The organism is Thalassotalea sp. PLHSN55, from assembly GCF_052030545.1.
GTDB lineage: Bacteria > Pseudomonadota > Gammaproteobacteria > Enterobacterales > Alteromonadaceae > CANMXU01.
The window spans coordinates 1-656,790 of sequence record NZ_JBPDIH010000002.1 but is presented as its reverse complement, the minus strand read 5'-3'; the positions used below and the strand labels follow the sequence as shown (position 1 = coordinate 656,790).

The window sequence follows — 656,790 nt, the reverse complement described above, 5'->3', positions numbered from 1 at the left end:
TAAGGGTTGTGAGGCCTTGAGCTAACTGATACTAATTGCCCGTGAGGCTTAACCATACAACACCCAAGTGGTTTTGTTGTTTAAGACTGGCTAAATAGTCCGTTACCTTCAGCATAAAAAACTCATGTAGGTAAACTACACGACGTTTTTGAATGCTTTGTTAACGAACGATTTATCTCAGCCCTATGCTAGGGTTGAAGATAAAAATCACGTACATAAGTTTGAATAAGAGCGTCGTTCCTTGGCATCCATGCCAACACGACATTAGTGCATCCATGCACGTCAAGTATTTATAAAGGCTTTCAAGATTGAACTTGTTAAAACATTTACGTAGGTAAATGACATAATGGCGAAGCCGCGAGAATACGAGAAACGGAGTTGAGTTTACTCAATGAGTATCGAAGTGTTTGACGCAATAAAGCCAGTATGAATTTAACAAGAAAAATTTTGTCTAGCGACAATAGCGCTGTGGTACCACCTGACCCCATTCCGAACTCAGAAGTGAAACGCAGTAGCGCCGATGGTAGTGTGGGAGTTCCCATGTGAGAGTAGGACATTGCTAGACTTCTCATTAAAGAAGCCCGATTCGAAAGAGTCGGGCTTTTTACTCAAAGCTTCAATGAGTTAAGCTATTTAATTAAAGTAAATTAACTCATTAAAGTTTTTGTTTAGCGACAATAGCGCTGTGGTACCACCTGACCCCATTCCGAACTCAGAAGTGAAACGCAGTAGCGCCGATGGTAGTGTGGGAGTTCCCATGTGAGAGTAGGACATTGCTAAACTCCTCTTCTAAAAAACCTTGTCTAGTGGCAAGGTTTTTTTTCGTTTAAAATATAGTTAAATTTAATTTTGGTAGTATGTATGACTTGGTCTAGCACGTTAAGCTGGAGGAATGCTCAACAACGAGCAGAACTGCTTTCCTCTATTCGGAGTTACTTTGATAGAAATAGTGTTTTAGAAGTGGAAACTCCACTGCTGTCACAAGGGACTGTAACCGATGTTTATTTAGATGCATTTCATACTCGTTACAACTTCTTGGCAAATTCTGATCAAAAAAATTCTGAGTTATTTTATCTGCAAACATCGCCAGAGTTTGCAATGAAACGCTTGCTCGCTTCTGGCTATCAAGATATTTTTCAACTATGTAAAGCGTTTAGGCATGAGCCCGCAGGTAGTCACCATAATCCTGAATTTACGATATTAGAATGGTATCGTCTTGGATTTGATCATTTTGCTTTAATGGATGACTTAGATGCGTTATTACAAGATGTCTTAAACTGCCTTCCTTCAACAAAGTTAAGCTATCAAGAAGTCTTTCTTAAATTCTTAAATATAGACCCATTAGATACTTCACTAGCGAGTTTATTAAGCGTTATAAAAGAGCAAGGCATACTGAGTGACTGGCTAAGTAAGGAAACTGATATCGATGTGCTATTACAATTTATTTTTGCTGAGGTAATTGAACCACAAATTGGTATTGAGGAGCCTTGTTTTATTTATGGTTTTCCTAGATCTCAAGCGGCTTTAGCCAAAATATCAACCGATGATAATAGGGTTGCCGATCGTTTTGAGTGTTATTTTCGAGGGATCGAACTTGCTAACGGGTTTCATGAGTTAACCTGTGCGGATGAACAAAAAGAGCGCTTTGAGCAAGATAATATAACACGTAAGAGTAAAGGATTAGCAGAAAGAGAAATTGACGAAAACTTTTTGGCAGCATTAAACCATGGCTTACCTGAGTGTTCAGGAGTTGCTTTAGGTATAGATAGATTAGTAATGCTCGCTTTGCATGAGAAGTCGATCAAAAATGTAATTAGTTTCCCAATAGAGCATGCGTAAAGTTAAACTTATGTTATACTATCTCAATTGTGATACTGTATCATTAATTGCGGAAGCGAGTTAAAAACGATAATGCTAGATAGATTGGGAATTACAGCAACGTCTCTGTGTGCTTTACACTGTATATTGTTGCCAGTTATTTTGCCTGCTTTACCTTTATTAGGTTTAAGCTTTCTAGCTGATCACGCTTGGGAACATGTCTTTTTATTGGTCACTGGTATTTTAGGTTCAATCGCCATGTTTTCTGGATTCAAACGTTATCATCGCCGTTTATATCCGTTTTATCTATTAATGATTGGTCTAGTTGTATATTGGCTAAAGCACGACTTTTCTGAACAAGTACAACCGTTGATGATAGTTATTGGCGCTACTTTTATAGTCGCTGCTCATATCATTAATATTCGTTTATGCAATGCTTGTAAAACTTGTACAGATGAAGGCTGCAGCGCAGAATAGCGCTACAGTATTTTATTTCCTTTACTACATTTGTAGATCTTTTAATTTCCTTGTTAACGTATTTCTACCCCAACCAAGTTTTTTAGCTGCTTCTTGTTTATGACCGTTGGTAAATACTAATGCTCTGTTAAGGAGTATTTTTTCAAACTCTGGCAATACTTCATCCAAGATTGCACTCTTTCCTTGTAATAACTGGTCATCCATCCAATTAGAAAGTGATGCTTGCCATGATTGAGAAGACTCAATAACTTTACTGGTACGTTCGGTCAACTCAGCGGGTAAATCTTCAACTAAAATTTCTTGACCACTTGCCATGACTGTAAGAAAGCGGCAAATGTTTTCGAGTTGGCGCACATTTCCTGGCCAATCACATTGTTTTAAATAATTAATCGCTTTTTTATCGAGTGATTTAGGATCAACGCTCAGCTCCTTAGCAGCCTGACTTAAAAAGTGATTAGCAAGTTGCTCAATATCTTCTTTTCGTTCACGCAAGCTTGGAATTTGGATGCGAATGACATTCAGGCGATGGAATAAATCTTCACGAAATTCATTACTAGTAACTCTGTCTTCAAGGTTTTGATGAGTTGCTGCGATAATGCGTACATCAACTTTTATTGGTGAATGACCACCAACACGGTAAAATTGACCGTCCGCTAATACTCTCAGTAAACGAGTTTGAATATCTAATGGCATATCGCCTATTTCATCTAAAAAAAGCGTACCATTGTGAGCTTGTTCAAAGCGTCCTTGTCGCACTGCGTTAGCGCCAGTAAACGCGCCTTTTTCGTGACCAAATAATTCTGACTCGATTAGATCTTTTGGAATCGCCGCCATATTTAATGGGATAAACGGTGCGCTTGCGCGAGGGCTATGCATATGAAGAGCGTGTGCCACGAGCTCTTTACCTGTTCCCGATTCGCCGTTAATGAGTACACTGATACTAGAGCGAGATAGGCGGCCGATTGCCCGAAAAACCTCTTGCATAGCTGGAGCTTCACCGATAATACCAACATCTTGCACTGAGTTCTTTTTGTTATTATTTTGAGCTGCTTGCTCTCTGGCGTGGGTTAGTGCACGTTTGGTCAGTGAAACAGCATCATCAATATCAAATGGTTTGGGGAGATATTCAAAAGCACCACCTTGATATGCATTAACAGCACTGTCTAAATCTGAATGAGCCGTCATAATAATAACAGGTATATTAGGGAAATCTTCGCTAATATTTTTGAGTAAAGTCATACCATCGATGTTAGGCATGCGAATATCTGAAATAATAACTTCGGGTTGATTATGATTTAATGCCGTAAGTAAATCATCGGCATTATCAAATGACGCGGCACTGATATTGGCACCAGACATTGCTTTTTCAAGCACCCAGCGAATAGAACTATCGTCATCGACAATCCAAACTTGTTCAGTGATCATTTTAAACTCTCTTCCGGTAAAGGTAATAATATGGTGAATTCTGTGCGACCAGGGCGACTTTTACATGATAGCTTGCCTTGGTGCTGGTGAATTAGGGTCTGTGAAATTGATAACCCGAGTCCTGTGCCATTATTTCGCCCTGATATCATTGGGTAAAATAGTGTGTCTTGAATATTCACAGGTATGCCTGGGCCATTATCTAAAATTGATATTTCTATACATAACCGCACGCGTTTGCCATTGATGGTTTTATTACTGGCAATGCGCGTTTTAAGGGTAATACTGCCCTCGCCGTTGTCAGGTAGTACTAATACAGCGTTATTGACAATATTAAGAACGGCTTGTTGCAGCTTGTCTTCATCGAAACAAATTTCTGGAATTGAAGGGTCGTAATCTCTACGGATAGTAATTTGTTTAGGATTATTGAAGCTGGTTAGTTTATGAACTTTTTCTAATACAAGATGAATATTTTGATTGATCATGTTGGGTAATTGATTAGGCCCTAGTAACTTATCAACCAAGTTAGTTAAGCGATCAGACTGCTCAATGATCATTTTGGTGTACTCTTGTTGCTCTTGAGAAAGCTCTTTATTTAATAATTGCGCTGCACCTCTTAAGCCACCAAGTGGATTTTTTATTTCATGAGCAAGACCGCGTATTAAATCACGTGCTGCTTCCCATTGCTGCTGTTGATTTGCTTCTTGGCTAATTTGTTTTTGATGATCAATTTGTCTCAATTCAATAAGAATATGAGCCACACCATTAAACTCTGCAGCAGATACATTAACTTCAACAGAAATGCTGCTGCCGTCAAGTAACATAAAAGAAACGTCGCTGTCTGAAAACTCTTGTCCCGTAGCAAGCAATTGCCTAAAACGTTGACCGGTAATGGAACAATTTAGCAATACATCATCGATTAATAGTCCATGTAAATTGTGCAAACTCTTCACGAGTAAAGCTTCTGCAGCCGGATTAATATATTGAACAATTAAATTTTCATCTAATGCGATTACAGCTGTTGTCATTTGATGTGGCAATTGCTGCTGGTATGCTAATTTTAATTGTTGTATTTCACGGCGATCGTGCAAGATATTTCCTTAACGCACTATTATTGTGCGTAGACACCTACTGTAATCTATTTAGATTAGCTGTGCATGCTTAAAATGCTACCTAGCTTGTCTCACAGACGAAGCACGGTGCATATAAAAAGTAACTTCTTGAGAGGATGCAATAACCTTGCCTTTACTATTGGTTAATTGCATTTTAATTTTATGTTCGCCGCGATCGATATTTCTAAGGGCAAACATAGAGTGTGTTTGTGGTTTTCCGTAAGGAGCATCGTCTAAAAGTAACTGTATTTTTAGGCCACGTTTAAAGACAGGTTTAATTCTGCCTGTTACATGTACCGAGCCGGTATTGTCACGTATCGTACTATGGTCTTCAGGTTGGGTTATTTCAACTTGGTATTTTTCTTCGATTTCCTTAGGAGTAATATCAAGTATTGACGTATCAACATTAGATTTAACGACATTACCTGGTTTTACCGATACCTCTTCAGATTCTTCTGCGCCGGGTTTGGGGCTGTCAGAGAAAACTAAAACTCCTTGTTCGTTACGCCATACGTATATCTTAGCCGTGGTAGCTAATGAAGGAAGTGATATCGACAGTATTAATGCCGTTACAATTATACGTATGCTCATGACTTAATTACTTATATCCTGTTCCCTTAGGTATAACACTAATCTAACTAAATTACTTTCTTTAGGCTACAAAAAAAAGCTCACCTAAGTGAGCTTTTTAAAATTATAGCTTAATTAACAAAGAGTAATTGCAAATTAAACGCTGTAGTACATATCAAATTCTACTGGGTGAGTAGTAGAGTTTAATAATTCAACTTCGTCACGCTTAAGGCCAATGTATGCATCAATCATGTCTGCATCCATTACACCACCAGCCATCAAGAATTCTTTATCTGCTTCTAATGCATTTAAAGCTTCTTCTAAAGAAGATGCAACTTGTGGAATTGCTAATGCTTCTTCAGCTGGAAGGTCGTATAAATCTTTATCCATAGCATCGCCAGGGTGGATTTTGTTTTTGATACCGTCAAGGCCAGCCATTAACATTGCAGAGAATGCTAAGTATGGGTTAGCTGAAGGATCTGGGAAACGTACTTCGATACGAGTTGCTTTTGGCGTAGGTACAATTGGAATACGAATCGACGCTGAACGGTTACGTGCAGAGTAAGCAAGCATTACTGGTGCTTCAAAACCAGGAACAAGACGTTTGTATGAGTTAGTAGAAGCGTTAGTGAAAGCGTTTAGTGCTTTAGCATGCTTGATGATACCACCGATGTAGTATAAAGCTGTTTCTGACAATCCGCCGTACTTATCACCAGAGAATAAGTTAACACCGTCTTTTGCTAAAGATTGGTGAACGTGCATCCCAGTACCGTTGTCACCAACTAATGGCTTAGGCATGAAAGTCGCTGTTTTACCGTATGCGTGAGCAACGTTATGAACAACATACTTGTAGATTTGAACTTCATCAGCTTTCTTAACCATAGTATTGAAGCGACAAGCGATTTCGTTTTGACCCGCAGTAGCAACTTCATGGTGATGTGCTTCAACAACTAAGCCCATTTCTTCCATTACTAAACACATTGCTGAACGTAAATCTTGTGATGAATCAACTGGTGCAACTGGGAAGTAACCGCCTTTAACACCTGGACGGTGACCGTGGTTGCCGTCTTCGTAGTCAGTACCTGAGTTCCATGCAGCTTCTTTGTCATCAATTTTGTAGAAAGAACCACTCATGTCAGTGTGGAATTTCACGTCGTCAAATACGAAAAACTCTGGCTCTGGACCAATTAATACTGTGTCAGCAATACCTGTTGAACGTAAGTATTCTTCAGCGCGGTGAGCAACTGAGCGAGGGTCACGGCTGTAACCTTGCATAGTAGCAGGTTCAACGATGTCACAACGGATGTTTAATGTAACCGCTTCTGTGAACGGGTCTAATACAGCAGTTTCAGCATCAGGCATTAATACCATGTCTGATTCGTTAATACCTTTCCAACCAGCGATAGATGAACCATCGAACATTTTACCATCTTCGAAGAAATCTTCGTCGACTTGGTGATGAGGAAGAGATACGTGTTGTTCTTTACCTTTTGAATCAGTGAAACGAAGGTCAACAAATTTTACGTCGTTTTCCTTGATAAGGTCTAATACTGCTTTTGACATTGAAAGTCTCCAGTGTAGTTCATTAATTAAAGTTATAAAATGCGTTGCATTCTGCTTGCGAAAATATGAGCTAAAATCGTGCCAATTATAAAACCCTTATTTAATAAGGCTTTTATTTAATACGCACTCAATATCTGCACCAATATGGTGAATCGTGCGCACTATGTCGGTGCGATGAAAATTTATAGTGAAATACACAATAGCATATGAGTAAGGGGATGAGATAAAAATTTAATAATAAATTGGCCGATTTAGATCAAACTAACAAGATAAAACAGGAACTATTTTCTTTGTCGCTAATACTACTGTATAATTCGCGCCCAATTATAGCCTAATGAGCAAAGCCCAGTGTTAGAGAAATTACGTAATGTAGCGATTATCGCCCACGTTGACCATGGTAAAACGACCTTGGTTGATAAGTTATTAGACCAATCAGGTACTCTTGATGCCCGTAACGGTCTTGAAGAACGAGTCATGGACTCTAATGATATCGAGAAAGAGCGTGGTATCACTATCCTAGCTAAGAATACGGCTATTAATTGGAATGATTACCGTGTAAATATCGTTGATACTCCTGGTCACGCCGATTTCGGTGGTGAAGTAGAGCGTGTTATGTCAATGGTAGACTCAGTACTATTAATTGTTGATGCGCAAGAAGGCCCAATGCCACAAACGCGTTTCGTAACCAAAAAAGCATTTGCTCAAGGTTTGAAGCCAATTGTAGTAATTAACAAAATCGACAAGCCAGGCGCACGTCCTGAGTGGGTAATGGATCAAGTATTTGATTTGTTCGACAACTTAGGTGCAACTGATGACCAGTTAGACTTTCAAGTCGTTTACGCTTCAGCAATTAACGGCTGGGCTTCAATGGAAGAAGGCGTTGAAGGTTCAGACATGACACCATTGTTTGAAACTATCGTTGACCAAGTACCACCACCAAATGCTGATGCTGAAGGTGCATTCCAAATGCAAATTTCTCAGCTTGATTACAGCTCTTATTTAGGTGTTATTGGTGTTGGCCGTATTACCCGTGGTAGCGTTAAACCAAACCAGCAAGTAACTGTTGAAGGTGCTAACGGTAAACTTCATAACGGTAAAGTAGGTAAAGTATTTGGTTACTTAGGTTTAGAGCGTCACGAAACTGAAATTGCTCATGCTGGTGATATTATTGCGATCACCGGTTTAGGTGAGTTGAAAATTTCTGACACGATTTGTTGTCCAAATGAAGTTGACGCTCTACCACCATTATCTGTTGATGAACCTACTATCAACATGACTTTCCAAGTGAATACTTCACCGTTCTCAGGTCAAGAAGGTAAATTTGTTACTTCACGTAATATTAAAGACCGTTTGGAAAAAGAATTAGTTCACAACGTAGCTTTACGTGTTGAGCAGCTAGACGATCCAGACAAGTTCAAAGTATCTGGTCGTGGTGAGCTTCACTTAGGTATTTTAATCGAAAATATGCGTCGTGAAGGTTACGAGCTAGCGGTATCTCGTCCTGAAGTAATCATGCGCGAAGTTGATGGCCAATTAGAAGAACCTTATGAAACAGTGACTATTGATGTTGAAGAAGAGCATCAAGGCACGATTATGGAAAAAATGGGTGTTCGTAAAGCAGAACTTACTGACATGGCACCAGATGGTAAAGGCCGTATTCGTATGGACTTTATTATGCCAAGCCGTGGTTTAATTGGTTTCCAAACTGAATTTATGACGGTTACATCAGGTTCTGGTTTAATCTACCATACCTTCTTACAGTATGGTCCTCATAAAGGTGGTGAAATCGGTCAACGCTTAAACGGTGTAATGATCGCTAACGCAACAGGTAAAGCACTAACTAACGCAATCTTTAACTTACAATCTCGTGGTCGTATGTTAATTGGTCATGGTGTTGATATTTATGAAGGTCAAGTTATTGGTATTCATAGCCGTGATAACGACTTAACAGTTAACGCACTTAAAGGTAAGCAGTTAACTAACGTTCGTTCATCGGGTACCGATGAAGCGCAAACACTGACGCCACCAATTATTATGTCGCTTGAACAAGCATTAGAATTTATTGATAACGATGAGCTAGTCGAAGTAACGCCTGAGAGCATTCGTATTCGTAAGAAATTCTTAAAAGAAAGTGACCGTAAGCGCGAAGGTCGTGCTACCAAAGCATAATTTCGCTAAGAACTCGCTAAAAAACCGCTAACTTCGTTAGCGGTTTTTTTGTTTATAAACTGGATGTTTTTTAATACCTTGCTAGAATGCGAAAATGTGCTTGTGCATTTATTGAACATGATAATAGCTAATTTCCCACAGTTAAAGTCGACTAACTGGGATATGCTTAAACACCAAGATAGGTAAAAATTAAAAGGATTTAGTTTTATGACTAGCGAACAGCTAACTGCGCTTAAAGAACTGAGTGATTGTTTTGAAACGGGTATTGCAAGTACTGCGCAAGTACGGCAACTAAAAGAGTTACTAGCGCAACTGAACCGAAATAGTCAGTCGTTTTTCTTTGAAGATAAAGATGAGCTGCGTTATTAATTGCAGCCCACCTGCTCCAGTATCAGAACCAACTATTGCTTTAAATTTGCAATAAACTGTTTTGAACTGTCAATTGCGACATTCATTTCTTTGATAAGAACCTCAATGTCTTGCTTAATCGATTTATATTCACCTTCTAATGCACCAACGGCTTGAGCGTTTAAATTGTGCTTTAAATAAAGGGTATTATCTTTTAAGGCAGAAAGCACCGGCGCCATACTGCTTTCAGCTTTACGCATTGCACCAATGACTTTCTTGTATTTGCGCACCGTTTCTTTATATTTTCCTTGGCTTTGACGTTTTAAGGTCGCATTAGAAAATTCTTCAATTTCATCAGACCATTCGTCAAATAAAGCCTCGGCAACATCTTCAATAGCGTTAACACGCTGAGATACTTCTTCAGCGGCTTTTTCACTGGCTTCGTACTGATCTTTTGTTGCTTCGTATTGCTCGGCAAGTTCACCGCCGTCAAAATTAATTAAAGCGGTTAACCCTTCAAGTGCACTAGAGAATTGCTCTTGCGCTTCTTCTTGTGATTCGTTAGCGTCTTCAACACGAGAAACTAAAATATCGCGTTTGTGTTGTCCAACTGACTCCATTGCGGAATAGTAAGCTGACTGACAACCACCTAATAAGGTTAAAGAGGAACTAATAAAAAGTAAGGGAATTAATTTTTTCATGAACTCGAACCTTTATATTTCGCTGCGTCGATAATACACCAGATATAAACGATAGGTACTAATAGCCAGCCAACTAATAGGTATACAAGTACCCAAGAAACCGCCATGCCGACAAAGAATAAAATGGCCGCTAATATACGCCCTTGTACAAGCTGACCTAAACCGGGAAGAAAAAAACTACAAATTGCGGCCAAAACATTGCCGCCAGAACCTTGACCTGACATTAAAACCTCATCATTTAGTTGTTACAAAAAAGTTAATTAACGTTATCATAGTATAAAATCTTTCAGTATGAAATTTATCCTTGGCGATGTTATGAAGAAAATTAATCAGCTTAATTATAAAGTGTTAAAAGAAGCTGCCAGCGTTTTTCTCCCTTATTTTTTCAAACGCTTACAGCGAGAACATATTCATGTGGTCGCCGGATATTTATCCTATGTTACCTTGATGTCGTTAGTACCGCTATTGGTGGTAATGCTCTCGGTGATGACAGCGTTTCCTATTTTTGCTGATATTCGTACCATAGTAGAAGAATTTATCTATCATAACTTTGTTCCTGCCGCGAGTGACGTGGTTCAGCAGCACTTATCAGGCTTTGTTGCTAATGCCAGTAAAATGTCGGCAGTGGCGATTTCTTTTTTATTTTTATTTGCACTTTTACTTATTTCTGCGATTGATAAAACCTTAAATAAAATTTGGCAGGTCACCGAAAAAAGACGCATTATTACTGCATTTTCTATGTACTGGATGGTCTTAACGTTAGGGCCAGTGCTAGTCGGTAGCAGTATTGCTGCATCTTCTTATTTAGTCTCTCTGGTATCGTTTGGTGACCCGAATGTTGAAGTCGTGACTAACTTCTTTGTTCGCCTATTACCGTTGCTGTCATCCATTGCCGCATTTTTAATTTTATATTTATTGGTGCCAAATAAAGCGGTGCCAATAAAGTTTGCTTTTGTTGGTGCAATTACCGCAGCAATTTTATTTGAATTTGCTAAAAAAGGCTTTGCGCTTTATGTGACACAGCTACCGTCTTACCAAGCAATATATGGCGCGCTAGCCACTATCCCTATTTTATTTTTATGGGTGTATTTATCGTGGTTAATTGTTCTGGTAGGTGCCGTGCTAACGGTCTCTTTAGAAAATTATCAGAGAATTGTGCAAGCTAAGGATATTTCAAATAAAGCGGACTAAACTTAAGCCATGAACTCCATGGTGAGAAGCTTATGTCACGCACATTATTTCCAAAAATTTCAACTTATGATCAGCAGTGGCTAAAAGTCAGTGAGCAACATCAGTTATATTTAGAACAATCCGGCAATCCGGAAGGCACTCCAGTTTTATATCTTCATGGCGGCCCCGGTGCGGGTAGTAATGAACATTGTCGACGTTTTTTTGATCCAGAAAAGTACCGCATTATTATTTTTGACCAACGTGGCTGCGGGCAGTCAACGCCATCTCCTAGCATAATTGAAAATACCACAGCGCATTTAATTGCCGATATTGAGCTTGTACGAAAGCATCTGGGTATTAGTCAGTGGCTAATTACAGGAGGCTCGTGGGGGGCAACCTTAGCACTGCTTTATGGTATTGCCCATGCCGATAAGGTTTTAGGCTTTATTTTACGCGGTACTTTTTTAGCGACGAACAATGAATATGCTTGGTTGTATAACCGTGGCGGCGCTGAAAAATTTTTTCCTAAATATTACCAAGAATTTGTTAATTGCTTGCCATTTGAACTGAGAAGCTCGCCACTGGCGGGTTATCACAAAGTACTGACTTCTGAGAATGAAGTGGCAGCCATTGCGGCAAGCAAAGCTTGGTTTTTATGGGAACTTAGGCTTTCAAGCATAGAACAGCAGCATGTCGATAAAAGCCATGTGCATGATGCACACCAAGCCCATTGCATGGCGTTAATCTCGAGCCATTACTTCATCAATCATTCCTTTATATCGGGGAATTATATCGTTGATCATCTCGATAAAATTCAATCAATACCGGCGATTATTATTCATGGTCGTTACGATATGGTTTGTCCTTTAACCAGTGTTAATTCGTTAGTGTCGTTGTGGGAAAATGCACAATTGCATATTTTACCGGTTGCCGGGCATAGCGCTTTTGAAAAGCAAACAATTGATGCTTTTTGTAAAGCAACGGACAATATGGCTGACTTTCTTGCTGAAAAAAATCTATAATTGGCGCAAATATTACGATTATTTAAGATGTTATGATTGCGTTATTACAGCGTGTTAGCGAAGCAAGTGTTACTGTTGACAATGAAATTATTGGTGAGATTGATAATGGCTTATTGGTCTTGCTTGCGGTTGAGCCAGAAGATACTTTGGCAAAAGCAAAGCGCCTAGCCGAGCGTGTCGCGGGTTACCGAATTTTTGAAGACGACGCCGGTAAAATGAACTTAAACGTCAAACAAAGTGGTGGCGATATTCTGGTGGTTTCACAATTTACCTTAGCGGCAGATACTTCTCGTGGTATGCGCCCAAGCTTTACTAAAGCGGCAAGCCCTGAGCTTGGTAAAAGTTTATACCAAGCCTTTTGCCAACACCTTCGCAGCTTAGGTTTTGTTGTGCCAACTGGGCAATTTGGTGCAGATATGAAGGTAAGGCTACTAAACGATGGACCTGTTACTATCTCGTTAACTATCTAAACTGTTAATTGTGGATACTGCTGTGATGTCCGTGTTGCCAAAATTTAAGCCATCTTTGCTGTAAACGTTCGGATAGGTAACTGTTGCTGTTAATTATCTCATTAGTATGGGTAAAGTGCTGCGGTAAAATATGCACAATGACATTTTGGTAATGGGGCACATTAAAATAACTTAATGTGTGATTTGACAATTGGCTGGTTAAATCCATTAACAAACGGTTAATGTGCTCGTCTGAAATGTCGACCAAGTTTATCGACAAACAGGCACTGGCTGACAGTTGATTGACCAACTTAAGTAACTGCTTATCACAATAATTTAAGGCGCCATTTTCTGCCCGATAAATATCATATATTAACCATTGATTAGCACGTTTTTGTAAGCGTTTGCTTTGGCTAATATCTTCATCGCTGATAATATTAATCTTGATCGCATCTGGATTAAAAAATTGCTTAAATGCCTCGACTACCCGAGGGGAGCGTTCAATACTGGTAAAGTCGATGCTCTCGTTTAAACCATGCATAAACCTAGCGATATTACCGCCACCTAAGCCAAACTCTAAAAGGCTTTTAGGTTTAAAGAAAATTAACGGTAATAACAATGCGCTATGGTGTGGCAAGGTCAGCTTATTAGGTAATCTTCGGCTCATCACGCTTTGAATAACATTATCAAAGGCTAGCCAACGATAATGATTATTTTGGCTTACCGATAGTTTTTCGTGTTGCTGATCAAAGTACAATAAGCTGCCTTGGTTTAGATGCTGAGTTAAGCGCATATAAGTGAGATAACCTCCAAAAATTAATAAGTAAGGTTAAGCATAGCTAATGATCGAATGTCGAGCACCGATAAGTGAACAAGAGTTGCAGCAATATTATCATTTGCGTTGGCGTATTTTGCGTCAGCCTTGGCAACAGCCCGAAGGTAGTGAACAGGATGAGTTAGAACAGCAAAGTTATCATCGTATCTTGGTTGATGAAAATAATACCATAGTTGCGGTGGCAAGATTGCATTTAGTTAGCCAACACCAAGCGCAAATTAGGTACATGGCGGTTGCTGAACAAGCACAAGGCAAAGGTTTTGGCAGGCAAATACTCATAGCACTTGAACAACTTGCATTAACTTTGGGGTGTTGTGAAATTAGCTTAAATGCGCGAGAAAATGCACTTGGTTTTTATCAATCCTTAGATTATCAAAACCAAGGTTTTTCTCATCAGCTCTATCAGAGCATTAAGCATTTTAAGATGATTAAAACCATCAGCCATTTAAAGCAAAGCTCAAAAGAAGTAGAGCTAGCGAAACAATTGCAAGCTACGTGGCATCAAACTATTTTGATGAGCAAAGCAATGAACGTTGAAGTTTGTCATTTTGACGGTGAAACCATGCAAACTTCTTGTGATCTTGTCTTTAATAAAAACCTGCACAACACCATGTTTGCCGGCAGTATTTATACGTTAGCAACATTAACCGGTTGGGGCTGGGTCTATTGCCAACTTGAACTTGCAGGTTATCAAGGGGATATTGTTTTAGCCGATGCCAACATACGTTATCATGCCCCTTTGCATGGTGTGGCAATCGCAAGAACTTCTGTGAATTTAGTTAAAGGCAGCGCACATGCGTTAGCGAGTTCAAAAAAAGCACGTTTTAATATAACCGTAGAAGTTTTGTGTGGTGAACATGTCGTGGCAACGTTTTCAGGTTTGTACGTGGCATTGGCAAAATAATAGCTTTAAACATTAGGAAAGAAAATGACATCAGAATTAGCGTCAGTCAGCATTATTGGTTGTGGTTGGTTAGGCAAACCTTTAGCAAAATCGCTGCATCAACAAGGCTGTTCTGTTATTGCAACAAGCCAGCGTGTGGAAAACTTTGCCGATATTGAAGCTACCGGGGCTAAAGCACTGCAACTTATTTTACCATTTGATAAGGCTATAGATGCCGCTGATATCGACGCTATTTTTAGCCAACAAAATATCGTGATATGTTTGCCGCCACAAATTAAGCGTGGTAAAACCGATTATCCTGAAAAAATAGCGCAAATTGTTCAACGTGCAGAACAAGCTGTCGCTAAAAAAATTATGCTAATTAGCTCAACCGCTGTCTATGGTGGCTTGTCAGGTTCAGTTGATGAAGAAACCGCGCTCAACTATAGTGCGCCTAAAGTTGAAATACTCGCCGGCGCAGAACAAGCAGCATTGGCGTTTTCAGGTCAAGCAACGGTATTAAGACTTGCAGGCTTGATTGGTCCGAAGCGCCACCCAGGCCGATTTTTAACAATGAAAAAACAACTCGCTAATAGTGAGGTTGCCGTTAATTTAATTCACCTTGACGATGTAATAGGTTTGATCACTGAGTTACTTGGTGATGATGCGCCAACAGGCGTTTTTAACGGTGTTAACGATACTCATGTGAGTAAAAAATCATTTTATCAGCAGGCAGCAACAGCGATGGGATTATCGTTACCTGAATTTTCACCAGCAAGCAGTGAAACCTTGAGTAAAGTTGTTATGGGTCATAAAGCGAAAACCCAGTTAAATTACCAAATGAAACATGACGATTTACTGGCGTGGCTAGCGCTAGGAGAGCAATAATGTTGACCCGTTTTTTCAGCTTTGAAAAAACAAGCTTAATTATTTTTAGCGTTTTCTTTGTTCACATTACTTTATTAGATTTATGTTTAATTGATAAACGCGGTTTAATTTTATTGTGGCAAGACAGCTTTCATTGGCTAACGATTACAGTGCATCTAGCAATATCAATAATAGCTACAGGCTGTTATGTTATCAGTCAACGTTGTTATGTTAAGTTGGCTGGGCGAGCGCATTCGTGATGTTAATAATTGCAGCTAAGCGCATTCAATTTGTTCGCGGGCAAGCAAATAGCTATTCAAGTGCGGTCAGGGTGTTTATAATAACACCTTTGTTTTGTTTGGGTTTTATATAACGATGACTTTTCCAAATGATGATACCGGTATGGTATTGGCCGAAATGCAGGAAGCTGGCATAGATTTAAGCCAAGTACATGAAGTGGTTTTTTTTCAACTGTTTGAAAAAGAACAGCAAGCGCAAGCAATGGCGGCATTTTTAGCTGAGCATAAACCGCAAGTTAAAGTAAATGTTCACCCAGACGAGATCCCAAATGTATGGGACCTAGACTGTACCGTAACGATGCAGCCTAACTATGATGATATTGTTACTAAAGAAACTGAATTTGAGCAAATTGCCGCAAAGTTTGACGGCTATAACGACGGCTGGGGAATTGAAGCTTAATAGCGTTAAGCAATAAGCGGTAAGCTTTAAGCAGTAAGCCGTAAGCAATAAGCAGTAAGCAGTAAGCGATAAGCTGCAAGTGTTAAGCAGTAAGCCGTAAGCAATGAGCTTTAAGTAAAAAGCTTTAAGTAAAAAGCTTTAAGTAAAAAGTAGGAAGCTGTAAGCTATAAGAAATAACTGTTAAGCAATAAACAATAAGCTACTTCAGCTTATTTCTCTTCATCGTCATCAATATGAAAAGCGGGCAATGATACTTTCCAATAAATGCCCGCAAGTCTTAAAATTAACGCGCCAAAAATACCACTCATCACCGCAATGTGCTCGGCTACTCCTAAATATTGAAGGGCAACATAAATTACCCCGCCAAATATTGCTGCTGTTGCGTAAATTTCTTGTCGTAAAATCATTGGGATCACATTACACAATACATCGCGTATCATGCCGCCGGCAACGCCAGTTATTGTTCCCATGACTACCGCAACTAATGCAGGCGTACCTAAAGAAAGCGCCTTTTCGGTGCCTAACACGGCAAATAGTGCCAAGCCAAAGGCATCGGCTATTAGTAAAAAGCGTTTAGGAATACGTTTAGGCTCTCTGATCAACAAAATAGTGAGCAGGGCAGTGATTAAAATTACCAGTAAGTAATAGGGCTTAACGACCCAAAATACGGGGGTTTGCAAAATAACGTCGCGAATCGTACCGCCGCCAATTGCAGTTACTGCGGCTAAGACAACTACGCCAAAAGGATCGAGTTTATATCGACCTGCCATTAATGCACCAGATAAGGCAAAAACAACAATGCCAAAAATATCTAACCAAAAGAGTAGTTGTATCATATTACTTTAATAAATTATTCAGTTACTAAGGGTAAACCTTCGGCTTGCCACGCTTTCATGTCGCCACTTAGGTGACGTATACGGGTAAAACCTTTCTCGGCCAATATGGCTTCTGCAATACCTGCTCTGCGACCTGAACGACAATAAACAACAAGGGTTTTATCTTTAAATTGACTGAGCTTGTGGTATTGCTCAGCCATGTTGTTGTGGCTAATATTAATCGCACCTTTAATATGACCTTGCGCATATTCTTCTGCAGAACGCACATCAAGCACGACTAAGTCGTAAGGTGTTGGTGCATTCATCAAACTGAGTAATTGTGCTTGTGACATGTTTGGTGTTTGTGCAAAACAGGCCGGCATTATAATGGCGAATAGCAAAGCAAATTGTTTAATTTTGTTCATAAAATATCCTTAAATGATGCTTGTTGTTTATTACTTTATGGTGCAACGGTTAGCGCTGCAAATATTGCCAGAAAAAAGCAAATACTTAACAGCACTAAGATGTATTTAATTCGAGACGATGCATGAATAATATCAGTGATCTCAGGTTGTTTTCCTTGATCATTAAAGCTCTTCCTGCGCAGCTTTTCACCTTGGTACATAGCAACACCGCCAAGCCGACAGCCTAATGCTAAGGCTTGTATGTGAAGAACAAAGTCATTATTTAGTTTGAAAAAGTGAGGGCTAACTAACCGCCAATTAAGCACAAAACCTTGGCCTAAGGTACTCAGCAGCAGGCAAAATCCATACACTCTCATTGGCAGCCATTGTAGTAAATAACTAATGGTTTTAGGGCGATCGCCAAATGCAAAAAAACGAGCTTCTTTGGTATTCCAGCTGTAGCTCATCTCTAGAATTATTCGATAGCTTATCGCTGCAAGCGGCCCTAAAAGCAAAAAGAAAAATACCGTTGTAATTAGCTGTTGGCCAATGCGTAATAATTGCATTTCAATGCTGGCTTTGGTTAAGCCTAAGCTTGAAAGCTTTTCTGACTCACGTAATAAAAAAGGCTGCAGGAGTTGTTTCGCGTGGTACTTTTGTTGAGCAGATAAGGCGTTAGCAATTTTTTTGTTTTGGCTGAATAAGTCGACGCCGTCAATCGCAATATAAAGGAGAAATCCTTGCCAGAGCCACAGCACTGCAACGAAAGTTTCAAAGAGCCATAATATCGCCACAAGAGGAGCGAAAGTTATAGCAAAAGCAACAAGGCCAGCAACGGTTTGTTGGCTATGGCTATTTTCAGCCTTGTTAACTTTATTGGCTAAGCTTTGGCAATAGAACTGAAAAAAACGCCAAGGTTGGTGAGCAACCAAGTGAGTTAAAATGGCTTTTATTAAAATAACGGTAAAAGCCATTAACACCGATTGTAGCCAAGAAGGGAGTTCAGCAAAACTTGCCATGATAGTGGCTCTTTTATTGTTTTAAGCTGATATTAGCTTAATGATTTCCCTTGTAAAGCATTTAACATATTCAGCACTAATTGTGACGAATTTACCGAGGCTGTTTCTAAGTAGGCTTCAAAAGAGGTTGGCGATTCTTTTCCGGCAATATCAGACATCGAGCGAATAACGACAAAGGGTACTTTAAATTGATGACAAGTATGGGCAATGGCGGCGCCTTCCATTTCAACAGCTGCCATGGTTGGGAAATTTTTTCTCGCTTTGGCGATATCGTCTTCTGCGGTCATAAAGGTATCACCTGTAGTAATTAAACCCACGAGTGTTTGAATATTTTCAAGTGAACTAATACCTGCTTTTGCCGCCTCCACTAACTGAGGATGCGGAATATAGGCTGGTGGATTTGCAGGAAGTTGACCTACTTCATAACCGAATGCGGTCAAGTCGACATCGTGATACCTTACTTCATCGCTGATAACAATATCACCAACTTTTAATGATTGTTCAAATCCGCCGGCAGAACCTGTATTTACTACATAGTCAGGTGAAAATTTGTCGATCAATAATGCGGTTGCTAATGCCGCTGCAACTTTACCAATGCCTGATTGCACAATAACGACATCGTTACCGTCAAGTTGCCCTTGATAAAACTGGTAACCTGCAATTTCTGAGGTTTCGATATTGGTAAGTTTGCTTTTTAAAATAGCAACTTCTGGCTCCATTGCGCCAATAATGCCTGCTTTCATGATTTTTCCAAGTGAATGCGTTGTAAATATTGCAGGGGATTATAGCGCGGCTAAGCCTAGATTAAAAATTAACTCTGTTGTTAATCAACAACGCTTGCGGCTTGTCATGGGTAATAAAAAAGCCTCAACTGCGAAACAGTTAAGGCTTAGTTTTTATTGTTTTAGTGAGCTAGTGTTTTATTGTTTTAATGTGGCAAAGCAGCCATGTTTGGCTCAGGTGTGCGCACACTAGGCTTACTCGCCAACTGGAGCGCGTTTGCTTTCGCTTTTGCTCTCGCAGCGGTAGGGCTTATTGCACCAATATTTTTTGATCTATCTTTGATCATTGGCGCAGGGATCACCTTACCCTCTACTTTAGGTTTTACCGTAAACTTACCCATTATGCGGCTATGAATGCAGGCGCGAATTTCGGCTACAGTATAATTAGCTTTTACTTTGATGCGCACATGCGGAATTGACGCCGCTTCCAGTGCACCACTGACAAACCAATCTTTCTTGAGTTTGTAGCCACGTCCTTGCGTATCAACTAAATCAATCGCGCCCAATAATTTCATGGTTTCGCGTTCGCAAATAACAAAATCAAGGTACTTATTTTCGGCATTATTAACTGCTGTTTGGCTAGCACGACTTGAAACGCCTTTACGTACAGCAACAATGTCAGATAATTTTACTCGATTAATCACCCGGTATTTAGGGCCGACCGCTTGTTCAACTAATATTTGAAAGTTCTTCTCAGCGGGAGTAAATACACTGGCCTTGCTGTCAAAAGGGAAGGGGAAGCTGTTGTCATTTAGGCGACTGGCTAACATCGCGACCACAACAATCAGGCTGATCATGGCAAATAGAATAAGTTCCATATACATCTCCGGCAGTTCAAATTCTTGACGTTATTGATTAGCGTCATAGTAATAACTTGAATAAGCACTATTTGTGCCAGAGATGTTTTATATAGAAACAGGCTTAATTTTAATGGCTTAGCTAGGGTATTTAGCTTCTAACGCTTGATATAACTGCTGTTGAAAATCTGACGCTGTCACATCAAGGCTGTTCACCAACTTAGCTAATACTTCATTATCTTCTTCACCGTGCCACACTTTAATGTAACTGCCGTCTTTATAACCGTGATCTTGACGGAAGAAGTTTAACGTGTTTTTGCCCACGTATTGTTTAAATAGCTCGTTTAAATCCATATTCATTAAACGCATGCAATCGGCAAGTGCGATAGCGTCAAAGGCTTTATTGCTTACCGCTGCAGATGCCAAGTTTTCTAACGCAATTTTAAAGTCGCTTTCGTCTGAACCTTGGGTAAGTTCAGCGGCTAGCTCATTAGCAATATCTGTTACATCAGCGCCTGTCATTAAGCGTAAGCTTAAACCAAAATGAAAAATATCGACTAATTCAAGTTGCACTTGCGCAACGTCAATTTCTTGATGTTTCCACCATTTCCAACCGTGGTGATCTAACATTTCTGCACATTCAACCCAAATGGCGCGATACCATTCGTAGCCATTGTCGCGCCATGTTTCACTCACGCGTGAATTCATTGCGTCTTGCATGGTTAACATTTGGTTAATTTGATTTAATGCTGTTGAATTTTCGCTCATGGTATTCTCTAAAATTGCGGTAAATATTGAATGGCTGATAGTGTGCCGTACCCCGATAAAAGTAACAAGTAAATTACTGGATAATTGTTGTTGGATACCGTAATTTAATAGTCAGTTGAATATCACTAATCGTAATGAATAAATGAGCGAAAAATCATCAGTTGAAACCCAAAATGAAGCAATGAAAATTGCAAAAGGCACACAGAAAAAAGGCCAGAGTAAAGAGCAAACTAAACTTATTGCCCAAGGCATTGAAAAAGGCATTAGTGAATACAAAAAACAGCAAAAAGCCAAAGCGCGTGAACGAGATAAACTTAGAAAAAAAGAATTAAAAGCAAAGCAAGTTCAAGACATTGACAATGTTGAACAGCCGAAACCAGCCAGCAATTCATTTATCAACAAGCTACCTTGGGTATTGTTGCTGCTGAGCTGGCTTGTTTTTATTGTATTTACCTTAAAGTAAATACAATAAAAACGCATGTAATGGCGTGCGTATATGGCTTAATTTACATTGTGGAGTTAACTGCGCCGCCGTCGAGTAAAATATTCTGGCCAACAATAAAGCCTGCGTGCTCAGAGCATAAAAACGCACAACTTGCGCCAAACTCTGCAGCGGTGCCATAACGCCCAACAGGAATAGTTTCACAGCGTTGTTGTTGGGCTTCGTCTAGGCTGATACTTTGTAATTTGGCTGCGCCGGTATCTAGTGCTGTTGCGCGATCAGTGGCATGAATGCCCGGTTGTAAATTATTGATAGTTACGCCGTGTTTAGCAACCTGACGTGCTGTGCCGGCCACATAACCAGTTAAACCTGCTCGAGCAGAATTAGATAAGCCTAATACAGCAATAGGTGATTTTACCGAAACGCTTGTGATGTTAACTATGCGGCCCCAACCTTTTGCGATCATTGCTGGCAGTATGGCTTTCATCAGCGCGATAGGAGTGAGCATATTGGCATCTATTGCTGCGATAAAATCGTCTCTATCCCAATCGCTCCATATGCCCGGAGGTGGCCCTCCGGCATTAGTCACTAAAATATCTACTTTATCAGCAACCGCTAGTACTTTTTCTTGCCCTGATTCAGTGGTGATGTCGGCTGCAATTGCGATAACTTCGACTTGATAGGTCTCTTTAAGGTATTGCTCGGTTGCTAGTAACGCTTGTTCGCCCCTTGCGTTAATAATCACATTAACACCTTCAGCAGCTAATGCCTCAGCACAACCTCGGCCTAAACCTTTAGACGATGCGCATACCAAAGCCCACTTACCTTTTATTCCCATGTTCATAACATTATCACTTATTCGCTAACACCAAGCAGTAGATATCATTTACTACAGGCTTGGATGACAAAATTGTTATCTTATCATGGTAGTCAACATGCTCTAGTAAGCAACTAACTAAATCAAAAATAGTTTGTTTTCTCTTAACGGGTTATATCTTGTTAGTTAAAAGCTTTTTAAGTGAATAAACTGAATTTTATTAATTAAACTACCATTACCAATTATACAAATGTACAAAAATGTTTTGGGCGGTAAGGGTGTGTAATTTGCTCTTATATTTTACTGCCTTTACGTATACCCTTTCCAATAACATCTATACTTAAACCGAATCTCATTACATAAACCGTAAAAACCTTAAAGTAGCTCTTAAATTTATTTAAGTTGGTGCACAAAAGGTGGTATGTTGTGTTTTGTGGTGTTACATTTTTTTAACAATTTAAAGGTTCTATTATGAAACGTAATCTTATTACGTCGAGCTTGGTTAAATCGGCGTCGAAAAATAGCTTATATTGTCTTATGGTTGCCCTCTTAGCTGCAGGCTCTCAAGCTGTAGCTGGTCAGGATGGTGCAAGCGAACAAGCTCGTAAGCAGTATTCTCCTATGGCGGGTGAAAATTACCCGACTAATGTTTATTTTGGTGACACCCATAACCACACCGCAAACTCGGGTGATGCGTTTATGAATGGTAACCGTTTAGGCCCAGAAGAAGCCTATCGTTTTGCTCGTGGTGAAGAAGTTGTTTCTAATTCAGGTATTCCTGCCAAACTTAACCGTCCGTTAGACTTCTTAGTGGTTGCTGACCACGTTGAAGGCTTAGGTATCATGTATGAAGTCTATAACGGCAACCCTCTATTGATGGATGATGAAACCGTCGTTCGCTGGAGCAAAGCGATGAAAGAAGGTGGACAGGCTGCTGCAGCTGTTACCAATGAAGTTGTTGTTGCTCAAGGTAACGGCACCTTACCTGCCCCATTAACTAACCCTAAAATTGCTGGCCCAGTAATGAAGAGTGTTTGGCAAGAATACACAAAAACTGCTGAGCGCTTTAACGAACCTGGTAAGTTTACTGCGATGATCGGCTACGAGTGGACATCAGTACCAAGTGGTAACAACTTACACCGTAATGTTTTATACCGCGGCGACAAAACTCAAGCGGATCAAATGATGCCGTATACTTCATGGCAAAGCCAAGATCCTGAAAAACTTTGGGATTGGATGGAAAAATACGAGCAAAGCACTGGCGACCAAGTATTAGCTATTCCACACAATGGTAACTTGTCGGGTGCTCGTATGTTCGAACCAACGAAGTTTGACGGTTCACCAATTGATAAAGAATATGCAGAGCGTCGTGCTAAATACGAAGTAATGCAAGAGATGATGCAAACTAAAGGTAACAGTGAAACACATCCAACATTATCTCCAAATGATGAGTTTGCAGATTACGGTTTAGCGGGTTGGGAAGAAGGTAACTTAACCTTAACTGATAAGCCTGAGACTCCAGAGCAGCGCCCATACATGTATTTACGCGGCGGTTTATTACAAGGTTTGAAGTGGGAAGAGAAAGTCGGTGTTAACCCATTTAAATTTGGTTTTGCTGGCGGTACCGATGTTCATAACTCAATGACAGCAATCGAAGAAGACAACTTTTACGGTAAGCATGTTATTCAAGAGCCATCTAAAGACAGATGGAAGCATGTATCTAAAAAAGGTTTTGGTAAAACACGTTACACTTGGCAGTATTCTTCTGCCGGTTTTACCGCCGTGTGGGCAACTGAAAATACCCGTGAAGCGCTTTGGGATTCAATGCATAAAAAAGAAGTTTATGCGACCTCAGGTTCACGTATGACGGTTCGTTTCTTTGGTGGTTGGGATTACGACCAAAAAGATGCTGAAAATCGTTACCTTGCCGAAGCGGGTTATAAGAAAGGTGTACCTATGGGTACAGACTTACCACAACCTGCTGCTGGTAAAGAAGCGCCAACTTTCTTAGTGGCGGCTGTTAAAGATCCTGAAAGTGGTAACCTAGACCGCGTACAAGTTGTTAAAGGTTGGTTAACGGCTGACGGTGAATTAAAAGAGAAAATTTACAACGTTGCCTGGGGTGATGCTGATATTCGTAAGCTAGATAAAGATGGAAACCTACCATCAGTTGGCGATACAGTAAACGTTGAAGAAGCGACTTGGACTAACAGTATTGGCGCAGCTGAGCTTACAACTGCTTGGACAGATCCTGACTTTGACCCAAGCATCAAAGCGTTCTACTACGCACGTGTACTTGAAATTCCTACACCGCGTTGGACAGCTTATGACCAAAAACGCTTAGGCGCAAAAATGTCTGAAGAAGTACCGATGAAGCATCAAGAACGCGCTTGGACTTCACCAATTTGGTATTCTCCAAAATAAACTGTTCTAGCTAAGCTAGTCATTCAAAAGGGCGGTTGCACTGATAATGCAACCGCCCTTTTTTATTGAATGTTAGTAATAACCGATTCACAAAATTTGTTTGCTTTTAGAGTGTGTTGATCTTTCAAGTTTGTTTTTGCAGCAGTTTGTTGGGTATTTATACAAGGCGGTGCTTTTGATGTGTGGTTATTCCACATGATAAAGTACCAACACCGTATAAATGACAACAAACGCTGTCCGAAGGATTCGGCTAAAAGCGTTTTACTCTTTGTTACCTACATGGATGTAGGTACTTAGGTTACGTCTGGAACTTGTAACCTGTGTGAGGTGTTTTGCTTAGATGACTAGGCAACAAACCTCACGCCGCGATTAAAACGCTTTTATCTCGAACAAAATTCAAACAGCAAAGATCAACACGCTCTAGTTATTTGATTCGCAAGCAGGCTTTAAGCCAAATGCTTTAAATACCGTTGCTGCAGGACATAATCCCGTAAAAGAGTACTGCGTCAGGTTTACACCGATAAAAGCGGTTAACCAAATAAAGTTTGGATGTAAAAAATAGGTTAGGGCAACCGATAATAAAACCATGATGCCGGCGAAACGAAATACTGCTTGTTCAATTGTCATGATGTTTTCCTCGTCTATTTAAAATAATAAAGTGAGCGACATTGTTAATAATGCACTCGCATTCTTAGCCAAGCATTGCTGTTGTCTTTATGCTGGGCAAAAAAGGTATGGACTTGTTGACCAAAAAATAAATTTGCGCCCACTGAAAATGAAATATCATCGCTGTAACGATAAGTGATTGACGGTTTGATGTAGCCATCGTTATCAGTAGGAGAATAAAATGCAAACAGGTTATAAAGTACGTTTTGCTGATGTGTCGCATAACGTAAGCGGGTTGTTAATACATGCCGATGCTCTGCCACCGCTTCATCTTTATTTGGATGACTAAGCTGGTAATTATCATAATCTAATGTTTTTTCGAGATAGTATTGTGTACTAACCGTTAGATCTTTAGCTAATTCTTGTTCATAGCCGAGTAAAAAACGAAGTTGAGAATTGGCAATATTGGCTTGGTCACCTTGTGCATCTTCAACACTGTCATAATAAGCAAACTCAGCGTTAAATAAGCCTTTCGCAAATGGTATTATGGCACTTGCGCCCCATGAATTCATTTGTGAAAAATAGGCTTGGCCTTGATGATTAACGCTTACAGGCGTGGTCCAATAACCCTTGTAGCCATAAAGTGCAATTTCAGTATTGTTTATTGTGGTGGCGATGCGTGCTGAATATTGATCATCTTTAGTTTGCTGAACGTTAAAATCTTCTCCGGGCGCAATATTTTCGCCATGAAAAGGGGAGTAGAAAGAAAAACGCTCGCCGGTTAAATAATGATCTGGCGTAAATTGAGGTGTCCATGCAAAATCAAAAGTGATGTCATTGGCATAGGCAGTTAAACGGACACTGTCCGATGGCGCTTTGAGGTATTCGTCGTCACGCCCTGAGAAAAAGGATTGCCAGTCTTTGGCAAATAAGTCGTTTAAAAATACATAGTCACCCGTACCCCAAGTTAATACCTGACGACCTATTTTAACATCGAGCATTGATAGCGGGCTGGCACTGATGCTTAATTCGCGGGTTTGCCACAATGTGTCGTTTAAAACCCCATCAACCAGTAAATCGCCGCTAGCATCAAACTCAAAGACATCATGACTGTAATTGATATCAATGCGGCCACGGGCTTCTTTTAATGACGAGGAAGACTGAACAATATTATTTTGTAAAAAGTGACCGTAACCAAGCTCGCCAAAGCCTGAAATTTGCCAAGCTGAGTCTTGTTGCTCTGACCATGTATCGTCACCCCATTGATCGTCACCCCATTGTTCGTCTGACCACGCATCGTCCCCGTTTTCGTCTGACCATCCGGTATTTTCTTGTTTAGTGGCTTGAGTGTCCGCAACACTGGGTTGCGCTTGCAGCGCTTTTTGTTCAGTCGCATCAGCCAATACCGGCAACGCAGCACTTGCGGCAATAGCAGCTAAAATAAAAGGCAATTGCTCTATTTTCACGTTAAACCTTACCTTAACCAAGCTTTTGGTGGATTACGCAAACTACGCTCGCTGAAAATACTTTCGGGTAGTGCTAAGTTATATTTCACGTTTCTAAATTGCATTTCGGTGTAACTGCCGTCGGTTAAGTCGGTAATTTTTGAATGCAATACCGTATGAAAACCATCAACTTTTTTAGTTTTTAACACCTGCATCTTTCTTATTTTTTCACCGTTTCCATCAAAGTAAATCACTTGCATTGGCAGCATGGTGACTTTGTCTATTTCAATGATGTAATGATCAAACTCAACAGATTCAGGCGTTTTAGGTTGGGCTTTTAAGCGATAAACAGCGTCAGTTGTTGCCAGTAACGTAAAGTTATCTTCTTGTGGGTTACGCCCAGAAACATCTTCATAATAAAAATGCGCGCCAACAAATGAGGTCCGTTTGTCACCTGCTGAAATACGTTTCACTAAATCAAGTGCTGGTAGGTATAACCAACGATTATCGTCAGCTTGTGGACGCTTTTGCACACGAAAAACCGTGCCTTGTACGTCTGTTGGTCTTGCAAAAAATACCAACATTTCTTGATCGCCATAATCTTGATGGTCTTTACGTAAAATGGTGAATTGACGCATTTGCTTATTACCTTTGCGGTCAACAATAATCATGCGTGCTTGTGCGCGGCCGTCCTCACCTTGGTAATAAGAGCTTAAGTTAGCTCGTTTAATAATTTCATCAGCACTGGTTAAAGTCTCACTCGCTGCTAACGTGGAAAATGCCGTTAGTATTAACGCGATAAATAGCTGAATGAATGGTGGTTGTGTCTTGGAAAATTTCATAATAGTTACCTGCTTTCTAGATCAACTTGCTTTAATGACTCGGATCTTCAACTACACATGTTGAAGCTGAATTTTTGTTGAATAAATGCAATAAGCTCGGTAGTAACACTAATGTTACTAAGGCTGATAGCGCCATAATGCTCGCTAAGAAAAAGCCAACCGTGATATACGGCACTAACGGTGATAACAGTAGCGGCGTAAATCCAATAGCAACAACAATAGCGTTGCGGGCAATGGCACGACTGGGTTCTTGAAACATAGCTTGCAGTGCTTTATTTAGGCTTTTAGTGCGTTTTTCTTCTTCGCGAACACGTTGTAAAAAATGAATAGCGAAGTCGATAGATAGCCCTAATGTTAATGCCGACAACACAGCAATTGGCATGTCGTACGCTTTACCAAACCAGCCAATTAATCCGTAGATCATGGTAATGGTAAAGGTCAGCGGTAACATCGCTAAAATGCCATATTTAAGCGAGCGAAAGAGTAATACCATCATGGCAAAAACAATGACAAATGAAGAAAGTAAACTGTCTATCATGCCGCTAACCATTGCATCTTGCCAAACAATGTTCAGGTAAGATTTACCTGCCCAATTAATATCAATTTCTACTGGCGCAGGGTTTGCCTGAATATAACTTTCCACCCAAGCAACTACCTTGCTGGTATGTTGGTTATCACCACTGGTCATTTGCAGCCAAAGTAAACTTTTTTGGTAGTCTTTCGTGACAAAGTGCCATAAATCATCAGGGCGATGTGACGACTGATATTGCAATAACGTTTGTGCAACACCATTAGCTGACGTAGGAATAGCAAAGTCATCGGCTTGGCCTGAATGCAGCTCGCGGTTCACCGTGCGGACAATATCGGCTAAACCATTCGCTTTACCAACCAGCCCTGTTTCAACAAGTTGGCTCTGTAAGTTGGCCATCCATTCTAATACGTGGGGTTGCTGAAACAGTTTATTTTGGTTGTAGGCGTTATCGGCGATTTCAAAAAGTTGTTCGATCCAAGGCTGTATTTCATCACTTTCGCTAAACGCTAAATCATCAATGGCAACAAGTAAGTCTTGAGTAAAAAAGCGATAGCTAGCGTCAGTTTTAGCTAATTGCAGTTGTTTTTTGATTTCAGCGGCTTGTAAGCCATTACTGCTTGCTTGGTCAAACACTTGGCTAAATGCTTCAACGGCTAATTGGTTTTTAGTATTTTTGGCTGAAAATACTAACCATGCGTCATATGTGCCGGCAAAATGTTGGTTTAATGCTTTATCAGCAATACGAATTTGATGGTCGCTTTTAAACCAGTTGATCGGATTGTCGTTGATTTCAATACGACTAACACCTTCAAGACTTAGTACAAATAAGGCAATAAAAGCCACTAAAATAAGCTTACTACGTTTTACCGAGAAAAGGCCTAATCGCTCAAGTACCGTCGATAAACGGCCTTTATTTTCTAGCGCCTTAATCGATACTTGGAGTTTATGAAGTGTTTTCGGACTTAACCTTGCAATATAGGCCGGTAGAAAGGTAATAGTTAACAAAAATGCTAATAAAATGCCTGTGCCGATAAAGGCACCAAATACCTTAACTGGCGGAATTGGTGTTAATAATAATGAGTAAAAACCTATCGCTGATGTGACTGAGGTATAAAGCATTGGCGTAAATAAATGACCCATGACTTTTTTAATCACTGCTTTGGCGTCGTCGCCGGCGCGATAACGATCAGAGAATTCAGACAGTACGTGCACTGAGTCAACCACAGCAATTGGCATTAAGAAAATCGCGATCATCGACGACATAATATGCACAGTAAAACCCATGCCAATTAATGAGCCCATAATAATAATAACGGTTGCCATGGCAACTACCATAGGCGCGATAATTAAGGTGAAATTTCTGAAAAAATACCACAGCAAGAAAAAAATAGCGGCACCTGCCATGGGGGCGGCAACTGCCATTTGCACAAACATTTCATAACCAAATTGGTCTTCTGCAACAGGCAAGCCGGTAATATGGAAATTTAACTCGGACTTTGTTTCGCTAGTAATTTTGCTGGTAATTTCTCGAATTTGTTCAGCGATAAGGTAACTTTGATCTTTACTAATAATAGGAACGTAAATAGCAATGGCTTTGCTGTCGCCAGAAACCAAGGTATTGTCGAGCATTGGCAAACGCTTAACCGATTCTTCAATCGCTAACGCTTGTGTTACGTTAGTAGGTGCTTGCTTCATTAAGTATTCAAAGCGAATTCCACCGCCATTACTTTGGCGGATATTATCGACTTCATTAAGCGATAACAGATCTTTTTTAATAACGCCTTCTAATTGGCTAACTTGTGCGGAAACTTGGTGAATGGTTTGCAAGTTATCCACAGTGAAGATGTTGTCGTTACTAATTGCGCCTAAAACAACCATGTCTCGCATGGTGAATTCATTTTTAGTTTGATTGTGAAAAACGCGGGCAGGGGCGTCAGCGCTCAACATATTTTCCGGATCCGTATCGACTTGTATATTGGGCATCATCGCCATGCTTGCGAGCGTGGCTAAAAGCAATACCAAGTAAACCATCTTAGGTTTATGCAAAACGAAATTGATAATTTTACCGTAGAACAAAATAAATCCTTAGTTGTAACAACAGAGTAAAAAATGTATATTAGCAATATCTAATGTATATATATTAGCATTTTCTAATATAAGTGCAAGCAAATTTTTATTGTTGACGATGAGTAGAGTGAAATGCCTCAAAATCCAGATATCGATATTGCCGAAATGCGCGCTAATGCAACACAAGCAGCAGAGCTGTTGAAAGCGATGAGCAACGAAAATCGGCTCATTATTTTGTGTTATTTGGGCGAACAAGAATTGTCGGTTAGTGAACTAAACGAATATATCGACTTGAGTCAGTCGAGTTTATCGCAGCATTTGGCGCGATTAAGAAAAGATGGCTTAGTAGTGACCCGTCGAGATAAGCAAACCATTTACTACAAGGTGGGTAATCCTGCGGTAGTGAAACTTATTGGCTTTTTGCAAAGTGAGTTTTGTCCGTAAAGGCGGTTGCAAGAGACAAGCATGAAGCTTCAATAGGTAAGCGATAAGCTGCAAGTTAGAAGCTGCAAGTTAGAAGTTGCAAGTTAGAAGTTGCAAGCTAGAAGCTGCAAGTTAGAAGCTGCAAGTTAGAAGCGGCAAGTTAGCAGTTATAAGTGAAAGAGTTATAAAAAAGCCAATAGCGATACTATTGGCTTTGTTTTTTAGATATCTGCTTATAAAAAATTTTAGTGATCAAATATGCTCTATCACAAAACAGCCGGCAGAGTATCCTGCACCAAAAGAGCAAATAATCGCTTTGTCACCGCTCACTAAGTCGCTGTGGTATTTATGAAACGCGATAATTGAGCCAGCAGATGCGGTATTGGCAAATTCGTCTAAAATAATAGGCGCTTCATTATCAACAGGTTCACGCCCTAGTACTTTCTTCGCGACAAAGGTATTCATATTGATATTGGCTTGGTGTAAAAACAAACGCTTTAAGTCGCTTGCTTGAATACCTGCTGCCGCCAATTGATCATCAATAAGTTGATAAACCATAGGTAAAACTTCTTTAAATACTTTGCGTCCTTGTTGCATAAATAGCTTGTCGTTAGCGAAGCGAGTTTCAGGTGTGCCGCGATTAGCGTGGCCAAAATTACTACGAATATTATTTGAAAATGTCGTGATCGGTTGTTGCGATAAAATTCTAAAGGCGTGCTCGGCGCTAGCTGTTTCTTCTTTTTCCACAACAACCGCGGTAGCAACATCACCAAAAATAAAGTGGCTATCGCGATTACCATAGTTTAATTGCGGTGATACAAATTCAGGGCTGATCACTAAAACCGTTTTTGCTGTGCCGGCGATAAGCGCGTTTGACGCATTCATAATGCCAAACGTTGCCGAAGAACATGCGACTAACTGGTCGTACGCCCAACCTTTACAGCCTAATTGTTGTTGAACTTCAATGGCAATCGCAGGGTAGGCGCGTTGCGTATATGAGCAAGCGACAATAATTAAGTCGATATCGTCGGCGGTCTTGTTCGCTGCGGCCATTGCCTCTTTTGCTGCGCCTAATGCCATTTCTGCTTGAATGGAAATGTCGTCATCAGCGCGCTCTGGAAACATTGGCGCCATAACTTCAGGGTCAAGAATGCCGTCTTTAAACATCACGTAACGGTTTTTAATACCAGAGGCTTTTTCGATAAATTCACTAGAAGAAGGTTTTAACTCTTCAAGCTCGCCTTTGTCTATCGCGGCTTGGTTTTTGGCATTGTAGTTAGCCACATACTGATTTAAGGCTTCAACAAGTTCGTCGTTGGAAATTTGATGCGGAGGCGTATATAAGCCAGTACCACTTATCACAATAGACATATTTTTCTCCATCAGCTACTACTGATTTTTATCATTTTAATGTTATACACTCAGGCATTATATCTAACGTTTAGCTTATTTACTGACATTTTTCCCGAAGTTCTTTGCTAAAGTGTAACAAGTTTGCGCAATAACGCGGCGTTGGTAAAGGTTCTGTTAACATTATTCTTGGCTAAATAACTTTTTTCTCACCATGGCGCGATACTCTTTTGGTGTATAGGCTGTGTCGCGCTTAAATAATTGCGTTAAATGACCTTGATCTTGATAGCCGACCAGTAATGAAATTTCTAATATCGATAAATTGCTAGAGGCAAGTAGCTCTTTTGCGGCATCAATGCGCAATTGTTGCCAGTATTTGCTGGCGCTGATCCCTGTCGCTGCTTTAAAACGACGGCTTAAAGTTCGGCTACTCAAACCAAACTGTTCGGCCACTTCGGCTAATGTCATGCTCGAGGGCAGGTTTTTGCTTAACCAAAATTGAATTTGTGAAATTAATTCATCGGGGTGTCTGTCGGCGCTGCCTTCCAAATAACGCTGCTCTTCATAAGGTTTGCGAATTTCATGTGAAAAGTTAAGCTCAACCTGCTGCGCCGTTGCCCGACCATAAATCTGTTCGATTAAATGCACAACAATATCGGCCAAGGCATTTAAGCTGGCAGCGCAGTATATGCGCTCAGATTGAGTGATAAAAAAGTCGGGTTTCAGCTCGACTAAGGGATAATCTCGCTGAAATTGTTTTACATAGTGCCAATGTGTCGTGGCAGGGTGATGGTTTAATAAGCCTGCTTCAGCAAGGAAACAAACCCCCGTGCCACCACCAATTAAACTGGTGCCTTGGTGCCAAATATTGCTTAACCAAGCAATCGTTTTTGGGTGTTTATTAATTATTGGTCGAGGGTTTCGCCATAAACTGGGAATAAAGGCGTAGTCAGGCATTTGCGCATTGGCAATATCTTTTTCTGGCATTAGTTTAATTAACGACCGTGTCGATACGGCTTGGCAAGTTTCTGCGACGAGTTCAATTGCAAGCTTGGCATTATTTTTATCTTTTCTTAATGCGATTGCTTCGCCAGCACGCAACATTTCTACTGGCAAGCTAACGCTTGTTGCCAACATGTGATCATAAATGACTAAGGCAATATTCACTGTTTTTTGTGGTTTTAGGTCAGCCATCTTAATTCGCTAATGTGAAAAAATAGGGTATTAAATGTATTTGTGTCTTTTATACCATAATAATTGTCCTCTATGGCGGAATAATTTACAAAAAATAAACATAGAATGAGAATAATTATGTTTTATCTCTATTTTCAAAGGTCTCTTTAAATGACAGCTTTACCTCTAATTGTCGGCATGGGTGGTATTAATGCCGCAGGACGTACTTCTTTTCACCAAGGCTTTCGCCGCATTGTTATCGAAAAGCTAACAGCTGAAGCGCGTTTAGAAACTTTTGTCGGATTAGCCACATTAATGAACATACTAACCGCCAAAGATGGTCAGTTAGTCGATGCTGATAATAATGTTGTCGCCCTTAGCGATGTTGAAAAACTCTATGGTGAGCAAATTCTTAGCGGTACGCTTATTCGTAAAATTGAAAAGAATCATTTTGATGTTGATGCAACGCCATGGCAACAACGCATGAATGTGCAAGCGGAAGAGCCAATTTGTTTTCAAGTTAAAGCTAAAGAGTTACCAAACCCTGTACCTAGCTCTTGGGGTGTTTCAGACATTGAAAATGGCATGGTAAGTGTTGAAATTCCTGATGTGCTAAGTGTGCGCCATGATACGTTTCGTAATAACCCGATTAAAGCGGCAGGACAATTGCCAACAGGCTTTGAACCAAGCAAGTTATATAACAGCCGTTATCAGCCTCGTGGTTTACAAGCAACAATTTTTGGCGCAGCCGATGCCATTCACTCTACCGGTTTTAGCTGGAAAGAAATTGTAGACCGTATCAGCCCTGATGAAGTCGGTACTTATTCCGCGTCAGTGTTTGGACAAGTTCAAGGCGAGGGTTTAGGCGGCATGTTTCAAAACCGCTTAAAAGGCGATCGCGTTACCACCAAAAATTTAGCGCTTGGCTTAAACTCAATGTCGACTGACTTTATTAATGCCTATGTTACTGGCAGTGTTGGTACGACGTTTTCGTCAACCGGTGCCTGTGCCACTTTCTTATATAACCTAAAATCAGCGGTTAATGACATTCAAGCAGGTCGTATTCGCTTAGCGGTTGTTGGCAGCCATGATTGTGCGTTAACACCAGAAGTGATTGAAGGCTTTGGCAACATGAGCGCGTTAGCCAACGAAGAAGGTTTGAAAAAATTAGATGGTGCAGACACAGTAGATTATCGCAGAACTAGTCGTCCATTTGGTCAGAACTGTGGTTTCACGATTGGTGAAGGTGCTCAGTACATCGTACTAATGGATGATGCCTTAGCCATTGAAATGGGCGCTAAAGTATTAGGTTCAGTGCCTGACGTATTTACCAATGCCGATGGTATTAAAAAGTCGATCACCGCACCTGGTCCGGGTAATTATATCACCATGGCAAAATCGGTTGCCTTAGCGCAAAGCATTGTTGGCGCAGAGTCAGTGCAAAAACGTAGTTTTATTTTAGCGCACGGTTCAAGTACGCCGCAAAACCGTGTCACTGAATCGCAAATTTATGACAAGGTTGCAAATAGCTTCAATATTAATAACTGGCCCGTGGTTGCGCCAAAAGCTTTTGTTGGTCATACCATAGGTCCAGCAAGTGGCGATCAGCTTGCCATGGCGGTAGGCGTATTTTCACATAACATTATGCCGGGTATCACAACAATAGATAAAGTGGCTGATGATGTTTTTGCGGACCGTTTAAATATTGCCACTGATCATTGGCACTGTGATGATATGGACATTGCCTTTATTAACTCAAAAGGCTTTGGCGGCAATAATGCCACCGCGACGCTATTATCACCAAACAAAACCTTAGCTATGCTTGCCAAGCGTTATAGCGCAGAAGAGATGGCGCAGTATCAAGTGAAACTTGAACAAACTGAACTTGCACAGCTTAGCTATCAGCAAAAGGCGGATTTAGCCCAGTTTGATATTATCTACAAATTTGGTGATGGTTTAATAGACGACAGCGAGCTAGAAATTAGCCAAGACGAATTGAATATGCCAACGTTTGAGCAAGCGATCAAGCTACCAAGCACTAACCCGTTTGACGATATGGTTTAGCTTCAGCTGATAATATCTCAATTGAGCAGTTACAATTAATAGCCGTTACTGAATTAGTAGCGGCTTTTTTATTTCTGCTTTTTGTCGGGAAAATACAAAGCTATTGCTTAGTGAAGACTACGTCTTACTGAATACCACGCCTTAGTGAATACTTCGCCTTACTGAATACTTCGGCTTAGTGAATACTGGCGAACTATCACTTTCTGGGATATTCCATTTACGCTTTATTGAGGCCAATTGTCCTGATTGGGCAAGTTGTAAAAAAGCTTGTCGATATTTATTAATAAACGCGGGGTCGCTATTTTTACTCGCGGCAATATAAAGGTAGCTACTTAACTCTGGTACGGTAAGCACTGTTTTAAAATCACTGCTTTGATAACCTAAATCATTTGCGTAGTTGTTAAATATAACGCGGTTACTCAGCACTAACTTCACCCGATTGCTTTTTAGCATTTTGATGCTTTGAAACTCTTTATTAACACTGTGAATTTCAGTGAAGTTCTGCTTAATAAGAAATTGCTCTGCGACATAATTTCGCGCACAAGCAATAGGAATATTCTTTAAGTGGTTTAAGGTCAGATTTTCTGGCATTTCTTGGTGAGGTAGTGACCAAAAAGAAAACTGCGATTTATCGAGTGCGCCAATCCAGTGAAATTTGTTTTCACGCTCCACTGTACGCGTCATTGAATAGATAAGGGTATTGTTGCCTGAACTCGCCATTTCATAAGCGCGTGCCCAAGGTAATACCTTAATTTGATAATTGTCTTGGGTGAGCATAAACAAGGCTTTGATCACGTCAGTTGCGTAGCCATCAATTTGACCATTGGCATGCTGAATTTGATAGGGGGGAAGCGTTTCAGTTACCACACGAATGTGATCTGTTGGTTGATTAGCAGCAGAGTGACTATTTAATGATATAGCAAAAAGCATCACCAGCACTAAGTGATGAAAAAAGCGCATGCTATTTTTGTTTTCAAATATCGCTGATAACATCTTTCACACTTTGATTAATTGATAATTTTACTATAACAAAAACTTAGTATTATTGAATAAAATCACATATTTATTTGTCGCAGAAACAAAAAAGCAACCTTTGCCAGATGGCTTAGGTTGCTTTTTTAGCGCAGTTATTTTGTTGCTATCTTATTTTGATAAAACAAAATCTAAAATACCCATTGCCGCTTTACGGCCTTGGTCTACTGCGGTAACCACTAGGTCTGAACCGAGTACCATGTCACCACCAGCAAAGATGTTTTCTTTTGACGTTTGTAGTGCAAAGTCGCTGTTATCAACAGCTACCACACGGCCACGTGAGTCAACTTCAACACCGGCATCTTTCATCCATTGTGGCGGGCTTGGTAAGAATCCAAACGCGATAACTACAGCGTCAGCTTCCATAATGAACTCGCTGCCTTCAATTGGCTCTGGACTACGACGACCGTTTGCATCTGGCGCGCCAAGTTGGGTTTTAACAAACTTAACACCACAGGCATTGCCGTTAGCATCAACAGCAACATCAAGCGGTTGCAGGTTAAAGGCAAAGTTTACGCCTTCTTCTTTAGCGTTTTGTACTTCACGCGGAGAACCTGGCATGTTGGCTTCGTCACGACGGTATGCACAAGTCACTTCCGTTGCGCCTTGACGTACTGAAGTACGTACACAGTCCATTGCGGTATCACCACCACCTAATACGATCACTTTTTTGTTATCAAAGTTAACGTAAGGTTTAGCATTCTCGGTAATTTCCATGATTTTTTGGGTATTACCAATTAAGAAGTCTAATGCGTTATACACGCCAGGTGCTGATTCATTATCAAAACCACCCGACATATCAGTGTAAGTACCTAAACCTAAAAAGACTGCATCGTATTCTTCGCTTAATGATTCAAAGCTGACATCAGTACCAACATTGGTATTTAAGCGAAACTCAATGCCCATGCCTTCGAAAATTTCACGGCGCTTTTGAATAACGTCTTTTTCCAATTTAAATGACGGAATACCAAAGGTTAATAAGCCACCAATTTGGGCATGACGGTCATACACCACTGCGTCAACACCGTGACGGGTCAATACGTCAGCACAAGCTAAACCTGCAGGGCCTGCGCCAATAACGGCCACACGTTTACCTGTTTTAACCACTTCTGAAAGGTCTGGTTTCCAACCTTGAGCAAAGGCGGTATCGGTAATGTATTTTTCGATATTACCTATGGTTACCGCGCCAAATTCTTCATTTAGCGTACAGGCTGACTCACACAATCTGTCTTGCGGACAAACACGGCCACACATTTCAGGCAAACTGTTAGTTTGGTGACAAAGGTCAGCTGCTTCAAAAATACGACCTTCCGTCACTAGCTCTAACCATTGTGGAATGTAGTTGTGAACTGGACATTTCCACTCACAATACGGGTTACCACATTCTAAACAACGGTCTGCTTGTCCAGCACTTTGATCACTGCTTAATGGGTTATAAATCTCAACAAAATTTATCTTACGGTCTTCAATCGGCTTTTTAGGCGGATCGATACGCTTCACGTCGATAAATTGATATACATTTTTACTCATACTGTTTCTTCCTCAATTCGCGTTCGTGAAAATTATTGCGCTTGAACGCGAAGTTCTGCAGTTGAACGACTACGATGCCCTAATAGCGTTTTCACATCAGTTGCTTTTGGCTTAACTAATTTGAATAACGGTGCATAGTGATCAAAGTTATTTAAAATTTCTTGTGCGCGGCAGCTATCGGTTTCTTCAAAATGATGATTGATAATGCCACGTAAGTGTTCTTGGTGAATCACTAAGTCTTCAATTGGTAAAATTTCAATTGATTCTTTATTTAAACGTACATCTAAGTCGTCTGCTTCATCTAATACGTAAGCAAAACCACCAGTCATACCTGCGCCGAAGTTAACACCCACTTGACCTAAGATAGTCACGATACCACCTGTCATGTATTCACAAGCGTGGTCGCCTGTACCTTCAATAACCGCATGACAACCTGAGTTACGAACCGCAAAACGTTCACCGGCGCGGCCACAGCCGTATAACTTACCGCCAGTGGCACCGTATAAACAGGTATTACCCATGATCATGGTTTCATGGCTTGAGTAATCAACACCTTTTGGTGGCTTAATGGTTAGCTTACCGCCAGCCATGCCTTTACCGACATAATCGTTGGCATCGCCAGTTAAGGTCATTTCTAAACCGCCTGCGTTCCAGACACCAAAACTTTGTCCGGCAGTACCTGACAGGTGTACCTTAATTGGCGTACTCGCCATGCCTTGGTCGCCGTGTTGACGAGCAATTTCACCCGAAAGTGCAGCACCTACTGAACGGTCAGTATTTTGAATGCTAAAGCGGTACTCGCCACCTGTGCTATGCGCCACTGCTTCCGTTGCAGCTGCTAACATATCTTGGTTTAGTTTACCTTCATCAAAAGCGGTGTTTTCTTCGGTTTTGAATAGTGCGGTATTATCACCAGCAACCACTGGCGCGATAATTGGCGATAAATCTAATTTTTGTTGTTTGGCGGTAATGCCTTTAAGCGGTACTAATAAATCAGTACGGCCAATAACGGCTTCTAAAGACTCGACACCTAACTGGGCTAAAATTTCACGTACATCATGGGCAACAAACTTAAAGTAGTTCATCACTTGATCTGGCAAGCCTTTAAAGAATTGTTCACGTAACACATCGTCTTGTGTTGCAACACCTGTCGCACAGTTATTTAAGTGACAAATACGTAGGAATTTACAACCTAATGCCACCATAGGCACAGTGCCAAAACCGAAGCTTTCAGCGCCTAAAATTGCCGCTTTAACAATGTCTAAACCTGTTTTTAAGCCGCCATCTACTTGTAAACGTACTTTATGACGTAAACCGTTTGAAACGAGTGATTGGTGCGCTTCAGCTAAGCCAAGCTCCCAAGGACAACCGGCGTATTTCACTGAAGTTAACGGACTTGCAGCAGTACCGCCATCGTAACCTGAAATGGTAATAAAGTCAGCGTAAGCTTTTGCCACACCTGAGGCGATAGTACCAACGCCAGGGCCTGATACCAGTTTCACTGAAACTACGGCATTTGGGTTAACTTGTTTTAAATCGAAAATGAGCTGAGCTAAATCTTCAATTGAATAAATATCGTGATGCGGCGGTGGTGAAATTAAGGTTACACCCGGCACCGAATAACGAAGTTTAGCAATTAATGGCGATACTTTATCACCCGGTAATTGACCACCTTCACCCGGCTTAGCGCCTTGTGCGACTTTAATTTGTAGAACGTCAGCATTGACTAGGTAATGCGGCGTAACACCAAAGCGACCTGAAGCGATTTGTTTAATGCGTGAATTTTTCACGGTACCAAAACGGCGCTCGTCTTCACCACCTTCACCTGAATTTGAGTAGCCGCCTAAACGGTTCATGGCAATGGCTAAGGCTTCATGTGCTTCTGGGCTTAAGGCACCAATTGACATCGCGGCACTGTCAAAGCGTTTGTAAAGCTCTGTATCAGGTTCAACTTGGTCTAAAGCAATTGAGTCAGTATCTTCTTTAAGGGCTAATAAATCACGTAACATCGCCACAGGACGATTGTTTACTTCATCAGCAAACTTTTTGTAGCTTGAGTATTCGCCATTTTTAACAGCGTCTTGCACATAGTTAACCACATCTGGGTTAAAGGCATGATACTCGCCACCGTGAACGTATTTCAGTAAACCACCGTGGTTAAGTTTTTGATGCGGTAAGAAAGCTTTGCGAGCAAGGTTAATATTGTCTTGTTCGATATCAGCAAAATCAGCGCCTTGAATACGGCTAGGTAAATCAGGGAAACACAGTTTCATGATATTACTGTTTAAGCCGATAACTTCAAACAAACCGGCACAGCGGTAACTGGCGATGGTTGAAATACCCATCTTAGATAAGATTTTTAATAAACCTTTGTTGATACCGTCGCGGTAAGCCATCACCGCTTCACGTGCAGTCGAGTCAATTTGACCTTTCTCTACCATTTGCTCAATGGTTTCAAACGCAAGGTAAGGATAAACCGCGGTTGCACCTAAACCTAGTAACACAGCAAAGTGATGTGAATCACGGGCAGCTGCTGTTTCAACAATAATGTTTGAATCGCAACGAAGGTTTTCATCCACTAAACGTTTTTGTACTGCACCAACCGCCATCGCTGCTGGAATCGGTAACAAACCTTTGTGGATTTGACGATCTGATAAAACCAAAATAACGGTATTTTGATTTTTAACTAAATCAACCGCTTCATCGGCTAAGCGTTTAATTGCCGCTTCTAAGCCTTCTTCAGGATCGTAGTTCAGCGTTAAGGTATCACTGCGGTAATGCTTAGGATCTAATTCTCGTAACTGCTTTAATCCGGTGTACATAAGTACTGGCGTTTCAAATAAGATACGGTCAGCGTGGCCAGTGGTTTCATTGAATACGTTGTGCTCACGGCCAATACAGGTGCCTAAAGACATCACATAACGCTCACGCAATGGATCAATCGGTGGGTTAGTGACTTGGGCAAATTGCTGACGAAAGTAGTCAAATAGCGTTCTTGGTTGGCTAGAAAGTACCGCCATTGGAGTATCGTCACCCATAGAGCCTGTTGCTTCTTGACCATTTTCCGCCAATGTTTTGATCACTTGCTGAATTTCTTCATAGCTGTAATTAAACATTTTGTGGTATTGCAATAACTCAGCATCGTTAAAGACTCGTTGACCAATTAACTCAGCATCAAGTTTATGGAACGGTACTAAACGGCGAATGTTTTTATCTAACCATTCGCGGTACGGATGACGCACTTTTAAGTCGTTATCAATATCATTTGAGCTAAAGATTTTACCGGTGTAGGTATCAATGGCTAGCATTTCACCTGGACCAACACGGCCTTTTTCAACCACTTCATCTTCGCCGTAATCCCAAATACCAACTTCTGAAGCTAAGGTAATGAAGCCATTACGGGTAATGACATAACGTGCAGGACGTAAGCCATTGCGGTCAAGGTTACAAGCCACATGACGACCATTGGTCATTACCACGCCGGCAGGGCCGTCCCATGGTTCCATGTGCATTGAGTTGAATTCATAGAATGCTTTTAAATCATCATCCATTAACGGACTGTTCTGCCATGCTGGTGGCATTAATAAACGCATCGCACGGTATAAATCCATACCGCCAGCTAAAAATAGCTCAAGCATGTTATCTAATGATGATGAGTCTGAACCACTTTCATTAACAAAAGGTGCAGCGTCTAATAAGTCTGGTAATAAAGGTGATTGGAAACGCGTAGTACGCGCACGTGACCACTGACGGTTACCTTTAATGGTATTAATTTCACCATTGTGCGCTAAATAACGGAACGGCTGCGCTAAATGCCATTGCGGCGAGGTATTGGTTGAAAAGCGTTGATGGAAAACACAAATCGCACTTTGCATACGAATATCAGCTAAGTCTAAATAGAAGTTAGGTAAATCTACTGGCATCATTAAGCCTTTGTAGATGGTTACCAAACACGATAAACTTGCAATATAAAACTTTTCATCAGTGATGCGCTTTTCGGCACGGCGACGTGCCATATATAAGCGACGCTCAAGGTCGCGATTACGCCAACCTGCAGGAGCATCAACAAAAATTTGTTCAATAGTTGGTAAATTGCTCGCGGCAATTTCACCCAAAATAGCAACGTTAGTTGGCACTACACGCCAGCCAACTACCGTTAGGGTTTCACGTGTTAGCTCTTCTTCTAAAATCTTTTTAGAAAGCGCTGCTTCAACAGGGTCTGTGTTTAAAAACACCATGCCAACGGCATATTTTCGGCCAAGTTGCCAATTATTTTCTTCAGCAATTGCGCGGAAGAAGCTATCAGGTTTCTGTAAAAGTAATCCACAGCCATCACCTGTTTTACCATCAGCAGCAATCCCGCCACGATGTTGCATACGATCAAGTGCTGCAATAGCTGTTTTGATCAGCTTATGGCTCGTTTCACCTTCTTGATGAGCGATTAAACCAAATCCACAATTGTCTTTTTGAAAGTTGGGATCGTAAAGCTGCATGTTTTCTCTCCTAATAATAATAACGACTTGGTATCAGAGCATATTGAAAAAGAATAAAGTTATGCAAAAAATGCATAAATATACTGAATAGCACCCAAGTGAACCCACTACATTAAACACTTATCTAGAAAAGGTCAATAAAAATAGAGTTTTTGCTCGTAACTAACTTACATATAGTTACATAAAAAAGAATATGCAATAAAAACAGTGATTAACGTGCACGTTAAAGGCAGATTTAAGATTGCTTTTATCGAGTAATTTCAATAATTTGATAAAAGCTATTGCATTATGTTGTATATACCTTCAGAAGTGTAATTTTACTACATTTTTATTGGTTATTTTGTGTGCGAGTGTTTGTTAATGATTTCTATTCACTTTTTATTCATTATTGGTGATTTACACGCATAAAAAAACGCTCTTAAAGAGCGTTTTTTAGAGAAAACAATTTGCCTTAGTTAAGGCTGATAACCACCAGCGATTCCTTTTGTCGCTACACTGACGGCGTCATGTGCATGTAATGATTCAAGGTGGTTGATACGTAGCCAGAAATCATCGTAGTTTTCACCGAGATTCATAGCATGTTGCAAGCGTCTAGCGGCATCTTCACAAAACATTAAATTTTGGCCGTTTAATCGCGCAAACTCTTGCTCGTCTTCGCGCTTAACTGCTGCCTGCACTGGTGTTTGTAGTGCGTTTTCAATTAGGTCTACAATATCCGTGATCGGAAACTGTTCTGTGCTTTGACTTAATTTAACTTTAACTTCAGCGACCGAGCGTTGGCTATGAGGTGTAGCGACAATACCTTCAGTAGTGCCTAACCATTCATGAATCGAATCTAAGTTTGCCGTTTCGTCTTGGGCAAACTTTTCACGAAATGACTGTTGAATTAGCTGACGGGCTAGTGCAGCTGAACATGGACATGTTGATGAGTAGCGAACGTCGATAGAAAGTTCAATGGTTAGTTGCCCTTTATTTAAACGACCTGTTAATACGACAGGGTAAGCTCTCCAGCCTTCTTTACCACTGATCAGCGATTTTCTTCTTAAATGATAATCAAATCTGAATTGCACTTTAGCATTGTCACTTAAATCTTGATGACTAGTGATAAAGTTATCTAATAAGGTAACTAACGATTGATAATTTAACGTACCGCTACCTGATAATTCATCAAGTAATAAATACAACCGCGACATATGAATGCCTTTAGCCGTTGGGTCATTTAAATTAACAAATGCGTCAACGTGAGCTGAGACTAAGCGATCAGTTTCATCCTTTGAAGCGACCATAACGGGCATTTCTATATTACTCATACCCACCCAATCAAGCGTACCTTCAGTTTGCGCTGTGGTATGGTTGGCTATATCAGGCATTGATGTTGGCATTACTTCTCCGCAATTTTGCATGCATTTACTACAGTGAACCTTATATATTGGCACTGTTTACATAATTTCAAGGCCGCATATTCTATCTTAATTTTGACCAAAACTATTACTATTTTTTTTACTTTCTTAAACGGCCGGTAATTTTGACTAAAAGCCATAAAATAAGTAGGGACTTGTCTTGCAGCAAAGGTGTGAGCTTTTTCTATGTAAATATATATAAATTTTGCAGTTATTTTTTATGAAGTTGTTACACTTAGCTCATTATTAATTTGTTGAGAAATGAGCATGAACGATAACAATGCCTTAGATTTTGAACTGCTTAACGGCTATTTAGATAACTTAGGCAAAGAGATGCTAAGAAAAATGTTTGCCCTATATACTCAGCAGGCACCAAAATACATTCAGGCGATATCACAGTCTTTAATAGAAGACTCAAGTGAGCAATGGCAAGAAAGTTGTCACAAAATGAAGGGCGCAGCAAGCAGTACGGGCTTTTTGTTAGTAAGAGAAAAATTGATTGCGATGGAAAAGTCTAATGGCAGCGCCACTGTCAAGCGCGAGCAAATTGAATTATTAAAAGAGATTAATAAAAGAACCGAGCTCGCTTTTAGCCAGTGGCTTGAGTCTTGTTAACGCTATTCAATGGTACCGACAAAACGATAGCCTTCACCATGAATTGTATTAATGAGTTCTGGCGTGTTTGTGTCAGATTCAAAATGCTTACGCAAACGTCTGATGGTTACATCCACTGTCCGATCATTTGAACGTAACTCTCGCCCGGTCATTTCTTTAATTAATTGCTGACGCGAAACAATTTGCCCTATGTTCTCTAACATTAATTTTAAAGCGCGATATTCACCACGAGGGATCGGGATAATTTCGCCACTTGGCGACGTTAATTGTCTTGAGTTACCGTCTAAGGTCCACTGATTAAACTTAATAATGGCGTCGCTACTGTCTGTTTTTACTTGCGACAAACGGGTTAATATGTTTCTGGCACGAATCGTTAATTCGCGTGGATTAAAAGGCTTGGTTAGGTAGTCATCGGCACCAATCTCAAGGCCTAAAACTTTATCAATATCACTATCTCTACCCGTTAAGAAAATTAAACCTAGCTCTCTATTTTGCGTTAATTCACGACCTAATAATAAACCATTTTTGCCGGGTAGATTAATGTCCATTACCACTAAGTTGACGGTTTGCTTTTGCATAGCTTCATCCATAGAGGCACCGTCAAATGCTTCAGACACTTGATACCCTTCTGCCTCGAATAGGCTGCGTAAATTAAATCGAGTAACTTCTTCATCTTCTACAATGAGAATATGAGGCTTTTGCATGTTCATTTTGTCCACAGGTTAATTAATCTTGCGCTATTATCTATTTGTTATTTTAGCAATGTTTTTCAATAACGGCATAAAAGCCTGTTATTAAATTAAGCTTCTTTTACCGGAAAGCTTATTTCAAAATGCACGCCTTGTGCAATGTCGTTTTCTAATTGAATACTACCACCTAGGGCTTGGGTCACCAAATTATAGACTAAATGTAAGCCCAAGCCGCTACCACCTGAACCACGTTTAGTGGTGGTAAAGGGATCAAATACTTTCTTTTGCAGGGCTAAATCTATGCCGCGACCGTCATCGGTATAAGCAATGTTAAGTTGACTGCCCATGTCGGTAACTTCAATATTAATGTTACCTTGTTCTAGATCTTCAAAGCCGTGAATAACCGAGTTCATGATCAGATTGATCATAATCTGATTAATTGGGCCAGGTTTACTAACTACCGTTAAATCTTTCGCACAATCAATGTTTACCTGATAAGGAAGATGATTTAATTTAGGTGCTAAAGAGAGTAGTACCCCTTGCAGTAGTTCATTGACATTAAATGAACGCTCATCTTCACTGGATTGATCAACAGCCACTTTTTTAAAGCTTGAAATTAATGTCGCGGCGCGTTCAAGATTACGATAAATAATACCAACATTTTCTTGGCCGTCATCAAGAAAGCGTTTGAGTTGGCTTGATTTTAAGGTTTTGTTTTCAAACGCCGTTTTAATTTCATTAAGGTTATCTTCTAACAAGGTTGATGCGGTTACGCCCAAACCTATCGGCGTATTAACTTCGTGGGCAACACCGGCCACCATATCGCCAAGTGATGCCATTTTCTCACTTTCAACCAATTGATTTTGAAATTGATGCAGCTTTTCTAATGTGGACAGTAGTTCTTGATTGGATTCTTTTAGTGCGTCGGTTCGGGTAATAACTTTATTTTCTAATGCCGTATTTTGCTGTTCTACCTGTTCTTGTTTTTGCATTTGTTTGGCAATGTGCTTTTGTACACGAGCAAGCAAAATATTGAGGTTTTGCGCTAATATATCAACTTCACGTAGCGGTAAGTGCTTACTGCGTAAACTGAAGTCTTTGCTTTGAGAAACCTCTTGAATTAATTCCATGGTCTTAAAAATAGGCGCGGCTAACTGTTTTTTAAGACGATTAGTGATCACCATCGCAATAAGTGCCATTAACAGTGAAATCAGTACAATAGTGACAACAAACTTTTTCAACAATGAGTTTATTTTTTCAAAACTCACCTGCAAATAGACATAACCAAGGGTTTCATTACTCTCTTTAATTGGAATAATAAACTCGATGTAGTCAGCGGAAATATTAGGCGTTGTTAAATTATCAATTTGCGCAATTTTATCGGGAATTGCGGGGTGGTTTGCACTGCGGTTGTAACTGGTAAAGAAGGTAATACTGTCTAGCTCAGGTGAGTAGCGATAAATATGGATGTAATTAACTTGCGTTAATGCACTTGAACGAATGAGCTTTTGTTCCAGAATATCGTAATCATTGTTTTTAATGTCTTCGATACTCATTAACGCAATAATTTTACCACGCTCAATGGCAACGCGTTGTAGCTGAGATTTTTCCTCGTTAATGAAGATCAGCGATATAATGGTCAGTGAGGTGATCACAGCCACTAAAGTAAAGCTGACAATTGTTGTCAGCAATAATCGATGAAAAGATTGTATTTTGGTATTGGTTTGCATTTAGTTGTAACAAAGCCCTTATAGTTCGCCATACCAACATGAGGATGTCTTATAACAAAAAGCTAGTAAATCAATGATTCAGCTTAACTCTATAGTATTTTATTGTGGGTACAAATCGCCTTAAACGCAACTTATTAACAGATAAAAATAGGCAAAAGTTATTTTAATGTACAACGATAAACACTAAAGCCATTTTTTTGTACAACCGTGCTTACTGGTGCGATCTCACGAGCCATTATTGGTGGGTACTTTAAAAAGCTATTAGCGACAATGGTAACAGACCCTTTTGCATAAAGGTGTCGCTTAATATTTTGCAGAAAAGTTTCTGTTGCTAAATAGTTTGTTTTTACGCCTTGATGAAATGGCGGATTTGATAAAATATGTTGGTACTTTTCACTGACTTCGCTCAAGCTGTTTGACGGTAAATAAGTGGCTGTAGTTACACCGTTTAGGGCTAGCGTTTTTTGTGCTGAATGCAATGCGAGTGCGCTAACGTCAACTAAGGTGAATTCAGTTGTAGGGTATTTTTTACTAACAAAGCTCGCTATAACACCTGCGCCGCAGCCAAAATCGAGCACTTTTCCGGCATAATCTGTGGGTAAATTCTCTAAAAGTACACGTGTGCCTACATCTAAATTATTTTGGCTAAAAACGCCTGGCAGTGACGCTACCTTTAATGCAACGCCGTCGATGGTAAATTGATAAATCTTATACCATTGCTCAATGTCGAAGGTTTTATTTTGCTTAATGTATTGGCCACTGTATAAAGAGCAATGTCTGGCAGAGTCTGCTTTTGAACAAAACTGCAGATAGTCTTTTGATAACTTTTCAACTGACTTAATACCGCTTTTATTCTCACCAATAATTAATACCCTTGCATCGTCGGTTAGCGACTCGTTTAGCATAGCTAATGTAAAGGCAAGTTCAGCTTTGCTTTTTGGAAATGCAATGATCGCCAAATCATGTTTTTTGTCACTGCGGTATTGTGCAGCAAAAAAGCTGTTTACTGATTTGGGTTTGCTTTTTTCGATGAGCTGAAAATATTCAAAGTTGGTGGTGAAGTAATTTAACTGGCATTGTGGATATAGGTTTAAATAGTCATGCATAAATTCATCAGCGGGTAAGTTGATGATTAGTGTCGAGCTTGCTGCTAACAAATTGCTGTTGCGCAGTAATACTTGGGAAAGGTTATGCATAAGGTTATTACCTATAATAAACAAGCTTGTTGGTGCGAGCTCATTTTGATGAAGAAGAAAATGTAAATAAATTTGTCGCTTTAATGCAACTGGCGCGCTTTTCAGCGATAATGGCGGCTCATTTTACGCGAACTATTTTTCTAATCAAGGAGATGATTATCTATACTCGTGTCTTTCAATACCTCGCTATCAAGTGGGTGCTTAGTCGCGTTCGGCAATTACTTTTGACTTTCAAGTGGGTATATCTTCCTAAACTCTTTAAAAAACGCCCTGTCGCTGAAGTGTATTTAGCGTTAAATGACCCGTATAGTTTTATGTTGGTTCAGGTACTGGATGAGCTAAAACAACGTTTTGATTTAAATATTAAACTGTACCTTACCCACGGCGCGTTAATTAGCTTTGTTGAAAATAAAAAGCTCTGGCGCCAATGGGCACTAAAAGATGCAAACAGCATCGCCGACATTTATCAATTAAAAACTATTGAACGTTATCCGAGCTCTCAGGCTTTAGCAACCGGCCAGCAAATGTGGCAACTATTGCCGACCTCAATTGAAAGTGCGCAGCTCATTTTTGAAAAAACTTGGCAAGATGATTTTGATGAGTATTACTTGCCGTCAACGCCGGTGATCACCCATCAAATAAAAAACTTAGCCCGCTTAGTCGACAAAGGGCATGAGCTTACTGCCAGCATATATTGTTTAGGGGAGTGGTTTTGGGGTATCGATAGTCTTGAACACCTTGAAAGGCGATTAAATGCTCACCGTTTTAACCTAACAACGCCTGAATTAAAATATATAAAAGCCAACCTAGAAATCGCACAAACACGACCAGATGAGGTAGCGCCTGTTTTAACGGAACATACACCAGCACAAGATGTGATCACCGCTTATGTCTCGCTAAGAAGCCCTTTCTCTTATTTAGGGTTTATGCAAGCAAAACAACTAAGTCAGCAATACCAAAAACCACTGAAAGTGAAGTTGTTACTACCTTTGTTGATGCGTGGCGTTGAATTATCTACTAACAAGCAGCGTTATTTGTATTTAGATGCTTATCGTGAAGCAAAGCTTCGTAATATCCCGTTTGCAGGGTTTGCTGAACCGTTAGGCGCGGGCATATTAAATAGTTATCAGTTGTTTGCCTATATTGAACAGCAAGGCAAAGCAAATGCCTACATACAGGCGCTCTTTGAAGCGGTATTTTTGAAAAATATTAGTTTAGCCAAGGAAAGTAATTTAAAGAAAATTTGTGTTGAAATTGGCATTGATTATCAACAAGCTAAAACTTATGGCATAGAGCGAAATTGGCAAGCACAGTCGGATTTAAACCAACAGCAATTAACTGAAATGGGCTATTGGGGAGTACCTTGTTTTCACTTCCAAAATCAGCACTGTTGGGGGCAAGACAGACTTTGGCTTATCCAACAGCAATTAGAACATTCTCTGGTAGTCGCTGATACTAAAGAGTCATGCTCACACTAGTGACTTACATTGCTTGTTATCGTGATTAATGCTTTAATAGCGCCATGCTGATTTTGTTTCACGATGGATATCGTGTATTAACAAAAAAGCGAGAAGAGGAGCGCTAACTAGGTAGTTATCAAGAGGAGATCAAACTCCAATGACAGATAATGAGGGAGATTAGCGCCGAGGTAGCACTATTTTTGATGGTAGTGTTATCGGTTGTACAAGTTGAATCTTGGCAACTGTCACCAGTTTATTCGGTGGAGAGCTTCAGGTAATTTAATACCCTTTCTGTAATTCATGCAGTATTTGTTAAATTTGCCTTAAGCACTTCGAATTGTACGAGTTCGAGAAAATGACAAAAAATAATTTAACCAATAATATTCCCCAATGTTCACTATGGACAGCCTTGATCACGCCTTTTACAGAACAAGGTGACATTGACTTCCCTAGCTTAGCGCAAGCGGCGCAGCGTCAAGCCAGCGCTGGTAATGGTATTTTGTTGCTAGGTAGCACAGGCGAAGGTTTAGCACTGTCTGCACAAGAGCAACTAAGTATCGTTGAGTACATCTGCCAATTAGCGCTTGATACGCCATTAATGGTGGCTGTTGGCGGGTATAATTTGGCCGAGCAGTTGCAATGGATTGAACGTTGCAATGAATTACCAATTCATGCTTATTTATTAGGCACGCCTATTTACGCAAAACCAGGCCCAGTTGGGCAAACGTTATGGTTTTCTTCACTGCTTGATGCCGCCAAATTCCCTTGCATGCTTTACAACGTGCCGTCGCGTAGCGGTGTTGAAATTCCATTAACGACTATGGTGGCAGTGCAAGATCATCCAAATTGTTGGGCAATGAAAGAAGCCAGTGGTGATTTAAACAAGTTTCTCGCTTATCGTGAGCAATGCCCTGATATTGCACTATTTAGTGGCGAAGATGCGATGATGCCATATTTGGCCAGTGCAGGCGCTCAAGGGTTAGTATCGGTATGTTCAAATGCTTGGCCAGCGCCTACACATCGTTACGTTGAGCTTTGTTTATCAGGACAAAATCAAGGGCTATTCCCATTATGGCAAAATGCGGTCGACGGCTTATTTCAGGTAGCAAACCCCATTCCGGTAAAAGTGCTAATGGCATTGCAAGGGGAGATTAGCTCGCCACAATTACGTGCGCCGTTAACACATTTAGAACTGGCGGCTAATCATGGCTTGCTCGATTTTAATCAATCAATTAACCAATGGTATGCACAGCAGTTATCTGATCATGTTATGGGCGAATAATAACTCAATATGAAAAATACCTTCACCAAAGAGCATTTAAGCGTCGCCTCAAACGCATCCGGGCGAAAAATGCACGTGCCTATTTATCGATTTAAAGGGCAACAAGCAGGGCCTAAAGTTTATATTCAAAGCTCAATTCATGGCGCCGAAGTGCAAGGCAACGTGGTAATTTACCACTTAATTGAATACTTTAAGCGCCATGCTATTTGTGGTGAAGTGGTGTTGGTGCCTAATTGTAATCCGGTTGGCACTAATATTAAATCAGGTGAATATACGCTAGGGCGTTTTGATCCCGTCAACGGTCAAAATTGGAATCGTGGTTATTACTATAAAGATGCGCTGATCCAAGATTTTGTCGACTCACTTGCTACTGCTGAGAGTTTTGACGAGATCAAGCTCGCTTTTCGCGGACAAGTTAAACAAGCCATCGATAACGAGCTAAATAAAGAGTGGGGCATTGGTCTTGCGTCACGTTTAAATTTGCAGCTGCAAGCACTCGCTTTTGATGCCGACATTGTTATTGATATTCATAATGGCCCTGTGGCAACTCGGCATATTTACGTGCCAGAATACGCCAAAGCTTCGGCCAATTACTTTAATATTCCACACGCGATTTTTATTCCAAACGAATTTAATGGTGCGTTAGATGAAGCCACGTTTTGTCATTGGTGGAGCTTAGCACAACAGTTAAACAAAAAATTTCCTCACAGGCAGTGGCCAATTCCTGTTGAGGCTTTTACCTTGGAAATGGGCAGCCAAGAAGTGATCGATTTTGACTCAGGGGAATATGACGCAAAAGGGATATTAACTTACCTTAGTCATAAAAATTGTTTAGGTGAAAAAACGTTATTGCCCGAAAAAATTGACCGATACGGAGTTACGCTCGATGACTATAAAATACTCTATACCCAAGAAGGTGGCGTGGTTGAGTATTGTGTAAAACCCGGTCAGCATGTCAAAAAAGGCGATGTTTTAGCGAAAGTATTAAATGTAGACGAACTAGAAAACAGCAATGCAGTTAGTTACATTTATGCGCCAGCAGATTTGATAGCGATCCTACACTTTCCTTCCGCGTCAGTGCTGTGCGGTACCCAGCTGTACAAATGCTTTACCAATTATTATTCACTAAGTTCAAGATAAAAACGCTTTATATCTAACTTATCGCGGTGGTAGTGGTGACGCTAAGTTCACGATTATCATTGATTAGAAAACTTAACATACTCGCCAGACTGCGGGCATGTTAAGTTTTTTCATTATCGCACTATACTTTGATACCTACTATATTTTGACACGCACTATATTTTGACACCCAACTGCAATGCGCCGCCAATATTGTCTTCATCTCCGGTAAAGGCTGCTATGTCAATTGACACAACATCCCAAGGTGAAATACCAATACCTGCAGTATAAAGGTCAGCTTCATTATCATTTAAGTCGTTGCGCAGACCTAAACGAAATTGCATATGTTCGTATACTCTTAGCTCGATACCTATGGCTGCATATTTTGACGCGGTTAACTCTTTAAAATGTTCGCGCTCGGTTAAGTCAACCTCGGTGGCAACGGTTAGCCAATCGTTTTGATAACTTAGGCCTGCCGTTATTGTGGTATCAAGGTTAAAGGTTAAGTCTTGTTCAATTAAACTCACTTGTTGGTCAAGCAGGTTATTTGCCACTAAGGCGAAGTGCCACTGACGCTCATCCCCCCATACGGTGTACATACCAATATCAACATTCGTGCCGTCGTCGTCAGTTAAATATTCATCGTCGGTTAAATCAAATTCATCATCGTCAAAATTGGCAATGTTAATGCGGTTGTAAAACAAATCTAAGCGTTGGTATTTTAATTTGGTGCCAATACTTAATTCATAATTGGCATGATTGATTGCTTGATAGCCAAGCATAAAACCCGCTTCGGTGACTGAGTAACCAACACCTAACGCTTGTGACTGTAACTCGTCAGCATTGAACTCGCCATTTAATATCGCAGAGCGCATAATTTGCTCATCATTTTGGTCATAATCAGCAGCAATGCCGATTCGTCCATATTGATTAGCAAACATGCCAAAACTTAGATATTGATTCGGCACGATAATTTGCGCATTAATACCACCGTTACCTTTTACTATTTTATTGTCGATGGTATTTAGGTCGTTAACAATACCGTCAATTTGTTGATTCAATTGTTCAACATATTCCGGTAAGTCGCCAACGGGAATCTCATCAATTGCGTTAATGCCATCTTCTAGTGTATCTAGGTTATCGGCGATGTTTTCACTTGTATCGATAACATCGTGTTCATCAGCCCCAAGAATGCCGATGTTAAGGGCAAAATAGACATCATCGTCGTTATCATATTTTGTCAATAAGGCTGGGTTGCTAATCGAAGCGGTAAAGTCTTGGGTGATAGCGGTAAAGCCTTGGCCTGCGCGTTTGGCAGAGAAGTTGTCAGCTTGGGCTGGCAGTGAGCAAGCGAGTAGAATAAGTGTAATTTTATTGAAAGTGCATTTCATTTGTTATATCCCTTTATACTTTTTAAACCTTTTAACAAAAGGTTAGCGGCAGTATCACTTGTTAAAATTAATTTTCAAGCGCAGATAGTTAAGAGTAACTGACACGTGGCAGGCGTAGGGATTGTTTTAAATGTGTAACTGGCGTTGTGATAAAAATACTTTTGTTATATTATCACGCTCCATGAATAGAGATAGCCACTTGCGTAACCTATCTAGTGTAGGTCAGCACATCGTTAATAGAAAAACAGCACTTATGATGCTGTTTTTGTGGTTGTCGCTTGTTTTTACACATACACTTCATGCCGATAAGCTGGAAAATCAAGTAGAGCATTATCAATGTCAATTGTGTCAAAGTAACATTGATCTGCCAACGCTTACTCTTGAACCGTTAGTACAAACTAAAATTGTTAATTTTTTGTATAAAGTTAATGATATTTATGTAGTTTTTTCAGCCGATAAATTTCACACGCCGCCGCTTAGAGCCCCACCGATTTTCTAATTTTTTAACGTTAAATGCCTTAGGCATAAATCTCTTTAAATTTTTGGAAAATAAAACATGAAACTAAATAAAATATCTACGGCTGTAGGTATCAGTCTTTGCTGCTCAACTTTTTTAATTGCCGGTAACGCTGTTGCCCAAAATATTTCGGGCCAAGTGGTCAACCCAATGGGCTCTCCTATCGCCAATGCTGTGGTTAAAGTCGCGAATAAAAAGCGCCAAGCAATAACCGACGAGCAAGGTAACTTTATGCTTGAAAACTTGCCTGCTGGTGAGTTTGAACTTCATTTAAGTGCAAACAACTTTAGCCACAATAATTTTGACGTAAATGTAGGTGAAGACAATGTTGAAGGCTTGTCTTTAGTGCTTAAACCAACAGTACTTGAAATTTTAGACGTTTACGCAACGCCATTGCATTCATCTACTATTGAGTCGGCTATCCCTGTTAATGTTTTGTCGGGTGATGATTTAAAATTAAAACATGCATCCACTTTAGGTGAAACCTTAAAAAATGAAGTGGGCGTGCATTCTACTTATTACGGCCCGGTAGCCAGTAGCCCAATCATTCGTGGTTTAGATGGTCCGCGCGTACTAATAACGCAAAATGGTTTAGATGTTGGCGACGCTTCTCGTGTTGGCTCTGATCACTCAGTATCTACTGAAACAAGTACTGCAACCCAAGTTGAAGTATTAAGAGGCCCTGCGACATTATTTTACGGCAGCGGCGCGATTGGTGGTGTAGTAAACGTGGTTGATGAGCGTGTACCAACATCAACCGAGAATCAATTTGACTATGTTTTACAGCATAATAGCGTTGCTAATGAAAATGAAGCATCGTTTAACCTTAATACAGGTGCTGGCAAGGTTGCCTTTCATTTAGATGGTTTTTGGCGTGACGCCGACGACTACAGCATTCCTGGTTATGCAAGTGTTGAAGATGAAGACCATCATGATGAAGATGACCACGAGGAAGATCACGAAGAAGAGCACCATGAAGAAAAAGGTACACTAGCTAATAGTGCGTCAAAATCGTCTGGTTTTACTGTCGGTAGTAGCTACTTACTTGATAATGGTTATGTTGGTTTTTCTTACGGGCTACTTAAACGTGAATATGGCGTACCAGGGCATGAACACGCTGATGACGAGCATGAACATGATTTACATGAAGGTGATGATGATCATGAAGAGGAAGAAGAAGCCGTTTACGCCGATCTTACCCAACAACGTTTTCAAATATTAAGTGATTTAACCTTTGAAGATCAGTTTATCAACCGACTGGCAACTAAATTAGCGTATACCGATTATCAGCACAAAGAAATTGAGCATGGCGTGGTTGGCACTGAGTTCAACAACGATATGCTGGAAGTGCGTGCCGATGCATACCATAAAAATTACATGGGCTGGAAAGGCGCGTGGAGTTTACATTTTAAAGAAAGTGACTTTGAAGCGATTGGCGCAGAAGCGTTCACGCCGCCGTCAACTACTACTGCATTAGCGCTCGCGTGGTTAGAAGAAAAGCACTACGGTGATGTATTGCTGCAACTTGGTGCACGTATTGAAGACGTTGAATTAAGTGCTAAAGAACTTTCTGTTGACGAACACGACCATGACCACGAGCATGAAGAGCATGCATTAGAAACGTTATCGTTTACCCCTATTAGTGCTTCTGTTGGCGCTGTTTGGGATTACCAAGAAGGCTACAATTTGGGTCTGTCATTTGCATTTTCACAGCGCGCACCTTCAGCGAGTGAGCTGTTTTCAAATGGCGAGCACATCGGTACCAATAGTTATGAAATTGGCGCTATCTACCAAATTCATGGTGAAGGCGAAGATGCACACCTTGAGTTAAATGAGCAATTACCTGAAATCGAAAGTTCTTATAATGTTGATTTAACATGGCGTAAATTTGAAGGTGACTTTGGTTTTGTGATCAGTGCTTTTTATAACCGCATTAACGATTACTATTATCAAGAAAATACTGGGCTATTTTTCGAAGGTGATCACGGCCATGAACACGGTCTTACCGACGAAGAGCATGGTTTACCTGTCTATATTTATCAACAAGCAGATGCACGTTTATACGGGTTTGAAGCTGAGTTTGCCTATCAAGTATCGACATCTTTAAAAACGTCGGTTTTTGCTGACTATATAAACGCTGAACTCGTTGATGGTGACAGTTTACCGCGCACACCGCCAATGCGTTTAGGCGCCGAGCTTGAATATGTAGGTAACAATTACTCAGGCCAATTAAGTGTTAGCCACTATTTCGACCAAGATGACATTGCCAGTTACGAAACAGAAACCGACGGTTATAGCCTAGTGGATGTTAACTTTAATTATTATCTTGATGGAATTGGTAACGACTTTGTTGTGTTTATGAAAGCTGAAAACCTGCTTGATACAGAAGCGAGAGTACACTCGTCTTTCTTAAAAGACGATGCACCGTTACCAGGGCGAAACTTTAGCTTAGGTGTACGAGGCAGCTTTTAAGAAACACTAAGGCTTGTTAATATCAAACGGTTAACAACCTTAAATAAAACCCAAACAAAGCACCATTTTATGGTGCTTTGTTCTATTATTTACTAAAAGGTGTTATTAACAACGCTTTTGAGAAGTAAATAACATTAAGGGGGCAGAATTTGACTAATTTTTTTCGACAGATGAAATTGATTAGCTTCTTTTGGGTGTGTAATAGCATTATATTTACTGCGTATGCCCAACAATCGATTGTCGTTTTAGTCCCTAACTTCCCGCCATATACCGAAAAAAAATCAGATAAAATTGTTGGCATAGGTATTGAACTAGCAAATCAAGTTTTTGAAAAAGCGGGTATAGCAGTCAATTACCACATTTACCCTAACTACGCTAAAGTCGTTGATGAAATTAAGCGAGATAAAGGCTCAGCATTTTTGCTTGCTAGCCAAAATGCTGAGCGGGATAAAATTGCTGTCTTCAGTGAGCCTTTGTTTATCAATCGTTGGTGTTGGTATACCTTAAAGAATTCATCGTTAACACCATTGCAAGAGCACTTTAAATTGCGGGCAAAAGTGAGCACGCACTTCAATGCCAATACGCACAAATGGCTGATTAGTAATGACTACTTTGTGCAACCGGTTATGGAAACAAAAAAACTGCCTGAAATGCTAGCGCGACGTTACATTGACGCCGCATTTATTGCGGAACTTGTGTTTGAAGATGCGATAAAAGAGGCAGGCATTGCCCCTAATAAATTTAAGAAGTTTGTTGAATTAGAAAAAGATTTTGGTATTTATATTAGTAAACGCTATTTAGCTAAATATCCAGAGACATTAATAAAAGTCAACCAAGCCATAGCTGACATTATGTCAAAGAAGATTATCAATGACTAAGTTGCCAATCTTTAATTAAATTCAAGACAAGTTAATTTAGGCGAATGCCGCCTTTTTCAATTTTAACTTTGCCTTTTTTGAGTAAGTTACCCACAGTTGCTTTAAAGGTTTTTTTACTCACCCCTAAAGTTCGTTTAATGAGCTCTGGCGAGCTTTTATCATGTAATGGACTAAAGCCATTGTTTTCTTCTAAATGACTGATAAGTTTATCACTAAAATCAATCACTTTACCTTTGCCGCCACGCGTTAAAATTAAATCAATGCGGCCGTCTTCACGCATTTTTTTAATATAGCCAGTGACTTTTTTACCGATGCGCAATGGTTGAAAAATTTCACTGTCGTATAACAAACCCCAATGCTTATCGTTAATAATAGCTTTAAAGCCTAAGTCGGTTTTACCACCAATAATAAGCTCAACTTTGTCTCCTTCATTATAGTCGGCCGGCCAAATATCAATAAATTTATCAATTTTGCTTGAACCAACAATACGCTCGGTGCGCTCATCAAGGTAAATTCTCACCAAGTAATATTTACCGACTTCCATTTTACTGTGCTGTTGGTTGTATGGGACGAGTAAGTCTTTTTTCAAACCCCAATCTAAAAAGGCGCCCATTTTATTGACTTGCGCCACTTTTAGCGAGGCAAACTGATCAACCTGCGCAAAAGGCTGCTCTGTGGTGGCAACTAAACGGTCGGCAGAATCCGCATAGATAAATACCTTAACCTGTTGGTCAACATCACAATCTTGCGGCACGTAGCGATTTGGCAACAGTATTTCGCCTAATTCGCCTGCGTCTAAATAGGCACCGTTATCGGTTATTGCGATAATTGAAAGGGTATTGAATTTGCCAATATCAGCCATGAATTACTCTAAAAGGGTGGTTTTGAAATAAGGCGCAATTATATCGCACAATTGCTTTTTGTTCTGTTACTTTATTCTCTTTTATTGGCATAACCAATAATCAGTCACTTTGATGGCTAATTGCTTGTGTTTTAGTGGCGATATATTCGCTGTGGCGCAGGTGAAGTAAGTCGGCAATTCGGCGTATGGTATGTTCTTCAATGCTCGCAATTTTGCCGTCTGCCAGCGCTATTTTCCACAGTAATTCAACAATGGTCATGCGCTGTGAAATACTATAGTGACTATTAATTTTTGAGGTGAATTGATAAAAGTCAGTTGCTTGTTCGCTATGTTCAAAGGCTTGTTCGATGATTTCTTTCACTTCACTTGCTTGCAAAGAAAAATGCTGACTAATAAGTGTTTGTAGCATTTTTTGCTCGCTATCACTTAAATGATCGTCTGCTCGCATCACTTCGCATAACAACACAGTACAAGCGACTTCCAGTGAAAACTTTTCGTCTTCATCAGAATTTTCTTGATTCAAGTTTTGCAAAAATTGACTGATCTTACTTAGCATAAAAGCTCCTTGGTTAACATGATTGTGTCGGGCATGTGCGCGGAACTCAAGTAATTCAATCGAATAAATCATAACAAAATGTGTTTGTTGTTTACATTGGCGACTATTTAGTTGAACCGGAGTTTTTGACAGCGCTGTCTTTTTGTTGGGTGATAGTTTATTATGCGGATTAAATCACCAAAAGTTAGGTTAAAAATATGCCGCAATTAGCTTCATCGTCATCAAATAAAAAACGGTTGTTATCCATCGACGCACTTCGTGGATTTGATATGTTTTGGATTCTAGGTGCCGAAGGCGTATTTGCCGCACTTTATTTGATCACTGGCTGGGGATTTTTAACTGTCTTTGCCGAGCAGATGCAGCATACCAGCTGGCATGGTTTTACTGCCTATGATTTGATTTTCCCACTGTTTATATTTTTATCGGGTGTCAGCATAGGGTTGGCAGCAAAACCTATGTCTGCCTATTCGCCAATTCAAGGTAAACAAAAGTTAAGGCATGCCCACAAGCGATTGGCGTTATTAGTTTTACTCGGGATTGTTTACAACCATGGCTGGGGCGGCGGAATGCCTGCAAGCATTGATGAAATTCGCTTTGCAAGTGTGCTTGGCCGAATTGGTCTTGCCTGGTATGTGGCGGTGATGTTGGTATGGTATACCAGTATTCGTAGCCAATGGTGGGTAGCCATAGGGTTATTACTTGGTTATTGGTTAATACAAACTACAGTAACTTTGGGCAGTTATGGTGGTGGTGATTTCAGCGCAAACGGAGCAATTAATGCGTGGTTCGATCAAACTTTATTACCGGGCATTACCTATCAAAACACGCTAATTGACCCCGAAGGACTGCTGTCGAACCTAGGCTCTATAGTTAATGCACTTGCCGGTGTTTTTGTTGGCCGACATTTAATTAAATATCAGCAACAACCTAAAAAATTACTATCGCACTTAGTTGGCAGTGCCCTTATTTTATTGCTACTAGCTTATGGTTGGGGAGTCGTTTTACCGATCAATAAAACGCTATGGTCCAGTTCATTTGTGCTGCTAACTTGTGGCTATAGTATTTTATTGCTGGCACTGTTTTATTGGATAATTGATGTGCTCAATATTACTCGGTGGGCATGGGTTTTCGCCGTCATTGGCACCAACTCAATTGTTGCCTATTTAGGTACTAGCCTTATCGACTGGAAATTTAGTGCCAACAGCTTATTTGGTGGTGTGATCACAGCGATGCCAACTCAATTTCAGCCATTAGCACATATTGTTGCCATTTTGCTCATTCAATGGCTTATATTATATTGGCTATATAGCCGAAAAATTTTTATAAAAGTATAAAAAGTGGCGAAAAAAACCAACTGACTTTCTGTCGGTTGATTCAACTTTTTGTTGTTTCAAAAAATACCTAATTTAATTTATATCTCATCTCATTGTTTTATAAAGAATAAACGTGGCTTCACTAACGTTTTTTCTTTACTTTGGTGAAGTCGGTGTGAATTTTGTAATAAGCATTTACAACTTTGTTGATTATCGATACATATTTTTGGTTATCCTATGTAGTAATTGACAAGATGTTACAAAAATCACATCCATTCCATTGAGGACAGAACTGTGTCACGGAAAAAACAAATAATAGTACCTATTGTAATCCTCGCTGCCGGTGTCGTTTCATTTATTGGCTTTCAAAGCCTGAAGAAACCACCTGAAGAAAAAGCTCCTGTAGATAATACCCCTATTGTTGCGGTTGAAACTATTTCAGTTGAACCTATGGTGTTAGAAGTTGAGTCGTATGGCTTAGTAAAACCGAAATATGAAACTGAATTAGTCGCGCAAATTAGCGGTCAAGTAGTTGAACTGTCAGACACTTTTGTCCGTGGTGGTTTTATCAAAAAAGACCAGCTGTTAGCACGCATAGATCCTAACGATTACGAAGCCGCATTAATTGATGCACAAGCAAACATGGCGTCAGCGCGCGCGGCATTAGAAACAGAGCGTGCGCAAGGTAAGGTTGCCGAGCGTGAATGGGAGCGCATTTCACATTCATCACCGACAGAATTAAGTTTACGTAAACCGCAATTAGCACAAGAAATAGCGCGAGTAAAAGCAGCGCAAGCTTCAGTTTTACGCGCCAAACGCAATTTAGAACGCACTGAAATTAGAGCGCCTTATGACGCGATGATCGAAAGCAGAAATGTCGGGTTAGGCTCTTTTGTCGCCATTGGCAGCCCTATCGGTAAAGTACTAGGTACCTCGATTGCTGAAGTGCGACTACCTGTTGCAGATAAGCAACTTAAGTTTTTAATTGACCAAGGTAAAGACTCGCAAGTTTTACTTAATGGCACTTATGCGGGCGAAAAAATGCAGTGGTCTGCGCATATTGCGCGCGGTGAAGGTGTTGTAGATAACCAAAGCAGAATGAGTTATTTGGTTGCGCAAGTTGACGATCCTTACCGTTTGCAAGCATCTGAAAATTCAGTAACTCCGTTACGTTTTGGTTCATATGTTACCGCAGATATTCTTGGCCAACGATTAGACCAAGCTGCCATTATCCCTCGTCATTTGGTGGTCAATAATGCTGTGGCTATATTGGACAGTGAGCTTAAATTAAAGTACATGCCAATTGAAATTGTTCGCCAAGATGGTGCTAATGTGATCGTCTCTAACGGACTTGCTGAAGGTGACCAATTAATCATTTCTGCCTTAGATTATCCAATAGAAGGTATGCAGTTAGCGTTGCCAAGCGATGACGCTATTGAAAGCGATTTAGAATCTGTCGAAACTCAGCTTGCCGCAACGATTGAGGATTAAGCGATGGACGATACTAATAAAGGTTTAATCGCATGGTTTGCACGCAACAGTGTTGCGGCAAATTTATTAATGATTTTCATTTTAGTGGCGGGCTTTTTAACCGCGCAAACGATCAACAAACAAATGTTTCCGCAGGTAAAAAGTAATTGGATTTCTTTTGCTGCGCCATATCCGGGTGCTGCGCCACAAGAAGTGGAAGAAGGCATTACCATTAAAATCGAAGAAGCGTTAGAGTCAGTTCAAGGCTTAGAGCGCGTTATTACCTATTCAAACCGTGGTTACTCAAATGGTTGGTTTCGTGTTGATGAAGCCTACGACCCGCAAATTGTCTTAGAAGAAGTCAAAACACAAATCGACTCGATTCCAACCTTTCCTGATGGTATGGAACGTTTAAAAGTTGAACGTGAACAATACCGTCAAGAAGTTATGTATATCAGCCTTTATGGCGATATGGATAATGTTGAGCTGAAAGAATTAGGCCGCAGAATTCATGATGAAATTCAGCAATTACCGCTGATTAATGTCTCTGAATTTTTCAGTGGTTTAGGCTATGAAATCTCAGTTGAAGTTAGTAAAGATAAACTACGCGAGTTCAACCTAAGTTTTAATGACGTTGCCAACGCGGTACGCAATTATTCACGCAATATGTCAGCAGGACAAATTCGCGCTGAAAATGGCTATATTAATTTACGTGTTGAAAATCAAGCCTATCGTGGCCATGAATTTGAACGTATTCCAGTTATTACCTTAGCGGATGGCAGTAAAATACTGTTAGGTGAAATTGCAACCATTAATGACGGCTTTGAAGAAGGCTTACAGTATTCAAAATTTAACGGCAAAAACTCCGTCACACTTTTTATTGGCGCGGCTGACAATCAAAGCATGACCGATGTTGCCAATGTCATCAATAAATATGTGGCAGAAAAAAATGCGGCCTTACCTGAGGGCGTACAATTAGAAAACTGGGTGGATTTTACCTACTACGTTGAAGGTCGATTGAACATGATGATCGACAACATGATCAGTGGTGGTTTATTAGTGTTCTTAATGCTGGCGTTGTTCTTACGCATTCGCTTAGCATTTTGGGTAATGATGGGCTTGCCAGTGTGTTTCCTTGGGACATTACTGATGATGCCAATGGAATTTGTTAACGTCACCATTAATGTGACCAGCTTATTTGCCTTTATTTTAGTACTCGGCATTGTCGTTGATGATGCCATCGTCATGGGGGAAAGTGCCCACGATGAAATTGAAGAGCATGGTCACAGTACCGAAAATGTTATTCGCGGGGTAAAACGTGTTGCTATGCCAGCGACCTTTGGCGTACTGACAACAATCGCCGTATTTGTACCGCTAGCGTTAGATGACGGGCCTTCCTCGGCCTTTGGTCAGTCAATTGGTTTTGTCGTCATTTTTTGTCTGATCTTTTCATTAATTGAATCAAAGCTTATTCTGCCAGCGCATTTGGCAAATATGAAAGTGAAAAAGTTTAATGCTAATAACCCACTTGACCGATTACGCGCTGCGGTAGATCGAGGCTTAAAACACGTTATCGAAAATGTCTATCGCCCTTCATTAGAAGTGTGTATTAAGTATCGATACGGTGTCTTGATGTTTTTTATTAGCATCATGTTATTAAGTGCCGGCTTATTCAGCGGAGGTTTAATTCGTTTTGTTGGTCAGCCTAAAATTCCCCACGATTTTCCACGTGTCAGTATTGAAATGAATGTCGATGCGTCCGAGCAATCAACCTTAGATACTGTGCTAACGGTAGAGAAAATTTTATATCAAGTCGATAAAGACATAGTGCAAGAGCATGGCAAACCTATGATCGCTGATATGCAGGTAGATCTACGCAGTCGCACTAGTGCACGTATTATGGTGAAACTTGTTGAACCTGAAGTGCGTGCGATGGACACCTTTGCATTAGCTGATTTATGGCGTAAAGCGATCCCAACATTACCTGGGGTGAAATCGTTTTCTATCGACGACAACTTGTTTGGTGGTGGCCGTGAAGATGGTGATATTGCTTTTCGTTTAGAAAGTAAAAATGACGCTCAGCTGCTAGCGGCGGCTAAAGAATTGAAAGCCAAGCTTAATACCTTGAAAGGTGTCGGCGATGTGAATGATAGTCGTCAAACCAGTGCCAAAGAAGTGCAGTTTGAACTAAAACCTTTGGCGTATAGTTTAGGGTTGACCTTGGCTGATGTTGCCTCGCAAGTTAACCACAGCTTTTATGGGCTAGAAGCACAACGCATTTTACGTGATACCGAAGAAATTAAAGTGATGGTGCGTTATCCTGAAGGGCAACGCAGCTCGATTGGCCATGTTGACGAAGTGATGATCCAAGCGCCAAATGGTGCTGAATTACCCTTGTCTGAACTGGCGAATATTCACTTAACCGATGGCGTAACTCGTATTCGCCGAGAAAATGGTAATCGTACTATTAACGTTTGGGCAAGTGTCGACGCAGACCAAGTTGAGCCATTTGAAGTAGCCAAAGATATTCGCGATAACTTTATTCCTGAGTTGTTACGTCAATATCCGCTAGTGAAAAGTGAGGTTTCTGGTCGTATTCAAGAAGAGCTTGATAGTGCCAATGATCAGTTAAGAGATTTTGCCATCTCGTTAATGGTTATTTTCTCACTCTTGGCGATACCGTTAAAATCGTATTCACAAGCGATGATGATCATGGTGGTTATTCCGTTTGGTGTCATTGGCGCCGTGTTTGGGCATTTGATCTTAGGTATGGATTTAAACGCCTTATCAGTCTTTGGTATTTTAGCTGCCGCAGGTGTGGTGGTGAACGACTCGCTGGTGATGGTGGACTATGTTAACAACGCCAGAAAAGCAGGCATACCGCTCAAAAAAGCGGTGGTATATGCAGGTACTAAACGCTTTAGAGCGATCATGTTAACGTCTATTACAACCTTTATGGGCTTAGTACCTATTGTATTTTTTGAAACCAGCATGCAGGCTAAAATCGTTATTCCTATGGCGGTATCTTTAGCTTTTGGCGTGTTATTTGCGACCATTGTGACTTTAGGCTTGATCCCAAGTTTATATGTGATTATTGAAGATATTAAAAAGCAAATGCGACGTTTAATTAATGCAATTAAAGGATTTTTTGGTCACAAAGTGGTGACTGAACAAAAAGCTTAATAATGAAATGTTAAGCGCAATAAAAAGCCATCAATTTTGATGGCTTTTTCATTTTCAACTTGGTAAAACGTGTGATTTAAATACTTTAACTTATTTGACGCCTAATTCTTTTAGTCGCTCTAATAAGTAACTCGCTTGGGTGTGTTTTTCAGATAACACCACTTCACTTCTTGGATGCAAAAATAGCGGCAGTGAAATTCTTGGTTTTTTTGCTGCGTCGCCAGTCGGGTTCATCACTCTGTGTGATGTCGATGGAAAGTAGCCACCAGATGCTTCTTGTAACATGTCACCAATATTAATAATTAAATGACCAAAATCAGCTGGCACATCGAGCCATGAACCGTCAGGTGCTTGAACTTGTAAACCGGGTTCGTTAGCCGCGGGTAAGATAGTCAGTAAATTAATATCTTCATGGGCAGCAGCTCGAATAGCACCTGGCTCTTCTTCGCCGGTCAGTGGCGGATAATGCAATACGCGCAACAGCGTATTTGGTGTGTTTTTTATCATATTAGCTAACGGCTCTGAATAGCCAATGGCAACATCGGCAGGGCTATGCGCTTCAACCCAAGTTAGCAGTTCTTGCGCTAGCTCTGAGGCAAGTTGGTAATAAGATAAAATATCGTCGCTTAACTCGTCAGGAATACGGCCCCAGGGGTAAACATGATAATACTCTTTAATGTCTTTAACTTGATGACCTTTTGCCGTTTCTGATATTTGACAGGAAAAAAAACCGTCTTGCTTTTCAACGTCAAAGGCATAGTCATGTTTACTTTCTCGGTGAAAAAATGTGTACCAATCTCGATAGATCGAATCTACTAGGTTTTGCGGAATAGGGTGGTTAATAAGCACACCAAAGCCTGAACTTTTTAAACTTTCAACAAAGCGTTTGGGTGCGTCTTGGGCTAAATAATCGACAACGTGAACTTTCATGGTAAGCCTGAATTCTTTTTATGGTTCTGTCACTGCCACTAATTTTAGTCGGTAAAATTGAATTAGCAAAATGCGCTCAAAGAAAAGGCTTATAAATTACAGCGATAAAGTTTAAAAGAACAAAAACTAAAGCTATCGCCTAAGCTTTTACCTCGTTATAATCGAGAAATAAAGGAAATGATAAATAATATAAGTGACTCTATGAAACCTCTCCTATTTGTATCTCTATGTTCAGCTATCACGCTTTCTGGTTGTGCTTTAAAAGAAGACCCTTGTGAAAATGTAACTGTTGCCGCCGAAGAATTGCAGCAATGTAAAATACTTAAAAGACAAATGGAACAAGCTCGTGGCAATATTGTTATACGAAGTGAGCTTGAACGACGTTATCAAAAAGACTGCGTTGAATTACGTTACTACCGTGACGCTAAGCAAGATTTAGTGTGTGGCAATAAAGCAAAAGTTGAAGAAAAAGAACGTCAAAGAAAAGAACGACTTAGTGAGCAGTAATCACTATGGTGTTGTAAATTTGTTCAATAAACTTATTCTAAATACGAGCATTTTACTTTATAGTTAAATGCTCATCTGCGTATTATTTTACTATTTATTTTAAATAAAAATTTTTTAATTAGCTGTTTTATAAGGAGTTGTTGGTTTTTTGCCTATGAAGTCACCTTTAAAAGATATTATTAGTGAAAATAAGAGTCAACACGCTTTTGATCCCAACAGTAGTTTGTCTTTAGCAGAAAAATATCAAAGCCTACAAGATCGCTATACCGCACTTTTTAAATTAAACCAGTTATCGAACAGTTGTGCAGATTTAAATGCTTTTTTTGCACAGGTGCATGGTGTAATTTGCTCCTTAATGGTGGCGGAAAATTTTTATATCGTCATGTACGATCAAACCTTATCTACGCTTGAATTTGTATATCATGTTGACCAAAAAGATGAAAAACCAGACGGTATTTTTTCTTATCACGACTTTGATGGCTCATTAACTCACCTTATTATTGAGTCAGCACAACCACTGTTAGCCACCCCATCGTTAATCGATTTACTGCATCAAAAAGAGTTAATTTCCGGCATAGGCACTCAAGGTACTGATTGGTTAGGCGTGCCGTTAATGAACGACGGCTTTGTGATTGGCGTGATGGCGGTGCAAAGCTATGACGATAATAATCGTTACAACGATCAAGATTTAGAGCTGCTTACCTACACCGCCCAGCATATCGTCACAGCGATGGTTAGGCTACAAGACCGAGACCGTTTGCAAAAAGCGGTCGATGCTAGAACGCGCGAATTAATGCAGCAAATTCGAGATCGAGAAAAGTCAGAATTGTTGCAAGAATCTTTGTATCGCATCTCAGAGCTCACCAACGATGCAGCTATAAATATCGATGAATTTTATCGACAGGTTCACAACATCGTTGGTCAGCTTATTAATGCTGCTAACTTTTTCATTGTGAAATTTAGTCCAGACAAAAAAATGTTGTCTTATGTCTATTATGTCGATCAAAATGCACTTGAAACACCACAAGACTACGCGCCGCGTAAGTTTGGCAATAGCTTTTCTGATCTTGTCATAAGAAAAGGCAAAACCCTGCTGTTGTCCTACGAAGAGATGTTTGCGTTATACGAGCAAGGTGAGGCGCACTTGCCACAGCCTGAAACGAACTCATGGATTGGGGTACCGCTTCGACAAGGGGACGACACTATCGGTGCTATGGTCATTCAAAGCTACCGAAAAGACATAAGCTATAATGTACAAGATGCTGAGTTGCTTAACTTTGTTGCTCATCATGTGGCTATTGCGATTAAACGACGCGATGCGCTTGATGTAGAGCGCCGCTCTCATGATTTACTTGAGCAGCAGGTTAAATACCGAACAGCAGCACTTGAAGAAGAAATTAAACAAAGAAAGCAGGCGGAAGAGCAATTAAAACACGCGGCTTCACATGATAGTTTAACCGGCTTACCTAACCGTACGATTTTCCTCGATTTATTAGATCATGCCATAGCATGTCGACGCAGAAAGCCAGAATTCAATTTTGCGGTATTATTTTTAGATCTTGATCGCTTTAAGGTGGTTAATGATAGCTTAGGACATCACGCTGGCGATCAACTTTTGCGTATCGTATCGCGAGAGTTAACAAAAATAGTGCGAGATAAAGATACCGTTGCCCGTTTAGGGGGAGACGAGTTTGTTATTTTAATTGAAGATTTAGAGTCAAAGCGCGAAGCTTTTGATGTTGCCCAGCGTATTACTGAGCTTTTACAAACGCCATTTGATGTCGAAAAGCAGTCGGTATTTATTGGTACCAGTATCGGTTTGTTATTTAGTGACGACCGTTATAATTCAGCCGATATTATGCTGCGTGATGCCGATACCGCGATGTATCATGCTAAAGATAAAGGCAAAGGGCGTTATGAAGTTTTTGATTCGAGTATGCATAAAAAAGTGCAAAATGCGTTAAAACTCGAAACCGACTTACGTGAAGCAATCGCTCTACAAGAATTTATCCCGTATTTTCAGCCAATTATCAATCTTACCAACCAAAGAGCGGTTGGTTTTGAAGCGTTAGCGCGTTGGAATAGCAGCAAACGCGGCTTTGTATATCCGAATGAGTTTATTCCATTAGCGGAAGAGACCGGCCTAGTGATGGCAATTGATATGCAAATATTAGAAAAGTCTTGTTTGCAGCTAAAGCACTGGCAAGAAAGCCTTGGGCGTCACGACTTATACGTGAGTTGTAATTTATTTTGTAATCACTTTTTTAGTTCATCCTTAGTCGAAGATGTTAAAGCGATAATTGAAAAAACCGGTGTTTCCGCCAGTAATCTTCGAGTTGAACTAACTGAACGTGCTTTACTTGAAAATAGCGAAATGGTACTGAAAAACATGCAAGCACTGAAAAAGCTTGGCGTTAAAATTCTGTTGGATGACTTTGGTACCGGCTATTCAAGTTTAAGTTATTTACATCGCTTTCCGATTGATGTGCTCAAAATAGACCGCTCATTTATCAATAATATTAATCAAGATCGCAGTCACCGCGCCATTATAAAAACCATTGTCGATTTAGCGACTAACTTGCAAATGGCCACGATTGGTGAAGGCATAGAAAACTTAGACGATGCTCAGTTTTTAACACGTATGGATTGTATTTACGGGCAAGGTTACTATTTTGCTAAACCTATGCCGGCCAAAGATACTGACGATTATTTGTTATTATCGCAAAGATAAAAATTAGCGTTTTAAAAGCTAAAAGCTAAAAGCTAAAAGCTAAAAGCTAAAAGTGAAAAGCTAAAAGTGAAAAGCTATAAGTGAAAAGTTAAAAGCTACAAGTTAAAAGATTGGCTAAAAAATAAAAAAACGAGCAATTTATTGCTCGTTTTTTGTTTTTAAAGTGATGTTCGTCGTTTGCTAACTAACATTCGACTCCATTGTCATTAGTGAGGCATTACCACCCGCTGCTGTTGTATCTATGGTAATGGTTTTCTCTGTCGTTAAACGCTCAAATAAATCCTGCTTATTAATGTTTGTTAATAGAGGCAAAATTGCACCGCTGCGCGCGGCAATAAGCTCGCCAGAAAAACGTTTAAATGGGCTGGTTTGCTCAATAATGGTACCAGCTAAACTTGGCGCGTTTAGAACATGCTCGATATTATTAAGCCCAGTGACTTGGAATACACCTTCAGGCAACCCTAATTCTTTCAATAAATTGGCAATGGTTTGCGTTTCTTGTGCAAAAGCTTTATCCACCACAGCAATTAAGCAATTGCCGCTTGCTAGCGCTGAAAAGAGTGCGTTTAGCCAAAAGCTGAAGCTGGTTTGCTGACAACGAATACAGGCTAATGTGCCACGAGACTCTAAATATAAAATATTAGACTCGCCTGTCGGCCCTGGCAGTACTTTTGGTGTTGCTAGTGTTTTTTCAATCACTAATAACTGACTACGCACTTCTTGCAGCACTTGTGGTAACTGCGCTTCTTGAGCAATAACCACTTTATTTGAAGCTAAACTCGCTAACAATTGACGCAAAATAGACAGCTTATTATTTAGCGGTACAAAAGACCACGGTACTTCGCTTTGTTTGGCTAAGCTTGCTGTCGTATTAATCGTTGCACTATTGCCTTTTGCTTGTTCAATATCCGCTAACAATTGACTATGCTCTGCTTCAGACAATGGTGTATCTTGATAGCTAGTTTTCTCTTTAACAAGCGTCGTTAAATATTGTGGCCCACCAGCTTTTGGACCGGTACCAGAAAGCCCTCGACCACCAAAAGGTTGCACCCCAACAACTGCGCCAATCATATTGCGGTTAACATAGACATTACCGGCACGCGAACGAGCGGCTAAGTATCGGCTTTTTTCTTCAATACGGGTATGAATACCCATAGTTAAACCAAAACCGGTGCCATTAACTTGTTCGATAACTTGCTCAAGTTGGTTGGCTTGATAACGTACGATATGCACAATCGGACCAAACACTTCTTTTTTCAATAATGACAAGTGCTCAATTTCATAAAGGCGTGGCGCAAAGAAGTTATGAGCATCGCCCTTGATGGTGGAAGTATCACAGCTGTAATGCAAAATCGCTTTATCGTTTAAATAGTCAACATGTTGGTTTAAAGCATTGAGGGCTTTTTTATCAATCACGGGGCCAACATCGCTGGTTAACCACGCTGGGTCACCAACGGTTAGCTCTTGCATCGCGCCTTTGATCATCGTGATGATTTTATCGGCGACATCGTCTTGTAAAAATAATACCCGTAATGCCGAGCAGCGTTGACCCGCACTTTGAAAGCCAGAAGTGATAACATCGTCAACCACTTGCTCGGGTAGGGCGGTAGAGTCAACTATCATACAGTTTTGACCACCGGTTTCGGCAATTAGCGGCACAGGCTCACCTTGACGCTGGGCAAGTTTTTGCGAAATCCAACTGCCTGTCTCGGTAGAACCGGTAAACATAACGGCTTGAATGCGTTCATCAGGCACTATGGTTTCGCCCACTAATTTACCACGAGCGATAACGGCATTAACTACGCCTTTAGGTAAACCAACTTGCTGCATTAATTCGATGGTACGTAAAGCAACTAAACTGGTTTGCTCTGCCGGCTTTGCAATGACGGTATTGCCGGTAACAATTGCAGCAGAGACTTGGCCTAAGAAAATCGCTAGTGGAAAATTCCAAGGGCTAATGCACAAGACAACACCACGAGAAGCTATTTCGCTGGTATGAAAAAGCGCTTGTGCTCTGGCGGCATAATAACGGCAAAAATCGACAGCTTCTCTAATTTCCGCAACACTATCACCAACAGACTTGCCGGCTTCTTTAATGCACAAGCCGATTAATTCATCGCGATGTGCTTCTAACGCATCTGCAGTTTTTAGTAGTATGTTTGCACGCTCGCCCACCGGTGTATTTGACCAAGTATCAAAGGCTTGTTCTGCGCTATCAACTAACGCTGTCATTTGACTTGCTGAGATATGCTCAATATAACCAACTACTTCATCGGTATTAGCAGGGTTGGTTACCGCTTCAATATTGTCTTTTTCTGGCTTATCAATCGACTCTAATTGATGTTTTTCAATGGTAACGCGCATTTCACTAATATCGTCAATATCGGTTAAGTCGATACCTTTTGAGTTTTTACGTTCACTACCATAGATGTCAATTGACTGAGGAATGTTCGGGTTGTATTTATTTTGCCACGCTTGCACCACTTCAACTGGGTCAGCAAGTAAGGATTCAACCGGAATGTTTTCATCAACAATGTTGTTAACAAACGAAGAGTTGGCGCCGTTTTCTAGTAGCCTGCGTACTAAATAAGCAAGTAAATCGGAATGTTTACCAACAGGTGCATAGACGCGACAAGGCACTTTTTTACCGGTTACGACTTGATCGTATAACGACTCGCCCATGCCGTGTAAGCGCTGGAATTCAAAACCTGTGGTGGTGTCTGCCATTTCGATAATTGTTGCCACTGTATAAGCGTTATGTGTGGCAAACTGTGGGTAAATGCTATCGCGATATTCAAGTAAACGCTTAGCACAGGCTTGATACGAAACATCCGTTGAGGGCTTGCGGGTAAATACCGGGAAGTCGGCGAAACCTTCAACTTGGCTTTCTTTAATTTCGCTATCCCAATAGGCGCCTTTAACCAAACGCACCATCATTTTACGATTGGTTTTTAAGGTTAAGTCGCGGATCCATTCGATAACCTGCAGTGCTCGTTTTTGGTAGGCTTGTACAGCGATACCAAAACCATGCCAGCCATCTAAATCTGAGTCGGTAAATACTGCTTCAATAATATCTAACGATAAGTCTAAGCGGTTAGCTTCTTCGGCATCAACCGTAAAACCTATGTCGTATGCTTTAGCGGCATAAGCAAGCTTTTTCAAGCGCGGAATAAGTTCTTCGATGACACGTTCGCGGTGAGAAAATTCATACCTAGGGTGGATCGCTGAAAGCTTAATGGAGATACCTGGACTTTGTTGTGGTCCTTTATTGTTAGCCGCGTTACCAATAGCTTTTATTGCACTCATGTAGCTATTAAAGTAACGGTCGGCATCAGCCATGGTGCGAGCACCTTCACCTAACATATCATAAGAATAGGTGTAACCTTTGGCTTCAGTTTCTTGGGCACGTTCAATAGCGCTATCTATGGTGTGGCCCATGACAAATTGTGTGCCCATAATTTTCATAGCGTAACGCACTGCTTTACGAATAACGGGTTCGCCTAATCGACCAACGGTTTTCTTTAACAAACCAAATTGTTCGGTTTTCTTTGTGTCAGAGTAGTTAACTAGTTTACCGGTTAACAACAAGCCCCATGATGAAGCGTTAACAAATATAGAATCACTATTACCTATATGTGCGCCCCAGTCTCCGTCGGCAAGTTTGTCGCGAATTAAGCTATCTGCAGTGCTCTTATCAGGCACGCGTAATAAGGCTTCAGCAAGACACATTAATACTACGCCTTCTTCGGTAGATAACGAAAATTCATTTAAAAGTGCGTCAACACCACCTTTACCTACTTGGTCTTTACGAATATTAACCACTAATTGGCGAGCAAATTCCCATGCTCTCGATTTGGCATCGACACCAATTTCAGCAATAGGTAACAGCTCATCTAATATTGTATTTTCGTCGGCGCGGTAATTATCACGAATCGCCTGACGGATTGGGTTAGATGTTTTTAATGAACCGTTAAATAACATAAGGACACCTTTTTTCTTAATCAACAAAATAAATTAGTGCTGAATTTTATCTAAGCTGTAACAAAATGTGCTGGCGTTATTCTTATTTTTGCCGTAGCTTATTTGGTTAAATTAAACTTTAGCCATAAAAAATACTGAATATGTCTCAGGATAAATCAAGAGCATTAGATCGTATTGATCTAACAATTTTAGACGCTTTGCAAAAAGATGGTCGAATTTCAAATGTTGAATTAGCTAAAAAAGTTAATTTAAGCGCCAGTCCGTGTTTAGATAGAGTGAAGCGCTTAGAAAAAGAAGGTTATATTAACCGCTATGGTGCTTTTTTAAATGCTGCTAAATTAAAGTACGGCATGTCGGCTTTTATTCAAGTGACCCTTGACAGAACCACCAGTGATGTTTTTAGTCGTTTTCAAAATGAAGTTGTCGCGATTAAAGAAGTGGCAGAGTGCCACATGGTTGCCGGCGGTTTTGACTATTTACTAAAGCTTAGATTTGAAAATATGGAAGCCTATCGTGAAGTTCTTGGTGTGATTGTTGAACTACCTGCTGTTGCCCAGACACATACCTATGTTGTTATGGAGAATGTTTTTAATGATCGCGGTGTGCCTATTTTAGAATAGCTAGAGTGAAAGGCAAAAGAACAAAAAGCGTTAACACGCTACACTTATTAAAAAGGTAAACGAATAAACTAACGTTATACCGGTTGGTTTACCGCTAATAAAAATACAAGAGAGAAGATAAAATATGAATGCTCATGATTATGCTCTGCGGGCAAATGGCTCTTTCGCATTACCTGATGCTTGTTTTAAAGTGAAAGCGTTAATGGACGATGAAAACTCGGCCATTGCTGATTTTGCCGATGTTATTAGCATCGACCCGTCGATGACCTCGCGTTTATTGCAAATTGCCAATAGCGCTATTTATAGCTTTCCTGGAGAAATTAGCACCATTTCTCGCGCTATCACCATAATTGGCACGCAATCGATATATAACATGATGTTGGTTGATGTCGCTGCATCAGCGTTTAAACACTTCTCTAATCAAGCGATTGATTTAAAACGCTATTGGCGGATGAGCGTGTTTACGGGCTTAGCGGCAAAAAATTTGGCCATTAAAGCTAATATTAAAGATATTGAGCGTTTGTTTGTGGCTGGCTTATTGCAAAATTTTGGCGAATTATTGGTGGCAAAAATTACCCCTGAAATTGCTCAGCAATGTGAAAAATATTCACCTGAGCAGTTGCCATGGGATCTGCAGCAGCAAGAGTTAGGTTTTACTTATACTGATATTTCGGCCGAACTACTCAGTATTTGGCAGATCCCAGAAAAAATTATTTTGCCGATTCGTCATTATAATCAAGCAAAAACTATTCAAATTAATAAAGATATAAAGGTGTTGTATTTAGCGTCACGCTTAGCCTTGGTTGATTCTCACCCTGACGAGTTTAGCTATGATCAGGCGGTTGATGAACAATTATGTAACAGCCTTAACATTAGTACTGATGATCTTAATGAAGCGGCAGAATTTGCCTCAGCAGAAGCGCAAAATATTTTGTCAATTATGAATTCTGGCTTGTACAGCAAGAAGAAAGCATAAAGCGAGTTTTGAGTTACAAATGGAGTGATTATCATACACTTTGGCGCTTATTGAGACAGAGTCAAACAAGACTTTGCGAAAAAAGCTTGCTAGCATCAGCTAATTAAAAAAGAGTTATCATAATTAAGAGGAAAAATATGAGCGCAGCAAGAGAACACTTTAGTTCTAAAATTGGATTTATTTTAGCCGCAGCAGGATCTGCTGTTGGTATTGGTAACTTAGTGGGTTTTCCTGTTAATGCCGCAAAAAATGGCGGTGGTGCATTTCTCTTAGTTTATGCCTTGTTTGTATTTTTAGTTTGTTTGCCAGTGATGATCGCCGAAATGGCACTGGGTCGTAAAACAGAAAAAGAGCCTGTTGGCGCTTATAAATCACTAAGTGGTGGTAGTAAGCTTTGGAGCGTAGCCGGTTTATTTGGTGTATTAACACCATTTATGATCGCAGTATTTTACATGGTTTTAACGGTATGGATTTTTGCTTATATCGCCTTAACCGTGACGGGTAATCTAGACTACTTAGCTAGCCCCGCAGGATTTGGCGAAATTATTAATAGTCCCTATATCTTTCTAGCCATGGCAGGTGTAGCTGCAATTGTTAACTTTATCTTGGTTGCCGGCGTTAAAGACGGTATTGAAAAGGCGGCTAAAACCTTAATGCCAACACTGTTTGTAATGTTAGTGCTGATGGTTATTTTTGTGTTAACCCTAGATAATGCGATGGCAGGACTAAAGTTTTTCATCATTCCAGATTTTTCTAAAATTACACCAACAGTGATCAATGGCGCTTTGTCACAAGCATTCTTTTCATTGTCGCTGGGTATGGGGATTTTAATTACTTACGGCTCGTACATTAATCGTCAAACCAATATTGCTAACTCGGCTAAATTGGTTGCCATTACCGATACCGCCGTTGCTTTTACTGCCGGCTTAATGATTTTACCGGCGGTATTCTCGTTTGACCCAGCAATTGATACTTCAACATTAAGTGATAGTTCGGTATCACTTATATTTACTTTCTTGCCAAAAATATTTTTAGCCTTACAAGCATCTATTGGCTACATTGGCGCGAGTGTTGTGGCGACATTTTTCTTTGTTTTAGTTTTCTTTGCGGCAATTACTTCACTGGTGTCTATTTTAGAAGTACCTGTGTCTTACTTAGTGACAGAGAAAAAGCACAGTCGTAAAAAAGCCTTGTTTATTCTATTAATTACAGCAGGTTTATTAACTATTTTTGCTACGGTATCGTTTGGTATGGTGAGCTTTTTCACTGAATTTACCAGTTACGCAGGCGGTACTCGATCGTTTTTTGACGTAGTGTACGATATTTTCTACGACACTATCTTGCCGTTAAACGGATTCTTATTATGTATTTTTGTTAGCTACCGCTGGAAAAAAGCAAAATTGTCTGAAGAACTCAGTATTGGCAGTGAATCGTATAAAGGTTCATGGGTGGAAAAATACATCAACTTCTCGTTAAGTACTTTCATTCCTGCCATTATTTTAGTGGTATTTATTAATACGGTTGCGCAAAAGTTCTTTGCGGTTAGTTTGTTTGGTTTATAGGCTCTAGCTAAAAGCTAAAAGCTAAAAGCTAAAAGCTAAAAGCTAAAAGCTAAAAGCTAAAAGCTAAAAGCTAAAAGCTAAAAGGTCATTGAGGTTAATCTTCAATGGCCTTTTTTAATGGTTGGAGTTTTATATCCACTTTCCACTTTCCACTTTCCACTTTCCACTTTCCATTTTCCATTTTCCATTTTTATTTTGAACATTTGTTCATTACCATCGTTTGTTAATTTGTGTTATTTATGGTATATATGTGTAATATTGGAATTGGTTAATTGAACCTATTGAACATTTGAGACCCTGTACTATGAATACTTGTACTAAGAAAAAGTTAACAATCGCTAAGCTCGCGCTTGCCTGTTCATTCTCTATCGGCAGTGTTTTCAATGCCTATGCGTTGATCAACCAAACTGTGTATTTATCGGCTGCGGGTAATAACGCCAACGATGGCTTGACGCCTGAAACGGCGTGGCAAACGGTCAGTGCGTTAGATAATCAAGAGTTTGGCCCCGGTGCATCGATACTGTTTAATCGAGGTGACAGTTTTTCAGGCGCAGCAACCTTGTTAGGTAGCGGCAGTGAAGGACAGGTGATCTACGTTGGCGATTATGGTGATGAAACCAAAGCCAAGCCAGTATTAACCGGTGATACAAATCGTGCAGAGATATTTTTACTCAATACAGGGAATGAGTTTTATCACTTTGACAATTTACAGCTGAGCAACTTTAATACCACCAATTTAGCAATTGATGAGCGTTATGGTATTAATGTTTACGCGCCAAGTGGTGCAGGCGAGGTAAATCATTTGCATTTTACTCATCTAGATTTTTTTGATATTCAAGCTGCGCCTAAAGATGATCACGATGTTGTTAATGAAAAAGGTGAAATTATAGGTCATGAGGATGCGCATCGCTCAACCGCTATTCATATGCTTACCGAAGATGATGACAGCCAAGGTATTCGCTTTAACGATATTTTGATTGAACATAATACTTTTTCAAATATTGAAGGTTTAGGTGTGCTGCTAAAAGATTTGTCGCGAGATATTAGTGATGAACGAAAAGGTAACAGCGAAGTTTCCTTCCAAACAGAAAATTTTGTTTTTCAAAATAATAAAGGCTTAAACATTTATCGAAATATGCTGATGATACGCGGCGCCAAAGGTGCACTGGTACAGCATAATGAAATGGATACAACCACTGAGGGCAGTGCCTTTTGGGCATTTGCAGTCGAAGACACGTTAGTGCAGTTTAATATTTTTAAACACTTACGTGCGGAAGACGCCGACGCGTATGTTTGCCACTTTGATTACAATAATAAAAACACCATTATGCAGTACAACATCGGTTACGATGTTGAAGGTGGTTTGATTGAATACATTGTTAACTCTGAGTGGGTGAATGCTTTTCAAGAAGGTGGTATTGGCCGCTACAACATAGGTATTGATGTTGGCTTTCGTGATAACGACGTCGGTAATGGTGCCGGTATTTTTTTAACGGGTCGAGTCACCGGTGGTCAGTTTTATAACAATACCATTATTCAATTAACTAAGCCGATGGCACACGGCATTTCGTTTAATAACTGGGGCGGCGCTTGGCCACTAAATAACGAAATATATAACAATATTTTTTATGCTGCTGGCGACCATGTGGTACCGCATAATAAACCGGCAAAATTTGATGATTTAGGCAATGTGGTTAGCCATAATTTATATCACGGTAATATTTCAGCACCAGCGACTTGGGACGGCATAGTGACTGATGTTAACCCAATAACGGGTGAGCCAAGTTTTGTTGATGCAGCAGGGCTAACGGCTGAAGATTTTATGATAACGGCTGAGTCAGAGATTATTTCTGCGGGTTTAGTGATCGCTAATAACGGCGGGCGCGACTATTTTAATAACCCGGTATCCGCAACTGAAGCACCCTCTATTGGCGCGCATCAATATACGGAAATTGAGCCCGAGCCGCCGACTGAACCAGAACAGCCGACTGAACCAGAGCAACCGACTGAACCTCAGCCACCGATAGCGCCTGAAGCGCCGTCAACGCCTGAGCAGCCATCAGATCCTGATACGCCATCAGCTCCTCAAAAACCTGCCGAACCAGAAACACCAATCGAGCCGTCAACACCTGCGCAGCCTGAACAACCTGCACAGCCGGAGCAGCCAATTGAGCAAGCTGAGTCGTCAGGTGGTGCAATAAGCTATTTGTGGTTATTAGGACTGTTTGGACTAGCGATACGCTCTGTTATACGTAGAAAATAGTAGATTCGAATACCGGGCATGAATTTACTGGTGGCTATTAACAATTTATAGCCACCACCGAGGCGCTAAGCCGTTTTAATTATGGCAAAAGGTTTTGACTAGGGTAGGTATTTAAATCGCAATACCTTTAAACCTTTGCCCTGATGCGCTTCTTTAAATACCGCTGGCGGAGTTATTTTTTCTTGAAATTTACATTCAGGGCAATGTTCAATAACTTGTTCGAAAATAAAGTCATCGCTTAAGTCAGGCGAGTTTAAACAAAGCAGTATTTCGCCGCCAGGCTTTAACCATTGCGGAATCTTTTTGATGATTTTTTTATAATCGCGTTCAATGTTTACACTGCCAAATTGTAAGGTTGGCGGATCTGAAATAATAATATCGTACGGGCCATATTTTTTAATACGGCCATTGGATTTAAAAATATCGACCCCTGCAAATTTTACCTTCTCTAACGGGTGTTTATTTAAGCGGTGATTATCGCGGCCTTTGCTTAACGACGACTTACTAATATCAATATTAACCACTTGCTTAGCACCACCTTCTATTGCGGCAATTGAAAACGGGCAAGTATAGGCAAACAGGTTTAATACGTTTTTGTCTTTGGCATTATCTAATAACCACTTCCTGCCATTGGCCATGTCGAGAAATAAGCCCGAATTTTGGGCTTTGCCTAAGCTGATGTTGTATTTTAAGCCGTGCTCAGTGGCGATAGTATGCTCGATGGTTTCACCGAGTAATACTTCGGTGGGTGCCATTTTACGACAACGGTATTGAACCTGAACAGAAGTGCAGGCACTGACTAACTCGTTAAGTTTTTGTGCTGTTTTCTCTAACCACGATGGCTCAACTTCTTGATAAAGGGTGATCAAAATAACCGGTGCTAACCAGTCAACGTTGACGTGAGCAAGATCAGGGTAGGCGTGGCCACGACCATGAAATAATCGTTGGCTTGATGAAAAGTCGGTCGCGGTAATGTATTGCAGCATAGGTGATATTCATTCACTCAAAGTAAAAACGGCGCGATTATACCTAACTATCACACTATTTAATATGTTGTTCTTTCTCTGACAAAACTGGCAAATTTAGGGATGCCTCGTTGAGTTGTACCGAAATACTTATAGGTAATAGTTGAACCTATTTTAGGCGGGTTTTTACGTACGTCATTGCTAAAACCTGAGCCTATTTTAAATTGCATACCTTGTGGTGTTTCTACTAATATTGCCCCTAACATACCTTGAAACTTCCCTTTGCCATCGTAGTGTTGTATCACTTTAGCTTCCGCGTCTTGGTGCTTTTTTAGCTTCATAATGTTTTTGCTACGACCAATGTGATAAAACGCATCTTTATGGTGTAGCATCAGCCCTTCACCTTTATCGGCTACTACGCTATCTAAGTAGCGATATAAGTCATTTTCATTACTGATTTTTTGCTGATTAACCATAGACAAGTATGGCGCAGCCTTGCTGCGGGTTAACTTTTTCATGGCAATAATGCGCTCTGTAAAAGTGCCTTTATCGCTTGGTAAATCAAATACCATAAAGCGAATGTCTTGCCAGCAGTTGCTTGGCTCTTTACGTAAAACGCAGCTAGCAACTTGTTCAAAACGATTACGTGCGATCCATAGCTCGCCGTCAAGTGGTGTACTTGGCCAGTTTTTAATGAACCAGCTTGGAGCATGTAAGGTATTACCTTGTCGGGTTAATAGTTGTTTTCCGTTCCAATAGCCGCGTATGCCGTCGAGCTTTTCACTGATCCAATAGTCACTAATATTAGTGTTTGTCTGATAGTTAGTGGCGAGCTGTACCGGTGGTTTTGAAACTGTAGTTGTGGCAGCGTAAGTTGAGCTGAGTAGCAATATTGTGCCAATTAGGCTGAGTAATTTAATCTTCATCTATCTTCCTTGATAGTGGTTTGGTTATGCGTTTATGGTTAAAAATTCAATGGTGTAAACACAATAAGATAAGTGCAAGTGTAGTTGCAAATGAGTACTTATAAAAATTAATTCAATTATAGTCTACACTGATTTGATGGACAAAATATCAAGGATAGATATGCACGCTTTCATTACATTCATCATGTTATTGATGCTCGTTTTTTATGTGCCATTGGGCTTTGCCGGCAAAAAACACTGCCAAAGCTACCGCGCTAAGTTAGACAATATTCAATCGCAGCAACGCCATGGTTATTCCAATAAAAAAGGTTTGTCGTTACAGCAACGAGAACAAAAAGCACGTGACAAATGGTGGCAATGTGAAACAGGTAAGTTAAAACCTAAAAAGAAAAATAAAAGCGCTAAAAAAGCCAAAGATAAAAAAACTCAGCAATCTACCTATGCTAAAGAACACGCATTATCGAAAAAAGATATTACGACTGCCAAAGCGCCATTTTCACAAACGAATCAACTGGTTTTTAAACAAAGGTACCAAGGCAAGCAATTACAGCAATGGCTAAGTTTTTATCAAGCGCCTAAAGGCTGCTCTAAGCCCAAAAGCATGAAAAAATTTACTGAGTGTGTTGAAGATAAACAGCGACAACAGTTGGCGTTTGAGCAAAACGTTTTACCTGACTAATGAATAAATAGCTAATGACTAAAGGCTAATTGTGCAGGGTAGTTATTGTTAGACGATAAAAAAGAGACAATCGTTAGCCCTTATTCAGGATACAGGGCTAACGTGACGGGTTATAAATTATGAGGCAATCGCTAATTGTTCGCGATATTGCACTTTTTTCTGGTGATAGTCGCTAACGATAGTGTCGATAGTTTCTTGGCAGTATGCGCGTAGGCCACTAAGTACCATGTACTTTTTACCATGACCAATTACTTCACCGTTTGACATTAAATCAAATTCTAAACAGGCTTGGCCGCGTTTACCTTCAACCGTTAACGTGGTGTCAGATACTTGTAAGCTCACTTCTTCAACATCAACCGTGTCCAAGTGAATTGACATGCTTTCATACATCACCATAGGGCGAGCTGGATTGATCATCACTTGCTTGTCAGCCATTAATTTAATCAACATATCTGGGAAAGTGTGGCCGGAAAATTCAACGTACGAGCGAATTAATGACTCAATGGTTGACGCTTTGGTGGTTTTTTCACCATTGGTTGAAACCGTCATGTATTCCTTGCCATTGTCGTCAACAATCGCCGCGCTTTCGTTAATTTCTGACGGGAACGTTAAAATGCTTTCGTCTGTTACCATGCCAGAAAAAGTAAAACTCATATTTTGTTGTAAGCCAGATTTCGTTAACACTAAAGCAAACAACAGATCACCAGGTACGCAAAAACGTTTTGCAGTTACATCGTGTAAAGGGTTGAAATCATCAGCGATTTGTTTGGCAAAATTACTTGCTTGCTCGCGTGCAAAGCTGATTTTTTCATCATTGATATTGTAAAATTTATCTAAAAACATATGACCCTTTTTACGGTACTGGATTAAAAAACGAGGCATTCTATCAGGTAAATGTACAAAAATCGAAGCTTTAAACTCTTGTCAGACCAGAAAAAACAATGGCTTGAGTAGACACTTGTACTGATTTGCTAGCGCTGCGCTAAGTATTTTTTTACGAGTGCTTCTTTTTCTTTCTTGGTGAGTTTTTTTAGCTGGTATTCTCGTTGGCTTGCGCTTGAGCGATCACTTGCTTGTTCAAGGTAAGCTAGCGTTACCGGTCGGCGTACACGTGTATATTTTGCGCCTAAACGATTCGAATGATTATGTTCATTCAGACGTCTGTCGATATCGGTTGTTATGCCAGCATATAGACTATTGTCTGCACAACGCAGTAAATAAATAGACCAACAGTTCGATTGCAAAGTGAGTTTTCCGTTTGATTTAGTGCTAGCGAATATAAAGATTTTTTCTTAAGATGTCAGTCATTACTTTGGTTAAGAGCACACGAATGCAAGAAATAATTAATGCACCACTTCACAAAATGACCGCGCAATTAGATGAAAATGGTCAGGTACAATATCAACTCCCGATGGGGGAACAAAGCCTTGCGTTAAATCCTTTGTTAGGTAAGCAATTAAAACTGGTTTATTCAGAGCATATTGCTTGCAAACACTGCGGGAAAAAAACTAAGAAGAGTTATTCACAGGGTTACTGTTTTCCTTGTATGCAAAAATTAGCACAGTGCGATATGTGCATTATGAAGCCTGAAACCTGTCATTTTCATTTAGGTACCTGTCGTGAGCCAGAGTGGGGCGAGAAAAACTGTTTTACGCCGCATTATGTCTATTTAGCGAATACGTCAGGTTTAAAAGTGGGTATTACTCGTGAAAGCCAAATTCCAACCCGTTGGATAGATCAAGGCGCAACGCAAGCCATGCCTATTTTTAAGGTGCAGTCACGTATTCAGTCAGGCTTAGTGGAAATTGCCTTAGCTGAGTTTATTAATGACAAAACCAATTGGCGTGCGATGTTAAAAGGCAGCAATGAACCTATTGATTTAGCGATGCAGGCAAATGAGTTAATCGCAAAAATAGCAGATAAGCTGGCAAGTATCCAAGCGGATTTACCTGAAGGAAGCATTGAACGATTATCTACGCCAAGTATTGATATTCATTACCCCGTGCTTGAATATCCAACTAAGGTATCGTCATTTAATTTTGACAAAACCCCGACAGTTGAAGGCACACTGCTAGGCATTAAAGGTCAGTATTTGATTTTTGATACTGGCGTAATAAATATTCGCAAATTTACTTCATATTATATCCATGCTGAGTGCGAAAACAGCTAAGTGCTGTTGATTTTTCAGCCTATACTTGAGATCAAAATGAAGGCTCGACAGCCGCTAATATCTGCTTGAGAAAGCTTACTATTTTTAATTTTGAGGCTATACTGAAAATGTACTGGGTTATATATGTTCCAGGTTGTAATATTTGCCCGATAAGCTTAACAATATAGGGTGTGCATGTTATGAATGCGATTGAATATGCTGAACAAGCACAAGAGTTTTTTGTGCTTTCAGACTCCTTTCTTAGGATCAAACAACTCATTGATGATGAACAGTCAACCATGGATGATATTGCTGACGTAGTATTACTGGACCCTGCGTTGTCCGGAACTATTTTAAAGCTAGCAAACAGTTCACTTTATAATTACCAAGGAAAGATTGATACCGTTTCTAAAGCGATTTTAGTGTTAGGTATAACAGAAGTTTATAATTTAGTTATTGCCAATACCGCAAAAGAAACCTTTAAAAATATTGATGCTGATAACGAGTATCTCGATAATTTTTGGAGCTATACCGTTGATTGCGGGCTCATTATAAAGTTTCTTGGCACGGAACTTAGAGCGCCTAATGCCGAGCGCTTATTCGTGTTAGGTTTATTGCACAATTTAGGTGAGCTCGTTGTTAAGCAGTTAACGCCAGACAAGGTAACTGCTTGTCATCAAACTGCCCGTAATTTATTGCCATGGCAGCAGCAGCAAGAAACCTTGGGGTTTACCTTTGCTAACTGCACGGCAGAGTTATTAAAGTTATGGCAGTTTCCGTTTAGCTTAGTTGGGCCAATTAGAGAACAAGATAATAGTGCATTTGACTTATCGACGTTAGAAACGCGGTTATTGTATATTGCCAAACGTATTGCGTACCTAATGCATTGTTCAGATAAATATCAACTAAGTGATGTGTTAACCGCTGAGCAGCTTGCCAGTGAAAATATTACTGAGCAAATGGTCACCTCAGCACGACATTACTGTGATATGGAACGCTTAGGCATCTTGGCAATTTTAAGCCCTAAAGCGGTGATTATTTATTAAATCTCGCGCACACAAGCAACACACTACTGGCTAACCTGTTTTAGCTGTTAGTGTGTTCGCTACTGTGCTCATGTTTTTCTCTGCGATGCTCGGCAATACTGCTCATTCTTGCGCCCACTAAACTTGCCACTAATATCGCCAAATAAAATTGACCAACAATCGCTTCTAAATACACTAGAGTGCGTGAAAGCGGCATGGTTGGCGCGATATCGCCAAAGCCTAAAGTGGTAATAGTAACAAAAGAAAAATACACAAAATCAGGAAATAGAACAAACCATTCTGTTGAACTAATGTTGCTAAACGAATGGCTCAATGACAGCTGCATTAAGGTATACAAAATCGCCCAAATAAGCCCCATTAACAGGTACAAACAAATTGCGCCTAAAATTTTATTACCGTTAATATCGCCAGTAAACATCACCTGTCTGCTGGTTTGAATGCTAGTTAAAATAAAAAATAGCAGTAATAAAAATAAGTGCAGGTGATCATAACCTGAGCTTGCCAACCAATAGCCCAGATAGGCGATAATGATGATAGCAACAGGAAATAAAAATGCCTGTCGTAATAAAACGTTTTTAGAGTCGACTCCCCAAACAGCGACCACAAGAGTAAGCACCATGGTAGACTGCATAAGTTGCTGCATTGAATGATCAAAAAATTGCTGCGCTAATGCTGTGCCCACTAACAACAGTACTAAGGCAAACGTTAAATAGACAAAGTTATCATCTTGACTTATTTGCTTCACAACAATTTTCCTTTAATTATAAATAGCTAAGCGTAAACAAACTCATTTAAGGCTTTCAGTCTAACTGTTTTTAATTGGGCATAAAAGGTAGATTCAAACGATTGTGGTGCACATTATTTCCCCGTTATTTTAATGCACCATATAAAACCATCAAAAAATTATCATTGCCCTATTTTGGTGCGTAAAAATGTGCTAAATATCACTAAAAACAGATAACTTATTGATATATTTTGTTTTATTTTTTCTGGCACAGCCTTTGTATTAGTCATATCAAACAATAACAGGGGTAAATAATGAAATTAGTTAACGCAATTATTAAACCGTTCAAATTAGATGATGTGCGTGAAGCCATCTCTGAAATTGGCGTAGAAGGCATCACAGTTAGTGAAGTAAAAGGTTTTGGTCGTCAAAAAGGCCATACTGAATTATACCGTGGCGCAGAGTACCAAGTAGACTTCCTTCCAAAAGTTAAATTAGAAATCGCGGTAAATGACGACGTTGTTGAACGCCTAGTTGAAGCGATTACTAAAGCGGCTTACACCGGTAAAATCGGTGACGGTAAGATTTTTGTTCTTGATTTACAACAAGCTGTTCGTATTCGTACGGGCGAGCAAGATGTTGAAGCAATTTAAGGGGTAAACAATGGAACAAAATATTTTTCAACTTCAGTATGCAATGGACACATTTTACTTTTTAATATGTGGTGCATTGGTTATGTGGATGGCTGCTGGTTTCTCTATGTTAGAAGCGGGCTTAGTACGTGCTAAAAATACCACAGAAATTTTGACTAAAAACGTCGCGCTATATGCTATTTCTTGCATTATGTACTTAGTTATCGGTTACGATATTATGTACGGTGGCGGTGTGTTCTTAAACAATATCGCACTTGACGGTGCTGAAAGTGCTGATGCATTAGTTGGTGCAGTATTAGCTGAATCTGCTGAAGCAGGTTTTGAAGGCGGTTCTGTTTATTCAAACGCTTCAGACTTCTTCTTCCAAGTAGTTTTCGTAGCTACAGCGATGTCAATTGTATCGGGTGCAGTTGCTGAGCGTATGAAGCTTTGGGCTTTCTTAGCATTTACTGTTGTATTAACTGGTTTTATCTACCCAATGGAAGGTAGCTGGACTTGGAACGGCGACGCGGTATTTGGTTTATATACTTTAGGTGACCTTGGATTCTCTGACTTTGCTGGTTCTGGTATTGTTCACATGGCCGGTGCAGCAGCTGCATTAGCGGGTGTGTTATTACTTGGCGCTCGTAAGGGTAAATACACTGAAGACGGTCGCATTAACGCAATCCCTGGTGCTAACTTACCAATGGCTACATTAGGTACATTCATTTTATGGATGGGTTGGTTTGGTTTTAACGGTGGTTCTGTATTAAAACTTGCTGACGTAAACAGTGCTAACTCTGTTGCTATGGTATTTTTAAACACTAATGCAGCAGCAGCAGCGGGTGCAGTAACAGCGTTAATTTTTGCTAAAATCTTATTCAAGAAAGCTGATTTAACCATGACATTAAATGGTGCATTAGCCGGCTTAGTTGCTATTACGGCTGAACCTTCTACACCATCGCCAATTCAAGCGACAATGTTTGGTGCAATTGCTGGTGTGATTGTTGTACTTTCAATCCTAGCGTTAGATAAAATTAAAATTGATGATCCAGTGGGTGCGATTTCAGTTCACGGTGTGGTTGGTTTCTTTGGTCTAATGATTGTGCCATTAACTAACGACGGTTCATCTTTCTCTGGTCAATTAATTGGTGCGGCAACTATCTTTGTATGGGTATTTGTAACTAGCTTCATCGTTTGGTCAATCTTGAAAGCGGTTATCGGTATTCGTATCAGTGAAGAAGAAGAATACGAAGGTTGTGATAAGTCAGATTGTGGTATGGAAGCATACCCTGAATTTACTAAATAATTCAGTTCGCTTTTTACACTAATGGATTAAAGCCTCGCTAAATGCGGGGCTTTTTTATGTTAGGTCAAAAATTTAGTGGGATTGTGGAATCAATTGCTGTGAAAGTTAATTTTTTGTGTAAAATTACCAGCAAGAGTCAACAATACTTAGCAGTGGAAAGGAAAGCTAATGGCAAGAGAACAATTTGGTATTTGTGCAGAACCTAGTTTGCATGGTTACTATTTATTATTTAATGCGCTAGAAGATAAAGACAATTATTTGCGCCAAGCGCTAACTCGTTTGCCCGCTTTATTTGCTCATTACGCTGACCAATTCTCCGAGTCAAACTTAACTGGTGTTGTTGGTATTGGTGCAAACTACTGGGATGAGTTTTATCCTCAAGCACGTCCAAAGCAGCTTAAACCTTTTGTTGCTATGCAAAATGAAGACAGAGTTGCCCCGTCGGTTAGTTACGATTTATACATCGAAATTCGCAGTGACCGCGGTGATGTTAACCATATTGTTAGTTCAAAAGTGTGTGAACTACTTGCCGACAGTGTGGAACTTGTTGAGCAGGTACGTGCCTTTAGATACTTAGACGGACGTGATTTAACAGGCTTTGTTGATGGCACCGAAAATCCTCAAGGGCGTCATCGCCGTGAAGTCGCTTTAATCTCTGATGAAGAAGATCAAGCATTTGCTGGTGGCAGTTATTTGCATATTCAACGGTATCGCCATAATTTACCGCTGTGGAATAGTTTGGAAGAAAAAGAACAGGAAGATGTTTTTGGTCGCACCAAAGTTGACAACATTGAATATGAAAGTGAGGCAAAGCCATTAACTTCTCATATTAAACGTACCAATTTGAAAGATGATGACGGCAAAAGCATTGAAATTGTTAGACAAAGCATGCCTTATGGCGATATGAAATTACAAGGCTTATTCTTTGTTGCCTATTGTCGCAGTCCTGAACCGTTTGAATTAATGTTACATAGCATGATCCACGGTGAAGGGCCTCACTTTGATCACATGCTCAAATATACCCAAGCTGAAACGGGCGCGGCATTTTTTGTACCGAGCTTGAACTTACTCGAAAGTTTGGCAGAGTAGGCCCTTAAACAATTAAGCAAGATTTCGAGAAAATAACACTTCAAGCTTTTTGATGGTGTTATCAATTTCATTGACATTGGTCGGCGCGATAAAAATAGTATCGTCGCCGGCAATTGTACCTAATACGCCATCGCTTTTACTTAAACTATCTAATAAACGCGCAATTAACTGCGCAGCACCTGGGCTGGTTCTAATGATGATCATTACATCATTATGTTCAATATCAATCACCAGTTGCTTAAGTGGGCTTTGAGCCGTTGGTACACCTAATTCCGCTGGTAAGCAGTAGACCATGTCTTGACGCGCATTACGGGTGCGAACCGCACCATACTTACTTAACATGCGTGATACTTTTGACTGACTGATGTTGTCAAAGCCTTGTGCTTTTAACGCCTCAACAATTTCTCCCTGTGAGCCAAATTGCTCTTGCTTTAATAACTCTTTAAAGGCTTGAATAAGTGCTTCTTGCTTTTGTTGAACCGTCATAGAAAATCGCTACTGTGAATATTATTAATTATTTTGACTCAATTGTTTAATGAGGTAAATCATTCTGCTAAATGATGTAAATTACTGAGGGAAATACTGCCACAAAATGAATCATTTTGCTGCTTAAAACCCCAAATTTGCAGCATTTGTTTCATTTTATAATACCTAAGTATAATTTCGCAAAAATTATTATACGGTATCATGCCCTGAATGCTTAATATTAATTGTCTTTTGGCGATCAATACTATATCTTTTGGTTACCAAATTTTACGTAATTACTCAAATTCGGAGACATTCCATGAAAGTTGCTGTTCTAGGCGCAGCTGGCGGTATCGGCCAAGCGTTATCTTTACTTCTTAAAACTCAATTACCAGCAGGTTCTGAGTTATCTTTATATGACGTTGCACCAGTAGTTCCAGGTGTTGCTGTTGACTTATCACACATCCCTACAGCAGTTAAAGTTGAAGGTTTTGGTGCTGATGACTTAGCAAGCGCTTTATCAGGTGCTGATATTGTTATTATTCCAGCAGGTATGCCGCGTAAGCCGGGTATGGATCGTGCTGACTTATTTGCAGTGAATGCTGGCATTATCAAAACATTAGCAGAAGGCATTGTTGCTAACTGTCCAAAAGCACTCGTGGGTATTATTACTAACCCAGTAAATGGCACTGTGCCAATTGTTGCTGAAGTATTCAAAAAAGCAGGTACTTACGACAAGAATCGCGTATTTGGTGTAACAACACTTGACGTTATTCGCTCTGAAGCATTTATCGCTGAATTAAAAGGCTTAGATGTTTCTGAAGTTAAAATTCCAGTTATTGGTGGTCACTCAGGTACAACAATTTTACCACTTCTTTCACAAGTTGAAGGCGTAACTTTCTCAGACGAAGAAGTTGCCAGCCTAACACCACGCATTCAAAACGCGGGTACTGAAGTTGTAAATGCTAAAGCCGGTGGCGGTAGTGCAACATTATCAATGGGTGCAGCAGCAGCTCGTTTTTGTTTATCTTTAGTGAAAGGTCTACAAGGCGAAGAAGTTGTAGATTACGCTTACGTTGATGTTGAAGGTGGCGATGCTGCTTACTTTGCACACCCTGTACGTTTAGGTAAAGGTGGTGTTGAAGAGATTTTATCTTACGGTGAATTATCAGCGTTTGAAGAACAAGCAAAAAATGACATGTTAGCAACGCTTAATAAAGACATCCAAGAAGGTGTTGATTTTATTAACGGCTAATTGTTGTTATAAAAAGATCATTAAAAAGCCAGTCAAGAGACTGGCTTTTTTGTGTATCTTTTACGTTAACTCAGAGCTTAGGTGACTTAGCAAGTTGCTATTATTTCGCTGTTAAGACTTAACTGCACTATGGCTAAGTTGATTGGCAAGCAAAGACAGTAAGCAATAGCCAGTAAAGTAGTAAAAACCGGCTCCTACAGCTGAAAGGGTTTCGCTACTAATCAGTAAGTCCAGTTTAAAGCTAAAAATCTTCAGTGTTTGCTGTGAGGCTGTTTCTGCATGATTGGTGGACAATACTGCTAGAAAAACCGCCACCACAAAAACATCTGCCATCGACCATTTACCAATTTTACCGATAAAGGCGATAATTTTTTCTTCTATCTGTGTTTTTTGTTTGGCATAAGCAACAATGACCAACAAGGTTTTTAGCAGCGGAATGCAAATCGAAAAGGCAAAGATTAATGCTGCCACCAATAATCGTTGGTCTTGCCACAACTCTTCCACTGTTGCGATAAGTGAGAGTTCTTTATTCACTAACTCAGAAGATAAACCTGAGCCGGCAATATTTGCGGTAACTGCCATGTCCAATGAAAACATCGGTAAAAAGATCCCAGGAACAAAAAGTGCTAGTGCCGCAATATTAAGGATGAAACCTAAATGTCTTTTCATACATTTATTACCTATGCAGTGCGCTTAGCTGCGATATGAGCTAAAGCAATTAATGCTTGCTTGTGTTCCGATTCAGGTAGTACTGAAAGCGCGCTAATTGCTTTATCAGCTTCTTGTTCGGCAATTTTTTGGGTATAAGTTAAGGATCCTGTTTGCGCCATCGCGTCGAGGATCGCATCTAAATGATCCATGCCATTGCAATGTTCAATTGCGTCACGAATAAGCTGTTTTTGCTCGGCATTGCCATGTGCCATCGCATATAACAATGGTAAGGTAGGTTTGCCTTCGGCTAAATCATCGCCAACATTCTTGCCCATTTCTTTAGCATCAGCGGTGTAGTCCATAATATCGTCGACGAGTTGGAATGCGGTACCTAAGTGTTTACCGTAGTCTTGCATTGCACGCTCTGTTTGCTCATCTTGACCCGATACAACCGCCGCTAAACGTGTTGCCGCTTCAAACAACTTGGCGGTTTTACAATAGATCACTTCCATGTAACTTTCTTCAGTAGTGTCAGGATCGTTACAATTCATTAACTGTAGTACTTCACCTTCAGCAACAATATTGGTGGCATCAGATAATATTTCCATGATGCGCATATCATTGAGTTTCACCATCATTTGAAATGAACGTGTATAAAGGAAGTCACCTACTAAGACACTGGCGCTATTACCAAATAAGGCGTTAGCTGTTTCTCTACCGCGGCGCATGTTTGATTCATCAACAACATCATCATGTAATAATGTGGCGGTATGGATAAACTCAATGATCGCTGCGATCGACAAATGATCCTTGCCTTGATAATTAAATGCACGAGAGGCTAACACAGTTAACATTGGGCGCATTCGTTTACCGCCCGCATTAACAATATAGACACCAAGTTGGTTAATTAAGGCTACATCCGAATGTAATTGACTGAAAATTAGGTCATTTACGGCGGTCATGTCATCGTGTGCTAAGGCTAGTATATTTTTAAGATCCATAAAGCTTTGTGCTTACCCTTGTGTCAACAGCTAAGAGATTTATTTTGCGTGCAATTTTACACGAATTTCAGCGCTATAGAAGATATCTAAAGGCTTTATCTGCATTGATGCAAAAAAACTTAACTTTGTTCTAATTTATACTTGCGGTAACAGTATTCTTCCAGTAGAATTCGCGCCCTATATTTTTTAAATTAATGCGTCTTAAATAGTGGCGCAGTACGGAGTAGCTATGTACGCGGTATTCCAAAGTGGCGGTAAACAGCACCGTGTGACTGAAGGTCAGACCGTTCGCCTAGAAAAGCTTGAGCTTGAAGTAGGTGCAACAGTAGAATTCGATAACGTTTTAATGATCGCCAATGGCGAAGACATCAATGTAGGCGCGCCTTACATTGCTGGAAGTAAAGTTGTAGCTGAGGTTGTAAACCAAGGTCGCGCTGATAAAGTTAAAATTGTTAAATTTAAACGTCGTAAGCATTCACGCAAACAAGCGGGCCATCGTCAATGGTTCACTGAAGTGAAAATTACTGGCATCAACGGCTAATTTAGGAGCGATTCAAAATGGCACATAAGAAGGCAGCGGGTAGTACACGAAATGGTCGCGATTCTGAAGCTAAACGCCTAGGTGTTAAGCGCTTTGGTGGCGAAACTGTTTTAGCTGGTAACATTATTGTTCGTCAACGTGGTACTAAATTCCACGCTGGAACAAACATGGGTATCGGTAAAGACCACACTTTATTTGCTTTAACTGATGGTAAAGTACAATTTGAAGTGAAAGGTCCTCAAAACCGCAAGTTTGTAAGTATTGTTGCTGAGTAATAATACTTAACTGATTGAAAAACCCTGCTGTTTGGCAGGGTTTTTTTTTGGTGATGATTTGATCTTGGTCTGTGATCATTACCTAGAGTTGAAGGATCTAAGATCCGATGATCAATTCTAAACAAAGAAAGAATGACATTGTTTTTTGTAAGTGAGCAAAATCACTTATAATGTAAGCATTAGTTTAGGTTTAGTCATTACACTGGAGTTGTAAAACACCATGAAATTCGTAGATGAAGTAGAAATAAGAGTCGAAGCTGGCGATGGCGGCAACGGCTGCGTTAGTTTTCGTAAAGAGAAATACATTGAATTTGGTGGCCCTAACGGTGGTGATGGCGGAGATGGTGGTGACGTATATCTTGTTGCCGACGAAAGCCTAAACACGCTAATAGATTACCGCTTTGAGCGTTTTCATCGTGCTAAACGTGGTGAAAACGGTCGTAGCCGCGATTGTACCGGTAAAAGCTCAGAAGCGCTTATGCTAAAAGTACCTGTAGGTACTCGCGCGGTTGATGTTGACACCGGCGAGCAACTGGGTGATTTAACCGAACATAAGCAAAAACTTTTGGTCGCCAAAGGTGGCTGGCATGGTTTAGGTAATACTCGATTTAAAAGTAGTACCAACCGCGCACCTCGCCAAAAAACAGATGGCACACCGGGTGAAATTCGTAACCTCAAGCTTGAATTATTATTGCTTGCTGATGTGGGGTTATTAGGTTTACCTAATGCCGGTAAATCAACCTTTATTCGTAGCGTTTCAGCTGCAAAACCCAAAGTGGCTGATTACCCATTTACCACACTAGTACCTAACTTAGGTGTGGTGCGTTTAGACAGCCAACGTAGTTTTGTTGTTGCTGATATTCCAGGTTTAATTGAAGGTGCCGCAGATGGCGCAGGTCTTGGTACACAATTTCTTAAGCATTTAGAGCGTTGTCGTATTCTTATTCACATTGTTGATGTTATGCCTGTCGACGGCTCTTCACCGCTAGAAAATGCGCAAACTATTATTAATGAACTTGAAGTTCATTCACCTAAATTGGCAGACAAGCCGCGCTGGTTAATTTTTAATAAACTTGATTTATTATTAGAAGAAGAAGCTAAAGAGCTGACTGATGAAATCGTCAAGGGCTTAGATTGGCAAGGCGAAGTGTTTAGTATTTCTGCGTTTAATAAAATGGGCACAGAAGAGCTTTGCGGTAAATTAATGGACTTTATTGATACCTTACCTGATGAACTTGAAGAAGCGACTGATGAAGAAAAAGCGGTCGAGTTTAAATGGGATACGTACCATGACGAAGCGATGTCGGATCTTGATGACGATCTTGACGATGAAGACTGGGATGAAGACGATTACGACGTAGAAGTTGAATATCGCCAGTAATTTTCATTAGCTAAAACCATACCGATAAAAGCCCAAGGCATTAATTAATGCTTTGGGCTTTTTTATGATTTTTATCTTTAATATCAACATAATTAATATGTAGTTAACCTAAACTTGGTTTAATAAATACTTCTCTAGCAACTATTTTCACTTACTTCCGCGTTAAATTTACTTGCAATACGCCCACATGGATGTGGAAGGTAGAGCGACGTACGAACCAAAGCCGTGACCAGCTATTGGCGCGTAAATTTGCCTTGAATTAAGTAAAACTAGCAAGCCAGAGGTTAACATAAAAATATGGTCTTATATTTCAATTGGTTAAATATATCTTAAACCGAGTTCAGGTTAGGCAAAAAAAATCCGATAACTAAACAGCTATCGGATTTGCGACCATAAAATAAAAGTTAAACCACTTTTCACAATGGTTTAACTTTTTTGGAAGGTCCGCCAGGGAGCCTTTACATGAGCTTTAATTTGTGAATTTAAGCGCCGTTGAACTATGGGTAATATCAACGTTCAACGGCTATCTATCCCCTAAAATTCGTAACTTGCGTTAAGGTACATTTGTCGACCTAAACCAGCGCCAGGGTAAGCTGAGGTGTTATACCAAGGTGCTTGGTGATACAAGTAACTGTCATCACTTGGTGCTTTTGCGTTATGTAAGTTGTTAACGGTAAAGCTTACGCGCCAATTGTCTCCGTAATACGACGCGGTTAAGTTAGCAACTACGTATGCATCTAGTCGACTTTGCGATGTTCTTGCTTGGCCGACAGTGGCAATTGCGTTGCCATCAACGTCAACCATGATGCCGCTTTCAGGATCTTCGATATAAGGGATGGTATTACCGGCTTCATCAAAGTATTGAACATTACCAAATTCATCACGCACTAAATCAGGCGAACGTGGGCCAATTGGTGCACTGTAACGTACGCTGTAAGTAATGCTGTAATCTTCATTTACATAAGTTAATGCTGCGGTTAATCTGTCTTGTGCTTCCATACTGTAAATACTGTTAGAAAACTCAATTGGTTGCTCGTCATCACCAGCGATATTGTCATATTTGGTTGACAATATTTTGGTGTGCGACAAGCGAGCACTAAATTGACCTGGAATCCAGTCTTCTAACTCAAAACGGTAAGCTAATTTGGTATCAAAGCCACTTTGTGAGTACATCGCTAGGTTAAATGGTGAAGTATCAATGTCTGAAATTTCAGTACCTTGACCATTTAAACCATCAGAATCAATGCGGTTAATCAGCTCATTTACCTTGTCACAACCATAGGTGATAATTTGATCGTTTGGCTCGTAAGCACAAACAAATTCTTCCCATAACAGGTTGCCTACGCTTGCTGTTTGTACTTGGTCGTTAATTTCAACGCTAAAGTAATCCCAAGTAACATCTAAACCGTCAATGGGTTCCCAAAATAAACCAATACCGTAAGACTCACCGGTTTCATTTTTTAGCTCGTCACTTGGTACGATATCAATATTAAACTGGGTACTACGACATGATGATAAATAACGGGCTGAGTCTGGACCATTTGCAAATTCCTCTGGCGTTACGCCTTGGCTAGCAAATTGCTCATAACAAGCGATGTAATCGCGACCTGACGAATAGCCATTACTGGTGGTGAATACCGACTGCATATCAGGTGCTTTAAATATTTTTGAATAACTGGCGCGCGCTAAGATATTGTCAGCAGGGCGATATTCAATGCTTGCTGCCGGTGTAAACTGACCTGATGAGCTTGAGGTACCGCTGTCGTAAGTATCGTAACGCAGGGCAAAGGTTGCATTAACTTGCTCAGAAATTGGAATATATAATTCAGCTGCAGCTGATTGGCGTGCTCGTTCACCGTTACCGGCAACAGCACCTAATCCGCGCCACGTGTTTCCTTGACCATCAAGCTTATTCTGCGCTCGTTGATCAGGAATATAGTCAAAGGTTTCATTGACGTATTCAGCAACAAATGCCGCTTGAATATCACCTGCTGGTAAGGTGTAAATAGAGCCTGTTAATTCAGCTGACAAAACAGTCGTACTGGTTTGGTTTTTGTTAGTCGCGTAACCAAACATGCTGTTAACTGCGCTTGGCGGCATTACGTCAAATACAGATAATGCACCGGTACCGTCGTAAACTTTTTCACCTAATAAGGTGGTGCCTGTGTCTTGACCTAAGTACAAAGCTTGCGCTTGTTCTTCTTTGATCCATAAACGTTTTCCTTCAAGCTCATAACGACTTTCAGTGGCATTTAGCTTCCACATAAATTCGCCAATTTCGCCTTCAAGGCCAGCATTGAAGCTCATTAAACGTTCATCAGTAGTGTTGGCGGTATCACCAATTTCATCGTTGGTAAAAATACGTTGAATTACGTGGTAGTCAGGGTATTTTAAGAAACTACCGTTAAAACCTTTAAATGGTAAAATATTAGGCTCTGAATATTTTGGCATTACCGCGCCAGATAGTGATAAATAACCGCGGTCACTTTTACCGGTAGTATCGGTTAGCATTAAGGTACCAAAGGCAGTAACATCTGAGCCAATATCGTAGTTACCGGTAACGATTAATGCCGCTTTGTCTTTCTCGTTTTGCAAGGTGGCATATTCAGCGGTATTTAAACCACAATAATTACCCCATGAGCCAGGAGCTGTACCTTCAACAGGTAAACGCTCTTTGTATTCCATATTCGGAATGTTGTCACAAGCTTCTTGGCCAGGATCAGTATAGCTAGGTAAATCGCTACCTAACATGTCGTAACCGTAACGACGCCACATGTCTAATTCGATAGCACCACCCAATAAATAAGGGATGCGACCACCAGAGTCACTCATGTCAATGTAAGGGTAATCGTTAGCATGGTCAAAAGCTTCACGATCTCTACCAAACACGGCTTCTTGTTTGAAAACCTCAGCCATCACGGTAATGTTACCGTCGCCTAAGTCAAAACCTGTGGTTAACTGCACACGACCCGACTCTAAATTGCCAGTATCTTCCGAGCCACCAATCATGGCTGAAACGGTCGTTTCTTCGATATTATCTTTTAAAATAATGTTAACAACACCGGCAACTGCGTCTGAACCGTAAATGGCAGAGGCACCTGTGGTAAGAATTTCAATTTGCTTTACTGCCGCGGCAGGAATGGTATCAACATTGAGTACCGTTGAAGAACCGCCATAAGGTTGTGGGTAACTTGCTAGGCGCTGGCCATTAATAAGCACTAAGGTGTATTGTGGACCAAAGCCACGCAAATTAAGTACTTTGGCATTAGGCGTAAAGCTTGCAGTATTTTCATCACCGCCAACAAGACCGGAGTTTTGCGATAAATCGGCTAAGGCATCAAAAACGGTAATATTACCGGCTGCCATCATATCTTCAGCTGAAATGATGGTGATTGGGTTAGCACTCTCTAAATCTGCTTTGTGAATGCGAGTACCAGTAGTAACAATGCGTTCAATTTCTTCTTCAGCTTCTTGTTGAGTGGTTGCTTCTGCCTGTTGTTGCTCAGAAGAGTTTAGTTTTCTTTCTATTTCAGCGGTTTGGTCCGCCCATGCTAGGCTTGGAACCGCTAGCACAGACAGCAAAGATGCACGTACCGCCAAGCTTAAAATATTTCGTTGAAATTTCATGTGATACAACCCTGGTTTCTTCATTTTTATTACTGGCTCTGGATAAAACCAATGCCCAGTTTGAACTTGCTACAGATTATGCGAACGAACAAAAAGAAAATGTGAAAAAGTGTTAACTATGTAACCAGTTGGTGAGGGGAGACTGTAGACGGTAGAGGGTAGCGTAGATGTTTATATAATCCTTTATTAACAATTAGTTAAATTTGATATGTTCTGCATTTACCTTTTGTGTGAATTGATAAGTGTAATTGGATTGTTAATACTTTAAGTGTTTGCATTGCTAGTTAAAGAATGGTTTAAAGCACACGAATGCTCAATATTACTTAATATCAATTTTTAATCCTATTCGCATATTAAGTAAAAAATATGGATAAATTATTATGTTTTCGATAAAAAAACGTGTTGCTCTAACACTTCTTGCTTCACAGCTTGCCGTTGGTTGTAGTTTAACCAGTGAATATATTGCTAGCCAAGGCCCTGTTGCAGCATCGCCTGTTTCAAGTGAATTAACGTATGTTAGAACGGTTGAAGGCATTGAAGAGTACCAATTAGCCAATGGCTTAAAAGTGTTATTATTTCCCGACCCTTCGCAATCAAAAAGCTTAGTGAATATTACTTACCGTGTTGGTTCAGTGCATGAAAAATATGGTGAAACCGGCATGGCGCACTTGCTAGAGCACATGTTGTTTAAAGGCAGTACCGCATACCCTGATGTAAATACGCAGTTTAAAAAACGCGGTATGCAAACCAATGCCACTACCTGGTCAGACAGAACTAACTACTTTGAATTATTCGATGCTAACCCTGAAACCCTTGCTTGGGCGTTAGGCATGGAAGCGGATCGTATGGTAAACGCTACCTTTACCGAGCCGCAGTTAAAAAGTGAAATGACGGTTGTACGCAACGAAATGGAACGTGGGGAAAATAACCCAACACGCATTATGCTTGCGCGTTTAAATTCGATGGGTTTTTTATGGCATAATTATGCTAACTCAACCATAGGCGCGCGCTCTGATGTCGAAAACTTCCCGTTTGAAAAACTTCGCGCGTTTTATAATACCCATTATCGTCCTGATAATGCGGTGTTAACTGTTGCTGGTCGTTTTGACAAAGAACAAACCAAAGCATTGATCGAAAAAGAGTTTGGCAAATTAGTTAAACCAAACACGCCAATTGAGCAATTATACACAGCTGAACCAACACAAGACGGTGAGCGCTCGGTGACCATTCGTCGAAATGGCGATTTGCCGGTAGCGGCGCTGATGTATCATTTGCCGTCGGCAACGCACCAAGATACGGCTGCAGTTGATGTGCTTAATCTTATTTTCTCAGATCGTGCCCGCGGTCGACTTCGTTCAAAACTTGTAGAAACGGGTGTTGCTGCGAGTGCCTTTTCATTCCCAATTTTGCTAAAAGACAGCTCACAGTTTTACTTTTTTGCTAACGGGCAAAATGCTGATAGCGATATTGAAAGTATTCAACAGCAACTTATTACCATGGTTGAAGGCATAAGCGAAGAACCGGTGACCGAAGAAGAAGTACAACGTGCCATTCGTACTTGGTTATCAAACAGTGAACAGCAGTTTACTGACGTTGCCCAAATTGGTATGGAACTGTCGGAATACATCGCCAAAGGCGATTATCGTTACATGTTTTACCACAGAGACTTAGTTGAAAAAGTCACCGCCGAGCAAGTTCAGCAAGTGGCGCAAAAATACCTTATTCAAAGTAACCGTACCTCAGGACTATTTATTCCAACAAAAACGCCAAAGCGTGCTGAGTTAGAAGCACCTAAATCGTTAAATGACGTTTTAGCTGGTTACAAAGGCAAAGAACAAGTGGTTGCCGGTGAAGTGTACGACAATACCGTTGCCAATATTGAAGCGAGACTAAAACAGACGACTTTAGCTAATGGCGCAAAAGTCAGTATTTATCCAAAGCAACTGCGCGGTGATCTAATTCACGTTAGCATGAACTTTCCGTTTGGTAACCTAGCCTCACTATCGTCGCAAGAAACGGCGATGAACTTTATGGCCAGCCAATTGTTATCAGGTACCAATAACTTAACTAAAGAAGCAATTGCCGATAAACTGGATGCGTTAAACACCCGTTTAATGATTTCAGCAAGCCGCGGCGAACTTAACGTTGGTTTTAAAGTTAAAAAACAGCACTTAAACGAAACGCTTGATTTACTAAATGAATTATTAACTCAAGCAAGTTTTCCAGAGCAAGAATTAGCAATTGCAAAACGTGCCTCGGTGTCAGCATTAGAAGCAAAACGTAACGACCCTGGTGCTGTTGCACAAGCTAATTTTATGAAAACCATTCGTAACTACAAAAAGGATCATCCAAAAGCCTTTTTAACGACCGATGAAAAAATTGCCGCCATTAACGCGGTAACGCGCCAAGACATGCAAGCCATAATGCAAAATCAAATAACCACAGCTCATGGAAAAATCGCCATTGTTGGTCATGTTGATAGCGAAGAAATCGTGGCTAAGTTAAATAAAGCGCTAGTGGCAATTGACTCAGATGTGCCGTACCAATACTTAACGATGTCGGTTAACGATGTAACAGGCAAAGTGGTAAGTACGCATATTCCAGACAAAGCCAATGCATCGTTTTACAGTATTCATTTGGTGGGTTTAAACACAGAACACCCTGATTATCCGGCCCTTAAAATTGCCACGTCTATTTTTGGTGGCGGTAGCTTTAATTCACGTATAGGTGAACGTATACGCGTGAAAGAAGGCTACAGTTATTCGGTTGGTGCAGGGCTTTCTTTGTCAGATAAAGACGATAAAGGTTTGTATTGGGCTTATGCGATTGCGGCACCAGAAAATATGGACAAAGCCATCGCCGCCTACCGTGAAGAGTTAGAAAAGGTTAAAGCACAAGGCTTTACTGAAGAAGAATTACAGCAAGCTATTGCTGGTCATATCGCTTCGGTAAATCGCAGTTGGGCTAACGATGCGAGTATGCCAAGCGTCTTGTTAACCGCGACGGATAAAGCACAAGGTTTAGCGTATTTTAATCAGCAAACACAGGCGATTAAATCGCTTGATTTAGCGACGGTTAATGCTGCGTTTAACAAATACATCGCCAATAAAGAAATGAACATCTTTAAAGCGGGTACTTTTGAGTAACAAAAAGCATTAAAACCCCACTAAGGCGCAGTTTATGCGCCTTTTTTTTCTTCCAAATTTAGTTAAAGCCATTGTCACTCCTGCGGTTTAACATTTTTTCACAATCTTTAACTCTTAGTTGTATTAACGTAGTTACTGGGAATAAATCTGGCTGCTTTTTTTAAAGCGAAAGTAATTATAACAAGAGATATAAGTTGTTATTTATGAAGATAACTAAAGTATTAGGGCTATGTGCCTCCGCACTCTATGCTGCTGGTATCTGCACTGCAGTTGCTAATAGTCATACTGGGCAGGAAACAGTAATTGAAGCGGTAAACCCACTCGGTTTACCATCTAATTCACCATGGGATACTGCACCATCGATATTGCCAGAGTCATTACAAAACCGTAGTGAGTTTGAACAAGTCGACGTGCTTCCTGCAATGTCAGCAAATAAACCTGTTTATACAAGCCGTATTACTGGCATGTACGACGATCAAAGCAAGGTTAACAAAACAGTTAACAAGCGTGCGAAGTTTATTGAAGAGCAAGACATTAGCGGCGAAAACGACTATTTTGTTGTTTTATCAGAGCCTGCTATTCCAGCGTACCAAGGTGGAGTAAAAGGATATTTAGCCACTAATCCTAAAGCATTCTTACAAGAGCAAGAAGCTGCAGCAGGTGTTAAATCAGTTCTTAGCAGCAACAGTAGTGTTAAAGGCAATACCTTAAAACGTTTGCTTAGCACTAGTGACTATAAAAGCCGTGTAGATGCGTATCAAAGTTATCTATTAAGTCAACAAGACAGTTTTGTGCAAGCCGCACGCACTGCCGGTGTTTCAATTACAGCGAAGCTGAATTTAACACATGCGTTAAATGCGATTACCGCCAGTATGACGCAAGAGCAAGCACGTACCTTGTCTCAACTATCTCAAGTACAATTTATTGAACGTGTTAAAACTTTCCAGCCACAAACGGTAGAAGTCAATAACAGCGGTAACATCTTAAAAAATGCACCGTCTGGCAATAACCATATCAAAGCTGACGAAATGTGGGCTGCTGGTTTTAAAGGTGAAGGTATTATTGTTGGTGTTGCGGATACCGGTATTAACACTGACCACCCGTCGTTCCATGATTTTGGTGGTGAACTTACTTATACCGACGACTCAGGCGTTGAGTGGACGACTGCCGATCCTTACAATTTTACCAACCCGATGGGTCAAGGTGTATACGTAGGTGATTGTCAAAAGGCAACCTTATCGCATTTGTGTAACGACAAGCTCATCGGTGTGCGTTCATACAAATCAATTACTTCAGTGTTAAATCAAGCTGAGTTAATTGAAATGGCCGTTGAAAGAGGCGCTGATATTAATGTTTATACTGGTACCTTAGGTGAAGGCCGCGGTGAAGATTATAATGGCCATGGTTCACATACTGCAGGTACTTCTGCAGGTAATGCCATCGCCAATGTCGATTATTTATTTAGACAATACAAAGAAGGCCCAGGTGTTGTTGGTTCAAAACAGCCTTTAGGTGATGCAAGTGGTGTTGCACCACGCGCTAATATTATTTCTTATCAAGTCTGTATTCCATCCACTATTTGGGGCGGCTGTTTAGCTGATGCCATGGTGCAATCAGTTGAAGATGGCATGCAAGATGGCGTTGACGTGATGAACTTCTCCCTTGGCGGTGGTCCGTTTGACCCGTACCAAAGTGCATTTGCACTAGCGATGTTAAATGCGCGTGAAGTGGGTATGCATTCTATTGCGGCCTCGGGTAACGCGGGTGTTAACAACACAAGTTACGGCGCACCTTGGATCTTAAGTGTTGGCGCAAGTAGCCTAGGTCGTCATGAATTTATTGAAAATAATGACGATCTTCGCAGTGGCGCTAAAATTGAAGCGATGCGAGATGGTGTTGAATATGACTTGTTAGATATATTCGGTTACGCGACAAGCATTTCAGGCACTGTTGAAGATGACAATGGCGAGCCTGTATTAACATCTATTATTCTTGCCGCCAATCATGGTGCTTGTATTGTTGGTGATTGTTCACTTCAACCGACCTGTGAACTTGGTGACGAGCTTATCGATGGCTACTGTTATCAAATGTGTAGTGATGAAGAGTTCAGAGATCCAGTATCACTTGAGTGTTTATCGTTAGACGGTCCAGATCCAGAGCGTGATCCTGAAACCACCGGTTGTAAATTTGGTGAAATATTAGAAAACGATAAATGTGTATACGATGATGAAACGATTAACGCGATTGAGTCTATTTGTGAAGGCAAAGAATACGGCATTTATGATGAACAATTTGAAGAAGACAATAACGGTTTAAACCACTACGCCTGTGAAGGTGTAACGCAAGCGGTTAGTCAATGTGTGAGCACGCATATTGGTAAATCAGGCGCTTCTGCAGGTTTATGTTGTTCGTACGGTGTTTACCCTGAAGTTGCCAGTGGTATTGTTGATAGAGCCGGTGAAATTGAAGATCCAATCGCAGGCGCTTGTTGTGCAGAAGGTAACTGTAACTACGTTTCAAACCAAACGCCTATCGCGATCGAAGAAGCCGGTGACGAATTTACCTCTAACTCGGTAAGCTCTGCTGCAGCGACTAGTAAAGAAACAAACAGTGCATCGACGCCAGTATCAACAAGTTCTACGGGTTCTTTTGCTGCTGAGCCAATTCTTTCGCGCTACGAAAATGATTACTACTGTGAAAACCTAGAAAACTGGCAAACATATAATGAAGCCACAGGTGAAATTGAAGATTTCTCATTTAACGGCAAAATCATCATGTGTGCACGTGGCAATGGTGGCGGCTTAAACATTTATGAAAAAATGTATAACGTTGCTGGTGCTTGTGACGTTATGCCAAGTGAAGACGAGATAGAAGAAGGTGTTAAGCCAAGCGAATGTGCAGCAGGGGCTATTTTATACAACGATGACAGGGAATACAGTGGTAACAATTTATATACTGTAGCTGCTCCAATTCCTTACATGCACATCAATAACACAACTTGGGTTTCGAAATTTAAACCATTTATGGAAGAAGGTGAAAACCATCAAATTATAATGCCAAGCACGTATCGTTTGATTGGTTCTGATCCATCTATGTTAGATCATATGGCTGGTTTTAGTTCATACGGTCCACATTGGTATAACCCTAATATCATGTCACCTATGGTTACTGCGCCGGGTATGAATATCTATGCTCCTTGGTCAGATCAAGCTTACTTTGGTATCGGCAGTCAATCGTCAGATTGGACTTTTGAAACGGGTACTTCAATGGCTGCGCCTCATGTAACGGGTGCTATGGCATTAATGGTTCAAGCGCGTCCAGATTGGTCAGCTACTATGCGTGACTCGGCAATGATTTTAACGGCCCGTCGTGCGCAATGGGGATTTGTTTCAATCTCTGAAGCTGAATATGACCCAAATAACCCAAATCACTTTAGGTCTGAAAGAGATAACATCTTGGCGTACGATATTGTTACGGGTAAACCAATTCGTGATGACAATGAAAACTATGAGAGCACTGGCTTTAGCTTTTATATGAAACGTGTACCAACCGATTATAACCACGGTGGTGCTGGTATAATTGACGTTGATGCAGCGTCAAAAGCGAGCTTAGTGTTGGATGAGTCAGTTGAAAATATGCGCAACGCAGACCCAGCAGCGGGTGCCGATGTATCTCAGCTAAACGTTCCATATTTATTTAATGCTGAATGTCCTGCAGAATGTCACTTTGTTCGTACTTTTACTGCAACAGTTGATGGTACTTGGCAGGTAAGTACTAGCACAGGTGAACTTTCAGTTGAGTTAGAATCGTCAGTCAGTGAATTCTCACTAAAAGCGGGTGAAACTCAAACGATATTCTTTACTGGTCGTGTCGATCGCTCTGTAAGCAAAGATACCGACGGTGGTGGCTTTGTTTTTGGTGAAGTTCAAATCATTCCACAAATGCCGAACACGCCGGAGATGAAGTTAGCAGTAGGTTTATCATTAGCAGACCCTGCAATTCCAGCGGTAACGGTAGGTAAAGCCAATACCAATATCGGTCAATTTCCTGTGACCATCGCTTCTGATATTGATGCGGATGAATTAGACGCAAGATTGTACCGTTCAAGTAACTTATCGTATGTTGAAACGGTTTCTGGCAGCGAAGTATCGCAAGGTCGACATGGTATTGTTGAATTAGCGAATACCAATGCGGGTGGTACTTGGGTTGGTCAAGCAAAGTTAGCCCTTAACGATACTTACAACTATAGCTTAGTTTCTGGTGATGATTTATCTAAAGCCACTTCAGTTAAGCTGCTTTGGGTAGATGTGCCAGAAGGTACAAAAGTATTAACCGCTGACGTATTAGAGCGAGTATTTTCAAGCCACAGTGATGAAGGTACGCCGCAAGGCAGTATGTTTAACGGCATGATGCACGTTATTATCGGGCGAGATATCAACTCAGATATGTTGCCAGACTTTTCTAGTGAAGGTATGTGTTGGTCGGGTTCAGAAGCGGGTAATAACTTCTGTCACATACACGATCCTAAGCCGGGTAAATACTGGGTATTTTTAGAAAACGTGAATCGCGTAGGTGAAACCTTTAATGCGGGTCAGTACGACATCCACAATTATGCTATTTCAGTAATACCAGAAGACTCTGCAACGGATATGGTGTTAAGTGCACCAAGCTCGGTAGACGGTATTTATGAAAGCACTTGGGATGTAGTTTACGATGTTGATTTAAATAACGGCGACGCTACTTTCGCTTACATGGAAGTGGGTTCTCGTGAAAACGAATCTGATATTGGCACTATGGTATTAAGGTTAGATAGAGCAAGCGATATTGTTACTATCACGCCACATAGAAGCAATATGGCTGCCGGCGGTTTTGTTTATCTAGACATCGAACTTGCTGCTAACCATACCGGTTACGGTCGTGACTTCGAAATAAAAGTCAGTGCCGATGAAGATGGTTTATATCAATATGCAACGGGCACACTCGGTGGTGACGGTCGTTTTATTCAATACGCCGATGTAACCTACGATAGCTTTGTTATTGGTGGTGTTCAGCCAAACACTTATCGCTGGGCAAAACGTTATGACATGACAACTAACCTGACACAAGAAATGTTGCCAGAAGATGTTGACTATCAAAGCCACCCACTAGCGAATACTTACGACCCATACTGTCGTACCCACATTAATAGCCAATATTATGATGGTGAATCAAGTAACTATGGTTATTTAGATATTGCACGAGTACCGAACTCATGGGGCTTAGTGAATTATGGTGCCCAGTATGGTTCTGAAAGTGAATTAGGTATGGGCCGTTGGAGCGAAAAAGTCTATATGGATACGCAAAAGGCGTTTGCATTTGCCGCCGATGCTGACTTCAACACCCTTAACGCACCAGCAAGCTTTACCGAACTACGCTTTAGTCAGTTAGGTTTTGTTGACGCCGGCTTAGATGCTTTCAACGGGCAAGCGTCAATTAATATGGCAGGTTACTTTGGCCCTAACTTCCAAACATGGCCTGAAATACGCCTTGCGCCATTACATAAAGCATCGCTTGACCATCAATTACGAGTGATTAAAAAAGATCCTGAAAACTTCACCGATTTAACCAAGCCTGAGTTGTACCAAGGTATGACAGTAACTGGCTTTAGTGGTCAATATAACCGACTCATTTTAATGGAATGGGACAATGCGTATACCTTAAAAGGTAATACTTTCTTGGAAGGCAGCGAAGGTGTTCGCGCAGATGATTCATACGATTTCCAAGTATGGATTGATCTTGAATACAACAACTTCCTTGGTCATAAAGAAATTGTGTACGCTTACGACAATTTAGACATGTTAGACGGCAGAGGTAGTGTTGGTGTTCACGGCTTTAGTGACTATCGCGCGCGTATGGGACCAATTGGTGGTTATTACAACCAATCAGCTTTATTCAATAACCTTGATGAAGGGTTAGTTGACGGTTTGTTAATTTGTTTTGATTATGTTGGTCCAGAGTACAGTGAAACTCAATTTAATACTTGGGTGAAATTAACTGAAAAATCTGCAGGTCAAACCGTTGATATAAAAGTAGATGTTAGCATCGATGGTGTGACTCAACAGTACATAGTACCGATTGAAGTTAGTGAGAACATTAATGCGCCACAAACGTCAACGATTACCTTAAAACAAGGTGAAACGAAAACGGTACCTTTAGCATATTCAGATTTATCGAATACTGCTAATGAAGTTTTCATTGAAAGCCCAGACGTTAAAGTAACCGCCTTAGGTACACAACCGGGTGATGACTTAGTTATTAATGCGACGTGTTCAAACTTCCAAGGTTCAACACAAGCAAAAATTCGTATTCAAGATAGCAAGTACTCAACTGATGCAGCTGAGCAAATTTTAAATATTGAAGTGTTGCCAGTAGAAGGTTTTGTACCGCAAAACTGTCCATCAGAAGAAGTTGCAAACGAGCCACAAGAGAAGGCAAGTTCAGACTCTAGCGGCGGTTCAGCGGGTATTTTCTTACTATTAATGTTAATTGCTTTAGTTACTGGTCGCCATTTGGCGAGCAGTAACTCGCTTCGCCACATTAATAAATAGTATCGAACTTTTTCAAGGGTTTAACATGACAATGAATCATTTTATTAAAAAATCAAGTGTCGCTGCTATTGCGCTCGCCCTTACTGCCTGTGGCAGTGATGGCGGCACCAAAGATAATGCGCCGACCGTATCAAACAATCCTGTGCCTAGCGCACAGGAAATGGAATTCTTTGAATATCGTGTTCGTGCGATTGACATTGACCAACAAAATTTAAGCTTTTCTGTATCAGGTTTACCTGAATGGGCTTATTCAAAAACCGAAGTGGTTGCCGCTTCTAGTGATGACAGTAGCAGTAGTGCTACGCCAAATACGGCTACCGAATTAGTCATTTACGGCACACCTAGCTATGATGATGCCGGTGTTGCAACCGTTTTTGTTAGTGTTTCAGATGGTGTTAATGAAACGCATGCTGATCCTATTCGTATTGAAATTGAAAATACTAATAGAGCGCCAGAGCTTAACCCTATCGCCAATGTTTTATTTGACGAATTATCACAGGTGTCAGTGGATATTTCTGCAGTCGATGCCGATGGTGACGATGTAGATCTTTACGTCTATGGCTTGCCAGAGTGGCTGTCTTTTGACGCAGAAACTCAAACAATATCTGGGTATGCTAATTGTGAAGCCTCTGGGCGCTTAGATGAAATTATCGTGCAAATGTACGATGGCCATGAAATTGTCGAAGACGATACGGTATTTCTTAATATCCAAGACACAGTGCAAGAAAGTCGTTGTTTTTCAGGCAAGGTACTTGGCAAAAGCTACCTAAGTAACGCACTCGTTTATCTTGATGCTAACAACAATGGCATTGCAGACGAAGATGAACCTTCAACTCGCTCAGAAGAAAATGGCAGCTATACCTTAGTTGTTAATGATTCTTATATTATTGAAATGGAGCGTCCGGGGGAAGATACATCTGAAGAAGATGAAGACGAGGAAAACACCAATACTCAAATCTACGACAACTACGTTAAGTACCCGAATATTCGCGTTTATTTAGACAGTAATACACAAGATACTTATCAAGCCGGTGCAGATGAATCTTACCAAGCACCAGACTTTTTTGTATCGCCAGTGACACTAACTGCAGATCCTATCATGACGGTTCCCCATGTAAGGCACCCTCAAACCAATGTTTGGATCCCAAAAGTGACGGTGGTTGGTTATAACATTTCACCCTACACAGACGCGAGCTACCAAATTTTTACGGCAAAACAAGCGGCTAATGATGCAGCTAATGAAGCCAAATTAGCGGTAGATCCTGAAGCCGAATATTACGATCTACCTCTTGTTGGGGCGTTAAGTGAAAGTCGCACAGAAATGCTAGATAACTTCCTGACATTGTCTGAGACTCGTGACGATATTGATCTGGTCACTAAAAGCGATATGGACGCGATGTCAACTGGCTCATTGCGTGGTTATGAAGAAGTAATACGTGCAATGTATGGCGATTATATTGCGCGTACCCATCCACTTGTTCTATCACATTACCCTACACAAGTAGGGAACGAAATTTATCATTCAATTCAACAAGCTGGCCATGTTGTTGTTTCGAATAAAGATTCGTTAGCCGCTTCACAAGCAAATGATAACTCAGGAAATTAGGGTTAAAAATATGAGTATAAATAAAATTGAATTTGCTCGTCGCACACTACTTTCAAGTGTTATCTTGACCGCATTAGCGGGCTGTGGAGGCGACGATCCAGAAAAAAATCTAGAACCTACAATAACGGGTTCGCCGACAGAAATGGTATATGAAGGGCAAGAGTATAGCTTTGTACCGACATTATTTGACTATGAAGGTTCATCGTTAACAGTAAGCACAACTGCTGACTTACCGTCATGGTTAAGTTTAAATAGCTCGACTGGTGAGCTAAGTGGTACGCCAGGTTATGCTGATGCAGGTCTTACTGAAAATATTGTTTTAACCGTATCAGATGGCGAACTAGAAACCAGCTTAAAAGCGTTTAATTTAACGGTAGTTGACGTAAATCGCCCGCCATTTGTTAACGAAGAAAAAGATTACAACTTTTTTGTTGATGACGGTGAAGTATTTGAGCTTTTCCTGTCTGACACCGTTGAAAATTTTGTACAAGATCTTGATGGCGACGAAATTACCTTTAGCGTTAACCAGTTGCCAAGCTGGGCGCATTTTGATGAAACAACCGGTGCCATAACGTCTTACGACCCACAAAATTATGATGCTGAAAACATAACAGCTGACGATGTTGCTAGTAGTGATTTGTTATTCGAAACCACGGCAATAAAAATGTACGTGAGTGATGGCAAAAGCAGCAAAGTATTAATTACTAATATCAATATTGCAACGCGAAAGTCAGTTACAGTAAACGGCTCATTAGTCACTGATGCGCCATTTGCCGGTGTAGAAGTTTATTTTGATTTAAACAATAACCTTCGTCATGACTATCAAGAACCTGCTGGCATTACTGATGCAAATGGAGAGTTTAGCTTTGTTGTTCAGGGCAAAGATGCCATGACAGCACCACGCGCAATTTTTAGAGCCGATTTTGACCAAGGTTCAATCGAGTGGCCTAACTCAGCAACGTTTGAACAAGCTAATGTCACTTTATTGTCTTTACCATTTTTGGATACAACTATAGAGGATGGTTCATTCACGGCCAAAGCCTTGATCACGCCATACACTAATTATATTGCAAACGAGAATGCCGCCTACCTGCGCAGCTTTTACCTTGGTGCTATGGATCAAGATGCGTTGGTCGAAAGTAACAATGAAGTTTTAGATGAATACCTAACCAGTATTGATGAAATATATGCTTTTGAACGCAAAGGTTCACAAGACTTATCGAAAGTTCGAGCAGCATTATTAGCGAACTTTCTTGATCAAGAGACGACGGAAATTAGTGATACAGAAGCTGAGCTACTGTTAAATGAAGCACGTTACCTCATCAGTCAACTTCAAATGGAAACTGATACTCGCGATACCAACGGCGATGGCATTAAAAACTTTGAAGATGATGATATGGACGGCGACGGCGTTAAAAACGACGACGATGAATTACCGTTAGATCCAACCGATCATGAAGACTTTGACCGTGACAACATCGGCAACGCGACAGACGAAGACGATGATAACGATGGTACACCTGACACTGAAGATGCTTACCCATTAAACCCTAAACGTACGGTATTAGATACCGATGGCGACGGCTACGCTGACGATGATGAAATAGATAACGGTACCGATCCGCTTGATGCTGAAAGCGTGCCAGCTGATTTAGATGGTGACTGGATTTCTGACTTAAACGATGATGATATTGACGGTGACGGTACACTTAATGCTGACGATGCTTTCCCTCGTGATCCTACGGAATGGCAAGATTCGGATAACGATGGCATCGGTAATAATGCCGACCTTGATGATGATAATGACGGCGTGCTTGACGAAGATGACCCATATCCATTCAACGGCGAAACTTATGCTAAGTTCATGCTAAACACCAAGGCATTGCCTGAAGCTTATACCGCATGTTTTGCAGATTACAGCGGTGAAAGTGATGTTGATTTAAGTGAAGAGCAAGCTAACCCGGTGTTAAGTTGTATTGATATCAACGGTGAGCTTACTCAAGCAGTAACCTATAACTATATCTCTGAAACTGATATACCTTTTGAGCACGATGCACAAATTGGCTATGACTTTTTTGGCGGAAGTGAATGTGTATTACAAAATGATGCTATTCGCTGTTACAGCGGTGATTTGTATGCAAATGGTGGTCAAGATGACTGGGCAACTCGAGAGCCGGTTGTTAGCCAACCTAAACTCATTGACGTTGCGCAATTTAGGTTATGTTTTGCTGATTTAGGTGGGGTTAAGTGTTTGGGTAACGATGAAATCACTTCAAATTACTTAAGCGAGACCAATATGACCAATGCTAAATATTTAGGGTCAGGTCCTCAACATACCTGTGCACTAGCTGGCAGTGAAGTGCGCTGTGACGGTCTTGACACACCATATAATTTAGATGAAGTGCCTAATAGCATTAGCTTTAATAACCCTATTGATATGTTCACTAATGCAAATTTCACTTGTGTATTAGATGAAGATGGCTTGCAGTGTTGGGGCTCTGAATATGCTTTTGCTCATTGTAAGGATATTGATGGTTCAGGCAACGTTTATAGTATGCAATGTATGGGAGATAGCAGTTTCTTTGATGATGATGGCTATATTATCGAACACGGTGATGAGCGTCCTATCAAAACGATAGCAATGGAAGACGTTACCGCTATTGATATGAACTATGAAACCGGTTGTTTAGCAAATACAGAAAACGGACTTACTTGTTTTGGTAAAGGTTTTGACGTACCTCTTGAAAACCTGACAGAAGAAGCACCAGAGCCAGTTTTATATACAATGCCAACATTAACCAATGTTACTGATATTGTTGTTAATCGTTTTGATATATGTGCACTAGCTGATGAAGGGCTAGTATGTTTTGGTAACAATTCCACCAACTCTTCAACATTAGGTCTAGGCAAAGTATTTAATCTAAGCCGAAATGACAGCATGTTATGTGCGCATGCTGAAAATGGTACCTATTGTATGTCTGATACTTACCAAGGTTTTATCGAAGACCTATTACCTGAAGAAGAATAAACTGGTGACAAGTTTAATACAGAAATAAAAGTAGGAACAAAGGGAAAAAAAGGTGTCGGTGACATTAGTTTGAAACTTCAATTAAGGCGACAAGATTGCGGTTTTATTTGAAAATATGTCACCACCCCTTTCAACTTTATTAGCGTAAAAGGCCGACAGGAAACTGTCGGCCTTTTTGTTTTTAGGTAAAGTAACAAAAGGGGTCGGTGACATTGGTTTGAAGCTTTAATTAAGGTGGCAAGATTACGGTTTTATTTGGATATATGTCACCGACCCCAATAAATGTTGGAGTTTGAATAGGGGGCAGTTTAACAAAAGGGGTCGGTAACAAAAGGGGGCGGTGACATTAGTTTGAAGCTTTAATTAAGGTGGCAAGACTACGGTTTTATTTGGATATATGTCACCGACCCCGATTAGTGCTTTAACTTGTAATCTCGTTCAATTCATCGTCTGTTAATTCACGATTAAATAGCGCTTGATAAGCGAAATGACGCTGATTTTCATCACTAGCTAGGCTTTGATAAAGTGGATGTGGTGATAAGTTTTTTCGAGGCTTAATTCCTGCATTTACGCCGTAGCTTGACCATAAATAATCACCGGGTGTCGCAACCATATTAGCGCGCACCGGATTAAGTTCAATATAACGGTAACAGCTAAGAAGATAGCGCTCAGCATCAATAATACGGGCTTTAAATCGGCCTTCCCATAACGTACCTGTGCGCTGGTAAGTTTTATTAAAATAGTAGACATAACGACGGCCAATTGATTGCATGACTTTAGAAATACCCTGCTTACAACTTGGGGTAAATAATAAATGCACGTGATTAGTCATTAACACGTAGGCATGCAATGCGACGTTATGTTTCAAGCAAGCTTCATTGAGGCACTTTAGATAAAACAAATAATCATTGTAATTAATAAAACAATCTTGGCGGTTATTGCCTCTGCTTATTACATGGCAGGGCACGCCAGCTTGAAACATCCTTGCTTGTCTTGGCATTGTTGAGTCCTTCAACAAAAAATGTCTTTAAATTATAGATGAACAAAAGGGGTTTAAACAAAAGGGGGCGATAATAAACAAAAGGGGTCGGTGACATTAGTTTTAAATTTCAATTAAGGCGCAAGATCGATGTTTTATTTGCAAAAGTGTCACCGACCCCAATTCAGGTTTAAATTGAACAAAAGGGGTCGGTGACGCTAGATATAAAATTTCAATTGAGGTGGCAAGATCGACGTTTTAATTGGAAAAGTGTCACCGACCCCTTAGAAGAAAAGAACAGGTTCGGAGCTACTTCAGTTTTTTTGGCCAGCTAAAGCTGACTTTTGCGCCGTTTAGGGTTGGGCATTTAGTAATGCTAATGTTGCCTTGATACCACTTGGCGATCATTTTAATAATCGCTAAACCTAAGCCAAAACCGTCTTTACTACTATCTTCTTGATAATACGGTTTAAGGGCTTTTTCTGCTTCTTTAAAGCCATCACCATCGTCGCAAACGTCTAAGGTAAAGTGTTGTTCATGTTCGATAATTCTAACGTTTATTTGGCTATTGCAGTGCTTTAAGGCATTGCCAATTAAGTTTTGACTCATACGCATAAACGAGGTTTTATCAATAAATACTTTTAAATTATCGTCGATGTCGAGCTTTATTTGATGACGTGTCGTGCGCTGAAAACGCGCAACTAAGTCGCTGATCAAAGGTTTAATTTCAACTAAAGATAAAGGCAGTTGCGCTTGGGTATATTCAAGTTTGGCAATATTTAAAAACTCTTCGGTTAACGCGGCAATTTCGTCAATATCTTCTTGAATAGAGCTTAACTCTTCTTTGTGCTCTTCGTCATCTATGGTCGCTAATGAGAACTGCGTGCGCGCTAGCGGCGTGCGTATTTCATGGCCGATCATGCGAGAAATGCCTTTGTACTGCTCGACCAATTCTTCAATCCGCTGCCCCATTTGATTAAACACTTCTACCACCGGAAAAATAGGAGATGATTGACGAATGCTAAAGGCTTGCCAATGGGCGGTTTTGCTAAATTCGAGTGCTTTTTTCGACAACAGTCTGAGTTCTAAAAACAGTGGTCTAAACCAAAATAGCAAAATAACAATCACGCCAATAAAATACAGCGAAGTTAAATAGCGTTGATTGTTTATCGCGCTGTTATCCATTTGAATTGGGCCAAGAATTTCGACGTTTCCATCACGATAGTTGTAAAAATAGACGTTGTTTTTACCGTCAATAAATTGAATTTGTTGACCCGCTTTTATTTGCTCGAACATCGCTTTAGGTAGCTGAATAACGTCTTCAGGTATGCTTTTAAACAGCTGCTGCTCTTTATTCGCATGCAACTTAAAAGCCTGCTCTACGGTAATAATGGGTTTTGCGGGTGCAAAGGTTTCCCAAATAGTCGACAGCAGCCAAGAATAGGCAAATAACGCTAACAACAGCGTAAATGATAAACGAAGAAATTGAATGTTCATTACAACTATTTAAAGCACGCTATTAAGCACATAGCCCTTGCCCCAAACCGTATCAATTTGATAATGGTTATCTGGTATAGCATTGAATTTTTTACGTAATTTACTCACGTAAACATCTGCGGTGCGGTCAAACCCATCATACTCTTTATTCAGTACAACCTGGTAAATAGCATCGCGTGTTACCTTATGATTCACGTTGGCAGTCAGAATATACAGTATTGAAAATTCTTGGCGGGTCAGTGGTAAAATATTGCCTTTTACATTCGCTTGCGATGATTTAGGGTCGAGCGAATATCCGTCTAAACTAATTGGTGTGGTGGTATCGGTAGTTTCGGCTTCTTTTGAGGTATGAGAGCGTCTTAAATTAGCTTTAATGCGCGCCAGTAATACATCAGGTTGAAATGGCTTAACAATGTAATCGTCGGCGCCTAATTCTAAGCCGGCAATTTGGCGTTCGCAGTCGGTAAACGCGGTAATGAAAATAAAGGCGCCGTTGTATTGTTCGCGCCATTGCGTGCAAATATCAAAGCCAGACATATCAGGCAAGTCGATATCACATAAAATCACATCAAAACCACTGACTTTCGATTCAACACCAATTAATGAGCCACCACGCAGCCAGTCAACTTGGCAGTCATTTTTCTCAAGAAAGCGTTTAATTTTTAAGCCCAGTTTATGGTCGTCTTCAATTAGCAGTACGTTAATCATTTTTGCCGACATTAGAATACTCTCCAAGGAACGTAGCGGTTATATAAGTTCAATTTACTCGGCTTAAGCATAGTAACCGAGGTGTGAGCGACTTGCTCACCAGAGAGCGCATTTTTAAGATAAAAATTCACATCAGTATTTAATAGGGCGACGACTTCATAACCGACAAGGTTTTTGTCAAAGCAGTCGAGCTTAATATCTTCTTGGTATAAACAAATTTCACTGTGATAACTGTTGAACGACCAGTCAAAATTTAATATCACTGAACAAGCAGATTGTTCGGTATCGAGCACACATTGTGAAGGGGTTACTTTAAAAAAGTTGAGCGTGTTGATGTCACTTGCATTTGCGCAAGTAACGGATAAGCTAAAAATAACTGAACTTGTTATCTTAGTTAGCACTCACTCACCATTTTACCACTTCCAAGTGACTCCAACAAAATAGGTGTCTAAATAGTCATCGTCGACAATTTCACTACTTCTGATTGCGTCTGATAAATATTCTCGGCTAAAGTTAGCAACAAGTAGCCAGTTGGCATCAAGTTGATAACCCATATCAATGCGGAATTGGCTTGATACTTGGTCACCCTGAAGAGGGTCACCGTAATAATAATTCAGTAAATCGTACGACTTATAGCGCAGCATAATTTCAGACGCTAATTTAAAGCGACGATCGATCCATTTGTGGGTCCAAGAAAATTCAAATTGCTGGCCATTGTGTTGACCTGATACATCGGTATATATACCTGCGGTGATCAATTCTTTGTCGTTATTTAGTAGCTGTGTATAACGAATGCCGCCCATGTATGACAAGTTAGGCTCTTCAGGTGCGATAAATTCAGGCTCATTAGGATGAGGGCTAATAACCAAAGGTGGTATAAAACCTTTACTAGAATCTAAATGATACAAACCATCGATATTAAATTTACCTACCGCTTCAATAATCGAGTTATCAAACGAAGCAAGCAAATAACCCATTTCAAAGTTATCGAAATAAAAATTCTTGTTATTGGTCCAAAATATTTTTGGGTAAACCGGTATTTTTAAATCGTCTTTATAATTAATCGGGTTTTGATAATGACCAAGGCCTGCAGAAATTCCAAAACGAAAAGTCGAACTGGTTTGAGATACAGCGTTTGTTTTAGGTGCAGAGGTATTTTCGGCAGCGACAGAAGTCGAACTTAGCGATAGTGCAAAGATAAAGGAGATGCTGCGTAAAATATTAACTTTCATTGATTTTTCTATTCCATGTTAATAACAAAAAAAGTTTAGCTATTAATTTGTTTGGAATATGTAAACTTTTGTTAAAAATACTCGAATTTGGATAATAATGTTAATTGAACATAAATACAATATATTTAACGGGGAAAGGCGTTTTTACTGGCTTTGTAAAGATTTTTGGTAACAATTGGCTTGTTAAATAGTTGATTTTAACAAGTTTTAACATTTTTACTTTTCTGTGTTTTTTATAGTCGTAGCTAAGGAAGAAAAATAGTTGCAATTATATAGCTTCTTTTTGAAGCGTTTTTCTTCAATTTTGCACTGTCAAATTCTTCCCAAAAAGCAAGATAAAATAAAAAATTAACGGAGTATCAAACATGAGTAACAAAACAAGAATTGCACTTGTTGTAGCGGCAGCGCTTACAACGGCTGCATGTGGTAGTGATACCAAAGAAGTAGAAAAAATTGTCGAAGTGCCGGGTCCTATAGTTGACAATACCCAAAACAGTGCGCCAAGTATTTCTGGTGTAGTAACTGTAGCAACAGTAGGTACTGAATTTACTTTTACCCCAAAAGCGGTTGATGCCGACGAAGATACTCTGTCGTTTAGTGTAACAGGTTTACCAGCAGGTTTAGCTATTGATGCTGCAACGGGCGTTGTGAGTGGTACTCCAGAAGCGGGCACTGACGGTTCACACGATGTTGTTGTAAGTGTAACTGATGGCGAAGCGACAACTACGATGAGCTTTGCTTTAATCGTAAACGGCGTTCAAGCGAAAACATCTCCAACTGCGCCAGCGCTTATGCTTTCTGGTGCTGAAGATGATGATTTAAGTATTACCTTATCGGCTACCGATGAAGACGGCGATGTGGTATCAGTAATGCTTGACGACCCAAGTGCTTTACCTAGCTGGGCAACTTACTATCCAGATACATCTATTATTTCAGGTACTCCAGGTTTTAGTGATGCGACAGCTGAAGATATCGTATTAGCGGTAACCGCATCAGACGGTGAAACAGACGTAGCAGGAACACTTACTATTAGTGTTGCAGATACAAACCGCGCGCCAACTGCACCATCAAATGAATACTGTGACCGCGTTAATGTAGTTGATGCAGATACATCTATGGCAATCATTTGTAAAAACGCTATGAACACTTCAGTAAGAGATAGTGATTCTGGTGAAACGATTACGATTGATAATTTAGTGATCACTGATGCTGAAGGCAATGCTGCATTAGACGGTTGGGATTACGACGGTCAGACAATTACAGCATCTTCTACTGCAATGCCTTTCCCACTATATGATGGTGAAGAATATGCTGCAGAAGCAGTTTATACGTTCACTTTCGACGCAAGCGACGGAAAAGACACTTCAACAGGTTTGTCTTTTGACTTTGTTGTAAGAGGTAATTCTACAAGTTCAGACTACGATTTAGATAATGTACCTAATCATTTAGATGCTATGCCTGAAGACTCTGATGATTTTTCAATTGATATTGCAGCACGTGGTAATGAAAACTTAGAAGCTAACATTGCTAAAGTTGATTCAATTGTCGAAGCGGCGCTTAGCGATGATTCATTTGAACCAGTGATTAGCAAGCTAACTTCAAACGATGGCGGTGTTTGTGTGACAATAGAAGGTTACGGCGCACCTGTATGTCAATCAGCAGGTAACCTTGGTAAAGTTAAAGATGGGACTGTTTATGGTTTTGCTGGTTTATTAGATACAGCTGCAGTAACTGAAAATGTTACGAACGCAGCTATTGGTGACAATCATGCTTGTTGGAAAGCTGATGGTGAAATTACATGTTCAACTTTTGAAGGGACTGTTGTAACAGAACTTAGCGGTGTATACACAGCATATACAAGTATGCCATTTTATAATAATTATGTTCATGCGGTTGTTGACGGCCAAAATAATGATTTGTACGCATCTGGCAGTGATACATTTTGTACGGCTAAATTTGGAAATATTCCAGGGTTGAGTACTTCAGGTGGTACAAGTGTTGTTTGTGATGGTGAAATGTCAGGTTCAATAGAAGTGGCTCCAGATACTATTGATGATATGGGAACAATACAAGCAGATGACGACGTTTACACATTTAATATGTTAGTCGCATTAGCAGTCTCTGATAATAAAGTTTGTTATAACTTAGCTCAGTATGTTGGAACAATGGCTGGCGGTACATATACCCAGTCACCTATGTGTTATAGCTATGAAGATGGAGGCTTTGTTGAGTCTGCAACTGTTTTAGCTACTTCTGATGGTTTTGACCATGAGACTTTTGCGCATGAAATGACTGCTGCTGATGCTGCGTATTCAGTGATGGATGCGGAAGGTGACAATATTTGTTACGCTGAAAATAGACGCAACATGGTATTTTGTAATAATGTTGATATTGCAACGACAGGCCCAATAGAAGAGTACACTTATACAGACTTAGCCGTAGGAGATGCTCACGCTTGTGGTTTATATTCAAGAAATGTAGATGGTGAAACTGTAAGCATGGTTGATTGTTGGGGTGATAACTCATATGGCCAAACTGTTGTTCCTACATTAGTAAATCCTACTCAAATAACGTCTAGTAATGACTTTACCTGTGCAATAGATAATGTAATTGCTGATGGAGAAGTAGATTCTACCCAAATAGTAAAATGTTGGGGTGCCGTTGAAAACACCAGTTCATTTTCTATTGGTTTTTAAAATTATTTAAACCTAAACAATAAAAACCAAAACCCCAAGCTTGCTTGGGGTTTTTTTTACATTTTTTAACGTCAAACCTATCGCGCTTTTATCGTAAATCCGCCAAAGTATCCTCGGGCTAGTTTTGCTACAGGCTTGTGATTTTTTCGCAGCTTTGTCGCTAACCCGATTCATTTAAAAACACACTATCGAGGAATGCTATGCGTTTTATTAAACGTCGTTTATTGGTGCTTGCCAGTGCTTTGTCATTAGCCGCTTTATTACCTGCGAGTGCAGAAACGGCTACAGATGCCGATATTATTAACAAACTAAAAGGCTTAGGCTTAACCGCGAGTGAAGTTAGCGATACGCCAATTGCGAATATTAAAGAAGTGATCACCGATAAAGGTGTCTTTTATGTCACTTCAGATAATCGTTACTTTTTCCAAGGGCGTTTGTTTGATATGAACAATAAGTTTGAAAATTTAACCGAAAATACCCAGTCAGAATTGCGCGCCAATGGTATTGATGCCTTTAAAGATTCAATGATCAGCTTTCCTGCCAAAAACGAGCAATATCAAGTTACGGTATTTACCGACCCAACCTGTGGTTATTGTCGTAAATTGCATAATGAAATGGACGAATATAACGCACTAGGTATTAGTGTAAATTATTTAGCGTTCCCACGTGGCGGTATTAATAGCGCCTCGTATCGCGATATAAAGTCGGTGTGGTGTGCCGACGATCAAAAGCTTGCGATGGACGCCGCTAAAAGCACAGGCGATGTTAAAAATGCCAGCTGTAGTGCCCCGATTAAAGCGCACTTTGACTTAGGTCGCTCGTTTGGTATCACCGGTACACCGGCGATTATTTTTGCCGATGGTACTATGGTGCCGGGTTATAAGTCGCCAAAAGACTTATTAAAAGCATTGAAAAAAACAGATAAGCCATAAGTTTTAAGCTGCAAGCTACAAGACATAAGCCGTAAGTTTTAAGCTACAAGACGTAAGCCATAAGATTTGAGCCACAAGCTACAAGCATTAAACTTGCGGCTTGTGGCTTTTTCTTTTAACTCTTTTTTCTTGCCGCTTGCAGCTTTTTACTTCTCGCTCTTTTCTTACAGCTTGTAGCTTTTTACTTCTCGCTTATCGCTTTCTTCTTACCGCTTTTAGCTTTCCACTTCTAGCTTATCGCTTTTGTCTTACCGCTTTTAGCTTTCCACTTCTAGCTTTCCACTTGTAGCTTGTAGCTGTTCACTTCCAGCTTTCTTCTTACCGCAAATATCATTAACAACAGTAACAAGCCATTTACGCTACCACCACTGCTTTCGCTTTTTTGCGCGAGTTTCACCGTTATACTTTCGCTGCGGCTATATTCACCATCGGTAACGTTGACGGTAATGCTCGCCTGTTCAATGCTAGTATTGCTCGCTACAACCGTTATTTGATGTTGATTAACCGATTCAATAGTTATGCCTTGCGATAATGTCCAGCTATAGCTTAATTCACTGTCATCGTCGTCTGCATTGGCGCTATAGGTTGTTGCTTGTTGGTATTGCAGCGTGCTTGGCCCAGAAATACTGATATTTTCTGGTGGGTTGTTAAGCGCTTCCACATAAAAATTAAGCGTTTTTGTTGTGCTGGTATTATTATCGCTTACCGTGACAGACAGTGTTTTAGCGGCTGCACTTTGATAACTTGGAATAACCACGTCAATGGCACTATTCGTTAAGCTATTTGCTTGAAAGTCTTCAGGAATTTGCCATTGGTAACTTAGCTCTCCCGAGGCATTGTCTACTTCTGTGGTAAAGGTCACGCTAGATTTATCAGCAATCAGGTTAGGTGCTTTTATGTTAACTGCTAATGGCTCGCCAATGGTAAGGTTGACTTGTGCGCTTGAGCTTTGATTAAAGCTATTAGTGACTTGATAATTAAAGCTGCTATATCCACTGAAATCTTCATCGGGCGTGAAAGTGATGGTGCCATCGTTATTAATCACTGCATTGCCATTTTCGGGCGTTGTCAGTAGCGTTAACGACGCGGGGTTGAGTTGCGCGCTTTGGCCAAAATACAAATCCGTTGTTACCGATTTTCCACCAACACTACCAATAAGCACGGCGTTTTTATCACTGACTAAATCATTGGCTAATACGCTAATGTTAACCGGCGTATTTATTTGGGTATTAATGTTGTCGGTAACGGCAAACTCGCTATTTTCAATAGGACTTGTTTGTATATCTAAACTGAGTGTTCCGGCATTAATAAAACTCAGCGCAAGGCTAAGATCGTTAACGATATTAATGCTACCACTGTCGTCGTACCAAAAACTTTTGCCTATGGTGCCGTTTTCGTTTTCAACACCTACGGTGAAGTAGTTCGGTAGCTCTGGAATATCGATATAGTTGAACCAGATGTTGTCGGTATTTTCTTGTAAAATTAACTGAAAAGTAAAACTGAGGTTTTCATCACTTATCCCCCAATATTCTGCGCTGTAGCCCAAAATATCGTCTACCCAAATTTGCGCGTTATGCCATTGGATCACTAAATAATTTTCACCTTGGTATTGATGATGAAAATAAAGTATTTCACCGCCACCGGTATCAAGCGGATCGTTGGCATCTTTTAAATCAAAGTCGATCCAAAACGGCGCGATGATACCGTCTGGGGATTGTGAGTTTGGCAGGCTTAAATTATTTACTAGTGTATTTGGGTCAACGTATTGTTTGCCTGCAAAAGCCAAACCGTTGTCTGAAATACTGAGGCCAGTATAACTTTTGCCAAAATAATTAAAGTTAAAATCGACCGGGAAGTTAAAGCCATCGCAGCCGTCAAGGCAAGTTGCTCGCTGATAATTGTCTTGCTCGCTAACATCTAACTCGAACGGCAAACTGTTTTCATCAACCAGTATTTGCGCGGCAGGCATAGCGCTAGTAAAACTTAGCTTTTGCTCTTGCCACAATACATCTGTAATCGGCACGCCGGTGCTTGAAGATAGCGTGGTTGGCTTAAAGGTCGCTGCGCCAATAAGCTCAAATTGAAAGTCTAACAACTCTTGCTCTGTGGTATTAGTGGCACTGACAGCAAATGTTTTATTTACTTCACTTGGGTTATTAATACTAATGGTGAGTAAATCGCTATTGTTGTGATCTGCCTCGGCAACTAGCGCTTGTCGAATCGTTTGTCCAAGCTGATTTTGCCAAATAATTTCACCAAAATACCATTGCTCTTGTGGCTGATAAGGCAGTTGAACTGAAACAGTAAACGTTGCGCTTTGGTTGGCGCTGTTAAAGGTGATGTTATTCGGTGATAAGTTTGCCGCAACACCATTATCGACAAAACTAATTTTCCCTTGCCAGTTTTGTGCTTGGTCACTAATTGAGGTTAGGGTGTTTTGTTTTTCACAGCGACTACCACAACGAGCAAGCACCATATTGGCATTTTTAGCATAAGCGGGTAACGCCATACTTGCGGCAATATTTAGTCGGCCAGCACCCGTTTCAAAAGGCGTTGCTTGGCTATGTTGATAACTTTGAATATTGCCGTCTGCACCATTAATTAAAAGCGATTTTATTTGCTTGGCTGTTAACTGCGGTTGCTGTTGTTTGATAATAGCAGCGGCACCTGAAACCATTGGCGCTGCCATGCTAGTGCCACTGAGTTCACTGTAATAATCGTCGTTTTCCTGTGCACTGGTTTGATTGGCAGCAGAGAGTATTGCTTGTCCAGGTGCGGCCAGGTCGGGTTTTAAGATGGTGCTATCGCCATTGGGGCCTAACGAGCTAAAGGCAGCAACAAAATCTTTGGCATAAGGTGAATTAGAGACACTAGCTTCATTGTCCATACTAAGCTCTGGCGTTGCAGCGCTTTCGATATAATCAACTAACGCTTCACCGTCGCTCATGGCAATAAAGGTGCTAGGTAATGAGCTGCTTTCCATGATCATTTGAATATTAGCGCCCACTTGATCGTTAATTATCACCATTGCGCTCGCCCCCGCATTTAATGCGTATTGCGCTTTTACTGAAAATAAACAATCCCCGCGATAAATCACCGCCACTTTATTAATGAAGGTATCGTCTGCAAATGCTTGGCAGCCATTAGCGTTTGTCTCAGGTGCTAAGCTTGCAAGTGTTGCATCAAAGCCTTGGCTTGAAATTAAATTATCACCCGGTGTTGATAATATTTGTTGTTGGTTGAAATTAAGAAAATGGCCGGTCGATTTTGTCGTGGTGGTAGCTGCAACGGCAATGCCCGCTTCAACACATGCCGGGCAATTTATACTTTGCTCACCATATTCACCTTCATTGCCAGCAGCTGATACGAGTACTACGCCACCGGCTTCAAGCTCGGTAAAAAGTTCTTTATACAAGGTACTGATAGGATCTGCGCCAATGTCGCCACCCCAAGAATTATTAATAATATCGGCGCCATCTAAATAGGCATCTTCTAATGCTTTAATAAGCTCGATATCGGTTGATATCCCGTCTTGTCCCCACAATGCTTTATAGACCATTAACATCGCGCCGGGAGCAACACCTGAAAATGACTCACCATTAGCGGTAGTGACTTCTCGGCCGGTGGCAATGCCTGCCACATGAATACCGTGTAAATAGGTGGCGTAGGGGGAGTCAACTTCCTCGTTGGCGGCAAAGTTGTAGTTAGCGGGTGGGTAATGTCTGGCCAGTATTAATTTATTATTACAAAAACTGGCGTCTTGGCTTTGACAGTAATCAGCAGAATTTAGCGACATTGCAGGCGCTTGGGCAAAACCGGTATCTGCAAACATTGGGTGCTCTGGCATTATGCCTGAGTCAATAATGGCTATTTTTATGCCTTGACCGGCATTATCGTTACCGCCCACTAATTGCCATGCATCATCAGCGCTAATAATAGGTAATGCTGCGGCAAGCTTTGCTCGATAAGTATTAACTGGGTAAACCGCTTTTACATCGGGATATTGTTTAAGTTCATCAATCGATAATGCTGAATTTATGCCAACGCCATTAAAAAGTTGCGAGTACTCAGTAACCTTTGCAGTTAAGCTTCTGCGTTTTTGCAACGTATTAATAAAATTGTTGCGCACTAGCTGTTGCGAGCTTGCGGTTGCACTAAGCGATGATACCGCTTGTACTTGCTTAGCGCTAAGAGAGGATTCTAGGCGACGCACAGTGGCGAGTGCTTTATCGTTAAAAACAACAATATATTGTTGCTCAGCAAGCCCCGATTTGTCGGTAATTGTTTTTTTGCCGTTGGCAAAAGCAGTATTTGCTCCGCTAAAAAGAACTACTGTTAAAAGCCAGAAAGTCGCAAGTCGAAACCAAGTCATAATTATTCTCAAAAATGTAATCAATACTGCTGATGAATTTAGCCTTTTATGGCGATTTCACTATATAAAACGGGGGATGTAGCAGTTGTTAAAAGATGTTAAAGTCAGCGACTAACTTTAATGGTGCAAGATGGGCGCATGCAGTAGAATAGAGCCGCTCAACATTGAGCAACAAACAACCCTAGTTATTGAGGCAAACTTTGTTTGATAGTTTGTCATTAAGATTAAAAAGCGGATAACACCATGACCATTCTTTCGATGATAGTCGCCCATGCAAAAAATCGCATTATTGGCAAAGACAATGATATGCCTTGGCATTTGCCAGCAGATTTAGCCTATTTTAAAAAAACAACCTTAGGCAAACCTGTGATCATGGGGCGAAAAACCTATGAATCTATTGGTCGCCCATTGCCGGGCCGACAAAACATTGTTATTTCACGTGATGCGAATTATCACGCTGATGGCATAGAAACCGTTACCTCCGTTGAGCAAGCACTTGCCTTAGCCGGTGACGTTGAAGAAATTATGGTGATTGGCGGTGGCGCAATTTACCAACATTGTTTACCCGCTGCGCAGCGACTTTATATTACCCATATCGATGCGGCTATTGACGGTGATACCCAATTTCCTGCCTATGAAAATGAGTGGCAAAAAGTGAGTAGCGATGTGCGCGGTGCTGATGAAAAAAATCTATACGAATTAGATTTTTGCATTTACGAGCGTAAGGCATAAAGCCTATTGATCTTGGGTGTATATTTTTACAACCGTTAAGATTTGAACGAAATTTATACCACAAAAGTCAATATGCTCTAGTTAATTTAACTCTTTAGTAGGTAGTGATATGTACCCTTTGTCTTATATTGAACCTGTCTTTCGTCCGCCAAGTGAATGGAAAAGTTTAATTTTACAAGTCACCAATGGCTGCTCGTGGAACAAATGTACTTTCTGCGATATGTATACCAGCGAGTCGAAAAAGTTTCGCCCGAAAAAGCCTGAGGTTATTGAGCAAGAGCTATTAGCGATTAAACAATCTGGGCTACCAGTGAGCCGTGTTTTTCTTGCTGACGGTGATGCGATGATGTTGCCGTTCAATCGCCTAAAAGAAATAATGCTGCTGATCCAAAAATATTTTCCAAACAATGTGCGAGTATCAAGTTATTGCTTGCCTCGTAACTTAGGGAATAAAACCGTGGAACAGCTAGCAGAGCTTAAAAGTTTAGGTTTAAAAATTCTCTATGTTGGCTGCGAAAGTGGCGACGATGAAGTATTAACTTTAATCAACAAAGGTGAAAGTTACCAAAGCTCGCTACAAGCGTTACAGAAAATAAAAGCAGCCGGCTTAAAAAGTTCAGTGATGATTTTAAATGGCTTAGGCGGACCTAAATATTCTCAGCAACATGCAATTAATTCCGCCAAATTAATGAATGAAGCCCAGCCTGATTATTTAGCGACGTTAGTGGTTTCGTTTCCGTTAGGAGAAGAGCGTTTTGCGAAACCTTTTAATGGCGATTTTCGACAACTCAATCAGCGTGAGTTGTTTGAAGAAATGGAAACTTTGTTAACCACACTTGAGCTAGATAAAACAATTTTCCGCTCTGATCACGCTTCGAATTATTTAGTGCTTAAAGGTATTCTGGGGCAAGATAAAGAAAAGTTGTTAGCACAAGTTCAACAAGCCTTGCATCAACCACAGCAAGTGAATTTGCGCCAAGAGTGGCAACGAGGCTTATAGTTTTAACTATTAGCTTTTTACTTTTTGAATGAGTGGCTGTTTTCTTACGGGTAAGTCTTTATTTACTTACCCGTGAGTGATTTTTCTGCATAGCTAATGCGCGGCAGTTTAGGTGGGGTAGCTAACGTGCGATAGCTAAGGTAGTTAAGGCGCGATAGCTTTTTCAATCGTTACCGGCACATCTAACTGAATATTTTGACGATAAATCTTAAAGGTCAACACTGTGTTAGGTCGTGTTTCTGCAATAATATCTAATGCGTGAGTCATGCCGGTAATTGGCGTCTGTTCAATTTGATAAATAATATCGCCTTTTCGCAAGCCTGCTTTTTGTGCTGGACTGTTGTCGGTGATCTGGTCAATCACAATGCCTTTGAAACTATCGATATATGTTCTTGCAGAAATGCCTAAATAACCACGAACCACTTCACCATTTTCAATAATTTTTTGCATGATCTTATAGGCCAGCTGATAGGGCACTGAAAAGAAAATACCTTGAATATTAAGTTGCGGATTACTCTGGGTGAACTTTCTTGAATTAATGCCAACTAGCTCACCGTTGGTATTCACTAATGCGCCACCTGAGTTACCATCGTTAATGGCGGCGTCCATCTGTAAAAACTCTAAATGGCTAGTATTACTTAAGCCATTTCGCCCAGTAGCACTAATAATGCCTTGGGTAACGGTTTGCCCTAAATTTAATGGGTTACCTATGGCAAGCACTACATCGCCAACCAAGGATTTTTGCGTTGGGTTTTGTGGAATAACGGGTAAATTGTGCGCGTCTACTTTTAGCACGGCTAAGTCGGTAAACTTATCAAAGCCAATGAGTTCAGCAGCATAGGTACTGCCATTTTGCAGCAATACCTCAATAAGATCGGCATTTTGTACTACGTGAAAGTTAGTCAGTATATAGCCTTCACTGTGCATAATAACGCCCGAGCCTAAACCTAAACGTGTGGTTTGGTTGTTTTGCCCAAAACGTGGACTTTGCTGAAACTCTCTTGAGTAAATATTAACAACGGCTGGTGCGGCATTGGCAACTGCTCGGGCATAAGAAAGTGGTTGTTGTTTTTGAGTCGACGGCTCTAATAATGTTGATAAGGTGGCATTTTCTAAACGAAATTCAGGCACGACTAACAATAATACAACTGCGATCATCACCCCGTAGCTGGCGGCATGTAATACGTATTTAATGAATGAGAATAATTGTGCGATCATGAATTTACAGTCTAGGTAAGTGATTATTGTTTTTTTCTAGGCTACCACAGTTAGGGTAACTTTACGCTTAATCTTAATCGTTAATAGTTAACTTTACAAATGAAGGCTTTATTGCACAATTCATATACTTTTTATCGCTAAGCTGTCGAGTCTTTTATTTGTTAGCTGATAGCATAATTTTCGAGCATAAAAATAAAATGGCTCCCAAAGGAGCCATAATGTATTAACGATAAGCGTTCGTTCAGGGATTAACGGATCATCAAGTATAAGTTGTTGCCGCCGCGGACAATATTCAGTGCCAATACTCCTTTATGATCTTTTAGGTATTTGCGTAAATCGGCAATTGACGTAACACGTGTACGGTTAATACCAGTAATAACGTCATCTTCTTCAAGGCCTATCATTTCAGCAGGGCTACCTGATTCAACGTCACCAACAACAATACCTTTGCTCTTGGTGCTATTTTCTAATTCAGCACCTTCTAGCATTGGGTGAATACTAGAGGCTTCAACATTGGCTGCTTCAGACTTTTTCAAAGTCACATCAAAGTCTTTTTCTTTGCCGTCACGAATAACGGTAATTTCAACTTCTTTGCCTGCGCCAATAGAGCCAATTTTGCCGCGCAGTTCGTTAAACGACTTAACCGCTTTACCGTTAACTTTAACAATAACGTCGCCCGCTTTAATGCCAGCATTGTCGGCTGCCGAGTCAGGCACTACTTGTTCGACAAAACCACCTTGGTTAGTTTTAAGTTCCATTGCTTTGGCAATTTCACTATTAACGCTTCGGCCAGCAACACCTAATACGCCACGACGAATTTCACCAAACTCAATAATTTGATCGATTAGGTTTTTCATCATGTTGCTTGGAATGGCAAAGCCAATACCAACGTTGCCACCACTTGGTCCTAAAATGGCGGTATTAACGCCAATTAATTCACCGCGTAAGTTAACCAGTGCGCCACCTGAGTTACCGCTATTGATTGCCGCGTCGGTTTGAATAAAGTCTTCAAAATTTTCAATGTTTAAACCACTTCGACCTAAAGCGCTGACAATACCAGATGTAACGGTTTGACCTAAACCAAATGGGCTACCAATGGCTACGGCAAAGTCGCCAACACGTAAGGCGTCAGAGTCAGCAATTTTAATTTCAACTAAATCTTCAGCATCAACTTGTAATAAAGCGATATCGCTGCCAGCGTCAGAGCCAAGTTTTTTCGCTTCAAGCTGACGACCATCTTTTAAGGTGATCATAATTTCGTCGGCTTGGTCAATAACGTGGTTATTGGTAATGATATAACCTTCGTCAGCATCAATAATGACACCTGAGCCTAAACCTTGAAATGGGCGTTCTTGTGTTTGCGGGCCTTGCTGGCGATTATTACCAAAAAAACGTCTAAATACGTCAGGTACACGTTGCTCAATTTCATGGGTACCTTTTACTGAAATGCTAACCACTGCCGGTGTTGTTTTTTCAAGCATTGGTGCCAAACTAGGTAATTCTTGTCCATTCACAGCAAACGGTAAATTCGCTTGCACAGGCAAGCTCGACAACAGCAGGGTACTAGAAAGTAACGAAGCGCTTATAACAGCAGTCAGTTTTTTCATAATAAAAATAATTCCTTAAACTTAATATAATTGACTTATTAAAAGACTGAGTAAATTTGATAAAGTTCCGAAATAGCTTATTCAGGGTTTGTAACAGAGTGTTTCTCATCACGAAACAAACCACTTGGATTGCCTGAGTAATCAAGCGGTGGCTCGGTTAAGTTTTCTTCTGATTTAGCTTCTTTTCTTTGGTGTCTTAGCGACACAGTTTCTGCAAGCTGCTCTTGAGTTTCTTTTGAGAAAAATGGCATTGGCGTGCCTTCAGCCGGTGTTGCTTGCTTTAATAGCTTAGTGCTTTGCGCCATTTGCGACATCGCATTTTGGCAAGTAGTGTTCATTTGTTCTAATAATTTTGCAGAGCTTTCTAAGTGCTCGGCAACATCTTGTTTGTACTGTTGCAACTCAGCTTCACTTTGGCTTGCTTGTTCGGCAAGTTTTTGCTCTTTTGCAGAAGACGACACCAATTTACTGATAACAAAGCCAGCAATTGCACCAATAATAAAAATAATTAACCCTATACCTACACTCATACTGTACGACCTTAATTGTATTCAAGACAAAAATTAGTGAAAATAACCATATAACTAAATAAATAGCGACTAATGGATAATATAACGCGCTTAACCTTGCATATATAGTGAATATGTTTGCAATTTAATTTTTTTCAAGCTCCTTTTAATGAAATGGTTGGTAAATGATTAATCTTTCGCCTTTAGATAAGTATAACCAAGATTTAGCTCGTGACGATTTTCAATACGATGCTGCTCAAGAAAACGCGGTCAAACATCTGCAGCGTTTATATGAAGACCTGCAAAACAAACCTTTGCCGGTGTCGGGTTTTAAAAAAGTATTAAACCGCTGGAAGCGTGTTGTTGATAAGCAACCTAAAAAGTCAATTCAAGGACTCTACTTTTGGGGCGGTGTTGGTCGCGGTAAAACCTATTTAGTTGATACCTTTTATGACTGCCTGCCATTTGAAAATAAAATGCGCGTGCATTTTCATCGATTTATGCACCGTGTTCATCAAGAATTGAAAACCTTAACCGGGCAATCTGATCCGCTAAAGATCATTGCCAAACGTTTTGCCGACGAAACTTGTATTATTTGCTTTGACGAATTTTTTGTTTCAGACATTACTGATGCGATGATTTTAGGCACTTTATTTGAAGAGCTATTTGCCCATAACGTTACCTTGGTTGCAACCTCAAACATTATTCCTGATGAGCTGTACCGTAACGGTTTGCAGCGGGCGCGATTTTTACCAGCCATCGCATTAATTAATCAGCATACTGATGTGGTAAATGTTGATAGCGGTGTTGATTATCGTTTGCGCACCTTAGAGCAAGCGGAAATTTATCATTACCCGCTCGATCAAAAAGCTGACGAAAACTTATTCCGTTATTTTGAACAGCTTTCTTGTGAGCCGGGGTCAAAAAATACGACAATCGATATTAATAATCGAAAACTTGCCACTGTTGAGGTTTCGGATGGCGTAGTGCATTTTGAATTTTCAGAGCTATGTGAAAGTGCAAGAAGTCAGGGCGATTACATGGAAATCAGTAAGTTATACCATACGGTGTTGCTTGCCCATGTTACGCAAATGAATGGTGATTGTGATGACGCAGCGCGACGATTTATTGCGTTGGTGGATGAATTTTACGAACGAAATGTGAAATTAATCATTTCTGCGCAAGTTGCACTTGAAGATCTATATTGTGATGGACGACTGGTTTTTGAATTTAAACGTTGTTTGTCTCGCTTACAAGAAATGCAATCGCACGATTATTTAGCCAGCGAACACTTACCTTAAGCTTTTAATTATTTTCGATAGGCTTGGCATTAGCAACTAATAAGCTAATGCTGGGCTAACACTTGTTACATATTCCTTTCACTAAATCTATTACAATTTCTTTGCAATCGTAATCGACTTATTTATTAACGTCGACTCTTCTACTGTGTGTTTAAAATTACGCGCAAACTTTAAGCAATCGATAATTTTTTATTAGTATATTTCTTTGTACTTGGGTGCATTTTCATCAATTTTTTGTTTTTTTGCCAAAAGTGATTAAAATCACAAAATACAATATATAGTGTTTTGTGTTTTTAATTAATCTATATGTTGTGTTTTGTCGCTTGCTTTATCAAATATTACCGTTATCATAGGCTCCATAAAAAACTGTTTTGGAAAAACTCATGCTTAACAATGTCGCGACAAAAACCACTCAAGAAATTGAACTTCAAGCTGCTTCGCTAGATATCTGGGATAAAAAATATCGCCTTAAAGATAAACATGGTGTCGCGCAAGAAAATAGCATTGACCAAACCTTTGAACGTGTCGCTTCTGCCTTGGCGGCAATCGAGCCAAAAGATAAGAAAAAGTGGCAGCAAAAATTTAAATGGGCGATGGAAGCTGGTGCATACCCAGCAGGTCGCGTTATTTCAAATGCTGGTGCTGAAAAATTCAAACCGGCAACGTCAACCATTAACTGCACGGTTTCTGGCACCATTAGCGATTCTATGACCGGCATTTTAAGTCGCGTGCATGAGTCGGGTTTAACCTTAAAAGCAGGTTGTGGCATTGGTTATGAGTTTTCAACACTTAGACCTAGCGGCGCTTATGTTGCAGGCGCGGGGGCTACCACGTCAGGTCCGTTGTCGTTTATGGATATTTTCGACAAAATGTGTTTTACCGTAAGCTCGGCCGGTGGTCGCCGCGGCGCACAAATGGGCGTGTTTGATGTTTCACACCCTGATGTAAAAGAATTTATTTTAGCTAAACGTGAAGACGGTCGCCTGCGTCAATTTAACTTATCGTTGCTTATAACAGATGAGTTTATGGAAGCGGTAAAGTCTGACTCAGTTTGGCCGTTAGTGTTTCCTATTTCTGAAAAAGAACTCGCAACAGAAGCATTTGATTTAACCGACAGTTCAAAAATTGTTTATAAAGAAAACCATTTTGAAGCCGAGTACGTGAAAGAGCACGGTTATATTGTTAATGAAACCGGACAAATCGCCTGTCGTATTTACAATACCATTGCCGCTTCAAGGCTTTGGGATATGATCATGGCTAATACCTTTGATTATGCCGAGCCAGGTTTCTTACTTATCGACCATGCAAACGACATGAATAACAACTGGTTCTGTGAACAGCTTCGTGCCAGTAACCCTTGCGGCGAACAAATTTTACCGCCGCACGGCGCATGCCTTTTAGGTTCAGTCAACTTAGTGAAATTTGTTGAGAACCCATTTACCGAGCAAGCGCGTTTTAATTGGGACAAATTTAGAGAAGTGGTCAGCGTATTTACTCGCATGCTTGATAACGTGGTTGAAATTAACGGTTTACCGCTAGAAGAGCAGCGCATTGAAATTCAAAATAAACGCCGTCATGGCATGGGCTATTTAGGTTTAGGCTCAGCGATGACCATGTTGAAAATGCCATATAACAGCCCAGAAGCCATTGCCTTTACCGAAGAAGCGTCAAAAGTATTGGCGGTAACCGGTTGGCAAGCCGCGTTAGAGCTAGCGAAAGAAAAAGGTCCGGCGCCTATTTTGGCAAAAGAATTTACCGTTACCGCAGCGATGTTACACAAGCGCCCTGAAATGGCGAAAGATGGCATTAAAGTAGGCGATAAAATTAAAGGCGCAGTATTGCATGCTAAATATAGTCGTTATATGCAACGTATCGCAGAAGAAGCACCTGAATTAGTAGCAGAATTAGCGCAAGTGGGTGCTCGCTTTACTCATCACACTTCAATTGCACCAACCGGGACTTTAGCGCTTAGCTTAGGTAACAATGTTTCAAATGGTATCGAGCCAAGTTTTGCTCATGAATATCACCGCAACATTATTCGTGAAGGTAAAAAGTCTAAAGAGTCAGTTGCCGTTTCAAGCTTTGAATTATTAGCTTATCGCGAGTTAGTGAATAAAAACGCACAACCTTATGGCGATGAAGCTAACCAATTACCAGCATATTTCACCGCCAGTGAAGCAATTTCGCCACAAGAGCACGTTGATGTGCAAGCCGCGTCGCAATATTGGATTGATTCGTCGATTTCAAAAACGATCAATATTCCAACGGATTTTGCTTTTGAGAAGTTTAAAGATGTTTATATGTACGCCTACGACAAAGGGTTAAAAGGTTGCACAACTTTTAGGTTTAACCCAGAAGTTCACCAAGGTGTATTAGTCAAAGAAGAAGATCTAGCGAATGTGACTTATGACTTTACCTTAGCTGACGGCACAGTGATTAGTGCAAAAGGTAATGAAGAAATTACGTACGATGGCGAAGTTCATACCGCTGCCAACCTGCACGACGCACTAAAAGAAGGGTATTACGGCAAATTATAAACGCTGTGACATACCCTTTGATGTAAATGAATTGAGGAAAGACCATGATTGAAATTAAGCAAAATATTACCGCAGCAAAAGTGCAAAGTGCGGAAGAAAAAACTGAAGCTAACACACCAGAAAACGAGTCGGTGAATTTAAACGAAAATACCAAGCGTCCTGAAATGTTAGTGGGCTCTACCTATAAAATTAAGCCGCCAGTGTCAGATCACGCCTTGTACATAACCATCAACGATATCTTGTTGAACCAAGGTACAGAGCAAGAAATTCGTCGTCCGTTTGAAATTTTTGTTAACTCTAAAAACATGGAATTTTACTCGTGGATTGTCGCACTAACGCGTGTTATTTCAGCGGTATTTAGAAAAGGCGGCGACTGCACCTTTTTAGTGGAAGAGCTAAAAGCCGTTTTTGATCCAAAAGGTGGTTACTACCAACGTGGTACCGGTATTTTTATGCCGTCAGTGGTTGCTGAAATTGGTCATATCATTGAAACGCATTTAAAAACGTTAGATATGTTGCCTGGTAACGAAATTGACACCCATCAGCAGGCTTATATCCAACAAAAGAAAGCGGCAGCCAAAGCTGAAGCTGACGCCAATGCAACAAACAATAACAGTGACTTTCCGGCAACAGCGACTAGTTGTAATAAGTGTCATCAAAAAGCGGTGGTATTGTTAGACGGCTGCGCAACGTGCTTAAACTGTGGCGACTCAAAATGTGGTTAAGAGCAGCTGCAAGTTAGAAGTTAAAAGCGGTAAGCTGAAAGTGACAAGTTAGAAGCTGCAAGTGGAAAGCGGTAAGTAAATAGCTGCAAGTTGAAAGTCGCAAGCGACAAGCTAAAAGTGAACAGTGGGAAGCTAGATGTTTGCCTTTAGTGAATGGCTAAATTGCTTGCTTTGAAAATGAAATAAACGCCTGAGTTAATGCTAGCTCGGGCGTTTTTCTTTAAAATGAAAAAAATTAGCAATTGTTTGAAAAATAGACGTGATTTTTGCAAATAACTTCTGTATAATCCGCGCTCCCTAGTTACAAATGCACTTGTTCAATTTCCATGAATATTTGCAATGGGCTCGATACTCGAAGGGGTACTAGCGTAGCCTTTTAACCGATAGTTTAAGCAAATGCTTGAATTATTATTAAAGTAACATTTTTATAATTGGGTTTTTTAATGAAAACTTTTGTAGCAAAACCAGAAAGCGTACAACGCGAATGGTTCTTAGTGGACGCCGAAGACAAAACTCTAGGTCGTATCGCTACTGAAATTGCAACCCGTTTACGCGGTAAGCACAAGCCAGAATATACTCCTCACGTTGATACAGGCGATTACATCGTTGTTGTTAACGCTGAAAAAGTAAAAGTTACTGGTAACAAAGCGAAAGGTAAAATTTACTACTCGCATACAGAATATGTTGGCGGTCTTAAGCAAATTAGCTTTGAAAAGTTAATTGAAAAAGCGCCTGAGCGTGTAATTGAACTTGCTGTTAAAGGCATGTTACCTAAAGGTCCTTTAGGTCGTGAAATGTTCCGTAAACTTAAAGTTTACGCTGGTAACGAACATAAGCATTCTGCACAACAACCACAACTTTTGGAGCTTTAAGCAATGGCTGATAATCAATATTACGGTACTGGTCGTCGCAAGAGCTCAACTGCTCGTGTGTTTATGAAAGCTGGTAACGGTGCAATCACAATTAACAATCGTGACATTTCTGTATACTTCGGTCGTGAGACAGCTCGTATGGTTGTTCGTCAACCGTTAGAGTTAGTTGAAATGTTAGAGAAGTTTGACTTCAACATCACTGTAGTTGGTGGTGGTATTTCTGGTCAAGCTGGCGCGATCCGTCACGGTATTACTCGTGCATTAATGGAATACGATGAAAGCTTCCGTAGTGATCTACGTAAAGCTGGTTTCGTTACTCGTGATGCTCGTAAAGTTGAACGTAAGAAAGTTGGTTTACACAAAGCGCGTAAACGTCCACAATTCTCAAAACGTTAATATTTACGTTATACCATTTCAAAAACCGGCTTTATGCCGGTTTTTTTATTGCTTTTTTTTAACAAAAAAAAGCTGGTAATAATTCTCATTCTTCTTATCTGATGACGATTGATATTTTTTGAAAATATTTTCGCTATTCATGCGCCAAAACTGTGATTTACCTTGTAAAAAATAGGGCATTTCTTTATGATCAGGAAAATTTTTGTCACCAGAATATTCAAGTAGTAAAAAAGCTTTTCAAAATGTACGAAAAGCCTAAAAAAAACTGCGAATGAGTATAATAATATTTGGAGAGTTTGAATGAGCAATGCGCCCGTGAACAACGGCCGTCGACGCTTCCTTACAGCTGCTACTTCTGTAGTAGGTGGTGTAGGTGTAGTCGGTGTAGCTGTGCCTTTCATTGGTTCCTGGAATCCAAGTGCCCGAGCGAAAGCTGCAGGTGCCCCAGTTGAAGTCAATGTTGGTAAAATAGAACCCGGTCAATTAGTCCGTGCTGAATGGCGTGGTAAACCTGTTTATGTGGTTCGCCGCAGCGAAAAAACAGTAAGTGATTTGGCCAAGCATGACGATCAACTGAAAGATCCTAATTCTGAAGTTCCTCAGCAACCAGAATATGCCGCGAATGCATATCGCTCAATTAAACCTGAGTATTTAGTCGCTTTAGGTGTTTGTACTCACTTAGGTTGTGCACCTACTTATCACAAAGGTGATTTTGACCAACACGTTGAAGGTGTTTCTGAAGGTTTCTTCTGCCCTTGTCATGGTTCAAAATTTGATATGGCCGGTCGTGTTTTCCAAAGTGTACCAGCGCCAACGAACTTAATGGTTCCTGAGCACTCATTCCCATCGGAAGGCACTTTATTAATCGGTGTTGGACAAGGAGAAGCCTAATGAATAGTTTTCTAGCTTGGATCGAAAAACGATTACCTCTAATGGATGCAATGAACAAGCATGCTGTTCAATATCCTGCACCAAAAAACTTTAACTTCTGGTATGTATTTGGCATTTTAGCCAGTGTAGTTTTAGTTAACCAATTATTAACCGGTATCTGGTTAACGATGAGTTACGAGCCTTCTGGTGATGGCGCGTTTGCTTCAATCGAATATATTATGCGTGATGTCGACTACGGTTGGTTATTACGTTATATGCACTCAACCGGTGCTTCTGCTTTCTTTATCGTGGTTTATTTACATATGTTCCGCGGTATGATGTACGGCTCTTACCAAAAACCTCGTGAATTACTATGGATCTTCGGTATGTTGATCTTCTTAGTACTTATGGCTGAAGCTTTCATGGGCTACTTATTACCTTGGGGTAATATGAGTTACTGGGGTGCACAGGTCATTATTTCCCTGTTTGGGGCAATACCAGTGATTGGTGACGATATTACACTTTGGATTCGTGGTGATTACGTAATCTCTGGTGCAACGCTTAACCGTTTCTTCGCACTACATGTAGTGGCTATGCCATTGGTATTAGTGGTACTTGTTTTCCTTCATATTTTAGCGCTTCATGAAGTAGGTTCTAATAACCCATTAGGTACAGACATTAAGAAGCCTAAAGGCAGTGTTCCTCCTGAAGAGCAAAGTAAATTTGAATTCCATGAACAATACACTAAGAAGTACGATATTGTTGATGCGATCCCGTTCCACCCATACTACACAGTGAAAGATTTAGTAGCTGTGGTTATTTTCTTAATTGGCTTTAGCTGGGTTATGTTCTTTGCGCCAGAAGGTGGCGGATACTTTATTGAAGCGCCAAACTTCACACCTGCAAATGGTTTGAAAACACCTGAGCATATTGCGCCAGTGTGGTACTTTGGTCCGTTCTACACCATTTTACGTGTTGTTCCTGATAAGTTATTAGGCGCAATTGCGATGTTTGGTGCCATTATTATGCTATTCGCATTACCGTGGTTCGACCGTGGTACAGTTAAGTCAATGAAATTCCGTTGTACTTTACACACAGTTAACTTAATTCAATTTGCTATTTCATTCATCGTTCTAGGTATTTTAGGTACTATGCCTGCTACACCAACAGCGAACTTGATTGGTATTATCGCAAGTTTTGGTTACTTCGGTTTCTTCGTTTTATTATGGTTCTATAGTAAGAACGAAAAAACTAAACCAGTTCCAGAGAGGGTGTCAGGCTAATGAAAAAGTTTATTTTAGCACTTCTAGCTTTAGTTCCAATGTTAGCTTTGGCTGCTGGCCCAAGTATTCCATTAGATTCAGCAAATAACGATTTAAGTGATAAAGAATCACTTAAGCGTGGTTTCAAATCTTACCTTAACTACTGTTTAGGTTGTCACCAGTTGCAATACCAACGCTATAACCGTACGTTTGCTGATCTAGGTATCAGTGACGAAGAAGGTAAAGCAGAGTACATGTATACCGGTGAAAAAGTGGGTGATCATATTACTAATACCATGCCTCCAAAAGAAGCGGCAAAATGGTTTGGTACTACACCTCCTGATTTAACATTAGAAGCGCGTTTTAGAAAGAATGGTCCTGATTGGATTTATACTTACCTACGTTCATTCTACGTTGATGAAAGTCGTCCGTTTGGTGTAAACAACACGGTATTTAAAGACGTTGGTATGCCACACGTATTGCAAAACTTGCAAGGTATTCAAACTCTTGATGCTGATGGTAATTTAACACCAGCAACTGGTGGCACGATGACAGACGAAGAATACGACGAGTTTGTTCGCGATTTAACTAACTTTTTAGAATATACCGCAGAGCCTAATAAGCTTGAACGTGAAGCGCTAGGTTACAAAGTTATCGCTTTCTTATTCATATTATTGATTTTTTCATACTTACTGAAAAAAGAATATTGGAAAGATGTTCACTAATAACGAGCTAAGTTATTGAATTTTAAAAGGCAGTTCGTTAACTGCCTTTTTTATTCTTACTTTTAACTGGTATGACCAGTTTTCAATGTTAGGCTGGATAGGTTATCATAGGGAGTTCGTCAGCATTTAGCTGACTTTTTTCAATTTTTGGAGGCATTATGGCCGTAGCTGCAAACAAACGCTCTGTTATGACGTTGTATTCGCATGGAGATGACATGTACAGTCATCAAACTCGCATCGTTTTAGCGGAAAAGGGTGTTGGTGTAGACATTCATTTAGTAGACCTGGCTAACTTGCCTGAAGATTTACTTGATTTAAACCCTTATGGCACAGTGCCAACGCTTATCGATCGTGAACTTGCTCTATATGAAGCATCTATCATTATCGAATATTTAGACGAGCGTTTTCCACACCCACCATTAATGCCGGTATACCCAGTATCACGTGGTCGTAGTCGTTTAATGATGCATCGCATCGAGCAAGACTGGTATAGCCTTGCTAAGATCATTATTAGTGGTCCAGCAGACAAAGCTGAACAAGCACGTAAAGAGCTAAAAGAAAGCTTATTAAGTGTGGCACCAATTCTTAACGAAGCACCATACTTTATGAGTGAAGAGTTCAGCTTAGTTGATTGTTACTTAGCACCGCTATTATGGCGTTTACCTGCGTTTGGTATTGAGCTTGAAGGCCAAGGCGCTAAAGAATTAAAAACTTACATGCTTAAATTGTTTGAACGTGAATCTTTCCAAGCGTCATTAACGGAAGAAGAACGTGAACTACGTTTTGGTAGCCCAGTTTAGGTAATGGTTAAATGACATCAACGATGACATCAAACAAGCCTTATTTGGTTAGGGCTTTTTATGATTGGATTAATGACAATCAACTGACACCTTATATCGTGGTTGATGTTAGTGTCTATGGTGTTTTGGTGCCGATGCACTACGTGAATGATGGTCAAATTATTTTGAATATCTCACCAAGTGCCGTTGGAACAATTGCATTAGGTGGCGACACCATTGAATTTAGTGCGCGTTTTGGCGGTAAGCTTGAGCACATGAGTGTGCCGTATGGTGCAATTGCCGCTATTTATGCTAAAGAAAATGGCGCGGGTACTTCATTACCGATAGAACATCCGCCTGAGCAAGCTGAGGTTGAACAAGAAACGTCAACTAAAGCGTCGCTAAGTGACGTATCTTTGCAGTCGTCAACTGAGTCTGATTCAGAAACCGAAACTAAACCGAAAGAAAAAAGAAAACCGTCGTTGAAGGTGATTAAGTAACCTGCTACGAGGTTTAGACAGAAAAAAAGCAAGTATATCACTTGCTTTTTTTATGGCTGAATTTTCAATGAGTGAGTTTTTATCGGTACTCAAATAGTTTAAATACTCGATTTACACCGCTAATATGGCGGGTAATTTCAACCGCTTCATCAGCGTGCTCTTTGGCAATTAAGCCCATCAAAAATACTTCTCCGTTTTCAGTGACTACTTTTACGTTTGTGGCGTCGATATTATCACTGCCAAATAACTTGGTTTTTACTTTGGTGGTTAACCAAGTATCGTTAGTTCTAGTCGCGATTGAAGTCGTGCTGCTGATACGAATTTGATTATGAACTTGCTCGACACCTTCGGTTTCATTGACAAGTTTAATTGCTTCGTCACGTAAATGAGGGGTTGGTGTTTGCCCAACAACTAAAACGCGACCATTAATACTGACGACAGATAAGTTACTTTGTTCAGCAAGCGCGGTGTGTTGACGAAATTTTTGACCCAGTTCAAACTCAATACCTTGGTCGTCTATTTGCTTGCCTAACGTACGCTTGTCGGTTGCGACACTGGCACCACCTACAACAGCAACACCCGCTGCGGCAACGCAGCCTTGTAAAAAGGCGATACTGGTTAAAACAATGATCAGTTTAGAACACTTCATAATAACTCTCTTTAAATGGCGATAATTTACATTTCAGCTTGTGGAAAAAGGGTGGTATCGATTAAATCACATAAACAGTGGACCACTAAGGTATGTACTTCTTGGATGCGTGAATCTCGCGCCGACGGCACTTTAATTTCTACATCGGTCTCACCTAATAAACCAGCGATATCTCCGCCGTCTTTACCCGTTAAGGCGATAATTGGCATATCACGCGATACGGCTGTTTCAATCGCTTTAATAACGTTATTGCAATTACCGTCGGTTGATATGGCTAACAAAATATCACCATTGCTGCCTAACGCGCGGACTTGTTTCGAGAATACTTCGTCAAAATGATTATCGTTGGCCACCGCTGTTAGCGTATTGTTGTCGGTAGTAAGAGCAATAGCTGGTAGGCTAGGGCGCTCAGTTTCGTATCTATGCAATAAACCCGCTGAAAAAGCTTGAGCATCGTTAGCTGAACTACCGTTACCACAGCAAAGAATTTTATTACCCGCAAGTAAACTTTGCACCATTAACATGCCTGCATGTTCTATCGGCCCAGCAAGCATTTCACTGGCGGCGATTTTTGTTTGAATGCTTTCGGTAAAATTTTCTTTTATCCGTTCTAACATAATAAGGTTTGTTTCCGTTTTACAAAGTTAAAAGGCATTTTTAAGCCAGGTTATTTCAGGTTGATGTTGTTGACCTAATAAGGCAACGACATCAAATCGGCACGGCGTATTATATTCATTTAACTGCTGTTGTTGCAGAAAAAAAGCCGCACATTGTTTAATTTTTTGTTGCTTGCTCGCTGAAACCGCCGCCAATGGGCCGCCAAACTGATTGCTTTTACGATACTTTACTTCGACAAACACCCAAGTGTTTTGTTCGCGCATAATTAAATCAATTTCACCTTGGCGACTGTGAAAGTTTTTCGTAAAACTGGTAAGTCCCTGTGAGATTAGATATTTTTCAGCTAACGCTTCAAGCGACTGACCAACGGCAACGGTATTTTTATCTTTAGTCCAAAACAATTTCCTGCACCTTATTTTTACGGTAATTTCCCCATAATAAACTGCGGGTTAGAATATTGTTTTGTGTTAATTGCAAGGTGCCGGTTTGACCAAAGTGTCGAACATAAGGTTTAGCTTTCATGGCAGCAAGTTTATCAATTAGTGCATAACTGTCGTAACCCATGGCAAAAATACGCTTGAGGGTAACACTTTGCTGTGGCCACAAGGCGTCTGACTGCTGCGCTAATAAACTGTTTTGTTGTTTGCTCGGCAGTAACCATGGAATTTCAGTAAAGGTTAGCCCATAAAGATCATTATAAACGCTTGCATCAGCAACCGCGCTATGGCTGCGTGAACTTGCATAAACGGGGATTAACTTGGCAAATGGACTAATGTTGACATCAATATAGGGTTTTAATAACCGCGACTCTTGCGGTGTGCCGATTAAGTAAATCATGTCGACGTCGCGGCGATTGCGCGATTCATATTTAATGTTTTGCTTCAGGCGAGTGTTTAACTCTTTTATACGCGCAAGGCTACGGTCAACTTCTAAACTGGCTTTTATCTCGTCTTGCATTTTTCTGCCACGTTCAAAAGTTAATGTTTCTGGCATCTTTCCGGTGATTTTCTGCCATTGCTGAGTAAAGCTATTGGCAATTCGGGCGCTGGTTGCATCGTTATGGGTGAGTACAACAGGATGTTGATATTGTTTATTGCTAAGCACCGTTGCTGCTTGAATAGCTTCATCTTCAGGGCGCATTGAAAATGCAGAAATATGCTTAGCTGTGATCGCTTGCTCAGGAATATTTAGCAGTAGTGTCGGTAAGGTTAACTCACTTTGTTGTAGATATTGCTCAACGTTACTTTTTAATAACGGACCAATAACCGCATCTATGCTCAACTGTTCAAATTCAAGGCTAAGGCTGGCCATGTCTAATTCATTGGTATCAATAAAGTGCAGCTCTTTTTCTGGCTGATTTTGATAAGCCATTAAAATGCCATGCTGGGCTGAAAGCCCGGCCGCTTTTTGCTTACCCGATAACGGCAATAATACCGCAACGTGCTGGTGGCTTGTTATATCGCTAATATCATTTGTTAACATGTCAGCAACAACAAGTTGTGCAGGGTGATTAGTATTCGTGCGTTGCCATTGATTTAAATAACGAGATAACTGATCAACGTTCGCGCCAAATTTTTGCGCATAGCTAAGCAGCTGTGTCCAACCTTTTACTTGCGGTGCGTTGGTTTGGTTGAGTTGATTGACTTGCCACGTTGATATTTGCGTTAATTGTTGCCAAATTTGCCAGACATCATCGCTGCTTGCTTGAGAATTTAAAGCAAAGGCGTGCAGTTGCGCTTCAATGGCTGCAACTTGATTGTTTTTAACCGCTTCAACTTGGCTGAGTGTTTTATAGTAGGCGTATTGATGACTTAACTGGTGCTTTTGCTTGAGCTCGTTCGCATCGTTAAGCTGGGTTGTAGCACGGTCAAAATCGTTTAACGCTAATAACGCCTGTGCTTTTATCAAACTTAAGCGGTAATCTTGATTGGCGGAAAGCGAAGCTGTTTGCTCGGCAGCAGTAATCAATGCGCTGTTTTGAGTTGCTAGCCATAACGCTTGGTGATATTTCTGTTCGTACAAGTACTGCTCACTTGCACGGACTAATAATTCGATTGCCTGCATTGGCTGAGCATTTTCGGCTTGTTGCAAATAGTGCTGCGCTGAAATATTAACATCGGCATCTTCGGAAATAGGCGTTGCAACAGGCGTTGTTTGCTCAGTTTTGGTGGTTTTTGTTGGGCTGGTACTACAACCAAGCACAAGTGTGGTAAGAGCAATAACGATAAAGCTTTTGCGAGCAAAACATAACGAAGTTACTTGTGTCATTAATGGGAAATCCATATTGATAAAAAGAATCAAAATAATGAAACTTCAACAATACCTTGATAGAAATCTAGGCATATAGATGAAATGAGCACGGATTGCTTATCTCTTGAAGTTATTTGCGTATATAATAAACCTCATCTCAAATAGTCTCAACTTAAGTGAACAAATAACATGCATGAGCAGGCAAACGCTGGAACTTTGTATATCGTAGCAACGCCAATTGGTAATTTAGCCGATATTAGTCAAAGAGCTTTAGATACTTTAGCACAAGTTGATATTATCGCCTGTGAAGATACCCGTCATACCCAAAAGTTACTGTCAGCGTTTTCAATTAAAAATAAAACGCTATCTATGCATGATCATAACGAACGACAACGACAAGAATACATTGCTGAGTTATTGCAGCAGGGTAAAAACATCGCTCTAGTATCAGATGCTGGCACACCACTAATCAGTGACCCTGGCTTTCACTTAGTGCGTCATTGTCGTAGTTTAGGCTTAAAAGTCTCGCCAGTGCCCGGGGCATGTGCCGCTATTTCTGCCTTATCTGTTGCAGGTTTACCGACTGATCGTTTTACCTTTGAAGGCTTTTTGCCGTCTAAATCTGGTGCTAGACAAAGTACCTTGTCAGAGCTTGCTGATGAAACCCGTACTATGGTTTTTTATGATGCGCCGCGCCGCGCCATCGACACGGTAGAAGATATTGTTAAAACCCTCGGCGGTCAGCGTTATGTGGTGATCGCTAGAGAGTTAACTAAAACCTTCGAAACCATTCATTCTGATACTGCAGAAAACTTATTAGCTTGGTTACAGCAAGATCCTAATCAGCTAAAAGGGGAGATGGTACTGATTATTGAAGGCCATAAAGTTGACCCTAATGCAATTTCACCACAAATTTTAGCAACATTAGAATTGTTGGTTAAAGAATTGCCTCCGAAAAAAGCGTGCGCCATTGCGGCTAGTATTTATGGCGTGAAGAAAAATACCTTATACGAAATGGCGTTAAGCTTTAAACGCTAATTCGAGTTTGTTGTCGAATTCGGTTACTAAATAATACCGCCTTAATACTAGCGCTTAGCTTAGCGCTCAGGTAGAATGCGCCCCGAGTTGACCAGACAATCGCTGCTTGCTGAATTTATTTAGCAAGGGGAGGAAAGTCCGGGCTCCAATGAGCAGGGTGCCAGGTAACGCCTGGGCGGCGCAAGCCGACGACAAGTGCAGCAGAGAGAAGACCGCCGATGGCCTTTCTTATTTATAAGGAAAGCACAGGTAAGGCTGAAAGGGTGCGGTAAGAGCGCACCGGGTTGCTGGTAACAGTAATTGCAGGGTAAACTCCACCCGGAGCAAGACCAAATAGGGTTTCATTACTTTAAATAGTATACGCGTGGCTCGCGCGGAAACCGGGTAGGTTGCTTGAGCCTTAGAGCGATTTAAGGCCTAGACGAATGATTGTCACTTTTCTTTTGAAGAGATACAAAACCCGGCTTATGTGTCAGCTCACCAATTCAATAAACCCCAGCAGCCATGCTGGGGTTTTTCTTTTTTAGCCACTATAACTGAGAAAACTGCCTGATTAAGTTGTGATAAACATTATGCAAGCGGTCAAGCTCGGCTCTATCGGTTTGCTGTTGTTGGATCAAGGTTTGAATGGTGGCGTCTAATTGAAAAAGTGTTTGTCTCAACGTCGCATCCGGTATCATACTTTGCATCCAAGTAATGGCAGCAAGGCGTTTACCTGAAGTCACTGCGGTAACTTTATGTAAGCTACTTGACGGATAAACCACGGCTTGTCCGGCGCTAAGTTTCACTTTTTGTTCGCCAAATTCAGTGGCAATCACTAACTCTCCGCCTTCGTACTCTTCGGGTTCATTTAAAAAAACGGTCATAGATACGTCGCTTCGTATTACATCTTGGCTATTAGGCAAGCGCATAATGGCCGCGTCGACATGATAACCATATTCTTCACTTACACCGTATTGATTAAAACAAGGTGGAAATATTTTGTGTGGTAATGCCGCTGAAATTAGCTGAGGTGTTTCGCCAACACGCGTCAACAGGCGGTTAGCCAGTTGACGAATGTTAGCGTGATTTGCATCGGCTTGTTGGTTGTTTTTGACTGAGCTTGCCATACCCATAGCCGTATTTTTGCCATCTAGCCAAGGTGACGCGTCAAGAATTTGTTGAAACTCTTGTACTTCCGCTTTTGATAAAATCTGTTCAATAACAACCATATGTTGCTCCTAAATTAAAATTCGAAGTTAGCCGTTAAGCGAGCATTTTGCGCATCACCTAAGTACATAAATGAACCTGAACGATAAGCCGCTGTCCAATATTCTTCATCAAAAACATTACCAATGTTTAATCTAAAAGACAGTGACTCTGTTGGGTAGTAGTTGGCAAAAAAGTTAACCACTTGGTAATCAGGCACCACGATAGAGTAGCGATTGTTTTCTTGATCATACCCGGCAGCGGTGTCTGGCTGACCACCAAACATTTCACTTTGGTAGGTATAATTAGTACCAACAACCCATTGTTCGTTTATTTGGTAACGTAGTTGCGCAAAGGCACTTTCATCAGCAAAGTTACTTAGATCACGGCCAATGTTTTCTTCATCATATGAGGCTAAAACTTCCGAGTCCATTAGTGCTAGTGACATTTGAATGCTTAATTTTTCGGTAATATCACCCACTAAGCCAACTTCAATACCTTCAACGCGGTTTTTACCGGTATTTAATGAACCTAAGGTTGAATAGCTGTCGCCAACACTTTCCATAACATCTTTTTTGGTCATGCGAAACGCTGCTGCTGTTAGCATTAATGCATCGTCTACTAGCATGATTTTAGTGCCTAGCTCGATGTTTTCAACCGTTTCAGGGCTAGCAACAGCGGCTTGATCTGGGTCGCCACATAAACCACCGTAACCACAGTTAGCGCCTAAATCAGACTCGCCACCATTAATGTTGGTTGCTGTGCTGTAGGTTAGGTAAACATTGGTGTCTTTGTTGAAGTCGTAAACAAAACCTAAATGACCATTGTATAAATCGTCTTTAAAGGCGTAAGCATTCTCAACACCACGACTTACGGTGTCGTTAGTGTATTCAAAACTGTCTTGACGAAGACCAAAAAATACACTCGATTGCTCAGTTAATTGCACCGTGTCCATAAAGTAGATAGAGGTTGTTTCGATATTAAATAAAGCGTCGACATCGCCACGCTCATAACTGCGATTCATTAGCGCAGAAATATTATCTACGGTGTTACCTTCACCATCCAAAATACAATAACCGCTTGAAACACCGCGTCTGCCTTCAACTAAGCAATTGCCTTCATTGTTATTGGTAATCGTATAAACGCCGTTGTCGACTGACTCATCGCTATAATCTAAACCAAAAACAAGTTTGTGTTTGAAGTTGTCAGTATTGATATCCCAAAATAAATTAAATTGAGTGGCAAAATATTCAACTTGTTGCCAGCCTTGATGGGTACTAAGTGAAAGGGTATCTGCACCCGGAGCTACCGGATCCGTTTCAGCTCGGCTGCCGCCTCTTACACCGGTAGCAATATAACCGTTTTCGGTATCGCCCATACGTGTAGCATTGTAAAAACGAATGTTGTCGCTAATTTCATAAGTGGTGCGCAAGGTAAAGGTGGTGACTTCTGAGTCAAGAAAATCTGTATCTTGTGCGTATACCGGAATGTCTTCAATTGGATGGCGAGTTTCTTGATCGAAGTAGCTGCCTAAGTCAGGAACATCGCTCGCCTCTAAATAATAAATATCAGCGATAAATTCGAGTTTATCTGTTGCTTCATATACACCAGATAATTGCACGCCGTTTCGTTCGCGTTCAATGCCATCTCGGCCTGGTTTTGTTTCTTCAGCCATAAGTGCATTGATACGTACCGCGGCATTTTCTGCCACAGACACATTATAATCTAGCGTTAAACGGGTATGGTCATCAGTACCTAAACTCGCATCTACACGACCGAAGTTGTATGAGGTTGAAGCCTTTTTAGTGATCGAGTTAACGGCACCGCCAGAAGAGCCTCGACCAGCAAAGGTAGAACTTGGGCCTTTGGTAATTTCAACACGTTCAGTGGCGAAGCTTTCACGTGTGGTCATGCCAGGATCACGCAAACCATCAACAAAAACATCACTACGTGCTTCATGACCACGAATAATATAACGATCGCCAAAAGCATTGCCATTTTCACCGGTACCTAAAGTGACACCCGCTTGCGATGATAATATGTCTTTCAAATCAGTATTACCTGACTCCTGAATTTGATCTTGAGTCAGTACGGTAATTGTTGTTGGCGTATCGATTAAATCAGCAACACGGCGCGGATCGCCAGATTTGTCGAATCGATAAATTGAATTGCGCATACCATGTACTTGAATACGTTCCATAGCATCTTTTGATTGTGCATTTTCGCATTTCTCAGACTCTGCTACGCATTCATTATTTTGACTTTCAGCATAGACATTGCTGCTGCCAAAAACTAAGGCTGCCGCTAATGCTGTTGCGCCAAGCGCTTGTTTTTCATGGTATCGTTTTTTTATTTTCATTTGTAAAGTTATTTCCCTGTTTAGTAAATCGCGCAGTAGGGTAACAATAAGTTACACGAATGTAAATCTAAATGAGATCGATTATCATTTGTGTTGGTTTTTTTTGTTGTTGGTGCTGTTTAAAAAATAAAAGTTCGTTAGCAGTTAAAATAAGGTTTAGTGACGATCTTGAGGGTGTAATAGTGAGTTTTTATTTGTATTAATGTTTAATTATTTTTTGTTATCGCAACAATTCGTCTGTTAATTTCTTAAAAATATTTACACCATAACAACGCCATAAAGTTAGAGAGTAAAGAAATGAGTTTAGAAGTCTTGCTTGGCGAGCGAGCTATCAATAAAATAGGCGCCATTCCTAGTGGTACACCATGAACTGTTTGTTCCCCGTAAAAATTACCTAGCTTGTCATTGAGTAAATTTGAGTTGGGTTTTAGTTTTTGAATTATTTATATGAGTAAATTATGTTATTTAATCGTTTCGAAAGCATCAATTTAAAAGGTGATGTTTTTGGTGGTGTAACAACGGCTATTATTTCCTTGCCGTTGGCACTAGCTTTTGGTGTCGCCTCCGGTGTCGGCGCTGACGCCGGACTTTGGGGCGCTATCATGGTTGGGCTTTTTGCTGCCCTTTTTGGTGGCTCTAGCTCACTTATTTCTGAACCTACGGGCCCGATGACTGTGATCATGACAGCGGTATTAACTAGCATGATGGCTAAATACCCCGAGGCAGGCATGGCAATGGCATTTACCGTGGTAATGATGGCAGGTGCTTTTCAAATATTACTCGGGACATTAAAACTTGGTAAATACGTTACTTTAATGCCCTATAGCGTCATTTCGGGCTTCATGTCAGGTATTGGCGTTATCCTTATTGTATTGCAGTTATCGCCTTTGTTAGGGCAGGCGGCGCCATCTGGAGGTGTTATTGGCACGTTATCTGCGCTGCCTAATACCATAGCAAATACCAGTTTTAGTGATTTATTTTTGGGCGTACTTACCCTAGGTGTTTTGTTTTATTTTCCAAAAAAATACCGCAAGTATGTTCCGGCTCAGTTAATTGCCTTAGTTGCTGTAACGTTATTGTCGATTATGTTTTTTGATGTTGATAGCGTGCGACGTATTGGCGTAATTCCTGATGGTTTACCTTCTTTAGTGTTGCCTCATTTTAACGCTGAAATGTTTACGACTATGGTTATCGATGCGCTTGTATTGGGTACTTTGGGCTGTATTGATACGTTACTAACTGCGGTTATTGGCGACTCTTTAACACGTAAAGAGCATGACTCAGACAAAGAGCTTCGTGGTCAAGGGATCGCGAATATGATTTCTGGTTTATTTGGCGCCTTACCCGGCGCTGGTGCAACCATGGGCACAGTAACCAATATTCAAGTAGGTGCTCGTTCACCGCTTTCTGGCATTGTACGTGCGGCTGTTTTGGCGCTTGTTGTTTTGGTGGCTAGTGGATTAACAGAACCTATTCCGATGGCGGTATTAGCAGGGATCGCAGTTTACGTTGGTTTAAATATTCTAGACTGGAGCTTTATTCAGCGCGCGCACAAGGTAAGCTTGCAAGGCATGGCCATTATGTACGGGGTGATGTTTCTTACGGTTTTTGTTGATTTAATTGTCGCGGTTGGGCTTGGCGTATTTATTTCCAATATCATCATTATTGAAAAGCTTAGCAGAGAACAAGCGCGTAAGGTAAAAGCGATTAGTGACGCTGACGAAAATGACGTGCCTTTAACCAATAATGAAAGGACGATGCTAGAAAGCGCCAATGGCAAGGTACTGTTCTTTTATTTATCTGGCCCAATGATCTTTAGTGTTTCTAAAGCGATATCGCGACAACACGCTAGCATAGAAGATTATGAAGTGATGATTTTAGATTTAACCGACGTCCCTATGTTTGATGTTACCGTTGGACTTGCCTTAGAAAATGCGATGAAAGATGCGCAAGAAGCTAACTGTGAAGTTATATTGTTGTGCCCACATGAGCAAACACGTAAGCAACTGAAAAAATTCAAAGTATTAGAATTACTAAAAGACGATAAAAACTACGCGACTAGACAAGAAGCATTGCAAGCGTCGCTGACTTTAATCGCTAAATAACCGCTTGTGAAGTAAGTTCAATCAAGCTTTATCGATATAAACCCATATTAATATAAACCTATATTTAAATAAAACTCGGCATTAACTCGCATTCTAAAAACCCCAGCAGCAATGCTGGGGTTTTTGTATAAGCGTAATCTAATCAAAGGTCGATATTAATCAGGCATTGCCCAAATAGATTTAATATCTAATAAACCTGAATCAACTAAGGTTGAATCTAAGTCTGTACGATTAAAACTTGATGCAGAAAATATTAATTCAATATTAGAAGTCGCCTTTCCAAGAGACTGAAAGTGTTGTTTAAATTCTGCTGATGATAACTTCGTTTGGCTAGTTAAATACTTTGCCATTTGAATAACTGAAGCATCGGAAAAGCCAGCAAAAATGTAAAACTGATTACCACTGGGCCCATAAAACTGAGCAAAAGAGCCATAGTCGGTATATTCTTGCTCCAAATCCCCTGTGACACTATAAGTTTTTGCAGATTTTTTATGTTTAAGTGCTGGAGATGCGGTTCTAATTTGGAAATTAGAACCCTGTAAATATGCGTCTAATATTCCAAGTGATTTGTATAATCCAATATAAATAATATTGTGTTCACGCAAATCTGTAGCGGTTAGAGCTGAAGCCAACCGAATATTGACTGATGAATTATCATTAAACAAAGGCAATATATGCTTCAATGCAAAAACACTATTTTTAAGTAAAAATGCACTTGATGCTTTGTATGTTTTTGTGCGTTTTTCGGGATATTTGTTTAAATATTTTTCAAATTGACGATTCGAATTGATGCCAAATTCACGTACTGCTCTAAGGTGGCTCGTGTGAGGATCAACTTCGGTTAACATAAACAAATCACCAATTACAATTAAGGTCGGTTTTGCGTTAGAAAACAAAGGCTGCCAAAGTGCGTGTTGACGAATAGCATTTTTAAAGGTTAGTGATTGGTTACTTACCGTATTACTTTTTGAAGTACTTTCGCCATTATCAGGATTATTTTTGAACACATAATTTGCGATGAAGACAAGGTTCAGTATCACCGAAAGTGTCACTACCGTGACCAATAAATAGAATTTTCTAGAGGGATTTTTGTTGTCGTTAATTGGTGCTTTTTGTTTTGGCACGCAGGTAAATTCTAGCCCATAACCGCCGGTTGGAATTGTTATTTGAAAGACTTCATTTTTACCTTCTGTTTGATAATAGGTTTCTAACTTTTTACGTAAATTTGAAATATATACTCTAATAGAAGCATCTTCAGAGGGGTCGAAATCGTCTGACTTATTTAAAGCACCAGTGGCTATTTCAAATTCTTTAGGCGCTTTGGCTAATTCAGTATTTTCTAATGCTCTTAAATAGTAACTCACCAAAAAACTTAACAACTTACAATTGATTTTAGAGCGACCTAATACCTTGCTATGTTTAATGCGCTCTAGTTGTTCGTTAATCGCGTCTTTTGTCGGTATGTCGGCACATTTATGTAAATTATTCATGTTATATAACAGTTAAATTAACTGTCCAAGTTACGGTTAAGTATAAGTTTTTACTTTTTTATTTTTATCAATGCTGCAAAGTTGTAAGTCGATTTTTACTTAACGTATAACGACTAAATAAAAGAATAAGAAACAGAGATTAATTACCCAGTTAAACTGCTTAGCCTACTTTATCACAGCTAAACAGCGAGCTAGTTTATTTAATTTCACGGAGTTTTAATAGCTTAAGAGTAAATTATGAATGTCAAAAAAAAGTCGACCTATTTACAGTTAACACTGTTGTTCATAAGTGGGTTTATATCAACAAGCGTCTTAGCGATCGAACAAGGTAAAGTCGCTTTTAACGAAAACTGCAAAGCTTGCCATTCGCTAGACCGGTTCAATACTGGACCTTCTTTGGTATACATTAGAGATAATTACCCTGATGAAAACCACGCGGCTTTTTTAGCATGGGTAAAATCTCCGGGTAAAAAAAATCCTGACTCAATTCAAATGCCGCCAATGGCACATTTAAGCGACACGGTTATTACTCAGATACATGAGTACATACTAACCGTTAGCCAACATATTAAAGAACAAAAAGATAAGCCTAAATTTCCACCTTTTAAACGGCCGGCAAGAAAATATCCTTATGTTACTCGAGGCGTTTTACCTTTTACGAGCCCTGCATCTATTGTGGTAAGTCTAACGCCTAAATTGTCAATTGTTTGGGATAGCACTATCGCTAAGGTGCGTTATGCATACCCAACGTTTAATTCATTTAATGGCGAGAAAAAACGCGAAGAAAATAATAAACAAATTTTATATAGAGAAAACGACAATACTGGCTTTTCTTTTATTCAAGACCAAGCCATTAAATTTCTAGGCTATGAACTTATCGAAGGCTACCCAGAGTTTCATTACCAAGCAGGTAATATGGAAGTTAAAGAAAAAATTACCCTAGGTTCTACACCACACAGCTTTAAGCGTAGCTTTCAAATTAGCGGAATTCATCAACAGGACGACAAGATCAGTTTAGACCTATCTCATGCAAATAAAGGCGGAGCTTCGAGTAAAATTATTGCTAGCCGCGGGCGTTTAAATAACAACATATTAAATTTAACGGCAACCGACGTGAACAATTTTAGTGTAGAGGTAGTATTGCCATGAAAATATTAACAAGTTTACTCGCTTTACCGCTAACACTGGGTCTGTTATTCGGGCTGGCACTAAGTCCAATTGCTCACGCTGAAAAAAATCCCTGGCTAGATTATTACGATATTGAAAAAGTGGAGTACCCGAAAACGCTCGATCCACAAATAAGTGGTTTAAGCGCTTTAAAAGATGGAAGCATTGCGTTAACGACTATTAGCGGCGACGTGGTTTTGTATCAGCCTAAAAATAAAACATGGACAACTTTTGCCACTGGTTTAGATCAGCCTTTAGGGATAGTTCAAGACAGCAAGAACAGTTTTGTCGTGATGCAAAAACCAGAACTTACTCGATTAGTCGATAAAAACAACGATGGAAAAGCAGACCTTTATCAAACTCTTTATAACGGGTTTGGTATGACAGGAAATTACCATGAATTTGCTTTTGGCCCAGTGGTTGATAGTAAAGGAAACTATTACATCTCGCTTAATATTGCCTCTAACTTTAATGGCATCAATCAGTATATTCGAGGGGAATATAGTGACATGTGTCCGCCAGAAGACCAAATGCGTCAATGGCATGATTTTAAAAAGTGGATGGCAGGTTATAGAAAACAAGTGACTCGCATGTTTTCTTGTGTACCTTTTCGAGGTTGGGTAATGAAAATATCGCCTGATGGCAGCGCAGAACCTTATGCATCAGGCTTTCGCTCTCCAGCCGGTATGCATATTGACCCTCTAGATAAGCTTTGGGTTACTGACAATCAGGGAGATTGGATTGGTACAAGCCCGTTGCATCAAATCAATCAAGGAGACTTCGCAGGTCACCCAGCTTCGCTACATTGGCTGAAAGGTTGGAAGATTAAACATAAAGACGTTACTACCAATGACTTGCTTAATATACGTAAACCTTCTGCAGGTTTGTTTCCGCAAGGAGAGTTAGCTAACTCTCCAACTCAACCGTTATCTACAATTAAACCGGAATTGTTCGGTTTGCCTGAAGGTGAGTTGATTATCGGTGATATGAATATCAACAACCTTATTCGCTTTTTACCAGACCCAATAGAAGGCGTTATGCAAGGAACACTTATCCCATTTATTAGTGGTGATGAACTTGGTATTGGTAATTTTCGACTAGATTTTTCTTCTGATGGCAGTTTGTGGATTGGTAAAGTTCATTTAGGGTGGGCTGGCGATGAGGGCTTGCTAAAAATAACTAAAAAGCCCAACGACATTTTTATCGTGAATAAAGTTAAATTATTACCCGATGGCTTTGAAATTCGCTTTAATAATGCGCTTACTAATGTACCTACAGAAATTAATATCACGCGACATGGTTACCATTATCACGCGAAGTATGGCTCTGAAAAAGTTGGTTTACAAAAAGTGAAAGTGAAAAATATTCACTTAGATAAAGATAAAAAAAGCATAAAAGTTATCACTGAAAAATTAATTACAGGTCAGTTGTATACCTTAACTTTAAATGATGTAAACGATAATAAGAATCAACCTCTCATGGGAAAAGTACTTAGATATAACGTAAATAAGTTACTTCAATCTACTGAATTTAAAGGCGCAAATACTCATGACTAATAACATTATAAAGCTAAGTAAAGTAAGCGCTATTCTAATAGGGTTAATAACAACGACAGCAACATATGGGAATAAAGTAGATCCTAAATTAACTGAGATTTGGCATCCAGTACCTAAAAAAGTACAAGTAACCCCAATTCCGTCAGACGCAATTCCTTTACTACAACAAGCAAGTGACGTAGAAAAATATTGGCAGCATACTAATGGAAAGCCGGTTAATTGGATTTACGAAAACGACCGTTTAACGGTGAAACCCAAAACAGGCTCTATTGTTACTAAGCAGAGCTTTTGTGATATGCAATTACACTTAGAATGGCGTGCGCCTATCGTGAGTGAACGCCGTAAAGATGCACCTCTTCATGCTAATAGCGGTATTAAAATACAAGAGCGTTATGAGGTCCAGATTCTTGATACATATAACAATAAAATTTACGTAAATGGTCAGGCCGGTTCAATTTATAAGCAAGCAGCGCCTTTGGTTGATGCTTTATCGCCGAGTGGTAAATGGAATACGTTTGACATTATTTTCCGCGCACCTCAATTTGATAACGCTGGTGTCCTTACTAAACCCGCACATATTACCGTGTTACATAATGGCGTATTAATACAAGACCACTTTGAAATAGAAGGCACAACTATGTATGTTGGTAAAGCAAAATACTTCAACGCACATGGCTGTAAACCTATATTGCTGCAAGATCACAATGGTGAAATTAGCTTTAGAAATATTTGGCTGAGGGAATTGTAAGGTTGAACGACCGGAATGTTTTTAGCTCGCCTTAGTAGATATCAATAATTATTTGTTTTTGTAAAAGCTGGTTTTATAAATTTGCATAGCGGTTGAATAACCTAGATGCATGCCGTAAGATCTGCCTTGATTTAGGTGTCTTGTGTTATTTTACAGATAAAAATTATCAGAAAAATAACGCTTTAAGATGAAACGTGAAACTGGTGAAATGCCAGTACTGCCCCCGCAACGGTAACTGTGAGCAGCAACAAAACCACTGTATAAAATCGCTTAGCCAACAGGCTTTGATGATAAATATGGGAAGGTGTTGCAGATGCGATGAACAGGAGTCCGGAGACCGGCCTGATCATATTTATTTTTAGCGCAAAGTTTAACGCCATTCGAATATCGTTAGCTGCTATTGATAAATATTACTCGACAACTGCGGTGGGCGGTTATTCAGAGAAAAGTACACGGTTTGTCTTACTGCCTGAAAATGAAATCATAAAAGCGCATTGATAAAGGTGCATTGTCGCGTTTTATCATTGTGAACGTTATTTTCATTGGCAGCATGTCTTAACTCGTTTACCTACTTTGATTTCCACCACCGTTACTATTAATTGTTTGTTAAATAGCGGTATTGTTATGAAATCAGCCACCTCAAATTTACCCATTCGTTTGGTCTTTGCCATTTTTGCCGTATTAACTTTGCTTATGCTGGCAACTCGTACGCATCACTTTGCCAGTTTGAATCATTTGCCGAGCGCTTCAATTGCTATTTTTTTCTTGGCGGGTATGTATTTACGTAATATGAAAGCCTTTTGGTTTTTTTATCTGCTTAGCGTGACTATCGATATGGCGTCATCGTATTACCGTGGTCAGTTTGGTGACTGCATTACCACCTCGTATCCGGCATTGGTCTTAAGCTATGGTGTGATGTTTGCGGCAGGTTTTTATGCTCGCCCCAACTGGCAGCAAAAGGGCCGGCAAATAAATGTGCTGCAAGTTGCCTTTGCGTTATTTGCGGCAAGCTCAATCGCCTTTTTTATCTCAAATGGTAGTTATTACGCATTCTCTGGCAAGTTCCCTGAACTGTCTTGGGCTGAATATTCAGCGCGTGTTGATAAGTACTTTTTCAAATATATTGTTAACCCGACCTTTTATGTGCTGTCAGCGGTGGTGATTGACTTTAACCTGAGCCATTTCTTTGCTGACAAAACCATCAATAACGCCGCCAATGTTAAACATAAACATTAGTTTGCTGAAGTTGATTTTTACATTATCGAGCAAGGTATTTTCATTGAAGGAGTTTATCAGTGGCTATAGAAAATAAAGCCTTTAGGCATCGACCGCAGCAGCAAGCAGGTAGCGGCGTAAAGTGTTCTGCACTCATTGTTGCAGCGCCGCATTCAGGCTCAGGCAAAACCACCGTAACTGCTGCACTCGCGCGCTATCACCGTAATTTAGGGCGCAAGGTCACGGTATTTAAAGTCGGGCCAGACTTTATTGATCCTATGATCCTCAGGCAAGCCAGTGAAGAGCTAGTATATCAATTAGATCTTTGGTTAGTCGGCGAGCAGGGTTGCCAAGAGCTGCTATATCGTGCGGCACAAGAGTCAGATCTGATCTTAATTGAAGGAGTCATGGGGCTATTTGACGGCACGCCAAGTAGCGCAGATTTAGCCGAGTATTTTAATATTCCCGTACTGGGCGTGATTGACGCCAAAGCCATGGCGCAAACCTTTGCCGCGGTTACCTTTGGTTTAGCCAAGTTTCGTGAAAACATGCCTTTTTCTGGGGTGCTTGCCAATCGTGTTAATAGCGACCGACATGGCGAGTTACTCAGTAATAGTTTACCTGATGAATTTACGTATTACGGCCGCATGCCAAAAGACGATAGCATTACTTTGCCGGAGCGTCATTTAGGTTTAGTACAGGCACAAGAATTGGCGGATATTGATAGCCAACTTGATCAAGCGGCTAGCTACATCGCCAATACTAAACTGGTTAATTTACCGGAAAAAGTCGAGTTTTTTAGCGCACAACAAACCGCACAGCTACAAGGCAATGAGCAGGCATTGTCAGGTACTCGCATTATTATTATTCGCGACGCTGCCTTTAGCTTTATTTATGCCGCGAATATCGCCTTTTTAAAGCAAGCAGGCGCAGACATTATTTACTGCTCTGCACTAACCGATAAGCACTTACCTGATGGTGATATTTTATATATCCCCGGTGGTTACCCAGAATTGTACGCGGAAAAACTAAAAACTAATGTCAGTTTTATCAATAGCGTTCAAAGCTTTGCTAATAGTCAAAAACCAATAATTGCTGAATGTGGCGGCATGTTATATCTGCTAGAGCAACTTACTGACTTATCTGGGCAAAAATTCCCTATGCTCGGCTTACTACCGGGTAAAGCGGTTATGCAGAAAAAGCTGGCTGCGATTGGCTCGCAGTGGGTTAACTTATCGATGTTATGCCAAGAACAAACTGCAAACCCGATAATGCGCGGTCATAGCTTTCATTATTCCAGCGCTGAAGTGTCTATCGAACCGATTGCGCAAACAACTCATCACCCGAGTGAACGTTTAGGCGAATTTGTTTATCAGCATAATAATATTCTTGCCTCTTATATGCATTGGTATTTACCCAGTAACCCAAGTTTAGCCATTGCCATGTTCAATAAGTCAGGTGTTACGTCATTGTAATTGCGTGTAATACAAAATCTTGTGTTTTTAAAATAGTGTTAAAGTGCTTAAAGGCCTCATTCGTCAGTCAGCGTTTCAGTGAAATCGAGCATAAAGTATGTTATTGGTTGACTAAATCAGGCAAACTAACTGAACAAGTCAGTCATAGGGATATTACTCGTCGACACTTGTGCATTACTTACTATTAATCGTTGAATTGTAATTTAGCGATTAATACATAGATAAAAAGGAGCTCAGCACATGGCCACTTTATTAAATAAACACAATCAACAAAGCAGTTTATTACAATCTCATCATAGCTTTGGTCGCTTGCAATGTTCGGTTAATACCAATATTTCCGATCCTTATATTTCAAAAGTGCATGCGTTTATTGAATGGAACGGTGAACATTGGTTACTGCGCGACGTTAGTAGCAATGGTACCTGGCTTAATGGCAACAAGCTGGCGCGAGAGCAAATTGCGCATCTTAAAAAAGACGATGTAATAACATTTGCCAGTAAATCTGCTAATGCGTTTCAAGTGCTCGATATTAATCCGCCGTGCGACTGCTTAATTCCGATTGCCCACAATAGCAAAGCCATCGAACTGGAATATTTTCACCTTTTGCCCAGTAAAGAAGCGCAACCTATGGTGCTAAGCTTTAATAATCAAACCTATTCGTGGTGGCAAGAAATATTAGACGACAACCTCAGCCAGTCGGTAACCTCAGCGGAATTAAGCGATCAAGAAATTCTCACCGTCGATGGCTTATCTTGGCAATTACAAATTAATCGCGCCGTGGCTGATACACAAATACTCAGACCAACCGTTACCTCGCTTGATGATATTCGCTTTACGTTTAATACCAGCTTAGATGAAGAAAGCACCCAGCTATTTATGCAAACCGGTGGCGAAAATATTGATTTACTGGTGCGCAGCCATCACTACCTAACGCTGACATTGGCAAGACAACGCGCGGCTGATATGCAAGCTGGCCTAAGCGACAGCGAACAGGGTTGGCTATATGCCGAGCATTTAGTCAAAGACTTGGGCATGGATGCGAGCCATTTAAATATTCAAATTTACCGTATTCGCAAACAGTTTGTTGATGCGTTAAATAACAACTGTGAATCAAGCGATATTATTGAACGCAAAGCGGGAAAATTACGTTTAGCATCAAAGAATTTTTGCGTTATTAAAGGTGATGTTACTGAATGTGATACTAGTCAAACCATTCATGTAGAGCCTAGCCAGGAAGCAAAGGAATATAGTCAGTTAAATTAATCAGATAGGTTTACCTTATTTTCTAATCATTAACTTATCGACATATCATCATGACCATGTGATTATTGCACTAATAGCATAATTATATGGTCAATTTTTTTGGCCAATATGGTCAGAAATTGAAGCAAGACAATAACAATTCTAATACGCCTAAAACCCCTCAGTGTGCCAGTGACTGCGCAAGCGATTGTGCTGATTTTAACTTGGCAGATACCTTAGTTGTTAATCAAAATCAACAGAGCAAAGACCTAAGCAGTAAAACCGACGAAGCGCTAACTCAAGCTGAGCAAAATAGTGATACCGTGTCTGACAATCGTGCCGACAATGGAACTGGAAGTAGTGCTGAACATCAGCTGACCAACAGCATGGCGCATTTTAAAATTATTGATATTTTAGGCAAAGGCGGCATGGGCGCGGTGTATAAAGCCAAAGACTTAGCGCTAGAGCGCTTTGTTGCCATGAAAATGTTACGTCTTCATGCTAATGCTGGTGCCAATGCCGAGTCGTTAATTTTGGCAGAAGCAAAAACCATTTCTAAACTTAATCACCCCAATATAGTGACTGTTTATGATATTGCTCGCGATACCAGCTCTGGTACTAGTTCCGGTATTAGTTCTGGTATTAGTAAAGGGGAGAGTGCAGGGGAGAGTGACGCTAATTTTATTGTCATGGAATGGGTGAATGGTCAGCCACTGAATAACCTTATCCCCGCAGAAGGCTTGCCGCTTAAAACGGTACTGTATTATGCAAAACAAATTATTGCCGCGCTGCACTGCGCCCATCAGCAAGATATTATTCACCGCGATATAAAACCGCAAAATATTATGGTGACCAGCGATGGCCGAATAAAAGTGCTCGACTTTGGCATTGCCGCGTTAATGAATGTTGAGCAACAAGCACCGCTGCTTGAATTTTCTGGTTCGCCGCAATACATGTCGCCAGAGCAAATATCAGGAAAGGCATGCGACGTTCGTTCCGACTTATTTTCACTGGGCATTGTATTGTACGAAATGCTTGCTGGCGTAAAGCCGTTTTTAGGCATGAATATAACGCAAATTAGCCAAGCGATCAGCGAAGGGCAATATACGCCATTAGCAAAAGCGTCCGTTAAAGCTAGCAGTAATAAAGTCAGCAAAAAAGGCAGTGTAAATAGTTCAAACAAAACGCAAAATATACCGGCTGAACTTGTTGCACAGTTTGCTGCCGTGGTTGATAAATTATTACGAGTCGACCCTGAACAACGCTTTCAAAGTGCCGATGAACTAGCCGTTGAAATTAACGCGATTGATGAAAAAGTTAATCAAAAAAATAGTTGGTGGCAGCAGCAACACTGGGTGACTAAAACTTTCATTATACTGCCTATTATTACGGTATTAGCGTTTAGTTTACGCAGCGTTTTCTTTCCGCCGAGTACTCAAGAGCTAATTGCGCGGCAATTGGTTGAGTCGAAAAAAATTGCCTTTTTACCCTTTGACAATATTAGCGGCGACCCTGTGCTGCAAATATTTAGCGACGGTATTGCCACTATGTTAAGCAGCGACTTAGCTGAAGTGGGCTATCAACAAGGCGATGGTAAAACCTGGGTATTACCCAGTAGTGAATTACGTCAGCTCGACGACCCAAGCATAACTGGGGTTTACAATAAATACGGGGTCGATTTTATTGTTACCGGCAGTATTCAGCATATGGGCTCAACCCGTAGCGTGCATTTAAGCTTAGTCAATGGCAGCGACGGGCGGCAGTTAAAATCAACACAACTCACTATTAACGCCAATGCGTTATTTGCCGCACAAACCGAGATTCGCCAACAAGTAATGACTTTACTTGGCTGGCATATGCCCGAAAATCTAAATGACAAATTTGCTCAGAAAAAGCCCGCATTTGACGGCGCCTATAAACATTATTTACAAGGCCAAGGTTATTTATACCGCTTTGACCATGGCGATAATATTAATAACGCGGTGCAAGCTTTTGAAAAAGCCATTGCATTAGATACCAGCTATGGCGACGCTTATGTTGGATTAGCGCAGGCGCAACTGCGTAGCTTTTTAGAAACCAAACAAGGTGACTGGTTAACGAATATGGCAAATACCATTGACCAGTTAGCGGCAATTAATCGTGAGCATGTTTTACTCAGTTATTTGCAAGGGGAACTCAGCCTCAATCAAGGGCAATATCAACAAGCGGTGCAATTATTTCAGCAAAGCATTAATAGCCAGCCGAATTTTATTAAAGCCTATACCGGGCTTGCCGATGCCTATATTGCTTTGGGCGAACAAAGTAAAGCTGAAAAGGTTTTATTATCTGCTTATAAAAAAATGCCTAACAATATTGCTGCTATATCTAAACTTGGGGCTTACTATTTTGGTCAAGGCGATTACTTGAAAGCGCTTAATTACTTTAAATTACAAGCAACAAACGCTCCCAATAATTATACGGCCTATTTAAATATTAGTGCTTGTTACTATTCAATTGGTGAAATAGGTAAGGCAATAAAATCTGCTAAACATTCAATTTCTATTGAACGGAATGCAGATGGTTATGCTAATTTAGGTACGGCTTATTTTATTCTAAAAGATTATCAGCAAGCGGTAGCAGCTTATGAGCAGATGATTCACTTGAATGACAGTGATTTTGTTAATTGGGGAAATTTAGCTGATGCCTATCGCTTTGCAAATAATGATAAGTATTTATATGCTTTTAAACAAGCGATATTAAGAGCAGAGCAAGCACTCCAACTAAACCCTAACAATAAATATGCCATTGCTTTATTGTCATATTATTATGCAAACCTTAACCATTTAGATAAAAGTAATTCATATAGCAAACTAATTAATGAAAATGATACGGGTGTAGATAATTTTTTTGTTGCTGCTGCATATTCACGGCTAAATAAAAAAGAAGCTGCAATGAGACACTTAGAGTTTGCAATTAGTAACAGTTACTCAATTAATGAAATCTTAAACTCCCCATTATTCGAAAATTTAAAAGATGATGATAAATACCATCATCTAATAGGCAAGAGTGGTCACTAAAAGTTTAAACTTTAATTTTTATTGCTGGATCCCAAGCCACAGTAAACTTACCACCACTAACTTTAAACTTGGTAATAATTGTCACATCATCTTCATCACTGCGAGTCGCTTGGCTATCAAGGTTGGCGTTATAAGTGCTTTTTTTACCGGAAACTAACTGTAAGTCGTTATGGCTTTGCAAAATGCCATTCCATTTATAGCTGGCTTTGCTGTTATCTTCTGGTGCTGGCGTTAAGCAAAACTTAATGTTATCGCCATTGTTAATTTCAAACGGCGGTTCAATAGTGTCTTTGCCGGCTGCGTCTGATGAATAATAAAGGTAATTCACTTCTTGTGTTTCAGGTAATACGGCAATTTTACGACCTTTGCCATTAAACTGATGGGTAAGAGCGCCACTGTTAATATCGCTAGCGAGTTTAGCAAATGCTAGGTTGATATAAATGGTGGTCGTTGCTGGCTTTACTGCTGTAGTTTCTGTAGCTGATTGAGCAATATTCATGGGTAACTCCTAATCAATTTAATATAGTATTGGTATGGCGATTTAGGTTCACGATTCAGGTTTCGCTATTGAGACTTTGTTATTTAATCATAGCGATTAACCTAAATGCTAGGTTAACTAAGGTAGCGATTAAATATCATTAAATCAATAGCTTATTTTATAGAGTGAATCTGTCATTACCTATTAGCCGTACATGTTAACTATGCTTGGTAACTGTGTATGTTAACTTTGCGGGTTAACTGCGTGATAACTTTGCACGCTACCTTTTTTCAATTTTTCTTTCGACTTATGTTTTTAATTTTTAATTTTACTTTTTACCTTTTAAAAGGGTTAACCATTTAGCCAATAAACGCGACATTTTAGAAGAGCTTTTATGACGCTTAGTTAGCCCGGTATCTTCACTAAAAATATTGATGGTGGTAACGTCGGTATACATTGGCAATAGCTGCTTTTTCAAGTTGTTTGAGCTGTGTTGCTGTTTATTCTTGTCGTTTTGCGTAGCCGCAGGTTTGTCTTTTTTATCGTTAAGCTTGTGATCATTTATATGTGCATGAGAAAAACTGCTTTGACTGCTTTTTGTGTGTTTTTTTTGATTGTAGAAACAATATAAATTATTGGTGATTTTTTGATTTTTCAGTGCTGATTGCGCTTTAGCGTTAGCTTGTGTTTTAGTTTTCTGAGCGTTCATAAGCTCGTTATATTCTTCAAATGTTTCAACCTGATATACCCACGATTCTGCATTGTTCATTTAATGCTCCAACACACGTTATTTATCCCGTTAACGATAATAATCTAGGTTGCAAGACAAAAGCTATTACACGGCATTACACGGATAACCTCATGAATAAGTTGTGTTTTATTGAATTTTTTTAAGTTGTGTAATTTATTACGGCGTGTATATTACTTAACCAGTTTAGCTTTTTATTAAGTATGAAAAAGTATGCTGAGCATCAGGGGTTATTAGCGCTAACAGCGTATGTGGTTAAGGAACAATGGTACTGTTTACTCAAATTGATAAGGGATCAGCTTAGGTGGCATTTAATTTTTATGGTTAGCTTTTTAATCAAATGGATGTTGATGGTTTGCCTATTCGTGATGCTTATTGGTTGTTCGGTTAATAATGTTGGCTTGCCCGGTAGTGTTAACCAACAGGTTATTCATTCGCCTATGGCGAAAATTATTCATACCGAGGCGCGTGGCTTTCACCTTAATACGCAAAATGGCGTTGAGTTTCAAATTGGCATTTTCGAAAAAGCGTTAATTTATCCTGTAGTGAGTCAGCAGCCATTATCGTGTGCTGAGTTCATGCTCAATACAGGTGCTAGTACCGATATTAGTACCGATACAAATACAGATAATAATGCCGATACTAATACAGATTATGTTAGCCAAGAAAATCGTGCAGAGTATGGCGCCGAACCCATTAAAACGACATTGCGCGCACAAGGGCTTGGTTTATATTTTTCATCGTACGCGTTTGGTTTTAGTTTAGGGGCGTTAAATCGCCATGTTACGCGTATAAATACTCAAGATTCGTTGCAATTTTTTTATCGCAACAATGCTAAAAATTACCCGCACGTATGTGCTGTTGTTCAACCCAAACCACAAGGAAATACTGATGAAAATTAAATGTGCAGGCATATTATTTGCCACGTTATTAGGCGGCTGTAGCACCACTCATTTGGTGTATGTGCAAGAAACATCAATGGGACTTAATGTTGCCGTAGGTGCAGAGGGCATGCAAAAAATGTCGTTAGGTTACGATCGAGATGTTTTAGCAATAGTACCTAAAAAAGGTAAAGATAAAGACGCAATGGCGTTGTTTTCTGTCAACAATGTCCGTGTCGAGGGTTTAGATAATATGGATGTTTCTGAATTTGTCGCAACGGGAGAGCCGGCGAAAAAAATTGCTAGTGACGATAATATGGTTAGTACCATTCGCAGCGAAATTTACGGTAAATAGAAGGAGCTGAAACTCATGTCGATATTAACGATTAAATCTTATTCTTCTTTAGCAACTAACTCTTCTTTATCAACAAAGCGTTTAGTTGCCACGTGTTTGTCGGTTGCCATACTTGCTGGTTGTAGTAATGCCGTGAGTTATCACCACTCTGAACGCAACAGTATTGCTTTGGAAGTGCGCGGTACTGATCCTCAGCAGCCTGTGCAAGGGATTATTGGGGTGAAAACACGTACCATTTTAGTTACCCCAGGTATTGAAGAAGCCGAACAAGAAGATGAAGGTGAACAGAAAGGACAGGCAACAGCAAAAGGGGAGTCAACCAGTGTTATTAGCGACTTTAAATTAAAAAGAGAGGAAGCTAAAGAATTTTTTGCTTTTGGCTCTACTCACTTGCAAAGCGCATTAATTACAGGTGATGCTGCTAAAAATGCTCCTAAAAGCACATCAAAAGCATTAAGTGGTATTGGTATTTCAGGTGCAAGCGATGAAGCGACACTTCAGCTTAATGTGATGCAAGATATCTATAGTTTTTTGAATGAGCGTAAGGCGACAGATGCTATTGCTAAAAAGCATGTTGAACAGCTTGATAACTTAGCTGAATTATTACCAAAAGATTATTTAACTAAAACCTATTACGATATTGATTCGACTACCTTGGTAACTGTTGATATGGCAAGTCATGTTGTTAATCCACGGCCATTTTTAGAAGTCTTATATTATGAGCATAGCTTATTAGGTGGTTCGATTTCGTCAATTAAAGAAATGGAACAAGATCGTAATGTTAAATATCAGGCAAGTGCGGGCGCAACAGCACAAGTTATTACATCAGCAGACTTAACGATGTTGCAAGCAAAATTGAAGCAGCTTAAAGCGGATAAACGCACCTTTTTTGATATGATTGGCAATCACAATGCGATTGATAGCGCCGCGGCATACATGGTGAGCATGCTATAACGAGAGGGAAATTTAAATGAAAGAAGTGCCGTTAACGCAGTGGCCCAATAAAGAAAAATCATGGTCAGAAAGTCATAAGCTTTATGCTTTTTCTGATATGGCGACAATAAATAAACCGGTGGCAGCGCCAAGTGATTATGGTTTGTCGTTAAAACAAGTGGCGATGAGTTTATACAGCTACAACTACCAAGTTGTTTCAACCGCGCGCAATGAAAGTAACGATGGTTGGTTGGCGGTTTGCATAACCAATTAAATTTTATTGCTTAATTTGTAGGTTAAATTAAAAAGCCCTTGCTTATTAACATAAGCAAGGGCTTTTGGTTTTTGTTATCGGGCTAAATTAGAACTTAGCGCGAACACCTACAGTGTAGCGACGATCCGCTTCTGTATAACTCCAAGCATTACCGTATTCAGATTGGAATACAGAATGTTCACCTGTTAAGTTAGTTGCGTTAGCAACAACGGTGAAGTTCTCGTTGATATCCCAGCTTGCTGAAAAGTCTAACTGACCACGACTGTCGCGGTAGTTATCAGAGAAGTTAAGTACACGTTTTTCGTCTTCTGTGGCTAAATACTCAGAACGATAGTTATAGGCTAAACGTGCGGCATAACTTTCGTATTCCCAGAAACCTTGTAAGTTATAAGTATGCTTAGAAATCTCTAATAATGGTCTGATTTCTTCGCCTTCAGCTGCTGGTTGTTCACTGTCTGCGAAAGTGTAGTTTGCACTAAAACCTAAGCCTGACCATGCACCTGGCAAGAAGTCGAAATGTTGTTGATAACCAATTTCAATACCTTGAACTTTACCAGACTCACCATTGGTATCTTTAGTTGTATCGATACCCGTTAAGCCTGCATCACGTAAACCTTCAACGTGAGCTAAACCAGCCGCGTCGTCAGAATTAGAGTGATATTGCATAGAAGTGTTATCAACACCAGCTGCATCTAGTGTACATACAGCGTACCATTCCGTAACGTTTTGACCAGAAGTTGATGAGTCAGCTACACAAGTATTTTGACTGCTTAAGAAAGATTCAACATCTTTATAGTACACAGCAAATGACAACATGTTACCTTCACCAAAATAGTGCTCTACAGAAAGATCAAATTGTGTCGCGCGGTAAGGGTCTAAATCAATTGCACCTTGAGTTGCTTTAGTGGTGTCATTGTTCACGTCAAAAGCAGGGCTTAATTCACTAAAATCTGCACGGCGCATTACTTTAGCTGCAGCAAAACGAACTAAAGTATCGTCGTTAAGCGTATAAGTAACGTTTAAGCTTGGAAGGAAATCATTGTAATCGTTCTTACCAACAACTTTATCACCATTTAAAATAACCGCTGACTCAAGATCAGTTTGAATATAACGACCACCAACAATGGCAGTAATGTCGTCAAAATCTAAGTAAGCTGAAACGTACATTGCTGATGTTTCTTCGTTAATTTCGCGATAGGCACTGTCTTGGAATTCTTGGTTTTCACGAAGCGTTCCTGTAGTGGCTAAGTTAGTACCGGCAAGTAATTGCTGTAACTCGCTATAGGTATTACCTGCGTTAGCTAAACCATGGTAAGCAGCATAAGTTAATAGATCGTTTTGACCAGAGTGACCAATTTGATCAAAGGCATTGTTATGGCTAATGGTTGAGAAGCTACCCGGGAATGCGGCATTGTAGTCGTCAATCCATAATGTAGCTAAAGAGCCATCTGAATCATGAACAGCATTTTTATAAATGTCTTTGATTTCTTCTAAGTGCTCTGTGTATTCGTAATCACGTTCGGTAACACGTACACCAGCTTTAACTTGCGTTAACCAATCAAGCTGAAAAGGTTCGTCAACGACAATGTCAAATCGTGCGGCAGTTTCATCATTGTTCGTGTTGATTAATACGCTTTTGAAGGTACGAAGTGCTAAGTCTTGTTCGCTTGTGAATGCATCTGGAACAGAATGAATGATACTCGGTAACTTATCACCTGATTGATAAAATACGCCATCATAAACGTTATTAACTAACTCACCGGTTTCTTCAAATACTGACTTTTGCACTGGACGTAAGGTAAATTCAGAGTCAGGTTGTACACTTTCTGATGACGCTATTGCGATTTCACCTGAAATAATGATGTTGTCACTTAAGTTCCACTCAGCGCCAAGTGCGTGTGAGAATGAATCAGTTTCACGGAAATCACTGTAAGTTTTTGGAATAGCGAAGTCATTGCGTAAAGTAAAGTCGTTAATTTGACCTGATGAATCTTGTGTTGTATTGGCGTTGGTTTCTAATGAACCAACCACACCAAGAATTGAACTACCTGCTTGTTGACCTGAGCGTTTTGTGCCATTTAAGTCTAGGTAAACCATACCGTCACCGGATTGAGGCGCCCATTGAAGCATTAAGTTAAGTGCAGTGCGTTCACGCTGTTCTACAAATTGTTCAACCGTATGTTGGTCTCGAACAATGAATTCACCATTTTCAGGGTTACCTGGTAAGCCATTCACATCAATATCTTGGAATAAGGTACGTTCAATGAATTCATCTTGGCGAATTTCACGGTCTTGATATGCAAGCATAGCGATTGCGCCAAATGTACCTGCATCACCTAGATCCCAGTTATCACCAATTGAACCACTAAAAATAGGGGCTACATTTTCGGTTTTATCGGCATATTCAAAGTCTAATGACATCGCACCAGTAAGTTCGTCAAGCTCTAAAGGACGAACTGTTTTCATGCTAACAGTACCACCTAAGGCACCTTCGATCATATCAGCCGTTGGAGACTTAACCACTTCAACGGTTTTTAAGAAGCTTGAAGGAAAATCTTGCAAGCTAATGCCGTCACGATCATCACCTATGGTTGAGCGACCATTTAATTCAACACGGTTTTGAGGCAAACCACGAATTGAAACACTGTCACCTACACCAAAGTCTGTGTTAATTGAAACACCGGTAATACGTTGAAGTGCTTCCGCAATGTTGTTGTCAGGTAACTTACCAATATCTTCAGCAACAATCGCGTCAACAATACGGCCGTCGGTGCGTTTTACTAATGCTGCGGCTTTCATACTGCCTAACATGCCGGTTACTTCAATAACCTCAATGTCATCACTCGCTGCTGGAGTGGTATCTTCGGCGGCGTATGCTTGCATGCTAAGCATAGTTGTTAATGCTGCGCCAAAAATAGTTAAATTATTATGTCGATTCTTATTAGCCTTAAATAAATCGGTTATTTTGTTGAGCTTCATTGTTATTCCCTCACACTCTAAGTGCTTTTTGTAATTGGCTTTACCAATTTCTAATTATAATCTTATCTGATAAACACATTTACTGCTTAAAAACTGTGCTAGATATTTATAATTTAAATTACCAGTTATTACAAGTTTTACTTACAAAAAACTTATTATTGGTAATATAGGTTGCTTTGTTTTTAAAGGCTCTTTATTTTGTTTTGGTAATGCTGTTTTTGTTCTTATTTTTATATCTAGCTGTAAAATAGGGCTTTTATTTAGATTTTTACTGCTTTTATACAATAAAATAAACATTTTATTGGTAAGTTGGTAATTTTTTAATGTGCTTTAAAATGATTTTTGGTTAACCAATTTTTAGGTGGTGATGGTTGAGAAATGAAAAGTATCGGCTATTTTGGGCCTGTTATGATTTAAATAATCATCTGCTCATTCATCTTTATGCCTATCTGGTTAATTGTTTACAATAATATTGGTAATGCAATTTAGGGATGTTTAGTTAGGTTCGAAACATAAGTTAACGGTAATATTGTCATCATCGCTTCATGAAAGTGTCACCTTACGGTAAGAAAGCTTCTTTAATTTTGTGCTTAAACTTAGACTCATACATTACGGTTAGTGCGATGTCGAAAACCCACTATAAAACGGTCTGGCTTTCAGATATTCATTTAGGCTGCAAAGATTGCAAAGCAGAGTATCTATTGGACTTTCTTGAGCATAGTACAATAGACGTACTTTATCTTGTTGGCGACATTGTCGATATGTGGGCGATGAGTAAACAATTTCGTTGGCCAAAAGCACATAATGAATTGTTCCACAAGTTGCTGTCTTTGTCGGTGCAAGAAACGCGGGTGATATATTTACCGGGCAATCACGATGAGCCTATTCAAAAATATAGCGGTATGAACTTCGGTCATATAGAAATACAGCGCACCTGTGAGCATATTACTGCGCAAGGTAAAAAGCTGTTGGTACTTCATGGCGATCAGTTTGATCAACAAGTGTGTTTTGGCAGGCTGCATTCATGGATTGGCGATGTTTTGTATGACTTCTTATTATTTATCAATCGTTGGTATAACTGGTGTCGTATTAAAGCTAATCGTCCTTATTGGTCATTAGCTAGCTATATTAAAGGCAGACTTAAAGGTGCAGGTAAAGCAATTGCTCGCTACCGGAATGCTTGTATTGAAACTGCAAAACAGCAAGGCTTTGATGGCATTGTTTGTGGGCATATTCATCACCCTGAAATTGTTGAACAAGATGGGTTTACTTACCTAAATGATGGTGACTGGATTGAGAACTGCTCTGCCTTAGTTGAATCGCAAAGTGGTGAATTATCGCTAGTGTATTGGTCTGCCATTGAGCGTGCCGACAATTTGGTGCACCTTACCACTGAGCGAAAAGCGAATAAAGACCGTAAAGTTGCCTGATCACTACTCAACGGGGGGGGATGTTAATCGTACATTTGTTGACTACTTAAGTGCGCCTGTTCGTAAATTATTGCCTGAATATACTGATATCGCCCGTATTATTGAACAAAGTGAAGGCTTGATCACAACAACCATTTTTGATGTTTTTCAAACAACATTAAAAAATGGTCAAACGGTTGAGTTGCCATTGCTTGGCATGTCGTTTGGCAGCGACGATGCTCAAGCGCCAGCGATCACCTTTGTTGGCGGCATTCATGGCATTGAACGTATTGGTAGCCAAGTTGTGCTTAGTTATTTGCATAGTTTAATAAACCGAGCAAAGTGGGATAGTGCAACTCAACACAGTTTGCAAAAACTGCGCTTTAACTTTTTACCAGTAATGAACCCTGTTGGCATGTTGCGAGGTCGGCGCTGCAATGGTAATGGCGTTGATTTAATGCGTAATGCACCTATTAGCGCAACAGATAAAGTGCCTTGGCTTGTTGGCGGGCAGCAATTTAGTCGTTATTTACCTTGGTATCGCGGCAAGTTGGGGTTAGAGCGTGAAAACCAACACCTTATTGGTTTTTTAGAAAATGACTGTTTGACGCGCAAATTTAATTTAGTGGTTGATTGTCATTCAGGTTTTGGCTTTCAAGACCGATTGTGGTTGCCTTATGCCTACCGCAAACGACCGCCACGAAAAGTGGCTAATTACTTCGCTTTATATCAACTGTGGCAAAATGCTTATCCGCATCACGCCTATGTGTTTGAACCACAATCTCGTCATTACAATACCCATGGCGATTTGTGGGACTATGTCAGTAAAATCGTCAAGCATCAATACCAGCAACCTTTTCTGTCATTAACGCTTGAGATGGGATCGTGGAATTGGGTGAAAAAAAGACCGCGCCAGTTATTTTCCTATCGCGGCTTATTTAATCCTGATGTTGCTCATCGCTGGGCAAGAGTTCAGCGTAGTCATCTGGTGTTGTTTGATTTCCTCAGCCAAGCGAGTCTTAATTACCAGCATTGGCTGCCAAATGCTGATAACAAGGCGCAATTGCGAAAAGCGGCTATTGAACACTGGTATCGAGACTGATGAATAAACATTGGATTTTACTGCGTGGCTTAGGTAGAGATAAGCGCCATTGGGGAAGTTTTCTGACCTTATTTCAGCAATTTTTTGATGGTGATAAAGTGAGCGCGATTGATACCTTAGGCAATGGTGAATTTAGCCATTCAACAAGCCCGCTAACTATTGGGCAATATACTCAGCACTGCCGAGCGCAGATAACAGCGCCTAAAGAAAAGCTTCATTTGGTTGCTTTAAGTTTAGGGGGCATGGTGGCAATTGATTGGGCGCAGCGATACCCCGACGAAATTGCGTCAATGACTTTAATCAATAGCAGTGCTGCAAACCTAACCGCTTGGCATAAACGAATTAAGTTTAACGCTATTGCTCGGTTAAGCGCCGCAATATTAAGTTGTCGCTCTGCCAGTGCAATGGAAGCTTTAGTTTTAAAGGTGTGTTCAAATAAAAGCTCTAAACAAAACCAAGCAATTTTACAAGCGTGGAGCATTTATCGCGAAATAAATACCACACGCGCCGCAAACCTAATACGCCAGTTAATCGCGGCAGCACGATTTCGTGCTAATAATTTGCAGAATGTGCAAGTATTAATATTAACTAGCAACAACGACCGTTTAGTGAATACGCAAGCAAGCATTGATTTAGCTCGACATTACCAAGCGACATTATTGGTACATGCCAGTGCTGGACATGATTTGCCTTTAGACGATCCTCATTGGGTGATCGCGCAAATAAAAAACCACCTTCAGCTGTCATAAAGCTGTCACTAAAGCGTCAAATATTAGCCATCTTATTGACCTATATTGAAGCCAATTACTTATCTATTTAGCAATAGGCAGAATATGTTCAGTGTTGATCAAATGGTAAATAACAGCTTGCCGAAAATAAATCACCAATCGTTAATGGGCAAAAGTATTCGCAATATTTTGCGCTATTTGTTACATGAAAAAGAATTGGTGAACATTGAAAAACAATACCCTTATGCCAAGGGGTCAGACTTTGCTGAAGCAATTTTAGATCACTTCGATTTTGGTTACTGCATTAGTGATCGCGATCGAGAAAAAATACCGCCAACGGGCAGGGTAGTGATTATTGCTAATCATCCCATTGGCACTTTAGATGGGGTTGCTTTGATCAAACTCATAAGTGAAGTTAGACCCGACTTTAAAGTGGTTGCTAACGACGTATTAATGAATGTTAAACCACTGCACTCTATTTTATTGCCGGTTAATAATATGAATGGCAATACTGCGAAAAAGAACATCGATGCGATTTATCAGCACTTAAATAATGAAGGTGTGGTGATTATATTCCCTGCCGGTGAAGTGTCTCGTATCAGCCCAAGTGGTATTCGCGACGGCAGTTGGCATAAGGGCTTTTTAAACTTTGCCAGTTCGACACAATCACCTATTTTACCGGTATTTGTTGATGCTCGAAACTCCGCATTCTTTTATGCGATATCGGCAGTGTATAAACCGTTATCAACGCTGTTTTTAGTAAAAGAAATGTTCAAACAAGCACATAAGCGTTTGAACATTAAAATTGGTGATGTGATCCCGTTTGAGCATTACGACACGCTTGATGTGCCAAAAGCGAGCAAAGTAAAATTATTTAAAAAGCACCTTTATAATATTGCCCGAAACAAAGCGGAAATATTAAAAACGGAAAAAGCTATTGCACATCCTGAAAATAGAGCGGAGTTACGCAGTGCGATAAAGGCATGTGAACAACTGGGTAAAACGGCTGATGGTAAAATTATTTTATTGTACCGCCAACAAGACAGCTCGCCGATAATGCGAGAGATTGGCCGCTTACGAGAAGTGGCTTTTCGACTAGTAGGTGAAGGCACAGGTCGACGCCGCGATGTTGACGGTTACGATCTTGATTATTTACACCTCATTTTATGGGATGAAAGCGAGCTTGAAATTGTCGGAGCGTATCGCTTTGGCGAAACCAAAAAGCTGCAACAAAGTGAGCAATCACAAGGACTCTACACAGATACCTTATTTGATTATCAAGCCGACATGGCGCCAATATTTGAACAAGGCTTAGAGCTTGGCCGCAGTTTTGTGCAACCCAGATATTGGGGCAAACGCAGCTTAGATTACTTATGGGTTGGCATTGGTGCCTTTGTCGCTAAACACCCACAATATCGCTATTTGTATGGTCCGGTCAGTATTAGTAATACCATGCCAACAGCAGCAAAAAACTTGCTCATTCAATATTATTTACACTACTTTCCAAGCCAACAGTTGTTAGCGCAAGCTAAAACGCCTTTTTTACTCGACGATAAAGACAAAGACCAATTTCTAGGGGCATTTAAAGGCAATGATAAAGACAAAGATTTCACCACCTTAAAACACCTGCTCGCTAATTTTGGCGTGAGTGTGCCGACTTTATACAAGCAATATTCATCGTTATGTGAGGAAAATGGCGTCAGTTTTTCTGCGTTTAATATCGACCCTGATTTTAATGACTGTATCGACGGTTTAGTGGTGGTAGATTTAGACAAGCTTTTACCTAAGAAACGTCAGCGTTACATCGAGATTCATAAGAGCAATGACACCTAGCTTTATCTGCTAGGTTAAAAAAGTGTATTAAGTGGTAGTAATGCAAGTGGTAAACTTACTCACTTGCTTTACTACTTTGTCGTTTTACACTGCTAAGTACTATTTTGCTAAACGCTTTTGGTACATGGTGCTAGTGACTTCTTTTACCGCTGAAATAAGCTCAGGGTAGGGAATGTCGGCAACGGTGACAAAACCAATGTTGGCATTTTCACCATCAAACGAGCGTCCAGAAATCGGTTCGTCAATGTATTGAAACCAATGGGCACCTACCATATAAGGCTTGTTTATCACGCTTTCCATATAGGTTTTATACATGTTCGCACGGTCGGTTTGATTGGCTGCATGTACTATACCTGGATTATATAAACCTGAGTCGGTTGCTGTGCCAATATGGAATTCGCCAATTGTCACTGGCAAGTCGACTTCTTCTAAAAATTGCCAATAGTGATCTTGAACACCTTCTTCATAAATATTAAAACTAAGTACATCTGAATATGTAACCGAAGCTTCGATAATTTCGTCAGGCATGCCCCAGTTGGCCATACGAGCACCCATGTATAAATGGTTTGGTAACGCGGCTTCTAAGGTATTGTGCACCACGGTAAAGTATTGCTCACCTAACATTTTTAACATGTCAGAAATGTCTTTAATGTGTGCGTTATTATAGCGCTCAAAGGTCACGCCATTGTTAAAGCTGTGCCAATTATTAATATCGGTTTGCCAAGCATTGTTAAGCGCTTCTATTGTGCGATATTTTGATTTTAGATGCTTAGCAAATGCCGCTTTTGCTGGGCTTTGTTGGCTGGGTTTTGAAAGGGCATCTAAAATTACGCCATAACGTTGCTCCACCGTGCCTTCACGTTCACCCCAGCTTTTTTCATTATCAATAAAGATACCTACACACCAAGGCGACGATTGAATATTTTTGGCAATAACATCTATGGTTGCTTTGGCGCGTTCAGAAAATACAGGATCGTAGGGATCGGGCATTAAACCCCAGTGGTTGGTATGGCCCGACAGCGTTTTAAAGTCACCTATGATCCAGCCATTAGCAAAATACGGTACTTGATCTGCTTGATAAAAAGCAGGATCTACCCAGTTACCAAACGACGTAAAACCCCAATCTTTCATGCGTTGCATGGTCACTTCATGCCATTTTTTGACATAAGATAATGGCGACGTTTCGCCGTAGCGACGTTCTAAATTTGCACGATAAAAGCTATAGGTTTCACCATGAGGTAAAGCACCTTTATGGGTTGAACGACGGTAGCTGTAATGTTCGGCAAGTGGGTCATCGTATGACGGAAGCCATTGAAACATGTTATGTCGAAGTTCTGAGGCTATGTAGCGTGTTTCTCGTGCAGCATCAGGAATTTTTACGATGCCCATAGAATCTTCTGGGGTGACTTCATCGCTGTGTCTAACGCGAATTGAAGCGTCGTGAAAATCAACGCCAGTAATTGTCGTCATGTTCGCCATACGTACGTTCGCAGGACCATGTGAGAAAAAGACATAACCTTCTGGGTCGACCATCCACCATTTGCCGTCAACTTTTTCGGTACGAAAATAACCGGTAGCCTTTAATTTAGGGCCTTTGGTATAACCACCAAATTTTGAACGATCAGGCATGCCGGTTGATTTTGCTAAGGCAGCAAGCTCTTGTTCAGCAGCCGCTTTTAGCTCAGCGTCGGAACTTACATTTAAGGCAACGTCTTTTTTGGCATTTTGTCCGTATTTATCGACAACAGCGACCATCCAGTTTGGATCGGATTCAGGATTTTTACGCAAACGAATATTGTCTAAGGTAATCGACTTATCAGATAAATTGCCAATGGTGAAAAAAGTTAATGATTCAACGCTTGATAAATCGATACGATCGTCTCGCCATGAACGCCAGACCATTAATTGATCGTCAGTTTTCCACGGTGGCGCGTCACCCCATAAGCCTGTTTCGGTATCAGACTCTTGACCGTGTAATGGAAAATAAACCGTGCCATTAAAGCTTGCCGGTAAACTAATTGAGCGACTCTGTAATTCGCCTTTAGGGTTGGTTAACGCTAAATAGACATGCGCCGACTCATCACTGGTATTTTGCACATCAAAGGCAAGGTTGTAGTGTTGATATTGAGCAAAATTCCAAGGGGATTCAGGTTTGATCTGTAGCTTTGCTTGGTTATGCGAAGATAAAAAGTTAACCGCAAGCTTTTGATTGCCTGCATCAGCAACTTGTTTGCTAGTCGTGCCTGCGTTACTAAGCCAACCTTGTTCATTACTATCGTCAAAATCAACTAAGGTGGTGAGTACTTGCTCATTGGCAAACGCATCTAATGCGCTATCTTGTTTCGCTTTATGGTTAGCATTTTTATCGAGTGTACATGCTGATATAAGTAACGAAGCAGAGGTTATTGCTAACGCGTACTTAATATTTTTAAGGTAAGCCGTTGTCATAATCAACCCTTTTATAGTGTGCTATTACTGTGGTTTAATGGTGATTTGTTAACAATATACTATTAACAAAGTGTTAACAAGTATCTAGTTTGATGAATAGGGTAATGATGATTAATAAGGTTATTGGATAAATATCATCGCTAGTTTTAAGTAATGCCGCTTGTTTCTTTAGAGGCTTTAATTAAACTGTATTAAGTGTTGTTATCTATGGTTAACATTATGCAGATACCTGATATTGAGTTTCAGCCCGGTAAAGGTGACTTTGAAGTGGTTGAACTTGAAAAAATGTATCGTCAGGGGTTTTGTCTAAATGATCCTGAGCAGCCGCATCGTGTAAAGTTTTATAATTTAATTTATATTGAACAAGGCTGTGGTAAGCACATGGTTGATTTTGTTCATTATAATTATTGTGCTGGCTCATTTATTTTTCTTCAACCTGAGCAGGTTCACGCCTTTGACTTTTCCCAAAAACCGCAAGGGAAAATGCTTATTTTTACCCAAGCATTTTTAGATCAAGTACATGTTAATATGCGCTTACCTAATTACACGCCAACTCACTTAAACATTGACTATAGCCCTTATTTAGCACTTGATGAAAGTGACAATAAGCGCGTGCAAAATATGATCGGGGAAATTATTACTGAGCGTCAGGCAAAGCAAACAGATCCATTAATTGTTATGTATTTATTTTCGGCGTTATCTTTGTTTTTACATCGTTTAAGGCCTGAATCGACGCAAGATAAAATCTCGCAGCAACAAAGTGTAAAGTTTGCTAAATTCATTACCTTGTTGTTTGCTCATTTTCATACCATAAGAGATGCAAACTGGTACGCCAATAATATTCATACCACCTACAAAACCTTAAATATGTTGTGTAAGGTGAGCACAAATTTAACCGCCAAACAGTTAATTGATGCGCATACGATTGTTGAAATTAAGCGGCGATTGTTTGTTAGCAATGTCACTACGCAGCAAATGGCAACCGATTTTTGTTTTGATGATGCCAGTAATTTTGTTAAATACTTTAAAAAACATACCTCACTTACCCCTAGCCAGTTTGTTAAAAAGCACCGTGAACTGAGGTAAGTCATCGCTAAGCTAACGTTTAGCTGTTCGACATTTACCATTTTTAGACCTAAATACACTCTGCTTAATTTTTCAGCAGTCGCTTATGATTGTTGTTATTAAAACAGGAGAGCATAACTATGAATAAAATCACTAAATTAATTAATCGTACCTTAATGGCTGCAAGTGTTGTTGGTGTTGCATCGTGTGCAAGTACAGACACACCAATACTGTCAAATAAAGACAAAGCGATTGCAGTAATTTCGAGTATTGAAACTGGCGATGCTAAGGCGATTGGCTATATTAATCCTGAAAAATATATTCAGCATAATTTAAGCGTTGCTGACGGGTTGGCAGGGTTTGGTGCAGTAATGCAACAATTACCCCAGGGTAGTGCGAAAGCGCAAGTAAAGCGTGCTTTTCAAGATGGCGACTATGTCGTGTTACACACCGAATATAACTTTTTTGGACCTAAAGCAGGTTTTGATATTTTTCGTTTTGAAAGCGGAAAAATTGTTGAGCATTGGGACAATTTACAAGCCATTGCACCCGCTAACGCCAGTGGGCGAACGCAGTTTGACGGTACAACACAAATCACTGATTTAGACAAAACAGCACAAAATAAAGCGATTGTGGCAGACATGATCGAGAGCATATTTATTAAAGGCGACATGGCAAAAATTGGCCAGTTCATTGATGCAAAAGACAGTGATTACCTGCAACATAACCCACATGTAGCTGATGGCTTAACTGGCTTAGGCAAAGCACTTACTGCCTTGGCAGAGCAAGGTATGCCAATGATTTATAAAACCAACCATAAAGTGTTAGGACAAGGAAACTTTGTTTTGGCTGTTAGTGAAGGCGTATTTATGAATAAAGATGTCGCTTTTTATGACTTATTTCGTTTAGCAAACGGCAAGGTTGTTGAGCATTGGGATACTATTGAAGAAATTTTGCCGCGCAGTGCCTGGCAAAACAATAACGGCAAGTTTAACTTTTAGTTTCAAGTTTCAAGTTTCAAGCTTTTAACGATATAACGACCAATGAGGGTCTTATAATTCATTGTTCAAATAAAGGCTGCAATTGCAGCCTTTGTTATTAACCTTGGGTCGCTTTTTGGTATATGTTAAGGGTTGTTTTGATCACTTCACGCGGATCATCCTTAAGGGTCGACATCATAATGCCTTCAGCAACTTTATGAATATTATCGGCAAATTCTTCTACCGATAATCCAATCGCTTCTAAACAAATACTGCCACTGGATACGGTTTGTTTTAGCTTTATTAGCATTGCTTGACCGGTTTTACCTTCATTTTCATCAATTAAATCTGCGCAGTAGGTTTGGCCGGCATGCAGTAGTTCTGTTTTAATTCTTGGATTAGGAATGTCTTCAAATACTTCGGTACATCTTTTGGTGAGAAATTCGCAGGTGCTCTGCCAAAAATCTTTATCGCTATCGAGGTACTCTTGAATTTGAACGTCTTTATCAACTAAAAAGTCGGTAATAAGTGCACGAAACAATGCTTCTTTCGATGAAAACTGTTTATGAATCGTCACCCGAGAAATACTGGCATAACGACTTATCATAGCGATGCTAGTTGCCGCATAACCATGTTGAAAAAAACACTCCTGTGCGGTGTCTAAAATTTTTTCTCTACTTTTAGGCAAACTCGATCATCCTTTGCAACACTTATAACTTACGCTCGAGTGTACTGCATGCCGTCAATTTTGACAATTGGTTTACATATATCGTAAATGTGTTAACATTACATTTTGTTTACACTTTAACTAAAAGTGTAAACTATTAATAAAAAGCTATGGAGACCGCAATGAAGTTTTGCCAGTGTTTATGTCTACTTTTACTTCTTCAGGGATGCTCTGAAGAAGTCACAACGGCTGAGCAACAACCGCCTTTAGTGATACAAACCTTCTCTGTGATTGAGCAGCCTAATAAAGAAATTTATGAATTTCCTGCGGTTGTTTCTGCGGTTAAAACCGTTGAATTAAAGTTTGAAGTTTCAGGACGCCTAATTGAAACCGATTTAGTTAAAGGTAAAAAAGTTAAGAAAGGTCAGGTACTAGCGCGTATCGATCCTGCGCCATATCAACGTAAAGTAAAAGATAGGCAAGTACGACACGATGTTGCGGCAAAAGAATTGGTGCGTATTCGTTCTTTATTCAAAAAAGGCGGTGTATCACAAAGTATTCTAGACAATGCGGAGTCGTTATTTGAAACCACCTTACTTGACCTTAATAACGCCAAACAAGACTTAAGTTATTGCAATGTTTCCGCGCCTTTTGATGCTTTTGTTTCAGACCGGTACAAAGAAAATGACAGTTACGTACAGGTGGGAAATTCTGTAGCCACTTTGCAAGATCGTTCCAGCCTTTATTTTTCATTCGATGTGCCAGAGCGAGTGATGACCGCCAATACCGGTAATAAAAAAGTACAAGCAAGTGCGAAGTTGGTTGGGCTAAAAAATAAAGTGTTTGATATTCACTATGTCGAACATGAAGCAACGCCAGATCCTATCACGCAAACCTACAATGTTACCTTTGCGATTAATGACGCACAGGAAACTGACATTACGCCAGGCTCAAGAGCGATTGTTACCGTGCTAACGTCTTTACCAAAAGAGCAAGCGCTGATTGTGCCCCTTGCAGCCGTTTCGGGCGATGCCAAATCAGGCTTTATTGTTTGGTTATTTGATGCCAATTCATCAACGGTTAAGCAACAGGCGGTGGCGGTTAGCGGTATCGCAGAGAATTACGCCTTGGTGTCAAAAGGGTTAACTGTTGGCGATAAAGTGGTGGCTGCCGGCATTACCAAAATGCGAGCGGGCTTAACGGTTAGAGAATATAAGGGTGAGCAGTAATGGATATTGCACGTTATTCATTAACTCGCTCGGTTAATATTTGGTTATTGGCGATTGTTTGCATTGTTGGTGGCTTGGTTGCTTTAGAAAAAATAGGGCGCTTAGAAGACCCTGCTTTTACTATTAAAGAAGTGCAAGTTATCACTTATTACCCCGGAGCGAGCGCTGAAAAAGTTGAAAAAGAATTAACTGAAAATATTGAAATTGCATTACAGAAAATGCCGCAGTTGTACTTGTTGAAATCAACCAGTAAGCCGGGTGTTTCGCAAATTAGAGTCGAAGTTCTATCGCATTACAATACCGAAGAGTTACCGCAAATTTGGGATGAGTTAAGAAAACGACTGCGTGACTTAACCCCTTCATTACCACTTGGTTCAAGTGCTCCTGTGGTGATCGATGACTTTGGTGATGTTTATGGCTTGTATTATGCGCTAACCGCGCCAGAGTTTTCTCAACAACAAATTCGTGAATTTTCTCGCATTATCCGCCGTGAATTATTAACCATCGACGGTGTCGCAAAAGTTGATGTTAATGGCATTTTAGAAGAACAAATTATCGCCCGCTTTGATACCTTTCAAATTGCGGGCTTAGGCTTATCTTTTCCTGATATTACTCAGGTGCTAAATAATAATTTACGCCCTTTTACTGGCGGACGATTATTAGCGCAAGGCAAACAAATAAGGCTTTCACTGGCAGACTCAAACAACAGCATTAATGAAGTGGGCAACTTATCGATTGTTTTGCCGGGCAATAATGCCTCGATAAAGCTAAAAGATATTGCTGAAATTACCATGGAGCCAGTTGAAATTCCCGACAGCATTATGCGTTATAACGGTGAACAGGCGATTACCTTTGCCGTATCAGCTAAGTTCGACGTGAATATTGTTAAAGTCGGCCAACAGGTTGAACAAAAACTTGCGGAATTATTAACCACTTTACCTGCGGGTATTGAAGTTGAATCGTTATACGATCAAGCCAGTATTGTTGATAAAGCGGTTGACGGTTTTATTGTGAACCTAGAAGTGTCAATCGCAGTAGTCACAATCGCGTTATGTGTGTTTATGGGGTGGCGCTCAGGCATAGTGGTTGGCACAACCTTGTTGGTAACGGTATTAGGTACCGTATTATTGATGTGGTTAGCTGAGCTTAGGCTGCAACGCATTTCCTTAGGCGCTATGGTAATTGCGATGGGCATGCTCGTTGACAATGCAATTGTGGTCGCTGAAGGCATTATGCTGCGTATGGCCGGCGGAAAGTCGGCAATTGATGCGGCAAGTTTTATTGTTAAACGTACACAATGGCCTCTACTTGGCGCCACCATTATTGGTATTGCCGCATTTTCGGGGATCGGCTTATCTGACGATGCGACCGGCGAATTTCTGTTTTCATTATTTGCGGTAGTCTTAATCTCTCTGATGTTAAGTTGGGTATTTGCAGTTACCTTAACGCCACTTTTGGGTAAATATTTTTATAAAGTGGGTCAAGAGCAGCATCAAGAAAAACCTTCGTTTATGTATTTGGCTTATGTCGCTTTACTTAAAAAAGCGCTTAGGTTTAGGTGGTTAAGTGTATTTGCGCTAGTAGCAATAACGATCACCGCTTACGCAAGTTTTGGCATGATCAAACAAGGTTTTTTCCCGCCATCAAACGCTCCGGTATTTTTTATCAATTATTGGGGACCACAAGATAGAGATATCCGTACCACTGCTACCAATATGCAAACTGGTGAAGCGCTTATTTTAGCTGATGACAGTGTCGAGTCGGTGGCAAGTTTTGTTGGTCGTGGCGCTGAGCGCTTTACGCTATTGTACGGACCTGAAATGCCGAACGAAAGTTATGGCTTATTTATGATCCGCGTCTCAGATGCTAACGAAATTTTGCAGGTCTCGAAACGCTTAGAGCAACAACTGGCGAATGTTGATCACGACGGCAAATTTTTTGTGCAAATCATGCAGTTTGGTCCCTCGAATGGCGCAAAATTACAAACGCGTTTTTCAGGACCGGATCCTGTCGTATTAAGGGGCTTGGCTGAGCAGGTTAAAAGCATTTACCTTGATGACAGCACCATTCGTGACGTGCGAGATAACTGGCGTGAAAAAGGCTTTATTGTGACGCCGCATTACGATGAAATTACCGCAGGACTTGCCGGGGTTTCTCGACAAGACTTTTCACAAGCCGTGCAGTTTGCCAGTAGTGGCTTGCCAATTGGGCAATTGCAGTATGGCGACTACTTATACCCGATCATTGCAAAAAACCGATTGCAGAACGAGCCGACCTTAACCGATGTTAACAACAGTATGGTATGGAGTAGCAGTCAGCGCCGATATATTCCATTTCAACAAATCTCTAGCCATATGGATTACGACAGTGAAGAAGTATTAATTCAGCGCCGTGATCGGGTGCGCACTATTACCATTTCGGCAGAGCCAGGCTTTAATGAAACCGCTGGCGCGGCATTTAATCGGGTAAGGGCTAAGATTGAAGATATTCCATTGCCCATTGGTTATCAGTTAACCTTTGGCGGCGAATTTGAATCTGCTAACGATGCGCAAGAGGCGTTAGGTGCAGGTTTACCGCTGGGCTTTTTGGTGATGTTCTTAATTAGTGTTTTACTGTTTGGCCGAGTACGTCAGCCACTAATTATTTGGTTAGTTGTGCCTATGGCGGTAGTTGGTGTTGTTGCCGGGCTACTCGCTGCCGATATGCCATTTGGCTTTATGTCGCTGTTAGGCTTTTTAAGTTTGTTTGGCATGTTGATAAAAAATGCCATTGTTTTACTGGAAGAAATAGACTTGCAAATTGAAGAAGGTAAACCGCCTTTACAAGGGCTAATTGAAGCGAGTGCAAGTCGTTTAAGGCCGGTGTCGTTGGCGGCAATCACCACGATTTTAGGTGTTATGCCGCTGTTGTTTGACCCATTTTTCGCTGATATGTCAGTAACCATTATGGGGGGATTAGCATTTGCGACGATTTTAACGCTAATTGCTGTGCCAGTGCTGTACAGTATTTTCTTTAAAATCAGCTTCAAAGCACAAGTTAATTATTAATACCTTTGTTGATACACAGGTAGCAGCCTAGCTGCTAGCTGCTACCTGCTACCTGCTACTTGTAAAGTAAATATCACTAAGCAGATAACGGCTTTGCTGCTATAATTTTTATAGTTGTTTCAATTATAAAAATATTGAAGAGTCGTTTATGTTAACTAAATATTGCTATCGCGTTTCATTATCGGTGTTTTTGATAGCAATATTAATGTCGCTATTTGTACCACAAGTCCAAGCAAAAAAATTGCGGGTAGCCTATGGTAACTCACTCGCCCCTTGGGTGATGCAAGAAACCGACAATGGCATTTTACTCGATATTATGAATGAAGCGATGCTGCCTTTAGGTTACGAAATAGAAGCAGTTTACTTTCCTTACGCACGTCGAATTAAATCTTACCAAACCAATAAAGTTGACGCAGTCTGCGATATTAATCAAAAAAACATCAATATTGCTAAACTTCAAGGGCACTTTTCAGATGTTATTTACGCGTTTAAAAATTACGCATACACCTTAGAAAAAAATAACTTTAATTTTACCAATATTGCTCAGTTATCGGCGCATAGCGTGTTGTCATGGCAAGGTGCTAAAGCTCAACTGGGTGATGAATACTTTAATATGGCGCAGAATAACCCATTTTATAGCGAAACCTTTGATCAAAAGTCACAAGTAAAAATGTTGTTAAAAGGTCGAGTAGAAGTTATTCAATTAGATCACCAGATATTTGAATATTACTTAAATGAGTTAATCACCAAAGAAGGCATCGACCCGACGATAAAGGTGAAACGTTTTGCGCTTTTTGGTGAAAACCCGAATGGTTTTTTCTTTAATACCGAGCAGGCTAGGGATGACTTTGTCCAACAAATAAAGTTAATGAAGGCTGACGGTCGCTTTGACGCCATATTCCAGCGCTATATGCGCAAAAATAGCAACCTTGGTTATGCTAAAACCGACTAAGTGTTAATAAGCATTACTGTTATTTTACACCCCACCAAAATGTAATTACCTTGAGCTTTGTTAATTAGCCTTTATCATAAAGGCTAATTTTATTGTGCGTTAAAAATAGCGTTAGCCCTAGGACAACAAAATGCAGGCCATTAAAGATAAACACTTGGTTAAAACACATTCGTATATTAATGGTCAGTGGCATAAAAGCCATTCAACTTTTGCTGTTACTAATCCTGCAACTTCTAAAATTATTACTACGGTCGATAACGCAGGCATTGTTGAAGCTAACTTGGCAGTGCGCAGTGCAAAATCAGCGTTACAATCATGGTCTGCAATGTCGGCACATCAACGGGCAACTATCTTGCGAAACTGGTTTAACTTAATGGTTGAACATCAAGATGATTTGGCGAGAATATTAACGCTTGAGCAAGGTAAACCGCTGGCAGAAGCCAAAGGTGAAATCGCTTATGGCGCCTCTTTTGTCGAATGGTTTGCCGAAGAAGGCAAGCGTGTTTACGGTGATACAATCGCAGCGCCGAGCGCCGATAAACGTATTGTTGTGCTTAAACAAGCCATTGGTGTGGTGGCGGCTATTACGCCATGGAATTTCCCAAATGCGATGATCGCGCGAAAAGCAGCAGCGGCGCTTGCTGCAGGTTGTACTTTTGTGGTTCGGCCGTCAGAACAAACACCTTTATCGGCATTAGCTATGGCTGAACTTGCCCATCGAGCCGGTATTCCTGAAGGCGTATTTAATGTTGTTGTTGGTGAAGATGCAAAAGCGATTGGCGAAGTATTAACGCAACATCCAGACGTTGCCAAATTTACCTTTACCGGCTCAACTGCTGTCGGTAAAACCTTAATTGGTCAATGCGCTAGTACGGTAAAAAAAGTATCGATGGAGTTAGGTGGCAATGCACCTTTTATTGTTTTTGACGATGCAGATATCGACGCTGCCGTTGATGGCGCAATTGCCTCGAAATATCGAAATGCGGGGCAAACCTGTGTTTGTAGCAATCGTATTTTTGTTGATGAAAGCGTGCTGGCGCAATTTACGGAAAAGTTTAGCCAAGCGGTGGCTAAATTAAAGCTCGGCAATGGCTTAGAGCAAACAACCGATGTTGGCCCTATGATCTCAGCACAAGCGGTGAGCAAAGTAGAGCAACTGGTCAAAAGCTCAGTAGATGAAGGCGCAACAGTAATACTTGGCGGTAAAGTCGAGCCAGTAGGATCTAGTTTTTATCAACCGACTATTTTAGCTAATGTTAGCCCTGAAATGCCGATTGCAACCAATGAAATTTTTGGCCCAGTTGCCCCCATTATTGCCTTTCGCGGTGAAGCTGAGGTTATTGCTATGGCCAATAATACCCCTTATGGTTTAGCCGCCTACTTTTATGCACGAGATATTGGCCGGATCTGGCGTGTGGCTGAAGCGCTAGAATATGGCATGGTTGGTATTAACGAAGGCATTATTTCTAATGCAGCGGCGCCGTTTGGCGGGATGAAACAATCTGGCAACGGCCGAGAAGGTTCTAAATATGGCTTAGATGATTATTTAGAAGTGAAGTATTTGTGCATGGGCGGCTTAGCTAAATAAACCTGCATGAAGCGCTTTGCCATTTGTTGGTAAGCCTTTTTTAGTGAGCTTTTTTAGCGAGTTTTCTTTTTAGCAAACTTTCTTTTTTTGCTGAACTTTTGTTTTTTATTCACTTTGGGTAAACCACTAAAAGAGACATTTTTTCCTTGTTCAATAAACTCGCCTATACGTTGTTCAACACCTGAAATAAACGACTGGTAATTAATTTCTTGATGGCAAATACCATTGAGCTGACTTTCCCATAATGCGGTCATATCTGGCGTAGTGGCCATGCTAGGCAGGGCATTAATCAGCGCTTTGCCCACTTCTGTTGCTGAAATTATTTTGCCTTTTCGCTGCAAAAATTCTCGCTTAAACAATAATTCAATAATACCGGCGCGGGTTGCTTCTGTGCCCAAACCGTCGGTTTCTTTTAGAATTTTTTTAATCTCGGCATCGCTTACATAGCGAGAAATACCGGTCATGGCTGAAAGCAAGGTTGCATCGGTATACGCTTGAGGTGCTTGCGTTTGTTTTTCAACTAGCTCGCCATGCGAGCACAATAATTGCTGACCGATTTCAAGTTTAGGCAAGCTTTGCAATTCTTGTGTGTTTGCGTCTTTGTTTTTACTGGTGGACGGATACAAAACCTTCCAGCCTAATTGCTGCTCAGTTTTGGCGCTCGCTTTAAAAAGACCACCTGCAATGGTTAGGCTGACTTGGCTGTGATCATATAAATAGTCTGGGTAAAATTGCGCAAGGTACTGACGAACTATCAGCTGATAAATGTTTTTCTCGAATGAATTAAGGGTGATATTTTCAGCCGACTTTTCAGTTGGAATAATGGCGTGATGCGCAGTTACTTTTTTGTCATTCCAAGCACGACTTTTTAACTTTGTATCAGCATTTTTAGCCGCACTGGCATAAGCTTGGCTCGATTTAGATAAGGTTGCCACTATGCCTTTTGCTTGCTGATGCTGCTCTTTGGGCAGGTATCGACAATCAGAGCGTGGGTAGGTGATCAGCTTATGTTTTTCATATAAAGACTGACAAACATCTAAGACTAACTTAGCGTTCATAGCAAAACGTTTGGCGGCATCAATTTGCAGTGCTGACAAATTATAAGGTAGCGGCACCATTTGTTTTTTACGCTCATTTTTTATATCGGTTACGGTCGCACTTTGCTGGCCAATACGGGCAACCACATTTTCAGCTAAGCCTTTAACGAGCACGCGGCCTTCATCGTCCATATAAGGGCGGCAAGCATCGCTGGGTTGCCATTTTGCAGTAAATGTTTCTTTGTTGTCGGTATTAAGGTGAGCCAATACTTGGTAAAACGGTTTGCTGACAAAGTTGGCGATTTCCTCGTCTCGCTGCACCACTAAGCCTAACAGTGGTGTTTGCACGCGCCCAACTGACAAAACGCTATTAAAGCCCGACTTTTGTCCTTGCAAGGTATAAGCACGTGTTAAATTTATGCCGTATAACCAATCAGCGCGCGAGCGTGCTAATGCTGAAATCGACAGCGGCATAAAGTCTTTATTTGATGTTAAGTTTGCCAAAGCGCGTTTAACGGCACTGGTATTTAAATCGCTGATCAGTAAACGTTGGGTTTTATCTTGTTTAGTTTTACTGACTTTCAGGTAATTGATCACTTCATCAACTAATAATTGACCTTCGCGGTCTGGATCGCCAGCGTGAATTAATAGGTCTGCTTTTTTAACTAGATTTTTTAAAACGGTTAATTGGCTGCGGGTCGCGTATTTAGGCTTTAATTGCCATTGCTCGGGAATAATCGGCAAATGCTCCATACGCCATTTTTTGTAGTCGGCATCGTAAGCTTCTGGGTCGACCTGCTCAAGAATATGACCGATACACCAGCTCACCACATCGCCATTACCCAGCTCTATATAGCCTTTATGACTTTTATGTGGCTTAGGTAGTGCAGCGGCAATGGCCTTGCCTAAACTGGGTTTTTCAGCAATATAAAGTTTCAACCGATTATCTCTGTTAAAAAAATTTCATCATACAAAAAGGCTGTATGTAAATACAGTTATTTTGTTTGTTTTTCAATTTTTTTAGCGAGTTAGCTGTTAAATTAAGCGAAAGTCTTGTTTGGCATAGGGCTGTCCATTAATGAGTATTTCGATGCTGTGAATGCCGGGATAATATTTTCGCGTTGAAATGGCTTTAAATGAATGGGCTTTTTGTATTTGCACGCTGGCAAAATTGTTAAGGGTCAGGTTTTTAATTTTAAAGACCTTTGCGCTTTGTTTGCCATTGGCCTTAACAAAGTACATCGCATAGTCAATGACTAAGCTTTGCTGTGCCTTGTCATCAGCGGTAAGTTCAAAGTCAAAACTCATGGTATCACCTTGGCAAATTTCACTGGCGGATAACGTAAGATTAGTGACTGAAATTTTGGGATTTTCAGTAAAACCAAGTAACGATAAAGCGCCGGAATTTCCGGCTTTGACTAAGGTGCGAGTGGCATGTTTTATTAACCAAGTTAACGCTGGATTATTTGGGTAAGCATGTTGCCAACTTTTGCAGGTTGTCACCACAAGCTCGGGGTGATCTTTGGCGATATCATTGAGATGATTAGCGACAGAGCGCCTAACATACAAACTTGGATCGGTATTTAGCGCCGCTAATAAAGGCAGGTTAGGTGTTGGGTCGTCAACAAATTGCGTTAACCTTAGTCCCCACGGTAAACGTGGACGGGTGCCTTCTGAAACCAGTCGGCGCACATGTTCACATTCGTCATCCACCCATAGCGTAAATTGCGCTAAACAATAATCGGGGTATTTAACGATAAACGGACGAATGGCAAATTCAGCAGAAAATAACTCGGTTAACTGTTTTAAGGTTGCTAGGGCTTTTTCTGGGTGTGCCAAGCCATAATCGCTTACATAATCAATAATGGGCCAAGCGGCGAATACGCTATAACTGTCGTCTTGCTCGCCATAATCCCAATGTTGCTTCATTGCTATCAACACGTCTGCTGCTTGCTCAAAGTCACTGGGCAAGTGCATATGTAACACACCAATAATATGTTGAACACGCGCTTTTAATTCTAACTGCTCGATATTGGTTAGTGCCTGTTCAATAAAAAGTACGTCATTAACGCTAGGCAATGCTTTAACCAGTGCCGATGCAATTCGCGCTATGGCCGCCTTTGATAGATTATTTTTCATGGTGTTTTTTTAATTGGCATGTTTGGCGATTAATTTATGTCTTAATGTGACGTTGAGCAACTTTATTAAAAATTTTTATTGTTTCTATTTTATTCAAGCTAAGCTCGGGTATGATATGTACACAAATGTAAGAATCGATAACAACAGGCGTTTATTGGTGTATTCGCCAATATCAACTCAACTAACTGGCTAATCGACAGCAATGTATAACACTCAATCTACACTTTCTTTTCGTTTAACATATTCAGCGCTAATTGCTGCAGTTTTACTCATTTTACTTTCCCCGTCGAGCTGGGCGGTAAGTATCGCTGTTCATCAAGGTTTAGCCGACCGTTATAAAATGATATTAAAAAACTCAGGGCAAAGCGCTAAAGACTTTACCGAATTTTCGCGGTTAGGCGTTTCTAAAGGATCAGCAACTTTAATTATCATCAAAAAGGCGCTGGAGCTTGGTGGTATTGATGACGATTTTGAGTTTGTTATCGTGCCCAATACCTTACGTGGCCTTGAGATGGTGAGAGAAGGCAAAGTTTTAATGACTCAACAGCGGTTAATGACAGGTATGTACCCAGAAGAGCTTTACCTTAGTACTGCGGTAATTGAAGAAGGGGAGTTTATCAAAGGCATTTATGGATTGGCTGATAATAAAGCGTTGATGCAAGTTGATAGTTTAGACGATTTGAAAAACCTGACTGCGGCAACGCAATATGCATGGTTGCAAGACATTAAAACCTTAGAGTCAATACCGCCTAAGTCGTTACATTTAGCCTCTAATTTTAATTCTCTATTAAAAGTGATTAAGTTTCGTGGTATTGATTTTACTTTATTAGAGTTTGCGAAAGATGTGAACAAGCCAAAATTTAATCGAGAACGTAATGTTGAGTTATTTCCGGTGCCGAATGTTGCTATTGCCATAGATAGTAGTCGCCATTATATGGTGTCTAAAAAGCACCCAGAAGGGGCGAAAGTTATCAAGGCGCTAAATAAAGGATTGGCGCAATTACGCAGTAAGGGATTGATTCAAAAGTATTATGGACAAGCACGGGTTCTTCGCCCCGATCTTGCTCACTTTAAAATTCTTAATAAAGATGAAAAATAGTTATTAAAAAAGGCCAGAAGGCATCATTTTATTAGCCTTGGCCTTTGCCTAAATTTAGCATTATCTTCTATACTCAAACTAGATGTTCGTATCGCCGTAGTATTAGACAAACTAAACGGGGTTCCCCCTAAGAGCGTTCAATCAATGCTCCCTGTTTTAGGACTAACATAAGAGTATGTCGTGTACTTGCATGTGAATGGCCGTCGAAACAGCCCAGTAAATGTCGCAATGACGATACGAACGTCGACCACACTCCCCATTATTCACTAAGTGCGGTATTCCGCATTAATTCTTACGTAGTCATAACTAAAATCGCAGGTCCAAATGGTTGCTTGTTGCTCGCCACGATGCAGTTCAACGGTGATCTCGATTTCAGCTTCATTCATAATGGCTTGACCGACTTCTTCTTGATAACTTGCTGCTCGACCACCTTTTTCAGCGACTAAGGTTTCACCAAAATATAGCGCTAATGTATTGGTGTCTAAATCTTCTAAAGATGCACATTCTCTTGAGGCATAACCAATGGCAGCGAGTACGCGGCCTAGGTTTGGATCTGAGGCAAACATCGCGGTTTTTACCAATGGACTTTTACCAATAGAAAAGCCTATGGCTTTAGCTTCCTCAACGCTTTTTGCGCCTTTGATATTGACGGTAATAAATTTAGTGGCACCTTCTCCATCGCGCACAATAGCTTTTGCTAAATATTGCGCCGCTGCAACTAATTCATTCAACAATTCAACATAGCCGCTATCGCTGGCTGAGGTTATTTTTGGTGCGCTACTTTTTCCGGTAGCAATAATTATAAATGAGTCGTTAGTGGAGGTATCGCCGTCAACCGAAATACAGTTAAACGAAAGATCGGCAATGTCTTTGGTCATTTGGTCAAGCAAGGGTTGGGCAATATTGGCATCGGTAGCTAGGTAGCCTAGCATGGTTGCCATGTTCGGGTGGATCATGCCCGCGCCTTTGGAAATACCGGTAATAGTGACTTTATTGCCTGCAAGCAGTAATTGGCTTGAATAAGCTTTTGGCGCAATATCTGTGGTCATTATCGCACTAGCGGCATCAGCCCAATTATCGGTTGTTAAATTTTGCACTGCATTTGGTAAGCCGGCTAATAATTTATTCATCGGTAAATGTTCAAGAATAACGCCGGTAGAAAATGGCAGTATTTCATTTACGTTTAACGACATAATTTCAGCTAATTGCTGACAAGTTTGCTGCGCATCAAGCATGCCTTGCTCACCCGTGCCAGCGTTGGCATTGCCAGTATTGACCACCAACGCTTTTATCCCCTGACTTTCACCATTTTTTGCGGCCACTAAATGTGCTTTACATAAGGTGACTGGCGCTGCGCAAAAGCGGTTTTGGGTAAATACGCCTGATACTGAACTGCCAGGCGCTATTTCCATCACCAACAGATCTTTTCGATTAGGCTGTTTAATATTGGCTTCAGCCCAGCCTAAACGAATGCCGTTGATTGGCGTTAAAAGCGTAGGGTCAATTTCAGGTAAGTTAACTGGCATAATTATCTATAAAAAGTGAATAAGTATTTGGTTTTTATTTTACGTTGCTTGTTATCTGAATGCAAAACAAAGCAGTAAGAATAAGTTTAAAGGGGTCTGAGTTTAAGTTTAAAGGGGTCGGTGACATTTATAGGTAATGATTAACCATTCTTTAAGACTATATGTAATTTTATTTAAAATATGTCACCGACCCCGACTCTATGATCTCATTTCAGTTTAAAGGGGCGGTGACATCTATAGGTAATGATTAACCACTCTTTAAGACTATATGTAATTTTATTTAAAATATGTCACCGACCCTGATCCTAGACCCTGATTATATTAACTAATACACCACAGGTAATTGATAACTTTCTAGCAACTGTGCGATAGGTTCAATGCTTTTTCGGCTTAAAGGCGCCACACCTGTAAGTGGGTAAATTTCACCATATTGTTGCCATTTAAAGGCGCCATTATCGTGATAAGGTAATAATTCTAACCGCTTTAAATGAGTAAGGTTTTTGCTGTAGTTTGCTAAAAGTTCTGCCGAGGCTAGGTTGTCGGTATAACCCGGCACCACGACATGTCTCATCCAAAATGGCACGGCTTTTCGTTCCAAATGGCGAATAAAGTTTAACGTGTGTCGGTTACTCACTTTTGTTAATGCGATGTGCTGTTTGTCGTCGAGGTGTTTTACATCGATTAGCACGAGATCGGTTTCATCAAGCAGTTCATCAATACTTTGATCGTGTTCACGCATAAAGCCATTGGTGTCTAAACAGGTATTAATGCCTTCGGCGTGACAAGCTTTAAATAATTCAGTCACAAAAGGTGCTTGTAAAATAGGCTCGCCGCCAGATACGGTTAAGCCGCCGCCTGATTTGAAGTACGGCTTGTAATAACGAATTGACTCCATCACTTCTTCTACGGTCATTTCATAGCCTGCACTTTCGTCCCAACTGTCGCGATTATGGCAGTATTTACAACGCATTAAGCAGCCCTGTAAAAATAGGATAAAACGAATGCCTGGTCCGTCGAGCGTACCGCAAGATTCAATGGAATGAACTCTACCGGAGATCGTTACCGAATCGCCAAGTGCATTTACCGTGGTCATGAAAAGTCCTAACAGTGTAAAAATAAATAGGCATCGCCACAAGTGACGATGCCATAGCGTTAATGTTACAACAACTTTTGCCGATTAAAACTTATCGGTAAAGGTGCGGTTGATCACATCAAGCTTTTGCTCTTGGGTTAATGCATTAAAACGTACCGCATAACCAGAGACACGAATGGTTAACTGCGGATATTTTTCTGGATGTTCCATCGCATCAATCAGCAGCTCTTTATCAAGCACATTAACATTTAAGTGCTGACCGCCTTCTTGATTGTCATTGTGATGAAAGTAACCATCAAGCAAGCCAACTAAGTTACCACGTTGTTCGCCTTCGGTTTTACCTAAGGTTTTTGGCACAATCGAGAAGGTATACGAAATGCCATCTTCTGCTGAGCAAAACGGTAATTTGGCGACTGACGTCATCGAGGCAAGTGCGCCTTTTTGATCGCGACCATGCATAGGGTTTGCGCCTGGTGCAAAAGGGCTGCCTGCTTTACGCCCATCTGGCGTTGAGCCAGTTTTCTTACCGTAAACTACGTTTGAAGTAATGGTTAATACCGATTGCGTTGGTTTCGCTTCGCGATAAGTTGCAACGCTACGAATTTTGTCCATAAAGTTTTCAACAAGTTCACAGGCGATATCATCAACACGATCGTCATTATTACCAAACTGTGGGTAGTCGCCTTCAATTTCAAAATCAATGGCGATGCCTTGTTCATTACGAATCGGTTTTACTTTGGCATGTTTAATCGCTGACAAGCTATCGGCAGTTACAGAAAGCCCCGCAATACCACAGGCCATTGAACGGGTAACGTCACGATCATGCAATGCCATTAGTGCTGTTTCATAGCTGTGCTTGTCGTGCATGTAATGAATGCAGTTTAATGCGGTAACATAGTTTTTAACTAACCAGGTATTTACTTGCTCAAAGTTCGCTTTAACTTGGTCGTAGTCTAAGTATTCGCTGGTGATCGCAGGCATTTTAGGCGCGATTTGGTCACCAGATTTTTCGTCAACACCACCGTTAATGGCGTAAAGTAACGCTTTAGCTAAGTTGGCGCGGGCACCAAAAAATTGCATTTGCTTACCAACGATCATCGGGCTAACACAACAGGCGATTGCATAGTCGTCTGAGTCTAAACTTTCACGCATTAAGTCGTCGCTTTCGTATTGAATTGAGCTGGTATCAATAGAGACTTTTGCGCAGAAAGTTTTAAAGTGCTCTGGCAATTGCTCAGACCAAAGTACGGTCATGTTTGGCTCTGGGCTTGCACCCATGTTGTATAGGGTATTAAGGAAACGGAAGTTGGTTTTAGTCACTAAGGTGCGACCGTCTTTACCCATACCGCCAATTGATTCTGTTGCCCAAATTGGGTCGCCTGAGAATAATTCATCGTAATCTGGTGTACGTAAAAAACGCACCATACGTAGTTTCATCACTAAATGATCGATTAGCTCTTGGGCTTGTACTTCGGTTAAGACACCTTGGGCAATATCGCGCTCGAGGTAAATATCTAAAAAGCTTGAAACACGGCCAAACGACATCGCTGCGCCATTTTGCGATTTAATCGCAGCTAAGTAACCAAAGTAAGTCCATTGCACCGCTTCGGTGGCATTGGTTGCCGGCAATGAAATATCGCAATCGTAACGGTTTGCCATTTCTTTCATTTGGGCAAGTGCGCGGTATTGCTCTGAAATTTCTTCACGCAGGCGAATAACTTTTTCAACGTCGCTGCTGCTTTGTGCTTGATATAATTGCTCTTCAAGTGCTTGTTGTTGATTGGCTTTATCAGCCATTAAAAAGTCGATACCGTATAGTGCAACGCGGCGATAATCACCAATAATGCGACCACGACCATAGGCGTCTGGCAAACCCGTAATAATGCCAGATTTACGGCACTTTAAAATGTCTTTGGTATAAACATCAAATACACCTTGGTTATGGGTTTTTTTATACTCAGAGAAAATTTTATTAACGTTAGGATCTAATTCTTTGCCGTAAACCTTGCATGATGTTTCTACCATACGAATACCGCCATTGCAGATCATGCCGCGCTTTAGTGGTTTGTCGGTTTGTAAACCAACAATTTTCTCTAAGCTTGGGTCGATGTAACCTGCGCCATGCGAGGTAATGGTCGCTGGAATTTCGTTATCAAAATCTACCGGTGCTAACGTTTCGTTTTCTTGCTTAATGCCTTTGGCGACTTCTTGCCATAATGAAGTTGTTGCTTCAGTTGCGCCTTGCAAGAAGCTGTCGTCGCCATGATACGGCGTATAGTTTTGTTGAATGAAGTCTCTTACATCAACGCTTTCTTGCCATTTTCCAGGGGTAAAACCTGTCCAATTGCTTTGACATTTTTCATTAACCATAATGGTTTCCTATAAAATTAAAAATTCTGTTTTGCAGCCCAATCAGTGACAAGTGTCATTGTTTTTAAGGTGAATAAACCAATAGGTTAATCCTACTAGTATTGCACCGCCAATGATGTTGCCAATGGTGACTGGTAATAAATTATTTGTGAAAAAGTTTGACCAAGTGAGCTGATAAAAGTCGTTGGCATTAGCGCCTGTCGCTTGCCAAAATTCAACTGGGGCATTGTTTTTTATAACAATTGCCAATGGGATCAAAAACATGTTTGCAATGCAGTGTTCAAAGCCTGAGGCGACAAACATGCTCACAGGTAAAATAATCACTAATACTTTGTCGGTTGCTGATTGCGCGCTGTAGGTCATCCACACCGCTAAACACACTAATAAGTTACACATAATGCCAAGCGCTACCGCTTGCATAAAATCGTATTGTAGTTTGGCTTTTGCGACATATAAGTAGTTCAAACCCACTTCGCCATTTGCTTGAAAATAGTGTTTAGCGGTCAGCATTAAACTGACTAATATTAACGCGCCAACAAAGTTGCCCAAATAGACAACCGTCCAGTTGGTGAGCATTTGGCGCATATTAATGCTGTTGTTTGCTTTGGCGACGATTGAAAGAATACTGCTGGTAAAAAGCTCTCCGCCACATACCGCTACTAAAATAAGCCCAATTGAAAACACTAAGCCGCCAATCAGTTTTACCATGCCATAGGGCAGAGTTTGCGCGCCAGTTGTTACAACAATATAAAATATAAAAGCAATTCCAATAAAAACACCTGCGGTGATCGCTAAACAAAAAGTTGAAATTAGGCTGCGTGAAATACGTGCTTGACCAAACTGCAGCGCTTTTTCAGCCATTTTTAACGGAGAAAGTTCAACCTGACTTGTTATCGACATTGCTTGTTTCCTAACAAAATATAAACCTACAATCTATAAGGACATTATAAATTTTTGCAATGAAAATGAGTAGCCAAGTTACGAATCTAAACACTTTAAAAGCTGATCGAAATCAACATTTTATCGGTGTTTGTGCGAGTAAAACTTTCACCTTGTATTACAGTTTTTTTAGCGGTAATAATTGCGCAATTGTTGAAGGTTTTTTATGCGGTTATTGTGCTGTAGACGTGATGTTTAGATAAGAAAACAAGCTTATGTGCTCGCTTCTTGAGCACATAAACTTGTTGATGGAAAACACAAAAGTTAGCGTTGGCTTAAATGGGCATGATGAAAACGAAGCTGCTGTTCAATAAAGCTCGAGATAAAGTAATAACTGTGATCGTAACCTTGGTGTAGGTTTAGCTCGAGTGGGTAATTATTGCCTTTTGCTGCCGACTCTAATGTTTCCGGCTTTAATTGTTCCGTTAAAAAGTTATCTGCCAACCCTTGATCAACTCGCATTGGAATTTTATCAACGGCATTTTTTATCAGTTCAGCTGCATCGTGTGCTTGCCATAACGATTGGTCGTCGCCTAAATAAGCGCTAAATGCTTTTTGACCCCAAGGGCAATTGCTTGGATTGCTGATCGGGCTAAAGGCTGATACTGCACAATAACGTTTTGGGTTACGCAACGCGATAGTTAACGCGCCATGTCCGCCCATTGAATGACCGGCAATTGAACGTACATTCGAGACAGGAAAGGTTGACTCGACAAGTTGTGGTAATTCATCAACAATGTAGCTATACATTTGATAATGCGTATTCCAAGGTGCTTGCGTGGCATTTACATAAAAGCCTGCGCCTTGGCCTAAGTCATAATTTTCATCATCAGCGACACCTTCACCACGCGGGCTAGTATCGGGGGCAACAATGGCAATACCAAGCTCGGCAGCAATATGTTGCGCATGCGCTTTTTGCATGAAATTTTCATCGGTACAGGTTAAGCCCGATAACCAGTAAAGCACTGGTACTTTGTGGTTGTTACTTGCTTGCGGCGGCAAATAAATAGCAAATCGCATGGTGCAATTAAGCGAGCTGGCAAAATGGCTGTATTGTTTATGCCAACCGCCAAAGCTTTTGTTGGTGGCTAAATTTTCAATGGTCATCGTTAACCCTTTATCTTTTTATATCGCTATATCGTTATGTCTATCGTAATTAAAGCCAGTCGCGCCCAGTTAATGCTGAACTGGCGCGACGTTTGGTGCTGCTTATTTATCGAAATGAATTACCGAGCGAATGCTTTTGCCTTGATGCATTAAATCAAAGGATTCATTTATTTGCTCTAACGCCATGGTATGAGTAATGAAATCACTGAGTTTAAATTCGCCCTGCAGGTAACGCTCTACGTAATCAGGTAATTCAGAGCGACCTTTAACGCCGCCAAATGCAGTGCCACGCCATACTCGGCCTGTTACTAGTTGAAATGGTCTTGTTGATATTTCTTGACCAGCGCCAGCGACACCAATAATGACTGATTCGCCCCAGCCTTTATGACAACACTCTAGCGCCGAGCGCATTAAATCAACATTGCCAATACATTCAAAAGAATAGTCAACGCCGCCATCGGTTAATTCAACAATAACGTCTTGAATAGGTTTATCGTAATCTTTTGGATTGATAACGTCGGTCGCGCCGAGTTTTTTGGCTAAATCAAATTTACTTTCGTTAATATCAATCGCGATAATACGGCTAGCTTTCGCCATAGTTGCGCCAATAACGGCTGACAAGCCAATGCCACCTAAACCAAAAATGGCGACAGTGGCACCTTCTTCAACTTTCGCGGTATTCATTACTGCGCCCATGCCGGTCGTTACGCCACAACCAAGCAAACACACTTCTTCTAATGGCGCTTCTTTATTAACTTTTGCCAATGAAATTTCAGGTAATACTGTGTATTCAGAAAACGTTGAACAGCCCATGTAATGGTAAATAGGCTCGCCGTCTTTATAAAAGCGTGTTGTGCCGTCGGGCATTAAACCTTTGCCTTGGGTTTCACGGATTTTTTGACATAAATTGGTTTTGCCAGATAAGCAAAACTTACACTCGCCACATTCAGGTGTGTATAACGGAATAACATGATCGCCAACCTGAACACTTGTGACCCCTTCACCCACTTGTTCAACAATGCCGCCACCTTCATGGCCTAAAATTGCCGGAAAAATACCTTCAGGATCTTCACCTGATAAAGTAAATGCGTCGGTATGACAAACACCCGAAGCGATTATTTTGACCAGTACTTCACCTTTTTTAGGTAGCATTACATCAACTTCTTCCACCGATAGTGGTTGATTGGGTCCCCAGGCGATTGCGGCTTTTGATTTGATAAATTGCTCAGACATAGGTTTTCTCACTTGTTATACGTATATGGTCGGGAAACGGGCTTATGATTATGCAGTATAGACCCTGATGAAGTTATTATATTGCAAATAAAAATAATGATAATATGCTATTTTTACAATTTACTTTTACTGTGTGGTAATAATGTTTGATTGGCAAGGCATTACAGAGTTTGTTTATGTGGCTGAGACGGAAAGTTTTACCAAAGCATCAGCAAAGTTAGCAATTTCAACCGCGCAGGTTAGTCGCCAAGTGAGCCAATTAGAGCGTCGGCTCAATACCAAATTACTTTATCGCACCACGCGGAAAGTGTCGCTGACCGAAGAAGGGCAAATATTTTATCAACATTGCCGTAGTGTGTTAGACGGCTTAACTGCGGCTGAGCAGTCGATTAGCCAACGAGGTCAAAAACCACAAGGCAAAATAAAACTTACTGCGCCGGTAACTTACGGTGAGCAGCATATTTTGCCTTTGGTGAATAACTTCATTAAGCAATATCCTGAAGTTACGGTAGTTGCTCAGCTTAGTAATCAACAACTGGATCTTGTCGATCAAGGCTTTGATCTTGCCATACGGCTCGGCAAATTACGCGACTCCAGCCTGATGGCAAAAAAACTCGCAAGTCGAACAAGTTTTACCTGTGCTTCACCTCAATATATTGTCGAGCACGGCATGCCACATACTTTGTCAGAGCTTGAACAACATAATTGTTTATTAGGCACGCTCGATTACTGGCGCTTTAAAGAAGCGGGCAAAGGGAGGAATATTCGCGTATCAGGTTGTATTCGCTACAACAATGGTAAAGCTTTGGTAGACGCTGCGCTTAAAGGCTTAGGCATAGTGCAACTGCCTGATTATTATGTGCAGCAATATCTTAAAGACGGCACCTTGGTATCTATGCTTGAACAGTATGCTGAAACGGAGGAGGGTATTTGGGCGGTATATCCTCACAACAGAAACTTATCACCTAAAGTAAGAGTATTGGTTGATTATTTACAGCAGCACTTAAATCGCACTTAAACATTAATTAATGCCATGTCTTGAAAGAAAAGTGCCTAAGGGTTAAATTGATTTTTTGTACAATTAATTTGATGTTTTTTAATTGTTTGCTTGTCACAACACTGACGAGCCGATTATATTGGTTTTATCTTCTTAAAATAAAAATAAAACAATTATGCAAGCTGGTTTTCTGATCAACATTATTCTTCCTGCCTCACTTTTTATCATTATGCTTGGCATGGGCTTAGCGCTTAGGTTAAGAGATTTTTCTTTAATAATTACACGGCCGAAAGCAGTGGCTTTAGGTGTGTTTGCACAAATGGTGATGTTGCCATTGCTCGCTTATGCTGTGGTGTTGTTATTTGATTTACAAGGCGCATTAGCGGTTGGTTTGATGATTTTGTCTTTATGCCCAGGAGGCATGGTTTCAAATTTATATACATTTCTAGCCCGTGGCGATATTGCGTTATCGGTAACGCTAACCTCTGTGGTGAGTATTATTGCGCCATTTTCAGTACCGGTGCTGATTGTATTTTTTATGCAACTACTGATGGGAGAAGGGCAACAAGTTGAATTACCTGTGCTGAGAACCATATTGCAATTGGTGGTCATTACTTTAATTCCCATCACTATCGGCATGGTAATAAATGCTTATAAAAGGCAATTTGCCCAACGTGCTGAAAAATACGTTAAGCGTTTTTCGATGGTATTTTTATTCTTGATTGTGACCAGCATAGTCATCAAAAATATTGAACAGATGGCAGGGTATTTCATGCAAGCGGGTGTTGCCGCACTTACTCTTAATCTGGTCTGTATGATTTTGGGTTACAGCTTGGCAAAGCTGGCAAAATTAAACGAAGCGCAAAGTAAAACGATTTCGTTAGAAGTAGGGCTGCAAAATGGCGCAACCGCGATAGTGGTGGCATTGAGCATATTAAATAATACCGAAATGGCGATAGCGCCAACGTGCTATTCGTTACTTATGTTTATAACGGGCGCTTTGTTTGTTTGGTTGCTCAACTATAAAGAGCGGAAATCTAGTGAATTAGTAAAGCAATAGACATTAACTTGAACATTAGCCGGCAGCTAGTGTTCAAGTTATTCAAATAAGTTATGCATTAATAAAAGAGACTAACTGTTAAGCCTGAATATGAAAGCGTGACGGTTCACTTGGCGTTATCGCATCAGAAAATCTGTCTTTAGCCTCAGAAACATTGCTTAAGGTTTCAATCGTGTTGGTTTTCTTTTGCTGCTGCGCTAGCTCATATACATTGACGGTTGGTGAACTTTCATTGGTGTCAGTTGATTGCGCGATATATTGGTCAACAAGATCTTGTTGATGCTGCGCATGGTTTACATCAACCACTAAGCTGCGAATGGCTTCTTGGTTAGCTTGCTCGGTTTGTTGTTTATTTGCGACGCCATCAGCTGCGTAATCAACTGCTTTGTTAACGTTTTCTGGCGTGGCGACAATAGAAGGATCTGTTTGACCCGGCACAACATTTTTTTCAGCAGCCTCACCAGCAGATTGGATGACTCTGGTCGAAAGCGGTACAGAATTTGTGTTCACTGGGTTGATCATAACATTCTCCTATAGCTCAAATTATAGTTCAATAGCGCAAATTATAGTTCAAATAATCGCCAAATGTAACTTGTTGTACATATTGTTACATTGGCGTGTTGCCTTGATTTTCTGCATTGCCTTGCTGTCTTGACGAGTCGCTGTGCTTTATTATTTTTTACCCGTAGTTACGTGCTTAGGTTGTTGTTTTTGCCTGAAATCTTAATACTGTTTTTAGTTTCTCTTGTGCTACTTTTCGAGGATCAGACAAGTAAATTTCTCTATGCGTTTTAGCAATTCGGATCAAACCTTCAGCTTTTGCAAACGCTTCCATTAATGCAAAGCTTTCCGGTTCATTATCGAAAGAGCCGAGGTGCAAAATTTGCACACATAAGCCTTCAGATATCACTTCAAAATTAACCTTATCTAATAGTGGATTTTTCTTTTTTGCTTTTGCCAACTCGAGCATTTGTTGGTAAAAATTTTCATCAATAAAATCAGGCTGCCGAATCATAAGTTTATAGACTAAATCGGCTTTATTGATGCTGCCGTTGAAATGACGTTTTGCCGTTTCATTAATATCCCAAACACCTTCTAATGGATAAACGGTAAAGTCAAAATAGCCGACGGGTTTTACTGGCATTTTTTTCGGCACCATTTTTATTGTATATGCCAATGAGTATAAAGCTTCGATATGCTGGGTGAATTTAGGCTCAGCGGGGCTGCCTTCACCTGAAATAGTAATGAATTTACAGGGGGGAACCGTAACCATTTCAGGTTTGTTTTTTGGCAAATATAGCGCTTTTTCTCGCTTACGCCATTCGTATTTAACTTGCATCGTTTTCGTCATTGTGTTGTTTTTTTTGTTTAATTTGGGCATCTAATGTCTTTTAACTTTCGATTGCGACTTGTTTCACACCGATATAAAAAGAAATAAGTGAATAATGTTAACACTAGCATAAGCTTTCTTTATCAACTCCAATATATTGATCGATTTAAAGTAGAGTCGGTGAAAATTGAAACGTTAGTGTATTTTTTCGTAATACCATTTACTTGTTAAATATTTAATTTTATTTGTTTAAATATTGACCTTTATGTTGACGTGGTGTTTAAGTATAAAAATATTGGATTGTATGTAAAATTAATATGGGGTTTTCATGCTGATTAGAGCTTTATTATTAGTGGGCATTATTTTTACCTCACTTGGAACCAAGGCTTCTATTTCAATAGATATGCCTTCAGAAAGTTTGTCTAATAACTTTTCTATTAGTTGGAATAACCAACCTTTACAAACAGGACTTTTTATAAAGCTCTACGAGTCAAAAAGTGGTGGTCCTGACAAATTATTAATGCCAGTTGAAAGTGTTATGACACTTGGTTTAAGCAGAGAAATATGAGTATACAGCTATCGTGTACATGGGTGTTACTATAAAACCGTGGCCAATTTAACTTGACCACTACACAGTTAGTAAAATTCGGTTTGTATGAAGGTAATGCCTTCAAGTTATACCTAAATCATTTCAACTATTTTAGGTAAAGCCTTACTTAAATATTAACGATGATAGTGTGAGTTTGATGGGAAAAACCTTAATCCTCTTCAATAGGTTGAGTTCAATGGAATATCGCTTTGTATCGCCTTCACTCTATTAAAGTTTCTGATGCACACAAGGGCAATACCACTGGCAAGTTAAAGTCAGATAACCTGCTTAAAAAGCCTAAGGCAAGTTACTAGCTGAAAATGAGATTGTAAGTATTACATCAAACCAAACAAGCGTGGTAAAAATTCGCTAATTTCTGGAATATAGGTGACCAGTATTAACGCAATTATCATCGCGACATAGAGCGGCAATATCGGCCACCATTAGATGCAGTGGGAATGGTGTTATTTGAGACTATCATGGCACAAGCGCCAATACCCAATACCCAATACCCAATAGCATTAAACAAGAAAGTATCAATCTAACCTTTCTCATAACGATGAATCCAGCATCGAAATAGGCTTAGGGTTTATTGCTAGCATTAATTGTGTATCAATTTCGATATAAGAGACATATTTACCGCGCATCCAAGTAAGGTACATATTGTCGTTCTCTTTATTAACAGGGATCACTGGGCGCAAATTATCTTCACTGGAGTTTTGCGTTAGTGCAGCCCAAGTAAATGACTTGCCATTATCGGTTGATGTGCCTTTAAATAGCTCCCAATGACGTTTACCATCGGCTTTGCTTATTAGTGGTTCACCTGTTGTTGGATCCGCATTGGTAGAAATGACCATTTCATTTGCGTTTTGTGGGTTTAATGCTGCCAAGCCCGTGTAGTCTTGTTCTTTGTTGTATAAGCGCGACCCCGCATAAGCGATTTCATTGACTTGCCATTTTGCTTTTTGTCCTAGTTGCCACCAGCTAGGTTCAACCCATTTGGCAAGATAGTAACGCATGTCATCGCCATGCATTTCGCCTTGCCAGCGGTTTTTGGTGCTGTCATTCATTTGCACCGAAAATACTGTAAATGGATGGCCATTTTCATCGATATGTAAATCGGTTGTCCATGCTACGTTGTCTTTACCGCCTTGATAAACTTTAGTGAGCGCGGTTGGCTCAAATGGTCCGTCGTTTATATGTTGAATAAAAGTACCGTCTGTTTTGAATACGTCACCGTTTTTGATATAGCCATGATAAATACTATTGTCGAATACACGAGGGTGTTGTTCGGTGGTGACAAAGTGAATTTTGTCTTTGTCATTTGAAATATATTTTACATACGGACGACCTTTATTAGTGATGAAGTGCGTACCTTTGGACCACGTTTTACCGTTGTCATCTGAAGTATCAAATGTCGGGTTAAAGTTAATGCCACGGTAGAAATTATAAATACGACCTTTGCCGTTATTTTCGTTACTTAATCGCATTAAGTTGGCGTAAGTAACCTTGTCTTTTCGCTTAAGCGCGACTTCATTTTGCCAGTTGTTCGGCTGATTAGGACTTGATGTTATGCGATAACGTACCATTCGATCAGTATTATGTTTTGAATATACCGCTAGCACGTTGTTATCGGGCAGGGCAAGTAAAGCAGGAACGTTGTGATCGTCGTCTTCTAAGCCATCGTGCATTTGGCTTATTGTTGGCGCTGATTGTCCTGATAAGTGATAACTTCCAACTTCGATATTCCCACTGCGATTTTTGCCATCAGTGCCCAAAATACTTGCAACAGAAGCAAAAAATAGTTTGCCATTGTGAACAATAACGCGCTCGTCTTGATACCAACACCAACCGGCATTGTTATTTAATACTATCGGCTTTGCTACGCTCAAAAGTGGCGTCAACAACCCAATTACGAAGGCTAATACGCGTGTCGATGAAAATTGTTTAACTGCTTTTTTCATGGCTTAAACCTGTATAAAAATGTGAAATTTCAACTTAGCTGTTCAGATGGTGAATATTTCATTATCGAAGCGAGGTTTTTTCGATGTGGTCCATGTCGTCGAAACGCTGGTTTTCACCGCCCATCCCCCAACAAAAGCTATATGCTTGTGTGCCACAGCCAGAATGAATCGACCACATTGGCGATACAACAGCTTGCTGATTGTGTACTGCAATATGTCGCGTTTCGTCTTGTGGCCCCATAAAGTGAAACACTACGTTTTCAGGGGCAATATCAAAATACATATAGACTTCGGTGCGTCGTTCGTGCGTATGTGCTGGCATGGTATTCCAAACACTGCCAGATTTTAATTTTGTATAACCCATAACTAATTGGCAGCTTTGAATGCCATTAGGGTGAATGTACTGAAAAATAGTGCGTTGATTAGCATCTTCTTGTGCCCCTAATTCTATGGGGGTAGCGTCTTGCTGCGACGCATGCGTTGTGGGGTAACTCGCATGAGCAGGGTAGCTTAGTAAATAATACTTAGCTGGCGTTGTTTTACAGGTACTGCTAAAGCGAATGTTTTTTGCACCACGACCTATGTATAAGCAGTCTAATTTCGCCATTGAGTAGTCAGAACCATCTACGGAAATTACACCTGCGCCGCCAATATTAAGCACACCAAGTTCGCGTCGTTGACAAAAATATTCAGCGGCTAATTTTGCGCCAGCTTCTAGCGTAAGGTCTTTATTCGTTGGTACAGCCGAACCTAGTATGCCTCGCTCTACCTCACAATAAGTTAGCGCAATTTCACCACTTTTAAACAAGGTGTCTATTAAAAATGTATCACGCACTTGCTGTGTGCTCATGTGGCGATATTCGTTTTTTCCTATAGTGTATTTTACGTTCATTATTTTAATTCATCTTTGTTAGCAGGTGCTGTCGGCATTTTGTTGAATGCCGATAGCGTATTTTTTGTCATTATTTTGCGTATTCTTGCGCTAAGGCTTTGTTGCTTATCGCTATGGCGTAGTCGAGCTTTTCAGAGCGAGCAATACTAATGGGGAGTGGTCCTTTGAGTAATTTGTATAATTCACTGCCTGCGGCAAGGAAGGCGCCTGTGCCATAAACTTCCGTTTTATCTGCCCAAGCATCGCCAGGTGCTGCGCCAATCGGTTGCACATAGCCAAGCATTCCTTCGTCAGTAATATGCGTGGTTAAGGCATGCCAAGCTCGGGTAATACTTGGTAAGTATTCATTTTTATCCAGCAGCCCATTGTTGACACCCCAAGCCATACCGTAGGTGAAAAAAGAAGTGCCACTTGTTTCAGGTGTTGGGTAGTTTTTAGCATTCAAAAGGCTCATTGACCAATGCCCTTTCGGTGTTTGAATTCGTTTTAAGGTTGCTGACATTTGGACAAAAAGAGCTTGGTAGTATGCGTATTGTGTTGAGCCCGGTTTAAGTTCATCCATTATTAAGGTTAAACCTGCGTAGACCCAACCATTGCCTCGAGACCAAAAAATTTTTTCATCATCAACCTTTTTCCCTATGTAGCTGTTGTCGCGATAGAAAAGTGCTTCGTTTTGATCATAAAGATGTTCGGTTGTCGCTTTAAACTCTTCAAACATCCAATTGTTGTATTTTTGATCGCCAGTGATGTTCGACATTTTTGCCCAAACAGGTGGACCCATAAATAATGCATCGCACCATGTCCAACGCTCTAGATGTTTGTAATTATCTAACGTAATAGGTTGTTTGCTTGGGTTAGCCATAATGTAATCTAGCCGTTGTTTAGTTTTCGTTAACATACTGGCATCGTTGTAGCGTCGATATAACTCAAGATGAAGTTGACCAATAACATGATCATCGGCCATATATTTCCGCCAGTGCATATCCCATTCACTACGTGTTGCAATTGCTTTTAACCAATTTTGATAACGAGGATCTCCCGCAATTTCGCTCCATTTCAACATACCTACGTACAGTGCTCCGTTAGTCCAGTCTCGAATATGATGAGGCTTTTCTCGACCACTGTAGGTGCCACGAAAGTTTGCTATTTGCCAATCTGCTACGCGCTGCAGATCTTTGGCGATAGCGTTAGTTGAAGGCGGGGTTGGTGATGTTGAAGCACATGCCGTTAAACCAAATGACAATGCCATCAAAGTTGTTGCAACTACTTTTCTTATCGTTTTCATATTTAAAATTTATTTATTGTATTTAAATTTATTGATTGAGTATAACAATGAAATTTGGCAGACTTCAATTGCAATAAATGATATTAAAATTACAAAATATGGAAATTGACAGAGGGGTTACGCATGTCCATAAAGTCAGAACTGATACATGAACGAAGTGATAGCCCGCGCGTACTACTAGCGTTATCGCGATACGATCACCGAACACATCGCGGTGTGGCGAACTTTGCCGCTAAACATAATTGGCACTTAAATTGTGAAATGGCAATTACTGGTAATATTCCACATGGTTGGCAAGGCGATGGCATAGTTAGCCTGTTAACTCATGATAATTCAGTGGTCGACTTTGTTTTAGAAACTGGCGTGCCCTTTGTTGATTTATCAATACTAAGGGAAGATATAATGGCGCCGCGAGTTACGGCTGATAATCATATGATAGGTAAAACAGCGGCCCATTATTATTTAGCAAAAGGCTATAAACACTTTGCCTTTTTTTCAACCACCGATGACAAAGTGGCTAGTGAACGAAAAGTAGGTTTTTTTAGCGCCATTGAAAGTAAAGCATTATCGATAAGTGACTGGACTATGCGAAATACTCAAGGGAGTTGGGCAGATAAATCGATGAAGCTAGTACAACATCTAAAAAATACGAGTACACCAACGGCAATAATGGCAACACGCGATCTTGATGCGAGTATCGTACTTGAAGCCTGCATTAACAATAATATTCAAGTACCTGAACAGGTGGCAATTTTAGGTGTGGATAATAATGATTTGATCGCCAATTCTTTACAGGTACCGCTGTCGAGTATTAACCATAATGTAGAACGGTTGGGTTACGAGGGGGCTAAATTGCTTCAGCGTATACTTACAGGTGAATCAATCCAGTCGAGTAATCAAAAAATTGTACCTTCTGGTGTAACTTCAAGAAGGAGTACCGACAATTTAGCCGTGAACGATGCTGTCGTTAGAGTTGCACTAAGTGAAATGCTTAACAACCTGTCTAACCGCTATTATTGTGTAGAAAGCGCCTCTGATACTTGTGGTATTACGCGACGTACTTTAGATGCTAAATTTAGACAAGAATTTGGTCACACTGCACATACTGAGTTGCTAAATATACGGATGAGGTTTGCAAAAAATGAGCTAATAAAGTCAGTTATACCCTTGTATGAAATAGCTTCATTGTGTGGCTTTAATAGTGCTCAGTATTTTAACCATTTCTTCAAACGGCAATTTGGAATGACGCCACTCGCATTTCGCAAGCAGCACCTAAGCTTTGATGGTTAGTTTTAGAGCTTTAAGCGAACAGCCACTATGCTTTTTATTTTTATAACCCTTGAAATAAAACACTGATTTCTTGCCAAACGCTGCGCTGGTTAATGGCTTGTTGTCGCATTTTTATGAGCATTTCTTGAGAGTACCAACGACCGTTTTTCACCACCGCATCAGGTGTTTTTAGTACAGTTAAATTTTCAATCGGATTGGCTGTTGAAAAAATAAAGTCGGCTTGATAATACTGCGCTATTTTACCTAGCTGTTGATCGAGCTTTAGCGCTTTAGCCGGGTTGATGGTGGCGGCAGCGAGTACTTCATATGGGCTAAGGCCAGCTTTTGCTAATAGCTGCATTTCATTGTGTGTCGCGATACCATGAGGAGAAAGTAATACTCCTGAGTCTGAACCAACCAATAAGTCGATGTTATTTTCGTGCAAGCGCTTGGTAATTAGCAGTAAAAAGTTAAATACTTTTTGGTTGTAAGCAGCCATGTCATCAGATGCTTCTAACCAACGTTTTACCTGATTATGATTGGCTTCAAAGGCGATAATATCAGAAGTATATTCTGGGGATGTTGTTGCCAAAAACTCGTCTTTGTACTGACTGATTTGGGTTAATTGCTGATAAATATTTAAGGTTGGCGTGATCGGCACATCAGTTGCTTTTAATGCTGATATTATTTCCCCTAATTGCTCGGGAGCTATTTGATGATTAAGTGGGCCTTGAAAAATATCTTCGACGTGTTCAAACGATTGCATATTGCTAAGCTGTGAAAAAGGCAAATCACCTGATGGGTGCGGACCATGTTTAGCAACCGGAAAACCTAACGTTTGTGCTTGTTCGATAATACCTGAAAGCGCGGCTTGATTAAGGTTGCCATAGGCTTTTATTAAGTCGTAACCTTGTGCTTGATAAGTTTGAACGGCTTTTTTTGCTTGTTCAGCAGTGCTTACATAATGGTGTAATGAGGCGTTTTCATAGCCCGATAGAATAGGGCTACTGACACTTGAACTGCTGCCTATTTGAATACCTGCTTCAATATTGTCGCGCCAAGTCAGCTGCTTTGGCACACCGTTCATGACTCTGACGTGAGTTACGCCATGACTTAGCGTTAACATATAAGCGGCGGGTTCATACATATGCACATGCATATCAATAAGCCCAGGGGTGATATATCCGCCTTTACCGTCAATCACTGTTAGTTTATTTACCTTAATGCTTTTATGGCTATCAGCAATTTTTTCTATTTTGCCGTTGTTAATCAGTATATTTTTTGCCGGTTGAATTTTTTGGTTTTCAACATCAACAATATTGACATTGGTTAATAAAAAACTGTCGTCTACCAAAGGAGGATTTTCAGGGCTGGCACTACAAGCGACAACAAAAGCTAATAAAAGCGGGGTTAGCAATAATAAATAAAGGTTCATGTTCAACTCCATATGTAAAAATAAGAAGTTAATCGCATCGGCTATTTTCGTCGCCCTAAATCATGTTTTTAGTCGGCTATAATCGTGATTTTAGCCTTGTTGATGCGCTTTATACTCACTAGGTGTAATGCCCTTAAGTTGCTTGAACACCTTATTAAATGAGGCTTTAGAGCTAAAGCCAGCATCGATTGAAATATCTAACAAGGATTTTTTCGTATTTTTCTTCAAAGCCTGACACACATACTCAACTCGGTAAGTATTGATGTATTCATTGAATGATTTTTGGGTGGAAAGATTAATCGCACGAGAAATATCACGCGTTTGCATGCCGGTAAAATCGCTAATATCAGTTAGCGTTAAACGTGCTTTTAAAAACCACTGATTTGACGTAATTAAGTCATCAAGTTCATTAAATAGTGATTGGTAACTTGCTTGAAAGCTTGCTTGGTTTTCTTGCTGATTAAGCGGCTTTACTTTTGAGCTATTAGTTGAGTTATCTATTAAATTATCTTTTAAACACGCTCTTGCTTTAGGGATGCGTTGTCTCATTTGAAGTTTGATTATGATCACTATCACCGCAATTAGCCAAACAGCGTTATTAATGCCTTGCCCTAGAACATTGAGATCATAAGAAAGCATATGCTGCATATTTAAGCGAATAAGATCGACTAGGTTAAAAGCCGCGGTAATAATTAACAGCCAAACCAGCCAAGTCAGTGAAAAGTCTTCCGAGTCTGAGCGCTCGTCATCTAAGCTGCGTTTGTATTGCAAAAGCATAAAGGCGGTTAATGCCGCATACGCTAAACGCCACAGCGTGCCAAGGGCGATCACCACTTGAATATGTGACGTTAATAATAAAAACGGGATAACAGGCAATAAATGCAGCCACTGTTTGCTAGCGAGTTTTTTATCAATTAGTAATTTAGCCGATAAATAAGTTAATGGCCCAAAAAGCATGATAAAAACCGGGCTTATCAGGTATATCTCTCGGGTAAGGCCGGTTTCTTCTAAAATATTAATGCTTGCTGCAAGTGCGGTAGTAAAAAGTAACGCCGCAATGCCTTTATATTCAGCAGGTTTATTTAGCCATAATAACAAGCCGCCAAGGATACCGGTTGCAATAATGCCCGCTTGAATTAAGTTAACAAGATTGAGTGATTCCATGAAATGTTTGTGGCGTCCGGCGGTTGGCTAAAGTATTCAATTATTGGCTTAGTGTAGCATGGCTTATTTTTATTCAAACTAGATCTTGAGGTAATTGAAGGCTGTTGACTACTAACTGTTATTTAAATGTGAACTGAATGATTATCGATAAGGGGGGCTGAATGTTTTGGTAATGCTTTCTTGGTGTTACTTTGAGTGTGACTAAAAATAACGGATTATAGAAATATTGTGCGGATACTATCGTAAACGTCTATCAACAAGAGTCATATACAGTAAGGACTTTGCATGTATTTTTGGATTTTTATGGATGTACTTGGAAGAGAAAGTGGTGGCCCCTCAGTGACTTGAACACTGGACCTACCGATTATGAGGCTTATTTGTAACACTTACTTATATTTACTTATTTATCTGTTGGATTACTTGATTTTATAAATTATTCAACGGGTTATTGATTGTGTTTAACCTCTCGTGCATAAATTATTATGTTTATCAGCGCACTAGTTTTTGAGCTGAAAGTAGCACAGAGGTAGCACCATTATGAAAGATAATCACTTCAGATTCACAGAAAAAGCCATTGCTAAGTTAACAGCTCCGAAAAAACGCACACGATTTTATGATGTTCAAATGCCAGGATTAGTATTGGATATTACTCTTTCTGGGCAAAAAGCATTTAGGGTGTATAAAAAGCTGTCAGGCAAAACAACACCACTATCAATAACTTTAGGAAACTTTCCTTCATTATCTATCGAGCAAGCTAGAAAACTAGCTCGAAAGACCATGGCAGATATTGCTGAGGGCATTAATCCTAATGATAGCAAACGACAATTTAGAGCCGCAGGGGTTACACTAAATGAGGTTTATGAAACATATAAACTAAGCAGAGACTTAAAGGACACTACTCTTCGAGGGTATGAGCAAGTTATGCGTTGTTATTTTAAAGGTTGGTTAAATAAGCGCTTGGCAGACCTGACGGAAGATGCAATTTATAAATTACATACAGATCTCACCAGAAGTAGCCCAGCACAAGCAGATTTTGCTATGCGTACGCTTAGGGCACTATTTAATTTTGCTAAATCAGAATATAAGTCATCGGATCGCTATACATTATTTCCACATAACCCCGTCACAATACTGTCAGATAAACGAGCTTGGAATAATGTTGCTCGAAAGCAAACAAGACTAAGACCAACTCAATTTAAACCATTTTTTGAAGCTATTGAGCAAATTAGAATTGAAGCAATGACATACCGAGAAAACTTTACAGTTACTGTTTGTGATTTTGTTGAGTTCATGGCGTTTACAGGCTTAAGAAAGACAGAGCTATTAGAGCTTGAATGGGGTGCTGTTTATTTAAAAGATAATTTGTTTTGGTTAGAACGTACAAAAAACGGCTCTGGTTTAGAGTTACCTTTAACCCCTAAATTAATTGAAATATTAGACAGGCGAGCTCAATATAAAATATCAAAGTTTGTATTTGGTGCTGAAAATAAAAAAGGTAGAGTGATTGAGCCAAAGAAAATTATTCAACGTATTAATAGTGCAGCAGAGCTGGCATTTACCCTACATGATCTTCGCCGAACTTATTGTTCCATAGCTGAAAGTATCGGTGTTGGTGCATACACGATGAAGCGTCTGTTAAACCACAAAACAGCGCGTAATGATGTGACTGCAGGCTATACAGTTTTGACAGCTGAGGAGTTACGAGAACCAGCTATTCGTATATCGAATAAAATTGAAGAATATGCAGGTTTAAGAAAAATTCCTCTTATTCCTAATATTGAGTCCATAAATAATTTAATCGTCAATATGAGTAAGCAGGATAAGATAGAGTTGATTGCACAATTAGTTTCTTAAACTAAAGCCGAATTTATTTCTATTAATGTTTTAATTCTATTTTTCTGTAGTGGTCAAGAAGATCAAATGGATTAAATACAACATCAGAAAATCTCAGTTGGTTAAAAATTTCGGTTCAGAATCAAAACTACAAAAAATAACTGACTTTTGAGGAGAGCCTCTTGGCTACATAATCTGGGCAAATGTTTGTGAAGAGTCAACATTGAAACTCAAAAAATATAGTGAATATCCAAAGTACGATTATGAATTTAGTGAAGGTGATATAACCTTAATTTTAGATATTGTAATAACTAAGCAAAGTACTACAAATAACTGGTTACAAGTGATGGAATTTATGCAATCAAAAAAAACACTGGTTTATCAAAGGAAAAAGGCATTTAGGCTGAGAAGAATTTAGCTCAAATCTAAGCTGACAGTCACCAATAGAAAAACGGGTAACTGTCAGATCAAGTCTGAGCTAATACAACTTATCTCTATTTTGTTTTCTCGAAAGTATTTGCAGGTTGGTACTTGTTCTAGTGACGCCCTTATCCAACGAGATAATATGATCAATCTGAGCTTCACTTGAAGGCGGCGTAACACCTCTCGTTGACTTCTTAGAATCAACCAGAACCGTGCCATCCATATCCGATCTCAAAACACCATCATTATGCTCTCTATTAAGGCGTTTCATTTCACGCACTTGACGAGGAGTAAGTTTCGTATTCGTTAAGTTTTTAGGATCAGCAATACAGCTGTAGTCACACGGCCCCTTCCATCCACTCTTTGTAACATTAAATTACTGCCCCACGCTCCATAGAACACAAGTCAGGGTCTTTTTCTTCTAGTAAGTTCTCAAAATTTCCCCAACCATTTTTATCAATATAGTCAGCTTCACTCTGGTAAATAGGTACTACCATAACCATAACTGTTGATGGCGATGACTCGTCATAAGAACAGAAATCATCTTCGAAAAAGATTGGAATCGAGCAATAAACAGCCTCAAAACCAATCCTTTGGGCCAATTCGGACGACAAGGGTATTACTTCACCTCGGAGCACGCCCTTTCCCCTTCGAACTATGGATTCACAGAGTGACATAAGAAAAGAAACTATCATGCTTGAAATAGAAATAGTGTAGGCAGAAAAAACTAATTCCTGCCTTACTTTCCTAGCATTACTCATTTCCAAAACTTGATCGCTCATTCCCAATGAGAGAAAAGTTGAGACCGTTTCTCCTGGACAATCCTTAAAAGATATAATCTGTATGTCAAATTCAGAATCATTATCTTTCCAGCCCTGCGTTATGATTCCTAGGTAATTTTCTATGTGTTGAATTAATGACATGAGTATTCCTATTGATTATCGGACCTATTACAACTAGGGCATCGTAAACGTGTGTCCTTATTATATTCATCAAGAACTTCCTTACGATTCATTGCATCTAAGTCACGATCTTTCCATTTTGGATGATGATCATTATCCCAACCATCAGGCCCGTTCCGCTTTTCACCCTTGTGAGGATTGCCCTTTATATCCTTCCCGCAAGTCGGGCACTGCTTTGTATCTGGTTTCGTCCCATCCGCTGCGTTGTCCCAAGAATCTTTTAAAGTTTTCTTCCTGAAACCGCCTGGCCTCTTTGTAACACCTTCAGGCTTTTTCTCATCCAGCTTAGTTAAACTATTATCTGCATTATTTTTAACCTGATTATTTAAGCCATTAACTTTTTTATTATTAAACTCAGTCCCTAGGAATAAGTCAATAGTAGCAGCGCCTTTATCAAGGATACCGGCATCAGGGTCAGCTAGGGTCATAGCATCATCTAGCATATCCATACCTTCTTCCTTGAGGGTTTCGCCTATACTGTCTTTATCAAGTTTACCATTTTTATCAGCTTTCTTTTTCAGTTTATAAGCTATTTTAGTTGCTGTAACCGCGGCCTTAACAACTTCTCCTGAAGGATCTGTATAACGTAACGGGTTATTCCATACGTAAGAATATCGATTAAATGATTGACTGTTACTAGGTTCTTGAATCCATGGATCTGGAGAAACAAAACGGCCGACGATTGGGTCATAAACCCGGCCATTCATATGAATTAAACCAACCCCATCTAAATGTTCGTGGTCAGTAAAGCCACGTGTCGTGGCATACGTATTTTGCGCTAATAAAGAGCCGGTTAATTCATTGTAGATAGTACCATTCCAATGAATATTTTGACGTCGCCCCCATGGCTCATTCGCTTGGTATTTAATATGACTACTGTTAGATAATTGCTGTGTTGTTTTCGCAACAATGGAACCAATATGATCGCGATGTAAATAAACTAATTCTTCATTACTTGAACTCTTAGTTCGAATAGCAAAATCATCTAAATAATGTCTAACTTCTGACGTACCATTAGGTTTATTTACAATTTCAGTTAATTTATCAATATAAGTTGTAGTAGTTTTCTGACCATTCTCATTCTCTATTCGTTTAGCACGTTTAAAGTCTGAACCGTAAACTATACTGGTTGAATAGCTTCCTTTAGCCATGTGGTAAGGTTTACCATAGCTGGTATAGCGAATGGTTCTACCACCACCACTCGTCATCTGACCGGCGGTATTGTAATAATAACGACTGCCATTAGCGTAAGTAACGGCATTAGGCCCTGCATTGGTGCCATATTGGTAATCTGAAATATTCTCTTTTTTAGTAATATTTCCTAGAATATCGTAGGCGTAGTCAGTATTGGTATAATTTCCATTAGCCACATCAGAGCAACTTGATGGAGTATTGTCTGTTAAGCGATTTAACTCGTCATAACAAAAAACTTGAGTAACATTATGAATACCATCTTGGCGTTTACGTAAATTTCCTTCAGTATCAAAGTCATAATCGTGACTCTGGATATTAATACCGTAACGGTTGGCATGAATGGTATCAATTAAGCCGTTTTGATAATCAAATACTTTGGTAATAGAATCGCCGTTACCATATGAATAGTTTGTAATATTACCAAATGCATCATCACTATAAGCCTGCCATAACAGGTTGTCATCACCATCATAAACTTTATGTTTATAGCCATAGTTATTAAATGCATAAAGCACTGAATAACCATCATGGAAGTGATATCCACTGAAACGATTATGATTGTTATAAAGGTACTTTAATTCATAATTTTCACCTGAAATTGTTGTGCTCTGTTCATCAGGTAAGCCTAATGCGTTATATGTGTAATCTTTTTTAAAGCTTGTGCCGTTACTGTCATAACCTGTCAGTAACCCTAATGAGCCAATACCGTTGGTTTTATTATCGTAAATCCATGCATGAGTGCGTGAAGCACTACCTGAATTATTCGCGTCATCAACTCGTTTAATTTGACGGTCTAATTTATCATAACTATAACGAGTTACCTGATTAATGCCATTGGTTTGTGTAGTTAGTAGTCCTAACGCATTATATTGATATGTTATTTGACCGACATTAGGGTCAATTAAACGTGTTTTTCGACTAAGTTTGTCGTAATCAATGGTGTAAGTATGTGTTTGACTGCCTAATGTTCCTTTTATTTCTACATTAGACATATTACCTAACGCATCATATCCATATGAGGCTTTTGTACCTAAAGTATCAGTAACAATTTTGTCTTTACCTAATGCATTTTTTTCATAATAGGTTCTATTTCCTAAGCTATTTTCTTTAACAATTAAGCTATTAGAAAAATTAGAATATGAACCAAAATTGCCATAATAAGAAGTTTCTGTTGCACCAGTAGGGTAGTGAACTGAAGTTGGACGATTAAGTAAATCGTAAAAGAAATTTGTTTCTGCAAGGTTTGAGCTAGAATCAAAAAAGTTAGATTCAGTAACTAAATTACCTAACGCATTGTATTGATAATATTTATTATTAAAATGGCCCTGTAGCCCTTTATTTCTTTTGCCAACCTCTCGGTCTAGGGCATCAAAATAAACTCTGTTAGCTGATAAGCCTGTCTGTTTTTCTTGTTTATACCAAGTCGCTTCTAAATTATAACTAAAACAATTGTTGCACTTAATATAATCATAAAGAGTAGTTGTATTATTAGGGTGTTTAATTTCCTCAATACGGCCATAATTGTCTAAAGAACTTAGTGTAATTTGATTATTTACATCACGAAAATATACTTGCTCATTATAACGTTCATCATAACGAACTTCTGACGTTTGATTTAATGGATTAGTAACAATGAGTTTACGTAAACCATTTTGGTTATGTTGCTCATTATACTTAGTAACTCTATTAGTAAAGGTAAGACCGTCGTTAGTAAAATCTCTTACTGTTTCTTTATGTTCAAGTAGTGAACCATAAGCATTATATGTATAGTAATTTTGCTTCCAAAATTCATTACTACTGTTAGGCTCTACCGTTTCATATTCAACACGTCCTTTATTATTAAAAATAAAACGACTTTCTCTTGTTACTTGATCTAAATTTTGAGGTTGATAGTCATAATTCCAATGAATGGTTTTAGGACCTTGCACCAAGCCTAAATACCATTCACTGTAGGTATCTACATTGAGAATATTCTGATTTTTAGTATGCTTTCCTGTAATACTAAAGCTATCACAATGTTGTTCAACTATTTCTCTAGGGTTTCCATAACTATCAAAATAAGAATCTAAGTTCAAAGTCGTTGAATGTGACGAATTTAAAGTAAAAGAATTACATACAGTTTTGGGAACAGTCTCATTGTCTTCATGCAGCAAATAAGTCACTTTTGTCGCTGTTAAATTTCCTGTATTTAATTCAAATGTTTGCTTTTGCTCTCTTAGTAAAAACTGATAATAGTGTGGGCTATCTCGATAGTAGTTGTAACTATCGGCGTAATCAGGGTTTGAAAGCGAAGGGTCTATATCATCGTAAAATGCGCTGACTTTCCAATCGTATAAGTCTCTTGAAATAAGTCGATTTGATATTTCATAATCAACCTCGTTATCTTCAGAATCAGTTGCAAAAATCTCTTTGCTATAAAGCTTATTTGAAAGTAAATAATTGTCTGTAGCCTTTTGGTGATATTTAGAAACTATTTTTAAATTTTTACCGCTTAGTTCTGAATTGTCTCCTTTACGTTGTACTTCAGTTACTTCTTCAAAACCCAATAAACCATAACCAAATTTATGTCGAGTTAAATTCTTGTAACTATATGACCTATCCTGAGTAAGTTCCCCGTTGAAAAATTCTGTTATGTTAGCAATAACTTTCAGATTTTGAGCTTCGATATAAGGTACTGTTGCTTTTTGGGTTCTATTTAAACCGCCATAGAGAGAACTAAACTGAAATAAACTATTATTACTTACTGACTGAATTGTTGAATTATCACTACTTACATCGTTTGTTTCCGTATATATATCGTTATTACCAATAAGATTTTTATAATCAATATGGACTGTTGTAGCTCCAAAATTAGAGATTATTTCAGTGATTTGCACGGTATCCAATATTGAGTGGTAGTTATTCCACTCATTTAATTGTTCTTTTTCAGTTATATCATAAGGGTTTTTATCGGGTAAACTTGTAAGCCTATAACCATCAATAAAAATTAATTGTCCACTTGCCGTAATTTCTAATGTAGAAAATAGGTCGAGACCTTCACTGTTATAATTGTAGGGCATGGATGTCGCCAAAATTGGCTCACTGAAATAAAGTCGGCTATCACTCGATAGGGAATTTGAAGAAAATAAGATATAATGATTATTGATATCATCAGGTCCTGAATTATTGCCGTCTATACGATGTGTATTCAGAATAACATCAGTTTTTCCATCTAAATTGACATCTGCAACACTCCAAAACTGCTGGCTTTCTCTGGGGTAACCAAAACCACAAGAAACTTGTTCTAATGTAATATCGGTTGTCCATAAAGAGGGGGCTTCGAATGATGAACCAGTTGATAAAGTAACATAAATACCATCTTCACGAAGATACGCGACATCAGTTAATCCATCACCATTAAAATCTCCATATTTTACAAGGTTATTTTCATATCTATAGTTTCTGTTCCCTGACCTAGAAACACTTGTTGCAAAATTGAAGCCTGAAGAAATTTGACCACTAACCCCGCCTATATTTAATGATTCAATGGGGGCTCCTTCCGTTACAACTACTTGTGTAGGGCAGTCATAAAATTTTTGCCCAAACATATTTATAGTTGCTCCTTGAAGACTAGGGAAAGAGCCCCAGCTACTAGCCCAGTTAGCGTTTGGGACAAAAGCACTACCGTTGTTAATACCTACTTGCACCCCTCCACCAGGGAAAAAACTGATAATATCTTTTCGTCCATCTCCATTTAAATCAACTAGATTTGGAATGTTAACATTGCGCGTTATCGCAAAATCAGCAGATGTTAATGCGGGATAAGATGTTAATTCTCCCCATGTGGTAAATGAGTTAAAACCATTTCCGTTATTAATGGCAACTTCTATTTTATTATAACCGCCTGCAAATAAATCAACGGGAAAATAAGGGCGACTTTTAGCCGCAGTGGTTTTTAAAATATCAATTAAACCATCACCATTGATATCTTCTAATTCAATAAAGTTGGAATAACGTCCATTGTAATTTACTCCATCATAATTGATTTCCTTATAGGTAGATAGCTCCTCAAATGATAATGAATAGTCTAACGAATGGGTAAATGTAGTACCATTGCTCAAGTAAAACTGATATCCATGGTCTTTGTATAAAGAGGTTATTACATAATCATCAAGACCATCACCATTTATGTCGATTACCTGGCCCATACTACTTCCAGAAGTGCCTTCTATATTCGAAATGTGGTTGTGACCATAACTTTTACGGATGTTATACGCTATTAATATAGGTGCCGAATTTGAGCTCATTTGTGCATAATGCCTACACCAAAAGTTTGTACACTCCCACCAAACTATCTCTTGTTTATTATCACCATCAAAATCACCACGTAGACTCTTGCCTTTTAATGGTCTATAACCAGCCTCCGGTAATAAAATCCCATTGCCATAGTGATGGTTTGCAATATCATCTTCTAAGTTATAATAATTTGTTTGGTCGATAAGTGTTTTATTAGGTGTCATTGTATTGAGTTTAAATACAACAGGAGCAGAACAATCAAAATCAGTTTGATGACACTGAGTAATGCTTCGGATTCTACTTATTGACAGGGGATCATTATAAACAGCGCCATCATACTCATAGTCATTGACATAGTAATCAATTAAATAGTTTCTAACTTGGGAGTCATTAGTTTGAACAATTATAGAACTTAATCTTTGTTCAATAATTTCTTTATTACCAGCTATAAAGGTTTCCGAAATGTCTTTTCTGTTTTCGTAGAAAAAATTTATAGAGTGGTTAGATCCTCCAGCATTATTTTTGGTGTACTCAATCTTATTAAGATTTATTGAGCTATTACTATAATAATATGAATATATAATTGAGTTACTATATTGATCTTTCGTTGATGTAATAAACCATTTATATGCAAATCCACTACTATCTTTTAATTTAGAGTCTTGATTATCACCAAAAGTCTGTTCTTGGCCATTAGGTAAAAAAGCTACCCAATCATCGCTTGAAGGGTTACGCCTAAATTTAATATATTGTTCGTTTTCTAAACGAAATTCATTATTACTAACCTCGATTAATCGTTCATTATTAAAACAGTATTTATAATCATCATTATGATTAACACCACTTCTGTAGCCATCACGAATAAGACTCGCTGGGCAACGTGAAATATATGAATAACCCGTTAAACTCCAACCATGACCAGTAATTCCATTTTGCTGTGAAGAATCATACCTAAGAGAAAGGTCTGGTTCTATATTTTCAATCCCGCGTGGTATTTTTATCGGCAAGTTATAAATAAGACTTCCTTTATTAGAAGCATAGTATTTACCTTGAGTACCATCTTTATAGACACTTCCATTTATGGCATCGTTAACTGGGTTTGTAGCGGTCTTCGGAACAGGGACTTGAGGCGGTGGTGGCGCAGAAACAGTAAAGCTACAAGTAACTGTGCTACCACAGCCGCTACTATCACAGGCATTTAAGTATGATTTATAACTACCACTTCTCAAATTTGTTAGTCGAGCAGATGATGTCGAATAAACAGAATTTTGTCCCTGATCAGTTGTTTCCCATTCGCCATCAAAGGATTGTTTCGTTCTTATTCTATAATATGATGCTCCCGAAACGGCAGACCATGTATGTAATGAACTACTACTTGTATAAGTATCTGGACAGCTAAAATTGCTAGGAATGCCTGATGGTGCCGCTGCCAATTTTAAAGAAATAAAAAAAAGAATTGTAATTAGTATTTTGGCCATTATAACCTATCTCATCTCACAAAAAAAAGTTAGTAAGGATGAGTTAGGTATCCATAAACATCATCCATGATGTATAGAATAAATTACTTAATTAATATGTCAGTTTTATTAAGTTGATATGATAATTGACGATTTTTATAGAAGACTAATGTTAAGAGAATAAAGTGAACATGAATAAATTTCTAATAATTACGTTATCAATGGCACTAGTGACTTTACTTTACGCGACTAATTCTTTGAGTCGACCAGGATGATTTAGACACTTTTATTTCCTATCACAATTCAATAAAAGGCGCATTTAAATTCTTGTTAATGGCTTTTACATAAAATTGAAGGGGTAATGCTATTTTTGGGTGCCAAGAATCAGAGATGCCTAACCCCTTTGCTCGACATATTTGATATCAGCCGAATTTATTGAGGCTTTCACGATTAAAGTGAAATAGTAAAGCAAAAAATATTACTAACGCCAGAATCATGGCGCAACCAGTTAACAAAGGTCCCATGTTTACATTCTCCTCTCTTTAATTACTTCAAATAGATCATGTTTTAGTTTGTTGTAGTGGCAAGTTACACTAATAGCCAAAACGATTAACACCCACATCTGAAACCATTCATATGTTGTCAGAGTCGCTCATATTAATATCAATGCCTAGTAATACCGTTAAATACGTCACCTTCCCAGTTACATAACTCGATAATCCAATTACTGATTTGCTGTCTCTTATTCGGATTATAGCCGGTAAACGGGAATTTTATTATGGTGCTGCGAGCTTTAAACTTTGTAAAGGGCTCCAGTCTTACATCCCAGATAGCCCCATTTTCATTGGTTATATCGAACGCAAACGCTTTTTGGGATATTAAAGTGAGTAACATATCTTCTTCAGTATGAATATCCTTATCAAAAGAAAGGCCTAGTGGCTCACATTCTACTTCAATACCACACAATCGGTGCTTGATCTCAGCCAGCGCGGGTAAAAACGGCCATAACTCAGAGTTATTAATCAGTTTTTCTTCGTTCATAAAAGCCTCCCCCAATTTGGCATGCCAAATTGGCCTATGAAATAGCTCTAGTAATAAGTGTCGTATAACTCGCCTCGTGCCTGAGCATCCTCAGCCTCTTGACTAGTCATATGTTCACCATCAGCGATAATATTTCCCATACCATCATTAAGCTTATCTAGTTGTTCGTTTTCATTATCAACTGTTTCGCTATAACTAAAAAAAGCACTTGCTACGAAAAAAACTACAACAACTAATATACCCAAAAAGCCTTCGAATCCCATATTAACCCCCAAATAATTAGGCATGCCTAATCTTAAGCTAAGTATTCCTTAGTATTTAGGTTCTATTAAAGCTAAGAAAATCTTATTTTTCAATAGCCAATGTCTTACATCAATTGAAAACTAATGATGGTTCGCCATTTCCAGCACGGGTCATGTGCATAAAAACATAACTTGACCACATTATGGTAATTGTTAAAGCATAACTTGGCCATGCATTGCATTATTCAACACGAGAGTATGTCTTACCATTAAGGAGCCGCTTAACCTGATCAATGTTTTTAGCACCTATCCTATCGCAAATTTCTTCAGCAGCGTATTCTTTACCAAGCTTACGTATTGCCTTAACTTGCTTAACAGATAATCTATCATCGCGTCCACAAATTTGCGCGATTGCCCATTCGTTATCGCGCCATTTTTCTGCAACCCAAGGCGCAGGGAGACCTTTCCTTGGATGCTCTTTGAGCCAACCAGAGACAACTCCATTCCTATCATCTGGCATTGGAATAGCTGACTTTTGAAGTAATCCATTCTCTCGAAGATACCTCAAGCCAGATTTTCCACCTGGGATCATATTTAAGCGTCGTTCATCGCTCCAATGTCCTTCAACCAAGAATTCCTCAGCTTCATACAATTGCTCAAGATTATCGGTGATCCCCATTACTTTGTGGTGTAAATACGTAAGCTTTCCGCACTCAGCTTCTTCTCGAAACTTCTGGTGGAACAATAAAGGGCTTCCATTTTTAATTGCACGCTTATGTTCAGACCACCGCTTTTGCCAGCTACGGGTTGTAACCCCTACGTAAAAGTATCCATCATTAGGGTATGAACAACCGTTGCCAAAAATATGCTGGTATAAAACATACGATTTCTTTGGAAAATGTTTAGGTGTTAGTAGGAAGTGAGCAGGTATTGAAAAAACTAAACTTGGTTGTTTGATCTGTGCTTCATCTATTACAGTTAAACCACGCTTTGCTGCTTCTATAAACAATGGATCAGTTACCAACTCTACTTGAATTATTGGGGGAATAGTTTTCTCTTCATCTCCGAGCTCGTTCCCCGACAGATATTTAGTCTCTCTTGCAACTGTTCTGTGACCTACTTTTAACTTCTGAAGCGGCGCAATAAATCCTGGTGTATTTTTCATAAAAGTCATATGGATCACTGGAATAACCTGACCCGGATTAAGTCTAAATATTCCCTCTGAATTTTGTGCGACCTTAAACCATTCTTTTCCATATGGTTGGGATTGTATGAAACTTTTGAGAAGAAATTCGATCTCCTTACGACGCGAAATTAATGGCTTTGGTGCCAAATGTTCCCACCATAATTTGTTTAATTTCATCATACTAGGCCTTGATTGCTATAATATTTTTGAAGTAATTAATTAAAAATGTTCGACTTTTGTTATCAATATACATGTAGTATGTGAAGCCAAAACAGGACTGGTTGTTATTAATATTTAGCCATTATCCACAAGTTTTGGATGTTAATAACAGAACTATTTGTTTATTAGTTTAAAAGACTTATAAGGAATCCTCGCTAGTTCTTATAAACAAAGGGGAGTAGTTGACCAACGCCTTGGCTTATGCGTAATAAAACTAACTTTATGCGTAGTTATTACTTATCTCATGCGTAATTAAACCTTTAGTTATGCGTAGTTTCTTCTTTGCCCATGCGTGAATAGTTTAGTAAGTTTCGAGTTTCTTTGATACGTGAGGACAGGATTTATATACAATTAGACCATCTTTACCCAAAAACGCATTTAGGTTTTGGTAAGCTAGTTTTACGAGAGCTAAAGATCGTTTTAATTCATTTTTAAAATTATCAAGTCGCTTGCTTTTAGTATTATTGAATAAACTACTTAGTAGAGCCCAACTTAACAAAGTTGATTTTCTAGCCATATTTGGTGCTTTGTATGCAAGAAATAGATATAGGTCTATAGCTAAAGGGGACTTATTATTCATTAAAAATATAAGTACTCTGTTATCTATTGGAAACGATTTATTCTTAGATAGTTGACTAAAGGAGCTAGATAACTCAAAACTGATGGTTATATTAGTTTTTCCTTTCTTATTAAAGATAGTTTTATCAGCTACAACAGCTCTGTGGGTAAGTTCTAGCACATGATATTTTTCTTTTCCTTTGAAGTCATTCACATAAAAGTCTAATGCTAGTACCTTTCTTAACTGCTCTATAAAGCGATGGTGGTTTCCACTTTTTCCACCTGATAAATGATTGATGCCGCACTTATTTGCAACATTGCGTATTGAAGGTGATTCAAGGTGGTTAGATTGCTTAGCAATTGTAGTGATATAAGCTATTAACAACCTGCTATATGCTCCATAAGGGAGACCTAGAGGAGATGAAATAATAACTTCTCTTATATTATTCTTATGTCCATTCGTGAGGTCATCTGTAGATCTTAGTGGTAATATGCAAGGATCAATTAGAAAAATTGGATATAACCTGAATGCACCTGCTTCTATAGCACTTCTATTTTCAATATCTTGAATAATTTCTGTGTTAATAAATTTATTATTTTTCATTATCAATGCCTAGGCTGACTATTAAGCCATGCATCAAATTCTTTTACTGAAAATAATAGCCTCCCGTGGATGCGAATATATGGTGGAATAGGGTATTTTTTTTCATTAAGCTTATTGTGATTTATATGGTTATATAGGGTTTGTTTGCTTATATGCAGTAGTACGGCGATTTCTTCTAAGCGATAAAATATTTTTTCCATGGTTAGCACTTCCCATTAGTTACTTAGTTTTATTTGTGCTTACCTATTATTCATATAAAAAATTAATATTCTCAATAAAACCCCTGTAATCGAACAGGGGGTTTTCGAAGATTATATCAGGGATAGAAAGTATACTTGTTTTGCTCTGTACCGAGGGTGGCTGCTTATAGGCTGGCAAGTTATGCCTAATAACTAAATCTCGTTGGAAGCGAGGAGTTTTAATGGAAGCGCTTTAACCATAGTCGTGTACATCGTATACGCGCCCAACAACTTGGGTCCTTCTTAATTGGTACAGAGCAACTAACTAAATTAGGAGTTCATAGATACTCTTTTCCAAGGGGAATTTGGCATGCCAAATTTTATTTGAATATTTTATTAAATATTTTCTCATCAATATTCATTTTATCTTCATTGCCTTAGTGGTTAATTTGAGAAGATAAATCTCAGCCAACACCCCACATGTCTTCATATTCATTATCATCTACATCACTTTCTTCACCATCAAATATGATTGCAGATGCCATCCCTACTTTGAATTTTAAAGCTTTTCCAAACATATACACCTCATGCTAAGCACTCCTTAGTATCTAGTATTCGTTAAACCTAAGAATATCTTAGTTTTCAAGAGCAAATGTCTCACATCGAATGAAAATTAATGATGGTTCACCTTTCTCGAAAAGGTTAAAAGAAGCTAGAACGAGTAAAAGCTTTTCTCAAAAACAATTAGGTATACAAGCAGGTATTGACCAGTTTGTAGCTTCTGCTCGGATGAATCAGTATGAGCGAGGGGTTCATACACCAGACTTTAAAACAGTAAAAGCAATAGCTGAGGTATTGGCAGTACCTACAGCGTATTTTTTCTGTGAGGAAGATGAATTAGCAAATATAATTATTAATTGGGGGCAAAAATAATTTGGCATGCCAAATTTTTAACTCCCTAAATATGCATAAGTGATACTAAATCTTGTGTGCCCTAACTCCTTGCTAATAATCATTCTAGCTTGGTAATCAATTTCTCTGTTTTCTATTGAAAGCTCTTTACGATGTAAACCACCATCGGCAGGGCACTGCCAACCTGTGATAGCCAAGTAACGGCTTCTCGCGTACATGTGGCGTAAACCATGATTTTTATTTAAACCTGCGCGGTTTGTTTGGTATTCATATACCTTTAATTGCTGAATGTAGTTTTTATCTGAAGGTATTAAAGACTTTCCTTTGCAAAATTTGGCTATCTCAATAAGTAATTTTTGTTGTGATTCTTTAGTTATTGGAATCTTTCGCGCTTTGCCTCCTTTTGTCCATGATTTTTTTAGCCTTATTTTATCTCCACGCACTGCATAAGAGGCGTTAAATTTTATAGACTCTTCGCGGCGCATCCCAAATTCTTTTTGTAAGAGTAATGAAAAATATATATACCTATTTGTTATTTTGTGAAGCTTGCTAATATCAAGCTCTTTCGCTTTTCCTTCAGGTTTATGTTGTCGACGATTAATGCCATATGCGTCGTTCGATCTTAGTACAATGTTTTGCTTGCCAATGATTTTTGCCGTCCAACGTAAAATTGACAATCTGTTTTTTAATGTGGATGGGGAAAGGCCTTCATCTTTCCACCGCTGCACTAGGTGTTCAATATGCTTAGTTTTTAATCCTTTGGGGCTTTTTAATTTAAAGCCTGCTCCTAGTAGTTGATCTGCAACTAGGTTAAGAATTTTCATTCTTGATGCTCTAGTGTTTTGGCTTCCTTGTTTGTATGTTTTTACGAGTAAATGCAAGTTATATCCGAGTTGACTCATAGCGGCTCTCCAATTTATGAAAGTAGCAATAAAGCAAAACAAAAAGGTTTAACGACTAGATGTCTATCGGTAAGTTTAAAAGCCATTCATGTGATCGTAATCATCATGTATCAACGCAACCAAAAGGAAGAGTTACAAGGGCTAAAAACCTTAAAGCAGGGAAAGCTGAGCTGAAAATTTTCTGTTGAAAATAAAGCAGACTACGGTTGTTTTGGTTTATTACTTTGCCCTGATATTAGGGCGGGTATTTCATTGCGTCATGCGCATTGAAGGCAGCTGAATAGCGCCTGTCTTTTTTGATGGCTCATGAGTGAGCTTGTATACGCTTTTCAATATATCACAGAGGCTAATAAGTGCAATACCCCAGCTGTCCTTGAGGTGTCTTTTATCAGACATCATGAGCAGTGGGGTCTGATAGCGACTCTGTCGAGTCGTCCCTACCCCAAAAAGTAGGGACGACTCGATACTCAAAAGGCTTTAAATGTCATTATCAGTTATTAATATGGAAAAAATCCAAAGTGAAATTATGAATATAATTCTGTTAGATATTTTAAATTAAGGTTCCACTTAAATATTATTTATTAAATCAAAAAATTAAACCGCCCAATAAACATAAATAGAATGCAAAAGTATAATGTCGGAATTATTCGTTTTGATGTGATATATCTATGGCCGCTATGGTGGCGGAGTTGCCATTTGTGGTGATAAATCATTAATTAGGTGAAACCTATGCCTTCGGGAATATTGATTGTATTGGTGGAGGAGGATGCTAGTCATTTTTAAAAATATCATAATGCAGACCACTAAATAAATTCAGCTCTACAGATTGATTCCAATCATTCAGCAGTTGAGAAAACTCTTTCATCTCATTAGGGGTAGCAGTTTTGTATAGGGATTTTTCTGATAGGTGGTTTAAACGTTCAAATTCGTCCTGATTCATAGTAAACATTCCTTGTTTATTTGTATTTAAACTATGACTTAAAGCTTTAGGTAATACAAATTATTTCAGAAAAACTGCTATTTGAGATTATTGACAGCTTCGGTGGCATAGGTGCTAGTCTAAAGCTTAAAGCGATGAGTTTATCTCGGTGTCCTCTTTAAGCTCATTGCGGACCATGATATTTACCCTTATAGTTAAAATATGTGAGTTAATCGATAACTCCACTAAAAACAACAATATTTAGTAGCAAAGACAAAACCAACTTTCACTTATTGACAAAAGTTAGCTTTATTTGACGTAAAACTATAGCGCCTGATCTAATGACTCAATTGCAGATACAATTGTATGAACTGAGTTTCGTTCGAATTCGGCTCGGTCTACTTCATCATGAGTGCCTTTGTTCAGATATCGCCATTCTAGAGAATCACCGTTAATACCTAATAATTGTTCAATGGGAGATAAGACGTTATGTTTGTCAGCGTCAGTAAAGTCACTTTTTTTAATTTTAGTTTTAAGTTGGTCTGTTAATTGCCGCAATCCAATTGGTGCATTTGCGGCACGTAATTTGATACTTAGATTACCATCACCATGTTTGCTAACATATTGCCAGACTTTCCCTGTAGTTAATGACTCCAAAGCTTGGCGAGATTTACCCAGTGCAAAACGTAATTCATTTTTGCGAATATGCTCTAATGCCCCTTCAATATAGTTCCTTGGGGCGCATTTGAAATCAACTTGAATATGCGGTTCATCAATACGGGGCAAGAACGCCAACCGCTGACTTCTTTTAACTTGTTCCACCGACAGTTGATTTTGGATATCTTTAAAAAATTCCTCTCCATGACATGTCAAGATAATCTGTTTTCCATCAAAGTAGTCATCTTCAAATAGCGTGCGCCTGATGGATTGACGATGATCATCATCAATGGCGTTAACCGGGTCATCAAAGATAAGAAGAGGACAACCTTCTTTGATGTTTTTCGCCAGTAATATCGCCAAGCCAACACAACGGATATGACCTTCACTTAGTACATGAAGCGCATCAAAATACTTTTGAGGCTCGTTTTGATAGGAGATTTTTAGCTTCTGGTTTTGTGCAAGCGGTAGCTGAATTGATGCCAATAGTTCTGTTGGTGCATCATTACGGTTGAATGCATTATATAATTTAACAACTTCATCACCTAAGTTTTCGACTAGCAGTGCAGGTAGCTTTTTACGATAGGCATTAAGTAAAGCTACAAACACCTGGTAGGACTCTTTGATTTCAATATTCTGCTCCACAATAGGCTTTTCCTGCTCGACTTCACCGATGAGTGCTTTATTTTCTTCGTCAAATTCACTAATTAGCTTTTGAGCACCTTCAATTGCTTTGATTGCAGCACTCTTCGAAGCAGCTAGTTTTTGAGCATCATTTAAAAAAACTTTTAATCGGTTTAATTCTAGTTGCTGAGCTTTCTTATTCTGTTCAATTTGAATACTTTCAGTATCCTGTTTTTCTAGGTGGTTTACCTGTGTATCAATATGCTGAATGGCTGATGTGCCATCACCTAACACAGCATGCAAACTATTCCACCATGCCACATTTAATTGAGACATATCAGCTAGCTTGAATGGTGCTAACTTGTTATCAATGGAATAAAAATTTAAGCAAGTGGATAGTATCTGATGCAATTCTTGAAGCTTTTGAAGCACTGTTTGCTCAAGTTGTTTTATCTTAGTTTGCAATTCAGCTAGGTGCTGAAGTTTGACTAGCTCCTCTCCTGCATGGGTGAAAGGATTAACGGTTACTTCTGTTAATGGGGTTAAACACGCAGGACATTGTTCAGGGCTAATTTGCTGAACTTGAGTTACAGCTTCAAATAGCTGCTGGAAAGATACTTGTTGGCTTGCATTCGCTAATTCTTCTCTTTTTTTGTTATGGTCATTTAGACTGCTTACCAACGTTTGCTTAATTAAGGCTAGGTTAGCTGCGGTTAGGTTACTTTTTTGCGGAACAGGCTTTTGCAGTTCTGCTTCTAATAAAGGTATTTTCCCTTGTCTTTCATCTGTTCCATTAAGTTCAAACATCATTTTTAGTAAAGTACAGCCTTCTCTATAGCGTGTTGCTAATGAAGTTTCTTCATCCTTTACCTGTTCAACAATGCCTTGATTAAGCTTTATTTGCTGTTCAGCGCCTTGAAGTTGAAGCCGTTTTTGAGAAAGTTTCTTTGCTTTGATACCTTCTACATCAATGTGTTTTCCATCCATTTCAGGAGAGAAATTTTTAACAAACTCATTAAACGCATCAAGGCCAAATAGTGTTGATATTAGTTCTGACTGTTTGGCTGGAGCTTGTGCAGCAATACGCGAAAAGCTATCTATTCGGTTTTTCTCAACAAAGCAAAATCGATAAAGAGCATCATTAGGTTTGATATTGATATCACTGCCTTCAGCATCAATTCCGATCAATTTGGGAGGTGTGAATTTATTGGTATGGGCATTTTTCAAATAAGCTTCAACATCTCTAAAACGTTTACTTTCAGCTTCTGCTACTGAACCTAATAAGGCGTATTCTAATGCTTCACAAAAACTAGATTTCCCCGTGCCATTTGGCCCAAAAATAAGCACTAGAAGACTTTTTAGGTCAAAAGTTTCCTCACGGCTAAATCCCCTAAATGAGTCAACCGATAACTCTTTGAGTAGAGTAAAAGACGCAACATCTGACTCAACATCTTCAAGGTTAGTTGGAATATCTGGGCTTAAGCTAGCCCATTCTTTTTGAGCAAGTTTTGCGACATGTTTAACTCGTTGTCCTTGATGAGTACTTAGTGGAACAATTTCACCCAGGCTTTTTAATACCAAGTTAGCGAATTTATGAACTGACGCACTAGATGGAGATGAAAGTAAAGTTTGCAGAAAACGCTGAAATTCAGACTGGATCATACCTTCCCTTATATTTGATAAATTGTCAGATTGCTCAGCAGAGCATTAACCTAACGATAATATCCTTTTGTACATCCTAATATCAAAGTTATCAGTTAAAAAAACTTTTGTAAATCAATATGTAGGCTAATACAGGTTACTTTGACTTTTCAACTATGTAATTAACTGTATGGAATTAAATAAAATATTTAAGATGACTTATAGCCACCTTAAAATTTTTGTCGAATGTCTGCTTTGGTGGCCAAGCTGACTATTGATTGTGATGAGTTAAGACTAAATTAGGATTGGTATGCGCTATTGAAAATATGAAGTAGTTCGTTTGGCTGTGACTTAAAATTATTATCTTGGCAATTTAAAGCCAAATGCTGAGAAAACATTCTTTATCGAATTAATTACTTATGTGATAATCGAGAAATATCAATTTTTTTGATATTTAGTAGCACAGAGGTAGCACAAGCGAGTATATGTTAGTAGGTAATTACTAGAAAAGTCAGTAAAAGTGGTGGCCCCTCAGTGACTTGAACACTGGACCTACCGATTATGAGTCGGGCGCTCTAACCAGCTGAGCTAAGGGGCCATGGTACTGCCGCTTTATGTGATAAGGCTATCAACTTAAAGCGGCGAGAAGTATAAGCATTTTTTATTTTGTTGTCACCTAAAGAGTTTTAAAAAAACTGTCATTTGATACTGTTAGGTGTTTTTTTAAACAAAAAACTATTTGCTGATAATTTATCAGTCATTAAAATGCGACGGTTATGCCTGCATTTACTTCACTTTGAAACCATACGTCGCCATCAACATAAATCGCGCAGTTGTTGTCGTTACAAAGCACTGAACTTTCCGAATCAAAAAAGGTGGCATATAGGCGTGTGCCTAAACGCAGGCTGATATTGTCGCTTACTTCATACTTGGTGAATAAACCTAAGTTAATTGAAAAACGTGTTTCGTTTGAAAGGTCGTCATGGTTTGGGGAAATATGTGTTAAGCCTAGGCCACCAGACACCCATAAAGGAATTTTACCTTTGCCTTGGTTGATTGGTGTGTTGCCGCCTACATGCAGGTAACTTACGCTAAGTTGGGTATTCAAAGGTTCAGCAAGTGGGGTAACGCCGGTATTGTCGATAAAGCTTGTTTGGTAGTGATTGAACAACACTTCACCTTGGCGTTCAAAATCAAACGGCCAAGCGAAAATTAATCCATAATTTACGTCTTCTTCTATTTCTAGCTTTTGCCTGCTGTTTTCAGCGCCAGAGGTAAAGTCGCCACCAAAGCGGTAACCAACGAGCGGGGTAATTTCGAATTGGGTGTTGTCTTGAGCTAGGCTTGGTAAGGATAAAAAAAGAGTTAAGCCAATGACTTTGATAAAAAATCGCATATGAGTGTATTTACCTTATTTAGATAATTTGATTATTAAGCGCAGTTAAAGGGTAGCAAACCTAATAATTTAAACAATGAAAAAATTGCAATAAAAAAGGAGTGACAAGTCACTCCTTTAGTTAAATCTTGATTGGCAGGTTTTATTCGCCGTCTAAGAAACTTTTTAGTTGCTCAGAGCGAGAAGGGTGGCGTAATTTACGTAACGCTTTCGCTTCAATTTGACGAATACGCTCACGGGTAACGTCGAACTGCTTACCTACCTCTTCTAAGGTATGGTCGGTATTCATATCAATACCAAAACGCATTCTTAGTACTTTAGCTTCACGGGCTGTAAGGCCTGCTAGTACTTCGTGTGTTGCGTCTTTTAAGTTTTCAGACGTTGCTGAATCAACCGGTAATTCACCACTGCCATCTTCGATAAAGTCACCTAAGTGCGAATCTTCATCATCACCAATTGGGGTTTCCATTGAAATTGGCTCTTTGGCAATTTTTAATACCTTACGAATTTTATCTTCAGGCATTACCATGCGTTCGGCTAATTCTTCAGGCGTTGGCTCACGACCCATTTCTTGTAACATTTGACGCGAAACACGGTTCAATTTATTGATGGTTTCGATCATGTGTACTGGAATACGAATTGTACGCGCTTGGTCAGCAATTGAACGGGTGATCGCTTGACGGATCCACCACGTTGCATAAGTTGAGAACTTATAACCACGACGGTATTCAAACTTATCAACCGCTTTCATCAAACCAATGTTACCTTCTTGGATCAAATCTAAGAATTGTAAACCACGGTTGGTGTATTTTTTCGCAATTGAAATTACTAGACGTAAGTTCGCTTCAACCATTTCTTTTTTCGCACGGCGAGCTTTTGCTTCACCAATTGACATACGACGGTTAATGTCTTTAATGCCATGTACGTTAAGGTAGGTTTCTTCTTCAAGTTGGTTCAGTTTGTAGATACAACGCTCTACGTCTAACTCGATATCTGCTAGGCGAGCTGAATGAGGAAGGCCTGCATTTTTCTGCTCTTCGAACCAGTCTTTTTTAGTTTCGTTACCTGGGAATATTTTAATGAAGGTAGCTTTTGGCATACCAGCACCAACCACACAGTGCTTCATGATCAAACGTTCTTGAACACGTAAACGGTCCATCACGCTGCGCATGTTTTTCACTAGGCGGTCAAATACCTTAGGTACTAAACGGAATTCTTTAAAGACTTCAGCTAAAGCGTCAATCGCTTTTTCTGCATCTTTATGGCCACGGCCTTTTTCACTGATGACTTTATTAGCCGCTTCGTAGGCTTCACGTAATAGCCCAAACTTTTCACGAGCTAGTTCAGGATCTGGACCTGTATCTTCTTCTTCCTCGTCTTCTTCATCGTCAACATCATCTTTGTCTTCATCGTCTAAATCTTCTTTAGACAATTCTGAGCCGATATGAGTTGCCGCTGCTGGAATTTCTTCTTCTTCAGCATCTGGGTCTAAAAAGCCAACAATAATGTCGCTTAAACGAACTTCTTCAGCTTCGAAGTTATCCCATTGCTCTAATAGATAATTAATTGCCGGTGGGTATTCAGAAACTGAGCGCTGTACTTCTTTAATGCCTTCTTCGATACGTTTAGCGATAACAATTTCGCCTTTACGTGTAAGAAGTTCAACAGTACCCATTTCACGCATGTACATGCGAACAGGGTCAGTTGTACGGCCAATTTCGCTTTCTACTGTAGCAAGAGCTTGTGCCGCAGCTTCGGCAGCGTCTTCATCAGTATTAGCTTCTGACATCATCAGGTCATCTTTGTCAGGTGCATTTTCAAATACTTGAATGCCCATGTCGTTGATCATGCGAATGATATCTTCAACCTGATCGGAATCGATGATGTCCTGAGGTAGGTGATCGTTCACTTCGGCAAAAGTTAAATAACCTTGCTCTTTACCTTTGGTTATTAGCTCTTTAAGTCTAGATTGTGGGGCTTGATCCATTGACGAGTATCCACCTGTAAATTATAAAAAATTGACTATCTATACGAGAAACGTAAAGCAGGCGATTTTAACAAATTGGCGATTAAATTACCAGTAGTTAACTGAGTGCTTTTACATTTCATTGCAAAAAAGCTTAGTACACAATTGTGATAGTGTTTAAGCTCATTGGTATAATTTTATTTTGTTTGTTTCTCTTGTCTTGTTAAGCATTTAACAAGGCTTGTAATTCTTGTTTTTCTTCAGGGCTAAGCTGGTTATTTCGCCCTTTTTGCATTAACTCTTCTGTGCGCTGTTCTACAAAAGTATTGAGCAGTTTTTCAATACTGTCGAGAAATACATCTTCTGCCGCATTTTCTTCAATGCCGTGTTGCCAAAACATCAGCTTAGAAAGCTGCTGACCTTGCGGGGTATCTCTGAAGTATTCAATAAGTTGGGCACTGTTAATGTTTTCATTAGCGCTACACAGACTAAGTAATTGATTTAACAAGTCTGCACCCGGTAAATTTAGGTGTTGTAAAATGGTTATGTCTGGCAGCGCTTTTACTATATGGGGATGCTCTAATAATAATGCAATAGCAAATCTTACCGGTGTCGCTTTACTGCTTACCTGAACCGCTTTTTTCTGTGCAGTTTGGCTGCTGCGCTTGGTCAGTTCAACAAGTTGTTTTTCGACACCGCCAACAAAACGATTGGCGATAGAGGTAATAATGCCGTCTTTAAGTGTACTTTGTGGCAGCTTGTTTAGGTAAGGCTGAAATAGCTCTACTAATTTAGATTTACCTTCTAGGCTATTTACGTCAACTTGTTTGGATAGGTGTTCCATCAAAAATTCAGATAAAGGTGTTGCCGTATTTAATATTTGCTCAAATGCTTCACGACCTTGTTTTCTCACTAAACTATCAGGGTCTTCGCCGTCGGGTAAAAAGACAAATCGCAGAGAAAATCCATCTTGAATAAGCGGTAGTGCATTGTCCATTGCACGCCATGCCGCATCTCGACCTGCACGATCGCCATCATAACAACATATGACTTCTTTTACGGTGCGAAATAAGGTTTGTAATTGTTCGCTAGTCGTTGCTGTGCCAAGCGATGCCACCGCGTTATTAACGCCGTGTTGGGCAAGGGCTACAACATCCATATAACCTTCAACAACCACAAGGCGGTCAAGCTGTTTGTTCGCTTGTTTGGCTTCAAACAAGCCGTAAAGTTCGTGACCTTTATGATAAATTCGTGTTTCTGGCGAGTTTAAATATTTAGGCGTACCGTCGCCTAAAACACGTCCGCCGAAACCGATAACACGACCACGTTTGTCATGAATAGGAAACATGATCCGCCCGCGAAATCTGTCATAAGGGCGAGATTTATCACCTTCAATTGCCATCCCTAAATCAATAAGTTGCTGGTTAGTATTGGCAGAAGAAAACTGTTTCATCATGCCGTCCCAGTTATCGCTAATATAGCCAATACCAAAACGTTTAACGATTTCGCCGGTTAAACCACGACCTTTTAGGTAATTAATCGCAATGTCTTTATCGGTCGCGGTTTTCAGCTGTTGCTGGTAAAAGCGACTGATTTTGCCCATCAATTCGTAGTCATCTTGTTTTTGACGATAGGCTTGTTGTTGCTGTCGTTGCTGGGCAGGGCTTAAGGTATTTTCTTCTTTAGGTACTTCCATACCGTAATGCGAAGCTAGCTCTTCTACTGCGTCGGGAAAGTCTAAGCGGTCAAACTCCATTAAAAAAGAAATGGCATTACCGTGTTCACCACAACCAAAGCAATGGTAGAACTGTTTGTCTTGACTGACGCTAAAAGAAGGAGATTTTTCGGTATGAAAAGGGCAGCATGCTTGGTAATTTTTGCCAGCTTTTTTAAGCGGAACCCTACCGTCTATCAACTCAACGATATCTGCTCTTGCTAATAAATCATCGATAAATTGTCGGGGAATTAATCCAGCCATAATGCTCTTTTACTGACAGATAATGAACTACAATTTTGGCACAAGCAGGTGTTGAATACTATAGATTGGCCAATTGAGGTGTTTCTAATAATAGAAAACCGCGAGGCATGAAGCTTTCGCGGTTTAAGTTCAGGACGAACGTATGTCGCGGTCACACGGATGTGAAGAAGCGACGAATGTTCAGGACTTTATACCTGAAATCTTTCAAGAACTGTACGGATTAAGCGTTGAGTTGTGCTCTTACTTGACCACTCACCGCGCCTAAATCGGCTTTGCCTTGCATGATAGGTTTTAATACCCCCATTACCTTGCCCATGTCAGCCATTGAGGCTGCACCGGTGTCGGCAATTGCTTGGGTAATTAATTGGGCAATTTCATCAGTTGTTAGTGGTTGAGGTAGAAATTCTTCTAGTACAACAACTTCGGCTGATTCATTTGCTGCCATATCATCGCGACCACCGTCGGTAAACATTTTGATCGACTCTTTACGCTGTTTCACCATTTTGGTTAATACGGCAATAATGTTGTCGTCGGTTGCTTCGGTTTTGTGGTCTATTTCGGCTTGCTTTACAGCTGACAACGCCATGCGAATAACGCCAAGACGAACTTTGTCTTTGGCACGCATGGCGTTCTTCATTTCATCTTTGAGTTGATTAAGTAGGCTCATTAATTGATCCTAAAACTCAAAAAGCTACTAAGGTAATCTTAGTACATGCGAACGCGACGAGCGTTCTCACGAGAAAGTTTTTTAGCGGCACGTTTAACTGCTGCTGCTTTTTTACGCTTACGTTCCCAAGTTGGTTTTTCATAAGACTCGCGACGACGAACTTCTGAAAGGATACCTGCTTTTTCACATGAACGTTTAAAACGACGTAGTGCTACGTCAAATGGTTCGTTTTCTCTAACTTTAATTACTGGCATTGTGCCTCTTACCTTAGTATGTATCTATATAAATCGGCGATTAGACTAAGCATTATTGCTTGACCATCACCCGCTCTATTTAAAAATGGGTGACGTATTCTATAGCCAAGCCTATAGCAAAGTAAAGTTTTAATCGGTTTTAGGTGGTGAATTCTTTTCAAGACAGGTAAAATCGCCGCGTTGTTTATATTGAATCAATTTTTCTGCGCTACAGTTTAGGATTATTTATGCGAATTTTGGGTATTGAAACCTCTTGTGATGAAACAGGTATAGCCATTTATGACGATGGTCAAGGCGATTTGCCTGAAGGGATTGTTGCTCACCGTTTATATAGTCAGATCGCTGTACATGCAGATTACGGCGGCGTTGTACCCGAATTAGCATCTCGCGATCATGTGCGTAAAACCATTCCGTTAATTAAAGAGGTGTTAAGCGACGCGAATATGACGCCACAAGATTTAGATGGCGTAGCGTATACCGCAGGCCCAGGTTTGGTCGGCGCATTATTAGTCGGCTGCTCAATTGGTCGCAGTTTAGCCTATGGTTGGAATTTACCAGCTGTACCTGTTCATCATATGGAAGGGCATTTATTAGCACCGATGCTAGAAGAAAATGTGCCAGAGTTTCCGTTTGTTGCTTTGTTAGTTTCGGGTGGACATACCATGTTAGTAAGAGTTGACGGTATTGGCCAATATGAAATGCTTGGTGAGTCGGTTGATGATGCTGCCGGTGAAGCGTTTGATAAAACAGCAAAACTGTTAGGGTTAGATTATCCTGGCGGGCCAGTGCTCGCCAAAATGGCTGAAAACGGCCGTGCAGGGCAATATAAATTTCCGCGTCCTATGACCGATAGACCCGGTTTAAACTTTAGCTTTAGTGGTTTAAAAACCTTCGCCGCTAATACCATTTATAAAGAAAATGAACGTATAACTAGCGAAGAAGAAAAAGTACAAGTGCATGCCGATATTGCTTATGCCTTTCAAGAAGCTGTGGTAGATACCATTGCAATTAAATGTCGCCGCGCATTAGAGCAATGTAAATTAAAACGTTTAGTTATTGCCGGTGGCGTAAGTGCCAATAGTGCGCTGCGTGAAAAGTTAACGGTGATCACCAAAAAACTTGGCGGTGAAGTCTTTTACCCGCGTCCAGAGTTTTGCACTGATAATGGTGCGATGATCGCTTATGCGGGCATGCAACGCTTAAAAGCTGGGGTTGATACTGACTTAACTTTTAAAGCGACGCCGCGCTGGCCGCTTGATACGCTAGCAGCAATTTAGCTTATTTTAACACGCTAGATGATATTTTACTTTCGGTGCCTTTAAGTAAACGAACGATATTATCTTTATGCCTAATAATGATCAGTGTGCTTAACATAAGTACCGCATAAACATAGTCAGGCTTAATTAACCACGTATAAAACGGCGCAAGCGAGACCGTTACAATTGCCGCTAAACTTGAATACTTGGTTGTTTTAGCCACAAACAGCCAAGTCACAATTAACAAAGCACCCAAATCTAAACCTATTGGTAGCAGTACGCCAAATGCGGTTGCTACCGCCTTACCACCTTGAAAATTAAAAAATATCGGGTACATATGCCCTAAACAGGCTGCGATAGCGATAATGCCTAAATAAACCGGCTCTATTGCTAAAAAGTAGGCGCTCCAAACTGGAATTGTGCCTTTTAAAATATCTAAAAATAATACTAAGGCGGCGAGGAATTTATTGCCTAGCCTTAATACATTGGTTGCGCCTGGGTTTTTAGAACCCACGGTTCTCGGATCGGGCAGGTTAGTGATTTTGCACAGCAATACCGCACTCGATATTGAGCCAATGAAATAAGCTAAAATTGTCATCACTAATGTTGTTAATAACATCAAGCCTTCTTATTTCCTTTCAATCACTAAAATTTCAATTATTTTATAATTGTATCGTTTAGTTAGCTAGTTTTTCTAGGGCTTGACAGGTAAACTCGCCATTTATTTAGTTATTGTTGATAAAAATATGTGCTAAAGGTCACAGAATTTATTAACCCTTGGCTATTTTTAAAGTGAAAACTGAAGGACAAATTTATGGATAAGGTTTTTATTAAAGGTCTTAGCATTCAAACCACCATTGGCTTTTATGCTTGGGAAAAAGAGATCAAACAAACCTTAGTTATCGATCTGGAAATGGGTTGGAATATCGCCGCAGCTGCTGAAAATGATGAGCTGGCAAAAACATTAGATTATGCACAAATATCAGAAGCTATTGCCACTTTTGCAAACGCGAACCCCGTTGATTTAATTGAAACGCTTGCCGAGCGTTTAGCCGCTTATTTAATTGAAAGTTATCACATCCCGTGGTTAAAACTGGCGATTGGTAAACCTGGTGCGGTGCACAATGCGCAAACTGTGGGTGTGGAAATCGAAAGAGGTCAACGCTAATAATGGCGCAAATTTATATCTCGCTAGGCACCAATATTAATCGAGACCATTATTTACACTTAGGTTTATCAGCACTTCAACAAGCTTTTGGCGAGCTTGCCTTATCGTCGTTATTTGAAAGCAGCCCTGTCGGTTTTGACGGCGATGACTTTTATAACATGGTAATTGGCGCCAATACCAAGCAAAGTATCGAACACGTAGTGCAAACTATGCGTGATATAGAATTTGCTCACGGCCGTGAAGAAAATGCACAAAAATTTAGCTCACGCACCTTAGATTTAGATTTACTGCTTTATGATGATTTAGTGCTTTCATCGCCTGCACAAATTCCTCGCGCTGAAATTTGCACTAACGCTTTTGTCTTGTGGCCATTAGCCGAACTTGCCGGCGATGTTATACACCCGATAGCAAAACAAACTATTGATCAGCTTTGGCAAAGTTTTGACCAAACAAGCCAACAGCTACGCAAAGTAGCGTTAACTTGGCCTGTAAACGCTCAACCAATAAATAATTAACTAACAAATAGTAAAAACTTTAAAAGGGTTTTATTAAAAATGAGTACCATCGAAATTTTAATTCTGGCATTAATTCAAGGATTGACTGAGTTTTTACCTATTTCCAGTTCAGCACATTTAATTTTGCCATCAGCAATTTTAGGCTGGAACGACCAAGGCATTGCTTTTGACGTTGCGGTGCATGTAGGCACCTTGCTTGCCGTGGTGTTGTATTTTAGAAAAGAAGTTGGCGCGATGGCGGTAGCTTGGTTTGGCACTGTTGGCATTGGCCCTGAAAAAAATAGCAACAGTTTTGACGGCAAATTAGCGTGGTGGATTATTCTTGCGACAATTCCTGCCGGGCTTTTTGGCTTATTAGGTAAAGATTTAATTGAAGAGCATTTACGTTCTGCACTTGTAATTGCCGCAACCACGTTAATATTTGGCGCTTTGCTTGCCTATGCCGACTTGCTTGCGGGCAAAAGAACCGAGTCTGAACATATTGGAATGGAAAAACTGGGGCTGAAAAAAGCCGTTATTATTGGCATTGCTCAAGCAGTGGCACTTATTCCGGGCACTTCTCGTTCAGGTATTACTATGACTGCAGGTTTAATGCTTGGCTTAAGTCGTGACAATGCCGCACGTTTTTCATTTTTACTGTCAATTCCTGCCATTGCTATGGCGGGCAGTTACTTAACGTTAAAACTCATTACGTCAATGGAACCTGTTGATTGGCAGGCCATTGGCTTAGGCAGTATTTTAGCTTTTGTTAGTGCATACGCCTGTATCCATTATTTCCTTATTTTGGTGAATAAATTAGGCATGATGCCGTTTGTTATTTATCGATTAATTCTCGGTTTTGGTTTGTTATATTTTATCTATGCTTAAGCCAATTGGCATAAGGTGCTTGAACTAAGCGCATTTGCCCCAAAATCATCAATAAGACATTATTAATTTAAAAATGGAACATGCTGTGAATACATCGGTTGTCGAAATAAATTTAGAAAACTTTCAGCAGATTGTGGTTGAAGAATCAAAATCGAAACTGGTCTTAATTGACTTTTGGGCTGAACAAATTCCTGAAAGTGTTGAGTTAAAAAATAAATTGGCGATTGCATTGCAAGGTAAAGAAGAGGCTATTTTATTTGCCACGGTTGATTGCCAAGCACAGCAACAAATCGCTCAACAATTTGGCTTACAAGCACTACCAACAGTTATTGTGATTAAAGACGGTCAACCGATTGATGGTGTATCTGGTCCACAAACCGACGAAGCTTTGCAAGCCTTTTTAGTTAAGCATTTACCTAAAGAAGAAGACGAACTGCTAGTTCAAGCCAAACAACTGCTTGCTCAAAATAATGTCAATGACGCATTAACGCCGATCGCCAAAGCGTATCAGCTAGATAGTAGCCGCGCTGATATCAAATTAGTGTTGGCACAGGTTTACATTCAAACCGGTAAACTGAGCGAAGCAGAAGAGTTGTTAGCGACCATCACCATGATCGACCAAGATAGCGACTATCAAGCGGTAATGGCAAAATTGGAATTAGCCAGTCAGGCTGCCGACTCTCCAGAGATCAAGGCATTGGAAACACAACTGGCGAGTGAGCCAGATAATAGTTCACTTAAACAACAATTAGCAGCGCAATATAATCAAGTTAATCGCAATGAAGAGGCGTTAGCTATTTTGTTTCGTTTGATGCAGGCTGATGCTAGCGATCAAACCAGCAAAACCTTATTGCTCGATATTTTAAAAGCACTGCCAGACGGTGACCCATTAGCGACTAAGTACCGTAGAAAACTGTATACCTTGATGTATTAGTAAAAAACTCGCTAAATTATGAAGATACAAAAAATGGCTAAGAAAGTAATTTCTTAGCCATTTTTATTTAAGCTAGATGCAGCGACATAAGTTTTAGTCGCAAAAGCCTTTAGCGTTAAACATTTTAGCGTTAAAAAGGCATTTGCATCGACAGGCGGAAATGTCTGCCATCTTCAACGGTGACACTTGAATAAGATCCGCCAGCTAAATAGGTTTTATCCAATAAGTTTTCAATGTTGAAGCGAAAGTTAACTTCTTGCTGATAAATCGTGCTGCTATATGTCGCACCAATATCAATGCGCGTATAAGCATCTTTTACTATGGTATTTTCAACATCAGCGTAGCGCTCACCTTGATAAAACGCGCCAGCATTAATGGCTATCTTTTCGTTAAATTCGTAACGTGACCACAATGACGCAGACCATTTTGGTACATCGATTGGCGTATTTCCAGCTAGCGTTACGTCATTATCTTCGCCATAGGCGGCATCTAATTGCATCACAGAAGTCATTAAAAATAAACGGTCGGTAATTGAGCCTTGTGCGCCAAGTTCAAAACCTTGATGACGCTGTGTACCTGCTTGGGTAGTAATGGTTTGATAGTCGCCAGGACCAGCATAATCTTCAGTGACTAACATGCCATTTTTGGTAATATCAAAAATGGCACCGGTCAACAATAAGCGATCATCAAGTAACTGCCATTTTGCGCCAATTTCAAATTGCTCGGAGGTCATTGCCTCGAGTTCCATACCATAATTTACGTCCGAATCATCAACGATTGTTTCGGTAGTTTGTGGCTCAAACCCTTCGCTATAACTTGCGTATAGGGTGATTTCGTCGCTTGGATGATACAAAATCCCCGCTTTTGGCAAGAAGGTTTCATTATCGGCATTGTCTTTCTTTTGGATATCGTAACGACCACCTAATGATATTTGCCATTGATCGTTTAAGCTAATGAGATCTTGAAAGTAAAAACCGTAATAGTGATATTCAGTGATGCTCTGGCTGGCAATTTCGTCGTAGTTAATATTGGCATCAGGTTCACTATCGCCAACCGTATAGTCAAACGACTGTCCATCGTATTTGGTTTGTTGATAATAGTAATTAAGGCCGTTGGCGCCTATTAATAATTGATGGTTCATACCTGCTAAGGTTAAATCAGCGGTTAAATCTAGGTAGGCGGTGCTAAATTCCCAGTCATCAAAACGGTCATAAGGTCTTGAAGTATAACTTTGACCATGCTCGACATTTTCGTTGTACTTGGGTGCAGACTCAAAACGCTGACGCTCAAAGTTTTGCTTGTTAATACCTGCTTTTAACTGCCATTCATTATTTAATGCATATTCAACATCAACACCTAAATTATTCACCGTAATATCGGTAAACGCCCACGACATGTCGCGAATGGTTTTATTGTCGCCAATTACATTACCGTCGCTATTTAACCAGGCGCCAGTATCTAAACCGGCTTTGTCATTGGTTTGATCGGCGTGAAAACGCACTAATAAGTTATCGGTAACGTCGTAGTCTAAAACTAAGGCACCTAAAAGGCGGTCACGTTCACGCTGTTCACCATTTTGATATTCGCGTTCATAAACTGCGTTTTGTTGTACTAATACGCCGCGATATCTCAGGCTTTCATCGTCGTTTAATGCGCCGCCGCTATCTAAGGTAAAACGCGTTGAACCTAAATGGTCAACATCAGCGCCTACAGTGGTAAAACGATTAAAAGTTGGCTTTTTGGTGACCATGTTAACTAAACCACCAGGGGCAGATTGTCCATACAAAATACTCGATGGCCCTTTGATCACTTCAACACTTTCCAGAATCTCAATAGGTTGTTGATAATGCGACCAATGCTGATGACCGTCACGTAAATAGCCATTGTTAGAGCTTAACTCAAAGCCACGTAAATTAAAGACTTCACGATTACGCTGTTTTGAACCTGCAATAAGGCTGGCGTCATTTTGTAATACTTCACTTAACGTAGTCGCTAACTGCTCATTAATAATGATGTCGTTAATAACGCTGACTGATTGTGCTGTTTCAAGCAACGACATATCACCGCGCATTGCGCCGCTGGCGTTATCAACTTTATAGTTATTAAAATAACTCCCTTTAACTTCAATAATTTCGATGTTTGAATCGTCGGCAACACTGTGCGTGGACACTAAGGCAAGGGCGATGGCACTAACAAGAGGAGCGTATTTCATGGTTCTTCCAATAAGCGGAAAGTGAGAATAATAATTGCTCGCCATGTTAATGATAACGATTATCACTAACAAGTAATCAAGTGTAACTGAGGTCGGTTAAATTGTTGTTAGCGGGAGTTTTTTTGTTGGAATAAGAGTGAGGAAGCAGTCTAAGCCAATAAAAATGGGTAGCAGGTTTATGTTTGCTACCCATTTGGTATTAACTCTCTTGTAACAAGTGAGGGAAGTTCTCAAGGAATTTTTGGATCTTTTTGGCAACAACCAACTGACAATAGCGATTGTCACCATTGTTGTTGTAATAATCTTGGTGATAACTTTCAGCTGAATAAAACTGCGTCAAGGGTACAACTTTCGTAACAATGGCGTCGCTAAAACTATTGGCTTGGGTTAGCTCGTTAATTTTATTTTTAGCGGCTTGGGCATGCTCATCATTGTGATAAATAATGGTCGAACGATATTGGCTGCCAATATCATCACCTTGGCGGTTTAGCGTGGTTGGATCATGAATCGCAAAAAATACCGTCAACAGTTCTGACACTGAAATAACGTCGCTATCAAAGGTGATTTGTACCACTTCTGCATGATTAGTATTACCTGAGCAGACTTGTTCATAACTTGGGTTTTCAATGTCACCATCAGCATAACCACTAATAGCAGATTCAACCCCTTTTATACGAGCGAAAATATTTTCTACACACCAAAAGCAACCAGCACCTAGCGTAATTATTTGACGATTCATGTAAGTAACCTTGTTTAACGACAAAGAGTTTTGATAAAAGCCAATAATACTCGTTCAATCAATTTACTTCACCTATTCAACTGTTATTATTCAGCCAATAGAATGAAATTAAGGGAAATAAAATCACCATGAGTGGCTTTTTTAGTGAAATGACCAAAGGTGTCAGCCAAATACAGATGATTCTGGTATTACGGTGCGCCGCCATTTTGGTTCAATTCTTTTTGATTTTATTTGTTAATTTAGGCTTAGATCATCAGCTACCTTGGTTGCCGTTAATGGCGGTAATATTGGTTGAAATTGCTTTTACTTTGGCAAGTGGGGGTTACTATTGGCGGCGCAGTGCACAGCAGCGCGATTTGGTCATTCAAATTAGCGCTGACATTCTCTTTTTATCATTGCTGCTTTATTTTAGTGGCGGTGCAACCAATGCCTTTGTCTCCTTGTTATTGCTTCCTATTGCACTTGCGGCGGTAACCTTAACACCGTGGTTATTATCGTTAGTGGCCGTTTCGGCTATTGCTTGTTACAGCGTATTATTATGGCTTACCCCCATGCACATGATGCACGGCAATATGGAAGGTCATTTTATCGCGATGTGGGTGAATTTTTTATTTTCTACCGGGGTTGTCGCTATCGTCGTTGGTAAAATGGCACGCAGCATTAATCAGCGAGAGCGCGCGATTGCAGCTTATCGCGAAGAACAGCTCAAACAAGAAAAAGTGATTTCATTGGGAGTTGCATCCGCGCAAATTACCCATCAATTAGCGACACCTATTGCCACCATTCAGCTATTAGCGGATGAACTAAAAGAAGACTTTCCAAGTAATGAAGCGGTTGAAGACATGCAAACTGAAATTGCAAGATGCAGTAAAAGCTTAGGCGAATTTCGGGAAATGGTCTTTGATATTAAAGAGCAAACCAGTCAACTTGAAAGTTGCGCTGATATACTTGATAAAATTTCTGACAATTTAGGGTTAAACTACCCAGATGTTCACATTAAAATAAATCATTTAGCGGCTATGCAGAGCTTTGCGGACCATAAAGTGGTCTCAGACGCCACGTTACTGCCCGCGATATTAAATTTAATTAACAACGGCATTCGGGCAACTAAGGCCAACAACAATAACAATATTGAGCTAAATAGCGATATCGTTAAACAGCGTTGGCAATTAGAGATTCGTGATTTTGGTAAAGGTTTTAAACGCGCAGAATTGGCTGAATTAGGGGTAAAACCGGTGGAAAGCAACCAAGGTTTAGGTATGGCTGTTTTTTTAAGTCACTCAAGTTTAGAACGCTTAGGTGGTAAGTTATCACTTACTAATCATGAAAGTGGCGGCGCAAAAGTTACTTTGAGCATGCCATTAGTCAAGGAGAAATAGAGGTGAGCGAGACAATGAAACTACTATTAGTCGAAGATGATACAACTTTCGCTAATACCTTAAAAAGGCGCCTAGAAAAACACGGTTTTACTTGCTGGCATGCCGACACTTGCAACGATGCTTTGTTAGCGTGTCATCGCCATTTGCCCGATTTTATTTTGCTCGACATGAAACTACACCATGAAAGTGGCTTAAATTTAATTAACCCTATGCGGCAGTTAAGACCGCAAAGTCGTATTATTTTATTAACTGGCTTTGCCAGTATCGCCACAGCAGTCGATGCGATAAAACTTGGTGCGGATGATTATTTAACTAAGCCTGTTGATACCCAAACCCTATTGGCAGCGCTAAACCCAAAGGCAGCGAAAACTGAGCCGGTGATTAGTCAAGATGAAGATAAGGTACTATCAGCCGAGCAAGTGGAATGGGAGCATATTCAGCAGGTATTAAAATTTAATAATGGCAATGTTTCAGCAACTGCCAGACAGCTGTCTATGCATCGAAGAACTTTACAACGTAAGTTACAAAAACGCCCAACACCAACTAAGTCAGCGTAGGGCGCATGTGGTATTAACCACCAATATAAATCGTTACAAATGTAAAGTGAACAAAATCAGTCTACTGCGGGTTTGCGTTGGTTGGAATAAAAAACAAACAAACTGCGACAATTTACCGCAGTTTAATTCGAACAAAATTTATATCACAAAGGTCAACATGCTCTAGCCTGTGCTAAGAAGGAAAAACTTTGTTAAACGATCAACAACAATTAAGCGATGCTATTAATCAAGTCATGCCATTTGGCAAGTATGCGGGTAGAAAACTTATTCAATTGCCAGAGCCTTATTTGGTTTGGTTTCAATCAAAAGGTTTTCCTGAAGGAAAACTGGGTCAACAATTGGCATTAATGTATGAAATTAAGCTCAATGGCTTAGAAGAAATGCTACAACCACTGATTAAAAAAGACGAATGATTTTTATTCATTCAAGAGAGCTTTGCTAACACTTTGTTTTTTTTAATGAAGCCAGAATTGGTTATAAAAACGGCTAAATAAAGAACATAAAAGTTACTTAAAATTACATATTTTCACTTGTCATAAAACTGAAATTAATCTTTAATAAATTGTCGGTTGTTTTTAGAAGTCGATATTGGATGTAGAGTTTTTATTTAATTATCAGTGCGTTAAAGTGCGTTAGTAATGGAGAGTCATGCATGAAAAGACAGAAAAGAGATCGTTTAGGCAGAGCATATTCAAACGGTTACCAAGCCGGACTTGGTGGCAGAGCAAAGGATAACTGCCCTTATCAAAATGTTGATGCTAGATCGGAATGGCTAGGTGGTTGGCGAGAAGCCGTTAATGAACGAAATATGGGATTATATCGTTAGTCATCAACTTCCCAAACTGACAAACCAAATATTAAGCTTTGTTTAAATGACTGCCCTCTGTTGAGGGCTTTTTGTTTTTTAGCGCTTTATATTCAAAATGCTTAGTTTTTAATGCTTAGTTTTTAATGTTTTTTTGATACATCGATTTTAAAGTGGCACTTATGTACATACCCGTGTGCTTACTTAGGTTGGCAAGCAGGGCAATTTTTTTGTTTTTTAATGGTAAATTGCTGCCATTGGTTGGCTAAGCCGTCAAACAAATGTAGTTGGCTTAATTTCACCTGATTTCCAGTAATGAGTTTTATGGTTTGCAATGCCTGCATGCCACCTATAATCGCCAAAACTGGACCAAGTATGCCCACGGTTTGACAATTATTCGCGGGTGCTTTTTCACTTTCTGGAAACAGACATTGGTAGCAAGCGCTGTGCTCATCTCTAGGATCAATCACCATTTGTTGACCGTCAAAACCTGTCGCAGCACCCACAATTAAAGGTACCTTATGCCTTAGGCACGCTTGGTTAAGTAAATAACGGGTGCCGATATTGTCGGTGCAATCAATCACCACATCAACATCGGGGATGTAATAGTCACAAAGTTCTTGATCAAGCATTTCGTCAATCACTTCAATATCAACATCAGCATTTTGTTGGCTGAGTTTTTCACTGGCGCAGTCGGCCTTGTTGCTACCAATATCTTGTTCGTTAAACATAATTTGGCGCTGCAAATTGGTCAGCTCAATTTTATCGCCATCAGCCAGTAATAATTTACCTATACCTGCTGCCGCTAAATACATGCTAACTGGGTTACCCAAGCCGCCAAGCCCAACAATCAGTACTTTGGCTAGTCTAAGTTTTAGTTGCCCTGACTCGCCAATTTGGCTAAGTATAGTTTGACGGCTATAACGAAGTTGTTCTTGTTGAGATAACACCGGTTAAACTCCTGAAGGTAAATGAAACGTTTTTACTGCACTGGCTTTAAATTGAATGTAAACCTGCTTGTTAAGGTCAAGCTGTAATTGTTTAAACGACAGACTGGTAATATGAGTGAAAAACTGATGATCGCCACATTCAATGGTCAGTAGCACACTACTGTCTTGCTTTTTTATTTGGCAAATTGTTCCGAATAAGTGATTGACAATCGACGAGTTTGTTGGCTCGATTAAACTAATGCTAATGTCGTTGGCAAAGATAAAACAGCGTAACTCACTGCCCACTTTTATTTGCTCATCAAGTAGCGGTAAATAAATGTGTTGATCGCTATTGATGGTTAAACGGGTTAAACCATATTCACTATGATGTGCTTTTACCGTTAACGCTAAACTGGTTTGCTGTTTGATTAATGAATTTTTATTGTTAGGTGTATTTAAACGGTGGATCACTTGGTGAATATTACCAAAGTCGACTATTTTACCTTGGGCTAAAATTAACAAATTTTCAGCAACTTGCTGTAATTCTGCCATAGAGTGACTGACATAAAACATCGGAATATTCAGTTTGTCTTTAATGGTCACCAATAAATTCAACATTAAGGCTTTATTGTCTTTGTCTAACGCGCTTAGCGGTTCATCTAGAAGCAGAAGCTTTGGCTCAGCCAATATGGCTCTGGCCAGTGCAACTCGCTGTTTTTCTCCGCCTGAGAGTTGCTGAATACTTTTGTTTTTTAACTCATTCAGCGCGGTCAACTCAATTACTTCATCAAAGTCTAAACTAGGACGCTGACAGCGCTTAACCGCAAAGTCTAAATTTTCTTTTACCGTTAAGTGCGGGAATAAGCGTGAGTCTTGAAATACCAAACCAATATGGCGATGTTCGGCTTTGATAAAACGCTTAGTGCTAGTATCGAGCAGGCATTGTTGATCAAAGGTAATTTGACCTTGTGCATTAGGCTCTAAACCGGCAATTATGCGTAACAATGTCGACTTTCCTGAGCCTGAATGACCAAAAATGCCAGTAATCCCTTGCGCAGGAAAGCGTTGTTTTATGCTTAAAGAAAATGGCTCAAAATGTGCCTTGATGTCTATTGCGATGCTATTTGTGTTATTTGCAGCATTTACCATAATTGTTTACCTGCTGCAGGTTTGCCATTATTTGACATTGGTTTTTGAAAATTAAGTAAGTAGACCAAGGCCAGCAATAGCACCGAGCCCACTAACAAACTCAGCGCAAGCGTATGCGCTTTGGCGTAATTAAACGCTTCAACATGATCAAATAAGGCAATCGATAAAACACGCGTTTCACCTTCAATATTGCCGCCAATCATCAATACCACACCAAATTCGCCAATGGTATGTGCAAAACCAAGGGTTGCGGCGGTAATAAAACTAGCTTTTGTGAGCGGAAAAACGATATGAAAAAATCGGTCAAGTTTCCCTGCACCTAACGTTGCGCCCACTTCAAGATAATCGTGACCTAACTGCTCAAACGCTTTTTGTAGCGGCTGCACCACAAACGGCAGAGAATAAATAATCGAGCCGATCACCAAAGCGCTAAAACTAAAAGCAAGTTGCTGGCCGGTAACTTGTTGCCAAACTTGGCCGGGTAAATGTTGAGGCGAGAAGGCGATCAATAAATAAAACCCTAATACTGTCGGTGGCAAGACCAAAGGTAAGGCGACAATGGCTTCTAAAATGACTTTAAATCGGCTGGTCATATTAGCCATCATCCATGCCAGTGGCGTACCAATAAGCATCAAAATAATGGTGGTTAACCCTGCCATTTTTAAGGTGGTGAGCAAGGCAATGAAATCAGAGTTTTCAAGCATTACAAATCACCTTGTTGCGCTAACGCTGCGGCTGACTGATAGCCAAACTGGCGGATTTTTTCTTGTACTGGCGCGCTTAATAAATAGTCTTTTAACTGCTGAGCGTTAGCATGTTGTTTACTGGCCTTGACGATCACCAGTTGCTGGTTAATGGCCTGATGGTGCCTCGCATCAATTTTTATACCTGATAAGTTGTTTAGCACTAATTGGCTATAGGCGACAACGCCAAGTTCAACGGCTTTGCTGCGTACTTGCTGAAAAGTTTGATTAATATTAATGCCAGTAACCAGTTGTTTTTTATAATCGTTCCATAAGCCCAAACTGATTAACGCTTCTTTGGCGGCTTTGCCGTAGGGTGCAATGGCAGGGTTAGCGATGGCGACTTTTTTCTGATAATTTTTTAGCTGCGCTAGCGATAATAATTTGTGGGTGTTGGAAAACAAGGCGAGTTCGCCAATGGCATAAGTTGCGCGGCTATTGCTGACAATAAGTTGGTCAAGTTCTAGCTGTTGTGCTCTTTTTTCATCGGCTGATAAAAACACATCAAAAGGGGCGCCGTGATAAATTTGTTGATACAAAGTGCCGCTTGCGCCGCTGATCACTTGGGTTTGAATACCGGTTTGCTTGTTAAAGCTTGGTAGCAGTTGTTCTAATACCGGCGCAAAGTTTGCCGCAACAGCAATGCGCAATTTGTCTTGTTTTGCAGCAGATGAAAAGCTAAAAATACATAAGATGCAAGCCAAGATGATGTACTGGCTTTGGTTTGCCCGTTGTTTAATAGGCGGCAACAAAAAAGATAATAAGCGCAGCACTTAACTTTCCCATTGCTGCGCTTTATTGCTGTCAGAAGTTTTTGCGTCAAGCCATTTTTCACCGTTTTCGGTAAGCTCTTTTTTCCAAAAGGGCGCTTGTACTTTTAAATAATCCATAATAAATTCTGCCGCCGCAAAGGCATCTTTGCGATGCATTGAAGTCACACCAACAAAGACAATTTTCTCGCCAATGGCAAGTTGACCGATACGGTGAATAACTCTTACGCGACCTATGCTCCAACGCTCTTTGGCAATGGTAATGATTTTGTCGAGCGATTTTTCTGTCATACCCGGGTAGTGTTCAAGGTATAAGCCACTCACTTGAAGGCCTTCATTTTTATTGCGCACTCGGCCGGTAAAGGTGACGACTGCGCCATCGCTTGGGTTATTTTCTTCGAGTAGGGCAACCTCGTCAGCTAGGCTAAAGTCTTGCGCTTGAATGCTGATTATTTCTGCCATCAAATTATCCACCTGTTACCGGCGGGAAAAAGGCAACTTCATCACCAGATGTAACTTGCGTCTGTGCGTCAACCATATCGTGATTAACGGCACTTAACAGTGACTGGTTTTCAAATGTTGCTTGCCAATTCGGATGTAATTGCACTAATTTCGCTTTGACATCAGCAATGTTTTGCAAGTCTTGTGCGGCTAATTCAATTTCACCACAACCTAATTGTTCACGAAGTGCCGCAAAAAATATCACTTTGATCATGCTTGTTCCTTTTCTACATTTTGCCCTTTGGCTTGCCAAGAACCAGATTTTCCACCTTCTTTGGTCAATACTTTTATGCCAAAAATTTCCATATTAGGGTCGGCCGCTTTACACATATCAAATAAGGTCAAACAAGCAACCGACACTGCAGTTAACGCTTCCATTTCCACGCCAGTTTGCCCAGTTAAACGGCATAAACTGACCACTTTGACCTGGTTGTTGATGGTATCAATTTCAAAATCAACTTGTACTTTAGTTAACATCAGAGGATGACAAAGCGGAATTAAGTCGCTGCATTTTTTTGCGGCTTGAATACCCGCGATACGGGCGACAGCTAATACATCACCTTTTTTATTATCACCGTGGTGAATAAGCTTTATGGTTTGCGGGCTCATTTTAATAAAGCCTTGCGCAGTTGCCGTGCGAGATGTCATCGACTTTTCAGTAACATCAACCATATTCGCTTCGCCTTGGGCGTTAACGTGACTTAAGCTTGGGGTGTTTGAATCGCTCATAGCTGATTAACCACGTGTTTGACAAGCTTGTGCTTGGCTAATTTTAACGTGCGGCACAAAATTACAAGGGCGATGACTGGCATCAAGCTGCTCTTTAATGACTTTGTCCCATGCGGTTTTACAAGCATTTGTTGAACCGGGAACACATAACACGACTGTGCCGTTAGCGATGCCGCCAAAAGCGCGCGATTGAATAGTTGATGTGCCGATTTCTTGCAGTGACACATGGCGAAATACCTCGCCAAAACCTTCTACTGCTTTATCAAATAAAGGTGTTAATGCTTCTGGCGTATTGTCACGTACGGTAAAGCCGGTGCCGCCAGTTGAAATAACGGCATGCACTTGGTCGCTAGCAATCCATTTTGAAACGATTGCGCGCAATTGATAAACATCGTCTTTGACAATCGCTTTTTCTGCAAGGTTATGGCCGGCTTCCGTTAGGCGTTCAACTAACGCTTGACCAGATGTGTCGTTTGACTCATCGCGAGTATCAGATACGGTAAGTACCGCAATATTTAAAGGCAAAAATTCATTGCCGCCATGCTTAGACATGAGAACTCCGTTTGTTCAAAAATATGTTTTTCGCCTGCTGCCATTGCTCAGGCGTATTGGTATTAAATAAGGTTTGTTGGTTACTTGCCGTTAATGTTTGATGCGGCAACTGCTTTAATAGGCCTTTAATTGATGGACCTTTACCTGAAAAGCCTTGTCCAGATTGTGGAAACGCTTGTTGAAAAAACAGTTCAAGTAAACCGTTGTTGGGCAAATATAAAGGTAAAAAATTATCTTGATAAAAGCAGGCTTTTTGGCTTAATTCACCCGTTAGTTTCAACTGCTTGAGCGCTTGACTGGTCATAAGCGGTAAATCGATAGGTAGTATCAACACCGCTTTCGGCTGATGTTTTTGCATGACACTATAAATGCCGCCTAAAGGACCTGCTTGTTCAATAACATCAGCGATTGCATTATCATTTTGATGTTGACTACCACTAATAACCGTTTGCGCAATGCCGGCATCAACAAGTAGTTGTTGACTAAAGTTGAGCATGTTTTCTTGGTTACGCATTAACTGGGATTTATCTTGTCCCATGCGTGACGATTGACCACCAGCGAGCACTATGCCGAGGCAGTCTTGCTGAGATCTATTTTGTGGTGTTGTCATGTTAGCTACAGTGATCATAAATAAAGGTTACTTCGAATAAACAAAGAGTTAACCACCTAACATGGCTAAGTTTTTTGTTGCACCCGTTAGGTTGTCTTGTAAAAAGTGAGTCGCTTTTTTATCGTGCATCATTGCGGCAATACGCGCTTTTAATGGCTCGACATCATCTTGTTGCAAGTATTCTTTTAGCGATAGACCTTCTTCAGTAAAAAGACATAAATGCAATTTACCTAATGAACTAATGCGCAAGCGATTACAGGTATTACAAAAATCTTTGCTGTAAGGCATGATTAGGCCAATTTTTCCTTGGTAATCAGGATGATAAAACTCTTGTGCAGGGCCCGCTGTTTTTTCTTGAATGCAAGGTAGCCAGCCATCTAAAATCAGGTTTTGTTTAATGCGTGAACCTTGTACATGTTGCGCATCAAAAAATTCTTGATTGTCACCGGTTTGCATTAACTCGATAAAGCGTAAGGTCACTGGCGTATCTTTTAGCCAATTTAAATAGCTTTGAATATCGTACCCATTGTATTCACGCATTAACACTGTATTGACTTTGATATTAGGGCGACCATCTGCGAGCGCCATATCAATGCCTTTTAGAATATGATCTAATTTATTGTGCCCGGTTATGGCATGAAATTGTCTTGGGTCTAAACTGTCGATACTGATATTAATATTATCAATGCCTGCGTCTAACCAAGCGGGAAGATGTTCCGGTAATTTATAACCGTTACTGGTAATAGCGACTTTTTTAATGCCAGCCGTTTGTTTACATGCGCTGATAATGTCGGGTAAATCTTTACGTAGAGACGGCTCGCCGCCGGTGATGCGAATTTTCTCAGTGCCCATTTGTGCAAACGCGTTTGCCACTCTTTTAATTTCAGGCAAGCTTAAAAAGTCACGATCGTTATCACAAGCGTAACCGTCAGGTAGGCAGTAGTTGCAACGAAAATTGCAAACATCAGTAATTGATAGGCGCAAGTAATAAAACTTGCGGCCGAAGTTGTCTGTTAACATGTCACCTTTCCAAATGTCGGGAGGCTAACTCGTTTCCTCGTTAACCCTGGCGGTTTGGTCGCTACTAACTGTTATTGCTTAAGTCGAACAAACCACGGCTAAGAAAACATAATTAAGAGACTAACAGCAAATGTTAATGCCTTAATGTTAGTTAAATTAGCTCGGCGAATAATGATTGTGTGATTCTTACACAACGCATCAGCGTTAGTAAAAATTAAACATCAAGTATAGCTTATTTTTGTTATTTTTATAGTAATATTATCTTGCTGGGCTTAGCTTGATTTGAATCAAGAATACCCTTATTGATTTTAGGGTATTTTACCCTCACTAGTTTTTTAATTACTTGTAGGAATTGAAATAATGTCTGATTGTTGTTCTGCGCCCGGACTTAAACCCTTTGAAGATGCTCTTGCCCAAATGTTGGCTGAGATCAAGCCAGTGTCAGAGTGTGAGTCGATCAATATTGAAACGGCGCTTGATCGCGTATTATCAGAAGACATTTACAGCCCAATAAATGTCCCGCCGCATAATAACTCTGCAATGGACGGATATGCGTTTCGCATTGCTGATAGAGCCAATACCGAACGCTTAACTTTAGTAGGGCGTTCAATGGCTGGTCAACCGTTTACCGGCAGCTGTGGCAAGAACGAATGTGTACGCATAATGACAGGGGCAAAAATGCCAGCCGATTGCGACACGGTTGAAATGCAAGAAAACTGTCAAGTTGAAGGCGATACCGTACATTTTCTGTCGTTAAGAAAAGAAGGCGACAACGTTCGCTGTGCAGGTGAAGATATTGCAAAAGGGCACTTACTTTTTGCCAAAGGCCGCAAACTTTCCACCATTGATATTGGCATGTTGGCGTCATTAGGTGTCGCTACAGTTACTGTTGTACGTAAATTAAAAGTGGCGCTAATTGCTACCGGCGATGAATTAAAACAACCGGGAATGGCATTAACCGATGGTGATATTTTTGAAAGTAATAGCCATACCTTATCGGGCATGTTGCAACGATTAAATGTTGACGTGATCAACTTCGGCATTATTGAAGATGACAAAGCAGCGATACAAGCGGCTTTTGAACAAGCAGATAAAAATGCGGATGCGGTAATTTCATCAGGAGGTGTTTCTGTTGGCGACGCCGATTACACCAAAGAGGTGTTAGATGAATTAGGTGAAATTGGCTTTTGGAAAATAGCCATGAAGCCGGGTAAACCGTTTGCCTTTGGCAAATTACCTAATAGCTACTTTTTTGGCTTACCGGGCAACCCAGTTTCAGCTGTTGTAACGGCACACTTATTGGCAATTCCTGCGTTAATAAAAATGCAAAATTGTCATGACTACCAGCCAGTTAAATTAAAAGTGAAAACAGAAACTGCATTGAAAAAAGGTCCCGGCCGCATGGACTTTCAACGTGGCGTGTTGTCGGTAAACCCGCAAGGTGAAACGGTTGTACATAGCACAGGCAGTCAAGGTTCAGGGATTTTATCGAGTATGGCCATTGCTAATTGTTATATCGTTTTACCTGCGTGCCAAGGCAAAGTATGTGCTGGTGAAATGGTCGATGTGCAGTTATTTGATCACTACCTTAGATAATTTCTTAAGATAATATTTGACCTAGCATTTAAGGCAGTTGAAATAAAATTTTCATTATCAAAGGGGCAAAATGTGCCCCTTTGTATTTATTGCTAGGAATAAGTCCACCTAAGATCACTATGCTGTTATAATGGCCAATATTAACCACGCTGTATTTTTAGCCTTTGCATAACAGGACACACCCTTGAGCCAACTTGCTTTTTCTTCCGTTAATTTATCTAAAGATTTACTCAAAAATTTGACTTCCCTTGGCTATGAGCAGATGACTGATATTCAAGCGCAAAGCTTACCGCATGTGTTGGCAGGTAAAGATGTTATCGCCCAAGGTAAAACCGGCTCAGGTAAAACGGCAGCTTTTGGTTTAGGTTTATTAGAAAAACTTAACGTAAAACGCTTTCGTATTCAGAGCTTAGTCTTGTGTCCAACACGTGAATTGGCCGACCAAGTTGCCAAAGAAATTCGTACCCTAGCGCGCACGATTCATAACATTAAAGTATTAACGTTATGTGGCGGTATGCCTTTTGGTCCGCAAGTAGGATCGCTTGAGCATGGTGCTCATATTATTGTCGGCACCCCAGGAAGAATTGAAGATCACCTTGGCAAAGGCACTTTACGCCTAGACGATGTTGAAATGCTAGTGCTTGATGAAGCGGATCGCATGTTAGAAATGGGTTTTCAATCAGCAATTGACTTAATTGTTGATAAAACTCCGATGAACCGTCAAACCTTATTATTTAGTGCCACTTACCCGAAACAAATCCAATCGATTGCGCAGCGTATTATGGTTAAACCTGTTATGGTGGAAGCAAAATCAAGCCATGATAATAGCAGTATTGAGCAAAAGTTTTATCAGGTTGAACATCACGATGAAGCGCGCTCTTTGGCGGTACGTTTGTTATTACTTGAACATCAACCCGAGTCGTCGGTGATCTTTTGTAATACTAAGCGTGAAACGCAAGAACTAGCCGATAGGTTGCATAATTACGGCTTCAGTGTCGTGGCACTTCATGGCGATCTGGAACAGCGCGATCGCGATCAAACCTTAGTGCGTTTTGCTAACAAAAGTGCTGCGATATTAGTGGCAACCGATGTGGCAGCCCGCGGCTTAGATATCGACTCGTTAGACATGGTTATTAACTACCATATTGCACGTGATAGTGAAGTTCATGTTCATCGTATTGGTCGAACGGGGCGTGCAGGCAGCAAGGGCATTGCTTGTTCATTATATTCTGAAAAAGAAAGTTATAAAGTTGGCTTACTGGAAGATTATTTAGATAAAACCATTACGCCAGATATTTTACCATCAACAGACGTGCTTGATCATTCACCGTATCAACCGAAAGTAACCACGTTGCAAATTGATGGTGGTAAAAAACAAAAAGTTCGCCCGGGTGATATCTTAGGTGCACTAACTGGCAAAGGTGGCATTGAAGGTAAGCAAGTTGGCAAAATACAAATGTTTGATAACTGGGCTTATGTTGCTGTTGAGCGCAAAGTATTAAAGCCAGCGCTGAAAAAGTTATCAGAAGGTAAAATGAAAGGCCGCACTTTCAGAGTACGTAAAATTTAATAAACACTCTATATGAAATAGCAATGCAACTCTCTACCACAAAATGAGAGTTGATTCGCTGTGATTAATAACTGCAAGCTGGTTAAGCAAATTTACTATTTGTGTTGGTTTAAAAAGTAACCGACTGTTTTTGTACTAACGCTAAGTCGCTAATTTGCACCTGACCAAGCGCTTTTGACATTCGTGCTGCGGTTTTATCAGCATTATGTTTTTCGGCGAAGGTGATAATATCGTCGCCGTTACACATTACTTTAAGGGCAACGGTTTTATTTTTTAAACGGTAGCCTTTAATCGTTTTGTTGTAACGGATAACACTGTTACTCATGGCCGACTTACAGACATTGATCAGGGCGGACTCTACATATTCGTCCATGGCTGAGCTGGTAAAGCTGGTTCCTGCTAAACAAAGGGCGCTGGTTATTACTGCTAATGTTGTGGCTTTTACTGTTTTCATGACATCTCTCCATTAATGATATACGAACAATTTTTATAAGCGTTCAAGCACTGCACGCACTTTCATCATGGAAGGTTTTTTAAAGAAAAGTGTTAATTTGCCGGTGATGAATGTAAATGAATATATTTGTTCGCCGCTTTTATTGATCTCTATCTTGTTGTTATTCATCAACTCTGGAAATATCCCCCCGATCTTTGTTGTAATGATGTTTTACATCTGTAGATATTTAGACATAAAAAAGCAGTTAAAGCGGTTATTTGTCTTAAGATGAAATACAGGTGATAAACTTGGAATTTACCAAGATGCTTGTTATGATACTGATGTTTTATACAGTTAAGTGCTTTATTTATGATAAATAAAGCGGGTTTGGTGAGGAAAACTAATGGCAGTTGAAAGTCGATTTGTAGTAATTAGGCAAGGTGTAGAGGTTCAAACGTTCATGGATAAAAAAAGTGCTGATGAATATGACAAGATGCTCGATATGGCTGATAACCTAACGGCGATGTTTGAAAGCTCACCTATTGAACTAACCGAAACCATGACGGAAGAGTTAAGCATTTTCCTCGCTCAACATCGTGAAGACGTGTTAGTTGCATTACAAGCTAAAAAAGCGAAACCTGCGCCTAAGGCAAAAGTAAAAGCGGTTGAAAAAACAGAGACTAAAGACGTTGCGTAATTAGTGTAATCACTGTTTATCTACTTATTATTTGATGTCGCTAAACTACCAGCTTATTCGCAGTGCAAAAAGAAAAACGGTTGGCTTGCAAGTTAAGCAAGGCGCTATTTTTGTGCGCGCTCCTTATTATGTCAGCGAGCAAGATATTGCCGCTATTGTTGAAGCAAAAGCGACTTGGTTAAAGCAAAAACAAACAGAACAACAAAATAAAGCGCCGTTAATTCAGTTTGAACATGGCAGCCGAATATGGATTAAAGGCGTACAAAAAAGCCTTGCTATTGAATTTGCTAGCCAGCCTAGTGTCACTGAAAGCTTAGATAGTTTATCGATTGTCCTTGAATATAAATATCAATTAGCAAGTGAGGATACACTTCACCAAAAAATCGCCCAAGCGTTTGAAGCTTGGTTACTGACATTGGGAAAAGCCTATATACCGCAAAGGTTAGATGAACTTAGCCAAATAACGCAGTTGTTTCCTCAGCGTTATCAAATTAAAAAGTACAAAGCGCGCTGGGGCAGTTGCAATAGCAAAAAAGAACTGAGTTTTAATTACCTATTAATGATGGCGCCAACGTCTGTTATTGATTACGTTATTATTCATGAACTTTGTCATTTGCAGTATTTAAATCACTCCAGTCATTTCTGGCAATTAGTTGCTCAGTTTTATCCAAATGTAAAAGCGGCAAAAAATTGGCTAAAAGCCCATCAAGCGGATCTAACGTGGTAATTTCATTCCACTTTCTTTAAAAATACGCGATATCCTTCAATTTTTAGGTTACAAATATTAACGAGGCTGAAACACCTTGTAGCAGTGTTGTTATGCGCTGTTGGTTAAAATGTCTCCACATTGTTAATCATTATTTTTAAATCACTTTAATCGTTAACCAAACGATTGGCATAAATATTGATTGAAAAACATCAAGTTAAATTGAAGAGGTGGAAGCATGAAAACACGTTTACATTATGTAAAATTATCGACGTTATATTTTGGGTCTGCATTTTTGTCGTTTGCTCTGCTTAATTTAATGTTAGCTTAGCCATTTATGTTTACTCGAATGCCGAGTTGACGTTAATTGTCTGCACAAATTCAAAAAAGGTAGCTTAATTGCTACCTTTTTTGTTTTATTTTTCCGTTAATTATTTAATAACAAATAAATTTAAGGTAGATTAGTTGAGCGCATAAAAATAATAAAAACTGGGAAGAAAATAATGGATTTGTCTGTTCTCATTTGTGACGACTCAAACTTAGCAAGAAAACAGGTATTACGCAGTTTACCTGAAGATTATCGTGACGGTGTTCAGCTAGTTACCAATGGCCAAGAAGCTGTAGATGTTTTACGCAGTCAAAAAATAGATGTGCTTTTTCTCGACTTAACTATGCCGGTACTTGACGGTGTTGGTGTGTTAGAAGTTATTCAAAAAGAAGCCATTGAATGTTGTGTATTTGTCATCTCAGCTGATGTTCAGCCAGAGATGCAAAAGAAGGTGTTAGCACTCGGTGCGCGAGCTTTTTTAAGCAAGCCGGTTAAGCCTGAAATACTATTAGAACATATACAAGAACTTGCTGTGCTATGAGCCATTTAAATTTAAATGAAGATCAGCAAGATTGCTTGCAAGAGCTGATTAACGTAGCAATGGGGCAAGCGAGCGATCAACTTGCCCGCTATTTAGATACCTTCATTTATTTGAAAGTGCCCAATATTGAGCAAGTTGATGCACAAACCCTCACCAATTCGTTAGGACAGAACCAAGACTCTATTGCGGTCGTTAGCCAAGGTTTTTTCGGCTATGATGGTATTCGCGGCGAAGCGCTTTTGGTGTATCAACCAAAAGACTCAGACCGATTGGCTGATTTATTGGGTTATGAACCTGATGAGTTGTCAGATGAAGAACAAATTATCGATTTGAGTTCTATCTTAACAACCACTTTTTTAAACGTATTTGCCAGACAAATTGACAATCAAATGTCGTATAGCGCGCCGCGTTTATTATCAAATAACTATTCCACTGTTTCTGATCATATTGGTCAGCTTTCGTTTAACTGGGATATTGCCCTAAAGGTTCGTATTATTTATCAAGTCACCGACTACTCATTTAATTGTGAAATGGTGTTATTGATACCTGAGTCTGCGATCGTGCATATAAAAACCATGATTGACCGTATTTTGGAACAATATTAATGAACCCCGAAGACTTTTCATTGGCGATAGCTGACAAAATTAATACTGGCGTACTTATTGTCACCGGCAGTGGTGAAATAGTTAAATGGAATCGCTTTTTACAGGTACACGCTAACAAAGCCCCTGAACAAGTGATTGGCCTATCGGTTTATGATGTCTTTCCTGAATTGCCTAAACGTTGGTTTGAGCGAAAATTATTAAGTGTATTGCAGTTAAATACACCTTCGTTTTGCTCATGGGAACAGCGTCATCACTTGTTTGAACTACCGCATACTCGTCAAATTAGTACCGACAGTTTATTTATGGCGCAAAATTGCACATTTTTACCTGTTGAAACCGCAGGCGATGTTAAGCATATTTGCATTTTAATTGAAGATGCCACTGATGTCTGTCATTACCAAAATCGATTAAAAATGACGCTTGATGAATTGGCGTTGGCAAATCGTATTGACGGCTTAACGCAAATCTTTAACCGCAAGCATTGGGAAAATTCACTTGAACAAGAGTTTTCTCGCGCCCAACGTTATCAACACGACCTAGCGTTGATCATGTTCGATTTAGATCATTTCAAAGTACTTAACGATCGTTACGGCCACCAAGGTGGTGATACTGTTTTGGTTGAAACAGCCAAAAAAATTAAAAGCTTACTGCGCATTTGTGACCAATTTGGTCGCTACGGCGGCGAAGAGTTTGGCATTATTTTGCCTGAAACTGACATTACTGGCGCCTTAGATGTTGCTGAGCGTATTCGAATTGCGATTGAAACAGCTGTCTTTACACACCAAGAAAATAGTATTCGTTGTACCGTAAGTATCGGTGTTGCAATATTGAATAAAAATATTCAAGGTTACGAAGAGCTGATTAAATGTGCCGACACTGCCTTATATGAGGCAAAAGCCCATGGGCGCAATAAAGTTTGCACTATGAAAAACTACGAAAATTTGGTCGTAACCGCGTAACCCTAGTTATAATTATTCATTTTTTACGTCATTTATTCATAAAATATAACTTTTTAATAGCAATTTTTCATTGACACTTATCTTGACTTAAGGCATTTTAACTTCATGAAATTTATTAGCCGTTCTACCCGAATTATTATTACCACTATCACCCATACTGGGATGGTAGCTGTCGGCTAATGTGTAAATAAGTACTTTTATCAAAGCCCGCTACCAAATAAGGTTCCGGGCTTTTTTGTTTTATGGACTTAAAGGATTTAGTTGCTGATGGTTGGCATCAAATTGTTTAGGCAGAAAATTGACGTTGTAAGAGGAATAAACATGCGTGTTCTTAAATTTGGTGGTTCATCATTAGCTTCTGCTGAACGCTTTCTTCAGGTTGCTGAAATCATCAAAAACAAAAGCGAGTCATCTGCTGTTGCTGTAGTGGTTTCTGCGCCACAAGGTGTTACCAATCATTTGGTCGCTATGGCTGAAAATATTAATGATGATGTAAAATTAAAAACTGACCTTGGGCATTTCAAAACTGCTATTCAAACCATTATTGATGATCTGTCTGCAAGTGTATCAAGCTTTAATCACCAACACGCTGAGCAGGCACTCGCTAACTGTGAAAATCAATTAAGCCGCTATATGCATGGCGCAACTATGTTGTCGTTTTGCCCTGAGCATATCCGTGCACGTATTATCAGCACAGGTGAACGTTTAAGTGTTGCTATTCTTGAGTCTGTATTGGCAGCAAAAGATGAAAAAGTGTCAGTATTGGCGCCAGAAGAGTTTTTACGCACTAACGACGAGTCGTTAAACGCTGTTGCTGATTTAGTCTTATGTAAAGAAAAATTCCAAGAACAATATGCGCAGTTAAATAAGATTGCCTTAATGCCTGGTTTTATTGGCGTTGACTCTAAAGGCGATGTTACCACTTTAGGACGCAATGGTTCTGATTATTCCGCTGCGGTACTTGCGGTATGTGCTGAAGCCGAATGTTGTGAAATTTGGACTGACGTTGATGGCGTATTTAACGCAGATCCTCGCCTAATCAAAGATGCTAAATTACTTGATTACTTATCGTATCAAGAGGCGATGGAGTTATCTTATTTTGGCGCCAGTGTACTGCACCCAAAAACGATTGGCCCAATCGCGCAATACCATATTCCATGTTTGATCAAAAATACCGGTAACCCAGAAGCGCCGGGCACGTTAATTGCCAATGAAAACGATCAACAGAAAAAAGTAAAAGCGATTTCAAACCTTGATGATTTAACCATGGTTAACGTTTCAGGCCCAGGCATGAAAGGCATGGTGGGTATGGCATCTCGTGTATTTGCGACAATGAGCCGTGAAAACATTTCTTTGGTATTAATTAGCCAATCATCAAGTGAATACTGCATCAGTTTCTGTATTTATTCATCAGACGCACTTCGTGCGAAACAAAGCTTACAGCAAGAATTTGAATTAGAGTTATTAAATGGCTTATTAGAGCCGTTAGAGTTAAAAACGAACTTATCAATTATCTCGCTTGTGGGTGATGGCATGCATCATCAACAAGGTGTGGCAGCGAAATTCTTTAGCTCACTTGCCCAAGCACGTGTAAACGTAGTGGCTATTGCGCAAGACTCGTCAGAGCGCAGTATTTCTGTGGTTATCGAAGAGCGAAAATGTAAAGATGCAATGAAAGTTAGCCATCAGAACTTTTTCTCACACAAGCCAACTATTGATGTGTTTTTAGTTGGTTGTGGTGTGGTTGGTAGCGAATTGATTGCGCAAATCTCTCGCCAGCAACAAAGCTTAATCGAACAAAATATTGACTTAAAAGTGTATGGCTTAGCCAACAGTAAAGGCATGGTATTTAATGCGGAAGGTATCGACCTTGCTAACTGGCAAGATACGTTAGGTAAAGATGCAACGCCAGTAACGGCGGCTAACATTAAGTCGTTTGTCCGTGAAAATAATTTAATCAATCCGGTGTTAGTTGACTCAACTTCAAATGAAGAATTAGCAATGAGCTATGTGGACTTCTTAAATGAAGGCTTCCATGTGGTTACGCCAAACAAAAAAGCCAATACCGATTCTTGGGAATATTACCAAGCATTAAGAGAAGCGGCACAAAAAACCAATCGTCGCTTCTTATATGAAACCACAGTCGGCGCTGGTTTACCGGTAATTGATACTTTGCAAAGCTTGATTAAAGCAGGTGACCAACTGCAACGTTTTGAAGGTATTTTATCGGGTTCCTTGTCATACATTTTTGGCAAGTTAGAAGAAGGTATGTCAATTTCTCAAGCAACCGCTATTGCGAAAGAAAATGGCTTTACTGAACCAGACCCGCGTGATGATTTAAGCGGTATGGACGTTGCCCGTAAATTACTTATTATGGCGCGTGAGTCAGGTATGGCATTAAATATTTCTGATATCACGATTGAGTCAGTACTGCCAAGCGACTTTGATGCAAGTGGTGATGTTGCCACCTTTATGAATAACTTGACTTCAATTGACCAAGCCTTTAGCGACCGTGTCAACGAAGCGAAAGCCGAAGGTAAAGTATTACGTTATATTGGCAATATAGTTGATGGTAAGTGTCAGGTGTCCATTGAAGCGGTTGGTCAAGATCATCCACTTTATAGCATTAAAGATGGTGAAAACGCCTTAGCGATTCACTCTCGTTACTACCAACCATTACCATTTGTATTACGTGGTTATGGCGCGGGTGCAGCAGTTACTGCCGCAGGTGTCTTTGGTGATGTTCTTAGAACTTTAGCGTGGGAGCAAACACACTAATGAGCGTTTCAGTTTTTGCCCCAGCGTCAATCGGCAATGTAAGTGTTGGCTTTGACGTTTTAGGGCTCGCCGTAAAACCTGTTGACGGTACATTGTTAGGTGATGTGGTTAGTGTTGAGCAAGCAAGTGAAGATAGCCTAGTTGTTGTTGGCGAGTTTGCCAATAAGCTTCCGGGTGCACCAACCGATAATATTGTTTGGCATTGCTTGCAGCTGTTTAATAAAGCATTATTAAACAAAAATGTTGAGCCGGTAACCGTTAAGCTAACCTTGGATAAAAAAATGCCGGTAGGCAGTGGTTTAGGTTCAAGTGCATGTTCTGTGGTTGCTGCATTAGAAGCACTTAATGTTTTTTATCAGCAAAGCTTTTCACAAGGTTTTGATGAAGAAGCCATGCTTTTTATGATGGGACAAATGGAAGCTCAAATTAGCGGAAGTTTACATTATGATAATGTTGCTCCTTGTTATTTAGGTGGCTTACAGTTAATGGTGCCTGATGCTGATATTATTACCCGCACCTTGCCTGATTTTGACGACTGTTATTACGTGATGGCTTACCCCGGTATTGAAGTATCGACAAAAGCAGCACGTGAAGTATTGCCAACAAATTATAGTCGTAGCGACTTAATTCAATTTGGTCAGAATTTAGCAACTTTTGTTGACGCTTGTCACCGAGGTGACAAACAGCAAGCATTTTCAGTAGTGAGTGATATAGTTGCTGAACCTTATCGAAAAGGCTTGTTACCGGGTTACGAGCAAGCACACGATTATTTACTAAGCCAAGGCAGTTTAGCGGTTGGTATTTCAGGCTCTGGTCCAACATTATTTTGTGTCTGTGACCAGCTAGAAAAAGCCGAAGCTGCAGCGTTATGGCTGAAAGAAAATTATTTACAAACAGACTTAGGCTTTGTTCATGTCTGTAAAGTTGACCAAGCCGGTGCTGAACAAGTACCTGCCGAGTAAAAAGCATTAATAGGACAAATACGTGAAATTTTATAACTTAAAAGAAAATGATGAACAAGTCAGCTTTGCCGGTGCGGTAAAGCAAGGTTTAGGTAAAAACCAAGGTTTGTTTTTTCCAGAAAACATTCCAAGCTTTAGCAATATCGATGAGTTATTAGCGCTACCTTTAGTTGAACGTAGCGTTAAAATTCTCTACCCATTTGTTAATGAAGACTTAACTGAAGCGAAATTAACGAAAATTGTCACCGCTGCCTTTAACTTTCCTGCACAGTTACAGCCAATTAATGAAAACCGTTCGATCTTAGAGCTTTTCCACGGACCAACATTAGCATTTAAAGACTTTGGTGGTCGCTTTATGGCGAACTGCTTGCAAGCCTTTAGTAAAGATAAAAAGATCACTATTTTAACGGCAACATCGGGTGATACTGGTGCGGCAGTTGCTCATGCATTTCACGGTATTGAAAATATTCGTGTTGTTATCATGTATCCAAAAGGCAAAATCTCACTATTGCAAGAGAAGATGTTTACTACCTTAGGCGGAAACATCGAAACCATTGCTATCGACGGTAGTTTTGACGATTGCCAAGCACTTGTTAAACAAGCTTTTGATGATAGAGAATTGGCCGAGCAAATTGGTTTAAACTCAGCAAATTCAATTAACATCAGTCGTTTATTGGCGCAAATTTGTTATTACTTTGAGGCGGTAGCTCAGCTTTCTCGTCAAAAAGGTCATAGCAAGTTACAAGACATTGTTTTCTCAGTACCAAGCGGTAACTTTGGTAACTTAACTGCAGGCTTATTTGCCAAAGCGATGGGCTTACCAATTAAGCGTTTTATTGCTGCAACAAATGCTAATGACACTGTGCCGCGTTATTTAGCAACAGGTGAATGGTCACCAAATGATACCGTCGCGACTATGTCAAATGCGATGGATGTGAGTAACCCAAATAACTGGCCGCGTGTAGAACATATGCTGAAAAGTGGCATCGTTGATAAAGACTGTGTAACCTCATTTTCTATTGATGAAGAGCAAACACAGTCAACTATGTTGCAACTGGCTAAATTAGGTTATATCACCGAACCACATGCCGCTGTTGCCTACAAAGCCTTGCAATACAGTGCAAAAGACGATGAGTTTGGAGTATTTTTAGGCACTGCACATCCAGCTAAATTTAAAGATGTTGTTGAAAGCACTTTGGGTCAACCGATTGGTTTACCGAAAGAATTAGCAGATTGTGCGAGCGAGAGCATTTTATCGGTTGATATGGCGGCAGATTTTGCTCAGTTACGTGAGTTTTTACTCGCGAATAACGGCTAGCAATAATTGCCCTTAAGCTAAAAAATTAAAAAATAGGCAGTGTTTACTGCCTATTTTTTGTTTAATTTGTCGCGCTACAATTATTTCTTCTACGCTAGTGGCTAACGGTTACGTTATCCAACCAAATATGAGCGGCTTTATCGCTCTGTGCTCTCAGTATACCTAATTGAAAAAACATATTTTCTTGGTTTGATATTAACGTTGCAACTTCGCTCGTACTTTGTTTTTCACCGTTAATAGAAAGCGTGATTTTACCGTTTTCGACTGACCACAAAGTCTTTAGTGTTAACGTGTACCATTCGTTTGCTTTAAACCCTGCTTTAGACCATAACTCTCGGTTTTCCTGAGCTGAATACAAGGCTAATTTGTCGCCGTTAAATTGCAAACGGTAACTTTGCCTATAGCTTTTATCCGACTCCCAATACGCGATTTGATAAGGTTTTTGTTCAAATAATTTTGGCAGCATAAACTGCCACGAGACTGTTGTTGATTGGCTTTCAAGTGTTTGCTGAGGTTTGTACTGTAATTCTACCCGGTTTAAATCGGCGCGGTTGTGCCAGAGATAATGTGGCTCGCCGGTAATGCTAATAAAAGCGGCAAGATCAGATTCGTTTTTTTTGGTACTGCTGTCGGGCTTAGTCAGTAGTTTTATGCCATGTGAGTGCAAAACGTACGACCAATTGTCTAATTTGTTATTGTCAAAATTTGCCTGCCAACTTTGCCTTGCTAATGCACTGTAACTGGTGAAAATCATTACCATAGGGGCAATTGCCAGCGCGCATAGTAACGCTTTACCTTGTTCTTTCACGCCTCTTTTTAGGTTGTGCTTCATATAGTTAACTATTGATGTAATTTTAACCACTATAAATATATCAGAGCATAATTGATAGTGCCTTTGTCGGCTGTGCTTTTTATTTATGCTCCCTCATATCGACAGTAGCTTGTTCGAGCGAAATAACAATTTGGCACTCGCTTTTATCTTAGCCAACAGTTTTCCCATAGCCTAATCACCCGTTTCAATTTAAAATACCTGCTCGCTTAGCACGATAGATATAGTAACTATGAATGTAACCACAGACTGGCAGCCTTTATTTCAACAAGAGCAAAGCAAAGCTTATTACCTAGAACTTGAGCAACAACTTGCTCAGCAGCGCGCTGACGCTGAGGTGATTTTCCCACCTAAAACGCAAGTTTTTTCAGCCTTTGAGCAAACCGCATTGTGTGATATCAAAGTGGTGATTTTAGGACAAGATCCTTATCACGGCTTAGGGCAAGCGCATGGTTTAGCTTTTTCTGTTGAACCGGGCATTAAAGTGCCGCCTTCGCTGGTGAATATGTATAAAGAGCTGAGCACAGATATTGCAGGTTTTGAAACGCCAGATCATGGGAATTTAATATCGTGGGCAAAGCAGGGGGTATTATTGCTTAATACCGTGCTTACGGTAAAACAAGGGCAAGCGCATTCGCATGCAAAGCTAGGCTGGGAAACATTTACGGATGCGGTAATTGAATACATTAATCAGCATAATCAAGGCTGTGTTTTTATGCTCTGGGGCAGTCATGCGCAGAAGAAAGGCAAAAATATTAATCAAGATAAGCACTGTGTGTTAGCTGGACCGCATCCATCACCCTTGTCGGCATATCGTGGATTTTTTGGTTGTCAGCATTTCTCTAAAGCGAATCATTGGTTAATTGCTCAAGACAAAGCGCCTATCGATTGGTGTTTAAAACCAATCTGATTAATAACATGATTAACTCAGAGCTATTTCAGCGGTGCTAGAACTCGCTAAATTTTTGCAGTTTTAGTCATTCTCTATCAAATACTTTTAAACTGTAATTAGGAGGGGCGGGCCGCTGAAAAGCTCCGATACGGCTTGACTAAAACACTTTACTGCGGTGTTACTTATTTTTGAAAGGGAATTACCCTTCCTAAAAAAAAGCGCCTTGCATTAAAGCGTTTTATCTCAAGCTGAGTGATCATTTATTTAATCAAATTGGTTTAAAACCTTCCTTTAAGCAGGAAAGCCTTGCGTTAAAATAGCGGCGCAACAAAAAGTTTGCTGCGCCTGCCAATTACAATAATTGAATATTGATAGGGGTAAGACTAGTGACATCGCCTTTAGGCGTGGTAAAGGTAATGTTAAGTTCAACTAACTCAGCTTCATCGTCTAAGCCATTGGTTAATGAAAATGCGATGGTATCTACCTCACTTGAGTTGGTATTGCTGACGGTATAATTAGTAACACCTGAAACGGTACCTGCACTAAAGCTGACTTCAACTGTTGTGCCAGCAGGTAATTTTTGTCCGGCGCTATCGGTAAAGTGTAACAAGAATGCTTGACTTGCTAGCTCGGTAATATCTGCGACATCACTGCTTTCAAAGGCACTTTGAAACACAATACTGCCGTCGCCATTGGTTAAACTAAATACCGCTTCTGAGCCTGACATCACCAACTCAATTGCACGTCTAATATTTATTGAACGACTGTCGGCAGCGGCACATAAGTCGCCCTGACATTGCGGACCATTAAATAAGCCATTGGCATCGTCAAAGGTTTCATTGCCGTTAATATCGATAAATACTTCGCCAACTTCGTAACTGCCATTAGCGTTATCATCACGCCACGCTTCTGACATATCATTAAAACCAGAGCTTGCATCAGCTATGGTGCCAAAGCCAGATGAAACAAAAGCTACATCAGCAATTGCACTGCCATCTGCGTTATCAAACACATTGTTACCATTGGTATCAACAAAGCTTTCATGGCCAATTGCGGTTGCTAAAATCGTTACGCGGTGATCGACTGGTTTTGGATCGCCACTTGTCCATGTTACCGAGCATGCGCCAGCTACCGTAGTGCAACTTGGCTCTATGCTACCACCTTCGGTGGTGAAATTTACTGTAGTGCCGTCGGCAACAGGATTATTAAAATTATCGGCTAATTGCACGGTAATTGCGGCTGTTTCACCGTTATAATCGCCCGCTTCAAGGTTAAAGTTATCAGCGGCGATGCTCATTGAAGCTTGGTGAGGTAAACCGGTATTAATTGACAGTAAATCTGATTGGCTTTGAATAGAAGTCGTTTCGCCATCAACCGTTAAGCTTGCAGTTGCTGTAACACGAACTGTTGTTGGCACTGTGCCAGAAGCGACTTGCGTACTAATAAAACCGTCATTGTTGGTAACGCCACTTGTTTTACTTAAGCTAACACCGCCAGCAACTGAGTCTAAGGTAAATTCAACTTCTTGCTGCGCTAAAGCGTTACCTAAAGCACTTTTGACTAAAAAGGTAATAGTTGAGCTTTCTTGTTGGTTAACACCACCGGAACCTTTTAAAACAATATTGCTTGGCTCGGCTGAAATAAATTCGATTGAGCCTAAACGTTCACCTGTGATGGTAATAGTTTCGCTGGCACTAATGGTTAATTCATTAACTGAAATCGAGGCACTCACGACATCTTCATTGCCCGAGGTTCCCGCGCAGCTGATATCAGCAAATGTTGAACTGGCACTGCCGTTTGATGTGATCACGCTTTCATCAAGCGTTGCATTGCCGTTGGTGGCACAACTTGAACTAAAAGTTACCGTAACAGGTGTGGTAACAATGGCGTTGCTACTATCAACAAGGGTTACGCTCAAACCTATGGTTCCGCCGGCGCTTACGGTATTGTCGGCAAGTGATAATTTAATTTTACCTTCAACAAAGCTGTTGCTATCGTCAAAGTAACCTAAACGTACCGTTTCATCGGTGATGGTGTTTTGAGTATCGTCAGTATCGCTTTGACTGTCGTCTTCGTTGTGGCCATTACAAGCGGTGAGTAAAACAGCGGATAGAAAAGTTAGTAATATACTAAGCTTTTTCATGCTTAAGTCCTTTAAACTAAATATTTTTATTAGTTAAAGAGGATAAATCTCTGTCTATGAAAAGTCTATGATCTTGTAATTATTTTCATCAAATATGTGAAAACATTTAGCCGTTAATGCCTTATGTGACTTGATTCAATTTTCCGCCGGAGAAAAACGAGGAAATATTGCTGGCAACAATGGCAATTAAACGTTGCTGGGCTTCCATACTCGCCCATGCAATATGTGCAGTAATTTTAAGGTTAGTGAGCTCAGCCGTTAATAACGGGTGATCGGACCTTGGCGGCTCTTGATCGAGCACATCTAAAATGGCGTAGCCAATATCGTTATTATTTAGGGCATCAATAAGGTCGTCATTGTTGATCAGTGCGCCACGTGCGGTATTAACAAGTACGGCATGTGTTTGCATGTTTGAGAAAATTTGCCGATTAAAAAGCTGCTCGGTTTCCGGGGTTTGCGGGCAGTGCAGGGTAATAATGTCGGCTTGCTTAATAACCTCATCAAAAGCATAACGTTGTGATCGTATTGAGACAGCACTTGGACGCTCAGCCACCATCACTTTCATATTAAATGCCGTCGCTATTTGCGCAACCGATTGTCCTAAATCGCCATAGCCAATTATGCCGATGGTCTTATCAGCAAGTTCATAAATAGTATTACCTAAATAACAAAAGGTATCGCTTTGCTGCCACAAACCTTTAGCGGTATTGGCATTGTGATGACTAGTTTGGTTGAAATATTCAAGTAACTGAGCAAATACATATTGCGCAACCGAGCCTTTTGCGTAGGCTTTAGCGTTAGTGACTGTAATGCCTAAAGCGTTTGCTGCTGCAATATCTACATTATTAACACCGGTTGCCGTGATGCAAATGAGCTTGAGTTTAGGTAACTGCTCGAGTGTTTTTTTGTCAAAGACGACTTTGTTGGTTAAGACCACATCAGCATCTTGGCAGCGAGTAATTATTTCGTGCTCTGCAGTAACATCAAAGCAAGTAAAGGAATCAAACTGCGCGCTAATTTCATCTAATGCAATCGTCTTGTGAAAGGTTTTTTTATCTAGAAAAACTGCGCGCATATTGAGTCTCTTATTTTGGTAAAAGTTTTCTTAGTGGAAATTAGCCTGGTCGACCATCGACACGTGCTTTAAATAACATCGGGCCGTAATGGAAAGCAAATATAGCAAATGCAATAAACCAAAGAAACGCACTTACATCGTAAAATATGCTGGTTGCTTGTGGAAAGCCCCACGGACCAAAGGCGCGCACCAGTGCTGCTAATAAAATTGCCACATAGGCAATGCTCATGCTTTTAGGTGGTGTTAATACACGCCCTGTATGACCTAAAGATACGCGCGATATCATCGCTAAAATTAAACCGCCCATACCGCCAACAGTCAGTAAATGCCAAATATGGTTAGATGGAATTTCGGCAATTAAATAACTTACACCCAATAAAATTAAACCAAACCAAATAAACTTTAATGCGCCATGTAACGACCACAACAATGGCACGCCAAGGGTGATCCAAGGTTTTAGTCTAAACCATCGCATTGCTTGGCTAACACCGGCAATAATTAATATCACGCCAAAAAAGGTGGCATTAAAGCCAACCAGTGGATGAAATAATAAAGAAAACATGGCAATGGCTAACGCACCGTTAGTGGTTTTTTCTAACCAAGGCAATGGTAATACTTTGGTGGTTTGTGTACCGTTTGCGGTAAACATAGGTACGACTCGTCCTGCCATTACCGACATTAAAAAGGTCACGAGCAAGACACCGGCATAACCTGAAAAGATTAAGTTAAAGTTATTAGGTGAATACACAGCCAAGTGCATTTCTAAATTAGCAATGGTAAATAAAGCTAACAGCGGCACAAAAAATAAATTACGGTATTGTTTAATGGCAATAATAGGTTTGCCAAGTACATAAGCAACGGCAGGCAAAAAGCTTAAATCGACAATGGTTGTCGCAAGGTTACCCAAAATATCAGGAAACAATAACAAAACACGACCTGCTAACCACAAAGCAAACAGCACCATAAGCGTAGTGCCTTGCGCGCCGCGCACTCCGGTCCAGTTTTGCACTGCAGTTAATAAGAAACCTGCGATAATGGCACCACCAAAACCGTAGATCATTTCATGAATATGCCACCAATAACCGCCGCCAAAAGGCATGTAAGCTAAGGTGCCTTTTAAAATAAACAGCCAAAGAAATAGGGCAATAAAACTAAAGATTGACCCAAATAAGAAAAATGGGCGAAAACCTAAACGAAATAGAGGGAAAATTTGCTCTTCTTTTTTAAGGTCGGTTATTTGCATCATTACAATGTTCACTTATCAAAATAGTGACGATATTGTAGTTAAAATTGCTTGAAAAAACTTGGTGTAAATCAAGATAATGTCACACACTCGTTAAATATCGAGTAGTTTCTTGATTTAGTAGTAGTTTTAAATAACTAATTGATTAGAAAAATAAATCCTTGTAAAAAATAAGGTTTTAGTAGGGTAAATGATAACTCGGGGTTTACGTAACTAACCTGAACTCGGTTTAAGAGATATTTAACGAGTTGAAATATAACATCATATTTTTCATGTTAACCTCTAGCTTGCTGGTTTTGCTTACTTCAAGGTAAATTTACGCGTCAATAGCTGGTCACGGCTTTGGTTCGTACGTCGCTCTACCTTCCACATCCATGTGGGCGTATTGCAAGTGAATTTAACGCGGAAGTTAGTAAAAGTAGCGGCTAAAGAAGTATTTATTAAGCCGAGCTCAGGTTAACTAAGTTATTGCGTTTTAAGCCACGTCTGACATTTTCACACAGTTTTGCTAAACGTGAAATTTCGCCAAAATTGGGAATTACGCCGTCGGCTATTTTTACTTCCCAGTCGCACAGTTCAGTATCAACAAGCTCTAACAGTTTTTTTGGGCAGCCAACACAGGAAATTCCGCAAATATTAGACTCGGGCACGTTGAAAGGAAAGTCGTGTCGTACGGCGCTAATAATATTGAGCAAGGCTGTGCTTCTGTCAGGTTTTTTATGCTTCAAACTAACGTTTTCCTAGTTACCATATTAAGCCAATTAAGTTAAGCCAATTACGTTAAGCGAGTCGGCCACAGCAAGCGCTGTAAACTTAGGTGCGTTGCAAGAATACTAATTTAGAGCTTAAACTCTAAAGTGCATTTTAAGCGTTGTGCAATAAATGCGCAATGCCTTAAAGGATTGTATGTTGACCAAAAGCAAACTTTTCAGATAAGTAGTGCGATTGGGTCACCATATTTTTGACTCATCGCTTAAAACCAACCTTTCATCATGTTTACGGCACATTTAAAATTTCTTTTGCTAAAGTTGATGGGTTTACATATTCCAACATAAAACAACAAGATTTTTAGGAGCATATTTCATGAAGCAACCGCTTATTAAAGCCATGCTAGTTTCTAGCATTTTGCTTGGCTGTAGCGCTAATAACGATTCTCAGCCTGTAGCCAAACAACTGCCCGCTCAAGCAAGCGACAGTGCAACGGTTTCTGCAAAGCAGTCAGCACAACAATTATTAGCAAAATGGACCGGACCTTTCCAAGGCGTACCGGCATTTGATCAAGTGAGCATTGCCGGTTTAGTACCTGCTTTTGAAATTGCGATGGCAAAAAATTTAGCTGAAATTGAAGTTATTGCTAATAACCCAGCGCCGGCTAACTTTGAAAACACTATAGTGGCGTTAGAAGCGACTGGTAGTGATCTTGATCGTTTATATACCTATTACGGCATTTGGAGCAGCAATGTTTCTTCACCAGAGTTTCGTAAAATTCAAGCGCAAATGGCACCTAAGCTTTCGGCGTTTTACTCTAAAATTCGTCAAAACGAAAAACTATTTGCACGTGTTGAACAGGTTTTTCATTCAGACGAAGTGAAAAAACTATCGCCTGAGCAGCAACGTTTAGTCTTGCTTAACTACAACGGTTTTGCGCGTAATGGCGCGACACTAAAAGGTGACAAGCAAAAACGTTATGCAGACATTAACCAAGAACTCGCTAAGTTACATACGCAATTTAGTAATAATGTGTTGGCTGATGAAGAAAACTACGTTTTATATTTAAGCAAAGCGCAATTAGGTGGCTTACCAGAGTCAGTCGTTAATGCAGCAGCATCTGCTGCGAAAGATCGTGGCCGTGAAGGCGAATACGCGATCACTAATACTCGCTCGTCTATGGACCCATTCTTAACGTATTCAACCGAACGTGAACTTCGTAAACAAGTATGGAATAGTTATTATCACCGAGGCGACAATGGTGATGAATTTGATAACAATGCACTGATCGCTAAAATTTTAAAACTGCGCCATGAGCGTGTTGGTTTATTGGGTTATAAAAACTATGCTTCGTGGCGTTTAGAAGATCGCATGGCGAAAAAGCCTGAAAATGCGATTGCTTTAATGGAAGCAGTGTGGCCAGCAGCTATTGCACGTGTTGAAGAAGAAGTTGCCGACATGCTAACTATCGGTAAAAAAGAAGATGGCATTAAAGACATTAAGCCGTGGGACTATCGTTTTTATGCAGAAAAAGTACGTAAAGCGAAATACGACTTAGACTCAGACGAAGTAAAACAATATCTGCAATTAAATAATTTACGTGAAGCAATGTTTTACGTAGCAGGGCGTTTATTTAACTTTAGCTTTGCAGAAATTACTGATGGTTCAGTACCGGTTTTCCATGAAGACGTACGTGTTTGGGAAGTTACCGATAAAACCTCGGGCGAGCATATTGGTTTATGGTATTTAGACCCATTTGCCCGTCAAGGCAAGCGTTCTGGTGCGTGGGCAACCACTTACCGTAGCCATACCACTTTCCAAGGTAAAACCAATGTTTTATCGTCAAATAACTCTAACTTCTCCAAAGGAGCGCCGGGTGAACCAACATTAATTTCTTGGGATGACGCCGAGACTTATTTCCATGAATTTGGCCATGCCTTGCACTTTTTAGCCTCGAATGTTGACTACCCAACGTTAAATAGTGGTGTGCGTGATTACACTGAATTTCAGTCACAATTACTTGAACGTTGGTTATCAACTGACCAAGTAATTGATAACTACTTAGTGCACTATAAAACAGGCAAACCTATGCCGGCGGAGTTAGTGAAGAAAATTAAAAAAGCGGCGAACTTTAATCAGGGTTTTAAAACCACTGAATATTTAGCTTCTGCTTTAGTTGATATGAAATTTCACACCGTTGACCCGAGTGGTATCGATGCTGACAAGTTTGAACGTGAAACGTTAGCGGCGTTAAATATGCCAGAGCAAATTGTAATGCGTCATCGTAGCCCGCACTTTGGTCATGTCTTTAGTGGTGAAGGTTATTCGTCAAGCTACTACGGTTACATGTGGGCGGAAGTATTAACCTCTGATGCGGCAGAAGCGTTTGCGCAAGCACCAGGTGGTTTTTATGATGAAGAAGTTGCTGCTAAATTGGTTGAACATTTATTCAGTGTTCGAAACGCGGTTGACCCTGCTGAGGCATATCGCGCCTTTAGAGGACGAGATGCACAAGTTGAAGCCTTAATGCGTGACCGAGGTTTCCCGGTAAAAGCTGACTAACTGATAAGTTGTCTTATGTAAAAAGCCTGCTGACATTAATTTTCAGCAGGCTTTTTTTGTTCATAGAGGAGTTATATTAGGGGGCGGTGACATAGGTAGCAAGCAAACAACAATTTTGTCATTTTAATTATAGTTTTAAGTTTAATGTCGCTGCCCCTATTTTGATTAAATAGGTGTTATATCGGGGTCGGTGACATAATTGGAATTAAGCAGCAATCTCGTCATTTTAATTGTAGTTTTAAGTTTAATGTCACCGACCCCTTTGTTCTTAGACCCCTTTGTTCCAGCGTTTAAAATAACGAGTATAGGGGAGGTAGTGCTAAATAAACTTACACATGCCATGACCGAGGGCATCGTTTGGCCGAAGTTGATAACCAAATTGTTGATAAAAAGCCTCTTTCCCTTTGGCGGCTAGTAAGCCAACGGTCGCGCCTTTAACTGCATGTGCTTGAATATAAGCTTCTATTGCCGTCATTAGTTTTTTGCCTAAACCTTGCTGTTGGTAATCTTGGCTGACAATTACGTCTTGAATATAAAAATACATCGCGCCATCGCCAATGACTCGGCCCATTCCCACAAGTTTCTTGTCGTGGTATGCGGTGACATGAAAGCGTGTATTTTTCAGGCTTTGCGCTGTAAGTTCTGGGCAAATATTGTTCCAACCCATTTGTGAGCGTAGCTGGCAAAAGTCTTCTACACTCGGGCTGTTATGGCTTAATGTTATTTTCGGGCAGCTGTGATGGGTCATTAGCTAAAAGATTCACTCAATAGTAATGTTATCTAACTGATTTTGTGTCGCAATGGTATTTACCACCGCAACTAATGTTTGTTTTAGCTCGCTATTTAGCAGGGCATTGTCGTCTGATTTTGAATTTAAAACCGCCTCTGAAATTGCTAATACCGCTTTCACGCTGCGGCTATTGGGCGCTTGTTTAACCATAAAGTCATTGTGGTCAGCTAGCGTCCATTGTGCTTGTTGCTGCCCATCGAGGCTTTTTATTTGACTAACCGTTTGTTGAAAACTCTGTTGGCTCAGCAATACAAAAGTACATGTTAGTGATTTATTTTCATCGGCAAACCAATTCGCTTTTAGGGCTTGAAAGTTAAGCCAAGCCTCTAATTGTTCGAGTAATTGTTTGCCGTGGTGTAAGTTGTCAGTCAGCTTACTTTCAGCGGAAAGTGTCATCGGTAAGTCATTCAACATAAACGAGTACTTTAGGTTATACTTTTGATAATACTTTATACCCAATCGAATTTAATGACACGATCTTTTCTACAGTGGTGGCAGACCGATTGCCAATTTTGCCGTAAAACCCGAATGATTATTTTGTGGTTAGCAATAATGCTAATTGCTGATGCACTGTGGTTTCATCTTATTTTTAAATAGCTTTACTTATTAGGAGTAATTTATGGGCCTTAAATGGACAGACTCACTGGAAATTGCCTTAGATTTAATTGAAGAACACCCAGAAGTTGACCCAATGAAACTTCACTTTACCGAACTTAGACAATGGGTATTAGATCTAGAACGGTTTGATGACGATCCTGCCCATTGTGGTGAAAGAGTATTAGAAGCTATCCAGCTTGCTTGGTTATCTGAGTACGATTAGCGCAAGTTTTTTATCATTGTTTTGGTTAAATTCACTGATCAGCTTTGTCACTGTAAGTTATTGCTCTATACTGCTTTCCCTAAAAATAAATATGATGAATTTTCAATATTCACGCTAGCTATACTATTTAGAATAATTCCATATAAATTTTAAACAATGGCAATTACAACATGACAAATAAAACTAAACGTCCGTTATATATTCCTTATGCGGGCCCATCATTATTAGAAACCCCACTCTTAAACAAAGGCAGTGCCTTTACCGCAAAAGAGCGTGAAAGCTTTAACCTAAATGGCTTGTTACCACCGCGTTATGAAACAATTGATGAGCAAGTTGAGCGTGCGTATATGCAATATAAAAGCTTTCGCACCAGCTTAAATAAACATATTTATTTGCGCGCAATTCACGACAATAACGAAACCTTATTCTTTAAGTTGGTGCAAGCGAATTTAGCGGAAATGATGCCGGTAATTTACACGCCAACTGTCGGTGATGCCTGTGAAAAATTCTCAGATATTTATCGCAGCTCGCGTGGGCTTTTTATCTCTCATACGGAAAAAGATAACCTTGACGATATTTTACGTAACGCCACCAAAAGCAAAGTAAAAGTGATTGTTGTCACCGACGGTGAACGTATTCTCGGCTTAGGCGACCAAGGTATTGGCGGCATGGGCATTCCCATTGGAAAATTATCATTATATACCGCCTGTGGTGGCATTAGCCCAGCGTATACTTTACCGGTAATGCTTGATGTGGGTACCAATAATGAAAAATTACTCGCCGATCCTATGTACATGGGCAATCGTCATAAGCGTATCCCACAAGATGAATACGATGACTTTTTAGATTGCTTTATTAAAGCGGTAAAACGTCGTTGGCCACATGTAATGTTGCAGTTTGAAGATTTTGCACAGCCAAATGCCATGCCTTTATTACAGCGTTATAAAGAAGAGATTTGCTGTTTTAATGATGATATTCAAGGGACGGCGTCGGTAACAGTTGGCTCGCTATTAGCCGCTTGTCGCACTAAAGACGTGGCCTTATCTTCACAAAAAGTCGCCTTTGTCGGTGCAGGATCAGCCGGTTGTGGTATTGCTGAGCAGATCATTGCGCAAATGATCAGTGAAGGTATTTCACCTGAGCAAGCGCGTAGCCAAATTTATATGGTTGACCGTTTTGGCTTGTTAACTGAGGGCATGACCGGTTTACGTGACTTTCAGCAAAGCCTATGTCAGCAAAGACAAAACATCGCCAATTGGCAGCTAGCCGGTGAGTTTGCTTCATTGCTTGAGGTGATGAACGGTGCACAACCTGACATTTTAATTGGTGTGTCGGGCCAAGCAGGTTTATTTAGTGAAGCAGTGATCAAAGCGATGAAATCGCATTGTGATTTACCGATTATTTTCCCGTTAAGCAACCCGTCAAAACAAGTCGAAGCAACACCGTCACAAGTCATAGAATGGACTAATGGTGAAGTGATCGTAGCTACCGGTAGCCCATTTGAGCCAGTCCAGTACCAAGGAAAAAATTATCCAGTTGCCCAATGTAATAACAGCTATATCTTCCCTGGCATTGGACTAGGAGTTGTTGCGGCTAATATTAATTTGATCACTGATGAAATGTTAATGGTGGCTAGCGAAACATTAGCATGTGCCTCGCCATTGGCGAATACCGGTGAAGGAGAGCTTTTACCGTCACTGACTGAAATTGCCGACTTAAGCAAAAAAATTGCCTTTGCCGTTGCAAAAGTCGCCTTTGCACAAGGCTTGGCATTGGAAATTTCTGATGAAATGTTGCAAGCAAAAATAGATAACAACTTTTGGCAGCCGCAATATCGCCAATATAAGCGCGTGAGTATTTAGCTTAACGCTTGTTGCCTAAGCAGCTTAATACGATGATTTAAAAGGCGTTGTTAAAACGCCTTTTTTGATCAAAATGACGTGTTTTTCTACGCACTAAATTAATGTAGCTAATTGGTTACATTTTTACCTGAGATAAGCCATAGCGAAACAGTATGCATTTGTTGTTAATTCGTCTATAATCGCGCCAAAATTTATATAACCCATTTTTATTTACTAATTTATGAGGATTGCCCATGGCTATCGAACGTACTTTTTCAATTGTTAAACCTGACGCAGTAGCAAAAAATGTTATCGGTCAAATCTACAACCGTTTTGAAACTGCTGGTTTAAAAATTGTTGCTTCTAAAATGGTTCACTTAAGCAAAGAAAAAGCTGAAGGTTTCTACGCTGAGCACAGCGAGCGTCCTTTCTTTGGTGCTTTAGTTGAATTCATGACTTCAGGTCCTGTAATGGTTCAAGTTTTAGAAGGCGAAAACGCTGTTCTTAAAAACCGTGAAATCATGGGTGCTACCAACCCTGCTGAAGCATTAGCTGGTACTTTACGTGCTGACTACGCTGATTCAATTGACGAAAACGCATGTCACGGCAGCGACGCTTTAGAATCTGCTGCACGTGAAATCGCTTACTTCTTCGCTGATGAAGAAATTTGCCCACGTACTCGTTAATAGTTGCTATTAACAACCATTAGTGTGGTTTATCGTTTTTAGGCGATAAAGCGTATTAAAAAATTGCTTAAGGATTTTACTGAATTATCGGTAAAATCCTTTTGTGTTATAAGGTGTTTTAGAAATTAACAACGCTGTTAATGATTAAAGTGCGTTATTGTTAGTGTGATGAAGGCTTCATTACATTACCAAGAACACATTTCAAATTGTCTCGCTTGGTTAAAAAGTGTACAATTGCACCCTTTGCCCATTGTAATGTTTTATTGAGAATAAGTTGTATGAACGAAGTTAAAACTAAGGTTAATTTACTGAATTTTGATCACCAAGGTATGCGTGAGTATTTTGAGTCGATCGGTGAGAAGCCGTTTCGCGCTGATCAGATCATGAAGTGGATTTATCACTTTGGTTACGACGACTTTGAAAAAATGACCAACTTGAATAAAAAATTACGTGAAAAACTACAGCGTAATACCGTGATCAGTGCACCTGAAATTTCAGAAAAACAAGTTTCAACCGACGGCACAATCAAATACGCACTAAGGCTTGAAGGTGGTCAAGAAGTTGAAACTGTGTGGATCCCTGAAAATGATCGCGCGACCTTGTGTGTTTCATCGCAAGTGGGCTGTGCACTAGAATGTACTTTTTGTGCGACCGCGCAACAAGGCTTTAACCGTAACCTATCAATGTCAGAAATTATTGGTCAAGTGTGGCGAGTGGCTAACGATATAGGCGCAACGCGCATTGCCGGCAAACGCCCGATCACTAATATCGTGATGATGGGCATGGGCGAGCCATTATTGAATATGAAAAACCTGATCCCTGCATTAGACACCATGCTAAACGATTTAGGTTATGGCTTATCAAAGCGTCGCGTCACGGTAAGTACCTCAGGTGTTGTGCCAGCGCTTGATATGCTAAAAGAGAAAATTGACTGTGCGCTTGCCATTTCAGTTCATGCGCCAAATAATGCCTTGCGCGACGAATTAGTACCTATTAATAAAAAATACCCGTTAGAAGATTTTCTTGCCGCCGCTGCACGTTACGTTGAAGGTTCTAAAGCGAATAAACAAGCTACTATTGAATATGTGATGTTAGATCATGTCAACGACAGTACTGATCAAGCACACGAATTAGCACATGCGTTAAAAGATTTACCCAGTAAAATTAACCTAATTCCGTTTAATCCATACCCAGGTTCACCGTACAAACGTTCAAGTAATTCACGCATTGATCGTTTCGATAAAGTCTTGCAAAGCTACGGCTTAACGGTAATCACCCGTCGTACTCGTGGTGACGATATTGACGCCGCTTGTGGACAGCTTGCTGGCGATGTTTTAGACCGCACCAAACGCACATCTGAAAATTTAGCAAAAAAACAGGTGAAAGCTGATGAAATTTCAGTGAAAATGGTTGAAATAAACTAAATTTAACTGGCATCAACTTTTTATGGTTAAGCAACTGAAAAAATTTATTCCCTTAGTCTCGGTAATCTTACCTACTATGATGCTATCGGCGTGTGTGACTGAAAATTTTGAAAATGATAAAAGCACGCCAGTTATCCAAAATGACTCAACCAGCAACGAAATTGCCATGACGCGTATTTCGTTAGGTTTAGGTTATTTGAAAATGGGCAATACTACACAAGCCAAACTCAATTTAGAAAAAGCGAAACGGTTCTCGCCAGATTTAGCACAAGTACATACGGCCTTTGCTCATTATTATGAAACGGTTGGTGAGCCTGAATTGGCGACAACGTCTTATGAGCATGCCTTGAGCTTGTCAGAAAATGATGCCGACACCTTAAATAACTATGGGGTTTTCTTGTGTCGACAAGGAAAATATGATGAAGCTGAAAAGCAAATTCTAAAAGCGATTGCTGTACCAAGTTATTTATTAGTGTCACAAAGTTATGAAAACTTAGCCATGTGTCAGCTAAAAGACAATCGTTTCGACAAAGCCGAGCTTTACTTCGAAAAAGCAATTCAACATAACCCAAGCAACGCTAATGTGTATTTGCAAATGGTGCAGTTAAAATACGCCAAAGGCGAATATAAAAACGCGCAGCTATTTTTAAAACGTTACGAAAAAGCAACCCGCCGCTTTTCTCCCCAAGCGCTTGCATTAGCGTATAAAGTGTATGTAAAGCAGCGCCAATTAGGCACCGCTAAAAACTACGCTAGCATGTTGGTGAAAATGTTCCCTAACTCTTATGAAGCCAAACAATATGTATTAAATGGCTTAGAACGTATTCAAGCTGATGAATTAGCGGATGATTACAAGCAGTCGTTGGCAAGCCGAGATGGCGAGTCAACTAAGAAGCGAGTGGTGGTATTGTCGCCTAATAAACAAGGTGACAGCCAAACCACATTGGTATCAAGAAAAAGTACTCAGCCGACCGCGGTTAAAAAACAAGTCGCTAAAAAGCAAGTCGATAAAAAAGAACCACCTTCAAATACATCTATTGCAAGCGCAGTTAAGCAAGCTTCACCTGAACAAGTTTTATCTGAACAAGGTACGCCTAAGCTCGTACTGCCTGATGCAACTGTGCAAACCCAACCAGCAGTGAATGAAGCTGCTGAAGAAATTGTGCAAGCTAAGGCGATTCCAACGAATGTAATCACTCAAGCTGAACAAGAAAAAGTCAATAAAATAGCGGCCAATAAGGCGTATCAAGCCTTAATCAAAGAGCAGTTGGCAAAAGCCGAATCTAGCCAAGTATTGCCGCCTAATAGTCGCGCACAAAAAACTCAACCAATTGTTGATGAAAAAACAGCGGTTAAACAAGCCGCAGAAATCCCAAAGCACATCGTTGCCAAGGGAGAGAGCCTGTTTTTTATCTCGCAAAAATATAACATTAAAATAAGTGCACTAAAAAAATGGAACAAGCTTAGTGCTTCCAAGGTCATAAAAATTGGCGATACCATTTTTTTAGCTAATCCAGAAAAGGCTCAATAAACGCATGAGTGATAAAGAGCAGATTTCAGAAGAACTGTCTGAGGATATTGAAGTTATTGGTCCGGGCCAAATGTTGGCGGAAGCTCGTGAAAAGCTTGGTTTTTCACAAGAGTATGTTGCAGACAAACTTAATTTTAAATATTCACTGGTTGCTGATATTGAACAAGAACGGTTTGATAAATCCTTACCTGCTACCTACAACCGTGGTTATTTAAAAAATTACGCCAAGCTAGTACATATTTCAGCAGACGAAGTACTCTCAAGTTATGAGATGCTCGGTGTTGCTGAAGCACAAAGTGCTGAAATGCAAAGCTTTTCAAAAATTACTGAAAAACAAGCACAAAATAATTTATTAATGTGGGCGAGCTATTTAATTATCGCCATTTTAATTGGCTTAACTGCTATGTGGTTTTTACAAGATAATCAAAAAGTGTCGTTCAATGATTATTTGCCGAGCTCAAATCAGAACAAAGAAACAGCTAGCAATAACGAAGCTATTGAAGATAAAGCGCCTGCAAATAGCGAGTCGACACAATCTGTAGCACCTGAAGCTAACCAAGCACTTGAACAAGCCAGTGAGCTTGAAAGTGCTCCTGCTGGCATAGCAGAGCAAACAAGTGAGTTAGTCGAGCAACATGTTGGCAGTGAAAACACTGCTGAGTCTGTTTCGGCCGAGATAAATTCAACCGCGCCAGAATTAATACAAATTGCTGAAACAGCTATGGTTGCTACCGAAGAAGCGCCTTTGTTAGCCGATGTGGTCTTTAATTTTTCAGGTGATTGTTGGGTAAATATTTATGACGCCAATGGTGAACGTGTTGCTTGGGGCGTGAAAAAAGCGGGCTACGAAATGAAAATTTCAGCCTTAGCGCCATTAGTAGTAACACTTGGCAAACCTGAGTTAGTGGCTATTTCATACAATAGTTCTGCGGTTGATATGTCACAATTTAACACCGGTAATATTGCAAAATTTAGCTTGCCTATTGTGGCGAACTAATAATTTTTTTATAGAAATTCATTGAGTTATTATGTTTAAAGAATCTCCGATTATTCGTCGTAAGTCTCGTCAAATTATGGTGGGTAATGTGCCAGTCGGCGGCGACGCACCGATTACTGTGCAGTCGATGACCAACACCTTGACCACAGATGTGGCTGCAACCGTTGCTCAAATAAAATCATTAGAAAATGTTGGCGCTGATATTGTGCGTGTCAGCGTACCGACTATGGATGCTGCCGAAGCATTTAAAGAAATTAAAAAGCAAGTTAACGTGCCGCTAGTCACCGATATTCATTTTGACTACCGTATCGCGTTAAAAGTGGCGGAATATGGCGCTGACTGTTTGCGTATTAACCCAGGGAATATTGGTCGTGAAGATCGCGTTCGTGCGGTTGTTGACGCCGCGCGTGATAAAAATATTCCCATTCGCATTGGCGTAAATGGTGGCTCGTTAGAAAAAGACTTACAAGAGAAGTATCACGAACCAACACCACAAGCCCTGCTTGAATCGGCCATGCGTCATGTCGATATTCTTGATAAATTAGACTTTCAAGAATTTAAAGTGAGTGTCAAAGCCTCAGACGTATTTTTAGCGGTCGAGTCGTATCGCTTGCTTGCTAAGCAAATTGATAATCCATTGCACTTAGGCATTACTGAAGCCGGCGGGTTTCGCTCGGGTAGCGTAAAATCAGCGGTTGGCTTAGGCATGTTATTATCTGAAGGCATTGGCGATACCTTACGTGTGTCTTTAGCTGCCGATCCCGTTGAAGAAATAAAAGTTGGCTTTGATATTTTAAAATCGTTAAAACTACGTAGCCGCGGCATTAACTTAATTGCTTGCCCTAGCTGCTCACGTCAAGAGTTTGATGTTATCGCGACGGTGAATGCGCTTGAAGAGCGTATTGAAGATATTTTAACGCCAATGGATGTCTCAATAATTGGCTGTATTGTTAATGGCCCAGGTGAAGCAACAGTTTCAGATCTAGGTTTAACAGGAAGTAGCAAAAAAAGTGGTTATTATATTGACGGTATTCGTCAAAAAGAGCGCTTTGACAACAACAATTTAGTTGACCAACTTGAGCAGCGAATTCGCGCCAAAGCTAAGTTGCTAGACCAAGCCAATGCTATCGACGTTAAAGAAATTAGCGACTAACTAAGTCCAACATTTACGTTTTAGCGGAATGCGCCTATAATGCGCGCTGCATTTTCAACATTGTAAAGAGAGAATCACCTAAGTGAGTAAAGCTATTCAGGCAGTACGCGGCATGAATGATTGCCTGCCATCGCAAACCAATATTTGGCAAATGGTTGAAGAAAAACTGCGTCGTGTTGCCAGTAATTATGGTTTTGCTGAAATACGCATGCCTATCGTTGAGTCTACGGCTTTATTTAAACGCTCTATTGGTGAAGTTACCGATATTGTTGAAAAAGAAATGTATACCTTTGATGATCGCAACGGCGATAGCTTAACATTGCGACCTGAAGGCACAGCAAGCTGTGTTCGCGCAGGTAATCAGCACGGTTTATTGTACAATCAAGAACAGCGCTTGTGGTACATGGGACCTATGTTTCGCCATGAACGTCCACAAAAAGGACGTTACCGTCAGTTTCATCAATTTGGCCTAGAGGCCTTTGGTATTGCGACACCAGACATAGATGCAGAAGTTATTATGCTAACTTCTCGACTTTGGAAGGAACTTGGCATCAATGAATTTGTCACACTAGAGTTGAACTCGTTAGGTTCGAACGAAGAACGTGCGGCTTATCGTGATGCATTAGTTGAGTTTTTAACGGCAAAAGAAGACCAACTTGACGAAGATTCAAAGCGTAGAATGCATACCAATCCGTTACGTGTGCTAGACAGTAAAACCCCTGACGTGCAAGCTGCACTTGTTGGCGCGCCAAAGCTGGCTGACTATTTTGGTGAAGAATCAAGCGCGCATTTTCAAAGTGTGTGTCAACGTCTTGATGCCGCGGGTATTAACTATGTATTAAACGATCGTTTAGTACGTGGTTTAGATTATTACAACCGCACCGTGTTTGAGTGGGTAACGTCAAGCTTAGGTGCTCAAGGTACTGTCTGTGCAGGTGGCCGTTACGATGGCTTAGTTGAGCAGCTTGGCGGTAAAGCAACACCTGCCTTTGGTTTTGCTTTAGGCATTGAACGTTTAGTATTAATGCTAACCAGTTTAGAAAAGGTAGAAAATATTCGTCCACAAGTCGACGCTTATTTAATTAGTTTAGGTGAAGGTGTTGATATTAAAGCTAATCAATTAGCAGAGCAGTGGCGAGATCAGGTTATTGACATTCGACTACAAAATCATTGTGGCGGTGGCAATATGAAAAAACAAATGAAACGCGCAGATAAATCTGGAGCACAAATCGCCCTAATACTAGGGGAAGATGAAATTGCTGCAGGCCAAGTCACAGTAAAATATTTGCGTGGACAACATGAACAACAAAGCGTGGCACTAGAGCAAGTGCCAAGTTTATTAGCAAGTTTAATTTAAGGGTAAAATTGTGGACGTTTATCAAACCGAAGAACAACAAGTTGACGCGATTAAAAGTTATTGGAAAGAAAACGGCAATACTATTATTGCTGGTATAGTGATTGGTTTAGGTAGTTTTATTGGCTACAACAAGTATCAAGATTATAACGCCGAACAAGAAGTAAAAGTTGCCGAGAGCTTTCAAGCGGTAATGGAAAGTGCTGGTACAGACGAGCAAGCCTTTACTAGCGCTGCGAATCAGTTTATCAGTGAAAATTCAGACTCAAGTTACGCATCTTTAACTGCATTAGCGTTAGCTAAGCAAGCAGCAACAAGTCAAGACTGGGCCGAAGTTGAAAAGCAATTAACTGTTGCTGTAAGCAAAGCCACAGATTCAGGCATTAAAGCCATTGCCACTATGCGTTTAGCACGTGTTCAAGTGCAGCAAGAACAATACGACAACGCTTTAGCGACGTTATCAGCACAATTACCAGCATCGTTCACAGCGGCAGCTGAAGAAATTAAAGGCGATGTCTACTTTAAGCAAGGTAAAAATGATTTAGCTCGTAATGCTTACCAAGCAGCAATTGACGCTAACGGCGTGGCAGCAAATCCAAGCTTACAAATGAAATTAGACGACTTAGCCGTTGCCGTTAATTTGCCAAAATAACGACAAGCTTTTGTATGTTTTGCATCAGTAATAATAAGAAATAAGCTATCAATAAGTGGAGTTTACGTTGGAATTTTTCAATAAAAAACTAATAGCAGTATGTTTAATTGCGGTAGGTTTAACCGCCTGTTCATCGACGGATGACGAAGATGATAGTCAGCGTATTGCTGAAATCGTTGAAATAGATGAAAAGTTCCAAACACAAACCTTGTGGATTAAAAACATAGGCAGTGGTGTTGATGATTATTTCTCAAAAATTAAGCCACACCCAGCATATGGCAAAGTATTTACTGCCAGCCGCGAAGGTGATGCTGTAGCCTTAGATGCGCAAACTGGTGAAACCATTTGGAGCGTCGACTTATCAGATATCGATGATGAGCGCGGCTACTTTGATGAAAAAATCGAAGCCTTGATAAATGGCGGTCCAGTATCAGGCATTAATAAGGTATTTTACACCACAGAAAACGGCGAAATTTTTGCCTTAAATGCTGAAACGGGTGAGCTTGATTGGCAGAGTAAAGTTAAAGGTGAAATTATCGCCGCCCCTGCAATTGACTCTGGCATTATCGTGGTCAATACCGCGTCAGGTATTTTAAAGGCGTTTAATGCTAGTAATGGCGAAGAAGTCTGGGAAGTTGTACAAGATGTTCCTGCCTTAACATTACGTGGCACCAGTAGCCCTACAATTGCTGCCGGTGGTGTTATTGTTGGCACGCCAAGCGGTGAAGTAACGGTTTATATTTTAGAAAAAGGCCAACAAGGTTGGACTGTTGAAGTGGGTGAGGCAACTGGCTCGACTGAATTACAGCGAGTTGTCGATGTTGATACCACGCCAGTAGTTTATGGCGATAAAATTTATTCAGTATCTTCGCGCGGTAACTTAATAGCGATTGAATTGCGTACCGGTCGCATTTTATGGAAACGTCAATATTCTTCATACGCTCAAATGGCGATTGCCGGCAACAACTTGTATTTAACAGATGTTAGCGGCCATGTTTACGCCATTGATCGTAATAATGGTTTGGAGCGTTGGAGCCAATTAGGCCTAAGCAACCGCAATGTAACTGGACCTGTTATTGAAGGTCAATATGTTGTTGTTGGTGATTACCAAGGTTATTTACACTGGCTTGAACAAGAAACCGGTGACATAGTGGCGAGACATTACATTGATGGTAGTGGCATTCATACGACACCTTCAGTAAGCAATAATATTGTTTATTCACAAAGTCGAGACGGGCAATTACAAGCGGTTGGACATTTAGATCCTGAGCAAGGGCCAATTGAAAGATTATTTCACAATATAAAAATATTGTTTTAGTAAAAAATAATTTTTCAACAATAATTTAAGACGGCTCCTCTGCAAAATCGCAGGGGAGCCGTTGTTTGTTACAGTGTTTAGCTAAATTTATAAAAAGCTAAGCATCAATAGAGAAAATAGAGGTAAGCATGCTTCCTGTTGTTGCGCTTGTTGGGCGCCCCAATGTTGGTAAATCCACATTATTTAATCGTTTAACACGCAGTCGAGATGCACTTGTTGCCGACTATCCTGGCTTAACTCGCGATCGTCAATACGGACAAGCGCAAGTTGAAGACCACCCGTTTATTGTTATTGATACTGGTGGTATTCATGGCGATGAAGAGGGTATTGATGCCTTAATGGCTGAGCAATCGCTAACTGCGATTGACGAAGCTGATGCGGTATTATTTTTGGTGGATGCCCGCGCAGGTTTAACCTCTGCTGATATTGGCATTGCTGATTATTTGCGTAAGCAAAACAAAAAAGTATTTTTGGCTGCCAATAAAGTTGATGGTATCGACGCTGACTCAGCCGTAGCCGAATTTTACGCATTATCGTTAGGTGAAGAAGTGCACAAAATTGCTGCTGCCCATGGCCGTGGTGTAACGCAATTATTAACCTTAGCGCTTACTCCGCACATTGAAGCTTTAGGTGAAGATTTATCAGCCGATGGTGATGAATTTGACGGCGATATTGAATTAAGCGACGCTGAAGATATTACCGATGCGCCTGAAGAACACGACAAAATTAAACTGGCCATTATTGGTAAACCTAATGTGGGTAAATCAACGTTAACTAACCGTATTTTAGGTGAAGAGCGAGTGGTTGTGTACGATATGCCTGGCACAACACGTGACAGTGTTTATATTCCAATGGAAAGAAATGGCCGTGAATATACGCTTATCGATACCGCCGGTATTCGCCGTCGTAAAAATGTTACTGATGTCGTTGAAAAATATTCAGTGATTAAAACATTACGCGCTATTGAAGATGCTAACGTCTGTTTACTTATTGTTGATGCGCAAGAAGGCATCACAGATCAAGATTTAAGTTTATTAGGCTTTATTTTAGAGTCTGGTCGCTCTTTAGTCTTGGCAGTTAATAAATGGGACGGATTAGACGACTATGTGAAAGATCGCATCAAGTCTGAATTAGATCGCCGTTTAGGTTTTATCGATTTTGCTCGTGTGCATTTCATTTCTGCGTTGCACGGCACAGGTGTTGGTCATTTATTTGAATCTGTTGAAGAGGCGTTTGTTTCAGCAACTAAACGTATCTCTACTTCGATGGTAACCAAAATTTTGGATATGGCAGTGTTTGATCATCAGCCGCCAATGCACAATGGTCGCCGTATTAAATTAAAATATGCTCATGCCGGTGGTTATAACCCGCCAATTATCGTTATTCATGGTAACCAAGCGAAAAATTTACCCTTGTCATATAAACGCTATTTAATGAATTACTATCGTAAATCGTTAAAAATTATGGGCACACCAATTCGCATTGAATTTAAAGAAACCAGTAACCCGTTTGCCGGCAAGAAAAAGTTAACTTACACCGAGCGTAAAAAGGCGGCCAGAGCTACGCAAGGATATAAAAAAGATACCGACTAAATGAGTTAACGTTTTAGTGCAACGAAGATCAGGTTTAGACCTTGGTCTCGTTGCATTTTTACTATTAATTGACTAATGTAAGGTTAACTCTGTGATTTATAACCTATTAACTTAAAGGGAGCTTATGTCGGCAAAATCATCTCAAATTGAAATGGCGGAGCGACTTAATCGAAACCTCGGCTTATTGCAGGCTGGCTCTAAAGTCACTATTGATATTACCACGCCAGCAGGTCAAAAAAGTAAGCATCGTACTACCTTTATCGGCTATCTTCCCAAGCAATATATTCTGATCCAATACCCAGATTCGAGTAAATTAGGGAATTTTGGTCAGTATTTAAAGCAGGGCGCTGGTGTTACCGTTCGTGGCTTAATTGAAGGCCATGAAGGTGCTGTTGTTGCATTTGTTAGTACCATAATGCAAACCCTACAAATTCCTTCGCGTATCATTGTACTTAGTTTCCCTCAATCAGTTATTTTACAAAGCCTGCGTTCGAGCATGCGCATAGATACCGATATCGTCACCAAAGTGAAAGTGGGTAATGAATATTGGCAAGCGTCGATGATGGATGTTTCAGTGAGTGGTTGTCAGGTATTTATTGGTGAAGGTGAAAAGCTTGTTCTGGCAAGTGATAAAAAAATTGAATTAGTGATAGAAGACTTTCAAGGCTTAAGCAATCTTAATTTAACTGCAGAGCTTTGTAATAACAAACAAGTCGCTAACGGTATTTCTTTAGGGTTAAAATTTTTACCGGAAAGTAAAGAAGCTGTGGTCAAACTTATGCATCATGCGGTGACTTATGAAGGCACTGAAACTTCGTAACCCTTAAAGTCAGCTTTGTACTTTAAACGCTATTTGTCCTCTTTTTTAACTTTATAAGATAACTTTCTTGGGATGTTACGCAATTGTAAAGTTAAGTAAAACCCTTATTATCTCACGCCTTAACATTTTAGTATGATAATACATACTTTACCGACAATCTGTATTAGCAAATCCTATTCAGCAGTTGTTTAAAAATAATGGATTATCAATGCGCTTTGTTCGCCTAAATCCCCTAAACCGGTTATTTCAACTAGTCTTTGTGAGTTGTACGCTTTGTGCTTGTGCTATTCAAACCAACAACGAAGTTGATATGCCAGCGCTTAATCAAGCATTTGTCAGCTCTGGTACAGCAAAGCTTGATGCCCATTGGTGGTATAGTTTTTCAGATCAAACCCTAAATCGACTTGTCGAGCAAGGTTTGACTAATAATCAAAGCCTTGAGGCAACCTATGCACGCTTACAAGCGGCAAATGCGACCACTCAAATTAGCGTGGCCAAACAGTATCCCAATTTAAGCTTAACCACGAATGCATCCAGTGAATTTGACCGTCTTGGCGACCTGTCAGGTTCATCGTTAGGTTTGTCTTCTTCATGGGAAATTGACCTTTGGGGGAAATTATCAACACAAACTGAAAAAGCACAATGGGATTTATTACAGCAACAAGCTAATTATAAAATACGGGCAAATACGGTCGCAGGGGCGTTAAGCCTTGCCTGGTATGGTTGGTTAGCCGAACTTGATAAACAGCAGCTTTTTAGCGATCAATACCTACGTACGCAAACCTCATTAAAAGTCATTAAACGCCGCTTTGCTTTAGGCAAAAATTCCGTTACTGACGTTTGGCAACAAGAACGGTTACTCGCATCAATTAAAGTTCAGCAAGCGCGAAACTCAGCACAGCTAGCACTTTATCAGCAACAAATTGCGCAGTGGTTAGGGATTAATAGTGAAGCCTTGCCAGAGTTGAATGCTCGCCATTTACCCGAGTTACCACCCATGCCCGCAACGGGGATCCCGCTAGAGAAATTACAGCAACGACCTGATATTCAAAAAGCCTATGCGCAGTTAAAATCTGCCGATGCAAGTTTAGCTATTGCCATCACCGAACGACTGCCGCGATTAACGCTACGAGCAAGTTATTCCACCACTGAAAATTCAAGCCATGAGTTGTTTGATAATTGGAGTGGTAACTTAGCGGCAAACTTGGTGTTGCCGTTAATCGATATGGGCAGCCGTAAAGCCAGTGTTGAGCAAAAAGAATACCTTTATCAAGCAGCTTATGCAGACTATAGACAAACCTGGTTAGACGCAATTTATGCGGTTGAAAAAAACTTAATTGTTGAGCAGCAATTATCTGAAGTGGCGCAAAATATCCAAGTGCAAATGCAATTAGCCAATAAAACGGAACGATTAACATCACTGAAATACTTAAATGGTAAAGCGACCTATTTAAGCTTATTAAGAGCTCAAGAAACGGTACTGAACCTTGAGCGCCAATCGGTAGATGCTCGGCACAATTTGCTCAATAATCGCATTGGTTTATATCGTGAATTAAGCCACGCAAACTTTAAACAGTTAAAAACAAATTCCGATGAGAGTAGCGCGCCCGTCACCACTTCTCATTCTTCTATCACTGCTGAGTCAACGACGCTACTAGGTACAACATCATCATGAATACTGAACAAAAACCTCATTCATCAGCGCTTAAAAAATGGTTGCCTTGGTTATTGGTTGTTATCAGCCTGCCAATCGCGTTTTATATTTATGAATCGGGTAAGCAAAATAGCCGCTGGTTTGGTAATGACGTAAGTGAAAAAAAGTCAGTACTTAAAGGTAAAGAGCTAAAAGGTAAAGAACTAAAAGATAAAGCAGAAAAGAAAAAAGCGGATGTTTTGCCAAGCAAGCAGAGAAAAAAGTCGCAGCGTATTGTGAATGTAGCCGAGTTGCAGCGCAGTGATTATCAACCAAAATGGCAAACCACAGGGCTAGTCAAAGCGGCTGAATCAGTCAAAATTGTTGCGCAAGTGGCAGGGCAAGTCGAGGAAATTAATCACGCGGCATTTCCAGGGGCGTTAATTGAAAAAGCGCAATGGTTAGTTCAGTTAGAACAAACCGACTATTTACTGAATTTGCGCACCGCTCAATCTCAGTTAATACAGGCTCAAACAAACTTGTCACTGGAAATGGCCGATCAGCAACTGGCCAAAGAAGAGCTGTCATTAGTGGAGCATTTAGATCAAAGCATTGAGGTTGCACTAGTGCTGCGAGAACCTCAACTTGCTGCGGCAACGGCTAAAGTGGATATGGCTAAAGTGTCTGTGGAAAAAAGTGAATTAGCACTTAAACGCACTAAAGTAATGATGCCGTTTACTGGAAAAGTCATCAGTCAAGCGGTTGGACAAGGCAGTCGTGTCGGGCAAAACAGTCAGTTATTTGAAGTGGTCAATGTTGAGCAGTTTTACCTTGAAATCAAAATTCCGCGCAGCTTTTTACCGCTGTTAGACCAACAACAATCGATTACCTTAAGCCAAGAGAAATTGTGGGGAAATGGCAATACGCGTCAAGCAAAAGTCTTGTCGATATTGCCTGAGTTAGATGTTAGAGATCGCCAAGTGAAAGTACTGCTTTTAATTGAAGATCCATTGCTAATTAGCAGCCCAGTTAAAAGCCCGCAAATATTTATCAATGACTTTTTAACCGTTTCAATTACAGGTAAAGCGCTAAACGATGTTTGGGTTTTAAAGGATAATTGGCTACAAGCTGACAATACCATTTGGGTAGTTGATAAAAACGCTACCTTACAAAAACGAGCCGTTAAGGTAATTTTTAAAGGCCAAGATAAACTTTATGTTGAAGCCGATTTTCAGCCAAATGATCGCGCCTTAAATGAAAAGCCAGGCATTGCCAGTGTTGGCCTTGCAGTGCGCGTAAAACAACCTAATTATTCACATTCAGTAGAGGCTAACTAAGATGAAGTTTAGCCCGATTAGTTGGATGATCAATCACGGTATTGCGCCGCATTTATTAATGCTTGCACTCTTGCTTGGTGGCATCGTGATGTCGTTAGTTATTCGCAAAGAATATATGCCAGAAACCACTTTAGATCGCATCTCTGTGCGTGTTTTTTACCCGGGTGCTTCACCGGCTGAATTGGAAAATAGCATTGTAATGCCGGTTGAATCTGCGCTATCTGGTTTACCAGGTATTAGCAAAATTAACACTTGGGTTTATACCGGGCGAGTATATGTCTTTGGCGAGCTAGAAGCAGGTGCTAACGCCCAGAAAATTTATCAAGACGCTCAGCAAGCGGTTAATCGAATCTCCTCCTTTCCAGATGGCATGGAAAAGCCATTGGTTCAAATGGATACTCGTATTGTTGATGTGATGGAAATTGTTGTGCATGCTGATATGGACCGCTACAGCGTTAAGCGGTTAACCGAGCAAGTACGGGGTAGGTTATTGCAGTCGCCGTATATTTCTCAAGTCAAATTACGTGGTATTCCGGCAGAAGAGATCCATGTAGAAATCCCCCAGCACACCTTACAAACCTATAATTTAACCTTAGATAAAGTTTCAAGCCTGATTAAACGTAGTGTCTTGGAAAAGTCAGCGGGTAAAATAAAAGCGCAAAATGGTGATATTTTAATTTCTGTCGACCAGCGAGAATTTTGGGCGCAGTCGTTAGCAAAAGTGCCGGTTTATTCCAGCCCTGAAGGGGATCAACTACTTCTAGGGGATATAGCGACGGTGAAAGAAGGCTTTGCTGACGAGCGCAATGTTGTTACCTACAACGGGCAACTGTCAGCACGACTTAATATTTATCGCATGGGGGATCAAACCCCAGATCAAATAGCGCAGTCGGTTGAGCAAATGTGGCCTGAAATAGAAGCCATGTTGCCCCCTAACGCCGGTATAGCCATTGTCGATTCAGACGCAAAAAATTATCAAAAACGGTTAGGTTTACTGCTTAGCAACGCCTTTTTAGGTTTGCTGTTAGTATTATGTTTAATGAGTTTGTTCTTGCAGTTTAAGCTCGCCTTTTGGGTGGTGGCAGGCATTCCGAGTGCTTTTTTAGGAGCGATGTTATTTCTGCCAAGCTTTGATGTTTCGATCAATATGGTCTCGATGTTTGGCTTTATTATCGCGCTCGGTATTGTTGTTGATGATGCCATTATTGCGGGCGAAAATATTTTTTCTCATATTCAAGAGGGCATGAGTTATCACGATGCTGCCGTGCAAGGAGCAAAAGAAGTTGCCAAACCGCTGACCTTTGCCATTTTAACCAATATCGTCGCTTTTCTGCCGCTGTTGTTATTACCAGGTTCAATGAAATTACTGTTTGGCGCAATACCCATTGTTGTTGTCTTGTGTTTCCTTGTTTCTTGGGTGGAAGCGCTATTTATACTACCGTCGCATTTAGCCAATATTAAGGAGAAAAAGCCCAATGTTTTTGCACAAAAATTGGCGCGAGTTCAGCAGTTTTGTCACCAAGGCATGCAGTTTTTTATTAAAGAAAAATACTCACCGGTACTACAAAAAACCTTAGCTTGGCCGGGATTAACCTTAGCGCTGGCGTTTGTCTGTTTTACGTTAGTGATGTCGTATGCCTACAGCGGAAAAATGGGCTTTAGCTTGTACCCTAAAATGGAAGGGCGCTGGGTAAAAGCGAGCTTTGAAGTTTCCGAGTCAACGCCAATCGAACAAGCCATAACGATGCGAGACAAGCTAGAGCAAGCGGCAGAAATAATGTTTGCGGATAAAAATATTAGCGATGATTTGGTCAGTGTGCGAAGTTATATTTCTGACACCGGTGTTGAGGTTGCGTTATTGCTGGTAGAGAGTGAAGAGCGTGAAGTGAGTACCGAGCAAATACGGATTTGGTGGCGCGAATATACTCAGCATTTGCCCGGGCGAGAAAAGTTAAAATTTCGCGGCGCAAGGCGCGGTAGTAGCACGGTGAGTGAATCTTCACTGACGATAGAATTAAAGCACAATGACAGCCAAGTATTAATGGCAGCAACCAAAGCGGCCAGTGACTTATTAGCCGAAACAGATAACGTGGTTGCCACCATTAATGGCATGGAAGATGGCAAGCCGCAGTGGAAACTAAAGCTCAATGAAAATGGCCGTTCGCTAGGCTTAGATGCGTCAGATCTAGCAGGGCAATTACGCTCGGCAATGTATGGCGCACGGGCACAACGTCAACATCGCCTTGGTCATCAGGTCACTACACTGGTGCGTTTGCCGGAAAACGAGCGCCAGAGCGCAAGTGATATTGAAAACTTAATGATCAAAACGCCAAGTGGCGGTTTTGCGCCACTTGGCTCGGTGGCAACTATAGATAAAATTTTAGCGCCTGCACGTATTGTGCGACGAAAGGGGCAACGGGTTGAAAAAGTCGGCGCTGAAATTATTCCTGAGCAGGCTATTCCTGCGGTGATGTCTACGGTTAAAGCAAGCATTATTCCTGAGCTTGAAGGTCGCTACCCAGGGCTTCAAATCAGCTTTGGTGGCGATCAAGAGCAAATCGCTGAAAGTGTGTCTCGATTAGAATTAGGTGCTGGTTTTGCTTTAGCCGGTATTTATATTTTGTTGGCGGTTGCTTTTCGTAGCTATGGCCAACCATTGCTTATTATGGCGATTATTCCTTTTGGCGCAGTAGGAGCGATTTTAGGGCATATGATCTTAGGGCTAGGGTTAAGCGTGGTTAGTTTAATGGGCATGTTAGCACTGGCTGGCGTGGTGGTTAACGACAGTCTCATTTTGGTGGAATATGCCAATCAACAAATGCAAAAAGGTGAAAATGCGCACCGCGCGATATTTCAAGCCTGTCAACGCAGATTTAGGCCAATCATCTTAACCACACTCACTACCTTTGGCGGCTTAGCACCTATGGTCTTTGAAACATCAAAACAGGCGCAGTTCATCGTTCCTATGGCAGTGTCGCTTGGTTTTGGTATTTTATTTACCACTGTGGTGTGTTTGCTGGTACTGCCGGCGTTATTTATTGTTTTTAATCGACAAAAGCGTCAACCCAATTTTTAACACCATGATCTACCGAGTTTTTTTGTAATATCTAAAGATCATTTTTTGTGAGATAGTAAGTCACGTCGCAAGGAGAATACTTTTAAACACTGGAGGGATACGTGGACAGTCATGGCAAAGTCACGTTTACACGTGAAGCAAGCTTGTTGAAAGTAGAAACCTTTGGCCCTTTTAATGAAGAAGGCGCAATAAAAGCGTTTAAAGAATACGTACAACATATCGCTTATTATACCAAGCCGTTTGCAACGTTAGAAATATGGGACGAGGCAACGTTAGCATCCCCTCAAGTATTTAAATTGGTTGAAGAAATGTGGCTGAAAATAGCCACGTCAAACTGTTTTGCTATCGCATTAGTTGTTACCAATCAAGTGCAATATGGCGTTGCCAAAAAGCATCTGCCAGCGTGTGCTAAAGTGTTTTTTGATCAGCAAGAAGCCTGTCATTGGTTAAAGACAAAAAAGCCTCAATAATGATTGAGGCTTTTAGTTAATCAATTAGATGAAAATTAAAAAGTGTTTACTTTTTAGCTTCTAGTTTAGCTTTGTGATCTAATTCATGGCTTGGCATGGTTTTATTACCTTCTTTTAAGTAGTTATCCATCCAACGCATTAAACGTAAGTTGTAATCATACTTAGCAGCAATACGTTTGTTTCCATGCCCTTCATCTGGGTAATAGACTAAACGCACTTCTTTACCTTGTACTTTCATGTAGCGGTAAAGTTCCATTGATTGTGCAGGGTGAACACGTGGATCACTCTTACCGTGCATAATAAGTAATGGTGTTTTTGACTGGCCTACCCAGTAAATTGGGCTGCGCTCTAGGTAATATTGCCACTTGTCCCACGGGTAAGAGCGAGCATGTACCAAGTTCATTTCGTTTGAAATATCAGTCGTACCAAATTTTGATAACTGGTTAGAAATACCAACAAACATAACACTAGCAGCAAAATGTTCAGTTAACTTAGTTGCGCCCCAAGCAGATGCGTAGCCACCGTATGAACCACCGGTAATACCGACACGTTTTTTATCAACTAAACCAATGTTTACTAAGTGATCTTTTAAATCAACTAAGTCATTAAATTCAGCACCGGCGTAATCGTTTTGACCAAGCTTTGAATATTCAACGCCTTTACCTGTGCTACCACGGTAGTTAGGGTATAACACTGCATAGCCTTGGCCTGCAGCAATTTGACCTGGGCGAGAATAAGCCGTTACCCAACCGTTTTTGTCATGACTTTCCGGACCGCCATGTACAGACATGATCAGTGGGTAAGTTTGACCTTCTTTATAATCAAGTGGGTAAATTAATACGCCGCTTAGCTCAACACCATCGCGTGCTTTTACATTAATGGTTTCTTGTTTGGCGAACTTTTTATCGTTCAACCACTCGTTAGAATCAGTTAAGCGCGTGCTTTTGTATTTTGAACCACGAAGCATAAAAACTTCATTTGGATGTTTTGCTGTATTCGCGGTAACCACTAAGGTTTTGTCTGAGTCTGAAACTGAGATTTTACCGGCGATAAATTTACCTGGCTTAACCAAGGTTTTGTAACTGGTTTTGCCTGGTTTAATTTTACCTAATACCGTTTCAGTACCAATATTGGTGGTAAAGAATAAGCTGTTTTCATCGTTTGCCCATTCAAAGTCACTGACATGACCTAAATGATTGGGTAACCAGTCAGTTACTTTACCTGTGGCAACTTCGGCTAAAAATAAACGACCGTTGGCAGGATCGTGCTTATCTTCTGCGCCGTGTAGAGCAACATATTTGCCATTGTAAGAAAATTCAGCTGCGCCTAATTTACCTTCGGTGGCAAACGAGGTGGTAACTTCTTGGTTGTTAGCATCAACAATGTGCCATTGCGATTTCATGTACTGATCGTCAATTAACGCTGTTGGTTGAGTTTTAACTAATAAACGCTCGCCAGAAGGTGACCAGTGAATATCAGAAACATAGTTCTCAATTGACCAAGCTTCTGGGCTTAGCTCTGTCGCTTTTGCTAAATCAACCACATATAAAACTTGGTTGGTTAAGTTTTCTTCATAGATTTCAGCTTTAAAGCCAAATTCGACGAGTTTTTTATCAGCAGGATCTTTAGCTGGTTTTGCTAAAAGTGCGATTTGTTTGTTTTTAGCGCTAACTTCATAGTCGCTAATACTAGTGCCTTTTAAGCTCACTAGTTTCTGTGCTTGACCACCGTTAAAAGCAATTTGGTACAGCGCGGTATATTTGTCGTCGCCCATTTTGGCAAGAAAATAAATATTTTTGCCATCAGCTGACCACTGAATGTTTTTAACGTTAACTTTACCACTGATAAAAGCACGTTCGTTGCCTTCATCATCTACAACGTAAAGTTCATTCCAGTTAAAACCGTCTTTTTCAACGTATAACTCTCTTGGCACCGAGCGTGAAAATGCAACACTTTCACCGTCAGGGCTTACTTGTGCTTGCGTGACATATTGCAAGGTTGCGATGTCTTCAGGAGTTAAGGTATCGGCAGCAGTAGCAGATAGGCTGAATAGGCCTACAGCTAAAGCGATTGCTCTGTTTAACGTAGTTTGAGTTTTTTTCACAGGTTAATTTTTCCTTTTAACGAATAAAACGCGAATTATTGTTACTTATTGTAGTTCGATATTAAGATTTTTTACGAAATAAACCAATCTTAAAACCTTTTAGAATAGACGAATAGAGCTAAAAACGAGATTAAATTGATAATAATATCGTTTATTCGCTGTAAACTGTTTTTAATTCCGATTATTCCTGAATCATTGTTCGCCAAGTTGGTTAAACAACTGCTTAGCGCAATGTTTTTTTTGTCGTAAAACTAGGGCCAACAAATCCTAGGAAAAAACGATAGTCAATCGCAACGTATTTTCCATTGTTATTGAAACGTGTGCGCAAAAGTACGCCAGAGTTTGCGCCAAGCGTTTATGTAAATTGAGATTATTATGACCCGAACAACTCCATCGTCTATTTTTAAAAGTTTTCCTAAAAATTTCTGGATCGCCAACAGTGTTGAGCTATTAGAGCGCGCCGCCTATTACGGGGTGTTTATTGTTATTACTTTATACCTTTCGCGTATTTTAGGTTTTGACGATATTCAAGCCGCTTGGATCTCAGGCTCGTTCTCAGCGGGGCTTTATTTCTTGCCCACGTTTACTGGGGCTATTGCCGATAAAATTGGCTTTCGCAGCTCGTTAATGTTGGCGTTTGGTTTATTAACCATAGGTTATAGCGGTCTAGCAGTATTTCCTGCCATGTTAGAGCAGCAAGGCTTAGTGGAATATAGCCGCACAGTAAACTTCACTGGCTTACTTGAAGCTGATATTCGTTGGGCAATTGTGCCGATTATGGTCATTATTATGATTGGTGGCTCGTTTATTAAAGCGGTGATCACTGGTACTGTTGCCCAGTCAACCACCACAGAAACCCGAGCCAAAGGTTTTGCCATTTTTTATATGATGGTCAACATTGGCGCATTTTCAGGCAAAACTATTGTTAAACCGCTGCGTGAATCTATGGGAGATTTAGGTTTAATTAACTTAAACTATTTTGCTGCAGCAATGACCATGTTGGCTTTTGTTAGTGTGTTTATCTTCTTCAAAAATGCTGAAACTAATCAACAAGGCAAATCACTTTCTGAAATTTTTTCCGCATTAATTAAAGTACTCACCAATGGCCGCTTGTTAGCACTGATTTTAATTATTACCGGTTTTTGGATGGTGCAACACCAGCTGTATGCCACTATGCCAAAATATGTATTACGTATGGCAGGCGAGGGCGCTTCGCCTTCTTGGTATGCTAACGTTAATCCTTTAGTGGTGGTGTTAACGGTCAGTTTTGTTACCTCATTAATGAAAAAACGTAGTGCGCTTTTTTCAATGACAACAGGCATGTTCATTATGCCAATATCGGCTCTGTTAATGGCGTCAGGCAATATGATGAGCTCTGATATTGACCTTGGTTTTATGCAGTTTAACCCGATTGCCTTTATGATGATTGTTGGCATTGTTTTTCAAGGCTTTGCTGAATCGTTTATTTCACCACGCTTTTTAGAATATTTTTCACTGCAAGCACCAAAAGGTGAAGAAGCGCTTTACCTTGGTTTCTCGCATTTACATTCATTTATTAGCTCATTATTGGGTTTTGGTTTATCTGGTTATTTACTTGATGCGTATTGCCCAGATCCACGTAAATTTGCTGATCATCAAGCATGGCAAGAAGCCGCAGTAAATGCGCATTATATTTGGTACATTTTTGCTGCAATTGCCACGATATCTGCAATATCGTTAGTTATTTACGGAAAAGTGATCACTCACTTAGATAATAAGCATCAAGCTAATATTAACGCCGAGTTACCTGCATCTAGCTAATACTTACTTTGAGCTTGCGACCACAAGCAGATACAAAATTTTAAACTGCAAAGATCAACACGCTCTAATAGGCCGTTATCGTTTTCTCTGATAACGGCTTGTTATTTTTTTTAAAGTTAATACTATGAGCGCATTCATCCCTAATGTTTGCGTTTTATTATGTCTACCACTTCCAACCAAGCAGCCGCGCAAAGTTCTATAAATAAAAGTAAAGATAAAAGTAAAAATAAAACAAAAACGTCAGCAGACACTCAAACACTCAGTCATGCACACTATAGCGAGAGCACTTTATATCTTGTTCGCCATGGCGAGATCGCAACTCCGGGAATTTTAGCGGGGAAAACCGATGTTGCGCTGTCAGATAAAGGTTGGCAGCAATTAAGCCATTCAGTGGCAAACTTAGCTAAAATTGATGTTTGCATTAGTTCGCCGCTGAAACGTTGTCGGTTATTTGCTGAAGATTTTTGTCAACAACATCACCTCGATTTAGTTATTGATAAGCAGCTTGCAGAAATGAATTTTGGCGATTGGGATGGAAAAAGTTATCAAACGCTATGGCAGGCAAATGCGAATAACGACGCTGCTAAAACAACAGAGAACTTTAATCTTGGCGATTTCTGGCAAAATCCTTGGCAATATGCCATCAAAAATGCCGAGCATATTAGCGATTTTACCGACCGTGTTGACGCTTGGTGGCATAATTGGTTAAGCCAGCAAAATCATCAACAAGCTAATACTTGTTCGTTAATATTTGCCCATGGTGGAGTAATTAAGCACTTACTTGCACGTATTTTGGCAATGCCGATCCCTGGTACTGGCCATATGAGCGCCATTGATGTGCCATACGCTAGTGTGATTAAGATTAGTGTTTGTCATGACTCACAAGGTAAACATTGGCCTAGGCTTGTCTTGTAAAGTTTACGTTAAGCTTGACCTGACACAGATAAAAACTAAATAAACCTTGCTATTTTGTGGCGGTTATCGATAATCGCGGCTATTAAAATTTATTATGCATTTTTAATGAATTGTTCGTTTTGAACAATTTTGGGAATGTGGTGAAAATCCACAACTGTACCCGCAACTGTAAGGCTTTGTTATTCATATTTAAAAATGAATTAACGCTCGCTAAGTCAGGATACCCATTAAAAATTGCGTTAAGTAACAAGTCGAGCGGGCTACTCGAACATTGTCTCTTCAACTCTATTTTCATAGATGCGCAGTGCTTTGTTTGGTCGCCTAAATAAAGGCGAGTCAATATTGCGTACAGAACAAACTTCTTTATCAAATTCACTGATTTCAGTTGAACAACTTAGTTGGCAAACTGAGGGTAAGTTGATCCTTGATAAAATTAATTTTAGTGTTGCTCAAGGCAGTTTTACTGGCTTACTCGGGCCAAATGGTGCTGGTAAGTCGAGCCTATTACGCTGCTTATATCGCTTTGTAAAACCTGATGCCGGACAGGTGATTTTGCAACAGCAAGATATCTGGCAAATATCCGCTAATGACTTTGCCCAGCAAGTTGCGGTGGTATTACAAGAGTCGCCGTCGCATTTTAACTTAACGGTATTCGACGTTGTTGCGTTAGGCCTAATTCCGCACAAAGGCATTTTCACCCGTGCGCAAAGTGCTGATAACGACAAAATTAGCCAAGCGATAGCGCAAGTTGGTTTAGCCGACAAAACTAAGCAAAGCTTTGAACATTTATCTGGTGGTGAAAAGCAGCGAGCTTTAATTGCGCGAGCGATAGTGCAAATGCCCTCTGTTTTGATAATGGACGAGCCAACCAGTCATTTAGATGTACGTTATCAAATTCAAGTGATGGAGCTTGCTAAATCGTTAGGCATTACCATTATTGCCTCTTTTCATGATTTAAATTTAGCGAGTGCGATGTGTGATAATTTATTGGTGATCAACCAAGGTAAACTGGTCAGCCAAGGCAGCCCAAAGAAGGTTATCAACGCGCAAATGTTGTCAGATGTTTTTGGCGTATGCGCACAAGTGAATATGCATCCTCAGCACAATGTGCCACATATCACCTATTTTTATGACTATTTCCAGCAAGCCGACCACTCGCCAACATTAGCAGGAGCACGTCATGATTAAAGTCAATCAAAGCTTGGCGTTAGTGCTGACCCTTTTATTGTTGCTATTGAGCTTTTTCACTGCTTTGTCGATGGGAGCTGCTGATATTGGCTTTGCTGATGTTTGGCATAGTCTTATGCCCACCGCGCAAGGCGAGCAGGCCTTTTTTCTTGAACGTATTATTTGGCAACTTCGTATGCCGCGTACTATTTTGGCTTTTCTTGCTGGCTGTGGTTTAGCGGTTGCCGGGTTAATATTGCAAACGGTGACGCGAAATCCATTGGCTGATCCGTACCTTTTTGGTATTTCGTCAGGTGCATCGCTTGGCGTGGTTATTCTGGTCGCTGTATTTGGCAGTGCGCTAACGTTATTAACCTCGGTGGCGGCATTTATCGGCAGTTTATTGGCAATGGTGATGTTATTGATCATCGCCGGGCGCAGGCAGTCTCAGCAAGTTGAGTCGATGCTATTAGCCGGTGTCGCCTTGTCATTCTTATTTAGTTCAGTGACGAGCTTGTTGCTGTATCACACCGACCCACAAGCAGTGGCAGCAATATTATTTTGGACCATGGGCAGCTTTTCTCGAGCTCAGTGGGCAACGTTATGGTTCCCTGCTGTGGTAATTTCTACATGTGTAGTGGTTATGCTTGCTTATCGTCGCCAACTTAACGCCATGTTGTTGGGGGATGAAAGTGCAACCACTTTAGGCATTAACGTTAATCGTTTTCGCGTGGTGATGTTAGTACTTAGTTCACTGATCACCGCAACATTGGTTTCTATGTGTGGCGGCATTGGATTTGTTGGCTTAATGATCCCACACATCGTGCGCTTTTTTGTCTCGCAAGGCACGGTTTTTGGCATTTTATTAACCGCGTTAGTGGGTGGCATTTTTATGATCTGGGTTGATGTGCTCTCGCGCATTGTTTTGGAAAACCAAGAGCTTCCCGTTGGCATTATCACCGCAGCAAGCGGCAGTATATTTTTCTTAACTTTACTTTATTTTCGCAAAAACCGACCGAGCTAGTCTTTGGTGGGTATAGTCCTTAGTGGATTTAGTCTTTGGTAGATACAGGAACACAGCATGAATTTTAACATAGGCGCCGTTGATCACAGTTTTGCCGATAAAATTGCGCAAGTTATCGATGGTAAAACTAAGCCATTAGGCGCACTAGGGCAATTAGAGGCGCTAGCGACAGCGATAGCGAAAGTGCAGTTGTCAGCGCAAACGGCTGAGCAACCTTTAGCGATCACTAAGCCTAGTTTGTTTATTTTTGCCGGCGATCATGGCGTAGCAGCACAAGGCGTCTCAATTGCGCCGAGTGAAGTGACTGGGCAAATGGTGGCTAACTTTGCCAGTGGCGGCGCGGCGATTAACGTTTTTTGTCGCCAACTGGGTTGGCAATTGCAAGTGGTTGATGCTGGTATTTTGCAGCAACCAGATCCTCAACTACACATAATCGACCAAAGGTTAGGTGATATAACTCAGCCGCTTCATTTAGCACCAGCGATGAGCTTAGCGCAAGTTGAGCAAGGTTTTTCAATGGCTAAAAAATTGGTCGCGGTAAGTAAACAAAGCGGTAGTAATTTAATTGCTTTTGGTGAAATGGGCATTGGCAATACCACCTCAGCGTCAGCCATTATGTCAGCATTAATGCAATTACCTGCAACTGAAACGGTCGGTAAAGGCACTGGCGTCGCTGACGATATTGTTGTGAAAAAACAGCAAGTGGTGACGCAAGCGTTAACCTTGCACAAGGAAAAGCTCAACGATCCTATGCAAGTATTAGCTTGTTTAGGCGGTTTTGAAATTGTGCAAATAACTGGCGCTATGTTAGCCGCAGCCGAGCAAAATATACTGATAGTGGTTGATGGTTTTATTTGCACCGCCGCAGCTATGCTAGCTTATGCGATTAACCCCAAGGTACGTGATTATATGATTTTTGCCCATTGCTCAGGAGAGCAAGGTCATCAAAAAATGCTGGCGTGGTTAGCAGCAAAGCCACTGCTTGATTTGGGATTACGTTTAGGTGAAGGCACGGGCGCTGCGCTCGCTTTACCGCTTATTCAGGCGGCCGTTGGTTTTTATAATGACATGGCAAGTTTTGCGCAAGCCGAGGTGACCAATGTCGTCGACAACTAACAAGACACGCTGTCTTGAAAATGCTGGAAATTGCTAAATGAATTGGAAAGTTCACTATCATTTATTACTTTTGGCGATAAGTTTTTTTACCCGCGTACCGGTGCGTTTGCCAGAGGACGTCAGCTCAGAGATGCTTAATCAAGCGAGCCGTTATTTTGGCGTCGTGGGCATATTTGTCGGAATTGTCGCTGCAACGGTATTTGCATTAAGCACCTTTATTTTTCCCGTTGAAATTGCGGTGCTACTTGCGATGGCAACGAGCATTATTTTTACTGGCGCATTTCACGAAGACGGTTGGGCAGATGTTTGGGACGGCTTTGGCGGCGGCTGGCAAGTTGAGCAAAAACTAAACATTATGAAAGACAGTCGCATCGGCACCTATGGCAGTGTCGCGTTAATTGTCTTGTTAATGGTGAAATTTCAAAGCTTAGTTTCACTGAACCAATATTATTCCCTCATCAGTGCGCTTGTACTTGGTCATTGCCTTAGCCGCGTGCTGGCAACCAGTTTGATTTATACCATGAACTATGTGCAAGAAGATGCGCTCAGTAAAGTTAAGCCGTTGGCGCAAGCACTATCTTTTAATGGCTTAATGGTCTTGTCACTAACAGGCATTGTCGTCGCTTTTTTTGCACTGCCAATTCACGCTTTTTTTACCTTGTTACTGACATTATTGGTTTTTAGGTGGTTATTAGTGAAATGGTTTAATCATCAACTTGGTGGTTACACTGGCGACTGTTTAGGCGCAGCTCAGCAACTTTGCGAAGTGGTGATTTATTTATTCTTACTCGGCTATTTTGGCCAAGGCACTAACATATGAACAATATACATTTAGTTTTAGGTGGCGCACGTTCTGGTAAAAGTCGTTTTGCCGAGCAAATCGCCCGTCAAAGCCAACAAAGTGGTGCTGAACAAGTCACTTATATCGCCACAGCTGAACGCGGTGATGATGAAATGCAGCAGCGCATTGACATGCACCAAGCGCAAAGATCCCAAGATGAGCTTGCTAAATCATGGCAGTTAGTGGAATCGCCTTTAGCATTAGCTTTCTCAATTGAACAAGCTTTTAACGATAGCGATTGTGTGTTGGTTGACTGTTTAACGTTGTGGCTCAGTAATTGTTTATGCAAAGGCGCGCTTGATTTATGGCAGCAAGAAAAAGCGGCATTGTTGCAATTGCTTGAACGCTTGTCGCATTCAACAGAGAAAACCTTGATTTTAGTCAGTAATGAAGTAGGACATGGCATAGTGCCACTTGGCGATCTTGCGCGTGATTTTGTTGACCAAGCCGGTTGGCTTCATCAAGACATTGGCAAAATTGCCAGCCACGTTGATTTTATTATGGCGGGTTTACCACTGACGCTAAAAAATGATGCAAATACTGAGATGAATCCATGAAAACCTTAATGGTGCAAGGCACCACGTCTGATGCCGGTAAAAGTACTTTAGTTGCTGGTCTGTGCCGAGTCTTTGTTAATTTAGGTTATAAGGTTGCGCCATTTAAGCCGCAAAATATGGCGCTTAATAGTGCTGTGACCAGTGATGGTGGTGAAATTGGTCGCGCTCAAGCCTTACAAGCCATTGCTGCAAAAACGCCGCTTCGCGTTGATTTTAACCCGATATTATTAAAGCCTAACAGCGATACTGGCGCGCAAGTGATAGTGCATGGTAAAGCCATTTCAAACATGGAAGCAGATAGTTACCACGACTATAAAAAAGTGGCGATGGATGCGGTACTCACCTCACACCAGCGTTTGGCTAATGATTTTAATGTCTTGATGGTGGAAGGCGCAGGCAGCCCGGCTGAAATTAATTTGCGTGCTAATGATATCGCCAATATGGGTTACGCTGAAGCGGTTGATTGTCCTGTTATTTTAGTTGCAGATATCGACAAAGGCGGCGTTTTTGCGCACTTAGTTGGTACACTCGCGCTACTTAGTGAAAGTGAACAAGCACGGGTAAAAGGTTTTGTGATTAACCGCTTTCGCGGTGATATTAAATTGCTTGAATCAGGCCTTGATTGGCTAGAAGAAAAAACCGGTAAGCCGGTTCTTGGCGTTTTACCGTATTTGCACGATTTAGCGCTTGATGCTGAAGATGCTATTGCCATCGATAATAAACTTACCACAGAGTCGGATGCGCGCATTATCAATATTGCGGTGCCGTTATTACCTCATATTAGTAATCATACCGATTTTGACGCGTTAAGGCTGCATCAGCATATCAACTTAACTTATGTGCGCGTAGGCGAGCGCATACCCGATTGTGACTTAATTATTTTACCCGGCAGCAAAAATGTTATTGAGGATTTAGCCTTTGTTAAAGCCCAAGGATGGCAAGAGCAAATTCAGCGCCATTTACGTTACGGCGGCAAAGTACTTGGTATTTGTGGTGGCTATCAAATGTTGGGCAATAAAATTTTCGACCCTTTAGGTATTGAGTCGAGTTCAACGCAGGCAAAAGTGGGGGTTGATGGTTTAGGCTTTTTAGATATCACTACCGTGTTAAGCGCGGATAAAACCTTAACAAAGGCGCATGCCACCATGACCGTAGCCGGCAAATCATGTCAGGTGAAAGGTTATGAAATTCATTGTGGACGTTCTTCAGGTGCTGCATTAGCTTCGCCACTGCTGAGCGAGCTTCAATTAAGTGTCGACACTGCATGTGACGCGGATAACTTAACGACCGATGGTGTTGTATCGCAAGACGGGCAAATTATTGGAACTTATTTGCATGGACTGTTTGATAGCCGCGAAGCTACTGAGCTTATTTTACATTGGGTAGATAAAGATAATGGCATAACCGAGCATATTGACCTTGATGAACATCGTGAAATTCAGCTTGAGCGTTTAGCCAGTGTTTGTCAGCAATACCTTGATATTGAAAAAATTACCGAAGTGATTCAACAAGGTACATTAAATAAGTCACTATTAAAAAAGGCACCGATATGAATAAAGTTTTTAACTCGATAGTGTTTACCGCGTTATTGTTGGTGAGTCAGGTTGCTAGTGTTCACGCAGGTGATAATGACAGTGATGAGCAAAAGCAAAATATGCGCATTATTGCCATGGCGCCTCATATTGTTGAAATGCTGTTTGATATTGGCGCAGGCAAACAAATAGTTGGCGCAGTTGAGTATTCAGACTTTCCCGAGGAGGCGCTGAGTATTGAACGTGTTGGTGGTTACCATGGCGTAAAAATGGAAAAAATATTGGCGCTAAAACCTGATTTAGTGATTGCTTGGACGACAGGTAATCAGCAAAGCGATATTGAACAAATGCAGCGTTTAGGCTTAAACGTGGTTTTTAGCCACCCTAAAAATGTAGCAGATGTCGCCAAAGAAATACGCTATTTTGGCGAGTTAACCGCGCGTGAAGAGCAAGCAAAAAAAGTCGCGCAGCACTTTGAGCAAAAGTTACAGCAAATTCGCACCAGCCAAGTCGGAAAAAGCTCAACTAAGGTTTTTTACCAATTGTGGCCTGAACCTATGATGACAATTAACGACGACACCTGGTTGAGTCAGCTGCTTGGTATTTGTCAGGGGGATAATGTTTTTGGTGAAAATCCAACGCAATATCCAAAAGTGGGTATTGAAAACGTCATTGTTGCTCAACCAGAGATCATTATTATTCCAGACGAAAAATCGAAAAAAGTGCAACCTGTGGTTAATTGGCAACAATGGCCTGAAATTCCAGCCGTGAAAAATAATCATTTTGTTCACGTCAATGCAGATTTGCTGCATAGATTTAGTACACGGTTATTATCGGGTGTTGAAGATATGTGTGAAAAAATTGATGCGCATCGCTAAAAGCTAATAGAGAGTGCATTAAAACGTAACGAGCAGAAATACTCTGCTTTTATTTGGCGAGCTTTAGGGGAAAGCAATGAAAATTTGCTACTGCCCCCGCAACGGTAATTGCTTGATCGAGAGCATAAGTCCGACAGCCTACAGCTTGCTTCATTATCGCCAGTGTTTAATTTCTGGTGATCAATAAAGTGCGGAGGGCACTTTAAGACGAGGTAATATGACAACTAAACAATTAGTACAAACTAAAAAAATGAAAAAATCGCCAATTTATTTGGCATTAACAAGTGTAGTATTTTCAAGTGCAGCATTAGCTGCTCCAACGCCTACAGACGATATGGAAAATATTGTGGTAACGGCAAACCGTACGCAACAAGATAAATTCTTGTCGTTATCGGCAACTGAGGTTATTTCTCAGCAAGATATTGAGTTTATTCAACCACAAAATATTACTGATTTATTAGAAACTATTGCTGGTATTAGTGTGGTCAGCCAAGGCGGCGCTGGGCAAGCTAGCTCAGTATTTATGCGCGGAACTAACAGTGATCATACCTTGGTATTAGTTGATGGCGTGCGTGTCGGCTCTGCAACTTTAGGCACAACTAACTTTGCTGCGATGTCTATTGGTTTAATTGAGCGTATTGAGATTGTTAAAGGGCCGCGTGCAGCGCTTTGGGGTTCTGATGCAATTGGCGGTGTTATTCAAATATTTACCAAGCAACTTACCTCAGGTGAAGGTTATGTCTCGGCGGGTACGGGAAGCCATGGCTTTTGGAAAACAGAAGGAGCAGTAGGTTTAGGCAACGAGCAACACTCATTGACCTTATCAGCTTCAATGGAAGAAAGTGACGGTTTTACCGCGAATACTTATGAAGATGATGATGATGGTTACGACCGTCGTTCAGTTGGTTTAGTGGGTAAAAGCCAAGTATCTGAAGAATTATCGTTTCAGTTAGTCTCTCGCTATGAAGAAGGTGGTTCAGAGTACGATCCTAAATGGGGTGGCGCTAATGAACAAGACTATGAAAACTACTCGATAAAAGTAGGCAGCCAATACCAAGTTGAAAATTTCTTCACCGAAGTATCTTTATCAACTAGCCAAGACGAAGGCGCTAACTTCATTTCAGGCCAAAAAGACGATGCTGCTTTTATTGCTACTGAACGTGACCAATTTTCATTAGTGAGTCAGTATAGCTTTAGCGATGCTTCTAGCTTAACCGCGGGTTTTGATTGGTATGATGAGCAAGTCTCTGGTAACAACAGCAGCTGGGACAAAGACGAGCGCATTACGCGTGCGGCATTTGTACAAGCACGCCATCAAATGGCACAATTTTTATTTGAAGGTGCGGTACGTCGTGATGAAGTATCTGGCTTAAGTGGTGAGAATACTTATAACGTGTCATTTGGCTATCAAGTCGATGAAAATTTATTAGTGAGTTTAAACCGAGGTACTGGCTTTAAAGCGCCAACATTTAACGATTTATATTGGCCTGGTCAAGGTAACCCAGATTTATTACCTGAAAGCATTGAAAGTACTGAATTTTTAGTTAAAAACCAGTTTGAAAATGGCGCTTTTGAATTTGCGGTTTACAACTCTGATGTAGAAAACTTAATTGCGTGGGCGCCTGATGCCAGCGGTAACTGGAAACCTGCCAATATCGCTAAAGCGGGTATTGAAGGTGCAGAAGCTACCTTACGAGTAGATATTGACGATTTCTCTCAAAAAGTCGCTTTAGCTTACACTCGCACTGAAGATAAACAAACCGGTGAGCAATTGCATCGTCGTCCGAAAGTAACCGCTAATTATACTGCCAGTTACCAATGGCAAGACCTAAAAGCCAATGGTGCGTTGAATTACCGTGGTTCTAGTCTTGACTCTAGTGGCGCAACGTTAGAAAAGTATATTACCCTTGACGTTTCAGTTGATTACCAAGCAACTGAGAATTTACTGGTAATCGCTAAGATCAATAACTTGTTTGACAAAGAGTATGAAACAGCAACCAATTATACCGCTGACGGAACTAACTTTCAGTTGACCGGTACGTATACTTTCTAAAAAAATTAGTGTTTTATTCGCTTAGATAGAAGCAAAAAACAATAAAAAACCAGCAATGTCAGTTGCTGGTTTTTTTATTTATTGCTACAAGTCTAGACAAAGATTAGTTTTTACTCGCTAACTCAACCAAGACTGCGGTATACATTTTTAAGTTTAAAACAAACTGTTCCATGGTAATAAATTCATATTCCGAATGCCCAGTGTATGCAACATTTGGCATTGACGGACCAAAACTTACTGCATTTGGAAATAAACGGGAATTGGTGCCGCCACCAATGGCAATTGGTTGAGCATTTTCAATCCCTGTGTAATGAGAAAATACGGAGAGCAAGGTTGGAATGTGCGGCGCATCGGTTAATAGCCAAGGATCGCCAATTTTATTATGGCTAGCTAGTAAACTGACTTTATGTTTACTTTGCCAGTTAATAATCGCGGCATTAATTTCATCGGTAAGTTGCTCTGCTGTTTTGCCTTGTGGTCGACGAACATTTATCGTCAGTTCAATACCTTGTTCAACTTGTTTTAATAACGTTGCAGAGACGGTCATTCTCCCCATAAAGTCGTCTTGGTAAGCGATATCTCCAAACTTTTCACCGTATAAACCTATGCCTAAGTTATCATTAATAAAATTAACTAACGCGCCTTCAGCATTATTTGGCCAGCGCTCAAAAGCGAGTAAATTCGCAATATGTGTGATGGCATTAACGCCATACTCAGGTTTTGAAGAATGAGCTGATTTACCGAGGGCGGTAATGGTGAGATCAGTATCGACCATGTTCAGATCGAAGCTCACTTCTGGGAATTGGGTCATTCTCGCTATCAGTTTTTCTAACAAGCCATAATTGGCATTGCTGATCACAACTTTTGCATCTTCAGGAATTTGGCTGGCAAATGCGCCACCGGTAAAACGACTAATATAAGCATGCTTTGACATAACCTGTGCATTAGCAAAACTTACGCTAATGGTGCCATAACCTTTTTCGGCGGTAACGACTGGGTATTCAGCATCAAGTGTGATATTCGTTTGTGGTAAATCGTGTTGTTTTACAAAGTCGCGCAGCGGTTGCCAATCAGACTCTTCAGCCATGTAAATGTACAATTCAAGTCGTTTTTTTAACGCGATATTTTTATCTTTTATCGCTTTCATCGCATACAAGGCTGAGACGATTGGCCCTTTATCATCTTCAGTGCCGCGAGCAATTAACTTGCCTGGCTCTGAGGTTCGGTCTAATTCAAATGGCGATTTTTGCCATTTACTTTCATTCACCGGCTGCACGTCACCATGCGTAATAATGCCCACTCTTTCTTCGCTATCGCCAAGGCCAATAACCACTAAATAGCCGTGGTCAGTAAAATCAAAGCCTAATGTGGTTGCTTGTTTTTTTAATTCAGCTTTAAAAGCAATATGTTCAGGGTTTTTAGGTGAAGGTAGATCTTTTACCGCAACCGTATTGTACTTTACCAATTGCGCAAGGCTGTCGATCATAGCTTGTTGATAAGTAGATTCAGCGTAGGCTGCAGTGTTGGTAGCAACTGTACTCGGTTGCTTGGCCGCAGCTGAAAACGCTAAGATCAACATTAAGCTGATATGAATAATATATTTAAACACTAAAACTCCTAAAATAAGATTAACGGATAAGCCGTAAATTTTTATGTGACACTATATACAGTTTAATCAAACTGAAACAGCGACAAAAGTCGATAAAGTTGAGCTGCACAGTTAGTGCTATAGTTGACAAAATTTAGCGTCAACAGTTCAAGTGAATTTCTGTTGATAAAAAATACAAATAAATTGCTTTATTACGACGGTTTTTCTCTCTTAAAACGTTAATAATGTTGTTATACTGCTTGTCTTCATCATCGCAGCGACCAAGAGTACTGTTTATCTTTTATGCGATTGACGGGTTAACTTAACTAGAGCATCTGGACCTTTGTGCTGCCAAAATATACACCAAAGATCAATATGCTCTAAACCATTGACAAAATAATATGTGATGGCGCTAAGCCATTCGCTTTTGAAAGAGAGAAAAAAAAGAATATGTCTATTGAATTGAAAGCGCTTGAACCTTCAAAACGCGGCTCATGCCCAGAAGAGTACAGCTTTGGTGGCACTTTTTCAGATCATATGTTTACCCAAAACTATGATCCAGAAAACGGTTGGCACAATGCAGAAATTAGTCCTTACCATGCATTATCTTTAGACCCGTCTGCAGCCGTCTTACATTATAGTCAGGAAATTTTTGAAGGTTTAAAAGCCTACCGTACACCTGAAGGAAAAATTAACTTATTCCGTCCTGAAGAAAACTTTAAGCGCTTTAACCGTTCGGCTAAACGTATGGTAATGCCGGAAGTTGATGTCGACTTTCATTTAGAAGCGCTGACTGAATTAATTAAACTTGACCATGCTTGGGTGCCAAACCAAGAAGGCTCTTCGTTATATATTCGTCCAACGATGATCGCAACCAGCTCTAAATTAGGTTTAGGTGCAAGTGCTGCATATTGTCATTATATTATTGTGGGCCCAGCTGGCGCTTATTTCCAAGAAGGCTTTAATCCTGTATCCGTTTATATCGCTGATACTTATCGCCGCGCTGTTGTTGGTGGCGTAGGCGAAGCAAAAACAGGTGGTAACTATGCCGCCAGTCTTTTTGTTTCTGAAGAAGTAGCCAAGCTTGGTTATTCACAAGTGCTTTGGTTAGACGCCATTGAAGGTAAATATATTGAAGAAGTTGGCGCGATGAACATTTGTTTTGTTTACGACAACAAAAAAATTGTTACTCCAGCACTTAGCGGCAGTATTTTACCTGGCATTACTCGTGATTCAATTTTGAAATTAGCGCCTGCGCTAGGTTATGAAGTTAGTGAAGAGCGTTTAGATATTACGCAAATTCTTGCTGATATTAAATCAGGAAAAATCACTGAAGCATTTGGTTGTGGTACCGCGGCGGTAATTTCGCCGGTTGGCAATTTATGCTTAAAAGGTGAAGACCATATTATTAACAACAATGTTTCTGGCAAAGTGGCTAAGCACTTGTACGATGAACTCACCGGAATTCAGTACGGCACAAAAGAAGATCGTTTTGGTTGGGTAAAAACAATCGACGTGTAAGCTTTTTTGCTAAAGAATAAAAGTTAAATAAAACGGGGCTGATAAATTATCAGCCCCGTTTTATTTTGGTAACTTTTAAAGTGTCGTTATTTTTTAAAGCACAGTGATTGCTTTACTTTGGAAATAACCAAGTCGCTTGTAAGCGATAAGCGATACCTTCAGGACCTGTATCAGAACCTTCAACATAATAGCGAACGCCGCCACCTAAGTTGATTAACTGACTACCAAAGCGCATGACTTTTGATACATTAATGTTTATTGGCAAGGTAAGCTGGTCGTTTTCCCAGTCATAAATCGCTTCTGCATTTAATGAATAAGAAACTGCCGCTTTAGTGGTATAAGATACAAAAGGCTGAACAAAAGTATTGTTAATATCTGCTCGGTCGCTATCGCCTGCCACTGAGACAATATGGTTAGTTAAGCCACCATAGGTCCAAGGTCCGCTTTGTTTTAACGCTACGGCTGTTGGTCCAATACCCCACTTATCTGTGGTGAGTGCTTCATCGGTACCCGTTGGTAATAAAAATGCACCGCCAACGCCCCAGATCCAACCACCTGAACTTGGTGCTTTAGGTGAAAAGAATAAACTTTGTGTGGTATCGCCAAGCCCTGATTGACTAGAATTGCCAATCACGTCACTTTGTTGAATGATGGGCAAAATTGTTCGACTGATCATGATCCAGTCTTCGTTTATATCAACAGGAATTACCGGTTGAACGTTGGTAGTGAAACGTGAGCCTTTATCATTTAATCCTATGTTTTGATCGTAATTAACTTGCACAGGTAAACTGATCAAATTCGCTATTGGGTTGGCTAATTTTTTAGCAAGTTCTTCATTACTCTCGGCTAATACAGGCTGGCTTATACAGCTAAAAGCGACAGCGCACGTTACAGCTATTTTTGCAGTTGGGTTCAAAGTTCGTATTGTCATGTTGATTTCTCTTTATCAAATAAAACAGCTAAAGATATAACTCAAAAAGTTGGTTAACTTCTTATATTGTAACAGAAGTGTTAAGTGTTGCAGGTAGGGTTGATGCGATATGTTCGATTAAATGTAATGAAATGTGATTTTAAGCCGTGTTAAAGCTAAGCAAATCTTTTGGTAAATTTATCGTCGGTAAAAGTTTTGATTTGGTTGACGCTAATTAAAAGTCCCCCAGTAGTGCCGTGTTTTTTTGCTCGGTTGAGACAAACCATTTGTATTCCATGTCTGACTTTAGAATATGGTGGCTAAGCCATTTATAAAGAAATAAGCCAATTTTATTGTGTGTTTCTTCATCTTTTTGCAAAAGCTTTTCTTGCATGGCTTTTACTTTTTTCACAATAGAATAGTGCTCGGCTTTGTGTTCAATTAAATTCGGGAAATTATTGGCCAACATCAATTTCTCTTCTTCAGCAAAATGCATCAGCATGTATTTATTAAGCTTTTGAAAAATGGTGATGGTTTGTTCTATGTTGTGTTCACTGTTAATAAACTCTTTAATAATTTGAAAAAGTTGCTGGTGGTGTTCATCCATAAGTGGGTGTCCAACTGAATACTCTGGTAACCACTGAATTTGGTCAATATTATTTTCAGTTTTGAATTTTAATAAGCCGCTTGGATTTAACAGTTCATTAATAACTGTGTCTAAAATCACTTTATGGTTAGTTGATTTAGCTAAATATTCACTGATCCCTAGTGGTAACCAATGCTTTAATTGTGATTTGTTTTTGCGTTCTGCTAAAACAATAATGGGAATACAGCTACCTCCATTTCTGATCTTACGGGTAACGGCAATGCCGTCCATTTGAGCGAGGTTATCTTCAAGCAAAATAAGATCAGGGGAAAAATCGTCAAAGGCTTGCAAAGTTTGTCGGCCATTAATAGAGATGCGAATCTTAAAATTCATATTTTCAAAAATTTCTGCAATGGCATTGGCGAGCAACATTGAACTTTCAGCAATGAGAATTTTGTAACAAACATTGGCTTGGTGTTTAAAAGAGATGACGTCGTTAGCTTTTTTCGGTAACGGTTTGTCTGCGTAGTTAATTCGGCTATTCAAGCGCTTATTATTGGTAATGTTTTTCAGGGTGGCGATTTGAATGTCTTTGCTAATGTCTATTAGCTGTTGCCCCATTTTAGTATCAATATCGCTAAGGAGTTGCTGAGTACAGTCGTGAATTGCTTGATGAATACTGCTTTGTTGTTGTGCGTCACTTATCAACTGTTTCAGGCGATTTTCTAATGACCGCTGATAGTTTTTAAGTTGTAGGTTTAAACTATTTAGCAGTAATTTTTTTTGCACATCGCCGGTTGTCGTTTGTTCGTGATTATCATTGGATAATAATTTACTGGTATAAAGCTTATGCTCGGCAATGGCTTTTAACGACTGCATTAATACGAGGCTTAAACGCTCCTCTTCAAAACTGGGTTCAATAATAATATAACTATCAAATAAGCCGTCTTCACAAGCGCTAAATGCCTCAGATGCTTCATCTAAGTGAATGAGCGCAATGGCATGATGATTGGCAAGCTGCTCTTTACATTGCACCAGTAAATCTAGGTAAAACTCGGTGCCAGTGATCATGTGGTGACTAGATAGTAATATTATCTTTGCCTGACAAGCGATAATTTTTTCATGGTTGTCTTTACTCATGCGAATACATTGAAAACTTAAATGCAAGTTCTGAACTTTTTCAATGGTCTTGCCAACTTGATAGCGATCTTGATAAATAACTAAAACGTCTGTTTTAGCTGTGAGTTTATCTCTACTCGGCATGCTTATGAATCCTTACTCAAGCGTATGAAAATTAATAGCCAACAGATAAAAAGTATAGGTAGGGCTTGCGTGTTGTGCATAAAATATGTGAGATAAATCATTTACAAAATGTAAATGAATGCTGACTGCTGTTTAAAATACGATGTGAGAATGAACAGATTAAGAACAAGGAATAGGTGAAATGTAAGCGGTTTAAGCTAAGGGAAGGGGGCGCGGCAACAGTGAAAATTTACCATTGCCGCATTAATTGATGCTCTTTAACCGAGCTCAGCTTATTTAGTTTAGCTTTGCAATAAGTGACGTTAGCTCAGTTAACAAGACTTGATCAGTTAGCTGCTGCTTTTCCATATCAAAATTATCGTAAAAACTTGGTATAGAAAGTGAGCCCTTAACATCGCCTGCAAAATAAGGAGCTGAAGTTGTCGCCGCGGTTAATACGGTATTTGCACCGCCTGGACCTGGTGAGGTGGCCAATAAAACCATAGGTTTATTTTGAAATAATTTTTGTTCGATACGTGAGGTCCAATCAAATAAGTTTTTATAAGCGGCGGTATAAGAGCCGTTGTGCTCAGCAAAGGAAATGATCAGTGCATCGGCTTGCGTAATCTTATTAAAAAAGTCTTTTGCTTGTTGTGGTTGCCCTAGCGCTTGTTCCTTATCTTCACTAAATAAAGGCATCTCATAGTCATTAATATCTAACAGTTCTATTTCTGCATCTGTATGCAGTGAGGCAGCATAACCGGCTAATTGTTTGTTAATGGATTTTGAGCTACTTGTGGCAGCAAATGCTAATAGTTTCATAACATACCTCTAATAAGTGTGATAAACAGGGCGACAATTCAATGTTAGAGAGTGTATATTAATCTCAATTAATAATTAATAGTGCAAAATATAAAGAACTGTTTCCATATGGCTTCTAATACTAAATTATTTGACGGCGTTGTGATTTTTACTGAAGTGGTGAAATGTGGCGGCTTTTCGGCCGCGGCTGAAGCAACAGGGCATTCAACTTCTTATATAAGTAAAGAAGTTAATAAACTTGAAGCGCGCCTAGGCGTGCGCCTACTTAACCGTACAACCCGTTCAATTAGTCTGACGCCCGAGGGAAAGGTGTATTACCAACAGTGTTTGCAAATGGTTGCCGATGCCGAACAAACCCTAGGTGAGTTAGATCAACAAGATATTGCGCCGAAAGGTTTGCTTAAAATAAGTTGCCCAGTAGCACTGTCACATAATTATTTGCAGCCAATTTTGTCTGAATTTATGCAAACATACCCTAATGTGCAGCTTGAGATAGATTTAAACGATCGTCATGTTGATGTAGTGCAAGATGGGTTTGACTTGGTGATCAGGGCAACACATCAATTAGAAGAATCAAGTTTGATTTGTCGAAAATTGTTTAGCTCAAAAGCTTATGTTGTGGCGACCAAGCAATACATCAAACGGTTTGGGCGACCTACAACTCCAGACGAATTAGTCGATCATGCCTGCATTTGTTATAGCAATTTAAAAAACCCGACACGTTGGTACTTTACCGATGCTTCTGGCAAATATAGCTATGTTGATGTTAAGTCAAGGTTACTGTGCAATAGTTCAGAAATGGAACTAGCATTGACCTTAGACTCTATTGGCATTTGTCGCTTGCCGGCATTTACCATGGAAAAAGAGTTAGCCAACAATCAATTAGAAATATTATTGAACGATTATCCTGCGCAAAATATCGATGTGTTTGCTATTTATCCAAGCCGAAAACACTTAGCACCTAAAGTACGTAGCTTTATTGATTTGTTAGTAAAACGCGTTAATGGTTAAGCTGTTTAGCTTGTCTTGGCCTTTCGACGTTTGCACGATGCCAAAATGGCATGTTTTTCTTGCGTTGAGGTTTTACTCCAACCTGTTATCTCATCAATATGTCGAAAGCAACCCAGGCAAATATCTTGCTCGTTCAGACAACATTTTCTTATACACGGCGACTCTACCTGGGTATTTTCTTGAACGCCTGAAGTCGTTAGCTTGATTGAGTTTTGCATATTCGCTGTTTGATGCTTTATTTATTTTGTGTGATAGATATCAAAAAAGCTTTTATTTGAGTTCGCCAAAAGGAAACGTCAAATAAAAGCTTTTGTTAATTACATTCATAAACGCTTTATACAAGCGTGTATTCGTTATCACTTAAACGAGCAGTATGCTCGCGTAACAATGACAACTTTCTCTGTTTATAATTTTACCTAAGGTAAAACTATTCGACAGACTCTACGACTTCATATTCGTAGTGGAACGCACGAACCTGTTTGTTTGCATCAGAAGTAAATTCAACTGTAGTAGAACGAGGATGAATTAATACAGCTTCAAATTCTTTACCAGCTTCACAGCCATTTTCAGGGTTTTTATCAATTGTTGCAGTTAATCTAATACGCATATTTACTTAATCTATCTTTAGTTCAAATTACATTGGTCGAGATTGTAACATTTTTAACCGTATCGGGTAAAATTTAATAATACCGTTATTTGCGTTTTGTTTAAATAAGTGCAAAAAATATTTTTTTAACTGTGTTGATGTGTACACAACCATTTTAATACTGCGGGGAAGTGGTCGTTAATCGCTTGCGGAGAAGTTAGCATATTCAAATGATCGTAATCGACAAGATTACCTTGTTTGATACTTAATAAGGAATATTTGTTGTCTTGACCGCCAGACTCTTTCATAAAGAGTTTTACATCACTTTGATGGCCCAAGCTGTGATCGTTTACCGCGGCAAGATAAAATATCGGCGGCAACTTTGCGGTTTTGGCTGCTTGATGATAGTCAAAACGATCATCACTATCTTGCCAGTCATCTTTTTTAATCCATTGAATACATTGTTGATGAGTTTTTTGTGTTTCATTGTCTGCGCCAACTTTTAATCCCTTGGCAGGGAAATAGCCACGCCGCTTAGAAATGGCAAAACCGAGCTTATTCCAAAAAAGGTCAATTTTAAAAAAACGTTCGACATTTTTCACTCTGACTTGACGTTTTGAACCAAAATAGACACCACTATAAACTTGCTGACAAATTTTTGGGAATCGCAACAAACAAGCATTTAAGTAAACGCCGCCCCAAGAATGGGCAACTAAATGCAGTTTGTCGTGGTGGCTGTGCGCTAAGGTGTACGCAATTAATGCTGGAATATCGTTAACGATAGTTTCGGTTTGACCGTGAGCAGAGTTTTTATTGATTCTGGGTTTACTTTGCCCAATGCCGCGCAGGTCTGCAACATAAACGCTGTAGCCTTGTTTAGCCAAATAACAAGCCAACCCCTTGCCATTTTTGTGATAAAAAATACGACCATCTTCAATCATTCCGTGGATCATCAGAATTGGAATGCCTTGATGAGCGGGTGTTTTGTTAATCAACATTAAGTGTAATTGGCAACTGTGACTTAAGCTGACAAAGTGAGATTGAAAATGCATAAACAGTCAAATTAAAACATGTGTTTGAATTGTTTTAGCTTAATTCAAAGCACAGCTAACTGTCTAGGGCTGTATTTGATATTTTCTGTGCAAAGAAAGCTTTGATATGAGTCAAACAACCCTTTGGCTGCGCCAAATTGATCTGTACATGCGCACGAGATAGTGTAATATGTAAATAGAAGTAATTCTCATTTGTAAAGGGTTGTAGAGAAAATGACACTCAGTGATTTGTCAAAAAACCAGAAAGCTAAAATTGTTGCCTTACCGAAAAATTTTGAACTAGCAGAGCAACTATTAGAACAAGGCTTTGTTCCTGAATCAGTAATTTCTTTAGCTCATAAAGCCCCTTGGAATGGTCCAATGGCTTTTCGATTACACAATACCAAAATAACGCTACAACAAAATCTTGCCAACCAAGTGATAGTGGATGTTATTTAATGTCCAACTTTCAACATTATGCACTGGTTGGTTTTGCCAACTCAGGAAAAAGTACGCTATTTAATTTATTATCTGGTGATAAGCAAAAAGTTGGTAACTGGTCTGGTGTTACCGTTTCAGCAAAGCAAAAATCAATTACTCTTCCAAGTCACGATGCGACACTTTCCGATTTACCCGGTTTAAGTTCATTAACCAAACGCGATCAGCAAGGTCAAGATTTAACGATATCTCATGATTTTCTGCGTGATAATGACATTGATTGCTTAGTTAACGTGGTTGATGCCACTCAGTTGCAACGTCAACTTTATTTAACAACTCAGCTTCTAGAGCTGGGTGTGCCGATGATCGTACTATTAAATAAAACTGATAGAACGGAATCGTTAGATGTCGATGTAAATTCTTTATCGCAACTCCTCGGTTGCCCTGTTCATGAAATTAGTGCGCAAAATAAAGATTACTTATCGAGAATTCAACATGCTTTGACGTCTGCTTCAAACACAGATGAGCACTATATTGTTAAAAGTCACCAGCCAATAGAAGCAATTGACGTTATTCATCAGCGCCATGATTTTGTGCGCTCTTTGCTGGAAAATGCCACCAAAGAACGATTAGAGCGACGCAGTATTACCGATCGCCTTGATGATGTTGTTTTGCATCCTCTTGTTGGTATTCCTGTCTTTTTAGGCATGATGTATTTGCTATTTATGTTTGCCATTAATGTTGGTAGTGCCTTTATCGACTTTTTTGACATTTTAAGCGGTACAATCTTTGTTGATTATCCGCTTCATTGGTTATCTAGCTATGATCTTCCCGCATGGTTATTGACGCTGGTTGAAGGTGTTGGCAGTGGTATACAGACAGTGGCAACTTTTATTCCTGTTATTGTTTGTTTATTTATTGGTTTGTCGTTACTGGAAAGTAGTGGTTATTTAGCGCGTGCAGCCTTTGTGGTTGACAGTGTTATGCAAAAAATAGGCTTGCCCGGCAAAGCCTTTGTACCGCTAATTGTTGGTTTTGGTTGTACCGTTCCTGCGGTAATGTCTGCGCGAGTACTTGATAGCGAGCGTGAACGCATTACTACAGTCATGATGGCACCCTTTATGTCGTGTGGTGCGCGCTTGCCTGTTTATGCATTATTTGCCGCCGCATTTTTCCCAGATAACGGTCAAAATCTAGTCTTTCTTTTATACCTTGTTGGTATTGCTGCGGCTATTTTTACCGGGTTTTTACTGAAAAAAACCACCTTGCCAGGTACAAGCTCGATTAACATTATGGAGCTACCGTTATACGAAATGCCTAAGCTTACCGACATTAGCGCACGTGTTTATCAGCGAACCAAAAGCTTTGTTACCGGTGCCGGTAAAACCATTGTCATCGTGGTGTGTGTATTAAACTTCTTTAACTCTATCGGCACAGATGGGCAATTTGGTCACCAAGACAGCGAACAGTCAGTGTTAAGCGAAGGTGCAAAACTTGTGATGCCAGTATTGGCGCCTATGGGGGTTAAAGAAGAAAACTGGCAAGCAGGTGTTGGTATTATTACCGGAATTTTTGCCAAAGAAGTGTTGGTCGCAACATTTAATAGCCTGTATTCACCCCATGGTGAAGAAGAGGGCGGTCAGCCTTCATTGTCAGAAAGCTGGCAAGAAGCGACAGACAAAATTAAAGAAAACTTATTAGGCATTGAAGCACAAGATCCATTAGGTATCGATGTTGGTGAGGTCAGCGATCTAAATGTTGCTTCACAAGAGCAGGAAGTCGAGTTAAATACTTATCATGTTATGCAGCAGGCGTTTGACGGTCAGTTAGGTGCGTTTAGCTATTTATTGTTTATTCTTTTATATACGCCATGTGTAGCGGCTATGGGGGCAATAAAGAATGAAGTTGGTACGCGCTGGGCTGGTTTTGCAGGTGCTTGGAGTTTTGCATTGGCGTATTTAGCCGCAACCTTCTGCTATCAGTTAGGCAATATATTGATAACACCTGTTGTGTCATCTTTTGCGCTAGTTGTTGTACTTTTGGTGTTCTATCTTATTTACCGAATATTAAAAAGCTACGGTAATAAAATTCTGACCATTCCCATTTCGGTTAAATATTCTTAACCTTTTCTGACAATAAGTGACTATGATAAACATAGTCACTTAGCTTATCTTATTCACATAGCACCTAGTTATCGAGGATATTATGTTTAGTCTTAAAAAAATTGTACTCATTGTTTGTGCCTTTGTGGTTTCTGCATGCACCCAAACAGCGGATGTAGCACAGGCAAATAACCAAGCCAATAACTATGTAGAAACTGGCGCGCTTTTTGGTAAAACTTGGCAACTTGTGGCAATGAATAATGAAACTGTCAGTTATCAAAAACAGTGGCCTAAGCCTAGTATTAATTTTGATGAGCAAAAAAATACCGTATCAGGTAACTCTGGGTGTAATCGTTTTTTTGGTGGGTATATCATTGATGGTCAAACGCTAGAGTTTGCCCCATTAGCGTCCACTAAGATGCTATGTCAAGGCCACGCAAATTTAGAAATGGATTTTTTGAAAGCGTTAAGCCAAGTCAATACATATAAAATTTCGTCAGGTCAGTTGTTGTTACTTGGCGAAAATCAGCAGGTATTATTAACGTTTAACCAGCTTGTTGCTCAATAAGTTTAATTGAAAAATAATCTGCAGTTGCTATTAGTGATGCTTGTCTGAGTTAAGCTCAAGCAACTCTTTCTTTAACCCTAAACTTTCTAAAAAGCGGTTATAGGTTTTTTGGTACTGGCCGCTATTTTTATATTTTGTTAAAGCGAGATTAAAGTCTTCACATAGAGACAACTCATTAAAGCCGATGCTTGAATAAACGGGTGGAAATATAGCGTGCACTTTTAATGAGTTAGGTTGGTAATTATCTTTTTGCCATGCTTTTAAGCTATGTAGAAAAATATAAATATCGCCAATACTGACATCGACTAATTCTGATGTTAATAATTTCGCTTGCTCTTCAGGGCGCGCAACTTCTTGATAATATTGATTAGCTTGTACCAATTGACTAAATTCCCTGCCCAATAAGTGTTCGGCACGCTGATAACTGACGATTGACTTGTCTTTTAGTTCTTTAACTGAGCTTATTCTATGATTGTTTTTTCTAAGGGTTATCGCCACATCAGTGAACCGAAATACCGGGTCTGTTAAGCAGCCATTAATTTCTTCAGCGCTAAAGACATTGGCAGCACCCTCAACGCTTTTTTGGTTAAGCTCTACGGTTAAACGTGCATTTGAAACCATGTAACGATAGTTAACTTTATACTGTGGTAAGTATTGAAAAACGCCGTCAATGATATCTTTAAAAAGCGACGGTTGATTTTCGTGGGCAAACATAGGTTCGAAGTTACCTAAGGCGATAGTAATATTTTTTGCGTAGATTGTTTGACTCGAAAGAAGTACCAAAAAAAGCAGAATAAACTTAAAGCTATCGGGTAAAGACATTGGCGCTTCCTAATTTGTAAATGCTTACTCGCTAATTTTACTTAGCTTTACCAAACATATTGCGGATAATTATTTGATAACTGCTTATTTCATAGATGAAACTTATCATCTAAATAATTATAATACAAAGTTGGATAATTAAACGTTAAAACAAAATTTACTGTTATGATAGCTAAAACAGTATCGTTACCTATGTAACTTCTTATTGAGGCCCTTATGAGTAGTATTCGTAAAAAAAATGAATCTGAGTTAGTGCAAGTTTTTAAAGCCTTGCTTAAAGAACAGTGTTATGGCTCTCAAAGTGAGTTATCACAAGCATTATCTGGTCATGGGTTTCAAGATGTGCCACAAGCAAAAGTATCTCGACTGCTTGCTAAGCTTGGCGCGGTAAAAATGCGGAATACCAATAATGAAAAAGTGTATATCTTGCCTGACGAGCTTGCAGTACCTAAATCAAAGCAGGCAATTCAGTCGGTTGTCTTGAGTGTTAAGCACAATAATATGCAAATTATTGTTAAAACAGGTATTGGTGGCGCTCCGTTAATTTCACGTATGCTAGACAGTTTAGGTGAGTCGTCAGGAATTTTGGGAACATTAGCGGGTGATGATACGATTTTCATCGCGCCAGTAGATGCATCAAAAATTGAAGAAATATGCCAATCTATTATTGATTTATTAGACGTAAAAGTTTCAGAATAGTGATGAAATATGATATAAGTCATTGTGTATATTGTTAATGGTTTTTAATAAATAGTCTTACTGTTAACAATATAGTTTAGTTGGGTTTTATGCGTAGTCGCCTTGTCTTTAGTTAAAACAAAGCATACACATTCCTAACTTTTACTTTAAGGGCTTAATTCGTGCAACTTAGCTTAATAACCTATTAGGCTTTAAATTATTCGTTTCCATATAAAAGTCCTTAGCTTTGAACTGTAATTGTGCGCAAATGTGTTTCGCATTGCTGACTTGGAAAATAATATGCACCTCTCGGACTTGTCGTTTAGAAAAAAAATTCTTATTCTTCTTTTAATACCGCTACTTGGATTCTTATGGAGCAGTCTCACCTCAATCATTACTAGCATACAAACTAACAATGAAATGAAGGCGCTTAGCCAGCAAATAAAGTTATCCGGTGTTTACAGTAATTTAGTGCATGAATTGCAAAAAGAGCGGGGCATGACCGCCGGATATTTGGGTTCTAAAGGCACCAAATTTTCCGATAAGCTTAAAGGTCAGCGTAAGTTAACCCTAGAAAGGGCGGCGAAACGCACGCAGTTTTGGCAAGACAACCCGTTTGAAAATAAGCAGATCCAAAACCTACACAATAAAATTAATCAAAAGCTTGCCCAACTCGAAAGCATTCGTTCTCGTGTTGACAATCAAACGATCTCGCTGAAAGAGGCGTTAGGTTATTACACCAATACCAACGCTGATTTATTAAGCCTTTCTACCATTATTTCCAAGTACAGTACCAATGCAACACTAAGCCAAGCTATCGGCGCTTATTATAGCTTTATTCAAGGTAAAGAGCGTGCCGGAATTGAACGTGCGGTATTGAGCAATACGTTTGCAAAAGATGCCTTTGGCAGTGGTATGTTTGTTAAAGCGGTAACCTTAGCGTCAGAGCAACATACCTATTTCAATCAGTTTAACGCTTTTGCTTCTAACGAAAATACACAATTTTATCAGCAAAGTATGAATCATCCAGCTGTTGCTGAGGTGAGAAAGTTAAGAAGTATTTCACAACAAAAAGCGACAACCGGTCAATTTGGTGTTGATGCCGAACATTGGTTTGCGCAATCAACCAAACGTATTGGACAATTAAAAGCGATTGAAAACTTTATTAGTGATTCACTGCTTTCACAAGCTGAAGCTATTCAAGCTAAGGCTTTTAATTCGATGCTTATTAATATTCTTACCAGTATCGTGATTGTACTTGTTGCACTGATGTTAAGTGGCTACATCGTTAAAAAGTTGCATCGCGAAGTAAAAGATTTAACCAATGTTATGGCAAAGGTTCGTGATAATAATGATTTGACCGTAAGAGCCACCTATGTGGGTAAAAGTGAACTAGGACAAATAGGTATCGCTTTGAATTTAACCTTGGAAAAATTTACTGCTGCTATGGAAGAGATGGCGAGTTCAAGTGCAACGCTTGCAGCCTCGGCAGAAGAAACGTCGCAAACCTGTTTACATAACTCAAGCTCTTTAACTGAACAGCAATCTGAAATTGGTTTAATTGCAACAGCCATTGAAGAGTTATCAATTACCGTGAAAGAAGTGGCTGGTAATACCCAATCTGCTGCGGATGCAGCTAAAGATGCTGACGGCAAAACACAAGATGCGCGAACGGTCGTGCAAAAGTCTTATCATTCTATTGAAGATTTAGCCGCGGAAATTACCAATATCGCTGAGCGTATCACCAATTTACACACCAGTAGTAATAACATTACTAATGTGGTTGATGTAATAAAGTCGGTTGCGGAGCAAACTAATTTGCTTGCGCTAAATGCAGCAATTGAAGCCGCTCGTGCCGGAGAACAAGGTCGAGGTTTTGCGGTAGTAGCCGATGAAGTAAGAACATTAGCACAACGCACACAAGATTCTACCAGTGAAATTGAAAACTTTATTAGTACCTTGCAAAGTGACGCCAACGCAGCTTTTAGTGTTATTGAAAATAGTCAAAAAATGGCTGATGCTGCCGTTGAAAATTCAAAAGATGTTGAGCAAACATTAGCGCATATTACCGATTCCGTCAGCGAAATTTTTGCCGTAACGGAACAAGTGGCAACGGCTGTAGAAGAGCAAGCAATGGTGACTCAAGATGTCGCGCAGAATGTGGTTAATGTTGAAGCAAAATCGACAGAAACAACAGTTGGCGCTAACCAAATTACGGCAACAGCAAATGAACAAGCGCAATTAGCAGCAACACTGCAAAATGTTGCTAGTACATTTAAAATCTAAGCGGGTTTAATCAAGCTATAATTTAAAAAGGCCTACGGGCCTTTTTGGGTCTCTAATGGTTAGCTTGTAGGTATTATTATCTTGCTGTAAAAGGCAAGGGATTGATAGTAACAACTTTGAATATGACCGTTAGTTCCTTGTTTGCTTGGTTAGTTTACTTATTTTGAAGGCCCTGTTTATATTGAACTGCTACTGAGCTGATCATCATTCACTTTAGTTAAGGCTCGCTAAAATTGCGCAATAAAAAAGGCCGTTAGGCCTTTTTTATTCAAAGTTATATGAGCAATGACTAGCTTAGGTTGTAACCTGACTCTTCATGTTCAACTTGGTCTAAGCCGTTTACTTCGTGCTCTTCTTCTACACGCAGTCCACCCGTCATTAAGCCAACAATTTTTAATAGGATGAAGGTAACGATTGCGGTATAAACCAAAGTCGAAACAATACCAACCATTTGAACAAATACTTGTTCACCCATAGTTGCTATGCCGTCTGCAAAACCGAAACCGCTAAAGACACCTAAACTTGTTGCAGAAAAAATACCGGCTAAAAATGTACCTAAAATACCGCCTACACCATGCACTGGAAATACATCTAATGAATCATCAATTTTAAGTTTTTGTTTGATATAAACAGTCGCGTAGAAACAAACAATACCTGCTGAAATACCAATAATTAATGCACCGCCTGGGCCAACAAAACCTGAAGCTGGGGTAATAGTACCTAAGCCTGCTACCATACCTGTTACCGCGCCTAACACACTCGCCTTACCAAATTTTTTCCACTCAATCGCTGCCCAAGTTAATGTACCTGCAGCGGCAGAAATATGGGTAACTAACATTGCCATTGATGCATCACCTGTAGCAGCTAACGCGCTACCACCATTAAAACCGAACCAGCCAACCCATAACATACCTGCACCAGTTACTGTCATTGTTAAGTTGTGAGGTAGCATAGGTGTTTTAGGGAAACCTCTGCGCGGCCCTAATACCATAGCGGCAACAAGTGCTGCTGTACCGGCGGTAATATGTACAACAATACCACCTGCAAAATCGTAAACACCCATTTGAGCTAACCAGCCGCCGCCCCAAACCCAGTGGGTAATTGGTGCATAAACCGCTAATAACCAAAAGCTACTAAATAACAATACCGCTGAAAATTTCATACGCTCAGCAAAGCCACCAATAATCAGTGCAGGAGTGATCACGGCAAAGGTCATTTGAAACAGCATAAATAAGCTTTCTGGAATATCGCCTGATAATGAATCTTTATTGATGCCATTCATCATCATCTTACTAAAATCACCAATAAAGGCGTTGCCACCACCAAAGGCTAAGCTGTAGCCGACAACTAACCATAAAATAGAAGCAATTGATGCGATGGCAAAACATTGCATTAAAATCGATAGCACGTTTTTCTTTCTAACTAAGCCACCATAAAAAAGTGCCAGACCAGGTAAAGTCATTAGTAATACTAATGCTGTTGACGTTAGGATCCATGCAGTGTTCGCGCCATTAAGTTGGCCATCGTCTGCAAATGCTAATGAAGGTAACACTAACAGCAAACTAATAAGTATTTTTAACATAGGTATTTTCCAAAGCTTTTTATTTGTAATAGGCAGCCAATATCGACTTTTTCAGTGCAAGGTAGAGCAAATTAATTGGTTTTCTTTACCTAGAATAAAAAATCATCACATATTTGGTGCGTAATTCTGATTGAGCTTTTACTCGGCAATAAGCAATGCACAAAATAAGCCATTTTATTTTATCTTATATAACAATGCTCTATATATTGCATGTTCTATAAAGGGGAATTTACTGCACCTTTTTGGTGAGTCGTGGTGATGTTTTGCTTGTTTATGGTGCGTTGTTTGTAGTGCGCTTTTCTTGTGATGCGCTGTTTGTGCGGCGGTGCTTTTTTATTCATAAAAAAGCCTAGCGGATGATCACGCTAGGCTTGGTATTGGGAATGTGATCTATATTGGTTTATCTAATTTTCTTATTTATATTGCGCAGCTAAGTATGCATATACCGCACGTATACCAAACGCTTCGCCACCAATTGGGCGACCTGTCAATGCTCGGGTATTCCATGCCATTACATCAAAGTGCAGCCAGTTGGTGTCAGGATTGACAAACTCTTGTAAATATAAGGCGGCAGTAATCGCACCACCTTGCGGTACCGTTGCGCAGTTGGTCATATCGGCAACATTGCTCTTTAATAAGTCTTTGTAAGGACTATAAAGTGGCATGCGCCATACGGGATCATTTATTTTTTCACCAGCTAAGGTAATTTGCGCAGCTATTTCACTGTTCGTTGAGAAAAAGCCCGGTAACTCAGTACCTAATGCAACACGCATCGCACCCGTTAAGGTGGCAAAATCAATAAGTAATTCAGGGTTGTCGTTTTCTGCTTCGGCTAATGCATCACATAATACTAAGCGACCTTCTGCGTCAGTATTGTCAATTTCTACGGTAATGCCTTTGCGTGTTTTTATGACATCACCAGGACGTAATGCATTGCTTGAAACGGCGTTTTCAACCGCTGGAATTAATACACGTAAATTTATCGGTAAATTATTGGCCATAATTAAATGCGCTAGACCAAGTACGTGGGCTGATCCGCCCATGTCTTTTTTCATAAAACGCATGCCCGCAGCGGGTTTAAGATCTAACCCTCCACTGTCGAAACAAACGCCTTTACCCACTAAGGTCACTCTAAGATGACTTTCGTCACCCCAAGTTAAATCAATTAAACGTGGTTTATGTAAACTCGCACGGCCGACGGCATGAATGGTTGGATAATTTTTATCTAAAAGATCATTACCAATAATTTGTTCTACCTTTCCGCCAAACTGTTCGGTAAGGCCAAATGCGCATGCGGCAATGTTTTCAGGCATCATATCTGCTGCAGGAGTATTGACCATGTCTCTTACTAAAGCGGTCGCTTGCGCTTGAATAATAGCTTCGCTAACAATGTCTTCATTATTAATGGCTAATGTAGCTATTTCCTTATTGCTTTTTTTGTAGCGATCAAACTGATATGAACCAACAGCCCATGCAAACGCAATGGCTTTTTGCTCAGCTGCATCACAATGCAATTGATATTGTCCCTTTGGTAATTGGGCACTTAAATCGCCACAAGCAAAGTAATGCTCTGGTTGCTTGGCAATAAAAAGCACTTGAGACAATTCACCTGAGTTATTTGGAATTAAACTAAGCCCTTCACCGCTATAGCGAGTTTGTTCAAGCCATTTTTGGGTAAACGTATCTTGCTGTGATAACCAGTTTTGATACTCACTCGTTTTTAAAATGTGTAGTGGGGTGCCTTGATCGCTTGCTACTAGGATTGAATTCATTTTCTGCCTTACGTTTGTCGTAATTAATCGATTGTGTATATTTACTGCTTGTGTCTTGAGTGTACTTTGTCTGTTTTTTCTTAGCCAGTTTAGCAATGCAAAATTCGCAGTATTTTAGCGGCTATTTTGATCTGTTTTGTAATTTATCATCTACACACGATGATTTACGCGAGCAAGCAATTAAAAACTGTTAAGGCTAAGCCGTTATGGGTACACTAGCGTTTTTTCGTTATTGCATGATTTTATGAATACACCATTTTCGTACACGACTAGTTACCTATTAGATAAAGCACATTTTCAAGAATGTTACAGTCAATCTGTTCCTTTAGATCGCGGATTGAAAATTTACACTAAGGCAGCATTATTAGTGTTAGTGGGATTAGCGTTTTTATTGTTTAGCGATAACGACAAATATGTTGCTTGGTTTATCGTGGCACTCGGTGTTTTAGATGCAGTGGCGACCTATTATCAAAAGCCGTGGTGGGTGACCAGACAAATGCTTGGTCGCGCATCAGGCAGTAAAGTCACCTTAACTATTGATGAAAAGGGCATTCATAACCAATCTCATTATGTTAATAACGCACTAACTTGGTCTGAAATCTCGCAAGTAGAAAGTACCGAGTTAGGTGTATTGATTATTCATGCTAAAGGTAAAAACTATATATCTAACAGTGTATTATCTAAAGAAGCTTTAGCGTATATTGTTAGCCAGTCCCCCAATGAAAAAAGTTAGTGGTGATTAAAACTGCCAACAATGCTTGAGCTGCTTTTAAAGCAGCCTTGCTATGTATTTAAGCGTTATCGTAAATGAGCCAAGTGATTAAAATAATAAAATTTATGAAAAAACAACCGCTGTTCTATTTCTTGCTTTTCGCTTTTTTATGGCTGCTGATGCTTGTCTTATCACCCATAAATGCCTCCGAAATATTGGATTATGCACCGTTTAGCTTTTTAGGTGTGCTCGGCGCTATTTTTGCCAATTCAACCGGCGCTGGTGGCGGAGTGATATTCATTCCCATGTTTAACCAGCTTAACTTTACCGAAGCACAAGCAATTGCTACCAGTTTTGGTATTCAATGTTTTGGTATGACCGCAGGCGCAATTACGTGGTATCGCCATTATCACGCAGAAAAACGTGAACTTAAGCTTTGGCAGGGCTTTAAACGTATCATTGCCATTACCTCAATAACTTCGGTGATTGGTATTGCTGCTACCTATTGGCTTGAGGTGAAATCACCTGCCTCTTTGCATAACAGTTTCAGTTGGTTTTCATTGTTAATTGGTGTCTTTATTGTTGCCAGCGTACTTTGGTTAAAACCACATCGAGAGCGTAGCCAGATTTATTGGTACGATTGGTTAATACTCAGTGCGATTGGTTTATTTGGCGGCGCAGTAACCGCATGGCTTTCTGTTGGCGTTGGCGAGTTGCTGGCGATTTACTTGATCATTAGACGCTTCGATATCAGTATGGCCGTTGCTGCTGCGGTGGTTATCTCAGCAATTTCTGTTTGGGCAGCTATTTGGCAACATACCTTAGTCAATTTTCAAGTTTTTTGGCAAGTGGTTATTTTCGCCGGGCCCGGTGCAGTGCTGGGTGGAATATTTGCCAAAACGTTAGTCACTCATTTATCGGCAACACGGTTAAAACTATTTTTTGCTAGCTGGTTATTAGTGATTGGCATTGTTGGCATCTAAAAGTAAAAGCGCTCGATCCCACTGACATCACTTGTTACAACAATTTGAACTCCTTTTTATTCCTTTAAATGCACAAAAATTCATTATTTAGAACATTTTTACCGGTTTTATGGGGCACAGATCCACAAAAGCCCACAATTTCATAAACTTCGCCAAAAGCCTTAATTTTATTGGTGATCGTCCTATTCAAAATCAACAATCTTTGCTTGACATAGCTTTACTTTACTCTCTAAACTGTATCAATGTGGAGAAAAGTGGGAAATAGTGGATCAATGATGGTCCCATAAAAAGAATAGGGTTATGTTTAGAGGCGCCAGCGCAATCACGTTAGATAGCAAAAACAGAATCACGATACCGACAAAGTATCGCGAGGAGCTTTTTGCCGATTGCCAAGGAAAAATGGTCTGTACTGTAGATATTCAACATCCCTGTTTATTGCTTTATCCACTCCCTGAATGGGAAGAAATTGAATTAAAACTCTGTAATTTATCGAGCATGAATCCACAAGAGCGTTTATTGCAACAAGTGTTGTTAGGCAATGCCTCTGATTGTGATGTCGATAAAAGCGGTCGCTTATTGATCAATGGTCCATTAAGGCAGCACGCAGGGTTAGAAAAAAATATTATGTTGGTAGGTCAGTTAAAGAAATTCGAAATTTGGAGCGAAAGTGCTTGGCAAGCACAAATGCAACAAGGCATAGCAAAAATTCAATCGGGTGAAATTGAGCTGACAGATCGACTACTTGATTTATCCCTGTAATTAAAAACGATAATTAGACGGCGTTTAACAAAAAAAATGCATACAGATAAGTCACATATTTCGGTATTGCTTGAAGAAGCAGTAACCGCACTAGACATAAAACCAGACGGTACATACATCGACTGTACTTTCGGCCGTGGCGGGCACTCATCACTTATTCTTTCTAAATTGTCTGCGCAAGGGCGTTTGATTGCGATCGATCGCGATCCAACAGCTATAGCAGCTGCTGAAAAATTTGCTGACGATGACAGGTTTGTTATTGAACACCAAGGCTTTGCTGAGCTAGAAAACATTGTTGAACAGCATCAATTAATGAAACAAGTTGATGGTGTTTTACTCGATCTTGGCGTGTCGTCACCACAACTTGATGAAGCTGAACGTGGCTTTAGTTTTATGAAAGACGGTCCATTAGATATGCGCATGGACACCACTCGTGGCCAAACGGCGGCAGAGTGGCTAGCAAAAGCTGATGTTGAAGATATTACCTGGGTACTGCGCACGTTTGGTGAAGAAAAACATGCTTGGCGCATTGCCAATGCCATTGTTGATAGTCGAGAGGAACACCCACTAACGCGCACGGGTGAATTAGCCAAACTAATTAAAACAACAGCGCCACAACGTGAAATTAAAAAGCACCCAGCAACACGCAGCTTTCAAGCGATCCGCATGTACATTAATAGCGAGCTTGAGCAAATTGAAAAAGCACTGGCAGCGTCACTTAACGTGCTTGCTGAAAGTGGCCGCTTAGTAGTGATCAGTTTTCACTCGTTAGAAGATCGTTTAGTTAAACAGTTTATGAAAAAACATTCGCAAGGAAAAAAGGTGCCGCGCGGCTTACCTATTAGCGAAGCAGAAGTGCAAAAAGGGAAAAAGCTTGCCTTAGTCGGTAAACGACAAAAACCCAGCAAGCAGGAAGTGGATGAAAACGTGCGTTCACGTAGTTCGGTATTACGTGTCGCGCAAAGGTTGGCTGATTAACCATGGCGTCGGCAAAGGTTGTGCTTGCATTTGATGTTTGGCATGACATTAAACGTCATAAGTGGACGTACGCGATAATGATATCAGTGGTGATATCGTCGTTTGCGGTAATTTATTATACCCACTTAAATCGACAAGCCACCAGTAGCTTAGAAGTAATGCTCACCGAGCGTGATGAATTAGATATTGAATGGCGCAACTTGTTGCTCGAACAAAACAGTTTGGCAGAGCACAGCGCAATAGAAACAAAAGCAGCAAAATTGTTGAATATGCAACGACCTAGTGTCGATTCGGAAGTGATAATAAAACACCCATGAAAAACGTGGCAAAAAGAGCAAGCAATAAATACAAACCAAGCACAGTAGCATGGCGTTTTTACGTTGTGATCGCTATTGTGATTGCGATTTATGCTGGCTTAATGGCACGTACTGCATATATCCAAATAATTGAACCGGATATGCTGAAAAAGCAAGGGGATCGCCGTTCACTTCGCGTGGCGACCCATACCGTGCAGCGTGGCTCGATTGTTGATCGTAATGGTGACGAACTGGCCGTTAGTGTGCCGGTTGAAACTGTTTGGGCAGATCCAAAAATTATTATTGAAAAGCAAGCGCTTGCTATGAAAGATCATTGGCAAGCTCTGGCAGACGTTTTAGGGCAAGACGTTAAAACATTAACCAAACGTGTTGGTACCAATCCGCGTAAGCGTTTTGTTTATGTTGAGCGCCAAGTCTCGCCAGCGATGGCAAATTACATTCGCGAATTAAAAATTCCAGGGATTCATTTACGTAAAGAATCAAAACGTTTTTACCCAGCAGGTGAAATTAGTGCCCATGTGGTTGGTTTTACCGATGTAGATGATAAAGGTATCGAAGGCATAGAGCGTGTTTACGACCAACTACTAACGGGCACTAACGGTGCGAAGCGTTTTCGCAAAGATGCTAAAGGTCGAAAAATTGAAATTTTATCGGTGGAAGAGTCAACTAAACCGCAAAATATTGTGCTTAGTATCGACCAACGTATTCAAGCGCTTGCTTATAAAGAATTAAAAGGCGCGGTTGAAGCTTTTAAGGCAACGTCAGGCTCGGTAGTGGTGACCAATGTTAATACCGGTGAAATTTTAGCCATGGTGAACAGCCCTTCTTATAACCCCAATAACCGACAAAACACCGCTATTCATCGATTTAGAAATCGCGCGATCACCGACATTTATGAACCCGGCTCAACCATGAAACCTTTAACTATGTTAACCGCATTAGAATTTGGTTCGGTAGCCGACAACGACATTATTAACACCAGTCCGGGGTGGATGCGGCTCGGAGGGCGAAGGGTCAGCGACCCAATAAACCGCGGTAAGTTAAGCTTGACCGACATCTTAGTTACCTCATCCAATATGGGCACCACCAAACTAGCTTTGTCGGTGCCTAAAGAGTTTTTATTGGACAAGTTTTTTGACGCGGGTTTTGGTGAAGATACTGGCACAGGGTTAGTGGGTGAAAGTGTCGGCATGATGCACGATCGTTCTCGTTGGTCAGAATTTGAATTAGCAACTTTATCTTGGGGCTATGGCTTAGCGATCACACCACTGCAACTGGCACGTTTTTATTCAACCTTAGCCAATGATGGCATTAAGCAACCGTTAACCATCATCAAAAAAGGTACTGAGTTAGTTGATGAGCTGCAAGCTGAGCCAGAGCAAACATTTTCAAAAGGCTTTAGTCGCAAAGTGGTTAACATGCTTGAGCATGTTGTTGATGAAAAAGTTGAAAAGGCGAAAGTCGCGGGTTATCGCGTTGGCGGTAAAACAGGAACGGCTATTAAAGCCTTAGCGGGAAGTTATGGTAATGATTATGTTGGCTTGTTTGCTGGCGTGGCGCCAATTTCAGATCCGGAAATTGCTATTGTTGTGGTGATTAATGAACCCGGCGGCGATTTATATCACGGCGGCGATATTGCAGCGCCGGTATTTTCACGGGTAATGAAAGGCTCATTGCAGTTATTAAATATCGCGCCAGATCAACCAATTCAAATGGCTCATAAAAACCAGAATAAAGCTAAAAATAAAAAGGAGAGCAATGATGCCTAGCGCAAGCCACTCTTCTTATTTTACTGAAAATGCATTAACGCGCATCAGCAAAGCGTTGGCCCAATTTGAGATTGAACTTGACCATGAGTTTGTCCTAAGCCAAGGCGAAGATCTGGTTCTGAATGAGTTAGTAAACGATAGCCGTGCAGTAAAATCAGGTGATATATTTGTTGCGGTATTTGGCCACGACACCAATGGTTGCCAATATATCGATAAAGCAATCGCCCAAGGTGCAAATTTAGTGATTGCGCAATGTGAAACCTCAACGCAACACGGTCAAATTCGCTATGTCGCAAGAGAAAATGCTGAACATGCACCAGTCGCTATTGTTAGTTTTTATCAACTGTCTGAGCATTTATATCACTTGGCAAGTGATTATTATCAACAGCCTCAGCAGCAGTTAACTATGGTTGGTATTACAGGCACCAATGGTAAAACCACCACAAGCCAAATTATCGCGAACTTGCTTGAAGCCAATAATCACGCTTGCGGCATTATCGGTACGGTTGGCGCTGGTCGATTGAATCAACTTACGCCAATCAACAATACCACGCCGGGCGCAACGCAATTATTAACCTTGTTAGCCGGTTTTGCCCAAGACAATATTTCGCATGTGGCGATGGAAGTGTCCTCTCATGCATTGGCGCAGCGCAGAGTAACCAATGAGTTATTCGATATTAGCGTCTTTACTAACTTAAGCCGTGATCATTTAGATTATCACAACAGCATGGATGAATATGCGGCCGCGAAATACAAGATATTTGCTGAGCATGCCAAACAAACTGCAGTGATTAATGGCGACGATGAGCAAGCTAACGTTTGGCTAAATGACGACAACGCATTAAATAATCAGCCAGTTATTGTCTATGGCAAATCAGAGAAAATTAAACAATATTCACAATACCTCGTTGCTGAAAATATCCACCATCATGCCCACGGCGTTGATTTTACTGCCTGCACTCATCTTGGTGATGTCGCGATTAACAGCCCGTTATTGGGCGACTTTAATATTGATAACTTACTTGCCGCTATCGCCGTTTTACTGGCCGGCAATATTAGCTTAACCGATATTGCTAAAGCGGTAAGCCTGATCAAGCCGATTGCCGGCAGAATGGAAACTTTTGAAGCGAGTAATAAAGCGACCACGGTAGTTGATTATGCACATACACCTGATGCACTCGAAAATGCCTTGCTTGCATGTCGAAAACATTGTTCTGCCAAGTTATGGGTAGTGTTTGGCTGCGGTGGCGATAGAGATAAAGGTAAACGTTCGCTGATGGGAAAAATCGCCGAGCAACATGCCGATCGCATTATCATCACCAACGACAATCCACGCAGTGAATCAGCCTCAGCTATTGCTAACGATATATTATCCGGTTGCCAGTTTCCTGAAAAAGTGGACGTTATGCTCGATCGCAAGCAAGCGGTAAGCAAGGTTGTTACACAAGCCAGTCCGCAGGATGTAATTTTGCTTGCCGGAAAAGGCCATGAAAAAAATATCATTATCGGGAACGACGTTTTGCCGTATGACGAACGCGCTTTAGTTCACGCAATTTACCACAACGAGGTGACATTATGATCCCATTATCATTAGTCGACATTGCTCAGGCGGTAAATGGCAAGCTCATTGGCGCAAATATTACCATTAATTCGATTGTGACCGACAGTCGAGCGCTAGCAACTGATGATGTCTTTTTAGCATTGAAAGGACCAAATTTTGATGGTCATCGTTTTGTTGAGCAAGTATCAACACAAGGTTGCAGCGCGTTAATTGTTGACCATCAAGTCGACAGCCAGTTACCACAAATTGTCGTTGAAGATACCCGCATTGCCTTAGGCCAAATAGGCGCTTTTGTTAAAGCAAGTGTCGCACCTAAAACCGTGGCAATAACCGGCAGTAGTGGTAAAACCACTGTGAAAGAAATGGTTGCGGCGATTTTATCTCGTTTGGGTAATGTTTTAGCGACCAACGGCAACTTTAACAACGATATTGGCGTGCCATTAACTTTATTACGTTTAGAGCAAAAACACGACTATGCAGTAATTGAACTTGGTGCAAACCATATGGGTGAAATTGCGTATACCTCAGGACTTGTTTGTCCAGATATCGCCATTATTAACAATATTGCCGCTGCTCATTTAGAAGGTTTTGGCGACTTATGTGGTGTGGCTCGCGCTAAAGGCGAAATTTTTGAAGGGTTAGTTACGGGCGGCGTCGCTATTTATAAACAAGACTGTCGTTATGCCAATAAATGGCAGTGGCGCTTAACTGACAAAAAAGTCAGTAAGTTTTCATGTGACGGTAAAGCCGATGTCTTTAGCTCTAATGTTGTCTTAGACGATAACGGCTGTGCAAGCTTTTCATTAAATTCACCAGTTGGTCGTACATTTATCGAATTAAATGTACCAGGCAAACACAATGTTTGTAATGCCGTCGCTGCAGCAAATATTGCGCTTGAATGTGGCGCAAGTCTTGATGACATTCGTCTTGGTTTAGCGGATATGGCGACTGTAGGTGGGCGTTTAAATCTTCACCACTTGGGTGACAATTTTAAACTGATTGACGATACCTATAATGCTAATGTTGAATCCGTTAAAGCCGCAGCAGAGCTGCTTTCAAGTTACCCAGGCCGTCGAATTTTAATTTTGGGCGATATGGGTGAATTAGGTTCAAAAGCACGTAGCTATCATCAAGAAGTAGGTGAGTACGCTAAGTCTTTAAAAATAGATAATTTAATGACCTTAGGTGTATTGAGTCAAAGCGCCTCAGATGCATTTAATGGCAACGGACAACATTTTAGTAGTCGAGAAATGTTAGTTAAACAACTATCAAATTTACTGAGCGATGAAGCTCAACACATAGCAATTTTAGTCAAAGGTTCACGCAGTGCGCATATGGAACACGTGGTTGAAGCAATCAAAGACTGGCGTTCAAAACATCACACTGGGGAGCAAGTTTAATGCTGTTATGGTTAGGTGAGTACTTAACTCAATATTTTTCTGCTTTTAACGTTTTTTCATATTTAACGTTTCGAGCCATTATTAGTACCTTAACGGCATTAGTCTTGTCATTGTATTTTGGCCCTAAACTAATCCGCGCCTTGCAGCGCATGCAAATCGGTCAAACGGTGCGTGATGACGGTCCAGAAAGCCATTTATCAAAATCAGGTACGCCAACCATGGGCGGCATTTTGATTTTAGGCTCGATTGTCACCAGTGTTTTATTATGGGCAGACTTAAGTAATATCTATGTTTGGGTGGTACTTTTTGTGGTAACCACTTTCGGCATTATTGGATTTGTTGATGACTACCGCAAAGTTATTCGTAAAGACTCAAACGGCTTAATTGCACGTTGGAAATACTTTTGGCAAACCGTGATCGGTTTTGCCACGGCGTTATTTTTATATAAATTGGGTCAAGGTACTGAACAAACGGCGTTGTTAATTCCATTTGTTAAAGACGTGCTACCGCAGCTGGGCATTTTTTATATCTTCTTAACTTACTTTGTCATTGTTGGTACCAGTAACGCCGTTAATTTAACCGACGGATTAGACGGTTTAGCCATTGTGCCTACCATTATGGTGGCTGGCGCGTTTGCCATTTTCGCTTACATGACGGGTAACGTGAACTTTTCTGCATATTTGCATATTCCATATATTCCCCAAACCAGTGAATTGGTCGTGGTATGTACCGCTATTGTTGGCGCCGGTTTAGGCTTTTTATGGTTTAACACCTATCCTGCGCAAGTTTTTATGGGCGATGTTGGTTCATTAGCATTAGGTGCCGCCCTTGGTGTAATCGCGGTGTTGGTTAAACAAGAGCTTGTGCTGTTTATTATGGGCGGCGTTTTTGTGATGGAAACGGTGTCGGTTATTTTGCAAGTCGGCTCGTACAAACTACGCGGGCAACGAATTTTTAGAATGGCGCCGATTCATCATCATTATGAATTAAAAGGTTGGCCAGAGCCGAGAGTGATCGTGCGTTTTTGGATCATCTCGTTAATTTTAGTCTTAATTGGTTTAGCAACGCTGAAATTACGTTAGAGGTAAAATGAGCTATCTATCAGGATTAAAAAATAAAAACATTGTGGTACTAGGTGCTGGTATGACAGGGCTTTCCTGTGCGCGCTTTTTACAACACCATGGTTTTGTTTTTTCAATTAACGATAGCCGAGAAAATCCTGAACTCGCAGAGCAAGTGAGCGAGCAGTTTCCTACAGCGCAGTTTATTCAAGGCCGTTGGCAGCAAACCTTAATTGCTCAAGCCGATGTTTTGATCGTTAGCCCAGGTATCGACCTTAATACGCCAGAAATTGCAGAAGCAATCAATACCCATACTGATGTTATTGGCGATGTAGAGCTTTATGCTCGCTTAGCCAAAACGCCAATTTTAGCGGTAACCGGTTCAAATGGTAAGTCAACGGTAGTGTCGTTATTACATCATGTTGGGCAAACTTTAGGTGTAAATATTGCGCTTGGCGGTAATATTGGCGTGCCGGTATTAGATCGTTTGCTTGAAGAAGATGAGCAAGCGCTTGATATGTTAGTGCTTGAATTATCCAGTTTTCAGTTAGAAACCTTGCACAGTATGACGGCAATTGCGACTTCGGTGCTTAACGTCAGTGACGATCATTTAGATCGACACAAAACTTTAGAAAACTATGCTGAAATTAAACAGCGTATTTATCGCCAAGGTAATATTGCTGTTGTTAATAGAGACGATAAAGCGAGCCAGTGCTTATTGAAACACAAGGAAATTATTAGCTTTGGCAGCGACAAAGCTAAAAAAGGTCACTTTGGGTTAATTACTGAAAATGGTCACACTTATCTGGCGTTTGGTAAGCAGCAGTTAATTGATGTCGCTAAATTGCCACTTGCCGGTATTCACAACGCGTTAAATTATTTAGCGGTATTAGCGCTCGGTAGCAGTGCAGGTTGGTCTGTAGAGAAAATGCTAACGGCATTTTTAAGCTTTGAAGGCTTAGCCCATCGTTGCCAGCGAATTGCAAGTGACGACGGTATTTATTGGGTTAACGACTCAAAAGCGACCAATGTTGGCGCTGCATTAGCCGCAATTGAAGGTCTAGCACCAACATTAAGTCCTGAAAACAAATTATACCTGATCGCCGGTGGCGACGGTAAAGGCGCAGATTTCACGCCACTTAAAAATGCAATTGCTGAACATGTAAGCCACGTTTTTACCCTAGGAAAAGATGGTCAACAAATCGCTAATTTATCAGCAAATAGTCAACATTTTGATAGTTTAGCTGCCGCTGTTGCTGCGGCTAAAGCAAGCGCTAATCAAGGTGATATTGTCTTGTTATCTCCGGCATGCGCCAGTATCGATATGTTTAAAAACTTTGTCGAACGCGGTGAAGCTTTTATTGACGCTATTGCCAATACGACTGTGGAGGCAAGTGTATGACCACAGCGGTAGCCTCATTTTTTGATAAATTAAGCCTAGAAAATTTAGGACTAGGCAAACTTGCCAACTGGTTTGAGCCAGCACCGGCAAGTCATGTTGTATTCGATCGTAGTTATATTGTGCTTGGCTTAGTGATGTATATGATTGGCCTGGTAATGGTTGCAAGCTCGTCTATGCCAGTGGCAGAGCGCTTGTTTGATAATCCATTTCACTTTGTCACTCGTCATGCCATTTATATCGTACTTAGCCTGATTATCGCCGGTATAGCCTTACAGGTGCCGATGAGCCGTTGGAAACAACACAGCGGTATGTTGTTATTATCCGCCTTGCTGCTGTTAGTGGTAGTGCTGTTAATTGGCCGCTCGGTCAATGGTTCAACTCGCTGGATTGTTATCGGCCCAATTACCATTCAAGCGGCAGAGCCGGCGAAATTATTTTTCTTTTGTTATTTATCGGCGTATTTAGTGCGACGTCGTGACGAAGTGATGGAAAACCTAAAAGGTTTTGCTAAGCCATTAATCGTTTTTGGTTTATTAGCTTTTTTATTATTGATGCAGCCAGACTTAGGTACGGTTGTTGTGATGTTTGTTACTACCTTCGGTTTGCTATTTTTAGCGGGTGCAAAACTTTGGCAGTTTTTTGCTGTTGCCTCAGTCGGGTTAAGCGCACTAACTATGTTGGCCGTTTTTGAACCGTATCGCTGGCGTCGGATCACGAGCTTTTTAGACCCATGGCAAGACCCATTTGGCAGTGGCTATCAGTTAACGCAATCTTTGATGGCTTATGGCCGTGGTGAAACTTTTGGACAAGGTTTAGGTAATAGCATTCAAAAGTTGGAATATTTACCTGAAGCGCACACCGATTTTGTTATGGCGGTATTAGCAGAAGAATTTGGCTTTGTTGGTATTACCGTTATTTTATTACTGAGCATGACCTTAGTGATCAAAGCATTATTGCTTGGTAGAAAAGCGATAAGCAAAGAAAAATACTTTGAAGGTTTTTTTGCTTATGGCATCGGCATTTGGATGGCGTTTCAGGCGGCGGTAAATGTTGGTGCGAGCGCAGGCATTGTGCCGACCAAAGGCTTAACTATGCCGCTAATTAGTTATGGCGGTAGCTCGATGATCATTATGACCATCGCGCTTGTGGTATTAGTACGTATCGATCATGAAATACGCTTACAAACCATTCAAGCAACGAGCAAGGTTGCAACAAAAAACGCTAAATCAACACGCGCAAAAAAATTAGCAGATAAATCAACAAGTGAAGGAGGTGAACAATGACAACTCCGCACTTAACTTTAACGCCAGACGCAGAAAATGAAGTACCAGAAATGACCAAAACGAGTGTTCAACAAGCAAGTCAACCACGCACCATTTTAATCATGGCGGGTGGCACAGGTGGTCATATATTTCCAGGTATTGCCGTGGCAGAGCATTTAAAAAGCCAAGGCTGGAATATTCACTGGTTAGGTACCGAAAAACGTATGGAAGCGCAAATCGTACCTGAACATGGTTACGACATTTCATTTATTAATATTGCCGGTTTGCGTAATAAAAATTGGCTGACTTGGCTAAAAACACCGTTCAAATTATTTCAATCGGTGATGCAGTCGGTGCGCGTAATACGCAAGGTTAAACCCGACGTGGTATTAGGCATGGGCGGTTATGCTAGTGCTCCGGGCGGTTTTGCTGCTTGGTTATTAAGTAAACCTTTAGTGCTGCATGAACAAAATGCCGTAGCAGGTATGAGCAACAAATTTTTATCGCACATTGCTAGCGCAGTATTAAGCGCTTTTCCGGGCGCTTTTGGCGAAAAACGTAAGTCAAAAGTCGTTGGTAATCCGCTAAGAAAAGACATTGTTGAAATTGAAAAGGTGACGCCAGAGCAACCAGCGACCACTAAAAAAGTCTTAATTGTTGGCGGTAGCTTAGGCGCAAAAATACTAAACGATACAGTGCCACAATCGATGAACCAAATTAAAGTGCAAAACATCAGTGTTTGGCATCAAACGGGTAAAGGCAACGAACAAGCGGTACGTGCAAGTTACGACCAATATGGCTTAGATGCGCAAAATATTAAAGTCAGCGAATTTATCGACGATATGTCTGCCGCGTATCAATGGGCCGATGTGGTTATTTGCCGAGCAGGAGCGCTAACCGTATCTGAACTGGCAATGGTGGCAAAACCTGCGATTTTTGTACCTTTACCGCATGCGGTTGATGATCATCAAACCAAAAATGCAATGTACTTAGTTGAACGCGGAGCGGCCAAGCTGATCCGCCAAAATGAATTTAACGGCACAACCTTAGCGCAAATGCTAAATAGCTTTTTTGTTTCCGACAAAGTGATTCAAAATATGGCTAAGGCTGCGCACGATGCTGCTCATGCAGACGCAACCATTAAAGTTGCCAAAACGTGTATAGAGCTGGCGAACAAATGAGAAAAGCAATGACAGAAAATAAAGCAAATTTATCACCAATTAAAGTTCCTGAAATGCGCCGAGTTAAGCGTATTCACTTTGTTGGTATTGGTGGCGCAGGCATGGGAGGTATTGCAGAAGTACTTCTTAATGAAGGCTATCAAATTTCTGGCTCAGACATCGGTGTTAACCAAGTGGTTAAGCGTTTAACAGCATTAGGCGCTGATATTGAAATTGGCCATAAAAAATCGAATGTTGATGGCGCGAGTGTCATTGTTGTTTCAACGGCAATTTCAGCACAAAACCCTGAATTAATTGCCGCAAAAGAAAATCGAATTCCAGTGGTTCGTCGTGCTGAAATGCTGGCTGAGTTAATGCGCTTTCGACATGGCGTCGCGATTGCAGGAACACACGGGAAAACCACCACCACCAGTTTAATTGCTAGCGTTTTTGCCCAAGGTGAATTAGACCCAACCTTTGTTATTGGTGGTTTGCTAAATAGCGCTGGCACTAATGCTCGCTTAGGTACCAGTCGTTACTTAATTGCTGAAGCTGATGAAAGCGATGCTTCGTTTTTACATCTTCAACCTATGGTAGCGGTGATCACTAATATCGATGAAGATCACATGGAAACCTATCAAGGTGACTTTGAAAAACTAAAAGACACCTATATTGAATTTTTACACAATCTGCCTTTTTATGGCTTAGCTGTGGTGTGTATCGACAACCCAGTCGTTCGTGAGCTACTGCCACGTATCGGCCGACAAGTTATTACTTACGGCTTTTCTGAAGATGCCGATGTACAAGCAACCAACTACCAACAACAAGCTGGCATAAGCCACTTTACCGTTGAGCGTGCAGGACAACCGCCGCTTGATATGAGTGTCAATTTGCCAGGTCAACACAATGTCTTAAATGCACTCGCTGCTGTTGCAGTTGCTAATGATGAAGGTGTTGACGATAACGCAATATGTCAAGCGCTGAAAGAGTTTGCAGGTATTGGTCGACGTTTTGAACAGTTGGCTGATTTGACAACCGATAAAGGGCAAATGGTATTAGTTGATGATTATGGTCATCATCCAAGCGAAGTTAAAGCGACTATTTTAGCGATGCGCAATGGCTGGCCTGATAAGCGTTTAGTGATGGTATTTCAACCACACCGTTTTTCACGTACCCGTGACTTATACGAAGACTTTGTTGAAGTGTTATCAGAAGTTGATTGCCTTTTCCTTTTAGATGTATATGCTGCCGGCGAAGCGCCAATTGCAGGGGCCGACAGTAAAAGTTTAGCCAGAAGTATTCGCCAGCGTGCACAAATTGAACCTATTTACGTTAGCGATGTTGAAAAGCTTGCTGGCTTAATGGCAAATCAACTGCAAGATGGTGACATGGTTATCACTCAAGGTGCCGGTAATATTGGTGTTGTCTCACACGATTTAGCCAATCACCCGCTACTTTCGGGGGGGCAGTAATGAGTCAATTACATATTGCTGTTTTATATGGTGGCGACTCAGCTGAACGCGAGGTTTCGCTAAATTCAGGTGCTGCAGTGGCTAAGGCTTTGTCAGCTTCTGGTCATAAGGTTGAATTATTTGATACCAAATATCGCCAATTAAGCGAACTTAAAGCGCTCGCTATTGATTGCGCCTTTATTGCACTTCATGGCCGAGGCGGCGAAGACGGCTGTGTGCAAGGCGCGTTGGAATATTTAAATATTCCCTATACAGGGTCAAAAGTTTTAGGCTCTGCGCTGTCGATGGATAAAACACGTAGCAAGCAAATTTTTCAAGCGCTTGGTTTACCGACGGCAAAATTTTCCGTGGTTGAAAAGCAAAGCTTTGACAATCAACAAGTGGCCAATATTTTAGCTGATCTTGGTGGCAAGGTAATGGTCAAACCGGCACATGAAGGCTCAAGCATTGGCATGGCCAAGGCAGAAACTGTCGAAGAGCTTAGCAGCGCTTTAACAAGTGCATTTAGTTTTGACGAGCAGGTATTGGTTGAAGCATGGATTAATGGACCAGAGTATACCATCAGTATTTTAGGCGAACAGGCGCTGCCGGTTATTCATATGGAAACCCCAAATGAATTTTACGACTATGAAGCTAAGTATCAATCAAATACGACTCAGTACCATTGTCCATGTCACTTAGCAAAAGATGAAGAAAAAGCACTACAAGCGCTAGCACTTAAGGCGTTTAAAGCCACAAATGCCCAAGATTGGGGACGAGTAGATGTGATGCGCAATGAGCAGCATCAGTGGCAAATATTAGAAATTAATACCGTACCGGGGATGACGGAAACATCCTTAGTACCGAAAGCAGCAAAAGTATTTGGATTATCGTTTGAAGAATTGGTCAATGCGATAGTGAAAATGGCGATTAAATAGCTTAACGAGTAGCGATTGATAACATGGCAACAGTAGCAAAAGGCAATCAACAAGAAAAAGTACACTGGTCATTTTGGCTAGGTGTCGCATTTTTTGTTGCTGTTATTATCGCTATTTTGTCAACCTGCTGGGTTGTTACTCAGCGTATGGCGTCTGAAGAAGCGGTGCCGGTTAATTCAATCGTAATACGTGGTGAAATGCCGTACACCAGTAAAGCTGATATTGACCAGATCATGCAAAGTATTAACTTAGGCAACTTTTTTCATGTTGACGTGAATGAAGTTCAACAAAAAGTTGCCAAGTTGCCTTGGGTATATTCTGTGTCGGTGCGCAAGCAGTGGCCTGATGAAGTGCAACTTTATATTGTTGACCAAACGCCCGTTGCTCGTTGGAATGGCGATTTTTTTATTAACAGTCAGGGGCAGGCATTTCAGGCGGATGTTAGCAGAGTTAACCATGCGTTACCTGCGTTTTTTGGTCCAGAAGGCAGTGAAATTACCGCGCTTGATAACTTTAAAAGCTTGAATAAATTATTGGCATTTAAAGCGTTATCAATTGATGAATTGGTCTTGTCTGAGCGCTATTCATGGCAGTTAATATTAAGCGATGGCGTGACCTTAAACTTAGGTCGTGAAGAGCGGGTAGAACGAATCCAACGATTTATGGACGTTTATTCGCAAATAAAAGAAAATAAAAAAGAAAATCAGCAAGTTGATTACGTCGATTTGCGGTATGATACCGGATTGGCTGTTGGTTGGAAGCCAGTAGTTGAAAAACAAAGAGTTTAGCTTAGATGTCAAAAGTAGCAGAAAGAAATTTAGTTGTCGGTTTAGATATTGGAACATCCAAGATCTCGGTCGCCGTTGGTGAAATTACGCCAGACAATCAATTGAGTATTGTCGGGGTAGGGAACCAGCCGTCGCGAGGCATGGATAAAGGTGGTGTTAACGACCTTAATTTAGTGATCCAGTCTATTCAACGCGCGATCAATGAAGCCGAATTAATGGCTGATTGTCGCATTAGTTCTGTTTACTTAGGTATTTCAGGCAAACACATTCGTTGTCAAAATGAAAATGGCATGGTGCCAATTAATGACAAAGAAGTCATTCAAGAAGATGTTGATAATGTGATTCACACTGCACGCTCGGTACCTATTTCAGCCGAGCGAAGAATGCTTCATGTTTTGCCACAAGAATATAGCATTGACTGTCAAGACGGGATTAAAAGTCCAATTGGTATGTCAGGCGTTCGAATGGAAGCCAAAGTGCATATCATCACTTGTGCCAACGACATGGCAAAAAATATTGTTAAATGTGTTGAACGTTGCGACTTAAAAGCAGACCAACTTATTTTCTCTGCATTAGCATCAAGCTACGCGGTATTAACAGAAGATGAAAAAGAGTTAGGTATTTGCGTGGTCGATATTGGCGCTGGCACTATGGATATTTCAGTCTTTACTGGTGGTGCACTTCGACATACGGCTGTTATTCCAGTTGCCGGTAATCAAGTCAGTAGCGATATCGCTAAAATTTTTAGAACGCCACTGAGTCATGCTGAAGATATTAAAGTGCAATATGCGTGTGCACTTCGCCAAATGGTGAGCATGGAAGAAAATATTGAAGTACCAAGCGTTGGCGGACGTCCTGCACGTTCAATGTCGCGCCATACACTTGCGGAAGTAGTAGAGCCTAGATATCACGAATTATTTGAGCTTATTCAAGAAGAACTAAAAGACTGTGGTTTAGAAGATCAAATCGCAGCCGGTTATGTATTAACAGGCGGTACTGCAAAAATGGAAGGCGTGGTTGAATTTGCCGAAGAAGTTTTCCAAATGCCAGTACGCATAGCCCAGCCGATGAATGTTTGTGGCTTAAAAGAATATGTAAACGACCCAAGTTATGCGACCGTTGTTGGCTTATTGCACTATGGCATGCAAGCGAATGAGCAAGACAGCGGCGAGAAAAAATCCAGTGAAGGTGTGAGTGGTTTATGGTCGCGCCTACACGCATGGTTTAATCGTGAATTTTAAAAAATTCATATTGAATAAATGTAAGTAATTTACTTACGAATAAGAAATTTTTGGTGGAACAAAAACGTTTAAGAACGGAGAAAATAACATGTTTGAATTGATGGAAGATCATAACGAAGAAGCAGTCATTAAAGTGATTGGTGTAGGTGGCGGTGGCGGCAACGCTGTTGAACACATGGTAAGTCAAACGATTGAAGGTGTGGAATTTATCACTGCCAATACTGACTCACAAGCACTGCGTAATTCTGCAGCAAATGTTACTTTGCAAATGGGCTGCGATGTCACTAAAGGTTTAGGTGCTGGCGCAAACCCTGAAATTGGTCGTCGCAGTGCTGAAGAAGACCGCGAAACAATTAAGCAAACCTTACAAGGCGCTGATATGGTATTTATCGCCGCTGGCATGGGTGGTGGTACAGGTACAGGTGCTGCGCCTGTTGTTGCTGAAATTGCGAAAGAAATGGGCATTTTAACGGTTGCTGTTGTCACTAAGCCTTTCCCATTCGAAGGCAAAAAGCGCATGAACTATGCTGACCAAGGTATTGAGTTTTTATCTAAAAATGTTGACTCATTAATTACCATTCCTAATGAAAAACTATTAAAAGTATTAGGACCAGGTACAAGTTTATTAGATGCATTTAAAGCGGCAAACAATGTATTACTTGGCGCGGTTCAAGGTATTGCTGAACTTATTACACGTCCAGGTTTAATTAACGTCGATTTCGCCGATGTGCGCACCGTAATGTCTGAAATGGGCACTGCGATGATGGGCTCTGGTATTGCATCAGGTGAAGACAGAGCTGAAGAAGCGGCAGAAGCTGCAATTTCAAGCCCGTTACTTGAAGATGTTGATTTAGCCGGTGCGCGCGGAATATTAGTGAATATTACGGCAGGCATGGACATTAGCATTGATGAATTTGAAACTGTGGGTAATGCCGTTAAAGCATTCGCGTCTGAAAACGCCACTGTTGTTGTTGGTGCGGTAATTGACCCAGAAATGACAGAAGAGCTTCGTGTAACTGTTGTTGCTACCGGTATTGGCGCAGAGCGTCGCCCAGACATTACTTTAGTAAATCCAGCGCCACAGATGGAACCAGTTGCGGTAGGTGGCGATTATACGCCAGCAGCTCAACCTGCGCCTGAGCCTGTAACGTTTGCTGAAAATAACATTCAAAATGCGCCAAAAACAGCCGTCGCTGGTGAAACCGAAAGTTATTTAGATATTCCTGCTTTTTTACGTAAACAAGCAGACTAAAATATTAGGCGTTAAAGCCGGTATTTTGATTTTGATAGGTTTTTTTGTTATATTACGTCGCCGCGCAAATCGTGGTGAATGTATATAGCATTGATATTGCTTATGAGAAGGATTGTTAATGATTAAACAGCGTACCATTAAAGAACAAGTTTCGGCAGTTGGTGTTGGCTTACATAAAGGTGAAAAAGTGCAGATCACTCTCCGTCCTGCACCGGCAAACACTGGTATTGTATTTCGCCGCGTCGACTTAGATCCTGTTGTAGATATTCCTGCAACCCCAGAAGCTGTGGGCGAAACAACTTTATGTACCTGTTTAGTGAATGAAGAAGGTGTTCAGATTTCCACCGTCGAACACCTTTTAGCAGCCGTTTCTAGCTTAGGTATCGATAACCTAGTGATTGATGTCGACTCGGCAGAAGTGCCGATTATGGATGGCAGTGCCTTACCATTTGTTTACTTAATTCAATCAGTGGGTATTGAAACGTCGAATGTTGCCAAACGCTATATTCGTATTAAAAAACCTATCCGTGTTGAAGAAGGTGACAAATGGGCAGAGTTACAACCTTATGAAGGTTTTCGTGTTAACTTTGCCATTGAATTTTCACACCCCGTTATTGCTAATACATGTCAAACCATGAGCATGGACTTATCAAGCAACGCGTTTATCAAAGATATTAGCCGAGCACGTACGTTTGGTTTTATGCAAGATATTGAATTTCTACGCTCGCATAACTTAGCGTTAGGCGGCAGTTTAGAAAACGCTATTGTGCTTGATGAATATCGCATGCTTAACAAAAACGATCTTCGTTACGACGACGAATTTGTTAAACACAAAATTCTTGATGCCATTGGCGATTTATACATGGGCGGCGTTAGCATTTTAGCTGAGCTTAATGCCTTTAAATCGGGCCATGCGTTAAACAATATCTTGCTTCGAGAAGTCTTTAAACAAACCGATGCATGGGAATGGGTGACCTTTGAAGATGAACAAGCGCGCTCACCGATCCAGTATCAAGAAATTAATGCTTCTGCATTTTAGTGTTTAAATCATTGATGCGTAAAAAATCGACTTAGGTCGATTTTTTAGTTTTTATCGCCTAGTTGGGCAAGTCGCTCTAAGGTTCTTTTTAAACCTTCTGGGGCGCTTTGGGCAACTTCACGTAACTGCTCGGCGGTTTGTTTCGATAGCTGTGTTGATGTTGAAGATACAGGTTTTTGCGCTGGCGTTACGCTCGACGCTTTATTTCGGTAGGGAGAAACTTTGATCTCTATTTGGTTAAATTGATTTTCTGTTTGTTCAATTAATGCTTGGCAGATATTATTACGTTCGAACTGCAAGCGTTGACTCCAAACAGGGGACTTAACTTCAATAACCAAAGTATTTTGACGAAAATTTGCAATATGCCAGACATCCTCTGGTAGGTCAGGACAAATTTGACGTACAATGTCAGCTAATATTGTCAAAGAGTTGGTTTTTGACGCAATTTGTGCCAAAGTGCCTTTCGACGAATTGAACAGCGCCGACATATCTTTGGGAAGTTTCGATTTTTTAGCCATATCACAAAGTAACAGTAAATAAGAATGAGTTTAACACTACTATACCGCGGAAAAAACGTCAGATTCTCGATGAAGCTAAATAAGCTTCGCTGGTTGTCTGCGCTTGTTGCCTTTTCGTTAGTATCGGGCCTTTTTGTTTATCTCCTAATATCTTCTGATCAACTTCCTAAAACGCCTTATTTTCAAGTGCAAGAGCCAGTAAAGCCAGTCGCTAAAACGACCTCAGCTGAAGAGCATCAAATTACTGCACTTACGATGAAATTAGCTGAGCTGCAAAGTCATGTTTTACGGTTAAATGCGCTCGGCGACCGACTTGCCGATGAAGCTAATATTCCTGATAAAGAATTTAATTTTCAGGAGCTACCACCAAGTGGTGGCCCAGCAACTGAAACGCGTTATGTGAGTGACAAATCAATTACTGAAATACTTGAAGAAATTCAAACCCTGGAGCAAAAATTAGGCATTGAAGAAAAACAATTAAAAATGCTTGAATCTTTAACCTTAGGTCACCATATAGAAAATACTAGTTACTTATCTGGCAGACCAATTTCTAAAGGTTGGTTATCGTCTTATTACGGAATGCGTAAAGACCCTTTTTCTGGCAAGCCTGCTATGCATAAAGGTATTGATTTTGCTGGTAAAGAAGACGGTAATATATTAGCTACTGCTGCCGGTGTGGTGAGTTGGGCGAGTGATCGTTATGGTTATGGTCAACTTGTTGAAATTAACCATGGCAAAGGCTACAAAACTCGCTACGGTCATAACAAAAAAATACTGGTTAAAGTGGGCGATGTGGTTAATAAAGGGCAAGCAATTGCATTGATGGGCAGCACTGGGCGATCAACGGGTCCACATGTACATTATGAAATTTTGAAAAACGATCGTCAGATTGATCCAACTAAGTACGTTTATAGAAAAGCAAAATAACGTTCAATAATTTTTTTTGTGTTCAATGAAAGTTGAGCATGTATTTTTTAGGCGGAAGAGCTCTTCCCAATACGGTTTATAAAGATGTTTGTAAAAATAATGACAAAACTGTTTGGTAGTCGTAACGACAGATTACTTAAGCAGATGAAAAAAGAAGTAAATAAAATTAATGCGCTAGAGCCAGTAATTGAAGCGTTAAGTGATGAAGAGTTAAAAGCCAAAACCGCCGAATTTAAACAACGTGTTGCTGATGGTGAAACACTTTCAGCGATCCTTCCAGAAGCCTTTGCTGTAGTACGTGAAGCCAGTAAACGTGTCTTCGGCATGCGTCACTTTGACGTGCAAATGATCGGTGGCATGGTATTAAATGATGGCAAAATTGCTGAAATGCGTACCGGTGAAGGTAAAACGCTAACCGCGACATTACCGTCATATTTAAATGCGTTAACGGGTAAGGGCGTTCATGTTATTACCGTGAATGACTACCTAGCAACGCGTGATGCTGACTGGTCTCGTCCATTATTTGAATTTTTGGGTATGACCGTAGGCTGTAACATTGCCGGTATGGCACATCCTGAAAAGCAAGCGGCCTATAATTCAGATATCACTTACGGTACAAACAACGAATTTGGTTTTGACTATCTTCGCGATAACATGGCGTTTTCACCTGAAGAACGTGTGCAAAAGCCATTACATTTTGCTGTAATTGATGAAGTTGACTCGATTTTAATCGATGAAGCGCGTACACCATTAATCATTTCAGGACAAGCGGAAGACAGCTCTGAACTGTATCGTCAAATCAACTTGATCGTGCCAACGTTAGCACTACAAAGTGAAGAAGATAAAGACGAAGAAACCGGGCAATCTGAAGGTTTTGTTGAAGGCGATTTCACCGTAGATGAAAAGTCTAAGCAAATTTACCTAACTGAGCGTGGTCAAATTCACATTGAACAAATCATGCAAGAAAAAGGCTTGTTGCAAGCAGGTGACTCGTTATATTCAGCCAATAACATTACTTTATTACATCATGTAATGGCGGCATTACGTGCCCATAAATTATTCCAAAAAGACGTGGATTACATTGTTAAAGACGGTGAAATCGTTATTGTTGACGAACACACAGGTCGTACAATGGAAGGTCGTCGTTGGTCTGAAGGTTTACACCAAGCTGTTGAAGCAAAAGAAGGTGTTAAAATTCAGAATGAAAACCAAACTTTAGCTTCTATTACTTTCCAAAACTTTTTCCGTATTTACGAAAAGCTTGCCGGTATGACAGGTACAGCGGATACAGAAGCGTTTGAGTTTAACCATATTTATGGTTTAGAAACTGTTGTTATTCCAACTAACCAACCGATGATACGTGACGATCGTGCTGATCTTATTTACTTAACTGCAGAAGAAAAGTTTGAAGCAATTTTAGCTGATATTCAAGACTGTGTTAAACGTGGTCAGCCGGTGCTTGTTGGTACTATCAGTATTGAAACCTCAGAATTTTTATCTGACTTTTTGAAAAAATCTAAGATTAAGCACAAGGTACTGAATGCTAAATTTCACCAACAAGAAGCTGAAATTGTTGCTGACGCAGGTAAGGTGGGTGCGGTAACCATCGCAACCAACATGGCCGGTCGTGGTACCGATATTGTGCTTGGTGGTAACTTAGGTGCTGCTATTGCGAAATTAAAAAATCCAACAGATGAGCAAATTGAAAAAGCAAAAGCAGATTGGCAAATTCAACACGACAAAGTATTAGAGCTTGGTGGTTTGCATATTGTTGCGACCGAGCGTCATGAGTCACGTCGTATCGATAACCAATTACGTGGTCGTTCTGGTCGTCAGGGTGACGCAGGTTCAACGCGCTTTTACTTATCAATGGAAGATGGTTTGATGCGTATTTTTGCCTCAGAGCGTATTTCAAACATGATGCGTAAATTGGGCATGGAACGTGGTGAAGCGATCGAACATCCTTGGGTGACTCGCAGTATCGAAAATGCGCAACGTAAAGTTGAAGGTCGTAACTTTGATATTCGTAAGCAATTACTTGAGTTTGACGATGTTTCAAACGATCAACGTAAAGTTATTTACGAACAACGTAATGAATTAATGGATGAGTCTGACATTGAAGAAGTGATCAAAGCCATCCGTGAAGATGTTGTTAACGGCCTAATTGAACAACATATTCCGCCACAATCACTTGAAGAAATGTGGGACGTTGAAGGATTAGAAGAGCGCTTAAAAGGCGAGCTTACTTTAGAGTTACCGATTGCAAAATGGTTAGACGAAGACAAGAGCTTGCATGAAGAAACGCTTAAAGAAAAAATTCTGGCTACAGTAGAAACCAATTACGCTGAAAAAGAAGAAGCAGTTGGTAAAGACGTATTACGTCAGTTCGAAAAAGCGGTAATGTTACAAAGCTTAGACTCACACTGGAAAGAGCATTTAGCGGCAATGGACCACCTACGTCAAGGTATTCACTTACGTGGTTATGCACAGAAGAACCCGAAGCAAGAATATAAGCGTGAATCTTTCGAATTATTTTCTGAGCTTTTAGAGAACTTAAAATACGACGTCATCGGTATTTTATCTAAAGTGCAAATTCGCGCTGAGTCTGATGTTGAAGCTGTTGAAGAGCAACACAGAAAAGCGGAAGAAACGCCAAAAGAATATACCCATGAAAGTGCCAATAACAGTGTGCAAGAAAAACCAAGCATGCCACGTGTCGGTCGCAATGAACCATGCCCTTGTGGTTCAGGTAAAAAGTACAAACAGTGTCATGGTAAACTTGCCTAAACACAGTTAACGCTTTATTAAAATGCCAGTCTAATGACTGGCATTTTGCTTTTTATAGAAACGAATAATTAGGTTATTTACGCTATGCAAAAAACAGTTCATGTTGCCGTTGGAGTTATTTATCAAAACCAGCAGTACTTCTTAACTAAGCGTCACCAGAGCGCTCACCAAGGCGGTAAATGGGAATTTCCAGGCGGTAAGGTAGAATCAGGAGAAACTGTCGCACAGGCGCTTGCTAGAGAGCTTAAAGAGGAAGTTGCGATTGATATACTATCGTGCCAACCATTATTAGTGATTGAGCATGATTACGGCGATAAAAAAGTGTGCTTAGACGTGTATTTGGTCGATAACTTTACCGGTGAAGCAACAGCACTTGAAGGGCAACAAGAAGGCTGGTTTAGCTTAGAAGAATTAAGCCAGTTAGAGTTTCCAGCGGCTAACGTAGCGATTATTGAAAAACTGAAAGAGCTGTAAGTTAAAAGCTGCAAGTTAAAAGCTGTAAGTTAATAGTTAAAAGCTGCCGCTTGTAGCTTATTTCTTACCGCTTGTAGCTTGTGGCTAAACTCTTCCCACTTGCAGCTTATAGCTTATGGCTGCCTTTATTCCGGCTCAACAAAAAACTTGTTGTGTTGTAAAAACTCATCTTCTAAGGCATCGAGCATGTCTTCGGTCATTACAGCAGCGCCTTGAATCGGTTGAGTAATTTTGTGACCTTCATCAGCCCATTCACCTAAATCGATTAATTGACAACGTTTACTGCAAAATGGGCGAAACTCGTTGTCGCTATGCCAAATAACGTCTTTTTTACAGGTTGGGCAATCTACTTTTAAAGTCATAATGGGTTTTCGTATTGAGCGTGTTTATTTGCGCAGTATAAAAAATAAAGTCAGTTAACGCTAGGATATGTTGTTAGAGGAGCAATTAAAGGTCGTGCGATTTAGCACTTTGCTAATTGAAATTCGGTCGCTTGATTTGAATATTTCCTACCCGTTTCAGAGCAAGGGTGCATAAAGCGAATAGAGAAACGAAATTTATTGCCACTAACGGTTGGGTAAAATGTTGCCGTTTCATCAAGTTTAATTCTTAACAATAAAATGCCTTCGCCACTGTCTTGGTAAAAACCGCTGCTTGATTGCACGTGTTTAAAGTCTGCTCGCATGCGCAAAAACTTTAACACTAACTCTAACGCATATTTTATTTGGTCAAGGAGCGACAACCACTGTTTTATTTGCTGTTGTTGTACTTCTTTTGGTTGATGTAACCAAAATTGCAGTTGGGGTAAGTCAAAACTTGAACTGCCACCTTGAATGGCAAAACGTTGTTTTACTGTCGCCAGAAACTTATCATCTTTAAGCTGCCACCATTTTGGTCTTGGGCAGCGTAGCTTGCATATTAATGAGACAGTGTGCTTTAAGTTTTGCTCTAAGGTGGTTGAGTCGACGTTAGGTGCTTGCGACCAAACGATTAAGTTTTGTTCAAGTTTTTCAAGATCTTTAATTAAATCGCCACGAATATCGTTACGCTCTAAGGTATCAATAATCGCAAAAAAGCTATTGAAAAAAATACCTTGGCTAACTTCTATTCCACACGCCAACGCATCGTTTACTTGCACAAATAATTGTTCAAGTTTTAAATAACTTCGAATGCGTTCATTCAATGGGTGTTCGTATAAAATGGTTGTCATAACAAGGTGTTGAACAAATTAATTATCACTATAGTAACGATACATTTAAAAAATGGCGAATGTTTTTCATTAAAGTGTCATTTTTAAGTGTTAGCTGATGTAACTAACGCGAGATACTTACTATGTAATAAAGCGACGTTATCTTTAAGGATCTTTAGATCTGTTGAACTATTGTCGAGAATATCATCAGCCGCTTGTCGGCGTTGTGAACGAGTAACTTGGCTAGCAATAATGGCTTTTATTTCTTTTTCAGAGCTTGGATCTCGCGCTAGCGTTCGGGTTAACTGAGTGGCTTCATCAACATCAATCACCAAAACGCGGTCAATTAAATGCAGTAAGTTATTTTCAATAAGCAAAGGCGCTACTAATAAACAATAAGGGCTAGTACAAGCAGATATTTGTTGTTCGATGCTGGTTCTTATTAGCGGGTGCAGTAATTGATTAAGCCAGTTTTTACTGGCGTCATTTGAAAATATTTCACTGCGCAGTTTCGCTCGATCTAACTCGCCTGACTCCAGTAAAAAACCTTTTCCAAATTTTTCAACAATGGCAGCTAAGCCTTCACTTTTTGGGGCGACAACTTCACGGGCAACAATATCAGCATCGATGGCATCAACACCTAGGTTTTCAAATAATGTTGTTACTGTGCTTTTACCGCAACCAATACCACCGGTTAAGCCAATAATAAGTTCAGACATGGAAACAATTAACTCTTAAAAAATTTAATTAGTATATATAACCCAAATACCAAGACCAAATGCTATTGCCCCACAATAAACATATCCAGCCAGCGATGGCTAAATAAGGACCAAAAGGAATGGCTTGTTCGCGCTGATGATTTTTAAACACCATTAGCGAAATACCAATAATGGCACCCACTAAAGATGCCATTAAAATAAGCAATGGCAGCAGTTGCCAACCAAACCATGCGCCAAAAACGGCGACAAGTTTAAAATCGCCATAACCCATGCCTTCTTTACCGGTAACTAGTTTGAATAGCCAAAATATGCTGAATAAACTTAAATAACCTGCAGCTGCGCCGATAACCGCTTGCTCTAATGGTACTAAGCCATTACCTGATAAATTAAATAACAAACCTAACCATAATAATGGCAGCGTGATTTGATCGGGCAGTAGCATGTGGTCAAAATCTATCATGGTTAAACTAATTAGGCCCCAAGTTAGAATTAATACTAACAAGGTGGTAAAAGTAACGCCAAAATGAACGGCAACTAATGTACTAAGTAAAGCTGTCGCTAATTCGATGCTTGGGTAACGGGCAGAGATCTTAGCTTTGCATTGGCTACATTTACCTCTTAATGCTAACCAACTAATTACCGGAATGTTTTCATAAAAACGTATTTTATGGCCGCATTTTGGGCAAGTTGAGGCAGGAACAGATAAGCTAATTTCTGCAATTTCTTTAGCGGGAATATCTTTTACTTCATCGGCTAAAAATTCACGACACTCATAATACCAGCCGCGCTGTAATATTTTTGGCAGTCGATAAATCACCACATTTAAAAAGCTGCCGATCATTAACGAAAATAAGGCAACTGTTGCGTAAAAAACTAACGGAAATTGTTCAAAGGTGGAAATGAGTTGGTTAAACATTAATTTTTCTCAATTAAAACGCTTAACCGTTAAAGCATAATTAAATGCAATAAAGGTTAAGCGTTAGATTTTTAAAAGCGTGAAACTTATAACTGGAATTTGGCAACTAGTCACTTATAGCTTGCCACTTTTAACTTTTAGCTTTTAGCTTTTAACTTGCAACTTGCAACTTGCAACTTGCAGCTTAAAGCTCGTAGCTAGTACCTTAAACCACCATACCAATTTGGAAAATAGGCAAATACATCGCAACGATCAAGCCGCCAATAACAACCCCTAATACCGCCATGATCATTGGCTCAATTAAAGCGGTTAAGTTATCTACGGCGTTATCCACTTCCATTTCATAAACGTTGGCAACTTTCGCCAGCATATCATCCACCGCACCAGACTCTTCGCCAATGGCGACCATAGAAATTACCATCTCTGGAAATATATTACAGTTACGCATCGCTAAATTCATTTGCATACCAGACGATACTTCTGCTCTTATTTCTAAAATTGCATCACGAAATACCGCATTCCCTGAGGCGCCAGCCGCAGATTCAAGTGCGTCAATTAAAGGCACACCAGCAGCAAAAGTGGTCGATAATGTGCGAGCATAACGGGCTACCGCTGCTTTTTGCAAAATATCGCCAATAACCGGAATTTTAAGTATTTTTTTATCAACACTGTCGCGAAATTGCGCACTACTTCGATGAGTTTTTTTAAATAAATAAATACCGACAAATATACCTGCTAAGGCAATGTACCAATAGGCTTGCATAAATTCTGAAATGGCAATCACTAAAAGAGTAAATCCGGGAAGCTCGGCGCCAAAATTGTTAAATATATCTTGGAAAACCGGAACCACAAAAATCAGTAAAACGGCGGTGACGATAAAAGCGATTATTAATACCGATATTGGATAAGTCATTGCTTTTTTAATTTTTGCTTTTAACGCCTCTGCTTTTTCTTTGTAGGTGGCAATTCTATCGTAAATGGTTTCTAACGAACCTGATTGCTCGCCCGATTGCACCAAATCGCAATATAAATCATCAAAATAAAGTGGGTGTTCGCGCAAACATTCAGATAAAGGAATACCAGAAGAGAGTTTATTGCCAATATCCGCTAATAGTTTTTGCATATTACTGTTGCTGTCGCCTTTACCTATCATCTCAATGGACTGTACTAAAGGTACACCAGCGGTCAACATAGTGGCTATTTGACGGGTTATGACCGCGATATCAGCTGGGGTGATTTTTTTATCACCGCCCATGCCAAATAAGGGTTTAGGTTTTTTCTTTACCTTGCCGGGGGTGATGCCTTGTTTTCGTAATTGCGCCTTAAGTTCAAGCATATTAACGGCAGAGAGTTCGCCATTCACTTTTTTACCTTTACGGTTAACCCCTTGCCAAATAAAAACGTCAAGGGCTTTTGGGGTTGGCATTTTTGCGGTAGTAGAGGCCATGACTCACCTAATATGATTAAACTTATTAATTAGTTATAACTTTTCAATAGCTTTTCAGCAAGCTTAAAGCGATAGATTATTGTTAAAGTTTGATTATTTACGAACTGGTAACGCGATTAACTTCGGTAAGGCTGGTCATACCGTTCATCGCTTTAATTAAGCCCGACTGGCGTAAATTATTGTAACCTTCTTTTTGACACTGCTTAGCAATGTCTAATGAGTTACCGCCTTCCATGATGATGCTTGAAATTTCAGCGCTAATTTTGATTACTTCATAAATACCGACTCGACCTTTATAACCACCGGTGCATTGCTCACAGCCAACAGGCTTAAATAGTTTAACTTTAGGCAGTTGTTCGTGCGTAAAACCTTGATTCAATAGTTCTTGATCGGGAATATCTTCTGGCTCTTTACATTGCATGCATAAACGGCGAGCTAAGCGCTGAGCGATAATAATGCTCACTGAACTGGCAACGTTATATTGCGGTACACCCATATTTAACAAACGGGTTAAGGTTTCTGCCGCCGAGTTAGTATGTAAAGTGGATAATACTAAGTGACCGGTTTGCGCCGCTTTTATCGCAATTTCTGCAGTTTCTAAATCACGTATTTCACCAACCATAACAATATCGGGATCTTGTCGTAAAAAAGAGCGCAAGGCACTTGGGAAGGTAAGACCGGCCTTGGTATTAATTTGAACTTGGTTAATACCCTCAAGGTTAATTTCAACCGGGTCTTCTGCAGTCGAAATATTACGTTCAGCGGTATTTAAAATATTTAAACCGGTATACAAGGAAACGGTTTTACCTGAGCCGGTTGGTCCGGTAACTAAGATCATGCCTTGGGGTTGATCGAGCGCTTCCATGTAAATTTGTTTTTGTTCGGGTTCATAGCCAAGCATATCGATACCCAGCATAGCGCTAGACGAGTCGAGTATCCGCATTACTATTTTCTCGCCCCACATAGTAGGTAGCGTAGAAACACGAAAATCAATCGACTTTTTCTTAGAAAGCGCAAGCTTTATCCTGCCATCCTGCGGTACACGTCGCTCGGCAATATCGAGCTTAGACATCACTTTTAAACGTGCCGCCATGCGAGAAGAAAGTGATACTGGCGGGCGAGCAACTTCGGTTAATATACCGTCAATACGAAAGCGAATGCGGTAGGCTTTTTCATAGGGTTCAAAATGTAAATCTGAGGCACCTTTTTTTATCGCATCTAATAAAATTTTATTAATGTAAACAACAATCGGGGCGTCGTCTTTTTCGGCGCCTGCCGGTACATCATCTTCTTTGCGCTCTTCTTCAACATCAATGCCGGATAATTCGTCCGCATCAATGTCGGTAATATCTAGGGCGTCACTGTCTTCTTCTAAAACTCGCTCAATGCACTCATGTAGCGAATTTTCATCGGTCAGCACTAACTCGGTACTAAAACCGGTATTAAATTGAATTTCTTCTAAGGCGTCATGGTTAGTTGGGTCTGACATTGCGACAAATAGCACTTTACCACGTAAGAAAAGCGGCAGAGCATTGTGTTTACGGATTAATTTTTCGTTACGTATGCCATCAGGGACTAGGCTAGTATCAAAACTTTTTAAATCGATTTGCGGATAGCCAAAACTTTTGGCCAGAATAGTGGCGATATGTTCAGCGTTATAGTGTTTATCTTCAACTAAATAACGGACAAAAGGCTTTTTTTGACGGATAAATTCAGAGCTGATTTTTTCCACTTGCTCTAGGGGAACTAAATCATGCTTAGATAAAGCGGAAAGCAAACTTGATTGTTGGTGCAACCCTTTCATCAGATCTTGAATTTTCTCAATGAGTTAGTATTACTCTTGAGTGTAGCGCATTTTTAGAAAGGGAAAAACAAAAATATTATTAACAGACACCGTTTTCAGTGCACGTACCTGATTTAGTCCAGTTTCCAGTACCGTCAGGAGTTAAAATGTACGTAGAGGCACTTTCGTCGACTCCAGTTCCAGTTATTTTCCCTGTTGTCGCAGTAATAACAACAGAGGCTACATCTGAGCTTCTTGCAGCATCTGTAAGATCAGTTCCAATCTTTGCTGCTGTATCGCAATCAGTAATATTTGAATTTAATTGTAAGCAAACTTCCATTGATGTTTTTACGGTATCTACAGCCAAGGTTACGGCTGTAAATCGAGATTTTTCTGTTAATTTTTGATAAGACGGAAGAGCAATAGAAGCTAATATGCCAATAATCGCAACGACAATCATAAGTTCAATTAATGTAAAACCTTTAACAGCTTTCATTATTTATGCTCCATAAATTAAATAATTTAAAAAAAAAGCCCCTATAAAGGGGCTCTTTACTCAGTTATTATTTAACAAACACCATTCGCTATACAACTGCCTGTTTTATCCCAGTTGCCATTTCCATCTGGAGTTAATATGTACTCAGAGCTATCAGGATCAGTACCGGTACCTGTAATTGCTCCAGTAGTTCCTGCAATTGTTACGGATGCTACATTATCTCCACGCGCTGCATCAGATAAGTCAATGCCTATTTTGGCTGCTGTATCGCAATCAGTTATATCACCTTCTACTTGAATACAAACTTCCATTGCTGATTTTACGCTACCAACAGCTAAAACAACTTCTGAGTATTTAGACTTTTCTGTATAAGTCTGATAAGCCGGTAGTGCTACCGCGGCCAAAATACCGATAATCGCAACAACGATCATCAATTCAATTAGGGTAAAACCTTTCTGGGTTTTTGCAGTTGCTAAGTTTTGTAATGTCTTTTTCATAATAACTATTTCCATACGTTTTTACGGGGGCTGATTTCATACTGCGACAAAAATTCGCATTTGTAAAATAATGAGACGAATTTTTTTTGTTTTTTTTTCAAAAAGTTGATTTTTGGTTAAAAAACTAACAACTTATTAACGTTTTTACAGCACATTAACACCCCGTTAACCTAGTGGTTGCTGCATATTTTGTAAACTGTTTTAGTTTGTATGTTAATCGTTACCCTAAAAAGCGCATCGATAGGTCGACTGCTTGAATATGTTTGGTTAATGCGCCGACGGAAATGAAATCGACACCCGCTTTGGCATAATCTTTTAATGTTGCTAGGGTCATATTGCCTGATACTTCTAATTTTGCCTGACCTTGATTTATGCTTTTATTCACTACTACCGCTTGTTCGATCATCTCAGTGCTGAAATTATCTAACATAATAATATCGGCACCAGCGTTTAATGCTAATGTTAGTTCGTCGAGCGATTCAACTTCCACTTCAACCTTTTTATCGGGGTGATTGGTTTTTGCCGTCGTTACCGCATTTTCAATACCACCACAGGCCGCAATGTGGTTTTCTTTTATTAAGAAAGCATCAAATAAACCGATTCTGTGGTTATGGCCACCACCACAAGTTACTGCATATTTTTGCGCACTACGTAAACCAGGGACGGTTTTACGAGTATCAAGAAGCTTAGTTTCGCCACTGGCTAGCGCATCAACATATTGGCGAGTTACGGTTGCCGTTGCTGAAAGGCTTTGTAAAAAGTTCAACGCGGTGCGTTCACCGGTTAATAAAATTCTGGCGTTACCGGCTAATTCAAACAGTGGACTATTCGCTGGCACTTTGTCGCCGTCTTTAACAAACCAAGTAATGGCGGTTTTAGTATTGGCCACTTGGTCAAGCTGTTTAAATACTTCATTAACCCAAGCCACGCCACAAACGGTGCAATTTTCACGGGTAATTACATTGGCAACCGCTTGGTGATTTTCAGGAATAAGGGCTGCGGTAATATCGTAATTTGAATTGGTTTCGCTGGTAAATTCTTGACCTAGGTCTTCTTTAAGTGCCCATGAAACTGTAGTTTGAATGTCTTGTAAAAGTGCAGAAGAAAGCATGTTGGCGAGTTCTCGTATGTAAACTTGTTGATAATCAATAGAAAATAATTTGCTTAGGCAATGCTTGTTATTGTCGGTTAAACAATCGCATTACGCTTTATTGTTCGGTTAATATTAAGGTTTTACCCGTTTGGCGAAATTCTACTCTTTTTAGGGCGCTCATGCCTAAAAGAATTTCATTTGTTTTCATCGCTGGATTTATATTTGCGCCGACATTATGCAAAATAATATTGCCGATGCTTAATTGATCTAAGCTGGTTTGGTAAACGGTGATTGAGCCATTGGCGGTTGATACGCGGTGGCTGCCTTGACTGGTTAAATTTAAATTTTCAGCAATATGCGCCGGAATCGACACTTGCGTTGCGCCAGTATCTAATAAAAAAGTGACTGGTTGCTGATTAATGGTGCCGTTAACCACATAATGACCATGGCGGTTTTGTTCTAAATGAACTTCTGCTTTACCTTGGTTTGATAAATAAATGTCGGGCTTGCTGTTAGGGTTCCATTGGTTTTCTAGCATGTCTTGAAAAAAGAAAACTAATAAGGCAATAACGATTAACCACGCAAACCATATAAAAAGTTTACCTAGGCTGTTACTTGTATCATTTTCACTCATGCTTAAAATTATCAGGTCAAATAAATCAATAAAGCAATGTTATCATTAAAGCACACTTGTTAAAATTGATTCGTTATCGCAACTTTACTCTCGAATTCCTTAAGGTTTATATGGTTATGAAAATAATTGATGGTTGGTTATCTGATGTGGAAAAACACTGTTCACCGCATTTTGACCAACGCGAGCAAAATGAAATTAGCTTGTTGGTTATTCATAATATTTCATTGCCAGCAGGAAACTTTGGCGGCAGCTATATCACCGACTTATTTATGGGCTGCTTAGATGCTAAGGCAGATAAAAGCTTTGCAGAAATTTATCAGTTAAGAGTATCGGCGCATTGTTTAATAAGGCGAGACGGACAAATCGTTCAATACGTGCCATTTGAGCAGCGAGCTTGGCATGCTGGTGTGTCGAATTATTTAGGGCGAGAAAAATGCAATGATTTTTCAATAGGCATCGAGCTAGAAGGCTGTGACGATATTCCTTATACTGACGCGCAATATCAACAACTTGTGATCGTTACGCAATTGCTGCAACAACAATATCCTGCCATTATGAATAATATTGTTGGCCATAACGATATTGCCCCAGAAAGAAAAACAGACCCAGGTGAAGCCTTTGACTGGCAACGCTATTTAGGTCAAGTAACAATAACACTATAATCTAATCGCAAGTGAGTTAAAGACTCAATTATAAGATACTCAATTATAAGATACTCAATTATAAAACACTTAATTATAAAACAATGAGAATAACATGAGCTTAATCAGTTTATTAATTGCTTTGGCAGCAGAGCGTCATTTGTCATCACCACTATGGCAATTCAGTACTTTTTATCAAAACTATTTACGAGCTTTTATTAAGGTAAAAGCCTTGGCGTCACCATGGCAAAGCAGTTCGATAACCGCACTATTTGTTATCGCGCCTGTTATTGTGGTTTACATTATTTTAGACTTGGTTGACGATAGTTTATTGCACCTCATTATTTCCACCTTAATACTTATCGTATGTTTTGGCTGTTTTAAAACGAGAGATTGTTATAAAAACTATCTCATGTCAGCCTTTCGCGGCGAAATTACCACGTGTGAAATGCATCACTTGCAATTGCAACAAGATAAAGATCAGCCAGAGATGGGCTTTGGCCAATTATTAGTGTGGTTAAACTTTCGCTACTTTATTGCCATTATGATTTTCTTTGTTGTTTTTGGCGCAGCAGGGGCACTTTTTTATCGCTTGCTAACCACAGTTGCAGAGCAAAACACCCTAGAAGATCTGCCTATTGACGAAGACGTTAATAATCAAGCCAAACAATGGTTAGCATGGGTAGATTGGCCGTTAGTGCGCATTGTTGCATTTGGCTATATGCTTGTTGGTCACTTTTCAAAAGCATTACCTGTATGGCTAGAAAGTATTTTTGATTTTGAAAAAGCGCCGCATCGTATATTAAGCAATGTCGCGCAAAAGTCTGAAGACTTTATGATGGACGATGAAGACTGCACCGCTGAACCATGTTTGTTGGTTAAATTGGCAAAACGCACTTTGTTGCTTTGTTTAGCTGTAATAGCTTTGTTAATACTTACTGGCGTATTAAGTTAACAAAACTCGCTTAAATCTTTACAAGTTGGCCGTTTGTTATACGGTCAACTTGCTATAAAAAATAGCTTTAATTCCCTTCTTTTATAAATAACCTTATTAATCAATAAAGTATGTTTTTTGATGATTTTTTATTGGTAATACCAATTAAAAAATCAAACATTTGTTTTAAGTTTTGGCTCTAATTTAGTTGTTGCTAAATTTATTACCTTCATCTAAATTCCGTTTACATTCTGTAGCAAGTTTGCTATTTTAACGCTCGTTATTTGAATGGTAATACCAATTTACCAAGAGTTTTTGGCTTTAATTTTACGGTGATAAATGAATTATCAACAAGTGAAAAAACCAGTAAAACAACCTAAATTATCTGATGTGATTTTAGCTCAGCTAGAAAACATGATTCTTGAAGGAAGTTTAAAGCCAGGGCAGAAACTTCCGCCTGAGCGAGAACTGGCGGTTCAGTTTGATGTTTCTAGACCTTCGCTTAGAGAAGCTATTCAAAAATTAGAAGCTAAGAACTTAGTTACCCGCAAGCAGGGTGGCGGTACTTTTGTGAATGACAAAATTCTGACTGGTTTATCAGATCCGCTGTTTGAATTGATGTCAAAAAATCCAGAGTCGCAATTCGACTTATTAGAATTTCGTCATGGTATTGAAGGTATGTCTGCCTATTATGCGGCAATGCGCGGTACAGAGGCTGACTTTGATGAAATTCAAAAACAGCACGACAACATTGGCAATGTGCAGTTAGATGAGAATTTTCATACGGAAGCGCAGGCGGTTTTTGATTTTTACTTAGCCATATGCGCGGCGTCACATAATGCCATTATTTTGCACTTAGCACGCAGTATGTCGGATTTATTAATCGACAGCATAGAGCAGAACTTAAAGATAGTCGCTAAGCGCCCAGATGTATTTGCCAAAATATCTGACTATCGAAAAAATTTACTTGAGGCGATCATCTCTGGTCAGCCTCAAAAAGCGTGGGGGGCAAGTCATCGCCACTTAGCGTTTATTGAAGAAGTGTTGCTTAAATCAACACAAGAAAATAGTCGCATGGAACGTTCGATGCGCAGAATGCAGCGTTAAAACTGAAACTTTATTGCCAACAATGGCAGTGAACTTTGACTTTTAGCCTAAACATTAAATTTACGTAATCATGAGTGAGTGCTCTTGTTAACAAACTAGACGCTTTGCTTTTAAATACAATAACTATCGGAGACTAATACTTATTATGTCTGAGCTCCCTAATTTAGATATCGATTCATTAGAAACGCAAGAATGGTTAGAGTCGATGGAATCAGTTTTGGAAAACGAAGGTCCAGAACGTGCCCATTTCTTACTTGAAAAGTTAATTGATCATGCCCGTCGTAGCGGTACTCACTTACCTTTTGACGCAACAACGGCTTATGTAAATACTATTCCTCCTGGGCAAGAACCACACATGCCTGCTGATCAAACCATTGAATCACGCATTCGTGCCGCAATTCGTTGGAATGCGATGGCATTAGTACTTAGAGCGTCTAAAAAAGATTTAGAGCTAGGTGGTCACATTGGTTCATTTGCTTCATCTGCAACCCTTTACGATGTTGGTTTTAACCACTTCTTTAAAGCAGCGTCTGAAAAAGACGGTGGCGACTTTATTTTTGCTCAAGGTCATATTTCTCCGGGTATTTATTCTCGTGCTTTCATTGAAGGTCGTTTAACTGAGAAGCAAATGGATAACTTCCGTCAAGAGTGTGACGGCGAAGGTTTATCTTCTTACCCTCATCCTCATTTGATGCAAGATTTCTGGCAGTTCCCAACCGTTTCTATGGGCTTAGGTCCACTACAAGCGATTTACACTGCGCGTTTCTTAAAATATTTAACAGACCGTGGCATTAAAGATTGTTCAGGCCAACGTGTTTACTGTTTCCTAGGTGACGGCGAAACTGATGAGCCAGAATCATTAGGTGCTATCGGCCTTGCTTCTCGCGAAGGTTTAGACAACTTAACGTTCGTGATCAACTGTAACTTACAACGTCTTGACGGTCCGGTACGTGGTAACGGAAAAATCATTCAAGAACTTGAAGGTACTTTCCGCGGCGCAGGCTGGGAAGTGGTTAAGGTTATTTGGGGTTCGTACTGGGATGCACTAATCGCCCGTGATACGTCAGGTAAACTTTTACAGCTAATGAGCGAAACGGTTGATGGTGAATACCAAAACTGTAAAGCGAAAGGTGGTAAATACACTCGCGAAAACTTCTTCAACAAGTACCCAGAAACAGCGGCTATGGTTGCCAATATGTCTGACGAAGATATCTGGCGCTTAAACCGTGGTGGTCACGATCCAGTAAAAGTTTACGCGGCATATAAAAAAGCCATGGAAACTAAAGGTCGTCCAACGGTTATCTTAGCAAAAACAGTTAAAGGTTTTGGTTTAGGTGAGTCAGGCGAAGCGCAAAACGTTGCGCATAATGTTAAGAAAATGGATGTTGAGTCAATCAAGAAGTATCGTGATCGTTTCAATATGCCAATTCCTGATGATCAAATTGAAGACTTACCATTCTACCGCTTCCCAGAAGACAGCGAAGAATTCAAATACATGAAAGCGCGTCGTGAAGCCTTAGGTGGTTCATTACCTGCACGTCGTGAACAAGCAGAAGAGTCGTTAGAAATTCCACCACTTAAAGCCTTTGATGCGATTTTAAAAGGTTCAGGTGAGCGTGAAGTTTCATCAACCATGACCTTTGTGCGTGTATTAAACAGTTTATTAAAAGATAAGAAAATTGGTAAGCGTATTGTGCCGATTATTCCTGATGAAGCACGTACGTTCGGTATGGAAGGTTTATTCCGTCAAGTGGGTATTTATGCTAACGAAGGACAAAAATACGTTCCTCAAGATGCTGACCAAGTGGCTTACTACCGTGAAGACAAAAAAGGTCAAGTATTACAAGAAGGTATTAACGAGCTAGGTGCAATGGCGTCTTGGGTGGCTTCTGGTACGTCTTACTCAACGTGTAACGCGACGACTATTCCATTTTACATTTACTACTCAATGTTTGGTTTCCAACGTGTTGGTGACTTAGCATGGGCAGCGGGTGACAGCCAAGCACGTGGTTTCTTATTAGGTGCAACAGCCGGTCGTACTACGCTTAATGGTGAAGGTTTACAGCATCAAGATGGTCACTCTCATGTACAAGCGAACTTAATTCCTAACTGTGTAACTTATGATCCAACCTATGGTTATGAAGTTGCTGTTATCGTTCGTGACGGTTTACGTCGTATGTACGAAGAAAATGAAAACATTTTCTACTACTTAACCTTAATGAATGAGAACTACCAACACCCGGCAATACCTGAAGATAAAGACATTGCTGATCAAATCATCAAAGGTATTTACAAGCTTGAAACGGTAGCGGCGAAAAAAGCCAAAGCTAACGTTCAATTAATGGGCTCAGGTACTATTTTGAATGAAGTACGCAAAGCGGCGCAAATACTGTCAGCTGATTATGGCGTATCAAGCGATGTTTATTCTGTGACTTCATTCAATGAATTAGCACGTGAAGGTCAAGATGTTGCTCGTTGGAACATGCTTAACCCTGAAAGCAAGCAAAAGCAAGCTTACATCAGCACAGTGATCACTAAAGAAGCCGGTCCTGCTATTGCGGCAACTGACTATGTTAAAGCTTATTCTGACCAAGTTCGTGCCTTTATCGATACTGAATACCGCTGTTTAGGTACTGACGGTTTTGGTCGCTCTGATAGCCGTGCAAACTTACGTACTCACTTTGAAGTGAATGCTGGTTATGTTGTGGTTGCTTCATTATATGAGCTAGCAAATCGTGGCGAAGTTGAACGTTCAGTCGTTAGTGAAGCAATTAAACGCTTCAATATTGATACTGACAAACTTAACCCGCTTTACGCGTAATTAAGACTAGAGAAGGAAACAAAGAAATGTCTGATGTTCAAAAAATTCTAGTCCCAGATGTTGGCGGTGAAGAAGTTGAAATCATTGAAATCTGTGTTGCAGTTGGTGATGATTTAGAAGCTGATGAAGGTATTGTTAGCGTTGAAACCGACAAAGCATCAATGGATATTCCTGCGCCATTTGCCGGTAAATTAACCAGCTTAACCGTTGCTGTTGGCGATAAAATTAAAGAAGGTGATGTAATTGGTGAAATGTCAGCCGCAGGCGAAGAAGCGCCAGCTGCTGAGCCAGAAGCCGCGCCGGAGCCAGCTCCTGTTGCAGCAGCACCTGCTGTAGAAGCGCCTGCACTAGCTGCCGCTCCTGCACCCGTAGCTACTGCCAGCGCAGTAATTGACGTTGAAGTACCTGATATTGGTGAAGACGGCGAAGTTGACGTTATCGAAGTACTTGTTGCTGTTGGTGATGTTATCGAAGAAGAAGACGGTTTAATTACCTTAGAAACTGATAAAGCGACGATGGACGTACCTTCGCCAAAAGCGGGTACCGTTAAAGAAGTTTTAATTAACGTTGGTGATAAAGTTAAGCAAGGCTCGCTAGTGATTAAACTAGAAACGGCTGGCGGTGAAGCGGCTCCTGCAGCCCCTGCGCCAGTTGCTGAACCTGCTCCTGCTACAGTAACTGCAGCACCTGCACAAGCGCCTGCGAAAAAATCAGCGCCTGTGCCGCATCATCCGCAATCAGGTACTAAAGCTAAAGGCAGTATTTATACGTCGCCTTCAATTCGCCGTTTAGCGCGTGAATTTGGTGTTGATTTAACACTCGTTAAAGGTACTGGTAACAAAGGCCGTATTTTAAAAGAAGATGTTCAATCTTATGTGAAATACGAACTTTCTCGCCCGAAAGCCAATGCCGGTAGTTCTGTTGGTGCTGGCGAAGGTGGCTTACAAGTGGTTAGCGCGAAAGCGATTGATTTCTCTAAATTTGGTGAAATTGAAACCAAACCGTTATCACGTATTCAGAAAATCTCTGGCCCATTCTTACATCGCAACTGGGTAACGATCCCACATGTTACCCAATTTGACGAAGCGGATATCACTAACGTTGAAGCTTTCCGTAAAGAGCAAAACGTTGTTGCTGAAAAGAAAAAGCTTGGTTTTAAAATTACGCCATTAGTATTTATTTTAAAAGCTTGTGCTGACGCACTTGCGGCATTCCCAACCTTTAACTCAAGCTTGAGTGAAGACGGCGAAAGCTTAATTTTGAAAAAATACATTCATATTGGTGTTGCGGTAGATACGCCAAACGGCTTAGTAGTACCGGTTGTGCGTGATGTTGATAAAAAAGGCATTCATGAGCTATCTCGTGAATTACTTGAAATTAGTATCAAGGCACGTGAAGGCAAGCTAAAAGCGGCTGACATGCAAGGTGGTTGTTTCACTATTTCAAGCCTAGGTGGTATTGGCGGTACGGCATTTACGCCAATCGTTAATGCACCAGAAGTGGCAATTTTGGGTGTTTCTAAATCAGAAATTAAACCAAAGTGGAATGGTAAAGACTTTGAGCCTAAGTTAATGTTGCCATTGTCAATGTCATACGACCATCGTGTAATTGATGGTGCATTAGCAGCGCGCTTTACTGTGCATATTGCTAATGTAATGTCAGACATTCGTCAGCTAATTTTATAACTTTTTAAATGACGCTTAATCAATATTGGTTAAGCGTCATCATAAAAAGTATAAAAACTTGGTTAAAGATTATTAAAAGATAGCGATTTTTACTGACTTTAAGTAAACTTCGTGGCGTGAAAAATAACCACAATTAATTACATAGTTAGCGTGGTTAAATAAAATTATTTATTGTTATGAAACAATTCATAACAACAAACAAATTAAACAATTTGAGGTTAGCATGAGCAACGCAATTAAAACTCAGGTAGTAGTTTTAGGATCAGGCCCTGGTGGTTATTCAGCAGCATTCCGCGCGGCAGATTTAGGTTTAGATGTAGTATTAGTAGAAAAGCATAACGCCTTAGGTGGTGTATGTTTAAATGTTGGCTGTATCCCATCAAAGGCTTTATTGCATGTTGCTAAAGTTATCGATGACGCGGCAGACATGGCAGCGCACGGTGTAACTTTTGGTAAGCCTGAAATTGATTTAGACAAAATCCGTAAATGGAAAGATACAGAAGTTGTTGCTAAGCTTTCTGGCGGTGTTGCTGGCATGGCTAAAATGCGTAAAGTTAAAACGGTAACAGGTTACGGTAAATTCACTTCTGACAAAACTATTGAAGTAGAAGGTGCTGATGGTAATACCACGATTACCTTTGATAACGCGATTATCTCTTGTGGTTCTTCTGTTGTTGACCTTCCTTTCATTCCTAACGACGACCCACGTGTTATCGACTCAACTGGCGCGCTTAAATTAGAAGACGTACCAGGTGAAATGTTAGTACTAGGCGGCGGTATTATCGGTTTAGAAATGGGCACAGTATATAGCTCACTAGGTTCTAATGTTTCAGTGGTTGAATTTGCTGATCAACTCGTACCTGCAGCCGACGCTGACATCGTTAAAATCTACACCAAATACAACAAGCCACGTTTCAAATCAATTATGCTTTCAACAAAAGTTGTTGCCGTTGATGCTAAAGACGATGGTTTATACGTAACGTTTGAAGGTAAAAATGCACCTGCAGAACAAGTACGTTACGACAAAATTTTAGTTGCTGTTGGTCGTAAGCCTAACGGTCACTTAGTTGCTGCTGACAAAGCTGGCGTAAACGTTGATGAGCGTGGCTTTATCAATGTATCTAAAGAAATGCGTACCAATGTTCCGCACATCTTTGCTATTGGTGATGTTGTTGGTCAACCTATGCTTGCCCATAAAGCGGTACACGAAGCACACGTTGCTGCAGAAGTTATCTCTGGTAAGAAGCATGAATTTGACCCACGTTGCATTCCTTCTATCGCTTATACTGATCCAGAAATGGCTTGGGTAGGTGTTACTGAGCGTGAAGCAAAAGAGCAAGGCTTAAACATTGAAGTAGCTAACTTCCCATGGGCGGCTTCTGGTCGTGCCATTGCATCAGCACGTACCGAAGGTAAAACGAAGATGATCTTCGAAAAAGAGACTGGTCGTGTACTTGGTGGCGCTATTGTTGGTATTAATGCTGGCGAAATGCTTGGTGAAGTTTGTTTAGCGGTTGAAATGGGCGCTGACGCAGAAGATGTTGGTTTAACCATTCATGCGCACCCAACGTTAAACGAGTCAATTGGTTTAGCGGCTGAAATCTTTGAAGGTTCAGTGACTGATTTACCAAACGCAAAAGCAGTAAAGAAAAAGAAATAATCAACGAATGCGTTAATCACTCGCATTAACGAACAGTTGTTTTATTAAAAAGGGGTCGGTGACAAATATGTCACCGACCCCTTTTTTACCACTTATCGCTTATCGCTTATCGCTTATCGCTTACAGCTTTCCACTTTCCGCTCATAGCATGCCACTTAACGATAACGACGCATAAGCGTGCCAGTGTTTGCTGTCTTGTTTAAACGCTTTTGTGTAAGCGTTGACCTTAAAGCCAAAGGCAAAGCCGCTATATGGGTAGATAACGCCAGCGGTTGTGCTTATTTGCACGTGATTGACTTCAATAGGTGTTTGATAAGGTAAATCGCCGTCTATGGTTAAATCGTTAAAACGATAGCCAACATGCGCATAGCCATAATACAGCCATTGGCTATCCGTTAAGCTGCTCCAGTCGCTACTATGAGCATAATGGGGGCTTAAAAAACCAAAACTGTCAGCTAACTGGCGACTCGAGCGCAATATCAAACCTAGGTTAGTTTCTGATTTATAGTTACCGATCTGGCTATAACTGTAAGTGCTAAGTTCCCACTCTTTATTTGCATTAAAGGCTTCTCGAAAAATTAAGTAGTCAGCTTGATAAGCAAATTGCGCGGTGACTTGTTCTTCTATTTGATAATGCCAACCCATAGGTGCGGGGGAACCTATCATATCGTGCACCGTTTCATGCACATACTGCCCGCCAGAGTCTTGACCAATATAACCAATAGCCAGCCAATTTTTTTGGCTGCGGCTTGGGCTAAATTGCCCATAATAGCTTTGCAGTTCAACATAACCAGCGTAAGGGCGATCGTATATTTGCACTTGCGGATTTTCAAAATCTTCAGGGGTAAAAATACGTTGCGACAGTGTCGCGCTTATTTGTGCATGCTCAGCTTCTTGCTCAAAGGTGAGTACTTGTTGAAATTGGCTGATTAAGTTAAGCCTAGCGGGTGTTGCATTGGCTTTATTTAACACAAGGCTTTTACCAAGCGAGAGCGCAACACCGTTGGTAAAGTTACCATCTGTGCCCACTAGAACATCATTATCCCATTGAATTTGCCAATAATGTTCATTTGCATGTGCTTGATTTACATACGAGAAAACTACACTAGCAACAACTAAAAGTGCAGGTCGAATCATGCCGTTAATACCTTCATAAATCGCAAAATTAGTAAAAATCGAGAGCGTTTATTTTTGTTGGTTTATGTTGTTAAAGTGTAATTCCATTTAAGTAAAAGTAGTAAAAAAAACTGTAAAAAAATTAATTCTTTAAGGCAAAGCTACAGCTGTTAGTAAGTATAGCGTGTCATCGTCCCGTCATATTTGTTAAACAAAAGCTACATATTTCTAAAACATTTCTGTCATCTTTGCGTCGTAGGATATCGGCAAATTTATTATTAACTTTGTTTTAACAATTATTCTGCGGAGCAGGAAACAACATGCAAATCAAAAATATTTTCAAAATAAGTGCCGTAAGCGCTGCGTTAGTTCTAGCCGGTTGTGGTGGTGACATTAATTTATCGTCAGATGTTGATAACTCTGTTGGCGATACCATTATCAATAACCCGGCGCCAACAACACCGGTTGAAGAAGTACTAGCAGGTAAGCCAAATACTTCATTATCAACTGAAGTTTCAGCAGCCCTTGGTTTTGATGTGCAAGTTCAAACCTTAGATGAAAAAATTACCGAAGATACTACCTTAGTCGCGTCAACTGGTGGCAAGCCAGTATTTTACGCGGTAAGTGGCGGCTTAGAAGTTGGCGGTATTGATTCGGCTAACAAACAAGCACGTGGCGCTTCAGACCCTACCTTAACGATTGAACCAGGTGCGGTATTATTTGGTCAATCAGGTGAAGACTATTTAGTGGTTCACCGCGACGCAAAAATCATCGCAGAAGGGACTAAAGCTAAGCCAATTATCATGACCTCACTTCAAGATGTGAAAGGTGAAGCTACGAGTGCTGGCCAATGGGGTGGTGTGGTTATTTTAGGTAATGCACCTTCTAACAAATGTCCAAGCGATGGCAGCGATTGTGCCTTACAAGTAGAAGGTATCGGTGAAGGCGGCGTATTTGGTGGTACTAACTGGGAAGATGACTCAGGCACATTAAAATATGTTGTTGTTAAATATGCAGGTTACGAAGTATCTCCTGATAACGAATTAAACGGTATTACCTTTGGCGGTGTTGGTTCTGGTACTACGGTTGATTATATTCAAGTTCATGCTAATGCGGATGACGGTGTTGAGTTCTTTGGTGGTGCAGTAAATGTTAAGCATTTAGTCTTAACTGGCAACAAAGATGACAGCATTGACTGGGATAACGGCTTTAAAGGCATGATGCAGCATATTTATGTTGAACATGCTAAAAATGCCGGTGAAGCTAACCGTGCTATTGAAGCAGATAACGACGGTTCTACTCCTGATAAAGAGCCACAATCTAACCCGACGTTAGCCAACATGACTATTATCGGTAATAACTTCGACACCGCTGATAAAGACTCTGAAGGTATTTATTTACGTGAAGGTACCGCAGCGAAAATCTTCAATACCGTAGTAACTGGTCCTAGCGAAATGGGCGAGTGTTTTGAAATTGAAGGCGGCGATACTTCATCTGTTACAGTTGATAATGCCACAAGCGGCAAAATCGTGATGCAAAACTCAGTACTTGCTTGTTCAAATGGCGAGAACTTTAAAAATGCAAAAGCGGCTGACGATAGCGTATTGCTTGATCTAGAAGCTTGGTTCACAGCTGAAGATTCAAACATGATCAGCACTTCTATCTTAATTGATGAAAATGGTGTACCAGATACTAACTCGCCATTAATTGCTGCTGATGCGGGTCAAGATGTTGCAAATACTCAAGATGCCTTTTTCGATAGCGTAGACTACATTGGTGCTTTTGATGGCAGCACTGACTGGCGTGACGGTTGGGCATTTGGTTTTGGCGGTGGTGAAGTTACCGCTTCTGCTGAAGAAGAAGGTTGTCCAACAGGTACTACATCAATTTCACCAGTTGACGGTAGCACCACTACGTGTGAAATCTCAGGTCGCATTACGGCTGACTTAACCCTAACCTCTAACAACATCTACGCATTAAGCGGCGCAGTATTTGTTGGTGGTGACAAAACTGACTCAGCAACCTTATCAATTGAAGCGGGTACTACCATTTACGGTCGTTCAGGTGACGATTATTTAGTGGTGAGTCGTGATTCTCAAATTGAAGCAAATGGTTCTTCTTCAGCGCCTATTACTTTTACTTCACAACAAGATATGACAGGTGAAGCAACAAGTGCCGGTCAGTGGGGCGGTATTATCTTATTAGGTAATGCGCAATCAAATAAATGTCCGAGCGATGGCAGCGACTGTGCCCTACAAGTTGAAGGTGCAGAAAACGGCGCAGTATTTGGCGGCACCGACGATACAGACAGTTCAGGCACGCTTCGTTACGTGGTTGTTAAGCACGCTGGTTACGAAATTGCCCCAGACAATGAATTAAACGGTATTACGTTTGGTGGCGTAGGTTCTGGTACTACAGTTGAATATATCCAAATTCACGAGAATGCTGATGACGGTATTGAGTTCTTCGGTGGCACGGTAAACGCTAAGTATGTGGTTTTAACCGCTAACAAAGATGACAGTGTTGACTGGGACAACGGTTACCGCGGTAACTTACAGTATGTATTAATTAAGCATGCTGACAGTGACGGTGAAGCTAACCGCGCGATTGAAGCAGATAACGACGGTTCAACGCCAAACAAAATGCCACAATCTAACCCAACGTTAGCTAACTTCACTATTATCGGTAACGGTTTTGATACTGCTGATAAAGACTCTGAAGGTATTTACTTACGTGAAGGAACACGTGCACAACTTCATAACTTTGTGGTAACGGGTGGCGCAGGTATGGGCGAATGTTTCGAACTTGAAGCTGGTCTTACTGTTGACCAAGCAAAAGATGCCGATACGGTGATCACTAACTCAGTATTTGCTTGTCAAGAAAACTTCAAAAATACCAAAGATTCAGCAGATGCAGACTTTGACTTAGGTACATGGGTTGTAGCGCAAAGCGACAACAGCACCGCAACAGGTATGTCAGACGTGTTAAACGGTGTGGTTACAACCGACACTACAACACCTAAAGACTTTACTGGTGATGCCTTCTTTGACAATGCCGACCATATTGGTGCGGTAGGTTCAAACGACTGGACTGCGGGTTGGACTGTTGGTTTAGAGTAACGTCGACCAAATAGCAGCACAAACCTCAAATGCTGCAAGGGTTAAGCCTTGCAGCATTTTTTAAATAGTTAAGTTTGTTTATGTATTCAGGGCTTTATTAGCAACTTTTAAAAAACATGACGCTAATAAATCCTTTCATGAGGTATGAAATGAAAATTCAAAAGAACCGTTTTAGCCTGCCTAAATTTGCCTTATCAGGTTTATCTATTGCGGTATTAGCCAGTTTGCCAACAGCATTATTTGCCCAAGAAAGCGATGTTGAAGCAAGCGTTGCTGAGCAAAATGCAATGGAAGAAGTGGTGGTAAAAGCATCACGACTAAAAGGTACAGCGAGTGCGGTAATTGAAGAGCGTAAAAACCAAGCCTTTGTTGCTGACATTTTAGGTGCTGAGCAAATCTCACGCACTGGCGATAGCGACGCAGCCGCAGCATTAAGACGTGTTACAGGTTTAACCTTGGTTGATGGTAAATTTATTTATGTCCGTGGTTTAGGTGAACGTTACTCAAGTACGTTACTTAACGGCGCAGCCGTGCCAAGCCCAGATCCAACCCGTAGCGTTATTCCACTTGATTTATTCCCAGCGTCGATAATTGAATCTTTATCGGTGCAAAAATCGTATTCACCTTCTATGCCGGCGCACTTTGGTGGCGGTGTGGTTGATATTCGCTTAAAAACCATTCCAAGCGATTTTATTTTTAGCCTTGCTGGAAACTTAGGTTCAAATTCAAATAATTTAGACGATGGCTATACCTACAATGGTGGTGGTGACGACTGGAAGGGTAAAGACGACGGCACACGTGCAGCCCCTCAGGCGTTAATGAACTTATGGCAAAACTACCAACCATTAAGCGCACTGTCGCAACAAGAAAACCGCGAAATTGCCGCGCAATTAAATCGTGATTACGACCCTGTTATTGACAGCATTGACCCAGACTTTGGCGTTGATTTAGTCGTCGGTAATCGTTTTGAAAGTGGTAAGTTTGACTGGGGCTTTTTAGCGTCAGCCTCGCATGATAATACTTGGCAAGTTTCTGATCTTTTTTTAGGGCAAGACTTTACCGAAAGTACCGACGGTAGTTTTTCATTGCAACGGGGTTTTGACCAAGCAAGCCGTACTGAGCATTCAGTTAAATGGTCGGGCGCACTTAACTTAGGGGTTGAATACGACCGAGATCACAAAATTGATTACAGCTTGTCAGTGCTTCGCGATACTGTTGATCAAGTCTCAAGTGCCTTAGGTGTAACCAATAACGTTAAGCTTTCTGATGGCTTACGTGTACGTGATAATGAAGTAACTTACGAAGAGCGTGAGTTTATTTCTAACCAAGTGCGCGGTACACATAATTTTCCTAAATGGTGGAATATTGGTGTTGATTGGAAATACTCTGATGCCCGTTCAAGTCGTTACGCACCGGGTAATATTTCAACGCGCTTTATTTTAGCCGATGAAAACGAAGACGGTATCTTTGACCTTACTAACGAAAGTAGCTTAAGAAACGCCAACACCGCGGTACGTTATACCTTTCAAGACTTAAACGATGAAGTTGAAAACTACGGTTACAACGTATCACTGCCTTTATATTATAAAAACTTTGATATTGAGCTCAAAACCGGTGCAGATTTTATCACCAAGTCACGTGATGCCTTTGCTCGCCGATTAGATGTAAATACCTTAGTGTTTGACGGATTAGACTTTAGCGGTGATAAGCTTAACGATATTTTGACTGACGATGTTATTTTAAATCAGCCTATTAACGGTAATGGTTTAATTATTCGCGATACCTCAGTTGCTGGCGATGATTATTATTCGGCGCAAATGGTTGATGCGTATTACGCTGAAGCCGATATTTTAATTGATAATACTTGGCGTATTAGCGGTGGTGTTCGTTGGGAAGATTTTCGTCAAGTGGTTGCGCCAATCGACCCCGCTACTGGTCGCTTTGACTTTCCGGGTGATGTGAATCAGCCAACCGAAGAAGATCTAGCTAGCATGGCGTTTAAAGAAGACGATTTATACGGCGCCTTGGCATTAACCTATATTATGAGTGAAGAAGTGCAATTTCGCGCCTCATACGGTGAAACCACCATTCGCCCAGATATTCGTGAAGTTGCGCCAACCACTTACCTTGACCCATTAACTGGATATCCGGTACGTGGTACACCGGGCGTTGAAACCACCGCGATCAAAAACTATGACCTTCGCTGGGAATGGTACATGAATACCGGTGAAACCTTATCGGTGGGCCTTTTCTATAAAGACATGCTAAACCCAATTGAGTCAGTGCAATCGCCAGGGCAAGACGGTCCGCCGCTAATTGTTATCGCTAATGCTGATGACGGTGAAGTATACGGGGTTGAAGTGGAGTTCATGAAAGACTTTGCTTTTCTTGGCGGCATAGGTAACGATTTCTTTTTATCAGGAAACATTACCTTAAGCGACTCAGAAGTAAATATTGATACCCAGCGTGTTGTTGAGCAAACTGGCGTGTCGGCGGCGATCACTAACCCTACTCGCCGAATGACCGGTCATTCAGAATACGTGGTCAATATGAACTTAGGCTACGATGCGCCTAATGGTAATCATTCCGCCAGTTTAATTTATAACGTATTTGGCGAACGCATTATTATTCCGGGCATTGAAGGACAAGACGATAGGTATGAGCAACCGTTCCATTCATTGGATTTGGTTTACACCTATTATCCAACCTATTCGACAACGTTAAAGTTTAAAGTGCAAAACATTTTAGACCAGCAAAAAGAAATCGAATTTTCAGAGACATTATTTCGCAGTGAAACTAGCGGAACTGATGTTGAAGTTGCCTTTAAATGGGATTTTTAATTGTTAAATTGAGTAACTAACTCAATAGGTGTAGCTAATTTACCACCAAAAGGTTGGTGAGTTAGTTGCACCTTTTTTTTGCTTCCATCTTTATGATTTGTAAGAAAAAGTTCACCTAACTGTCATTTTAATAAAGTTGCAATATTAGTGTAACCTAAGTGTAACAACACTCCGTTAAGCTTCTCATACCAATTTGATTAAATATTTAGTCACTTAGCGTTGCAAGAATATCATTAGAACAAACAAGATTTATAAAGATATAGTCGTTCTACATCAAATAAATATTGTGCAGTTATCATGATATTCTTGAACGCCCGAAGGGTGAGTTTCAAAGGCTTATATGCAGCGTTGCTAATTTTAACAAGGGAATCACCATTCTTTGCAATTAGCGCCTTGCCTATAAGCCTTTTAATTCTCACTAAATGATCAAATATTTAGTCAATTTGGTATCACCAAAAATACACCAATCTATGGCGCATCTGCTGCTAGATTGTTTTGAGTTTAACAAAAGGTTCACTTATGAAACGCGCTTTATTGACGAAATCTCGCCTTGCAGTTTGCTTAGGCTTAAGTCTAGTTAGCTTAGCTTATACCGCTCAAGCACAAGATCAAGAATTAAACAAAGTAGTGGCGGCAGGCACAGCGATTAACCAGTCAGCCAACCAATCTCAACAACTTATCGATTCAATGAGCGGTCAAGTTCAAACTAAGTTACAAGCGTTTAAAGGCGTCAACAAAGAAATTGACGGCTTAAATGTTTACAACGAGCAAATGCAAAGCCAACTCGATAGCCAAATGGAAGAGCTAGAGCAGTTAGCCAACTCGATGGAACAAGTAAGCGTGATTGAACGTCAAATTTCACCATTAATGGCACGTATGATCACCACTTTAGAGTCTTTTGTGAAACTTGATGTGCCGTTTTTAATGGACGAGCGTAATAAACGTGTTGACGATTTAAAGCTAATGCTAAAACGCGCAGATGTCAGTGTTTCTGAGAAATTTCGCCGTGTATTAGAAGCTTACCAAGTAGAAGCAGAATACGGTCGTACCATTGAAGCCTATACCGGTGACTTACTCTTAGACGGTAAGCAGCGAGACGTTGATTTTTTACGTATTGGTCGTGTCAGTTTTGTTTATCAAACACGAGATGGCAGCCGTTTAGGTCAATGGAACCAAGCAAGCCAAAGCTGGCAAGACTTACCTGAAAGCAACCGCTTAAACATTACCAAAGCGCTACGCATCGCCAAAAAACAATTAGCCCCAGACTTAATTTTAGTGCCAGTTGATGCTGCTAAAACTGTTGCGGAATAAGGGACTGTGATGAACGCTTTTTTACCCAAAATTAGACTAACTAAAGACATGTTTACTATGAAAAAATTATTTTCACGTTTAGGCAAAGCCAGCTGTGCGACCTTATTATTATCAGCCGTTGGCATTAACGCCAATGCTGCTGAAGAAGCTGCTAATCTTGATGAATTATTAAACCAATTAGCGCAAGGCAGTGCCGCACAAAGTGCGCAAAATCAGCAACGCGAAGCCGAATTTAAAAGTAAGGTTGCCGAGCAAGGTGCTTTATTAACTGCGGCGCAAAACAAGCGTGACCAAGCAATTAATTTAAGTACACGTTTAGAGCAAGACTTTCAAAAAAATGAAGTGACTTTAGCCAATCAAACTGAAGCGTTAAACAAACGTTTAGGGGAATTGAAAGAGTTATTTGGTGTGCTTCAGCAAGTTGCTGGCGATACCCGTAGTAAGTTTCAAACGTCGGTAATTTCTGCGCAAATTCCTAACCGTGGCGTATTTTTAAATGAGTTTGCCCAAAGCATGGGGTCAACGTCAAAACTTGCCTCAATTGAAGAAATTGAACGTTTATGGTTTGAACTGCAACGTGAGATGACAGAAACCGGCAAAGTGAGTCGTTTTAACCGCGAAGTGGTTAATGCTAACGGCGAGCGTGTTAATAAAGATGTTATTCGTGTGGGTGGTTTTAACTTAATCGCTGACGGTAAATACCTTGAATATGTCAATGAAACGGGGTCGGTTGCTGAGTTGATTAGACAGCCGTCTTCACGCCATTTAGCCACAGCGCAAGACTTAGAAAATAGCCAAACCTCCGCCACCTTTGCTTTGGATCCAACCGGCGGTTCAATCTTAAGTTTATTAGTTCAAGCGCCAGATACCATGGAGCGAGTAGAGCAGGGAGGCCCGGTTGGTTACATCATTTTAGCCATTGGCGCGATTGGTTTATTAATTGCCCTAGAGCGCTTTATTTCATTGGTGATTGTCGGCAATAAAGTTAATCGTCAGCTTAAGTCTGATACACCAAGTAGCGATAACCCATTAGGGCGCGTGATGATGGTGAAAACCGAAGGCGCTAATGTTGATAATGAAACTTTAGAGCTGAAACTATCTGAGTCGATTTTACGGGAAGTGCCAAAACTCTCGAGCAAGTTAACCCTAATTAAAATTATTTCCGTTGTTGCGCCGCTTATTGGTTTATTAGGCACGGTAACCGGGATGATCAATACCTTCCAAGCGATTACCTTATTTGGTACTGGTGACCCGAAATTAATGGCTGGCGGTATTTCACAAGCACTTGTTACTACCGTGCTTGGTTTAGTCGTGGCGATTCCTATGGTGTTCTTATTTACTTTCCTAAATAGTCGCAGCCGTAAAATTATTAATATTTTACAACAAGAAAGCACTGGCATTATTGCCGAGCGAGCTGAAAAGGGAGCATAAATTGTGATTGAGCTCATCGAAATGATGAATGCTATCCGCGATTTTTTGGAAACTGGCGGTCAAGTATTAACCGTCATTGCCGCTGTTATTGCCCTAATGTGGCTGTTGATATTTGAACGTTTAGTATTTGTTTTTTATGGCTATAAAAAGCTGAAAAAAAGCATTAAAAATACCTGGCAAAACAGAGCTGAGCAAACCTCGTGGAATGCAATGCAAATTAGACAAGCACTTATTGCCCGTGGCAGTGCCACATTAACTACCAATATTGCCTTAATTCAATCTTTGGTGGTGTTATGTCCGTTACTTGGTTTGTTAGGCACAGTAACTGGCATGATCCAAGTATTTGATGTGATGGCAATTTCAGGTAGTGGCAATGCACGGTCTATGGCGTCAGGGGTTTCACAAGCAACTATTCCAACCATGGCAGGCATGGTGGGATCACTATCAGGGGTATTTTTAGTGACCTGGTTGCAGCGAAATGCCAAACGCGAAAGTGAGTTATTAGAAGACAGCTTAACGGTAACCAAATAAGCCAAGCTGTTATAACAACATCGTGCCAGTTACTCATAATTGGCGCTTTAATAAGAGAGTTTAAGTATGCGTTCTCCTTTAGCGAAAGTTATTCAAGAACAAGAAGAAAGCGAAGAAATTAATATGACGCCGATGTTGGACGTTGTATTTATCCTATTGATATTTTTTATCGTAACTGCCTCATTTGTCAAAGAAGCGGGCATTGAAGTAAATCGCCCTGAAGCGGCAACTGCGGTGAAAAAAGAGCGTGCCAATATTTTAGTGGCGATCAGTGATAAAGGTGAAATTTGGATTAATAAACGCCGCGTTGATGTTCGTGCCGTGCAAGCGAATATTGAACGTTTAAAAGCTGAAAATCCGCAAGGTACTGTGGTTATTCAAGCGGATAAAAAAGCGACCACCGATGTCTTGATCAAAGTAATGGACTCTGCACGCGCGGCAGGTGTTTATGATGTTTCAATTGCGGCACAAGAGGCATAAACCATGTTGAACGGTTTAAATAAAGCACTGCGATATTCGCTTGCTGCTTTACTTGCAATTTCAATGACCCTTGTTTTGCTTTGGGGCATGCAGGCGATAATTTCAGGCGGTAATGATGTAATGACCGAACCGCCAAGAGGCAATGTTTTAGACTTCATTCGTTTAAAGAAAGAAGAAGCGATCGTTAAAAAAGATCGTAAACCACAAAAGCCGCCTAAACCAAAAGAGCCACCACCGCCAATGGAGCAGCCGCAAATGCAGCAGGCTAATCCTAATGCAACCGCCAGTGTTGCCAATTTTGCTACCGACGTGCAAATTGACGCAGGTTTATCGGGCGGCTTATCGCTTGATACCGGTGACGGTGACTATTTACCGATTGTAAAAGTCGCGCCAGTTTATCCTCGTCGTGCACAAGCGCGCGGTATTCAAGGGTATGTGATTGTGGAGTTTACCGTCAGTAAAAATGGTTCAGTGATCAAACCGTTTGTGATTGAAGCCGAGCCTGAAAATATTTTTGACCAAGCAGCGATTGATGCCGCCAGTAAGTTTAAATACAAGCCACGGGTGGTGGATGGCCAGCCGATGGAAGTGGCTGGTGTACAAAATAGAATTACTTTTGAAATTGATGGTTAATTGCGTTTTGGCTGTCGCTTACGCTTTACGCTAGGTAAATAAGTGAGCGACAGGCAAAAAATAAGATAGCGAGAAAGAGATGAAAATTAGAAAATTAGCGCAGTTTATTTGTTTAGTTAGCGCAAGTTACATCGCGCCAACGCTACTTAGCGGTGGTCAGTTTAATCAAGTTATGGCGGCTCAAGAGGCAGGTGCCAAGGCGTCAGTGAAAGTGCCCGCGATGCGAAATCGTGTCTATGCACAGCTTGCTCGCGCGCAAAAATTAGCCGATGAAGGTGACAAAATTGCTGGCTTTGAAGTACTCGATGAAGTTAAAGATCGTATCGACAGTTTAAACAGCTATGAAAAAGCCATGCTGTGGAACTTTTATGGCTTTATGTATTATGGCAACGACGATGTTGCAATGGCGATTGATAGTTTTGAAAATGTGGTTGCACAAGAAGCGATCCCGGCAAGTTTACGATTATCAACCTTATATTCGTTAGCACAACTGGCCATGCAGCAACAAGATTATAAAAAGTCGTTGGTGTTTTTAAATCAATGGCGCGAGTTAAATGGCAAAGCACTTACTAGCACACAACAAGTGTTGTTTGCGCAAGTCTATTATCAAGACAAGCAATACCCACAAGCCTTATCGCATATAGAATTAGCGATTGATGAGGTTACTGCAAAAGGTGATATTCCAAAAGAAAATTGGTTGATCCTGCAACGTGCTTGTTTTTACGAGCTCAAGCAACCTGAGCAAGTAACAAAGGTGATGGAAGCCTTGGTGCGTTATTACGACAAACCAGCGTATTGGCTGCAACTTGGCGGTATGTACGCTGAAATTGGCCAAGAAGATAAACAACTAGCGGTAATGGAAGCAGCCTGGCAAGCAGGTTATATCGAAAAATCATCTGATATTATTTCGCTGGCGCAATTATACCTTTATCACAATGTGCCATTTAAAGCGGCGATACTGTTAGAAGAAGCGTTTGAACAAGGAAAAGTCGCGCCTGAAACTAAATACTTATCGATGCAGGCACAAGCGTTTATTGCCGCCAAAGAAGATGATAGAGCGATACCGGTATTAATTGCAGCGTCGAAAACATCAGACAATGGTGAGTTTGACTCGCAATTAGCGCAAAGCTATTTAAATACGGATAAGTGGCAATTAGCGATAAATTCTGCAGAAACTGCACTTAAGCGCGGCGGTGTAGAGCGCATGGGTAACGTTTATCTTGTGTTAGGTATGGCGCATTTTAATTTGAAAAACTTTGAAGAGTCACTCAGCGCGTTTGAACAAGCGTTATCTTTTCCAAAAGCGAGTAAAATGGCCAGCCAATGGACCAAATACGTCGAGCGTGAAAAAACCTATCAATTGCAACTAGCGATGACACGTAAATAACGGTGCTTTAAACGCTTAGCAAGCTTGGCAAAAGAAAAAGCGCTTCGGCGCTTTTTTTATCCACATTCGGTTATTGCGATGCTTTCAACTTTCAACTTTCAACTTTCAACTTTCAACTTTCAGCTTACAGCTTTCCACTTACCGCTTACCGCTTACCGCTTGCCGCTTTTAGCTTTCAACTTACCGCTTACGCCTTTCCACTTACAGCTTTTCACTTGCAGCTTTCAACTTACCGCTTATCACTTTCCACTTACCGCTAGCTCTGCTCCGGTTTACATGTTTTTGTTGTTGATCACTTTTTGGCATTTTTGTACTTGATAGCCTAATTTTTTAGTGGTTAAAGCGGCAGCTGGAATAAAGCCGATCGCTTTGGCAGCATTTAATTTGGCTGCATCTATGGTAAATAGATAAATATTGCCAGTAGCACCACCACATACAGAAGGGTAGGCCATTCCCGTTATTACTGCGCAGCTTGCCTGAGAAACGCTAATATTTTCTTCCAATAAATATCCTTTTGCCTTAGCCAGTGAAATACCGCCAAAATGACACTGTTTGTCACCTTTACTGATATAAACATCAACAAATTTTTCTTCTGGTGTAGCGGAAGAGGTGCTTTGACAAGCCACCAATAACAGCGATAGCACAGGTAAAAAAAGCTTCATAACAAATCCTTATTAAATGAAAAGATAACGCGACGACATGTGATAACAGTCGAACGTATCGCTCCTTGATAATAGCCTTATTAGGGCATCAATGCCTAGGGTCTGTTGAACTTTAAAGGTTAAGTTTTGGTTTGCTGATGTAAGAAAATGTGTGGTGATCTTGCCAAATTAGCTTGCCGGTAAGATCACCGATAGCATAAGTACGATGTCAATGGTAACCCTAAAGCGTGTGTTGTTGCGGTAACCAAAGTTGATCTGAAAGCACTTCTGGACGCTGCCAATCGCCGGCTAAAATCCATTTTACTAACTCTTTTGCGACATTGGGTGTTGCATGATTATTAGCTTGGTTGGCAAGCGCAATTTGATTTAACCAATGAGAAATTTTTTGCTCATCTAATTTTTTCATCACTTTGGCTAACCCTAGTTGGTAAAGGGCAAACGCATTAGATTCTTGCTCCATTTGATCTTTAACTGGCTTGGTTAGTACCGGTAAACCTAAATGCAAACACTCGCTAATTAACTCAAAGCCGCTGTTGCATATTACCCCAGAGGCGCGCGCTAAATCGTGCTTAAAGCCTTGGTAGCAGGTTTGTTTTTGATTAACATTATTCACAAACCCGTCGACCAAGTCAGGCGAGTATTGAATAAAGTGTTGGCCATTAAACTGGTTTAATAAGGCAGTTACCTTTTTTTGATTTTCAAACGGTAAATAGACCAAAATCGCGTTGTTTGGTGTTTGCTTCGTTAGCTCGGTATCGATAATCGGCGGGAGTATTTTTTTGTCATACGGATACCAATGCAAACCAATTGAAGTATCGGTTGGGGCAAAATGACGCATAATATTTTTACCTAACCAGTTTTCGCCGCTACAAGGTGTCGACGCGCCAAAGGCGTACTGATGACCAACACCTAAAACGTGTTTATTCTTGAGCTTGCCTGCCCAAGCGGTAATAGGTTCAAAGTCGGTAATAATTAAATCGTATTGGCTAACATCGAGCTTAGCGACATCGTAAACAAAGCGAGGTACGTTATTTGTTAAGACACTTTTTCGAATATTTATTTTTCCTGAAATCGTGCTAAAGGTTAACCCTCTGCGATGGAGAAAATCGCCAAAACAGTCCATTTCAAACAACTTATCTTTTTCACGTCCTGAAAAAAAATAAGTCACGTCAGCATTGTGCTCGCTAAAGTATTTAGCCATTACTCGGCTACGTGCGATATGCCCATTGCCTGTGGCTTGAATTCCGTAAAGTATTTTCATAAATAAATAACCATATTTGCGATTAAGGTACCGATAAGTGCGCCAGCTAAAATATCTGTTGGAAAGTGCACGCCTAAAATTACCCGAGATGATCCAACGGCAATTGCCCACAAATAAATAGGGTAGGCATGACCGCCAAGTACAGAGACAGATAAACCGGCCAATAAAAATGCCGCCATTGTATGCCCTGACGGAAAGCTAAATTTGTCAGAAGCGGTAATAATGCTTGAAAATAACGGCACAATTTCTGGTGGTCGGCGACGTTTTAAGGTGTGTTTTAAAAAGAAATAAAGAATGCGTTCAATTAAGAAACTTTTCAGTGCTAATAATAAAAACTGCTCGCCAACAACAGGAATGAGCAGCGCACAGATAGCTGGCAATACAACTTGCATGTAGCCGTCGCCGCTTTTGGAAATAGCACGTACTAAGGTGATATATCCAGCGGAGTTAGCCGACTTTCTGCACCAAAGTAGCAGGCGTAAGTCGTATTGATAAATCTTATTAAGCATAGTCATATCGCTAAGGTAGAGCTTTTGTATGACGAAGATGTGACAAATACTTTGTTGATTTGTTACAGCTTTCGCTTAAATGCAAGGCAATGAATACGTTTGTTATTTGTCAATATTGAGTGTCTTTTTAACCTGATGGGCATAAACTAAAAGTATAAGAATTTTAAAAGGAATATATATGCAACATCTTGATTTGGCTAATACAGGACTCAAAAGCTCGCGCTTAATTTATGGCTGTATGCGCATTAGTGGTGACAATAGTTTAGAAGACCGAGTAAACGGCAAGCATGCCATTCATGCGGCAATTGATGCGGGCTATAATCATTTTGATCATGCCGATATTTATGGTGGCGGTCATAGCGAAGCTTTATTTGGCGAAGTGATAAAAGAGTCGCCGCAATTAAGAGACAAGCTAATTGTTACCTCAAAAGCGGGCGTGCGTTTTGCTAATCAACCCAATGCTGGCGATCCTGCTCGCTACGATAATAGTCGCGAACATTTAATTAAAAGTGCAGAAGGGTCGTTATCAAGGCTTAATGTTGATGCGCTCGATTTATTTTTAGTGCACCGCCCTGACTTTTTAATGGATGTAAACGAAATTGCTGAAGCGTTTGCCTTGTTAAAAGCCAGTGGCAAGGTTAAACATTTTGGTGTCAGTAACTTTAGCCCTGCGCAAGTCTCGTTGTTGCAGTCGGCACTACCTATGCCAGTTGTGGTCAATCAAGTTGAAATGAATATTCACAATACTAACGCATTTACCGATGGCACATTAAGCCAATGTCAAATGCACAATATTATGCCCGTTGCATGGTGTCCTTTAGGTGGTGTCGCTTATTCAGCCTGGGGTAATACTTTTTCATCGACTGATGAGTTGCGAATTGAAGCAGAGTTATTGTCACAAAGCGAAAAATATCAAGCCGAGCCTTGGCAGGTGATTTTAGCTTGGTTGTGTTTGCATCCTGCGAATATTTGCCCGATCATTGGTTCAACAATGCCAGCACGTATTGAAGCAGCGACCGCAGCGTTGGCAATTCATTATCAAAAAGAAGATTGGTATCGATTATTTGAAGCGCGTAATGGCGAGTCTGTGCCATAATCGACACTTTTAAATAGATGAGATAAATCGGTAAATGAATATCAAAACTTTAGTGGCAACAATGCGTATTCCTTTTTTATTGTTGCCAGTAATGTGCGTTTTTTATGGCGCAATGACAGTGGCAGGGGATATTGATAGTAGCCTGATTGTTTTGATTTTTTTAGCAGGAATTTTAGCTAATATCAGCGTAAATGTTTTAAATGAACATCAAGACTTTGAAAGTGGCTTAGATCTTAAAACGCAAAAAACGCCGTTTAGTGGCGGTAGCGGTGGTTTAGTGTCTGAGCCTAGCGAGTCGCGCAATGTTTTTTTCTTTGGCGTATTATCGCTAGCAGGCTTATTAGCAGTAGGTGGATATTTTGTTTATTTACGTGGCTTAGCGCTTATTCCGTTTGGGTTGTTTGGCATGCTAATTATTGTTAGTTATACCCGATATATAAATAAACAGCCGTGGTTATGTTTAGTTTCACCGGGACTTGGTATCGGTGTGATGATGGTTATTGGCACCCAATTTGTGTTAACTGGCGCATTTACTGGGCAAGGTCTTTTGCTTTCACTGATCCCATTTTTGTTGATCAATAACTTGTTACTACTTAATCAATACCCTGATATTGAAGCCGATAAAACCGTTGGTCGTTATCATTTACCAATTGCTTACGGTACGTCAGTGAGCAATCTTGTTTATGGCTTGATGTTAACTACCGCGATGGCTTTATTATTTGTTTTTATTAGCAGAGAAATGCTACCAACTTTGAGCTTAATCGCCTTATTGCCGATGCTTTTAGGTTATATTGCCCTTTATGGCGCGATTAAATACCACGACAGAATTGGCGAGCAGCCACACTTTCTGGCGTTAAATGTTATGGCAAGTATACTCACTCCGCTGTTGTTAGGCATATCGCTTTGGTGGTAAATGCATAAAAAAGCTTGGGTAATATTTGAGTAATATTGAGGGAATATGTGGGTAATAAAAAGGGGAAGGTTAAATGAATAGTTTGCAAATGAAAAAGCGTATTGTGTTAACAGGTGGCCCTGGCGGTGGAAAAACCACGGCATTAGATTTATTTCGTCGAGAATTTTCTGGGCAACTAGCCTCAGTGCCTGAGTCTGCCACGATGATTTTTAGCGGCGGCATTGAACGCTCTGATAAGCCTGAAGTGATAGCTGCACAGCAAAAAACGATCTTCAACTTGCAAAAAAACTTAGAAGATACCCAGCGCGCTATGTTTCCAGAGTGTTTGATATTGTGTGATCGCGGCACTTTAGACGGCTTAGCGTATTGGCCGGGCAGTGAACAAGATTTTTTTGAGACCATGAATACCAGCCTTGAATTTGAACTTAGCCGATACGATGCCGTGATTTTTTTTGAAACTGCGGCGAAATCTGGGCAAGGCATTCGCAGCAATAACCCAATAAGAAATGAAAGTGAACAAAAAGCAGTGGAATTAGATCAGCGTTTACAGTCAGTTTGGTCGCAACACCCTAACTTTAACTTGGTCAGTAGCTCAGAGTCTTTCATTAAAAAAGTGATGTTTGGCATTATGACCATTGAAAATGTCATTGGACAAATTGAACCTTAATTCGCACATTTACTAATGTAATTGCCTTGTTTCAATGTATACTTGCGCCTTGAAAAATTTATAGGAACTCGTGTTGTTAGCTATTGTTCGCCTATTGGCACTTTTGTTTGCTTTAATCGGCATCTCAGTATTCTCGTGTATTTTTTGCTTATTTCGCCCATTTCACCGCAATAATGTTCATATTGCGGCAAAAATTTTAGGCAAAGTAGCAAAAATTCTTGGCGTAACGGTTGAAATTAGAATGCCTGAGTCGGTCAAGAATATTGGTCCTGTGGTTTACATTTGTAATCATCAAAACAGTTACGATATTTTCACGCTTAGCAACGCAGTTTTACCTGGCACCGTTAGCATAGGTAAAAAAAGTTTAAAATGGATCCCATTTTTTGGTCAAATGTATTGGCTTACTGGTAACATTTTAATTGACCGCAATAACAGCTCAAAAGCGATGAATACCATAGAATTAACCGCTGAGAAAATTCGCGAAAAGCAGTTGTCGGTGTGGTTATTTCCTGAAGGGACACGCAGCAATGGTAAAGGCTTACTACCGTTTAAAACCGGTGCTTTTAGAACCGCAGCAAAAGCTGATGTGCCTATCGTGCCCATTTGTGCAAGTAACCTACATAACGCAATAAAGTTAAATCGCTGGGATAATGGCAAATTTATTGTTGAATTTTTAGCGCCAGTTTCGATTGATGACGACGACAAAGCGACCATCAGAAAACTCGCTAATGATACGCGCGAAGTTATGTTGAAAAAAATTGAAGAACTTAGCATTGAAACAGGCAATGAAATGCCTAGCTCTGCTAAGATAAAGTAAGCGACAAATTTAGAGAATATAGTGATGAAAGACCAAGCAATGCAAGAATGGGTAGAGCATACGCAAGAGCTAATTAATGCCCTAATTGAAGACGGTACTAACGAAGAAGTTCACCATACCATAGAGCATCACTTTTCGAGTGTCGATTTTGATTTACTGGAAAAAGCCGCGGTAACTGCCTTTAAAATGGGTTATGAAATTGAAGAGCCAGAAGAAGCAGAGTTGGAAAACGGCGATAAAGTGTTTGCCTTTGATATTGTGACAGAGCAGGCATTAGAGTTCGATATTATTATTGATGAAACCGAAGCCATGTTTAACCTAGCCAAACAATGTAACATTGATTACGACGGCTGGGGCACTTACTTCGAAGAATAATGCGCTGGTTTTTATTTGCTTTAATGCATCTTTTGCTTACATCATAACTTTTACAATGCCATCGACTTGTTATTCTAAAAGTTAGCATTATAATTAAGCAATTAACGCGCAACTAATGCCCAAATAACATATTAACTTGCGCGTTTGATTAGGGTCTGTTGAACTTTCGAGGTTAAATTTTGTTCAACGTAAACGCTTTTTGTTCAAGGCGTGAAAAACACAGCATGGTTGTTCCATATAAGTTGTGAACAACGATGAAGAAATAGCGTTTAATTGACCCCCAAGGGCAGCGTTTCTAGGCATTTATACTGCATTATTGCGCTTTCATGTGGAATAACCACATAGCAATCACAATGCTTTGTCTAAATACCGATAAACTGCTGCAAAAATAAACACGAAAGATGAACAGCCCCTAGCTTTAATGGAATAAACTAATAAGGAAAAAACCATGGAATGGATCCTCAATTTATTTGACTCAGAAACACTCGCATTATTAATCCCTATCATTGTAATCGTTGGCTTTTTTATTGTTGCAGCGATGCGAGCACATCATAAACATCAAGAACGCATTGAAAAAATAAAGCGGGGCTTTGGACCTGACTTTTAATTAGCGTTTATAAATAAAATAGCGTGTAAAAAAGCTCAATAACTTCATCAGTTATTGAGCTTTTTTATGCCGTGTGCGCTAACTAACCTGAACTCGGTTTAAGAGATGTTTAACTGCTTGAAATATAACATCATATTTTTCATGTTAACCTCTAGCTTGCTGGTTTTGCTTACTTCAAGGCAAATTTACGCGTCAATAGCTGGTCACGGCTTTGGTTCGTACGTCGCTCTACCTTCCACATCCATGTGGGCGTATTGCAAGTGAATTTAACGCGGAAGTTAGTAAAAGTAGCGGCTAGAGAAGTATTTATTAAGCCGAGCTCAGGTTAACTATATCAGTGTTTATTCTTCATTAAAATTTTTGTACTGGCTAAATAACGAAAACGCCGCAGGCACAAACAAGAAGGATAAAAATGTCGTCAGTACTGTGCCACCCGCAATTGCCACGGCAAATGGCGGCCAGAAACCACCACCGGCTAAAATAAGTGGTAAAAATCCACCCACGGTAGTTATTGTGGTTGAACTTATATGGCGAGTACAGCTTTGTACACAGCGCGTTATTGCCTTGATATCACCTTGCGCTGCTGCTGTGTCTGCTTTTAATTCCGCGATGATGACAATTGCGGCATTAATTGCTAAGCCCATTAAACCTAATAAGCCAATAATCACCGTAAAACCAAAGGGATAATTAAATAGGTAAACACTTAGCAAGCCCAAACCAATCGATTGAAATGCCGATAAAAAGATAATCGCGCTAAGTCGGTACGAGTTAAACGACAATACCACTACAGTGATCAGTAATGTGAAGATAATGCCAATACTGGCGAGTAAATTGCCAACCGCTTCATTACGTTTTGCTGATTCACCACCAATTTCTAAATGATAACCTTCAGGTAACTGATAATTTTTCGTTTTAATGTTCTCTTTAATTCGTTCAAGCACGACAGACGGTAAAACACCGGCACTGATATAACCTTCAATCGTATTTACCCGCATACCATTTCGGTGAGGAATGGCGCCACGTGAAGGTTTTAATTCTAGGCTGGCAATGGCGGTTAGCGGAATTTCTTGCGCCGATTGTGGGCTAACCAAATTAAGATTTGCAAGCTTCACTAATTCAGTACGTTCTTGATTGCCAATGCGAACTCGAACAGGAATAGACTCTGTTGCTTCAATAACCGAACCATTTAAACGACCAGACAAGTTAGCATCAAGTTGCTTGGCAATATCAACTAACGAAAGACCAGCAAGCGCTGCAGATTCTTCATCAACATTAACCCACACTTTTGGCGCGCCAGGTTGCAGTGTCGCTCTTGAGTGTTTAACGTCTTGGGTCACAGACATGATTTGTCGAATATCTTCACCAAGTGTTTTTAAGGTATCAAGGTTAGGTCCAAATATTCTTAGTTCAACTGGCGCGTTAAATGGAGGTCCTTGTTCAAGTTTACGCACTAAAATTTGCGCATCTGGCACTAGGCTGTCTAGTTCATCTTGAATGAGCGGAATTAAACGGTTGGCGGTTTGAAAGTCGGTGGTGGTGATCATGCCTTGGGCATAATTTTGCACACCATCATTTGCTGGGATCAGGTTATAATAAAAAGACGGCGCACTTTTACCAATGAACCAACGTACCTTGCTGATCCCCTCTTTTTGATGTAAATACTTACTTACTTTTTCAGTGATGGTTTGCGTATTAATAATACTGCTTTGAACTGGCAAAAAGACTTCGATTTGAAACATGTCACGATCTGAGGTCGGGAAAAACTGCTCAGATAAATGTTTCGCTAAAACAAAACCTGCCAAAGGTAGACAAAATACTAACACAATAATGGTTTTTCTATGGGTAAGTGCCCACAGTAAACTTTGTTCAAATGCGTTGGCAAGTTTTGGAAAATGAACGCCGCGGTTGTACCATTGGTGCTGATCTGGACTGCCTTTGCTGAGGAAACGGCCAGCTAGCCCGGCAACGATTGTATGCGAAATAAAGTAAGAGCCAATCAGTGAAAAAATAACGCTTAAGGCGATACCGCCAACAAACTCACCGGCAGCACCCGGCATTAAAATAATCGGTAAGAACGCTAAAATTGTGGTGGTGGTTGAACCTAACAAAGGTAGCCATAAATGCTGAACCGCGTAACTTACTGAGTCTAAACGGCCATAACCTTGCTGGCGTCTAGTTTGAATGGTGTCGCTCATGACAATCGCGTTATCAACCATAATACCTAACGCGACAACAAGACCTGTTACCGACATTTGGTGAATAGGCAGACCAAACATATTCATCATTGCAAGGGTGAAAAATACAGTTAACGGTAGCGAGGCGGATACGATTAACGCTGAGCGCCAACCTAAAGAAAATAGCAGAACAACAACAATTAATACAAAACCTAGGGTAATGTTATCAACCAAATCGCCAAGGCGCTGCTCAGTGTAGGTGTTTTGGTCAAATAACACTTCTAATTTTATATTGTGTGGTAACAGCTTGGCGTAACTTGCGAGTGTTTGTTCAACATTATCAGTCCATTTATCGATACGAATATTGGGCAGCATTCTGGTAGCGACAACAACGGATACTTTATCGTTAACAACGGCAATTTCACTTGGCGGCCAAGCAAGTGTTTTTGAGATTTCAGCAATGTCGTTTAATCTGACTAAACTACCCGATTGGCTACTTTGCAATGGGATGTTGCCAATACGCTCAATCGTGGTTAACTCGCCAGTTAGTTCAACTTGCATTTTGTTTTTACTGTTAACTAATTGGCCTGCCGATGTTTTTGCGTCTGCCGCAAAAACTTTGGCTGAAATCATCTCTGCAGTTAAATCGAGTTGACTACTGTCTGCTTGATTAATATCGACTAAAATTTCTTCTTGGCCTCGACCAAAAATATCAACAAAATCTGTACCTGATACTAAACGCAGCTGATTTTGCAACTCTTGTGCATAACGGCCTAAACTGGCTAAATCGACTTCGCCATTACCTTGCCAATTGAGTGATATCAGCTGAGTAAATGCATAACCTCTGTCATTATTTAGGTAAGGGCTAAGGGCATCGGCAGGCAAACTTGGCGTAACATCATTGAGTAAATCTCTAACTTGCGACCATATCGGGTCAACGTCAATAATGTCGTCTTTTAATTCAACTTTAACAACAGAAATCCCCGGCCGAGATGTTGAGGTTATTAATTTAATTTGCGCAAGTTTTCGTAATTTTTGTTCAATTTTTTCAGTCACTAATACTTCAATACGTTCAGCACTTGCGCCGGGAAGCTGTGTTAATACACTGGCGACTCTATTTTGAATACGTGGATCTTCGGTGCGTGGCAAAGTCGACAAGGCACCAATACCTGAAACGATAAGCAAAGCGATCACTAAGCTCATTAGTCGACCATTTTTTACAAATGAACGGATCATTATGGTGCTACCTCACCTGAAGGGCTAATGAGCAGCGACTCTGTATTTTCTACTTTCACCGTTTGCCCAGGCACATAACGATGCACACCGGTTTTGATGATGAGCTGTTTGTTGTCTGCAAGCCCGGTCACATAAGCATATTCTTGGTTGGCGTGCAGTACTTTGACCGTTGCCGCTGAAATTTGGTAGGTTGCATTTTCACTTGCTGTTGCCAGATAGACATTCCATTGTCCTCGAACACCATCAATTAAGGCGCTAGTTGGCAACCAGGTACCACTTTTGTTGACTTGATAATCAATTTGCACGCGTGCTAACTGGTCGTTAAAGTGCTTTATCTTTTCCAATAATACAAAGCGTAGTTCAACCGTTCTAACAACCGAATCGATTTGTTGACCGATATTTATCAGTTTAATACGAACTTTTTGTTCACCAATCGTGGCGTTAAAGACACTATCGATAATTAATTTGTTGGCAATTTTAGCAGGAATGCCGACCACGATTTCTTCGTTGTCACTCTTAATAATAGAAAATGCGGCGGTATTTGGAGAGGCAATTTCGCCGGTTGTTACGTAACGCTTGCTAATAGTGCCTGTAAAAGGAGCGATTAGGTTGCTGCGAGATATTTGAAAATTAATGCTGTCGATACTTGCTTCAAGTTGTTGAATTTTCGCCTGCAATACTTGCTGCTCAGCTTTAAGCTCGTCTACACGTTGCTGTGCGGTATAACCTTCGTTGATTAAACGTTCATAACGCACTAAATTACTTTGATTCAGTTGAATATTCGCCTGCGTTTGCTTGCGCTGAGCTGCGAGCTCTGCCAGTTTAATCGTTAATAATTGCGTATCTTGTTTTGCTAGCACTTGGCCTTGTTGCACGTGATCGCCACTGTTAACTAAGGTGCTTTCAATTTTTCCTGCATATTCAAAACGTAATTGGGAAAACGCGGTGCTATTAATTTTGCCAATGTAACTACGGTTAGCTAAATAATGGCTATTTGGCGTAACTTCAATTAATTGTGCTGATTGCAGATAAGGTTCGGTGTCAGTTGTTTTTTGGACTTCAGGTGAACAGGCAGTGAGGAGAAAAAAGCTAAATAACATCGCCGCTGTATTGACTGTTGAAGAATAAAAGCCGTTGGCCGAGGTGATCATGAAAGTGTCCTATCCATTTTGAAGGTGCAATTACAAAAAGTTACTAAACTGGACTGTCTAGTCTAGTTTTGTGATAGTTTAGTTACAATAAACTGGACTGTCTAGTCTAATTTGATAATATGATGAATCTTATCCAAGGTAGAGTTGTAAGTTATTAGGCATGGTTGAAGTGAAATCTCGTAAAGAAATTAAGCGTGAGCAAATACTTAAAGCAGCGGCAGATTTGTTTGTTGAAAAAGGGTATACCTTGGCAAGTATGGATTTAATTGCTAAACAAGCAGACGTGTCAAAGCAAACGGTTTATAGCCATTTTGGCAGTAAAGAAGAATTGTTTTCTGCAACCATTAAACAAAAATGCGATTCGCACCAAATGTTGGACTTACAAGGTGCCGACTTTGCCGATCCTTATGCCATGTTATTAACTATAGGCAAACGATTTTTAGGCATGTTAACGTCAAAAGAGGCGTTAGCAGTTCATAAAATATGTGCATTTGAAGCAAGAACTTACCCTAAAATTTCTGAGCTCTTTTACTATGCCGGTCCTGCGCAAATTACCGCTGAGCTGACTGAGTTAATGGCGCAGTTTCATCAAAAGAAAATACTCAATATTGCTAACCCGCGCTTTGCTGCTTTGCAGTTCTTGAATATCATAAAGGGTGAAATTTGGTTGCAAGTTGAATTTAATATTGAGCAAAAAGTCAGCGACGAAGAAATTGCTGACTATTTAGCTTCGTCGATTACGTTCTTTCTAAAAGGCTACGCTCTTTAGCTAGAAGCGACAAGAGAAAGCCACAAGCTACAAGTTACAAGAAAGAAGTGATAAGAGAATAGCTACAAGTGACAAGCGGCAAGTCTCAAGCGAAAAGCTACAAGCTGCAAGTGAAAAGCTACAAGTTAGAAGCGACAAGAGAAAAGCTAGAAGGCAAAGAAATTAAAGCGCTTTTGCTGACGAGTCGCGGATCACTAGCTGAGGCGTATAATGCTGAACAATATTGGTGGGTGTTTGTTTACGTGTTTGCGCGATAAGTAAATTTGCGGCGTTTTCAGCAATTTCACTATTGGGTTGATCAGCCGTAGTTAACTTAGGCCAGGTTTGACGAGAGAACGGACTGTTCTCAAAACCTGCAATCGATAATGCTTCGGGTATGGCAATATTCATTAACCTTGAGGCAAATAATGCTCCAGCGGCAATTTCATCGTTACATGAAAAAATCGCCGTTGGTTTAACTGTGCCGCCGAGTAAGGTTTTTGCTCCTTGCACGCCGGAATCAAATGAATATTCCCCATCAATAATTAAGTCGTTATTAATGGCAATATTGTTATCTGACAATGCTTGCTTGTAACCCTCTAAACGCTCAATGGTTGATTTATGCTCGGCGCCACCGGCAATAAAACCAATGTCGCTATGGCCTAAGTCAATTAAATGTTGGGTAATGGTAAAAGCGGCTTTGTGGTCATTGACCATAATGCAGGGGGTAAGATCATCTGGTGCTTCATCGCCCGACATAATTCTAACCACTTTCACATCAAGCTCGGTCATGGCTTTAACAAACTCAGGCATCTCAGAAAAAGGCGGTGTTAATACCAAGCCTGCAATGCGTGAATGTTTGACCATGTTGGCAACTTCTTGCTCAATATTATCGGCTTTTGCGTTACAAGGGTGAATTAATAGTTCAAAGCCTTGTTTACGACAGGCTGATAAAATACCGGCTTGCATATCAATCACATAATAAGCATTCGGGTTATCATATACATAGGCAATGCTATAAGATTTGGTACCAGCTAGATTACGAGCCGCTAAATTAGGTTGGTAATTTAATTCGGCTACCGCGGCCATGACTTTATCACGGGTATTTTGTCGAACCGAGGGTTCATTATTCATCACACGTGACACGGTTTTAATGGAAACGGCTGCATGTTTGGCAACATCGTTAATGGTAGCTTTCATTCTTAAGTTTAGCCTTTGCTTTAAAATTGAGTTTTTATTATTACTGCACCAACAGCCCTAATATGCTAATGGCAAATTCATTGTATTCATAGCAGTAATTGCTTTTTACATAATATTAATTTTTCCACTCATCGCCCTAATACTGTATTGCTTAGATACTTTTTAGGAAGTAATTTAAAATTGACAGCGCTGTCATTGTTGCATATTCTGTTATCAAATGTAAACAACACCTATTTTGGGAATATTTATGCATAAAAGACCAACCTTAGCGAGCTGGCAACAATTAGAAGCGATGGCGGCAGGTAAGAAATCGCAGCACATGAACGACTTATTTGCACAAGATGCACACCGTTTTGACAAATTTTCAATCGAACTGCCGAGCTTAATGCTCGACTATTCAAAAAACTTGATTGATAGCGAAACCTTAACAACCTTGTTGGCTTTAGCTGAAGAAACGCAAGTCGGGCAATGGCGAGAAAAAATGTTTCGTGGCGACAAGATCAACAAAACTGAAAATAGAGCGGTGTTACATACAGCTTTACGAGCAAGTGCTAATAAGCCGTTAATTGTTGATGGTGAAAATATTACTGAGCAGGTACAAAAGCAGCTTAATAAAATGGAAGCCTTTGTCAATAAAGTCAGGCAAGGGCATTGGTTAGGCTATTCAGGAAAACGCATCACCGACATCGTTAATATTGGCGTAGGTGGTTCAAACCTTGGTCCACAAATGGTCACCGAAGCGTTGAAAAATTACAGCGATAATAGCGTTAATGTGCACTATGTTTCTAATGTCGACGGTGCGCAAATTGCCGAAATTTTAAGACCACTAGAGCCTGAAAAAGTGCTGTTTATTGTTTCATCAAAAACCTTTACCACCACCGAAACCATGACTAATGCGAAAACAGCGATCAACTGGCTAACGGCGGCATCGTTTGATCAAAAAGCGGTCGCTAAACATTTTGTTGCAGTAACAGCAAACAAGATTAATGCTGGCGAGTTTGGCATAGAAGCAGATAATATTTTTGATATGTGGGATTGGGTAGGCGGTCGTTTCTCACTTTGGTCAGCGATTGGTTTACCGATAGCGCTCGACCTTGGTTTTGACAAGTTTAAAGAGTTACTGCAAGGTGCTGCCGAAATGGATCAGCATTTTCTTGACGCGCCTCTTGCGCAAAATATGCCGGTAATTATGGCGTTACTTAGCGTCTGGAATACCACCTTTTTAGGTTCAAAATCGCAAGCCATTTTACCTTATGATCAAACCTTGCACATGCTCGCCGCTTACCTTCAGCAAGCGGAGATGGAAAGCAATGGTAAATCGGTCAGTTGGGACGGTGACGAGATTGATTATGCAACCGTGCCTTCGATATGGGGTGAACTTGGCATTAACGGCCAGCATGCGTTTTATCAGTACCTTCACCAAAGTAATAATGTTGTGCCTGCCGACTTTATTGGCTCAGTAGAAAGTGTAACGCCAGTAAAAGGGCATCATGAAACCTTAATGGCTAACTTTTTTGCCCAAACGCAAGCGTTAATGACCGGTGTAAATGAAACCCAAGTGCGCGCGGACTTAAAAGCAAAAGGGCGATCAGAGCAATACATTAATGCCATTGCGCCGCATAAAGTGCATAAAGGCAATCGACCCACAAATACGATATTACTGAAACGCATCGACCCAAATACCTTAGGACAGTTAATTGCACTTTATGAACAAAAGATATTTGTCCAAGGCATTATTTTGCAGATCTGTTCGTTTGATCAATGGGGTGTTGAACTTGGTAAAGGACTGGCTGCTAACATTCAGCAAGAATTAGAAAGTGTTTCATCTGAGAATGTACACGACAGTTCAACCCAAAACTTAATTAGCTACTATAAAAAGCATCAACAATAAAAGTTGTTAACTCGAAATAACTGCTCATCGTTTAACTAAAAACGAGTAAAAAATCAGCTTTTATGGCTTATTTATAAGACAAAATGTCGATTTGTAATACTTTTATTGTACTAAATAAAGAAAATAATAATAATTATAAATTCAATTAAATCAGTATTTTAATTAAATTATAGTGAAATATTTGTGATTAAGTGTAGCCAAAATATTAAATTGTGTGTAAGGTAATCCCTATTGAAATGACAACGCTGTCATAAAGCAAAAAGACAACGCTGTCATAAAGCAAAAAGACAGCGCTGTCGTCATTAGATATATACAAATTTAAAAAACAACTATATTTATAAAAACGTGTGTAAGGGAAAAGTCAATGTCATCAAAAACATTTAAAAAAGGTATGTTAGCAAGTTCAATTGCCATGATCTTAGCCGGTGGTGTTTCACCACTTGCTATGGCTGCTGAAGCAGGCGAAGCTGCCGATCAAGATATCGAAGTTATTCAAGTTACAGGTATGCGCGGTTCTAATCGTCTGAGTGTAAATGCAAAACGCTTTTCTGACGGTGTTGTCGATGCAGTAAGTGCCGAAGATGTTGGTCAGTTTCCTGATTCGGATGTTGGTCAAGCGTTAGGTCGTATTCCTGGTATAACGGTTGGTCGTTCGTTTGGTCAAGGTGCGTCAGTATCGATTCGTGGTACAGATCCACTTATGACTTTAACGACGTTAAATGGTCAAAACGTAGCTTCTACTGGTTGGTACGATCAATTAAATATCGACCGTTCATTTAACTACTCGATGTTACCTTCTGAATTAATTGGTGGTATTGAAGTTTATAAAACAAGCCAAGCCAACATAGTTGAAGGTGGCATTGGTGGTACGGTTATTGTTAAAACATTAAAGCCATTAGATTTAGAGGCGAACAAGGCGTTTGCATCAATTAAAGGTGAATACGGTTCAGTAAATGAAGAAGTTTCTCCTGAAGTTTCTGGTTTATATAGCTGGAAAAATGACGATGAAACTTTTGGTGTTTTAGTTTCTGGTTCACATGTAGACCGTGAATACCTTCGTCGTGGTACAGAGTCAGATTTAGACTGGGGTGGTCGTTCTTCAATTCAACCATCAAGCTTCTTGCAAAGTCAGCAACGCACTGCGCTTGATGCCACACTTCAATATAAACCAACCGAAAATTTAGAGTTTGGTGCACACATACTTTCGCTAACGCTTGGTGCCGACAGTATCGGTGCAAACATGTACATTAATACAGATACGGATTGGGGCGAAGGTCCATCTAACTGTCAACAGTTTAATGCAGCAGGTGTTTGTACCATCAGCAATACAGCAGAAAGTGATGCTTCGCGTGTCTTCTTCCAAAACTGGGCACGTAAAGGTGAAATGACTTCAGATACCTTTGAGCTAAATGCTCAATATGAAGGTGAAGGTTATACATTTACTGCTGTTGCCGGTAATACCAAAGCTGAAGGTGGTACACAAATGAGTGCTAACTTCGGTTATGGTTGGTGGGGTGACAACTTTAATGAAGTTAAATGGCACGGTAATGTTGATGCTACTGGTAAGCAAATTAAAATTGATGGCGCAGATATGAGCTTCACTCGTGACCAGCTTGATACAACAGTGGGTACTTCTCAATGGACTGGTATTCAAGGTCCAAACTCTGACGAAGAAAGTTATGTACAATTTGATGCTGACTTTGACCTAGACCTTGGCCCATTAACTAAATTTGAAACGGGTGTACGTTTTACTCAGCATGAATTTGAAAAGTCTGAATATCGTGCAATTTACGGCGATGGTGAAAACTCATTTAATACCTCTGATTTATACAGCGGTACCATGAAGTTAGGTGCTGCAGGTTATACCATTCCAAAAGCAAACCTAGATGCGATGATCAACAGTACCATTTCACTTGTTGATGAATTTGCCTATAGTCGCTCAGCTTACGGACTCATTGAAGAAGATAACTTCTCATTATACGGTATGTTTAGCTTCGAAGGTGATGGTGTACGTGGTAACTTTGGTGTTCGCTATATCAGTACTGATGTAACTTCAAGCGGTCATATTATTGACAATTCTCCAGCGGATAATTTAGCGGTAAATGAAGGTTGGAGTGAAGAAATTCATAGCGTTAAAGATAGCTATAATGACGTTTTACCAAGTGTTAATGTAATATTTGATTTGTCAGATGAAGTTATTTTACGATTCTCTGCAGCACAAGCTATTACTCGCCCTAACTATGATAACCTGTTTTTATCAAGTGTTTCGGGTTACCCAGATGATCGTAGTGGTAATGAAGAAATGACTTACGGCAACCCTGGGCTTGAACCAATGAAGTCTTCTCAAGCTGACTTAAGCTTAGAGTACTACTACGGCGACGGAAACCTAGTATCTGCAACTTACTTTATGAAAGATATTAGTAACTTCATTGTTGCAACTACTGAGTATAATCAGCAAATTGGTGTTATCAATAACGACCTTGAGCCACCAGCAGATGACTGGACGGTTAATGAATACATTAATGCCGGTGGTGGTACGATTGATGGTATTGAACTTCAAATTAATCATGCTTGGGATAATGGCTTTGGTTTAAATGCCAACTACACCTTCGCTGATGGTGCTGCTCCTGCGGCTGTTTATACGGATAATATTGGCCGTTTTACTGAATCTTCAGACCATACTGCAAATATTGTGGGTTATTGGGAAAATGATGACTTCAGTGCACGTGCTGCATACAACTGGCGCTCTGAATACATGGTTCGTGAATACGGTAAATACTACGGTAACCGCATGCATGACGACTTCGGTACGTTAGATGTAAGCTTTGGTTGGAATGCAACTGACAATATTTTAGTTAAGTTCGAAGTAGTCAACCTAACTGCTGAAGATGATGTGCAATACGGTGCTGCTGCAGAAGGCACAGCTGTTAAACCTGCACTTCAAGAAGGTTACCCTACTTGGTCATTTATTGGAGAAACTACTTACAAGTTAGGTCTAAACTTTAACTTTTAAGTGTAGTTAGCGAGATAAAAACCCAGTTAATACTGGGTTTTTTTATCTTTAGTGTGATAACCATTAAGTACCTTAATACGCTAAAGCACAATTTTTGAGGAAATAAGATGAAAATTAAACGTATAGCTATTGTGGGGGCGGGAACTGCTGGATGGTTAGCTGCAAATCATTTAGGTGCAGAATTAAGTACAGATCCTGCGATAGATATTACCGTTATTGAATCTAAAGATGTGCCGACTATTGGTGTAGGGGAGGGTACCGTACCCTATATAATGAATGGTTTAAAACGCTTTGGAATTTCAGAAGCGGAATTATTGTTAACTTGCGATGCAACCTTCAAACAAGGTATCAAGTTTGTTAACTGGCTAGACCAAAAAAAACATGGCGACAATGCTTATTATCACGCGTTTGATGAACCATACCCTGGTGGTCTTGATATTAGTAACTATTGGTTAAATCACGCAAAAGCACGTCCATTTGATGATGTAGGGATACAGGCAAGAATTGCCGAACTTGGACTTTCACCTAAGCAAGTTAGTGCGAAAGAATATCAAGGTGATTTAGCATATGCATATCATTTTGATGCAGCTAAATTTGCGCAATTATTGGCGAAAAATGCACAGAAAAAATTTAATGTGAAACATCGCTACGCGACTATCAAAGATGCCAAGCATGATAGCAATGGCAATATTACACATATAGTTTCGTCTGAAGGAGAAGCGTTGGCGTTTGATTTTTATGTTGATTGCAGCGGCTTTTCATCAGTACTTATCGATCAACAATTAGAAGTTCCTTTTATCAGTAAAGCTGAAGAACTTTTGACTGATACCGTGTTGGTGCAGCAAATGCCTTTGGGCGCAGAGGATAAAATTAACCCTTATACAACTGCAACCGCGCACGAAGCAGGTTGGATTTGGGATATACCATTAACCACACGCCGTGGCACTGGCTTTGTTTATTCAAGTCGACATATGAGTGAGCAAGAAGCACTCGTACTTTATGCGCAATATTTAGGTGTTGAACCAAGTGAATTTTCGCCTCGAAAGTTACCAATGCAAATTGGTTATAGAGAAAAATTTTGGCAGAAAAACTGCGTAGCGTTAGGATTAGCGCAAGGCTTTTTAGAGCCATTAGAAGCAACATCAATTTTATTGACTGACTTTTCCGCTGAACTTTTGGCGAAAAGTTTTCCAAAGCACAGTCAGGATATCAATATTGAAATTGACTACTACAACGAAGTGATTACCTATGCTTGGGAGCGCGTTGTAGATTTTATTAAATTACACTATTGCTTGTCTGACAGAAAAGACTCTTCGTTTTGGCTCGATAACCAAAAAAGTGAGACTTTTTCTGAAGAATTACAAGCTCGCCTGAACAAGTTTAAAATACGCACGCCAAAACAAAGTGATTTTTTCAGTCGCTTTGATTTGTTTAATGAAAAGAACTTTTTATACGTTTTGTATGGTATGAAATATCATACTCAACCGAGCGTGTTGTCAGAAGCCCAAAAACAGCAGGCACAGGCGCTACTTGATAGTAACGACCGAATAGTTGCCAGTGCCGAGCAGCATTTGCTTAAGCATAAAGATTGGTTAACTGGCTTAAAGTCAGCGGCCGAAAGAGGCTAGTTTTACGTCGAATAAGCATTTAAGTCGTGCTCATTATCAATTATCTAAGGTGAACAAGCCAAGGCGATATTTACACTGTCTTGGAGATTTCTGGATTTAAATTATGAATATAAAAAACACTGTATTTTCATTTCTCATCGCAATCATAGGGCTATCTTTATTTGGATGTCAGCAAGAGACAAAAACTGAGCCCAAACCATTACAACAACATGAAAATAAAAGCGTAAGCTTATCTCCTGCCAACCAATCAAGCGTTAATGCTATTGCTAAGCAGCTTGATGTAAATTATCGACTTGTCACGAATATTCCTTCAGAAAAATGTAAAAAAGACATTGCTGACGGTGCCTGTTTTGAAGTGGAGTTAACACTTACCGCCGAGCAAGCTATTTCAGCAAACAACTGGCAAATTCACTTTAGCCAAATTGCGCCAATTCAATCATTTGAAAGCGATGAATTTATTGTTGAACACCTTAATGGTGACTTGCATAAAATTGCCTTAAGCGAAAACTTTAAAGGCTTTTCTGCGGGTGAAAGCAAGCGTATTTTATTTAGAGCTATGTTTTGGTCGTTATCAGAATACGACGCGTTGCCAAATTACATCGTTAGCGCTGACAATTTACAGCCACAAGTTATTGAAAGTACAAGGGCGATTATTGACCCAGAATCTGGCATCGAAATTCAGCCGTTTGTGCAGCCGTATACCGATAATGATAAACATTTTAAACGCACAGCTAATGACAATACTGTGTGGTTAACGCCCGAACTGTTGTATCAACGCAACACGAAAAGGTTAGCTAGCCAGGCAAATTTAAGCGCTGCTATTATCCCTACGCCGCAGTCGGTAACTTATGGTGAGCAACAATTAGATTTAAGCGCAGGCATACAAGTTAATTACAATGCGGTTAAGCCAAATTTGGTGAATAGTGCACTTGCGCGTTTAGCAACATTAGGTATTAAAGAGCATGAAAATGGCGTAGTGGTAAATCTAAATCTTGTAAAAGACAGCGCTAAAAAAATCGGCGGTTATCATTTAGAGATCACCCCAGAGCATATTAATATTAACGGTGTTGATGAATCAGGCGTTTTTTACGCGCTCCAGTCATTAGCTTCGTTAGTAACAGTAGGTGAAAGTTCTATCCCGACGTTAACGATAGACGATCAGCCGCATTATGAATTTCGTGGCATGTTGGTTGATGTTGCGCGTAACTTTCACAGCAAAGAGTTTATATTAACGCTGCTTGAACAAATGGGCGCTTATAAATTAAATAAATTGCATTTGCACTTAGGTGATGATGAAGGTTGGCGCTTAGAAATTCCGGGTTTACCAGAGCTAACGGATATTGGCGGACAACGTTGTTTTGATGAAAACGAGCAAAATTGCTTGTTACCGCAACTTGGCGCAGGGCTTGATACTAGCGCACCGGTTAATGGATTTTACAGCGTAGAAGATTACACTGAAATTTTGCAAGCGGCGACTGCACGTCATATTCAAGTGATCCCATCACTTGATATGCCAGGTCATGCGCGTGCGGCGATTAAAGCTATGCATGCACGTTTTGAAAAATATTCTCAGCTTGAACAACCGGAAAAAGCAGCGCAATTTCTATTGCACGATCCAGAAGATACCACTAAATACTCGTCGGTTCAGTTTTATAACGATAATACCATTAACGTTTGTCTAGAGTCCTCTTACGCGTTTATTACCGAAGTGATGAAACAAGTAAAAGAGATTCACGCACAAGCGGGGCAACCGTTAACGCGCTATCATATTGGCGCAGATGAAACTGCTGGCGCATGGGTTGAATCACCAGCTTGTAAAGAATTTCTTGCCAATAATAACTATGGCGTGAAAACCGTTGCAGAGCTAGCCCCTTATTTTGTTGAACGTGTGTCAAACTTGCTTGATGAGCTTGATATTGAATCAGCAGCTTGGAGCGATGGTTTAGAGCACACCAAAAAAGAGAATATGCCGAGCGTGGTACAAGCTAATGCTTGGGGACATTTACCGTGGCAGTCACACAAACAAACCCATGAATTAGTGAATCGAAATTGGCAAGTGGTTGTTTCAACACCCGATGTTTTGTATTTTGACTTTCCTTACGAAGCTGATCCAAAAGAGCATGGCTATTACTGGGCGTCACGTCAGATCAATACTGAAAAAATCTTCCAATTTATGCCTGATAACCTGCCAATTCATGCAGAATTTTGGTTAGACCGAGAGCATAACCCGTTCGAAGCTGATGATAGAAAAATTGTTGATGACAACGGCAAGTTGCTCTCAGGTCCGATGGAAGCAGGGCGCAAGTTTTTAGGTATTCAAGGACAGCTTTGGAGTGAAAATACCCGTAATGATAACTTAGCTGAGCATAAAGTTTTCCCTCGACTTTTTGCTTTAGCCGAGCGTGCATGGCATTTACCTAAGTGGGCAGTGCCGTATAATTATCAAGGCGCTAAATATGATCAAAAAAGTGCGGTATTTAGCCAAGATAAACAGCATATGCGTGATCAGCAATGGGCCAATTTTGCTCAGATAATAGGTAGTAAGGAATTGGTAAAGCTGGAACTTGCCAATATTGATTATCGTTTGCCTACGGTTGGCGCTGTTATTGAAAATGGTCAGCTTAACGCCAATATTGCTTTTGACGGCGTCGCGATAGAATACCAAGAAATGGGGAAATCGTGGCAAAGTTATCAGCAACCAGTTGCAGTTAAAAGCAAGGTTAATATCCGCAGTGTTAGCCATGATGGTGCAAGAAAAAGCCGTAGTACCGAGGTTAGCTTTAATTAGTTGCTAGTTTATACGGCCATTTATATGAATAATGTTAAATTGAAACAAACACTTAACATAAAGCGCAAAAAACAATCGATAAAGATGTGAGATTGTTAAATAAAGTAAATGACAACGCTGTCATTTGTGGTAGTATAGATAAATATAAAATGTAGTGCTTCAAAGCAAAGTGCTAAAAGTAGGAAGTAGACATGAGGTCGATATGCTAAACAGCAGTGGTAAACATAAAGATATATTTCTTGGCATAGACGGTGGCGGCACTAAGTGCAAAGCTATCGTTGTCTCAGCAGACGATCAAATTTTAGGTACAGGTATATCGGGCCCAGGTAATCCGTTACATGGTTTTGAACAAGCAACGAATTCAATTGTGGAATCTGCACAATTTGCCCTTAAAGATGCTGGTTTAGCGAATACGCCATTAAGTGAAGTTGTCGTTGGCATTGGCTTAGCAGGTGTTAACTTGCCGGTATTGTTTGAGCAAATGTCTGCTTGGCAACATCCGTTTAAAGAGATGTATTTGGCAACTGACTTATTAATTGCCTGTTTAGGTGCACATCAGGGTAAAGAAGGTGCGGTGATGATCACTGGCACGGGCTCTTGTGGTTTTTCATACGTAGATGCCAAATCTACTATTGTAGGAGCACATGGTTTTCCTCATGGCGACAAAGGCAGTGGTGCTTGGTTTGGTCTGCAAGCGGCAAAGCAAGTGTTATTGGCACTTGATGGTTTAATTGAAGAAACTGCTATGTCCAAGCAATTGTTAAAGCTATTAGCGGTTGATAACGATGTTGCTTTAGTTGAAGCGATTGCTGGAAAACCGGCAACTTATTACGCCAAGCTAGCAAATTTGGTATTTGATGCCGCTGAAAATGGTGATGTAATCGCGCGTGACATTGTTAATGAAGGTAGCGAATATATTAACAGTGTCGCGAGAAAACTTTCACATCAAAAACCACCCCGAATGTCGATGATAGGTGGCTTGTCACCGCGCATTCAACCTTGGCTCGCCAGTGATGTGCAAGCAATGTTGTCACCGCCATTATCAACCCCTGAAATGGGCGCGGTACTTTTTGCCAAGCAACAAATTGCATTAACTTAGTCGCTAATGGGTTAACGTTCAATATCTTTGTTTGTTAACCCTGCCAAATGCTAACTATAGGTTATTTATGTCAGTAGAAAATCAAACACCTTATCGTTTACACGCGCATCGACTTTTTGATGGTCAATCGTTTCTAGATCACCATGTACTCACTATTGCCGACGGCCGTATTATTGCCATTGATGACAATACAAGCGATGTGGATCAAGTGTGTCAGCAGTTAATCGTACCGGGTTATATCGACTTACAAGTTAATGGTGGTGGCGGCGTATTGTTTAACCAAAGCCCTAGCCTTGAAAACTTAACTGTGATGATGCGTGCTCATGCATGTTTTGGCACAACGGCAATGTTGCCAACGCTAATCACCGATAAAGTTGAAATTATGGCGCAAGCGGCTGATGCAGTGGCGCTAGCAATAAAAGAGCAAGTGCCGGGGATCATCGGTATTCACTTTGAAGGGCCTCATTTATCGGTTGCTAAAAAAGGGGCTCATAGCGCCCAATACATTCGTGAAATTTCTGCTGCGGAATGGCAAGTATTGTCACGCAAAGATCTCGGACAAATTATTGTTACCTTAGCGCCAGAAACGGTTACCACAAAAGATATTAGCAAAATGGTGGCGTTAGGTATAAAGGTTTGTTTAGGTCATACCAATGCCGATTTTAATAGCGCTCAACAAGCACTTGATGCTGGCGCTGACGGTTTTACTCATCTATTTAATGCCATGTCACCAATTCAAGGGCGTGCCCCCGGTGTTACGGGGTGTGCGTTACTGAACGACCAAGCAAGTTGCGGTTTAATCGTTGACGGTCATCATGTGGATTATGCAAGTTGCCAGTTAGCGATAAAAACGAAACCTAAAGGCACGGTGTTTTTAGTGACTGATGCCATGCCACCTGTCGGTACAACAGATACTGAATTTGCTTTTTTTGACCGCACTGTTTATTTAAACGACGGTAAATTAACATCGACCACAGGTGAGCTTGCAGGCTCTGTATTAGACATGGCAACTGCGGTTAAAAATACCCACTTAGGTTTGAAACTGCCATTAGATGAGGCACTAAAAATGGCCAGCAGCTATCCGGCAAATTATATCAATCAGAGCCACTCGCGCGGCCAACTCACCATTGGTAGCCAAGCGGATTTTGTTATCTTAAATGACGATTTAACTGTTAAAGAAACACGCATTGCTGGTCAACGTATTTTTACACAACAAGATTAATTCATCTCTTAACCCGAGTTGAGCTAAATAGATAAAATTATAACGCAAGTATTGAGGGAATTATGGAAATGACATTATCAACACAAAGGCCAAAAAGTAACGCCCTGCCTATGGCAATTGTTGCCGGTTTATTTTTTATATTAGGTTTTGCTACCTGGTTAAATGGCTCGTTAATGCCGTATTTGCAACAAATATTGCAGCTAACCCCTTTTCAAGCCTCACTGATCTTATTCTCTTTTTACATCGCGGTTACCTTTAGCGCACTGCCTTCAGCCACCATTATTCGAAAAGTTGGTTATAAAAATGGTATGGCGTTAGGTATGGCAACCATGATGGTGGCAGGGCTTTTATTTATTCCTGCAGCTAAAACGCAAGTGTTTGCGTTGTTTTTATTTGCTCAACTTGTTATGGGCTCAGGCATTACGTTATTACAAACCGCGGTTAACCCCTATGTGGTGCGTTTAGGGCCAGAAGAGTCAGCAGCTGCACGCATAAGTATTATGGGCATACTGAATAAAGGGGCAGGGGTTATTGCACCGATAGTGTTTACCGCATTAATTCTAAGTGGCTTTAAAGAAGTGTCTGCGCCATTAACACAAATTGAAATTGACCAGATGGCCAATTCACTTATTTTCCCTTATTTGGGCATGTCGGTTTTTATTGGTTTGTTAGCGTTGGCTGTTAAAAAATCACCATTGCCAGAGCTGGAAAGTGAAGATGAAGGTGAGTCTAGTCAAAATAAAGGGCATATTAAAGAGGCGCTTTCTCACCCTAATTTAGCCTTAGGTGTGGTTGCTTTATTTTTCTATGTTGCAGTAGAAGTTATCGCTGGTGATACCATAGGTACCTTTGCTTTGTCGTTAGGCGTTGAAAATTACAGTATTATGACTTCGTATACCATGATGTGTATGGTTATCGGTTATATCTTAGGTATCGCGCTCATCCCTCGATTTATTTCACAGCAAGCGGCGTTAATGGTATCTGCGATTTTAGGACTAATATTAAGCGCCGGTATTGTTTTTGGTAGTAACGACTCGTATATGATCGCTAATGTTATTCTCGCGCCTTTTGGTGTTGCGAAAATACCCGATACCTTGTTAATGATCGCCTTTTTAGGTTTAGCTAACGCGATTGTTTGGCCGGCGGTATTCCCACTCGCGCTGTCAGGTATGGGTAAATTAACCAGTACTGGCTCTGCATTATTAGTGATGGGAATATCAGGTGGTGCATTTGGTCCATTACTTTGGGGCGGAATGAGCTCAGCGACAAGTTTAGGTATGCAAGGTGGTTATTTAGTGATGTTACCTTGTTATGCATTTATTTTATTCTATGCGGTTAAAGGGCATAAAATGAAGTCTTGGTCGTAAGTGACTAAATTAATACGCTTAAACATGTGTTTGTAAATGAAGTGTAATAAATCCTTTTAAAACCTTAACTTAGGAGTTAAGGTTTTTTGTTTTAAACGTAACAATTATCTGGTATAACGTAACTGGGTGGTTGTTTTTTATAGGAAATAAGCCAGCTAACCCGTTTATTTTAGAAAATAAAAATAACAACAGTACTCTAAAGAAGTATAAACGGTAAAAATTTATGAATACAAAAGTCCGAGAAGTGACGGTAATTTATTATCATGAAGCCTCATTAGAGCTTCAGCACCAAATTGCTACTTTTCCTGAAAATGATCAAGGGCGAGTGGTTATCTCAAGCGAATTTCGACAAGGGAAATCTATCGTTGCTGTCTGCGACGGCCAAGTCGATATTTTAAATAAAATTGGCGATAGAATTTTATCAATCGATTATGTTGCTTAACGCTTAACGCTTAACGCTTAACGCTTAACGCAGCTATTGGGCAAATTGCTTGATGACCGCTTTAATAGCGTTAAGTCGCGCCCCTTCCATGGCCTCTTTTATCGCTAAGCCTTTTAAGCCTTGCTCTACAAACTGTTTAGCGGTAACGCTAGTTGCAGACGTTACTATCGCTTGTAAAAATTTCGCTTGCGGGTAAGGCTTGTGTTCAAAGCCTGTTCGCCCTAAAAAATCCGCTTGGCAAGCGAGAAGAAATTCGTCAAAAACCGATGGGTTTCGCCAGACATCTAATTGATTTAATACTTTAAGTAGGGTCTTAGCTTTCAGTTGAAATGCTTTGTGGCTATGTAAGTGAAATTCACATACCTTGAGCGCTAGCTTTTTATGATCTGTCGGGACTTTTAACTGCGCACAGATTTTTTCAACTAGAGGTAAGCCTGACTTTTCATGGCCGTGATGACTTGGCCAAGCATGTTCTGGCGTTAAGCTTTTACCTAAATCGTGGCAAAGTGCTGCAAAGCGAATGGTGGTTTTATCCGACAGCTTTGCTGCTTGCTCAAGCACCATCATGGTATGAATACCGCTGCAAATTTCTGGGTGCCAAAGTTTAGGATTTGGAATGCCCCACAATTTATCTAACTCAGGCCAAATCGCTTTAAGCGCGCCACACTTTTTAAGTACCTGAAAAAATACCTGTGGGTTATCTTGCCCAAGTGAGCGGTGAAACTCTTGCCATATACGCTCAGCGGATAAAGCATTGAGTTCGCCACTAGCACTAATTGTGCTCATCAAGGCTAACGTTTCATCGGCAATGCTAAAGCCTAAATGATGAAAACGGGCAGCAAAACGTGCAACGCGTAATACCCTAAGTGGGTCTTCAATAAAAGCGTCTGAAACGTGGCGCAATATTCGATTATTTAAGTCTTGTTGCCCTTGGTAGGGATCTATCAGTGTGCCGTCAGCAGCTCTTGCCATAGCGTTTATGGTTAAGTCGCGCCTTTTGAGATCTTGCTCGATAGTGACATCGGGAGATGAATAACAAACAAAACCCGTATAACCTTGGCCTTGTTTTTTTTCGGTGCGTGCTAGCGCGTACTCTTCTTTGGTTTTGGGGTGAAGAAATACCGGAAAGTCTTTACCGACTGGCGTATAACCTGCGTCTAACATTTGCTCGGCAGTTAAGCCAACAACCAAATGATCTTTGTCTTTAATCGCTAAATTTAATAAACCATCGCGTACCGCACCACCAACAAGGAAAATATTGTCTTGATAAGGATGATTGTTTTGTGAGCTATGTTCAGACAAAGTGTTTCTACCGCAGCTAAATAAAGAAAAAATTTTATCATGGCTAAGACAAATGTGCACAATCTTTGACTTATGCGGGTGAAACAGTTAGTTTCTTTAAGTCTTATTTTTACTGCAACGCGTCTTCATTTTCTTTATGTATACAGATTTTTTTGGTCTAAGTGAAATTCCTTTTTCGATTGCCCCAAATCCTCATTATTTGTTTATGAGTGATCGTCATAAAGAAGCATTAGCACACCTAACATATGGCTTAGGTACAACCGGTGGTTTTGTGCTATTAACGGGGGAAGTTGGTACAGGAAAAACAACGATCAGCCGTTGCTTATTAGAGCAAGTACCAGAAAACACGCAAGTGGCGTTTATTTTAAATCCAACGCTTTCTAGCCAAGAATTGTTAGCCACTATTTGCGATGAGCTTAAAATTCGCTACCGCAAAACCGGTGCAACACTAAAAACGCTCACCGATAAAATTCAAGATAAGTTACTTAAAAATCATCACGACGGTATTAATACGCTGTTAATTATTGATGAAGCGCAGCATTTACGCGCTGAAGTGCTTGAGCAGCTGAGATTATTAACCAACTTAGAAACCCATACGCAAAAACTGCTGCAAGTGATATTAATTGGTCAGCCTGAGTTGCAGCAATTGTTGCAACGACAAGATTTACGGCAACTCGCTCAGCGCATTACCGCGCGTTATCATTTAATGCCACTCAATAAAAATGAAGTCAGACAATATATTGAACACAGGTTGCAGGTTGCCGGCGGCAATCCGAATTTATTTTCTGCCAAAGCAATTGCAACTATTCATCAGTTATCGAAAGGCATTCCACGGTTAATTAATTTATTGTGCGATCGAGCGCTACTTGGCGCTTACGGTGGAAACAAGCAGCAAGTTGACAAAGCCTTGGTGCTTGGCGCTTCAAAAGAAGCATTAGGCGTTGAGTATCAATTAACGCCTTGGTGGAAGTCGGTGCCAGTTATCGCGCTAGCGTTAATTACATTTATTAGTGCAATGGCGTTTATCGGGTATAGCGCTGGTAAAGCGAGCTACGGACAGTCAACTGAAGCTGAGCAGGCAGTTGCCAATGAAGTAATCAATGAGCAATCTTCTGCTGAAGTGATTATTTCAAAACAACTTGTAGAGCAAAGCCGTAGCTTAGGGCAAAGCGTTAATCACTTATTAACGCTTTGGCGCATTGAAATTGACGAACCAATTGAACAGCCATGTAAATTGGCCGGGTTTTATCAACTCAATTGTTATTGGCATAAAGGCAATTTATCGAGCCTCGTCAAGCTAGGTTACCCTGCGGTTTTTAAATTTTTTGACCAACAAGGCAGCGCATTTTATGGCACGTTAACGCAATCAACTGCTAGCGTATTTACCTTTCAATTTGCCGAGCAAGAACGGGAAGTTGATAAACTCTGGCTTGAGCAACATTGGCAAGGTGGCGCTTTGGTATTTTGGCAAGCCCCCAAAGATGAACAACAAGCGTTCGTGAATCAAATTGACGAGCAATCATCGGTGACTAATATTCAGTGGTTAGAGCAACGTTTAAGCCTTAAACAGCAAAGGCCTAGTCGCACAGTAGACAGTTACGACGCGTTATTAGTAAATCAAATAAACCAGTTTCAACGTCAACATGGTTTGCCAAGCACAAAAATGGCGACCACAAAAACTCTTATGCTTTTGGCCAATGATGTTAGCCAAGGTTTACCTATTTATTCGCACGAGTAGTCAGTAATGTCGTATATTTTACAAGCCTTAGCTAAAAACAATAACAAACAAGCGCCAGCAAATGTTGAAGATAGTGCAACGCCAACGTTTACCCAACAGCAATCAATCACAAAGGGTAACGATGCCAATATCCATCACCATGTTGTGCCTGTAACCAGCCACTCATACAGTGGCTTTGGTTGGGGACTGTTATTAACATTTGCAATTTTAGCCTCGCTACTTGTTGGTTATTGGCTTGGTCAGCAAAGTGATAAAGCACTGTTTGACTCGGCAGCTGCTCAATCTGTTGTTGAGCATAGATTGGTAGAAAATCGCTCACCTGAAAAGATAACCGCTACAAATAACTCGCCCCAAAATGACTCACCAAAGGTAAGTCAACCAAGCGTTACGCAGCCAATTGACAATACGGTGGCGAGTTCAACAACAGCAAGTAACACTAATTCAAAGCAAGCAGAACTTGCCGCGGAAAATTATTTTGAAAATCCACCAACGGTTGTAAAAAAGGCAACTAACCAAGCGAGCATTGAACAATCTGAACAGTTAACTGTGCAGCAAAGCGTTAACAGCATCACCGATAAAGTTGATGAACAAAAAGTGATTGAGGTAACCGCAAAAAAAGTGACTAAACCTTTTGTGGTTGAACCGGTTGAAGGTGTTTCTGATAGTTTATTGGCACGTTTTCAGTCAGCAATAGAAAGCACTGAGCCATCTGCCGATAACACTGCCGATAATAATGAACGTGATAGTGACTCTGCTGCTCCAGAACAACAAGTTAGGCCATTAACCGATATGCCAACTTGGGTACAACAAGGTGTGCCAAACCTTGACTTTCAAACCCACATTTATGCCAGCGATGGCAATGGCTGGATTAAAGTTAATAATAGAGAAAGGTATGAGGGCGACCGTATTGCCGAACATTTGGTGTTAGTAGAGATTTTACCGCAGCAAGTGATTTTAAATTACCAAGGCGAGCGCTTTTCTTTACCAGCGTTAAGCACATGGTAAGTTTAACTTAGTACAGGCAAGTGACAGTAATATCGTACTCGCAGTTCAAAAGGACCTCCTTGTTAGCTCAAAAAAAGTTGGGTTAAAAAGGTTGGGTTAAAAAATTAGGTTAAAAAAGTTTCCTTAAAAAATTTTAACAAATTCAAATTAAACTCGTCTGGCTTTATGCAGCGATCTATTTGGTCGTTGTATTTATTTTGAGTCAAGTCTATCTCTTCCATACCGATTGCTTGCTTTAATCGTGCATTATAAAAGACACGAACAAAAGGCTTTAAGGGTTTGCTTTTATTGAGCTTGCTAACTAAACCAATTTTGCCACTAGAAAGCTTCACTAATGTGCCAATAGGGTAAACACCTAAACAGTTGACAAACTGATTGACCAACTGTTCATCGTAGCCGTTTGGCGCTTCCGCTAATAATATTTTAAAAGCTTTAATCGGATACATGCCTGCTTTGTAAATTCGTTCGGCGGTCATGGCATCGTAACTGTCAACTATGGCTATCATACGGCCATATAATGAGATGTTTTCGGCACTTAAACCATTTGGGTAACCACTGCCGTCGAGTCGTTCATGGTGGCTGCTAACGGTATTAAGTGATATTTCTGATATGTGCGGTAAATCTTTTAGAATATCGACGCCCAAATTCACATGCTCTTTAATGGCTTCGAATTCTTGTTTGTCTAATTTTCCTGGCTTGTTAAGCACTTTGTCGGGGACTTTTATTTTCCCGATATCATGCAAGAAAGCGCCTAAGGTAAGTTGCTCAATGATGTCTTTTTCTAAATTTAAATGTTTGGCAAACATTGTCATTAAAATAGAAACATTGAGTGAATGTTCAACTAAGTACTCATCTTTCATTCTAAGGCGAGCAATGCAAGAAAGTGCATCTTGATTTCTAAATATTGACGCAACAATGCCGTTGGTACTTGCTTTAACTTCATCAATATCTAAGGTGATTTTATTGTTAATATTATCAATGAACTTTTTTTGCAGGATTTTTGCTTCGGTGTAGAGTTTGTTAGCAACCTTCATTTCTTGATCTAAGGAAATCGATGTTTTTTTTTGCTTAGACTTTAACGGTGTGGTTTCAATGTTGATTTTTGTCGTCGCAGTTTTTCTCTCGCGACTAGGGTCGACAGTAACCGATTTAATCCCCGATTGTTTTAACTTGGCAATGCTTTGTTGATTGTTAATATAGCCTTCTGATTTAACATTGATATCGTTATCTTTAGCGCTAACAGAAAGTACATACATGCCCGGCTTTAATTGGCTAACTGGGATTTTTTTATAATTATTATCTGCAGGATTAGACATACCTGAATTACCTCGTTTTTTGCTTTCAAAAGCAAAAATGCCTCTATATCAAGTGATTTACATTACTTAGTATAGAGGCATATCCGACGGTTTTTCTGTTAATTGGCAGAAATATTATTTCCAAGCAGGTCGGTTTGCTTCGTAGGCTTCAATTAAATCTATTTTGTTTAATGTCCAGCCAACACTGTCAACACCTTCGGCTAAACAATACTTGTGAAATTCATTTAACTCGAAGCTAAACTTTAACTCGCCACAACTTACTGTTTGCGCTGGTAGGTCAACAGTAATTTGAATATCAGCTTTAGCTGCCGCTTCAAATAATTGTTGAATTTCATCGTCGCTCAGTTTGACCGGCACAATGCCAATGTTGATACAGTTGCCATAAAAAATATCAGCAAAACTTGGCGCGATAATAACGTCAAAGCCATATTCTTGTAGCGACCAAGGGGCATGTTCACGACTTGAGCCACAACCAAAATTTTCACGGGTTAATAAAATACTTGCGCCTTGATATTGCGGGTAATTTAAAACAAACTCAGGGTTGTCTTTAGTGCCTTCAAAATCAAGGTAGCGCCAGTCGTGAAAACAATGTTGACCAAAGCCAACACGCTCTGTTTTTTGTAAAAACTGCTTCGGAATGATTTGATCAGTGTCTACGTTAGCAATATCTAACGGAGCAACTAAACCGGTGTGTGTGGTAAATTTTTCCATGATCTTGCTCCTATGCTTGTGCGTTTAAATCAACGAAGCGCGCTTCAATTGCTGCCGCGGCTGCAACTTCTGGGCTCACTAAATGAGTGCGACTGCCGCGACCTTGGCGACCTTCAAAGTTACGGTTTGAAGTAGAAGCACAGCGATCACCTTCTTCTAAACGGTCATCGTTCATGCCTAAACACATTGAACAGCCCGGTAAGCGCCATTCAAAACCGGCATCGATAAATATTTGCGATAAACCTTCTGCTTCCGCTTGTGCTTTGACGCGATATGAACCTGGAACCACAATCGCATCAACTTTATCTGAAACGGTTTTTCCTTGCTTCGCATAGTCGCTAACAACGCTCGCGGCTGCACGTAAGTCTTCAATACGAGAGTTAGTACAAGAACCGATAAATACTTTGTTAACACTAACGTCTGTTAATTTAGTACCTGCAGTTAAGCCCATATATTCTAAGGCTTTTACGCACGACTCTTTTTCAACCGGATCTGAGAAATCGTCAGGTGACGGCACAACAGAGTCAATTGAGGTTACTTGACCTGGCGTAGTGCCCCAGGTCATTTGCGCTTTAATGTCTTCGCCTTTTAAAGTTAAAACTTCATCAAACTGAGCGTCTTCATCAGTTTTTAAGGTTTTCCAGTTGGCAACCGCAGCGTCCCACTCATCTAATTTAGGGGCATATTCTTTGTGCTGTAAGTATTCAAAGGTGGTTTGATCCGGAGCAACTAAACCGGCTTTTGCGCCAAACTCGATACTCATATTACAAATGGTCATGCGCTCTTCCATTGAAAGTGCTTCAATGGCTTCACCACAATATTCAACGACAAAACCGGTTGCACCAGCTGAGCCAGTTTTACCAATAATGGCCAATATAATATCTTTAGCGCTAATGCCTTTGCCTACTTTACCGGTTACTTCAATTTTCATGCTTTTTGCACGGTGTTGACGTAAGGTTTGTGTTGCTAGTACATGTTCAACTTCACTGGTACCAATACCAAAAGCTAGTGCGCCAAAAGCGCCATGTGTTGCGGTGTGTGAGTCGCCACAAACAATAATTTGACCCGGCTGAGTAATACCAAGTTCTGGTCCCATTACATGAACAATACCTTGGTTTTTATGGCCCATACCAAATAGCTTGATACCAAATTCTTCACAGTTCTTTTCTAAGGTGCGAAGTTGGTTGGCAGCGCCTTCACCGGCGGCATCAATTTCAACTGAGCGTGTTGAAATGTTGTGATCCATAGTAGCAATCGTTTGCGCTGGTCTGCGCACCGGACGGTTATGGAATTTTAAATTCGCAAAAGCTTGTGGCGAAGTCACTTCATGAATTAGGTGACGGTCAACATACAATAGCGGCGTTTCGCCTGCTTTTTCTTCAACTAAATGTTGCTGGTATAATTTTTCATATAAGGTGGTAGCCATCTTATAAATCCTTCTGCTTTAGTATCTCTGATGCAAGATGCTCGCGTTTATCTTAACGCTATTGAGCGAGAAAATTGCATAAGACGGCGCTTATGCAATTTGTCTTGTTTTTTCTTAGCTTTTATTGCGCGGCAATGTTTGCGCAAATAATGTCACCCATTTCACTGGTCGTTTTTGCAGTTGTGCCGCTATTAGGCGCAAGTAAATCACCGGTTAAGTTGCCATCGTCTAATGCTTTGGCAACCGCTTTCTCAATGGCCGCTGCTGCGTCGCCTTGATCTAAGCTGTAACGAAGCATTAATGCCGCTGATAAAATTTGTGCAACTGGGTTTGCGATGCCTTTACCGGCAATATCTGGCGCACTGCCACCTGCGGGTTCGTACATGCCAAAACCTGCTGAGTTCAAGCTCGCTGATGGTAATAAGCCCATAGAGCCGGTGATCATGGCGCAGATGTCAGATAAAATATCGCCAAATAGGTTAGGGCATAACATCACGTCAAATTGATTTGGATCGCGCACTAGCTGCATTGCTGCGTTATCGACATATAAATGTTCAAATTCAACTTCTGGGTATTCAACTGCCACTTCTTCAACCACTTGACGCCATAATTGACTGGTGGCTAATACATTGGCTTTATCAACAGAAGTGACTTTATTATTACGTTTTTTAGCCGCTTGAAAAGCTAAGTGCGCAATACGTTTAATTTCACGGCGTGAATAAAACATTGAATCAAAACCTGTTTCTTCTTCGCCTTCACCACGGCGACCTTTTGGTTCACCAAAATAAATATCGCCAGTTAATTCACGAATAACTAATACGTCGAAACCTTGCTCTGAAATATCGCTACGTAGAGTAGAAAGTGAAGAAAGTGCAGGTTGTAAGGTAGCAGGGCGCATATTACAGAATAAATCAAAATGACCACGTAAACCTAATAAGGCACAACGCTCTGGTTGTTCTGTTGGCGGTAAGTTGCTCCACTTAGGACCACCGACTGAACCAAATAAAATCGCATCAGCTTGCTGACAACCTTTCATTGTATCGTCAGGAAGTGCATTGCCATGCAAATCGATTGCCGCACCACCAACATCGTAGTCTTTGGTATTAATTTCAAAGTTAAATTTTTCAGCGACAGTGGCTAAGACTTTCTTAGCTTCAACCATGACTTCTGGGCCGATACCGTCACCGGCTAATATTGCTATGTTAGACATTTTCTTAAAACTTCCTTAAATTTTCGATTCTTGGTTTTCAACCAAGGCTTCTTTTTTTAACTCGCTGATGGTAATGGCGCGATGAATACTGTTAAGTGCGTGGATAAGTGCTTGGCCAGACGCTTCGATAACGTCGGTATCTAAACCGTAACCATGGAATTTACGACCTTGCCATGAAACCACAATGTCGGTTTGCCCTAAGCCGTCTTCACCTTCACCCTTGTTGCCAATTTTAAAGTCGGCGATATCAAAGTCGATATCAACGGCTTTTTTAATGGCGCGATATAGCGCATCGACTGGACCGTTACCGGTTGCTGATTCGATGGTTTGCTCATCTCCAGCAACTAATTTAATACTGGCGGTAGAAAATTCGCCGCCACATTGCACGTTTAAGCATTCGGTGCGGTAAAAATCTTCGTTGTCTTGCTGTTTAATATTAAATAATAACGCTTCTAAGTCATCATCAAAGACTTGGCCTTTTTTATCGGCAAGTGCTAAAAAGTCAGCGTATAGCGCTTCTAATTCATAATCAGACTCGTTATAGCCCAAACTTTCCATGCGGTGCTTAATGACATGACGACCACTACGTGAAGTTAGGTTTAATTTAGTTTTGGCAATGCCGACACTTTCTGGGGTCATGATCTCGTAGGTATTGCTGGCTTTTAACATACCGTCTTGGTGAATACCTGATGAATGACTAAAAGCGTTACCGCCAACAATGGCTTTGTTTAATTGCACTGGCATATTACAAAGCTGACTGACTAATTTAGACGTGCGGGCAATTTCTTGATGATTAATGTTAGTTTTTACGCCAAGTAACGCTTCACGGGTTTTCATGATCATCGCCACTTCTTCTAACGAACAGTTACCTGCGCGTTCACCAATGCCGTTCATAGTACATTCGATTTGGCGAGCACCAGCTTGCACAGCGGCCATTGAATTGGCAACGGCTAAGCCTAGGTCGTTATGACAGTGCACTGAAATAACCGCTTGATCGATATTAGGTACGCGGTTAAATAACTGCGTGATTATGCCTTCAAACTCAAATGGTAAGGTATAACCAACCGTGTCAGGAATATTGACTGTGGTAGCACCTGCTTTAATCGCTGATTCGACCATGCGACATAAGTTATCAATAGGGGTACGGCCAGCGTCTTCACACGAAAATTCAACATCGTCAGTAAACCTACGTGCATATTTCACCGCGTTTATTGCCATAGCTTCCACGTCAGAAAATTCACGTTTTAGTTTTTGCTGAACATGAACGTCAGAGGTTGAAATAAAGGTATGGATACGAAATTGGTCGGCAGGTTTTAGCGCGTCGGCACAGGCTTTAATATCGGCTTCAACTGCGCGAGCTAAGGCACAAACGCGTGAATTTTTAACGGTTTTTGCAATTTGCTGAACAGACTCAAAGTCACCTGGCGAAGATACCGGAAAACCAACTTCCATGATATCGACACCTAAGCGCTCAATAGCTTGGGCAATTTGTAATTTTTCATGCACCGAAAGGCTGGCATTTAACGCCTGTTCGCCATCGCGTAATGTTGTATCAAAGATGATAACTTGGTTATCCATTTTTTTGTCCTCGATGACCTGAAGTTTATTGGTCAATGTTCTGTATAAAGCGCTATTGTTTGTTAAAAACTCAGGCATAAAAAAACCCGCGTCATAATGGTAATAGCGCGGGTTTAATGTGTATTTTTTATCTATTTAAGCAAAAATAACCTAGCCGCGCACGCTGAGTACGAGGAGGAGGTTTAAAATGTTGTGCTTAAATAATGTGATCATTTTTCTGTGTTCTTTATTGATATGCCCTATTAATAGCGTATTTACTCGAACAATGTCAAATAAAATAATCACAGATTTTACTGTCTTTGGTTATAAGCCTTGGTTGTATAGCGCTTGAATAATTATTCATACTAGGTGAATTTTAATTAAAATTTCCAATAGCCGAGTTTTTTGCGTTGTTTGAGGTTACGAAAAATATTTAGTGGTTTGCTTTTGGGGGCTGTTTTTCCATGAGCTAACATATGTTCAACTGCTGATAAAATCCGCTGCGCGGCATTGCCATCATTTTGCGGATGTAGGTCGTCGGCGTAGTTTTTAATGGCGTTTTTTAGCTTTTCATCGGCAAGAAACGCTTTCTCGATTGCAGCAGGTAATTGTGCTGCATTTTCGATGTTGATCAAGTAATCGCCAGGTGCTCGATTATTTAAGCTGACAATGGCTTTATTCAGTAAAGCAAACTCGCCAATTACCGAAGAAGTATCTGACACCATAATATCAGCGGTTTGTAATAACTGAGCAATGCTAGAGCTTTCAATTATTTCAACATTATCACAGACTAAGGTTTGATATTTATCTAGCCACTCTTGTGCCATTTTGGGGTGGAATTTAATTAGCCAGTGATGCTCTTTAGTGTCGATTAAGCGTTTTATTTCATCAAATAACTCAGGAGCCGAGGTGAGCGCAGGCGAAAATGTTGGTGCGTATAATATGATCGGTTTGCCATTGCCGACATTAGCAATTTTAGGCGTTGAAAATAATTCATCAAGTTTGGGCCAGCCAGTTTCAACCACGTCAAAGTAGCCATGTTGTTTGGCTAAGGTATTAAAGCGTGAGGTGGTAGCTGGCCCGTGGGTGCAATATAAATCAAAAAAGTCGCGAATAACAAAGTGACCTTTTTTCTTCCATTCTAAACCGTGAAATACTTGCACTTTAAGACCAGGAATAAAATTAGGAATTTCATTGCCTGGTGCAAAGGTGGCATCGGGTTGGTAAGTGCGTGCTTCGTCTATTGAATTAAGCACAACTTCGTTTGGCTCAAAATACGAGACGCTAACTTCGTTGCCAACGGCAAGCCATTTTACTTGATTACCTTGCGCTAACATGACCTGCTGTAATGGTCTTAAAATTTCAAAACAATAGTTATGGGCAATGTAGAACAAATAGCGTTTGGCGGTCATAGGCTTATCTTAAAGTGTTAATTGAAAATAATTAGGTGCGTTTAGTTTTTACCACTTCAATTATTTCTGTGGTTGAAACCGATGGCGTGCGCGGTAGGTAGATCACTTGGCAAATGTCATTTAAGTGATCAAATTTACCTTGCCAATCGTCACCCATGACCAAAATATCGGCATTGTAATATTTAATATAATCAGCTTTTAGTTCAAGCGACTCTTCTAAAAATACATCGTCCACACATCGCATCGAGCGAATAATGTGTTTGCGGTCATCTTCGCTGTAAACCGGTGGTCTTCCTTTTTTAGAGATATTAAGTTTATCTGAAGATACGCCAACAATTAAGTGATCGCCGTGTAATCGTGCGCGCTCTAAAATGTTGACGTGGCCAACATGAAATATATCAAAAGTTCCAAAAGTAATGACGCGCATAATAACGAATTCCTAATAGTTGCGGGTTATAGCCTAGTGTTTACCAAAGGTAAGCAACACTGGTTTGAACAAAGTTGTCACCATAGGCGTTTTTACCCAAGTACAAATTTACTTCGACAAAGGCGTCGTCTACCGCTTTGCTGTATTTTACTTCAAGTTCATGGGCTTGTTCGTAATTGTAATTATCATTGTTAAAACTTGCTGTACGATATAAAAATGATACTTGTGAATCACTGCTGTTTTGCCAGTCAAGACGCACACTACCGGCTTCACCACCTAAGCTATCTTTTGGCGCTTTCATGGCGCCCCACCAGTGACCCATTTTTACGCCGTCGTTTGAATAGCCTTCACCGTAGATGTGATGGGTATACCAAGCACTTTGAAAGCTGGTAAATTCCATGTTCAACGACATGGTATCATTCAAATAAGGTAAAAATAGGCCAAAACTATTGGCTAAGTTTGCCAGTCTGTAGTTACTGTAATTATTGGTATCTTCGCCCGCGTATTCGTAATAAAGGCTAAACGGCGTACCGTTCCAGCTTAAATCAAAACGGTTAGTGATTGACGCTTGTTGGTTACCAAACTCTTCACTACAGTCTTGTAGTTCAGTGCCCTCACCACCACAATTATCAGCATTTACCGGATCGATTATCGCTTGCCATATATCACCTATCGTAATACCGCTGCCATCACCGGCAAACATAAAGGTGCGGTTACCAGCAATGGTCCACCAATCAAAAGGTTGAATGCTAGCATGCATCGATAAAAAGCCCGGTTTTCCGGAAACAGGATCTTCTTCACGGTCAAATTGAATATCGTCGTGCTCTTCTAAAATACCGACTGACATTTCATATTTAATGTTCCAATCGGTTATTAGGGTTGGATTGCTAATGGTGACATTAAGTGGCGCTTTAGCTTGTGTTGATAAAAGTACCGCACCTTCTTGAAAGGGTGATAACCAATGCTCGCGATAACCGACATCAACTTGGAAAACATCCCAACCAAATGAGACAAAATTATTATTAGGAATAAAGCCGCCATCTTCGTAATGAACACCACCAGCATTAACAATAAGGTGGCTATTCACTTGCCAAAAGCTATTAAAGTCAAGCTTGTAATTATCGTCAAGCATTTGGCCACGTTGATTTGGCAAGGTCACTTCTGTATTGTTCGACGCGCTTATTTCAACAGAGGCATGCGTAATGGCTTTGTCTTTCATATAACGACGTAAATAGCGTTTAATGCGCTGATGTAATTGTGGGTGGCTATCAACAACTTTATCTAAGTATTTATAAACCGTTGCCGCGTGATACGGGCGACTTAAAATCGGCATTTTGGCAACGGTGGCTAAACGGTGAAGTTCAAGGTCGAGTAATGGATCTTTGCCAATGGGTAAATATGGCGATACGCCTGCGGCAAAAGTATGAAAACTACTCAAAAAAATAATACTGATAAGCACTTTTACACTAGGAAATTTACGAACAAGTTTCAACGAGATAAGCCTTAGAATATGGAAATATAACCGCGCTATTCTACCGTTGGAAATAGGATAATTCCAGCGGTAGCGGTAAGTATTCGATCCGCTTTTGTAATTTAGTTGCTAATGCTAATAACTTTACATGAATTTCTGTTGGGCACTATGCTTATATTCAAGTATGATCACACTATGAAAATAAGCCTGTAGCTAACATTAGGCTTAATTAAGCGAAAAATTAACTAGGAATAAAACATTGAAATATTTAGTCACCGGAGCCGCAGGTTTTATCGGTTTTCATGTTGCCAAGCGATTATGTGAAGCAGGTCATCAAGTGGTTGGTATTGATAATCTTAACGACTATTACGATGTTAATTTAAAGCTCGCGCGCTTAAAAGAACTAGCGCCTTTGTCTTTGTTTAGTTTTCAAAAACTCGATTTAGCTGATCGGGAAGGCATTGAAACACTATTTGCAAAAGAGAAATTTGACCGCGTTATTCACCTAGCTGCACAAGCTGGTGTGCGTTATTCTATTGATAATCCGATGGCGTATGCAGACAGCAATATGGTTGGCCATTTAACTATTTTAGAAGGCTGTCGACACAATAATGTTGAGCACTTAGTGTATGCGTCATCAAGTTCTATCTACGGCTTAAATAATAAAGTGCCTTTTGCAACTACCGACAGTGTTGCTCACCCTATTTCGTTATACGCGGCAACAAAAAAATCGAATGAATTGATGTCGCATACCTATTCACATTTATACGATATTCCAACCACAGGATTAAGGTTCTTTACCGTTTATGGCCCGTGGGGACGCCCAGATATGGCATTGTTTAAATTTGCCAAAAAGATAGTTGCAGGCGATAGCATCGACGTATACAACAATGGCGATATGCGCCGCGATTTCACCTATATAGACGATATTGTTGAAGGCATTATTCGCATACAAAACGTGGTGCCTGAAAAAGATGCTAGCTGGCAAGTTGAAACGGGCAGTGTTGCTAAAAGTAGCGCGCCATATCGTGTTTACAATATTGGCAATGGTAACCCAGTAAAATTAATGTCGTTTATAGAGTCGTTAGAGCAGTCGTTATCGATTAAAGCCAAGAAAAACTTCATGCCAATGCAAGCAGGGGACGTTTATCAAACCTATGCTGACGTTTCAGATTTGTTTGAAGTGACTGGCTATAAACCGTCGATGGACGTTGCTAAAGGTGTCGATAACTTTGTTCATTGGTATCGAAGCTTTTATCAGGTTTAATGTTGCTAAATTATTTCACGCTACCAAGTTAAGCGCCAATTGGCGTAACGTTATAATTTTCAACAAACTACATCTAATAAATGATATCTGATAAACAACTAAAAAAGCGAGGCCGCCACGAAAAAGGCAGACTCGCTTTTTTATTTTTTTAAGACAAGGAATTGCTTTAAGAAAGTTGCTTGCTGGTTAAGCGCTTGCGATCATTTTTTCAAAATACGCTTCCATGTGTTCAACGGTTTGTTGATGCGACATTTTACCTTTGATAATTTCCTTGCTGTTATTTGAAAGCTTAGTGAGTACATCAGGGGAATTGACCAAAAATTTAATACGTTCAGCAAGTGCGTCAATATCGCCAATAGGCACAATAAAACCATTATAATCATTTTCAATTGACTCTAGTACACCGTCGTTAGCAGAAGAGACAACTGGCGTGCCGTTAGAAAGCGATTCAAGCACAGTGCGAGTTAAACCTTCTTTTGCTAAAGAAGGTAATACCAATAAATCACAGGCTTTGGCAATGGCGGGTACATCGTTTCTAAAGCCAGGTAATAAAATACGTTCAGCCATGCCCGAGTCTTTAATTAGATCTAAAAATGGCTGTTTTTGTAAATTATCGCCAACCAGGATAATTCTTAAATTTTCAATATCTTTTAGCTGCTTTGCGGCTTCCAATAAAATATGAGTACCTTTGTGTGGGCGAGGGCTGCCGACACACAATAGGTTGAAGTATTGTTCATCGCTGCCAAGCTCAGCTAAATCAGCAGCGGGCGCTTGATACCAGTCTAAATCATGACCTTTGTAGATAGTTTCAATATTTTGCTTAATGGCTTGCCTAACTTTTGATTTTATATTCACGGTACAAGGAGTTGAAACGCCAATAACGCCATCAATTCTTGGGTGTAACATACAAAGGTAATTGCTCGGATCTGTTCTGTACATACCGCCAGATGTGCCGCGATAAGCGATCATTTTTGCTTTAGTGCCAATACAAGCAAAACTGGCGTTAGGAATGCCTTTAGATTCGGTAGCATAAACAAGGTCAATATCATTGTCTTTAATATAATCACGCATTTGCTTGATTACCGTCCAGCTATGCTTTTTTAAGTTTTTTAACTCAATAAAAGTTACACCCGATTTTTTATATTCGTCGATGTAGGCGTTAGTTGCACTAGACATAATGGTGACTTGATGGCCGCGCTGTGCGAGCTTGATATAACACTCGGCTTCAGGGCGCACGGCATTATACGAGCGGCCACGATTAGGTATTACCAAAATTTTCATGTTCTTTTACTCTTTTTTAATACATCCATATTTTTAATTTTTGAAAGTAACTTATTTTGTTATTGTTATTTTTTAAGGTTAACTTCAAACTTTTTAATGCTTTTCTGATCGCAATACGGTCCCAAGCTCTTGTTTGTTGTTTTACTTTTGTTACATCAATAAAATGATAAAACACATCAGGGCGTTTATCTTCTTCGGCAATTTTGTCAGCATGGAGTATTAATAAATCAACATCACCTTTATATTTTTGATTACAAATATCTTTAAGTTGATATAAGTTTTCTAGGCTATCACTTTGTTGAAAATACTCTTTGTCGCGCTGTTCATGCTCTATATGATTATGGTCGTTATGAAAAGGGGCTTTCATATCCCAACGTATCAGTAAAACTTTATCTTGGTTTATCGTATCTTTAAATGCTTGAATGCGCTTATTGTACGTTAAAAACCGTTCGTGGTGCCATGCTTTGTCATGAATGAAACTAATTTGATAAAAATGATTTAACACACAAGTGCACTTTTTACCTTTTGTAGAAAAAAACGACATGCCTTGGCAATACTTTTGCTCGAAAAAATGATTGAAGTCATTTTTGATAAGTTGAAGCAGTGCTTGAGCACTAGATAGCACCCAATCAACAGGAAGTGCTTGTTGGCGTAGGTTTAAATCTCTTAATGCTTGCGCAACGCGGCAATTGGCGCCAATTGGAATAATAGAGTCGTATTGCATACGGGGAATGTATTTTTAGTGCGGGCTATACGTTATTTTAAATTTGTATGATTGACCTCTCTGTTTATGTTTGTAACTTTGTGGGCTTTATTGTTGTGATGTAAACGTTTGCTTAACAAAGGACTAACCTTGTTTACGACACTAAAAAGCCCTCAACATAATGACTAGTTATGTTGAGTGCTTTCGTTGCTATCTCTTTGTAGATGTATTGTGCTTTCAAGCACTATTTAACATAAGACTTCTGCCAGTAGCTTAATTTCTTTTTCGATATCGTTTTGGTGATTTCCAACAAAAAGACCATGTTTGTCTATGTATTCCGCAGCGTCAACTGTGCCAGCAACTTCATAGTCAAAATGCGCTAATACTTCGGTGTTTTTAAGGAAATTTCCAGTAACTATTGGGCGACATTCAATGCCTTTGTCACTAAGTATTTTCACTAATTCAGCTCGGCTATAAGGCGCATTTTCTTTTAATACTAAAGAAAAACCAAACCAGCTGCTGTTGCCTGTTTCTTTTTGTATTTCAATAAAAGGGTGCTGTGCAAACAGTTGCTGAAATAACTGGGCATTTTTTTGTCGGATTTTAATGAACTCAGGTAACTTTTTAAGTTGCTCAATACCTAATGCGCCGCTCATTTCGAGTGGACGAGCATTGTAACCTGGTAACATAAATTTAAATGATTCTTCAAAAGGGTCATCACTTTTCTCACCACTAACATGATTAAATTTCGGTAAGTTACGCGTCCAACCGTGAGCACGAATACACAGTAAAATGTGATAGAGTTCTTCATCATCAGTAATTACGCAGCCACCTTCCATGGTTGCAATGTGGTGGGAAAAAAATGAGCTAAAAGTGCCCATCACGCCAAAAGAGCCTGCCTGCTTGCCGTTTATTGTAGCCCCCATAGATTCACAATTATCTTCAAGAATGAAAATGTCGCGCTCGCCGATAATTTCTTGCATTCGTTGATAGTCGTTAGGGTTACCCAGTAAGTTGACCGATAAAATCGCTTTGGTTTTATCGGTAATTGCCGCGTCGAGTTTATCAAGATCCATATTAAGTGTATTGCGATCGATATCCACAAATTTCACTTTTAAGCCATATTGCTGCAACGGAAAGTAGGTGGTTGACCAAGAAACAACAGGCACGATAATTTCGTCACCACGTTTTAACTTTAACTTTTCATTTTTAGTAAAAAATAAAGCGGCGATCATTAATAAATTTGCTGTTGAACCCGAGCTGACCATTAACGCGTATTTTGAACCAAAAAATTTCGCAAAATCTTGTTCATACTGGGCGACATGTTTACCCATTGTATACATGTCGCTGTCGATTACGGTTTGAATGGCGTTTAATTCCTTTTCATTCCAGGTGCTGCTTGCTAAGGAATAATTAGTCATGATCGTACTCACTTAAGTAAAATTGATAAGTATTTGAAATCCCTTGTTCAAGAGAGGTTTTAAATTGCCAGCCAAAGGCCTTTAATTTGCTGTCGTCTATTAATTTTTGCTTCATGCCAACAGGTTTTGATAAGTCATGTACAAACTTACCGTTAAAACCTATAACGTTAGCAACAGCTTGATAATATTCGTTAATGGTATAGTCAGTGCCTAAACCAACATTCAGGTTTTGTGGCATCGCGCTAAAGTTGTCAATGGCATAAAATATAAAGTCAGCAAGGTCTTCAGCATACATAAATTCACGCCTTGCTAGGCCGTCACCCCAAATATCAATTTCACTGAGCTCTTGCTTTTTCGCTTCTGAAATTTTACGAATAACGGCAGGGATCATGTGTGAATTTTTTGGATCAAACTTATCGTATTTACCGTACAGGTTACAAGGAATGATCGTTTTATACAGAAAGCTTGAGTCTTCTTGGTGAATGTATTCACATAAGCGCGTGCTAGTTATTTTAGCAAGTGCATAGCCTTCATTTGTCGGTTCTAATTCACCTTTTAAAATGAGTTCTTCTTGCAATGGATTAGCGGCATCGCGTGGATACATACAAGAACTACTTAAATTTAAAAACTGTTGAACCTTGTTGGCGCGAGCTGCATTGAGAATGTTTAATCCCATCTGCATATTCTCAACCAAAAATTTCACCGGTTGTGCCATATTCGCTTGAATACCGCCAACAATACCAGCAGCATGAATAATCATCTCCGGCTGGTGTTGTTCGAGGTAATTTTGCACGCTGTTAAAATCTAGCAAATTTAACTCTTGGCTGCTTGGCGCTATAAACTGGTGAGAGTGTTTTTTAGCTGCATCAAGAATATTTTTGCCAACCATACCGTTGGCACCTGTTAGTAGTATTTTCATGCTTTAGGTAACTTATTCAACAGAAATGGCTGGTGAGTAGCCATGCTGTTTTAATATGGCGTGTTGTTTGGCAGTATCTAAATCGTTAGCCACCATTTCTGCGCACATTTGTTCAACGGTAATCTCTGGTGACCAACCAAGTTTTTCTTTGGCTTTTGCTGGGTTGCCTAATAAGGTTTCAACTTCAGCAGGGCGGAAATAACGCGGGTCAACTTTTACAATAACATCGCCAACTTTTAAAGCTGGTGCGTTGTTACCGCTAATAGCGGAAACTGTGGCTATTTCGTTAACGCCTTCACCGCTAAACTCAAGAGTAACGCCCGCTTCTTGTGCTGATAATTTAACAAAATCGCGCACACTAATTTGTTTACCGGTGGCAATGACAAAATCATCCGCTTGTTCTTGTTGCAGCATCATCCATTGCATACGTACGTAGTCTTTGGCATGTCCCCAATCACGTAATGCGTCCATGTTGCCTAGGTATAAACATTTTTCTAGGCCTTGAGCAATATTGGCTAAACCACGAGTAATTTTACGCGTCACAAAGGTTTCACCACGACGCGGAGATTCATGGTTAAACAAAATGCCATTACAAGCATACATGCCGTACGATTCACGATAATTCACCACAATCCAATATGCGTACATTTTAGCAACGGCATAAGGCGAACGCGGGTGAAACGGTGTCGTTTCAGTTTGTGGTATTTCTTGTACTTCACCGTAAAGTTCAGACGTTGAAGCTTGGTAAAATTTGGTTTTTTTCTCTAAGCCTAAAAAGCGAATAGCCTCTAATAAGCGTAGCGTACCTAACGCATCTACATCTGCTGTGTATTCAGGACATTCAAACGAAACCGCAACATGCGACTGTGCTGCAAGGTTATACACTTCATCTGGTTGAATATCTTTAATGATACGGGTTAAATTTGATGAGTCGGTTAAGTCACCGTAATGTAAGAAAAAGTTTTGGTTTTCTTCATGGTTGTCTTGAAAAATATGGTCAACGCGCTCGGTGTTTAATGATGAAGCTCTGCGTTTAATACCATGAACTTCATAGCCTTTTTCAAGTAAAAATTCGGCTAGATATGAGCCGTCTTGACCAGTGATCCCGGTAATGAGAGCAACTTTATTTTTTGACATGATAAGTATCCTGAAACTAGATGATTTATTTAGCACTAGAAATAACGGAAAAATTACGCGGCATTATACAATAAGTACAGGTTAAATCATTGCTAATTTGTTTCTAGGTTGGCTTTTCATTTACTAAAGTGGATCTGATGATGGTATCATGGCGTAATTCGTTCCTTAACTATGTTAATTCAAAAGTTAGTTCTCTAGTTAGTACTAAAAAACGTAGCTAAAGGATGTATAGACTCTCAAGCTAAAGTGAAACATTTAATGAAAATAGTACGTGTATGTGGTGGTTTTGGAAATCAAATTTTTCAATACGCATTTTATCAGGCAATTAAAGCGAAGTTTAATCAAGAAACCGTCAAGCTCGATATTCATGATATGGCCAGTTATCAATTACATAATGGTTTTGAGTTAGAGCGTATTTTCAATTTAAATGAGAACTATTGCTCAAAAGAAGAAAAGTTGCAGATCCAAGGTACTAAAAATATTGTGACTAAGTTTAAAAAAGAGCTTAATAAGTACCTACCTTTTGTCAATAGAACCTATATCAAAGAAAAGAAAAAGCTGCACTTTTCTTATCAAGAACAATTTTTAGGTACGGCAAATACCAATGTCTATTACCGAGGCTCATGGCAAAGCTACAGATACCTCGATAATATCGAATCGACATTGCGAGAGAATCTTGTTTTTCCTAGTTTTACTGAACAACAAAATATCGAGTTAGCGGATGACATAGCTAACCATACAACGGTGGCTATTCATATACGCCGTGGTGATTATTTAAAGCATAAATCGTTAGGCGGTATTTGCACTACTGACTATTATGAACAGGCCGTAAAAAAAATAGAATCTTTGGTTGAAAATCCGATGTTTGTTGTGTTTTCTGACGACATTCCTTGGTGTAGAGAAAACTTAAAAGTAGCCAATGCTAAGTTTGTAGATTGGAACGGCGGAGAAAACTCGTATCGAGATATGCAGTTAATGAGTTTATGTAACCATAATATAATTGCAAACAGTAGCTTTAGTTGGTGGGGCGCTTGGTTAAATGCAAACCCTAATAAAATTGTAGTCTGTCCAGGCAAGTGGATTCATTACACTGATTCACTTGGGATTTTGCCAAAAGAGTGGTTAGTGATACCGACAACAAGTTAAAGTATAAATATTCATATTGGGCAATAAGCTAACTATGTTATTGCCCTGACTGTAGCGTTAGTATTTATTACACTTAGCGTCTACCAAGAAATTCCATTCTTTTACCGGCGTACGCCAGTCACCATAAATAAATGTTAAATACTCTTGATAAGCTTTCGGAATTGAATAGGTTTTATCGCCAAATAAAAAGCTAACCGTTTCGTCGAGAAACGTTTTAGGTATGCCTTGTAATACCGAAGGGTTTCTACCAAGAGCCATTTGATATTCATCACCAACCGCGTCTTTGATAAAAATATCGAGTACGTTATCTTTTTTGAAAAACAGCCATTTTCGCGTTTGAATTTTAATGAGGCGTACATCGCCCTTGTTAAAAGCATAATCGTCATTTCTATAGTGCCTTACACAGGTTCTGTAACCCATTAACCAAAGGCGCCATCTGTTTTTTACAAGAAACTCGGCATCGCTGCGCTTTATAGACAAATCGACATCGTCGTCCCAAGGTAATAACCTATCTTCGCGGATCATGCCTAACAATGTACCGCAATCTACGATGTAATGAATATTTAAGCGTTCAAGAAAGTCTGTAACCTTGGTTAGAGCTTTATGAGCAACTTTTAAATGTTTGCCAACAAGTTTTTTGGTACCGGCCATAGTCTCACCTAAAGAGCGGAGAATATGTCGGCATGCAGGTGCCGACAATTCAATAACAAACTGCCGTTAAATTAAACAGCTGCTGCAATTTTCTCACTATTGGTTAAAGTTTCTCTAGCTAGATTTTGTATCGTGTTTTATTTGTTTGTAACTATCGTGTTGGAGATGTTAACGCGACAAAGTCATTGCCGTAATATCAAAAAACAAGTGTGGTATTTATGATGCGGTGGGATTAGATATCTAAGGTGCAGAAGTTGCCTTGCTCGGTTAAGCAAGGCAATAGAAGTTATTGAAAGGCGAAAGGTTAGCTTATTTCCAGCTATCCATATTGGCTTTTTTACGACCACCAAGGCGAGGTAAAATAATACCTAATAATAAGCCGATACTTAAAACGATAGCGCCATTGTAAAAATACTCTTTTTTAATATTCGTATCTTGGTCTTTTAATTTAGCTTTAGTTTCAATGAGTTCATTGTTTAGCGCCGCTAAATTATTTTGCAGTTCAGTATTGCTATTTTTAAGGGCAACAATTTGTTCTTGGTTGGCAGACAAGTTGCTATTAAGTCGATTAGTATCATCTAATGAGCTTGCCATTTGCGTATTAAGCTCAGCAATCACGTTTCTTAAGCCAGGCTTTGTTGAAACATATTTTGACTCTACCCAAGCAAGACGGCCTTTCGTGTCAACAATTTCACTGTAGTCATTGCTGCTTTGTCCAGTAATTTTAATTTCAGTACCAGCGTTAATTGTGCCTAAAATGCGGTAATTCGTACCTGCACCAGCATGCATATAAATGAAGAGATCGTCTGAAATAAAACCAGTCGCCATATTTGCTGGTTCTTCCTGTGCAGCAAGGCTAAGTGAGAACGAAAACAATACTAGGGATAAAATACTTTTGACAAAATTCATTGATACAACCAAAAACCTGTAAGCTTATTAAGAACAAGATATTAGGGCTTTGCCCTGTTTATATCAAGTTAAGAATGGTTACTAAAGTTGATCTAGTACGAAAAACAACCTGTTCATTCAAGATAAACTAGCATTGGCGAAATATTTAAGTACGAATATTGTTCGCTTCCTTAGGGTCTGTTGATCTTTCGAGGTTAAATTTTGTTCAAAGTAAACGCATTTTGTTCAAGGCGTGAACAACACAGCATGGTTGTTCCATGTAAGTTGTGAACAACGATGAAGAAATAGCGTTTAGTTGAACCCCAAGGGCAGCGTTTCTAGGCATTTAACCATCATTATTGCGCTTTCATGTGGAATAACCACATAGCAATCACAATGTTTTGTCTAAATACCTATAAACTGCTGCAAAAATAAACACGAAAGATCAACAGCCCCTAGTTAATCGCTAGCGTATTGATATAAAAGAAATTGAAAATTATTGCTTCGATTAACGAGCTTTTGTAAGGTACTAACATGAAAGTATTAAGCGGTGAAACTTTAAGCAAAGATTAGCCTCTAATACTTGAACAGAAAATTGAATGGACAACTATGAATACCGAAATTGAGCTCAAATACTTGGTGCAAAACGACAACTGTGCTGAAATTATTTCTTCGTTACTGGCACAGCAAAATTACCACGTAGAACATAGCGAAAAAACCTTATCTAATTGCTATTTTGATACGCCAGACCAAGTACTAAGACAGCATGATATGGGCTTACGTATTAGAACCGCTGGCGGTAAACATGAGCAAACCATAAAAACCGCAGGCAAAGTTATTGGTGGTTTGCACCAACGTCCTGAATTTAATATCAACGTAGAATCAACATTTCCTGAATTATCTTTATTTCCCAACCATATCTGGCTAACTAGCCAGGATGTAGACGCCATTCAGCAAAATTTAATTTCATTATTTAGTACCGACTTTACTCGCCAAATATGGCTAGTCACGCTTGCTAATGGCAGTGTTGTAGAAATGGCATTCGACCAAGGGGAAATAAAAGCCAGTGGTGACACGGAAACTCTGTGCGAAGTAGAGCTTGAACTGGTTACTGGGTCACATAGCGATTTATTTGAACTTGCTACTTTGTTATTTGCACATTTATCAATTCGCCCAGGCATAAAAAGCAAAGCGGCTCGAGGTTATGCGCTGTGGAAAAAGCAGCAATATTTGCCTGATATTACCCCGTTTGAATTAGTGCCATTAACGCGCGAGCAAACTATTGCTAAAGGCTTTGTTGCCGGGTTAAATTTTGGCTTGCAACAATTACAAGTCATGTTAAATGCGTATATTGAATCGCCGTCGCTTATCTATTTGTCTAAAACGGTAGAAGTATTAGCGTTACTTCGTCATGGCTTTTGGTTGTTTAAAGAACATCTTCCTGAAAAGGCAACCAGCATACGCGATGAACTTAGTCATTTTATGAAGTTATTTACCTGGGTTGATAATGCGATTTATATTCAAGAGTTAATTGATAAAACAGGTAATTACCGCAAACGCATCGAGTTAAGCGAGCAGTTACTCAGTCAGCTTAAATTAGAGCAAAAACGTTTTCCAAATAGCGCGCAAGTCACGGAGCTAATTTATAGCGAGCGATTTAACCTACTGCAACTTTCTTTATTAAAACTGCTACTAACTTTGTCTGAACAAGAGGAAGAAATCGACAGTGAGTCGTTAGTCTCATTTGCGCAGCAGTGTTTAGATAAAGGGCTTGATAATATTGCTCAGCAGTTTTCAAACGCGCCATCACTAACAAGCGAACAATACCTTGCCCAGCAAGCATTAGTGATTCGCAGTTTACTTACTGGTAGTTGGTTTGGGCATTTATATGAAAAGCAATCACGCATTGATTTTCGCAGCCCATGGTTAGACATAAAACATGGTTTAAGTGAATTACAAACCTTGTGGATTATTCAAACGCAATTATCGCGATTAGAGCAGCCGCCTAAAAAACTGATCAATTGGCAACAAACTAAAGTTGAAAGCTTATTGTTAGCATTAGATAATTCACGTATAAGTGCACTTTCCATTGAACCTTATTGGCGTATTTTGTGATAACTGTTTTTAGATTATTAATTGTAAGTTTAAGCTTTTTTTCTATTGTGTCACTAGCAACTGTTTATGACTTACCAAAAGAAAACTCTCGTGTTATTGGTGAAGATATTGTTCATATCGCTAAAAAGGGCGACTATTTCCAAGCGCTAGCTGAACAATACAATGTTGGCTTTTTAGCGCTAATGGCGGCAAACCCTGATATCGATCCATTTCTGCCTGCTGTTGGCACAGCTATTGTTATTCCTAAAAAAATGCTACTGCCGTTTATTAAAAAAGAAGGCTTAGTGGTTAACCTTGCTGAACTGCGTTTGTATTATTTTGGCGATGCACAGCGCGTACATGTTTTTCCTATTGGTATAGGCCGACAAGGTTTATCGACTCCGCAAACCATTAGTTATATCAGCGAAAAACGAAAAGATCCTATTTGGCGACCGACGAAAGAAATGCAAGCCCGATACTTTGAAGAGCATGGTAAAGAAATGGCAAAAGAATTTCCGCCAGGCCCTGATAATCCTTTTGGTAAATATGCACTGAGAATTGGGCGTAGCGAATATTTACTTCATGGCAGTAATCAACGATTTGGCATTGGCATGCGGGCAAGTTCAGGCTGTATTCGCATGTATGACGACGACATTAAATGGCTTTATGACAATATTGCACTTGATACGTCGATACGCATTATCAATCAACCGATTAAAATGTCATACGAGCTAAATACGCGGTTAATTGAAATTCATCAGCCATTATCACCAGATGAAGATGATAAGCATGCACAGCAACTTGACTTACCTAAAGCGGTGCAGAAGTTTGTTGGTGACTCGCAAGAGCAACTAAGCCAAGCAAATAGCGCACTAGCACAAAAAACGGGGTTAGTGACTGAACTGTCTTTTTAAGGCGTTGAACAAAGCTCGTTAATGCATCAACTATAAAAAAAGCACTTACCTAGGTAAGTGCTTTTTATTTGTTTGCTGTATGCAAAATTTTTATTTAGTGTACGAAGCAACAAAATTGCTAACACGCTCGTTAGCTTCTTTAGCTGTGCTTAGTGCTTCTTCAGAAGATGAAGCAGCAGCTTTCGATGCTGATTTTAACTCTGAAACTTCGCTTGAAAGGCTATCTACTTTAGAAGACAGTTTATTCACAGTTTGGTTTAAGCTAGTAACTTGTTGCTCTAAACCTTCAGTATTTGCACAACCTGTTAATGCAACAGCAAAGCCAACTAACGCAATTTTTTTAAGTAACATAATAATTTCCCAGTATCATTTTATAGTTTCATGCCTAAGTAGTATGACATAAATTTTGTGGATTATTCCAGAAGAATAAAATCATTTTTATCAGAGGGTTAGCAAGCGGTTGTTAATAACTTGTTAAAGTGGTTTTTATTGCAAGCAACGAGGTTTGGTTTTCGTTAATTCATTGATTACTAATAATTAATTTTAAGTGGAAATACGTCAGGATGAAAAGGATAGTAACAAGAAGGGCAGTTCAGGGGGAGTTTGCTATTGCTAAAACAAGCTTACAGTTTGAAAACTATAGGTAAGCTTGTAGTTATTGGGCCAGGTTATTCTGTGATCATTGCGACTTTTTTAAGAGCGCTTCGAGCTTTTCTTCAAGGGCTTTGTTTTGCGCAATGATCAATTCATTTTGTTTGCGAATTTCTCGGTTCTTTACATTGGTATCTGAAAAGCTGACAAATTTATTAACGAACTGTGCGCCAATAAAGCCAACTAAGCCAACGCCAATATAAAACATCGCCGCAACGATAATTCGTCCCATAAAGGTTACCGGGTAGAAGTCACCAAAACCTATCGTGCTGGCGCTCATTTGCAGTGTCCAGAATGCATCTTTATAGGTGTGAATATTACTGTTTGGATCGCTAAGTTCTAATTGATAAAGCGGGAAAGATAAAATGGCGATAATGCCGTATAAAACAAACACTGTCATTAACAGTAAATATAACGAGTTATAATTTCTAACGCCGTATTGGTCGACGTTATACATTTTGAATTTATCTTTCATGTGCACTTATACGTTAGAGGTGGTGATTATTTTTCTACAATATGCTTTACCAGATCATCCATCAATCTTTTTTTTATTTCAAGTTGTTGATCGGGGGTAAGGTCATATTTATCAGCTAATAAGGCGTAGTCGTCCGGTGACAAACTTACCGTTAAACGTGGGCGCTTTGGACGCTTACTGGTGGGTAAGCCTAATATAGTACGTATTTGTTCCGACGGGCTAAAGCCGGCTTCTAGGGCTTCTTTGCGGATCGCCAGTTGAATTTTTTCATCCATATCAAAAGCCACTTGCACGGCTTTAACGGCTTTGACTGATGATTGCCATTTTTCAGGTATTTTTCGACTCATTAATTAGCTCCCTGGAAACATATCAACAATATCGGTTAACGGACGGTAAAATGTTAAAAATACATCGGTATCGCCATCTTGCCATACTTCTACGTCGATGCCACGTGCTTGGTCTTGATCAAGGAGTTGATACAGTTCAAATTGCTCGCCTGCATCTTGACCTTGGTAAACTGAAATATTTTCGCTGCGATGGTCTTTGCGATGAAAGTAACCTACTTTGGCAAACACGTTTTGTTGATATTGCTCGCTTGTCCAACCGTTGGTTAAATTTGTATCTTGTTGCTTTTCTAAAAAGGCGTCGCCGGGTTCGTCAAATACTTGTGCAAAGCTGTCTAAATTAAACAAACTTTCAACGTCGCTATGATTAATTTTGAGGGAAAATTTTAAGTAGGTTTTATCATCAACATCAAGCGATAAAAATAATTCAATATTGCTGTTTGACTCAAGCGCCCATTCAGTTTGCTTGTCGTACTCAAACTCATATGTATTTACCGCTTTGATATGAAATTGTTGATTACGTAAGTTTTCAGGTAGGGCAAAGCTGTCGGTTAATACAATAATATCGCCAGCCTTTAACTCATTTGCTGATGTTAATTTACGTTGCGGTTGTTCTTTGTTAAAAACTTTCTTAAAAAAACTCATAAGCGTACTCATAAAAAAGGCTCAGCATGAAAAACATGCTGAGCAAAAGCCTAGTTGGGATAGGCAAGTGTTACTTTTGTTTGGCTTTTAAGCGCTCTAAAACTGAGTTTGCGCTGTTGTCTGTGCCACCAATACCCGCTTCTTTTAACTTAGCTTCTAGTGAGTTGTCAGAATCTTCAGACTCTAATACTTCTGCCGCTTTCATTTGGTCATCAAATTTTTGCTGTTTTGCTTTAATACGCTCAAGCGAGTCTTTAGCATTTAACAGTTTAGAGTTGCTTGATGAAAAGTTATCGGTGATCGCAGATGTTGCTTTTTGCACACTTTCAGTGGTTTTCACCATTGAAAGTTGGCGCTTGTATTCTGCAACTTGACGCTCACTTTTCTTCACTAATTCTTTTAAGCGATTAGCATTGCCTTCGAAGCTATCTAATGCTTGCTGCTGTGTGGCAAGTTCAGACTCTAAATTAGCAATTTTTTCAGCAACAGCTAATGCTAGCGCTTCGTCGCCTTTTTCTAAGGCTTGAACGGCATAACCTTCGTGTTCAACGGCTTCGCGTTTTAGGCGGTCAACTTCACGGCTTGCTGCCATTTGCTGTGCCATTACGCCGGTTAAGTCGCGCTTGGCTTTGGTTAGGTGATTTTCTGCGTCGCGAATTTCCTGTTCAAAAATACGTGTCGCGTTAGAGTCAACAATAGCTTCACCTACTTCTGTTGCGCCACCGCGAATAGCGGTCATAATTTTTTTAAATATACTCATGTTTCTTACTCCAAATAGCAGGTGATTAAATTAAAAAGTCGCTCATATCATCGATGATTTCTATGGCATTATTGCTAAGCACGGCGAGTTCATGCTCAATATCATCGAAGGTTGAATTAATGGACAATGCGCCAAAAATTACATACTTATCACCGATTTTTGCAAATGATGATAACGGCATTGGAATGTTCATTTCTAACATGCTTTCGTGCATGCTAGGGATACTTTCAGGCTTAACTTCTTCTTGGCCCCAAAGGTAAGTAATGCAAAGAATTTGGTCATCTGTAACAGAAACAAAAATAGGCAATTCTTCGCGATCTACCACACTAATTTGCAATACATCAACTTCACCTGAAATTGGTTGGCAGTCAAAAACCATACCTGTTTCTGAGTTATCTGCTAGCGTATTTAAGTGGTTAGCTATCTTATGAATGTTCATTTGTATCCTCATATTAATAAGTAGCAAAAAACAACTCAATAATTCCGTGCTTTTGCTTTCGACATATTATGTCGATGGGGTTAATTTAGCATTAAGACATAATATGTCAATAGCCAAAAGTGATTTTTTTTAAAATTGCCTGTTACAGAATGTTATTAGGCAATTCATTTACCTGTTCTTTTTTACATGTTGCCGCCGTTTGCCGTATCAATTAATCAAATTTAGTTGCGCTTTGCTGTTCTTGCCATGCCTTTTGATGTAATTGATACAATTTATGACTGCCTAGGTAATTTATGCCAATCTCGGCTTTGTCTTGGTAAAAATTGTTTGGAAAATAAAAAGCATTTTTGAGCAAGTTTTTGGTTAGCCAATGATGTGCAACGGGTAATTCTTGATAAGCGGAAATTCGCTCAAATGGGCTACGTCCTTCTTTTGACGCAATTGTCCAGCCCCATTCACCAAAGCTAGGCACGTTATCGTGATATTGCTGCACGTGATTAAACCCGGCAGCTTCTGCGGTATTGCCAATGGCAATAAAAGAGTCTTTAGCATGATAAGGGCTGGTTGATTGTATCGCCATTAAACCGTCACCCGATAACAGCTGTTTCAAACGAGCATAGAAATTAACGGAATACAGTTTATTCAAATCGGGATGACTTGGATCTGGTAAATCGACAATGATGGCGTCATAACTTTGCTGTGATTTTAATAGCTCGTCTATCGCGATAAAGGCGTCAGCAGCTACAATATTGACGCGTGGATCTTGCAAGCTTTGCTGGTTTAAATCACGAATACTATTGGCTAATGCACTCGGTAAATATTGACCTGGCGTTTTAAATATATCCAGTAGTTCTTTGTCTAAATCAATCAAGGTTACTTTCTTAGGCGACCAAGCTAATACATCTCTTAGTGCTAATCCGTCGCCGCCACCGATGATCAAAATATTGTCGTGTCGGGCTGAACCAAGTAGTACTGGGTAAACGAGGTAGCTGTGATAAATATGTTCGTCAGATGAGGAAAATTGCAATCGACCATTTAAGTAAAAGTTAATGGTATTGTCGCTATTTAAGCCCATTGAACGTTCAGTGAAAGTTAGTTGTTGATAACGGGTTTTATCGCTATAAACGACTTTGTCGATATACAAAAGGTTGCTCATTTGATTGAGCCAAGCATTACCGTAGTTGAAAGTTAATACGATAAGTACCGCGAGTAGAATGTGTAATCCTATTAAGGTTTTTAACCAGCGCAGCTTGTGCCAATAGCGGCTGATAAATACAGTGCCAGCAATTAAATTTAATGCGGCGGTTAGCGCGCTGGCTTTACTAATATCAATTGCGAGTAAAAATATCACCCAAATTGCCGCGCCTATGCCTGCGCCAATATAGTCAGCACCATAAATAGTCCCTAAGTTATGCTGTAAGTGTTTTTGGTGAATATGTTCTCGAATTTGGGCAATTAATGGAATTTCCATACCAATGAAAAAACCGAGTAATAAACCAAAAAAGTAAGGGCTATTAAAAGCAAGAAAACTCAGTTGTTTGAATAAGCCGCCTCGAGGTAAGGCATCTGGTGGAATGGCAAAAGTATCTGCTACCAGTTGTGGCAATAATTGAGTAACAGCAATTAAAGCGCCGATAATTAAAATCGCCGATGTGCCGAGCAGGGCAATTATTAGCTCTAACCAAACAAAGCCATTGAAGGCGCATTTAATTTTTCGCGCAGCAAATGCGCCTAAGCCCATGGCGACTATCATCAAGCCTATCATGGCATATATGGTGCTTTCCATGACCCCGAGCACGCGGCCAGCATAATGCGATAGCAAATATTCATAAATAAGCCCACAGCCAGCCAATACTGCCATGGTTAAAATAAGCAATACGTCGTCCCAAAACTTGGATGTTGGGCTAGATGGTTGAGCTTGATTAATCACAAATAAATTATCATCGATAGAAAAGAAAAAAGTTGAGTAACTTATCGACTAACACCCTAAGTGCAGACATAAGTTCACTCAACATTGATAGCAATAAAACCACCTAGAAATTAACGAGGTGGTAACTGTCTTAAGCCGTTACCAGATTATGCCATTAATGCGCTTAACATTAACGCAATTGAAATACTGACCGCCATTTCAATGCTGGCCACGCCGATATTGTGTTGCTGATCGACTTCTTCAACTAAATTAATACCCCAAAGAATAATACGTTTTGCAATGGTGGTTAATATAGTCACCAGTACTGTCATCACAATGCCGATAACCAACCAGCCTAATAAATTATTCACTAAGGTTTCTGGACTATAAATTAAGAAATGACTCGCCGCTGTTACCGCTAATGCGGTGCTGATGACTTGTCCGGCATAACGAATAGCGAGCGCAATTTGTCCTTTGGTGAAGGCTTCTTGCATACAGTCGTCTTGATTATTTTTCTTGTATTGGCGCTCTTTAAAACGGGTGATCAAAACCAGCATGGTCTGTGCAACTAAAAAGCCACTACCTATGGCTAAAAAGGTGCCAACACTTAAGCCGTCAACCCAAAGTAATACTGCGCGAATAACAATTGCGGTGGCAATCGCGCCGGCAGCATCGACCAAACCAACAGTCAGGTTACGGTTGATAATTTCTTCGGTTTTGTTTAATTGGTTAAGGGCAAAGCGGTCGTGAATAACGCGACCCACTTTAATTAGCACTAAACCAAAAACGCCATAGGTCAGCATGCCAATAAATTCAACTAAATAACTGTCGGCTGCTTCACCAGTAATTGCGCCAGTAAGCACAATGCCCAGTGCGGCAATACTACCTGCGACACTTATGCCAAAAGCAAAGTTATCTTCTTTTGCTAGCTCATCCGTAGTATTCACTTTTGAAGAAAGTCCAGAGACAAAACGCATGGTGCCAAGCAGAAAAATAGCAACGGCAATATCTATGGCTAAGATGATCAATAATTCTTGATTCAGGGCGGTAATTTCAATAAATGTATTCATATTATGTCCTATTTCCCACGTCTAAAGCCGCGTGAAGTATTGCTACTGCTATTTCTAAAACTGGCGTTTTTTGAATAAGTTGATTTACTCGCGAAATTACTTTTTTTCACGGTATTGCTACGAAAACGGTTAGCACTGGTTTGTGCTGATTTACTTTTGCCTGACAAGCTAGAGCCACCAGCTCTGTTTTTGCTGTAGGGACTTTGAAATTTCTGCCCTCGGCTTGCAAACGATTTTTTAGTTCGGGTATCAAGTTGCGTTTGTTTTTTAAGCTGACTTGGCGAGCTATAACGAGTGCGACCATAGTCATTATAATAACTATAATTTCTGCGCTGACTCCAATCACCGTAATAAGTGCGTCTTGAGCCAAACAAGTCACCCATCATAGAGTACATGCCATACCAGGCCCAAAACGACATGCCATTGCTGCCAGTTTGCCATTGGCCGTAACTTGGGTTACCAATTAATTGTTCACCAGTGCCAAAGTCTTGCGCGTTATTCGCTTGCTGACTTTGAGATTTTGATAACGAATTAACGCGTGGCAGCATACCGTCAGACATATCCGCGAGCACGTTAAGTGGATCGCTCAACGCGTCTGAGAATAATACCGGATCGGCCGCTTGATAAATATTGAGTAGCTCATCGTATACGGCTTGGCTACTTTCAAACATTTGTGGTTGTGTGGTTACCGTATTTAAACGATCAACTAACGATAAGTATAATGGCCCTTGTGGGGTAGCATCTTTTTTAAACTCATCGATGAGTGATTGTAATTCAGGCTTTATTTCGCCGACTTTATTTGCATATTGTTTGATCAAACTCGCATTTCGTACTTGATCAGCTTCAAGTGATGCTGCTAATTGTTGTACTCTTTGCTCAGTGATTGGTGTTTGTTGCAGGATCTGCTCTTTGACTGGATCACCACAGCCAACTAAAAACAACAATAGTGTAAAAAAAGCGATTCTTATTGGTTGCATTTCTGCCATAGGTTCCCTAAAAATGCTATGGTTATCATTTATTAATATCATCAATGACATAATATGTCTATTGTTTATTACCCTGATATTAACCATGTTTGAAGCAAATAGTATAGCGAATAGGTTGTAAGGTGATGACTAAAAAAATGTTACAATTTCCTCCAGTGCTTGAACAGCAAGCACAGCTTAGTTGGCAAAAATTTATTGACCAACATCCTACTTTTCCTGAAAAGCTCAATGAAGCGCAATTAACGGACTTTAAAAATGCATTGGCATTAAGTGATTTTGTCTTAAACAGTGCCTTGCAAGCGCCTGAATTGGTGGTTGAGCTATTTACCTCTGAGCGCATTTATCAAACAGATGTGGCTAATTATGCCCAATTATTAAATGAACAATTGTCACATTGCGACGACGAACTTGCCTTAAATCGCATATTGCGCCGATTTCGATTACAACAAATGGTCGCCATTGCGGTAGCCGATATGGTGCTTGAGCAACCGCTTAATACTTCGCTAGCGCGTTTATCTCAATTAGCTGATGCATTAATTCTTGAAGCATTAGCATGGTTAACCGAATTTTGTAAAAGTAAGTGGGGCACACCGGTAGATAAAGATGGTATTGAACAAAGTTTATTAGTGTTTGGTATGGGCAAATTGGGTGGTCAAGAGCTTAACTTTTCATCCGACATCGACCTAATTTTTTCTTACCCAGATAGCGGTGAAACTATCGGCGCAAGACGCTCTCTTGATAATCAGCAGTTTTTTATTCGCTTAGCGCAAAAACTCATTAATGCCCTTAATCAGCAAACAGCAGACGGCTTTGTTTATCGCGTCGATATGCGCTTAAGACCTTTTGGCGATAGTGGTCCATTGGTGATGAACTTTAATGCGTTTGAAGATTACTACCAAGAACAAGGGCGCGATTGGGAACGCTACGCGATGCTTAAAGCACGTTTAATTGGCGATGGCCCATATCATCAGCGCTTGCAAACACTGCTAAAACCTTTTGTTTATCGTCGCTATATCGACTTTAGCGTTATTGACAGCCTGCGCCGTATGAAAATGATGATCGCGCAAGAAGTGCGTCGTAAGAATTTAGTTAATAATATTAAGCTTGGCGGTGGCGGCATTAGAGAAATTGAGTTCATCGTTCAGGTGTTTCAAATGATCCGTGGTGGTCGGGTAACCGCACTTCAGCAGCGAAATTTATTAACGGTATTACCTTTGTTAGTTGAGCATGGCGAAGTTAGCGAGACTAGTGCTAGTGTGTTGGAAGCGGCTTATCGTTTTTTACGCCGAGCAGAAAATATTATTCAAGCACTGGCTGATCAACAAACGCAAACCTTACCAGATAACGAAATTGATCAAGCTCGGTTAACCTTAGTGATGGGTTTTAATAGCTGGAATGACTTTCTAGTACAGCTTGAACAACACATGGAATCGGTGCATCGTGAATTTGGTCTGTTAATTGGTGAAGAAGCACCTAATAACGATGCTCATGATCAACATTGGCAAACACTTTGGCATAGCCAGTGGGACGATGAAGAATCTATTGCCTGGGTTAAACAAGGTTGTCACTTTTGGCAAGCGGATAAAGTTTGGCAAGAAGTGAAGAATTTTCGCGCTGATATTTCCAAGCGCAGCATGGGAAATCGCGGTCAACAGGTACTAGAAAAGCTTATTCCGCTGTTATTGTGGCAATTGCAGCAAGAGCAGGCAGACGATCAAACCTTGAGTCGGGTATTAATGGTCTTTAGTAAAATAATTACCCGAACAGCTTACCTTGAGTTGCTGTATGAAAATGTTGGTGCATTAAAACATTTAGTGAAATTGTGCCGCGCAAGCTATTGGATCACCGAATATATTGCCAAATTTCCGATTTTGCTTGATGAGCTTATCGACCCTAAATTATTACATAATCCGCCAGCACTAAGCTCTTACCAGGCCTATTTACGTGAAAGCATGTTGCGTGTGCCGGAAGATGACTTAGAAGCGCAAATGAATCACTTGCGCCAATTTAAGCAGGCGCAACAACTTCGCATTGCTGCCGCTGATGTTGCTGGTGTCTTGCCGATCACCAAAGTCAGTGATCATTTAACAGCTTTAGCAGAAGCAATTATTGCGGAAGTGGTGAGTATTGCCTGGCAACAAGTGTCGATACGTTTTGGCGTGCCTAAGTCGTCACAAGGGCAAATAGGTAAAGGCTTTGGTGTAGTTGGCTACGGAAAAGTGGGTGGCACGGAATTAGGCTACAGCTCAGATCTTGATTTAGTCTTTATTCATAACAGCCCGACAAATGATACAACTGACGGCGACCGTGAAGTACCTGCGGGGCAGTTTTATTCAAAATTAGCACAGCGGATCATGCATATTTTTAATACGCGTATGTCCAGTGGCATGCTGTATGAACTTGATTTACGCCTTCGTCCTTCAGGTAATTCTGGTGTATTGGTGGTGCATGTTGATACCTTTGATCACTATTTGAATCATGAAGCATGGACTTGGGAGCATCAAGCATTAGTTCGTGCTCGCGCAGTATTGGCTGAACCCGCTTTGCAGCAAGCCTTTGAGAAAATTCGCCAGCAAATACTTACCCTCAAACGAGATCCTGAAAAACTACTGACTGACGTGGTAGAGATGCGTGAAAAAATGCGTGATCATTTAGACAAAAGTGACCAGCAACAAGCAGATATTAAACAAGGTGCTGGTGGCTTAGTTGATATTGAGTTTTTAGCGCAATATTTAGTGTTATTGCACAGTGCCCAGCACCCCAAAATTGCGCAGTACTCTGACAATATTAGAATTTTTGAGCGTTTATCTGAATATGGTGTGATAAGTGAGGATGAAAAAAATACTCTTATCGATAGCTATTGCCAGCTAAGAGATCGTGGTCATCGAGCAGCGCTACAAAATGAAAAAAATAACATCAGTACCGAAGAGTTTGAACAATGCTCACAAAAAATCAGTGAAATTTATCAAAAGTTTTTAAAAAGCTAGCTCATTTGAATAGCGAAACGCTAAACACTATCGCTAAGCAGTGCAGCTAAACGATATAGCTAAACAATATAGCTAAACAATAAAGCCGCCAAATAGAAACAATCTATGAGGCGGCTTTTTTTTGAATTGAAAAGTTAGTAATTAGACGACTTTGACTTAAGCAGTGAGCATTCTTCGTTGAGGTAGTCGAATGCCCTTAAGTGTTTTTCATTTTCAATTAATACCAGCGCACGTTGCTGGTAGCAAAAATAAGTGGAAAGTCCGTGGTCAAAGTGTCCAGCAACCGCTTGGCCGATTTGAAAAGAAGTACGGACAATATCAGCTTCAATACGAAAAGCATCTTTAACTAAATAATCTCGATTTAACCACCAGATTACCGCGAGTTTATCCTCTTCCGCATATTGTGATAACTTTTGAAACAAGGTTTCGCCTTTTCTAAACGGCAGAGATCGTTTCGGACCTTGCCAGCGTTTACGCAGAGGTCTATTGACCAGTCGTCGTGCTTCAAGCAGGTCAATTAAATCGCCTTTAGGATCAGGCAAGAACACAACATTGTTGCGAATTTTTAAGCCGCCTTCGTCAATGTCACCCTGTAAACTAGCATAAAAGTTAGACAAACCTTCTGCCGCTGCGTTCGAGCTTCGAACATTACGGGGAGTATTGATGGTATTTTTTTTAACGGTTTCTTCTTTAACTGGCGCAGGTTCTGATTCAGACATTAGCTCTTGATCAAGAGACAACAATAGCTCTTGGTTCAATAATAACGCTGCAACTAAGCCGATTAAAACGGCACCGATAACAATATTACGTAGCCAAAAATTCATATCTAACTGATTATCTAAAGCTTTACTGAAAGATTAGCATAACATACTTAAATAAATTATGGATGTAACGTATTTTCTGCGCCTTGCGTTAAAATCGTGGCAGTCGCAAAGGCGTTATTGTCTACTTTTAGTGAGTGTTATCTATGGCTATAGGTAAGTGGGATTGTTTAATATGCTTGGCAATAGGGTTTAGCTTTGCGGACAAAGCTAAACCATTACTATTGCTGAGTTTATTCTTTAATACGGAGTTTACTATAGTGGCTATTTATGTCGTTATTATTTATGTCATTATTTATACAAAGAGGGATCGCTTTCATTTGGTCTAGTTTTAAAACGGCGGTGTAACCACATGTATTGCTCTGGTTTTAACAAAATAGCTTTTTCCAGCTCTTGGTTAATACGCGTTACGTCAGCTTCGTCATCACCTGTTGGGAAGTTTTCCAGCATAGGTTTAATTTCAAGGGTATAACCGCTACCGTCGTCATTACGTGTTGGCACTAACATATGCGTTTGCACATTTTTTTGACTGGCAAAAATCAGAGTGCCGGTTGTGGTTGCTGTTTCTTTTACGTCAAAAAACGGTACAAAGACACTGCGGTTTCTACCGTAATCTTGATCAGGTAAATAAATACAGGCTTCTTTATCACGCAGTGCTTTTATTAAACCTTTAACATCGCGCTTTCCTAACATGTACTTGTTTGAACGGCCGCGACCTCTAAACTGAAAATATTCCATTAGTTGATTATTATGAGGGCGATAAAACACTACCATAGGGTGACCTGTGCCTATGCTGCGACAATTAATTTCGGCGCTGAGGTTATGCATTGCAAGTAGTAAAATGCCTTTGCCAGCTTGTTGCGCTTTTTCAATATGTTCTACGCCTATAATTTTACATTTACGTTTTACGCGCCAATCTGGCCACCACCACCCCATGCCTGTTTCAAAAAGGGCGATGCCGGTATTTTCAAAATTTCTTTTTAAAATGCGAGCGCGCTCGGCTTCGCTCATGTCTGGAAAGCACAGCTCAAGATTTTTTTGTGCAACTTTTTTTCGACTTGAACCTATTTTGAAAAGCAATCTGCCCACCAAGCGACCTAATGCGAGTTGCATTTTGTAAGGTAGCCAAGAAATGCTATATAAAATGAAAACAGCAATCCAAGTAAACCAATATTTAGGTAATAAAAACGAGGCTTTAAAATCAGGTTGTAATACTTTATTTCTACTCACAGAAAGTTCTTTATTTGAAAATGGTAGGCTAGGGCTATTATATCTACTATCGATGACTGGATGAAAGTAGATATTTCGATACTTTGGTATTCTTTTCGCGTTGAGTTGTAATTGTGGTGTATTTAATACTTTAAAACCACGTAACTAACGCAGATAATTACCCTAAGAACAGCGCTTAACATAGACTTTGCATTGAAAGCGCTTTATGCTGCACGCGATAAAATTGATAGGAAGTAGTTAAATGACAGCGTCCCCTAATGTGGAAAACGACCAGCAAGAAATAGAGCTTATTGTTGGTAATTCAAATTCGAATTTTTCCGGTGTTACTTCAACCATGTTGCAAGTAACGTCGCATTTAAAAACCTTAGTTAATCTTCGAATTATGGGGCCGCATCATTTAACCGATCCAGATTTGGCTATCAGTTTTTGGCAGGTAGCGAAAATGTGTCGCACGCCGCTTAAAAGTGGTAAGTCACGTATTTTTCATGCGCGCCGTGTTGATGAAATGATCCAAGCGCTGATTCTTAAACACGTTTTTGGCGCTAAATTTAAAATTGTCTTTAGCTCTGCTGCCCAGCGCCCTCGTTCAAAATCAACCATTTGGTTAACGCGCAAAATGGATGCGGTATTAGCAATGTGTAAAGCATCGGCAAGTTATCTCGCGGATAAGCCTGATGCGATTATTTATCATGGCATTAATAGCGAACAATATTTGCCGGCAGAAGATAAAGCTAAAGCATGGCAATCGCTTGGTTATTCTGGCAAATACGGCATTGGTATTTTAGGGCGCGTAAGAAAGCAAAAAGGCGTACATTTATTTGTTAACGCCTGTATTGATGCATTGCAAAAACACCCAGACTTTACCGCGGTTGTGGTCGGTTCAATATCATCGGGCAATGAAGAGTTTGTTAATCAACTGAAAGAAAAAGTGGCGCAAGCAAATTTAACCGATCGCATTATTTTTACTGGTGAGTTGCCGTTTGAGCAAATTCCTAAAATTTTCTCAGCACTTTCACTGGCAGCGGCGCTAAGTGACAATGAAGGTTTTGGTTTAACAATTCCTGAAGCGATGAGCTGTGAAGCTGCGGTATTGGCAACACAAGCTGGTGCTTGGCCTGAAATTATCCGTGATGACATTGACGGTTATGTTGTGCCGGTTGAAGACCAAGCACAAGTGACCGAAAAACTTAATACTCTACTAAGCGATCCTGAAAAACTTGCCCTAATGGGGAAAAATGGTCGTGAACGTGTATTAGCGCATTATACGGTAAAGCGTGAATCTGCCGCCTTATTAGCGTTTTTTAAAAGTCTTCAGTAGTGATATTAATGATTATTTGAGACCCATAAAAAAACCGCTCAACTAGAGCGGTTTTTTAGTTATCAAAACTGTTTTGATTAGTTTGAAGGAATTAACCCTTGGTTAATGTCTTCAATATCTTGCTCGCTAATAGTACCGGCAGCGCGTTTTAACGATAAAACACCACTGATGTAGCTATAACGCGTTGATGCTAGGTTACGTTTAGCATTGTAAAGATTACGTGTGCTATCTAATACATCAACAATGGTACGTGTACCTACTTCAAAACCCGCTTCAGTTGCTTGTAATGCAGCTTCGGCACTTACTACTGATTGCTCTAAGGCTTTAATACCAGAAATAGTGGCAATAACGTTGTTATAAGAATTACGTGCAGTTCTTACTACATCACGATGAGTTAAAGATAAGTCTTGGCTAGCGGCAACATAGTTGTTTTGTGCTTGCTCTACTGCACTGGTAATTGCGCCACCGTTATATAATGGTACGGTTACGCTAAGACCAACAGAAAAGTTATCTAAGTATGGGTCGTCAAACGTTACCATACCTGTATCAATCGTATTTTCACTTGAGCTGTAAGAGCTGGTTAAATCTACTGTTGGTAAGTGACCAGCACGGGCAATATTGATATTTTCTTTGGCAATATCCATGCTGATTTTTTGACCGATTAAATCAAGGCTTTTTGCTTCAGCTTTTTGTTGCCATTCATTTGCGCTGTTTGGTACCGGAAGTGTCGTGCTAAAACGTGCTGTATTTAATACGTTTAAGTCGCGAGGATATACGTTTGTGATAACACGTAATGCTTCTTCCGCATTGTAAACTGAGTTTTCAGCTCTAATTTCTGAAGTGACAGCAGTATCATATTGCGCTTGCGCTTCATGTACATCGGTAATTGCGGTTAAACCAACAGCGTAGCGTTGCTTGGTTTGCTCTAACTGACGTTCAATTGCTACTTTTTCCGCAGTAGAAAATTCAAGATCGTCTTTTGCACTGAGTACGGCAAAGTAAGCTTCTGTAACACGAATAATTAAGTCTTGTTTAGCAACTTGGTAAGCAACGTCGCTACGGTGAGCCGCTTTTTCAGCGTTGGCTAATGTTAACCAAGTATCGTGATGGTAAACTTGCATACTTAAGCTTAAGCCGTAATTAATATTGTCGACGTCTGAATTTACTTTAAGGCGGTTACCTGCATTATCAGTAAACATTGAGTCGCTGCTTGACTTTGAAAGACCAGCATTGGCACTAATTTGTGGCAATAATGTTGAACGAGCAATATCAATACCCGATTCTGAAGCCATAAATTGGGCTTGTGCTTTTAGTACAACTGGGTCAGCAGTTTTAGCTTGCTGGTATACAGATGATAAATCATCTGCATAAGCACTGGTGAGGTTTGCAGTACAAGCAAAACCGATAATGAGAGCGGTTAGTGTTTTTTTCATCGCGAAGCAATTCCTTAAGTGTGTGACTTGCTTTATGGTCAATATTGTTTATTGATTAAATATTTTACAGTGTATTATAAGTTAGCTGTATAAAATAAGTGTTTACCTGTGTGTTCTAGTGTAACAAATTATTATTATTAATCTATAAGTGTAATGAAGTTGTAAAAATATGAAGAGTAAAGATAAAACTGAATATCAGCTCGGTGCGCAAGATGTAAGCATTGAAGCGATCAAAACCCAGTATCAAGGATTTTTCAAAATTGATGAATACACCATTAAGCATCGTTTGTTTAATGGTGAAATGAGCGAAACCTTCACCCGTGAAATTTTTGAACGTGGTGATGCGGTTGTACTTTTACCTTACGATCCTGTTAACGATACCGTTGTTTTGCAAGAGCAATTTCGCCCTGGCGCATTGCGAGAAAATCAATCGCCATGGTTATTAGAATGTGTTGCTGGCATGTTTGGCGAAGGCGAGAGTCCAGTCGAAGTAGGGGTTAGAGAAGCGCTTGAAGAAGCGAACCTCGTTATAGAAGAAAAATTTGTAGAACCGATTATGGAGTACTTTTCTAGCCCTGGGGGCACTACTGAGCGTATCTTTCTTTATGTGGGCAAAGTTGACAGCACAGGTGCTGGCGGTGTTTATGGGTTGCCTGAAGAGCATGAAGATATTCGGGTAAGTGTTATGAGTCGTGAGCAAGCACTTACGCTACTTGCTCAAGGAAAAATTACCAATGCGTCAACGATAATTAGTTTACAATGGCTAGCAATGAACCACCGTCAATTACAGGAAAAATGGCAAGTTGCATGAGTAAAGTGACTAAAAAATATCGACCAAGCTTAACCGGATTAATGAACTTATGTTCAGTTAACTATATGTTAATACTTAAGTTACTTAGTGATAATGAGCAGCTAGGTGAGCGGCGTTGTTTTTTTATTTCAGACTTTTTGTCTTACTCAATTACCATAGATGAAATTACCCGATATACCTCATTAGTGACTATGAGCCAAGACGGTAATGTTTTAGGTCAGCACTTAGATCAGTTTCTTAAACCTGTGATGGTTATCCGTTTATATCACGATGCGCAAATGGCAGAAGTGATCTCTAGTCAAGATATAAAACATATACAACCTCGTTACGACTACCCTAACAAAACGATGCGTCAACCGGATGAAAAGCAGCAAACCAACCAATTTTTAAAAGAATGGTTACAAGTTTGTCATCAATTGGGGCAGGTAAATGTCGCTTTGTTTGACTAATGCCTATTTGTTAACCCACTTTAAAATCGATTGTTGTATATATGTATAAAATTAATTTTGCTCAAATTAGCGATTGTCATTTGTTTGCCGATAAAAATGCCCGCCATCATCATGCCAATGTTTATCAACATTTATGTGCGGTATTAGCAAACATTAAACAAAACAAACTGATTGACTTTATTGTTTTTACCGGTGATCTTAGCCAAGATCATAGCGAAGCTTCGTATCAAAATTTTGTTGATGCAATCACACAAGCCGCTATTAAAATACCGGTTTATTTTGTTGCCGGTAATCACGACGAACACAACTTACTAAACCGTTTTCTCGATAAAAGCCCGTTTCAGCAGGCGAAGGTAATCGACAAACCTCATTGGCAAATAATATTGCTCAATAGTAAAAGTGACACGCCAGCAGGTTACTTTGAACAAGATGAATTTACGCAATTAATGGCGAAGGCGGACGCTGAAAAAACGACCTTGGTAATGATGCATCATCACGCCATTGACCTTGGCTACTTTATTGACCGGCACCACCTAAATAACCAAACTGAGTTTTGGCACGCTATCTGTGAGCACAAGCAAATTAAAGCTGTTGCTTGTGGACATGTGCATCGCGCTGAAGTGAGAACCTATAACGGGTTTGACAGAAGCATCCCGTTATATACCTGTCCGGCAACGTCCATTCAATTTGACCCGCAAGCCGATACAGTAAAAGCGCTGCCTTTGCCACCGGCTTATCGATTATTCTGCTTATCTGGCAGTGGTGATATTCAAACTAACATTATTCAGGTGGAGTGCTAAATTTGGCGACCAACATATTATATTTACACGGCTTTAAATCGTCGCCGCAATCAATGAAAGCCGTTTTGAGTGAGCAGTTTTTTCAAAAAAATCACCCGGACATTAACTTTATTTGTCCGCAATTACCGAGCGCACCACAAGAGGCAATTGCTTATCTTGAACAGTTAATGGCAAATAATAATCAAGATAGCTGGTTATTAATGGGCTCATCGCTTGGTGGTTATTATGCCACCTATTTAAGTGAAAAATTTAACGTGCCCGCTGCGTTAATTAATCCAGCGGTTAAACCGTATCAGTTGTTAGTGGATTATATTGGCGAGCAGGAAAATCTTTACACAAAAGAGAAATTTATTGTAGATCGGCAACATATGGACGACCTTAAAGCGCTAGAGTGTCATATAATTGCAAAAAAATCTTACTTGGTCATGGTACAAACTGGTGATGAAGTGTTAGATTATCAGCAGGCTGTCGATAAATACCAACAAAGCACACTTCTTGTTCAACAAGGAGGCGATCATAGCTTTGTAGATTATCAAAAAATGTTGCCAACTATCGCCCAATTTTTTCAATTGGTGTAACCTAGCCAAAGGCATATAACAATAACTTTTAACCATCAGAAAACGACCCGATACTCACATGACTGAACAATATAATTCCGCATCAATTGAAGTACTTAGTGGCTTAGATCCCGTTCGACATCGTCCAGGAATGTATACCGATACCAATCGTCCAAATCATTTAGGGCAAGAAGTTATCGATAACTCGGTCGATGAGGCGTTGGCAGGTCATGCTCAAAACATTACCGTTATCTTAGACAAAGATCAGTCATTAGAGGTTATTGATGATGGCCGTGGTATGCCAACCGATATTCACCCAGAAGAAGGGGTGTCGGGCATTGAATTAATCTTTTGTAAATTGCACGCTGGTGGTAAGTTTTCTAATAAAAACTATCAATTTTCAGGTGGTTTACACGGTGTTGGTATTTCTGTGGTGAATGCGTTATCAACACGGGTTGATGTTGCGGTACGTCGTGACAGTAAAGTGTTTGAAATGGCATTTGAAAATGGTCATAAAGTTGAAGAGCTGCATGAAACCGGCACAGTTGGTCGTCGCAATACCGGCACGCGCGTAAAGTTTTGGCCTGATGCAAGTTATTTTGATTCACCCAATTTTTCAGCTCGTCGCTTAGTACATTTACTAAAAGCCAAAGCGGTTTTATGCCCCGGTTTAACGATCAAGTTTCACGATAAAAATGAAGATAAAAAATACCAGTGGTGTTATGAAGACGGCCTAGTTGACTATTTAAAAGAGTCAGTTAAAAGTTACGTTAGTCTGCCTGAAGAGCCGTTTGTGGGGACTTTTGCTGCCCATTCTGAAGCCGCCGATTGGGCGGTAACTTGGTTACCTGAAGGCGGTGAAAGTGTTGGTGAAAGTTATGTAAACTTAATTCCAACCGTGCAAGGTGGTACCCATGTTAACGGCTTACGCCAAGGCTTATTGGAATCAATGCGTGAGTTTTGTGAGTTTCGAAATCTTATTCCACGTGGCGTCAAATTAACTCCTGACGATATTTGGGATAAGTGTTCATATATTTTGTCGGTTAAAATGCAAGATCCGCAGTTTGCCGGTCAAACTAAAGAGCGTTTATCTTCACGCCAATGCGCCGCTTTTGTTACCGGCGTGGTTAAAGACTCATTTAGTTTATGGCTAAACGAACATACAGAAATAGCTGAAGCTTTAGCGGATTTTTGTATTTCAAATGCGCAACGTCGCTTACGCGCCAGTAAAAAAATTGTCCGTAAAAAAATTACTCAAGGGCCAGCATTACCTGGAAAACTAACCGATTGTGGTAGCCAAGATATTGATCGCACAGAACTATTTTTAGTGGAAGGTGATTCTGCGGGCGGTAGTGCCAAACAAGCACGCGATCGCGAGTTTCAAGCCATCATGCCGCTACGTGGTAAAATCTTAAATACGTGGGAAGTGGATTCGGGGCAAATCTTAGCATCACAAGAAGTGCACGATATTTCCGTTGCTCTTGGTATCGACCCAGATACTGAAGACTTATCAGAATTGCGCTACGGTAAAATATGTATTCTTGCCGATGCTGACTCTGACGGTCTTCACATTGCCACCTTATTGTGCGCCTTATTTACTCAGCATTTTCTACCGCTAGTTCAAGCGGGACACGTTTATGTTGCCATGCCGCCACTTTATCGTATTGATGTTGGTAAAGAAGTTTTTTACGCACTCGATGAAGCGGAAAAAGATGGCATTATTGACCGTATTGAAGCAGAGAAAAAACGTGGCAAAGTTAACGTGCAGCGCTTTAAAGGTTTAGGTGAAATGAACCCGCTACAGCTGCGTGAAACGACGATGGATCCTAATACCCGTCGTTTAGTGCAATTAACCGTTGATGAGCACTCAGAAACGATGGAGTTAATGGACATGTTGTTGTCGAAAAAACGCAGTGGCGATCGTAAATCATGGTTGCAAGAAAAAGGCAACATGGCTGAAATTTAAGTTGGTAAATAAATCATAAGCTGACAAATGTTAACCATAAGCTGACAAATGTTAACCATAAGCTGACAAATGTTAACCATAAGCTGATGTAACGGTCAACTTAATTTAGAGACTTGTTTAGGCACTTTTTAGTAATTTCATTTCATATTCTGCTGGTGAGATATTTCCTAATTTGTAATGTCGCCGCTTTTGATTATAAAACGGCTCGATATAATCAATAATATCAGCCATCGCTTCTCGTCTTGATTGATAACGACGATAATTAACTCTCTCTGACTTTAAGCTGCGGAAGAACCTTTCTGTCACAGCATTATCTAGGCAATTTCCTCGACGACTCATACTTGATATTAAGCCATGCTCTTTCAATGATAGTTGAAATGTCTTACTCGTATATTGCACACCTTGATCACTATGGAATATGACACTGTCATTAGGTTGCCGCTTATTAACCGCTAGCCGCAATGCTCTCGTTGTTAGTTCGCTGTTAGGCTTATCAGAGAAAGCCCAACTGATCACTTTACGTGAGCATAAATCCATAATAACCGCTAAATACAACCAGCCTTGTTGTGTGCGAATATAGGTAATATCGCCAGACCATAAGGTATTTATCTGCTCAGGGTTAAATTGCCTGTTTAAGTAATTAGGTGCAATAACAGATGCTTTGCCGCCCGCTGGGTAACGGTGCTGCTTTGGTCGTTTAGCTATAAGCCTCAATCGCTTCATCGATGTTCTTACCTTATGAATGCCTAAGTCAAAGCCCATAGCTTGTAGTTCCGTTAGCATTCTTCGTTTGCCATAAGTGGCATCCATATCAACGTGAACTTGTTTCATAGCCGCTTCAAGCTTTACTTGCTCAGCATCAATAACTTTAGGCTTAGCTCGATAATAAAACGTACTCGGTGCAATAGATAAACATCGACAAACTTGCTGAACATTACTTCCAGCCTTCTTCAATTTTACAGCTATTTGTTGCCGTTGTTCATTTCCATAGCGAAAAAGGCCGACGCTTTTTTTAATAGTTGATCGTCACTTTTCAACTGTTTTACTTGTTTTTCAAGTTCTTGAATACGTATTTGCTCTGGTGTTAAAGCACTTGGTTTAGGTGTAATACCTTTTTGTTCTTTACGGTATTGACTAACCCAGCGTTGCATTGAAGATAAACTAACATCCATTGCTGCGGCAGCATCACTATGTTTATATCCATGGTTGATAACTAACTCTGCACATTCACGTTTGAACTCTGCGGATAATATTTTCTTTGGCATTTTAACCTCGTTATTTTAAGTAATAATACCTCTAACGAAGTCTCTAGTTAAATTATACCGTTACAATTTCCATTGTGTTTCGTATTCAAATTGGAATATAGGTGGCTCACCTGTTAATTTTGTTGCATTAGTGACTACAGTGAAGTTTTCGTTAATATCCCAACTCGCTGAGAAGCCCACTTGGCTTCGACTATCTCGGTAGTAGTAAGAGAAGTTAAATATACTTTGTTAGTTTTATTGTGTTTTGCCAATAATCAAATATCAATGTGAAAAATATTTTAATAGATTTATTATTGTGTTTCTATAATAGAAACGTATAATGGTTTTACTTAATTGTTGTATTATTATGTCTATCAATTTGGATCTAATAAAATATATAAAGAAATAGAGCTAAAATAATGAATGAAAGTGATAGTAAAAATTGCTCAGGTTTTCCTTGGCTCCTCGCTAGAACTAAACCTGATATGAATTTGAGTTCAGCTATGGAGCGTCTTTACGATAAGTACCCTACACCAAGGCCTGAAGAAAACTCACTATTTACTAGTTTTAAATATACTGAGGTTGATGGTTTTGACTATGGTGACCGAGATGGAAAGATTTCTCGACGCGACCCATCAAAAATAATTTGTGAAAATGGTCGTTATTATATTTGGTATACCAAGCGAGATACCATCGAACCACCTCGAGGAGCAGAACTTTGCACTGATGATATTCCGTCAATGGATTGGGATTTGGCCGAAGTTTGGTTTGCTACCAGTGCAGATGGTTTTACGTGGCAAGAGCAGGGAGTCGCGATAAAAAGACCAGAAAAACCAATGCTTGGCTGGCGCGCTGTTTGTACCCCTGATATTTTGGTATGGAAAGGGAAGTATTATTTATATTATCAAGCATTTGTTGAAGCAAGTGGCACTAAGGGAGATCATTGCCCTGTTACTGTCGCATCAGCAGATTCGCCAGAAGGACCTTGGACTCCATGTGGTTTTCCTGTTATTGACAATGGTCCAGAAGGTGATTGGGATCAGTACTCTGTTCATGGCCCATATCCTATTGTTATTAATGATCAAATATATGTGTATTATAAAGCAGCTTTAGGTATTCGCCCCCAATATCTAGTGGTTAATGGTTTAGCTATTGCTGATGAACCATTGGGACCATTTACTAAACACCCACTCAATCCTGTACTTAATTCAGGTCATGAAACAACTGTGTTTCGTTTTGGTGATGGTGTTGCTGCATTCTGTATTCGTAATGGTATTGAAAGTAATACTATTCAATATTCTCCAGATGGCGTTAATTTTGAAGTCGCTTCGGTAACAGCCTTGATGCCTGTTGGTGCAGGCCCTTACATTCCTGATGTTTTTATTAGCGAAGGCAAAGGTCAAGGTTTTGAGTGGGGACTTTCACACTTTTGTGATCATACAAAAGTTGATAATAAATTTAGCTTTTTAGGACGATTTGACTGTAACTTGCAGTATCAAACACCTCGCTCGGCAGATATGGATAACACTGATGTGATTCATGATCCAAGTGTTTATTTTGCTCAAGGGTTAAGTAAAGAGTTACGTGCTGAGCGCAAGAAAAAAGCAATAGCAGCGACAAAGCAAGTAAAATAAATCGGCTTTCAGATTTGAGTATTGCAAGTTTAGTTTTATTTTGGACTGATATATTACTTTGCTTAAATGAAAATTGTTAAATATTAACAAAAAATATTGCCATATTCTCGATATAGATAAAAGGTTAATACGTATGATTAAACCAAGTATACTGTTATCTACCCTAATATTGGTTAACTCAATCCAGGCATCAGCTAATACCACTAGCAAATTAGAAAGTGATCAAGCATTGATGATCACTGATTTTGAAAGTGCTGCTATTCCTGAGTTTGTTGTTACGACTAACGCTAACATATCCGTAGCTAAACTGAATGATTCAACAGCATTAGCTATTGATTTTTCAAATAAACATGCCTCATCAGGTGTGATTTTTAGCAAAGATAAGCCATGGAAAAACAATAACTTTCAATATTATGTTTTAGCATTCGAAGCGCAAAACCCTACCAATAAAACGATTAACTTAATAGCGACGGTTACGGGCAAGTCGAGTAAGTCTTTACGGCGCTCGGTTGCTATCGGTTCAAACGCTCAAGGGACTTATTATTTTGAGTTAGCTGGTATCGGTTTGAATGAAGATACAGGTCTTCGTGATGCACCACCATCATTTAAATCAGATGCTCATAAAATGATCTTACGAGGCGGTAAAACGAAAGTTGATTTTTCAGAAGTATCAAGCATTAAGTTCTCAGTAGACTCTGCTATACATGAGAATAAAATCTTACTTGATAATATACGTATTGTTGAGTCTCCGAAAGCTGATCCATTAAGTTTAACTGCGATTGTTGATAAATTCGGGCAACGAGCGGATAAAAACTTTGCTATTAAAGTTTCGTCGTCACAGGAATTACGTGAAATTGCGAAGAAAGAGCTTGCACAGTTATCTGTTTCAAAACCATTACCGCAAAGAAGTCTATTTGGTGGCTGGAAAGATGGGCCAAAACTTGAGGCAACTGGTTATTTTAGAGCAGAGAAGGTTGGTAACCAATGGTCATTAGTTGACCCTGAAGGCTACCTATTTTTCTCAACCGGTATAGCTAACATTCGCATGTCTAATACTTCCACGTTTACCGGGGTTGATTTTAAAGATGACAGCGTCCGCTACGTAGTTCCAAATGATGTAACTCCTGAAGATTCACAAGGTATTTCGGGGGACTATACACAGGTAAGAAAAACAAAATTTATCACCAATCAACAACGTCATAATATGTTTGCAGCACTACCGAGTTACGATGATAAATTTGCCAAGCATTATGGTTATCGAAGAAGTGCCCACATGGGGCCAATAGAACATGGCGAGGTCTATAGCTTTTATCAAGCAAATTTAGAGCGTCGTTATGGTGAAACCTACCGAGGTTCTTACTTAACGCAGTGGCGTGATACCACCGTTGACCGTATGGTTGATTGGGGATTCACATCAATGGGCAATTGGGTAGATCCTGCTTTTTATCAAAACAAACGCATTCCTTATTTTGCCAATGGTTGGATCATTGGCGACTTTAAAACGGTTAGTTCTGGCTTTGATTACTGGGGGGCTATGCCTGATCCGTTTGATACCGAGTTTGTAAAAAGGGCAAAAATAACCGCAAAAGTTATTTCTGAGGAAGTACTTAATAGCCCATGGTGTATCGGTGTTTTTATCGATAATGAGATGAGCTGGGGCGGGAAAGGTGCGCCCATTCGTCAATACGGTATTGTATTAGATGCTTTCAGTAGAAATGCTGAAGAAAGTCCTACTAAATTGGCCTTTGTTAACCATTTAAAACAAGAATATGACTCTTTAGCGAAGCTAAATGATGCTTGGCAGAAAGATATCAATTCTTGGGCTGAATTTTCGAAAGGAGTTAATTTCAAGGAAGACAAAGTATTTTCAGAAAAAATGCTTGCCGATATGTCAGCATTATTAACGCTATATTCAGATGAATACTTTCGAGTTGTTAGTCATGCTATTGAAGAGTTCATGCCAAATCATATGTATATGGGAGCTCGATTTACCTCATGGGGAACATCTCCAGAAGCACATTATTCAGCTAAAAAATACGCTGATGTAATCAGTTACAATTATTATCGCGAAGGTTTAGATGATAGTACTTGGTCTTTTTTAGCTGACCTTGATATGCCAAGCCTTATAGGTGAATTCCATATGGGGACAACTATATCGGGTGCGCCACATCCTGGAATTGTTCACGCAGTTGATCACGAAAATAGAGGGGAAATGTGGCAAGACTATATGAATACTGTCATTGATAACCCTTATATGGTTGGTGCGCATTGGTTCCAGTATATAGATTCGCCGATAACAGGCCGCGCTCATGATGGTGAAAATTACAATGTGGGTTTTGTCAGTACCACAGATATACCTTATGCACCATTAGTGAAAGCGACAAAAGAGCTGCATAAAACTTTATATCAAAGACGATTTGGCCAATTAAAAAAATAATTATAGAGATGAAAATCTCAATAGATAAGTAATGAATTTACAATGTACTCAAAATTAAATTTAGGAAGTACCATGATTAAAAACACAATTTATTGTCTAACTACAAGCTTGCTACTCATCTCATGCACAGCAACAAAGCCTGAAGCACAGGTATCAATCGCTGTTGATGATATAAGTAAAACAGCTGATTACAAATCTGATGACGTGTATACGCGGTTTGATCCAAGCATGTTACCTGATAGTCAAGTAGACAGTACCAGCTTTGATTACTCAAATTGGCAGTTAGTGTGGGCAGATGAGTTTGATTACGCTAACGATCAGCTTGACAAAAAGTGGATTTCACAAAATGGACCAACAGGTCACCCACTCGTTGCAAGTAGTCGCTGGCGTGAAAATGCTGTTGTTAATGATGGTATATTAGAGCTACAAGCGAGAAAAGAAAGCCGTGGCGGTCAAGATTGGACTACGGGAAATGTATGGTCTAAACGAGGTTTTGGCTATGGCTATTTTGAAGCACGCTATCAATATGCTGCGGCAACGGCAACGAATAATTCATTTTGGTTGTGGCCTGCACATGGCTCACCTAAGGGCGCTCAACGTTGTGAAGTAGATATTAACGAAGGGCATTTTCCAAATGTTGTTAATTCTAATGTGCACAACTGGACAGATAAGTGGACGACAGAAAATGGTTATAAAAAACACTATAACAACCAAATAGCGCATACCTTTGTTGGTCAGCCAGATCATAGTATTAAATTAGATAAACCAATTAAAACTAATAAAATTCGTTTGGTGTCGAAAAACCCCAAGTCAGTACATTTACGTGAATTTAGAGTATTTGACTCAAGCGTTAAAACGTTGCCAAGTACTACTGAAAGTCTTAACAGCAACGTTAAAAACTTAGCCATGGCTGATAATGTCACTATCACCACTAATGGTGAATCTGAGTCATCTAAAACAAATTTTATGCGTGATAATAATCTTGACACACGCTGGGTATCTAAAAAATCGAGTAAAAAGTGGCTGCAATTAGAATGGTCAAGTGAGCAAGAAATTAGCAGCGTTCAGATAATGAATGGCTTAACTAAGAAAGAAGGTATCAATAATGGTTGGTTAAGTGATGGATTAGCTAATCGTAATTTAATGACTGACTATACCTTGGAATATCACGATGGAAAACAATGGGTAACTATTAAGCAATATAACTCAGCTGAATACGGTAACTTTGGTGAAGAATTCCATACCTATGGGGTTGCGTGGGATAAAGATTATTTCCGTTTTTATTTTGATGGCGAGCTGTTTTATACCGTACGAAATGATGCTTGCTTTAGTGAAACGGCCATTTTATTTAGCTTAGCTATTTTGAAGAAAAATTATTCAGGTGAAATTACTGACGATCTTGATGGTACGGCGATGAAAATAGATTACGTACGTTATTACCAAGCAAAAGACTAGTTAAGGTTAATTATACTCATGAATATTATTGATATTGCGGTTATTTTTATATTTATGCTGCTAGTGTTTATTTGCGGTATGAGCTTTGCTAAATCGGGTAAAAATATGAAATCATTTTTTGCTGCTGGTGGCGCTTTACCATGGTGGATGAGTGGTTTATCACTATTCATGAGTTTTTTCTCATCGGGAACCTTTGTTACGTGGGGTTCAGTGGCTTATAGCAATGGTTTGGTTGCTGTTACTATTCAATGGACTATGGCAATTGCAGGATTCATTATTGGCTTTTATATTGCGCCTAAATGGCAAAAAACGCATGCGTTAACGGCAGCTGAGTTTATTAAAGATCGTTTAGGTTTCAAGGTACAGCGAACTTACACTTATATATTTCTTGCAATTGGTACTTTTTCTACCGGCGCCTTTTTATACCCTGTGGCTAAAATTCTTGAAGTCAGTACAGGTATTCCACTCGAAATTAGCATTTTGGGATTAGGTACATTGATTCTAGCGTATACTGCTGTAGGCGGTTTATGGGCGGTAATTGTCACAGACATTTTGCAATTTGTGGTGTTAACCGCTGCTGTGCTTATTGTTGTTCCTTTAGCTTTTGACAAGGTTGGCGGGATTTCTAGTTTTGTAAATCAAGCGCCAGAAGGTTTCTTTAATCTAGTTAATAGTGAGTATTCCTGGACTTTTATTATTGTATTCGGGCTTTATAACATATTTCTAATCGCCGGTAATTGGCCGTATATACAACGCTATACTAGTGTTGCCACAGAGAAAGATGCAAAAAAAGTAGGGTGGTTATTTGGTTGTTTGTATCTAATAAGTCCTGTGATTTGGATGTTGCCACCCATGATTTATCGTGTTATTAATCCAGAATTAGGCGGTTTGGCCAATGAAGGAGCATACCTTTTAATTTGCAAAGAGGTATTGCCTGTTGGTTTAATTGGCCTGATGTTAGGGGCTATGATTTTTGCTACGTCTAGTTCGGTTAATACCACGTTGAATTTATCAGCCGGTGTAATATCCAATGATATTTATAAACACTTTAAGCCGAATTCAAGTGATGAAACACTTGTTAAAGTAGGGCGTGTTGCGACTATGTTGCTTGGTATTATCACGATTGTAGTCGCCTTGTTAGTTCCCTATATGGGCGGCGTATTGTCGTTTGTGTTTGCTTTGGCTGCTATGACTGGTGGTGCGCTATTTCTACCTCCTATCTGGGCACTGTTTTCTCGTTATCAAAGTGGTAAAAGTTTATTAACAGTGACAGTGATAACTTTAACTGTAAATGTATTTTTTAAGTTCATAGCTCCGTATTTACTAGATATATCACTTGATAGAACTGAGGAAACCGTTTTAGGTATTTGTTTACCAATTGTCTTTCTGACAATATTTGAATGCTATGCTCGCTTTAAATCGTTATCCACTAAACAATATGATGATTACGCATTACTTGTGAGTCAAAAAGTTCAAGCATTAACTCAAGAAAGCCAAACAGAGCATGATGAAGACAATAGTGCAGGTACTCGTATTATTGCTTTAGGCATTATCTCTACAGGAGGGCTAATTCTAACGTTATCCTTCTTTACTGAACATAGTATTGGTTATGTTGTTGCTATGGGGAGTGCTATTTTGACGCTCGGAAGTTATATCTATTATACGAATCAAAAAGCTACACAGAGTCGTTAATAAACTAACCTAATTGGTCTGTTGCCCAATTAGGTTTGGTCTATTTTTATAGCTAGGTTCGTTGCCTAGCTAATGCTCCCTTTTATTGTTTTATTTTGCCTTGAGTAAGAACTTTCTCGTCTATTTATATATCCTTCAGCGGCATCCCTCATTCTAATATTAGTTCTAAAATAGATTCATTGTTACCGATGGAATTAACTTTTTGTATGTCTTGCTTTTAATATATGGGCTTTGATTTTTATTTAACGATCTTTTTGTTGCTATTATAGAGTTGAATTGTTATTTTGCTATGTGTTGCTATTATAGTGACATGTTTCATTTGTGATAAAAAATAATTACAACCTATAGAACATTTAAAGAAGTTTTTAAATATCTGTTTTATGAAGATATAACAATGGAGAATTTGATGAAAAGTCAAACATTACGACAGAAGAAATATTCAATAAGCACCCTCGCTTTTGCCGTTTCTGCAGCACTAGCTTCTTCTTATGTAAATGGAGAAGAGCAATCCAAAACCGATGAAATAGAAGTGATTTCGGTTGTAGGGATTAAACAAAATTTAACCAAAGCGGTAGCGGCAAAACGGTATTCATCACAATTTGTTGATGTTATTAGTGCTGATGAAATGGGGAAATTACCTGATGCGAATGTTGCTGAGTCACTACAACGAGTATCGGGAGTACAATTAGAACGAGGCATAGGTGAAGGAAGCTCGGTTTCTATTCGTGGTCTTAGAGAAAATATTATTCTCATTAACGGGCGACAAGTTACAGGAGGTGGCGGGCGTGGCGATGTAGGGCCTGATACGCTCAATTCTTCAACATATGGTTTGTTGTCACTCGTACCATCGAGTTTAGTTTCTAGTATTGAAGTTTCTAAACAATCTAGTTCAAGTGAAATTGAAGGTGCATTAGGTGGTGTGGTAAATATTATTACTCATAAACCCCTAAATACTGAAGGGCAAAAGCTTATTGCCAGTGTAGGTAGTTCCTATGGCGAATTATCAGGGGATCTTGGTGGTGAGTACTCTGCTTTATTTTCAAACACTTTTTTAGATAATACACTTGGATTTCAAGTTGCGATTTCTCAATCAAAGAGAGAGTTCCAAGAAGATGGATTGAATACATATTCTGGCTATGACCAAGTAGCAGGTTGGGAAGGGACAGAATACACAGGTCATTTACTATTTAGGGATATGCGCTTTTGGCAGATAAACGATGAGCGTGATAAAACTGGTGTAAATGCGATGCTCCAATGGAAACCGAATGAAGATATGGAATTTTACCTAGATAGTTTTTATTCCGAAGTAGAGTCTGATCGTCATCGTAATTGGGTTGGCTTTTATAATTGTTGTGGTTATGAAAATGCGGTTATTTCGCCCGAAAATGTAATCCTTTCTGCTACGGTGAATAGACCCATGCAAGGAAATACTGAATTAGCTGATGCAACGGCAGGTTTTTTATCTAATGCGATTGGTGGCTCAGTTTTTCTAGGCAATTGGTTATATTCAGGAGAAATTTCTTACACCGAAAGTGAAAACACGATTAATCAAGATTTTATTCGATTTCAGATGACACAAGGCACAGAAACCCATTGGGATATAACTGCACCAGAAGTGCCTTCGTTAGATTTTCAAGCTGATGCTTTACTTAGTAAAGAAGATCTTGCCTTAACAATTTTGTTTGACAATGCCTTCACGCAGGATACGACTGACCTTGCGTTCAAATTCGATGCTGAAAGAAGTATTGATAGTGCCTTCTTTAGTAAAATCTCATACGGTGGTCGATATAATACATTTGAAACAGAAAATTCAGGTTATTATCGAGATATTAGACCTAACTTTAATTTGGCTGATATTGAGGCAAGTGATGTGGGAAATATTAGCCGTTTGTACGATAACAATGACTTTTTCTCAGGTGATGCACCATCAACCACGACAAAATATTTGATTGCTAATGAAGCTAACTGGCATGGATGTGAAACATTAAGTAGTTTATATAATGATGATCAACAAAGTGCCTGTGAAGCGACAAGCGCACCAGATCGCGAATACAGAAATACTGAAGAAATTTCAGCGGTATATGTTCAAGCTGATTTTGAGTCTGAGTTAATAGATAGAAATATTTCAGGTAACTTAGGTGTGCGTTATGTAAACCGCGATCTTACCGCACGTGGCAATATCATCAATAATGTTGATAATTCAGTAGAGCCCTACGAAACTAAAGTAAATCATAGCGAAGTTCTCCCGTCTGCGGTTATTAAAATGGACTGGAATGATGAATTAGTGTTCCGTTTAGGGGCTGCTAGAGTATTATCCTTCCCTAAAACAGAAGATCTAACCAGTGGAGTGGTGTTAGGTGACAATAATACGGGGAGAGGTGGTAACCCTTTATTAGACCCTATAATTGCTGATCAAGTTGATTTTTCGACGGAGTGGTACTTTGATGAAGCATCGTTGTTCTCGGTTGGATTGTTTTATAAAAACATGAAGTCATTTATTATCTCTGCAGAAGAATATAGAGATATTCCTGGCATTGAAAATCCAGTACAAGTTCAAACAAAGAAGAATGGTGAAAGTGGTAAAATTAAAGGTATTGAATTGTTGTATCAACAACCGTTTACCTTCCTACCGAGCTTCTTAAAAAATACAGGCGTTATGACTTCGTATACATATATCGATAGTCAAACGCCATTTGTTGACGATAGTGGTAATAACATTCAACTACCGGGTCTTTCAAATAATAATATCAACTTTGTACTTTATTATGAAAATGATGTTTTTGGTACGCGTTTAGCTTATAACTGGCGAGATGAATACATTGATTCTTTAGGCGTTGGTGATAATGGCATTTATGTTAAATCATATGATGATTTAGTAGCTACCGCCAACTGGAAAATTAATGATAATTTCACTTTGAATTTTGAGGCATTAAACCTATTAGATACAAGACAACAGCAATATCACGCATATGAATATGCTGTTAGAAGAAATGTTGAGTTTGGGAGAACTTATAAACTAACATTGTCAGCTAATTTTTAGTCTCTAATATAAATTCACTATGATTAAAAAGCCTTTGCTGTGTGATATCAGTAAAGGCTTTTTATATGGATTCTGTAGAAAAAGTTTTTCTCTCTAAAGAGAGAGAACTTTCTAGGTGCTTAATATAGACGTTACCATTTCGCTAATTTGCGAGCTTAGAAAGCTTAGTATAGGGTCCTACTTTACCCTCGTTGTTAATTGTTGCAATCTCAATATGTTTAGCCGATTGTAACACCTTGTTATTTAAGACAACAAATGATGAATAAGCTAAATTGGTGTCTATCGTTTTAGTTTGATTGTTTTGCTGCCATTTGAGACGATAATTGGTCGCTCCAGCTATTGGCGATAAATGAAGAATAACACCTTTATCGCTGGTTATTATTTTAGCGTCGTTAGGTGCACGTAAACCACTCTTGGTTGGCATAATCACTTTATATTCTTTCGTCCACTCACTATCTGGTCGGCCTGTAATTAATCTGCGTAAACGAAAATAGTGATCTTGACCAGCTTTAATCGCTGGTATACGCGTGGCTCCGTGTGTATCAATCAAGAACTGTTTACTGTAATCTTTTGATGTTAAACCATATTGGATCTCATACTTAAAATCTTTTAGGTGAACCGAAAACCCTATATGAAAAGCATCTTCTTTGGCCTCAACAGACCAGATTGTTGGTGGTAACTCTGCCGGTGTTGTTCTCACTTTAACGCGTTGATTTTCGGTACTTTCACCAACGTCATTAATGGCTTTTAATACGAGTGTGTATTCTTTATCTCCTTCTAAATTTGTGACTTGTGCAAAGTCATTAATCGTCGGTTTACCGAGTATTTCTTTACCTGTATCTTCGATAGCAATCAGTTGATATTCTTGTGCTAATGCTGATTTATCATAGGTGACACGAATGATATCTAAAGAAGTCGAAATCGTATTGATGACAGGTGCTTTTGGGGTAGATAAGAAACTATCTACTTGCTTAACGTTATAGCCAAATGGGTCGAGTAAATAGGCACTGAGTTTCTCAAACGGCTTTTCAACCTGAATATCAAATGTCAGTTGTTCATCACCAGGCTTTATTGTTGGTAATGGTATTGTGTTTGCTGCAGTAATTTCACCGAGGTGATTACGCGCCATCCATACAACTTGGTAATTTTTCATAATAAAGGCTGGAAAGGTATCTTTTGATTTTGGCTCTATCGCTAATGCAAAAGTTTGATAGTTTTTTTTCGTTAATGTGAGACTTTCTATAGGGGCGTTATAGTTCTTTAATTTTTCAAATGAACGCTTAGGCGTGCGATAAGCTGTTAATACTCCCCAAGCTCTGTTCTCTGATAAGTCGGTTGTCTTAGCTGGGTTTTTATCCTTCCAATCACTACGATAATCACTAAATGCAAAATGAGAAGTGCCAATTAGGTATGGATATTTCTTTAATCCGTTCCATAAAGTAACAGGCTCAAGTGTTGAGTCATTAGGATCTACGCCATCGAGTTCAGTGCCAATTTCAGAGAAAAACACCGCTTTGTCTGGGTGAAAGTCATGAACAACTTTTAACCTTTCTTCATGATCACTATATTTATTAAACATAATAATATCGGAAAACATACTCGGATCATCTTTTTGATAATCTGCTGAATAGGAGATATAAACGGCTAAACGATTAGGATCGAGTTCTCTTGAATGTGCTATTGCGCCTTCAACGTATTCAAGTGCTTTTGGGTTTTTCTTAAGGTCGCCAATTTCATTACCTACACTCCAGCCAATTATTGAAGGGTGGTTATAGTGATCGTTAACTAAGCGTTTTAACCACTCTTTTGGCACAGGATGGTTAGGGTCGACTTGCTTATCTTTCCCCCATAATCCAACTTCTTCAATCAGTAAAAATCCTATTTCATCTAAATAATCTAAGTAAGCATTAGGTAGTGCAGGACCAGAAAGACGAGCAAAATTACCATTGAGTGTTTTTAATAGATCAACATCTTCTTTTATTCTAGATAAAGGCAGTGCATTTCCGTCGAACCTGTCTTCAGGCACCATATTCAGGCCATTTAATCGGATTTTTTCACCATTTAGATACAGAGCATTATTTTTAGTTTCAATTTTGCGGATACCAAATCGGTCGTTTATTTGATGGTGTTCGGTATTATCAACAATTAGTGTCGCTTGTATGTCGTATAGGGCAGGGTGATTAAAGTGCCATAAAGCTACGTCTTGTTTATTTAATCTTAATTGATGAGTCAGACTGAGCTGCTCATCTTTTGTTGCTTTTATATGCTTGGTTGAAATTATTTTATTGTATATTGGCTGCCCTAGGCGTGAAATATTGAGTGCTAATTGAGCTTTTTCTAGCGTTACTTTGTTGCCATTAATTGTGGTTCTTATGTGTAAATCTGCGGTACCAGCATCTAAATCGGGTTGAGCCGCAACATAAACTCTGTCTAAATGGGTTGCTGGCTTATAAGTTAAATAGACAGGAAAACGAATACCACCCCAATTCCATACAGCACCGCGTTTTACTCTATTATTTACTTTCACAACTAAGGTATTAAAAGCTGCTTTATTTAGTCGGTCAGATACATCAAATTTAAACGCCATAAACCCTAAGTTATTTTCACCGAGCTTTTCACCATTTAGCCATACTTCACTATCGTGGTAGACAGAATCAAAATTTAATTGGATGTTATTCAACCCTTCCTTATGTTTTGCTTCGAAGGTATATCTGTACCAAGCAGTGCCGGTATAATCATGATAACGGTCATAAACATCCCAAACTCCCGGAACCTTGATTTTATCCCATTGTTGTATATTGAGGTGTTGTTGCCACCATTTTTCATCATCACCTACATTTCGAGGGTCTATTTTAAATGACCACTGCCCAGCAAGTGACTGAGTTTGTGTAGCGATAGTCGACAATGGTTGAACTGCGTTTTCTGCTGGTTCTGAAGCTTTTATAAAAGTCGCGAACACAGAGATAAAACTTATGGCCAATAACATCATTAACTGGCGGGCTAGGAAAATCTTGTTAGACATATATTAATTACTCTTTGTGACTACTATTTTATTTTGTTCACTACTAATGTGCATCATTATTAACAACAAAATATCAGTATGAAAAAAACGCTTACGTCAGTGTAAATCTCGTTTAGAAAATTAATGTTCTAATGTTGTGGCTTTACTTTTAATTATTTACTTAACAATTCAAATGGGTGCGAAGCAATAAATGAAGGAGTTGATATTTCAACGATCATTTTTGTATCAGATAATAAACCGCTATGTTTATCTCTTGCGAATACTGTAATAGTATTTCCGTATTGATTGGCGACTAATAAATAATTTTGTTGTGCAGAAAAATTAAAATCTCTAGGGAAATTTCCTCCTGAACTTTTAGTCTGAATATGAGTTAATTTACCTTCAACTGATATGTTAAATATAGAGATATGATTGCTCGTATCGCCACGAACTGCGGTATAGAGGAAATTACCGTCTTTTGATATGCGAATTGCAGAGGGAAAACCTTCGCGATTGTTCGGTGTCGTTGGGTAACGTGCTATTTCTGAAAACTCACCGCTGATTTCATTTTGTTCAAAAACGGCGATAGTATTACTAAGTTCATTAACTACATAGACTGTCGCTAAGGTTGGATGAAATATTAAATGTCTTGGCCCATCTCCCGGTTGTAACTTTACTGCCAGCTTTGGGGAGAATGATTTATCTTGACGATCAAAGTATTTTACTTCGTCGGTGCCAAGATCTACAGCGTATAAGTATCGGCCACTTTTATCCCATTGCACATAATGCATGTGTGGCGCTTCTTGGCGTGGCGTTAGACTTCTACCTTGATTTTTAAAGTGAGCTGCAAGGGTTAATTCATTGCTATTTAGATCTCTAGATACAAGATGAATTTCACCAGACGTATAATTGGCAATAGCTAATTGTGAGTATTCGGGGTTAATGGCTATATGACAAGCGCCTTTACCTAGACCTTCTATAGCAGTATTCAATTGAAACTTTTGTGTTTTTTCATGCCATAAAAAGTGACTAACTCCGCCAAACTTATCATTCGTAACCGCAAAAATGCTGTTGGGCATTTTATCAAATGCTAGAAAAGATGGGTTTACGGCATTTGCAACGAGTCCCATGTTTATAAAGGTGTTGTTTTTGTGATCAAGTTTTAATTGATAAATGCCATCACTAGTGTCTTTTGTATAAGTACCCACTAAAAAATATTCTTCAGCAAGCGAATTAATCGCTGGTGTTTTAGCTTGGCTAATTGGTAAATAAAAATAGCTTAAGGTAAATAAAAGAATACTTACTATGGTGTTTGTTAGTTTCATTGCAGGTTAGCCTTTATAAAAATTCGATATCAAATAGTGCTGCTGGCGTATGAATCGATGGGTGTGTTAATTCAATAATAAGTTCGTCAGTACAAACAGCTTGCTCAAAAGTAACCCTGTTAAGCGTTTGATAATTATCTTTTGTTTCAAACAATATAGTGCCATCTGCTAAAGAAATTTTATAATGTTTTACACAATACGGCATGCTTTGCTCGGGATGCTCCATTAACACAGTTTCAAGGGCATGATCTGTGTCGGTGTCAAAATAAAGTTGTACCCCATTAATGGTTTGCTGTTTTGACCACTGAATTGATATACGTGGATTTTCATCCGCAAGGTCAGATACCCAAGCATTACACGCAAAGTAAGGTCGTAAATGACCATTGAGTAGGTTGTTATGACCAAATGAGTTAATTACAGGGCTCACAGTCATAGCTATATTTAGACCGTGTGGGCGACGTTCAGGCGTCCAAAATTCAAACTCCTCAATACCACTGTTATCAGGGGCAATTTGAGCGCCGTTATTTGAAACAGCCTTATGAACTTTATTAAACACGCTAACTAAGCCAGTAATTAATTGTTGAGAGGTCTTAATTTCCACCTTGTCATTCGATAAGAAAGTTAAGAATGCGTATTGGTTACCTACTTGTACATCAGAGAAATCTAAGCTGATTTGTTGTACTCCTTGAGTTAACGGCACATCAATTGATTTACAGATTACATCAGGCGTATAGTTTTCAGCTTTGCTACTTACTCGAAGTTGAGCTTTTATTATTGTGGCCTCATTAGCTTTAACATTAACGGTAAAAGTAGGCGCATTGCCTTGTGATAATGGGAGGAGCTGTGCACAAGATTGCGCTAAAGATAGCCAATCTCCATCTTTATTTAACTTAGCCAAGTTGAACTCACTACTGGTAGTAATAGTTGCTTTGCTCAGTAAACTGTCAGTTTTATCTAGAGGTACACCAGGTATGCCTTGACCGTTGCTATTTAACCTTTGCTGTAACATTTTCATATTATTTTCAGCGAGTAATGCGTTTGGTTTAACTGCTAACATTTGACAAAGCGCTGCTGCTTCACCTACTGCTTGGCCGCCATGAGCACAGGTGATCATGACGCGTGTTGAACCAAAAGCCATATGTGTTGCACTAATAATGCGCCCAGCAAAAAATAAGTTATCAATATCTTTACTAATAAAGGCACGATATGGAATTTGATAGACACCCTTAGAATGGTACTGGCTACAAGCGGGTTTGTTACTATAAACACCTTCAGCGGGGTGTATGTCTATTGCCCAGCCACCAAAACTAACCGCATCTTCAAACTGTTTTTGTTCTACAATATCTTGCTGCTTGATCATATACTCGCCTTCAAATCGGCGACTTTCTCTTTTACCCGGTACTGTGCCTACCCATTCAAGTGTTAGGTCATCTACATCTTCAAACTTGCCGCTATTTTTAATGTAATCCCAGATACCGTAGACAATTTTCCATAACTCCCATTTGATCTCTTCGGTTTCATGGATGGTATCTAAGTCACCGCCATACTCAATCCACCAAAATTTACAGCCACTGTCAGTTGCACCGATGTTTTTACTTCGTGGCAAAGCCCCAATTTCTTCTTGGCTATAAGCAAAACTTGGCGCTTTATAATTAACAGGTCCAGCGGCACGTTTGCTGTAAAAAAAGATAGAATGCCCTAACAAGTCACTACTTGCTTTTTCTGGTGCTAATAACTCGCCAAACTCTTCTTTTGATTCACCGCCTATACGAAATGCTGCACCGGCATTAAAAGCAACTATGCCATCACCTGTCGCATCACAAAAAAGAGGGGCGTTAATGGAATAATGAGTTGAATTTTGGCTACAAAAAGCTTCAATACTCTTAATGGTTTTATCATCAGTTTTGGTTACTTGATAAGCAGCTGTGTTGAGTAACAAGTGAATATTTTTTTCACTGACAACTTTATCTAATAGCAGCGCATCAAAAATTAACGGGTTACCTTGTTGATTGATTTTCATATTATCTAACATGATCTCATCAATCACACCTCCTTCACGAGACCAACGATTGTTGTTACCCATATGTGAAGTTGCACCAAGCGCCCAAAGTCTCACTTCACTGGAAGCATTTCCGCCAAGAACTGGCCTATCTTGAATTAGAATAACTTTACTACCAGCTCGAGCCGCAGAAATTGCAGCACATATTCCTGCTAGCCCACCGCCAGCAACAACGAAGTCTGTCGATAAATGACAATGATTATTATGACGTGTTTGAGGGCTAAAATTTTCTTTTAACATGCTTACAACCTAATAACTTAACGGTAATCTAAATAGTGATATTGGCTGATAGTTTAATTTGTTTCTAATATAGATACAAATTATTTTTGATAGGATAAATACTAGCCTTAATTGTTATTTTGCTAAAAACCTATATCATTAAGTGTGTATACTCCTTTTAAAAATTTAATTAATTAGCAATACACTCATGCCTGTTGAAAAATCTAAACCTCAGTTAAACCAAAGCCTTATTGATGGCGTTACTACACTTCAAGAATTGGCTTTATCGAAAGAGCCTGTTGGGTGTCGTGAATTAGCTAGACGTTTACATATGGACCCGACACGGGTTAATCGTTTATTAATGACCCTTGAACACCTAGGGATTGCTCGTAAAACCCAAAAACGGAAATATACCACAGGGCCGGGAATGCATGTTCTGGCAGCGCAAAGTTTATTTGCATCAGGCTTGATAAATCATGCTATTGAGCCACTTGAAACGCTAAGGAAATATGGTTTAACCGTCGCACTTGGTATGTTGTGGCGTGATCATGTGAGCTATTTATACCATGCACTGCCAGGAATGAATTCAACAGAAGCAATTGGCCGACTGGGTTTATATCCTGCGAGTTCTGGCGGTGTTGGTTTAGCATTACTAGCAAGCTTAACTAATGAGCAAGTTATTGATACCTATCAATATAGTGATGAAATTCCCGCTTACCCTAATGGCGTTGATGATTTGCTTGAAGTGGTAGAAAAAACGCGTCAACAGGGTTATAGCTATGTTCAGACAACGGAGAAAGATCACACTCTTGCAATTACTGTAGGGCAGCCTGCATTTTGTGCGATAGGTATTTCAGGGTGGTTACCGGACAGTATTGTAAGTGAGCTCTTGCCAGCATTACTAGAAGTTGCTGAACAAATTAAGGAGGGGATTAAGTAAAATTTATTTAGCCCCCTTATCTTAGTTTTATCAAGTAAGCGGAATAACTTGGCAATAACTGGCGAAACTAACCATTTAAATTACCAAGTTATATGTCTTTACTTTTAAAAGCCTCAATACTTATCAGTTACTGTTAAGTACCTATTTCATTCGGATTAGCTTTCTAACTCGAATTGAGGGTGTTAGTGAGTTAGAGTATTTATACTATTAAAAGGCTTGTTAATTATACTGGGCATAATTTTTTAGAATCTAAAAAAGTGGTAAATTTGTTTATATTTAAATCTTTAACAGCTTCGACAGTTTTCGATTTTTATAAAGTTTATTAACTTTGAATTAATGGGATAGATATTTTAGATTCTAACTCTATTTTATTTGGCTCAAAAACAGGTATCACTTTTAAAGAATTGTATAGTACCTTATTTCTAATATTACTTAACTCTTATAATTACCGAGAGCGTCTATGTTCGTATAAGGTTCAGCACTTCAAAGCGTGATAGATGGGAACCTACAACCCAACTGTCTTACTCTAAAAAGCAGAAAACTTGGTTTTTGTCACCTTATGGTTTAATAGGTTGGTTTTTTTGTCAGTATATGGTTTATATTTTTTATTCGATGAAAATAGTAGTTGTTATTTTTGCTCACTTGTATGTTATCTAAAATTGTCACCTTATGGTTTAATGACCATTAACGCAGACAACTTATTCAACCAAGTACAAGGTAACGTTATGAAAAAACTAATGGTTTTATTTACGGCATTGTTGATGTTTGGCTGTGCGTCGACCTCTGGTGATAGCACGGTTGCAGAGCAACGAGCTGAGTTACTTAAAATGCGAAATCAAGTACTTGCGGATTTATATAAACAATATCCCTATACCAAAAAAGATCTGCAACAAGCGCCAGGTTATGCCGTGTTTAGCAATGCGCAAATCAATGTTATTTTTGCTGCCGTTGGTGGCGGACATGGTGTTGTTCACAATAATCAAACCGGTAAAAATGTCTTTATGAAGATGGGCGAGGGTGGCTTAGGTTTAGGCATGGGCGTAAAAGATTTTCGTAGTGTCTTTATTTTCAAAACTCAAAAAGCACTAGATGATTTTATTAAGCACGGTTGGTCTGTTGGCGCTGAAGCTGATGCCGCCATTAAAGCGTCTGACAAAGGTGCCGAATATAGTGGTAGTGCAACTGTTGGCGACATTGAAATATATCAAATGACCGACTCAGGACTTGCGATTCAAGCGACGTTAAAAGGCACCAAGTATTGGAAAAGTGACGAACTCAATTAATCGTTTTGGTTATCTTTAATCCGTCTAAATAAACACCGAGTAATGCAACATTGCTCGGTGTTTTTGTTTTTCTGTTCGTTCTTATTCTTACTTTCATTGTACAAATAATTAATCTTTTGTATGAAAAGTGACCGCTATGGTTAGCGGTTATTACTATTCAAACCTACACTTAGTAAACACTTAAAAAGGAATTTGCAGTACCTTACCACTATGGTTTAGGGCTAATGTGTAGCACAGATGCTTATCATAAAAATATTCGTAAATACCAAATTTACGTAACACTTTCGGGCTTTACTGCCGCAGGCCCATTATGTTTTTTATTTTATCTCGCCCAAGGTATTTCGTTTTCACAACTCAGCATTATTGAAACCGCTTCACTGGCGGTTTTGGTGTTTTTTGAAGTGCCGTCTGGCGCGTTCGCCGACTTAATTGGCCGTAAAAAAAGCATGGCATTAGGGTGCATGCTTATGGGGATAGAGTTTGTCTTTATTGGCTCAGGTTATAGCTTGTCGGTATTTGTGCTTGCAGCCCTTATAGGCGGTATTGGCATAAGCTTAGAGTCGGGCGCTGATGATGCTTTGTTGTACGATTCGCTGAAAAAGCTTAACAGAGAAGCCGAGTTTGAAAAAATCCTCGGCCAAGCGACTGCTTATTTTAAAGTTGCTGCTGCACTAGCTGGCATACTGGGCGGTTATTTATATACCTTAGATAAGGCAATGGTGTTTTACATTTTTGCTGGGCTTTATTTTCTATTGGGCATTTATAGCTTAACCATGAAAGAAACTGTCGTTAATAACAGCAATAAAAACAAAGACAAGCACCATCGCTCGTTAATGAAAGCATTTAATCAACTCATGCTAAGAAGCTACTGCTGTCTAAAAAGCAATAAATCGTTAGCACTGATGATTATTTTGATGGGACTGTTAACGACAACTATTCGTGCTCATTCGACTTTGCTGCGCGGCCCTATTATTGAGCAGCTGCTTAATAATACCTTTTATTTGGGGCTGATCTTAGCGGCAGGTTTAGTGTTAAGCAGTATTATTAGCTGGTATGCGCATCATATTATTTCCTACTTTAATGAACAAAAACTGCTTGTTGCCTTTTGTTTAATATCAAGCACAGCTTTTATTGCTATTGGTTTGATTAATAGTGTCTGGTTGATTGTTTATGTGCTGCTTATGTTTGGACTTATGGCGGTTAAAAATGTGTTTTTAAGTGGTTATTGGCATAAGCGCTTTAAGTCGCGTCAACGCAGTACCTTAATCTCATTTAAAGAAGCGTGTCAGAACTTTATCGGTATTTTTACACTATTTTCTACTGGGTTTATTACGGATCAGTGGGGCATTAAAGCGGCGTCGGTGAGCTTAGGTGTCTTCATTTTAATGAGCTGTTTGTTGGTATTGGCTTGTGTTTATCTATCCCGGTTAAGTAACACAAAAACACAGGTTCGGATCGCTTGAAAACAAAACAATTTAAATATTTTGTTGACCTTAGTGTTTTCTAAAATATATCATATGCGGAAATTCATATATATGGTTTTTCGTATATCGAATCTCGTTAACGAATAATATATATGCCACAACTTTTTTGATTTGATTGAAAGAATAATTTTATGGCAAGCCCAACGCAATTTTTTAAAAATTTAGCCGACGATACCCGCTTAAAAATAATGTTACTCGCCTATGCCGAGCAAGAAGTCTGTGTCTGTGAGTTAACATCTGCACTGGATTTGTCTCAGCCAAAAATTTCTCGGCATTTAGCACAGTTGAAAACCCATGGCTTATTAAGCGGTAGAAGATCAGGTAAATGGGTGTTTTATGCGTTAGCTGCTGATTTACCCAAGTGGCAACGTGAAGTTATCGTTAAATGTTTTGATGACAATAAAGCCTTTATCGAAACGGAATATCAGCAATTAATTTCTCAGGGTAATCGCCCTAACCGACAGCAACAATGCTGTTAGGCATCTTTATTTTTTGAGGACAACAAAATGACAATTAAAGTAGGTATTAACGGCTTTGGTCGCATGGGACGACTAGTGATGCGCGCTGCATGGCAATGGCCAGAAGTCGAATTTATTCAAATTAACGACCCTAAAGGTGATGCTAATACATTAGCGCATTTAATTAATTACGACTCTGTTCATGGTATTTGGCAGCACCAAGCATTGGCTGAAAATGACGAAATGGTTATTGACGGCAAGCGCATCAAAATAACCGGTAATTATGCTATTGCTGACACTGATTGGTCAGCATGTGATGTGGTCGTTGAAGCGTCAGGTGTGATGAAAACTACCGAAAAATTACAAGCGTATTTAGATCAAAAAGTAAAACGGGTTGTTGTTACCGCGCCAGTTAAAGAAGATGGCATTTTAAATGTCGTTATGGGCGTTAATGATCATTTATACGACGCTGATACATTTCCAATTGTTACCGCGGCTTCGTGTACCACTAACTGTTTAGCACCTGTTGTAAAAGTACTGCAAGATAGCATTGGCATTAAACACGGCAGCATGACCACCATTCATGATATCACTAATACCCAAACTATTTTGGATGCACCCCATAAAGATTTACGCCGTGCCCGTGCTTGCGGTCAAAGTTTAATACCAACAACTACTGGCTCTGCAACGGCGATCACGCATATTTTCCCAGAATTAAAAGGCAAGCTTAATGGCCATGCTGTGCGAGTGCCGTTAGCAAACGCTTCGATCACCGATTGTGTTTTTGAGCTAAATAAAAAAGTGACGGTTGAAGAAATTAATCAATTAATGAAAAACGCAGCAGAAGGCGAGCTAAAAGGGGTTTTAGGTTATGAAGAAAAACCACTTGTTTCTGTTGATTACAAAACTGACCCACGTTCGAGCATTGTCGATGCGTTATCAACCATGGTGGTAAATGATACTCAGCTTAAAATGTACCTTTGGTATGACAATGAGTGGGGTTACGCTAATCGCTCCGCAGAGCTAATGCGCATGGTTGGTTTATCTGACCAAGCATAATTTTTAATCGTAATAAATGAAGTAAAGTCATGATGTTTTCACAACTGCGCGCGTTACCACTGGCGGTAAAGCAATATTTAATCATCACCATGAATTATTGGTTTTTCACCTTAAGCGATGGTGCGCTACGCATGTTGGTTGTGCTTTATTTCCATCAATTAGGTTATCAGCCCTTAGCGATAGCCAGCTTGTTTTTGTTTTATGAAGCCTTTGGCGTTGTCACTAACTTAGTGGGCGGTTGGCTAGGTGCGCGACTAGGACTTAATAAAACCATGAATGTTGGTTTGTTTTTGCAAGTTGCTGCGCTGCTAATGTTAACGGTTGATAACCAGTATTTAACCGTGATTTGGGTAATGGCTGCGCAAGCATTGTCGGGGATCGCCAAAGACTTAAATAAAATGAGCGCTAAAAGTAGTATCAAAACTTTAGTGCCAAGCGATCAACAAGGCGCATTATTTAAATGGGTTGCCTTACTTACCGGTTCTAAAAATACCTTAAAAGGCGTTGGCTTCTTTTTAGGTGGCTTGCTGCTGCATTTATTTGGTTTTCAACAAGCGATGTTAGTGATGGCAATTGTCTTAATGATTATTGCTGTGTTGAGTGTATTTTTACTTAATGCTGATATGGGCAAAGCGAAAAGCAAAGCAAAGTTTTCTGAGATATTTTCTAAAAGCGCTGATTTAAATTATTTATCTGCAGCGCGACTATGTTTGTTTGCCGCGCGAGACGTATGGTTTGTGGTGGCATTGCCAGTATATTTATCCGTTGAATTAAACTGGTCGCACAGTTATGTTGGCGCCTTTATGGCAAGCTGGGTGATTGCTTATGGCGTAGTACAAGCGTTTGCCCCCAAAATAACCCGCGCGAATATAACATCGATGTCGCAGGGGCGGTTATTGTTTTTGTGGGCCTTGGCGCTATCGGTTGTTACAGCGTTAATCGCATTTGTTTTGTCGCAAGGCTTGTCTCCCGCGCTAGTTATTACCATAGGTTTGTTGTTATTTGGCATTACCTTTGCGATCAACTCATCGCTGCACAGCTTTGTTATTGTCGCCATGGCCAAAGAAGATGGCGTCTCAATGGACGTTGGTTTTTATTATATGGCCAATGCCCTTGGTCGATTAGTAGGCACGATTTTATCAGGCTGGGTATATCAGCAATATAATATTACCGCCTGTTTAATCGTTGCCGCGTTTCTGGCATTAAGTTCGGCGTTTTTTATCCGTAAAATTAACTATTAGCGCTGTATTGCTAACTTTTCACCGTCATAGTTGATAACTTGCAGCTAGCTTGGTTTAAGGTGAAAACTCAAGCTAGCTGACAAATTGCTTTTCAATCATAATTTTAATCATTACCCTTAGTTATTATAGGGTTGAAATTGTCTCTTTAGCGCGATTGCGCTATAAAATAACTAGAGCGTGTTGAACTTTGGTGTATATTTGGGCTGAAGTAGATTGTGTATTTATACTAAGCATTGCCTATGCAGTGTGGTTATTTCACATAAATAGTCGATAATGCAGTAGAAATACGCAATAAAAATTGTCTTTAAGACTCGTTTAAACGTGGTGGAGTTATAGCTCATTTATTTATAATGCCTATACTTCAATCACTATGCCTTGATAAAATCACGTTTAATTCGAACGACATTTACACCACCAAGGTCTATACGTTCTGGGACTTTCATTTTATTTTTTCTGTAAGGTTGCACATTTTGCTGAATAAAACGGGGTTAATTGGTCATTATGCAATACCTGTTTATTTGTTACTGCTTGTTGTAAGTAGTGAGCTTTATGCTGCAGAAAATAAAGGGCAAAGATTTGATCTTGTGCTTGAAGAGATACAAACGTTACGTAAAACTGATGCCGCAGGCGCATTAAGTCAGCTTATTGAACTAAAGCAAAAAGAAGACAACTATACAGCCGAGCAAAAAGTTAAATTATTTGAATTAGAAAGTAAAATTTTACTCGATAACGGTGAGTATAACCAAGCCAAAAAACAAAGCTTATTAGGGCTGAACTTAGCGAATGGTGAGCAGATTGTAAATGGTGAGGTTTCTAAACTTTATTATACACTTGGCTTTGCTAACGAGTCGTTAGGCGATATATCACAAGCAACCATCGATTATGCCAATGGTCTTGAAATTGCCCAATCACTTGATGATCAAAAGCTGGTGGTTTATGGGCTCACAAATTATGGCGCTATTTATTATTTAACGGAACGTTACGAACGTTCGTTGGTTATTTTAACTGATGCTTTAAAAATCGCTAAGCAGCTTGATGATAGTGAGCTTAAAGGGCTAGTCATGAGTGAGTTGGCACTTTTATATGGTTACTTAGAAGACGACCAAAAAGCGATAGAAAACTATCATGGCTGTTATGAACATTCTCTTCTTGCTGAAGATTTTGCAAGTGGAATAAATTGTTTAGTAAATTTGGGCACTACGTATTTAGAACTTAACAATTACACCCAAGCTATTGCAACATTAAAGCAAGCCGAGCAGCAACTAAACGCAAATATTTCTAATCGCATTATTCATACCATTTACCTTAATCTTTCACTGGCGTTGATTGATCAAAAAGACAGTGACCATCAGCAGGCTTACCGCTATTTGTTATTAGCTGAAAAGCATATAGATGATATTGAGCAACACGAAGCACAATTGTTTTTTTTACTCGACAAAGCGGCCATTTTAAGAAGGTTAAAAAAGTATCCGTCAGCGTTAAGTGCGATTGAGCAAATAAAACTGCTATTGCCTGAAAGTCAAAGCACCTCGATTAAGTATTTGTATTCGTCATTAGCTGCGATTGAAATGCGCATTTATGCCGATTTAGGCGAATATGAACAAGCCTACCAAATACAACAAAACTATACTGATTTGAGCTATCAAAATATTCGTAACGAGCAGCTTAATGATATTAATGACATTCGCATACAATATGAAAGCGAACAAGCCGATATCGAAAATGAAATTTTGGCGCAAAAACAGGCTTTTCAGGAAGAAACGTTAAGCCAGTTAAATCAGCAAAAAGAAAAGCAATTTATGGGGGTTTTGATTGGTGTTGGTTTGTCGTTATTTTTTGCTTGGTGGTTATTTAGCTTATCAAAAAGTAAAAATAAACTATTAAGAATTACGCGCACAGATGAACTTACTGGCATTGCTAATCGCCGTTATTTAAATGACTTAGGTTTTTATAGTTTTAAACAAGCCAAACTGCACCATGTCGGTTTTAGTGTATTAATGGTTGATGTTGATCATTTTAAACAAGTGAACGACAGTTTAGGCCATAGCACCGGCGATGCCGTGCTAAAAATAATTGCTCGAATTGGCGACGATATTATGCGCGGTAGCGATACGATTGCCCGTGTTGGCGGTGAAGAATTTATTTGCTTGTTAATCGACACGACAAAACATCAAGCGATAGATGTTGCTCATCGTTATAAAAAGATGGTCGAGCAACATCAGTGGCCCACTAACATTGATATGTCACTAACTATTTCTGTTGGTGTGGCAACTTATGACAGCCGTTGTCACCAAAGTTTTAATGATGTTTTAAAAGATGCCGATGCGTTAATGTATCAAGCTAAAAATGAAGGGCGCAATAAAGTATGTTATTAATTAAAGTTGTGCCAATATGCTTACTGCTTCTTTTCGGTTGTTTTGTAGCGCCAACTTTTGCGCAGGCTGTTAATTTTGATAACACTAACGAGCAAAGCGTCAGCACGACTTCTATTTTTAATATTTCCCCAACAATTGAGCAACTTAATCGCTTGGCAATGCACAGCCCAAAACTGGCACAAAAGCAGTTGTTGGTTAGTGAATTTGATCAACACGCTTTAAACCCTGCAGAGCAATATCTGCTGTTATTGACTAAAGCCAAAATCGCATTATCAGAACAAAAATATAATGACGCCATTGCTCTGTTAACAACCGTTGAAACTTTAGCGGCTAAGCTATCAAAGTTGCAATTGCAATCAGATAGTTTTAACCAAGCTTATTTATTATTGTCGCAAGCTTATGCCTATCAACTTAACTATCAACAGGCGTATTTAACCAAAAAAACGTATTTGAATAATTATTTCGATAATATTGAATACTTAAGAGCGCAAGAAGTTGAAGCGTTGAAGTTAAAATATGAAACTCGCCGTAAAGATAAAGAGAATGAGTTGCTTGAAAGTAAAAATAAAATTACCCAACAAAAAATAGAAGAAGCCAATCAAGCCAATATCGCTTATCAGCGAGAAAAAATTGTCTTAATTCTCTTGTCGTTAGTTTTTATAGGTATGTTGATCAGACAAGTTATTATCAGTCGAGATCTGAGAACTTTAGCCAAAAAAGACAATTTGACCGGTTTGCTTAATCGTTCAAATGCGTTTAAAAGAGGCCAAGCCTTAGTTGATAACTTTCGAGAAACTAAGCAAGTATTTTGCGTTCTAATGTTAGATATTGATAATTTTAAAGCGATTAATGACAATTTTGGTCATGATGTTGGTGACCAAGTGATCAAAAAAGTCGCACAAATAGGTAAAGACATTATGCGCTCGCGTGATATTTTTGCGCGAATTGGTGGCGAAGAGTTTGTCGCAATATTTCCGGGAACCAAGTTAGCTGCTAGTGTCAGTATTGCCGAGCGATTTAAAGAAAAATTACACCAAACCAGCTTTGCAAGTTTAGGCATCAATAATTCAATTACCGCCAGCTTTGGTTTATCTTGTGTTACTTTATCTGATGCTGATTTTGAAACATTGCTCAATACCGCCGATCAAGCAATGTATCGAGCAAAAAGAAATGGTCGCAATCAAGTGGTTAATTATACCCCACAAATTAACGCAGATTTAAATAAATTAACCTGATTAAAAAGATAATAACACTTAACTATTTTTTCCCTGCCCAATATCGGCTAAGCTAGTAGCTTCTGAGCGTGTAGCTCTTGTTTCTAGTTTTTAGAAACTACAGCATGTTGACCTTTGTGGTATAAATTTCGTTCGAATTAAACATGCTCTAATCTTTTATAACAAAAATAACATCGTACATTAGGAAATTCTGACATGTCGGATGCGCTTGATTTTAGTCTTGATGGTGTGGAACAACGCCCGTTAAGACGTTTTACAGAAGAAGCCTACTTAAATTATTCCATGTATGTGATCATGGATCGTGCTTTGCCTCATATAGGTGATGGCTTGAAACCAGTTCAGCGACGTATTGTTTACGCCATGTCTGAACTAGGATTATCTGCACTTGCTAAATACAAAAAATCAGCACGTACTGTTGGTGATGTTTTAGGTAAGTTCCATCCACATGGTGACTCTGCATGTTACGAAGCCATGGTATTAATGGCACAGCCATTTTCATATCGTTACCCACTGGTTGACGGTCAAGGCAACTGGGGTGCACCAGATGATCCTAAATCGTTCGCGGCAATGCGTTATACCGAAGCGCGCTTATCTAAATTTAGTGAAGTATTACTAGCTGAGTTAGGGCAAGGCACGGTTGATTGGGTGCCTAACTTTGATGGCACTATGAAAGAGCCTAAAACCTTACCGGCACGTTTACCGCATATTTTATTAAATGGCATTACCGGTATTGCCGTTGGTATGGCGACCGATATTCCACCACATAATGTTCGAGAAATTGCCAGTGCTTGTGTGCATTTGCTTGAAAAACCTAAAGCCGAATTAACCGAGCTACTTGATTATGTTCAAGGGCCTGATTATCCAACGGATGCTGAAATAATCACGCCAAAAGCGGATATTGAAAAGATATATCAAACTGGGCGTGGCAGTATCAAAATGCGTGCGGTTTATGATATTGAACATGGCGATATTGTCATTACTTCACTGCCACATCAAGCCTCGGGCGGTAAAATTTTAGAACAAATCGCTAGTCAAATGCAGGCGAAAAAACTGCCGATGGTGGTTGATTTACGTGATGAGTCTGATCATGAAAACCCAACCCGTTTAGTGGTTGTGCCGCGTTCTAACCGAGTTGATGTTGAACAGTTGATGCAGCATTTATTTGCGACAACTGATTTAGAAAAAAACTACCGCGTTAACTTAAATATGATTGGCTTAGACAATAAGCCTGAAGTGAAAGATCTTAAAGCGATCTTAACGCAATGGTTAGAGTTTCGCCGTGAAACAACACGTCGTCGCCTGCAGTATCGATTAGATAAAGTATTAGCACGTTTACATATTCTAGACGGCTTGTTAATTGCCTATCTTAACATTGATGAAGTTATTGAGATCATACGTAATTTTGATGATCCAAAAGCTGAGTTAATGTCGCGTTTTGACTTATCAAAAATGCAAGCTGAAGCCATTTTAGAAATCAAACTGCGTCAGTTAGCTAAATTAGAAGAAATTAAAATTCGCGCTGAGCAAGATGAACTTGCTAAAGAGCGCGACAAGTTAGAAAAAATTCTCGCGTCAAAAGCGCGCATGAATACCTTGTTGAAAAAAGAAATTCTAGAAGCTGCTGAAACCTATGGCGATGAGCGTCGTTCACACTTAGTTGAACGAAGCGAAGCTAAAGCCTTATCAGAAAAAGATTTAGTACCAAGCGAGCCGGTAACGGTTGTCGTTTCAGAAAAAGGCTGGGCACGATGTGCTAAAGGTCACGACATTGAAGCGAAAAGCTTAAGTTATAAATCAGGTGACAGTTACTTATGCTCTGCCAAAGGACGCTCGAACGCACCTGTTGTTGTCATTGACAGTGGCGGCAGGGCTTATGCCACTGAAGCGCATACCTTGCCAACAGCACGTAGCCAAGGCGAGCCATTGTCAGGCCGTTTTAGCATAGGTGCAGGGTTAACTTTTGAAAAAGTATTGATGGCAGATGATGAGCAGAAATACTTATTAAGTAGTGATGCTGGCTATGGCTTTGTTGGTCAGTTTTCTGACATGGTCAGTCGAAACAAAAATGGTAAAGCGTTATTAAGCTTACCGGCCAATGCAAAAGTGATGTCGCCTCAACCGATACACAATATCGACACTGATTTAGTGTTAGCGGTGACCTCTGAAGGGCGAATGCTGGTTTTTCCAGTGAAAGATTTACCGGTATTAAGCAAAGGTAAAGGTAACAAAATTATTAACATTGCATCGGCTCGCGCGAAAGCACGAGAAGAGTTCGTTACCCTGTTGCAAATTATCTCGCCTGAAGACTCAGTAACCTTGCACGCAGGTAAGCGAAAATTAACCCTTAAAGCGAGTGATGTTGAGCATTACCGTGGTGAGCGTGGTCGACGCGGTAATAAATTACCACGTGGTTTACAGCGAGTCGCACGGGTTGAAATTGAAGTTAGCGCTAAGCCGGTAGACGCTGACAGCGAAGAAAGTTAGTCATTTTTAGTCTTACTTTTTCGCAAACGTAATTATTAATGCCCATCAATAGTTTATTGCTGGGCATTTTTATAGGTATTTTAACGACACATAATCAATCTAAAAAAGAGAATACTATGCACCTAACAACAAAAACACTGCTATCTTTTTTATTCAGCATTAGCATCACGGCATGTACTGTTGTGGTTGAAACACCGCCACCGAACTATGCGGCATCTGTTATTAAACAAGACGAAGGTTGGACAAAAAATTGGTGGTTAAGCCGTCACCAAGAAAAGCTTGAGCAGGCAAAAGCTAAAAACAGCCAAGTGGAAGTGGTACTAATTGGCGACTCTATTACGCATGGCTGGGAAAACACCGGAGCAAAAGTTTTCGATCAGTATTTTGATGAGAAAAAAACCATTAACTTAGGTTTTAGTGGCGATCGTACCGAACACCTTTTGTGGCGCATAGACCACGGCGCTTTTGACCATTTAAACCCAAAACTGACTATTTTGATGATAGGCACTAATAACACCGGCCATAGAATGGATCCAGCCGCTCACGTAGCTGAAGGTATCAATAAGATTGTGAGTGAAATTAAAACCCGTATGCCCGAGTCGAACGTATTATTGCTAGCAATATTTCCTCGCCATATATCGCCTAACAATGAAATGCGTAAACGTAACGATGAAATTAATAGCCAGATCTCATCTTTTGCTGATGACGAGCGGGTTTTTTATCTCAACGTAAATGCCTTGTTTGTTGATGAGCAGCAGGAGATTTTAACCAATATTATGCCAGACTTACTGCACCCTAATGAACAAGGTTACCAGTTATGGGCACAAGCGATGCAGCCAAGGATAAAGCAGCTATTAAATAAATAGCAAAGGTGAATATTACTTGCCGTTTTCTGTCGAGTATTAGCGCCAGTAATTTTAAAGTAGCTATTTAACAATAGTTGCTTTAAAAACTTTGCCGTAAGCATGTCATTTCGATAGCACAGCAGGGTGAAACACCTCAGGAATATGAAAGTCTGGCTGAGCAATATTAGGGTTAATCCAGCTTATCCACTGAATATCGCTTTTCTTAATAATTGATGAACCTACAACAGTTGAGGAACTATAGTCAGCTCTAAAGAGTCCTATGTAGAACTGATTTTCACCTAAGCCAATTTTGGCAAGTTCAGATAGGGGGAACTTGCCTTCTATGGTGTAACCATTTTCGTTTATGGTGCTGGCGATGTTAAGCTGATCAAGTTGCCAGCTTTGATCAAATTGGCGATAGATCTTAGCTTTGTAATCGAGCACTCGCCCTTTAGCATCGATTTCAATGCAATAATAAACGGATAGGTCATGATGTTTTGAGATAAATATCTCGACACGGTCTTGGCTGGCAACGTCAATTTCATCGCTAATATTTTCTTGTATAACAATCTCATTATCATTGACCTGAAAGGCAAAATAAAAATCCTTGTCATCGATAAAGCTCTTAAATACTGTTGCTTGTGGAATGTGCTTGCGCCAAGGTAGGCTAAAGTTATCAACTTTTGTTGCTTTTTGCCAAAGCGGCTCTGTTAGCTTGCCATCAATGTTTGTAGTAGTGCTGTTTGATTGGTTTTGCTGCGCAGAGGCTTTTTCAGTTAAGTTTACGATGACAAGTGGCTTGGCATTAGCGCTAACAATAATAAAAGTTAACAGTGCAATGCTACGAACGAGATAAGTCATAATTTTATTTTAACGCAATGCTAAGTGGGTATATCTATACTAAAGAAAGGATTTGTAACTTACAAATATTTACTTTTAGTCGTGCTTTTTAAAAATTAATTTTGCAGTTGTTTGATCAGCACAGCCAATTGACTAATTTTAATATTGGATAATTGCCGATAGTCAAAATATGGACAAATAATCAAACGCTGCTCTTGGTTAATGGCAAAATACTCATTAAGCCAATAGCACTGCTCGGCCAAATTAAGCTTATTTGCATAGGTTTTTCCCATGATGAGAGTCACGCTAGCTTCATTGCTATTTTCAACTTTCAGGGACTGAAAGGGAGTGAAGTACAAGCATTGATTACTATGAGATTGCAATAATTCTTGGTCACGATATTGTTGCCATGTTTGGTATTTCAGTGGCGCTAATTCAAAACACAGTTTGGCAAATACATTGAAAATTTTTCGCCAATGATTGCCTGTAAGTTGTGCGATCTGATGAATTTCACCAGGCACCAATGCTTGAATCGTTGATAATGTTTGGTACTGCTCTAATGGGGGAATATTTTCAATATATACATTCAGTAAGGCCTTGTTATTGCCTAAACCTGTTACTGATGGGGAAGAAGTCATTTGTCTTTTCTTAGGGGATGTTGATCTTTCGTGTTTATTTTTGCCGCAGTTTATCGGTATTTAGACAAAGCATTGCGATTGCTATGTGGTTATTCCACATGAAAGCGCAATAATGCGGTATAAATGCCTAGAAACGCAGCCCTTGGATTCAACTAAACGCTATTTCTTCATCGTTGTTCACAACTTACATGGAACAACCATGCAGTGTTGTTCACGCCTTAAACAAAAAGCGTTTACTTTGAATGAAATTTAACCTCAAAAGCCCCTAGTTAAGCTGAGCTCAGTTAATAAAAAACCCGGTAGTTACCGGGTTTTTTATTTAGTTTTAATGCTAAAACTCGTCCAACATATGTTCTAATGAATCTTCAAAGACTTTGAGGTCTTTTTCTAGTTGGTACTGGTCTTTCAGTTGTTCTATTTCACGCCACTTTCTTTTTTTATTGCTGCCACTTGTTTTTGCTGTTTTATTTGATGGGCTCAAAACTTGTTGAAGTTTATCCATAGAGTGCTCCTTTTATCTACAACTGCATTGTTTTAATAACACAATGTTGAAGAAAATAGAACACTTTTTACAAAATAATTGTCTTTAAAAGCAGCAAAAAACTGATAAAAAGTAGCGATAAACTGGCGTTAATTAAAGCATTTCTGCTAATTGTTTTTCTAAAATTTCTTGATCTATCGCGAAGTTACGAATACCTTCTGCTAACTTTTCAGTCGCCATTGCATCTTGATTCATCTCCCAACGAAATGCTGATTCAGTTAACGCACTTTCTGCAGCAAGTGCAGGTTGGTCAGCAAATAATTTTTGGCTAACTTCTGCTTCTGTATTGGCAAGTTCATCAAGTAAATTAGGGCTGATGGTTAAACGATCACAACCTGCTAATTCTAAAATTTCACCGACATTTCTAAAGCTCGCGCCCATTACAACCGTATTGTAGCCTTTGGCTTTGTAGTAGTTATAAATTGAAGTTACTGAAACTATGCCTGGATCTTCATTAGCAGCATATTCTGTTTTACCCGTATCTTTTTTGTACCAGTCTAGAATACGACCAACAAATGGTGAAATTAAGTAAACGCCAGCTTCTGCACAGGCTTGTGCTTGTGCAAAACTGAATAGTAAGGTTAGGTTACAGTTAATACCTTCTTTTTCTAATTGTTCAGCCGCTTTAATACCTTCCCACGTTGACGCCAATTTAATTAAAATACGGTCGTTGCTAATACCTGCTTCGTTATACATGCCGATTAGTTTATGCGCTTTAGCAATAGAGGCTTGAGTGTCAAATGATAAACGCGCATCTACTTCTGTTGAAATGCGACCAGGTACCGTTTTTAAAATTTCTAAACCAATTAATACTGACAACTTGTCTGCAGCATCAATAACTTGTTGTGTAGCATCACTTGACTGTGCTTTTGCCCAAGTAACGGCCTCAGTTAGTAAGTTTTGGTAGTTTGGCAATGCTGCAGCTTTTAATAGCAGTGACGGGTTAGTCGTTGCATCTTCAGGTTGAAATTTTGCAATTGCTTCAATATCGCCAGTATCGGCAACAACTGTGGTCATTTGTTTAAGTTGAGAAAGCTGGTTAGCCATAACATATCCTATAAAGTTTATTCACTTATCTGTGAAAGTGTTCTGTTAATACTTATTTGCATAATCACTGCTGCAATTGTGTGAATCAGTTGCTATGTAAATAAGTATTTATTTAGAAATAAAACAACAAAATTTTGTTGAAATCGGGTAAAAGCACAATAACCTTGGTTGAAGGTGCCACTACAGCTCTATTTGAAACAAATTTTCGTAATTTAGCAAGTATGTTTTAACTGACTTTTATGATTGTTTTGTTGCACTTATATCATTTACTTTTCATTTGTGAATTCTATGGGATAGAATTAGTTATCATTCCCGTTAGATATAGTTGAATATTACGATGTTACTTGTTGTTTCTCCTGCAAAAAATTTAGATTATGACTCTCCTCTAGCAACACAGACGTTTAGCCAACCTACGTTACTTGAGCATAGCCAGTTGCTTATTGATAAATGCGTTAAACTTTCTCCGGCTGATATTTCAAGCTTAATGAGTATTAGTGATAAATTGGCAGGGCTAAACGCCGCAAGGTTTGGACAGTGGCAGCAGCCTTTTACGACCGATAACGCCCGCCAAGCGGTGTTAGCATTCAATGGCGATGTTTATACCGGCTTAGATGCAGCATCTTTCACCGAGCAAGACTTTGACTTTGCTCAAACGCATATGCGCATATTGTCTGGTTTGTATGGCTTATTAAAGCCGTTAGATTTAATGCAGGCGTATCGTTTAGAAATGGGAACTAAACTTGCGAATGAGCGGGGTAGTAACTTGTACCAATTCTGGGGCGATATTATTACTAATGAACTCAATAATGCGCTTGCTGAGCAGGGCGATGATATTTTAGTGAATCTAGCTTCTAATGAATATTTTAAGTCAGTGAAGAAAAAACAGTTACAAGCCAACATTATTACGCCCGCGTTTAAAGACTGGAAAAACGGTCAATATAAAATGATCAGTTTCTTTGCTAAAAAAGCGCGAGGCTTAATGGCAAGGTATATTATTGAAAATAAAATCACGGATCTTGAATCACTTAAAGCATTCGATTTGGCAGGTTACCAATACAGTGACGATTTAAGTAAGGGCAATGATTGGGTATTTACCAGAAAAGAATCATAATAACTATAGATTGTAAATTTATTGCTTAAACCGTTTAAGTGATCAATAGGCTAAGCATCATTAAGGAGAAAAAATGCTCACGTTATTGGCTAAATTATTTCATGCCCTGAACTCTGAAAGTTCAACTCGGCAAATTGCCTTGGCAATCACTTTAGGTTTTGTTGTTGGCTTGGCGCCATTATTTACCCTGCAAAACCTAATTATTTTATTTTTTGTTTTGCTAGTTAGAGTTCACTTAGGCGCCTTTATTTTAGCGGTAGGGTTTTTCTCTGGTATTAGTTATTTGTTATCAGCGGTAATTGTTCAAGTGGGTGAGTCTTTACTAACTTCGGAATCATTAAATAGTCTGTTTACCGGCTTATATCAATTATCACTGTTTAAGCTTGGTCATTGGCACCATACTTACACCTTGGGCGCGTTAGTCGTTGGCCTTATTTTGGCAGTGCCTTTGTACTTTATTGTCAAAACCTTAATTGTAAAATATCGCGTGCATATTAAAGCCACCTTTGAAAAATTCAGAATTGTAAAAGCGTTGAAAGGCTCACGTTTCTACCGTCTTTACTTGCAAGTTTCCGGACAAGGAGAATTATAATGAGTCGTTACTTACGTTGGCAGGGCTTGGCTAGTTTTGTTGTGGTGATATTGCTTATTGCTGCATTTATCTATTTGTTTATTGAAACACTTGTTAAAAATGGTATTGAATACGGTGGTAGTTATTATTTAGGGGCAGAAGTGAATGTTGAATCCGTTGAAATTAATTACAGCCCAGTCGAGTTAACGGTTTTGGGTTTTCAGGCGACAGACCCTGACAAACCAACAACTAACTTAGTGAGCTTTGCACAAGCAACCGCTAGCGTTGATGTTTGGCAATACCTTTTTGGCAAAGTGATTATTGAAGACGTTGTTGTTGATAAACTTGCCTTTTCATCTCAACGTGCAACACCGGGTAAAGTCACTAAAGACATTGCACAAGCACTTGATGAAGAAAGTGGCGAGCGTGAATTATTTTCCACGCCTGATATTAGTTTACCTGATCCGCAAACCTTGCTTGATAACGCAGATTTATTAACGATAAAACAAGGCAAATTGCTAGAGCAAACCTATCATGCAGAGAAGGAAAAACTCACGGCTCTAAAAGCGAAGTTACCAAGTAAAGAAAAGCTTGATGAATACAAAGCACAAGTTAAAGCGCTTTCAAAAGTTAAAGTGAAAAGCTTGGCTGATATTGAAAAATTAAAAGCTGATTTTGATAAAATTAAACAATCATTTAAAGCGGACCAAGCAATTGTTAAGCAAGCGAAAGAGCAGTTACAACAAAGCAAAGACTTGTTAACCGAGCAAACCGTTGCGCTGAAAAATGCACCGCAGCAAGACTGGCAAAACATTGAAAGCAAATACCAGTTAGACAAGGTTGACGGCGCCGATTTTGCGCATATGCTATTTGGCGAACAGGCACGCGATTACTACGATTACACTCAGTTGTTTTTAGAAAAAATTAAACCACTTTTATCGGGCAATAATGAAAAACCTGAAGAAGTCAGTTTAGGCGATAAAGGTCGATTTGTTCACTTTAGTGAAGATAATCCTTTGCCGGACTTTCTGATCAAAAAAGCGAAAATTTCTATTGTTTCTCCACAAGGTGATTTTCTTGCCAACATTGAAGAGCTCAATTACCAACATTGGCTACGGAATAAACCAACCACTTATAATGTTGAGTCGACCAATTTACTCGATGGTGGCGATGCGCGCTTAACAGGGGATTTTTCCCTTAATCAAGAAAATGATGTTAAAGGCGAAGGCATATGGAACTTTAACCAAGTTCAGCTTGCGCAAGTGGCATTACAAGACAGCAGTAAGTTCTCGTTAGCGATTGAAAAAGCAGCGTTGGCAGGAAAAGGAAATTTTTCGCTTAACCAAGGTAATATTGTCAGCGAAAATAGCCTAAATTTGTCAGAAGCGGTATTTGCAGGCAGTGGTGATAGTAAAGTGACCAATATGGTTATTGATACCTTTAAAGCGATGGACAGCTTAGCATTAGGTATATCAGCAACGGGACCTATGTTGTCGCCCGAGTTTGCGATTGACTCACCTTTGAATAATATTTTAAAAGACACTATTTCAGCGCAGCTTCAACAAAAGCTTACCGGTTTTAAATCACAAGTTAATTCAGGTTTAAATGATAAATTGGCAAGCGCATTAAGTTTAAATGACGATGCCAGCGGCGAAATTTTAGCATTTGATAAGTTGCTAGGTGATACTGATGGTGCGCTTGATGAGTTGAAAAATTCAGATATTGTTAAGCAAAAACAAGATGAACTTAAAGATAAAGCCAAAGACAAAGTTAAAGATAAGTTAAAAGGCAAACTAGGTGACTTGTTTGGCTAAGTAGCTTATTTAATAGTATAAGGGAATGTACAAGCGATTAGCTTAGTAAGGAGTTTAGCGCAGTGGGGTATCACTGCGCTGAATTATTAAGCTTACAGCTACAAGCTTATCACTTAAAGCTTTAATCTTGCAGCTTCAAGCTTGGAGCTTTTAACTTGTTACTTCAAGCTTAAAACTTACTGCTTAGTGGTTATGACCACAACCGCCTTCACTATGCACGTGACCGTGGGCAATTTCTTCTTCAGTTGCATCGCGCACTTCTAAAATTTCAACATCAAATTTTAAATCTATACCTGCTAATGGGTGATTACCATCAACGGTAATTTCGTCATCACTAACTTCAACAACAATAACGGTTTGCTCACCTTCATCTGTACTGGCACGTAACTGAGTACCTACATCGAGATCTTCAATTTCTGCAAACATGGCTTTTGGTACTTTCTGAACAAAACCGTCATGACGCTCGCCGTAGGCTTGATCAGCAGCTACTTCTACTTCAAATTTGTCGCCAACTACATGGTCAAGCAATGCATCTTCAAGACCTGGGATCAGGTAACCTGTGCCATGAATTACTGCAAGTGGCGAGTGATCGTATGAGCTGTCGATTAAGGTGTCTTCGCTATCTGAAACCGCGTAATGCATGACAACAACTTTGTTAGGGGCTATTTTCATTTGAGATCCTATTAGGTCTTAATTTTATTTAAATAAATTTGTTTAAAGTGAATAAGGTAGTTCAATTAACTGTAGCGTGACACTTTCATTGCCTTTAACGCGCAAATTACTTTGCGTATCAACATCGTTTGCGAGTACCGCTTGCAGGTAAATTTCGCCAGAGTCTGCTTGGTAGCTTTGAATGATATCGCCACCTTTGCGCCAGTTTTCACCCAGTTGAATTTCTATATTGCCACCAGCTTCAGGCGCCACATCGCCTGCGCCTGTTAAAGCAAAGAGTGCGCGTTTATTTTTACCTAAATATTGCATTCTGGCGACAGTTTCTTGACCAAGATAACAGCCTTTATTGAAACTTATGCCATGAATGGCATGTACGTTAAGCATTTGCGGTACGTATTCATCAATACTAGGTGAAGAAAGGTTAGGGAAACCTTCAGTAATTTCTAATAATTGCCAAACTTGCTGTGGGTAAACCGGAAGAGCAAAACTCGTTAAGTGTTGGTTAATTTTTTCAGCTGAGTCTATTAATAAATAACGTGGCGTTTGGCCGGCAATATACACTAAAGTGGTAGAGTCAGCTTGCACCACAGGTGATAAATTATCTGGGGTGATATTAAATGTTTTTAGTAAGTATTCACTCGCGTTGGTGCCTGCTAGTGCGGCAAAACTTAATTGTGATGTTTTTTCTATGGTCACTTTTGAAAAAACGCCAAACTTTTGCAGTTCAGCCAATGAAGCGTCAAGGCTGGCTTGATGCTGCATTAATAAGTGGCTATCGTCGCGGTTGATTAATCTAAATACGGAAAAGACTTTACCTTTAGCGTTGCAATGTGCGCCATGAGCGAGTTGTTGCTCGTTTAATGCGGTTACATCACAAGTGACTTGCCCTTGCAAATAACTGGTTTTATCTTCACCAGATAACGAAATTGCACTGAACTGCTCTAAAGCAATGGCGTACGTTTGTGGAAGTTGATTAAAGGCAGGCAAACTTTGTTGAGTGATCAGTGTCATAGCATTATTTGTGCAAAATATTTAGTGATAAACCAGTAATGAGGGCTGATTTTAAAAAAGCAAGGATTTGCCGATAGATTATTGTTTAACTTGTAGAGAAAACTGGCGATTTTATTGGTGAACTTGCTACAATAGCGCTAGTGTTAAATTGAAGTGGTGTTATATGTCGTTAACTGAAAATAAAGCTCGTTTAAGATGGGCTTGCCGTCGTGGAATGTTAGAGTTAGATGTACTTTTTATGCCTTTTGTTGAAGAGGCTTACGAGCATTTAAGCAAAGAACAACAAGCTGTATTTGAGCGTTTACTTGAATGCCAAGACCCGGAGTTATTTGCGTGGTTTATGGGACATGAAGAATGTAAAGACGCCGAACTTAACGACATGGTGCAGTTTATTCTCGGCCGAGTTAAAGTTTAATATTCAAGTAATGTCGCTCCATGGCCGCTATATGGTGGCTTTATCGGGGCTTTGGTTGTTAATTGCTTTGCTCGCATTTAACAGCTTACATTATTTGTTTGCCATGCTACTTGCTTGTATTAGCTTGTTTGTTGTGATTTATTTTTCTTTAAATAACCAACAACAAGGTAAAGAAATCGTCCCTGAGTACGATTTTCAATTATCAGTTGATGGAAAGTGCACCTTGCCACATTTTCTTTGTTCTGAAGGTGAACAGTCGTATGAAGTGACGAAAGGCTTCTGGCAAATTCAAGCCAATAGCCGAGTGAGTTTTTTAGGATGTTGGTTGTATTTGCAATTGGAAAATGAAAACACAACGACACCCGTGCAGAGCAAACGCTTATTCGTTTTTAAGCCCTGTTTGTCTGCTCAGAGTTTTTCACGGTTAAGCCGTATTGTTTATCGAGTTTCAAAGCAAAACGACAGCGATTAGCGTTTTTGAGGTGACAGTATGGTAATTTCTGCTTTATCACTGAGCTCAGGGTAATCAAGTGTGTAATGCAAACCTCGGCTTTCTTTGCGCTGCATCGCACTATGAATAATAATTTCTGCAACTTGCACCAGGTTTCGAAGTTCAAGTAAATTATTGCTCACTCTAAAGTGGCGGTAGTAATCATCAATCTCGCGCTGTAATAGTTCAACACGATGAAGCGCACGCTCTAAGCGTTTTGTGGTACGAACGATACCGACATAATCCCACATAAATAATCTTAGTTCATGCCAGTTATGCTGAATAACCACTTCCTCGTCAGAGTTAATTACTTGGCTGTCATCCCAAGGTGGCAGACGATAAAACTTATGATTCGGACTTAATTCTTGTTCAATTTCAATCGCCGCTGCGCGAGCAAAAACTAAACATTCTAATAATGAGTTACTTGCCATACGATTGGCGCCATGAAGACCGGTATATGAAACTTCACCAATAGCATAAAGGTTTTGCACATCAGTGCGGCCGTGAGTATTTATCATTACGCCGCCGCAAGTGTAATGGGCGGCCGGTACTACGGGCATCGGCTGTTTAGTGATGTCGATACCCAACGATTTTGTCTTTTCATAAATCGTTGGGAAATGATGTTTGATAAAGTCTGCCGGCTTGTGACTAATATCTAGATACATACAGTCAGCACCTAGTCGTTTCATTTCATAGTCGATAGCGCGGGCGACAATATCACGCGGTGCAAGTTCTGCACGTTCATCAAAGGTAGGCATAAATCGGCTACCATCAGGTCTTCTTAAAATTGCGCCTTCTCCACGCAATGCTTCGGTAAGCAGAAAGTTGCCAGCTTCAGGGTGGAATAAACACGTTGGATGGAATTGATTAAATTCCATGTTCGCCACTCGACAACCCGCGCGCCACGCCATGGCGATACCGTCACCACTGGCAACATCAGGATTTGAAGTGTATTGATAAACTTTACTGGCGCCACCGGTTGCTAGAATCGTTTTTTGTGACGAGATGCATTCCACTTTTTCACTATTGCGGTTCCAAATATAGGCACCCACACATTGTTGTTCACCGCGTTTATTGTCTTTATTGCAAATAAGGTCAATGGCGTTGTAGCGCTCAAAAATGCGAATACGGCTATGCGACTTCACACGGTCAACTAATGTTGTTTGAATGGCTTGGCCGGTGGCATCGGCGGCATGTAAAATACGGCGATGGCTATGGCCACCTTCACGTGTTAAATGATAGCGAGTTTGTCCGTCTTCAGAAGGTTCCTTATCAAAATCAACCCCCTGATTAATCAACCATTCTAAGCAGGCTTTGGCATTTTCTGCGGTATATTGCACCGCATGTTCTTCACATAAACCTGCACCAGCAATAAGGGTATCTGATACATGCGAGGCTACACTGTCATTTTCATCAAATACCGCGGCAACACCGCCTTGTGCGTAAAAGGTTGAACCTTCGTTAATGGCTGCTTTACTGAGAATGACGACATCTGCATTTTGTGCTAAATGCAAAGCCAAGGTTAAACCTGCGGCGCCACTGCCAATAATTAATACGTCACAATGATGTTGTTGATTCATAAATGTTTGGTTTTGAGGTACTATATGAAGATTAAGGATAATACCGTTAAATATGGCAATCGAACAGTGCTAAACTATGGCTAACGAGATTTTTTTCAAATAAATTGAAATTAATTCGAACTTTTCTATTACAGTGCAGTCCTACTTATGCGTTTGCCATGAGCCAGATGTAAACAGATTTTATTGGTTATTAGGAGATATGGCTCGAATGAGCGAACAGAACGTCGACCAAAAGTTGGTTGAGCGGGTACAACGTGGTGACAAAAACGCATATAACCTGCTCGTGACTAAGTATCAAAGTAAAGTAGCAAACTTGGTGACTCGCTATGTTAAAAATCATAGTGATGTACCAGATATAACGCAGGAAGCTTTTATTAAGGCGTATCGTGCATTACCTAATTTTCGTGGTGATAGTGCATTTTATACTTGGTTATATCGAATCGCTGTTAATTGTGCGAAAAACCATATGGTTGCTAGCGGTAGAAAACCGCCAGGGTCTGATGTTGAAATTGAAGACGCAGAGTTTTATGATGGTGGTGAAGCACTTAGAGAAAACGCCTCACCAGAAAAAGTTTTACTGACTAACGAAATTAAAAAAGTAGTGTTCGAAACTATCGAGCAGTTACCTGAAGATTTACGTACTGCAATTAATTTACGTGAACTTGAAGGGTTAAGTTACGAAGATATAGCAATAATTATGGAATGTCCGGTTGGTACCGTGCGCTCAAGAATTTTCAGAGCTCGTGATGCTGTCGATAGAAAGATAAAGCCATTGTTGCGCAACTAAAAGTTAAGGTTTTTAAGGTAAGTGTATGAGTGAAAGTAAGTTTGAAACAGTCTCTTCTCTTGTTGACAACTATCAACAAAATGAAGCGCAGCTTGATGAAATCCTCAAAGATGAACAATTATCTGAGACGTGGGATCGTTATCACTTAATTGGTGATGTTATGCGTGATGAAGTCCCTCAAACCATGCAATTTGATATTGCAGCCCAAATTGCCGATGCTATCGCTGACGAACCTACAGTACTTGCACCAGCACCTAAAGCAGGTTTTGTTGAAACGGTTAAAGCGAAAGTTGTTCAGTTTTCAAAACCTGTTGGCCAAATGGCCATTGCCGCATCTGCTGCAGGTTTAATGATTTTTGGTGTACAACAAAATGTTGCTGAAAATGATGTCGTTACGCCAAACCAAATAGTACAAACAAACCCATTAGGTGGTTTTGCAGAGCCGGTAAGTTTCAATTACCAACAAACATCAGCGGCTTCTCAAAAACAATCACTTGCTGAGCAGCAGCGTCGTTTCCAAGCGTTGTTATCAGATCATCAACAACAGGTTAAATTGCATGCACAAATGCAAGCCGCCGCCCAAGAGAAGGTTGAAGACGCTACTCAATGAAATCATTAAGTCGTTTATTGCTGCTGGTTGTTTTTTGCTTTCCAGCAGCAGCATATGAATCAGAGCAAGCTAAACCTTGGCTTGAACGTTTATCAAAATCCCTTCAAGAACTTAACTTCACCACATCATTTGTTGTGGTGAAAAATAATCAAGCTGAACCTTATCACTGGTTTCACGGTGTTGATGAAGAAAATACCCAATTAGAGCTTTTATCATTGCTGAATGGCCCACGACGAGACATTCTGAGAAAAGGCAATGTAGTCAGTTATATTGAACCTGAATTACCACCATATTCGGTTATTTCTGAGCGAATTAGTGGTCCTATTCCTGCCATCTTATCTCAAGATATAAGCGCTTTAGAGCAAAGTTATCGCTTTGTACCTGTTGGTCGAAATCGTGTTTTAGGACGTTCAGCGCAATTAGTGCGTATTGTTTCAAAAGATAAACATCGATTTGGCCACTGGTTATGGCTTGATCAAGAAACCGGCTTACTTTTAAAACTCGCGGTGATCACACGTCAAGGTCAATTGCTAGAGCAAGTGCAGTTTACGCACTTAGATATTACCGATACTTTGCCGGAAACCCTTAAGCATCTAGTTAGCTCTGAGCTACCCCCTGTTATTGATGTAAATGCAGGTAACTCTTCAGATGAGTTTATTTGGCAAGTGAATTGGATGCCAAGTGGCTTCAAGCAAATAGCGTCTAACCGCCACCGTATTAGCGTAACCAAAAAACCGGTTGAATTTATTTTGTTTAGCGACGGGTTAGTTGATATTTCAGTGTACGTTAGTCCAAGCGAGAACAAGCAGCGTGCAGAAGAGTACGTGATGGATGGTGCAACCGTTGCGCTTAACAAAGTTGTTAATGGCATTGAAATTAGTGTCGTTGGTAAAATTCCAGTAAACACAGCTAAAGCAATTGTAAATTCAGTAGCGCTCGAGCGCTAATATAGGCTGTATTTATGATTGAAGAATTAGCTGTAGTCACTGAAATTGGCACAGATCATGTGACCGTTGAAAGTGAAGTAAAGTCGACCTGCAGCAGCTGCCAACAAGTTAACAGCTGCGCCAGTGGTCAAGTGGCTCGCGCCATTCCTCAAAAAAAACTCATCGTAAAGCTCGAGACTTCTTTGTCACTTAATATTGGTGACAAAGTCGTTATTGGCATTGTAGAAAAAGCGTTGTTATCAACAGCGATTCAAGCATATTTATGGCCGTTAGTTGGGCTGATTGCCTTTTCAGGGGTAGGTCAGTACTTCCATAGTCAGGCGATATTTTCTCATGAACTTTATGCGTTAGCTTTTGGTATTTTGGGTGGCGTTTTAGGCTTTTGGGTTGCTAAAGTTCAATTAGCCAAACAAGCTCGTCAAAATAACCTTATTCCAAAGTTATTACGCAAAGCCTGTGAAAATCGCATTGAAACACAATTAATCTAGTAACTTTGTTGAAATGAACACATTTAAAAACAAATTACTTAGCTTAGCTGAAAGTTAATTGTCTATAAAGATAGCCCCAGCGCGCGAAATTAGCTAAAATCTCGCCATTATTATATTTAGAACATTTATTTGAATTTTCATATATGAAACATATCCGAAATTTTTCGATTATTGCCCATATCGATCATGGTAAATCAACACTGTCTGATCGTTTGATCCAACATTGTGGCGGCCTTCAAGCGCGCGAAATGGAAGCACAAGTTCTAGACTCAATGGATATTGAGCGTGAACGCGGTATTACCATTAAAGCCCAGAGTGTTACCTTAGACTATAAAGCTAAAGATGGTGAAGTATACCAACTTAACTTCATCGACACCCCTGGCCATGTTGACTTCTCGTATGAAGTTTCACGCTCATTGGCTTCTTGTGAAGGTGCCTTATTGGTGGTTGATGCTGGCCAAGGTGTGGAAGCACAAACTGTGGCAAACTGTTATACAGCGATTGAAATGGACTTAGAAGTTCTACCTATCTTAAATAAAATTGATTTACCGCAGGCCGACCCTGATCGCGTTAGTGAAGAAATTGAAGATATTATTGGTATCGATGCCACCGGTGCCGTTACTTGTTCAGCTAAAACAGGTATTGGCATTGAAGATGTTTTAGAGACGATTGTTGAAAACATTCCACCACCAGAAGGTAATCCTGACGATAATTTGCAAGCGTTGATTATTGACTCTTGGTTTGATAATTACCAAGGTGTTGTTTCACTCGTGCGTATTGTCAACGGTGAAGTTCGCAAAGGCGACAAAATGGTCGTTATGTCGACGGGCCAAACACATATCATCGATAAAGTGGGTATTTTTACGCCTAAACAAACCGACACTGGCGTGTTAAAAACAGGTGAAGTTGGTTTTATTATCGCGGGTATTAAAGAAATTCATGGTGCGCCAGTTGGTGATACCATTACTATCGCTAAAAAAGAAGCTGAGTCTGCATTACCTGGTTTTAAGAAAGTACAACCGCAAGTTTATGCGGGTATTTTCCCTGTTAGCTCAGATGAATATGAAAATTTCCGTGACGCATTAAACAAGTTAAGCTTAAACGACGCTTCATTGTTATTTGAACCAGAAAACTCATCAGCACTTGGTTTTGGCTTCCGTATTGGTTTCCTTGGCATGTTACACATGGAAATTATTCAAGAGCGTCTTGAGCGTGAATATAATCTTGATCTCATTACCACAGCGCCGACGGTAAATTATGAAATTGCTTGTACCAATGGTGAGATCTTATCGATTGATAATCCTAGTGATTTACCTGCAATTAATAACATCGATGAAATTCGTGAGCCGATTGTTCAAGCTAACATTTTAGTTCCACAAGAGCATTTAGGTAATGTTATTACTTTATGTATCGAAAAACGTGGCGTGCAAAAAGATATTATTTATCACGGTAATCAGGTTGCGGTCACTTACGAATTACCTATGGCCGAAGTGGTTATGGACTTTTTTGATAAATTAAAATCTACCAGCCGCGGTTACGCTTCTCTTGATTATCATTTTGTTCGTTTTATGGCGGCAGACATGGTGCGTGTTGATGTGATGATTAACGGTGATCGTGTTGATGCACTTGCAATGATCACCCACCGAAGTAATTCTGTTGCTCGCGGTCGTATGTTGGTAGAAAAATTAAAAGAGCTTATTCATCGTCAAATGTTTGATATTGCAATTCAAGCTGCTATTGGCAATAACGTTATTGCCCGTACAACGGTTAAGCAACTGCGTAAAAACGTAACCGCTAAATGTTATGGTGGTGATATTTCACGTAAGAAGAAACTACTACAAAAACAAAAAGAAGGTAAAAAGCGCATGAAGCAGGTCGGTAATGTAGAAATACCGCAAGAAGCGTTTTTATCAGTTCTTAAGTTAGATAATTAGGATAAACCGGAACTCTTATGGCAGTTTATTTTTCGATATTTTTAGTTGCAATCACCTTAGTCACTGGTGTGATTTGGGCTATTGATAAGTTTGTATGGGCGCCGCAACGCCGTTTAAATTTAGCCGATGCACAAAGCCAGTGCGGTGATACTTTATCTGAAGAAGCACAGTTAAAAATTACAGAGCCGCCGGTATTAATTGATACCTCAGTACAGATATTTCCTGTTATTGCTTTTGTATTAATTTTACGCTCGTTTTTATATGAACCATTTCAAATACCTTCGGGCTCTATGATGCCTACGTTACTTGATGGTGACTTTATTTTAGTAAACAAGTTTAACTATGGCTTACGCGATCCTGTCGCACGTAATAAGTTTGTTGAAGTTGGCTTACCAGAGCGCGGCGACGTTGTGGTATTTAAATACCCATTAGAGCCACAAATTGACTACATTAAACGTGTTATCGGTTTGCCTGGCGATCGCATTATTTACCGTAATAAGTCGTTGTATATCAAAAAAGCATGTCAAGAGTCAGATACAAACTGCCCTGAGTTTGAACAAGTGGTGCAAGAGTTTAAAAACAAAGACGATTATAGCGATGGCATAATGCCGTTATCTCGCTATACCTCGAAAATGCCAAATAAAACGCACGACATTTTAATTAATCATCAAACTCTGGCGCGTGTTGGTGCTTACTATAAGCAACAAGGCAGTCAACGCGATGAGTTTGTTGTGCCGCAAGGCCAATATTTTGTGATGGGTGATAACAGGGACAATAGTTTAGACGGTCGATTCTGGGGCTTTGTACCTGAAGAAAACCTAGTTGGCGAAGCCGTTGCCATTTGGATGAGTTTTGACTTTGATCGTAGCCAAGACAGCTTATTACCGAGTTGGGTGCCAACAGGCGTGCGTTTTTCTCGAATTGGTGGAATTGAATAGTTTTGAAAAATAACCCACAAGCAATGGCTCAACTCACAAAAAAGCTTGGTTATGTTTTTACTAACCAAGCTTTATTGTTACAAGCGCTCACGCACCGAAGTGCCAAAGGTGAACATAACGAGCGCTTAGAATTTTTAGGTGACTCAATTTTAGGTTATGTCATCGCTGAGCGTCTTTTTAGTCAATTTCCAAAGCATGACGAAGGTGACTTAACAAGAATGCGCTCAAGCCTCGTTAAAGGCGTTACCTTAGCTGAAATAGGCCGTAGCTTTGACTTAGGCGCACATTTAATTTTAGGGCCGGGTGAGCTTAAAAGCGGTGGTCATCGTCGCGACTCCATATTAGAAGATGCAGTAGAAGCGATTATTGGCGCTGTGTATTTAGACTCAGACATTGCGACTTGCAAAAGCTTAATCTTAACCTGGTTCGAGAACAGGCTTGCCAATATTAAACCAGGCAGTACCCACAAAGATCCTAAAACGCGCTTGCAAGAGTATTTGCAAAGCCGAAAAATTGCCTTGCCAAAGTATGAAGTTATTCAAACGACCGGGCAATCACATAATCAAGAATTTACCATTCGTTGTACTACTGAAGTGCTTGATACTGAAGTGGAAACAAAAGGTAGTAGTCGCCGAAAAGCAGAGCAGGCGGCAGCAGAAAAAATATTGGAGCTAATTAAGCATGACAAATAGTCAAAATACCTGTGGCTTAATTGCTATTGTTGGACGCCCAAATGTGGGTAAGTCTACGTTGCTCAACAGTTTGCTTGGGCAAAAAATTAGTATTACCTCAAAAAAACCACAAACAACCCGTCACCGTATTTTAGGTATTTTAACGGAAGAGAATCATCAAGCTATTTTGGTGGATACGCCAGGTTTACACACAGATGAAAAACGCGCCATTAATCGCTTGATGAACCGAGCAGCCAGTAGTTCTATTGCTGAAGTTGAATTGGTGGTGTTTTTAGTTGAAGGCACCCATTGGACAACTGATGACGAACTTGTGTTAAGCAAAGTTAAGAAAAGCGGCGCGCCTTGTATTTTGGTGGTCAACAAAGTTGACAATGTGCAAGATAAAGAAGAACTTCTGCCACACTTACAAAAACTTGCCAGTAAACATGATTTTGACACTATAGTGCCTATTTCAGCATTAAAAGGCGAAAATGTTGATAAAATTAAAGCGCTTTGTTTTCAGCATCTCCCTGAAGGCGATTTTTGGTTTCCTGAAGATTATATTACTGATCGCTCAAGTCGCTTTATGGCATCTGAAATTATGCGTGAGAAACTTATTCGCTTTACCGGTGACGAATTGCCTTATTCGACGACGGTTGAAATTGAGCAATTCCAAGCCGATGAAAAAGGCATTTTGCATATCAATGCGTTAGTGTTGGTGGAACGAAATAGTCAAAAACGCATGATCATCGGTAACAAAGGTGAAAAATTAAAAGTGATTGGTCAAGAAGCGCGCCGTGATATGGAAGAGCTGTTTGGCCAACAAGTGTTTTTAGAAACGTGGGTAAAAGTTAAATCTGGTTGGGCTGATGACGAACGTGCGTTAAGAAGCTTGGGCTACGGTGACGATTACTCTGGTTAAACTAGGCTGAAATTAGCAGATGAACTTTAACGAACAAGCGGCGTTTTTACTGCACAGCCGCCCATATCGTGAACATCAGGTTATTGTTGAGTTACTCACTGAGCATGACGGAAAAGTGGCTGCAATTTCTTATCTAGGTAGAACACCTAAATCCAATAAAAAAGGGCTGTTACAGCCTTTTTTGCCCTTAACGGTGTTATTAAAGGGCAAAGGTAATTTAAAAAACTTAAGCCGAGTCGAGGCCCAGCAAAAATCTTATCCGTTAACGGGAAACTTTTTGTACAGTGGCTTTTATCTAAATGAGCTGTTAGTCAGGTTATTAGGCGAACACATTAGCTGTAACGGCTTGTTTGAGCAATATAACAAAAGCATTCAAGGGTTGGCTAACCAGCAGCCGATAGAACAAATTTTACGACAGTTTGAGGCGTTTTTACTTGATGAACTGGGCCTGTGTTTTGACTACAGTCCATTATTTTCACAGCAAGCAAAGCGTTTTTATTATTTGCCGGAGCAGGGGTTTGTACCTGTACTGGAAAGCTCGTCGCAGCCGAGTTACCTTACCGAGCACTTACAAGCTATCGCACAATCAAACTTTGATTCGCCAGAAGTGTTATTAAGCTATAAGTTGTTAATGCGGCAAGTGATCAATCATTTACTGGGTGGGCAACCACTAAACAGTCGAAAACTATTTAAAAAATAAAGTAAGAAGAGTGACATTATGAGTGATATTTTATTAGGGGTTAATGTTGACCACATCGCGACGTTAAGACAAGCACGTGGTACTAATTACCCTGATCCTGTCTATGCAGCTTCTGTTGCTGAGCATGCCGGTGCCGATGGCATTACAGTGCATTTACGAGAAGATCGTCGCCATATTCAAGATCGTGATATTCATGTACTTAAGCAAACGCTTCATACGCGAATGAATTTGGAAATGGCAGTCACTGATGAAATGTTAGCAATTGCCTGTGATGTTAAGCCTGTTTTTTGTTGTTTAGTGCCTGAAAAGCGTGAAGAGCTAACTACCGAAGGTGGTTTAGATGTGGTTGGTCAATTAGATAAAATTACCTCGGCAGTTGCACAGCTCGCAGAAAATAACATTATTACTAGCCTGTTTATTGATGCTGACAAAAAACAAATTGATGCTGCACTTGCGTCTAAAGCAGAGTTTATTGAAATTCATACCGGTCACTACGCTGATGCGCTAAATGAAGCGGCTCAGCAGAAAGAGCTAGCGCGATTAATTGAAGGCATAAAATATGCGCACGGTCTGGGGTTAAAAGTTAATGCCGGTCATGGTTTAAATTACTTTAACGTAAAACCTATTGCGGCTATTGCTGAAATTATCGAGTTAAATATTGGCCATGCGATTATTGCCCGCGCCGTTATTGATGGTTTAGATAAAGCCATACGCGATATGAAGGCACTCATGATTGAAGCTCGTATGACCAATACAGGTGCTTAAATTATGTCGGTAGTTGGCATTGGAACTGACATTGTTGAAATTGACCGTATTGCTAAAATGGCTGAGTCTGCGCGTTTGCGCTTGGCTCAGCGGGTTTTAACAGAAAAAGAATATCAAAAATTTTTATTGATAAAGTCGCAGCATAATTTTCTGGCTAAACGTTGGGCTGGTAAAGAGGCTGCAGCAAAAGCACTTGGTAAAGGAATAGCTGACGGTATTTCCTTTCAACATATTGAAATTAAAAACCTTAACACTGGTCAGCCGGTACTTGTTTTTACCGATCGAGCGCTAGAAATAGCTAATCAAATTAACGCTCAACATTGGCATATTTCTCTATCCGACGAAAAGCATTATGCAACGGCGTTTGTTGTTTTAAATGCGTAACGGTTAATTTTTAATCAATTAAGCGTGGCGTTGGCTAATTTTGTTCTATACTTAAAGTTATTGCACCTTGAATATTTTAAGGAACCTAATTATGCAGGCTCAGTCACGACAACCCATTATTGAAAGAAGGCAAGAGCCGCCTGAGCAGTCAGTGTGGTGGGAAAAGTTATCTTTAGCGCAAAAATTTTCGGCGAGTAGCTTAGGAAAATTTGGTTATGAATTGTCATTTGTACGCAATGAAAACGGCCATAGTCTAGCGGTATTAACCTGCCAAAGCGGCACTGCAGTGATAAGTGAAGATGGCGAAATAGACACGTCCCCAGCGATTAAAGTTAGGTAGTTGCGCTACTTGTTGTAATGTTCAATGTTTAAGACAGTGGCTGCTGCAAACTATCTATTGTCACTTGCGATTCATTGATTACATTTTCTAGTTGTTCAAAAAATTCTAGAAATTCTGGTTCCAGATTTTCTAAATTATCATCTTTTTTCAACGCGGTTTCTAATTGCTGGGTAATTTTTGCTAAACTCGGCACACCTGAATAACAACATGCACCATTTAATTTATGAATAAGTGTTTTCAGTTGCTGGCTATCTTGACAGGCTAACGCCTCTTCAATCGCTTGTTTGCTTTCAGGTAGGCTTTTTACTAATCCAATTAACATTTCTTTGGCCAAGGCTTCTTTGTTGCCGGCGCGGCGAAGCGCTAGCGGCCAATCGATTATGGTGCTTTGGGCAAAGGTTTCTAAATTAAGTTGCGCTAATGTTTTATTTTCTAAGTTCGTTTTTGACGAAAATAATGCTAAATCGCAATATTCATAAATAGTATGCCTTAACATCGTTTCATCAATAGGCTTAGTCATGTATGAATTAAAACCTTGCTGCAAGAGCTTTTCTTTTTCACTGTTCAACGCATGTGCGGTAACCGCAATTATGGGAGTTTGATCATTAAAGGTGCTCGACTTGATCATCTCTAACGCCGTTACACCATCCATTACCGGCATTTGAATATCCATATAAATCAACGCAAACTTTTCGTTTTGGCAAAGCCTTACGGCTTCCTCGCCATTTACAGCGGTAGTTACGTCACTAACTTGCTCTTCTAAAAGGGCTTTAATCAGTTTTAGGTTCGCTTCATTGTCGTCAACAGCAAGCACCTTAATAGGGACGATTTGTTCACTAACATTGATCAAGGTGTTTGCCGATGAATATTGCTGGCCTAGTAAGGCTTTATTAAGCTTTTCAGCGCTAATAGGTTTGCTAATGCAGCTTAACGCGCCGCTGGCAATTAAGGCTTCTTGTAGGTTTGGTGAAGTGCTATTTATGCAAACATGTACAGAAGGTATTTTTTCTTTAATCGTCGCCACAAGATTTTTGAAGTCGTTTAGCTCTGCAGGGCCAACATCATGACTGAGTAATGCATAATCATATGCGTTGTCTTGCGTAAGAATATCACTGAGTTGTTCAAGGCTACCCACAGGTGAAACATTCATATGCCAGTTCGCAAGCACTTCACTGGTGGCGATACGTGTATGAGTGTGTGTTTCAAAATACAAAATACTTTTAGAGAATAAATCACTGTAATTTTGCATACTAATTAATGGCAACGCATTTTGCTCACAGACAAAACTATACCAAAATGATGACCCGCGCTTCTCTTCACTGGTAAAGCCGATATCACCTTTCATTTCATGGGCAAGACGTTGTGAAATGACTAAGCCTAGCCCCGTACCGCCATACAGACGGGTAACACTATTGTCTGCTTGACCAAACGCTTCAAAAATTGTTTCCTGCTGTTTTTTGCTCATCCCGATACCGCTATCTTGTACGGTAATTTTAACCATGAGTTGACCGCTTTCGTGATACTCACTGTCAACGTCAATATTGACATGGCCTTTATCGGTAAATTTAATCGCATTATTGGTTAAATTGGTGAGTATCTGTTTAACGCGCATGGCATCACCAATTAACGAGTCGGGTAGCTGCTGGTTTATGCGAAGTGATAGCTCAATATTTTTTTTATGTGCAGATGGTGCGAGTAAGGTTAACGCTTCATCAATCGATTCTCTTATCGAAAATGGCATGCTTTCAATGACCATTTTACCGGCATCAAGTTTAGAAAAATCGAGAATATCGTTGATGATCGCTAATAAGTTGTTACCTGAGCGCTCGATGGTTTGCAAGTAGTCGCGTTGTGTTTCGGTTAGCGGTGTTTTTAATAGCTGTCTAGTAAAGCCAATGACACCGTTTAGTGGTGTACGTAATTCATGACTCATATTCGCTAAAAACTCTGACTTTACTCGGTTAGCGTCTTGCGCTTTGCGTTTTGAAATATCGAGTTCAACGTTTTGAATTTCAAATTGCTCAAGACTTTCACGTAAATCGATTGTTGCCTGATCGATACTGCGCTGCATTTCGTCGTGATAATCACCTAGTGATTGCGCCATGGCATTGACGCCATTTTTTAAGAAGTTTAATTCGCCAATTAGCTGACCCGTGACTCGGCTTTCGAGTTTACCTTCACGAATGCGATCAATGGATTGCACCATAGATGAAATCGGGCGGGTGACATTTTTAATTAAACGAGAAGCAAATAAGGCGCTAATTAAGCTACCAAAAACGACAATAGCAAAGGCGATAATAAACTGGCTTTGCTGAGTGAAATTGATACTGCTTTTATCCACTTGAATGGCAAGGTAACCAACAATACTTTGCTGTGGAGAGCGGTTACTACCATCTTGTTGTGAAATACGTTCATCTATTATCGGTGCACGATAAATGAGGCTGTCGTCGCGATATTCAAACTGGGTTTGCACTGGAAGAATGTCGCCAGCTTTTATGCGTAATAAATTAATATTACCTTGGTAAGTGCTAGTGACAAATACTTGATTGTCTTTGGTAAAAACAGCGATGCTTTTTACTAAGCTAGATTGGCTACGGTGTGTAAAACCAATAAGTTGGCGCAAATTTGCTCGGTCGCGATTAAGCAGCGGATCAAGGCTTGCGATTGCTAGCGGTTCAATAATGCTAGTGGCGCGATCATCTAGGTAGTCATTAAGTTCAACGTATCGGCTGTAAGAAAAGTAGCCTGCAATAGCAATACCGATAAGTGTCGTCGGTAAAATTGTTAATAAAATGACCCAGTCTTTTAGACTTATTTTCTGCATTTTTTTAGCGCTTTAGTGTAAGATCATCGGCCCAGATAACCGCTATAATGTCACAACCTTGTGGAAATTTATAGCACCAAGCAGACAAATGTAGACTCATTACATGGCAAACTTTTTCAAACCGACTAAAAAAAATCAAAATGCTCAACAACAGCTTGTGATCAAAATAGATAAACTTGACCATAATGGCGTTGGTGTTGGCCGTCATCAAGGTAAGCCTGTCTTTGTAGCAACGAGTTTACCAGGCGAAGTTGTTGAAGCTAAAGTTATTGAAAATAAAAGTAAATATATACGTGCACAGTTGAAAAATGTAAGCCAAAGCAGTGTCGATCGTACTGAACCGGTTTGTCGTCACTTTTATCAATGCGGTGGCTGTGATTTTCAGCATCTCGCTTATGAAAAACAGTTGCAAGTCAAACAAGAAAAAGTGGTTGAATTGTTTGGTCGTCACGGCTTTAACGGGCAATTGCCTTGGCTCGCCCCTATTGTGAGCTCTCCATATCACTACCGAAGAAAAGTAAGAATAGGTGTGCAGTACGATAAAAAAGGCGACGCTATTATTGGCTTTCGCAAGCGAGCGACTAACCAATTGGTCAATATCACCAACTGCGCTATTGTTGAAGCCCCGTATCAAGATGTTTTTGTTACCTTAAAACAAGTGCTGGCTAAGTTAAGTTTGTATAAATCGGTTGGCCATATCGAGCTTATCGTAACCGAGCGATTAACTGTGGTTGTGAGGCAGCTTCAAACGATCACCAACAAAGATAAAAAGGTTTGGCAACAATTTGCTGAGCAGCATCAATGGCAAGTTTATTTAGACGATGGCGAGCAGCTTGTTGCGCTTACTGACATTAAACCGCTTACTTATTCATTAGCTGACGGTAGTGAAATTACCTTTGGTGCACATGACTTTATTCAAGTGAATAACCTCGTGAATCAGCAAATGATCGATACGGCATTACAGTGGTTATCGTTAAAAGGTACTGATATTGTGCTCGATTTATTTTGCGGACTCGGTAATTTTAGTCTGCCAATAGCTAAAAAAGTACATCATGTTGTTGGTGTTGAAGGGGTGCAAGCAATGGTCGAGCGTTCAACAGCTAATGCAAACAACAATCAACTTGATAACTGTCAGTTTTTTCAAGCGGATTTAAATGCAGACTGGCTCGATAATGACTGGGCTAAGTTAGCGTTTACCCATATTGTGTTAGATCCTGCACGAGCTGGTGCATATCAAGCACTTGAACAAATTGTTCAGCTAAAAGTTAATACCTTGTTGTATGTGAGCTGCGATCCACAAACACTGGCACGCGATTGTGAGTTGCTAGTTAGCCAAGGTTATAAGTTAAAAAAAATAATGTTAATGGATATGTTTTCTCAAACGAAACACATTGAAACTATGGTATTGTTCACACGTGATTCATAAAAGTATTCGCTTTTTAAGCAAGCAACTCGTTATTTTTTATTCATAAATTAAAAGTAGTAACACAGCAATAACAGACTAACCATCACAGCTGGTTAATACTTCGGTTTTTTATTGGTTTATTTCAGGGAATGTGCCCATGGTTTCGGTGAGAAAATCACATCAAATGTCGGAAAATAATTTTGAGCAATGGTTAACAACGCTTGATATTAATACCGACAAACAACAGGCATTAGAATCAATTTGGCAACAAGTGCAGCATCATTTCATCGAACATGCACTTTGCCAAGCAAAGTCGCTCGAGATGGTCGAAATTTTAGCGGCACTTAATCTTGATAAAGACTCACTATCTGCAGCTTTCCTTATCCCCTTAGCTGAGTCAGGTTGTCTTTCGTTAGAATTCATCCAAGAGCACTATTCAAAGCAAGTTTATTTGCTTTGCAAAGGTGTAAACCAAATGGAAGCCATAAAAGCACTTGGCCAAAACAGCAAACAAAAAGTGTCAGCGAGCCAAGTAGATAACATTCGCCGCATGTTATTGGCGATGGTTGAAGATGTTCGCGCTGTGGTGATTAAACTTGCCGAGCGTTTGTGTCATTTACGTTTAGTAAAAAATGCCGATGAAGAAACACGGGTATTGGCGGCAAAAGAAACCTCAAATATTTATGCGCCACTAGCCAATAGACTAGGTATAGGCCAATTAAAATGGGAGCTAGAAGATATCGCTTTTCGTTATCTTCACCCTGATACCTATAAAAAAATTGCCAAATTACTTGATGAAAAACGCTTAGATCGCGAGCGTTATATGGTCGATTTTGTTAGCTTTTTAGGTGATGAATTAAAAAAGCTAGGCATTAAAGGCACGGTTTACGGCCGACCAAAACACATTTACAGCATTTGGAAAAAAATGCAGCAAAAGTCGCTTGATTTTGAACAGTTATTTGATGTTAGAGCGGTGCGAATTATTGTGGATGAATTGCAAGACTGCTATAGCGCATTGGGTATAGTGCATACCAATTGGAACCATTTACATAACGAGTTTGACGATTATGTTGCTACACCAAAAGCTAACGGTTACCAGTCAATTCATACCGTAGTTATTGGGCCAGAAGGTAAATCTGTTGAAGTGCAAATTCGTACTCAACAAATGCATGACGATGCCGAATTAGGAGTGGCTGCACATTGGCGTTACAAAGAAGGCAGTGCTAGTGGGAAAACCTCAGGTTTTGACGAAAAAATTAGCTGGTTAAGAAAAATTCTTCAATGGCAGGAAGATGTTAGTGAAAGTGGCGAGCTTATTGACGAGTTACGCAGTCAAGTGTTTGAAGACCGTATTTACGTTTTCACGCCAAATGGAGATGTGATTGATTTACCTGCCGGCGCAACGCCATTAGATTTTGCTTATTATATTCACTCTAATGTCGGTCACTGCTGTATTGGCGCCAAGGTATTTGGGCGAATTGTACCTTTTACACATCAATTGCAAACTGGCGATCAAGTGGAAGTGTTAACCAGTAAAAACCCTAATCCAAGCAGAGACTGGTTAAACCCTAATTTAGACTATATTCATACGCCGCGCGCCCGGGCAAAGGTTCAGCACTTTTTTAGATTACTCGATCGCGATAAACATATTGCTTTAGGTAAAGAGCAACTCGACAATGAATTAAGCAAGTTGTCATTATCATCAGTGAATCTAGAGGAAGTGACTAAACGTTTTAATATGGTCCATATCGACGATTTATATGCTGCACTTGGCTCAGGTAATGCTCGTTTACAGCAAGTGGTGAACTTTCTTCAACAACAAGAAGACAAAAGCAAACCTGTGGAAGAGATAGATCCACAAAGCCTTGTTAAACAACCTTCACTTGATAAAAAATCGTCGGTAGATAGCAATGGTATTATGGTCTCAGGTGTTGGTAACTTACTTACGCATATGGCTAAGTGTTGCCAGCCAGTACCCGGTGATGATATTTCAGGTTTTATTACCCAAGGGCGTGGTATTTCTGTACATAGAGTCGACTGTGAGCAATTGGTACATTTACTCAATCAACAACCCGAACGACTAGTGGAAGTTGAATGGGGCACTGCTCATAAAAAAACTTACCAAGCCAGTTTGCAAATTTTGGCTAATGATCGCCAAGGGTTATTTAGAGATATTTCAACATTAATTGCCAATGAACGGGTAAGTATAGTGGGTATTGAAAGCCATTCAGACCACGCTAAACAAACCATGATAATGTCGATAAAGGTCGAGATACCGTCAAGCGAAATGCTGGCTAGATTACAAGCAAAATTATTGCAATTGAATGATATTATTGAAGTAAATCGTATGTAGTTAAAAAAGTAACAACCATTAGTGAGTCGTAATTATCTACCTGATTTAACAAACAAACAAACTAGGTAGATAATAATGGGTTATTGGTTATTTAATATCCTTAGGATGATAACCAATAACGTGGTTACTTCGTTGAATTAAGCTATTAAATTCTTCACGAATCGCTTTTGCTTTTTCTTCACCTTCTCTTTTATTAAATGCCTTCATCCATTTTATTCCATCTTCAGACATTTCCCATTCCATCGAAGAATAGCCATTTTTTAAATTCCATGCTGTAACCATATCCCATTCACCGCTTTGAAGCCTTACGATATAAGGTACTTGAGTTCCAGCTTCTTTTGATGCAGGGAAGTAATGCTCTCTAATTATTTCCATTGCTCGGTCTGATTTTCCAGCTTTGAAATCTGTGTAAGATATAGAAAGAAAATCCACATTTTCCAACTTTTTGGGTTTGAGGTCTTCGGCGTTAGCCATAATAGAAGAGCTTGCGAACATTAGAGATAAACTGACGATAATACCTTTTTTCATAATAGTTCCTTGTACTTCTTATTGGTTGGTTGATTTGTGTACAGCCAGAACAAAGCTAGTCGTAAAAACTGGCAAAATCAATTAATGACGATTTTTAAATTTAAAGATACCGTGTAATATGTCGATTCACATTGATTGCCTGCTCTAGTAAGTGTTAGTGAATAATGACGTTAAATGATAAACCATCAATAGAAAAACTCCGTTGGATCATGTCTCAATTGCGAGACCCTAAAACCGGTTGCCCGTGGGATATTAAGCAAAATTTTGCTTCTATTGTGCCGCACACGCTTGAAGAGGCTTACGAAGTAGCAGACGCAATTGAACAAGGTGACTTTGCCGAACTAGAAAAAGAATTAGGCGACTTACTTTTCCAAGTAATTTTTTATAGTCAATTAGGAAGCGAAGAAAAGCGCTTTGACTTTGATTCGGTGGTCGCCGCTATTTGTGAAAAGCTTATTCGTCGTCACCCTCATGTATTTTCAGATGCAAATTTACTCTCTGATGAAGCAATAAAAGCGAATTGGGAAAATGAAAAAGCAAAAGAGCGACTACAAAAAAGTCAGCAAAATGATCAGACAGCAATTTCGCAACAGCCATTAAGTATATTAGCGGATATTCCTAAAAATTTACCGGCACTTTCACAAGCAAATAAAATCCAAAAACGCTGCGCACATGTTGGGTTTGATTGGCATAATGTTGACGATGTTTTTGCCAAAATAGAAGAAGAAGTGCAAGAGGTGAAAGCTGAACTACACAGCGACCCACAAGCGTTAGCTGAAGAGCTTGGTGATTTAATGTTTGCTGTGGTGAATTTATGTCGACACAGTAAACAAGACCCAGAAGCTTTGCTAAGAAAAGCGAATCAAAAGTTTAGCAAACGGTTCAAAGCTGTTGAAAGCCAAGTGCATCTGTCGGGCAAAGCGTTTGAACAGCACGATTTAGACGAGTTAGAAAATTATTGGCAAAATGTCAAAGCGGGTGAACGTAAATAAGTGAACTGAGCTTATGGTTCAAAGGTGTTTAAGTTTCACTAACAACTTTATTTCGACCTTGCTGTTTTGCCGAAAAAAGTAAGGTGTCAGCTCGATGAAATAACGAGGCGACATTATCGTTATCTTGATATTGCGTTACCCCAAAGCTGCACGTAATTGGTATATCGGTTTTGAATGCCATATTTGCGATTAATTGCCTGAGTTTTTCACACGCCTGAAAAGCACTGTGGCTGGAAAGTTCAGGGTAAATAATAACAAACTCGTCACCGCCCCAGCGGGCAATAAGGTCTAGTTCTCTGACATTATCGTTAAGTAATTGACTCACTCTACATAGCAACTCGTCGCCGACTTTATGGCCAAAACTGTCATTAATTTTTTTGAAGTAATCAATATCTAACACGGCAACAGAAAGGGCTTGTTTGTAACGTTTAGCGCGGGCAATCTCTTTCGATAACTCTGTTTCAAATAGACTTCTATTAGCAACTTTAGTGAGTAAGTCGGTATTTGAAATAGCTTCAATTTCAGCAATTTTTTGTTCGAGTTGTGCGTTTTTTTGTTGTAGTTCATCTGCTTTTTTCTTAATGATTTTCTCTAGCGTATCATTGCCTTCTTTAAGCAGTTTATTTTGCTGAACCATTACTTGTTGGACGATTTTTTGCTGTTGAATATTTTGGTGTGCACCTATCATACGCGCAACACTGCCATCGCTATTATGAGCGATAATTTTGCCGCGATCGACGATCCAAATATATGAACCGTCGGATTTTTTACAACGGTATTCACATTCATATTTGTCGGTTTTGCCACTAATATATTGTTCAAAATGAGCCATGACGGCTGAATAGTCGTCAGGGTGAATAATATTCTCCCACGTAAATACGTCTTCACGTAATTCGCCGACGTCATAGCCCAACATATGATACCAACCGGGGCTTCGAGTTACTTGACCAGTATTGGCATTCCAATCCCAAATACCTTCAACAATCAGCGCTAATATACTGTTTAAAGTCATATCAGCGTCATTGAGGTTTAGGTGTTGATAGGTTTTGTGCATTTGTCTAAAATTCTCTTGATAAATTAGAAAGCAAGCTAATTGGTAACTCTCTTTTATTAACTATATTTTATCTAAGCAAGAATACCAGTGTTAATTTATTCATTTTAGTCTAAGTCTTTGCTATAAAACGATATGCACAGCGTCTAGCGCCTTCAATAATGTGCTCTTCACGGCTGACATCAGCAATGTCTGTAAACAGTTCTTGAAACAGCTGTAATTCAGAGCGGCAAAAGTTTTGACACTGGCTTGCAGCTGCGCAAATAGGGCAATGATTTTCAAATAACCACCAATCATGTTGGCTATCTTCGATGGCTTCTACACTTGCCATATAGCCTTCTTGGCTGCGTATTTTAGCTAAAGCATTGAGTTTCTCGGCTAAGCTAGTCTTGCTATTTAACTGCTGCTGATAACTGGTTTTAGTTGCTTGTTCACGATGGCTAATCAGTTGCTCTAAGCCTTGGTCGCCAAAAATGCTTTTTACGGAGTCAATCAGTTGAATGGTTAACTCTTCATGGCGATCATCAAACTTGCTGTTCGCTTTTTCGGTTAACGACCAATAGCGCGTTGGTCGCCCGCGTGTTGCCTTTTTATCTTCAAAAGCAATAACACCATCAGCCTCCATGGCAAGCATGTGTTGCCTTATTCCCATCGTTGTTAAATCAAGTGCTTGCGCTAGCGACTTAGCGGTTTGTGGACCTTGCTTTTTTAACAGGTTAACTATTTTGTCGTGTGTTTTCATTTATGCCTCCAAGGTTATTATCGCGCAAATAAATATTATGTAAATAAATTTATTTACTATTTAGCTTTACTTTAATAAGTAAATAAATTAATTTATAAAACATTAAGTAAATAAAAATATTTATTAAATAAGAAATAATAAAAAACAAAAATAGAGATAAGGCTAAACAAAAGGAAACCTAACCATGAATTTATTAATAGTGAGCGGTAGTCAACGAGAACATTCTCAAAGCGCCAAGGTGGCAGCGTATTTAAAAAGGCATTCAGCACAATTTGCCTCAGCTGAACACATCGAGTTGTGCCAACATGATTTACCCTATTGGGACGGCGAAAGTCAGTCTAAGCAAGCCGCCGGTAGCGCGTGGCCTTTGCTGCAGAAAAAAGTGCAAAAAGCGGATGCATTGGTATTAATTACTCCGGAATGGGGCGGTATGGTAACCCCTGTTTTAAAGAATTTTTTGTTGATGTGTGAAGCGCAAGATACTGCTCATAAACCAGCATTATTAGTCTCAGTAGTTAGTGGCATTAGCGGCGCATATCCGATTGCTGAGCTGAGAATGAATTCGCTAAAGAACAATAAAATTGTCGCATTACCGGATCATTTAATTATTCGAGAGGTAGAGTCAGTGTTAAATCATCAGGCCTCATCAGGTGAAAACATTCAGCGCCGAGATAGCAACTTAAGGGAACGTATTGGCTACTCAGTGCACATGCTACATCAGTACGCACAAGCGCTGCTGCAGGTGCGACGTAATCATCTTCATGCCCCTTATCCAAAGCAGCAAGAATATTCTTACGGCATGTAAGGCAATTTAAATTTAAACACATACACTTAATGGGACAGGAGAGTAACGATGATACATTTAGAGCATATAAATTTAGTGGTAAGTGATATTAACAAAAGCTTAGCTTTTTATCAGGCAGCGTTTCCACATTGGCAGGTGCGTGGCGGTGGAGAAGGGCAATGGTATGGTAAACCTAGAAACTGGCTGCACTTTGGTGACGACTACAACTACATTGCCTTTAATGATGATGGTGTTGGCGAAAATCGTGACTTAACTGGGCATCAAGTTGGCTTAGCACATTTTGCTTTTGTAACTGACAATATCGATGCGGTTATAGAGCGACTAGCACACGCGGGCTTTGAAATTGCCAAAGATGGCGCCGAAGATGAATATCGAAAAAATATATATTTTATCGACCCTGCTGGCTACGAGGTCGAGTTTGTGCAATACCTAACCGACATGCCAAATAAACGAAATCGATATGATCTTGATTAATCTAATAGTAGGTCGCGCATTTTACGGGCAATAAAAAAGAGTGACATCAGCGATGAAGTCACTCTTTAGTTAAGCTACAGCGTAGATGACTTAATGAGTCACTTGCTTATGCCGATGGTAATTCTGCGTTATGATAAACGTTTTGTACGTCGTCACAATCTTCTAACATCATTAAGAATTTTTCGAAGTTGGCAATGTCGTCTTCTTCGGTAATTTCTGTGTAGGTTTGTGGCACCCACGTGATCTCTTCAACTTCTAAGTTGTACTCAGGCATTGACTCAGCAAATTCAGTTTTGATTTTGAAAAACTCAGTATGCGGTGCGTACACGGTAATAATGCCATCTTCTAATTCAACGTCGGTTACGTCGATATCGGCCATCATTAAGTTTTCTAATACTTCTTCGTCGTTTTCGCCTTTAAAAGCAAAAACCGCTTGATGATCAAACATGTGTGAAACCGTGCCTGATGAACCAATTTTTGAATAGGTTTTAGTAAAGCATTGGCGCACATCTTTAATGGTGCGGTTATTGTTGTCAGTTAAGCAGTCAATAATTACCATGCAGTTACCCGGACCAAAACCTTCGTATCGGGCTTCAGCGTAATCTTCGCCGCCAGTGCCTTTGGCTTTTTCAATGGCTTTGTCAATGACGTGAGTAGGTACTTGGTCTTTTTTCGCTTTTTCAATTAAACGGCGTAAAGCTAGGTTGCTGTCAGGGTCGGTGCTACCATTTTTAGCACAAACGTAAATTTCTTTACCGTACTTAGAATAAACTTTGGTTTTTTGGCCCGCGGTTTTTGCCATCGACAATTTACGGTTTTGGTAAGCTCTGCCCATCTTAAATAATTCTCTTCGTGTTCTAAAATTAAATTAGCTAGATTCTACCAGTGTCAGGTGAACTATTTCTAGTATCATTCTGTGCTTTGTTGGAATTATTTAACTTACGTCAAGCATTGCTATGCGGTTTTAGATGAAATTTGAGGTATGCAAAGAGAAATGGAAGTGATTTTAGCTGGGCGGATGAAAAATAAGGCGACTCAAAATGCTTGAAATCGCCTTACTTAGAGTTAGGTCTAGGTAACTATTATAAACCTAATACTTTCTTACCTTGTTTGAAGGTAATATCGACCGGAATTTTAGCACTTTCAAGTTTAGCTAAATCTTGTGCTAATTCTTGTTTGATAATGCCAGAGGTATTAACTAACGTATCAACACCTTGATAGTCGCCGTTACCTTGTAAGGTTAAAATTAACTCAGACAATGAATCGATTGCTTGAGTCATTTTTTCCATATTCACTTGATACAAACCACTCTCGTTACGGGTAAATGCACCTTTTTCTTGGAAATAGTTAAAACGTACCATATTGGCTTTACCGTGTGCTGAACTTGCGCCAAAACGTACTGAACGGAATATTCCAGCTAAGAAAGTAGTGTAGTAGTCTTCTAGCTTACCTTCAGTGATCACACCTTTATCAAGAAGCTGACGAACCATATACAAGCCTAATATATCGGCTTTACCTTCTTCTAATGCTGAGGCGTGCTCTTTTAACGCTTCACGCACTGTGCCTTTGTTGTTGATGGTGTTTTTAATACCTAAACCATGGGCCACTTCGTGGAACATAGTATTGGCAAAAAATCCGTTGAAGGTGACAAATTTTCTTTGTTCTTCAACAATTAATGTTTCCGCAATTGGCGTCATAATCGCATCAAACTTGGCGCGCATAGCATTTTTAAGCTGTAAGCGACGTGTTCCTTTTTTAAGTTGCACTTCTTCATCGTTTGGCAAGTTAATGGCGATGGTTTTGCCACCTGCGTTAGAGTGACCCGCATAATAGATAACATCGTAAGCATTTAAGTCCGCGTCAGAGCCGGGCACTTCTTTTTTGTACTTTCGACTCACTGGCAGTTCTTTTTGAAGTTCAGGTAGGTAAGCTGCGTATTTGGCCAGCTTTTCGCTCCACGCTAAATCTTTCACTAAGACATAAGCTTCAAAGGCTGCGCGGTAACCAAATAATTGATCTTCATAAGTTTCAATTGGGCCAATAACGACGTCAATTGGGTTGTTTTTCATATCCATCCACGCAAAGTCTGACGCTTGATAATCGTCGCTACGTAGTGCTTCTGCGCGCATGGTTAAGTAGTTAGCAAACTCTTTATCTTGTGCAAATGTGCTGGCTTTTTCTAAAATGGCCGCGGCGCGATTAATTTCATCGGCGTAAGCTTCAGAATAAGGTAGTGCAAAAAGTTGCCCTTCATCGTTGCGTCTTACTAAAGAATATAAACCTTGTTTATCCGCAAATGATGCTTGTTCAAATTCTTCTTTAGTCATGTCACTTGGGTAAAACTCAGCGCCATGTGATTTAATTGAATTATTGCTTAAAAATGGTGCGTCACCGGCAAGTCTGTCCCAAGGGCCATAATTAATGGCGGCAAACTGACGTACTTTTTCATCATCAATACTGGCTAAAAATTGCGCTTTGTCTTGAGAAAAGGCTTGTTGCCAAAATAAGTCATCCATGATCTCAGCCGCTTCAATAAGCAATGAGAGCATTTTTTTCTGATCATCTGAAAAATGGCTCAGATCAGTATTTAACGTGATGGTTTTATAAATATCTAAACGTTCTTGATATTTAGGTAGCAATTGTTGCTCAGGTGAATGGGATGTGGAGTCTTTGTCTGAGCATGCGCTTAGGCTGCACGCGAGAAGTACAAAAGATGCAATTTTAGCCAGTTTCATTGTGTTTTTCCGAATAATAATTATCGGTTAGAGGTTAACAAAAAAACTATGAAGAGCAAGGCAATTAAACAAAATGAAACATAAAATAGAATATTTCTACTGCGATTACTACATAGCTATAATTTTGGCTAATTGTTCAAAGATTGAAAAGGAGCAGTCGCGATTGATGTTAAATTTTAGGCAAAAAAAAACTGACCGAAGCCAGTTTTTTAAATTTTAAAACAAAATTAAAGCGCTTTGATAGCAGCGTTTAAACGACTTTTGCTACGAGCAGCTTTATTTTTGTGGATAAGACCTTTACTTGCGTAACGATCTAGAATCGGTGTAGCAGCAGCTAGTTCATTAGTTGCTGTTTCTTTGTCACCGGCTTCAATAGCAGCGAGTACTTTTTTTACTAAAGTGCGCATCATTGAACGACGACTTGCATTATGTTGGCGACGCTTTTCAGATTGACCTGCGCGCTTCTTAGCTTGCTTTGAGTTAGCCAAGGTGAACTCCTAAAAAATTAATAAATATAGCCTAAATTTAAGGCGACGAAATATGCCTGTTTTTCCAGTGATTGTCAAATGTTTTAACGGTTAAATTAATAACAAAAATGAAAAAACGCGTTTTGGCAATAAATTGGGAAATTTTTTCGACGCGCAATGTTACCAGTTATAGGAAAATATTCTATCTCTTTATTAACTCTTTTGTATTTATCTCGTTTAAAGTCGTTATTCTATGGTTTATCTAAAAGACATACCTTGATAATATCTAGCGCATAATCACAAGGTTACTTGTTCCCGCATCAAAATACACAATGATATAGGTCTCTTTTGAGTAAAAAATTAATTAAGTCAGGACTGATTGTCAGCTTCATGACTTTAGTTTCGCGGGTGCTCGGCTTAGTTCGAGATGTGGTCATTGCCAACATTATGGGGGCAGGGGCGAGCGCTGACGTTTTTTTCTTTGCCAATAAAATTCCTAATTTTTTCCGTCGATTATTTGCCGAAGGTGCTTTTGCGCAAGCCTTTGTACCGGTGTTAAGTGAATACCATACAAAAGATGAAGCTAACGGTACAAACGAGACTAAAAAACTCATTGCGCAAGTCTCAGGCACGTTAGGGGTTATTATCACCTTAGTGACCTTATTTGGCATGGTCGCCTCTCCACTATTTGTCATGCTATTTGGTTTTGGCTGGTTTATTGACTGGCTAAACGATGGCCCAGCCGGTGCTAAATTTGACTTAGCTGCTACCTTGCTGAAAATTACTTTCCCGTATTTATGGTTTATTAGCTTTACCGCGCTTGCAGGTGCCGTGCTCAATACACTTGGGCGTTTTGCGGTAGCGGCGTTTACGCCCGTGCTACTTAACGTGTGTATTATTGGCATGGCGATTTATGCGGCGCCTATGTTCGAAACGCCTGCTTTTGCCCTAGCATGGGGCGTGTTCCTTGGCGGTTTAGTACAGTTTTTATTTCAAATTCCGTTTTTATATCGCGCGGGTGTTTTGGTGCGTCCTACATGGGCGTGGCATGCTCCTGGTGTGGTTAAAATTCGAAAATTAATTGTGCCTGCGCTTTTTGGCGTATCGGTAACACAAATTAATTTATTGCTTGATACCCTAATTGCGAGCTTTTTGATCACCGGCTCCATTAGTTGGTTATATTATGCCGATCGCCTACTCGAGTTTCCGCTTGGTTTGTTTGGTATCGGTATCGCCACGGTTATTCTGCCAAGTCTTTCGAAGTTGCATACCAAAAAAAATACGGCAGAATTTGCCGATACCATAGATTGGGGCATTAAAGTGATTTGCTTTTTTGGCTTACCCGCACTTGCCGGATTAATGGTGCTCGCACAGCCTATTATTATGGTGCTGTTCATGCGCGGTGAATTTACCCAAAGTGAGGTGATTCAAGTATCATACGCTTTGTTTGCTTACCTTTCGGGCTTAATCAGTTTTATGTTTATTAAGGTATTAGCGCCAGCGTATTATGCCCGCCAAGACACCAAAACTCCGGTAAAAATTGCTATTAAGGCCATGGTGACTAATATGGGCTTCAATTTAATGTTTGCTCCACTATTAAGCCTTTACGGTATTGGCTATGTTGGCTTAGCGATAGCAACAACCCTTTCGGCTACGTTGAATGCTTTTTGGCTTTATCAAGGCTTAAAGCAAGCTCAAATATTTCAGCTAACCGGCAGCACGATAGCCTTTCTTGTTAAATTAGCAATAGCGGCGTTAGCGATGGCAGTCGTGGTATATCTTATTTCACCTAACTTTGACCTTTGGTTGTTAATGTCGTTTGGTGACAAGGTCTTGCAGCTTATTTTTTGTATTTCTGCGGGCATGCTTTGTTACTTTGCGATGGCATTTTTATTTGGGATCCGAATTAAAAACTTTAAAGTGACCACAGCAGGGTAAATATAATTGCATCAAATTACGTTCAGGTGCTGATTCTTAGAACAGACTGATATATAATTCGTCGCTTTTAACCTCGCCGAATTCTTAGCAAATCGCTAAGTAATTAAAAAGGGTAACGCTTGTTAGGGTTTTGCAGCTAAATGCAGTTAGTACGCGGTATACATAATATTAAAGCAACTGATCATGGTTGCGTGTTAACTATTGGTAATTTTGATGGTGTGCATTTAGGGCATCGACAAGTTATTTCAGCGTTAGTTAAAAAAGCAAAAGCGCTGAATACTGTTGCAGCAGTGATGGTGTTTGAACCGCAGCCGCAAGAGCTTTTTGCACCGCAAACAGCACCGGCAAGGTTAACTCGATTACGAGATAAATATAAACTATTGCAAGAGCTTGGCGTTCAACGCTTAATTTGTGTTAACTTTGACCATAAATTTGCTCAGCAAAGTGCGCAGTATTTTATTGAGCATTTATTGGTTGAACGCTTAGGTATTGAGCAGCTGATTGTTGGCGACGATTTTCACTTTGGTAAAAATCGCTTGGGTAACTTTGAGATGCTAAAACAAGCGGGCGAAAAATTTGGTTTTGCCGTTGATGATACGGCGAGCTTTAAAGTGGCTGATTGTCGAATTAGCAGTACTGAAATTCGCCAAGCATTAGAAGAAGATGATTTAGCGCTAGCGCAGAGTATGCTTGGTAGAGCTTATTCAATTATTGGTAAGGTTTTTCATGGCGACAAACGCGGTCGTCAGTTGGGCTTTCCTACAGCGAATGTACGTTTAAAACGATGCGTATCGCCAATATCAGGCGTATATGTTGTCAAAGTTGCTACCCAAAGTGGCGACTATTATGGCGTTGCCAATGTTGGCTCTAGACCAACCGTTGCCGGCATACGGCAGCAGCTTGAAGTACATATTTTTGAATTTGTCGGTGATTTATACGGGCAAATGATTGAAGTGACCTTGTTGAACAAACTTCGCAACGAAATGAAGTTTGCCTCACTTGACGCTTTAACAGCACAAATAACAGAAGATAGTGCGCAAGCTAAGCGCTATTTAGAGAATTTAAACAAATAATCAATGAAATTAGCCTTTGTTCATAATACGAGGTTAATGGTTTTTAATAACGGATAACGATTTAAATGAGTGATTACAAACATACCTTAAATTTGCCTGCGACATCTTTTCCGATGAAAGGAAACATGGCAAACCGTGAACCTCAAATGCTAAAAAGCTGGGCTGAAAAAGACTTGTATGGTCAAATTCGTGCTGCTAAAAAAGGTAAAAAATCATTTATTTTGCACGACGGACCTCCGTACGCTAATGGCAATATTCATTTAGGTCATGCCGTTAATAAAATTTTAAAAGACGTGATTGTTAAAGCGAAAACGTTATCAGACTTTAACTCTCCGTATGTGCCAGGCTGGGATTGCCATGGTCTACCGATTGAATTAATGGTTGAGAAAAAAGTGGGTAAGCCAGGTCATAAAGTGACTGCGGCGCAATTTCGTCAAAAATGTCGTGAATATGCCATTAAGCAAGTTAACGGTCAGCGTGAAGACTTCAAACGCTTAGGTGTTTTTGCTGATTGGGAAAAACCATACTTAACGATGGATTTTGATACCGAAGCTAACATTATCCGTTCACTGGGTAAAATTGCTGAAAACGGACATTTACAGCAAGGTTTTAAACCTGTGCACTGGTGTACAGATTGTGGTTCAGCGTTAGCAGAAGCTGAAGTTGAATATAAAGACAAGCAATCTCCGGCGATTGATGTTGCTTTTAAATTAACAGATAGCAGCGTAGCGGATAAATTTTCACATCCTGAAAATCATTCAGGAGAAGGTGATATCTCAGTTGTTATCTGGACGACAACACCTTGGACTTTACCGGCAAACCGCGCAGTTTCAGTTCACCCGGATGTTGAATATACCTTAGTGCAATGTGAAAGCGAGCAAGGTAAACAACGCTTAATTTTAGCATCTGATTTAGTCAGTGCCTGTATGGACCGCTTTGGTATCAGCCAATACCATGCACTCGGTTTCTGCAAAGGTAGTGACCTAGAGTTAGTGCAAGCTAAACACCCATTTTATGATTTTAATGTACCAATTATCTGTGGTGACCACGTAACAACTGACTCAGGTACTGGCTGTGTTCACACCGCACCTGGACATGGTGTAGACGATTTTGTGGTTGGTAAAAAATACGACTTAGAAGTGGCTAACCCAGTTGGTGCAAACGGTGTGTATTTAGAAGATACGCCATTATTAGCAGGGCAACATGTTTTTAAAGCCAACGCGAGTGTTGTTGAGCTATTAAAAGAACATGGCGCTTTGTTGCATCATCATGCGTTTGAACATTCTTACCCACATTGCTGGCGCCATAAAACGCCAATTATTTTCCGTGCAACACCGCAATGGTTTATCAGCATGGATAAAAAAGCATTACGTGAAGCGTCACTTAATGAAATTAAGCATACTCAGTGGATCCCTGATTGGGGACAAAGCCGCATTGAGTCAATGGTTGAAGGGCGTCCAGACTGGTGTATTTCACGTCAACGTACCTGGGGCGTACCGATTGCATTATTTATTCATAAAGATACCGGTGCATTGCACCCGCGTAGCATTGAGTTAATTGAAGAAGTTGCTAAGCGTGTTGAAAAAGAAGGTATTCAAGCTTGGTTTGATTTAGAAGCGCAAGAACTTATTGGCGATGACGCGGCTGAATTTATTAAAGTACCTGATACCTTAGATGTTTGGTTTGACTCAGGTACCACTCACGCGTCAGTCATTGGTGCTCGTGAAGAGTTTGATGATATCGCCGATCTTTATTTAGAAGGCTCTGATCAACACCGTGGTTGGTTTATGTCATCGATGATGTCATCTGTTGCGATGACAGGTAAAGCGCCATATCGTCAAGTGCTTACGCACGGTTTTACGGTTGATGTTAATGGTCACAAAATGTCGAAGTCTTTAGGTAATGTCATTACACCATCAGAAATTACCAACAAATTAGGCGCAGATATTTTACGTTTATGGGTTGCATCAGTTAACTATACCCAAGAAATTACTGTATCAACTGAAATTTTCAACCGTCAGGCAGACGCTTATCGTCGTATTCGCAATACATCACGTTTCTTGTTAGCCAATATCAATGGCTTTGATCCAAAAACAGATTCAGTTGCTTTTGATGATATGGTGGCACTTGATCGCTGGGCGGTTGATAAAGCTGCACAGCTACAAGATGAAATTATTGCGGCATACGATGAATACGAATTTCACGTCGTTGTGCACAAGTTAATGAATTTCTGTACGACTGAACTGGGTGGTTTTTATTTAGATATCATTAAAGATCGTCAATACACCGCCAAAGGTGACAGTCATGCACGTCGCTCATGTCAAACGGCCATGTATTTAATTGCAGAAGCTATGACGCGTTGGATGGCGCCAATTTTATCATTCACTGCTCAAGAAATCTGGCAAGCATTACCAAGTGTAAACGGCCAAGAGCGTGATGAATTTGTTTTTACTGACGTATGGTTTGAAGGTTTAGAAAAATCTTCACAAGATACTGAGTTAAATAACGACTACTGGACAGAGTTACTACAAGTACGTACAGAAGTTAATAAAGCACTTGAATTAGCTCGTAAAGATAAAGTGGTCGGTAAAGCGTTAGAAGCGTCGGTAACCTTATACACAGATCAAGCATTAGCTGACAAGTTGAACTTATTAGGCGATGAGCTTCGTTTTGTATTAATTACCTCAGGTGCAACCGTTAATGTTGTTGAGCAAGCGCCAGAAAGCGCTTCGGCAACTGAGTTGGATAACTTGTGGATCAGCGTTGCACAATCAACAGGAACTAAGTGTGAACGTTGTTGGCATTACACCGACGATGTTGGTCAAAGTGACGAGCACCCAGATTTATGTGGTCGCTGTATCACCAATATTGACGGAAATGGTGAAGTTAGACAGTTTGCATAAACTGTCGCTTTTCGTAATTGCTAGCAAAGAAGTTTAAGTAGTTTAATGAATAAAATGTTTACAGAAACCGGTTTGCGTTGGTTATGGCTTACCGTGATATTTTTAGTGTTAGATCAAATCACTAAACAATGGGTGGCAAACAGCTTCAATTTATACGAGTCTGTTGAGTTACTACCTTTTTTTAGCCTGACCTACGTGCATAATTTAGGTGCTGCGTTTAGCTTTTTAGCGGATCAAGGCGGATGGCAACGTTGGTTCTTTACCGCCATTGCTGCAATAGCCAGTGTTATTTTTGTGGTTTGGTTAGCTAAAACACCAAAATCAAATGTACTGTTAGGTATTGCATTTTCGTTAATGTTAAGCGGCGCATTAGGTAACCTTATTGACCGTGTGTTATTTGGTTACGTGATTGATTTTATCGACTTCCACTGGGCAGGCTCTCATTACCCTGCGTTCAACATCGCCGACTCTGCCATTTTTGTGGGTGCGGCGTTGATGATTTGGGAGTCGTTTACCAATAACGATGAAAACAGCGAAAATAGCAAAAACAGTTAAAATACAGCTTAATTTAAAATTTTGAAAAAAACTTTGGGATCACCATGACGGAAGTAGTAAAACAAGACTCAAGTATTATTGCACACATTACCATGAAACTAGCCGACGGCTCGGCAGCAGATAGTACTAAAGTAAATAATAAACCTGCTCAAATTAATATGGGTGATCAAAGCGTTTCTCCAGCGTTTGAACAAGAGTTGCTGGGCTTAAAAGCTGGTGATAGCAAAGAATTTACCTTACCAGCTGCTGATGCATTTGGTGAGTCGAATCCAGACAATATTCATTATATGGATATCTCAAAGTTTAGCGAAGATGCACCCGCCAAAGTGGGCAACATTATCACTTTTACGCAACCTGGTGGCGTTGAATTACCGGGAATGATCAAAGAAGTATCCGGTAGTTCAGTAACGATAGATTTTAATCATCCGCTTGCTGGGCAAGAAGTAACTTTTTCTATTGATATTGTGGAAGTTAAGTAGACTTTATGGAAATTATATTAGCAAACCCTCGTGGCTTTTGTGCCGGTGTTGACCGTGCCATTAGCATAGTTGATCGTGCATTAGACTTATTTGGCGCACCTATTTATGTTCGCCATGAAGTTGTGCATAACAAATTTGTGGTTAACGGATTAAAAGATCGCGGTGCTGTTTTTGTTGATGAACTTGATGAAGTGCCAGATGATAATACGGTAATTTTCAGTGCCCATGGTGTTTCTAAAGCGGTGAGAAATGAAGCCAAAACACGCGGCCTAAAAGTATTTGATGCAACTTGCCCGTTAGTTACCAAAGTGCATATGGAAGTATCACGTGCAAGCCGTCGTAATACTGAATGTATTTTAATTGGTCATGCCGGACACCCTGAAGTTGAAGGCACCATGGGGCAATATGAAAGCGAACTTGGTGGCATTTACTTAATTGAGTCTGTAGATGATGTGGCTAGTTTAACGGTTAAAAACGCCGATGAGCTTTATTTTTGCAGCCAAACAACCTTATCTGTTGATGATACCAGTGATGTTATCGATGCTTTGCAAAAAAAATACCCATTAATTGAAGGGCCGCGTAAAGACGATATTTGTTATGCGACGCAAAACCGTCAAGACGCAGTGCGTGCAATTGCCAGTCAAGTAGAGTTATTTTTAGTTGTTGGTGCTAAAAACAGTTCAAACTCAAATCGCTTACGCGAGCTGTCTGAAAAAATTGGCACAACATCTTACTTAATCGATACGGCTGACGATATCGACCCAACTTGGTTAGACAACGTCAATAAAGTGGGAGTTACTGCTGGCGCTTCTGCACCTGCAGTATTGGTTAAACAAGTAATCGAAAAACTGAAAAGCTTGGGTGGCCAAGAAGTTAACGAGTTTTCGGGTCGTGAAGAAAATATAGTATTTGCGGTACCCGCCGAATTGCGCTAGCCTTAAAGTAGATTAAAAGATAAGCGCTAGTAGTTATTTGTTACTAGTGCTTGGTGTACTTTGTAATAAAATGAGTAGTAACTTTAAGTAGTTAATGGAAGGTGCTGCACATTATATGGATATTAAGGTATGGGTTAATGCTGTTCACAAAGGTGATTTTTAACACATATAATACTTTTCTACAGGTATTTTGCGTTTGCAAAATATACCTGCATGTCATTTCAGGCAGAAATTCTTTTCTTTTTTTTATTCAAGCTCTATTATTTCAAGCGCAACTTATTCTTTTCTTAAAGAAAAGCATTGGCTTAAACGCAAGAATAGCTAATGTTAGTAATGTAAGGGAGCTTGTTAATGAAGCGTAAACAATCAGGTATGACTTTTATTGAAGTACTCGTTGCTTTATTTATTATAGTAACAGGTATTTTAGGTGCGGTTGCCATGCAAGCCTCTGCCAAAAAAGGCAGCTTTGATGCCATGCAGCGCTCATTAGCGTCAGGCTTAGCTCAAGATATTGTTGAACGAATTCGAAATAATAGTAATGCTAATATTGCGTTATATACTGCTCAAAGCCCTTATGGTTCAGGAAAAATTGACGCCGAGCCTACCTGCGATTCTGCCGCTAACCTTTGTACACCTGCGCAAATGGTCACTCATGACTTATATGGTTGGGAGCAATCATTAATGGGCGCTGGTGCAAAGTCAGGTGAAACAAATACCGGTGGCTTAGTTGGTGCCGAAGGTTGTATTTCAGCAGCGAATAATGCCATTACTGTGGTCATTAGCTGGCAAGGTAAGGACAAAATAAGGGATGCTAAAAAATCTGAAGATTGTGGCACCTCAGGTCGTCAGCGACGTCAAATAGTGGTGGAGGCATTTGTTTATTAAAATGAAGACTCCTAAACGTGTAACTACATCAATTAAAGGTCAATCGGGTTTTAGCTTGATCGAAATATTTGTCGCACTCGCAATTGGTTTAGTGTTATTTGCTGGCGTGTTAAGTATTTTTGTTGGTATGCGTACGACCACAACAGAAACCTCAGCCTATGGCGAATTACAAGAAAATGGTCGGTTTGCACTCAGCATTTTATCTGATGACTTACTACGACAAAATTTTTGGGGTGACTATACCGGCACGCTCGATTTTTCCAGTATGCAACCTGTACCTGCTGCACCTGCCGGAGAATGCGCAGGCGACGGTATCAACAATGGCACATTTCCGTTAGCGACAGGGCACTTTAGAACCCTTTGGGGGGAAACGGTAACCAATGCGTCGATTATGTCAGGGTGTCGTGATGACGCTAAAGTTGGCTCAGATATTTTGCAATTAAAGCGTGTTATGTCTAGCCCTTTAGTTGATGGCTTTGGCGACCCAATAACCGTAGGACCTGCAGGCGCTTATTATTTAGTGACCAACATTAATAACGGTACAATTTTTTCGGCCGGTGCAGTACCTGATATTGATAACGGCCGGGTGTGGCGTTACTTACATCATATTTATTATGTGAGGGAAGAGTCGCAAGGTGACAACGTGGTGCCTGTATTAATGCAGGGGCAACTAACGAACCAACTGACGTTCTCGCCATTGATAGATGGCATTGAAATGATCAAATTTATGTATGGGGTAGATACCGACATTGACCCAACTGATCCCGGTTACGGAATAGTTAATGCTTATATCTCAGCAGATAACATGACTCAAGCGTTATGGAATGATGCCAATAGTCGTATTTTGTCAGTAAAAATTTATGTGCTAGCACGTAGCGTATTACCCGATAGCAAGTACACTAATACTAAGACTTACCAATTAGGTGATACCGAAGTGGAGTTTAATGACAATTATCGTCGATTACTTTTTAGCTCTACAGTCACTTTATATAACGCGGGGATAGATACATGGTAATAAGGAATAATCCTCAAATGCGAAAAAATGTACAACTATTATTGCCGAAAAAACAGCAGGGCGTGGTGTTAATTGTCTCGTTAGTTTTTTTAATTGCACTTACCGGCGTTGCTGCGGCGCTAATGCAAAATACGACTACTGATATGAAAATGTCGGGGGCGAGTGAAGAAAAAATGGTCGCAACACAAGAAGCGATCAGCGCGGTTGATGAGGTGATATTTAATCAAGTTGCACCAGGCGCAACCAATACGTTTGCTCAGCCTATTGTCAACTTTCCAGTTGATGCTGGTTTATTGCCAGGCACTAAAACAAGTTCGACGGCAAGTGTTGATATTATAAATAATCAATATGGTTTAGAAGCTGATTGCCCCCACTCTCGATTAGCTTCTTCTACGCAAGTATTTACTTGTAACGTATTAAGCGTGCAAGTAAATCGAAATTATGGCCGTAAAAAGAACAGTACGGTCAATGTGAATTCAGGTATAGCTCAACAATTATTGCGTTAACGTTTCAAAGTGTTAGTTGTGCAATAGTTGCTTGTTTTTGAAAATTAAAAGCAATGCCTGTTTTGGGGATTTTACAATGAAAAAAATGATACTCGCATGCTTGTTGCTAGTTGCTTCAAATACTTCTTTTAGTGAAGATATTGAGCTCTATATTAGCGAAAGTGTTAAACAAGCTAAAACACGTCCACAAGTGCTAATTATCTTTGATAATTCTGGCAGTATGAGTACAACCGAATCGGTTAAAGCCTCATACGACCCAACGATTACTTACCCCGCGGTTGGTGGCCTAAATTCACTATCAGATAAATTTATTTATTTTACTAAAGGTGGTGTTGATGGTGCGTCGACGCCTGTGCCTGACAGTCCAAGTGAATCTCGTCGATTTTTAGATGATATTAATAGTTGTCAAACGGCAAGAGATATACTTGATGAATTTGGCTATTATACTGGGCAAATTCGAGAATATGACTTTCAGGGTAACTCGGGGCGTTGGATTGAAATTCCAGATAATAACGGCGCAAATATTGATGTCATTGATTGTGAAGATGACGTTTTAGCAAAAGATAATCGTAATGCTGGTGTATTAGATAATAATGGTGATGCTATCGCGTTAGATCCCGGTTACCCAGTAGATGGTGAAGGTAACAAACAAAACCCACAATACCATGCTGCTGATATTAACGATGCAAATGTTGAATGGTCTGGTCCTCGGGTAACCTTGTATACAGATAATTATCTTCGTTGGCATCATAACGCAGAAATCGCCAATGAAATTAAAAGTCGCCTTGAAATCGCTCAAGAAAGTGTCTCTAACTTGGTAAATTCAGCGCCGTTTGTTGATTTTGGTTTACAGGTGTTTAATTACAACGATGGTGATGGCGATAGTGATAGCAATGGTGGTCGAATTGTTTTTGGTATTCAAGAGTCGACACCTGCCTCGAAAACAACATTATTAGACCTTATTAATGACGATTTAGATCCAGAAACTTGGACGCCATTATGTGAAACCTTATACGAAGCATCTCGCTACTTTGCCGGTAAAGGCGTTGATTTTGGCGATGATGATAAAAGTGGTAATGGCTACACGGCTAATACGCCATCGCGTGATACTTCAATTGAAGAAAGTAAAGTTTATAAGTCACCATTTACCTCCTGTAGCGATAAAGCTTATGTGATTTTAATTACCGATGGTGAACCAACATTTGATCGCGGAGCAGATTCAAAAATTCTTGCCATACCTGAGTCTGGCCAAGATGCAATGGGAACCCCTTTTAATTTAAACGGTACGGATAATTACCTAGCGGCGCTGGCTGGCTGGATGAACAATAACGATGTAAATACCAGTTTAGATGGTAAACAAACCGTAACCACCTTTACCATCGGCTTTGCGCTTGAAGATGATGAAGATGAAGATACAGACACCGCCGAGCCTTTATTAATCGCAGCAGCTGAGCAAGGTGGGGGTAAATACTTCCCCGCTGATGATACCGCAACGTTAACCGCTGCGCTTATCAACGTACTTGAAAGTTTAGAACCAAGTAACGATAGCTTAACTTCTGCATCAGTTGCGGCAAATAACTTTGACCGAACTGAAACATTAAACTCGGTTTATTATGCAATGTTTCAACCTGGCCTTGGCCCACGTTGGCAGGGTAACTTAAAAAAATACAAGGTTATTGGCGGAGTCCAACAAGGTAAAAATGGCAATGCAGCCATTGAAGAGTCGTCAGGACACTTCTCAGAAGACGTTACTAGTTATTGGTCAAGTTCTAAAGATGGTAATAAGGTCGCCGAAGGTGGCGTAGCCGATATGCTGCGTAAAGCGGATAGTCGAACCTTATACAGTGATATTGGTGGCGCACAAGGGGCAACATTAAAAGATTTCACTTTAGACGAGTTAGTTAGTGGTAGTAATGTGTTCGGCTCTTTAGCTGCACTAGCAACTGAATTAGATGTTTTAGAAGAAGATGTTGCTGAACATATTCAATGGGCGCAAGGTCTAGATGTGGATGATGAAAATGATAATGGTGATAAAACGGATATGCGTTACGATGTATTTGGCGATCCATTACATTCAAAACCTTTAGTGATTAACTATGGCGATAAAATTCACATAATGATCGGCACGAATGCTGGCGCACTTCATATGTTTAAAGACAATGATGATACTGTGAGTGAAAGTTGGGCATTTATGCCACGTGAGTTTTTATCAGACATTAAAAGTTTACGAGATAACTTTACAACGGCGGATAAAGTCTACGGTGTTGATGGCCGGATAACCTCACATATTCGTGACCTTAATGGCGATGGCATCGTCAATGGTAGTGATACTGTCTGGGTCTTTTTTGGTCTTCGCCGCGGTGGAACGTCATATTATGCAATGGATGTGACTAACCCTGAAAGTCCAAGCTTGATGTGGCATATTGACGCATCTACGTCAGGCTTTTCTGATTTAGGTCAGTCTTGGTCGCAGCCTAAAATTGGCTATTCAAAGTTTAATGTCTCCGGTGACACAGCAAAACCTGTGGTGTTTTTTGGTGGTGGTTACGACATCAATAAAGACAATTCAGGGCCAGGTGATGAAGACAGTGTTGGCAGAGCTATCTATATGGTAGACGCAGAAACAGGTGCGTTAAAATGGAACATGGCGAAAACTAATGCCAGTACTACCTTTGACGGTACTGACAGTATTCCTTCTGCAATTTCAACCTTAGATAGTGATGGTGATGGCTTAGTTGATAGGTTATATACCGGTGATACTGGTGGTAATTTATGGCGTGTTGATATGCCAGATGACAAAGCAGCTAATGTGTCAGTATTTAAGTTGGCAAATTTAGGTGGCGATACTAATGCTACCGATCGTCGTTTTTTTAGCGAAGCGTCAGTTGTTCGCACCTTTATTTCAGAAACAATTAAAACCACAACAGTTGACAGCCAAGGTGTTGAATCTGAAGTGGTGGTTAAACAAGATAAACCTTACGATGCTATATTACTTGGCAGTGGCGACAGGTCAAATCCACTAGGTGAAGATACTCAAGATATTTTCTTTATGATAAAAGATGAAAATATTAAAACACAAACTTACACAGCCGAGGCAGAGCCTAAAACTCCAACCGCTATCACAATTAGTGATTTATACGACTATACTAACGACCCATTTGGCAGTGTCAGTGATGAAGGGCGTCAAGCGCTTGAATTAGCGGTTAGTGAAAAGTCTGGTTGGTATATTGACCTAACGCAGTCCGGCGAGAAAAGTACAGAAACTGCTATTGTTATTAATAACATAGTCTACTTCACTGCTTTTACTCCACCGGAGTTGGGTGTTGACGTTGAAGGTTGTGAGCTGCCAAATGGTAAAGCTTGGTTGTATGCAGTTGACCTAGCATTAGGTACGGCTAAATATAATTGGGCCGCAGAAGACTCTAAAAACCGAGATGATCGCATTGCCTATATTAGTGAGCAATTTTTGGGTGCACCAACTTTGATTGTTATTCCTGAAGATGATGGTGATGATGAAACCATCGATGAAGGCGTTGGTAATTTAATTGTTGGCCGGAAAATTATCCCGGTTGGTTTTACCTTGCAAACAATGCGCACTTACTTATATGTGACTGAGGAACAATAATAATGCAAATAAACCGATTAGTTAGCAAAGGCTTTACTTTAATAGAGCTGTTGATCACTGTCGCTGTTATTGGCATCTTGGCCAGTGTCGCTTATCCATCATATGTTGAGTTTATTAGTGGTTCCAATCGGCTTGAAGCGCAAAGAGAGCTTTTACGTTTAGCTAATTTGCAAGAGCAATACTTTGTCGACAACCGTGAATATACTGCCAATATGCAACGTTTAGGTATGTCTGCCGACCCGTACATAACAGAGTCGGGATATTATTCGATAGCTGGTACTACGTCATCAGGGGCAACACAGTTTACCTTAACCGCCACGGCAACAGGTAGCCAAGCAACAAACGACCCAGATTGCACCACATTAACGATTGATGAGGTCGGCTCGAAAGGTGGTGAGTCAACCACATGTTGGGAGTAAAATATGAAAATGATTTTTAAATGGTGCCTTATTTTTAGCTTAGTTTCGTTTAACGCAGCCGCAATGGCCAAGCAATCAACGAATGCCGCTAACAACGACAACCAAAAGGTTTCAGTAAAGTGTTATGTTGAATTAGTTGGCGGTGGTGAAACAATTAGCTTTTGGAAGATTAAGTCGAAAAATGTCAGTCAGCTAAAAACAGCAATTGTTGGTCAAAAAGTACATGTGGCAGGGAAAAAGCAAAAAGCACAGATTTACAATGGGATTGAATGTGTCTTAGTCGAGAAAGAATTTAGTAATGCTCGTGCTAAAGCATTAGATAAAGCAACGCCACGCTAACGAGCATATTTATTAATAACACCGCATTGTCAGCATGAAAAATTGACTATTATTGAAAGTGGTAACTTGTCTTTAGTAAGCGCAAGTTGCCACTTTTTGTATTTTTGGGCAAAAAATTTTTGTTATCTTTTGTTTTTTATTGCTATACACCTTAACGGCAACCTTACCTGTTTAAATAACGCAAACCTATGCTAACCTTTTGTTTTAAATGGTTTTCGATTTTGTTTTTCGACAATTTTCTTAACCATAAAAATGTTACTGAACTGGACGTTTTTTGCTAAAAATAACTAACTTTAAAATTAACAGGCTGTTCTTTTTAAAAAAGTTTCAGTAGATTAGTCAGCATTAAGTAAACAACAAAGAAGTGAATGAATGGCAGTTTCTCGAAGCGGGTTTAGCTCGCGCATGGGTTTTATTATGGCGGCGGCAGGCTCTGCTGTTGGTCTAGGAAATATTTGGGGCTTTCCAACACAAACCGCCAGCAATGGTGGCGCAGCGTTTGTACTCGTTTATTTGGTACTAGCATTTTGTTTAGCATATCCTGCATTTATGGCAGAGTTGCTAATTGGCCGTTATGGTCAAGCAAACGCAGTTACCTCTTTGCAAAAAATGTCTAAAACACTGTGGCAAAAGCGCTTTGCCTTTTTAGTTGGCTTTGGTGGCATTATCTGTGCGGCGTTAATTCTAAGCTTTTACGGTATTATTGCTGGTTGGATGATGTCGTATGCTATTGAGCCGGTATTAAAGCTAGCCAGCTTTGAAACAGGGGCTTCTTGGGTGGTAACACACAGCCTAACGCGCAACTTGATGTTTACTTCGTTATTTATGTTGGCCACTATCTTTATTATTCGCCATGGCGTTGAAAACGGTATTGAAAAATGGTCAAAACGTTTAATGCCATTGCTAATCGTTTTACTCGTGCTATTAAGTAGTTATGTTTTCACGCTTGAAGGAGCAAGTGCCGGACTGGATGCTTACTTAAATCCAGACATTTCAAGCATTCTTGATCCGAACCTCTTAATTAGTGCCCTTGGCCAAGCTTTTTTCTCATTATCGCTTGGTACCAGTGTTATGGTGATTTATGGCTCTTATATTTCGAAAAAAGAGAACTTGGTCACTTTAGGTGCTCAGGTTACCTTAATTGATGTCTCTATTGCCTTTCTAGCAGGTCTACTTATTATTCCTGCGATGTACGTTGCACAGGCGCAAGGTGTGACTATCTTTGCTGAAGACGGTAGCTTAGTTTCGGGTTCAAGTTTAGTTTTTACTATTTTGCCAACCTTGTTCCAAAGTATGGGCGATGTCGGGTTATTTGTTGCCTTTGCCTTTTTTGTGCTCATGTCTATTGCGGCACTAACTTCGTCAATTTCAATGTTAGAAGGTCCCGTTTCTTACGCAGTGGAACGCCATAACTTAAAGCGTGAAACGGCAACAACCATTATCGGTTTGATTATATTAGCGTTTAGCATGGTGATCGTATTTAACTTATCATTTATGTTAGATCTGGTTGCGATAATTTCAACTCAATATGGACAGCCGATTGTTGCGATGTTGTGTTGTGTATTTGTTGGTTGGATTTGGCACCGTAACGATGTATTAGCTGAGATAAAAGAAGGCAATAGTGACGTTGAACATAGTGTCTTTTGGAAAATTTGGCCTTGGTATACTAAGTTTGTTTGTCCTACAGCGATAGCCGTTGTTTTTATTCATTCGCTGTAAAATAGCGTTGAATGAATCGAATAAAAAAACCGACATTATGTCGGTTTTTTTATGATGTTTTTATATATTGTTTTTTGATGAAGCTAGCCTGATGACTTAAACCTGACGTAAGCCGAGAGCAGCTTATTTAACCTTCGGCCATGTCTGCAACCAAGGTTTTGTTAGCGATTGCAGTTGCTCAATAACGTTAGGTTGTAAAAACTCATCTCCAGTGCTTGGCGCTACACAATATTGATAACACTTATCATCAAAATCAAAGACCAGCGCATAAGCGTGCAAATAACCTCTGTCGGTATTTATTTTTGATCCTGCCTTAGTGGCGATATTGGTATTGTAGAGCGCATCACCTAATATTGGCGCGGCTATGCTATTTAAGGCCACACGTATCTGATGGGTTTTTCCCGAATGCGGTTTTAACAAATATAAGCGTTTACCTTGCCCAATACTGTAGGAAAAAAATTGCGTTATAGCTGGGTTTGTTTGCGTGCGCAATAATTTATACATACCGCGACGACTTTTACTCATATCACCTTTGATTAAGCCTTGTTTTTTACTCGGCTTATTTTCACTGATGGCAATATAGTACTTTTCAATTTGATGGCTTGAAAAAATCTGTTCGAAATAGCGCGCAGCTTCAAGAGTTTTGGCAAAAATTATCAAGCCTGAGGTCATTTTATCTAAACGATGAACTGGGTAGAGCGGGTTATTACCCAGTGCTGCTTTTACCTGGTTAAACAAACCTGCGCCAATTTCTCCTTCATCATGAAAATTCACGTTAGCGGCTTTATCAACGATAATAAAATCTTGCTGTTCATCGACTATGCTAAAAGGTGCTGAAAATTCTTGCTCAGGTTGGTTCATCTAACTTTGCCTATAAAGTTAAGCCATAAAGTACATAACAAATCAGTGTTACAGCCGCAGCAAATAATGCATAGGGTAGCTGGGTTTTAACATGTTCAAAATGATCACAGCCACTGGCAATCGATGCAACAACCGTCGTATCTGAAATAGGGGAGGCATGATCGCCAAATATACCACCGCCAAGCACTGCAGCGACTAAAAACTCAACCGGTAGCCCGCTGTCTAAAGCAATGGGCACTGCAATAGGGATTAAAATAGCAAAAGTGCCCCACGAAGTACCTGTAGCAAATGCCATAATGCCTGCGGCGATAAACAGCACCGGCGCCATCATATAAATTGGTAATTCAACGTTGAGCAATTGACTAACGTATACACCCGTGCCCAATGCTTTAATTGCGTCGCCAAAGGCAAAAGAGAGCACCAAAATACTGACCGCAGGCAACATTTTGTAAATACCTTTTCCGCTGTAAGAAACAACTTCTTTGATATTTAACAAACGATAAAAGCCAATAAGCGTTATTAATATTACGATTGAGGCGAGGATCGCCCAAAATACTGAAAAGGAGCCAGAGCCACTGCGAATATCCCCATTGCCTGAGACATATAACAATACCAAGGTAAAAGACAGTAGCGATAACAGTGGTAGCCACATAACTTTGGCAGGTGCTATTTTTGTTATCTTGTCTTTAAGATTGAGTTCTATGTTTGAATTAGCATATTTTAGTGGGCCAAATACTTTACCGCTATAGGCGGTGTAGTAGGCTAATACCAATGCAAGAATAGCGTAAATATTATAGAAAATGGTACCAATTAAAATACCAACGGGATCGTTAAACTGGTAACCATCTAATAAGCCAAGTACATACGCACCCCAGCCATTAATTAAAAATAAAATACTTACCGGGGCACAGGTTGAATCGATTAAATAAGCAAGACGCGCGCGACTTAAATTGTGATGATCAAATACTTTTTGGCTGGCCATGCCAGCGGTAAATAAACTTAAATTGGTATCGGTAAAAATGCTAGTACCTAACACTGTCGGTAACATGCTCGCTTGACGAGAAGACTTAACCAGTTTTAGCTCACTTAAGTGCTTAATAAAGCCATTTACCGCGCCTGATTGATTCATTAAAGTAACCAAAGCACCAATGAGCAAACTAAAGCTAACAATGTAAATATTGCCTAAGCTATTAAATACATTAGTGATAGCCAAAAAGCTAAGTTGAATACTACTGAAAATCTGCCAGTTTTCACTTAATAAAAAACATAAAAACACGCCACAAATTAATGCTAATAAGGCGTTTTTACGCCACACCGCGATGGCAATGGCTAATAATGGCGGTAATAAACTTAGTGGGCTATCTTGCATGATTATATATATTTTAATTATTGGTTAATAAGTCATTATAGCGAGTGAAGTAACAAGTGTTATAAGCAGTTGTTAAATGGTCTTAATGTAACGTTAAATTCACTAGAACTGACATGAAGTTAAAGTCTATCATCACTTATGTATCGAGTAATGTGCTTAAATGTATCTTAACAATTTTTTTGTAATTTAATTACCTAGATCACGGTCTAGTGAACGATTATATGAAACAATAGCCAACAATTATTCGCTTAACATTGAAAAGTGTTATTTTACCCTCAGATATAGGGTACTAATTCAGCACAGTGTGCACAGGGACTATTTTGACAACTTCTTTAAATAAATACCTTAAGGCTTTTGAACAAGAAGCTAATCTATCGGCTTTAACCGGCATCGGTCGAGGCATTGAACGAGAAGCTTTAAGAGTTTTACCTGAAGGTAAATTATCTGAACGCCCTCATTTTTATCAATTAGGCTCTGCATTAACTCACCCAAGTATTACCACTGATTATGCTGAAACCTTGCTAGAATTTATTACGCCAGTGACCTTCTCGCCAGAGCAAGCAATTGCGCAATTGCAAGATATTCAAAAATATACCTTAAGCCAAATAGACGGTGAATTGTTGTGGCCGATGAGCATGCCATGTTTTGTTGAAGATCAAGGCAAAATAGCATTAGCGAATTATGGTCAGTCTAATATTGGCAAAATGAAAACCGTTTATCGCCAAGGGTTGAAAAATCGTTACGGCAGTATGATGCAAGTTATTGCTGGTATACATTTTAACTTTTCATTCCCTGACAGTTTTTGGCAAACCTTGCAAGAACTTGATGATAACCAATTGCCTCGTGATCAATATATTTCTGAAAAATATTTCGCGGTATTACGTAATTACAAACGTTATTGTTGGTTAATTCCCTATTTATTTGGTAGTTCGCCAAGTTTATGTCCGTCGTTTTTACAAGGCCATGATCATCAGTTACCTTTTAAAACTGCGCCGTCAGGCAGTATTTATTTAGAGTATGCAACTTCACTACGCATGAGCGATTTAGGTTATACCAACAGCGAGCAATCGTCGCTAAGAATTTGTTATAACAATCTCGATGATTATGTCGCCGGCGTGCAAGAGGCGATTAGCCTACCGTCAGAAAAATTTGCCAAAATTGGCGTTAAGGTTGATGGCAAATACCAGCAGCTAAACAGTAACGTTTTACAAATTGAAAATGAACTTTACGCGCCAATTCGCCCTAAACGTGTTGCAAAGTCAGGCGAAAAACCGTCACAAGCATTACAAGAGCGTGGCGTTGAATATATTGAAGTTCGCGCTTTAGACGTTAACCCATTTGTTGATACCGGCATTAGTATTGAACAAGTCTACTTTTTAGATGTATTTCTCACATTCTGCGCCTTAGAAGATGATCAACAACTTGGTTGCGATGAGCAGCGTATTTATGAAAGCAACATGGATGAAGTGGTTATTCGTGGCAGAGATCCAAAGTTAACCTTAGTTGATGGTAGTGATAAAAAATCTGTTACGCAGTGGGGTAATGAAATTTTTGCCAAACTTGCGCAAGTTGCCAAGCTATTAGATAGCGCTTATCAAACGACTAAGTACAGCCAAGCAATTACCGTCGAAAATGCCAAAATTAACGACCCGAGTTTAACGCCGTCGGCACAAATACTGAAAGTTTTGATTGAAGACGGACAAAGCTTATCTGCAATCGCATTGGCGCAGGCAAGTGAATATCGAGAGCAACTGTTAGCAAGAGATTATCAATTTTACGATCAAACATACTTTACAGAAACCGTTGCTGCATCGCATCAGCAACAAAAAGATATTGAAGCAGACGATAACCAAAGCTTTGACGAATTTTTAACGGAGTATTTTTCAGAGCAAAAAAGTGAATAGTTAATCTAAAATTATTCACTATTAACTATTTGATAAACAAAAAAAAGGCGCGTTAGGGCAACGCGCCGTACAAATAAAGAAAGCAGTCCAGGGAGGTTTAGCTTTCATAGTTAAGACTACAGTAATTTTGATTAGTTCACTTTTTATACGAAAAAAGTGAATTAATTTTCAATTATTTTTTTCTCACTATTTATTAATCACTTATTTCGCCTTTCTCAATTATTTTTCATTGTTCTCAAATTTAAGACAAAAAAAAGCGCATTAAAAAATGCGCTAAAAAACATGAAATACTATAGGAAATTAAAAGGGATAAAAATACCTCTCGCGTAGTAAGAGCATGCACTAGGGAAAAAGTTCATTTTTATCGTCATTATTTTTAGGGGCTGTTGATCTTTCGTGTTTATTTTTACTGTTTTTTATTAACACTATGGCTTGATGATTAAATTTGGTATTGGAAAATTATTCTGGCATTATTGTTGTTCCAAATACCTATCTGTATTAATTAAGTTTTTTATGAAATTACCCATACTGATATCATTTTTTCTGATCCTACTTACCGGCTGCGCTACGCCGCCACCTAAAAACCCTGAAAATATTTGTGAAATATTTAGAGAGCATCGAGATTGGTATTTTGCTGCAAAAGATGCGCGCGAACGTTGGGGAGTGCCAATTCATGTACCTATGGCCATGATGTATCAAGAAAGCTCATTTAAAGCCGACGCTGCGCCACCAAGAGACTATCTTTTGGGTTTTATACCATGGGGACGAGTGAGTAGTGCTTATGGCTATTCACAGGCGAAAACCATGACTTGGGATGACTATATGCGAGAAACGGGTAATTCAGGGGCAGATCGTGATGACTTTGAAGACGCGATCGACTTTATGGGCTGGTTTATTTTCAAAACGCAAAAAATTAATAAAGTGTCGAAATGGGACGCTTACAACCAGTATTTAAACTACCACGAAGGTTGGGGTGGTTTTAAGCGTAAAACCTATAAAAAGAAAGCTTGGTTGGTGTCAGTATCACGTAAAGTCGACAGTCGTGCTAAACGTTACAGTAGCCAACTAAAAAGTTGCGAAGAAGAGCTGAACAAAGGCTGGTTATGGCGCTTGTTTTTTGGCTAAATACCGCGGTTAAAGGGCCGAGTTAAGCAACAAATATTGTATATCGTTATTCAAAATAAATATAAAAACTATGCTTGTGTATAAAATCACCTGCATAGTTTTTTTTTGTTATTGATTATTGCCCTTTTGATATTTTTTTTACTCAGTTATACGCGTCGCAGGGTTTAGGCAAGTCATTGCATATTTCTTACCAATTTAATAGTTTTAAAAAATAAAAAATCATCATTCCTTACAAACAAAGGCCTACATGAAAGCATTAAAAAAAAATGACATTTTTATTAAAAAGGGTTTGCAAATCGCAAGCGCAAGAATTTATTGGGCTTGCCTCCGTTATCCACAGAAATTGTGGAAAATGCAAAAGTGGATAACTGCCTGTGTATAACTTTGTGGTTAACTTTTTTGCGCTTCTATATTATCCACATTTGGTTGCTTAAAAAAGCATTCTGTTAACGATAAAGGTAGGATAATTGAATGCAAATTATTATTTGTGAGTTTAAAGAAAAATTTTTGATGGTTAAATTGGCAAGTTGTAATAAGATTGGCACAAAAAAAAGAGCTGTTAATAACGATATCAACAGCTCTTTTTAAATCAGACCGTAACGGTTATGTATCGTCTTCGGCAACATTAAAATGCTCAGGCAATATACGCACGGTTTTAATCATGTTATCGCATACCTCGACAATTTCCACTGGATAGCCTGAAATGCGCACACTTATGTTAGCTTGTGGAATATCTTCTAAGTATTCGATGATCAAACCATTAAGTGTCTTAGGCCCATCGGTAGGAAAACTCCACGACATTTCTTTATTAATATCACGAATGGTGGCGCTACCGTCAACGAGGTAGGTGCCGTCTGGTTGTATATTAACTTCGTCACTGGCTGTAGGTGTCATTGTGGTTGTAAAGTCACCGACGATTTCTTCTAGAATGTCTTCTAAGGTAACTAAGCCTTGAATATCGCCGTATTCATCCACTACAAGCCCTAAACGTTCTTTAGCATGTTGAAACTTAAGAAGCTGAACATTCAGTTGTGTGCCTTCTGGAATAAAATACAATTCACGAACCGCACGTAGTAGTGTGGCTTTGGTAAATTGATTTTTTGATACCAGGCGCAATGCGTCACGCAAATGCACGTAGCCGACCACATCATCAATATTATCGCGATAAAGCAATACACGGGTATGGTTGGCTTGAGTAAGTTGTTTTTGAATTCTTTTCCAATCGTCATTAATGTCGATGCCAACCAATTCATTACGCGGGATCATAATGTCTTCAACGGTGACATTTTCAAGGTCAAGTATACCGACCAGCATGTTTTGGTCGCGCTCGGGTAATAATGCACTTGACTCATTGACCACGGTTTTAAGCTCTTCGGTACTTAAACTATGTTGCTCTCGCTGCTCAGAGCTAATACCAAGCAACATTAAAATGCCGTTAGTGATCCAGTTAACAGATACCACAAGTGGGTATAGCAGCTTTAATAGTAGCGTTAAAATAATTGAACTTGGAAAAGCAACCTTTTCAGGGTAAAGCGCTGCCAAGGTTTTTGGGGTGACTTCGGCAAAAATTAAAATAACTAAGGTGAGTAATAAACCTGCATAAAAGATCCCGGCATCACCGTATAGACGTTCTGCGATAATACCTGCAATTAACGAGGCAAAAATATTAACAAGGTTATTGCCAATTAAAATTAAACCAATGAGTTTGTCGGGCTTAGCAAGTAATTTACTCACACGTTTAGCACCGCGATGTTTTTTCTTAGTAAGGTGTTTTAACCGATAAGGGTTAAGTGACATCATGCCGGTTTCTGAGCTTGAAAAATAAGCTGAAATTAGAATAAGTATGCCAAGTATGGCAAACAATATTTCTGTGGAGATACTGTCCAAAAAGGGGATCCTAGGTAATTAAAAATAGGCGATTAAAAATTATGGTCTAATCGCCGCGCATTTTGTATCTGTACAAAACTTATACACGTTATACAGCATTATTAAGATAATAAAAACTCTTTAACAAATCGGCTGCCAAAATAAGATAAGGTTAATAAGCCTGTTGCTATAAGTGTAAGTGATAAGACTTTATTGCCGCGCCAGCCTTTACTGTAATGACCCCATAATATAATGGTGTAGATCACTAGTGATATTAAAGACAACACTGTTTTATGAATATTTTCTGCGGCAAAAAAGCGTTCAATAAAGAAAAATCCGGTGAGTTCACTGGCAAATAAACATAGGGTGCCAATGGCCAAAATGGTAAATAGTTGCTGCTCTACCTGCATTAGTGGCGGCAAGTGACTAACCGCAGTCAGGTTTTTACTCTTTAACTTGAAGTTAATATAAGCCACTTGGAATGAATACAACATCGCAATGATTAATACGCAATAAGCAATTAATGCCAACGTTATATGGCTAATTAAAAATAGCTTCTCGGCGTGCAATGGTATTTGCTCTACGTTGGGAATAAAGGTCATTAACAACTGCCAAATACCGGCAAAACCATAAACAACGGGCAGTAATAGGTTCACTTTAAATTTAAGCGCAACGATGGTAATTGTTAAGGTAATAATTAAACTCACCAACGAAATAACGTTAGGTAAGTTAATGTTAATCTCGTGCGACTCTAATAAAAGATGAGAGTTGGTTAAGGTATGCGCAATAATTGCAATAGCGCCTAAGCTAAGTGCAACAATGAGATTAGGCCCTTGTGGGTGGAATAATCGAGAAACAATAGCAATAGTTGCAAGTATGTAGAAAACAAATGCAATGATTGAAAAAATATCCATAAAAAATCTAAATAGCCTTTATCTTTATTAAGGTAAATAATGAGCAAGTAACTCAAAATACGACGATAAAATACGCATAGCAATGGCTGATTCTATCAGAATGCTAGCCATACTCCATATATAAACGCCAATAATATGATCAAACTCTAATAAATTGTTTTCGTAATGGTTTTATCGCCAATAATGCGATTAATGCGGCACAAGATAATCCGAACCAATCCGGCAGCATACTGTGGCTATGAGCCATTTGTTGGGTGATATCAATATTAAATAGATTTAATCCCCAATCAAGTAGCAAGCCAAAGGCAATCGCGCATACAGCAATACCAGATAAGTAGCGCACTAATACTTGCGTGCCCATTTCATTTCTAATCACACCAAGTGTTGAAATATTCGTGGCAGGGCCTGCCATCATAAACACTAAAGCAGTACCCGGAGAAATGCCCGCCATAATTAACCCTGCCGCAATAGGTGTTGATGCGGTTGCACAAATATACATAGGGATTGAAATTAAAATCATCATTAACATCGCTGGCAAGCCTGTGCCGTAACTAAGTAAAAATTCTTGCGGTACAAAGGTTTTTATTAGTGTGGCGAAAATAAGGCCGATCATTAACCAAATGATCAGATCGTCAATTAACTTAGTGGCAGCATATTTAAGCCCAAGTGTCGTTTTAGCTAGAATACTTGCTTGTTGAGTTGTTGCTTCTGTATCACAGCATGACGTTGTTTTTTCTGTTTGTTCAGCAGCACGTTCAGAAATACTTGGTTTGCTTGCACAACAACTTGTATTTACTTCGGCCTTTTCTACCTGCGGTGTTGTTGAACAGCAAGCGCTGGTCGTTTCCGCTGGCGTTTTTATTGTTTCAGTTTTATTTTCCGCTTGGCTCGCACAACAGCTGCTAGTTTTTTCTTGACCAGTACTTTTTGTATCCTGCTGTTCTGCTGCCGATTGTGAGTTTGTTGTCGCGACAAACATACCGGTAAAAATTGCGGATAAAATCGCGGTGATCGGGCGATAAATTGCAAATATTGGCCCCAACAAGGCGTACGAAACAGACACAGAGTCAACGCCAGTTTCTGGGGTGGCCACTAAAAATGAAGCGGTTGCTTCGGGCGAGGCGCCACTTCGTCTTAATTCAGTGGCTACGGGGATAACGCCACAAGAGCAAAGTGGTAAAGGCGCACCTATTAATGCCGCTTTTACAATGGCAGGTTTTCCTTTACCTAAATGTTTACTTAAAATTTTTGAGGGTACCCAAGCTTTCATTAATCCTGCGATAATTAAACCAAGCAATAACCATGGACTTGCTTCGGCACTAAGCGCTAAAAAATTCTCTATTAATAAACTTAACTGTTCCACATTTAAACCTTTAAACACGATACAACGACTGACAAATCTGTAAGTGGGAATTTTAGCATATTTGCGATTACGACTCTTAAACTAATTCATTAATTTCGATTATTTTTATTGATAATAACAAGCGGTGAAAGTTTATGCTTTCGCTTATGGCTGACCAAGGTATAATGGACAGCAATTTAGCAAAGCTATCCCTTATTGAATTTAATAGATTTGTCACCATTTATTAAAAATCAATGCCGTTAATTTTATTATCGAGTTAAACATGTTTGAAAATTTATCTGATCGCTTAACCAAATCGTTAAAAAATATCAGCGGTAAAGGCCGCTTAACCGAAGACAATATTAAAGAGACCCTGCGCGAAGTTCGCATGGCGTTACTTGAGGCCGATGTTGCCTTAGTTGTTATTCGTGAATTTATTAAAAAAGTGAAAGAGCGAGCGGTTGGTGTTGATGTTTCAAAAAGTTTAACGCCAGGTCAAGAATTTGTAAAAATTGTCCGTTCTGAACTTGAAATTGCCATGGGGGCAGAAAACGAAAGCTTAGACTTAAAAGCAGCGCCACCAGCGGTTGTTTTAATGGCTGGTCTTCAAGGTGCGGGTAAAACCACCTCAGTTGCTAAACTGGCTAAATTTTTAACTGAGCGTGAAAAGAAAAAGGTATTAGTTGTTAGTGCCGATGTGTATCGTCCTGCGGCAATCAAGCAATTACAAACCTTAGCGGATGAAATTGGCGTTGAATTTTTCCCAAGTGACATCAAACAAAAACCAATTGATATTGCTAATGCCGCAATTGCTCACGCAAAATTACAGTTCTTTGATGTACTAATTGTTGATACCGCTGGTCGCTTACACGTTGATGAAAGCATGATGGGTGAAATTCAAGACTTACATAGCGCAATCAACCCAGTAGAAACGTTATTCACCGTTGATGCCATGACAGGTCAAGATGCCGCGAATACGGCAAAAGCCTTTAACGACGCATTACCATTAACCGGTGTTATCTTAACTAAGACCGATGGTGACGCCCGTGGCGGTGCCGCACTTTCAATTCGTCATATTACCGGTAAGCCAATCAAGTTTATGGGTGTTGGTGAAAAAACCGACGCGCTAGAACCTTTCCACCCTGATCGTGTCGCTTCACGTATTTTAGGTATGGGTGACGTTTTATCACTGATTGAAGAAGTTGAACAAAAAGTAGATAAAAAGAAAGCTGAAAAATTAGCTAACAAGGTTAAAAGTGGTAAAGGTTTTGATCTTGAAGACTTTCGTGAACAACTTGTGCAAATGAAAAGCATGGGCGGCATGATGGGCTTGATGGACAAATTACCAGGCATGGGCAATATGTCTGAGCAAATTAAAGGCCAGATGGATGACAAAATGACCATTCACATGGAAGCGATAATTAACTCGATGACACCAGGTGAACGTCAGCGTCCTGAAATTATTAAAGGTTCACGTAAACGCAGAATTGCAGCAGGCTCTGGCATGCAAATTCAAGACGTGAACAAGCTCTTGAAGCAATTTACCCAAATGCAAAAAATGATGAAAAAAATGTCAGGTAAGGGCGGCATGAAAAAAATGATGCGCAGCATGAAAGGCATGATGCCACCAGGTGGAATGGGTGGTATGGGCGGCGGTGGCGGAATGTTCGGCCGCTAAGCGAGATACATGATAATTTAATCAATAAAAAACGCTTCTAAATGAAGCGTTTTTTTATTGCTTTAAGCTAACAAATTAGGGTGTTAGCAAGCGCTTATTTGTCTTTTGACAAAGCTTCGATGGTTTCGCTGTAGACATGATTAAACGGTTTGAAGCTATTTGAACTTGGCTCGTAACAACTAATTTCACCGGTTTCAATACGATACACCCAACCATGAACTCTGATCTTATTAGTTGCACATTTGGCAACGACCATAGGGTGAGTTTTCAAATGTTGAATTTGCAGTAAGACATTCTCTTCAATTACTTCGTCTAGGTGATGATGCTCAACACAGCCGTGTCGCTCTTTAATCACTTCAACAGCACCACGACAATGACCTAGCCACTCTTGAACATGTGGTAATTCGTCAAGTGCTTTAGTATCTAATGCGCCTTTCATCGCGCCACAGTCAGTATGGCCACAAATAACAATATCTTTCACGCCAAGTACTGCCACTGCATATTCGATAGATGCAGTCATACCACCAGTTTCATTGGTGTGAGGTGGTACAACATTACCTGCATTTCGGCAAATAAATAAGTCGCCCGGGCGAGTTTGCGTAACTAAATTAGGATCAATGCGTGAATCTGAACACGTAATAAATAGCACTTCAGGATTTTGCCTTGAGGCTAAACTGCTAAATAACGCTTGGTGCTCTATAAAGGCGTGATTTTGAAATTCGAGCACACCTTTAATAATGTCTTGCATGGCTATTACCTTTTTGTTTTTTTGCTAATTGCGTTAGCGTAAATGAATTCATCGTAGCCTAATTCAGCGCAGCTTTTGATGGTGTTAAAAATTGTTAGTGCTGCTTAATGTTAACTACTGCGCCATTTTAATATGATTACTGTGTAATTAAAAAGCGCTTTATCTTAATATTCACTGATAAGTCGTTACTTATTTGCCGCATGGTAATACGTGTTTAAAACAACAATGTTTGTTAGAATCGCAACCACTTTATCTTGATCTTAAAAATACTATGGCAATTAATTGGTTTCCCGGGCATATGCATAAGGCCCAAAAAGAAATAAAAGAAATCCTTCCACAAATAGATGTTGTTATCGAAGTGTGTGACGCACGCTTGCCATTTAGTAGTGAAAACCCAATGATCACCGAAATTCGTGGTGATAAACCGTTGATCAAAATCTTAAATAAAAGTGACTTAGCCGATCCTGAATTAACACAAGTGTGGTTAGACTACTTAGAGTCGCAACACAACGTAAAAGCGATTGCATTAACAACCGATAATTCAGCTACAGCTAAATTAATTCCGTCGTTAATTCGCAAACTGGTGCCACATAAAGATGCAACCGGTAAACAAATTAATGCGGTGATCATGGGCATTCCGAATGTTGGCAAGTCGACATTAATTAATACTTTAGTTGGTAAAACCAAAGCAAAAGTCGGTAACGAGCCTGCGGTAACCAAAGGCCAGCAACGTATTCGTTTAGAAGACGGGCTTTATTTGTTTGATACCCCTGGCATGTTATGGCCTAAAATTGCCAATGAAAACAGTGGTTATCGCCTTGCGGTTTCTGGCGCAGTGAAAGATACAGCGTTTGATCATGAAGACATCGCGTTTTTTGCCGCAGAATACTTATTACAAGCGTACCCTGAGCGCGTAATGACCCGTTATAAACTTGAGCACACACCGCAGCAAGAAGTTGATTTAATTGAAGCCATTGGTAAAAATCGAGGTTGCGTGAAAAGCGGCGGTCATGTCGACTTTCATAAAGCATCCGCGATTTTAATTAATGAAATTAGAGATAAAACCCTAGGCGCATTAACCTTTGAATTGCCTGAAATGGTCATTGAAGAAAACGAACGTTTTGCCAAACTAGAAGCGGAAAAAGTTGCCGCACGTGAAGCGAAAAAAGCCGCACGTGGTCGTGGACGAAAAAATAAACGAAAATAGGATCCGAATATGTCTGAACAATTTAAGCTAGCCGAGCAATTAGAAAATGATTGTTATGTATTAGCCGATTTGCCTTTATGCCAGTTATTATTATGTAACGACAGTGCTTACCCATGGTTTATCTTGGTACCACGTGTTACTGATGTTCAAGATATTTATCAATTAGACTGGCAGGACCAACAGCAATTTTTAAATGAATCGAGCATGTTAAGTGAATTGTTAATGCAAGAGTTTGCTGGTGACAAAATGAATGTTGCCGCCTTAGGCAATGTGGTCCCTCAATTACACGTTCATCATGTGGTGCGTTTTAAAACCGATGTGAGTTGGCCAAAACCTATTTGGGGACAGCAAGCATTAACGCCATATACCGTTGAGCAAGTTGAGGTAATTAAGTCGCGCTTATTACCTAAACTTAGCGCGATTACGGAACAAAAATAATCACGCCTTGTGTTTTGTTATACTTTATTAATTGCCGCTTGTTAAGCGGCTTTTATTTTTTTTATTTGTGCTAACTGCGCTAACGACTGCTCTAAATCGTCAATTAAATCTTCGCTGTTTTCTAAACCAACCGATATGCGAATAAGCGAGTCACTAATGCCCGCCGCCAAGCGTTCCTCTTGGCTGTATGGTGAATGAGTCATCGACGCTGGGTGTTGCACTAACGACTCGGCATCACCTAAACTAACGGCAATCGAAAATAGTTTTAATTGATTAATAAAACGCTCGCCTTGGCTCAGATTACAATCTAACTCAAAGGCAATCACGCCACCAGCTGCCTTCATTTGCTTACCGATAAATTTATGGCCAGAATGAGAGCTTAAGCCCGGGTAATACACTTGGCTCACTAAAGGGTGAGCTTCTAAAAATTCAGCAACTTTTTGTGCGTTGCTGCAATGCCTTTCCATGCGGATCGGCAAGGTTTTTAAGCCACGCAATATTAGCCAAGCATCGTGTGGGCTAATAGTGGCGCCAATATCTTTTAATGCAGTTCCTTTAATATGAGCGATCATTTCACGACTACCGCAAATAATACCGGCAACTACATCGCCATGACCGTTTAAATATTTTGTGGCGCTGTGTACTACTAGATCAATGCCGTACTGTGCCGGTTGCTGAAGCACTGGTGTTAAAAAGGTATTGTCCACAATTGATAAAATGCCGTGCTTTTGGGCAACTTTAGCAATGGCCGCCAAATCAAGCACCACTAGGTTAGGGTTTATCGGGGTTTCGCAAAAAATTACCTTGGTATTTTCTTTGATCGCCGCGTCGATATTGTCGGCATTGCTCATATCAACAAATGAAGCTTCTATGCCAAAGCGCGCCAACATATGATTAATTAACGCATACGAGCATCCGTATATCGCGTTAGAAGAAATAATATGATCACCCGCTTGTAAATTGGCCAATAACGCTGCTGACACTGCGCCCATACCGGTTGCTGTTGCTGCGCCATCGTCCATACCTTCCATAGTCGCAACCCGCATTTCAAGTTGGCGTGTGGTCGGGTTACCTAAGCGGCTGTAGATAAAACCTTCTTCTTCGCCGGCAAAGCGACGAGCGCCTTGTGCGGCATCGTCAAAAATAAAGGTAGATGTTTGATATAGAGGTGTCGCTAATGAACCAAATTGCTCGTCATTAATTCGACCTGCGTGAATTGCTTGGGTTTCTATGTGTTTACTTGTTGTCATAACTATTCGCTCTATTAACGGCTTAATTTATTGTTGTTTTATTAGCTTAAGTTAATGCAACACCAGTGCCTGATTATTCACTCTTGTTAATTTGTAATTAAAACAATGATTTATCGTTATTCTTTGGTTGGGTGATCGCTTGCTTATTTTGAGTTGTCATAAAAATATTACAACGGGTGTGAAGTGTTCTTTACCTAAGCCATAGCGTGTATGGCTTACACGGATTAGGCGCTTTAATATTACTTTGTAATACTGTGGTTACAGTCATAAAAATATTACAAAGTGGCGCAAAAATGCGATTAAAAATAGAGTCGACCGACCGAATCGGTATTAGCCAAGAAATTCTAGCGGTATTTGCCAAGCGCTCGTGGGATCTTCGCGCGATTGAAGTTGAGGCATTTGTAACTTACGTACATATTGACGAAACTAAACTTTCGCTTATTGATATTAATCGCAGTTTGGCGACTATCGAGGGCATTAAAAGCTGCATTGAAATTGAATTTTTACCGACCGAATTAAAAGCACATCATATGCATACCTTATTATCGCGTATGCCGGATCCTATGATCGATATAAACCACGATGGTAAAATATTATTACTTAACCAAGCCGCGCAACATTTATTAGCTGAGCAGCAGCAAAGCTTAAATAACCGCGTGATAGATGACTTTATCGAACCTAGCTATCAAAGCTTAATCCAAGACAAAGCCATTACCACTTCAGTTCACTTTTTAGGAAAAGCCTATCTTGCTGAGCTTACCCCAGTATTAATTGATGACAAAATAAACGGTGGCGTGCTCGTGCTACGTACCATGAAATCACTCGGTCGACAGATATCATTAATGCAAGCCGATAAAGCGCAGACGCTCGATCACATTATTGGGCAATCAACTAAAATTAAAGTGCTGAAAGAGCAAACGCTACGTTTTGCTAAATTAGAATTGCCTGTGCTGATCAGCGGTGAAACTGGTACTGGTAAAGAATTGGTGGCACGCGCTATTCATCAAGCCAGTGCTCGCGCTAAATCACCTTTTTTGGCAATAAATTGCGCGGCATTGCCCGAAAATTTATTAGAAAGTGAGCTTTACGGTTATGCGCAAGGGGCATTTACTGGCGCACAAAAAGGCGGCAAACCGGGCTTATTTGAACTTGCCGAAGGCGGAACCATTTTTCTTGATGAAATTGCCGAAATGTCGACTTACTTGCAAGCAAAGCTGTTACGTTTTTTGCAAGACTTTCGCTTTCGACGTTTAGGTGGCACTAAAGAATTAACCGCCAATGTCCGCATTATTAGTGCCAGTCATCAGCAATTTGAACGCTTATTACAATTACAGCATTTTCGCGAAGACTTATTTTATCGTTTAAATGTTTTAACATTAACCTTGCCACCGCTGCGCGATCGAATTGATGATATTGCCTTATTAAGTCAGCACTTTATTGAAAGCTCAGCGTTGCAAGTTGATCAAGTAAAACCCCATTTAACTGAGCAAGCTTTAGCGCGACTAAAAGCCTTTAGTTGGCCGGGTAACATTCGCCAATTGCAAAATATTTTATTTCGAGTGGTCGCACTGAATAAAAGCGGGCAAATTGAAGCAAAAGAGCTAAATGAAGCGCTGGCTGATTTTGGTCACTTTAGTGAACGTCCAACGGATATTGCTCATCACAACATCCATGACAATCAAGAGCACCTTGGTGTAGTACAAAATGAGCAAATAGCAGATATTCAAGACTGGCAAAGTGCTCAACAGCTTTTTGAGAAAAGCTTACTCAAGCAGTTATTGCCGCATTATCCAACAACGCGAAAATTAGCGAAAAGGTTAGGTGTTTCTCATAATAAAATTGCGATGAAACTGAGAAAGTATCAGCTTCAGCAATAAAATAAGAAAGAGTGAAAGGGGCAAAGGGGCGAAGGCGAGAGTACCATTAAAAACCAAGTCTGAGCTAGTAGAGAATAATGGTACTGCAGAGTTACGACAACACAGTCAGTTAGCCACCAATGAACTTTACTTTAAAGCCTTCTTTTTCTAAAACCGTTTTAATCACATCGCGCTTGTCGCCTTGCACTTCAATGGTTTCGCCAACAACGCTACCACCGGTGCCACAGGTTTTTTTAAGTTTTTTCGCCAATGCTTTTAGCGCGTCACTTTCTAACCCTAAACCACTGATCACGATAACACCTTTACCTTTTCGGCCTTTGGTTTCTCTGCGCACTTTTGCAAAACCGTCACTTGGCGTTACGTTAGCTTTTTGTTTTGGCTGTTTAATACGACCGCTATCGGTTGAATAAACTAACGAGTCGTCGTTAACTTCATTTTTTTCTTCGATAGGGGCTTTACCAAAAGCCGCAGCTAGATCGCTAAGACTCGATAAACTATTTTTCATTGTGAACTACCTAAAAGGTTTAAACGTTAACCTGCTGCGCGCTATGGAAAAAATTCGGCGCAACAATTCTGCGCTGATTATAACAAGTTAATAGGCGACTTAAAACGATACTAGGGGCTGTTGATCTTTCGTGTTTATTTTTGCAGCAGTTTATCGGTATTTAGACAAAGCATTGTGATTGCTATGTGGTTATTCCACATGAAAGCGCAATAATGATGGTTAAATGCCTAGAAACGCTGCCCTTGGGGTTCAACTAAACGCTATTTCTTCATCGTTGTTCACAACTTACATGGAACAACCATGCTGTGTTGTTCACGCCTTGAACAAAAAGCGTTTACTTTGAACAAAATTTAACCTCGAAAGATCAACAGACCCTAATGTCGATTGATTTATTACCGAGCTAAAAAGTTGTAGGCATAAAAAAACCAGTAAGCTAAGTTACTGGTTTTTTTAACAATAGCTAAGCGCTATTTAGCAGTGCTTTGCTTTTTCGATAACCGATTAAGCGATTAACCGATAAATTTACGTGCGTTGCGGAACATGCGAACCCATGGCGAGTCTTCTAACCACTCGTCAGGGTGCCAAGAGTTAGCAACGGTTCTAAATACACGTTCAGGGTGTGGCATCATAATGGTGACACGACCATCGGTTGTCGTTAATGAAGTAATACCATCTGGTGAACCGTTCGGGTTCGCCGGGTAAGTTTCAGTAACATCACCGTAGTTATTAATATAACGCATTGATACTGTGCCAGAATCGTTAGCATTAGCAATGGCATCTTCAGAGGTAAATTCAGTACGACCTTCACCATGAGAAACAGCGATTGGCATACGAGAGCCTTCCATGCCTTTAAAGAACACCGACGGGCTTTCTTGAATTTCAACTAAGCTAAAGCGTGCTTCAAAACGCTCTGATTTATTTTGTACAAATCGCGGCCATGCTTCACTACCTGGGATGATTTCTTTTAAGTTCGATAACATCTGACAACCGTTACAGACACCTAAACTGAAAGTGTCTTCACGGTGGAAGAAGGTTTTGAACATTTCACGCGCGCTTGGGTTAAATAAAATTGATTTTGCCCAACCTTCACCAGCACCTAATACATCACCGTAAGAGAAACCGCCACAAGCAACCAAACCGTTAAAATCTGCTAAGTCAGTGCGGCCTGATAAAATGTCAGACATGTGCACGTCAATTGCTTTAAAGCCAGCGCGGTCAAATGCTGCTGCCATTTCTACGTGCGAGTTAACACCTTGCTCACGTAAAATAGCCACTTTAGGGTGAGAGCCGTTTTGTGCATCTTTTACGATTAAATCACTAACAATGTCTTCATTAATATCGAAAGTCAGGGCAGCGTTTAAGCCCGGATCTTCAGTATCGAATTTAACGTCGTGCTCTTGCTGTGCACATTCTGGGTTATCACGAAGTGACTGCATTTTGAAGGTCGTTTGCGCCCACGTAGTGCGGTAGTATGTGCGAGAGTTTTCAAGCACGACTTCACCGTCACGGCTAAAGCGAATAGTGTCTTCGTTATTTAAACGGGCAACATCAGTACAACACTCAGAAATGCCGTGCTCATCAAAAATAGCGTGAATCGCGTCAACGTCAGACTCTTTAATTTGAATGACCGCACCTAGCTCTTCATTAAATAGCACCGATAGGTTGTCACCGCTTAGCTTAGATAAATCAACATCAACACCTGTGTGACCAGCAAAGGCCATTTCCACGATTGAGGTGAATAAACCACCGTCTGAACGGTCATGATAGGCGATAAGTTTTTCATCGCGAACCAAGGTTTGCATCGCGTTGAAGAAACCTTTCAAAATTTCTGGGCTGTCAACGTCTGGCGTTTGTGTGCCAAGCTGCTTGTAAACTTGCGCTAAACAAGAGCCACCTAAGCGGTTTTTACCTTTTGATAAGTCGATAGCAACAATGCGGGTATCGCCTAAATCTGTTCTTAATTGAGGAGTTACGGTTTTACGAATATCTTCAACGGCGCCAAAGGCGGTAATGATTAATGACATAGGAGAAGTTACAGATTTTTCTTCACCATTTTCTTGCCATTGGGTTTTCATCGACATTGAATCTTTGCCTACAGGAATGGTTAAACCAAGCGCAGGACAAAGTTCTTCACCAATGGCTTTTACTGCTTCGTATAAACCTGCGTCTTCACCTGGGTGACCGGCTGGCGACATCCAGTTAGCCGAAAGCTTGATGCGATTCAAATCACCAATATCTGTACCGGCAATATTCGTTAATGACTCAGCCACCGCTAAACGCGCTGATGCGCCAAAGTTTAATAAAGCAACTGGCGTGCGTTCACCTAACGACATGGCTTCGCCGTGGTAAGAGTCAAGGGCAGAAGCTGTTACGCCGCAATCTGCTACTGGTACTTGCCAAGGACCAACCATTTGGTCGCGATTAACCATACCGGTTACTGAGCGATCGCCAATGGTAATAAGGAACGTTTTTTCAGCAACGGTTGGCAAGCTTAAAATTCTGTCTGCCGCTTCTGCTAAAGATACATTTTCAAGTGCTAATTCATCACCGGCAGGGGCAACTGATTTAACGTCTTTAATAATTTTTGGTGTTTTACCTAATAATACGTCAAGTGGTAAATCAATTGGCGTATCGTTTACTGAGTCACCTTTAAAGTGTTCATCAGTCACGGTTAAATGTTCTTCTTCGGTGGCACGGCCAACAACAGCAAATGGTGCGCGTTCACGCTGACAAATTGCGGTGAATTGTGCAAGCTGCTCGTCAGAAACCGCTAATACATAACGTTCTTGTGACTCGTTACACCAAATTTCATGAGGCGCCATGCTGCGCTCATCATTTGGTACGTTGCGAAGTTCAAATACGCCGCCACGGCCGCCGTCTGATACAAGCTCAGGGAAGGCATTTGATAAACCACCTGCGCCAACATCATGAATAAATAGAATTGGGTTAGCATCGCCTAACTGCCAACATTTATCGATAACTTCCTGACAACGACGTTCCATTTCTGGGTTTTCACGTTGTACTGAAGCAAAGTCTAAGTTTTCAGCAGACTGACCAGAAGCCATACTTGACGCAGCGCCGCCGCCTAAACCAATGTTCATTGCTGGGCCACCTAAGGCAATTAAGTTTGCGCCAACAACAATGTCACCTTTTTGCACGTGCTCGTCACGAATGTTACCTAAACCACCAGCAAGCATAATCGGCTTGTGGTAACCACGAACTTCAGTGCCGTTGAAAGAATTCACTTCTTCCTCAAAAGTACGGAAATAACCTAAAATCGCTGGGCGACCAAATTCGTTGTTAAATGCCGCGCCGCCTAATGGGCCTTCGATCATAATATCTAGGGCTGACACAATACGTGACGGTTTGCCAAAATCAGTTTCCCAAGGTTGTTCAAAATTTGGAATACGTAAGTTTGATACAGAGAAACCCACTAAACCTGCTTTTGGTTTTGAACCAATACCGGTTGCGCCTTCATCACGAATTTCACCACCGCTGCCTGTTGCAGCACCTGGGTAAGGTGAAATTGCCGTAGGATGGTTATGAGTTTCAACCTTCATTAGAATTTGAATGTCTTCGTGGTTGTAGCTGTATTCGTTGGTTTCTGGGTTAGCAAAGAAACGACCGCCTTTATTACCTACCATTACCGCAGCGTTATCTTTATAAGCGCTTAGTACGTAATCGCTGTTCACTTCGTGGGTATTGCGGATCATTTTAAATAGTGATTTTGGCTGTTTTACGCCATCAATAGTCCAGTCAGCATTGAAAATTTTATGACGACAATGCTCAGAGTTTGCTTGGGCAAACATGTAAAGCTCAATATCGTGCGGGTTACGGCCAAGCTTAGTGAAGTTTTCAAATAGGTAATTAACTTCATCATCAGCAAGCGCTAAACCTAAGTCGCTGTTGGCATCAATTAATGCTTGTTTGCCGCCTTTTTCAATATCAATAATGGTTAACTTGCCTGGTTCAGCACTGGCAAATAACGATGTCGCTTGATTCATTTCAGTAAATACTGTTTCCATCATGCGATCGTGCAATAAGCTATTTAATTGTACTTGTTGCTCAGCTGTTAACGTATCGCCTGTAATGTAATAGGCTAAACCACGCTCTAAACGAACAACGCTTGATAATCCACAGTTATGCGCGATATCCGTTGATTTAGAAGACCAAGGTGAAATAGTACCAGGGCGAGGAGTTACTAATAAAAACTGACCTACAGGTTCGTGTTCTTCAATGGTTGGGCCATACTTAAGCAGTTGCTGTAAAACTTGAAACTCTTCTTGGCTAAGCTCTGCAGAAAGATGAGCAAAGTGCGCATATTCAGCATAAATATCTGTAACAGGTAGCTGCAGTTGAGCACATTGAGCAAGTAATTTTTTTACTCTAAATTCAGAAAGTGCTGGCGCGCCACGAAGGGTTTTCATTAACATCGACATAGTCTATTTCACCGGGTTAAATTAGTTGTGGATTATTAAGGATAAAAATCGCGCGTATTATAGTTGAAATGATTAGCTTTGATAAGGAATAAAACCATTCTGCGAATGATTATTGTCACAAAAAACAAAAAAGACTTTATGAAAAATCTAATTCACGCCACAATGATAATCTATGACCAAGATAAAAAATAAATTGCTCAAAAAAATAAACCTTTTGAAAGGGTTAATTTTCCTAGTTTCCTTTATGCTCCTTTCTTGCGAGCAGCAAGATACTCGTACGCATTTGCAGCGAATTGTCGACCGCGGATATGTGCAAGTGGGCACAATATTTGGCCCCAACAATTATTATATTGCAGCCGAGGGGCCCGCTGGCTTTGAATATGAGCTAGCTAAAAAATTTGCCGACAGTCTTGGCGTCGAGTTAAAAATAGTCCCTAGTTATAACCTTGAAGACTTATTTGAAAAATTAAATAACGGACAAGTCGACCTGCTTGCTGCGGGTTTGGCGGTTACACCAAATCGTTTAGCGCAATTTGATTTTGCGCCAAGTTACGATGAAATTAGTCAAAAGCTGGTTTTCAAACAAGGCAAAGTGCGACCTAGGCAAGTGACCGATCTCACGGGTAGCTTGATGGTAACGGCTAATTCAAGTCATGTTGAAAATCTAGAAAAATTACAAAAAATCAATAACGAGCTTAACTGGCAAGAAACTGCCGACTATGACAGTGAAGAGCTGCTCATTAGTGTCTTAGCGGATGAAATTGACTACACAGTAATCGACAGTAATACCTTAGCTATTCAACGTCGTTATTATCCTGAAATTAGTATCGGCTTTACCATTCAATCCCCTGAACCAATTGCTTGGGCTTTAAAAAAAGACGGTGACGATACCTTACTGGCGAGCTTAGTTGAATTTTTTGGTAAGGTGCATCACGACGGCACTTTGTTAACCTTAGACGATAAATATTACGGTCACGTTGAAAAATTCAATTACGTTGATACCCGTTTATTTATTCAAGCAATAGAAAAGAAGCTACCTAAATACCAAGGGTATTTTGAAAAGCACAGTCAAGAAATTGATTGGCGTTTACTTGCTGCCATTAGTTATCAAGAATCGCATTGGGAACCGCATGCTCGCTCATATACTGGGGTGCGAGGTATGATGATGTTGACCTTGTCGACGGCGAAACAAATGGGCATAAAAAGTCGCTTAGATGTTGAACAAAGCATTCGCGGCGGCGCAAAATACTTCAAACGCATGATTGATAAAATGCCAGCGCGCATTCCAACGCCTGACCGAACTTGGTTTGCATTAGCGGCTTATAATGTCGGCTTTGGTCATTTAAATGATGCGCGCATTATTACTCAGCGCCAAGGTGGCGACCCAGATCGTTGGGTTGAAGTGAAAACTCGATTGCCACTACTTAAGCAGAAAAAATATTATAAAAATACCAAATATGGCTATGCCAGAGGCGACGAGCCAGTTAAGTATGTTGAAAATATTCGCCGTTATTACGATACCTTAACGTGGATGGATGAAAAGTCTAAGGCTCAGGCGGCAGCAGAATTAGCGGCGCAGCAGCTGCTGGAACAAGGTCGTCAGCTAGAACAAGAGCGCCAGCTTGAAAAAGATCTCGCGGCTAATGTTAACGACCTTAAAGGTGATGAACAAACATCTGAGCCCAAGCTTGATAGCGAAAATAACACGCAGTAATTCACGTACTAATGAAGTGTTCCAATTAACCGGTGCTAATTAAGCGTTCTAATTAAGTCTATTCAAGCAGGCTGCTACCAAGCTGAGCCTGCTTGGATATAAACGACATTTTCTTCAGGGCCTTTTGCAAGGTCGACGCCCATTTTAAAACCGTACCTTCTGGCAATTAAATAACGAAAGCCGATACCTTTACTAACTTTACTACCACTTGAAAATAGCGAATTAAACTCATTATTTATTTTACCTGCGCCGGCAAAAACATTCGTTTGCCAACGTTGGTTAATTTGATAACTCAGTTCAAATTCAGTTAAAGCGACGGCGTTAGCTTGGTAGCGCCCTGATGGAATACCGCGCATCGAAATAGTGGGAGTTGCATAAGGAGGCAATAATTCGTCACTGTTTGCATATTGCAGCTCAGCTTTAATGCCGCCAAACCATTTATCACTGATGTGGAAATAATGCAGCGCTTCAAATTCGGTTAATTGATAATTAATATCAGAGCCAATCGCCTCGTTAAACCAATAATGATTGAGCTCGTATTTTAAGCCAATATTTGGCGAGAAAAAGTTATTGCGCGTATCATATTCAATGCTGAATCCTAGCCCAGAAGTGGTCACTTTTTGATGTAATAATTCGCTTAATTTTTCTTGTAATAACGGCGGAATGAAATTAAGAAAGTCATCAATATTGCTTGGTGCGATATCAGCATTTATGTAGCGTTGGCTAGGGCCAAGATAAAAGGCGCTATCACCAAGTTTAAACTTAAGCGACTGCAAAATAACGGTGGCTTGCGTATTTAATTGCAATGGTTTGGTCAGTGCAATATCGCCAATACCATAAAAATCAAGATTAACATCACCGTAGCCGCCTCCGCCCATGTAGCGAATCTTGCCTTGTTGAAAAAAGCCCAAATGACCGCCACCAATAAAATAAGAATCGTTACCAGTATATGCGCCAAAGCCTGCTGAAATGCTTGGCGGTAGTAGGTGTTGCCCGGCATCACTGTCTTTAGATTTCATCAATGCCATTCTGGCGTCTTTTTCGGCTTCGTCTTCATGGAAAAATAAACCCATCATACCTAAGCCGCCATCAACAGCCGGATCAGAAATAATGATCGGCACAGGCAGAAAACCATAGGCGTTTTCAGATAAATACTGAGAAGCGTCAAACATGCCATCGATGGGATCAATGAACTGATTGGCGATAACTTCATTACAGCTAAGTAACACTGTAAGGGTGAAAAGGAGGCTTTTTTTCATGAGTATTTGTTCGTTATTTTAAAATGTTAGCTTTAATGGTTGTTTTTGCTTGGTTTTTAAATGTTAAGCGCTGCTTTGTAATGCGTTTAGTAAAGTTACAAAGGTCACAAACTATTACAATTTATGTCATTTAAATGTCATAAACTTGAGTAATAATCAAATAAGCGTTTTAAATGTTACATATACTTAAAACATGCTATTGAAGTTCAAACATTTAACAACATCATTGATATTAATTAGGTAAAAATTATGAGAATTAAAAAATCATTTGCAAGTACACAACGTCGTCGTCAAATGCAACGACATCACACTAAAATGTTAAACCGTCGTCACCTGCAGTTTACTCAAAGCTTAACGATTGAAAGCGTAACCAATGAAAGTAGAGCATCAGATTGTTAATACGCTGTTGTTTTTGAGGCATTAATTTAGTTTTTAATTTAGATTAACCCAATTCCCTATAGATGAAATCAGCGTTACCTGCGACGCGTTTTTTACTTTCTTTTACACCATATTTAAGCTAACTATTTTCCCTAAGCATCGCTTAATCTAGTCTGTTAACTGACTTGCCTTCTTTTGTGCTTTTTTTTCGGCCCTGCGGCGTTTAAAAAATGCTGAAATAAGCTCGCTGCATTGCTTGGCCATAACGCCACTGGTAACGTCGAGTTGATGATTTAATTTATCATTTGCCACTAAATTAAATACGCTATTGGCAGCACCTGTTTTTAAATCAGCACTGGCATACACTAAACGTTTTATACGGCTATGCACTAATAAGCCTGCACACATAGGGCAGGGCTCTAAGGTGACATACAGCGTGCAGTCAAGCATACGATAGTTTTCAAGGTGTTTTCCTGCCGCTCTAATGGCTAACATTTCAGCATGCGCAGAAGGGTCATTTAGCATGATTGATTGATTAAAACCTTCGCCGATAATCTTCCCGTCTGCGACAACAACAGCGCCAACGGGGATCTCATCATGTTGTTCAGCAATCTGGGCAAGTTCAAATGCCCGTTGCATAAAAAGGGTATCTTTATCACTCATAAAAACAGCTCTAATAGATCATTTAAATAACGATGGCCTAACGGACTTACTTGCCACGTTTTCGCTTGATGATTGGCCTGCAGTAATTCTTTTTGCTCTGCAATTTTTAGCTTTTCAATAATTACGTCACGGGTTAAGCCGGTCGTTTTTTCAAAATCATCAAGCGAGAAGGCTTGTTGCAGGCGCAGTTGGTTCATCATAAATTCAAACGGTAACTCGTCAGCGGTTACTGTGTTTAAATGATCAACAAAGTCGCGTGTTTGATCAAGATAACCTTTAGGGTGCTTAACCTTAACCGTTCGGTAAATACTATGACTATTTATATCGGTAATCTTACCATGTGCGCCACAACCAATTCCTAAGTAGTCACCAAATTGCCAATAATTTAAATTATGTTGGCAACGTTTGTTGTCGCTTTTTGCATACGCAGAAATTTCATATTGCTGATAACCCGCATCGCTGAGTAATTTCATGCCTTGGTCTTGAATATCCCACAGTATTTCATCTTGCGGTAAAGTCGGAGGTTTCGAGTGAAAAGCGGTATTAGGTTCAATGGTTAATTGATACCATGAGATATGATCAGGTTTTAAAGAAATGGCTGTTTTTAAGTCATCTAATGCGTGTTCAACCGACTGTTTAGGTAAACCGTGCATTAGGTCTAAATTAAAACTCTTAATGCCACTGCTGACGGCATATTTCGCCGCTTTTTTGGCTTGTTCACTGTCGTGAATACGGCCAAGCTTAATTAATTTATCTGAAGAGAAGCTTTGAACACCAATTGATAAACGGGTAACACCTGCTTTAGCAAAGCCGTTAAATTTTTCCGCTTCAACCGTGCCGGGGTTTGCCTCTAAGGTAATCTCAATATCTTTGTCATGGACAAATCGGGCAAGCACTTGTGACAATATTGACTGAATTGCCTCGGCTGAAAATAAACTTGGCGTGCCACCACCAATAAAAATGCTGTGCAGGGGGCGCTGCTGCAACTTAAATTTTTGAATATCTGCGTCTAAATCTGCGATCAATGCGTTAACATAGTCTTGCTCAGGTATTTTTTCTTTCAGGCTATGGGAGTTAAAATCGCAATAAGGGCATTTTTGCACACACCAAGGAATATGGATGTACAAAGATAAAGGTGGTGTCTGTAACAGTGAATTAGCTATTTGAGTATTTGCCAAGGTAAATTACTCAAAGTGTGTTAACAGTTGCTGCAGTGCTTTACCACGATGGCTTAATTGACCTTTTTGCTCGCGCGTTAATTGCGCTGCGGTCATTTGCAATTGCTCTTGCCAAAATACCGGATCGTAGCCAAAGCCGTGTTCTCCGATTTTTTCATTGCTAATGCTGCCTTCCCAAACGCCGTGGCAAATAATGGGCGTAGGATCTAAATGGTGTTTCATGTAAACCAGTACACAATGAAAACGTGCGCTGCGCTGTGCTTGTGGCGTATCTTTTAGGGCGGCAAGTACTTTATCAATATTGTCGCTGTCGCTAGCACTTTCACCAGCATAACGAGCAGAGTATATGCCTGGCTCGCCGTTTAAGGCATCGACCTCTAAACCTGAATCGTCGGCAATGGCTGCAAGGCCTGAAATTTTTGCTGCATGTCGCGCTTTAATAATGGCATTTTCAATAAATGTTGTGCCGGTTTCTTCAGCATCTTCAACATTAAAGTCGCTTTGCGGAACGACATTAATTTTGTGGGCGCTAAGTAAAGCACCTAATTCTTTGACTTTGCCTTTATTGCCTGTAGCAAGCACGATAGTTGACATAATAGCGTCTCTAGAGGTTTTGATTTTTAGGGCCAGCATAATACCTTACTCTTGCAAAAATAGGTATACAAGCTGTGTTTTCAGCAATAAAAAAAGCACCATGTTAGGTGCTTTTTAAGGTTTTTATTGGCGCTTTATTGGCCAATTAATCAACGTAAAATTTTTGTTTAAACTTTAATTGTTGGCTTTCTTTGCCATCACTAATGGTTAAGTCAAAATAATACGTTTCTTCATCACTGTATTTTAGTTGCGTTAAGTAATAAATTGCTTGGCCTTCTTTGACTTCGTCAAATGATAACTGTTTGATTTGTCCTAAGTCATTTCGGGCGGTGCCAGTTATTCTTACTTGTTTCGCTGGGTTGTTTTCAACGGTATTATCAAGAACTGAAATGTTAATAAGACCATTATATCGGCTGCGCTCTATGCCATAACTTCTGGCAATTTCAGGGGTTAAAAATGTTGCGCCAATGGCCATGTAGTGCACATTAAATGAGCCGAGTTTTTTCATGTTTTCTGCACTAGCAGAGCCAATAGTGCCAGCTAGTATGACTATCATCGCGATAGCTTTAAAAATTTGTTTCATCAGTTCTTCCTTTGTCAAACTGAGCTTAAGTGATAAGTATAGCTAATGTTACGCTAAGTAATTTACACGATGCGCCAATAAGGCACAGAGTTAGACAAGACAATATTAATAACGTTAAGCAGTAAAAAGGCGATTAATACCGATAAATCTAAGCCACCAATACTTGGGATGATTTTTTTGATCGGGCGTAAAAACGGTTCAGTTAATTGATGGAAGATCATTTGTGTTGGGTTATAGCCTTGTACTACCCAGCTCATGATCGCCATGATCAGCATAATAATAAATAATAAAATACCGGTTTGTTTAATTAAAAACAATAAACCCAAATATGCCGACAAAATAAAGTCAATTGGAGCACCATTAAGTACTGGGATAACAATAAAGGTAAGCGTAGCAACAATATAGGCCAGTACGATAGTCGCTAAATCCATTCCGCCAAAACCTGGAATAATACGACGCATTGGCGTAACTAACGGGTTACTCACTTTAACGATAAATTGGCTTAACGGATTATAAAAATCAGCACGTACCCATTGTAACCACACACGCATAATAAGGATCATTAGCAAGGTGTCAAAGGCAAACTTTAGGATATAATTTACAGCTTCCATTTTTTTCTCCGATGGAATAAATTTTAAAATTCAATTATTGGTTATTTTGCGCCATTTCTTGTGCGCGATCCAATGCAGCCGTCATGGCTTTTGTTACTAATTGTGGCAACCCCCCCTCATTGAAGGTTCTAAGCGCCTCTTGAGTTGTGCCACCTTTGGATGTAACATTTTCACGTAATTGACCAATCGATAATTCGTTATTATGCACCACCATATTGGCTGCGCCTAATGCAGTTTGCTGAACAATTTTTCGGCTCATCTCTGGTGAGAAACCATAAGCGAGTGCTTGTTTTTCCATCGCTTCCATAAATAGGAAAAAGTAAGCAGGTCCAGAACCTGACAGTGCAATAATATGGTCAATTTGATGTTCTTCAGCTAGCCACACAATTTCACCAGCGGCTTGCATTAGTTGCTCGCTCATATCTTTTTGCGCTGCGCTAACGTCTTTTGACGCGTACATGCCGGTCATACCTAAGCCTAGCTGTGAAGGTGTATTTGGCATAGTTCGCACCACTGAGGCATTGCCGCCAAGGGCTTTTTGAATTTGCGCCATAGTACAGCCGGCAGCGACCGAGATAAAACACTTGTCGCTAATATCAAGCTGCTGTGCGATTTCTTGACACACATCAGCAATTAAATGCGGCTTAACGCCAAGCACTATGGTGTCGGCAAACTTTGCTGCTGCAATATTGCTTGCTGTTTCTTGAATGCCTAATGAGTCTTTAAGTGCTTCTCTTTTTCCTGCTGATGGGTTTGATACCATAATATCGTTGGCATTAAAGCCCGATCTCACTAACCCTGAAATAATGCCGGCGTTCATGTTGCCAGCACCAATAAATGCAACTTTGTTCATAACTTTCCTGTGTATGATAATGTATTAATTTCGCGCACCAAAAATAGCGCTACCAACTCTGACCATGGTAGAGCCTGATAAAATAGCATTTTGCATGTCGCCCGACATGCCCATCGATAAGGTGTCTACACAACTATATTTGGCTTTTAATGACAAAAACAACTCATGCATGGTGTGATAAGTGCTTAATGGCGCATTTTTTTCGGGAATCGCCATGATGCCGCGCAACGTTAAATGTTCACAGCTGTTCACAAAATCAGCAAGGTCATTAATGGCATTTTTATCGATACCCGACTTTGTTGATTCTTCGCTAATATTCACTTGTAAACAAACGTTTAGCGGAGTATCTTGACCTGACCTATGTTCGTTTAAACGAGTCGCAACCTTCTCTCTATCAACACTATGTACCCAGCTAAAATTTTGGGCAATAAGCTTAGTTTTGTTTGATTGAATAGGACCGATAAAGTGCCAACTAATATCCGATAAATGGCTTAGTTGGGCAATTTTTTCTACTGATTCTTGAACATAATTTTCACCAAACGCCTTTTGACCCGCTTGATAAGCTTGTTCAATGGCTTGAATTGGTTTGGTTTTACTCACTGCTAATAAAGTCACGTTATTGTTGTGCGAGCTTTGCTGACAATAATCGTTAATTTGCTGTTTTATCTGGCAGAGGTTATTTTTAATAGTAGTCATGAGTTAAACTTACTGAAGGCTCAATAGCCTGATTCACTATATTTGATTAAGAGGTTTGTATGGATATTACCGAATTATTAGCGTTTAGTGTGCAAAATAATGCATCTGACTTACATTTATCAACCGGTGTTCCACCTTCAATTCGTGTAGATGGCGATGTGCGCAAGCTTAACATACCCGCCTTTGATGCTAAAGACGTTAACGCGCTAGTTTATGACATTATGAATGACCGTCAGCGCAAAGAATATGAAGAAAATCTCGAAGTGGATTTCTCATTTGAAGTACCAAACCTAGCACGTTTCAGGGTAAATGCTTTTAACCAAAACCGTGGTCCTTCAGCGGTATTTCGTACCATTCCTAGCAAAATTTTATCACTTGACGACTTAGGCTGTCCTGACAGCTTTCGTGATATTTCCGACACCCCACGTGGTTTAGTGTTAGTGACAGGGCCAACCGGCTCGGGTAAATCAACCACACTCGCAGCGATGGTTGACTATATTAACTCCAATAAATATCACCATATTTTAACCATTGAAGATCCGATCGAATTTGTGCACGAAAATAAAATGTGTTTGATTAACCAACGAGAAGTGCATCGCGATACCTTAAGTTTTAATAACGCATTGCGTTCGGCGCTTCGTGAAGATCCCGATGTTATTCTAGTCGGTGAGATGCGTGATTTAGAAACTATTCGCCTTGCCATGACCGCTGCTGAAACTGGTCATTTAGTCTTTGGTACGCTACATACCACTTCTGCACCTAAAACCATTGACCGTATTATTGATGTATTCCCAGCGGAAGAAAAATCTATGGTTCGCTCGATGCTATCAGAGTCGCTCCGCGCGGTAATTTCACAAACCTTAGTGAAAAAAGTGGGCGGTGGCCGCGTTGCTGCACACGAGATCATGATCGGCGTACCGGCAATTCGTAACCTGATTCGTGAAGATAAAATTGCGCAAATGTATTCAGCCATTCAAACCGGTATGTCGCACGGCATGCAAACCATGGATCAATGTTTACAGAACTTAGTCAATCGCGGCATGATCACTAAACAAGATGCGATGGATAAAGCGTCTGATAAAAATCAATTTAAAAGTTTTTAATTTGCCGTTGCAGTAAGATTTAAGGAAATAACATGAATTTTCATCAACTGTTAGACACTATGGTGCAAAAAGATGCATCAGATATGTTTGTTACCGCAAAGCTGGCGGTAAGTGCCAAAATTAACGGTGAACTTCAGGCGATAGATGCACAAATTCTAACGCCAGAGCAGTCGCTTGCCCTTGTTCACGATGCAATGAATGACAAGCAAAAACAGCAATTTGACACCGAGAAAGAATGTAACTTCGCTATTTCGATAGACGGCATTGGCCGATTTCGTGTTTCTGCATTTTGGCAACGCGATATGGCGGGCATGGTAATTCGTCGTATTGTCACTGAAATTCCAAACTCGGATGATTTAGGTTTGCCATCGGTTTTAAAAGATGTGGTGATGTCAAAACGCGGATTAGTGCTGTTTGTTGGTGGTACCGGTACCGGTAAATCAACCTCGATGGCATCACTTATTGGCTATCGAAATGCTAATGCACGCGGACATATATTAACTATTGAAGATCCGGTTGAATTTGTTCATGAACATGGCAAAAGCATGATCACCCAACGTGAAGTTGGTCTTGACACTGAAAGCTTTGATGCAGCACTGAAAAGCTCATTACGCCAAGCGCCAGACGTTATATTAATTGGTGAAATTCGTAGCCAAGAAATTATGGAGCATGCGTTAAGTTTTGCTGAAACGGGCCATTTATGTATTGCAACCCTGCATGCCAATAACGCTAACCAAGCGATTGACCGTATTATGCATTTAGTGCCAGCTGAGCAACACGGTAAATTGCTGTTTGATTTAGCGCTGAACTTACGTGGCATTATTGCGCAACAATTAGTGCCAACACGCGATGGCAATGGTCGAGTTGCTGCTATCGAAATTTTACTGAACTCGCCTTATATCTCAGAGCTGATCAAAAAAGGTGAAGTGGGTAGCATTAAAGAGGTGATGGAGAAATCCACTGAGCAAGGTATGCAAACCTTTGATCAGGCGTTGTTTAACTTGTACCAGCAAGGGTTGATTAACTATGCTGATGCCTTACATCATGCTGATTCTCCAAACGATTTACGCTTGATGATCAAACTAAGAAGTAATGATCAAGGCGGCGTTGGCGCATTAAGCGGTGTTACCTTAGATGGTTTAGAAAACGACGAATTTAAATAAAAGCTAGAAGCTGCAAGATAAAAGCTGAAAGTGACAAGTTACAAGCTAGAAGCTGCAAGATAAAAGCAGCAAGCTAGAAGTTAAAAGCTGCAAGATAAAAGCTAGAAGTTGCAAGCTGCAAGTTTGAAGTTAAAAATATAAAAATGGCAAGTCTTAAAGGACTTGCCATTTTTTGTTTAATCGTTAAAATTTTTACCGCTTACCGCTTACCGCTTACCGCTTACCGCTTACCGCTTACCGCTTACTGATAACTCGCTTCAAAATAGCTTTCTAAAATCAGCTTGGCTGATTCGGCGTCAATATTATCTTTTTTCAAATTACGGTAACCGCCGCGTGAAAAAAGTTGCTCTTTGGCATCGGCGGTGGTTAAGCGTTCGTCTTGAAATTCCACTTTTACGCCTAAACGGCCAGCAACACGATTACCAAATTTTTTCGCATCTAAGGTGAGTTGCTGTTCGCTGCCATCCATGTTTAGTGGTAAACCAACAACCACTAAATCAGGTTGCCATTCGTTTAAATAAGCTTCTAGTTGCGGCCAGTTGGGAATGCCATTGGTGGCTTTAATCGAACCAAGTGGTGAAGCGCTGCCAGTAATTTCTTGGCCAACAGCAACACCAATATATTTTTTGCCAAAGTCAAAACCGATCAGCGTTCTCTCACCAATGGCTTTGCCTTTAGACGATTTAGTTTGTGACATTAAGCGTGTCCAACATCAGGGGATAAATGAGCAAGATCAAAGCCGAGTTTCTCGGTCGCTTTTTGCCAGCGTTGCTCAATGGGGGTATCAAATAAAATGGTTTCATCTGCAGGGGTTGTTAACCAAGAATTTTCTTGAATTTCTTGTTCGAGTTGCCCCGGACCCCAGCCAGCATATCCTAACGTCACCAAAAATTTTTCTGGTGCATCGTCGGTGCCAAGCGCCATTAAAATATCTTTAGAAGTGGTGATCATCACATCATTACTTAGCGCTAATGAACTACGCCAGCCTTTTTGCGGACTATGCAGTACAAAACCTCTGTCTTGAGAGACAGGACCGCCTGTTAGCACGAGTTGCTCAAGTGAAGGCACTTGTTCAAGTTCGTCATTAATTTGCGATAATAACTCGCTCAAGGTTAAATTTACCGGAGCATTAATGATCAAACCCATTGCGCCTTGGTCGTTATGCTCGCAAATGTATGTCACTGTTTTATTAAAGAAAGAGTCATCAAGTGACGGCATAGCGATCAATAACTGATTTTCTAAGCTTTCCATAATACCACCTCTTATTTGGTTAGGGGCTGTTGATCCTTCGTGTTTTTTTTTGCAGCAGTTTATAGGTATTTAGACAAAGCATTGTGATTGCTATGTGGTTATTCCACATGAAAGCGCAATAATGATGTATAAATGCCTAGAAACGCTGCCCTTGGGGTTCAACTAAACGCTATTTCTTCATCGTTGTTCACAAATTACATGGAACAACCATGCTGTGTTGTTCACGTCTTGAACAAAAAGCGTTTACGTTGAACAAAATTTAACCTCGAAAGATCAACAGACCCTAGAGTTTGTCGATTATTTTCCAACGGCTTCTTCAATAGCGTCCATTAACTTACCGCTAATGTTAATCGGATAGGCCGCTTCTATTTCTCTAATACAGGTAGGGCTAGTGACGTTTATTTCGGTAACTCTGTCACCAATTACATCTAATCCTACAAAGTATAGACCACGTTTTTTCAATTCTGGTGCAATTGTTTCAGCAATTAATTTATCACTGGCACTTAGTGGTCTTGCTTCACCTCTACCGCCGGCTGCTAAATTGCCGCGAGTTTCACCGCTGGCAGGAATACGCGCCAAGCAATACGGCATAGGTTCGCCATTAACGATTAAGATGCGTTTGTCACCATCACTAATGGCAGGCATGTATTCTTGTACCATGGCATATTGTTCGCCATGATTGGTTAAGGTTTCTAAAATTACGCCAACGTTAGGGTCGTTTTCGCCAATGCGGAAAATTGATGAACCGCCCATGCCGTCAAGTGGCTTGATGATGATATCTTTTAGCGCTTGATGAAATTCACGAATTTTTTGATTGTTTCGTGTCACTAAGGTTTTTGGCGTTAGTTCTGGAAACCATGCGGTGAATAATTTCTCGTTACAATCGCGTAGGCTTTGTGGCTTATTGACAATTAAGGTGCCAGCAACTTCTGCACGCTCTAGCATGTAAGTGGCGTAAATAAATTCAGTATCAAACGGGGGATCTTTACGCATTAATACCGCATCGAGTTCTGAAACAGCAATATCTTCAGCGTCGCCAAGCTCGTACCATTTTGTCGCATCGTCAAATACTTTCACTTGCGCTGTGGTGGCACGACATTCACCTTGTTCAAGGTAAAGATCTTTCATTTCCATGTAGTAAAGTTGGTAGCCACGTTTTTGCGCTTCTAACATCATTGCCATTGAAGAATCTTTTTTGATATTAACCGCTGAGATGGGATCCATCACTACGCCAAGTTTAATTGTCATTTCAATACCTTAATTTTATAAATGTTGTGATTAAGCTAAATCGCCGTATCGACACTGTAATGCGGTAATAGCCGTTAATGCGGCGGTTTCGGTTCTCAATACACGTGGGCCGAGCAATACATCTTGAAAGTCAGCATCGTTTGCAAGCGTAATTTCGTCGTCGCTTAAACCGCCTTCAGGACCAACAAGTAATCTTACTCGCTGATTTTCAATCGGCAATGACATAATAGAATGTGATGCCTTGGGGTGTAAATTTAATTTCAATGCACTGGTTTGTTGTTCAAGCCATTGTGTCAATAATACCGGCTCGTTTACCACTGGCACGATACAGCGCCCTGATTGCTCACAGGCGCTGATAACAATTTTTTGCCACTGTTCGACTTTTTTGGCTAAACGCTCTTTATTAAGCTTTACGCCGCAGCGCTCGGTAAACAGTGGTGTTATGGTATTTACGCCTAACTCTACCGATTTTTGTAGGGTAAAGTCCATTCTATCACCACGCGATATGCCTTGACCTAAATGAATGTTTAGCGGTGATTCTACGTTTTTCTCAGCGACATCTAAAATCATCATTTGCGCACTTTTTTTACTGACATTAGTGAGCTTTGCGCTATATTCGTGCGCTGATTGACCGTTAAATACCGTGATCAGATCGTCATTTTTTAATCGTAATACCCGCACTGCATGGCCAAAAGCGTCATCGTCTAGCGTTATGGTTTGCCCTGTCGCTAACGGGGTATTTTGATAAATTCTAGGGTTTCTCATAAGCAGTGTTTTAAGCCGTCAAAAGTTAACTGTGGATCGTTTGTCCTAATTAATAATGTAGATTGGGATCAAGGTTAAACTTTACAAGCATTAAGAGGAATTTAGGAATAAATTCCCGCTTAAACAGTTTTTCTTATCTTGTTGATAAAAAACAAGCGGAATTTAACAAGGGTTGTGCAATAATTGCTAAAACAGTTTGTGACATTTCATTAACAAGGATTAACCTTATATGCCGTTATATCATTCTTTTCAATTGTTATTTCGTCAATCAAGACACGTTAGCACGCTTAAATTCTTCGCCTGTAGTCTTGCCTTATTCACGCTAGCTGGTTGTGGCCAGCCAGAACAAGCGCAAGTTGCAGCACCAGCGCCTGCGGTTTCTGTGTATGCCGTCAGTAATGTTGAAGTTGGTCAATATAAAGAGTTTGTTGCCCGCACGGAAGCGTCAAAAGAAGCTAACCTTAGAGCGCGTGTTGAAGGTGAGTTAATTGAAAGACACTTTCGTGAAGGCATGAAGGTTGAAAAAGGACAATTATTGTTACAAATTGACCCAGCTGCCTATGAAGCTTCGCTTACGCAAGCCAAAGCTGATTTAAACAGTAAGTTATCAGCGCAAGGCAATGCCATTCGTAACTTAAAGCGAGCTGATGAATTAATTGACCAAGGCTATATTTCTCAGTCTGATTATGACCGCTTAACTACAGAAAAGTCACAAGCGATGGCAGGGGTTAATGCCGCAGAAGCTGCGCTTGAAAAAGCAGAGCTTAATTTAAGCTATACCAAAATTCATGCGCCATTTAGCGGTGCTATCGGCAAGGTAAATTACGATATTGGCAACTTTGTTGGCCCTAATAGTGAGCCATTAGCGACATTAATCGTAACCGACCCGATTTATGTGAACTTTCAAGTAGAAGAAAGTGACTATATTACTCATCTACAAAAGCACCATAAGGTACGCGATCCGAAAAATGTACCTATCGACATTACCCTGCGTTTACCTAACAACACCAATTACCCCGAACAAGGCCTGTTAAACTTTGCCGATACTAAGATTGACCAAGGCATGGGTACGGTTGAGCTTCGCGCGGTATTTGCTAACCCTGAAAAAGTTATTTTACCGGGCCTTTTTGTTAATTTAATTGTTGAAGGGCGCGTTAAGCAATCATTAGCGTTAATTCCACAAGCAGCAGTGCAAGAAAACCAACAAGGTAAATTTGTGCTAGTACTGGATGAAAACAATACTGTATCGCAACGCCATGTTGTTTTAGGCCGCAGAATGAATGCCATGTGGATTGTTAACTCTGGCTTAAACGAAGGCGAGAAAGTTGTGGTTGAAGGGCTGCAAAAAGTGCGCTCAGGCTCAAAAGTTAACCCAGTTGAAAAAACGATTGACCCAACAACGGGTACTATTTCTGATATTCAAGCAAATTAAGGGTTAATTATGATCAGTAAAACCTTTATTGAAAGGCCCAAGTTTGCCTTTGTGATCTCGATTGTGATCACGCTTGCGGGTTTAATTGCCATGCTATTGTTACCGGTGAATATGTATCCGGAAATTACCCCGCCACAAGTGCAAATTACTGCTGTATACCCTGGTGCTAGCGCACAAGTGGTGGAAGAGTCGGTTATTCGGCCAATAGAAGAGCAAATTAATGGTGTTGAAGACATGATGTATATCGAGTCTTCCGCATCAAATAATGGCGCAGCCACTATTACGGTATATTTTAAAGTGGGTACCGACAGCGATATGGCACAGGTGAATGTGCAAAACCGCGTATCGCTTGCCAACAGCTCATTACCAACAGAAGTGACGCGCCAAGGTGTGGTTGTTAAAAAACAATCAAGCAGCATGTTGCTAGGGGTAAATTTATTCTCCGAGCAAGAAAGCATAGATCAACTGTTTTTAAGTAACTATGCCACTAACTATTTAGTTGACCCTATTAGCCGAATTAAAGGCGTAGCTTCGGCTACTGTGATGGGGGAGATGACCTACAGCATGCGCGCTTGGCTGCGCCCCGATCGCATGTCATCACTTAATGTCACCGTTGCTGAAGTACAGCAAGCCTTGCAAGAGCAAAACATGATTGTTGCAGCAGGTAAGCTAGGCGCAAGCCCTGCACAGCCTAATCAACAATTTGAATATTCTATTCAAGCCCGTGGCCGTTTAAAAACCGCAGAAGAATTTGGCCAAACGATTATTCGTGCCCGTAAAAACGGTAACTTTGTCCGCTTAAGTGATGTTGCCCGCCTTGAACTTGGCGCTGCTGATTATTCTACCCAAGCCCGTTTAAACGGTAATCAAACCGCGTTTTTAGTGGTATATCAATTACCTGATGCCAACGCGACCGAAGTGGCGCGTTTAGTTAAAGAAGAAATGGAAGTATTAGCGAGTCGTTTTCCTGACGGCTTAGAGTACGTTATCCCTTACGATACCACCGAATTTATTTATCGCTCGATTGAAGAGGTGAAAGTGACCTTATTCCAGGCGGTAGGTTTGGTTATATTAGTGGTGTTTTTATTCTTACAAAACTGGCGTGCGACCATTATTCCATCTCTTGCGATTCCGGTATCACTAGTGGGTACTTTCGCCTTTATGATCTTAATGGGCTACTCGATTAATACCATCACCTTATTTGGTTTAGTACTGGCGATTGGTATCGTAGTAGATGACGCTATTATCGTAATAGAAAACGTTGAGCGTATTTTAAAAGAAGAAAAATTACCGATTAAAGAAGCTGTCACTAAAGCGATGGAACAAGTTTCAGGGCCCATTATTGCGACCACCTTGGTTTTACTTGCTGTATTTGTGCCGGTTGCCTTTATGCCCGGCATCACCGGTGAACTTTATAAACAGTTCTCGGTGACTATTTCTTTTGCGGTACTTATTTCGTCGTTAAACGCTTTAACCTTAAGCCCGGCGTTATGTTCAGTATTACTCTCTGAAAAGAACATGAAACCGATTAAATGGCTTTCACCGTTTGAGCGCGGCATTACTAAGTTAACTGGTGGTTATACCAACTCAGTACAATTTTTGTTAAAGCGCGTTGGCCGAGTTGGGCTTTTGGTCGTGGTTATATTTGCCGCAACAGGCTGGTTAAGTAGTAATGTGCCAACAGCATTTGTTCCTGGCGAAGATCAGGGCTATTTATTTGTTGATGTGCAATTACCCGATGCCGCATCTGCAAACCGCACCGAAGCGGTGATGGAGAAAATTACTCCGCTTATTTTAGACGATCCAGCGGTAACCGATCTTATTACCGTATCTGGTTTTTCATTGTTAGGTGGTGCAGGTTCAAATAATGCTTTAGCGATTATCATGTTAAAAGACTGGGAAGAACGCACCACGGATGAGCTTGGTTTAAGACAAGTGATTGGCCGATTAATGGGGCAATTATGGTCGCTACCTGATGCGCAAATAATGGTCTTTAACCCGCCGCCTATTCCGGGTTTAGGCAATAGCGCCGGTTTTGAATATAAACTTCAAGACAGTGAAGGGCGCGATCCAGCAGTATTAGCGCAAGTGATGAATGGCTTAATTTTTGAAGCCAACCAACGACCAGAATTATCGCAAGTATTTAGTACTTTCCGCGCAAGTGTGCCGCAATACTTTTTAGACGTTGATCGCAATAAAGCGAAAGCGCAAGGGGTGGCACTGTCTGATATTTTTGCCACTTTACAAGCTCAGCTTGGCTCGATGTATATCAATGACTTTAGCCAATTTGGCCGAACCTATCGCGTAACGATTCAAGCAGAAAGTGAATTTCGAAAAGACCCATCAGATCTTCGCCATTACTTTGTTAAAAATGCGGATGGTGACATGGTACCACTTACCACGTTAGCAAAACTTGAGCCGATTTTAGGGCCAACAACCATCAATCATTTCAACCTTTACCGCAGTGCTAGCATTACCGGACAAGGCGCCGCAGGTTATTCTTCTGGGCAAGCGATTGCCGTGATGGAAGAATTGTCGCAGCAGTTACCACAAGGTTATATTTTTGAATGGTCAGGACAATCTAAACAAGAATTAGAAGCCGGGAATTTAGCGCCAATTCTGTTTGGCTTAGCGATTATTTTTGTGTATTTATTCTTAGTGGCGCAATACGAAAGTTGGAGCATTCCATTTTCAGTTATCGCCGCGGTACCGTTAGCGATATTTGGCGCAATGTTAGCGCTGTATACGGTGGGTATGGCGAATAATATTTATGCACAAGTCGGTTTGGTATTGCTGATAGGCTTGTCGACAAAAACCGCGATTTTAATTGTTGAGTTTGCTATGGAGCAACGTGCCGCCGGAGCTACGATATTTGAAGCGGCGTTAAATGCCGCTAAAATGCGTTTTCGCGCGGTATTGATGACGGCACTATCGTTTGTACTAGGTGTATTGCCATTAGTCTTTGCCACAGGGGCTGGGGCAGGTTCACGTGTATCACTTGGTCTAACCGTACTTGCTGGTATGTTAGCGGCAACGATATTTGGAACGATTTTGGTGCCTTATTTTTATATGATCGTACAGAGCATGCGCGAAAAAATAAAAGGCGCTGCTTAAGTGGTTATTATTAATAACTAACTGTTTTTCATCATTAAGTGAGAAGCACTGATATAAAAGCCAGCGTAATTGCTGGCTTTTTATTGTTCAATTTTTACTTTAACTACTGCAATCATTAAGTTGAAGAATTGTTACTTATTTGGAAAAAGTACTTTCATCTTGTGTGAATTGCCTATAAATTGCTCCAAGTGAAGTAGGAATAAATTGGATTTATTTTGATTTTTTTTAGTAAAAGTCAACTACTCACCGCCTTTGTTGTATTGAATAAGCCCCCACAAATATCTAGCTTAATCAAATAGAAGGAAACAAATGGATGAGTGTTATAACAAATCGTGAACAAGCGGTTAAGTTTTTATACCGCGCGACGTACGGTCCAAAACAGGGTGATGCAGAAAATTTATTAGCAATCGGTGAAGATGCGTGGTTTGAACAACAATTTAACTTGCCGGTAGGCTCTCATGCGCAAACGCTAATAGAGTTCTCTGCCGCCAGTTGGACTGGCAGTGGTCATGAATTTGCGCCTGAGATGCGCAATAGTGCTTGGTTATACAACAGCATTGCCGGAGAAGATCAACTAAGACAACGGATGGCGTTTGCGTTAAGCCAAATCTTTGTTGTTGGTGGTGTTGGTAACTCGGTAACCGGGCAAGCACAATACTATGATTTACTGCTTAATCATGCCTTTGGCAACTTTCGAGATTTACTCTCTGCAGTGACGTTAAGTCCAATGATGGGGCGTTATTTAAGCCTTGCTTGGAGTAAAAAATACAACGAAGCTAATAACTCTTTTCCTGATGAAAACTACGCCCGTGAAGTGATGCAACTGTTCACCATCGGTTTGGTTGAATTAGATAAGAAGGGCCAAGAAATACTCGATGAAAATGGCAATACTATTCCTACTTATGGCCAAAATGATATTGAAGAGCTTGCTCGGGTATTAACGGGCTGGCGCGTTTCAGGCTGGATTGATCCTATGTACGCACAAGAAAATGATCATGACTTTGGTGAAAAAGTGGTCATGGGCAAAGTCTTTCCCGCCAATCAAACTATGGAACAAGATCTTAACCAAGCACTTGATTTACTGTTCAACCATAAAAATACTCCGGTATTTATTGCCAAGGCGTTGATCAAACGTTTCACTTTAAGTAACCCAACTTCTGGTTATGTGAAACGTGTTGCCAATATATTTATAGATAACGGCCAAGGCGTTCGCGGTGACATGAAAGCGGTGCTAAAAGCGATTATGCTTGATTGGAATGTGATCGCAGGTTATGGCGATAATACCGGCATATCAGGCAAGCAAGTGAAGCTCCGCCATTTTGGCAAAGCAAAAGAGCCATTAATGGTGATGACTAATTTTTGTCGTGCCCTTGATGTCACCAGTCGAGATCCATCACGTTGGTGGGATCCATGCTTTTTACGCAATGGAAAAATGGGCCAAGCGCCATTAGAGGCACCGAGTGTTTTTAACTTTTATTCACCCGATCATGTACCAGAAGGGGAGTTTAGTGAAAAAGGCCTGACCGCACCTGAATTTGAACTGTTAACCATGGAGAACTTACTTAATATTTCCAATAACATGCTCGATAAAATCATTATTGATGTATGGGGCGATGATATTAAAAACTATGACTGGGACCAAGGCGTTTTTCTTGATGTGATCAGTCAAGACGACACCTATCTTAACTACCTCAATGAACGAATTTTCTTTGGCCAAATGCCACAACCGCTTGAAGACTACTTAGCCAGTACATTAGCTGATATGTCATCACGTGGTTTAAGTGATGCACAAAAGCTTGAAGATACCCTTTTTATTATTCAATGTTCACCAGAATTTCGTTGTCAGGAGTAAGTCATGAAAGTTTCACGTCGTAATTTTATTAAAGGTAGTGCCGCGATTGGCGCAACTTCTGTTGCCGGTTTATCGAGTGTTAAACTTGCTCATGCAGCCACCACTGATTATAAAGCCATGGTTTGTATATTTTTAGCGGGCGGTAACGACAGCTACAATATGGTATTGCCAACGTCAGAAGCCGAATACGCACAATACCAAGGTATTCGAAATCATATGGCCATTGCCGAGCAAGATATCATCCCGTTAAACATCCAAACTGACAATAGTGTTAGCCTAGGTTTGCACCCAGCGATGCAAAGCTTTGCTGATATTGTTAACCAAGGTGATGCGAGCGTATTGGTGAATACCGGTCAACTGGTAGAGCCGACCGCCGGCAATGCCAATGTGCAACTACCTGAAAAGTTAATGTCGCATAACTCGCAACAGGAAATGTGGAAGTCTGGCGCCTTAGAGTTTCATAACAGCTTTGGTTGGGCGGGGCGTATGGTTGAAGACATGCACTTACCAGGTAATTTGCCGCCGTTATTGTCGTTAAGTAGTGAGCAAAAATGGCTACGTACCGAAAATGGCGCAAAGCAATTTGTTCTATCCAGTAATGGTGCCGGGCAATATAAGCGGATGACCACAGATAAGCTTAATGGCATGTTGCGTCATATGGACGAAAGCTACGATAATATTTTTATGGATAGCTACGCCCAAGTCATGAAAAATAGTTTCAACCGCAATGAAGCGTTAAAAGAGGTATTAGATGACGCGCCAGCAATAGGTGAGTTCCCTAGTAGCAATTTAGGGCGAAGCTTAGGTACCATTTCAAAACTTATTGCTAGCAGAAGTCATAGTTTAATGGGGCATAATCGCCAAGTGTTTTATGTAACCTTAGGTGGCTTTGATACCCATACCGGGCAGCTAAATGCACATAACGGTTTATTAGCGACCTTATCTGATGCTATGGCGGCATTTTATAGTGAAATGCAGCGTCAAGGCTTATCAGATAATGTCACCACGTTTACCATGTCTGATTTTGGTCGTCGGATCACACCAAACGCTTCAGGTACCGATCATGGCTGGGCAGGGCATCAATTAGTGATGGGCGGTGCGGTTAAAGGGGGTAAAGCCTATGGTAATTGGCCTGATTTAACCCCAGGCGGAGCGTTTGATTATAATAATGGTCGTGTTATACCTGATACGTCCGCTGATCAAGTGTGTGCTAGTTTAGCTAAATGGTTTGGTTATACTCAGCCAGTTGAGTCGTTATTTAACTCACTCAATAACTTTACTGATAAAACCATCGATTTTATTTAGCCAATACAGTGAATAAAACTTAGCAATAAAAAAGCCGACGTAATGTCGGCTTTCTATTATTTTCTTTGCGGCTTTGACTGAATTAAAGACCAGCAGCGGCGCGAAGTGCGTCAGCTTTATCGGTTTTTTCCCAGCTAAAGGCGGTGAATGTTTCATCGCCAACGGTCATTTCAAATGGTTCACGACCAAAGTGACCATATGCGGCTGTTTGACGGTACATCGGGTGAAGTAAGTCTAACATTTTAGTAATACCGTATGGGCGAAGGTCAAAATGTTCACGCACCAATTCAACTAATTTTTCTTCGCTTACTTTACCTGTGCCAAAGGTTTCAATTGAAATAGACGTTGGCTCTGCAACACCAATAGCGTAAGACACTTGAATTTCACAGCGATCAGCAAGACCGGCCGCAACAATGTTTTTAGCGACATAACGACCTGCGTAAGCAGCGCTGCGATCAACTTTAGATGGATCTTTACCTGAGAAAGCGCCGCCACCATGACGAGCCATGCCGCCGTAGGTATCAACAATAATTTTACGACCAGTTAAACCACAATCACCTACTGGGCCGCCAATAACAAAACTGCCGGTTGGGTTGATATGGTATTTAGTATTTTCTGTTAATAATTCTGCCGGTAATACGTGCTTGATAATGTTTTCCATTACCGCATCAAACAAATCTTCTTGCTTAATGTCTGGGTTATGCTGAGTAGAAAGCACAACTGTATCAATAGCAACAGGCTTGTTATCTTCGTATACAAAAGTCACTTGGCTTTTTGCATCAGGGCGTAACCAAGGTAAAATACCTGATTTACGTGCTTCAGCTTGGCGCTCAACTAAACGGTGTGAATAATAAAGCGGCGCAGGCATTAAGGTTTCAGTTTCGTTAGTGGCATAACCAAACATTAAACCTTGGTCACCAGCACCTTGTTCTTCAGGCTTAGAGCGGTCAACACCTTGGGCAATTTCTTGCGACTGTTGTCCGATTAAATTCATAATGCCACAGGTTTCACCGTCAAAACCAACATCAGATGATGTGTAGCCAATATCGCTGATCACTTTACGGGTTAAGTCTTCTAAATCAACCCAAGCTGATGTTGAAATTTCACCAGAGATAATAGCAACGCCAGTTTTAACCATAGTTTCACAAGCAACACGGGCGTGTTTATCTTTAGCAATTATCGCATCTAAAACCGCATCAGAAATTTGATCGGCAATTTTATCTGGGTGACCTTCAGAAACAGACTCTGAGGTAAAAAAGTGAGTAGACATAATCCCTCTAATAATAAATTGATTAACCTACTTACATGCAGGCGTGGTGAAAATTTTTGCTAATTCTACTCTGATAAAAATTATTTTTCTACCTTTTTATGTCTAGACGTCTAAATGTCTTAAATTTATTTATTTAAGATCATCATCACTCTAGTTTGTAAATATAATAGTTACAAATGCGCGTACAAATGAAACCTGACTTAACATTATTAACATATAATAGAACTTACATATCCAATAAACTAATTTGAAAATATAAATTAGGATAAAAACATGATAAATACTAAGTGGAAATTAACTGCAGCGGCAGTTGCAGCGGCATGTATGTTAACACCTGCGCAAGCAGTTGAATTGTACAATGATGGTAAAACAAAGTTTAATGTGAACGGTGATTTATCCGTTTTTTATCTTAAAAGCGATGGTGTTAGTGAAGTAGGTGATGGTTTCTCTCGCTTCATGTTTGATATGTCACGCGAATTTGATAATGGCTGGACTGGCTTTGGTAAAATAGAGCAAGGTATTGCTTTATCAAACACCGACAATAAACTAATTGTTAACCGTAACGGCTTAACTAGCACAGGCCCTTCCGGCGATCATACATGGTTGCGTCAAGGTTATGTAGGTATTGCTAATGATACATACGGTAGCTTTAGCATGGGTAAAATGTTCAGTGTGGGTTACAAGGTAACTGGTGGCACTGATATTTTTGAAATTTTTGGTTCACAAGCTGCGGGTATTTATAACTTTGGCACTGATGGTGGTTTCTCAGGTACAGGTCGCGCGGAACAAGCCATTCAATACAACCTAGACTGGAACAAGTTCTCATTTGGATTACAGTTCACTGCATCAGGCGATAACCAAATTGATGTAAATGACAACGAAGAGACAGGTCCTTCAGCAACAGTAAATTATTCAGACTCTTACAGCTGGTCAGTACTTTATTCTCCATTAGAAAAAGTTAAAGTTGGTGTTGCTTATAACAAAGCGAATGTTGAATTTAATGAAGATTTACAACATTTGGTTGAAGTAGCTGAAGTTGAAGACGAAATGACATCAGCGAGCATTACTTACGGTAGTTACCATAACCGTGGTTTATACATGTCTTGGGTATTCTCAGATATGAAAAACCATGAAATCAATGACGAAGGTAAGTTAATGACAGAAGCTTTTGGTTCTGAACTTTACGCTTCGTACCGTTTTGAAGGTCCTTGGGCGTTAGTGGGTGGTTACAACTCATTGAAAGATAACTCAGTAGCTACAAACGGTTCAAATGAAAGCAACTATCACTTAAAGTATGCAATTGTTGGCGTAAACTATTTCTTTGATGATGATTTTTACCTTTACTCAGAAGCAAAAATCAATGACTCAGAATCGTCTACTGGTAGCGATTACGATGAAAACGCCATTGGTTTTGGTATCAAATACAACTTCTAAACCTAGCTAACAATCTAGTAAGCAATTTAGATGTGAGTTAATTGTTTTAACCTCTTTGTAAGAGGTTAAAGCAATTATTATCATTCAATTTCGTCGTTCTTATTTTACTGCTTTATCGAAGAAAGCTTCACTTCAGATCTTGTTTTACATTTCTCTATTGTCACAACTTCCTCTTAATGTGACTCACTTTCCGTATTAAGTTATAACACGTATTTTTTCTTGGCTACACAAGCAATAAACAATCTAACACACGAAAAATCAACAGCCCCTAATCGTTTGTTGGTAGTTTTTTCAGCTCAACAGGTTGTTGCCACAGCGTATTGATTAATTGCTGCTGCTCTGAGTTTGCTAGTGAAGAGTAAAATTGATGCTTAGGAATATACGGCTGAATTTGCAATTGTTGATGAAAAACCAACATGCGTTTAAGCTGCGAGGTGACTGGCGCAGCAGTTTCAACCAAGTCGATATCCATGCCTAAAATCTGACTAATTTTTTCGCCAAGAAAAGGGTAATGGGTGCAGCCTAAAACCAGTTTATCTATTTTTTGCGTAATTAGTGGCGACAAATATTGGCGTAGTAATTGTTCGCACTCGGTTGAGTGAATACGATTTTTTTCGACAAGTTCAACTAAGCCTGGGCAGGGCTGAATGAAGACTTCACTGCCATTTTTGTGTTGCTCAACCAGGGCTTGAAAACGTGGATTTTCTGCGGTTGCTTTAGTGACTAAAATGCCGACTTTTTGCTGCTTACTTGCTTTCGCGGCAGGTTTTATTGCAGGCTCAACTCCGATAATGGGGATGGTTAATCGTTGTCTGAGCTGAACAATTGCATTAACGGTGGCGGTGTTACAGGCAACGACAATAGCTTTTACCTTTTTTTGCACAAGAAAGTCCGCCAACGCATTAACGCGTTGTTGAATAAAAGCGACTGATTTTTCCCCATATGGCGCGTGCAAGGTATCAGCAATATAAATTAACTGTTCGTTAGGCAGTTGCTGAGCAATACATTTGGCAATAGATAAACCACCAACACCTGAGTCAAAAATGCCAATAGCACGATGAGCAGAAGATGACGGTTCAGATAAATTCATAAATTAATGCAGGCTTTTAAACAGGGAATAACTAGCGTTTATATGGGGGTTTGTGATGAAAGTAAAGCGGCTTTTTGTTTTAAGCGTTTTTAGCTTAGTAATAAAAGCATGAAAAAAGAAAAGTTAACGCTTCCAGAATGCCGCAGCTCACAATAGTCCTGAACACCGTGTGTTCAGGGCGGAAATTGCACATCAACCGTAGGCTTCCCGATACGAGTCGGGCTTGCACAAAAGCTAACGATTTACTTCCTAAGGTAAAACTTATCGGCTCAGGGACATAGTTCGCACACAAACATCCCAGAAGACGCAGGCATTATACCTAATCTGTGCCAAGCAATTAAGTCTTTTCTTTGCTGGTATGAGCTGTTTGCTGATTTAATAGGCGCGCTAAGTTTAAAAGTTAAGCGCGTTTGTTGTTACTAGGGTTAAGGGCTTGTTCAAAGCTTGATTGTAGTAACTTGATTTTGTTTTTGTTTTCAAGTTTTTCTTGGGCGAGTTTAGCTTTAACTGTGGCTAATTCATGGGCCAGATTTAGCGCCGCCATAATCATCGCTTGTTCAGAAGAGGTGACCGCGCTGCTTTTTCCCATCAGCTCGGCTCTATTATTGACTTCGGTTGCGGCAGACAATAGCGCAGACTCTTGTCCTTTTGGACAAGCGATTCTTAATTTGCGCGCAGCAATGGTTACATCTAAAGTGTTTTTAGCCATTTGTCTTTTGCTTTAATCCATTAGTAAAAAATTGCGTATTGGCTAACAGTTTCATTTATATAACTTTAATTTTGCTAAATGCCAAGAATAGTTATCGCACTATAACGGTGCGCATCGGCAGTTGCAAGCGGATTCTTAATTTTATAGTGACTTTCTTTGCAATGATCTTTCTGGCATCAAACCTAGGCCAGTGTTAGGATAAGCGACATTATTACTTGCTATTTATTTGGTTATCTATGAACGAAGAAACCACGCTTGATTTTGCTTCGGTACAAGCAATTATTACCACTGAAAATGTGAAGCTTCACGCGAGTGAACTTCATGGCGTATTAACCGGCCTTATTTGCGGCGGTTACACCTTTGAAGGTGATGACTACCTCGCTATGATTAACGATCTTTTTAATAACGGCGAAGGTATGCCTAATAAAATTAAAGTAATTGTTAAGCTGATGTTTAACGACGTTTGGCAAAACCTATTAGACGACTCATACGGTTTTCAATTAATGCTGCCAGATGACGACGACTCGATTGCCGAACGTGGCAATGCGTTAGGTGTTTGGGTGCAAGGCTTTAACTTAGGCTTTGGTCTGCAACAAAAAAATAATGCCGTTTTATCTGACGATGTTAAAGAAGTGCTGACCGACTTTGGCGAAATCGCCAACTTGTCTGAAGAAGTTGAAGAAAACGAAGAAACAGAGCAAGCTTATTACGAAATTGCTGAATATGCGCGAATTTCTGCTTTATTATGCTTTACTGAATTAGGTACACCGCCTGAGAAAAAAAGCACCAATCATACTTTGCACTAAGCATTTAAAGAGCACAGAACCCGACTATGATCAAACACACGCTGTTATCGGTTAACGACTTTCGCTTACGCCGTGAGAAACTTTTTGCATCCTTGCCTGACAATTCAATTGCTGTTTTTGCCGCAAACAATGAAGTGACACGTAGCAACGATACCGAATACTTATTTTGCCAAGACAAAAATTTTTATTACCTCACCGGCTTTAACGAGCCCGATGCTTTATTGGTGATGGTAAAGTCAGCGCAAAATAGCTGTTATTTATTTTGCCGTGAAAAAGACGAGTTACAAGAAGTGTGGCATGGACGACGTATTGGCCAAGAAAATGCGAAAGCTGACTATGGCTTTGATCACGCTTATACCCTAGCGGATATTGAACAAATGCTGCCAGAACTGATTAACGGCAAAGCCGCCTTATACTATTTACAAGGTGCTAATCCGTCGCTTGATTTACAAGTGGCAAGTTGGTTAAAACAGGTTAAAGCCGGCAGTCGCACAGGCAACAAAGCACCACAAACGCTTGTTGATGCAAAACCTTTACTTGATGATATGCGTTTATTCAAATCAGAAAATGAATTAACGATTATGCGCCAAGTGAATGTCATCAGTGGTGGCGCTCATCAACGTGCTATGGAAAAGTCTGCAGTGGGTAAATTTGAATATCAAATCGAAGCTGAAATTTTACATGAATTTGCTCGCCATGGTGCACGATTTGCGGCCTATAACTCGATTGTTGCTGGTGGTGATAACGCCAATATTTTGCACTATACCGATAATTGTGAAGTGCTAGCGGATAACGATTTATTGCTTATTGACGCAGGTGGTGAACTTGCCGGTTATGCCGCTGACATTACCCGTACTTTCCCGATTAATGGCAAATTTACTGACGCTCAAAAAGCGATTTATCAACTTGTACTCGACTCACAAATTGCAGCAATCGAAGCGATTAAGCCGGGTTGTAACTTTGCTCATTTAAATACGTTGGTGGGTGAAATATTAACCACAGGTTTATACGATTTAGGCATTTTACAAGGTGACTTAGCTGAGTTAATTAACGAAAACGCATGTAAAAAATACTTTATTCACGGGCTAGGGCACTGGTTAGGTTTAGACGTACATGATGTTGGCGATTATCAAGCGAATGATAAACGTGAACAATTGCGTGCTTTTGAAACCGGCATGGTCATGACAATTGAACCCGGTATTTATATTCCTGCAACCGACGAAAGTGTTGACGCAAAATGGCGTGGTATTGGTGTGCGAATTGAAGATAACATTGCGGTAACTGATCAAGGTCATGAAAACCTAACGGTAAATGCGCCAAAATCGGTTCACGATATTGAAGCATTAATGGCGAGAAGCTAAAAGCGGAAAGCTTCAAGTTAGAAGTGGAAAGCTGAAAGTTAGAAGTGGAAAGCTGAAAGTTAGAAGCTACAAGCGGAAAGTTAAAAGCTAGAAGTGGAAAGCTGAAAGTTAGAAGCTAAAAGCTAGAAGTGGAAAGCTACAAGTAAACGGCAGACTAAAAAGCAATTGAGAAGGCGTAAGTGACTGTTCAACATTTTGACATTGTAATTTCGGGTGGAGGTTTGTCGGGCGCGCTTACCGCGTTGAGCTTGGCTGACCTAAAAGATAACAACGGCAAGGCGTTATCAATTGCCATTATTGAAGCAAATCCTATTTTAACTGATGCTTCCCTAACTTTTGACGATCGTGTTTTGGCATTATCCCATGGTAGTGCTGCTTATTTAGCGCACGTTGGCGCGTGGCAGTTTTTACAAAAACACGCTCAGCCGATTGAAACTATTCATATTTCTGATCGTGGTCATTATGGCAAAGCACGAATTGACGCCAAAACCGAGCAAGTGAATGCTTTAGGTTATGTGGTTGAAATGGCACTTATTGGTCAATCGTTACTTCGAGCATTAGAGCCAAAAACTAACATTACTTGGTTCGCCCCCGATCACATTAGCGACATTAACTGGCAGCAAGAACACGTTAACATCACCTTAGCATCAGAAACTCAGTTATCAGCAAGGCTTTTACTTGGTTGCGATGGCGCGCAGTCGGTATGTCGAAAATTTGCCAATATCAGCAGTAGCATTAGCGATTATCAACAAGTTGCCTTAATTAGTAATGTTAGCACCGCTATCGCTCATCAAAGTGTTGCTTATGAACGCTTTACTGAATTTGGCCCTATTGCTATGTTGCCGTTAACCGATAATCAGTGCGGTAAAAATCGTTGCTCACTGGTGTGGACATTGCCACCAGAGCAAGCAAAGCAAATAATGGCGACATCAGATGAAGACTTTAAACAAGCGCTTGAACATAATTTTGGTAGCTGGTTAGGCAGTATTAGCCAAGTAGGTAAACGTGATATTTATCCGTTAAAACTGGTGCAAGCTAACGAGCAAGTTTTTCATCGCATGGTATTAATTGGCAATGCATCTCACACCATTCATCCAATTGCAGGACAAGGTTTTAACTTAGGGCTGCGTGACGTGGCTGAGTTTGCAGCGTTAATGAAATCGGCACTTGAAAACGACCAAGACTACGCACAATTTGCATTGCTGAGCCAATATGCACAATCGCGTAAACAAGATCACCAAAGCGTGATTGGCTTAACTGACTCGTTAGTGACACTCTTTTCAAATCAACTAATGCCACTTGTTGTTGGCCGAAATATTGGCTTAAAAGTTTTTAATTATGTAAAACCGCTAAAAAGTGCGCTAGTTAAGAAAACCATGGGATATTAGCCAGAAGCTAAAAGCTAAAAGCTAGAAGTGAAAAGTTGCAAGTAACAAGCGACAAGCTCGAAAGTGGAAAGCTGCAAGTAATAAGCTGCAAGTAATAAGCTGCAAGTAATAAGTTCAAAGTGATAAGAACCAGCCATCTCGGCGATATTGGAAAATAAACAAAAATGCAAAAATTTGATATTTTAATTGTTGGTGGCGGCATGGTTGGCTTAACGTTAGCCTTGTCGATTCGAAAGCAAACTACACTTACCGTTGCCATTGTTGACACCAATCCTATTGCCGAGTTATCAAACGAGCCAGAGGTGCGTGTTAGCGCGATTAATAGTGCCAGTAAGCAAATTTTTGACAACCTAGATGTATGGTCGTTAATTAGCGAACAACGCTTGCAACCCTACCAACATATGCATATTTGGGATAAAGCCGGCTATGGAAAAATCGACTTTGATTTAGCGCAGGTGCAGCAATCTATCGCAACTGAGCAACTTGGTTTTATCATCGAAAATAACGTCATTCGCAATGCATTGTGGCAACAAGCACAAAACGATCAAGGTATTCGTTTTTTTACCCAAGAGCTATTAACCAACATTGCCGTCGGCGACAGTGAAGTATTCGCCAGTTTTACACAACAAGCGCCTATTATGGCTAAATTATTAGTGGGCGCAGACGGTGCAAATTCTTGGGTGCGAAAGCAACTCGATATGCCAATGACCTTTCGAGACTACGACCACCATGCGCTCGTTGCCACGGTGAAATGTCCGCAAGGTCATCAAAATACCGCTTGGCAAGTTTTTTTACCTACTGGGCCTTTAGCCTTATTACCATTATTTGAAGATGACTTATGCTCGATTGTTTGGTCGACTTCACCACAAGAAGCTGAGCGCCTTAGCGCTTTACCTGCTGAACAGTTTGCCAAAGAACTCACCGCAGCAAGTGATGGTAAATTAGGAAATGTTGAATTAGTGAGCGAGCGATTTACCTTTCCATTAACCATGCGTTTTGCCCAAGATTTTGTTAAAGAGCGAGTTGCCCTTGTTGGCGACGCTGCCCACACCATTCACCCATTAGCAGGACAGGGCGTTAACCTAGGTTTGCTTGACGCTGCAGCACTTGCTCAAGTTATTGCTGACAAGGTAAGCGAGCAATCACTAAGTCAAGACGGTAATTTAGCGTGGGCAAGCAGCAAAAACTTAAACCACTATAATCGTTGGCGTAAAAGTGAAGCCAGTGAAATGATCGCGGCAATGGAGTCGATTAAACAGTTATTTACGCCACAATCGGCAGCGCCCAAAATACTACGCGGCATAGGTATGAGTGTTCTAAATAAATTAACACCGGCTAAAAATATATTAATTAAACAAGCGCTTGGTTATAAAGGGCAACTGCCTGAACTGGCGAAGCAACCGTTAGATTAACTTCAGCGTTATTAGCGGTTATCACGTTTGCTAAGTTCGAGATATTCCCCTTTGAAATACACTGCGTAATTTCATCAATATTGATAATGCTCACTATAGTTGAGCATTATGATCCTAGCGGCAAAAAATAAATATCAACAAAGCACATTTTATAACGACTGATTTTATATTTAATTTTCAATAACACTCGTTGTGAAAATTATATTCGGAATAGTTATTTATGTTGGTTTTAAATTTGAGTTTTGTCACTTTCTTGGTTGAATGGCTGAATATTCAACGCTATAATCCTGTCACTTTTTGTAAACCTTCTGTTTTAGTTTTGCTTGTTTTATCGCCAATGTGGCCAAGCAAACGAATAACAACTACCTAGGTGAATTATTATGAGTAGCAAAACTGTATTACATGCCAAGCACTTAGAAGCTGGCGCGAAAATGGTCGACTTCCACGGTTGGGAAATGCCAATTAACTATGGCTCTCAAATTGAAGAACATCACGCCGTTCGTACCGATGCAGGTATGTTTGACGTTTCTCATATGACCATTGTTGATATTAAAGGTGCAGATGCCCAAGCATATCTTCGCCGTTTAGTGATCAACGATGTTGCTAAACTTACCACTGCCGGTAAAGCACTATACACAGGTATGTTGAACCACGAAGGTGGCGTAATTGATGACTTGATCATTTATTACTTTAGCGAAACTGACTACCGTTTAGTGGTAAATTCTGCGACACGCGAAAAAGACTTAGCGTGGATGAACGAGCAAGCCGCTAACTTCGACGTTACTATTACTGAGCAGCCAGAATACGGCATGATCGCCGTACAAGGCCCAGAAGCTAAAGCAAAAGTTGCTACCATATTAAATGCTGAGCAAACTCAAGCGGTAGATGGCATGAAGCCATTTTTTGGTGTACAAGCAGGCGATTTATTTATTGCGACAACCGGTTACACTGGTGAAAATGGCTACGAAATTGTTGTACCAGAAAATCAAGCCGCAGACCTTTGGCAGCAATTGTTAGATGCTGGCGTTAAACCTTGTGGTTTAGGTGCTCGTGATACCTTACGCTTAGAAGCTGGCATGAACTTATACGGTTTAGATATGGACGAAAGCGTTTCGCCACTTGCCGCTAACATGGCATGGACGATTAGCTGGGAACCTGAAGATCGTAACTTTATTGGTCGCGACGTATTGACGGCGCAAAAAGCATCGGGCGATCAACCAAAACTTGTCGGTTTAGTGCTTGAAGAAAAAGGCGTATTACGCACGGGTTTGAAAGTGGTTACAGAAGCAGGTGAAGGCATCATCACTTCGGGTACTTTCTCGCCAACACTTGGCCACTCAATTGCCATGGCACGTGTACCACGTAGCGTTAAATTAGGCGATACCGTTGAAGTTGAAATGCGTAAGAAGCTGGTTAAAGTACAAGTCATTAAGCCAAGTTTTGTACGTAACGGCAAAAAAGTATTTTAATTAATTTAGCTTGTTAAGATTATCTTAAAAATCAAAGCAAGCTAAGTTAAAAATGGTTGAATTTTAGGCTATAGTAATTAATTCAAAAATAGCGTTTTTTACTCTAGCAAAACAAGAATATTTCGAAAATTAAATATTAGGATCAATAAAATGAGCAACATTCCTTCTGAATTAAAATATGCAACATCTCATGAGTGGGTACGTAATGAAGGCGACGGTACAGTAACTGTTGGTATTACAGAGCACGCACAAGACCTTTTAGGTGACATGGTATTTGTTGAATTACCAGAAGTTGGTGAAAGTGTAAGCACTGGCGACGACGTTGCCGTAGCTGAGTCTGTAAAAGCGGCTTCAGACATTTACGCACCAGTTTCAGGTGAAGTTGTTGAAGTTAATGAAGACTTAGAAGATTCACCAGAATTAGTTAATTCAGACGCATTTGGCGACGGTTGGTTATTTAAACTTAAGCTTGACGATGCTGCAGAGCTTGACGCATTACTTGATGCTGAAGGTTATGCTAACTCAATCGACGAAGACTAATTTTCGGTCACATTTTGACTTTATGCTGCGTTACTTTCGTTCTTCGTCTAAATCACTTAGTGTACTAAGCTCATCAGACTCAGAACTTTAGTGCCTTGCTTACATGGATGTAAGTACTGAGGTTAAGTCCGGAACAATTAACCTGTGCCTAAAGCGCAAACTGTTTACGAAAACTTATTTTAAAGCCTCGAAGATTCTCTAGAATACCGGGGCTTTCTTTTTATTTAAACGTATTTTGTATATTACTTTATAGAGAAGCTGTTTTATGACTACGCAATCGACATCTCCAGCAACACTTGCCGATTTAGAGCAAACACAAGACTTTATTCGTCGTCACATTGGTCCAAATGCCGAGCAAACACAAGCGATGTTAGCCGACATTGGCGCGGAATCGGTAGATGATTTAATTAACGAAATTGTGCCAAACGATATTCGTTTAACCCAATTGCCAAACATTGAAGAAAGTAAAACAGAAGTTAAAGCGTTAAGCGACTTAAAAGTTGTTGCTAGCCAAAACCAAGTAAATACCAGCTACATTGGTTTAGGTTATTACCCAACGTTAACGCCAAACGTTATTCTACGAAATGTACTTGAAAATCCAGGTTGGTACACAGCGTATACACCATACCAACCAGAAATTGCTCAAGGTCGTTTAGAGTCGTTATTAAACTATCAACAAATGTGTATCGACTTAACGGGCTTAGACTTAGCGTCAGCGTCGTTACTTGACGAAGGTACCGCTGCTGCAGAAGCAATGGCCTTAGCAAAACGTGTTTCTAAAAACAAAAAATCAAACCTGTTTTTCATCGCTGAAGACGTATTCCCACAAACGATTTCTGTTGTTAAACAACGTGCCGACATGTTTGGTTTTGACGTAGTTATCGCACCTGCGGCCGACGTTGAAAACCACGATGTATTTGGTGCGTTATTGCAATACCCAAGTGCGACCGGTGAAATTACTGATATTCGTGAATTAATTGCTAACGTTCATGCCAAAAAAGGCATTGTTGCGGTAGCGGCTGATATTATGAGCTTAGTGTTATTAAAATCACCGGGCGAATTAGGCGCAGATGCAGTAATAGGTTCTAGCCAACGTTTTGGTGTACCTATGGGCTACGGTGGACCTCACGCAGCATTTTTCACCACCTCTGACAAATACAAGCGTTCATTGCCGGGTCGTATTATTGGTGTATCAAAAGATACCCGCGACAACCCAGCGCTACGTATGGCAATGCAAACACGTGAACAGCACATTCGCCGTGAAAAAGCCAACTCAAACATTTGTACCGCCCAAGTTTTATTAGCCAACATGGCTGCTTTTTATGCGGTATACCACGGTCCTAAAGGCTTAAAAGTGATTGCTGAGCGCATTCACCGTTTTACCGATATTTTATGCCTAGGTACAGCAACCAAAGGTTTACAAGCACTACATGCGAATTACTTTGATACCTTAACTTTTAATATTGATAGCGAGCAAAAACAAGCCATAGTTGCCCGTGCATTAGCGGCAAATGTTAACTTGCGTACTGATGTTGAAAACCAGCTTAGTGTATCGCTAGACGAAACTACTACACGTGAAGCCGTTAGCACTTTATTTGATATTTTATTAGGTGAAGGTCATGGTTTAGACGTTGCAGACTTAGACGCAAAAATTATTGCTTGTGGTCACTCATCAATTCCTGCTGAATTAATTCGTCAAGACGAGATTTTAACGCACCCAGTATTTAATTCTTACCATAGCGAAACAGAAATGCTTCGTTATATTAAAAAATTAGAAAATAAAGATTTAGCGCTTAACCACTCAATGATTTCATTAGGTTCATGTACGATGAAACTTAATGCAACAGCGCAGATGATCCCGGTATCTTGGCCTGAATTTGCCAACATGCATCCATTTGCGCCAATCGATCAAGCACAAGGTTACAAGCAGATGATCGACGAGCTAGGCAAATGGTTAGTTGAGCTAACAGGCTACGACGATATTTCAATGCAGCCAAACTCAGGCGCACAAGGTGAATATGCAGGTCTTATCGCGATTCACAAATACCACGAAAGCCGTGGCGATTCACATCGTAACATTTGTTTAATTCCATCATCGGCTCACGGTACTAACCCTGCATCTGCACAAATGGTTGGCATGAAAGTGGTTGTGGTTGACTGTGACAAACAAGGTAATGTTGATATGGACGATTTACGCGCGAAAGCCAGTGAATTAGCCGACAACTTATCGTGTATTATGATCACGTACCCGTCGACTCACGGTGTTTACGAAACCACCATCGCAGAAATTTGTGATGTTGTTCATCAATACGGTGGTCAAGTTTACCTTGATGGTGCCAACATGAACGCGCAAGTTGGTTTAACATCTCCTGGGCATATTGGCGCCGACGTTTCACACCTTAACTTACACAAAACCTTCGCTATTCCTCACGGTGGCGGTGGTCCAGGTATGGGACCAATTGGCGTTAAAGCGCATTTATCTCCATTCTTACCTGATCACCCATTAGTGAATATTACCGAAGGTAACGAAGCAAACGGAGCGGTTTCTGCCGCGCCATTTGGTAGTGCGGGTATATTGTGTATTTCTTACCTTTACTGTGCATTATTAGGCAAGCAAGGCGTAACAGATGCCACTAAATACGCGATCACCAATGCCAACTACTTAGCGAAAAAACTAAGCCAACATTACCCAATTTTATACACAGGTGACAACGGCCGCGTAGCGCACGAATGTATTATTGACTTACGCCCATTAAAAGCTGAGTCTGGCATTACTGAAGTAGACATGGCTAAGCGTTTAATGGATTATGGTTTCCACGCACCAACCATGAGTTTCCCAGTGGCTGGTACGTTTATGATCGAACCAACAGAGTCTGAATCAAAAGTTGAATTAGACCGCTTTATTGAAGCTATGGTTAGCATTCGTGAAGAAGTACGTAAAGTTGAGTCTGGCGAATGGTCAGCCGATAACAACCCACTACACAACGCACCGCATACATTAGCTGATATAACGGGCGAGTGGGATCGTGCATACTCTATTGCTGAAGCAGTTTTCCCTGTGCCAGCAGTTGCGCAAGACAAATTCTGGCCAACGGTTAACCGTATTGATGATGTATACGGCGACAGAAACTTAATTTGTTCTTGTCCTAGTGTCGATACGTATAAAGACTAATTAACTGGTTGAAGATAACTGATACCGCTAATAAATGGTGAGCTCCTGTTGCTCACCATTTTCATATAAGGCTAAATATTAATGACTTCAGAAGTTACCAATATCCCCTCTAAAAATGAAAAACCTAAAGGTTTGTTCAATCGTTTTTTATCGACCGTTGAATACTTAGGTAACCTATTACCGCATCCTATCACCTTGTTTGCGATTTTTTGTGTTGCGATTATTGTTGGCAGCGGCATCGCTGACTTTTTTGACCTAAGCGTAGTTGACCCAAGACCCGAAGGGGCGAAAGGGCGCGCACCAGACGGTGTGATACATGTTGTTAGCTTAATGTCTGTTGATGGTTTACATCGTATCGTAACCGGTTTAGTGACTAACTTTACCGGCTTTGCGCCACTAGGTACGGTATTAGTGGCAATACTTGGTGTAAGTGTTGCTGAGCATTCAGGCTTATTGTCTGCCACCATGCGTAATATGGTAATGGGCGCTTCAAAACGCTTTGTTACTTTTGCTATTGTGTTAGCAGCAATTTTATCAAACACCGCATCAGAGCTTGGCTACGTGGTATTAATTCCGTTAGCTGCGATGATATTTCACAGCTTAGGTCGTCACCCACTTGCCGGTTTAGCCGCCGCTTTTGCGGGTGTTTCTGGTGGTTACAGCGCTAATTTATTATTAGGCACCATCGACCCATTACTTGCCGGTATCACTACGCCTGCCGCACAAATGATCGACCCTGATTATGTGGTTGGCCCAGAAGCTAACTGGTATTTCATGATCGTATCGACTTTTCTTATCGCCACCTTAGGTACCTTCATTACTGAAAAAATTGTTGAGCCGCGCCTTGGTAAATATGACCCAAGCGAAGCAAGCATCGATTTATCAGCAAGTACCGTTGAGCACATTACCCCGTTAGAAAAGAAAGGTTTGCGTTGGGCAGGTTTTACCTTCTTGCTAATGTGTATTTTACTCGCGCTAAGCATTATTCCTGAAAACGGCATTATGCGAAATCCTGAAACGGGCTTAGTCGCAGGATCGCCGTTTCTTAAAGGCATTGTTGCTTTTATTTTTATCACCTTTGCTATACCGGGCTTTGTTTACGGTAAAGTCGTTGGCACCATGAAAAATGACCGAGACGTAATTGACGCAATGGCAAAAAGCATTAGCTCAATGGGGCTTTATATCGTACTGGTATTTTTTGCTGCTCAATTTGTCGCATTTTTTAAATGGACGAACTTTGGCACCATTATCGCCATTAAAGGCGCGGCTTTATTACAGGCGCTTAGCCTTACAGGACCAGAAGTATTTATAGGTTTTATTTTAATGTGTGCGGTAATTAACTTAAGTTTAGGTTCATCTTCAGCGCAGTGGGCAGCCACCGCACCGATATTTGTGCCTATGTTAATGCTAATCGGTTACGCGCCTGAAACCATTCAAGCAGCTTACCGTATTGGCGATTCAGTGACTAACCTAATTACTCCTATGATGAGCTATTTCGGCTTAATATTAGCGGTAGCGGTGAAATATAAAAAAGACATGGGCATAGGAACGCTCGTCGCCACCATGTTGCCATACAGTATTGTCTTCTTTATTGGTTGGGTGGCATTGTTTTATGTTTGGGTATTTGGTTTTGGTTTGCCAGTAGGACCTGCATCACCGATATATTATCAACCGTAAAAGGTTTGATTTGTGTGATCGTTGATTCGTAAACTACGGTCTAAAATCGGGGTCGGTGACATATATGTCACCGACCCCTTTTCTATTTCTGATCCTTTACTATTTTTTACTTGAAGATGAAAAAGAAAAGGGCGCTAAGAGCAAGATAATTCCTTCTTTCCTACAAAGTTAGTTTGGTCTTTTGTTTAAGTTATTGAACATATTGGTTAAATAACTTAAGGTTAGCGTAATTACGAAAAAGAAAGGAGGAAATGTTCCTTGTTTAAACACGGAATATTTCCTGTTAAAAAGACTGTTAGCTTCAGGATGAAGTATGAGTTCTAATCACAAACCAATATCTACATTATTAATCTGCATTCTCACTATGAGTTTTTCTATTTACGTTGCTTACCAATTAACAGGCACATTTTTAGGTAAGTCTAGAATTATTCATCTTGCTGAATATGGTGGGTTAACTATCGAAGGCATAAAAAACTTTGAAATATGGCGATTTTTCACTTCACAGTTAATTCATGTTCATCAAAAGCATATGATTTATAATGTGTTATCAATATTAATTTTAGGTATTATCGTCGAGCGAAAAATAGGGCCTAAGTACACATTCGCAATTTGGTTACTCGCTGGTGTTTCTGGTACGTTGTTTAGTACACAATTTGGCTCACCACCTTGGAATACTGGTACTGGAGCATCACAGGCTGCTTTTGGCTTTGCTGGCTTTTTAGTTGTTTTAGCTCTAAAAAAAGCCGACAATTTATATTTAGTATTGGTAGCTCTTGCATTTGCACTTATTCCTTCACTGTATTTAGACTTTAAATCTGTAGGGTACCCAAAGCCTGGGCACGCTCTAAGTTTTGTTATAGGCTTTATGCTAGCGCTCTATTTTTATAGGCAGCACTCATCTAGGCTGGTTGTACAAGGAAGCTAACAAGGCATTTAAAATCGGGGTCGGTGACATATATGTCACCGACCCCTTTTCTATTTCTGATCCTTTACTATTTTTTACTTGAAGATGAAAAAGAAAAGGGCGCTAAGAGCAAGATAATTCCTTCTTTCCTACAAAGTTAGTTTGGTCTTTTGTTTAAGTTATTGAACATATTGGTTAAATAACTTAAGGTTAGCGTAATTACGAAAAAGAAAGGAGGAAATGTTCCTTGTTTAAACACGGAATATTTCCTGTTAAAAAGACTGTTATATGCCAAGGAGGCTCAATGCCAACACCGAATATCTACTCAAAGCTTCAGGTTTATCTCAGTCCATTCGGTAATATATTTTTGGTCTTATCATTAATATTGGTAGCTGTAGGTATTTTAGGGTTTTACCTTGTACCCGAAGGAGGAATAGAGCCAGAAGATTCTTGGAAAATATATGTACCAATGCTTCTTTGTTGGCTAGCTGCCATGCTTCTTTGGTGTATTGGTGTGTCTCGTTTCCAAATGGAATCATTTATTCGTAAGATTCCACTTTTAGGAAAGTTACATAAATTAATGGTATCGGACTCAAAGCCATGGGCAGAGGCTATGTACCTAAATTTTATTTTATTACTTTTATTTGTTTATTTGGCCGGAGGCTTTTCAGTCTTTGGTTAGTGCTGAAAAAGGCATATAACAAGCTGTTTAACAAGGACAAAATACAGTTGGCTTTTGCTCCTTCGTCGCTTATTTTAGCCAACTATATTTTGCCCATTAACAGGGCGTTAGTTTTCAAAGGAGGCCTCGTTGGCTGTTCTAGATTTCAAGGAAATTTCTGAAGCGCATATTGCCTCAGGCTATCAAGACCAATTCGAACTATTTGCTAGAGACTTTTTATCTTTTGTAGGCTACGAAATAATCACCGATCCTGATAGAGGTGCTGATGGCGGTGTTGACTTAATAGTTCAAGAAAAACGAACTGGCGTTGGCGGTCAAACATTAGTTAAATGGTTGGTTAGTTGTAAGCATAAAGCACATAGTGGTAATTCAGTAAAACCAACTGACGATTTCAATATAAGAGATCGAGTAGAAGCTAATGAGTGTGATGGTTTTATTGGTTTTTATTCAACACTTGCGAGTGCAGGTCTTGCTGGCAACCTTCAAGGCATGGAAGGGAAAATTGAATCTCAAATTTTCGACTATGAAAAAATAGAAAGCAATCTATTGCATTCAGCAAAAGGCCTTGAAATTGCCGAACGCTACTTTCCAAAATCTCTCGATAAGTGGAAAACAAATAACCCAAAACCAGCTCAAATTTTTGCTGAGGAGCCTAAACTTTTCTGCAAAGTTTGTGACAAAGAGCTATTTGCCCAAGATGACAAAGGTATAATTCAACTTTGGAAAAAAACACGTAAAGATTACGTGAATGAAACTAAACGATATGAATATGTTTATTGGACATGTCGTGGGCATTGTGATGATGTACTTTCAAACCATATAAGAAAGCAGCGGAATGATGTTGTTGACGGTTGGGAGGATATTTCTGACGTAATGATGCCAACAGTATTTATAAAATGGATTATGAGCACTTTTAATGAGTTAAGAGATGGCGTTGAGTATTCAGATGAAGCATTTGAAAATTTAAAAAACTTCATGCTTAAAGTATATCCATATATTTGCCGTCATTTAACTGATAGTGAGCAGGATAGAGTTACGTCACTCATGCAAATTCCATCGTACATGGGTGGTTTGGGATATGAAAACTAACAAGTCGTTTAAAAGGACAAAAAACAGTTGGCTTTTGCTCCTTCGTCGCTAATTTTAGCCAACAATTTTATTGCCTCTTAACGAGGCGTTATACGTTCAAAAAGGATTTGCATGGCTCGTCTAGCACCTAAGACAAATACTCTAAGAGCTCTTTTCGCAAGATCAGGAAATCAATGTGCCTTTCCCGGTTGCACCCAACCAATAATGAACAATAAAAATAAATTTATTGGTCAAGTATGTCACATTGAAGCCGCAATGACGGGAGGCGAACGCTTTAATGAAGAAAGCGATGATGAATTCCGCCGAAGTTATGAGAATTTATTAATTCTTTGTTATCCACATCATATTGAAACAGATGATGTGAAAGAATATCCAGCAGAAAGGCTCATCCAAATAAAGAATGAACATGAGCAGGTATTTGAAAAAGATAATTTTAAAATTGACGAGGCTGAATTAGTAAAACTTTCTCATGAAATGGAAAAATATTGGGGAGATATTGAAAGATTAAACAATGTTGACCATGTATTCGCTGATACAGGATTAGCTATGGAAGTTAAAGGGGATAATAGCTTCTTTCAGGTTATCAAAAGTGCCTACGAGGCAATTGATGGAATTAAAGGTTTGCTTGATCGCCTTCATGAAAGTGATGAAAACCTACAAAATGAATTTGAATCTCTTTTAATTAAAAAGGGGATAAGCAAAGAGGCATTCGAAGACATTCCATATTATGAAAATCCTTTTATAAATCGAAATTGGGAAAGTCATAATTTAGGCACTCCAAATTGGTTGCAAAGAATTAGAATTGACTTAGTACATATTGAAGTAAAATACTTAGAAGAATATTTAAAAACTAATAGTAATGATCTTGTTGCCAAAGCAAGCTTTGAAAAAGCAAAAGAGCATTTAAAAAAATTTGCTAAAACTGCAATGCACGTTGACTAGAACGTATAACAAGTTACTCAAACGGACGCTAAACAGTTGGCTAGCGCTCGTTCCTCGCAATTTTAGCCAACAATTTCGCGCCGCTTAGTAAGGCGTTAGTTGTTCAAGGAGTATCAACATGGATTGGAGTTCTTTTGGCTCTGCAATTTCAGGTGCAGTAATTGGTGGTTTCATAGCCGGTTTCTTCGCATTGAAATCGACACAAAAATCATTTGATAATCAGAAAACCCAATCTGATGAAAGTGAAAAAAAATTAATAAAAGGTGTGCTACAAGCAATTCATGATGAACTAGAAACTATTTTCGAACGCTATCAAGAGTCTATGGGAAGTAAGATTGAAAACCTTAATGATCAAGAAGCATTAGCTTTTTATTATCCTTTGGTTAGTGATTTTTTTACTGTCTATAATGGTAATAGTTTTTTGATTGGACGAATTCCAGATAATGATTTACGTAAAAAAATCATTAAAACTTATACCATTGCAAAGGGTATGGTGGATTCTTTTCGATTAAACAATGATTTAGTTTCAAAGTGGGAGTTCTCAGAGAAACTATTTGCTGAGTCTCAGCTAGAAGTACACAAACAACAAGCTATTGCACATCATTCTGCTTTGGTAGATTACGCAAAGTCTATAAAAGATGGTCATGCCTCTTTTAAAGTTGAGGTAAATGGTTTACTAAGAGAATTGCGTAAAAACGGTGTTCTTAATGAAGTGAACAACTAACAAGTCATTAAAGCAGGACAAAAAACAGTTGGCTTTTGCTCCTTCGTCGCTTATTTTAGCCAACATATTTTTTGCCTCTTAATGTAGGCGTTATGTTTCTAAGGAACTGAAGTGACCCCTGAAGATATTTTAAGAATTGAAAAGGAAACCAAACTTAAGCTTCCTCTTCATTACATTGAGGTTATTACCAACTATCCGCCTGAATTGTTGAATTGTGATGCTCAAGACTTCGGGCTTTGGAATTCGCCAGATGAAGTTATTGAAGAAAATAACGCTGTTCGAAAGGATGGTTATTACGGTGAAAAATGGCCCGATAACTATTTAATTATTGGCCATAATGGTTGTGGTGACCACTATGTTACTGTTTTAGATGGCACCCATTTTTCCGTAGGATTTTCTGATCATGAAGAAATGCGTTGTACAAAATATGCCGATAGCTTAGAAGAATTTATAAACAAATATTTAACCGAACAAGAAGAAATATAACAATACGCTCAAGCTATGGACGCAGTAAACTGCGCCGCTTAGCTAAAGCGTTAGCTTTATTTACCAAGGATAGGAGTATTATGAATTCTGTACAGAAGGTTATTTTAATTGCAATGAGTCTCGCTCTATTTAGCTGCAAAATGACTGAACGACCAAATTTACCAGAAACAATTGATAATGGTTTAGCTCAAAAAGATGGATATGGTGTAATTATCGGCTCGCTATCAAGAGCTAATGCCGCCGCTATTTATGATATTTGGAGTATTCGTCTTCGTTCAAAAGATTCGAACATAGAGCAAGATATAAATATTCTAGGTAAAGCATCGACTACAGCTCCTTTTGTAGCTTATGATTTCGATTATAAGGAAAAGCAATATTCAGGAAATCTTTTTGCTTATATTGTACCTGCTGGGGAATATGAATTTTACAATTATCGGTTATTCCAAACTCGCGGTGCATTCTCTCGAAACTGGTACCCTGAAAATGAATTCTCAATGCCAATTAAAATTAAAAGTGGCGCCATTAATTACATCGGGGAGTATTCAGCGACCAAGGAGTACTTTTGGGAAGTTACAAGCAACCAAACGAGGGATATAGCTTTATTTAAAGCTAAATATCCTAACTTGGACTGGAGTAAGCTTATAATTGCATTACCCAAAGCAAGCAATGAAACTAGTGTGGTAATTAAAAAATAAAGCTAACAAGGCACTCAAAAGGACAAATAACAGTTGGTTGTTGCTCCTTCGTCGCCTATTTTAACCAACAATTATTTGCCTCTTAGTGAGGCGTTAACTGAGGTGATATGACCATTGGGCGGAGATATAGAATATTTGCAGGAGTGTTCTACCCGCCGCTGCTTGGGTGGGGCATACCCGTATTAGTTGGTTCTATTTTTTATAGTAAAATATCACTTTCGATGTCATTTTTTATCTTGTTTTTCGCGTATTTTTATATGCTAATCCCATCCATGATATTTTCACTTTCAATGGAATTTATAGTATCAAGGTTTATTAGCAACCACATTTTAGCTGTTGGTATAGCTGGGAGTTACGGTGCCATTTGTGGTTTTGTTTTGGGAGGCTTTTGGTGGCAAGTAGGTTTAGTTATCGGCGTTATAGTCGGGTGGCACCTCCGGCGCAATCATCAACTATCAGTTAACAAGTCACTCAAAAGGACAAATAACAGTTGGTTTTTGCTCCTGCGTCGCTTATTTTAACCAACTGATATTTGCCCATTATTTGGGCGTTAGGTGTCAAGCGGATTGGCGGCTATAATCACTGTAGATGAAATGGAGTTTTTTATGCAAAAATCAAATTTATTTCTTTTAGTTTTAATCTTTCTCTTAAGTGGGTGTGCATCAAACTCTGAGCTAAATAAAAGAGCTGATAATCATGATAAGGCTGGGGATTATTACGAATCTATAGGGCAACCTCAAGTTGCAGAACAAGAACGTAGAATGGCGCAAGAAGATCGTGATGATTCGTTAAAAGTTGATGCTATTTTGGTAGAAATATTTAAACCAAAAAAAGACAAGTAAAATAAACACCTAACAAGCTAATTAACAGGACAAATTACAGTTGTTTTTTGCTCCTGCGTCGCTTATTTTAACCAACTATTAATTGCGCGCATAGCAAGGCGTTAGGCTTTCAGGAGGCATTATGATTCGGAGTGTACTTGATAGAGATGTAACTTCGATTGCTGAAATTTATAATCATTATATTTCTAATACTGTAGTTACATTCGAAACCGAAACTATAAGCCCAGAAAATATACTTTCACGCATATCAAAAATTCAGTCAGATAATTTACCTTGGCTAATTGCCGAGGATGACATGGGTAAAGTAATTGGTTACGCATATGCTAGCAAATGGAGAGAACGCTTTGCTTATCGATTTTCAGTAGAAGTAACAGTCTATTTATCACCTAACTCTTCGGGTAACGGTGTTGGTACTCAGCTCTACGAAGCATTATTCTCAGAGTTAAAGCAACGCTCTATTCATTCTGTAATTGGAGGTATTACATTACCTAATCAAGCTAGTGTTGCTTTACATGAAAAGTTTGGTTTAGAAAAAGTTGCTCATTTTAAAGAAGTTGGTTTTAAATTTGACCAGTGGCAGGATGTTGGTTATTGGCAAGGTACAATAAAAGCCTAACAAGTTAATAAGCCCGCTAATAAATGCAGCTTTACAAGGTACTCAAAAGGACAATGAAGTTTGCTCGGTTTCGCTTCGCTACACATTTTAGCTATGCCTCTGAATGAGGCGTTATATTTTTCTAGTGATCGTCGTAATGCCCACCAATGGCGAAAATATAAATATATTCATCATCAAACTTATAAATTAATCGATCTTTTTGTGAAATGCGCTTTGACCATAGTCCTGATAAGTTGTGTTTTAACGGCTCTGGCTTTCCCAATCCCGAACTAGGATCGGTACGCAGCATTTCTTTAAGTGTTTTACATAAAGCTTTATGTAATTTTTTATCTTTTTCTCTCAATTGCTCGTAGATGAGCCACGTTTTACCTTCAAAGATTAGTGATCTCATCTAATTGCTCTTGAGTTGGTTTATAGCCTTTATTAGTTGTATGCGTTTTCATGGATTCGGCAATTTGTTGCATTAAACTGTTACTTTGTAATACGTGTAAAGTTTCTTGTTCTCGCTCCCAATCATCAGCACTCATCACAACAAAGTCATCGCCTGCGCGCCTTGTAACTTTTATAGGTTCATGCTCGCTAACAGTTTGTTCAACATATGATTTTAAGTTGTCTCTAAACTGGTTTACGCTTATGCTATTCATAGTTAAATCGCCTTTGTGTACGGTATTGTCGTACATTGTAGTATAAAAAATATAACAAGCCAATTTAAAGGACAAAAAACAGTTGGCTTTTGCTCCTTCGTCGCTTATTTTAAGCAACTATTTTTTGTCTCTTATTGAGGCGTTATGTTTTCCAACAAGGATCGTATATGAATTCAAAGTATTTAGTTTTTTTATGTTTATTGGGTTTGGAGGGCTGTGATAATAGCTCTGATGAAAATCAGAACCAAAATGTGAACAGTCTTATTCAAGAGAATGAAAATGTTTGGTTAGATTCAGGTGTCAAATCCTATACATTTACATATGTTTCATCACCAAGTGATTGCCCAACTGCGGATCCGTTTCCTCCTGTAGAAATAACGGTCATAAATGGCAATATTTCTTCAATATATGTTCCGGAATTTGGTGAGTTCCTAGAAATAGAAAATACAACTTACCCAACTATTGATGAAATTTTTGAACATATGCTTGAAAGTGCTGACACAATTAAAGGAATGCCAGTATTTGATGATAATTTTGGCTACCCTATAAGTTATAGTTCTGATTTAAGTAGCGCTGAGTGCGATGCTCGTTCGGTTTTAGTCAGCTCCTTCATATGAAAACATACAAGTCGTTTAAGCAAGACAAATAACAGTTGGATTTTTGCTCGTGGCTTGCTAATTTTTTTGAAAAACAGTTTGCTCGGTTCAGCTTCGCTAGACATTTTAGCAAACTATTATTTGTCTATAATTGGTTATGTTTAGAGGAGCTCATTGATGTATCGAAATTTGTTAAAGATAATCGTAGTCTTATTTTGCCTCTCAGGTTGCGCTGAAAGAGTAATAAATATTACTGACAATGAGGGAAAAATCGTCGGAGGTTGTAATGCCGGTTTTGATTGGCATTTTTATGGCCTGCAAGACTCTATTGATTATATGCTCTATGAATGTGCTAAAGATTCAATAGCTAAAGGCTTCACAATATCAGATGAAAGGCTTCTAACCCTTGATTTTACGTTACCACAACCGCCAGAGGGCAAGCAGTGGAATAAAAAACTAGCGATGCACCACTTTCATAAAGGAAATATCACCGAAAGAAAGCTCGGTTATATTCTTGCCGCTATAGAATACGAATATCAAAAGGTTGCTTGGTCAGCAGAAGATGATTTAGCTAACGGCAAAATCACTCAGGCTGAATTCAATAAAATAACGAAAGAGGCCAAATTTAAATGGCTTGGAGAATAAAACACATAACAAGCCATTATAGGAAAACAGGGGGTGTTATGCGCAAAGGGAGCTTGGATTATGAATGAACCTTTAGTGTTAATATTTAAACTTGATGAATTAGCATTGCTGGCGAGTACAAATAACGCTTTTGAGAAAGCCGCTATTTATGGTGCAACTCAGGCCATCAAACAAGAGTTCGTAAATTCAAAGTTAAATACTAGGGGCTGTTGAACTTTCGTGTTTATTTTTGCTGCAGTTTATCGGTATTTATACAAAGCATTGCGATTGCTATGTGGTTATTCCACATGAAAGCGCAATAATGCAGTATAAATGCCTAGAAACGCAGCCCTTGGGTTCAACTAAACGCTATTTCTTCATCGTTGTTCACAACTTACATGGAACAACCATGCTGTGTTGTTCACGCCTTGAACAAAAAGCGTTTACTTTGAACAAAATTTAACCTCGAAAGATCAACAGCCCCTAATCACCAGCTTATTGACGCTATCAAAGCTGCTTGTTTTTATGTGAATGCAGCGATAGGTTATGAATCAGCAACACAAAAATCAAAGGCAGAGTGTGTTGCTTTAGCACAAAAGAAACTAGAATTAATTCGCAGTTTAATCAATATTCATTACGGCTAAGTTTATGGATTAAAATAATCGAGGTTAGTGACAAAATAAGGATGTAAGCTAGCAGTATTAGCAATGTTGCTAAATGTCACCGATTTTTTCTACAAATTTTCAAGTGGGAAAAATTACAGCTGGGTGGTTCTATTTGGTTTTACAATTTGTCTATTAACAGGTCGTTGTAAGCTAAGTTCGCTCAGCACTGCACAGCAATACTGAGCGATAAATTAGTACTTATATATGATTTCGATGACACTCATTACACCTTCCGTGACCGTATGCCATTCACCCGTAAATTCGGCACCATAAGAAGCCGCAATGGTTTTACCTATTTCTTGAGCTTCATCATTGCTCCAGATAGGACCCGCTAAAACATTTGTTTTAAACTCATTTGCGCCGGTATTCGCAACATTTAATTCAACTTCAATTACGCTCATTTGGCTTTCAACAACTGTATTCCATTGCCCAGTCCATTTCCCTTGATGTGCAGCAGCAACTTTAGGGGCCTTTTCTTCTGCATCTTTTTGGTTCCAGATAGGGCCAGCAGGGATATTTACTTTGTATGTAGACATTATTTTTCCTTAAATATTCGTTTAGTAAAGTACAAGGTAGGTGTAGTTACCTAGCTTGTAATTAAGGTAGCTCGGTATTTCAGTTAAAAGTATTACAACCAATTACAGTTATTGAATGTGACCATTATCGAATTCGACTACTACAGGCTCCCTTCGACAGGCTCCCTTCGACAGGCTCAGGGCGAACGGATTATTGATGGATATACCAATAGCTATTACAGCTCAGGGCGAACGGATTGTTGATGGTTATATCAATAGCTATTACAGCTCAGGGCGAACGGATTGTTGATGGATATATCAATAGTTATTACAGCTCAGGACGAACTGATTGTTGATGGATATATCAATAGTTATTACAGCTCAGGACGAACGGATTGTTGATGGATATATCAATAGTTATTTCAGCTCAGGGCGAACGATTTTAAAATGAGTTTATTATTCGCTGTTAAGAATAAAAGTGAAGCTAGCAGGTTTCCCACATTCCCATGTCCTTTTTTTTAATATTCATTCGTCGTTAACAAAGAACATCTAATCGCTCCTTGTATGGTGAGCAAACCTTAACCCCAGCTTTATCAGGAATTATTACTGATCCACTCCTATACTTAAACACACTTTTTCTAGCGACAAACCATTAAGGAAACCCATGAAAAAGATACATACCTATTTTGTTGTTATCATCACAATGCTGATAAGTTATACCGTTAATGCAGAATCTAATGCGGTAAAAATTAAACGTGCTATGTCGGCAGCGCCAAGTTCTATAAGCCAAGACGCTACCATTCTAGACTCTGATGGAACCCTATTGAAAAAGGGAACTAACGGCTGGACTTGCCTGCCTGATGTTATGCCAAACGATAAAAACCCAATTTGTAATGACGCAACTTGGATGAAAATGTTCAGCGCATTACAAACGAAAAGCGATTTTGTTGCCGACCAAATTGGCATTTCTTATATGCTAAAAGGGGACTTTGGTGCTGGGGTGAGTAACTCTGATCCTTATCATACTGATCATAAAGGGGCTAAAGATTATGTCGAAACAGGGCCGCATTTAATGGTTATTGTTCCTAAAGCTATGCTAAAAGGCCTGACTACCGATCCTAGTAAGGGTGAACCTTATGTTATGTGGGCTGGTACACCTTATGCGCATATCATGATCCCAATTGATGAAAGCAAAGTGTTAATGCCTCATCATAAACATTAGGTTATCGGTTAAATTTTGATAGAGATCACTTTCCAGTGATCTCTTATTCTTCCCAGCAGTTTTCCTTCAACTGCTACGCGCTCCCTTCGACAGGCTCCCTTCGACAAGCTCAGGGCGAACGGATTGTTGATGGATATATCAATAGTTATTGCAGCTCTGGGTACGAATTTAAAAGAAAAAACAGGGTCGATGACATTAAAGGATGAAAAATAAGCAGGATTAGTCGTTTTCTAAATGACACTGACTCCTTATCTATCGCACTCTTGTTTACCTAACGAGAAAATACACTGGAAAAACCTTACTTCAATACCTAGTAACAAAGTTCATCCCGCTTTTTAGCATCAAAAAGCAACAATATGGCGTAAATAAGCAAATAATTCTTATTAATAGAAATTACTATGCCTATTAACTACGAAATTCTTAAAGTTATCCATAATAAAAGAGTATTTACAATGCAGACCAAAATATTACCTTCAAGTGCTTCAGCGTATGAATACCCGCTATTAATTAAACGACTTTTAACCTCTCATCAACGTTTTGAACAAAAAAATCAAATTGTTTACCGAGGCGAAGAACGCTTTAGCTATGCTGAGTTTAATCAACGCGTTTGCCAATTGGCCAATACCTTAACCGAGCTAGGTGTAAAAGCTGGCGATACCGTTGCGGTAATGGACTGGGACAGTCACCGCTACCTAGAATGTTTTTTTGCGATTCCGATGATCGGCGCAGTGCTGCATACCGTTAATATTCGCCTTTCCCCAGATCAAATCTTATATACCATGAATCATGCAAAAGACGATTTTGTGCTGGTACATGAAGACTTCCTCCCTATTGCCGAAGGCATTGCCAGCGGTCTAGAAACGGTAAAAGGGGTGATCACCTTATCAGACTCTGGCCAAGCACCAAGCACCCAAATTGAGGTATGTGGTGAATACGAAGCGTTAATTGCAAAAGCTGACAAAGAATACGATTTTCCTGACTTTGACGAAAACTCAGTGGCCACGTTATTTTATACCACCGGCACTACAGGTAACCCAAAGGGCGTCTATTTTAGCCATCGCCAATTAGTGCTTCATACCATGAACATGGTGTCGTCATTAACCATACATAATGGCAGCCCGATGCTAAGCGCTGACAGCGTTTATATGCCGATTACGCCAATGTTCCATGTACACGCGTGGGGCATTCCTTATGTGGCTACTATGCTCGGTATGCAGCAAATTTACCCAGGCCGTTATGAACCTAACGCGCTAGCCAAACTTATTCGCGAAGAAAAAGTGAATTTATCGCACTGTGTACCAACCCTGCTACAAATGGTACTGCAAAGCGATGAGGCTAAAACCACTGACTTTACTGGCTGGCACGTGATCATTGGCGGTAGCCCGTTAACTTCAGGTTTAGCCAATCATGCACTTGATTTAGGCATTCATACCTACACAGGTTATGGTATGTCTGAAACCTGCCCGCTACTTAGCTTAACTCGCTTAACACCTGAGCAGCTTAACTTGCCTGACGAAGCACAAATTCCACTGCGCATTAAAGCCGGTATCGCCAGTAACATGGTTGATATGCAAATTTGGGACGCCAACGGCAAACCGCTACCTTTTGACGGCGAAACCACAGGCGAAGTGGTGGTACGCGCGCCTTGGCTGACACAAAACTATTTATACGAACCTGAAAAAGGTGAGGAATTATGGCAAGGCGGTTGGCTACATACGGGCGACGTTGCTTGTATTCATGCCGATGGCAATGTTGAAATAAAAGATCGCATCAAAGATGTTATTAAAACCGGTGGCGAGTGGATTTCTTCATTAGACCTAGAAAACCTGATCAGTGCCCACGATGAGGTTGCTGAAGTTGCGGTTGTTGGTTTACCTGACGAGCGTTGGGGTGAACGCCCGCATGCCTTAATTGTCAGCACATCTGAACTTAATAGCGCCGATATTGAGCAGCATTTGCAAACCTATATTGCCCAAGGGGTGATCAACAAATGGGCCATTCCTAAAACCATTAACTTTGTTACCGACATTCCTAAAACCAGCGTTGGTAAAATTGATAAAAAGAACATTCGTGTGCAGTTAAGCGAGTAAGGTTTAACACCATAATGAATACGAAAAAGCCCAAGTGTGATGCACTTGGGCTTTTCATTTTTAATTTTTAATTTTTGCTTTTTACTTTTCGCTTCTAATTTTCTTCTTACAGCTTGCCACTTACAGCTTGCCACTTGCCACTTGCCACTTACAGCTTTTAGCTTTCTTCTTATAGCTTTCTTTTTGTAGCTGTTTACTTGCAGCTTGGTATTTGCTTCGACAGTTTCAAGTGCAACGAGCGTTTGTTTGTAGTCAAACAGTGAGCGAAACGCTTTCGATTGAACATCTTCGCCTGCATCATTTACAAAAACGGCGTTCAAAACCAACTAATTGGCATACAAATACAAATTTATCTGCAGGTATTCAGTATCGTCATAAGAATACAAAGAAAATGTTAAGCCAAGGCTAACAAGAAAAAATGAGGTTTACGATATGAAGGCTAGCTCAGAAATTTTTGACGTATGTGTGATCGGCACAGGTGCGGGCGGCGGTGTAATGATCGACCAACTCACTGCAGCAGGCATGCGTGTTGTCGCCCTTGAACGCGGACCTCACTTCACGCAAGCAGACTTTGATGAAGACGAATTAAAAAACATTGTTCGTAAAAATGTTTTTGCAGAAGGTAAAGTTGACTGTTATCGCCCCGATAAAAACTCACCGACAGAATCCGGTAATATCGCTGAAATTGTACACGGCGTAGGTGGTTCAATTACCCATTGGGGCGCATGGGCATGGCGTTTTCGTGAAGACGACTTCCATGTATTGTCAAAAGAAGGTCCAATAGCTGGCGCAAGCTTGGCCGATTGGCCGATCAGCTACTTTGACTTAGAACCTTATTACAATCGTGCGGAGCTAGATTTTGGCGTAGCAGGTGTTGCCGGTAGTAACCCGTTTGACGCACCACGAAAACAAGCGTATCCAAACCCGCCGCACCCATGGCGACCCTCGTCACACAAGTTTGCCCACGGCGCCAAAAAAATGGGTTATACCCCGTTTTCACTGCCCGTTGCCATTAATTCTCAAGTATACGGTAATCGTCCACCATGTATGCAAGGCGGCGCATGTCGAAGCAATGGTTGCCCAATTAATGCCAAAGCGACAACCTTCTCGGTATCATTACCAAGAGCGATGGCCACCGGGTTATTAGACTTACGCGCCGAAGCTACCGTTTATGATTTACCGTTAAATAAAGAAGGTAAAATCATCGGCGCACGCTACTTAGACGCCAACGGCAATCAACATGAAGTAAAAGCCAAACACGTTATTTTAGCCGCCGGTGCTATTGGCACAGCGCAGTTATTGTTAATGGCAAAATCAAGCCAATTTCCACAAGGTTTAGCTAATGGCTCTGGGCAAGTGGGTAAAAACTATACTTTCCATCACTACCCTGCAGTTGCCGGTGTATTTGAAGAAGACTTACGTACTTATACCGGTATTGAATCTTTAGTTGCCGTTGATGATTTACACCCAAGCGATGCCAAACGCGGTTTCATTCGTGGCGGGGTATTTAGTGAGTCTAACGCTTTATCAAACCAACCGTTAGCCTTTGCCGCAGGTTTACATGGCGCAACCGAAGGTGCGCGCTGGGGCGCAGGTTTTAAAGATAAATTAAGAGAATTTCCACGTACTATGGTGATCGCAGGTATTTGTGAAGAATTACCAATGGAGTCGAACCAAGTTGACCTAGACCCAGAGATTAAAGATAAAAGCGGATTGCCGGCGCCGCGCATTACCAAAAAGCATCATCAAAACGACATTGACATGCACCAGTGGTTTTTAAAACGCATTAATGAAGTCGCCGTTGCTTCTGGCGCCAGTAAAGTTTTACCGGTACGCATTCCGGGCAGCTTTATTGATAAAGATAATGCCTTAAAAAGTAATCCACATAACCATGGCACTTGTCGCATGGGTAACGATCCTAGTAAATCTGTGGTCAACAAATGGTGTCAAAGCCATGAGGTGCCAAATTTATGGATAACCGACGCCAGTGTTTTTCCAACCGCAGGCGGATATAACCCAACCCTAACCATTCTTGCTAACGCTTACCGCGTGGCAGATTATTTTATTGAACAAGCTAAGAGTCAATCGATATGAGTAAAAACATCTCACGCCGTAATTTTCTAAAAAAAGCGAGTTTATGGGGTACTGGCATTATCGTGTCAACGCAATTGCCTCGCCCATTAGCAATGGCAGCTGCCGCGGCATCAAGCAAGCCTGAAATTTTAACCGCAATGGAATGGCAAACGCTGGAAGCGATGACTGCCTGCATTATTCCAACCGACCACCAACCTGGGGCCAAAGAAGCCAATTGCGTGAATTTTATTGATAAAGCGCTCGCTAATGAAGATGCTGCCGCGATCCCTCTTTATAAAAGTGGTTTAGCCTCAGCCAACTTAGAAGCTAAACACCGCTTTAATAAACGCTTTGAACAGCTAAACCTTGAGCAACAAAACAGCTTATTAAGTTTGTTGGAAAAAGGCGAAACGAAAGCATGGCCAAGTGAAGCGGTGCCAGTGCAAATGTTTTTTGAAACCATGCGCGTACACACGGTAATTGCTTTTTTAGCGGCGCCAAAATATGGCGGCAATCAAAACTTTGCCGGTTGGCAAGTGGTAGGTTATCCGGGCAACGAGCACCATATGGGCGGTTACCGCGAAGGGCAAATATCAGGAAAAGACGCCATAATTCCTATTTGGGAAAGAACTGGCGGTAGTGGCGGTCATCATCACTAATCATGGTTCTTAGTTTGTGTAGAGTGCGCTAAAAACCAAAGTTAGCTGAGCAGCTAAGGGCTCACTAGATGGCTCACAAATCATCTAAACCTAGCTGCTGTCTCTTCATTGCGAACGTTGTCATTATCGTATTAGCATTTTGTATTAGGTGAGGGGCCCAAGTAGAAGGTGGTTAGCAGCATAGCTCACCTTTACTTGTAACATGCTGTACTGCTTTGCGCGGTTCGCTATGGGTAATAAGTTCTACAAGTTTGGCTTTTTAGCGTCGCCCGAGGGTTTAGTCGCTGTTTCAGATGCTAAAACTCGCGCTTTACTCTTGGCTCTTTTTTTCTTTTTCGCATTTTTACTCGCTAAAACGATTGTACTAATAAACTCTGCTGATTTTTTGCTGGGGTTAAAAGCGATTTCAATCACTTTATCGTTAAATTGGACAACATCGCCGCGGCGAATTTTTTTACGTTTTTGCACGACAACTTTATTATTGACTAAAACATGACCTTCACTGATCACGGTTTTAGCTTCGCCGCCACCGCCAACCATATTGGCAATTTTAAGCAATTTATAAAGTTCTATAGGTTCAACACAAATGTCGAAAGTTGGGTGTTCAGACATGAAATACGCCTAATAAATTTAAATAATAATATTGTCCAATTCTAACATATCTTAAATAGAACTCATATTAAGAAACTCTATCGTGCTGAGCAGGTATTGTTGATAAATATTTGCTGTTGTTTAACTTCATTTAAAACAAATACATTTAAACCCGCAAGTTAAAGCGCTCCCATAAAAATGCAATAAAACAGCCACAAAAAAACCGTCAAGCTGACGGTTTTTAAAGGGAAAAAGAGTCTAATCGTTATAGTGGCACGTCAAAGTCAACTAGCTCAACAATTAAGCCTGAAGCGGCTTTAACATAACAATAGTTCATACCCGGTGCTAAGTGAATGTTCCACAGTAGCTCTCCGCCTTTTTCAACAAGCTCGGCAATGGTTTTTTCAATATCATCAACGCGATAAGCAAAATGGTGGATACCTTCGCCATTTTCGTCTAAAAACTTTTGCCAGATGGAATCAGGGCAACCTACTGGCTCAATTAGCTCAATAGCGATCGGACCTGCGGCATTGACCGCCAGTTTTAAATAAAACGGTACGCCAGTGCCAATTTGCTCGCCTTCTGCGCCATATTCAAAGGGTGTCCATTCGCCTAATCCCCACAGTTCAGAATAATCTTTGGTTGCTTTGGCTATATCTTTTACCACAATACCGATATGAAGAAATCGTTTTGGGTCTAATACGTGTTTAATAGTCATTGTAATCTTCTCCTACAGCCTAGCTGTTATAACTTAATCGCGGCTTGAAAACCTTCGTGCACCGCTTGGTAAACTTTACGAGGTGATACGCAATCACCTACGGTATAAACTTCGTTGGCTAAACCTTTAAATGACTCAGCTAATGCTGTTCTTGGCGCTAAACCGGTACATAATGCAACGGTGTCGGCTTTTAAAACGCGCTGTTCACCTGATTTACTTTGACAACGAACTTCGCCATTAGCGACTTCTTGCACGCCAAAACCGGTGATAATGTCGATTTCTTGTTTAGCTAATAAATCAGCCAATATCGCTTGATGAGTCATTTCCATGTCTTGCATGACACTGTCTTGCATTTCAACAATAGTGGCCTTTTGCCCGTGCATGGCGGCTACATCAAGCGCAAGTTCAGTACCGTTTGCCCCAGCACCAACAATAACGATATTTTCATCTGGGTGTTTGCCGCCAATTAAAATGTCTTCACCGGTGCAAACACCGTCACCTTGAATTGGTTTGGTCCACGATGAACCAAGCGCGATGATTAAGGCATCAGGTTTTTCATTAGCAACCATCTCTGGGGTTGCTTCAGTATTTAAACGAATTTCAATATTGCTGTTATTGGCTTGCGTTACCGCCCAGTCTAAAAATTCACGTAATTGTGTTTTAAACGGCGACGCTGAGGCAGCAATTAAATGCCCGCCCAATTGCCCGCTTTTTTCAATAAGGGTAACTTTATGACCTTTTAAGTTAGCAACACGTGCCGCTTCCATACCGGCAATACCGCCGCCAAGGATCATCACTTTTTTAGCTGGTGCGCTAACTTCAATGGCAGCGCTTAAATCAAGCTTACTTTCTTTACCGCAAGCTGGGTTTACCGCACAGCCCATTGGGCGACCCAAAATAATATTGCCTAAACAAACTTCATTACACATGATGCACGGTCGAATATCCGCGACTCGATTTTCTGCCAACTTGTTAACAATTTCAGGGTCGGCAATTAAGCCACGACCAATGGCAATTAAATCTGCGTCGTTATCTTGCAAAACTTGTTCGCCCGTGGTGGTATCTAAACCACCGACAGCAACAATTGGCATATCTGGTAAGGCTTGTTTTAATACCCCGGCTAAAGGCGCGTTAGTGCCTCGTCCGCCGTACATTACCGGATACATCGCCGGTGCTGATTCATATACACCGGCAGAAACAGAAAGGTAATCGAGTAAGCCGGTGTCGGCCACTAATTTAGCGTTCTCAACCGCTGACTCAACATTCACGCCGCCTGGTAAAAATTCATCAGCGCTGATGCGTAAACCAACGACAAATTCACGGCCCACTTGTTCACGTACTTTGGTTAGAATTTCTAATAAAAAGCGTGCGCGATTTTCTAAACTTCCACCGTATTGGTCTTGGCGCTGATTAGATAACGGCGAAATAAATTGATGAATTAAATAACCATGGGCGCCGTGAATTTCAACGCCATCTGCGCCGGCTTTTAAGGCGCGAAGGGCGGCTTGGGCAAAGGCGTCTTGAATTTCAACAATTTCATCAACAGTTAATTCACGCGGTTCAATGCCATAAAATCCGCTTGGCAATGGTGACGGCGCTACTTGTGTCTCGCCTTTTGGCAACGCGTCAGGGTTACTTTGACGACCACCATGACCAATTTGCATGACGATTTTCGCTTCATGCTCGTGCACCGCTTCCACTAATTGGCTTAGGCCTGAAATCATATGGCCATCGCTAATTTTTAGCTGACAATACATTGAACGACTGGCGTTAGCGTCAACACAGCTGTTTTGCAGCACAATAATGCCAACACCGCCACGTGCTCTAGCCACGTAATAATCAATTAACGCTTGGTTTACGCTACCGTCGGCATTGTTGATCAAGTTTTCGATCGCCGGCATCATCACCCGGTTTTTTACTGTCATTGAGCCAATTTTTAATGGCTCTAACATTTTGCAATTTGTTTTCATTTTATCTGACCTCTTTTAGACCTTGTCATTAACGATTCAGGCTATTATTTCCCTTTGCCTAAAGATAAGTTTTTAAAGCCTTGGCATACGTCAACCACCGCTTTTTCTACCGGAATTCGTTCAATCGCTGATGCAGCAACAAAACCTTCAAAGTCAGTTTTTTCATAAACCACTTTTAAGCTTTCAGGGTCTGAAAATGGACCACCGTGAATTAAGCAAATAACATCAGGATTAATTGCACGTGCTGCGTCCATAATGCCTTGCGCTTTAGCTAGCATGCCGTCTAAGCTTGCGCCTTCGCTGTCGTAACCGGCAAGGCCACCAGCGGTTGGACCAAAATGCACACATACCGCATCAGCGCCAGCTTCAACCATGTCTTTGGCGTCAGCTTCAGTTAGCACATACACCATGGTGAAAATATCCCAGCTGCGTAAAATGCGGATCATTTCAACTTCACGTGACCAGCCCCAATGCTCTTGGCCATAACCTGCTGCTAAGCTTTCGGTTAGCTTGCGCTCAAGCATGTCGTCGCCGCCAAACATATTTTCGCGCAGACCCACAGTAGGAAAGTTGATCACGCCGCTAAAGCCTTTATCAACAAAACGTTTAAGCGAGGTTTCTAAATCTAAACAATGAATGTCATTGGCTTCAATGCCAGCAATTAATGGCGTGTCTTTGACGACGTTATCTAGCTGATCAACCATTTCTAGGGTAATTGGATTTGAAACACCGGTGATCATGGTCGTTGGCACGCCCATTAAACGAGTTTTTCCGGTGCTATAAACAATGATGACATCGGCTTCGCCGGCTTCGGCGCATTTTGCAATTAGGCCCGCGCTACAACCTGCGCCCAAAATAGGACGACCTTGGTCAATTTCAGCTTTTAGTCTTCGAATAATTTCACGACGTTCAATTTTCATTAGTTTTTTTCCTCGTCGATTAAGTGTTTAAATTGTTTGATAATTTCATCAGCAAAACTATCGTCATTAATATGGGCTTGTAGCTCGACAACGTTTACCTCACCGGTTACGTCGCCTTTAAATGCGTCGATAAAGCTTTGGTCTGCCGCGCTATCTTGTAATGGGCTGCCCTCACGACTGGCATCAGAAAAGCCATTAAGTGGGATAACTACCGCAGCGCGGTCACTAATGCGATTGGCACGTTCTGCAATGTTTTTACCGACATATTCCATTTCTAAGGCCGCAGAGCGAACCAGCATGATGTCAGGTCCATGCATGGCATGAGCGCGACCTTGCAGTGGCTCAGGTAATTTTTCAACCGAGTCAACACCGGGCAGAATATGCAGGTCGAGGCCACCGGGGGCGATAATTTGTGGGATGCCCATTTTTTCAGCGGCGGCTAAGCGAGTTCTGTCAACTTCGGTTGCGCCAGAAAAGGCTTTAATTTGTTCGTCGGTATAACAAACTTTGATCAAGGTTTCGAAGCTCGTTAAGTCGATAACCGCTTTAATCGCGCCGCCTTCAATTAAGGTATTTAATTTGTCGGTGGTGGCGTGAAAAACTACCGCTTCGAAGCCAAGCTGTTCTAATTGCGTTGTCACTTTTTGCACCGCAGGCGTGGTAACACCTAACGCGGTAATACCCACTAAAGGCTTATCAAATTGCTCAGGCAACTTCTGCTGCGCCATACCAATTAACGCGCCTGCCGCTTGGCTAAGGGCTTGCGCAACAATCGCGTTCATGCCTACCAAATCAACTGGCGCTTGCATCACGGTAATATCAGCTTCACCAATAGGGGCGAGTTTGGTAAAGGTGGTTAATAATAATTTAGGAAAACCGATCGGCAAGTTCACCATTACGCCTGCGCCACTTGCTGCAGCAGTTGAACCACCTAAACCTAAAATACCATCAATTTCGCCACTTTTAACCAAGCCAGAAACAATGCTAGTTGCACCGTTAATCATCACTTTGGTCGCATCAGCGCGGTCGGCACCCGCTTGTGCTGCAGCAATAAGTGCGCTTACGTTTTTACCGCCAGCACTGGCAACTTGCTCACGAGAGTATGTCGCAACGCCTTCAACTTCACCCATTACGCCCATATCAATCACAACGGCTTGATGCCCTTGTGCTTCAATAAGTGTTTTTAAGAAAGCAACTTCGTCACCTCGTGTATCTAGTGTGCCTAGAATCGCTAATCGTTTGAAACCGTTATTTGCCTCAGTCATGGTTTTATCCTCTGTGATCTCTGCTGAAATGTTAAATACAGCGTTATTAACTACTCACCTTAACGGGCAAACTCTTTACTAATTTGTATAATCACGCCATATTTTTGCTTGTACGCGCCATTGTTGGCGGTAAAATGACCATGAATGGCAACATTTGAGTTACAATGGAGCTTTTTATCTTGTTTGTTAATACTAAGGATTTTGATTTAAGTTGTTGTTAATTATAGTTTTGGTGACGTGTCTTTTTTTTCTGTTGTGAAAGGGAGGCTACGTTTAACAACAGTTTTGCACAAATTGACAAGATCTTAGTTCTCTTATAGTGTTTAAAAAGAAAAGTTATTTTGGGTTCTATACTTACATCGCTGATAGTCGGTGGGGTTATAAAATGAGTTGTAATACATGGCAGCGTTAATTCGAGCATCAGCATTAATTGGTTTTGATGACATCATTAGACGATATGGGGAAGATCCATACCGATTGATGGATCTGGCTGGTCTGGCTCCGGTGTACTTGAAAGAGCCTGATTTATACTTACCTTATAGCAATTTTGTTAAGCTACTAGAGCTTAGCGCTGTCGAGACCAACAATGCTTTTTTAGGTGCCGAATTTGGCTTAGAGCAAGGCATTCGCGTGATTGGGCCAACGGAGTATTTGGTATCAAGTAGTTCGACTTTGGAAGATGCCTTGCAAGCTATGCAAAGCCATTTTACTTTGCAAACCAGTGGTGCCCGCGTGCAACTGAGCCGCTTTGATGGTCATGGCATGTTATCGTATGAAATTATTGCGCCAACCGCCTCAAGTGCACGTCAAGTTATGGACAACGCTTGTGCGATAGGTATTCGCATGATGAGAACCTTTCTTGGTAATAACTGGAAGCCAACAGAGCTTTATTTACAACACAGTGTATTGCCGGATGAACGTCGTCGTTACAGTCAGCTATTTGGCATGATGCCACGATTCGACGCAGAACATAATGGCATTCTGTTTGACGCCTCAACCTTAAATTCGCCTTTACCCAAAGCAGACGCGGCTTTGCATAATCTCGTTGAACGCCAGTTAAACGCCATGCAAGCTCAACATACTGAAGATTTACCTTTGCGGGTACAAGGCATGATCCATAAAATTATGCCGACTGGGCAAACTAGCCTAGCATCTATTGCGCAATTAATGGCAATGAGCCCGCGCAGCTTACAACGAAAATTAAGCGAGCAAGGCACTAGCTTTCAGACCTTATTTGATGGCGCTAGAAAACAAGTCGCCGAACATTATTTGCGCCACTCTAATTTACAGTTGACGCAAGTAGCTGATATTCTTGGTTTTAAGTGTATTAGTAATTTTACTCACGCTTTTCAGCGCTGGCACGGTATGAGCCCAAGAGCGTGGAAAAAAACGTTTTAGCCACTTATCTCACCGACTATTTTTTACTGATTATTTCATTATAAAAAAAGGTTTATTGCCGAAACAATAAACCTTTTTATCAATTAAGCTTTGTTACATACAAAGCTTAATTTTTATTTAGCAAACGTTATTCAAAGTTGTAGCTAAACTGCATTGAAATACTGCGGCCTTCTTCTACCCAAATACTGTGAAAACCGGTAGGCATTAATGACATATCAGTGGTAAAGCTTAATGTCGTTTCATCGGTCAAGTTTTTACCTAGCAAGGCTACTTGCCATGTGCCATTAATATCAAGTAGTGAAATACGAGCATTAACTTTGGTATAAGCGTCTTGCTTAGTCCATGGGTTTAAATCAGCACTGGTGTAGTAATCTGATTTATGAAGTAAGTCTAAGCTCGCTTTAAGTTCAAATAAGTCACTAATTTCAGTGTAATATTCTAGTGCCATACTACCAGAAAGGTCAGGCGCAAAAGCGTTAGTTTCACCCGATAAATCACAACTGCCATCTGCTTGGACATTGTCGGAGGTTAACGTTGTGCTAGCAAAACATTTAGCACCGGTAAACTCACCCCATTCAAAGTCTAATAAACCTAAACTACCGGTTAATAACCAGTTATCAGCAAAAGCCCAGCGGCCATCTAGTTCAACGCCTCGTGTAGTCGCTTCTGCACCATTTTTAACAAAGAAACCAGCGTTTCCATCAAATACGGAGGTTTGTAAGTCTTCAAATACCATATTGAAAACAGCAACATTAATATCGGCTAAGCCGTCATCAAGGGTAAACTTAGCGCCGACTTCATATGAAGTTACTGCTTCATCTTCAAACTCAAAACCGTCTAAGCTGTTGTTGTTAGCTCGTGCGTCAAAGCCGCCGGCTTTTGCACCTGTAGAAACAGAGCCATAAAACATCATGTCATCAAGTTTATATTTTAAATTAACTGATGGTGTGAAACTTTTCTCTGTGCGTTCACCCGCTAAATTATGATCCATTATATCAAAATTCCCAGCGACAAACGCAGCCCATTGAGGACCTGTCGGACCGCCTGGAAATACCGGATCAGCATAATCAATAAAGGCCGTATCTGTATTTATATAGTTTGCTTGAAAGTTACGAATACCTTTTTTGTCTTCAATTGAATAACGCAGGCCAGCGGTTAATTCCCATTGTTTTGAAAATTCATAATTAAATTGAGCAAAAGCCGCTTTTGTGTCTGACTCAGTATCAAATTCACGCGCTCCATCTAAAAAGATAGGGTAAACACGATAGACTTCATCATAATCTAATTCGGTTTCTTGGTAATAAAGACCGGCGATATAATTAAATGGACCGTCATAAGCTGAAGTAAAACGAATTTCTTGGCTAATTTGAGTGAAATCTTCAATGCCTAAGTCGCGATAAACGTTATTCAATGCGCCCATATCAGCATCATTGGTTTGATCAAGTAAATAGCTTTGATAACCAGTAATTGAGGTCATCATCACATCGCCCATGTCGTATTCAACATTTAACGTTAAGTGATCCGCTTCAAACGTAGCACGTTCTAGTTCACCAACAGAAGGATCCGCTTTATGAGATTTATCGTCAATTTCATAGTCTTTCAGTAAATCTAAAATGCCACGAATTGGTGCCATTGCTTCTTCCATACCAGGAGCAAAAGCAAGTTCAACTAAATCTGGTGCTACATAAGCCTGACTTGGTGCATAACCTTTGAGCTTGTCTTTATCATGCTGAGCACTAAATATTACATTAATATCGCTGGTTGGCTGCCAAGCTAAGGTTAAACGGGCATTGTAAGTTTCATGTTGTACTTCATCTTCACCGGTTAAGGTATTGGTTTGAAAACCACCACCATCATTTAACTTTAAGGCGATGCGGCCTTGTAAGTTATCAGTTAGTGAATTAGATACTGCACCTTCAACGGTTGTTTCGCCAAAGGTAAAGTCGTAACTAGTATTTATATAACCTTGTAAGTCTTCTGTTGGTTTTGCGCTGGTTAGGTTAAGCGCACCCGCCGTGGTATTTTTGCCAAATAAGGCACTTTGCGGACCACGTAATACTTCAACACGCTCTAAGTCAAAAAAGGCACTACGCATTAAATGGCCTCGGCCACGGTATATGCCGTCAACAAATGTACCTACGGTTTGTTCAAAACCTTGGTTTGCACCTGAGCCTAAACCACGCATAATCACGTTATAGCCTTGGCCAGATTCACTGACTGAAAAGTTAGCTATGTACGCTGAAAGCTCTTCGGTATTGCTAATATTATTCTCTAATAGTTTTTCTTGGTTAACCGCGCTCATAGAAATAGGAACTTCTTTTACGTTCTGAACCCTTTTCTGCGCGGTTACCATGATAACTTCTAAACCACTGTCTTTGTCAGCTGCTTCTTCAGCGTAAACGCCTTGCGAGCCAAGTGTTGTTGCTAATGCCACTGCTAATGCAGTTTTGGTCATTTTTGTTGTAGTACTCATACTTTCCCCTTGCTATAAGGCCGATGTGCCCGTTTATATGCAGAAATTCTTTGATATCTATTTATTATTTGAATCAATGCCTATTTACTAAGTTACTATCAAGGCTACAAGCTAGGCTTGTATTTAAACGCCAATAAGTTGCTTTTTAGCGCCATGAGTACTATTTAGTGATTTAATGGTGTGCAATAAAAATAAATTAAACGTGTCGCATTAGATGAAATAATTTAAATCATAATAAGTGGCTTTTAGTCAAAGTCGTCTTTTCTGCGACATCCACTGATTAGTTCAAAACTAGGTTAGCACTTTTGACCTTAGTTTTTCATAAGGGCTTTTCTGCTCTGCGATACAGTGCCTTCATCCATCAGCGAGAATCATTTAATGCGGTGGTGTTAGAAGGAGCGTTAGCAAGTAAAGGCATGTCGAGCTTTAGTGACAAGAACAGTGCTGATGAAGTAGGTGCATTGCGCGCCTATATTATTCATCGCGCAAATGTCAAAACCCCTAACGATCCTAGCCATGCGCTTAAACAGGTAAGTTGATGAAGTGAAGAGCAAAATGTTTGAATATGTGGGATATGCTAAGTACAAAATAGCTGAGTCTGTTTACTATGCACTGCTGTTTCAAGCATTTGGCATTCAAATATTTAGCATTCAAGTATTTAGTAAGCACTAAAGTAGTTATAAGATGCTCATCGTGAATATCAAAGCGCAAGCCTAGATGACTAATAATAATTAAAATAGGATACAAGATGTTGCCACAATCACCGCTTTCAGTGTTTACATTGGCTTGTTTGTCCATGGTAAATTGCTCTGTATTGGCTGCCATGGAAAAACCTGAAACGACGAAGTTAACTAGTGCTGATGCTGTATCCGAAGTTATTGTCGTAACCGGCAGCCATCAACAGACAAATTTGTTCTCGTTAGCAGGCAATATCGACCGAATTTCAAGTGACGATATTGCCACCGTTGCTGCAGTACACCCTAGTGATATTTTAAACCGAGCAACCGGCGTTCATGTTCAAGCCAATAACGGCATGGAGTCGCTACCTTCGCTGCGCTCTCCTGTGTTAACCGGCCCGGGCGCTGCTGGTGCATTCTTATTTATGGAAGAGGGCATTGCCACCCGCGCAGCAGGTTTTGCTAATAACAATGGTTTGTCTGAGTTAAACCTTGCTCAGGCACAAGAAGTTGAAATTATTCGCGGGCCTGCCAGTGCGATTTATGGCTCAAATGCAGTGCATGGTGTGGTTAACGTGTTAACTAAAGCGCCACACAATGGCGGCGATGTCACTTTTCTTGCGGGGCCAAATCAAAGGTACCAACTGCAAGGCACATTCGGCCGCGAGTCAGATGAGCATGGCGTAAGTGGTAATTTTCAAGCCATTGATGATGGCGGATATCGTGATAATAGCGATTTTACTTCATTAAAGTTAGGCGTACGGCATGATTATGTAAATGGCAATGATCACGTTAAAACGCTAGTTTCTGGTTTTGTGCTTGATCAAAATACCGCAGGGTTTATTTCGTCTAGCGATAATGGCTCATTATGTTACAGCTCAAGTTTCACGGCAGAAAACCTGTATAAAGATCGCCATGCGATGACCAAAAACTGTGACACAGACGCCTATCGAAAATGGTCATCTGTTCGTATCGCAAGCCGTTGGCAACGTCAATTAAATGAGTATAGAAGCTTTACCATCACCCCTTATTTTCGTACGAATCAAATGGAATTTAGGCAACACTATTTGCCATCAAAAGCGATTGAAGAAAATAGTCACTATAGCGTTGGCCTAGCTAATCGATACCACTGGCAGGTGCATGAAAATCTTGCTTTAGTGACGGGCATTGACCTTGAATGGACAGATGGTGAATTAACCCAAACCCAGCAACAGCCAGACACTTATAGTTGGGGTAAAGCGCGCCAACAGGGCCTTCATTATGATTATAATGTTTCTGCTTCAACGCTTGCGCCTTATCTTCAGGCCGATTGGCAGTTAAGCGCAAAGCTTAAATTTACCGGCAGTGTGCGTTTTGATGCAACCCAATATCGATATGATAATTTACTTACTGATGGCACAAGCAAAGCTGACGGTAGCGCGTGTGTAAATAATAACAACGAGCCAATTGAGTGTTTATTTAAACGACCAGAAGACAGTAATGATAACTTTGACAATACCAGTACCAAGTTAGGTTTTAATTATCGCCTTAATAATAATATCGCCTTTTTTGGCGCTTGGTCGCAAGGTTTTAGAGCGCCACAAGCCACAGATATGTATCGGTTACAAAAACAGCAAGAAATCGGTGAGATAAAGTCAGAACAACTTGATAGCGCAGAGCTTGGTTTGCGTGGCGCAAGCGCTAAATTAACCTATGAAGCGGTTGTCTATTCGATGACTAAAAATAATTTCTTTTTTCGTGATGCTGACGGCTTAAATGTGACTGATGGTAAAACCTCTCATACTGGTCTTGAATTAAGCGTTAATTATGATTTTACTGAACAGTTAAGGCTTGGCGTAAATTATAGTTATGGCCAACATGAGTATGCATTTAACCAAGCAAGTAGTGGCATTGTTAAAGGCAATGATGTTGATACAGCGCCAGAGCAATTAGCCAATATTCGTTTTATTTGGCAACCCACTGATGATAGTCAGCTTGAATTGGAATGGTTGCATATGGGGGAGTATTATTTAGATCCTGCTAATGAGCATGACTACGCAGGGCATGATTTATTGCAACTTAGAGGTTCTACGCAGTTAAATAACAGCGTCCGTTTATTTGCGCGAATTGAAAACCTTACCGATGAAAAATATGCCAGTCGCGCGGATTATGCTTTTGGGTCGTATCGTTTTTTTGGCGGCCAACCTCGGGCACTTCACCTTGGTGCGTCAGTTATTTTTTAAGCAAGAACAAAGCAAAGTGTCAGGTAAATTGAATAGCAAACTAATTAGCAAACCTCAACAGGTTAGTAAAACTGAACTGAAGCTAGAGCGTGTTGACCTTTGGTGTATGTTTTTGCAGCGAATTGTTTGCCATTTATACAAGGTAGAGCGATTGTGGTGTAGTTATTCTACATAAATGAGTGATAAAGACTTTATGCTCCTGCAAAGTCACCTTACCCCACATCCATGTGGGGCAACGCAGTAGAAATGGCAAACAAACGCTGTCCGAAGGATCCATTTAAACGCTTCCTGCTCTTTGTTACTAACTTTAGACGTACGACTCAAGGGATTGAGGAGGTAGGGCGACGTTTGGAACCAAAGCCGAGAACCACTATGCCTTCAAGTTAGTGCCGCGATCAGAAAACGTTTAAATCGGACAAAATTCATACCACAAAGATCAACACGCTCTAATGAAAAAGGCAGCGATTGCTGCCTTTGTAGAACCAAAGCTGATGATTATTTTAGATCGTAACGATCAAGTTCCATCACTTTAACCCATGCGTTAACGAAGTCGTTAACAAACTTTTCTTTTGCATCAGCGCTTGCATAAACTTCTGAAATAGCACGTAATTCAGAGTTTGAACCAAAGGCTAAATCAACACTTGTTGCTGACCATTTTTGCTCACCTGTTGCTCTATCTGCGCCAACAAAGTGATGCTTTTTACTGTCTTGAGTCCATTTGGTGCTAATATCCAACAAGTTAACAAAATAATCATTCGTCAATGCGCCACTGTTCTTAGTTAAAATGCCTAAGTCGCTTTGCTCAAAGTTAACATTAATTGCGCGTAGGCCACCAATTAACACAGTTAATTCCGGTGCAGTTAGGCTCAGTAAATGGGCTTTATCAAGCAATACTTCTTCAGGCGAAATTGCTGCCTCTGTCGGTATATAGTTTCTAAAACCGTCAACTTTAGCTTCTAATACTGAAAACGACTCAGCATCGGTTTGTGCTTGTGTGGCATCAGTGCGACCTGCATTAAATGGCACGTCGATATCAACTCCAGCGGCTTTTGCAGCTTGTTCAACCGCAACGTTGCCGGCGAGTACAATAAGATCAGCAAGTGAAACCACTTTATCACCGTCTTTAAAACTTGCAGCAATGGCTGAAAGTTTAGATAACACGTTAGCTAGTTGCGTTGGTTGGTTAACTTGCCAGTCTTTTTGCGGCGCTAAGGCGATTCTAGCCCCGTTTGCACCGCCACGTTTATCTGATTGGCGATAAGTAGAAGCTGACGACCATGCAGTGTATGCCATTTCAGAAATACTTAAATCTGAATCAGCCAGTTGTTGCTTCAATAAGGCAATGTCACTGTCAGTTAGTTGATAAGTTGAAGCTGGAACAGGGTCTTGCCAAATTAATGTTTCTGTTGGCACTTCTTCGCCTAAATAGCACGCTTTTGGTCCCATATCTCGGTGGGTTAATTTAAACCAAGCTCGTGCAAAAGCATCAGCGAATTGGTCTGGATTTTCATGGAATCGTTTTGAGATAGGGCCATAAATTGGGTCCATTCTCATTGCCATATCTGCGGTGGTCATGATCGTGGTCACTTTTTTCGATTCGTCATGTGCACTTGGCGCTAAATGTTCATCACTTGGACTTACCGGTACCCATTGCCAAGCGCCTGCTGGGCTTTTAACAAGATCCCAGTCGTAGCCAAATAATACATCAAAATAACCCATGTCCCACTGGGTTGGGTTGGCTGTCCAAGCGCCTTCAATACCACTGGTTATGGTATCGTTGCCGCTGCCTGAACCATGTGAACTTATCCAACCTAAGCCCATTTCTTCAAGCGCAGCGGCTTCGGGTTCAGGTCCTACATGAGCGGCATCACCGGCACCATGACATTTACCAAATGTATGACCACCCGCAATTAAGGCAACCGTTTCTTCGTCATTCATCGCCATGCGAGCAAAGGTTTCACGAATATCTTTACCTGACGCTATGGCGCTAGGTTCGCCATTTGGACCTTCTGGATTAACGTAAATAAGCCCCATTTCAACCGCGGCTAATGGGTTTTCTAAATCGCGTTCACCGCTGTAACGATCATCGGTTAACCATTTTGTTTCAGCGCCCCAGTAAATATCTTCTTCTGGTTGCCAAACGTCAGCTCTACCGCCGCCAAAACCAAACGTTGGCAGCCCCATAGACTCAATCGCACAGTTACCGGCTAAGATCATTAGGTCTGCCCAAGAAATTGCTTTGCCGTATTTCTGTTTAATTGGCCATAACAGTCTTCTGGCTTTATCTAAATTGCCGTTATCCGGCCAGCTATTTAAAGGCGCAAATCGTTGCGTACCTGTTGATGCACCACCTCGGCCATCGCCGGTGCGGTAGGTACCAGCACTGTGCCATGCCATACGAATAAATAATGGCCCATAATGGCCATAGTCTGCTGGCCACCAATCTTGAGAGTCAGTCATTAAGTCATATAGGTCATGCTTTAATGCTTGCAAGTCGAGTTTGTTGAATGCTTCAGCGTAATCAAACCCTTCATCCATTGGATCTGATTTTTGATCATTCTGGCGGAGAATTTTTAAATTAAGCTGCTCAGGCCACCAATCCATATTTTTTGTGCCATGTCCTCCCATTTGAGTATTACTACCATGAACGAATGGACATTTACCTTCTGATTTGTTGCTCATATGATTCCTCTATTGAATCTGCAATGAATATAAAAAATATAGTTAAAAATTTCGTTTTTACGAACTATCATTTCTTGAATTGGTTGACCAAAAGCCCTTTGCTATTGCACCAACGCCATATATTAGAAATGCATGGGAACTGTTAAATCATCTGTCTTGAATGTAGCAACTGCGGTGGCTCTGCTCAATTGATACCACGTTATAAAAGTGTAATGAGTATCGGCAAAATTTAATGGATGAGCTTGGCTAATGGCTGACGAATTAATGAAGGCGAAAGTAGGGCGATTTATACAAGTAAATTAAAGCTGCCTAAAAAATGCTATGTGTTTGAAAACTCGATGTTATGCAAATGCTTATAGTTAACTGTCGGCTTTTTTTACGGTCCTTGTTGTTTAGCTTAATAAAGAGAGGGGAAGTCGTTGCAACTTACAGTTATAAAACGAAAAAAATAATGAGGCACATATATTGCTTTTGTTACATAAATAATAGTTTTACGAAAATAAGGGATTTTATGAAGAATTTAGGTAAATGTTTAGTCGCGTTATTTATGCTTGCGTCAACACAAGCAAATGCAGGTATTATCTTCGATTTTTATTGGACAGGTGATATGTCGGAAGATTCAAGCATTACAGCTAGCTTCGACAATACATTAAGAGCAACAGGTACCATTGAAATTGACGCCGTCGCGGGTTCATCTTTTAGCTTTGCGGATGTTGTTTCAACCAATATATCGGTTACTGGCGACACCATAACTGACTTTCTCGTCACTTCATGGTCGAGCATAGGTGGTGACGTAAGTTTAGACGGTCAAAGCGTTTCTTTAACCTCTGCTGGTAATACATTTAGTGTTGTTGGAACTAACTATTTTGGTTGTTACTGGGTTGGCTGTGGGGGTTCAAATCCTGATAATGGTTTATGGGCAGGGCAAAGCGGCGATCAATTGGTTGAATACAATTCGCAAGCCAGTGCGTTAGCTGCGTACCGTATAACAGCACCTTCATCGGTTCCAGAGCCTTCATCGTTATTACTTATATTCGCAGGTCTTGCTGGTTTAGGTTTTAATAGACGCCGTAAACAGTAAGTTTTAGGCTTTTTAACCTAAAAATATCAAACAGTAATTAAAGAGGCGGATCAGAAATGATTCGCCTTTTTTGTTGATAGGCTATATTCTTGCCGCGAATTTCACAGAAACCTTCATTGCTGACAATTAAAATATAGCTTTCTAATAACAATGAATTACAGTTGATTTGTACCGTTTTAGCTATTGTATACCTACTTTCAGAGTAGGCTTGAACCGGCCTGCCTAGCTTTCATTTTATTTACAAAGTAGTTACAAAGCACTAAGCTATACGTTGGGAAGGTTACTGGTAGTTAGATTGTTTAACAAATAATCAATTCACGCTTTTTAAGGTGATTGGTGAATATTTGGTATGAACATCTGAGCTATTAGCAAGGTTCAATTCTAAAGGAGTAGACAACATTTTTTGATTTTTAATATATATAGTTTGAAGTGATTTTTCAGGCTAGTGAGAATAGAATTATGGCAGTTCACCCGCACGCTACAGGTGGTTATCGGGCCTATAAAAAAATCAATGGTATTGAGTATCAACTTTATGCCAAAGATGAAAACAAGGCTTTAGCGTTACAAAGTCAACTCGACAAAAAAAAGCGCGAGCTTTCAAGTTTACGTTCCCCTCAATATTTTTGTCCTAATGATAAATTAACCGGTATCGGCATTCGCTATTTAACGGCGAAGAAAAGCATCGTGCTTATTGCGCAATTTACGGTTAATGGTAAACAGGTTAAACGACAAAAAACATACAAAGGTCGTTTTGAACAACTTTGGCAGTTTGCAATAGCCCAATGGCGCGCGCACTTTAATATTGATACGCAAGACTACATTGATATGACGCCACAAATTAAGAAAGCCAAACGCCAATACATTCAAGAATTAGGTCTGTTAGAAGAGCGTATTAAATAATTTTGAATAAAAGCTACCGTTTTAATTTTAAGAATTCCCGTTCATGCTGAGCTTGTCGAAGCAAAGCAAAACAGGGCTGATTAATGGGCGATCCTTTTTCTACTTCTTCTACTCCTAGGGAATTATTTAAATTTTTCTTCACTAGATACATACCATTAATAGCAGCACCGATAAATTCCTTCTTCGAATAAGCCTGACGGGAAAAAACACAACTTTTTCAAAAATAAGTCAATTAATACGTTCGAATATGCCCATTAATACGTAAACATCCCTTAATTTATGTACCTTTGCTCTTAAATCGAGTTATTAAAACAAACAACATAAAAAGAGGAATATAATGAAGATGTTTCAATTTACGGGTGATCGCGCAAGCTTGCTGTCGCTACTTTGGATCTACTTAACGGTGAATTACATTTATTGTGATGTGTTTATTTTGCACGATGCTAAATACCTAAAAGCGTTTTTATCGGGCAATGTTGGCAACATGAACATCACCGAAGAGTTTTTATTAATGTTCTCGATGATCATGCAAATTCCAATGATCATGATTGTTTTGTCAAAGTGTTTAACATTCCCCTTCAATAAATACTTTAATCTTGTTGCCGGAATTATTACCACGTCAGTGCAAACCTTCACCGTGATAATGGGCGGCACTCTTTATTATATGTTTTTCAGCTTTTTTGAAATTGCTACCGGCTTATTGATTATTTATTTAGCCGCGACATGGAAACAAGAAACAGCATAATAGTTTTTCTTGTTATTGCGCCAAGCGATCAATAACACCGGCTAAACAGAAAAGGGCAAGGTTACCCGTTTGCTGAACTATAGATTCAAAAACTATTTAACTTTATAATCATTTTAGTTACAAAATCACTCAGCCTTTGGTAATTGCATGGTCGCCGTTTTTTCTACAGTTTTGTATTCCTGCATGATAGGAATGACAACCATCGCGCTCTTAGAGGTATTTCAACGACCAAACGAGCGACAAAACCTTTTTCTAAAAGGTTTGCTGCTGTTATTACTTATTCATTTAGCTGGCGAGTTATTTATTTCTTCTGGGGCTTATGCCTATGCGCCTGCCTTAGCGGGCTTGCAATTTCCGTTTAGAGTATTGCTCGGGCCTGCGCTGTATTTTTATGCGCATGCCACTATGTCGCCTGACGCCAAAATTAATAAGCGGCTTAAAGCATTGGCAGTCTCAGGCCCCATTTTAGTGATTTTGGCGATGCTACCTTTTATGTTGTTAATAACGTCTGAAGAGAAGTTGGCACTCGCTAACCCACTCACCAGAGACCCGCAGCTTTGGCAAATTGCGCTACTGACATGTCTTTTCGCTACCATACTATTTATTGCCTTTACTGTAATATTTCTCTTATTGGCGTTGAAGCTTCATCGAGATCATCGCCAGCAATTAATGGAGCGTTTTTCTGAAATTGAACAGCGTTCGTTAGGCTGGTTTAGCACAGTGCTGATTATTTGGGGCGCGGTATGGTTAATGTATGCGGTTGAGTTTTTCCTCAATGCCCTTGGTTGGTTTTGGTTTGGCTCGGGTAAGTTATTGCCGGTATTTGAAGCTATTGGCTTAGCTATTTTTATACAAAAAGCGTTACGTCAAAAAGTGCTGAAAGCGGCAGACAAAGCCTTACCTCGTGCTAGTCAACCTCGCACGGCGATACTGAGCGATGAAAAAATGCAACTTATTGCGGCGAAGCTTGAACATGCCATGACCGAAGATAAGTTATTTTTGCAAGAAAACTTATCCCTTAACAAGTTATCCGTATCTATAGCAGAAACTGAAAATCATATTTCAGAAACCCTGTCGCAATTTTTAAATACCAAGTTTTTCCAGTTCGTAAATGGCTTTAGGGTGGAAGAGGCGAAGAAGGCGTTGCAAAATACCGACAAACTCATTATCAATATCGCCTACGATGTAGGATTTAACTCTAAATCAACCTTTAATACCGCATTCAAAAAAGTGGTCGGTCACAGCCCATCTGCCTATCGAAATTTATTGCTAGAGCATAAGCAATAACAAGCATCATTAATTACCGCTACGTTAAAAGTTAAGCCAATTTTTGCTTAAGTGCATAGCGTTGACCTTTATCTATTAAAATCATTTTTTCAATTCATTTAGTTAAATAATTGTTATGTTATAACATAACGTATATCATCTTGTGCAAATTTTAGTGGTAAGGGATGAAACTTTGTATAACAACACAATAAAAAAGAGTAAAAGCGCAATAGCCGTTTTGCTCCCTAGCTTGATATCAGCACAAGCTATGGCAGAAGATAACGCACTAGATAACATTGAAAAAATTGAAGTTATTAGCCATAAACAAGCCTACCGAGGCAATGTCTCAATTAAAGAACTTCCGCAAGCTGTTAAGGTAATTTCCACCGAGAAACTTACTGGTATGGGAATTTCAAACTTTCAAACGGCACTTAGTCTCGACAGCAGTTTAGCGCGTCAAAATAATTTTGGTGGCTTATGGGAAAGCTTTGCTATACGTGGCTTTTCGGGTGATGAAAACCTGCCATCAGCGTATTTAATTAATGGTTTTAGTGCCGGCCGTGGTTATAGCGGCTTAAGAGATACCTCAAATATTGAAGCTATTGAGGTATTAAAAGGTCCTGCGTCAGCGCTTTATGGCCGAGGCGAGCCAGGCGGTACAGTTAATATTATTACCAAAAAGCCACAATTTGATCAGCAAGGTTATATTACACTTACTGCAGGTGAAGATGCTTATCAACGTTTTGAAGGTGATTATACTAACGGGATTAGTGATAATATCGCATTTAGAATTAATGGCGCCCACGAAACTTCAGACAGTTTTAGGCATACCGTAGAAAGTCAAAAAACAGCGTTAACGCCGTCTATATTTGCCAAGCTAAGTGATTCGACAACGCTGACTTATGAACTTGAATATGTCGACCAAGAAATACCGTTTGATCGCGGCATACCGGTATTACCAGGTGTTGATATTCCAAAAGAAAACTTCTTCGGTGAGCCAAGTGATGGCCCGATGAATGTAGATGCTATGGGGCATCAGCTTAGTTTGCAGCATCAAATTAATACTGACTGGTCTGTATCATTTGGTGCCGGTTATAGAGATTCGTCGTTAGAAGGCTACTCGTCTGAAATTGAATTATCCCCGGGCAGACAATTACTTTATGTTGACGGTGAAACGGTTAGCCGCCAACGACGTTTCCGCGACTACGACGCAAAAGATGCTTCTTTAAGAGCCGAACTTAGCGGCTTTTTTAGTGCGTTTGGCGCGCAGCATAATGTTTTAATTGGCGCAGACGGCTACGACTATGAATTACATTCAATTCAAGAAAGATGGCGTACCGCGTGGGGCAGTGGTGATGCCACTTATTCAATTAATGCATACAATCCTGTTTACGGGCAAACAGCCCCTGCCACCTCGCCAACACAGGATAATCTTGAAAAACAAAAGGCTTTTGGGCTGTATTTGCAAGATCAAATGGCGTTAACTCAACGGGTTAATTTACTAGTTGGCGTGCGTTTTGATGAATTCGAGCAAGACCTTATTAATAACTTTAACGGCACGTTAGTTAGCCAGTCAAAGTCTGAGGTAAATCCAAGAATTGGCGTTTCATATGACATGGATAACGGCGTTAGTATTTACTCAAATTATGCTGAAGGTTTTAGACCAAACACCGGGGCAGATGTAAACAATAATGCTTTTGAACCTGAAAAAAGCGAATCGATAGAAGCGGGTGTTAAATGGTCAGTGTTTAATGAAGCCTTTAGCGGAACCTTAGCGGTATTTAAAACCGAAAAATCTAACATATTAACCGCAGATCCGGTTAATTCTGGATTCTCTACTGCCTTAGGTGAAGCGCAAAGTTCTGGCATAGAGCTTGACTCGCAATTTAATATTACCGATAACACGGTATTAGATGTCAGTTATACCTATATCGACGCGCATACCTTAAACGATATGACCAACCCCGATTGGGGCGTTGATATTCCTGCGAACAGCCAGTTAATTAATGTTCCTAAACATACGCTTAATATGTCGTTGACTCACTTTACGGAACTAGCCGATAAAAACGTATTATTTGGCGGGCATGTATTGAGCGTGAGCGAGCGTTTAGGTGAAACCATTGATCCAACTTATAAGCTACCTAGTTATACAATTGTGAATTTATTCGGTACGCTAGACATTAACGATAAGGTAACACTTCAGGCTAGCGTCGAAAATTTATTTGATGAAGACTATTTCGCTAATTCCTATTCGGCTTTGTGGACCATGCCCGGGCAACCAAGGCGTGTTAAAGCAAGCATTAGCTATATTTTTTAAGTAACCCTAACGAAAAATGCCTCGCAAGAGGCATTGAATAAAAGATGACAGACAATAAAACTACCCGAATTGCTTCTATTGATATTCTTCGCGGATTTGTAATTTTACTTATGCTGGTTGATCACGTTCGCGAGCGCTTCTTTTTGCATAAGCAAGTGTTCGATCCGATGGACATCAACACCACAGATCCTGAATTATTTTTTACCCGTTTAAGTGCTCACCTGTGTGCGCCGATTTTTGTTTTTCTTACCGGCATGTCTGCTTGGTTATACGCCAACCCTCGCAGTGGTGTTAAACGTTCAGCGCAAAGTTTCTTACTTAAACGTGGCCTTATATTAATTTTATTAGAAGTTACCTTGATCAATTTTTCTTGGTTTGGCGCCTATCATACTGTGTATTTACAAGTTATTTGGGCGATTGGCTTAAGCATGATAGCGCTTGCGGGTGCGGCTTACTTACCGCGTTTTTGGCTTATTTTTATTGGGCTAGCGATTGTTGTTGGTCATAATTTATTATCGCCGATTGAATTTCGCCCTGATGAGCTCAGTTATAGTATTTGGACGATATTGCACGATCGTGGCTTTCTTGTGACCGGCGCTTTAGTGAATGTAAAAGTATCGTATCCCGTACTGCCTTGGATTGGCGTGATTATGCTAGGTTACGCGGTTGGGCCGTTATTTTCTTCACGTTTTAATGCTGCTGAGCGCAAATCAATATTACTGAAAGCTGGCGTGAGTTTATTGGCGTTATTATGTGTATTGCGCGGTTTTAATATTTACGGTGAAACACTCGACTGGGCTCAGCAATCTAGCTTTTTGCTGACCGTTATGGACTTTTTCAACTACACCAAGTATCCGCCATCACTTAACTTTTTATTGTTTGCTCTTGGTATTGGCGCGTTAACATTAGCCTGGCTAGAAACCGCAAAAGGGGCTTGGTTACATAAAGTGAATACCTTAGGCTCTGCGCCAATGTTCTTTTATATTTTGCACTTGTACGCGCTACTTATTATTTACTCATTTAGCTACTTTATTTGGGGACCTAATACTTTTTATGGCAGTGAGCAACAGGGGTATTTTGCCTTTGAATATATTTGGCAAGTTTGGCTTTTTTCTGCGCTATTAGTTTTGGCGCTTTATTGGCCCTGTAAAAAGTTTGCTGAGTTTAAACGGGCAACCGATATGAAATGGGTAAAATATTTCTAAGAAGACTCGCTTCGTTCACCATGTGAGTATTTAAAAAGGCTGACGTTTATATCGTTATTGACGTCACTTTTTTGTATTACTTTTCCCCTAGTTAGGTGTATGGTAATGAATATAAAAGATTTATATTCATTACTTTTCAAAGGGGAGCGTATGAGCCAAGCTAAAGGTTTTATTGTTTCAATTATTGCTGTTATTACCGTTTTTGTTATTTCAGCCGTGGCCGGTGGTATGTTGGCAGATTTGGCCGGTGTTTGGAAAAAGCCTTTTATTGGCTCTTTTGCCGCTTTTTGCGTTGTGCTTACCGGCTATTTTACCGCGCCAAAATATAAGCAAACTGCCGCAGCTATTTGGCTTGCTGTTGGCGCAATTGCCGCGTGGTATTTATCAAATACTTCCCCTTATCCAGAAGACAAACCTACTCTTATCCCGTTATACGCGACTTACGCAAGTGGTATTGTTGCCTTAGTTATTTGCATGCTGTGGCATAAAAAACGGGAAAACCGGGGTCGGTGACAAAAAAAGAAGAAAGAGAGGAATCGGGTTGGCCATTTTTATAAATGTCACCGACCCCTTTTTTTCCTTTTTTTCCTTAACGAGACGAAACACTGGGGTCGGTGACAAAAAAAGAAGGAAGAAAGTAATCGGGTTGGCCATTTTTAAAAATGTCACCGACCCCCTTTTTTCCTTAACGAGACGAAACACTGGGGTCGGTGACAAAAAAGAAGAAAGAGAGGAGTCGGGTTGGCCATTTTTAAAAATGTCACCGACCCCTTTTTTTTTAACGAGACGAAACACTGGGGTCGGTGACAAAAAAAGAAGAAAGAGAGGAGTCGGGTTGGCCATTTTTAAAAATGTCACCGACCCCCTTTCATTTCCTTTTCTTCGCCCCTTTTTTTCGTGATGAGTTGATGGAAAATCATTTAATTGTTGCAAAGCTTTTATCAACCAGCACTGTTTTGCTAAACTGCTCTCGTTCTTTTTCTTAACGACATCTTTTTATGCAAAATAAGCCACTTCGACAAGCTAAAACGATTGAAAATGTTTTCAATAGTGCTTATTGGCATCTTGCCCAGCAAGACTATACCATTGATGAAATTCGCACCAAATTAACCCGAAAAACAGAAAATGTTGAATGGGTTGAAACCGTTATCGAAAACTTTATTACCAATGGCTATTTAAAGAGCAATTTTGATTTTGCAGTGCGTTATTGCGAACTGGCATTTAGTCGTGAAATAGGCCGCAATGCGATTAAACGAAAATTACAGTTGCGCGGAATTTCCGAAGCTGACGTCGAAAGCGCACTTGAACAAGTGATGGATGAACAAAACATTAACTTGTTGGCAATGGCGACATCTCGGCTGTTAAACAAGTATGAAAACTTTGCCAATACCGACAAAGAAAAAGTGTATTCGCAAATGATGACTAAAGGCTTTACACGTGCAGAAACAGAGCACGCCTTATCACAGCATCCACAGCGAGAAACCTTGCGCAGTAAACTTGCTATTAAAGCTGAAAAATCTGATCTGAAAACTGAAATTATTAAATTATTTAAGAAAGGCAAAGGTAAAAACTTTATTTTGCAAGATCTCAAACAGCGGCTAATTGATGTCAGTGATTTTGATGATGCCGTGTATCAATTGGCTTTAAACGACGAGGTTGATTTTTACCAAAGCTGTAAAGCTGAGTTAGACAAAAAGCGCTTTGATTTATCCGACTACAAAGAAAAATCAAAAGCTTACGCTTACTTGTCACGCAAAGGTTTTGATAGTGATGAAATTAAATCGGCAATGACGTTAGACGAATAATTACTTATCTTTGACCATGATAAAATGTGGTGCGTAAATAGATTTCACTCACGGCTGTTTTCGACGGTCGCAAACAAATAGCTATATTGGAACTATATAAGGCATAAAGCTTGAGTTATCGGTTTATCCGCCGATACTTAATAGATGGGCACAGCTTTTAAGGTATCGACATGACATCTCCGATTCAAGCCAGTAATTCGACTCAAGCCAACAATTCAACTCAAGCCAGCAATGCAGTTTCAGCAAGCAATTCAACGTTAGCGAATGCATCAGATAAAACTGCGGCTAACGCAGATAATCAGCAAAGTGAGTCGCTAGCGGTCAGCCAAAAAAAACAGCTTAATGCCGCTATTATCGAGTCGACCCTTAAGTTTAGTCATTCCGAAAGTAGTGAAGGGCTGGCGTTAATGCTAAAAACCGCACTAGAAGGCATTAATGAAGCGCTTGGCGAAGCGGGTATTGAAACCAGCGGTGAAAAAAGTGTTTATGATGCTGGCATCGATTTTAGCCCAGAAGCGACCGCCGAGCGTATTGTCGCCTTTAGCACAAAGTTTATAAGCGCTTATCAAGCGCAGCACCCAGATATGAGTGAACAAGACTCGGTAAGTACCTTTGTCGACATAATTACTGGTGGCATCGATACCGGTTTTTCAGAAGCCAAAGAAGTGCTTGGCGGTTTAAATGTGCTTGAAGGGGAAATTGCAGACAACATCGGCAAAACCTATGCGTTGGTACAACAAGGGTTGCAGGCATTTTCACAGAGCTTTATACAGAGCGAACAAAATGAGTAATAAATAACTCAAAGCCATCAATGCTCGCTCGTCGACACCAGTATTTAAATTTCATTTAACCAAAGAGAGATTACTCTCATTCTACTGACGTACATCGTATTTTTATTGGCACCTATTAATTTTTTCGACATTTGTTAATTGCATCGACAGTGTTATATTCATTTACACTGTCTAATTAGTGGAGCCAAATTTTGCAACTACGTCCATTCATGTTAAGTGCTTTATTGAGCTATGTTTCTTTGTCTGTAAGTGCTAACGAAGTTAGCCAATCCATTGAAAATGAATTACCCAAAATAGAGAAAATCTATCACCATTTACACCAAAGCCCGGAATTATCAAAACTCGAATTTAATACCGCAAAATTTCTTGCTAAAGAATTGAGAAGCTATGGCTATGAGGTAACAGAAGGGCTTGCAAAAACCGGCGTTGTGGCAGTTTTGAAAAATGGTGATGGGCCGACTGTCATGTTAAGAGCTGATACCGACGCGTTACCTGTGCTAGAGCAAACCGGTTTAAGCTACGCTAGCACTGCAAAAACCGTTAATGAAGCCGGTAAAACGGTGGCGGTGATGCACGCTTGTGGTCACGATATGCACATGTCGGTATTGCTCGGCACCGCCAAACAAATGATCAAACATAAAACCAAATGGCAAGGCACATTAGTATTGGTTGCTCAGCCGGGTGAAGAAGTGGGTTATGGCGCAAAATTGATGCTTGCTGAAGGTTTGTTCGAACGTTTTCCGCTGCCAGATTATAACATTGCCATGCACGTTTCAGCAGATTTGCCCGCAGGCAAAGTCGGTTATGTGAAAGGTTATGCCATGGCCAATGTTGACTCGGTCGATGTACTGGTAAAAGGCATTGGCGGCCACGGCGCTTATCCGCATAAAACTAAAGACCCGGTGGTGATGGCGGCTGAAATTATTTTAAAACTGCAAACCATTGTTAGTCGTGAAATATCGCCATTAGAGTCAGCGGTAATAACCGTGGGTTCCATTCATGGCGGCACTAAACACAACATTATTAGCAATGAAGTGAAACTGCAGCTAACGGTGCGATCATACTCTGATGAATCACGTGATTTTCTGTTAAACCGTATTGAAGAAGTAAGCCACGGCGTTGCTAAAACCGCAGGCATGCCAGACGATTTATTACCACAAGTGGTGGTGAAAGAAGAATACACGCCGTCGGTGTATAACCAGCCAGACTTTACTGCACAAGTTATTGCTAACCTTGGCCAAGCCATAGGTGCAAACAATGTTGTTGAAGTTGCTCCGGTAATGGCGGGGGAAGATTTTTCTCGCTTTGGCCGAACCAAAGAAAAAATTCCTAGCACGCTGTTATGGCTAGGTGCGGTTAATGCAAAAACGTACCAACAAGCAAAAGCCAATCAGCAACGTTTACCGTCTTTGCATTCCGCAAAATTTGCTCCAGATGCTAAGCCAACACTGCTAACAGGCATTACGGGAATGACAGCTAATGCGATGGCGTTAATGAAGAAATAATAAAAAACACGAAAGTTTACGGCCTAGCAATAATCATAATAGATGTTGTGCTTCATTGAAGAGCTTATTGCTTAGTTAGTTTTAACATTTGTGTTTTCGCTTGCTTGTTGTTGATATTGTTTTGGGGTGACGCCCACTTTCTTTTTAAAGACCGTCGCAAAATAATTGGAGTCATTAAAGCCTGACTCAAAAGCAGACTCGGTTACGGTTTTAGAAAGCAGCAATAACTTAGCTTTTTCTATACGTACTTCGGCTAAGTATTGTTTGATCGTTTGGCTATGCACTCGTTTAAATACACGCATTATATGGGACTGACTAGCTGAAACCGCATGGGCAATTTCGGCAATGCTAATGTCATTAAAATAGTGCGCCAAAATGTAGGCTTTAATTGTGTCAGCTAATTCTTCATCAGCATTGGGTTGTGCGCTATTACGTATAGCCTCACATAAAAAGTAACATTCTTGGTTTAATAGTGCTTGCAACGCTTGTGGTGCTATGCAAGCATCTATTTCTGTGCCTTTTTTTGCTAATCTTTGGGTTAATTCTGAAGCATTTGCTCCCGCTAAAATGGCCACATCAACGAGCATAAATAAAACTTCGCGAGTGTGAAGAATAAGTTCGTTTTGTTGGTGCTGAGTAAACGCATGTAAATTTACATAAAGCTCATCTACTTTTACAGTGACAAGGCCTGTACTTGTTGTACGAACCACTTCAATAAGCGCTTCGCGCTCTCTGACTGGAAAGGCAATATTGTTGTTGGGTTGATAAAACTCGCCAAATGTATTGTTGTCACCTGACACATACTGTGCTTTTGCTAATGCTTGCTCATGTTTGTGATAAGCAGCTAATTGGCGTGTGTTTTTCTTAATGTCAGTGTAAACCAATCGTCCCCAAATCAAGGCGCAAAGGGCACAGCCAAGATTCATTAATACCCAAAAATTAAACATATGCCCAAGTAATAATGAAAAACATAACAGTAATACCCCATAAATTGTGAGTTTGGTTGTTCTATCGGGGTTGGTATTTAATAAATAACAACAAGGCAAAATTACAACAAAAATGAGAAACGAAACACTGCCTATAAAAGTGCCGGTGAGCGTAAAGAACTCTGACGGCGGAAAAACACTTATATTGGCATTGTGTTTGTTGGCGATAAAGCGTGTGGCTAAATAATAAACCGCCCAAATACTGGCAAGTGAATAAACTGCGCATGTACGCATTTTACTCAAAGGTTTTTTCGCTAAAATAAAAAGCCCAGTTAATAATGCGGGAAAGGCAACGGTAAATAACAGAATGTTTTTGAACGCAGTAAACCAATAAAAAAAGTACCTTGGCGTTGTTACTCTCACCAATGGACCACAAAGAAATAAAATAAAACAAGCAATAAAAATAGCAAAATAAAAATAAGGCTTACCAATGCGGTGCCGCACTAAGGTGAAATAAGTTAGCACCAAGACAAAAATATGTGCGGCAGTAAAAGGTAATATTGTGCCAATGAGTATATCTAACTCAATAAAATCAGGTGACATTACTATAATTAGTCCATTTTTGTTTTAATAAGTCTTTGAAAATAAATGTTATTTATTGATGAGTTTTATTTTAAAGGTAACAGGTGACTTTTTAAAGGTGCTGTATATGCACTCTTTGTACTATTGCTGCTGAATACTGTCAACGGATCTGTTTTCTTTCTTGATAAATAATGTTCGAGATAGGTTTCTATCTTAAATAGAGCCGCAATTACAAAACCTTAATGAGTGTGGGCAATGAAAAAGTTATCGGTGTTATTCGTGTGTAGTTTGATAGCAACTATGGCAAGTGCACATAGCAAAATTCAAAATGTTGTAGTTATTTTTACGGATGACCAAGGCTATGAAGATTTAAGTTCCTTTGGCTCCCAAAAAGCGTATACACCTAACATTGATAAAATGGCTGATGAAGGCATGAAGCTGACCAGCTTTTATGTTGCCTCTTCGGTATGTTCACCCTCGCGTGCGGCATTATTAACCGGCCGAATGCCCGTAAGAGCAGGCGTGCCAAAAGTTCTACTACCTGATTCAGACAACCGTAATGGTGCGGGTTTACCTAAAGGTGAAATTACGATTGCTGAATTACTTAAGCAAAAGCATTATGCCACGGCACTTATTGGTAAATGGCACTTAGGGCGTGAAAAAGGTTATTTACCCTTAGATCAAGGTTTTGACTATTACTACGGTTTACCGTACAGCAACAATATGTCAATTACCCAAGGGCTTGATGTTTCTTCAGATATTGTTTTTAACCAAGGCTACAACCACGTAAAAATGGATAAAGACATTCAGCAACTTGAAAAAAAATTAACCAAAACTTTGAAAAATAAACCTCCTTTAATGCGTGGTTATGACATTATAGAATACCCGACCGACCAAACAACTTTAACAGAACGCTACACTCACGAAGCGGTTTCTTTTATTAAGCAAAATAAAGACAAACCTTTCTTTTTATACTTCGCCCATAGCTTTCCACATGTCCCTATTTTTGCCGGTGAAAAGTTTAAAGGTTCAAGTAAAGGCGGTCCTTTTTACGATGCGGTGCAGGAAATAGACTGGAGTGTTGGTGAGGTAATGAAAACCTTAAAAGCACAAGGCTTAGACAAAAATACCTTAGTGATTTTTACCTCAGACAATGGCCCAAACAGTAAAGGATCAGCTAAGCCGTTAAAGGGCCGTAAATTTAACACTTATGAAGGTGGTGTAAGGGTGCCTGCGGTAATATGGGCGCCATCTGAAATTAAAGCTGGTACGGTAACCAATGAAATTGTGTCTGCACTCGACTTATTTCCCACCATTGCCAACTATGCAGGTATTGCTATGCCTGAAGATCGTATTTATGACGGTATGGATCTTTCTTCTTTTTTAAATGGCAGCGTCGATAAATCGCCTCGTAACGAAGTTTTTTATTACTCAGCTAATACCGAAACCATCGACGGTGTAAGGCAAGGCGATTGGAAGTTTTTGTACAATGGTTATCACGTAAGAAAGCCTGAACGGGCAAAAGGTGATGATTTAGTCGATAAACTTTATAACTTAGCGACAGACGTAGGTGAGCAAAAGAACTTAATAACTAAATACCCCGAAAAAGCCAAAACATTAATACAACGTATGAATACGTTTGACGCAGCCTTAAAGCAAGATGTTAATAGCAGTAAGCTCGACTAATGATTTCATTTAAATTTTTACTTAGTTTAGCGATGACAACTTTATATTTAAGTCTGCCGGTGTTTGCTCAACAAAAACCCAATATTGTTTTGATTATGACCGACGATGTCAGTTGGGAAGCGTTTGAAAGTTATGGTTCAACAGAGTATCTCACGCCTAACTTGTCGCAATTAGCAGCAAAAGGCGTGCAATTTCAACATGCATATTCAACCCCTATTTGCACAACGTCACGTGTGATGCTCATGACCGGTAAGCAAAATTTTAGGAATTATACCCATTTTGGCTATTTAAACCCTGATGAGAAAACCTTCGGTAATTTAATGCAAAACGCAGGCTATAAAACAGCGATTGCCGGCAAATGGCAGCTTAACGGTATAACAAGTGGTGATACCTTTGCTGATAGATATGATGAAAAACGTCCGCACAAAGCAGGTTTTGACGAGTATGCCTTATGGCAATTAGTTGTCGACAAAGTGTCGCCTAAAGGCAATAACATTAAAGAAGCGACAGAGCGGTTTTGGAGTCCCGTACTTGAAATTAACAGTAAAATAACTACCGCAGAAGATAATGCTGGTTTATACGGGCCAGACATTATGTCTGAATTTTTGCTTAACTTTATCGATAAGTATCAAAATGAACCGTTTTTTATTTATTACCCAATGGTACTAGTGCATGCGCCATTTGTGCCTACGCCAGATACTATAGGCAATGGTGACCGCAGCCAAGCTGCAAATAAAATCAGTAAAGACAGAGCTGAAAATAAAAAAAACTTTCAAGCTATGGTGGCTTATACCGACAAAATTGTTGGTAAAATCGTTCAAAAACTTGAAGACATCAACCAACTTAATAATACCTTAATTTTATTTACTTCTGATAACGGCACATCAAGTGGTATCACTTCAACTTGGCAAGGGCAGAAAATTCGCGGCGGTAAAGGGCGCATGCTTGATATGGGCACTCATGTACCGTTAATTGCTTATTGGCAAGGTAAAACCGCGAAAGGCGTTAAAAATAATGATTTAATCGACTTTACTGACTTCTACCCAACCATTGCTGAAGCCGCGGGCATTACTTTAGGTAACAGTGACCCAAAAGACGGCCGTAGCTTTCTACCGCAATTATTTGGGAAAAAAGGTAACCCACGTAAAACACTGTATTCACATTACCAACCTTATAAAGGTACTAACAAAAAAGTAACCAAAGGCGGAATTTTTGCACGTACGCAAGATTATAAGCTTTATTCGTCAGGAAAATTAGTCAATGTCTCAAACGACTTAATTGAGAAAAAAGACCTCGCTAAGTTGAATACACCTGAATTAATACAAGTGACAAAACAACTTGAAGCGGTGTTGCAGCAGCTACCGGCTTTACCTAAAAATGGCAAAGCGCAATCAATGGAAGCTCGAATACTCCACCCTAAATGGCAACAGATACAAGTTGATTAAGCCTGCCGAAATTGTTGAAAAATGTGGACGTAAATAACAATGAATCAGAAAGTTACACAACCAGTTAAACTACTATTAACTGGCCTACTAGTTACTCTAGTTATGCTATCAAACCTAGTGCAAGCTAAAGATAAACGGCCTAATATTATTATTATTTTAGCCGATGATATGGGCTATTCAGACCTTGGTGCCTTCGGCAGTGAAATAGATACGCCCAATTTAGATGAACTTGCCCAAGGCGGCTTGCGCTTTAGCGAGTTTTATAACTCTGGCCGTTGTTGGCCAACACGTGCGGCGTTAATTACGGGTCGTTACAGTGAAGCTATTACGCCACAGCAAACGTCAATCGCTAAGGTACTTAAGTCGGCTGGTTATCAAACCGGTATGGTGGGAAAGTGGCATTTATCGAAAAAACCGGCAAGCGCCTTATCACCTACTGGCCAAGGTTTTGAACATTATTATGGCACTATGGGCGGCGCGGGGTCATTTTATGAACCGCCATTTTTAACACGTGATAAACAGTTTATTGCTCAACCGAACGGAGATTATTATTACACGTCCAAAATGGACGAAGAAGCCAATAGGCAAATTGAAAAATTTGCACAGTCAGAGAAACCTTTCTTTCAATACTTAGCGTATACCGCACCACACTGGCCACTGCATGCACCTGAAGGCGTTATTCAAAAGTATTTGCAAACATATCAAGTGGGGTGGGATCAACTTCGTCAGGAGCGCTACGAACGCATGATAAAAATGGGGGTTATTGACAAAAATAAGGTGCCACTGCCAAAGAAGGAGCCAGGTGTCGTTGACTGGAAAAACATTGACCATAAAAATTGGCGCGCTCGTAATATGGCGGTTTATGCTGCGATGGTTGACGAAATGGACCAATCAATTGGGCGTGTGGTTGAAACATTAAAACGTACCAGTGAATTTGAAAATACGCTCATTGTATTTCTTAGTGACAACGGTGCAGCAAATAAAGTTATTAACCAATTTAATGGCAAAGAAGGTTTAGATTTCACTCAACAAATTGGTGGTAAAAACAGTTGGGGCAGTGTTGGACCTAATTGGGCCAATTTACAAAATACGCCGTTAAGGCGTTATAAAAATAATACCTATAATGGCGGTTCAATGACACCAGCCATAATGCATTGGCCAGAAGGCATTAAAGTAAAGCCTGGTACGATAATCAAGCAACGCGGTCATGTGGTTGATATGTTGGCGACTGCAGCTGAATTAGCTGAAGCGACATATCCAAGACAAGAAAACGGTAGAAAAATCTTACCAAACGAAGGGATCAGCCTGACTCCTATTTTATACGGACAAAAAGTTAACCGTGAACATGACTACTTTTTACAACGGCCTAATAAATCGTTTGCTTTAGTTTCGGGTGATCACAAAATAGTAAAAGAAGGTAAAAGGCCATGGGCACTATATAACTTAAAAAATGACTTATCTGAAACTAATGATTTAGCTGCTAAATACCCAAAATTAACTGCTGACATGGTCAAGCGCTTCAACGACAAAAAATGGTTACATCCACGTCCTAAAAACTTTAAAGATCTGTAAGTTAACGGTGATAAAAATGAACAATATGACAACTATTCAACAACTCGTGTGTTTTGCACTCGTTTCAATGATATCGATACAAGCCTTTGCCAGTGATAACAAGCAACCGAATATTCTTTTTGCCATAGCTGATGATATGTCGCACGCCAGTGCTTATGGCTATAAGTTTGTAAATACTCCCAACTTAGACCAACTAGCTAAGCAAGGGTTACTTTTTAAAAATATGTTTACGCCTAGCAGCAAATGCTCTTCATCAAGAGCGGTTGTTATTACGGGGCGCAATCCTTGGCAATTAGAAGTCGCCGCGAATCATTCACCTAATTGGCCTAAAAAATTTAAAAGTTTCGTGCAAGTATTAGCTAAAAATGGCTATCACACTGGGTTTACCGGCAAAGGCTGGGGGCCTGGTAATACACACGGTATTTTATTAACAGGCAAAGAATATAACCACATTAAGCGAACTAAAAAGCCTGCTGCGGCAGGAATTAATAAACTCGATTACACTGAAAATTTTAAGGCCTTTTATCAAGACAAACCAAAAAACGAACCTTTCTTTTTTTGGTTTGGTTCAAAAGAGCCACACCGAAGTTACGAATTTAAATCGGGTGTAAAAAACGGTAAAAGCTTTGCCGATTTAGATTTTCTGCCGACGTTTTGGGGAAATTCTGAACAGGTAAAGCACGACATTCTCGATTATTCTATCGAAGTTGAAGATTACGATACTAAGCTAGGTGAAATTCTTCAATACCTTGAAAGTAAAGGTGAACTTGGAAATACCTTAGTGGTTGTGACTTCGGATAACGGCATGCCTTTTCCTCGTTATAAAGGTCACCCATTTGACTTTTCCACGCGTGTGCCTTTTGTGGTTAGCTGGCCAAACAATATTGTTGCCCCTGGTCGTGCCGTAACAAGCTTTACCAGTTTTACTGATATTGCGCCGACCATGCTTGAAGTTGCGCAGATCAAACAAAATGATATGCAGCCTATTGAAGGAAAAAGCTTAGTAAGTATTTTCAATAATAAAAACGCCAATACCCGCAACAGCGTCGTAACTGGCAGAGAAAGAAACGACCCTTCGCGTCCAAATGGTTGGGGGTATCCAGTACGTAGCATTCATACAGAAAACTACGTATACACCTATAATTTCGAAGAAAATCGTTGGCCAAGTGGTACACCTGATGCGGATTATCGCGATACTGACCATAGCCCGACAAAATACATCACTAAAAACAGCGAACAAGACGGTTTAATTTTTCAAGCCAATTACGGCAAAAGACCGCAACAAGAGCTATACGATTTAAAAAAAGACCCAGAGTGTTTAACGAACTTAGCCAATAAACCCGCTTTTAAACAAATTCAAGCAAAGTTACATGATGAGTTATTTGCTGAACTTACCAAACAAGCGGATCCTAGAATGTTTGGTCAGGGGGACGTTTTCGACCAATACGAAGGAGAAGCTCGAGCGAAAAAATATCACCTTTTAGTCGAAATTGCAGAAAAAGGTAGTTATGAATGGAAAGCGGTTAAACACATGAAAAAGAAAAAATAAAGTCGACGCTTTCAATGTTGGCTATCGCATTGCGCATTGCTGATGGTTTGCCATTAGGGTGCGCTTTTTAGGTTAGGTGTATGGTTATTAATAGAGAAAATTAATTTATGAGAGCTATTTATGAAAAGAACTAAGTGTTTGATTGGCTATGTTTTATGGGGAGTGTCGCTGCTTGGTGGATACGCTTTTGCGGCTGAAATTGATGATGAAGTCAAAAACATGATAACCGAACCGACCGAGACGACAGCAGGTCAAACACTATTTGAGTCGGTATGTGCGTCTTGTCACAATAAAGACTTAAGCGGTGCAACCGGATTTAATTTGAAAGATGGCGAATGGATACATGGTAGCGAGCCAAGCGATATAGTTAATAATATTAAACAGGGATTTGTGCAAGCCGGTATGCCCGGTTTTGGGGCTGTTTATAACGATCAGCAAATAAAACAGATCACTGCTTATATTTTGTCAAAACGAGAGGGGTGGCAAAACTTAACCTACGAACTTTATCAATTAGACCCAAACGGTACCTTTGACTTCGAGCAGCTAAAAGGCAAAAAGCCAATTAAAACCGGTGTGCTCTCTAAAAATGTTGCTGACTATCAAATTCCTGAAATTAAAGACTATGCGATTATTTTTAAAGGCGATTTTTACGCCCCAAAAAATAGTAAAAGTTACTTGTCAACGCAAAACCCACCATACGTTTATCTCGATGTGTCGATTAACTCCAAGCCATATGAGCGCTTAAAACAACGTGTTGCTTTGTTAAAAGGTAAACAAACCTTAGAAATACGCATGATGACACTTAGCCGTTTAATTTTAAAAAAGCATAAGAATGCACCAAGAACTAACGTGTCTTTAATGGTTACAGGCGATAAAGATCGTAAGTATTTTGGCGTATCTACTCGCGGTGTTAATAATATGAATGCGAACCAGCTTAATATTAGCGCTGACAAAATACCGGTTGTACAACGCAAACGCGTATTAGACCTTCCGCCATTTTCGATTGTGGTGGGGTTACCAGAAAAAATTAATTACGCTTTCAACCCTAAAGACTGTTCTATTTCGGGGGCATGGACTGGCGAGTTACTCAATATTGGACCTAATGTAAAAAACCGAGGTAGTGACAATAGCTTAATTTTAGGCCAATGGGTTTTCCATGCTCCTGACTCTATTGCGCCTGAAGCTAGCACGTGTCGTTTTGATGAATACTCTCGTTTAGGTAACCCGCGGTTTTTCTTTACTCTTGATACGGTTAAGTACAGTGTTGAAGCAAGTGTGATAAACAGTAATTCGTTTAATTTAGTATATCAAGTTATTGAAAATCCGAATAATGTAGCATCAATTAGCTTTGCACTGCCTAAAAAAGCGAGTCAACAAATCAGCTCGGCGCAAGCACGCCGTGTTAACGACAAGCTTTATTTTAACCTTGAAGAAAACCAGCGTTTTAGCATAAAAATTAACGGTAAAGGGTGATCACTATGCGTAGTATTCTTAAATATAGTTTTTTATATAGCGCACTTTTAACAAGTGTTCATTCCTTGGCGGCTCTAAAAGAGGTAACGTCATCTGGTTATATTATTGAAACCATTAAAACACCTAAAAAAGTTGAAATGCAAATAGCCGGATTAGACACAGATAAACAAGGTAACGTTTACGTTGCAACACGTTTTGGTGATGTTTGGCGATATCATGACAAAACTAAGCGTTGGTCAAAGTTTGCTGACGGTTTACATGAACCGGCAGGGTTAATGTGCGATGACGATGGCTCTATTATTGTCACCCAAAAACCTGAACTAACGCGTTTAATTGACAGTAATAATGACGGCATTGCCGACCGTTATATTAACTTGGCCAACAATTGGAAATTTCACAATAATTACCATGAATTTCATTTTGGTCCTGTAAAAGATAAAGCGGGAAATTATTATGGCACCTTAAATTTAAGCCATGGCGACCCAGATGCTTTTAAGCTTAATACCAATATGGGCAGTAGCGGTGGCTATCGTGGCTGGGCTTATAAAGTAACCCCTACTGGCGAGTTTATACCGTTCGCTAGTGGTTTGCGCTCTCCAGCTGGAATTGGCATTAACGCACAAGATGAAGTGTTTTTTACTGATAACCAAGGAGATTGGGTCGGCACCTCAAAATTACACTTATTAGAAAAAGATAAATTTTATGGTCACCCGGTGTCGTTAATTGAACACCCTGATTATGGACCCGAAAAAGTACGCGCGTTAACAGTTAACGACTTTGATAACATTCGTACTAAACCTAATTTATGGTTTCCACATAACGAAATAGCCAACTCACCGGGTAACCCTGAATGGGACGTTAGCGAAGGTAAATTTGGCCCTTTTTCTGGACAAATATTTATCGGTGACCAAACGCAGTCGAATGTTTCACGTGCGATGCTCGAAAAAGTACAAGGTCAATATCAAGGTGCTGTTATTGAATTTGCTAGTGGTTTGCAAAGTGGCAATATTCGCGTGAATTTTGATGAACAAGGACAACTGTGGGTAGGACAAACTTCACGCGGTTGGAATGCGCGCGGCAGTAAACCTTTTGGGTTGCAGAAAATTGTTTGGCAGGGCGACGCAAAGCCATTTGAACTTGTGGATATGAAATTAACCCAAACTGGTTTTAAGCTTCGCTTTACTGACGTTATAGACGAGGCAACAGTAAAAGCGATGAATATTAAAGTCAGCGAATGGCATTATCATTACCATCAAACTTATGGCTCGCCTAAAGTTAATGAAAAAACACTTAAACCAGAAAATATTCAATTATCAAAAGACCAAAAAACCATCGAATTTTCAATGCCGTTAACAACTGACAAAGTTGTGATGGTTGATTTTTCTGGCATTGAAGGAAAGCATAACAATGGGCCAGCTTTCACTAAAGTTTATTACACATTAAATAAACGGTTAGCAAAGTAGATTCGTATTAAGTTAGATAAAATAAAGGCAATATAATGAATAAGAACAAATTAACTTGTATTGGCATATTTTTATTGCCGTTATTTGCATCTGAGGCTTTTTCAAAAGAAAAACATCAAGAGACTGAAATTTGGCACCCGGTACCTAAAAAAGTCATTCCGACGGCTATTCCGTCGGATGCAAAAGTACTCTTTGATGGCACGACTATCGCACAATGGGTTAATGCCAAGGGGGAGCCTGCACGCTGGAAAATAAAAGCGGGGGAGTTATTGGCAACTAAAACCGACAAAATAATTTATTCGAAAGATAAGTTTTGTGACATGCAAATGCATGTTGAATGGCGCACACCTAAAATAGATCCTTCTAGGGAGGGGCAAAAACGGGGCAATAGTGGCATAAAAATTCAAAAATTTTATGAGGTACAAATTCTAGACTCTAACACTAGTCGCACCTATGTTAATGGCCAGGCGGCATCTGTTTATAAACAGTATGCTCCATTAGTTAATGTAACTTTGCCCCCGCAAGAATGGCAAAGCTACGATATATTTTACAAGGCGCCAACATTTGATAGTAACGGAAATTATATAACTAAAGGTCGTTTAACTTTGCTACACAATGGCGTACTTGTGCAAAATAATGTTGAAATTCAAGGTTCAACGGCTTTTGTTGGCCCACCTTTACACAAGGTTCACGGCTGTGAACCTGTTGGTTTGCAGTTTCACGGTAGTCCGGTAGGGTTTAGAAATATTTGGGTTCGCGCTTTGTAGCAAGTTAGATTGTCTGAGGAATACTTCCCGGATAACAGGGGGTAAGGTTAGGGTAATAGCCGTTGATGTTACTTTGGTTGTATGTTTAAGAGTGCTTTAAAATAACCGGTAACTAATTATCTGCTATCCCTAACTTTTTAAGGTTAATCGTTGTAACGTCCATGTCGTTATTGAATCCATACTTAATTAACGTGGAACGTTTTTTCCTCGTTGACGCCATTGGTATTTTCCCAAGTTTCATACCGTGGCGTGTTTACATCATCTAAATACCAAATCGCCATTACTAGCTTATCTTTATCATTAGCAACCGTTAAGGTTTTACTAAAATCGCCGCTAATGGGGGCGCGTAATAAACAACTGTTGTAATTGACATAAATACCATCACTGCCTTGTGAAAACTCAGTGCAAACCGATAAATACGCTTGGCGGTTAGCATCGTTTTGATAGCTAATTTCCAGCTGATACTCTTGCGCAATTAAAAAAGATTTTGCCGCGACAAGTTCTGCAGTGCTTTCATAAACAGCATTAGGATCTGGTAATTCTTCATCACTCGTATTCGGCGTATTATCTGGCGCTGGATCTGGTGTTGGCATAGGATCAGGCGTAGTAACCGGCGCGGGTGTTGGCGCTTGCGTAGTTGCTGATGCTGAACTGCTGCTTTCACCACCTCCGCCGCCACCACAAGCGCTAATTGATAAACAACATAGGGTGATAATGACAGGTTTCGTAAATACTGCTCTGATAGAGAGTCGTTGAGTAAATTTCATGATTTTTCCCCTTAGTGCTTAAATACGTTGTTGGTATTGCTGTTTTCTACCGTAAACCAGTTAATGTTTAACTCGCCTGATGAGGTAACAAAACTATGGAAATTTGGATAAGCATATTTAATGTCCATGTACTCAAGCGGATGTTGCCACTCGTATGGAATGTTAATTGCCCAAGGCATGCCGTTTTCATTAAGGTAATAATTACCCTGTGCTGGAATAGAAGCATCGTCGCCACGTTCAAAAAAGTTTGCTTGAAACGCTTCGGTTGGCGCTTGGTTTTTTAAGTGAATTTCAAATCGACGCCCCGGTGCTTCACCAAATAAGTAATTTCGCTGATGACCGCTTGAAGCGAAAATAAACGGATCGTAAGGAAAGTCGGCAACTGCGGCTTTGCTGACATTAGCCTCAAGTGGTATTTCTAATGAAAAAGTCATTTGAATATTTGACCCACAACCGGCTTCCGTGCGGTAGTATTTACAGTCTTCACCTGGGGTGACAAAGTCCCATAAATCGTCAGCGATGATCAAAATGGCTTCGTTTTTATCTGCCTCTAATGGCAATTCATTTTGTTTAACGCCATTAATGTGAAAACTCGCTCGGCCAGTATCGACTTCATCGCGCAATAACCCCGGTATACGAAACGCAAAACCGTTGTGATATGAAGCGCCAATAGCCACTATTTCACCTTCAATTTTAACGCGCATTAAATTACCATCAGCTTCATACGATGAAAGGCGATAGCGCACCACCACATCATTCATGTCGTAATCGCCAACCAATGGCCAATTATCTTCAAACGCTAGCGTTGCCCAGCCATCAGCCGACGGGTAATGAGTGGCGGTAACATCTTGCTCGGCGATATCAATTTTGTAATCTTCTACTTCACCGTCTGCAACACCACCTACTGCGGTTAACGACTCTTGCGAGCTTAATCTAAAACGGGTCCATGTTGAGCCCGGTTCGCTCCAAGTAGGTACATCGTAAGCGATAATATTACTGCCAGCATTTACGGCCTCTGCGGTAATAATTTGCTCGTCGGTGTCAAACTCACCGTCTTTGTCTGAATCAAGCCACGCATTCACAAAACCATTGGCTGAGGCAGTAATATCAACAATGGCGGTTTTACCGGCTTCAATTCCGGTAACAAATTGAATACCGTCGTTATCATTTACTTCGGTGCCATTATCGGCATAAGCATTGGGTTCGCTGACAACGCTTTCACCTAAGAATAATGTGCCATCGCCAACATCGTGACGTGCACCATTATTATTAATACTTGAACCGTATGAATCGGGCGCATCGCCAAAATCTGTGGTGGGCGCATCTTGTGAAACAATGGGGGCGAGGGCACAGCGCGCACCATCGTTATTACTTGATGACGGGCCATAGGCAAAAAATTCAGCTACCGGATAATCCCAGTTGGTATTGACCCTGAAAATATGGCCGTCGCCATTTCGGCTGATATATAAATTACCCGTTACGTCAAAATAGACCGCGCCAAAAGTGCCTGCTTCACCAACATTACTGAGTTTTTCTGAGGTGCCGGCTTGCACGTCGATTTTCCAAAGGTTGCCCCAACGATCAACAGCGTAAGCAAAACCGTTATCAGGATGAAAAGCTAAATCGTAAATAGCATGATTTAAGCTTGAACCATTTACGATCTTTTTCATGGCTAAATAGTCGTCGCTGTTTTCATCGAGTGATATGCGATACAAACCAAGAGCGCTGCCCGGACGATACAGGTAATAAGCATTTTCAGTGACTGAAATATCGCCCACATAAAAGCCCTTGTCAGGCATGTTGGCTATGGTGATAGGCGTAACTTCATGATTGGCGTTAATACGCACTATGGTGCCGTAGTAATAGTTGAATGCATACAAGTAGTTGTCGTGCACACTAAAGGCTAAAGCATTCATTTTTTCTTGGCCCCAATCAACCGGCGAGGTTTTTTCATAAAAGCCTGTGGCAAGCTGAACCCCGTAAAGGTTGGCTAATTTATCTTGTATTAAAAAAGCTTCGGTTGGGCATTGCGTAAATGGTTCGGCTTTTATCCCATTACTTGCTAAAACAAGGCTACTTAAACCTAAAGTTAGTGCCACGGTTTTAACGGCTTTATTCTTGGTTGTATATTTCATCATGAACTTTTATCCCTACTTCGCGTTAAGTCTTACCTTGAGATAGCGATAACCGTGCCAAAATATAAAACCATTAATTAACAAATGGTTATTTTTGTTTTAGGTTTTTAGAGGGATTTTAAATACAGGCATTTTTGCGAACTGAAAATGCAAAATGCAAAACGAGAAAGTGAAAACTTATCTCTTTATTTCATTAGCTTCAGGTTTGAGCGCATAAAAGCAGGAAACTTTCCGCATTTCTACAAAATATAGAATGAAGCGATTTTAACTTGTTGAAGGTATTAGTTAAATATCGTAAGGTGCTAATTATTAATAAAGTTAAAGAAGGAAATATTCCCTGTTTAAACAAGGATTATTTCCTGTTAAAAGAGCTGTTAGCAGTACAAGGTAGTATCGATGATCGAGAGAAAGCGTGGAATTTACGATGGGCGCAATAAGTCATCCACATATAAAGATTTAGTTTGGACAGTTGCAACTTCTTCTGACACGTCAGTAGGAATTGAGCAACAAACCCAATTAACCCTCGAAACCATACAAAATAATTTGCTCGAACTAGGCTCTGACAAAACTCAAATTGTTTCAGCTCAAGTTTATATTGCCAATATGGCTGATAAGCCTATTATGGATTCTGTTTGGAAAAATTGGTTAGGTACTAATCCGGAACATTGGCCGCAAAGAGCATGTTTAGGTGTTGCCCTCGAGGGACAAGTTTTAATCGAAGTAACGGTAACAGCAGTTCGTAGTTAAAGTACTGCTAACAAGCAATTAAACAGGGACAAAAAACAGTTGGCTTTTGCTCCTTCGTCGCTATTTTAGCCAACAATTTTTTTCCCATTAATGTGGGCGTTAGGTATTTAGGAGAGTTCGTGAAGTACGGAATACTATTTTTTATCCTCATAAATGTTTTTGTTTTTTATCC

Annotated in this window: 544 protein-coding genes, 1 tRNA gene, 2 rRNA genes, 2 other RNA genes and 5 riboswitches; of the genes, 319 read left to right on the top strand and 230 right to left on the bottom strand. The window is 40.1% G+C overall.

Annotated elements, in window-relative coordinates; translation table 11 throughout:
• The first annotated feature begins 450 nt into the window (after positions 1–450).
• The 4 genes from rrf (ACRRSQ_RS05945) (at position 451) to ACRRSQ_RS05930 (ending at position 2,295) form a co-directional block, all read left to right on the top strand.
• A 5S ribosomal RNA gene (gene rrf, locus ACRRSQ_RS05945) occupies positions 451–565 on the top strand.
• 102 nt (positions 566–667) lie between these two features.
• Positions 668–782: ribosomal RNA gene (gene rrf, locus ACRRSQ_RS05940) — 5S ribosomal RNA — on the top strand.
• A 79-nt stretch (positions 783–861) separates the two neighbouring features.
• Positions 862–1,839: an elongation factor P--(R)-beta-lysine ligase gene (gene epmA / locus ACRRSQ_RS05935; RefSeq protein ID WP_440874788.1), complete on the top strand. Its 978-nt coding sequence runs from the start codon at positions 862–864 to the stop codon at positions 1,837–1,839.
• Between the two features lie 72 nt (positions 1,840–1,911).
• The gene (locus ACRRSQ_RS05930; protein ID WP_440874787.1) at positions 1,912–2,295 is read left to right on the top strand and encodes a MerC domain-containing protein; all 384 of its coding nucleotides are present in this window, start codon (positions 1,912–1,914) and stop codon (positions 2,293–2,295) included.
• 24 nt (positions 2,296–2,319) lie between these two features.
• On the opposite strand, the gene glnG is transcribed toward ACRRSQ_RS05930, so the two are convergent.
• From glnG to glnA, 4 genes are all read right to left on the bottom strand, one after another.
• Positions 2,320–3,720 (bottom strand): nitrogen regulation protein NR(I), encoded by a 1,401-nt coding sequence (glnG, locus tag ACRRSQ_RS05925; RefSeq protein WP_440874786.1) that lies wholly within the window; start codon positions 3,718–3,720, stop codon positions 2,320–2,322.
• Entirely contained in the window at positions 3,717–4,808 is a 1,092-nt protein-coding gene (gene glnL, locus ACRRSQ_RS05920) for a nitrogen regulation protein NR(II) (RefSeq protein ID WP_440874785.1), read from the bottom strand. Before glnL ends, glnG begins: the two co-directional genes overlap by 4 nt.
• A 78-nt stretch (positions 4,809–4,886) precedes the next feature.
• Entirely contained in the window at positions 4,887–5,420 is a 534-nt protein-coding gene (locus ACRRSQ_RS05915; RefSeq protein ID WP_440874784.1) for a DUF4124 domain-containing protein, read from the bottom strand.
• A 135-nt stretch (positions 5,421–5,555) separates the two neighbouring features.
• Positions 5,556–6,962 (bottom strand): glutamate--ammonia ligase, encoded by a 1,407-nt coding sequence (gene glnA, locus ACRRSQ_RS05910; protein ID WP_440874783.1) that lies wholly within the window; start codon positions 6,960–6,962, stop codon positions 5,556–5,558.
• Between the two features lie 348 nt (positions 6,963–7,310).
• On the opposite strand from glnA, the gene typA reads away from it, so the two are divergent.
• Positions 7,311–9,131 (top strand): translational GTPase TypA, encoded by a 1,821-nt coding sequence (gene typA, locus ACRRSQ_RS05905; RefSeq protein WP_440874782.1) that lies wholly within the window; start codon positions 7,311–7,313, stop codon positions 9,129–9,131.
• Positions 9,132–9,338: 207 nt separating this feature from the next.
• Entirely contained in the window at positions 9,339–9,500 is a 162-nt protein-coding gene (locus tag ACRRSQ_RS05900) for a hypothetical protein (RefSeq protein WP_440874781.1), read from the top strand.
• Between the two features lie 32 nt (positions 9,501–9,532).
• Here the strand turns inward: ACRRSQ_RS05900 and ACRRSQ_RS05895 are convergent, their stop codons facing one another.
• Positions 9,533–10,180, bottom strand: coding sequence for a DUF2959 domain-containing protein (locus tag ACRRSQ_RS05895; RefSeq protein ID WP_440874780.1), 648 nt, complete (start codon positions 10,178–10,180; stop codon positions 9,533–9,535).
• On the bottom strand, positions 10,177–10,404 hold the full coding sequence (locus tag ACRRSQ_RS05890; protein WP_440874779.1) for a hypothetical protein: 228 nt from the start codon (positions 10,402–10,404) through the stop codon (positions 10,177–10,179). The genes ACRRSQ_RS05895 and ACRRSQ_RS05890 overlap by 4 nt, the downstream gene beginning before the upstream one ends.
• Positions 10,405–10,495: 91 nt before the next feature.
• Here ACRRSQ_RS05890 and ACRRSQ_RS05885 point away from each other — a divergent pair, with 91 nt between their 5' ends.
• From ACRRSQ_RS05885 to dtd, 3 genes are read left to right on the top strand one after another with little or no spacing between them, the layout of a single operon-like run.
• Positions 10,496–11,371 carry a virulence factor BrkB family protein gene (locus ACRRSQ_RS05885; protein WP_440874778.1) on the top strand — a complete coding sequence of 292 codons (876 nt, stop codon included), beginning with the start codon at positions 10,496–10,498 and terminating at the stop codon, positions 11,369–11,371.
• 32 nt (positions 11,372–11,403) lie between these two features.
• Positions 11,404–12,372: a prolyl aminopeptidase gene (gene pip / locus ACRRSQ_RS05880; protein WP_440874777.1), complete on the top strand. Its 969-nt coding sequence runs from the start codon at positions 11,404–11,406 to the stop codon at positions 12,370–12,372.
• Positions 12,373–12,404: 32 nt separating this feature from the next.
• Positions 12,405–12,842 carry a D-aminoacyl-tRNA deacylase gene (gene dtd / locus ACRRSQ_RS05875; protein ID WP_440874776.1) on the top strand — a complete coding sequence of 146 codons (438 nt, stop codon included), beginning with the start codon at positions 12,405–12,407 and terminating at the stop codon, positions 12,840–12,842.
• 4 nt (positions 12,843–12,846) lie between these two features.
• On the opposite strand, the gene ACRRSQ_RS05870 is transcribed toward dtd, so the two are convergent.
• Positions 12,847–13,614, bottom strand: coding sequence for a hypothetical protein (locus tag ACRRSQ_RS05870; protein WP_440874775.1), 768 nt, complete (start codon positions 13,612–13,614; stop codon positions 12,847–12,849).
• Positions 13,615–13,663: 49 nt separating this feature from the next.
• Here ACRRSQ_RS05870 and ACRRSQ_RS05865 point away from each other — a divergent pair, with 49 nt between their 5' ends.
• The 3 genes from ACRRSQ_RS05865 (at position 13,664) to ACRRSQ_RS05855 (ending at position 16,105) form a co-directional block, all read left to right on the top strand.
• Positions 13,664–14,560, top strand: a complete 897-nt coding sequence (locus tag ACRRSQ_RS05865; protein WP_440874774.1) for a bifunctional GNAT family N-acetyltransferase/hotdog fold thioesterase — start codon at positions 13,664–13,666, stop codon at positions 14,558–14,560.
• Positions 14,561–14,584: 24 nt separating this feature from the next.
• Positions 14,585–15,427, top strand: coding sequence for an NAD-dependent epimerase/dehydratase family protein (locus ACRRSQ_RS05860; protein WP_440874773.1), 843 nt, complete (start codon positions 14,585–14,587; stop codon positions 15,425–15,427).
• A gap of 354 nt (positions 15,428–15,781) precedes the next feature.
• Positions 15,782–16,105: a ribonuclease E inhibitor RraB gene (locus ACRRSQ_RS05855; protein ID WP_440874772.1), complete on the top strand. Its 324-nt coding sequence runs from the start codon at positions 15,782–15,784 to the stop codon at positions 16,103–16,105.
• Positions 16,106–16,314: 209 nt separating this feature from the next.
• Here the strand turns inward: ACRRSQ_RS05855 and ACRRSQ_RS05850 are convergent, their stop codons facing one another.
• From ACRRSQ_RS05850 to ACRRSQ_RS05825, 6 genes are all read right to left on the bottom strand, one after another.
• Positions 16,315–16,941 carry a trimeric intracellular cation channel family protein gene (locus ACRRSQ_RS05850; protein WP_440874771.1) on the bottom strand — a complete coding sequence of 209 codons (627 nt, stop codon included), beginning with the start codon at positions 16,939–16,941 and terminating at the stop codon, positions 16,315–16,317.
• A gap of 14 nt (positions 16,942–16,955) precedes the next feature.
• Positions 16,956–17,345: a rhodanese-like domain-containing protein gene (locus tag ACRRSQ_RS05845; protein ID WP_440874770.1), complete on the bottom strand. Its 390-nt coding sequence runs from the start codon at positions 17,343–17,345 to the stop codon at positions 16,956–16,958.
• A gap of 35 nt (positions 17,346–17,380) precedes the next feature.
• Complete coding sequence (locus ACRRSQ_RS05840; RefSeq protein ID WP_440874769.1) at positions 17,381–18,343, bottom strand: cobalamin biosynthesis protein CobD/CbiB; 963 nt, start codon at positions 18,341–18,343, stop codon at positions 17,381–17,383.
• Between the two features lie 32 nt (positions 18,344–18,375).
• The gene (gene mtnN / locus ACRRSQ_RS05835) at positions 18,376–19,086 is read right to left on the bottom strand and encodes a 5'-methylthioadenosine/S-adenosylhomocysteine nucleosidase (protein ID WP_440874768.1); all 711 of its coding nucleotides are present in this window, start codon (positions 19,084–19,086) and stop codon (positions 18,376–18,378) included.
• Between the two features lie 185 nt (positions 19,087–19,271).
• Positions 19,272–19,943: a DUF2726 domain-containing protein gene (locus tag ACRRSQ_RS05830; RefSeq protein WP_440874767.1), complete on the bottom strand. Its 672-nt coding sequence runs from the start codon at positions 19,941–19,943 to the stop codon at positions 19,272–19,274.
• A 117-nt stretch (positions 19,944–20,060) separates the two neighbouring features.
• A complete protein-coding gene (locus ACRRSQ_RS05825; RefSeq protein ID WP_440874766.1) occupies positions 20,061–20,690 on the bottom strand; it encodes a dUTP diphosphatase in 630 nt (209 codons plus the stop codon).
• A 142-nt stretch (positions 20,691–20,832) separates the two neighbouring features.
• On the opposite strand from ACRRSQ_RS05825, the gene ACRRSQ_RS05820 reads away from it, so the two are divergent.
• Entirely contained in the window at positions 20,833–21,153 is a 321-nt protein-coding gene (locus tag ACRRSQ_RS05820) for a DUF2956 domain-containing protein (protein WP_440874765.1), read from the top strand.
• Between the two features lie 43 nt (positions 21,154–21,196).
• Here ACRRSQ_RS05820 and ACRRSQ_RS05815 read toward each other — a convergent pair whose 3' ends face one another.
• The gene (locus tag ACRRSQ_RS05815) at positions 21,197–21,976 is read right to left on the bottom strand and encodes an SDR family oxidoreductase (protein ID WP_440874764.1); all 780 of its coding nucleotides are present in this window, start codon (positions 21,974–21,976) and stop codon (positions 21,197–21,199) included.
• A 444-nt stretch (positions 21,977–22,420) separates the two neighbouring features.
• On the opposite strand from ACRRSQ_RS05815, the gene ACRRSQ_RS05810 reads away from it, so the two are divergent.
• Complete coding sequence (locus ACRRSQ_RS05810; protein ID WP_440874763.1) at positions 22,421–24,373, top strand: DUF3604 domain-containing protein; 1,953 nt, start codon at positions 22,421–22,423, stop codon at positions 24,371–24,373.
• A 420-nt stretch (positions 24,374–24,793) separates the two neighbouring features.
• Here ACRRSQ_RS05810 and ACRRSQ_RS05805 read toward each other — a convergent pair whose 3' ends face one another.
• The 4 genes from ACRRSQ_RS05805 to ACRRSQ_RS05790 are packed head-to-tail and all read right to left on the bottom strand — an operon-like array spanning position 24,794 to position 29,784.
• On the bottom strand, positions 24,794–25,000 hold the full coding sequence (locus tag ACRRSQ_RS05805) for a YgaP family membrane protein (RefSeq protein WP_440874762.1): 207 nt from the start codon (positions 24,998–25,000) through the stop codon (positions 24,794–24,796).
• Positions 25,001–25,044: 44 nt separating this feature from the next.
• On the bottom strand, positions 25,045–26,445 hold the full coding sequence (locus ACRRSQ_RS05800; RefSeq protein ID WP_440874761.1) for a hypothetical protein: 1,401 nt from the start codon (positions 26,443–26,445) through the stop codon (positions 25,045–25,047).
• Positions 26,446–26,453: 8 nt separating this feature from the next.
• Positions 26,454–27,266 (bottom strand): outer membrane lipoprotein-sorting protein, encoded by an 813-nt coding sequence (locus ACRRSQ_RS05795; RefSeq protein ID WP_440874760.1) that lies wholly within the window; start codon positions 27,264–27,266, stop codon positions 26,454–26,456.
• Positions 27,267–27,297: 31 nt separating this feature from the next.
• The gene (locus ACRRSQ_RS05790) at positions 27,298–29,784 is read right to left on the bottom strand and encodes an efflux RND transporter permease subunit (protein WP_440874759.1); all 2,487 of its coding nucleotides are present in this window, start codon (positions 29,782–29,784) and stop codon (positions 27,298–27,300) included.
• 213 nt (positions 29,785–29,997) lie between these two features.
• Between ACRRSQ_RS05790 and ACRRSQ_RS05785 the strand changes: the two genes are divergently transcribed.
• On the top strand, positions 29,998–30,309 hold the full coding sequence (locus tag ACRRSQ_RS05785) for an ArsR/SmtB family transcription factor (protein WP_440874758.1): 312 nt from the start codon (positions 29,998–30,000) through the stop codon (positions 30,307–30,309).
• A gap of 231 nt (positions 30,310–30,540) precedes the next feature.
• On the opposite strand, the gene ACRRSQ_RS05780 is transcribed toward ACRRSQ_RS05785, so the two are convergent.
• The gene (locus ACRRSQ_RS05780; RefSeq protein ID WP_440874757.1) at positions 30,541–31,659 is read right to left on the bottom strand and encodes a beta-ketoacyl-ACP synthase III; all 1,119 of its coding nucleotides are present in this window, start codon (positions 31,657–31,659) and stop codon (positions 30,541–30,543) included.
• A gap of 162 nt (positions 31,660–31,821) precedes the next feature.
• Entirely contained in the window at positions 31,822–32,832 is a 1,011-nt protein-coding gene (locus ACRRSQ_RS05775) for a GlxA family transcriptional regulator (RefSeq protein WP_440874756.1), read from the bottom strand.
• Between the two features lie 150 nt (positions 32,833–32,982).
• Here ACRRSQ_RS05775 and ACRRSQ_RS05770 point away from each other — a divergent pair, with 150 nt between their 5' ends.
• Positions 32,983–34,875: a beta-ketoacyl synthase gene (locus tag ACRRSQ_RS05770; RefSeq protein WP_440874755.1), complete on the top strand. Its 1,893-nt coding sequence runs from the start codon at positions 32,983–32,985 to the stop codon at positions 34,873–34,875.
• 141 nt (positions 34,876–35,016) lie between these two features.
• Here the strand turns inward: ACRRSQ_RS05770 and ACRRSQ_RS05765 are convergent, their stop codons facing one another.
• From ACRRSQ_RS05765 to folE2, 4 genes are all read right to left on the bottom strand, one after another.
• On the bottom strand, positions 35,017–35,868 hold the full coding sequence (locus ACRRSQ_RS05765; RefSeq protein ID WP_440874754.1) for a substrate-binding periplasmic protein: 852 nt from the start codon (positions 35,866–35,868) through the stop codon (positions 35,017–35,019).
• A gap of 150 nt (positions 35,869–36,018) precedes the next feature.
• Positions 36,019–37,437 carry an FAD-dependent oxidoreductase gene (locus ACRRSQ_RS05760; protein WP_440874753.1) on the bottom strand — a complete coding sequence of 473 codons (1,419 nt, stop codon included), beginning with the start codon at positions 37,435–37,437 and terminating at the stop codon, positions 36,019–36,021.
• 32 nt (positions 37,438–37,469) lie between these two features.
• Positions 37,470–41,930 carry a glutamate synthase large subunit gene (gltB, locus tag ACRRSQ_RS05755; protein ID WP_440874752.1) on the bottom strand — a complete coding sequence of 1,487 codons (4,461 nt, stop codon included), beginning with the start codon at positions 41,928–41,930 and terminating at the stop codon, positions 37,470–37,472.
• Positions 41,931–42,385: 455 nt separating this feature from the next.
• Entirely contained in the window at positions 42,386–43,312 is a 927-nt protein-coding gene (gene folE2 / locus ACRRSQ_RS05750; protein WP_440874751.1) for a GTP cyclohydrolase FolE2, read from the bottom strand.
• Between the two features lie 285 nt (positions 43,313–43,597).
• On the opposite strand from folE2, the gene ACRRSQ_RS05745 reads away from it, so the two are divergent.
• Positions 43,598–43,945, top strand: coding sequence for an Hpt domain-containing protein (locus tag ACRRSQ_RS05745; RefSeq protein WP_440874750.1), 348 nt, complete (start codon positions 43,598–43,600; stop codon positions 43,943–43,945).
• A 2-nt stretch (positions 43,946–43,947) separates the two neighbouring features.
• Here the strand turns inward: ACRRSQ_RS05745 and arcA are convergent, their stop codons facing one another.
• The 3 genes from arcA to ACRRSQ_RS05730 form a co-directional block, all read right to left on the bottom strand.
• Positions 43,948–44,649, bottom strand: coding sequence for a two-component system response regulator ArcA (arcA, locus tag ACRRSQ_RS05740; RefSeq protein ID WP_440874749.1), 702 nt, complete (start codon positions 44,647–44,649; stop codon positions 43,948–43,950).
• Positions 44,650–44,744: 95 nt separating this feature from the next.
• Positions 44,745–46,364: a sensor histidine kinase gene (locus ACRRSQ_RS05735; RefSeq protein WP_440874748.1), complete on the bottom strand. Its 1,620-nt coding sequence runs from the start codon at positions 46,362–46,364 to the stop codon at positions 44,745–44,747.
• A gap of 158 nt (positions 46,365–46,522) precedes the next feature.
• Complete coding sequence (locus ACRRSQ_RS05730) at positions 46,523–47,560, bottom strand: methyltransferase (protein ID WP_440874747.1); 1,038 nt, start codon at positions 47,558–47,560, stop codon at positions 46,523–46,525.
• Between the two features lie 32 nt (positions 47,561–47,592).
• Here ACRRSQ_RS05730 and ACRRSQ_RS05725 point away from each other — a divergent pair, with 32 nt between their 5' ends.
• The 3 genes from ACRRSQ_RS05725 (at position 47,593) to ACRRSQ_RS05715 (ending at position 51,442) form a co-directional block, all read left to right on the top strand.
• Positions 47,593–49,038, top strand: a complete 1,446-nt coding sequence (locus tag ACRRSQ_RS05725) for a DsbA family protein (RefSeq protein WP_440874746.1) — start codon at positions 47,593–47,595, stop codon at positions 49,036–49,038.
• A gap of 85 nt (positions 49,039–49,123) precedes the next feature.
• Positions 49,124–49,299, top strand: a riboswitch (Lysine riboswitch).
• Positions 49,300–49,375: 76 nt separating this feature from the next.
• Positions 49,376–50,302 carry a 4-hydroxy-tetrahydrodipicolinate synthase gene (gene dapA, locus ACRRSQ_RS05720; protein ID WP_440874745.1) on the top strand — a complete coding sequence of 309 codons (927 nt, stop codon included), beginning with the start codon at positions 49,376–49,378 and terminating at the stop codon, positions 50,300–50,302.
• A 9-nt stretch (positions 50,303–50,311) separates the two neighbouring features.
• Positions 50,312–51,442 carry a peptidase M14 gene (locus tag ACRRSQ_RS05715; RefSeq protein WP_440874744.1) on the top strand — a complete coding sequence of 377 codons (1,131 nt, stop codon included), beginning with the start codon at positions 50,312–50,314 and terminating at the stop codon, positions 51,440–51,442.
• Between the two features lie 155 nt (positions 51,443–51,597).
• Here ACRRSQ_RS05715 and traF read toward each other — a convergent pair whose 3' ends face one another.
• On the bottom strand, positions 51,598–52,812 hold the full coding sequence (gene traF, locus ACRRSQ_RS05710) for a conjugal transfer protein TraF (protein WP_440874743.1): 1,215 nt from the start codon (positions 52,810–52,812) through the stop codon (positions 51,598–51,600).
• Between the two features lie 130 nt (positions 52,813–52,942).
• On the opposite strand from traF, the gene ACRRSQ_RS05705 reads away from it, so the two are divergent.
• The 3 genes from ACRRSQ_RS05705 to ACRRSQ_RS05695 all read left to right on the top strand — a co-directional run bounded on the left by ACRRSQ_RS05705 (position 52,943) and on the right by ACRRSQ_RS05695 (position 56,679).
• A complete protein-coding gene (locus ACRRSQ_RS05705) occupies positions 52,943–53,311 on the top strand; it encodes a hypothetical protein (protein ID WP_440874742.1) in 369 nt (122 codons plus the stop codon).
• Between the two features lie 57 nt (positions 53,312–53,368).
• The gene (locus ACRRSQ_RS05700) at positions 53,369–55,801 is read left to right on the top strand and encodes a TonB-dependent receptor (RefSeq protein WP_440874741.1); all 2,433 of its coding nucleotides are present in this window, start codon (positions 53,369–53,371) and stop codon (positions 55,799–55,801) included.
• A 149-nt stretch (positions 55,802–55,950) separates the two neighbouring features.
• Positions 55,951–56,679, top strand: a complete 729-nt coding sequence (locus ACRRSQ_RS05695) for a substrate-binding periplasmic protein (RefSeq protein WP_440874740.1) — start codon at positions 55,951–55,953, stop codon at positions 56,677–56,679.
• Between the two features lie 31 nt (positions 56,680–56,710).
• Here the strand turns inward: ACRRSQ_RS05695 and ACRRSQ_RS05690 are convergent, their stop codons facing one another.
• Both ACRRSQ_RS05690 and ACRRSQ_RS05685 read right to left on the bottom strand, forming a co-directional pair.
• Entirely contained in the window at positions 56,711–57,541 is an 831-nt protein-coding gene (locus ACRRSQ_RS05690) for a CvfB family protein (RefSeq protein ID WP_440874739.1), read from the bottom strand.
• 100 nt (positions 57,542–57,641) lie between these two features.
• A complete protein-coding gene (locus ACRRSQ_RS05685; RefSeq protein WP_440874738.1) occupies positions 57,642–58,097 on the bottom strand; it encodes a TerB family tellurite resistance protein in 456 nt (151 codons plus the stop codon).
• Between the two features lie 197 nt (positions 58,098–58,294).
• Between ACRRSQ_RS05685 and nagX the strand changes: the two genes are divergently transcribed.
• The 3 genes from nagX to ACRRSQ_RS05670 all read left to right on the top strand — a co-directional run bounded on the left by nagX (position 58,295) and on the right by ACRRSQ_RS05670 (position 64,063).
• Positions 58,295–59,431 carry a transmembrane glucosamine N-acetyltransferase NagX gene (gene nagX / locus ACRRSQ_RS05680; RefSeq protein WP_440874737.1) on the top strand — a complete coding sequence of 379 codons (1,137 nt, stop codon included), beginning with the start codon at positions 58,295–58,297 and terminating at the stop codon, positions 59,429–59,431.
• Positions 59,432–59,704: 273 nt separating this feature from the next.
• Positions 59,705–60,901, top strand: a complete 1,197-nt coding sequence (locus tag ACRRSQ_RS05675) for an efflux RND transporter periplasmic adaptor subunit (protein ID WP_440874736.1) — start codon at positions 59,705–59,707, stop codon at positions 60,899–60,901.
• Between the two features lie 3 nt (positions 60,902–60,904).
• The gene (locus tag ACRRSQ_RS05670) at positions 60,905–64,063 is read left to right on the top strand and encodes an efflux RND transporter permease subunit (RefSeq protein ID WP_440874735.1); all 3,159 of its coding nucleotides are present in this window, start codon (positions 60,905–60,907) and stop codon (positions 64,061–64,063) included.
• Between the two features lie 90 nt (positions 64,064–64,153).
• Here ACRRSQ_RS05670 and ACRRSQ_RS05665 read toward each other — a convergent pair whose 3' ends face one another.
• Positions 64,154–64,993, bottom strand: coding sequence for a 2OG-Fe(II) oxygenase family protein (locus ACRRSQ_RS05665; RefSeq protein WP_440874734.1), 840 nt, complete (start codon positions 64,991–64,993; stop codon positions 64,154–64,156).
• Positions 64,994–65,194: 201 nt separating this feature from the next.
• Here ACRRSQ_RS05665 and ACRRSQ_RS05660 point away from each other — a divergent pair, with 201 nt between their 5' ends.
• Positions 65,195–65,500, top strand: a complete 306-nt coding sequence (locus ACRRSQ_RS05660) for a hypothetical protein (RefSeq protein WP_440874733.1) — start codon at positions 65,195–65,197, stop codon at positions 65,498–65,500.
• Between the two features lie 154 nt (positions 65,501–65,654).
• Positions 65,655–68,231, top strand: coding sequence for a sensor domain-containing phosphodiesterase (locus ACRRSQ_RS05655; RefSeq protein WP_440874732.1), 2,577 nt, complete (start codon positions 65,655–65,657; stop codon positions 68,229–68,231).
• Between the two features lie 180 nt (positions 68,232–68,411).
• Here ACRRSQ_RS05655 and putA read toward each other — a convergent pair whose 3' ends face one another.
• Complete coding sequence (gene putA, locus ACRRSQ_RS05650; RefSeq protein ID WP_440874731.1) at positions 68,412–72,212, bottom strand: bifunctional proline dehydrogenase/L-glutamate gamma-semialdehyde dehydrogenase PutA; 3,801 nt, start codon at positions 72,210–72,212, stop codon at positions 68,412–68,414.
• A gap of 140 nt (positions 72,213–72,352) precedes the next feature.
• Here putA and ACRRSQ_RS05645 point away from each other — a divergent pair, with 140 nt between their 5' ends.
• The 4 genes from ACRRSQ_RS05645 to ACRRSQ_RS05630 all read left to right on the top strand — a co-directional run bounded on the left by ACRRSQ_RS05645 (position 72,353) and on the right by ACRRSQ_RS05630 (position 77,633).
• Positions 72,353–72,832 (top strand): winged helix-turn-helix transcriptional regulator, encoded by a 480-nt coding sequence (locus ACRRSQ_RS05645; protein WP_440874730.1) that lies wholly within the window; start codon positions 72,353–72,355, stop codon positions 72,830–72,832.
• Between the two features lie 124 nt (positions 72,833–72,956).
• On the top strand, positions 72,957–73,808 hold the full coding sequence (locus tag ACRRSQ_RS05640) for an HDOD domain-containing protein (protein ID WP_440874729.1): 852 nt from the start codon (positions 72,957–72,959) through the stop codon (positions 73,806–73,808).
• Between the two features lie 137 nt (positions 73,809–73,945).
• Positions 73,946–75,370: a sodium-dependent transporter gene (locus ACRRSQ_RS05635; RefSeq protein ID WP_440874728.1), complete on the top strand. Its 1,425-nt coding sequence runs from the start codon at positions 73,946–73,948 to the stop codon at positions 75,368–75,370.
• 304 nt (positions 75,371–75,674) lie between these two features.
• Positions 75,675–77,633 (top strand): hypothetical protein, encoded by a 1,959-nt coding sequence (locus ACRRSQ_RS05630; protein WP_440874727.1) that lies wholly within the window; start codon positions 75,675–75,677, stop codon positions 77,631–77,633.
• A 98-nt stretch (positions 77,634–77,731) separates the two neighbouring features.
• On the opposite strand, the gene ACRRSQ_RS05625 is transcribed toward ACRRSQ_RS05630, so the two are convergent.
• Entirely contained in the window at positions 77,732–78,619 is an 888-nt protein-coding gene (locus ACRRSQ_RS05625) for a class I SAM-dependent methyltransferase (protein ID WP_440874726.1), read from the bottom strand.
• Between the two features lie 59 nt (positions 78,620–78,678).
• On the bottom strand, positions 78,679–79,524 hold the full coding sequence (locus tag ACRRSQ_RS05620; protein ID WP_440874725.1) for a DNA ligase: 846 nt from the start codon (positions 79,522–79,524) through the stop codon (positions 78,679–78,681).
• 160 nt (positions 79,525–79,684) lie between these two features.
• On the opposite strand from ACRRSQ_RS05620, the gene ACRRSQ_RS05615 reads away from it, so the two are divergent.
• On the top strand, positions 79,685–80,203 hold the full coding sequence (locus tag ACRRSQ_RS05615; protein ID WP_440874724.1) for a hypothetical protein: 519 nt from the start codon (positions 79,685–79,687) through the stop codon (positions 80,201–80,203).
• A 117-nt stretch (positions 80,204–80,320) separates the two neighbouring features.
• Here ACRRSQ_RS05615 and ACRRSQ_RS05610 read toward each other — a convergent pair whose 3' ends face one another.
• Together ACRRSQ_RS05610 and ACRRSQ_RS05605 are read right to left on the bottom strand one after the other, a co-directional pair.
• Positions 80,321–81,046 carry a DUF3581 family protein gene (locus ACRRSQ_RS05610; protein ID WP_440874723.1) on the bottom strand — a complete coding sequence of 242 codons (726 nt, stop codon included), beginning with the start codon at positions 81,044–81,046 and terminating at the stop codon, positions 80,321–80,323.
• A 128-nt stretch (positions 81,047–81,174) separates the two neighbouring features.
• Entirely contained in the window at positions 81,175–81,447 is a 273-nt protein-coding gene (locus ACRRSQ_RS05605) for a GIY-YIG nuclease family protein (RefSeq protein WP_440874722.1), read from the bottom strand.
• Between the two features lie 119 nt (positions 81,448–81,566).
• Here ACRRSQ_RS05605 and ACRRSQ_RS05600 point away from each other — a divergent pair, with 119 nt between their 5' ends.
• On the top strand, positions 81,567–82,373 hold the full coding sequence (locus ACRRSQ_RS05600; RefSeq protein ID WP_440874799.1) for a DUF2797 domain-containing protein: 807 nt from the start codon (positions 81,567–81,569) through the stop codon (positions 82,371–82,373).
• Between the two features lie 179 nt (positions 82,374–82,552).
• A complete protein-coding gene (locus ACRRSQ_RS05595) occupies positions 82,553–83,398 on the top strand; it encodes an HDOD domain-containing protein (protein ID WP_440874721.1) in 846 nt (281 codons plus the stop codon).
• A 40-nt stretch (positions 83,399–83,438) separates the two neighbouring features.
• Here the strand turns inward: ACRRSQ_RS05595 and ACRRSQ_RS05590 are convergent, their stop codons facing one another.
• Complete coding sequence (locus ACRRSQ_RS05590; protein ID WP_440874720.1) at positions 83,439–84,143, bottom strand: potassium channel family protein; 705 nt, start codon at positions 84,141–84,143, stop codon at positions 83,439–83,441.
• A 293-nt stretch (positions 84,144–84,436) separates the two neighbouring features.
• On the opposite strand from ACRRSQ_RS05590, the gene glnK reads away from it, so the two are divergent.
• From glnK to ACRRSQ_RS05575, 3 genes are all read left to right on the top strand, one after another.
• Entirely contained in the window at positions 84,437–84,775 is a 339-nt protein-coding gene (gene glnK / locus ACRRSQ_RS05585; RefSeq protein ID WP_440874719.1) for a P-II family nitrogen regulator, read from the top strand.
• Between the two features lie 10 nt (positions 84,776–84,785).
• A complete protein-coding gene (locus ACRRSQ_RS05580) occupies positions 84,786–86,063 on the top strand; it encodes an ammonium transporter (protein ID WP_440874718.1) in 1,278 nt (425 codons plus the stop codon).
• A gap of 168 nt (positions 86,064–86,231) precedes the next feature.
• A complete protein-coding gene (locus ACRRSQ_RS05575) occupies positions 86,232–87,152 on the top strand; it encodes a Dyp-type peroxidase (protein WP_440874717.1) in 921 nt (306 codons plus the stop codon).
• 12 nt (positions 87,153–87,164) lie between these two features.
• On the opposite strand, the gene argR (ACRRSQ_RS05570) is transcribed toward ACRRSQ_RS05575, so the two are convergent.
• Positions 87,165–87,638 carry a transcriptional regulator ArgR gene (gene argR / locus ACRRSQ_RS05570; protein WP_440874716.1) on the bottom strand — a complete coding sequence of 158 codons (474 nt, stop codon included), beginning with the start codon at positions 87,636–87,638 and terminating at the stop codon, positions 87,165–87,167.
• A 298-nt stretch (positions 87,639–87,936) separates the two neighbouring features.
• Between argR (ACRRSQ_RS05570) and mdh the strand changes: the two genes are divergently transcribed.
• The gene (gene mdh / locus ACRRSQ_RS05565) at positions 87,937–88,872 is read left to right on the top strand and encodes a malate dehydrogenase (RefSeq protein ID WP_440874715.1); all 936 of its coding nucleotides are present in this window, start codon (positions 87,937–87,939) and stop codon (positions 88,870–88,872) included.
• Positions 88,873–88,983: 111 nt separating this feature from the next.
• Here mdh and ACRRSQ_RS05560 read toward each other — a convergent pair whose 3' ends face one another.
• Complete coding sequence (locus ACRRSQ_RS05560; RefSeq protein WP_440874714.1) at positions 88,984–89,541, bottom strand: paraquat-inducible protein A; 558 nt, start codon at positions 89,539–89,541, stop codon at positions 88,984–88,986.
• A gap of 11 nt (positions 89,542–89,552) precedes the next feature.
• Entirely contained in the window at positions 89,553–90,524 is a 972-nt protein-coding gene (gene ispB / locus ACRRSQ_RS05555) for an octaprenyl diphosphate synthase (protein WP_440874713.1), read from the bottom strand.
• Positions 90,525–90,753: 229 nt separating this feature from the next.
• On the opposite strand from ispB, the gene rplU reads away from it, so the two are divergent.
• The 3 genes from rplU (at position 90,754) to cgtA (ending at position 92,721) form a co-directional block, all read left to right on the top strand.
• Positions 90,754–91,065 (top strand): 50S ribosomal protein L21, encoded by a 312-nt coding sequence (gene rplU, locus ACRRSQ_RS05550; protein ID WP_440874712.1) that lies wholly within the window; start codon positions 90,754–90,756, stop codon positions 91,063–91,065.
• Positions 91,066–91,082: 17 nt separating this feature from the next.
• Positions 91,083–91,340 carry a 50S ribosomal protein L27 gene (gene rpmA / locus ACRRSQ_RS05545; protein ID WP_135439229.1) on the top strand — a complete coding sequence of 86 codons (258 nt, stop codon included), beginning with the start codon at positions 91,083–91,085 and terminating at the stop codon, positions 91,338–91,340.
• Between the two features lie 220 nt (positions 91,341–91,560).
• Positions 91,561–92,721 carry an Obg family GTPase CgtA gene (cgtA, locus tag ACRRSQ_RS05540; protein ID WP_440874711.1) on the top strand — a complete coding sequence of 387 codons (1,161 nt, stop codon included), beginning with the start codon at positions 91,561–91,563 and terminating at the stop codon, positions 92,719–92,721.
• A 534-nt stretch (positions 92,722–93,255) separates the two neighbouring features.
• On the opposite strand, the gene ACRRSQ_RS05535 is transcribed toward cgtA, so the two are convergent.
• The gene (locus ACRRSQ_RS05535) at positions 93,256–96,348 is read right to left on the bottom strand and encodes a TonB-dependent receptor domain-containing protein (RefSeq protein WP_440874710.1); all 3,093 of its coding nucleotides are present in this window, start codon (positions 96,346–96,348) and stop codon (positions 93,256–93,258) included.
• Between the two features lie 380 nt (positions 96,349–96,728).
• On the opposite strand from ACRRSQ_RS05535, the gene ACRRSQ_RS05530 reads away from it, so the two are divergent.
• The 4 genes from ACRRSQ_RS05530 to ACRRSQ_RS05515 all read left to right on the top strand — a co-directional run bounded on the left by ACRRSQ_RS05530 (position 96,729) and on the right by ACRRSQ_RS05515 (position 110,715).
• Entirely contained in the window at positions 96,729–99,494 is a 2,766-nt protein-coding gene (locus ACRRSQ_RS05530; RefSeq protein ID WP_440874709.1) for a M16 family metallopeptidase, read from the top strand.
• Between the two features lie 203 nt (positions 99,495–99,697).
• A complete protein-coding gene (locus ACRRSQ_RS05525; RefSeq protein WP_440874708.1) occupies positions 99,698–106,081 on the top strand; it encodes a S8 family serine peptidase in 6,384 nt (2,127 codons plus the stop codon).
• A 25-nt stretch (positions 106,082–106,106) separates the two neighbouring features.
• Complete coding sequence (locus ACRRSQ_RS05520; RefSeq protein WP_440874707.1) at positions 106,107–107,687, top strand: putative Ig domain-containing protein; 1,581 nt, start codon at positions 106,107–106,109, stop codon at positions 107,685–107,687.
• A gap of 10 nt (positions 107,688–107,697) precedes the next feature.
• Positions 107,698–110,715, top strand: coding sequence for a putative Ig domain-containing protein (locus ACRRSQ_RS05515; protein WP_440874706.1), 3,018 nt, complete (start codon positions 107,698–107,700; stop codon positions 110,713–110,715).
• Positions 110,716–111,136: 421 nt separating this feature from the next.
• On the opposite strand, the gene ACRRSQ_RS05510 is transcribed toward ACRRSQ_RS05515, so the two are convergent.
• The 5 genes from ACRRSQ_RS05510 to ACRRSQ_RS05490 all read right to left on the bottom strand — a co-directional run bounded on the left by ACRRSQ_RS05510 (position 111,137) and on the right by ACRRSQ_RS05490 (position 115,131).
• Complete coding sequence (locus ACRRSQ_RS05510) at positions 111,137–111,697, bottom strand: transposase (protein ID WP_440874798.1); 561 nt, start codon at positions 111,695–111,697, stop codon at positions 111,137–111,139.
• 306 nt (positions 111,698–112,003) lie between these two features.
• Entirely contained in the window at positions 112,004–113,191 is a 1,188-nt protein-coding gene (locus ACRRSQ_RS05505) for an ATP-binding protein (protein ID WP_440874705.1), read from the bottom strand.
• Positions 113,192–113,200: 9 nt separating this feature from the next.
• Positions 113,201–113,911, bottom strand: a complete 711-nt coding sequence (locus ACRRSQ_RS05500; protein WP_440874704.1) for a response regulator transcription factor — start codon at positions 113,909–113,911, stop codon at positions 113,201–113,203.
• A complete protein-coding gene (locus ACRRSQ_RS05495) occupies positions 113,911–114,300 on the bottom strand; it encodes a DUF3019 domain-containing protein (protein ID WP_440874703.1) in 390 nt (129 codons plus the stop codon). Before ACRRSQ_RS05495 ends, ACRRSQ_RS05500 begins: the two co-directional genes overlap by 1 nt.
• Positions 114,301–114,312: 12 nt before the next feature.
• Entirely contained in the window at positions 114,313–115,131 is an 819-nt protein-coding gene (locus ACRRSQ_RS05490) for a MipA/OmpV family protein (RefSeq protein WP_440874702.1), read from the bottom strand.
• A gap of 365 nt (positions 115,132–115,496) precedes the next feature.
• Here ACRRSQ_RS05490 and ACRRSQ_RS05485 point away from each other — a divergent pair, with 365 nt between their 5' ends.
• Positions 115,497–117,827 carry a putative Ig domain-containing protein gene (locus ACRRSQ_RS05485; RefSeq protein WP_440874701.1) on the top strand — a complete coding sequence of 777 codons (2,331 nt, stop codon included), beginning with the start codon at positions 115,497–115,499 and terminating at the stop codon, positions 117,825–117,827.
• Between the two features lie 200 nt (positions 117,828–118,027).
• The gene (dsbC, locus tag ACRRSQ_RS05480; protein WP_440874700.1) at positions 118,028–118,759 is read left to right on the top strand and encodes a bifunctional protein-disulfide isomerase/oxidoreductase DsbC; all 732 of its coding nucleotides are present in this window, start codon (positions 118,028–118,030) and stop codon (positions 118,757–118,759) included.
• 271 nt (positions 118,760–119,030) lie between these two features.
• Here dsbC and ACRRSQ_RS05475 read toward each other — a convergent pair whose 3' ends face one another.
• Positions 119,031–123,131, bottom strand: a complete 4,101-nt coding sequence (locus ACRRSQ_RS05475) for a S8 family serine peptidase (protein ID WP_440874699.1) — start codon at positions 123,129–123,131, stop codon at positions 119,031–119,033.
• Between the two features lie 243 nt (positions 123,132–123,374).
• On the opposite strand from ACRRSQ_RS05475, the gene folA reads away from it, so the two are divergent.
• Together folA and ACRRSQ_RS05465 are read left to right on the top strand one after the other, a co-directional pair.
• Positions 123,375–123,863, top strand: coding sequence for a type 3 dihydrofolate reductase (gene folA, locus ACRRSQ_RS05470; RefSeq protein ID WP_440874698.1), 489 nt, complete (start codon positions 123,375–123,377; stop codon positions 123,861–123,863).
• A gap of 109 nt (positions 123,864–123,972) precedes the next feature.
• Positions 123,973–124,863 carry a radical SAM protein gene (locus tag ACRRSQ_RS05465; protein ID WP_440874697.1) on the top strand — a complete coding sequence of 297 codons (891 nt, stop codon included), beginning with the start codon at positions 123,973–123,975 and terminating at the stop codon, positions 124,861–124,863.
• Positions 124,864–125,007: 144 nt separating this feature from the next.
• Here the strand turns inward: ACRRSQ_RS05465 and ACRRSQ_RS05460 are convergent, their stop codons facing one another.
• From ACRRSQ_RS05460 to ACRRSQ_RS05450, 3 genes are all read right to left on the bottom strand, one after another.
• A complete protein-coding gene (locus tag ACRRSQ_RS05460) occupies positions 125,008–126,081 on the bottom strand; it encodes a trypsin-like peptidase domain-containing protein (protein WP_440874696.1) in 1,074 nt (357 codons plus the stop codon).
• Positions 126,082–126,329: 248 nt separating this feature from the next.
• Positions 126,330–127,688: a Do family serine endopeptidase gene (locus ACRRSQ_RS05455; protein ID WP_440874695.1), complete on the bottom strand. Its 1,359-nt coding sequence runs from the start codon at positions 127,686–127,688 to the stop codon at positions 126,330–126,332.
• Positions 127,689–127,765: 77 nt separating this feature from the next.
• The gene (locus ACRRSQ_RS05450; protein ID WP_440874694.1) at positions 127,766–128,218 is read right to left on the bottom strand and encodes a YhcB family protein; all 453 of its coding nucleotides are present in this window, start codon (positions 128,216–128,218) and stop codon (positions 127,766–127,768) included.
• Between the two features lie 164 nt (positions 128,219–128,382).
• Between ACRRSQ_RS05450 and zapE the strand changes: the two genes are divergently transcribed.
• From zapE to ACRRSQ_RS05400, 10 genes are all read left to right on the top strand, one after another.
• Entirely contained in the window at positions 128,383–129,498 is a 1,116-nt protein-coding gene (zapE, locus tag ACRRSQ_RS05445; RefSeq protein ID WP_440874693.1) for a cell division protein ZapE, read from the top strand.
• A gap of 383 nt (positions 129,499–129,881) precedes the next feature.
• Positions 129,882–132,035: an adenosylcobalamin-dependent ribonucleoside-diphosphate reductase gene (locus ACRRSQ_RS05440; protein ID WP_440874692.1), complete on the top strand. Its 2,154-nt coding sequence runs from the start codon at positions 129,882–129,884 to the stop codon at positions 132,033–132,035.
• A gap of 44 nt (positions 132,036–132,079) precedes the next feature.
• Entirely contained in the window at positions 132,080–132,760 is a 681-nt protein-coding gene (locus tag ACRRSQ_RS05435; protein ID WP_440874691.1) for a TSCPD domain-containing protein, read from the top strand.
• A gap of 443 nt (positions 132,761–133,203) precedes the next feature.
• Positions 133,204–133,632, top strand: a complete 429-nt coding sequence (rplM, locus tag ACRRSQ_RS05430; RefSeq protein ID WP_440874690.1) for a 50S ribosomal protein L13 — start codon at positions 133,204–133,206, stop codon at positions 133,630–133,632.
• Positions 133,633–133,635: 3 nt separating this feature from the next.
• Positions 133,636–134,028 carry a 30S ribosomal protein S9 gene (rpsI, locus tag ACRRSQ_RS05425; RefSeq protein WP_440874689.1) on the top strand — a complete coding sequence of 131 codons (393 nt, stop codon included), beginning with the start codon at positions 133,636–133,638 and terminating at the stop codon, positions 134,026–134,028.
• A gap of 300 nt (positions 134,029–134,328) precedes the next feature.
• Positions 134,329–134,919: a ubiquinol-cytochrome c reductase iron-sulfur subunit gene (petA, locus tag ACRRSQ_RS05420; RefSeq protein WP_440874688.1), complete on the top strand. Its 591-nt coding sequence runs from the start codon at positions 134,329–134,331 to the stop codon at positions 134,917–134,919.
• Positions 134,919–136,181 (top strand): cytochrome b, encoded by a 1,263-nt coding sequence (locus tag ACRRSQ_RS05415; protein WP_440874687.1) that lies wholly within the window; start codon positions 134,919–134,921, stop codon positions 136,179–136,181. Before petA ends, ACRRSQ_RS05415 begins: the two co-directional genes overlap by 1 nt.
• Entirely contained in the window at positions 136,181–136,885 is a 705-nt protein-coding gene (locus tag ACRRSQ_RS05410) for a cytochrome c1 (RefSeq protein ID WP_440874686.1), read from the top strand. Before ACRRSQ_RS05415 ends, ACRRSQ_RS05410 begins: the two co-directional genes overlap by 1 nt.
• Before the next feature lie 158 nt (positions 136,886–137,043).
• Positions 137,044–137,685, top strand: coding sequence for a stringent starvation protein SspA (gene sspA / locus ACRRSQ_RS05405; RefSeq protein WP_440874685.1), 642 nt, complete (start codon positions 137,044–137,046; stop codon positions 137,683–137,685).
• Between the two features lie 11 nt (positions 137,686–137,696).
• Positions 137,697–138,164, top strand: coding sequence for a ClpXP protease specificity-enhancing factor (locus tag ACRRSQ_RS05400; RefSeq protein ID WP_440874684.1), 468 nt, complete (start codon positions 137,697–137,699; stop codon positions 138,162–138,164).
• A gap of 79 nt (positions 138,165–138,243) precedes the next feature.
• Here ACRRSQ_RS05400 and dolP read toward each other — a convergent pair whose 3' ends face one another.
• From dolP to ACRRSQ_RS05380, 4 genes are read right to left on the bottom strand one after another with little or no spacing between them, the layout of a single operon-like run.
• The gene (gene dolP, locus ACRRSQ_RS05395; RefSeq protein WP_440874683.1) at positions 138,244–138,813 is read right to left on the bottom strand and encodes a division/outer membrane stress-associated lipid-binding lipoprotein; all 570 of its coding nucleotides are present in this window, start codon (positions 138,811–138,813) and stop codon (positions 138,244–138,246) included.
• Positions 138,814–138,839: 26 nt separating this feature from the next.
• Complete coding sequence (locus ACRRSQ_RS05390) at positions 138,840–139,430, bottom strand: phosphoheptose isomerase (protein ID WP_440874682.1); 591 nt, start codon at positions 139,428–139,430, stop codon at positions 138,840–138,842.
• A gap of 27 nt (positions 139,431–139,457) precedes the next feature.
• Complete coding sequence (locus tag ACRRSQ_RS05385) at positions 139,458–139,832, bottom strand: YraN family protein (protein WP_440874681.1); 375 nt, start codon at positions 139,830–139,832, stop codon at positions 139,458–139,460.
• On the bottom strand, positions 139,819–141,699 hold the full coding sequence (locus tag ACRRSQ_RS05380) for a penicillin-binding protein activator (RefSeq protein ID WP_440874680.1): 1,881 nt from the start codon (positions 141,697–141,699) through the stop codon (positions 139,819–139,821). Before ACRRSQ_RS05380 ends, ACRRSQ_RS05385 begins: the two co-directional genes overlap by 14 nt.
• Positions 141,700–141,870: 171 nt before the next feature.
• Here ACRRSQ_RS05380 and rsmI point away from each other — a divergent pair, with 171 nt between their 5' ends.
• Complete coding sequence (rsmI, locus tag ACRRSQ_RS05375; protein WP_440874679.1) at positions 141,871–142,719, top strand: 16S rRNA (cytidine(1402)-2'-O)-methyltransferase; 849 nt, start codon at positions 141,871–141,873, stop codon at positions 142,717–142,719.
• An 83-nt stretch (positions 142,720–142,802) separates the two neighbouring features.
• Positions 142,803–143,203: RNase P RNA component class A (gene rnpB, locus ACRRSQ_RS05370), an RNA gene on the top strand.
• Positions 143,204–143,249: 46 nt separating this feature from the next.
• Here rnpB and ACRRSQ_RS05365 read toward each other — a convergent pair.
• The gene (locus ACRRSQ_RS05365; RefSeq protein WP_440874678.1) at positions 143,250–143,930 is read right to left on the bottom strand and encodes a Fe2+-dependent dioxygenase; all 681 of its coding nucleotides are present in this window, start codon (positions 143,928–143,930) and stop codon (positions 143,250–143,252) included.
• Positions 143,931–143,944: 14 nt separating this feature from the next.
• The gene (locus ACRRSQ_RS05360) at positions 143,945–146,266 is read right to left on the bottom strand and encodes a TonB-dependent receptor (protein ID WP_440874677.1); all 2,322 of its coding nucleotides are present in this window, start codon (positions 146,264–146,266) and stop codon (positions 143,945–143,947) included.
• Between the two features lie 458 nt (positions 146,267–146,724).
• Here ACRRSQ_RS05360 and ACRRSQ_RS05355 point away from each other — a divergent pair, with 458 nt between their 5' ends.
• Entirely contained in the window at positions 146,725–148,371 is a 1,647-nt protein-coding gene (locus ACRRSQ_RS05355) for a SulP family inorganic anion transporter (RefSeq protein ID WP_440874676.1), read from the top strand.
• Between the two features lie 155 nt (positions 148,372–148,526).
• On the opposite strand, the gene ACRRSQ_RS05350 is transcribed toward ACRRSQ_RS05355, so the two are convergent.
• Positions 148,527–149,861, bottom strand: coding sequence for a helix-turn-helix domain-containing protein (locus ACRRSQ_RS05350; RefSeq protein WP_440874675.1), 1,335 nt, complete (start codon positions 149,859–149,861; stop codon positions 148,527–148,529).
• Positions 149,862–150,098: 237 nt separating this feature from the next.
• On the opposite strand from ACRRSQ_RS05350, the gene ACRRSQ_RS05345 reads away from it, so the two are divergent.
• The 8 genes from ACRRSQ_RS05345 (at position 150,099) to ACRRSQ_RS05310 (ending at position 160,320) form a co-directional block, all read left to right on the top strand.
• Positions 150,099–151,010 (top strand): c-type cytochrome, encoded by a 912-nt coding sequence (locus tag ACRRSQ_RS05345; protein ID WP_440874674.1) that lies wholly within the window; start codon positions 150,099–150,101, stop codon positions 151,008–151,010.
• A complete protein-coding gene (locus ACRRSQ_RS05340) occupies positions 151,007–152,584 on the top strand; it encodes a DUF7133 domain-containing protein (protein ID WP_440874673.1) in 1,578 nt (525 codons plus the stop codon). Before ACRRSQ_RS05345 ends, ACRRSQ_RS05340 begins: the two co-directional genes overlap by 4 nt.
• Positions 152,577–153,332 carry a 3-keto-disaccharide hydrolase gene (locus ACRRSQ_RS05335; protein WP_440874672.1) on the top strand — a complete coding sequence of 252 codons (756 nt, stop codon included), beginning with the start codon at positions 152,577–152,579 and terminating at the stop codon, positions 153,330–153,332. The genes ACRRSQ_RS05340 and ACRRSQ_RS05335 overlap by 8 nt, the downstream gene beginning before the upstream one ends.
• 116 nt (positions 153,333–153,448) lie before the next feature.
• Positions 153,449–153,692: riboswitch (cobalamin riboswitch) on the top strand.
• Positions 153,651–153,830, top strand: coding sequence for a hypothetical protein (locus ACRRSQ_RS05330; RefSeq protein ID WP_440874671.1), 180 nt, complete (start codon positions 153,651–153,653; stop codon positions 153,828–153,830). (Overlaps the previous riboswitch by 42 nt.)
• A gap of 126 nt (positions 153,831–153,956) precedes the next feature.
• Positions 153,957–154,568 carry a hypothetical protein gene (locus ACRRSQ_RS05325; RefSeq protein ID WP_440874670.1) on the top strand — a complete coding sequence of 204 codons (612 nt, stop codon included), beginning with the start codon at positions 153,957–153,959 and terminating at the stop codon, positions 154,566–154,568.
• 59 nt (positions 154,569–154,627) lie between these two features.
• Positions 154,628–156,022 (top strand): cobyrinate a,c-diamide synthase, encoded by a 1,395-nt coding sequence (locus ACRRSQ_RS05320; RefSeq protein ID WP_440874669.1) that lies wholly within the window; start codon positions 154,628–154,630, stop codon positions 156,020–156,022.
• 240 nt (positions 156,023–156,262) lie between these two features.
• Positions 156,263–157,285 (top strand): FHA domain-containing protein, encoded by a 1,023-nt coding sequence (locus tag ACRRSQ_RS05315; protein WP_440874668.1) that lies wholly within the window; start codon positions 156,263–156,265, stop codon positions 157,283–157,285.
• A gap of 86 nt (positions 157,286–157,371) precedes the next feature.
• A complete protein-coding gene (locus ACRRSQ_RS05310; protein ID WP_440874667.1) occupies positions 157,372–160,320 on the top strand; it encodes a protein kinase domain-containing protein in 2,949 nt (982 codons plus the stop codon).
• A gap of 4 nt (positions 160,321–160,324) precedes the next feature.
• Here the strand turns inward: ACRRSQ_RS05310 and ACRRSQ_RS05305 are convergent, their stop codons facing one another.
• Both ACRRSQ_RS05305 and ACRRSQ_RS05300 read right to left on the bottom strand, forming a co-directional pair.
• A complete protein-coding gene (locus ACRRSQ_RS05305; RefSeq protein ID WP_440874666.1) occupies positions 160,325–160,819 on the bottom strand; it encodes a hypothetical protein in 495 nt (164 codons plus the stop codon).
• Positions 160,820–161,126: 307 nt separating this feature from the next.
• Entirely contained in the window at positions 161,127–161,567 is a 441-nt protein-coding gene (locus ACRRSQ_RS05300) for a hypothetical protein (RefSeq protein WP_440874665.1), read from the bottom strand.
• A gap of 329 nt (positions 161,568–161,896) precedes the next feature.
• Between ACRRSQ_RS05300 and ACRRSQ_RS05295 the strand changes: the two genes are divergently transcribed.
• The 4 genes from ACRRSQ_RS05295 to ACRRSQ_RS05280 are packed head-to-tail and all read left to right on the top strand — an operon-like array spanning position 161,897 to position 163,989.
• Positions 161,897–162,448 (top strand): hypothetical protein, encoded by a 552-nt coding sequence (locus ACRRSQ_RS05295; protein WP_440874664.1) that lies wholly within the window; start codon positions 161,897–161,899, stop codon positions 162,446–162,448.
• A complete protein-coding gene (locus tag ACRRSQ_RS05290; RefSeq protein WP_440874663.1) occupies positions 162,438–162,782 on the top strand; it encodes a hypothetical protein in 345 nt (114 codons plus the stop codon). The genes ACRRSQ_RS05295 and ACRRSQ_RS05290 overlap by 11 nt, the downstream gene beginning before the upstream one ends.
• A gap of 15 nt (positions 162,783–162,797) precedes the next feature.
• Positions 162,798–163,736: a hypothetical protein gene (locus ACRRSQ_RS05285; RefSeq protein WP_440874662.1), complete on the top strand. Its 939-nt coding sequence runs from the start codon at positions 162,798–162,800 to the stop codon at positions 163,734–163,736.
• 16 nt (positions 163,737–163,752) lie between these two features.
• Complete coding sequence (locus ACRRSQ_RS05280; protein ID WP_440874661.1) at positions 163,753–163,989, top strand: hypothetical protein; 237 nt, start codon at positions 163,753–163,755, stop codon at positions 163,987–163,989.
• Positions 163,990–164,076: 87 nt separating this feature from the next.
• Here ACRRSQ_RS05280 and ACRRSQ_RS05275 read toward each other — a convergent pair whose 3' ends face one another.
• On the bottom strand, positions 164,077–166,968 hold the full coding sequence (locus ACRRSQ_RS05275) for a TonB-dependent receptor (protein ID WP_440874660.1): 2,892 nt from the start codon (positions 166,966–166,968) through the stop codon (positions 164,077–164,079).
• A 623-nt stretch (positions 166,969–167,591) separates the two neighbouring features.
• Here ACRRSQ_RS05275 and ACRRSQ_RS05270 point away from each other — a divergent pair.
• From ACRRSQ_RS05270 to ACRRSQ_RS05255, 4 genes are all read left to right on the top strand, one after another.
• Complete coding sequence (locus ACRRSQ_RS05270; protein WP_440874659.1) at positions 167,592–168,398, top strand: UDP-2,3-diacylglucosamine diphosphatase; 807 nt, start codon at positions 167,592–167,594, stop codon at positions 168,396–168,398.
• The gene (locus ACRRSQ_RS05265) at positions 168,391–169,479 is read left to right on the top strand and encodes a M14 family zinc carboxypeptidase (RefSeq protein ID WP_440874658.1); all 1,089 of its coding nucleotides are present in this window, start codon (positions 168,391–168,393) and stop codon (positions 169,477–169,479) included. Before ACRRSQ_RS05270 ends, ACRRSQ_RS05265 begins: the two co-directional genes overlap by 8 nt.
• Positions 169,479–170,228 (top strand): alpha/beta fold hydrolase, encoded by a 750-nt coding sequence (locus ACRRSQ_RS05260; RefSeq protein WP_440874657.1) that lies wholly within the window; start codon positions 169,479–169,481, stop codon positions 170,226–170,228. Before ACRRSQ_RS05265 ends, ACRRSQ_RS05260 begins: the two co-directional genes overlap by 1 nt.
• Positions 170,229–170,312: 84 nt before the next feature.
• Positions 170,313–172,040 (top strand): GNAT family N-acyltransferase, encoded by a 1,728-nt coding sequence (locus ACRRSQ_RS05255; RefSeq protein ID WP_440874656.1) that lies wholly within the window; start codon positions 170,313–170,315, stop codon positions 172,038–172,040.
• A gap of 99 nt (positions 172,041–172,139) precedes the next feature.
• Here the strand turns inward: ACRRSQ_RS05255 and ACRRSQ_RS05250 are convergent, their stop codons facing one another.
• Positions 172,140–174,488: an agarase gene (locus tag ACRRSQ_RS05250; RefSeq protein WP_440874655.1), complete on the bottom strand. Its 2,349-nt coding sequence runs from the start codon at positions 174,486–174,488 to the stop codon at positions 172,140–172,142.
• 219 nt (positions 174,489–174,707) lie between these two features.
• On the opposite strand from ACRRSQ_RS05250, the gene ACRRSQ_RS05245 reads away from it, so the two are divergent.
• Positions 174,708–175,574, top strand: a complete 867-nt coding sequence (locus tag ACRRSQ_RS05245) for an AraC family transcriptional regulator (protein ID WP_440874654.1) — start codon at positions 174,708–174,710, stop codon at positions 175,572–175,574.
• Between the two features lie 119 nt (positions 175,575–175,693).
• Positions 175,694–176,554: a nuclear transport factor 2 family protein gene (locus ACRRSQ_RS05240; RefSeq protein ID WP_440874653.1), complete on the top strand. Its 861-nt coding sequence runs from the start codon at positions 175,694–175,696 to the stop codon at positions 176,552–176,554.
• 97 nt (positions 176,555–176,651) lie between these two features.
• On the opposite strand, the gene ACRRSQ_RS05235 is transcribed toward ACRRSQ_RS05240, so the two are convergent.
• A complete protein-coding gene (locus tag ACRRSQ_RS05235) occupies positions 176,652–177,221 on the bottom strand; it encodes a TetR/AcrR family transcriptional regulator (RefSeq protein ID WP_440874652.1) in 570 nt (189 codons plus the stop codon).
• 161 nt (positions 177,222–177,382) lie between these two features.
• Between ACRRSQ_RS05235 and ACRRSQ_RS05230 the strand changes: the two genes are divergently transcribed.
• From ACRRSQ_RS05230 to ACRRSQ_RS05215, 4 genes are all read left to right on the top strand, one after another.
• Positions 177,383–178,429 carry an efflux RND transporter periplasmic adaptor subunit gene (locus ACRRSQ_RS05230; RefSeq protein ID WP_440874651.1) on the top strand — a complete coding sequence of 349 codons (1,047 nt, stop codon included), beginning with the start codon at positions 177,383–177,385 and terminating at the stop codon, positions 178,427–178,429.
• The gene (locus ACRRSQ_RS05225) at positions 178,429–181,476 is read left to right on the top strand and encodes an efflux RND transporter permease subunit (RefSeq protein WP_440874650.1); all 3,048 of its coding nucleotides are present in this window, start codon (positions 178,429–178,431) and stop codon (positions 181,474–181,476) included. Before ACRRSQ_RS05230 ends, ACRRSQ_RS05225 begins: the two co-directional genes overlap by 1 nt.
• Positions 181,477–181,624: 148 nt before the next feature.
• Positions 181,625–182,428, top strand: a complete 804-nt coding sequence (locus ACRRSQ_RS05220; RefSeq protein ID WP_440874649.1) for a substrate-binding periplasmic protein — start codon at positions 181,625–181,627, stop codon at positions 182,426–182,428.
• 130 nt (positions 182,429–182,558) lie between these two features.
• A complete protein-coding gene (locus tag ACRRSQ_RS05215) occupies positions 182,559–184,016 on the top strand; it encodes an NAD-dependent succinate-semialdehyde dehydrogenase (protein ID WP_440874648.1) in 1,458 nt (485 codons plus the stop codon).
• Positions 184,017–184,069: 53 nt separating this feature from the next.
• On the opposite strand, the gene ACRRSQ_RS05210 is transcribed toward ACRRSQ_RS05215, so the two are convergent.
• Positions 184,070–185,992: a DNA topoisomerase III gene (locus ACRRSQ_RS05210; RefSeq protein WP_440874647.1), complete on the bottom strand. Its 1,923-nt coding sequence runs from the start codon at positions 185,990–185,992 to the stop codon at positions 184,070–184,072.
• A 96-nt stretch (positions 185,993–186,088) separates the two neighbouring features.
• Positions 186,089–187,192, bottom strand: a complete 1,104-nt coding sequence (locus tag ACRRSQ_RS05205) for a DNA alkylation repair protein (protein ID WP_440874646.1) — start codon at positions 187,190–187,192, stop codon at positions 186,089–186,091.
• Positions 187,193–187,394: 202 nt separating this feature from the next.
• Between ACRRSQ_RS05205 and ACRRSQ_RS05200 the strand changes: the two genes are divergently transcribed.
• Positions 187,395–188,291 carry a hypothetical protein gene (locus tag ACRRSQ_RS05200; RefSeq protein ID WP_440874645.1) on the top strand — a complete coding sequence of 299 codons (897 nt, stop codon included), beginning with the start codon at positions 187,395–187,397 and terminating at the stop codon, positions 188,289–188,291.
• A gap of 266 nt (positions 188,292–188,557) precedes the next feature.
• Here the strand turns inward: ACRRSQ_RS05200 and argJ are convergent, their stop codons facing one another.
• From argJ to ACRRSQ_RS05170, 6 genes are all read right to left on the bottom strand, one after another.
• Positions 188,558–189,817: a bifunctional glutamate N-acetyltransferase/amino-acid acetyltransferase ArgJ gene (argJ, locus tag ACRRSQ_RS05195; RefSeq protein WP_440874644.1), complete on the bottom strand. Its 1,260-nt coding sequence runs from the start codon at positions 189,815–189,817 to the stop codon at positions 188,558–188,560.
• Between the two features lie 325 nt (positions 189,818–190,142).
• Positions 190,143–190,910 (bottom strand): pyruvate formate-lyase-activating protein, encoded by a 768-nt coding sequence (gene pflA / locus ACRRSQ_RS05190; RefSeq protein WP_440874643.1) that lies wholly within the window; start codon positions 190,908–190,910, stop codon positions 190,143–190,145.
• Positions 190,911–190,994: 84 nt separating this feature from the next.
• Complete coding sequence (pflB, locus tag ACRRSQ_RS05185; RefSeq protein ID WP_440874642.1) at positions 190,995–193,280, bottom strand: formate C-acetyltransferase; 2,286 nt, start codon at positions 193,278–193,280, stop codon at positions 190,995–190,997.
• A 42-nt stretch (positions 193,281–193,322) separates the two neighbouring features.
• Positions 193,323–194,180: a formate transporter FocA gene (gene focA, locus ACRRSQ_RS05180; protein WP_440874641.1), complete on the bottom strand. Its 858-nt coding sequence runs from the start codon at positions 194,178–194,180 to the stop codon at positions 193,323–193,325.
• Between the two features lie 303 nt (positions 194,181–194,483).
• Positions 194,484–195,326 (bottom strand): S-formylglutathione hydrolase, encoded by an 843-nt coding sequence (gene fghA, locus ACRRSQ_RS05175; protein ID WP_440874640.1) that lies wholly within the window; start codon positions 195,324–195,326, stop codon positions 194,484–194,486.
• Positions 195,327–195,428: 102 nt separating this feature from the next.
• Positions 195,429–196,559, bottom strand: a complete 1,131-nt coding sequence (locus tag ACRRSQ_RS05170; protein ID WP_440874639.1) for an S-(hydroxymethyl)glutathione dehydrogenase/class III alcohol dehydrogenase — start codon at positions 196,557–196,559, stop codon at positions 195,429–195,431.
• 142 nt (positions 196,560–196,701) lie between these two features.
• On the opposite strand from ACRRSQ_RS05170, the gene ACRRSQ_RS05165 reads away from it, so the two are divergent.
• Together ACRRSQ_RS05165 and ACRRSQ_RS05160 are read left to right on the top strand one after the other, a co-directional pair.
• Entirely contained in the window at positions 196,702–197,577 is an 876-nt protein-coding gene (locus ACRRSQ_RS05165; RefSeq protein ID WP_440874638.1) for a LysR family transcriptional regulator, read from the top strand.
• Between the two features lie 154 nt (positions 197,578–197,731).
• A complete protein-coding gene (locus ACRRSQ_RS05160) occupies positions 197,732–198,616 on the top strand; it encodes a bile acid:sodium symporter family protein (protein WP_440874637.1) in 885 nt (294 codons plus the stop codon).
• A 78-nt stretch (positions 198,617–198,694) separates the two neighbouring features.
• Here ACRRSQ_RS05160 and ACRRSQ_RS05155 read toward each other — a convergent pair whose 3' ends face one another.
• On the bottom strand, positions 198,695–199,138 hold the full coding sequence (locus ACRRSQ_RS05155) for a hypothetical protein (RefSeq protein ID WP_440874636.1): 444 nt from the start codon (positions 199,136–199,138) through the stop codon (positions 198,695–198,697).
• 175 nt (positions 199,139–199,313) lie between these two features.
• Positions 199,314–199,967, bottom strand: coding sequence for a GyrI-like domain-containing protein (locus ACRRSQ_RS05150; protein ID WP_440874635.1), 654 nt, complete (start codon positions 199,965–199,967; stop codon positions 199,314–199,316).
• Positions 199,968–200,274: 307 nt separating this feature from the next.
• On the opposite strand from ACRRSQ_RS05150, the gene ACRRSQ_RS05145 reads away from it, so the two are divergent.
• The gene (locus tag ACRRSQ_RS05145; RefSeq protein ID WP_440874634.1) at positions 200,275–200,514 is read left to right on the top strand and encodes a hypothetical protein; all 240 of its coding nucleotides are present in this window, start codon (positions 200,275–200,277) and stop codon (positions 200,512–200,514) included.
• Between the two features lie 572 nt (positions 200,515–201,086).
• Here ACRRSQ_RS05145 and ACRRSQ_RS05140 read toward each other — a convergent pair.
• The 3 genes from ACRRSQ_RS05140 to ACRRSQ_RS05130 form a co-directional block, all read right to left on the bottom strand.
• Positions 201,087–202,499 carry a BNR-4 repeat-containing protein gene (locus ACRRSQ_RS05140; protein WP_440874633.1) on the bottom strand — a complete coding sequence of 471 codons (1,413 nt, stop codon included), beginning with the start codon at positions 202,497–202,499 and terminating at the stop codon, positions 201,087–201,089.
• A 61-nt stretch (positions 202,500–202,560) separates the two neighbouring features.
• A complete protein-coding gene (gene kduI / locus ACRRSQ_RS05135) occupies positions 202,561–203,391 on the bottom strand; it encodes a 5-dehydro-4-deoxy-D-glucuronate isomerase (protein WP_440874632.1) in 831 nt (276 codons plus the stop codon).
• 70 nt (positions 203,392–203,461) lie between these two features.
• Positions 203,462–204,676: a glycoside hydrolase family 88/105 protein gene (locus tag ACRRSQ_RS05130; RefSeq protein WP_440874631.1), complete on the bottom strand. Its 1,215-nt coding sequence runs from the start codon at positions 204,674–204,676 to the stop codon at positions 203,462–203,464.
• Between the two features lie 123 nt (positions 204,677–204,799).
• Between ACRRSQ_RS05130 and ACRRSQ_RS05125 the strand changes: the two genes are divergently transcribed.
• On the top strand, positions 204,800–205,966 hold the full coding sequence (locus tag ACRRSQ_RS05125; RefSeq protein ID WP_440874630.1) for an AraC family transcriptional regulator: 1,167 nt from the start codon (positions 204,800–204,802) through the stop codon (positions 205,964–205,966).
• Positions 205,967–206,006: 40 nt separating this feature from the next.
• On the opposite strand, the gene ACRRSQ_RS05120 is transcribed toward ACRRSQ_RS05125, so the two are convergent.
• Together ACRRSQ_RS05120 and ACRRSQ_RS05115 are read right to left on the bottom strand one after the other, a co-directional pair.
• On the bottom strand, positions 206,007–207,380 hold the full coding sequence (locus tag ACRRSQ_RS05120; RefSeq protein WP_440874629.1) for an amidohydrolase family protein: 1,374 nt from the start codon (positions 207,378–207,380) through the stop codon (positions 206,007–206,009).
• 90 nt (positions 207,381–207,470) lie between these two features.
• The gene (locus ACRRSQ_RS05115; protein ID WP_440874628.1) at positions 207,471–208,544 is read right to left on the bottom strand and encodes a helix-turn-helix domain-containing protein; all 1,074 of its coding nucleotides are present in this window, start codon (positions 208,542–208,544) and stop codon (positions 207,471–207,473) included.
• A 537-nt stretch (positions 208,545–209,081) separates the two neighbouring features.
• On the opposite strand from ACRRSQ_RS05115, the gene ACRRSQ_RS05110 reads away from it, so the two are divergent.
• The gene (locus tag ACRRSQ_RS05110) at positions 209,082–210,398 is read left to right on the top strand and encodes a tyrosine-type recombinase/integrase (RefSeq protein ID WP_440874627.1); all 1,317 of its coding nucleotides are present in this window, start codon (positions 209,082–209,084) and stop codon (positions 210,396–210,398) included.
• Between the two features lie 773 nt (positions 210,399–211,171).
• Here the strand turns inward: ACRRSQ_RS05110 and ACRRSQ_RS05105 are convergent.
• The 7 genes from ACRRSQ_RS05105 to ACRRSQ_RS05075 form a co-directional block, all read right to left on the bottom strand.
• Positions 211,172–211,723, bottom strand: a complete 552-nt coding sequence (locus tag ACRRSQ_RS05105) for a suppressor of fused domain protein (protein WP_440874626.1) — start codon at positions 211,721–211,723, stop codon at positions 211,172–211,174.
• Between the two features lie 8 nt (positions 211,724–211,731).
• Positions 211,732–218,709 carry an RHS repeat-associated core domain-containing protein gene (locus tag ACRRSQ_RS05100; RefSeq protein ID WP_440874625.1) on the bottom strand — a complete coding sequence of 2,326 codons (6,978 nt, stop codon included), beginning with the start codon at positions 218,707–218,709 and terminating at the stop codon, positions 211,732–211,734.
• Positions 218,710–219,351: 642 nt separating this feature from the next.
• On the bottom strand, positions 219,352–219,729 hold the full coding sequence (locus ACRRSQ_RS05095; RefSeq protein WP_440874624.1) for a hypothetical protein: 378 nt from the start codon (positions 219,727–219,729) through the stop codon (positions 219,352–219,354).
• Between the two features lie 47 nt (positions 219,730–219,776).
• A complete protein-coding gene (locus tag ACRRSQ_RS05090; RefSeq protein ID WP_440874623.1) occupies positions 219,777–220,016 on the bottom strand; it encodes a hypothetical protein in 240 nt (79 codons plus the stop codon).
• Between the two features lie 196 nt (positions 220,017–220,212).
• Positions 220,213–221,337, bottom strand: coding sequence for a hypothetical protein (locus ACRRSQ_RS05085; RefSeq protein ID WP_440874622.1), 1,125 nt, complete (start codon positions 221,335–221,337; stop codon positions 220,213–220,215).
• Positions 221,338–221,677: 340 nt separating this feature from the next.
• The gene (locus ACRRSQ_RS05080; protein WP_440874621.1) at positions 221,678–222,538 is read right to left on the bottom strand and encodes a replication protein RepA; all 861 of its coding nucleotides are present in this window, start codon (positions 222,536–222,538) and stop codon (positions 221,678–221,680) included.
• A 2-nt stretch (positions 222,539–222,540) separates the two neighbouring features.
• Positions 222,541–222,738: a helix-turn-helix transcriptional regulator gene (locus ACRRSQ_RS05075; RefSeq protein ID WP_440874620.1), complete on the bottom strand. Its 198-nt coding sequence runs from the start codon at positions 222,736–222,738 to the stop codon at positions 222,541–222,543.
• A gap of 645 nt (positions 222,739–223,383) precedes the next feature.
• On the opposite strand from ACRRSQ_RS05075, the gene ACRRSQ_RS05070 reads away from it, so the two are divergent.
• Positions 223,384–223,650 carry a helix-turn-helix domain-containing protein gene (locus tag ACRRSQ_RS05070; RefSeq protein ID WP_440874619.1) on the top strand — a complete coding sequence of 89 codons (267 nt, stop codon included), beginning with the start codon at positions 223,384–223,386 and terminating at the stop codon, positions 223,648–223,650.
• Between the two features lie 17 nt (positions 223,651–223,667).
• Here the strand turns inward: ACRRSQ_RS05070 and ACRRSQ_RS05065 are convergent, their stop codons facing one another.
• From ACRRSQ_RS05065 to rpsU, 9 genes are all read right to left on the bottom strand, one after another.
• A complete protein-coding gene (locus tag ACRRSQ_RS05065; RefSeq protein ID WP_440874618.1) occupies positions 223,668–224,531 on the bottom strand; it encodes a phage integrase N-terminal domain-containing protein in 864 nt (287 codons plus the stop codon).
• A gap of 769 nt (positions 224,532–225,300) precedes the next feature.
• Positions 225,301–225,471: a hypothetical protein gene (locus ACRRSQ_RS05060; RefSeq protein ID WP_440874617.1), complete on the bottom strand. Its 171-nt coding sequence runs from the start codon at positions 225,469–225,471 to the stop codon at positions 225,301–225,303.
• A gap of 303 nt (positions 225,472–225,774) precedes the next feature.
• On the bottom strand, positions 225,775–228,393 hold the full coding sequence (locus ACRRSQ_RS05055; protein ID WP_440874616.1) for an AAA family ATPase: 2,619 nt from the start codon (positions 228,391–228,393) through the stop codon (positions 225,775–225,777).
• Positions 228,394–228,893: 500 nt separating this feature from the next.
• Positions 228,894–228,970, bottom strand: a tRNA-Ile gene (locus ACRRSQ_RS05050).
• Positions 228,971–229,132: 162 nt separating this feature from the next.
• Positions 229,133–229,768, bottom strand: coding sequence for an outer membrane beta-barrel protein (locus tag ACRRSQ_RS05045; RefSeq protein WP_440874615.1), 636 nt, complete (start codon positions 229,766–229,768; stop codon positions 229,133–229,135).
• 142 nt (positions 229,769–229,910) lie between these two features.
• Entirely contained in the window at positions 229,911–231,755 is a 1,845-nt protein-coding gene (rpoD, locus tag ACRRSQ_RS05040; protein WP_440874614.1) for an RNA polymerase sigma factor RpoD, read from the bottom strand.
• Positions 231,756–231,957: 202 nt separating this feature from the next.
• A complete protein-coding gene (dnaG, locus tag ACRRSQ_RS05035; RefSeq protein ID WP_440874613.1) occupies positions 231,958–233,712 on the bottom strand; it encodes a DNA primase in 1,755 nt (584 codons plus the stop codon).
• A gap of 220 nt (positions 233,713–233,932) precedes the next feature.
• Positions 233,933–234,379, bottom strand: a complete 447-nt coding sequence (locus tag ACRRSQ_RS05030) for a GatB/YqeY domain-containing protein (RefSeq protein WP_440874612.1) — start codon at positions 234,377–234,379, stop codon at positions 233,933–233,935.
• Between the two features lie 38 nt (positions 234,380–234,417).
• On the bottom strand, positions 234,418–234,633 hold the full coding sequence (rpsU, locus tag ACRRSQ_RS05025) for a 30S ribosomal protein S21 (RefSeq protein ID WP_074500846.1): 216 nt from the start codon (positions 234,631–234,633) through the stop codon (positions 234,418–234,420).
• 227 nt (positions 234,634–234,860) lie between these two features.
• On the opposite strand from rpsU, the gene tsaD reads away from it, so the two are divergent.
• Positions 234,861–235,910 carry a tRNA (adenosine(37)-N6)-threonylcarbamoyltransferase complex transferase subunit TsaD gene (tsaD, locus tag ACRRSQ_RS05020; RefSeq protein WP_440874611.1) on the top strand — a complete coding sequence of 350 codons (1,050 nt, stop codon included), beginning with the start codon at positions 234,861–234,863 and terminating at the stop codon, positions 235,908–235,910.
• A gap of 1 nt (position 235,911) precedes the next feature.
• Here tsaD and plsY read toward each other — a convergent pair whose 3' ends face one another.
• On the bottom strand, positions 235,912–236,508 hold the full coding sequence (gene plsY / locus ACRRSQ_RS05015) for a glycerol-3-phosphate 1-O-acyltransferase PlsY (RefSeq protein WP_440874610.1): 597 nt from the start codon (positions 236,506–236,508) through the stop codon (positions 235,912–235,914).
• A 195-nt stretch (positions 236,509–236,703) separates the two neighbouring features.
• Here plsY and folB point away from each other — a divergent pair, with 195 nt between their 5' ends.
• The 4 genes from folB (at position 236,704) to ACRRSQ_RS04995 (ending at position 239,373) form a co-directional block, all read left to right on the top strand.
• Positions 236,704–237,057: a dihydroneopterin aldolase gene (gene folB / locus ACRRSQ_RS05010; protein ID WP_440874609.1), complete on the top strand. Its 354-nt coding sequence runs from the start codon at positions 236,704–236,706 to the stop codon at positions 237,055–237,057.
• Between the two features lie 2 nt (positions 237,058–237,059).
• A complete protein-coding gene (gene folK, locus ACRRSQ_RS05005) occupies positions 237,060–237,572 on the top strand; it encodes a 2-amino-4-hydroxy-6-hydroxymethyldihydropteridine diphosphokinase (protein WP_440874608.1) in 513 nt (170 codons plus the stop codon).
• 39 nt (positions 237,573–237,611) lie between these two features.
• Positions 237,612–238,439, top strand: coding sequence for an undecaprenyl-diphosphate phosphatase (locus tag ACRRSQ_RS05000; RefSeq protein WP_440874607.1), 828 nt, complete (start codon positions 237,612–237,614; stop codon positions 238,437–238,439).
• An 85-nt stretch (positions 238,440–238,524) separates the two neighbouring features.
• A complete protein-coding gene (locus ACRRSQ_RS04995) occupies positions 238,525–239,373 on the top strand; it encodes a tetratricopeptide repeat protein (RefSeq protein ID WP_440874606.1) in 849 nt (282 codons plus the stop codon).
• A gap of 130 nt (positions 239,374–239,503) precedes the next feature.
• Here the strand turns inward: ACRRSQ_RS04995 and ACRRSQ_RS04990 are convergent, their stop codons facing one another.
• Both ACRRSQ_RS04990 and msrA read right to left on the bottom strand, forming a co-directional pair.
• Entirely contained in the window at positions 239,504–241,585 is a 2,082-nt protein-coding gene (locus ACRRSQ_RS04990; protein WP_440874605.1) for a TonB-dependent siderophore receptor, read from the bottom strand.
• Between the two features lie 199 nt (positions 241,586–241,784).
• Entirely contained in the window at positions 241,785–242,324 is a 540-nt protein-coding gene (gene msrA / locus ACRRSQ_RS04985) for a peptide-methionine (S)-S-oxide reductase MsrA (RefSeq protein WP_440874604.1), read from the bottom strand.
• Between the two features lie 128 nt (positions 242,325–242,452).
• Between msrA and ACRRSQ_RS04980 the strand changes: the two genes are divergently transcribed.
• The 4 genes from ACRRSQ_RS04980 (at position 242,453) to rmf (ending at position 245,086) form a co-directional block, all read left to right on the top strand.
• On the top strand, positions 242,453–243,703 hold the full coding sequence (locus tag ACRRSQ_RS04980) for an ATP-binding protein (RefSeq protein WP_440874603.1): 1,251 nt from the start codon (positions 242,453–242,455) through the stop codon (positions 243,701–243,703).
• A gap of 14 nt (positions 243,704–243,717) precedes the next feature.
• A complete protein-coding gene (locus ACRRSQ_RS04975; RefSeq protein ID WP_440874602.1) occupies positions 243,718–244,260 on the top strand; it encodes a response regulator transcription factor in 543 nt (180 codons plus the stop codon).
• Between the two features lie 188 nt (positions 244,261–244,448).
• Positions 244,449–244,673 carry a DUF3820 family protein gene (locus ACRRSQ_RS04970; protein ID WP_440874601.1) on the top strand — a complete coding sequence of 75 codons (225 nt, stop codon included), beginning with the start codon at positions 244,449–244,451 and terminating at the stop codon, positions 244,671–244,673.
• Between the two features lie 239 nt (positions 244,674–244,912).
• The gene (rmf, locus tag ACRRSQ_RS04965) at positions 244,913–245,086 is read left to right on the top strand and encodes a ribosome modulation factor (protein WP_440874600.1); all 174 of its coding nucleotides are present in this window, start codon (positions 244,913–244,915) and stop codon (positions 245,084–245,086) included.
• A gap of 179 nt (positions 245,087–245,265) precedes the next feature.
• Here rmf and ACRRSQ_RS04960 read toward each other — a convergent pair whose 3' ends face one another.
• The 10 genes from ACRRSQ_RS04960 to moaA form a co-directional block, all read right to left on the bottom strand.
• Positions 245,266–246,015: a HesA/MoeB/ThiF family protein gene (locus ACRRSQ_RS04960; protein WP_440874599.1), complete on the bottom strand. Its 750-nt coding sequence runs from the start codon at positions 246,013–246,015 to the stop codon at positions 245,266–245,268.
• Between the two features lie 3 nt (positions 246,016–246,018).
• Positions 246,019–247,143 carry a molybdenum ABC transporter ATP-binding protein gene (gene modC, locus ACRRSQ_RS04955; RefSeq protein ID WP_440874598.1) on the bottom strand — a complete coding sequence of 375 codons (1,125 nt, stop codon included), beginning with the start codon at positions 247,141–247,143 and terminating at the stop codon, positions 246,019–246,021.
• Positions 247,137–247,847 carry a molybdate ABC transporter permease subunit gene (gene modB, locus ACRRSQ_RS04950; protein ID WP_440874597.1) on the bottom strand — a complete coding sequence of 237 codons (711 nt, stop codon included), beginning with the start codon at positions 247,845–247,847 and terminating at the stop codon, positions 247,137–247,139. Before modB ends, modC begins: the two co-directional genes overlap by 7 nt.
• On the bottom strand, positions 247,847–248,659 hold the full coding sequence (modA, locus tag ACRRSQ_RS04945) for a molybdate ABC transporter substrate-binding protein (protein ID WP_440874596.1): 813 nt from the start codon (positions 248,657–248,659) through the stop codon (positions 247,847–247,849). The genes modB and modA overlap by 1 nt, the downstream gene beginning before the upstream one ends.
• A complete protein-coding gene (gene moaE / locus ACRRSQ_RS04940; protein ID WP_440874595.1) occupies positions 248,660–249,118 on the bottom strand; it encodes a molybdopterin synthase catalytic subunit MoaE in 459 nt (152 codons plus the stop codon).
• A 4-nt stretch (positions 249,119–249,122) separates the two neighbouring features.
• Positions 249,123–249,371, bottom strand: a complete 249-nt coding sequence (locus ACRRSQ_RS04935; RefSeq protein WP_440874594.1) for a MoaD/ThiS family protein — start codon at positions 249,369–249,371, stop codon at positions 249,123–249,125.
• Positions 249,368–249,886, bottom strand: a complete 519-nt coding sequence (gene moaC, locus ACRRSQ_RS04930) for a cyclic pyranopterin monophosphate synthase MoaC (protein WP_440874593.1) — start codon at positions 249,884–249,886, stop codon at positions 249,368–249,370. Before moaC ends, ACRRSQ_RS04935 begins: the two co-directional genes overlap by 4 nt.
• A gap of 6 nt (positions 249,887–249,892) precedes the next feature.
• Entirely contained in the window at positions 249,893–250,438 is a 546-nt protein-coding gene (moaB, locus tag ACRRSQ_RS04925; RefSeq protein WP_440874592.1) for a molybdenum cofactor biosynthesis protein B, read from the bottom strand.
• Complete coding sequence (mobA, locus tag ACRRSQ_RS04920; RefSeq protein ID WP_440874591.1) at positions 250,431–251,066, bottom strand: molybdenum cofactor guanylyltransferase; 636 nt, start codon at positions 251,064–251,066, stop codon at positions 250,431–250,433. Before mobA ends, moaB begins: the two co-directional genes overlap by 8 nt.
• A 30-nt stretch (positions 251,067–251,096) precedes the next feature.
• Positions 251,097–252,068, bottom strand: coding sequence for a GTP 3',8-cyclase MoaA (moaA, locus tag ACRRSQ_RS04915; protein WP_440874590.1), 972 nt, complete (start codon positions 252,066–252,068; stop codon positions 251,097–251,099).
• Positions 252,055–252,247: riboswitch (molybdenum cofactor riboswitch) on the bottom strand. It overlaps the preceding gene by 14 nt.
• 181 nt (positions 252,248–252,428) lie before the next feature.
• Here moaA and moeA point away from each other — a divergent pair.
• Together moeA and dbpA are read left to right on the top strand one after the other, a co-directional pair.
• Positions 252,429–253,664: a molybdopterin molybdotransferase MoeA gene (gene moeA / locus ACRRSQ_RS04910; protein ID WP_440874589.1), complete on the top strand. Its 1,236-nt coding sequence runs from the start codon at positions 252,429–252,431 to the stop codon at positions 253,662–253,664.
• 184 nt (positions 253,665–253,848) lie between these two features.
• A complete protein-coding gene (dbpA, locus tag ACRRSQ_RS04905) occupies positions 253,849–255,234 on the top strand; it encodes an ATP-dependent RNA helicase DbpA (RefSeq protein WP_440874588.1) in 1,386 nt (461 codons plus the stop codon).
• A 109-nt stretch (positions 255,235–255,343) separates the two neighbouring features.
• On the opposite strand, the gene ACRRSQ_RS04900 is transcribed toward dbpA, so the two are convergent.
• Positions 255,344–255,688 (bottom strand): DUF3718 domain-containing protein, encoded by a 345-nt coding sequence (locus ACRRSQ_RS04900; RefSeq protein ID WP_440874587.1) that lies wholly within the window; start codon positions 255,686–255,688, stop codon positions 255,344–255,346.
• Between the two features lie 382 nt (positions 255,689–256,070).
• On the opposite strand from ACRRSQ_RS04900, the gene ACRRSQ_RS04895 reads away from it, so the two are divergent.
• The 8 genes from ACRRSQ_RS04895 to thrC all read left to right on the top strand — a co-directional run bounded on the left by ACRRSQ_RS04895 (position 256,071) and on the right by thrC (position 264,561).
• The gene (locus ACRRSQ_RS04895) at positions 256,071–256,364 is read left to right on the top strand and encodes a YebG family protein (RefSeq protein ID WP_440874586.1); all 294 of its coding nucleotides are present in this window, start codon (positions 256,071–256,073) and stop codon (positions 256,362–256,364) included.
• Between the two features lie 34 nt (positions 256,365–256,398).
• Positions 256,399–257,091 carry a M48 family metallopeptidase gene (locus ACRRSQ_RS04890; RefSeq protein WP_440874585.1) on the top strand — a complete coding sequence of 231 codons (693 nt, stop codon included), beginning with the start codon at positions 256,399–256,401 and terminating at the stop codon, positions 257,089–257,091.
• 482 nt (positions 257,092–257,573) lie between these two features.
• The gene (locus ACRRSQ_RS04885) at positions 257,574–257,939 is read left to right on the top strand and encodes a response regulator (RefSeq protein ID WP_440874584.1); all 366 of its coding nucleotides are present in this window, start codon (positions 257,574–257,576) and stop codon (positions 257,937–257,939) included.
• A complete protein-coding gene (locus ACRRSQ_RS04880; RefSeq protein ID WP_440874583.1) occupies positions 257,936–258,544 on the top strand; it encodes a chemotaxis protein in 609 nt (202 codons plus the stop codon). Before ACRRSQ_RS04885 ends, ACRRSQ_RS04880 begins: the two co-directional genes overlap by 4 nt.
• The gene (locus tag ACRRSQ_RS04875; RefSeq protein ID WP_440874582.1) at positions 258,544–259,503 is read left to right on the top strand and encodes a diguanylate cyclase; all 960 of its coding nucleotides are present in this window, start codon (positions 258,544–258,546) and stop codon (positions 259,501–259,503) included. Before ACRRSQ_RS04880 ends, ACRRSQ_RS04875 begins: the two co-directional genes overlap by 1 nt.
• Positions 259,504–259,824: 321 nt before the next feature.
• Positions 259,825–262,281, top strand: a complete 2,457-nt coding sequence (gene thrA, locus ACRRSQ_RS04870; protein WP_440874581.1) for a bifunctional aspartate kinase/homoserine dehydrogenase I — start codon at positions 259,825–259,827, stop codon at positions 262,279–262,281.
• Complete coding sequence (gene thrB, locus ACRRSQ_RS04865; RefSeq protein WP_440874580.1) at positions 262,281–263,243, top strand: homoserine kinase; 963 nt, start codon at positions 262,281–262,283, stop codon at positions 263,241–263,243. Before thrA ends, thrB begins: the two co-directional genes overlap by 1 nt.
• 22 nt (positions 263,244–263,265) lie before the next feature.
• Entirely contained in the window at positions 263,266–264,561 is a 1,296-nt protein-coding gene (gene thrC, locus ACRRSQ_RS04860) for a threonine synthase (protein ID WP_440874579.1), read from the top strand.
• Between the two features lie 94 nt (positions 264,562–264,655).
• Here thrC and ACRRSQ_RS04855 read toward each other — a convergent pair whose 3' ends face one another.
• Complete coding sequence (locus tag ACRRSQ_RS04855) at positions 264,656–265,393, bottom strand: heparin lyase I family protein (protein WP_440874578.1); 738 nt, start codon at positions 265,391–265,393, stop codon at positions 264,656–264,658.
• Positions 265,394–265,622: 229 nt separating this feature from the next.
• Between ACRRSQ_RS04855 and ung the strand changes: the two genes are divergently transcribed.
• Complete coding sequence (gene ung, locus ACRRSQ_RS04850) at positions 265,623–266,300, top strand: uracil-DNA glycosylase (protein ID WP_440874577.1); 678 nt, start codon at positions 265,623–265,625, stop codon at positions 266,298–266,300.
• A 334-nt stretch (positions 266,301–266,634) separates the two neighbouring features.
• On the opposite strand, the gene ACRRSQ_RS04845 is transcribed toward ung, so the two are convergent.
• The 4 genes from ACRRSQ_RS04845 to ACRRSQ_RS04830 all read right to left on the bottom strand — a co-directional run bounded on the left by ACRRSQ_RS04845 (position 266,635) and on the right by ACRRSQ_RS04830 (position 271,471).
• Positions 266,635–268,425, bottom strand: a complete 1,791-nt coding sequence (locus ACRRSQ_RS04845; RefSeq protein ID WP_440874576.1) for an Ig-like protein, group 1 — start codon at positions 268,423–268,425, stop codon at positions 266,635–266,637.
• Positions 268,426–268,546: 121 nt separating this feature from the next.
• Entirely contained in the window at positions 268,547–269,500 is a 954-nt protein-coding gene (locus ACRRSQ_RS04840; protein ID WP_440874575.1) for a D-2-hydroxyacid dehydrogenase, read from the bottom strand.
• A gap of 40 nt (positions 269,501–269,540) precedes the next feature.
• Positions 269,541–270,746 (bottom strand): NnrS family protein, encoded by a 1,206-nt coding sequence (locus ACRRSQ_RS04835; RefSeq protein ID WP_440874574.1) that lies wholly within the window; start codon positions 270,744–270,746, stop codon positions 269,541–269,543.
• Between the two features lie 437 nt (positions 270,747–271,183).
• Complete coding sequence (locus tag ACRRSQ_RS04830) at positions 271,184–271,471, bottom strand: hypothetical protein (RefSeq protein WP_440874573.1); 288 nt, start codon at positions 271,469–271,471, stop codon at positions 271,184–271,186.
• Between the two features lie 355 nt (positions 271,472–271,826).
• On the opposite strand from ACRRSQ_RS04830, the gene ACRRSQ_RS04825 reads away from it, so the two are divergent.
• Positions 271,827–274,013, top strand: coding sequence for a M3 family metallopeptidase (locus ACRRSQ_RS04825; protein ID WP_440874572.1), 2,187 nt, complete (start codon positions 271,827–271,829; stop codon positions 274,011–274,013).
• Positions 274,014–274,332: 319 nt separating this feature from the next.
• On the opposite strand, the gene ACRRSQ_RS04820 is transcribed toward ACRRSQ_RS04825, so the two are convergent.
• Both ACRRSQ_RS04820 and ACRRSQ_RS04815 read right to left on the bottom strand, forming a co-directional pair.
• Entirely contained in the window at positions 274,333–274,761 is a 429-nt protein-coding gene (locus tag ACRRSQ_RS04820) for a GNAT family N-acetyltransferase (RefSeq protein ID WP_440874571.1), read from the bottom strand.
• A gap of 12 nt (positions 274,762–274,773) precedes the next feature.
• Positions 274,774–275,217, bottom strand: coding sequence for a hypothetical protein (locus tag ACRRSQ_RS04815; protein WP_440874570.1), 444 nt, complete (start codon positions 275,215–275,217; stop codon positions 274,774–274,776).
• Positions 275,218–275,422: 205 nt separating this feature from the next.
• Between ACRRSQ_RS04815 and iscX the strand changes: the two genes are divergently transcribed.
• The 16 genes from iscX (at position 275,423) to ACRRSQ_RS04735 (ending at position 295,507) form a co-directional block, all read left to right on the top strand.
• Positions 275,423–275,623, top strand: coding sequence for a Fe-S cluster assembly protein IscX (gene iscX / locus ACRRSQ_RS04810; protein ID WP_440874569.1), 201 nt, complete (start codon positions 275,423–275,425; stop codon positions 275,621–275,623).
• Positions 275,624–275,793: 170 nt separating this feature from the next.
• The gene (locus ACRRSQ_RS04805) at positions 275,794–277,485 is read left to right on the top strand and encodes an NAD-dependent malic enzyme (protein WP_440874568.1); all 1,692 of its coding nucleotides are present in this window, start codon (positions 275,794–275,796) and stop codon (positions 277,483–277,485) included.
• 233 nt (positions 277,486–277,718) lie between these two features.
• Positions 277,719–278,150 carry a nucleoside-diphosphate kinase gene (gene ndk, locus ACRRSQ_RS04800; protein ID WP_118958363.1) on the top strand — a complete coding sequence of 144 codons (432 nt, stop codon included), beginning with the start codon at positions 277,719–277,721 and terminating at the stop codon, positions 278,148–278,150.
• A gap of 278 nt (positions 278,151–278,428) precedes the next feature.
• Positions 278,429–279,574, top strand: a complete 1,146-nt coding sequence (locus ACRRSQ_RS04795; protein WP_440874567.1) for a bifunctional tRNA (adenosine(37)-C2)-methyltransferase TrmG/ribosomal RNA large subunit methyltransferase RlmN — start codon at positions 278,429–278,431, stop codon at positions 279,572–279,574.
• A 22-nt stretch (positions 279,575–279,596) separates the two neighbouring features.
• Positions 279,597–281,105 (top strand): type IV pilus biogenesis/stability protein PilW, encoded by a 1,509-nt coding sequence (pilW, locus tag ACRRSQ_RS04790; protein ID WP_440874566.1) that lies wholly within the window; start codon positions 279,597–279,599, stop codon positions 281,103–281,105.
• A 4-nt stretch (positions 281,106–281,109) separates the two neighbouring features.
• Complete coding sequence (locus ACRRSQ_RS04785) at positions 281,110–282,102, top strand: RodZ domain-containing protein (RefSeq protein WP_440874565.1); 993 nt, start codon at positions 281,110–281,112, stop codon at positions 282,100–282,102.
• A 31-nt stretch (positions 282,103–282,133) separates the two neighbouring features.
• Positions 282,134–283,255 carry a flavodoxin-dependent (E)-4-hydroxy-3-methylbut-2-enyl-diphosphate synthase gene (ispG, locus tag ACRRSQ_RS04780; RefSeq protein WP_440874564.1) on the top strand — a complete coding sequence of 374 codons (1,122 nt, stop codon included), beginning with the start codon at positions 282,134–282,136 and terminating at the stop codon, positions 283,253–283,255.
• An 82-nt stretch (positions 283,256–283,337) separates the two neighbouring features.
• On the top strand, positions 283,338–284,612 hold the full coding sequence (gene hisS / locus ACRRSQ_RS04775; RefSeq protein WP_440874563.1) for a histidine--tRNA ligase: 1,275 nt from the start codon (positions 283,338–283,340) through the stop codon (positions 284,610–284,612).
• A gap of 10 nt (positions 284,613–284,622) precedes the next feature.
• Positions 284,623–285,261 (top strand): YfgM family protein, encoded by a 639-nt coding sequence (locus tag ACRRSQ_RS04770; protein ID WP_440874562.1) that lies wholly within the window; start codon positions 284,623–284,625, stop codon positions 285,259–285,261.
• A 67-nt stretch (positions 285,262–285,328) separates the two neighbouring features.
• Positions 285,329–286,579 carry an outer membrane protein assembly factor BamB gene (gene bamB / locus ACRRSQ_RS04765; RefSeq protein WP_440874561.1) on the top strand — a complete coding sequence of 417 codons (1,251 nt, stop codon included), beginning with the start codon at positions 285,329–285,331 and terminating at the stop codon, positions 286,577–286,579.
• Positions 286,580–286,707: 128 nt separating this feature from the next.
• Complete coding sequence (gene der / locus ACRRSQ_RS04760) at positions 286,708–288,171, top strand: ribosome biogenesis GTPase Der (RefSeq protein ID WP_440874560.1); 1,464 nt, start codon at positions 286,708–286,710, stop codon at positions 288,169–288,171.
• A gap of 124 nt (positions 288,172–288,295) precedes the next feature.
• Complete coding sequence (locus tag ACRRSQ_RS04755) at positions 288,296–288,991, top strand: flagellar brake domain-containing protein (protein WP_440874559.1); 696 nt, start codon at positions 288,296–288,298, stop codon at positions 288,989–288,991.
• A gap of 259 nt (positions 288,992–289,250) precedes the next feature.
• Positions 289,251–290,666: a TolC family protein gene (locus tag ACRRSQ_RS04750; protein WP_440874558.1), complete on the top strand. Its 1,416-nt coding sequence runs from the start codon at positions 289,251–289,253 to the stop codon at positions 290,664–290,666.
• A complete protein-coding gene (locus tag ACRRSQ_RS04745) occupies positions 290,663–291,961 on the top strand; it encodes an efflux RND transporter periplasmic adaptor subunit (protein ID WP_440874557.1) in 1,299 nt (432 codons plus the stop codon). The genes ACRRSQ_RS04750 and ACRRSQ_RS04745 overlap by 4 nt, the downstream gene beginning before the upstream one ends.
• Before the next feature lies 1 nt (position 291,962).
• A complete protein-coding gene (locus tag ACRRSQ_RS04740; protein ID WP_440874556.1) occupies positions 291,963–295,037 on the top strand; it encodes an efflux RND transporter permease subunit in 3,075 nt (1,024 codons plus the stop codon).
• Positions 295,038–295,138: 101 nt separating this feature from the next.
• The gene (locus tag ACRRSQ_RS04735; protein WP_440874555.1) at positions 295,139–295,507 is read left to right on the top strand and encodes a hypothetical protein; all 369 of its coding nucleotides are present in this window, start codon (positions 295,139–295,141) and stop codon (positions 295,505–295,507) included.
• A gap of 46 nt (positions 295,508–295,553) precedes the next feature.
• Here the strand turns inward: ACRRSQ_RS04735 and ACRRSQ_RS04730 are convergent, their stop codons facing one another.
• Entirely contained in the window at positions 295,554–297,611 is a 2,058-nt protein-coding gene (locus ACRRSQ_RS04730) for a prolyl oligopeptidase family serine peptidase (protein WP_440874554.1), read from the bottom strand.
• 375 nt (positions 297,612–297,986) lie between these two features.
• Between ACRRSQ_RS04730 and ACRRSQ_RS04725 the strand changes: the two genes are divergently transcribed.
• The 10 genes from ACRRSQ_RS04725 (at position 297,987) to ACRRSQ_RS04680 (ending at position 309,494) form a co-directional block, all read left to right on the top strand.
• The gene (locus ACRRSQ_RS04725; protein WP_440874553.1) at positions 297,987–299,411 is read left to right on the top strand and encodes an MFS transporter; all 1,425 of its coding nucleotides are present in this window, start codon (positions 297,987–297,989) and stop codon (positions 299,409–299,411) included.
• 159 nt (positions 299,412–299,570) lie between these two features.
• Positions 299,571–300,326: a histidine phosphatase family protein gene (locus ACRRSQ_RS04720; RefSeq protein WP_440874552.1), complete on the top strand. Its 756-nt coding sequence runs from the start codon at positions 299,571–299,573 to the stop codon at positions 300,324–300,326.
• An 87-nt stretch (positions 300,327–300,413) separates the two neighbouring features.
• A riboswitch (cobalamin riboswitch) is annotated at positions 300,414–300,572 on the top strand.
• A 96-nt stretch (positions 300,573–300,668) separates the two neighbouring features.
• The gene (locus ACRRSQ_RS04715; protein WP_440874551.1) at positions 300,669–301,514 is read left to right on the top strand and encodes an ABC transporter ATP-binding protein; all 846 of its coding nucleotides are present in this window, start codon (positions 300,669–300,671) and stop codon (positions 301,512–301,514) included.
• Positions 301,507–302,517 (top strand): FecCD family ABC transporter permease, encoded by a 1,011-nt coding sequence (locus tag ACRRSQ_RS04710; RefSeq protein WP_440874550.1) that lies wholly within the window; start codon positions 301,507–301,509, stop codon positions 302,515–302,517. The genes ACRRSQ_RS04715 and ACRRSQ_RS04710 overlap by 8 nt, the downstream gene beginning before the upstream one ends.
• A gap of 42 nt (positions 302,518–302,559) precedes the next feature.
• Positions 302,560–303,633, top strand: a complete 1,074-nt coding sequence (gene cobT, locus ACRRSQ_RS04705; RefSeq protein ID WP_440874797.1) for a nicotinate-nucleotide--dimethylbenzimidazole phosphoribosyltransferase — start codon at positions 302,560–302,562, stop codon at positions 303,631–303,633.
• Between the two features lie 37 nt (positions 303,634–303,670).
• Complete coding sequence (locus ACRRSQ_RS04700) at positions 303,671–304,453, top strand: adenosylcobinamide-GDP ribazoletransferase (RefSeq protein ID WP_440874549.1); 783 nt, start codon at positions 303,671–303,673, stop codon at positions 304,451–304,453.
• Complete coding sequence (cobU, locus tag ACRRSQ_RS04695) at positions 304,450–305,031, top strand: bifunctional adenosylcobinamide kinase/adenosylcobinamide-phosphate guanylyltransferase (protein WP_440874548.1); 582 nt, start codon at positions 304,450–304,452, stop codon at positions 305,029–305,031. The genes ACRRSQ_RS04700 and cobU overlap by 4 nt, the downstream gene beginning before the upstream one ends.
• Positions 305,028–306,584 carry a cobyric acid synthase gene (locus ACRRSQ_RS04690; protein WP_440874547.1) on the top strand — a complete coding sequence of 519 codons (1,557 nt, stop codon included), beginning with the start codon at positions 305,028–305,030 and terminating at the stop codon, positions 306,582–306,584. Before cobU ends, ACRRSQ_RS04690 begins: the two co-directional genes overlap by 4 nt.
• Positions 306,581–307,441 (top strand): cobalamin-binding protein, encoded by an 861-nt coding sequence (locus ACRRSQ_RS04685; RefSeq protein ID WP_440874546.1) that lies wholly within the window; start codon positions 306,581–306,583, stop codon positions 307,439–307,441. Before ACRRSQ_RS04690 ends, ACRRSQ_RS04685 begins: the two co-directional genes overlap by 4 nt.
• 26 nt (positions 307,442–307,467) lie before the next feature.
• A riboswitch (cobalamin riboswitch) is annotated at positions 307,468–307,601 on the top strand.
• A gap of 57 nt (positions 307,602–307,658) precedes the next feature.
• Positions 307,659–309,494, top strand: coding sequence for a TonB-dependent receptor domain-containing protein (locus ACRRSQ_RS04680; protein ID WP_440874545.1), 1,836 nt, complete (start codon positions 307,659–307,661; stop codon positions 309,492–309,494).
• Between the two features lie 103 nt (positions 309,495–309,597).
• On the opposite strand, the gene ACRRSQ_RS04675 is transcribed toward ACRRSQ_RS04680, so the two are convergent.
• A complete protein-coding gene (locus ACRRSQ_RS04675) occupies positions 309,598–311,103 on the bottom strand; it encodes a dipeptidase (RefSeq protein ID WP_440874544.1) in 1,506 nt (501 codons plus the stop codon).
• A gap of 429 nt (positions 311,104–311,532) precedes the next feature.
• Between ACRRSQ_RS04675 and ACRRSQ_RS04670 the strand changes: the two genes are divergently transcribed.
• Positions 311,533–312,603 carry a branched-chain amino acid aminotransferase gene (locus ACRRSQ_RS04670; protein ID WP_440874543.1) on the top strand — a complete coding sequence of 357 codons (1,071 nt, stop codon included), beginning with the start codon at positions 311,533–311,535 and terminating at the stop codon, positions 312,601–312,603.
• A 112-nt stretch (positions 312,604–312,715) separates the two neighbouring features.
• Here ACRRSQ_RS04670 and ACRRSQ_RS04665 read toward each other — a convergent pair whose 3' ends face one another.
• The 3 genes from ACRRSQ_RS04665 to ACRRSQ_RS04655 all read right to left on the bottom strand — a co-directional run bounded on the left by ACRRSQ_RS04665 (position 312,716) and on the right by ACRRSQ_RS04655 (position 316,163).
• Entirely contained in the window at positions 312,716–313,534 is an 819-nt protein-coding gene (locus tag ACRRSQ_RS04665; RefSeq protein WP_440874542.1) for a transporter, read from the bottom strand.
• A gap of 214 nt (positions 313,535–313,748) precedes the next feature.
• Positions 313,749–315,362 (bottom strand): bacteriohemerythrin, encoded by a 1,614-nt coding sequence (locus ACRRSQ_RS04660; protein WP_440874541.1) that lies wholly within the window; start codon positions 315,360–315,362, stop codon positions 313,749–313,751.
• A gap of 276 nt (positions 315,363–315,638) precedes the next feature.
• Complete coding sequence (locus ACRRSQ_RS04655) at positions 315,639–316,163, bottom strand: NADPH-dependent FMN reductase (protein ID WP_440874540.1); 525 nt, start codon at positions 316,161–316,163, stop codon at positions 315,639–315,641.
• Positions 316,164–316,271: 108 nt separating this feature from the next.
• Here ACRRSQ_RS04655 and ACRRSQ_RS04650 point away from each other — a divergent pair, with 108 nt between their 5' ends.
• Entirely contained in the window at positions 316,272–317,174 is a 903-nt protein-coding gene (locus ACRRSQ_RS04650; RefSeq protein ID WP_440874539.1) for a LysR family transcriptional regulator, read from the top strand.
• 5 nt (positions 317,175–317,179) lie between these two features.
• Here the strand turns inward: ACRRSQ_RS04650 and ACRRSQ_RS04645 are convergent, their stop codons facing one another.
• The 3 genes from ACRRSQ_RS04645 to ACRRSQ_RS04635 form a co-directional block, all read right to left on the bottom strand.
• Positions 317,180–317,392: a DUF1289 domain-containing protein gene (locus tag ACRRSQ_RS04645; RefSeq protein WP_440874538.1), complete on the bottom strand. Its 213-nt coding sequence runs from the start codon at positions 317,390–317,392 to the stop codon at positions 317,180–317,182.
• Between the two features lie 209 nt (positions 317,393–317,601).
• Positions 317,602–317,781 (bottom strand): hypothetical protein, encoded by a 180-nt coding sequence (locus tag ACRRSQ_RS04640; RefSeq protein WP_440874537.1) that lies wholly within the window; start codon positions 317,779–317,781, stop codon positions 317,602–317,604.
• A gap of 125 nt (positions 317,782–317,906) precedes the next feature.
• Positions 317,907–318,812 carry an alpha/beta fold hydrolase gene (locus ACRRSQ_RS04635; RefSeq protein WP_440874536.1) on the bottom strand — a complete coding sequence of 302 codons (906 nt, stop codon included), beginning with the start codon at positions 318,810–318,812 and terminating at the stop codon, positions 317,907–317,909.
• Positions 318,813–319,025: 213 nt separating this feature from the next.
• Here ACRRSQ_RS04635 and ACRRSQ_RS04630 point away from each other — a divergent pair, with 213 nt between their 5' ends.
• From ACRRSQ_RS04630 to ACRRSQ_RS04620, 3 genes are all read left to right on the top strand, one after another.
• The gene (locus ACRRSQ_RS04630) at positions 319,026–319,250 is read left to right on the top strand and encodes a FeoA family protein (protein ID WP_440874535.1); all 225 of its coding nucleotides are present in this window, start codon (positions 319,026–319,028) and stop codon (positions 319,248–319,250) included.
• Entirely contained in the window at positions 319,250–321,352 is a 2,103-nt protein-coding gene (gene feoB / locus ACRRSQ_RS04625; protein WP_440874534.1) for a ferrous iron transport protein B, read from the top strand. Before ACRRSQ_RS04630 ends, feoB begins: the two co-directional genes overlap by 1 nt.
• Before the next feature lie 82 nt (positions 321,353–321,434).
• Positions 321,435–321,899, top strand: coding sequence for an META domain-containing protein (locus tag ACRRSQ_RS04620; RefSeq protein WP_440874533.1), 465 nt, complete (start codon positions 321,435–321,437; stop codon positions 321,897–321,899).
• Between the two features lie 30 nt (positions 321,900–321,929).
• Here ACRRSQ_RS04620 and ACRRSQ_RS04615 read toward each other — a convergent pair whose 3' ends face one another.
• Positions 321,930–322,721, bottom strand: coding sequence for a hypothetical protein (locus tag ACRRSQ_RS04615; protein ID WP_440874532.1), 792 nt, complete (start codon positions 322,719–322,721; stop codon positions 321,930–321,932).
• 216 nt (positions 322,722–322,937) lie between these two features.
• Here ACRRSQ_RS04615 and argR (ACRRSQ_RS04610) point away from each other — a divergent pair, with 216 nt between their 5' ends.
• Both argR (ACRRSQ_RS04610) and ACRRSQ_RS04605 read left to right on the top strand, forming a co-directional pair.
• Positions 322,938–323,420: a transcriptional regulator ArgR gene (argR, locus tag ACRRSQ_RS04610; protein ID WP_440874531.1), complete on the top strand. Its 483-nt coding sequence runs from the start codon at positions 322,938–322,940 to the stop codon at positions 323,418–323,420.
• 399 nt (positions 323,421–323,819) lie between these two features.
• On the top strand, positions 323,820–325,685 hold the full coding sequence (locus tag ACRRSQ_RS04605) for a methyl-accepting chemotaxis protein (protein ID WP_440874530.1): 1,866 nt from the start codon (positions 323,820–323,822) through the stop codon (positions 325,683–325,685).
• Positions 325,686–325,974: 289 nt separating this feature from the next.
• Here ACRRSQ_RS04605 and ACRRSQ_RS04600 read toward each other — a convergent pair whose 3' ends face one another.
• The 3 genes from ACRRSQ_RS04600 to ACRRSQ_RS04590 form a co-directional block, all read right to left on the bottom strand.
• Entirely contained in the window at positions 325,975–327,267 is a 1,293-nt protein-coding gene (locus ACRRSQ_RS04600; protein ID WP_440874529.1) for an ammonium transporter, read from the bottom strand.
• A 215-nt stretch (positions 327,268–327,482) separates the two neighbouring features.
• Positions 327,483–327,608, bottom strand: a complete 126-nt coding sequence (locus ACRRSQ_RS04595; protein ID WP_440874528.1) for a hypothetical protein — start codon at positions 327,606–327,608, stop codon at positions 327,483–327,485.
• Between the two features lie 72 nt (positions 327,609–327,680).
• Positions 327,681–329,039: a leucyl aminopeptidase family protein gene (locus tag ACRRSQ_RS04590; RefSeq protein ID WP_440874527.1), complete on the bottom strand. Its 1,359-nt coding sequence runs from the start codon at positions 329,037–329,039 to the stop codon at positions 327,681–327,683.
• 244 nt (positions 329,040–329,283) lie between these two features.
• On the opposite strand from ACRRSQ_RS04590, the gene ACRRSQ_RS04585 reads away from it, so the two are divergent.
• The 18 genes from ACRRSQ_RS04585 to lpxC all read left to right on the top strand — a co-directional run bounded on the left by ACRRSQ_RS04585 (position 329,284) and on the right by lpxC (position 349,112).
• Positions 329,284–329,772: a YcxB family protein gene (locus ACRRSQ_RS04585; protein ID WP_440874526.1), complete on the top strand. Its 489-nt coding sequence runs from the start codon at positions 329,284–329,286 to the stop codon at positions 329,770–329,772.
• A gap of 158 nt (positions 329,773–329,930) precedes the next feature.
• Complete coding sequence (locus tag ACRRSQ_RS04580; RefSeq protein ID WP_440874525.1) at positions 329,931–330,734, top strand: sulfite exporter TauE/SafE family protein; 804 nt, start codon at positions 329,931–329,933, stop codon at positions 330,732–330,734.
• Between the two features lie 300 nt (positions 330,735–331,034).
• On the top strand, positions 331,035–331,493 hold the full coding sequence (gene mraZ, locus ACRRSQ_RS04575; protein ID WP_440874524.1) for a division/cell wall cluster transcriptional repressor MraZ: 459 nt from the start codon (positions 331,035–331,037) through the stop codon (positions 331,491–331,493).
• Positions 331,494–331,529: 36 nt separating this feature from the next.
• Positions 331,530–332,471: a 16S rRNA (cytosine(1402)-N(4))-methyltransferase RsmH gene (gene rsmH, locus ACRRSQ_RS04570; RefSeq protein ID WP_440874523.1), complete on the top strand. Its 942-nt coding sequence runs from the start codon at positions 331,530–331,532 to the stop codon at positions 332,469–332,471.
• Between the two features lie 2 nt (positions 332,472–332,473).
• Complete coding sequence (ftsL, locus tag ACRRSQ_RS04565; protein WP_440874522.1) at positions 332,474–332,788, top strand: cell division protein FtsL; 315 nt, start codon at positions 332,474–332,476, stop codon at positions 332,786–332,788.
• Positions 332,785–334,557 carry a peptidoglycan D,D-transpeptidase FtsI family protein gene (locus ACRRSQ_RS04560; RefSeq protein WP_440874521.1) on the top strand — a complete coding sequence of 591 codons (1,773 nt, stop codon included), beginning with the start codon at positions 332,785–332,787 and terminating at the stop codon, positions 334,555–334,557. Before ftsL ends, ACRRSQ_RS04560 begins: the two co-directional genes overlap by 4 nt.
• Positions 334,547–336,136, top strand: coding sequence for a UDP-N-acetylmuramoyl-L-alanyl-D-glutamate--2,6-diaminopimelate ligase (locus tag ACRRSQ_RS04555; protein WP_440874520.1), 1,590 nt, complete (start codon positions 334,547–334,549; stop codon positions 336,134–336,136). The genes ACRRSQ_RS04560 and ACRRSQ_RS04555 overlap by 11 nt, the downstream gene beginning before the upstream one ends.
• Entirely contained in the window at positions 336,133–337,518 is a 1,386-nt protein-coding gene (gene murF, locus ACRRSQ_RS04550; RefSeq protein WP_440874519.1) for a UDP-N-acetylmuramoyl-tripeptide--D-alanyl-D-alanine ligase, read from the top strand. Before ACRRSQ_RS04555 ends, murF begins: the two co-directional genes overlap by 4 nt.
• Positions 337,518–338,600 carry a phospho-N-acetylmuramoyl-pentapeptide-transferase gene (gene mraY, locus ACRRSQ_RS04545; protein WP_440874518.1) on the top strand — a complete coding sequence of 361 codons (1,083 nt, stop codon included), beginning with the start codon at positions 337,518–337,520 and terminating at the stop codon, positions 338,598–338,600. Before murF ends, mraY begins: the two co-directional genes overlap by 1 nt.
• Positions 338,601–338,607: 7 nt before the next feature.
• Positions 338,608–339,981: a UDP-N-acetylmuramoyl-L-alanine--D-glutamate ligase gene (gene murD / locus ACRRSQ_RS04540; protein ID WP_440874517.1), complete on the top strand. Its 1,374-nt coding sequence runs from the start codon at positions 338,608–338,610 to the stop codon at positions 339,979–339,981.
• Positions 339,978–341,264, top strand: a complete 1,287-nt coding sequence (ftsW, locus tag ACRRSQ_RS04535) for a cell division protein FtsW (RefSeq protein ID WP_440874516.1) — start codon at positions 339,978–339,980, stop codon at positions 341,262–341,264. Before murD ends, ftsW begins: the two co-directional genes overlap by 4 nt.
• A gap of 50 nt (positions 341,265–341,314) precedes the next feature.
• On the top strand, positions 341,315–342,424 hold the full coding sequence (gene murG / locus ACRRSQ_RS04530; RefSeq protein ID WP_440874796.1) for an undecaprenyldiphospho-muramoylpentapeptide beta-N-acetylglucosaminyltransferase: 1,110 nt from the start codon (positions 341,315–341,317) through the stop codon (positions 342,422–342,424).
• Between the two features lie 8 nt (positions 342,425–342,432).
• A complete protein-coding gene (gene murC, locus ACRRSQ_RS04525; protein ID WP_440874515.1) occupies positions 342,433–343,875 on the top strand; it encodes a UDP-N-acetylmuramate--L-alanine ligase in 1,443 nt (480 codons plus the stop codon).
• Positions 343,875–344,792, top strand: coding sequence for a D-alanine--D-alanine ligase (locus tag ACRRSQ_RS04520; RefSeq protein WP_440874514.1), 918 nt, complete (start codon positions 343,875–343,877; stop codon positions 344,790–344,792). Before murC ends, ACRRSQ_RS04520 begins: the two co-directional genes overlap by 1 nt.
• Positions 344,793–344,815: 23 nt before the next feature.
• Positions 344,816–345,580 (top strand): cell division protein FtsQ/DivIB, encoded by a 765-nt coding sequence (locus tag ACRRSQ_RS04515; RefSeq protein WP_440874513.1) that lies wholly within the window; start codon positions 344,816–344,818, stop codon positions 345,578–345,580.
• Between the two features lie 5 nt (positions 345,581–345,585).
• Positions 345,586–346,821, top strand: a complete 1,236-nt coding sequence (gene ftsA, locus ACRRSQ_RS04510; RefSeq protein ID WP_440874512.1) for a cell division protein FtsA — start codon at positions 345,586–345,588, stop codon at positions 346,819–346,821.
• Between the two features lie 88 nt (positions 346,822–346,909).
• Positions 346,910–348,073 carry a cell division protein FtsZ gene (ftsZ, locus tag ACRRSQ_RS04505; RefSeq protein WP_440874511.1) on the top strand — a complete coding sequence of 388 codons (1,164 nt, stop codon included), beginning with the start codon at positions 346,910–346,912 and terminating at the stop codon, positions 348,071–348,073.
• Positions 348,074–348,191: 118 nt separating this feature from the next.
• The gene (lpxC, locus tag ACRRSQ_RS04500; protein WP_440874510.1) at positions 348,192–349,112 is read left to right on the top strand and encodes a UDP-3-O-acyl-N-acetylglucosamine deacetylase; all 921 of its coding nucleotides are present in this window, start codon (positions 348,192–348,194) and stop codon (positions 349,110–349,112) included.
• Positions 349,113–349,156: 44 nt separating this feature from the next.
• On the opposite strand, the gene ACRRSQ_RS04495 is transcribed toward lpxC, so the two are convergent.
• Positions 349,157–349,630: a DUF721 domain-containing protein gene (locus tag ACRRSQ_RS04495; protein WP_440874509.1), complete on the bottom strand. Its 474-nt coding sequence runs from the start codon at positions 349,628–349,630 to the stop codon at positions 349,157–349,159.
• A gap of 69 nt (positions 349,631–349,699) precedes the next feature.
• On the opposite strand from ACRRSQ_RS04495, the gene ACRRSQ_RS04490 reads away from it, so the two are divergent.
• The 3 genes from ACRRSQ_RS04490 to mutT all read left to right on the top strand — a co-directional run bounded on the left by ACRRSQ_RS04490 (position 349,700) and on the right by mutT (position 353,818).
• Complete coding sequence (locus ACRRSQ_RS04490; protein WP_440874508.1) at positions 349,700–350,557, top strand: M23 family metallopeptidase; 858 nt, start codon at positions 349,700–349,702, stop codon at positions 350,555–350,557.
• 84 nt (positions 350,558–350,641) lie between these two features.
• Positions 350,642–353,344 carry a preprotein translocase subunit SecA gene (gene secA / locus ACRRSQ_RS04485; RefSeq protein WP_440874507.1) on the top strand — a complete coding sequence of 901 codons (2,703 nt, stop codon included), beginning with the start codon at positions 350,642–350,644 and terminating at the stop codon, positions 353,342–353,344.
• Between the two features lie 84 nt (positions 353,345–353,428).
• Positions 353,429–353,818, top strand: a complete 390-nt coding sequence (gene mutT / locus ACRRSQ_RS04480; RefSeq protein WP_440874506.1) for an 8-oxo-dGTP diphosphatase MutT — start codon at positions 353,429–353,431, stop codon at positions 353,816–353,818.
• 125 nt (positions 353,819–353,943) lie between these two features.
• Here mutT and yacG read toward each other — a convergent pair whose 3' ends face one another.
• From yacG to ACRRSQ_RS04430, 10 genes are all read right to left on the bottom strand, one after another.
• On the bottom strand, positions 353,944–354,180 hold the full coding sequence (yacG, locus tag ACRRSQ_RS04475; RefSeq protein ID WP_440874505.1) for a DNA gyrase inhibitor YacG: 237 nt from the start codon (positions 354,178–354,180) through the stop codon (positions 353,944–353,946).
• Between the two features lie 101 nt (positions 354,181–354,281).
• A complete protein-coding gene (gene zapD / locus ACRRSQ_RS04470; RefSeq protein WP_440874504.1) occupies positions 354,282–355,028 on the bottom strand; it encodes a cell division protein ZapD in 747 nt (248 codons plus the stop codon).
• A gap of 83 nt (positions 355,029–355,111) precedes the next feature.
• A complete protein-coding gene (coaE, locus tag ACRRSQ_RS04465) occupies positions 355,112–355,726 on the bottom strand; it encodes a dephospho-CoA kinase (RefSeq protein ID WP_440874503.1) in 615 nt (204 codons plus the stop codon).
• A gap of 28 nt (positions 355,727–355,754) precedes the next feature.
• Positions 355,755–356,642: a prepilin peptidase gene (locus ACRRSQ_RS04460; RefSeq protein WP_440874502.1), complete on the bottom strand. Its 888-nt coding sequence runs from the start codon at positions 356,640–356,642 to the stop codon at positions 355,755–355,757.
• 205 nt (positions 356,643–356,847) lie between these two features.
• Positions 356,848–358,089, bottom strand: a complete 1,242-nt coding sequence (locus ACRRSQ_RS04455) for a type II secretion system F family protein (RefSeq protein ID WP_440874501.1) — start codon at positions 358,087–358,089, stop codon at positions 356,848–356,850.
• A 97-nt stretch (positions 358,090–358,186) separates the two neighbouring features.
• A complete protein-coding gene (gene pilB / locus ACRRSQ_RS04450; protein ID WP_440874500.1) occupies positions 358,187–359,893 on the bottom strand; it encodes a type IV-A pilus assembly ATPase PilB in 1,707 nt (568 codons plus the stop codon).
• A 79-nt stretch (positions 359,894–359,972) separates the two neighbouring features.
• Positions 359,973–360,368 carry a pilin gene (locus ACRRSQ_RS04445; protein ID WP_440874499.1) on the bottom strand — a complete coding sequence of 132 codons (396 nt, stop codon included), beginning with the start codon at positions 360,366–360,368 and terminating at the stop codon, positions 359,973–359,975.
• A gap of 71 nt (positions 360,369–360,439) precedes the next feature.
• Positions 360,440–360,865, bottom strand: a complete 426-nt coding sequence (locus tag ACRRSQ_RS04440; RefSeq protein WP_440874498.1) for a pilin — start codon at positions 360,863–360,865, stop codon at positions 360,440–360,442.
• 220 nt (positions 360,866–361,085) lie between these two features.
• Entirely contained in the window at positions 361,086–361,976 is an 891-nt protein-coding gene (gene nadC, locus ACRRSQ_RS04435) for a carboxylating nicotinate-nucleotide diphosphorylase (protein ID WP_440874497.1), read from the bottom strand.
• A gap of 97 nt (positions 361,977–362,073) precedes the next feature.
• Positions 362,074–362,592 (bottom strand): retropepsin-like aspartic protease family protein, encoded by a 519-nt coding sequence (locus ACRRSQ_RS04430; protein ID WP_440874496.1) that lies wholly within the window; start codon positions 362,590–362,592, stop codon positions 362,074–362,076.
• Between the two features lie 116 nt (positions 362,593–362,708).
• Here ACRRSQ_RS04430 and ampD point away from each other — a divergent pair, with 116 nt between their 5' ends.
• From ampD to lpdA, 6 genes are all read left to right on the top strand, one after another.
• Positions 362,709–363,254, top strand: a complete 546-nt coding sequence (gene ampD / locus ACRRSQ_RS04425; RefSeq protein ID WP_440874495.1) for a 1,6-anhydro-N-acetylmuramyl-L-alanine amidase AmpD — start codon at positions 362,709–362,711, stop codon at positions 363,252–363,254.
• Positions 363,255–363,348: 94 nt separating this feature from the next.
• Positions 363,349–364,188 carry a beta-lactamase regulator AmpE gene (gene ampE, locus ACRRSQ_RS04420; protein WP_440874494.1) on the top strand — a complete coding sequence of 280 codons (840 nt, stop codon included), beginning with the start codon at positions 363,349–363,351 and terminating at the stop codon, positions 364,186–364,188.
• A 333-nt stretch (positions 364,189–364,521) separates the two neighbouring features.
• Entirely contained in the window at positions 364,522–365,274 is a 753-nt protein-coding gene (gene pdhR, locus ACRRSQ_RS04415; protein ID WP_440874795.1) for a pyruvate dehydrogenase complex transcriptional repressor PdhR, read from the top strand.
• 145 nt (positions 365,275–365,419) lie between these two features.
• Positions 365,420–368,095: a pyruvate dehydrogenase (acetyl-transferring), homodimeric type gene (gene aceE, locus ACRRSQ_RS04410; protein WP_440874493.1), complete on the top strand. Its 2,676-nt coding sequence runs from the start codon at positions 365,420–365,422 to the stop codon at positions 368,093–368,095.
• A gap of 26 nt (positions 368,096–368,121) precedes the next feature.
• Positions 368,122–369,780, top strand: a complete 1,659-nt coding sequence (gene aceF / locus ACRRSQ_RS04405) for a dihydrolipoyllysine-residue acetyltransferase (RefSeq protein ID WP_440874492.1) — start codon at positions 368,122–368,124, stop codon at positions 369,778–369,780.
• A 223-nt stretch (positions 369,781–370,003) separates the two neighbouring features.
• Positions 370,004–371,440, top strand: a complete 1,437-nt coding sequence (lpdA, locus tag ACRRSQ_RS04400) for a dihydrolipoyl dehydrogenase (RefSeq protein WP_440874491.1) — start codon at positions 370,004–370,006, stop codon at positions 371,438–371,440.
• A 141-nt stretch (positions 371,441–371,581) separates the two neighbouring features.
• On the opposite strand, the gene ACRRSQ_RS04395 is transcribed toward lpdA, so the two are convergent.
• On the bottom strand, positions 371,582–372,577 hold the full coding sequence (locus ACRRSQ_RS04395; RefSeq protein WP_440874490.1) for a lipid A-modifier LpxR family protein: 996 nt from the start codon (positions 372,575–372,577) through the stop codon (positions 371,582–371,584).
• Positions 372,578–372,876: 299 nt separating this feature from the next.
• Here ACRRSQ_RS04395 and ACRRSQ_RS04390 point away from each other — a divergent pair, with 299 nt between their 5' ends.
• The 8 genes from ACRRSQ_RS04390 to ACRRSQ_RS04355 all read left to right on the top strand — a co-directional run bounded on the left by ACRRSQ_RS04390 (position 372,877) and on the right by ACRRSQ_RS04355 (position 384,288).
• Complete coding sequence (locus ACRRSQ_RS04390) at positions 372,877–375,675, top strand: hypothetical protein (protein WP_440874489.1); 2,799 nt, start codon at positions 372,877–372,879, stop codon at positions 375,673–375,675.
• 149 nt (positions 375,676–375,824) lie between these two features.
• Positions 375,825–378,515 (top strand): TonB-dependent receptor domain-containing protein, encoded by a 2,691-nt coding sequence (locus ACRRSQ_RS04385; protein ID WP_440874488.1) that lies wholly within the window; start codon positions 375,825–375,827, stop codon positions 378,513–378,515.
• A gap of 519 nt (positions 378,516–379,034) precedes the next feature.
• Entirely contained in the window at positions 379,035–379,826 is a 792-nt protein-coding gene (locus ACRRSQ_RS04380; protein WP_440874487.1) for a DUF3450 domain-containing protein, read from the top strand.
• 57 nt (positions 379,827–379,883) lie between these two features.
• Positions 379,884–381,257: a MotA/TolQ/ExbB proton channel family protein gene (locus tag ACRRSQ_RS04375; RefSeq protein WP_440874486.1), complete on the top strand. Its 1,374-nt coding sequence runs from the start codon at positions 379,884–379,886 to the stop codon at positions 381,255–381,257.
• A 3-nt stretch (positions 381,258–381,260) separates the two neighbouring features.
• Complete coding sequence (locus tag ACRRSQ_RS04370; protein ID WP_440874485.1) at positions 381,261–381,788, top strand: MotA/TolQ/ExbB proton channel family protein; 528 nt, start codon at positions 381,261–381,263, stop codon at positions 381,786–381,788.
• Positions 381,789–381,854: 66 nt separating this feature from the next.
• Positions 381,855–382,268 carry an ExbD/TolR family protein gene (locus ACRRSQ_RS04365; RefSeq protein WP_440874484.1) on the top strand — a complete coding sequence of 138 codons (414 nt, stop codon included), beginning with the start codon at positions 381,855–381,857 and terminating at the stop codon, positions 382,266–382,268.
• A gap of 3 nt (positions 382,269–382,271) precedes the next feature.
• Positions 382,272–382,901: an energy transducer TonB gene (locus tag ACRRSQ_RS04360; protein WP_440874483.1), complete on the top strand. Its 630-nt coding sequence runs from the start codon at positions 382,272–382,274 to the stop codon at positions 382,899–382,901.
• A 79-nt stretch (positions 382,902–382,980) separates the two neighbouring features.
• On the top strand, positions 382,981–384,288 hold the full coding sequence (locus tag ACRRSQ_RS04355) for a tetratricopeptide repeat protein (RefSeq protein WP_440874482.1): 1,308 nt from the start codon (positions 382,981–382,983) through the stop codon (positions 384,286–384,288).
• Positions 384,289–384,560: 272 nt separating this feature from the next.
• On the opposite strand, the gene ACRRSQ_RS04350 is transcribed toward ACRRSQ_RS04355, so the two are convergent.
• The 3 genes from ACRRSQ_RS04350 to ACRRSQ_RS04340 all read right to left on the bottom strand — a co-directional run bounded on the left by ACRRSQ_RS04350 (position 384,561) and on the right by ACRRSQ_RS04340 (position 386,720).
• A complete protein-coding gene (locus ACRRSQ_RS04350; protein ID WP_440874481.1) occupies positions 384,561–384,950 on the bottom strand; it encodes a hypothetical protein in 390 nt (129 codons plus the stop codon).
• Between the two features lie 220 nt (positions 384,951–385,170).
• Positions 385,171–386,211: an MJ1255/VC2487 family glycosyltransferase gene (locus tag ACRRSQ_RS04345; protein ID WP_440874480.1), complete on the bottom strand. Its 1,041-nt coding sequence runs from the start codon at positions 386,209–386,211 to the stop codon at positions 385,171–385,173.
• Positions 386,208–386,720: a phosphatase PAP2 family protein gene (locus tag ACRRSQ_RS04340; protein ID WP_440874479.1), complete on the bottom strand. Its 513-nt coding sequence runs from the start codon at positions 386,718–386,720 to the stop codon at positions 386,208–386,210. The genes ACRRSQ_RS04345 and ACRRSQ_RS04340 overlap by 4 nt, the downstream gene beginning before the upstream one ends.
• 178 nt (positions 386,721–386,898) lie before the next feature.
• On the opposite strand from ACRRSQ_RS04340, the gene ACRRSQ_RS04335 reads away from it, so the two are divergent.
• The 6 genes from ACRRSQ_RS04335 (at position 386,899) to ACRRSQ_RS04310 (ending at position 391,195) form a co-directional block, all read left to right on the top strand.
• Positions 386,899–387,816, top strand: a complete 918-nt coding sequence (locus ACRRSQ_RS04335; RefSeq protein WP_440874478.1) for an aldo/keto reductase — start codon at positions 386,899–386,901, stop codon at positions 387,814–387,816.
• Positions 387,817–387,850: 34 nt separating this feature from the next.
• Positions 387,851–388,729, top strand: coding sequence for a prenyltransferase (locus tag ACRRSQ_RS04330; RefSeq protein WP_440874477.1), 879 nt, complete (start codon positions 387,851–387,853; stop codon positions 388,727–388,729).
• A gap of 73 nt (positions 388,730–388,802) precedes the next feature.
• Positions 388,803–389,396, top strand: coding sequence for an AAA family ATPase (locus ACRRSQ_RS04325; RefSeq protein ID WP_440874476.1), 594 nt, complete (start codon positions 388,803–388,805; stop codon positions 389,394–389,396).
• A 70-nt stretch (positions 389,397–389,466) separates the two neighbouring features.
• Positions 389,467–390,213, top strand: coding sequence for a 1-acylglycerol-3-phosphate O-acyltransferase (locus ACRRSQ_RS04320; protein ID WP_440874475.1), 747 nt, complete (start codon positions 389,467–389,469; stop codon positions 390,211–390,213).
• Between the two features lie 24 nt (positions 390,214–390,237).
• Positions 390,238–390,588, top strand: a complete 351-nt coding sequence (rraB, locus tag ACRRSQ_RS04315) for a ribonuclease E inhibitor RraB (protein ID WP_440874474.1) — start codon at positions 390,238–390,240, stop codon at positions 390,586–390,588.
• A 448-nt stretch (positions 390,589–391,036) separates the two neighbouring features.
• Positions 391,037–391,195: a hypothetical protein gene (locus tag ACRRSQ_RS04310; protein WP_440874473.1), complete on the top strand. Its 159-nt coding sequence runs from the start codon at positions 391,037–391,039 to the stop codon at positions 391,193–391,195.
• A 341-nt stretch (positions 391,196–391,536) separates the two neighbouring features.
• On the opposite strand, the gene ACRRSQ_RS04305 is transcribed toward ACRRSQ_RS04310, so the two are convergent.
• Complete coding sequence (locus ACRRSQ_RS04305; RefSeq protein ID WP_440874472.1) at positions 391,537–394,605, bottom strand: efflux RND transporter permease subunit; 3,069 nt, start codon at positions 394,603–394,605, stop codon at positions 391,537–391,539.
• Positions 394,605–395,756: an efflux RND transporter periplasmic adaptor subunit gene (locus tag ACRRSQ_RS04300; RefSeq protein ID WP_440874471.1), complete on the bottom strand. Its 1,152-nt coding sequence runs from the start codon at positions 395,754–395,756 to the stop codon at positions 394,605–394,607. Before ACRRSQ_RS04300 ends, ACRRSQ_RS04305 begins: the two co-directional genes overlap by 1 nt.
• Positions 395,757–395,916: 160 nt before the next feature.
• Between ACRRSQ_RS04300 and ACRRSQ_RS04295 the strand changes: the two genes are divergently transcribed.
• On the top strand, positions 395,917–396,525 hold the full coding sequence (locus tag ACRRSQ_RS04295; RefSeq protein ID WP_440874470.1) for a TetR/AcrR family transcriptional regulator: 609 nt from the start codon (positions 395,917–395,919) through the stop codon (positions 396,523–396,525).
• Positions 396,526–396,687: 162 nt separating this feature from the next.
• Here ACRRSQ_RS04295 and ACRRSQ_RS04290 read toward each other — a convergent pair whose 3' ends face one another.
• On the bottom strand, positions 396,688–397,704 hold the full coding sequence (locus ACRRSQ_RS04290) for a LacI family DNA-binding transcriptional regulator (RefSeq protein ID WP_440874469.1): 1,017 nt from the start codon (positions 397,702–397,704) through the stop codon (positions 396,688–396,690).
• Positions 397,705–397,951: 247 nt separating this feature from the next.
• Between ACRRSQ_RS04290 and pgi the strand changes: the two genes are divergently transcribed.
• From pgi to ACRRSQ_RS04250, 8 genes are all read left to right on the top strand, one after another.
• Complete coding sequence (gene pgi / locus ACRRSQ_RS04285; protein ID WP_440874468.1) at positions 397,952–399,595, top strand: glucose-6-phosphate isomerase; 1,644 nt, start codon at positions 397,952–397,954, stop codon at positions 399,593–399,595.
• Positions 399,596–399,959: 364 nt separating this feature from the next.
• Entirely contained in the window at positions 399,960–402,608 is a 2,649-nt protein-coding gene (locus ACRRSQ_RS04280; RefSeq protein ID WP_440874467.1) for a TonB-dependent receptor, read from the top strand.
• A 107-nt stretch (positions 402,609–402,715) separates the two neighbouring features.
• On the top strand, positions 402,716–404,236 hold the full coding sequence (locus ACRRSQ_RS04275; RefSeq protein ID WP_440874466.1) for a tryptophan halogenase family protein: 1,521 nt from the start codon (positions 402,716–402,718) through the stop codon (positions 404,234–404,236).
• A 103-nt stretch (positions 404,237–404,339) separates the two neighbouring features.
• Complete coding sequence (locus ACRRSQ_RS04270) at positions 404,340–407,024, top strand: family 20 glycosylhydrolase (protein ID WP_440874465.1); 2,685 nt, start codon at positions 404,340–404,342, stop codon at positions 407,022–407,024.
• Between the two features lie 202 nt (positions 407,025–407,226).
• Entirely contained in the window at positions 407,227–408,123 is an 897-nt protein-coding gene (nagK, locus tag ACRRSQ_RS04265) for an N-acetylglucosamine kinase (RefSeq protein ID WP_440874464.1), read from the top strand.
• A gap of 67 nt (positions 408,124–408,190) precedes the next feature.
• A complete protein-coding gene (gene nagA / locus ACRRSQ_RS04260; RefSeq protein ID WP_440874463.1) occupies positions 408,191–409,345 on the top strand; it encodes an N-acetylglucosamine-6-phosphate deacetylase in 1,155 nt (384 codons plus the stop codon).
• A gap of 62 nt (positions 409,346–409,407) precedes the next feature.
• Complete coding sequence (nagP, locus tag ACRRSQ_RS04255; protein WP_440874462.1) at positions 409,408–410,712, top strand: N-acetylglucosamine MFS transporter NagP; 1,305 nt, start codon at positions 409,408–409,410, stop codon at positions 410,710–410,712.
• Between the two features lie 223 nt (positions 410,713–410,935).
• Positions 410,936–411,154: a TIGR02922 family protein gene (locus ACRRSQ_RS04250; RefSeq protein ID WP_440874461.1), complete on the top strand. Its 219-nt coding sequence runs from the start codon at positions 410,936–410,938 to the stop codon at positions 411,152–411,154.
• Positions 411,155–411,187: 33 nt separating this feature from the next.
• Here the strand turns inward: ACRRSQ_RS04250 and ACRRSQ_RS04245 are convergent, their stop codons facing one another.
• Positions 411,188–412,456, bottom strand: coding sequence for a multifunctional CCA addition/repair protein (locus ACRRSQ_RS04245; protein WP_440874460.1), 1,269 nt, complete (start codon positions 412,454–412,456; stop codon positions 411,188–411,190).
• Between the two features lie 136 nt (positions 412,457–412,592).
• Here ACRRSQ_RS04245 and ACRRSQ_RS04240 point away from each other — a divergent pair, with 136 nt between their 5' ends.
• Both ACRRSQ_RS04240 and ACRRSQ_RS04235 read left to right on the top strand, forming a co-directional pair.
• On the top strand, positions 412,593–414,194 hold the full coding sequence (locus ACRRSQ_RS04240; protein ID WP_440874459.1) for an ExeA family protein: 1,602 nt from the start codon (positions 412,593–412,595) through the stop codon (positions 414,192–414,194).
• Positions 414,195–414,200: 6 nt separating this feature from the next.
• Positions 414,201–415,199 (top strand): general secretion pathway protein GspB, encoded by a 999-nt coding sequence (locus ACRRSQ_RS04235; RefSeq protein ID WP_440874458.1) that lies wholly within the window; start codon positions 414,201–414,203, stop codon positions 415,197–415,199.
• Positions 415,200–415,303: 104 nt separating this feature from the next.
• Here ACRRSQ_RS04235 and ACRRSQ_RS04230 read toward each other — a convergent pair whose 3' ends face one another.
• The 8 genes from ACRRSQ_RS04230 to ACRRSQ_RS04195 form a co-directional block, all read right to left on the bottom strand.
• A complete protein-coding gene (locus ACRRSQ_RS04230) occupies positions 415,304–416,515 on the bottom strand; it encodes an HD-GYP domain-containing protein (protein ID WP_440874457.1) in 1,212 nt (403 codons plus the stop codon).
• 114 nt (positions 416,516–416,629) lie between these two features.
• Positions 416,630–417,226, bottom strand: coding sequence for a 3-isopropylmalate dehydratase small subunit (leuD, locus tag ACRRSQ_RS04225; RefSeq protein WP_440874456.1), 597 nt, complete (start codon positions 417,224–417,226; stop codon positions 416,630–416,632).
• 10 nt (positions 417,227–417,236) lie between these two features.
• On the bottom strand, positions 417,237–418,652 hold the full coding sequence (gene leuC / locus ACRRSQ_RS04220) for a 3-isopropylmalate dehydratase large subunit (protein WP_440874455.1): 1,416 nt from the start codon (positions 418,650–418,652) through the stop codon (positions 417,237–417,239).
• Positions 418,653–418,773: 121 nt separating this feature from the next.
• On the bottom strand, positions 418,774–419,862 hold the full coding sequence (gene leuB, locus ACRRSQ_RS04215; RefSeq protein ID WP_440874454.1) for a 3-isopropylmalate dehydrogenase: 1,089 nt from the start codon (positions 419,860–419,862) through the stop codon (positions 418,774–418,776).
• Positions 419,863–419,877: 15 nt separating this feature from the next.
• Positions 419,878–421,440 (bottom strand): 2-isopropylmalate synthase, encoded by a 1,563-nt coding sequence (leuA, locus tag ACRRSQ_RS04210; RefSeq protein WP_440874453.1) that lies wholly within the window; start codon positions 421,438–421,440, stop codon positions 419,878–419,880.
• 359 nt (positions 421,441–421,799) lie between these two features.
• Complete coding sequence (locus ACRRSQ_RS04205; RefSeq protein WP_440874452.1) at positions 421,800–422,831, bottom strand: CDP-glycerol glycerophosphotransferase family protein; 1,032 nt, start codon at positions 422,829–422,831, stop codon at positions 421,800–421,802.
• 31 nt (positions 422,832–422,862) lie between these two features.
• Complete coding sequence (locus ACRRSQ_RS04200) at positions 422,863–423,261, bottom strand: adenylyltransferase/cytidyltransferase family protein (protein WP_440874794.1); 399 nt, start codon at positions 423,259–423,261, stop codon at positions 422,863–422,865.
• A gap of 37 nt (positions 423,262–423,298) precedes the next feature.
• Positions 423,299–424,696, bottom strand: coding sequence for a capsule assembly Wzi family protein (locus ACRRSQ_RS04195; RefSeq protein ID WP_440874451.1), 1,398 nt, complete (start codon positions 424,694–424,696; stop codon positions 423,299–423,301).
• 292 nt (positions 424,697–424,988) lie between these two features.
• Here ACRRSQ_RS04195 and ACRRSQ_RS04190 point away from each other — a divergent pair, with 292 nt between their 5' ends.
• Positions 424,989–425,996 (top strand): NAD-dependent epimerase, encoded by a 1,008-nt coding sequence (locus ACRRSQ_RS04190; protein WP_440874450.1) that lies wholly within the window; start codon positions 424,989–424,991, stop codon positions 425,994–425,996.
• A 186-nt stretch (positions 425,997–426,182) separates the two neighbouring features.
• Here ACRRSQ_RS04190 and ACRRSQ_RS04185 read toward each other — a convergent pair whose 3' ends face one another.
• The 5 genes from ACRRSQ_RS04185 to gmd all read right to left on the bottom strand — a co-directional run bounded on the left by ACRRSQ_RS04185 (position 426,183) and on the right by gmd (position 431,457).
• Positions 426,183–427,277 (bottom strand): glycosyltransferase family 4 protein, encoded by a 1,095-nt coding sequence (locus tag ACRRSQ_RS04185; protein WP_440874449.1) that lies wholly within the window; start codon positions 427,275–427,277, stop codon positions 426,183–426,185.
• Between the two features lie 16 nt (positions 427,278–427,293).
• Entirely contained in the window at positions 427,294–428,001 is a 708-nt protein-coding gene (locus ACRRSQ_RS04180) for a DUF1796 family putative cysteine peptidase (RefSeq protein WP_440874448.1), read from the bottom strand.
• Between the two features lie 227 nt (positions 428,002–428,228).
• Positions 428,229–429,401, bottom strand: coding sequence for a DegT/DnrJ/EryC1/StrS family aminotransferase (locus ACRRSQ_RS04175; protein ID WP_440874447.1), 1,173 nt, complete (start codon positions 429,399–429,401; stop codon positions 428,229–428,231).
• A complete protein-coding gene (locus tag ACRRSQ_RS04170; RefSeq protein ID WP_440874446.1) occupies positions 429,394–430,320 on the bottom strand; it encodes a GDP-L-fucose synthase family protein in 927 nt (308 codons plus the stop codon). Before ACRRSQ_RS04170 ends, ACRRSQ_RS04175 begins: the two co-directional genes overlap by 8 nt.
• Positions 430,321–430,332: 12 nt before the next feature.
• Positions 430,333–431,457, bottom strand: coding sequence for a GDP-mannose 4,6-dehydratase (gene gmd, locus ACRRSQ_RS04165; protein ID WP_440874445.1), 1,125 nt, complete (start codon positions 431,455–431,457; stop codon positions 430,333–430,335).
• A gap of 258 nt (positions 431,458–431,715) precedes the next feature.
• Between gmd and ACRRSQ_RS04160 the strand changes: the two genes are divergently transcribed.
• Positions 431,716–432,603, top strand: a complete 888-nt coding sequence (locus ACRRSQ_RS04160) for an alpha-1,2-fucosyltransferase (protein WP_440874444.1) — start codon at positions 431,716–431,718, stop codon at positions 432,601–432,603.
• 57 nt (positions 432,604–432,660) lie between these two features.
• On the opposite strand, the gene ACRRSQ_RS04155 is transcribed toward ACRRSQ_RS04160, so the two are convergent.
• Positions 432,661–433,254, bottom strand: a complete 594-nt coding sequence (locus tag ACRRSQ_RS04155) for a LicD family protein (protein ID WP_440874443.1) — start codon at positions 433,252–433,254, stop codon at positions 432,661–432,663.
• Positions 433,255–433,563: 309 nt separating this feature from the next.
• Positions 433,564–434,163 (bottom strand): TIGR04211 family SH3 domain-containing protein, encoded by a 600-nt coding sequence (locus ACRRSQ_RS04150; RefSeq protein WP_440874442.1) that lies wholly within the window; start codon positions 434,161–434,163, stop codon positions 433,564–433,566.
• Positions 434,164–434,751: 588 nt separating this feature from the next.
• Between ACRRSQ_RS04150 and ACRRSQ_RS04145 the strand changes: the two genes are divergently transcribed.
• A complete protein-coding gene (locus ACRRSQ_RS04145) occupies positions 434,752–436,257 on the top strand; it encodes a CYTH domain-containing protein (RefSeq protein WP_440874441.1) in 1,506 nt (501 codons plus the stop codon).
• A 47-nt stretch (positions 436,258–436,304) separates the two neighbouring features.
• Positions 436,305–437,150 (top strand): L,D-transpeptidase family protein, encoded by an 846-nt coding sequence (locus tag ACRRSQ_RS04140; protein WP_440874440.1) that lies wholly within the window; start codon positions 436,305–436,307, stop codon positions 437,148–437,150.
• 90 nt (positions 437,151–437,240) lie between these two features.
• On the opposite strand, the gene ACRRSQ_RS04135 is transcribed toward ACRRSQ_RS04140, so the two are convergent.
• The 9 genes from ACRRSQ_RS04135 to ACRRSQ_RS04095 form a co-directional block, all read right to left on the bottom strand.
• Positions 437,241–437,501 (bottom strand): Lpp/OprI family alanine-zipper lipoprotein, encoded by a 261-nt coding sequence (locus ACRRSQ_RS04135; RefSeq protein ID WP_440874439.1) that lies wholly within the window; start codon positions 437,499–437,501, stop codon positions 437,241–437,243.
• Positions 437,502–437,829: 328 nt separating this feature from the next.
• Complete coding sequence (locus tag ACRRSQ_RS04130; RefSeq protein ID WP_440874438.1) at positions 437,830–438,276, bottom strand: ion channel; 447 nt, start codon at positions 438,274–438,276, stop codon at positions 437,830–437,832.
• 26 nt (positions 438,277–438,302) lie between these two features.
• Entirely contained in the window at positions 438,303–438,623 is a 321-nt protein-coding gene (locus ACRRSQ_RS04125) for a hypothetical protein (protein WP_440874437.1), read from the bottom strand.
• A gap of 3 nt (positions 438,624–438,626) precedes the next feature.
• Positions 438,627–439,265 (bottom strand): hypothetical protein, encoded by a 639-nt coding sequence (locus tag ACRRSQ_RS04120; RefSeq protein WP_440874436.1) that lies wholly within the window; start codon positions 439,263–439,265, stop codon positions 438,627–438,629.
• Between the two features lie 70 nt (positions 439,266–439,335).
• Positions 439,336–440,025, bottom strand: a complete 690-nt coding sequence (locus tag ACRRSQ_RS04115; protein ID WP_440874435.1) for a PspA/IM30 family protein — start codon at positions 440,023–440,025, stop codon at positions 439,336–439,338.
• A gap of 25 nt (positions 440,026–440,050) precedes the next feature.
• Positions 440,051–440,464 carry a YjfI family protein gene (locus tag ACRRSQ_RS04110; protein ID WP_440874434.1) on the bottom strand — a complete coding sequence of 138 codons (414 nt, stop codon included), beginning with the start codon at positions 440,462–440,464 and terminating at the stop codon, positions 440,051–440,053.
• 211 nt (positions 440,465–440,675) lie between these two features.
• Complete coding sequence (locus ACRRSQ_RS04105) at positions 440,676–442,394, bottom strand: polyamine aminopropyltransferase (protein WP_440874433.1); 1,719 nt, start codon at positions 442,392–442,394, stop codon at positions 440,676–440,678.
• A gap of 146 nt (positions 442,395–442,540) precedes the next feature.
• Positions 442,541–443,443 (bottom strand): DUF350 domain-containing protein, encoded by a 903-nt coding sequence (locus tag ACRRSQ_RS04100; protein ID WP_440874432.1) that lies wholly within the window; start codon positions 443,441–443,443, stop codon positions 442,541–442,543.
• 8 nt (positions 443,444–443,451) lie between these two features.
• Positions 443,452–444,429, bottom strand: a complete 978-nt coding sequence (locus tag ACRRSQ_RS04095) for a hypothetical protein (protein WP_440874431.1) — start codon at positions 444,427–444,429, stop codon at positions 443,452–443,454.
• Between the two features lie 137 nt (positions 444,430–444,566).
• Between ACRRSQ_RS04095 and glnE the strand changes: the two genes are divergently transcribed.
• Positions 444,567–447,416 carry a bifunctional [glutamate--ammonia ligase]-adenylyl-L-tyrosine phosphorylase/[glutamate--ammonia-ligase] adenylyltransferase gene (gene glnE, locus ACRRSQ_RS04090; protein ID WP_440874430.1) on the top strand — a complete coding sequence of 950 codons (2,850 nt, stop codon included), beginning with the start codon at positions 444,567–444,569 and terminating at the stop codon, positions 447,414–447,416.
• A 134-nt stretch (positions 447,417–447,550) separates the two neighbouring features.
• On the opposite strand, the gene ACRRSQ_RS04085 is transcribed toward glnE, so the two are convergent.
• On the bottom strand, positions 447,551–448,240 hold the full coding sequence (locus ACRRSQ_RS04085) for a TcpQ domain-containing protein (RefSeq protein WP_440874429.1): 690 nt from the start codon (positions 448,238–448,240) through the stop codon (positions 447,551–447,553).
• A 288-nt stretch (positions 448,241–448,528) separates the two neighbouring features.
• Complete coding sequence (lpxL, locus tag ACRRSQ_RS04080; protein WP_440874428.1) at positions 448,529–449,467, bottom strand: LpxL/LpxP family Kdo(2)-lipid IV(A) lauroyl/palmitoleoyl acyltransferase; 939 nt, start codon at positions 449,465–449,467, stop codon at positions 448,529–448,531.
• A gap of 241 nt (positions 449,468–449,708) precedes the next feature.
• Between lpxL and ACRRSQ_RS04075 the strand changes: the two genes are divergently transcribed.
• On the top strand, positions 449,709–450,785 hold the full coding sequence (locus ACRRSQ_RS04075; RefSeq protein WP_440874427.1) for a glycosyltransferase family 4 protein: 1,077 nt from the start codon (positions 449,709–449,711) through the stop codon (positions 450,783–450,785).
• Positions 450,786–450,862: 77 nt separating this feature from the next.
• On the opposite strand, the gene tolC is transcribed toward ACRRSQ_RS04075, so the two are convergent.
• On the bottom strand, positions 450,863–452,218 hold the full coding sequence (gene tolC / locus ACRRSQ_RS04070; RefSeq protein WP_440874426.1) for an outer membrane channel protein TolC: 1,356 nt from the start codon (positions 452,216–452,218) through the stop codon (positions 450,863–450,865).
• A 169-nt stretch (positions 452,219–452,387) separates the two neighbouring features.
• Here tolC and nudF point away from each other — a divergent pair, with 169 nt between their 5' ends.
• From nudF to parE, 5 genes are read left to right on the top strand one after another with little or no spacing between them, the layout of a single operon-like run.
• A complete protein-coding gene (gene nudF, locus ACRRSQ_RS04065) occupies positions 452,388–453,029 on the top strand; it encodes an ADP-ribose diphosphatase (RefSeq protein WP_440874425.1) in 642 nt (213 codons plus the stop codon).
• A complete protein-coding gene (locus ACRRSQ_RS04060; protein WP_440874424.1) occupies positions 453,026–453,478 on the top strand; it encodes a DUF1249 domain-containing protein in 453 nt (150 codons plus the stop codon). Before nudF ends, ACRRSQ_RS04060 begins: the two co-directional genes overlap by 4 nt.
• A 41-nt stretch (positions 453,479–453,519) precedes the next feature.
• Positions 453,520–454,278 carry a metallophosphoesterase gene (locus ACRRSQ_RS04055; RefSeq protein ID WP_440874423.1) on the top strand — a complete coding sequence of 253 codons (759 nt, stop codon included), beginning with the start codon at positions 453,520–453,522 and terminating at the stop codon, positions 454,276–454,278.
• Between the two features lie 2 nt (positions 454,279–454,280).
• Positions 454,281–454,856 (top strand): YqiA/YcfP family alpha/beta fold hydrolase, encoded by a 576-nt coding sequence (locus tag ACRRSQ_RS04050; RefSeq protein ID WP_440874422.1) that lies wholly within the window; start codon positions 454,281–454,283, stop codon positions 454,854–454,856.
• A gap of 58 nt (positions 454,857–454,914) precedes the next feature.
• Positions 454,915–456,801: a DNA topoisomerase IV subunit B gene (gene parE / locus ACRRSQ_RS04045; protein WP_440874421.1), complete on the top strand. Its 1,887-nt coding sequence runs from the start codon at positions 454,915–454,917 to the stop codon at positions 456,799–456,801.
• 117 nt (positions 456,802–456,918) lie between these two features.
• Here parE and ACRRSQ_RS04040 read toward each other — a convergent pair whose 3' ends face one another.
• Complete coding sequence (locus ACRRSQ_RS04040; RefSeq protein WP_440874793.1) at positions 456,919–457,767, bottom strand: IS3 family transposase; 849 nt, start codon at positions 457,765–457,767, stop codon at positions 456,919–456,921.
• Positions 457,764–458,066, bottom strand: coding sequence for a transposase (locus ACRRSQ_RS04035; RefSeq protein ID WP_440874420.1), 303 nt, complete (start codon positions 458,064–458,066; stop codon positions 457,764–457,766). Before ACRRSQ_RS04035 ends, ACRRSQ_RS04040 begins: the two co-directional genes overlap by 4 nt.
• A 398-nt stretch (positions 458,067–458,464) precedes the next feature.
• Between ACRRSQ_RS04035 and ACRRSQ_RS04030 the strand changes: the two genes are divergently transcribed.
• From ACRRSQ_RS04030 to ACRRSQ_RS04010, 5 genes are all read left to right on the top strand, one after another.
• Positions 458,465–459,679: a glycoside hydrolase family 117 protein gene (locus tag ACRRSQ_RS04030; protein ID WP_440874419.1), complete on the top strand. Its 1,215-nt coding sequence runs from the start codon at positions 458,465–458,467 to the stop codon at positions 459,677–459,679.
• 133 nt (positions 459,680–459,812) lie between these two features.
• Entirely contained in the window at positions 459,813–462,116 is a 2,304-nt protein-coding gene (locus ACRRSQ_RS04025; protein WP_440874418.1) for an agarase, read from the top strand.
• Between the two features lie 72 nt (positions 462,117–462,188).
• Positions 462,189–463,571, top strand: a complete 1,383-nt coding sequence (locus tag ACRRSQ_RS04020; RefSeq protein ID WP_440874417.1) for a family 16 glycosylhydrolase — start codon at positions 462,189–462,191, stop codon at positions 463,569–463,571.
• Positions 463,572–463,589: 18 nt separating this feature from the next.
• Entirely contained in the window at positions 463,590–465,263 is a 1,674-nt protein-coding gene (locus tag ACRRSQ_RS04015) for a sodium:solute symporter family protein (protein ID WP_440874416.1), read from the top strand.
• A 406-nt stretch (positions 465,264–465,669) separates the two neighbouring features.
• Positions 465,670–468,303, top strand: a complete 2,634-nt coding sequence (locus ACRRSQ_RS04010) for a TonB-dependent receptor (RefSeq protein WP_440874415.1) — start codon at positions 465,670–465,672, stop codon at positions 468,301–468,303.
• Between the two features lie 142 nt (positions 468,304–468,445).
• Here the strand turns inward: ACRRSQ_RS04010 and ACRRSQ_RS04005 are convergent, their stop codons facing one another.
• The 3 genes from ACRRSQ_RS04005 to ACRRSQ_RS03995 form a co-directional block, all read right to left on the bottom strand.
• Positions 468,446–471,325 carry a glycoside hydrolase family 2 protein gene (locus tag ACRRSQ_RS04005; RefSeq protein WP_440874414.1) on the bottom strand — a complete coding sequence of 960 codons (2,880 nt, stop codon included), beginning with the start codon at positions 471,323–471,325 and terminating at the stop codon, positions 468,446–468,448.
• Between the two features lie 152 nt (positions 471,326–471,477).
• Positions 471,478–472,629 (bottom strand): lactonase family protein, encoded by a 1,152-nt coding sequence (locus tag ACRRSQ_RS04000; RefSeq protein ID WP_440874413.1) that lies wholly within the window; start codon positions 472,627–472,629, stop codon positions 471,478–471,480.
• 13 nt (positions 472,630–472,642) lie between these two features.
• Positions 472,643–474,928, bottom strand: coding sequence for an FAD-dependent oxidoreductase (locus ACRRSQ_RS03995; protein WP_440874412.1), 2,286 nt, complete (start codon positions 474,926–474,928; stop codon positions 472,643–472,645).
• A gap of 187 nt (positions 474,929–475,115) precedes the next feature.
• Between ACRRSQ_RS03995 and ACRRSQ_RS03990 the strand changes: the two genes are divergently transcribed.
• From ACRRSQ_RS03990 to ACRRSQ_RS03945, 10 genes are all read left to right on the top strand, one after another.
• Complete coding sequence (locus ACRRSQ_RS03990) at positions 475,116–475,847, top strand: IclR family transcriptional regulator (protein ID WP_440874411.1); 732 nt, start codon at positions 475,116–475,118, stop codon at positions 475,845–475,847.
• 725 nt (positions 475,848–476,572) lie between these two features.
• The gene (locus ACRRSQ_RS03985; protein ID WP_440874410.1) at positions 476,573–477,130 is read left to right on the top strand and encodes a YSC84-related protein; all 558 of its coding nucleotides are present in this window, start codon (positions 476,573–476,575) and stop codon (positions 477,128–477,130) included.
• A 224-nt stretch (positions 477,131–477,354) separates the two neighbouring features.
• The gene (locus ACRRSQ_RS03980; protein ID WP_440874409.1) at positions 477,355–478,593 is read left to right on the top strand and encodes an MFS transporter; all 1,239 of its coding nucleotides are present in this window, start codon (positions 477,355–477,357) and stop codon (positions 478,591–478,593) included.
• Positions 478,594–478,745: 152 nt separating this feature from the next.
• Positions 478,746–479,093, top strand: coding sequence for a metalloregulator ArsR/SmtB family transcription factor (locus ACRRSQ_RS03975; RefSeq protein ID WP_440874408.1), 348 nt, complete (start codon positions 478,746–478,748; stop codon positions 479,091–479,093).
• A gap of 27 nt (positions 479,094–479,120) precedes the next feature.
• Entirely contained in the window at positions 479,121–480,131 is a 1,011-nt protein-coding gene (locus tag ACRRSQ_RS03970; protein WP_440874407.1) for an ArsJ-associated glyceraldehyde-3-phosphate dehydrogenase, read from the top strand.
• Positions 480,132–480,163: 32 nt separating this feature from the next.
• Positions 480,164–481,372 carry an organoarsenical effux MFS transporter ArsJ gene (gene arsJ, locus ACRRSQ_RS03965; protein ID WP_440874792.1) on the top strand — a complete coding sequence of 403 codons (1,209 nt, stop codon included), beginning with the start codon at positions 480,164–480,166 and terminating at the stop codon, positions 481,370–481,372.
• 470 nt (positions 481,373–481,842) lie between these two features.
• A complete protein-coding gene (locus ACRRSQ_RS03960; RefSeq protein ID WP_440874406.1) occupies positions 481,843–483,747 on the top strand; it encodes a diguanylate cyclase in 1,905 nt (634 codons plus the stop codon).
• Entirely contained in the window at positions 483,738–484,982 is a 1,245-nt protein-coding gene (locus tag ACRRSQ_RS03955) for a GGDEF domain-containing protein (protein WP_440874405.1), read from the top strand. The genes ACRRSQ_RS03960 and ACRRSQ_RS03955 overlap by 10 nt, the downstream gene beginning before the upstream one ends.
• 195 nt (positions 484,983–485,177) lie before the next feature.
• Positions 485,178–487,466: a DNA topoisomerase IV subunit A gene (gene parC, locus ACRRSQ_RS03950; RefSeq protein ID WP_440874404.1), complete on the top strand. Its 2,289-nt coding sequence runs from the start codon at positions 485,178–485,180 to the stop codon at positions 487,464–487,466.
• Between the two features lie 116 nt (positions 487,467–487,582).
• Positions 487,583–488,332 carry a GDSL-type esterase/lipase family protein gene (locus ACRRSQ_RS03945; protein WP_440874403.1) on the top strand — a complete coding sequence of 250 codons (750 nt, stop codon included), beginning with the start codon at positions 487,583–487,585 and terminating at the stop codon, positions 488,330–488,332.
• A gap of 102 nt (positions 488,333–488,434) precedes the next feature.
• Here ACRRSQ_RS03945 and ACRRSQ_RS03940 read toward each other — a convergent pair whose 3' ends face one another.
• The 4 genes from ACRRSQ_RS03940 to tal form a co-directional block, all read right to left on the bottom strand.
• On the bottom strand, positions 488,435–489,172 hold the full coding sequence (locus tag ACRRSQ_RS03940) for a carbohydrate-binding family 9-like protein (protein WP_440874402.1): 738 nt from the start codon (positions 489,170–489,172) through the stop codon (positions 488,435–488,437).
• A gap of 95 nt (positions 489,173–489,267) precedes the next feature.
• On the bottom strand, positions 489,268–489,789 hold the full coding sequence (locus tag ACRRSQ_RS03935; RefSeq protein ID WP_440874401.1) for a DUF6942 family protein: 522 nt from the start codon (positions 489,787–489,789) through the stop codon (positions 489,268–489,270).
• A 331-nt stretch (positions 489,790–490,120) separates the two neighbouring features.
• Complete coding sequence (locus ACRRSQ_RS03930; RefSeq protein WP_440874400.1) at positions 490,121–490,291, bottom strand: DUF3545 family protein; 171 nt, start codon at positions 490,289–490,291, stop codon at positions 490,121–490,123.
• Positions 490,292–490,423: 132 nt separating this feature from the next.
• Entirely contained in the window at positions 490,424–491,377 is a 954-nt protein-coding gene (gene tal / locus ACRRSQ_RS03925; RefSeq protein WP_440874399.1) for a transaldolase, read from the bottom strand.
• Between the two features lie 337 nt (positions 491,378–491,714).
• On the opposite strand from tal, the gene yaaA reads away from it, so the two are divergent.
• From yaaA to ACRRSQ_RS03910, 3 genes are all read left to right on the top strand, one after another.
• The gene (gene yaaA / locus ACRRSQ_RS03920) at positions 491,715–492,488 is read left to right on the top strand and encodes a peroxide stress protein YaaA (protein ID WP_440874791.1); all 774 of its coding nucleotides are present in this window, start codon (positions 491,715–491,717) and stop codon (positions 492,486–492,488) included.
• A gap of 73 nt (positions 492,489–492,561) precedes the next feature.
• On the top strand, positions 492,562–493,080 hold the full coding sequence (locus ACRRSQ_RS03915) for a TIGR03546 family protein (protein ID WP_440874398.1): 519 nt from the start codon (positions 492,562–492,564) through the stop codon (positions 493,078–493,080).
• Positions 493,080–494,873: a TIGR03545 family protein gene (locus ACRRSQ_RS03910; RefSeq protein ID WP_440874397.1), complete on the top strand. Its 1,794-nt coding sequence runs from the start codon at positions 493,080–493,082 to the stop codon at positions 494,871–494,873. Before ACRRSQ_RS03915 ends, ACRRSQ_RS03910 begins: the two co-directional genes overlap by 1 nt.
• Before the next feature lie 183 nt (positions 494,874–495,056).
• Here ACRRSQ_RS03910 and ACRRSQ_RS03905 read toward each other — a convergent pair whose 3' ends face one another.
• Both ACRRSQ_RS03905 and ygfZ read right to left on the bottom strand, forming a co-directional pair.
• Positions 495,057–495,545 (bottom strand): FKBP-type peptidyl-prolyl cis-trans isomerase, encoded by a 489-nt coding sequence (locus ACRRSQ_RS03905; protein WP_440874396.1) that lies wholly within the window; start codon positions 495,543–495,545, stop codon positions 495,057–495,059.
• Between the two features lie 42 nt (positions 495,546–495,587).
• Positions 495,588–496,556, bottom strand: a complete 969-nt coding sequence (ygfZ, locus tag ACRRSQ_RS03900) for a tRNA-modifying protein YgfZ (RefSeq protein ID WP_440874395.1) — start codon at positions 496,554–496,556, stop codon at positions 495,588–495,590.
• Positions 496,557–496,719: 163 nt separating this feature from the next.
• On the opposite strand from ygfZ, the gene ACRRSQ_RS03895 reads away from it, so the two are divergent.
• Entirely contained in the window at positions 496,720–496,971 is a 252-nt protein-coding gene (locus ACRRSQ_RS03895) for a succinate dehydrogenase assembly factor 2 (RefSeq protein ID WP_440874394.1), read from the top strand.
• On the top strand, positions 496,904–497,443 hold the full coding sequence (locus ACRRSQ_RS03890; protein ID WP_440874393.1) for a hypothetical protein: 540 nt from the start codon (positions 496,904–496,906) through the stop codon (positions 497,441–497,443). Before ACRRSQ_RS03895 ends, ACRRSQ_RS03890 begins: the two co-directional genes overlap by 68 nt.
• Here the strand turns inward: ACRRSQ_RS03890 and nadB are convergent.
• Positions 497,440–499,041 (bottom strand): L-aspartate oxidase, encoded by a 1,602-nt coding sequence (gene nadB / locus ACRRSQ_RS03885; RefSeq protein ID WP_440874392.1) that lies wholly within the window; start codon positions 499,039–499,041, stop codon positions 497,440–497,442. The genes ACRRSQ_RS03890 and nadB overlap by 4 nt on opposite strands.
• A 208-nt stretch (positions 499,042–499,249) precedes the next feature.
• Between nadB and rpoE the strand changes: the two genes are divergently transcribed.
• The 12 genes from rpoE (at position 499,250) to ACRRSQ_RS03825 (ending at position 508,527) form a co-directional block, all read left to right on the top strand.
• Positions 499,250–499,828, top strand: coding sequence for an RNA polymerase sigma factor RpoE (gene rpoE, locus ACRRSQ_RS03880; protein WP_440874391.1), 579 nt, complete (start codon positions 499,250–499,252; stop codon positions 499,826–499,828).
• A 25-nt stretch (positions 499,829–499,853) separates the two neighbouring features.
• Positions 499,854–500,438, top strand: coding sequence for a sigma-E factor negative regulatory protein (locus ACRRSQ_RS03875; protein ID WP_440874390.1), 585 nt, complete (start codon positions 499,854–499,856; stop codon positions 500,436–500,438).
• Positions 500,435–501,385, top strand: coding sequence for a MucB/RseB C-terminal domain-containing protein (locus ACRRSQ_RS03870; RefSeq protein WP_440874389.1), 951 nt, complete (start codon positions 500,435–500,437; stop codon positions 501,383–501,385). Before ACRRSQ_RS03875 ends, ACRRSQ_RS03870 begins: the two co-directional genes overlap by 4 nt.
• Before the next feature lie 14 nt (positions 501,386–501,399).
• Positions 501,400–501,873: a SoxR reducing system RseC family protein gene (locus ACRRSQ_RS03865; protein WP_440874388.1), complete on the top strand. Its 474-nt coding sequence runs from the start codon at positions 501,400–501,402 to the stop codon at positions 501,871–501,873.
• 143 nt (positions 501,874–502,016) lie between these two features.
• Positions 502,017–503,807 carry a translation elongation factor 4 gene (gene lepA, locus ACRRSQ_RS03860; RefSeq protein WP_440874387.1) on the top strand — a complete coding sequence of 597 codons (1,791 nt, stop codon included), beginning with the start codon at positions 502,017–502,019 and terminating at the stop codon, positions 503,805–503,807.
• A gap of 17 nt (positions 503,808–503,824) precedes the next feature.
• Entirely contained in the window at positions 503,825–504,745 is a 921-nt protein-coding gene (lepB, locus tag ACRRSQ_RS03855) for a signal peptidase I (RefSeq protein ID WP_440874386.1), read from the top strand.
• Between the two features lie 23 nt (positions 504,746–504,768).
• Entirely contained in the window at positions 504,769–505,437 is a 669-nt protein-coding gene (gene rnc, locus ACRRSQ_RS03850; RefSeq protein ID WP_440874790.1) for a ribonuclease III, read from the top strand.
• On the top strand, positions 505,427–506,338 hold the full coding sequence (era, locus tag ACRRSQ_RS03845) for a GTPase Era (RefSeq protein ID WP_440874385.1): 912 nt from the start codon (positions 505,427–505,429) through the stop codon (positions 506,336–506,338). The genes rnc and era overlap by 11 nt, the downstream gene beginning before the upstream one ends.
• A 19-nt stretch (positions 506,339–506,357) precedes the next feature.
• Complete coding sequence (gene recO, locus ACRRSQ_RS03840; RefSeq protein ID WP_440874384.1) at positions 506,358–507,038, top strand: DNA repair protein RecO; 681 nt, start codon at positions 506,358–506,360, stop codon at positions 507,036–507,038.
• Between the two features lie 18 nt (positions 507,039–507,056).
• A complete protein-coding gene (gene pdxJ, locus ACRRSQ_RS03835) occupies positions 507,057–507,803 on the top strand; it encodes a pyridoxine 5'-phosphate synthase (protein ID WP_440874383.1) in 747 nt (248 codons plus the stop codon).
• Between the two features lie 3 nt (positions 507,804–507,806).
• Positions 507,807–508,187 carry a holo-ACP synthase gene (acpS, locus tag ACRRSQ_RS03830; RefSeq protein ID WP_440874382.1) on the top strand — a complete coding sequence of 127 codons (381 nt, stop codon included), beginning with the start codon at positions 507,807–507,809 and terminating at the stop codon, positions 508,185–508,187.
• Between the two features lie 91 nt (positions 508,188–508,278).
• Positions 508,279–508,527 (top strand): hypothetical protein, encoded by a 249-nt coding sequence (locus ACRRSQ_RS03825; RefSeq protein ID WP_440874381.1) that lies wholly within the window; start codon positions 508,279–508,281, stop codon positions 508,525–508,527.
• Positions 508,528–508,555: 28 nt separating this feature from the next.
• On the opposite strand, the gene barA is transcribed toward ACRRSQ_RS03825, so the two are convergent.
• Entirely contained in the window at positions 508,556–511,351 is a 2,796-nt protein-coding gene (barA, locus tag ACRRSQ_RS03820; RefSeq protein ID WP_440874380.1) for a two-component sensor histidine kinase BarA, read from the bottom strand.
• A 103-nt stretch (positions 511,352–511,454) separates the two neighbouring features.
• On the opposite strand from barA, the gene rlmD reads away from it, so the two are divergent.
• Both rlmD and relA read left to right on the top strand, forming a co-directional pair.
• Positions 511,455–512,777 (top strand): 23S rRNA (uracil(1939)-C(5))-methyltransferase RlmD, encoded by a 1,323-nt coding sequence (rlmD, locus tag ACRRSQ_RS03815; RefSeq protein ID WP_440874379.1) that lies wholly within the window; start codon positions 511,455–511,457, stop codon positions 512,775–512,777.
• Positions 512,778–512,913: 136 nt separating this feature from the next.
• Entirely contained in the window at positions 512,914–515,109 is a 2,196-nt protein-coding gene (gene relA / locus ACRRSQ_RS03810; protein WP_440874378.1) for a GTP diphosphokinase, read from the top strand.
• An 87-nt stretch (positions 515,110–515,196) separates the two neighbouring features.
• On the opposite strand, the gene ACRRSQ_RS03805 is transcribed toward relA, so the two are convergent.
• Entirely contained in the window at positions 515,197–515,637 is a 441-nt protein-coding gene (locus tag ACRRSQ_RS03805) for a hypothetical protein (RefSeq protein ID WP_440874377.1), read from the bottom strand.
• Between the two features lie 164 nt (positions 515,638–515,801).
• Here ACRRSQ_RS03805 and mazG point away from each other — a divergent pair, with 164 nt between their 5' ends.
• Complete coding sequence (mazG, locus tag ACRRSQ_RS03800; RefSeq protein WP_440874376.1) at positions 515,802–516,629, top strand: nucleoside triphosphate pyrophosphohydrolase; 828 nt, start codon at positions 515,802–515,804, stop codon at positions 516,627–516,629.
• Between the two features lie 28 nt (positions 516,630–516,657).
• Here mazG and ACRRSQ_RS03795 read toward each other — a convergent pair whose 3' ends face one another.
• Entirely contained in the window at positions 516,658–517,683 is a 1,026-nt protein-coding gene (locus ACRRSQ_RS03795; RefSeq protein ID WP_440874375.1) for a sensor domain-containing diguanylate cyclase, read from the bottom strand.
• A 109-nt stretch (positions 517,684–517,792) separates the two neighbouring features.
• Complete coding sequence (locus tag ACRRSQ_RS03790; protein ID WP_440874374.1) at positions 517,793–518,422, bottom strand: helix-turn-helix transcriptional regulator; 630 nt, start codon at positions 518,420–518,422, stop codon at positions 517,793–517,795.
• Positions 518,423–518,606: 184 nt separating this feature from the next.
• Between ACRRSQ_RS03790 and ACRRSQ_RS03785 the strand changes: the two genes are divergently transcribed.
• Both ACRRSQ_RS03785 and ACRRSQ_RS03780 read left to right on the top strand, forming a co-directional pair.
• A complete protein-coding gene (locus ACRRSQ_RS03785; protein WP_440874373.1) occupies positions 518,607–519,227 on the top strand; it encodes an NAD(P)H-dependent oxidoreductase in 621 nt (206 codons plus the stop codon).
• A 48-nt stretch (positions 519,228–519,275) separates the two neighbouring features.
• On the top strand, positions 519,276–519,701 hold the full coding sequence (locus tag ACRRSQ_RS03780) for a VOC family protein (RefSeq protein ID WP_440874372.1): 426 nt from the start codon (positions 519,276–519,278) through the stop codon (positions 519,699–519,701).
• A gap of 106 nt (positions 519,702–519,807) precedes the next feature.
• Here the strand turns inward: ACRRSQ_RS03780 and ACRRSQ_RS03775 are convergent, their stop codons facing one another.
• The 3 genes from ACRRSQ_RS03775 to rpsT form a co-directional block, all read right to left on the bottom strand.
• Positions 519,808–520,536 (bottom strand): YebC/PmpR family DNA-binding transcriptional regulator, encoded by a 729-nt coding sequence (locus ACRRSQ_RS03775; RefSeq protein ID WP_440874371.1) that lies wholly within the window; start codon positions 520,534–520,536, stop codon positions 519,808–519,810.
• Between the two features lie 247 nt (positions 520,537–520,783).
• On the bottom strand, positions 520,784–522,436 hold the full coding sequence (locus ACRRSQ_RS03770) for a dipeptidyl-peptidase 3 family protein (RefSeq protein ID WP_440874370.1): 1,653 nt from the start codon (positions 522,434–522,436) through the stop codon (positions 520,784–520,786).
• Positions 522,437–522,663: 227 nt separating this feature from the next.
• Positions 522,664–522,924 (bottom strand): 30S ribosomal protein S20, encoded by a 261-nt coding sequence (gene rpsT / locus ACRRSQ_RS03765; RefSeq protein ID WP_440874369.1) that lies wholly within the window; start codon positions 522,922–522,924, stop codon positions 522,664–522,666.
• Between the two features lie 327 nt (positions 522,925–523,251).
• Here rpsT and murJ point away from each other — a divergent pair, with 327 nt between their 5' ends.
• From murJ to ACRRSQ_RS03700, 13 genes are all read left to right on the top strand, one after another.
• The gene (murJ, locus tag ACRRSQ_RS03760) at positions 523,252–524,841 is read left to right on the top strand and encodes a murein biosynthesis integral membrane protein MurJ (protein ID WP_440874368.1); all 1,590 of its coding nucleotides are present in this window, start codon (positions 523,252–523,254) and stop codon (positions 524,839–524,841) included.
• 140 nt (positions 524,842–524,981) lie between these two features.
• Positions 524,982–525,914, top strand: coding sequence for a bifunctional riboflavin kinase/FAD synthetase (gene ribF / locus ACRRSQ_RS03755; RefSeq protein ID WP_440874367.1), 933 nt, complete (start codon positions 524,982–524,984; stop codon positions 525,912–525,914).
• A gap of 65 nt (positions 525,915–525,979) precedes the next feature.
• A complete protein-coding gene (ileS, locus tag ACRRSQ_RS03750) occupies positions 525,980–528,817 on the top strand; it encodes an isoleucine--tRNA ligase (RefSeq protein ID WP_440874366.1) in 2,838 nt (945 codons plus the stop codon).
• A gap of 45 nt (positions 528,818–528,862) precedes the next feature.
• Entirely contained in the window at positions 528,863–529,372 is a 510-nt protein-coding gene (gene lspA, locus ACRRSQ_RS03745) for a signal peptidase II (protein WP_440874365.1), read from the top strand.
• Between the two features lie 44 nt (positions 529,373–529,416).
• The gene (fkpB, locus tag ACRRSQ_RS03740) at positions 529,417–529,851 is read left to right on the top strand and encodes an FKBP-type peptidyl-prolyl cis-trans isomerase (RefSeq protein ID WP_440874364.1); all 435 of its coding nucleotides are present in this window, start codon (positions 529,417–529,419) and stop codon (positions 529,849–529,851) included.
• A gap of 5 nt (positions 529,852–529,856) precedes the next feature.
• Positions 529,857–530,786 carry a 4-hydroxy-3-methylbut-2-enyl diphosphate reductase gene (gene ispH / locus ACRRSQ_RS03735; protein WP_440874363.1) on the top strand — a complete coding sequence of 310 codons (930 nt, stop codon included), beginning with the start codon at positions 529,857–529,859 and terminating at the stop codon, positions 530,784–530,786.
• A 351-nt stretch (positions 530,787–531,137) separates the two neighbouring features.
• A complete protein-coding gene (gene pilV / locus ACRRSQ_RS03730) occupies positions 531,138–531,671 on the top strand; it encodes a type IV pilus modification protein PilV (protein WP_440874362.1) in 534 nt (177 codons plus the stop codon).
• 1 nt (position 531,672) lies between these two features.
• Positions 531,673–532,686, top strand: a complete 1,014-nt coding sequence (locus ACRRSQ_RS03725) for a PilW family protein (RefSeq protein ID WP_440874361.1) — start codon at positions 531,673–531,675, stop codon at positions 532,684–532,686.
• Positions 532,687–532,703: 17 nt separating this feature from the next.
• On the top strand, positions 532,704–533,192 hold the full coding sequence (locus tag ACRRSQ_RS03720) for a pilus assembly PilX family protein (protein WP_440874360.1): 489 nt from the start codon (positions 532,704–532,706) through the stop codon (positions 533,190–533,192).
• Between the two features lie 76 nt (positions 533,193–533,268).
• Positions 533,269–536,817, top strand: a complete 3,549-nt coding sequence (locus ACRRSQ_RS03715; protein ID WP_440874359.1) for a pilus assembly protein — start codon at positions 533,269–533,271, stop codon at positions 536,815–536,817.
• Between the two features lie 2 nt (positions 536,818–536,819).
• Positions 536,820–537,236, top strand: coding sequence for a type IV pilin protein (locus tag ACRRSQ_RS03710; RefSeq protein WP_440874358.1), 417 nt, complete (start codon positions 536,820–536,822; stop codon positions 537,234–537,236).
• Positions 537,237–537,239: 3 nt separating this feature from the next.
• On the top strand, positions 537,240–537,575 hold the full coding sequence (locus tag ACRRSQ_RS03705; protein WP_440874357.1) for a TapY2 family type IVa secretion system protein: 336 nt from the start codon (positions 537,240–537,242) through the stop codon (positions 537,573–537,575).
• Between the two features lie 372 nt (positions 537,576–537,947).
• Positions 537,948–539,294: a sodium-dependent transporter gene (locus ACRRSQ_RS03700; RefSeq protein WP_440874356.1), complete on the top strand. Its 1,347-nt coding sequence runs from the start codon at positions 537,948–537,950 to the stop codon at positions 539,292–539,294.
• 123 nt (positions 539,295–539,417) lie between these two features.
• On the opposite strand, the gene ACRRSQ_RS03695 is transcribed toward ACRRSQ_RS03700, so the two are convergent.
• Both ACRRSQ_RS03695 and ACRRSQ_RS03690 read right to left on the bottom strand, forming a co-directional pair.
• Positions 539,418–540,155 carry a TIGR01621 family pseudouridine synthase gene (locus ACRRSQ_RS03695; protein WP_440874355.1) on the bottom strand — a complete coding sequence of 246 codons (738 nt, stop codon included), beginning with the start codon at positions 540,153–540,155 and terminating at the stop codon, positions 539,418–539,420.
• A 10-nt stretch (positions 540,156–540,165) separates the two neighbouring features.
• Positions 540,166–541,524, bottom strand: coding sequence for a Na+/H+ antiporter NhaC family protein (locus tag ACRRSQ_RS03690; RefSeq protein WP_440874354.1), 1,359 nt, complete (start codon positions 541,522–541,524; stop codon positions 540,166–540,168).
• A gap of 320 nt (positions 541,525–541,844) precedes the next feature.
• On the opposite strand from ACRRSQ_RS03690, the gene gshA reads away from it, so the two are divergent.
• Both gshA and ACRRSQ_RS03680 read left to right on the top strand, forming a co-directional pair.
• Positions 541,845–543,428, top strand: a complete 1,584-nt coding sequence (gshA, locus tag ACRRSQ_RS03685; RefSeq protein WP_440874353.1) for a glutamate--cysteine ligase — start codon at positions 541,845–541,847, stop codon at positions 543,426–543,428.
• A gap of 513 nt (positions 543,429–543,941) precedes the next feature.
• Positions 543,942–544,553 carry a transglycosylase SLT domain-containing protein gene (locus ACRRSQ_RS03680; RefSeq protein ID WP_440874352.1) on the top strand — a complete coding sequence of 204 codons (612 nt, stop codon included), beginning with the start codon at positions 543,942–543,944 and terminating at the stop codon, positions 544,551–544,553.
• A gap of 603 nt (positions 544,554–545,156) precedes the next feature.
• Here the strand turns inward: ACRRSQ_RS03680 and ACRRSQ_RS03675 are convergent.
• The 3 genes from ACRRSQ_RS03675 to ACRRSQ_RS03665 all read right to left on the bottom strand — a co-directional run bounded on the left by ACRRSQ_RS03675 (position 545,157) and on the right by ACRRSQ_RS03665 (position 548,696).
• Positions 545,157–546,440, bottom strand: coding sequence for an HlyC/CorC family transporter (locus ACRRSQ_RS03675; RefSeq protein WP_440874351.1), 1,284 nt, complete (start codon positions 546,438–546,440; stop codon positions 545,157–545,159).
• A 101-nt stretch (positions 546,441–546,541) separates the two neighbouring features.
• Entirely contained in the window at positions 546,542–547,333 is a 792-nt protein-coding gene (locus ACRRSQ_RS03670; RefSeq protein ID WP_440874350.1) for a cytochrome C assembly family protein, read from the bottom strand.
• Positions 547,334–547,472: 139 nt separating this feature from the next.
• The gene (locus ACRRSQ_RS03665) at positions 547,473–548,696 is read right to left on the bottom strand and encodes an SO_0444 family Cu/Zn efflux transporter (RefSeq protein WP_440874349.1); all 1,224 of its coding nucleotides are present in this window, start codon (positions 548,694–548,696) and stop codon (positions 547,473–547,475) included.
• Between the two features lie 262 nt (positions 548,697–548,958).
• Between ACRRSQ_RS03665 and ffh the strand changes: the two genes are divergently transcribed.
• Positions 548,959–550,353 (top strand): signal recognition particle protein, encoded by a 1,395-nt coding sequence (gene ffh, locus ACRRSQ_RS03660; RefSeq protein WP_440874348.1) that lies wholly within the window; start codon positions 548,959–548,961, stop codon positions 550,351–550,353.
• 94 nt (positions 550,354–550,447) lie between these two features.
• On the opposite strand, the gene ACRRSQ_RS03655 is transcribed toward ffh, so the two are convergent.
• Positions 550,448–551,101 carry a carbonic anhydrase gene (locus tag ACRRSQ_RS03655; RefSeq protein ID WP_440874347.1) on the bottom strand — a complete coding sequence of 218 codons (654 nt, stop codon included), beginning with the start codon at positions 551,099–551,101 and terminating at the stop codon, positions 550,448–550,450.
• 271 nt (positions 551,102–551,372) lie between these two features.
• Here ACRRSQ_RS03655 and ylqF point away from each other — a divergent pair, with 271 nt between their 5' ends.
• Both ylqF and ACRRSQ_RS03645 read left to right on the top strand, forming a co-directional pair.
• Positions 551,373–552,308, top strand: a complete 936-nt coding sequence (gene ylqF / locus ACRRSQ_RS03650; RefSeq protein ID WP_440874789.1) for a ribosome biogenesis GTPase YlqF — start codon at positions 551,373–551,375, stop codon at positions 552,306–552,308.
• A 9-nt stretch (positions 552,309–552,317) separates the two neighbouring features.
• Complete coding sequence (locus tag ACRRSQ_RS03645) at positions 552,318–552,746, top strand: HIT domain-containing protein (RefSeq protein ID WP_440874346.1); 429 nt, start codon at positions 552,318–552,320, stop codon at positions 552,744–552,746.
• A gap of 41 nt (positions 552,747–552,787) precedes the next feature.
• On the opposite strand, the gene megL is transcribed toward ACRRSQ_RS03645, so the two are convergent.
• Positions 552,788–553,996, bottom strand: a complete 1,209-nt coding sequence (gene megL / locus ACRRSQ_RS03640) for a methionine gamma-lyase (protein WP_440874345.1) — start codon at positions 553,994–553,996, stop codon at positions 552,788–552,790.
• 293 nt (positions 553,997–554,289) lie between these two features.
• On the opposite strand from megL, the gene ACRRSQ_RS03635 reads away from it, so the two are divergent.
• On the top strand, positions 554,290–555,873 hold the full coding sequence (locus ACRRSQ_RS03635; RefSeq protein ID WP_440874344.1) for a sigma 54-interacting transcriptional regulator: 1,584 nt from the start codon (positions 554,290–554,292) through the stop codon (positions 555,871–555,873).
• Between the two features lie 109 nt (positions 555,874–555,982).
• Here ACRRSQ_RS03635 and ACRRSQ_RS03630 read toward each other — a convergent pair whose 3' ends face one another.
• Positions 555,983–556,378, bottom strand: a complete 396-nt coding sequence (locus tag ACRRSQ_RS03630) for a stress response translation initiation inhibitor YciH (protein ID WP_440874343.1) — start codon at positions 556,376–556,378, stop codon at positions 555,983–555,985.
• 509 nt (positions 556,379–556,887) lie between these two features.
• Positions 556,888–560,805, bottom strand: a complete 3,918-nt coding sequence (gene purL / locus ACRRSQ_RS03625; protein ID WP_440874342.1) for a phosphoribosylformylglycinamidine synthase — start codon at positions 560,803–560,805, stop codon at positions 556,888–556,890.
• Positions 560,806–561,061: 256 nt separating this feature from the next.
• On the opposite strand from purL, the gene mltF reads away from it, so the two are divergent.
• Positions 561,062–562,531 (top strand): membrane-bound lytic murein transglycosylase MltF, encoded by a 1,470-nt coding sequence (gene mltF / locus ACRRSQ_RS03620; protein WP_440874341.1) that lies wholly within the window; start codon positions 561,062–561,064, stop codon positions 562,529–562,531.
• Positions 562,532–562,605: 74 nt separating this feature from the next.
• Here mltF and ACRRSQ_RS03615 read toward each other — a convergent pair whose 3' ends face one another.
• The gene (locus ACRRSQ_RS03615) at positions 562,606–563,790 is read right to left on the bottom strand and encodes a BamA/TamA family outer membrane protein (protein WP_440874340.1); all 1,185 of its coding nucleotides are present in this window, start codon (positions 563,788–563,790) and stop codon (positions 562,606–562,608) included.
• Between the two features lie 249 nt (positions 563,791–564,039).
• On the opposite strand from ACRRSQ_RS03615, the gene ACRRSQ_RS03610 reads away from it, so the two are divergent.
• Complete coding sequence (locus ACRRSQ_RS03610) at positions 564,040–564,189, top strand: hypothetical protein (RefSeq protein ID WP_440874339.1); 150 nt, start codon at positions 564,040–564,042, stop codon at positions 564,187–564,189.
• Positions 564,190–564,336: 147 nt separating this feature from the next.
• Here ACRRSQ_RS03610 and tadA read toward each other — a convergent pair whose 3' ends face one another.
• From tadA to ACRRSQ_RS03575, 7 genes are all read right to left on the bottom strand, one after another.
• The gene (gene tadA, locus ACRRSQ_RS03605; protein WP_440874338.1) at positions 564,337–564,831 is read right to left on the bottom strand and encodes a tRNA adenosine(34) deaminase TadA; all 495 of its coding nucleotides are present in this window, start codon (positions 564,829–564,831) and stop codon (positions 564,337–564,339) included.
• The gene (gene hemW / locus ACRRSQ_RS03600; protein WP_440874337.1) at positions 564,828–566,009 is read right to left on the bottom strand and encodes a radical SAM family heme chaperone HemW; all 1,182 of its coding nucleotides are present in this window, start codon (positions 566,007–566,009) and stop codon (positions 564,828–564,830) included. Before hemW ends, tadA begins: the two co-directional genes overlap by 4 nt.
• 6 nt (positions 566,010–566,015) lie before the next feature.
• Complete coding sequence (locus tag ACRRSQ_RS03595) at positions 566,016–566,603, bottom strand: XTP/dITP diphosphatase (protein ID WP_440874336.1); 588 nt, start codon at positions 566,601–566,603, stop codon at positions 566,016–566,018.
• Between the two features lie 145 nt (positions 566,604–566,748).
• A complete protein-coding gene (locus ACRRSQ_RS03590) occupies positions 566,749–567,186 on the bottom strand; it encodes a DUF4426 domain-containing protein (RefSeq protein ID WP_440874335.1) in 438 nt (145 codons plus the stop codon).
• A 62-nt stretch (positions 567,187–567,248) separates the two neighbouring features.
• On the bottom strand, positions 567,249–567,797 hold the full coding sequence (locus ACRRSQ_RS03585) for a YggT family protein (RefSeq protein WP_440874334.1): 549 nt from the start codon (positions 567,795–567,797) through the stop codon (positions 567,249–567,251).
• A gap of 34 nt (positions 567,798–567,831) precedes the next feature.
• Entirely contained in the window at positions 567,832–568,650 is an 819-nt protein-coding gene (proC, locus tag ACRRSQ_RS03580) for a pyrroline-5-carboxylate reductase (RefSeq protein ID WP_440874333.1), read from the bottom strand.
• Positions 568,651–568,674: 24 nt separating this feature from the next.
• Positions 568,675–569,346 carry a YggS family pyridoxal phosphate-dependent enzyme gene (locus ACRRSQ_RS03575; protein ID WP_440874332.1) on the bottom strand — a complete coding sequence of 224 codons (672 nt, stop codon included), beginning with the start codon at positions 569,344–569,346 and terminating at the stop codon, positions 568,675–568,677.
• A 59-nt stretch (positions 569,347–569,405) separates the two neighbouring features.
• On the opposite strand from ACRRSQ_RS03575, the gene ACRRSQ_RS03570 reads away from it, so the two are divergent.
• A complete protein-coding gene (locus tag ACRRSQ_RS03570; RefSeq protein WP_440874331.1) occupies positions 569,406–570,449 on the top strand; it encodes a type IV pilus twitching motility protein PilT in 1,044 nt (347 codons plus the stop codon).
• 32 nt (positions 570,450–570,481) lie between these two features.
• Complete coding sequence (locus ACRRSQ_RS03565; protein ID WP_440874330.1) at positions 570,482–571,612, top strand: PilT/PilU family type 4a pilus ATPase; 1,131 nt, start codon at positions 570,482–570,484, stop codon at positions 571,610–571,612.
• Between the two features lie 241 nt (positions 571,613–571,853).
• On the opposite strand, the gene ruvX is transcribed toward ACRRSQ_RS03565, so the two are convergent.
• The 4 genes from ruvX to rsmE form a co-directional block, all read right to left on the bottom strand.
• The gene (gene ruvX, locus ACRRSQ_RS03560) at positions 571,854–572,309 is read right to left on the bottom strand and encodes a Holliday junction resolvase RuvX (RefSeq protein ID WP_440874329.1); all 456 of its coding nucleotides are present in this window, start codon (positions 572,307–572,309) and stop codon (positions 571,854–571,856) included.
• Positions 572,309–572,863: a YqgE/AlgH family protein gene (locus tag ACRRSQ_RS03555; RefSeq protein WP_440874328.1), complete on the bottom strand. Its 555-nt coding sequence runs from the start codon at positions 572,861–572,863 to the stop codon at positions 572,309–572,311. Before ACRRSQ_RS03555 ends, ruvX begins: the two co-directional genes overlap by 1 nt.
• Before the next feature lie 297 nt (positions 572,864–573,160).
• Positions 573,161–574,111 (bottom strand): glutathione synthase, encoded by a 951-nt coding sequence (gshB, locus tag ACRRSQ_RS03550; protein ID WP_440874327.1) that lies wholly within the window; start codon positions 574,109–574,111, stop codon positions 573,161–573,163.
• A gap of 30 nt (positions 574,112–574,141) precedes the next feature.
• On the bottom strand, positions 574,142–574,876 hold the full coding sequence (gene rsmE / locus ACRRSQ_RS03545; protein WP_440874326.1) for a 16S rRNA (uracil(1498)-N(3))-methyltransferase: 735 nt from the start codon (positions 574,874–574,876) through the stop codon (positions 574,142–574,144).
• Positions 574,877–575,105: 229 nt separating this feature from the next.
• Between rsmE and ACRRSQ_RS03540 the strand changes: the two genes are divergently transcribed.
• From ACRRSQ_RS03540 to ACRRSQ_RS03525, 4 genes are all read left to right on the top strand, one after another.
• Entirely contained in the window at positions 575,106–576,308 is a 1,203-nt protein-coding gene (locus ACRRSQ_RS03540; protein ID WP_440874325.1) for an efflux RND transporter periplasmic adaptor subunit, read from the top strand.
• 9 nt (positions 576,309–576,317) lie between these two features.
• The gene (locus ACRRSQ_RS03535; protein ID WP_440874324.1) at positions 576,318–579,422 is read left to right on the top strand and encodes an efflux RND transporter permease subunit; all 3,105 of its coding nucleotides are present in this window, start codon (positions 576,318–576,320) and stop codon (positions 579,420–579,422) included.
• Between the two features lie 313 nt (positions 579,423–579,735).
• Positions 579,736–581,274, top strand: a complete 1,539-nt coding sequence (locus ACRRSQ_RS03530) for a DUF1800 domain-containing protein (protein WP_440874323.1) — start codon at positions 579,736–579,738, stop codon at positions 581,272–581,274.
• A 3-nt stretch (positions 581,275–581,277) separates the two neighbouring features.
• The gene (locus ACRRSQ_RS03525; protein ID WP_440874322.1) at positions 581,278–582,579 is read left to right on the top strand and encodes a DUF1501 domain-containing protein; all 1,302 of its coding nucleotides are present in this window, start codon (positions 581,278–581,280) and stop codon (positions 582,577–582,579) included.
• Positions 582,580–582,661: 82 nt separating this feature from the next.
• Here the strand turns inward: ACRRSQ_RS03525 and metK are convergent, their stop codons facing one another.
• Positions 582,662–583,849, bottom strand: coding sequence for a methionine adenosyltransferase (metK, locus tag ACRRSQ_RS03520; protein WP_440874321.1), 1,188 nt, complete (start codon positions 583,847–583,849; stop codon positions 582,662–582,664).
• 273 nt (positions 583,850–584,122) lie between these two features.
• Between metK and ACRRSQ_RS03515 the strand changes: the two genes are divergently transcribed.
• Positions 584,123–585,283, top strand: coding sequence for a porin (locus ACRRSQ_RS03515; RefSeq protein WP_440874320.1), 1,161 nt, complete (start codon positions 584,123–584,125; stop codon positions 585,281–585,283).
• 268 nt (positions 585,284–585,551) lie between these two features.
• Here ACRRSQ_RS03515 and murI read toward each other — a convergent pair whose 3' ends face one another.
• From murI to ACRRSQ_RS03500, 3 genes are all read right to left on the bottom strand, one after another.
• Positions 585,552–586,373 (bottom strand): glutamate racemase, encoded by an 822-nt coding sequence (murI, locus tag ACRRSQ_RS03510; RefSeq protein WP_440874319.1) that lies wholly within the window; start codon positions 586,371–586,373, stop codon positions 585,552–585,554.
• A 125-nt stretch (positions 586,374–586,498) separates the two neighbouring features.
• Positions 586,499–586,680, bottom strand: a non-coding RNA gene (gene ssrS / locus ACRRSQ_RS03505) — 6S RNA.
• 93 nt (positions 586,681–586,773) lie between these two features.
• Positions 586,774–587,082 (bottom strand): cell division protein ZapA, encoded by a 309-nt coding sequence (locus ACRRSQ_RS03500; protein WP_440874318.1) that lies wholly within the window; start codon positions 587,080–587,082, stop codon positions 586,774–586,776.
• Positions 587,083–587,318: 236 nt separating this feature from the next.
• Between ACRRSQ_RS03500 and ACRRSQ_RS03495 the strand changes: the two genes are divergently transcribed.
• From ACRRSQ_RS03495 to ACRRSQ_RS03415, 17 genes are all read left to right on the top strand, one after another.
• Complete coding sequence (locus ACRRSQ_RS03495; protein WP_440874317.1) at positions 587,319–587,888, top strand: UPF0149 family protein; 570 nt, start codon at positions 587,319–587,321, stop codon at positions 587,886–587,888.
• A gap of 26 nt (positions 587,889–587,914) precedes the next feature.
• Positions 587,915–589,249, top strand: coding sequence for a Xaa-Pro aminopeptidase (gene pepP / locus ACRRSQ_RS03490; RefSeq protein WP_440874316.1), 1,335 nt, complete (start codon positions 587,915–587,917; stop codon positions 589,247–589,249).
• A 179-nt stretch (positions 589,250–589,428) separates the two neighbouring features.
• A complete protein-coding gene (gene ubiH, locus ACRRSQ_RS03485; RefSeq protein WP_440874315.1) occupies positions 589,429–590,637 on the top strand; it encodes a 2-octaprenyl-6-methoxyphenyl hydroxylase in 1,209 nt (402 codons plus the stop codon).
• Positions 590,638–590,801: 164 nt separating this feature from the next.
• Positions 590,802–592,049 carry an FAD-dependent monooxygenase gene (locus tag ACRRSQ_RS03480; protein WP_440874314.1) on the top strand — a complete coding sequence of 416 codons (1,248 nt, stop codon included), beginning with the start codon at positions 590,802–590,804 and terminating at the stop codon, positions 592,047–592,049.
• 380 nt (positions 592,050–592,429) lie between these two features.
• Positions 592,430–593,518, top strand: a complete 1,089-nt coding sequence (gene gcvT / locus ACRRSQ_RS03475) for a glycine cleavage system aminomethyltransferase GcvT (RefSeq protein WP_440874313.1) — start codon at positions 592,430–592,432, stop codon at positions 593,516–593,518.
• 150 nt (positions 593,519–593,668) lie between these two features.
• The gene (gene gcvH, locus ACRRSQ_RS03470; RefSeq protein WP_440874312.1) at positions 593,669–594,058 is read left to right on the top strand and encodes a glycine cleavage system protein GcvH; all 390 of its coding nucleotides are present in this window, start codon (positions 593,669–593,671) and stop codon (positions 594,056–594,058) included.
• Positions 594,059–594,323: 265 nt separating this feature from the next.
• A complete protein-coding gene (gene gcvP, locus ACRRSQ_RS03465) occupies positions 594,324–597,230 on the top strand; it encodes an aminomethyl-transferring glycine dehydrogenase (RefSeq protein WP_440874311.1) in 2,907 nt (968 codons plus the stop codon).
• 81 nt (positions 597,231–597,311) lie between these two features.
• Positions 597,312–598,907 carry an AbgT family transporter gene (locus ACRRSQ_RS03460; protein ID WP_440874310.1) on the top strand — a complete coding sequence of 532 codons (1,596 nt, stop codon included), beginning with the start codon at positions 597,312–597,314 and terminating at the stop codon, positions 598,905–598,907.
• Positions 598,908–599,220: 313 nt separating this feature from the next.
• Positions 599,221–599,832 (top strand): rhomboid family intramembrane serine protease, encoded by a 612-nt coding sequence (locus ACRRSQ_RS03455; RefSeq protein ID WP_440874309.1) that lies wholly within the window; start codon positions 599,221–599,223, stop codon positions 599,830–599,832.
• A 283-nt stretch (positions 599,833–600,115) separates the two neighbouring features.
• Entirely contained in the window at positions 600,116–600,493 is a 378-nt protein-coding gene (locus ACRRSQ_RS03450) for a hypothetical protein (RefSeq protein WP_440874308.1), read from the top strand.
• 129 nt (positions 600,494–600,622) lie between these two features.
• Complete coding sequence (locus ACRRSQ_RS03445) at positions 600,623–601,582, top strand: restriction endonuclease (RefSeq protein WP_440874307.1); 960 nt, start codon at positions 600,623–600,625, stop codon at positions 601,580–601,582.
• A 111-nt stretch (positions 601,583–601,693) separates the two neighbouring features.
• Positions 601,694–602,524, top strand: coding sequence for a hypothetical protein (locus ACRRSQ_RS03440; RefSeq protein WP_440874306.1), 831 nt, complete (start codon positions 601,694–601,696; stop codon positions 602,522–602,524).
• Between the two features lie 118 nt (positions 602,525–602,642).
• Entirely contained in the window at positions 602,643–603,248 is a 606-nt protein-coding gene (locus tag ACRRSQ_RS03435; RefSeq protein ID WP_440874305.1) for a hypothetical protein, read from the top strand.
• A gap of 111 nt (positions 603,249–603,359) precedes the next feature.
• Entirely contained in the window at positions 603,360–603,734 is a 375-nt protein-coding gene (locus ACRRSQ_RS03430; RefSeq protein WP_440874304.1) for an SMI1/KNR4 family protein, read from the top strand.
• An 80-nt stretch (positions 603,735–603,814) separates the two neighbouring features.
• Positions 603,815–604,429 carry a hypothetical protein gene (locus ACRRSQ_RS03425; protein WP_440874303.1) on the top strand — a complete coding sequence of 205 codons (615 nt, stop codon included), beginning with the start codon at positions 603,815–603,817 and terminating at the stop codon, positions 604,427–604,429.
• Between the two features lie 605 nt (positions 604,430–605,034).
• Entirely contained in the window at positions 605,035–605,271 is a 237-nt protein-coding gene (locus ACRRSQ_RS03420) for a hypothetical protein (RefSeq protein ID WP_440874302.1), read from the top strand.
• A 121-nt stretch (positions 605,272–605,392) separates the two neighbouring features.
• Positions 605,393–605,887 carry an arsinothricin resistance N-acetyltransferase ArsN1 family B gene (locus ACRRSQ_RS03415; RefSeq protein WP_440874301.1) on the top strand — a complete coding sequence of 165 codons (495 nt, stop codon included), beginning with the start codon at positions 605,393–605,395 and terminating at the stop codon, positions 605,885–605,887.
• 121 nt (positions 605,888–606,008) lie between these two features.
• Here the strand turns inward: ACRRSQ_RS03415 and ACRRSQ_RS03410 are convergent, their stop codons facing one another.
• Together ACRRSQ_RS03410 and ACRRSQ_RS03405 are read right to left on the bottom strand one after the other, a co-directional pair.
• Positions 606,009–606,278 carry a Txe/YoeB family addiction module toxin gene (locus ACRRSQ_RS03410; protein WP_440874300.1) on the bottom strand — a complete coding sequence of 90 codons (270 nt, stop codon included), beginning with the start codon at positions 606,276–606,278 and terminating at the stop codon, positions 606,009–606,011.
• Positions 606,259–606,531 carry a type II toxin-antitoxin system Phd/YefM family antitoxin gene (locus ACRRSQ_RS03405; RefSeq protein WP_440874299.1) on the bottom strand — a complete coding sequence of 91 codons (273 nt, stop codon included), beginning with the start codon at positions 606,529–606,531 and terminating at the stop codon, positions 606,259–606,261. Before ACRRSQ_RS03405 ends, ACRRSQ_RS03410 begins: the two co-directional genes overlap by 20 nt.
• A 167-nt stretch (positions 606,532–606,698) precedes the next feature.
• Here ACRRSQ_RS03405 and ACRRSQ_RS03400 point away from each other — a divergent pair, with 167 nt between their 5' ends.
• The 3 genes from ACRRSQ_RS03400 to ACRRSQ_RS03390 all read left to right on the top strand — a co-directional run bounded on the left by ACRRSQ_RS03400 (position 606,699) and on the right by ACRRSQ_RS03390 (position 607,985).
• Positions 606,699–607,148 (top strand): DUF6174 domain-containing protein, encoded by a 450-nt coding sequence (locus tag ACRRSQ_RS03400; protein ID WP_440874298.1) that lies wholly within the window; start codon positions 606,699–606,701, stop codon positions 607,146–607,148.
• 156 nt (positions 607,149–607,304) lie between these two features.
• Complete coding sequence (locus tag ACRRSQ_RS03395) at positions 607,305–607,772, top strand: hypothetical protein (RefSeq protein WP_440874297.1); 468 nt, start codon at positions 607,305–607,307, stop codon at positions 607,770–607,772.
• Positions 607,773–607,832: 60 nt separating this feature from the next.
• Complete coding sequence (locus ACRRSQ_RS03390) at positions 607,833–607,985, top strand: hypothetical protein (protein WP_440874296.1); 153 nt, start codon at positions 607,833–607,835, stop codon at positions 607,983–607,985.
• Between the two features lie 622 nt (positions 607,986–608,607).
• On the opposite strand, the gene ACRRSQ_RS03385 is transcribed toward ACRRSQ_RS03390, so the two are convergent.
• Positions 608,608–608,952 (bottom strand): mannan-binding protein, encoded by a 345-nt coding sequence (locus ACRRSQ_RS03385; RefSeq protein ID WP_440874295.1) that lies wholly within the window; start codon positions 608,950–608,952, stop codon positions 608,608–608,610.
• A gap of 643 nt (positions 608,953–609,595) precedes the next feature.
• Between ACRRSQ_RS03385 and ACRRSQ_RS03380 the strand changes: the two genes are divergently transcribed.
• From ACRRSQ_RS03380 to ACRRSQ_RS03365, 4 genes are all read left to right on the top strand, one after another.
• Entirely contained in the window at positions 609,596–610,153 is a 558-nt protein-coding gene (locus ACRRSQ_RS03380) for a hypothetical protein (RefSeq protein WP_440874294.1), read from the top strand.
• A 452-nt stretch (positions 610,154–610,605) separates the two neighbouring features.
• Positions 610,606–612,243, top strand: coding sequence for a fatty acid--CoA ligase (locus ACRRSQ_RS03375; RefSeq protein WP_440874293.1), 1,638 nt, complete (start codon positions 610,606–610,608; stop codon positions 612,241–612,243).
• Positions 612,244–612,675: 432 nt separating this feature from the next.
• Positions 612,676–614,337, top strand: a complete 1,662-nt coding sequence (locus ACRRSQ_RS03370) for a GMC family oxidoreductase (protein WP_440874292.1) — start codon at positions 612,676–612,678, stop codon at positions 614,335–614,337.
• Positions 614,334–614,975: a gluconate 2-dehydrogenase subunit 3 family protein gene (locus ACRRSQ_RS03365; RefSeq protein ID WP_440874291.1), complete on the top strand. Its 642-nt coding sequence runs from the start codon at positions 614,334–614,336 to the stop codon at positions 614,973–614,975. The genes ACRRSQ_RS03370 and ACRRSQ_RS03365 overlap by 4 nt, the downstream gene beginning before the upstream one ends.
• Before the next feature lie 243 nt (positions 614,976–615,218).
• Here ACRRSQ_RS03365 and ACRRSQ_RS03360 read toward each other — a convergent pair whose 3' ends face one another.
• The 5 genes from ACRRSQ_RS03360 to ACRRSQ_RS03340 form a co-directional block, all read right to left on the bottom strand.
• Positions 615,219–615,587: an RNA-binding S4 domain-containing protein gene (locus ACRRSQ_RS03360; protein ID WP_440874290.1), complete on the bottom strand. Its 369-nt coding sequence runs from the start codon at positions 615,585–615,587 to the stop codon at positions 615,219–615,221.
• Positions 615,588–615,831: 244 nt separating this feature from the next.
• Positions 615,832–616,284, bottom strand: a complete 453-nt coding sequence (locus tag ACRRSQ_RS03355) for a VOC family protein (RefSeq protein WP_440874289.1) — start codon at positions 616,282–616,284, stop codon at positions 615,832–615,834.
• Positions 616,285–616,310: 26 nt separating this feature from the next.
• On the bottom strand, positions 616,311–618,254 hold the full coding sequence (locus tag ACRRSQ_RS03350; RefSeq protein ID WP_440874288.1) for an oxidoreductase: 1,944 nt from the start codon (positions 618,252–618,254) through the stop codon (positions 616,311–616,313).
• A gap of 44 nt (positions 618,255–618,298) precedes the next feature.
• The gene (locus ACRRSQ_RS03345) at positions 618,299–619,174 is read right to left on the bottom strand and encodes a phosphoenolpyruvate hydrolase family protein (RefSeq protein WP_440874287.1); all 876 of its coding nucleotides are present in this window, start codon (positions 619,172–619,174) and stop codon (positions 618,299–618,301) included.
• Positions 619,174–620,439: a Tm-1-like ATP-binding domain-containing protein gene (locus tag ACRRSQ_RS03340; RefSeq protein WP_440874286.1), complete on the bottom strand. Its 1,266-nt coding sequence runs from the start codon at positions 620,437–620,439 to the stop codon at positions 619,174–619,176. Before ACRRSQ_RS03340 ends, ACRRSQ_RS03345 begins: the two co-directional genes overlap by 1 nt.
• 399 nt (positions 620,440–620,838) lie before the next feature.
• On the opposite strand from ACRRSQ_RS03340, the gene ACRRSQ_RS03335 reads away from it, so the two are divergent.
• Positions 620,839–621,837, top strand: a complete 999-nt coding sequence (locus ACRRSQ_RS03335) for an AraC family transcriptional regulator (RefSeq protein WP_440874285.1) — start codon at positions 620,839–620,841, stop codon at positions 621,835–621,837.
• 127 nt (positions 621,838–621,964) lie between these two features.
• Here ACRRSQ_RS03335 and ACRRSQ_RS03330 read toward each other — a convergent pair whose 3' ends face one another.
• Complete coding sequence (locus tag ACRRSQ_RS03330; RefSeq protein ID WP_440874284.1) at positions 621,965–624,310, bottom strand: TonB-dependent receptor; 2,346 nt, start codon at positions 624,308–624,310, stop codon at positions 621,965–621,967.
• Between the two features lie 305 nt (positions 624,311–624,615).
• On the opposite strand from ACRRSQ_RS03330, the gene ACRRSQ_RS03325 reads away from it, so the two are divergent.
• Both ACRRSQ_RS03325 and ACRRSQ_RS03320 read left to right on the top strand, forming a co-directional pair.
• Positions 624,616–624,849 carry a hypothetical protein gene (locus ACRRSQ_RS03325; protein ID WP_440874283.1) on the top strand — a complete coding sequence of 78 codons (234 nt, stop codon included), beginning with the start codon at positions 624,616–624,618 and terminating at the stop codon, positions 624,847–624,849.
• A 209-nt stretch (positions 624,850–625,058) separates the two neighbouring features.
• Positions 625,059–627,209: a TonB-dependent receptor gene (locus ACRRSQ_RS03320; protein WP_440874282.1), complete on the top strand. Its 2,151-nt coding sequence runs from the start codon at positions 625,059–625,061 to the stop codon at positions 627,207–627,209.
• 495 nt (positions 627,210–627,704) lie between these two features.
• Here the strand turns inward: ACRRSQ_RS03320 and katG are convergent, their stop codons facing one another.
• Complete coding sequence (katG, locus tag ACRRSQ_RS03315) at positions 627,705–629,891, bottom strand: catalase/peroxidase HPI (protein ID WP_440874281.1); 2,187 nt, start codon at positions 629,889–629,891, stop codon at positions 627,705–627,707.
• A gap of 511 nt (positions 629,892–630,402) precedes the next feature.
• Between katG and ACRRSQ_RS03310 the strand changes: the two genes are divergently transcribed.
• The 7 genes from ACRRSQ_RS03310 to ACRRSQ_RS03280 all read left to right on the top strand — a co-directional run bounded on the left by ACRRSQ_RS03310 (position 630,403) and on the right by ACRRSQ_RS03280 (position 637,918).
• Positions 630,403–630,972, top strand: coding sequence for a PEP-CTERM sorting domain-containing protein (locus tag ACRRSQ_RS03310; protein ID WP_440874280.1), 570 nt, complete (start codon positions 630,403–630,405; stop codon positions 630,970–630,972).
• Between the two features lie 459 nt (positions 630,973–631,431).
• The gene (locus ACRRSQ_RS03305; RefSeq protein ID WP_440874279.1) at positions 631,432–631,872 is read left to right on the top strand and encodes a hypothetical protein; all 441 of its coding nucleotides are present in this window, start codon (positions 631,432–631,434) and stop codon (positions 631,870–631,872) included.
• Positions 631,873–632,209: 337 nt separating this feature from the next.
• Positions 632,210–632,617 carry a DUF6326 family protein gene (locus tag ACRRSQ_RS03300; protein ID WP_440874278.1) on the top strand — a complete coding sequence of 136 codons (408 nt, stop codon included), beginning with the start codon at positions 632,210–632,212 and terminating at the stop codon, positions 632,615–632,617.
• Positions 632,618–632,800: 183 nt separating this feature from the next.
• Positions 632,801–633,904, top strand: coding sequence for a helix-turn-helix domain-containing protein (locus tag ACRRSQ_RS03295; RefSeq protein WP_440874277.1), 1,104 nt, complete (start codon positions 632,801–632,803; stop codon positions 633,902–633,904).
• A 247-nt stretch (positions 633,905–634,151) separates the two neighbouring features.
• A complete protein-coding gene (locus tag ACRRSQ_RS03290; RefSeq protein WP_440874276.1) occupies positions 634,152–636,200 on the top strand; it encodes a TonB-dependent siderophore receptor in 2,049 nt (682 codons plus the stop codon).
• Positions 636,201–636,244: 44 nt separating this feature from the next.
• Positions 636,245–637,405: a DUF1624 domain-containing protein gene (locus ACRRSQ_RS03285; RefSeq protein ID WP_440874275.1), complete on the top strand. Its 1,161-nt coding sequence runs from the start codon at positions 636,245–636,247 to the stop codon at positions 637,403–637,405.
• A gap of 105 nt (positions 637,406–637,510) precedes the next feature.
• Positions 637,511–637,918 carry a hypothetical protein gene (locus ACRRSQ_RS03280; protein ID WP_440874274.1) on the top strand — a complete coding sequence of 136 codons (408 nt, stop codon included), beginning with the start codon at positions 637,511–637,513 and terminating at the stop codon, positions 637,916–637,918.
• Here the strand turns inward: ACRRSQ_RS03280 and ACRRSQ_RS03275 are convergent.
• On the bottom strand, positions 637,868–638,263 hold the full coding sequence (locus tag ACRRSQ_RS03275; RefSeq protein WP_440874273.1) for a hypothetical protein: 396 nt from the start codon (positions 638,261–638,263) through the stop codon (positions 637,868–637,870). The two genes, ACRRSQ_RS03280 and ACRRSQ_RS03275, sit on opposite strands and share 51 nt — an antisense overlap.
• Positions 638,264–638,403: 140 nt before the next feature.
• Here ACRRSQ_RS03275 and ACRRSQ_RS03270 point away from each other — a divergent pair, with 140 nt between their 5' ends.
• The 3 genes from ACRRSQ_RS03270 (at position 638,404) to ACRRSQ_RS03260 (ending at position 641,506) form a co-directional block, all read left to right on the top strand.
• A complete protein-coding gene (locus ACRRSQ_RS03270) occupies positions 638,404–639,210 on the top strand; it encodes a RecX family transcriptional regulator (RefSeq protein WP_440874272.1) in 807 nt (268 codons plus the stop codon).
• A 170-nt stretch (positions 639,211–639,380) separates the two neighbouring features.
• A complete protein-coding gene (locus ACRRSQ_RS03265; RefSeq protein WP_440874271.1) occupies positions 639,381–640,001 on the top strand; it encodes a DUF5610 domain-containing protein in 621 nt (206 codons plus the stop codon).
• A gap of 191 nt (positions 640,002–640,192) precedes the next feature.
• Positions 640,193–641,506 carry a M20 metallopeptidase family protein gene (locus ACRRSQ_RS03260; RefSeq protein WP_440874270.1) on the top strand — a complete coding sequence of 438 codons (1,314 nt, stop codon included), beginning with the start codon at positions 640,193–640,195 and terminating at the stop codon, positions 641,504–641,506.
• A gap of 71 nt (positions 641,507–641,577) precedes the next feature.
• Here the strand turns inward: ACRRSQ_RS03260 and ACRRSQ_RS03255 are convergent, their stop codons facing one another.
• A complete protein-coding gene (locus ACRRSQ_RS03255; RefSeq protein WP_440874269.1) occupies positions 641,578–643,035 on the bottom strand; it encodes a helix-turn-helix transcriptional regulator in 1,458 nt (485 codons plus the stop codon).
• A 234-nt stretch (positions 643,036–643,269) separates the two neighbouring features.
• Here ACRRSQ_RS03255 and ACRRSQ_RS03250 point away from each other — a divergent pair, with 234 nt between their 5' ends.
• The 7 genes from ACRRSQ_RS03250 to ACRRSQ_RS03220 all read left to right on the top strand — a co-directional run bounded on the left by ACRRSQ_RS03250 (position 643,270) and on the right by ACRRSQ_RS03220 (position 652,969).
• Complete coding sequence (locus ACRRSQ_RS03250; protein WP_440874268.1) at positions 643,270–644,700, top strand: sulfatase family protein; 1,431 nt, start codon at positions 643,270–643,272, stop codon at positions 644,698–644,700.
• Positions 644,700–646,145 carry a sulfatase-like hydrolase/transferase gene (locus ACRRSQ_RS03245; RefSeq protein ID WP_440874267.1) on the top strand — a complete coding sequence of 482 codons (1,446 nt, stop codon included), beginning with the start codon at positions 644,700–644,702 and terminating at the stop codon, positions 646,143–646,145. The genes ACRRSQ_RS03250 and ACRRSQ_RS03245 overlap by 1 nt, the downstream gene beginning before the upstream one ends.
• A gap of 102 nt (positions 646,146–646,247) precedes the next feature.
• Entirely contained in the window at positions 646,248–647,717 is a 1,470-nt protein-coding gene (locus ACRRSQ_RS03240; RefSeq protein WP_440874266.1) for an arylsulfatase, read from the top strand.
• Positions 647,718–647,733: 16 nt separating this feature from the next.
• Positions 647,734–649,266: a sulfatase family protein gene (locus tag ACRRSQ_RS03235; RefSeq protein ID WP_440874265.1), complete on the top strand. Its 1,533-nt coding sequence runs from the start codon at positions 647,734–647,736 to the stop codon at positions 649,264–649,266.
• Positions 649,267–649,386: 120 nt separating this feature from the next.
• A complete protein-coding gene (locus ACRRSQ_RS03230) occupies positions 649,387–650,739 on the top strand; it encodes a c-type cytochrome (protein ID WP_440874264.1) in 1,353 nt (450 codons plus the stop codon).
• 5 nt (positions 650,740–650,744) lie between these two features.
• Entirely contained in the window at positions 650,745–652,202 is a 1,458-nt protein-coding gene (locus ACRRSQ_RS03225) for a DUF7133 domain-containing protein (protein ID WP_440874263.1), read from the top strand.
• A 35-nt stretch (positions 652,203–652,237) separates the two neighbouring features.
• Complete coding sequence (locus tag ACRRSQ_RS03220) at positions 652,238–652,969, top strand: 3-keto-disaccharide hydrolase (protein WP_440874262.1); 732 nt, start codon at positions 652,238–652,240, stop codon at positions 652,967–652,969.
• Positions 652,970–653,151: 182 nt separating this feature from the next.
• Here the strand turns inward: ACRRSQ_RS03220 and ACRRSQ_RS03215 are convergent, their stop codons facing one another.
• Together ACRRSQ_RS03215 and ACRRSQ_RS03210 are read right to left on the bottom strand one after the other, a co-directional pair.
• Positions 653,152–653,736, bottom strand: coding sequence for a hypothetical protein (locus tag ACRRSQ_RS03215; protein WP_440874261.1), 585 nt, complete (start codon positions 653,734–653,736; stop codon positions 653,152–653,154).
• Between the two features lie 11 nt (positions 653,737–653,747).
• Positions 653,748–655,874 (bottom strand): LruC domain-containing protein, encoded by a 2,127-nt coding sequence (locus tag ACRRSQ_RS03210; RefSeq protein WP_440874260.1) that lies wholly within the window; start codon positions 655,872–655,874, stop codon positions 653,748–653,750.
• Positions 655,875–656,267: 393 nt separating this feature from the next.
• Between ACRRSQ_RS03210 and ACRRSQ_RS03205 the strand changes: the two genes are divergently transcribed.
• Positions 656,268–656,618, top strand: a complete 351-nt coding sequence (locus ACRRSQ_RS03205; protein WP_440874259.1) for a RidA family protein — start codon at positions 656,268–656,270, stop codon at positions 656,616–656,618.
• Positions 656,619–656,790 lie beyond the last annotated feature (172 nt).

Bases quoted from the DNA above. Each gene is read 5' to 3' on its own strand.
- epmA (WP_440874788.1), top strand. From the start codon at position 862: ATGACTTGGTCTAGCACGTTAAGCTGGAGGAATGCTCAACAACGAGCA.
- ACRRSQ_RS05930 (WP_440874787.1), top strand. From the start codon at position 1,912: ATGCTAGATAGATTGGGAATTACAGCAACGTCTCTGTGTGCTTTACAC.
- glnG (WP_440874786.1), bottom strand. From the start codon at position 3,720: ATGATCACTGAACAAGTTTGGATTGTCGATGACGATAGTTCTATTCGC.
- ACRRSQ_RS05915 (WP_440874784.1), bottom strand. From the start codon at position 5,420: ATGAGCATACGTATAATTGTAACGGCATTAATACTGTCGATATCACTT.
- glnA (WP_440874783.1), bottom strand. From the start codon at position 6,962: ATGTCAAAAGCAGTATTAGACCTTATCAAGGAAAACGACGTAAAATTT.
- ACRRSQ_RS05900 (WP_440874781.1), top strand. From the start codon at position 9,339: ATGACTAGCGAACAGCTAACTGCGCTTAAAGAACTGAGTGATTGTTTT.
- ACRRSQ_RS05895 (WP_440874780.1), bottom strand. From the start codon at position 10,180: ATGAAAAAATTAATTCCCTTACTTTTTATTAGTTCCTCTTTAACCTTA.
- ACRRSQ_RS05890 (WP_440874779.1), bottom strand. From the start codon at position 10,404: ATGTCAGGTCAAGGTTCTGGCGGCAATGTTTTGGCCGCAATTTGTAGT.
- ACRRSQ_RS05885 (WP_440874778.1), top strand. From the start codon at position 10,496: ATGAAGAAAATTAATCAGCTTAATTATAAAGTGTTAAAAGAAGCTGCC.
- pip (WP_440874777.1), top strand. From the start codon at position 11,404: ATGTCACGCACATTATTTCCAAAAATTTCAACTTATGATCAGCAGTGG.
- dtd (WP_440874776.1), top strand. From the start codon at position 12,405: ATGATTGCGTTATTACAGCGTGTTAGCGAAGCAAGTGTTACTGTTGAC.
- ACRRSQ_RS05870 (WP_440874775.1), bottom strand. From the start codon at position 13,614: ATGCGCTTAACTCAGCATCTAAACCAAGGCAGCTTATTGTACTTTGAT.
- ACRRSQ_RS05865 (WP_440874774.1), top strand. From the start codon at position 13,664: ATGATCGAATGTCGAGCACCGATAAGTGAACAAGAGTTGCAGCAATAT.
- ACRRSQ_RS05860 (WP_440874773.1), top strand. From the start codon at position 14,585: ATGACATCAGAATTAGCGTCAGTCAGCATTATTGGTTGTGGTTGGTTA.
- ACRRSQ_RS05855 (WP_440874772.1), top strand. From the start codon at position 15,782: ATGACTTTTCCAAATGATGATACCGGTATGGTATTGGCCGAAATGCAG.
- ACRRSQ_RS05850 (WP_440874771.1), bottom strand. From the start codon at position 16,941: ATGATACAACTACTCTTTTGGTTAGATATTTTTGGCATTGTTGTTTTT.
- ACRRSQ_RS05845 (WP_440874770.1), bottom strand. From the start codon at position 17,345: ATGAACAAAATTAAACAATTTGCTTTGCTATTCGCCATTATAATGCCG.
- ACRRSQ_RS05840 (WP_440874769.1), bottom strand. From the start codon at position 18,343: ATGGCAAGTTTTGCTGAACTCCCTTCTTGGCTACAATCGGTGTTAATG.
- mtnN (WP_440874768.1), bottom strand. From the start codon at position 19,086: ATGAAAGCAGGCATTATTGGCGCAATGGAGCCAGAAGTTGCTATTTTA.
- ACRRSQ_RS05830 (WP_440874767.1), bottom strand. From the start codon at position 19,943: ATGGAACTTATTCTATTTGCCATGATCAGCCTGATTGTTGTGGTCGCG.
- ACRRSQ_RS05825 (WP_440874766.1), bottom strand. From the start codon at position 20,690: ATGAGCGAAAATTCAACAGCATTAAATCAAATTAACCAAATGTTAACC.
- ACRRSQ_RS05820 (WP_440874765.1), top strand. From the start codon at position 20,833: ATGAGCGAAAAATCATCAGTTGAAACCCAAAATGAAGCAATGAAAATT.
- ACRRSQ_RS05815 (WP_440874764.1), bottom strand. From the start codon at position 21,976: ATGAACATGGGAATAAAAGGTAAGTGGGCTTTGGTATGCGCATCGTCT.
- ACRRSQ_RS05810 (WP_440874763.1), top strand. From the start codon at position 22,421: ATGAAACGTAATCTTATTACGTCGAGCTTGGTTAAATCGGCGTCGAAA.
- ACRRSQ_RS05805 (WP_440874762.1), bottom strand. From the start codon at position 25,000: ATGACAATTGAACAAGCAGTATTTCGTTTCGCCGGCATCATGGTTTTA.
- ACRRSQ_RS05795 (WP_440874760.1), bottom strand. From the start codon at position 27,266: ATGAAATTTTCCAAGACACAACCACCATTCATTCAGCTATTTATCGCG.
- ACRRSQ_RS05790 (WP_440874759.1), bottom strand. From the start codon at position 29,784: ATGATGCCCAATATACAAGTCGATACGGATCCGGAAAATATGTTGAGC.
- ACRRSQ_RS05785 (WP_440874758.1), top strand. From the start codon at position 29,998: ATGCCTCAAAATCCAGATATCGATATTGCCGAAATGCGCGCTAATGCA.
- ACRRSQ_RS05780 (WP_440874757.1), bottom strand. From the start codon at position 31,659: ATGTCTATTGTGATAAGTGGTACTGGCTTATATACGCCTCCGCATCAA.
- ACRRSQ_RS05775 (WP_440874756.1), bottom strand. From the start codon at position 32,832: ATGGCTGACCTAAAACCACAAAAAACAGTGAATATTGCCTTAGTCATT.
- ACRRSQ_RS05770 (WP_440874755.1), top strand. From the start codon at position 32,983: ATGACAGCTTTACCTCTAATTGTCGGCATGGGTGGTATTAATGCCGCA.
- ACRRSQ_RS05765 (WP_440874754.1), bottom strand. From the start codon at position 35,868: ATGTTATCAGCGATATTTGAAAACAAAAATAGCATGCGCTTTTTTCAT.
- ACRRSQ_RS05760 (WP_440874753.1), bottom strand. From the start codon at position 37,437: ATGAGTAAAAATGTATATCAATTTATCGACGTGAAGCGTATCGATCCG.
- gltB (WP_440874752.1), bottom strand. From the start codon at position 41,930: ATGCAGCTTTACGATCCCAACTTTCAAAAAGACAATTGTGGATTTGGT.
- folE2 (WP_440874751.1), bottom strand. From the start codon at position 43,312: ATGCCAACATCAATGCCTGATATAGCCAACCATACCACAGCGCAAACT.
- ACRRSQ_RS05745 (WP_440874750.1), top strand. From the start codon at position 43,598: ATGAACGATAACAATGCCTTAGATTTTGAACTGCTTAACGGCTATTTA.
- arcA (WP_440874749.1), bottom strand. From the start codon at position 44,649: ATGCAAAAGCCTCATATTCTCATTGTAGAAGATGAAGAAGTTACTCGA.
- ACRRSQ_RS05735 (WP_440874748.1), bottom strand. From the start codon at position 46,364: ATGCAAACCAATACCAAAATACAATCTTTTCATCGATTATTGCTGACA.
- ACRRSQ_RS05730 (WP_440874747.1), bottom strand. From the start codon at position 47,560: ATGCATAACCTTTCCCAAGTATTACTGCGCAACAGCAATTTGTTAGCA.
- dapA (WP_440874745.1), top strand. From the start codon at position 49,376: ATGACAAAAAATAATTTAACCAATAATATTCCCCAATGTTCACTATGG.
- ACRRSQ_RS05715 (WP_440874744.1), top strand. From the start codon at position 50,312: ATGAAAAATACCTTCACCAAAGAGCATTTAAGCGTCGCCTCAAACGCA.
- traF (WP_440874743.1), bottom strand. From the start codon at position 52,812: ATGAAATGCACTTTCAATAAAATTACACTTATTCTACTCGCTTGCTCA.
- ACRRSQ_RS05705 (WP_440874742.1), top strand. From the start codon at position 52,943: ATGTGTAACTGGCGTTGTGATAAAAATACTTTTGTTATATTATCACGC.
- ACRRSQ_RS05700 (WP_440874741.1), top strand. From the start codon at position 53,369: ATGAAACTAAATAAAATATCTACGGCTGTAGGTATCAGTCTTTGCTGC.
- ACRRSQ_RS05690 (WP_440874739.1), bottom strand. From the start codon at position 57,541: ATGGCTGATATTGGCAAATTCAATACCCTTTCAATTATCGCAATAACC.
- ACRRSQ_RS05685 (WP_440874738.1), bottom strand. From the start codon at position 58,097: ATGCTAAGTAAGATCAGTCAATTTTTGCAAAACTTGAATCAAGAAAAT.
- nagX (WP_440874737.1), top strand. From the start codon at position 58,295: ATGCCGCAATTAGCTTCATCGTCATCAAATAAAAAACGGTTGTTATCC.
- ACRRSQ_RS05670 (WP_440874735.1), top strand. From the start codon at position 60,905: ATGGACGATACTAATAAAGGTTTAATCGCATGGTTTGCACGCAACAGT.
- ACRRSQ_RS05665 (WP_440874734.1), bottom strand. From the start codon at position 64,993: ATGAAAGTTCACGTTGTCGATTATTTAGCCCAAGACGCACCCAAACGC.
- ACRRSQ_RS05660 (WP_440874733.1), top strand. From the start codon at position 65,195: ATGAAACCTCTCCTATTTGTATCTCTATGTTCAGCTATCACGCTTTCT.
- ACRRSQ_RS05655 (WP_440874732.1), top strand. From the start codon at position 65,655: ATGAAGTCACCTTTAAAAGATATTATTAGTGAAAATAAGAGTCAACAC.
- putA (WP_440874731.1), bottom strand. From the start codon at position 72,212: ATGTTATTTAACGGTTCATTAAAAACATCTAACCCAATCCGTCAGGCG.
- ACRRSQ_RS05645 (WP_440874730.1), top strand. From the start codon at position 72,353: ATGTCTCAGGATAAATCAAGAGCATTAGATCGTATTGATCTAACAATT.
- ACRRSQ_RS05640 (WP_440874729.1), top strand. From the start codon at position 72,957: ATGAATGCTCATGATTATGCTCTGCGGGCAAATGGCTCTTTCGCATTA.
- ACRRSQ_RS05635 (WP_440874728.1), top strand. From the start codon at position 73,946: ATGAGCGCAGCAAGAGAACACTTTAGTTCTAAAATTGGATTTATTTTA.
- ACRRSQ_RS05630 (WP_440874727.1), top strand. From the start codon at position 75,675: ATGAATACTTGTACTAAGAAAAAGTTAACAATCGCTAAGCTCGCGCTT.
- ACRRSQ_RS05625 (WP_440874726.1), bottom strand. From the start codon at position 78,619: ATGCTGCAATACATTACCGCGACCGACTTTTCATCAAGCCAACGATTA.
- ACRRSQ_RS05620 (WP_440874725.1), bottom strand. From the start codon at position 79,524: ATGAAGATTAAATTACTCAGCCTAATTGGCACAATATTGCTACTCAGC.
- ACRRSQ_RS05615 (WP_440874724.1), top strand. From the start codon at position 79,685: ATGCACGCTTTCATTACATTCATCATGTTATTGATGCTCGTTTTTTAT.
- ACRRSQ_RS05610 (WP_440874723.1), bottom strand. From the start codon at position 81,046: ATGTTTTTAGATAAATTTTACAATATCAATGATGAAAAAATCAGCTTT.
- ACRRSQ_RS05600 (WP_440874799.1), top strand. From the start codon at position 81,567: ATGACCGCGCAATTAGATGAAAATGGTCAGGTACAATATCAACTCCCG.
- ACRRSQ_RS05595 (WP_440874721.1), top strand. From the start codon at position 82,553: ATGAATGCGATTGAATATGCTGAACAAGCACAAGAGTTTTTTGTGCTT.
- glnK (WP_440874719.1), top strand. From the start codon at position 84,437: ATGAAATTAGTTAACGCAATTATTAAACCGTTCAAATTAGATGATGTG.
- ACRRSQ_RS05580 (WP_440874718.1), top strand. From the start codon at position 84,786: ATGGAACAAAATATTTTTCAACTTCAGTATGCAATGGACACATTTTAC.
- ACRRSQ_RS05575 (WP_440874717.1), top strand. From the start codon at position 86,232: ATGGCAAGAGAACAATTTGGTATTTGTGCAGAACCTAGTTTGCATGGT.
- argR (WP_440874716.1), bottom strand. From the start codon at position 87,638: ATGACGGTTCAACAAAAGCAAGAAGCACTTATTCAAGCCTTTAAAGAG.
- mdh (WP_440874715.1), top strand. From the start codon at position 87,937: ATGAAAGTTGCTGTTCTAGGCGCAGCTGGCGGTATCGGCCAAGCGTTA.
- ACRRSQ_RS05560 (WP_440874714.1), bottom strand. From the start codon at position 89,541: ATGAAAAGACATTTAGGTTTCATCCTTAATATTGCGGCACTAGCACTT.
- ispB (WP_440874713.1), bottom strand. From the start codon at position 90,524: ATGGATCTTAAAAATATACTAGCCTTAGCACACGATGACATGACCGCC.
- rplU (WP_440874712.1), top strand. From the start codon at position 90,754: ATGTACGCGGTATTCCAAAGTGGCGGTAAACAGCACCGTGTGACTGAA.
- rpmA (WP_135439229.1), top strand. From the start codon at position 91,083: ATGGCACATAAGAAGGCAGCGGGTAGTACACGAAATGGTCGCGATTCT.
- cgtA (WP_440874711.1), top strand. From the start codon at position 91,561: ATGAAATTCGTAGATGAAGTAGAAATAAGAGTCGAAGCTGGCGATGGC.
- ACRRSQ_RS05535 (WP_440874710.1), bottom strand. From the start codon at position 96,348: ATGAAATTTCAACGAAATATTTTAAGCTTGGCGGTACGTGCATCTTTG.
- ACRRSQ_RS05530 (WP_440874709.1), top strand. From the start codon at position 96,729: ATGTTTTCGATAAAAAAACGTGTTGCTCTAACACTTCTTGCTTCACAG.
- ACRRSQ_RS05525 (WP_440874708.1), top strand. From the start codon at position 99,698: ATGAAGATAACTAAAGTATTAGGGCTATGTGCCTCCGCACTCTATGCT.
- ACRRSQ_RS05520 (WP_440874707.1), top strand. From the start codon at position 106,107: ATGACAATGAATCATTTTATTAAAAAATCAAGTGTCGCTGCTATTGCG.
- ACRRSQ_RS05515 (WP_440874706.1), top strand. From the start codon at position 107,698: ATGAGTATAAATAAAATTGAATTTGCTCGTCGCACACTACTTTCAAGT.
- ACRRSQ_RS05510 (WP_440874798.1), bottom strand. From the start codon at position 111,697: ATGTTTCAAGCTGGCGTGCCCTGCCATGTAATAAGCAGAGGCAATAAC.
- ACRRSQ_RS05505 (WP_440874705.1), bottom strand. From the start codon at position 113,191: ATGAACATTCAATTTCTTCGTTTATCATTTACGCTGTTGTTAGCGTTA.
- ACRRSQ_RS05500 (WP_440874704.1), bottom strand. From the start codon at position 113,911: ATGTCGGCAAAAATGATTAACGTACTGCTAATTGAAGACGACCATAAA.
- ACRRSQ_RS05490 (WP_440874702.1), bottom strand. From the start codon at position 115,131: ATGAAAGTTAATATTTTACGCAGCATCTCCTTTATCTTTGCACTATCG.
- ACRRSQ_RS05485 (WP_440874701.1), top strand. From the start codon at position 115,497: ATGAGTAACAAAACAAGAATTGCACTTGTTGTAGCGGCAGCGCTTACA.
- dsbC (WP_440874700.1), top strand. From the start codon at position 118,028: ATGCGTTTTATTAAACGTCGTTTATTGGTGCTTGCCAGTGCTTTGTCA.
- ACRRSQ_RS05475 (WP_440874699.1), bottom strand. From the start codon at position 123,131: ATGACTTGGTTTCGACTTGCGACTTTCTGGCTTTTAACAGTAGTTCTT.
- folA (WP_440874698.1), top strand. From the start codon at position 123,375: ATGACCATTCTTTCGATGATAGTCGCCCATGCAAAAAATCGCATTATT.
- ACRRSQ_RS05465 (WP_440874697.1), top strand. From the start codon at position 123,973: ATGTACCCTTTGTCTTATATTGAACCTGTCTTTCGTCCGCCAAGTGAA.
- ACRRSQ_RS05460 (WP_440874696.1), bottom strand. From the start codon at position 126,081: ATGATCGCACAATTATTCTCATTCATTAAATACGTATTACATGCCGCC.
- ACRRSQ_RS05455 (WP_440874695.1), bottom strand. From the start codon at position 127,688: ATGAAAAAACTGACTGCTGTTATAAGCGCTTCGTTACTTTCTAGTACC.
- ACRRSQ_RS05450 (WP_440874694.1), bottom strand. From the start codon at position 128,218: ATGAGTGTAGGTATAGGGTTAATTATTTTTATTATTGGTGCAATTGCT.
- zapE (WP_440874693.1), top strand. From the start codon at position 128,383: ATGATTAATCTTTCGCCTTTAGATAAGTATAACCAAGATTTAGCTCGT.
- ACRRSQ_RS05440 (WP_440874692.1), top strand. From the start codon at position 129,882: ATGCTTAACAATGTCGCGACAAAAACCACTCAAGAAATTGAACTTCAA.
- ACRRSQ_RS05435 (WP_440874691.1), top strand. From the start codon at position 132,080: ATGATTGAAATTAAGCAAAATATTACCGCAGCAAAAGTGCAAAGTGCG.
- rplM (WP_440874690.1), top strand. From the start codon at position 133,204: ATGAAAACTTTTGTAGCAAAACCAGAAAGCGTACAACGCGAATGGTTC.
- rpsI (WP_440874689.1), top strand. From the start codon at position 133,636: ATGGCTGATAATCAATATTACGGTACTGGTCGTCGCAAGAGCTCAACT.
- petA (WP_440874688.1), top strand. From the start codon at position 134,329: ATGAGCAATGCGCCCGTGAACAACGGCCGTCGACGCTTCCTTACAGCT.
- ACRRSQ_RS05415 (WP_440874687.1), top strand. From the start codon at position 134,919: ATGAATAGTTTTCTAGCTTGGATCGAAAAACGATTACCTCTAATGGAT.
- ACRRSQ_RS05410 (WP_440874686.1), top strand. From the start codon at position 136,181: ATGAAAAAGTTTATTTTAGCACTTCTAGCTTTAGTTCCAATGTTAGCT.
- sspA (WP_440874685.1), top strand. From the start codon at position 137,044: ATGGCCGTAGCTGCAAACAAACGCTCTGTTATGACGTTGTATTCGCAT.
- ACRRSQ_RS05400 (WP_440874684.1), top strand. From the start codon at position 137,697: ATGACATCAACGATGACATCAAACAAGCCTTATTTGGTTAGGGCTTTT.
- dolP (WP_440874683.1), bottom strand. From the start codon at position 138,813: ATGAAGTGTTCTAAACTGATCATTGTTTTAACCAGTATCGCCTTTTTA.
- ACRRSQ_RS05390 (WP_440874682.1), bottom strand. From the start codon at position 139,430: ATGTTAGAACGGATAAAAGAAAATTTTACCGAAAGCATTCAAACAAAA.
- ACRRSQ_RS05380 (WP_440874680.1), bottom strand. From the start codon at position 141,699: ATGACACAAGTAACTTCGTTATGTTTTGCTCGCAAAAGCTTTATCGTT.
- rsmI (WP_440874679.1), top strand. From the start codon at position 141,871: ATGCATGAGCAGGCAAACGCTGGAACTTTGTATATCGTAGCAACGCCA.
- ACRRSQ_RS05365 (WP_440874678.1), bottom strand. From the start codon at position 143,930: ATGGTTGTTATTGAACAGATTTTATCAAAAGCGGAAGTACAAGAGTTT.
- ACRRSQ_RS05360 (WP_440874677.1), bottom strand. From the start codon at position 146,266: ATGAAAATAAAAAAACGATACCATGAAAAACAAGCGCTTGGCGCAACA.
- ACRRSQ_RS05355 (WP_440874676.1), top strand. From the start codon at position 146,725: ATGTTATTTAATCGTTTCGAAAGCATCAATTTAAAAGGTGATGTTTTT.
- ACRRSQ_RS05350 (WP_440874675.1), bottom strand. From the start codon at position 149,861: ATGAATAATTTACATAAATGTGCCGACATACCGACAAAAGACGCGATT.
- ACRRSQ_RS05345 (WP_440874674.1), top strand. From the start codon at position 150,099: ATGAATGTCAAAAAAAAGTCGACCTATTTACAGTTAACACTGTTGTTC.
- ACRRSQ_RS05340 (WP_440874673.1), top strand. From the start codon at position 151,007: ATGAAAATATTAACAAGTTTACTCGCTTTACCGCTAACACTGGGTCTG.
- ACRRSQ_RS05335 (WP_440874672.1), top strand. From the start codon at position 152,577: ATGACTAATAACATTATAAAGCTAAGTAAAGTAAGCGCTATTCTAATA.
- ACRRSQ_RS05330 (WP_440874671.1), top strand. From the start codon at position 153,651: ATGAACAGGAGTCCGGAGACCGGCCTGATCATATTTATTTTTAGCGCA.
- ACRRSQ_RS05325 (WP_440874670.1), top strand. From the start codon at position 153,957: ATGAAATCAGCCACCTCAAATTTACCCATTCGTTTGGTCTTTGCCATT.
- ACRRSQ_RS05315 (WP_440874668.1), top strand. From the start codon at position 156,263: ATGGCCACTTTATTAAATAAACACAATCAACAAAGCAGTTTATTACAA.
- ACRRSQ_RS05310 (WP_440874667.1), top strand. From the start codon at position 157,372: ATGGTCAATTTTTTTGGCCAATATGGTCAGAAATTGAAGCAAGACAAT.
- ACRRSQ_RS05305 (WP_440874666.1), bottom strand. From the start codon at position 160,819: ATGAATATTGCTCAATCAGCTACAGAAACTACAGCAGTAAAGCCAGCA.
- ACRRSQ_RS05300 (WP_440874665.1), bottom strand. From the start codon at position 161,567: ATGAACAATGCAGAATCGTGGGTATATCAGGTTGAAACATTTGAAGAA.
- ACRRSQ_RS05295 (WP_440874664.1), top strand. From the start codon at position 161,897: ATGGTTTGCCTATTCGTGATGCTTATTGGTTGTTCGGTTAATAATGTT.
- ACRRSQ_RS05290 (WP_440874663.1), top strand. From the start codon at position 162,438: ATGAAAATTAAATGTGCAGGCATATTATTTGCCACGTTATTAGGCGGC.
- ACRRSQ_RS05285 (WP_440874662.1), top strand. From the start codon at position 162,798: ATGTCGATATTAACGATTAAATCTTATTCTTCTTTAGCAACTAACTCT.
- ACRRSQ_RS05280 (WP_440874661.1), top strand. From the start codon at position 163,753: ATGAAAGAAGTGCCGTTAACGCAGTGGCCCAATAAAGAAAAATCATGG.
- ACRRSQ_RS05275 (WP_440874660.1), bottom strand. From the start codon at position 166,968: ATGAAGCTCAACAAAATAACCGATTTATTTAAGGCTAATAAGAATCGA.
- ACRRSQ_RS05270 (WP_440874659.1), top strand. From the start codon at position 167,592: ATGTCGAAAACCCACTATAAAACGGTCTGGCTTTCAGATATTCATTTA.
- ACRRSQ_RS05260 (WP_440874657.1), top strand. From the start codon at position 169,479: ATGAATAAACATTGGATTTTACTGCGTGGCTTAGGTAGAGATAAGCGC.
- ACRRSQ_RS05255 (WP_440874656.1), top strand. From the start codon at position 170,313: ATGTTCAGTGTTGATCAAATGGTAAATAACAGCTTGCCGAAAATAAAT.
- ACRRSQ_RS05250 (WP_440874655.1), bottom strand. From the start codon at position 174,488: ATGACAACGGCTTACCTTAAAAATATTAAGTACGCGTTAGCAATAACC.
- ACRRSQ_RS05245 (WP_440874654.1), top strand. From the start codon at position 174,708: ATGCAGATACCTGATATTGAGTTTCAGCCCGGTAAAGGTGACTTTGAA.
- ACRRSQ_RS05240 (WP_440874653.1), top strand. From the start codon at position 175,694: ATGAATAAAATCACTAAATTAATTAATCGTACCTTAATGGCTGCAAGT.
- ACRRSQ_RS05230 (WP_440874651.1), top strand. From the start codon at position 177,383: ATGAAGTTTTGCCAGTGTTTATGTCTACTTTTACTTCTTCAGGGATGC.
- ACRRSQ_RS05225 (WP_440874650.1), top strand. From the start codon at position 178,429: ATGGATATTGCACGTTATTCATTAACTCGCTCGGTTAATATTTGGTTA.
- ACRRSQ_RS05220 (WP_440874649.1), top strand. From the start codon at position 181,625: ATGTTAACTAAATATTGCTATCGCGTTTCATTATCGGTGTTTTTGATA.
- ACRRSQ_RS05215 (WP_440874648.1), top strand. From the start codon at position 182,559: ATGCAGGCCATTAAAGATAAACACTTGGTTAAAACACATTCGTATATT.
- ACRRSQ_RS05205 (WP_440874646.1), bottom strand. From the start codon at position 187,192: ATGAAAAATAATCTATCAAAGGCGGCCATAGCGCGAATTGCATCGGCA.
- ACRRSQ_RS05200 (WP_440874645.1), top strand. From the start codon at position 187,395: ATGTATAACACTCAATCTACACTTTCTTTTCGTTTAACATATTCAGCG.
- argJ (WP_440874644.1), bottom strand. From the start codon at position 189,817: ATGCCAGTTAACTTACCTGAAATTGACCCTACGCTTTTAACGCCAATC.
- pflA (WP_440874643.1), bottom strand. From the start codon at position 190,910: ATGACCACGGTAAATGCACTTGGCGATTCGGTAACGATCTCCGGTAGA.
- pflB (WP_440874642.1), bottom strand. From the start codon at position 193,280: ATGGTTAATGAAAAATGTCAAAGCAATTGGACAGGTTTTACCCCTGGA.
- focA (WP_440874641.1), bottom strand. From the start codon at position 194,180: ATGTCGATAACAAGTCAGGTTGAACTTTCTCCGTTAAAAATGGCTGAA.
- fghA (WP_440874640.1), bottom strand. From the start codon at position 195,326: ATGACCATTGAAAATTTAGCCACCAACAAAAGCTTTGGCGGTTGGCAT.
- ACRRSQ_RS05170 (WP_440874639.1), bottom strand. From the start codon at position 196,559: ATGTCTGAGCAATTTATCAAATCAAAAGCCGCAATCGCCTGGGGACCC.
- ACRRSQ_RS05165 (WP_440874638.1), top strand. From the start codon at position 196,702: ATGTTTGATTGGCAAGGCATTACAGAGTTTGTTTATGTGGCTGAGACG.
- ACRRSQ_RS05160 (WP_440874637.1), top strand. From the start codon at position 197,732: ATGCAAGCTGGTTTTCTGATCAACATTATTCTTCCTGCCTCACTTTTT.
- ACRRSQ_RS05155 (WP_440874636.1), bottom strand. From the start codon at position 199,138: ATGATCAACCCAGTGAACACAAATTCTGTACCGCTTTCGACCAGAGTC.
- ACRRSQ_RS05150 (WP_440874635.1), bottom strand. From the start codon at position 199,967: ATGACGAAAACGATGCAAGTTAAATACGAATGGCGTAAGCGAGAAAAA.
- ACRRSQ_RS05145 (WP_440874634.1), top strand. From the start codon at position 200,275: ATGCTGATTAGAGCTTTATTATTAGTGGGCATTATTTTTACCTCACTT.
- ACRRSQ_RS05140 (WP_440874633.1), bottom strand. From the start codon at position 202,499: ATGAAAAAAGCAGTTAAACAATTTTCATCGACACGCGTATTAGCCTTC.
- kduI (WP_440874632.1), bottom strand. From the start codon at position 203,391: ATGAACGTAAAATACACTATAGGAAAAAACGAATATCGCCACATGAGC.
- ACRRSQ_RS05130 (WP_440874631.1), bottom strand. From the start codon at position 204,676: ATGAAAACGATAAGAAAAGTAGTTGCAACAACTTTGATGGCATTGTCA.
- ACRRSQ_RS05125 (WP_440874630.1), top strand. From the start codon at position 204,800: ATGTCCATAAAGTCAGAACTGATACATGAACGAAGTGATAGCCCGCGC.
- ACRRSQ_RS05120 (WP_440874629.1), bottom strand. From the start codon at position 207,380: ATGAACCTTTATTTATTATTGCTAACCCCGCTTTTATTAGCTTTTGTT.
- ACRRSQ_RS05115 (WP_440874628.1), bottom strand. From the start codon at position 208,544: ATGGAATCACTCAATCTTGTTAACTTAATTCAAGCGGGCATTATTGCA.
- ACRRSQ_RS05110 (WP_440874627.1), top strand. From the start codon at position 209,082: ATGAAAGATAATCACTTCAGATTCACAGAAAAAGCCATTGCTAAGTTA.
- ACRRSQ_RS05105 (WP_440874626.1), bottom strand. From the start codon at position 211,723: ATGTCATTAATTCAACACATAGAAAATTACCTAGGAATCATAACGCAG.
- ACRRSQ_RS05100 (WP_440874625.1), bottom strand. From the start codon at position 218,709: ATGGCCAAAATACTAATTACAATTCTTTTTTTTATTTCTTTAAAATTG.
- ACRRSQ_RS05095 (WP_440874624.1), bottom strand. From the start codon at position 219,729: ATGAACGAAGAAAAACTGATTAATAACTCTGAGTTATGGCCGTTTTTA.
- ACRRSQ_RS05090 (WP_440874623.1), bottom strand. From the start codon at position 220,016: ATGCCTAATTATTTGGGGGTTAATATGGGATTCGAAGGCTTTTTGGGT.
- ACRRSQ_RS05085 (WP_440874622.1), bottom strand. From the start codon at position 221,337: ATGATGAAATTAAACAAATTATGGTGGGAACATTTGGCACCAAAGCCA.
- ACRRSQ_RS05080 (WP_440874621.1), bottom strand. From the start codon at position 222,538: ATGAAAAATAATAAATTTATTAACACAGAAATTATTCAAGATATTGAA.
- ACRRSQ_RS05075 (WP_440874620.1), bottom strand. From the start codon at position 222,738: ATGGAAAAAATATTTTATCGCTTAGAAGAAATCGCCGTACTACTGCAT.
- ACRRSQ_RS05070 (WP_440874619.1), top strand. From the start codon at position 223,384: ATGAAAATTAATGATGGTTCACCTTTCTCGAAAAGGTTAAAAGAAGCT.
- ACRRSQ_RS05065 (WP_440874618.1), bottom strand. From the start codon at position 224,531: ATGAGTCAACTCGGATATAACTTGCATTTACTCGTAAAAACATACAAA.
- ACRRSQ_RS05060 (WP_440874617.1), bottom strand. From the start codon at position 225,471: ATGAATCAGGACGAATTTGAACGTTTAAACCACCTATCAGAAAAATCC.
- ACRRSQ_RS05055 (WP_440874616.1), bottom strand. From the start codon at position 228,393: ATGATCCAGTCTGAATTTCAGCGTTTTCTGCAAACTTTACTTTCATCT.
- ACRRSQ_RS05045 (WP_440874615.1), bottom strand. From the start codon at position 229,768: ATGCGATTTTTTATCAAAGTCATTGGCTTAACTCTTTTTTTATCCTTA.
- rpoD (WP_440874614.1), bottom strand. From the start codon at position 231,755: ATGGATCAAGCCCCACAATCTAGACTTAAAGAGCTAATAACCAAAGGT.
- dnaG (WP_440874613.1), bottom strand. From the start codon at position 233,712: ATGGCTGGATTAATTCCCCGACAATTTATCGATGATTTATTAGCAAGA.
- ACRRSQ_RS05030 (WP_440874612.1), bottom strand. From the start codon at position 234,379: ATGAGCCTACTTAATCAACTCAAAGATGAAATGAAGAACGCCATGCGT.
- rpsU (WP_074500846.1), bottom strand. From the start codon at position 234,633: ATGCCAGTAATTAAAGTTAGAGAAAACGAACCATTTGACGTAGCACTA.
- tsaD (WP_440874611.1), top strand. From the start codon at position 234,861: ATGCGAATTTTGGGTATTGAAACCTCTTGTGATGAAACAGGTATAGCC.
- plsY (WP_440874610.1), bottom strand. From the start codon at position 236,508: ATGTTATTAACAACATTAGTGATGACAATTTTAGCTTATTTCATTGGC.
- folB (WP_440874609.1), top strand. From the start codon at position 236,704: ATGGATAAGGTTTTTATTAAAGGTCTTAGCATTCAAACCACCATTGGC.
- folK (WP_440874608.1), top strand. From the start codon at position 237,060: ATGGCGCAAATTTATATCTCGCTAGGCACCAATATTAATCGAGACCAT.
- ACRRSQ_RS05000 (WP_440874607.1), top strand. From the start codon at position 237,612: ATGAGTACCATCGAAATTTTAATTCTGGCATTAATTCAAGGATTGACT.
- ACRRSQ_RS04990 (WP_440874605.1), bottom strand. From the start codon at position 241,585: ATGAAATACGCTCCTCTTGTTAGTGCCATCGCCCTTGCCTTAGTGTCC.
- msrA (WP_440874604.1), bottom strand. From the start codon at position 242,324: ATGAATCGTCAAATAATTACGCTAGGTGCTGGTTGCTTTTGGTGTGTA.
- ACRRSQ_RS04980 (WP_440874603.1), top strand. From the start codon at position 242,453: ATGAGTGGCTTTTTTAGTGAAATGACCAAAGGTGTCAGCCAAATACAG.
- ACRRSQ_RS04975 (WP_440874602.1), top strand. From the start codon at position 243,718: ATGAAACTACTATTAGTCGAAGATGATACAACTTTCGCTAATACCTTA.
- rmf (WP_440874600.1), top strand. From the start codon at position 244,913: ATGAAAAGACAGAAAAGAGATCGTTTAGGCAGAGCATATTCAAACGGT.
- modC (WP_440874598.1), bottom strand. From the start codon at position 247,143: ATGGTAAATGCTGCAAATAACACAAATAGCATCGCAATAGACATCAAG.
- modB (WP_440874597.1), bottom strand. From the start codon at position 247,847: ATGCTTGAAAACTCTGATTTCATTGCCTTGCTCACCACCTTAAAAATG.
- moaE (WP_440874595.1), bottom strand. From the start codon at position 249,118: ATGGCAGAAATAATCAGCATTCAAGCGCAAGACTTTAGCCTAGCTGAC.
- ACRRSQ_RS04935 (WP_440874594.1), bottom strand. From the start codon at position 249,371: ATGATCAAAGTGATATTTTTTGCGGCACTTCGTGAACAATTAGGTTGT.
- moaC (WP_440874593.1), bottom strand. From the start codon at position 249,886: ATGAGCGATTCAAACACCCCAAGCTTAAGTCACGTTAACGCCCAAGGC.
- moaB (WP_440874592.1), bottom strand. From the start codon at position 250,438: ATGTCTAAGCATGGCGGCAATGAATTTTTGCCTTTAAATATTGCGGTA.
- mobA (WP_440874591.1), bottom strand. From the start codon at position 251,066: ATGATCACTGTAGCTAACATGACAACACCACAAAATAGATCTCAGCAA.
- moaA (WP_440874590.1), bottom strand. From the start codon at position 252,068: ATGTTAACAGACAACTTCGGCCGCAAGTTTTATTACTTGCGCCTATCA.
- moeA (WP_440874589.1), top strand. From the start codon at position 252,429: ATGTCTGATTGTTGTTCTGCGCCCGGACTTAAACCCTTTGAAGATGCT.
- ACRRSQ_RS04900 (WP_440874587.1), bottom strand. From the start codon at position 255,688: ATGAAAACAGTAAAAGCCACAACATTAGCAGTAATAACCAGCGCCCTT.
- ACRRSQ_RS04895 (WP_440874586.1), top strand. From the start codon at position 256,071: ATGGCAGTTGAAAGTCGATTTGTAGTAATTAGGCAAGGTGTAGAGGTT.
- ACRRSQ_RS04890 (WP_440874585.1), top strand. From the start codon at position 256,399: ATGTCGCTAAACTACCAGCTTATTCGCAGTGCAAAAAGAAAAACGGTT.
- ACRRSQ_RS04885 (WP_440874584.1), top strand. From the start codon at position 257,574: ATGGATTTGTCTGTTCTCATTTGTGACGACTCAAACTTAGCAAGAAAA.
- ACRRSQ_RS04880 (WP_440874583.1), top strand. From the start codon at position 257,936: ATGAGCCATTTAAATTTAAATGAAGATCAGCAAGATTGCTTGCAAGAG.
- ACRRSQ_RS04875 (WP_440874582.1), top strand. From the start codon at position 258,544: ATGAACCCCGAAGACTTTTCATTGGCGATAGCTGACAAAATTAATACT.
- thrA (WP_440874581.1), top strand. From the start codon at position 259,825: ATGCGTGTTCTTAAATTTGGTGGTTCATCATTAGCTTCTGCTGAACGC.
- thrB (WP_440874580.1), top strand. From the start codon at position 262,281: ATGAGCGTTTCAGTTTTTGCCCCAGCGTCAATCGGCAATGTAAGTGTT.
- ACRRSQ_RS04855 (WP_440874578.1), bottom strand. From the start codon at position 265,393: ATGAAGCACAACCTAAAAAGAGGCGTGAAAGAACAAGGTAAAGCGTTA.
- ung (WP_440874577.1), top strand. From the start codon at position 265,623: ATGAATGTAACCACAGACTGGCAGCCTTTATTTCAACAAGAGCAAAGC.
- ACRRSQ_RS04845 (WP_440874576.1), bottom strand. From the start codon at position 268,425: ATGAAAAAGCTTAGTATATTACTAACTTTTCTATCCGCTGTTTTACTC.
- ACRRSQ_RS04840 (WP_440874575.1), bottom strand. From the start codon at position 269,500: ATGCGCGCAGTTTTTCTAGATAAAAAAACCTTTCACAAGACGATTGCA.
- ACRRSQ_RS04835 (WP_440874574.1), bottom strand. From the start codon at position 270,746: ATGATGCAAATAACCGACCTTAAAAAAGAAGAGCAAATTTTCCCTCTA.
- ACRRSQ_RS04825 (WP_440874572.1), top strand. From the start codon at position 271,827: ATGAAGCAACCGCTTATTAAAGCCATGCTAGTTTCTAGCATTTTGCTT.
- ACRRSQ_RS04820 (WP_440874571.1), bottom strand. From the start codon at position 274,761: ATGACCCATCACAGCTGCCCGAAAATAACATTAAGCCATAACAGCCCG.
- ACRRSQ_RS04815 (WP_440874570.1), bottom strand. From the start codon at position 275,217: ATGTTGAATGACTTACCGATGACACTTTCCGCTGAAAGTAAGCTGACT.
- iscX (WP_440874569.1), top strand. From the start codon at position 275,423: ATGGGCCTTAAATGGACAGACTCACTGGAAATTGCCTTAGATTTAATT.
- ACRRSQ_RS04805 (WP_440874568.1), top strand. From the start codon at position 275,794: ATGACAAATAAAACTAAACGTCCGTTATATATTCCTTATGCGGGCCCA.
- ndk (WP_118958363.1), top strand. From the start codon at position 277,719: ATGGCTATCGAACGTACTTTTTCAATTGTTAAACCTGACGCAGTAGCA.
- ACRRSQ_RS04795 (WP_440874567.1), top strand. From the start codon at position 278,429: ATGAACGAAGTTAAAACTAAGGTTAATTTACTGAATTTTGATCACCAA.
- pilW (WP_440874566.1), top strand. From the start codon at position 279,597: ATGGTTAAGCAACTGAAAAAATTTATTCCCTTAGTCTCGGTAATCTTA.
- ACRRSQ_RS04785 (WP_440874565.1), top strand. From the start codon at position 281,110: ATGAGTGATAAAGAGCAGATTTCAGAAGAACTGTCTGAGGATATTGAA.
- ispG (WP_440874564.1), top strand. From the start codon at position 282,134: ATGTTTAAAGAATCTCCGATTATTCGTCGTAAGTCTCGTCAAATTATG.
- der (WP_440874560.1), top strand. From the start codon at position 286,708: ATGCTTCCTGTTGTTGCGCTTGTTGGGCGCCCCAATGTTGGTAAATCC.
- ACRRSQ_RS04755 (WP_440874559.1), top strand. From the start codon at position 288,296: ATGTCGGCAAAATCATCTCAAATTGAAATGGCGGAGCGACTTAATCGA.
- ACRRSQ_RS04745 (WP_440874557.1), top strand. From the start codon at position 290,663: ATGAATACTGAACAAAAACCTCATTCATCAGCGCTTAAAAAATGGTTG.
- ACRRSQ_RS04740 (WP_440874556.1), top strand. From the start codon at position 291,963: ATGAAGTTTAGCCCGATTAGTTGGATGATCAATCACGGTATTGCGCCG.
- ACRRSQ_RS04725 (WP_440874553.1), top strand. From the start codon at position 297,987: ATGACCCGAACAACTCCATCGTCTATTTTTAAAAGTTTTCCTAAAAAT.
- ACRRSQ_RS04720 (WP_440874552.1), top strand. From the start codon at position 299,571: ATGTCTACCACTTCCAACCAAGCAGCCGCGCAAAGTTCTATAAATAAA.
- ACRRSQ_RS04710 (WP_440874550.1), top strand. From the start codon at position 301,507: ATGATTAAAGTCAATCAAAGCTTGGCGTTAGTGCTGACCCTTTTATTG.
- ACRRSQ_RS04700 (WP_440874549.1), top strand. From the start codon at position 303,671: ATGAATTGGAAAGTTCACTATCATTTATTACTTTTGGCGATAAGTTTT.
- cobU (WP_440874548.1), top strand. From the start codon at position 304,450: ATGAACAATATACATTTAGTTTTAGGTGGCGCACGTTCTGGTAAAAGT.
- ACRRSQ_RS04690 (WP_440874547.1), top strand. From the start codon at position 305,028: ATGAAAACCTTAATGGTGCAAGGCACCACGTCTGATGCCGGTAAAAGT.
- ACRRSQ_RS04685 (WP_440874546.1), top strand. From the start codon at position 306,581: ATGAATAAAGTTTTTAACTCGATAGTGTTTACCGCGTTATTGTTGGTG.
- ACRRSQ_RS04680 (WP_440874545.1), top strand. From the start codon at position 307,659: ATGACAACTAAACAATTAGTACAAACTAAAAAAATGAAAAAATCGCCA.
- ACRRSQ_RS04670 (WP_440874543.1), top strand. From the start codon at position 311,533: ATGTCTATTGAATTGAAAGCGCTTGAACCTTCAAAACGCGGCTCATGC.
- ACRRSQ_RS04665 (WP_440874542.1), bottom strand. From the start codon at position 313,534: ATGACAATACGAACTTTGAACCCAACTGCAAAAATAGCTGTAACGTGC.
- ACRRSQ_RS04660 (WP_440874541.1), bottom strand. From the start codon at position 315,362: ATGCCGAGTAGAGATAAACTCACAGCTAAAACAGACGTTTTAGTTATT.
- ACRRSQ_RS04655 (WP_440874540.1), bottom strand. From the start codon at position 316,163: ATGAAACTATTAGCATTTGCTGCCACAAGTAGCTCAAAATCCATTAAC.
- ACRRSQ_RS04650 (WP_440874539.1), top strand. From the start codon at position 316,272: ATGGCTTCTAATACTAAATTATTTGACGGCGTTGTGATTTTTACTGAA.
- ACRRSQ_RS04645 (WP_440874538.1), bottom strand. From the start codon at position 317,392: ATGCAAAACTCAATCAAGCTAACGACTTCAGGCGTTCAAGAAAATACC.
- ACRRSQ_RS04640 (WP_440874537.1), bottom strand. From the start codon at position 317,781: ATGCGTATTAGATTAACTGCAACAATTGATAAAAACCCTGAAAATGGC.
- ACRRSQ_RS04635 (WP_440874536.1), bottom strand. From the start codon at position 318,812: ATGCATTTTCAATCTCACTTTGTCAGCTTAAGTCACAGTTGCCAATTA.
- ACRRSQ_RS04630 (WP_440874535.1), top strand. From the start codon at position 319,026: ATGACACTCAGTGATTTGTCAAAAAACCAGAAAGCTAAAATTGTTGCC.
- feoB (WP_440874534.1), top strand. From the start codon at position 319,250: ATGTCCAACTTTCAACATTATGCACTGGTTGGTTTTGCCAACTCAGGA.
- ACRRSQ_RS04620 (WP_440874533.1), top strand. From the start codon at position 321,435: ATGTTTAGTCTTAAAAAAATTGTACTCATTGTTTGTGCCTTTGTGGTT.
- ACRRSQ_RS04615 (WP_440874532.1), bottom strand. From the start codon at position 322,721: ATGTCTTTACCCGATAGCTTTAAGTTTATTCTGCTTTTTTTGGTACTT.
- argR (WP_440874531.1), top strand. From the start codon at position 322,938: ATGAGTAGTATTCGTAAAAAAAATGAATCTGAGTTAGTGCAAGTTTTT.
- ACRRSQ_RS04605 (WP_440874530.1), top strand. From the start codon at position 323,820: ATGAAGGCGCTTAGCCAGCAAATAAAGTTATCCGGTGTTTACAGTAAT.
- ACRRSQ_RS04600 (WP_440874529.1), bottom strand. From the start codon at position 327,267: ATGTTAAAAATACTTATTAGTTTGCTGTTAGTGTTACCTTCATTAGCA.
- ACRRSQ_RS04595 (WP_440874528.1), bottom strand. From the start codon at position 327,608: ATGAATAAAAAAGCACCGCCGCACAAACAGCGCATCACAAGAAAAGCG.
- ACRRSQ_RS04590 (WP_440874527.1), bottom strand. From the start codon at position 329,039: ATGAATTCAATCCTAGTAGCAAGCGATCAAGGCACCCCACTACACATT.
- ACRRSQ_RS04585 (WP_440874526.1), top strand. From the start codon at position 329,284: ATGAATACACCATTTTCGTACACGACTAGTTACCTATTAGATAAAGCA.
- ACRRSQ_RS04580 (WP_440874525.1), top strand. From the start codon at position 329,931: ATGCTTGTCTTATCACCCATAAATGCCTCCGAAATATTGGATTATGCA.
- mraZ (WP_440874524.1), top strand. From the start codon at position 331,035: ATGTTTAGAGGCGCCAGCGCAATCACGTTAGATAGCAAAAACAGAATC.
- rsmH (WP_440874523.1), top strand. From the start codon at position 331,530: ATGCATACAGATAAGTCACATATTTCGGTATTGCTTGAAGAAGCAGTA.
- ftsL (WP_440874522.1), top strand. From the start codon at position 332,474: ATGGCGTCGGCAAAGGTTGTGCTTGCATTTGATGTTTGGCATGACATT.
- ACRRSQ_RS04560 (WP_440874521.1), top strand. From the start codon at position 332,785: ATGAAAAACGTGGCAAAAAGAGCAAGCAATAAATACAAACCAAGCACA.
- ACRRSQ_RS04555 (WP_440874520.1), top strand. From the start codon at position 334,547: ATGATGCCTAGCGCAAGCCACTCTTCTTATTTTACTGAAAATGCATTA.
- murF (WP_440874519.1), top strand. From the start codon at position 336,133: ATGATCCCATTATCATTAGTCGACATTGCTCAGGCGGTAAATGGCAAG.
- mraY (WP_440874518.1), top strand. From the start codon at position 337,518: ATGCTGTTATGGTTAGGTGAGTACTTAACTCAATATTTTTCTGCTTTT.
- murD (WP_440874517.1), top strand. From the start codon at position 338,608: ATGAGCTATCTATCAGGATTAAAAAATAAAAACATTGTGGTACTAGGT.
- ftsW (WP_440874516.1), top strand. From the start codon at position 339,978: ATGACCACAGCGGTAGCCTCATTTTTTGATAAATTAAGCCTAGAAAAT.
- murG (WP_440874796.1), top strand. From the start codon at position 341,315: ATGACCAAAACGAGTGTTCAACAAGCAAGTCAACCACGCACCATTTTA.
- murC (WP_440874515.1), top strand. From the start codon at position 342,433: ATGACAGAAAATAAAGCAAATTTATCACCAATTAAAGTTCCTGAAATG.
- ACRRSQ_RS04520 (WP_440874514.1), top strand. From the start codon at position 343,875: ATGAGTCAATTACATATTGCTGTTTTATATGGTGGCGACTCAGCTGAA.
- ACRRSQ_RS04515 (WP_440874513.1), top strand. From the start codon at position 344,816: ATGGCAACAGTAGCAAAAGGCAATCAACAAGAAAAAGTACACTGGTCA.
- ftsA (WP_440874512.1), top strand. From the start codon at position 345,586: ATGTCAAAAGTAGCAGAAAGAAATTTAGTTGTCGGTTTAGATATTGGA.
- ftsZ (WP_440874511.1), top strand. From the start codon at position 346,910: ATGTTTGAATTGATGGAAGATCATAACGAAGAAGCAGTCATTAAAGTG.
- lpxC (WP_440874510.1), top strand. From the start codon at position 348,192: ATGATTAAACAGCGTACCATTAAAGAACAAGTTTCGGCAGTTGGTGTT.
- ACRRSQ_RS04495 (WP_440874509.1), bottom strand. From the start codon at position 349,630: ATGGCTAAAAAATCGAAACTTCCCAAAGATATGTCGGCGCTGTTCAAT.
- ACRRSQ_RS04490 (WP_440874508.1), top strand. From the start codon at position 349,700: ATGAAGCTAAATAAGCTTCGCTGGTTGTCTGCGCTTGTTGCCTTTTCG.
- secA (WP_440874507.1), top strand. From the start codon at position 350,642: ATGTTTGTAAAAATAATGACAAAACTGTTTGGTAGTCGTAACGACAGA.
- mutT (WP_440874506.1), top strand. From the start codon at position 353,429: ATGCAAAAAACAGTTCATGTTGCCGTTGGAGTTATTTATCAAAACCAG.
- yacG (WP_440874505.1), bottom strand. From the start codon at position 354,180: ATGACTTTAAAAGTAGATTGCCCAACCTGTAAAAAAGACGTTATTTGG.
- zapD (WP_440874504.1), bottom strand. From the start codon at position 355,028: ATGACAACCATTTTATACGAACACCCATTGAATGAACGCATTCGAAGT.
- coaE (WP_440874503.1), bottom strand. From the start codon at position 355,726: ATGTCTGAACTTATTATTGGCTTAACCGGTGGTATTGGTTGCGGTAAA.
- ACRRSQ_RS04460 (WP_440874502.1), bottom strand. From the start codon at position 356,642: ATGTTTAACCAACTCATTTCCACCTTTGAACAATTTCCGTTAGTTTTT.
- ACRRSQ_RS04455 (WP_440874501.1), bottom strand. From the start codon at position 358,089: ATGGCCTCTACTACCGCAAAAATGCCAACCCCAAAAGCCCTTGACGTT.
- pilB (WP_440874500.1), bottom strand. From the start codon at position 359,893: ATGAAAGGGTTGCACCAACAATCAAGTTTGCTTTCCGCTTTATCTAAG.
- ACRRSQ_RS04445 (WP_440874499.1), bottom strand. From the start codon at position 360,368: ATGAAAGCTGTTAAAGGTTTTACATTAATTGAACTTATGATTGTCGTT.
- ACRRSQ_RS04440 (WP_440874498.1), bottom strand. From the start codon at position 360,865: ATGAAAAAGACATTACAAAACTTAGCAACTGCAAAAACCCAGAAAGGT.
- nadC (WP_440874497.1), bottom strand. From the start codon at position 361,976: ATGCTTTCTTCTGCACTTTTACAAGACATTCAAACTACAGTTTCATGG.
- ACRRSQ_RS04430 (WP_440874496.1), bottom strand. From the start codon at position 362,592: ATGAGTGAAAATGATACAAGTAACAGCCTAGGTAAACTTTTTATATGG.
- ampD (WP_440874495.1), top strand. From the start codon at position 362,709: ATGAAAATAATTGATGGTTGGTTATCTGATGTGGAAAAACACTGTTCA.
- ampE (WP_440874494.1), top strand. From the start codon at position 363,349: ATGAGCTTAATCAGTTTATTAATTGCTTTGGCAGCAGAGCGTCATTTG.
- aceE (WP_440874493.1), top strand. From the start codon at position 365,420: ATGTCTGAGCTCCCTAATTTAGATATCGATTCATTAGAAACGCAAGAA.
- aceF (WP_440874492.1), top strand. From the start codon at position 368,122: ATGTCTGATGTTCAAAAAATTCTAGTCCCAGATGTTGGCGGTGAAGAA.
- lpdA (WP_440874491.1), top strand. From the start codon at position 370,004: ATGAGCAACGCAATTAAAACTCAGGTAGTAGTTTTAGGATCAGGCCCT.
- ACRRSQ_RS04395 (WP_440874490.1), bottom strand. From the start codon at position 372,577: ATGATTCGACCTGCACTTTTAGTTGTTGCTAGTGTAGTTTTCTCGTAT.
- ACRRSQ_RS04390 (WP_440874489.1), top strand. From the start codon at position 372,877: ATGCAAATCAAAAATATTTTCAAAATAAGTGCCGTAAGCGCTGCGTTA.
- ACRRSQ_RS04385 (WP_440874488.1), top strand. From the start codon at position 375,825: ATGAAAATTCAAAAGAACCGTTTTAGCCTGCCTAAATTTGCCTTATCA.
- ACRRSQ_RS04380 (WP_440874487.1), top strand. From the start codon at position 379,035: ATGAAACGCGCTTTATTGACGAAATCTCGCCTTGCAGTTTGCTTAGGC.
- ACRRSQ_RS04375 (WP_440874486.1), top strand. From the start codon at position 379,884: ATGAAAAAATTATTTTCACGTTTAGGCAAAGCCAGCTGTGCGACCTTA.
- ACRRSQ_RS04365 (WP_440874484.1), top strand. From the start codon at position 381,855: ATGCGTTCTCCTTTAGCGAAAGTTATTCAAGAACAAGAAGAAAGCGAA.
- ACRRSQ_RS04360 (WP_440874483.1), top strand. From the start codon at position 382,272: ATGTTGAACGGTTTAAATAAAGCACTGCGATATTCGCTTGCTGCTTTA.
- ACRRSQ_RS04355 (WP_440874482.1), top strand. From the start codon at position 382,981: ATGAAAATTAGAAAATTAGCGCAGTTTATTTGTTTAGTTAGCGCAAGT.
- ACRRSQ_RS04350 (WP_440874481.1), bottom strand. From the start codon at position 384,950: ATGAAGCTTTTTTTACCTGTGCTATCGCTGTTATTGGTGGCTTGTCAA.
- ACRRSQ_RS04345 (WP_440874480.1), bottom strand. From the start codon at position 386,211: ATGAAAATACTTTACGGAATTCAAGCCACAGGCAATGGGCATATCGCA.
- ACRRSQ_RS04340 (WP_440874479.1), bottom strand. From the start codon at position 386,720: ATGCTTAATAAGATTTATCAATACGACTTACGCCTGCTACTTTGGTGC.
- ACRRSQ_RS04335 (WP_440874478.1), top strand. From the start codon at position 386,899: ATGCAACATCTTGATTTGGCTAATACAGGACTCAAAAGCTCGCGCTTA.
- ACRRSQ_RS04330 (WP_440874477.1), top strand. From the start codon at position 387,851: ATGAATATCAAAACTTTAGTGGCAACAATGCGTATTCCTTTTTTATTG.
- ACRRSQ_RS04325 (WP_440874476.1), top strand. From the start codon at position 388,803: ATGAATAGTTTGCAAATGAAAAAGCGTATTGTGTTAACAGGTGGCCCT.
- rraB (WP_440874474.1), top strand. From the start codon at position 390,238: ATGAAAGACCAAGCAATGCAAGAATGGGTAGAGCATACGCAAGAGCTA.
- ACRRSQ_RS04310 (WP_440874473.1), top strand. From the start codon at position 391,037: ATGGAATGGATCCTCAATTTATTTGACTCAGAAACACTCGCATTATTA.
- ACRRSQ_RS04305 (WP_440874472.1), bottom strand. From the start codon at position 394,605: ATGATCCGTTCATTTGTAAAAAATGGTCGACTAATGAGCTTAGTGATC.
- ACRRSQ_RS04300 (WP_440874471.1), bottom strand. From the start codon at position 395,756: ATGATCACCTCGGCCAACGGCTTTTATTCTTCAACAGTCAATACAGCG.
- ACRRSQ_RS04295 (WP_440874470.1), top strand. From the start codon at position 395,917: ATGGTTGAAGTGAAATCTCGTAAAGAAATTAAGCGTGAGCAAATACTT.
- ACRRSQ_RS04290 (WP_440874469.1), bottom strand. From the start codon at position 397,704: ATGAAAGCTACCATTAACGATGTTGCCAAACATGCAGCCGTTTCCATT.
- pgi (WP_440874468.1), top strand. From the start codon at position 397,952: ATGCATAAAAGACCAACCTTAGCGAGCTGGCAACAATTAGAAGCGATG.
- ACRRSQ_RS04280 (WP_440874467.1), top strand. From the start codon at position 399,960: ATGTCATCAAAAACATTTAAAAAAGGTATGTTAGCAAGTTCAATTGCC.
- ACRRSQ_RS04275 (WP_440874466.1), top strand. From the start codon at position 402,716: ATGAAAATTAAACGTATAGCTATTGTGGGGGCGGGAACTGCTGGATGG.
- ACRRSQ_RS04270 (WP_440874465.1), top strand. From the start codon at position 404,340: ATGAATATAAAAAACACTGTATTTTCATTTCTCATCGCAATCATAGGG.
- nagK (WP_440874464.1), top strand. From the start codon at position 407,227: ATGCTAAACAGCAGTGGTAAACATAAAGATATATTTCTTGGCATAGAC.
- nagA (WP_440874463.1), top strand. From the start codon at position 408,191: ATGTCAGTAGAAAATCAAACACCTTATCGTTTACACGCGCATCGACTT.
- nagP (WP_440874462.1), top strand. From the start codon at position 409,408: ATGGAAATGACATTATCAACACAAAGGCCAAAAAGTAACGCCCTGCCT.
- ACRRSQ_RS04250 (WP_440874461.1), top strand. From the start codon at position 410,936: ATGAATACAAAAGTCCGAGAAGTGACGGTAATTTATTATCATGAAGCC.
- ACRRSQ_RS04240 (WP_440874459.1), top strand. From the start codon at position 412,593: ATGTATACAGATTTTTTTGGTCTAAGTGAAATTCCTTTTTCGATTGCC.
- ACRRSQ_RS04235 (WP_440874458.1), top strand. From the start codon at position 414,201: ATGTCGTATATTTTACAAGCCTTAGCTAAAAACAATAACAAACAAGCG.
- ACRRSQ_RS04230 (WP_440874457.1), bottom strand. From the start codon at position 416,515: ATGTCTAATCCTGCAGATAATAATTATAAAAAAATCCCAGTTAGCCAA.
- leuD (WP_440874456.1), bottom strand. From the start codon at position 417,226: ATGGAAAAATTTACCACACACACCGGTTTAGTTGCTCCGTTAGATATT.
- leuC (WP_440874455.1), bottom strand. From the start codon at position 418,652: ATGGCTACCACCTTATATGAAAAATTATACCAGCAACATTTAGTTGAA.
- leuB (WP_440874454.1), bottom strand. From the start codon at position 419,862: ATGTCTAACATAGCAATATTAGCCGGTGACGGTATCGGCCCAGAAGTC.
- leuA (WP_440874453.1), bottom strand. From the start codon at position 421,440: ATGGATAACCAAGTTATCATCTTTGATACAACATTACGCGATGGCGAA.
- ACRRSQ_RS04205 (WP_440874452.1), bottom strand. From the start codon at position 422,831: ATGACCGCCAAACGCTATTTGTTCTACATTGCCCATAACTATTGTTTT.
- ACRRSQ_RS04185 (WP_440874449.1), bottom strand. From the start codon at position 427,277: ATGAAAATTTTGGTAATACCTAATCGTGGCCGCTCGTATAATGCCGTG.
- ACRRSQ_RS04180 (WP_440874448.1), bottom strand. From the start codon at position 428,001: ATGCAATACGACTCTATTATTCCAATTGGCGCCAATTGCCGCGTTGCG.
- ACRRSQ_RS04175 (WP_440874447.1), bottom strand. From the start codon at position 429,401: ATGACTAATTATTCCTTAGCAAGCAGCACCTGGAATGAAAAGGAATTA.
- ACRRSQ_RS04170 (WP_440874446.1), bottom strand. From the start codon at position 430,320: ATGAAAATACTACTAACAGGTGCCAACGGTATGGTTGGCAAAAATATT.
- gmd (WP_440874445.1), bottom strand. From the start codon at position 431,457: ATGTCAAAAAATAAAGTTGCTCTCATTACCGGGATCACTGGTCAAGAC.
- ACRRSQ_RS04160 (WP_440874444.1), top strand. From the start codon at position 431,716: ATGAAAATAGTACGTGTATGTGGTGGTTTTGGAAATCAAATTTTTCAA.
- ACRRSQ_RS04155 (WP_440874443.1), bottom strand. From the start codon at position 433,254: ATGGCCGGTACCAAAAAACTTGTTGGCAAACATTTAAAAGTTGCTCAT.
- ACRRSQ_RS04150 (WP_440874442.1), bottom strand. From the start codon at position 434,163: ATGAATTTTGTCAAAAGTATTTTATCCCTAGTATTGTTTTCGTTCTCA.
- ACRRSQ_RS04145 (WP_440874441.1), top strand. From the start codon at position 434,752: ATGAATACCGAAATTGAGCTCAAATACTTGGTGCAAAACGACAACTGT.
- ACRRSQ_RS04135 (WP_440874439.1), bottom strand. From the start codon at position 437,501: ATGTTACTTAAAAAAATTGCGTTAGTTGGCTTTGCTGTTGCATTAACA.
- ACRRSQ_RS04130 (WP_440874438.1), bottom strand. From the start codon at position 438,276: ATGAAAGATAAATTCAAAATGTATAACGTCGACCAATACGGCGTTAGA.
- ACRRSQ_RS04125 (WP_440874437.1), bottom strand. From the start codon at position 438,623: ATGAGTCGAAAAATACCTGAAAAATGGCAATCATCAGTCAAAGCCGTT.
- ACRRSQ_RS04120 (WP_440874436.1), bottom strand. From the start codon at position 439,265: ATGAGTTTTTTTAAGAAAGTTTTTAACAAAGAACAACCGCAACGTAAA.
- ACRRSQ_RS04115 (WP_440874435.1), bottom strand. From the start codon at position 440,025: ATGAGTATATTTAAAAAAATTATGACCGCTATTCGCGGTGGCGCAACA.
- ACRRSQ_RS04110 (WP_440874434.1), bottom strand. From the start codon at position 440,464: ATGAACATTCATAAGATAGCTAACCACTTAAATACGCTAGCAGATAAC.
- ACRRSQ_RS04100 (WP_440874432.1), bottom strand. From the start codon at position 443,443: ATGAATACATTTATTGAAATTACCGCCCTGAATCAAGAATTATTGATC.
- ACRRSQ_RS04095 (WP_440874431.1), bottom strand. From the start codon at position 444,429: ATGGCAGAAATGCAACCAATAAGAATCGCTTTTTTTACACTATTGTTG.
- glnE (WP_440874430.1), top strand. From the start codon at position 444,567: ATGTTACAATTTCCTCCAGTGCTTGAACAGCAAGCACAGCTTAGTTGG.
- ACRRSQ_RS04085 (WP_440874429.1), bottom strand. From the start codon at position 448,240: ATGAATTTTTGGCTACGTAATATTGTTATCGGTGCCGTTTTAATCGGC.
- ACRRSQ_RS04075 (WP_440874427.1), top strand. From the start codon at position 449,709: ATGACAGCGTCCCCTAATGTGGAAAACGACCAGCAAGAAATAGAGCTT.
- tolC (WP_440874426.1), bottom strand. From the start codon at position 452,218: ATGAAAAAAACACTAACCGCTCTCATTATCGGTTTTGCTTGTACTGCA.
- nudF (WP_440874425.1), top strand. From the start codon at position 452,388: ATGAAGAGTAAAGATAAAACTGAATATCAGCTCGGTGCGCAAGATGTA.
- ACRRSQ_RS04060 (WP_440874424.1), top strand. From the start codon at position 453,026: ATGAGTAAAGTGACTAAAAAATATCGACCAAGCTTAACCGGATTAATG.
- ACRRSQ_RS04055 (WP_440874423.1), top strand. From the start codon at position 453,520: ATGTATAAAATTAATTTTGCTCAAATTAGCGATTGTCATTTGTTTGCC.
- parE (WP_440874421.1), top strand. From the start codon at position 454,915: ATGACTGAACAATATAATTCCGCATCAATTGAAGTACTTAGTGGCTTA.
- ACRRSQ_RS04035 (WP_440874420.1), bottom strand. From the start codon at position 458,066: ATGCCAAAGAAAATATTATCCGCAGAGTTCAAACGTGAATGTGCAGAG.
- ACRRSQ_RS04030 (WP_440874419.1), top strand. From the start codon at position 458,465: ATGAATGAAAGTGATAGTAAAAATTGCTCAGGTTTTCCTTGGCTCCTC.
- ACRRSQ_RS04025 (WP_440874418.1), top strand. From the start codon at position 459,813: ATGATTAAACCAAGTATACTGTTATCTACCCTAATATTGGTTAACTCA.
- ACRRSQ_RS04020 (WP_440874417.1), top strand. From the start codon at position 462,189: ATGATTAAAAACACAATTTATTGTCTAACTACAAGCTTGCTACTCATC.
- ACRRSQ_RS04015 (WP_440874416.1), top strand. From the start codon at position 463,590: ATGAATATTATTGATATTGCGGTTATTTTTATATTTATGCTGCTAGTG.
- ACRRSQ_RS04010 (WP_440874415.1), top strand. From the start codon at position 465,670: ATGAAAAGTCAAACATTACGACAGAAGAAATATTCAATAAGCACCCTC.
- ACRRSQ_RS04005 (WP_440874414.1), bottom strand. From the start codon at position 471,325: ATGTCTAACAAGATTTTCCTAGCCCGCCAGTTAATGATGTTATTGGCC.
- ACRRSQ_RS04000 (WP_440874413.1), bottom strand. From the start codon at position 472,629: ATGAAACTAACAAACACCATAGTAAGTATTCTTTTATTTACCTTAAGC.
- ACRRSQ_RS03995 (WP_440874412.1), bottom strand. From the start codon at position 474,928: ATGTTAAAAGAAAATTTTAGCCCTCAAACACGTCATAATAATCATTGT.
- ACRRSQ_RS03990 (WP_440874411.1), top strand. From the start codon at position 475,116: ATGCCTGTTGAAAAATCTAAACCTCAGTTAAACCAAAGCCTTATTGAT.
- ACRRSQ_RS03985 (WP_440874410.1), top strand. From the start codon at position 476,573: ATGAAAAAACTAATGGTTTTATTTACGGCATTGTTGATGTTTGGCTGT.
- ACRRSQ_RS03980 (WP_440874409.1), top strand. From the start codon at position 477,355: ATGTGTAGCACAGATGCTTATCATAAAAATATTCGTAAATACCAAATT.
- ACRRSQ_RS03975 (WP_440874408.1), top strand. From the start codon at position 478,746: ATGGCAAGCCCAACGCAATTTTTTAAAAATTTAGCCGACGATACCCGC.
- ACRRSQ_RS03970 (WP_440874407.1), top strand. From the start codon at position 479,121: ATGACAATTAAAGTAGGTATTAACGGCTTTGGTCGCATGGGACGACTA.
- arsJ (WP_440874792.1), top strand. From the start codon at position 480,164: ATGTTTTCACAACTGCGCGCGTTACCACTGGCGGTAAAGCAATATTTA.
- ACRRSQ_RS03955 (WP_440874405.1), top strand. From the start codon at position 483,738: ATGTTATTAATTAAAGTTGTGCCAATATGCTTACTGCTTCTTTTCGGT.
- parC (WP_440874404.1), top strand. From the start codon at position 485,178: ATGTCGGATGCGCTTGATTTTAGTCTTGATGGTGTGGAACAACGCCCG.
- ACRRSQ_RS03945 (WP_440874403.1), top strand. From the start codon at position 487,583: ATGCACCTAACAACAAAAACACTGCTATCTTTTTTATTCAGCATTAGC.
- ACRRSQ_RS03940 (WP_440874402.1), bottom strand. From the start codon at position 489,172: ATGACTTATCTCGTTCGTAGCATTGCACTGTTAACTTTTATTATTGTT.
- ACRRSQ_RS03935 (WP_440874401.1), bottom strand. From the start codon at position 489,789: ATGACTTCTTCCCCATCAGTAACAGGTTTAGGCAATAACAAGGCCTTA.
- ACRRSQ_RS03930 (WP_440874400.1), bottom strand. From the start codon at position 490,291: ATGGATAAACTTCAACAAGTTTTGAGCCCATCAAATAAAACAGCAAAA.
- tal (WP_440874399.1), bottom strand. From the start codon at position 491,377: ATGGCTAACCAGCTTTCTCAACTTAAACAAATGACCACAGTTGTTGCC.
- yaaA (WP_440874791.1), top strand. From the start codon at position 491,715: ATGTTACTTGTTGTTTCTCCTGCAAAAAATTTAGATTATGACTCTCCT.
- ACRRSQ_RS03915 (WP_440874398.1), top strand. From the start codon at position 492,562: ATGCTCACGTTATTGGCTAAATTATTTCATGCCCTGAACTCTGAAAGT.
- ACRRSQ_RS03910 (WP_440874397.1), top strand. From the start codon at position 493,080: ATGAGTCGTTACTTACGTTGGCAGGGCTTGGCTAGTTTTGTTGTGGTG.
- ACRRSQ_RS03905 (WP_440874396.1), bottom strand. From the start codon at position 495,545: ATGAAAATAGCCCCTAACAAAGTTGTTGTCATGCATTACGCGGTTTCA.
- ygfZ (WP_440874395.1), bottom strand. From the start codon at position 496,556: ATGACACTGATCACTCAACAAAGTTTGCCTGCCTTTAATCAACTTCCA.
- ACRRSQ_RS03895 (WP_440874394.1), top strand. From the start codon at position 496,720: ATGTCGTTAACTGAAAATAAAGCTCGTTTAAGATGGGCTTGCCGTCGT.
- ACRRSQ_RS03890 (WP_440874393.1), top strand. From the start codon at position 496,904: ATGAAGAATGTAAAGACGCCGAACTTAACGACATGGTGCAGTTTATTC.
- nadB (WP_440874392.1), bottom strand. From the start codon at position 499,041: ATGAATCAACAACATCATTGTGACGTATTAATTATTGGCAGTGGCGCC.
- rpoE (WP_440874391.1), top strand. From the start codon at position 499,250: ATGAGCGAACAGAACGTCGACCAAAAGTTGGTTGAGCGGGTACAACGT.
- ACRRSQ_RS03875 (WP_440874390.1), top strand. From the start codon at position 499,854: ATGAGTGAAAGTAAGTTTGAAACAGTCTCTTCTCTTGTTGACAACTAT.
- ACRRSQ_RS03870 (WP_440874389.1), top strand. From the start codon at position 500,435: ATGAAATCATTAAGTCGTTTATTGCTGCTGGTTGTTTTTTGCTTTCCA.
- ACRRSQ_RS03865 (WP_440874388.1), top strand. From the start codon at position 501,400: ATGATTGAAGAATTAGCTGTAGTCACTGAAATTGGCACAGATCATGTG.
- lepA (WP_440874387.1), top strand. From the start codon at position 502,017: ATGAAACATATCCGAAATTTTTCGATTATTGCCCATATCGATCATGGT.
- lepB (WP_440874386.1), top strand. From the start codon at position 503,825: ATGGCAGTTTATTTTTCGATATTTTTAGTTGCAATCACCTTAGTCACT.
- rnc (WP_440874790.1), top strand. From the start codon at position 504,769: ATGGCTCAACTCACAAAAAAGCTTGGTTATGTTTTTACTAACCAAGCT.
- era (WP_440874385.1), top strand. From the start codon at position 505,427: ATGACAAATAGTCAAAATACCTGTGGCTTAATTGCTATTGTTGGACGC.
- recO (WP_440874384.1), top strand. From the start codon at position 506,358: ATGAACTTTAACGAACAAGCGGCGTTTTTACTGCACAGCCGCCCATAT.
- pdxJ (WP_440874383.1), top strand. From the start codon at position 507,057: ATGAGTGATATTTTATTAGGGGTTAATGTTGACCACATCGCGACGTTA.
- acpS (WP_440874382.1), top strand. From the start codon at position 507,807: ATGTCGGTAGTTGGCATTGGAACTGACATTGTTGAAATTGACCGTATT.
- ACRRSQ_RS03825 (WP_440874381.1), top strand. From the start codon at position 508,279: ATGCAGGCTCAGTCACGACAACCCATTATTGAAAGAAGGCAAGAGCCG.
- barA (WP_440874380.1), bottom strand. From the start codon at position 511,351: ATGCAGAAAATAAGTCTAAAAGACTGGGTCATTTTATTAACAATTTTA.
- rlmD (WP_440874379.1), top strand. From the start codon at position 511,455: ATGGCAAACTTTTTCAAACCGACTAAAAAAAATCAAAATGCTCAACAA.
- relA (WP_440874378.1), top strand. From the start codon at position 512,914: ATGGTTTCGGTGAGAAAATCACATCAAATGTCGGAAAATAATTTTGAG.
- ACRRSQ_RS03805 (WP_440874377.1), bottom strand. From the start codon at position 515,637: ATGAAAAAAGGTATTATCGTCAGTTTATCTCTAATGTTCGCAAGCTCT.
- mazG (WP_440874376.1), top strand. From the start codon at position 515,802: ATGACGTTAAATGATAAACCATCAATAGAAAAACTCCGTTGGATCATG.
- ACRRSQ_RS03795 (WP_440874375.1), bottom strand. From the start codon at position 517,683: ATGCACAAAACCTATCAACACCTAAACCTCAATGACGCTGATATGACT.
- ACRRSQ_RS03790 (WP_440874374.1), bottom strand. From the start codon at position 518,422: ATGAAAACACACGACAAAATAGTTAACCTGTTAAAAAAGCAAGGTCCA.
- ACRRSQ_RS03785 (WP_440874373.1), top strand. From the start codon at position 518,607: ATGAATTTATTAATAGTGAGCGGTAGTCAACGAGAACATTCTCAAAGC.
- ACRRSQ_RS03780 (WP_440874372.1), top strand. From the start codon at position 519,276: ATGATACATTTAGAGCATATAAATTTAGTGGTAAGTGATATTAACAAA.
- ACRRSQ_RS03775 (WP_440874371.1), bottom strand. From the start codon at position 520,536: ATGGGCAGAGCTTACCAAAACCGTAAATTGTCGATGGCAAAAACCGCG.
- ACRRSQ_RS03770 (WP_440874370.1), bottom strand. From the start codon at position 522,436: ATGAAACTGGCTAAAATTGCATCTTTTGTACTTCTCGCGTGCAGCCTA.
- ribF (WP_440874367.1), top strand. From the start codon at position 524,982: ATGCAGTTAGTACGCGGTATACATAATATTAAAGCAACTGATCATGGT.
- ileS (WP_440874366.1), top strand. From the start codon at position 525,980: ATGAGTGATTACAAACATACCTTAAATTTGCCTGCGACATCTTTTCCG.
- lspA (WP_440874365.1), top strand. From the start codon at position 528,863: ATGAATAAAATGTTTACAGAAACCGGTTTGCGTTGGTTATGGCTTACC.
- fkpB (WP_440874364.1), top strand. From the start codon at position 529,417: ATGACGGAAGTAGTAAAACAAGACTCAAGTATTATTGCACACATTACC.
- ispH (WP_440874363.1), top strand. From the start codon at position 529,857: ATGGAAATTATATTAGCAAACCCTCGTGGCTTTTGTGCCGGTGTTGAC.
- pilV (WP_440874362.1), top strand. From the start codon at position 531,138: ATGAAGCGTAAACAATCAGGTATGACTTTTATTGAAGTACTCGTTGCT.
- ACRRSQ_RS03725 (WP_440874361.1), top strand. From the start codon at position 531,673: ATGAAGACTCCTAAACGTGTAACTACATCAATTAAAGGTCAATCGGGT.
- ACRRSQ_RS03720 (WP_440874360.1), top strand. From the start codon at position 532,704: ATGCGAAAAAATGTACAACTATTATTGCCGAAAAAACAGCAGGGCGTG.
- ACRRSQ_RS03715 (WP_440874359.1), top strand. From the start codon at position 533,269: ATGAAAAAAATGATACTCGCATGCTTGTTGCTAGTTGCTTCAAATACT.
- ACRRSQ_RS03710 (WP_440874358.1), top strand. From the start codon at position 536,820: ATGCAAATAAACCGATTAGTTAGCAAAGGCTTTACTTTAATAGAGCTG.
- ACRRSQ_RS03705 (WP_440874357.1), top strand. From the start codon at position 537,240: ATGAAAATGATTTTTAAATGGTGCCTTATTTTTAGCTTAGTTTCGTTT.
- ACRRSQ_RS03700 (WP_440874356.1), top strand. From the start codon at position 537,948: ATGGCAGTTTCTCGAAGCGGGTTTAGCTCGCGCATGGGTTTTATTATG.
- ACRRSQ_RS03695 (WP_440874355.1), bottom strand. From the start codon at position 540,155: ATGAACCAACCTGAGCAAGAATTTTCAGCACCTTTTAGCATAGTCGAT.
- ACRRSQ_RS03690 (WP_440874354.1), bottom strand. From the start codon at position 541,524: ATGCAAGATAGCCCACTAAGTTTATTACCGCCATTATTAGCCATTGCC.
- ACRRSQ_RS03680 (WP_440874352.1), top strand. From the start codon at position 543,942: ATGAAATTACCCATACTGATATCATTTTTTCTGATCCTACTTACCGGC.
- ACRRSQ_RS03670 (WP_440874350.1), bottom strand. From the start codon at position 547,333: ATGGATATTTTTTCAATCATTGCATTTGTTTTCTACATACTTGCAACT.
- ffh (WP_440874348.1), top strand. From the start codon at position 548,959: ATGTTTGAAAATTTATCTGATCGCTTAACCAAATCGTTAAAAAATATC.
- ACRRSQ_RS03655 (WP_440874347.1), bottom strand. From the start codon at position 551,101: ATGCAAGACATTATTAAAGGTGTGCTCGAATTTCAAAATCACGCCTTT.
- ylqF (WP_440874789.1), top strand. From the start codon at position 551,373: ATGGCAATTAATTGGTTTCCCGGGCATATGCATAAGGCCCAAAAAGAA.
- ACRRSQ_RS03645 (WP_440874346.1), top strand. From the start codon at position 552,318: ATGTCTGAACAATTTAAGCTAGCCGAGCAATTAGAAAATGATTGTTAT.
- megL (WP_440874345.1), bottom strand. From the start codon at position 553,996: ATGACAACAAGTAAACACATAGAAACCCAAGCAATTCACGCAGGTCGA.
- ACRRSQ_RS03635 (WP_440874344.1), top strand. From the start codon at position 554,290: ATGCGATTAAAAATAGAGTCGACCGACCGAATCGGTATTAGCCAAGAA.
- ACRRSQ_RS03630 (WP_440874343.1), bottom strand. From the start codon at position 556,378: ATGAAAAATAGTTTATCGAGTCTTAGCGATCTAGCTGCGGCTTTTGGT.
- purL (WP_440874342.1), bottom strand. From the start codon at position 560,805: ATGAAAACCCTTCGTGGCGCGCCAGCACTTTCTGAATTTAGAGTAAAA.
- mltF (WP_440874341.1), top strand. From the start codon at position 561,062: ATGCTCCTTTCTTGCGAGCAGCAAGATACTCGTACGCATTTGCAGCGA.
- ACRRSQ_RS03615 (WP_440874340.1), bottom strand. From the start codon at position 563,790: ATGAAAAAAAGCCTCCTTTTCACCCTTACAGTGTTACTTAGCTGTAAT.
- ACRRSQ_RS03610 (WP_440874339.1), top strand. From the start codon at position 564,040: ATGAGAATTAAAAAATCATTTGCAAGTACACAACGTCGTCGTCAAATG.
- tadA (WP_440874338.1), bottom strand. From the start codon at position 564,831: ATGAGTGATAAAGATACCCTTTTTATGCAACGGGCATTTGAACTTGCC.
- ACRRSQ_RS03595 (WP_440874336.1), bottom strand. From the start codon at position 566,603: ATGTCAACTATCGTGCTTGCTACAGGCAATAAAGGCAAAGTCAAAGAA.
- ACRRSQ_RS03590 (WP_440874335.1), bottom strand. From the start codon at position 567,186: ATGAAACAAATTTTTAAAGCTATCGCGATGATAGTCATACTAGCTGGC.
- ACRRSQ_RS03585 (WP_440874334.1), bottom strand. From the start codon at position 567,797: ATGGAAGCTGTAAATTATATCCTAAAGTTTGCCTTTGACACCTTGCTA.
- proC (WP_440874333.1), bottom strand. From the start codon at position 568,650: ATGAACAAAGTTGCATTTATTGGTGCTGGCAACATGAACGCCGGCATT.
- ACRRSQ_RS03575 (WP_440874332.1), bottom strand. From the start codon at position 569,346: ATGACTACTATTAAAAATAACCTCTGCCAGATAAAACAGCAAATTAAC.
- ACRRSQ_RS03570 (WP_440874331.1), top strand. From the start codon at position 569,406: ATGGATATTACCGAATTATTAGCGTTTAGTGTGCAAAATAATGCATCT.
- ACRRSQ_RS03565 (WP_440874330.1), top strand. From the start codon at position 570,482: ATGAATTTTCATCAACTGTTAGACACTATGGTGCAAAAAGATGCATCA.
- ruvX (WP_440874329.1), bottom strand. From the start codon at position 572,309: ATGTCACAAACTAAATCGTCTAAAGGCAAAGCCATTGGTGAGAGAACG.
- ACRRSQ_RS03555 (WP_440874328.1), bottom strand. From the start codon at position 572,863: ATGGAAAGCTTAGAAAATCAGTTATTGATCGCTATGCCGTCACTTGAT.
- gshB (WP_440874327.1), bottom strand. From the start codon at position 574,111: ATGACAATTAAACTTGGCGTAGTGATGGATCCCATCTCAGCGGTTAAT.
- rsmE (WP_440874326.1), bottom strand. From the start codon at position 574,876: ATGAGAAACCCTAGAATTTATCAAAATACCCCGTTAGCGACAGGGCAA.
- ACRRSQ_RS03540 (WP_440874325.1), top strand. From the start codon at position 575,106: ATGCCGTTATATCATTCTTTTCAATTGTTATTTCGTCAATCAAGACAC.
- ACRRSQ_RS03535 (WP_440874324.1), top strand. From the start codon at position 576,318: ATGATCAGTAAAACCTTTATTGAAAGGCCCAAGTTTGCCTTTGTGATC.
- ACRRSQ_RS03530 (WP_440874323.1), top strand. From the start codon at position 579,736: ATGAGTGTTATAACAAATCGTGAACAAGCGGTTAAGTTTTTATACCGC.
- ACRRSQ_RS03525 (WP_440874322.1), top strand. From the start codon at position 581,278: ATGAAAGTTTCACGTCGTAATTTTATTAAAGGTAGTGCCGCGATTGGC.
- metK (WP_440874321.1), bottom strand. From the start codon at position 583,849: ATGTCTACTCACTTTTTTACCTCAGAGTCTGTTTCTGAAGGTCACCCA.
- ACRRSQ_RS03515 (WP_440874320.1), top strand. From the start codon at position 584,123: ATGATAAATACTAAGTGGAAATTAACTGCAGCGGCAGTTGCAGCGGCA.
- murI (WP_440874319.1), bottom strand. From the start codon at position 586,373: ATGAATTTATCTGAACCGTCATCTTCTGCTCATCGTGCTATTGGCATT.
- ACRRSQ_RS03500 (WP_440874318.1), bottom strand. From the start codon at position 587,082: ATGGCTAAAAACACTTTAGATGTAACCATTGCTGCGCGCAAATTAAGA.
- ACRRSQ_RS03495 (WP_440874317.1), top strand. From the start codon at position 587,319: ATGAACGAAGAAACCACGCTTGATTTTGCTTCGGTACAAGCAATTATT.
- pepP (WP_440874316.1), top strand. From the start codon at position 587,915: ATGATCAAACACACGCTGTTATCGGTTAACGACTTTCGCTTACGCCGT.
- ACRRSQ_RS03480 (WP_440874314.1), top strand. From the start codon at position 590,802: ATGCAAAAATTTGATATTTTAATTGTTGGTGGCGGCATGGTTGGCTTA.
- gcvT (WP_440874313.1), top strand. From the start codon at position 592,430: ATGAGTAGCAAAACTGTATTACATGCCAAGCACTTAGAAGCTGGCGCG.
- gcvH (WP_440874312.1), top strand. From the start codon at position 593,669: ATGAGCAACATTCCTTCTGAATTAAAATATGCAACATCTCATGAGTGG.
- gcvP (WP_440874311.1), top strand. From the start codon at position 594,324: ATGACTACGCAATCGACATCTCCAGCAACACTTGCCGATTTAGAGCAA.
- ACRRSQ_RS03460 (WP_440874310.1), top strand. From the start codon at position 597,312: ATGACTTCAGAAGTTACCAATATCCCCTCTAAAAATGAAAAACCTAAA.
- ACRRSQ_RS03455 (WP_440874309.1), top strand. From the start codon at position 599,221: ATGAGTTCTAATCACAAACCAATATCTACATTATTAATCTGCATTCTC.
- ACRRSQ_RS03450 (WP_440874308.1), top strand. From the start codon at position 600,116: ATGCCAACACCGAATATCTACTCAAAGCTTCAGGTTTATCTCAGTCCA.
- ACRRSQ_RS03440 (WP_440874306.1), top strand. From the start codon at position 601,694: ATGGCTCGTCTAGCACCTAAGACAAATACTCTAAGAGCTCTTTTCGCA.
- ACRRSQ_RS03435 (WP_440874305.1), top strand. From the start codon at position 602,643: ATGGATTGGAGTTCTTTTGGCTCTGCAATTTCAGGTGCAGTAATTGGT.
- ACRRSQ_RS03425 (WP_440874303.1), top strand. From the start codon at position 603,815: ATGAATTCTGTACAGAAGGTTATTTTAATTGCAATGAGTCTCGCTCTA.
- ACRRSQ_RS03420 (WP_440874302.1), top strand. From the start codon at position 605,035: ATGCAAAAATCAAATTTATTTCTTTTAGTTTTAATCTTTCTCTTAAGT.
- ACRRSQ_RS03415 (WP_440874301.1), top strand. From the start codon at position 605,393: ATGATTCGGAGTGTACTTGATAGAGATGTAACTTCGATTGCTGAAATT.
- ACRRSQ_RS03410 (WP_440874300.1), bottom strand. From the start codon at position 606,278: ATGAGATCACTAATCTTTGAAGGTAAAACGTGGCTCATCTACGAGCAA.
- ACRRSQ_RS03405 (WP_440874299.1), bottom strand. From the start codon at position 606,531: ATGAATAGCATAAGCGTAAACCAGTTTAGAGACAACTTAAAATCATAT.
- ACRRSQ_RS03400 (WP_440874298.1), top strand. From the start codon at position 606,699: ATGAATTCAAAGTATTTAGTTTTTTTATGTTTATTGGGTTTGGAGGGC.
- ACRRSQ_RS03395 (WP_440874297.1), top strand. From the start codon at position 607,305: ATGTATCGAAATTTGTTAAAGATAATCGTAGTCTTATTTTGCCTCTCA.
- ACRRSQ_RS03390 (WP_440874296.1), top strand. From the start codon at position 607,833: ATGAATGAACCTTTAGTGTTAATATTTAAACTTGATGAATTAGCATTG.
- ACRRSQ_RS03385 (WP_440874295.1), bottom strand. From the start codon at position 608,952: ATGTCTACATACAAAGTAAATATCCCTGCTGGCCCTATCTGGAACCAA.
- ACRRSQ_RS03380 (WP_440874294.1), top strand. From the start codon at position 609,596: ATGAAAAAGATACATACCTATTTTGTTGTTATCATCACAATGCTGATA.
- ACRRSQ_RS03375 (WP_440874293.1), top strand. From the start codon at position 610,606: ATGCAGACCAAAATATTACCTTCAAGTGCTTCAGCGTATGAATACCCG.
- ACRRSQ_RS03370 (WP_440874292.1), top strand. From the start codon at position 612,676: ATGAAGGCTAGCTCAGAAATTTTTGACGTATGTGTGATCGGCACAGGT.
- ACRRSQ_RS03365 (WP_440874291.1), top strand. From the start codon at position 614,334: ATGAGTAAAAACATCTCACGCCGTAATTTTCTAAAAAAAGCGAGTTTA.
- ACRRSQ_RS03360 (WP_440874290.1), bottom strand. From the start codon at position 615,587: ATGTCTGAACACCCAACTTTCGACATTTGTGTTGAACCTATAGAACTT.
- ACRRSQ_RS03355 (WP_440874289.1), bottom strand. From the start codon at position 616,284: ATGACTATTAAACACGTATTAGACCCAAAACGATTTCTTCATATCGGT.
- ACRRSQ_RS03350 (WP_440874288.1), bottom strand. From the start codon at position 618,254: ATGAAAACAAATTGCAAAATGTTAGAGCCATTAAAAATTGGCTCAATG.
- ACRRSQ_RS03345 (WP_440874287.1), bottom strand. From the start codon at position 619,174: ATGAAAATTGAACGTCGTGAAATTATTCGAAGACTAAAAGCTGAAATT.
- ACRRSQ_RS03340 (WP_440874286.1), bottom strand. From the start codon at position 620,439: ATGACTGAGGCAAATAACGGTTTCAAACGATTAGCGATTCTAGGCACA.
- ACRRSQ_RS03335 (WP_440874285.1), top strand. From the start codon at position 620,839: ATGGCAGCGTTAATTCGAGCATCAGCATTAATTGGTTTTGATGACATC.
- ACRRSQ_RS03330 (WP_440874284.1), bottom strand. From the start codon at position 624,310: ATGAGTACTACAACAAAAATGACCAAAACTGCATTAGCAGTGGCATTA.
- ACRRSQ_RS03320 (WP_440874282.1), top strand. From the start codon at position 625,059: ATGTTGCCACAATCACCGCTTTCAGTGTTTACATTGGCTTGTTTGTCC.
- katG (WP_440874281.1), bottom strand. From the start codon at position 629,891: ATGAGCAACAAATCAGAAGGTAAATGTCCATTCGTTCATGGTAGTAAT.
- ACRRSQ_RS03310 (WP_440874280.1), top strand. From the start codon at position 630,403: ATGAAGAATTTAGGTAAATGTTTAGTCGCGTTATTTATGCTTGCGTCA.
- ACRRSQ_RS03305 (WP_440874279.1), top strand. From the start codon at position 631,432: ATGGCAGTTCACCCGCACGCTACAGGTGGTTATCGGGCCTATAAAAAA.
- ACRRSQ_RS03300 (WP_440874278.1), top strand. From the start codon at position 632,210: ATGAAGATGTTTCAATTTACGGGTGATCGCGCAAGCTTGCTGTCGCTA.
- ACRRSQ_RS03295 (WP_440874277.1), top strand. From the start codon at position 632,801: ATGATAGGAATGACAACCATCGCGCTCTTAGAGGTATTTCAACGACCA.
- ACRRSQ_RS03290 (WP_440874276.1), top strand. From the start codon at position 634,152: ATGGCAGAAGATAACGCACTAGATAACATTGAAAAAATTGAAGTTATT.
- ACRRSQ_RS03285 (WP_440874275.1), top strand. From the start codon at position 636,245: ATGACAGACAATAAAACTACCCGAATTGCTTCTATTGATATTCTTCGC.
- ACRRSQ_RS03280 (WP_440874274.1), top strand. From the start codon at position 637,511: ATGAATATAAAAGATTTATATTCATTACTTTTCAAAGGGGAGCGTATG.
- ACRRSQ_RS03270 (WP_440874272.1), top strand. From the start codon at position 638,404: ATGCAAAATAAGCCACTTCGACAAGCTAAAACGATTGAAAATGTTTTC.
- ACRRSQ_RS03265 (WP_440874271.1), top strand. From the start codon at position 639,381: ATGACATCTCCGATTCAAGCCAGTAATTCGACTCAAGCCAACAATTCA.
- ACRRSQ_RS03255 (WP_440874269.1), bottom strand. From the start codon at position 643,035: ATGTCACCTGATTTTATTGAGTTAGATATACTCATTGGCACAATATTA.
- ACRRSQ_RS03250 (WP_440874268.1), top strand. From the start codon at position 643,270: ATGAAAAAGTTATCGGTGTTATTCGTGTGTAGTTTGATAGCAACTATG.
- ACRRSQ_RS03245 (WP_440874267.1), top strand. From the start codon at position 644,700: ATGATTTCATTTAAATTTTTACTTAGTTTAGCGATGACAACTTTATAT.
- ACRRSQ_RS03240 (WP_440874266.1), top strand. From the start codon at position 646,248: ATGCTATCAAACCTAGTGCAAGCTAAAGATAAACGGCCTAATATTATT.
- ACRRSQ_RS03235 (WP_440874265.1), top strand. From the start codon at position 647,734: ATGAACAATATGACAACTATTCAACAACTCGTGTGTTTTGCACTCGTT.
- ACRRSQ_RS03230 (WP_440874264.1), top strand. From the start codon at position 649,387: ATGAAAAGAACTAAGTGTTTGATTGGCTATGTTTTATGGGGAGTGTCG.
- ACRRSQ_RS03225 (WP_440874263.1), top strand. From the start codon at position 650,745: ATGCGTAGTATTCTTAAATATAGTTTTTTATATAGCGCACTTTTAACA.
- ACRRSQ_RS03220 (WP_440874262.1), top strand. From the start codon at position 652,238: ATGAATAAGAACAAATTAACTTGTATTGGCATATTTTTATTGCCGTTA.
- ACRRSQ_RS03215 (WP_440874261.1), bottom strand. From the start codon at position 653,736: ATGAAATTTACTCAACGACTCTCTATCAGAGCAGTATTTACGAAACCT.
- ACRRSQ_RS03210 (WP_440874260.1), bottom strand. From the start codon at position 655,874: ATGATGAAATATACAACCAAGAATAAAGCCGTTAAAACCGTGGCACTA.
- ACRRSQ_RS03205 (WP_440874259.1), top strand. From the start codon at position 656,268: ATGATCGAGAGAAAGCGTGGAATTTACGATGGGCGCAATAAGTCATCC.